The sequence below is a fragment of the Pseudomonas sp. NA-150 genome, from assembly GCF_044336365.1.
GTDB lineage: Bacteria > Pseudomonadota > Gammaproteobacteria > Pseudomonadales > Pseudomonadaceae > Aquipseudomonas.
In genome coordinates this window covers 2,553,501-3,476,246 of record NZ_CP172305.1, presented here as the reverse complement: position 1 = coordinate 3,476,246, position 922,746 = coordinate 2,553,501, and the positions used below count along the sequence as shown (strand labels likewise).

The 922,746-nt window shown below is 57.7% G+C and carries 783 protein-coding genes, 4 tRNA genes, 48 pseudogenes and 1 riboswitch (2 of these 836 running past the window's edge); of the genes and pseudogenes, 367 read left to right on the top strand and 468 right to left on the bottom strand.

Features of this window, described 5'->3' with window-relative positions; translation table 11 throughout:
• The 3 genes from ACF0H7_RS16370 to betA all read left to right on the top strand — a co-directional run.
• A protein-coding gene (locus ACF0H7_RS16370) for an aldehyde dehydrogenase family protein (protein ID WP_397447961.1) crosses the window boundary here: on the top strand, nt 1-110 show its 3' portion. It extends 1,399 nt beyond the left edge of the window; 110 of the gene's 1,509 nt are visible here — the last part of the coding sequence; its start codon lies off the left edge, out of view; its stop codon occupies nt 108-110.
• Between the two features lie 76 nt (nt 111-186).
• Entirely contained in the window at nt 187-1,755 is a 1,569-nt protein-coding gene (locus ACF0H7_RS16365) for a purine-cytosine permease family protein (protein WP_397447960.1), read from the top strand.
• A 2-nt stretch (nt 1,756-1,757) separates the two neighbouring features.
• Nucleotides 1,758-3,446 carry a choline dehydrogenase gene (gene betA / locus ACF0H7_RS16360; protein WP_397447959.1) on the top strand — a complete coding sequence of 563 codons (1,689 nt, stop codon included), beginning with the start codon at nt 1,758-1,760 and terminating at the stop codon, nt 3,444-3,446.
• Between the two features lie 57 nt (nt 3,447-3,503).
• On the opposite strand, the gene ACF0H7_RS16355 is transcribed toward betA, so the two are convergent.
• The 8 genes from ACF0H7_RS16355 to ACF0H7_RS16320 form a co-directional block, all read right to left on the bottom strand.
• Complete coding sequence (locus tag ACF0H7_RS16355; RefSeq protein WP_397447958.1) at nt 3,504-4,079, bottom strand: TetR/AcrR family transcriptional regulator; 576 nt, start codon at nt 4,077-4,079, stop codon at nt 3,504-3,506.
• A 271-nt stretch (nt 4,080-4,350) separates the two neighbouring features.
• Nucleotides 4,351-5,844: a DHA2 family efflux MFS transporter permease subunit gene (locus ACF0H7_RS16350; protein ID WP_397453915.1), complete on the bottom strand. Its 1,494-nt coding sequence runs from the start codon at nt 5,842-5,844 to the stop codon at nt 4,351-4,353.
• 37 nt (nt 5,845-5,881) lie between these two features.
• Nucleotides 5,882-7,078, bottom strand: coding sequence for an HlyD family secretion protein (locus tag ACF0H7_RS16345; RefSeq protein ID WP_397447957.1), 1,197 nt, complete (start codon nt 7,076-7,078; stop codon nt 5,882-5,884).
• On the bottom strand, nt 7,071-7,550 hold the full coding sequence (locus ACF0H7_RS16340) for a MarR family winged helix-turn-helix transcriptional regulator (protein ID WP_397447956.1): 480 nt from the start codon (nt 7,548-7,550) through the stop codon (nt 7,071-7,073). The genes ACF0H7_RS16345 and ACF0H7_RS16340 overlap by 8 nt, the downstream gene beginning before the upstream one ends.
• Before the next feature lie 271 nt (nt 7,551-7,821).
• Nucleotides 7,822-8,610 carry an SDR family oxidoreductase gene (locus ACF0H7_RS16335; RefSeq protein WP_397447955.1) on the bottom strand — a complete coding sequence of 263 codons (789 nt, stop codon included), beginning with the start codon at nt 8,608-8,610 and terminating at the stop codon, nt 7,822-7,824.
• A 145-nt stretch (nt 8,611-8,755) separates the two neighbouring features.
• Nucleotides 8,756-9,637: a phosphate/phosphite/phosphonate ABC transporter substrate-binding protein gene (locus tag ACF0H7_RS16330; RefSeq protein ID WP_397453775.1), complete on the bottom strand. Its 882-nt coding sequence runs from the start codon at nt 9,635-9,637 to the stop codon at nt 8,756-8,758.
• A complete protein-coding gene (locus ACF0H7_RS16325) occupies nt 9,625-11,976 on the bottom strand; it encodes a putative bifunctional diguanylate cyclase/phosphodiesterase (RefSeq protein ID WP_397453773.1) in 2,352 nt (783 codons plus the stop codon). The genes ACF0H7_RS16330 and ACF0H7_RS16325 overlap by 13 nt, the downstream gene beginning before the upstream one ends.
• A gap of 85 nt (nt 11,977-12,061) precedes the next feature.
• Nucleotides 12,062-13,138 carry a LysR family transcriptional regulator gene (locus ACF0H7_RS16320; RefSeq protein ID WP_397453771.1) on the bottom strand — a complete coding sequence of 359 codons (1,077 nt, stop codon included), beginning with the start codon at nt 13,136-13,138 and terminating at the stop codon, nt 12,062-12,064.
• Here ACF0H7_RS16320 and ACF0H7_RS16315 point away from each other — a divergent pair.
• Complete coding sequence (locus ACF0H7_RS16315; protein ID WP_397453769.1) at nt 13,131-13,874, top strand: SDR family NAD(P)-dependent oxidoreductase; 744 nt, start codon at nt 13,131-13,133, stop codon at nt 13,872-13,874. The two genes, ACF0H7_RS16320 and ACF0H7_RS16315, sit on opposite strands and share 8 nt — an antisense overlap.
• A gap of 69 nt (nt 13,875-13,943) precedes the next feature.
• The gene (locus ACF0H7_RS16310; RefSeq protein WP_397453767.1) at nt 13,944-14,498 is read left to right on the top strand and encodes a carbonic anhydrase; all 555 of its coding nucleotides are present in this window, start codon (nt 13,944-13,946) and stop codon (nt 14,496-14,498) included.
• Nucleotides 14,499-14,733: 235 nt separating this feature from the next.
• On the opposite strand, the gene ACF0H7_RS16305 is transcribed toward ACF0H7_RS16310, so the two are convergent.
• The 10 genes from ACF0H7_RS16305 to ACF0H7_RS16260 form a co-directional block, all read right to left on the bottom strand.
• Complete coding sequence (locus ACF0H7_RS16305) at nt 14,734-15,546, bottom strand: aspartate dehydrogenase (RefSeq protein ID WP_397453765.1); 813 nt, start codon at nt 15,544-15,546, stop codon at nt 14,734-14,736.
• Nucleotides 15,543-16,310 carry an alpha/beta fold hydrolase gene (locus tag ACF0H7_RS16300; RefSeq protein WP_397453763.1) on the bottom strand — a complete coding sequence of 256 codons (768 nt, stop codon included), beginning with the start codon at nt 16,308-16,310 and terminating at the stop codon, nt 15,543-15,545. Before ACF0H7_RS16300 ends, ACF0H7_RS16305 begins: the two co-directional genes overlap by 4 nt.
• Before the next feature lie 8 nt (nt 16,311-16,318).
• Nucleotides 16,319-16,834, bottom strand: coding sequence for a cupin domain-containing protein (locus ACF0H7_RS16295; RefSeq protein WP_397453761.1), 516 nt, complete (start codon nt 16,832-16,834; stop codon nt 16,319-16,321).
• 206 nt (nt 16,835-17,040) lie between these two features.
• Nucleotides 17,041-18,075, bottom strand: coding sequence for a proline racemase family protein (locus ACF0H7_RS16290; protein ID WP_397453759.1), 1,035 nt, complete (start codon nt 18,073-18,075; stop codon nt 17,041-17,043).
• Between the two features lie 55 nt (nt 18,076-18,130).
• Nucleotides 18,131-18,883 (bottom strand): SDR family oxidoreductase, encoded by a 753-nt coding sequence (locus ACF0H7_RS16285; RefSeq protein ID WP_397453757.1) that lies wholly within the window; start codon nt 18,881-18,883, stop codon nt 18,131-18,133.
• Between the two features lie 90 nt (nt 18,884-18,973).
• The gene (locus ACF0H7_RS16280) at nt 18,974-19,645 is read right to left on the bottom strand and encodes an amino acid ABC transporter permease (protein ID WP_397453755.1); all 672 of its coding nucleotides are present in this window, start codon (nt 19,643-19,645) and stop codon (nt 18,974-18,976) included.
• 12 nt (nt 19,646-19,657) lie between these two features.
• Entirely contained in the window at nt 19,658-20,320 is a 663-nt protein-coding gene (locus tag ACF0H7_RS16275) for an amino acid ABC transporter permease (RefSeq protein ID WP_397453754.1), read from the bottom strand.
• Nucleotides 20,321-20,330: 10 nt separating this feature from the next.
• Entirely contained in the window at nt 20,331-21,101 is a 771-nt protein-coding gene (locus tag ACF0H7_RS16270; RefSeq protein WP_397453752.1) for an amino acid ABC transporter ATP-binding protein, read from the bottom strand.
• A gap of 78 nt (nt 21,102-21,179) precedes the next feature.
• Nucleotides 21,180-22,016 (bottom strand): substrate-binding periplasmic protein, encoded by an 837-nt coding sequence (locus tag ACF0H7_RS16265; protein ID WP_397453750.1) that lies wholly within the window; start codon nt 22,014-22,016, stop codon nt 21,180-21,182.
• 400 nt (nt 22,017-22,416) lie between these two features.
• Nucleotides 22,417-23,466: a LacI family DNA-binding transcriptional regulator gene (locus ACF0H7_RS16260; RefSeq protein ID WP_397453749.1), complete on the bottom strand. Its 1,050-nt coding sequence runs from the start codon at nt 23,464-23,466 to the stop codon at nt 22,417-22,419.
• A gap of 422 nt (nt 23,467-23,888) precedes the next feature.
• Between ACF0H7_RS16260 and ACF0H7_RS16255 the strand changes: the two genes are divergently transcribed.
• Complete coding sequence (locus ACF0H7_RS16255; protein ID WP_397453747.1) at nt 23,889-24,479, top strand: NIPSNAP family protein; 591 nt, start codon at nt 23,889-23,891, stop codon at nt 24,477-24,479.
• Between the two features lie 9 nt (nt 24,480-24,488).
• On the opposite strand, the pseudogene ACF0H7_RS16250 reads toward ACF0H7_RS16255, so the two are convergent.
• From ACF0H7_RS16250 to ACF0H7_RS16195, 12 genes and pseudogenes are all read right to left on the bottom strand, one after another.
• A pseudogene (locus ACF0H7_RS16250) lies at nt 24,489-24,717 on the bottom strand (L-2-hydroxyglutarate oxidase); the annotation flags it as partial.
• 211 nt (nt 24,718-24,928) lie between these two features.
• Complete coding sequence (locus ACF0H7_RS16245; RefSeq protein WP_397453745.1) at nt 24,929-25,501, bottom strand: PPC domain-containing DNA-binding protein; 573 nt, start codon at nt 25,499-25,501, stop codon at nt 24,929-24,931.
• 105 nt (nt 25,502-25,606) lie between these two features.
• Nucleotides 25,607-26,920, bottom strand: coding sequence for an OprD family porin (locus ACF0H7_RS16240; protein ID WP_397453743.1), 1,314 nt, complete (start codon nt 26,918-26,920; stop codon nt 25,607-25,609).
• Between the two features lie 51 nt (nt 26,921-26,971).
• Nucleotides 26,972-28,549 (bottom strand): aldehyde dehydrogenase (NADP(+)), encoded by a 1,578-nt coding sequence (locus ACF0H7_RS16235; RefSeq protein WP_397453741.1) that lies wholly within the window; start codon nt 28,547-28,549, stop codon nt 26,972-26,974.
• Nucleotides 28,550-28,692: 143 nt separating this feature from the next.
• A complete protein-coding gene (locus tag ACF0H7_RS16230) occupies nt 28,693-29,652 on the bottom strand; it encodes an amidohydrolase family protein (protein ID WP_397453914.1) in 960 nt (319 codons plus the stop codon).
• A gap of 10 nt (nt 29,653-29,662) precedes the next feature.
• Nucleotides 29,663-30,622, bottom strand: a complete 960-nt coding sequence (locus ACF0H7_RS16225) for an amidohydrolase family protein (protein WP_397453740.1) — start codon at nt 30,620-30,622, stop codon at nt 29,663-29,665.
• Nucleotides 30,623-30,639: 17 nt separating this feature from the next.
• On the bottom strand, nt 30,640-31,092 hold the full coding sequence (locus ACF0H7_RS16220) for a thioesterase family protein (protein ID WP_397453739.1): 453 nt from the start codon (nt 31,090-31,092) through the stop codon (nt 30,640-30,642).
• A 32-nt stretch (nt 31,093-31,124) separates the two neighbouring features.
• The gene (locus ACF0H7_RS16215; RefSeq protein ID WP_397453738.1) at nt 31,125-33,020 is read right to left on the bottom strand and encodes a TRAP transporter large permease subunit; all 1,896 of its coding nucleotides are present in this window, start codon (nt 33,018-33,020) and stop codon (nt 31,125-31,127) included.
• A gap of 15 nt (nt 33,021-33,035) precedes the next feature.
• On the bottom strand, nt 33,036-34,079 hold the full coding sequence (locus ACF0H7_RS16210; RefSeq protein ID WP_397453737.1) for a TRAP transporter substrate-binding protein: 1,044 nt from the start codon (nt 34,077-34,079) through the stop codon (nt 33,036-33,038).
• 52 nt (nt 34,080-34,131) lie between these two features.
• Nucleotides 34,132-35,322 carry a CaiB/BaiF CoA transferase family protein gene (locus ACF0H7_RS16205; RefSeq protein ID WP_397453913.1) on the bottom strand — a complete coding sequence of 397 codons (1,191 nt, stop codon included), beginning with the start codon at nt 35,320-35,322 and terminating at the stop codon, nt 34,132-34,134.
• 19 nt (nt 35,323-35,341) lie between these two features.
• A complete protein-coding gene (locus tag ACF0H7_RS16200; protein ID WP_397453736.1) occupies nt 35,342-36,121 on the bottom strand; it encodes an enoyl-CoA hydratase-related protein in 780 nt (259 codons plus the stop codon).
• 19 nt (nt 36,122-36,140) lie between these two features.
• Nucleotides 36,141-37,280 carry an iron-containing alcohol dehydrogenase gene (locus tag ACF0H7_RS16195; protein WP_397453735.1) on the bottom strand — a complete coding sequence of 380 codons (1,140 nt, stop codon included), beginning with the start codon at nt 37,278-37,280 and terminating at the stop codon, nt 36,141-36,143.
• Nucleotides 37,281-37,454: 174 nt separating this feature from the next.
• Between ACF0H7_RS16195 and ACF0H7_RS16190 the strand changes: the two genes are divergently transcribed.
• On the top strand, nt 37,455-38,390 hold the full coding sequence (locus tag ACF0H7_RS16190) for a LysR family transcriptional regulator (protein ID WP_397453734.1): 936 nt from the start codon (nt 37,455-37,457) through the stop codon (nt 38,388-38,390).
• A gap of 1,553 nt (nt 38,391-39,943) precedes the next feature.
• Nucleotides 39,944-41,305 carry a hypothetical protein gene (locus ACF0H7_RS16185; protein WP_397453733.1) on the top strand — a complete coding sequence of 454 codons (1,362 nt, stop codon included), beginning with the start codon at nt 39,944-39,946 and terminating at the stop codon, nt 41,303-41,305.
• 926 nt (nt 41,306-42,231) lie between these two features.
• Here ACF0H7_RS16185 and ACF0H7_RS16180 read toward each other — a convergent pair.
• Together ACF0H7_RS16180 and ACF0H7_RS16175 are read right to left on the bottom strand one after the other, a co-directional pair.
• Nucleotides 42,232-42,648 (bottom strand): annotated as a pseudogene (locus tag ACF0H7_RS16180) (RNA-directed DNA polymerase); the annotation flags it as partial.
• Entirely contained in the window at nt 42,623-42,982 is a 360-nt protein-coding gene (locus ACF0H7_RS16175) for a hypothetical protein (protein WP_397453732.1), read from the bottom strand. The pseudogene ACF0H7_RS16180 and the gene ACF0H7_RS16175, both read right to left, overlap by 26 nt.
• 1,570 nt (nt 42,983-44,552) lie before the next feature.
• Between ACF0H7_RS16175 and ACF0H7_RS16170 the strand changes: the two genes are divergently transcribed.
• Nucleotides 44,553-45,053, top strand: coding sequence for a hypothetical protein (locus ACF0H7_RS16170; RefSeq protein ID WP_397453731.1), 501 nt, complete (start codon nt 44,553-44,555; stop codon nt 45,051-45,053).
• A 316-nt stretch (nt 45,054-45,369) separates the two neighbouring features.
• Here ACF0H7_RS16170 and ACF0H7_RS16165 read toward each other — a convergent pair whose 3' ends face one another.
• The 8 genes from ACF0H7_RS16165 to ACF0H7_RS16130 form a co-directional block, all read right to left on the bottom strand.
• A complete protein-coding gene (locus ACF0H7_RS16165; RefSeq protein WP_397453729.1) occupies nt 45,370-46,671 on the bottom strand; it encodes a hypothetical protein in 1,302 nt (433 codons plus the stop codon).
• A 316-nt stretch (nt 46,672-46,987) separates the two neighbouring features.
• Nucleotides 46,988-48,976 (bottom strand): UvrD-helicase domain-containing protein, encoded by a 1,989-nt coding sequence (locus ACF0H7_RS16160; RefSeq protein WP_397453727.1) that lies wholly within the window; start codon nt 48,974-48,976, stop codon nt 46,988-46,990.
• Nucleotides 48,977-48,990: 14 nt separating this feature from the next.
• Nucleotides 48,991-51,012, bottom strand: coding sequence for an ATP-dependent nuclease (locus ACF0H7_RS16155; protein ID WP_397453725.1), 2,022 nt, complete (start codon nt 51,010-51,012; stop codon nt 48,991-48,993).
• Nucleotides 51,013-51,174: 162 nt separating this feature from the next.
• Complete coding sequence (locus tag ACF0H7_RS16150; RefSeq protein ID WP_397453723.1) at nt 51,175-51,906, bottom strand: hypothetical protein; 732 nt, start codon at nt 51,904-51,906, stop codon at nt 51,175-51,177.
• Between the two features lie 166 nt (nt 51,907-52,072).
• A complete protein-coding gene (locus tag ACF0H7_RS16145) occupies nt 52,073-53,437 on the bottom strand; it encodes an SEC-C metal-binding domain-containing protein (RefSeq protein ID WP_397453721.1) in 1,365 nt (454 codons plus the stop codon).
• Nucleotides 53,438-53,821: 384 nt separating this feature from the next.
• A complete protein-coding gene (locus ACF0H7_RS16140; RefSeq protein WP_397453719.1) occupies nt 53,822-55,153 on the bottom strand; it encodes a hypothetical protein in 1,332 nt (443 codons plus the stop codon).
• A gap of 450 nt (nt 55,154-55,603) precedes the next feature.
• Nucleotides 55,604-56,296: an ImmA/IrrE family metallo-endopeptidase gene (locus ACF0H7_RS16135; protein WP_397453717.1), complete on the bottom strand. Its 693-nt coding sequence runs from the start codon at nt 56,294-56,296 to the stop codon at nt 55,604-55,606.
• A 302-nt stretch (nt 56,297-56,598) separates the two neighbouring features.
• Entirely contained in the window at nt 56,599-57,666 is a 1,068-nt protein-coding gene (locus ACF0H7_RS16130; RefSeq protein WP_397453715.1) for a DNA-binding protein, read from the bottom strand.
• A gap of 197 nt (nt 57,667-57,863) precedes the next feature.
• Here ACF0H7_RS16130 and ACF0H7_RS16125 point away from each other — a divergent pair, with 197 nt between their 5' ends.
• Nucleotides 57,864-58,847, top strand: a complete 984-nt coding sequence (locus tag ACF0H7_RS16125) for a site-specific integrase (RefSeq protein WP_397453713.1) — start codon at nt 57,864-57,866, stop codon at nt 58,845-58,847.
• 353 nt (nt 58,848-59,200) lie between these two features.
• Here ACF0H7_RS16125 and ACF0H7_RS16120 read toward each other — a convergent pair whose 3' ends face one another.
• From ACF0H7_RS16120 to ACF0H7_RS16110, 3 genes are all read right to left on the bottom strand, one after another.
• Nucleotides 59,201-61,402, bottom strand: coding sequence for a hypothetical protein (locus tag ACF0H7_RS16120; protein ID WP_397453711.1), 2,202 nt, complete (start codon nt 61,400-61,402; stop codon nt 59,201-59,203).
• A complete protein-coding gene (locus tag ACF0H7_RS16115; protein WP_397453709.1) occupies nt 61,403-62,560 on the bottom strand; it encodes an ATP-binding protein in 1,158 nt (385 codons plus the stop codon).
• Between the two features lie 442 nt (nt 62,561-63,002).
• Entirely contained in the window at nt 63,003-63,401 is a 399-nt protein-coding gene (locus ACF0H7_RS16110) for a hypothetical protein (RefSeq protein WP_397453707.1), read from the bottom strand.
• A gap of 165 nt (nt 63,402-63,566) precedes the next feature.
• Between ACF0H7_RS16110 and ACF0H7_RS16105 the strand changes: the two genes are divergently transcribed.
• The 4 genes from ACF0H7_RS16105 to ACF0H7_RS16090 all read left to right on the top strand — a co-directional run bounded on the left by ACF0H7_RS16105 (nt 63,567) and on the right by ACF0H7_RS16090 (nt 70,663).
• Nucleotides 63,567-64,601, top strand: a complete 1,035-nt coding sequence (locus tag ACF0H7_RS16105) for a hypothetical protein (RefSeq protein ID WP_397453706.1) — start codon at nt 63,567-63,569, stop codon at nt 64,599-64,601.
• Entirely contained in the window at nt 64,589-67,702 is a 3,114-nt protein-coding gene (locus ACF0H7_RS16100) for a hypothetical protein (RefSeq protein ID WP_397453705.1), read from the top strand. The genes ACF0H7_RS16105 and ACF0H7_RS16100 overlap by 13 nt, the downstream gene beginning before the upstream one ends.
• Entirely contained in the window at nt 67,680-70,109 is a 2,430-nt protein-coding gene (locus tag ACF0H7_RS16095) for an RNaseH domain-containing protein (RefSeq protein ID WP_397453703.1), read from the top strand. Before ACF0H7_RS16100 ends, ACF0H7_RS16095 begins: the two co-directional genes overlap by 23 nt.
• Nucleotides 70,110-70,216: 107 nt before the next feature.
• Entirely contained in the window at nt 70,217-70,663 is a 447-nt protein-coding gene (locus ACF0H7_RS16090; RefSeq protein ID WP_397453701.1) for a hypothetical protein, read from the top strand.
• Between the two features lie 746 nt (nt 70,664-71,409).
• Here the strand turns inward: ACF0H7_RS16090 and ACF0H7_RS16085 are convergent.
• Together ACF0H7_RS16085 and ACF0H7_RS16080 are read right to left on the bottom strand one after the other, a co-directional pair.
• Nucleotides 71,410-78,045: a DUF3320 domain-containing protein gene (locus ACF0H7_RS16085; RefSeq protein WP_397453700.1), complete on the bottom strand. Its 6,636-nt coding sequence runs from the start codon at nt 78,043-78,045 to the stop codon at nt 71,410-71,412.
• Nucleotides 78,046-78,385: 340 nt separating this feature from the next.
• Nucleotides 78,386-78,862, bottom strand: a pseudogene (locus tag ACF0H7_RS16080) (IS66 family transposase); the annotation flags it as partial.
• 285 nt (nt 78,863-79,147) lie between these two features.
• Here ACF0H7_RS16080 and ACF0H7_RS16075 point away from each other — a divergent pair.
• The 3 genes from ACF0H7_RS16075 (at nt 79,148) to ACF0H7_RS16065 (ending at nt 80,814) form a co-directional block, all read left to right on the top strand.
• Nucleotides 79,148-79,477, top strand: coding sequence for a hypothetical protein (locus tag ACF0H7_RS16075; protein WP_397453698.1), 330 nt, complete (start codon nt 79,148-79,150; stop codon nt 79,475-79,477).
• A 267-nt stretch (nt 79,478-79,744) separates the two neighbouring features.
• Complete coding sequence (locus ACF0H7_RS16070; RefSeq protein ID WP_397453696.1) at nt 79,745-79,996, top strand: hypothetical protein; 252 nt, start codon at nt 79,745-79,747, stop codon at nt 79,994-79,996.
• Between the two features lie 470 nt (nt 79,997-80,466).
• Nucleotides 80,467-80,814: a hypothetical protein gene (locus tag ACF0H7_RS16065; RefSeq protein WP_397453695.1), complete on the top strand. Its 348-nt coding sequence runs from the start codon at nt 80,467-80,469 to the stop codon at nt 80,812-80,814.
• 497 nt (nt 80,815-81,311) lie between these two features.
• Here the strand turns inward: ACF0H7_RS16065 and ACF0H7_RS16060 are convergent, their stop codons facing one another.
• Nucleotides 81,312-81,512, bottom strand: a complete 201-nt coding sequence (locus ACF0H7_RS16060; RefSeq protein WP_397453694.1) for a hypothetical protein — start codon at nt 81,510-81,512, stop codon at nt 81,312-81,314.
• Nucleotides 81,513-82,095: 583 nt separating this feature from the next.
• Between ACF0H7_RS16060 and ACF0H7_RS16055 the strand changes: the two are divergent.
• Nucleotides 82,096-82,298, top strand: a pseudogene (locus ACF0H7_RS16055) (chemotaxis protein CheB); the annotation flags it as partial.
• 192 nt (nt 82,299-82,490) lie between these two features.
• On the opposite strand, the gene ACF0H7_RS16050 reads toward ACF0H7_RS16055, so the two are convergent.
• From ACF0H7_RS16050 to ACF0H7_RS16020, 7 genes and pseudogenes are all read right to left on the bottom strand, one after another.
• The gene (locus ACF0H7_RS16050; protein WP_397453693.1) at nt 82,491-83,027 is read right to left on the bottom strand and encodes a hypothetical protein; all 537 of its coding nucleotides are present in this window, start codon (nt 83,025-83,027) and stop codon (nt 82,491-82,493) included.
• Nucleotides 83,028-83,268: 241 nt separating this feature from the next.
• A pseudogene (locus ACF0H7_RS16045) lies at nt 83,269-83,456 on the bottom strand (IS66 family transposase); the annotation flags it as partial.
• A 71-nt stretch (nt 83,457-83,527) separates the two neighbouring features.
• Nucleotides 83,528-83,983, bottom strand: coding sequence for an Hsp20 family protein (locus ACF0H7_RS16040; RefSeq protein ID WP_397453692.1), 456 nt, complete (start codon nt 83,981-83,983; stop codon nt 83,528-83,530).
• A 563-nt stretch (nt 83,984-84,546) separates the two neighbouring features.
• A complete protein-coding gene (locus tag ACF0H7_RS16035; protein WP_397453691.1) occupies nt 84,547-85,311 on the bottom strand; it encodes an SDR family NAD(P)-dependent oxidoreductase in 765 nt (254 codons plus the stop codon).
• A 15-nt stretch (nt 85,312-85,326) separates the two neighbouring features.
• The gene (locus tag ACF0H7_RS16030) at nt 85,327-85,746 is read right to left on the bottom strand and encodes a hypothetical protein (protein ID WP_397453690.1); all 420 of its coding nucleotides are present in this window, start codon (nt 85,744-85,746) and stop codon (nt 85,327-85,329) included.
• The gene (locus tag ACF0H7_RS16025; RefSeq protein WP_397453689.1) at nt 85,746-86,582 is read right to left on the bottom strand and encodes a multidrug effflux MFS transporter; all 837 of its coding nucleotides are present in this window, start codon (nt 86,580-86,582) and stop codon (nt 85,746-85,748) included. The genes ACF0H7_RS16030 and ACF0H7_RS16025 overlap by 1 nt, the downstream gene beginning before the upstream one ends.
• Nucleotides 86,579-86,989 (bottom strand): DUF2255 family protein, encoded by a 411-nt coding sequence (locus tag ACF0H7_RS16020; RefSeq protein ID WP_397453688.1) that lies wholly within the window; start codon nt 86,987-86,989, stop codon nt 86,579-86,581. Before ACF0H7_RS16020 ends, ACF0H7_RS16025 begins: the two co-directional genes overlap by 4 nt.
• Before the next feature lie 401 nt (nt 86,990-87,390).
• Here ACF0H7_RS16020 and ACF0H7_RS16015 point away from each other — a divergent pair, with 401 nt between their 5' ends.
• Both ACF0H7_RS16015 and ACF0H7_RS16010 read left to right on the top strand, forming a co-directional pair.
• A complete protein-coding gene (locus ACF0H7_RS16015; RefSeq protein ID WP_397453911.1) occupies nt 87,391-87,837 on the top strand; it encodes a cupin domain-containing protein in 447 nt (148 codons plus the stop codon).
• On the top strand, nt 87,834-88,625 hold the full coding sequence (locus ACF0H7_RS16010; protein ID WP_397453687.1) for a carboxymuconolactone decarboxylase family protein: 792 nt from the start codon (nt 87,834-87,836) through the stop codon (nt 88,623-88,625). The genes ACF0H7_RS16015 and ACF0H7_RS16010 overlap by 4 nt, the downstream gene beginning before the upstream one ends.
• A gap of 35 nt (nt 88,626-88,660) precedes the next feature.
• Here ACF0H7_RS16010 and ACF0H7_RS16005 read toward each other — a convergent pair.
• Nucleotides 88,661-89,570 (bottom strand): annotated as a pseudogene (locus tag ACF0H7_RS16005) (LysR family transcriptional regulator).
• An 804-nt stretch (nt 89,571-90,374) separates the two neighbouring features.
• On the opposite strand from ACF0H7_RS16005, the gene ACF0H7_RS16000 reads away from it, so the two are divergent.
• Nucleotides 90,375-90,884, top strand: a complete 510-nt coding sequence (locus tag ACF0H7_RS16000; RefSeq protein ID WP_397453686.1) for a ProQ/FinO family protein — start codon at nt 90,375-90,377, stop codon at nt 90,882-90,884.
• A 444-nt stretch (nt 90,885-91,328) separates the two neighbouring features.
• Here ACF0H7_RS16000 and ACF0H7_RS15995 read toward each other — a convergent pair.
• Nucleotides 91,329-92,232, bottom strand: a pseudogene (locus ACF0H7_RS15995) (LysR family transcriptional regulator).
• Nucleotides 92,233-92,416: 184 nt separating this feature from the next.
• On the opposite strand from ACF0H7_RS15995, the gene ACF0H7_RS15990 reads away from it, so the two are divergent.
• Nucleotides 92,417-93,427, top strand: coding sequence for an NAD(P)-dependent alcohol dehydrogenase (locus ACF0H7_RS15990; RefSeq protein WP_397453685.1), 1,011 nt, complete (start codon nt 92,417-92,419; stop codon nt 93,425-93,427).
• A gap of 51 nt (nt 93,428-93,478) precedes the next feature.
• Here the strand turns inward: ACF0H7_RS15990 and tnpC are convergent.
• Both tnpC and ACF0H7_RS15980 read right to left on the bottom strand, forming a co-directional pair.
• Nucleotides 93,479-94,844 (bottom strand): annotated as a pseudogene (gene tnpC, locus ACF0H7_RS15985) (IS66 family transposase); the annotation flags it as partial.
• A gap of 34 nt (nt 94,845-94,878) precedes the next feature.
• A pseudogene (locus ACF0H7_RS15980) lies at nt 94,879-95,174 on the bottom strand (DUF4113 domain-containing protein); the annotation flags it as partial.
• A gap of 131 nt (nt 95,175-95,305) precedes the next feature.
• Here ACF0H7_RS15980 and ACF0H7_RS15975 point away from each other — a divergent pair.
• From ACF0H7_RS15975 to ACF0H7_RS15950, 6 genes and pseudogenes are all read left to right on the top strand, one after another.
• On the top strand, nt 95,306-97,315 hold the full coding sequence (locus tag ACF0H7_RS15975; protein ID WP_397453684.1) for a putative bifunctional diguanylate cyclase/phosphodiesterase: 2,010 nt from the start codon (nt 95,306-95,308) through the stop codon (nt 97,313-97,315).
• A gap of 1,572 nt (nt 97,316-98,887) precedes the next feature.
• Complete coding sequence (locus ACF0H7_RS15970; protein WP_397453683.1) at nt 98,888-103,024, top strand: CheR family methyltransferase; 4,137 nt, start codon at nt 98,888-98,890, stop codon at nt 103,022-103,024.
• A gap of 548 nt (nt 103,025-103,572) precedes the next feature.
• Nucleotides 103,573-103,911 (top strand): hypothetical protein, encoded by a 339-nt coding sequence (locus tag ACF0H7_RS15965; RefSeq protein ID WP_397453682.1) that lies wholly within the window; start codon nt 103,573-103,575, stop codon nt 103,909-103,911.
• 135 nt (nt 103,912-104,046) lie between these two features.
• Nucleotides 104,047-104,169: a transposase gene (locus ACF0H7_RS15960; protein ID WP_397453681.1), complete on the top strand. Its 123-nt coding sequence runs from the start codon at nt 104,047-104,049 to the stop codon at nt 104,167-104,169.
• A 304-nt stretch (nt 104,170-104,473) separates the two neighbouring features.
• Nucleotides 104,474-105,594, top strand: a pseudogene (locus ACF0H7_RS15955) (zinc-dependent alcohol dehydrogenase); the annotation flags it as partial.
• Between the two features lie 401 nt (nt 105,595-105,995).
• Nucleotides 105,996-106,182 (top strand): annotated as a pseudogene (locus ACF0H7_RS15950) (hypothetical protein); the annotation flags it as partial.
• Between the two features lie 340 nt (nt 106,183-106,522).
• Here the strand turns inward: ACF0H7_RS15950 and ACF0H7_RS15945 are convergent.
• The 9 genes and pseudogenes from ACF0H7_RS15945 to ACF0H7_RS15905 form a co-directional block, all read right to left on the bottom strand.
• A complete protein-coding gene (locus ACF0H7_RS15945; protein ID WP_397453680.1) occupies nt 106,523-107,341 on the bottom strand; it encodes a DUF3618 domain-containing protein in 819 nt (272 codons plus the stop codon).
• Nucleotides 107,338-107,769, bottom strand: coding sequence for a phage holin family protein (locus ACF0H7_RS15940; RefSeq protein WP_397453679.1), 432 nt, complete (start codon nt 107,767-107,769; stop codon nt 107,338-107,340). The genes ACF0H7_RS15945 and ACF0H7_RS15940 overlap by 4 nt, the downstream gene beginning before the upstream one ends.
• Complete coding sequence (locus ACF0H7_RS15935; protein ID WP_397453678.1) at nt 107,769-108,419, bottom strand: hypothetical protein; 651 nt, start codon at nt 108,417-108,419, stop codon at nt 107,769-107,771. The genes ACF0H7_RS15940 and ACF0H7_RS15935 overlap by 1 nt, the downstream gene beginning before the upstream one ends.
• Before the next feature lie 1,053 nt (nt 108,420-109,472).
• Nucleotides 109,473-110,408, bottom strand: coding sequence for an SDR family oxidoreductase (locus ACF0H7_RS15930; protein ID WP_397453677.1), 936 nt, complete (start codon nt 110,406-110,408; stop codon nt 109,473-109,475).
• A gap of 387 nt (nt 110,409-110,795) precedes the next feature.
• Nucleotides 110,796-111,059: a DUF6021 family protein gene (locus ACF0H7_RS15925; protein ID WP_397453676.1), complete on the bottom strand. Its 264-nt coding sequence runs from the start codon at nt 111,057-111,059 to the stop codon at nt 110,796-110,798.
• A 600-nt stretch (nt 111,060-111,659) separates the two neighbouring features.
• Nucleotides 111,660-112,799: a glutathione-independent formaldehyde dehydrogenase gene (locus tag ACF0H7_RS15920; RefSeq protein WP_397453675.1), complete on the bottom strand. Its 1,140-nt coding sequence runs from the start codon at nt 112,797-112,799 to the stop codon at nt 111,660-111,662.
• A 263-nt stretch (nt 112,800-113,062) separates the two neighbouring features.
• Nucleotides 113,063-113,736: pseudogene (locus ACF0H7_RS15915) on the bottom strand (DUF72 domain-containing protein).
• Nucleotides 113,737-113,791: 55 nt separating this feature from the next.
• Entirely contained in the window at nt 113,792-114,223 is a 432-nt protein-coding gene (locus ACF0H7_RS15910) for a DNA methylase (RefSeq protein WP_397453674.1), read from the bottom strand.
• 89 nt (nt 114,224-114,312) lie between these two features.
• Nucleotides 114,313-115,170 carry an SDR family oxidoreductase gene (locus ACF0H7_RS15905; RefSeq protein ID WP_397453673.1) on the bottom strand — a complete coding sequence of 286 codons (858 nt, stop codon included), beginning with the start codon at nt 115,168-115,170 and terminating at the stop codon, nt 114,313-114,315.
• A 198-nt stretch (nt 115,171-115,368) separates the two neighbouring features.
• Here ACF0H7_RS15905 and ACF0H7_RS15900 point away from each other — a divergent pair, with 198 nt between their 5' ends.
• The 10 genes and pseudogenes from ACF0H7_RS15900 (at nt 115,369) to csrA (ending at nt 126,457) form a co-directional block, all read left to right on the top strand.
• The gene (locus tag ACF0H7_RS15900; RefSeq protein ID WP_397453910.1) at nt 115,369-115,590 is read left to right on the top strand and encodes a DUF6555 family protein; all 222 of its coding nucleotides are present in this window, start codon (nt 115,369-115,371) and stop codon (nt 115,588-115,590) included.
• A gap of 708 nt (nt 115,591-116,298) precedes the next feature.
• Complete coding sequence (ligD, locus tag ACF0H7_RS15895; RefSeq protein ID WP_397453672.1) at nt 116,299-119,751, top strand: DNA ligase D; 3,453 nt, start codon at nt 116,299-116,301, stop codon at nt 119,749-119,751.
• Between the two features lies 1 nt (nt 119,752).
• A pseudogene (locus tag ACF0H7_RS15890) lies at nt 119,753-119,987 on the top strand (DUF2188 domain-containing protein).
• A gap of 183 nt (nt 119,988-120,170) precedes the next feature.
• Nucleotides 120,171-120,842, top strand: coding sequence for an MgtC/SapB family protein (locus ACF0H7_RS15885; protein WP_397453671.1), 672 nt, complete (start codon nt 120,171-120,173; stop codon nt 120,840-120,842).
• A gap of 326 nt (nt 120,843-121,168) precedes the next feature.
• Nucleotides 121,169-121,707 (top strand): annotated as a pseudogene (locus ACF0H7_RS15880) (Yip1 family protein); the annotation flags it as partial.
• 306 nt (nt 121,708-122,013) lie between these two features.
• Complete coding sequence (locus ACF0H7_RS15875; RefSeq protein ID WP_397453670.1) at nt 122,014-124,317, top strand: FdhF/YdeP family oxidoreductase; 2,304 nt, start codon at nt 122,014-122,016, stop codon at nt 124,315-124,317.
• A 119-nt stretch (nt 124,318-124,436) separates the two neighbouring features.
• The gene (locus ACF0H7_RS15870; protein ID WP_397453669.1) at nt 124,437-124,652 is read left to right on the top strand and encodes a hypothetical protein; all 216 of its coding nucleotides are present in this window, start codon (nt 124,437-124,439) and stop codon (nt 124,650-124,652) included.
• Between the two features lie 225 nt (nt 124,653-124,877).
• Nucleotides 124,878-125,459 carry a chemotaxis protein CheB gene (locus tag ACF0H7_RS15865; RefSeq protein ID WP_397453668.1) on the top strand — a complete coding sequence of 194 codons (582 nt, stop codon included), beginning with the start codon at nt 124,878-124,880 and terminating at the stop codon, nt 125,457-125,459.
• A 388-nt stretch (nt 125,460-125,847) separates the two neighbouring features.
• Nucleotides 125,848-126,213 carry an NUDIX hydrolase gene (locus tag ACF0H7_RS15860; RefSeq protein ID WP_397453667.1) on the top strand — a complete coding sequence of 122 codons (366 nt, stop codon included), beginning with the start codon at nt 125,848-125,850 and terminating at the stop codon, nt 126,211-126,213.
• 34 nt (nt 126,214-126,247) lie between these two features.
• On the top strand, nt 126,248-126,457 hold the full coding sequence (gene csrA / locus ACF0H7_RS15855) for a carbon storage regulator CsrA (RefSeq protein WP_397453909.1): 210 nt from the start codon (nt 126,248-126,250) through the stop codon (nt 126,455-126,457).
• A 929-nt stretch (nt 126,458-127,386) separates the two neighbouring features.
• Here the strand turns inward: csrA and ACF0H7_RS15850 are convergent.
• A complete protein-coding gene (locus ACF0H7_RS15850) occupies nt 127,387-127,950 on the bottom strand; it encodes a type 1 glutamine amidotransferase domain-containing protein (RefSeq protein ID WP_397453666.1) in 564 nt (187 codons plus the stop codon).
• Nucleotides 127,951-128,262: 312 nt separating this feature from the next.
• Here ACF0H7_RS15850 and ACF0H7_RS15845 point away from each other — a divergent pair, with 312 nt between their 5' ends.
• The 3 genes from ACF0H7_RS15845 to ACF0H7_RS15835 all read left to right on the top strand — a co-directional run bounded on the left by ACF0H7_RS15845 (nt 128,263) and on the right by ACF0H7_RS15835 (nt 130,768).
• Nucleotides 128,263-129,558, top strand: coding sequence for an NRAMP family divalent metal transporter (locus ACF0H7_RS15845; RefSeq protein WP_397453665.1), 1,296 nt, complete (start codon nt 128,263-128,265; stop codon nt 129,556-129,558).
• Nucleotides 129,559-129,835: 277 nt separating this feature from the next.
• Nucleotides 129,836-130,072 carry a hypothetical protein gene (locus ACF0H7_RS15840; RefSeq protein WP_397453664.1) on the top strand — a complete coding sequence of 79 codons (237 nt, stop codon included), beginning with the start codon at nt 129,836-129,838 and terminating at the stop codon, nt 130,070-130,072.
• A gap of 183 nt (nt 130,073-130,255) precedes the next feature.
• Nucleotides 130,256-130,768, top strand: a complete 513-nt coding sequence (locus tag ACF0H7_RS15835) for a DUF4142 domain-containing protein (RefSeq protein ID WP_397453663.1) — start codon at nt 130,256-130,258, stop codon at nt 130,766-130,768.
• Nucleotides 130,769-131,012: 244 nt separating this feature from the next.
• Here ACF0H7_RS15835 and cydB read toward each other — a convergent pair whose 3' ends face one another.
• From cydB to ACF0H7_RS15815, 4 genes are read right to left on the bottom strand one after another with little or no spacing between them, the layout of a single operon-like run.
• Nucleotides 131,013-132,014: a cytochrome d ubiquinol oxidase subunit II gene (cydB, locus tag ACF0H7_RS15830; protein ID WP_397453662.1), complete on the bottom strand. Its 1,002-nt coding sequence runs from the start codon at nt 132,012-132,014 to the stop codon at nt 131,013-131,015.
• A gap of 12 nt (nt 132,015-132,026) precedes the next feature.
• Nucleotides 132,027-133,403 carry a cytochrome ubiquinol oxidase subunit I gene (locus ACF0H7_RS15825; RefSeq protein ID WP_397453661.1) on the bottom strand — a complete coding sequence of 459 codons (1,377 nt, stop codon included), beginning with the start codon at nt 133,401-133,403 and terminating at the stop codon, nt 132,027-132,029.
• 15 nt (nt 133,404-133,418) lie between these two features.
• A complete protein-coding gene (locus ACF0H7_RS15820; RefSeq protein ID WP_397453660.1) occupies nt 133,419-134,573 on the bottom strand; it encodes a carboxylate-amine ligase in 1,155 nt (384 codons plus the stop codon).
• Between the two features lie 28 nt (nt 134,574-134,601).
• Nucleotides 134,602-134,895: a hypothetical protein gene (locus tag ACF0H7_RS15815; protein ID WP_397453659.1), complete on the bottom strand. Its 294-nt coding sequence runs from the start codon at nt 134,893-134,895 to the stop codon at nt 134,602-134,604.
• 465 nt (nt 134,896-135,360) lie between these two features.
• Here ACF0H7_RS15815 and ACF0H7_RS15810 point away from each other — a divergent pair, with 465 nt between their 5' ends.
• Nucleotides 135,361-135,582, top strand: a complete 222-nt coding sequence (locus ACF0H7_RS15810; RefSeq protein WP_397453658.1) for a DUF2934 domain-containing protein — start codon at nt 135,361-135,363, stop codon at nt 135,580-135,582.
• Between the two features lie 159 nt (nt 135,583-135,741).
• Here ACF0H7_RS15810 and ACF0H7_RS15805 read toward each other — a convergent pair whose 3' ends face one another.
• The gene (locus tag ACF0H7_RS15805) at nt 135,742-135,963 is read right to left on the bottom strand and encodes a hypothetical protein (protein WP_397453657.1); all 222 of its coding nucleotides are present in this window, start codon (nt 135,961-135,963) and stop codon (nt 135,742-135,744) included.
• A gap of 241 nt (nt 135,964-136,204) precedes the next feature.
• On the opposite strand from ACF0H7_RS15805, the pseudogene ACF0H7_RS15800 reads away from it, so the two are divergent.
• Nucleotides 136,205-136,493 (top strand): annotated as a pseudogene (locus ACF0H7_RS15800) (transposase); the annotation flags it as partial.
• 725 nt (nt 136,494-137,218) lie between these two features.
• Here ACF0H7_RS15800 and ACF0H7_RS15795 read toward each other — a convergent pair.
• Both ACF0H7_RS15795 and ACF0H7_RS15790 read right to left on the bottom strand, forming a co-directional pair.
• Complete coding sequence (locus ACF0H7_RS15795; protein ID WP_397453656.1) at nt 137,219-137,761, bottom strand: cupin; 543 nt, start codon at nt 137,759-137,761, stop codon at nt 137,219-137,221.
• A gap of 479 nt (nt 137,762-138,240) precedes the next feature.
• Complete coding sequence (locus tag ACF0H7_RS15790) at nt 138,241-138,477, bottom strand: AbrB/MazE/SpoVT family DNA-binding domain-containing protein (RefSeq protein ID WP_397453655.1); 237 nt, start codon at nt 138,475-138,477, stop codon at nt 138,241-138,243.
• A gap of 433 nt (nt 138,478-138,910) precedes the next feature.
• Between ACF0H7_RS15790 and ACF0H7_RS15785 the strand changes: the two are divergent.
• Nucleotides 138,911-139,084: pseudogene (locus ACF0H7_RS15785) on the top strand (methyl-accepting chemotaxis protein); the annotation flags it as partial.
• Nucleotides 139,085-139,174: 90 nt separating this feature from the next.
• On the opposite strand, the gene ACF0H7_RS15780 reads toward ACF0H7_RS15785, so the two are convergent.
• Entirely contained in the window at nt 139,175-139,561 is a 387-nt protein-coding gene (locus ACF0H7_RS15780; protein ID WP_397453654.1) for a hypothetical protein, read from the bottom strand.
• Nucleotides 139,562-139,968: 407 nt separating this feature from the next.
• Here ACF0H7_RS15780 and ACF0H7_RS15775 point away from each other — a divergent pair, with 407 nt between their 5' ends.
• Both ACF0H7_RS15775 and ACF0H7_RS15770 read left to right on the top strand, forming a co-directional pair.
• Entirely contained in the window at nt 139,969-140,103 is a 135-nt protein-coding gene (locus ACF0H7_RS15775) for a hypothetical protein (protein ID WP_397453653.1), read from the top strand.
• A gap of 395 nt (nt 140,104-140,498) precedes the next feature.
• Nucleotides 140,499-141,359: an EcsC family protein gene (locus ACF0H7_RS15770; protein WP_397453652.1), complete on the top strand. Its 861-nt coding sequence runs from the start codon at nt 140,499-140,501 to the stop codon at nt 141,357-141,359.
• 192 nt (nt 141,360-141,551) lie between these two features.
• Here ACF0H7_RS15770 and ACF0H7_RS15765 read toward each other — a convergent pair whose 3' ends face one another.
• From ACF0H7_RS15765 to ACF0H7_RS15745, 5 genes are all read right to left on the bottom strand, one after another.
• Entirely contained in the window at nt 141,552-142,871 is a 1,320-nt protein-coding gene (locus ACF0H7_RS15765) for a type II toxin-antitoxin system HipA family toxin (RefSeq protein ID WP_397453651.1), read from the bottom strand.
• Between the two features lie 420 nt (nt 142,872-143,291).
• The gene (locus tag ACF0H7_RS15760; RefSeq protein ID WP_397453650.1) at nt 143,292-143,744 is read right to left on the bottom strand and encodes a DUF6957 family protein; all 453 of its coding nucleotides are present in this window, start codon (nt 143,742-143,744) and stop codon (nt 143,292-143,294) included.
• 91 nt (nt 143,745-143,835) lie between these two features.
• Nucleotides 143,836-144,168 carry a hypothetical protein gene (locus ACF0H7_RS15755; RefSeq protein ID WP_397453649.1) on the bottom strand — a complete coding sequence of 111 codons (333 nt, stop codon included), beginning with the start codon at nt 144,166-144,168 and terminating at the stop codon, nt 143,836-143,838.
• A 412-nt stretch (nt 144,169-144,580) separates the two neighbouring features.
• A complete protein-coding gene (locus tag ACF0H7_RS15750; protein ID WP_397453648.1) occupies nt 144,581-144,958 on the bottom strand; it encodes a hypothetical protein in 378 nt (125 codons plus the stop codon).
• Nucleotides 144,958-145,686: a metallophosphoesterase family protein gene (locus ACF0H7_RS15745; protein ID WP_397453647.1), complete on the bottom strand. Its 729-nt coding sequence runs from the start codon at nt 145,684-145,686 to the stop codon at nt 144,958-144,960. The genes ACF0H7_RS15750 and ACF0H7_RS15745 overlap by 1 nt, the downstream gene beginning before the upstream one ends.
• 194 nt (nt 145,687-145,880) lie before the next feature.
• Here ACF0H7_RS15745 and ACF0H7_RS15740 point away from each other — a divergent pair, with 194 nt between their 5' ends.
• The gene (locus ACF0H7_RS15740; RefSeq protein ID WP_397453646.1) at nt 145,881-146,348 is read left to right on the top strand and encodes a helix-turn-helix domain-containing protein; all 468 of its coding nucleotides are present in this window, start codon (nt 145,881-145,883) and stop codon (nt 146,346-146,348) included.
• Nucleotides 146,349-146,843: 495 nt separating this feature from the next.
• Here ACF0H7_RS15740 and ACF0H7_RS15735 read toward each other — a convergent pair whose 3' ends face one another.
• Entirely contained in the window at nt 146,844-147,017 is a 174-nt protein-coding gene (locus tag ACF0H7_RS15735) for a hypothetical protein (protein ID WP_397453645.1), read from the bottom strand.
• A 586-nt stretch (nt 147,018-147,603) separates the two neighbouring features.
• On the opposite strand from ACF0H7_RS15735, the gene ACF0H7_RS15730 reads away from it, so the two are divergent.
• Nucleotides 147,604-147,864, top strand: coding sequence for a response regulator (locus tag ACF0H7_RS15730; protein ID WP_397453644.1), 261 nt, complete (start codon nt 147,604-147,606; stop codon nt 147,862-147,864).
• Nucleotides 147,865-147,887: 23 nt separating this feature from the next.
• A pseudogene (locus ACF0H7_RS15725) lies at nt 147,888-148,510 on the top strand (transposase); the annotation flags it as partial.
• Nucleotides 148,511-148,606: 96 nt separating this feature from the next.
• On the opposite strand, the pseudogene ACF0H7_RS15720 reads toward ACF0H7_RS15725, so the two are convergent.
• The 12 genes and pseudogenes from ACF0H7_RS15720 to ACF0H7_RS15665 all read right to left on the bottom strand — a co-directional run.
• Nucleotides 148,607-149,190 (bottom strand): annotated as a pseudogene (locus ACF0H7_RS15720) (isocitrate/isopropylmalate family dehydrogenase); the annotation flags it as partial.
• A 472-nt stretch (nt 149,191-149,662) separates the two neighbouring features.
• Entirely contained in the window at nt 149,663-150,046 is a 384-nt protein-coding gene (locus ACF0H7_RS15715; protein ID WP_397453643.1) for a histone-like nucleoid-structuring protein, MvaT/MvaU family, read from the bottom strand.
• Between the two features lie 107 nt (nt 150,047-150,153).
• On the bottom strand, nt 150,154-150,396 hold the full coding sequence (locus ACF0H7_RS15710; RefSeq protein ID WP_397453642.1) for a hypothetical protein: 243 nt from the start codon (nt 150,394-150,396) through the stop codon (nt 150,154-150,156).
• Nucleotides 150,397-151,495: 1,099 nt separating this feature from the next.
• Nucleotides 151,496-154,126 carry a TniQ family protein gene (locus ACF0H7_RS15705; RefSeq protein WP_397453641.1) on the bottom strand — a complete coding sequence of 877 codons (2,631 nt, stop codon included), beginning with the start codon at nt 154,124-154,126 and terminating at the stop codon, nt 151,496-151,498.
• Nucleotides 154,127-154,134: 8 nt separating this feature from the next.
• Entirely contained in the window at nt 154,135-154,998 is an 864-nt protein-coding gene (locus ACF0H7_RS15700) for a TniB family NTP-binding protein (RefSeq protein WP_397453640.1), read from the bottom strand.
• Nucleotides 154,999-155,000: 2 nt separating this feature from the next.
• Nucleotides 155,001-156,224 carry a Mu transposase C-terminal domain-containing protein gene (locus ACF0H7_RS15695; protein ID WP_397453639.1) on the bottom strand — a complete coding sequence of 408 codons (1,224 nt, stop codon included), beginning with the start codon at nt 156,222-156,224 and terminating at the stop codon, nt 155,001-155,003.
• On the bottom strand, nt 156,221-156,826 hold the full coding sequence (locus tag ACF0H7_RS15690) for a hypothetical protein (protein WP_397453638.1): 606 nt from the start codon (nt 156,824-156,826) through the stop codon (nt 156,221-156,223). Before ACF0H7_RS15690 ends, ACF0H7_RS15695 begins: the two co-directional genes overlap by 4 nt.
• A 92-nt stretch (nt 156,827-156,918) precedes the next feature.
• Nucleotides 156,919-157,551, bottom strand: coding sequence for a hypothetical protein (locus tag ACF0H7_RS15685; RefSeq protein ID WP_397453637.1), 633 nt, complete (start codon nt 157,549-157,551; stop codon nt 156,919-156,921).
• Between the two features lie 603 nt (nt 157,552-158,154).
• Entirely contained in the window at nt 158,155-159,429 is a 1,275-nt protein-coding gene (locus ACF0H7_RS15680) for an OprD family porin (protein ID WP_397453636.1), read from the bottom strand.
• Between the two features lie 112 nt (nt 159,430-159,541).
• Nucleotides 159,542-159,868, bottom strand: a complete 327-nt coding sequence (locus ACF0H7_RS15675; protein ID WP_397453635.1) for a DMT family transporter — start codon at nt 159,866-159,868, stop codon at nt 159,542-159,544.
• Nucleotides 159,840-160,022, bottom strand: a complete 183-nt coding sequence (locus tag ACF0H7_RS15670) for a hypothetical protein (RefSeq protein WP_397453634.1) — start codon at nt 160,020-160,022, stop codon at nt 159,840-159,842. The genes ACF0H7_RS15675 and ACF0H7_RS15670 overlap by 29 nt, the downstream gene beginning before the upstream one ends.
• 12 nt (nt 160,023-160,034) lie before the next feature.
• The gene (locus ACF0H7_RS15665) at nt 160,035-161,372 is read right to left on the bottom strand and encodes an amidohydrolase family protein (RefSeq protein ID WP_397453633.1); all 1,338 of its coding nucleotides are present in this window, start codon (nt 161,370-161,372) and stop codon (nt 160,035-160,037) included.
• Nucleotides 161,373-161,551: 179 nt separating this feature from the next.
• On the opposite strand from ACF0H7_RS15665, the gene ACF0H7_RS15660 reads away from it, so the two are divergent.
• The gene (locus tag ACF0H7_RS15660; RefSeq protein WP_397453632.1) at nt 161,552-162,445 is read left to right on the top strand and encodes a LysR substrate-binding domain-containing protein; all 894 of its coding nucleotides are present in this window, start codon (nt 161,552-161,554) and stop codon (nt 162,443-162,445) included.
• A gap of 54 nt (nt 162,446-162,499) precedes the next feature.
• On the opposite strand, the gene ACF0H7_RS15655 is transcribed toward ACF0H7_RS15660, so the two are convergent.
• Both ACF0H7_RS15655 and ACF0H7_RS15650 read right to left on the bottom strand, forming a co-directional pair.
• Nucleotides 162,500-163,396, bottom strand: coding sequence for a LysR family transcriptional regulator (locus tag ACF0H7_RS15655; protein WP_397453631.1), 897 nt, complete (start codon nt 163,394-163,396; stop codon nt 162,500-162,502).
• Between the two features lie 180 nt (nt 163,397-163,576).
• Nucleotides 163,577-164,605 carry an NAD(P)-dependent alcohol dehydrogenase gene (locus ACF0H7_RS15650; protein WP_397453630.1) on the bottom strand — a complete coding sequence of 343 codons (1,029 nt, stop codon included), beginning with the start codon at nt 164,603-164,605 and terminating at the stop codon, nt 163,577-163,579.
• 226 nt (nt 164,606-164,831) lie between these two features.
• Between ACF0H7_RS15650 and ACF0H7_RS15645 the strand changes: the two genes are divergently transcribed.
• From ACF0H7_RS15645 to ACF0H7_RS15625, 5 genes and pseudogenes are all read left to right on the top strand, one after another.
• Nucleotides 164,832-166,025, top strand: a complete 1,194-nt coding sequence (locus ACF0H7_RS15645) for an MFS transporter (protein ID WP_397453629.1) — start codon at nt 164,832-164,834, stop codon at nt 166,023-166,025.
• Nucleotides 166,022-166,141, top strand: a pseudogene (locus tag ACF0H7_RS15640) (transcription elongation factor GreAB); the annotation flags it as partial. The gene ACF0H7_RS15645 and the pseudogene ACF0H7_RS15640, both read left to right, overlap by 4 nt.
• 94 nt (nt 166,142-166,235) lie before the next feature.
• Nucleotides 166,236-168,095, top strand: coding sequence for an ABC transporter ATP-binding protein (locus ACF0H7_RS15635; protein ID WP_397453628.1), 1,860 nt, complete (start codon nt 166,236-166,238; stop codon nt 168,093-168,095).
• Nucleotides 168,096-168,326: 231 nt separating this feature from the next.
• Nucleotides 168,327-168,581: a type B 50S ribosomal protein L31 gene (locus ACF0H7_RS15630; RefSeq protein WP_397453627.1), complete on the top strand. Its 255-nt coding sequence runs from the start codon at nt 168,327-168,329 to the stop codon at nt 168,579-168,581.
• 232 nt (nt 168,582-168,813) lie between these two features.
• Entirely contained in the window at nt 168,814-169,713 is a 900-nt protein-coding gene (locus tag ACF0H7_RS15625; protein ID WP_397453626.1) for a polysaccharide deacetylase family protein, read from the top strand.
• 21 nt (nt 169,714-169,734) lie between these two features.
• Here ACF0H7_RS15625 and ACF0H7_RS15620 read toward each other — a convergent pair whose 3' ends face one another.
• From ACF0H7_RS15620 to ACF0H7_RS15610, 3 genes are all read right to left on the bottom strand, one after another.
• Nucleotides 169,735-170,661: a cation diffusion facilitator family transporter gene (locus tag ACF0H7_RS15620; RefSeq protein WP_397453625.1), complete on the bottom strand. Its 927-nt coding sequence runs from the start codon at nt 170,659-170,661 to the stop codon at nt 169,735-169,737.
• A gap of 187 nt (nt 170,662-170,848) precedes the next feature.
• Nucleotides 170,849-171,664 carry a class I SAM-dependent methyltransferase gene (locus ACF0H7_RS15615; protein ID WP_397453624.1) on the bottom strand — a complete coding sequence of 272 codons (816 nt, stop codon included), beginning with the start codon at nt 171,662-171,664 and terminating at the stop codon, nt 170,849-170,851.
• 37 nt (nt 171,665-171,701) lie between these two features.
• Nucleotides 171,702-171,971 (bottom strand): DUF4242 domain-containing protein, encoded by a 270-nt coding sequence (locus ACF0H7_RS15610; protein WP_397453623.1) that lies wholly within the window; start codon nt 171,969-171,971, stop codon nt 171,702-171,704.
• 188 nt (nt 171,972-172,159) lie between these two features.
• Here ACF0H7_RS15610 and ACF0H7_RS15605 point away from each other — a divergent pair, with 188 nt between their 5' ends.
• Nucleotides 172,160-173,185, top strand: a complete 1,026-nt coding sequence (locus ACF0H7_RS15605) for an AraC family transcriptional regulator (RefSeq protein WP_397453622.1) — start codon at nt 172,160-172,162, stop codon at nt 173,183-173,185.
• A 194-nt stretch (nt 173,186-173,379) separates the two neighbouring features.
• On the top strand, nt 173,380-174,051 hold the full coding sequence (locus ACF0H7_RS15600) for a class I SAM-dependent methyltransferase (protein ID WP_397453621.1): 672 nt from the start codon (nt 173,380-173,382) through the stop codon (nt 174,049-174,051).
• Between the two features lie 59 nt (nt 174,052-174,110).
• On the opposite strand, the gene ACF0H7_RS15595 is transcribed toward ACF0H7_RS15600, so the two are convergent.
• A complete protein-coding gene (locus ACF0H7_RS15595) occupies nt 174,111-174,347 on the bottom strand; it encodes a hypothetical protein (protein WP_397453620.1) in 237 nt (78 codons plus the stop codon).
• A gap of 306 nt (nt 174,348-174,653) precedes the next feature.
• Here ACF0H7_RS15595 and ACF0H7_RS15590 point away from each other — a divergent pair, with 306 nt between their 5' ends.
• The 4 genes from ACF0H7_RS15590 to ACF0H7_RS15575 all read left to right on the top strand — a co-directional run bounded on the left by ACF0H7_RS15590 (nt 174,654) and on the right by ACF0H7_RS15575 (nt 180,307).
• Complete coding sequence (locus ACF0H7_RS15590) at nt 174,654-176,027, top strand: glutamine synthetase family protein (RefSeq protein ID WP_397453619.1); 1,374 nt, start codon at nt 174,654-174,656, stop codon at nt 176,025-176,027.
• 6 nt (nt 176,028-176,033) lie between these two features.
• Nucleotides 176,034-177,425, top strand: coding sequence for an aldehyde dehydrogenase family protein (locus tag ACF0H7_RS15585; protein WP_397453618.1), 1,392 nt, complete (start codon nt 176,034-176,036; stop codon nt 177,423-177,425).
• 3 nt (nt 177,426-177,428) lie between these two features.
• Nucleotides 177,429-178,589, top strand: a complete 1,161-nt coding sequence (locus ACF0H7_RS15580; protein ID WP_397453617.1) for an iron-containing alcohol dehydrogenase — start codon at nt 177,429-177,431, stop codon at nt 178,587-178,589.
• Nucleotides 178,590-178,741: 152 nt separating this feature from the next.
• Nucleotides 178,742-180,307, top strand: coding sequence for an amino acid permease (locus tag ACF0H7_RS15575; protein ID WP_397453616.1), 1,566 nt, complete (start codon nt 178,742-178,744; stop codon nt 180,305-180,307).
• On the opposite strand, the gene ACF0H7_RS15570 is transcribed toward ACF0H7_RS15575, so the two are convergent.
• Entirely contained in the window at nt 180,253-180,525 is a 273-nt protein-coding gene (locus ACF0H7_RS15570) for an AraC family transcriptional regulator (RefSeq protein ID WP_397453908.1), read from the bottom strand. The two genes, ACF0H7_RS15575 and ACF0H7_RS15570, sit on opposite strands and share 55 nt — an antisense overlap.
• A gap of 222 nt (nt 180,526-180,747) precedes the next feature.
• Here ACF0H7_RS15570 and ACF0H7_RS15565 point away from each other — a divergent pair, with 222 nt between their 5' ends.
• Complete coding sequence (locus ACF0H7_RS15565; RefSeq protein WP_397453615.1) at nt 180,748-181,785, top strand: diguanylate cyclase domain-containing protein; 1,038 nt, start codon at nt 180,748-180,750, stop codon at nt 181,783-181,785.
• Between the two features lie 25 nt (nt 181,786-181,810).
• Here the strand turns inward: ACF0H7_RS15565 and ACF0H7_RS15560 are convergent, their stop codons facing one another.
• On the bottom strand, nt 181,811-182,104 hold the full coding sequence (locus tag ACF0H7_RS15560; protein ID WP_397453614.1) for a DUF1883 domain-containing protein: 294 nt from the start codon (nt 182,102-182,104) through the stop codon (nt 181,811-181,813).
• A 174-nt stretch (nt 182,105-182,278) separates the two neighbouring features.
• Between ACF0H7_RS15560 and ACF0H7_RS15555 the strand changes: the two genes are divergently transcribed.
• Nucleotides 182,279-182,938, top strand: a complete 660-nt coding sequence (locus ACF0H7_RS15555) for an MliC family protein (protein WP_397453613.1) — start codon at nt 182,279-182,281, stop codon at nt 182,936-182,938.
• Nucleotides 182,939-183,035: 97 nt separating this feature from the next.
• Nucleotides 183,036-183,737: a potassium channel family protein gene (locus tag ACF0H7_RS15550; protein ID WP_397453612.1), complete on the top strand. Its 702-nt coding sequence runs from the start codon at nt 183,036-183,038 to the stop codon at nt 183,735-183,737.
• Here ACF0H7_RS15550 and ACF0H7_RS15545 read toward each other — a convergent pair.
• Genes ACF0H7_RS15545 through ACF0H7_RS15530 form a run of 4 tightly spaced genes read right to left on the bottom strand, consistent with a single transcriptional unit; the run spans nt 183,734 to nt 189,183 of the window.
• Nucleotides 183,734-184,750, bottom strand: a complete 1,017-nt coding sequence (locus tag ACF0H7_RS15545; protein WP_397453611.1) for a DUF2955 domain-containing protein — start codon at nt 184,748-184,750, stop codon at nt 183,734-183,736. The two genes, ACF0H7_RS15550 and ACF0H7_RS15545, sit on opposite strands and share 4 nt — an antisense overlap.
• A complete protein-coding gene (locus tag ACF0H7_RS15540) occupies nt 184,740-185,858 on the bottom strand; it encodes an HlyD family secretion protein (RefSeq protein ID WP_397453610.1) in 1,119 nt (372 codons plus the stop codon). The genes ACF0H7_RS15545 and ACF0H7_RS15540 overlap by 11 nt, the downstream gene beginning before the upstream one ends.
• The gene (locus ACF0H7_RS15535; protein ID WP_397453907.1) at nt 185,855-187,366 is read right to left on the bottom strand and encodes an efflux transporter outer membrane subunit; all 1,512 of its coding nucleotides are present in this window, start codon (nt 187,364-187,366) and stop codon (nt 185,855-185,857) included. Before ACF0H7_RS15535 ends, ACF0H7_RS15540 begins: the two co-directional genes overlap by 4 nt.
• Nucleotides 187,367-187,416: 50 nt before the next feature.
• The gene (locus tag ACF0H7_RS15530) at nt 187,417-189,183 is read right to left on the bottom strand and encodes a SulP family inorganic anion transporter (RefSeq protein WP_397453609.1); all 1,767 of its coding nucleotides are present in this window, start codon (nt 189,181-189,183) and stop codon (nt 187,417-187,419) included.
• Nucleotides 189,184-189,492: 309 nt separating this feature from the next.
• On the opposite strand from ACF0H7_RS15530, the gene ACF0H7_RS15525 reads away from it, so the two are divergent.
• The 12 genes from ACF0H7_RS15525 to rnk all read left to right on the top strand — a co-directional run bounded on the left by ACF0H7_RS15525 (nt 189,493) and on the right by rnk (nt 204,968).
• Nucleotides 189,493-191,094, top strand: a complete 1,602-nt coding sequence (locus ACF0H7_RS15525) for a DUF3300 domain-containing protein (protein WP_397453608.1) — start codon at nt 189,493-189,495, stop codon at nt 191,092-191,094.
• Nucleotides 191,095-191,120: 26 nt separating this feature from the next.
• Nucleotides 191,121-192,011 (top strand): DUF2950 domain-containing protein, encoded by an 891-nt coding sequence (locus tag ACF0H7_RS15520; protein ID WP_397453905.1) that lies wholly within the window; start codon nt 191,121-191,123, stop codon nt 192,009-192,011.
• An 84-nt stretch (nt 192,012-192,095) separates the two neighbouring features.
• Nucleotides 192,096-192,776 (top strand): DUF3313 domain-containing protein, encoded by a 681-nt coding sequence (locus ACF0H7_RS15515; protein WP_397453607.1) that lies wholly within the window; start codon nt 192,096-192,098, stop codon nt 192,774-192,776.
• Nucleotides 192,777-193,111: 335 nt separating this feature from the next.
• Nucleotides 193,112-194,368, top strand: a complete 1,257-nt coding sequence (gene arcA / locus ACF0H7_RS15510) for an arginine deiminase (RefSeq protein WP_397453606.1) — start codon at nt 193,112-193,114, stop codon at nt 194,366-194,368.
• A 22-nt stretch (nt 194,369-194,390) separates the two neighbouring features.
• Nucleotides 194,391-195,401: an ornithine carbamoyltransferase gene (locus ACF0H7_RS15505; RefSeq protein ID WP_397453605.1), complete on the top strand. Its 1,011-nt coding sequence runs from the start codon at nt 194,391-194,393 to the stop codon at nt 195,399-195,401.
• 170 nt (nt 195,402-195,571) lie between these two features.
• Nucleotides 195,572-196,504, top strand: coding sequence for a carbamate kinase (arcC, locus tag ACF0H7_RS15500; RefSeq protein WP_397453604.1), 933 nt, complete (start codon nt 195,572-195,574; stop codon nt 196,502-196,504).
• A 67-nt stretch (nt 196,505-196,571) separates the two neighbouring features.
• Entirely contained in the window at nt 196,572-197,246 is a 675-nt protein-coding gene (locus ACF0H7_RS15495; protein WP_397453603.1) for a MarC family NAAT transporter, read from the top strand.
• Nucleotides 197,247-197,458: 212 nt separating this feature from the next.
• Nucleotides 197,459-199,642 carry an ornithine decarboxylase SpeF gene (gene speF / locus ACF0H7_RS15490; protein ID WP_397453602.1) on the top strand — a complete coding sequence of 728 codons (2,184 nt, stop codon included), beginning with the start codon at nt 197,459-197,461 and terminating at the stop codon, nt 199,640-199,642.
• 37 nt (nt 199,643-199,679) lie between these two features.
• Entirely contained in the window at nt 199,680-201,980 is a 2,301-nt protein-coding gene (locus ACF0H7_RS15485) for an Orn/Lys/Arg decarboxylase N-terminal domain-containing protein (RefSeq protein WP_397453601.1), read from the top strand.
• Nucleotides 201,981-202,060: 80 nt separating this feature from the next.
• A complete protein-coding gene (gene potE, locus ACF0H7_RS15480; RefSeq protein ID WP_397453600.1) occupies nt 202,061-203,401 on the top strand; it encodes a putrescine-ornithine antiporter in 1,341 nt (446 codons plus the stop codon).
• A 47-nt stretch (nt 203,402-203,448) separates the two neighbouring features.
• On the top strand, nt 203,449-204,354 hold the full coding sequence (locus tag ACF0H7_RS15475; protein WP_397453599.1) for an amino acid ABC transporter substrate-binding protein: 906 nt from the start codon (nt 203,449-203,451) through the stop codon (nt 204,352-204,354).
• 206 nt (nt 204,355-204,560) lie between these two features.
• Entirely contained in the window at nt 204,561-204,968 is a 408-nt protein-coding gene (rnk, locus tag ACF0H7_RS15470) for a nucleoside diphosphate kinase regulator (protein ID WP_397453598.1), read from the top strand.
• A gap of 214 nt (nt 204,969-205,182) precedes the next feature.
• Here the strand turns inward: rnk and ACF0H7_RS15465 are convergent, their stop codons facing one another.
• From ACF0H7_RS15465 to ACF0H7_RS15445, 5 genes are all read right to left on the bottom strand, one after another.
• Nucleotides 205,183-205,818 carry a TetR/AcrR family transcriptional regulator gene (locus tag ACF0H7_RS15465; RefSeq protein ID WP_397453597.1) on the bottom strand — a complete coding sequence of 212 codons (636 nt, stop codon included), beginning with the start codon at nt 205,816-205,818 and terminating at the stop codon, nt 205,183-205,185.
• A gap of 76 nt (nt 205,819-205,894) precedes the next feature.
• A complete protein-coding gene (locus tag ACF0H7_RS15460) occupies nt 205,895-207,418 on the bottom strand; it encodes a CoA-acylating methylmalonate-semialdehyde dehydrogenase (protein WP_397453596.1) in 1,524 nt (507 codons plus the stop codon).
• 146 nt (nt 207,419-207,564) lie between these two features.
• Nucleotides 207,565-208,791 (bottom strand): type II toxin-antitoxin system HipA family toxin, encoded by a 1,227-nt coding sequence (locus ACF0H7_RS15455; RefSeq protein WP_397453595.1) that lies wholly within the window; start codon nt 208,789-208,791, stop codon nt 207,565-207,567.
• On the bottom strand, nt 208,791-209,111 hold the full coding sequence (locus tag ACF0H7_RS15450; protein ID WP_397453594.1) for a helix-turn-helix domain-containing protein: 321 nt from the start codon (nt 209,109-209,111) through the stop codon (nt 208,791-208,793). Before ACF0H7_RS15450 ends, ACF0H7_RS15455 begins: the two co-directional genes overlap by 1 nt.
• A 203-nt stretch (nt 209,112-209,314) precedes the next feature.
• Nucleotides 209,315-210,217, bottom strand: coding sequence for a helix-turn-helix domain-containing protein (locus ACF0H7_RS15445; RefSeq protein WP_397453593.1), 903 nt, complete (start codon nt 210,215-210,217; stop codon nt 209,315-209,317).
• 174 nt (nt 210,218-210,391) lie between these two features.
• Between ACF0H7_RS15445 and ACF0H7_RS15440 the strand changes: the two genes are divergently transcribed.
• From ACF0H7_RS15440 to ACF0H7_RS15430, 3 genes are read left to right on the top strand one after another with little or no spacing between them, the layout of a single operon-like run.
• Nucleotides 210,392-211,750 carry a glutamine synthetase family protein gene (locus tag ACF0H7_RS15440; RefSeq protein WP_397453592.1) on the top strand — a complete coding sequence of 453 codons (1,359 nt, stop codon included), beginning with the start codon at nt 210,392-210,394 and terminating at the stop codon, nt 211,748-211,750.
• A gap of 47 nt (nt 211,751-211,797) precedes the next feature.
• Entirely contained in the window at nt 211,798-212,886 is a 1,089-nt protein-coding gene (locus ACF0H7_RS15435) for a polyamine ABC transporter substrate-binding protein (RefSeq protein WP_397453591.1), read from the top strand.
• The gene (locus tag ACF0H7_RS15430) at nt 212,883-214,172 is read left to right on the top strand and encodes an NAD(P)/FAD-dependent oxidoreductase (protein ID WP_397453590.1); all 1,290 of its coding nucleotides are present in this window, start codon (nt 212,883-212,885) and stop codon (nt 214,170-214,172) included. The genes ACF0H7_RS15435 and ACF0H7_RS15430 overlap by 4 nt, the downstream gene beginning before the upstream one ends.
• 147 nt (nt 214,173-214,319) lie before the next feature.
• Here the strand turns inward: ACF0H7_RS15430 and ACF0H7_RS15425 are convergent, their stop codons facing one another.
• The 5 genes from ACF0H7_RS15425 to ACF0H7_RS15405 all read right to left on the bottom strand — a co-directional run bounded on the left by ACF0H7_RS15425 (nt 214,320) and on the right by ACF0H7_RS15405 (nt 222,023).
• The gene (locus ACF0H7_RS15425) at nt 214,320-215,768 is read right to left on the bottom strand and encodes an efflux transporter outer membrane subunit (RefSeq protein ID WP_397453589.1); all 1,449 of its coding nucleotides are present in this window, start codon (nt 215,766-215,768) and stop codon (nt 214,320-214,322) included.
• 1 nt (nt 215,769) lies between these two features.
• A complete protein-coding gene (locus ACF0H7_RS15420) occupies nt 215,770-218,970 on the bottom strand; it encodes an efflux RND transporter permease subunit (RefSeq protein WP_397453588.1) in 3,201 nt (1,066 codons plus the stop codon).
• On the bottom strand, nt 218,967-220,106 hold the full coding sequence (locus ACF0H7_RS15415; RefSeq protein ID WP_397453587.1) for an efflux RND transporter periplasmic adaptor subunit: 1,140 nt from the start codon (nt 220,104-220,106) through the stop codon (nt 218,967-218,969). The genes ACF0H7_RS15420 and ACF0H7_RS15415 overlap by 4 nt, the downstream gene beginning before the upstream one ends.
• Before the next feature lie 604 nt (nt 220,107-220,710).
• Complete coding sequence (locus ACF0H7_RS15410) at nt 220,711-221,262, bottom strand: hypothetical protein (protein ID WP_397453586.1); 552 nt, start codon at nt 221,260-221,262, stop codon at nt 220,711-220,713.
• Between the two features lie 2 nt (nt 221,263-221,264).
• The gene (locus tag ACF0H7_RS15405) at nt 221,265-222,023 is read right to left on the bottom strand and encodes a DUF2092 domain-containing protein (protein ID WP_397453585.1); all 759 of its coding nucleotides are present in this window, start codon (nt 222,021-222,023) and stop codon (nt 221,265-221,267) included.
• 223 nt (nt 222,024-222,246) lie between these two features.
• On the opposite strand from ACF0H7_RS15405, the gene aspT reads away from it, so the two are divergent.
• A complete protein-coding gene (gene aspT, locus ACF0H7_RS15400) occupies nt 222,247-223,938 on the top strand; it encodes an aspartate-alanine antiporter (RefSeq protein WP_397453584.1) in 1,692 nt (563 codons plus the stop codon).
• 33 nt (nt 223,939-223,971) lie between these two features.
• Here aspT and ACF0H7_RS15395 read toward each other — a convergent pair whose 3' ends face one another.
• The 13 genes from ACF0H7_RS15395 to fdnG form a co-directional block, all read right to left on the bottom strand.
• The gene (locus tag ACF0H7_RS15395; RefSeq protein ID WP_397453583.1) at nt 223,972-224,463 is read right to left on the bottom strand and encodes a hypothetical protein; all 492 of its coding nucleotides are present in this window, start codon (nt 224,461-224,463) and stop codon (nt 223,972-223,974) included.
• Between the two features lie 160 nt (nt 224,464-224,623).
• A complete protein-coding gene (locus tag ACF0H7_RS15390) occupies nt 224,624-225,121 on the bottom strand; it encodes a heme-degrading domain-containing protein (protein WP_397453582.1) in 498 nt (165 codons plus the stop codon).
• Between the two features lie 140 nt (nt 225,122-225,261).
• Complete coding sequence (locus tag ACF0H7_RS15385; RefSeq protein ID WP_397453581.1) at nt 225,262-226,485, bottom strand: MFS transporter; 1,224 nt, start codon at nt 226,483-226,485, stop codon at nt 225,262-225,264.
• 91 nt (nt 226,486-226,576) lie between these two features.
• Complete coding sequence (locus ACF0H7_RS15380) at nt 226,577-227,290, bottom strand: SDR family NAD(P)-dependent oxidoreductase (protein ID WP_397453580.1); 714 nt, start codon at nt 227,288-227,290, stop codon at nt 226,577-226,579.
• Between the two features lie 55 nt (nt 227,291-227,345).
• Complete coding sequence (locus tag ACF0H7_RS15375; protein WP_397453579.1) at nt 227,346-228,542, bottom strand: YbfB/YjiJ family MFS transporter; 1,197 nt, start codon at nt 228,540-228,542, stop codon at nt 227,346-227,348.
• A 385-nt stretch (nt 228,543-228,927) separates the two neighbouring features.
• On the bottom strand, nt 228,928-229,851 hold the full coding sequence (locus ACF0H7_RS15370) for a hypothetical protein (RefSeq protein WP_397453578.1): 924 nt from the start codon (nt 229,849-229,851) through the stop codon (nt 228,928-228,930).
• Nucleotides 229,852-229,988: 137 nt separating this feature from the next.
• Nucleotides 229,989-230,084, bottom strand: a tRNA-Sec gene (locus ACF0H7_RS15365).
• Nucleotides 230,085-230,090: 6 nt separating this feature from the next.
• Entirely contained in the window at nt 230,091-232,010 is a 1,920-nt protein-coding gene (gene selB, locus ACF0H7_RS15360) for a selenocysteine-specific translation elongation factor (RefSeq protein WP_397453577.1), read from the bottom strand.
• Entirely contained in the window at nt 232,007-233,434 is a 1,428-nt protein-coding gene (gene selA / locus ACF0H7_RS15355) for an L-seryl-tRNA(Sec) selenium transferase (protein WP_397453576.1), read from the bottom strand. Before selA ends, selB begins: the two co-directional genes overlap by 4 nt.
• Nucleotides 233,435-233,603: 169 nt before the next feature.
• Nucleotides 233,604-234,530 carry a formate dehydrogenase accessory protein FdhE gene (fdhE, locus tag ACF0H7_RS15350; RefSeq protein WP_397453575.1) on the bottom strand — a complete coding sequence of 309 codons (927 nt, stop codon included), beginning with the start codon at nt 234,528-234,530 and terminating at the stop codon, nt 233,604-233,606.
• A 4-nt stretch (nt 234,531-234,534) separates the two neighbouring features.
• Nucleotides 234,535-235,188, bottom strand: a complete 654-nt coding sequence (locus ACF0H7_RS15345; RefSeq protein WP_397453574.1) for a formate dehydrogenase subunit gamma — start codon at nt 235,186-235,188, stop codon at nt 234,535-234,537.
• Entirely contained in the window at nt 235,185-236,138 is a 954-nt protein-coding gene (fdxH, locus tag ACF0H7_RS15340; RefSeq protein ID WP_397453573.1) for a formate dehydrogenase subunit beta, read from the bottom strand. The genes ACF0H7_RS15345 and fdxH overlap by 4 nt, the downstream gene beginning before the upstream one ends.
• Nucleotides 236,139-239,204 (bottom strand): formate dehydrogenase-N subunit alpha, encoded by a 3,066-nt coding sequence (gene fdnG / locus ACF0H7_RS15335; RefSeq protein ID WP_397453572.1) that lies wholly within the window; start codon nt 239,202-239,204, stop codon nt 236,139-236,141.
• A gap of 261 nt (nt 239,205-239,465) precedes the next feature.
• Here fdnG and ACF0H7_RS15330 point away from each other — a divergent pair, with 261 nt between their 5' ends.
• The 3 genes from ACF0H7_RS15330 to ACF0H7_RS15320 all read left to right on the top strand — a co-directional run bounded on the left by ACF0H7_RS15330 (nt 239,466) and on the right by ACF0H7_RS15320 (nt 242,033).
• Nucleotides 239,466-240,467, top strand: a complete 1,002-nt coding sequence (locus ACF0H7_RS15330) for an alpha/beta fold hydrolase (protein ID WP_397453571.1) — start codon at nt 239,466-239,468, stop codon at nt 240,465-240,467.
• A 153-nt stretch (nt 240,468-240,620) separates the two neighbouring features.
• Nucleotides 240,621-241,169: a hypothetical protein gene (locus ACF0H7_RS15325; RefSeq protein ID WP_397453570.1), complete on the top strand. Its 549-nt coding sequence runs from the start codon at nt 240,621-240,623 to the stop codon at nt 241,167-241,169.
• A 90-nt stretch (nt 241,170-241,259) separates the two neighbouring features.
• On the top strand, nt 241,260-242,033 hold the full coding sequence (locus tag ACF0H7_RS15320; protein ID WP_397453569.1) for a DJ-1/PfpI family protein: 774 nt from the start codon (nt 241,260-241,262) through the stop codon (nt 242,031-242,033).
• Between the two features lie 47 nt (nt 242,034-242,080).
• Here the strand turns inward: ACF0H7_RS15320 and ACF0H7_RS15315 are convergent, their stop codons facing one another.
• Both ACF0H7_RS15315 and ACF0H7_RS15310 read right to left on the bottom strand, forming a co-directional pair.
• The gene (locus ACF0H7_RS15315) at nt 242,081-243,646 is read right to left on the bottom strand and encodes a glycosyltransferase family 39 protein (RefSeq protein WP_397453568.1); all 1,566 of its coding nucleotides are present in this window, start codon (nt 243,644-243,646) and stop codon (nt 242,081-242,083) included.
• A gap of 339 nt (nt 243,647-243,985) precedes the next feature.
• Nucleotides 243,986-245,377, bottom strand: a complete 1,392-nt coding sequence (locus ACF0H7_RS15310) for an aldehyde dehydrogenase family protein (RefSeq protein WP_397453567.1) — start codon at nt 245,375-245,377, stop codon at nt 243,986-243,988.
• Between the two features lie 153 nt (nt 245,378-245,530).
• Here ACF0H7_RS15310 and ACF0H7_RS15305 point away from each other — a divergent pair, with 153 nt between their 5' ends.
• Nucleotides 245,531-246,388 carry a LysR substrate-binding domain-containing protein gene (locus ACF0H7_RS15305; protein ID WP_397453566.1) on the top strand — a complete coding sequence of 286 codons (858 nt, stop codon included), beginning with the start codon at nt 245,531-245,533 and terminating at the stop codon, nt 246,386-246,388.
• A 137-nt stretch (nt 246,389-246,525) separates the two neighbouring features.
• Complete coding sequence (locus ACF0H7_RS15300) at nt 246,526-247,752, top strand: serine hydrolase domain-containing protein (protein WP_397453565.1); 1,227 nt, start codon at nt 246,526-246,528, stop codon at nt 247,750-247,752.
• Here the strand turns inward: ACF0H7_RS15300 and gloA (ACF0H7_RS15295) are convergent.
• Together gloA (ACF0H7_RS15295) and ACF0H7_RS15290 are read right to left on the bottom strand one after the other, a co-directional pair.
• Nucleotides 247,749-248,279, bottom strand: coding sequence for a lactoylglutathione lyase (gene gloA, locus ACF0H7_RS15295; RefSeq protein WP_397453564.1), 531 nt, complete (start codon nt 248,277-248,279; stop codon nt 247,749-247,751). The two genes, ACF0H7_RS15300 and gloA (ACF0H7_RS15295), sit on opposite strands and share 4 nt — an antisense overlap.
• Nucleotides 248,280-248,468: 189 nt before the next feature.
• Nucleotides 248,469-248,741 (bottom strand): DUF4760 domain-containing protein, encoded by a 273-nt coding sequence (locus ACF0H7_RS15290; protein WP_397453904.1) that lies wholly within the window; start codon nt 248,739-248,741, stop codon nt 248,469-248,471.
• 520 nt (nt 248,742-249,261) lie between these two features.
• Between ACF0H7_RS15290 and ACF0H7_RS15285 the strand changes: the two genes are divergently transcribed.
• From ACF0H7_RS15285 to ACF0H7_RS15275, 3 genes are all read left to right on the top strand, one after another.
• Nucleotides 249,262-249,822 carry a tat (twin-arginine translocation) pathway signal sequence gene (locus ACF0H7_RS15285; RefSeq protein WP_397453563.1) on the top strand — a complete coding sequence of 187 codons (561 nt, stop codon included), beginning with the start codon at nt 249,262-249,264 and terminating at the stop codon, nt 249,820-249,822.
• Between the two features lie 11 nt (nt 249,823-249,833).
• Nucleotides 249,834-251,402: a GMC family oxidoreductase gene (locus ACF0H7_RS15280; protein WP_397453562.1), complete on the top strand. Its 1,569-nt coding sequence runs from the start codon at nt 249,834-249,836 to the stop codon at nt 251,400-251,402.
• A 144-nt stretch (nt 251,403-251,546) separates the two neighbouring features.
• Nucleotides 251,547-251,807: a pentapeptide MXKDX repeat protein gene (locus ACF0H7_RS15275; RefSeq protein ID WP_397453561.1), complete on the top strand. Its 261-nt coding sequence runs from the start codon at nt 251,547-251,549 to the stop codon at nt 251,805-251,807.
• Nucleotides 251,808-251,901: 94 nt separating this feature from the next.
• On the opposite strand, the gene ACF0H7_RS15270 is transcribed toward ACF0H7_RS15275, so the two are convergent.
• The gene (locus ACF0H7_RS15270) at nt 251,902-254,073 is read right to left on the bottom strand and encodes a molybdopterin cofactor-binding domain-containing protein (RefSeq protein ID WP_397453560.1); all 2,172 of its coding nucleotides are present in this window, start codon (nt 254,071-254,073) and stop codon (nt 251,902-251,904) included.
• 2 nt (nt 254,074-254,075) lie between these two features.
• The gene (locus ACF0H7_RS15265; RefSeq protein ID WP_397453559.1) at nt 254,076-254,555 is read right to left on the bottom strand and encodes a (2Fe-2S)-binding protein; all 480 of its coding nucleotides are present in this window, start codon (nt 254,553-254,555) and stop codon (nt 254,076-254,078) included.
• Nucleotides 254,556-254,649: 94 nt separating this feature from the next.
• On the opposite strand from ACF0H7_RS15265, the pseudogene ACF0H7_RS15260 reads away from it, so the two are divergent.
• The 10 genes and pseudogenes from ACF0H7_RS15260 to ACF0H7_RS15215 form a co-directional block, all read left to right on the top strand.
• Nucleotides 254,650-255,594 (top strand): annotated as a pseudogene (locus ACF0H7_RS15260) (cache domain-containing protein); the annotation flags it as partial.
• A 372-nt stretch (nt 255,595-255,966) separates the two neighbouring features.
• Nucleotides 255,967-256,452: pseudogene (locus ACF0H7_RS15255) on the top strand (methyl-accepting chemotaxis protein); the annotation flags it as partial.
• A gap of 384 nt (nt 256,453-256,836) precedes the next feature.
• Nucleotides 256,837-257,805 carry a CobW family GTP-binding protein gene (locus ACF0H7_RS15250; RefSeq protein WP_397453558.1) on the top strand — a complete coding sequence of 323 codons (969 nt, stop codon included), beginning with the start codon at nt 256,837-256,839 and terminating at the stop codon, nt 257,803-257,805.
• 59 nt (nt 257,806-257,864) lie between these two features.
• Entirely contained in the window at nt 257,865-258,368 is a 504-nt protein-coding gene (locus ACF0H7_RS15245) for a DUF1097 domain-containing protein (protein WP_397453557.1), read from the top strand.
• Between the two features lie 24 nt (nt 258,369-258,392).
• Nucleotides 258,393-259,136, top strand: coding sequence for a nitrile hydratase subunit beta (nthB, locus tag ACF0H7_RS15240; protein ID WP_397453556.1), 744 nt, complete (start codon nt 258,393-258,395; stop codon nt 259,134-259,136).
• Between the two features lie 18 nt (nt 259,137-259,154).
• A complete protein-coding gene (gene nthA, locus ACF0H7_RS15235; RefSeq protein WP_397453555.1) occupies nt 259,155-259,778 on the top strand; it encodes a nitrile hydratase subunit alpha in 624 nt (207 codons plus the stop codon).
• A 10-nt stretch (nt 259,779-259,788) separates the two neighbouring features.
• Nucleotides 259,789-260,133 carry a nitrile hydratase accessory protein gene (locus tag ACF0H7_RS15230; protein ID WP_397453554.1) on the top strand — a complete coding sequence of 115 codons (345 nt, stop codon included), beginning with the start codon at nt 259,789-259,791 and terminating at the stop codon, nt 260,131-260,133.
• Between the two features lie 22 nt (nt 260,134-260,155).
• Nucleotides 260,156-260,335, top strand: coding sequence for a CbtB domain-containing protein (locus tag ACF0H7_RS15225; protein WP_397453553.1), 180 nt, complete (start codon nt 260,156-260,158; stop codon nt 260,333-260,335).
• Nucleotides 260,336-260,360: 25 nt separating this feature from the next.
• Nucleotides 260,361-261,095, top strand: a complete 735-nt coding sequence (locus tag ACF0H7_RS15220) for a CbtA family protein (RefSeq protein ID WP_397453552.1) — start codon at nt 260,361-260,363, stop codon at nt 261,093-261,095.
• A gap of 94 nt (nt 261,096-261,189) precedes the next feature.
• The gene (locus ACF0H7_RS15215; protein ID WP_397453551.1) at nt 261,190-262,194 is read left to right on the top strand and encodes a GlxA family transcriptional regulator; all 1,005 of its coding nucleotides are present in this window, start codon (nt 261,190-261,192) and stop codon (nt 262,192-262,194) included.
• 6 nt (nt 262,195-262,200) lie between these two features.
• Here ACF0H7_RS15215 and ACF0H7_RS15210 read toward each other — a convergent pair whose 3' ends face one another.
• The 4 genes from ACF0H7_RS15210 to lexA are packed head-to-tail and all read right to left on the bottom strand — an operon-like array spanning nt 262,201 to nt 267,959.
• Entirely contained in the window at nt 262,201-265,302 is a 3,102-nt protein-coding gene (locus tag ACF0H7_RS15210) for an error-prone DNA polymerase (RefSeq protein WP_397453550.1), read from the bottom strand.
• Entirely contained in the window at nt 265,290-266,705 is a 1,416-nt protein-coding gene (locus tag ACF0H7_RS15205; protein ID WP_397453549.1) for a Y-family DNA polymerase, read from the bottom strand. The genes ACF0H7_RS15210 and ACF0H7_RS15205 overlap by 13 nt, the downstream gene beginning before the upstream one ends.
• A gap of 7 nt (nt 266,706-266,712) precedes the next feature.
• Complete coding sequence (imuA, locus tag ACF0H7_RS15200; protein ID WP_397453903.1) at nt 266,713-267,330, bottom strand: translesion DNA synthesis-associated protein ImuA; 618 nt, start codon at nt 267,328-267,330, stop codon at nt 266,713-266,715.
• Nucleotides 267,330-267,959: a transcriptional repressor LexA gene (lexA, locus tag ACF0H7_RS15195; protein ID WP_397453548.1), complete on the bottom strand. Its 630-nt coding sequence runs from the start codon at nt 267,957-267,959 to the stop codon at nt 267,330-267,332. Before lexA ends, imuA begins: the two co-directional genes overlap by 1 nt.
• A 272-nt stretch (nt 267,960-268,231) precedes the next feature.
• On the opposite strand from lexA, the gene ACF0H7_RS15190 reads away from it, so the two are divergent.
• Nucleotides 268,232-269,332, top strand: coding sequence for a tetratricopeptide repeat protein (locus ACF0H7_RS15190; RefSeq protein WP_397453547.1), 1,101 nt, complete (start codon nt 268,232-268,234; stop codon nt 269,330-269,332).
• A 376-nt stretch (nt 269,333-269,708) separates the two neighbouring features.
• Entirely contained in the window at nt 269,709-270,071 is a 363-nt protein-coding gene (locus tag ACF0H7_RS15185; RefSeq protein WP_397453546.1) for a histone-like nucleoid-structuring protein, MvaT/MvaU family, read from the top strand.
• 534 nt (nt 270,072-270,605) lie between these two features.
• On the opposite strand, the gene ACF0H7_RS15180 is transcribed toward ACF0H7_RS15185, so the two are convergent.
• On the bottom strand, nt 270,606-271,157 hold the full coding sequence (locus tag ACF0H7_RS15180) for a DUF4946 domain-containing protein (RefSeq protein ID WP_397453545.1): 552 nt from the start codon (nt 271,155-271,157) through the stop codon (nt 270,606-270,608).
• 153 nt (nt 271,158-271,310) lie between these two features.
• Between ACF0H7_RS15180 and gloA (ACF0H7_RS15175) the strand changes: the two genes are divergently transcribed.
• Nucleotides 271,311-271,832 carry a lactoylglutathione lyase gene (gene gloA, locus ACF0H7_RS15175; protein WP_397453544.1) on the top strand — a complete coding sequence of 174 codons (522 nt, stop codon included), beginning with the start codon at nt 271,311-271,313 and terminating at the stop codon, nt 271,830-271,832.
• A gap of 73 nt (nt 271,833-271,905) precedes the next feature.
• Here the strand turns inward: gloA (ACF0H7_RS15175) and ahpF are convergent, their stop codons facing one another.
• From ahpF to ACF0H7_RS15160, 3 genes are all read right to left on the bottom strand, one after another.
• Nucleotides 271,906-273,468: an alkyl hydroperoxide reductase subunit F gene (ahpF, locus tag ACF0H7_RS15170; RefSeq protein ID WP_397453543.1), complete on the bottom strand. Its 1,563-nt coding sequence runs from the start codon at nt 273,466-273,468 to the stop codon at nt 271,906-271,908.
• A gap of 123 nt (nt 273,469-273,591) precedes the next feature.
• On the bottom strand, nt 273,592-274,155 hold the full coding sequence (ahpC, locus tag ACF0H7_RS15165; protein ID WP_397453542.1) for an alkyl hydroperoxide reductase subunit C: 564 nt from the start codon (nt 274,153-274,155) through the stop codon (nt 273,592-273,594).
• A gap of 102 nt (nt 274,156-274,257) precedes the next feature.
• A complete protein-coding gene (locus tag ACF0H7_RS15160) occupies nt 274,258-275,217 on the bottom strand; it encodes a site-specific integrase (RefSeq protein WP_397453541.1) in 960 nt (319 codons plus the stop codon).
• A gap of 178 nt (nt 275,218-275,395) precedes the next feature.
• On the opposite strand from ACF0H7_RS15160, the gene ACF0H7_RS15155 reads away from it, so the two are divergent.
• Entirely contained in the window at nt 275,396-276,409 is a 1,014-nt protein-coding gene (locus ACF0H7_RS15155; protein ID WP_397453540.1) for a DNA-binding protein, read from the top strand.
• Here ACF0H7_RS15155 and ACF0H7_RS15150 read toward each other — a convergent pair whose 3' ends face one another.
• From ACF0H7_RS15150 to galU, 3 genes are all read right to left on the bottom strand, one after another.
• On the bottom strand, nt 276,410-280,030 hold the full coding sequence (locus ACF0H7_RS15150) for a GAF domain-containing protein (RefSeq protein ID WP_397453539.1): 3,621 nt from the start codon (nt 280,028-280,030) through the stop codon (nt 276,410-276,412).
• Between the two features lie 86 nt (nt 280,031-280,116).
• Nucleotides 280,117-281,475, bottom strand: coding sequence for a glutathione-disulfide reductase (gorA, locus tag ACF0H7_RS15145; RefSeq protein WP_397453538.1), 1,359 nt, complete (start codon nt 281,473-281,475; stop codon nt 280,117-280,119).
• Nucleotides 281,476-281,625: 150 nt separating this feature from the next.
• Nucleotides 281,626-282,471 carry a UTP--glucose-1-phosphate uridylyltransferase GalU gene (galU, locus tag ACF0H7_RS15140; protein ID WP_397453537.1) on the bottom strand — a complete coding sequence of 282 codons (846 nt, stop codon included), beginning with the start codon at nt 282,469-282,471 and terminating at the stop codon, nt 281,626-281,628.
• Nucleotides 282,472-282,764: 293 nt separating this feature from the next.
• Here galU and ACF0H7_RS15135 point away from each other — a divergent pair, with 293 nt between their 5' ends.
• Complete coding sequence (locus tag ACF0H7_RS15135) at nt 282,765-282,956, top strand: hypothetical protein (protein ID WP_397453536.1); 192 nt, start codon at nt 282,765-282,767, stop codon at nt 282,954-282,956.
• Between the two features lie 24 nt (nt 282,957-282,980).
• Here ACF0H7_RS15135 and ACF0H7_RS15130 read toward each other — a convergent pair whose 3' ends face one another.
• A complete protein-coding gene (locus tag ACF0H7_RS15130; protein ID WP_397453535.1) occupies nt 282,981-283,337 on the bottom strand; it encodes a hypothetical protein in 357 nt (118 codons plus the stop codon).
• Nucleotides 283,338-283,501: 164 nt separating this feature from the next.
• On the opposite strand from ACF0H7_RS15130, the gene ACF0H7_RS15125 reads away from it, so the two are divergent.
• The 3 genes from ACF0H7_RS15125 to alkB are packed head-to-tail and all read left to right on the top strand — an operon-like array spanning nt 283,502 to nt 284,716.
• Nucleotides 283,502-283,807, top strand: a complete 306-nt coding sequence (locus ACF0H7_RS15125; RefSeq protein WP_397453534.1) for a DUF1883 domain-containing protein — start codon at nt 283,502-283,504, stop codon at nt 283,805-283,807.
• Nucleotides 283,808-283,833: 26 nt separating this feature from the next.
• The gene (locus ACF0H7_RS15120; protein ID WP_299833236.1) at nt 283,834-284,013 is read left to right on the top strand and encodes a hypothetical protein; all 180 of its coding nucleotides are present in this window, start codon (nt 283,834-283,836) and stop codon (nt 284,011-284,013) included.
• Between the two features lie 13 nt (nt 284,014-284,026).
• Nucleotides 284,027-284,716 (top strand): DNA oxidative demethylase AlkB, encoded by a 690-nt coding sequence (alkB, locus tag ACF0H7_RS15115; RefSeq protein ID WP_397453533.1) that lies wholly within the window; start codon nt 284,027-284,029, stop codon nt 284,714-284,716.
• Here alkB and ACF0H7_RS15110 read toward each other — a convergent pair.
• The 4 genes from ACF0H7_RS15110 to gnd form a co-directional block, all read right to left on the bottom strand.
• Nucleotides 284,713-286,539, bottom strand: coding sequence for a glycoside hydrolase family 15 protein (locus ACF0H7_RS15110; RefSeq protein ID WP_397453532.1), 1,827 nt, complete (start codon nt 286,537-286,539; stop codon nt 284,713-284,715). The genes alkB and ACF0H7_RS15110 overlap by 4 nt on opposite strands.
• 78 nt (nt 286,540-286,617) lie before the next feature.
• Nucleotides 286,618-287,436, bottom strand: coding sequence for an HAD family hydrolase (locus ACF0H7_RS15105; RefSeq protein ID WP_397453531.1), 819 nt, complete (start codon nt 287,434-287,436; stop codon nt 286,618-286,620).
• Nucleotides 287,433-288,962 (bottom strand): glucose-6-phosphate dehydrogenase, encoded by a 1,530-nt coding sequence (gene zwf, locus ACF0H7_RS15100; RefSeq protein WP_397453530.1) that lies wholly within the window; start codon nt 288,960-288,962, stop codon nt 287,433-287,435. The genes ACF0H7_RS15105 and zwf overlap by 4 nt, the downstream gene beginning before the upstream one ends.
• Entirely contained in the window at nt 288,962-289,963 is a 1,002-nt protein-coding gene (gene gnd, locus ACF0H7_RS15095; protein WP_397453902.1) for a phosphogluconate dehydrogenase (NAD(+)-dependent, decarboxylating), read from the bottom strand. Before gnd ends, zwf begins: the two co-directional genes overlap by 1 nt.
• Before the next feature lie 397 nt (nt 289,964-290,360).
• On the opposite strand from gnd, the gene ACF0H7_RS15090 reads away from it, so the two are divergent.
• From ACF0H7_RS15090 to ACF0H7_RS15055, 8 genes are all read left to right on the top strand, one after another.
• On the top strand, nt 290,361-290,690 hold the full coding sequence (locus ACF0H7_RS15090; protein ID WP_397454101.1) for a hypothetical protein: 330 nt from the start codon (nt 290,361-290,363) through the stop codon (nt 290,688-290,690).
• A 289-nt stretch (nt 290,691-290,979) separates the two neighbouring features.
• Nucleotides 290,980-292,566 carry a glycogen synthase GlgA gene (gene glgA, locus ACF0H7_RS15085; RefSeq protein WP_397453529.1) on the top strand — a complete coding sequence of 529 codons (1,587 nt, stop codon included), beginning with the start codon at nt 290,980-290,982 and terminating at the stop codon, nt 292,564-292,566.
• Nucleotides 292,567-292,577: 11 nt separating this feature from the next.
• Nucleotides 292,578-294,395, top strand: a complete 1,818-nt coding sequence (gene treZ / locus ACF0H7_RS15080; RefSeq protein WP_397453528.1) for a malto-oligosyltrehalose trehalohydrolase — start codon at nt 292,578-292,580, stop codon at nt 294,393-294,395.
• Nucleotides 294,385-296,463, top strand: coding sequence for a 4-alpha-glucanotransferase (gene malQ, locus ACF0H7_RS15075; RefSeq protein WP_397453527.1), 2,079 nt, complete (start codon nt 294,385-294,387; stop codon nt 296,461-296,463). The genes treZ and malQ overlap by 11 nt, the downstream gene beginning before the upstream one ends.
• Nucleotides 296,460-299,252 (top strand): malto-oligosyltrehalose synthase, encoded by a 2,793-nt coding sequence (locus ACF0H7_RS15070; RefSeq protein ID WP_397453526.1) that lies wholly within the window; start codon nt 296,460-296,462, stop codon nt 299,250-299,252. Before malQ ends, ACF0H7_RS15070 begins: the two co-directional genes overlap by 4 nt.
• Before the next feature lie 17 nt (nt 299,253-299,269).
• Nucleotides 299,270-299,629 (top strand): DUF2934 domain-containing protein, encoded by a 360-nt coding sequence (locus ACF0H7_RS15065; protein WP_397453525.1) that lies wholly within the window; start codon nt 299,270-299,272, stop codon nt 299,627-299,629.
• Nucleotides 299,630-299,866: 237 nt separating this feature from the next.
• Nucleotides 299,867-301,984: a glycogen debranching protein GlgX gene (gene glgX / locus ACF0H7_RS15060; protein WP_397453901.1), complete on the top strand. Its 2,118-nt coding sequence runs from the start codon at nt 299,867-299,869 to the stop codon at nt 301,982-301,984.
• Between the two features lie 80 nt (nt 301,985-302,064).
• A complete protein-coding gene (locus ACF0H7_RS15055; RefSeq protein ID WP_397453524.1) occupies nt 302,065-302,823 on the top strand; it encodes a PIG-L deacetylase family protein in 759 nt (252 codons plus the stop codon).
• Between the two features lie 356 nt (nt 302,824-303,179).
• Here the strand turns inward: ACF0H7_RS15055 and ACF0H7_RS15050 are convergent, their stop codons facing one another.
• Complete coding sequence (locus ACF0H7_RS15050) at nt 303,180-304,223, bottom strand: alpha/beta hydrolase family protein (protein ID WP_397453900.1); 1,044 nt, start codon at nt 304,221-304,223, stop codon at nt 303,180-303,182.
• Between the two features lie 376 nt (nt 304,224-304,599).
• On the bottom strand, nt 304,600-305,211 hold the full coding sequence (locus ACF0H7_RS15045) for an FMN-dependent NADH-azoreductase (RefSeq protein ID WP_397453523.1): 612 nt from the start codon (nt 305,209-305,211) through the stop codon (nt 304,600-304,602).
• Between the two features lie 129 nt (nt 305,212-305,340).
• Between ACF0H7_RS15045 and ACF0H7_RS15040 the strand changes: the two genes are divergently transcribed.
• The 3 genes from ACF0H7_RS15040 to ACF0H7_RS15030 all read left to right on the top strand — a co-directional run bounded on the left by ACF0H7_RS15040 (nt 305,341) and on the right by ACF0H7_RS15030 (nt 307,351).
• The gene (locus tag ACF0H7_RS15040; RefSeq protein WP_397453522.1) at nt 305,341-306,261 is read left to right on the top strand and encodes a LysR substrate-binding domain-containing protein; all 921 of its coding nucleotides are present in this window, start codon (nt 305,341-305,343) and stop codon (nt 306,259-306,261) included.
• A 392-nt stretch (nt 306,262-306,653) separates the two neighbouring features.
• The gene (locus ACF0H7_RS15035; protein WP_397453521.1) at nt 306,654-306,932 is read left to right on the top strand and encodes a hypothetical protein; all 279 of its coding nucleotides are present in this window, start codon (nt 306,654-306,656) and stop codon (nt 306,930-306,932) included.
• Between the two features lie 74 nt (nt 306,933-307,006).
• Nucleotides 307,007-307,351 carry an MmcQ/YjbR family DNA-binding protein gene (locus ACF0H7_RS15030; RefSeq protein WP_397453520.1) on the top strand — a complete coding sequence of 115 codons (345 nt, stop codon included), beginning with the start codon at nt 307,007-307,009 and terminating at the stop codon, nt 307,349-307,351.
• Nucleotides 307,352-307,354: 3 nt separating this feature from the next.
• On the opposite strand, the gene ACF0H7_RS15025 is transcribed toward ACF0H7_RS15030, so the two are convergent.
• Both ACF0H7_RS15025 and ACF0H7_RS15020 read right to left on the bottom strand, forming a co-directional pair.
• Nucleotides 307,355-307,777, bottom strand: coding sequence for a DUF1294 domain-containing protein (locus ACF0H7_RS15025; protein WP_397453519.1), 423 nt, complete (start codon nt 307,775-307,777; stop codon nt 307,355-307,357).
• An 11-nt stretch (nt 307,778-307,788) separates the two neighbouring features.
• A complete protein-coding gene (locus ACF0H7_RS15020) occupies nt 307,789-308,619 on the bottom strand; it encodes an undecaprenyl-diphosphate phosphatase (protein ID WP_397453518.1) in 831 nt (276 codons plus the stop codon).
• A 258-nt stretch (nt 308,620-308,877) separates the two neighbouring features.
• Between ACF0H7_RS15020 and ACF0H7_RS15015 the strand changes: the two genes are divergently transcribed.
• The 9 genes from ACF0H7_RS15015 to ACF0H7_RS14975 all read left to right on the top strand — a co-directional run bounded on the left by ACF0H7_RS15015 (nt 308,878) and on the right by ACF0H7_RS14975 (nt 317,587).
• Nucleotides 308,878-310,512 carry a methyl-accepting chemotaxis protein gene (locus ACF0H7_RS15015; RefSeq protein WP_397453517.1) on the top strand — a complete coding sequence of 545 codons (1,635 nt, stop codon included), beginning with the start codon at nt 308,878-308,880 and terminating at the stop codon, nt 310,510-310,512.
• 362 nt (nt 310,513-310,874) lie between these two features.
• Nucleotides 310,875-311,438 carry a nicotinamide riboside transporter PnuC gene (pnuC, locus tag ACF0H7_RS15010; RefSeq protein ID WP_397453516.1) on the top strand — a complete coding sequence of 188 codons (564 nt, stop codon included), beginning with the start codon at nt 310,875-310,877 and terminating at the stop codon, nt 311,436-311,438.
• Nucleotides 311,435-311,962, top strand: a complete 528-nt coding sequence (locus tag ACF0H7_RS15005; protein ID WP_397453515.1) for an AAA family ATPase — start codon at nt 311,435-311,437, stop codon at nt 311,960-311,962. The genes pnuC and ACF0H7_RS15005 overlap by 4 nt, the downstream gene beginning before the upstream one ends.
• Nucleotides 311,963-312,286: 324 nt before the next feature.
• Entirely contained in the window at nt 312,287-312,724 is a 438-nt protein-coding gene (locus ACF0H7_RS15000) for a hypothetical protein (protein ID WP_397453514.1), read from the top strand.
• Between the two features lies 1 nt (nt 312,725).
• Nucleotides 312,726-313,316, top strand: a complete 591-nt coding sequence (locus ACF0H7_RS14995; RefSeq protein WP_397453513.1) for an adhesin — start codon at nt 312,726-312,728, stop codon at nt 313,314-313,316.
• A 57-nt stretch (nt 313,317-313,373) separates the two neighbouring features.
• Nucleotides 313,374-314,744, top strand: a complete 1,371-nt coding sequence (locus tag ACF0H7_RS14990; RefSeq protein ID WP_397453512.1) for a heme utilization protein — start codon at nt 313,374-313,376, stop codon at nt 314,742-314,744.
• A 62-nt stretch (nt 314,745-314,806) separates the two neighbouring features.
• Nucleotides 314,807-315,487 carry a C39 family peptidase gene (locus tag ACF0H7_RS14985; RefSeq protein WP_397453511.1) on the top strand — a complete coding sequence of 227 codons (681 nt, stop codon included), beginning with the start codon at nt 314,807-314,809 and terminating at the stop codon, nt 315,485-315,487.
• A gap of 34 nt (nt 315,488-315,521) precedes the next feature.
• Nucleotides 315,522-316,265, top strand: a complete 744-nt coding sequence (locus ACF0H7_RS14980) for a hypothetical protein (protein WP_397453510.1) — start codon at nt 315,522-315,524, stop codon at nt 316,263-316,265.
• Between the two features lie 47 nt (nt 316,266-316,312).
• The gene (locus ACF0H7_RS14975; RefSeq protein ID WP_397453509.1) at nt 316,313-317,587 is read left to right on the top strand and encodes a hypothetical protein; all 1,275 of its coding nucleotides are present in this window, start codon (nt 316,313-316,315) and stop codon (nt 317,585-317,587) included.
• Nucleotides 317,588-317,673: 86 nt separating this feature from the next.
• Here the strand turns inward: ACF0H7_RS14975 and ACF0H7_RS14970 are convergent, their stop codons facing one another.
• On the bottom strand, nt 317,674-318,999 hold the full coding sequence (locus ACF0H7_RS14970) for a sigma 54-interacting transcriptional regulator (RefSeq protein WP_397453508.1): 1,326 nt from the start codon (nt 318,997-318,999) through the stop codon (nt 317,674-317,676).
• Nucleotides 319,000-319,370: 371 nt separating this feature from the next.
• On the opposite strand from ACF0H7_RS14970, the gene ACF0H7_RS14965 reads away from it, so the two are divergent.
• Nucleotides 319,371-319,637, top strand: a complete 267-nt coding sequence (locus ACF0H7_RS14965; protein ID WP_397453507.1) for a hypothetical protein — start codon at nt 319,371-319,373, stop codon at nt 319,635-319,637.
• 91 nt (nt 319,638-319,728) lie between these two features.
• Here the strand turns inward: ACF0H7_RS14965 and ACF0H7_RS14960 are convergent.
• The 6 genes and pseudogenes from ACF0H7_RS14960 to cobW form a co-directional block, all read right to left on the bottom strand.
• Nucleotides 319,729-319,833, bottom strand: a pseudogene (locus ACF0H7_RS14960) (type II toxin-antitoxin system mRNA interferase toxin, RelE/StbE family); the annotation flags it as partial.
• Between the two features lie 19 nt (nt 319,834-319,852).
• Nucleotides 319,853-319,954: pseudogene (locus tag ACF0H7_RS14955) on the bottom strand (antitoxin); the annotation flags it as partial.
• Nucleotides 319,955-320,015: 61 nt separating this feature from the next.
• Entirely contained in the window at nt 320,016-320,657 is a 642-nt protein-coding gene (locus ACF0H7_RS14950) for a VWA domain-containing protein (RefSeq protein ID WP_397453506.1), read from the bottom strand.
• 14 nt (nt 320,658-320,671) lie between these two features.
• Nucleotides 320,672-321,685, bottom strand: a complete 1,014-nt coding sequence (locus ACF0H7_RS14945; RefSeq protein ID WP_397453505.1) for an ATP-binding protein — start codon at nt 321,683-321,685, stop codon at nt 320,672-320,674.
• Between the two features lie 17 nt (nt 321,686-321,702).
• Entirely contained in the window at nt 321,703-325,467 is a 3,765-nt protein-coding gene (gene cobN, locus ACF0H7_RS14940; RefSeq protein WP_397453504.1) for a cobaltochelatase subunit CobN, read from the bottom strand.
• A gap of 3 nt (nt 325,468-325,470) precedes the next feature.
• Nucleotides 325,471-326,535, bottom strand: a complete 1,065-nt coding sequence (gene cobW / locus ACF0H7_RS14935) for a cobalamin biosynthesis protein CobW (RefSeq protein ID WP_397453503.1) — start codon at nt 326,533-326,535, stop codon at nt 325,471-325,473.
• 97 nt (nt 326,536-326,632) lie between these two features.
• A riboswitch (cobalamin riboswitch) is annotated at nt 326,633-326,831 on the bottom strand.
• A 177-nt stretch (nt 326,832-327,008) separates the two neighbouring features.
• On the opposite strand from cobW, the gene ACF0H7_RS14930 reads away from it, so the two are divergent.
• Together ACF0H7_RS14930 and cobM are read left to right on the top strand one after the other, a co-directional pair.
• Nucleotides 327,009-327,446, top strand: a complete 438-nt coding sequence (locus ACF0H7_RS14930) for a cobalamin biosynthesis protein (RefSeq protein ID WP_397453502.1) — start codon at nt 327,009-327,011, stop codon at nt 327,444-327,446.
• A gap of 43 nt (nt 327,447-327,489) precedes the next feature.
• Nucleotides 327,490-328,236: a precorrin-4 C(11)-methyltransferase gene (gene cobM / locus ACF0H7_RS14925; RefSeq protein WP_397453501.1), complete on the top strand. Its 747-nt coding sequence runs from the start codon at nt 327,490-327,492 to the stop codon at nt 328,234-328,236.
• A gap of 215 nt (nt 328,237-328,451) precedes the next feature.
• Here the strand turns inward: cobM and nfuA are convergent, their stop codons facing one another.
• From nfuA to ACF0H7_RS14910, 3 genes are all read right to left on the bottom strand, one after another.
• A complete protein-coding gene (nfuA, locus tag ACF0H7_RS14920) occupies nt 328,452-329,045 on the bottom strand; it encodes a Fe-S biogenesis protein NfuA (RefSeq protein ID WP_397453500.1) in 594 nt (197 codons plus the stop codon).
• 58 nt (nt 329,046-329,103) lie between these two features.
• The gene (locus ACF0H7_RS14915) at nt 329,104-330,138 is read right to left on the bottom strand and encodes an acyltransferase family protein (RefSeq protein ID WP_397453499.1); all 1,035 of its coding nucleotides are present in this window, start codon (nt 330,136-330,138) and stop codon (nt 329,104-329,106) included.
• A gap of 166 nt (nt 330,139-330,304) precedes the next feature.
• Complete coding sequence (locus ACF0H7_RS14910; RefSeq protein ID WP_397453899.1) at nt 330,305-332,557, bottom strand: fatty acid cis/trans isomerase; 2,253 nt, start codon at nt 332,555-332,557, stop codon at nt 330,305-330,307.
• A gap of 195 nt (nt 332,558-332,752) precedes the next feature.
• Here ACF0H7_RS14910 and metH point away from each other — a divergent pair.
• Nucleotides 332,753-336,461 (top strand): annotated as a pseudogene (gene metH / locus ACF0H7_RS14905) (methionine synthase).
• Nucleotides 336,462-336,558: 97 nt separating this feature from the next.
• On the opposite strand, the gene ACF0H7_RS14900 reads toward metH, so the two are convergent.
• Nucleotides 336,559-337,974: an MFS transporter gene (locus ACF0H7_RS14900; protein ID WP_397453498.1), complete on the bottom strand. Its 1,416-nt coding sequence runs from the start codon at nt 337,972-337,974 to the stop codon at nt 336,559-336,561.
• A 281-nt stretch (nt 337,975-338,255) separates the two neighbouring features.
• On the opposite strand from ACF0H7_RS14900, the gene ACF0H7_RS14895 reads away from it, so the two are divergent.
• Nucleotides 338,256-338,477: a DUF2970 domain-containing protein gene (locus ACF0H7_RS14895; protein ID WP_397453497.1), complete on the top strand. Its 222-nt coding sequence runs from the start codon at nt 338,256-338,258 to the stop codon at nt 338,475-338,477.
• Between the two features lies 1 nt (nt 338,478).
• On the opposite strand, the gene ACF0H7_RS14890 is transcribed toward ACF0H7_RS14895, so the two are convergent.
• On the bottom strand, nt 338,479-339,564 hold the full coding sequence (locus tag ACF0H7_RS14890; RefSeq protein ID WP_397453496.1) for an ABC transporter substrate-binding protein: 1,086 nt from the start codon (nt 339,562-339,564) through the stop codon (nt 338,479-338,481).
• 506 nt (nt 339,565-340,070) lie between these two features.
• Here ACF0H7_RS14890 and ACF0H7_RS14885 point away from each other — a divergent pair.
• Both ACF0H7_RS14885 and ACF0H7_RS14880 read left to right on the top strand, forming a co-directional pair.
• Entirely contained in the window at nt 340,071-341,729 is a 1,659-nt protein-coding gene (locus tag ACF0H7_RS14885) for a nitrite/sulfite reductase (RefSeq protein ID WP_397453495.1), read from the top strand.
• Complete coding sequence (locus ACF0H7_RS14880) at nt 341,713-342,207, top strand: DUF934 domain-containing protein (protein WP_397453494.1); 495 nt, start codon at nt 341,713-341,715, stop codon at nt 342,205-342,207. The genes ACF0H7_RS14885 and ACF0H7_RS14880 overlap by 17 nt, the downstream gene beginning before the upstream one ends.
• Before the next feature lie 192 nt (nt 342,208-342,399).
• Here ACF0H7_RS14880 and sohB read toward each other — a convergent pair whose 3' ends face one another.
• Entirely contained in the window at nt 342,400-343,425 is a 1,026-nt protein-coding gene (gene sohB / locus ACF0H7_RS14875; protein WP_397453493.1) for a protease SohB, read from the bottom strand.
• Between the two features lie 207 nt (nt 343,426-343,632).
• Between sohB and ACF0H7_RS14870 the strand changes: the two genes are divergently transcribed.
• From ACF0H7_RS14870 to ACF0H7_RS14825, 10 genes are all read left to right on the top strand, one after another.
• Entirely contained in the window at nt 343,633-344,334 is a 702-nt protein-coding gene (locus ACF0H7_RS14870; protein ID WP_397453898.1) for a histidine phosphatase family protein, read from the top strand.
• Between the two features lie 67 nt (nt 344,335-344,401).
• On the top strand, nt 344,402-344,716 hold the full coding sequence (locus ACF0H7_RS14865) for an SCP2 sterol-binding domain-containing protein (RefSeq protein WP_397453492.1): 315 nt from the start codon (nt 344,402-344,404) through the stop codon (nt 344,714-344,716).
• A 219-nt stretch (nt 344,717-344,935) separates the two neighbouring features.
• Nucleotides 344,936-355,780, top strand: coding sequence for an Ig-like domain-containing protein (locus ACF0H7_RS14860; RefSeq protein ID WP_397453491.1), 10,845 nt, complete (start codon nt 344,936-344,938; stop codon nt 355,778-355,780).
• A 34-nt stretch (nt 355,781-355,814) separates the two neighbouring features.
• Nucleotides 355,815-357,716, top strand: a complete 1,902-nt coding sequence (locus tag ACF0H7_RS14855) for a TolC family protein (protein ID WP_397453490.1) — start codon at nt 355,815-355,817, stop codon at nt 357,714-357,716.
• On the top strand, nt 357,713-358,522 hold the full coding sequence (locus ACF0H7_RS14850) for an efflux RND transporter periplasmic adaptor subunit (protein WP_397453489.1): 810 nt from the start codon (nt 357,713-357,715) through the stop codon (nt 358,520-358,522). The genes ACF0H7_RS14855 and ACF0H7_RS14850 overlap by 4 nt, the downstream gene beginning before the upstream one ends.
• A complete protein-coding gene (locus ACF0H7_RS14845) occupies nt 358,519-359,880 on the top strand; it encodes an efflux RND transporter periplasmic adaptor subunit (RefSeq protein WP_397453488.1) in 1,362 nt (453 codons plus the stop codon). The genes ACF0H7_RS14850 and ACF0H7_RS14845 overlap by 4 nt, the downstream gene beginning before the upstream one ends.
• Nucleotides 359,877-362,039 (top strand): HlyD family efflux transporter periplasmic adaptor subunit, encoded by a 2,163-nt coding sequence (locus tag ACF0H7_RS14840; protein ID WP_397453487.1) that lies wholly within the window; start codon nt 359,877-359,879, stop codon nt 362,037-362,039. The genes ACF0H7_RS14845 and ACF0H7_RS14840 overlap by 4 nt, the downstream gene beginning before the upstream one ends.
• Nucleotides 362,040-362,194: 155 nt before the next feature.
• Nucleotides 362,195-363,262, top strand: coding sequence for a phosphotransferase family protein (locus ACF0H7_RS14835; RefSeq protein WP_397453486.1), 1,068 nt, complete (start codon nt 362,195-362,197; stop codon nt 363,260-363,262).
• A gap of 26 nt (nt 363,263-363,288) precedes the next feature.
• Nucleotides 363,289-364,056, top strand: coding sequence for an SDR family oxidoreductase (locus ACF0H7_RS14830; RefSeq protein ID WP_397453485.1), 768 nt, complete (start codon nt 363,289-363,291; stop codon nt 364,054-364,056).
• A gap of 886 nt (nt 364,057-364,942) precedes the next feature.
• Nucleotides 364,943-365,716, top strand: coding sequence for a TSUP family transporter (locus tag ACF0H7_RS14825; RefSeq protein WP_397453484.1), 774 nt, complete (start codon nt 364,943-364,945; stop codon nt 365,714-365,716).
• Here the strand turns inward: ACF0H7_RS14825 and nudC are convergent.
• Both nudC and ACF0H7_RS14815 read right to left on the bottom strand, forming a co-directional pair.
• The gene (nudC, locus tag ACF0H7_RS14820) at nt 365,690-366,517 is read right to left on the bottom strand and encodes an NAD(+) diphosphatase (RefSeq protein ID WP_397453483.1); all 828 of its coding nucleotides are present in this window, start codon (nt 366,515-366,517) and stop codon (nt 365,690-365,692) included. The two genes, ACF0H7_RS14825 and nudC, sit on opposite strands and share 27 nt — an antisense overlap.
• Before the next feature lie 20 nt (nt 366,518-366,537).
• Nucleotides 366,538-367,350: a crotonase/enoyl-CoA hydratase family protein gene (locus ACF0H7_RS14815; RefSeq protein ID WP_397453482.1), complete on the bottom strand. Its 813-nt coding sequence runs from the start codon at nt 367,348-367,350 to the stop codon at nt 366,538-366,540.
• Nucleotides 367,351-367,650: 300 nt separating this feature from the next.
• On the opposite strand from ACF0H7_RS14815, the gene ACF0H7_RS14810 reads away from it, so the two are divergent.
• Together ACF0H7_RS14810 and ACF0H7_RS14805 are read left to right on the top strand one after the other, a co-directional pair.
• On the top strand, nt 367,651-369,132 hold the full coding sequence (locus ACF0H7_RS14810; RefSeq protein ID WP_397453897.1) for an ATPase domain-containing protein: 1,482 nt from the start codon (nt 367,651-367,653) through the stop codon (nt 369,130-369,132).
• On the top strand, nt 369,129-371,159 hold the full coding sequence (locus ACF0H7_RS14805) for a response regulator (RefSeq protein WP_397453481.1): 2,031 nt from the start codon (nt 369,129-369,131) through the stop codon (nt 371,157-371,159). The genes ACF0H7_RS14810 and ACF0H7_RS14805 overlap by 4 nt, the downstream gene beginning before the upstream one ends.
• Before the next feature lie 44 nt (nt 371,160-371,203).
• Here ACF0H7_RS14805 and ACF0H7_RS14800 read toward each other — a convergent pair whose 3' ends face one another.
• The 5 genes from ACF0H7_RS14800 to ACF0H7_RS14780 form a co-directional block, all read right to left on the bottom strand.
• Entirely contained in the window at nt 371,204-371,581 is a 378-nt protein-coding gene (locus tag ACF0H7_RS14800; protein WP_397453480.1) for a response regulator, read from the bottom strand.
• Between the two features lie 105 nt (nt 371,582-371,686).
• Nucleotides 371,687-372,868, bottom strand: a complete 1,182-nt coding sequence (locus ACF0H7_RS14795; RefSeq protein ID WP_397453479.1) for an ATP-binding protein — start codon at nt 372,866-372,868, stop codon at nt 371,687-371,689.
• Nucleotides 372,861-373,478 carry a chemotaxis protein CheB gene (locus ACF0H7_RS14790; protein WP_397453478.1) on the bottom strand — a complete coding sequence of 206 codons (618 nt, stop codon included), beginning with the start codon at nt 373,476-373,478 and terminating at the stop codon, nt 372,861-372,863. The genes ACF0H7_RS14795 and ACF0H7_RS14790 overlap by 8 nt, the downstream gene beginning before the upstream one ends.
• Entirely contained in the window at nt 373,475-374,296 is an 822-nt protein-coding gene (locus ACF0H7_RS14785; protein WP_397453477.1) for a CheR family methyltransferase, read from the bottom strand. The genes ACF0H7_RS14790 and ACF0H7_RS14785 overlap by 4 nt, the downstream gene beginning before the upstream one ends.
• Nucleotides 374,297-374,362: 66 nt before the next feature.
• A complete protein-coding gene (locus tag ACF0H7_RS14780) occupies nt 374,363-377,851 on the bottom strand; it encodes a response regulator (protein WP_397453476.1) in 3,489 nt (1,162 codons plus the stop codon).
• A gap of 267 nt (nt 377,852-378,118) precedes the next feature.
• Here ACF0H7_RS14780 and ACF0H7_RS14775 point away from each other — a divergent pair, with 267 nt between their 5' ends.
• Both ACF0H7_RS14775 and ACF0H7_RS14770 read left to right on the top strand, forming a co-directional pair.
• Complete coding sequence (locus tag ACF0H7_RS14775; RefSeq protein WP_397453475.1) at nt 378,119-378,484, top strand: response regulator; 366 nt, start codon at nt 378,119-378,121, stop codon at nt 378,482-378,484.
• Between the two features lie 70 nt (nt 378,485-378,554).
• Nucleotides 378,555-379,853, top strand: coding sequence for a glycosyltransferase (locus ACF0H7_RS14770; protein WP_397453474.1), 1,299 nt, complete (start codon nt 378,555-378,557; stop codon nt 379,851-379,853).
• Nucleotides 379,854-380,075: 222 nt separating this feature from the next.
• Here the strand turns inward: ACF0H7_RS14770 and cobF are convergent, their stop codons facing one another.
• Nucleotides 380,076-380,831, bottom strand: coding sequence for a precorrin-6A synthase (deacetylating) (cobF, locus tag ACF0H7_RS14765; RefSeq protein ID WP_397453473.1), 756 nt, complete (start codon nt 380,829-380,831; stop codon nt 380,076-380,078).
• Nucleotides 380,832-380,971: 140 nt separating this feature from the next.
• Here cobF and ACF0H7_RS14760 point away from each other — a divergent pair.
• The 11 genes and pseudogenes from ACF0H7_RS14760 to ACF0H7_RS14710 form a co-directional block, all read left to right on the top strand.
• A pseudogene (locus ACF0H7_RS14760) lies at nt 380,972-381,097 on the top strand (transcriptional regulator); the annotation flags it as partial.
• 39 nt (nt 381,098-381,136) lie between these two features.
• Nucleotides 381,137-382,042 carry an AraC family transcriptional regulator gene (locus ACF0H7_RS14755; protein WP_397453472.1) on the top strand — a complete coding sequence of 302 codons (906 nt, stop codon included), beginning with the start codon at nt 381,137-381,139 and terminating at the stop codon, nt 382,040-382,042.
• Between the two features lie 241 nt (nt 382,043-382,283).
• Nucleotides 382,284-383,594, top strand: coding sequence for an ABC transporter substrate-binding protein (locus ACF0H7_RS14750; RefSeq protein WP_397453471.1), 1,311 nt, complete (start codon nt 382,284-382,286; stop codon nt 383,592-383,594).
• Nucleotides 383,595-383,667: 73 nt separating this feature from the next.
• Nucleotides 383,668-384,600: a carbohydrate ABC transporter permease gene (locus ACF0H7_RS14745; protein WP_397453470.1), complete on the top strand. Its 933-nt coding sequence runs from the start codon at nt 383,668-383,670 to the stop codon at nt 384,598-384,600.
• A gap of 10 nt (nt 384,601-384,610) precedes the next feature.
• Nucleotides 384,611-385,444: a carbohydrate ABC transporter permease gene (locus ACF0H7_RS14740; protein ID WP_397453469.1), complete on the top strand. Its 834-nt coding sequence runs from the start codon at nt 384,611-384,613 to the stop codon at nt 385,442-385,444.
• Nucleotides 385,445-385,483: 39 nt separating this feature from the next.
• Nucleotides 385,484-386,587, top strand: coding sequence for an ABC transporter ATP-binding protein (locus tag ACF0H7_RS14735; protein ID WP_397453468.1), 1,104 nt, complete (start codon nt 385,484-385,486; stop codon nt 386,585-386,587).
• Between the two features lie 18 nt (nt 386,588-386,605).
• Entirely contained in the window at nt 386,606-388,090 is a 1,485-nt protein-coding gene (locus ACF0H7_RS14730) for a mannitol dehydrogenase family protein (RefSeq protein ID WP_397453467.1), read from the top strand.
• 7 nt (nt 388,091-388,097) lie between these two features.
• The gene (gene xylB / locus ACF0H7_RS14725) at nt 388,098-389,579 is read left to right on the top strand and encodes a xylulokinase (RefSeq protein WP_397453466.1); all 1,482 of its coding nucleotides are present in this window, start codon (nt 388,098-388,100) and stop codon (nt 389,577-389,579) included.
• 34 nt (nt 389,580-389,613) lie between these two features.
• The gene (locus tag ACF0H7_RS14720) at nt 389,614-390,552 is read left to right on the top strand and encodes a carbohydrate kinase (RefSeq protein WP_397453465.1); all 939 of its coding nucleotides are present in this window, start codon (nt 389,614-389,616) and stop codon (nt 390,550-390,552) included.
• A gap of 312 nt (nt 390,553-390,864) precedes the next feature.
• Nucleotides 390,865-390,936 (top strand): annotated as a pseudogene (locus ACF0H7_RS14715) (type II toxin-antitoxin system HicB family antitoxin); the annotation flags it as partial.
• Between the two features lie 2 nt (nt 390,937-390,938).
• Nucleotides 390,939-391,169: pseudogene (locus tag ACF0H7_RS14710) on the top strand (chorismate mutase); the annotation flags it as partial.
• A gap of 275 nt (nt 391,170-391,444) precedes the next feature.
• On the opposite strand, the gene ACF0H7_RS14705 reads toward ACF0H7_RS14710, so the two are convergent.
• Nucleotides 391,445-392,347 carry a LysR substrate-binding domain-containing protein gene (locus ACF0H7_RS14705; RefSeq protein ID WP_397453464.1) on the bottom strand — a complete coding sequence of 301 codons (903 nt, stop codon included), beginning with the start codon at nt 392,345-392,347 and terminating at the stop codon, nt 391,445-391,447.
• Between the two features lie 187 nt (nt 392,348-392,534).
• On the opposite strand from ACF0H7_RS14705, the gene ACF0H7_RS14700 reads away from it, so the two are divergent.
• Nucleotides 392,535-393,041, top strand: a complete 507-nt coding sequence (locus ACF0H7_RS14700) for a DUF1993 family protein (protein WP_397453463.1) — start codon at nt 392,535-392,537, stop codon at nt 393,039-393,041.
• Nucleotides 393,042-393,250: 209 nt separating this feature from the next.
• A complete protein-coding gene (locus ACF0H7_RS14695) occupies nt 393,251-393,424 on the top strand; it encodes a hypothetical protein (RefSeq protein WP_397453462.1) in 174 nt (57 codons plus the stop codon).
• A gap of 1 nt (nt 393,425) precedes the next feature.
• Here the strand turns inward: ACF0H7_RS14695 and ACF0H7_RS14690 are convergent, their stop codons facing one another.
• From ACF0H7_RS14690 to ACF0H7_RS14680, 3 genes are all read right to left on the bottom strand, one after another.
• A complete protein-coding gene (locus tag ACF0H7_RS14690; RefSeq protein WP_397453461.1) occupies nt 393,426-393,869 on the bottom strand; it encodes a GNAT family N-acetyltransferase in 444 nt (147 codons plus the stop codon).
• A gap of 116 nt (nt 393,870-393,985) precedes the next feature.
• Complete coding sequence (locus ACF0H7_RS14685) at nt 393,986-394,174, bottom strand: hypothetical protein (RefSeq protein WP_397453460.1); 189 nt, start codon at nt 394,172-394,174, stop codon at nt 393,986-393,988.
• Nucleotides 394,175-394,281: 107 nt separating this feature from the next.
• On the bottom strand, nt 394,282-395,187 hold the full coding sequence (locus tag ACF0H7_RS14680; RefSeq protein WP_397453459.1) for a LysR substrate-binding domain-containing protein: 906 nt from the start codon (nt 395,185-395,187) through the stop codon (nt 394,282-394,284).
• Nucleotides 395,188-395,298: 111 nt separating this feature from the next.
• On the opposite strand from ACF0H7_RS14680, the gene ACF0H7_RS14675 reads away from it, so the two are divergent.
• Nucleotides 395,299-396,150 (top strand): NmrA family NAD(P)-binding protein, encoded by an 852-nt coding sequence (locus ACF0H7_RS14675; RefSeq protein WP_397453458.1) that lies wholly within the window; start codon nt 395,299-395,301, stop codon nt 396,148-396,150.
• A 132-nt stretch (nt 396,151-396,282) separates the two neighbouring features.
• Nucleotides 396,283-397,245, top strand: coding sequence for a hypothetical protein (locus ACF0H7_RS14670; RefSeq protein WP_397453457.1), 963 nt, complete (start codon nt 396,283-396,285; stop codon nt 397,243-397,245).
• A 133-nt stretch (nt 397,246-397,378) separates the two neighbouring features.
• Here ACF0H7_RS14670 and ACF0H7_RS14665 read toward each other — a convergent pair whose 3' ends face one another.
• From ACF0H7_RS14665 to moaB, 3 genes are all read right to left on the bottom strand, one after another.
• Nucleotides 397,379-398,305: a glycosyltransferase gene (locus ACF0H7_RS14665; RefSeq protein ID WP_397453456.1), complete on the bottom strand. Its 927-nt coding sequence runs from the start codon at nt 398,303-398,305 to the stop codon at nt 397,379-397,381.
• A gap of 139 nt (nt 398,306-398,444) precedes the next feature.
• On the bottom strand, nt 398,445-399,659 hold the full coding sequence (gene glp / locus ACF0H7_RS14660) for a gephyrin-like molybdotransferase Glp (protein WP_397453455.1): 1,215 nt from the start codon (nt 399,657-399,659) through the stop codon (nt 398,445-398,447).
• Between the two features lie 6 nt (nt 399,660-399,665).
• On the bottom strand, nt 399,666-400,205 hold the full coding sequence (gene moaB, locus ACF0H7_RS14655) for a molybdenum cofactor biosynthesis protein B (protein WP_397453454.1): 540 nt from the start codon (nt 400,203-400,205) through the stop codon (nt 399,666-399,668).
• A 179-nt stretch (nt 400,206-400,384) separates the two neighbouring features.
• On the opposite strand from moaB, the gene ACF0H7_RS14650 reads away from it, so the two are divergent.
• Both ACF0H7_RS14650 and ACF0H7_RS14645 read left to right on the top strand, forming a co-directional pair.
• A complete protein-coding gene (locus ACF0H7_RS14650; RefSeq protein WP_397453453.1) occupies nt 400,385-400,609 on the top strand; it encodes a YgdI/YgdR family lipoprotein in 225 nt (74 codons plus the stop codon).
• Between the two features lie 81 nt (nt 400,610-400,690).
• Nucleotides 400,691-400,767: transfer RNA gene (locus ACF0H7_RS14645), tRNA-Pro, on the top strand.
• 19 nt (nt 400,768-400,786) lie between these two features.
• Here the strand turns inward: ACF0H7_RS14645 and ACF0H7_RS14640 are convergent.
• From ACF0H7_RS14640 to ACF0H7_RS14620, 5 genes are all read right to left on the bottom strand, one after another.
• Complete coding sequence (locus tag ACF0H7_RS14640; protein ID WP_397453452.1) at nt 400,787-401,677, bottom strand: pseudouridine synthase; 891 nt, start codon at nt 401,675-401,677, stop codon at nt 400,787-400,789.
• A gap of 74 nt (nt 401,678-401,751) precedes the next feature.
• Nucleotides 401,752-402,777, bottom strand: a complete 1,026-nt coding sequence (locus tag ACF0H7_RS14635; RefSeq protein WP_397453451.1) for a D-cysteine desulfhydrase family protein — start codon at nt 402,775-402,777, stop codon at nt 401,752-401,754.
• A 127-nt stretch (nt 402,778-402,904) separates the two neighbouring features.
• Nucleotides 402,905-403,231, bottom strand: coding sequence for a transcriptional regulator (locus ACF0H7_RS14630; RefSeq protein ID WP_397453450.1), 327 nt, complete (start codon nt 403,229-403,231; stop codon nt 402,905-402,907).
• A 264-nt stretch (nt 403,232-403,495) separates the two neighbouring features.
• Nucleotides 403,496-403,732 (bottom strand): glutaredoxin family protein, encoded by a 237-nt coding sequence (locus ACF0H7_RS14625; protein WP_397453449.1) that lies wholly within the window; start codon nt 403,730-403,732, stop codon nt 403,496-403,498.
• An 85-nt stretch (nt 403,733-403,817) separates the two neighbouring features.
• Complete coding sequence (locus ACF0H7_RS14620; protein WP_397453448.1) at nt 403,818-405,026, bottom strand: ammonium transporter; 1,209 nt, start codon at nt 405,024-405,026, stop codon at nt 403,818-403,820.
• Nucleotides 405,027-405,384: 358 nt separating this feature from the next.
• Between ACF0H7_RS14620 and ACF0H7_RS14615 the strand changes: the two genes are divergently transcribed.
• From ACF0H7_RS14615 to ACF0H7_RS14575, 9 genes are all read left to right on the top strand, one after another.
• The gene (locus ACF0H7_RS14615; protein ID WP_397453447.1) at nt 405,385-405,699 is read left to right on the top strand and encodes a YqjD family protein; all 315 of its coding nucleotides are present in this window, start codon (nt 405,385-405,387) and stop codon (nt 405,697-405,699) included.
• Nucleotides 405,700-405,703: 4 nt separating this feature from the next.
• Nucleotides 405,704-406,096, top strand: a complete 393-nt coding sequence (locus ACF0H7_RS14610; protein ID WP_397453446.1) for a phage holin family protein — start codon at nt 405,704-405,706, stop codon at nt 406,094-406,096.
• Nucleotides 406,093-406,434, top strand: a complete 342-nt coding sequence (locus ACF0H7_RS14605; RefSeq protein WP_397453445.1) for a hypothetical protein — start codon at nt 406,093-406,095, stop codon at nt 406,432-406,434. The genes ACF0H7_RS14610 and ACF0H7_RS14605 overlap by 4 nt, the downstream gene beginning before the upstream one ends.
• Before the next feature lie 121 nt (nt 406,435-406,555).
• Entirely contained in the window at nt 406,556-407,719 is a 1,164-nt protein-coding gene (locus tag ACF0H7_RS14600) for an EAL domain-containing protein (RefSeq protein WP_397453444.1), read from the top strand.
• A 69-nt stretch (nt 407,720-407,788) separates the two neighbouring features.
• Complete coding sequence (locus ACF0H7_RS14595) at nt 407,789-409,120, top strand: deoxyguanosinetriphosphate triphosphohydrolase (protein ID WP_397453443.1); 1,332 nt, start codon at nt 407,789-407,791, stop codon at nt 409,118-409,120.
• A gap of 321 nt (nt 409,121-409,441) precedes the next feature.
• Nucleotides 409,442-409,888: a response regulator gene (locus ACF0H7_RS14590; RefSeq protein WP_397453442.1), complete on the top strand. Its 447-nt coding sequence runs from the start codon at nt 409,442-409,444 to the stop codon at nt 409,886-409,888.
• Nucleotides 409,889-410,188: 300 nt separating this feature from the next.
• Nucleotides 410,189-410,815 (top strand): response regulator, encoded by a 627-nt coding sequence (locus ACF0H7_RS14585; RefSeq protein WP_397453441.1) that lies wholly within the window; start codon nt 410,189-410,191, stop codon nt 410,813-410,815.
• 8 nt (nt 410,816-410,823) lie between these two features.
• On the top strand, nt 410,824-414,471 hold the full coding sequence (locus tag ACF0H7_RS14580) for an ATP-binding protein (protein WP_397453440.1): 3,648 nt from the start codon (nt 410,824-410,826) through the stop codon (nt 414,469-414,471).
• Between the two features lie 76 nt (nt 414,472-414,547).
• Nucleotides 414,548-417,508, top strand: coding sequence for an HD domain-containing phosphohydrolase (locus ACF0H7_RS14575; RefSeq protein WP_397453439.1), 2,961 nt, complete (start codon nt 414,548-414,550; stop codon nt 417,506-417,508).
• A 73-nt stretch (nt 417,509-417,581) separates the two neighbouring features.
• Here ACF0H7_RS14575 and ACF0H7_RS14570 read toward each other — a convergent pair whose 3' ends face one another.
• Complete coding sequence (locus tag ACF0H7_RS14570) at nt 417,582-417,926, bottom strand: YggL family protein (RefSeq protein ID WP_397453438.1); 345 nt, start codon at nt 417,924-417,926, stop codon at nt 417,582-417,584.
• 330 nt (nt 417,927-418,256) lie between these two features.
• Here ACF0H7_RS14570 and dacB point away from each other — a divergent pair, with 330 nt between their 5' ends.
• A complete protein-coding gene (gene dacB / locus ACF0H7_RS14565) occupies nt 418,257-419,726 on the top strand; it encodes a D-alanyl-D-alanine carboxypeptidase/D-alanyl-D-alanine-endopeptidase (protein WP_397453437.1) in 1,470 nt (489 codons plus the stop codon).
• A gap of 157 nt (nt 419,727-419,883) precedes the next feature.
• Here the strand turns inward: dacB and ACF0H7_RS14560 are convergent, their stop codons facing one another.
• Complete coding sequence (locus ACF0H7_RS14560) at nt 419,884-421,824, bottom strand: diguanylate cyclase (RefSeq protein ID WP_397453436.1); 1,941 nt, start codon at nt 421,822-421,824, stop codon at nt 419,884-419,886.
• Between the two features lie 129 nt (nt 421,825-421,953).
• Nucleotides 421,954-424,221: a bifunctional 23S rRNA (guanine(2069)-N(7))-methyltransferase RlmK/23S rRNA (guanine(2445)-N(2))-methyltransferase RlmL gene (gene rlmKL / locus ACF0H7_RS14555; RefSeq protein WP_397453435.1), complete on the bottom strand. Its 2,268-nt coding sequence runs from the start codon at nt 424,219-424,221 to the stop codon at nt 421,954-421,956.
• Between the two features lie 581 nt (nt 424,222-424,802).
• Between rlmKL and rmf the strand changes: the two genes are divergently transcribed.
• Nucleotides 424,803-425,018, top strand: coding sequence for a ribosome modulation factor (rmf, locus tag ACF0H7_RS14550; protein WP_080290409.1), 216 nt, complete (start codon nt 424,803-424,805; stop codon nt 425,016-425,018).
• A 130-nt stretch (nt 425,019-425,148) separates the two neighbouring features.
• Here rmf and ACF0H7_RS14545 read toward each other — a convergent pair whose 3' ends face one another.
• Entirely contained in the window at nt 425,149-426,174 is a 1,026-nt protein-coding gene (locus tag ACF0H7_RS14545; RefSeq protein WP_397453434.1) for a quinone-dependent dihydroorotate dehydrogenase, read from the bottom strand.
• Nucleotides 426,175-426,428: 254 nt separating this feature from the next.
• Between ACF0H7_RS14545 and ACF0H7_RS14540 the strand changes: the two genes are divergently transcribed.
• The 4 genes from ACF0H7_RS14540 to ACF0H7_RS14525 all read left to right on the top strand — a co-directional run bounded on the left by ACF0H7_RS14540 (nt 426,429) and on the right by ACF0H7_RS14525 (nt 431,308).
• A complete protein-coding gene (locus ACF0H7_RS14540) occupies nt 426,429-427,640 on the top strand; it encodes a CmpA/NrtA family ABC transporter substrate-binding protein (RefSeq protein ID WP_397453433.1) in 1,212 nt (403 codons plus the stop codon).
• A 14-nt stretch (nt 427,641-427,654) separates the two neighbouring features.
• Nucleotides 427,655-428,230, top strand: coding sequence for an ANTAR domain-containing response regulator (locus tag ACF0H7_RS14535; protein ID WP_397453432.1), 576 nt, complete (start codon nt 427,655-427,657; stop codon nt 428,228-428,230).
• 198 nt (nt 428,231-428,428) lie between these two features.
• Nucleotides 428,429-429,640: a nitrate/nitrite transporter gene (locus ACF0H7_RS14530; protein ID WP_397453431.1), complete on the top strand. Its 1,212-nt coding sequence runs from the start codon at nt 428,429-428,431 to the stop codon at nt 429,638-429,640.
• A 9-nt stretch (nt 429,641-429,649) separates the two neighbouring features.
• The gene (locus ACF0H7_RS14525; protein ID WP_397453430.1) at nt 429,650-431,308 is read left to right on the top strand and encodes a protein kinase; all 1,659 of its coding nucleotides are present in this window, start codon (nt 429,650-429,652) and stop codon (nt 431,306-431,308) included.
• 181 nt (nt 431,309-431,489) lie between these two features.
• Here ACF0H7_RS14525 and ACF0H7_RS14520 read toward each other — a convergent pair whose 3' ends face one another.
• The 8 genes from ACF0H7_RS14520 to ppsA form a co-directional block, all read right to left on the bottom strand.
• Entirely contained in the window at nt 431,490-432,467 is a 978-nt protein-coding gene (locus ACF0H7_RS14520; RefSeq protein ID WP_397453429.1) for an OmpA family protein, read from the bottom strand.
• Nucleotides 432,468-432,574: 107 nt separating this feature from the next.
• Entirely contained in the window at nt 432,575-433,165 is a 591-nt protein-coding gene (sigX, locus tag ACF0H7_RS14515) for an RNA polymerase sigma factor SigX (protein ID WP_397453428.1), read from the bottom strand.
• An 88-nt stretch (nt 433,166-433,253) separates the two neighbouring features.
• Nucleotides 433,254-434,078, bottom strand: coding sequence for a mechanosensitive ion channel domain-containing protein (locus tag ACF0H7_RS14510; protein WP_397453427.1), 825 nt, complete (start codon nt 434,076-434,078; stop codon nt 433,254-433,256).
• Between the two features lie 2 nt (nt 434,079-434,080).
• Nucleotides 434,081-434,329, bottom strand: a complete 249-nt coding sequence (locus ACF0H7_RS14505; protein WP_397453426.1) for a CrfX protein — start codon at nt 434,327-434,329, stop codon at nt 434,081-434,083.
• Between the two features lie 97 nt (nt 434,330-434,426).
• Nucleotides 434,427-435,422: a zinc transporter ZntB gene (locus ACF0H7_RS14500; RefSeq protein ID WP_397453425.1), complete on the bottom strand. Its 996-nt coding sequence runs from the start codon at nt 435,420-435,422 to the stop codon at nt 434,427-434,429.
• 31 nt (nt 435,423-435,453) lie between these two features.
• Nucleotides 435,454-435,942 carry a ribonuclease E activity regulator RraA gene (gene rraA, locus ACF0H7_RS14495; RefSeq protein WP_397453424.1) on the bottom strand — a complete coding sequence of 163 codons (489 nt, stop codon included), beginning with the start codon at nt 435,940-435,942 and terminating at the stop codon, nt 435,454-435,456.
• A gap of 157 nt (nt 435,943-436,099) precedes the next feature.
• On the bottom strand, nt 436,100-437,092 hold the full coding sequence (locus ACF0H7_RS14490) for an alpha/beta fold hydrolase (protein WP_397453423.1): 993 nt from the start codon (nt 437,090-437,092) through the stop codon (nt 436,100-436,102).
• Between the two features lie 104 nt (nt 437,093-437,196).
• The gene (gene ppsA / locus ACF0H7_RS14485) at nt 437,197-439,572 is read right to left on the bottom strand and encodes a phosphoenolpyruvate synthase (protein WP_397453422.1); all 2,376 of its coding nucleotides are present in this window, start codon (nt 439,570-439,572) and stop codon (nt 437,197-437,199) included.
• A gap of 185 nt (nt 439,573-439,757) precedes the next feature.
• On the opposite strand from ppsA, the gene ACF0H7_RS14480 reads away from it, so the two are divergent.
• Nucleotides 439,758-440,576, top strand: a complete 819-nt coding sequence (locus ACF0H7_RS14480) for a pyruvate, water dikinase regulatory protein (protein ID WP_397453421.1) — start codon at nt 439,758-439,760, stop codon at nt 440,574-440,576.
• Nucleotides 440,577-440,741: 165 nt separating this feature from the next.
• On the opposite strand, the gene prpF (ACF0H7_RS14475) is transcribed toward ACF0H7_RS14480, so the two are convergent.
• The 5 genes from prpF (ACF0H7_RS14475) to ACF0H7_RS14455 form a co-directional block, all read right to left on the bottom strand.
• Nucleotides 440,742-441,932, bottom strand: coding sequence for a 2-methylaconitate cis-trans isomerase PrpF (gene prpF / locus ACF0H7_RS14475; protein ID WP_397453420.1), 1,191 nt, complete (start codon nt 441,930-441,932; stop codon nt 440,742-440,744).
• A gap of 60 nt (nt 441,933-441,992) precedes the next feature.
• Nucleotides 441,993-444,587 (bottom strand): Fe/S-dependent 2-methylisocitrate dehydratase AcnD, encoded by a 2,595-nt coding sequence (gene acnD, locus ACF0H7_RS14470; RefSeq protein WP_397453419.1) that lies wholly within the window; start codon nt 444,585-444,587, stop codon nt 441,993-441,995.
• A 79-nt stretch (nt 444,588-444,666) separates the two neighbouring features.
• Nucleotides 444,667-445,794 carry a 2-methylcitrate synthase gene (gene prpC / locus ACF0H7_RS14465; protein ID WP_397453418.1) on the bottom strand — a complete coding sequence of 376 codons (1,128 nt, stop codon included), beginning with the start codon at nt 445,792-445,794 and terminating at the stop codon, nt 444,667-444,669.
• 77 nt (nt 445,795-445,871) lie between these two features.
• The gene (gene prpB, locus ACF0H7_RS14460; RefSeq protein WP_397453417.1) at nt 445,872-446,762 is read right to left on the bottom strand and encodes a methylisocitrate lyase; all 891 of its coding nucleotides are present in this window, start codon (nt 446,760-446,762) and stop codon (nt 445,872-445,874) included.
• On the bottom strand, nt 446,759-447,472 hold the full coding sequence (locus ACF0H7_RS14455) for a GntR family transcriptional regulator (protein WP_397453416.1): 714 nt from the start codon (nt 447,470-447,472) through the stop codon (nt 446,759-446,761). Before ACF0H7_RS14455 ends, prpB begins: the two co-directional genes overlap by 4 nt.
• Before the next feature lie 337 nt (nt 447,473-447,809).
• Between ACF0H7_RS14455 and ACF0H7_RS14450 the strand changes: the two genes are divergently transcribed.
• The 4 genes from ACF0H7_RS14450 to pabB all read left to right on the top strand — a co-directional run bounded on the left by ACF0H7_RS14450 (nt 447,810) and on the right by pabB (nt 452,288).
• Nucleotides 447,810-448,346, top strand: a complete 537-nt coding sequence (locus ACF0H7_RS14450) for an ATP-dependent zinc protease (protein ID WP_397453415.1) — start codon at nt 447,810-447,812, stop codon at nt 448,344-448,346.
• A 4-nt stretch (nt 448,347-448,350) separates the two neighbouring features.
• Entirely contained in the window at nt 448,351-449,895 is a 1,545-nt protein-coding gene (locus tag ACF0H7_RS14445) for an inactive transglutaminase family protein (RefSeq protein WP_397453414.1), read from the top strand.
• A complete protein-coding gene (locus ACF0H7_RS14440) occupies nt 449,895-450,875 on the top strand; it encodes an alpha-L-glutamate ligase-like protein (RefSeq protein ID WP_397453896.1) in 981 nt (326 codons plus the stop codon). The genes ACF0H7_RS14445 and ACF0H7_RS14440 overlap by 1 nt, the downstream gene beginning before the upstream one ends.
• 69 nt (nt 450,876-450,944) lie before the next feature.
• Nucleotides 450,945-452,288: an aminodeoxychorismate synthase component I gene (gene pabB, locus ACF0H7_RS14435; protein WP_397453413.1), complete on the top strand. Its 1,344-nt coding sequence runs from the start codon at nt 450,945-450,947 to the stop codon at nt 452,286-452,288.
• Between the two features lie 72 nt (nt 452,289-452,360).
• On the opposite strand, the gene thrH is transcribed toward pabB, so the two are convergent.
• On the bottom strand, nt 452,361-452,978 hold the full coding sequence (gene thrH / locus ACF0H7_RS14430; protein ID WP_397453412.1) for a bifunctional phosphoserine phosphatase/homoserine phosphotransferase ThrH: 618 nt from the start codon (nt 452,976-452,978) through the stop codon (nt 452,361-452,363).
• A gap of 151 nt (nt 452,979-453,129) precedes the next feature.
• Here thrH and ACF0H7_RS14425 point away from each other — a divergent pair, with 151 nt between their 5' ends.
• Entirely contained in the window at nt 453,130-453,864 is a 735-nt protein-coding gene (locus ACF0H7_RS14425; RefSeq protein WP_397453411.1) for a phosphoadenylyl-sulfate reductase, read from the top strand.
• A 78-nt stretch (nt 453,865-453,942) separates the two neighbouring features.
• Here the strand turns inward: ACF0H7_RS14425 and cysB are convergent, their stop codons facing one another.
• The 5 genes from cysB to ACF0H7_RS14400 form a co-directional block, all read right to left on the bottom strand.
• Complete coding sequence (gene cysB / locus ACF0H7_RS14420; protein WP_397453410.1) at nt 453,943-454,917, bottom strand: HTH-type transcriptional regulator CysB; 975 nt, start codon at nt 454,915-454,917, stop codon at nt 453,943-453,945.
• A 135-nt stretch (nt 454,918-455,052) separates the two neighbouring features.
• Nucleotides 455,053-455,547, bottom strand: coding sequence for a universal stress protein (locus ACF0H7_RS14415; protein WP_397453409.1), 495 nt, complete (start codon nt 455,545-455,547; stop codon nt 455,053-455,055).
• 95 nt (nt 455,548-455,642) lie between these two features.
• A complete protein-coding gene (locus ACF0H7_RS14410; protein ID WP_397453408.1) occupies nt 455,643-456,548 on the bottom strand; it encodes a 5'-nucleotidase in 906 nt (301 codons plus the stop codon).
• A 19-nt stretch (nt 456,549-456,567) separates the two neighbouring features.
• A complete protein-coding gene (locus ACF0H7_RS14405) occupies nt 456,568-457,524 on the bottom strand; it encodes a putative 2-dehydropantoate 2-reductase (protein ID WP_397453407.1) in 957 nt (318 codons plus the stop codon).
• 11 nt (nt 457,525-457,535) lie between these two features.
• Nucleotides 457,536-457,907, bottom strand: a complete 372-nt coding sequence (locus tag ACF0H7_RS14400; protein ID WP_397453406.1) for a thioredoxin family protein — start codon at nt 457,905-457,907, stop codon at nt 457,536-457,538.
• Nucleotides 457,908-458,254: 347 nt separating this feature from the next.
• On the opposite strand from ACF0H7_RS14400, the gene ACF0H7_RS14395 reads away from it, so the two are divergent.
• Nucleotides 458,255-459,331, top strand: coding sequence for a 3-deoxy-7-phosphoheptulonate synthase (locus ACF0H7_RS14395; protein ID WP_397453405.1), 1,077 nt, complete (start codon nt 458,255-458,257; stop codon nt 459,329-459,331).
• A gap of 77 nt (nt 459,332-459,408) precedes the next feature.
• Here the strand turns inward: ACF0H7_RS14395 and ACF0H7_RS14390 are convergent, their stop codons facing one another.
• Complete coding sequence (locus tag ACF0H7_RS14390) at nt 459,409-459,690, bottom strand: GNAT family N-acetyltransferase (protein WP_322169876.1); 282 nt, start codon at nt 459,688-459,690, stop codon at nt 459,409-459,411.
• Nucleotides 459,691-460,336: 646 nt separating this feature from the next.
• On the opposite strand from ACF0H7_RS14390, the gene oprI reads away from it, so the two are divergent.
• Nucleotides 460,337-460,588, top strand: a complete 252-nt coding sequence (gene oprI / locus ACF0H7_RS14385; RefSeq protein ID WP_397453404.1) for an outer membrane lipoprotei OprI — start codon at nt 460,337-460,339, stop codon at nt 460,586-460,588.
• A 139-nt stretch (nt 460,589-460,727) separates the two neighbouring features.
• Here the strand turns inward: oprI and ACF0H7_RS14380 are convergent, their stop codons facing one another.
• The 3 genes from ACF0H7_RS14380 to ACF0H7_RS14370 all read right to left on the bottom strand — a co-directional run bounded on the left by ACF0H7_RS14380 (nt 460,728) and on the right by ACF0H7_RS14370 (nt 462,738).
• Nucleotides 460,728-461,699: a L,D-transpeptidase family protein gene (locus tag ACF0H7_RS14380; protein WP_397453403.1), complete on the bottom strand. Its 972-nt coding sequence runs from the start codon at nt 461,697-461,699 to the stop codon at nt 460,728-460,730.
• Between the two features lie 84 nt (nt 461,700-461,783).
• A complete protein-coding gene (locus ACF0H7_RS14375) occupies nt 461,784-462,077 on the bottom strand; it encodes a hypothetical protein (RefSeq protein ID WP_397453402.1) in 294 nt (97 codons plus the stop codon).
• Nucleotides 462,078-462,132: 55 nt separating this feature from the next.
• A complete protein-coding gene (locus ACF0H7_RS14370) occupies nt 462,133-462,738 on the bottom strand; it encodes an arylesterase (protein ID WP_397453401.1) in 606 nt (201 codons plus the stop codon).
• A gap of 10 nt (nt 462,739-462,748) precedes the next feature.
• Here ACF0H7_RS14370 and ACF0H7_RS14365 point away from each other — a divergent pair, with 10 nt between their 5' ends.
• Nucleotides 462,749-463,432, top strand: coding sequence for an ABC transporter ATP-binding protein (locus ACF0H7_RS14365; protein ID WP_397453400.1), 684 nt, complete (start codon nt 462,749-462,751; stop codon nt 463,430-463,432).
• Nucleotides 463,432-465,945 (top strand): ABC transporter permease, encoded by a 2,514-nt coding sequence (locus ACF0H7_RS14360; RefSeq protein ID WP_397453399.1) that lies wholly within the window; start codon nt 463,432-463,434, stop codon nt 465,943-465,945. The genes ACF0H7_RS14365 and ACF0H7_RS14360 overlap by 1 nt, the downstream gene beginning before the upstream one ends.
• A gap of 253 nt (nt 465,946-466,198) precedes the next feature.
• Here the strand turns inward: ACF0H7_RS14360 and greB are convergent, their stop codons facing one another.
• From greB to ACF0H7_RS14345, 3 genes are all read right to left on the bottom strand, one after another.
• Entirely contained in the window at nt 466,199-466,672 is a 474-nt protein-coding gene (gene greB / locus ACF0H7_RS14355) for a transcription elongation factor GreB (protein WP_397453895.1), read from the bottom strand.
• Between the two features lie 152 nt (nt 466,673-466,824).
• Nucleotides 466,825-467,088: a DUF2790 domain-containing protein gene (locus ACF0H7_RS14350; RefSeq protein WP_397453398.1), complete on the bottom strand. Its 264-nt coding sequence runs from the start codon at nt 467,086-467,088 to the stop codon at nt 466,825-466,827.
• Between the two features lie 192 nt (nt 467,089-467,280).
• Complete coding sequence (locus ACF0H7_RS14345; RefSeq protein ID WP_397453397.1) at nt 467,281-468,279, bottom strand: AraC family transcriptional regulator; 999 nt, start codon at nt 468,277-468,279, stop codon at nt 467,281-467,283.
• Between the two features lie 126 nt (nt 468,280-468,405).
• On the opposite strand from ACF0H7_RS14345, the gene ACF0H7_RS14340 reads away from it, so the two are divergent.
• Both ACF0H7_RS14340 and ACF0H7_RS14335 read left to right on the top strand, forming a co-directional pair.
• Entirely contained in the window at nt 468,406-469,587 is a 1,182-nt protein-coding gene (locus ACF0H7_RS14340; protein WP_397453396.1) for an acetyl-CoA C-acyltransferase family protein, read from the top strand.
• 9 nt (nt 469,588-469,596) lie between these two features.
• Nucleotides 469,597-470,448: a 3-hydroxybutyryl-CoA dehydrogenase gene (locus tag ACF0H7_RS14335; protein ID WP_397453395.1), complete on the top strand. Its 852-nt coding sequence runs from the start codon at nt 469,597-469,599 to the stop codon at nt 470,446-470,448.
• Between the two features lie 19 nt (nt 470,449-470,467).
• Here the strand turns inward: ACF0H7_RS14335 and ACF0H7_RS14330 are convergent, their stop codons facing one another.
• The 3 genes from ACF0H7_RS14330 to ACF0H7_RS14320 all read right to left on the bottom strand — a co-directional run bounded on the left by ACF0H7_RS14330 (nt 470,468) and on the right by ACF0H7_RS14320 (nt 473,000).
• Complete coding sequence (locus ACF0H7_RS14330) at nt 470,468-470,776, bottom strand: class I SAM-dependent methyltransferase (protein WP_397453394.1); 309 nt, start codon at nt 470,774-470,776, stop codon at nt 470,468-470,470.
• Nucleotides 470,777-471,025: 249 nt separating this feature from the next.
• A complete protein-coding gene (locus ACF0H7_RS14325; protein WP_397453393.1) occupies nt 471,026-471,460 on the bottom strand; it encodes a DoxX family protein in 435 nt (144 codons plus the stop codon).
• A 94-nt stretch (nt 471,461-471,554) separates the two neighbouring features.
• Nucleotides 471,555-473,000 (bottom strand): transglycosylase SLT domain-containing protein, encoded by a 1,446-nt coding sequence (locus tag ACF0H7_RS14320; RefSeq protein ID WP_397453392.1) that lies wholly within the window; start codon nt 472,998-473,000, stop codon nt 471,555-471,557.
• 190 nt (nt 473,001-473,190) lie between these two features.
• On the opposite strand from ACF0H7_RS14320, the gene ACF0H7_RS14315 reads away from it, so the two are divergent.
• Both ACF0H7_RS14315 and ACF0H7_RS14310 read left to right on the top strand, forming a co-directional pair.
• On the top strand, nt 473,191-474,048 hold the full coding sequence (locus ACF0H7_RS14315; RefSeq protein WP_397453391.1) for a TatD family hydrolase: 858 nt from the start codon (nt 473,191-473,193) through the stop codon (nt 474,046-474,048).
• A gap of 222 nt (nt 474,049-474,270) precedes the next feature.
• Nucleotides 474,271-474,636 carry an Mpo1-like protein gene (locus ACF0H7_RS14310; RefSeq protein WP_397453390.1) on the top strand — a complete coding sequence of 122 codons (366 nt, stop codon included), beginning with the start codon at nt 474,271-474,273 and terminating at the stop codon, nt 474,634-474,636.
• Nucleotides 474,637-474,641: 5 nt separating this feature from the next.
• On the opposite strand, the gene ACF0H7_RS14305 is transcribed toward ACF0H7_RS14310, so the two are convergent.
• The 6 genes from ACF0H7_RS14305 to ACF0H7_RS14280 form a co-directional block, all read right to left on the bottom strand.
• On the bottom strand, nt 474,642-475,439 hold the full coding sequence (locus ACF0H7_RS14305) for an acyl-CoA thioesterase (protein ID WP_397453389.1): 798 nt from the start codon (nt 475,437-475,439) through the stop codon (nt 474,642-474,644).
• A 105-nt stretch (nt 475,440-475,544) separates the two neighbouring features.
• Nucleotides 475,545-476,315 carry a CHAD domain-containing protein gene (locus tag ACF0H7_RS14300; protein ID WP_397453388.1) on the bottom strand — a complete coding sequence of 257 codons (771 nt, stop codon included), beginning with the start codon at nt 476,313-476,315 and terminating at the stop codon, nt 475,545-475,547.
• A 2-nt stretch (nt 476,316-476,317) separates the two neighbouring features.
• Nucleotides 476,318-478,312, bottom strand: coding sequence for a DUF3488 and DUF4129 domain-containing transglutaminase family protein (locus ACF0H7_RS14295; protein WP_397453387.1), 1,995 nt, complete (start codon nt 478,310-478,312; stop codon nt 476,318-476,320).
• Complete coding sequence (locus ACF0H7_RS14290; RefSeq protein ID WP_397453386.1) at nt 478,309-479,265, bottom strand: DUF58 domain-containing protein; 957 nt, start codon at nt 479,263-479,265, stop codon at nt 478,309-478,311. The genes ACF0H7_RS14295 and ACF0H7_RS14290 overlap by 4 nt, the downstream gene beginning before the upstream one ends.
• The gene (locus ACF0H7_RS14285) at nt 479,262-480,179 is read right to left on the bottom strand and encodes an AAA family ATPase (RefSeq protein WP_397453385.1); all 918 of its coding nucleotides are present in this window, start codon (nt 480,177-480,179) and stop codon (nt 479,262-479,264) included. The genes ACF0H7_RS14290 and ACF0H7_RS14285 overlap by 4 nt, the downstream gene beginning before the upstream one ends.
• A 178-nt stretch (nt 480,180-480,357) precedes the next feature.
• The gene (locus tag ACF0H7_RS14280) at nt 480,358-480,636 is read right to left on the bottom strand and encodes a hypothetical protein (RefSeq protein WP_397453384.1); all 279 of its coding nucleotides are present in this window, start codon (nt 480,634-480,636) and stop codon (nt 480,358-480,360) included.
• A 152-nt stretch (nt 480,637-480,788) separates the two neighbouring features.
• On the opposite strand from ACF0H7_RS14280, the gene ACF0H7_RS14275 reads away from it, so the two are divergent.
• Complete coding sequence (locus ACF0H7_RS14275; RefSeq protein WP_397453383.1) at nt 480,789-481,853, top strand: patatin-like phospholipase family protein; 1,065 nt, start codon at nt 480,789-480,791, stop codon at nt 481,851-481,853.
• Between the two features lie 113 nt (nt 481,854-481,966).
• Here ACF0H7_RS14275 and ACF0H7_RS14270 read toward each other — a convergent pair whose 3' ends face one another.
• The 6 genes from ACF0H7_RS14270 to kdpF are packed head-to-tail and all read right to left on the bottom strand — an operon-like array spanning nt 481,967 to nt 489,882.
• Complete coding sequence (locus ACF0H7_RS14270) at nt 481,967-482,656, bottom strand: response regulator (protein ID WP_397453382.1); 690 nt, start codon at nt 482,654-482,656, stop codon at nt 481,967-481,969.
• Nucleotides 482,657-482,705: 49 nt separating this feature from the next.
• Complete coding sequence (locus ACF0H7_RS14265) at nt 482,706-485,363, bottom strand: DUF4118 domain-containing protein (RefSeq protein ID WP_397453381.1); 2,658 nt, start codon at nt 485,361-485,363, stop codon at nt 482,706-482,708.
• A 15-nt stretch (nt 485,364-485,378) separates the two neighbouring features.
• Nucleotides 485,379-485,939: a potassium-transporting ATPase subunit KdpC gene (kdpC, locus tag ACF0H7_RS14260; RefSeq protein ID WP_397453380.1), complete on the bottom strand. Its 561-nt coding sequence runs from the start codon at nt 485,937-485,939 to the stop codon at nt 485,379-485,381.
• A 58-nt stretch (nt 485,940-485,997) separates the two neighbouring features.
• Nucleotides 485,998-488,073 carry a potassium-transporting ATPase subunit KdpB gene (kdpB, locus tag ACF0H7_RS14255; protein WP_397453894.1) on the bottom strand — a complete coding sequence of 692 codons (2,076 nt, stop codon included), beginning with the start codon at nt 488,071-488,073 and terminating at the stop codon, nt 485,998-486,000.
• 16 nt (nt 488,074-488,089) lie between these two features.
• Nucleotides 488,090-489,784: a potassium-transporting ATPase subunit KdpA gene (gene kdpA / locus ACF0H7_RS14250; protein ID WP_397453379.1), complete on the bottom strand. Its 1,695-nt coding sequence runs from the start codon at nt 489,782-489,784 to the stop codon at nt 488,090-488,092.
• Nucleotides 489,785-489,792: 8 nt separating this feature from the next.
• Nucleotides 489,793-489,882: a K(+)-transporting ATPase subunit F gene (gene kdpF / locus ACF0H7_RS14245; protein ID WP_397453378.1), complete on the bottom strand. Its 90-nt coding sequence runs from the start codon at nt 489,880-489,882 to the stop codon at nt 489,793-489,795.
• A 265-nt stretch (nt 489,883-490,147) separates the two neighbouring features.
• Here kdpF and ACF0H7_RS14240 point away from each other — a divergent pair, with 265 nt between their 5' ends.
• Together ACF0H7_RS14240 and ACF0H7_RS14235 are read left to right on the top strand one after the other, a co-directional pair.
• Nucleotides 490,148-491,407 carry an IS256 family transposase gene (locus tag ACF0H7_RS14240; protein ID WP_397449066.1) on the top strand — a complete coding sequence of 420 codons (1,260 nt, stop codon included), beginning with the start codon at nt 490,148-490,150 and terminating at the stop codon, nt 491,405-491,407.
• A 276-nt stretch (nt 491,408-491,683) separates the two neighbouring features.
• Nucleotides 491,684-493,120, top strand: coding sequence for an MATE family efflux transporter (locus ACF0H7_RS14235; protein WP_397453377.1), 1,437 nt, complete (start codon nt 491,684-491,686; stop codon nt 493,118-493,120).
• Here the strand turns inward: ACF0H7_RS14235 and ACF0H7_RS14230 are convergent.
• The 3 genes from ACF0H7_RS14230 to ACF0H7_RS14220 all read right to left on the bottom strand — a co-directional run bounded on the left by ACF0H7_RS14230 (nt 493,117) and on the right by ACF0H7_RS14220 (nt 495,567).
• Nucleotides 493,117-493,545 (bottom strand): molybdopterin-binding protein, encoded by a 429-nt coding sequence (locus ACF0H7_RS14230; RefSeq protein ID WP_397453376.1) that lies wholly within the window; start codon nt 493,543-493,545, stop codon nt 493,117-493,119. The two genes, ACF0H7_RS14235 and ACF0H7_RS14230, sit on opposite strands and share 4 nt — an antisense overlap.
• Nucleotides 493,546-493,655: 110 nt before the next feature.
• Entirely contained in the window at nt 493,656-494,318 is a 663-nt protein-coding gene (locus ACF0H7_RS14225) for a M24 family metallopeptidase (protein WP_397453893.1), read from the bottom strand.
• 121 nt (nt 494,319-494,439) lie between these two features.
• Nucleotides 494,440-495,567, bottom strand: coding sequence for a Gfo/Idh/MocA family protein (locus ACF0H7_RS14220; protein WP_397453375.1), 1,128 nt, complete (start codon nt 495,565-495,567; stop codon nt 494,440-494,442).
• Nucleotides 495,568-495,748: 181 nt separating this feature from the next.
• On the opposite strand from ACF0H7_RS14220, the gene ACF0H7_RS14215 reads away from it, so the two are divergent.
• The 3 genes from ACF0H7_RS14215 to ACF0H7_RS14205 all read left to right on the top strand — a co-directional run bounded on the left by ACF0H7_RS14215 (nt 495,749) and on the right by ACF0H7_RS14205 (nt 498,695).
• Nucleotides 495,749-496,531, top strand: coding sequence for an alpha/beta hydrolase (locus ACF0H7_RS14215; RefSeq protein ID WP_397453374.1), 783 nt, complete (start codon nt 495,749-495,751; stop codon nt 496,529-496,531).
• Nucleotides 496,532-496,664: 133 nt separating this feature from the next.
• Complete coding sequence (locus tag ACF0H7_RS14210) at nt 496,665-497,975, top strand: DUF1254 domain-containing protein (protein ID WP_397453373.1); 1,311 nt, start codon at nt 496,665-496,667, stop codon at nt 497,973-497,975.
• 72 nt (nt 497,976-498,047) lie between these two features.
• Nucleotides 498,048-498,695, top strand: coding sequence for a glutathione S-transferase family protein (locus ACF0H7_RS14205; RefSeq protein ID WP_397453372.1), 648 nt, complete (start codon nt 498,048-498,050; stop codon nt 498,693-498,695).
• Between the two features lie 297 nt (nt 498,696-498,992).
• Here the strand turns inward: ACF0H7_RS14205 and ACF0H7_RS14200 are convergent, their stop codons facing one another.
• Entirely contained in the window at nt 498,993-499,502 is a 510-nt protein-coding gene (locus ACF0H7_RS14200) for a DinB family protein (protein ID WP_397453371.1), read from the bottom strand.
• 246 nt (nt 499,503-499,748) lie between these two features.
• Between ACF0H7_RS14200 and ACF0H7_RS14195 the strand changes: the two genes are divergently transcribed.
• Nucleotides 499,749-499,997: a hypothetical protein gene (locus ACF0H7_RS14195; protein WP_397453370.1), complete on the top strand. Its 249-nt coding sequence runs from the start codon at nt 499,749-499,751 to the stop codon at nt 499,995-499,997.
• 135 nt (nt 499,998-500,132) lie between these two features.
• On the opposite strand, the gene ACF0H7_RS14190 is transcribed toward ACF0H7_RS14195, so the two are convergent.
• A complete protein-coding gene (locus ACF0H7_RS14190) occupies nt 500,133-500,363 on the bottom strand; it encodes a hypothetical protein (RefSeq protein ID WP_397453369.1) in 231 nt (76 codons plus the stop codon).
• Between the two features lie 304 nt (nt 500,364-500,667).
• Nucleotides 500,668-501,282, bottom strand: a complete 615-nt coding sequence (locus ACF0H7_RS14185) for a DNA-3-methyladenine glycosylase I (RefSeq protein WP_397453368.1) — start codon at nt 501,280-501,282, stop codon at nt 500,668-500,670.
• A gap of 218 nt (nt 501,283-501,500) precedes the next feature.
• Here ACF0H7_RS14185 and gorA (ACF0H7_RS14180) point away from each other — a divergent pair, with 218 nt between their 5' ends.
• A complete protein-coding gene (gene gorA, locus ACF0H7_RS14180; RefSeq protein WP_397453367.1) occupies nt 501,501-502,862 on the top strand; it encodes a glutathione-disulfide reductase in 1,362 nt (453 codons plus the stop codon).
• A 111-nt stretch (nt 502,863-502,973) separates the two neighbouring features.
• Here the strand turns inward: gorA (ACF0H7_RS14180) and ACF0H7_RS14175 are convergent, their stop codons facing one another.
• Nucleotides 502,974-503,885 (bottom strand): LysR family transcriptional regulator, encoded by a 912-nt coding sequence (locus tag ACF0H7_RS14175; RefSeq protein ID WP_397453366.1) that lies wholly within the window; start codon nt 503,883-503,885, stop codon nt 502,974-502,976.
• Nucleotides 503,886-504,379: 494 nt separating this feature from the next.
• On the opposite strand from ACF0H7_RS14175, the gene ACF0H7_RS14170 reads away from it, so the two are divergent.
• Nucleotides 504,380-505,204: a hypothetical protein gene (locus tag ACF0H7_RS14170; RefSeq protein WP_397453365.1), complete on the top strand. Its 825-nt coding sequence runs from the start codon at nt 504,380-504,382 to the stop codon at nt 505,202-505,204.
• 37 nt (nt 505,205-505,241) lie between these two features.
• A complete protein-coding gene (locus tag ACF0H7_RS14165) occupies nt 505,242-506,174 on the top strand; it encodes a GH25 family lysozyme (protein WP_397453364.1) in 933 nt (310 codons plus the stop codon).
• Nucleotides 506,175-506,284: 110 nt separating this feature from the next.
• Here the strand turns inward: ACF0H7_RS14165 and ACF0H7_RS14160 are convergent, their stop codons facing one another.
• Together ACF0H7_RS14160 and ACF0H7_RS14155 are read right to left on the bottom strand one after the other, a co-directional pair.
• Entirely contained in the window at nt 506,285-507,151 is an 867-nt protein-coding gene (locus ACF0H7_RS14160; RefSeq protein ID WP_397453363.1) for an SDR family NAD(P)-dependent oxidoreductase, read from the bottom strand.
• 106 nt (nt 507,152-507,257) lie between these two features.
• Nucleotides 507,258-508,013 carry a class II aldolase/adducin family protein gene (locus tag ACF0H7_RS14155; protein WP_397453362.1) on the bottom strand — a complete coding sequence of 252 codons (756 nt, stop codon included), beginning with the start codon at nt 508,011-508,013 and terminating at the stop codon, nt 507,258-507,260.
• A gap of 166 nt (nt 508,014-508,179) precedes the next feature.
• Here ACF0H7_RS14155 and ACF0H7_RS14150 point away from each other — a divergent pair, with 166 nt between their 5' ends.
• Nucleotides 508,180-508,863 (top strand): Crp/Fnr family transcriptional regulator, encoded by a 684-nt coding sequence (locus ACF0H7_RS14150; protein ID WP_397453361.1) that lies wholly within the window; start codon nt 508,180-508,182, stop codon nt 508,861-508,863.
• A 227-nt stretch (nt 508,864-509,090) separates the two neighbouring features.
• Here the strand turns inward: ACF0H7_RS14150 and ACF0H7_RS14145 are convergent, their stop codons facing one another.
• From ACF0H7_RS14145 to ACF0H7_RS14100, 10 genes are all read right to left on the bottom strand, one after another.
• On the bottom strand, nt 509,091-509,714 hold the full coding sequence (locus ACF0H7_RS14145; RefSeq protein ID WP_397453360.1) for a transcriptional regulator: 624 nt from the start codon (nt 509,712-509,714) through the stop codon (nt 509,091-509,093).
• 163 nt (nt 509,715-509,877) lie between these two features.
• A complete protein-coding gene (locus tag ACF0H7_RS14140; RefSeq protein WP_397453359.1) occupies nt 509,878-510,666 on the bottom strand; it encodes an amino acid ABC transporter ATP-binding protein in 789 nt (262 codons plus the stop codon).
• A 14-nt stretch (nt 510,667-510,680) separates the two neighbouring features.
• Nucleotides 510,681-511,391, bottom strand: a complete 711-nt coding sequence (locus ACF0H7_RS14135) for an ABC transporter permease (protein ID WP_397453358.1) — start codon at nt 511,389-511,391, stop codon at nt 510,681-510,683.
• Nucleotides 511,388-512,104 carry an ABC transporter permease gene (locus tag ACF0H7_RS14130; RefSeq protein ID WP_397453357.1) on the bottom strand — a complete coding sequence of 239 codons (717 nt, stop codon included), beginning with the start codon at nt 512,102-512,104 and terminating at the stop codon, nt 511,388-511,390. The genes ACF0H7_RS14135 and ACF0H7_RS14130 overlap by 4 nt, the downstream gene beginning before the upstream one ends.
• Nucleotides 512,105-512,209: 105 nt before the next feature.
• On the bottom strand, nt 512,210-512,974 hold the full coding sequence (locus tag ACF0H7_RS14125) for a transporter substrate-binding domain-containing protein (protein WP_397453356.1): 765 nt from the start codon (nt 512,972-512,974) through the stop codon (nt 512,210-512,212).
• A gap of 125 nt (nt 512,975-513,099) precedes the next feature.
• Nucleotides 513,100-514,104, bottom strand: a complete 1,005-nt coding sequence (locus ACF0H7_RS14120) for an ornithine cyclodeaminase family protein (protein WP_397453355.1) — start codon at nt 514,102-514,104, stop codon at nt 513,100-513,102.
• Nucleotides 514,101-515,237, bottom strand: a complete 1,137-nt coding sequence (locus ACF0H7_RS14115) for an aminotransferase class I/II-fold pyridoxal phosphate-dependent enzyme (RefSeq protein WP_397453354.1) — start codon at nt 515,235-515,237, stop codon at nt 514,101-514,103. The genes ACF0H7_RS14120 and ACF0H7_RS14115 overlap by 4 nt, the downstream gene beginning before the upstream one ends.
• A gap of 349 nt (nt 515,238-515,586) precedes the next feature.
• Complete coding sequence (locus ACF0H7_RS14110) at nt 515,587-516,516, bottom strand: alpha/beta fold hydrolase (RefSeq protein WP_397453892.1); 930 nt, start codon at nt 516,514-516,516, stop codon at nt 515,587-515,589.
• 245 nt (nt 516,517-516,761) lie between these two features.
• Entirely contained in the window at nt 516,762-517,055 is a 294-nt protein-coding gene (locus ACF0H7_RS14105; protein WP_397453353.1) for a hypothetical protein, read from the bottom strand.
• Nucleotides 517,056-517,220: 165 nt separating this feature from the next.
• The gene (locus tag ACF0H7_RS14100) at nt 517,221-518,171 is read right to left on the bottom strand and encodes a GlxA family transcriptional regulator (protein ID WP_397453352.1); all 951 of its coding nucleotides are present in this window, start codon (nt 518,169-518,171) and stop codon (nt 517,221-517,223) included.
• 238 nt (nt 518,172-518,409) lie between these two features.
• Here ACF0H7_RS14100 and ACF0H7_RS14095 point away from each other — a divergent pair, with 238 nt between their 5' ends.
• The 4 genes from ACF0H7_RS14095 to ACF0H7_RS14080 all read left to right on the top strand — a co-directional run bounded on the left by ACF0H7_RS14095 (nt 518,410) and on the right by ACF0H7_RS14080 (nt 523,224).
• On the top strand, nt 518,410-519,063 hold the full coding sequence (locus ACF0H7_RS14095; RefSeq protein ID WP_397453351.1) for a hydrolase: 654 nt from the start codon (nt 518,410-518,412) through the stop codon (nt 519,061-519,063).
• A gap of 149 nt (nt 519,064-519,212) precedes the next feature.
• Nucleotides 519,213-520,121, top strand: a complete 909-nt coding sequence (locus ACF0H7_RS14090; RefSeq protein ID WP_397453350.1) for a glyoxalase — start codon at nt 519,213-519,215, stop codon at nt 520,119-520,121.
• 94 nt (nt 520,122-520,215) lie between these two features.
• Nucleotides 520,216-521,697 (top strand): alginate export family protein, encoded by a 1,482-nt coding sequence (locus tag ACF0H7_RS14085; RefSeq protein ID WP_397453349.1) that lies wholly within the window; start codon nt 520,216-520,218, stop codon nt 521,695-521,697.
• A gap of 96 nt (nt 521,698-521,793) precedes the next feature.
• A complete protein-coding gene (locus ACF0H7_RS14080) occupies nt 521,794-523,224 on the top strand; it encodes a mechanosensitive ion channel domain-containing protein (RefSeq protein WP_397453348.1) in 1,431 nt (476 codons plus the stop codon).
• 151 nt (nt 523,225-523,375) lie between these two features.
• Here ACF0H7_RS14080 and ycaC read toward each other — a convergent pair whose 3' ends face one another.
• The 10 genes from ycaC to ACF0H7_RS14030 all read right to left on the bottom strand — a co-directional run bounded on the left by ycaC (nt 523,376) and on the right by ACF0H7_RS14030 (nt 538,682).
• Complete coding sequence (ycaC, locus tag ACF0H7_RS14075; RefSeq protein ID WP_397453347.1) at nt 523,376-524,005, bottom strand: isochorismate family cysteine hydrolase YcaC; 630 nt, start codon at nt 524,003-524,005, stop codon at nt 523,376-523,378.
• A 27-nt stretch (nt 524,006-524,032) separates the two neighbouring features.
• A complete protein-coding gene (locus ACF0H7_RS14070; protein ID WP_397453891.1) occupies nt 524,033-525,622 on the bottom strand; it encodes an MFS transporter in 1,590 nt (529 codons plus the stop codon).
• Between the two features lie 16 nt (nt 525,623-525,638).
• A complete protein-coding gene (locus ACF0H7_RS14065) occupies nt 525,639-527,477 on the bottom strand; it encodes an amidohydrolase (protein ID WP_397453346.1) in 1,839 nt (612 codons plus the stop codon).
• A gap of 57 nt (nt 527,478-527,534) precedes the next feature.
• Nucleotides 527,535-528,149, bottom strand: a complete 615-nt coding sequence (locus ACF0H7_RS14060) for an antibiotic biosynthesis monooxygenase (RefSeq protein WP_397453345.1) — start codon at nt 528,147-528,149, stop codon at nt 527,535-527,537.
• An 18-nt stretch (nt 528,150-528,167) separates the two neighbouring features.
• Nucleotides 528,168-528,584: a DoxX family protein gene (locus tag ACF0H7_RS14055; protein ID WP_397453344.1), complete on the bottom strand. Its 417-nt coding sequence runs from the start codon at nt 528,582-528,584 to the stop codon at nt 528,168-528,170.
• A 322-nt stretch (nt 528,585-528,906) separates the two neighbouring features.
• A complete protein-coding gene (locus ACF0H7_RS14050; protein WP_397453343.1) occupies nt 528,907-529,827 on the bottom strand; it encodes a LysR family transcriptional regulator in 921 nt (306 codons plus the stop codon).
• Nucleotides 529,828-529,957: 130 nt separating this feature from the next.
• A complete protein-coding gene (locus ACF0H7_RS14045; protein ID WP_397453342.1) occupies nt 529,958-530,500 on the bottom strand; it encodes a helix-turn-helix domain-containing protein in 543 nt (180 codons plus the stop codon).
• Nucleotides 530,501-530,595: 95 nt separating this feature from the next.
• Nucleotides 530,596-536,151, bottom strand: coding sequence for an AAA family ATPase (locus ACF0H7_RS14040; RefSeq protein WP_397453341.1), 5,556 nt, complete (start codon nt 536,149-536,151; stop codon nt 530,596-530,598).
• Nucleotides 536,152-536,157: 6 nt separating this feature from the next.
• The gene (locus tag ACF0H7_RS14035; protein ID WP_397453340.1) at nt 536,158-536,520 is read right to left on the bottom strand and encodes a response regulator transcription factor; all 363 of its coding nucleotides are present in this window, start codon (nt 536,518-536,520) and stop codon (nt 536,158-536,160) included.
• Nucleotides 536,521-536,585: 65 nt separating this feature from the next.
• On the bottom strand, nt 536,586-538,682 hold the full coding sequence (locus ACF0H7_RS14030; RefSeq protein ID WP_397453339.1) for a response regulator: 2,097 nt from the start codon (nt 538,680-538,682) through the stop codon (nt 536,586-536,588).
• A gap of 620 nt (nt 538,683-539,302) precedes the next feature.
• On the opposite strand from ACF0H7_RS14030, the gene ACF0H7_RS14025 reads away from it, so the two are divergent.
• Complete coding sequence (locus ACF0H7_RS14025; protein ID WP_397453338.1) at nt 539,303-539,869, top strand: TetR/AcrR family transcriptional regulator; 567 nt, start codon at nt 539,303-539,305, stop codon at nt 539,867-539,869.
• 87 nt (nt 539,870-539,956) lie between these two features.
• On the opposite strand, the gene ACF0H7_RS14020 is transcribed toward ACF0H7_RS14025, so the two are convergent.
• Together ACF0H7_RS14020 and ACF0H7_RS14015 are read right to left on the bottom strand one after the other, a co-directional pair.
• Nucleotides 539,957-540,643, bottom strand: a complete 687-nt coding sequence (locus tag ACF0H7_RS14020; protein WP_397453337.1) for a glutathione S-transferase family protein — start codon at nt 540,641-540,643, stop codon at nt 539,957-539,959.
• A 451-nt stretch (nt 540,644-541,094) separates the two neighbouring features.
• Nucleotides 541,095-541,946: an oxidoreductase gene (locus tag ACF0H7_RS14015; protein WP_397453890.1), complete on the bottom strand. Its 852-nt coding sequence runs from the start codon at nt 541,944-541,946 to the stop codon at nt 541,095-541,097.
• Between the two features lie 119 nt (nt 541,947-542,065).
• Between ACF0H7_RS14015 and ACF0H7_RS14010 the strand changes: the two genes are divergently transcribed.
• A complete protein-coding gene (locus tag ACF0H7_RS14010; RefSeq protein ID WP_397453336.1) occupies nt 542,066-543,025 on the top strand; it encodes a LysR family transcriptional regulator in 960 nt (319 codons plus the stop codon).
• Nucleotides 543,026-543,114: 89 nt separating this feature from the next.
• On the opposite strand, the gene ACF0H7_RS14005 is transcribed toward ACF0H7_RS14010, so the two are convergent.
• A complete protein-coding gene (locus tag ACF0H7_RS14005; RefSeq protein WP_397453335.1) occupies nt 543,115-544,443 on the bottom strand; it encodes an MFS transporter in 1,329 nt (442 codons plus the stop codon).
• Nucleotides 544,444-544,782: 339 nt separating this feature from the next.
• On the opposite strand from ACF0H7_RS14005, the gene ACF0H7_RS14000 reads away from it, so the two are divergent.
• Nucleotides 544,783-546,180, top strand: coding sequence for an amino acid permease (locus ACF0H7_RS14000; RefSeq protein WP_397453334.1), 1,398 nt, complete (start codon nt 544,783-544,785; stop codon nt 546,178-546,180).
• Nucleotides 546,181-546,344: 164 nt separating this feature from the next.
• Here ACF0H7_RS14000 and ACF0H7_RS13995 read toward each other — a convergent pair whose 3' ends face one another.
• Nucleotides 546,345-546,698, bottom strand: coding sequence for a hypothetical protein (locus ACF0H7_RS13995; protein WP_397453333.1), 354 nt, complete (start codon nt 546,696-546,698; stop codon nt 546,345-546,347).
• 285 nt (nt 546,699-546,983) lie between these two features.
• On the opposite strand from ACF0H7_RS13995, the gene ACF0H7_RS13990 reads away from it, so the two are divergent.
• Nucleotides 546,984-548,339, top strand: a complete 1,356-nt coding sequence (locus ACF0H7_RS13990; RefSeq protein ID WP_397453332.1) for an 8-oxoguanine deaminase — start codon at nt 546,984-546,986, stop codon at nt 548,337-548,339.
• A gap of 244 nt (nt 548,340-548,583) precedes the next feature.
• On the opposite strand, the gene ACF0H7_RS13985 is transcribed toward ACF0H7_RS13990, so the two are convergent.
• From ACF0H7_RS13985 to ACF0H7_RS13950, 8 genes are all read right to left on the bottom strand, one after another.
• A complete protein-coding gene (locus ACF0H7_RS13985) occupies nt 548,584-550,116 on the bottom strand; it encodes a nucleobase:cation symporter-2 family protein (protein WP_397453331.1) in 1,533 nt (510 codons plus the stop codon).
• Nucleotides 550,117-550,437: 321 nt separating this feature from the next.
• Nucleotides 550,438-550,514 (bottom strand) — tRNA-Val (locus ACF0H7_RS13980).
• Nucleotides 550,515-550,742: 228 nt separating this feature from the next.
• Nucleotides 550,743-552,065: a hypothetical protein gene (locus ACF0H7_RS13975; RefSeq protein ID WP_397453330.1), complete on the bottom strand. Its 1,323-nt coding sequence runs from the start codon at nt 552,063-552,065 to the stop codon at nt 550,743-550,745.
• Between the two features lies 1 nt (nt 552,066).
• Nucleotides 552,067-555,621: a S8 family serine peptidase gene (locus ACF0H7_RS13970; RefSeq protein ID WP_397453329.1), complete on the bottom strand. Its 3,555-nt coding sequence runs from the start codon at nt 555,619-555,621 to the stop codon at nt 552,067-552,069.
• Between the two features lie 204 nt (nt 555,622-555,825).
• Entirely contained in the window at nt 555,826-558,210 is a 2,385-nt protein-coding gene (locus ACF0H7_RS13965; RefSeq protein WP_397453328.1) for a DUF3772 domain-containing protein, read from the bottom strand.
• A gap of 352 nt (nt 558,211-558,562) precedes the next feature.
• On the bottom strand, nt 558,563-558,862 hold the full coding sequence (locus ACF0H7_RS13960; protein WP_397453327.1) for a DUF4124 domain-containing protein: 300 nt from the start codon (nt 558,860-558,862) through the stop codon (nt 558,563-558,565).
• A gap of 226 nt (nt 558,863-559,088) precedes the next feature.
• Nucleotides 559,089-561,908 (bottom strand): 2-oxoglutarate dehydrogenase E1 component, encoded by a 2,820-nt coding sequence (locus tag ACF0H7_RS13955; protein ID WP_397453326.1) that lies wholly within the window; start codon nt 561,906-561,908, stop codon nt 559,089-559,091.
• Nucleotides 561,909-562,116: 208 nt separating this feature from the next.
• Entirely contained in the window at nt 562,117-563,157 is a 1,041-nt protein-coding gene (locus ACF0H7_RS13950) for a GlxA family transcriptional regulator (protein WP_397453325.1), read from the bottom strand.
• Between the two features lie 319 nt (nt 563,158-563,476).
• Between ACF0H7_RS13950 and ACF0H7_RS13945 the strand changes: the two genes are divergently transcribed.
• A complete protein-coding gene (locus ACF0H7_RS13945) occupies nt 563,477-564,361 on the top strand; it encodes a LysR family transcriptional regulator (protein WP_397453324.1) in 885 nt (294 codons plus the stop codon).
• Between the two features lie 35 nt (nt 564,362-564,396).
• Here the strand turns inward: ACF0H7_RS13945 and ACF0H7_RS13940 are convergent, their stop codons facing one another.
• From ACF0H7_RS13940 to ACF0H7_RS13930, 3 genes are all read right to left on the bottom strand, one after another.
• Nucleotides 564,397-564,975 carry a hypothetical protein gene (locus ACF0H7_RS13940; RefSeq protein ID WP_397453323.1) on the bottom strand — a complete coding sequence of 193 codons (579 nt, stop codon included), beginning with the start codon at nt 564,973-564,975 and terminating at the stop codon, nt 564,397-564,399.
• 162 nt (nt 564,976-565,137) lie between these two features.
• Nucleotides 565,138-565,617, bottom strand: coding sequence for a VOC family protein (locus ACF0H7_RS13935; RefSeq protein ID WP_397453322.1), 480 nt, complete (start codon nt 565,615-565,617; stop codon nt 565,138-565,140).
• Nucleotides 565,618-565,705: 88 nt separating this feature from the next.
• Nucleotides 565,706-566,389 (bottom strand): trimeric intracellular cation channel family protein, encoded by a 684-nt coding sequence (locus ACF0H7_RS13930; protein WP_397453321.1) that lies wholly within the window; start codon nt 566,387-566,389, stop codon nt 565,706-565,708.
• A 107-nt stretch (nt 566,390-566,496) separates the two neighbouring features.
• On the opposite strand from ACF0H7_RS13930, the gene ACF0H7_RS13925 reads away from it, so the two are divergent.
• Nucleotides 566,497-566,889, top strand: a complete 393-nt coding sequence (locus ACF0H7_RS13925) for a RidA family protein (RefSeq protein WP_397453320.1) — start codon at nt 566,497-566,499, stop codon at nt 566,887-566,889.
• 31 nt (nt 566,890-566,920) lie between these two features.
• Here ACF0H7_RS13925 and ACF0H7_RS13920 read toward each other — a convergent pair whose 3' ends face one another.
• The 3 genes from ACF0H7_RS13920 to ACF0H7_RS13910 form a co-directional block, all read right to left on the bottom strand.
• Nucleotides 566,921-567,850 carry a DMT family transporter gene (locus ACF0H7_RS13920; RefSeq protein WP_397453319.1) on the bottom strand — a complete coding sequence of 310 codons (930 nt, stop codon included), beginning with the start codon at nt 567,848-567,850 and terminating at the stop codon, nt 566,921-566,923.
• 173 nt (nt 567,851-568,023) lie between these two features.
• The gene (locus ACF0H7_RS13915) at nt 568,024-568,755 is read right to left on the bottom strand and encodes a helix-turn-helix domain-containing protein (RefSeq protein WP_397453318.1); all 732 of its coding nucleotides are present in this window, start codon (nt 568,753-568,755) and stop codon (nt 568,024-568,026) included.
• Nucleotides 568,756-568,977: 222 nt separating this feature from the next.
• A complete protein-coding gene (locus ACF0H7_RS13910; RefSeq protein ID WP_397453317.1) occupies nt 568,978-569,997 on the bottom strand; it encodes an NAD(P)-dependent alcohol dehydrogenase in 1,020 nt (339 codons plus the stop codon).
• 561 nt (nt 569,998-570,558) lie between these two features.
• Between ACF0H7_RS13910 and ACF0H7_RS13905 the strand changes: the two genes are divergently transcribed.
• From ACF0H7_RS13905 to ACF0H7_RS13885, 5 genes are all read left to right on the top strand, one after another.
• Nucleotides 570,559-572,016 (top strand): PAS domain S-box protein, encoded by a 1,458-nt coding sequence (locus ACF0H7_RS13905; RefSeq protein ID WP_397453316.1) that lies wholly within the window; start codon nt 570,559-570,561, stop codon nt 572,014-572,016.
• 38 nt (nt 572,017-572,054) lie between these two features.
• Complete coding sequence (locus ACF0H7_RS13900; protein WP_397453315.1) at nt 572,055-572,948, top strand: alpha/beta fold hydrolase; 894 nt, start codon at nt 572,055-572,057, stop codon at nt 572,946-572,948.
• A gap of 93 nt (nt 572,949-573,041) precedes the next feature.
• Nucleotides 573,042-574,070 (top strand): acyl-CoA dehydrogenase, encoded by a 1,029-nt coding sequence (locus ACF0H7_RS13895; protein WP_397453314.1) that lies wholly within the window; start codon nt 573,042-573,044, stop codon nt 574,068-574,070.
• A complete protein-coding gene (locus ACF0H7_RS13890; RefSeq protein WP_397453313.1) occupies nt 574,070-574,840 on the top strand; it encodes a PIG-L deacetylase family protein in 771 nt (256 codons plus the stop codon). The genes ACF0H7_RS13895 and ACF0H7_RS13890 overlap by 1 nt, the downstream gene beginning before the upstream one ends.
• Nucleotides 574,837-575,436, top strand: a complete 600-nt coding sequence (locus tag ACF0H7_RS13885) for an SAM-dependent methyltransferase (protein WP_397453312.1) — start codon at nt 574,837-574,839, stop codon at nt 575,434-575,436. Before ACF0H7_RS13890 ends, ACF0H7_RS13885 begins: the two co-directional genes overlap by 4 nt.
• 33 nt (nt 575,437-575,469) lie before the next feature.
• Here ACF0H7_RS13885 and ACF0H7_RS13880 read toward each other — a convergent pair whose 3' ends face one another.
• The gene (locus ACF0H7_RS13880; protein ID WP_397453311.1) at nt 575,470-576,129 is read right to left on the bottom strand and encodes a glycosyltransferase; all 660 of its coding nucleotides are present in this window, start codon (nt 576,127-576,129) and stop codon (nt 575,470-575,472) included.
• A 191-nt stretch (nt 576,130-576,320) separates the two neighbouring features.
• Here ACF0H7_RS13880 and ACF0H7_RS13875 point away from each other — a divergent pair, with 191 nt between their 5' ends.
• From ACF0H7_RS13875 to ACF0H7_RS13860, 4 genes are all read left to right on the top strand, one after another.
• A complete protein-coding gene (locus tag ACF0H7_RS13875) occupies nt 576,321-576,560 on the top strand; it encodes a hypothetical protein (RefSeq protein ID WP_397453310.1) in 240 nt (79 codons plus the stop codon).
• 347 nt (nt 576,561-576,907) lie between these two features.
• Complete coding sequence (locus ACF0H7_RS13870) at nt 576,908-577,345, top strand: hypothetical protein (protein WP_397453309.1); 438 nt, start codon at nt 576,908-576,910, stop codon at nt 577,343-577,345.
• A 12-nt stretch (nt 577,346-577,357) separates the two neighbouring features.
• Entirely contained in the window at nt 577,358-578,647 is a 1,290-nt protein-coding gene (locus tag ACF0H7_RS13865) for a hypothetical protein (protein ID WP_397453308.1), read from the top strand.
• 5 nt (nt 578,648-578,652) lie between these two features.
• Nucleotides 578,653-580,152, top strand: a complete 1,500-nt coding sequence (locus ACF0H7_RS13860) for a Dyp-type peroxidase (protein ID WP_397453307.1) — start codon at nt 578,653-578,655, stop codon at nt 580,150-580,152.
• Here the strand turns inward: ACF0H7_RS13860 and ACF0H7_RS13855 are convergent.
• The 5 genes from ACF0H7_RS13855 to ACF0H7_RS13835 form a co-directional block, all read right to left on the bottom strand.
• Entirely contained in the window at nt 580,149-581,336 is a 1,188-nt protein-coding gene (locus ACF0H7_RS13855; RefSeq protein ID WP_397453306.1) for a catalase family protein, read from the bottom strand. The genes ACF0H7_RS13860 and ACF0H7_RS13855 overlap by 4 nt on opposite strands.
• Entirely contained in the window at nt 581,333-583,192 is a 1,860-nt protein-coding gene (locus tag ACF0H7_RS13850) for a GMC family oxidoreductase (protein ID WP_397453305.1), read from the bottom strand. Before ACF0H7_RS13850 ends, ACF0H7_RS13855 begins: the two co-directional genes overlap by 4 nt.
• Complete coding sequence (locus ACF0H7_RS13845) at nt 583,189-585,723, bottom strand: hypothetical protein (protein ID WP_397453304.1); 2,535 nt, start codon at nt 585,721-585,723, stop codon at nt 583,189-583,191. Before ACF0H7_RS13845 ends, ACF0H7_RS13850 begins: the two co-directional genes overlap by 4 nt.
• Before the next feature lie 711 nt (nt 585,724-586,434).
• A complete protein-coding gene (locus ACF0H7_RS13840) occupies nt 586,435-586,866 on the bottom strand; it encodes a nuclear transport factor 2 family protein (RefSeq protein WP_397453303.1) in 432 nt (143 codons plus the stop codon).
• A gap of 71 nt (nt 586,867-586,937) precedes the next feature.
• A complete protein-coding gene (locus ACF0H7_RS13835) occupies nt 586,938-587,765 on the bottom strand; it encodes an NAD-dependent epimerase/dehydratase family protein (RefSeq protein ID WP_397453302.1) in 828 nt (275 codons plus the stop codon).
• A gap of 268 nt (nt 587,766-588,033) precedes the next feature.
• Here ACF0H7_RS13835 and ACF0H7_RS13830 point away from each other — a divergent pair, with 268 nt between their 5' ends.
• The gene (locus tag ACF0H7_RS13830) at nt 588,034-589,437 is read left to right on the top strand and encodes an MFS transporter (protein WP_397453301.1); all 1,404 of its coding nucleotides are present in this window, start codon (nt 588,034-588,036) and stop codon (nt 589,435-589,437) included.
• Between the two features lie 254 nt (nt 589,438-589,691).
• Here the strand turns inward: ACF0H7_RS13830 and ACF0H7_RS13825 are convergent, their stop codons facing one another.
• The gene (locus ACF0H7_RS13825; RefSeq protein ID WP_397453300.1) at nt 589,692-590,975 is read right to left on the bottom strand and encodes a D-tagatose-bisphosphate aldolase, class II, non-catalytic subunit; all 1,284 of its coding nucleotides are present in this window, start codon (nt 590,973-590,975) and stop codon (nt 589,692-589,694) included.
• A 136-nt stretch (nt 590,976-591,111) separates the two neighbouring features.
• Here ACF0H7_RS13825 and ACF0H7_RS13820 point away from each other — a divergent pair, with 136 nt between their 5' ends.
• From ACF0H7_RS13820 to chrA, 8 genes are all read left to right on the top strand, one after another.
• On the top strand, nt 591,112-591,918 hold the full coding sequence (locus ACF0H7_RS13820) for a DeoR/GlpR family DNA-binding transcription regulator (RefSeq protein ID WP_397453299.1): 807 nt from the start codon (nt 591,112-591,114) through the stop codon (nt 591,916-591,918).
• Nucleotides 591,915-592,892, top strand: a complete 978-nt coding sequence (locus ACF0H7_RS13815; protein ID WP_397453298.1) for an N-acetylglucosamine kinase — start codon at nt 591,915-591,917, stop codon at nt 592,890-592,892. The genes ACF0H7_RS13820 and ACF0H7_RS13815 overlap by 4 nt, the downstream gene beginning before the upstream one ends.
• Before the next feature lie 16 nt (nt 592,893-592,908).
• The gene (locus ACF0H7_RS13810) at nt 592,909-594,159 is read left to right on the top strand and encodes an extracellular solute-binding protein (protein WP_397453297.1); all 1,251 of its coding nucleotides are present in this window, start codon (nt 592,909-592,911) and stop codon (nt 594,157-594,159) included.
• Between the two features lie 60 nt (nt 594,160-594,219).
• Nucleotides 594,220-595,125, top strand: a complete 906-nt coding sequence (locus tag ACF0H7_RS13805) for a carbohydrate ABC transporter permease (RefSeq protein ID WP_397453296.1) — start codon at nt 594,220-594,222, stop codon at nt 595,123-595,125.
• Nucleotides 595,125-596,000: a carbohydrate ABC transporter permease gene (locus tag ACF0H7_RS13800; protein ID WP_397453295.1), complete on the top strand. Its 876-nt coding sequence runs from the start codon at nt 595,125-595,127 to the stop codon at nt 595,998-596,000. The genes ACF0H7_RS13805 and ACF0H7_RS13800 overlap by 1 nt, the downstream gene beginning before the upstream one ends.
• 31 nt (nt 596,001-596,031) lie before the next feature.
• The gene (locus ACF0H7_RS13795; protein WP_397453294.1) at nt 596,032-596,985 is read left to right on the top strand and encodes an SIS domain-containing protein; all 954 of its coding nucleotides are present in this window, start codon (nt 596,032-596,034) and stop codon (nt 596,983-596,985) included.
• Nucleotides 596,986-597,044: 59 nt separating this feature from the next.
• Nucleotides 597,045-598,124, top strand: a complete 1,080-nt coding sequence (locus ACF0H7_RS13790) for an ABC transporter ATP-binding protein (RefSeq protein ID WP_397453293.1) — start codon at nt 597,045-597,047, stop codon at nt 598,122-598,124.
• Nucleotides 598,125-598,249: 125 nt separating this feature from the next.
• On the top strand, nt 598,250-599,467 hold the full coding sequence (gene chrA, locus ACF0H7_RS13785) for a chromate efflux transporter (RefSeq protein ID WP_397453292.1): 1,218 nt from the start codon (nt 598,250-598,252) through the stop codon (nt 599,465-599,467).
• 24 nt (nt 599,468-599,491) lie between these two features.
• Here chrA and pcaC read toward each other — a convergent pair whose 3' ends face one another.
• The 7 genes from pcaC to ACF0H7_RS13750 all read right to left on the bottom strand — a co-directional run bounded on the left by pcaC (nt 599,492) and on the right by ACF0H7_RS13750 (nt 606,003).
• Nucleotides 599,492-599,890 (bottom strand): 4-carboxymuconolactone decarboxylase, encoded by a 399-nt coding sequence (gene pcaC / locus ACF0H7_RS13780; RefSeq protein ID WP_397453291.1) that lies wholly within the window; start codon nt 599,888-599,890, stop codon nt 599,492-599,494.
• A 21-nt stretch (nt 599,891-599,911) separates the two neighbouring features.
• Nucleotides 599,912-601,273 carry a 3-carboxy-cis,cis-muconate cycloisomerase gene (locus ACF0H7_RS13775; RefSeq protein ID WP_397453290.1) on the bottom strand — a complete coding sequence of 454 codons (1,362 nt, stop codon included), beginning with the start codon at nt 601,271-601,273 and terminating at the stop codon, nt 599,912-599,914.
• 39 nt (nt 601,274-601,312) lie between these two features.
• Nucleotides 601,313-602,662: an MFS transporter gene (locus ACF0H7_RS13770; protein WP_397453289.1), complete on the bottom strand. Its 1,350-nt coding sequence runs from the start codon at nt 602,660-602,662 to the stop codon at nt 601,313-601,315.
• 74 nt (nt 602,663-602,736) lie between these two features.
• Entirely contained in the window at nt 602,737-603,339 is a 603-nt protein-coding gene (gene pcaG / locus ACF0H7_RS13765; RefSeq protein ID WP_397453288.1) for a protocatechuate 3,4-dioxygenase subunit alpha, read from the bottom strand.
• A gap of 11 nt (nt 603,340-603,350) precedes the next feature.
• A complete protein-coding gene (gene pcaH, locus ACF0H7_RS13760) occupies nt 603,351-604,070 on the bottom strand; it encodes a protocatechuate 3,4-dioxygenase subunit beta (protein WP_397453287.1) in 720 nt (239 codons plus the stop codon).
• 117 nt (nt 604,071-604,187) lie between these two features.
• On the bottom strand, nt 604,188-605,117 hold the full coding sequence (gene pcaQ, locus ACF0H7_RS13755; RefSeq protein ID WP_397453286.1) for a pca operon transcription factor PcaQ: 930 nt from the start codon (nt 605,115-605,117) through the stop codon (nt 604,188-604,190).
• Between the two features lie 16 nt (nt 605,118-605,133).
• Complete coding sequence (locus ACF0H7_RS13750; RefSeq protein ID WP_397453285.1) at nt 605,134-606,003, bottom strand: helix-turn-helix domain-containing protein; 870 nt, start codon at nt 606,001-606,003, stop codon at nt 605,134-605,136.
• Between the two features lie 178 nt (nt 606,004-606,181).
• On the opposite strand from ACF0H7_RS13750, the gene pobA reads away from it, so the two are divergent.
• Entirely contained in the window at nt 606,182-607,366 is a 1,185-nt protein-coding gene (gene pobA / locus ACF0H7_RS13745) for a 4-hydroxybenzoate 3-monooxygenase (RefSeq protein WP_397453284.1), read from the top strand.
• Between the two features lie 99 nt (nt 607,367-607,465).
• Here the strand turns inward: pobA and ACF0H7_RS13740 are convergent, their stop codons facing one another.
• From ACF0H7_RS13740 to ACF0H7_RS13660, 17 genes and pseudogenes are all read right to left on the bottom strand, one after another.
• Nucleotides 607,466-608,251, bottom strand: coding sequence for a cyclase family protein (locus ACF0H7_RS13740; protein ID WP_397453283.1), 786 nt, complete (start codon nt 608,249-608,251; stop codon nt 607,466-607,468).
• The gene (locus tag ACF0H7_RS13735) at nt 608,238-609,248 is read right to left on the bottom strand and encodes an NAD-dependent epimerase/dehydratase family protein (RefSeq protein WP_397453282.1); all 1,011 of its coding nucleotides are present in this window, start codon (nt 609,246-609,248) and stop codon (nt 608,238-608,240) included. The genes ACF0H7_RS13740 and ACF0H7_RS13735 overlap by 14 nt, the downstream gene beginning before the upstream one ends.
• Nucleotides 609,239-610,243 carry a fumarylacetoacetate hydrolase family protein gene (locus tag ACF0H7_RS13730; protein WP_397453281.1) on the bottom strand — a complete coding sequence of 335 codons (1,005 nt, stop codon included), beginning with the start codon at nt 610,241-610,243 and terminating at the stop codon, nt 609,239-609,241. The genes ACF0H7_RS13735 and ACF0H7_RS13730 overlap by 10 nt, the downstream gene beginning before the upstream one ends.
• On the bottom strand, nt 610,240-610,821 hold the full coding sequence (locus ACF0H7_RS13725; RefSeq protein WP_397453280.1) for a cupin domain-containing protein: 582 nt from the start codon (nt 610,819-610,821) through the stop codon (nt 610,240-610,242). Before ACF0H7_RS13725 ends, ACF0H7_RS13730 begins: the two co-directional genes overlap by 4 nt.
• 14 nt (nt 610,822-610,835) lie before the next feature.
• Nucleotides 610,836-611,609, bottom strand: coding sequence for an SDR family NAD(P)-dependent oxidoreductase (locus ACF0H7_RS13720; RefSeq protein WP_397453279.1), 774 nt, complete (start codon nt 611,607-611,609; stop codon nt 610,836-610,838).
• Entirely contained in the window at nt 611,606-612,670 is a 1,065-nt protein-coding gene (locus ACF0H7_RS13715) for a Rieske 2Fe-2S domain-containing protein (RefSeq protein ID WP_397453889.1), read from the bottom strand. The genes ACF0H7_RS13720 and ACF0H7_RS13715 overlap by 4 nt, the downstream gene beginning before the upstream one ends.
• Before the next feature lie 32 nt (nt 612,671-612,702).
• On the bottom strand, nt 612,703-613,293 hold the full coding sequence (locus ACF0H7_RS13710; RefSeq protein WP_397453278.1) for a malonic semialdehyde reductase: 591 nt from the start codon (nt 613,291-613,293) through the stop codon (nt 612,703-612,705).
• Between the two features lie 9 nt (nt 613,294-613,302).
• The gene (locus tag ACF0H7_RS13705; protein ID WP_397453277.1) at nt 613,303-614,256 is read right to left on the bottom strand and encodes a PDR/VanB family oxidoreductase; all 954 of its coding nucleotides are present in this window, start codon (nt 614,254-614,256) and stop codon (nt 613,303-613,305) included.
• A gap of 4 nt (nt 614,257-614,260) precedes the next feature.
• Complete coding sequence (locus ACF0H7_RS13700) at nt 614,261-615,301, bottom strand: Rieske 2Fe-2S domain-containing protein (protein ID WP_397453276.1); 1,041 nt, start codon at nt 615,299-615,301, stop codon at nt 614,261-614,263.
• Nucleotides 615,302-615,327: 26 nt separating this feature from the next.
• Complete coding sequence (locus ACF0H7_RS13695) at nt 615,328-616,524, bottom strand: MFS transporter (protein WP_397453275.1); 1,197 nt, start codon at nt 616,522-616,524, stop codon at nt 615,328-615,330.
• A pseudogene (locus ACF0H7_RS13690) lies at nt 616,521-619,026 on the bottom strand (RND family transporter). Before ACF0H7_RS13690 ends, ACF0H7_RS13695 begins: the two are co-directional and overlap by 4 nt.
• Nucleotides 619,027-619,030: 4 nt before the next feature.
• Nucleotides 619,031-620,149: a WD40/YVTN/BNR-like repeat-containing protein gene (locus ACF0H7_RS13685; protein WP_397453274.1), complete on the bottom strand. Its 1,119-nt coding sequence runs from the start codon at nt 620,147-620,149 to the stop codon at nt 619,031-619,033.
• A 52-nt stretch (nt 620,150-620,201) separates the two neighbouring features.
• Complete coding sequence (locus tag ACF0H7_RS13680; protein ID WP_397453273.1) at nt 620,202-621,569, bottom strand: DUF1329 domain-containing protein; 1,368 nt, start codon at nt 621,567-621,569, stop codon at nt 620,202-620,204.
• Between the two features lie 16 nt (nt 621,570-621,585).
• A complete protein-coding gene (locus ACF0H7_RS13675; protein WP_397453272.1) occupies nt 621,586-623,262 on the bottom strand; it encodes a DUF1302 domain-containing protein in 1,677 nt (558 codons plus the stop codon).
• An 82-nt stretch (nt 623,263-623,344) separates the two neighbouring features.
• The gene (locus ACF0H7_RS13670) at nt 623,345-624,475 is read right to left on the bottom strand and encodes an FAD-dependent oxidoreductase (RefSeq protein WP_397453271.1); all 1,131 of its coding nucleotides are present in this window, start codon (nt 624,473-624,475) and stop codon (nt 623,345-623,347) included.
• A 131-nt stretch (nt 624,476-624,606) separates the two neighbouring features.
• Nucleotides 624,607-624,972: a Rieske (2Fe-2S) protein gene (locus tag ACF0H7_RS13665; RefSeq protein ID WP_397453270.1), complete on the bottom strand. Its 366-nt coding sequence runs from the start codon at nt 624,970-624,972 to the stop codon at nt 624,607-624,609.
• Between the two features lie 7 nt (nt 624,973-624,979).
• A pseudogene (locus ACF0H7_RS13660) lies at nt 624,980-625,922 on the bottom strand (VOC family protein).
• Nucleotides 625,923-626,250: 328 nt separating this feature from the next.
• Here ACF0H7_RS13660 and ACF0H7_RS13655 point away from each other — a divergent pair.
• Together ACF0H7_RS13655 and ACF0H7_RS13650 are read left to right on the top strand one after the other, a co-directional pair.
• Nucleotides 626,251-627,174: a LysR family transcriptional regulator gene (locus tag ACF0H7_RS13655; protein WP_397453269.1), complete on the top strand. Its 924-nt coding sequence runs from the start codon at nt 626,251-626,253 to the stop codon at nt 627,172-627,174.
• Between the two features lie 268 nt (nt 627,175-627,442).
• On the top strand, nt 627,443-628,600 hold the full coding sequence (locus ACF0H7_RS13650; RefSeq protein ID WP_397453268.1) for an alpha/beta hydrolase family protein: 1,158 nt from the start codon (nt 627,443-627,445) through the stop codon (nt 628,598-628,600).
• 134 nt (nt 628,601-628,734) lie between these two features.
• Here the strand turns inward: ACF0H7_RS13650 and ACF0H7_RS13645 are convergent, their stop codons facing one another.
• Nucleotides 628,735-629,685, bottom strand: coding sequence for a LysR family transcriptional regulator (locus ACF0H7_RS13645; protein WP_397453267.1), 951 nt, complete (start codon nt 629,683-629,685; stop codon nt 628,735-628,737).
• A gap of 329 nt (nt 629,686-630,014) precedes the next feature.
• Here ACF0H7_RS13645 and ACF0H7_RS13640 point away from each other — a divergent pair, with 329 nt between their 5' ends.
• Genes ACF0H7_RS13640 through ACF0H7_RS13630 form a run of 3 tightly spaced genes read left to right on the top strand, consistent with a single transcriptional unit; the run spans nt 630,015 to nt 632,940 of the window.
• Nucleotides 630,015-631,382: an amidohydrolase family protein gene (locus ACF0H7_RS13640; RefSeq protein WP_397453266.1), complete on the top strand. Its 1,368-nt coding sequence runs from the start codon at nt 630,015-630,017 to the stop codon at nt 631,380-631,382.
• 10 nt (nt 631,383-631,392) lie between these two features.
• On the top strand, nt 631,393-631,827 hold the full coding sequence (locus tag ACF0H7_RS13635; protein ID WP_397453265.1) for a heme-binding protein: 435 nt from the start codon (nt 631,393-631,395) through the stop codon (nt 631,825-631,827).
• A 27-nt stretch (nt 631,828-631,854) separates the two neighbouring features.
• Nucleotides 631,855-632,940, top strand: coding sequence for a Rieske 2Fe-2S domain-containing protein (locus ACF0H7_RS13630; RefSeq protein ID WP_397453264.1), 1,086 nt, complete (start codon nt 631,855-631,857; stop codon nt 632,938-632,940).
• Nucleotides 632,941-633,059: 119 nt separating this feature from the next.
• On the opposite strand, the gene ACF0H7_RS13625 is transcribed toward ACF0H7_RS13630, so the two are convergent.
• Nucleotides 633,060-633,326, bottom strand: a complete 267-nt coding sequence (locus tag ACF0H7_RS13625; protein WP_397453263.1) for a hypothetical protein — start codon at nt 633,324-633,326, stop codon at nt 633,060-633,062.
• A gap of 33 nt (nt 633,327-633,359) precedes the next feature.
• A complete protein-coding gene (locus tag ACF0H7_RS13620; RefSeq protein ID WP_397453262.1) occupies nt 633,360-634,085 on the bottom strand; it encodes a GntR family transcriptional regulator in 726 nt (241 codons plus the stop codon).
• Between the two features lie 150 nt (nt 634,086-634,235).
• Between ACF0H7_RS13620 and ACF0H7_RS13615 the strand changes: the two genes are divergently transcribed.
• The 3 genes from ACF0H7_RS13615 to ACF0H7_RS13605 all read left to right on the top strand — a co-directional run bounded on the left by ACF0H7_RS13615 (nt 634,236) and on the right by ACF0H7_RS13605 (nt 637,662).
• Nucleotides 634,236-635,447, top strand: a complete 1,212-nt coding sequence (locus ACF0H7_RS13615; RefSeq protein ID WP_397453261.1) for a pyridoxal-phosphate-dependent aminotransferase family protein — start codon at nt 634,236-634,238, stop codon at nt 635,445-635,447.
• Between the two features lie 100 nt (nt 635,448-635,547).
• On the top strand, nt 635,548-636,846 hold the full coding sequence (locus tag ACF0H7_RS13610; RefSeq protein WP_397453260.1) for an MFS transporter: 1,299 nt from the start codon (nt 635,548-635,550) through the stop codon (nt 636,844-636,846).
• A 51-nt stretch (nt 636,847-636,897) separates the two neighbouring features.
• Nucleotides 636,898-637,662 carry a 2-keto-4-pentenoate hydratase gene (locus ACF0H7_RS13605; protein WP_397453259.1) on the top strand — a complete coding sequence of 255 codons (765 nt, stop codon included), beginning with the start codon at nt 636,898-636,900 and terminating at the stop codon, nt 637,660-637,662.
• Here ACF0H7_RS13605 and ACF0H7_RS13600 read toward each other — a convergent pair.
• Complete coding sequence (locus ACF0H7_RS13600; RefSeq protein WP_397453258.1) at nt 637,651-638,559, bottom strand: LysR family transcriptional regulator; 909 nt, start codon at nt 638,557-638,559, stop codon at nt 637,651-637,653. The two genes, ACF0H7_RS13605 and ACF0H7_RS13600, sit on opposite strands and share 12 nt — an antisense overlap.
• Before the next feature lie 107 nt (nt 638,560-638,666).
• Here ACF0H7_RS13600 and gcl point away from each other — a divergent pair, with 107 nt between their 5' ends.
• The 3 genes from gcl to ACF0H7_RS13585 are packed head-to-tail and all read left to right on the top strand — an operon-like array spanning nt 638,667 to nt 642,163.
• Nucleotides 638,667-640,442: a glyoxylate carboligase gene (gene gcl / locus ACF0H7_RS13595; RefSeq protein WP_397453257.1), complete on the top strand. Its 1,776-nt coding sequence runs from the start codon at nt 638,667-638,669 to the stop codon at nt 640,440-640,442.
• A gap of 25 nt (nt 640,443-640,467) precedes the next feature.
• The gene (hyi, locus tag ACF0H7_RS13590; RefSeq protein ID WP_397453256.1) at nt 640,468-641,250 is read left to right on the top strand and encodes a hydroxypyruvate isomerase; all 783 of its coding nucleotides are present in this window, start codon (nt 640,468-640,470) and stop codon (nt 641,248-641,250) included.
• A gap of 16 nt (nt 641,251-641,266) precedes the next feature.
• Nucleotides 641,267-642,163 carry a 2-hydroxy-3-oxopropionate reductase gene (locus ACF0H7_RS13585; protein WP_397453255.1) on the top strand — a complete coding sequence of 299 codons (897 nt, stop codon included), beginning with the start codon at nt 641,267-641,269 and terminating at the stop codon, nt 642,161-642,163.
• 55 nt (nt 642,164-642,218) lie between these two features.
• On the opposite strand, the gene ACF0H7_RS13580 is transcribed toward ACF0H7_RS13585, so the two are convergent.
• From ACF0H7_RS13580 to acnA, 6 genes are all read right to left on the bottom strand, one after another.
• Nucleotides 642,219-643,895 carry an NAD-dependent malic enzyme gene (locus tag ACF0H7_RS13580; RefSeq protein ID WP_397453254.1) on the bottom strand — a complete coding sequence of 559 codons (1,677 nt, stop codon included), beginning with the start codon at nt 643,893-643,895 and terminating at the stop codon, nt 642,219-642,221.
• Between the two features lie 133 nt (nt 643,896-644,028).
• Complete coding sequence (locus tag ACF0H7_RS13575) at nt 644,029-644,781, bottom strand: transporter substrate-binding domain-containing protein (protein ID WP_397453888.1); 753 nt, start codon at nt 644,779-644,781, stop codon at nt 644,029-644,031.
• Nucleotides 644,781-645,248, bottom strand: coding sequence for a hypothetical protein (locus ACF0H7_RS13570; RefSeq protein ID WP_397453253.1), 468 nt, complete (start codon nt 645,246-645,248; stop codon nt 644,781-644,783). Before ACF0H7_RS13570 ends, ACF0H7_RS13575 begins: the two co-directional genes overlap by 1 nt.
• 32 nt (nt 645,249-645,280) lie before the next feature.
• The gene (locus ACF0H7_RS13565; RefSeq protein ID WP_397453252.1) at nt 645,281-646,507 is read right to left on the bottom strand and encodes a lactonase family protein; all 1,227 of its coding nucleotides are present in this window, start codon (nt 646,505-646,507) and stop codon (nt 645,281-645,283) included.
• Between the two features lie 75 nt (nt 646,508-646,582).
• Complete coding sequence (prpF, locus tag ACF0H7_RS13560; RefSeq protein ID WP_397453251.1) at nt 646,583-647,731, bottom strand: 2-methylaconitate cis-trans isomerase PrpF; 1,149 nt, start codon at nt 647,729-647,731, stop codon at nt 646,583-646,585.
• Nucleotides 647,732-647,761: 30 nt separating this feature from the next.
• Nucleotides 647,762-650,368, bottom strand: coding sequence for an aconitate hydratase AcnA (gene acnA, locus ACF0H7_RS13555; RefSeq protein ID WP_397453250.1), 2,607 nt, complete (start codon nt 650,366-650,368; stop codon nt 647,762-647,764).
• A 226-nt stretch (nt 650,369-650,594) separates the two neighbouring features.
• Here acnA and ACF0H7_RS13550 point away from each other — a divergent pair, with 226 nt between their 5' ends.
• The 4 genes and pseudogenes from ACF0H7_RS13550 to ACF0H7_RS13535 all read left to right on the top strand — a co-directional run bounded on the left by ACF0H7_RS13550 (nt 650,595) and on the right by ACF0H7_RS13535 (nt 654,493).
• Nucleotides 650,595-651,482, top strand: a complete 888-nt coding sequence (locus ACF0H7_RS13550) for an FCD domain-containing protein (RefSeq protein WP_397453249.1) — start codon at nt 650,595-650,597, stop codon at nt 651,480-651,482.
• A 185-nt stretch (nt 651,483-651,667) separates the two neighbouring features.
• On the top strand, nt 651,668-653,044 hold the full coding sequence (locus ACF0H7_RS13545) for an MFS transporter (RefSeq protein WP_397453248.1): 1,377 nt from the start codon (nt 651,668-651,670) through the stop codon (nt 653,042-653,044).
• Between the two features lie 6 nt (nt 653,045-653,050).
• Nucleotides 653,051-653,365, top strand: a pseudogene (locus ACF0H7_RS13540) (aldehyde dehydrogenase family protein); the annotation flags it as partial.
• A 21-nt stretch (nt 653,366-653,386) separates the two neighbouring features.
• Nucleotides 653,387-654,493, top strand: a complete 1,107-nt coding sequence (locus ACF0H7_RS13535) for an NAD(P)/FAD-dependent oxidoreductase (RefSeq protein ID WP_397453247.1) — start codon at nt 653,387-653,389, stop codon at nt 654,491-654,493.
• 83 nt (nt 654,494-654,576) lie between these two features.
• Here the strand turns inward: ACF0H7_RS13535 and ACF0H7_RS13530 are convergent, their stop codons facing one another.
• Nucleotides 654,577-656,370 carry an alpha/beta fold hydrolase gene (locus ACF0H7_RS13530; RefSeq protein ID WP_397453246.1) on the bottom strand — a complete coding sequence of 598 codons (1,794 nt, stop codon included), beginning with the start codon at nt 656,368-656,370 and terminating at the stop codon, nt 654,577-654,579.
• Nucleotides 656,371-656,642: 272 nt separating this feature from the next.
• Here ACF0H7_RS13530 and ACF0H7_RS13525 point away from each other — a divergent pair, with 272 nt between their 5' ends.
• From ACF0H7_RS13525 to xth, 3 genes and pseudogenes are all read left to right on the top strand, one after another.
• On the top strand, nt 656,643-657,158 hold the full coding sequence (locus ACF0H7_RS13525) for a (2Fe-2S)-binding protein (RefSeq protein ID WP_397453245.1): 516 nt from the start codon (nt 656,643-656,645) through the stop codon (nt 657,156-657,158).
• Nucleotides 657,155-657,486: pseudogene (locus ACF0H7_RS13520) on the top strand (xanthine dehydrogenase family protein subunit M); the annotation flags it as partial. The gene ACF0H7_RS13525 and the pseudogene ACF0H7_RS13520, both read left to right, overlap by 4 nt.
• Nucleotides 657,487-657,641: 155 nt before the next feature.
• Nucleotides 657,642-658,478 (top strand): exodeoxyribonuclease III, encoded by an 837-nt coding sequence (xth, locus tag ACF0H7_RS13515; protein WP_397453244.1) that lies wholly within the window; start codon nt 657,642-657,644, stop codon nt 658,476-658,478.
• Nucleotides 658,479-658,520: 42 nt separating this feature from the next.
• Here xth and ACF0H7_RS13510 read toward each other — a convergent pair whose 3' ends face one another.
• Both ACF0H7_RS13510 and ACF0H7_RS13505 read right to left on the bottom strand, forming a co-directional pair.
• Nucleotides 658,521-659,252, bottom strand: a complete 732-nt coding sequence (locus ACF0H7_RS13510) for a DUF72 domain-containing protein (protein WP_397453243.1) — start codon at nt 659,250-659,252, stop codon at nt 658,521-658,523.
• A 119-nt stretch (nt 659,253-659,371) separates the two neighbouring features.
• Nucleotides 659,372-659,948: pseudogene (locus ACF0H7_RS13505) on the bottom strand (type 1 glutamine amidotransferase domain-containing protein).
• 366 nt (nt 659,949-660,314) lie between these two features.
• Between ACF0H7_RS13505 and ACF0H7_RS13500 the strand changes: the two are divergent.
• Nucleotides 660,315-660,390: transfer RNA gene (locus ACF0H7_RS13500), tRNA-Asn, on the top strand.
• A gap of 285 nt (nt 660,391-660,675) precedes the next feature.
• On the opposite strand, the gene ACF0H7_RS13495 is transcribed toward ACF0H7_RS13500, so the two are convergent.
• Nucleotides 660,676-661,599, bottom strand: a complete 924-nt coding sequence (locus ACF0H7_RS13495; RefSeq protein ID WP_397453242.1) for a tyrosine-type recombinase/integrase — start codon at nt 661,597-661,599, stop codon at nt 660,676-660,678.
• Nucleotides 661,600-661,603: 4 nt separating this feature from the next.
• Nucleotides 661,604-663,448, bottom strand: coding sequence for a MobH family relaxase (gene mobH / locus ACF0H7_RS13490; protein WP_397453241.1), 1,845 nt, complete (start codon nt 663,446-663,448; stop codon nt 661,604-661,606).
• 284 nt (nt 663,449-663,732) lie between these two features.
• On the opposite strand from mobH, the gene ACF0H7_RS13485 reads away from it, so the two are divergent.
• Nucleotides 663,733-665,733: a DNA topoisomerase III gene (locus ACF0H7_RS13485; protein WP_397453240.1), complete on the top strand. Its 2,001-nt coding sequence runs from the start codon at nt 663,733-663,735 to the stop codon at nt 665,731-665,733.
• 1,577 nt (nt 665,734-667,310) lie between these two features.
• Here ACF0H7_RS13485 and ACF0H7_RS13480 read toward each other — a convergent pair.
• Complete coding sequence (locus ACF0H7_RS13480) at nt 667,311-667,463, bottom strand: hypothetical protein (RefSeq protein WP_397453239.1); 153 nt, start codon at nt 667,461-667,463, stop codon at nt 667,311-667,313.
• A gap of 82 nt (nt 667,464-667,545) precedes the next feature.
• Between ACF0H7_RS13480 and ACF0H7_RS13475 the strand changes: the two genes are divergently transcribed.
• The 3 genes from ACF0H7_RS13475 to ACF0H7_RS13465 all read left to right on the top strand — a co-directional run bounded on the left by ACF0H7_RS13475 (nt 667,546) and on the right by ACF0H7_RS13465 (nt 669,483).
• Complete coding sequence (locus ACF0H7_RS13475; protein ID WP_397453238.1) at nt 667,546-668,016, top strand: STY4534 family ICE replication protein; 471 nt, start codon at nt 667,546-667,548, stop codon at nt 668,014-668,016.
• Between the two features lie 127 nt (nt 668,017-668,143).
• Nucleotides 668,144-668,638: a JAB domain-containing protein gene (locus ACF0H7_RS13470; protein ID WP_397453237.1), complete on the top strand. Its 495-nt coding sequence runs from the start codon at nt 668,144-668,146 to the stop codon at nt 668,636-668,638.
• Nucleotides 668,639-668,751: 113 nt separating this feature from the next.
• Nucleotides 668,752-669,483 carry a DNA cytosine methyltransferase gene (locus ACF0H7_RS13465; RefSeq protein WP_397453236.1) on the top strand — a complete coding sequence of 244 codons (732 nt, stop codon included), beginning with the start codon at nt 668,752-668,754 and terminating at the stop codon, nt 669,481-669,483.
• On the opposite strand, the gene ACF0H7_RS13460 is transcribed toward ACF0H7_RS13465, so the two are convergent.
• Complete coding sequence (locus ACF0H7_RS13460) at nt 669,467-669,826, bottom strand: hypothetical protein (protein ID WP_397453235.1); 360 nt, start codon at nt 669,824-669,826, stop codon at nt 669,467-669,469. The genes ACF0H7_RS13465 and ACF0H7_RS13460 overlap by 17 nt on opposite strands.
• 77 nt (nt 669,827-669,903) lie before the next feature.
• Here ACF0H7_RS13460 and ACF0H7_RS13455 point away from each other — a divergent pair, with 77 nt between their 5' ends.
• Together ACF0H7_RS13455 and ACF0H7_RS13450 are read left to right on the top strand one after the other, a co-directional pair.
• A complete protein-coding gene (locus ACF0H7_RS13455) occupies nt 669,904-670,035 on the top strand; it encodes a hypothetical protein (protein WP_397453234.1) in 132 nt (43 codons plus the stop codon).
• Nucleotides 670,036-670,141: 106 nt separating this feature from the next.
• On the top strand, nt 670,142-670,309 hold the full coding sequence (locus ACF0H7_RS13450) for an alpha/beta fold hydrolase (protein ID WP_397453233.1): 168 nt from the start codon (nt 670,142-670,144) through the stop codon (nt 670,307-670,309).
• Between the two features lie 123 nt (nt 670,310-670,432).
• Here the strand turns inward: ACF0H7_RS13450 and ACF0H7_RS13445 are convergent, their stop codons facing one another.
• The gene (locus ACF0H7_RS13445; protein WP_397453232.1) at nt 670,433-670,747 is read right to left on the bottom strand and encodes a hypothetical protein; all 315 of its coding nucleotides are present in this window, start codon (nt 670,745-670,747) and stop codon (nt 670,433-670,435) included.
• A 155-nt stretch (nt 670,748-670,902) separates the two neighbouring features.
• Here ACF0H7_RS13445 and ACF0H7_RS13440 point away from each other — a divergent pair, with 155 nt between their 5' ends.
• From ACF0H7_RS13440 to ACF0H7_RS13425, 4 genes are all read left to right on the top strand, one after another.
• Nucleotides 670,903-671,682, top strand: a complete 780-nt coding sequence (locus tag ACF0H7_RS13440; RefSeq protein WP_397453231.1) for a CHAP domain-containing protein — start codon at nt 670,903-670,905, stop codon at nt 671,680-671,682.
• Between the two features lie 31 nt (nt 671,683-671,713).
• Nucleotides 671,714-673,045 carry a serine protease gene (locus ACF0H7_RS13435; protein WP_397453230.1) on the top strand — a complete coding sequence of 444 codons (1,332 nt, stop codon included), beginning with the start codon at nt 671,714-671,716 and terminating at the stop codon, nt 673,043-673,045.
• A gap of 124 nt (nt 673,046-673,169) precedes the next feature.
• Nucleotides 673,170-674,459: a hypothetical protein gene (locus ACF0H7_RS13430; RefSeq protein WP_397453229.1), complete on the top strand. Its 1,290-nt coding sequence runs from the start codon at nt 673,170-673,172 to the stop codon at nt 674,457-674,459.
• Nucleotides 674,456-675,235 (top strand): hypothetical protein, encoded by a 780-nt coding sequence (locus tag ACF0H7_RS13425; RefSeq protein WP_397453228.1) that lies wholly within the window; start codon nt 674,456-674,458, stop codon nt 675,233-675,235. Before ACF0H7_RS13430 ends, ACF0H7_RS13425 begins: the two co-directional genes overlap by 4 nt.
• A gap of 937 nt (nt 675,236-676,172) precedes the next feature.
• Here ACF0H7_RS13425 and ACF0H7_RS13420 read toward each other — a convergent pair.
• From ACF0H7_RS13420 to ACF0H7_RS13410, 3 genes are all read right to left on the bottom strand, one after another.
• A complete protein-coding gene (locus ACF0H7_RS13420; protein WP_397453227.1) occupies nt 676,173-676,520 on the bottom strand; it encodes a hypothetical protein in 348 nt (115 codons plus the stop codon).
• Nucleotides 676,513-677,058 (bottom strand): pirin family protein, encoded by a 546-nt coding sequence (locus ACF0H7_RS13415; RefSeq protein ID WP_397453226.1) that lies wholly within the window; start codon nt 677,056-677,058, stop codon nt 676,513-676,515. Before ACF0H7_RS13415 ends, ACF0H7_RS13420 begins: the two co-directional genes overlap by 8 nt.
• A gap of 97 nt (nt 677,059-677,155) precedes the next feature.
• Nucleotides 677,156-678,070 carry a pirin family protein gene (locus tag ACF0H7_RS13410; protein ID WP_397452809.1) on the bottom strand — a complete coding sequence of 305 codons (915 nt, stop codon included), beginning with the start codon at nt 678,068-678,070 and terminating at the stop codon, nt 677,156-677,158.
• Nucleotides 678,071-678,193: 123 nt separating this feature from the next.
• On the opposite strand from ACF0H7_RS13410, the gene ACF0H7_RS13405 reads away from it, so the two are divergent.
• Nucleotides 678,194-679,099: a LysR family transcriptional regulator gene (locus ACF0H7_RS13405; RefSeq protein WP_397452808.1), complete on the top strand. Its 906-nt coding sequence runs from the start codon at nt 678,194-678,196 to the stop codon at nt 679,097-679,099.
• Between the two features lie 60 nt (nt 679,100-679,159).
• Here ACF0H7_RS13405 and ACF0H7_RS13400 read toward each other — a convergent pair.
• Nucleotides 679,160-679,444: pseudogene (locus ACF0H7_RS13400) on the bottom strand (transposase); the annotation flags it as partial.
• A gap of 271 nt (nt 679,445-679,715) precedes the next feature.
• Between ACF0H7_RS13400 and ACF0H7_RS13395 the strand changes: the two are divergent.
• Both ACF0H7_RS13395 and ACF0H7_RS13390 read left to right on the top strand, forming a co-directional pair.
• Nucleotides 679,716-680,168 carry a thiol-disulfide oxidoreductase DCC family protein gene (locus ACF0H7_RS13395; RefSeq protein WP_397453225.1) on the top strand — a complete coding sequence of 151 codons (453 nt, stop codon included), beginning with the start codon at nt 679,716-679,718 and terminating at the stop codon, nt 680,166-680,168.
• Complete coding sequence (locus ACF0H7_RS13390) at nt 680,165-680,557, top strand: DoxX-like family protein (protein WP_397453224.1); 393 nt, start codon at nt 680,165-680,167, stop codon at nt 680,555-680,557. The genes ACF0H7_RS13395 and ACF0H7_RS13390 overlap by 4 nt, the downstream gene beginning before the upstream one ends.
• 208 nt (nt 680,558-680,765) lie before the next feature.
• On the opposite strand, the gene ACF0H7_RS13385 is transcribed toward ACF0H7_RS13390, so the two are convergent.
• Nucleotides 680,766-681,662 carry a LysR substrate-binding domain-containing protein gene (locus tag ACF0H7_RS13385; RefSeq protein WP_397453223.1) on the bottom strand — a complete coding sequence of 299 codons (897 nt, stop codon included), beginning with the start codon at nt 681,660-681,662 and terminating at the stop codon, nt 680,766-680,768.
• Nucleotides 681,663-681,827: 165 nt separating this feature from the next.
• Here ACF0H7_RS13385 and ACF0H7_RS13380 point away from each other — a divergent pair, with 165 nt between their 5' ends.
• Nucleotides 681,828-682,577 (top strand): SDR family NAD(P)-dependent oxidoreductase, encoded by a 750-nt coding sequence (locus ACF0H7_RS13380; protein ID WP_397453222.1) that lies wholly within the window; start codon nt 681,828-681,830, stop codon nt 682,575-682,577.
• 63 nt (nt 682,578-682,640) lie between these two features.
• Nucleotides 682,641-683,279 carry a glutathione S-transferase family protein gene (locus tag ACF0H7_RS13375; protein WP_397453221.1) on the top strand — a complete coding sequence of 213 codons (639 nt, stop codon included), beginning with the start codon at nt 682,641-682,643 and terminating at the stop codon, nt 683,277-683,279.
• Nucleotides 683,280-684,040: 761 nt separating this feature from the next.
• Here the strand turns inward: ACF0H7_RS13375 and ACF0H7_RS13370 are convergent.
• The gene (locus ACF0H7_RS13370; protein ID WP_397453220.1) at nt 684,041-684,649 is read right to left on the bottom strand and encodes a hypothetical protein; all 609 of its coding nucleotides are present in this window, start codon (nt 684,647-684,649) and stop codon (nt 684,041-684,043) included.
• Nucleotides 684,650-685,266: 617 nt separating this feature from the next.
• On the opposite strand from ACF0H7_RS13370, the gene ACF0H7_RS13365 reads away from it, so the two are divergent.
• The 9 genes from ACF0H7_RS13365 (at nt 685,267) to ACF0H7_RS13325 (ending at nt 692,121) form a co-directional block, all read left to right on the top strand.
• Nucleotides 685,267-685,539, top strand: coding sequence for a DUF1640 domain-containing protein (locus ACF0H7_RS13365; protein WP_397453219.1), 273 nt, complete (start codon nt 685,267-685,269; stop codon nt 685,537-685,539).
• Between the two features lie 135 nt (nt 685,540-685,674).
• Nucleotides 685,675-686,016 (top strand): hypothetical protein, encoded by a 342-nt coding sequence (locus ACF0H7_RS13360; protein WP_397453218.1) that lies wholly within the window; start codon nt 685,675-685,677, stop codon nt 686,014-686,016.
• A 140-nt stretch (nt 686,017-686,156) separates the two neighbouring features.
• Nucleotides 686,157-686,720 (top strand): PilL N-terminal domain-containing protein, encoded by a 564-nt coding sequence (locus ACF0H7_RS13355; protein WP_397453217.1) that lies wholly within the window; start codon nt 686,157-686,159, stop codon nt 686,718-686,720.
• Nucleotides 686,720-687,373, top strand: a complete 654-nt coding sequence (locus ACF0H7_RS13350) for a hypothetical protein (RefSeq protein WP_397453216.1) — start codon at nt 686,720-686,722, stop codon at nt 687,371-687,373. Before ACF0H7_RS13355 ends, ACF0H7_RS13350 begins: the two co-directional genes overlap by 1 nt.
• Nucleotides 687,374-687,382: 9 nt before the next feature.
• Nucleotides 687,383-688,108, top strand: coding sequence for a TIGR03759 family integrating conjugative element protein (locus ACF0H7_RS13345; RefSeq protein WP_397453215.1), 726 nt, complete (start codon nt 687,383-687,385; stop codon nt 688,106-688,108).
• Entirely contained in the window at nt 688,105-688,650 is a 546-nt protein-coding gene (locus ACF0H7_RS13340; RefSeq protein ID WP_397453214.1) for a lytic transglycosylase domain-containing protein, read from the top strand. Before ACF0H7_RS13345 ends, ACF0H7_RS13340 begins: the two co-directional genes overlap by 4 nt.
• On the top strand, nt 688,647-689,156 hold the full coding sequence (locus ACF0H7_RS13335) for an integrating conjugative element protein (protein WP_397453213.1): 510 nt from the start codon (nt 688,647-688,649) through the stop codon (nt 689,154-689,156). The genes ACF0H7_RS13340 and ACF0H7_RS13335 overlap by 4 nt, the downstream gene beginning before the upstream one ends.
• Before the next feature lie 3 nt (nt 689,157-689,159).
• The gene (traD, locus tag ACF0H7_RS13330; RefSeq protein ID WP_397453212.1) at nt 689,160-691,319 is read left to right on the top strand and encodes a type IV conjugative transfer system coupling protein TraD; all 2,160 of its coding nucleotides are present in this window, start codon (nt 689,160-689,162) and stop codon (nt 691,317-691,319) included.
• Between the two features lie 49 nt (nt 691,320-691,368).
• Nucleotides 691,369-692,121, top strand: a complete 753-nt coding sequence (locus tag ACF0H7_RS13325; RefSeq protein ID WP_397453211.1) for a TIGR03747 family integrating conjugative element membrane protein — start codon at nt 691,369-691,371, stop codon at nt 692,119-692,121.
• 471 nt (nt 692,122-692,592) lie between these two features.
• Here the strand turns inward: ACF0H7_RS13325 and ACF0H7_RS13320 are convergent, their stop codons facing one another.
• The gene (locus ACF0H7_RS13320; protein ID WP_397453210.1) at nt 692,593-693,372 is read right to left on the bottom strand and encodes an IclR family transcriptional regulator; all 780 of its coding nucleotides are present in this window, start codon (nt 693,370-693,372) and stop codon (nt 692,593-692,595) included.
• 361 nt (nt 693,373-693,733) lie between these two features.
• Here ACF0H7_RS13320 and ACF0H7_RS13315 point away from each other — a divergent pair, with 361 nt between their 5' ends.
• The 5 genes from ACF0H7_RS13315 to ACF0H7_RS13295 all read left to right on the top strand — a co-directional run bounded on the left by ACF0H7_RS13315 (nt 693,734) and on the right by ACF0H7_RS13295 (nt 699,426).
• On the top strand, nt 693,734-695,104 hold the full coding sequence (locus ACF0H7_RS13315; RefSeq protein WP_397453209.1) for an aminotransferase: 1,371 nt from the start codon (nt 693,734-693,736) through the stop codon (nt 695,102-695,104).
• A complete protein-coding gene (locus tag ACF0H7_RS13310) occupies nt 695,101-696,255 on the top strand; it encodes an ABC transporter ATP-binding protein (RefSeq protein WP_397453208.1) in 1,155 nt (384 codons plus the stop codon). The genes ACF0H7_RS13315 and ACF0H7_RS13310 overlap by 4 nt, the downstream gene beginning before the upstream one ends.
• 84 nt (nt 696,256-696,339) lie before the next feature.
• Nucleotides 696,340-697,389 carry an ABC transporter substrate-binding protein gene (locus ACF0H7_RS13305; protein ID WP_397453207.1) on the top strand — a complete coding sequence of 350 codons (1,050 nt, stop codon included), beginning with the start codon at nt 696,340-696,342 and terminating at the stop codon, nt 697,387-697,389.
• Nucleotides 697,390-697,408: 19 nt separating this feature from the next.
• Nucleotides 697,409-698,626 carry an ABC transporter permease gene (locus tag ACF0H7_RS13300; protein WP_397453206.1) on the top strand — a complete coding sequence of 406 codons (1,218 nt, stop codon included), beginning with the start codon at nt 697,409-697,411 and terminating at the stop codon, nt 698,624-698,626.
• Nucleotides 698,626-699,426, top strand: coding sequence for an ABC transporter permease (locus ACF0H7_RS13295; RefSeq protein WP_397453887.1), 801 nt, complete (start codon nt 698,626-698,628; stop codon nt 699,424-699,426). Before ACF0H7_RS13300 ends, ACF0H7_RS13295 begins: the two co-directional genes overlap by 1 nt.
• 90 nt (nt 699,427-699,516) lie before the next feature.
• Here the strand turns inward: ACF0H7_RS13295 and ACF0H7_RS13290 are convergent, their stop codons facing one another.
• From ACF0H7_RS13290 to ACF0H7_RS13275, 4 genes are all read right to left on the bottom strand, one after another.
• Entirely contained in the window at nt 699,517-700,323 is an 807-nt protein-coding gene (locus ACF0H7_RS13290; RefSeq protein ID WP_397453205.1) for an IclR family transcriptional regulator, read from the bottom strand.
• A gap of 74 nt (nt 700,324-700,397) precedes the next feature.
• Nucleotides 700,398-701,738, bottom strand: a complete 1,341-nt coding sequence (locus tag ACF0H7_RS13285) for an MFS transporter (RefSeq protein WP_397453204.1) — start codon at nt 701,736-701,738, stop codon at nt 700,398-700,400.
• Nucleotides 701,739-701,800: 62 nt separating this feature from the next.
• Nucleotides 701,801-703,393 carry a GMC family oxidoreductase gene (locus ACF0H7_RS13280; RefSeq protein ID WP_397453203.1) on the bottom strand — a complete coding sequence of 531 codons (1,593 nt, stop codon included), beginning with the start codon at nt 703,391-703,393 and terminating at the stop codon, nt 701,801-701,803.
• Nucleotides 703,394-703,421: 28 nt separating this feature from the next.
• Nucleotides 703,422-704,852 (bottom strand): NAD-dependent succinate-semialdehyde dehydrogenase, encoded by a 1,431-nt coding sequence (locus tag ACF0H7_RS13275; protein ID WP_397453202.1) that lies wholly within the window; start codon nt 704,850-704,852, stop codon nt 703,422-703,424.
• Nucleotides 704,853-705,046: 194 nt separating this feature from the next.
• Here ACF0H7_RS13275 and ACF0H7_RS13270 point away from each other — a divergent pair, with 194 nt between their 5' ends.
• From ACF0H7_RS13270 to ACF0H7_RS13235, 8 genes and pseudogenes are all read left to right on the top strand, one after another.
• A complete protein-coding gene (locus tag ACF0H7_RS13270; RefSeq protein ID WP_397453201.1) occupies nt 705,047-705,442 on the top strand; it encodes a cupin domain-containing protein in 396 nt (131 codons plus the stop codon).
• Nucleotides 705,439-706,206, top strand: coding sequence for an HpcH/HpaI aldolase/citrate lyase family protein (locus ACF0H7_RS13265; RefSeq protein ID WP_397453200.1), 768 nt, complete (start codon nt 705,439-705,441; stop codon nt 706,204-706,206). The genes ACF0H7_RS13270 and ACF0H7_RS13265 overlap by 4 nt, the downstream gene beginning before the upstream one ends.
• Nucleotides 706,207-706,236: 30 nt before the next feature.
• Complete coding sequence (locus ACF0H7_RS13260) at nt 706,237-707,169, top strand: DUF6282 family protein (protein ID WP_397453199.1); 933 nt, start codon at nt 706,237-706,239, stop codon at nt 707,167-707,169.
• 11 nt (nt 707,170-707,180) lie between these two features.
• Nucleotides 707,181-708,242 carry a dihydroorotate dehydrogenase gene (locus ACF0H7_RS13255; RefSeq protein WP_397453198.1) on the top strand — a complete coding sequence of 354 codons (1,062 nt, stop codon included), beginning with the start codon at nt 707,181-707,183 and terminating at the stop codon, nt 708,240-708,242.
• A gap of 195 nt (nt 708,243-708,437) precedes the next feature.
• Nucleotides 708,438-709,698, top strand: a pseudogene (locus ACF0H7_RS13250) (IS256 family transposase).
• Between the two features lie 61 nt (nt 709,699-709,759).
• A pseudogene (locus ACF0H7_RS13245) lies at nt 709,760-710,599 on the top strand (aldehyde dehydrogenase family protein); the annotation flags it as partial.
• Nucleotides 710,600-710,620: 21 nt separating this feature from the next.
• On the top strand, nt 710,621-711,727 hold the full coding sequence (locus tag ACF0H7_RS13240) for an NAD(P)/FAD-dependent oxidoreductase (RefSeq protein ID WP_397453197.1): 1,107 nt from the start codon (nt 710,621-710,623) through the stop codon (nt 711,725-711,727).
• 541 nt (nt 711,728-712,268) lie between these two features.
• Nucleotides 712,269-712,630, top strand: a pseudogene (locus tag ACF0H7_RS13235) (IS66 family transposase zinc-finger binding domain-containing protein); the annotation flags it as partial.
• Here the strand turns inward: ACF0H7_RS13235 and ACF0H7_RS13230 are convergent.
• From ACF0H7_RS13230 to ACF0H7_RS13220, 3 genes are read right to left on the bottom strand one after another with little or no spacing between them, the layout of a single operon-like run.
• Nucleotides 712,614-714,515 carry a cation acetate symporter gene (locus ACF0H7_RS13230; protein WP_397453196.1) on the bottom strand — a complete coding sequence of 634 codons (1,902 nt, stop codon included), beginning with the start codon at nt 714,513-714,515 and terminating at the stop codon, nt 712,614-712,616. The pseudogene ACF0H7_RS13235 and the gene ACF0H7_RS13230 sit on opposite strands and share 17 nt — an antisense overlap.
• Nucleotides 714,502-714,843, bottom strand: a complete 342-nt coding sequence (locus ACF0H7_RS13225) for a DUF485 domain-containing protein (protein WP_397453195.1) — start codon at nt 714,841-714,843, stop codon at nt 714,502-714,504. Before ACF0H7_RS13225 ends, ACF0H7_RS13230 begins: the two co-directional genes overlap by 14 nt.
• Entirely contained in the window at nt 714,840-715,967 is a 1,128-nt protein-coding gene (locus tag ACF0H7_RS13220; protein WP_397453194.1) for a M20 family metallopeptidase, read from the bottom strand. Before ACF0H7_RS13220 ends, ACF0H7_RS13225 begins: the two co-directional genes overlap by 4 nt.
• A gap of 355 nt (nt 715,968-716,322) precedes the next feature.
• Between ACF0H7_RS13220 and ACF0H7_RS13215 the strand changes: the two genes are divergently transcribed.
• The 3 genes from ACF0H7_RS13215 (at nt 716,323) to ACF0H7_RS13205 (ending at nt 718,755) form a co-directional block, all read left to right on the top strand.
• Nucleotides 716,323-717,669, top strand: coding sequence for an aminotransferase class I/II-fold pyridoxal phosphate-dependent enzyme (locus ACF0H7_RS13215; RefSeq protein WP_397453193.1), 1,347 nt, complete (start codon nt 716,323-716,325; stop codon nt 717,667-717,669).
• A 159-nt stretch (nt 717,670-717,828) separates the two neighbouring features.
• The gene (locus ACF0H7_RS13210; protein ID WP_397453192.1) at nt 717,829-718,020 is read left to right on the top strand and encodes a hypothetical protein; all 192 of its coding nucleotides are present in this window, start codon (nt 717,829-717,831) and stop codon (nt 718,018-718,020) included.
• A 24-nt stretch (nt 718,021-718,044) separates the two neighbouring features.
• On the top strand, nt 718,045-718,755 hold the full coding sequence (locus ACF0H7_RS13205) for a DJ-1/PfpI family protein (protein WP_397453191.1): 711 nt from the start codon (nt 718,045-718,047) through the stop codon (nt 718,753-718,755).
• 374 nt (nt 718,756-719,129) lie between these two features.
• Here ACF0H7_RS13205 and ACF0H7_RS13200 read toward each other — a convergent pair whose 3' ends face one another.
• From ACF0H7_RS13200 to ACF0H7_RS13135, 14 genes are all read right to left on the bottom strand, one after another.
• Nucleotides 719,130-719,579: an RES family NAD+ phosphorylase gene (locus tag ACF0H7_RS13200; protein WP_397453190.1), complete on the bottom strand. Its 450-nt coding sequence runs from the start codon at nt 719,577-719,579 to the stop codon at nt 719,130-719,132.
• Entirely contained in the window at nt 719,576-720,184 is a 609-nt protein-coding gene (locus ACF0H7_RS13195) for an antitoxin Xre/MbcA/ParS toxin-binding domain-containing protein (protein ID WP_397453189.1), read from the bottom strand. The genes ACF0H7_RS13200 and ACF0H7_RS13195 overlap by 4 nt, the downstream gene beginning before the upstream one ends.
• Nucleotides 720,159-720,545: a hypothetical protein gene (locus tag ACF0H7_RS13190; protein WP_397453188.1), complete on the bottom strand. Its 387-nt coding sequence runs from the start codon at nt 720,543-720,545 to the stop codon at nt 720,159-720,161. The genes ACF0H7_RS13195 and ACF0H7_RS13190 overlap by 26 nt, the downstream gene beginning before the upstream one ends.
• A complete protein-coding gene (locus ACF0H7_RS13185) occupies nt 720,535-721,521 on the bottom strand; it encodes an STY4528 family pathogenicity island replication protein (protein WP_397453187.1) in 987 nt (328 codons plus the stop codon). The genes ACF0H7_RS13190 and ACF0H7_RS13185 overlap by 11 nt, the downstream gene beginning before the upstream one ends.
• The gene (locus ACF0H7_RS13180) at nt 721,521-722,075 is read right to left on the bottom strand and encodes an STY4526/YPO1902 family pathogenicity island replication protein (RefSeq protein WP_397453186.1); all 555 of its coding nucleotides are present in this window, start codon (nt 722,073-722,075) and stop codon (nt 721,521-721,523) included. The genes ACF0H7_RS13185 and ACF0H7_RS13180 overlap by 1 nt, the downstream gene beginning before the upstream one ends.
• A gap of 16 nt (nt 722,076-722,091) precedes the next feature.
• Nucleotides 722,092-723,750, bottom strand: coding sequence for a ParB family protein (locus ACF0H7_RS13175; protein WP_397453185.1), 1,659 nt, complete (start codon nt 723,748-723,750; stop codon nt 722,092-722,094).
• Nucleotides 723,740-723,991, bottom strand: a complete 252-nt coding sequence (locus ACF0H7_RS13170) for an Arc family DNA-binding protein (protein ID WP_397453184.1) — start codon at nt 723,989-723,991, stop codon at nt 723,740-723,742. Before ACF0H7_RS13170 ends, ACF0H7_RS13175 begins: the two co-directional genes overlap by 11 nt.
• Complete coding sequence (locus ACF0H7_RS13165) at nt 723,978-724,241, bottom strand: hypothetical protein (RefSeq protein ID WP_397453183.1); 264 nt, start codon at nt 724,239-724,241, stop codon at nt 723,978-723,980. Before ACF0H7_RS13165 ends, ACF0H7_RS13170 begins: the two co-directional genes overlap by 14 nt.
• Before the next feature lie 159 nt (nt 724,242-724,400).
• Entirely contained in the window at nt 724,401-725,747 is a 1,347-nt protein-coding gene (gene dnaB / locus ACF0H7_RS13160; RefSeq protein ID WP_397453182.1) for a replicative DNA helicase, read from the bottom strand.
• A complete protein-coding gene (locus ACF0H7_RS13155) occupies nt 725,744-726,340 on the bottom strand; it encodes a hypothetical protein (protein WP_397453181.1) in 597 nt (198 codons plus the stop codon). The genes dnaB and ACF0H7_RS13155 overlap by 4 nt, the downstream gene beginning before the upstream one ends.
• Complete coding sequence (locus ACF0H7_RS13150; protein ID WP_397453180.1) at nt 726,333-727,208, bottom strand: ParA family protein; 876 nt, start codon at nt 727,206-727,208, stop codon at nt 726,333-726,335. The genes ACF0H7_RS13155 and ACF0H7_RS13150 overlap by 8 nt, the downstream gene beginning before the upstream one ends.
• Nucleotides 727,209-728,189: 981 nt before the next feature.
• Complete coding sequence (locus tag ACF0H7_RS13145; RefSeq protein WP_397453179.1) at nt 728,190-728,441, bottom strand: DUF815 domain-containing protein; 252 nt, start codon at nt 728,439-728,441, stop codon at nt 728,190-728,192.
• Between the two features lie 54 nt (nt 728,442-728,495).
• The gene (locus ACF0H7_RS13140; protein WP_397453178.1) at nt 728,496-729,557 is read right to left on the bottom strand and encodes a siderophore-interacting protein; all 1,062 of its coding nucleotides are present in this window, start codon (nt 729,555-729,557) and stop codon (nt 728,496-728,498) included.
• Between the two features lie 306 nt (nt 729,558-729,863).
• Entirely contained in the window at nt 729,864-730,775 is a 912-nt protein-coding gene (locus tag ACF0H7_RS13135) for an ATP-binding protein (protein WP_397453177.1), read from the bottom strand.
• Nucleotides 730,776-730,867: 92 nt separating this feature from the next.
• Here ACF0H7_RS13135 and ACF0H7_RS13130 point away from each other — a divergent pair, with 92 nt between their 5' ends.
• The 4 genes and pseudogenes from ACF0H7_RS13130 to ACF0H7_RS13115 all read left to right on the top strand — a co-directional run bounded on the left by ACF0H7_RS13130 (nt 730,868) and on the right by ACF0H7_RS13115 (nt 734,340).
• Complete coding sequence (locus ACF0H7_RS13130) at nt 730,868-731,638, top strand: AraC family transcriptional regulator (protein WP_397453176.1); 771 nt, start codon at nt 730,868-730,870, stop codon at nt 731,636-731,638.
• A gap of 45 nt (nt 731,639-731,683) precedes the next feature.
• Nucleotides 731,684-731,974: pseudogene (locus tag ACF0H7_RS13125) on the top strand (diguanylate cyclase); the annotation flags it as partial.
• Between the two features lie 352 nt (nt 731,975-732,326).
• Entirely contained in the window at nt 732,327-733,142 is an 816-nt protein-coding gene (locus ACF0H7_RS13120) for an alpha/beta fold hydrolase (RefSeq protein ID WP_397453175.1), read from the top strand.
• The gene (locus ACF0H7_RS13115) at nt 733,132-734,340 is read left to right on the top strand and encodes an ATP-binding protein (RefSeq protein WP_397453174.1); all 1,209 of its coding nucleotides are present in this window, start codon (nt 733,132-733,134) and stop codon (nt 734,338-734,340) included. The genes ACF0H7_RS13120 and ACF0H7_RS13115 overlap by 11 nt, the downstream gene beginning before the upstream one ends.
• Here the strand turns inward: ACF0H7_RS13115 and ACF0H7_RS13110 are convergent.
• A pseudogene (locus ACF0H7_RS13110) lies at nt 734,303-734,413 on the bottom strand (protease); the annotation flags it as partial. The gene ACF0H7_RS13115 and the pseudogene ACF0H7_RS13110 overlap by 38 nt on opposite strands.
• A 311-nt stretch (nt 734,414-734,724) precedes the next feature.
• Between ACF0H7_RS13110 and ACF0H7_RS13105 the strand changes: the two are divergent.
• Both ACF0H7_RS13105 and ACF0H7_RS13100 read left to right on the top strand, forming a co-directional pair.
• The gene (locus ACF0H7_RS13105) at nt 734,725-736,044 is read left to right on the top strand and encodes an SDR family oxidoreductase (RefSeq protein WP_397453173.1); all 1,320 of its coding nucleotides are present in this window, start codon (nt 734,725-734,727) and stop codon (nt 736,042-736,044) included.
• Between the two features lie 169 nt (nt 736,045-736,213).
• Nucleotides 736,214-737,437 (top strand): zinc-dependent alcohol dehydrogenase, encoded by a 1,224-nt coding sequence (locus ACF0H7_RS13100; protein WP_397453172.1) that lies wholly within the window; start codon nt 736,214-736,216, stop codon nt 737,435-737,437.
• Nucleotides 737,438-737,695: 258 nt separating this feature from the next.
• Here the strand turns inward: ACF0H7_RS13100 and ACF0H7_RS13095 are convergent.
• Nucleotides 737,696-738,307: pseudogene (locus ACF0H7_RS13095) on the bottom strand (DDE-type integrase/transposase/recombinase); the annotation flags it as partial.
• A 250-nt stretch (nt 738,308-738,557) separates the two neighbouring features.
• Between ACF0H7_RS13095 and ACF0H7_RS13090 the strand changes: the two are divergent.
• The gene (locus tag ACF0H7_RS13090; RefSeq protein ID WP_397453171.1) at nt 738,558-739,283 is read left to right on the top strand and encodes a PIG-L family deacetylase; all 726 of its coding nucleotides are present in this window, start codon (nt 738,558-738,560) and stop codon (nt 739,281-739,283) included.
• Here ACF0H7_RS13090 and ACF0H7_RS13085 read toward each other — a convergent pair.
• Together ACF0H7_RS13085 and ACF0H7_RS13080 are read right to left on the bottom strand one after the other, a co-directional pair.
• Nucleotides 739,233-739,694 (bottom strand): transposase, encoded by a 462-nt coding sequence (locus tag ACF0H7_RS13085; RefSeq protein WP_397453170.1) that lies wholly within the window; start codon nt 739,692-739,694, stop codon nt 739,233-739,235. The genes ACF0H7_RS13090 and ACF0H7_RS13085 overlap by 51 nt on opposite strands.
• Nucleotides 739,695-739,749: 55 nt before the next feature.
• Entirely contained in the window at nt 739,750-740,211 is a 462-nt protein-coding gene (locus ACF0H7_RS13080; RefSeq protein WP_397453169.1) for a winged helix-turn-helix transcriptional regulator, read from the bottom strand.
• A 160-nt stretch (nt 740,212-740,371) separates the two neighbouring features.
• On the opposite strand from ACF0H7_RS13080, the gene ACF0H7_RS13075 reads away from it, so the two are divergent.
• The 5 genes from ACF0H7_RS13075 to ACF0H7_RS13055 all read left to right on the top strand — a co-directional run bounded on the left by ACF0H7_RS13075 (nt 740,372) and on the right by ACF0H7_RS13055 (nt 744,277).
• Nucleotides 740,372-741,007, top strand: coding sequence for an NADPH-dependent F420 reductase (locus tag ACF0H7_RS13075; RefSeq protein ID WP_397453168.1), 636 nt, complete (start codon nt 740,372-740,374; stop codon nt 741,005-741,007).
• 52 nt (nt 741,008-741,059) lie between these two features.
• Entirely contained in the window at nt 741,060-742,028 is a 969-nt protein-coding gene (locus ACF0H7_RS13070) for an SDR family oxidoreductase (RefSeq protein ID WP_397453167.1), read from the top strand.
• 84 nt (nt 742,029-742,112) lie between these two features.
• Entirely contained in the window at nt 742,113-743,054 is a 942-nt protein-coding gene (locus ACF0H7_RS13065) for an SDR family oxidoreductase (protein WP_397453166.1), read from the top strand.
• 113 nt (nt 743,055-743,167) lie between these two features.
• The gene (locus tag ACF0H7_RS13060; protein ID WP_397453165.1) at nt 743,168-743,788 is read left to right on the top strand and encodes an NADPH-dependent F420 reductase; all 621 of its coding nucleotides are present in this window, start codon (nt 743,168-743,170) and stop codon (nt 743,786-743,788) included.
• A gap of 90 nt (nt 743,789-743,878) precedes the next feature.
• Entirely contained in the window at nt 743,879-744,277 is a 399-nt protein-coding gene (locus tag ACF0H7_RS13055) for a nuclear transport factor 2 family protein (RefSeq protein ID WP_397453164.1), read from the top strand.
• Nucleotides 744,278-744,636: 359 nt separating this feature from the next.
• Here ACF0H7_RS13055 and ACF0H7_RS13050 read toward each other — a convergent pair.
• The 3 pseudogenes from ACF0H7_RS13050 to ACF0H7_RS13040 all read right to left on the bottom strand — a co-directional run.
• A pseudogene (locus tag ACF0H7_RS13050) lies at nt 744,637-744,874 on the bottom strand (glutamine synthetase); the annotation flags it as partial.
• 64 nt (nt 744,875-744,938) lie between these two features.
• A pseudogene (locus ACF0H7_RS13045) lies at nt 744,939-745,907 on the bottom strand (DUF4113 domain-containing protein); the annotation flags it as partial.
• Between the two features lie 154 nt (nt 745,908-746,061).
• A pseudogene (locus ACF0H7_RS13040) lies at nt 746,062-746,196 on the bottom strand (DUF4113 domain-containing protein); the annotation flags it as partial.
• 326 nt (nt 746,197-746,522) lie between these two features.
• Between ACF0H7_RS13040 and ACF0H7_RS13035 the strand changes: the two are divergent.
• Nucleotides 746,523-746,887 (top strand): annotated as a pseudogene (locus ACF0H7_RS13035) (efflux RND transporter permease subunit); the annotation flags it as partial.
• A 94-nt stretch (nt 746,888-746,981) separates the two neighbouring features.
• Here ACF0H7_RS13035 and ACF0H7_RS13030 read toward each other — a convergent pair.
• Nucleotides 746,982-747,257 carry a metal/formaldehyde-sensitive transcriptional repressor gene (locus tag ACF0H7_RS13030; protein ID WP_397453163.1) on the bottom strand — a complete coding sequence of 92 codons (276 nt, stop codon included), beginning with the start codon at nt 747,255-747,257 and terminating at the stop codon, nt 746,982-746,984.
• A gap of 179 nt (nt 747,258-747,436) precedes the next feature.
• On the opposite strand from ACF0H7_RS13030, the gene dmeF reads away from it, so the two are divergent.
• The 3 genes from dmeF to ACF0H7_RS13015 all read left to right on the top strand — a co-directional run bounded on the left by dmeF (nt 747,437) and on the right by ACF0H7_RS13015 (nt 750,023).
• On the top strand, nt 747,437-748,714 hold the full coding sequence (gene dmeF, locus ACF0H7_RS13025; protein WP_397453162.1) for a CDF family Co(II)/Ni(II) efflux transporter DmeF: 1,278 nt from the start codon (nt 747,437-747,439) through the stop codon (nt 748,712-748,714).
• A 3-nt stretch (nt 748,715-748,717) separates the two neighbouring features.
• Nucleotides 748,718-748,906, top strand: coding sequence for a DUF1289 domain-containing protein (locus ACF0H7_RS13020; protein ID WP_397453161.1), 189 nt, complete (start codon nt 748,718-748,720; stop codon nt 748,904-748,906).
• 76 nt (nt 748,907-748,982) lie between these two features.
• On the top strand, nt 748,983-750,023 hold the full coding sequence (locus tag ACF0H7_RS13015; protein WP_397453160.1) for an EamA family transporter: 1,041 nt from the start codon (nt 748,983-748,985) through the stop codon (nt 750,021-750,023).
• A 47-nt stretch (nt 750,024-750,070) separates the two neighbouring features.
• On the opposite strand, the gene ACF0H7_RS13010 is transcribed toward ACF0H7_RS13015, so the two are convergent.
• From ACF0H7_RS13010 to ACF0H7_RS12950, 13 genes and pseudogenes are all read right to left on the bottom strand, one after another.
• Entirely contained in the window at nt 750,071-751,120 is a 1,050-nt protein-coding gene (locus ACF0H7_RS13010; protein ID WP_397453159.1) for a hypothetical protein, read from the bottom strand.
• A 2-nt stretch (nt 751,121-751,122) separates the two neighbouring features.
• Entirely contained in the window at nt 751,123-751,338 is a 216-nt protein-coding gene (locus tag ACF0H7_RS13005) for a DUF1259 domain-containing protein (RefSeq protein WP_397453158.1), read from the bottom strand.
• Nucleotides 751,331-752,047: a DUF1259 domain-containing protein gene (locus ACF0H7_RS13000; protein WP_397453157.1), complete on the bottom strand. Its 717-nt coding sequence runs from the start codon at nt 752,045-752,047 to the stop codon at nt 751,331-751,333. The genes ACF0H7_RS13005 and ACF0H7_RS13000 overlap by 8 nt, the downstream gene beginning before the upstream one ends.
• A gap of 92 nt (nt 752,048-752,139) precedes the next feature.
• On the bottom strand, nt 752,140-753,396 hold the full coding sequence (locus ACF0H7_RS12995) for an MFS transporter (protein ID WP_397453156.1): 1,257 nt from the start codon (nt 753,394-753,396) through the stop codon (nt 752,140-752,142).
• Nucleotides 753,383-753,811, bottom strand: a complete 429-nt coding sequence (locus tag ACF0H7_RS12990) for a chromate resistance protein ChrB domain-containing protein (RefSeq protein ID WP_397453155.1) — start codon at nt 753,809-753,811, stop codon at nt 753,383-753,385. Before ACF0H7_RS12990 ends, ACF0H7_RS12995 begins: the two co-directional genes overlap by 14 nt.
• Nucleotides 753,812-753,846: 35 nt before the next feature.
• Nucleotides 753,847-755,022 carry a chromate transporter gene (locus ACF0H7_RS12985; RefSeq protein WP_397453154.1) on the bottom strand — a complete coding sequence of 392 codons (1,176 nt, stop codon included), beginning with the start codon at nt 755,020-755,022 and terminating at the stop codon, nt 753,847-753,849.
• Complete coding sequence (locus ACF0H7_RS12980; protein WP_397453153.1) at nt 755,019-755,996, bottom strand: chromate resistance protein ChrB domain-containing protein; 978 nt, start codon at nt 755,994-755,996, stop codon at nt 755,019-755,021. The genes ACF0H7_RS12985 and ACF0H7_RS12980 overlap by 4 nt, the downstream gene beginning before the upstream one ends.
• 499 nt (nt 755,997-756,495) lie before the next feature.
• Nucleotides 756,496-756,942 (bottom strand): hypothetical protein, encoded by a 447-nt coding sequence (locus ACF0H7_RS12975; protein WP_397453152.1) that lies wholly within the window; start codon nt 756,940-756,942, stop codon nt 756,496-756,498.
• Complete coding sequence (locus tag ACF0H7_RS12970; protein ID WP_397453151.1) at nt 756,932-758,953, bottom strand: hypothetical protein; 2,022 nt, start codon at nt 758,951-758,953, stop codon at nt 756,932-756,934. Before ACF0H7_RS12970 ends, ACF0H7_RS12975 begins: the two co-directional genes overlap by 11 nt.
• A complete protein-coding gene (locus ACF0H7_RS12965; RefSeq protein WP_397453150.1) occupies nt 758,950-760,686 on the bottom strand; it encodes a site-specific integrase in 1,737 nt (578 codons plus the stop codon). Before ACF0H7_RS12965 ends, ACF0H7_RS12970 begins: the two co-directional genes overlap by 4 nt.
• Entirely contained in the window at nt 760,679-761,992 is a 1,314-nt protein-coding gene (locus tag ACF0H7_RS12960; RefSeq protein WP_397453149.1) for a site-specific integrase, read from the bottom strand. Before ACF0H7_RS12960 ends, ACF0H7_RS12965 begins: the two co-directional genes overlap by 8 nt.
• A gap of 58 nt (nt 761,993-762,050) precedes the next feature.
• Nucleotides 762,051-762,374 (bottom strand): annotated as a pseudogene (locus ACF0H7_RS12955) (DNA polymerase V subunit UmuC); the annotation flags it as partial.
• Complete coding sequence (locus ACF0H7_RS12950) at nt 762,358-762,792, bottom strand: LexA family protein (RefSeq protein ID WP_397453148.1); 435 nt, start codon at nt 762,790-762,792, stop codon at nt 762,358-762,360. The pseudogene ACF0H7_RS12955 and the gene ACF0H7_RS12950, both read right to left, overlap by 17 nt.
• Before the next feature lie 102 nt (nt 762,793-762,894).
• On the opposite strand from ACF0H7_RS12950, the gene ACF0H7_RS12945 reads away from it, so the two are divergent.
• On the top strand, nt 762,895-763,575 hold the full coding sequence (locus tag ACF0H7_RS12945) for an SOS response-associated peptidase family protein (RefSeq protein ID WP_397453147.1): 681 nt from the start codon (nt 762,895-762,897) through the stop codon (nt 763,573-763,575).
• Between the two features lie 27 nt (nt 763,576-763,602).
• On the opposite strand, the gene ACF0H7_RS12940 is transcribed toward ACF0H7_RS12945, so the two are convergent.
• The 8 genes from ACF0H7_RS12940 to ACF0H7_RS12905 all read right to left on the bottom strand — a co-directional run bounded on the left by ACF0H7_RS12940 (nt 763,603) and on the right by ACF0H7_RS12905 (nt 770,017).
• A complete protein-coding gene (locus ACF0H7_RS12940) occupies nt 763,603-763,830 on the bottom strand; it encodes an RES family NAD+ phosphorylase (protein ID WP_397453146.1) in 228 nt (75 codons plus the stop codon).
• A 64-nt stretch (nt 763,831-763,894) separates the two neighbouring features.
• Nucleotides 763,895-764,644, bottom strand: coding sequence for an SDR family oxidoreductase (locus ACF0H7_RS12935; protein ID WP_397453145.1), 750 nt, complete (start codon nt 764,642-764,644; stop codon nt 763,895-763,897).
• 104 nt (nt 764,645-764,748) lie between these two features.
• Entirely contained in the window at nt 764,749-765,363 is a 615-nt protein-coding gene (locus ACF0H7_RS12930) for an isochorismatase family cysteine hydrolase (RefSeq protein ID WP_397453144.1), read from the bottom strand.
• A gap of 171 nt (nt 765,364-765,534) precedes the next feature.
• A complete protein-coding gene (locus tag ACF0H7_RS12925) occupies nt 765,535-765,969 on the bottom strand; it encodes a MarR family winged helix-turn-helix transcriptional regulator (protein WP_397453143.1) in 435 nt (144 codons plus the stop codon).
• Between the two features lie 364 nt (nt 765,970-766,333).
• Nucleotides 766,334-766,714: a MarR family winged helix-turn-helix transcriptional regulator gene (locus ACF0H7_RS12920; RefSeq protein ID WP_397453142.1), complete on the bottom strand. Its 381-nt coding sequence runs from the start codon at nt 766,712-766,714 to the stop codon at nt 766,334-766,336.
• A 145-nt stretch (nt 766,715-766,859) separates the two neighbouring features.
• Entirely contained in the window at nt 766,860-768,410 is a 1,551-nt protein-coding gene (locus ACF0H7_RS12915) for an MFS transporter (RefSeq protein ID WP_397453141.1), read from the bottom strand.
• Between the two features lie 167 nt (nt 768,411-768,577).
• Nucleotides 768,578-769,285, bottom strand: a complete 708-nt coding sequence (locus tag ACF0H7_RS12910) for an SDR family oxidoreductase (protein WP_397453140.1) — start codon at nt 769,283-769,285, stop codon at nt 768,578-768,580.
• Nucleotides 769,286-769,471: 186 nt separating this feature from the next.
• Nucleotides 769,472-770,017, bottom strand: coding sequence for an RBBP9/YdeN family alpha/beta hydrolase (locus ACF0H7_RS12905; protein ID WP_397453139.1), 546 nt, complete (start codon nt 770,015-770,017; stop codon nt 769,472-769,474).
• A 58-nt stretch (nt 770,018-770,075) separates the two neighbouring features.
• Here ACF0H7_RS12905 and ACF0H7_RS12900 point away from each other — a divergent pair, with 58 nt between their 5' ends.
• Nucleotides 770,076-770,684: a TetR/AcrR family transcriptional regulator gene (locus ACF0H7_RS12900; RefSeq protein WP_397453138.1), complete on the top strand. Its 609-nt coding sequence runs from the start codon at nt 770,076-770,078 to the stop codon at nt 770,682-770,684.
• Nucleotides 770,685-770,736: 52 nt separating this feature from the next.
• Here the strand turns inward: ACF0H7_RS12900 and ACF0H7_RS12895 are convergent, their stop codons facing one another.
• The 3 genes from ACF0H7_RS12895 to ACF0H7_RS12885 form a co-directional block, all read right to left on the bottom strand.
• Complete coding sequence (locus tag ACF0H7_RS12895) at nt 770,737-771,288, bottom strand: carbonic anhydrase (protein ID WP_397453137.1); 552 nt, start codon at nt 771,286-771,288, stop codon at nt 770,737-770,739.
• A gap of 85 nt (nt 771,289-771,373) precedes the next feature.
• On the bottom strand, nt 771,374-772,213 hold the full coding sequence (locus tag ACF0H7_RS12890) for a class I SAM-dependent methyltransferase (RefSeq protein WP_397453136.1): 840 nt from the start codon (nt 772,211-772,213) through the stop codon (nt 771,374-771,376).
• A gap of 49 nt (nt 772,214-772,262) precedes the next feature.
• The gene (locus ACF0H7_RS12885) at nt 772,263-772,700 is read right to left on the bottom strand and encodes a hypothetical protein (RefSeq protein WP_397453135.1); all 438 of its coding nucleotides are present in this window, start codon (nt 772,698-772,700) and stop codon (nt 772,263-772,265) included.
• 334 nt (nt 772,701-773,034) lie between these two features.
• On the opposite strand from ACF0H7_RS12885, the gene ACF0H7_RS12880 reads away from it, so the two are divergent.
• A complete protein-coding gene (locus tag ACF0H7_RS12880; protein WP_397453134.1) occupies nt 773,035-773,970 on the top strand; it encodes an AraC family transcriptional regulator in 936 nt (311 codons plus the stop codon).
• Nucleotides 773,971-773,978: 8 nt separating this feature from the next.
• On the opposite strand, the gene ACF0H7_RS12875 is transcribed toward ACF0H7_RS12880, so the two are convergent.
• A complete protein-coding gene (locus ACF0H7_RS12875; protein ID WP_397453133.1) occupies nt 773,979-774,242 on the bottom strand; it encodes a LysR family transcriptional regulator in 264 nt (87 codons plus the stop codon).
• A 405-nt stretch (nt 774,243-774,647) separates the two neighbouring features.
• Here ACF0H7_RS12875 and ACF0H7_RS12870 point away from each other — a divergent pair, with 405 nt between their 5' ends.
• The gene (locus ACF0H7_RS12870; RefSeq protein ID WP_397453132.1) at nt 774,648-776,027 is read left to right on the top strand and encodes a pyridoxal phosphate-dependent decarboxylase family protein; all 1,380 of its coding nucleotides are present in this window, start codon (nt 774,648-774,650) and stop codon (nt 776,025-776,027) included.
• A gap of 257 nt (nt 776,028-776,284) precedes the next feature.
• Here ACF0H7_RS12870 and ACF0H7_RS12865 read toward each other — a convergent pair whose 3' ends face one another.
• The gene (locus tag ACF0H7_RS12865; protein ID WP_397453131.1) at nt 776,285-777,028 is read right to left on the bottom strand and encodes an SDR family NAD(P)-dependent oxidoreductase; all 744 of its coding nucleotides are present in this window, start codon (nt 777,026-777,028) and stop codon (nt 776,285-776,287) included.
• Between the two features lie 78 nt (nt 777,029-777,106).
• Nucleotides 777,107-777,985 carry an NmrA family NAD(P)-binding protein gene (locus ACF0H7_RS12860; RefSeq protein ID WP_397453130.1) on the bottom strand — a complete coding sequence of 293 codons (879 nt, stop codon included), beginning with the start codon at nt 777,983-777,985 and terminating at the stop codon, nt 777,107-777,109.
• Between the two features lie 540 nt (nt 777,986-778,525).
• On the opposite strand from ACF0H7_RS12860, the gene ACF0H7_RS12855 reads away from it, so the two are divergent.
• The 7 genes from ACF0H7_RS12855 to ACF0H7_RS12825 all read left to right on the top strand — a co-directional run bounded on the left by ACF0H7_RS12855 (nt 778,526) and on the right by ACF0H7_RS12825 (nt 788,283).
• On the top strand, nt 778,526-779,389 hold the full coding sequence (locus tag ACF0H7_RS12855) for an NmrA family NAD(P)-binding protein (protein ID WP_397453129.1): 864 nt from the start codon (nt 778,526-778,528) through the stop codon (nt 779,387-779,389).
• 171 nt (nt 779,390-779,560) lie between these two features.
• Nucleotides 779,561-780,184, top strand: coding sequence for an isochorismatase family cysteine hydrolase (locus tag ACF0H7_RS12850; RefSeq protein ID WP_397453128.1), 624 nt, complete (start codon nt 779,561-779,563; stop codon nt 780,182-780,184).
• Nucleotides 780,185-780,776: 592 nt separating this feature from the next.
• Entirely contained in the window at nt 780,777-782,006 is a 1,230-nt protein-coding gene (locus tag ACF0H7_RS12845) for an efflux RND transporter periplasmic adaptor subunit (protein ID WP_397453127.1), read from the top strand.
• 6 nt (nt 782,007-782,012) lie between these two features.
• Nucleotides 782,013-785,198 carry an efflux RND transporter permease subunit gene (locus ACF0H7_RS12840; protein WP_397453126.1) on the top strand — a complete coding sequence of 1,062 codons (3,186 nt, stop codon included), beginning with the start codon at nt 782,013-782,015 and terminating at the stop codon, nt 785,196-785,198.
• Nucleotide 785,199: 1 nt separating this feature from the next.
• Complete coding sequence (locus ACF0H7_RS12835; protein WP_397453125.1) at nt 785,200-786,690, top strand: efflux transporter outer membrane subunit; 1,491 nt, start codon at nt 785,200-785,202, stop codon at nt 786,688-786,690.
• 118 nt (nt 786,691-786,808) lie between these two features.
• Nucleotides 786,809-787,255: an Rrf2 family transcriptional regulator gene (locus ACF0H7_RS12830; RefSeq protein WP_397453124.1), complete on the top strand. Its 447-nt coding sequence runs from the start codon at nt 786,809-786,811 to the stop codon at nt 787,253-787,255.
• 392 nt (nt 787,256-787,647) lie between these two features.
• Entirely contained in the window at nt 787,648-788,283 is a 636-nt protein-coding gene (locus ACF0H7_RS12825; protein ID WP_397453123.1) for a hypothetical protein, read from the top strand.
• A gap of 309 nt (nt 788,284-788,592) precedes the next feature.
• Here ACF0H7_RS12825 and ACF0H7_RS12820 read toward each other — a convergent pair whose 3' ends face one another.
• Entirely contained in the window at nt 788,593-789,375 is a 783-nt protein-coding gene (locus tag ACF0H7_RS12820; RefSeq protein WP_397453122.1) for an SDR family NAD(P)-dependent oxidoreductase, read from the bottom strand.
• Nucleotides 789,376-789,503: 128 nt separating this feature from the next.
• Entirely contained in the window at nt 789,504-790,427 is a 924-nt protein-coding gene (locus tag ACF0H7_RS12815; protein WP_397453121.1) for a LysR family transcriptional regulator, read from the bottom strand.
• A gap of 148 nt (nt 790,428-790,575) precedes the next feature.
• On the opposite strand from ACF0H7_RS12815, the gene ACF0H7_RS12810 reads away from it, so the two are divergent.
• Nucleotides 790,576-791,481 (top strand): NAD-dependent epimerase/dehydratase family protein, encoded by a 906-nt coding sequence (locus tag ACF0H7_RS12810; protein WP_397453120.1) that lies wholly within the window; start codon nt 790,576-790,578, stop codon nt 791,479-791,481.
• A gap of 245 nt (nt 791,482-791,726) precedes the next feature.
• Here ACF0H7_RS12810 and ACF0H7_RS12805 read toward each other — a convergent pair whose 3' ends face one another.
• The 7 genes from ACF0H7_RS12805 to ACF0H7_RS12775 all read right to left on the bottom strand — a co-directional run bounded on the left by ACF0H7_RS12805 (nt 791,727) and on the right by ACF0H7_RS12775 (nt 799,098).
• Nucleotides 791,727-792,707: a transketolase family protein gene (locus ACF0H7_RS12805; RefSeq protein WP_397453119.1), complete on the bottom strand. Its 981-nt coding sequence runs from the start codon at nt 792,705-792,707 to the stop codon at nt 791,727-791,729.
• A gap of 3 nt (nt 792,708-792,710) precedes the next feature.
• Nucleotides 792,711-793,616 carry a transketolase gene (locus tag ACF0H7_RS12800; RefSeq protein WP_397453118.1) on the bottom strand — a complete coding sequence of 302 codons (906 nt, stop codon included), beginning with the start codon at nt 793,614-793,616 and terminating at the stop codon, nt 792,711-792,713.
• A gap of 84 nt (nt 793,617-793,700) precedes the next feature.
• On the bottom strand, nt 793,701-794,804 hold the full coding sequence (locus tag ACF0H7_RS12795) for an LLM class flavin-dependent oxidoreductase (protein WP_397453117.1): 1,104 nt from the start codon (nt 794,802-794,804) through the stop codon (nt 793,701-793,703).
• A 167-nt stretch (nt 794,805-794,971) separates the two neighbouring features.
• Nucleotides 794,972-796,483, bottom strand: a complete 1,512-nt coding sequence (locus ACF0H7_RS12790; protein ID WP_397453116.1) for a sugar ABC transporter ATP-binding protein — start codon at nt 796,481-796,483, stop codon at nt 794,972-794,974.
• A 21-nt stretch (nt 796,484-796,504) separates the two neighbouring features.
• The gene (locus tag ACF0H7_RS12785) at nt 796,505-797,455 is read right to left on the bottom strand and encodes a sugar ABC transporter substrate-binding protein (RefSeq protein ID WP_397453115.1); all 951 of its coding nucleotides are present in this window, start codon (nt 797,453-797,455) and stop codon (nt 796,505-796,507) included.
• Nucleotides 797,456-797,538: 83 nt separating this feature from the next.
• A complete protein-coding gene (locus tag ACF0H7_RS12780) occupies nt 797,539-798,525 on the bottom strand; it encodes an ABC transporter permease (protein ID WP_397453114.1) in 987 nt (328 codons plus the stop codon).
• Nucleotides 798,526-798,582: 57 nt separating this feature from the next.
• Complete coding sequence (locus ACF0H7_RS12775; protein WP_397453113.1) at nt 798,583-799,098, bottom strand: flavin reductase family protein; 516 nt, start codon at nt 799,096-799,098, stop codon at nt 798,583-798,585.
• A gap of 289 nt (nt 799,099-799,387) precedes the next feature.
• On the opposite strand from ACF0H7_RS12775, the gene ACF0H7_RS12770 reads away from it, so the two are divergent.
• Nucleotides 799,388-800,338, top strand: coding sequence for a LysR family transcriptional regulator (locus ACF0H7_RS12770; protein ID WP_397453112.1), 951 nt, complete (start codon nt 799,388-799,390; stop codon nt 800,336-800,338).
• On the opposite strand, the gene ACF0H7_RS12765 is transcribed toward ACF0H7_RS12770, so the two are convergent.
• The 6 genes from ACF0H7_RS12765 to ACF0H7_RS12740 form a co-directional block, all read right to left on the bottom strand.
• On the bottom strand, nt 800,330-801,922 hold the full coding sequence (locus ACF0H7_RS12765) for an FGGY-family carbohydrate kinase (RefSeq protein WP_397453111.1): 1,593 nt from the start codon (nt 801,920-801,922) through the stop codon (nt 800,330-800,332). The two genes, ACF0H7_RS12770 and ACF0H7_RS12765, sit on opposite strands and share 9 nt — an antisense overlap.
• Nucleotides 801,923-801,940: 18 nt before the next feature.
• Nucleotides 801,941-803,323 (bottom strand): efflux transporter outer membrane subunit, encoded by a 1,383-nt coding sequence (locus tag ACF0H7_RS12760; RefSeq protein WP_397453110.1) that lies wholly within the window; start codon nt 803,321-803,323, stop codon nt 801,941-801,943.
• Complete coding sequence (locus ACF0H7_RS12755) at nt 803,316-806,498, bottom strand: efflux RND transporter permease subunit (RefSeq protein ID WP_397453109.1); 3,183 nt, start codon at nt 806,496-806,498, stop codon at nt 803,316-803,318. The genes ACF0H7_RS12760 and ACF0H7_RS12755 overlap by 8 nt, the downstream gene beginning before the upstream one ends.
• The gene (locus tag ACF0H7_RS12750) at nt 806,495-807,610 is read right to left on the bottom strand and encodes an efflux RND transporter periplasmic adaptor subunit (RefSeq protein ID WP_397453886.1); all 1,116 of its coding nucleotides are present in this window, start codon (nt 807,608-807,610) and stop codon (nt 806,495-806,497) included. Before ACF0H7_RS12750 ends, ACF0H7_RS12755 begins: the two co-directional genes overlap by 4 nt.
• Nucleotides 807,611-808,270: 660 nt before the next feature.
• Nucleotides 808,271-809,749, bottom strand: coding sequence for an NADP-dependent succinate-semialdehyde dehydrogenase (gabD, locus tag ACF0H7_RS12745; RefSeq protein ID WP_397453108.1), 1,479 nt, complete (start codon nt 809,747-809,749; stop codon nt 808,271-808,273).
• An 11-nt stretch (nt 809,750-809,760) separates the two neighbouring features.
• A complete protein-coding gene (locus ACF0H7_RS12740; protein ID WP_397453107.1) occupies nt 809,761-810,885 on the bottom strand; it encodes a zinc-dependent alcohol dehydrogenase family protein in 1,125 nt (374 codons plus the stop codon).
• 330 nt (nt 810,886-811,215) lie between these two features.
• On the opposite strand from ACF0H7_RS12740, the gene ACF0H7_RS12735 reads away from it, so the two are divergent.
• The 4 genes from ACF0H7_RS12735 to ACF0H7_RS12720 are packed head-to-tail and all read left to right on the top strand — an operon-like array spanning nt 811,216 to nt 813,501.
• Entirely contained in the window at nt 811,216-811,656 is a 441-nt protein-coding gene (locus ACF0H7_RS12735; RefSeq protein WP_397453106.1) for a cupin domain-containing protein, read from the top strand.
• The gene (locus ACF0H7_RS12730) at nt 811,653-812,711 is read left to right on the top strand and encodes an L-dopachrome tautomerase-related protein (RefSeq protein ID WP_397453105.1); all 1,059 of its coding nucleotides are present in this window, start codon (nt 811,653-811,655) and stop codon (nt 812,709-812,711) included. Before ACF0H7_RS12735 ends, ACF0H7_RS12730 begins: the two co-directional genes overlap by 4 nt.
• Entirely contained in the window at nt 812,708-813,085 is a 378-nt protein-coding gene (locus tag ACF0H7_RS12725) for a hypothetical protein (protein ID WP_397453104.1), read from the top strand. The genes ACF0H7_RS12730 and ACF0H7_RS12725 overlap by 4 nt, the downstream gene beginning before the upstream one ends.
• On the top strand, nt 813,082-813,501 hold the full coding sequence (locus tag ACF0H7_RS12720; RefSeq protein ID WP_397453103.1) for an SRPBCC family protein: 420 nt from the start codon (nt 813,082-813,084) through the stop codon (nt 813,499-813,501). The genes ACF0H7_RS12725 and ACF0H7_RS12720 overlap by 4 nt, the downstream gene beginning before the upstream one ends.
• A 15-nt stretch (nt 813,502-813,516) precedes the next feature.
• Here ACF0H7_RS12720 and ACF0H7_RS12715 read toward each other — a convergent pair whose 3' ends face one another.
• Nucleotides 813,517-814,419, bottom strand: coding sequence for a LysR family transcriptional regulator (locus tag ACF0H7_RS12715; RefSeq protein ID WP_397453102.1), 903 nt, complete (start codon nt 814,417-814,419; stop codon nt 813,517-813,519).
• A 255-nt stretch (nt 814,420-814,674) separates the two neighbouring features.
• Between ACF0H7_RS12715 and ACF0H7_RS12710 the strand changes: the two genes are divergently transcribed.
• The gene (locus ACF0H7_RS12710; RefSeq protein ID WP_397453101.1) at nt 814,675-815,775 is read left to right on the top strand and encodes an alkene reductase; all 1,101 of its coding nucleotides are present in this window, start codon (nt 814,675-814,677) and stop codon (nt 815,773-815,775) included.
• A gap of 244 nt (nt 815,776-816,019) precedes the next feature.
• Nucleotides 816,020-818,803, top strand: a complete 2,784-nt coding sequence (locus tag ACF0H7_RS12705) for an EAL domain-containing protein (RefSeq protein ID WP_397453100.1) — start codon at nt 816,020-816,022, stop codon at nt 818,801-818,803.
• A gap of 191 nt (nt 818,804-818,994) precedes the next feature.
• Here the strand turns inward: ACF0H7_RS12705 and ACF0H7_RS12700 are convergent, their stop codons facing one another.
• From ACF0H7_RS12700 to ACF0H7_RS12610, 19 genes and pseudogenes are all read right to left on the bottom strand, one after another.
• Nucleotides 818,995-819,402, bottom strand: a complete 408-nt coding sequence (locus tag ACF0H7_RS12700) for an NUDIX domain-containing protein (RefSeq protein WP_397453099.1) — start codon at nt 819,400-819,402, stop codon at nt 818,995-818,997.
• On the bottom strand, nt 819,402-819,980 hold the full coding sequence (locus tag ACF0H7_RS12695; protein WP_397453098.1) for a TIGR00730 family Rossman fold protein: 579 nt from the start codon (nt 819,978-819,980) through the stop codon (nt 819,402-819,404). The genes ACF0H7_RS12700 and ACF0H7_RS12695 overlap by 1 nt, the downstream gene beginning before the upstream one ends.
• A gap of 283 nt (nt 819,981-820,263) precedes the next feature.
• Nucleotides 820,264-821,607 carry an OprD family outer membrane porin gene (locus tag ACF0H7_RS12690; RefSeq protein ID WP_397453097.1) on the bottom strand — a complete coding sequence of 448 codons (1,344 nt, stop codon included), beginning with the start codon at nt 821,605-821,607 and terminating at the stop codon, nt 820,264-820,266.
• A gap of 458 nt (nt 821,608-822,065) precedes the next feature.
• On the bottom strand, nt 822,066-823,337 hold the full coding sequence (locus ACF0H7_RS12685) for a spinster family MFS transporter (protein ID WP_397453096.1): 1,272 nt from the start codon (nt 823,335-823,337) through the stop codon (nt 822,066-822,068).
• A gap of 540 nt (nt 823,338-823,877) precedes the next feature.
• Nucleotides 823,878-824,636, bottom strand: coding sequence for an SDR family NAD(P)-dependent oxidoreductase (locus ACF0H7_RS12680; protein ID WP_397453095.1), 759 nt, complete (start codon nt 824,634-824,636; stop codon nt 823,878-823,880).
• Between the two features lie 53 nt (nt 824,637-824,689).
• Complete coding sequence (locus ACF0H7_RS12675) at nt 824,690-826,150, bottom strand: NAD-dependent succinate-semialdehyde dehydrogenase (protein ID WP_397453094.1); 1,461 nt, start codon at nt 826,148-826,150, stop codon at nt 824,690-824,692.
• Between the two features lie 16 nt (nt 826,151-826,166).
• On the bottom strand, nt 826,167-827,507 hold the full coding sequence (locus ACF0H7_RS12670; RefSeq protein ID WP_397453093.1) for an MFS transporter: 1,341 nt from the start codon (nt 827,505-827,507) through the stop codon (nt 826,167-826,169).
• Between the two features lie 42 nt (nt 827,508-827,549).
• A pseudogene (locus ACF0H7_RS12665) lies at nt 827,550-827,729 on the bottom strand (acetyl-CoA C-acyltransferase); the annotation flags it as partial.
• Between the two features lies 1 nt (nt 827,730).
• A complete protein-coding gene (locus ACF0H7_RS12660) occupies nt 827,731-827,973 on the bottom strand; it encodes a hypothetical protein (RefSeq protein ID WP_397453092.1) in 243 nt (80 codons plus the stop codon).
• Complete coding sequence (locus ACF0H7_RS12655; protein WP_397453091.1) at nt 827,973-830,051, bottom strand: 3-hydroxyacyl-CoA dehydrogenase NAD-binding domain-containing protein; 2,079 nt, start codon at nt 830,049-830,051, stop codon at nt 827,973-827,975. The genes ACF0H7_RS12660 and ACF0H7_RS12655 overlap by 1 nt, the downstream gene beginning before the upstream one ends.
• A 36-nt stretch (nt 830,052-830,087) precedes the next feature.
• Complete coding sequence (locus ACF0H7_RS12650; RefSeq protein ID WP_397453090.1) at nt 830,088-830,876, bottom strand: crotonase/enoyl-CoA hydratase family protein; 789 nt, start codon at nt 830,874-830,876, stop codon at nt 830,088-830,090.
• Nucleotides 830,873-831,694, bottom strand: a complete 822-nt coding sequence (locus tag ACF0H7_RS12645) for an enoyl-CoA hydratase-related protein (protein WP_397453089.1) — start codon at nt 831,692-831,694, stop codon at nt 830,873-830,875. Before ACF0H7_RS12645 ends, ACF0H7_RS12650 begins: the two co-directional genes overlap by 4 nt.
• On the bottom strand, nt 831,684-832,910 hold the full coding sequence (locus ACF0H7_RS12640) for a CaiB/BaiF CoA transferase family protein (RefSeq protein WP_397453088.1): 1,227 nt from the start codon (nt 832,908-832,910) through the stop codon (nt 831,684-831,686). Before ACF0H7_RS12640 ends, ACF0H7_RS12645 begins: the two co-directional genes overlap by 11 nt.
• Before the next feature lie 179 nt (nt 832,911-833,089).
• The gene (locus ACF0H7_RS12635; RefSeq protein ID WP_397453087.1) at nt 833,090-833,914 is read right to left on the bottom strand and encodes an IclR family transcriptional regulator; all 825 of its coding nucleotides are present in this window, start codon (nt 833,912-833,914) and stop codon (nt 833,090-833,092) included.
• Nucleotides 833,915-833,991: 77 nt separating this feature from the next.
• Nucleotides 833,992-834,708, bottom strand: a complete 717-nt coding sequence (locus ACF0H7_RS12630) for a LysR substrate-binding domain-containing protein (protein ID WP_397453086.1) — start codon at nt 834,706-834,708, stop codon at nt 833,992-833,994.
• Between the two features lie 248 nt (nt 834,709-834,956).
• Entirely contained in the window at nt 834,957-835,331 is a 375-nt protein-coding gene (locus ACF0H7_RS12625; protein WP_397453085.1) for a response regulator transcription factor, read from the bottom strand.
• A gap of 117 nt (nt 835,332-835,448) precedes the next feature.
• Nucleotides 835,449-836,090 (bottom strand): response regulator transcription factor, encoded by a 642-nt coding sequence (locus ACF0H7_RS12620; RefSeq protein ID WP_397453084.1) that lies wholly within the window; start codon nt 836,088-836,090, stop codon nt 835,449-835,451.
• A complete protein-coding gene (locus ACF0H7_RS12615; RefSeq protein WP_397453083.1) occupies nt 836,087-837,496 on the bottom strand; it encodes a nitrogen regulation protein NR(II) in 1,410 nt (469 codons plus the stop codon). Before ACF0H7_RS12615 ends, ACF0H7_RS12620 begins: the two co-directional genes overlap by 4 nt.
• A 351-nt stretch (nt 837,497-837,847) precedes the next feature.
• Nucleotides 837,848-838,432 carry a GNAT family N-acetyltransferase gene (locus ACF0H7_RS12610; RefSeq protein WP_397453082.1) on the bottom strand — a complete coding sequence of 195 codons (585 nt, stop codon included), beginning with the start codon at nt 838,430-838,432 and terminating at the stop codon, nt 837,848-837,850.
• Nucleotides 838,433-838,786: 354 nt separating this feature from the next.
• On the opposite strand from ACF0H7_RS12610, the pseudogene ACF0H7_RS12605 reads away from it, so the two are divergent.
• Both ACF0H7_RS12605 and ACF0H7_RS12600 read left to right on the top strand, forming a co-directional pair.
• Nucleotides 838,787-839,632, top strand: a pseudogene (locus ACF0H7_RS12605) (molybdopterin cofactor-binding domain-containing protein); the annotation flags it as partial.
• Between the two features lie 22 nt (nt 839,633-839,654).
• Nucleotides 839,655-840,000 (top strand): annotated as a pseudogene (locus ACF0H7_RS12600) (glutathione S-transferase); the annotation flags it as partial.
• Between the two features lie 139 nt (nt 840,001-840,139).
• On the opposite strand, the gene ACF0H7_RS12595 reads toward ACF0H7_RS12600, so the two are convergent.
• The 4 genes from ACF0H7_RS12595 to ACF0H7_RS12580 form a co-directional block, all read right to left on the bottom strand.
• Nucleotides 840,140-840,358, bottom strand: coding sequence for a hypothetical protein (locus tag ACF0H7_RS12595; protein ID WP_397453081.1), 219 nt, complete (start codon nt 840,356-840,358; stop codon nt 840,140-840,142).
• 39 nt (nt 840,359-840,397) lie between these two features.
• The gene (locus tag ACF0H7_RS12590; RefSeq protein ID WP_397453080.1) at nt 840,398-841,762 is read right to left on the bottom strand and encodes a TIGR00366 family protein; all 1,365 of its coding nucleotides are present in this window, start codon (nt 841,760-841,762) and stop codon (nt 840,398-840,400) included.
• Nucleotides 841,763-841,899: 137 nt separating this feature from the next.
• Nucleotides 841,900-843,114 carry a CaiB/BaiF CoA transferase family protein gene (locus tag ACF0H7_RS12585; RefSeq protein ID WP_397453079.1) on the bottom strand — a complete coding sequence of 405 codons (1,215 nt, stop codon included), beginning with the start codon at nt 843,112-843,114 and terminating at the stop codon, nt 841,900-841,902.
• 146 nt (nt 843,115-843,260) lie between these two features.
• Complete coding sequence (locus ACF0H7_RS12580; RefSeq protein ID WP_397453078.1) at nt 843,261-844,151, bottom strand: LysR family transcriptional regulator; 891 nt, start codon at nt 844,149-844,151, stop codon at nt 843,261-843,263.
• 124 nt (nt 844,152-844,275) lie between these two features.
• Between ACF0H7_RS12580 and ACF0H7_RS12575 the strand changes: the two genes are divergently transcribed.
• The 4 genes from ACF0H7_RS12575 (at nt 844,276) to ACF0H7_RS12560 (ending at nt 847,763) form a co-directional block, all read left to right on the top strand.
• Nucleotides 844,276-845,136 (top strand): HpcH/HpaI aldolase/citrate lyase family protein, encoded by an 861-nt coding sequence (locus ACF0H7_RS12575; RefSeq protein ID WP_397453077.1) that lies wholly within the window; start codon nt 844,276-844,278, stop codon nt 845,134-845,136.
• 73 nt (nt 845,137-845,209) lie between these two features.
• Complete coding sequence (locus tag ACF0H7_RS12570; protein WP_397453076.1) at nt 845,210-845,350, top strand: hypothetical protein; 141 nt, start codon at nt 845,210-845,212, stop codon at nt 845,348-845,350.
• Between the two features lie 16 nt (nt 845,351-845,366).
• Complete coding sequence (locus tag ACF0H7_RS12565) at nt 845,367-846,239, top strand: amidohydrolase family protein (RefSeq protein WP_397453075.1); 873 nt, start codon at nt 845,367-845,369, stop codon at nt 846,237-846,239.
• A gap of 45 nt (nt 846,240-846,284) precedes the next feature.
• Nucleotides 846,285-847,763 carry an MmgE/PrpD family protein gene (locus ACF0H7_RS12560; RefSeq protein WP_397453074.1) on the top strand — a complete coding sequence of 493 codons (1,479 nt, stop codon included), beginning with the start codon at nt 846,285-846,287 and terminating at the stop codon, nt 847,761-847,763.
• A 119-nt stretch (nt 847,764-847,882) separates the two neighbouring features.
• Here the strand turns inward: ACF0H7_RS12560 and ACF0H7_RS12555 are convergent, their stop codons facing one another.
• On the bottom strand, nt 847,883-848,812 hold the full coding sequence (locus tag ACF0H7_RS12555; RefSeq protein ID WP_397453073.1) for a LysR family transcriptional regulator: 930 nt from the start codon (nt 848,810-848,812) through the stop codon (nt 847,883-847,885).
• 150 nt (nt 848,813-848,962) lie between these two features.
• On the opposite strand from ACF0H7_RS12555, the gene ACF0H7_RS12550 reads away from it, so the two are divergent.
• From ACF0H7_RS12550 to ACF0H7_RS12510, 9 genes are all read left to right on the top strand, one after another.
• Nucleotides 848,963-849,559: a hypothetical protein gene (locus tag ACF0H7_RS12550; protein WP_397453072.1), complete on the top strand. Its 597-nt coding sequence runs from the start codon at nt 848,963-848,965 to the stop codon at nt 849,557-849,559.
• A gap of 74 nt (nt 849,560-849,633) precedes the next feature.
• Nucleotides 849,634-850,965: a cation:dicarboxylate symporter family transporter gene (locus tag ACF0H7_RS12545; protein WP_397453071.1), complete on the top strand. Its 1,332-nt coding sequence runs from the start codon at nt 849,634-849,636 to the stop codon at nt 850,963-850,965.
• Between the two features lie 11 nt (nt 850,966-850,976).
• A complete protein-coding gene (locus tag ACF0H7_RS12540) occupies nt 850,977-851,537 on the top strand; it encodes a carboxymuconolactone decarboxylase family protein (protein ID WP_397453070.1) in 561 nt (186 codons plus the stop codon).
• A gap of 12 nt (nt 851,538-851,549) precedes the next feature.
• On the top strand, nt 851,550-852,368 hold the full coding sequence (locus ACF0H7_RS12535; RefSeq protein ID WP_397453069.1) for an SDR family NAD(P)-dependent oxidoreductase: 819 nt from the start codon (nt 851,550-851,552) through the stop codon (nt 852,366-852,368).
• A 57-nt stretch (nt 852,369-852,425) separates the two neighbouring features.
• On the top strand, nt 852,426-853,250 hold the full coding sequence (locus ACF0H7_RS12530) for an amidohydrolase family protein (RefSeq protein WP_397453068.1): 825 nt from the start codon (nt 852,426-852,428) through the stop codon (nt 853,248-853,250).
• 31 nt (nt 853,251-853,281) lie between these two features.
• Complete coding sequence (locus tag ACF0H7_RS12525) at nt 853,282-853,452, top strand: hypothetical protein (protein WP_397453067.1); 171 nt, start codon at nt 853,282-853,284, stop codon at nt 853,450-853,452.
• Between the two features lie 45 nt (nt 853,453-853,497).
• A complete protein-coding gene (locus ACF0H7_RS12520) occupies nt 853,498-854,289 on the top strand; it encodes a substrate-binding domain-containing protein (RefSeq protein ID WP_397453066.1) in 792 nt (263 codons plus the stop codon).
• Between the two features lie 23 nt (nt 854,290-854,312).
• Nucleotides 854,313-855,191 (top strand): alpha/beta fold hydrolase, encoded by an 879-nt coding sequence (locus ACF0H7_RS12515; protein ID WP_397453065.1) that lies wholly within the window; start codon nt 854,313-854,315, stop codon nt 855,189-855,191.
• Between the two features lie 366 nt (nt 855,192-855,557).
• Entirely contained in the window at nt 855,558-856,937 is a 1,380-nt protein-coding gene (locus tag ACF0H7_RS12510) for an OprD family outer membrane porin (RefSeq protein ID WP_397453064.1), read from the top strand.
• A gap of 258 nt (nt 856,938-857,195) precedes the next feature.
• Here the strand turns inward: ACF0H7_RS12510 and ACF0H7_RS12505 are convergent, their stop codons facing one another.
• The 6 genes from ACF0H7_RS12505 to ACF0H7_RS12480 form a co-directional block, all read right to left on the bottom strand.
• Nucleotides 857,196-858,194, bottom strand: a complete 999-nt coding sequence (locus ACF0H7_RS12505) for an aldo/keto reductase (RefSeq protein WP_397453063.1) — start codon at nt 858,192-858,194, stop codon at nt 857,196-857,198.
• A gap of 169 nt (nt 858,195-858,363) precedes the next feature.
• A complete protein-coding gene (locus ACF0H7_RS12500) occupies nt 858,364-859,758 on the bottom strand; it encodes an ATP-binding protein (protein WP_397453062.1) in 1,395 nt (464 codons plus the stop codon).
• A 95-nt stretch (nt 859,759-859,853) separates the two neighbouring features.
• The gene (locus ACF0H7_RS12495; protein ID WP_397453061.1) at nt 859,854-861,218 is read right to left on the bottom strand and encodes an MFS transporter; all 1,365 of its coding nucleotides are present in this window, start codon (nt 861,216-861,218) and stop codon (nt 859,854-859,856) included.
• Nucleotides 861,219-861,641: 423 nt separating this feature from the next.
• A complete protein-coding gene (locus tag ACF0H7_RS12490; RefSeq protein WP_397453060.1) occupies nt 861,642-862,346 on the bottom strand; it encodes an IclR family transcriptional regulator in 705 nt (234 codons plus the stop codon).
• Between the two features lie 67 nt (nt 862,347-862,413).
• Nucleotides 862,414-863,223, bottom strand: a complete 810-nt coding sequence (locus ACF0H7_RS12485; RefSeq protein WP_397453059.1) for a citryl-CoA lyase — start codon at nt 863,221-863,223, stop codon at nt 862,414-862,416.
• Between the two features lie 8 nt (nt 863,224-863,231).
• Nucleotides 863,232-864,428: a CaiB/BaiF CoA transferase family protein gene (locus tag ACF0H7_RS12480; protein ID WP_397453058.1), complete on the bottom strand. Its 1,197-nt coding sequence runs from the start codon at nt 864,426-864,428 to the stop codon at nt 863,232-863,234.
• A gap of 198 nt (nt 864,429-864,626) precedes the next feature.
• On the opposite strand from ACF0H7_RS12480, the gene ACF0H7_RS12475 reads away from it, so the two are divergent.
• The 3 genes from ACF0H7_RS12475 to ACF0H7_RS12465 all read left to right on the top strand — a co-directional run bounded on the left by ACF0H7_RS12475 (nt 864,627) and on the right by ACF0H7_RS12465 (nt 868,835).
• On the top strand, nt 864,627-866,105 hold the full coding sequence (locus tag ACF0H7_RS12475) for an aldehyde dehydrogenase (RefSeq protein ID WP_397453057.1): 1,479 nt from the start codon (nt 864,627-864,629) through the stop codon (nt 866,103-866,105).
• Nucleotides 866,106-866,189: 84 nt separating this feature from the next.
• Nucleotides 866,190-867,653 (top strand): FAD-binding protein, encoded by a 1,464-nt coding sequence (locus tag ACF0H7_RS12470; protein WP_397453056.1) that lies wholly within the window; start codon nt 866,190-866,192, stop codon nt 867,651-867,653.
• 798 nt (nt 867,654-868,451) lie between these two features.
• Entirely contained in the window at nt 868,452-868,835 is a 384-nt protein-coding gene (locus ACF0H7_RS12465; RefSeq protein WP_397453055.1) for an EF-hand domain-containing protein, read from the top strand.
• Between the two features lie 63 nt (nt 868,836-868,898).
• Here the strand turns inward: ACF0H7_RS12465 and ACF0H7_RS12460 are convergent, their stop codons facing one another.
• From ACF0H7_RS12460 to ACF0H7_RS12440, 5 genes are all read right to left on the bottom strand, one after another.
• Nucleotides 868,899-869,672, bottom strand: a complete 774-nt coding sequence (locus ACF0H7_RS12460) for an alpha/beta fold hydrolase (protein ID WP_397453054.1) — start codon at nt 869,670-869,672, stop codon at nt 868,899-868,901.
• A 76-nt stretch (nt 869,673-869,748) separates the two neighbouring features.
• Entirely contained in the window at nt 869,749-870,012 is a 264-nt protein-coding gene (locus tag ACF0H7_RS12455) for a DUF2790 domain-containing protein (protein WP_397453053.1), read from the bottom strand.
• Nucleotides 870,013-870,290: 278 nt separating this feature from the next.
• Nucleotides 870,291-871,823, bottom strand: coding sequence for an aldehyde dehydrogenase family protein (locus tag ACF0H7_RS12450; RefSeq protein WP_397453052.1), 1,533 nt, complete (start codon nt 871,821-871,823; stop codon nt 870,291-870,293).
• 109 nt (nt 871,824-871,932) lie between these two features.
• Nucleotides 871,933-872,922 (bottom strand): aldo/keto reductase, encoded by a 990-nt coding sequence (locus tag ACF0H7_RS12445; RefSeq protein WP_397453051.1) that lies wholly within the window; start codon nt 872,920-872,922, stop codon nt 871,933-871,935.
• Between the two features lie 40 nt (nt 872,923-872,962).
• Nucleotides 872,963-873,250, bottom strand: a complete 288-nt coding sequence (locus tag ACF0H7_RS12440) for a YciI family protein (protein WP_397453050.1) — start codon at nt 873,248-873,250, stop codon at nt 872,963-872,965.
• Between the two features lie 511 nt (nt 873,251-873,761).
• On the opposite strand from ACF0H7_RS12440, the gene ACF0H7_RS12435 reads away from it, so the two are divergent.
• Both ACF0H7_RS12435 and ACF0H7_RS12430 read left to right on the top strand, forming a co-directional pair.
• Nucleotides 873,762-874,604 carry an oxidoreductase gene (locus ACF0H7_RS12435; RefSeq protein WP_397453049.1) on the top strand — a complete coding sequence of 281 codons (843 nt, stop codon included), beginning with the start codon at nt 873,762-873,764 and terminating at the stop codon, nt 874,602-874,604.
• An 11-nt stretch (nt 874,605-874,615) separates the two neighbouring features.
• Nucleotides 874,616-875,533 (top strand): DMT family transporter, encoded by a 918-nt coding sequence (locus ACF0H7_RS12430; protein ID WP_397453048.1) that lies wholly within the window; start codon nt 874,616-874,618, stop codon nt 875,531-875,533.
• A 156-nt stretch (nt 875,534-875,689) separates the two neighbouring features.
• Here the strand turns inward: ACF0H7_RS12430 and ACF0H7_RS12425 are convergent, their stop codons facing one another.
• Together ACF0H7_RS12425 and ACF0H7_RS12420 are read right to left on the bottom strand one after the other, a co-directional pair.
• Nucleotides 875,690-876,214, bottom strand: coding sequence for a hypothetical protein (locus tag ACF0H7_RS12425; protein ID WP_397453047.1), 525 nt, complete (start codon nt 876,212-876,214; stop codon nt 875,690-875,692).
• Nucleotides 876,215-876,405: 191 nt separating this feature from the next.
• The gene (locus ACF0H7_RS12420; protein ID WP_397453046.1) at nt 876,406-876,783 is read right to left on the bottom strand and encodes a response regulator transcription factor; all 378 of its coding nucleotides are present in this window, start codon (nt 876,781-876,783) and stop codon (nt 876,406-876,408) included.
• Nucleotides 876,784-877,220: 437 nt separating this feature from the next.
• Between ACF0H7_RS12420 and ACF0H7_RS12415 the strand changes: the two genes are divergently transcribed.
• Both ACF0H7_RS12415 and ACF0H7_RS12410 read left to right on the top strand, forming a co-directional pair.
• Nucleotides 877,221-878,291: an alpha/beta fold hydrolase gene (locus ACF0H7_RS12415; RefSeq protein ID WP_397453045.1), complete on the top strand. Its 1,071-nt coding sequence runs from the start codon at nt 877,221-877,223 to the stop codon at nt 878,289-878,291.
• A 179-nt stretch (nt 878,292-878,470) separates the two neighbouring features.
• The gene (locus tag ACF0H7_RS12410; RefSeq protein WP_397453044.1) at nt 878,471-879,247 is read left to right on the top strand and encodes an alpha/beta fold hydrolase; all 777 of its coding nucleotides are present in this window, start codon (nt 878,471-878,473) and stop codon (nt 879,245-879,247) included.
• Nucleotides 879,248-879,516: 269 nt separating this feature from the next.
• Here the strand turns inward: ACF0H7_RS12410 and ACF0H7_RS12405 are convergent, their stop codons facing one another.
• Nucleotides 879,517-880,371, bottom strand: a complete 855-nt coding sequence (locus ACF0H7_RS12405; RefSeq protein ID WP_397453043.1) for an SDR family NAD(P)-dependent oxidoreductase — start codon at nt 880,369-880,371, stop codon at nt 879,517-879,519.
• Nucleotides 880,372-880,439: 68 nt separating this feature from the next.
• Nucleotides 880,440-881,735, bottom strand: coding sequence for an MFS transporter (locus ACF0H7_RS12400; RefSeq protein ID WP_397453042.1), 1,296 nt, complete (start codon nt 881,733-881,735; stop codon nt 880,440-880,442).
• 86 nt (nt 881,736-881,821) lie between these two features.
• Between ACF0H7_RS12400 and ACF0H7_RS12395 the strand changes: the two genes are divergently transcribed.
• Together ACF0H7_RS12395 and ACF0H7_RS12390 are read left to right on the top strand one after the other, a co-directional pair.
• The gene (locus ACF0H7_RS12395; protein ID WP_397453041.1) at nt 881,822-882,733 is read left to right on the top strand and encodes a LysR family transcriptional regulator; all 912 of its coding nucleotides are present in this window, start codon (nt 881,822-881,824) and stop codon (nt 882,731-882,733) included.
• Between the two features lie 19 nt (nt 882,734-882,752).
• Nucleotides 882,753-882,917, top strand: coding sequence for a hypothetical protein (locus ACF0H7_RS12390; protein ID WP_397453040.1), 165 nt, complete (start codon nt 882,753-882,755; stop codon nt 882,915-882,917).
• A gap of 89 nt (nt 882,918-883,006) precedes the next feature.
• On the opposite strand, the gene ACF0H7_RS12385 is transcribed toward ACF0H7_RS12390, so the two are convergent.
• Both ACF0H7_RS12385 and ACF0H7_RS12380 read right to left on the bottom strand, forming a co-directional pair.
• A complete protein-coding gene (locus ACF0H7_RS12385) occupies nt 883,007-883,930 on the bottom strand; it encodes an alpha/beta fold hydrolase (RefSeq protein ID WP_397453039.1) in 924 nt (307 codons plus the stop codon).
• A 69-nt stretch (nt 883,931-883,999) separates the two neighbouring features.
• The gene (locus tag ACF0H7_RS12380; protein WP_397453038.1) at nt 884,000-884,671 is read right to left on the bottom strand and encodes a glutathione S-transferase family protein; all 672 of its coding nucleotides are present in this window, start codon (nt 884,669-884,671) and stop codon (nt 884,000-884,002) included.
• Nucleotides 884,672-884,802: 131 nt separating this feature from the next.
• Here ACF0H7_RS12380 and ACF0H7_RS12375 point away from each other — a divergent pair, with 131 nt between their 5' ends.
• Nucleotides 884,803-885,720 carry a LysR family transcriptional regulator gene (locus ACF0H7_RS12375; RefSeq protein ID WP_397453037.1) on the top strand — a complete coding sequence of 306 codons (918 nt, stop codon included), beginning with the start codon at nt 884,803-884,805 and terminating at the stop codon, nt 885,718-885,720.
• 2 nt (nt 885,721-885,722) lie between these two features.
• Here the strand turns inward: ACF0H7_RS12375 and ACF0H7_RS12370 are convergent, their stop codons facing one another.
• From ACF0H7_RS12370 to ACF0H7_RS12360, 3 genes are read right to left on the bottom strand one after another with little or no spacing between them, the layout of a single operon-like run.
• Nucleotides 885,723-886,136: an SRPBCC family protein gene (locus tag ACF0H7_RS12370; RefSeq protein ID WP_397453036.1), complete on the bottom strand. Its 414-nt coding sequence runs from the start codon at nt 886,134-886,136 to the stop codon at nt 885,723-885,725.
• 39 nt (nt 886,137-886,175) lie between these two features.
• Complete coding sequence (locus tag ACF0H7_RS12365) at nt 886,176-886,973, bottom strand: SDR family NAD(P)-dependent oxidoreductase (protein WP_397453035.1); 798 nt, start codon at nt 886,971-886,973, stop codon at nt 886,176-886,178.
• Between the two features lie 27 nt (nt 886,974-887,000).
• Complete coding sequence (locus ACF0H7_RS12360; RefSeq protein ID WP_397453034.1) at nt 887,001-888,017, bottom strand: aldo/keto reductase; 1,017 nt, start codon at nt 888,015-888,017, stop codon at nt 887,001-887,003.
• 100 nt (nt 888,018-888,117) lie between these two features.
• On the opposite strand from ACF0H7_RS12360, the gene ACF0H7_RS12355 reads away from it, so the two are divergent.
• Nucleotides 888,118-889,026, top strand: coding sequence for a LysR substrate-binding domain-containing protein (locus tag ACF0H7_RS12355; protein ID WP_397453033.1), 909 nt, complete (start codon nt 888,118-888,120; stop codon nt 889,024-889,026).
• Between the two features lie 6 nt (nt 889,027-889,032).
• Here ACF0H7_RS12355 and ACF0H7_RS12350 read toward each other — a convergent pair whose 3' ends face one another.
• Entirely contained in the window at nt 889,033-890,367 is a 1,335-nt protein-coding gene (locus tag ACF0H7_RS12350) for a sigma-54 interaction domain-containing protein (protein ID WP_397453032.1), read from the bottom strand.
• Between the two features lie 231 nt (nt 890,368-890,598).
• Between ACF0H7_RS12350 and ACF0H7_RS12345 the strand changes: the two genes are divergently transcribed.
• The 3 genes from ACF0H7_RS12345 to ACF0H7_RS12335 are packed head-to-tail and all read left to right on the top strand — an operon-like array spanning nt 890,599 to nt 893,617.
• Nucleotides 890,599-891,483, top strand: a complete 885-nt coding sequence (locus ACF0H7_RS12345; RefSeq protein ID WP_397453031.1) for an MBL fold metallo-hydrolase — start codon at nt 890,599-890,601, stop codon at nt 891,481-891,483.
• 29 nt (nt 891,484-891,512) lie between these two features.
• The gene (locus tag ACF0H7_RS12340) at nt 891,513-892,805 is read left to right on the top strand and encodes an FAD/NAD(P)-binding oxidoreductase (RefSeq protein WP_397453030.1); all 1,293 of its coding nucleotides are present in this window, start codon (nt 891,513-891,515) and stop codon (nt 892,803-892,805) included.
• A complete protein-coding gene (locus ACF0H7_RS12335; protein WP_397453029.1) occupies nt 892,802-893,617 on the top strand; it encodes a sulfite exporter TauE/SafE family protein in 816 nt (271 codons plus the stop codon). The genes ACF0H7_RS12340 and ACF0H7_RS12335 overlap by 4 nt, the downstream gene beginning before the upstream one ends.
• 262 nt (nt 893,618-893,879) lie before the next feature.
• Here ACF0H7_RS12335 and ACF0H7_RS12330 read toward each other — a convergent pair whose 3' ends face one another.
• From ACF0H7_RS12330 to ACF0H7_RS12305, 6 genes and pseudogenes are all read right to left on the bottom strand, one after another.
• A complete protein-coding gene (locus tag ACF0H7_RS12330; RefSeq protein WP_397453885.1) occupies nt 893,880-894,047 on the bottom strand; it encodes a CBS domain-containing protein in 168 nt (55 codons plus the stop codon).
• An 87-nt stretch (nt 894,048-894,134) separates the two neighbouring features.
• A pseudogene (locus tag ACF0H7_RS12325) lies at nt 894,135-894,950 on the bottom strand (glycine betaine/L-proline ABC transporter ATP-binding protein); the annotation flags it as partial.
• Complete coding sequence (locus tag ACF0H7_RS12320; RefSeq protein WP_397453884.1) at nt 894,940-895,803, bottom strand: ABC transporter permease; 864 nt, start codon at nt 895,801-895,803, stop codon at nt 894,940-894,942. The gene ACF0H7_RS12320 and the pseudogene ACF0H7_RS12325, both read right to left, overlap by 11 nt.
• Nucleotides 895,804-895,998: 195 nt before the next feature.
• A complete protein-coding gene (locus ACF0H7_RS12315; protein ID WP_397453028.1) occupies nt 895,999-897,000 on the bottom strand; it encodes an ABC transporter substrate-binding protein in 1,002 nt (333 codons plus the stop codon).
• A gap of 27 nt (nt 897,001-897,027) precedes the next feature.
• Nucleotides 897,028-897,879 (bottom strand): pyrroline-5-carboxylate reductase family protein, encoded by an 852-nt coding sequence (locus tag ACF0H7_RS12310; protein WP_397453027.1) that lies wholly within the window; start codon nt 897,877-897,879, stop codon nt 897,028-897,030.
• Nucleotides 897,880-897,894: 15 nt separating this feature from the next.
• The gene (locus tag ACF0H7_RS12305; RefSeq protein WP_397453026.1) at nt 897,895-898,569 is read right to left on the bottom strand and encodes a TetR/AcrR family transcriptional regulator; all 675 of its coding nucleotides are present in this window, start codon (nt 898,567-898,569) and stop codon (nt 897,895-897,897) included.
• A 136-nt stretch (nt 898,570-898,705) separates the two neighbouring features.
• On the opposite strand from ACF0H7_RS12305, the gene ACF0H7_RS12300 reads away from it, so the two are divergent.
• Both ACF0H7_RS12300 and ACF0H7_RS12295 read left to right on the top strand, forming a co-directional pair.
• Nucleotides 898,706-900,742: an FAD-dependent oxidoreductase gene (locus tag ACF0H7_RS12300; protein ID WP_397453025.1), complete on the top strand. Its 2,037-nt coding sequence runs from the start codon at nt 898,706-898,708 to the stop codon at nt 900,740-900,742.
• Between the two features lie 33 nt (nt 900,743-900,775).
• Nucleotides 900,776-901,159 (top strand): cupin domain-containing protein, encoded by a 384-nt coding sequence (locus tag ACF0H7_RS12295; protein WP_397453024.1) that lies wholly within the window; start codon nt 900,776-900,778, stop codon nt 901,157-901,159.
• 140 nt (nt 901,160-901,299) lie between these two features.
• Here ACF0H7_RS12295 and ACF0H7_RS12290 read toward each other — a convergent pair whose 3' ends face one another.
• Complete coding sequence (locus ACF0H7_RS12290) at nt 901,300-902,496, bottom strand: ROK family protein (RefSeq protein WP_397453023.1); 1,197 nt, start codon at nt 902,494-902,496, stop codon at nt 901,300-901,302.
• Between the two features lie 224 nt (nt 902,497-902,720).
• On the opposite strand from ACF0H7_RS12290, the gene ACF0H7_RS12285 reads away from it, so the two are divergent.
• From ACF0H7_RS12285 to ACF0H7_RS12275, 3 genes are read left to right on the top strand one after another with little or no spacing between them, the layout of a single operon-like run.
• The gene (locus ACF0H7_RS12285) at nt 902,721-904,124 is read left to right on the top strand and encodes an APC family permease (RefSeq protein ID WP_397453022.1); all 1,404 of its coding nucleotides are present in this window, start codon (nt 902,721-902,723) and stop codon (nt 904,122-904,124) included.
• A gap of 8 nt (nt 904,125-904,132) precedes the next feature.
• Nucleotides 904,133-905,143, top strand: coding sequence for an ROK family protein (locus ACF0H7_RS12280; protein ID WP_397453021.1), 1,011 nt, complete (start codon nt 904,133-904,135; stop codon nt 905,141-905,143).
• 42 nt (nt 905,144-905,185) lie between these two features.
• Nucleotides 905,186-906,214: an SIS domain-containing protein gene (locus tag ACF0H7_RS12275; RefSeq protein ID WP_397453020.1), complete on the top strand. Its 1,029-nt coding sequence runs from the start codon at nt 905,186-905,188 to the stop codon at nt 906,212-906,214.
• Here ACF0H7_RS12275 and ACF0H7_RS12270 read toward each other — a convergent pair.
• Nucleotides 906,198-906,848: a TetR/AcrR family transcriptional regulator gene (locus tag ACF0H7_RS12270; protein ID WP_397453019.1), complete on the bottom strand. Its 651-nt coding sequence runs from the start codon at nt 906,846-906,848 to the stop codon at nt 906,198-906,200. The genes ACF0H7_RS12275 and ACF0H7_RS12270 overlap by 17 nt on opposite strands.
• A 119-nt stretch (nt 906,849-906,967) precedes the next feature.
• Here ACF0H7_RS12270 and ACF0H7_RS12265 point away from each other — a divergent pair, with 119 nt between their 5' ends.
• On the top strand, nt 906,968-907,405 hold the full coding sequence (locus tag ACF0H7_RS12265) for a hotdog fold domain-containing protein (RefSeq protein ID WP_397453018.1): 438 nt from the start codon (nt 906,968-906,970) through the stop codon (nt 907,403-907,405).
• A gap of 6 nt (nt 907,406-907,411) precedes the next feature.
• On the opposite strand, the gene ACF0H7_RS12260 is transcribed toward ACF0H7_RS12265, so the two are convergent.
• A complete protein-coding gene (locus tag ACF0H7_RS12260; RefSeq protein WP_397453017.1) occupies nt 907,412-908,365 on the bottom strand; it encodes a diguanylate cyclase in 954 nt (317 codons plus the stop codon).
• A gap of 2 nt (nt 908,366-908,367) precedes the next feature.
• Nucleotides 908,368-909,366 (bottom strand): response regulator, encoded by a 999-nt coding sequence (locus tag ACF0H7_RS12255; protein WP_397453016.1) that lies wholly within the window; start codon nt 909,364-909,366, stop codon nt 908,368-908,370.
• Nucleotides 909,367-909,698: 332 nt separating this feature from the next.
• Here ACF0H7_RS12255 and ACF0H7_RS12250 point away from each other — a divergent pair, with 332 nt between their 5' ends.
• Complete coding sequence (locus tag ACF0H7_RS12250; RefSeq protein ID WP_397453015.1) at nt 909,699-910,952, top strand: arsenic transporter; 1,254 nt, start codon at nt 909,699-909,701, stop codon at nt 910,950-910,952.
• 8 nt (nt 910,953-910,960) lie between these two features.
• Here ACF0H7_RS12250 and ACF0H7_RS12245 read toward each other — a convergent pair whose 3' ends face one another.
• Nucleotides 910,961-911,668, bottom strand: a complete 708-nt coding sequence (locus ACF0H7_RS12245; RefSeq protein ID WP_397453014.1) for a glutathione S-transferase family protein — start codon at nt 911,666-911,668, stop codon at nt 910,961-910,963.
• Between the two features lie 136 nt (nt 911,669-911,804).
• On the opposite strand from ACF0H7_RS12245, the gene ACF0H7_RS12240 reads away from it, so the two are divergent.
• Together ACF0H7_RS12240 and ACF0H7_RS12235 are read left to right on the top strand one after the other, a co-directional pair.
• Nucleotides 911,805-912,401: a TetR/AcrR family transcriptional regulator gene (locus ACF0H7_RS12240; RefSeq protein ID WP_397453013.1), complete on the top strand. Its 597-nt coding sequence runs from the start codon at nt 911,805-911,807 to the stop codon at nt 912,399-912,401.
• Nucleotides 912,402-912,414: 13 nt separating this feature from the next.
• Nucleotides 912,415-913,113, top strand: a complete 699-nt coding sequence (locus ACF0H7_RS12235; protein WP_397453012.1) for a glutathione binding-like protein — start codon at nt 912,415-912,417, stop codon at nt 913,111-913,113.
• A 230-nt stretch (nt 913,114-913,343) separates the two neighbouring features.
• Here the strand turns inward: ACF0H7_RS12235 and ACF0H7_RS12230 are convergent, their stop codons facing one another.
• Together ACF0H7_RS12230 and ACF0H7_RS12225 are read right to left on the bottom strand one after the other, a co-directional pair.
• Nucleotides 913,344-913,541 (bottom strand): YbdD/YjiX family protein, encoded by a 198-nt coding sequence (locus ACF0H7_RS12230; RefSeq protein ID WP_397453011.1) that lies wholly within the window; start codon nt 913,539-913,541, stop codon nt 913,344-913,346.
• 13 nt (nt 913,542-913,554) lie between these two features.
• Nucleotides 913,555-915,615, bottom strand: a complete 2,061-nt coding sequence (locus tag ACF0H7_RS12225) for a carbon starvation CstA family protein (protein ID WP_397453010.1) — start codon at nt 915,613-915,615, stop codon at nt 913,555-913,557.
• A 277-nt stretch (nt 915,616-915,892) separates the two neighbouring features.
• Between ACF0H7_RS12225 and ACF0H7_RS12220 the strand changes: the two genes are divergently transcribed.
• Together ACF0H7_RS12220 and ACF0H7_RS12215 are read left to right on the top strand one after the other, a co-directional pair.
• Complete coding sequence (locus tag ACF0H7_RS12220) at nt 915,893-917,272, top strand: cache domain-containing protein (protein WP_397453009.1); 1,380 nt, start codon at nt 915,893-915,895, stop codon at nt 917,270-917,272.
• A complete protein-coding gene (locus ACF0H7_RS12215; protein WP_397453008.1) occupies nt 917,269-917,901 on the top strand; it encodes a response regulator in 633 nt (210 codons plus the stop codon). Before ACF0H7_RS12220 ends, ACF0H7_RS12215 begins: the two co-directional genes overlap by 4 nt.
• A gap of 144 nt (nt 917,902-918,045) precedes the next feature.
• On the opposite strand, the gene ACF0H7_RS12210 is transcribed toward ACF0H7_RS12215, so the two are convergent.
• The 3 genes in view from ACF0H7_RS12210 to ACF0H7_RS12200 are tightly spaced (at most 1 nt apart) and all read right to left on the bottom strand, a layout consistent with a single transcriptional unit that may run on beyond the window.
• On the bottom strand, nt 918,046-919,506 hold the full coding sequence (locus ACF0H7_RS12210; protein WP_397453007.1) for an efflux transporter outer membrane subunit: 1,461 nt from the start codon (nt 919,504-919,506) through the stop codon (nt 918,046-918,048).
• Nucleotides 919,499-920,686 (bottom strand): efflux RND transporter periplasmic adaptor subunit, encoded by a 1,188-nt coding sequence (locus ACF0H7_RS12205; protein WP_397453006.1) that lies wholly within the window; start codon nt 920,684-920,686, stop codon nt 919,499-919,501. Before ACF0H7_RS12205 ends, ACF0H7_RS12210 begins: the two co-directional genes overlap by 8 nt.
• Before the next feature lies 1 nt (nt 920,687).
• Nucleotides 920,688-922,746, bottom strand: partial view of an efflux RND transporter permease subunit gene (locus ACF0H7_RS12200; RefSeq protein ID WP_397453005.1) — the 3' portion only. It continues 1,130 nt past the right edge of the window; the window shows 2,059 of its 3,189 coding nt (coding positions 1,131-3,189); its start codon lies off the right edge, out of view; it ends in the stop codon at nt 920,688-920,690.

Genomic DNA, 922,746 nt, shown 5'->3' with positions numbered 1-922,746 from the left:
CATCGATGCCGTTCGGCGGCTACAAGCAATCAGGATTCGGCAAGGATCTTGGATCGGAGCAACTGGAGTTTTTGCTGGAGACCAAGGCGGTCTGGATAACGTTGCCATGAGCCGGGGCTGAGTCCCTTCACGTGCCGCGACATTAGTTTTTACACGCATGGTTTTACAACAATAAGAGACCTCATCATGCAAACCCAATCCAAGTCCGCCAGCAGTGCCGCACTCCGAGACGACCCGTTGGCCGTCGAAGGGCATTCGATCGATTTCATCCCTGAAAACGAGCGCACCGACAAACTATCGAGCCAGGGACCGTTCTGGTTCCTGGGTAACTTCACCTTCTTCACCATGACCATCGGCTTCGTCGGTCCCAGCGTCGGCTTGACCGCGCTTTGGACCACCCTGGCCGGCACCTTGGGCATCATGTTCGGCACCTTGTTCATGGCCTTCCACGGTTCGCAAGGTCCGCATCTGGGCTTGCCGCAGATGATCCAGTCGCGGGCGCAATTCGGCTATCGCGGCGTGGTGCTGGTGTTGTTGGCGACACTGTTTGTGTTCGCCGGGTTCAACATCGTCAACCTGGTGTTGATGATGCAGGGGCTGCATACGCTCTTCGGCTTTAACCCGATTGCGGTGGCGGTGGCGGTCACCGTGCCGGCGGCGGTGCTGGCGATTCTCGGCCACGACTGGATGCACCGCAGCTTCAAGTGGGCGCTGTTTCTGTCGCTGCCGTTGTATGGGCTGGTGACCCTGGCGGTGCTGATGCATTGGGTACCCGATGCGCCGATGCCGGAACTGGCAGCCGGCGCGGTGGCCCCGGCGCCGCTGGGCTTCAACTGGACCGGTTTCATTGCCCAATTTGCTGCCGCAGCGAGCTACAACATCGCCTACGCGCCTTACGTGTCTGACTACTCGCGTTATCTGCCGAAAAACACGCCGGGCGGCAAGCTGATTGCGGTGGTGTTCCTTGGCGCCTCGCTGTCCGGCGCGTGGATGATTGCCGTAGGTGGCTGGTTGGCCGATCACCTGCATTCCACTGACGTGCTGGTCGCCCTCGGCCAAGTGGGCAACACCGTGTCGTCGACCGTCGGCACTGCGGTGGTGGTGATCACCATCCTGGCGTTCCTGCCAGTGATCGCGATGAACATCTACAGCGCCAAGCTCACCGTACTGACCTGCGTCGACTCGATCAAACACATCGAACCGACCCGCAAGGCGCGGGTGCTGGCGATTGTGTTCGTGATTCTGCTGCAACTGGGCGTGGCCCTGAGCATCCAGGGTTCGGACAAGGGCCTGTCGGTGCTCGGTATCTACCTGGTGGTGATGCTGTATTTCCTGGTGCCCTGGACCTCGGTCAACCTCACGGACTACTTCTTCGTGCGCAAAGGCCGCTACGCGATTCCGCACTTCTTTCAGCCCCACGGCAGCATCTACGGCAACTGGGGCCTGCGCGGGATTGCCTCGTATGCCATTGGTTTTGTCTCGATGATCCCGTTTTTCTACATCTACGATGGCGTCGAGCAGCGCGAGGTCTACGTCGGCCCGCTGGCCAAGGCCCTCGGCAACATCGACGTAGCCTGGCTGGTTGGCCTGATCGTCTCGGGCCTCGTCTACTACTGGTTCAGCCGCTCGATCGACCTGAAGCGCGAAGAAAGCGTGATTCAGCACATCGAAGCCACCAGCCCGCACTACACCACCGGTGACAAGCAAGCCAAGCCTTCGCTGCCATCACTCGGCAACAAGGCGTTTGGGAGATAATCATGGCTATTCAACAATACGATTACATCATCATCGGTGCGGGTTCGGCCGGCTGTGTGCTGGCCAACCGCTTGAGCGAGGACCCCGCGACCAGCGTGTTGGTCCTGGAGTTCGGCGGCAGTGACCGTAGCGTGGTGATCCAGATGCCCAGTGCGTTCTCGATCCCGATGAACACCAAGAAGTACAACTGGCGGTATGAAACCGATCCAGAACCCTACCTCAACGGACGCCGTATTCACTGCCCGAGGGGCAAGGTGCTCGGCGGCTCTTCATCGATCAACGGTCTGGTGTACATCCGTGGCCATGCCTATGACTTTGACGAGTGGGAACAACTTGGTGCCAAGGGCTGGGGCTATCGCAACTGCCTGCCCTATTTCAAGCGTGCCGAGCACTATGAAGAGGGTGGCAACGACTACCGAGGCGGCAGCGGCCCGTTGCACACCACCAATGGCAATCACATGAAAAACCCGCTGTACGGAGCGTGGGTCGAGGCGGGGGCTGAGGCGGGCTATATCAAGACCGACGACTGCAACGGTTTTATGCAGGAAGGTTTCGGCGCAATGCACATGACCGTGAAGAACGGCGTGCGCTGCTCGACGGCCAATGCCTATTTGCGCCCGGCGATGGACCGACCCAACCTGACGGTGGTGACCCAGGCCATGACCCGTCACATCATTCTCGACGGCAAGCGCGCAGTGGGCATCGCCTACGACTGCGACGGCGACACCCATGAGGTGTACTGCAAACATGAAATACTGGTGTCGGCCGGCCCCATCGGCTCGCCGCACCTGCTGCAACGTTCCGGCATCGGCCCTGCCGAGGTGCTGAACAAGGCCGGGGTCAAGGTCATCCATGACCTGCCCGGTGTCGGCGAAAACCTGCAAGACCACGCCGAGATCTACATTCAATTTGGCTGCAAGGAGCCGGTGACGCTCAACAGCAAAATGGACCCGCTGAGCAAATTGATGATTGGCCTGCGCTGGTTGCTGTTCAAGGATGGCCTGGGCGCGACCAACCATTTTGAGGCCGGTGGCTTCATCCGTTCCGAAGAGGGGCTGCGCTGGCCTGACATCCAGTTTCACTTCCTGCCGGCGGCCATGCGTTACGACGGTAACAAGCCAATCAAGGGCCATGGTTTCATGGTCCTCACCGGACCAAACAAACCCAAGAGCCGGGGCTATGTGCGGATTCGTTCGGCCGACCCCTACGAGCACCCGCAAATTCAGTTCAATTACCTGCAACGTGAAGAGGATCGCGAAGGCTTCCGTCGCTGCGTGCGCCTGACCCGGGAAATCATTGGACAGCCGGCGATGGACCGCTTCCGCGACGGCGAAATTGCGCCGGGGCCCAACGTGAACAGCGATGCGGAAATCGATGCCTTCGTGCGCGACAACCTGGAGAGCACTTACCACCCTTGTGGCTCATGCCGGATGGGCGAAGACGAGATGGCGGTGGTGGATTCCGAGTTGCGCGTGCGGGGCATCGCAGGCTTGCGCGTCATCGATTCGTCGGTGTTCCCGAGCGAGCCCAACGGCAACCTCAATGCGCCGACCATCATGCTGGCCGAGCGCGCGTCCGATCTGGTGCGAGGGCGCAAGATGCTGCCCGAGGCCGAGGTGCCGGTCGGGCTCGCCCAAGGCTGGGATACCCGTCAGCGCACCAGGAAGCCGGTTCGAAACGTCGCGGTATAAGGGGCAACGCTGATGATCGGTAAAGCCTGACGTGGGCGGGCTTTACCGCCTTGCCGCTTAAGCCTCCAGCGCCTTGAGCAGGGTCTTGCTGGTATTGAGCAGCTCGGCGATCAGCTCCTCGTCGTTTACCGCACGAGCCAGGCCGATGGCGCCGACCAGAGTACACATGGTCATCAGCGCCTGGGCACGTTTTTTCGAAGGCTGTTTACTGCGGGTCAGGGACGTGAGTACCGCCAGTTCGCTTTGCACTTCCCGGGTGTACAACGCGCGAATCGGGTCGCTTGCGCGGGACATGTCATTCATCAGGGCGGAGATCGCGCACCCGGTGCCGGGATCAAGCCGATGGTCTTCACTCAGGTAGCTTTCCACCAGATCGGCAAGGGTCAACGTCGAATCGGCCTGTGTGTATTGTTCCAGCGCCTGGGAGCGCTCTTCGAAGACGCATTCCAGCGCTTCTTCAACCAGTTTTTCCCGCGACTCGAAATGCTTGTAAAAGCCACCGCCCGTCCTGCCGGCTTCCTTCATCAGGTCAGCCACGCCAATCCCGTTAATCCCGACTTCGCGAAAACGCTCGGCAGCCAGGTTGACGATCTTTTCGTGAATGGCGGCTTTATCAGCCTGAGAGCGCGACATGGGGTCCTCCGATTGCGTTGGTTCGATGAAATATGGTGACTGATCATACGCCAAAATGATCGCGCGAAGAACCTGATCAGGAGGATGGGTGAAATCCTGAATAAGCGTAGCGCCGCCCGTTGTTACATCGATGATTGGTTGACCTGTGGCGGCGCTCTTGATCTTGATCTTTACGATCAAACTGACGAAACCCACTATCGCCCCGTTCCCTGAACAGGACCGGAGTGGGGGCAGTCCGAGCCTAAGCGAGGGCCCGTATGGCGGGGCGCGTTCAATCGATTACCAGCGCCTCATCCTGCACCGGCTTCGCCGGCGCCTTGATGATCAGTATCAACGGCATCACGCTCAGTGACAGCAGCATCAGCAATTTGAAGTCGTCCAGGTACGCCACCCAACTGGCCTGCACATTGATCATCGCGTCCAGCGCCGCGCGGCCGCTGGCGGTGACCGGATCGAGCATGCTTTTCACCGTCCAGGCGTCGAAGGCATGGTTGAACGGCGTGACATAGGCGGCGATCTGTTCGTGGTTGATCTGAATATTTTGCGCCAACAGCACGCTGACGATGGAGATGCCGACGCTGGAACCGACGTTGCGCGACAGGCTATAGAGGCCGGTACCGTCGGCGCGCAGTGCGGTGGGCAGGGTGGCGAAGGCGACCGTGGTCAAAGGCACGAACAAAAAGCCCAGGCTGGAGCCCTGGATAAACCCGACGTAGACGATGGTCTGGATCGAGACGTCGGGTGTCCAACCGGTCATCAGGTACATCGACAGCGCCGACAGGCACAATCCCCAAAACAGCAACCAGCGGGTGTCGACTTTACCGATCAGGCGCCCGGCGAGGAACATCGTGCACATGGTGCCCAGCCCACGAGGTCCCATGACCATGCCCGCGGTCAGCACCGGGTAACCCATGAGGTTTTGCAGGTAGGGCGTCATCAACGCCAGCGAGGCGAGGTAGGTAATGCCAATGATGAAAATGAAAACAACGCTGATGGAAAAGTTGCGATCCTTGAACAGCTTCGGGCTGATGAATGGCGTGTCGGCGGTGAAGGTGTGGACCAGGAATACATAGGTCGCGGCGAACGCCACCATCGCTTCGATAATGATTTCGCCGGAGGAGAACCAGTCCAGTTGTTCGCCCCGATCCAGAAACAGCTGAATCGCCATGATCGCCACGCTCAGTGAACCAAAGCCCAGCCAGTCCAGGCGCGTGGCTTTGTCGGTGGGCGTCTCGTGCACGTAATAGATGATCCCGGCCAGCGCCAGCATGCCAATCGGCACGTTGATGAAAAACACCCAGCGCCAACTGTAATTCTCTGTCAGCCAGCCCCCCAGCATCGGACCCAATACCGGCCCGACCATCACCGAGACCCCGAACAGCGCCATGGCCGAACCGCGTTCTTCCAGGGTGTAGATATCCAGCAGAATGCCCTGCGACAACGGCACCAGCGCCGCACCGGCCAGGCCTTGCATCAGGCGAAAGAGGATTATTTCGCCAAGGGATTGCGCGATGCCGCACAGCACCGACGACACCACGAAGCCGACGATCGCCCACAGCAATACCCGCTTGCGCCCGAAGCGTCGGGCGAGAAATGCCGAGGGCGGGGTCATGATCGCAGCGGCGACGATGTAGGAGGTCAGCACCCAGTTGATCTGGTCGGAACTGGCCGAGACGCTGCCCTGGATGTAGGGCAGCGCGACGTTGGCGATGGTGGTGTCCAGCGCCTGCATGATCACCGCCAGAATCACGCACAAAGTGACCATCGCGCGATTGGCTGAGGGGGCGCTGGCGGTCGCGGTATTACTCACGGGGCGCGCTCGAATGAGCAAACAGCCCGCTGAACATCGTCGGCAAGCCACGCGCGTGGCCGGTGTCGATCTCGGCTTCGACACTCATGCCGTTGCGCAGTACGGGTTTGCCGGCAGCGTCGTCAATGCGCACCCGCAGGGGAATCCGTTGCACCACCTTAACCCAGTTACCGGTGGTGTTCTGCGCGGGCAGCAGCGAAAAACTGGAGCCCGAGGCCGGGCTGATGCTTTCCACCGTGCCATGCCAGGTCACGCCGGGATAGCTGTCGACGCTGATCTGCACCGATTGCCCCGGCACTACATAGGTGAGTTCGGTTTCCTTGGGCGACGCGTCGACCCACAGTTTATCTGACGACACCAGACTGAATCCGGACTGCGGCGGTTGCAGGTAAGCACCGGCCTTCAATGAATCGACGTTGGTGACCACGCCATCGAAAGGCGCGCGGACCACCGCGTTGTTTAGGTTGCGCCGGGCTTCGTCGACAGCGGCCTGCGCTTGCAGGTACGACGGCTGTTGCTCGAGCGGCGTCTCGATGTGCCCACCCAGTTGCGCGAGCACGGTCTGTGCCTGCGCCTTGGCCACCGCGACTTTTTGCCGGGTGCTGTCCAACGCGTGTTTGGCATCGTCGTAGTTGGTTTTCGACACCGCCGAGACCGCGATCAGCTTCACCTGGCGGTCGAAGCTGGCCTGGTAATACGGGATATCGGTCTGCGCCTGTTCGATTTCGGCCAAGGCCTGGCCGTAGCTGGCCCTGAGGTTGAGGATCTGGTTGCGCACGGCGCCCAACTGGGCGTTGGCGCTGGCCAGAGCAATCTGGAACGGCTCGGGTTTCAGCCGAAACAGCACCTGACCTTGGCTCACGGCCTGGTTATCGGTGACCTCAACCGACGCTACGATCCCGGCGACATCGGTGGAGACGCCCACCCGATCAGCCTGGATATAAGCGTTGTCGGTGGCAATGATCTGTCCGCCGGTGACGTACAGGTAACCCGCCGTCAGGGCCAACACTGGCAGCAACAGAAACAACCCGCTGCGCAGGCGTTGACGCCCCGAAGGTGCCACTTTGTTGGCCTGTGCGGCTGGCGGTGCGCTGGCGGATGCGGGGGCCTCCCGCCGATTGGTTGCAGGCGCTTCGACAGGCCGGACGGTATCGCGTTCGTTTTTTACCGGGGCTTCAGACTCAGACATGGCTGCGCTGCTCCTCATCTGTCGCTTGGGCTTCAACGGGTTGGGCACAGGCGTCCAGCAAGTTGGTACGCATTCGCGTCAGTAGCTGCAGCAGTTGTTCGTTCTCGGCCGGGGAAAATCCGGTGGTGGATTCGCTGCGTGTCGCCGCGCCAAGGCCGCGCATGACGTCGAGCAACGGATGGGCAGCGGCCGTGAGGAACAGCAGCGACATGCGGCGGTCGGTGGGATGTTTGCGGCGTTCGATCAGGCCGTTGGCTTCCATTTTGTCCAGCAGGCGCACCAGGGTGATCGACTCGATCTCCAGCAGGTCGGCCAGGGCTTTCTGGTGAATCCCTTCATTCATCGACAAAATCGCCAGCACGTGCCACTGCGAGCGGGTCAACCCGGTATGACGCGCGCGCTGTTCAAAACGCTTGCGCATCAAGCGCGCCACGTCATGCAGCACGAATCCCATCGTCGGTTGAGTTGCCATGGTATGTCCCTGAAAAGATAGTAAGCATGCTTATCATAATCATGCTTGTGGAGAGCTGGCTATCTTTTACTTCGGGGATTTTGCGAGGCGTGTGATTTGCCTTGTGGGCCTCTTTGCCAACAAGGTCTGTGACAGGAACAAATCCACTGTAGGAGCTGCCGCAGGCTGCGATCACTCTAAATCGCGAAGGCCGTTCCGGTCTTATCGTCGGAGTGCGGCACAAACCTGCGGCAGCTCCTACACGGGGGAGCAGTTCAGACGCCGGGTTTTATCAGAATGTCCCCGAATAGGCACCGCCATCCAGCAACAGGTTTTGCCCGGTCAGGTAGCCGGCGTGGGTGCTGCAAATAAAGGCGCAAAACGCGCCGAATTCATCGGCCTCGCCAAAGCGCCGAGCGGGAATCAGCTGACGTTGGGAATCGATCACACTGTCGACGCTGCTTGCGGAAGATTGCGCGATGGTGTGCAGGTTCTTCTGCAAGCGCTCGGTGTCGAAGCTGCCAGGCAACAGATTGTTGATTGTCACGTTGTGCCCGGCCAGTTGCGGCTGTCGTGCCAGCCCGGCGATGAATCCGGTCAGCCCGCTGCGCGCACCGTTGGACAAGCCGAGGATGTCGATCGGCGCCTTGACCGCGCCCGAGGTGATGTTGATCACGCGACCAAATCCGCGCGCCGCCATGCCATCGACCGTGGCTTTGATCAACTCGATCGGGGTCAGCATGTTGGCGTCCATCGCTTTGAGCCAATCCTCGCGCTGCCAGTCACGGAAGTCGCCAGGCGGCGGGCCACCGGCGTTGTTTACCAGGATATCGACCTGCGGGCAGGCGGCGAGCAAGGCTTCACGCACGCTGGGTTGGGCGACATCACCGACCACGGTAAGCACTTCGATCGCCGGATGCAGGGCGCGCAACTGCTGTGCCGCCTGCTCCAGAGCTTCGCTGCCACGGGCGTTGATCACCAGGTTCACACCTTCCTTTGCCAGCGCCCGTGCGCAGCCCAGCCCCAGCCCTTTGCTGGCGGCGCACACCACGGCCCAGCGTCCTGAGATACCTAGGTCCATAACATTGCTCCTATTGGTTGAACGATGGGTTTTCGGGTTCGATCAGGTCGGTACTGTAGCGGTCTTGGTCGAGGAGGGGATGAATAATAGATCGCCTGTGTAGGAGGGCATATGTATTGCCTGCGAAGGGGGCGGTGCGGTCAGGTTATTGCTTTAGCGTCAGCGTCTGCATCATGAGCATGAGTGTCGCGTATTCAGCCTGGCTGGCCGGGACGATACCGGAGGCATCTTGAGAAGCCAGGAATGAGGAAAGCCCCTTCGGATCGTTGAGCATTGCGCTCCGGATCTTTTCCTTCAGGGACGGGCAGAGGCTGCCGCTGAAGACGAACTGGTCATAGTAGATGGCGTTCGAGCGCCACAGCACGTTGAAGGTCTCGCGATTGATTCGTCCATCGTTCAGATAAGCATCAGCTCGCACGCTGGAGACAAAGGCTGCGTCCACCCGGTGTTCCAGCAGCGCATCCATGGATTTGTCGTGGGAGCCGGCGTAGACCAACGAGCTGAAAAATTGCGACAAGGGCAGGCCGACCTGCGCCGGGAACTCGGCATTCGGCACCATGTTGCCTGAGGTACTGGCCGGGTCGCTCAAAGCCACACGCGCGCCGCGCAGGGCCTTGAGGTCGGTGGCAAATTCGCGACGCACCAGCAGCAGTGACTGATAGTGGTGGCCGGCAGGGGTGAAGTAGCCTGGGTTGATGGTCAGGCTGGCGAACGGTTCGATACGCGAATCGCGTTGATGGGCCAGGACGTAGGATGCGGGGCCCAACCACGCGATATCGACGCCGCCAGACACGATGGCATCGATAACGCTTTCGTAGGATGAGGCCGGAATAATTTCCACCGGCATGCCCAGCGCGGCGCTGAGTCGTTCAAGCAAGGGTTGATATTCACGCTGCAAGTCTTCCAGGGTGCGTTTGGTCCTGGGGATGACCGCGATGCTCACGCTCTGCCGGGAACACTCAGCCTGGGCCAAGGTCGACAGCAGCGAAACCAACAGAAAGACCGAGAGAAACTTCAATGCACGCATGCTTTTTCCATTGCGTTGATAAAGGGGGCGTATTCGTACAGTTGGGTCGAAGCCAACGGTCGGCTGAAGTGATAACCCTGCGCCATGTCGCAACCGGCCAGCTTCAGGCAGATGACTTGCTGCAGGGTCTCGACGCCTTCGGCGACCACCTCCAGTCCCAGGCGTTTAGCCAGAATGATCGTGGAAGAAACAATGGGGCTGTCATCCGGGCTATTGGATAATGGGGCAATCACCGAGCGATCGATTTTCAGCTTGGTCAGGGGCAGTGATTGCAGATGAGCAAAGCCCGCGTAACCCTGACCAAAGTCATCCAGGCTAATGTTCAGCCCAGCAGTGCGCAGGGTTCGCAGGTGTTCGATAGCCGGGCCGTCGTGGTCCAGCACCGTGGTTTCGGTGATTTCCAGTTCCAGGTTGTGTGGTGCGATCTTGTAGTGCTTCAGCTCACGCAGCACACGCTCGCTGAAGTCAGCTTGCCGCAGCTGGATCACCGAGACGTTAATCGCCAGCCGAGAGAGATTGCCTTTTGACTGCCAATACGCCAGCTCTTCACACGCCAGACGCAGGACTTCCCAGCCGAGCGCGATGATGAATCCACTGCGTTCGGCCAGTGAAATGAAGCGATCCGGATAGAGCAATCCGAATTCAGGATGCTGCCAGCGCACCAAGGCTTCATAACTTTCCACCTGCATGGAGTCCAGACGGATTTGTGGCTGGTAATGCAGGGTGAACTGACGATCGCTGAGTGCCCCGCCAAACGCCTGCTCCAGCATGAATTCGTTGGCGTCCGTGACGTTCAGCGACGGATCAAAGAATCGATACTGCCCACGCCCGGCGTTCTTGGCGGAGTACATGGCCGCATCGGCACAGCGGATCATGTCCTCGATATTTTGCCCGTCGCGAGGGCAGATGCTGACGCCGACGCTGGGGCTGGTAGTCAGCTCTTGTCCGTCCAGCGAATAAATCGTCGATAACTTTGCCACCAGTTTGCACACCCAGCTATCGATTTGCTCCTCACTGCGTTCGCCGGCCAGCAGTACGACAAACTCGTCGCCGCCGAAGCGTGCGGCTTCATCGGCGGGCTCCAGTAAACGGGTGATCCGTCCCGCCACCGCCTGCAACAACAGGTCGCCTATTCGATGCCCCAGCGAGTCGTTGATCGATTTGAAACGGTCCATGTCGATGAACAGAATCGCCAGCAGCCGGCGCTTGCCTCGCTGTCGTGTCAAAGCCTTGGCCGCAACTTCGAGGAATCGTCGTCGGTTGTGAAGACCGCTCAGATGGTCAGTCGCCGCCGCATGGCTGCTGAGCTGATGTTCGTCCTCCAGACGCCGGATCAGGCCCTGGTTGACCCGTTGCGCCTGCTCCAGGGCGTCGAACGCTTCCTGACGCCGGTTCAATACACGCAGGGTCCAGATCAGGCCGCCCAGAATGAACAGCGTCATGCCAACGTTCAGCCAAAGTTGGCGCCGGTAGGTGAGTTCTGATGAGGCGAGGATCTCATCCTGCGGTTGGCTGACGATCACGCTGAAGCCGCGCGGTGACATTCGCCGGTACAGGCTTTGATATTCAGTGGTTAACGCAGTGGTGGCCACGAGGGTGGTCGCGTACTGATTGATCTCGCCGAATTCATCGCCGTTGTCCGCGAATTCGGGACTCAACGGCTGGCCGGAGACGACGACACCGCTGGTGTTGATGCGCAGGCGCTCGTGACCCTCGCTGTCGATCAGACGCATCATGCCACTGCGACCCAGATCGATATGCTCGAACAGCGCCGCCAGGTAGCCGACATCCAGCTGAACCACCAGAATACTGTCCAGTTGACGCATCGACGAATCGGACAAGGGGAGCAGGAAGGGCAGGCGCCAGTTCGGTAATGCCGCTGCGTTTTGCGTTGGCAGTGAGCCGGCCATGAACGGTTTTAAACCAAAGTGTTCAATGTGGCTGTGTAACTGGGTCATCCAGCTTGCGGGCAGTTCCTGCGGCGCATCACCATGGCTGGCGGATAACAGACGGCCGTCTTTGCTGTAGAGGCTCATGCGTTTGAACACCGGGTCTTCGGCGAGCATGCGCACCAGCCCCAGGTGACGATCTTGCATTTGCTCCAGATCGCCACCCGCAACCTTGCCAATCGCCTGAGCACGATCGACCAGTTGCCGCAAGTTCTCCGCGGCGATGGTTGCCAGATTGAGGTGTTCCGCGGTCTTGGCGGCGAGTGCTCCGTGCCTGGAAGTGGCCTTCTGCTGGATGAACAGCCCCCACAGAAATATCAACATGGCGGTGCACAGCAAGACGAGCAGCCATCGTAAAAAGCGCAGCGAGGAAGTATACCGGCTGGTCACTACACATTCCTCCAATCGCAGGGTAGTGGCAAATTACTACTAGTTTGTGACGGAAGTGTGACGATGGTGTGTGAGCGGTGGGTCGTCAGCCGTCCGCGCTGCTTCCAAGGGCGGTAGCTAAAAAATCGGCAAACGCGCGCGCAGCCAGGCGCGTTGTCCGCCCCATCGGGAAGTACGCGTAGACGGGCAACTCTGCCATTGTCCAGTCCGGGAGTACCTGTACCAACGCACCGTTTTCCAGCTCCAGCCTGCACGCCCAAGACGTTGTCGACGTGAGGCCAAGACCTCCCGTAGCCGCTGCCAGCGCACCCGCAGTGTCATTGGTAGAAACCTGAGGGTTCAGGGTGATCGAGCAGACCTTGCCATCACGTTCAAATTGCCAGGATGAGACGTGTGAGCCTGACGGACCGCCGACCACTCGATGATGTTCGATGTCAGCCGGCACCAGCGGTGTACCGTGGCGTGCGAGGTAGGCCGGGGAGGCCACGATCACCCGGCGCATGGTGCCTATCTGCCTCGCTGTACCCGCCAGGTCTGGCAGGCTGCCCACGCGGATACCCACGTCTACCGCCTCCTTGACCATGTCCTGCCACTTGTCTTCGAGCAACAACTCAATGTGCAGTAATGGGTGGCGTTCGGTAAAGACGGACAGTGTGGGGATGACAACGCGCAGGCCCATGGTCGATGGCATGCCGATTCGCAGCAGGCCGCGCAGCTCGCCCGTTTCTCGCACGCTGTTCTCGGCGTCATCGACGGCGGCGAGGATCGGCTCGATACGCGCCAGAAACTCCATGCCGGCCTCGGTTGGAACCACCGCCCGGGTGGTACGTGAGAGCAGGCGCGCGCCTAAGCCGGCCTCCAGTTCCGCGATCATCCGCGAGACCTGCGACTGTGCCAGTCCGCTCTCGCGAGCGGCCGCCGAGAAGCTCCCGAGGCGCGCAACGCGGGTGTAGAGCCTCAATGCGTGAATATCTTTCAGGGCCATTGGATTACCTGTCTCTCTGCGACGTTCACTGATGCTGAATTGAGATAAATCATAGACCAATTCGACCGCTACCGGGCATGGATGGAAACCGACATAGTTGATCCATCGGAGCGAAGCACAGGCTTCCCCTGACAGATAACCATCCATCATTACTGTTGAGGAAATCACTATGAACATCGCTCACTCCATCGCTCTCGTCACTGGCGCCAATCGCGGTATCGGCCGTACCTTCGTTGAAGAACTGCTCAAGCGCGGTGTTGCCAAAATTTACGTTGCCGCACGTGACACCGCGTCGCTGGCTGACCTGCTCAAAAACGGCGATAGCCGCCTGGTGCCGCTGCCACTCGACGTGACGGATCCTGATCAGGTGGCTGCTGCGGCCAGCGTCGCCTCCGACGTCACACTGTTGATCAACAACGCCGGTTATGCCGCCTTCGATGGTGCGATTTCTGCGCCGAACATGGGCGATGCCCGTGCCGAAATGGAAGTTAACTACTTCGGTCCTTTGGCCCTGACGCGTGCTTTCGCGCCGATCCTGGCGAAGACCGGCGGTGCCGTGGTCAACATGCTGTCGATGTTGTCGCTGATCAGCCTGCCAATGGCCGCCACCTACTCGGCGTCCAAAGCGGCGGGGCTTTCCCTTACTCGCAGCCTGCGCGCCGAACTGGGCGCTCAGGGTACGCAAGTCATTGGTGTTCTCGCCGTGCAGACCGACACCGCCATGGGCGCCAAGCTGCCAGAACCACGCCTCAGCCCGGTTGAAGTGGTCACCGACGTACTGGATGCGATCGAAGCCGGTACCAACGACGAAGTGGTTGCAGGCGCCCAAACGCGCGGCATCCATCAGGCCTTCACTGCTGACCCGCAGAAAGTGCAGAGCATGATGCTGACCAAACTGCCTAAGCGTGCCTGACACCGTTAACGACGTGCCTGCTGGGAGCAAGCACTTTTTTAATCTCATTAACAATTATCGGAGACTGTGATGAACGTACTCGACACCCTTTTAGCGCGTAACGAAGCCTTCGCGACCACTGGATTTTCCGCAGACCTGAAGATTGTGCCGTCGCTTAAAACCATGATCATCGGCTGCGTCGACACGCGCGTCGACCCTGCCGATATCCTGGGCGTCAAGGCAGGCGAAGCTGTGGTTATTCGCAATGTAGGTGGCCGTATAGAGCCTGCGACGTTGCACAACATCGCGATCCTGAGTGCCGTGACCACCGCCAGTGGCGGCAAGATGGGGCAGGGGTGGAACCTCATCGTTCTGCACCATACCGACTGTGGTATCAAACCTTGCCTGGGTCATGCACCGGAGTTACTCGCCACGTACTTCGACGTTCCCGTTGCGGATCTCGACAAGCTGGCGATCAACGATCCCTATGCATCGGTTGCTGTAGACGTCGCCGCGTTGAAAGCCAACCCGAATCTGTCGGGCGATTTCATGGTTTCCGGCCTTGTTTATGACGTTAAAACCGGGCGAGTGGAGACGGTTGTTCCGCCTGCGTTGCTGCGTCCGACTGAATCCACAGGATGTTGAGCCGGGGTTTCTGAATTCTGATCAGGTTTAGGTCGAATCGACGCATCAATGCTGACAGGTAGACCAAACGAGCCGAAAAGGGCAGGCGCCAATTACATGAAAGCTCTGGGACAGTGCATACGCCGAGCCCATCGGCATTATGCGGCATACCCAGAGCCCCATCCCGGCAAGCCCTGACCGGATCCCTCTGCAAGTCCGGCGTTCACCAGCGTCGGGTTTCACCTTTAAATCTCAGTCAAAACACCAGGCTGAACATCTGCCTGCAGACCGCTTCTTCGATACTCAGGGCGGCCAGCCACGAGGTCCTGGGGTTTGCGGGAAGCGGGTTGTTGGCCAAGTGGATGCTGAGCTCACCGAATGGCCCACGAGCCTGTACTTCATGCACGTTACGCTCAGTATCCGGATCAGCCACCAACTCCACCTGAGTCTTGTCAAAGCCCACACCGGACAAGGCGACTGCTGCGGTGACATTGGCGTTCTTGGGAAACTGTATCGACGCTTGCGCAGCAGTGCCTCGGAAGATGGTGGTCGGCAAGTTGATACGTGCCAGATCGAAGGCTTGCTCGGCGGGCGAACCGGCCCAGGCCCGGGGTGGTTTGCGACCGACATACAGCACTTCGTCCAGACCCGCCAACCGTGCCGATCGCAATGCGTCCAGACCGCCGATAGCACCGGACACCAGAATCAACCGTGCATTGCCTTCCTGCGCCGCGTTGTGCAAATGACTGTGCAGGGGTTGGTCGGCCAATGCCCCGATCGAGGCGACAATGACGTCTATACCTGCCGCCAACAGCACTGGAACCGTACTGATGACGGCGGAGTGGCCCGCGCACTCGATGACGAGGTCAGGTCGCCAGGCGATCAACTCCTCGACATTGTTGCATGACTGAAAAGGGCGCAACGACGCGCAGGCGCTTGATGCCATGGCATGGTTGAGCACCGCATAAGCCGCCAGGGGCAAATGCGTGGTCTGTAAGGCCTTGAGCACTTGTGTGCCGATTGCGCCCAGGCCGATGATGCCCACCCGAGAGAGCGTTCTAGTGGTCATGCCGCCGACTCCCAAAAGGATTGCAGCAACGCGCAATAGACCGAGGTGCGGGTCACAGGCGCAAAGTGGCCGCCTGACAACTCGATCAATGCGGCACCGCGTATCAGACGCGCCAGTTCCTCAGAATGATAGAACGGCACGATGTAATCGTCCCGTGCGCCAATCACGGTGACCGGATGGCAAATGGTCCCGAGTTCGCCATGGCGGCTGTAGTTCAACAACATGTCCATGCGGGCCTGGTTCATCTCGATATCAACCGACGACGGCTCATCGAAGTTCAGCGCAGGCTCGACGGCAAAGTGCTCTTCGTAATAGCGCGACGGATAGGCGATGAGACGGGTCAGCACGTTGTAGGCCGTGCCGCCCAAGTGCGCCAGCAAGTATTTGCGGTAGGCGAAGAAATCCGCGAATCGTTTGTCGGGCTGCGCCCAGCCACTGCTCAGCACAATGCTGGTCACCTGTTTTGGATAGTCCAGCGCCATGGCCTGCGCCACCAGCGAACCGGTCGAATGCCCCACCAGATGCGCACGCTCCAGACCCTTGTTGTCCATTACCTGGAGCACGGTGTCGACAATGCCTGGGATGGTCGGCAAGCCCTCGATGCTGCTTCGCCCGACGCCGGGATGATCGAACGTGATGACTCGATAACTGCTGCTCAGCCGCTCGATGACTGGTTGCCAGAACGCGCCCAGACCGCCAAGGCCTGAGATGAGTATGACCGCTGGCCCCTGGCCGCAGTCCTGTGTGGAAATGGGTGTGGACATGGCAGGCCTCAACTTTTGGTGTAGGCGAACAGACCAGTACCTTCGATCTGTTCGATATTGGCCGGGCGCTCAAACGGCTCAGGTGCCGGTTCGCCGAACTGGCGTGGACGACCGATATCACGGAAGAACGTTTCCAGCCCGCTGGGCGTCATGAACCAGACCCAATGCAGATCTACATCACCCTCGTTGATGAAGGTGTGGGAATTGTGCTCACCGAGAAACAGCGTGACGCCAGGCTCAAGCGTGTAGGGCTTGCCATCGACCACCGCCGACCCAGTGCCGCTGACGAAATGCAGCACTTCTTCATTGGCCGAATGGGCGTGCTCACGGACCCGCCCGCCTGGCGGTAAGGTTTGAGTGCCGACCGCAAAGTCGCGGTTCATTTTAAACAGCTGGGGTGAAACGGCCACGGTCACATGACCGTTCGCCGGCTTGGGCTGCCAGTAGCTAATCTCGGTTTCCCGCGTGATGTATTTCAAGCTGCCTTTGGGCTCGTCGGTTTGAGTGTCTTTTGAGTCAGTCATGTGTACTTCCTCCAAAAAATGATGAGAAACGGCACCTTACTGGGATCCTGTCAGCAATCGTTTTCACTGATATCAAAACGGTTTAGATTCACGTTCATTGACAATAATTGCTTATCTTTTGCTTTTTTTGTAATCGGTTACAACGTGTGCCGCAATGACCGTCCATCTTTTGCCTTGCGCCCGGTCAGCAGGCGCAAGCCGGCCAGTCATTTTATGTCTCGCCAGATGTCGCTCAAGGTGTAGCCGGTCGGGAACGGATCGGACTCATCGAGTACGTACTGATGAAATCCGGTAATCCAGGCGCTGCCCTCGATAGTCGGACGAATGCCGGGCAACCCGCCCACGGTGAGAAGCTCGACAATTTCCGCGTTGAAGGTGGACCCGATAATCGATTCGTGGATGAAACGTTCGCCCGGTTTGATCTGCCCTTTGGCATGCATCACGGCCAGGCGAGCGCTGGTGCCGGTGCCGCAAGGCGAGCGGTCGAGTCGACCTGGAGAAACGATGACCCCGTTTTTCGAACGCTTGCCGCCGTCGATGTCGAATAACGGGCCGGTGAACAGCGTCTGATTGATGGTGTGGATGTCCGGGTACTCAGGATGAACCACTGGAATCTGCTCGGCAGCAGCGGCCTTGATGATCTCGCCCACTTCGGACAACTCCCCCGCCTCGGAGGGCGTAATGTCATAGCCCAGCGCCGCCGCATCGACCAGTACGTAGTTCATGCCGCCATAGGCCGCATCGACGGTCAGTGAACCGATACCGGGGACCTCGATAACCCTGTCCAGGGCGTGGACGAAGCACGGCACGTTGGCGAACTTGACGCTGACGCACTTGCCATCGCGACAGGTAGCCTCGACCCTGACGATGCCGCCGGGCGCTTCCAGAGTCATGTGTGTCACTGGCTCCTGCATCGCAATCATGCCTGTCTCCAGCAATGCTGTGACGGTACAGATGGTATTGCTGCCGGACATGGCGGCGTAGAACTCGGCCTCCATGATGATGAAGCCGACATCGGCCTCGGGGTGCGAGGACGGCAACACCAGATTGATGCACTGGGTTACGCTGCCTCGGGGCTCGTGTAACAGGAACCGCCTCAAGTCATCGCCTTCGTTCTGCAGGTACAGCATCTTGTCGAGCATGGTCTTGCCCGGCACGTCCAGCACACCACCGGTGATCACATCATTGCGCTCGCCGCCGACATGGACACCTACGACGTTGATCATACGTTTCATCTTCATACGCACCTTCCTGAAAACAGCGTCAGAAACCGGGCCACAGCCCTTGCGGTTCAGATCACCACGCGGTGTAGCCACCGTCGACGGTGAACATTGCGCCGGTGGCAAAATTGGAGTCATCACAGGCCAGGAACATTGCCATGCGCGCGATATCCATGGGCTGCCCCATTTTATTGAGCGGCGAACGGGCCTCCAGCCCACGCTTGAACGCGGCGGGATCCGGCACTTCCTGGAAAATCTTGTCGTAGTAACTGGAGGCAATGACCCCCGGAGCGATGCTGTTGACCCGAATACCTTCGGCGGCGTGGTCCAGCGCCATGGCCCGCGTCAGGGCGGCAACGCCGCCTTTGGCCGCAACGTACGCCGCGCGATCCTTGATGCCGACTACCGAGATGGTAGACGCCATATTGATGATGACCCCACCGCCGCGCTTGACGATCTGCGGGACCACGTACTTGGAGCACAGAAAAACACCCTTGAGGTTAGCGTCGATGACCTGGTCCCAGATCTCCTCCTCCAGCGTGACCACGGTTCCCAGCGTCCCGAAGCCCGCGTTATTGAACAGGATGTCGATGCCGCCGAAATGCTCCACCGCCTGCTCGACCATGTGTTGCACCTGGCTGGCGACCGCGACGTCGGCTTGCACCGCAAACGCTTGAGAGCCGATGGAGTCAGCCACGGCCTGGGCCTGTTCGATGTAACGATCGGCGACGACCACCCTGGCACCGTTCTCGGCAAACAACCTGGCGGTGGCTTCTCCGATACCGGCACCCGCACCTGTAATCAATACAACTTTATCTTTTAGTTTCATGAGTGTTCACCTGACTATCGATCGGGAGGCGTCATTGAGCGGCCAACAACGCTTGCTAGTGGATTCACAGACCGCTGAGTGAAGGGAGCGTTAAAGTTTCAAGCGATGCAGTATTCTGTCTTCCACCACTGAAACAGCACGGGTCAAAGGAAAGGCAATCATGAAGTAAATACCGGCAATCAACGTTAATACTTCAATAGGGTGCCCGGTTGCACTGGAGACATTACGGCCCACAAACATCATGTCCGCCATGCCCACCGCCGAGACGATGGCCGACTCTTTGAACACCGAAACAGCGTTCGACAATAACGTCGGTGCCGCCCGTAATAATGATTGTGGAAGAATCACATACAGCATCATGACTCGCCCTGGAACACCCAGTGCAACACTGGCATCCCATTGTTCTTTCTCGATGGTGGCAAACGCCGACCTGAACGACTCACTGCAAATGGCCGCCATATACATCATCAGGGCGAAGAAGGCAGAAAAGAATGGGCTGGTCTCGACGCCGAAGATGATCGGAAAGCAAAAGAACACCCAAAACAACTGAATCAACACCGGCACACCCCGCAGAAACTCAACGACGGTCGTCGCCACGGTGGCAGGAAGTAGGGAACTGTAGTTCCTTATATACGCCAGAAAAAAACCCACCACGGCGCCGACCGCAATGGCCGCCAGCGCAACGTGCAAGGTGATCAGCAATCCCGATCCAATGACCGGCAAAAACTTCCAGAGAATCGCAAAGTCGAAAGTGTACGTCACGGTCGTTTCTCCTTACCTGGCGTCGATCAATCGACTGGTGCGCTTGCTGACGAACTCAACGACGCGACTCAGGACCAGGGAAATCACAAAGTAGATACCCGCTGCTACCGTAAACACTTCTACCGGTCGGTACGTTAGTGAGGCCAGTGCTTTGGATTCGTACATCAAGTCGTTGACTGCCACCAGAGCGACCAACGCACTTTGCTGGATCATGCCGATGCTGTTGGTCAGCAAGACGGGAACCGCCAAACGCAGGGCCTGGGGGAACACCACGAAGCGATAGTACTGGGCGCGCTTGAGCCCCAGCGCCACGGCAGCATCGCCATGAGCACTGGGAACCGCCTGAATCGCGGCCCGATACGCTTCTGCGTTATACGCGGTCAAGTTCAGGGAAAACGCAATGACGCCCATGGTGAAGGGTTCCCAGAACACATTGAACAGCACCGGTACGCAATAAAAGAACCACACGATCTGCACCAGTGCAGGGGTGCAGCGGAATATTTCGATGTACGCCCGAATCGGCAAACGCACGATCCTGTAGGGACTGATCGATAGCAACGCAACAATGAAACCGGTGAAGGTGGAGGTCACAATCGTCAGGGCTGAGAGTTCGAGCGTGATTATCAGCCCGGACCCAAGTTGCCCGGCATTACTAAATACGGAATGAAAGTCCATTATCTAACCCTCACTCGAGTGCGCCGGATCTGATGGTTTTCAGAAACTCTCGGGTTCGCGGCATTTGTGGCGCGCCAAAGAACTCGTTGGGCGGAGCGGATTCGACGATTACGCCACCGGCACAAAAGACGATTTCGGTCGCAATGTTTTTCGCAAAGCACATGTCATGGGTCACGATCATCATCGGCATACCACCGTCGGCCAACTCCGACATCATGCCCTCGACCTCGAATACCAGCTCGGGGTCCAGAGCAGAGGTGACTTCATCGAACAGCATCAGCTTGGGGTCAAGCATCAATGCCCTGGCAATGGCCACGCGTTGTTTCTGTCCACCGGACAACTTGGACGGGTGCGCATCGAGCTTGGCGGCCAGGCCAAAACGCGTCAGCAAGATTTCGGCCTTTTCGTTCGCCTTGCTCGGCGCGACACCATGAGCACGGACCGGCGCCAACGTCAGGTTTTGTCGGACCGTCAGGTGTGGAAACAGTGTGTAATGCTGAAACACCATTCCTATTTGTTTTTGCAGCGCGCGGTTGATGACCGTCTTGCCATTTTGGCCGGTAGAAATATAACGTTCTCCGTGCATTTCAATGCTGCCCGAATCAATATCCTCCAGGCCCATGACACAACGCAGCAGGGTGCTTTTTCCGCCACCGCTAGGCCCGACGATGACCAGTCGGTCGTTTCGGGCAATGGTACGGTCCAGGCCATTGAGCACTTTTAGCGCGCCCAGGCCGTAACTTTTATGCAGGTTCGAAATCTTGATGAATGCTTCGGACATCTCGGTATCTCTCACAAGTACTGTGCTGGGAGCCGCCGCTTGGAGGCGGCTCCGGTCACTGCCATCGTTCGCGGAACGTTATTGGCCGGTTTCCTTGGCAGAGTACTTCTGGGTAAGGCGAGCCACGCTGCCGTCCGCGGTTTTCTGCTCAATGAAGATGTTGAACGCCTCAATGTCGTCCAGCGGTACCGAACGACGAAAACCATAGGCGATTCCCTGTTTGGCCAGCGCCGGTTCCGGCATGGCAGCGACCGCCCAACCCTCGTTGACATTGATGAACAACTGGTTGGTGACCGAGTCGGCAACTGAAACATCAGCGCGACGACTGGAAACCGCCAGACGCACATCACCAATGTTAGGCAATTTCAGAATCTTGGCCTTGTGGACCCGGGCTGACAGCGCTTGTTCTTCAGCGGTCCCGCCTACGACGGCGAACGTAATGTTTTCGTTATCGAAGTTTTTCGGAAAGTCGCTGATTGCCTTGATCTTCGGATTGTCCTTGTTGAAGACCAGTGACACTTCGAAGAATCGGGATGGCTGACTGAAATGGATCACCATCGCCCGCTGGGGCTTGCGATTGATCGCCATGGCCACGTCCCATTTGTTGCTGTTGAGGCCGGCAATCATGTTGTCCCAGTCCGTGTCTACAAACGCAACCTTGACCCCGCCCAGCTCCTTGTCGGCAAACTCACGCAGCAAATCCACGAAAATGCCGCTGTACTCCCCGGTCTGCGGGTCGCGAATGACATCTGGCGGAGCAAGGCCAGCGCCGGCTCGAAGCACACCAGCTTTTTGGACATTCGTCCAAAGCGGCTCCGAGGCAGGCTCGGCTGCGGCCGCAAGGTTTGAAAACACCAGGGCAGCAATGACTGCGACGGCGGCTGTTCGGGTGATGTGCAGCAAGTGCTTTTTCATGGAAATCGTTCCGGTTGTGTTGATCTGAAACCAGCATCTGGTTTGTCAAAGGGCAGGAATGCAACCAACTTTTTTATTCTGTAAACGTTTACAGAACACCATCTTTCCAGGGGGGTGTCAAGCGAGGTAACAAAATTTTGTTAAGTCGAAAATCTCAGCATTTGCTGGGCGAAAAGCGCACCGAAAGGTGTCATGGAGCGGAAGGGTGCTCGTTTTTGGCGCCATGATTTTCTGAAAATCGCGGCCTAGACGGGTTCGAGCATGGACAAGGGTTAGTAGTCGAGGAGGTGAACTGCCTTGCAATGGCTAATGGCGATCACTTCGTTCTGCCATCAGTAGGCGGCCCCGCATGCATTGCGCATGCGAGGTTTGAAACGCGTGTCAGGAATGCTGAATGGGTTTAGCGGGCGGGAGCCACACCCGTGGAACCACGCACAATCAACCGGCTCTGCAGGCGATGGGAGCGAATGGGTCGATTTTCCGTCAATGCACCGATCAACGCTTCAGCAGCAAACAGTCCCATCTCATTGGCGGAAACCGAAACAGTGGTCAGTGGAGGATCGACAATCGCCGCGTAATCCAGGTCATCGAAACCCGTTACCGACAGATCGGTGGGGACATTCAGCCCCTGGCGCCGCGCTTCAGCAACCACTGCCATGCCGTAGGCATCACTGTTGCAGACGATCGCGGTCACGCTGGGGTGTTCGACCAGGATTGTCTGCAGTGCCCTGAGTCCGAACTCGATGGAGTAACCTCGGGGATCCTCGAAAATCCTCGGCTCGCCGGTGATGTTCATGCGTTTCAAGGCGTCGGTGAAGGCTCGTACCCGGTCTTGCTGACGATCGTTGTGCCGGGTCGGGCCGGCCAGCATGGCGAACTCGCGGTGCCCCAGTTGCGACAGATACTCCATGACCTGCGAGGTGGCGGCGTAGTTGTCGATCCCTATCGAAGGGAAATCTTCGTCGGTCAGCGCCGAGTAACCGCAGATGACGGGGATGTTCATCTGTTGCAGATAATCGATGAGCTGCGGGTCTTCGATGCGCCCGACGACCATCAAGGCTTCGGCACCGCGCTCGATGAGCCTACGCACCGGCTCGTACAACTTGCTGTTATCGAAGTCGACAGTCAGCAAGAAAGACATATATCCCGCTTCTGTCATCCGTTTCTGAAATTGCCCCACCATCTGCGAGTAGATGCCGTGATAGGTGGTAGGAAAAACCGCACCCACGATATGGGTGCGCTGTAAGCGAAGCGCCTGGGCTGCGGGGTTTGGGCTGTAACCAAGCTTTCGCGCTGCTTCCAGAACCCCTTGACGGACCTTGTCACTGACCGTCTCTGGAGCATTGAAGCTTCGCGAAACCGTCGCTACGGATACGCCGGTCGCCAGTGCAACATCCTTCAAACCCGCACGCTTGCGCAGACGTGGATCTGATTTTTTGCGTTCACTCATAGACCTGGCCAATACATCGAAGGCTCGCACTGCCCTGGAATCCCTGTTCAGGTCACAGGTTGCAGAGCGAGCAAGTGGAGGAAATCGCATCGATGGCCTGATGCGCAAGGGGAGAGCGAATTCTGCGGAAAATCGAGCCGAGACCATGCTGCATGACGGAATGCTCAGTGCTCGTAAACCTTTACAGACCGGTGTTGATACTAGCAAACGTTTTTTTTTGCGTCCACTTTGGAGACCGCGCCACGTCAGGCGGCAAGTAATGCTTGCCTTTACGGCGGTAAACCCAAAGAGGCATTAGTCTGGAAGGGCATTTCAGCCAAGGAATTGAAAAGAAGTGGAGTAACCGACAGACAGATTTGGTATTTTCTGTGTAAACGTTTACAGTATTACGCAAGACTACCTGCTGCCGAGGCCGGAAACCGATGATTCACGAACTCAGAGAATACCGTTTCAGCAAATCGAAATGGCCTGCGTACCGCGAGCTCTTCAATAACCTCTGCCTGCCGTTGCGCGGCAGTAGTTTTGGCGAGTTTCTAGGTGGTTGGGTCTCCGGGCACGCTGATGACCCGTCTTTCCTTCACCTGTGGCAGTACCCGTCACTGGATGAGCGCGCACGGTTGCGCAGGGAACTGACAAAAATACCCGAGTGGACGGAGATTTTCCTGCCCAGATCCCGAGTGTTGATCCGGGATCAGACATTGTCGGTACTCAACCCGGTGTCAGGCGTGATTCTGCCGCCCAACGAAACGCAGTATCTGCACCGCTATCAATGCAGCACAGGGGGGGCCGCGGCGCTGGTTGACCATTTTCAGAAGTCGGTATCGCCAGGCCAGCTTTGCCTGTGGATTGCCGAGTTTCCCAATCCGAATGAAGTGCTGCAATTGCACCGTTCGTCAGTGCCCAGCGTGGTCAGCTCAGTCCGCACAGCGGACGGTTTGCGCTGTGTCGAGCACGTCCAGAGCCAGGCCCTGGAACCCTTAACTGATGGGTTGCACCGGCTTCAAAGAATGTGAGCGTGTGGTGGCGAACTTGCGGTAGTTTCCCCGCGACAAGCTCAGCACCGCGTTGGGCCCGACCATGACGCTGCCGTCGATCATGCGCGTGAGGTGAATGCCCAGAAACGGCAGTTCAGGATCGGGGATCGGGGATCGGGTAGATCAGGTGTTTGACGATATAGTTCATCGTCGGCGGAAGACGGAAGTATTCGCTGCGAAACGCTGCGATCTGATGGTCGATGTCCCGGCCAGAGAGATTACCTCCGGCCTCGTACAGTCTTTTTGAGGTTTATACGAATCAAGATCGATGTAAGTGCCAACAATAGGGTTGATGAGTCGGTACAGATTTACAACAGCAAACGCCCTGATCTGTCCTTGAAATACAAAACGCCCGATGCAGTGCATCAGGCGTTTTGAGTGTGAAACAGGTGTAAACCTATTTCAGGACTAGACACCATACGCCTCGATTAGAGGCCGAGTACGTTAGCACCTATGCAAGGATCGATTCCGCGTTCGAGATGCTGATCATGAACGATGACGGTGATCTCCATCGAGCCAGTGGTCACGTCAAAGTCCAGTATATGACCGCCATGTGCCTGAAAAGAGCTGTCGCCGGCCACGCCATGCAGATGAATAGACGGTTGATCGCCCTTCCAGGCAAGGGACCCTGTAAAGCTGGCCATTTCGACGTTTTGAAACGTCTGGGCATCGAAGTCCTTCTTGTCTTTATTCCAGAAGCCAAATTTAACGTTGCCGAATCCAATGCCTGTCAGCGACGCACTTGGAACTTTTTCGGCAAGCGCAAGCTTTGTCAGTTCTTGGAACGCGTTGTCGCCCTTGCGCAGGACCACGAGATACCCGGTTGGCGTTTTTGTGTAGCGCCGATGTGCGTCTTCTGAACATTGCAGCGGCGCTGTAGCCACTGGTGATTCGGTTGCCGCGATGGCTTCTTGAGAAATAATCGAGTTGACTAGAATTCCGAGTGTGGCGGCCGTAATCATACTTAACCATCCGTTTCGCGTGCACAGTTTAACGGTCATGTTTCTTCTCTCATTATTGTTTTGATGTTGTTAAGGTCTGTTGTTTTTTTGAAAGTTAGCGTCTGAGGGGGGCACCTCCTGAAGTTGAGTTGCACGTTGTGGCGGTTAAAACAGTGGAATGCTGTAACTCACATAGACCCGGTTCTGGTCTTGATTTCTGGACGCGTCGCTGTCGGATTTACCGTTGCGCCAGGCGAAGCCGACACCTTTAAGCGACCCGGACTGAATGACGTAGTCCAGGCTGATATCGCGCTCCCATTCCTTCTGGTTGTCGCCGGAGGTGGTCTTGATGTTGTCGCCGGTGAGGTAGATCACCGAGGCTTTCAATCCGGGAACGCCGAGGGCGGCGAAGTCGTAGGCGTACTGGCCGAAAGAAGTTTGCTCGCCGGCGCGGTTGAAGCTTTGGATCAGGCGGTCGGTGTACAGGTACAAGCTGACGCCGCCGGCGCCTTTGTCTACCAGGCCACCCTGATTGAGCTGGGTGAAGTAGCTGCCATCCGAAACACTTTGGTAGCCGGCAGTGATCGAATGACCACCGACGCTATAGATCAGCGCGGCACTCCAGGTGCGGTTGTCGATCACACCATCGCTGTTTTTGGTGTAGCCACTGATTCTGTAGCCAGGGGTGCCGGAGCTGTTTTCACCTGACGAATCGGTCTTGAAGTAGCGCAGGTCGGTTTTCAGGGATTGATTGTCGGAGAGGGCAAGCGTGTGGATCAGCCCAAAGAACTGCTGGGTGTAATAGTTTTCGAGGTTGGCGTAGTAATACTGAAGCATCAGGTCCTTGGTGACTTTCCAGTCGCCGCCGGCGAAGTAGAACTGATTGCTTTCCCGCGTACCGCCCATGGCGGCCAGGCCGGTCTGGTCGCTGGAACCACGGCCGGTGGCGTGGTCGATTCTGCCGCCGGTCAGTGTCAGGTCCTTGAACTCGCTGGAGGTGATTTGACCACCGTCGAAGGTTTGCGGAAGCAGGCGGCCATCGTTAGCGACCAGAATCGGCAGTTTGGGCTGCAGGGTTCCGTAACGCAGTTCGGTCTTCGAGACTTTGACTTTGCCGGTCAACCCCAGTCGGCCCCACTCATCGACGGCGCGGTCGTCACTGTCCGAAGGAATCATGCTGCCGCCGACGTGACGCCCTTTGCCACTGTCCAGGGTGATGCCCAGCAACCCCAGTGCATCGACGCCAAAACCAACCGTACCCTGGGTATAACCGGACTTGTAATCCAGCATGAACCCCTGCGCCCACTCTTCGGTTTTCGATGGCGTAGCGGTGCCATCACGGTTGTCATTGTTGAAGTAGAAACTTCTCATCCCCAGGTTGGCTTTACTGTCGCCGATAAAGTCTGCGTGTGCCTGCGAAGTCAGGGCCAGCGTAAAACTACTGAGTGCCAGCGTGACGGTAATATTTTTATTATTCATTCGAGTGTGCTCCAGCGTTTCTTGTTTTTATAAGTGTTTGTCGTGCGGTGTTTAGATCGCGGCGCGGCTGCTGGAGCCGTCTACCAGACGGGCAATACCCAGTGGGTTGGCGTTCTTCAACGCGTCAGGAAGTTGTGCATCCGGGCAGTTCTGGTAACACACCGGGCGCAAGAAACGATCAATGGCCAGGGTGCCCACGGAGGTGCCTCGGGCATCGGAGGTGGCCGGGTAAGGTCCGCCGTGGACCATCGCGTCGCAGACTTCCACGCCGGTCGGGTAACCGTTGAACAGGACACGGCCGACTTTTTCCTCAAGCAGGGTCAGCAGTTCGCCAGAGGTATCAAGGTCCGTCGTTTCGGCGATCAGGGTCGCGGTCAACTGCCCACGCAGGCCATGCAGGGCCTGGATCAGCTGTGCGTGGTCGGCCACTTCGACGACGATGGTGGCCGGGCCGAAGACTTCTTCCTGCAACAGATCGTCGCCGTCCAATAACAGGCTGATATCGGCTTTGAACACTTGTGGATGCGCCTGATTACCCTGTTGCGCGCCTCCCGCCAGATGGCTGACGCCGCTATGGGCGTGCAGATTTTGCAGGCCGTGGCAGTAACTCTTCAGGCCACCGGCGTTGAGTAGGGTCTGCGCGGGCTGTTCGCCCATCAGTTCGGCAAAGCGTTCAAGAAAAGCAGAAAACTCGGGTGAGCGGATACCGATTACCAGACCCGGGTTGGTACAGAACTGGCCGGCACCGAGCACCACGGAGGCGGCGAGTTCGGCGGCAATTTTCTCGCCGCGCGCCTTGAGCGCTGCGGGCAACACCAGTACTGGATTGATGCTGCTCATCTCGGCAAATACCGGGATCGGCTGTGGGCGGGCAGCGGCCATGTCGCACAACGCACGACCGCCACGCAGCGAACCGGTGAAACCGACTGCCTGGATCAATGGGTGTTTGACCAATGCTTCTCCGACGCTGCCGTAGACCATGCTGAACACGCCCTTGGGCATACCGGTCTTTTCGGCGGCGCGAGTGATGGCATTCGCCACGTGATCGGCCGTGGCCATGTGGCCGCTGTGGGCCTTGAAGATTATCGGGCAGCCTGCGGCCAGGGCGGAGGCGGTGTCGCCACCGGCGGTGGAGAAGGCCAGCGGGAAGTTGCTGGCACCGAACACCGCGACAGGGCCGACACCGATCCGGTACTGGCGCAGGTCTACCCGTGGCAATGGCAGGCGGTCGGGCAGGGCGCGGTCGATACGCGCCCCATAGAAATCACCTCGGCGCAGCATCTGTGCGAACAGGCGCATCTGGCCACTGGTTCGGCCACGCTCACCCTGGATACGACCGGCTGGCAATGCAGTTTCCAGGCAGACCACCGCGACGAAATCGTCACCCAGAGCGTCAAGCTCGTCGGCGATAGCGTCGAGAAAATCGGCACGCCTGGCCGCGGGCAGATTACGGAACGCGGGGTAAGCAGCCGCAGCGGCTTCGGCAGCGGTATTCACTTCGTCCGGTGTGGCCTGAGTGAAGCGATAAGGCAGGGCTTCGCCGGTACTGGCGTCAAAGCTTTGCAGGACTATCGAGCCGGCTGCGCTGCGAACGCCACCAATATAGTTTTGGCCAGAAATTTCAAACATAAAGACTCCAGTGGTTGGGGGTTTTAGTTATCTGTAATTGTCAAAAAAAGAGCGAGAAACGGTGTGATCCTCAAGTGTTAACTTGGGGGACTTATGAAAGAGCGCTGTTGGTATAACGACGGCTAGTTGTGAACGCTGTTGTGCTAGTCCAGTCGATATATTCGCCGTGCGTTGTCATAAAAAAGGGCGAGTCGATCAATCGGGGACATCGCGCTGACAATGGTTTTGAACCCGTCGAGGATGGCGCTCATGCTGTCCACCACACCGTCCACCGGATAATTGGTGGCGAATGCGCAACGGGTGATACCCATGATCGAAATCGCGTCGCGCACCATGCCGGCGTTGGCCTGCACCGACCACGGCTGTCCCGGAATGCAGATCCCGGAAATCTTCAGGGCAACGTTTGGCTCGCGTGCCAGCAAGGCCAGGGCGGCACGCCAACCGGCGAGGCCTTCAGGGGAACGGTCTGAAGGCAGGGCGGTGTGATTGACGACGATGGTCACCTCGGGGAAGTCCCGCGCCAGCTCGGCCGCTTCTGACAGATGCCACCAGGGCGCTTGCAGCTCGAAGTGCAGCCCGTGTTCCGCCAGTTTGGCGTAGCCCTCGCGCCAACGGGTGTCTCGCATGGAGCCTGCGGCGGCGAAATTCTCGGTCCAGGCTTCGCGACGGGTCACCGTGGGTTTGTGCCGGACACCGCGCACCAACGGTTGGGCGCCATAGCCTTGTAACAGCTCGAACGCATCTTCGCGGTCCAGCCACACTTGAGCGACCATCGCGGCGATAGTGGGCTCGCCTTTGGCCAGTGCCTCGACCCAGGTCACCTCGTCGACCGGTGTAGTGGGGTCCCATTCGCCCTCGATGACAACGGTCTGCACGATGCGATGGCTGCCCGCTTGACGACGATAGTCAGCCGGAAAAAAATCGCGACAGATCGACGAATAATCGCCGTAACGAAACGCCCGCAATGGGCGATCACGCAGCCACGGGTAATAGTTCGCGGCGACGTCGAAGTAGTGTTGATGAGCGTCGACGATCGGTAAGTCGGCATCGTCTTCGCTGGTCAGAAATCGCGCGCGCCAATCCACATCCGAATCTGCGGTCATAAGTTTCTCGTTAGTCATGGTTTTGCTCCAGGCGGTAGAAGCGCTGCGCATTGCCTGCGAACACCGCCTCTTGCGCTGCACGTCCCCAGGGCTCGAGCATGGCGGCAACGCCATTGGCAATGGTGTCGTACGAAGCACGCAAACCCGCGACGGGGAAATTGCTGGCGAACATGCAACGTTCGAAGCCAAAGATGTCGACCGCGGTGCGCACTACGATGCTGTTCTGTTCCAGGCTCCACGGTGAATCACGCAGCCCGAATTCGGAGAGTTTGATATGCACGTTGGGCTGGCGCGCGAGGGCTTCCAGGCCTTTGCGCCAGCGGTGCATCCCTTCGGGACTGCGATCCCAGGCAAAGCCTGTATGGTTCAGCGCGATCTGAATTTCTGGAAACAGCGCAGCCACCTGCGCAGCCTCAGCCAGGTGCCAGGGTGGCACGCGCAGGTCCCAGGACAGGCCATGGTGGGCAAGTCGGGAAAACCCATCGAGCCACGCAGGATCCTGCATAGTCCCCGGCGCCCCGACGACCGACACGTCGGGTGAAGCAGAGGTCACCGGTTTGGAGCGGATACCCTTGACCAACGGCCGGGCCGCTTGCGCCGCGAGCACCTCTTCGCTGTCTTCGCGATCAAACCAGGCATGCGCCACGATGGCGTTGGGGAAGCCATAACGCGCGTTCACCTGTTCCAGCCATTGGGTCTCAGCCACCTGTTCGTCCCGCGCACGCTCGGCTTCGACATGCACGCTGCCGACCAGACGTTGCCGGTTGGTGAGGGCGAGGAAAGTCTCCGGCAGAAAATCCCGGCACAGGGCACGATAGTCGCCAAGGAAAAAATCCTCGTGGTAGTCGTCCTGCAGCCACGGATAGCGACCGGCGTTCAAGTCCCAAAGATGATGGTGAGCGTCGACGATGGGCAGCGCATCCTCAGTGGAGAGGTTCGGCAAACCGTTGCGTTCGTGCAGCGTGATCATGATGGTTGCCCTGTGTTCTAGCGCGCTACGTCGTACTGAGAGATCAGGCTGTCGTCTTCAACCTCACCAGCCACTGCGGCGGCCTTGGCCTGGACGCGACTGCGCAACCTGGCCACATTCACCACGGTGCGGGTATGCGCCGCGGTGGCTACCAGTTCCACGTCGTCGCGGACTTCTACATTGAAGGTGACACTGCGTCCTTCGATGCGCGTGACCGTCGCGACAATAGAGACTGACATGCCCAATAGCGTGGCACCGACGTGGCGGATATCGACCGCCGTGCCGACGGTGTTCTCGCCCTCGCCGAGGTACGCGAGCGCGTAGTTGAGGCACACCTGTTCGATGTCGTCGACCAGTCGGGGCGTGGCATAGATGCGTAAATCTTCGCCCAGGAACGAGATGGTGCGCGCCAGGTCAACCGTCAGGCGCTGTTCGGTTGAAGCGCCGGTTTGCAGGGTAGAGAAGTTCATAGAAAGCCTCATGGTTCAGGTACAGGGAGTCGTCAATTTGGCAGGAAACCGATGGATATCCATGGCACTGCGATCAGCACGCCGAGGGCGATCACCAGGGCGCCGAGATACGGCCACACCTTGCGCATGGCACCGCCCGGATCAACTTTGGCGATCGCACAGGCGGCGTAAAAACCGACGCCAAATGGCGGGGCGAACAGGCCCAGGCCCATGGCAAAGATCGCAACCATCGCGTAATGAACGTCATTCACGCCCATGGTGCGCGCGATGGGAAACAGCAGCGGTCCGAACAGCACGATGGCCGGAATGCCTTCCAGAAAACTGCCGAGCACAATGAAGGCCGCCGCAGAAATGATCAGAAAGCCCAGCGCCCCACCCGGCGCGCCCGCCATCATCTGCGCAAGTTGGTGAGAAAAACCCGATTGCGTCAGCGCCCAGGCCATGGCCGTCGCGCTGCCGATGATGATCAAGATCGCGCCCGACAGCGAAGCAGTGCTGACCAGAATCGGATAGAGGCGACGCCAGTCGAAACAGCGGTAGTAGAGCAACCCCACCACGAAGGTGTAGGCGACGCCGATGGCTGCGACCTCAGTGGCGGTGGCGATGCCCTCGACGACGGCGGTACGGATCACGAACGGCAGGGCCAGCGCCGGCAGAGCGACGAGCAGGGAGTGGCCGATATCCCGGACGGAGGCCCGGGTGCCGGACGACGCGTCGCGCTTGCGGTTTTTCCACCAGACCACCGAGGCCATGGCAATCGCACCCACCACCGCCGGCATGAAACCACCAGTGAACAACGCCGAGATCGAGACGCCGGTCACGGAGCCGATGGTAATCAGGACCAGGCTAGGTGGAATGGTTTCGGACATTGCACCGGAGGCGTTGAGCATGGCCACCAGTTCGTTTTCGTCCTCGCCACGTTTTTTCATTTCCGGAAACAGTGCCGGGGCGATGGCTGCCATGTCGGCGGCCTTGGAGCCGGAAATGCCGGAAATCAGGTAAATCGCACCAATCAGCACATACGACAAGCCGCCACGCACATGACCAATCAGCGAGCACAGGAACTTGATCATGGCCCGTGCCATGCCCATCGCTTCAATCAGCGCACCGAGAAACACGAACAGCGGGATGGCCAGCAGGATCAGGCTCGCCATGCCCTCGTCCATCCGCCCGACCACCAGCGTCAACGGTGTGTCGGTCATGGTCGAGAGGTAGGCGACCGTCGCCAGACCGAACGCCACCATGATCGGCACGCCAATCACGATCATGGTCATCACGCCGATCACGAAGAAAATGATCAGGTTCCAGTTGCCGATCAGGCTCATGAAACCTTCACCGACCCACAGCAGCGCCGCCAGCGAAGCCAGCATGGCCACCGATACTGAAAAGTCGACCAACCTGGCCGTGGTCATCAGCCGCGCGACGCAGGTCATGAGCATCAGCGTCAGCCCGACTGCTATCGCCGACACGCGAAAGGCGTTGGGGATCTCCAGGGCGGCAGTGGTGATGATCCATTCATCGCTCACGTACTCCCAAGCCGGCGAGAACAACATCATGATGAACGCGATGACGATCACTGCACCGAGGGTGTCGACGAAGGCGCGCTTGCTGGCGGGCAGGTGAGCCACGAAGGACGTCAGGCGCATGTGCTCACCGCGACGCATGGCCACCACGGCACCCAGCATCGCCAGCCACAGGAACAGCAGCGACGCCAGTTCGTCGCCCCAGACGATGGGTTGATTGAGCACGTAACGGGAGAATACGTTGGTGAACAGCAGCGAGACTTCAATCACCACCAGCAAGGCTGCGCTGCCCTCGGTGAGCCAGCGCAAGGAAGTGTCGAGGCCGCGACCGAGTCGAACCATCGCCTGGCGTGCCCTGAGTCCGTCATTGGTTGAAACGTCCGTCATAGGGATCTCGTTTTTCATGACCATGTCTCCGGCTTACGACAATTGACCCGCGTACTGCTCGAGCAAGCTCCAGGCGGCGTCGCCGTACTTTTGTTTCCATTGTCCGTAAAAGGCTTTCTTTTGTAGTTCGCCGCGGAACTGCGCATGGTCCACGTTGTTGAAGATCACGCCCTTGGCGGTCAGCGAAGCCTCCAGGCTGGCATTGAGGTCGATCACTTGTTGGCGCTGGACCAATGCTGCAGCGTTGATCTGGCGGGAGACGATTTCCTGAATATCCTTGGGCAGTTTTGGCCAGGTCTTGCCGGACGCGAGCATCCAGAAGCCACCCCAGATGTGGTCGGTCATCGAGCAGTATTTTTGCACTTCGTAGAAGCGCGCTGACTCAACCACCACCAGTGGATTTTCCTGGCCGTCGACGACCTTGGTCTGCAGTGCCGAGTAGGTTTCATTGATGCTGATCCCGGTGGGCGCGGCACCCAGGGCACTGAACATCGAGGTCCAGAGTGGGCTGACCAGTACCCGTAATTTGAAACCGGCGAGGTCGGCTGGAACCTGGATCGGACGGGTCGAACTGGTGATCTGGCGAAATCCGTTGTTCCAGACTTTTTCCATGGGAATCAGGCCGACTTTCTCGGTCTGGGCGCGCACATGTTCCCCCAGTTTTCCATCCAGGGCGGACCAGACGCTGTCGTAGTCCTTGAACGCGAACGGCATGCTTTCGATGGACATCACCGGCACCAGGGTCGACAGAATCGCGCCCGGCAGGGGAATGAAATCCACAGCGCCAGCGCGTACCTGGGACAGCATGTCGGTGTCGCCACCCATCGCGGCGTTGGCGTACACCTGTAGGTCCACGGCGCCATTGGTTTCCACGCGGATGGCGTCGGAGGCGGCTTTCATTTGCTTGTTCAGCGGATGCGTGTCCGGCAGGCTGCTGGCGTAGCGCAACACGATGGGTTTGGTTTGGGCGAATGCGGAAGAAGGCAGGAGGCTGGCAGCGAACGCGCCACCGACGGTTAATCCGGCGGATGCGAGAAATGCGCGCCGACTGACAGCTTCGGACAGAAAACGACTCATTATGTTCACCTTGTTGTTTTTGTTTTGGTTGTTAAACGTCGATTTTTACCGCCTAGAGCGCCCGTGCGATCACGGCTTGGGTGCGAATCAGTTCGTTGACTTCGTCCTCGGCATAACCGGCTTCTTTCAGTACTTCGCGAGTGTGCTGACCCAGCAGCGGAGCAGGGCGGCTGACGGGGGCTGCGCGTTCGTCCATGTCGGAAAAATGAATCGGCAGGCCCAGGCCACGAACACGGCCCTCGGTGGGGTGCTCGGTTTCCACCACCATCCCGCGTGCCTCGGTTTGTGGGTGCGCCAAAGCGGCCGAGATATCCAGCACCGGTCCGGCAGGCAGACCGAGGTGGTCGAAGAGCACCATCCACTCATCGGTGCTGCGGGCGACCAGTACTTCGTTGAGGATTTCCACCAGTGCCAGGCGATGTTGCATGCGCAGGGCGTTGCTGGCGAAGCGTGGGTCGGCAGCCAGTTGCGGCACGGCGAGGGCTTCGACCAGGCGTTCGTAGTTGGCCTGGTTCGCGGCGCCGATGTTGATCCAGCCGTCGGCGGTGCGGAACACCTGATACGGAGCGCTGGTGGAGTTGGCGGAACCCATCTTCGGCAAAATCGTACCATCGGCGAAATACGCCGCCGCTGGCCAGTACATCTGCTGCAAACCGGCTTCAAACAATGAGGTGTCGACCATCTGTCCAAGGCCGGTACGCTGCTTGGCGGCATAGGCAGCAGAGATACCGAGCGCGGCGAGGATGCCAGAGTTGATGTCGGCGACGGGCGAACCGGCCTTGACCGGTTCACGTCCGGCTTCACCGGTCATGCTCATCATGCCGCTCATGCCTTGGGCGATCAGATCAAAGCCGCCTTTGTCACCAAACGGTCCGCTGCGTCCATAACCCGAAATCGCGCAGTAAATGAGGCCCGGGTTGAGGGTTTTCAGCGTGTCATAACCGAGGCCAAACTTCTCCATGGTGCCCGCACGGTAGTTCTCGGTGACCACGTCGGCGTCCAGCAGCAGGCGCCGCAACACATCACGACCACCGTCTGTTTTCAGGTTCAGGCCGATACCGCGTTTGTTGCGATTCACGACCATGAACGACGCGGACTCGCCACTCGCCATGATCGGAGAGAAGCGGCGCGAGTCGTCGCCGCCGGGGACTTTTTCCACTTTCACGACATCGGCACCCATGTCCGCCAGCATCATGCCGCATACCGGTCCAGACATAATGTGCGCGAGCTCTACCACGCGCATTCCACTTAACGGTCCCATCTCATTTCCCCTTGAACTGTGGCCGCGCTTTCTTGATGAAAGCGTTGAGGCCGATCTGAAAGTCTTCTGTGTCGTAGCAGAAGTAGCTGGCCTGCACCTGCTCGACGCTGGGCGCAGCGCCGGCTTCCAATTGCCGGGCCGCCTGGCGATGCCAACGCGCGACCAGGGGTGCGCCCGCACTGATCCGCCGTGCAGTGGCGAGGGTTTCCGCCTCGACCTCGGCATCAGCCACCACACGAGTGACCAGCTGTTTGACGTAGGCATCGGCGGCGTCGAGGATTCGACCTTCCAGCAAAATCTCGAGGGTGGTCGAACGTCCGGCCAGCGCGACCAGGCCTGCCATCTCGTCGTAAGACATCACCAGGCCGAGCTTGCCGACCGGAGCGCCAAAGCGGCTTGAGGTGCCGCAGATGCGCAGGTCGCACAGCGCCGCGATCTCCAGGCCACCGCCGACACAGACGCCATGGATCATGGCCACCACCGGGTGTGGGCACTCGCTGACCGCGCGCATGGCGGCCGAGGTGACGTCGGCATAGATCCGCGCCTGGCTGGCATCGGCGCGTACCGAAGGAAACTCACCGACGTCGGCGCCAGCGGCAAAAGCTTGCTCGCCGGCACCGCGCAATATCACGCAGCGCAGGCTGTCGTCGGCCGATAATTCGACCATTACGTCGCGCAGGTCCTGCCACATGGACAGGGTTAGCGCGTTCATTTTTTCCGGGTTGCTCAGGGTGACGATGGCAAGCGAATCTTGCCGCTCGATCAGGACACTGGGTTTCATGACGTGCTCCGATGGGCTGTTAAAGCGACTGCGCGAGCATGGCCTGGTAATCCTCGGGAGACGCCTCACGCGGATTGGTCTTGTGGCTGTGATCGTGCAGGGCGCCTTCCACGATGCGTGGAAATAGCGAGGCGTCGACACCGATCTCGCTCAACCGGGTTGGCAAGCCAAGACGCTTGGTCATGTCGATGATGGCGGTGCTGATGTCGGCATCGGCAGCGAGTCCCATCGCATGCTTGAGTCGCGCCAGTTTGCCTTCGTCGCGCACGGTGGCGGCGTCGGCATTGAAGGCCACGACCGCAGGCAGAAAAATGGCATTGAGGGTGCCGTGGTGAAGCGCTGGATTGATGCCGCCCAGAGAGTGAGACAGGCTGTGAACGCAGCCCAACCCCTTCTGGAATGCCAGTGCACCCTGCATCGAGGCGCTCATCATATTCAGGCGTGCTTCACGGTCACCGGGTTGTGCGGTGGCGCGTTCGATGTGCTGCCACGCGCGCCACAGACCATCGAGGGCGATGCCGTCGGCTGCGGGGTTGAACGCAGGGGCGAGGAAGGTCTCGATGCAATGCGCAACAGCATCCATGCCAGTGGCGGCGGTCAGCACGCGTGGCAAGCCGAGGGTGAGTTCGGGGTCGCAGATAGCCACCTTAGGGACGATGTGCGGTGAAATCACCCCCACCTTGCGCCCGTCATCCAGAATCAAGATGGCGCCGCGCCCGACTTCGCTACCGGTACCGGCGGTGGTCGGAATCGCGATCAATGGGGCAGTAGCGGCAGTAATGCGATCCAGCCCACCTTCGATCACCGCAAAATTTTGCAGCGTACCGTCGTGGGTGGCGCATACGGCGACGCCTTTGGCCAGGTCGATGGACGATCCACCGCCCACCGCGATGATCCCGTCACATTCGCCAGCCCGGTATTGTGCAACTGCATCACGTACGGCGTGCTCATTGGGATTGGGAGGGGTGGCGTCGTAGATCGTGGGGACGTGTTCAGCGCCGAGGGCTGCGATCACTTTATCGACGATGCCCGCGCGGACAACGCCGACATCGGTGACGATCAGGGGGCGAGTAATGCCAGCGCGCTGCGCTTCGGCGGCCAGATGCTCAAGGCTTCCATAGCCGAACTGGATCTTGGTAACGTAATTTATCAAGGACATAAAATGACCATCGGTTATACAGGATTATTATTGTCGTAATCGATTTGCCGGGAGATGTTTGCCAACCCTTGCTAAATCCATTGCCGTGCCTGACTCTTGGATGGACTATCGGTCATTGCGACGCGGCTCGATACTGACAACTTTCGATACCTCTATAACTTTTAGTTAATCCTGATGACCCCCTCACTGAATTCCATCATTTCTCGTTTGCACGTAAAACAGCTCCGCTTGCTGATCGCCCTGGACGAGCACGGCTCGTTGCTCGGCGCGGCCAAGCAGGTCGCACTCACTCAGCCTGGCGCGAGCAAGGCGCTGCACGAAATCGAAACCACCTTCGGTACGCCGTTGTTCATGCGCACTAACCGCGGGTTAGAGCCCAATGACGTGGGGCGCGTGGTGATCCGCTACGCACGGCTGATACAGACGGATCTTGCGCACCTGCGCGAAGAGATCATCGGCATCATGCGTGGCCAGGGTGGACGCGTGTCGGTGGGCACCATCATGGGTGCCGTCCCGCTGCTGACGTCAGCGATCAGCAGTGTGATTGCGGACAATCCCGAGATGTCAGTGGAAGTGGTTGAGGATACGAGCGCATCGCTACTGAGCCAGCTCGACGCAGGGAGGCTCGACATGGCGATCTGTCGCACAACGATCAGTCCAACCCCCTACCTGTATGAGAGCGTGGCATTCGTTGACGAGACCCTGGCGGTGATCGCTAGCACCAAGCATCCCTTCGCCTACGCCGGGCGACTGACCTTGAAAGACCTCGTCGATTATCGTTGGGTCGTCTATCGCGCCAACATGCCGATGCGTTTGCTGCTTGAGCGTGAATTCCTTGAGGCCGGCCTGCGCTTTCCCCTGCACCTACTGGAGACGACTTCAGCCTTCGCGACCTTGTCGTTGCTGCAGAAGAATCCGACCTTCGTGGCGCTGGTGTCGACCGACGTGGCGAACTTCTGTGCCGGGTACAGCTTCACCACGACCTTGCCGCTGGCCATCAACTCCCGAAGCGAACCTTATGAGCTGGTATCACGAAAGGGTGTACCCGATTCACCTGCCGCCAAGTTATTGCGCCAGGCGCTGGTCAACCCCCCATCGAATCAGAGTTGACTGCTGACATTATGGTTGCTTGGATTCTTGGAGGGATTGAGATCGTTAGTGTTGCTACTTCTTCTCGGAAGCATTTACCTGCGTAGTTCAGGTGTCGATGGCAAACCTGAACACGAGCCTGACAGTCAGAGACGAGGAGGGCTATGATGCCGGCGAAAACTGACATGTATAGCCTGGCCGGCCGTTGCACCGATGATTTGGCGTGAGGAGTTATTTATCTATGACGCAAAAACGTTGAACACTTTTGATGCTGAGTTGGAAGCAAAGAAAACCGCCCGAAAGAAAGGATATAAGTATTTCGAAGTCTCGTCCGTCAAGAGGGTGGAGTAGGCCGCCGCGATGACTAGATCACCGACCCAAACGGTTTAACATAACTCAACTAAATACCTCTTTAGTTGAGTTAAATAAAGTCTGAACCTATTTGATAGGTATTCCAATATTAGAGGGTGTTTTAATTGTCGGAACACTCATGGAGATATGTCTGCCTAGCATGGACAATAGCGGGTGTGTAGCGAATCAATTAAGCAATCAAGCCTCAGGCGTTGATTTCGCGGCCGTAATCGCGAATCTCCTGGCCGTGGCCGCGATTGGGTTGAGTCCCATGCAACGGGGTAAGATCTTGGGTAGGACCTGCATCAGGTGCTTGCGATTAAACGTTATGCCAAGACTGAGCAGGATTTGAAAACAACTCGCGACACCAAGCGCTTCCCGAAACTTCGATCCGAGCGACGGCCAGCACCTTGGGCAGCAAGTGGTGACAGTACGTGAAATCTGGGTATCAAGCCCCTAACAACGCACTTAGATTTCACGCAGCGACGTAGAGTGATCAGCTTCATGAAGTGCGCAACGTTAGTAAAGCCTTGAACGAATGGCAGACGGCCAAAATTACGTTACGCATCAGGCAGATCGCTAGACCAGATAGGTGTGCTGATGGTGCCCGCGGAGCCCTGACTGGTCCCCTTGATAGAGAACCAATGGTTCGCATAATGTATATTATGTTAAATAGTATATATCCATGCCAGTCCTTGCTCCTGTTGTCACCTGTAACTGAAAACCGGACTTTGCCACGAATTACCAGAATCCTTTGAAATCAACGACATCCCCTCCGACCCACTTCGCCTTTCGGCTTCCCAGCCAGGATTGTCATCGATTCTTCAGATTTGAAAACCAGAGTCCCCATCATGGTCTGAATCCTTCCTCGATACCTCAGCACTGTTCCAAGAAGACACCCACCTCATATCGACGCACCTTGGTCTGAGACATGAAGGTGACCTTTGCTGTCGTCGTCCCGACAGTCTACGCTTAAGTTTTAAAAACCGGCCGGCCGTCCGGCGCATTTGCCTTCTGCGATTCGATCTTTGCGACGCACTGCATCTCAGTCAACGGCACGTGTCCAAGTTGGCTTGCAAACAAACCAGCCGACAACCACATTGCCCCGATCCATGAAGCGGCTCTGATCAGACCCAAGGCTCAAGGCTCATCTCGTAGATCCTCGGTTGCGGTCAGGTCAGCCAAGTTCAATACGGTTTACAGATAAAAAGGACTCATCATCCATGCTTGAGCTCCCTGTTCCTTTTCCTCTGTTCCCACCCCTGGGGCTGCTCAAAGATCACGCCGAGGCTGAGGCGCCGCTAAATCGAGAAGTCCGTCAGCGTTTGGAGGAATTCCCCGAGCACCTGAATGCCATGGAAACCTGGCGTACGGGCATTCTGTTTCTCATGGAACAGACTCGCCGCCCAGAATTCCAGGAACGTCATTATAAGGTGCTATGCCCGATCATTGAGTCGATGATGCATTGGAGCTGGTTAACCCGGGACAAGACCCTCTACGACTGGGAAAGCAGTGATGGCAGAGCCTTCATGCATTTCATCATGCGCCCACCGTTTTATTGGGTAACGTCCCCAGGCTGCAGCCGATACTCGAGAAAGGCCCGCCTTAATTTCGAGGACAAGCCCCTTGATCCAGACTGGCGCCCGATCATCAGAAAAACACTGGCGGACGACGATCCTGGCCTTAGCTCAAAACACCACCGGGACTGGTTCATATCCCGCGGGCGTGATTACTTTACGTTTACCGGGGCTTTCACGAGCACCGGCAGCCTCGGAATTTCTAGCGCGACGGCTCACGCCTTTTCGACACAGGAGAACCCGTTTCGGGACATATCGAGAGGAGACTTTCAGGCTCGCACACAGACGTCTCGGGCAGTTTTTACCTCTGAACAGCTCCGCGAGTTGTTAGCGATTGGCGAATCGCTGACGAACTACAGCGCAAAATGGGAGCGGGTTCTATTCGTCTTTGCCGCGGCAATCCACTCAGACATTCCGATGCGCGCTCTTGCCGCGACGCAGACCATCAAGCCCGTATTTTCGTATTTCAAAGCTAAAACGACTCAAGCGTCCGCGAGCACCCTCACCCAACCCACGACCAATTTTGCGAACCTTTACCTGGCCTCACAGAAAATGCTCGCCTCAGGCCCAGGTCAATTTGAGACCCCGTTATATCCAGGGCGCCGGTGCGTGCTCGCAACTGAATTCCAGCGTTATTTCCGGCGGTATGCCCAATATCGACACCTGTGCGACCCGTCGTTGAACCCCAATAGCTTCCTCATCCCTCTGGGGAACGGTGCAGATACCTATGGATACGGCAGTCTGATTGAAGTGTTCAACGAGTTCACTGCGGCCATTTTGCAGAAGCTGCGAGCAAAGATAGGATGGGTGAGAATGCATTGGATCGAGACGGGTAAACTTGCCCCGTCTGCGTCGCTCACGTTTCTTGAGCTGAGACATTCGGCTAAGCGCGCCGGCTTGATTCCGAAAGCAATCGTTGCCCGAGATGGTGGTTCGGACGCAAATACCTGGCCGGACATCGGCGTGCGCCAGAGCATGTCGACCCGGCAGTGGTTTCAGTCGCACTGAGAGCGTAATTCGCGTTGGTCAACTGTGCATTTGGGTACGTGAAATTACGCTTTCGTGGGCTGATGAAAAAACACGGCCCAGCTGACCACGCTATTTGCCCTGTCGAACCTGTGGATGGCTCTAAAACGACTGAAGTGCCCGATGCATCGGGCTTCACTTGAAAAAATGGCGGGCAGTCTGGCTTCCTGGCTGTAAAAGCTGACGTCCGCAGCAAGCAGGGCTGCGAAGCACGGATCGGCTTGGATAAAGGCAAGGCTTTGATTGTCGAGCCACTGCCGACGACCCCCTTCATAAGCCAGCAACCAGTTGTTCCCTTTGAGCGCCTCCACCGTTACGGGCAGTCCAACCAAGGTCGTAAGATCCAGCATGCCGTCCACGAGGCCCGAATGCAGAAGATCCAGTGCGATGAGCGAGCATGCGGAGCTTTCCATCTGGAGCACCTGTAGAATCAGTTTCGAGTCGAGGTGAATACTGAGTTCCTTGCACAGCCACAGCAGCCAGGCGGTCTCACTGTGGTGATTCGCAGTAGCAGCTGATCCCAGCAGATTTCGACTGAAATCGCCCAGTGCTTTCGTATTCAATGGATATTGATAGCCATGGTAGGTCGCGAAGATCTGAGTGATGACCTGCAGAGTGTTCGGAAATCCATACCCGCATTTGAGAAGGTACGCCTCGGCGATCGCCCAGTTAGATTTCTTGATAATGGTCGATGACAACTGCTTCAAGCCGTATTTGACCAAACTCTCGTCTTTGAATCTGGACTCCAACGAGAACAGCATCTCGAAATAATGGTGGATGTCGTCCTTCTGTTGACGCTTCTTCGCTGAGACGGTCAGTTTCTTCAAGCTGTATTTCCAGGACTCCTGGACGATCTCTCGTACCTCAACAATTTTCGTCTTGGAGGCATTGATCTGCAGCTCGTAAGCACTGACGCACTTGATGATGACGGCCAGTGCCCTCTCGGCTTCCTCACGTGTGTTGAAGAAGAAAGTGAAATCGTCGACGTAGCGAAAGCCTTTCGGCGATGTACCCAATTCAGCGCGAATGGCTTCGTCAATCGATACCCCGATCATTTCCGCGATGATGTGAGAGGTGTCGGGGCCGATAGACAAGCCGATGGTTTGCCCATCCTGCGTCGCCATGCAGCGGTGATCCAGAATGTTTCCGTAAAACTGGTCGGATTTCCCCCTGTTTACCTTTGCGACGGCTTTAGTGTGCAATGCCCACGGAATGGTATGCGTGTACACCGTGGGGAAATAGCTCGATATATCAGTGACCAGTGCGTAGCGTGCCCCTGCTGATTGGCACCCGCGCTCTTCATACAGATCGCTGAATTTCGTCAATTCGATCGCTCTGAGGCTGCCCTTCGTTCCGGGAATACTGCGGGATATCTCGCTTTTGCCGAAATGCTCCTGGATCGTGGGCCAGTGCTGACATATATCCTTGGCCAATCCATAAAAAATTGACAGGGTTGAGGATCGAAGTGGTGCGCCTGCTATAGGACGATCTTGCGACCGAAAACCTCTCTGCCTGTGACACTCTGGGACTTTTCTTAGCCAGCGCTTCATCCCAAACAGCCTTGCGCTGCTCGATGCTGTCGGCCAGTCGCTTCGTACCGAATCCAATCGGGAGCTGGATCGGGAAATATCCTTTAGAAAGCAGGTCGCGTAACTGCATAACGTTCCTTTACCCTCGAATTGAGGGTAATTTGCTCTTGGCGCAGGCGAACCCTCAACCTCAACCGCCTATGCAACTGTCTCCCTACCCGGGGCATGTACACTCGGTGTGCTTACAGCCGCCAGACGCCGCGTTGCGTTGCGTTGCGTCAAGTATGGGCTTTTCCGGAAGGCAATTTCGGATTATCAATGTTTGTATATGTCCAAAAATTCTTTAAGGCGGTGCCCGAAATGGGTTAAAAATGATTTTTGATATTATGCCTATGTAGCTTTTCAGAGCCATTTTGCCGATTCCGTGCCGGTGCTTTAAACGATGAGTGGTTTACGAGTGAGTTGTGCACCGGCAGACTTGCAAGTCTTTTTCTGTTTACCGAGACCATCTCCTGGTCACCTGCCTTAAGCTGGTGATGGAAAAGTTGCGGTGCCCGTGCAAACAACGATGGCCATTGAGGAGTTTCTGTGACGTATTTTGAGCTACGTAGTGGGTAATCTTGTGCGTGCCCCCTCGGGGGCGGCTGTGCCCCGGCTCTTCGCGTGGGGCCTTGGCCCTTCGGGCTTCTATCCTCACGCCTGCGCGCTCCGCTTGCCGACTACAGTTCAACGCGTTTGATGTGCCAAGTACTGACCATGAGGGGGATTTCTGATTTGCCATCACCGGTGTTTAGCAATACGAATGCGCAGACAGGCTTCCTTGATTGTTATGGCCATACTCTCAAATCTAATCTAGATAAGGTTTGCTAGCCTGTATAACTTAGAAACTAAGAACGTCAACCCGATAGACCTTGCCTCATAGAATATTTAGTTGTTACGCTACACTCAATCAGGCGCGGGTCTTAAAGCTGAATTACGACGCGTGTCAAAATTTAGACCAGCCTCAACCAAGAATAATAAAAACAAGGCGATCAAAATGGATACCAACCCGATACAACTAATGCAGTACTCAATCCACGACACTCTCTTTGTCTCATCCCGTAATACCAGTGATAAAGCTGACTCCTCGTTCGAATGTGAACTCCAGAATATCGGCCGGGTGCTTTGCCGCATCGATGCCTATGCTAAATGGCACTCCCCAAGGACACTGACGCCTACAACGTACGCGCTCGCTGCGCTAAGAGAGGACATTGCCCTCAAAAAACGCGTACTGCAAAAGCTTGCAAATACATACGATTGGGATCAGCGCTTCCGGATCGCATGGGCAGCGCTAAGCACTCAACAGCGACGAAATGCGCTCAGCCTGAATTTTGGTAAGTTCATGAACTACTGGCCAAGGTCGTTACCCAATTTCATACACGTTGAACGATAGGCGATAAACGCACCTGCAGCGGTGTCGGTCTCTGATCAACGCTAATACCCTGTTGTAGGCCGTTATCTGGATACGTGGTCTACGAAGGTGTTGCGTCACCTACGATAGAAGCTTTTGGATAAGCCGGTCAGCTATACCACATCAGTGCACCTCTCTTGAATGACTGCGAGCCCCATTAACTATCGCTTGGTGGTTTGCAGAATGTTGTTGCGCCCTCCTTTGCTCCGTAGGCATTCTAAATAAAACAACAATAAAAAGGGTATGCCTCATGTCCGAGTTGAAATTCGAAATCTGTGAAGCACAATCACCCAACTGCACTGTCGTGAACGTCACGCACAGCATTGAGAAACGAGACAGTACAGAGTTGAGCCGATTTCAATTCATTGGGTATCTGCTTCGCAGGGCAGATGCTGTTTTTGCTGACAACTTATACTATACGCCTAGTATCATGCTGAGTTTCGGTGCTGAGCTGGATCAGCTCGGTTATGATTCGTACGCGCCTATCCATCTGCTCTCAGCTGCCAGCTTTAAAATTCGTATGTACGCTGCGTGGTGCATTATTGGTAGCGTTGAGCGAGGCGCTGCTATTCAGCTTGATTACAATGATGTTCACAACTACTGGCCAAGCACCGAATTCTGCGAGCCTGGCTGGGACGACGAGGTCAAGCGCTGGGTCTCAACTCCGTCGTCTTACCAGCCATCAGTCGAACTCAAAATAGCGGCTGCAGTAGGGCAGCCGCCCCGGTCGTTGATAATGTTCGCGGCATAAGAGTCCAGCGCTTGGATGGATTCAGGTTCCAGTGGGCCATTCAGGCGCATTGATCAATCCTGGAGCTAGTTCTGAAGTACCCCTTGGAGTCGAACAATCCGTATAAATCCCGAACTCATCTCAGCCTTCACCCTCAGATGAATAGGTAAGAGGAGCCGCTGGAGGCCGAGGATGCAGAACCTCAAGAATGCCACGTTTAACGTCAACGGTATCTCAAAGATGTGCTGACGCGACTGTCGACGCAGTGTGCCGGTGAGATCAATCAATTCATCAGTCGATGCCCGCCTAAGCCCCGCAAGGTGACTTGGGTGGACGCTTACAGATCATCTTGGAAAACGTCTTCAATACGTATTGGATCCGCCCCGCTTTCACGTACCAGCGTCTCAGACCACAAAATACTCGTCTCGTAAAAAGCCTCACAGACAATATCCCCGTTTTTCTCTAGCCAGTGCTGGGCCTCCGGTAGCACTTGCTTAGACATCGGATGCTTTGCAAACGGGTTATGGAAGACCTCCATCTCGGCTGACCACGGCTCGTACTGCTGAGGCCAAAGATCGCGGTATTCCTGGCTGTTCACATTGAGACAAAATTGCACCCCTTTAAGTACACCCGGATCACGATCAAACATCTCGCCACAGCGAGTTCGAGAAAAGCCACCGTCCTCTCTTGTCATTGAGGCCATGACACGGCTGAATTTAGCAATGCTGCACGCGTTGTTGAAAATAACCGCGGAGAGACCTTCGCTTTGTGACGAGCAAAAAAGCCCGGCAGGAATGCTCTGCTCACTGAGCAAATTCTCCACCCTCACTCCGACGGCCGTCGGCACGCCGTCTACGATTTGCTCGGTCGCGTAGTGACCGTAAAGATAGGTCATGAGGGCTCCCCTACTCCATCGCATTGAGCCTTGGGCATGAAAATCTGCAATGGCAATGGCGAAGGGTTGATCGTTGACATGATCTAGCTTGTCGTAATGGCGATCAGTTTTACTTTTGATGGTTTTGGCGAAGCGAACAGCCGCAGCGCCGAGACAGCGCTCCATTGGATCGGATGGAATCGATGCTAATGGAGCGCCCACATGTTCGTAGCGTTCATCGTCTGGGGGATTAGCTGTAACCGCTTCGATCCAAGCACCTATCCCACTTCGCCTTTGAATGTGAAAGTCGGGAGAGGGATGATCTTGCGATACAAAGCAGCCCTGCTCCCGAAAGCTTGCCAGTAGCAAAAGCTCCCACATCCGCGCGTGGAGATTTTCACCCTGAAATTGCTGCGTGAAGTTCTTGTCGGGTTTGGGAAGTGAAAGATAGAGATGCCCAAGTACCCAAGCAGCTTTATTCCGGGAAGGTGTCGCTAGCAACTGGAACAGCTTCGATGAACTGTGTGAAGCACCGGCAACCAGACTTGGCCGTGGAGACACCCCTTTGGGCATGGGTTCTCGGGGTTCGCCCTCGTTCAACCTGAGTCGCACTTGTTCTCTTGCATCAGAGAAGCTAGAGAATCCTGATTTCTTATAGGTCACAATCCATACCAGATCAACCCTACGACGCACGACCATGGCCGCATAGGTGTCCGCGGTGGGTGCATGTAACACTATCCCCCATGAGGCGCCGTCCTCAGTCACCCAACCCTCTTCAGTGGATCTTCCCTGGTAAGGGTAGTGGCCAACGAAACTATGACCCCACGGCAACGCTAGTGCGTAGAGGTCAAAGATTGCATCAGGCAGTGCCTTCATCTATCGATTACCAAAAGGGAAGCTGTTACGTGGAGGCTTTAGCCCATGCTCGAAATTCAGAAATTACAGGCTGGGTGGGAAAATAGAGTCTGTGCCCTCCACCGCCAAAGGCCTTTGTAACCAAACGCACTACGAGCAGCAACAACTCTATACGCGGTTGATGTACCTGGTGCCCATCAAGAAGGCACTCGCTGGTTTATGCGCCTCATATGTGATGAATTTGCCATCCGCTGGCGCTAAGCGACTCTAAACTACGTTCCCGACTCTGTGCCGGGCCAAGAGAACTGTTGCGGATGGCGAGACACAACAGGTGCGTAGGCCGTGTCATGGCAACGTACATTTCCATCAGCCGCTTTCGTTTTGCATCGTTATCGCAACGGGCACCGTTCTGGTTACGGCCTTGCAACCAGGGCATTAACGCCTGAAAAAAATGAGTACGATTGAAGGTTTCCAGTATGAGGGTCGCTGCATGAGTTTCTCCCTTTGCAATATGGATTGACCCGAGCTTGATGTCGACATGGGCCCCCTGGTGCTGGTACCGATAGTGGTTCAGCTTAGGCGCGGCCAGCCCCTCCTCTACGTACTGAGTTTCATCCGGCGGCGCTGTCCAGGCTAGGAACGCATTTGTGTCTGCTGCCTGTTGGTTCCCTCCTCCGATCACGGCGGCAATGTGTCTGATCCCCGCAGCAGAGGCTGTCCACGTGTTTTCGTCTTCAACGTCAGCCGAGAACAGCACCCGAGTAATCAATGCCCGATAGGCCGTTCGAGCCACAAGGTTTCCTTCAAGGATTTCTTCCAGATGCTGGTGCAGTCGCACCCTGCCTCTAAAGGGCACTGGAGGCGATAATAGGTTGGCCATCTGTGCCAAACCGGCAGCGATTAGCTCGATACCTCGCTTTGCTGTTGCCCCAATCGTTGCCTGTCTCCGGGCCGCATAGAAATATCCCAGCAAGGTATCTGGACGGTGGTTCACATTGTTGGCTGTCGGAACGTAGTCCTGCCAAAAGTGTGAAACTGTTTTGGGGTGGTGCGCTGCTCTCATCTGCGCCGGATCAATAGTTTTGTGAACCGCGCCCAACGCTGTGATCGGTGAAGTCGCGATTAGCTGCGGTGGTAAATGTTGAAGGACTAGCTGCCCGTACGCATCAAGTACGCCTGCGGTGTCATCGTCAGGAAATATAAAGATCGTATGTGGAATTTGCGCTTCGCCAGGGTTTATCTGGCGCGAGCCTACCAAGCCAACGGGAACAATGGCGGTGAAAGCAAAGCCGTTCGCAAGCGCCGCGATCGATGAGTCAAACCGAAAGCTGTCAGCGATCCCCTCACACCGTGCCAAGTCAGGAAAGCTATCGGTAGCCAACTCTGCTTCTTGTTCAAAAATCGCCTGGTTCGGATCGCCTACACGCATCACGCAGATGTCGGGATTATCTCTTGAGAAAATTGCACTCAGCATTGCGCTTTGCAATTCGGAGGTGTCCTGCATTTCGTCAATCAACACACACGGGAAACGATGCTGAAGTGTCTGCGAGACGCCGGGATGCTGGGCGAGGAGCTCCTTCCCGAGTACGAAAATCTCGTCGTAGCAAAAGTAACCAAGCTTGGCGGCTTGCCCTAAGGCATACGAAGCCTCCTGGTGCATCAGGGTGTGCACACCACTAGGAAAGTCCGAACCGGCGAGAGGCGTGTCAAAGTCGGCATGGGTGATTCGCAATGACTCCATGGAGATATGATGTCTCTCAAGAAAACCAGCCAATATAGCGTGCCTTCTACCGCCTAGAGCCCGCTTCCTGGCGCTGAAGGTGAGCTCGTTATCGATTGCGGTGAGGATATACCCCGATGAGGCCAACCACGGTTTCGCTAAAAACTTGCTTACAAAACCGTGGATCGTATCGATGAAATGCGGGTACCGAAGGAGCCGCTGTCCCACATCGGTGTTGCCAAGGCGGTGCTCGATCTCCTCACGGGCCACGTTGGTGTGGGACAGAATGCATAGCCCCTGAGTTGTGCTCTTCCACTTCCGGGCAAGGATCGCGAGTTTGGCAACCACCAGTGTAGTCTTACCGCTTCCCGGGCATGCTGAGATGTCCAGTGTTTCCATCGACCCCAGAAAATTCCGGCGTGACTCATCGAGCGGCCGCAACTTCATCAGGTTGCAGACCCAGTCAATATCGTCGTCATGAATGGGATCAACCATTTCATGGAACGGCCTCATAGTGGCGCCTCGTCTTCAACAACCGTATCGAGCATGGGCGTCGTGGCGTGGTTGATCGCGCTGACGATGTAAGGTGGCAACACAGCGATGAGCTGTTCAGGTGTCATCGCGCCAAGCTCGAACACCGTTTCTAAGTATTCAGCCAGGTATTGTGCGGCAATAGCCTTAGAAGCCCTTTTGCTTTTGAACATTTCATAGATGTGAGAGCAGAGTTCTTCCCTCGATTGAGAGACGTTCTCAAGCCCCTGAAACTCGGCGTGTGCTGCGGCCAGCACAACTTCCCGGTTGTTTCGCTGCTCATTGAGCGGGTCGTCGTTGGCAGCAAGTGTCGCAGCGGAATAGACCTCATATGCCAGACCGAAATAAGCAAGGTCGTACTCGAGCGTCCAGCGATCGGCAACAAATGTCGAAACATTTTGACCATCGCCCTCTGCAAGCCGAGTTCGCCGATCAGCCAGTCCAGCAACCTGATCTTCAGGGGTTGCTCCAAAATCTCTTAGTGCTTTCCAGCGGCGCCGAGGGCTTCTCCATTTCGCGTCATTTCCATCGACCACCAGACCTAAAATTTCTGGAGCGCAATCAGGCATCACATCCATATCCGTAACGCAGGCTGCAGGGATTTTAAGTGCCCCATTCTCCAGATTCGCACGTTGCAGTATTCGAGCATAACGGCGCAAACCCGTACCGCCAACGTTCACAACAGAGACCCCGTGCTGTGTAAGATCCCGCCCCATCAAGGACGCGATGGTGGGTAGCAGAATTGCCTCCCCATCCCCCTCAACGATGAGCAATCCTCGTGAGAAGAATAAATTTGCCTTCGTAACGTCGAGAAAGCGGTCAAGGAATCGATAGTCTCCAGTGCTGAGTTGAGTCTCGCCCTCAGTCAGCGAATAAGCACGCTGACGATGCATCAGTACCAGGTTTTTCAGGGGTATTTTGGAGCTTAAGTTTGGGCTGTGAGTGGAGAGAATGACCTGGACAGCGCGCTGTTCTGCACCTGCCGGAGGCCTGACGGCTGTCTCTAAAAATTGCATCAATCGAAGTTGGCGTTGTGGATGCAGGTGAGCTTCCGGTTCCTCAATCAGTAGCAAAGGGAGTCCTTCAGGTTCCTTACCCAGTAAAAGTAGCTCACATGCCATGAAGAGCAGGTTGTTTGAGCCCAGGCCATAGTTGCCACGCGCATTTCCCGTGGTACCCTCCAGCAATCCTAGCTCTAGCCGCTCGAGGATCTGCCTCAGTTTTGCTGCCTCGGTCGTGCCCTCTGAAAAATTGATTTGTCCGTGCAACTGCTCGCCAGAAAGGGAAAGTGGCTCGAGATATTGATCATTGATGGCTGTTTGAGCGCGGCTGATGCCAGGATGCCTGTCTACCAGGTGTCTGAGGTAATCTGACAGCCCCGCAAGGTTTAGCGCTGAGGCTTGCTCCAAGGTGGCCGGCAGATCTTCGGCATCGAAAACGTTGCCTAGGGCAATGTCGGGAAAGCTATTGAGTATCTGGGATAGCCGAGATCCCCTGCCCGGTGACATCTCCCGCTCTGCATCTCTTAGAGGACGCAGATAGGCTGTTGCGAGTAGCTGACGGGCATTTGAGTCTAAGGTGGGGCCACTTCCATCCCTACCGGTACGTACGCTTATATCCACCCAGCGCCGAGCTGCCGCTGACTCACTGATACGCCGTGCCGTCCAATAAACGTAAAGGGAAATATCGGCCTCTTCATAGGTCAGATATTCCGCGAAAGCGCCCCGCTCAAGCTGTGACAGCTTGGAGAACTTGCAGACCAGGGTGATCTCGCCCTTCTGTCTATGATCAGAGGTGATATGAAAGTCTTCAGGCTGCAGGCGCATGAAATCGGCATCACGGGTTTGTAGCACATGGCGAATGGCATCGATTACGGCCGTCTTGCCGGCATCGTTTTCCCCTACCAGAGCGGTCACACCTTCGTGAAACCGAATGGTAAATGTTGGAGGGGTATCTCCAAACTGCCGAAAGTTCTTGATAGACAGGGCAGACAGATACATCTAGCACTCCTTGCTGACGTAGGATTGGCGCCATCACCAAGCGGCGTATAGCGCCAGATGACACTCATACTTTATGGGTAAAGGTGAAAGCGTGCGAGGTAGTCTAGTATTGGCTGAATCTTGATTAGCCCAAAGCCTCTAAGGCTTTTCAATTGTTTTCGGCTATCCGCCAAGGATGCTTTTGTGCTGCCGGCGGACGCGGGTATACAACCAATTGACCTGATCCTTGGGCTTTTCGTTTTCAGCCTTGGCCAGCATGTCCTCCAAGCGTAGAAGCAGTACTGTGTAGATCTCAATCGCTTTGCTTGTAGGTATCGACATGAAGGTACCATCGGGCAAAGACTCCTTCTTAAGGTAGTCAGACTTCACATACTGAAGGGCGTATGGATCGACGAAAGTACCATGCTCGTCGTTGCCTAGCATTCCCTCGAGAAGCTGAAGGTTTGTGAGATCCGGGACGCCTTTATCAAGAATTATCCGGGGATATCGCCCCTTGGACTCGAGGTCATGAGCAGCATTCAGTGCTGGCCCAAATACGATATCTTGTTCATGGTGTATTTCACCAACCGTCACCCCGGCTCGTAGCAAAAATCCCGACAATGCTGCGCCTAAAAATACGCTAGAAAGCCCGTAGATAACATTCGCGAGAGTTGCCTGGTCAAATGGAACGCTGATCACGCAGCAGTCCGAGAATGACGTGATTCGTGCCTCTCCCGATGCAGCGGCTTGCAGAATATTTGAGCTCTTCAGCAGTCGTGGTAGTAAGGCCAGATGCCCCTCCTTCGCTGGGTCACTGCCCGCTGCCCACACGTGGGATTTCCAGCCCATGACGTCAAAAAATATGACGAGCTTTTTGCTGTAGGTAATAGGGCTAGCGATATCTAAAATGTCCAATGTAGGTATTCCTTGCACTGCTCATGGAGCTTGCTGTTTTGAAGCTATCGACCTGTACGGATGCTCGGCGCATTCGCCAGCGTACCAGGGCAGTCATCGTAAGCAGTCTTCGTTTCGATGACAAAGCAAAGCGGCTGATTCGGCGGCTTCAGATCGCTGCCCACCGTCAGCGCCCATGGCATTTTTTGTATTTCTGCCCCGACGAACACGGACACAGATCGTTACGACCAATATCCAATGACTTGTACTGTTCACGCTCAGCGCTGAGACCAGCCAACATCCTGACCCCCATCATTTGGAAGTGCTTCTGGAAAGTGTCGTCGACCACCAAATTAAGATATGCGGCAGCTCTCTTGATGCCCTGCTCTGCGGCTTCTGTCAGCAATAGGCGCGCCCGTGTCTTATCCTGATCGACCAGTTCTCCATCGTTAAGTACAACGCCGAGCTGGAACTTACAATCAGCATCATCTCGTGATACGCCCTGCTCTAGAATTCCCACAGCCCGCTCAGGCGAGTAGCAGGGAGACTCTGTCGCGCTGTAGAGAAAATAGAGACCGAGGTAGGCTTTCGATTGCTCTGACGTTGCGGCGAAGGTCAGCATTTGTTCGGCTTGGCCAAACTCACCGATCTGCCGCAGATGGTCTCCGCAGTAGACGCTCGCTTGTGGATGTTTACGAGTGGCGGCCTCTTTGAGCGCGGCCGTTGCAAGGCGCTCAATGTCGGTGGCTGGTTCTACGGTGTACGCCAGACTCCCGAAACGAAACAGCGCCTCTGTATCTGCACGTTGTAGCCACAAGGCCTCCGATCCACCATGCGTGTGTATGTACGCCAAGGACAATACGTCCAACCGCGCACTGATTTCACACGCGCACCGGTACATCTCAACAGCCATGGTTTTGAGCAATGTCGCGTGTATGGCACTAATACGGGTGGAAATTAGACCTCCACGGCCGCAAGCGCTCAGCCATTCTGCTTCGAGGACGAGCCCGGCTTGCATCTTTGCTTCGAAGGAATCTTCACTCGCAATGGCCTTCCCTACCGCCTGACCAGGTACAAGGTCTGGTACCTCTGCGGGGATGATAATCAGCTTCGGGGTTTTACCGAACAGCATGCTGTGAAATTCGCAGAGCACCGATGTGAAGAGCTTACGGGCCCTCCTCGCTTGATCTACATCACCGGACTGTGGTGAGACTTTGTCATTCTCATCCTTCGCAGTAAGCTCCTGAGGAGACGCATGTACGGCTTGGTTTCCCCACAAGCGAATGCTGTGGCAATCACTTTTGGTTGCATGGCTTAACAGCTGGCATTCATGCAGATGGTTGATACGCCAACAAAGGTCTTGATCACCAAAAGGAAGGTGTAGCTTGTCGCCCACCAGCGTAACCATTAGCTCGAGTAACTTACGAAACGTGGTCAACGCGTAGTCTGGGTAAATCGTCATAACTTCGAGCGAGGTGCGGTAGGTGTCACGGTTTTCCGCAGAAATCTGCGCCATCACTTCAAGGTCGGTGATGTGCTTTATTACATCCATGTCAAACTCCTTGGCAGCATGCGAGCAGCACTGGGCTGCTGCTTAATCAGTGGTCAGCAGCGGTATTAGTGCAGGGTTTCAAGCGGGTCAAAAGTACCGTTCTCGTGTTGCCGATGAGCATTTACGTAGACACCACCCATGGTAATCACCCACTCGTACTCCTCTACCCAAGCCCTATCCTCAACAGTAGGCGTATGGATCGCTACCCCGTCAGATAGACCTCGATCCTGATTACAGAACAGTAAGCCGGTCACGTCGATTCGCTGCTGCCGAGCACACAGCAAATACCCTGTGATTCCCTCTGGAGACACATCTGATCGCGCCCGCTCAATGGCTTTCGGAATTTTATAGATCTGCAACGGGCCCACTGCGTCAACCATCGAATTATTGTCCATTAACAGCGGTAAGCCGTACCCCCTGGTCGAGTAGTTCAGCTAGCACAGCATCACGCAATCGATCGGAATCGCGGTCCAGCCTCACCAGAGCTACAGCAGCCTTCGCTGCAATCCTTCTGGCTTGAACACGTTGAACGGTTGAGATCTTCTTTAGGCCTCCCCGGCCATGAATAAAAGCGCTTCTGTGTTCGAACAGGTCTTCATAGACAGTTGCTGCACCTGGATCATCCAAGGCCGCGGCCAGCCGTAGTGCGACCCTTTCCGTAGGCCCCTTCTCTACATGATTTCCACGCTCTCTGCGTCTGTAGTCGCCCTGAAGCCCCAGAGCCGCCTCCACGACGGTGAGGTGAGCTATGAACTCATCGATACCGTTCGATAAGAATGCCCGCACCAGGAAATGAATGACCGGCGTGTCGAACAAACTGGTGCTGAACGCGCTTTGGAACTCCGACCAGTACTCTTGGTTTCGGCCCAACAATAGCCGATTCGCCTCATCTGTCAGCCTCAACTCCACGGGGCATTCAGTCTCTTCGACCTCCCCAAATTCGTCGTGGAGAAATTTAGGTTCCCAAGAGAGAGAGTCCGGGCTACGTGGCAAAGAAGGCGCCACGAACAAGTCATCATCAAGTTGGTATATCCACGGTACCCGAAACCCCCGCCAGTCCACCTCGGTCATGGTTGACCAGTCTTCCCAAGGAGCCAAGAGCAAGAAGAAAAGAGCATTCTCGACCGCGGGTGGAAAACGGCTTTTATGAGGGTCGATTTCGCCTAAATCACGATTCATCATCATTGAGAAACTCGGGATCGAGCGGCCCTCTGCGCTGTCCGCCACTGGGACGTTTTCCTCCACCACCAGCCAGTAAAATTGTGAGAACCGGCTTGAGTCGAACGAAAGCTTAGGGTAGTACCTCGCGAGCCGTGGCTTATCGAACAGTTCATCCAACTGCGCGGCATTGAAGCGACTGACTTTCGCGTCACCAAAACTTAACGTCGGAATATCTTCGGCCAGATCAAGTGGGCATATGTACCTACGTCGCGTGGTGGTTCGGGTGAACGCCGCGTCCAGCAGCATGTAGGCTTGAGTCGGATTGATGGAGGTGGTTGGAGTGCCTTCTGAGGACAGACAAGGGAGCCCCAGAGATTTGAGCGCGTGATCCAGCGCGAATGTAACGCCAAAGGTGACCTTGCCCTGCTCGTACCTATCAGCGCAGGCTGTTTTCAACCGATCGAATTCAGCAGTTTTCCATAGTCCGCCCACAGGCTTCGTGCCTAGGGCCCAAATGGCGCTCACAGCTTCACGGACTCGAGTTTCCACATCCATGTCCAAATCGTTGTCCTCGTCTGTGTCAGGCTTCGACTCTACAGCTTGGCTTTCAAGTTGTTAGCTCACGAGCAACCACGGGGCCAATGCCGCACCGGAGCTCGGTCTGTACATGATAGTCAGTTGGAATCTTAACTCAACCGGAGATCGCTCTTGTCACGCGTACTGCAACCCTTGGCTCTGGTCGGCTTGTTCTAAAAACCTCGACCGCAGTAGACGCGGCGTGGGATGAAATGCGAGGTGATGAGCAAAAGCTACACCACCAGCACTCACCGCGAGTCGACGGTATGTCGAGTAGCACACACAAGAGCGGTGCCAAACTCAGGCAATAAGGCCGGGATGTGAGCGTTACACTGGACGGAGTACAAATGTACTCTTATATCGATCCGCCCGCTTTCAGTGAGGTCTTTCAGCACTGTCGCGGTTGAATACTGGTAAGCACCGTTCAAACTACGGCCAGCGTACTAAATCAAGTTCCTTAAGTCGTAACGCCATGGCCGAAGCGGATACCCCGAACTGTTCTGCAAGCGGGACAATGCGCAGGTTGTTGAAACGCTGACACCGCGCCAGCGCAAGCTCCCGTTCCAGGGAGTCTGCAGGGGCATACAACAAGCCTTCGATATTATTCGGATCAACGTGATACGCGACCGTATCGTCAAAGTGAAGCCGGTCTGCACAGAAGAACTGGCGCCTGAAACGATCAGCAACGAGCTTGGCAGGCATCAAGAAGCAAGCTGCAAAGAAATCTGCCTCGCGCTCTTCTCGGTTTCGCGACCCGCTGACCGGGCGGCCATCTAACGCCCGATCCCTATGCATTACCTCGCCTCTATGCAGGACAAGGTGTCCGATCTCATGGGCGCCAGTGAACAGTTTTACCGTGGGCGAGAATTCTTGGGAAATGGCGATGCGGCTCGCCTGCCGATCAATCAGCCCCGCTATTTTCGGGCCGGAACCGCTTTGGATGAACTTGGGATCACCTAGATTCGGGAGCTCTAAGAACTCAAAGCCGTAGGCTAGAGCTGCCTTCCTTGGATCTCGTGCCTGAAGCGGAGTGATTTCTCGATCTCCCCACAGGTGATATCGGTCGCGCCAAAGCATGCGTAGGAGCTCGGAAGCTTCTTTTTCAACATTTGTCATGTCCATGAAAACCACCGCATGTAGTGCCTATAATTTAATATAGGCCCAATATGTAGCTTTTCAAGCCTGCATACAGAAATCGCTTCGGTGAGGGTGACAGGAGCGCAGCGGCTAGTTTATGTGGTTCGAGTCAGTCGCTATGAGGTCGGGTTGATTTCGGCTTTTCAGCTGAGCTCGGCTGGCGAGCGGAGTGAACGCTGGCGGGAATTTGCCATTCGCCAGCATCAGGGTTAGTCGCCGATGAGCCCACTGCAGTGCGGAGCCGTCTTGATCAGGATCTTTCAGTCTGGACGCAGCTATGTTCATGATCACTTCCTCGGTGTCCTTGAATGTTTCGTCCGTGGAGTCTCAGAGGCAGGGGTGGCTGTTGTACTTCCACCGTTTTCAACGGGCTCAACCTCAATAGCTTGATCTCGTCGGAGCTGCTCATTTTCTGACTGGGCAGAGACGAGTTGCAGCCTTAACTCCAATTCACGCTCATTGCTCAGGGCTGCGGCCTCATTAAAAGCCCTGGCGTCCAGCCGAAGCGTACTGATCTGCTCCTGAAGTTGCTCTGTAACGCCAGCAAATTTCGCCTCTGCCAACTTCAAGCTCTGGATCTCTTCAGTCAGGGTCTGAATGCGCTTCTCATGGACATGGAGCGTTTTGACCTGCTGCCGTGACTCGCCCAGCAAGCGTTCGTTATCACGATTCAGTCGGGTTAAATCATCTTGTTTGAGCACCAAGGTTTCTTGCAGCTTGCGCTGCTCTACATGGGCCTGATGAAGCTGGGTTTCATGTCGACGCTGATCTTGATCGCGCTGCTCTTTTACTGACTCGCGGTAGTGTTCCAAGGCGCCACGTGCGTGCACATGCTTTTCTTCCAGCGACTGGATCTGCTTGTCCCTATCGCCCACCTGGGCTTCCAGGTCGCTGCAACGTTGGCTGAGGCCGGCATTACGTGTCAGTTCTGACTGGAGCGAGGATAGGTTTGTTTGGAGCTCGGCCGTCTGCACCTCAATTGCGGCTTGCTGTGCGTCCAACTGCCGCCGAGCCGAGGTCAATTCAGACTGCAAATTAGCAACCTGAGCCTCGAACCCTGAGCGCTGCAAATCAAACGCTGCACCAGCTTGCGCAATTGACTCGTCACCCTCCTCCATAAGTCGATCCAGAAGGCTTTCAACCATTGCTGCAAGCTCTTCACTCATGCGCTCGCGGGACGATAGCGGTCGCGGATCAAAGGACTCGATCTCCTTCAAATACCGAGAAATTGTCGTTTTCGACCCAGTGTTCCCCAGTTCCACGCGTACGGCATCGATGCTTGGGTGGAGACCCTTCGCGAGCAGTGCCTGCCGAGCTTTCTGCACTACCGCCTTGTTAATGCCGCCACGGGCCATGAGAACTCCTACGATTTCGTGTTGTGTTACATGTCATGTAATTACGTAATACACTAACACAAATTTTACCGCTTTAAAATTGTACATCTAGAAAGCCATAATAGGGCTTTATGGCTTCTTGAATTCTAAAAATGGGTTTCGTCCCTATCGAATGAGGCGGAATGCCGCAAGAGCCCAGATTTTGAAGGCAAAGTGAGATGGACAAGGCAGATCGGTACCTCAAAGCAGGTACGCGAGAGAACACGCGCAAAAGCTATCGAGCTGCCATCGAGCACTTCGAGGTGACGTGGGGTGGCTACCTCCCCACTACCGGTGACGGTATCGTTCGCTATCTGGCGGAATACGCCGACAAGCTCTCCATCAATACGTTGAAGCAGCGTCTAGCAGCCCTTGCGCAATGGCACATCACTCAGGGTTTCCCTGATCCGACCAAGACGCCTGACGTTCGCCAGATGATCAAGGGCATCAGGGTCGTGCATCCTGCAAAGGTCAAACAGGCCGCCCCACTGCTGCTGAAGCACCTGGAGAAAGCGGTCACATGGCTTGAAGGGGAAGCAGCAGCTGCGATTGAACGCGGAGATTACAAATCCCTGGTGCGTCATCGCCGCTCGATGGCGATTATCTTAATTGGGTTCTGGCGGGGCTTTCGAGGCGATGAGTTGGCCAGGCTAACGGTGGAGGACACCCAAGCCATAAGCGGTGAAGGCATTACCTTTTTCCTACCCTACACCAAGGGTGACCGCCAGCATGAAGGAACTACGTTTCAGACGCCGGCGCTCGCCATGCTTTGTCCAGTGGAGGCTTACATCAACTGGATAACAGTTGCCGGGATTGCGAAAGGCCCGGTGTTCCAGCGAATTGATCGTTGGGGCAATCTGTCAGGCCAAGGCCTGCAGCCGCACAGCCTGATCCCTGTGCTACGCCGCATTTTGAAGGAGGCAGGCTTGCCTGCAGAGCTATATAGCAGCCACTCGCTGCGGCGTGGCTTTGCGACCTGGGCGTCTGCGAACGGCTGGGACATTAAGGGATTGATGGGTTATGTAGGCTGGAAGGACATGAAGTCCGCGCTGCGTTACGTGGATGCCAGTGTTTCGTTCGGGGGAATTGCGTTGCGCGCGGCCCCGCAGACGCCAGCGCTGGTGGCTAAAGGGATTTCCGGTGGGCCTCCTGGCACTGATTGATGCTTACCCTGCAGGAGTAAATCGTTCTTTCAAGAAGCCGTGAAAACATCCATTCAGAATCGTAGAACGCTGAGAACTCCCCCCGCAACTTCGCAGATCTATTGAACAGTCCATGGTTGGCCTGCCCTGAATAGCTTCGCCATGCTATCGGCACGGTCATCATGAGAAAAAACTTTTTACTTAAGGTACAGAATGGAACGTTTAAAGAAATGCAACTATGCGGTGAGATGTATCTTATCGAGGGAGCGTAAAATCCTGGTGGAGGCACTGGGTCAATCCCCTATAAGCTTTTAGAAGAAATTGGCTTTGCAGCGGCAAGGAGAATCACACACTGCAAAGGACTCCTAAATTAACTAAAGCGCCTCTGAATCCGTGGTAAATAAGGTGTGTACCCCCTCTAGATGCGATTCCATTTGACTGCAAATAAATTCTTTGAGTTTACCTGCGATAGTCGAATGGAGGGCGATCTTACCGATGCACAGCGCGACGATGAATTCGAGTGCTGCCTCTCCGCGCGAGTTCCCGTAGCCCCGAACGATCCGTCTGATAATATCAGCCATTGCCAAGCTGTAGCCTTCGTGCTCTCTGTAATCCAATTCTGCCGGATGAGCTGCCCGAAGAAACGCAGCTTGAATAACCCCATCGTCGTATCGTGAGAAGACCTCTGGAGATAGCAAAACTTGCTGAAGCTCAATGGAGGCCAACTTTTTACCCTCCCCAACTTTAGCGGACTGCCTGGCATTCTGCAGCACCCAGTTGATTGTCAGAAATATCTCGACACTGGTGCTGGATTTCACATCAGTTTTGTCGTCAACAAATGCAAAACCTTTGGTGATCGTCATAGGCTTGTCCGTGTGACTGGAGCGCCAAAATGCAGACTGAATGAGGCCAGAATCGCCTGTGACCTTTAGCTCCTTGACCCGTTCGACCACAAAGGCCGGCGGCCGAGAACTTTGACTGATAATCCGCGATAATAGATTGTCCTCCTCTTCCCAATGGTTATTGCAGATTGGGTTGGAGACTGGAAATTCGAAGTAGCTCTTGACCGAATAACGCTTAGCCCCGCTGGGCGGCTGGGTTAAATTGGAAAAAAGCTCTGCGATCTGATCATATGATCGACCTAGGAGTGCCCCAACAAGATACACCCGTGTCCCACTTTCCTGGTTGCTTCTCAAGCGTCGGCTCACGCTCAGCAATCGAGATCCTCTCTCTGCAGCAGCTGCCAAGACCAGTGCTCCGCCAACGAACGTCTCCAAATCTTCAAGCTCATTAAAGCTTAGAAAGTAAACAATCGTGAGTCCATATCCCTCCAGTAATGACTTGGCATGAGTTGCCATTGCCAAACTAGCGGGGTCATCGTCATAGATAATGGTGTTCGTTGATAATGAAACCTCTTCAATCACACAATCGCTGAGCCACTTCTGAAATTGCTCGTCCGCAGCCAGCTTTGATCGGTCTACCCAAACTGTTCTTCGGTTGCCAGTTAGCCCCTGGCCATAGCACCCAAAGAATCCTTTGCCGACGTACTTTTCAAATCGTTCTTGCAACGTGTCGTGAGCATGTTTAACAGAAATGTTAAGGAGTTGTGTCTCCGAATGCTGAGCGACGAAGCGCTCACCCTGTATTCTTATCAACGGCCGGGAGTCTGAACCGTCGCTGGTGCTGAAATCATGGGGTTTTTCTAACGGCAGCACGATTGAGCAGTAAGGCGATTTTTTCAGAAATGACAGGATGGTGATTATTTTTGAGGCATCAAAACCATTCTCCTCGTACCATTTCTGGGCAAGGCCGCAGTTGGTCGATGCCGAGATTAGGCAGAGCGCTACGCTACCCGATGGAGCGCAACCAGCAACGCCTTCATACGACTTGAATGACCGGATGGAAAGAGGGCTTTTTTTTTCGAAGGTGTTCAGAAATAGCTTTATCGACAAGGCGACAGGGAGAAATGCAATCGTGTCCAGGTATATTACTTTTGGCGCATTAGAAAGCTCCGCAGGCGCTACATGCTTCAGACACGCCAGTGCGATGAAATGAGAGTTGGCAGCCTCTGCCAACAGGGACTCCGCCCTTATGAAGTAGTTAGCCGCGCGAGACGATGGCTTAGAAAATAAGAATCCGGATGGCGCTCTCTCTAATACATTGTATTTCTTTGCCAGGTGTTTGAGGCCTGCGCTCAAGATGTCATCGAAAGAATTAATTATACGTTTGCCGAGGTCTTTATCAGTACCATCATAGATTTCGTGGCTGGAAAGTCGCCCATCATGGCTGAAAAACCCGAACCCATACTTAACGTTAGATGATCGACCCTTTCGCTGCAATGCTATAGAAAAGTCTGAGCGGTCTTTCTTGAGCTCGTCTTTGATCTGCCCTCGAAAGACATCAGGAGTCAGAAACAAAACATGATCAGGGAGCACGTACTCCCGCAGCCGTATTTGCAGGGCATGGGTGAGTTGCTCAGCTGTAACTTGGTCAGGCCCGTTGAAAAACACCACAATATTCACAGCGGTAGGCAAACCTTCATTGAGGCAAACCTCAAAGTCGAAGAGATCTGTCATTTAGTTCACCGGGATGCATATAGTGAAGACAGTTCCTTCCACCGCTGACAGTGTTCCGTCTGCTTTCCATGGCTTAGGAGAGAATTTTGCAGTTTGAGGCTTTCCGCTGAAAGTTTGTTGAAGGGACAACCTTCCTGTGCGAAGTCTTACGTACGCCTTGAGATCATTCATGGCTTTTGTGGCTCGGTGAAGTCCCATGCCAGAAGCCTCATCATCTTTAGATGTCACATGTTTCTCAAAGCACTCCATGGTTGCTCCCAGCTCCTCCTCGATAGTGATGGCTGATAAATCTTCAATAACTCGCCCGTATTTATGCGATAACCATCTGCGCGCCATGCCAGGGCCGCTATCTATGACCGAAACTTCCAAAAGATCGAGCGTATCACCTTGAGTCATATTGTTAGCTATAAACCGTTCAAACGTTCCAGCCAATCCGGAGAACTTATCCTTGAGCTGATTTCTCTGAACCTTGATCGATTTTATAGTCAGACCGCGCAATCCCTTCTTATATTTATCGCCATGCAGATCTGTTGTTGCATGCTGGTCGGCATTTGATATGAGCTCATAGATCACATTCCCCAATGAGGCCAAGCCGTGCTTCATCAATGCACGTCTGTCCGCTTTGGTCTGCATTAGAGTGGAGGCCCTATCAATTATCCCTTCAAATGAGTCACTGGGATGTACCTTGGGCGGTACACCACCAGCGTAGAACGGTTTGATATATTCCCGTCGTGCGCTGCAGACGCTGAAAAGATTGATGACCGTGGGGCGTGCGCCCCTTGTGCTGCTAGTTTCCTTTAAGACTCCGTCATACATCGCCTGAATCATTGGCAACAGTGTCAACAAAGCATCGCCTTTCTCGATTTCGACATGACTGGTTGTATCGACCTTAGAGCACATCACCAAGGCCGCGAGGCCGGCGCTGGATCGACCCAGTGTGGCAACATGAGATGCCCAGTCATTTTCATCACAATGTAGGTGTAAAAGCTTTTCACCCTTTCCTTTCGCCCAGGTGATGATGAGCTGCGCCAACGCAGCTTCTATGCCGAATATCCCGCCGTAGCTGGTGTTAAGCGGAATGCGTACAGAATCATGCATTGACTCTGTGGTAAGCAGTTCTTCAATGCTATCTATGGTTACAGATTTTTGAATGATCACTTTGCGTCCTTGTGCAAAGACTTGATACGGTGACTCAGTTGCCGGAGTTCACTGAGACCTGAGGCACATAACCTCTGCTCAGCTTGCGGTGGCTCCAGTGCGATTTGCGTCCGAGGGCTTGTCTGCTGCTCAGCAAGAGCCCCCCTTCACGATAATGCCAAATCGCCTGCGGATGATCTATGGAACCGCCGGCTTGGGCTATAGAAAACTCACTACGAATGAATGTGATCGAGTACGCCGGGAAGCGTTGGTCGTGGTAGGGACGGCAGTTACCTGCCGCCCCCCGCACAATAGATCCGTACGTGCGGAACTACCGCATACGGTTCCTGCCTTGGGTATTGGCTTTGAGTCGCGCCAAAACTTTAAAAAATGCGTCGAAATCTTCATTTCCCCCAATCCGGGATTCCGAGGGCGACCTTAGCGTTAATTCATCCTCTTGAGGTCACTGGGAGCTACCCCTTACGCCCTTAGCACACAGCAGTGCTCGCACAGCTTCTGAGCGCCTTAGCCGCTGCTCGGTGGCCGTCCCTGTCTGGGTGGTGGTCGCAACTTCAACCCTCAAAGCGTACTGGCCTGCGTATTTACGCCTTTGAAAAACGACGTTCAGGTAATCCGCGAAGGCCTGTGCCAGCGCAAGGTCGTCCAGGTACAGCGTGTCATAGGTCAGCCGTCCGCTCGGGGATTCCGAAAGGCCTGCCACGAGATGGTCGTCGGCGTAGAGAGGATTTTGCAGGTTGCTGGGTAGAAGTCTGTGCGCAAGGTCAACCAAGACGGTGGCGTATTCAACGTCTCGCTTGTTTGGAAAATCACCTTGAGAGCGTAGTCTGGCCTGATCCTTCATCTACTGCCTCCTTAATCGGGTGTACACCCCGGGAAAAGCTCCATTTGGCGGAGCAACTTGCGTTATCGCCAATATTGAACCAGCCTCTATCGCGGCATTTTATCAGCAAAGTCCACAAGCACACGGGCCACTCGCTCGTGCGCGCGCATTTTCGGGGGGCCTCCAATGGTTCCAGTGGAAATCGACGCTCAGCGTTTGATGAGCGCCTTGGTCAAGGCAGCCAAACTCGACGCATCGATGGTCTCGGAGCGCCACGCCATACTGCGTCAGGTCAGCTCGATCCTCTGGTGGCTAAATCCCGGCCAGCCTGCGCTGAGCATTCCGGCACTGAACCGCTGTCTGAGTTTGCCCATTGAAAGGTGGATCGACGATCAGTATCGCCAAGGCTTTGAGGGCTGTCTTCAGGTCAACGATAAGCCTAGCGTCCTCTGCGATGAAATTGGCCTTGAATACGATCCCAGCACAGGCTGGGAGGGCGTCCAGGGCATGGTCAAGGACGTTCGTGACCGCTGCCAGCACCATCCCCGCGGCGATGACGAGTACCGTACCTTCCGCCTGTTTCTGTGTGAGCACCCCCACATCCATAGCGCCCATGCGGTGGATTTTCTCATTGAACTCGGCGTTCAATTCAAGTCGATTTTCGAGGAAATTCCAGATCACCTCACCAAGGCTGGTAGGTTCTATCCTTGTCCCTCCTGTGGCTGGCCGATGCAGATCCAGCGCATAGAAGTGTGCTGTGGATCACTGTGGTGTGAAAAAACCACTGGCGTTTGCCGTTGGTCAAACGAAGAATTGTTTCGGATGGACACTGGGCGCCAGGTGCCGGCGATCGATGCGGAAAATCGGTATAGGCTCAATACTGCCCTATGGAAATTCACCCTGATTCCGGGCCTTCTGGAGCGCCGGCTACATGATCGCCTCGCGAAGTTGGGCCTACACCCTACCCTGTGGCCCGACGTTGATCGAAGCGATGTGAAGATCGAGGTCGGTGATCAGGAAATCTGGCTGGACGCGAAGGTGTGGCGATCGATGCGCTTTTTGGCCCACCGCCTGACAAACACCGAAGCAACGGGCGTCTGGATAGTCATTCCTGATTATCAGAAAGGAGAGGTGCCCTCTCTGCGCGAGCAGTGTGACGGTCACCAGATCATGACCGAGTCGCAATGCATCACCCGGATTGCGCGCCTATGCCGACGCTAACTGAGAATGCGACCAGCCTGGCGCTCGCACTGGCGGTCAAGCACATCAGCAAGGAGCCGATGCTGGCTGATGCAGAAGCACTGCTGACAGGGCGTCCCCACCTGTGGATTGGTTGGGAAACCGCGTCGCAGCTTGTTCGTAAGCAAATCATGCAACTGATCAAGTACCGGCCGTACGACCTTAACTTCAGCGGTAACTTCATCGCCCAGGCCAGCAAGCTCCTATTGTCCTCCAAAGGCCCCTTTCGCCTGGTGGAGGCTGATGATGAGCTCTCAGTGGCAAAGCTCAGGGAAAGGGATTTTTATTATCTCAAGCCAGGCTTTGACCTCGACGGGCTCATTGACGAGCTGCTCAACGCCATCAGGCAGCTGTCTACCGCATCGGCCCCTGTTGTATTACCCGAATCAGGCGCGGTAAGACTGCGCGAGCACACGGCCGAGGGTTACCGAACCTTCGTCATTCCCGAAGAACTAAGAGTGCGGCTCGACCCGCCTGATGCCAAGCTTGAGATGGTTGAAGCGCCCTACGTGCCCTCACATCACTGGGCTTGGCAAACGCTCCATGACCTTGCTGCCCTGCTGGATGCGGCCGCGGTCGACACCCAGCTCAATCTGCATTCCAGCCACAGAGTATCGCTGTCGAACATTGTCCCCAAAAATGGCGGTGTGGAGGCTGCAGCCGGCTCCTTCTACCGCGTTAATGCGCCTACTGGCTCTGGTAAAAGCGTCGCTGTTAACCTTATGGCTTTGGCGAGTGCGATGGCGGGACACAGGGTTGTCATCGCTGTCCCTACGCTCACCGATGTCCGTAACACGGTTGAAACCCTCAAGCGGGAAGCGAACGTGGTGGCCAGTCAGGTACGCATCGCCCCTTTGCATTCGCAGCGGAAAATCGCCAGCACCAGCAGCTATTACGTTGCGTCGGGGCGTGATGATCATCCCTATGATTACCGCTGTTTATTGGATTATTGCGCAACCGATGGAAGCGTAAGCAAGCCGGACGACGAGCCTTGCTTTAACCTCAATCTGGTGGGTCACAGCGAGGGTCAAGAGGCTGTAAAGCGGCTGCGTAACTGCCCGCTGCTGGCACAATGCGGCAAAAGGACGATGCTTGAGCAAGCGCTCTCAGCGGATATTGTCGTTGTGAACCACCATGCCTTGATATCCAGCACCACACGGATTCCCATCGAGGGGGCTGGGGTGTCGACTCACAGTATCCTGGAGTTGTTGCTGCGCTCGGCACCGCTCTTTCTGATCGATGAAATCGACGGTTTACTACAAAGCGCCATCGATACCAGTAAATTCGAGCTGCCCTTAAGCAACCACCGCGAGCACAGCAGTCTTGCGGAGCTGTATCTAGAAATTTTTGGCAAGGACAGCATTCCGGATTTGGATGACAGCGTATTGTTCCGGGTACAGCGAGCCTGCCCTGCCGTCATTATGAATACCACTCGCTTGCTCAGCCTGGCACAAGGCAAGCTGCAGTGGCCCAACCGAGAAACGGTCTGGGAACGCGCTGACGACCTTTTTATCAGCGATAGCCTGGGACTGCCCGCTGAGGATTTGGACGCCGTATGTGGTTTCACTGAGGGGCCTATAGCCCCTCATTTCCTTGACCTACAAGCGTTGCTGCGCACGTTCTCCCGCAACAATGCACAACCAGCACCCGAGGAGGTTTACCTCAATATTGCTATCGCGCTTGACCATCTGGGTGAAGCCAAGCTCTTGGGCAGGCATTTAAACGACGACAAGGTGAAGCGGCTCATCGCGGCGCTGATATTGCGAGCCAGCTTGCATTACATCGAAGAGAGCCTGCGTACGCTTTACGCCGATATTCCAGCCATGGTTCGAGCCAAGGTTCCTTCTGCGGTCAAAGTTCAACAGGATCTTGCCGGTTCAGCGCCGTTCAGTCCAACACCATTGGGCCCACTGCAACGGGTCGTCTATGGGTTCAAACGCAAACGCACAGGCCGTAACTCCTGGTCATTGCAAGTGGTCGCCATGTGCGGAGACCCGCATCGCACGTTGCAATTTCTGCCTAACCTGACTTCACAGATCTACGCTGGCGTCGATCGAACCTTCATCGGCTTCAGTGCCACAGCCTACTTTCCGGGCGCCAGCAGCTTTGATTTGCGCGCCAAAACACTGGTGGACGTACCCGACGCCAAAGGCAATATCCGTTTCGAGAATGTGCACGGAAACTTCCATGTTTCCGGCTCGGACATGGAAAACCGTCTCGAAAATGTTCGCCATTTGGGCCAGGAACTATGGCCGTGGCTTAACGCGAAACTCGCCGCGCTCAAAGCGTGCGTCGAAACCACCAAGCGCGCACGCCTGCTGCTGGTCACCGGCAGTGATACTGAAGCAAAAGAACTAGCCTCCACGCTTTATGAGGTGAGCGGCGGCGCGAGAAAAGTCGGGTGGGTGCGTGGTGGCAAAAAAGAAGATCGACAAGATCGCTTGCCCCGCGCCCAGAGGATGACCTACGACCATCTGGTTAATTTCGCCGATGGCCCCTGCGCCGACGTGGATCTGCTCGTCAGCTCCATTTACCCAATGGCCCGGGGACACAACATCGTTACCCGAGAAGGAAAATCAGCGTTGGGGGGCGTCGTGGTCTGTGTACGCCCAATGCCCTCCTCTGATCAGCCTGGCAACAACCTTGCGCATCTCTGTTACATCGTTGGCGACCAGGTCTTGCCCAATGCCAGCCCAGGTCTTGCGCTTATCGAAGAAAGATTGCTGGCGAACAGGACGCTCAACGGTATCCGCACATCTCCACCCTACTTCAGCCGTCAGCCGAAAGCGATCAGGCACTTCACCATGATGAACGTCCTCGTAACGCTGACTCAGCTGGTGGGACGTGCTCGCCGTGGCGGGACGCCTGTCACCTGCTATCTGGCCGATGCGGCGTTTTACGACAACCGCACGACATGGGCGCAGTTGCTCGCAGCCACCATCAAAACGCTAGAGGACGCGGGTCACTGGGGAGAGTTTTCCCGACATCACGCCGGGCTCGTAGACGCCATGCACCAATACATTGATGAATCCACACCTGATCCGAGCATGAGGTATCACGATGACCCTCCAACTGAGGACTAACCTTTTCCAGTTCGACCCCGAAGAACTGCCTCCGGTGTACCAGTTTCGGGCAACGGATGAATACTGCCATGGGTGGAAGCGGCTCACACAGCTCTTCAAAAAACCCAGCCTCCCCACAGGGGGACTAGAGGAAATTCTCAGTGCCATTTCCGGCGGGCCGGTATGGGTGAACTACAAGCCGGATGCGAGGGGGGCGGCACCTGCCATAGCATCCATAAACCCTCTTTCGCATCATCAGGTGTGCGAAGCGATCAATTTCTGGGCTGAAGAAACAGCTGAGGGCGCACAGGAAGTGGCCTCTTTTTTGCGACCGGGTGAGCCATCGCCTCTGCATGCCTCAACGCTTTTCGCCGATCCCAAGCAGTCAACCACGATGTACAAGGTTGTGCCTTGGATGCTCGCTCAACGCATGACAGAGCAGCCGATGGCGTCTTCCAAACCTCTAAATCTGAGGCTCTGCAGCGATGCCACGCTGCTCGCTTGGGATGAACCGCTGACGTATGCGAATGAGGGGCGGCAAGCAATCGCAATGCACGCGATCACAACTCAGTTGGTTTTGGTTCATCGCCGGCTGCAGCCCTACGCAGCCGTGTGCGTTCATTTAAGCCATATATTGCCTCAGTGGCGGCACGCTACAAACAAGGTCTGGTTCGATACCGGGCACGGGATTTCTAAATTTGGCGTCTATATCCCGCCCAGAGCCGCTGACGGCAAATTCGAAACCCGCTACAGCACCGTTGCGCCCAAGGTGCTCAAACAGCTTGGCGCTACAGAGCTTCCCCTGCTCGGCCTGGGTGACCTTGAGCTGATAGGGAAGCTTCGCCCTATCCACACTCACACCCCACCGTTTTGGCCTGTGGGTAACGGTGCCGGCCCCCTTTTTCTCGATCAGGCGAGTTTTCACTTCCAGCGTTCAGTTACCAGCGCGAAACCCATGCTCACTCGCCACTTGGGCAACATGGTGTCTGTCCGCACACGCGATAAGGATGTTGATAATAAGCCGATCAAAATCGCGGTGATCACAGCGCACACAGACATCATGGCTCGCGTCGCAGACATCAAGGAGCGCCTAGATGACCTGACGCCCGTTTTCAAGCAAGGGGTTAGGCCGTCGGTAATTCTCCAGCAGATACAGCGCCCTGGGGCTTCACAAGCCCTGACTGAGCTGACGTCCCACGATCACGTCAAGCATTGGTTCGAAAGCGAGGTGCTCCCCCACGTTGTGGAGATGGGGGCAAAAGTAGCCATCGTCGAATCAGTGCCTGCCGTCGCCACCAAATCGGAGACTGACCCCAAGCATATCCTGCGAACGCTGTTTGCAAAGCATGGGATTGCTACCCAGTTTATATGGCACCTACCGCCAGCTGCCGGCCAGGGTAGCTCCGGCGAATCCGGCAGCTCTGCTCCTTCGTCTGCAGATAGAAAAATGGGTAAGCGGATATCCAAGCTGGTAGCCAAGCGCCAAGCAGCCAGCAAGGAGACTGATGAGGCGGTGGATTACCCTGCGCTCAACAGCTTGCTCGATGCCATAAGGAGTACAGGCTACGTCCCAGAGCCCCTGCGCCAGCTCAGAGGTATCGACAGCAGCACCACAGTCATCTCGATTTACCTTGAATCCATACGCCCACAGTTCACCGACATGTACCTGCCAGTGGTGACCAGGGCGAAAATTGGTTCTCGCGATTTAGAGGTGTATTGCCCGGCAGCCATCGGCATACCCAGCGCTTCGACGACGCCTCTCGTGGTGCCAGGTGATGGCTGGGTTGGCTATCAGGAGGGGTTGTGCCGGATTCATGCGACCGAGAAACTGATGGATGCAGATCAAGCGATCAGTTTCATCAGCCGGGCAATGCTGGCCCCGACCGCTGTAGCGGACGCACCGTTGATTGTGCTGATGAACGCAGGCCTTAAAAAACTCTATCCAGGTCTCAATGATGGTGCTGGGCACGGCTTACCCGCGTTCCCGCGAGGCGCCTGGGCGCTGCGGGTGCGCGCTGACAGCCAGACGGCGCAGATGACCGGGGTGCATAGCAAATCCCCGACAGTCCCCATGTACATCGGCAATAAACTCGGGGTGCACCAGGCGGAACATCAAGCGAATGTTTACTACTTCACCTCCTACACCAAGCACTACAACCGTATGCGATCGCAGCGTCATCAAACTCGCTACGACATCACGCAATCCCGGCTGCGTGATTCGTGGCAACAACTGGGCGTTACCGAGTTTGTGATGATCCAGCCAGGTGATTTCGCAAACCCCGACCGAATGGCCTTGCAGGTGGGGCTCTGGTGCAAATTCGCCCCCTTATGGGATGGATACCTTCGGTTTCCGTCTCCTTTGCATGCGGCGCATCAAATTGCCAAGGATCATCCATTGGTTGAACGACATCGGAAAAGCAGCTTTTGAACGGTGGGCTAGCGAGTTTTTGTAGGCCCTTTATGGATTGCACCGTTCCTTGAGCGGCCTATGATGGGTTAGCAGGCCCACCGTGGCCACTTTCAAGGAGCTTTGCTTTGTTTAACTCTATCGACACCAAACTTCGCATTAGTTACCCACCGCTGTCGACCAGAGCAGTCGTTGCTGCGGCCCTACCAGTGCTGGTTTATGCGGCTGGCACTCAGTCGACGCTGCCATTGGATCTGATCAATTCACTGGATATTCATGAGTTCACCGGCCAAGAGCTGTTCGGCTGGGTCATGGGTGCCTATGCGTTAGGATTGATGAACACCGGAAGATTCGACAGACGCTTGCGTCGCAAGCACGCTCACGATATCTCCCGGTTCGATTCAATGGTAGAAATCGAGCGCTTGGCAGGCGATCGTTATCCACTTGCCGCCCAGCACGCGCGTGAAGAACAGCGTCACCTTCGCAACTGCTACGGAAGCTTGCTCGACGCGCGCACTGAAAACGTGATGGCAGCGATTGGGGTAGCCATCAAATCGCTCATAAGATTCATATGAACCGATTGGGCAGCACAGAAGATGTCGTAGAACGACACCCTAGGCGGTGCCGGTCAATCGAACCGGCACTGCTAATCTATCTATAATGTGAGCGGATGTACTGATGAACTCAATCCACGAGCGTCGTAATGATGTCGTGTGGATAGGTGATAGCCGGAAGTGAACGCGCGTCATGTGCAGCTCTGGTTCGACAGAGCTTACAGCCCCAGATCCGTAGCGAAGTAATCGTCAATCATTGACTCAGTTGCGCGCGCGTCCTGAATGAGTGCGCGTTGCAAATGACGCTTCAAGAAACCATCGTAGCCCGTTTTGCAAATCTAGGTGTTCGCGGATGGCTCCCCTCTCCATCGCTGGTGTGTGCCCGGTGACGGGTCTTCAATCGAGATACTCCATGATCGCCAGGGACAAACCGAAGCTTGTGCATCGACACAAAGCGCGCTATGTTGTGCCTACGATTAACACGTACCACTACATGATGTGTTTTGGTGTGTCGATCGGCACCTAGGCAGTACCTGTGAAATACCCACTAAACGTAGGAGATTTTGCGATGACTGATCGACGCCCTATCAACAAAGACGTGAATGTCCCAAAACCAGGAGGCGGCGAACAGCCTCGCTCCCGGAACCAGGACGGCCAGATTCGAGACAAGCGCAGCGACGCAGGTAAGCCCCGCAAATAGGCTTCAGCCAATATGCGCCGCCTCGCTGCTTCGATCCAAGCGCCAGGCGGCGTATTTACTTCGCGGGTTATCTGCTGGCCGCACTGACCAACGCCTTTTCAAGACGAAGTCGACTTGAGGCTGTCAATTTTTGAAGGCCGAGTTCTCGGGCCATTGCATGGAGCAAGACTTCCCCTTCCTTGCCCAAGCCAGCTAGCTCATTTGCCAGCGCTTCCAATTCTGCAGAGCTGATCTCGTCCACCGAGCGGATATTGTTGTCATCGCCAGGTCGTCTGAACACTACCAGGTTTGAATCTGGTACATGATGCGGCCAGAAAAACGAGCCAACATCCTCTTCACTGATCCGGTAATTGTTCTGGGCAAATGACATCACTCGATCCCGGATTTTCGACCCCGTACGAACCCAGCCATGTGCACGAGCAACTTTGCGCGCTAGGTTGACGTCCAATATCGGCCCTTCCTCACTGATGATATGGGCGATAAGCGCTTCAAGGGTACTTATGTATGAAGCCTCAAAGAACGCGTCGGGGTCGATACCTAAGATGACCGCAGTTGGATCGCACTCGCGGTAGTAATTGATTTTTGACGGTTGCAACGGTGTCGGTCGCAGGTCAGTCGCTGCGGACGGAGCTGCCAGCCCCGCGTATTGCTGTTGCGCAAAATTACCATCGTTATCGTTGGCACTGATCTCCGGAGCCGCATCCAAAGTCGGCACCGCTGTTTCCTCTATAACCTCAATGACCTGCGCTACAGCTGCATCGGCCAACAAGCGTGCAGCCTCTTGCTCTGTCTCTTTTTGCGCCCGTTGGGCGCGACTTTGAACCAGAAGCTCTTTCAGGCCGTTATGGATTCGGTCAGCGGTGCCGACTGCATTGATCCACCAATCAGTCGACCAGATGCGAAGAATCTCCCACCCGAGGCCACGCAGCACGTGCTCCCGGAGCTTATCTCGATCACGCGCAGTCGCACTACGGTGATAGGTCGCGCCGTCGCATTCTACTCCGGCAAGGTACCGGCCCGGCGCATCTGGGTCGACCACCCCCAAGTCGATCCGGAATGCAGATACGCCAACTTGGGTATGCACTTGCCAGCCACGGCTAGCCAACGCCGTTGCCACAGCTTCTTCAAACGGGCTGTCGAATCCACCGACGCTACCAGTGACCGCCTCTGCCAATGCACGTGGCCCGCGTTGGGCGAACTCCAGGAAGTGTTTTAGATCACGAACCCCGACTGCTTGTGTCCGTGCTAAGTCAATTTGTTCTGGCTGCAGGCTAGCAAAGACGCAAAGCTCATGGCGAGCTCGCGTCACCGCAACGTTCAACCGACGCTCTCCACCGGGGCGGTTGATTGGGCCAAAATTCATACTCACTACACCGGCTGCGTCTCGGCCGTACGTGATCGAAAAATAGATGATGTCCCTCTCATCGCCTTGAACACTTTCGAGGTTTTTGACGAACAGAGGCTCAAGTTCGGTGTCGGCAAAATAGGCTTCGAGGGTCGGGTCTTTACGGCGCGCTTCGTCCAACAGGTCTTCGATCAACTTTTGCTGTTCGCCGTTGAAAGTCACCACACCAATGGTGAGTTTGCTCTCCTTAAACCCTGGTGCTCGTAAGCGATTAACTACGTGCTCGACCAATGAGCGAGCCTCGATCAGGTTGGTTCTTGATCCGCCCTTCGAGTAAACGCCAGGTGTTTCGTAGAGTTTCACTGCACGGTCATTGGTGACTGGTGCAGGGAACGTCACGAGCTTGGATTCGTAGTACCGCTGGTTCGAGAACGCAATCAAGCTTTCATGTCGGCTACGGTAGTGCCAGTTGAGACGGCGAGTAGGCAAGTTGGCGCTGATGCACTCATCCAGAATGCTTTCAAGGTCGGCTTCGACGTCTTCGTCGTCCTCTGTGGACTCAGCACGGTTAAAGAAAGACGTGGGTGGAAGTTGTTTAAGGTCGCCAACCATGACTACTTGACGGCCTCGGGCCATCGCACCAATCGCATCCCAAACAGGAATTTGCGACGCTTCGTCGAATATCACCAGATCAAATGCGCTCGCCCCGGGAGCAAGGTACTGAGCGATGGACAGTGGGCTCATGAGCAAGCAAGGGGTTAGTTTTGTCAGAGCCTCAGGGATTTTGGACATCAGCTCACGCAACGGAATGTGCCGCGTCTTCTTACTCATCTCATGTCGCAGCACCCCCCATTCTGAGGAACGGCTGATCGTCTCGGGATTCGGTAGGTCAGCGCAGAGACGTGCCCTCAGCCAGTCGCGCGTGAGCGCAGTAAAGCGATCATCCAGCGTTCTGAAATCGCGGATGCGCTGCTCGTGCTCGACACTGACGAAGCCGCGTATAACTGGCTCATCGTCGACCACCGTATTCAGCCACCAACGTGCGTAATTGGTCTCGAATGACTTGCGGACTTCGCCGCCGAGTACTTCACCTGCTTCGATGGCTGAAACGAGGTTTGACAAGTTTGCGGTCAGTGCCTCGCCTCGAACTTTGCGCCACGCACACCAGGCATGCAGGTCATGTTCCGACTTGATGATGGCCTCACATCGCGCGACCAACTGATCCAAGGAAAGCTTTTCGACGTCAGCCTGGCCTTCCTCCGTGAATCGACCGGCAGTGGCCAAGGCTGATAGGTGCAGGCTCAATGCATCGAACGCTTCTCGAAGTTTGGCTCCCGCGAGAGTCACCGCCCCTAGTGGCTCCAGCAACGCATTGGCGTGTCCCAGCAATGTTAAAGCGGGTGCCCGGTACGCAGCAATTAGTTCTGGAGTCGTTGCCAACTGCGCGATGGCGTTGGCCAACTGCGCCTGAAATTCCATGGCGCCCTGTGCTTTTTCAATTTTGGTCTTTAACCCACCCCAAAGCCCTGCGGTGAGGTCTCGCAGGTCGTCGAGCTCCGCAAGCGATCTTTCGATTTCTTGCCGCTGCATAAGGAGGGCAAAGTCGGCTTGCATGGCTTTACCGCATAGGCCGCTTCTGATCGCGTCATGATCCCCCTCAAAGGCGCCCTGCTCAGCGACGATGCGCTTTTGCGATTGAAACGCGATGACTGCATTGAGCGCAGGTACTGAGGTCGACAATCTTGACCAGAGTCCATCGGTTTGGGTGCCCAAATCAGCAAGGGTATCTAACTGTTCATCCAGAATGCGGATAGCACGCATGCGGGACAGATCCGCTTTTAAACGCTCGCCACAAAGCCCTTCTGAGATCGCCACGAATCCGTGATCCGTCCATTGCTCCCTGGCCTTCAGGCATGCAATTGCTTGCTGAAGGTGAATAGCGGACTGTAAATGAGCGGCAACGGAGTCAGCCCCCTTCCACACTTCCCCCGGTTGCTCATCAGGTTCCAAGGCATTAATTTTGTCACGTAAATGGCGAATCTCGATCCATATAAACAAGTCATTTGCCACGTCGGGATCAGTCTCCCCCGAGATCGCTTCAGAAAGAACGCCGGTTACCCGGCGTGCGCCGATCCAAGACTTCGGCCAGAATGAATCTTTGGCCTCCTTCCAATCATCTAATAGCTGCTGGACATCAAGCTTCTCTACGGCCTCGGTATACGTCGCTGACAACTGACCCGTTATCTTACTTATGCGGTTGAGCATCTCTATAGCTTGGCTTAGGTACTCGAATGCGTGATCAGGCCAAGTAGCGCTTAACTCATTCAACGTCGTTGCACGCTGAGCCAGCAAACCTATGCCTTTTTCTGCTGCATGGACGGTGGAGGATGCCCACGGGATCGACAGCTGAGCGTTTATCAAACGGTGCTTGCTAACGAGCTCACATCCCTCGCCGAGACGTTGCGCAATCGTCCGGCCATCTGGGCGCAAGGCAAATCGCCAATCGTTACCGGCAGCTTTGGGCAATGTGGTCGACAGAAGCGAAAGTCCGTCACAGACAGACGACGCCGATCCTAAAGACGGCAAACTCGCTGAACCCTGGAAGTGCTCGACGGCATTGATGGCTGCTTGAGCCACGGGAAGCAATTGCCGCGACGCCTGAATCAATCCTTGCTGCCAGGAAGGCGACCAGTCACCTTGCCCGATCGGGCTCAGCGGGTGATTTTTTAGTGCGTCATATCCGACTGCCTTGGCGTTGACTTCAAGTCTTTCGGACAGCTCACGGAAGGCCAGAAGATCATTTCGCGTATGCACACGCGCTGACGCCCACGACAGATTAATCGAGACAACAGACGCTCCCCCAACAACCACACCGATCGCGTCGTAGATACTGTATCCATTGGGATAGCGTTGATGTAGCCGATCAACATAGATGTTCAAACCGTCGCGAAGCAGTTGGAGCCTATCGGCCTCTGAATGCCATGTCGCTGCATCCACTGTGCCCTTGGCGTCCCATGCAGACTGTAGCTGCGCCAACACGTCGGTTTTACGCGCTTTGCTTGAGTGAACTTCGAGACAGAACTCTCCAAGTCCGATCTCACGAAGTCGACGATAAACAACATCGAGTGCGGCAATTTTTTCCGAAACGAATAATACCCGACGCCCCTGAGCAATCGACTGGGCGATCAGGTTGGCGATTGTCTGACTTTTGCCTGTGCCTGGAGGGCCAATCAAAACAAAGTCTTTGCCTTTCGACGCTGCCATTACGGCTGAAAGCTGTGAGGAGTCCGACGGCAGTGGACAAAATACCTCTCGCGGATTGAAGTCGATGTCCAGGCGGCGGTCTTCAGGAAACGCTATCTCTGAAGGGAATGAGTCGCGCGGCGTATCCAACAAATGCCGTACAACAGGGCTCTCGCGAAGCTTGTCGGCGTTTTCTGCCAGATCCTTCCACATCAGATACTTGGCAAAAGAGAACATCGACAGGACGACGTCTTCGACGACCTCCCAGCCTGCGATATCCTTTACCGCGTAGCTGACCATTTTCCAGATCGCATCGATATCTAACCCGGAGTCATCACGGGGTAGCTCGGATTCAAAAGCCCCAAGGTTTAATTCGAAATCTTGCCGAAGCATCTCGATCAGCGTCGGATTGAATCGGGGTTCATCATCATGCAGCACCACCGAAAATCCGGAGCGTGCACTTTTACGTTCCAAAGTGACCGGGATTAGAACAAGCGGCGCACGGTATTTTTGCCCAGCCTTATCATCACGCTCCCAACTCAGGAAGCCCAAGGCAAGATAAAGCGTGTTCGAACCACCTTCCTGCAAGGCGGTACGGGCGCCACGGTAGAGTTCGGTAAGGCGGGCATCCATCTCAGCACTCGATAGCCCGACGAACACCTCGCGGCGTTGCAGCGCGTCCATCGCATGAAGTTTGCGAACGTCCTCTCGCTCGCGCAACTCGTACAACGCCTGATCACGTGGATCGGCGCCATCCATCAAATCCGGACGTGTGAGAAGTCTAAGGTGCTGACCGCTCGCCAGAAGGTCTTCAAGAGCGGCAGGATCGGGTGCTTCCAGCTTCAGCGATTTCTTTCCTGCCTTGAAATTCAGCAGATTATTGCGCAGGGATAAATCCAGAAGCTTACGCTGCCATCTTCCTAAGCGATCCTTCGGATCTAACAGATGCGCGTCGATCTCAACCCGCTCGGCGGCATCGGGCAAGCTGGGTGCTTTACCTACCAGAAGTTCCGAATGGTCACTTTCAGATTCGTCTGCTGAGAGGGTTGTTACCTGAGCATCTGCACTGGCCAGTGGTTTGATGCGCTGCAAGCGAGCCCTTCGTATATCCAATAGCAGGTGAAAATTGTCTTCAAGCCCTTCCGCGACCAGTTGTTCTCCGCGGTCGGTGGCGTAGTGGAACGGTGGAGCAGGCTGCTGGGCGACGAAGGTGGTTTCGAACAGCATCAACTCCTTCAGCTTGATTCGCTTGCGAACGGCCGTGATGTCATCAACCACCACCGTTGAAAACACTTCCTCTCTGAGCCAGACCCCTGCAAACGCGTGTCCCTTGGTAAAGACCAATACAGGATTGAGTCCTGCCTGCTCGAAGGCCGAACAGAAAAAAAGTGCCAAGTCGAAGCAAGTGGCCAACCCGTGCTCAGTGATATGCGTCGCACTGCGAACTTTCTGTCCCGATTGCTCGAAGCTTGCCGGTGGCAATGCGTAATCGATCCCCATCCTGGCAACGGCCGACCAAATTGCGGCGGCCAGTTCCCAGGCGCGCGTAGCGCCGCCGGCATAACCGTCGAGCGCGGGATTCTTGTCGCTTTTGCGTAGTACTTCAGCGGCCTGTTTAAGCAGCCGTTCTATAGCTAAATCGTTCGGTTGAACAAACGCTGCAGTCATGTCTGGGAGATGTGACAAGCCACCCCACTGATTGCGAGGGAGCAATTCAAGATCCAGATCCAGCCTAGCGATCTCGGCAGGAGCGTCTTCCACATCTGCTGCGCCCGCCGGAGTCAACGTGAAACTGACTGTGGCATTCTCAGCTTCGGTAAGGCGACCCAGTAACACGCCGTCCAATGCCAAGTCATGCCCAGGGATCAACATAAAGGTTTCAGGCATGAGGGCGTCGATGCGCCACGACTTGGGTTTAAAAACTTCCGGGTAAACCGTGAGCGTCAACACCAAGTCGGAGTGCTTGGTGGTCGTATCATTCACGACCCGCAGCTCTCGGATTACCGGCACTGCGTTTTGATAATCTGCCAGATTAAGTTTGGCGACTACCGTGCTTTCGATGCGCACAGTCTTAACGTGTGTGATCTCAGTGGCGACTTCTGAAGCTTCGTCCATGTGCATACCCTTCCTGATGGCGGCGACAACAACGAGAGCACAGTTTTTTGCTCACTACGCAAAATATTCGCCGAAAGTGCTGGCGATCATAGACCGATTTCACAGAACGGTCGCTTAAACCTGACCGACGACAATCGTTTTGCCCTTACAAAACGCAAGGCATTCATATGCATTCAATGAGACGCTTATGGTGATGATCGGTATGCGTCCCAGCATCACGCCTTGGGTGATTAAACCGGTTGCGACTTATGCGGTAGTAATTGATTGATCACCTGGCTTTGCTGAGTCAACCGATTACGACCTGATCGTTGATGAACACCTCCAACTGCCACCTAAGGCGTATGCACCCGATCTCCGTCACGCTGAGTGCGAAGCTGGCCTTATAGCCACCAAAATCATCGCAGACCAACTTGCCTTTCCAGTCATGCAGGAAGTTGCGAGCATGCTCTCCGGCCCGGCTCGGGCTGAAGTCGTAAACAACAGTTGCTGTTTCGCAGAACTGGCTGGTGGCGTAGGCCCATACATAGGAATGGTGAGTTTTCTTTGTTCCGGGGATCAGCATTTGCACGGGTGTTTCATCGGCATGCATAACCTGCTGCCCTAGCACTACGTCGCGCAACGCATCGACCAAAGGCTGCAGCTGCACGCCCGTCACGCCAACCCATTGAGCCAGGGTTGAGCGTGGAATCGCCAAGCCTGCTTGACCGAAGATCGATTCCTGCCGGTAAAGCGGAAGATGGTCAGCAAACTTGGCAATCATAGCGTGGGCCAGCAGCCCGGCGGTCGGGATACCTTTATCGATGATCTGCGCCGGAATCAGTGGACGTGCCCCCTTCGGGTACAGCGGTCGTAAACCAAGCCACGTCGCGGGCGACGGTCTCGGCCCTTCGGGCTTCCATCCTCAAGCCTACAACCCCTGACCTGCGCACTCCGTTTGCCCTTTAACCCCACGAGGTGCTCGCCCATCGGCTTGGCTGCGGTCTCACAGGTCGTATCACATATCACGCCATGATGAGTTGGCAACTCAGATGTATCAGTGTCCAGGTTGTCCGGCTGGTAGAATTGGATTGGTTAGAAAGCACACCATCATTGAGAAACAAGCATGAATCCAGGATTGACAGAAGAAGAGATGCGCGAGGCACTCTTCGGCATCACCACGCCAGTGCAAGCGGATATTCCTCCTACTCAAGCTCCCATTCCGGATACCGTGATCGACGCGCCAGCAAAGCCAGCTCAGAAAAAGAAAGTCGCGAAAGCGTTCACACCCAGGCTTCGGGTAACGCTGCGTGTTGGGAATGAATTCGAGGGCGAGATGCAGGAGATGATCCATGAGGCAGATACGCTGAGTACCCTTTTGGCGGAGCAAGACGCTGTAAAAGCCGCCAGGAAAAAATACAGGTATGTGGATGTGGTTTCAGTTAAGTCGATATGAGGCACGATCTCGTTGCTAAGCCGTCGCCAGAAACACAGCCACATTCCTGACTCCATGCTGATTTAATTCATTACCCCAATCTCAATCAGTGCTCAAAAGCATCCAGCAGTCCCGATCGATAGGACAAAGCGCCAGCTTCCTTCGCCAAAGGAGCTGTTCGAGGGGATTGCCAAGTACGACGTCGCCAGCGTCGTAATTAAAGCGCCGAAGTTGTGGGTCAATGACCTCTGCTCGGGCTTTTTCATTTCTGTGTGAGGGATCCTGTTTGTGAACAAAACCGGCCACACCAACGTCCCGACAGCTCAGTTCATCAAAAGCATGCGAGAGGTCGCAAGCACTCTGAACAGTTCATCCACCTCGCTTCTCAGCGTGGCAGTGCGTATGGCTGAAATAGGTCATGACGACGAGGCTCAGCTGTTGATCGACCTGGTGAAAGGTCTACATCGAGCTGAGGAAGAAGTTCGCAGGCATTCGAAGGATGCTGGGGTCGGCAGAATTGTGAAGCTCAGTGAACACTAGACACGTACCTCGTGAACTCTTTGTAAGAACTCATCACTGCTCTCAGCCGGAAAGAAGATAAATCTTTGAATCCCTTAGCTGGCACATGGTCTGGTACTAGGACGGCCCAAAAGACGCCGAAGCGCAGGAGGCATGTATGAGCTTTGCAATGACCCTCTTCACCATGATCGGATCCTGGTTACTCGTAGCCATGGCAATGCTCTGGGGCGTGCTCCGAGTCGCACGTCGACACCACACCCACTTCTCCAGGAATGTCGATGGCCATCGTCTCACTCACTCCGGACAACCTCTTCTGAATGCGGCGTAGTTTTGTACCATGCCCCCAACCAGGCGCAATGCGAAGTGACCTTGAATTACGACGCAAGCGTGCGTTGGTGATGATAAACTCGACCACCCTACTCCAAGCTCTTTCGATTACGTGTGCGATGCACGCTGCAGGCTGCTCCTCTGCCCCTGGTGTTGAGTCTCCCATGGGAGCGAAGCTTCCAATCAGGGTGGGGATCTACGGCAACGTCTCTGAAAACTGCTCAGACCCCGCCAATGCCGGAATACTTAGCTTCAATGGCCAGGGCCTAAGCGACGTCCATACCCATGACTGCCATATGACGATCGAATCCCATCAGGGGAAGCTTTTTGCGTATTCACAGAAATGCGTGGTCACCGGAACCGGCGCGGGCCCGAGTTCTATCGGGCCTGGCCTGATGCGTATCGAAAGCGACAAGCGTTTCGCCCTGTATCGTAAAGGGGGCGAAACCATCTTTAATTACTGCGAGCCGGCGTCCTTGCCTCCCGGAATAGCTGTCCCGAAAAACAACTAGGTTGAGATTGCTCGCCCGCCAGCGATAGGAATCGCATGTTGGACGGGGAATGATTGCCTAAATCAACGTCGCCGCGACTTCCCACCTGCTCAGGTGATACTTCCACTATCTGTGTGGCCAAACGTAATTTCAAAGAGAGGCCTAGACTGAAGCTGTCACTCAAGTCCGCAGTGCCACCGCCAACGCCCGGGCAGATGGGCTGATTCAAATTGCCGACCAACTCCCTCGGCAGCATAAAGTAAGTCCAGAACTGATAAACCCCTTATCAGACGATAGAGCCGGCGTAATTCCGGCTTTTTAGTTTGTATGTCGATTTAGATTGCGCACAAAGATTCCGATGATCGCTTAGCTTTGCTTTCTACTTGGCTTATTACGCTGTGGGCTGAGCGACAGTTCCCCTAAATCGTGGCGCTTAGCAAACATCGAAGTTCGCGATTGGCCACAGCCCTATAAGCGGGCCGCCAACACGCCCGTTCGCTATCGGCAACTTAACCTCGTCAAATCAACGTAAGTCTTGGAAATACCAGGGTTAACTTAGATGAAAGCCCCTTCCTGAGGTGCTGAGGCGTTTGCCAACCGAAGTAGATCAGCCAAAGTCCATTGGGCATTAGCTCCGCGTCAGTTTTATAAGTCCCCACCTCGTTTTCGGTTATTCCGAGCAGGTCAGCAATCTGTTTATCCGTTGGCGGATTACTCATAGCGACTCCTGTCAATTGGAAACCAAGAATATTTAGATAGCCTAAAATCACCGTTCACACAAGCTCGAAGTCGCTGGAGCAATCCCGCACTGCCAGTCAGCTGATTTGACACAAGCCGGGCATTGCAACGGGGGCGCGGAACGTCGATGGAGCTGCCAGACTTCAATTACGGGTTTGCAGCTGACCTCCACACGATCCCACTTCGAGGGCTGGCCAAAAGACATAGCGGAAATGTAAGACCGACTTGAGTCGCTGAACATGGCGATGAGAAAGGCAGCTTCATGACCATGGTCAGTAGTGGATCAGGTTTTTCCTGGCACCCACCTAGCTCATGAGGGATGCGTTATTGATGCTGCTATTCCGTTACGCACGGGCTGAAGTCTTGACCAGCACCCGCTATTGGTACCAGTTCGGATGCAACCTATGCCTTTGCCAGGCGATATCAAGGTCTTCAGGTATACGTTCCGTTCTGTAGCAACATGGAGGGTGGATGGGCAAGGATTCCCCCCTGAATTCTGCGCAACGGATTAGCTTTTCAGTCACGCAACCGTCTAGGTTGACGGCATAGAATGCGATCAAGAACCAGGCGATTAAGCTGTTTTTCGAGCACATGCCGCATGACACTGGCATGGCCTACGTGTCGTTCTTCACTTGTCCCCTGATCATCAAAGCATCGCTGACCAGATCATCCAACAATCGACCAAGATGCCGGTGCTGCAAGTCACCCAGACCGTGCCTATAGAAAAAAATCATATCTATGTGATCTCGCCGGAACGGTCACGACTTGATGATTGCCTTACGCAAACTACCTCTGGCGAAAAACGTTCCGCCGATCGCTTTGACCGGATATGGAGCTCACAGTGACATTGAGAAATCAAAAGCTGCGGGATTCGATCGACACTTGGAAAGCCCGTGCCTTACGACGATCTTATTGAAACCATTGAAAGGCTTCATACCGTCCGCGAACCGGAATCAGACTCATAGAAGATAGGCGCGCTGGATGTACGCGCGCCTATCAATGGCTTGTTCTAGTCGCGTCTTCAGATCATCCCAAGCTTGGGCGTCGACTTGAGGTTGACGCATCAGTTGAAGCATAGAAGTCTTGGCTTCGAGGTATTCGTTCCAAGCGTCTTCCGCTTTCAACTTTAAACGCTCGCGTTTACTCATTTCCATTCGCCTCAGGGCCAGCACAAAGGCGTCCGTAATAACCGTGTTTAAAGCTACTTGCACTCTGTGTGGCGCAAGAAAAGCCTGATGACCAACAACAATTGCATGCGCCCGTTTAACTCCCCACTTCAGCGCATCGCAACAACTCTCATATTCAAGATCATGAAACTCCTCATTGATTATTAGCCCATCCGCAGCATATGCCCCAATAAATACCTGCGTGAATCCTTCGACTGTCAGCCGGGCCTGTACTTCAACCTGCCGACCATCGTGAAGTAAATCTTCAAACGTCTGTAGCGGCAACCGATTATCAACCCATAGCCAGTATTGTGCACTCCTGCGCCGCATAAGCTTTCCTCGCTATAGGTATCAAGACGTAGGGTCGAGGGCTTCGTCGAGTGCAATACCGAAACTCATTAGAACGCTAGCCATTATTTTCAAAGATGCAAATCCGCTCGTGACTGAAAGCTGCAGGTGATCTGAAAAGACATGACACAGGTGTTGATCGACTACTGCCGCTGAGGATTTGCCCAATCGCCCATAGCGGGCTTTCGACGCAAACGAAACGGGCTTCACAGTCTGCCCACATTCACATCCAATTATTGGGTAACAACTCGGTCTCACTTGCCCGCTGCGACGGCAGGCGCGTGAGAACGTGCTTCAGGTAAGAATACGGATCCCGTCCCGACTGGCCAAACTCATGACCGCCGCACCGTTCGCCACTGCGCAGTAATCGGTAAATAACCAATTCGAACGACCAAGAGCCCTAGGCCGTATTAACTCACGCAAAGTAGTTTGGGTAGACCCTTACAAAAAGGCGCTCCGAAGAGCGCCTCATTTACCGCTATTTAGTTGAGTTGTTTCAGATCAGCCTTCCCCGAGCCACCGATGGTGATGCGCTTGGGCTTGGCTTCCTCTGGCACAACCCTGAGCAGGTCAATGCTCAGCAGGCCATTGGAAAGCGATGCACCTTGAACCTCGATGTGATCCGCTAAGCGGAACGACAGCCGAAATGCACGTTGCGCGATTCCCTGGTGAAGGTAAGTCACCTCCTTATCGTTTTCTCGCTTACCGCCGGCGATGGTCAAAACGCCCTTCTCAACTTGAATGTCCATATCCTCCTCAGCCAGACCCGCCGCAGCGATGACGATTCGGTAATGATCGTCACCATGCTTCTCGACGTTGTGAGGGGGATAGGTAGTTGAGGCCGCCTCGCTGCGGAGCGCGGATTCAAACAGGTCGTTGAAACGGTCAAAGCCTACCGACTGACGGAACAGTGGGGCCAACGAAAAGGTTGTAGCCATAGCGAAATCTCCTGAGTTTTCTCCAAGTGATTTATGAAGCGACCCGGTTTCGGCATCGCGTAAAAAATATATAGCGACATCAGAAAACGATTCAAGAGGTCTCGAAGATTTTTTTGTTCGCGAAGCGTCAGGCCCGTAAACGAGATCATCCGGGTGTGCCCTCTTGAATGCCGTCCAAATATTTGGAACTAAGCTCTTCTGCCAGCAGTGTCTCGATTATCCAATGGCGTGCTGCCTGGATCCTCTCGACTCAAGAGATCAGTTACGTGTTGATGCACCGGGTATACCGTCTCGACAACCCACTCGGTTTTATCCTGCTGATGTAGGTGCCAGAACTGCTTACCGACTGCCATCGTGTCTGAACTGCCTGGATCAATCTTGATGACGACTGTAACCGTCGCCACGTGTACGCCCTGAACCTTGGCAGTACGGGTTCAATTCCGACATGTGTCTCTTCCTATGGCTTAATGTGGCTTGCTAAGGCCGCGCGCTGGCAGCGTGGGGAGCGGTAGTTTTTTAAGTTTGAACGCGGGTGTGCTACTCGCCTGTATGGCAGCAGTGAATCAGCGCATGACGAAGCCGCCATCCACCGAAATGGACTGACCGGTGACGTAACTGGAGGTACTGCTGCTCAACCAAAGAACAGCGTCCGCGATCTCTTCGGGCTTGCCATGGCGCCCCATCGGTACAGCCTTTGTCATTCCTTCAAGGGCATCGCCCTGCCCAGCAGCCACCATCTGGTCGGCCATCGGTGTCCAGATCAGCCCAGGACATACTGCATTGACGCGAATGTTCCGAGCGGCATATTCGAGCGCTGCGCTCTTGGTCAATCCGATCACACCGTGCTTTGCAGCGTGATAATTGGCGCGCTCGGCCCCTCCGATCAGCCCACCCAAGGACGAGCAATTGACGATGGTGCCGCTACCTTGGCGACGCATGTGCTGAAGCTGAAACTTCATGCAGCTCCAAACACTGCGCAGGTTGATCGACATCACTCGGTCGTAGTCTTCAACACTGGCATCGGCGATTTCGGCGAGGACGTTCTGGACACCCGCATTATTGAAGGCTGCGTCCAAGCGACCGAAAGTTGCAATGGTCTCTTTCACCATCGCTTCCACCTGATCGATGTCTGCGACGTCGCAACGAATACCGATCGCTCGATGACCCTCGCCCACAAGTGCCTCTGCGGCAGCGCGAGCCGCCTCGCCGTTAACGTCAACCAATGCGACAGATGCGCCTGCCTGTGCGAAGGCCTTGGCAGTTGCCAGACCAATCCCGGATGCAGCGCCAGTAACCAGCGCAACTTTGTTCTCAAACGAAAAGCTCATCGAATATTCCTCGATTTAAAGGTGATCAAATGTATGAGTTGTGCGCAGCGCACTGATGGCGCCCAGCGCACATCCAACACCGCAAATTGCCACCACCAGCCCCATCGGCCATGGGGTGCCATTGGCGAGAATGGCAATCAATGCGGAACCCAAAATTCCGGAGCCGTACTGCATAGCGCCTGCCAGCGCGGAAGCTGAACCTGAAAATTGTGGAAGGCAGTTCAGCGCGCCGGTGATGGCGTTGGCCAAGACGAAGCCAGTAGCGGATACGAATAGAAAACACCCGCTGATCAAGAGAGGTAGTCCTCCCCAATCTGACCAGGTGGTGGCCGCTATAACGATGCCGGCGACGCCCGACATGAGCCCACCCACAACCAGCATGGTGTCCGTATCGTAATGATCCAGCAGACGAGCGTTGATCTGATTGGTAGCCATTAGCCCAATGATGCCTGCGCCAAAAAGCACGCCATACCACTGGGGCTGAGGTGGTGGTAGTCGATGTAAGCGAAGGGCGAACCAGCGATGTAAGCAAAGGTGCCCGCGTAGAAAAAACCGCCAGTAGCGACGTAGGCCAGAAACTTGGGGGTATGCAGTAGCGTTCCGTAGCGCAGAATAATTGCCCGGGGCGATGTCGGAATCCGCCGTTCGGACGGCAATGTCTCAGGTAGCAGCAACAGGCTGAACAACGTCGCCAGCCCCAACACCACCAACGTCCAGAAGATGGCCTGCCACGATATCAGATTGAGAATCTGCCCCCCGGCAGTCGGCCCCACTAGAGGTGCGATTGCCATGACGGTCATCAAGGTAGACATTTTCTGTGCAGCTTGGCGCCCCTCATACAGATCCCGCACCATCGCCCGAGCAAGAACGACGTTGGCGCAAGCGCCTAACGCCTGTATCACCCGCCAGGCAATCATGGTGGTGCCATCATGAGCTAGGGCACAGCCACCCGAGCCTATGATGAACAACACGCAGCCAAGTGCGACCGGTAGCCGTCGACCATAGCGATCGCTGAACGGCCCCCAGAACAACTGTCCTGCGCTGAAGCCCGCCAGGTAACCGCTGATGGTCAGCGCCATGGTGCCGCTGTCGGCGTGCAAGGCAGCCGCCATCACGGGCATCGCTGGAAGATAAAGATCCGTCGAGATAGAAGCGAACGCGAGCAATGCACTCAGTATTAGCAAGATTCGCAGACCATGCTCTTGCTTATGATGGCGGCGTTTATCGTCGGCAAGGCGATGTTCAGGAGCAACCAATTCAATCTCGCTCACTGCGCATTACCCACAGGTAATATGCGCATGGTAGCGGCGCGTGAACGCTCACTGATCATAGGTGCTAGATAGCTGCTGGAGCTGTATTTGGCTCTGTATGCATCATCAATGCGATCGTTGATCGCTCCATTGGCGAGTTCGAAAGCCACATCAAATGTCTTGCCAGCCGCAATGATTCTCCCAGCCATCTGCTTCAGCGCTGCTAGATACCAACGCGACTGGACTCCGCTGTATGCACGCACATAGAGACTACCCTCCACCTCGACGCACCAGATAAATGTAGACGTGCCGTAACTCACTTTATCGTCGCGAAATACGGAGATGTGGAGATCGTCGGCATTAATGATCTTGGTAAGCTCTGGCTGTTGCCAATTCATGGGTTCCCCTTTCGTCACTTGTTCGCGCATGGCTGACTCAAGGCATAGGCCAGCAAGCAGCAGCTGAATTGCTGAGGTAATTCTTGCAGGAGGTCGCGTGATCATCTCTGGCCCTCGGTTGGCCGCCGAAGCTGGCGCTTAACTGGTGACTTCAAATTAATCAACCGCGAGGAGGATGAATACCGGTCAAACACGGGATGTTCTGATGAGGATTACTCAGCAATCCTTACAAATGCCGGGCTAGGCGGCTGGCAACGTTCAGAGCATTCAAAAGCCACATTGATGAGGCAGCCTCATCGCTTCATGCAGGTTTTGCCTTGTAGTCCCTGAATACCTCATGCAATAGCTTGTAAAGCTCCCCCACGAATGAGTAGGAGCTTGCCCTCATGAAAACAGTCGTCGCCTTCTCCGCATCGGTCGTCTTGTTACTGATGGCCGTCTCGGTACAAGCCGCTGATGTCATAAATAACCGCGCCACGACTATCGTCAGAAATGGTGAGCAACCTTCCATCATGGGTGCGCCAAGCAACTTTGTCGGGAACGCTCGAATCGACCCGCTTTTTACCGCGCAAGCCCCTTCTACCGTTTCAGCGGGCGCCGTGACATTCCAGCCTGGCGCGCGCTCGGCGTGGCATACCCATCCAAAAGGCCAAGCCTTGGTTGTAACTGCGGGCACGGGGTGGATCCAGCAGGAAGGCGGCGAGAAGACGGTCATCAAACCAGGGGATGTTATCTGGACTCCACCAGGCGTTAAGCATTGGCACGGTGCTACCGCGACTTCAGGCCTGACCCATGTCGCGATACAGGAAGCCGTGGACGGCAAGAACGTGGTGTGGATGGAACCTGTCAGCCAAATCCAGTATGAGGCATCACGATGAGACTTTTCAGAGCAGGAGTTGCATGCCTGACCGTATTTCTCGCTGCCTGCTCCACTCCAGTTCGCAACACTGCCATGACACGCCTACCAGCGGTGCCAACACTGGATGACATGAGAGCTGTTTCTCCCGCCTTGGCACACAACACTGAGTCGATTCTTTTTGGTGAGGTTTGGAAGCGGCCAGGTTTGTCGCCACGGGACAGAAGCTTGGTAACGCTTGCGGTGCTGATTTCAAAACAGCAAACCGTCGAGTTGGCTTATCACGTGAATCTTGCGCTGAACAATGGCGTCACGGCGGTAGAAATCTCGGAGGAGATAAACCACCTTGCTTTCTATACCGGGTGGGGTAACGCAACGGCCACGATCCTCATCACCAAAGACGTGTTTGCCCGGCACGGGATTACTGCTGATCAACTGCCACCCGTATCGCCGCCCCTTCTTCCCATCGACCAGGCCTCCGAAAAAGTGCGCACTGCCTTCGTCGACAAAACAGTCGGCCCGGTATCCCTCGGCGTCGTGCACTACACCGACGCTTCGTTGTTCCACGATCTGTGGTTACGCCCTGGGCTTGCTCCGCGAGATCGCAGTTTGATCACGGTGAGCGCGCTGATTGCTACCGGCCAAGTCGCGCAACTCGGCGCGCACCTAAACCGCGCAGTGGACAACGGACTCACACAGGCTGAGGCCTCGGAAATGCTGACTCAATTGGCGTTCTATGCGGGCTGGCCCAACGTATTTACAGCGGTACCAGTGGTCAGTGAAGTATTCGCTAAGCGCTTTACGGACTGAATAGCTGTGCGAGCCGCTGCAACTAGAGCGGAATATCATTCGCCCAATGGCTGAATTTCGCGGATCAGGTCAATGAGTAAGCGCAAACCTGTTGGCAACTGACGATGACTTGAGTAGTACATGTGAAAGCCGGACGCCACACTGGCCCAATCATCCAGCACCCTGACGACTTCACCCGTTTCGACCAGAGGCGCCATCGCTGGCTCGGGCGCGTACATCAGGCCCGCACCACGGCGCACCAGTGAAAGGCCGACCCGAGTCTCGTCGATGGTGATAATTCCGGGCACCGAAATCGAGAGCGATTCATCTCCCTTCTCGAACTCCCAGTCGTACATTGCGCCGTTACCCAGCCGAATGCGTAGACAGCGATGCTTAAGCAAGTCGCTCGGATGCTCCGGTACACCAAAGCGCTTGAGGTAGTCAGGAGTGCCAGCCACGACCCAGCGAATGTCTGGAGACAAGCGCTGAGCGATCATGTCCTCAGGAACCGTGCCACCGTAGCGAATTCCTGCATCATGGCCGCCGCCGATAACATCGACGATCAAATTGGTGACGGTCAGGTCGATTTGGATTTTCCGGGTAGCGATCATTGAAAACAGCTAAGACGGGGCCTAACAGGAGATCGGCAGCATCGCTGAGTATGTTTAAGCGGATGCGGCCAGTAGGCTTATCCCGGAAGCGGTTGAGCACCTCCATCGCTTGTCCCATCTCCTGCATGGGCTCACTAATCAAGGTGTGAAGCTCTTCACCCGCCGCAGTCAGCGTTACGCTGCGGGTGGTGCGGTTAAGTAAACGCACCCCAATTCGTGTTTCCAACCCCTTGATGGCATGACTCAACGCAGAGGCGCTGATCCCTACCTCTTGGCCTGCTTTACTGAAGCTCTGATGGCGAGCAATGGCCAAAAAGTAAACAAAGTCGGCGAGATTGGCGCGGCTCATGTTCATGAGGGGTCTCAGCTAAGAAATGCCTTTGGTAACCAGGAGCGCTGGCGGCGATGCTGGATTGTACGCAGTGGCCAGTGACTCCACTGCTGAGGGAGGCTCACTGATCCATTATACTCTGCTCAGTAATACTTACTGATGGGGTCTGAGCTATTCAGGTGATAATTCACACCCAACCGCCAGAACCACCCTATGCGCCAAGCGGTTGCATAACTTTCACCGGCAAAATCCATGCGCACGAGCTCGTGCTCAATCATTACGTGTTGTTACCTATTAATGTTTGAAGCCGTTCGTCAGTAGGGGCTCCAGTCCAACCGCGACTGTGAGCGATATTGGTGTTTCCTAACGTAATCAAGCCTAATTAGTATTCGACACCCTGTATGTTGTAAAAGTGGACAGTTGATGCCCGCCGTAGATGCCGGCATATCGCGCCGTGTGCAGACTGAACGTGTTAGAGAAGAAGGGCAGCAAACCGACCGTAAGACCAGCTTTGGGCGCCTAGGATTGTGCCTCCATACACCCTTGCTTTTCACGGTACGGTTGCTCGAAGCTGCACTTGGTTAGGCACGACATCCCAGGCCTGGCTGGCCTCCGCCGATGTTGACTAGCTGCCCTAGCTTGGATGTCGCCGGCCGTGGCGGGCGCCAATTGACCCATCCAGCCCTTCGCGTTCGGTGGCAGTTGCCTAAAAAGCGATCAACGAACGCCTACGAAACCAGCGACGAATTATCCTTTTTCAGCTGCTCCCAAGCGCTGCATGGAATATCCTTGCGTCACGCGAACAACCTCTAAGCAGTGGATTGAAAGATGGGTTTTGAACAACTAGCTGGACTACGTGACCGCCTGCAAGCCGAAAAAGAGCATGCAAAGGCCGATAGCGCGATACAACTCAAGCAGAAGTCCTCCCGGCAGGCTAAACCTCGTGACCAGGATCCAGCGGTCATAGCGATTTGGCCATTGCAGAAGCATTTTCCATTGGCCTTCCCTGTCAATCCAGCACCCAAGGTTCCGCTCAAAGAGGGCATTTTGAAGGATGCTGAGCAACACTTGGAGCTGCTGGGATTAACCCTCGAACAGCTCAAACTTGGCATCTCTACGTGGTGCAGGGGAACTCGATACTGGGTAAGCATGGTGGAGGATGCACCGCGCTTGGACTTGACCGGTCAGGAAGTTGGCACTGTCACCGCCGCTCAGGCGATACATGCGAAGCAGCAAGCTTCCCGGCAACGAGGCCAAGACCGACGAAATCGTGAGCAGTTAAAAGCGCGTGTACCGGCCCTCCCTGTCGATACGGGTGTGAAACAGACTGAAGACTGAATACGATCGCGCTCTGCATCGTGCACCCAACCATTCGGATCATTTGCATAGCGTGTGAGCTATTGCTTGCCCGCGAGCTCAATGGGTATGCAATCTGCGGGCATAGACATTCAAGCTCAATTTGGGTACCTCGGCGTGCTTGCTGAGGCACTGAGCACTCCCCATGGTTATCTTGATTGCTTGGCTTGCCGAGGAGCACCTGCGGAATGAATTTGAGGCTGAGAACTTAGCTGCCCCTTAAGCCCGCTGATCAGCGAGGCTATGGCCCTGCTTGTCCTTAACGTGGAAGTCGGGACGCCTGAAGCAATGAGATCGGCACGGCCACTCTGCGGTCAATGAGGTGGATGGACATCAGCCTAAATGAATCGACGATACATCGTAAGCGTCTGCCGAACACATCTTGCACCAGCCCGTTTGGGTGCGGAGTCAGCATACGAGCGAAGGTTAGTGCGCTGTGAACCAGCTGGGGTGTAGCACAGGAAAATGTTCCTTCAGCCAATCCACAAATGCGTCGACCTGCGGCGCAAGATGCGTTCTGCTTGGATAAAGCACGGAAACCAGGCGAGGCTTTGGACGAAATGCCCTGAGCACTTCAACCAGTTCTCCGCTTGCGAGGAATGTCTCAACGGTAATTCCAGGAGCTTGAACAATGCCGAAGCCTGCAACAGCGCATTGAACGTAGGCATTCGACTCATTCACGGTGATTCCACCATGAGGCGTATGTGGACGATCTTCGCCGTCTACCGAGAAGTGCCAAGGCAGCGGTCTGTTATTTTGACCGGAAAGGAAGCTGACACATCTGTGGTCTACTAGATCTAGTAGGGTTATGGGTGCCCCGCAGGCTTGGAGATAACCTGGAGACGCACAGGTCACCATGGTGGCGGTGCCAATTTTTCTAGCCACCATGCTTGAATCCGGGAGGTCACCAATTCGCAATACACAGTCGATGCCCTCGGCTACGAGATCTACCGTGCGGTCGGTCACGCCTAGCGCAAGCTCGATTTCGGGAAATGCCTCGTTAAATCTCCTAAGGCTTCCCATGAAGCTGGGCTGGGAAAATGCAGTGGGGATGTCAATTCGAAGCCGTCCTCGCAACGTCGATCCACTACGGTCGAACATGGAGGTGGTTTCTGCGATGGTTGCCAAAATCTCTTTGACGCGTTCGTAAAACCGCTCGCCCTCAGCAGTCAGTTTTACTTTACGCGTAGTGCGTTGGAACAGACGGACACCTAGCAAGGCTTCCAAATCCTGAATGGTGCGTGTGACGTGCGGGCGTCCGGCCGGCCTGCATTGCCTCAGCGACTTTGGTGAAGCTCCCCAACTCCGCTAGCTTGGCGAATACTTGCATCGACTGTAGAAGCTCCATAAGTCTCTTCTCGGAAAGCGTATTAACTGGATGATTGTTGCTGATCAGGATAACAATCCTGTTGGTTTCTGCACATTTATCTAGGGCCGCGAAACCTCAACAATGTCCTCAGCGTAAACAGAGGAGCTTTCCTCCCCTGCACATTCAAAATTGTTGGAGACAGAAAATGAAAGCGTGGCTTCTGAAAGATTTCGGCTTGGATAATCTGGTGCAGGGCGAAACGGAAACCCCCGTGCCCCAAGCTGGTGAACTGCTGGTTAAAGTAGGCGCTGTATCACTCAATTTCCGGGACAAGGCCATCGTTGACGGCATCTATGAACCTCACATGGTGCCCAAGCCGCTGATCCCCGTCAGCGATGCGGCGGGGACTGTCGTGGCAGTTGGAGATGGTGTTAGCCGCTTCGCTATCGGAGATCGGGTCAACTCACACCTCTACTCACGTTGGTTGGACGGCATGCCTGGGCCAGATGAACCCAACTACTGCTTCGGCTCGCCATTGCCTGGTGGTCTGGCGGAATACATGATCATCCATGAAGACAGCGCAGTACGTGCCCCCGATAACATGTCAGATGAGGAAGCGGCGACCCTTCCAATTGCTGCTCTGACGGCGTGGTATGCGCTCGTCGATTATGGCCAGATCGAGGCCGGCCAAACCGTTTTGGTTCAGGGATCTGGAGGTGTTTCTGTTTTTGCAGCACAAATTGCTACGGCTTTGGGAGCCAAGGTTATCGTCACCTCCAGCCGCGATGACAATCTGGAAGCTGTAAGAAAGCTGGGCGCTGTTGCTGGTGTGAATTATCGCACTACCCCTGAGTGGGCAGAGGAAGTTGTGAAGCTCACTGACGGCAAGGGAGTGGATCTCCTGCTGGATGTGGCAGGCGGTGACGGCATCAATCAATCGATTGCTGCAACAAAGGCTGGTGGACGTATCGCACAGATCGGCTTTCTCACAGGCCAAACCTCCGCTCTGAACCTGATGCCCATGATTTTCCGACAAACAACGATTCGCGGCATAGCCGTTGCTCCACGTTCGTCATTTGACCGAATGAACGAATTCTTGAATGAGCACAAGATTCGTCCGGTAATCGACCACGTGTATCCATTCGATCAAGCACGCGAAGCGTACGAACATTTGGCCAGAGGCGCCTTTGGTAAGGTAGTAATCAAAATTGCGTAGGATTAAGCCACTTGGAGTTACGCCGCAAATTCCGCATTGAAATATGCGCGGTCAGATGGCCACCCAATTATGTGGCAGCAGATCGGCAATCTCACTCGCCCGCTGCGACGGCAGGCGCGTGAGCACGTCCTTCAAATAAGCATACGGATCATGCCCGTTGAGCCGTGCAGACTGGATCAAACTCATGATCGCCGCCGCCCGTTTGCCACTGCGTAACGACCCTGCGAAGAGCCAGTTCTTGCGTCCCAGAGCCCGTGGTCGGATCTGGTTCTCTGCCCAATTATTATCAATGAGTACGGCCCCGTCATCGAGGTAGCGCGACAGCGCTGCCCAGCGTTTTAGGCTGTAATCAAGCGTTCTGCTGATGGCCGAGCCTTCGGGCATGAGATCTCGCTGGGCGATCATCCAGGTATTCAGCCTTTCCATCACCGGCAGGGCTTTTTCCTGCCGTATTTGGCGCCGTAAATCCGGCTCCAGGTCGCGGGCTTCGCGTTCGATTTCGTATAGTAACTGGATGTAGCGCAGGGCTTGTTCGGCGAGCATGCTCTTGATGGTGGCGTGCAGTTCAAAGAACTTGCGCCGGGCGTGGGCCATGCAGCCGATCTCGGTCACGCCGAGTTCAAAGCTGGCCTTGTAGCCACCAAAATCATCACAGACCAGCTTGCCTTTCCAGTCTTGCAGGAAGTTGCGTGCGTGTTCTCCTGCGCGACTGGGGCTGAGATCGTAAACAACCGCTGCTGTTTCGCAAAACTGGATGGTGGCGTAGGCCCAAACATAGGAACGATGGGTTTTCTTCGCGCCCAGGGTGAGCATCTGCACCGGCGTTTCATCGGCGTGGATGACCTTCTGTTCGAGCACTACGTCGCGCAACGCGTCGACCAGAGACTGCAACTGCACGCCAGTACGCCAGTACGCCAGTACGCCAGTTACGCCAACCCATTGGGCCAGAGTTGAACGTGGGATGGCCAAACCGGCTCGACCAAAAATCGACTCCTGACGGTAGAGAGGCAAATGGTCGGCATACTTCGCAATCATGACATGGGCCAGCATCCCGGCGGTCGGGATGCCCTTGTCGATGACCTGCGTCGGCACTGGCGCCTGGATCAGTATTTCGCAGTCATCACAGACCCATTTGCCACGGACATGGCGCTCGACAGTAAATACGCCAGGCATGTAGTCCAGTTTTTCGCTGACGTCTTCACCGATACGCTTGAGTGCGCACCCGCAAGGACAATGTATGTTATCCGGTTCGTGGTGGATTAGCGTGCGTGGGAACTCCGCCGGCAACGCCGTGCGCCTGGGCTTTTGCTTTTTATCGGTCGCAGGCGGAGCTGTTTGCAATGCCTGAAGCTCAGCCAATCGCCGCGATATCGGTATCGATCAAATTGTCCAGCAAGCTAGCCTGCTGCGGATTGAGCGGGCACCAGTTCTAGCCTTTTAAACGAGCGAGCTTATCTGCTGTACACCGTGCAAAGTTGATCCTTCCTTGTCGTGTAACTCTGACTCATCATCTCCCGTCGCATTCCCCAACCTGAATCGGTCGGCACACTCGCCACCCACATTGTTCCCCTACCCATCGGCCACCAATGGCGTCCAGGACACCCACCACCTTTTCCGAGGCGGCCGGCTGAGAGTTCGAAAATAGATCGTCGGCGTATTCTCCTTTCTGGCACAGGCCAAGCAGCAGAACTTCGGCTCTGCTGTATCTAAATCCTGCCCGGCACAGTCGGCCTACCGCATCTACGGCTTACTTTGTCATCAAACGTACTAAGCTCACTCCACTATCGAACGTAGAGGTAAATTTTATTTTGACTAAGTTCAAAATTTGGTGAACATTGCCAAGCAGAATGGAAGCAGAAACATGTACATGAGGTGCGAATGAGCAATGTACCACCGGTAAGTCTCGAGCATCCTGAATGCGTCGCACAAGCGATCACCGTACGTAAGCTAACCCGCTGGAGCTTCACGACACTCAGCAAGTGGCCACGCTATGGATTGATCTGCGTGCTAATGGCGATCAGCGGTTTCGCGGTGTGGTCTTCTGTTACCACCGGACATCTGGGCCAGGAGGCGATTGCTTCCAGCGTACTCTCCGATCAATACACAATGGCTGCGGCTGCAGTGGCAGCTGCCGAGTCGCTGGAGCGTAAATATCGACTGGAACCTAGCCCGGAAGTACGCCTTAGGTTCAATGAAGCTTTAACGCAACTGAGCACTGCCCTTGAGGGTGTTCACCACTCCGGATCGCCTGAAGACCGTATCCTCGTCACAGACGTTCATACGGCTCTGACTCCCTACCTGGAAAGTATCCACAAGATGTTCGATGCAGTCGATCGTGGAGATGACGCACTGGTTCGAAAGATCGACAATGATGAGGCTGACCCGAGATTCGAAGTCATTGAGAAAACCGTTCTAAAGGCCTCGGCCGATCACCACAACGAAGCGATTGAGGCGATGGGAAAGCTGCGCACACGGGAATCCTTTAACGCCAATTCCACCCCAATTGTTTTTATCGTCGGGCTGATCCTCGTCGGCCTGTTCGCCGGAGTTTTACGGCGCACTCGTATCGAGCTCGACAGTCAGCGCAAGGACGCTGTGTACGCATCGTTGCACGACAAACTAACCGGGCTTGCCAATCGGATTCTCCTGACCGACCGTTTAGAGCAGGCGCTACGCCTAGGACGCCGCCATGGGGGAATCACGGGGCTGTTGGTGATCGATCTCGACCGATTCAAGGAAGTCAACGACACCCTAGGACACCTCTACGGTGACGGCCTACTCAAACAGTTTGGCAAACGGCTGGTCAGTGAAGCACGGGAAATCGACACCGTCGCCCGGCTGGGTGGTGATGAGTTTGCGATTCTACTTCCCTCCGTCGAAGGCCTGGATGGGGCTTTGAAAGCCGCACAACGGCTGCGCAAGTCGATCACCGCTTCTTTTGAGGTCGAGGGAGTTGAGCTCGACGTCGAAGCCAGTTTCGGCATCGTGGTCTCGGGCATGCACGGTGATGACCCTTTGACGCTGTTGCAGCGCGCCAACATCGCCATGTATGAAGCGAAGAAACAGGGCAAAGGCATGCTCGCCTACAATCCAGGGGCGGATCAGCGCACTCCAGAACGCTTGGCAATGCTCGGCGAACTGCGGCGAGGCCTGGATCGCGGAGAATTGTTCTTGGAGTATCAACCCAAGGTCAGCCTGGGTTCAGGAGAAGTTACCGGAGTAGAGGCGTTGGTGCGTTGGCTGCACCCTGTGCGCGGCCTCGTGCGTCCAGACGAATTCATCCCCTTCGCTGAACTCACCGGAATAATCGGCCCTCTGACTTATTACGTGCTTAACATCGCTCTGTCTCAGGTGCGGGCTTGGGCCGATGCGGGGATACGCATACCGGTTGCCGTGAACATTTCTGCACGTAACCTGCTGGACGACAAATTGGTGTCTCAGATCCCTAATCTGCTTGAAAATCACAGATTGCCACCGGATATGCTCATGCTAGAAGTGACCGAGTCGGCCATCATGCTCGACTCCAACGCTGCTCGTACAATCCTGATGCAGTTACATGCGCTAGGCGTCCGTATTGCCATTGATGATTTCGGCGCTGGTTATACCAGCCTGGCTCAGTTGAAAGACCTACCAATAAGCGAGCTCAAGATCGACAAGTCCTTCGTACTGGCCATGCAAAGCGATCGGGCTAACGAGCTGATCGTAAGAAGCGTCGTCGACCTTGGCCACAATCTGGGGATGACAGTCATCGCCGAAGGCGTAGAAACAGCCGAAGTGCTCGATACGCTGGGCGGATACCATTGCGACATGGCCCAGGGTTTTCACATCTGCCGACCGGTGAGGGCCGAAGCGCTCATGGAATGGTACAAGGAACGAGATCGCAAGTAGCTAAAAGCCTCCTACCGATTCGGAGTTCTGGCCGATTACTGCCTATCGCGAGGGCGACTCACGAACCACATCGAGCGCGACTACCTGATTCTGAGTGCCGTGCAAAACCGGAGCTCGGCAAGCGTAAAGGAGGAAGGAGATGCAGGGGTCATTCATTTTCCGTTCGACTCGCGATAAAGCTTATCCCTTTCGCGCTCCCTCAGCCATTTCCCCTTCAGCACCTTTGTTGAGGATGACGATGACCGAACCATTGGGACTGCGGCCCAGGTGGCTATCAGGTCGGTAATTTTCCTCAGGGGAGGATGGAGCGGTACAACAAGTTCAGGGATATTTTCCACGCTTTCTAGAAAGGAGATGACGAGATGTTGCGCGATTTCGCCAAAATTTTCCTTGGTGCGCGTGATCAGTTCAATCGACGCGGCAGAAAGCCTACTTCATCCCTCAGCTTCATTATCGCGCATGATGATTTCACCTTAAATGTATCAAGGTTCATACAATTAAAAACATTGAGGCGAACGGGGAAGCAACGGTGATGGTCACTCCGATAACAGGTCATGGAACTGGGTGTGTGTGTAGGAGGCCAACAAAAGAACCTGCCATCTTCGAGTTGCACTGTTGGCAGATGCCCTATCTACTCGCCGCGCCTTTTTTTAAGGTACACCTTTGTTTCTTTGTCGCAACCACTTTCTTACTGGCGAGTATGACGAAACTTTAGGGGGCAAACACGTGAGCTGGTTGCTGCCCAACGGTGATGACATGGGTATGGAGCAGTGGAATGACGGTCAGAGCCCTTGGCCAGATCGTCGGCGAGTTGTCGACCGAAATCGCGATCAGCGCGCGGTTTAATGGATGATCCTCAACCAGGTGGTCATCAGTACGACAACTGCGAAAATGCAAAAAATTGGTTGTGAACACCCCGCGCGTACGCATTGGCAGAAGCCTCACCAGGTGTTATTCGCGCGCATTGATGCTGATTTTCACGGAAACTTTGGAGGCGCTATGGCCCCCGTCCATGTATGCCATTGCCCCCCAAATCACCACAATCCAGGTCAGCGCCAAGGCCACAATGCCTGCTATGAATCCTCTAGAAGTCATGATGTGTTCGCCTGCAGTTATAGGCTTATGACCCTTCACATTGAGAGAGTAAAATACCCTCAGATTAGTTCAGCAAAACTCAGTCTATGCGTTATTTTTTTGCTACCACACAAGGTTTTTGCGGCCAAGAATAGACGCTCGAGCTGAAACGTTTTTCTTTCAAAATGGCCTTCCTTTGCAAATCGGCACCCGCCAGAGTAGCGGCCAATGAAGTCATCCATTCGACTTCGAAACTTGGGAATATCCCCTCCGAATTTCAGCAAGCCTTTTGATCGACTATGCTTAGCGGACTGAGCCGCAATTATTGGGCCTTTCCCTCCCTCGCTAAATGCGTACCCGCCCCGCCTCTGCTGCGGCGTTGCATTTCGTGCGGTATGCTCCTCTGATAACGATATAAGCCCAGCGTGACCTTGATTGGCACAGCGGGCCTCAGTGAATGCGCGGCGTCAGGACGTCGCCTACAAGAAGACTTGCACCATGACCACGCCGACATACGAATCCGACACCGCGCCCAAGAAGCTCCCGTCCCACCTGGATTTTGGGGTGGTGGGCATAGGTGCCTCTGCCGGCGGTTTGCAGGCGATTAAGCTGTTTTTTGAAAATATGCCGCAGGACACCGGCATGGCGTTCGTGATTATTTTGCACCTGTCGCCAGATCATCAAAGTATTGCCGACAAGATCATCCAAGAATCGACCAAGATGCCGGTTCTGCAAGTCACACAGACCGTGCCGATTCAAAAGAACCACATCTATGTCATTTCGCCGGCCCAGCAGCTGGCGATGAACGACGGCTACCTCAATATCAGCCCTGCTGTTTCGACGCTTGCTCGGCACACTGCCATCGATTTGTTCTTTCGCGATCTCGCTGACGTTCACCGCGAACGCGCCTTTTGTGTGGTGCTTTCTGGAAGCGGCTCGGACGGCGCGGTGGGTTTATCTCGCATCAAAGAACAAGGCGGCATTACCCTCGTACAATCGCCGGAGGACGCCGAATTCGACGGTATGCCCCGCGCCGCCATTGAAACGCGAATGGTCGACCTGGTTCTGCCGGTGGTGGACATACCGCAGAAACTTCTGGAGCTATGGCGCAATTCCCAAAATATCACGCTGCCCAGCGCCAACGATTCGGAGCTGAAAACCTTGGCGCCCTCTTCCGAGGAGGAAGGGGCTATGGCCGAGCAGCGTCTACACGACATCTTGATTCATCTACGCACCCGTACTGGTCACGATTTCAAGCACTACAAACGCGCCACGGTACTGCGCCGAATTGAACGGCGCATGCAGGTCACTGCCCAGCCCGACCTGGCGAGGTATTACCTGCATTTGCAGGACACTCCCGAGGAAGCCAAGGCGCTTCTGGAGGATATGCTGATTGGGGTGACTAACTTCTTTCGCGATCGCGAAGCCTTTGAAGCGTTGGAGCGCGATGTGCTGCCGCATCTGGTGGATGCGGTGGCGGCGTCGCAGCCGGCGAAGGAAGAGCTGCGCATTTGGTCTGCGGGATGCTCCACCGGCGAAGAGGCCTATAGCCTGGCGATCCTGCTCGATGATCAGCTGCAAATTAAGGGCAGCAAAGTCAAACTGCAGTTGTTTGCCACTGACATCGATGAACGAGCCATAAGCGTAGGTCGCGCGGGCCTGTATCCTCAAGCCATCGTCACCGACGTGCCACCGACACGATTGCGCCACTATTTTATCAAAGAAGATGAGCACTACCGGATTAGAAAGGAAATCCGCGAGAAGGTGCTGTTCGCTAAGCACAGCTTGCTGTCAGATCCACCCTTCTCGCAGATCGATCTGATTGTCTGCCGCAATTTACTGATCTATCTGGATCGTGAAGTGCAGCGCGAAATTTTACAGATGTTCCACTTTGCCTTGCGGCACGGCGGCTTCCTGTTTCTCGGTTCTTCCGAGAGCGCCGACGCCTGTAGTGAGCTGTTCGCCCCGGTGGACAAACGCAATCGGATCTTCCGCGCCAAGAGCGGCACCGCCAGCAGCCGTCGCACCCCTACCATGCCGCGTGGTGGTTATGCGCGAAGTATCAGTAGCAGCGTATCGCACCCGGAAACGAAAGGCAGCGAGCAGCGCAAAACATCGTTCGCCGATCTTCATCGGCGCGCTATCGAGCGTTCAGCGCCGCCAAGCATGATTGTCGACGCTAGTGCAGACATCCTTCATATGAGCGAAAGAGCCGGACGCTTCCTGAGGCATGTCGGCGGTGAGCTGTCGCGAAACTTGCTGACATTGATCCTGCCGGAGCTGCGCCTGGAAATCCGCACCACGCTGTTCCAGGTACAGCAAAGCGGTTTGACGGTGAAGTCCCGCGAAGTGTCAATCAAGCGCGGAGACCAACTTCTGCGGGTCGACATGGTCGCGCAACCCTACAAGGACGAGCACTCCGACGGTGACTATGTCCTGGTGATTTTCGAAGAAAACGAAATCGACGCCGCCGAAGCGGCTATCACCCAGCTCCAAACTGAAAGCCAGGTGTTGTCAAATCTTGAACGCGAACTGCAACGCACCAAGCTGCACCTGCAAGACACTATCGAGCAGTCGGAAGTCTCCAGCGAAGAGCTCAAAGCCTCCAACGAAGAAATGCAGGCGATCAATGAAGAGCTGCGTTCGGCCACCGAAGAGCTCGAAACCAGTAAAGAAGAACTACAGTCGATCAATGAGGAACTGCTGACGGTTAATTTCGAACTCAAGACCAAGGTCGAAGAAACCGATAAGGTCAACGACTACCTCACCAACCTGATCGCTTCCACCGACATCGCCACGGTATTTGTCGACCGCAGCATGCGCATTCGCTGGTTCACCCCCCGAGCTACTGACATTTTCAACATGCTTCCAGTGGATACCGGCCGCTCACTGCTCGACATTACCCATCGTCTGGACTATGCCGATCTGGCGAGCGATGCGGCGCAGGTGTTTGATTCATTGAACATGATCGAGCGTGAAGTTAGCACCAACACCAATCGCTGGTACATCGCAAGGTTACTGCCGTATCGCTCCAGCGAAGACCACATCGATGGCACTGTGCTGACCTTCATCGACATTTCCAAGCGTCGCGCTGCCGAAGAGGAGCTTCGCCTAGGCGAGGAGCGCATGCGTTTGGTGGCCGAAAGCACCCACGACTACGCCATCATTACCCTTGATGAACAGGGTGTGATCACCAGTTGGAACAAGGGCGCTGAACTGATTTTCGGCTACAGCAAGGCCGAAGCCGAGGGTGCCCATTACGAATTCATTTTTTCACCCGAGGATCGTGCCAATGGAGCGCCGAACGTTGAACTGACGACTGCCCGGGCGCAAGGGCGCGCGGAAGACGAACGCTGGCATATGCGCAAGGATGGCAGCCTGTTTTACTGCAGTGGCGAAGTTACTCTGCTCAGCGGCGATCACCTGCAGGGTTACGTAAAAATTGCTCGCGACATGACCGGACATAAGCAAGAGCAGGAAAAACAAAGTCAGGAACTGAAGCAGACGCGCAATACGATTTCCTTGAAGGATGAGTTTTTTGCCGTCATGTCCCATGAGCTCAAACATCCGCTGAACCTGATCCAGCTCAATGCCGAAATGCTTCGCCGCCTGCCGATCACCCGGACGTCCAGTTCAGCGGCCAAAGCGGTGAGCACCATATGCGACGCGGTCAACAGCCAGGCACGGATTATCGACGATTTGCTGGACGTAGCTCGGGTACGAACCGGCAAGCTCAAGTTGCAACCGTCACGCGTCGACCTGTCTGGCGTGCTGCGCGATATCCACACGGTGGTGCTTAATGAACAACACCAGACCCAAGTTGATCTGCAACTGCCTGCTGAACCGCTAATCGTTTACGCTGATCCGACGCGTGTGGAACAGATCATTTGGAACCTAATGAACAATGCGCTGAAATTCACTCCGGCCAGTGGGCGCATTCAACTGATTGCCAGTAGGAATGGCCAGATGGCCCGGCTGGATATCAAGGATAACGGAGCAGGCATTGCTATTGAAAACCTTGAGAATGTTTTCGATATGTTCGGTCAAGCGGAAAAGCAGCACGTTCATCATCAACGCGAAGGCCTGGGCATTGGCCTGTCGCTCGTGCGGCAATTGACCGAGGCGCAGCACGGCTCCGTACAGGTAACTTCGCCAGGGCTCGGCGCAGGTTGTACCTTTAGCATCTGTCTGCCGCTCGCCAGCGGGGAGCACGAAGTCGCTCAGGAACCTGCCAGTAAGCCTCTGTCAGGAAAGCTGAGTGGCTTGAGTATCTTGTTGGTGGACGATTCGCCGGAAGTGCTCGAAACCATGAAATTGCTGCTGGAAATGGAAGACGCACAGGTCATGGCCTTCGCTAATCCGCTGGAGGCGCTCAAAGCTGCCGAGGATAACCGTTTCGACCTGATCATCTCCGACCTCGGGATGCCGATTATGAACGGCCACGACTTGATGATCGCGGTACGCAAATTGCCTTTGGCGAAAAACGTGCCAGCGATCGCTTTGACTGGCTATGGCGCCCACAGCGACATTGAGAAATCTAAAGCAGCTGGGTTCGACCAGCACATAGGCAAACCGGTGTCCTATGACGATCTAATCGAAACCATTGAAGAGTTGCACCGAACTTCGGAGCGTTAAGCTTTTTGCGAAGGTGAAGCCGTTGGCAGGTAACGCCGCAAAATTTTTTGTCTACAAAAACTCGACCAGCAACCCAGCCCCTTATCAATCGATGCGGGGCAGGATTATGGCTCAATCAGTTTTTCCAGTGCGGCAACAAGCTCTGCCTTCGTCATCGTTGACCGCCCGGGATATTTCGGCCACGCGCCTCTCTAAGGAGGCTCTCTTTACTTCGTTTGGAGAGCGATGTACCAGATTCGCGGGCGTGTCCTCTACCTTCCTAGCTGACGCAAGGTGTGTTGGGCGGACGCTTACTGTCTTGGCTTTGCGGGGGTGAGTAGATGACTTCGCCGGACGGATACGATTCACCAGACCGATCATATTCTGAATCTTTGAAGGCCTAAACGATCTGACCGTATAAGTGGATGACGAGTCATCACATTTAATCGAAGTATGCGTGAGGACTTCGTTACCGCGAGCGCTCAAACAGGAGCCAGTTAGCAGGTAACCAAGGGCTTGCAGCCAACCGCTGTAAGGCTCTCCAAACTAACGATCAAAGGTGAATTCTCGTGAAAAAATTATCTGTATTTGTATTGTCCATGTGCATGGGGTTGGGTGCTGTTGGCAGCGCCTTCGCGGCCGAGACCAACGGCGTCAATCCCATGGGCACAAGCACCATGTCCAAAGACATGATGAAGAAAAACAGCATCAGCCAAAACAGTGGGGCGCAAGACAATTTGCCTAACGATCCCGCGAAGGCAGCCGCCCCGACCAAAGACGACATGAACATGTCCAAAAAAGGTGCCATGAAGAAGAACGGCACCGTGAACAAAGACAATTTGACTAAAGGCACCGAGAAGAAAGGCACCATGAGCAAAGACCCAGCCAAGGCCCCGGTGTCGGAGTAGCTACTCGCTGCAGTCGCTTCTTAATTAACTCCTACGTAACCGGCCGGCGAAGTCACCTACCCGATCCCTGCAATAAGGGCGATGTTCTCCACTTAAAAATACGTGGACACCATCGCCCTTATCATCAGGATCGCCATGCGCCAAAGAACCTCTTATCCCAAACCTTTTAACGCCCAGATCGTCCAGGAATGCCTGCAACCTGGCGTATCGATGGCCAGCGTAGCCCTGCGCCACGGCATCAATGCCAATCTGGTTTGAAAGTGGATACCTGCTTATCGAGATCTTCAGGAGCCGGCGTTGCCCGCTTTTGTTCCGATGAAACTACCATCCCCGCCACAGCTCGATCAGCAAATGTCCGTCAGCGTCGAGGTTCCTTTCGGTCAGCAAAAACTCACTGTGAAGTGGCCACCTACAGACCCTGTCGGATGTGCCCGTTTTATCCGTGAGCTTACCCAGTGATCCGCGTCGATGCCATCTGGCTCGCCACCGAACCCATGGATATGCGCGCCGGTACCGAGACCGCATTGGCCAGAGTGATTGCGGTGTTCGGTGCGGCGAAGCCGCACTGCGCTTATGCGGATCTGACCTCCATCTTTATCGTGGAAAAATTCCGCCTGTGGAGCATGGGGACATCTTCGGTCATGAGTTTATGGGCATCGTCGAGGAAACAGGTTCAGCCGTCACAGCCGTTCAACCCGGTGACCGGGTGGTGATCCCATTCGTCATAGCATGCGGGAGTTGCTTCTTTTGCAAAATGGATTTGTTCGCTGCGTGTGAAACCACTAACACCGACCGTGGCGCAATCATGAACAAAAAAGCAATTCCGCCAGGCGCGGCGCTTTTCGGTTTCAGCCACATGTATGGCGGCATACCGGGCGGGCAAGCAGAGTACGTACGGGGTGCCCAAGGCCAACATCGGGCCTTTTAAAGTGCCGGGAACGCTTTCGGACGAGAAGGTATTGTTCCTCTCGGATATTCTGCCAACCGCGTATCAAGCGGTGACGAATACCGAAATTGGAAACGGCTCGAGCATCGCTATCTACGGCGCTGGGCCTGTGGGCTGAGTGCTGCTTGCGCAAGGATGCTTGGGGCAGACCAGATTTCATGGTCGACCACTATCCCTATCGCTTGGCTTATGCTGAGAAAACCTATGGCGTCATCCCGATTAATTTCGATAAAGACGATGATCCTGCAGACACGATCATTCGCCTAACCAAAGGCATGCGTGGCGTTGACGGTGTAGTAGATGCGGTCGGTTTTGAAGCAAAAGGCAGCACCACAGAGACGGTACTTGCCACGCTAAAACTTGAAGGCAGTAGCGGTAAAGCGTTACGCCAATGCATTGCGGCGGTAAGACGAGGTGGAGTGGTCAGTGTTCCAGGGGTGTACTCCGGTTTTATCCATGGCTTCCTGTTCGGCGACGCCTTCGATAAAGGGCTCACCTTCAAGATGGGACAGACGCATGTTCAACGTTATCTGCCCGAGCTACTCGAGCATATCGAGACCGGTCGCCTTTCACCCGAGGTCATCATTAGCCATAGGATGTCGCTGGAACAGGCCGCTGAGGGATACAAGGTCTTTGACAAGAAGGAAGAAGATTGCCGAAAAGTCATCCTGACGCCTGGCGGTAACTCGATTGAATTGCCAGAGAGCGATGATCGCGCCACAGCCTTGGCCACGTGAAGTGCTCTGGAGAGCGTGAGATGGGCGAGCAGATTGATCGGCAACTGACCCATGAATTCATGTCCAACTTTTTGATCAAGCCCCCTCTCTGGGGCTTGATGCGAAGCAACCGACATGGGGACTTACGCCCGCCACCGTGCCAATGCTCACTTCCGTTTCGTCCCGCTTCGGAGGCCTTTTCCCTGTCCTCGGCAACGTTACCACCGCTTCCACTGCCCTGCCCTCGCTGATCGACTGGTTAGCATCGCTAGCTTGTTGACCACCCGCAGCCTGGCCAACTTACTTCCCCATCTCAGGGGCATTTTCTTCATCTTTGGAAAAACCGTCTCCGCGCGCTGTTTTCCTTGACCGCCGCAAGACTTACGAGCAGCTTCGTTTGACTGCTGCCCGCCTGAACCTTGTCGCTGGAGCCCGACAGCGTAGTGTTTTATGCCTCAGGGCGCGCCTCTCTCGAAACCTCACTCATGTATCAGTTGTTCGCCAGGGCCTATGGCACCAACATTTTTGCCTGACCGTTCAAACTTGTGCCACGAAAGCACATCCCTGGGTCTGCAGAAGAGCATCGGCGTACCGGTCGGCACGGTTTCGCAACGACATCGTGCGATTGGGGTTCGAAGTCGGCGAGCGCGTGCTGCTGGCCACCGCCATTGAACGTGAGGTGAAGTGTCAGGTAGGGCCGTTCGGGAGATCCCTGAAGGCTGCGCCGCCCCTTACCACCCAGAATGCAATCCGCTCGTGCCGCTCTGGCACCATGCAAAACGTAGTAAGGTGCCAGCTTCAAAATCGGTGCCGGTGCGATTGAGCCTGGAGGGTTGACGATCGAGCGAGCCTAATTGCTGTATTACACCCGCAGGATTTGCATAGCCGAATATATTGACAGGATGCAAGACGGGAGATCAATGCCAGACCGCCCGTCTTTCATTAACCTTTACGAAGTACCTAAGCCCCCAGATAGATCCGCTGGCGAATCGGATGCTGTGCGGTGCTTCCCTTGCGGTGTCATATCCGAGTGATCCGTCGTTTTAGTCACCGTATCGCGTACCGTTTCAAATCCTTCCCGTGCATGCTGTTTTACCTTGTCGGCCAGACCTGCGCTGGACTTGCCCATGTAGCGTTGCTCGGTCGCAGTAGAGGGCAATGCCGCACCCAACATTGCCCCTAATGCAATACCCGCAGCCGCAACCATCAGCGGCTGCTCCTTGAGCAACTGGCTGATTTGATTACTCACAACTTGTGTACTGCGTACTAATCGGTCACTTGCACCGTGAACGGCATGACTGATATTTTCAGAAGCCGTTCCCAAATTGTCGCTCAAATCCGCAGCCTTGCCTTTGGCGGCCTGGTAGCCCTCTTTCAGCGTCTCCGCTGTTTTATGAAAGTGGTCACGCGCGTGGTCTATGCCGTCAGCTAGGTCATCAGCCCATTCCCCGACTTTGTCTTGAGCCGGATCGACGTGATAGGTAGGGCGGGGGGTTGGTGGACGATTCTGACTCATCATCAACCATAATATTCCAACCGACGTTACCACCGCAGGAACGGGGTTATTACGAACGCTGGTTCCTAGGTTGGTCAGAAACGTTGTGCCGTTGCTCTGCATGAAGGACAACGCCTGATCGAACACCTGACCCGGGGTGAATTTGCTTTCAAGTGCATCAACGATATTGCCAATGCTCGCGCGTTGCGCATCGATTTCACGCTCGATGACCTCGGGGCTTTTCTGCGACTCGGTTTCGAATTCATTATTCATGATACTTTCCTCCGCAGCGCTTCCTTATCTTTGTTCAAAGCTTCCAGCGTGCGATCAGGCTTAAGGTGGGACGGCTCGAATTGCTTTTTCCCGGACTGCAGCATGGCGAACCCTACGATCATAACTACGACACCAACAATTAGTGCGGCCAACCACGGGGCCATAACGATGCTCAAGCCATAGACGGCGGACATCAACAAGATTATGAACCCCGCGAGCAGCACAATCGCACCGCTCGCGACAGCAGCAATTCCCGCTTTGAGCGTCATGATGCTTACTTGAAGTTCAGCCTTGGCCAAAGCAAGTTCCTTAGTGAATAGGGCGGGAACTTCGCGGGATAGCTGACGTAGCAGCCCGACGACCGAAACCTCAGTGTCAGGTACGGGCATCGGTCTAACTCCAGGTAGATCTGGATCTTCTCTGTTCATCACAGTGCTCCTTTGGCGGATGTTGAACCGGGTGTCGAGTTCGTCGTGATGTCCGAAGGGAGGACTTGCGTATTTGGCGAGGCTGGAGTGACGTCACTGGCCAAACGTGAGCCTTGATCGGTACGTGATGGAACGGAAGTTTCATATGGCCTTTGAGCTCCAAAGCCACCTGATGGGGGCATTGAGTTGCCTGCTCCTGGGTCGTGCTCATCGGCGTATGTCGTTGCAGATGAATTCCCGGCTTTCAGGAAGCGCGACAGACCAAAGCCCAGCGCAATGCTGCCGGCAATGAACAATGTCGGATTGCTTCGTGCGAGGTCGGCTCCGTCATGAAATAATTGTTCCGCACTTTTTCCACGCAAATTTCCGGCCAGGCCGCTCATGGACTTCGCCATATCCGCGAGGTAGTCGGACATGCCAAGCGTGTCTTTGCTTTCTAATTCGGAAACAATTGATTTCGCCCCCTTGGCCAATGCCTCGATCTGATCTGCGGCCGTATCTCGATATTCACCAAACTGCACATCGGCCTGCTGCCTTGCGCCACTCAGCGCCTCAGTTACGTTTTCCTTTAAATCTTCAAGCTTTTCCTCACGCCCTCCGAGGTTGGGTTTATCTGGGTGACTACCAGTGATGCTGTCTGAAGTATTCATGTCGTCCCTCGCCTTCTGAATGAAAAAAGCGTCATCAGGGTTCGCACGATTACCCGCAGCCCCCCTCATTTCAGCTGACGGCGTACCGTTATGGGGAGTTCCAATGGAATGATGAACGACGCATCAGCCTGCGATTGAACCTAAGCGATCTAGCCTTAGGGGCAATTTGCAGCGCACCAGAAAAACGAATAGACGCTAGGTTGAAATCAGATGCGAGAGGTGAACACCACTGGAGTTCATGTGCAGCTTCGACTAATCGTCAATCTTGTTGCAAGAGACGCTTCAGGCCCATTTGTCCTGTTCCACCGCTTGGACGCTAGATCCAATCTGCATTCGACATGCCGATGGAACCTAACCGTCGTTGCTGCGTCGCTGATAGGTTCGCAGCGGCCCCAGCAACGGCGATAGGGTTTTGATGTTTCATACTCAGCAACATCTCGTTCATGCCAGCGCATATGCGCTCATCGCACTTCAAGTCTGAAGGAACGACAACTCGCTGGAAGAATCAAAGGTTTAAGAACGACTTGGCAACACTGGCAGAAGCATCAGGTGCTACGACTGGGAGAAAGATCATGCGATCCGCAATTTTGCTTCTTATGACGGGATGTATAAATTCTACCCTCGTGATGGCAGAGGCGTGCAACGTACAGACCCATACGAATAACTCCGCCGTTCCGGTGATTGCATCCCGAACCTGTTATGAATTTAGAGGGATGCCTGCAGGCTCGATTGACTGGTCGTGCAGCAATGACAGCAAAGGCACTTTGAGTACTCAGAAGACTAAAATAGCAGCTTGCGACAGTGGTTTTGCGGCTAGTTGTAAAGGCACATTAACCCAAGAGACCCTATCCAACCCGCAGTCCATGAGCAAAGACAAAAACAGTACTTCAGCCAACATCCCTGAAGGCTCACAGATCATTACGTATTATTACGGTATTGAAAACCTGGCCCAGGCAAGAATTGACTGTGAGACGAGCGGAGGCCAGTGGCAACTCCAATAGGCTCACACGTCATGAAAAACGTTTTTCGAAAAAGCACCGGCCGGCGCTCATTTTACGGCTGCCCTCGCCCCCCGGATGCGCCGAATACTTGTCCGGTGATGTAACTGGACTCGGTTGCGGCAAGTTGCACATAGATTGGCGCGATTTCCACCGGCTGGCCCGGACGCTTCATCGGCGTGTCGCTGCCGAAATCCCTGAGCTTCTCCATGGTTTGTCCGCCACTGACTTGTAGTGGTGTCCAAAATGGCCCCGGCGCTACGGCATTGACTCGAATACCGCGCTCGATCATTTGCTTGGATAAGCCTTTGCTGAAGTTGGCAATGCCCGCCTTGGTGATAGAGTAGTCGAGCAGATTGATTGAGGGGTCATAAGCGTTGACCGATGCCGTGTTAATGATGGCAGAACCGGCAGGCATATGAGGGATGGCCGCCTTGGTAATCCAGAACAAGCCGTAAAGGTTGGTTTTCAGCGTCCAGTCGAACTGCTCGGTGGTAATGTCAAGAATCGAATCATGGCTTTGCTGCCGTCCCGCGTTGTTCACCAGAATGTCCAGTCCGCCAAGACCGGTGACAGCTTTCTCAACCAGTTCGCGACAGAAGGATTCTTCCCGGATATCGCCAGGAATTGACACCGCCTTGCGACCGGCCTTTTGTATCAATTGCACAACTTCCTGAGCATCGGGCTCTTCAGCCGGAAGATAGCAAATGGCGACGTCCGCACCTTCACGGGCAAAGGCAATAGCCACGGCCCGACCGATGCCGGAATCGCCCCCAGTGATCAGGGCCTTGCGCCCGGCAAGTCGATTGTTTCCCTGATAACTGGTTTCCCCGTGGTCGGGCTTTGGTGTCATCTTGCTGGCGAGTCCAGGCCAAGGCTGGGATTGTTCGCTGAACGGCGGCGTTGGGTAGCCTTCTTTCGGATCACGCAAGGGAGCAGGCACGTTGTTACCCGCCTGCTCCGGGGTATTCTGCGCGAAGGCCGGGGTCATGATGGCGGCCGCTGGCGGTCAATGCTGCTCCCTGTAACACGTGACGCCGCGAAGGACGAAAGTCGTTAGGATTCATGATATATCCTCGTTGTCGAACATCTCGACATAAGCCGCGAAATGAGAGGGAAAGGCGCACTCGCCCCCGTTGGCATAACCATCAGTCACCACCGTGTGGTCGTCCTTGAACAGGTTGCAGAGACCTGCCCATGAACGTCGGCTAGTACGCGGCATTAGCCAGTGCCTCTTGCCGCGAGCCGAAGGAGGCCAGCTGGTCATCCTTGGTACAGACCTTCCAATCACTGCTGATAACGCTAACCACCTGATAGCCGTTATTGGTTATTTCGGTCTAAGCAGAATCGATCACAGTTATCTACAGATACAGTCGGTCTAACGGTTCACAGGGTCGTTTTGGGTTCTTGCGGGATGCAGAGGATCTACCTCCGGATCCTCTAGATCCGGAGACTCAGGATCAAAGCCCAGATCGTCTGCGCCGGATGGGTCTTTCCAATCATCGGGACGATCTTGCGTCCCCAGAGGGTCGGGCAAAACATCCGATTGTGGGAGCCCGTCGTCATCAAGGGCCGGCTCGTCAATAACGGGCGTAGTGATGGGTGACGGCGGGCTGCCAGGGAACTTCGGATCGATAGCCATGATGAATCTCCTTCTACCTTTTCTATGCCCAGGGATCTGAGTCATGAGATTTCGAGAGCTTCCATGACACATGGGTGCCAAGCATCAGATGAACGGCGGCCAACTTCAGGCATTCCCCCCTTTCGCCCGTCAAACTTTCTCCAGTGATACATTGGGGCCGACGACAGGGTCTACGGTTGGAAATGGAACAGCAGTAATACGCGTCACCTAAGCGCGATGGGCACCAGGGTATGTCAAGCAATGGTGTCCACTTCTTGGCCAACTTGGAGACTTTCAGGAGAGGAAGCTGGCCGGATGGCTACGTCCATTGAGCCATTTCGAACAAACATTCCTCATGTTCCTTTTTTTATCGTAAAACCAGCAAAAAGAAGTAAATCCTGATGACCAGCTCAGCGACTGAAATGAACGTGGATGAGCGTTATTCAGAAGGAAGCTCGCGGCACACTCGAGCATTTTCCGGGTCTCTTGGAAGGGAAGTATTTGGTCAGAATTATTGGCTTCCGACGGCGGATTGGTGTGTCAAGAGTTTCTGCCTAAGGGCCTTGATGAGACTGCGGACTCCCCGCCCACATTGGGTGGAGAGCCCACAAGCCTGGAGGTTCATGCTGCGGGCTTGAGGATTACCTTCGTCCAGCCTTCATCACGGGCATCAAAGTGCTTATAAGCCTCAGGCCCTTCCGACAACTTCAGTCGGTGAGAAATGATCTGTGATGGTGATGCGCGGCCATGATGAATGAGCTCTGCAAGGCGACGGTTGTAAGCCTTGACGTTAGCCTGCCCCGTACGGATTTGCTGGCCTTTGAACCAAAAAGCGCCGAAGTCGAAAGCCATTTTACCTTCCTTCGCCAAGTCGTTTTTGGCACCGGGATCCTGCGGCACAAAAACGCCGACAACGCCAATTCCACCGGTAGCCTTGGTCGAAGCCACTAGATTATTCATTGTCAGATGATTGGTCTCATGACCATGGCGGTCGCAGCATTGGTATCCCACGCATTCGCAGCCACGATCACTACCCCTGCCATCGGTCAGATGGAGAATCTGGTCAACGGCCTCCTTTTCAAGCGAATTGATTGGCGTCGCTCCCATCTGCTGAGCCAATTTCAAACGATCAGGATGGTTGTCGACCACAAATACCTGCGAAGCGCCCTTAATCATTGCCGAGTGCGCAGCCATCAGACCGACTGGGCCGGCACCGTAAATGGCAATGCTTTCACCGGGGAGCAAACCCGCTAATTCGGTGGCATGCCAGCCAGTAGGGAATATATCTGACAGCATCACGTAATCGTCTTCGCGCTCTTGAGCATCTTCGGGTAGCACTAGACAATTGAAGTCCGCGTACGGTACTCGAAGCATTTCGGCTTGCCCTCCTTTATAGGGGCCCATTTCGGCAAAACCGTAGGCGGCACCGGCATTGCCAGGGTTTGCAGTCAGACAGAATCCGGTTAGCCCCCTCTCGCAGTTTTCGCAAAACCCGCAACCGATGTTGAATGGCAGGCAAACGCGATCACCTACTTTGATGCGATCTACGCCCCTCCCCACTTCAATGACCTCACCAAGGTTTTCGTGTCCGAACACGCCCCCGGATTCAAACGAAGTTCGTCCCTCGTACATGTGTAAATCTGAACCACAAATGTTGGTGGTGGTAATACGAATAAGTGCATCAGTAGGCTTTTCTATCTTGGCATCTGGGACGTTCTGCAAACTGACATCGCGCGGGCCGTTATATACGATGGCTTTCATAATGCTCTCCGATTCACAACCAGGGAAAAATTACCTGGTCACCCCTATCTGTCCGAGTATAAGAAGCATACGTTCAAAGAATTTAGAGCTCGGCTGACAGGTGGCGTCTCCCTAAACATTTGCGCAGAAATGCAGAATTTTCCCCGACCATAGAAGTCTCACTCTCGAGTGCGCGCTGCCACTGAGGCGAGCACGGAAAGCTTTACAGGTCTTTGTACCGTTGACGATCACACTCGATGACGCCTTTGAATTCGACTCTCGCGTCAGACCGTCTGCAATACTTCCATCATCGCTAATGCGTTGCCCATGGCTGCTCCGCTAGCGGTGTTATCAAAAATGCACCAGGTGGGCACCCCAGCGCTTATTGCTTTCCTAACCTTCCTGCACATTCTTCGAGCCAAACCTGCTCATAGCCGCTGTGATAAATCCTGGGTGTATCGTGGAGACGCCAATAGCGCATCCCAAGCTAACCTCTCGGTTCATCATCGCCGCTGATTCGCGATGGATTGACACCGGCTTGGGCAATTCGACGGTCAACCATTATTTTTTCCGCCTGTACCCAACTCTCACCACGAGGTTCAATGATCACGTAACCGTCAAAACGATTTCTTAATGTCTGGAAAAAATGACCCGCAACGCTCGGTTCAGATATCAGTGATGGCGGCAATTGAATCAGTACGCAACCGAGTTTACTGCCCAACGAACTGCATCCAGTAAGAAAGGTATCCAGGAGCGGCGCGCAGTTTTGCAGGCGATACTCATGGGTTATCGACTTTGGCACTTTCACTGAAAAGCGAAAATCTGTGCTCACGGACGCGGCGGATCTGGCATTGGTTTGAGGCCGGTGAAAGCGATAGAATGAGCCGTTGATTTCTACCCCGGTAAGTCGCGACGCATAACGCTCAAGGTGTGTCCCGTCATTAGCAAAAACCGTCATGTATTCGCGCCCTATGCTCCAGCCGGTACAACCAACGTACAGCGATTTTTTGCAGTCAAAAGAGCACCTTCTCTGCGTCACGCATGAAGATCTCTACGGTTTTGGGGCCAATACCCTCAAACGCTTCCAAGCGTTTTTTAAAGTCGCTTTTATCCTCGCTAGCCCGGTGTATGTTCGATACCTTTCCCTTGTAGTCGGTCGTCAGTTTTTTGCACATCGCAGATAATCGAGAGGCCGTGGTTTCGTCATAACGGACATAGTGAGCCTCACCCAGCATGGCGACCAATTCATGGTGAGAACAGCTACCGAGTTTTTCTACGGTATCGCAGTTGTGCATTTCGAAGATGACTCGGTAGGCGTCAGCTGCAATGTCCGCTTGGATTCGTTTACCCATCAGGAAGCTGGCTATCCACCACCTAAACAGCCCGGATTCATTGCCTTTGCTGAGGTCAATCTTCAAATCTTTTGCGCTGATAGTCTTGGTCATTTTCGCTCCCGGGATAGGACTAGCTCCTCCGGACGCTGGATGCGATCACAGTGGCGTGAGCTTTATTAAATTCAGCAGCCTTCGCCTCGCTAGAGAATCGGCTTGCCACCCGTAACCGCATAACGTGCCCCTGAAATGTAACTCCCTTCATCCGAAGCGAGCAGAACATAAATCGGAGCAACCTCGACGGGTTGCCCCGGCCTACCCAGTGGCGTGTTGCCTCCGAATGTTTCTACCGCCTCTACCGGCATCGTAGACACGATCAACGGCGTCCAAATCGGCCCGGGTGCCACACTGTTAACCCGAATACCTCGCTCACCCAATATCTGCGCGAGTCCCGCCGTGAAGTTGGCGATAGCCCCTTTGGTGGTGGCATAGGCCAACAGCGTCGGGTTAGGCATGTCCGAATTTACCGAACTGGTGTTGATGATCGAACTGCCCTTGGCCATGTGTGGCAGAGCGGCCTTGCAGATTCGAAACATAGCGGTGACGTTGACCTCAAACGTCTTCACCCATTCTTCGTCCGGAATCGCCTCAAGTGTCTCGAAGGTCATCTGATGGGCGGCGTTATTGACCAGCACATCAATGCGTCCGAACTTTTCCACCGTCGCGCTCACAATCGTTGCGCAATGCGCCTTGTCCGACAAATCTCCTGGTAACAATAGGCATCGTCTTCCCGCCTCCTCAACCCAACGGGCCGTCTCTTCGGCATCTTCAAGGTCATTCAGATACGAAATAGCGACGTCAGCTCCTTCACGCGCAAAGGCAATGGCCACAGCGCGACCAATACCACTGTCACCCCCTGTAATCAGCGCGATCTTGCTGACCATTCGCCCCGAACCCTTGTAGCTACTCTCGCCACAGTCTGGACTCGGTTCCATCTTGCTCTGATTTCCGGGGACAGGTTGCTGCTGCGCCTTAAAGGGTGGCTTCGGGTAGTCAACCATGTCGCTCTCCTTGAATAGATGTGACGGGGCATCGCGTCTATAGAGTGGACTGTGCGTCGATCAATCGAGTTCGCACTTTTTGACCGGATAGCTTCGACGATCGAGATTTTGGGTAGTGGCTGCTGGCTGATCAGAAAGCCGGAATTTTCTTTGAACGAAACACTCATTGGCTCGAGAGCTGCCAAAAGAGAACGCCTGATGAAAAGCACGCACTATCGAATCGACTATCTGATGCACGGACACTACAAGACCTTCTACATACATTCGGCGTTAATGAATAAAGAGGAGGCTTGGCATTGGGCAACCGTCGACGCAGGTATAGGCCAGATCCCAAAATACAGATCTGACAAGGTACCTCGTCTCAGTCAATTGGAGGCGGAGCAACTGGGAATAACCCATGTTGAATGGAGGTCAGCGTGAGGTAGGATAATGCGAACTCTGAATCGAGTCTTCGCCCTGTCCAGGGCGACAGTTCGGCAATCTCGCTCGTACGTTGCATCGGCAACCGCATGAAGGCTTCCCCCGAATAAGCATCCGGATCATGCCCGACGTGCTGGGCCCACTCGATTAAATTCACGATCGCCGCCGCAGGTTTGCCGCTGCGTACGCTACGGCGACGCACTCGGCTGTAGCGTTGCACTAATCGCTCGCAATGCTGAAAATTAAGAATCAAAAAATGTAAACAAACCCGGCACAGATACCGGGTCTGTCAGGTGAGGCACGCTAGTGTCCTCTCGGGCTCTCGTCCGAGACTGAATCGTTTACTTCTACGTCCTCCATCTCCTCTTCCACAGGGGCCTCATCGTCAGCATTCAAAGGTATTTCGCCCTCCTTTGACGGAACGTCATCCACGTCAGGTGGCGGATTCGGCATTACGTCCGGCCGACCGGGCTCTAGAGGCTCGGTTGAGCCAGCTCCGCTTCCTGATCCACCTTGAAGCTCTGATTTACTATTCATGTGCACCTCACTTAGCCTCGAATGAGTCTCGGCCTACAGATTTTGAATCTGCATAAGTAGCGGGGTTCTGTGTATTTCTTGAGCGGTTGCATCATCGGTGAGAAATCTCGAACTCATCTCTTTGTAGAGCCTCAGATGAGAAGGACATCAAGAAATTGGGGCGCATTGGGAATGGAAAACCTGAAGATTGCGACGTTCAACGTCAACGGTATTAGTGCAAGGCTCGCGAATCTCTTACAGTGGCTTGAACGTGAGCGGCCGGATGTCGTTTGTCTACAGGAGCTCAAAGCGCAAGATAAGGTGTTCCCTGCCCGCGACCTTGAAGCAGCGGGCTATGGTTCTCTGCATCACGGCCAGGCATCGTGGAACGGGGTAGCCATTCTGGCGCGTGACTCCGAACCGCTACAGATCCACAAGGGCCTTCCTGGCGCAGAAGACGATAGCCAATCCCGCTATCTAGAGGCAGCAGTCCACGGCGTCATCGTTGCGTGCCTGTATTTGCCAAATGGAAATCCGCAGCCCGGCCCCAAGTTTGACTACAAACTCAGGTGGTTCGAACAGTTGATTGAGCACGCCAAAACATTGCAGTGCAGCGAACACCCCGTTGTCCTCGCGGGTGACTTCAACGTTGTACCAGCTGATATGGACATCTACAACACCCGCTCCTGGCTCAAGGATGCATTGCTCCAGCCCGAGAGTCGTGAGTGCTACCAACGACTATTGGCGCAAGGTTGGATCGACTCGATACGCCACCTCTACCCGGAAGAACGCGTTTACACGTTCTGGGATTACTTCCGTCAGCACTGGCAGAAAAATTCGGGCTTGCGTATCGATCACCTCCTGTTAAACCCGGTGTTGGCACCTCATCTCCAGGAGGCTGGCGTGGACGCCTGGGTACGCGGTGAAGCGCACGCCAGCGATCATGCGCCGACATGGATCCAGATTGGCCCTAGCCAGTCAAAGTCAAAGTCAAAGTCAAAGTCAAAAAAAACTTCCAGATCGGTTAAAAAGGCACCTGAAAAAACAGACTTTCACCCGCACCCTCTTCTCCAGGAGTACGACCGCAAGCGTGATTTCGATGCCACTCCGGAGCCGTCTGGCACACCCAACACCATGCCATCGGTAAAGAAAAAAACCGGCGCGCCAACCGCCCTCCGATTCTGCATCCAGAAGCATGACGCCACCCGCCTCCACTACGATTTCCGCCTGGAGCTTGATGGAACCTTGAAAAGCTGGGCGGTGCCCAAAGGCCCGTCGCTCGACCCGAAGGCAAAGCGCCTGGCGGTGCATGTCGAAGATCACCCAGTGGACTACGCCACCTTCGAAGGGAATATTCCTGAAGGTCACTACGGCGCGGGCGACGTCATCGTTTGGGATCGCGGCATCTGGAAGCCCCTGACTGACCCCGTTGAAGCCTATGCCAAAGGCCGACTTAAATTTGAATTACAAGGTGAGAAGCTGGGTGGAGTCTGGAATCTGGTCAAAACACACATCCCCGGCAAACAAGAACAGTGGTTCCTGATCAAACATCAAGATGAATTCGCGCGTCCTGAAAGCGACTACGACGTCGTCAAGTCTGAACCCCACAGCGTTTTGAGCGAGCGCACAATTGTTCCAAAAAAACGAGGAAAAGCGGTGGAGCCCAAGCCGGTAAAAAAAGCTCCAGCCCCGCGAAAAAAATCAGCCAAAGCACAACTGAAAAACGCTCAAGCGGCCAATCTACCGGACAGCATCAAGCCAGAATTGGCGACGTTGGTAGAGTCCGCCCCTGAGGGTGATTGGCGCTATGAAATCAAGTTTGATGGTTACCGAATGATGGCCAGGGTAGATAACGGAAAGGTGCAGTTGTTTACCCGCAATGGCCATGACTGGACGAATAAACTGCCCCGTCAGGCCGAGGCTATTGCCAGCCTCGCACTGGAGTCAGCGTGGCTTGATGGCGAGATGGTTGTCGCTAATGATCAAGGTGTACCCGACTTCCAGGCGTTGCAAAATGCATTCGAAGCAGGCCGCAGCGGCAACATCGTGTTCTACCTGTTCGACATGCCTTTCCTCAACGGAATGGATTTGCGAGAAGTGCCGGTAGAGCAGCGCCGTGCGGCTCTAGCCACCGTGCTGAAGCGCAGCGAAGATGAGGTGCTCAGGTTCTCGGAGGACTTTGGCGAAAATCCCGAGGCACTGCTCAACAGCGCTTGCCAGATGCAGATGGAAGGCCTTATCGGCAAGCGCGTGGGTAGCCCGTATGTATCGCGTCGTAGTGGCGACTGGATCAAGCTCAAATGCAAACGTCGGCAGGAGTTCGTCATCGTTGGCTATAGCGAACCAAAAGGCGCACGCAGCAAATTTGGCGCGCTGTTGTTGGGGCTGCATGACACCGACAGAGGCGACTTGAAATATGCAGGAAAGGTTGGCACAGGGTTTATCGAGGCGACGCTAAAAACTATCTACGATCAATTGGTGCCACTGGAGACCAAGAAGCCTGCGGTGATCAATCCGCCTACGGGTTTCGAAGCTAAAGGCATTCATTGGCTCAAACCTGTTCTGCTGGCCGAAGTAGCATTCGCCGAGATCACCAAAGAGGGTTCGGTCAGGCATGCGGTATTCCATGGTTTGCGCATGGACAAACCCGCACAATCGATTACCGAGGAGCTCCCCGCCTCGTCGCCCACGCCAGCGAAGACTACAGCAAGCAAAAAGGCCGGGGCCGTCGTAAAATCCGAAGCTAAAACAGACAGCCCCATCACCCCAGGCAAGATCAGGCTCACACATCCGGAGCGGGTTATTGACCCCAGCAGCGGTGCGACCAAGCGTGACCTGGCGGATTACTACATCAAAATTTCTGACTGGCTTATCCCGCAATTAGCCCATCGACCCGTTGCACTGGTGCGAGCGCCGGAAGGTATTGCCGGTGAACTATTCTTCCAGAAAAATGCCGACCGCCTAAACATCCCGGGCATTGAGACGATGGGCAAGGAGTACACCGGCCACCCTGTAATGTTGGTCAATAATATCGAAGCGCTTATCGGCGCGGTGCAGATGAGCACTATTGAATTGCATGCCTGGAATGCCGTTTCCAAGGATCTACAACGCCCCGACCGGTTCATTCTCGATCTCGATCCAGACCCCGCGCTGCCCTGGAAAAGCATGGTAGAAGCGACTCAACTAACGTTGGCAGTGCTGGATGAATTGGGGCTGACGTCATTCCTCAAAACCAGCGGGGGCAAAGGTATTCACCTCGTCGTACCGCTGTCGCCGAAGGCAGACTGGGATGCAGTCAAAGACTTCAGCCATGCGATTGTCAAACATATCGCAAAGCTCCTTCCAGATCGCTTTTCAGCGGTGTCAGGGCCCAAGAATCGCGTTGGACGTATCTTCATCGACTATCTGCGAAATGGCTTGGGTGCAACCACAATCAGTGCCTATTCAGCGCGCACCAGAGAAGGTTTACCGGTGTCAGTGCCGATCTTTCGCGAGGAATTGTTGGAGATCAAGGGTGCGAACGTCTGGAACATCCGAAACGTCCATGAGCGCTTGAGCGAACTGGATGCAGACCCATGGGCAGACCTGGCGAAAACCAAACAAACCATCACCGCGCAAATGCGCAAGCGCGTTGGCCTCAAATGACATTTATCGCAGGAGAAACGACCACCTCTCCAAGACAGACAGCGGTTGGGCCCTCACCAAACAAGGCGCTGAGCGTGCCTCGAAAGACCGCTGCTACCAAAGCAGAAATCACCGCGTTGGCCCGAGAGTTCTTTCAGGGGAAAACAGCCTCGCTGAAAATTCATAAAGAGGACGGCACAATTCAGGACGAGCGCACCTCCCCCCGGAGTGTCGATTCAACAAGATCCAAAGGCTAGTGGATAGATGACATACCTGATCTAAAGTTGACCGCTAAGCGGCATACGCGTCCGGGAACCCACCCTACCGAACGCGTCAAGAAAGACGAGACGAAGTTTGAATTTTGGAAGTTCCCCACACCAGCGACATCACCTAGAACGTAACGGATCACTAACCGACACGCTAAGGCTCAGAGGTAACGAATGCTCACAGATTGGGAAATGTGCCTGCGCTTGCTATTAGCCGCGTTGCTCGGCAGCTTAATTGGGCTTGAGCGCGAACGTTTGCTCTGGGCGGCGGGATTGCGCACCCATATGCTGGTATGCGTCGGCTCCGGCCTATTGATGCTTGTATCGTCATTTGGATTCCAGGATGCGTTAGCGATGCCGAACACTGTACTGGATCCTTCGCGGGTGGCTGCGCAGGTGGTCACCGGTATCGGGTTCTTGGGTGCCGGGTCGATTCTTCTGCGTGGCGAGGTGATCAGAGGCCTGACGACGGCGGCGAGCCTATGGACAGTTGCGGCCATCGGCTTATCTGTTGGCGGCGGACTTTACGTATTAAGTATTGCCGCCACCGCAATCATTCTCGTGATCCTGATTGCCATCAAGCCCATGGAACGCATGTATCGCAATAAGGTGCAAGTCCACGTATTGAAGCTGACAGCGCCCTCGCAGGCCATATCACTCAAGAACATCAACAAAATCATGGGTAACCGCTCCAGCAAGGTCAAACAGTTTATCGTCGAAAAGGGCAGTCGCGACGAGACTGATAGTGTGACCATTGTGCTTACACGAACATCCGGAGGACAGGCTAAGGAAATTCTTGAGCAGCTGTTGAAGATTGAAGGTGTTCATGACGACTCAGCAAGTTAGGGACACCTAACCTAGCGATAGGCTGGTGGTATCTGAGCTATCTGCAGGGCACTGCTGGCGAGTTCTGGAAGCGCCATCCATGAGTAACGCGATCTGTCGGCCAGGTGCGTACTACACCTCATAAGCGAAAGTTACTCAGTGCGCCGCGTCGGGATTCATAGTTACCAACCTGCAACGTGAGTCCCGACACATAGACCTGATATGAAGCACCGTTGGGCACTTTTGGGGAATTTCCAGTTGCCTCGAACGCCCAACGATTATCAGCGACACCCACGGGCTGGCCCCAATGAAGCTGACCTGAATTTTCGCATGCGGAGGGTATTATCATGTCGGCGCACTTTATTGAGCTGTTCACCAATCCATTTCACGCGTGGAGAAATATTCGCGAAGAAGAATCAATGCACCCTCGCCGCTACGCTCTGCATCTAATCCTACTAGCACTGATCCCGGTGATTGCGCTGTTTGTTGGGACAACGCAAGTAGGTGGAGTTTGGTGGGTGTTGAGCTAGTGAGGCTTACTCCAACGAGCGCAATTCAACTTTGTTTGCTTTTTTCCTGCAGCATCCTGATCGGCACGGTACTGATGGGCTCCTTCATCCGTTGGATGCCACGCTCCTTCGACGCACGGCCCGGTCTTAACCAATGCATAGGGTTTGCGGCTTACACAGCCACACCTTTTTTTATAGCCGGCTTGGGAGCTCTGTACTCCAGCCGTTGTTTAGCACTCATGGTCTTGCTGATAGCGTCCGCGTACTCAACCTTCCTGCTGTTTGTGGGCTTACCGACTTTCATGAAGCTAAAGGACGAAAAAAAGAGATATTTATATGCCACGGTTGTACTGGGGGTTGGGTTATTGCTACTGGTACGCTTCTCAGCGTGATTTTGTTTTGAATAAGCGGCGTTACGCCGGGCTATATCCGTTAGCCGTTGACTCTTTCCTTCAGTCCCCATAGCGCTGGGAGGTGGTTAACCCCGTTTGTTTTTCGTCTGAGTAAAGCCGTAGAGCGCGTCGAGTGGAGATAAGAAAAACCGTCTGACTTTTGCGTTTTTTACTCACCGAACGGTCAACCAGGCGTGGAGGGTTTCACCGTCCAGCATTCGTATCGAACCTTTGAAACATGCGCCCGTCGTACCTTTATCAATCTCTAAATGAAGCGTTTAGGAACTGCCAATGCTCATTCATCCAAAAGCGCATTTCCACCCATACTCGCATGCGAGCGGAGGCTGGGGTTCAGCCAAATCCGTGATGAAAATCCTGTGGCGAGAGCAGGCGCTTGCCAAGGCCCCAAGCGCACTGTTGAAACAGAACAAGCCTGACGGTTTTGCGTGTGTCAGTTGTGCCTGGGCGAAGCCTGGCCACCCTCATGCGCTAGAGTTTTGCGAGAACGGCGCCAAGGCCACAGCTTGGGAGTTGACGTCGATGAAGACCACTCCGGCATTCCTCGCCGAACATACGCTCAGTGAACTTCGACAATGGCCAGATTACGCATTGGAACAGCACGGTCGATTGACCCATCCTCTGCGTTACGAGCCAGCGAGTGATCGCTACCGGGAAACATCTTGGGACGAGGCTTACCGCGAGATTGGTGCGCAACTGAAAGCGCTGGAGCCCGATAGCGTAGTGTTTTACGCCTCAGGGCGAGCCTCACTCGAAACCTCATTCATGTATCAGTTATTCGCCAGGGCTTATGGCACCAACAATTTGCCTGACAGCTCAAACATGTGCCACGAAAGCACATCCGTGGGTTTGCAGGAGAGCATTGGTGTTCCGGTCGGCACGGTCACGCTGGACGACTTCAATCACACCGATTGCCTATTTTTCTTTGGCCAGAACGTCGGCAGCAACGCGCCAAGAATGCTTCATCAGTTGCAGGACGTGCGCAAACGCAACGTTCCTATCATCACCTTCAACCCTTTACGTGAACGGGGGCTGGAGCGTTTCGTTAATCCGCAATCTCCAACCGAAATGCTCACACCCAAGTCCACTATTATTAGTACCCAATACCATCAGGTTGCAATCGGCGGCGATACGGCCGCGCTCATAGGCCTCGCCAAGGCCCTGCTGGAAATGGATGATCACACGCAGCGTAAAGGGGGCGCTGCCATCATCGATTACGATTTTATTGATCAACACACCGAAGGGTTCGAAGCATTTGCTTCCATGGTTCGCGGTTGTCACTGGCAGCAAATCGAACGTCAATCCGGACTAACTCACGGCGCTCTTGAATCTGCGGCAACTGTTTACGCCCGTAACCGCCGGGTGATGATGGTCTATGGGATGGGCCTCACTCAGCATCGACAGGGCGTTCAGAATGTGCAGATGTTGGTGAATTTGTTACTGATGCGCGGCAACATCGGCAAACCTGGAGCGGGCATATGTCCGGTACGCGGCCATTCCAACGTTCAGGGACAGCGCACTGTTGGGATAACCGAAAACCCGAAAAAAGTCCCTTCAGAGTTGATCGAGCAGCGGTTCGGCTTCTCGGTGCCAAAACAGCGAGGACTGTGCACGGTGGACGCCTGTGAAGGCATTCTTGACGGGCGCGTCCGGGGTTTTATTGGTTTAGGCGGTAATTTTCTACGGGCTATTCCTGACACCTCGCGAATGGAACCGGCCTGGCGGAATTTAGAATTGAACGTGCAAATCGGGACGAAGCTCAACCGCACGCATTTGCTCCCTGTAAAAAACATGTGGCTATTGCCGTGTCTGGGGCGCATCGAAATTGACCGACAGAATGATGTCGCGCAAACCTGCTCCACTGAGGATAGCACCGGTTGCATCCATGGCTGGCGCGGCAGCGCAGAGCCAGTCAGCCCGCACGTACGCGCTGAAACCAGCATTGTCGCCGGTTTGGCCATGGCTACGCTGACCTTTAACCCTTCGATCGACTGGCAAGGCTGGTGCGAAGATTATTCTCAGATCAGAACAGCCATCAGCGCCATCTACCCGGAAATTTTCCATGATATGGAAATCCGCATGGCCGAACCCGGCGGCTTCCATCGTCCTATCGCAGCCGCCCAGCGAAAATGGCTAACCCCCAGCGGCAAGGCCCAGTTCATAACCCCTGGCACCCTCAGCGAAGATGATGATGTGTACCCCTGCGCCCTCTCTCGTGATGTGCTGCAGTTGATGACGTTGCGCAGCAACGATCAGTTCAACACCACCATTTATGGTTATGACGACCGTTTTCGTGGCATAAGCGGCACCCGGGAGGTCATATTCATGCACCGCAACGATATAACGCGATTGGGACTCAAAGTAGGCGAGCGCGTCCTACTCACCACTGCCATTGAGCCGGAGGTCAAGCGTCAGGTTGGGCCCTTCGAAATCATTGCCTACGATATTCCCGAAGGCTGTGCCGCCGCTTACTACCCCGAATGCAATCCACTCGTGCCGCTCTGGCACCACGCCAAACGCAGTAAAGTGCCGGCTTCAAAATCGGTGCCGGTGCGATTGACCCTGGAGGAGAGGTGAAGCATTCCAACCGGGCAACACTGGAACGATGGAAGATACCCACCCACCAGTTAGCCACGCAGTTGACCAGCCTGACGGCTGCAATACCAATTGATTAGCCAACCAGATGGAGGTCTTCGATGAGTGTCAATCGTACCGAAGTGCAACTCGAAGCCTGGTATGCCCTGTTCGATGATGAGCGTTACCGCCTTGAAGACCCTGATGGTCACCACGCCACGCTCCTTCATACCGCGCAAGCGCTTCTGCGAGATGGCGCGATCGAGTGGGATGACTGGCTTTCACTCAAAGAACTCGCTAACAACCTGTTTGCCAAAAACGGTGGCTTAAAATATTAGAGGTCGGAGGCGCACAAATTATGTCCTTATCGAAGATGGAGTTGCCCCTGATGAAAGCGACCACCTGCCTGGTACCCACCTGATATGACAACTCTTAAGAACAACCCTTACTGCCATATGGCTTAGCCGATTTTCCACACCCTCTGAGAATCCGGCGCCTCATTTAGCCTGGCACGCGTCAAGGCGAGAATCATTGTACTGACCATACACAGGCGGATTGACATTATGGACACCCCTACTGAAACACGCTTCGATGCCATCGTGATAGGTGCTTCGCTTGGTGGTGTACAGGCCATCAGTCAAATCCTATCGTCTCTTCCCCGGACTCTGAATGTTTCGATTTTGATTGTGCTTCACAGCGGCCCCTCAAGCCCTAGACTGCTAGATGCCATCTTCTCATCGCACACATCGATGAAGGTAGGTTATGCAGTTGAAGGCGAAGAAATCAAAAAAGAGCACATTTACATAGCTCCGCCGGATCGGCATTTGGAAGTTCGTTTTCCGGGTGTTATCCATTTGAGCGCTGAGCCCAAGGTCAAACACTCACGTCCCGCTGCTGATCGGTTATTTCAAACCACTGTGTCCGTCTATGGCTCACGGACTCTGGGTGTCGTGCTTACCGGTGGAGACGGCGATGGAACCAACGGGGCAAAAGCGATCAATGCAGCTGGTGGAGCAGTCATCGTGCAAGACCCGGGGGATGCGTTAGCCCCTGATATGCCACGCCACGTGCTGGGAGATGACCATCCAGATTATTGCGTTCCGCTGGAGAAAATCGGCCCGTTAATAGCCGACCTCGCAATGTAGTGAGGGAGTTCCACTCGCGAGTTTTTGGCGGGTTAGCGCTTCCAAAGCGACATGGCTGTCCAAGTAGGGTCACGGTATTGGGTTGACAGTCCGAAAGACGGTGCTCAGGGCTGAGGTGTAAAGTCTTGCGGTGAGGTTGTTGTTTCCTCGCTGATCGTCAACAAAAATGCTTTCTGCTGAACGTCCGCTCTGAGTCGGTTAGTACCAAGCGTGATCGTAAAAATCGCCAGGTGTTACGGTAATGTGCCTGTCTAATTGGCCAATGCGTCGAAGATGCATGAGCACAAGGTGTATCTGAACTCTAAGCTTCGTTTAACGATCTCAATCGCATGTTTCCGAATCGAAACATCCGAGGATCGATCGACACCGCTATGGGCTGGAGAAGACAATGAAAGAGAGGGCGACAGTGATTTGCCGGCGAGATGATCGCGTTCTCTACGTACGCAGGTCGAAGTCCAGTTGGGTTTTACCTGGCGGTAAGATCGAAGCGGGCGAGACACCAGCTCAAGCTGCCTTGCGCGAGCTATGCGAAGAGACCGGGCTGGTTGCCCAAGGCTTGGTCTACTTGGCTCGGTTTGAAAATGACAATACCGTTCACTACGTATTTGCAGCGGCGCTGCGCGAAACCGACAATCCCACTCCGTGCAATGAAATCGCGAACTGTAAATGGCTCCCCTTCAAAAAGGTTAGGAATTTGAATGTCACTCCTGCGGCCAAAACAATCGTACGATCATTCGCCCGCGAAGCAGTGTGAGCAGGATTACAGCTAGGGTTACGTTAGGGGAATGATGACGCTTGAGCATACGTGTTGTATCGGCGACACCATTCAGATCGGCAATGGCATTCGTGTCACGGTTCTAGTGATTCGCGGTCAGCAGATGAAGCTCGGCATCCTAGCCCCGAAGGACGTCGATGTGCATCGCCACGAGCTCTATCAACGCATACAGGCAGAAAAATCTGCAACACGTTCGGAGAAAAGCGATCCGCTTTCTATCTAGTGGTCATGCCTCATCGCCACAGCTCGTAGTGGCGTCAAGGGCGTGCGTAGGGTCGAGTCCCATTTGCTCAACCCGGCATAGGCAATATCTAGCAAACAATCTGCCCGATTTTTGGAAATCAAGTCATGATCCCTGGCCGTGCGAATGAAATGGCAAACACCCGAATACGTGCTTTTTGCCATCAAGCGATTGGATCGAATGAATGCAATCTCGCGATTTATGTAAAAGACATACTTTGCTCGCAAGCTTCCGTCATTGAGTGCCGCCATCGGTCTCTCTCCAGCGCACAAACCAGAAAACCATCTTTGTAAAATTATACGACTCCTTCAAACCCTTGCCACTGGCGAGCGTCGACTCGAGACCATATCTCTCTTTTTTTGGCGACTACACGACAGGCGGCTATCAGTTCCTGCTGATGGTAGAGAGACGCCTCGGTAAGGATGTGCATTTCTGGGTCTAAGTGTAGAGATCGGCAAGACGTCCGTAGCGTGACCAGTGAAGCCGGTTACGATGGCTGCGCTGTTTGAGGGCTTGCCGCCATAAACGGCAAACTGCCTGATGAAAACCACCAAGACGTACTAGATTCCCCGGCACCGCGTGGTAATTGAAGTCCCCTGTGACCACCCGGATAAGCCACTGACCCCGGCCGAAGCGTTGCCAAGATGAACAAGTGCCAACACGTGAGGTTGTTCATTGCCTAGCTCAACTTCAAAACCATGTCGCACGCCTGGCCAAAAGCACCGGCCGTGATGCAGCCGACGCGCCGCGAGCCACATCCCCATCACCTTCCCTTCGATGAACCCACTCACGGCGAAGTGAGGTTTAAAAACCCTTGGTTAGTGGAAGCGAGATCCTGACATGTAGCTCTCCTCGTCCGACGCGAGCAAGACCTATATCGGGGTAAACGAGCTCGCCTTTCTTCACCCATCCTAACCCGCCTGTAATGTCCTGCTAATGGCTTCATTGAACGCTGGCAAGTCGTTAGGATTGCGTGACGTAATCAACATCCAGCCATTGGCCGGACACTCCTTCACTTGGGCATCTACCCAACTGGCCGCTTTAGCGTTGAGCAGATCTATGCGCACGCTTGGGTACGAGGTCAGCGTTTTGCCTTCGATAACACCCGCATCAATCAGCAGCCAAGGGCCATGGCAGATCGCAGCGACGGTTTTACCAGCCTCCGCGAATTCCTTGACCAAACGTTGCGCATTGCCGTCCTGCCGCAGCGTGTCGGCATTAACCGTACCGCCAGGGATGACCAACACATCAAACTGAATGGCTGACAGTTCCGCTAATCGGGTATCTGAAGTGACGCTAGTGTCTTTCTCCGTATCGTGAAGAAAAGTTTGCGCTGCGCCACCCTTGATACTGGCATGGGTGACAGAGGCTCCCATGGCCTTAAGAGCCTGGAGTGGCTTGAGCAATTCGTCACGCTCAATTCCGGTATTGGCGGTAATGATAAGTACGTTTTTACCCTGTAATGAGGTGGTCATGGTTGGCTTTCCTTTTGCAGAATCTCACCAAAATGCCGGCGATACTGGGTTAGGAGATTTGCGCTTAAACGAAAGTTCAGCTCAATTGCCTTAACGGAGGTTTGCTCAAAAAAACCGGGGGCATCGACTTCTGCCAGCGATCCATTGCGACCACGTCACCTTCGAGTGGGTATGCCTCGTCTCCGATATGCATTATTCGCGTTTTAACTGTTCGGGGGTACCAGTGAGCTCAAAAAACATCGAAAACCCTTGGAACTCGTATAAAAACATTCCAGTCGAAACTTAATCTGGCATTCAATTGTTTGAAAAAAAATGGACAATACAGAGCTCACACACAAGCCTTCAATTTCTAGTCCTCGCGCCTGGATAAAAAAGCTAGGGCCCGGACTCATTACAGGCGCGGCGGACGATGATCCAAGCGGTATAGCAACTTACTCGCAAGCCGGCGCACAATTTGGCCTGAATACACTCTGGACTTTGTTTTTCACCTTCCCTCTGATGGTTGGCATTCAGATCATCAGTGCGAAAATAGGGCGAGTGAGCGGGCGTGGACTGGCGACCAACATTCGTCGTCATTACCCACTGCCTCTTTTGTATGGCATTGTCGCGCTATTAATGCTCGCAAATACTATCAATATCGCCGCAGACATTGCCGCAATGGGCTCAGCGATGAAGCTGTTGATTGGGGGGTCGTCTCACTTTTATGCGGTCGGCTTTGGCGTCATCTCTCTTTTACTACAGGTATTTATTCCGTACAAAAGATATGTGCGGGTGCTCAAGTGGCTGACCCTTGTCTTACTGGCTTATGTGGGAACTATGTTTGCCGTACACATTCCTTGGGGAGAGGTCGTCCAGAGGACGTTCTGGCCGCACATGTCTTGGAAATCGGAATACATCACAATGGTCGTTGCCATTTTTGGTACAACAATCAGCCCCTATCTCTTTTTCTGGCAGGCCTCGCAAGAGGTTGAAGATGTGGAAGCTGATCCAAAGGCGCAATCGCTAATTGACGCGCCAAACCAGGCTCGAGCCAGCTTCACGCGAATCAAAATCGATACGATTGTGGGCATGGGTATTTCTAATATCATCGCTTTTTTCATTATGTTGACTACAGCTTTCACGCTAAATATGCACGGAATCACAGAGATTCAGACCTCCGCGCAGGCCGCTAATGCATTGCGACCCATTGCGGGAGATTTTGCGTTTTGGCTATTCAGCTTGGGTATTATTGGCACAGGTATGTTAGCGGTTCCCGTGCTGGCAGGCTCCGCTGCTTATGCCATGGCCGGAACTTTTCGATGGCAGAACAGCTTAGCAGCCAAGCCTAAATCGAATAAAGAGTTCTATAGCATTATCTCTGCGGCAACATTACTAGGGGTATTAGTGTGCTTTGCTCCAATTGATCCTATAAAAGCGTTATTTTGGAGTGCAGTGGTCAATGGCGTGATAGCAGTGCCTATCATGTTCATCATGATGTTAATGGCATCGCACAAGGAAATAATGGGCTCTTTCACCATTCGCCCTGCGCTAAAGGCGTTGGGTTGGAGTTGTACTGTAGCAATGGCCATTGTAGTAGCCGGTATGTTCTGGGGCATGCTTTCAGCTTAGTGCTTGTTGTAGAGGCTTATTCTACTATTAGCTCGCCGTACGGCTCATCACCCATGCTCAATCGATGTTAAATAGCAGGTAAGCACCGTCGCCCACTAATAGATTAGCTCGGCGATTGAGTCTTACGGTGCCGTTAATCGATACAAAGGCTCAAAGTCATTTAGAAATGCATTGAACTCTAAAACCATGGCATCCTCTTAAAATTTAGAGCATACCGCCGTGAGTCGGGTTAACCGTAACTCTCCGCTGCTCGGAAGCATTTCATGTTGAGCATCCTTTGAGGGCGCTGACTTATCAGCAGCCCGGCCGCCTTCAGCAACCAGCTGCAACAATCAGCGAACCACCCGCCGAGGACGATCCCGACCTGAACAGCACACCGGTGTTGCCTGACCAGCATCCGTTGGCGCAACTCGCCGAACTTAAACCTGACGATCTGACCGAACAAGAGTGGATCGCCGTCGCACATCGGCAGAGCACCGGCAAACACGACCCTAACGTGACCACCCGGTACTAGCCATTGGCCGATTCCAGCCCTTGCACAGTTGACAGTTCCGGGTAAGGAAACGTTCTTGTCGCGGAACAAAGTTGGCGATGGATTGCGAAGTCATTTCACATCCTTTGGAAGCCTGAACGAATTTCGAAAGCGCACGTCAACAGCTAGAGGACGGATTTTCATTCAACAACAAAGGTAACAATCATGACTCACTCACTTCGAATTACAGCGCTTGCAGCGGTATTGACCCTGGGTTGCTCGGGAGCTTTTGCGGCGCAGGATGATGACTTCGTAGAGGACGCATCTGCTAAAGGCGTAGCAGAGGTCGAGGCAGGGAAGCTGGCACAGGAAAAGGATAGCTCAGCAGATGTAAAAGCCTTTGCTGACATGATGGTCAAGGATCATACCCAAGCCAACATCAAGCTTAAGTCGATAGCTGCCAGCAAAAAACTTAAGGTGTCCGATAGTGCTCAGCTGATGGATAAGGCAAAATCCATGATTCTTGAGTTGCGCAATTCAAAGCCCTTCGACAAGGCCTATGCAAATAACCAAGTCAAAGCGCATGAGGCCACCATCGACCTATTCGAAAAAGAGGTGGCTAACGGTAAGGATACGGATTTGACAGCCTTCGCGACGGCTACACTGCCGAAACTGAAGGAGCATTTAGCTCATGCTAAAGCTTTAGCCCAGGCGCACGGCGGTGATGCCGGAGAATAACGCATCCCGGGGAATTCAATGCGTCGTACGGTACGCTACCGTGCGACGCTAGTGAGCATCACAGATCCTAGTGACCACTACAATACGACCTGGCGTCGCTAACGCTTCCTCCCGGCGCGTTTTATCTTCAAAAGCCTTGATCAGTCTATCAATTCGAGAGGTTGACACCGGGGATTCTGCGCTAGTGCCGATTTGTTAAATATTTAATGGCTTAAGTGCCAGCTGTTCGGTGAAAAGTAGTTAATCAATCACGAGCGGCATGAACCTTTCCGCTAAAGACTCTAAAGCCGTAGGTGTTGTAAATGAGCGTGACAGGAATCAACACTGCGAAACCAATCAACATGAAAACCTGGCTGGTAGGACTGGAAGCGGCCGCTTGCAAGGTCACATGGGGCGGTACGATAAGGGGATATAGCGCAGCGATCATCAATGCGAACGCTAAAACGAAGACTCCCAACGCAGCGAACAGCGGGAGGTATTCCCGGCGGCTTCGAAAGCCCAAAACGAAGCCCCCTAGCATTGCAATGAGCAGCATTGAGGCGGGTAGCCAGATAAGAGGTTCTGTAAGCCGATCCGCATATTGATCGTCCAATGTCGCTGTCCAGGCAACCAACACAGCTAGCAGGAATACAGTCGCAATAGCCAGCCCCCTCGCCTGACGACCTGATCGCCGATGGAGGTCTTCTTCAGTACGCCAATATAGCCAGCAGGCGCCCAGCCACATGTAGCCCACCACAAGCACCGCGCCACAATACAGTGGAAACACGCCCAGCCACTCCCAGCCGCCACCACTGTACTGCCTGCCATTATTAGGTATGCCTTGAACCAGTGCACCCAAGACCAGCCCTTGCGATCCGCCGGCAATCAGGGAACCGACTAACAGCAAACCATCAACGCCACGCTTAATTCGTTCAAGGGGCGCGTAGTCACGAAATTCCAGCGCTACCGCTCGAAGAATCAAAGCCAACAACATCAAAATAAACGGCAGATAAAGCGCTGGCAGCAGGATGGCGTAGGCAAGCGGAAACAATGCCAACAGGCCTCCGCCCCCAAGCACGAGCCACGTCTCATTAGCAGCCCATATAGGCAAGATAGTCACTGCCATGGCACGGCGGTGCTTACCACAACGAGTTAGGCCCATCAGTATTCCAACTCCAAGGTCAGTGCCATCTAATAGCACATAGTTCAACACCGAAAACGCCAATGCTGCGGCGGACAGGAGTGTTGTCCAGTCAGTGTCCAACATGGATTCAGACCCTCAAGATTCACCTGTCTCGTCAGCCAAGGTCGGCTGCGGCCCGGGCTGGCCCCTGCGAGGGGGTTCGTGAAGTAGCCGAAGTAACACCCAGAGACCAATGCCGAAAATCAGCAGGTAATACCCCAGGATGAACCCCGTAGATCCGAGCACTTGTTGTCGAGACACCGACGACAGACTGTCGGCCGTGCGCAGCAACCCATAGACGGTGAAGGGTTGACGGCCAACCTCGGTCACCACCCAGCCACTCAGCATCGCGAGCAGTCCGGCCGGGGCCATCAGCACACATACCCGAAGCATCCAGAACGCTGCGTACAACCGCCCTTGCCACCGCAATATCAAACTGGTCAGGCCCTGCGCCAACATCAACAGGCCTAAACCAACCATTAAGCGAAACGCAAAGAAGACCGTTCCCACCGGAGGGATGTCTTGTTGGGGAAATTCATCCAGAGCGGCGATGGTGCCACTCAGGTCATGCTTTAAGTACAGCGAACCTATACGCGGAATCGCCACTTCCCAATGGTTGCGCCGCTCAGCCATGTCGGGAATGGCGAATAAGCGCAGTGGTTCGCCGTCACCTTCGGCCGGGCGAGTCCAGGAGCCTTCGATGGCGGCGACCTTCTGCGGCTGAACTTTAAGACTGTGCTGACCATGAAGGTCTCCAACCACGATTTGGACAGGTATGAGTATGACAATCGCCCACAACGCCATGGAGTAAGCAAGCTGTGCTCGAGGTTTCTCGGGCGCACTTAAGAGCTGCCACGCGCTGACCCCGGCAACCATCGTGGCGGTACCGAGCAACGCGGCCAATGTCATATGCACAAGCCTATAAGGGAACGACGGATTGAAGATGATCGCCCACCAATCTTCAGCAACGAAGCGGCCGTCCGTGCCAATAGAGAAACCGGCTGGAGTATGCATCCAGGAATTGGCCGACAAGATCCAAAATGCACTAATCAGCGACCCGACGGCAACCGCGCAGGAGGCGAAGAAATGCAGACGAGGGCCTACCTTCTTCAATCCGAATAACATTATGCCAAGGAAGCCGGACTCGAGAAAAAATGCGGCGAGCACTTCGTAGAACATCAATGGGCCGAGGATATCCCCCGCCCGAATTGAAAAGCGTGACCAATTGAGTCCGAATTGGTACTCCAGCATCAGACCCGAGGCAGTGCCCACCGCCACGTTGAGGGCAAACACTTTTAGCCAATAATTGTATACCTCCAAATAAATCTTTCGCCCTCGCCATAGTGCAAGCGCTTCAAGCACCATCAGAAAGTTCGCTAAACCAATGGTGAGCGCTGCAAGCACGATATGAAAACTTATGGTGATCGCAAACTGGGTACGAGCCCCCATCAGCACCGACTCAATCGTTTCCATGCCGTCCGCTCACCTTTAGATGGTGCATTCATGGATCACTGGCAAGAGACCTGCCTCAGTTTCCATTAGCAATTGGTTAACCACCTGTACCAGCGCTTCATGGGGCCTTACTCCGGTGTCGATTGCTTCTTGGTAGACATGCCGTTGTCTCTCTGCGCTGGTGCCATCGCGGATGATTCGGCGAAGCTGCGAAAAAACGTTCTCTACACCGAGCGCTCGGGATGTTTCTCCCAATCTTTGCTCTGTCATGAGAAGCCATTGTTCGATGGTTAATAACCGGTTGTAACCTTCAATGAGGAATGCGGCGTCGATGCCAAATCTCTTCGCTCTCCATCGATTTTCTATCAGAATCCATCTGGATTTTTGCGAATAAGACGATCCCGGACGAGGTTGGTCAATTGCGTGAGCGATCATCACTCGGAACAAAGAGGCAATACTTAGTGCGTCGTCCAGGCGTGGACAGGCATCTGTCATTCGCAATTCCAACGTAGGGTACTTGGCAGAAGGCCGTATTCCCCACCAGCAATCGGATGGCTGCTTTATTGAGCCAGTTGACATCAGAAAGACGATATAAGCCTCATAAGCGATCTGATCTTCAAAGAATTCTGGAATGCCCATACGGGGCCATTCATCACAGGCGGTCTGACGATAGCTCAGGAAGCCACTATCAAAGCCGTCCCAGAAGGGAGACGAACAACTCAAGGCCAATAGCAATGAAGTCCACGGCAACACCTCGTTCATCACTTGAATACGATCCAAGTGCTCCGGAACTTCCACATGCACGTGCAAACCTGACAACAGACTGCGTCGTGCCACGCTTTTATAGTTCTCGAATAGCTGAAGAAAGTGGTCTTGGTCGGTGGCGCCTTGAGTCCGCCAATCGCCTAAGGGATGGCTGCCGGCGCTGATAAATCCCAGGCCGAACGACTCGAGTGCGTACCTTAATGAACGGCGAGCGTGTGCTAAATAGTCTCCAGCTTGCGTGATACTGGTGAACACCGGAGAAGCGACTTCGATTTGGCCTTGAAACATTTCATAGGCGAAAAAAACACCCAGCGCCCTTCTACACCTTTCAATCGCTGGGCAGGGAACGTTGCCCGGCATCTGTCGGGTAGCGAGATCGGTGATGAAATATTCTTCTTCGATACCAAACCTCAGCTGGCAGTTCATTTCGCCTCCCCTAGTATCCACGCCACCCTCAAATCAATCGACGTAAAGACGCATCGTCATACTTGGCGCCGCTGGGTGATAATCCTCCCCCCGCGACTGCACACAGGTAAGCATGATCAGCCTCCATTCGTAGATCCCTCGACTCCTGCCAATCAACAATACCTTGGCGATCCATTTCATCTGTTTGCCGAAGCAGTTCATCATGATAAGCATCCGGGCAATCCATACGTAGAGGACAATTTCCCAATGCTTGATGCCAAGCGTCCAAGGCCGACAGTCTTCTCTCTTGAGCCAATGTCAGAACGCCTCTGAATGAGTTCATGGCTGCATATTCCCTGAGCTATTTATGAGTGGATCTAAAAATTCGGCACAGGTTCACGGGGGTCGACAAGGTGTGAATTTTTTCAAGTGAAGTTTTCCATCCCCCTTATAAAACCGAGCCAATTCAGATGGATACGAACGTCAGATGACATTTAGAATTTTTTTTGTTTTTTTAGTTTCTTCGTTATGAGCAAAACGATTGTTCCGCAAAAAATGCAGAGCACCTGATAGCAGAGTCGGGACTTTCGAAATCTAGCCGCGCTTCGGCACCCACCCCGTCGTGTTATGAGTACGGTGCGACACGACCGCGAACGATTGCTGTGCATGGGGGGCGATAAGCGACCAACAGCAAGGTCAAAATTTGCACGTCGGCTACCCTTAACTCTAAAGGCGATTGCAGGCGACGGGGGATAAACTCCCTGTTCTCTACGAAAGCTACTCAGTGAGGAATGGGAGGAATTTGAATATGGACGAGCAAAAAATCCGAGAAGCTGCGTATCAGCTCTGGGAAAAACAAGGGAAGCCTCAAGGGCAAGACCTGGAACACTGGTTCACTGCTGAAAAATCAGCCGGCGACGAGGATCCCGCGACGTCGACCTCCGAACCATCATCAAGCAGTGAACGGCCAGACCTGTCTGGGGAGGACTCTAATGCTGGGGCTGAAGATCAAAATAAAGATGGTCGTTAAAGCTGCAATTCTATATGAAGGCTAACAGCAGGGTAATACCAACAATAGCGCGCATATTCGAATGTGTGCTATTGAGGTGCATAAAATCTATCTACATCGCCTCTTCTCGCTTTTAATTATTCAGGCGATCATCTTGGCCACCTCGCAGAACATTTGACCTCATGTTCCCGCACCGATGCCTTCTACCGCCTCCGCATATCTATCGGTCGCCTCGGTCACCAGCAACCTTCGCTCTTCACGATCGATGAAACCCTGTTTTAGGTACACTTCGGCCAGTCGAAGCAATTCTTCATATTGCTCCTGAGCCGTCATTCTAATTTCAGGCTTTGCCAGTAATGAATTCCAAGTCTCTAGCGCTTGCGTTTTCCGATCTTCGTACATGACACCGACTCCCATGGATTGTTAAATATTTGAGCTATTTGGGTAACGCGAGGTTCACCATAAGCGACGTATGGCAAGCATCGGTTAGACGCCTTCGAAGAGTGGCGGTACAAACGCAGGGTAAAGCGGCGTCCGCCATCAGCGTTGAACTTTAGAATCGCATGTCTCATCTAACGAATATGTAGTGGTTTAAAACCGGACACCCATTTAGGCGAGAATGCTCGCCAGATAGTGGTGTCTGATGACCAAGGAACGTCGTTCCTTTTCCACTGAGTTCAATCGCGGAGCCGCAGCCCAGGTGCTTGACAAAGGCTACAGCCACATCGCAGCCAGCCGCGCCCTCGGTGTGGTCGAGTTTGCCTTGCGCCGGTGGGTGAAGCAGCTTGAGTTGGAGCGCGGTGGAGTGACTTCGCAGAGTAAAGCGCTGACCCCAGAGCAGCAGCAGATCCAGGAGCTGCAAGCCCGGATCGCTCGTCTTGAACGGAGAAATCCATTTCAAAAAAAGCTACCGCGCTCTTGATGTCGGAAGAGCCTGAGCGCACGCGTTGATCACGGTATCAGTAGCGCCTCATGTATCTCGATAGAAGGCGTAATGCCCCCCTTGCGTTTACTCTCTAGCCACCGCCTTGTTTTGTTGATATCGAAAATCTGACCCTGTTCCATCAAGGTGAGTAAAAGCTCATCCGAGACTCGGTAGCGTCCGCAGTCCGGACAGTCTCTTTCCTCCCAGGGGCCATGACACTGAATGCGCTCTGCGACACCGACACATATAAGACAATTCATCGTGATCACCGCTTTTATCGTTGTATCCGATCTGCCATGGGTCACTTGCGGTGCCGTGTACACAAACACGTCGTCGAGTGCACTGAAAGGCCTGGTGTTTGATCGACTGAAAAATTTATGCGAAAGTTCGGGGCGGTGACGCATTCCGTACAAAGAGGTCGTATTTGGCGTTTATAGGGTCGATTCCGGTCGGCTATCCGGAGCCTATGACGTAGCAGTACCACGGTGTAAATTCACTTTAACAGAGGGACGGAATCCGGTCTGATTGATCATCTGCAAGCCATGCACCGAGAGGACACAATCAGCTCGTGCTGAGAATTACTAATCACTGGTAGAGCTTAGTAACTTGCGTAAGGGCAACCTGATGTGACCACCCTGTCACACCAACCTCCCTACCTCCCAACCGCTCAGTTCATTCAAAGCCTGCGAGAGGTCTCAAGCACCCTGAACGGATTTAGGGACGAATTACGATCTAGGAAATTGCGCTCAAGGCTTGAGCCCAGTATCGGCTTACCGCACCGTGTAGACCCTGCACCGGGTCTTGGCCAGGAAAAGGCAGCAGGTCGATGTTCGCTAATTGATCCGGCGTCGGCGGCTCGAGACAGATATCGGGATGCTGTCCCGGCGGGTAAGCACCAACCACCAGAAAATCATCGCTGGATCCCACATTGCAATGTCCGGTACCGGCGGGTAACAGCAAGACGTCACCCGCGCTCACTTCAAACACCCGGCCATCCGGGCCGCCGAGCATCAAGCGTGCGAAACCGCTAGCAATGCCGAGCACTTCATGACCCTCGGTATGATAGTGGTGAAAATCATATATTCCGTAACGCCATTGCGGTATCCAGCCGTTGGCGCTGAATGTTTTCTCGAACAGCGCCGCAGGGTCGCTGCTTTGAACGGCAATAGCCTTGATGTAAATGAGCACCGGTAAGCGCGGGTTATTAGGCACCCAGCTGTTACTTTTAAGCAGTAGGATCTGCACGGGAGCATCCACAGCTTGCGACCTGACCATGAAACTTTCTCCGCAAATGAATAGTGCCTTGAGGAAAACCTTGTGCCTCTCTATTGACGGGAGACATTCACTGTCTGCCAGTTGTTCCAATAATAAGGTGATTTTTTACAACACGACTTGTGGTGCGGCGATTGCAGACGGTCACGCCAGGCCACCTGTGTCACCGTTCAGATCGACGATTGGCCGGAGCACGACGGTGTGTGCGGGAGCGTTACAACGCCAGCTATAACCGAGGTGCAGGACATCGCCATATTCATGGCGTAAACCTGGGCGTGTTTACGACGGCCTACCCCAAAGCAACCTGATTGCGTCGCTGCCTGTATGATGCGCAAGCTTAAGTTGCGGCCACGACATTTTTTCTCGGCGAGCACTCCTGCGATTTAAATCAGTTCACGGTAAGTCGTTATTCTCAGGCCCGAGGCCAATCGGCCAAGCTTCAGCGACCTCTTTATCAATGACTCGACCGGCGTCAACGTCCTCTAAGGCTCACGTGTCAGGCATTGGTCACGGAGATCCCAAGCTTCCGTTAACTCATCGATCCTATCTGGAATTTTGGGCGTCTTCGAGAGGACTAAGCAACGCGCAGTGCCAACGTAGTCCTCGATCAGGTAGAGCGAATCGCCGACATCTGCCCCCAGTTCCTGAAGCGCGACATCCGGGATTCGGACAGCGCCGTCACCATCCCAGTCTTCAATGATGATTCGTAGTGGTTGCATGTTTCTCTAGATCTCCAAAATTTTAAGCATGGCTCGGAAATGACCATAGCAAGAAGCTTATCCTCAGAAGTCATGCTCATCACCCACCACTGGTGATCGAAAGGCGCTTGTAGAGCTCAGCGAGTAGTCGCGCATCAAGCAGTGCGTGGTGCGGCAGTTCAGGCAATGCCACATCACCAATGTCATCCACTTCAAGATGTCTGAAAAACTGGATCAGGTTGGTCGGCCGGTTAGCAACATGGCTGGGCCAGCGGTGGTTCACGTTTGCGAGTTGGCAGAAAAAATCCCAGTCCCACTCTGGGGCATCTGAGCACACCTCCACAGAGCCGTCGATGTCATCGAGGAATGTTCGGAGTGAGGCTTACGCTTCGATCAGAGACTGACCATGCACCGGGAAATCAAGCTGCGGTAGCACGTGCTTGATCACGAACTCAGCGCTACCATGCAGCAGTCGCATGTCGTGGAGGAGATTAACCAGAGTGTCACTCAAGTGGCCGGGCTGTCGCAAAACACGGCGAATGCTGCCGAACGATCCAGTGCCGCCAGCGTTCATCTGCAGCGGTTGAGTGACCACCTAAACGGATTGCTGGGACAATTCCGAGTTTAGGATCTAACGAACACCATCACTTGAAACCAAGGCGGAGCTCGCTGATTCGTTTGCTACATCGCCCCCCGAGTGATGACTCCTTTCTTGCGATCACAAACCCAGATCAACACTGAGGTAGTCCTCCATCATTTCATTGGAGGCGTGACTGCTCTGCAGCAAATGCCACTGCAGATACCGTCTGATATGAGTTCTAAGCCGCGATCTGATCTCTACGTAGCCATCTCCGGAGGATGGCGTCGTTGGCCCTCTGGGGCGGCCAAGGACGCGACGCAATACCTCAAGCTCAAGAGCGCCGATATTCGAACTATAAAACCTCTCACGATCGTCCAACCCAGGCGGCCGTTTGAAGCTATCGATCGCCTCTTCCAGCAAGTGTTGCAGTGCGGTCAAACCGTATACCTGTGTTGCTGTTTTCCACACTTGATTTTCTAGGTCGATGTCCATGCCAGCCTCAGGTCGATCGGGTAGCGCGAGCATGAGGTAATTTCCTTCAGTCGCATACCTAGTCCCCCTTACTGGTGAGCGACTCGGTTATTCAGCATTTTTAAAAAAAAATTTGGACGGCGTGTATTTGTTTGCAAAGCGAAAGCAGCGGCCTGCCGGCCAACTGGCGATTCCTTTAGTGCAGCAGGTGCCGACACCAATCACCCTCCTTAGAGCACGCAAAAGCCGATCAAAAGCACCCGCTTAAAGGGGAGCGAAAAAATGGCTATGTACCCAAGGTCAGCGGGGAGACGTTGATCGTTGCTTTTCGTTTGTCCTCAAATATAAGAACTCCGTCGTTTAAAAAAAAATTAAGGGGCAAAATAGTAAAATGGCGCAATAGTCATACTGAATGGCGTATTTACCAGGCTATTTTCAGATTTATCAGAGAGGACTAACTGATGATCACGCTCGATCTCAACGTCAATGATGCAGAAGCGTTGCTGGGCATTGTGGGTTGTTCAAGCCAGAATCCGGCGGTCGACGAGAGGATCATCGATTGGAAAACGCGCTGGAGGCGCTCTCAGATGCCCTAAGGCATCATCTGCAATCGGAAAAAAACGACATGGATGTATAGCTGTCGACTGGGTGTTCAGCGCAAGAAAAACCAGAGGGGTACGTTTACGTCGGGAGTGATGTGCACACGATGCGACGTATGAGGATTTGCACTGGCTTAACCACGCGCTCGCAGGTACTCGAATGGTCATTTGCATCCGATGTTACCCGCACGTTTCGTGACTACGACTGACCGAAACCGGCCCGCAGCTGCCGCTCAAAACTGACAGAAAATCGGTCAGAAACGCCCACAGTGCGTCTAAAAAATCAGAGGCGCGCCCACTTTGACGACTGCGATATCGACGGCCCCGCCACGCGCTGACATACTTTAAGCAATGCACGGATATCCAGCCAGGCCTTAAAAGGAAGCGCTGCTATGTCGAACGCACCTGAAGTCGCTCAACTCCAACCTTCTGATCACCGCTCTTTGCAGCAGGCAAAGAATTTTCTTGAGAATCCTGGGCTAATAGCCCAACTGACTAACTTGGTCGGCGCCCCTCTCGAAGCAGGAATAAAGAGACTCCCTAAAGGTTTCAGCAAACGCCTTAGCTCTACTCTGCAGTCTGCATTAATGAAATCTGCACGATGGGCCCTGAAAACCATGGGTGACTCACAACAAGAATCTTGGAACAAATCACACATAGCCTCTGTTGCCATTACTGGCGGAGTCAGCGGTTTTTTTGGCCTTGGGGTGATGGCTATTGAAGTTCCGATCACCACAACAATCATTCTCAGATCGATTGCCGACATAGGCCGCAGCGAAGGTGAATCGCTCAAATCCGGGAATTTTATTCCGGAGTGCTTAAAGGTATTCGCCCTAGGCGGCCCGTCTAAAAATGATGACTCGACCGAGTCTGGTTATTATGCAGTTCGTACAGCTCTCGCCTATGAGGTGCACGCTAGCGCTCAGTATGTGGCCAAAGAGATGGAAAACGCTGTCGCAGGGAGTGCAGCAAACGCTGCCAAAACAGGCACAGAGAAAACCGCACCCCGACTAGTTCTACTGATCCAGAAGGTTGCCGAAAAATTAGGGATAACGTATAGCGAAAAGTTTGCCGCTCAGATCATTCCGATTTTCGGTGCCCTCGGAGGGGCGGGCATAAACGCTATTTTTATGAGTCACTTCCAGAACATGGCGAGAGGTCACTTCATAGTCAGACGCCTTGAGCGAAAATACGGCGTAGACCTGATCAAGATGGTTTACGACTCACTTCCATCATACGAAGAGCTCCTCTAACTACGGTATCTGAATAAGGCAGGCATGTAGTGGTAGCGCTTAATCGTCTTCAACGTGTCGTTATAAGCCTCTCATTTTTGTGGTCTGGTCTGTCAAGCCCGTATCAATTTTCGCTCCCTACAGCGGGCTTATATCTTCAGTTTCATCGCCTGCCGATGCCCGCATTAGAATCAACGCCTCAAAGCTGCTGGCTCACATGAGTTGCCATCGACGAAACGTGTCTCCCAGGAACCTCAACGGAATCAGTGGAGACCGCCAGGTTTCCTCCGGCAGCCTTAGATCGAGCAGCAGATCCGGCAACCCTAAAAGCAACCGAGCATCTGCTTGTAAGCAATTGAACAACCATTCAGGATCTGCCAAATGCACTAAGCGCGCGCACACAGCGAGCCAATCAACCGTGCCTAAACGCTCTATCTCCTTTGGCCATCGGGTACTGCGCACGATCCCTTCTCTGTCCATCACCATTGGCGCTATGTCGTACATCGGGGCGAATGCCACTCGTTCTTTAGTGCGAATAATGGAAAGATTCCGGCCGTGATTGTCGCTGTTCCCAAGTATGAGGTTGATCAACTCCCGACGCAGATATTCGCTAATCATGGACGGGATTTCTTTTTCCTGGCGGGCGGCAACCCATGCTTTTGCCAGCTGTTCCACGACTTCAACATGGTTCATTCTACTGCCCGGTTGCGTGACGCCACACAGCGAATACATTGACTCGACACCGATACGCTCCACTCCGTCAGGGGTGAATTTTCGATCGAATCTTTGCATCCAAAGGGAAGGCAAATTCTCCGGCTCGTAGGCCAATCCTTCGGACGATATCGTGTCGAAGCCAAACTCCCCCAATGCGCGGTAATAGCAATATTCACTGTGCAAAATGTTGCGGTCTGTCCTGCCGGCCCTATTACGCGGATATTTAACAAACCAGTGTCGGTGCACTTCTTCATCCGGTAACGCCTCATTTGGGTAAAAATCTCCAGAGGCATCTTCTGAAATCAGCATTTTTGGCGCCTCTCCGCTTGCACCGAGAGCGCCGTTTATCGCTAATCCTGATCCGCGAGCAAGATCGAGAAAGCCCATGCCTCTCTGCAGAACGTCTTCTCGGCTGAATCCAGTCACTTTCACTTGGGCGCACACCGCTTCTGCTGCGCTTTTTATCCGCATATGACCTATTGGCGCGGTAGCGAAACGCTGCAACAGCATGTGATCTATCGACATGCCTGGTGGCACTGCCTCCTGGGCCAAGATGTGCCGGCGAGCGGCGCCGGACGAGATAATGTCATGAAGGAACGCGGGAGCACTGCCCCGCTGAATATCCCAGCCAAGCGGTAAATTTACGCTTATCGCTGGTGATTTCACCGTACCCAGTTTATCGAACTGGTCGACAAGATAGCCAACTCTGTAATGCGTACTGCATCGACTGCGCAGACCGTTTTCCGGTGAGTCGAAGCTGACTTCCACAGCATCGTGCCATTGGCCGTCGGAGTGAATCTGGAGCGTAATTGCTGCCATAAATCATCGCCATATTGCCAAACACTACATGAGTGTTGACCGTGAAAAATTCAGGCTCTCTTTTGTGTGAGCTGGATCAAAAGGAAATTCCTCTATGGATGTATCACGTGCATTGGGCACCGCACGCTGAACCATCGCTCTCCAATCAAATCCCCTGGCAGGCCACAAACCTCGCATGTAATTAACGAGCGCTCGACCGCCGCATCGACCATAGCACGAGAAAAAGAATCACCTCCGTCATAGTAAAACCGTAGCCCTCCGTATTTTTCTTTAATCCGTAACACTCTGATCGGCGGCGCATCGTCATGAGCATCCATATAATTTTGGAGCGTCCGGCATAGCTCGTCGAGCAGTCCCACCCATCCCGGCAAACATTCGATTTCCCGCAAAATGGGGCTGCCCAAGAGCTTCGGGTACCGCTCACGCAGGAACGGCAATAGATCGTTGCTCATACCCATTCCAAAAATTCGAGCCACACTCGCGAGCTAGTGCGCAAACAGCAGGAACGCCGGCATGCTTGCGACAGCCACGCCCAGCGAGCACGTAAATCGCGTCTTGGGTTTCGAAAAGGAATCCATCGAAGCCCAGCTGAAAAGTTGACAGTACACCGTCGGAAATCACGCCAGCGGCATCTACTTCAGAAATGACCGTGGGCGCGTAAAGGAGGGTCGATGTCAGGCCGTCTTTGCTTATAGCTCGCTCATGCTCGTCAGACAGCATTACGTCGATTAGCATCCAATTTCTCACGATGCAAAACGACTGGTTTTCAAAAGCTTCGTTTGAGATTTTCAGTAGTTGCTCGTCGGATAGGTTTGAACCCTGCAACAAACGGGCTGGGCCGTACAAGAGATCAGCTAGTAATTCAATGTCCAAAACGTGACCTATTTATTCGTAAAAAATACAGGGGTTCCTGTATGGCTTGAGGTGATTAATTGGGCGGCCTACGTTTCTCGGGCTACGCCTGTCATTGGTCTCTTTCGCCCGACGCAAACACACAACGCAACTGGTTGATCGCTTGGTCGACAGTGAGCCCGTCGCGACGCGATTGCATAAGGCTATGAGCAAGTGCTTTCGAGAGCGACTCAATCGTTATTTGATCTACCGTTTTCCAACCAAGGCTCGCCGCATTGATCTTCTGTTGCCGCTCTCGCACCCATGCACCGGCACGTGCTCGATCTTCTTCGTAACCAGGCTGATCAAGCACCTCGCGCGGATCGATTGAGATACATCCGTTGATGACCCGTAGGGTCTTCAGAGCCTTGATCGAGCGTGAAAATTCGCGCTCAGCATCGCTCATTCGCTTACGCTTCCAGAACACAACAGCACCTCTCTATCCGGGACACTTTGATAGCGGAGTCACTTAATGAAGCGCTCCAGAAAACCTTGGACTGCCGCCCTCCCGTGCCCAATCGCAAACCACATACCGACTGCCGTTGATGGTCTCAAACAACGTGTAGTCCCCCTGCTCCGAACGACGACTAACAGTTGAAGTACGGATGGTCGCGCCATCTATAAAGCGACCGCGACTCTCTCGGAAAACAATCCCTACGAGGCAGGAGATATGCGTATCAAACATTGCGCAACACAGGTAGCCCGTAATTGGAACTCCGAAATTGGTTTTGATCGCGCGTTCCACGCTTCGTGGGACAGCGACTGCTTCGGCCTCGTTCGGCGATTGCTTGCTATCTAACGACTGGAAATTTTAGGCATTAATGCACCTTTTTAAATGGGCCAATAGAGCCGTTCTGATGCCACCAGTGAGCGATCACATAAATGCCTCCGCCCTCAACAACGACAACCAAGTAACCTTCACGGTGATAACGCCTTAAAACAGGTGGCGTACGAGCCGGGAGGCCTTCAGGGAACTCATGACGGTGATCACAAAACATCAGACCAGTCATGATCGGCGGCCTTTCGATCACACACGCCAAGAAACCAACAATCTCGGCATCTGGTATAGCGCCCTTGGCTTTCTGTATCACCGTTGGTAGTCGCGAAAATCGGCAATCAGAAAGGCGTGTTCCAAAGCTTTTGATCCAGTACCTGGAGTACTCAGGTGCGGTCGTGTCAGGCGCAGAACGGCTCATCAAATTTCGATCTCCACGCTCGCACTGAACCCCGTTTTCTCCCCCGGATAACCTCGCGGATTTGAGACTAACCGGCACCCATCAAGCACAACATCAACCGCGTGATGGGTATGACCAAAAATCCATGCATCCGCTTTTTCTAGAAGCGCGTGCCAGCGGTTCGCATAAGCAGCAGACAAGTGACCATCATGCCCATCATCCGTGACCTCAGGAATCGGAGCGTGGTGAGTGATGACAACGGTTTTGCCATCAAACGGTTTTTCAAGCTCAGCTGTAAGCCACTCGCCGGCAACACGATTCCGAGCTACGAGGTCATCCGGGCGCAGCCTGCGATAATTCGTATCGGCTCTGATGGCACTGAAATCACTCATCGCATTCCAGCAAATTCTTGCCGCAGCAACGGCGTCTCCGGTCGAACTGAAATCAGTCCAGGCAGTTGTGCAGAGGAAACGTGTTTGTTTCCAAATCCAAACTTCGTTTTCGAGAACGTGAACGTGAGGCGCCGCTGCCTCTTTCATTTTTTGCAGTGTGCGGTCGATATGTCCGCCGTAGAATTCATGGTTTCCGCAGACATACAAGGTCGGAACGTTGAACGTCTCGTTTGCCCACCTTACGCCACGTGCTTTGATGTCGATGTCCCCTGCGAGAACGACGAGATCAGCGTTTATTGGCGGTGGCTCGAACACCGAAAACTCATTGTGCAGGTCGGAGTAAACCTGGATTTTCATATCCCACTCAAACTCGATTTAGACCTATATTGATGTGAGCCTTTGATCGTTGTGATACCTCCAGACACGTCTTCAAGGGATAGCCGGGTGACGAGAGCTCCGGTGCATCATAAACCCATTTGATCCGTTATTGCTAGCTTTCGATATTTATCAGATCACTCCCGATATGGCCCTATCCTCGCTTTTGGACAGACATGTCACTCAAGAAAGAGATCGCTGCGACAATCAGGGTCATTCGCCGCCTAAGAGGCCTGGGGTATGAAGACCTCGCTGAGGCCAGCGCTCAAGCGAACATCGGCCTGCTCGAACAGGGTAAGACCAACATCACCCTCGACAAGCTCGTGAAGCTATCGAATGCACTCGATTTCGACCCCATCACGCTCTTGGCAATATGTATTGCGTTGGATAAAAACGAGACGCCAGATGAATCTCTCAAGCGCGCGCTGACTCAACTTGACGCCTTCCAGGCGGCCGGAGGGATGGAAGCCGTACACGAGCAATTCGATGGAGAGATTCTCTTAAAGAGATCTCGGGGAAAACCAGCCAACACCCAGAGCGCGGCCGCAGTCTTGGCATTGAAAGCCCAGGGCCTCAGCCAGGCAGAGGTTATCCGGGAACTGGGCTTACCTAAATCCACCGTTCAACGTTATTGGCAGAAGTGAAGCCTTGACTGCCGCCCCTTTTGGAGCATGTTTTGAAATCTTAATTCGCTGCATTTTTTAAAGCAGAGGCAGTTTGGCGCCTCCTGAATGACCTCATTTGAAGTCTACCTAAGCCTTTCTGAACATTCTCCCCGAAGTTGCTGCCAATGCTGTTGGGAGTTGGCGAGAGTAGATCATGCGGGATGAGTTCTTGTCGCTCTTCTGGGCTAAACCTGTAATGATCCCGATTGATGGGACACCGAGTCTAATGGTGCTACTGCCCGATTACGAGTAGTCGTATAGAGTTGCCGCGCTGTGGGTATGCGTATTTCTAATGCGATTCATCCACTCACCGCAGCACCCAATCGATCTGATCTCGGTCTGACTGACTTAATAAAACCTGTGCTTTCTCCCGGATACCCAGAAGGGTATCTGTAGTGAAAACCCCCTGGATCTCGAATCTGACCTCTCGAAGATTCACTGGGAAAACCATCGTAGCGGAATAAATCACTTCTCTTATATGGCCCGCTTCTTTTTCAGTGATGATTCCGTACGATAGGCGAGTGCTGCCTTCCTTGGATCACGCGCCTGAAGCGGGGTAATTTCCCGATCCCCCCACAGGTGAAATCGGTCTCGCCACAGCATGCGCAGCAGCTCGGAGGCTTCTTTTTCGATATTTGTCATGTCCATGCAAATTACCGCATGTAGTGTCTATGACTTAATAACAACCTAGCATGTGGTATTTTCGAGCCTATCCATCCCAACCATTTTGCAGGCGGCGCTGACCGCCGAGCAGCTAATGTTATTTATTCGAGGTGGGGTCGCGTTCGGATCGGCCTTGACCACCGACTCTGCGGCAACTGAGCGGTGCTAAGGCTGCCGGAACTCATGGTCAGTCGCTGATGAGCGTATTTGAGTGCGGAGCCATTGAAACATTCAGGATTGGACGCAGAAACATTCATGGTCATTTCCTCGGTGTCTTGGAAGGTTTGGCGATTGACTTCTCAGAGATAGTCGTAGGTACCGACGCCGATTCGGGGCAATTGACAACCTGCTGCTCATCCAATTTGAGCAGAATGGTAATGAACTTCAACGCCAGCTTTCGATTCTGAAGGTAAGAGACAGCGCTTATGACCTCTCTTTGCTTGAGGTTGCCATGGGAAGCTCTGGGATAGTCGTTAAGAAGGTTTGAGAAGTGAATTTGGCAACGAGGTAGCGGCGGGGTTCGTCGTATCCCACTGACGCTCCGAGGCATGCCAACGAATATGAGCAGAATATGACGACGGTTCTGATAATCGACGATGAGTATCTGATTGCTGAAATCCTTAGCTTCGCGTTAGAAGATGAGGGATTTCAGACGCTCACAACTGGCAGTGCGCGCAAAGCGCTCGATATTCTTGATAGAGAGCATCCTGACCTAATCATCACCGACTTCATGATGCCAGGAATGACCGGGCTGGAATTTGCCGAAGCGGTTAAGACACGACCGCTGAACGAGCCCCATGAAAGACAGGACACCGTTTCCCCCTTACGATAAGGGATAGGCAAACGGTTATGTTTATGACTAACAGCAACGATAAGAATGGGGAGCTTTTGGGCCAGGAGCGGCGGCGCCGCTGGAGCCCAGAGCAAAAGCTGGACATGGTTCGCGAGAGCCTTGAGTCAGGGCAAAGTGTGTCGGTCGTCGCTCGGCGCAACGGCATCAATGCCAACCAGTTATTCCTGTGACGCGAGCTGTATCAGGACGGCAGTCTGTCGGCGGTCAGCGCCGGTGAAGCCGTGGTGCCAGCCTCCGAGCTGAGCGATGCGCTCAAGCAGATCCGTGAACTGCAACGGATGTTGGGCAAGAAAACGATGGAAGCGGAGATCCTCAAAGAGGCCGTGGAGAACGCCCGGTCGCGAAAATGGATTGCGCACTCACCCTTATTGCCGGGGGACGACCAGTGAAGCTGGTCAGCGAATGTCTCGGTGTGGAGCGCTCGCAATTAACGGTTCGAATCAAGCAATCGGTATCGCCCAAGACACGGCGAAGCAGGCCTGTGAACGACGCTGAGTTGGTGGCCGAAATCCAGCAACAGGTCAGCGAACTGCCCAGCTATGGCTACCGTCGAGTCTGGGGATTGCTGCGTCGCGCCCGTGAAACCCAGTTGCTACCCGCGATCAACGTGAAGCGGGTTTACCGCACCTTTCTATGTCTGACACCGGCGCAAAAGGATAAAATGGTAGCAATGGGAGTTGCCTATGCATCACCCATTGCTGCATCTTTAAACGGATCTGAATTAGCGCTTGATCAACCCGATAATCGCATCGGTGATTTGGCGGGTGTTTGCTGTGCCGCCCAGATCCGGAGTATGCAGACCGCTTTCAGTCACAGCCTCAATAGCTGACATCAGTTGCTTGGCGGCAGCTGGCTCGCCTAGATGTTCAAGCATCATGGCGGCTGTCCAGAAGGTGGCAATCGGGTTGGCCACGCCTTTACCGGTGATTTCAAAAGCTGAACCGTGAATTGGCTCAAACATCGACGGGAATTTACGCGATGGGTTGAGGTTGGCAGTCGGCGCAATGCCCAGGCTGCCGGGCAACGCGGCGGCGAGGTCGGACAGGATGTCGGCGTGCAGGTTGGTGGCGACGATCACGTCCAGGGTCGAAGGCTTGAGCACCATGCGAGTGGTCACTGCGTCGACCAGTTCTTTGTCGATATTAACGTCCGGAAAGTCCTTGGCGACTTCGTAGAAGATCTCATCCCATAACACCATGCCATGCCATGCCATGCCATGCCATGACGCTGTGCATTGGATTTGGTGACCATGGTCAGGTGTTTGCGTGTACGGCTTTGAGCGAGCTCGAAAGCAAAGCGATGGATGGCCTAGCCAACGAGTGGAACGGTGTTTGAGATAGCTTAGAAATGCCTGTCCTGCCCCGAGTGAGCAGCAGCGACATTCTGATCTCGCAAAATAGCGGTATTACCTGCAAAGGTTCATCGGCGCCTGCAGGCATGTTCGCATGGCTCGGGCGTGACCTCCATCATGGACTATCAGGTTGGACGGTGAGGGGCTTACTGGTGGGATAGGTGGCTGAGGAGCTGAGGCGTTAAATTTCCTAAACTGTTTTGCCTTTGACACCCAAAGTATACAGATGTACTCCTTGGGGTCTTTACGCGTCATTCGGCCGTACGGCGCACGGCGTACGGCGCACAATGACGATGAGAAAACCTTAGCTGAGGCGCCGTATACCAGCGCCCAGGTGCGTTGATGATGAAATCGTGGACGGCAACGAAGCGAGATGCCTGACGGACAATTAGCGATCTCCCTGACAGTTGGAGCTTTCGCTTACGTTTAGAGCTCTCTCCAAGCAGGCAACACCTCTGCACCGTATTGATGTTTCCACTCTCGGAGCTTGCAGTGATTCGAGCCCCGGGTTTCTACCACTTCACCCGTATGAGGATTGCGATACCGCCGCAAAGGCTTGGTAATCGAAGTTGCAGCAGCCGCCAGCCGACCTTCCGATAGAATCACTTCGAACAGGTCATCGATTAGCGACGGCGCAGCAACCGAGTCACCAGGTCTCAACAGTCTAAGAACATCTGTGGCGGAAAAGTTATATTGCGCTTTCAAAGCCACGAACTCTTGATAGAACTTAGCATCCTTATCAAGAGAGGCGTCATTCTCCATTTTCTCCATCTTGCCCATGAGAGATAGATAATCCATGATTGCGGCCATTAGCTTTCTCCTTACACTAAACGATGGATACTTGGTCGCCCACCGACCGACCTGAGTGCTTAGTCGTCCTTAGAAAACCTAATGCCAGCACAATTGCACCCTCAAGATTAAAGCGCCTCACTTCTCTGCTCCAGAGTCTCTGCTCCAGAGTCGGAAGCATCGTTAGGAGAAATGCGCGACATGAGAATATTTATACCCTTGCTCCCCTGAGCCTCGTGCGCTTGAACGAGCTGGACAATATCCAGAACTTCCTGATCCGTGTAACCGTATCGATTGACCAACTCATCAAGCTTGGTGCTGAACTCCCGATCCAGTCGGAAATCGACATCGGTGCGTTCAAGTGCTTCCATCTCTCTGGTAGCTCTCGCCATCAAGCTCTGAAGCTGTAGGTATCGAACGTAATTGTGGGGTCGACTCATGGTTCATCACCCTTTGAAGGTCGATTTGAGTCTAGCGTAGGACAATTTTGGCTAAATGTCATCGGTGAGGTTAAGCATATAGTTTTCTAAATAAAATCAGCTTAATCAATACTTTACGTTCGGAGTCGCGATCTTAATCAATGAGGCTGTCGACGGATGGGAGTTGACCTGCGCCTCAGCGGAGGCCTTAAGCACACGACACATGCAAAGCGCGGTGTATTTATTCAATTAAAACAAACTGTTAGGTTGATTGCATGAGTAATCTGCAACAATGCATTTGGTCTAATACTAAGAAGCTATAACACCTATTTTGATCGCCTTGGGACGCTCATAGCCACATTTTCGGATGTGAACACCGGGCTGCACCGGCCTAGACAACCATGCCTAAAAGGAATTCGTCAATTTACGGCAAAAAGCTCATGAACCGATGGCGAATTCGTCCTTCATCGGAACGCTCGTTTGAGTCATTTTTCAAGGTCATCGGCACCTAACGCAAGCGTCTCGGAATTCGGCTCATCTATTTGGGAACGCTCTATCTTGGGGTTTTGAGGGGTTTCAGTAATTCAACCATTTCTTATATATTGACAAAATCTCCGGCCTTCATGCTGCTCTCTATTCTTCGAATTACACCCCAGCCCGTGGCGCCCCCGAGAGGATCACCATGGCAAGATTTTCAACCAGGTGGCGTCGAGCAGCATCGCTACGGGTCGGATGGCACCGTTACCAAATCCTAGTCTTGCTTTGATCGCTCGGCTGTTCCCCGGCTCCGTCCGCCCTACTAGCTGAGCAGTCCGCTCTGAGGCCAAGGGTTCATGCCTCTTCGATTGTTCCTGTGGTGTTTCACCTTGCCTGTCTTGGCCAAGTAATGACGGGTTAGGGTGAGACTCGAGCAAGGGAATATTCTACTTCACAGAAGAGTGTGGGCTTAAACTCGTTCATCCGTTCATCCGTTCATCCGCTCATCCGCTCAGTGCCCCCTCTCTCTCTACAAGCTGGTCACAACACTTCTAGCGACTCGAGCAGCCATGACTCACAGATGATCTTTCAGCAGCCATGCCAAATGTACAAGGTCATCAATGGGCAAAAGTTTCAGTGCACTACTCCAAATAGCGTCGCAGTGGTAAGCCTGAAAACAACGAGTTATTGTTTTAAGTTCTCCGCGAGATGTTGGAAAAGCGCTGGTTGTGAAAACGAGTGTTCGACGAAGAATCACCAAATCTTCTTCAGCGATCACATCAAACGCCAACCCCAGAAGCAGATAAGCAATAGCCAATGAGCGTGGCGATGCCGACTCAATGTTTTTGACCATTTGCGCAGCGCTGGGTTTTTCATATCCGCGCGTGTTTAACCTCGAGCCTCGCTCGCCTCTCAATAAAGCCCGGGCAGCTCCACCCTCGCTTACGAGATTCGCTTGGTACAGAAATACTCCGAGCAGAAAATACAATGCGTATTTGGAGGGTTTTCCGTCAGTCGGCTTCGCTGGCGCATGCTCCACCCAATCCTGTATTCGCCGCACTATTCGACAAATTCTTGTTTCGACTGATGCGACTTGATATCCCGAACTGCTACGTAGAACCAACCCCACCCCATGGTCAAAATGTCCTCGCGTTGTATGCTGCATGTAAGCCTGCCAGGCGCCTGAAAATTTACTCAGGTTCCCCTTTTCCAATTTCTGCAGCATGACTGGCTGCCGATGTGCCGTACACAAAACCGCGCCTCTGTAACGCCACGCTTGCCTCAATCCAGGAGCCCTCATTGCTGCCACATCATCTGCGAGGCACTGTGCGCAGAACCGACGGTTATTCTCCGGGCTCATCGCATTGATCGGCAGATGAAATTTTGCCGTTATGTGCTGACGCGTCAGGTCAGGGAACGCCTGGAGAAAGGTTTCTGAGATGTACAAGTCATCACACTCAAGGGGCTTGGCCTGCAAGGGATCTAGGGATTGAGGTTTGCCCAGTAGTCCCTCAGGATTCCATAATGCTTGCTCCTCGATGAAATCGGCCTGTGCGGGTACATTTTGAGTATTCCATAGCTGGCTGCGATCGAGAGCACCGGCCTCCAACGCTGGCGTAGCCATAGGCCGAAGCAGTCTGGTGCACCAATCAAGAAATCCAGTGTGTATTCCCGTCACCGAGCTCGACGTGGCATTACGGGATAACCACGATCCCAGCGTTTCGTCATGAATAGGCGTCAAGAAGCCTGAAAATGCTTTGCTCAGTTTGTGCCTGTCGTCCCGATGCGAATTTCTCAAAGCCAGATGAACTCTGAAGTCATGCACCAAATTGCTCGGTGCGCCGGTAACAACAGGCTTTTCGGCTGCAGCCGCTTGAACAGTGACGAGAGGTGCAGTTTCGCGAGGATCCGTTAGGTTAAGACCTAACTCCAACTGCCAATCTATCTGCCGATGCTCGCTCATCATGAAGGGAAGCAAAATTTGCGTTCCACTCGTAGCGTCGAATCGACCAAGCTCATACAGAAGGGATCCATCCGCTGCGGTCTTAGCGTCGCTGAATGCTTCGTCACTTGAGGAGATTGAGGGAACCGCGCTATGGGCGGCAACCTCCCCCTGTGCAACCTTCGGATCTTCCAAGGGCCGCGGACTGGAGAGTGCAGCACTGCGAGGCACGTCATTGTGCTGTGTTGAGTGGGTGCCAGGCGTTCCCGGGATGGAGTTCATCTTTAGCATTGAGACCGCCGACAGCCCCAGAACGACCGACACCGTATTGCCCACCAACCCCTTTGTGTGAGCATGCAAAATCGCTACATCGAGCTCACGGCCGGTCAAGGGGTCAGGATCAAGGTGCATACACGATGCGGCACCAAGTTGCGTTTGTTTCGGGCCGCCGTTGGTTTCATTGGGAGGTTGCATATGGGTGGGTTCAGAAACGGTCTGAGGTTCCGATGAAGCACGGTGCGCATCGGGTGCGCTCAGTATGGATTGCTGCACGTTCGGGTTGGCGAAGGGCAATCCCACCATCGAGCTGATCGGAGGCATGATTTGTCGCAGACGCTTGTCGCTATCGCCAATGCCGCGATCACCAACGAATGGGGCCGCCGCGGCGATATCGTTAACGAACTCCAGATACGATTGATCGCAGGGCATCGCTTCAAGATCGGCATACTCAACCTCAATTCCCATCTGTTTCGCTCGGTGCCCCACGATCGTCAACGGGTCACGAAGTCCGCATAAAATTATGCACTGCCCGTTTGGGGGTTGTATCAACAGCTGGAGGGAGTCATAGATGTTCTGTAGCTTGACGTTGAATCTAAAAAAGAAGTCGTGGGCATCTTCACAAATGACTGCCTGATAGCGCCGCAATTGTATCGCTGCTTCGTAATGCAACGTCACCTTCTGGCCGGCCTTGAGGTCAATTGACGAGTCGGGTAAGCCCAGAGATTTCAAGTAGTGAGAATAAAGCGCGAAGTCTGCACTGAAGGGGTGGCGGGGAACGAAAACACATCGGATTTTTCTACGCACCAGCGTTGAATGAAGGCGTGAAGCGAAAGCACTAGCTCCCGCTCCCGCCTCACCCTGAACGATAATCAGCTTGCCATGTGCATTTCCTCCGGGAGAACTCCCTCCGTGCAGGCAAATCGAGTCAAGTACACGCTCCAGCGGCTCCTGGTTTGCAGAGCTTTCAATCCAGCGCCGCCACATACTGAAGCCTAATCCCAAAAGCCTGGAAGCCGCGCCTCAAGGCAGGCCTCCAAAAGTGCTTCATCAATGCACTCATGCTCGGTTTCAATGGCCATTTTGGCGGCGGTGGTCATTACCCAGACGATATCGCGAGTGCTACCGTGGCAATGCACTACCAAGCGCTCCTGGATCTCCTTGGTATCCACAGTTGATGGTTTACGCAGTGGCATGAGTCGAACGACCGCCTTCAGGAACCGGGAAAAGTCCTCCCCCTCCGACTCCCATTCCGGCAGCTCCCAGACACCGAAGCGAGAGCGCAATTGAGGATCGATACCGAGGAAAACCTTTAGCTCCTCCGTACCAGCAACCACCAAGCTAACCCCAAAATCGCGGTTGGCCATCGCGCGCAGATATGCGTAATTTGGCTGGATGAGCATGTTTTTCACCCCGGCGAGTGCATTACCTTCATCGAAAATGCACACAGCCAACTGCATCTCCTTGATTCGCTCAGTGATGCGGTTAATGCCGACTGCCGTGCAAAGCGATTTAGCCGACTCCGTGAACCCCAGATGACTGAGGAATATCTGCTGCAAGTCGATATGCCGACCGTAGATTGACAGGTCAATGGTGAGAATCGGCGTAGCGTCTGGAGTATTGAGCCGTGATGCGACCTGCTCAATCATCTTGGTTTTTCCGATACCACTGATTCCAATCAGCCCCATGCACGTCCGGCTCCCGATCCGGGTCGCATTGATCATCCGCTCGATGTCCGTGATAAACGTCTGGCAGGTGTTGGTTTTGATCCAGATCGGTTTGTCGCAGTACATGATGCGCTCAGCGGCATCGAGCATTGCCACCTGTTGAACCTTCTGAGCGAGGTGTGGAAAGTCCATGCCTATTCCTCCTCAAAAGGATCGACATCCACTGCAAAGTTGCGCACGGCATGCTTGCGCTTTTTGCCAGGAAGCTTGTGATGTGGCAGGAGTGGACTTTCCTTGTCATCATCACTGATCTCACGCTGCTTACGAATGGCACGGATCTCCGCCATACAGGCCTCGCGAACCTGTTCAGTACGGGCCAGAAACGCCTTCACAGCGCGCTCCCCCAGCTTACCTGCACGCTTGAGGTACTTTTGCAGGATATTTTTAGCGGTCAGCGTACCGGTGGTTTGTTCGCAGGCGGGCACCTCGAGCCACTCACCCTCGAACCGCGCCAACACCATGGACAGGTTCGCGGGATCGTATTTGACCCGAATCCGTTTGCCGACCATGTGACGGAGGACGTTATTGGAATAGCGGAAGCCATTCACTTTCAGGCCAGTTTTGGACATCACCGGGTGCTTCTCAGGAAGAACCTCGATAACGAAGCTCTTCACGTCGTATACGCTCCGGGGCGGTACAGCGCGCCCCTGTTCATCCCGAAGCACTTCACGCCAGCGATCGCGTGGGGTTTTTCCGTCCTCTCCAGCGGTGTCGTGGTATTCACACACGGCCAATGTGAAATACCGCGTGAACTCCTCCAGCGTCATTACCGCATGTTTTTCCGGATTGAAATCACGATCCTTGCGCGGGCGAGACCCCGTCCCGCCAGGCAGCATATGGACATAACCAATGTTCAACGTCCCGAGCGCCCGCTCGCAGATCCCACCGTCTTGTTTCTGGTGGCGATGCCGCAGCTTGATCCCTTCCAGAGCGCAGGCGGCGATAAGGTTGCCCGAATGAAATTCACGAGCATTATCGGTCAGCAGTTCATCGAACACGCCGTAGAACTCGTACTCATGATCCGACAACCCTAGGCTCATCATGAACGCTTCCTTGCTCATGACAGCGTGCTTCAGGGTATGAGCGACGCTCGCAAGGCTTGGATAACGAAAGCTGATGTAATACCCGAGGATAACTTTCGTTTTGGCGCAGATAGCAAGTGTGACCCAAGGGCGTCCGACCGGATGTTTACGGTCATATCGGCTGGCCAACCAAACGTCCGCGATAGTGTGATCCATCTGCACTTGTTCAAGGGCCCGGCTGAGTTCACGGAATCCGTCACGGAGCTTGAAAGCGTCGTTGGCATGATTTTTCCCATGCACTTGTACGTCTTTGTCATACGCCGGCAGGTTGTTCATGCGATCGCATACAGTTTCGTACGAAGGAACGTCATTGATCGCCAGTTCAAAGCAAACTGCTTGAACGCCCTTCCAAACCGTCCGGTACGAAGCACCGTCACCCCGAAAGAGCCACGCTTGATCGCTGATGATCTTTTCAACCTCAGCGGAGAGTGCCTTGGTTCCTTTTTTCGTCCCCGTTTTTTGCCGAGCAGGCTAATTGGGCCTACTTCGAAGCTGAAGAGCTTACGAACTTCGTAATAACGCTGAATACTCAAGCCGCACTCCTTGGCAGCTTCATCGACTGTCAGTTGTCCGGCGAACTGCTTATCAATGATTTCGAAGCGATGCCGCGCTTGCTCCTTTTGTTCTGGCGTGAAACCCTCGCAGAGAATCAATGCACGCTTGGCGGACTTTTCTGCACTCTTAGCAGCAACGGCTTGATTGAGAGTATCGTGCTCAACCGGCTCCACTTGTGCAGCACTTGCAAGCCGCAGCGCGTCAGTTCGGATGTTCTTCAAGTGTAACTTGTGGGTGACCTCGTCGATGGCTTCGACTGTCCATACTTGCGCTTCAAAACTCACTAGTTGCTTGCTGCCATCGGGATTGGTGTATGTGCCCATGGCACACCTCCAAGTGACCAGCCAGCGCCGCGCTGGTCAGTAACCCTCGACGGCCCCATGATTCAGGCACCGTCGAGGGATTAGGTTGTAGGCTAGTCCGAAGGGTAGCCCGTTGGTTTTTCCTTGAATGCGTCGCGAGTCAATGGGTGAATACGCAACACCTCACGCGAAAACAGGCAGTCGATCCGCAGCGCAACCGCCCTGTAAGATGGGGGTTTGATGCCCACTGCCTGGCACTTGACCCGGACGTCTTCCCAAACAGCACGCTTGCCGATGTTCCGGTCGAGATATCCGACCCGAAATGCATCCTCGACGATTTGCTCCGTTCTCGGCGGGAACTCCGAGTCGTTTTCGGCCAATTCCGCGATGCCTCGCAACGACCGGGCATTAAGGCCTTGCAGGTCAAATCGGGCCTCGTGTGGCCAGTCCTGTTGCACCTGGAAGTGATCAGCATCGATCGTCTCCGCCACGGGCGTTGGCGCGATAACTACATTCGCCGAATCGCGAGTGAAAGAAATCGGTTTGAAGTCATGCCCCCCTGGACGCCGAATGCAGAGCATCGGGGAACCTTCAACCCTCATGAATCGGAGCTTTGGCAGCAACTCACATGACGTCGGGATGGCGGGAAAGAATTGGTTTCCCGGAATTTCCTTCTGCGTAGTGAGCTTGCGAACATGAACGCCAGTTTTGATCAGCCTCAGATTGGGTTTGATGTCATTAGCCATGACAAGCCTCTCTTAGTAAGTTCTGCTAAACGATAGAAGGAAGGTTTGCTTACAATCAGCACCCATCACTACTCTGCTTAAGCAACACTTCCGGAGTAGGCTATGTATATTTATCTACTAATGGCATTGCGCCATTTTTCAGTAGTTCTCATAGCCAGACTTTGAGTTCTAGCAGGCAATCTTAGACCGTCAAGCCTTGGCAAATTCTCCAATTCAATTAACATAGGAAATTCAGCCTGTTAGGCTGGAATAAAAGTTTTGTGTCATAGGATTGAACGAAGAAAAGACACTGGGTATCTTCTGCTTTATGAGTCTACGACGGGGATGGGCTAGAGAAACCGGGGCTTTCCGGGGGGTCGGTTTTCAACGGCAGGTCACACCTGTCCAATGTCACTAACCTCCGGTGACGTTTGCACGAAACTCCGTTTCCGGAAAAATCAGAAGTTTCAACGCCCATCCTCATCCTCATCCCCCTGCCCATCGCTCATTGATCTCGTCTAGTAAGCTCATGACCTTCTCGACAGCAATCGGCTGGGAACACGACAGCGCCGCCCAGCGATTTGATGATTGCCGAGCGACTGGCGGAAGCATGCGTTGCCGGACTCACCACAACGCCTTGGTGTACGTCAGCAGAATTCGTGTTTCATCAGCATCTCTTGTGAAAGATGACCGATAGGTCGCATTGCGCAAACGCAAAGCCAAATTCTTGAATGTGCCACTCTGAATGACATAGCGCACTTCGGTGTCGCGCTCCCATTCATTGGCTTTTCCTGAAACACCGGGCACTTCGGCGTTGTCGCCAGAGATATAGCGGCTCATGAGCGTCAGGCCCGGTATGCCCAGTCGTTCTAAATCAAAATCATAGCGGGCTTGCCAAGAACGTTCCTTGGCTTCTGCGAAGTCTCCGATCTGAGAGAAATTGACCAAATATGCATCACTACCCTCCACGTAAGGGAACGCACTTTCCCCCGACATTCTCTGATAGCCCGCACTGAATTTATGCCCGTTAATGGCGTAACCAACCATGCCATTGAGTGCGTGATTACTGATCTGCCCACCTCTCGCTTGACCCTCATCTTTGCTGGTAAAAAAGCGCAAGTCGCCGGTCAATGTGCCAGAACCCAGTGGTCGCGTCGCTACCAGTCCCAAAAAGTGCTGGCTATAGACATCACTCAAAGCAGCGTAGTGATAACTGAACTTGAGTTGCTCTGTAAGCGTTTGGTCGAAGCCGGCAAGGCTGAGATGATCGCCCGTTGCGTTGCGTGTAAATCGATTGTTCTTGTTGTTCAGCGCAATGTCCTCGCGGCTCGTATCGTTACGCGCAATGACCTTTTGCAACTGACCTGCCGTCACAGTCAGACCGGGCAATTCTTGTGAAGTAACCAAAGCCCCCTTGAATGATTGAGGCAAGATCATCCCATCGTTAGGGCGTAGCGTCGGCAGCGATGGAATCAGTGAACCGACCTTCAACTCCGTCGCCGAGACCTTCACCTTCGCGGTCAACCCCAGTTTGCTGTACTCCGACTCGGCGCGGCCATTGGAGCGAACCGGCAACAGACCACTACCCGCCCTGTCGGGGCTTGAGTCCAGCCGTATCCCCAGCATGCCGATCATGTCGAGGCCGAACCCCACCGTGCCGGGTGTATAGCCCGACTCGAATTTGAGAATAAAACCTTGGGCCCACTCTTCTCGCCTGGACTGCTGAGAACTCGGCCCGTTCCTGAAGTCGCGATTGAAATATACGTTACGGGTTTCGAATGAGGCGTGAGCGTCAGTTAAAAAATCGGCATGAGCCCAGGGACTAAAACCTGCCAGAAAGAACGAACAGCCCAGAGTAGACAAGGCTATGTGGGCGACGGCACGTATCCACGCGATCATGGCAACACCTTCATCTTTATTGAGGACGAGAGTGCCCAAAGCAGAAGACTTGGCCTTCGGCTCTCGCTCTATGGAATGGGGGATGAGGCCAGGCTGAACGCCTGGCCTCGAGTCAGAATGCGCGAGTGAGCAAGGCGATCATGCGTTCGCCGAATAGCGTCACTGAAACGCCTAACAGAACGATGCTGGCGCCGGCAATTTTTACTGCCGCTGCGGGCCTTACCACCATGCCCAGCAAGCCGAAGTGGTCGAGCGCCAACGACGACAGCAACTGCCCGGCGATAACTAGCACCAGCAGGTTCGCCAGGCCGATGCGCGGCGCTAGCCACACGGTACAGAAGATGGCCCCGGCACCGAGAATGCCGCCCACAAGTCGCCAGGCCGGTTGAGCTGGAACAATGCTGAGCGAATCAGCCAGCCCCCCTCGCAGGAAGGCCATCACACCCAGCACGATCATTCCGGTAAGGAACGAATAAAACGCCAGCGGCCATGGTATTACCCGACATCGCACCTGCTAACTGGCTGTTAACTGCTGCTTGGACTGCAATTGCGATACCAGCGATAAACGCCAGCGCAAAGGAAATCAGGATCATGACCGTTACTCCTTAGTGTGAATGCAGAGGCGAGAAATCTTCAGCGAACGGATCTGCTGTATAACCCGCCGCGTCAAACAGATACTCGCGGGACTCTTCAGTGGCGAGCTCCAACAGTTGACGGTTGACACCCAGAACCACACCGCCTTGTTTGCGAATCCGGCCAGCAATAATCACGGTATCGATATCACCGCGTTCAGCAGCGTGAACGATGGTTCCAAGGGCATTGTTGGAGGGATAGATGCTCAAGTTATCGGTACGGATCATGACAATGTCCGCTTGCTTGCCCACTGAGATGCTGCCGATCTTTGATTCAAGCCCGGCGCAGGCTGCGCCATCGACAGTGGCAGCTTTGAGCAGTTGGCGAGCGCTGACCAGATCAGGAGCCTCCGCCTTGCCGTGAAAACGAGCGCTGTGCGCCGCTGCGCGCTGCAGATAAAAGGCCACGCGCATTTCGGTAAACATGTCGCCGCTGTATGAGCTTTCGTTATCCACGCTCAATCCGGGATTCATGCCGTGATCGACTGCTTTCTGCCAAGCAAACACGCCGTCCTCAAGGCCGTAGTGGGCGTCCGAACGTGGGCAGACATTGACCTTGACACCGGCCTGACGCAGGATCGACCACCCCTGATCCGGCATGCAGGTACAGTGGTTGAAAATGTTGTCTGGCCCCAACAGCCCCTCTTCCTGCAAGGCGCCCAGTTCGGCGGCCATACCCGCGCCGAAAAACTCGGTGACTATATTCAGGCCCAGCTCTCGGGCAACGGCCCATTGCTCCCGGTCGATTTGCGACATCATCGCCAAGGTCACCAGCGAATTCGATTCGGTAGCGTATTTGCCTTTCAGACGACGCAGGTCTCCGGGCCACTGAGTGGAATCCCATTCGCCGGACAGAGGTGCACCTGGTGCGTGGATTGCGCGGATCCCAGCGTCTTGGAGCGCTTCGATGGCGGCATCAGAGTGGGCGCCGCTGCGAGCGTTATGGGAGTTATCGATGATGGTGGTGATGCCGGCGTTGATGCAGCCGAGTGCCGTCAGCATGTTGCCGACGTACATATCCTGTGGCCGATAGTACTTGGCAAACGAGAAGTGCGTGGCGTTGCAATAGTCTTCGAGCGTTGGTGAGTTAGGATTGATACGACGCAACTGCCCTTCCCATGCATGTCGATGAGTATCAACCAACCCTGGGATGACGATCATGCCCTTGGCATCAACGACCTCCGCCCCTTCGGTGGAGAGATCAGTCCCAACGGCAATAATTTCGGTGCCACGAATCAGCACATCACCACTGGCAAAATTGCCCAGGCTGTCATCCATGGTGACAACCATTCCACCCTTGAGCAGCAGCAATCGATCTTCACCTGGCAGTGCGCCGAGGGGCAAATTGATAGGATCTAACGGTGTCTGGACTGACATGTGAACTCCTTGAACGATGCGGGCAGAATTGCCTGTCAGTCGCATTGTTGGACTCAAGGGGTTTATTTAGAATACAGTATTATCTTCAAACATTATGAAGTAGCGAATACATAATGCGCAGCAGCGAATTTGCCAATCTCAAAGCATTTTTTGCGGTAGCCCAAGAATGCAATTTCTCACGTGCCGCCCAGTCTCTCAGCGTCTCTGCTTCAGCGCTTAGCCAAACCATTAAAGGCCTGGAAGAAGGACTCGGGGTTCGTTTACTCAATCGCACCACACGTAGCGTTTCGACGACCGCTGCGGGGCAGCAATTGTTCGAGCGACTGAAGGTGGTTTTTGCCGATCTAGACGCTGCCCTGGAGGAGCTGAACGATCACCGAGACACACCGTCAGGCACGTTGCGTATCAGTGCACCGCAAGTGGCCATGCTGCATTTTATCCAGCCCATCCTGCCGACCTTTCAGCTCGCTTATCCAAACATCAAGCTAGAGCTCACCACTGACGACAGCACCACCGACATTGTTGCCCAAGGCTTCGATGCCGCGATCCGACTGGGCGAGTTCATTGAGCAAGATATGATCGCGCTCAAGCTTAGCGAACCGTTGACTCAAATTGCCGTGGCCTCCCCCAAGTACCTGAAGCTTCGAGGTGCTCCGCAGCAACCCGTTGAACTGCTGCAACACAGCTGCGTGAACTGGCGCCGGTCGGGTGAAGCAGGCCTGTACAAGTGGCGGTTCCAGAATGGCGACACACCATTCGAATTGAGCGTGAAAGGCTCTTTGGTCGTCAGTGATTGTGCGGTGGCCTTGCAGTCCGCTGTCGATGGCCTTGGTATAACGGTATGGATTCGTGAATGGATCAAGGCTGAACTCGACAGCGGAAAATTGATTCCATTGCTGGAAAAATGGTCGACTCCATTTCCCAGTTTTTACCTGTACTACCCGAGTAACAAACAGATGTCGTCGGCATTACAGGTATTCATCGCAGCGTTGCGACCGCCGCATTGACACAGTTTGCCTTCGAGGCTGCACGTATTGGCAGCGACAACGCCACAACTGTTCCTAGACTGGTTTATTGAGGGAGAGATGCTCGCATAGAAAATCGATGAAAGACCTAAGCTTCGGCGCGAAATATTTTCCGGATGGCCACATGATCCGAAACGGTTCCTCTTTCGACGAACAGTCCGGTAGAACGTTGATTAATTGTCCAGATTCAAGGTGTTCGCTGATGGCGAAATCAGGAAGGTAGGCAATTCCAAGCCCTTTTAGGGCAAAAGAAATTCTAGCGTCGAGATTATTGCAAACGACTGCCGACGATAATTCAAACTCTGGCTCAAGCTGCTCATAGGGTAGTGGCCAAACTTGAAGCTTCCCTGTGTTCGGGTACCTGAAATGCAGACAGGAGTGGAGCTTCAAATCACTGAATGATTCAGGTTTAGGGCACTTGGAAAAGTAATCGGGTGAACCTACCAGCATCATTCGATAGGTGCCGAGACAGCGTGATGCCAGACGCGAATCCTGCACCTCGCCAGATCGAATCACTGCGTCGAAGCCCTCTTCGATCACATCTACCCGGCGATCCGTAAACTCCAAGTCTATGTCCACTTCCGAATAGGCTTTCTTGAACTCCGCAATAACCGATAAAAAAGGTTCGCCAACCAACGGCAAGCTTAATCGCAGGCGCCCTTTGGGAGTTTGATTCGTCTGTGAAAGCTCCTGCTCGGCAGCTTCTATCTCTTCAAGAATGCGCCTGCTTCGGCTTAAGAACATCACGCCCTCCGCCGTCAATGTCACGCTGCGGGTACTGCGATGGAACAACCGCACCCCTAAACGCTCCTCCAGGGCGTTGATACGCTTACCCACGGCAGAAGCAGTAACACCTAAAAGCCGGCCAGCTGCGACAAAACTACGGGTTTCTGCAACCTGTATGAACACATTGAATGAACTGACGCTATCCATGAATCCTCCAATCTCTGCGCTGGAACTCGGGTGGCATCGGGTACTTACAGGTTAGATTGAGTTCGCAGAATACAATTAGGCTGTTCAGCAGGAGCTTGGAGCTTGGACACTGTATTCGTTGACGTGCAGAGCGTCAGGCCTGCGCAATGCAAGCCCGACGCAATGTGATTGTCCTTAGGATCAATGCCCGCGAACCTTGACAACTACTTTGCCGAACGCGCCACGTTGAACATGCGCATAGGCTTCTCGCACTTGCGAGAATGGATACACCGCATCAACGACTGGCTTGATCCTGTGCAGATCGACCATGCGGACGAGATCCTCCAAGGCGCGCCGAGGCCCCACGGCAATCGCTACGATGGAGGCGCGAGTGCCGAGGAGAGGCATAATCGGTAGGGTTATTTCGTCAGATTCCAGAAGGCCAATGACGGAGATTCGACCGCCAGGCGCCACTGCTTGCAGAGACTTGAGCATATTGTCGCCACCGGCCATTTCCAGGATATGGTCTGCGCCCCGCCCGCCAGTCATTTCGCGCACAACAGTGTGCCAGTCCGGCGTGGTAGTCCGGTTGATACCGTGAGTCGCGCCCAACTCAATAGCTTGGGCAATCTTCGTGTCGCTGCTGCTGGTGACAATCACCTGAGCGCCGTTGGCTGCAGCGATCTGTACGGCAAATAGGGAAACACCGCCAGTCCCTTGAACCACCACAGTCTGACCTGCGTGCAGGTTACCTTGCTCGACCAGTGCCATCCAGGCCGTCAGCGCAGCAATCGGCAACGTGCTGGCTTCTTCCGGCGAGAGCGACTTCGGAGCATGCACGCACCAATCAGCCGGGGTTGAAACGTACTCTGAAAGCATGCCAGGAATAGGGCCACCCTGGGTAGGCGAGTCAGCCCAGGACAAAGGCGCTCCGTCGATCCAGTTGGTGATATAGGTCGAAATGACTTGATCACCTACTGCGAAACGAGTCACGCCCTCACCCACTGCAACGACGCGCCCGGTCATGTCTGAAGCGGGAGTGAACGGGAATTTAATGTTCGCGGTCATGCCATTTTCGGCGACCACTAAGTCCCGATAGTTGAGGGAAACGGCATGTACCTCAACCAGTATCTCACCCACTTTTGGGGTAGGAATCGGCGCGGATTGAAGTGCCAGTTTCTCGACACCGTACGAGGGGATTTCCCAGCGGTGCATGGTGGTGGTGTTCATATCAGCTGTACCTGAGGATGGATGATGACCTCATGGTAGGTAGGTCGACTCACAGGAGTAAGTAGGGTGCGCTTCCGCTGTCTGCGGAGGTTTTTCTCCGTAAAAGACCGCCACCAACCCTATCACTGCGGAGGGCTTCTTCCGCAAATAACGGAGCCGTCACCTACTTAATCCACGCCACCACGCCTCGTATCATTTCGCAGCCTCTCCACCGCCAGGAAACCCAATGACCCGTTCAATCAAGCCCATGAGCGTCATGCCGTACATCATTTTAGGTCTGTTCGGCCTCTATACCCTTGAACTTGGGATGGTTGGCATCTTGCCGATGATTGTCGAACGCTACGATGTAAGCGTTGCCCAGGCGGGACTGCTGATGAGCCTGTTCGCATTCATCGTCGCCATTTCCGGGCCGTTCCTGGTACTGCTGTCATCACGCTTCAATCGCAAGAAAATACTGGTCATCGCCCTGTTCTGCTTTTCCATTTGCAGCGTACTTTCCGCATTCGCACCCAACTATTCGACGCTGATGGCATTGCGTATCCTGCCAGCCATGTTGCACCCCGTTTTCTTCTCAGCAGCATTTGCTGCGGCGGTTTCGCTGTATCCAAAAGAACGCGCCACTCACGCTACTACGGTGGCGTTCATAGGAACCACTCTGGGGCTCGTGTTCGGCGTACCTATGACGAGCTGGGTCGCGGACACCTTCTCCTACGAAGCATCCATTCTCTTTTGCGCTGCTGCCACTTTGCTGGCGGGTCTCGGCCTGCTGCTCAAACTTCCGCGCCAGGTCAACTCTGCGGAGAGCTTCGGACACCAACTGTCCATTCTGCGCAAGCCTGCAGTCTGGCTGGCCATCATCGCTACGGTACTGGTGTTCACTACCAAATTCGCCGTCTACAGCTATGCCGCCGAATACTTGAAAAACCAGACAGGCATGGACGCACAAACGATCAGCATCATGCTGGTCATTTTCGGTGTGGGTGGTGTGCTGGGTAACTTATTTGCAGGACGCCTGCTCTCCAGTCATCTGGTGACAACTGCACTGTTGTTTCCGATCCTGCTGAGCGCGGCTTACCTGATCCTGTACTTCTTCGGAAGCTCATCGTTCGCCTCAATGATGTTGATCGTATTCGTATGGGGCGCCATTCATACCAGCGGTATGATCATTACTCAGATGTGGCTCACCAGCGCAGCCCCTGAAGCTCACTCGTTCGCTACGAGCCTGTACGTGTCTGCTGCTAATGCGGGTATCGCTATCGGCGCCTGGATGGGCGGAGTGTTCATCAATGGTTATGGTTTGAAGGGCACAATTTGGTGCGGTTTGCTGTTCGCAGTCTTGTCGTTCATCGCCATCGCCGCGAAAGCCGTCTGCTACGGATCTCATTCCGAAGCGATGCCCTCGGCAATCAAGGCTTACTGACCTTCGCCGATGAACAAGACCACGAGCAGCGGATACTGCTGGGTGCTCAAGTAGGCGACGAAGTCATCTGGAAACGCCCCGCAGGTGATCAGGTGATTGAGGTGGTGCTGATCGAGTTCGCATTTCCGCAGGAACCTCCTCCCCATAAAACCCTCATAGCAACCGTTCGATGGCAGAATCTCCTCAATTTAGATCGTTTCGGAGACCACTATGCTTCGCGTATTTGAACGTTGGCTCGACCCCTTCCCGCCCGATGAGGTACCACCGCCACCCGACGGCTTGGCACGGTTCCTTTGGGCCTGCACGCGGGGCGCTCGACGCTATATCCTCGCGCTTGCGCTTCTCAGTGCCGGTGTGTCGATTTACGAAGCCTGGTTGTTTTCTTTCCTTGGTCAGGTCGTAGACCTGCTCTCGACCTGGAAGGCAGGTGGGGAGGCAACCGGGCAGGAAAGTCGCGTGCTGTGGGGCATCGGCATCGTGCTGCTGACCAGCATCGGGTTGGTGGCATTGCGCACCATGGTGCAGCACCAGATATTGGCGATCAATTTGCCGTTGCGGCTGCGCTGGGATTTCCACCGCCTGATGCTGCGGCAAAGTCTTTCGTTCTTTTCCGATGAGTTCTCTGGCCGGGTCACCACCAAGGTGATGCAGACTGCACTCGCCGTGCGCGAAGTGCTGTTCACCGTTATCGAGATCGCACCCGGGATCGGGGTGTATTTCATCGCGATCATCGTACTGGCCGGTGGCTTCGACCTGAAACTGATGCTTCCCTTTATTGCCTGGCTTGCTTTGTTCGGGATGGCCCTGCGGTACTTTGTGCCGCGTTTGGGGCAAGTGGGACAGGAACAGGCCAACGCGCGGTCGTCGATGACTGGGCGGATTTCGGATGCCTACACCAACATCACCACGGTGAAATTGTTCTCACACTCAAAACGTGAAGCGCACTTTGCACGTGCGGCGATGGAAGATTTCAAGAACACCGGCTTTCGCCAGATGCGTCTCGTCAGCCAGTTTGAAATTGTCAATCAGGCGCTGGTGGTAGCGCTCATTCTAGGAGCAGGCGGCTACGCTCTGTGGCTGTGGCACCAGGGCGAAGTCGGTACGGGTGCCGTTGCGGCGATTACCGCCATGGCGCTGCGTATCAATGGGATGTCGCACTGGATCATGTGGCAAATGACTTCGCTGTTCGAAAACATCGGCACCGTGCAGGATGGTATGGCCACCTTGACCCGAGGCCCTAAGGTGCAGGATGCGCGGGACGCGGGAGAACTGGTGACCACCGGCGGCGCGGTGACCTTCGACAATGTGAGCTTCAACTACGGTGGCGAGCGCCAGGTACTCGATGGCCTGAGCTTGAACATCCGCGCGGGCGAAAAAATCGGTCTGGTGGGCCGTTCCGGTGCAGGTAAATCCACGTTGATCAATTTACTATTGCGCTTTTATGACGTGCAAAGCGGTGAGATTCGCATCGACGGGCAAGACATCGCAAAGGTCACGCAAGACAGCCTGCGCAGCGCCATAGGCATGGTCACCCAGGATACCTCCCTGCTGCACCGCTCCATTCGCGACAACATCGCCTATGGCCGTCCCGATGCAACCGAGGCTCAGATCCGCAGTGCTGCGGCGAATGCCCAGGCGGATGGTTTCATCAGCCAACTCAGCGACCGTCAAGGCCATTCGGGCTATGACACCCTCGTGGGTGAACGCGGGATCAAGCTGTCGGGCGGCCAGCGCCAACGGGTTGCCATCGCCCGCGTGATGCTCAAAAACGCCCCGATCCTTCTATTGGACGAGGCCACCAGCGCCCTGGATTCGGAAGTCGAAGTGGCCATCCAGGAAAGCCTCGATGAAATGATGGAGGGAAAGACCGTCATTGCCATCGCGCATCGACTCTCCACTATCGCGGCCATGGATCGGCTCATTGTCATGGATGATGGACGCATCATCGAACAAGGTACCCACAGCGAATTGCTCGGGAAGAACGGCATCTACGCGAAGCTGTGGCAGCACCAGAGTGGCGGGTTTCTGGGGGAAGATCAGGGGTTGGCTGAGGCTTTGGATCAGGCATGATCAAGGCGATATTGTATCTTTGCGCGAGCACTTTGGTCGTGCCCCCACTAGGTCAAGCAGGCAAATGCAAGTATCACACCTTAAGATTACACTCATCATCAAGAACGATTACACATCTCTCAGCAGATGCATGATGATTCAAATCAAGCGGTCGGTAGGCGCTATTGGTAGCAGCGTCTACAACAGCGTCCGCAACTGAACTGCAATCGTCATCTGAAAATGGAGAGCATCATGAAATCAAATACTCATCCGGATTACCGACAAGTGCTGTTCCACGATACCGCTGTTAATGCCTTTTTTCTTGTCGGCTCTACGGTTCACACCAAAAGCGTGCAAAAACACACCGATGGTAATACCTATCCCTATGTAGCCTTAGACGTATCGAGTGCTTCTCACCCGCTGTATACGGGGCAGCAACGCAAGTCTGTAAACGAAGGGCGCATCGCTGGCTTCAACAAACGTTTTGCTGGATTCAGCTCAATTTGACGCGATCTAGGAGCGGGATAGGGGCTTCTACGGACGCTTGGCCAAGGCCGGCTTCGAAGCGGATGCCGTCGCACTCAACGATGGCAGCCGATTACCGGCAGATTTGGAACCAATCACTGTGTCCCCCGCTCCAAGCTCCGCCCGCGTAAACTGCGGGTCAGTGAAGGATGAACGGGCGAAGGATTTTTGCCATTAGAAGTATTGCCAGTCACAGTCTGGCCCAAGGCAAAACATGAAACCGCTGTTCAAAGTATTCTGCACACTTGCCATCGCCGTCGGGCTGGCAGGCTGCATTGCTTCACCCATCGAACTGACCGCGCAGACTGAACAACGTCTACAGGCGCAGGCACCGATTCGTTTTCTGTTGACTTTCGACGATGGCCCCAGCGCTTCCAGCTTCTGGAACCCTACCGCCACCGTGCTCGACAGCCTGAAGGACAACCCTCTGCAGCCAAACATCAAAGCGGTGTTTTTCGTGCAGACCGGTGCGCCACGGGCCGGCGACAGTGACATCGGGCGCCAGCTCATGCATCGCGAGCATGAAGAAGGACAGGTACTGGGATTTCACACGGCCACTCATTGGCACACCAACCACCGTTCGCTGAGCCCGCAAGAGCTGGAGCAGTCGCTGAGCAAAGGCAGTGCTGACATCGCCGCCATCACCGGTGCGCCGCCGACGTTGGTACGTCCGCCGTTCTGGAACTACGACAAACGAGTCTTCGCCGCCTATCAACTGCACGGCATGCATGTGCTGTTGACCGATTTGAGCGCCAATGACGGCAAAATCTGGGGTTTCAACGCCAGCCTCCGGCGTCGTTCTCATATGCTGCGTTCGATGTCTGAAGTGCGTGAGCGTATCGCGCTGGGCGAATTCCCAGCCGTGGATGGGGTGATTCCGGTGGTAGTGACCTTCCACGACCTCAATCGTTACACCGCCCGGCACGCGCGCGAGTACCTGCAAATCCTGATCGACAGCGCCAACGCGACCGGCGTGCCACTGGCGCAAAAACCGTTTTATGACGATCACGATGCCCTGTTGCGCGCGGCCATGGCGCGAACCGTCAAAGACAGTTCGCAGCCAGTGGTGCTGCCAGGGATCTGGAACTGGATTTGGGACAAGAATGCCCATTAATTCTGGCCAGGATTGTCATCGTCACTTCGCCCAGTGCGGGTCGGTCGTGAAGGCTATCGTCAACCATCGATGCGGTCCTTCGTCGCCAAGGGTATCTCCGATTTTGTCACGTATTTCATCCCACGCCTCCAGCGTCCTGGCAGGCTCGCCAGAGGGCACGATGAAATACAACTCGATCTGCTGGGCTCGACCAATCTTTGCCACGTAGGCTTCGTAAGACAGGAAGCCGTACTCGTTGACGACAGCCTCGGCCACTTCGCCCACTCGCAGCTTCAGCCCAGGCGGTGTAACCAAAAGGATGTCCGAGAACGCACGCTGGATCGTACGCAATGGCATCGGAATGATGACCAGGCAAATGATCGCAAGCGCCGCGGGGTCTACATAGGGTGCCAACCACGCGTATGAAGTTTCGGTCACCATCACCCCGACAAAAAAAGCCACCAGCAATGCCAACGAAATACTGCCCGCCATGATCCAGGTCTTGGCGTCCAGGGCGACAAAGTCGGAGCGGATTGTTCGATTTGCGCGAAGCTGACAGGCCGCCATCGTGAAGCAAACAAGCAGGGTGATCCCTGCAAAAAGAGCGGCATAACCGAACTCAAGGGCCCGGCCACCGCCGAGCATGCTGCCCACGGCATTGATCAAGGCGTACAGGGAAACGCAGCTCAGAAGCGTACCGTTGAGCGCGAGAACGATGGGCTCCAGGTGCCAGAAGCCCATGTTGAATCGCTCTATCAATCGATGGCTCGCCGCGGTATCACCGGTGTATTGGCGAATCAAGGTCGCCACTGCCAGCGCCAAACCACTCATGCCGGCATCCACCAGGGAGTAGATGCCATCAAATACAATTGAGGAGGACCCGGCAAAAAGACCAAAAACGACACCCGATATTGCCACTAGCACTGTCATCACAATGGAGATGCGCAGCACAGCCTGCTCTGATTTCATCTATACACCGCTACTGTTACTCCGGCTTTTGCAGCGTAGCAGGCATCTAGAACGCGCGGTTAAACCTTGAACTTGCCTACAAGCCCTGCAAAGATTTCCCACCTCGTCAGTTCAGTGCTGGAGGCTGCGGTTTCCAGACGGGCAGCCAAAGGGTGTGATCCACCGCCTTCGTAGGTCTCAGGGCGACTTAGCGCCTTGTGATCATCACCTCCAGGTATTCACTCGGCACCACCAGCGACTTCTCCCCCGCCCTGTTCGAACGATTAAGCAGTTCGGTCAGGTCATTTTCCAGGGCCAGGGCGCCGTCGGGTGGCAACGCCGCAAATGCCTTGTGGACCGGCCCGTACCAAGTACGAAACGTGTCGATGAAATGCGCGGCCGAGCGATAGCGGAAGTTGAACGTCTGGCGCGTCACCTGGACCAGGAACTCGCGTTCGTCGAAGTGCGCGTGCAGCCAGGCTTCGGTGCCCCACTGCGACGGCGGTTGCGCGCCGGGTGGTGGCGGCATGTGCCGGCCCAGGGTCTTGAACATCTGGCCGACGAAACCTTCCGGCGTCCAGTTGGCGAGACCGATCCTGCCTCCCGGCCGACAGACCCGCGCCAGTTCCGCGGCGGCTTTGGGCTGGTCCGGTGCAAACATCACGCCGAAGGTCGATAGCACAGCGTCAAAACTGGCGTCTTCAAAGGGCAATGCTTCGGCGTCGGCCGCTTGAAAGACAATATTATTCAGTCGCTCTGCTCTGGCCCGGTCTTCACCGCGTTCAAGCAATGCGGCGACATAGTCGGTCGAGTGGACAATGCAGCCTCGACGCGCCGCCGCCAGCGTGGCGTTACCGTTGCCGGCGGCCACGTCGAGCACGATCTCATCGCACAGCAAGTCACAGGCTTCGGCCAGTTGCTCACCGACGATCTGCAGGGTGGTGCCGATCACGGCGTAGTCGCCACTGGCCCAAGCGGCCATTTGACGGTTTTTCAGGGCAACAAGATCAATGGGTGTACTCATGAATTCCGCTCCGCTGCGGTTTGGCACGCAGCCTGGCTTATTCCGCCGTGGTGGGGTCGATGATATTCATGACCTGGGAAATGCGATTGGCCGGGAAACCACTCTGCCTGGCGTGTTCCCTGATCTGCTCTTCATTGGGCGAGATGTACACGCAGTAGAGCTTGTCATCGGTGACATAACTCTGAAGCCACTGCACCTCTGGCAATTCGCGCAACGCCCTGCAGGACTTTTGCGAAGCGGCTTTCAAATCTCGTTGTGACAGTGCTCCAGCACCCTGAATCTCGCGTTCTATGACGAACTTCGGCATGGCAACCTCTCATTCTTGTTATTGATGGCAGGGCCGGCAGGTCCTGTCTGCCCACTATCGCGCCAGGCAACGGCAGCGTCCTGCCCGATCGTCGGCGAAGGCTGTCCGATCGTCCGGAGATTCCATGCTTCGTTGCGACAGGCTCACAATCGGCTCTTCACCCACAATCCCTGCACGGGAAAACCGCCATGGATGCCCTGTCACAGACCCTGCGCGTCGTCCGCCTGGTCGGCGCAATTTTCATCAACGCCCGTTTCACCGCCCCCTGGTGCTACCAGTCGCCGAGCGCGGACACCGCAGCCCCGTTTCTGGAACCGAACGCCGAACGGGTGGTGATCTTTCACTTGATCACCGAGGGCGAGTGTTACGTCGAACTGGGGGATGCCCCGCCGCTGCTGCTGACGGCCGGCGATGCGGTGGTGTTTCCCCAGGGTGACGCCCATCGCATGAGCTCGCAACCGGGTCTGAAACCGGCCAGCGGGGCGCGGCTGGACGTGGTCTTGTCGCGCCGGCCTCGCCAGTTGAGCTATGGCGGTGGCGGCGCGGTCACGCGTCTGGTTTGCGGTTATCTGGCGTGCGATACGCGGTTGGCGGGCATGCTGTTGACGGGCTTGCCGTCCGTGGTGCGGGTCAATGTACGCGGCTCGGCAGCCGGTATCTGGCTGGAATCTTCAGTCCGTTATGCCTTGGCCGAAGCCCGCTCACCAAGGCCTGGCGGCGAAGGCGTGCTGGCAAAACTGGCCGAGGTGTTGTTCATCGAGGTACTGCGCCTGTACATGCACGAACACGGTAAGGGCCGCACCGGTTGGCTGGCCGGCGTGAGCGACCGGATCGTCGGCGCCCCCCTTAACGCGTTGCACAACACACCTTGTCACTGCTGGACCCTGGATGAGTTGGCACGCACTGCGGGTACATCAAGATCGGTACTCGCGGAACGCTTTCAGCAACTGGTCGGGAATTCGCCGATGCAGTACCTGACGCAATGGCGGATGTTGCTGGCGGCCAACCTGTTGCGCAGCAGTAACAGTTCTTTGCTGCAAATAGCCGAAGAGGTGGGATACCAGACGGATACAGCGTTCAGCCGGGCCTTTCGCCGTGAGTTCGGGGCACCGCCAGCGGCGTGGCGACGCAGTCAGACCGCTTCGCGTAGCGCCGTGACCAAAACCGGAAATGTCCACATGGCAATTGGGAACAGCCCTGCAACCAGCACGTAGCAATCACCGGCGCATCCGGGATCTGAGCGCCATCAAAATAAAGGGACAGCACGTCGGCGGGTTGACTGCGTTCCAACGCCACCCTGATTTTATTGGCGTAATCAAAGGCCATTCGCCCGCTCTACCTATTCGACATATCCGGTCCACCCGCGCTTGCTCTATCCTTTATTCAGCCAACAACTCTGGACATCGAAATGCCCGCCCGCGAGTCCGCCCTCCTCCAAAGCTGGCACTACAACGCCCACTCCTGGATCGAAGCCATCCGCACCGGCACCCTCGACAGCCGCCTCAAGGTCACAGATCAGGCAATCCTGCTGGCGGTGCTGGGCCGCCAGCCCGAGCGTGTGCTTGATCTGGGCTGCGGTGAGGGCTGGTTGTTGCGTGCGCTAGCTGAACGAGCCATCGACGCGGTGGGTGTGGATGGCGATGCGACGCTGGTCGAGGCGGCGCGGGCGGCGGGCTCTTCGCAAGTGCATTTGGCGAGCTATGAAGCGCTAGTGGAAACGAAGGTGGACATCGGCAGCGACTACAACCTTATCTGCGCCAACTTTGCCCTGCTGCACCGGGACATCATCCCTCTGCTCGCCGCCATGAACGCCCTGCTCGCCCCTGGCGGCGTGCTGGTGATCCAGACGCTGCATCCGTGGACCGCAGCGGCAGGCGACTATCAGGATGGTTGGCGGGAAGAGACCTTCGCTGGGTTCAAGGGACAGTGGCAACCCATGCCGTGGTATTTTCGCACTGTGTCCAGTTGGTTCAATGCCCTGGACATGGCCGGTTTTCGGCTGGCGGGTCTCCAGGAGCCGCAGCACCCGCAACAGACTGCGCCGCAGTCGCTGCTGTTGGTAGCCGAACAGCGGAGGTGAGTTCAATCTGTGGAAGTGTGCGTGGTCGGTCCCTGAACCAGGGCGCCATCAACCGAGCCTCACAACGTTCTTTGGCTATTACCGATACCTTTCGCGATATCGATACCCCAGTCCAGCGCGGCTTCCATGTCCAGCAGGTGCGGCTTTGGATTGTGATCCTCAAAAATGACCGTGCCGTCCGGCCGGTAAACACCGATCAACATCTCCAGCGAGCCGTCCCTCAATATCTCGGCTTTGACCTGGATCTTGCATCCATTCGACAGCGTTTCCTTGTGGACCTCATGGCGCTCAGTCATTGCTGCATTCCTCCCGTGTTGATACCCGAGTAACGCAAATCCCTGGTTGTCATGGTAGCTCAGTGAGGCCCTGCAAACGCCTTCATTCACGCAAAATGAAGCCTGCCCTGACAGCGGCGTAATACCACTTGGCGCGATACCCAGGAGTATTCGTTCAATCCGCGCAACTTGCTTAAAGCAACAGTAGGCTACGCTTTGGGCAGCTTATTGCGCACGATGCTCGCGTCTGCAGGTTGTGGTTTGTTCTGGAGAGCGTCTGCAACAGCTATTTCAGAAAGGCCCAGACAACTCACGCAGGACTACGTGATGACAGAGCCCCTCCTCAGCTTTGACCAACTCAAGCGTGCCGCCGCCTCCGGCGAGATTGATACCGTTCTGGTCTGCATGGTCGACATGCAAGGACGACTGGTCGGCAAGCGATTTCAGGTCGAGTTTTTTATCGACAGCGGCCACGAAGAAACCCATTGCTGCAATTACCTGCTGGCCGACGACATCGACATGGAGCCGGTGCCGGGTTACGCCGCAGCCAGTTGGAGCAAAGGCTATGGCGACTTTGTGCTCAAACCCGACATGGCCACGTTGCGACGGGTGCCTTGGCTTGAGTGCACGGCGCTGGTGCTCTGCGATGTGCTGGATCATCACCATCGACGGGACCTGCCGCACAGCCCCCGGGCGATCTTGAAAAAGCAGATCGAGCGACTGCGCGAGCGCGGCTATACCGGTATGTTCGCCTCGGAACTTGAGTTCTATCTGTTCGACGAGAGCTACGAGGCCATCCACCAGCGCAACTACCAAAAGCCGAAGACGGCCGGCCACTACATCGAGGATTACAACATCTTGCAGACCACCCGCGAGGAGCCCGTGTTGCGGGCGATTCGCAAGCATCTGCAGGCCAGCGGCATTCCCGTGGAAAACTCCAAGGGTGAATGGGGGCCGGGCCAGGAAGAAATCAACATCCGCTACGCCGATGCCCTGACCATGGCCGACCACCACGTCATCATCAAGCACGCCTGCAAGGAGATCGCGGAACTGCAGGGCAAGGCGATTACCTTCATGGCCAAGTGGCGCTATGACGCTGCCGGTTCCAGCAGCCATATCCATAATTCGCTCTGGGACAAAAGCGCTAAAAAACCGCTGTTCTTCGACGCCAAGGCTGAGTTTGGCATGTCGAAGCTGATGCGATCCTGGGTGGCCGGGCAGCTCAAATACGCCAACGACATCACCTGTTTTCTCGCGCCCTACATCAATTCGTACAAGCGCTTTCAGGCCGGCACTTTTGCTCCGACGCGAGCGGTATGGAGCCGGGACAATCGCACCGCAGGCTTTCGTTTGTGTGCCGAAGGCAGCAAGTCGATCCGTATTGAATGTCGTATCGGCGGCGCCGACCTCAACCCTTATCTGGCCTTCGCTGCCTTGATCGCAGCAGGCCTGGCCGGTATCGACGAGAAGCTCAACCTCACGCCGCCCTTCGAGGGCGATGCCTACCTCGACGAGCACTTGCCAGAAGTGTCGAAGACTCTGCGCGATGCCAGCGCCGCACTTAAGGCCTCGACCATGTTGCGCGAGGCGTTCGGCGATGAAGTGATCGACCACTACGTGCACAGCGCCGAATGGGAGCAGAAAGAGTACGACCGGCGGATCACCGACTGGGAACTGCAGCGCGGCTTCGAGCGCTATTGAGGCACCATGACTTCGACGATTCAACTCATCTCACCGGTCGATGGCCGGGTGTATGCCGAACGCCGCTACGCCGATGCGGCACACATCGAGCAGGCGCTGGCGGCTGCCGCAGCCGCTCAGGCACAGTGGAAACGCCGGCCACTGAGCGAACGCGCCGTTTTGTGCAGTGCCGCGGTGGACGCGATGCTGGCGATGAAGGCTGACATCGTCCCGGAACTGGCCTGGCAGATGGGACGCCCGGTGCGTTTTGGGGCTGGCGAACTGCGCGGGTTCGAAGAGCGTGCCCGCCATATGATCGCCATTGCGCCGGAAGCCCTGGCAACGCTTGAACCTACGCCTGTCGCCGGTTTTCGACGGCATATCAAACGTGAGCCGCTGGGCACGGTGCTGGTGGTCGCACCCTGGAATTACCCCTACCTGACAGCGGTCAACACGATTATCCCGGCACTGATGGCCGGCAACAGCGTCATTCTCAAGCACGCGTCGCAAACGCTGCTGGTGGGTGAACGTTTCGCCGAGGCCATGGGCCGTGCCAGCTTACCCGAAGGGTTGTTCCAGAACCTGCTGCTCAATCATGGCCAGACTGCGGCGATCATTGCCGCTGGACGGGTGCAGCAGGTGAACTTCACCGGCTCGGTTGACGGCGGCAAGGCCATGCAAAGCGCCGCCATGGGGCAATTTCTCGGCATGGGCCTGGAACTCGGCGGCAAAGACCCGGCCTACGTGCGGGCGGACGCCAACCTCGAACACGCGGTGGAAAATCTGGTGGATGGCAGCTTCTTCAACTCCGGGCAGAGCTGCTGCGCCGTCGAACGCATTTATGTCGATAAAACACTCTACCCGGCTTTCGTCGAACGCTTCGTCGCACTGACCCGCCAATACGTGCTGGGTAACCCGCTGGACGAAGCCACCACGCTCGGTCCGCTGGTGACGCCGAAAGCCGCCGAATTCGTTCGGGGTCAGATCGCCGATGCGCTGTCCAAGGGCGCCAGGGCGCTGATCGATCCGAAGGCCTTTCTCGCTGACGCGCCGGGCAGTGCCTACCTCGCGCCGCAGGTGTTGGTCGACGTCACCCATCACATGGCGGTGATGCGTGAGGAAAGCTTTGGTCCGGTGGTTGGCATCATGCCGGTGGCCAGCGACGACGAAGCCATCGCCCTGATGAACGACAGCGAGTTCGGGCTCAGCGCGTCCATCTGGACGCAAGATCTCGCCGCCGCCGAACACCTGGGCAACCAGATCGACACCGGCACCATCTTCATGAACCGCTGCGATTACCTGGACCCGGCCCTGGCCTGGACCGGGGTCAAGAACAGCGGGCGCGGCGTGACGCTGTCGCGCCTGGGTTACGAGCACCTGACCCGCGCCAAATCCTTCCATTTGCGCCACGAGATCTGAGCCATGAGCCTGACTGGAAACTGGAACTACCCCACGAGCATTCGCTTCGGTGTCGGCCGCATCACCGAGCTGGCCGACGTCTGTCGCAGCCAAGGTATCCAGCGACCGTTGCTGGTCACCGACAGTGGCCTGGCGCGTGCCCCGATCACCACGGCAGCGCTGGACGCCTTGCGTGCCGCGGGCCTCGGCGTTGCGCTGTTTTGCGACCTCAAGCCCAATCCGGTCGAAGCCAACCTGGCGGGCGGACTCGACGCCTGGCGCGCCGGCAAACACGATGGTGTGGTCGCCTTCGGCGGTGGCAGCGGGCTGGACATGGGCAAGCTCATTGCGTTCATGAGTGGTCAGACCCGACCGGTCTGGGATTTCGAAGACATCGGTGACTACTGGACACGCGCCGACGAAAGCAGCATCGCCCCGGTCATTGCCGTGCCGACGACTGCGGGTACGGGGTCCGAAGTAGGCCGTGCGGCGGTAATCATTGACGAGCGGACCCACACAAAACGCATCATCTTCCACCCGAAAATGATGCCGCGCGTGGTCATCAGCGACCCTGCCCTCACCGTCGGCATGCCGGCCAAAGTCACCGCCGGCACGGGCATGGACGCTTTGGCGCACTGCCTGGAGTCTTACTGCGCCCCCGGTTTCCATCCTATGGCCGATGGTATCGCGGTAGAAGGTATACGCCTGGTGGCTAATGCGCTGGTGCGGGCCGTACACACACCGTCCGACCTCGATGCACGCGCGCAAATGCTCGCGGCGGCGGCAATGGGCGCCACGGCCTTTCAGAAGGGCCTGGGCGGGATGCACGCCCTCTCGCATCCAGTGGGCGCGCTGTACGACACCCACCACGGCATGACCAATGCCACCTTCATGCCATATGTCTTGACATTCAATCGCCCGGCCATCGAAGAACGCATCACCCGCCTGGCGGCCTATTTGCGTCTGCCCTCGCCGGGCTTTGACAGTTTTCTGGCCTTCATCCTCAAACTGCGCAAGGACATCGGCGTGCCGCACACGCTGGTTGAACTGGGCGTGGATGATCAGCAGGCCGACCTGATCGCCGACATGGCGATTGTCGACCCTTCTGCCAGCGGCAACCCGCTGCCTTTAACCCGAGCCGGCGCGGCAGACATTTTTGAAGCGGCCTATCACGGCCGTATGTAGAGCAGTGACTGTCCAGGGTCGAGCCTTGAACACACAACATGGACAGGTTGTATCGGTTGGAGAAGGGAGCAGTACGACCAGCGGTTGAAGGCCAGCCCATCCGGTAACGCAAACCCGGATGGATGCGTATCCAAACCTAAGGGGCAGACAACATGAATCCATCAACTCAACCCGGCGCCAGCGCGCCGCAGGACGATGACACCAAAGTGCTGCACAGCATGGGCTATGCCCAGCAGCTCTCGCGACGAATGGGCGTTTTCTCCAACTTTGCCATTTCCTTTTCGATCATCTGCATCCTCTCCGGTGGTATCAACTCACTCGCCCAGGGCACGTCGGGCGCGGGCGGCGCGTCCATCGGCATTGGCTGGCCGATCGGTTGCCTGATCTCCGGGGTGTTCGCCATGGCCATGGCGCAAATTTCCTCGGCGTACCCCACCGCTGGCGGTCTGTATCACTGGGGTTCGATACTCGGTAACCGTTTTACCGGATGGCTGACCGCATGGTTCAACCTGCTAGGGCTGGTCACTGTGCTCGGTGCAATCAACGTCGGCACCTATTACTTCTTTTTCGGCGCCTTCGGACCGGCTCTGGGCATGGAAGACACCACCACCGTCAGGGTGATTTTCCTGGCGGTGCTGACCGGCCTCCAGGCCTTGTGTAATCACCTGGGCATCGGCCTGACCGCGAAGCTCACCGATTTCTCGGGTTACCTGATCTTCGCCACGGCGCTCGCGCTGACCATCGTCTGCCTGATCTCTGCACCCAGCTATGAGTTCGCGCGGTTGTGGACCTTCAGCAACTACTCCGGCGATGCCGGTGGCGCCGTCTGGCCACAGGTGTCGAATGGCTGGATTTTCATGCTCGGTCTGCTGTTGCCGATCTACACCATCACTGGCTATGACGCGTCCGCGCACACCTCCGAGGAGACCCGCAATGCGGCCATGTCGGTGCCACGCGGGATGGTCATGTCGGTGGTCTGGTCGTTGCTGTTCGGCTGGGTCATGCTGTGCTCGTTCGTGCTCTTGCTGCCGAACATGGATGAGGCGGCCAAGCAAGGCTGGAACGTGTTTTTCTGGGCCATGAACACTCAGGTAAGCCCGACGATCAAGCTCGCGCTTTATGTGGCGATTTACATTTCCCAGATCCTCTGCGGGTTGGCGACGGTGACCTCGGTTTCACGCATGATCTTCGCGTTCTCCCGCGACGGTGGCCTGCCCTGTTCCAAGGCACTGGCCTCGGTCTCGCCGACCTTTCGCAGCCCGGTAGCGGCGATCTGGACGGGGGCGATCCTCGCCGTTTTGTTCGACTGGGGATCGTCGGTGATCTCGGTCGGGGCAACGCCGGTCTATACGATCGTCGTCTCCTGCACGGTGATTTTCCTGTTCTTCTCCTTCATCATTCCCATCGTACTGGGCCTGTTTGCTTACGGGACGTCGAAGTGGCCAACCATGGGACCCTGGAATATCGGGCGCTTCTGGTACACCGTGTTCACCCTCCTCTCGATTCTCTCGATGGTGATCATCTTCGTCATTGGTATCCAGCCACCGAACGATTGGGCGTTGTACATCACCCTTGGTTTTCTGGTGCTGACGGCCATCGTCTGGTTTGGCTTCGAGGCGCGACGCTTCCAGGGGCCACCGATCGGCGACATGATCATCAAGCGTCAGGCTGAAATTGCGGCGGCTGAAGCGGCGTTGAATACAAGCGCTGGAAGTTGATTGTCACTGGCAGTTGGCGGCAAATCGATTGCGATCAGGTTAACCGCCGCCAACTGTCTGAACCCTCGACAATAGCGTTGTGGACTGATGCCCAGGCACAGTTGAAAGCGTTCGCGAAAAGTCGTCGCCGAGCCAAAACCCGCTTTGCCGGCAATCTGCTCGATGGATAAAGTCAGCATCAGACTCATCCCCATCAGTGGAACCTCCCATGAAAGCATCTGCAACTGACACCCTCCCCCTGCTCACCCTTGCAGCGCAGCCATACTGATCAAACCTTCATTTTCCCTTTAGGTGTGGCAATGACAGGCGCGCATTTGCGAAGCCGGCAGCTGGGACGTTCAGCAGGCAAAAAAATAAACGGTTCTCAGTGCCATCCATGAGGGTGGTCGATTCAGCCTTGCTGTATATTCCGGCGACTAATAAATAACAACAGTGACGTCATGAGCCAACCTGAAAAGCGTACGACTGCTCTAGCACTCTATCCGGAGGACATTCACGAAGCGGCTTCCTTGCTGAAGCAGGCCGTGCCTTTGATGATGCGTCACAACATTGCGCCCAACCCGGTTCATTACGCCCTCTGGTACACCTACAGCAAAGGCCAGGAGCCAGAACTCAATCGTCACCTGGACAGGGCGGTCGAGGATTTCGACTGTTTCTCTGCCGAATCCGCGACCCGGTTGTTCCGCGAATACATCATTCAGGATGAGTTGGAGGAAGCGCGCGTTGGGCAGCAACAGGCGATCGATTTAGTTGACGGCATGGAACACACCGTTTCCAGTAACCTGGAGGGCAATCTCAACTTTCAGGCCAGTCTCGGGCACTGCATGGAGATGCTTGAAGCGCCAGTCGAAGAACGATTGCCGAGTTTGCTCAGCGAGCTGCAGCAGAGCACCCAGCTTATGCAGGAGCAGCAAGAGCTGTTTCTCTCCCAGTTGCATGCGGCGCAAGGGGAGATCAAAAATCTGCGCGACAAGCTGGAGCGTGCCCAGCTCGCGGCGACCCTGGATGGGCTGACTCAAGTCTTCAATCGAGACACCTTCACCCGTTTGCTGGAGCAAACCCTGATCAATGCCCCCGAGCGTGTGGCACTGGTCATGCTCGATATCGACCACTTCAAGCAATTCAATGACCGGTATGGCCATCCTCTGGGCGACCGCGTGCTTCAACATGTCGGTCAGTTGTTACGCAATGCGCTGCCGCCTCAAGCGATTGCAGCCCGTTATGGTGGCGAAGAGTTCTGCGTCGTCCTCAAAGACTGTTCTGATATCGACAGCGTCTATGCGTTTGCCGAGCAACTGCGTCTGAAGTTCCGCAGTTTACGGATCAAGGCACGCAACATGGATGAAGTGTTGGAAACGATAACCGCCTCGTTTGGCATCGCGCTGGTCGAACAGGGCGACAGCGTGGAAAGTCTGGTGACTCGCGCCGATGATGCGCTATACCAGGCCAAGCGCAATGGGCGTAATCAAGTCCAGTAAAGCGGCTCACTAACGGTCAAGACAGTCACGAAGCAGAACGCCGAATGATCTTGACCGAGTGTTTGAGATTCGGCTTGCGCGTTACGCTGATCGCCCCGCGGGTCACGGTATCAATGGTGATATTCCAAAACCCGCTGCTGGGGGCGACAATTTTCGCCGGGAATTTGTCGAATGCGCCGCCGTGGTAGATGTGGCGCCCGCCATTCTTGAAACTACGAAAGTTGGCGTCGGTCATCAGGCGGATATTGCAGGTGTTCGAGGACTCGATAAGCACGATGTCACCTTCATTCAGGTGCTCGCGCTGGTGAATGAATTTCACGGATATTCCAGACGGCGATGGCTAAGGCGCGACGATATCATGCCTGGCGGTGCATCGTCGCTGCGCCGGCCCCTGCGGGCTGGGCGGTGTGACAAGCTGTGAGCACTGACTTACACTGCGATACGCCTTTGCACGGCAATCCGGGCATCACGTAATGATCTGGGTGAAGCCAGCATGAAATTGATCACGCCCCTGTTCACCCGCCTGCTTGTCGCCAGCCTGTGCGTGGCAACGAGCACCGGGGCCAATGCTGCGCCCCCTTCGCCCATCTTGAGGACCAGTTTCGACTGCGCTCAGGCAAAGGCATCCGTCGAAAAGCTCGTCTGTCGCGATCCGCAACTGAAGCAGATGGACATCGAACTCACGCGTCTTTATCGCCTGGCGCTGACGGATGAGCATTCAGTACCCAACCCGGACAAAGTCATCATCGATCAGCAGTTTTGGGTCGCGGCGCGTAATCAGTGCGCCTCCGCGCCGGTCCCCAGGGAGTGCGCGATTCGCAATTATGCTGAACGCGCGCACCAGTTACGCCAAGGCTCGGCCATTGTAAGAACCAAGGACCCAGACAGCCTCACTGACGGCCCCCTGGCTTTTCGGTGTGCGGGACTTGACGCGTTGGTTGCCGCCACCTTTTTCAACACGCAGCCGGGTGTGCTGTACCTGAAATGGGCGAACACCGCGCTGACCCTGAGACAGGTGCAGAGTGAGTCGGGCGCTCATTACACGGGCAAGGATTACCAAGGGAACTACAGTTTCTGGCAAAACGGCGACGTGGTTGTTTTGCAGAAGCCAGGCTCGGGGGAAATGAGTTGTACGGCCGCACCGCTCAACTAATTGCTGTTTGCAGTAACTGCCACCTGATCCCGCAGTAATGACTATCCTCGACTGAACAAAAACGCTAACCCATTTTCGTTTAAAGAGGGACGATGCCATGCGTCCGATCGTGCGAGGCCTTATCGCGTCGTTACTCAGTAACAGCCTGGTCGCGCTGTTGCTGCTGATTGTCCTCATGGTATTCGTGCTCCCGTTCCTCTCCACGCAAAACAGTCTGGTCGGGCGAATCATTCAGGACCTGCTGTTCGCATTGGTGCTGCTGAACGGTTTGATCCTGCTTATGGATAGACACAAAGGGCTGATCTTGACCCCGGTTGCGCTGGTGGCCCTCCTCGCGATCGGTGTGCGTGGCATCGGATGGTTATTTCCGGATAGTTTCACCGTAGAAATACGTGAGGGAACAACCCTCCTTGCATTGGCGCTGATCAGCGTGGCGACCGCGATGAAAGTGTTTGCGTCAGGTGTTGTGACACTCGACCGAATCAGCGGCGCTGTCGCCCTATATGTATTGATGGGTACCGTTTGGGCTGAGGCGTATCAACTGGTGATCCTCAACCATCCAGGTGCGTTTTCCGGCAGTACACTCGCCGAAACCACGTCAGATCGCTCGATCTGGATCTACTTCAGCTTCGTCACGCTGACCACCGTAGGCTACGGCGACATAGTGCCCGTGGCGCCTGCCGCCAGATCGCTGGCGAATCTCGAAGCACTGATCGGCCAGTTGTATCCGGCGATCGTGCTCGCGCGACTGGTGTCATTGCAGGTTCCCAGAGCCAGTTCCGACCCGAACAAACCCTAGCCCTCCACCCGCGGCCGGCGCCGGAAGTCGAGCCAATAAAGCATCGCACAGGCGTACAACGACACCAGGATGAACAGCGCCATGCGCACCGCGAACGCGCGGTAGACATCCTGGCCGGCCGCGCTGTCCTGCACCGACTGGCCGAGCAGAATCAACATCGTCGACAGGCAGTTCAGCCAGAACCCCGGGCTCTGTTGTGTTGTCACCACCCGGTACAGCCGACGTGCGTGCAGCAGCGCAAACAACAACGTCCAGAGGAAGAACATCCACAGGTGCACGAACAGGCTCAACCCGCCCCACACAATGATGGCCAGCACCCCGGCGAGCAAGGTCGAGCCGATCAGTTCTTGGCCGGCTTGACGCACGCTGGTCTCGCAACTTTGTTGGCCCAGGCTGGCTGATTTCATCACCAGCGGCATGAAGCGGTCCGGCGCGATCAACGCCAGGAGAAAAGCAGGCAGTACGATGAGCGTGGCACGCAGGGCGATCCAGTTAACCTCCTGCGCATCTGCCAATGGCGGCGCGGGCAAGGTTGGCGCGTGCGCCGGTTCGGGGAACAGTTGATGCACCAGTGTGACACTCAGTGCTGCCAGCAACATACCTTTGGCCATGGCCTCGACCACCGACAACGCTAAAGTGAAATCGCTGGCGCCGGCCGCCGAGACCATGGTCAGGCCGATCACCAGGAAGTTCGCCAGCAGGCCGTTGCCGCCGCTCAGCGAGAAACGGAAACATAGAAACAGTCCCACGCCGACCAGCAGTACACCACTGACCGGTGCGTGGCGCAGCAGCGGGATCAGCAACAGGCCGCTGCCGGCGCTGATCAATACCATCAACGCCAAGGCCGGCGCCACCCGCAACGGCAGCGGCTGGCTGCGCAAGGCCAGCAGCAACAGGGCGAAGATCGGTGCCAGAATCGGTATCGGCAACCCCAGGCCGTAGCTGGCTGCCAGGCACAGCGCGGTGCCCCAGGCCAAGCGCAGCGCGCGCCGGCGACGCAGCTCAATAGGCATAAGACATCCAGCTCATGAAGCCCATGAACAGGCGCCCGAGCAGGTTCATCGGGTTGCCCTCGTTGGGCAGCGCCATGACTTCAGCCTGGCCGCCGACCCGCAGGTTGCTGCTGTTGGCCAACTCGTCGCGCTCAAGCTCGATGATCACCGGGAAACGTTGCGCCGGGCGCAGCCATTCCCGGCTGTTTTGGATGGTTGGCAGGCTGCCCGGCGGCGTGCTCTGACCGACGCTCACGCCGTAGCCGATGTTGCGTACTCGACCATGGAACAGCTCGCCGGGCCGAGCGTCGAGTACCACCAGTACCTGCACGCCGGGGTGCAGTTGGCCGAGGTTGTTCTCGGTCATGTCGGCGCTGATCCACAGGTCGTGAATCGCGATCAGGGTCATCACCGGGCTACCGGCCGCGACGTAGTGACCGATATCGGTGCGCAGGTCGGTGATCAGCCCGTCAGACTCGGCGCGCACCACCGTGCGTTGCAGGTCCAGCCGCGCCTTCTCCACCGTAGAGGCAGCGCTGCGCAGTTGGGCATTGTCCGCTTCGTGGCCACCCTGTTGCTCGCGGGCCCGCTCGACCTCGGCGCGGGCCGCAGCGACCTGACTGATGGCCTGATCGCGGGTCGCTTGCGCGGCTTCCAGGCGGCGCGCGGACACCGTGCCCGGGTCTTCAGTGTACAGCCGTTGCAGACGCTCGCTGTCCTGCCGCGCTTTGCGCTCGTTGGCCTGGGACGCAGCCAGCGAGGCCTGTGCGGCGCTGATCCCCGCGGTGTTGGCGCCGATCTGCCGACGCACCGTATCGACGTCCGCTTCGGCGCGCGCCAGGGCGATGCGGTACTGTTCCTGGTCCAGCTCGAACAGCACATCGCCCTTGCGCACCTCCTGGTTATTGCCCACCGCCACACGCGTGACCTGACCCGCGACTTCGGCGGTCGCGGGCACCACGTAAGCCTGCACGCGCGCCTGCTGAGTGTAGGGCGTGAACCGGTCGGCGAGCAGGTACCAGATCAGGCTCAGGGCGATCAGCGCCAGCACCCATCTGAGGCTACGGTCCGGCGCAGGAGCGGCCGATTTTGGCGCGGGCGGAGTGTCTGGCGCTGGGGTGTCGGTCATTTCGCTTCACCTGGTTGCTGGGACGTGGGCGCCGGCTCGTTCAGCAGGTCACCCCAATCGGTGCGGTTCTCCATCTGTCGACGGGTCGCCGGATCAACCGACGCCCGCGCGCTGTCCCAACCACCGCCGAGGGACTTGTACAACGCCACCAGGCTGCCGACCGCGTTGCCGCGACTGACCAGGTAGCCGTCCTGCTGTTGCAGCAAGATCAATTGCGCGTCCAACACCCGCTGGAAGTCGGCGAAGCCCTCGCGGTACTGCACGCTGGCCAGGTTCAGCGAGCGTTCGGCAGCCTGCGCCGCGTCGTGGTGGATGCTCGCACTTTCCAGCGCCCGCACCAGGCCACTGGCCGCGTCGTCCGCCTCGCGCGCGGCCTGACGCACGTCCTGCTGGAATACTTCGATCAGCTGTTGCAGGCGCGCATCCTCCACCCGCACCGCGTTTTTGCGTCGGCCATAATCGAACGGGTTCCACACCAGGCTCGGGCCGGCGGCCACGTTGAAGCTGTTGGGCAGGTTGTGCGCAGAGAGGAACGTCCAACCGATGCTGCCCAGCAAGCTCAGTGAAGGGTACAAGTCAGCCTCGACAACACCGACTTGCGCCGACTGCGCGGCCACGGCCTGCTCGGCGACACGGATGTCCGGGCGGCGCAACAGCAGGCTCGCCGGCACCTCTTGCAGCACCGCGCGATCAGGCAGCGGCAACTGCCCGTGGCGCGCGTCCAGCTCCGGCATCGGTCCGGGTGGACGTCCGATCAGCGCGCACAGGGTATTGCGCAAGGCGTTCACCTGATCCTCGAATTCGGGGATGGTGGCTTTGGTCGCCAGGTACTGGGTTCGCGCCTGTTGCCAGTCGAGTTCGTCGTTCTCACCGTGGCGAAACAACCGTTCGGTGATCTCCAGGCTGCGCGCCTGTCGCGCGGCGTTCTCCTGGGCGATGTCCAGGCGCGCCTCGACCGTGCGCAAGGCAAAGTAGGTGTCTGCCACCTGTGCGCGCAGCAGCACCTGGGCGTCAGCGTAATTGGCTTGCGAGGCGAAGTAGGCGGCATCGGCGGACTCGATGGCGCGGCTGAAGCGGCCCCAGAAATCGATCTCCCAGGCGATATCAAAACCAGGGCTGGACTGCCAGAACACCGAGTCGTGAGCCCCCGTGCCGGACTGATTGCTCTTGAGAAAAAGACTGTCGGCGTGCACCTGTTGCAACTGCGGATAGCGCCCGGTCTGGACGATGGACAACTGCGCGCGCGCCTCGGCCACGCGCAAACCGGCCACCCGCAGGTCGCTGTTATGCGCATCGGCTTCGCTGATCAGGGCTTCGAGTGTCGGGTCGGCAAACACGGTCCACCACTGGCGCAGGTCTGGACTGGACGCACGGCGGCTGCCCTGTTCCAGCGTCGGTGTGCTCCAGCCCGCCAGCCAGGGGCTCGGCGGTGTGCGGAAATCCGGCCCGACCTGAGTGCAACCGGCGAGCAGGCCGAACAGCAGCAGCCAGCGAGCTCTGGCGCGGATCGGGATGGGCTGGCCCTGCCGGCTCACGCCAATTGACTGGGGGTCGCAGGTCAAGGCGTCCAGTCCACTGAGTGCTCCTCGAGATAGGCATCTACCGCCGCGCCGATGGTGGCATGGAACGCATTGTCATCAAGGTGGGCCAGCACCTCGAGGCGCTTGAGCTTGTCCTTGACCGGGTCCTTCATCTCGGCAAAGCGCAGCTCGATGCTCGCGGCGCGCAGGGTCTGCGCCAATTCGGCCAGCATGTCCGCTGACGTCACGTCCACACTGGTCACCGGTTCAGCCGTGATCACTACCCGGCGAACGGGCGTCGGTGACTGGGCAGCCGATTCCAGCACACAATTTTGGAACAGCTCGGCGTTGGCGAAGAACAACGGGGCATCCCAACGAAACAACACCAGCCCGGGAACCCGGCGAGCCTGAGGATAGCGTGAGATGTCATGGAAACCACGGATGCCCTCGACCCGCCCGAGCACCGTGTAGTGCGGCCGCCAACCGTCCCAAAGGAACTCGACCACGGCGATGACCACGGCCAGACCGATGCCTGGCACGGCGCCCAGTACGGCAACCCCGACCAGGCAAACAATCGACAACCAGAACTCCCAGCGCTGAATCCGGTAAATCCGCCGCAAATCCTTGAACTCGAACAGGCCAATTGCAGCGGCGATGACCACGGCCGCCAGTGCGCTGTTCGGTAAGTGCTGGAGCAGATCAGGCGCGATCAGTAACAACAGTGCCACGGCCAAAGCCCCCACCACGCCGGTCAACTGCGTCCTGGAACCTGCAGCCTCGGCCACCGGCGTGCGTGAGGAGCTGCTGCTGATGGGGAAACCTTGAAACAGTCCGGCTGCGAGGTTGGCAACACCCAGGCCGATCATTTCCTGATTCGGATCGACCTGGGTACGGGTCTTGGCCGCATAGCTGCGCGACAGCACGCTGGTGTCGGCAAATGACACCAGCGCCACAGCTGCACCGCCCATCAACACCGTTACCAGCTCATTCAAACCGACCGAGGGCAAGGCGAAGCTCGGTAAGCCCTGCGGCAGTGAGCCCAACACCTTGATGCCATGACGGGTATCGAGGCCCAGCAGGCCTACTACCAGCGTCGCGGCCACCACCGCGATGAGCATGCCGGGCACGCGATCAAAGCGCTTCAACAAAAGGATCACGGCTAATGTGCTGGCGCCCACGGCGAAGGTCGGCCAGTCGGCCTTGCCGTCCAGCAGCGCCTGGCCCAGGTGCCAGGTATCGCGCAGTGGCCCCGCGCCGTCGATGGAGATGCCGAACAGCTTGGGCGTCTGACTGATCAGAACCGTCAGCGCTATGCCGTTCATATAGCCGTAACGAATCGGTTTGGACAGTAACTCGGTGATGAAGCCCAGACGCAGGAGGCCGGCGCCGATGCAGATAACGCCAGAGACCAGCGCCATTGCACTGGCCAGGGCGATGGCGCGCAGTGGGTCTCCTGCCGATAACGGAAGTACCACTGCCAGGATGATGGCTGCCAACGCGGAGTCAGGACCGAGTACCAGAATGCGGCTGGGGCCAAACAACGCATAGGCCAGCAACGGGAGGATGGTTGCGTATAAACCATAAATGCCGGGCACACCCGAGGCCTCGGCATAGGCAATGCCGACCGGCACCAACATGGTGGTCAGTACCAGGCCCGCCATCAGGTCTTTTGGCAGCCAGGCGATCGAGTACTCACGCAACACCCGCAGCCCCGGAAGCCAGCGCCGCCAGCCAGTTAAATGACGGGTTGAAGTGGCTTGCACACGGCCCGGTTCGAAGGGTTGATTGGACGGGGCGTCGGTCATGCGTCGCTCTCATCAGACAGGGGATGGTCAATGAGCGGTTCCGATCCGCACGGCGCTCGCCTCGCCCTCACCCGAGCTTTCTGCCCGCTGCGACGACTGTCCCACCAGCATGGATTGTGATTGGCACTTTGTCTAAATTCTCAACGATCACCCTCTCCGCACGCAGAGTGAATTAATTAGCAATCTCTAGATGTTTGCTACCATTGGTGAACGGGATCCAGGCTGAAGATCAGAAGCTTGGACAGCCGGCTTCACCGTTCCGACATCGATCCACTTTTATTCGAGCTGTCTGACCACATGGGGGGTGCAATGCGCATTCCATTACTTTACACCGTGTCGGCTGTACTGTTCTTGAGCGCTCTCCCCCCTCTGGCGCAAGCAGAGGATACAGCTACGGCCGCACCTGCGGTCGCCGTCGCGCCCTTACCCGCACCCGATCCACTGCCTGCCCCGCCGCCTGTCAAAGATGCGGTTTTCACCCTGGAACAACTCGATCAAATGCTGGCGCCGATTGCGCTTTACCCGGATCCGCTGCTGGCACAGGTACTGATGGCGAGCACCTATCCGGGTGAAATCGCCGAAGCCGTGACCTGGTCCAAAGCACACCCGGACGCTAAAGGCGATGATGCGGTCAAGCAGGTGGCGACCCAGCCTTGGGATCCGGCCGTGCAATCGCTGGTCGCCTTCCCCCAAGTCCTCGCAACGATGGGGCAAGATCCGGTCTGGGTACAACGCTTGGGTGATGCGTTCCTGGCACAACCAGATGACGTCATGAAGGGTGTGCAACGCTTGCGTCATAAGGCGCAGGAAGCAGGCAACCTGCAAAGCAACGAATATCAGAACGTGACAGCTCAGCCTGCTGCGGCTTCTGCCCCTTCCAGCAGTACCGTCATCGTTCAAAGCGCACCGGCCGCGCCCCCCGCCATCATCATCCAGCCCGCTGATCCGCAGGTGGTGTACGTACCCAGTTATAACCCGACAGTCGTCTACGGTACCTGGCCTTATCCCGCGTCACCTCCTGTGTACTACCCACCGCCGCCCGCCTATTACCCCGGTCAGGCATTGATGACCGGGCTGGCGTTTGGTGTCGGTGTGGCTGCCGTCGGGGCGTTGTGGGCTAATAGTGATTGGGGCAATAACGACATCGACGTAGACGTCAATCGTTCCAACAACATCAGTGGCAACAACTTCAATAGCAACAACACCAACAACCGGGCCGCCAATGCTCAGAACACCAAGTGGCAGCACAATTCCGCTCACCGGGATGGCGTTCCTTACCGCGACAACAGGAGCCGCGAGCAGTACGGCCGGCAACTGGACGGCGCCAGTCAGCGTTCTGCCTATCGTGGAGATAACGCTCAGCGTGCCCAGGATCGTGAAAAAGCACGTGGTTCAATGGACAGGGCTGGTATCGAACGACCTGCCACCAGCAACCGCCAAGCCCAGGATCGAGCACGCGCAGCCCAGAACGGAGGATCGGCTGGCAATAGAACGCAAGCGAATAACAACCGGCCGAAGACGACGGATCGGGGCCAGGGCACGGCCAAGAACACTCGGGACAACCAGCCTGCCAGGAAACAAACCGCTCAGACGAATCAGCGCGGACAGGGTGACGCGAAGGCACGTCAAACTGCACAGAACCGGCCGTCTGCCGGGGCTGGTCAAAATGCGCAAAAACGGCCATCCACCGGGGCCAGTCAAACGGCGCCAAAACGGTCGACCGCCAGTGCCGGCAGCGCCCGCAATAATGCATTTAGTGGCGCGCGCTCACCGTCACAGACCAGCGCACAAACCGACCGTGGCCGATCCAGTCAGGCATCCGCCCAGCGCCCCAGTGCTTCGCGATCGGCCGGAAGTCAGGTGAGTCGGCCATCCAGTCCACCGGCACGTTCAAGGGGGGGCCGCCGTTGAAAAACTATCTTCGGGTGAAGACACGCATGGGCTTGCTGCCACAGGCCTTGGTGATGGTTGCCGCCGTGGCGTGCTCGTGCATGGCGATGGCCCAGCAAGCGTTTCCTACGCCAGAAAAGGCCGCCCAGGCATTTGTCGAAGCGCTGGGTACAAAAAAAGCGGATCAGGCACGCCTGACGGAATTGCTTGGCAAGAACTGGCGCAGTTTCATCCCGCGCGAGGGCGTGGAGCGCAGTGATGTGGATGCGTTTGTGAAGCAATATGGCGAACACCACAGCATCGAAACGACGGGCGACAACAAAGCGGTGCTGTCGGTCGGCAGTGATCACTGGACATTGCCGATTCCCATGACCAAGGGCGCTAAAGGTTGGCGCTTCGACGTCAAGGCCGGCGGCGATGAAATCCGTGTGCGTCGTATTGGCCGCAATGAACTCGCTGCCATGCAGTCGGTGCTGACCTATCACGACGCCCAGATGGACTATGCGTCAAAGGATCGGGACGGCGACGGCGCACTCGAGTACGCGCAAAAGATCTTCAGCAGCCCCGGCAAGCACGACGGACTTTATTGGGCTGACGACGATACCGGTGAGATCAGCCCGTTGGGCCCCTTGTTCGGCAACGCCATTGGCGGCGACGACTGGCATGGCTACCACTTCCGTATCCTTGACGCCCAAGGCCCTTCAGCCCCTGGCGGCGCCTACAGCTACCTGATCGGTGACAAGATGAGTCGAGGCTTTGCACTGATCGCCTGGCCGGCAAAATACGATGACACCGGGGTGATGAGTTTCATGATCAGCCATGATGGACAGGTGTTCGAGAAGGATTTGGGACCCGAGAGTGAGAAGTTGGCGAAAGCGATGAAGCGCTTTGATCCCAATGACAGTTGGAAGGCGGTGACGATAGACAGCGCCCACTGACAGTTGGATTCAAGCAACTCCACACCCTGACGACGTCTGTTATGCACGTCGTCATCTAACACCTTAACGGTTGAGTGCAGCCCAATGAACACACCCCGTGTAATGATAGTCGGCGCTGTCTTAAGCAGCGTGCTGCTCAGTAGTTGTGTCTCCGAAGTAACAGAGAAAAACCAGTATTCCGGTTTCCTGCCCAGTTATGCCGGGCTTAAAGAAGCGAAGTCGCCCAGCGGCCATCCGGTGATGCGCTGGATCGATCCAGACTTCAAGCCTCGTTCCTACAGCACCGTCGTGTTCGACAAACTGCAGATGTACCCCGCGCCAAAACCGGACGAACGCGTCAACCGGAAAACCCTGCAAGACCTGCAGAACTATGCAAGCACTACTGCCAAGGAAACCATTGCGTTGCGCTATAAAGTAGTTCCTGACCTGCAATCGGTACCCACCGGTGAACGGGCCATGGTGCTGAAAGCGGCCATTACCGGCGTCAGTGCCTCCAATGAAGGCATGAAATGGTACGAAGTGCTTCCAATAACGGCGGTAGTCGGTGCTGCTTCAGCGGCCACGGGGCATCGTGATCAGAATACCGAGCTCTATATCGAAGGCAGTATTAACGACGCGACCACGGGTAGACCCTACGTTTACGTGGTGCGCAAGGTGTTCGGCCAAACCGTGGACAATGACAAGCAAGCGATCACCGCCAATGACTTCAAGGCGGCTATCAAAGAATTGAACAGTGACCTGAGTATTATGCTTAACAAGCAATAAGCCGTGTTCGACTACGCAAAAGCACTGTTAAACCTGATGTCCGGGCTCGCAAGGCTTGACGGTGGGCGGGATAAATATATTGCCCGGTCTAGATCGGTGTCCGTACTTATTATCGTTATCTGAAACTTTTCAGCGACTAATTACTTTTCGCGATATCGCCGACGACGGCCCCTCTCGTTGAATGTTGTTTTTACCATTCGTCCGCCTTCAACGGTGGATCGCAAAATTTATCGAAACGCTAAATATTTTGTACTAAACCTAGTTTCACATCTCACGGATTTGTTTCCTGACACTGCAATCAGTACCCGTGGTTCTCAATTTTGGGGGCGATGAAAATGGCTAACGAAAAAGTTAAATACGGCGTGCATTCCGAAGCCGGCAAGCTACGCAAAGTAATGGTGTGCTCCCCCGGCCTGGCGCACCAGCGCTTGACCCCGAGCAATTGCGATGAACTGCTGTTCGACGATGTGATTTGGGTCAACCAGGCCAAGCGCGACCACTTCGACTTCGTCACCAAGATGCGTGAACGAGGGGTCGACGTCGTCGAAATGCACAACTTGCTGGCGGATGTCGTCGCGCAACCCGAGGCACTGGACTGGATCCTGCAGCGCAAAATCACACCCAACCTGGTCGGGCTTGGTTTCGTCAATGAAACCACTGCATGGCTCAAAAGCCTGGAGCCCCGGCAGATTGCCGAGTTCCTGATTGGCGGCGTCTCGGCCGACGACCTGCCGGCCAGTTTTGGCGGTCCAGCCCTGAAGATGTTCCGGGACTTTCTCGGCAACACCAGCTTTATCCTGCCGCCGCTGCCCAACACTCAGTTCACCCGCGACACCACCTGCTGGATCTACGGTGGCGTCACTCTGAACCCCATGTACTGGCCGGCGCGTCGACAGGAAACCCTGCTGGCCAGCGCTATTTACAAGTTCCACCCGGATTTCACCAATGCTGACTTCCAGGTCTGGTACGGCGATCCCGATGCAGATCATGGCGCCGCGACCCTGGAAGGCGGCGACGTTATGCCTATCGGTAACGGCGTGGTCCTGATCGGCATGGGCGAACGCACGTCCCACAAAGCCATTGGCCAATTGGCGCAGAACCTGTTCAAGCACAAAGCCGTTGAGCGCGTCATCGTCGCTGGCTTGCCGAAATCCCGCGCCGCGATGCACCTGGACACCGTGTTCAGCTTCTGCGATCGCGACCTGGTGACCGTGTTCCCCGAAGTGGCCAACCAAATCGTCCCCTTCTCGCTGTACCCCAGTGAAAGCAGCCCCTACGGATTCGAGGTCCGCCGCGAAAAAACTAACTTCTTCGACACGGTCGCCGCCGCCCTCAAATTGAAAAAACTTCGTGTGGTCGAAACCGGCGGCAACAGCTTTGCCGCCGAACGCGAGCAATGGGACGACGGCAACAACGTGGTCGCGGTGGAACCCGGTGTGGTGATCGGCTACGACCGCAACACCTACACCAATACCCTCATGCGCAAGGCCGGTGTCGAGGTGATCACCATCAGCGCCGGCGAACTGGGTCGGGGCCGTGGCGGTGGTCACTGCATGACCTGCCCGATTGTCCGCGATCCGATTGATTACTGATCCATCCTTAAGGAGATCTATCATGGCGTTCAATATGCGTAACCGTAATCTGCTGAGCCTGGAGCACCACACCACGCGCGAATTACGCTACTTGCTCGACCTGTCCCGCGACCTCAAGCGTGCCAAGTACACCGGCACCGAACAGCAACATCTCAAGGGCAAGAACATTGCGCTGATTTTCGAAAAAACCTCGACGCGTACCCGTTGCGCGTTCGAAGTCGCCTCCTATGACCAAGGCGCCAACGTGACATATATCGATCCGGGTTCCTCGCAAATCGGCCATAAGGAAAGCATGAAAGACACTGCCCGGGTGCTGGGGCGCATGTATCACGCCATCGAATACCGTGGTTTCAAACAGGAAATCGTCGAAGAGCTGGCCAAATTTGCCGGCGTACCGGTGTTCAATGGCCTGACCGACGAATACCACCCGACACAAATGATCGCCGACGTGCTGACCATGCGTGAAAACAGCGATAAACCGCTACACGACATCAGCTACGCCTACCTCGGCGACGCCCGTAACAACATGGGCAACTCACTGCTGCTGATCGGTGCCAAGCTCGGCATGGACGTGCGCATCGCCGCGCCCAAAGCGCTGTGGCCGCTCGACGATCTGGTGGCCCGCTGCAAAAAATACGCTGAAGAAAGCGGCGCGCGGATCACCCTGACCGAAGACCCGAAAGCTGCGGTCAAGGGTGTGGACTTCATCCACACCGACGTCTGGGTTTCGATGGGCGAACCGGTTGAAGCCTGGGCCGAACGCATCACGCAATTGCTGCCCTATCAGGTCAACGCCGAGCTGATGAAAGCCAGCGGCAACCCACGGACCAAGTTCATGCACTGCCTCCCGGCATTTCATAACGCCGACACCAAGGTCGGCAAGCAGATAGCCGAACAGTATCCCAACCTGAAAAACGGCATCGAGGTGACCGACGACGTGTTCGAGTCCCCCGCCTGCATCGCCTTCGAGCAGGCGGAAAACCGCATGCACACCATCAAGGCGATCCTGGTGTCGACCCTGGCGGACTTGTAGTCCAGTGGATCACAAGTCTCCTGTAGGAGCTGCCGCAGGCTGCGATAAGGTCCGAAGGACCTTCAGCCATTTTGAGAACACGACTGCTTCGCAGTCGATCGCAGCCTTCGGCAGCGCCTACAGGGGTAATAGGGGCTGAAGCAGAATCCGTATCTTGAAAGGAGTGCACCATGCGTATCGTTGTAGCATTGGGCGGCAATGCCCTTCTGCGCCGGGGCGAACCCATGACCGCGGATAATCAGCGCGACAATATCCGCGTCGCCACCACACAGATCGCCAAAATTCACCCGGGCAATGAACTGGTCATCGCCCACGGCAACGGTCCTCAGGTGGGCCTGCTATCACTGCAGGCGGCGGCCTATACCTCGGTCACGCCCTACCCGCTGGACGTCCTCGGTGCCGAAACCGAAGGCATGATCGGCTACATGATCGAACAGGAACTGGGCAACCTGCTGCCGTTCGAAGTACCCTTCGCCACCCTGCTGACTCAAGTCGAAGTCGATGGCAACGATCCAGCCTTCCAAAAACCGTCCAAGCCCATCGGCCCGGTCTATTCCAAGGAAGACGCCGAGCGCCTGGCCAAGGAAAAAGGCTGGGCGATTGCGCCCGATGGCGACAAGTTCCGGCGTGTGGTGGCCAGTCCGCGACCCAAGCGGATTTTCGAGATTCGCCCCATTACCTGGCTGCTGGAAAAAGGCACGGTGGTGATTTGCGCCGGTGGCGGTGGCATCCCAACCCTGTATGACCCCAGCGGCACAGTGCTTAGCGGCGTGGAAGCCGTGATTGACAAGGACCTGTGCTCGGCGCTGCTGGCCGAGGAGCTCAAGTGCGATCTGCTGGTGATCGCCACCGACGTCGATGCGGCGTACATCGATTGGGGCAAGCCGACTCAGAAAGCCGTCGCCGAGGCCCACCCGGACGAACTGGATCGCCTCGGTTTCGCCGCCGGCTCCATGGGACCGAAAGTCCAGGCTGCCTGCGAGTTCGCGCGCAACACGGGCAAGGCGGCGGTGATCGGTTCACTGGCGGATATTGAGGCGATTGTCAAAGGCACCAAAGGCACGCGTGTGAGTACGGCCAGGTCGGGCATCAGTTACCGTTAAATCAGAGGGCCGGCGCACCCGCCTGCCCTTTGCCACTTGTTTCGTGGAGTCGTCAGGATGACTGTAGATGATCGATTTATTTAATGCTCTCGCGCTTGGATTGCTGGCATTACTGCCATTGATCAACCCGCCCACAACGGTGGCAGTGTTCCTCGCCTTCTCCGCCCAATTAAGTCGAGAAGAAAAGAACAAACAGGCGTTCCTCACGGCGCTCTACGTATTTATTATCATGACCATCACCTATTACCTGGGTGAAATTATTATGGGGGTCTTTAGTATTTCCATACCGGGCTTGCGCATGGCCGGCGGTGGGATTCTCATGATAATTGGCTTGAAAATGCTGTTCCCTCAGCCTCACCCGCCAGTCGCCTCGGGCACGAGTAAAGAGGAGTCGACCAACTTCGCCTTTATTCCATTGGCCATGCCGATGACCGCTGGCCCCGGGACGATCGCGATGATCATCAGTTCTGCCGCGACGATAAAAACCAATACAGTTTTTCCGAGTTGGGTATTACTTATCGCACCGCCCCTTATTTTTATTATAACGGGGCTCATCTTATGGGGGTGTTTGCGCAGCGCGGATTTCATCGTGAAAAAAACGGGAAAATCAGGCATTGACGCTATATCACGCTTAATGGGGTTTTTACTCATTTGCATGGGTGTTCAATTCGCCATTAATGGATCAGTAGAAATAGTACAAGGCATTATAAATACTAACGCGCACCTACTCCGCTCTCCGTAAGCTCCACCGTTGGCCAAGATACGGGGTGCTGCAGGCTTGATTTATGCCGTTCGTCAGACATCTCGGGAGTCATGGCATCGGCACAAATAGCGCTTCACAATATGATCTATACCTAGTAACTGACCACTAGGGCCACGGCTCATTCAGGGCAGCTCCCAAAGGGGGCGTACACCATGAGATAGCCAGAACCCTGCCAACTGGGAGGGCGTTTTATGCAAGTCTTGAAGATTGCCGCCAATATTTCGGTTCGTACCTGCTTTGATACCACTCGAGAAATTGTTCAATTAGATCAGACCGACTACACCGATGTCGCCGTGGCAGTTTTCTCACTGGACGATGTACTGGAAGGTGCCCTTGATATTATTAAGCGTACCGGCTTTGATATACCGATTTTCTTAGTTGTATCACCGGGCCGCGGCGACCATGCCCTGGACGTCTACAAGCGTATTCAAGACGTATTGCTGCAAGTCACTGGCGTCTTCGATCCATCCAGTCACAACGCCGAGTATTACGGGCACCAGTTGGAGACTGCGGCCAAAGGGTATGAAGCGAACCTCCTGCCGCCCTTCTTTAACTCGCTCAAGCAATACACTGAGTCAGCCAACGCAACATTTGCCTGCCCTGGCCATCAGGGCGGTCAGTTCTTTCGCAAACACCCGGCCGGTCGGCAGTTCTTCGACTTCTTTGGCGAAACGCTGTTTCGCGCCGACATGTGCAACGCTGACGTCAAGCTAGGCGATCTGCTGATCCATGAAGGCCCGGCGCTACTGGCACAAAAACATGCCGCCAAAGTGTTCAACGCCGACAAGACCTATTTCGTCCTCAATGGTACGTCGGCGTCTAATAAGGTCGTGACCAACGCTTTGGTCACACAGGGTGACTTGGTGCTGTTTGACCGCAACAACCACAAATCCAACTACCAGGGCGCGCTGCTGCAGGCCGGAGGCACCCCGGTTTACCTGGAAACCGCACGTAACCCTTATGGTTTCATCGGCGGCATCGATGCCCACTGTTTCGAGGAAGACTACCTGCGTGAACTGATCAAGGAGGTCGCTCCAGACAAGGCAGCATTGCCGCGTCCGTTCCGGCTAGCGATTATCCAACTCGGCACTTACGACGGCACCATCTACAACGCCCGCCAGGTGGTCGATCGCATCGGCAAACTGTGCGATTACATCCTCTTCGATTCAGCTTGGGTCGGTTACGAGCAATTCATCCCGATGATGAAGGATTGCTCGCCACTGCTGCTGGATCTCAACGAAAACGATCCAGGGATATTCGTCACCCAATCGGTACACAAACAGCAAGCCGGCTTTTCCCAGGCCTCGCAGATCCACAAGAAAGACCGGCATATCAAAGGGCAAGCACGCTATTGCAACCATGCCCGATTGAACAACGCGTTTATGGCCCAAGCCTCCACCAGCCCGTTCTATCCGCTGTTCGCGTCGCTGGACGTCAACGCACGGATTCATTCCGGTATCAGTGGCCTGCGGCTCTGGGACGACTGCATCAAATTCGGTATCAACGCACGCAAGTTGATCATGGAAGCGTGCACCATGATCCGTCCGTTCGTGCCCGCCACCATCGGTGGCCATCCGTGGCAGGACTTTCCGACTGACGAGATCGCCAATGACATTCGCTTTTTCGAGTTCCATCCAAAAGAGCGCTGGCACGCCTTCCCCGGATATGCCGACAAACAATATTTCATCGACCCCTGCAAACTGCTGTTTACCACACCCGGTATTGACCAAGTGGATGGCAGCTATGAAGACTTCGGCATCCACGCCGGCATACTGGCCAACTTCCTGCGCCAGAACGGTATCGTTCCGGAAAAATGCGACCTCAATTCGATTCTGTTTCTGCTGACCCCTGCCGAAGACTGGGCAAAGATGAGCCATCTTGCCGCGCAGATCGCCCGTTTCGAACGTTTCATCAACGATGACGCCCCCATGAGCCGGGTGCTGCCGGCTATCTACGAGCTGCATCAGGAACGCTATCACAACTACACGATCCGCCAGCTTTGCCAGGAAATGCACGACCTGTACCGCCACTACAACATTCAGCAATTGCAGAAGGATATGTTCCGCAAGGAGCACTTTCCGAAAAAAGCGATGAACCCTCAGGACGCGCAAACCCAGTTCATCCGCGGCAATGTCGAGTTGGTGCCGCTGGCAGACGCCGACGGACGCATTGCCGCCGAAGGCGCGTTGCCCTACCCGCCCGGCGTGCTTTGCGTAGTACCGGGAGAAATCTGGGGCGGTGCGGTGTTGAAATATTTCCTGGCCCTGGAAGAAGGCATCAATCGTTTGCCCGGCTTCACGCCGGAACTGCAGGGTGTCTATTTAAAACAGGAAGGTGGGCGCACCCGCGCTTACGGCTACGTGCTCAAGGCTTGACGCTGGTCCACAGCCACTAATCCTCCAGGAGCCTCTAATGAGTCGATCGCAAACGCGTTTCCCCAACGACATGGTGCCGCGCTTTCCCGTATTGATCGTGGTCAATGCCAAACTGCATGACGACAGCATTATCGTGCGCAACGCCAGGGCCATTGCTGCAGAGTTACACCAGCATGAGTTGGAAGTAGACATTGTGGGTTCGCTGGATGAGGCAGAGATAGCCGTCAGTGCCAACGCGGCCTACAGCTGCGTCATCATTGGCTGGGGGCTGTGCGAGAAAGCGCCTGAACAAGCGCTGCAACTTATCCAGTCGATCCGCCGGCGCGCCGCACAATTACCGATTTTGCTTGGCATGAACAGCGAGAACCAGAGCAAGGTTCCGTTGGCGTTCGTCGAGAACATCGACGGGGTCATTTGGCAACCCGAAGACAGTCCTCAATTCATTGCCGGGCGTATTGAAACGGCGGCCCGTCGCTACCTCGACACCGTCCTGCCGCCGTTCTTCGGCGCTCTGGTCAACTTTGCCGGTACACATGAGTATTCATGGCACACCCCGGGCCATACCGGCGGCACCGCCTTCATGAAGACAGCAGTCGGTCGCAGCTTTATCAACTTCTATGGCGAGCAAATGCTGCGCTCAGACCTCAGTGTCTCGGTGGGCGAACTGGGTTCGTTAAATGACCATTCAGGCCCGATGAATGAAGCGGAAAAATACGCCGCGCGGGTGTTCGGCGCCGACTTCACGTTCTTCTCGGTGGGCGGCAGTTCGGCGAGCAACGAGATCGTCCTGCATTCGGCAGTGACCGATGGCGATTCGGTATTGGTCGATCGCAATTGCCATAAATCCTTGAACTATGCGCTGAACATGTCCGGTGCGGTGCCGCTGTATTTGCGCCCGCGGCGCAACGCCCGAGGCCTGATCGGGCCAGTGCCGCGTACCGAGCTGACCCCGGCGGCCGTTGCACAGAAACTTGCCGAAAGCCCGCTGGCGACCAATAAGCAGGCGAACCCGGTACTGGCGGTGCTGACCAACTCGACATACGACGGCCTGTGTTACAACGTGCAGATCACTACCCGTGAGCTGAGCCAGAGTGTCGACCGCATCCACTACGATGAGGCCTGGTTCGCCTACGCGCGCTTCAACCCGCTGTATGAGGGCCGTTACGGCATGCACCGTGGCGAGCGACACGCCGACGATGCTACGGTGACCGTCACCCACTCGACCCACAAACTGCTGGCGGCGCTTTCACAGGCCTCCATGATCCACATTCGTTCGGGCAAGGTACCGATCAAGCCGGCTCTGTTCAACGAGTCGTTCATGATGCATACCTCGACGTCGCCGCAGTACAGCATCATCGCTTCTATCGATGTCTCGTCGAAGATGATGGACGACTCCGGCGGCTACCTCACCGACGAATCGATCGGCGAGGCCATCGCCTTTCGCCAGGCCATGGTCCGTCTGCGCAACGAGGTGCAGGAACGCGACGCCGCGGATTGGTGGTTTGGCGTCTGGCAGCCGGACGAAGTCGACGGTGTGCCCTTCGCCGAAGTCGACCCGCACGTACTGCACAAGGGCGATGCCTGGGTGCTCAAGCCGTCGGCCAGCTGGCACGGTTTCGGCGACCTGGGCGATGACTACTGCATGCTCGACCCGATCAAGGTCACGGTGCTGACTCCAGGTCAGACGCTCGAAGGCGAGATGGAGAACAGTGGTATTCCGGCCCCCTTGGTCTCGACCTTCCTCTCCAGTCGCGGAATCGTGGTCGAGAAGACCGAGCCCTACTCCATCCTGTTGTTATTCAGCCTCGGCATCACCAAGGGCAAGTGGGGCTCGTTGGTGGCCGGCCTTATGGAGTTCAAGAAGCATTACGACGCCAACTCGCCACTGGAACAGGTACTGCCCGAACTGGTCGCCAGCCATGGTGATCGTTATGGCGACATGGGACTCAAGGATCTGGCCGAGCACATGCACCAGGACATGCTCACCACGAAAATGCTCAAAAACATGGACGCCGCCTATACCCTGCTGCCGACCCAGGTGAGCTCCCCTCGGGCGACATTCGCCAAGCTGGTCAAAGGTGAAATAGAGCAGATTGCCGTGCGCGACATGCTTGACCGAACCGTCGCCGTACAGATTGTTCCTTATCCGCCAGGGATACCTCTGATGATGCCCGGGGAGAAAGCCGGTACAGACAAAAAGGCCATCATCGATTACTTGCTGGCAATGGAATTGTTCGATGGCCATTTTCCCGGTTTCGAGCATGACAACCATGGAGTCGAGATCGAGCGCGACGCCCAGGGGCGCCCAACCTACAAGGTGTATGTGGTCAAACAATAGTGTTTAGCCCCCTCCCCGGCGGTACGCAGTAAACCGCCGGACACAGGGTCAGTGCTTTCGACAGCGCAAGGAGTGTTCAGATGGCCGACTCAAGCAAGAAAATGAGCCTCATGGGGCTAACCACACTGGTAACGGTCAACATGATGGGATCGGGCATCATTATGCTGCCAACGAACATGGCCCAACTCGGTGCCATTTCGTTGCTGTCATGGATCGTGACCGCCATCGGGTCCATGGCCATCGCCTACTGTTTTTCCCAATGCGGCATCTTCTGTACAAAGTCTGGCGGGTTGTCCGCCTATACCGAAGAGGCGCACGCAAAGTCCGGGTTCTTCCTCTGTTCGTACCTGTACTTCATCTCGTTGGCCATCGCCAATGTGGCCGTTGCCATCTCCGCCGTGGGCTACATGTCATCGTTCGTGCCCTGGTTAAGCAGTGGCGCCATTCCGCTGTTCATCGGTACGGTCGGCTTGCTTTGGATCACCACCCTGGCCAACTTCGGCGGCCCCAGCATCACCGGCAAGATCGGATCGGTAACCGTCTGGGGCGTGATCATCCCGGTGGCCGGCTTGAGCATCATCGGGTGGTTCTGGTTCAAGGCCGATATCCTGGCTGCCGCCTGGGACCCGCACAACCTGCCGATCTCCGAGGCGGTCGGCAAGGCGATCCCCCTGACCCTCTGGGCGTTTCTCGGCATGGAGTCTGCGGCGCAAGCCACCGATGCGGTGGAAGATCCCAAGCGCAACGTTCCGCTGGCTTGCCTGTTCGGGACGCTGGGGGCCGCAGTGGTTTATGTGCTGTCGACCACGGTCATCCAAGGCATCATCCCCAATGATGAGCTTGCCAAATCGGCAGCCCCCTTCGCACTCGTCTATGCGCATATTTTCAACCCGATGATCGGCAACATCATCCTGGCGCTCGCGGTGATGGCGTGTGTCGGTTCTCTGTTGGGGTGGCAGTTCACCCTGGCGCAAACGGCCAAGATGACGGCCGACCAGGACCTGTTTCTGAAACTGTTCAGCAAGGTCAGCGCACGGGGAGCACCCATCGTGGGCATGATCGTGTGTGGCGTGTTGCAGACGCTAATGGCCGTGTCGACCATTTCGCCCAATGCCAGCGCCCAATTCAGCAAACTCGTCAACCTGGCAGCGGTGACCAACCTGATTCCCTACGTGACAGCACTGACGGGGCTGTTGGTGATGATGCACAAGGCCAAGGCCTCGCCAGCGATCTACACGCGCAACACGGCCGTGTTACTGATAGCCGTCGCCTATTCGTTGTACGCCCTTTATGCCTGCGGCAAAGACGCCGTATTCGGTGGCACCCTGGTCCTTGCATTCGGTTACCTGCTCTACGGCTTCCTCGCCAAGCGCTTTGTCAATGAGCCTCTAACGGTCCAGACCAGAGCCGGCAATCCTTAGACGTTGTTTTCAAGACTGAAAAGACATCTGAATAAGGGAAACAGGACATGAACGTACAGTTGATCAAACCCGCGAGCCTGCTGCTTACCTGCCTGCTCATGCTGGTGCCGGCGTTGGCCAGCGCCAATACGCTTGAGCGCGTTCGCACCAGCAACACCGTTAACCTGGGTTTTATCCCGGATTTCGCACCCTTCAGTAGCAACGAAGGAGACAAGGTCAGCGGCTATGCCATTGATCTGTGCCTGAAAGTGGCGGACAAGATCAAGGCCGAACTGGGCCTGCCCTCGCTTAAGGTGCACTACCAGCCCGTCAACATTACCGAGCAAACCAGTGCCGTCAGCTCGGGCAAGGTAGACATCCTCTGCACACCGACACCGGCCACACTGGAACGGAGCAAGACGGTGAGCTTTTCGGTGCCGGTCTACACGGCAGGCCTCTCGGTAGTGGTGCGTGACGATGCGCCTGAGGCGTTGCTCAATGTGCTCAATGGCAAGGTGGCCCACGATGGGCCGACCTGGCGCGCAACCGTCAATCGTGGCATCGCCAACGAGACCTTTGCTGTCACCGCTGGCGGCGTCACCGAGGCGTGGATCCACGAGCAAATACGCTTACTCGGCGTCATCGCCACCGTGGTCACAGTCAAGGATAACGATCAAGGGATCAAGCAGGTTGCCGAGGGCAAAGCGGATGCTTTCTTCTCGGAGCGGATGCTGCTCGATAACCACATCGTCAAAGATTACCCGCAGGGGAACCTGAGGCTTTTGGATCGTATTTTTGAGTACGCACCGGTCTCGATGATGATCAATCGAGACGACGATAACTTCCGTTTGTTGGTCGATACCACGTTGAGTGAGATGTACCGTTCCGGTGCGATCGAGCAGGCATACGACAAATACCTGAGGGGTGCCAGCGACTCGGACAAGAAACTGTTCAAGATCTATGCGTTGCCGTAGAACGGAGGCGGTTACCTGCCTGGATTGATTGTGAAGGCTCTGATTGCGTGGCAGCACGGTGGTCAGTATTAGCGGCGCAGTGAGTGAGATATTGCTGGATTCTTGGTAGGGTGTACGAAGTCTAGCGACGCGCAATACCCCAAAGCCCCGTCATCACTTGGCGGGGTTTTGCTTTTCACCCCACGGACAATGGAGTTGTCTTGATCATGAACACTACCTCTTCAATCACCCTCACCCGTCTTGACCTTCAACGTCTGGAGCGGCTGATCAAAAGCCTGGACCACGAAACACCGGGTCTCGACGCCTTGCAGGCCGAATTGGATCGAGCGGACGTGCTTGAATCAAATGAACTGCCGGCCGGCGTCGTCACCATGAATTCGCGTGTGCATTGCCGGGAGGACGTCAGCGGCAAGGATTACCACCTGACACTGGTCTACCCCAAGGATGCGGGCTCCGAAGGCACCGTGTCGATCCTCGCGCCGATCGGCAGCGCCTTGCTGGGCTTGCAGGTCGGCCAGCATATCGAGTGGCCGGCGCCCGGAGGAAAGACCCTGAAATTGCAGCTGCTGGCCGTGGAGTATCAGCCAGAAGCTGCGGGTGACGTGCATCTGTAAGCCACGGCACGGCTGAGCGGCCACGCCCTCCTCACACGGGCGGCTGGACGATTAACGTTTCAACGAAGGCGAAAAAACGCTGCCCGGAACCAGCGCCGCTCGTGAAGGAAGCCTTCGGCCCACGGTGCCGGCACCGATGATGATGGAGTCGAACGTTGGCTCACTCATTAGGAATTAATTAGACCGATCGTATATCAAAGGTGAAAAAAAGAGCCTAAGTCTTTAGGCTCATCAAAAACATGTCTGCGAATACCCGTAACGGTTCACCGTTGCGCTCAAGCTTGGCGCGCAGAACCGCACCTTCCCAGCCAATCCAGAAAAACGCTGCCCAGCGCGCGGAGTCCGCATCCCTAGCGATTTCACCGGCTGCCTTGGCTTCCTCCAGGCAGCGCTCGAAGCGGGCCTGCCAGTCCAGCAGTACATCGGTAAGCTGAGCGCGGAAGGATTCCGGCAGTGCCCCCATCTCCTGGCCCAGGTTGCCAACGAGGCAACCTCGGCGGAAATCGAAGCGGGCCATGCCGCGCTCGGCCTCCTCGCAAAAGGCTTCGATGCGTTTGAGCGGGGTCAGGCTTTCGTCGAGCAGAAACCGATCCAGCTTGCGCACGAAATAACGTGCGTACAGCGTGATCAGTTCACTGCCATACGCTTCCTTGCTGGCGAAGAAGTGATAGAAGGAGCCTTTTGGCACGCCGACAGACTTGAGGATTTCGTCAATGCCGGTGGCCGAAAAGCCCTTCTCCGTCAATGCGGCAACACCGGCACGGCACAGGGTTTCACGTGTCTCGCGGTAGTCGCCGACGGCTTTCGCCGGGCGACCACGCTTGCGAGGTATTGCGATAATGTTTGTCATGTGTCGATTATTAGACCTATCGTCTCGTTAAATCAACAGGATCTTTGCGCCGTGCTGACCTGCGGCAATCCGGCGCTTATTTCGCGGTCGGCATTGCGAACTCGGCACCCATCCCGATGCTTTCCGGCCAGCGCTGCATGATCGATTTCTGCTTGGTGTAGAAGCGCACGCCTTCTTCACCGTAGGCATGCATGTCGCCGAACAGACTCTTTTTCCAGCCACCAAAGCCCTGCCAGGCCATCGGTACCGGGATCGGTACGTTGATGCCGACCATGCCGACCTGGATGCGGCGGCTGAATTCGCGCGCCACGTTGCCGTCGCGGGTGAAACAGGCCACGCCGTTGCCGAATTCGTGGTCGTTGACCAGTTTCACTGCGGTGGCGAAATCAGGCACGCGCATGCAGGCCAACACTGGGCCAAAGATTTCTTCCTTGTAGATGCGCATCTCCGGGGTGACGTGGTCGAACAGTGTGCCGCCCATCCAGAAGCCTTCTTCACAGCCTTCGCCGGCATCGGCGCCGTTGAAATGACGACCATCCACTAACAGTTCCGCGCCTTCCTTGATGCCTAGCTCGATGTAGCCAGTGATGCGGGCATGGGCGGCCGGGGTGACGATCGGGCCCATTTCAGCGGCCAGGTTGCTGCCGTTGAGCACTTTGAGCGCTTTGGTACGCTCCAGCAGTTTTGGCATGACTTTGTCAGCCACATCGCCGACCAGCACCGCGACCGAGATCGCCATGCAGCGTTCGCCGGCCGAGCCGTAGCCCGCGCCGATCAATGCATCCACCACCTGGTCGATGTCGGCATCCGGCATCACCACCATGTGGTTCTTCGCGCCGCCCAAGGCTTGCACGCGCTTGCCGTGTCGGGCACCGGTTTCGTAGATGTAGTTGGCGATCGGCGTCGAACCGACGAAGGACACCGCTTTGACATCCGGGTGCACCAACAGCGCATCCACCGCTTCTTTGTCACCTTGTACGACGTTGAACACGCCATCCGGCAGGCCCGCTTGTTTCAGCAGATCGGCCATGAACAGGCTGGCGCTTGGATCGGTCGGGCTTGGCTTGAGGATAAAGGTGTTACCGGCGGCGATGGCCACGGGGAACATCCACATCGGTACCATCACCGGGAAGTTGAACGGCGTGATGCCGGCAACCACGCCCAGCGGCTGGCGCAGTGTCCAGTTGTCCATGTCGGTGGACACTTGATCGGAGAAGTCGCCCTTGAGCAACTGCGGAATGCCACAGGCGAACTCAACGATGTCGATACCACGGGCCACTTCGCCCTGGGCATCGGTGAAAACCTTGCCATGCTCGGCAACGATCAGGTGCGCCAGCGCGTCTTTGTTTTGGTTCAACAGTTCCAGAAACTTGAACAATACCCGGGCGCGGCGAATCGGCGGCGTGTTCGACCATTTAGGAAAGGCGGCTTCGGCCGAGGCCACTGCGGCGTCTACGTCTTGCTGGTTGCCCAGGCGCACATGGCGGGTTACGGCCCCGGTCGCGGGGTTGTAGATGGGCTGAGTGCGGGTGCCGCTGCCGGCGACATGCTCGCCGTGGATGTACTGGGCAATTTCTTTGTTGTCGCTGGTATTAGTCATGGCGTGTCTCACTTCGGGGAGGAATTTGAAGGACACCCCAAGAATAAGCAGCAGCTATCGCGCCGACTACGGCATAAATTTGAATTGATTGTTCGCTATGGCGAACAATCGGCACTGGTACCGCATTACGCCATTTCTCATCGATGTCAGTTTCTGAAACGTTTGCCACTGGCAGCAGCCACTGCCGCATCCAGATCGGCGCCGACGAGGAACTGGCTGTAATGCTCATGCAGCTCCGTTTCCCAACTGGCCACCTGATTCAGGGCCGCTTCGGCCTCTTCTCGGGTCAGGGCAAAATGCCGATGCTGGCTCAACAGATTGTCACGCGTGATGCGCGGGCCGTCCGTGCCCACGGCCATCGACAGCGCCTGGGCCGGTCCCTCACCCAAGATCGGTAATACGTCGTACAAAGGCGACAGGCGCCACGTGTCGCCTTTCCAGATAACCGCATGGTTGCGTGGGTGATCGTCGCCGTTACCGACAAGGGCGTTGTAAGCCATGCGCGTAAACAGTTCGCGCCGGTCCGCCTCCGGAGCACCTCGACGCAGCAACTCATCAGCCAGCGCCGCGTAGATCCAGTCAGGGTGTGTTTTTGCCTTCCATTCGGCGTCCAGCAGCGTGAGACCGCTCAACATCGGCACGCGTCGAAAATGCCCGGTGTCCTGATCCCACGTCCGATCGAAGCGTTCCACCAACAGGGTATTGACCTTCTCGCCCTTATGCAGCGCAGTGTTGGCGACACTCAAGCCTTTGCTGGCGGCAAACGTCATGCAGGCGTGCTCGATGGAAGGCAAGTCGTAGTCGTCGTATTTGTCCTTCGGCTTTGCCAGAATCATCTTGTTGTCAGTTCGGAATGAGCGCTTCGGTCGCGCACCGCCCATGGCTGAACGCTGATCCCGGACCTTGAACGCTTCGAGCTCCTTTTCGCCGAGCTGGCTGTCGTAGATGACCTCGCAAACATCGATAAACCGGTCGACCCGGCTGGCGCGCAGTTCCGTCACTGGCCGCTGGCCAATGCCTTCTCTCGGTGTCCTGTCGACCCCGGCCATCAGGTTGCCAGCCCGGTCATCGTTGGGCGATTTGAGCAGCAGATCGACCTTGCTCAAGTCACCTTTCTGCGTGCGGCGCAGCACGCGCTCACCCCAACCATCGGGCATCGCATCATCGATGAACCCAGGAACACCTTCGTTTTTCAGGATTTTCATCGGCTTATCGGTCAACGGAAACCGAATAGGGTCAGGTACCCAGAAGCTCCCTTCGACCGCTTCAGGCGAATAAACGAACGTGCCCTCCCCCTTGTTCAGGGTGAGTTTGCCGAGGGTGAGCACCTGTCGGGTCAGTGGGCACTCCATGTAGATGTAGGCACTGGACATCAGAAATTCTCGGGGCTGGATTTGGCCAGGCGGACGCGCCTCGAGGCGGTTTCCTGTTCCAGGCTTGTGCTGAACGAAGGGTCTTCTTTAAGGCTCTGGAAAATTCTGTCAGACAGGCCGAGATTCCATAGCACCAACATGAAATCACGCAGCGAAACGCCCGGCTCACCTTTCTCGATCAGCCGGTAGGCACGCAGCGAGACGCCCAATCGTTCGCTTATGTCTACCTGCCGAATGGCCTGCTGCAGGCGTGCCTGTTTGACCTGGAGCGCAATTCGACGAAGCGTATCAGCACATTGAACCGGAAAAAATTCATCCATAAGGGCGCACCAGACGATCTCTTAAGTTGCTTAAGAGGTTAATATAAAGCACCTTAAAATAACAGTAAGGTTTTTAATATCTAATATAACGACATCTTAATCCATATAAGGTGTCATTTTTTACACCCTTGTAGGAGCGGGCTTGCCCGCGATCAGCTTGATGCGGAATCTCAATTGAATCGCAATCGCGGGCAAGCCCGCTCCTACACGCCACGCTTTAAGGTGTCACTCGGCAACTCGTTGAACAACGCCCGGTAGCGGCTGGAAAACCGCCCCAGATGCCAGAACCCCCAGTTCATCGCCACTTCGGCCACCGTGGTGGTGTAGGCCGAGCGGCTAAGCAGTTCGCGGCGGGCGCTGTTCAGTCTTCGCAGGCGCAGCCACTGCGTGGGCGCCATGCCGGTGTAGGCTTTGAACGCGTGTTGCAGTTGCCGTAACGACACGTCGGCGACCTGGGCCAGTTGCAGCAGGTGGAGGTTGTCTTCCGGGGTGTCTGCTGCCCATTCGGCGACCCGTTTCATGATCGTCCGCTCCCCTGCCCTGCGCTGCAACGCGACAGGGTCAAGATGCACGCACGAGCTGTCGAGGATGTACAGGCAGTCATCCAGCAATTGCTGAGTCAGGGCTTCTTTGCTCGGCGGATTGAGGGTCTGCGACAGTCGGGTCAAGGTGCCGCTGAGCCAGCGGCTGAACAGCGCGTTCTGTCCCGAATTGAGCGGTGCCATGAACAAGCCGTCCAACCGCTCGACGCTCAGACCGTGGTGCTGCACGAACGCCGGGCCGAACACCACCGCCACTTCCTGATAGTTCTCGGGTGTGATCCAGATGTTGCAGCTTTCACCGTTGAGCACATACAACGCGTTGTCGCTGCGATCAAAACAGAACGCCAGCGATCCTTGGGGCGCGCTGAAATTCTGCTCCACCCGCGTGTTCATGCACTCCTCGTAAATCTCCACGCCTTCGAGGTCCAGGTAGCGGATCTGCCCGGCGAAATGGCCTGGCGACATCTGCTGGTAATGCTGGACCCAACCGGGGGTGACGCGGATCTGCTCGGCGACATCGGCGGTGTTGAAAGCCTGGACCTGCAAGGGGTTTGACGCTGTCATCGACTGACCTGTGCGCACCTTTTTAGTGCGTTCTGATTGTGCTGAAAGTGGATAGATGGAACAAAAAGCCTCGCCCAAGATAGTCGTCAATGCGTTGCAGGGGAAGTCTCCTACCGCTTTTGCGGAATAAGGTGACAGCTCCTGGCGCTGGATAAAACCAACGACGAGGTCTTTATGAATGCCCCTTTCGATCAGCTTTCTTCCTGGCTGAAAGAACACAAGATTACCGAAGTGGAGTGCGTGGTCAGTGACCTGACTGGCATTGCCCGCGGCAAGATATCGCCCACTAACAAGTTCCTGCATGAGCGAGGCATGCGCCTGCCGGAAAGTGTGCTGTTGCAAACGGTAACAGGGGATTTTGTCGACGACGACATCTACTACAACCTGCTCGACCCCGCCGACATCGACATGGTCTGCCGGCCAGACGTGTCCGCCTGTTACGTGGTGCCGTGGGCCATCGAGCCGACCGCCATCGTGATTCACGACACCTTCGACAAGGCCGGCAATCCGATCGAGCTGTCGCCGCGCAATGTGTTGAAGAAAGTCCTCCAACTGTACACCGAACGGGGCTGGCAACCCATCGTAGCGCCTGAAATGGAGTTCTACCTGACCCAGCGCTGTGACGATCCGGACTTGCCACTCAAGGCGCCACTGGGTCGCTCCGGGCGTGCGGAAAGCGGTCGACAGTCATTCTCGATCGACGCCGCCAATGAATTCGATCCGCTGTTCGAAGACGTCTACGACTGGTGCGAAATTCAGGGGCTGGACCTCGACACCTTGATCCACGAAGACGGCCCGGCGCAGATGGAAATCAATTTCCGTCACGGCGATGCGCTGGACCTGGCTGATCAGATCACCGTGTTTAAACGCACCCTGCGCGAAGCCGCGCTCAAGCACAACGTCACCGCGACGTTCATGGCCAAGCCCATCGCGGATGAGCCAGGCAGCGCGATGCACTTGCACCAGAGCGTGATCGACATTGCCACCGGCAAGCCGATCTTTGCCGACGACAACGGGCAGATGAGCGAGTTGTTCCTGCACCACATCGGCGGTCTGCAAAAGTACATTCCGAAACTGCTGCCGATGTTCGCACCCAACGTCAACTCGTTCCGCCGCTTTTTGCCGGACACCTCAGCCCCGGTCAACGTCGAATGGGGCGAAGAAAACCGTACCGTCGGCCTGCGCGTGCCGACCTCGGGCCCTGAATCGATGCGGGTGGAGAACCGTTTGCCAGGCGCCGATGCCAACCCGTACCTGGCCATCGCCGCGAGCCTGCTGTGTGGCTATCTGGGCATGGTCGAACGCATCGAACCCAGTGCTCCGGTACAAGGCCGCGCCTATGAACGGCGCAACCTGCGCCTGCCGATCACCATCGAGGACGCGCTGGCGCACATGGAAGACTGCCCGACCATCGAGCGTTACCTGGGCAGCAAGTTCGTGCGGGGTTACGTCGCGGTGAAACGCGCCGAACACGAAAACTTCAAGCGCGTCATCAGTTCCTGGGAGCGCGAGTTCCTGTTGCTGAGCGTCTGAGTTCGACCGATTAAAAAACTCAAAAAAAACCATTCAAAGGTGTCGACATGCGTCTATTGAAAGCTGTGGTTCCCGTTGCGTTTGCCCTGTTGTGCAGTGTCGGTGTTCAGGCCAAGCCTACCGTCAGCGTGTACAACTGGACCGATTACATCGGCACTACCACCCTCGCTGACTTCGAGGCCAAAACCGGTATCAAGGTGGTCTATGACGTGTTCGACTCCAATGAAACCCTGGAAGGCAAACTGCTCGCGGGCCGCACCGGCTACGACGTGGTGGTGCCGTCCAACCATTTTCTGGCGCGTCAGGTCAAAGCCGGTGCTTTCCTCAAAATGGACCGTTCGCAGTTGCCCAACTGGAAAAATCTCGACCCCAAACTGCTGACGCTGTTGGAGAAGAATGATCCGGGCAACGCGCACTCGGTGCCGTACCTGTGGGGCACCAACGGCATCGGTTACAACGTCGACAAGGTCAAGCAAGTGCTGGGCATCGACCACATCGATTCCTGGGCAGTGCTGTTCGAGCCGGAAAACCTGAAGAAGCTCACACAGTGTGGCGTATCGATGATGGACTCGGCCGACGAAGTGTTCCCGGCGATCCTCAACTACATGGGCATGGACCCGCGTAGCTCGAACCCCGAGGACTACAAAAAAGCCGAAGCCAAGCTGCTGACCCTGCGTCCGTACATCACCTACTTCCACTCTTCCAAGTACGTCTCGGACCTGGCCAACGGTGACATCTGCGTGGCCTTCGGTTACTCGGGCGACGTGTTCCAGGCGGCGAACCGGGCCAAGGAAGCGAAGAACGGGGTGAACATCGCCTATGCGATTCCCAAGGAAGGCAGCAACCTGTGGTTCGACCTGCTGGCGATTCCCGCCGATGCCGCCAACCCGAAACAAGCCTTTGCCTTCATCAACTACCTGCTGGACCCCGAGGTGATCGCCAAGGTCAGCGCCACGGTCGGTTACGCCAACCCCAACCCGGCAGCCAAAGCCTTCATGGAGGCGGATCTGGTGAATAACCCAGAGGTCTATCCTTCTCAGGAAGTGCTCGACAAGCTGTACATCTCCACCACCCCGACGCCGGACATCATGCGTTTGATGACCCGGTCCTGGAGCAAAGTGAAGTCCAACAAATGAACCAGCAACATGCTCAGTCGTATTACGCCGCGTCCGCCGGCGCCATGGTGCAGTACCCGCAACTGGCGTCGCACCTGGTCGCCGATGTCTGTGTGATTGGCGGCGGCTTCACCGGGGTAAACACCGCCATCGAGCTGGCGCAGCGCGGGCTGTCGGTGGTGCTGTTGGAGGGCCGGCGTATCGGCTGGGGCGCCAGCGGGCGCAATGGCGGGCAGTTGATTCGCGGCATCGGCCACGACGTCAGCGGCTTCGCCCGCTATGTCGGTGAGGACGGTGTGCGCTACCTGCAACGTGCGGGCATTGACTCGGTGGCGTTGGTCGGCCAGCGCATTGCAGAGCATGGGATCGACTGCGACCTGCGCTGGGGCTTTTGCGAGTTGGCCAATACCCCGGCGCAATTCGCCGCGTTCGGCGCCGAGCAGGAGGAGCTGCGGGCGCTGGACTATCAGCATCAAACGCGTCTGGTCGGGCCTGGGGATATGCAGCAGGTGGTGGCTTCCAGTGCGTATGCCGGTGGCTTGGTGGACATGGGTTCCGGCCATTTGCATCCGCTCAATCTGGTGCTTGGCGAAGCGCGGCTGGCGCAATCATTGGGGGTGCGGATTTTCGAGCAGAGCCCGGTGCTCGAGTTGATTCATGGCAGCACCGTGCAGGTACGTTGTGCCACAGGCACGGTACGCGCCGGCAGTCTGGTGCTGGCCTGCAATGCGTATCTGGATGAACTGGAGCCGCGCTTGAGTGGCAAGGTGCTGCCGGCGAGCAGTTATATCATCGCCACCGAGCCGTTGGCGGCTGACGTCGCGGCCCGGTTGATCCCGCAGAATCTGGCGTTGTGTGACCAGAAGGTCGGGCTGGATTACTACCGGCTTTCAGCGGATCGGCGGCTGTTGTTCGGCGGCGCCTGTCACTATTCCGGGCGTGATCCGGCGGATATCGCGGCCTATATGCGGCCGAAGATGCTCAAGGTGTTTCCGCAGTTGGCTGGGGTGGGGATTGATTTTCAATGGGGGGGCAAGATCGGGATCACGGCCAATCGCTTTCCTCAGGTCGGGCGTTTATCGCAGTACCCGAATGTGTTTTATGCCCAGGGGTATTCGGGGCATGGGCTGAATGTGACGCACTGGACCGCGCGGTTGTTGGCCGAGGCGATTGATGCGGGGCACAGCCAGGGGCTGGATGTGTTTAGCGCGGTGCCGTTGATGACGTTTCCGGGGGGTAAAGCGTTGCGCTCGCCGCTGCTGGCGTTGGGGATGTTGTGGTATCGCTTGCGCGAGGTGTTGGGTTAACGGATCGGGCGTTGCTCAATTCCTGTAGGCGCTGCCGAAGGCTGCGATCAACCTGCGGACCGGTCGCTGCGTTTGAATGCCAATCGCAGCCTTCGGCAGCTCCTACAAAACTGCGCCCATCACAAAATTATTGAAAAAATCCAAACGTCAAGGCTTGGCCTGGGCTGCCTCAGGCGGTGCTGCCTTGGCGGTCATGCGGTCGGCTTCCACCACCCAGCCTCCACCCATGGCTTTGTACAGGTTGACCAGCGAGGTATACACCGTGCCTTCTGTCTGGGCGTAGCTCAGTTCTGCGTTGAACAGGCTGCGTTCGGCGTCGAGGACTTCGATGTAGCTGGTGTAGCCACCGTCGAAGCGCAGTCGTGCAAGGTGGGCGTAGGTTCGCAGTGCCTCGACCTGGCGACCTTGGGTGACCAGTTGTTCGCGGTTTTTTTGCAGGCCGATCAGCGCGTCTTCGGTTTCTTGAAAGGCGACTTGAATGGACTTCTGATACTGGAGCAGCGCTTCTTGTTGTTGTGCTTCGGCCTGTTTGACCTGGCCGCCGATGCCGCCGGCGGTAAAGATCGGCAAACTAACATTTGCGGCATAGGACCAGACTTTCGCCGGTCCGGTGAACAGGTCCGCGGATTGCGCGCTGAGTGATCCGAGGAACCCGGTCAGCGAGATCGTCGGAAAGTACTGCGCCCGCGCCGCACCAATCAGCGCATTGGCTGCGATCAGGTTTTGTTCGGCTTCGGCGAGGTCCGGGCGTCGTATCAGTAAGTCGGATGGCAGTCCGCTGGGCACTGCCACTTGTTTCAGGTCGGACAATTCACGACCGCGCAGAATGGGCCCGGGATTGCGCCCGAGCAGCACCGACAGCGCGTTTTCCTGTTGCGCGATTTGTGCCTGGATCTGCGGTGCAATGGCCAGCGCCGCCTCGTATTCAGACTGACTTTGGGCCAGTTCCATTTGCGACACGACGCCGCCGGCGAAGCGTTGGGAAAACACCTTGACCGCTTCGGAACGGCTGGCAACCGTGGCGTTTGTGATCGCCAGTTGCCGATCCAGATCGCGCAGGTTGATGTACGACGAGGCCACCGAGGCCACCAACGACAGAATCGCCCCGCGCCGCCCTTCTTCGCTGGCCAGCAGGCTGGCGCGAGCGGCTTCGGTTTGGCGCCGCAGTTTGCCAAACAGGTCCAGCTCCCAGGCGACCGACAGATTGGCCTGGTACTGTTTGAACACCGGTCCGCTGCCGGCCAGCGGCGTTGGGCCGACTTCCGAGGCGCGCTCGCGTTCGGCGCTGGCGTTCGAGCCCACCTGCGGAAATAGCTGGGAGCGGGTGGTTTCGAACTGACCGCGGAAGGCATCGACGCGTGCAGCAGCGATTTGCACGTCTTTGTTTTCTTGCAGGGCGACGCTGATCAACTGGTTCAGCACCGGGTCCTGGAACTGTTCCCACCAGGCGCTATTGGCCAGGTCCACAGCCCCCGGCTGCGCGAAGCGAAATGACGACGGCGTATCCACCTTGGGCTGCACATAGTCGGGGCCGACTGTACAGCTGGTTGCACCAAGGGCCAGGGTCAGCACGAGTAAACCCGAATGAGTACGCACGTCATTCGCCCTCAGGTCGGGTGATCAGCGGCAACGCCCCGGCACTGGGTGCAGCCTCGTCAGGAACGGGTTCGCTTTTCGCGTCTTTGCCCCGCGTGGCCCAGGACTCGAGCACGTAATAGAACATCGGGATGAAGAATACGGCGATGACAGTCGCGCCGAGCATGCCGCCGATCACCCCGGTGCCGATGGAATGCCGGCTGTTGGCCGATGCGCCCACGGCGATGGCCAACGGTACGCAACCGAGAATGAAGGCCAGCGAGGTCATCACAATCGGTCGCAGACGTTCGGTGGCGGCGGTCACGGCGGCGTCGTACGGCGACATTCCTTGCTCGCGGTTGAGCACCGCAAATTCGAAGATCAGAATCGCGTTTTTCGCCGCCAGCGCGACCAGCATGGTCAAGCCGATCTGGAAGTACACATCGTTTTCCAGGCCGCGCAGGACGATCGCCAGCAGTGCACCAAACAGCGCAAAAGGCACTGCCATCAGTACGCCGAACGGCAGGCTCCATTTCTCATACTGTGCCGCCAGAATCAGGAACACCATGATGATGCCGAACACGAAGACCAGGCCTGAGGTGCTGCCTGACTGCTTGGCCTCGTAGGCCTCACCGCTCCAGCCGATGGCATAGCCTTGCGGCATATTCTGTTGAGCCACTTCTTCCAGAGCACTGAGGACCTGGCCCGAGCTGTACCCCGGCGCGGCGTCAGCGGTGATCTTGACCGCCGGGAAGTTATTGAAGCGGGTCACCAGATCGGGGCCGGTGGTGTATTGGTAAGTGGCGACGGCTTTGATCGGTACCATGCTGCCGGAGGCACTGCGGACGAATATCTGGTTCAGGTTCTCGGGCGTGAGGCGATACGAAGGCTCAGCCTGGACGATCACTTGCCACAGGCGGCTCGAACGGCTGAATTGCGAGATGTATTGCGAGCCGAACATCATCTGCATCGCGCTGTACACGTCCTCGACCGGGACGCCCAGCGCTTGCGCCTTGTCACGGTCGACATTGACCAACAACTGTTGCGACGATGCGTTGAAGGTCGAGGTGACGCCGGACAACTCCGGCCGTTGTTTGGCCTTGGCCACCACGTCTTTCACCACCTCGGCCAGTTGCGCGATGGTGCCGTCGCCACCGCTTTGAATCCACATCTCGGTGCCGCCGGTGGTGCCCAACCCCGGAATCGACGGCGGGTTGACCGGAATGATCACCCCTTCATTGACCTTCGAAAGCGTTTGAAAAGCGCCCACCAGCACCGCGCGCGCATTCTGCGTCTTGGCGTTGTCCGACGAATAACGCTCGTCAAAATCCTTGAAGCCGACGAAGAATGTCGCGGCGTTGTTCTTGTTCTGACTGTCGAGCAGGCTGTAGCCATCGATGATGGTAATACTGCTGACGGCGTCATTTTTCATGAAGTAATCGGTCACGTGCTCGGTGACTTTCCCGGTACGGTCCAGGCTCGCGGCGTCCGGCATGATCACCGCGCCCAGCAGGTAGCCTTGGTCTTCCGGCGGCAAGAACGAACTGGGCACCGAATTCATCATGAACACCGACAGAACGATCATGCCGACGAATAACAGCAAGGCAACCACGAAGCGCTTGATCGCCACTTTCACCAGCCGTGTATAGCCCGCCGTCATGCGTTCAAATGAATTGTCGAACCATTTGAAAAAGCCGTGCTTCTCATGGTGTCCGGGCTTGAGCAGCAACGCCGCCAGCGCCGGCGACAGGGTGAGCGCGACGAGCCCGGAAATCACCACCGAGATGGCGATGGTAATTGCGAACTGCTTATACAGCTGCCCGGTGATACCGCTGAGGAATGCCGCCGGTATGAACACCGCGCACAGCACCAATACAATCGCGATCACCGGCCCCGCCACTTCGTCCATGGCGCGAATCGCGGCGTCTTTGGGGTTGAGCTTGTGCACATTCATGTTGCGTTCGACGTTCTCGATCACCACGATCGCATCGTCCACCACGATACCGATGGCCAGCACCATGCCGAACAGGGTCAGCATGTTGATTGAAAAGCCCAAGGCGAGCATGCCCATGAAGGTACCGACAATCGACACCGGTACCGCCAGCACCGGAATCAGCGTGGCGCGCAGGCTTTGCAGGAACAGGAACACCACGATCACCACCAGCACCAGCGCTTCAAAAAAGGTGTGGACCACGTCGGAGATCGACGCACGGGTGAAGTCGGTGGTGTCCATCGCGATGCTGTAGTCGATGCCTTCCGGGAACGACTTCTTCATCTCGGCCAGGGTCGCGCGCACTTGCTTGGAAACATCGAGAGCGTTGGCCCCCGGCTGTTGGTAGACCGCCATGACCGTGGCCGGTTTACCCTGGAAGTAACTGCGAATCGAGTAGTCCTTCTGCCCAAGTTCCGCCCGGCCGATGTCCTTCAGGCGGACCGTCGCAGCTGCGCCGTTGGCCGCACGAATGATGATTTCATCGAACTCCGCCGGCGTGGTGAAACGCCCGGTGGTGGTCACGGCAAACGACTGCTCGACCGCCGGACCCGTGGGTGACTGGCCAATACGCCCGACCGCGAACTGCTGGTTCTGGTTGGACACGGCCCGTTGCACATCGGTCGCAGTCACACTCAACTGCGCCATTCGGTCGGGCCGCAACCAGATGCGCATGGCCGAGTCTGGCGAACCGAAAATGCTCGACTGGTTGGCGCCGGGGATGCGTTTCAGCGCGTCCAGCACGTAGACGTTGGCGTAGTTGGCGATGTAGGTCGGGTCATAACGGTTGGTCGGCGAGTAGATCGCCACCACCATCATGAACGCCGAAGACTTTTTCTGGACTTGGATACCCTGCGACTGCACCGAACTCGGCAACTGTGGCAACGCGAGGTTGACCCGGTTCTGCACGTCGACCTGAGCCAGTTCGGGGTCGGTGCCGATTTTGAAGTAGGCGTTGATCGTCAGGCTGCCCGTCGATGAACTCGACGAGCTCATGTAGATCATGTTGTCGGCGCCGTTGACCTGCTGCTCGATCGGCGCCGCCACGTTGTCCGCGACGACGTCGGCGCTGGCCCCGGGGTACGTCGCGGAGATGGTGATCTGCGGCGGCGTGATATCGGGGTATTGCGCAATGGGTGAATTGACCATTGCCACCGCACCACCGAGGGTGATGATGATCGAAATGACAGTGGCGAAAATGGGCCGTTCGATGCAGTACCGAGAAATACTCATTTAACTGACGCCACTGGTTTTGGGGCAGCGGGAGCGTCGATGATTTTCACCTCCGCATCAGGGGCAACACGGATAGCGCCGTCAACGATTACCCGTTCACCAGGCTGCAACCCTTCCAGGATGAACCAGTTATCGCCACTCCAGTCGCCGACTTCGACCACCCTCGGGTGCGCTTTCGAATCCTTATCGACCACCCACACGAAATGCCCTTTCGCCCCCTGCTGGACCGCCCGTTGCGGTACCAGAACCGCTTTCGGACGCATGGCACCCGCCACCTGTGCCCGCACGAATTGCCCCGGTCGCAACGCGCCTTTGGGGTTGGCGAATTCCGCACGCACGAGGAAGGTGCCGGTTTGTGAGCTGAAAGACGGGTTGGCGAAATTGATGTGACCGCGGGTAGGAAACAGGCTGCCGTCGGCGAGTATCAGCGACACCTCAAAATCCTGGTTGGTCGGAAAGCGCAACAGCCCTTTGGCAATCTGGTCGTGGTATTTGAGCATCTCGTTTTCAGACACGCTGAAATTGATCCAGATCGGATCAAGCTGGTACACGTAGGTCAGCGGTTCTTCCGAGGTCGCTCGCAAGTAACTGCCTTCCTGCATTCTGGCAAAGCTCGACAAGCCATTGATCGGCGACTTGATGGTGGTGTAACTGAGGTTCAGTTGCGCGGTCTGCACCTGCCCCTGGGCGGCGATCACTTCAGCCCTGGCCTGTTGCTCGACACCCGTGGCATCGTCCAGGTCTTTTTTGCTCAATGCGTTTTGTGCCGTGAGGGGAATCACCCGCGCCAGATTAGCCTTGGCCACGGTCAAGCGCGCCTGTTGCTGCGCCAGTTGCCCGGTGGCGGTCTGCAGCGCAGCTTCGAAAGGTTTGGGGTCCATCAGGAACAGCGTCTGCCCGGCCTGTACCGGTTGACCTTCGGTATAGGCGCGCTTATTCAGAAAACCATCGACCCGCGCACGGATTTCAACTTCGTGGCTGCTTTGGCTTTGCGCGGTAAATTCGAATTGGACCGGGGTATCTTGCTGAGCGACCGTGATCACGGTCACTTCGACATTGCCCTTCGGTGGCGGAGCCGGCGCCTTGCCGCAAGCCGTCAGGGCTGCAATTGCGGTAATGGCCAAAACAAGGGGCAATGCGTGTGCCCGGACGGATGATATGACCATATCGATTGCGAAGCCTCCATAGCAAGTCAGGACGACGATCCCGCGGACCAAAGTCGGTGCGTTACAGGAACGCTTTACAAGACTCTGAGACTATAGATGACTTTTTAAGCAATGCTGGCGATCAGCAGAACATCAGTTAGGGTGGCTGTAGACGGCTGAAAATCCGGACAAAACGGTGTGTCGTATCTCGCCGATTAGTGGCAGAGCTCCACTCTGCGCGCCGCTGACGGTAACTCGCCAAACAGCTAACTGCGCTTCGGCATGTTGCCTGGGAGTTATCGCAAGCAATACCTATAATGAAATTCGTTGGCAATAACACCGACTTGTAGCAGTCCGACTTGCCGGCGTCAGCGGACGGCCTGATCAACCACATTGGCATCAGCGTTTACCGGGTCATTGGTCGTGGCCAACTCCGGGCTGGGTTACGCGATTCACAAGGCGCAGCGCTAACCGGCATTCACCGCGCTGAAGAAGACCATCCTCGACCGGATTCGCGAAACGTCTGGCATAAGCAGCGATCTGGAGCTGCTGGAACAGCTCACCCGAACGGCCCATGCCTGACCATCAACAGTTATCAATATGGCGCGTTGATCACCACATAGGTCACGTCGCTGCCCACGTACTGCGGTTGATACCAGGTGGAGCCGCATTGCATGTAGGTCACACCGGACTGAATGACCTGCACGCAGCTGGTTGGCATTTGCGCCGGCCGCACGATGGCGCCCACCACTGCGGCTGTGACTGCAACCGTTGCGGTGACCGCCGCCGCCGTGGCAATCGGGTGATAGTCTTCGTCGTAGCCATAGCGGCCCCGACCATCGACATTGACGTTTACATCGCGGTTGACATTAACGTTGTTATTGACCGTGTTGTGGCTGTTATTAATGTTGGTTGTATTGCCCACCCGATTGTTGTTGCCGGCATTGACTTGGGTTGCGTTTTGGCTGTTGTTACTGACGTTCGGGTGACGAGCCGGTTGCGCATTGGGCGCCGATGGACGGTTCACCGAGGTACGTGCTGCGCCGCGCTCACGGGGGCCGGCCTGTACAGGACTGCTTAGGGCGACGGTCATCAAGGCAGCGCTCAGTAACGACACCAGCGCGATGTGCGGAGTGGTTCTGGCCATGATCATTGCGCCACCTCGCTGATTTTTTTCAGTGGAATGGCAACATCGCCTTTAGCCGGACTGAACGTGAACGCAGAAGGTTTGATCGTCGGTTGCAGATTCCAGGTGTAGGTGGCGCTGTACTCCGGAAAACTGCTGTCATCGGTGGTGGTGATCACCAGTTTGCACGGCAAGGGTTTGACTGATCGGGTGATCCATAGTTGCCAGTCCGCATGCTCCTGGCGGAAGGCCAGATGATCACAGAGCCGGCCATTAATGGTCGACGGACCTACGTAAGCCGCGCTTTTCAGTGCATCGATCTGTGCCTGATCGCTGCCGAACAAAAACAGGTCTTCCATGGGCACTTGCACGCCGTAGTATTGCTCGAACTCATGGATGGTTTCGGTCACTGTGGCCGGGGCCTTGACCGTTGTATAGAACTTTAAATAGGGGGAGTACTGGGTCAGGTTCTTGCCGTTATAAAACAGTTCTCGCGTGCGCGCATCGCCATCGGACTTGGCGTACATATGGGTTTTTCCCTCTACGAGCAAGGTATTGACCGACTGCATCTTGATCTTCTGCCCGGTGTCCAGAACGGTATCCCGGCTGACATCGGCTCTGACCTGGAAAACATGCAAGCTGCGTAAATACTCCCCCATATCGACCAACTTGCCGATGACTTGCTGATTCAGCACCGGCGCATCGGCGGGCGTATCTTCGGCGTGAGCTCCCAGCGCCAAGGGTGCCAATAATAGAATCAGGTACTTCGCGTTCGACGTCATCGATCAGCACTCCAGGGCCTGCTTGCGAACCAGTCCGGTTAGCAAAGAAGGCTTTCAGGGTTCCGTCAATCCGCGTGAAGCGAATGCCAGTGAAACTACGATCAACGAAGTAGCCTGTTGCGAGAGCCTGGGGCATTTCAATGATCAGTGCTCAGGGATTCACTCCGAGCAACTACGCTCATCACGTCAGTCGCCCCCTGTGTCCCGAAAGGAGATCGGCCCCATGTCAGACTTCGTTCTTCACGCCCTCCGCTCTTCGCCTGAAATCGCCGTATTCCTGTCTATTGCCCTTGGCGTGCTGCTCGGCCGCATCCAACTGGGCAGCTTTCACCTGGGTTCGGTCGCCGGCGCGTTGCTGATGGGGTTGCTGATCGGGCAGATCGGCATCGAGGTCTCGCCAGTGCTCAAGTCGGTGTTCTTTGTCCTGTTCATTTACGCCGTGGGCTTCAAGAGTGGCCCGGAGTTTTTCGGCAGCCTCAATCGAGGCACGCTCAAGCTGGTGATTCTGTCGGTGGTGTTGTGTGGCACCGCGTTGGGCTCGATTTTGGCGGTGAGCGCGCTGTTCCATTTCGACGCCGGCTTTTCCGCCGGGGTCGGTGCCGGGGCGATGACGGATACGGCGATCATGGGTACCGCCAGCAGCGCCCTCAACGAGTTGAAACTGGATAAAGCCGCCGTCGCGGTGCTCAACAGCAACATGGCGGTGGCCTACGCCATTACTTATGTGTTCGGCACTATCGGCCTGATCGTATTTGTCGGCAGCATCGCGCCGATGCTGCTGGGCGTCGACGTGCGCGCATCGGCCCGTGAGCTGGAACTGGAACTGGGTATCGCCAACGACGAAGATGCGATCTCGATCCCCTACACCCGCATCGTGGTGCGCGCGCATCAGGTGACCGCCCAAGGCCAGGCCGATGGCAAGACCGTCGCGGATATCGAGCAACTGCACCCGGCCATGAGTGTCGAGCGGGTGGTGCGTGGCCAGCAGATACTTGAGCGTGATGCCATTACCCAGTTGCAAGCGGGCGATATTGTCGCGATCTATTCCCTGCGCGAAGCCGTCGGCACGCTGGCAGAGTGGATTGGTCCGGAAGTCGACCACCCCGAATCGCTGTCCTTTCCAACCCGCACGGTCGACGTGGTGCTGACTTCCGCCGAATTCGCCGGCAAGACCATCAAGCAAGCCAAACAACGGCTGGTCAACGCCGGGCGCATGGGTTGTTTTCTGAATGGCATCACGCGCCAAGGTTATGACCTGCCGCTGTTGCCCAATACCGAACTGCATCGCGGCGACGTGATTTCCCTGACCGGGCGCACCTCCAGCATCGAAGCGCTGGCGCCACGCCTGGGGCGTATACGTGAAAACAGCTATAAAAGTGACATCGCCGTGCACGCGCTGGGGATGGTGTTCGGTGCGGTGCTGGGCATGTTATCGGCACACATCGGCATGATTCCGGTGGAACTCGGCGTCGGGGGCGGTGTGCTGGTGGTGGCCTTGGTGATCGGCTGGTTTAACTCGCGCCACCCGGAAATCGGTGCCCTGCCCCCTGCCGCGCAATGGGCTTTTTCTGAGTTCGGCCTGACCGCGTTCGGCGCGGTGGTCGGCCTGCTGGCCGGGCCGCAAGCGCTGGCGGCAATGCAGGAACACGGTCTGTCGTTGCTGCTGGCCGGGGTTATCGTGACCTTGCTGCCGCCACTGGTGGCGTTGTATTTCGGCCGTTACGTGCTGCGCCTGCACCCGATGATTTTGTTTGGCGCGCTGGCCGGGGCACAGACCGAAGCCGCGTCGATGAACAAGATTATCGAGGTGTCCGGCAGCAGCACGCCGGTGATTGGCTTTACCGTGTGCTACGCGATTTCCAACGTGCTGTTGGCGGTTTGCGGGCCGATTATCATCTTTGTGTCGGCGGGTTAAGTGTCGGCTGCAGGATGAGGAACACGGACACATTCAATACGCAGGATACGGGCCGCGATCGCAGGTTTGTCGCAGCCGCTCGATGTTAGATATAAGCCATCCGCGGGACGACGAATAGGTTAGCCAAACGTTCCGCGACGCAAAGAACGAACCATCTGGATAGAAAAGGCGAACCGACAGGTGTGCGACATCGCCACTACCGCCCTTGCTCTGCACGGTAAAATGCGTTCCGAGTTGTTCTTGCGCACCGGTGAGCGGGTCAGAATGAAGGGCAGGCACTCGTTCCTTGTGCGTTTTATCTTGGGATAACGCGCGTTGGTAGGTGCGACAAGACGCCAGCAGTTGCGGCGTGAGCCATTTTTCCAACCGGTTGAACTGATCGGGATAAATCGAACCGGTCGCCAATCGATGTTGAAAAACAGACTGCACAACGGGCAGCGGCGAGGGTTTAGCCAAGTCCGAGGCGAAGGCGTAGTCCTGCACCAAGGCGAAACATAAAGGGACAAGAATCGTCAGCGACTTCATCCGCACAGCCTCTACAGAAAATTGAGGGCGCGAACGATAAAGAATTTCAAACCTGTTGCAACCTAGTCTGTGTTTCAAGAAAAAACACAAGGCGAGTTCGTAGAGGTTTGCTGCCCGCGGAAGGTTGTTCGACCGGTGGCAGCAGATGGGCTCACATCCCTTAAAACGCTGGCAGATCCATCTCGGCAAAACTCAGGCCCAAGTGCTCACAAATGGCCCTGACCACCAACCGGTGATCTTCATATTGCGGTAGCCCGGAAACGGTGATGCTGCCGACCACCCCGGCGCCTTTGACCCGCAGCGGGAACGAGCCGCCATGCGCCGTGAACTCGCTGGCCGCTGTGCCGTAATGCCCTTCAAGCGTGCGCTGCCTGTGGGTCAACTCGACGCTCATTGAATAGCTGCTGCGATGGAAACGGGCGACAACGTTAGACTTACGGCGGATCCAGTCTGCGTTGTCCGGCGTAGTACCCGGTAGCGCCACAAAAAACAGCGGCTGAGCGAACAAGCGGATATCGATGGCTACCGGGGCCTGACGCTCAATCGCCAGGTCGCGGATTCGACTGCCCAACGTCCAGGCAGTGGTTTGATCGAAATGCTCGAATTGCAGCGCTTGCTCCTGTTCGCTCAGGCTGGCGAGATAATCCTTCAATTCCATGATGAGAAACGCCTTTTGAATGCTGGTCAAAGTGGCCAATATTCTCATGATCTGCGGGCTAGCGTCTAAGCGCCTATCGTGGAATACGCCCCGTTAACACATTTCGTAATACTTTGGTTGATCCAACGCCCATGACGCGGTCACTGTGACATCTCAGGTGCCGGGGCGACGCTGGCCAGCGGACGCACTCGGTACAAGCGTGTAGCGATCAACAGTGCAATCAATACCAGCGCGCCAGAGAACAGTGCCACCCCGCGCCAGGTGTCCATGCCCCAGGCAATCCCCCCGGCCGACCCGAGCACGCTGGAGCCACCGTAGTAGAACAACAGGTACAGCGCCGAAGCCTGGGCGCGATCGCGGGTGACGCGTTGTCCAACCCAACCGGACGCGGTTGAATGGGCGGCAAAAAAGGCACCGGTGATAATGCCGATGCCGACAATGACCAGCCACAGCGGTTGCAACGCCGTCAGCACAATACCGCAGAGCATCAGCACAATCGGTATCCAGAACACCTTGGCTCGGCCCAGCCGCCCGGCGATGCCGCCAAACCACGCCGAGCTATAGGAACCAATGATGTACATCAGAAAAATACTGCCCACCGCCGTCTGCGACAACGAATAAGGCGCCGCCAGTAAGCGAAAACCGACGTAGTTGTAGATCGTCACGAAAGCGCCCATCAGCAGGAAGTCTTCGGCATAAATCAGGCGTAACGCGCTGTCGCTGAGGACGCGTCCCAGTGCCGCAAACAGGCTGCGTGGGGTGTGGATTTGCGCCACGAAACCCTGCGATGCCGGGGCCAGGCGCCAAAAGCAGAAGGCTGCGATCAATCCTGACGCGCCCATCGCGCCCAATGCCCAACGCCAGCCAAAGTGTTCAGTCAACAACGTCACGCCCAGTCGCCCCGCCATCCCGCCAATCGCCGAACCACTGATGTACAGGCCCATGGCGGAACCGATCGAGGCGCTGTCGAGTTCTTCCGCAACATAAGCCATCGCCACGCTAGGAATCCCGGCCAGAGCAATCCCGGTTAACGCGCGCATCACCAGCAACGTGTGCCAGCCCGGCAGAAACGCCGACAGCACAGTCAATGAGGTGGCGGCAAACAAGGACGTCAGCATCACTGGCAAGCGACCAAAGCGATCCGAGAGCACTGCCGCCGGGAAGAACGCCAGGGCCATGGCGCCCGTGGCGAACGATACGGCGAGGCTGGATTGCGCGGCGCTGATCGCGTATTCGCTGGCAAACAACGGCAGCAGCGGCTGCGCGCCATACAGCAGCGCAAACGTAGCGAAACCGGCCATGAGCAAGGCCAGGGAGATGCGACGGTAAGCCGGCGTCCCTTTGGCGATTCGTTGAACGGACATGAGGAAGTCTCGCGGGAAGTAGACGTGAGAAAGCGGCTCGCCAACAGGTGACGAACCGCCTCTTCTTACTGCGTGGTGACCAGCCTAGTGCTTAGTGACCCGCGCTTTGGCCGCCATCAACGTGGAGGATTTCGCCGGTTACGAACGCAGCGTTGTCCAGGTACAGCACGCCATCGACGATGTCTTTGATATCGCCCATGTGGCCCATTGGGTGCAGGCTGCCCAGCGCTTCGTGGGTTTCAGGACCGTGCATCGGGGTACGGATGATGCCTGGGGAGATCGCGTTAACGCGGATGCCGCGCTTGGCGTATTCGATGGCCAGGGATTTGGTGGCTGCGTTGATGCCGCCCTTGGTCAGCGAAGCCAGTACAGACGGCACGCCGTCGATGGCGTGATCGGTCAGGCTGGTGGTGACGCTGACCACGTGGCCGCCGTTACCTTGTTTTTCCATCTGGGCGATGGCCAGCTGAGTGATGTTGAAAAAACCATCGAGGTTGGTCGAACGCTTGGAAATGTATTCTTCCTGGGTGTACTCGGTGAACGACTTGGCGATAAAGATCCCGGCGTTGTTGACCAGGCTGTCGATGCGGCCAAAACGGGCGACGCCTTCACGGACTACTTTCTCAGCGACAGCGCGGTCGCCAATGTCACCGGCGATCGCCAGTACATCGGGATCAGTCGACGGCTTGATCGAACGCGAGGTGGCGATGACTTTGTAGCCATGCTCACGGAAGGCCTGGACCAGACCTGCGCCGATACCTTGGGATGCGCCGGTAACGATGACAACTTTTTGCGAAGTGCTCATGGTGAAACCTCTTAGATAGACCAACAAGGGTGAGTGGACGTAAAACAAAACCGGATCAGGCAGTGACAGCGTCTCGTCGTGAGAGCACCGCAGCCAGCAAATCCAGGGTCAGGGACACGGTCATCGCTGCTGCTCCGAGCAGGAAGACCACGTGGTAGTTATCGCTGCCTCGGCTTAACAGCCAGGACATGCCGTAAGCCGACGATGCCTGCATGATGGCGAACGCAGTGGTCGCACTGCGCCAGGCGCCGCGTTGCAAGCTGGGGTGGTGCTCCAGTAGTTCATGGATGCGGCCCAGTACCAGCGGCACGATCCCAGGGGTAAAGGCACCGACGATCAGACTCGAGACCATCAGCGCTGCGGTGTTGTGTGTCACGGCTGGCAACGCCACCGCTGCTGCCCCGACAATAAAGGCTAGTCGCAATGCCGGACCGTAGCCGGAGCGATCCGCCAAGTGGCCGACCAACAACGGTCCCACTACTGCGCCCAGCCCCAACAGCACCCAATAGTGCGAGCCGGCATCAAGCCCCTGACCCAGACCGCGAGCCACGAAGTCGACGATAAATATCGTGTGTGGCACCAGGCCCAAAGCGTACAAGCCGTACTGCACATACAGCAGACGCAAGCGTTTGGTGGGCTGTGCGTGTTGTGTCTTGGTCTGCGATGCAGCACCCGGTGCATCAGCGGTCGGCCAACTCTGCCACGCCACCAGAGTGACGATCGCCGCCAACACGCCGAGGCCGATCCATGTTTGCATCAAGCCCTGGCGCAACAACAGTGGCACCAGGGTGCCGGAGGCAACGATGCCCAGCCCGACACCGACAAAGATCACGCCCCCGACCAGCCCCCGACGCGCCACTGGCACATGGGGCAGGATCGACGGTGCCGCGAGGACCATCAGCAAGCCACCGCAGATACCCGACAGTAGCCGCCAGCTGAAAAACCAGGCGAAATCCAGTGGCCAGGCACAGGCAAAGAAACTCAGGGTGGCGACCAGCATCGCCCCGCGCAGCACCGACGTGGCGCGAAAGCGTGCGGCCAATGGCACACCCAACAAAGCACCCAACAGGTACCCCACCAGATTGGCTGCCCCCAGGTAGGCGGCGTCGGACGCGGCAAACCAGTGCGCAGCAATCACCGCTGGCAACAGCGGCGTGTAAGCAAATCGCGCCAGGCCCATGCCCAGCAAAGTCGCACACAGTCCCGAGAGCGCCAGACGCCAGACGGCCGGCATGGGTTTGGAAGCATTCACAGCTGACCCCCTTGACCGGTAGTCACAGTGCCGCGGGGCATCCGCAGGTTGTCGAAATACATGAAATTTCTCCGGGTTATTGCTCGAGAAAAGTGCGTGGAAAGAACTTTAAGACTTACCGCGCCATTGATAAATAAGGCGTCAGGAACATGAGTGTTTACCTGAGGTAATCAGTCCGCCTACGGAAACGGTATCAAGACGGTTGCTGCTCAAAAAGCGATTAGATTAGATGGGGGCCATCTTGAAAAAGGATGGCTGGATCGCAGGCCTATTCGCAGCGGTGCGCGGCGGCTCCTACAGATGATCGCGCAGGCGACTGGAAGTCTGGGGTAATAAAAAAGGGCCACTCTTGCGAGTGGCCCTTTTTGTGCCGCGGTCGGACGGGTTACGAGGCGTCAGGTTTCACCACCGGAGGCCCGGACGTGTCCCCAGTGTGGGTGGCCGGATTGGTCACAGAACTGGCAGTGCCGCCAGGAGCGACAGCGGAGCTGGCCTTGGCGCCGAAAGGGTCGCTCTCAGACGACGACGCTGACCACTGCGCCATCAATTGCGCCAGGTTCATATGGGGTTGGGAACTGGTCTTCGGGTCAGCACTTGCGTTTTGCGGCGACGTAGCCAGTTGCAGCGCAGAGGTCAGCTGTTGGTGCTGCTTCAACCAATAAGGCGAGGCCTTTTCTTCAGTACTGACGTTTTCCAGAAAGCTCAAGCCTGCTTTGGCCCGGGATACCACGTCGGTGCCAAAAGGATCAACGAAGTTCTTTTGCTGATCCGGCGGCCCGGTATAAAAACCGGTGGCCAGGCTTTGCTGCTGATTCATCAAATAGGTGGCGGAAGCCTGTTCCTGTTTGGTGAAGAGGCCACCCTGGTTGCTGGCGATCGCATACAACGAGCGTCGGTCCAGGTTACCGAACAATGAGTTGTTGTCCGCAAAACTACTGCTGTTATAAGGCGTTCCACTGTCTTTCATCAGCCCATAGTTGGCGTCGAGACTTTTACGGGCATCGGTGGCGACATCCGCAAACGATTTGCCTTGGGAACTCGACACCGAGCCTGGATTGGACACGCCATTGATCAAAGCATCGGCACTCATGCCCGGACGCGTCGGGAAATACGGCGCATAGGACGAGATGTTCTGACTGATTTTGGACGCAGCGTTGGACAACCTGACGGTCGACGTCGCTGAGTTATTGGTCAGTATTGAATCTGAATTAGTGGTCTGATCATCCGTGGTAGTTGCCTCTTTATTGAGTGCACCCACCGCTGTATAGGAGGACGTCAGAATGTTCAGGGACGTGGTAACTGTACTCATTAGTTCGTCTCTTGAGCTTTTATTGAAGAGCAGGCGCTGATATTAACCCGCCTTTGTTACTAATAAGTATCTGTATATATCGAAATATTTCACGAGTGATACATCTGTGCGATGCCCCTGCCCGGCGTGACGGGAAATGGCGGAAGGCAGCGGGAGTCGAACCCGCCCGGGAACGGATGCCGTCCCCAACCGGGTTTGAAGCCCGGCCGCGCCACCGGGCGCGATTGCCTTCCTTGAACTCAGTGAGTGGCGTTCTGTGCCAGCGCGTTATCCGCGCGGATCAGCCGTTCGTTGCCGATGCGTCGAGTCAGGCCCAGGCGGTCAAAGAACTCGAGGATCTGGATGCTGCGCTTGCGACCGATGCCCACCGCGTCGCGAAAGGTCGCCGCCTGGATCACCGGGGTAACCGTCGCCAATTGCAACAGCATAGCCGCCAATTGGCGAATGGTTGCCTCCAGGTAGAACAGGTCGCGAACCACTTGATGGACCTGCCCCAAGCGTGCCTGCTTGCGCATTAGCAGGCGCACCGACGCTTCATCTCGCCCCGTTACGCTGGCCAGATCGCGAACCCAAGGGGCGTCGAAACTGGCCTGAGTGAGCAGCGGCTGCAACAGTTGCCACAGCGCTTCATCTTCGACACTCAGGCGCACTTGATGTTCAGGCAGGTGCAGCCAGGAACCGGTGGCGGTCAGCGTGCCGTCGGCCAGTAATTCGTCGATCAGGCTGATGAACGTCGGCCGATCCAGCGTCGTCGCGCTGAAGCGGCGCAGGCGATCTCGATCAGGGCCCAACTGGTCGGGTTCCTGCTGATGAAAGTCGGCCAGTTGCAGCAACAGGGTCGATTTCAGCGTCTGCCAGCGGTGCTCACTGAACAGACGCTGGCCCTGGCGGGTGGCAATGACGCGTACATCAGCCGGCAGTTTCCAGGTTTCATGCAGACGATTGAACTGACGTTCCAGCCGGTGCGGGTCGAGGCCGCTCTCGCTGTTGGCCAGCAATGACGGCAGTGCCTGCTCCAACGACTGGCTGGCGGACAATGCCTGCAACTGCGCCAGACGTTCCGGGCTGCGCCGCTGGCGGGTCGGGGCAAAGGGGTCGAGCACGCGCGCGCCGCCGAGTGTGCGTTGCGCACTGTGGTCGCGCAGCACCAGCCGATCGCCATGCACGGCGTGCGCCGGCACATTCAACACCAGCTGGGCGAACATCCGCTGGCCGGGCGCCAGGCTTTCACCCTCCAGCAGCGCCACCCGTGCGCTGACGTCCTGGGTGCCGAGGTGCACGTGCACCGGGCTGAAATGGGTAAAGCTGCGAGTTTCGCTGGCCAATAATTGCAGCTCAATGTCGAGGCGCTGGGTCGGCGCGTGCAGCCACTCACTGTGCAACCCGTCGCCACGATGAATCTGCTCCAGTGCCAGGCGCTCGGCGGCCAGGTTCAGGGCGATACGTTGCCCGGCCCAGCCCTCGACCGCCGCGTGGTTCTGTGCATGCAGGCCGCGCACCCGCACTGGTTTGCCGGTTGCGCCCAACAGCAACGTGTCGCCGACCACTACGTGCCCGGCCAAAGCAGTACCGGTGACCACGATACCTGTGCCCGGCACACTGAATGCACGGTCGATGGCCAGACGAAAACCACCTTCGCGGCTGCGTTGTCGAACCTCGCGCTGGGCGTCCAGCAAAGCCTGGCGCAGGGTTTCGACGCCGTCGCCGGTGATGCTCGACAGGGCAATCTGTGGCGCGTTGGCGTAAGGCCCGCTGGCCAGCAACGCTGTGACCTCAGCCTGCACCGCCCGTACCCGCAACGGATCGACCCGGTCGCACTTGCTGATCACCACCACGGCACGGGGAATGCCCAGCAACTCGACAATCGCCAGATGCTCGCGGGTCTGCGGCATCACCCCGTCATCCGCGGCGATGACCAGCAACACCAGGTCAATGCCGTGGGCGCCGGCGAGCATGTTGTGAATGAACCGTTCGTGGCCCGGCACGTCGATGAAGCCGGTCAGCGCGGCACCTGGCTCCAATGCCGCGTAGATAAACCCCAGGTCGATGGTGATCCCACGTTCACGCTCCTGCGGCCGACGGTCGCCGGATTGCCCGGTCAGCGCTTGCAGCAGCGCGGTTTTACCATGGTCGATGTGCCCCGCCGTACCGACGATCACCCTGCGTGGCCTCCGATAGCCAGTTGACTGAGCTGGGCCAGCCAGCCGACTTCATCGTCCAGTTGCCGCAGGTCCAGCCACAGCGCGTCATCGTCGATGCGGCCGAGCACCGGAATTGGCAGTTCGCGCAACGCTGCTTCCAGTGCATGCAATTGACGACCGCGCAGGCGTTTGGACACGTGTGGACGCACGCACAACGCCGCGCTGGGCAGGCGCGCCACCGGTTGGCTGCCGCTGCCGATCATGCCCAACGCTGGCAACACCACCACGCCCCAACCTTCGCCCAGCACGTGCGCCAACGACGGCCGCAGACGTTCGGCCTGGGCCAGAATCTCGGTCTGCGGTCGGGTCAACAGGCGCAAACTCGGCAGGCGCTCTGCCAGGCGGTCGGGGTCGCGGTACAAACCCAACACGGCTTCGAGGGCCGCGAGGGTCAGTTTGTCGACCCGTAGCGCGCGTTTCAGCGGGTTCTTTTTGATCCGTGCGATCAGTTCCTTGCGACCGACGATCAGCCCGGCTTGCGGCCCGCCCAGCAGTTTGTCGCCGCTGAAGGTGACGATATCGGCGCCATCGGCCAAGGCCTGGCGCACCGTCGGTTCGGCCGGCAAGCCCCAGCGGGTGAGGTCCAGCAGGCTACCGCTGCCGAGGTCTTCCAGCAGTGGCAAGCCATGTTGATGCGCCAACTGCGCCAGTTCGGCGGTCGGCACCTGGGTGGTGAAACCCTGAATGCTGTAGTTGCTGGTGTGCACGCGCATCAGCAAACCGCTGCGGGGACTGATAGCGGCCTCGTAGTCCTTGGCATGGGTGCGATTGGTGGTGCCCACTTCATGCAATTTGACCCCGGCCCGGGCCATGATGTCGGGGATACGAAAGGCGCCGCCGATCTCGATCAATTCACCTCGGGAGATGATGCCCTCCTTGCGTGCGCCGAGGCTGTTGAGGGCGAGTAAAACCGCTGCCGCATTGTTGTTGACCACCGTCACCGCTTCGGCGCCGGTCAATTCACGGATCAGGCCTTCGATCAAATCGTCGCGATCACCGCGCTTGCCGCTGCGCAGATCGAACTCCAGGTTCAGCGGATAACGGGCGGCCATCTGCACCGCTTCGATGGCTTCCTCGGGCAACAACGCACGCCCGAGGTTGGTGTGCAGCACGGTGCCGGTGAGGTTGAACACTCGGCGCACCCGGCTGCGGTGTTGCAGGCTCAGACGTTCGCCCGCCCTGCCGGCCAGCACTTCGGGGGTCAGTTCGATAGCCTCTAGCCCACCGGATCGCACGGACTCACGCAGGTCGTCGAGCAGTTGCCGCAGGGTCGAGAGCAAGGCGTCACGGCCGTAGCGCTCGGCCAGTGGTTGGCAGGCGGGGCTGCGCAACAGGCTGTCGATGGACGGCAAGCGTGCGGTGTTGGCAGGACTGGAGGGCATTTAGAAGCTCCTGTAACGGCGTGGTCGCAGTTCTCAGTAGGAGCCAACTTGTTGGCGAGAGGCTTGATGCGGTCTGTCAAACACACCGCCTCGCGAACACGTTCGCTCCTACAGTATGTGCGTGTGAGCGCAGGCTTGAGTCGGCAAAAACTCAGTGTAGACCCTGCCCTCACTCCCCTCCCGGTGCCAACAGCAGGTTCGGCGCCAGGCGCTGGTAGCCTTCCAGGTCCAGCCGCATGTCGAGCATCAGGCTGGTCAAATCGGCGGATAAGGCTTCGGCCTCGGCGTCGTCTTCCAGGTACAGCAGTTTGAGGTAGCTGTTGCAGTTGGGGCAGACTTCCGCGCGCAATGGCGCATGCTCGACGCGATGGCGATCATCATCAAGGCTGACGTATTTCAGGCCCTTGCTTTGTTCGCAGTAGATGCATTTGACCCGCACTGCGTGCCATTCACAGGCACACAACGAACACACCAGATAACGCAGACCGTTGTATTTACCCCGATGGCGGATCACCCCGGCCATCGCCGGCGAACCACAGGCCGGGCACTGGCTGAGGCTGTCACCGGGTTTCAAATCATGGCTGGGCAGGTTCAGCAGCCAGTGACTCCAGGCCGCCTGCAACGCCGCACCCAGAAACGGCACCAACGCCACCGGCACCGCAGTGAACTGGCCACTGAGCAAGGCAATCGCCCAGGCCTTGCGCTGCCCGGCGTTGGCGCTGTGCAGGGTGGCGATGGCTTTTTGCACTGGCGCTTGCGGCGGTGCCTGGTAACGCATCAGCAGTGCATCGAGGTACGCCTGCCAATCGTCATCACGCACCAGACTGTCGGCGGCCAGCGGCGGCAAACCGTGCTGCTGACAGAGTGCCAGGCGTTGCGGGTCCAGCAAACGCACCGACGGTGGTTGCTGCAACATATTGTGTTGCACATGGCACAGCCCCGCGATCAACAGCAGGTAATCCGCCAGTGGGTGCCCCTCGGCCAATTGTTCGAGTCGCGCGGCGCGCAGGCTGAACAGGTCGGGCGGCGGCAAGTGTAGAAATGGCAGGGCAATCGCCGACCCTTCAATCTGTTCCGGTTCAAGTAATGTGCTCAAGCGTTCATCCTTTTTTACTGACCGGTGTCTCAGGCCGTTCCTCGCGAGTCACCTCGCGGTACCAGAGTTCATGGTGTTTCTTCGCCCAGGCGCGACCGACCCAACCGTGCAACATTGCATCGATAGAACCCTTGATCCAGATACCGGCGTAGATGTGAATGATGATGCTCAGGATCAGCACGAACGCGGCCAGCGCATGCAGCAAGGCGCCCAGACGAATAATCGTGATGCCGAAGTACTCGCTGAAATACACCCGCCAGATCACTACGCCGCTGCACAACAGCACCAACATGCACGCCAACAGGGTCCAGAACAGCAACTTCTGCCCGGCGTTGTACTTGCCAACCGGCGGTACGTCCTCTTCATCGTTGACCAGCACCCGGTCGATGCGCCTTAGCCAGCGCCAGTCGTTAGGAATAAAGAAATTAGCCCACCAGAAGCGAATCACCAGGCCCATGAACAACAAGAACATCAACACGCCCATGAACGGATGCAGGATGCGCGTCCACGGCCCGCCGCCAAACAGGTTGCTCAGCCAGAACAGCGCCGGGTGAAACAGCGCCAGCCCCGACAAGCCAGCCATGAAGAACAGAATCGCCACCAGCCAGTGATTGGTGCGCTGATTGGCGTTGTAACGCAGGATCGGTTTGTCGTTCATGGCCGGGTCTCCCCTGGTTCGCCACGGGGTTTGCGCGGATCAACCACATGCACGCTGGGATCGACCTGGTGCACGCTGCTGTCGCCGGGTGTTGGGTGCTCATCTTCTTCCACACGATTAGGACCGATACGCACGTAATGGAAGAACCCGGCCAGCACTGCCGCGCCCATGGCCAGCAGCGCCAGCGGTTTGCTCACGCCCTTCCACAGGCCGACAAAGGGGCTGATCACCGGTTGATCCGGCAAGCCCGCGTACAGGCTCGGCGTGTCGGCATGGTGCAGCACGTACATCACATGGGTGCCCCCCACGCCGTCCGGGTCATACAGCCCGGCGTGCTCGAAGCCTCGCGATTTGAGGTCGACGATGCGTTCGGCGGCATGCACTTTCATGTCTTCTTTGCTGCCGAAGACGATGGCCCCGGTCGGGCAGGTCTTGACGCAGGCGGGCTCCAGCCCGACCGCGACCCGATCCGAACACAGCGAGCATTTGTAGGCCTTGTGATCCTTCTGCGAGATGCGCGGAATGTTGAACGGGCAACCGGTGATGCAATAGCCGCAGCCGATGCAATGGTCCTGGTTGAAGTCGACGATGCCATTGGCGTGCTTGATGATCGCCCCCGGACTCGGGCAAGCCTTCAGGCAACCGGGGTCCGAGCAGTGCATGCAGCCGTCCTTGCGGATCAGCCACTCCAGATTGCCGGCGTCGGTTTCGTGCTCGGTGAAGCGCATCAGGGTCCAGGTCTCGGCGCTGAGGTCTTGTGGGTTGTCGTAGGTCCCGTGGTTATGGCCGATCTCGTCGCGCAGCTCGTTCCATTCCGAACAGGCGACCTGGCAGGCCTTGCAACCGATGCATTTGGTGGTGTCGATCAGCTTGGCCACTTCCTCCAACTGACGCACCGATGACGGGACCGTGGTGGTGGCCGAACGCGCGATGATGTCTTGAATGGCCATTTAGATTTTCTCCACGTTGACCAGGAACGACTTGGATTCCGGGGTCTGCGAATTGCCATCGCCGAGGAACGGCACCAGGGTGTTGGTCAGGTAGCCATGCCGGGCAACACCGGTGAAACCCCAGTGCAGCGGGATGCCGATGTGGTGCACGGTCTGGTTATTGACCTGCAGCGGCCGGATGCGCTTCGTCACCACCGCCACCGCTTCGATATGCCCACGCTTGCAACTGACACGGACCCGGTCACCGGCAACGATGCCTTTCTCCTTGGCCAGCACTTCGCCGATCTCGACGAATTGCTCGGGTTGCGCAATCGAGTTGAGCCGGCAGTGCTTGGTCCAGAAGTGGAAGTGCTCGGTCAGCCGGTAACTGGTGGCGGCATACGGGAAGTCCTTGGCCTGGCCCAGGGTGTCCCACACCGAATCGAAGATCCGCGCCGCCGGGTTGCTAGTCGAGCCCTTGTGGTTGGGGTGCAGCGGGTTGATGCCGATGGGCGTCTCGAACGGTTCGTAGTGTTCCGGAAACGGTCCTTCGTTCATCTTGTCGACGGCGAAGAAGCGCGCCACCCCTTCGGGGTTCATGATGAACGGGTTCATCCCGGCTTCGGGCGGTACGTCGGCCTTGTAGTCCGGCACGTCGGTGCCGGTCCAGACCTTGCCGTTCCACCACACCAGGCGTTTTTTCGGGTCCCACGGATTGCCCTTGGTGTCCGCCGAGGCGCGGTTGTACAGAATCCGCCGATTGGCCGGCCAGGCCCAGGCCCAGCCCTGATGTTGCTTCATGTTGTACGGATCGCTGTTGTCGCGCCGAGCCATCTGGTTACCTTGCTCGGTCCAACTGCCCGCGAAAATCCAGCAGCCCGACGCGGTGCTGCCGTCGTCCTTGAGTTGAGCAAAACCCGCCAGTTGCTGCCCGCCCTTGACCGCCGCGCCGCTGGCATCGGTAAAGTCGGTGGTGGCGGCGCCGTTGATTTCCTTGGCCAGTTCTTCCGGTGACGGTTCGTCAGGGACCTTGTACGGCCAGCTGAGTTTAAGGATCGGATCAGCAAACTTGCCGCCGTCGGCCTGATAACGCTTGCGCAGGCGCAGGAACAGCTCGGCCATGATCCGCACATCGGTGGTCGCCTCGCCGGGCCCTTCGGCGCCTTTCCAGTGCCATTGCAACCAGCGGCTGCTGTTGACCAGCGAGCCATCTTCTTCGGCAAAACAGGTGGTCGGCAGGCGAATCACTTCAGTCTGGATGTTGGCGGTGTCGACATCGTTGTACGGCCCGGCATTGCGCCAGAACTCCGAGGTCTCGGTAGCCAGCGGGTCCATCACCACCATCCACTTGAGCTTGGCCAGTGCCGCCATCACCCGGTTTTTATCCGGCAGCGCGGCGATCGGGTTGAAGCCCTGGCACATGTAACCGTTGACCTGGCCCTGGCCCATCATGTCGATCATCTTCAGGATGTCGTAGCCGGGGATGTCGAGCTTCGGCAGCCAGTCGTAACCCCAATGGTTGTCCGCCGTGGCGTTGGCGCCGTACCAGGACTTCATCAGGCTGACATGGAACTTGCTGTAGTTCTGCCAGTAGGACAGCTGCCCTGGACGCAGCGGTTTTTGCGTGCGCGCGGCAATAAAAGCGTCGTAGTCCTGTTCTTTATCGTTGGCCAGTGTCAGGTAGCCCGGCAGTGAGTTCGACAACAGCCCGAGGTCGGTCAGCCCCTGGATATTCGAGTGACCGCGCAAGGCATTGACCCCGCCGCCGGGCATGCCGACGTTGCCCAGCAACAGTTGCACCATCGCCGCGCTGCGGATGATCTGCGAACCAATCGAATGCTGGGTCCAGCCCAGGGCATACAGAATGGTCATGGTCTTGCCGGGTTGCGCGCAGGTGGCGATCTCTTCCCAGATCTTCTGCATGCTGGCTTGCGGCATACCACAGATTTGGCTGGCCAGTTCCGGGGTGTAGCGGCTGTAGTGTTTCTTCATCAACTGATAGACGCAGTTGGGGTGTTGCAGGGTCGAATCGACTTTGGCAAAGCCGTCTTCACCGATCTCGTAGCCCCAACCGGATTTATCGGTGTAGGTACGTTTCGCCACGTCATAGCCGCTGAAGATCCCGTCCTCGAAGCCATAACCGGCCCTGACGATGAACGACACGTCGGTGTAGTTGCGCACGTACTCGTGCTGGATCTTGTCTTCGTTCAGCAGGTAGTTGATCAGGCCGCCCATGAAGGCGATGTCGGTACCGGTGCGAATCGGCGCGTAATAGTCCGCCACCGAGGCCGTGCGGGTGAACCGCGGGTCGACCACGATCAGGCGTGCTGCGTTATGCGCTTTGGCTTCCGTGACCCATTTGAAACCACAAGGGTGCGCTTCGGCGGCATTACCGCCCATGACCAGGATCAGATTCGCGTTGGCGATATCGGTCCAGGTGTTGGTCATGGCACCACGGCCATACGTCGGGGCAAGACTTGCCACCGTCGGACCGTGTCAGACACGCGCCTGGTTATCGAACCCCAGCATGCCCAGACTGCGAATCACCTTGTGGGTCAGGTAACCGGCTTCACTGGAAGCCGCCGAAGCCGCGAGAAATCCTACCGACAACCAGCGGTTGACCGTCTGGCCCTGGGCGTTTTTCTCGATGAAGTTAGCGTCACGGTCGGCCTTCATCAGGTCGGCAACGCGGTCCAGTGCATCATCCCAGGACACCCGGGTCCATTCCTTGCTGCCCGGCTTGCGCACCTCGGGGTACTTCAAGCGGTCAGGGCTGTGAATGAAGTCCAGCAGACCGGCGCCTTTCGGGCACAAGGTGCCACGGTTGACCGGGTGGTCGGCGTCGCCTTCGATGTGGATGATGTTCTGCGCAACGTTCTTCGCCGCGTCGCCCTGGCTGTACATGATCAAGCCGCAACCGACCGAGCAGTACGGGCAGGTGTTGCGGGTTTCATGGGTATGGGCAAGTTTGAAGTAGCGCACCTGCTCGGCGAAGGCTGGCGTCGGGGCCATGCCCAGCGCGGCCAGGCTCGAGCCTCCAAGACCAATAGCGGCGACCTTGAAGAACTGACGACGGTTGAGATCCATCGTGTACTCCTGATCAGATGAAGGGCGCCCGAAACGTTGCCGGGCATCTCTGGGACAATCACGATTGTGCCGACACTTTGGAGCGCCTGCCCTTGAAAGGCTAGACCAGATTATTCGCGGCAGGATGAAACCTGATCGTCGGTGATCGCGCTCTGCGAGCCAGGGCCGGCGCTGATGGATATTCCATTGGCGGTTGTTTCGGCGGGCCGGCTTCCGGGATACTTCTGCTCCCTGGATCGACTTATTCGGAGCCACCGGCCCATGTCCCCGCTCAACACCGCCAGCCTGCTGCTGACCCTCGCCTTGCCCGCCGTCGCCATGGCTGACGGCCCTGCCTATGGCCCGCAACTGCAAGGATTCAGTTACCCCTATCCGCTGCACATCTTTACCTTCGAGTCCCAGGGCCGATCGCTGGAGATGGGGTACATGGACGTCGCCGCCACCGGCACGGCCAACGGACATACCGCGGTGTTGATGCACGGCAAGAATTTTTGCGGCGCCACCTGGGAGGACAGCATCAAGGCCCTGAGCGGTGCCGGCTACCGCGTGGTAGTGCCGGATCAAGTCGGCTTCTGCACCTCCAGCAAACCCGAGCACTATCAATACAGCTTTCAACAACTGTCGCTGAACACCCACGCCTTGCTGGAAAAACTGGGGGTCGCCAACGCCGCGATCATTGGCCACTCCACCGGTGGCATGTTGGCCACCCGCTACGCGCTGCTCTACCCGCAACAGACCGAAAAACTGGTGCTGGTCAACCCGATCGGCCTGGAAGACTGGAAAGCCCTGGGCGTGCCTTATCGCACCGTCGATCAATGGTACGAGCGTGAACTGAAGCTCAGTGCCGACGGCACCCGTAAATACGAGCAAAGCACCTATTACGTGGGGCGCTGGCAGCCCGCGTTCGACAAATGGGTCGACATGCTCGCTGGATTGAACAAGGGCCCAGGGCACAAAGCGGTGGCGTGGAACTCGGCCCTGATCTACGACATGATTTTCACTCAGCCGGTGTTTTATGAATTCCCCAACCTGAAAGTGCCCACCCTGTTGATGATCGGTGACGCGGACACCACCGCCATCGGCAGCGACATCGCCCCGCCCGAGGTCAAGGCCAGGATCGGTCACTACAACGTGTTGGGCAAGCAAGTGGCGCGGATGATTCCCGGTGCGAAGCTGGTGGAGTTTGCCGGCCTGGGCCATGCACCGCAGATGGAGAAACCCGTCGAGTTCAACGCGGCATTGCTCAAGGGGCTCGAGAAATAGGCCAAATCAGGATTTTTCAAAAAGGCCAAACGTATTGAATGACGACATAATTGTATCAAGATGTCTCAGTTTTGATACACAGTGGTGTGCTGGGTGTTGGCGTGATGCATGATCGCCAGCATCTTGAGTGCACCAAATTAGGGAGCTACACCAGTGAGCACCAGCATCACGCCTCCAGCACCGCCTCTACAGGCCAATGGATTGACCGTCACCTCGACCGGCAGCTCCTTCGTTATTCGCCATCCCGATCAAAAAAACGCCCTGCATCCGATCAAAACCAGTAACGATGCGAAAACCATTTTCAAGATCACCAGTGATGTCGGCCTCAATCGGATCAAGGAATTTCTGAAAAAAGTCGACCTGACCGCAATCTCTACCCGCAGCCTGGCCGCGATCGGCAAGACCCTGAATGACAATAACCTGATCAGCGATGCCGTGTTGGCGCAGTTCAAAGCGGGCAGCATGGAGTACGACAACAAGGGCAAACAGATCAATCTGGATAAACCCTTCAACGCGCTGGCGTTGTTCGATCAGAAAATGGATGACCGCACCACGTATGCCAACGCCAACCCGAAGGAAGCACGCACCAGTGCGTTCCGCCGCGAGACCAGCGGCATCCAGGAAGCCAACCACGTGATCTCCGCCATGTCCTGGTTTGCGCACTCCGGCAGCGGCAGCCTGTCCGTCAGCGTTCATGCCTGAGCAACCCCGAGGCTTATTCATCTCGACAGCGGCGGGTTGACCCCGTAAAACAGGGGCTTTGATCCCACCTGTCAATGTGAGGAAGCCTGCATGATGCTCTTCCTGTTACCTCAGTCCGACTACGATCCCACCGAAAGCAGCGTGCCATGGCAGGCGTTGCGTCGGGCCGGGATCGAGGTGCGCTTTGCCACGCCCCACGGTTTGCCCGCCTACGCCGACTCGCGCTTGGTCGACATTGGCTTCGGTCTGTTGAACCCGATGTTGATGACCCGCGCTGCGGACCTGCAACACTACCGGACGATGATCGAAGACGAGGCTTTTCTCTCGCCGATGGCCTTCGCCGACGTCAACCCTGAGCACTTCGATGGGTTGGTGATTCCCGGTGGCCACGCGCGGGGCATGCGGACCTTGCTCGAGTCAGAACAGGCCCAGCACATCGCCCTGCACTTTTTTCAGGCAAACAAGCCGGTGGCTGCGGTGTGTCACGGACCTTTGCTGTTGGCGCGGACCCTTGATCCGCAAAACGGGCGCTCGGTGCTGCATGGGCGCAAGGTGACCGCGCTGTTGGCCAACACCATGGAATTGCCGGCGTGGATCGTCACCGCGCCGTGGCTGGGTCGTTATTACCGAACCTACCCGCAGACTGTGGAAGAGGAAGTCAAAGCGGCGCTGGCCAGTCCCAGCGACTTCCAGCCTGGCCCGCGGTTTTTCAAGCGTGATTCAGCGAGCAAGCCGGAGAATGGTTTTGTGGTGCGCGACGGCAACCTGCTGACAGCGCGCTGGCCGGGGGATTGTTATCGGTTTGCCGAGGCGTTGGTTGAGGTCTTGATGCAATTGCATCGATCAAAAACAGATCCCTTGTAGGAGCGGGCTTGCCCGCGAGGGCGGTGTATTCAATACACCGCCTCCATTCAGGGCGTCGTATACAACCGCAACACCGTATCCCCGACCTTCAGCTCTTTAGCCTTGTTCCACTCCCCCGGGATCGACTGGAAGTCATCCGGCGGATACACCCCGCTGACCAGCCACACCCGCCCTGGCCCTTTAGGCAGCACTTGCAAGTGATCAACGTAGATCTTGTCGGCGTTTTCATCCACCAAGGTGCCGAAACCGTAGGCATTCGGCCGTCCGGAGCTGCCGTCGGCCAATGGCGGCGTGTACAACAGCGGCTCAGCCTCGGTGCGGTTGTAATAGACGTAACTGAAGTACCAGAACAAATCGCTGACCACGATGCGATCACCCTTTTCGTAATGCTGGTTCACATAATCAACCAACACATCGAACTGCTCCGGATCGACGCTGTAGTCGGTTTTCAAACCGACCATTTCCACGCCCAGCACCAGCACCAGCAAGCCCATCGCCAGGAAGCGGAAACGCTTTTCCAACTGGTCGATGGCAATGGCCAGAATCAACGGCAAGCCAATCGCGGCGAACATCAGGTAGCGCTCGACCAACAACGGCGTGATGAACGACACCGCAAAAATCACCAGCAGCGGCAGGAAGGCATGGGTGACGATCAACACCTGAAACTTGTGCGGACTGCGATCACGCAACGCCACCACTGCAGCGATCAGCGCCATCACCACCGGCATCAGCACATACAACGCCAGCGGCACGGTACGCCCGTCTTCCAGAATCATGAACTGCCAGATCGCCGACGGCAGCGAGTAGATATCCACCGGCGGAATCCAACCCACGTCGCCGCCAACCCTCAATTGAGGAATGTGGGCCAGTTGATCGACCAGGCTCGGAATCCACGGCAGGTACATCACCACGATAGCGACGTTGGTCAACCACCAGGCCGGACGGGTAATCAGCTTCTGCGGGGCTTGGCGTTGCAGGCGCAGAACCAGCAAATAGAACCAGTGCGACAACACGCACAGGCCGGTGAAGTAGTGGGTGTAGAAACTGGCGGTCATCAACAGTGCGTAAATCACCAGATAACGCTGCCGTTCCGGGCGTTTGACCCAGTAGACCAGGGCGATGGTGGCGCCCATCAACCAGAAGCCCAACAGCGCATACATGCGCACTTCCTGGCTGTAGCGCACGGCGATCGGCAACATGGCCAACAGCACCCCGCCCAGCACCGCCGCGCGGCGGGTGCCCATCAGGCTCATCAACCAGACCGCGAGTCCAACCGTCGCCACGCCGGGCAGTGCACTCATGGCGCGGATCGAGAAAATGCTGTTGCCGAACAGATCCATCCAGCTGTGCAACAGCAGGTAATACAAAGGGGGGTGCACATCGTGGGCGCTGTGAAACCAGGTCATCGCAAAGGAATACTGGCTCAGCAACAGACTGGAACCTTCATCGCACCAGATCGCCGTCTGGGTCAAACCGTAAAACCGTGTCACCACGGCCAATGCCAGGATCGGCACCAGCCACAACGCGTGCAACCACAATCCCGCGCGCGAAACCTCTATAACAGGTTGCTGGTAGAGTGGCTTGTTCACTTCATATTCCCGTTGCAACTTCATCCGCCCTCCTACCTAAAGCCATCACAAGGGTACCGCCATACTCCCCACTGCGAGGGTTCAAGGTACAAGGCTACGCATTGATAATGCGAAGCACTCTGTTCCAGGTGACATTTGTACACAATTTGATAGAGATGTTACCTGTGCCGTTATCAAACTCCAACGGCGAAAAGGTCTGACAACATTTATTACGAAAAATGCCCCTGCATGGAGCGCCATGCAGAGGCATTAAAAATCACGTATGACCTGCAGGCGCTGCCGCAGGCGGCGATAAGGCCAGAATGGTCTTCGATTTAAATCCAATCGCAGCCTGCGGCAGCGCCTACACGTGTTGAGTGTGGATCAGCGGCGATCAATCCACACGGTTTGCGCGTTGCAGAACTCATGCAGGCCGAAGTGCGACAGTTCGCGACCAAAACCGCTCTTCTTCACGCCGCCAATCGGTACGCGGGCATCGGACGCGGTGTAGCCGTTGATGAACACGCCACCGGTTTCCAGGCGCGAAGCGATGTCTTTGGCCAACGCCACATCGGCGGTCCAGACACTGCCGGCCAGGCCGAAGTCGCTGTCGTTGGCCAATTCCACCGCGTGTTCGACGTCGCGGGCGGTGATCAACGAGGCCACTGGACCAAACAGTTCCTCGACGAACGAGGTCATGCCTGGGCGCACATCGGCCAAAACGGTCGGTTCGTAATAGTTGCCGGCACCGGCGACTTTATGACCACCAAGTATCAGCGTCGCACCTTCGCTCAAGGTTTTCTGAACCTGGGCATCCAATTCGTCACGCAGGTCATACCGGGCCATGGGGCCGATGTAGGTGTCTTCCGCCAGTGGATCGCCGACTTTCAGCGCTTTGACCGCCGCGAGGAATTTCGCGGTGAAGGCTTCCATGACGCTCTCTTCCACGATGATGCGCTTGGCCGCAACACACACCTGACCACTGTTTTGGAAACGTCCGACGGTAGCCGCCTTGGCCGCTTCGTCGAGGTCAGCATCGGCCAGCACGATAAACGGATCGGAACCGCCCAACTCGAGGATGCATTTCTTCAGCGCGGCACCGGCTTGCGAAGCAATCGCCGAACCGGCGCGCACGCTGCCAGTGACGGCGACGGCAGCGATGCGTGGGTCGGCGATGGCCACCGACACGCCTTCCGGGGTCACGTTGATCACTTCGAACACGCCTTCAGGCAAGCCGGCTTCAGCCCAGGCATCGCGCAGCAGGTAGGCGCAACCCATGATGTTCGGTGCGTGCTTGAGCACGTAGGTGTTGCCGGCGAGGATGATCGGAATCGCCCCGCGCAGCACTTGCCACATCGGGAAGTTCCACGGCATCACCGCCAACACCGCACCCAGTGGCAGGTAGGCAACGTAAGCCTTGTCGTTTTCGACCAGGGTCTTTTCTGGCTGCAGAATCGCCGGGCCGTGCTGGGCGTACCATTCGCACAGGCCTGCACATTTTTCGACTTCAGCGCGGCCCTGAGCAATTGGCTTGCCCATTTCCAGCGCGGCCATGCGCGCCATCGGTTCGAGGTTGGCGCGCAACGCAGCGGCCATCTTCAACAACACCGCGCCGCGATCGGCAATCGAGGTCGCACGCCAGCCCTTGAAGGCCTTGGCGGTTCTGGCCAGCGCTTGCTCCAGTTCGGCAGCCTGTTCAAAGGGATAATGCGCCAGGGTTTCGCCCGTGGTCGGGTTGAGCGAGATCGCGTGTTGCGGGAAGGCTGGAGCGTTCATCAGCGGGAACTCCTGGTGTTGTTTTGACGCCATCGACCGGCAGTCGTCGCAAGCGCGCGCTGCCGTTGATGGAAGATGACGCCTAAGGTAGGCTGAATTAACCCTATTGAATAATGAATAATAATCACAGATTCATTCCCTCAGAGAGAAAGTATGGACCTGACCCAACTCGAGCTGTTCAAGGCTGTCGCCGAAGAAGGCAGCATCAGCGCCGCCGCGCAGAAACTGCACCGCGTGCCGTCCAACCTCACCACGCGGATCAAGCAGCTTGAGCAGGAACTGGGGGTCGATCTGTTTATCCGGGAAAAACTGCGCCTGCGCCTGTCCGCCACTGGCTGGACCTTTCTCGACTACACCCGGCGCATTCTGGAGTTGGTCGAGGAAGCCAAACAGGCGGCGTCCGGCAGCGACCCGCAAGGCAGCTTTACCTTGGGCTCACTGGAAAGCACTGCGGCGGTGCGGATTCCCACGGTACTGGCGGCTTATCACCAGCGTTACCCCAAGGTCGAGCTGGACCTGTCCACCGGTCCGTCGGGCGATATGCTGGAAGGCGTGCTCTCGGGTCGTTTGAGTGCTGCCTTTATAGACGGGCCTTTGCGGCACCCGAGCCTGGAGGGCATTGAGGTCTTTGAAGAAGAAATGGCGGTGGTCACTGCCGTCGGTCATCCGCCGGTGAATCGCCCGCAGGACGTCAACGGCCGCACTATTTATGCGTTCCGGCCTAACTGTTCCTACCGCCGGCATTTTGAAGAGTGGTTCATGGCCGACCATGCCACCCCCGGCAAGATCTTCGAGATCGAGTCCTATCACGCGATGCTCGCCTGCGTCACCGCCGGTGCCGGGGTGGCGATGATTCCACGCAGCATGCTGGAGAGCATGCCCGGCAGTCGTAGCGTCAATGCCTACCCGATGGAGGAAAAGTTCAGGCACCTGACCACCTGGCTGGTCTGGCGCAGCGGCGTGCGATCACCGAACCTGAATGCATTTATTGATGTGGTTCAGCTAAGGTAATCCGGCATACACATTCCTTTGTAGGAGCTCCCGAAGGCTGCGATTGGCCAGTAATCGCGAAGGTCATTCTGACCTTATCACAGCCTTCGGCAGCTCCTACAAGGGGACCGTATTTTGATCCCAAGGAGCATCACGCAGTGGACACGCCAGAATCAGTCGGATTTTCATCGGAACGCCTGCAGCGCATCGAGACGCTTTTTCAAGAGAAATACATCGCCAGCGGCAAACTGCCCTGTGCCGTGACTCAGGTCTGGCGTCGTGGACAACTGGCCTATAGCTCGCTGCTCGGCCGCGCCGACATGGACCGCAACACGCCGCTGCGGCCGGACACGCTGTTTCGCATTTACTCGATGACCAAACCCATCACCTCCCTCGCCTTCATGATGCTGGTGGAAGAAGGCAAGGCGGCGCTGGACGACCCGGTGTCGCGCTACATTCCGGCGTGGGCCGGTCTGGGTATTTTCCAGGCGGGGGTGGTCGGCGCGTTTCAGACCCGCAAACCGGCGCAGCCGATGCGCATCATCGACCTGCTGCGGCATACCTCGGGCCTCACTTATGGCTTTCAACAGCGCAGTAATGTTGACTCGGCCTATCGCCAATTGAAGTTGGACGGCGTCAACAGCGAGGATGGTCTGGAGGCGTTCGTCGCCACCCTCGCCACGGTGCCGCTGGAGTTCGATCCCGGCACGGCCTGGAACTACTCGGTGTCCACCGACGTGCTGGGCTATCTGGTGCAGCTGATTTCCGGGATGCCGCTGGAGACCTTCCTGCGCACGCGGATCTTCGAACCGTTGAACATGGTCGACACCGGTTTCTACGTTCAACCGGGCGAACACCATCGATTGGCTGCGTGCTATGCCCTCGATCAGCATGGCAAGGTGGTTCTGCAAGATGACCCCGCCACCAGCGCGTTCCTCAGCGACCCGCCAACCAAATCCGGTGGCGGCGGCCTGATTTCCACGGCGGATGACTACATGCGCTTCTGCCGCATGCTGTTGAACAAGGGAGAACTGGACGGCGCCCGGCTGGTCAGCCCGAAAACCCTGAAGCTGATGACCCTCAACCACCTGCCAGGCGGCAAGGAACTGGGCGAGCTGTCCGACTCACCGTTCAGCGAAACCCTGGTGGACGGTCTGGGCTTCGGCCTGGGCTTTGCGGTGACCATCGATCAGGCGCGCACCCTGAATATCGGTTCGCTGGGCGAGTTTTTCTGGGGCGGCATGGCCTCCACCGGGTTCTGGATCGATCCCGTGGAAGACATCGCCGTGGTGTTCATGACCCAGTTGATGCCCTCCAGCGCCTACCCCATCCGCCGTGAGTTGCGCACGTTGGTGTATGCCGCACTCACCGAGTCCAACGATTAGTTCTTGCCCAGGTCCTTAAGCAAGTCGGCCTGCACGATCTCGACCCAGTACTGGTCGGGATCGCTGATAAAGGCCACGTGTTTCATACCTTTATCCAGACGTTTGACGAAGGGTATCTGCAGGGCATCGAAGCGTGCACACGCGGCTTCGATGTCCGGCACTGAAAAGCAGATATGGCCAAACCCGCGCGGATCGGAATTGCCGTTGTGGTACTGCGAGTCGTCATTTTCGCTGCCCCAGTTGTGCGTCAGTTCCAGCACCGATTGCCGCCCGAACACATAACCCTGGCGTTCGCTGGGGTCCTCCGGCACCTGCTCGCCCTGGGTCATCGCCAGAAAAAACAGCGAGAACTTCGCCTCCGGAAAGTCCACCTTGCGCAACAGGCGCATGCCCAGCACCCGGCTGTAGAAATCCAGTGAGCGCTGCGGATCCTTGACCCTCAACATGGTGTGGTTGAACACGTACTGCTGGGTGACCGGATCAGGGGTCAAGCAGATGCCAGGCTGGTTTTCGCTGACGAAGGACATGGCGGGACTCGTTTTTGGAGGGCTCGACTGCAGTTTAGTCAGTGGACCGCCGACCGGGTAATACCGGATTACTACGGACAGCCATTGCCACGACGCGTCTCATCCCCGTATTTCGCCCGTCTCTGAACACGAGGAACCGGAAGCAATGGATTGGCGCGCTGTCGGCAGGACCGCCGAATCAGGCCTTGCTCATTCAGTCAGAGCAGCAATATTTTTAAGCGCCAGCTTCAAATCCTTGATCTGACGTTTGGTCAAGGCGTCATCCTTTCGGATCTTCCAGCGAATGGCCAGCCATTGAACCTCGATAAACCACTTGGGATTCTTCTTTTGCTTTTCTTTGATATACGGAGATAGCACATTCCAAATGGTGATGAGAAAGCTTGCGTAGGTATTGAAAAGCATCTCCTCATCATAAACATCGTGCTTCACGGCAACGGCCACGCGCTCCCAGGAATTGAGCAGCTAGCTGCCCAAAATATCGCCCAAAGATAGGTCGAGTTGCGTCGAGCAAAGCTATAAAATTCCATTTTCTCTCCCAAAAAAAATGCCCCTTCATGAAGGGGCATTTTTAAATTTCGTTGGTGCGAGTGAGTTATACCCATTCTTCTTCGCGATGGATTACTGGCTTCATAGGTACTCCTTCGTTGATGGCCGGGGAACCGGATTTATACCTAAATCCCTTGGTTCTGTCAAAGCTGCAGGAACCACGCTTTGCTGCTTGAAACCAGATATAGACCCATCCTGACGGTTTATCAACCCTGTATGTGTGCAGGACCAGCACGCGCAAAAATACCGGCCCAACGAACCGAAGAACGACGGATGGTCGATGGTTTGGCGCCGATTCCTGGCAGGCGGTTATCCCAACGAAATCAGGCGCTGCTTATAGCCAAGTAGTAGCTGTCTATTACCTCTGTGGGAATAGGCCTACTAGTATCAATTCAGTGATTGGAGTCCTACAAAAAAAACAACAAGGAACAAAGCCATGAGTGAGCTGAAACTCGATCGCCGCCGTTTCCTCCAGGGAAGTGGTGGATTGCTGCTGGGCACCCTGCTGTTCACGTCCGGGCCCATCGCTTTGCTGGCCCCTAGCCGAAGCTGGGCGCTGCCGATGACCACCCTGGATACCGCCACTGGCGATCGTTTGCTGGTGATGATCCGCCGCATTTACCCCCACGACACCATGGAAGACGCGGTCTATGCGTTTTCGGTCAAAGCCCTCGACGAACGCGCGGCCAAGGACCCTGGCGTGGCCGACCAGTTGAAAAACGGTATCGCCGAGCTGAACAAGCAGGCCGGTGGCGACTGGCTGAAAATCGACGAGAAGCGCCAGGTCGCGATCCTCGAAAGCCTGCAGGACTCGCCGTTCTTTGGCTTGGTCCGCGGGGTGGCGGTAGCCTCGCTGTACGGCAACGAGTTGGCCTACGCGCATTTTGGCTATGAAGGCGCTTCCTTTGTGAAAGGCGGCTACATCCATCGCGGTTTCAACGACCTGACCTGGTTGCCGAACCCGCCTGCCGATGCCAGCCCGGCCCCCCTTTCCTGAGGAACACTGCCATGACGACTTATGCATTTGACGACGACAGCGTGGTGGTAATCATCGGTTCAGGCGCCGGTGGTGGCACGCTGGCCAATGAACTGTGCCAAAAAGGTGTACCGGTAGTGCTACTGGAGGCGGGACAACGGCAATCCCCCGGCACCTTTATCAACGACGAATGGCCTTCGTTCGAACAGCTTGCCTGGTTGGACAAGCGCACCACGTCCGGTTCGTGGCGGGTGGCCAAGGACTTCCCCAACCTGCCGGCGTGGATCTGCAAGACCGTGGGCGGCACCACCACCCACTGGGCCGGTGCCAGCCTGCGGATTCACGATTATGAGTTCAAGGCCCTGCAAACCTACGGCCCGATCAAAGATGCCAACTTGCTCGACTGGCCGCTGACCCTGGCAGAACTGGAGCCTTACTACGCCAAGGCCGAAGACAAGATGGGCGTGACCCGCACCAATAACGTGCCGGGCCTGCCGGGCAATAACAACTTCAAGGTGTTCTACAACGGCGCGCAAAAGCTTGGGTACAAGGAGTGCTCCACCGGGCACATGGCGATCAACAGCCAGCCTCGCGCCGGGCGCGCGGCGTGCCAGCAATTGGGCTTCTGCTTCCAGGGCTGCAAGATGGGCGCGAAGTGGTCGACGCTGTACACCGAAATCCCTGCCGCCGAAGCCACCGGCAAGCTGGAGTTGCGCACCCAGGCACACGTGCTGCACATCGAGCACGATGCCAAAGGCCTGGTGAATGCCGTGGTCTATGCCGACGCTGCGGGCAAGCTACAACGGCAGAGCGCGCGTGCGGTGTGCGTCGCGGGTAACGCCATCGAAACCCCGCGCCTGTTGCTCAACTCGTCCAGTTCGCGATTCCCGCAGGGCCTGGCCAACGGCGCAGGGATGGTCGGCAAGCATTACATGCGGCACATGACCGGCTCGGTGTTTGCCGAGTTCAACGACCCGATCCACTTTTATCGCGGCACGATCATGGCCGGCATCGTCACCGATGAGGCGCACAACAAGCCCGAACGTGGGTTTGTCGGCGGTTATGAAATGGAAACCATCTCCCTTGGGCCGGCGTTCATGGGTGCGTTTTTCAACCCTGGTGCCTGGGGCCGCGACTTCACTCGGGTGCTCGATCAGTACACCAAACTGGCTGGCATGTGGCTGGTGGGCGAAGACATGCCACGCGAGAGCAATCGGGTGACGCTCAACACTGAGGTCAAGGACGCCTACGGCATGCCGGTGCCTAACGTGCACTACGACGACCACCCCAACGACGTGGCGATGCGCGAGCATGCCTTTACCCAGGGCGAAGCACTGTACAAAGCAGTCGGTGCACTCAAGACCCACCGCGTGCCGCCCTACCCCTCGACCCACAACCTGGGCACGTGCCGCATGAGTGCCAAAGCCGAAGACGGCGTGTGCAACAGTCATGGGCAGTGCCATGAAGTGGCGAACCTGTTCATTTCCGACGGCAGCCAGTTCACTACCAGCGCGGCGGAAAACCCGACCCTGACCATCGTCACCCTGGCGATTCGACAGGCTGATTACATTGCCGACGCCTTGAAGGCAAAAAGCATCTAGGGAGCAGTTATCACGGGAACGTTAACACTGCGTGAGGACTTCGTTACCGCGTCGGCTGAAGAATGAAGGCCTGTCATATCGTCAGGTCATGGCGTGCAACATCGGTTGTACGCCGCTTCATCCCTCGTTGAGAAGGAACACTTCATGAACAAAATATCCGTTGTCGCCTTGTCCCTGTGCATGGCCGTGGGTGTGGCAGGCAGCGCCTTTGCTGCAGAGGCCACCGATGCCATGAGCAAAGACGCCATGTCCAAGGATTCGATGTCCAAAGACGCCATGATGAAAAAGGACACGATGAAGAAAGACACCATGATGAAAAAGGACAGCAGCGGCATGTCCAAAGACGCCATGAAGAAGAAAGACAGCATGACCAAGGACACAATGTCCAAGCAGCCGGCTGAGTAAAGGCATCTACAAAACCTGTAGGAGCTGCCGCAGGCTGCGAATTCACTGGCCGTTCCGGCCTTATCGCAGCCTGCGACAGCTCCTACAGTTATTTCTACACCGTTTTAAGCTGCTGTGAATCAATCGGCAATCGCCGCAAGCGTTTACCGGTCGCGGCAAATATTGCATTGAGCAACGCCGGTTGAATCACCGCCGTGCCAATCTCGCCGGTGCCACCTGGATCCTCGTGGTTGTCCACCAGGTGCACCTCCACCGATGGCGCCTGGTTCATGCGCAGTATTTGGTAGTCATGGAAGTTGCTCTGCTCGACCCGGCCGTTTTTCAGGGTGATGTTGCCGAACAACGCTGCCGTCAGGCCGAACATATGGCCGCCCATCATCTGCGCGACGATGCCGTCCGGGTTGATTTGCTGACCGCAATCGATCGCTGTGGTCACATGAGTGACCGTGACCTGGCCATTCTTGTCGACCTTGACGTCCACCACCGCTGCCGCATATGAATTCCACGACACCGAACCCACCACCGCGATCCCGCGACCAGTGCCGGGCTCGACGGCACCGCCCCATTTGGCTTTTTCCGCCGCCAGGTTCAACACCGCAAGGGCTCGCGGTTTGTCCTGCAACAGCGCTCGGCGATAGGCCACCGGGTCCTGTTTGGCCTCGACCGCCAACTCGTCGATGAAGGTTTCCAGCACAGCCATGTTGTGAGTCGGGCCGACACCACGCCAGAAGCCGCTGTTCATGCCTTTAGGCAGTTCGTGCGCGACGAATTCAACGTAATGATTGGCAAAGTCGTAAGTGCTCGGCGCACCATCTACGGCATCGGTGTCCAGCCCCTTCTGTAACCACATCGGGTTGTAGCGTGCCTCCACAGCTGACCCGGCGAAGCGATGTTTGAACGCCGTTGGCATACCGTTTTTGTCGACCACCGCCGACACTTCATCGTAGAAATACGGACGGTAGACATCGTGCTGGATGTCTTGCTCCCGGCTCCAGGTGGTCTTCACCGGCACCTTGAACTGCATGGCGATGCGCGTGGCGTTTTCCACGTAATCCACGTCCAGCCGACGACCGAAGCCGCCACCGAGGAAGTGGTTATGTACGTTGACCTTTTCCACCGGCAGTCCGGTTAACGCCATGGCGGCGGCCTGCGCCCGAACCGGCGCCTGAGTCCCGAGCCAGATATCGCAGTGGTCCTTGCTCACCTGGACCGTGCAGTTCATCGGTTCCATGGGTGCGTGGGACAGGTTCGGCGTATGGAACTGATAATCCACGCGCCGTGCGCCTTCCGCTTTCAGTGCATCATCGAAACTGCCTTTGTTCAGCGAGACAATGCCCTGGCCCTTGAGCGCTTCCACCACGCCGTCGGCGATGGTCTGGGTACTGACCTGAGCATTCTCGCCTTCGTCCCACTCGATCACCAACGCCGCCAGACCTTTGCGCGCCGCGCCGGTGTGTTCGGCAACCACCGCCACCGCGTCATCCAGACGAATGACTTTGCGTACACCTTTCACCGCCAGCGCCTTGCTGTCGTCGACATTTTTCAGCTTGCCGCCGAACACCGGGCAGTTGGCAATGGCTGCGTGCAGCATGCCCGGCAAGTGGGTGTCGATGCCGAACTTCGCTGTGCCGTTGACCTTGCCCGAGGTGTCGACCCGGTGAAAGCTTTTGCCGATCACAGTGAAGGTGGTGGGTGCTTTCAACGGTACGTCAGCGGGCACCGGCAGGCTGGCGGCAGCGGTGACCAATTGGCCGTAGGCCAGTTTCTTGCCAGTGGCGCTGATCACCTCGCCGTGTTCGGCCTTGCAGGTGTCGGGTGACACTTTCCACTGTTGGGCAGCCGCGGTAATCAACAGCACACGGGCGGTCGCCGCGGCTTTGCGCATCGATGGATAAGCCGCACGAATCGACGCTGATCCGCCAGTAATCTGGGTGCCGAAGATCGTGTGGGCGAAGCGTTTGTCGTCTGCAGGGGCCTGTTCGATGGTGATGTTCTTAAGATCGACCTCCAGCTCTTCGGCGACCAGCATGGCGATGGACGTGAAAATGCCTTGGCCCATCTCGGTGTACAGCGAGGTCACGGTCACATGGCCTTTTGTATCGATTGTGATATAGGCATTGGGGTGCAGGACTTTGCCCGAGTCCTTGGCGCTCTGGCCGAACGCCGGCAGGTGCACCGCCATCATCAAGCCACCGCCGACCGTCAGGCTGGTGGTCAGAAAGCTGCGACGGGACAGGCCCGCGCTCATCATCGTGTTATCGCTCATGATCAAACCTCAAATTGCGCAGGTGAGCCCAGGCCAGCGGCATCCTTGATCGCTTCGCGGATGCGCGGATAGGTGCCACATCGGCAAATATTGCCGGCCATGGCCGCGTCGATATCGGCATCGGTCGGTTGAGGCTTGCTGGTCAGCAGCGCACTGGCAGACATAATCTGCCCGGATTGGCAGTAACCACACTGCACCACTTCGACGGCCAGCCACGCCGCCTGGATTTTTTTGCCGGCGTCGGTCTGGCCGATGGCTTCAATGGTGGTCACCGGCTGGTCGCCGACAGCAGACACCGGGGTGACGCAGGACCGAATCGCAGCGCCATTCAAATGCACAGTGCAGGCTCCGCACAGGGCCATACCACAACCGAACTTAGTGCCGCTCATGCCCAGCACATCGCGAATCACCCACAGCAGCGGCGTATCCGCGTCGACATCCACGGCATGCGCCTTGCCATTGACCTTGATCGTATAGCTCATGGTGACCTCTTCATCTGGTGGACACAGCAAGTTGCGACAGCTGTCCATAATCTTCCCGGACCGCCCGTTTGCCTAGCCAGTCGGGGCTTAAAAAATGATTTGCATATTTGCAAGCCCGCTTGCACAAACACCTGCTTTAACGCATCAGTGTACGGCCGATAAGCCCGGGGCAAGGACGTTAATCCGTCCGAATCTGGTTATCGGAGTGTCATTGATGCAAAACCTGAAATTGCGCAGCAAAGTGATCTTGCTGGCCATCGTCCCGACCCTGCTATTGGCGATAGCACTCAGCGGCGTGGCGCTGGGGGTGTTGTACAAACTGGCCGTCGAAGAAGTCGATCAGGCCCGTGCGCTGCTGCTCAAGGAGCGCCAGGCGTCGCTGGAAAACCACGTCCAGTTGGCGATTTCATCGGTCAAGACCCTGTACGACAACTCCGCCAATGGCGACATGCAGGCGCGGGACAAGGCCGTGCAGATCCTGCGTAATCTGTCGTACGACAAACAAGGCTATTTCTTCGGCTACGACCGCAACGTCGTGCGCCTGTTCTGGGCCGACAAGGACGTCGACATCGGTGTCAGCTACAACGATGTGAAAGACGCCAATGGGGTCTATGCCATCCGCGAAATGAACAATCTGGCGCGCTCCGGCAAGCACGTGTTGCGCTATGACTGGCCGGTTCCCGGCAGCGACAAGCCGGTGCCGAAACTGGGCTACGCCGCGCTGCTGGAGAAGTGGGACATGATGATTGGCACCGCAGTCAATCTCGACGACATCGATGCCGAAGTCGAGCAGATCGCCAAGGTGCAGTACAGCCGGATCAACAGTTTTGCGGCGATGCTGGTGGTTGCCGACCTGGTGTTGCTGCTGGTGATCGGCTTCGTGGCGATGCTGTTGGGCAACTCGATTGTCAAACCAGTGCTGGTGATCCAGTCCAACCTTGATGACATCGCCGCCGGTGAAGGTGACCTGACCCGACGTCTGCCGGTGACCAGCAAAGACGAACTGGGCGCCCTCTCCCATTCCTTCAACCTGTTCGTGGAAAAGATCCACGGCCTGGTGCGACAGATCGTCGAGATGACCCAGCAACTGACCACCCTGTCACAGGAGATGTCCTCGCAAGCCGAACAGTCCGAAGCCGCCATGGAACGCCAGCGCAACGAGACCGATCAGGTGGCCACGGCGATTAACGAAATGTCCGCCGCCGCGCACGAAATTTCCAACAGTGCCCAGGGTGCGGCACAGGCTGCCAAACAGACTGATGATGTCGGGATCTCGGCCAAAACCGTGGTCAACGACAGCATCGGCAGCATTCATACGTTGATTGAAGACATTCGCATCAGCAGCGTTTCGCTGGACAGCTTGCAACAGGATGCGCAGTCGATCGTCGGGGTCCTGGATGTGATTCGCTCGATTGCCGAGCAAACCAACCTGTTGGCGCTCAACGCGGCCATCGAAGCCGCGCGTGCTGGCGAGGCCGGGCGTGGCTTTGCGGTGGTGGCCGATGAAGTGCGGGCGTTGGCCAGCCGCACGCAGAAAAGCACCCAGGAAATCCAGGAGATGATCAATCGTCTGCAACAGGGTACGCAAAATGCGGTGGTCGCCATGCGCCGCTCCAGCGACAACGGCAAGGTCTCGGGCGAACAAGCCAATCAGGCCGGCGGCTCCCTGGACACCATGGCTGAGCTGATCAGCTCGATCAACGGCATGAACGCACAGATCGCCAGCGCTGCTGAGGAACAGACCGCCGTGGCCGAGGAGATCAACCGCAGCATGACCCAGATTGCGCAGACTGTGGAGATCGTTGCCGACGACACCCAGCGCGGCGCCGCGACGGCCCGCAGCCTGGCGACCTTGGGCAATCGTATGGACGGGTTGGTGCGGCAGTTCCGCATCTAACCGCTTCGGCGAAAATGACTGTAGGAGCGAACTTGTTCGCGAGGCGGTGGACCTGACCCACCACATCAGGCCTCTCGCCAACAAGTTGGCTCCTACAGCGAACGCGGCACACCTGACACACTTAAACAGCCCGGCCCTACATTGGATCGTTACCGCACACAAAGCCCCATTTCGAGGCATTCTGGCCTCGTTATATACTCACGACCCCCGCCCGCCCTGTCCGTTTCCGTCCGTTAAAACCTATCCAGCCAGATAACCTGACCAATCGTGACAACAGCGTGTCCATCACAGACACGCCCACACAAACGGACCGCATTTCGCACTCTGTCCCATGAAGCAGCCACCCAGGCTGCACTCATTTCAAGACAGCGAGCGTTCGACGTCATGGCCATCAGCAAAATTCCAGTCACGGTTATCTCCGGCTTCCTCGGCGCCGGTAAAACCACCTTGGTCAACCATCTGCTCAGCCATAACGAGCAATTCCGGATTGGCGTGGTGGTCAACGAGTTCGGTGAAGTGGGCATCGACGGCCAGTTGATCGTCAGCGATCAGGAAGCGCTGATCGAGATCAACAATGGTTGCGTGTGCTGCACGGTACGCGCCGATCTGGTGGCCAGTGTCAAACAGATGTTGGACAAAGCCGGCAACCGACTCGACCGCCTGATTATCGAAACCTCTGGCCTGGCCGACCCGGCGCCGGTGTTGCAGACCTTCCTTGCTGACCCGGATCTACGTCTGCAGGTCGAGTTGGAGTCGGTGGTCACGGTGATCGATGCCCTACACCTGCGCCATCACCTGGACGACGAGATTGTTCGCGAGCAAATTGCCTTTGCCGACACCCTGATCCTGAACAAGACCGATCTGGTGGGCGCCGAAGAGCTGGCCAGCCTCGGTCGACAGATTCGCCTGATCAATCGCACCGCCGTGCTGGTGCCGGCCAACCACTCGCAGGTGCCAATCGACGCCCTGCTCGGCACCAAACGCTTTTCCTTGCCCAACCTGTTGATGCTCGAGCCGGACATCCTCGAAGAGGACGGCCACGACCATGAACACGACGCCTCGATTTCCTCGTGTTCCGTGGTGACTTCCGGCGCCCTCGATGCTGACCGTTTCAATCGCTGGATCAACCAACTGGTGCAGAGCCAGGGGCAGCAACTGATGCGCATGAAAGGCCTGCTGAATTTCGCCACTGAGGCCCGGCAATTCCATTTCCACAGCGTGCACATGTTGCTCGAAGCGATGCCCGGCCGCCGCTGGCAGGCGAACGAAAGCCGCGATAACCGGTTCGTGTTCATCGGTCGCAACCTGGACAGCGAACAGCTGCGCAACGGCTTTATGGCCTGCCTGAACTGACCCCTTTTTTAACTGCCGTTCTTCCGTTACTTCCAACCTCCATTACAGGAAAGTTCGCCATGAAAAAGCAAGAAGCCTACACCCTCAGCATCGGCCTGCTGGCTGTCGTCGACACCTACCTGACAGCCACGGTATTTCCGGTGCCGGTATGGGTGACCTTCATCGCCTGGGCCTCGTTTTTCATCGTTGGCGGCGGCAGCGCCGGCTTTGTGCGCAGCGTGGCCTCGAACCTGGTCGGGTTGGTGATCAGTTCATTGGTGCTGCTGGGGATCGCCACATTAAGTGAGGCGCCGCTGGTGATCGCGATACTGGTCGGTGCGGGCAGCGCGCTCATGGTCCAGGCCTCGAAAGTGCCGCTGTTGAGCATTTTGCCGGCGATTGTCTGGGGTTTTGCCTCGACGGTCGGCACCACTGCCGTGGGCGGGAAACCCATGACCACCTTGGGTTTGGCCAACCCGGCGTTGATTGCCGCCGCCGCGCTGATCACCGGGGCGTTGTTCGGCTACGTCTCCGAACGCCTGGGTGATGCCCTGACCTCAAAACCCACCGCTCAACTGGTCTGATCCGACCTTGCTCTGGAGTACTCGATGAAACTTCAACACTACCTCGGTGGCCTGGAAAACCTCGGCCCGGTGGATTTCGAAAAACAGGTATTCGTCCAGCAATGGGAGAAACGCATTTTCGGCATTCACACCACGATGATGGCCGAAAGCGCGCACCTGGCCAAAGCCCTGCCCAAGTACCCGATCAAGGACCTGGGCACCACCTTCAAGAACGACTGGACCTGGGCCTCGCTGCGCACCGGCGCTGAAGGCATGCAGCCCTTCGAATACTTCAAGTTCCGCTACTACGAGAAGTGGTTGATGGGTATTTCGCAATTCTTCGTCGATCAGGGCTACATCAGCGGCGAAGAATTGAAAACCAAGACCGAGCACTACCGTCATCAGCCCGACGCACCGCTGCCCGATCAGCCCAATGCGCCGATTCGCGAACAGATCGTGCGCTACCTGCAGTTGGGTGACTCGGGCCTGCGCCCGCTGACCGCTGCGCCGTTGTTCATCAGCGGGCAGGTGATCAAGGTCGGCGACCCAGAAGCCGTGGACCACACCCGGCTGCCCGGCTACCTGCGCAACAAACCCGGCACCATCGTCGAGGTCTACGAGGGCGCGTTTGCCTACTTCGTCAACACCGGCCGCGACGGGATTGGTGAGCCGATGCCGGTGTACCGCGTGGCCTTTGAAGCCACCAGCATCTGGGGTGCGCAAAAGAGCGAACCCAACACCACGATCTACGCCGACCTGTTCGAAGCCTATCTGCAAGCTGCCTATTAACCTGACGAGTGCGACGCCATGAGTGAACTCTTTGACTATGACAAACAGCGCGAGGCCGCCAGTGCGGCCACCGTCCGCGCACTGGAAGCCTTGCTGATCGAAAAAGGCGTGATTGGCAGTGATTCGGTGGACACCGTGCTCGGCCATTTCGAAACCGTGGCCGGCCCGTTCAACGGCGCGAAAATTGTCGCCCGGGCCTGGGTCGACGCCGAGTACAAGGCGCGGTTGCTAGCCGATACGCCAAAAGCCATCGCCGAACTGGACCTGGCTCAGGGCATGGACGGTGCCGAAGGTGAGCACATGCTCGCCGTGGCCAACAGTGCCGAAGTGCACAACTTGATCATCTGCACCCTGTGCTCCTGCTACCCGTGGCCGATCCTCGGTTTGCCACCCTATTGGTACAAAGACCCGGTGTTCCGCGCCCGTGGCGTACGCGAACCGCGTGCCGTGTTGCGCGAGTTCGGCGTGCCGATCAGCGAAGACATCGAGGTCGCGGTCTGGGACAGCAGCGCGCAAATCCGCTGGTTTGTGCTCCCAGAGCGTCCCGCCAATTCCGGGCACCTGAGCGAGGAACAACTGGCCGCGTTGGTGACACCCGAGTCGATGATGGGTGTGGCGCTGGTTCATCTTCCTGCCGCATGAGGGCTGCCTGATGTTTACCCGATTCGAGGAGTTTGCGGCATCGAGCATGCTCGGTAGCGAAGATTCACCGCCGCGCTCGCAAGGCCGCCTGCATTTCAGTCAGGACTGGCAGCGCAGCCTGTTCGGACTGGCGCTGGCCCTGTCCAAGGAAGGTCATTTCGAGTGGGAGGCCTTTCGCCAGAATCTGATCGCGTCCATCGCCCAGTGGGAACAAACCCCCTGTGGCGACCAGCCGCCGTGGGATTACTACGAGCGGTTCCTGCAAGCGTTGCTCAAGGTTTTGCAAGAGCATTCGTTGCTTGACGTTCATGAGTTGGAAACCCGCCTGAGCACGCTGAAACCTACTGTTCAATAACCACCGCATTGAGGAATACCGCATGTCCAGTACCACCCTCAGCCATTCGGCCAGCCGCACCCTCGGCAATCGCCTGATCGTCACCGCCGCTTCGATGTTCATGGGCGCAATGCTGGTGTATTTCGCCGGTTTCTCGCACATCGACACCCTTCATAACGCCGCCCACGACACCCGACACAGCTCGGGCTTCCCGTGCCATTGATGGTTGATCATTGAGGAACACGACCATGTTCAAACGCATCGTCACGACGGCCTGTTTCACCGGGGTGTTGGCCGCCCTGTTGCTGACCCTGATGCAGAGTTTGTGGATTTCACCGCTGATCCTGCAGGCGGAAGTCTTTGAAAAGGCCAGTGAGCAGGTCGCCGAACAAGCACCGCAGCCGTCCGTGGCCGGTGGGTCGCATGAACATCACCACGACGCCGAAGCCTGGTCACCAGAAGATGGCTGGCAGCGGACGCTGTCGACCTTCGGCGGCGATCTGGTGGTGGCCATCGGTTATGCGTTGATGCTTGCGGCGCTTTACAACCTGCGCACTCCAGTCAAGGCATGGCAAGGCGTATTGTGGGGGCTGGCAGGCTACGCCACCTTCAGCCTGGCACCGGCTGCAGGTCTGCCACCGGAGTTGCCAGGCACGCTGGCGGCCGATTTGTCCTGGCGTCAGCATTGGTGGGAAGGTACGGCACTGGCGACGGCGGTGGGCCTGGCACTGATAGTCTTCGGTCGGCACTGGAGCTGGCGGGTGCTGGCGGTGCTGTTGATCGCCTTGCCGCACGTCATTGGTGCACCGAAACCTGTCGAACACCACAGTTTGGCGCCGGAGGAGCTGCAAGCGCAGTTCCGTGTGGCCTCATTGCTGGTCAACGCGGTGTTCTGGATGGCGCTGGGCGGGCTGAGTGCCTTTATGTTCAACCGTCGCGACGATGCATCGATAAGCGGCGCAGCCGTGGGCCATTACGGCTAGCCTGAATCTTGCATCGCTCACTGCGCCAAACGTGAACGCCGGGGCAACTCCCCGGCGTTTCAATGCTGCTGTTTTGCTGGAAGGAAAATCGCTGATGCGCAAAATCACGGTGGGCATGGTGGTGTTCCCTGGGTTCCAGTTGCTCGACATCGCCGGCCCCAAGGACGCCTTCGCCCAGGTTAAAGTACTCAGCCAAGGCGAATGCGAGTACGAGATGATTACCATCGGTACCACCCGCAGCCCTTTGCTGTCCTCCAGTGGTTTGACCGTGGTCCCCGACCGCACGATTTTCGATCCCTGCCCGCATTTCGACACCATCATTCTGCCCGGCGGACTCGGTATCTTCGACGTCTACGACGATTCGACCCTGTGCGACTGGCTGAAACTGCAGGAGAAACGCTGCCGACGATTGGCAGCCATCTGCAACGGTGTGTTTGCCTTGGGGGCGGCGGGACTGATCGATCGCAAGTCAGTCACCACCCACTGGATGGACGCGTCGCGCCTGAGCGAAATGTTCCCGTTGACCTCGGTTGACCCCGACCACATCCACGTCAAGGACGGCACGATCTACACCACCGCGGGCGTCACCGCCGGCATCGACCTGTCGCTGCTGATGATCGAGGAAGACTTCGGCAAGAAGATGGCCATCGATGTCGCCAAGTACCTGGTGGTGTACTTGCGCCGGGCGGGCGGTCAGTCGCAATTCAGCCCGCTGCTGGAAATGCAGGGTGGCGTCGATTCGCAAGTCCTTGCCGTGCAGGAATTCATGCTGGAAAACCTGCACCTGAACCACAGCCTGGCGTCATTGGCCGAGCGCGTACACATGAGCCCGCGCAACCTGTCGCGGCTGTTTGCCAAGGACACCGGCATCCCGCCAATGGCCTTTCTCGCCGATGCACGGATCGATGCGGTGCGTCGTAATCTGGAAGCCACCGAGCAGTCGATCAAGGAAATTGCCCACCGTTGCGGTTTTGAAAACGCCGACAGCCTGCGCCGGGTGTTCGTCAAACGGCTATCGATCAGCCCCGTCGAATATCGGCAGCGTTTCCGTTCGGGCACTAATACGCCGTTGAGCGTGGTGCAGTCGTTGGCGAGCTGATCCGCGTCATTTGAAATCCCGGCTGCGCACATCCAGCCCGGTCAGCAAGGGCGTCAGGTCCTGCAGACGTCGGGCGATCAGATGCCGCACACCGTCCTTGGACTCCAGCCGACCAAACACCTGCAACAACCGCGAGCCCACCAGCACCCGACGTTGCCGCTCCGCCAGTTCGCTCCACACCACCACATTGACCATGCCGAATTCATCTTCCAGGGTGACGAAAATCACCCCGCTGGCGGTTTGCGGTCGCTGCCGCCCAGTGACCAGGCCGACGACGCTGATGCTGCTGCCGTGTTCGATCGCTGCCAGTTCCCGGGAACTGCGGCAACTGCGGGTGTTGAGTTGGCGTCGCAGCAACGACATCGGGTGCGGCCCCAGTGTGGTGCCAAGGGTGGCGTAATCGGCGTGCAGGTCTTCGCCCACGCTCGGCAGCGGCAACGCCACTTGTGGTTCTTCGATGGCTGAGTGCTCAGTAAACAAGGGCCGTTGCGCTTCGACCCCGGCCACTTCCCAGCGCGCGCGATGGCGATCCCCGAGCAAGCCGCGCAAGGCCCCGGAATCGGCCAGCAATTCCCGTGCGCGGGGGTCCAGTTGCGCGCGCAGGCTGAGGTCGCTGGCATCGCTGAAGGCCCGTTGCTGCCGCGCAGCTTCAATGCGCAGTGCATCCTCTTCGCGAAAACCACGGATCATCCGCAGCCCCATGCGAATCGCCAGGTCGTTGCTGCACGGTTCCAGCGAACAGTCCCAGTCGCTAAAGCGCACATCCACCGGGCGGATCTCGAGCTGATGGCGACGGGCGTCCTGCAGCAGTTGATCGGGGCTGTAGAAGCCCATCGGCCAACTGTTGATCAGCGCGCAGGTAAACGCCGCCGGCTCGTGGCATTTGAGCCAGCAACTGGCATAGGTCAGCAGCGCGAAACTGGCGGCGTGGGACTCGGGAAAGCCGTAGCTGCCAAAGCCCTTGATCTGCTCGAAGATATGCTCGGCGAACGCCAAGGTGTAGCCGTTCTTGAGCATGCCTTCGGTCAAGCGTTTCTGATGCGGTTCCAGCCCGCCATGCCGTTTCCAGGCCGCCATGGAGCGGCGCAACTGGTCAGCTTCACCGGGGGTGTAATCGGCGGCGACCACCGCCAGCTCCATCACCTGCTCCTGAAACAACGGCACGCCCAAGGTGCGTTCGAACACCGTTTTCAATGCCTCGGAGGGGTAAGTAACCGCCTCTTCACCGTTGCGCCGGCGCAGGTATGGGTGAACCATATCGCCCTGAATCGGCCCTGGGCGAACGATGGCGACCTCGATCACCAGGTCATAGAATTTTTTCGGTTTCAGGCGCGGCAGCATGGCCATCTGTGCCCGTGATTCGATCTGGAACACGCCCACGGTGTCGGCCCGGCTGATCATATTGTAGGTGGCCTCGTCCTCCTGAGGGATAGAGGCCAGGGTCCACTTTTGTTGTTGGCGGTGAAGCGCCACCAGATCGAACGTGCGCCGTAGCGCGCTGAGCATGCCCAGCGCAAGGATGTCGACTTTCAACAAGCCGACCATGTCCAGGTCGTCTTTGTCCCACTGAATGATGGTGCGGTCCTCCATGGCCGCATTCTCCACCGGCACCAGAGTGTCCAGCGGCTGTTCGGAAATCACGAAACCACCCGGATGCTGAGACAAATGCCGAGGGAAGCCGATCAACTCACCGGTCAGGGTCAGGACCCGACGCAGAATCGGGCTGTCGGGTTCGAAACCGCATTCGCGCAGGCGGTCAGGCGTCGGCAGGCGGTCGTTCCAACTGCCGAAACAGTCGGCCAGGGCGTTGATCTGGTCGGGTGGCAGGCCCAGCACCTTGGCCACATCCCGCACCGCGCCCGCGCCGTGGTAAGTGCTCGCTACGGCAGTGATCGCCGCCCTGCCCCGACCATAGCGCTGGAACACGTACTGCAACACTTCTTCGCGACGTTCGTGCTCGAAATCCACATCGATGTCTGGCGGCTCGTTGCGCTCTTTGGACATGAAGCGCTCGAACAGCATATTGCTGATCGCTGGATCGAGTTCGGTGATGCCCAGCGCGTAACACACCGCCGAGTTGGCTGCCGAACCGCGCCCCTGACACAGAATGTCGCGGCCACGGGCGAACTGGACGATGTCATGCACAGTGAGAAAGTAGCTCTCGTACCCCAGTTCGGCGATCAAACCCAATTCGCGCTCGATTTGCCCGCGCACCTTGTCGGGCGCGCCCTTGGGCCAGCGACGCACGACGCCTTCTTCGGTTTTACGACGCAACCACGAGGTGGCGGTCTGTCCTTTGGGCACCAGTTCGTGGGGATACTGGTAGCGCAACTGGCCCAGATCGAAGTGACACCGTCGGGCAATCCGGACTGACTCCGTCAACAGCGCGGGTGGATAGATGTCTTCCAGCATCGGCAACGGGCGCAAATGGCGTTCACCGTTGGCGAACAAGCGATGCCCGGCTTCAGCGACGGTGGTGTGATGTCGGATGGCGGTCATGGTGTCTTGCAAGGCTCGACGACCACGGGCGTGCATGTGCACATCGCCGCTGGCCACGGCCGGGATGTTCAGTGCGTCGGCCAACGCCAGCAAGGTGCTCAGACGTTGCGCGTCGTCGGGGCCGCGATGCAGTTCGACCGCTAGCCACAGATGCTCGGGAAAGGCCTCGCACAGCCAGCGACCTTGATCCTTATGGCTGGGATCTGACAGTTCCGGCAGCCATAGCGCGAGCAGCCCGGCCAAGGGCGCGTCGAAATCTTCGCGCAACAGTCGGTATTCGCCCTTCTTCGCTCGCCGGCGACCCGCCGTGATCAACTTGCACAGCGCCTGATAACCACTGAGGTTTTCCGCCAGCAGCACGATGTCTGGGCCATTTTCGATGTGCATTTCGCTGCCGACGATCATCGCCAGCCCGCTTTCCTTCGACGCCTGCCAGGCGCGAACGATGCCCGCCAGGGTGCATTCATCCGTGATGGCCAACGCCTGATAGCCATGACGTTTGGCGCGCGCGAACAACTCTGCGGCACTGGACGCACCGCGCTGGAAGCTGAAGTTGCTCAGGCAATGCAGCTCGGCATAGCCCATGGCGTTTTCGCTCATGCAAACCATCCTTGCAACAACAGCGTGCCGTCTTCGCCCACGCTCTGGAAGGCCCAGGCCCGCTGGCCCGAACGGGTTTCGATCAGGTAATAATCGCGTCGCACATCCGCGCCGTCCCACCAGCCGGACTCGATACGTTCGGGGCCAGCCAGAATCCGCACCCCGGACTCCGTCACGGGTTGCGGCTCGCGCAATAACCAGCCCGGACGCGGCGCGGCGAGCAGCGGCCCTGCCGATTTGGCCACGCTGCCCGGTTGCCAGGCGCACTCCGGCCGGTGATCGGCGTGGGCGTGCACGCCGCTCACCGCCTCATCGCCCAACCGCGCACGCAGACGCTCGCGCAACTGGTCCCAGGGCAACGCCTGCTGAGGGCGCTCATCGAACAGTTCGCGGTGGGTCGGCACGAAGCGCGGCAGATCACGCGCCAGCAGACGCACGGCTCGCACCGGGGCCGGCACCTGGATCTGCTCCAGTCGGCCGCGAGCCAGTTCGAATAACATCGTGGCCTCGCGTTCGGCACTCAGCAGTCCCACCTGGACCTGGGTGTCCGCGCCCTCGACGTGTTCCAGATGCAGGACGAAACGCTGTACACCACTGTCGCGCCCGGCGAGAAACACCGCCAGGTCGCAGATCAATCGCTTGAGGGGAAACAGCAACGCCTGATGCGATTCGACGTCAAAATTGAGCTCTATCCGCGTGTCGAAAAAATCCGGTGGCAGGTAACACTCAAGCGCCAGGGCTCGGTCGCCGAGCACGGTGTCCAGGTGTTGCAGCACCTGGGCCGGAAAGCGTCGCGCCAGGGTATTGCGTGGCAGGGCCAACACCTGTTGCAGCGTGTGCAGGCCCATGCGAGTAAACGCCGTCGCCACCTCGCGATTGAGGCCCACGCGGTCGATGGGCAGTTGCTTCAGGGCATCGCGCAGGGTTTCGCGCGTGGTGACGGCGAAACCGTCGTGAACATTGGCCAGCACCCGGGCGGCGGCCGGATTGGGCGCGACCACGATCCGGTGACTGAAACCCATGGCCGACAATTCATCGCGCAGGCGTTTTTCGAACACCGGCCAGGGACCGAAAAGGCCGAGGCTGGATTCGATTTCCATCATCAATACCCGTGGGTATTTCAGGCTGACCTGAGAACTGAAACGATAGGCCCAGGCCGCCAGCAACTGCTGCCAACGCTCGACCTCGTCCGGGTCATAGTCGACCATGGCGAAGTCGCGGGTCATGGCCTGCGCCGCACTCAGGGGTTGACCGGGATACAGGCCCAGGGCGCGCGCCGCCGGATTGACCGTTTGCAACACACGACGCTGTGCACTGCCGGTAATCAATGCCAAGGGCTCGTCAGGGTCGGCGCGACGACGCATGACGCCATCCAGCGCCAACTGTGGCAGCAAGACGCAGGCCCAGAGCATATAAGCCTCAGGCGTCCAGCGAAAACGGAATCGGCGACGACGGCGCCAGCCCGCCGCGACATTTCAGTACCCGCCATTGCCGGGGGCGCACGTCGACGGCAATGCGCAACGCTGCGGGCGACGGATTGGCAGCGGCCTGCGCCGGGCGACAGGCGAACGCCAACGTCTGGCCGGTTTCCGCCGCCACCTGCAAGCGACGCAAGGCGCGGTCATCGGCGTTTTGTGGCCAGCACAACACCGCGCCGCAACTGCCGGAGCGCAGGCATTGCTCGGTAGCCCAAAGTGCATCGCGGGACGTGGCGTCGACGATCATCAGCCAGCGCAGATCAATGCCGGCCGCCTGCCAGGCGTGTGGGTACGGCACATAGGGCGGGGCGACCAACACAATGCGTTCGCCGCTGCTCGCCAACCGCGCAAGGCTGGGCCACAACAGTTGCAACTCACCGCTGCCATCGGCGGGAATCAGGATTTCACTCAAGGCCGACGCTGGCCAGCCGCCCGTGGGCAATGCTGCATCCAGCGCGGCATGCCCCGTGGGTTGCGGACTGACGGGCTGCACATCGGGCCGTCCCTTCCAGACCCGACGTTCGTCCAGCAGTGCGTCGAGGCTGACCACCGCGCCCATCATTCGCGCCTGACCAGGCCGCAATACACCCCTTCGATGGCGAAGTCCTTGTCGGGGCTGACCACGATCGGTGCATAGGCTGGGTTGCGTGGCAGCAGACGGATTTCGCCGGCGCGGTGTTCCAGGCGCTTGATGGTGACTTCGCCGTCCAGCCGGGCGACGACGATCTGCCCGTCCCTGGCCTGCGCATCGCGCAACACGCCCACCAGATCGCCGTCGAGGATACCGTCTTCGATCATCGAATCGCCCTGCACCCGCAACAGGTAGTCCGGCACCTTGAAAAAAGTCCCGCGATCCAGAACCAGAGTGTCGTGCAAACCCACATCAGGCCCGATCGGCGCACCGGCGGCGACGCGGCCCAGTACCGGTATCTCCAGCAATTCGGGGCGCTGACGACTGCCGGAGTAATGCGTCACCAGCCGGATACCCCGCGCCTGATTCGGCGTGACCTCGATGAAACCGGCCTCGGTCAAGGCCAGAATGTGCTTGCGCGCCACGCTGCGCGAGGCAAAGCCGAAGGCCTCGGAGATTTCTGCGAGGCTCGGCGATTGACCCTGCTGCACGATGCGATCGCGAATAAAGGTCAGGATGGCGCTACGTTTGGGGCTTAATATGCTCATGGAGTACATTTGTACTCCTTTCGCGATTTTCTGGCTAGAGCCTCTGATCAGACTGTCACAGATGGCGCGGTGGTCTATAGGAGCCAACTTGTTGGCGAGCCGTTTGATGCGGTGTGCCAGGTACACTGTCTCGCGAACAAGTTCGCTCCTACAAAAAATGCAGTATGTACCTGACCTTGCCCGAGCCACGGAACTAGCCAAAGACGGCATTGAAACGATTGCGGTTTGACAGCCGCCCCTCGGTCCGTAAAGCTGCAAGCCGTTATGCACTGGAATCGGCTATGCCCAAACCGCCTTTACACGGCTCCGCCACCGAGCCCACTGTCCGTCGTCGATGGCGTCTTGGCGCTTCCATCGTGCTGGTAACCCTGACGCTGGCCGGCGCTTTTGTTTGGTGGCGTACGCCCTCTGCTCCCCCTGTCCCCGTCCACACCATCAGTTACGGCCGCGCGATTGAACAAGCGCACAACGGCAAACCGGGGGCCGCGCGAGTGCTGTATCAGCAATTCGCCCGTACCGACCTGACGGACACCCGTCGCGCCCGGCTGTTGCTCGAACTGTCCAACTACCCCAGTCCTCAGGCATTGAAGTTTGCCGGCGTGGCCCTGCACATCGATGGCCCGCTGACCCGTCAGGCGGCCATCGACGCCATCGTCAAACTGGTGTCCGGCAGTCAATGCAGCGTGCTGCTGGGGCCATTGCTCAGCGATTCAGAGCCAACCACTCGTTTCAGTGCCGCCAAAGCCATGCTGGGGCTTACGCCCGATGACGTGGGCTTGTATTTCAGTACGCTGGAGCAGGTGGTCGAAGAGTATAAAACCGTGCTCAGCACCCAATCGCCCACCACCAGCCAGGACCAGCTGCAGCTAGCAAAGCTTTACCTGCACACCGGCGACAAGGAAAAAGCTGCCGCCGCACTGGAGCAGGCACTGGCCCTGGAACCGAACAATCTGCAAGCGGCCCTGGCGCAGATCAACCTGCTCGACAAACAGGGGCAGATCGACAAATCTCGCCAACTGTTTGGCCAGCTGCTGGAGCGCAATCCGACCTCGGCGCTGCTGCAGCATGCACTCGGTATGTGGCTGCTCAGTCGTGGCCAGAGCGAATATGCCTTGCTCGGATTAGCCAAGTCGCTGGAGCTGGAGCCCGATAACAATGCCTACCGCTATGACCTGGCGGTCGCCTTGCACGGGCTTGAGCAACAAGAGGCAGCTCAGAAGCAACTCGAAGAAATCCTCCAGCGTCAGCCCGCCAATCGTGCAGCCCGCGTGCTGCTGATCCATTACTGGCAGGAAAGTGGTCAGTTGCAGAAGGTCCAGATCCTGCTCGCGGAACTGGAGCAACAAAACCCCGACGACCCCGCGCTGCAACAGGGGCTGTAAATCCTGCGTGCGGGAAGCCTGTTGCCGACACTTCAGGTTTCCCGACGCACGGCTAATATCGGAAATTACTTACAGCGCGCTTCATCTGGGATGACAGCGAATGAGCCGCTCGGACAAGTGTCAATTCCATCTTTACTATAGGCAATTCAATAAAGACTATTTTCTAACTCGAAAAAAAAGTGCATGATTTACCTGCAGCTGGTTAACAACTACCGCTTCACTTGAACGTGACTGACCGCTGACCGTTAGTTTCTTCATCATCAGAAAGCGCTCAGAGGTTGGGTAGTGAACTGAAGGATCGAATCGGCCAGTAGCTTTTCGTTTTATCGCTTTGTCAGGCTGTAAACAGCCAACTACACTGTCGGAGTAACATTATTTGTCCAGACTTGCCGAGTTTCGCGCAGCAGAAAAAGCCCTTCAAGAACAGCTGGCTCAGCTGGAGTCCTTGAAGAATGACGCCGGACTGAAAAAGGAGATCGAATTCGAACAGAAGCTCCAGGCCTTGATGGGCAGCTACGGCAAGAGCCTGCGCGACATCGTCGCCATCCTCGACCCGAGAAGCTCGCTGCCACAGGCCGCCCCTGCTGGTATCAAGCGTCGTCGTGCACGCGTGGTCAAGGTTTATCAAAACCCGCACACCGGCGAACTGATTGAAACCAAAGGTGGTAACCACCGCGGTCTGAAGTCCTGGAAAGAGCAATACGGCGTCGATACCGTAGACTCCTGGCTTCGCGCTTGAACCGAGCGGTGTAACTAAAAGCCCTGCCTTGCAGGGCTTTTTATTGCCTGGTTACTTTACCGTTTCACCAATGCACTCCTCGTTCAGCGATCAGACAGGAAAGGAGTGATATATAATGCCGGACATGCGAAAAAAATCTATAAGGTAATATTTCTTACAATTAATTCCGATTATTCCTTTGGTGTAGCCTCTTGTTACTCATCGCTGTTTCACCCACCCGGAAGGTGACTGGGCAGATGAGAAAACAACACCGGATTACGCCATGGCATCAAGTGGTTTAGTGTTGTTTCAATGGATTGCGCTCAAGGCGCTCAATGTTAAGCCTTTTGCCACTAGCGTGTTGATGCGGTGACGGAGACGATGCCACGCGCATCGAACTGTCGCGGCGCGCATGGAAATGACATATTTCTTCACACTTTTTTCACATGGACTCTTACAGGATGGAGGCTGCTAAAGGATTAGCGCCCCAATGCCCGCTTCGGCGGGCTTCTTTATGCCTGCGATTTGGCCCCGGCATGACCAGCGCCCTGCCCTTTACTGGCTCACCACTAGTTGCAGGCTGTCGCGAATGTGCTGCACTTCATCCTTCGTTGCTACATAGCCATCAGCAGAACCGGCGTAAGAAAGTGCCCACGCAGTGTCCTTGTTAGCCGCCGCCACCAGCGTCTGCGTCATCACATGCCCACCGTTCTGGGTGATGGTGCAGGTGGTCTCCACAGAGGGCAGCGTGCTCAGCGTCCCTTCATGCACTTTGGTGCATACGCTCTGGAAACCGCCACGGGCAAAATTGACCTGAATCGACTTGCGCATTTCCAGCAGCACGCCCTGTACGTTGACCTCATGACCTGGTTGAAGGCGCGTCTGCGTCAACTCCATGACCATCAGCGGATCACCGTTCTGATCATTTTTGACCGCCCGTTGTCTCATCTGGATTGAGGGCTGCCCTTCGACCGCGGCCAACGGCGGCAGCGGTTCGACTTCCCAGCCGGCAGGCCAGGTGATCATCGCGTCGTCGGCATGGGCGCTGCCCATGGCCAACAGCATGCACAGGCTCAGCAGCGACGATCTGTAGTGCGGGTAAATCATGATAGGTACCACGCGGAATGTGAACCGGAAAGTCTGAGCCTGTCGCGCCCCGGGGACAAGACGCTTGTGTCATTTATTGACACACAGGTTTGGCACTCGGCGCCCTGCCCCGTATCATTCACTCATTAAGCGAACACTGAACCGGAGATTTCCATGAGCTTGCACGAACTGAACACCTTTGCCGGCGTCACCGCCGAACCGGACGTTGCGACACACGGCTTTGTGTTCAACCACACCATGTTGCGGGTCAAGGACGCCACTGCCGCCCTGGACTTCTACACCCGCGTGCTGGGCTTCAGCCTGGTGGAGAAACGTGACTTCCAGGAAGCCGAATTCAGCCTGTACTTCCTCGCCCTGGTGGACAAGGCGCAGATTCCTGCGGACAAGGCCGAGCGCACCCTTTGGATGAAATCCATCCCCGGTATTCTTGAACTGACCCACAACCACGGCACCGAAAACGATCCGGCGTTCGCCTACCACAATGGCAACACCGACCCGCGCGGGTTTGGCCATATCTGCATCTCGGTGCCGGACGTGGTGGCGGCTTGCGAACGGTTCGAAAGCCTCGGCGTACCCTTCCAGAAGCGTCTGGCGGACGGCCGCATGAACAGCCTGGCGTTCGTCAAGGACCCGGATGGCTATTGGGTCGAGATCATTCAGCCTGCGCCACTCTGATCGCAACGGTTGAAAAATAGACACAAAAAAAATCCCTCTATGACAGAGGGATTTTTTTGTGCAGCGTCACGACTTACTCGGGAGCCGAGGTGCGGATCAGGTGATCAAAAGCACTCAGCGAGGCTTTGGCGCCTTCGCCCAGGGCAATCACGATCTGCTTGAACGGCACGGTGGTCACGTCGCCCGCGGCGAAGATCCCGGGAATCGAGGTCTCACCACGGGCATCGACAATGATCTCGCCGCGGGGTGACAGCTCGATGGTGCCTTTGAGGAAGTCAGTGTTCGGCAGCAGACCAATCTGCACGAAGATACCTTCCAGCTCGACGCCGAGTTCTTCATCGTTCAAGCGGTTTCTGTAGCGCAGGCCGTTGACCTTCTGCCCATCGCCCAGCACTTCGAGGGTGTGCGCATTGGTCAACACGGTGACGTTCGGCAGGCTCAACAGCTTGCGCTGCAACACCGCGTCGGCGCGCAGTTGCACGTCGAATTCCAGCAGCGTTACGTGGCTGACGATACCGGCCAGGTCGATGGCTGCTTCGACGCCCGAGTTACCGCCGCCGACCACGGCAACGCGCTTGCCTTTGAACAGCGGACCGTCGCAATGCGGGCAGTAGGCAACGCCCTTGTTGCGGTATTGCTGCTCGCCTGGGACGTTCATTTCACGCCATCTTGCACCGGTGGCGAGAATCACGGTCTTGGACTTGAGCGACGCGCCATTGGCGAAGATCACTTCATGCAGCTCGCCGTCCTTGCCCGGAACCAGCTTGTCTGCGCGCTGCAGGTTCATGATATCGACTTCGTACTGCTTGACGTGTTCTTCCAGTGCCACGGCCAGTTGTGGACCTTCGGTGTGCTTCACGGAGATGAAGTTCTCGATGGCCATGGTGTCCAGCACCTGACCGCCGAAACGCTCGGCCGCGACGCCGGTACGGATACCTTTACGCGCTGCGTAGATCGCTGCTGCCGAACCGGCTGGGCCGCCACCGACCACCAACACATCAAAGGCTTCTTTGGCGTTGAGCTTGTCGGCCTGGCGATCACCGGCACTGGTGTCGAGCTTGGCGAGGATTTCTTCGATACCCATGCGGCCCTGACCAAACAGCTCACCGTTCAGGTAGATGCTCGGCACCGACATGATCTGGCGGTCAGTGACTTCAGCCTGGAACAGCGCGCCGTCGATGGCAACGTGCTTGATATTCGGGTTCAGCACCGCCATCAGGTTCAGCGCCTGGACCACGTCCGGGCAGTTCTGGCAGGTCTGGGAGAAGTAGGTTTCAAACGTGAACGCGCCGGTCAACGACTTGGCGTGTTCGATAGCGTCTGCGCTGGCTTTGGACGGGTAACCGCCGACTTGCAGCAGCGCCAGTACCAGCGAGGTGAATTCGTGGCCCATCGGGATGCCGGCAAAACGCAGGCTGATGTCTTGTCCCGGGCTGTTCAACGAGAACGATGGAGTACGCGCATCGGTGCCGTCGTCTTTTAAGGTAATCAGCGCCGACTGACTGGTCACGTCTTTGAGCAGCGCCAGCATTTCCTGGGATTTCGCGCCGTCATCAAGGGACGCGATGATTTCGATTGGACGGGAGATCCGTTCCAGGTACGACTTCAACTGAGCTTTTAGATTAGCGTCCAACATGCGGGCGATTTCCTGTTCATACCGTAGAAAAAACAACGCCCAGGCGATGGTCGCCCGGGCGTTTATGAGGGCGATGCGGCTTACTTGCTAAGAGCTCAGCGCCCTCAGTTGCTTCATAGCGATTTAGATCTTGCCAACCAGGTCAAGCGACGGAGCCAAGGTAGCTTCGCCTTCCTGCCATTTAGCCGGGCACACTTCGCCTGGGTGAGCAGCGACGTACTGAGCAGCCTTGATTTTGCGCAGCAGTTCGGAAGCGTCACGGCCTACACCGCCATCGTTCAGTTCAACGATTTTGATCTGGCCTTCTGGGTTGATCACGAAGGTGCCACGGTCAGCCAGACCTGCTTCTTCGATCAGCACGTCGAAGTTGCGGGAGATTTGCAGGGTCGGGTCACCGATCATGGTGTACTGGATTTTGCTGATGGCTGGCGAGGTGTTGTGCCAGGCTGCGTGGGCGAAGTGGGTGTCGGTCGAAACGCTGTAGATTTCAACGCCCAGCTTCTGGAACGCAGCGTAGTTGTCAGCCAGGTCTTCCAGCTCGGTTGGGCAAACGAAGGTGAAGTCAGCCGGGTAGAAGAACACCACAGACCACTTGCCTTTCAAGTCAGCGTCGGAAACGCTGACGAAGTCGCCGTTACGGTAGGCAGTGGCTTTGAATGGTTTGACTTGGCTGTTGATGATAGGCATCGGGTGAAGCTCCTGACGGTTGGGGAATCTGATGGGAAGGATCTTACGTAAAACCAACGACATAGGCTCATTGGCAAAGCTCATGCTGCTGATACGTTTTTACTATAAGAGATCTCTATTAATAGAAGAAATCTGTGACAGCTCTGAGTCGTCGCGGTTCAGCCTGAACGGTGTCGCCTCCACGTAGCGCAGCGCCGACTTCATGTCCTTCCAGCCGACGTAGCTCATCAGGGACTTGAGGTCCCAGCCGCTTTGGTGGGCCCAGCTGGCAAAGCCTCGACGCAACGAGTGACTGGTGTACTGCTCGGCGGCAATTCCCGCGCGCTCCAGCGCCTGACGCAACAACGGAATGATGCTATTGGCGTGCAGGCCCTCCTCGCTCAAGTTGCCCCAGCGATCAATGGCGCGAAACACCGGCCCGCGCACCAAGGCAGCGCAATTGAGCCATTCGATGTAAGCCTGCACCGGACAGAGGCGCTGCAAGGCCGGGGTTTGATAGGTTTTGCCGAGGTTATCCCGGTCACTTTTGCTGCGCGGCAGGTACAGACTGATGCCCGCGCCGGCAATCGCCTGCACGTGCTCGATCTGTAGACGGCACAGCTCATCACTGCGAAAACCGCGCCAAAACCCCAGCAGGATCAGCGCGGCGTCGCGACGGCTTCTCAGCAGTGCGGGCTGATCCGCTTCGCTCAACGCCTGGACAGCCTCTTGCTCCAGCCGGCCAACGACCTGCTCCAGGTGTTGCAACTGCAGCGGTTCGGCTTGTTTTTCTTGCGCGGGGTGCAGCGCGCGAATGCCCTTGAACACTTTGCGCACCACCGGCGCCTTGGTGGGATCGGGAAAACCCTGACTGCTGTGCCACTGCGCCAGCGCTGACAGGCGCAGTTTCAAGGTGTTAATCGATAACACCCCGGCGTACGCCGCCAGGTAGCGCGCCACACTGTCACTGGTTGCCGGCAGAAACCCGCCCCACGTCACTTCGAAGTGCTCAATGGCCGCCTTGTAGCTCCGCCGCGTGTTATCGCGGGTGGCCGCCGCTAGATAGCGATCGATGTCATTCATGGCGGGGAGATTCCATTGGTGTACCGAAAAGCACGGCTAAAAACCGATTCATGCCTATGACACGGGATAATACCAGTATATCCCGCGTGTCTTTTCATAAATAAAGCGTGAGTTATTGTATTGATATAGTATGTAATTACAGGGTACATACCACAGTACGAAATCGTAGGAGCATGACATGGCGCGCGGCGGTGTAAACAAGGCAGTGGTGCAGACGGCACGCATGGCGCTGCTGGCGCGCGGTGACCACCCGAGCATTGATGCGGTACGTATCGAGATGGGAAATACCGGATCGAAAACCACCATCCATCGCTACCTGAAAGAGCTGGATGAGGCGGACAGTCGTCGGGCAACGCCGCCGATTGAGATCGGCGACGAATTGAGCGAGCTGGTCAGTCGCCTGTCCCAGCGACTTCAGGAACAGGCACAAGAAACCGTCGAGCAGGCGCGCGAGGTGTTTGACTCGCAGCAAGAAGAGCTGCGCCAGACCCTGGCTCTCTCTCAGTTGCATCTGGCAGACCTGCAGCAAAAATTCGCGGCGCAAAGTGAAGTACTGAACAGTCAGAACCAGGCGCTGGAGCACACGCGACAAACCTTGCACGCCGAGCAAACCCTCACCGCACGCCTGCTCCAGGCGCAACAGGACCTGGAACTGCGGGTGCAGGACAAGGACGGCCAGATTCGTTCGTTGGAAGAGAAACACCTGCACGCCCGCGACGCGCTGGAGCACTATCGCAATGCAATCAAGGAACAACGCGAGCAGGAACAACGTCGCCATGAAGGGCAATTGCAGCAGGTGCAGATGGAGCTGCGTCAGGCGCAGCAAAGCGCGATGGTGCGCCAGGATGAAATCACCCAGCTCAATCGCGACAACGAACGCTTGCTGAGCGAAACCCGTAGCACCCTGCGCGAGCTGCAGGCGCGGGAAGATCAGCTGAGCAAATCAGCACAGGAAACAACGCGCCTCAGCAAGCGATACCAGAGCGCGCAGGCGCACCTGGAAATTGCGCAACTTGAAAGCGAACGATTGCAGACCTCGCTGAGCCAACAGCAGCAGTCACATCAAGCACTGCACGTGGAACTGATCAAAACCCAATTGACCCTGGAACAGCAACGTGCGGCCGCAGTGACCACGCAGGAAGATAATACGCACGGTGAAGAAGCCAGCACAAACGATGCAAATCGCCGATGATTACCCCTCAATCATCTTGCGCACCTTCAGCGCCAGTTCATCAATGGTGAACGGCTTGATCAGCATGTCCATGCCAGTATCGAGAAAGTCTGAGCGCACCTGGGCCGTGCGGGCATAGCCGGTCATGAACAACACACGTAAATCCGGGCGAAACTGTCGGGCGATTTCCGCCAGTTGCCGACCGTTAAGCCCCGGCAACCCCACGTCACTCACCAACAGATCGATCCGCGCCGAACTCTGCAACAGTGGCAGCGCGGTCTTGCTGTCACTGGCTTCCAGGGTCGAGTAACCCAGCTCGCGCAAGACATCGGTGACCAGCATGCGCACCGCCACTTCATCTTCCACCACCAACACCTGCTCACCCTGCTCCGCCCGTGGCGTGCCCAGCGTGTCCGGCTCAGCCATGTGCCGCTCGCCCTGCTGCAAATGACAGGGCAAGTACAAGTGAATGCGCGTACCTTCTTGCTCGACGCTGTCGATCTGCACGTGGCCACCGGTTTGCTTCATGAACCCGTAGACCATCGACAATCCCAGCCCCGTGCCCTGGCCGATGGGTTTGGTGGTAAAGAACGGATCAAAGGCGCGGTCGAGCACATCGGTCGACATGCCAAAACCACTGTCTTCGACGGTCAGCAGCACATACTCGCCCGGCGCCAGCGTGTCTTGCTGCACTTCGATCCGGGCCACGCTGGTGCCGATCGCCAGCCGCCCACCGTCCGGCATCGCATCCCGCGCGTTGATCACCAGGTTCAGCAGTGCGTTTTCCAATTGGTGCTCGTCGGTATTGGCCTGCCACAGTTGTGGCTGCAGATCGATACGCAACTCGATACTTTCGCCGATGGTACGGCGCAGCAACTCCTCCATCGACATCACCATCCGGTTGACGTCCACCGCTTGCGGGTTCAATGACTGGCGCCGGGCGAACGCCAACAGGCGATGGGTCAATGACGCCGCGCGATTGGCCGAGGTCATGGCGGCGTTGATGTATCGGTCGATTTCCCCCACGCGCCCGGCCGCTACCCGGCGCTGAATCAGGTCCAGAGCACCGAGCACGCCGGTCAACATGTTGTTGAAGTCATGGGCAATACCACCGGTGAGCTGGCCGATAGCGTCCATTTTCTGCGCGTGACGCAAGGCCTCTTCGGCGCTCTCGCGCTCGCTCATTTCGACCTGCAGCAGCTCGTTGATCACCACCATTTCCCGAGTGCGCTCAGCCACCCGCCGCTCCAGACTCTCATTCAGCTCGCGCAGCGCCTCTTCGGCATTGACCTGCGCGGTAATGTCGGTGTGCGTGCCAAGCCAGTGGGTGACGTGGCCCTGAGCATCACGAATCGGCAAGGCGCGGGATAAAAACCAGCTATAGCGACCGTCTTTGCCACGCAACGGAAAAGTGTCTTCCCACACCGAACCGGTGGCGAAGCAATGTTTGACCCGCGCCGTGACCCGCTTGAAGTGATCTGGATGATGCACCGAGCGCCAGCCCAGCGCCTGCATTGCCTCCAGCGAGGTGCCGGTGTAGTCGTACCAGCGTTTGTTGTACCAATAAATGTGCCCCGAAGGTTGGGCGGTCCAGGCCAACTGGCTCATGTTGTCCGCCAGTGTGCGAAATTGCAGTTCGCTTTCCCGCAGCGCCCGCTCGGCCCGCGCCCGCTCAATGGCCGACCAACTGCGATCAGCGATCTCGCGGACAAAGCTGACTTCCTCGTCACTCCAGACCCGCGGCTCCGCGACATGCAACAGCAACACCGTGCTCAGTTCGCCATGCTCCAGCAGCGGCACATTGATCAGCGCCCTGACCCCTCGTGCCTGCGGTACGCAATCGCCTTGCGCGGTGCGTGAATCCAGTTGGGTGTCGTTGACCACCACTGTCTCGCCGCGTTGCAGCATGTCGAGCAACGCGCCAAACTCACTCAAGCGGTAAGTGCCGACAACGCTGGGTGTCGCGCCGAATAACCAGTCCCAGTGAATATCGATACTGTTGCGTTCGACATCGACCGACGCGAAAGCGACGCGCTCGATATTCAAGGTCATGCCGAGAATCCGCCCGGCGGCCTGACGAATGTCCGCGCCTTCGGTTTTGTCGCGCAGCATATCCCCGAGAATCAGCAGCGCCGCCTGCAAACGTTCACCACGCGAGCGCTCGATGATCGTGCTCTCCAGCACCGCGTTGATCCGCCGCAAGTTTTCCTCGTTGTTGCGCTCACCGGAAATATCCCGCGCGGTACCGATCAAGCGCAGGGTGCCGTCATTTTCGCGCATGCGCCGGCCACGCACGGTAATCCAGTTTGGCAAGCCACCGGCGGCGGGCTGCACGCGAAAGTCAAGGCTGATATCACCCGCGGAACGCGCATCCAGTGCTTCGGCGATGTCCTGCACCAGGGCGCTACGGTCGTCGGGGTGAACCCTGGCCAGAAAATCTTCGACCGTCGGTTTGAGCCGCTCGCTCGACAAGCCGGCGATGGCCCGGGCCTGCGCATCAAAGTGCAGAACGTTGCGGCTGATGTTGTACTCCCACACCCCCACCGCCGCGATGGAGTTGGCGAGGCTGACCCGCTGCTCGGCTTCCTGCAACGCATTCTGCGCGCGAGCACGCTCTTCGGCAGCGCGGGTGCGATCCGCGACTTCGCGAACCAGGGCGATGTCCTCGTTCGACCACTGCCTGGGTTGATCGGCGCTGATGTACAGCAGCGCGTTGAACGGCCCGTCATTGGCCAGCGGCGCCATCAACAGACTGCGGATCGCAAAGTCCGTGTAGCGCTGAGCCCCGCGGGCCGTGCGTGGGTCGTTCAATACGTCGTCGATCACCACTGACTCGCCGCGACTCAGAACCCGGTGCAACTCCTCGCCATAGTCGCTGAGTCGATGCAGGCCGCGACTGCTGAGCGCCCCGCCTTGCAGCCACTCACTTTCAATCGCCAGCAAACCCTGGCTGTCGAAGCGGCCGTAACCGATGCGCTGAATGCCCAGCGTGTCGCCCAGGCTTTCCCCCAGGTTCAACACCACGTCTTCGGCGCTGACCGTGTCATGCAGTCGATCACTCAACTGCAACAAAAACGCCTGCCGTTGGTTGGCGCGCTGGCGCTCGTCAATGTCGACCGCGACCTCGGACCAACGTTGCAACGCTCGGCGCAACGCCAGCTGACTCATCACTTGCCGGGCGAGCATGGCCAGCCCCGCCAACTGTTGTTCAGACAAATGCCGGGGTTGAAGGTCCAGTACGCACAGCGCGCCCAGCGGCAAACCCTCGTCACTGAGCAATAACGCACTGGCATAAAAACGCGCGCCCGGAGGCCCGGCCACAAAGGGGTGCGAAGCAAAGCGTGAGTCCAGGCGCAAATCATCGATCACCAACCCTGCGGGCGAGAGGATCGACTGCGCACAAAACGATAGATCACGGGGTTTATCGCCTTCGGCCAGGCCGAACTGTGCTTTGGAGAATTGCCGATCGGCGTCGATCAGGTTGATCTGCGCCATCGGCACGCCACACAACTGCGCGGCTAGCGCGGCAATCTCATCGAAGGCGGGCTCCGCTGGGGTGTCCAGAATGTTGAAGCGAGCAAGGGCAGCGAGCCGCTCTTGCTCACTCCAGGGCGTTGTCGCCAAAAACCGTTGGCTGCTCAAGAAAAGGGTCCACGTCCTGAAAATATCTTCTGCAAGGCTCAAGTCTCGTCCTGAGTCTTGAGTGAGGTCTCGCCGTTAAAACGCCATTAACTGGCAACCGGCGTGCGCAACGTCACGAACTCCTCGGCAGCGGTTGGGTGTACCCCAATCGTGTCATCGAAAATCTGTTTGGTCGCCCCGGCCTTCAAGGCAACGGCCAGGCCCTGGACGATTTCGCCGGCATCCGGGCCGACCATGTGACAACCGAGGACTCGATCCGTGTCGGCGTCGACCACCAGTTTCATCAGGGTGCGTTCCTGGTCGTCGGTCATCGACAGCTTCATCGGGCGGAAGCGACTTTCAAAAATCTTTAGCGTGTGACCGGCTTTTCTTGCGTCTTCTTCGGTCAAGCCCACAGTGCCAATGTTCGGCAAGCTGAACACCGCCGTCGCAATATGGTTGTAATCCACCGGACGATAGGCCTCCGGTTTGAACAGGCGCCGGGCGACCGCCATGCCTTCGGCCAGCGCCACAGGCGTCAACTGCACGCCACCAATGATATCGCCCAGGGCGAGAATCGACGGTTCGTTGGTCTGATAAAGCGAGTCGACTGCAATAAAGCCGTTTTTGTCGAGTTTGACCTGAGTGTTTTCCAGACCGAGGTCGTCGACCATGGGCCGGCGCCCGGTGGCATAGAACACGCAGTCGGTGTTCAGTTGACGGCCATCCTTGAGCGACAGCTGCAAGCTGCCATCGGCCTGCTTGTCGATGCGCTCGATGTCTGAGTTGAACTGCAAGTCGATGCCGTGCTTGATCAACTCTTCTTTCAGGTGCACACGCACCGAACCGTCGAAACCGCGCAGGAACAGTTCGCCGCGATACAACTGGGTAACGTCGGCACCGAGACCGTTGAAGATCGAAGCGAATTCGACCGCTATGTAACCGCCACCTACGACTACGATGCGCTTGGGCAGTGTGTCGAGGAAGAAGGCGTCTTGCGAGGTGATGGCGTGTTCGGAGCCAGGAAACTCCGGCACCTGCGGCCAACCGCCAGTGGCGATCAGGATGTGCTCGGCGCTGTAGACCTGACCGTTGATTTCTACCCGATGCGGATCCAGCAGCTTGGCGTGGCCTTCATGCAAGGTGACACCGCTGTTGGTCAGCAGGCTGCGATACACATCATTGAGGCGCTGAATTTCGTGGTTTTTATTGTTGATCAACGTCGACCAATCAAACTCGGCCTTGCCGGCTGACCAGCCAAAACTTTCCGCGTGAGCGAAGTCTTCTGCGTAATGCGCGCCGTACACCAGCAGCTTTTTGGGTACACAACCGACATTGACGCAGGTGCCGCCCAGATAACGGCTTTCGGCAATCGCCACCCGCGCGCCGAAACCGGCGGAGAAGCGTGCTGCGCGGACACCGCCGGAACCGGCACCAATTACATAGAGATCGAAATCGTAGGCCATTATTGTCTCCATTGGCAGAGCGACAGCATAACCGCTAAGTGGCGATTGGTCAGTAAAGCTGCCTACGGGGGGCGCGGCGTCTGCCCCCCCCAGAAACAACAAAACCACCCGAAGGTGGCTTTGTTTTACACACCGCAGCGGGTTACTGAATCAGTAAGCCTTGCCGGTTTTGTAGAAGTGCTCGAAGCAGAAGTTGGTCGCCTCGATGTAACCTTCGGCGCCGCCGCAGTCGAAACGCTGGCCTTTGAACTTGTAGGCAATGACGCGACCTTCTTGCGCCTGCTTCATCAAGGCGTCGGTAATCTGGATTTCGCCGCCTTTGCCTGGCGCGGTTTCTTCGATCAACTTGAAGATGTCCGGCGTCAGGATGTAACGACCGATGATCGCCAGGTTCGATGGCGCATCTTCCGGCTTCGGCTTTTCAACCATGTTGGTGACGCGGTACACGCCACGCTTTTCATCGATCAGGTCGCCGGCAATAACGCCGTACTTGTTGGTTTCCTGCGGGTCAACTTCCTGGATCGCCACGATCGAGCAACCGTAGTGGTTGTACAACTTGACCATTTGCGCCAGAACGCCGTCGCCTTCCAGGTTTACGCAAAGGTCATCCGCCAGCACCACGGCGAACGCTTCGTTGCCGATCAGTGGACGACCGGTGAGGATCGCGTGACCCAGACCTTTCATCGCGGTTTGACGGGTGTAAGAGAAGGTGCACTCGTCGAGCAGGCGACGAATACCGACCAGGTATTTTTCCTTATCGGTGTCTTTGATCTGGTGTTCCAGCTCGTAGCTGATGTCGAAGTGGTCTTCCAGTGCGCGTTTGCCACGACCAGTAACGATGGAGATTTGGCTCAAACCTGCATCAAGTGCTTCTTCCACGCCGTACTGGATCAGCGGTTTGTTGACCACTGGCAGCATTTCCTTGGGCATGGCTTTTGTGGCTGGCAAAAAGCGCGTGCCGTAACCGGCTGCTGGGAACAAGCATTTCTTGATCATATAAGTCCTTATTAAAAAAGGCTGTGGCTGTTTTCGGCGCAGTCTAATCAGGCGGCGGTCACCTTACAATGCCCCTGCTGGCCTTCCCATGCCTAGGTAGAGGAATTCGTACACGGATAGTTCCATAAAATCGTCAAGATTACGTCTCCCCGAGACCGGCGGCATTGTCGATTGATGGCCAGACCAAGCGTAGCCGAGCGCGTCTGATTGCGCAGGAATTATGTGCAAGTAGTACCCGCAGGCGCCCTCGCGGCTTATCATGCGCGACTTGAGTCATTCAACGAGACCGATAGATGTCAGAAGCAAAAAGCGTCAACGGGTACCTGATCAGCAAACTGAAGGATGGCCAGTGGTGGTTGTCGGACGCCAGCGGCGAAGCCGTTGCCGGTCCGTTTGCCTCGGAAGCCGCCGCCACCGACGTAGCGGCCGTGCTCCAGGATCAACCCAAAGCCCCTGCCCGCCGCCGCTCCGGCCCCAAATCCTGACTTATCCAGCGCGGCCGCCGTTGATCACGAGCCGGAGATGCAAACCGTCGCTGCGTTCTGTACATCTTTGGAACGCAGCGGATTGTTGTACGACTGCTCATAAAGTTTGATCGAACTGCCGTTGTTGCTGCGCTCTTCGATGATTACCACGGCCGCCGGACCGGAACTGAGTTTTTGCGCGACGATCATGCGCAGTCCGCCATGATGGGGCTCGATCACGGGCGGTTTACGACTGTTAGCGAGTCTAGCCACCATGCAATCGGCATAAGCTTGCGGGCTTTTGCCGGAAATCACGCTCAAGGTCGGCGGTGAATGCTCGATGTCTTGCAAGCTGGCACAGCCAGTCATCGCCAGGGCTAAAACTACAACCGCCAATTTCATACAATTCTCCATTAAAAAGAGCTACGACCCCCGGAGACCCGATTAGATCCCTATTGACGTATTTTTATCAGCTATAAATGCAATAAAACCGAGGATAGCGGCTAAATACCAGCGCGCCCATGCTATCGTTTTGATTTTGCAGAAAAAGCCTTTTCGGAGACACCATGAAATTTGTTCACCAGCGCGAGCACCTCAACGAAGACGACATCGTCGTCATCGAGTGCTCCCAGCTCTGCAACATCCGTTTAATGAACGATGCCAACTTTCGCAGCTTCAAAAATGGCGGCCGTCATACCTACCACGGCGGCGCGTTCGACCGTTTCCCGGCAAAGATCGTTGCGCCGAGCACCGGTTTCTGGAACATCACCATAGACACCGCAGGGCGTAAAGCCGACACGGGCGGTGGTCGCAAGCCCGCCTTCACTCATACGATCAAAATCGTTCGTCGTTCGGCTTCGCGCTTGAGCTGATACCGCGTCAGGAAAGGAACCGTTTTGTGAGCACACCGACTGCTACCACCAAATACGCCATCAGCTACAAGTTGAATGGCGAGCGCCGCTTTGAGTTCGCCCAGTTGCAATCGGCCTCGGCCGAAGAAGCTACAGCAACCCTGGAAAAAATGCACAGCGGCAGCGACGACAAGATCACTGACGTCAAAGTGAGCAAAGCGCTGTAATCCGCACGCGCAAATGCCGACCATGATCCGACGCCAAGGCTCAGACCCCGCCACCTTCGATCTGTTCGCCGATGACGCCCCGCAAGCGCCACGCACCGAACAGATCGGCCCGCGCTCGTTTGTCCTGCGCGGCTTTGCCCTGCCGCTGGTCGAGCAATTGCTGCCGGCCTTGCAACAGGTCCTGAGCCAATCGCCCTTCCGGCACATGATCACACCCGGTGGCTTTACCATGTCGGCTGCGTTGAGCAGTTGCGGTCGACTGGGCTGGGTCACCGATCGCAGCGGTTATCGCTACACCGAGACCGATCCGCAGACGGGCCAGGCGTGGCCAGACATGCCTGAAGTATTCAGACAACTGGCCGAGACAGCCGCTGCCGAAGCGGGATTTCCGGGCTTCATTCCCGACGCCTGCTTGATTAACCGGTACGTCCCCGGCGCAAAGATGTCGATGCACCAGGACAAAAACGAACACAGCTATGAATGGCCGGTGGTCTCGATATCGCTGGGCATCCCGGCCATGTTCCTGTTCGGCGGCGATCAACGCAGCGACCCCAGCCAACGCATCCCGCTGTTTCATGGCGACGTGGTGGTCTGGGGCGGCGAAGACCGCCTGCGCTATCACGGCATCCTGCCGTTGAAGCAGGCGGATCATTCGTTGCTGGGTGAGCAGCGGATTAATTTTACCTTTCGTAAGGCGGATTAAACCGAGCGCTCACTCTCCCCCTGCCCACCCGCCCGCGCCTTCGCCGGGCACTGCGCCCGGTGCAGATTCAGCGCGGTGTTGATAATGCCGATATGGCTGAACGCCTGGGGGAAGTTGCCGAGCATGCGTTTGGCTCGCGGATCGTATTGCTCGGCCAATAACCCGACGTCGTTGCACAGGCCGCACAACCGGTCGAACAATGCTCGTGCATCGTCATGGCGCCCTTGCAAGACGTACACGTCTGCCAACCAGAACGAGCACACCAGAAAGGTGCCTTCGCTGCCCGCGACGCCATCCGCCGTGCGATCGGCGTCGTAGCGCAGCAGCAAGCCGTCTTGCATCAGGTTATTTTCGATGGCGGTGACGGTGCCGATCACTCGTGGATCGTCGGCGGGTAAAAAGCCGGTCAAGGCAATCTGCAGCAGGCTGGCATCCAGCGCTTTGGCGCCATAGGTCTGGACGAAGCTGCCCAGCTCGGGATCAAAGCCATGACGGCAGACATCGGCGTGCACTTCGTCAGCCACCGCGCGGTAATGCGCAGCCCATTGGCGTTCTTCGTCGGTTTTTGCGCTCTCGAGGGCAAACTGCGCGTTGCGATCGAAAGCGACCCAGGCCATGACTTTGGAATGGGTGAAGTGCCGGGCGTCGGCGCGAATTTCCCAAATGCCCTTGTCCGGCTGGTGCCAGACTTTTTCCAGAAACGGCATGATCACCTTGATAATCGCCGCACTGCGCGCCGGCCGGGGCAGACCGCCTTTGGCCGCGTGATTCATCGCATCGGCGACTTCGCCGAACACGTCCAGTTGCACTTGCGTCGCGGCAGCGTTGCCGATCCGCACCGGCTGCGACTGTTCATAGCCGCTGAGCCAGGGCAATTCGTACTCCGGCAAACGACGCTCGCCACCCAGACCGTACATGATCTGAATCTGTTCTGGGTTACCCGCCACCGAGCGCAGCAACCAGGCGCGCCAGGCCTCGGCCTCTTCGTAGTAACCGAGGTTCATGAAGGCCAACAAGGTCATGGTGGCGTCGCGCAGCCAGCAGAAGCGGTAATCCCAATTGCGTTCGCCACCCAGTTGCTCAGGCAACGAGGTGGTCACGGCGGCGACGATGCCGCCGGTGGGTTCGTAGGTCAGTGCCTTGAGGGTGATGAGCGAACGTTTGACCGCTGCCGACCACTCACCGACCTCCGGACAGCGCTCGGAAAACGTCAGCCAGAATTGTTCGGTGTGTTTCAGCGCCTGCTCACCGTCGATGCCCGCATGCACGCCTTGGGTCGAAGGTTGATGGCTGAGCACGAAGACCTTGCGCTCGCCCGGTTCGACCGCAAAATGGGCGCCAGTGTGATGATCCAGCGCGTGCAGAGGTGTCGGTGTGTGCAGGATCAACATCTCGGGACCGGCGACGGCGGTCAGCGTGTGCGGGTCTTTCATCTCTACCCACGGCACACTGCTGCCGTAATCGAAGCGCATGGCCAGGTCCATGTCGAACTCAACGCGACCTTCGAGACCGACCACGATCCGTACCACGCTGCTGGCAGTCTCGACTGGCATGAAATCGATCAGCAATGCACGACCGTTGTCAGTCTCGAACAGCGTTTCCAGAATCAGCGTGCCCTCACGGTAGTGGCGCTCGCTGCGGTTGACCGGCGCGGACGGGCTGATTTTCCAGCGCCCGTTATCACTGTCGCCGAGTAAAGCGGCGAAGCAAGCCGGGGCATCAAAGCGGGGGAAACAGAGCCAATCCAGCGAGCCATCTTTTGCGACCAGCGCGGCAGTCTTGCAATTGCCGAGCACTGCGTAGTCTTCAATCAATGCAGCCATGGCACAGGTATCCGAAAGGTCAGTGAATGAGTGTTCGGAAAACGGGCCTGTCTGCGCCAGGCCCGTCAAAAGGATCAATCACCTGGGCAGCAGGTAGCGCCGAATGGCGTGCGCCAGCCCATCGTCGAGGTTGCTGTCGGTGATGTAATTCGCCTGACTGCGCACGCTCTCCTCGCCCTGCCCCATGGCGATCGACAGCCCTGCCTGACGGAACATGGATATGTCGTTACCGCCGTCGCCGATGGCAGCGCACTGCGCCAGTGGCAACCCAAGGTGCTCGGCCAACGTCACCAGCGCCGTGCCTTTATTGGCGTCCACCGCGTTGACGTCCAGATAGTACATCTGCGACCGCGACGCCAGGGCCTGACCCTCGATCTGCGGATTCAGCTGCGCTTCCAGGCGTTTCAGCAGCTCGTGATCGGCACTGGCGGCGACGATTTTGTCGATGCGATCCAGGTACGGTTCGAAGCTGAGCACCAGCACCGGGTCATAACCCAATGTGTGGTGCTCATGCTCGACGTAAGCGCCGTTGAGGTCGCGCAGCAACCACTGATCATCGGCGAACACCCAGACCGAACAGTCCTGCCCTTCGAACATCGCCAGGCTGGCCATCGCGGCCGCCTGGGGAATGCGATGCGCCGAGAGCAGGCTGCCGTCGGGATTGATGATGTTGCCGCCGTTGAACGCCACCGTCGGCAGATCGATGCCCAACGCCTCGATCTGCTGGCGCATGGCGCGCGGCGGTCGACTGCTGGCCAGGGTGAAATGAATACCAGCAGCGCGCAATTGCCTGATCGCCTCGATATTCGCTTCACTCAAGCTGTGGTCGGGACGCAACAACGTGCCGTCGATGTCGGACAACAGAAAGCGGATGAGGGACTGCGCGGGTTCGTTCATCCGAGACTGCGCCATTCGCGGCCGTCGCGGGCCAACAACTCATCCGCCGCCTCCGGACCTTCGCTGCCCGCCTGGTAGTGATCAAGGCTGCAACCCTTGGCCCAGGCATCGAGGAACGGCTGCACCGCACGCCAGCCGTTTTCAATGTTATCGGCGCGCTGGAACAGGGTTTGATCACCGGTCAGGCAGTCATAGATCAGCGTTTCGTAACCGGTAGACGGTTGCATTTCAAAGAAGTCTTTGTAGGCAAAGCCCAATTCAACGTTTTGCGTGTCCAGGGTCGGCCCCGGACGCTTGGCTTGCAGATCGAACCACATGCCTTCGTTCGGCTGGATCTGGATGTTCAAGTAGTTGGGTTTGAGGGCGTCGACTTCGGTGTCACGAAATTGCGCATAGGGCGCCGGTTTGAAGCAAATGGCGATCTCGGTGTCGCGTGCGCTCAGGCGTTTGCCAGTGCGCAGGTAGAACGGCACGCCGACCCAGCGCCAGTTGTCGATCATGACTTTGAGCGCGACGTAGGTCTCGGTGCAGCTCTCCGGTGAGACGTTGGGTTCTTGCCGATAGCCTGCGACGTCTTTGTCTGCGATGGTGTTTTCGGTGTACTGACCGCGCACCGAGTTGGCCAACGCTTCCTCTTCCGACCAAGGGCGAATGGCTCCGATCACCTTGGCCTTCTCGCCGCGAACCGCATCGGCACCAAAAGCCGCCGGCGGTTCCATCGCCACCATCGCCAGCAGTTGGAACAAATGGTTGGGCACCATGTCACGCAGCGCGCCGGTGTGTTCGTAGAAACTGCCACGGGTTTCAACCCCGACCGTTTCCGCAGCGGTGATTTGTACGTGGTCGATGTAGTGGTTATTCCAGAACGATTCGAACAGCCCGTTGGAGAAGCGGCTGACCAGAATGTTCTGCACCGTCTCTTTGCCCAGGTAATGGTCGATGCGGTAGATCTGCTTCTCCGACATCACCTTGAGCAAACAGGCGTTCAACGCAACGGCGCTGGGCAAATCCGAACCGAAGGGTTTTTCGATTACCACCCGACGGAACGCATCATCGGTTTCCACCAGTAATCCCGAAGAGCCCAGGCGTTTTGCGACTTCGCTGAAAAAGCGCGGTGCCGTGGCCAGGTAGAACACTGCGTTGCCGGTGCCGGTGGCCTGGATTTTTTTCTCGATGTCGCTGTAGGTGGAATCGTCGAGAAAATCACCCTGCACGTAGCTGATACGGCTGGCCAGTTGCGCCCAGAGTTCCGGGTCCAGCGGCTCCGCGCCACCTTCAGCCACTTTGCTAGCGGCTTCCTGGCGAATGAAGTCCTCGAGCTTCTTGGCGAAGTCGGCATCACTGATCGCATTATGGTCGACGCCCACGATGTGAATGCCGTCGCCCAGCAGGCCATCGCGGCTCAGGTTATACAACGCCGGCATCAGCAGGCGTTTGACCAGGTCACCATGGGCCCCGAACAGAAACAGGGTCGTGGCAGGTGCGACGGCTGGTTTTTGCTTGGAGTTGGTGCGCGTCAGGCCCATTATTTTGGTCCTTCTTTATGACCACCGAAGCCAAATCGCATGGCCGACAGCAATTTATCGCCGTAGGTGCTCTGTTGACGGGAACGGAAGCGGGCAAACAACGAACTGGACAGCACCGGCACCGGCACCGACTGCTCCATGGCCGCTTCGATGGTCCAGCGCCCTTCACCGCTATCCGCCACCGAACCGGAGTACGCGTTCAGCTGCGGATCGGTGGCCAGTGCGTCGGCGGTCAGGTCCAGCAACCAGGACGAGACCACGCTGCCGCGACGCCAGACTTCGGCGATGTCCGCCACGTTGAGGTCGAAACGCTGATCTGCCGGCAGGTTTTCCGAGCCCTTGGTCTTGAGGATGTCGAAACCTTCGGCGAAGGCCTGCATCATTCCGTATTCAATGCCGTTGTGGATCATCTTCACAAAATGCCCGGCACCGGCGGGACCGGCGTGAATGTAGCCGCGCTCGGCACGGTCGTCGGTAGCGGTACGGTCCTTGGTGCGCGGGATCGAACCCAGGCCCGGCGCCAGACTGTCGAACAGCGGGTCGAGACGCTTCACCACCTCGGCGTCGCCGCCGATCATCATGCAGTAACCACGCTCCAGGCCCCAGACACCGCCGGAAGTGCCCACATCTATATAGTGCAGTTGTTTTTGCGTGAGGCTTTGCGCGCGGCGGATATCGTCTTTATAGAAGGTGTTGCCACCGTCGATGATCACATCGCCCGGCTCCAGCAGTGTGCTGAGGGTCTCGATGGTTTCTTCAGTCGGGGCGCCAGCCGGCAGCATGACCCAGATAGCCCGAGGTTTATCCAGCGCGGCAACCATCGCCGGCAGATCGGCGACGGCGGTCGAGCCTTCTTTGGCGAGGGTCGCGCGGGACGCCTCGTCACGGTCGTAGACCACGGTCGTGTGATCGTTGAGCATCAACCGTCTTGCGATATTGCCGCCCATGCGGCCCAAACCAATAATCCCAAGTTGCATGTGGTGGTGCTCCTCAACACAAATAAAGGGGTGCCTCACCTTATAGCCCAGCAGCGCATAAAGGGTTAGCCCAGAGAGTCTGGACCCGTTTTGCCAACGGCAGGGGGCCTGGTGAGCCTGCCAATACCGCCTATTGTCGCGATCAAGAAAGCTTCGCGACACCAAAAAATGAAAAATCTGTCATCACGCCCTAAAAGGGGGCCTGGATTGAACGTCATCAGTCGAGGGCGTAGCCGTGTTACCCCGCCTTCGAACGCATCGAAGGAGTCCTGGCGAATGACTCGCCCCCCCCCAGGGTCCTGGTCCTGATAGGTCGGACCGGCCATGCGCCGCAACGTTCCACTGCGCACACTGAGTTAGCGTTACTTGGGTGGCAGCGTTTTCTTACACCCAGGAGTTGTCCCAAAGCGTCATCTTCGTCATGTTCGAGTCCAACGTCTCGGAAGCCGGCGAGTCCATGACTCAGTTGCTGATCGGCCTGATGCGGCAATTGAGGCATGCCACCGATCTCCTGTTGCCGCTGCCCAATGCCGGGCATTCCCTGCCCAAAAACAAGTCACCCACGCCCCCTGACCCACTCAACCTGCACCGAGAAATGGCGCCGCATTTCCTGCGTTCGTTTTCGAGGCATTCGAGATCACGGTACCTTTCTGTGCCAGCCACCGCCCAAACTGGCAAATTGTCGAACAATCCGACGAATGGCAAGGCAGTCCGTTTGCACGTTTGCGCGCAGCCGAAAATCACTATCTAAGTGGGAAATACCATCTAATCTGTCAATTGTTGAACAATCTTGAACCCTTGAACCGCACGCCAGACGTCTTCGCAAAAAAAACTCGAAACTTTAAGTTTCTCAAGTGGGTCATGATGAAAGAGAGCCTAAGCTATCCGCGTGACCCGAGTTCTGGCTCTGCCCCCTGTCCTGCGACAACGCAACCGGTAAATGGGTACTGATCTTGCGTAGTGCTTGTGTGCCTGGCCATAGGACATGGCCAACGACAAATCTTGTGCAGCACCAACACTGTATTGAATGGGAGAAAAAGATGATTAGCGCCGCTGTCAAAACCCAGAAGGGAGAGAGTTTTAACCAGCCGGCCAGCGAGCTGACCCATCTGCAGGGTTTCGCATCGACGAGCGCTCCACTGCTGCCATTACCGCCTACACAGCCAAGCATCTCGCCGACCAACAGAAGAAAAATCCTGTTTGTGACTTCGGAGATGGCTGATCTGGTGAAAACCGGAGGCCTGGGTGATGTTTCTGCCGCACTGCCGCGCGCCATGCGCCACCTTCACGATGTACGCGTGCTGATCCCCGGTTACCCACAAGTGATCAATAGCGGAAACCCGATCCATATCATCAGCGAACTGGGGGGCTTTGCTGCCCTGCCCCCGTGCAAAATCGGCAGGATGGACACCAAAGACGGTCTGGTCATTTACGTATTGATCTGCCCCGAATTGTACGAACGCGAAGGCACGCCATACGGCGACAATCACGGTCGCGACTGGTCCGATAACCACATCCGCTTCGCTCGCCTGGGCCTCGCCGCAGCAGATTTCGCCGCTGGCCTGGTCAAGACCCAATGGTGTCCTGAGCTGGTTCACGCCCATGACTGGCCTGCAGGCCTGGCACCGGCGTACATGAGCTGGCGCGGTCAGAGCACGCCCTCCATTTTCACCATTCACAACCTGGCGTATCAGGGCACTGTCAGCACCGGCTGCAACCGTGAACTGGGGATTCCCGATCAAGCACTGGGTGCCGAGGGCATGGAGTTCTACGGCAAGCTCTCGTTCATCAAGGCCGGCATGGCGTACGCCAGCCACATCACTACGGTGAGCGCGACCTACGCCAAGGAAATCACCACCGCCGAATTCGGCTGCGGGCTTGAAGGCTTCCTGCAAAGCAAAGCCGAACTGGGGCTGCTCAGTGGCATTCCAAACGGCATCGATGCCAGTTGGGATGCATCCACCGATGAACACCTGATCTGCCGCTTTGCACCCAACGAATGGCAACGCAAAGAGATCAACGCCGATCACGTTCGCGAGTTGTTCGAGCTCGAGCCTTCTACGGGCCCATTGTTCGCCGTGGTCTCGCGCCTGGTGTTCCAGAAAGGCCTGGACTTGACCATCGGCGTGGCTGAACAGATCGTCAACGAGGGCGGGCAAATCGCGATCATTGGTCGCGGCGAGCCTGAGGAAGAAGACGCCATGCGCGAACTGGCCCTGCGCTTTCCTGGCCAGATCAGTGTGCGCATTGGCTTCAACGAAACTGACGCGCGTCGCATGTTTGCCGGCAGTGACTTTTTGCTGATGCCATCGCGTTACGAGCCGTGCGGCTTGAGCCAGATGTATGCCCAGCGCTTTGGTTCGTTGCCAGTGGCGCGTAACACGGGCGGTTTGGCGGACACCATCGAAGATGGCCTGACCGGTTTTCTGTTTAATGAGTCGACCGTTGAAAGCTATTCCGAGGCGCTGACGCGGGCGTTCAAGGTCTTCGCCAACCCGGAGTTGCTCAATGCCATGCGTTGCCGCGCGATGGCAGCCCCGTTCAACTGGCATCAGGCCGTGGAGCCCTACGCCGAGCTGTATCAGGAGCTGCTGAAAACCAACGCAGGTGCTACCGCACATAATTAAGGGGTCAACGGATGCCTCTGCGCACGGATGAAGACTGGCGCCACGGCGCCGTATTGCTGGACTCCGAGCACACCCGGTTCGCCCTTTGGGCCCCGGATGCCTACTACGTCAGTGTCGAGCTCGAGGATGGGCCGTCACTGGCGATGCTGCCGCAGAACAACGGCTGGTTTGTACTGGAGCTGCGCTGTCCAGTCGGCAGCCGTTACCGTTTCAACATCGATGATGAACGGCAGGTTCCCGACCCCGCGTCCCGTGCGCAGGCCGGCGATGTGCACGCGCCCAGTGTCGTGGTCGACCAGGCCTATCACTGGGAGCACCCTGCCTGGCTCGGGCGGCCTTGGCATGAAGCGGTGATTTACGAGCTGCATGTGGGGCTGCTGGGCGGCTATGCCGAGGTGGAAAAACATCTGTCGCGACTCGCGCAGATAGGTATTACCGCGATTGAGCTGATGCCACTGGCGCAATTTCCCGGCGAACGCAACTGGGGCTATGACGGTGTGTATCCTTACGCGCCGCAGGCTTCTTATGGCTCTCCCGAACAACTCAAACACCTGATCGACACCGCCCACGGGCATGGCTTGATGGTGATTCTCGACGTGGTCTACAACCATTTCGGGCCGGACGGCAATTACCTGGGTGTCTATGCCAAGGACTTCTTCCGCGAAGACCTTCACACCCCGTGGGGCGCCGCCATCGACTTTCGCCGCCAGGAAGTCCGCGATTTCTTTATCGACAACGCCTTGATGTGGCTCTTGGAATACCGCTTCGACGGCTTGCGTCTGGACGCGGTCCACGCCATCAACGACCCCACCTTCCTTCAGGAGTTTGCCCATCGGGTTCGGCAACAGATCACCCCTTCTCGGCATGTCTGGCTGAACCTGGAAAACGAGCTGAACCAGGCCAGCCTGTTGCAACAAGGCTTCGACGCGCAGTGGAATGACGACGGGCATAACGCCTTGCACGTACTGCTGACCGGCGAGCACGACGCCTACTACGCAGATTTTGCCCACGAACCTACACACAAGCTGGCACGTTGCCTGAGTCAGGGCTTTGTGTATCAAGGCGAAAGCAATCGCCATGGTCACAGCCGTGGCCAACCCAGCGGTCATTTGCCGCCCAGCGCGTTCGTGCTGTTCCTGCAGAATCACGATCAAATCGGCAATCGCGCCTTTGGCGAGCGGCTGTCGCAGCTGTGCCCGGCGCCTGCACTGCGCGCCGCGACGACGCTGCTGTTGCTGTCGCCGATGATCCCCCTGCTGTTCATGGGCGATGAATGGGCTGCGAGCGAGCCCTTCTTGTTTTTCACCAGTCACCACGGCGAATTGGCCGATGCGGTACGTGAAGGCCGTCGTGGCGAGTTTGCCGATTTTCCGGCGTTCGCTGACGAAGCACAACGTCAACGCATTCCGGACCCCAACGCTCAGAGCACGTTCGACGCCTCCCGGCCTTCGTTCGCGGCGCTGTCGCTGGACACCGACAAAGGCCTTGATCACCAACAATGGCAAGCGCTGTATCAGCAACTACTGGACTTGCGTCACCAACACATCGTGCCGCGTCTACCCGATACGTGGGCGCTGGGCTCGCAGGTACTGGCCGAGGGCGCGGTCACCGCGCGCTGGCGCATGGGCGATGGCAGCATTTTGCGCATCGACCTCAATCTCGGCGCCCAGCCCGTGAACATCGACGCAGACCCTCTTCCCTCGGAACACATCATTTTCGCCTCACCGTCCGACGCAGCAGAACTTTCCCGGCGGGGAACTCTCAATCCCTATACGGCCATTGTCAGCCTGACAGCGACAGATGCATTGGAGGAACAGGATGATCAATGAGCAATTGCGCACATTGGCCGAACAAGCCGGCCTGGCGGTTGATTGGATCGACGCCAACGGACGCGCGCAAACCGTTACCCCTGAGGTGTTGCGCACAGTCCTCGATGGCCTGGGCTATCCCGCCCACAGTGCCGCCGAGATTGAAGCGAGCCTGCATCGCCTGAACGAGGCCAGCGAACACCACATTCCGCCCCCGCTGCTGACGGTTGATCAGGGGCACCTGTTGGACCTGTCGGCCTGGTTTGCCGCCGACAGCCCTTTCAGCCTCACGCTGGAGGATGGCAGCACGCTCGAGGGCACACTGACCGCAGCCGCTGAACTGCCAGCATTGGCCCCCGTGGGTTACCAACGCTTGAACATCGCCGGCCAACACCTGACCGTGGCGGTCGCGCCCAACAGTTGCTACAGCATGGGCATGGCCACCGGCTCGGCGGCCCCGCGTAGCTGGGGGCTGACGGTTCAGTTGTATGCATTGCGCCGCCCAGGCGATGGCGGTTTCGGCGATACCCTGGCGCTCGAAGCCTTGGCCAGTGCTGCGGGCGAACGGGGTGCCGACGCATTGGCGATCAGCCCGGTGCACGCCATGTTTGCCCACGACACCGACCGTTACAGCCCTTACTCGCCCTCCAGCCGGCTGTTTCTCAACGGTTTGTACGCGGCACCGGGGGCGATTCTCGGTGAGCCGGCGTTGCGCAAAGCGATTGCGGAAACTGAACTCGGCGCGGAGTTTGCGCGTCTTGAGGCGCTGCCGCTGATCGACTGGCCGAGCGCTGCCGCCGCCAAATGGACCCTGTTGCAAGCGCTCTATGACGATTTTTCCACCGAGGCCCACCCGTTACAGGAAGACTTCTCGCGCTTCCGTCACGCTGGCGGCGAGGCGCTGGAAAATCACTGCCGTTTCGAGGCGCTGCAAGCCGAATGCCCTCGGCTGGAGATGACTCAGGACTGGCGTGAATGGCCCGAAGATTTCAAGCAGCCGCAAAGCAAGGCAATTGCCGATTTCGCTGCCGGACACCAGCGGCAGATTGAATTTCACGCGTTCGTCCAATGGCTGATCGCCCGCGGCCTGGAGCGAGCCCAGCGCGCAGCACGGGTCAGTGGCATGCGGGTCGGTCTGATTGCCGACCTCGCCGTCGGCGCCGACGGTGGCGGCAGTCAGGCCTGGAGTCGGCAAGACGAACTGCTTTCCTCACTGACGGTCGGCGCGCCACCCGACATCCTCAACCGTGCCGGACAAAGCTGGGGGATTTCCGCGTTCTCGCCGGACGGTCTCAAGCGCCATGGTTTCCGGGCGTTCATCGAAATGCTGCGGGCCAACTTCTCCCATGCCGGCGGTTTGCGCATCGACCACATCATGGGCCTGCAACGGCTGTGGGTGGTGCCGATGGGTTCTTCGCCCGCCGACGGTGCTTACCTCAACTACCCCTTGGACGACATGCTGCGCCTGTTGGCGCTGGAGTCCTGGCGACATAAAGCAATTGTTCTCGGTGAAGACCTCGGCACCGTGCCACCTGGCCTGCACGATAAATTGTCGGCACGGGCCATTCTCGGCATGCGTGTGTTGCTGTTCGAACAACACAACGCGCACTTCAAACCGATCCTCGATTGGTCGGCGGATGCCCTCGCCACCACCAGCACCCACGACCTGCCGACCCTGGCCGGTTGGTGGGGTGGACTGGACATTGACCTCAGCAGCCGCCTGGGGCATATCGATGAATACGCCGAGCGTCAATGGCGCGAGGACCGCCAGCGCGAACGACAGGGCTTGCGCCATGCGCTGAGCCAGGACTGGGCCAATTTTCGCGGCGACCACAGCGAGAGCGCACACGTCATCGATGCGAGCATTCGCTACCTGGGCCATACCCGCGCGCCCCTGGTGCTACTGCCGATGGAGGATGCCCTGGGTATCGAAGAGCAAGCCAACCTGCCCGGAACCATCGACACCCATCCGAACTGGCGACGCCGGCTACCGGGTGCCAGCACCGCCCTGCTCGACGATGCCACTGCCGCCCGCCGTTTGGAACTGCTGTCGCAGTCGCGCCTGCAGGCTGAAGAGCGAGACCGATGACTGAGTCCTTCGTCCCCTTGCAGCCGCTGCGGGCCACCCAGCGCCTGCAATTCCACAAGGGTTTTACCCTCGATGATGCGGTGCCGTTGGTGCCGTATTTCGCCAGCCTCGGTGTCAGCCATGTGTATGCGTCGCCGTTGCTCAAGGCGCGGGCCGGGTCGATGCATGGTTATGACGTGGTCGATCCACGGATCATCAACCCGGAACTGGGTGGCGAGCCCGCGCTGCGCCGCCTGATTGGCGCCCTGCGCAAGGAGCGCATGGGCCTGATTCTCGACATCGTGTCCAATCACATGGCGGTCGGCGGCGCCGATAACCCTTGGTGGCTGGACCTGCTGGAATGGGGACGACGCAGCCCCTATGCCGATTTTTACGACATTCAGTGGCACTCCCCGGACCCACTGCTGGAAGGCCAGTTGCTGCTGCCGTTCCTCAGCACCGACTACGGCACCGTGCTGCAAGCCGGGGAGATTCCGTTGCGCTTCGATGCGGCGAATGGCGCGTTTTATATTGAACATTACCAGCATCAGTTTCCGATCAACCCTACGACTTACGCGCCGTTGCTGGCCGCTGCCGGTGAGCCAAAACTGGCTGAGATCGCCCAACGCTTTGCCGCCCTGGCGGACTATCCGCAAGCCTATGAGCGCGCGCGCCAGGCCAAGGCCGATTTGGCGCTGCTGGCGCGACAGCAAGAGATCCACCAGGCCATTGAACAGGGTGTGCAGCTCTACGACTCGCGCCACGCACCAGGCTTCGAACGCTTGCATCAATTGCTGGAACAGCAGCACTACCGATTGGCCAGCTGGCGCACCGCGGGCGATGACATCAACTGGCGTCGGTTTTTCGATATCAATGAACTGGGGGGCCTGCGGGTCGAGCGGCCCAACGTGTTCGAGGCGACCCACGGCAAGATCTTTGAGCTGATTGGCGAAGGGCTAATCGATGGCTTGCGCATTGACCATATCGACGGCCTGGCCGACCCCCGTGGTTACTGCCGCAAACTGCGGCGCCGGGTTGAGGGTCTGCTGCCCCGGCGCCCAGAACACACGCAACTGTTGCAGTTTCCGATCTTCGTGGAAAAGATCCTCGGCCCGGATGAGCCGTTGGCCGAGGACTGGGGCGTGGATGGCACCACCGGTTACGAATTCATGAACCAGGTGTCGCTGCTGCAACACGACCCTCGCGGGGAAATCCCCTTGGGCGAGTTGTGGAGTCGCCTCAGCGAGCGCCCTGCGGACTTCAATCAGGAAGTACTGGAAGCGCGCAACCTGGTGCTGCACGGGACCCTCGCCGGTGATTTTGAAAGCGTCGCTCAGGCGTTGTTGCAGGTGGCCCGCAGCGACCTGATGAGCCGCGACCTGACCCTCGGCGCGATTCGTCGGGCCTTGCTGGCACTGGTCACCCACTTTCCGATATACCGCACCTACATCAACGTCTGCGGGCGCACCGATGAAGACCAGCGTTTCTTTGCCCAAGCCCTCGCTGGCGCACGAACCACCCTCGGCGAGGCGGATTGGCCGGTGCTCGATTACCTCGATCGCTGGCTCGGTGGTCAAGCCTGGTGCACGCTAGCGCCGGGGCGCACCCGCAAGATTCATCGCCACGCCTGTGTGCGCTTTCAACAGCTGACTTCGCCAGTGGCGGCCAAGTCGGTGGAAGACACCGCGTTTTATCGCTCTGCCGTGCTGCTGTCGCGCAATGACGTCGGCTTTCATCCGCAACATTTCAGTGCGCCCGCCGCCGATTTTCATGCGGCGTGTCTGCAGCGGCTCGAGCGCTTTCCTGACAACCTGTTGGCGACCGCCACCCATGACCACAAACGGGGTGAAGACAGCCGTGCACGCCTGGCGGTCTTAAGCGAATGTGCCGAGTGGTATGGCGAACAAGTCGAGCGCTGGCGGCAATTGGGCATGGTGCTCAAGCTCGGCGCCGTCACCATTAGCGCTGGCGATGAACTGATGCTGTACCAGGCGTTGCTCGCCAGCTGGCCGCTGCTGCTGGAGGGCGAACAGGCGTTCAACGACTATGCCGAGCGCATGGTCAAGTGGCAGGAAAAAGCCCTGCGCGAAGCCAAGTTGCAGAGCAGTTGGAGTGCGCCGAACGAGGCGTATGAAAGCGCTTGCCGAGGCTTTCTCAAGGGGCTGTTGCTGGCACCGGAAGGCTTGGCGTTACGTCAGTCAGTCGGCGCGACGGCCAACCGGATTGCTGTCGCCGGGGCACTCAACAGCCTGGCACAAACCCTGCTGCACCTGACCGCGCCCGGCGTGCCGGACCTGTACCAGGGCAGCGAGTTCTGGGACTTCAGCCTGGTCGACCCGGATAACCGCCGCCCGGTCGACTACCCTGCCCGGCTCGCGGCACTCGAACACAACCTTGGCGCCGACGCGCTGCTGGCGACGTGGCAGGACGGCCGGATCAAGCAAGCGCTGATCGCCCGCACGCTACAGCAGCGCGCCGAGCACGCGGCTTTATTTAGTCACGGCACCTATATCCCATTGTCGGTACTGGGTTTGCATGCTGAACAGGTGCTTGCCTTCGCGCGCGAGATCGACGGTCATCACGCGATCATCATCGTGCCACGTTTGTGCAGTGAACTATTGGGCACTGCGCAAACTCCATTGATCAGTGCCGAGGGTTGGGGCGATACGCGGGTGATATTGCCCGTCGATGAGGCCGATTATCGATGGACGGGACTTTTTTCCGCGCCTGTAGTCACAACTGGCAAGGAGCTGTTGCTCAGCACAGCGCTCAAGGATTTTTCTGTAAACCTGATGATTCAAACTGCGTAATATCTGGGAGTGTCGAGATGAGTGCCGACGAAAAACGTATCCGCGATTTTGCTTATCAAATTTGGGAGTCGGAGGGGCAACCCCACGGTCAGGATGACCGCCATTGGGAAATGGCGCGAAAGCTTGCCGAAGCCGAGGCCCTGGCCCCTGACAAAAAAGAAGTGCGCAAGACCGCCAAGCCAAAATTGCCCAAGGTCGATGGCGCAGGCGATGCAAAACCGGTCGCCTCCAAATCCGCCGTAAAACCGGCCGCCAAGCCGGCAGCGTCCAAGGCTGCTGCGAAACCTGCCGACAGGCCGACTGCCCAATCAGCTGCCGCGCCTACAGACCCCGCCGTGAAAAAACCGCGAGCGCCACGCAAACCTTCAGCGACCTGACGGTTCAGCCAGCGCGAACCTTGACCGCAGCGATCGACTCAACACCGATCAACGCTGCGGTCGTTACCACCGATAACTAATCTGCATCGGAGCCGACAGGCTGCGATGTTGGCTTCGGCCGCTTCCAGAAAACATTCGACTCAGGGAACGTTTATGAGCACGCCACATGCCAGTACTGAAAAGAACCGCGCCCAGGACAAGCAAAGCGCGCCCACGTCTGCGCAGCCTGAGCAGTCTATGTCACGCATCCGCGAGGGACTGCCGTTTCCGCTGGGCGCCAGCTGGGACGGCCTGGGCGTCAACTTTGCGCTGTTTTCAGCCAACGCCACCAAAGTCGAGCTGTGCCTGTTCGACAAGTCGGGCGAGGTCGAAATCGAGCGTATCGAACTCCCCGAATACACCGATGAAATTTTTCACGGCTATTTGCCTGATGCACACCCCGGATTGATTTATGGCTACCGCGTTTACGGTCCGTATGACCCGAAAAATGGTCACCGTTTCAATCACCATAAACTGCTGATCGATCCCTATGCCAAGCAACTGGTGGGCAGCCTCAAATGGTCGGAATCACTGTTCGGCTACACCATCGGTCATCCCGACGGTGACCTGAGCTTCGATGAGCGTGACAGCGCGCCTTTCGTGCCCAAGAGTAAAGTCATCGACCCGGCCTACACCTGGGGCCGTGATCAGCGGGTCAACGTGCCGTGGGACAAAACCATCCTGTATGAAACCCACGTTCGCGGATTCACCATGTGCCACCCTGACGTCCCGGTAAAACTGCGCGGCACCTTCTCGGCAATGATGGTGGAAGGCGTCATCGACCATCTGCGCAAGCTTGGCGTGTCCTCGGTGGAGCTACTGCCGATCCACGGTTTCGTCAACGACCAGCATTTGTTGCAAAAAGGCATGACCAACTACTGGGGCTATAACAGCATCACCTTCTTTGCCCCGGACCCGCGTTACCTGGCCCATGGCAAGATCGCCGAGTTCAAGGAAATGGTCGCGCACATGCACCATGCCGGCCTCGAAGTGATTCTCGACGTGGTCTACAACCATACCGCCGAAGGCAATGAACTCGGCCCGACCCTGTCGATGCGCGGTATCGACAACGCCTCCTACTACCGGCTGAATGCCGACGACAAACGCTTCTATATCAACGACTCTGGCACCGGTAATACCCTGGACCTGAGCCACCCGTGCGTATTGCAAATGGTCACGGACTCCCTGCGCTACTGGGCGTCGGAAATGCATGTCGACGGTTTCCGCTTTGACCTGGCAACGATCCTCGGTCGTTACCGTGATGGGTTTGACGAGCGTCACAGCTTTCTGGTCGCCTGTCGCCAGGACCCGCTGCTGCGCCAGGTAAAACTGATCGCCGAGCCATGGGACATTGGCCCGGGCGGCTATCAAGTGGGCCACTTTCCGCCTGGCTGGATGGAATGGAATGACAAGTTCCGCGACACCATGCGCGCGTTCTGGAAAGGCGACGAAGGCCAACTGGGCGATTTTGCCGAACGCATGACCGGCTCCGGGCAAATGTTCAACCACCGTGGTCGAAAGTCGTGCTCTTCAGTGAACTTCATCACCGCCCACGACGGGTTCACCCTGCATGACCTGGTCTCCTACAACGACAAGCACAACGAAGCCAATGACGAAAACAATCAGGACGGCAGCAATAACAATCTGTCCTGGAACCATGGCGTCGAAGGTCCCACTGATGATCCTGAAATCAATGCGTTGCGCCTGAGGCAAATGCGCAATTTCTTTGCCACGCTACTCTTCGCGCAGGGCACGCCGATGATGGTCGCCGGTGATGAATTCGCCCGCACCCAGCACGGTAATAACAATGCCTACTGCCAGGACAGTGAGATAGGTTGGGTCAATTGGGAGTTGGATGAGGACGGCAAGTCGCTGCTCAAGTTCGTCAAACGCCTGATCAAACTGCGTCTGGCTTACCCGATGTTGCGTCGCGGACGCTTCCTGGTGGGCGAATACAACGAAGAAATCGGCGTCAAGGACGTGACGTGGTTAGCGCCGGACGGCGAAGACATGACCACTGAACAATGGGAGGACGGCAACAACCGTTGCCTGGGCATGTTGATGGACGGCCGTGCGCAAGCGACCGGTATTCGCCGGCGCGGCGATGATGCGACCCTGTTGCTGGTGGTGAACTCGCACCACGACGTGGTCAATTTCGCCTTGCCGGAAGTGCCGGAAGGGGTTTACTGGACCAGCTTGATCGATACCAATCAGCCTGACAATCGCGGCAAGGAACAACTGCCGTTCGGCACCCAGTTCACCATGACCGCGCGCTCCCTGGTGCTGTTTGAGCTGCACCGCGAGGAAGCGTCCTGAGTCGGGAATCGAATTGAGGAACGACGCTCGGCGAGCGAGGTCAACCATTGACCAATCACCGACATGGATGTGGGGTTTCTATGAACGCAAATCTGGGTATGGGCAAAGGAACACTGCTGCAGGCGTGGAAACAGTCGAAACGGCTGGCGCAGTTGCCCATCATTCCTGCCAGCGTACTGGTGCCGCCTGGCACTCGTGCCGTGGTGATTGCCCCACATCCGGGCGACGAGATCCTCGGCTGCGGTGGTTTGATGCAGGTATTGACCCGGCTGGGTCGTCCCTTGCAGCTGATATCCGTCACCGACGGCTGTGCCGCCTACCCCGGTTCACTGCTGTGGCCGGCGGAGCGCTTGAGCGTGATCCGTCCGCAGGAGAGCGCCGAAGCCCTGCGCCGACTCGACTTGCCGCTGCACCCGTTGAAATGGATTCGCGGTGGTTTTGCCGATCATGCGGTCGCGGGGCAAGAGAGCGCACTGGCCGATTTCCTCGAGCGCTACCTGCGCCCTACTGATGTGGTGTTTTCCAGTTGGGATCATGATGGCCACAGTGATCATGATGCCGTGGGTCGTGCCGCTGCCCGGGCCGCTGCGGCGGTGGGCGCGAGAATCCACGAAGTGCCGATCTGGGCATGGCGCTGGGCCAAGCCGGAGGATCAACTGATTCCGTGGCGACGGGCGCGCAAAGTGCTATTGGACCCCATTAGCGTGGCGCGTAAACGCCATGCCGCGCATGCCTTGGCCAGTCAGCTGTTGGGTGATCCTGACGCTGGATTGCCGGCGACGTTGCCACGGGAAGTGCTGGAGCGGTTGCTGCAGCCGTTTGAGGTGGTGTTTATGTGAGGGCCTCGGTGCCGTAAATATCGCCTTGGCTATGCGCATGCAACACTTACCGATGATAGCGTTGTTTAAGCGGCTGACGCTGTTGCATGATGCTTGAACTGGTGTGTATATCCGTTGTTTGTGTCGGCTGAAAGCAGGGTTCCGCCCTTACGGCGGCTCACTTTTGGCAAACAGCCGGAATGCCGGACCACCCAAAAGTAAGCAAAAGGTCCTTGCCCCGGAACAGGACCTCGTTCGGCCTGCTGGGAACGGGGCGACATTGGGTTTCGTCAGTTGGATCGCGAAGATCAAGAGCCGAAGCCGGAGCCGGACTGCTACGCGATCCTCTGTGTGAGCAGGCTTGCCGACAAAGGCAATTAATCAGTGTGCGCCGTCAGCAATCCAGCATGCCCTTCGCGACTCGACTGCACCAGCGTATCGCTGAAGAAGCGCACCGCATCGGCACTCAGGCTGCGGTGGATATTCACCCGATCAACCCCATCGGCATCCGTGCACAACCCCGGCATCAGTGCTTTTTGCTCGTCAGAACAGGGGGCGAGAAACACGAAGTGCCCGGCGCCAGGCAACAGTTTGAAATCCGGTGCCTCAGGCAGTTTGCGCGCCAGCGCTTGAGCGTTTTTGTCCAAGGCCAGCAGTTGATCGCCGTCGCCGCTATAGAGCAGCACCGGGACGTGCACGTCGGCCAGCGCCTGGCGTCCGAACATCAGGGTCAGCGGCGCCATCAGCATGATCGACCCCACCCGTGGGTCTGCCTCAGGGTGCAAGTCATCGCGATCGACCGTCAACTCGCCCTTGGTGGTGCAGGCGTCTTTATCCTGTGGACGCTCGGCGCAATATTTACGCAAACGCTTGAGGTCCGGCTGGGCGCCGGCGAGTATCAATGCGGTTTCGCCACCCGCCGAATAGCCAATCACCCCGACCTGCTTGGCGTCGACATAAGGCGACAACAGCGGATCGACCAACGCCGCGCTGATGGCTTCGGAAATTTGCAGCGGACGGCCGTACAGGTTGCTCAGACTGCCCAGGCGGCTGTGGTCAAGGTAGTTATCGCCAGGGTGAATCACTGCGACCACCACAAACCCTTTACGTGCCAGCGAGGTCGCCAGGTCATGCAGGGCCAGAGGTGTACCGGTGTTCCCGTGGGACAGCATCAGCAGAGGGAAACGACCCATTGCGATCGTTGCGTCTTCCCGAGCGTCAATTTTGTAGCCTTCAACCTTGCTGACGGTTTTTTCGTCGGTCGATGGATAAAAGGCGATGGCATGCATCGGCTGTAAATCCAGTGGATCAAGGAACGTCAGGCGATGATACCCAGCGCTCCAATGCTGCGCCGCCTCGGCTTGCACCGAAATCAGGCTCCCAAGCAGGCATATCAACATCACTGCACAAAGACGCACCATAGTCAGGCCCAACCTGTGTAGATCCATGAAAGCCACGTCAGCAGTCTGCCAAGCCCTGCCCCGCTCCGTGTACCGCGCGCCGCTAAGCAAAGATTAGCTGCCCAATGACCACTGCATAACTCGGGCCAAGCGTTAAAAATATTTCCGAAAGGCGATGCCCGCCCGAATTTCTGTCACATTTCGACAGGAAGAATTCTAACGCTAAAGCCCCAGAGTTTCCTGTCAATAAGCCGTCAAGAATGATGATTGGTCGCAATAAGCGCTTGAGATGACGCCCAAAGCAAAAAACTCCGTAACCCGGCGCGCGTCGTGACGCACGGGAGCTACGGAGTTTCGGGGTGAAGCGTTGCGTTCAACGGCTGAACGCAACGATTTTTTACGCGACGCTGAACAGTTGCTCGCTGATGTGCTTCTGCGCAGCAGTCATCGCGTTGGCGCGTGGTTCGTCGCCATAAGCCAGGCCGTGGGCGAAGACGAATTCCAGATCGGTCACACCGATGAAGCCGAACAACACCTTGAGCAGGTCTTCGTGTCCTGCAGCAGACGGTTGACCCTGATGCAGGCCGCCGGCGGTCGACACGATGATGACCTTCTTGCCGCCACACAGACCTACTGGCCCGGTTTCGTTGTACTTGAAGGTACGACCGGCCACCGAGATGCGGTCGATCCAGGCTTTCAATTGGCTTGGGATGGTGAAGTTGTAGACCGGTGCACCGATCACCACGACGTCAGCTGCAAGGAACTCTTGCAGAACGGCTTCGTTGTTGTCGACTTCAGCCTGCTGCGCCGCATCACGTGCTTCGCTTGGCGTGCCGGCAGCGGCCAGGGTCGACGGGGAGAAGTGGCCCAGGGCGTCGCCAGCCAGATCACGGTAGGTCACTTGGCTGCCAGTCTCGACGGCGGTAAACGCCTCAACGACGCTGCGGCTGAGCAGACGGGAAGCAGAGTGGTCACCCAGGATGCTGGAATCGATGTGCAGAAGTTTCATGAAACTCTCCAAGTAGTAATCGCCACCGGGCGACGAAGTTGGATAATCCTACAGCGTAAACCAATGACTGATTAGTCAGCGAAAATGCGATAGTTTGTCCTACCCATAGAACAATCGAGTGATTCCCACGTGCAAGACCTCAACGATCTCTATTACTTCGCCAAAGTGGTCGAGGCCGGCGGATTTGCTGCGGCCGGGCGGCAATTGGGCATTCCCAAATCGCGCCTGTCGCGCCGCATTGCCGAACTGGAAGCACGGCTCAATGCCAGCCTGTTGCAGCGCACCACGCGCAAACTGGCGCTGACCGCCGTCGGCGAACGTTACCTGCAGCATTGCCAGGCGATGTTGCTGGAGGCGGAAATGGCCGATGAGGCGGTGGCCTCGCTCTCGGCAGAACCCCGAGGGCGGTTGCGGGTCTCGTGCCCGGTGGGTTTGATCCATTGGAACCTGTCCGGCACCGTCACTGCCTTCATGGCGCACTATCCTCAGGTTCAACTGGAGATACTGATGGTCAACCGCCGGGTCGACTTGGTGAATGAAGGCATCGACGTTGCCTTGCGGGTGCGTGATGTCGGTGATGACGACCCGAACCTGATCGTCCGCCAGTTGGCCCCGGCCTACGCCGTGCTGGTCGCCTCTCCCGGGTTACTCAACGGTCAACTGATCGAAAAACCCCAGGACCTGGCGAATCTGCCAATGCTGGGGGCCACCGAGGCTGATCGTAAAGTTCACTTCTTACTGGTGCACGACAACGGCGAGCGCTGCGAGGTCGCCTTTGAAGCACGGTTGTCCATCGATGATTTCCCGATTCGCAAAACCGCCGCGCTGGCCGGGATGGGCATGACCATGCTGCCGCTGATGAATTGCCGCGAGGAGCTCGCGGACGGCCGATTGATTCGGCTATTACCGCAATGGTCGCTGCCCAGCGGACACCTGCAGGCGGCTTATACCCAACGTCGCGGCGTGCTCCCGGCCGTTCGCGCCTGGATTGATCACATCACTGAAGCGTTCACTGATGAATCATGGGCCCCGGTATTCAGATCAGATTAATGATGCACTGAACAAGGGACCCAGCCCAAGCGGTACCCTCATCAGGGCGCCGCGGCAATTCCCTCTGACATCGGCCCTACCCTACCGTCTTTTTGCCACCATCATTCCTGTCGATAACTATCATCGCCGCGAATTTCTTTTGCTTCGGCAGCAGGGGCGTACTATTCAACTACACACAACGCAAATAGAAAGAGGGTTTAAACATGTTCATTCATCTCCTCACCTGTTTAGCCCTGACTGCCGTGACGCTGACTGTGTTTTCACGCCTGCTGTTTGATGTCGTTGTTCCGGCGACTGTTGCCGCCAAACACTGATTGTTTGTCCGGGCCATTTAATACACCGGTCCGCCACGTTTAAAAAGTTGTCACCTCTTTTAATGCGGAGTCACGAACATGATTCGTCAGATCAGCTTGTCTGTCTCTTTTCCACAGTTCGGCAACAACTACTACTCGCAAAAGTTCATTTTTCGCCAACAAGTAAAACTGATTAATGACAGCAGTTTTGCTGCGTTTTTAATGCCGTCGGCAACCAATCACTTCAACAATGAAGTGGTCGGGCTGAATGATCAATTTCGTTTCCTCAGCGATGTGTTGTCTTCGCACCTGCTTGACCTCGAAACCGGCAATACTGCGCCAAAATCGCGCCCTTCGATGCAACGCCGCAGCGCTTGAGGTACTGTTGCGACGCTTGATCAGCGGCGACCACCGTCGCTGACAGTCAATCGTCCATCATCAGGGAAGCCAGCATGACTCCGGACCAGGTCGCAGCGTATTGTCTGCAACTGCCAGGCGCGCGTGAAGACTATAAATGGGGCGGCATCCGGGTGTTTTCGATCGCCGAGACGAAAATGTTTGCCGTGCTGGACCTGGCGGGCGCCGGATTGTCCTTTAAAGTCGCCGCTGATTTGTTTCTGGGTTACGTCGACCGTCCCGGCATTCGACCCGCACCCTACCTCGCACGAGCCCACTGGATCAGCATCGAACCGCCCTACCCGCTGAGTGGCGAAGAGTTGCAGGATCTGCTGACCCGCTCGCATCAGTTGGTCGTCGGCAAGTTACCGAAGATCCGCCAGATTGGCTTGAAGCTCTGACATTCAGTAAAGATGCCGCGACAGGAATCGACCACCCATCAGCAGTCGGTCGATCCAGAACACCTGGTGCAGCACAACGATCAGCCAGAACACCACTTGATAGGACACCTTGCGGGTTTTATGCCGCAAGCTTTGCTGTGCAAGCAAGGCACCTGGCCAGCCACCCAGCAGTTCGGCGCCGTGCAGGAGTTTTTCCGGCGTCCGCCAACCGGCCGTGAGTGCTTGACGTTTATCCCGCCAATAAAGGAAGAAGGTCAGCGCGCTCATGACGGCGTAAGCCTCGGCCGGCAGCGCCGACACCCCGCGAGCCAGCAGCGACAGTGCGCCGAACAACGGCAAGGCGCACACGACCACGAATACACACAGCTTCAATCGTAAATGTTGCACCGGCGACTGCCTGCGCCGTGGTTGTGCGCGCTGCTCCATCAATCCCGTCCTTACGCCGTCACCGCCGCCCAATTGATCCAGCCAAACTTCCAGGTTGCCAGAATCAGCAAACCGAAGACGATTCGATACCAGGCGAACAGCGCGTAACTGTGGCTGGCAATAAACTTGAGCAGCCCCCGGACCGCGATCATCGCGAAGATGAATGAGACGACAAAACCGATGGCAATCACCGGAAGGTCATCGTGCTGGAACATATGCCGGTATTTATATCCGGAATACAGTGCTGCCCCGACCATGGTCGGCATCGCCAGGAAAAACGAAAATTCGGTGGCGGCCTTGCGCGACATGCCAAATACCAGACCACTGATAATGGTGGCGCCGGATCGCGAAGTCCCCGGAATCATCGCCAGGCATTGCGCACAGCCGATTTTAAAGGCATCGACCCACGTCATCTCGTCCACAGTGTCGGCATGGACTGTGTGTTGACGGCGTTCCGCCCACAACATGATCAACCCGCCGATCACCAGGGCGGTGGCCACGGTAATCGGATTAAACAGATATTCGTGAATCAGGTCCGCGAACAACACCCCGAGTACCACGGCTGGTAATACGGCGATGATCAGATTGACAGTGAATTTTTGCGCGCTGGGTTGCGAAGGCAAGCCAACGACAACGTCGAGAATTTTGCGACGAAACTCCCAGACCACGGCCAGAATAGCGCCCAGCTGGATAATGATATTGAACACCATGGCCCGTTCGCCGCCAAAGCCGATCAAGTCCGCAACGATGATCTGATGCCCGGTGCTGGAGATGGGCAAAAACTCCGTCAATCCTTCCACTACCCCAAGTATCGCTGCCTGCGTGGCCGTCCAAAGATCCATCATTCCCCCATGAAGCGCTGCGCGTGACAGGCCCCTTTAATAATGTTTAAAGCGATTACGTGCGAGACGTCTGACAAGCGTCAGGCGAGAATTATCGACATGGACCAGTGAAAAAGCTGTTATCTGCTCACGTTTGCCGAAAAAGCGCCGAAAGCCTATCAGACAGAATGAGTTACCGCTCTAGCGCAAACATTCTGAAACATGTTGTGATGGGATCAGCTGACAAAACAAAAATAAAAGCAGAATGGAGTAGCGTTTATGAATAGCTTGCGCAGTGTGTCGATCAGCCGGCGTTTGTGGTTGATCCTGGTCGTTTCTGTGCTGATGCTGTTCACCTTGGGCATGCTGATGCTCAAGCAGATCCACAGCGACCTGTACATGGGTAAAACGGAAAAAACCCACCAGTTAGTGGACACCGCCAGCGGCATTCTGGGCTGGTTTCACGATCAGGAAACCGCCGGCAAGCTCACCCGCGAACAAGCGCAGCAGCAGGCTCTCGCCACTGTACGCGGCCTGCGCTATAACCAGACTGACTACTTCTGGATCAACGATTTGCGCCCGGTGATGATCATGCACCCGGCCAATCAAAAACTTGAAGGCCAGGACCTTTCGGCGATCAAAGACCCCGACGGCATTTTCGTGTTTAACGAAATGGTTGCCATCGCCAAAAGCAAGGGTGCTGGCCCGCTGAATTACCGTTGGCCAAAACCAGGCTCCAATGAGCCTGTCGAAAAAACCTCCTACGTGAAACTGTTTGAGCCCTGGGGCTGGGTACTGGGCTCTGGCGTCTACGTCGATGACGTGCAGAATGAGTTCTACGCCCAGGTCTGGAAAGCCTCGCTGGCCGGCGCCAGCATTGCTTTGATTCTGATGCTGCTGGTGATAATGATTTCCCGCAGCATCGTCCGCCCTTTGCAGGACACCGTCGACGCCATGGCCAATATCGCCAGTGGCGACAGCGATTTGACCCGGACCCTGAGCACCCAGGGTCGAGACGAAGTGACGTTGCTGGCTACCCACTTCAATGCCTTCACCCGCAAAATGCAGGACATGATTCGCCAATTGCTGGAAGCCGCCGCCGCACTGGGCCAAGCGTCCACTGACCTGGGCAATAACGCCACTCAGGCGCAGCGCCACAGCCAGCAACAGTCGCAGCAAATGGAATTGGTGGCCACCGCCATCAACGAAGTGACTTATGGCGTGCAAGACGTGGCGAAGAACGCCGAACAAGCCGCCAGCGAGATGCGCGACGCCGAAGACAAGGCGCGGCAGGGGCAAGTCAGCATCGACAGTAGTTTGCGGCAGATTGACCAGCTGTCCAGCACCATCAACCAGGCCGTGACCGTGATCCAGACCCTGTCCACGGAGAGCACTCAGATTGGCAGCGTGTTGGAGGTGATTCGCTCGATTGCCGACCAGACCAACCTGCTGGCCTTGAACGCGGCCATCGAAGCGGCCCGCGCTGGCGAACAGGGACGGGGTTTTGCCGTGGTGGCTGATGAGGTAAGGCTGCTGGCCCAGCGCACGCAACAATCCACGGCGGAAATCCAGAAGATGATCGAACGCCTGCAAGGCCACTCCGACGCGGCGGTCAAGGTCATTGGTGACAGCAGCAGCGCCTCGCAATTGACCATTACCCAGGCCACTCAGGCCGGTGACAGCCTGAATGCCATCGCCCAGGCCCTGCGCAACCTCAACGGGTTAAACGCTTCGATCGCCAGCGCCACCCTGCAACAGGCGCACGTGGTCGAAGACATCAACCAGAACGTGACCCACGCCGCCAGCCTTTCGCAAGACACCGCCCATGCCGCCGAACGCTCCAGCGAAGCCAGCGTGCATCTGCGTCAGCTCAGTGATCGTTTGAATGGGCTGCTGGGGCAATTTCGGGTCTAGCGCCATCCATTAAATCGCCTTCGCCAACAAGTTGACTCCCACACGGATCCAGGCCTGATGCAAAATCTGGTCAGCTGGAGCCCTGTGGGAGATTCTATGTTCTCGCGCAACACACAATCTCTGTAGGCGCTGCCGAAGGCTGCGATCAACGGTCATCGCGAAGGTCGTTCCGACCTTATCGCAGCCTTCGGCAGCTCCTACAAAATGGGGGCAACCCTAAGTTTTTGTCTAACCACAAATCCCTGTGGGACTAACTTGTTGGCGAATAGCCGTTACGCAATCGATCAGCCATCCACCCCATGCCCTCTCCCCGGAAAACGCTTACAATCGCCCCCCGTTTTTGTCGTCGCCAAGGAGTTTCAATGTCAGGGCTTGAGCTGTTCGCGGCTACGCTGGGCGTGATTGCCGTGTGGCTGACCGTCAAGCAGAACCCTTGGTGCTGGCCGATCGGCCTGGTCATGGTGTTGCTGTACACCTGGGTTTTTTACGGCGTGAAGCTGTATTCGGACATGTTGCTGCAAGGGGTCTACGCAGTGTTGCAAGTGTACGGCTGGTGGCAATGGACGCGGCGCGGCCAGGCGCAACACACCCGGGTGGTGACCTATCTGGCCACGGCGCCGTTGCTGCTCGGCCTGTTGGCAGGTGCGGCGCTTAGTCTGGCCTTGGGCGCCGCCATGGCCCACTTCACCGATGCGGCACAGCCCTGGCTGGACGCCGCCCTGACCGGCTTCAGCCTGGTGGCGCAAATGTGGATGGCGCAAAAGCGCGCGCAGTGCTGGCTGTTGTGGATCGTGCTGGACGTGATTTTCGTCAGCCTCTTCATCTATAAAGAGCTGTACCTGACCGCCACCCTTTACGCGCTGTTCGCCCTGATCGCCGTGCAGGGCTGGCGCGAGTGGCATCGCGAACTGGCTGCTTGCCGATGAAAGTGGTTGTGCTGACTGGCCCCGAATCCAGTGGCAAAAGCCGCTTGACTGCGCACTTGCTGGCGCATTTTGGCGGTGAGGCGGTGGGCGAATATGTTCGTCATTTCATCGATCAGCAGGCCCGCGATACCTGTTACGCCGACATCCCGCTGATCGCCGAAGGTCAGTTGCGCTGGGAAGATGCGGCTCGGGCGCGACAACCGCACCTGCTGATTCTCGACACTCATCTGCTGAGCAATAAAGTGTGGAGTCAGACCTTGTTTGGCGATTGCCCGGACTGGCTGGAACAACAACTCCTCGCTCGCCACTACGATTTGCATCTGCTGTTGGCGCCAGAGGGAATCCAATGGACGGCCGACGGACAGCGCTGCCAGCCCGAACTGCTTGATCGGCAAACATTTTTTGCGGCCAGCCAGCGCTGGCTGGAACACCATCGGCAGGCCTTCGAGATCATCCACGGTGACTGGAACACGCGCGCTGAGCAGGCGATTGCCAGCGTTGAACGCCTGCTGAACGAGCGTTGAATCGTCAGTAGTCCGCCGAGTGTGTCCAACGGTGTTACACCTTGGGCCCAGCAAACCCCCGTAGCAGACGGTTCGACGGTTTTATGACGGGTTCTGTTAATTTGGTGAGACACCGCCCAAATGACCGGATTGACGTCACCAAGACTCTGATACGCCCTTTCACTCATTTGGATCTGTAACAACGTCGTTACATGGCTGTTGCACGCGTGAGTCTATTAATTCCTAACTCATTGATTCATAAGAATTAACAGAAGTCGGCACAGCTTCTGCTGTCCTTCCTGCATCGCTGATTAGGGCCAGCGCGTCAAAGAAGGGCTTGCTGTCATGGAGATTAAACAAAATCGTCTTTTTGGACTCCTGCTGATTGGATGCGTTCTGGGATCGTGCTTAAGCCTGCCCACTCTGGCTGCAGACGGCATCATTGTCATTTTGCGTACCGTGCAACCGCGTAACGCGACCGTGCAACCCATGGTGCCCGACCCCAACCCCACCACCGCCAATGCCAACCCCTCCAAATACATACTCCCGCAGACCAACGAGCTGAGTGATGGTGACTTCGCCAACGTCAGCACCGGCATGAACGTCAGAAATTCGATGATCCCCGGCGGGACCGTGCTCAACAGCATCAACAACGGTCAAACGCAGACTCCTGGCATGGCAGCGGGTCACTCCGGCGGTGCCAATAACGGCATTGCCAACATGGTGAACCAAAACGTTCAGCAGGGTCTGGGCGCACTAAAAGTCATCACCGGGGGGCAGTAAAATGAAGCGTACGCTCCTCGCTCTCGCGATGCTTTGCAGCGCTTCGGCATTTGCTCAACCTCCTGTCATCAATAGTGCTCCCGTCATTAATAATGCCGAGATTGATAGCTCCGGCCAGCAGTACCAGGGCAACGCAGCGGTGAACCAGGCTGCCGGCGACCAACAACAACAGGCCAACGCCCGTGCCATCGCGATTGGCCCGAACGCCAGCGCCAACACCCAGATTCGTCAACGGTTGCACAACGCCGCCGACCCGACGATAGACGCAAAGGCAACCATCAGCGGCAACTCCTTCAGTAACGGCAGCGGCATTCTGGGTGTCAACCAGAGCGCCGGCGCCAGCAACCAGCAAGCCAACGCGGTGCACATCGCTATCAGTGCACAGCCGCAAAGTCTCGACGACAGCGTCCTCAAGCAACAGAACGTGACGCTGCTCAACAGCTCGGGTTCAACGAATCCAACCCCCGGCAGTCGCCAGATCGCTACCAGCGACCAGGCTTTCACCGGAAGTCGTGGGGTGATTCAGGTGAATCAGAGCGCCGGGGTGGGAAACCAGACGGCCAACATCCTGAGCGTACGGGTCTCGGATTGACCCAAACAGGTAATAACAACACTTAACTACCTAAAATATAAGAAACGGAGAAACACCATGAAACCATCAATGGCAATAAAGCCGCTGGTTTTCGCAATCGCTGCGGTCATGGCTGTTGCTGTACAGGCTGGACAAGGTGACGAGAACAACTCGTCAGACCATAACCGCCACCACCACGGAGGCCAACACACCCCCGCTCCACCACCTCAAGTAAAAGTGAGCATCACCGCAACAGCTAATGCGATGGACTCGCAGACCAGCACCGGCAATTCGATGGTCAACCAAGGCACTGTAAACAATGCCACGATGAACAATACGGGCACAGGCGACAGCGGCAACGTTGGTATCAACGTGGCGGCCGGCGACGGCAACCAACAAGACAACGCCGCCGCCATCGCAAACGCTAGCGCCAATGCGTCGGCGCAAGATAACGCCTTCGTGTTCGGCACCGCTAACTCCACTGCGAAAGTCACGCAAACGAGCAGCAAAAACAGCGTTTACAACGCTTCCAGCACTGCATCTGCAGTGGCGAACGGATCGGTCAATGGCGGCAGCGGCAACCTGGGTGTCAACCTTGCTGGTGGTGATCTGAACCAGCAGAAAAACACCATGGCGATCGCCAACTCCAACACCCCGATGGGTAACGCCACAGCCAGCGCCTCTGCAACTCAAAGTGGTCCTGGTCTGACCGTGGTGAACTCCGCCGATCGTCAATACAGAATGGACACACTGACCAACACCACCTCCAGCAGCGGTCATTCCTCTGCCAGTGGATCAGCCAGTGTGCACGCTGATAAAGCGACTGCTTCGGCCGGTTCCGCGAACGGTTCTTGGAATAGTTCTTCGAGCGGCTCCTCAAGTAGTTCTTCGAGCGGTTCGGCGAGCAACTCTTCGAACAGTGCAAGTAACAGTTCGTCGAGCGGTTCTTCGAGCGCTAACTTGAACGCTAGTTTAAGCGCTACTTTGAACGCGGCGGCGGCCGCCACTTCTACTCATGGCAGTCACACCAACAGCAACAGTGGTGCTTTAGCCGTATCACTCGACGCATCGCTAAACGCATCGATCGACCAATCGCACAATGCTGCGAACGCCGCAGCGCAAAACTCATCGCATAACTCTTCTTACAACAAAGCGCATGACTCTTCGTACGACAAATCGCACGCCTCTTCGTACAGCACTTCGTACGATAAAGCTCACGCGTCTACCTTCGACGCAAATAGCAATTACAGTGAAACCAGTGCATTTGATTTGAGCAACACGTACTCCTATCAAGTGCTGACCCCTGATGGCTGGAAAAACCCTGTGACCAACACCGCAACCCTGAATGGTTCGGTGCAAGGCAGCAGTGGCAACGTGGGTGTCAACGTGGCTGCAGGCGTAGGCAACCAACAAAGCAACTCGTTGGCAATCTCCAACTCCTCCCTGTAACAGTTGAGGTCTCGAGGCCCCCTTCGGGGGGCCTTGTTCAACACGCCAGGAAGGGACCGATCATGCGCACTTTAGCTCTTGTATTTCTGCTTTGCGTGGCCAGTCTCAGTGAGGCAGCTCAAATGCCGTTGGCCGTCTTGCCCGGCGGTGCTGTGGTCTACAAACCGATCCAAAGCTTGCGCGAGCGCAGGTTTTCCAATCTGGTCGAGCAGAAAACCGACTTCAGTTGTGGTGCAGCAGCCTTGGCGACCGTTCTGCGCCAGGCCTATTGGCTGGACGTCAGCGAAGAGGACATTATCAAAGGCATGCTGGGCCATTCGGACATCAACGAGGTTCGGGTCAAAGGTTTTTCCATGCTGGACATGAAGCGGTACGTAGAGAGCATCGGCATGCGTGCCCGTGGCTACCGCGTTTCGCCGGAAAGCCTGAGGGACGTTTCCATTCCCGTCGTGGTGCTGATGGACATTCGTGGCTACAAGCACTTCGTGGTCATGCAGCGTGCCGAGAAGGACTGGGTGTACATCGGTGACCCGGTACTGGGTCACAAGCGTTACAAGTTCGATGACTTCGTCAATGGCTGGAACGGCATCATTTTCGCCGTCATCGGCCAGGGCTACGACAAGGGTAACGCCCTACTCGCCCCGCCAATACCGCTTACCGCCAAGAACCACATCAATAACTTTAATCCCGTGCAAGACGCTGAGTTGCTCGACTTCGGATTCATCAAGAGCGACTTTTTCTAATGACACGGGAGCGCGGAGCTCCAGGGAGCATTCAATGAAGACTCCATTCTGGCTGGCCGTCCTATGCCTGACTGCCAGCCTGCCAACCCAGGCACAACCGTTCAAACCGATCGAACTCAAGGATGCAGAATTGGCCGCCCTGCGTGGCAGGTACGTCATGCCGGGAAGGATCATCAGCTTCGGGATTGTCATGAGCAGCACTTGGCAAAACGCCAACGGTGAGCTGATCGGGGCGACTTCGTTACTGCAAATTCAACAATCGACCGTCAAGCCGCAGTTCTATGTCTCGGTTGTCAATGAGAAAGGCAACAGCACGGCCACCCCACAACAAGGCTATGGCAGCGTCACCGGTGGCGCCGGTCTTGACACTACCCAGGGCGTAACCCAAGTGGTGCGTGCCGCCGGCGACAACAACAAGGCCAACAACAACGTCGATATCAACGTGCAAGGTGGTAACCAGGCACCGTCCCTCGTTACGTCGGGGCAAGTCCTGGCAACGGGTTCTACTATTACCAGCTCCAACGGTGCCGGTACCGTCAGCATCACCCAGGGAGCCTCTGGCATGCAGATGAACATCGTCGCCAACAACAACCAAGGCTCGGCCATGCAAAGTCTGTCCCAGGGCCGCCTGATGCAGGCCACGACCCTGCTCGGCGGCAGCAATCAGGTCAACAACCTGACATCGCTCAACGTGGTCCTGAATAACAGCGTTCCTTCGGCTGGCTCATTGAATTCGAGCCTCGACCAGCTCAAAGGTATGCGCGGTTTTGGATACTGATCTACGCTCAGTTTCATCAAAATGTAGTCACAAGGGACGGCTAACCCATGTACCGATCGCTCACATTGAAAGCTGTCGTATGTTTGAGCGCCCTGGCCCCGGCCACATTGCTGCAGGCAGCAACGGATCCCCAGGTTGAAGCCCTAGAACAAGAACTGAAGGAGTTGCGTCAGAACTACGAAGTACAACAAAAAGCATTGATGGTGCTTGAACAGCGCGTTCGCCAGACCGAAGAAGCTTCCGCCGCGCCGCCCCCCAAACGCTTGACCCGTTCCCCCGCCGAAACGCCCAAAAGTGGCCAGGCGGTGGCGACGGGCGCCCCCGGGACCAGCTCATATGGGCAATCGCTCAAGGACGACGCGGAACCCGCTCAAAGCGTCAACAATCTCTACAGCGAAGCCAGTGGCTTTTTCGGTAATGGCAAGTTCAGTTTCGAAACAGGTCTGACCTACACCCACTACGACACTAATGCACTCGTGCTGAACGGCTTCCTGGCACTGGACTCGATCTTCCTTGGCAACATCAATATCGACCGCATCAAGGCCGACGTTTGGACCCTCGACCTGACGGCGCGTTACAACGTCGCGCAGCGTTGGCAGTTCGACATTAACGCCCCGGTCATTTATCGCGAGTCGACGTACCAGTCTGGCGGCGCTGGTGGTGCCGCTTCGGTTACATCCGACGACACTGTCAAACGCGATCCGGAAATCGGCGATGTCAACGTCGGTGTGGCCTACAAATTCCTCGACGAATCGACCAATTGGCCCGACGCGGTGGTCAGCCTGCGGGTCAAGGCGCCTACCGGCAAAAACCCTTACGGAATCAAACTGATTCCCGTTGCAGGCAACGACAACCTGAACGTGCCTGAGTCACTCCCTACCGGCAACGGCGTTTGGTCAATCACCCCAGGGATCTCGCTGGTCAAAACCTTCGACCCTGCGGTGCTCTTCGGCTCACTGTCCTACACCTACAACATGGAGGACTCGTTCGGCGATATCAGCCCGACACTTAATAGCAAAGTGTCGGGGGACGTGAAACTGGGCGACTCCTACCAGTTGGGCGCGGGTATCGCGTTCGCCTTGAATGAGAAGATGAGCATGGCGTTCTCCTTCTCTGATCAATGGGCGCAAAAGAGCAAAGTCAAACCGAGCGGCGGCGAATGGAGTTCGGTCAGCAACAGCGACTACAACGCCGCCAACTTCAACATCGGCTTGACCATAGCGGCCAGCGACAAGCTGACCATTGTCCCGAACCTGGCCATTGGCCTGACCTCGGATGCACCCGCCTTTTCCTTCAGCCTGAAATTCCCGTACTACTTCTAATTCGAACCCACAAAAAAGCCCGCTTCGGCGGGCATTTTATTGACGACGCTCAGGTCTTGGCGAAGCGGTCGTAAACTATAGAAGACTTAGCGTATCTGATGCTTATGCAACAACCGATAGAACGTCGGCCGCGACACGCCCAGAACCTTGGCGGCGATGCTCAGGTTGTCGCTGTGACGGGTCAGCACATCGCACAATGCCTGGCGTTCGGCGCGGGATTTGTAGTCCTCCAGCGTGCCCATGGCACTGGCGATTTCATTCTGACCGACCAATCCCAGATCCACCGCTTCGATTTGCCGACCTTCGGCCAGCACCAATCCACGGCGCACCCGGTTGGCCAGTTCGCGCACGTTACCCGGCCAATCGTGCTTGCCCATGGACACCAAGGCGTCCTGGCTGAAGTTACGGGGGCGACGCCCGGTTTCCTGACTGTAGAAATGGGCAAAATGGTTGGCCAGCATCGCCAGGTCACCATGGCGCTCACGCAACGGCGCCGTGCCTACCTGCAAAACGTTCAGCCGATAGTACAAGTCTTCGCGAAAACGCCCTTGACCGATCGCGGCCTCGAGGTCGACGTGGGTCGCGGCCAATACCCGCACATCGACCGCGATCGGTTCACGACCGCCTACCCGCTCAATGTGCTTTTCCTGAAGGAAACGCAGCAGGTTGGCTTGCAACTCCAACGGCAAATCGCCGATTTCGTCGAGGAACAAAGTACCGCCGTTGGCGGCTTCGATACGTCCGATCTTGCGTTGATGAGCCCCGGTGAAGGCGCCTTTCTCATGGCCGAACAGCTCGGACTGAATCAGGTGTTCCGGAATCGCCCCACAATTGATTGCGACAAAGGGTTTGCCTCTGCGCTGCGACTGTTGATGCAGCGTGCGCGCCACCAATTCCTTACCGGTACCACTCTCACCTCGAATCAAAACCGGTGATTCGGTGGGCGCCAGCTTACTCAATAACTTTCTCAGCTCGCGGATCGGCCGGCTTTCGCCCAGCAACTCATGTTCAAGCTCGCGTACGTGGACCGTGCCTTGTGCGCGCAAACGCGCCATGCCGTATGCCCGCCCCAGGGTGACCTGCACCCGGGACACATCAAACGGCAAGGTATGGAAATCGAAGAACCACTCGCAGACAAAATCACCAAACTTCTGGCGACGCAGGTCGTCAGGGCTCAACACGGCAATCCACTCGGTATGGCTGCGGGTGATCAAATCCTTTACGGCTTCGGGGCGTTCAATGTGGTCAGGCATGAGTCGAAGCAAGCCGACGTCACACGACCGTTCAGCGGCCGACTCCAGGGTACAACTGTCGACATCCCATCCAGCTTCGCGCAGGACAGGAATCAATCGAAGGCAATCGTCGCAGGGATCGACAACCAACAAGCGACGCAGCGGAGCCGATTCATGCATAACAGGTTCCTTGACGCCAGAAGTTATAAATCGTTTTATAAACAGTGAGTTGGCGTTCTCGAGTGTAACGTTAGCAAAACTTTGACACCTGCTTGTACCGTTTAACGATAACGCTAAGATCAAAATGGACTGAAAAACCTGCCGGACAGTGCGGGTACTGCCTGCACATTTAAGTATGGACCCTGCTTCGAATTACAACGTGCCCGGAGATGTGCGGTGCCAAGCGTCCGCTGGCTTTACAAACAAATATTATTTTTTTTACACCGAGGCTGTGACTTACCCCTCGACTCGGAACATCAGTACTAGTAACCAGCCGAACGGTCAGCCCACCGACGGTGATTGAATGTATTCGGGCACAGAGAGGAATACCTATGAACGCCCCGCTGCGCTTTAACGAAGCACTCTTGATTGCCGGCCACGCCTTTGAACCCTTTCAATGCGTTGCCTGGGCCCCGCAAGACGGCAATGGCGAATTGAGCCTGACCGTCATCGACCGTACTAACACCCGCATTGGCCGTAAGCAGATACCCAGCAGTATGTATTGCGATCCGACCCAGTTGGAGCACGTACTGGAGCAGGTACGTGCGCAGATCAGCCAGGATGGTTACAGCCTCAAGCCGTGGGTTATGCCGGAATAAATCCGCAGTCCGGCTTGCCGGCGATGGCGCCTGTAAAATCGCTATCGCCGCCAAACCGGACTGGTACGAGACCCGTTGATATATCGGGGTGTCAGTTCACCTCTTGTGCGCCAGTTTCGTACACCGCGCTACGCTCCCGCTTACCCTCGGCAACTACTGAAATCACAATCCGCGCATCTTCGACTCTGTAAACCAGTCAATATCCAGATGCCTTTGAGCACGGCTACCGGCCCGCCATGCGCGCTACCAAAAACAGCAGAGGGATTTTTCTTCTGTTCCGAGACGCTGACTGCCATATCTGCCAAAACGCTTTGCATGACTTTGACTCCAATTAAGGTCGTTATTTAGACCAAAGATAACGTATGGCAGTTTTCCATCTCACAATGCATCAATATGCCGATATTCGGCCCCCAACGCCTCGGCCAATTGCACTGCCCTTCCCAGCCTGATCGGCCCCTGTTCGATATCAATCAACAGCCGTGGGCAATCGAACTCAGGCACATCTGAAAAATCCTTGATCCGGCCATCGGTCAACAACAGCATCCGCTGCTGTTCCGTTGGGTGTTGCCGTTGCCGTTTGCTGAGCCAGGTTGCCGCTTGTTGCAGCGCGTCCAGCATCGGCGTGCCACCGCCAGCGCCCAATGCGTTGAGCCAGGGTTGCAGGGCTGCAGATGCCTTGAGGCCTTGGTGTTGCCAGCGCGAGGACACCCCGCTGGCGGTCAGCAACGCCAACCGTGCGCGCTGGCGGTAGGCGTCGTCGAACAGTTGGCTCAACAGGCCTTTGGCCTGGCTCAAGGCTTGATGCCGACGCGTCGAGGCTGAAGCGTCGACGATCACCAGCCACAGTTCGTGTGGGCGATGGCTGCGTGGCGTGCGGATCAGATCCTTGCGGGTTTTAGGCCGACCACGCAGCAAGGTCGGCAGCCAACTAATTGCGCCCTTGGCACCGGCACGGGACGCTCCGGTTTTACCGCCACTGAGTGACCCTGGCCGAGGACTGGCATCCGCCCCCGGAGTCATACGAGGGCGAATGCCTAAGGCTTTTTTGGCCAGCTCGGCACTTCACGACGCGCGCCCACTGGCATTGCCTGAGCGGGCATTTCTCCCCAGTTACCTTGGCCGCCCGTTTGGTCGTCCTGCTGCTGCGGCGGCGGAGTACCATTGCTGGCCGGATTCTGTTGCGGCGCCGGTGGCGCGGGGTTGCGACGACGATGGCGCAGGGCAAACTCAGCCACGGCGTCAATGTCCTCAGTGATAATGCTGCCAGCGCCACGCCAGGCGGCGTGAGCCCGCGCCGCCCGTAGCCAGACCAGGTCCGCCCGCAAGCCATCGACCGCCGCCGCGAAGCAGCGCTCGGTAATCTGCGCCAGGGCCTGATCGTCCAACGGGATGCTCGGCAGCAGCAGGCGCGCCCGCTCACAACGCTGTTTCAAGGCTTCCTGTTGCGTGACCCATTGCGCGCAGAACGCCATGGGATCGGCATCGAAATCCAGCCGTCGACGAATGATCTGTCCACGCTCGGCCGGCGCAGTGTGCCCACTTAAGGCCACGTTCAAGCCAAAACGATCAAGCAATTGCGGGCGCAACTCGCCTTCTTCCGGGTTCATGGTGCCGATTAATACGAAACGCGATGCGTGACGATGGGAGATACCGTCGCGCTCGACCAGGTTGACCCCACTGGCGGCTACATCCAGCAGCAGATCGACCAAGTGATCGGCCAGCAGGTTCACCTCATCGACATACAGCACGCCGCCGTCGGCCTTGGCCAGTACGCCGGGAGAAAACTGCGCGCGGCCCTCGCCCAATGCGGCGTCCAGGTCGAGGGTGCCGACCAGCCGTTCTTCGGTAGCGCCCAACGGCAAGGTCACGAATTGCCCGCTGGCCAATAGATCGGCCAAACCACGGGCCAGTGTCGACTTGGCCATGCCCCGCGGCCCTTCAATCAGCACACCGCCTATTTTCGGGTCGATGGCGGTCAGGCACAGCGCCAACTTGAGGTCATCAGCGCCGACCACGGCCGCCAAGGGAAAATGCGGGATATCGCTCATGCTTGTCTCGGCCGTCATCAGTTTTCTTCTATATCCAGCAACAGGTTTTCCAGCGCCTGACGATACTCGCCCGGGTCCTGCCACAGCCCACGCTGCTGCGCTTCGAGCAGGCGTTCGGTCATGTCGCGCAGGGCGTCAGGGTTGTGCTGCTCGATGAACTCGCGGGTCGATGGATCGAGCAAATAGGCATCGGCCAACAGTGCATAGTGGTGATCGTCAATCAGTTGCGTGGTGGCGTCGAAGGCGAACAGGAAGTCCACCGTCGCCGCCATTTCAAAGGCGCCCTTGTAGCCGTGACGCTTGACGCCATCGATCCACTTCGGATTCGCCGCACGCGAGCGAATGACCCGGTTCAGCTCTTCCTTGAGGGTACGAATCTTCGGCAAGTCGGGTTGGCTGTGATCGCCATGATAGCTGGCGGCTGTCTTACCGCTGAGGCTTTCCACGGCCGCGAGCATGCCGCCCTGGAATTGGTAATAGTCATTGGAGTCGAGCAAGTCGTGCTCGCGATTGTCCTGGTTTTGCAGGACCGCCTGCAGTTGCGTCAACCGCTGGGCAAAGTGCTCACGCGCGGGCGTCCCTTCATCGACCCCGCCATAGGCGTACCCGCCCCAGTTCAGGTAGACCTCGGCCAGGTCATCGCGGGTTTGCCACAAGCGGCCATCGATCGCGTCCTGCACACCGGCGCCATAGGCACCCGGTTTCGCTCCAAAAATGCGCCAGCCGGCCTGGCGTGCGGCGTCATCGGCGCTCAAGCCGCTGCGTTCAAATTGTTGCCGTTCTTCGCGAACCTTGGCCGCCAACGGGTTCATGTCATCCGGCTCATCCAGCGCCGCGACTGCCTGCACCGCCGCATCGAACAGCTTGATCAGGTTGGCGAACGCATCGCGGAAAAACCCGGACACGCGCAGCGTTACGTCGACCCGTGGCCGGTCGAGCAAGCTCAACGGCAGGATTTCAAAATCATCGACCCGCTGACTGCCCGTGGCCCACACCGGACGTACGCCCATCAGCGCCATGGCCTGGGCGATATCGTCGCCGCCGGTGCGCATGGTCGCCGTGCCCCATACCGACAGGCCGAGCTGACGCAGGTGATCGCCGTGATCCTGCAAGTGCCGTTCGAGCAGCAGGTTTGCCGACTGAAAACCGATGCGCCAGGCCGTGGTGGTCGGCAGATTGCGCACGTCCACCGAGAAGAAGTTACGCCCGGTCGGCAACACATCCAAACGGCCACGGCTCGGCGCACCGCTCGGCCCAGCGGGGACAAACCGACCGCTCAAGGCGTCGAGCAAGCCCTGCATCTCCGCGGGACCACAGGCATCCAGACGCGGCGCCACTACTTCTCGCAAATGATGAAGAACAGAAGATAACTCATTGTTTTCAGTTAATAACTCAACTTCAGTACCGATCAGCACTTGCTCAATCAACCACGCAGCGTATAGCTCCAGCCGTTCCCGCGTATCGCCGGCCGTGCGCCAGGGCTCCGCGCTAAACTCCAGCAATCCGCCAGGCCTGGGCCCGCTCCACGGCGCGGACAATTCGCAGTCCAGTGGATCGAAATCCAGTTCGAAGGCTTTGCTCAACGCGCGCAATACACTGGAGTGCGCACCCCGGCCATCACCACGGGGAATGCGCAGCAAGGCCAACAGGGTGTCGATGCGCAACCGGCCACTGGGTGACTCACCGAAAATGTGCAAGCCGTCGCGGATCTGTGATTCCTTCAGGTCACACAGGTAGGTGTCCAGACGTGGCAGCCAAACCGCTGCGTCGGCCTGCTTATCGAGCGACTCGTCAAGTTGCAGCTCACGGTCGATATGGGTCTCGCGCACCAGCTTGAGAATGTCGCGCTGCAGCTCGTTGGCGCGGCGTGGATCAAGCAGTTGCGCCTCGTAGAACTCGTCGGCCAGCACTTCCAGATCGCGCAGCGGGCCGTAGGTTTCGGCGCGGGTCAGGGGCGGCATCAAGTGGTCGATGATCACCGCTTGAGTGCGACGTTTGGCCTGGGCACCCTCACCCGGATCATTGACGATGAACGGATAAATGTTCGGCATCGCACCGAGCACGGCGTCTGGCCAGCAGCTGTCGGACAGCCCGACGCCCTTGCCTGGCAGCCATTCAAGGTTGCCATGCTTGCCGACGTGGATCACGGCATGCGCGCCATAGGCCTTGCGCAACCAGAAATAAAACGCCAGATAACCGTGGGGCGGCACCAGGTCCGGGTCGTGATAGACCGCGCTGGCGTCTACTTGATAACCCCGCGCCGGCTGAATGCCGACGAAGGTCAGGCCAAACCGCAGCCCGGCCACCATCATCCGCCCGCCACGGAACATAGGGTCGGTGTGTGGTTCGCCCCAGCGCGCGGTGACGGCTGCGCGATTGGCTGGCGGCAATTGATTGAACGCCGCCAGATACTCGTCCAGCGCCAGACTTTGCCGGGCCGGGCGCAGATCGATGCTGTCCAGATCGTTGCTGACGCCGCCGAGCAATGCCTGGATCAACGCAGTCCCACTCGCGGGCAACAGCGCCAACGGATAACCCTCGACCTGCATCGCCCGCAGGATGTTCAGCGCCGCCGCCGGTGTGTCCAGGCCCACGCCGTTACCGATCCGGCCATCGCGGGTCGGGTAATTGGCGAGGATCAACGCCACGCGTTTTTCACCATTGGGCAGCCGCGCCAATTCGATCCAGCGCCGCGCCAGTTCGGCCACAAAATCCATGCGTTCGGGTTGTGCGCGATAGCACACCACATCCGATTGACTGCGTTCACTGCGCCACGCCAGATCCTTGAAGCTGATCGGCCGGCTGATAATCCGCCCATCCAGCTCCGGCAAGGCGATATGCATTGCCAGGTCCCGCGAACCAAGGCCTTGCTCGCTGTCACGCCAGGCCGTTTCGTTGTCCTGAGCACAAATGGCTTGAATCACCGGAATATTGCGGCGAAACGGACGCAAATGTGGCGCTTCCGGGCTCGACTGGGCAAAGCCGGTGGTATTCAGGATCACTTCGGCACCGGTTAGATCCAGCAAGTCCTCCACCACCGTCAGGCAACCGGGTTCTTTCAGGCTGGCAACGGCGATGGGTAAAGGATTGAGACCCTGGGCCTGCAAACGTGCGCAAAACACGTCGATAAAACCGGTGTTGGCCGCTTGCAGGTGGGAGCGGTAAAACAGTACCGCGACCACTGGCCACTCAGCGCGCCAGTCGGCTTGCCAGTGGCCCAATTGAGCATTGGCAATGTGTGGATGGTAAATCGCGGTGCGCGGCAAGGTCTGCGGTTCGGCCCACGGGTAATCCCGCTCCAGCCAGCAACTGGCCAGACAGCGATACAGCTCCAGCGCATTGTGCAGGCCGCCCTGGCGCAAAAAATGCCAAAGCCGCTCGCCCTCTGCCGCTGATACCGTGCTTAAACCGCTGAGTTCCGGGTCTGGGCGATCATCACCCGGCACCAGAATCAACTGCACGCCCTGCTCCGCCAGCTCCACCAGCCGCTCGACGCCGTAACGCCAATAGCCAATACCGCCATGCAGCGAAATCAGAATAACTTTGGCGTGGCGCAGCACCTGGTCGACGTACAAATCCACCGAGGCGTGATTTTGCACCTGCATCGGGTTAGCCAAACGCAGGCTGGGGTAATCGTCCGGCAACTGCTGCGCCGCTTCGGCCAGCAATGCCAGGTGTGAATCGCCGCTGCAGAGAATCACCAGCTCGGCCGGGGTTTGTCCCAGGTCAGCAATGCTGTCGTCAGGGACAAATCCGCCGGGCTGGGTTCTCAGTAGGTGCATGGCTTAGCCAGCAACCGCAGCACGCAGTTGCGCTTCCAGCAGTGCCGCGTCCAGCTCCTGGCCGATCAGCACCAGATGCGTCGCGCGCTCTTCATCGGCCCGCCATGCGCGGTCGAAGTGCTTGTCGAAACGCGTGCCCACGCCCTGAATCAGCAAACGCATGGGCTTGCCCGGAATCGCCGCGAAACCCTTTACCCGCAAAATGCCATGCTGCACCACCAACTGCGTCAGCGCGTCGAGCAACAGGCTCTCATCGGCTTGCGGCAGGCTGATGGAGATCGAATCAAACGCGTCGTGATCGTGGTCATCATGATCATCCCCTTCGTGGTGATCATGGTGGGTCTTGCGGCTGTCGATGTGCAGCTCGGACTCAGCACCCAGGCCCAACAGCACGCTGATCGGCAGACGACCGCTGCTGGCTTCGATGACTTTCACCGCCGGCGGCAGCTCTTCCGAGACTTCGGCACGCACGGCCGCCAGACCGGCTGCGTCCATCCTGTCGGCTTTGTTGAGGATCACCAGGTCGGCGCTGGCCAACTGGTCGGCAAACAGCTCGTGCAGTGGCGATTCGTGGTCCAGGTTCGGGTCCAGTTTGCGCTGGGCGTCGACTTGATCCGGAAACGCAGCAAAGGTGCCAGCCAGCACGGCCGGGCTGTCGACCACGGTGATTACCGCATCGACCGTGCAGGCGTTGCGGATTTCCGGCCACTGGAAGGCTTGCACCAATGGTTTTGGCAACGCCAGGCCTGAGGTTTCGATCAGGATGTGGTCCAGATCGCCACGACGGGCCACCAATTCCTGCATCACCGGGAAAAACTCTTCCTGCACGGTGCAGCACAGGCAGCCGTTGGCCAGCTCGTAGACGCGGCCGTTGGCTTCTTCTTCAGTGCAACCGATGGTGCATTGCTTGAGGATATCGCCGTCAATGCCCAGTTCGCCGAATTCATTGACGATCACCGCGATGCGACGACCTTCGGCGTTGTCCAGCATGTGGCGCAGCAGCGTGGTTTTACCCGAACCGAGGAACCCGGTGACGATAGTGACGGGAAGTTTAGCCAGTGTTTTCATCGGATGCCCTTTGGCAAAGCGGCGGGCAAAGCGGGACGAGAGCCGCACAAGAACTGCATGCGGATCAATTCGCCACCGGATCACCCCGCCCGGTTCTAGAGAAAATTCGTTGCGAGGCAGGTCTCCTGGCTCACGGTGGCCTGTCATGCGACAGGCATTCATCGCGCCTTCCCGCGGACCCGCAGTGGCAGTGCAATGAACATGACCGTTTACAGTTGCGGGGGCAGCCGCGGCTTGGACCGCGTTCCCGTCTTAGCTCCGACCGCAGCCGGAGAACCTCGAACGCACAAGGCTACGCAGTGGCTATGCAGAGGTCAATCAGAAAGCGCCTGCAGGCTTGGGCACATATTGCGGAAAAAAAACGGTGGTTTCAGAACTATCACGTCGTGAATCACGCACGCACGGCGCTCGGCGATTGACCACAGCCATTGCGACATGCTTTTCTGCGCGCCTTATATCGAGCGCACCCGAGCATGCCCAGCCCTGCTGATCCACCGTTGAAACAACCCACGCGCGTGGTCGGTATCGGCTGCCAGCGCGGTTGTTGCGTCGACGAACTACGGCAGTTGATCGAGCAAGGGCTGCACGCCCACGGCCTGCACATCGGCGCCCTCACTGCCCTGGCTTCGATCAATCAAAAAAGCACGGAACCGGGCCTGCTGGCGCTGGCCGCGCAACTGCAACTGCCGCTGGTGTTTTTCAGCGCCACTGAACTGGCGGTGTTTGAAACACGGCTCAGCCATCGCTCGGACATCGCCTTTGCCCACACCGGCTGCTACGGCGTCGCCGAAAGCACGGCGTTGGCCTTGGCACAGCAACTGTCCGGTGCAGTGGGCGATCTGCTGATCACTCGGCAAAAAAGCCGCCGCGCGACATTTGCCTTGGCCGGCGAGCCGACAAATCGTCGATAATCCGCACCTGCTTGTTTTTTACTGTCTAGATTCTGGAGTACCCATGACCGTTTTTTTCATCGGCGCAGGCCCCGGCGACCCGGAGCTGATCACGGTCAAAGGCCAGCGTTTAATCCGCAGTTGCCCGGTGATCATCTACGCCGGCTCACTGGTCCCGGCCGCCGTGCTGCAAGGCCATCAGGCCGATCAGGTAGTCAACAGCGCCGAACTGCACCTGGAACAGATCATCGCGCTGATGAAAGCCGCTCATGAGCGCGGCCAGGACGTAGCCCGCGTGCACTCCGGCGACCCGAGTCTGTATGGCGCGATTGGCGAGCAGATTCGTTACCTGCGCGAGATGCAGATCCCCTTCGAAATCATCCCCGGCGTCACCGCCACTGCCGCGTGCGCAGCGCTGCTGGGCACCGAGCTGACACTGCCGGACATTTCCCAAAGCGTGATCCTGACCCGGTACGCCGATAAAACCTCAATGCCCGAGGGCGAGGAATTGGCCAGCCTGGCGCAGCACAAGGCAACGATGGCGATTCATTTGGGGGTGAATAACCTGCATAAGATCGTCGCTGAACTGATACCGCATTACGGCCATGATTGCCCGATTGCCGTGGTGCATCGCGCCAGTTGGCCGGATCAAGACTGGGTGGTCGGCACGTTGGCGGATATCCAGATCAAAGTCGAGGCCAAGGGCTTCCGGCGCACGGCGTTGATTCTGGTGGGTCGAGTGCTGGCCAACGACCAGTTTTCCGAATCGTCCCTGTACCGTGCCGGGCATGCGCACCTGTTCCGTCCGTGAAGCCGCCTAAAAACCGTAGGAGCGGGCTTGCCCGCGATCGGCTGCGAAGCAGTCGCGAAACCGATATCCCAGGTTTTTCTGCAAAACCGTGTGCTGGTATTTTGCGACCGCTACGCGCTCGATCGCGGGCAAGCCCGCTCCTACAGGTACGGTGACAGGCAAAAAAAAGCCCCGAACCAGTCGGGGCATTTTTTGTTTGCTTGAAAGCGCCCGACTTAGTAGTAGGCGTTTTCTTTTTGCGAGTGGTCCGTCACGTCGCGGACGCCTTTGAGCTCAGGGATCCGTTCGAGCAAGGTGCGCTCGATCCCTTCCTTCAAGGTCAGGTCCGCCTGGCCGCAGCCCTGGCAACCGCCGCCGAACTGCAACACTGCGATGTTTTCGTCGTTTTCTTCGACCACATCGATCAGCGTGACCTGGCCGCCATGGCTGGCCAGACCCGGGTTGATTTCGGTTTGCAGGTAGTAGTTGATGCGCTCGTTGATCGGGCTGTCGGCATTGACCATCGGAACTTTGGCGTTTGGCGCCTTGATAGTCAGTTGGCCGCCCATGCGATCGGTGGCGTAATCGACCACGGCATCGTCCAGAAAGGCTTCGCTGAATGCATCGATCCAGGCGGTGAAGCTTTTCAGGCCAATGGCCTTGTCTTCGGATTTCTCTTCGCCCGGCTTGCAATAAGCAATGCAGGTTTCAGCATATTGGGTGCCAGGCTGGGTAATAAACACGCGGATGCCGATGCCTGGGGTGTTCTGCTTTTCAAGCAGATCGGCCAGGTAGTCGTGGGCGGCATCGGTAATAGTAATAGCGGTCATGAAAATTCCTCGCAGACGTGGCGGCAGTTTACGCCAATCATGGGCGCCACACAAAGTCCTAGTATTCTTGTCGGGAAAGAGCCTTTAGCTCGCCATCATTCCTGCGTTTGTCCAGCCAGTCTTTAAGACGAAGGTAGAGGCCCTTCTCGATCCACTGGTAACTGCACCAGCCACCCAGAGCGATCAACGGCACACACACCGCAAATACCGCGTAGGGATTAAGGCCATAGCGCGTGGCCGCCAACCAGCCACCGTAAAGCACCAGGACATGCAGCAGGTACACCGAGTATGAGCAATCGCCCAGCACTTTGAGTAAGCGATTGCCCTGGAAATACGGTTCCAGCGACACACAGGCCAGCACGATCACCGCGCTGGGCAGGCCCCAGTGCAGCAGCCGGTCAGACGGCGCCAGATGGTAAATAGTCAGCAAGCCTCCGACAATTGCCAGCAGCGGCAGCCACAAGCCATTGGCGATCCAGCCACGACGGTGGAACACACCGATGGCGATGCCCAATAGAAATTCATAAACGATGTCATTGCGATAAAAGTGGCTGATCACTCCCAAACGGGTCAGCACTTCACTGACTGCAAACAACGCGGCGGCGACGATCAGTGGGCGATGGCGCTGCTCGAACAGAAACACCAGCGAGAATAGTAGATAGAACAGCATCTCGTAATTCAGCGTCCACCCCACATTCAAGGTCGGGTACATACCATAGCCGCCGGGGTTTTCTGAAGGGATGAACAATAACGACAGGATGAAATGCGTCCAGTCGATGGCCGCGTGGGGCATCAGTGGTTGGGCGACCAAGATCAACAAACCCATCGCGGCGGTGTACAGCCAATAGGCCGGCACGATGCGGATAATCCGGTTGACCATGAAACGACCCGCTGGCATGTCTTTATTCTGGGTCGACAGGTAAATCACCAACCCGCTGATAACAAAAAAGATATCGACCCCGACCGCCCCCTTGTCAGTGAAGAACTGCCCGATCGGGCCGGTGGCATGAAAATCAAAGAAAATCTGCATGAAGTGGTGACAAACAACGACCCACGCCGCCAACGCGCGCAGGGCTTGAACCGAAATCAACATCCGCAACCCATCCTTTTTTCCAATCACAATCAGGACCCCGAAGACACAGCGGTTTCAGGATGTCTCGAGGGTTCCGACTGTGTTTTTGGGAAAAAGGTTGCGATTAATCGAGGAACGGTAGATGGCCGCGGGCCATGTCCGGCGAGGGTTGCAGCGGGCAGCACACCTACAAATTCTCATACCGATTCATGTCCAGCACCCCCGCCTCCACCGGTTCGGTCTCCTGGATATAGCGCGTCAGGTCGTGAAAATACTCCCAGAATTGCGGATGACTGCGTCGAATCCCCCAACGCGCGACGATCTTCTCAAACGCCGTCGCATCTTTCGCCTGTTCCATGGCATCCACAAACTCAGGCACTTCGGCCGCCGCAATGTTGAACATGAAATTCGGATAACTGCTCATCACCCCCGGATAGATCGTCAACGTATCCAGCCCCGGCTGATAGCGCGAATCCTCGCCCAGCAGGAACGCCACGTTACTGTGTGCGCGATTGCGCAGCATGCTGTATTGCTCGCGTTTACCGTCGCGGGCCTGAACGCGAATCATGCTGGCTTCGGGCAATTGATCAATGACCCGCAGACCGGCAGCCGGACGCGATGTCAGGCGACTCAGGGCCTGCTCGGCATCCTGTAACTCCGGCTCTAGCGATTGCCGGGCGCAGTAGGCGCCGGTGCAGCGATTGATCGGGTCCGGCCGCGCATTCAGGTAGCCATAACGGCTGAGCAACTGCCGGGCGAAATCGTTTTTCGGGTCTTTCGGATCGAGCGCCAGTCCGGTCGGGGTGTCATCGTCGATGCTCTGATAATCGAGCCAGACCTTGAGTTTGCCGCTGTCCTGGTACCAATCGTCGAGAAAACCGTCGCGAGAATCCGCAGGCATCAAACGCAGGAAATTGACTTCGGCACCGGTGCGGATCACATCGAAATACAAACGGGTCTGCGCCTGATGCGCAACATTGCCAAATACATCGAAGTTCACTGCCAACTGGTAATAAGTGCGCTCCAGCAACGGGAAGTCGAACAGCCACATGGTTTGCGGCACTTCACCCACCAGGCCCTTGTTGACCGATGCGCTGTCGAAATGGCGAAAAATCGACAACATCGCGTTGTCATTGCCGACCCACAGCGTTGACCAACCGGGAATCGGCGCCGCAGCATAAGTGTCTTTGCGCAGCGCTTCATACTCATTGCGCTTGTCGCGGTAGGCCAGCCACACCGACAACACACTGCTCACATCACCGATCTGCCCAGGCATCGCCAGCAACGGTATGGCTTTACTGCGATAAACCGGATCCGTCACGTACAGGTCATGGGCCGCGTCCTGGAAAAATGTCCAGAAGTTATCGCGAATCACATCGGTCGCGATCTGCCCCCGGCACACCGGGCCCCGAATAATAGTGCGAAGGAAGTACTCGGCATTGTCGAGCATGAACTGATAGCGCGCCTTGACCGGAATTTGTTCAAAGGTCTCAAACGGATTAGCCCGATGCAGCGGTCCGTAGCCTGGCAGCTCGGTGACATTCCAGTCGCCGCTGTAAAACAGCTCCTTGACCCGCGCCATTTTTGTCGGGCTCATCGGGTAGGTGATATGGGTCTTGTGCACGATCACCCCTTGTACCGGCCACAGACGGTAATAAAAGGTTGTGCCGGGATCATCATTTGGCCGTCGGCTGTCGATCACGTCGATGGGTTGACCGCTGGGCGTGCGCGAACGCACCCACTGAAAGAAATCCCCAGGCTTGCCGCCTTCAAAGTAGATGTGCGCGAGAAACAAGTGCTCATACAGCCAGCGTGCGACTAACCCTTCCCGCGCGCCGGGCGCATTGAACAAGGCTTCCCATTGCGTAATCTGTTGCGCCTCGACGGCACTGGGCACCAAAGCCTGCTCATCCACTGGAGCGCCAGCCGCCAGCCAACGCTGTAGTGTTTGATATTGCCTGTCGCTCAGCCCGGTGACAGCCAGCGGCATGCCTTCTTTCGGGTGCTTCTGGGCATACGTGGAAAACTCACCGGGCACCGGGCACATGTTTTCGCGACTGATACCCAGCATGATGTCGTCCGGCACCCTGGCATTAGGCGTGATCGGAGTGTTGTGGCCCAGCTCAAGCATTCGCGCCATCAGCGCCGCCTGGCTGCCCTGGGCATCCAGCACCGAATAAAAGCCCTTGTGCCGCCAATCGGCAACGCTGTGGCCATCGATGTAAAGGCGGGTCGGCTTCATCGCCTTGGTACGGGTGCCGTCGTACACCGGCAGCTTGCTCGCGCCGCGCAGTGCACCCTCGGCGCTTTCCAGTTTGAGCTGGCAGGCGGCGTCATAGCAGGCATGGCAGGCCACGCACTTCTCGGTGAAAATTGGCTGCACGTCACGTGTATAGGAAATGCTGGGGGCCGGATCCTCCGCGCGCACGCCGCTGCACATCAGCAGCAACAGCAGGCCAGCGAGTACGCGATAGAGCATCTGCGGTGTCTCAACGAAATTAAAAGACGCCAATTCTACAAAAGCCGACCATTCATCAACATGAGCAATATTCATGCAAAACCGCGAACCTCACTAAAAGCGTGCAGGTTTGCTATTATCTCGGACCTTCCGTATCAGCCTATTTCTGGTAGTCCTATGTCCGATCGCAGCGTTCGTCTCCACGCTCTCCAAAAAGCCCTTAAAGAACGCATTCTGATTCTCGACGGTGGCATGGGCACCATGATCCAGAGCTATCGCCTGGAAGAGCAGGACTACCGTGGCAAGCGCTTCGCCGATTGGCCAAGCGACGTCAAAGGCAACAACGACCTGTTGATCCTGACCCGCCCCGATGTGATCGGCGGCATCGAAAAAGCTTACCTCGACGCCGGCGCCGACATTCTCGAAACCAACACCTTTAACGCCACCCAGGTGTCCCAGGCCGACTACGGCATGGAAGCGATCGTCTACGAATTGAACGTAGAAGGCGCGCGTCTGGCCCGCAAAGTGGCCGACGCAAAAACCCTGGAAACCCCGGACAAGCCGCGTTTCGTCGCCGGCGTGCTCGGCCCGACCAGCCGCACCTGCTCGCTGTCGCCGGACGTGAACAACCCCGGCTACCGCAACGTGACTTTCGACGAACTGGTGGAAAACTACACCGAAGCCACGCGCGGGCTGATCGAAGGTGGCGCCGACCTGATCCTGATCGAAACCATCTTCGACACCCTCAACGCCAAGGCCGCGATTTTTGCCGTGCAAGGTGTGTTCGAAGAGGTCGGCTTTGAACTGCCGATCATGATTTCCGGGACCATCACCGACGCCTCTGGCCGTACCCTGTCGGGCCAGACCACTGAAGCGTTCTGGAACTCGGTCAGCCACGCCAAGCCGATCTCGGTCGGGTTGAACTGCGCACTGGGTGCAGCCGATCTGCGTCCGTACCTGGAAGAGCTGTCCGGCAAGGCTGGCACCCACGTCTCGGCGCACCCCAACGCCGGCCTGCCCAACGCCTTCGGTGAATACGACGAAGAGCCGCTGCAAACCGCAGCGATCATCGAAGAATTCGCGCAGAGCGGGTTCCTTAATATCGTCGGCGGCTGCTGCGGCACCACCCCGGCGCACATCAAGGCCATCGCCGAAGCGGTCAGCAAATACCCACCGCGCGCGATCCCGGACATCCCGAAAGCCTGTCGCCTGTCGGGTCTTGAGCCGTTCACCATCGACCGCAGCTCGCTGTTCATCAACGTCGGCGAACGCACCAACATCACCGGTTCCGCCCGTTTTGCGCGTTTGATCCGCGAAGACAACTACACCGAAGCTCTGGAAGTCGCCCTGCAGCAGGTCGAAGCCGGCGCCCAGGTGATCGACATCAACATGGACGAGGGCATGCTCGATTCGAAGAAGGCCATGGTGACCTTCCTCAATCTGATTGCCGGCGAGCCGGACATCTCCCGGGTGCCGATCATGATCGACTCCTCGAAATGGGAAGTGATCGAAGCCGGCCTGAAGTGCATTCAGGGCAAGGGCATCGTCAACTCGATTTCCATGAAGGAAGGCGTCGAGCAGTTCATTCACCACGCCAAGCTGTGCAAGCGCTACGGCGCCGCCGTGGTGGTGATGGCGTTCGACGAACACGGTCAGGCCGACACCGAACAGCGCAAAAAAGAGATCTGCAAACGCTCCTACGACATTCTGGTCAACGAAGTGGGCTTCCCGCCCGAAGACATCATCTTCGACCCGAACATCTTCGCCATCGCCACCGGCATCGAAGAGCACAATAACTACGCGGTCGACTTCATCAACGCCTGCGCCTACATCCGCGACGAACTGCCCTACGCCCTGACCTCCGGTGGCGTGTCCAACGTGTCGTTCTCGTTCCGTGGCAACAACCCGGTGCGCGAGGCGATTCACTCGGTGTTCCTGTTGTATGCGATCCGCAACGGCTTGAGCATGGGTATCGTCAACGCTGGCCAACTGGAGATCTACGACCAGATCCCGGCCGAACTGCGCGACGCGGTGGAAGATGTGGTGCTCAACCGCACGCCGCACGGCACCGACGCGCTGCTGGCCATCGCCGACAAATACAAAGGTGACGGCAGCGTCAAAGAAGCGGAAACCGAAGAGTGGCGCGGCTGGCCAGTCAACCAGCGGCTGGAACACGCGCTGGTTAAAGGCATCACCACCCACATTGTCGAAGACACCGAAGAATCGCGTCAGTCGTTCAAGCGTCCGATCGAAGTGATCGAAGGCCCGCTGATGTCCGGCATGAACATCGTCGGCGACCTGTTCGGCTCGGGCAAAATGTTCCTGCCGCAAGTGGTGAAATCCGCCCGCGTGATGAAGCAGGCCGTGGCGCATTTGATCCCGTTCATCGAACTGGAAAAGGGCGACAAGCCGGAAGCCAAGGGCAAGATCCTGATGGCCACGGTGAAAGGCGACGTACACGACATCGGTAAAAACATCGTCGGCGTGGTCCTGGGTTGCAACGGCTACGACATCGTCGATCTCGGCGTGATGGTCCCGGCCGAGAAGATCCTGCAGGTCGCTAAAGAGCAGAAATGCGACATCATCGGGCTGTCTGGCCTGATCACCCCGTCGCTGGACGAAATGGTGCACGTCGCCCGCGAAATGCAGCGGCAGAACTTCTTCCTGCCGTTGATGATCGGCGGCGCCACCACGTCCAAGGCCCACACCGCCGTCAAGATTGAACCGCGCTACAGCAACGATGCGGTGATCTATGTCACCGACGCCTCGCGCGCCGTGGGTGTCGCCACGCAATTGTTGTCCAAGGAATTGAAGCCGGCCTTCATCGAGAAAACCCGCCTCGAATACGTCGAAGTCCGCGAACGCACCGCCGCCCGCAGCTCGCGCACCGAACGCCTGAGCTACGCGGCCGCCGTGGCGAAAAAGCCAGTATTCGACTGGGACGAGTACCAGCCGGTAAAACCGACCTTCACCGGCACCCGAGTGCTGGAGAACATCGACCTCAACGTGCTGGCCGAGTACATCGACTGGACGCCGTTCTTTATCTCTTGGGACCTGGCCGGCAAGTACCCGCGCATCCTCACCGACGAAGTGGTCGGCGAAGCCGCGACCTCATTGTTTGCCGATGCCCAGGACATCCTGCGCAAACTGATCGACGAGAAGCTGATCAGCGCGCGTGCGGTGTTCGGCTTCTGGCCGGCCAATCAGGTGCATGACGACGACCTCGAACTGTACGGCGACGACGGCAAGCCACGCGCCAGGCTGCATCACCTGCGCCAGCAAATTATCAAGACCGACGGCAAGCCGAACTTCTCCCTGGCCGACTTCGTCGCGCCCAAGGACAGCGGCAAAACCGACTACGTCGGCGGCTTCATCACCACTGCCGGCATCGGCGCCGAAGAGGTGTCCAAGGCGTATCAGGACAAAGGCGACGACTACAACGCAATCATGGTCAAGGCCCTGGCCGACCGTCTGGCCGAAGCCTGCGCCGAGTGGCTGCACCAACAAGTGCGCAAAGAGCACTGGGGCTACGCCAAGGACGAAGCGCTGGCCAACGAAGACCTGATCAAAGAACAGTACGTCGGCATCCGCCCTGCCCCGGGCTACCCGGCCTGCCCGGACCACACCGAAAAAGGCACCCTGTTCGACCTGCTGGATCGCCAGCGAAGACGGCCAGACCGGCCGCAGCGGCGTATTCCTCACCGAAAGCTACGCCATGTTCCCCGCTGCCTCCGTCAGCGGCTGGTACTTCGCCCACCCACAAGCGCAATACTTCGCCGTGGGCAAAGTGGATAAGGATCAAGTCGCGAGCTACACCGGGCGTAAAGGTCAGGACTTGAGCGTGACTGAGCGCTGGTTGGCGCCGAATTTGGGGTATGACGAGTAAGCCGAGACGCAAATCTCCGTAGCAGACCGGCTTGTCGGCGTTAGCGATTTCATGGTCGCTGGCGCCGGCAACGCTCCTTAGGGCAGCAACTGCTCGCCTATCCGGGCATCCGCAGGCAGCGATAAGTCAGCAGCGAAAACAACACAACAGCGCCAGTCACTAGCCCGCAGGTCATCGATACAGCCTCCTGAAAAGCCGAGTTGCCCGTTTCCAGCAATTCCACGGCCACTTCCACAGGCTGAGTTCGACTGATCGCATGGACGCCACCCAGCGTTTCGGCGGCTTTCTCAACCTCTTCGGACACGCCTTCCGGCAACATCAGCGACAACCGATACAACGCCGTCACCGCCCCTCCGATCAATGTCGTGCCCAGCATCACCCCGATCTCATAAGCCGTTTCGCTGACAGACGAAGCGCTCCCGGCACTCTCGACAGGTACCGAACACAACACCAGATCGTTGGACACGCTGGTGATGGCTGCCGCGCTGGCATTGAGCAAAATGAACGCCACACACACGGCCCACAGAGTGGCCGAAAACAGTGCCATCAGCGCAAAGGCCAGTGCCGCAACCAGCATACATCCAGAGATGACGCTGTTCGGCGCCACTTTTTGTGCAACCGGCACGATGGCCATCCCGGCGACAATCGCCAGCACCTGTCCGGGCACAAGGATCAAGCTGGCGACCAAAAGGGAAAGTCCAAATACCAGTTGCAGTAATTGGGTAGCGAAGAAAATGAAGCCGATCAATAACCCCAGACTGACCAGGTTGACCGCGATCGATACGCTGAACACGGGTGAAGCGAAGAGCTTGAGGTCCAGTAGCGGTTGTTCCAGCCCCCTCTGCCGTCGGATGAAAATCACACCCAGCACCACCCCGGTCAGCACCCAGAATACCGACTGGCTGTCGAAACCGACCGTCGCAACATGTTTGAGGCCGAGCATCACGCCTGTCATAGCGCCAAGGCTCAGCAAAATGCTTGGATAATCGGTCGATGTGCCCGGCTGTTTTGGCGATTCGGTAATTGACCGCGCAAGCAACAAAACGGGCAGCAAAAAGGGTAACGCCACCAGGAACACCGACTGCCAGTCGAAGAACTGCAACAGCACGCCGCCCAGCAACGGCCCTAGCGCCGCACCGATCGTCAGGCAAGTCGCCCAGACGGCGATGGCCAAGCGACGCTCTTCGCGGTCCTCGAATGCCATCCGAATGAGCGCCAGGGTCGCCGGCAGAATCATCGCGCCAAAAAAGCCCAACAGCGCACGGCCAGCAATCAGCTGCCAGGCCTCCTGTGAAAACACCACCAGGACCGAAACGGCGACAAAGCCGACGCAGCCCACGCAGAGCATCCGCCGATGTCCGAAACGGTCCCCGGAATGACCCATGGTCACCAGCAAACCCGCGAGCACCAGGGAATAGGCATCGATCATCCATAACTGCTCGGCGGCCGACGAACTCAACGCCATCACAATGCGCGGCAGGGCAAAGTTGAGAATGGTGTTATCGATAGTCACTAGCAGCACGGGGAGCATGATAACGAGTAATGCCGCCCCCTTTGAGCGATCCTTGATGATTGAAACGAGGGGGCGTTCTGATCCTTGCATGCTCATCGGCATCACCGCTTTTCCTTTTGCGGTTAAACCTACAGAACGGCAAATCAAGCGGCAACGATCCGATCGGATAGGTGTTGCGGCGTTTTAACAATGCGCTACTGCAGCCTTCGGCACACCAGCAGCGGAGCGGGTTGTTGACTATCCTAGGTTCAGTTTCCCTTCACGGACCCGGAAGCCCCCCTATGGACGACTCACCCAACAACAATAAGCCCCCCACCTTCTGGCAAATGATGCAAAGCGTCATGGCCGCCGCTTTCGGTGTGCAAAGCGGCAAGAACCGCGAGCGGGATTTCACCCACGGCAAACCCAGTCACTTCATCTTTCTCGGGCTGCTGTTCACTATCATCTTTGGCCTGACCCTGTTCGGCATCGTGCAACTGGTGCTGCACTTTGCCGTGGGCTGAGTTACGGCAGGATGCTTTTCAGAGAGAACCGGTAATGCGCGGGGCCGGGTTTGCCGGCCTGGCTGAGTTGTCGGAAGTCGATGCCGAAGCTGGCGTCGCGCCCCGCCTTGAGTAGACGCTTCGCGTCATTGGGCGTGATCAATTGAATTAAATCCAGTTGGCGATCGCCAGGCGGCTGACGGTCCTGCTCCTTGGCCACGTCGTAGTCGTGCAGTAACACCATGCTCCAGCCGCCCAGCGTGAAATGTCCGCTAACCAGCACGGTCAAGGTGCCATTCAGTCGTGCCTCGAGTGCCGGCATGGAGCCGTTGAGTGTGCCGAACATTACGTCCTTGCCTGGTACACGACCGCTTTCACGCAAGGCCGCCATGGCGCCGAAGGCCATCTCGTCATTGGCCGTCCACACCAGGTTGACCTGCGGGTAGCGCTTGAACAGTTGACGGCCCTGCTCTTCGGCACGCTGACGTTGCCAACCACCGTGCACCAGCTGCAACAGGCGAACTTCCGGGTGTTCGGCCAAGGCGCGGTACAAGCCCACTTCACGACGATGGGCGGCCGGCGTGGTGGTGGAGCCGGAGAACGCCAAGAGCTCGATACTCTGCCCTTCAGCCGGTTTCGGTTGCAGGCGGATCAGCTCCTCGGCGATCAGGTAGCCCGCATCCTCATCGTTGGCCACCAGGCTGCCAATGAAATTCGGATAGCGGCCGCGCACGTCGCCCAGCAGTTTCTCTTGATCCTCGGTCAAGGTGTTATTGACCGCGAACAGCTTGACCCCACTGCCTTCCGACAGGCGCAGGATTTCCGGGGCGATGTAGAGTTCGTTGACGAACACCAGGTAGTCAGGCCGCTGCGGACCCAGCAGAGCCTCGCGGGCCTGGCTTAACGAGAGGCGCGGATCGCGGTCGCCGTAGCGCACCTGCAGGGTCATCCCCAGATTGCTCGCTGCCGCCTGCATGAACGCGGTGTAGCTGACCCAGAAGGTTTCTGTCGACGTGCCGGGATTGAGGAAAACCACGGTAGACGCATGCGCCGGGGCCAGCCAGAAGCAGCTGAGTGCCAACAGCCATGCACGTAAAGGGGAGGACATCTTGAGCGCAAGCCTGAAAAAAGTCAGGCAGTATACCTGCCTTGGTACTGGCTATTTGATACCTTTTTTGCACCTGTCCGACGATCAGCCGAACAGGTGCGGTTGGCTTGAGTTATTGGTGGCTCACCCAGAATACGGCCGTGGAAACGACCAGGATGATAATGAAAAGAATGGCCCAGGCATCGACACTACTGTCCGCTTTTGCTGGTTTTACAGGATTGCTCATTGCATCGCCTCTTTTCGGTTTTATCGGAGAGTGCACATGAAGCGTGACCAGCATTCTGCCCATCAGACTGCGGGGCCACGCCCACAGTAAAGTCGAGCATTGCCCTTCCCTCAAGTAGGGATATCAAACGGCTTTAGTCCCGTTAGTTCTTTTGGTTCTTTGCATATACTCAAACTTCACTTTTGCGCATAACTGCAAACTGGTATCTTTCGTCGGCTCCGTTGGGAGTGCGCGGCCGTGCGCGCGGATTTGCTGCAAGCAGCCTGAGAACAGGACCTATATGTACGTATACGACGATTACGATCAGCGAATCATCGAGGACCGCGTCAAGCAGTTCCGTGATCAGACCCGACGCTACCTGGCGGGAGAGCTGAGCGAAGAAGAATTTCGCCCGCTGCGCCTGCAGAATGGCCTTTATGTTCAACGTTTTGCGCCGATGTTGCGCGTCGCTGTGCCGTATGGCCAGCTGACCTCGCGCCAGATACGCATGATGGCAAAAATCGCTCGTGACTATGACAAGGGTTATGCCCACGTCAGCACCCGCCAGAACATTCAGTTCAACTGGCCGGCGCTGGAAGACATCCCGGACATCCTGGCGGAACTCGCCACGGTGCAGATGCATGCCATCCAGACCAGCGGTAACTGCCTGCGCAACGTGACCACCGACCAATTCGCCGGCGTTGCCGCCGACGAGCATGTCGACCCACGTCCGTGGTGCGAAATCATTCGGCAATGGACCACCTTCCATCCGGAATTCGCCTACCTGCCACGTAAATTCAAAATCGCCGTCAATGGTTCGACCAGCGACCGCGTGGCCATCGAAGTGCACGACATCGGCCTCGAGCCGGTGCGTAATGCGGCTGGCGAACTGGGTTTCCGCGTGCTGGTGGGTGGCGGTCTGGGCCGTACCCCGGTGGTGGGTGCCTTTATCAACGAGTTCCTGCCGTGGCAAGACTTGTTGACCTACCTCGACGCCATCCTGCGGGTCTACAACCGCTATGGTCGTCGCGACAACAAATACAAGGCGCGGATCAAGATTCTGGTCAAGGCCCTGACCCCGGAAGTGTTTGCTCAGCGTGTCGACGCCGAGATGGAGCACCTGCGTGGCGGCCAGACCACCCTGACCGAAGCCGAAGTCGAGCGCGTTGCCAAGCACTTCATCGATCCGGCCTACAAGGCGCTGAGCGATCAAGCGGCGGAACTGGCTGCACTGGACAACGAACACCCTGGTTTTGCTCGCTGGCGTTCGCGTAACGTGCTGGCGCACAAGAAGCCAGGCTACGTGGCCGTGACCCTGTCGACCAAACCGACCGGCGTGGCGCCTGGCGATATCACCGACAAGCAATTGGACGGGATTGCCGATCTGGCGGACCGCTACAGCTTCGGCGAACTGCGCACCTCCCACGAGCAGAACATCATTCTGGCCGATGTCGAACAAAGCCAGCTGTTCGCCTTGTGGGGCGAGTTGCGCGAGCACGGTTTTGCGACGCCCAACGTCGGCTTGCTGACCGACATCATCTGCTGCCCGGGTGGTGATTTCTGCTCGCTGGCCAACGCCAAGTCGATCCCGATCGCCGAATCGATCCAGCGTCGCTTTGACAACCTGGATTACCTGTTCGACATCGGCGAGCTTGACCTGAACATTTCCGGCTGCATGAACGCCTGTGGTCACCACCACGTCGGCCACATCGGCATTCTGGGCGTGGACAAGAAAGGCGAAGAGTTCTATCAGGTATCTCTGGGCGGCAGCGGTGCCCGTGACGCCAGCCTGGGCAAGATTCTTGGCCCATCCTTCGCACAGGATGTAATGCCTGACGTGATCGAAAAACTGATTAACGTCTACATTGAGCAACGTACCGAAGAAGAACGTTTCATCGATACTTATCAGCGTATCGGCATTGACCCTTTCAAGGAGCGCGTCTATGCAGCGAATCATTAAGAACAACGAAGTCATCGACGAGTCCTGGCACTTGCTGCCCAAGGAAACGACGCTGGACGGTTTGTCCAATTGCGACGACCTGGTCGTGCCGTTGCACCTGTGGGTGGATCATGGTCACGCGCTGAAAGCCCGTGACGGTGGCCTTGGGGTGTGGCTGGACAGCGATGAAGAAGCCGAGCAGATTGGCGACGACGTGCACCACTTCAAGGTGATCGCCTTGAACTTCCCGGCGTTCACCGATGGCCGCAGCTTCTCCAACGCTCGCCTGTTGCGTGATCGTTATGGCTTCAAAGGCGAATTGCGGGCAATTGGCGACGTGTTGCGCGACCAGTTGTTCTACATGCGCCGCTGCGGTTTTGACGCGTTTGCGATTCGTCCCGACAAAGACCCATACGAAGCCCTCAAAGGCCTCAAGGATTTCTCAGTGACGTACCAGGCTGCGACTGACGAGCCATTGCCGTTGTTTCGCCGGCGCTGATTGGCGTGCTTTTGTAGGAGCTGCCGCAGGCTGCGATCGAGCGGGAACCGGTCGCTGCGATTGAATGCCAATCGCAGCCTTCGGCAGCTCCTACAGGTTAAGTGTCGAGCACCAAAGCCTGCGAAAGCGAGACAACAGCAACAAAAAAGCCCGGATCTCGTGAGAGATCCGGGCTTTTTCATGGCTGGTTTATTACCAGAAACGCTGCTGCGTCAGCCGGCTCCACCAGCTCAACAACAGCCGATCCACCGAACCGCTGGCCGCCAACCCCACACGCTCCTGCAAGCTCTTGCGCTCGGAATAGTGCAGGTGGAACACCTCGGCCACCTTGGCCCGGTCCGCCAGGTATTCATCGCTGGTCTTCAGTTCGTCCACCAGTTGCTTGTCCAGCGCCGCCATCCCCAGCCAGACTTCGCCGGTAGCGACTTCATCGATGGCCAGTTGCGGGCGATAGCGGGCAACGAAGTTCTTGAACAACTCGTGGGTGATGTCCAGATCTTCCTGGAACTTCTCCCGACCCTTCTCGGTGTTTTCGCCAAACACGGTCAGCGTGCGCTTGTACTCGCCGGCGGTCAGCACTTCAAAATCGATGTCGTGTTTTTTCAGCAGACGGTTGACGTTGGGCAACTGTGCCACCACGCCAATCGAGCCGAGGATGGCAAAGGGGGCGCTGATGATCTTGTTGCCGATGCAGGCCATCATGTAACCGCCACTGGCCGCCACTTTGTCGATGCAGATGGTCAGCGGAATGCCGGCCTGACGGATGCGCGCCAGTTGCGACGAGGCCAATCCGTAGCTGTGGACCATGCCACCGCCGCTTTCCAGGCGCAGCACCACTTCATCCTTGGGCGTGGCCAGGGTCAGCAGCGCGGTGATCTCATGGCGCATGCTTTCGGTGGCAGAGGCCTTGATGTCACCGTCGAAGTCCAGCACGTACACCCGTGACTTGGCGTCGGCCGGTTTCTTCTTCTCTTTCTTCAAGGCTTTGCCCTGCTCTTTGCGCAAGGCCTTGAGCCGGTCTTTATCCAGCAGCGATTGCTCCAGACGCTCACGCAATGCCTTATAGAAGTCGTTGAGTTTGCTGACCTGCAATTGGCCGGCGTTTTTGCGCCGACCTTTGCTGCGCAGCGACGCGGCCGCCGCCAGCACAATCAGGATCGCGACCACCAGGGTGACCGTCTTGGCCAAAAAGCTTGTGTACTCGAACACAAAATCCACAGTGACTCCTTACTGATGTTGCGCCCCTCGCACCGAGGAGGCATGAATTATCCAAGCATACCGGCGTGCCTTGCCGACGACCAGTCTGGCGCAAGGCTATACTCAACGCGGTGAATGCCATTCAAACAAGCGTATGTTTTTTTATTGACAGGCCTTGAGCATCCTCATAACCTCGCGAAACCTTCAATGCACCAGGATGACGTGGACGTGGGCAGCATCTACTTGATTCGACATGGCCAAGCCTCCTTTGGTGCAGACGATTACGACATTTTGTCGCCCACCGGTGTCCGTCAGGCTGAAATACTCGGCGCGCACCTGGCACAGATGGGTGTCAGCTTCGACCGCGTGGTGTCCGGTGACCTGCGTCGCCAACAGCATACCGCGCAAGCGACGCTAGCCCAGTTTGCCGACAACACGGCCACAATTGAAATCGACCCGGCGTTCAACGAATTCGATGCTGAGGCAGTGATTCGCGCGCTGCTCCCGGACATGCTGGCCGATGAGCCCGAAGCCTTGCACGTGCTGCGTAACGCGGCGCAAAACCGTGCAGAATTTCAGCGCCTGTTTGCCTTGATCATCGGTCGCTGGCTGAGCGGCAACTACGACACCCCAGGCCTGCAAAGCTGGCTCGGCTTTGTCGAACAGGTACAGTCCGGTCTGCACCGGGTGCTTGAAGCCGCTGGCAACAAAGACCGTATCGCCATTTTCACCTCGGGTGGCACTATTACCGCCCTGCTCCACTTGATTACCGACATGCCTGCGCGTCAGGCGTTCGAACTCAACTGGCAAATCGTCAATACCTCGCTCAACCAGCTTAAATTCCGTGGTCGCGAGGTAGCCCTGGCTTCCTTCAACAGTCATACCCACTTGCAACTGATGAAGGCGCCGGAGCTCATCACTTACCGTTGAGCCCGGCCCATTGCGACCGCAAGGTCGCCAGAAACCAACCACCAGACCCACCGAAAAGGATCAACACATGACTTCAGTAGCCGACGCCGTTCAAGCCATGAAAGCCAAATTCAACCCAAGCGCCGCTGCCGGCCTGGACCTGGTATTTGGTTTCCGTATCGATGACACCCAAAACTACTCGCTGACCGTCAAAGACAGCACCTGCGACCTCAAAGAAGGCGAGAACCCAGACGCTCAGGTCACCCTGGTGATGGACAGCGAAACCCTGAAAGGCATCGTCAGTGGCGACACCGACGGCATGCAGGCGTTCATGGCCGGCAAGCTGCGCGCCGAAGGCGACATGATGCTGGCGATGAAGCTGAGCGAGCTGTTCCCGGCTTAAGCGTTGCAGTAGTCATCAATGCCCACACCCTTATGGCTGTGGGCATTTTTTTGTCCGTACTCAGCCCCCACAATCCACCACCAAAATCCCGTCGCTATTTTTTTGGCGTTTCCCCTCATTTAATTATAAAGTCTGCCGATATAGCCATGTGCCACTAAATCCATTGTGGATAGCACGGTTTTTACAGCGGCTCTTATAAGAACAACGTCCGGGGCGACCTTGAAAAACACTGAACCGCGTAACGGGATTCTTCCTCCGGTGTCCCGCAACCGTTTGCTGGCACTGGAGCAGCGCATGCTGTTCGAGGCCGCCCCGGTGATTGCCGACAGCGCCACCGCGCCGCGCAGTGGCAGTGAAGACACCCATATTGCGGTCAGTGGCATTACCGTCAGCGACGCCGAGGGCGATGCGCAACACGTCACCCTGAACGCCAGCCACGGCACCTTGAACCTGGGCACCCTGACCGGCCTCACTGGCGTCAGCGGCAATGGCACGGCCAGTGTCAGCTTCAGCGGTTCGCTGGCTGACATCAACGCCGCGCTGAACAGCCTGGGCTTTACCGGCGACAAGGATTACAACGGCAACGCCTCGTTCACCGTCAGCAGTAACGACAGCACGCTGACCAGCAACAAGACGGTCAATATCAACATCACCCCGGTCAACGACGCCCCGGTGATCAGCGGCAGTGGCGCCGCGCTGCAAGTCAACGAAGGCGGTTCGGCGAATTTTTCCGGCGCGGTCAACACCGCCGATGGCAAGGGCTTCACCCAGTCCAACCTGGGCCTAACTGACGTCGACAACAGCCAGCAACAAGTCATTATCAAGATCACCTCGCTGGCCAGCGACGGCACCTTGTGGCTTAACGGCCAGCAGATGGGGATTGGCTCGAGTTTCTCCGCCGACCAGATTGCCAACCTCAGTTATCGCCACAACGGCGCACAGGTCACCAACCCATCGGGGATGACGGACACCTTCGGCATCACAGTCGATGACGGCGCGGGCGGCGTGCTGCTCAATCAGAGCGTGAACGTCCACGTCAATCCTGTGGATCAGGCGCCGGTGGTCAGCGGCAATATCACGGTGATTGAAGGCGAACAGAATGTCAGCCTGACCGCCAACGGTAATTTGGTCAGCCCGATCGGCACCCCGCGCGGGGCGATCCAGATCAACGATCCGGATCAGGCCGCCGGCGTCGACTACAGCTACTCCCTGAGTTCGCTGCCGACCCATGGCACGCTGTTCTATGACGGCATCGCAATCAGCAGCACCTCGTTCGTGATCCATGACCTGAGCAAACTGACCTACAGCCACGACGGCAGCGAACCCGGCGCCAGCGGCACCACCGACAGCTTCAAGCTGAACATCACCGACGACGGCGGCGGCACCGGGGTGCCGAAAACCAGCACGGCGGTGATCAACCTGACGATTCTGCCCAGCGACAATGACCCGGTGCTGGATCACAGCATCACCCAAACCCTGGGCGTCGGACAGGCCGCACTCACGGTCACCACCGCGATGTTGCAGGTCAAGGACAGCGATTCGGCGGATGCCAGCCTGACTTACACCCTCAACGGCGTGCCTGACCCGAACCTCGGTTACTTCACCCTCAACGGCGCCCTGCTGGTGGGCGGATCGAGCTTTACCCAGGCCGACGTCAACGCCGGGAAAGTGGTTTACCACATGCGCACCGCACCCACCGCAACGCGCGTCGACACCATCAGCTTCACGGTCAAGGACGGTGGCATCCGTCTGTACCCCAGCACTCGCGATGGCGGTATTTACGACACCGATGCCGCCAACAGCGCGCTGACCACTAACACCTTCAGCGTGATCATCCCGATTCAGCCACCGATTGTTCTCGTCCCGCTGCCGCCCGGACCACCGGCCAACACCGAGCCAGTGGTCGGTGGCGATCACAGCGCGACACTCAATGAGTCAGCCACTTACGTGCTGACCAGCACTGACCTGCACTCCACCGACGACGCCACACCCGCCGCCAGCCTGACCTACCGCCTGCTGGGCGTGCCCACCAGTGGCAGCCTGTTGCTCAACGGCGTGGCGCTCGGCCTCTTTGGCACCTTCACCCAGGACGATGTGGACAATGGCCGGGTAACGTTCAAACACAACGGCAACGAACAGTTCGTCGACAACTTCCAGTTCTCGGTGTCCGACGGCACGCTGGAAACCGCGCAACAGAATTTCAGCCTCAACATCGTCCCGCAGAACGACACCCCGACCGCCAACACGGGCACGCAGGTGAAGACCGACGAAGGCGGCACGGTGGTGATCAACAACGGCAATATTATCCTCGCTGACGCCGACAGTCAGGGCGATGCCAGCGCCGGTACGCCGTATGCGGTGACCAACGACCTGGTGTTCAAGATCACCTCGCTGCCGCAATACGGCACCCTGACCCTCAACGGCGTGGCCCTCGGCCTCAACGACACCGTCACCGCCGCGCAATTGGCCAGTGGCGCGTTCAAGTACACCCACAACGGCACCGAACACTTCACCGACAGTTTCACCCTGGTGCCGGTGGACGACCAGAACGTCGCGGCCACCGTCGGCACTAACCAAAGCAGCACCGGGACACCGCTGGTGGTGTCGATCAACATTACCCCGGTCAACGACGCACCGGTGTTCGACTCCAAATCACAACTGGTCAGCGGTGAAGCCGGGGCCATTCACGAAGGGCAATCGGTGGTCATCGGTGGCGCCAGCAGTTATGCCAACGCCGACGGTTCCGGCGCGGTCACGGGCGTTCAGTCGGGCGCGCATCTGGTCTATGGCGATGACGACAACTCGAGCATTCAGCGCCAGTACCGGCTGACGGCAATTCCCATCAACGGCAGCCTGTTGCTTAACGGCGTGGTCATGGGCCTCGGTTCAGTGTTCACCCAGGCCGACCTGGACGCTGGTCGCGTGACTTACCAGCACGATGGCAGCGAGACCCGCAGCGACTCGTTTTCCTACGTGGTCAGCGACGGCGACTACAGCGCCAACGACAACGGCGCTTTCGCGCAAGGCACCACCGCCACCGCCTCGACCTTCAACATCGAAATCCTGCCGACCAACGACAAACCCACGGTCAGCGGCCCAGGCGCGCCGGTCAACGTCGACAGCACCTCGGCGGCGAACAACCCGGTGGGTGGTTTCGTGATTGGCGACCCGGATGACCTCGGCAACAGCCCCGATACCCCGGACGTGGTGCAGGTCATCATTCGCCTGACGCAAACCGACGGCACTGCGTTCAGCGCCGCCAATTACGCTGGCGTGACCCTGTCGGTGAGCCTTGCAGGCGGCGCGACCCGCGATGGCGACAAAGACGGCAATGGCGATTATCTGGTGCTGCGCGGCACCCGGGCGCAGGTCAACGCGGCCCTCGCCACCTTGAGTGCAAGCCTCAATGACCCGAGCAACGAGAACCATCAATACCGGATTCAAGTGGTGGTCGATGACCGCTTGCGCGATGCCAGCGGCAACCTGAGCGGCGGCGCCAACGGCGGCCCGGAAAACCAGGCTGCTACCTTGGGCGGGCCCGGGCAACCGGTGTCCAACGTTGAATTCAATGCCTACAGCGACAGTGTGTCGGCCACCGACCTGAACATTGCCGAGAGCAGCGTGTTGATTCGCGTCTCGACCGTTAACGAAGCCCCGGTCCTGAGCACTGGCGGCACCAAGACCGTGATCGAAGACGTCAACACCCCGATCACTGGCATCGTGGTCTCGGACGCCGAATCCACCGGACTCGACCTGCCGATCTCCGTCACCCTGAGCATCCCAGCGGGCCAGGGCGTACTGGGGATTGGCGGCGCCGGCATACAGACCACCATCACCCTGCCCTCCGGGCGCACGGTGACCATCAGCGGCGACAATAGCAGCAGCATCGTGCTGACCGGTCGCGCCGACGATATCCAGAGCCTGATCAATGATCCGACCAATGGCCTGACCTACAAAACACCCGCCAACGGCAACCACGATTACAACGGCGCGGCGCCAGGCAATGTCACCCTCAGCCTGCAACTCAATGAAGGCAGCGCGGCAGTGGGCGGCGACACCGGCAGTGGCAGCATCACCAATCCAACCGCCACCGCGACGCTGGCGATTTCCCTGACGGCCTCCAACGACGCGCCTACGGTGGCTGCCGGCGGTGGCAATTTGACGATCACCCAAGGCGGGACGCCCCTCGGCGTGCCGGGGTTCTCGGTGTCCGATCCGGATTACACCGACGGCGGCGGCATCACTTCGCAGGAAAAGGATTTCATCCAGGTCACCATCCGCCTGACCGACGCCAGCGGTGTACCACTGAGCGCGGCGGCCTATGCCAATATCATCATCGATTCCAGCAGTTCGCCGACTGAAGACCACACCAGCTTCGAGATCGACAACAGCAACACCGGCAACGGCGCGGCGCTGGTGATTCGTGGCACCCTGGCCAACATCAATGCCTACCTCGCCGGCTTGCGCGTGACCCTCAGTGGCAGCCTGGCCAACACCGACACCAGTTATAAGGTGCAAGTGATCGCCGACGACCGCCTGCGCGATGTCGCCAGCGGCGTGCTGGACCCGTCGAACGCCGCCAACGGTGGGCTAAACCCCAATGGCAGTGGCTTGTCAGCGGTGCCGACCACGGTCATCGACCCCTATGCCGCGCTGCCGTCGTTGCCGCTCAACGTCAGCAGCAACACCCGCACCCTGTTCGTCTCCAGCATCAACGACCCGGCGCAGATCAGCGCCAGCAACGTCACAGTATCGGAAGGCTCGAGCACCCTGAACCTGACTGCCGGCGTCGGCGGTTTTGTCGTCGCCGACCCCGATGCAAACGGTTCCAACACTTACTCCGCGACCATTCATGTCAGTCAGGGGGTGATTTCCGCCGTGGGCGGCAGCGGCGGCACCATCAGTGGCCTCAATACCTCGACCATTACCATCACCGGCGCGACCCAGGCCGAAGTCACCGCACGCCTGCAAGCCCTGACCATTACCTACCCGACCCTGGCGGGTGCTCCGGCCGGCGCGCATTACAACGGCCAGTTCACGGTGACGGTCTCGGTCAACGACGGCGGCAGCACCGGGCAACGTCCCGGCAGCCTGGCTGGCGACACCAATGACGCCACGTCAAACCCTGGTGACTACGACTACGCCGACGGCATCAGCGCTGCCCTGGTGACCACCCGCACCATCACGGTCACCGTAACCCCCGTGGACGACGCCCCGGTGTCGTCGGGCTTGAGCGGCACGCCCACGGTGACCAAGGGCGGCTCGGCTGTGCAACTGGACAGCGATGGCAACGTCAGCGTGGGCGATATCGAACTGGATATCAGCGCCACGCATTGGGCCGGCGTGACCCTGACCATCGGCCGCCATAACGGCGCCAACGCCAACGATGTGTTCGGCCTCTTTGACAGCAACCCCGGCAACAACGCGATTGGCGTGCAGATCAGTGGCAGTAGCCTGATCGTCGACGGCGTGGTGGTCGGCACCGTCAGCAACGCCTCGGGCAGCCTGCAAGTGACCTTCAACAGCGCCGCCGATGCGGCCGTGGTCGGCAAAGTCATGGGCGCCGTGACCTATCGCAGCACCGACAATTCGCCGACCGCCAGTGCCGACGTGCAGGTCGATTTTGTGCTCAACGACCAAAACCCCAACACCATCGGCGGCGGTACGGCCGGCAGTGGTCAGGACCAGGGCGCGGGCGGCCAAAAGAGCGTCACCAGCTCGATCAGCGTGCACTTGAATACCTCACCCGTGGCCAACGACGACCTGCAGACCGCGCAGACCGGTGTCCCGGCCAGCGGCAATCTGCTGGCCAACGACAGCGATCCCGACGGCAACCCATTAGCGATCACCGGCTTCAGCATCAGTGGCGTGGCCGGCACCTTCAACCCCGGCGACACCGCAACCCTCGCTGGCATCGGCACCCTGCGAATCAACGCCGACGGCAGCTACCTGTTCACCCCGAACGCGACCTACCACGGCGCCGTTCCGGTCGCGACCTACACCGTCAGCGACGGTCAAGGCGGCAGCGACACCGCGCAACTGACGCTCAAGGTCAACGCGCCGCCCGTCGCTGTCGATGATGGCCTGCAAACCGTGCAGCAGGGCCAGACCGCATCGGGTAACGTACTCGGCAACGACAGCGACCCCGACGGCAATCCCCTCAACGTCAGCGGTTTTTCCGTCAACGGTGTCGCCGGTAACTTCCCGGCCGGCAACACAGCCACCATCGCTGGCGTCGGCAGCCTGACCGTCAACGCCGACGGCAGCTACCTGTTCACCCCGTTGGCGACTTACCACGGCGACGTGCCGGTGGTGACCTACACCTTGGCCGACGGCAATGGCGGCAGTGCCACGGCGCATTTGCAGATTCGCGTTAACGGCACCCCGTTGGCGGCGGACGATGGACTGAACACCGTCCAGCAAGGTCAAGCGGCCAGCGGCAATGTGTTGAGCAACGACAGCGACCCCGATGGCAACCCGCTGACTGTCACCGGCTTTAGTGTCAACGGCATCGCCGGCAGCTTTACCCCTGGCAGCACTGCGACCATCGCCGGGGTCGGCAGCCTGACCGTCAACGCCGATGGCAGTTACCTGTTCACCCCGCTGTCGAGCTACCACGGCGATGTACCGCTGGTGACCTACAGCGTGGCTGATGGTGTTGGCGGCAGCGACACGGCGCACCTGAGCATCCGGGTCAACGCCGCGCCGCAGGCCGGCAACGACGGCCTGCAGACCGTACAACAAGGCCAGCCTGCCAGTGGCAACGTGCTGGGCAACGACTCCGATCCTGACGGCAACAGCCTCAACGTCAGTGGTTTTACCGTCAACGGCGTCGCCGGGAACTTCACTGCCGGCAGCACCGCGACCATCGCTGGTATCGGCAACCTCACCGTCAACGCGGACGGCAGCTACCTGTTCACCCCGCTGTCCAGCTATCACGGCGACGTGCCAGTGGTGACTTACAGCGTGACTGACGGCAACGGCGGCAGTGCCTCTGCGCAATTGAGCATTCGGGTCAACGGCAGGCCCGTGACGGTCGACGATGGCCAGCAGCTCGTGCAAAAAGGCCAGACCGCCAGCGGCAATGTGCTGACTAACGACAGCGATCCGGAAGGCAATCCGCTGAGCGTCAGCGGCTTTACCATCAACGGCGTCGCTGGCAACTTTGCCCCAGGCAGCACCGCGACCATCGCCGGGGTCGGCAGCCTGACTATCAACGCTGACGGCAGCTACCTGTTCACCCCGCTCTCGACCTACACCGGCACGCTGCCGCAAGTGACCTACAGCGTCGTCGACAGCCTCGGCGGCAGTGCCAGCGCGCACCTGGATATCCGCGTCAACACCGCCCCACTGGGCAGCAACGACGGTTTGCAAACCGTGCAACAAGGCCAAAGCGCCAGCGGCAATGTACTGGGCAATGACAGCGATGCGGACGGCGACACCCTCAACGTCAGTGGCTATACCGTGCAAGGCGTCGCCGGCAGTTTCCTCCCCGGCAGCACCGCGACCATTGCCGGCGTCGGCAGCCTGACCGTCAATGCCGATGGCAGCTATCTGTTTACCCCGACGTCCAGCTACCACGGCGACGTACCGCTGGTGACCTACAGCCTGAGCGATGGTCACGGCGCCACAGCCAGCGCCACCTTGAGTATCCGGGTCAACGGCACGCCCATCGCAGACAATGACGGCCTGCAAACCGTGCAACAGGGCCACAGCGCCAGCGGCAACGTACTGAGCAACGACAGCGACCCCGACGGCAACCCGTTGAGCGTCAGCGGCTTCACCATCAATGGCGTCGCCGGCAGTTTCAATCCCGGCGACACGGCCACCATCGCTGGCGTCGGCAGCCTGACCGTCAACGCTGACGGCAGCTACCTGTTCACCCCGTTGGCGACTTACCACGGCGACGTGCCGGTGGTGACCTACACCTTGGCCGACGGCAATGGCGGCAGTGCCACGGCGCAGTTGCAGATACGGGTCAATGGCACCCCGTTGGCGGCGGACGATGGGCTGAACACGGTCCAGCAAGGCCAGGCGGCCAGCGGCAATGTATTGAGCAACGACAGCGATCCCGACGGCAACCCGCTGGGCGTTAGCGGTTTCACCGTCAACGGTGTCGCCGGTAACTTCACGGCCGGCAGTACCGCCACCATCGCCGGGGTCGGCAGCCTGACCGTCAACGCCGATGGCAGTTACCTGTTCACCCCGCTGTCGAGCTACCACGGCGACGTGCCCGTGGTGACCTACAGCGTGGCCGATGGCGTGGGTGGCACTGACACGGCGCAGTTGACGATCCGGGTCAACGGCGCGCCGCTGGCCACCGACGACGGCCTACAAACGGTGCAGCAAGGCCAGACTGCCAGTGGCAACGTGCTGGGCAACGACAGCGATCCCGACGGTAATCCGCTGACCGTCACTGGCTTTAGCGTCAACGGCGTTGCCGGCAACTTTACCCCTGGCAGTACCGCGACCATCAGCGGGGTCGGCAGCCTGACTGTCAACGCCGATGGCAGTTACCTGTTCACTCCCTTGTCGAGCTACCACGGCGACGTGCCCGTGATCACCTACAGCGTGGCCGATGGCGTGGGTGGCACTGACACGGCGCAGTTGAGTATCCGGGTCAACGGCCGCCCCGTGGCCGTCGACGATGGCCAGCAGCTCGTGCAAAAAGGCCAGTCTGCCAGCGGCAACGTGCTGAGCAACGACAGCGACCCGGAAGGCAATCCGCTGAGTGTCAGCGGCTTTACCGTCAACGGCGTCGCTGGCAACTTTGCCCCAGGCAGCACCGCGACCATCGCCGGGGTCGGCAGCCTGACTATCAACGCTGACGGCAGCTACCTGTTCACCCCGCTCTCGACCTACACCGGCACGCTGCCGCAGGTGACCTACAGCGTTGCCGACAGCCTAGGCGGCAGTGCCAGCGCGCACCTGGATATCCGCGTCAACGCCGCCCCACTGGGCAGCAACGACGGTTTGCAAACCGTGCAACAAGGCCAAAGCGCCAGCGGCAATGTTCTGGGCAATGACAGCGATGCGGACGGCGACACCCTCAACGTCAGTGGCTATACCGTGCAGGGCGTCGCCGGCAGTTTCCTCCCCGGCAGCACCGCGACCATTGCCGGCGTTGGCAGCCTGACGGTCAACGCCGATGGCAGTTATCTGATTATCCCGGCGTCGACTTTTCACGGCGATGTGCCGGTGGTCACCTACAGCCTGAGCGATGGTCACGGCGCGACGGCCAGCGCCACCTTGAGCATCCGGGTCAATGGCACACCTGTCGCCAGCAATGACGGCCTGCAAACCGTGCAGCAAGGCCAGACGGCCAGCGGCAATGTCTTGAGCAACGACAGCGACCCCGACGGTAATCCGCTGAGCGTCAGCAGTTTCACTGTCAACGGCGTCGCCGGTAGCTTCCTGCCTGGCAACACCGCGACCATCGCCGGGGTCGGCACCCTGCAATTGAATGCCGACGGCAGCTACCTGTTCACCCCGACCTCGAGCTACCACGGCAACGTGCCGGTGCTGACCTACACCGTCAGCGATGGTGTCGGCGCCAGCGCCAGCGCGACTTTGCACCTGGCGGTCAACGCGCCGCCGACGGCGATCAACGATGGCCTGCAAGCGATCCAGCAAGGCCATACCGCCAGCGGCAACGTGCTGAGCAACGACAGCGACCCCGACGGCAATCCGCTGAGCATCAGCGGTTTCACCGTCAACGGCGTGCCCGGCAGCTTCAATGCCGGCGATACGGTCAACATCAGTGGCGTCGGCACCCTGAGCCTGCACGCCGATGGCAGTTACTTGTTCATCCCGACGGCCACCTACTTCGGCAGCGTGCCGGTGATCACCTACAGCGTCAGCGACGGCCAGGGCGGCAGCGCCAGCGCCCAGTTGCACATCGCGGTCAATCCGCAACCGACGGCGAATGACGACACCGGCCTGAAAACCGACCGCGACACGCCGCTGCAGTCAATCAACGTGCTGGGCAACGACAGCGATCCCAACGGCTTCACCCTGACCGTGACCCACGCCAGCAGCAGCGACGGCAGTGTCTCGATCAACCCCGACGGCACGCTGAATTTCACCCCGGCAGCCGGCTTCACTGGCAACGCGACCATCACCTACGTGATCATCGATGGCCACGGCGGCTCCGACAGTGCCCAGGTACTGATTCACGTCAATCAGTCGCCGGTGGCGGTCAACGACGGCGTGGTCCACGGGCCCCAAGACACACCACTCAGCGGCAACGTGCTGAACAACGACCACGATCCGGAAAGCGATGCCTTGCACGTGGTGGACTTCACCATCAACGGTGTGTCCGGCACCTTCGCCGCCGGCAGCAGCGTGACGCTGGCGGGTATCGGCACCTTGACACTCGGGCGCGACGGCAGTTATAGCTTTGTTCCGCTGCGCGGCTACCTCGGCGCCGTGCCGACTCTTAGCTACCGGATCAGCGACGATCACGGCGGTTTCGCCAGCGCCAACCTGAGCCTGTTCATGGACTCCACGGTGCTGCCATTGCCGCCGGACGCCGACAAGCCAACCGTTGTCAGCCATCACGACAGCGGCGGCGTCGATCATTACGACGAACCCCGGCGCGACCTGAATTTGACCGGCATCCAGCAAGCCATGACCCCAGGCCTGTTCGTCACCTTTCCGGTGATGAACTCCCAGGCCGAAGCCATGGATCGCATCGACCCGCGCCTAACCAGCTACATCGAAGCCAGCAGCGGTGAGATCCGTTCGGACTCCATCGGCCTGGGCCTTGGCTTTGTCCCGGACCTGCACGTCACCCTCGCCGTGCAGGACTCACAGAAAACCGTCGACCACCAGCAAGGCGCGCTCAAATTCAAGGACAGTCCGTACTTCACCGGCGGCAAGAGCCTGTTCGACGATTTCGACCGGTTCGGCTCAGGCGCTTTCGACCTGCCGATGCCCACGACGCCGGAAAAAACCACCAGCGCCGATGCCTTTAGCGTGCAAATGCAAAAGGCCGCGGCGCAGCGACACCCCCATTTATTCAGTGAAACGCCTCCAGCGCCTGCGACGGAGCGCACGCAATGAGCCCTTTCACTACGCAAACCAAAACGGATAAAAAATGCGTTTGATGGACAAACACCGCGCGCCCACAGGCACACGACTGCTAACCGCAGCCCTGCTGCTTGGCCTGGCCGGCTGTTCAGTAGCCCCGCACCCGCTGAACGACGAAGAAGTGCGACAACGAGTCAATGCTGACCAATTGCAGCTGTACGCCGATCAGGAGCCCATCACCGGCCCACTGACGTTTTCCGACGCGCTGGCCCGCGCGCTGAAGTACAACCTCGATTACAAGCTCAAGCAGATGGAGTCTGCCCTGGCCTCGGGTCTGCACGACGTCTCGAGCTACGACATGTTGCCGAAGATGCTGATCTCCGCTGGCTACGCCTCGCGCAGCAACGAATCCGGCGGCACCAGTGTCGGCATCGAAACCCACACGGTGTCGCTGATTCCGTCGTCATCGGTGGAGCGCAACCGCAGCCTGGCCAACGCCGCCTTCTCGTGGAACTTGCTGGACTTTGGCGTCAGCTACTACCGCGCCAAACAAAGCGCCGACCAGTACCTGATTGCCGAAGAACGCCGCCGTCGGGTGATGCAGACCGTGTTGCAGGACTTGCGCACCTCGTACTGGCGGGCGCTGGGCGCCCAGCGTCTGGAAAAGCAAGCTGACGATCTGCTGGTCCGGGTGCACAGCGCGCTGGGTAAATCCCGTGAAGCCGAAGTCCAGGGTTTGCTGCCACCGGCGCAGGCCCTGGCTTACCAAAGCGCATTGCTGGACGCGACCACCTTGCTCAATGCCCGACGTCAGGACTTGCAGTTCGCCAAGCGTGAGCTGAGCGCACTGATGAGCGTGCCGCCGGGCACCCGATTCACCCTCGCCGAAGAGCCGGAACCGTCGTTGCCGGGCATGCCGACCGACATTCGCAAGCTGGAAGAGATCGCCCTGCAAGCGCGTCCGGAATTGCGCGAAGAGGATTACCGCAAACGCATCTCCGCCGACGAAGCTCGGCGCCAATTGTTGGCCTTGCTGCCCAGCGTCGGCCTGGATTTCAACGCGCAGTACGACTCCAACGCCTACCTGTACAACAGCAGCTGGGTCGACAGCGGGGTTCAGGTCAGCGCCAACCTGTTCAAGCTGGCGGCGATTCCGGCCACGCAAAAGGCCAGCGAATCCCAGGCAAAAACCGATAACGCGCGGCGCCTGGCGTTGTCGATGGCCGTCTTGACCCAAGTACGAATTGCCGTCGAGCGCTACAACCTGGCGCTGGTGGATTACGACCTGGCGGATCAGTCCAGTGAAGTCGATCAGCGCATGGCCAAGTTCGCTCGCGCATCGCTGACCTCGCGCACCGATTCCGAACTGGAAGTGATCCGCACCGAAACCCGCGCCCTGCTTGCTCAGTTCCAGCGCTACTCGGCCTACGCCACCGCGCAAACCGCGTTCGGCCGTATTTACAACTCCCTGGGCCTGGATGTGTTGCCTGAAGACGTCGCCGGCAACAGCAACCTCAAGCACTTGTCGCAAGAACTGGACAAGAGCCTCGGCGGCGCTGAACGCCAGGCGTTCGACAGCGCCGTGGGCGAGCGCAATACCTTGCAACCACTGGCCGTGCGCCTCGAATACACCGCCGACAGCCAGCTGGCCTCCGGCATGCGCGACGTGGTACGCCAGGCACTGAAACGCAACCTGTTTGCCCTGGCCGAGCAGGATCAGCAGGGACCGACGCTGGTCATGCAGTTACGCGTCGGCGCCGTGCAAGACGGCATTCGTCGCGGCCAATGGAGCATTGACCTGCTGCGCGCCGACGGCAGTCTGGTTGGCCACAGCGATTACCAAAGCACCCTGCGCGCCCAGCCAGACAAAAACTCCTTGAACGCGTTCAGCGAAGCCGCCGCCATGGCCGAAGTGCCCAACGTACGTGAATGGCTCAAATCCGCCTCGACACAGGTAGCCGCGAAATGACTCTCTTTAAACTCAGTCTGCCTTACCTGCTACTGACCAGCTTGACCCTGTTTTGGCATCCAGCGCTGGCCATGAGCGAATCCGACCCGGCGGTCCGCGTGCTGCTGGTGGCCGATCAGGAGACCACCCTCGCCAGCCAGTTGGTCGGCCGCGTGCACGCGGTCAACGCCTCGTTAGGCTCGACCTTCAACAAGGGCGATGTGCTGGTCAGCTTTGACTGTGACGAACAGAACGCCCGGCTGAAAATGGCCCAGGCCGACTTGAGCTCCGCCCGCGAAACCCATGATGCCAAGCTGCGTCTGCAAGGCTTGCAGTCCGCCGGCGAAGTCGAGGTTTCGCTGGCCGCCAGTTCAGCGGAAAAGGCGTCTGCACAAGTCGCCGAATACCGAGCGCAGCAACAGCAATGCAACGTCCTGGCGCCGTTCGACGGTCGGGTGATCAAGCTTCAGGTCAAAGCCTTTCAGGGGGTCAATCAAGGCCAACCGCTGCTGGACATTATCAGCAACGGACCACTGAAAATGCGCGTCAATGTGCCGTCGAAATGGCTGGTATGGCTCAAGCCGGGGCAGGCCTTCGAAGTCGATCTGGGCGAGACCGGCAAGCGTTATCCGGCCAAGGTCAAGGCGATTAACGCGCAAGTGGATGCCGTGAGTCAGAGCATCGAACTGGAAGGCGTGGTGGTCGGTGCGGCGGGTGACTTGCTGGCGGGCATGAGCGGCACCGCGCTGTTTGCCGACGTTCAACCCCCTGCGCTCGCGCTGGATCCTGCACAACCGGCGACCACTCAGGTCGCCAGCCCGCAATGAACGCCCCAGCCACGCCCGCCAACCCGGTAGCGGTGCTGCTGCACCTTGAGCAACGCGCCCAGCAAGCCCGCAGCAGCAGCGAGCTGGGTTTCGTGATGGTCAACGAAACCTGGCAACTGCTCAAGTATCGGCAGGCCTGTCTGTTCGTCAGCAATGCCTTGGGCAAACCGACGCTGAGCAACGTGTCGAGCCTGGCGGTGTTGCCCGAAGAGTCGCCGTTCACGGTCTGGCTCAAGGACCTGGCCGGGCACCTGTGGCCACAAACGGCCGAGTCCGAACAGACCCTGCAATTGATCACGGTCGCGGCGCTGCCTGAACGCTTCGCCGAAGGCTGGGCCGAGTGGATGCCCGCCTGTTTGTTATGCCTGCCGCTGCCCCAACGCGATCATTCGCGACGCGGCCTGTTGCTGCTGGCCTGTGAAAGCGAACCGGATCAGCACAGCCTGGCGCTGCTGGCCCGCACCGGACAGACCTATGCCTATTGCCTGGCGACGCTGACCGACAAACGCCCGACCTTCGGCGCCCACTGGCAAATCTGGCGCAAACGCCCATTGCGCTTGCTGGCACTGACCGCGGCCATCGGCGCCGGGCTGCTGTTTCCAGTACGCCTCAGCGCGCTGGCCCCGGCGGAAATCGAAGCGCACAACGCGATAACCATTGCCGCGCCGCAGGAAGGCGTGGTGCACGAAGTGCTGGTGCAGCCAAATCAACTGGTGCACAAGGACCAACCGCTGTTCAACCTCGACGACACCACCCTGCGCAACCGCCGGGCGGTGGCCAGGCAGTCGCTGCAAGTGGCGCATTCCGAAGCGTTGTTGGCGGCGCAAAAAGCCTTCGACAATGCCCAAAGCAAAGGCGATCTGGCGGCGCTCAACGGCCAGGTACAAGAGAAACAGGCCGAGGTCAGCTGGCTTGACGAAATGCTCGAACGCAACGTGGTCCGCGCCCCGCGCGACGGCATTGCAATCTTCGGCGACAGCAACGACTGGATCGGCAAACCGGTGGTCACCGGTGAGCGCATCATGCAACTGGCTGATCCGCAGGACGTCGGGGTTCTGGTCTGGCTGCCGGTGGCCAACGCGATCAACCTCGACCTCGGCTCGGAGATCCGCCTGTTCCTGCACGTCGCGCCGCTGTCACCGCTGAGCGCCCGGCTGACGCAAACCAGTTACCAAGCCACCCTGTCACCGGAAAACATCCCGGCCTACCGCATTCGCGGGCAATTCACCGGCGATGTCAGCCAACTGGCGCGCATCGGTCTCAAAGGCACCGCCAAGCTCTACGGCGAAAGCGTGCCGCTGGTGTATTACCTGCTGCGCCGGCCGTTGGCGGCGTTGCGTGAATGGAGCGGTCTGTGACGGCGGTCAGATTGAGCCAGCCGTTACCCCGGACGCCGACGACCGACGACAGCGTGCAACTGCCTGATCACCTGCCGGCGATGCGCGAGGACCTGCGCCTGGTCCCGGCCGCGACCCAACGTGACGGCTCGCCGGCGTGGATGATTCAGGACCCGGTGGGTAATCGCTTTTTCAACATCGGCTGGCTGGAATTCGAACTGCTTTCACGTTGGTCGCTGGATAGTCCCGACGCATTGCTGCAAGCGCTGAACAGTGAAACGCCGTTGCGCGTCAGCCGCGAAGAACTGGCCAGCCTGCTGGGCTTTCTTGCTCGCCATCAACTGCTGCGGGTCAGTGATGTCCACGGCAGCCATCGCCTGCAAGACATCGCCGAGCAACGCAAACATTCCGGCTGGCAATGGCTGTTGCACAACTACCTGTTTTTCCGTCTGCCGCTGTGGCGCCCGCAGCGTGTGCTGCAACGTACCCTGCCCTGGGTGGCGCCGCTGTTCAGCCGCGGCGCGCTGATTGCTATTGGCCTGTGCATGCTGTTCGGGCTGTTTCTGGTGGAACAGCAATGGGACGGCTTCGTTGCCAGTTTCCAGCAAAGCCTGTCGCCGGAAGGTGTGGTCGGCTACCTGATAGCCATGCTGCTGATCAAATGCCTGCATGAGCTGGGGCATGCCTACACCGCCACGCGCTACGGCGTGCGGGTCGCGCACATGGGTGTGGCGTTTCTGGTGATGTGGCCGGTGCTGTACACCGACACCAGCGAATCCTGGAAATTGGTGGACCGCCGGCAGCGCTTCCACATCGCCGGCGCCGGGATGCTCACCGAACTGATGATCGCCGGCGTCTCGACCCTGGCCTGGGGCCTGTGCGAAAGCCCGGCGTTCAAGGGCGCGCTGTTCTTTCTGGCGACCACCAGCTGGATGATTACCCTGGCCCTCAACGCCAGTCCGTTCATGCGTTTCGACGGCTATTTTTTGCTCTGCGACTGGCTTGACCTGCCCAACCTGCATGAGCGATCCGGCGCCTTGGCCCAAGCCTGGATGCGCCGCCGATTGCTGGCGTGGAATGAACCGGACCCGGAAGTGTTGCCTGCAGCCCTGCGGCGCTTTTTGATTAGCTTTGCGGTCATCACCCGGGTCTACCGGCTGGTGGTGTTTCTCGGCATCGCAGTGGCGGTGTACTACATGTTCTTCAAGGCCCTGGGAATTTGTCTGTTTATGGTGGAAATCGCCTGGTTTGTGGTCCTGCCGATTCAGCGCGAGCTTAAGGTCTGGTGGCAGCGGCGCAGCGAAATTCCGCGCCGACGCGGGTCTCTGTTAATCGTCGGAGTAGGCGCTTTGCTGCTGTTGCTCGCCCTGCCCTGGAACCGTCAGGTGCAAGCGCCGGCCTGGCTGCATGCCGATGTGCAATACACGCTGTACAGCCCGTTCGCGGCGCGCCTGGTCGAGGCGCCAACCGGCGAATTGAGGGTCGCCGCCAACAGCGTGCTGTTTGTCCTCGACTCTGCGGAAATTCGTGACCGGGTCCAGCGCTCGACCAGGGCCACGCAAGCCCTGCGACTGCAACTGGCCGGGCTGGCGGGCAGTGCCGACGGCGGTGAAAAACACGCCTCGGTCGCCGGTCAGCTCAGCCGGCAACAGGCCGAATCCAGCGCGCAAAACGCCGAACTGCAGCGCCTCACACTGCGTGCACCTGTGGCCGGTTTACTCACCGATATCGATGCCAGCGTGCAGCCTGGTGTCTGGGTCAAACCCAATCAGCCGCTGGCGGTGCTGATCGATCCGACGCACTGGACCGTCGAAGCCTTCGTTCGCCAACAAGACCTGTCGCGGCTGAAGGTTGGCGACCTCGCCCATTTCCATGCCGACGGCGATGCCTTGCACCGGCTGGACGGGCGGGTGATCAGCCTGGATGACACTCGCACGCAAAATCTGCCGCACCCGATGCTCAGCGCCACTTATGGCGGCCCCATCGCGGTTTCGGCGAAACCGGAAAATGGCCTGCAGGTGCTGGATGCCCTGTACCGGGTCAGGATTCGCCTCGACGCGCCGCCCACGCAGATGGTCATGCGCAAGGGCAAAGTCACCCTCGACGGTGAGCGCAGCAGCCCGCTGGCGCAGTTGCTCACCGACGCCCTGTCAGTGATTGTGCGCGAAGGCGGTTTCTGAGATTTTGTTTCGCGTGTGACCGCAACGGTGATCAAAGCCACTGATTGACCAGCAACACCCGCACCTATTAAGCGGGTGGTTGCTTGTGGGCGAACCTTAGCCGCATTAGATTAGTCAATAATCTCTGCCCCTCATAATAAGCAGAAGGGATACGCATGGCGCTTACTGACCAGTCCACCAAGATCCGCTCTGGCGAAGAACTCGACGCCAGTCTCATCGATCCATACCTCAAGGACCATATTCCCGGCCTTGTCGGCTCGCCCGAGATCAGCCAGTTCCCCGGCGGCGCCTCGAACCTGACGTACCTGATCAAGTATCCGGAACAGGAGTTCGTCCTGCGTCGTCCGCCGTTCGGTCGCAAAGCCAAATCCGCCCATGACATGGGCCGCGAATTCCGCATCTTGACGCAGCTCAGCGAAGGCTTCCCGTATTGCCCCAAGGCCTATGTGCACTGCACCGATGAGTCAGTGCTCGGTGCCGAGTTCTATGTCATGGAACGGGTCAACGGCATCATCCTGCGCTCCGAACTGCCGACTGAGCTGAATTTCGACACCGCCCAGACCGAAGCCCTGTGCAAAAGCTTTATCGACAAGTTCGTCGAACTGCACAAGGTCGACTATGCCGCCTGTGGCCTGGCCGACCTGGGCAAGCCCGAAGGATACGTCGAGCGGCAAATCGGCGGCTGGAGCGACCGATACGAAAAAGCCCTGACCCCCGACGCCCCGAGCTGGGACGCGGTTAAGGTCTGGCTCAACGACAAGATGCCGGCCGACCACCCGACCTCCAGCATCGTGCACAACGACTATCGCTTCGATAACGTGATCCTCGACCCGAACAACCCGATGCAAATCATCGGCGTGCTGGACTGGGAACTGACCACCATTGGCGATCCATTGATGGACCTGGGCAACACCCTCGCCTACTGGATCGAAGCCGGCGACCCGGCACCGGTGCAATTGATGCGCCGCCAACCGAGCCATGCCCCCGGCATGCTGACCCGCCGCGAGTTCGTCGACTATTACGCCGAGCGTTCCGGAATCCAGATCGACAATTTCGACTTCTACTACACCTACGGCCTGTTTCGCCTGGCCGGCATCGTGCAGCAGATCTACTACCGCTTTTTCCATGGCCAGACCCAGGACAAACGCTTCGCACAGTTCATTCACATGAACAAGATGCTTGAGCAGATGAGCCTGAAAGTGATTGATAAATCCAGCCTTTGATTGCGACACCATAAGGAAGAGAAACCATGTCCAAGACTCAACTGTTCGACCTCGACGGCAAAATCGCTTTCGTTTCCGGCGCCAGCCGCGGTATCGGTGAAGCCATCGCCAAACTGCTGGCCCAGCAAGGCGCGCACGTCATCGTTTCGAGCCGCAAAATCGACGACTGCCAAGTGGTTGCCAACGCCATCATCGCCGACGGCGGCAAAGCCACTGCCATGGCCTGCCACATCGGTGAAATGGACCAGATCCACGGCGTGTTCGCGCAAATTCGCGAGCAATTCGGTCGTTTGGACATTCTGGTCAACAACGCCGCCACCAACCCGCAGTTCTGCAACGTGCTGGACACCGACCTCAGCGCCTTCCAGAAAACCGTTGATGTAAACATTCGTGGTTACTTCTTCATGTCCGTGGAAGCCGGCAAGTTGATGCGCGAAAACGGCGGTGGCAGCATCATCAACGTCGCCTCGATCAACGGTGTCTCGCCAGGCGTGTTCCAGGGCATCTACTCGGTGACCAAGGCCGCCGTGATCAACATGACCAAAGTCTTCGCCAAGGAGTGCGCCGAGTTCGGCATCCGCTGCAACGCCTTGCTCCCGGGCCTGACCGACACCAAATTCGCCTCGGCGTTGGTGAAGAACGACGCGATCCTCAACATGGCCCTGGCGCAGATCCCGCTCAAGCGTGTCGCCGCTCCAAGCGAAATGGCCGGGACCGTGCTGTACCTGGCCAGCGATGCGTCCAGCTACACCACTGGCGTGGCGCTGAATGTGGATGGTGGGTTCTTGTCCTGATTTTGGGATGTTGGCTCTGAAAAGGCAGCCTTCTGGCTGCTTTTTTGTTGGTTGATTACTGGATTTTTTGCGTACATATCCGTTTGTGCGTTTAACTGGGATTACGGTTACGCTCTTACAGCGTGTCCCTTTTTCAAACGCCTTGTGCCGGCCCAGCAAAAACGAACCACAACGCTTGCCCCATCATCCGGCACCTCGCTAATGCCCGGCGTTTCTTCACTCCGGCGCTGTTCAGCCTTCTGAAAACGGGGCCTCTCCCGACCTCGGGGTTCAATTCACTCACATCTTTCGGTGGACTCGGTTTTGTAGGAGCTGCCGAAGGCTGCGATTGGCATTAAAACGCGGCGACCGGTTCCCGGTCGTTCGCAGCCTTCGGCAGCTCCTACAGGATTTGGGCAACGCCTGATTGCAGCTTTTGCTTTCGCTTTCGCTTTCGCTTTTGCTTTTGCTTTCGCTTTTGCTTTCGCTTTCGCTTTCGCCTTTGATCTTGATCTTGGCGATCCACCTGACGAAACACACATATCGCCCCGTTCCCAGCAGGCCGAACGCAGGTTCTGTTCCGGGGGATGCTCGACATGGATGCCGAGCAAGCCGCGACCCCCGCCAGGGATGGCGGGTCGCGGCGTGCCCCCGGAACAGGACCGGAGAGAGAGCAGTCCGAGCCACAGCGAGGACCCGTATGGCGGGGCAGAAGATTTTTGCTTACTTTTCATCGAATGGAAAAGTGAGCCGCCGTAAGGGCGGAACCCTACTCTAACCTAAACACAAATAACGGATATGTACCCAAACCCCACCAAAGCATGGGTGCCCGCCACTCACCGTTATGGGTAAAATGCGCCCCTTCCGGGCAGCCATTCTGCCCGACCCCGCCTAAGTCGACTCGTCCATGCCTCTTGAATTCTCCACCGACCCAACCACCCTGCTGATCCTCGCCGCCGTTGCCTTCGTCGCCGGTTTCATCGACGCCATTGCCGGTGGCGGTGGGCTGTTGACCACCCCTGCCCTGATGACCGCCGGCCTGCCGCCGCACCTGGTGCTGGGCACCAACAAACTCAGCTCGACCTTTGGCTCGGCCATGGCCAGCTATACCTTCTTCCGCCGCAAATTGTTCCACCCTAAGCAATGGATACGCGCACTGGTCGGCACCGCCGTCGGTGCATTGATCGGTGCCGGCGTCGCGCATTACCTGCCAGCAGAATGGATCAACCAGATGCTGCCAGTGATCGTGTTCGGCTGCGGCGTGTATCTGCTGTTCGGCGGCACGCCCAAGGCGCCGCTGGACAGCGATGCACCGATCAAGAAGAAATGGCAGTTGCCACAAGGCCTGGGCCTGGGGTTTTACGATGGCGTAGCCGGACCAGGTACCGGGGCGTTCTGGACCGTCAGCACCCTGCTGCTGTACCCACTGGATCTGGTCAAGGCCAGCGGTGTGGCGCGCAGCATGAACTTCGTCAGCAATGCCGCCGCGCTGTCGGTGTTCATTTTCTCGGGGCAGGTAAACTGGCTGATCGGCCTGAGCATGGGCTCGTCGTTGATGGTAGGGGCCTTCTTCGGCGCACGCACGGCAATCACCGGCGGCGCCAAGTTTATCCGCCCGGTGTTCATTACCGTGGTGCTGGGGCTGACTGTGCGCCTAGCCTGGCAGCACTGGTTCCACTGATCCGCTACGACGGGCCAGGTACAGGTCAATCAGGTAACGCGCGATGGAGCGGCTGGCCGGCAACGGCGGCAAATCGTTGAGGTGAAACCATTGCGCGTCCTCGATTTCGTCGGCCTGCGGCACGATCTCACCGCTGTCATATTCGGCATGGAAACCGAGCATCATCGAGTGCGGGAACGGCCAGCACTGGCTGCCCATGTACTGAATGTTCTTGACCTTGACCTGCACCTCTTCCATCACCTCGCGGCGCACGCAATCCTCCACTGACTCTCCCGGCTCGGCAAACCCGGCCAGGGTGCTGTAGACACCCGTGACAAAGCGCGGCGAACGGGCCAGCAGAATCTCGTCACCACGGGTGACCAGCACGATCATGCTCGGCGAAATGCGCGGGTAATGGCGCACATCGCAATCCTTGCAGTACATCGCCCGTTCGCCCGGCACCTGCTGCGTCGGCTGGCCACAGCTGCCGCAGAACCGGTGCTCGCGCGCCCAGGTGCTGATTTGCGCCGCATAGCCCAGTTTCTTGTAGACGTCGAAGTCTCCGTCGAGCATGAACTGGCGCAAGCCTTGCCAGCTACAGCCATCAATGGCGTCCGAACGTTTCAGCACCAACAGGTACACCGGCTCGCCGTCGAAATGGCCAATGCCATGCTCACTGATGATCATCAGGTCCTGGCGCTTGAGCCATTCGCGGGGAAACATCGCGCCATTGTCGTCACGCAGAAAACCTTCCGGGCTATGAACCACGGCCCAACCACCGGTGTTTTCGGGGTCGAGAACGGCTGTTGTCCAACGGGTCATGAAAATCTCCAGGCGTTACATTAGTTATCGAACAGCGCTTTCTGTTTGCTCATGTGGGCCGCCACGGCCACCCGCAGATCGGTGGACTGCAGCATCGCTGCGTTCCAGGTCGCGATGTACTCCAGACCGTCATCGATTCGATGATCGCGCATGTAGCTGATCATTTCCTTGGTGCCGGCGATGGCAATAGGTGATTTTGCGGCAATTTCATGGGCAATGGCCAGCACACCTTCCATCAGGCTTGGCGTATCGGCAAACACCCGGTTGACCAGGCCCATGCTGCGCGCTTCGTCAGCATCCACCATACGCCCGGTGTACGCCAGTTCGCGCATCATGCCGTCGCCGATGATCCGTGGCAGGCGTTGCAAGGTGCCGACGTCCGCGGCCATGCCCATGTCGATTTCCTTGATCGAGAACTGTGCGTCCGCAGCGGCGTAACGCATGTCACAGGCCGAGATCAAATCGATCGCGCCACCGATGCAATAACCCTGAATCGCTGCCAACACCGGTTTGCGGCACTTGTCCACGGCGGTGAACGAGGCCTGCATTTGCAGGATTTTGCGCCGCAGCAGGCGCGCGTTGCGGCCGACGTCCTTGCCCAGTTCGTTGGCCAGCGAGGCCAGCATCATCAGGTCGATGCCCGAGGAGAAGTGTTTGCCCGCGCCGCTGACCACCACCACGCGCACGTCGTCGGTGTCGTCGATCCACTGGAAAATCTCGACGATTTCGCTCCAGAACGCAGCGTTCATGGCGTTGATTTTTTCCGGCCGATTGATCTGCACGTGGGCGATATGGTCGGTCAATTCGACTTTGAAGGCTTGGTAATCGGACACGGTCATCATCCTTAAAAACGTTCACGAAGGGGTTGGCATCATCGCCTGACTATACCAAGCCAGCCGGGCCGCCCGTAAGGTTACGGTTGTGCCATTTGCCGGACCCCGGGCAACACCCGCCGGACTACCTTGCTTGCGCTTTCCCACCAATAAAGGGTGAACGCTGGCGCGCGCCCGCGGTCCAGAGATAAGGCAGCCAATAATGCAGCATTACCCGTGTTTTGCGAGCAGCAGGCTGACCCGTGGGCCAGCAATATGGCAGGCCTCCCACTCCCCAAGATCGCAAGAGGGCGATACGTGATGATATCCAAAGCGGCAACCGGCATCGTTGGCCTGGACGACATCCTCTCGGGAGGGCTTTCTCGTCGCCATGTGTTTCTCCTCGAAGGTCAACCCGGGACCGGCAAAACCACTGTAGCGCTACAATTTCTGATGGCCGGCGCCAGTGCTGGTGAGCGCTCGCTGTACATCACCCTGTCAGAAACCGAAGATGAATTGCGCGAAGGCGCTCGCTCCCACGGCTGGGAACTGGGCGATAACATCGATATTTATGAGCTGACGCCCCCTGAAAGCTTGCTCAACGCCGAACATCAGCAAAGCCTGCTGTATTCGTCCGACCTGGAACTGGGCGAAGCGACTCGGCAGATTTTCGAAACGGTCGAGCGCATCAAGCCGGTGCGGGTGGTGATCGACAGCCTCTCGGAGATTCGCTTGCTGGCGCAAAGCTCCTTGCGCTATCGCCGACAGATATTGGCGATCAAGCATTATTTCGCCCGCTATGAGGCCACTGTGGTCTTGCTCGATGACCTGACCACTGAGGCGCTGGACAAAACCGTCCACAGCGTCGCCCACGGGGTTATCCGACTCGAAGAGCTGGCCCCCGACTACGGCGCAGAACGCCGTCGTTTGCGCGTGGTGAAGTATCGCGGCCAGAAATATCGCGGCGGCTTCCATGACTTCATTATTCACCCTGATGGGGTGCACGTGTTCCCGCGCCTGGTCGCCGCCGAACACCGCAGCCGCTATCAGCGCACGCAACTGAGCAGTGGCATCAGTGGATTGGACGACTTGCTCGGTGGTGGTGTCGACGGCGGCTCCAGCACCTTGATTCTCGGCCCGGCCGGGACCGGTAAATCGTTGATCTCCCTGGTTTTCGCCGCGGCCGCTGTGGCACGCGGTGAGAAAGTCGGGTTGTTTATTTTCGACGAAGAAATGGGCCTGTTGTTCGACCGCATGAAGAACCTCGGCATTGATCTGGAGGCCTTGCAGCACACGGGCAATCTGATGGTCGACCAAGTGGATGCCGCCGAATTGTCGCCGGGCGAGTTCTCGCACCGGGTGCGGCGTTACGTCGACGAGAAAAAGGTCAAGACGGTGATCATTGACAGTATCAATGGCTATCAGGCGGCCATGCCCGGCGAAAATGCGCTGATCCTGCACATGCACGAGCTGTTGCTCTACCTCAACCGCCAAGGCGCCTCGACCTTCATGACGGTGGCGCAACACGGCCTGGTGGGAGACATGAAGGCCCCGGTCGACATCACTTACCTGGCCGACACCGTGATCTTGTTGCGCTACTTCGAAGCACTGGGTCAGGTCCGGCGGGCGATTTCCATTATCAAGAAACGCACCGGCACCCACGAGTCTACGATCCGCGAATACCGCATCGGCAGCCAAGGCTTGACCATTGGTGCACCGCTGGATGCGTTCCAGGGAGTACTGCGTGGGGTTCCACATTATTTCGGCGAAAGCAAGCCACTGATGCAGGATGATCCCGAGTGAGTATTCCGGGTCCATTGTCCGAGCGGGCGATTATCTTCGCCCCGCGGGGGCGCGACAGTCAGATTGCACGGAGGTTGTTGGAAGAAGCTGGCTTTGCCACGCTGATTACCCGCGACCTGCTGCAGTTGTGCGCAGAATTGAGGGCCGGCGCGGGACTGGCGATCGTCGCTGACGAAGCCTTGCTCGGCACCGACCTGAGTCCGCTACTGGACTTTATCGCACAGCAACCCGATTGGTCAGACATGCCCATCGTCTTGCTGACCCACCACGGTGGCCCCGAACATAACCCCTCGGTACGGCTAGGCGCTCATCTGGGTAATGTCACGTTCCTTGAGCGGCCGTTTCATCCCGTGACCCTGGTCAGCCAGGTGACCACCGCACTGCGCGGTCGCCGCCGGCAATATGAAGCCCGCGCGCGTGTGGACGATATTCTGGAAAGCGAGCAACGCCTGCAAAACGCCCTGAAAGCCGGTCGACTGGGCTCATGGCAATTAGCGGCGCTGGATTTGAGCCTGACCTGCTCGGCGATCAGCAAGTCCCATTACGGGCTGCATGAAAACGATCGATTCACCTATGACGATTGGCTGCAGGCCGTGGTGGAAGAAGATCGCCCCGGCATGCAGTCTGCGCTGCACCACAGCCTGCACAGCGGTGACGACTACATTATCGAGTACCGCAACCGTTGGCCCGACGGCTCGATGAACTGGGTGGACGTGCGGGCGCGGGCGATTCGCGGGGCGGATGGTGCTGTCAGTTCACTGGTGGGCGTGACCTCGGACATCAGCGAGCGAAAACAGGGCGAAGAACAACTGCGCCGCCTCAACGAGACCCTGGAACAGCAGGTGGAGGAACGCACTTCGCAATTACGTCACAACGAAGAAGTGCTGCGCCAATCGCAGAAAATGGAAGCGGTGGGCCAACTCACCGGCGGTATCGCCCATGACTTCAACAACATGCTGACCGGGATTATCGGCAGCCTGGAGTTGTTACGGCGACGCCTGGCCCGGGGACGCACCGAAGACCTGGACAGCCTGATTGATCTCGGCGTGACCTCGGCCAATCGTGCCGCCGCCCTGACCCACCGCCTGCTGGCGTTCTCGCGTCGGCAATCGCTGGATTCGAAACCGGTGCAGATGAACGACCTGGTCAACGCCATGGGCGAGCTGATTCACCGCAGCCTCAATGAAAGCACGCAGTTGAACATGCAGTTGGAGCAACAGCTGTGGACCGCCGAGGCAGACCCCAATCAACTGGAAAGCGCCCTGCTCAACCTGGTGCTGAACGCCCGTGACGCCATGCCGGAAGGCGGCCAACTGACGATCAGCACCCTCAATCAGCGCCTGGACAAAACCTTCACCAGCGCCCAGGAGGGTTTGCAGCCGGGGGATTATGTGGTGTTGGCCGTCAGCGACACCGGTTGCGGCATGCCGCAAAGCGTGATCGGCCGGGCGTTCGACCCCTTCTTCACCACCAAACCGATCGGCCAGGGCACCGGCCTTGGTTTGTCGATGATTTATGGGTTCAGCAAGCAATCACGGGGGCATGTGTCGATTCAAAGTGAAGTGGGCCAAGGCACCACGGTGAGCCTGTACCTGCCACGCTTTCAGGGTGAGGAAAATCACGACACGTTCAATTACCAAAGTAACGCGATTTACGCCAAGGCCGGTGAAACGGTGTTGATTGTCGAGGACGACCCGGCGGTGCGAATTCTGGTCAGCGAGGTGCTCAGTGAGTTGGGTTATGCCTTTGTCGAAGCGGGAGATGCGGCCAGCGCGGTGCCGATTCTCGAATCCGCGCAACGCATCGACCTGATGATCAGTGACGTGGGATTGCCGGGCATGAATGGCCGACAACTGGCGGAAATCGGCCGGCAACTGCGGCCGGACCTGAAAGTTTTGTTCATCACCGGCTATGCCGAACACGCCGCCGTACGCGCGGGCTTCCTCGATGCCGGCATGCAAATGATCACCAAACCGTTCGCCTTCGATCACTTGACGGCGAAGGTGCGGGAAATGATTGAGGCCTAGCCAAGGTGCGTGGTGCGGCGAAAGGCTGGATCAGGCACCACCACTCACCTCAGCAAACTGCGGATCTGCTGATGCAAACTGTCCATGGTGAACGGTTTGGCCAGGATCGGCGCCTTGAGGGCAATGGGGCTGCCGGATTCGAGGATTTCCGCAGGGTAACCACTGATGAAAATCACTTTCAGCTCCGGGCGCAGCTTGATTGCCGGCTCGGCGATCATCACCCCGGAAATCCCCCCCGGCAGGCGGTAATCGGTGATCATCAGGTCCAGATTCGGCTTGGTCGCCAGAATCTCGAACGCCTGCTCGCCATTCTCGGCTTGTAGCACCCGGTAGCCCTCGCCCGATAGATAATCGGCGAGCAACATCAGGATCATGGGTTCGTCCTCGACGATCAGGACGACATCTTCTGCATCAGAACTCATGGGTATGCCTTAAATCTTTTTGTAATAGCTGCCATTACGACCGTGGCAGACAGCGGAGGTTGCGCTGTCCGTCGGATAAATACCCATTGTCCTACCAAAGGTTAGCTAAAGCGGCAGGCTCACCGTAAACAAGGCGCCTTTACCCTCTTCGCTGTCGACGCTGATCGTCCCGCCGTGCGCCGTGACGATCTGCTCGGAAATAAACAGCCCCAGACCCAGCCCGGCAATCACATGCTTGGCCGATACCCGCTCGAACTGCTGAAAAATACGTTTCTGGTTCTGCTCGCTGATGCCGATCCCCTGATCACGAATCGCCACCCGCGCCTGCCCGTCCTCGCTGTACACCCGCACCTCGATGGGCCCCCGGGCGCCGTAGCGCAGGGCGTTGGTCAACAAGTTGGCGATCACCTGCTCGATGCGAAATTCATCCCAGGTGCCGACCACCGGCTGCTGCGCATGGATGGAAACCGTGGACCGCGCGGCGCTGATCTGCGCCGAGAAATTCTCCACTAGATTTGTGACCAATTGTGCGAGGTCGAAATGCGTTGGACTGATGGACAGTTTGCCGGTGCGAATACGCGAGACATCCAGCATGTCTTCGATCAGGCGAATAAGGCTTTGGATCTGCCGCTCATCGCGGTCGACCATGGCCCGCAGCTTTTCCAGGGTAAAGGCGTCGGTGTTGTCCTTGGCCAGGTGCAATTTGCGCAACTGGGTTTCCAGAATCAGGCCATTGAGCGGCGTGCGCACTTCATGGGAGACGATCGACATAAAGTCATCGCGCATGCGCACCGCGTGTTCCAGTTCATTCTGGGTGGCCTGCAATTGCTTGAGCAGCGCTTCCTGTTCGTGCCGGCTGCGCTCCAAGGCTTCGACTTGATGCTTCATGGCCTTGCGCTGGCGGTACAGGTCGACGAACACGCTGACCTTGCTCTTGACCGCGTGGATATCCAGTGGCTTGTGCAAAAAGTCCACGGCACCGCTTTCGTAGCCTTTGAACGCGTAGTTCATTTCACGCCCGGCGGCGCTGACAAACACGATGGGGATGCTTTTGGTTTTCTCCGTGCCGCGCATCAATTCGGCCAGCTCGAAGCCGTTCATCCCCGGCATCTGCACATCGAGAATCGCCAGGGCGAACTCGTTTTCCAATAACAGCGACAACGCTTCATCTGCCGACAAGGCTTTATAGACGATGCGGTCTTCGCGCTTGATTAGCGCTTCAAGGGCCAGCAGATTTTCCGGCAGATCGTCGACGATCAGCAGTTTCGCCTGAATTTCACTAAGCATGTGTTCGTTCCAGCTCGACGAGCAGTTGGCCAATGTCGCTCAAGGGCAAAATAAGGTCCGGAGCACGCAAGGTCCGCGCAGCTTCGGGCATGATCGGCACGTGTGCCTCGTTGGGGTCCTGAATCACGCTCAGGCCGCCATGCTGCTTGATCGCCGCCAGCCCGCGGGCGCCGTCTTCATTGGCCCCGGTCAGCAATATACCCGCCAGGCGCGACCCATAGGCATCGGCCGCCGACTCAAACAGAATATCGATGCTGGGACGCGAATAGTGCACCCGGTCTTCCAGACTCAGGGACAGGCTGAAATCCTTCTCCACCGACAAATGATAAGAAGGCGCCGCGAAATACAGGGTGCCGGCAACGATACTTTCCTTGTCGTCCGCCTCTTTCACCGGAATCGGCAAGCGTTGCTGGAACACCTGGGCCAGGCGACTGCGGCGCTCATCCGGGAGATGCAGCACGGCAATGATCGGCAGCCTGAATCCCGCCCCGAGCAACGAGAAAATCTTGATCAACGCTTCCACGCCGCCTGCCGACGCACCGATGACAATCGCATCGACGCCAGGCAAAGGCCCAAAATCCACATGGCCGCGCTGTTCAGTGATGTTCATGACTTGCGGTAGATCCGCTCCTGCTTGACCAGTGCATCAAAGTCACCGCTATGGGCAGAGAAATCGATGGTTTCTTTACTCCCAAGCGCCAGGAACCCCCGGTGCGAGAGCGATTCATGAAACAAGCCGAAGGCTCTATCCTGAAGTTTTTTATTGAAATAAATCAAAACATTACGACACGTAATTAATTGAGTTTCTGAGAAGACACTGTCCGTCGCCAGGCTGTGATCGGCGAAGGTCACATTCTCGCGCAGGGTCTTGTCAAAAATCGCGTTGCCGTAGGCTGCCGTGTAGTAATCGGAAAACGCCCGCTGCCCACCGGCTTGCTGGTAGTTCTGGGTATAGGCGCGCACGCTGTCCAGCGAATAGATGCCTTGCTTGGCTTTTTCCAGCGAGCTGGGGTTGATATCGGTGGCGTAAATGATGGTTCGTTCCAGCAAGCCTTCCTCGCGCAACAGAATCGCGATGGAATAGACCTCCTCCCCGGTGCTGCACCCGGCCACCCAAACCTTGATCGAGGGATAGGTTCTGAGCAGCGGCACCACTTCTTCGCGGATCGCCAGGAAGTGGCTGGGGTCACGAAACATCTCGCTCACGGGAATCGTCAGGTACTGCAGCAACTGCAGGAACGCCGAAGGGTCGTGCAACACCCGCTCCTGCAAGGCCGAAATAGTGGTGCAGTCGAATTGGCGCAAGGCGTGATTGACCCGGCGCTTGATCGACGCCCCGGAATAATCGCGAAAATCGTAGCTGTACCGAAGGTAGATCGCCTCGATCAGTAAGCGCAATTCAATGTCGGCGTTGGATTCAAGCAGCATGGGTACATCCGGATACGCGACTCTCAGAGTCAATTAGTGGCTTCAAAACCGGATACGTTCCATTGATCAAATACGCTCCATTTTCGGCAACCATACCCGGATCAATGAAAACAGTCGGTCAAGGTCGATAGGCTTGGCCAGATAATCGTTGGAGCCGGCCAGCAGACAGCGTTCCTGATCGTCTTTCATGGCCTTGGCGGTCACGGCAATGATCGGCAGTTTACGCCAGCGCGGGTCCTTGCGAATTTCAATGGTTGCCTCGTATCCGTCCATCTCCGGCATCATCACGTCCATCAACACCAGATCGACGTCTTCCACCTCATTCAGCTTGCTGATCGCTTCCAGACCGTTGCGCGCAATCTCTACCACTGCGCCTTTGTGTTCCAGGGCGCTGGTCAGGGCGAAGATATTGCGCACGTCATCGTCGACCACCAGGATCTTGCGGCCCTCGAACACCTTGTCGCGACTGCGAGCGGTCTTGAGCATCTTCTGCCGTTCGTTGGACAGTTTCGATTCGACCTTGTGCAGGAACAACGTCACTTCATCCAGTAAACGCTCGGGCGAACGAGCACCCTTGATGATGATCGAGCGCGAGTACTTGAGCAGCTCGGCTTCTTCGTCGCGGGTCAGGTTGCGCCCCGTATACACAATCACCGGCGGGAACGAGACGATGTCTTCGGTTGACATGAGTTTGAGCAAATCATTGCCCAGCATGTCCGGCAACTTCAGATCGATGATCATGCAGTCATACACATTGGCGCGCAGCAAGCCCAGCGCGTCCTGGGCGAAGCCAACGGCGGTGATCTCGATGTCATCGTCACCGATGAGTCGCGCAATGCTGTCGCGTTGCAGCGCGTCGTCCTCGACCAACAGGATGCGCTTGACCTTCTGCGTCAACTTCGCTTCGAGCTTGGCAAACACGTCCTTGAGTTCTTCGCGGGTGGTCGGCTTGACCGCGTAACCGACGGCGCCCATATGCATGGCGGTTTCCTGGCGATCTTCGACGGAAATCACGTGCACCGGAATATGGCGGATCTGCGGCTGTTCCTTCAAGCGCTGCAGCACGGTCAGCCCGGAGTGATCCGGCAGGCGCATGTCCAACAGAATCGCATCGGGAACAAACAGGCTGGCCAGTTCGAAGCCCTCATCCGCAGCATGGGCCACCAGGCACTGATAACCCAGCTCGTGGGCCAGGTCGTAGAGGATCTGCGCAAAACTGACCTCGTCCTCGATCACCAGAATGCAGCGGGTATTGAACGGCGCCTTATTGCGGTCATCATCGAAGGTCGGCGTGGGCACCTTGGCCGGAGCCTGAGCGGTAGATACTTCGGCTGCGACCAGCGGTGTCAAGACCGCCGCCGGCAGCTCACCGTATTCCAGCTGTACCTGTTCAACGTACTGCTCAGGCAGCACCAAGGTAAAAATACTGCCCTGATCGGGTTCGCTGGTCACGCTGATGGACCCGCCAAGCAACTTCGCCAGGTCCCGGGATATCGACAAACCAAGGCCCGTGCCGCCATAACGCCGGTTGGTGGTGCCATCGGCCTGACGGAAAGCCTCGAAGATGCTTTCCTGCTGTTCGGCGGCAATTCCGATCCCGGAATCGCGCACGGTGAAGGCAATGCCCTCGCCCGGCTGACGCGACACGGTCAGGCTGACGCTGCCCCGCTCGGTAAACTTGATCGCGTTGGACAGCATGTTTTTCAGAATCTGTTCCAGTCGCTGCCGATCGGTGAACAGCAGCGACGGTGCGCCGGCCTGCAACTCGACCTGGAAGTTCAGGTGTTTGTCGCTGGCCAGCGGTTCGAACATCCCGCGCAAGCCTTCGACCAACCGTGCGACGTGGGTGTTTTCCGGACGCACATCGAGCTTGCCGGCTTCTACCTTGGAGATGTCGAGGATGTCGTTGATCAGGTTCAACAGGTCGTTGCCCGCCGAATAAATCGACTCAGCGAACTTCACCTGTTCTGCCGTGAGGTTCTCTGTCGGGTTGTCCGCCAGCAATTTAGCGAGAATCAGCGAGCTGTTGAGTGGCGTACGCAACTCATGGGACATGTTGGCGAGGAATTCGGACTTGTACTTGCTCGAGCGTTGTAATTCATCTGCCCGCGCTTCCAGTTCGATCTGCGCCAGGCTCAACTCTTCGTTATTGCGATCCAGCGCATCGCGCTGGGCCTCCATGGCTTCGCCTTGTTCGGCCAATTGCACGTTGGTCTGTTCCAGCTCCGCTTGCTGGGTTTCCAAGTGAACCTGCGACTCCTTGAGTATCCGCGACTGCTCCTCCAGCTCTTCGTTGGCGGTCTTCAGTTCTTCCTGCTGAACCTGCAGCTCTTCGTTGAGCTGCTGGGTTTGCGCCAGCACTTCCTGCAAACGCTGACGATAGCGCGCCGATTCGATCGAGGTGCCGATATTGTCGGAAATCACCTTGAGGAACTCCACGTCACGGTCGGTCAAAGGGCGCAGAAACCCCAACTCGACCACGCCATTGACTTGATCCTCATTGCTGGTCGGCACCACCAGCACGCTGCACGGTGCGCCTTCCCCGAGCCCGGAGCTGACCTTGAAATAATCTTGCGGCAGTTCGTCCAGGCGAATAACGCTGTCCTGCTGGGCGGCCTGGCCGATGATGCCTTCGTCGTTGTAAATCAGTTGTTCCCGTTGTTCCTGCTCGCGGGAGAAGCCATACGACGCCACGCGCTTGAACCCACCGTGCTCCTGACGCACGTAAAGCGCCGCCACCACGCTGCCCAGGTAGTGCGCGAGAAATTGCAGCACGTTGCGGCCCAGCAGGTTGAGGGTCAGTTGGCCCAAGACCTGTTCGGCCAGTTCACTTTGTCCGTTGCGCAGCCAGGCCACGTGTTTCAGGCGTTGGGCGTTGTTATCCTGAAGCTTTAAGTTTTCAGCATAACTCTTTGATAATGTAAGCATATCCCTGCGACCGACATAGGCCAGCAGCCCACTTAGCGCCAGTGCAAAAATCAGATACAGGGTAATGGTCAGGATCGTGGTTCGTGTGGCTTCTTCATTGCGGGTGATGCGTAACTGCTGTTCCAGCGCCACGGCATCGTCGTACTCGCCGCGAATGGCATCGGACAGCCGCTTGCCTTCCCGGGACTGAACCAACGCCAGATAATCACCGTTCTGCCGACGCAGGGCGATCACGTTTTGCGAAAAATCGATCCAGTCATTTTGCAACGCCGACAGGCGCTTGAAACGCTCGACCTGGGGCGGATTGTCGGCGACCAACTCCTCCAGACTTTTGAGTTCGGTGCGGATGTTCGGTTTGGCGACTTCGTAGGGATCGAGAAAACGCTCGTCGCCGGTCAGCAGAAAGCCACGCATGCCGGTTTCCATATCCACCGACAACTTGAACGCGCGGTTGGCGTTGTTGATCACACTGTCGGTGTGCTCCACCCAGTGAATCACTGACATCAAATACGCGATCAGCCCAATAAAAAATACCGCGCCTAGCACGCCTACCCCCAGCGGCAGGCTGATGTTGCGGAACAACATGCTGCGAAAGCGTTGCTCGTCAATCGAAGACTGATCGTTCATCAGGAGACCCAAGCGATGTCATCTAAACAAAGGAGTGTGCCGTATAGATCAGCATTAAAGTTGAATACCGGCGCTGAAAGCAAAAAAATAAAGGCATTAGGCCACACCCTCTCTAGGGAAGGTTTGCGTTTGACCCGTTGCCGGTAAAAACGATCCCGGTCTAAGGTTTTTCTCCGATGCGGGAACTTGTCGCCATCTTTTACTCACTCATGAAGGGAAAACCAGAGACAATCCTTTACGACCTACCACTGTTTCCAGGAGCACATCATGTCCACAACCAGCAGCATCCTCGTGGTCGAAGACGACAATATAGTGCGAATGTTGATCGTCGATGTGCTTGAAGAACTGGAGTACACCGTGTTTGAGGCCGCCGATGCCGAAGCGGCGCTCAGCCAACTGCGTGACGGCAATAACGTGATCGATCTGCTGATGACGGACCAGGGTTTGCCCGACATGAAGGGTATCGAACTGGCCAATGCCGCCCGCGTATTGCGCCCGACGCTGACCGTATTGTTTGCCAGCGGTTACGCAGAAACCATCGAAGTCCCGGCGGGTATGCACCTGATCGGCAAGCCGTTCTCTATCGACCAGTTGCGCGACAAGGTCAAAGGGATATTGCCGAACAAGGACTGATGACGTCGGGTGAGCGCACACAGGCCGCTGTGGTTTAATTGCGCCCCCACGCCTCCAGGACCCTTGAATCATGCACCAGACTGAAACCCGCACCGCTACCCACGTGCTCATCATCGGTTACGTCTGGCCAGAACCTCGCTCATCGGCGGCCGGTGGGCACATGATGCAAATCATCCAGTGCTTCCAGGAACAGGGCTGGCACATCACCTTCAGCAGCCCGGCCGCGCTGGGCGAGCACAAGGCTGATCTGGCGTCTTTGGGGATCGCCGAAGTCAATATCGAGCTCAATAACAGCAGCTTCGACCGTTTCATCTCCGAACTGCAACCGGACATCGTGCTGTTCGACCGCTTCATGATGGAAGAGCAATTTGGCTGGCGCGTGGAGAAATGCTGCCCGAATGCGCTGCGAATTCTTGAGTCTTCAGACGTCCAAAGCTTGCGTGACGCACGTCAGCAACTCTTGAAAAATCACCTTAAGATTGATCCAGAAGCCGATGATTTAAAAGCGCTTTTCAACGATCAACTTAATGCCATTTATCAGCCCATGGCGGACAGCGATGTGGCCCAACGGGAAATTGCCGCGTTCTACCGCTCTGACCTCAACCTGATCATTTCCGAGGTGGAAATCGATCTACTGACCGAGCACTTCAAAGTCCCGCGTGCCTTGCTACACCACTGCCCACTGATGCTCAACGGCATGCCTGACCGCGCACGCCCTTTCGAGGACCGCGCGCATTTTCTCAGCATCGGCAACTTCCGCCACGCGCCGAACTGGGACGCAGTGCTGTGGATGAAAAACGCGATCTGGCCGCTGATTCGTCAACAACTGCCTTCGGCACAGCTGCACATTTACGGCGCCTACACCCCGCCCAAGGCCACCGCCTTGCACAACGCCGGGCAAGGGTTTCACGTGATGAACTGGGCCGAGGATGCGCTGGAAGTGATGGCTGGCGCGCGGGTCTGCCTGGCGCCCTTGCGCTTTGGTGCTGGCATCAAAGGCAAATTGCTCGACGCCATGATCTGCGGCACCCCAAGCGTCACCACGCCGATTGGCGCGGAAGGCATGCATGGCGAAATGGCCTGGCCGGGCGTCGTTGCCGCCAGTGTTGGCGAGATTGCTGCAGCGGCCGTTGAACTGTATCGCAATGAAGTGCTCTGGAACGAAGCCCAGGTGCAGGGGCATGCCTTGTTGGCTGCGCGCTACCAACATCGAACACATTGCGCGAGCCTGATTGAACGCATAGAACAATGCCGGGGAAATCTGCAGCAACACCGCACCAACAACTTCACCGGTGCGATGCTGCGCCACCATCACCACAAGAGCACCCAGTACATGGCGCAGTGGATTGAGGCGAAGAATCGGGTTTAATTAGCATCAGCAATCTATTGTTTTTAAAGAGATTTAGTTAACAATAAAATTGCTTTTCGTAGGCAAGCCTGCTCCCACATACCCTGTGCCAAGCACAATTTCACTGTAGGAGCTGCCGAAGGCTGCGATCAATCGACATCGCGAAGGCCGTTCCGGCCTTATCGCAGCCTGCGGCAGCTCCTACAGTGGTGTTGTGGCTGCCGCAGAACCGCTGCGAAGGCGTCAGTACGGCCGACGCAGGAGGTAGGTGTCCATGATCCAGCCCTTCTTGCGCCGCGCCCCCTCGCGGACGCGCATGATCTCGGCGCTGACATCCCGGAGCCGCCCAGAGATCAATATCTCATCCGGCGTGCCCAGGTAGGCGCCCCAATAGATATGCAAATCCGAGTCTGCCAGCGCATCAAATCGACAATGTGCATCCAGCAGCACCACCACATTCTGGATCTCGTCAGCGGCCTGTTGTGCCAGGCGTCTGCCGGTGGTGATCTGGATCGGTTCACCGATGCGATTCAAGGGAATCCGATGTTGCGCCACCAGCGCCTGGACACTGGTAATGCCTGGAATCACCTGATAGTCGAACACCTGAGCCCCCCGCTCCAACACCCGGTCCAGAATGCGCAATGTGCTGTCGTACAGTGTCGGATCGCCCCACACCAGAAAGGCGCCGACTTCACCGTCCGCCACTTCATCGCCAATCAATTGCTCAAACAGCGCGGCTCGCTGTTGGTGCCAGTCGTGAATGCCGGCCTCGTAGGACTGCGTGTTCTCCTCACGTTGCGGATCCTGAACCTGCACCACGCGGTAGTCGCCGCTGATGTAGCGCTCGCACATCTCCCTGCGCAGGCGCAGCAGATCGTCGTTGGCATAGCCCTTGTCGAGGATGAAAAACACATCTGTCTGGTTCAGCGCGTTAATCGCCTGAACGGTGATGTGCTCCGGATTGCCCGCCCCCATGCCGATCAGCAGGATCCTTTTCATTTAGCGATAACTCCCATCAACGAGGCAATCTGCTTCTGCCGAAGGCGTAGGAGCAAGCTTGCTCCTACACCGACCGTGTTTGCTGCTTTTAAGGTGTACGAATCGAAATGATTTTTTACCAACGGTAGTGGTCAATGTAATTTCGCGGGATTAGCGAGTCAAAAATGATCGATTGTCTTGCTCGCTTGGGCCGAGACGTGCAGATTGTGGTCAAGGCCGCACCGCGATCCCGACCTGAAGGGCGCGTCGAAATCGTATTTGCCTGATCGACATGCTTGTCCCGGACCTTTTCAGACGGCTCACCGATGACCAAAACAACAAGAATCACCGACCCTTCCTACGAACTGATGGACGACCACAACGGTCTGTCGATCATCTATCGCGAACACGGCTTCCCCTGCCCGTTGGTGCGTTGGCACTTTCACAAGGAATACGAGCTGCACCTGATCGTTGCCAGTTCCGGCAAGGTGTTCGTCGGCGATTACATTGGTAACTTCTATCCCGAGAGCCTGTTCCTCACCGGCCCGAACCTGCCGCATAACTGGATCAGCCAGGTTGCCGAAGACGAAGTGGTGCCCAAGCGCGACATGTTGGTCAACTTCACCGATGAATTGTTTGAAAGCGGCAATCAGGTGTTCGCCGAGCTGAAAACCCTGGCGCCGCTGCTGGAGCGCGCGCAGTACGGCATCGAATTTCGCTGCAAGCATACGATTCGTCAGGCGATGAAGTTGATGCAGAAAATCGCTGACAGCAAAGGCATCAGCCGGCTGGGACATTTTCTTATTCTGCTGGAGCTGTTGGCCGCCTGCGACGATGTTCAGTTGCTGTCGGGCACCACCGCGCCGCAGGTGGCCGATGAACACAGCGTTGATCGCACCAACCGTGCCGTTGATTACATCTTCACCCACTACGCCCGGGAATTGCCGCTGGAAGAAGTGGCCGAGCACATGGGCATGAAGCCGACCTACTTCTCGCGGGTGTTCAAACAAGCCACCGGCCGCTGTTTTGTCGAGTTCGTCAATCGCCTGCGGGTCAGCAAGTCCTGCGAACTGTTGGCGGATGGCGATAAACCGGTGACCGATGTGTGCTTCGAGTCCGGATTCAATAACATTTCCAACTTCAACCGGCGCTTCCAACAGCTCAAGGGCATGACGCCGTCACATTATCGGCGCCTGGCCGTGCAACGTATGACTGAGCAAAACCTGTACTGATTCACCCCGCCTCCTGTCTCTTCAACTAAGCTGAAACCGCCCCACGCCATGCCGGGGCGTCGTTTCATTGCTTCCCCTCGCCCACACCAAGTGCAAAATAGTATCGGTTTCAGTGCAGCGCAGGATTTGTCATCCCGCGCCTGGAAGGCTGTAATCAGCACATAGTCTTCCTTGCCTCCGGAAGATACAAAAACAATAACTGACCTTCTGTAGCTCACCGGGCGCAGGAGAGGAGTGATAAATGAAGACCCCTGCAAAGATCCTGCTTGCAAGTACCTGCCTGGCCCTCAGCGGCATTGCCTCCGCTGGCACCGTGACCATTGCCACGGTTAACAACAGTGACATGATCCGCATGCAGCGGCTGTCGAAAACCTTCGAAGCCGAACATCCGGACATCAAGCTCAATTGGGTGGTACTGGAAGAAAACGTGCTGCGCCAACGCTTGACCACCGACATCGCCACCAAGGGCGGGCAATTCGACGTGCTGACCATCGGCATGTACGAAGCATCGCTGTGGGGCCAGAAAGGCTGGTTGCAGGAAATGAAAGACCTGCCGCCCTCCTACGCACTGGACGACGTTTTCCCATCGGTACGTGACGGCCTGTCCGTCGACGGCAAGCTCTTCGCCCTGCCGTTCTACGCCGAAAGCTCGATGACCTACTACCGCACCGACCTGTTCAAGGCGGCGGGCCTGACCATGCCTGAGCGTCCGACCTGGACCCAGATTGCCGAATTCGCCGGCAAGCTCACCGACAAAACCAAAGAACAGTACGGCATCTGCCTGCGCGGCAAGGCCGGCTGGGGCGAGAACATGGCGCTGATCAGCACCGTGGCCAACGCCTACGGCGCGCGTTGGTTCGACGAACAGTGGAAACCGCAGTTCGATCAGCCTGAATGGAAAAACGCGCTGAATTTCTACGTCGAAACCATGAAGAAATCCGGCCCACCGGGTGCTTCCAGCAACGGTTTCAACGAAAACCTCGCACTGTTCAACAGCGGCAAATGTGCGATCTGGGTCGACGCCACCGTTGCTGGCTCGTTCGTCACCGACAAAACCCAAAGCAAAGTCGCCGACAACGTAGGCTTCACCTTCGCGCCGCATGAAGTCACGGACAAAGGTTCGGCCTGGCTCTACTCCTGGGCGCTGGCGATTCCGACCAGCGCGAAAAACCAGGCCGACGCAAGAACCTTCAGCACTTGGGCAACTTCCCAGGAATACGCAGCATTGGTAGCCAAGACCGACGGCGTGGCCAACGTCCCACCAGGTACCCGGGCCTCGACCTACAACGACGAGTACATGAAGGCGGCACCGTTTGCCAAAATCACCCTCGAATCGTTGAAGGCCGTGACACCGAAAACACCGACCCTCAAGCCTGTGCCGTATGTCGGTATCCAGTTGGTCACCATTCCTGAGTTCCAGGCCATTGGCACCTCCGTTGGCCAGCAATTCTCCGCAGCGCTGGTGGGCTCGTCCACCGTCGACGCGGCACTGGCTGCAGCGCAAACCTCTATTGAACGCGACATGAAGCGAGCGGGTTACCCGAAGAAATAGTCACGATTGACTGTTGATTGTGCTGGAAGGCGTTTTGCCTTCCGGCACCTTGTTCAAGCTTGTCGGAGTCACCATGAATACCTCTGCCGTTAATCCCCGACTGGACGCATCCAGCCAAAAACCTCAGGCCAAGCGCTCACTGACCAAACCCGGCTGGTTCCTGGTCAGCCCTTCAGTGTTGATGTTGTTGGTGTGGATGGTCGTGCCACTGGGCATGACCATTTATTTCTCGCTGATTCGCTACAACCTGCTGTCGCCTGGCGACAACGAATTCGTCGGTCTGGAGAACTTTACTTACTTCGTCACTGACAGCGGCTTTTTACCCGGAGCCATGAACACCTTGCTATTGGTCGGCAGCGTGCTGGCGATCAGCGTAATCCTTGGCGTGTTGATTTCCGCCCTGCTGGAAGCCAGCGAGTTTTTCGGTCGCGGTATCATCCGTGTGCTGTTGATTTCGCCGTTCTTCATCATGCCGACGGTCAGCGCGCTGATCTGGAAAAACCTGATTTTCCACCCGGTGTCCGGGATTCTCGCGGCCCTCTGGCGGTTCTTCGGCGCGCAGCCGGTGGATTGGCTGGCGCACTTCCCGATGCTGTCGATCATCATCATCGTGTCGTGGCAATGGCTGCCCTTCGCCATCCTGATTCTGATGACCGCCATGCAGTCGCTGGATCAGGAACAAAAAGAAGCCGCGCGGCTGGATGGCGCGGGCCCTATCGCGATTTTCTGGCACCTGACCTTGCCGCACCTGGCGCGTCCGATCGCCGTGGTGGTGATGATCGAGACGATTTTCCTGCTGTCGGTGTTCGCCGAAATCTTCACCACCACCAACGGAGGCCCGGGCTACGCCTCGACCAACCTGGCGTACCTGATCTACAACCAGGCGTTGTTGCAGTTCGACGTCGGTATGGCTTCGGCGGGCGGGCTGATTGCCGTGGTCATTGCCAACATTGCCGCGATTATCCTGATTCGGATGATCGGCAAAAACCTCACCGACAAGTCATGAGGGCCTTGCCATGATGACGCTCAAACAATCCCGCAGCCTGCAAAGCCTATTGCTCGGAGCCCTGTCCTGGGCCATCGCGGCGCTGGTGTTTTTCCCGATCTTCTGGATGGTCCTGACCAGCTTCAAGACCGAGATCGATGCTTTCGCCACGCCGCCACAGTTCTTCTTTACGCCCACCCTGGAAAACTACCTGCACATTCAGGAGCGCAGTGATTACTTCCACTTCGCCGGCAACTCGGTAGTGATTTCCTTCAGCGCCACGATCCTGTGCCTGTTGATTGCGGTGCCCGCGGCCTACTCCATGGCCTTCTTCGAGACCAAACGCACCAAGCGCACCTTGCTGTGGATGCTCTCGACCAAGATGCTGCCGCCAGTGGGCGTGTTGATGCCAATCTACCTGCTGGCCAAGACCTTTGGCCTGCTGGACTCGCGCATTGCCTTGATCGCGATCTACACCCTGATCAACCTGCCGATTGTGGTCTGGATGATTTACACCTACTTCAAGGACATCCCGCCGGACATCCTCGAAGCCGCGCGCCTGGACGGTGCAACCACCGGCCAGGAGATATTCCGCGTGCTGGTGCCGATCTGCAAAGGCGGCCTGGCCTCCACCGCGCTGTTGTCGCTGATCCTGTGCTGGAACGAAGCGTTCTGGTCATTGAACCTGACCTCCTCCAACGCCGCGCCACTGACTGCATTGATCGCTTCGTACTCCAGCCCGGAAGGATTGTTCTGGGCCAAGCTGTCCGCCGTCTCGACGCTGGCCTGTGCGCCCATCCTGATCTTCGGCTGGATCAGCCAAAAACAACTGGTTCGCGGCCTGTCGTTCGGCGCCGTCAAATAGATTCAGTCTCTTGAATGCAAGAGCAGCACGGAGGCCATCATGGCTAACCTGAGTATCAGAAATCTGCAAAAAGGCTTCGACGGTCACGCGATTATCAAAGGCATCGACCTCGACGTGGGTGATCGTGAGTTCGTGGTGTTCGTCGGCCCGTCGGGCTGTGGCAAATCAACCCTGCTGCGCTTGATCGCCGGGCTCGAAGACGTCACCTCGGGCACCATCGAACTGGATGGTCGCGACATCACCGAAGTCACCCCGGCCAAGCGCGACCTGGCGATGGTATTCCAGACCTACGCCCTCTATCCGCACATGACCGTGCGCAAGAACATGTCGTTCGCCCTCGACCTGGCGGGCGGCGACAAGGCCGAGATTGATCGCAAGGTCAGTGAAGCCTCGCGCATCCTGCAACTGGACCCGCTGCTGGAGCGTAAGCCCAAGCAACTGTCCGGTGGCCAGCGCCAGCGCGTGGCGATTGGTCGGGCGATTGTGCGTAATCCGAAAATCTTCCTGTTCGATGAACCACTGTCCAACCTCGACGCCGCCCTGCGTGTGCAAACCCGCCTGGAACTGTCGCGCCTGCACAAAGAGTTGAAAGCGACGATGATTTACGTGACCCACGATCAGGTCGAAGCCATGACCCTGGCCGACAAAGTCGTGGTGCTCAACGGCGGCAAGGTCGAGCAAGTCGGTTCGCCGCTGGAGCTGTACCACCACCCGGCCAACCTGTTCGTCGCCGGCTTCCTCGGCACGCCGAAGATGGGCTTCCTCAAGGGCACCATCAGCTCTGTCAGCAGCAGCGGCTGCGAGGTCAGGCTGGACGCCGGCGCCACCGTCAACCTGCCACTGGCCGGTGCCAACGTCAGCGTCGGCAGTTCGGTGACCCTGGGTATTCGCCCGGAACACCTGGACCTTGCCCAACCTGGCGACTGCCAGATGCAAGTGACAGCCGACGTCAGCGAGCGCCTGGGCAGCGACACGTATTGCCACGTGCGTACTGCTTCGGGCGAAGCCCTGACCATGCGTATTCGCGGCGATCTGGCGAGCCAATACGGCGAGACCTTGAACCTGCGCCTGGATAGCGCCCATTGCCATCTGTTCGACGCCCAAGGCCTGGTGATCACCAAAGCCTTGCAGGTCGCCGCCTGAAAATTCGAGACCGTTGCCATGAAACTGAACAAACAGAATCTGACCCAACTGGGCAGCAACATCGCTCTCCCGGCGTACTCGCCAAGCGCAACCCGTCAGGGCATCGCACACATCGGTGTCGGTGGTTTCCATCGCGCGCATCAGGCGTTTTACACCGATGCGCTGATGAACACTGGCGAAGGCCACGACTGGAGCATCTGCGGCATCGGCCTGCGCCCGGAAGACCTCGGCGTGCGTGACGCGCTCCAGGGACAGGATTATCTCTATACCCTGTACGAACTGGGCGACACCGACGACACCGAAACCCGCATCATCGGCTCCATCAGTGGCATGCTGCTGGCGGACGACGGGATTCAGGCGCTGATCGACAAGCTGGCCAGCCCAGACATCCGCATCGTCTCGCTGACCATCACCGAAGGCGGCTATTGCATCGATGACAGCACCGGCGAGTTCATGGCGCACTTGCCACAGATTCAGCACGACCTGGCGCACCCGAACGCACCAAAGACCGTATTCGGCTTGCTCTGCGCTGCGCTGAGTAAACGCCGCGCCGCCGGCACCCCGGCGTTCACCCTGATGTCCTGCGATAACCTGCCGCACAACGGCGCCGTCGCCCGCAAAGCCTTGCAAGCCTTCGCCGCGCTGCTCGACGCTGATCTGCACGACTGGATCGGCGCCAATGTCAGCTTCCCGAATGCCATGGTCGACCGCATCACGCCGATGACCAGCACTGCCCACCGTCTGCAATTGCACGACGAACAAGGCATCGACGATGCCTGGCCGGTGGTGTGTGAACCTTTCGTGCAGTGGGTGCTGGAGGACAAGTTCGTCAGCGGGCGTCCGGCGTGGGAAAAAGTCGGTGTGCAGTTCACCGACGACGTCACGCCCTATGAAGACATGAAAATCAAGCTGCTCAACGGCAGCCACCTGGCGTTGACGTATCTGGGCGCGCTGGTCGGCTATCGCTTCGTCCACGAGACCATGAACGATCCGTTGTTCGTGCGTTATATCCGCGCCTACATGGACCTTGACGTCACGCCGCAACTGGCGCCGGTGCCGGGCATCGACCTGACCACCTACAAAGACACCCTGATCGAGCGCTTCTCGAACCAGGCCATCGCCGACCAACTGGAGCGCGTGTGCTCCGATGGCTCGTCGAAGTTCCCGAAATTCACCGTGCCGACCATCAACCGCCTGATTCTCGATGGCGGCAATATGGACCGCGCGTCGCTGGTGGTCGCGGCCTGGGCGCTGTACCTGCAGGGCAGCCAAGGCGAGAACGGCGTCGAGTACACAATCGTCGACCCGCGTGCCGACTTCTGCAAGGCGCTGGTGGCTGACGACGTGTTGATCACGCAACGGCTGCTGGACGTCGAAGAAATATTCGGCATCGCGATTCCGCAATCTGCAGAGTTTGTCGCCGCGTTCGAGCACAATCTCAACAGCCTGCGTGAATTGGGCGTGCACAAAACCCTGGAAAATCTACTGACCAAAACCCATTGAGGTGAGCATGTTTCTCGGTATCGATTGCGGCACACAAGGCACTAAAGCGATTGTTCTCGATGCCGAGAGCGGCCAGGTCCTCGGCGAAGGCTCGGCCGCCCATAGCATGGTCATTGGTGCAAATGGACGGCGCGAACAGGACGTCGAGCAATGGCTGACGGCCTTTGAACACGCTACCCATAGCGCGCTGAACCAAGCGGGCATCAGCGGACTGGAGATCAACGCGATTGGCGTTTCCGGGCAGCAGCACGGGTTGGTTCTGCTCGATCAGGGCGCAGAAGTGCTGCGCCCCGCCAAGCTGTGGTGCGACACCGAATCAGCGCCGGAGAACGACCGCTTGCTGGCCTGGCTCGGGGGCGAAGCCGGCTCGCTGGAGCGCCTGGGCGTAGCCATTGCCCCGGGTTACACGGTGTCCAAGTTGCTGTGGACCAAAGAGCAACATCCCGAACTGTTCAAACGTATCGATAAGATTCTGCTGCCCCACGACTACCTCAACTTCTGGCTGACCGGGCGTTGCTGCACCGAGTTCGGCGACGCCTCCGGCACCGGTTACTTCAACGTGCGCACACGTACCTGGGACCTGGAAATACTCGAGCACATCGACCCTACGGGTCGCCTTGGCCGCGCCTTGCCGCAATTGCTCGACGCCCAGCAATCGGTGGGCAAGATTCGCCCGCACATCGCACAGTTGCTTGGCTTGAACCCCGAAGCCATTGTTTCCAGCGGCGGCGGCGACAATATGATGGGCGCCATTGGCACCGGCAACATCCAGCCCGGCGCGATCACCATGAGCCTCGGCTCGTCGGGCACGGTCTACGCCTATGCCGATCAACCCCAGGTCAGCGATCAACCCTCGGTAGCGACCTTCTGTTCGTCATCCGGTGGCTGGCTGCCGTTGATCTGCACCATGAACCTGACCAACGCCACCAGCGCCATTCGTGAGCTGTTCACCCTGGATATCGAAGGCTTCAACCGCGCGATCATCGACGCACCCATTGGCGCTCAGGGCGTACTGATGCTGCCGTTCCTCAACGGCGAACGGGTGCCCGCCCTGCCCCACGCCACCGGCAGCATCCTCGGACTCGACAGCACCAACCTGAACCAGGCCAACCTTTGCCGTGCGGTGGTCGAGGGCACCACCTTCGGCCTGCGCTATGGCCTTGATCTGCTGCGCGCCAGCGGGATCAAGAGCGAGGCGATCCGCCTGATCGGTGGCGGTGCGAAAAGCGCGGTCTGGCGGCAGATCGTCGCCGACATCATGGACGCCCCGGTGATCTGCACCGAGCACAGCGAAGCTGCAGCACTCGGTGCGGCGATTCAGGCGGCATGGTGCTGGTCGCAGCAAATGGGGCAGAATCGCAGCCTGCAAACACTGTGCGAACGCTGCGTCAGCCTGGATGCCGAGAGCCAGACCCAGCCGATTGCCGAACATGTGGTCGCCTACCAGCAGGTTTACCAGCGCTACCGCACCGCGCTAACGGCACTTTGAGCACCGTGGTACATCACTTATTTTTGGAGCATGTATGTTTTTAGTCTGTGGCGAAGCGCTGTTTGATTTTTTCACTCAGCCGGACAGCAGCGGGCACGCCAATAAAGTCGGATTCAAGGCCATCGCCGGCGGCTCGCCGTTCAACGTGGCCATCGGCTTGCGCCGGCTGGGCATCGAGGCGGCGTTGTTTGCCGGGATCTCCAACGATTACCTCGGCCGACGCCTGCGCACAGTGCTGGATGAAGAAGGCGTCAGCCCTGACTACCTGATTGATTTCGACGCCCCGACCACCCTGGCGATGGTCGCCGTGGGTGCCGACGGTTCACCACAGTACAGCTTCCGTGGCGAAGGCTGCGCCGATCGACAACTGCAGTTGCAACACCTGCCGCTGCTGAATGAGCAGGTGCGTGGGGTTCACGTAGGCTCGTTCTCACTGGTCGTGCAGCCGGTGGCTGACACCTTGCTGGCGCTGGTCAAACGCGAAAGCAATCAGCGTCTGATCACCCTCGACCCGAACATCCGCCTCAACCCGGAGCCGAACATCGAACGCTGGCGCGAACAGGTCGCCGCCTTTGCCGAACACGCACACATGATCAAGGTCAGCGACGAAGACCTGTCCCTGCTTTACCCGGATCGTGACCCGCAACAGGTCGCCGAAGGCTGGCTGAACCAGCGTTGCCAACTGGTGTTCCTGACCCGCGGCCGCGAGGGCGTCAGCGTGTTTACCCGGCAGCACGGCACCTGGTCGGTGCCTGCCCGCGAAGTCGTCACGGCGGATACCGTCGGCGCTGGCGACACCTTCCAGGCGGCACTGATTACCTACCTCAGCGAACATCAACTGGATTCGCCTGAAGGACTGGAGTCACTGACGCGGGAACAGATCGAAGGGATGGTGCAGTTTGCCGTGAGCGCGGCGGCGTTGACCTGCACCAAAGTCGGGCCTGATTTGCCGTATCGGCACCAGTTGGTTTGAGCTGCTGACAACTCCCACAATTAATAAGGTGGGAGTTGCTGGTTTGAACTACAGCCCTTGAGAAGCGAGACGCACTTCCGTTTTATATCGGAGGATAGTGACTCTGGCGCAGGTTAAATAGACCTGCGCATTATCTTTTGCCGTCGCTGGTATATTCTTCAAGCAAGATTTTTCAAGTTGAGAAAAATGTGGGAAATGTCCGACATTTACGAAGGACACGTCTAAAACCTATGTTTTGATGCAAGCACCGTTACTGCAGAGGACTTTTTTTGTTTACGATGGTGATACATCTCAGAGTCGTCAGGAAATACCATGCACTATCCAATCGCCATCGAATGGGGTGACGAAAACACTGCCATTGGGATTCATATCCCTGACATTCCTGAATAGCCGCACGAGGTCGCTATGTAACTCAGGCCGCCCAATTCAAGAAAACTATCGACCAAGTAAAGGCGCCGCAACGAGTCGAACAGGTGATCGAGAAGGTAACTTTACTATCTCTGGAACTTGGCGCGAATCCAGTGGTGACTGAACAGGTCTATCGGGCGATGATCCACGCCTTTATCAATCAAGAACTGACAGAACACGCAAACCTGAAACAGTCCAGCAGGCCCTGAAACGGCCAGCTCTCCATAACACATCGCGTCAGGCCATTCGCATAAAAGCCTGAAGTTGAGCTTGTCTGAAGGAGCTGCCGAAGGCTGCGACAAGGTCGGAACGACCTTCGCGATGTCAATTTACCGCAGCCTTCGGCAGCTCCTACAGGGTTCTCGGCCAGGCACACAGATCCTGCGTCATGCTCAAATAGAGGTGGGAGCTAACGTGTTGGCGAAGCCTGCGGGACAGACGCCAGAGACATCCCAGACGCCATGGAAGGAGATCTGCTTAGCGCTCAAGAGCCACTGACACCCTGAGCCGAAAAACACTCACTCACCCAATCCACAAACACCCGCACCCGTGGCGACATATGGCGGTTATGCGGGTACAACACCGAGACCGGCATCGGCGGTGGCGGGCAGTCCGGGAGCACTTCGCGCAGCAGGTCTTGCGCCAGTTGTTGCGCCACCCGATAGCGCGGCACCTGGATGATGCCCATACCGGCAATGGCCGAGGCGGCGTAGATTTCGGCACCGAACACCGCAAGCCGCCCTTGCAGTTCGACCTCGTGCAACTGCCCCTCCTGCATAAACTCGAAAGGAAGGGCTTTACCGGTGGTTCTGGAGAGGTAATTCACGCCGTGGTGGGTAGCGAGGTCTTCCAGTCTTTCTGGCACGCCGTATTTGCGCAGGTAGGCCGGGCTGGCGCAGGTGACTTGAGGCAGGTTTGCGATCCGCCGTCCGATCAGCGATGAATCACTTAACTGGCCGGCGCGCACCACGCAATCGACTCCCTCCTGCACCAAGTCCACCAATCGGTCGGCCTCGCTGAGGGTCAACTGGATCTGCGGGTAGCGCGCCATGAACGTCGGCAGCGCCGGCACCACGAAGTATTTGGCCAGGGTGCCGTGCAGGTTGACCCGCAACATGCCCTTGGGCGCCACGCTGCGAAACGAGTGCTCGGCATCGTCCAGCTCAGCCAACAGATGTATGCAACGTGCGTAATAGGCATCACCGTCGAGGGTGGCCTTGACCCGCCGCGTGCTGCGCTCCAGCAAGCGCGTGCCAAGCCAGGCTTCCAACTGGTTGAGGCTATGGGTCAGGGTCGCGCGTGGCAGGCTAAGGTCGTCGGCGGCCTGGGTGAAGCTGCTGCGCTCATAGATGCGCACGAAGATTTTCATCGCCTTGACCTGGTCCATGCCATTCCTTGCCATTGTTGGACGTTGTTGAACAGTGACGGCCAATATCGAAGATTCGTTGCGCTGAGTAAACAGCTGAATGTGCCGCCAGCAACCCTGCCGGCGCTTTTCATCCTTGCCAAATGCTCACTATGGAACGACGATTGGCCTGTGTTTCTTCCTCTGATCGAATGTTCCAGGAGTGTGCATGAGCCTGTCTTATTACCAACTGTCTGTTCCGGTGTTTCTGCGCGGCCTCGATATTCTGTCGAAGCTGTTGGACAAGGCGGTAGAGCATTGCGATGCCCAAGGCATTGAGTTCGATGAACTGCTGCAAACCCGCCTGGCGCCGGACATGTACCCGCTGCTACGGCAGATCCAAATGGTCAGCGACGCGTCGAAATATGGCGCCGCGCGTCTGGCCGGAATCATTCCACCCAGCTTTGCCGACAACGAAGTCACCCTGGCAGATGTGCGTGAGCGGATCGCCAACACCCATGCCTTCATCAGCAGCGTGACGGCCGAGCAATACGAAGCGAACGAAGGCAGTACCGTGGTGCTCAAACTGCCGACCCAGGAAATGACCTTCACCCAGCAGGACTACCTGCTGCATTTCGCGATGCCAAACTTCTATTTCCACCTGACCACCGCCTACGACATCTTGCGTCACAAAGGCGTGCCCATCGGCAAAATGAACTTCCTCGGAGCGATCTAAGCCAAACAGCGCGAACAGGATCAGGCAAACACCGGGCAGAATCCGCATAACGACGGATTGGCTTTGGACTTAATCTGAACCTCTGCCAAGGGCGTGAATAACGCGCTTGGCAGACGGGTTCCTCAGTGCCGCCGTAACGGTTTCAGCTTCAACACCCTCGCCCTGACCGACCCGGACCTTCCTCCTTGAATGTCACCGGAGTCACTTTGATGAAAAGCGTTATCGCCCTGTTCCTCATGCTATTGCTGACCGCCGTCAGTGCAACGGCACTGGCCATGCCTTGCGCCAACGGCCAACGCGTGACCGATGACACCCACGACAGCCCACATCTGATGCGCTTGTTCGTCGCTCAGGTTGATGCGGGTCAGGCGCAAGACTGCTGACTTAACTGATAACCGCCGATAGATTCAGGCGCTTCTGGAAGAAAATTCGCTGATGCCCCGGCGGGAAATCGTTGAGCTGGGCAAACTCGGTGAATCCATGTTTGCGGTAAAACTCCGGTGCCTGAAAGCTGAAGGTGTCGAGCCAGATGCCGACACAACCCTTCTTCCGTGCGTGCTCCTCGGCCATGCGCAGCAGCCGCGAGCCCATGCCTTGACCCCGGGTCTGTTCGGGCACCGCCAGCAACTCGACAAACAACCAGCTGTACAGCGTGCGGCCGTATAAGCCGCCGATGATTTCGTCGCTGTGTTCATCACGGACCAGCAGCGCAAAGCGCTCCGGCATTGCATCGCCGGCCTGGGACACGTTGAACGCGCGCAAAGGCTTGAGGATCGCCAGGTACTCTTGTTCACCGGGGTTTTGCGAAACGTCGATCCGGACACTCATGGGCCACTCCTGTTGATCACCTGGGTGACCCAGCCTAGGGTGCCGCGCGAATCAGGTAAAGGGGCTGACGCGATAAAGCGCAGCAGCGCAGGGGGCCCGGAGCTGCTGCCGATCGATCAAGGCTTGACCTTGCGCCGCATGAAGCCGTTGATGATCACCACCAGCACTGCCACCGACACGGCGATGTACTGGAAGGTCTTCTCGGTAATCACACCGGTGTTCTGCAAGTGCGACAAGCCGAGCATGATTCCCAACACCACCAGGGCGATCAGAATCGAATAGCTCAAACGCTGTTTGTTGGTCATTACGGTTTCCTGAATGCTCGTAGACATCATTTGCGCTGCGCAAATGCCGCACTATGGTACCGCCGATCCGCTCGCGGCCGAAGCAGGTTTTTGCTCACCCGCCCGAGTCACGCACTCAATCCCATCGCAAACTCCAGAAACGCACGGACCTTGGCCGGTGGCAAATGACGCGATGGGTACAACGCGTACAAGGGAAAATGCTCGTCCGGCCAGTCGGGAAACAACTCGATCAAGCGCCCCTCTTTCAGCGCCTGCCCTACTCCCAGCGCCAACGCCTGAGCGATGCCATGCCCGCCCTCGCAAACGCTGTGCACGGTGTTGACGTCATTCAGCACCAGTCGTGCATGGGTGTCGATGATGATGCGCTCGCCCTTGCGATGAAATTCCCACGGAAAAGGACGCCCCGTCACTGAGTCGCGGTAATCAATACACACATGCCCGGGCGCTTCCAGGTCGGTGGGTGTCAGTGGCCGGCCATGGCGTTTCAGGTAGTCGGGTGAGGCGACCGTCAACACCCGGGTTTGCAACAACTGGCGACCGATCAGCGAGGAAGACGGCTGATGACCAAAGCGCACGGCCAGGTCCATGCCGTCGGCCACCAGATCGCCCAGTTGATCGCGGGTCACCACGTCCAGCTCCAACTGGGGATAACGGTTCATGAACTCGCCCAGCGCCGGCGCCAGGATAAACCGCGAAAAGAATGGATCGACATTGACCCGCAGGCGTCCACGCACCGCATTGGCACTGCCGGAGGCCGACGTCGCCGCATCCTCCAGCCCCGCCAGCAAGGGCGTGATCTCTTCGTACAGACGCCGGCCTTCGTCGGTGAGTTTGACCGAGCGCGTGGTGCGATCGAACAAGCGAATGCCCAACCGCGTCTCCAGGCGGGCAATGGCGCGACTGACACCCGATTGGGTCATGTCCAGGGCATCGGCAGCCTTGACGAAACTGCCGCAGTCGACCACCGCCGACAACACGCCCATGCCGCTGGCCAATCGTCCGTCGAAGCTCATTAATGAATTCCTGTCATGTTTTCGATGACATCCATGCTATCGGAGAATCAAGGCGATGTACCCATACTTCTCCCCAACGCGACATCGGGTCGTCTTATCGGAGAATTGTTTATGTACACCATTACCGGCGTGACAGGTCAGGTGGGCGGCGCAGTCGCCCGTACGTTATTGGCCGCTGGCAAAGCGGTGCGTGCCGTGGTTCGCGACGCGGCCAAAGGCGAGGCCTGGGCACAACAGGGCTGCGACATTGCCCTGGCTGAGGTAGGCAACGTCGAGGCCATGAGCGCCGTATTCAAGGGCTCTGCAGGCGTGTTCATCATGATGCCGTCGAACTTCGACCCCACGGTCGGCTTTCCTGAAGCACGGCGTGTTGCCATCGGCCTGCGCGAGGCACTGGCAGCCGCTAACCCGGCCAAGGTGGTCTGCCTGTCGACCATCGGCGCGCAAGCTACTCAACCTAACTTGCTCAACCAATTGCAGATCCTCGAAGAAGAGTTGAGCAAACTGCAAATGCCCATCACTTTTCTGCGGCCAGGCTGGTTCATGGAGAACTGCCAATGGGATGTCGAAGCGGCGAAGGCCGGCGTGATTCCGAGCTTCCTGCAACCGCTGGATCAGGCGTTTCCGATGATCGCCACCGCCGATGTCGGTCGCACCGCCGCTGAACTGCTTCAGGAACAGTGGCAAGGCCTGCGGGTGGTTGAATTGGTGGGTAGCGAGTACGTCAGCCCGAATCAGATCGCGGCGACTTTTTCCGAGTTACTGGATAAACCGGTGAAGATGGAAGTGGTAGCGCGCGACACTTGGCACGAACTGTTTAGCGCCCAAGGTATGAACAACCCGATGCCACGGATCCAGATGATCGATGGGTTCAACCAAGGCTGGATCAAGTTCGCTGGCGAACCGCGTCAGGGTCGGGTGTCATTAAGGACGGTGCTGGAAACTTTACTAGCGCGCAATTAATACTCTGCAACGACTGGCAATAAACTACAGAGCATTAACCTTAAACATTACTTGCACACCCACTTAAAGTAACTATAGTCATGCCCAGCCATCTTGTTTGGAGATGGCACCACAATAAACCATGGAGGGTTTATGAACACTGATGAAACTCAAAGCACGACTACAGGGTCTATCGGCACTGAAATAGTATACAACCCAGATGCGACACAATCACGGTGGATGACCAGAATTCGTACCAGCCTGGAAAAATTAAAGATCGGTGAAATGACGCTGATCTCGTCTCACAATGCCGGCATGGATAATAAAGCTTACAATACAGTCACCAAAAACTGGACGGCTTGTCAGAGCGATGGGTTCCAATGGCAACTGGACAAAGGCATCCGCGTGTTTGATCTCAGGCTTAGACAAAGGGGTGGTTGGACTGGCGACCAAGGATGGGACACGCTACCTGGGATGCCTCGCAGGTATTCTACCTATGGATTTACTTGCATCCACGGACCCGACTATGGCCGAAAGTTAACTGACCTGTTAGATACACTTATACCCTTTGTGAAAAACAACCCGGATGAACTGGTAATCCTGGATATTCACAAAGTTGAAGCGGAAGATCCGGGCACCTGTGCATCAGAGCTACGCCGACGTCTACTTCAAAAGGTGCTAGGAGGTCGGGATGGCTTGGCTCCGTTCATCATCCCCCCTGAAGCCTGGTCCCTGACCTGGGGTGAAATCAAACAAAAATACCCTGGCCGCTCTGTGGTTGTCGGCTGGAATCATGGCAATAAGTACAGCGAATTCTGGAGCCAAATTCCACACAAATGGATAGGTAAAGACACCAACAACGAAGCTGAAGTCCACCAATTCATCGGCCCGGTCATAGCCGCTGCGCCCACCAATGGTCAAGTGTGGTCGTTATCGGCAACTGTATTCAAGATCCCGAACGGCCCGAAAAAAATCGGCAAAACATTGGACAGCTGGTTCCCGGCTGGAAGTGTTTGGGCCAGCAAATGCAATATCATCAATGTAGATTTTTTTGAAACTTCAAATTTGATCGAACATGCCATTCAGACCAACATAAAGAAAGCACAACAGAAATAAATCTCACCCGTGTGCACTGCCCACTGCAGTCCAACTTTCCCACGGTGTGTCAGATGACACGTTTTCGCAAGCAAGCTTGCTCCCACAGGGTACATATCTAACTGTGGGGGCGACCTGCAAAGGCCTTTAACGACTACGCATGAGGACTGTCCCAATATCGGCGGTACATGCCCAGGCGCTTCTTGAGCACCTTGGGCAGGTATTTCTCGAAGGTGCTGAGTTTATAAGCCGTCAATTTGACGGCATTGCGCAGGAACGCTACCGGCCACAACAACCATCGGCGCGAGCCCAGGTATCTGAGCTCCGACTTGACGAACCGCAGCCCCTCGTCCCCGGCGCCACCGAAGGCGTCCCTGATCCACCGCTCACGGGTCTGGAACACACCGATATCGAAGTAGCGACGAAACTCTTCCTTGGCGCTGTAATTATGCGAATGACGGCAGCAGGCCTTGCCTTCGTAGGCAACCTTCCAGCCGTCCAGCAACATCTTGGCGGTGACGTACATGTCTTCCGAGAGGATCACATGTGTGGGAAAGCCACCAATCGCCACCAATGCGTCGCGCCGGTAGGCCGCAAAGGAATTGGACATGAAGGCGGTCTTGATCCCGAGGGTTTCGGCATCGGCCAGGGTCTTGACCTTCGACTCGGCCGGGTAATTGAACAGGCGAGCGTGGGCGGCCAATTCCGAAGCGTCTTTGTGCGGCAACTGACGACCGCACACCGCACCGACTTTTTCATCGGTAAATGGCTTGAGGATGTGAGTCAGCGCAGCGCAATCTTCAAGGTACGCATCCTGGGTCATGAACACGTAGACATCATAGTCAGGGTGCAACTCGACCATCAGTTGGCGGGTGCCACCGTGGTTGAAGTCTTTGCTCTCGATACGTCTAACGATCGCGCAACGGGACTGCGCGAACTCGAACGTGCCATCGGTGGAACTTGAGTCGATGATCAGTGTGTCAAAAGTTGCGTCTTGCGCGACCAGTGAATCGAGTAATCGCTCAAGATCCTGACGGCCGTTGTACGTGGGAATGACACAAGCCACCCTCAAATTCGTCATTACACTTCTCCTCGTCTGGCCTTAAAGCGCAAAGTCGAAAATTTCGAAATATTAAGGCAGTTCAAAGCAGTGCAGTGCACAAATGCTGGAGCGTAGCTCATGTCAAAAAACCGTCCATCGGTTCCGACTGACGGTAGGTCTAACCCAATACCTCACTCAGCGGAATGAAATCCAGCCAGTCTCCCAACGCAACGGTGCTACCTTCACGGACCTCAATCAGACCTTCAGCCCAGGCGGCGCTTCGCAGCACGCCGGAACTCTGATTGCTGTAGTAGACCGCCTTGCCTTGCTCCAGTCGCCCGCGCAAATATTCACGGCGATCCCCCGGTTTACCCCAGGTAAAGCCTGCTGGCACTTTGAATCTCAGGGGTGCTACGTCCTGTACGCCTTGGCGACGCAACAAATAGGGACGGGCGAGCAGCGCGAAAGTTACCAGTGTCGACGCAGGATTACCCGGTAACCCGATCACCGGTACGCCCCGAAAATGGCCAAACGTCAGCGGTTTGCCCGGTTTGATGGCAAGCTTCCACAGCGAAAGCTCGCCGTCCTCACGCAAGGCATGCCCGAGGAAATCGGCCTCGCCGACTGAAACACCGCCAGTGGACAGGATCAAATCGACATGCCCCAGCCCGCCCAGGGTGCTGCGGGTCTTCTGCAGATCGTCCGGTAAAATGCCGGCGTCCACTACCTCACAGCCCAATCGTTCGAGCCAGCTGCAGAGCAATATGCGATTGCTGTTGTAGATCTGCCCAGGGCCCAGCGGCAGGCCAGGCTCGATCAGTTCGTCGCCGGTCGACAGCACCGCCACTCGCACGCGACGCACCACATCCAGCTCGGCGCATCCCAATGAAGCGGCCAGCCCCAGCTCGACAGGTCCCATCCGCGTCCCGGCGTCGAGCACGTGATCACCGACCGTGGTTTCCTGCCCTTGAGGGCGGATATTTTGTCCCGCCACCATGGGTTCGGTGAACCCCACGCGCTGATCATCGCCGATGAGCGCATTTTCCTGCATTTCCACGCAGTCGGCGCCCGCTGGAACCGGCGCCCCGGTAAAGATCCGCGCACAGGTGCCGGGCGCCAGGGGTTCCGGGGCCTGGCCGGCAAAAATCCGTTGGCTGACCACCAACGGCTCATCCTGCCAGTCCGCCAAGCGCAAGGCATAGCCGTCCATGGCGCTGTTGGGCCAAGGCGGCAAGTCCAGCGTAGAAATCAAATCCTCAGCCAGCACCCGGCCCTGCGCGGCGGCCAACGGCACCCGCTCGCGTTCGCGGATCGGCGCGGCCTCGGCCATTTCCATCAAGCGCGCCATGGCCTCTTCAACCGACATCATCCCCTGCACGTGTGTACCCTTCATCGTCGGTTATCCGCGTGTTTCGCAGGGTTCGGCCTGCTTGAGGTGAGGGACGAAATTGCACGGGCGATGACGATTATCCAGTTGCTCGGCGAGGATCCCGTCCCAACCAGTGCGCACCGCGTTGGTCGACCCCGGCAGGCAGCACACCAGGGTGCCATTGGACAGCCCGGCCAAGGCACGGGACTGGACGGTGGAGGTGCCAATATCGGCCACGGATATCTGCCGGAACAACTCACCAAAACCATCGACGGTTTTGTCCAGCAGGCAGCTCACGGCTTCAGGCGTGCTGTCGCGTCCGGTAAAACCGGTACCGCCGGTGGTCAGCACCACCTGCACGTCGTCATCGGCAATCCAGGTCGCGACCTGCGCGCGGATCTTGTAAAGGTCGTCCTTGAGCAACACGCGCTCGATCAGGCGGTGGCCGGCGGCGGTCAACCGGTCAACGAACATCTGCCCAGAAGTATCGGTTTCACGGGTGCGGGTATCACTGACGGTCAATACAGCGATGTTCAAAGGAACAAAAGGGGCATCAGCCTTGGCGCTCATCGGCTCAATCCAGAAAGTGGCAGGAACAGGCGGTTGTTATATCACAGCGACGGATTTCACCGCCTGCGCACATGATCCAGTTCAGTGATTGAAGCGCATGACCACTATTCACGGAACTTGCCAGTGAGGTATACGTCTGACGCTGTGTAACCTTTGGCATTCCTTGATGGAGAAATACCATGATTCAACGGACCCTACCCGCCGCCTTCCTGCTCGCTGTGAGCCTTGCCAGCCTCGCCGGCTGCTCCTCACCCTCGGTGATCACGCTGAACGATGGTCGCGAAATCCAGGCTGTTGACACACCCAAGTTTGATAAAGACACAGGCTTCTATGAGTTCAAACAACTGGATGGCAAGGAAACTCGCGTTAATAAAGACCAGGTGCGTACCGTTAAAGAACTGTGATGACTCTTCTCCCGCTTGCGACCTTGCGTCGTGAGCGGGTGGAGCCGTTTCAACAGTCAGGCTATAAAAAAGGACAGATGTCGGGGTGTAGCGCAGCCCGGTAGCGCGTCTCGTTCGGGACGAGAAGGCCGCAGGTTCGAATCCTGTCTCCCCGACCACTTACCCCTGTGCAACAGATCACCACGTCAGTTGGATTTGTGTCTTGAACCGCCTCTGCTCCCCAGACAACGGGTCCACAAAGCGCAAACCCTGAGCCAATAACTTCAATGGCTGACTGAAGTCGTCCTCGGTGATTTTCACCACGTCGGGGTAAAACGGATCATTACAGATCGCCGCCCCCAGCGCCGCCATGTGTACGCGCAACTGGTGCTTTTTGCCGGTCACCGGGTACAACGCGTAACGCCAGAATTCGCCATCGCGCTCACTGACCTCGATGCGAGTTTCCGTATTGCTGACCCCGGCCGCCTCCTGCATGCGAAAGAACGGTTCGCCCGCGACCAGACGGCTTTTGTGTAGCCGTGGGAATTCCACCTCGGGCAACGCCCGGGCGATGGCCTCGTAGCGTTTGTCGATCTGGCGGGTCGGAAACAGCGACTGGTACGCCGAACGACTGCCCTTGTTGGCCGAGAACAACACCAGGCCTGCGGTGTGCCGATCAATGCGGTGCAAGGGCACCAGGTCCGGGTTGTCCAGGCGTCGAATCAACCGACGAAGCAAGGTTTGTTCGACGTATTCACCGGCCGGTGTTACGGGCAGGAAATGCGGTTTGTCGGCCACCACCAAATGTTCGTCTGCATAGAGAATGGTCTCCAGCACCGGGATCGGCGTTTCGTTCGGCACTTCGCGAAAATAATAAACGCACAGACCTTCCCGATACGGCCGTTGTGCGGAAATCGGCTGGCCGTCCACGTCCAGCACCCGGCCACGGGCCATGCGATCCAGCCACTGCTCGCGGCCAATCGCGGCAAAATGCGCGCACAGGCAATCGAGCACCGTTGTCCACGATCCGGCAGGGAGATACAGCGTACTGGCCTGATTCTGTGCCGGGGAAAAAGCGGACTCGGACATGGGTGCACTCAAACGTTCAACAGGCCCTGATTGGCCGGTCGCGCATTATCGCGCAAGGACCGGCCAGAATCTAATCAGTCGAACGCGCTGCGGTAAGCGAACAACCCTGGAATGCCACCTGTCATGAGGAACAGCAGGTTGTCGCCCGGTTGGTAGCAACCTTGTTCAATATCGTGCAACACCCCGGCCAGCGCCTTGCCGCCATACACCGGATCCAGCAACCAGCCTTCGCTACGGGCCACGCGGCGCACGGTGCTGAGCATGCCTGCCGTGGGCACGCCGTAGCCCTCGCCCAGATGATTGCCATCGATCACGATGTCACTGGCCTGCACCGATTTGTCCGGGGCTATCAGCGCCAGGGTGTCTTGTGCCTTGCCCAGGGTGATAGCGTGGGCACGGCTTTTTTCCGCCAGCACCGTGTAGCCACGCACCCGCGTCGGGTCAAGGCCCATGGCTACCTGCCCGGCGACCAGCCCGGCGTGACTGCCGCCACTGCCGTTGGGCAACAGAATCGCGGCGAAATCCAGGCCTGTGAGCGCTGACTGCTGCTGAATCTCCACGGCCGCCGAGACATAGCCCAGGCAACCCAGAGCACTCGATCCGGCCAGGGGTGCCACGTAGGCTTTACGTCCCTGCCGGGCCAGGCTGCGTGCCAGCTCATCGACAAACGCCTGCGGGTCCTGCCCCATCGCGAGCAAATGCACGTTGGCGCCAAAGATACCGTCGAGCAATACATTGCCGTTGTGTTGAAAATCCGCATCATTGCGCGCGGCTGACGGTGTCAACACCACTTCACAGCGCAGACCAGCGCGTGCGGCAGCAGCGGCGGACAAACGCGCGTAATTGGATTGCCGGCCACCAAAGCTGATCAACGTGTCACAGCCCTGAGCCAGTGCGTCGCCAAGCAAAAACTCGAGCTTGCGTAACTTATTGCCACCGCCGCCGACGCCCATCAGGTCATCGCGTTTAGCGAACAGGTTTACCCCGTCAAATGACCCTGCCGCCATCAGGCGACTGAGCGCATGAATCGGTGTTTCGCTGTCCAGCAATGGGTAGCGTTCGAAAGAGGACAATCGGTTACTGAGCGCGTCATGGATCATGGGAAGTCTCCGGGGGGGGCGCAGCGAACCTTGGGCTCACCGAGGCAAGAAGCATAAGCCGCCGCTTGCCATTGATTAATGCGCTCCGGGACATTTCAGTTGATACACGCCGTCACAAACCCCCCTCCTACCCTCGCGCCAGATTCGACGTCTGCGTCGCCGCCGCGTCGGTGAACTCCTTCAACCAGCGCAACACATCCACGGCTTCCCAGCGCGCCGGGTCATACAGCGCGTAAAGCAACCCTTGATAACCCACCACATCCAACTGACGGTGGTAACCCGCACGTTGAAACAAGGCTTCGATTTCCGCGAAGCAGGTATTGAAATGCAACTTGGTAAAGGGTGTCTTGCCTTCCGTGACCAGACCGTCCATGCGCAGCTCCAGCACGGCTTCGCGGACCACGTCGGTAGACATGCGGTTCACGCTGTATTTCAGTTGTTCGACATTGACCATGGCTGTTGTCCTCAGTGTGTTCTTTCAGTTCGTTCAATCGGGATACGACCATCCTGTCAATTACCGAACTGTTTCAAAGCGTCGCAAATGTTGGTTCAAAAGCGCTCAAGCAAAGGGTTGCAGGCCCGTCGGCAAAGGCCGCAGGCGAATAAAATGGCAAAGGAAATTGAGCCGCTCGCATAGCTGTATGCATATACAGTAAACGAAACGAGGCGCGCTGGCTAACGGATTAACGCTAGCCGCGACGAGAGGGAGGGTTTGGCGCTATTTGAGGAAGACCACCACTTGTTCGGCATCGAAAGGCCAATCCAGTTCGGCCCCGGTGTCGACACGCCGCAGCACCGGGATACGCAAGCCGTAATCCTCGACCAGCGTTTCGTTTTCACCGATGTCGATCAACTCGACCAACAAACCGTGCTCAATCAGTGGCATCAACTCGACTTCGGCGACTTCACAGAGGTGGCACCCAAGGGTGCCGAACAGTTGGCATTCAGGAGGCATGCAAGGACCTTCGGCAAAAGCTGGCGGAAACGGCTATGACAGTAGTTTAGGCTCGCCGGACAAACCCCGTCGAGCCTGCTGCGCATCAGTCCTGGCTGACGGCGCCGATCTTGTGGATCGACAAGTCTGCGCCGTAATACTCCTGCTCCTGAGTCAGACGCAGGCCAGTCACTGACTTGATCACCCCATACACCAGCAAGCCGCCGCACAGCGCCACCAGCACGCCGAAAGCGCTGCCCAGCAACTGACTGATCAAGCTGACCCCACCCAGGCCACCCAACGCCGATTGGCCGAAAATACCACAGGCGATACCGCCCCAGACGCCGCACAAACCATGCAACGGCCAGACACCCAGCACGTCATCGATTTTCCAGCGCACCTGAGCGGCGGTAAAACACCAGACGAACAAGGCGCCGGCAATCACCCCGGTAACCAGCGCACCCACCGGGTGCATCAGGTCCGAACCAGCACACACCGCCACCAGCCCGGCCAGCGGTCCGTTGTGCAGGAAACCGGGGTCGTTGCGGCCGACGATCAACGCCGCGACCGTACCGCCGACCATGGCCATCAACGAATTGACCGCCACCAGGCCGCTGACCCCTTCCAGGGTCTGGGCACTCATGACGTTGAAGCCGAACCAGCCAACAATCAGAATCCACGAGCCCAACGCCAGAAACGGGATACTCGACGGCGGGTAAGCAATCAGCCGTCCATCACGATAACGGCCGTTACGTGGCCCCAGCAGCAAAACCGCCGCCAATGCCAGCCATCCGCCCATGGCATGCACCACCACCGAGCCGGCGAAGTCGTGGAAGCTGGCGCCGAAATGCGAGAGCAGCCAGGTTTGCGCGCCAAAATTGCCGTTCCACACAATGCCCTCGAAGAAGGGATAGACAAACGCCACAATCAACAACGTCGCGCATAGTTGCGGGGCAAACCGCGCACGCTCGGCAATCCCGCCCGAAATGATCGCCGGAATCGCCGCAGCAAAGGTCAACAGAAAGAAAAACTTCACCAGGCCATAACCATGATTGGCGCTGATCACAGCGGCTGGCTGCAAAAAATTCACGCCATAGGAAATCCAGTAACCTATAAAGAAGTAGGCCAGCGTGGACACGGCAAAGTCACTGAGGATTTTCGACAGGGCGTTGACCTGATTCTTGTGGCGGACAGTGCCGACTTCAAGAAAGGCAAAACCGGCGTGCATGGCCAGGACCATGACCGCGCCCGCCAGGATGAACACGGTATTTGAACTCTGGACCAATTGGTCCACAGCGCTTTGAAGATTTTCCATGGAACGGCAGACCTGCAATTCACAAAAAAGCACCAAAGCGGGTCAATACCCTTACGCACGCACCGAACTGGCGCTCTGCCCTTAGCCAAAAGCTGATGAGCATGACCCGGTTTGATGCAGAGGCTGTCAGGGGCAAAATCACCGCTTAAGCGTTTTCTCGAGTGTTCAAGGGTGAGCGCGAGATCAGCGGCGCATGGCGCGACTGTCTCCGCCCTTATTAAGCGCATCCGCCCTCCATGGCGCACCAGCGAGAAGCAAAAGCTGTACCAGCCGCCGATATGAACAGGGCGGCGAATGAAATGAACCTTCGGCAATCCCTTAGACTCGAACCCCCATAAGCCAGCAAACGGAGATAACCATGGCCCGCAAAACAGCGCAGAGCGCACAGGACATTTTGATGGCGGATTTTCAGGCATTGGTCAGCGACACTGAAAAACTGCTTGAGCACACCGCAACCCTGGCCGGTGATCAGGCCGACGAGCTACGCGGCCAGATCCATGAAAGCCTGATCAAAGCGCGGGAGACTTTGCAGCTCACCGAAGAATCGCTGCAAGAGCGCGGTAAAGCAGCCGTGCTGGCCACCGAAGACTACGTGCAGAGCAATCCCTGGCAGTCGGTGGGTATCGCGGCAGGCATCGGCTTCGTCCTCGGCCTTTTGGCTACGAGGCGCTGACGCTATGGCCCTGGGCACAGAATCCGGTCCGCCACTGGCGGGCCTCGACTCCTCCTCGCGGCGCCTGGGTGCCGCGTTTCTCGGGCTGCTGCACAGTCATGTCGAGCTATTCGGCATTGAACTGCAAGAGCAGAAATCGCGCACGGTCAGCCTGCTGCTGTTCGCTGGCCTGGCGCTGGTGTTCGCCCTGCTGTTGTTGATCGGGCTGTCGGTGCTGGTACTGATTCTGGTGTGGGACACCTACCGCATGAGCGGCATCATTGGTTTGTGCGTGTTCTACAGCCTGGCTGCGGTGTTTTGCGGCGTGCGTTTGAAAGCCGCCATTTTCGACGAGTCGTCGCCCTTCCATGCCACCCTTGAAGAGTTGGCCAATGATCGCGAGCGACTGATGCCATGAACCTGCCTGAATTGCCGCAAACCAATTCCCGCCGCGAACTGCGCAAAGCCTTGATCCGCCTGCGCATGGAAATGCACCGTCAGGAAATTCGCCACGAGACCGCCTCGATGCTCCAACCGATTCGCCAGGTGCGAGGCATGGCTCGCGACTGGCAAGGCACCCTCGGGATCAAACATGCGCCCCTTTGGGGAATTGGCATCGTGACCCTGCTGGGTTTTCTTGGCGGCAAGAGCACCAAGGCTGACGGCATCAACAGCGTGACCCGCCTGGTCAAATTGGGCACCAGCCTTATGCCGTTGATAAAACTGGTGTTACAGGGTTCCTCAGCTAAGCGCTGAGCGGCCCTAACTGGCTGCATTCTTGCAAAGCTTTAAACCTGCTTTCACACCCAGGGCTGCCTGGGTGTGAAGGCGGCTGCCTGCCCGGCAGAATAATTCCAAGATCCACTAAGGAGGCTCCGTGATCGATGGGCAACCGCTAGCCTGCTTTCAGCCGTTCATCGATACCGCTACTGGCCGCATTGCGGGTATTGAAGCTTTGGGTCGACTGCGTCAACACGACGGTCAACTGTTGTCGGTTGGCCCGCTGTTCGCCGACCCGAAAGTATCACCGGCAACCTTGCGCCGACTCGATCGAGCGATTCGTGACAATGCCCTCAGCCGTTTGCATGAAGCGCCGGCCGACTGGTTTCTGAGCCTCAACATTTCGCCGCGCTGGATCAACCGGCTGCGTCCAGGCCAGGCACTGCCCAGCCTTAAACAATTGCAACATCGAGGTGTTGCCGCACAACGCATCGTCTTTGAAATCACCGAGCTCGGTGGCGATCTTCAGCGCCTGGCCGACGTCGTGGCACGCTATCGCGAAGCCGGAGCGCGCATCGCCATCGACGATTTCGGCGCCGGCTATTCGCAATTGGATCGGGTGCTGGCCCTGCAACCGGACATTCTCAAGCTGGACATGCGCCTGTTTCAGGCCGCAGCCCGGGGTGGCCCCAGCAGTGACGTGGTAAAAGCGCTGGCGCAGATGGCGGAAAAAACCGGTTGCTGGATCATTGCCGAAGGTGTGGAAACCGAAGCCGAGCTGGACTTCGCCCTGGAGTGCGGGTCGCGATACGTGCAGGGCTTCCTGTTCGCCAAGGGTGAGCTGGAGTTTTTCGCCGCCGACGCTTTCGTCCAGCGCTTCGGCCAACTGCGCGACCAATACGTGTTGAGAAAGGTTGCAGAGCGCGAGCGTTTGATGAGTCTGCGCCAGAAACTGGGCAAGCTGATGGGCTTGTTGCAACAGTGGGCCGAGGGCGAGGCGCCGCTGAGCCAGTTACCGCCGCTGCATGATTACCCGTGGCTGTTGCGGTTCTACCAGTGCGACCGGCACGGCACGCAACTGACGCCAAACCTGGAATGGCGCAATGGCGCATGGCAGTCCGACGCCAGTTACCTGGGACACAACTGGTCGTGGCGGCCGTACTTCTATCACCTGCTGGCCGAAGGCTGGGACGAGCGACGCCTGACCCTGTCCAACACCTACCGCGATGCCACCAGCAACCAGTACTGCCTCACGGCCGGGCAGTTTTTCGACAATGGCCAGCGTTTACTGTTGGTGGATATCGACGCTGCGGGGCTGTGATGCTGACGTGCTTGCAGACAGAGGGCTGAACCGGGAAGCTAGGCGTTATTACTTGATGGAGTAAACGCCTTGGATTGGCAAACCCTGCTCACCCGCGAACGACTTGGCAAAACGCTGCACAGCCCAGAAGAACTCGGCCGTAGCCCTTTTCACAAAGATCATGACCGGATCATTTTTTCCGGCGCGTTTCGCCGCCTTGGACGCAAGACCCAGGTGCATCCGGTCACCAGCAACGATCACATCCACACCCGCTTGACCCACTCGCTGGAGGTCAGTTGCGTCGGCCGTTCGCTGGGCATGCGTGTGGGTGAGACTTTACGCGACGCCCTGCCCGACTGGTGTGAGCCCAGCGATCTGGGGATGGTGGTGCAATCGGCCTGCCTGGCCCATGACATCGGCAACCCACCGTTCGGCCATTCCGGCGAAGACGCCATCCGCCACTGGTTTCTGCAAGCCGCCGGGCGCGGTTGGCTGGACGCCATGAGCGACGCGGAACGCAACGACTTCCTCAATTTCGAAGGTAACGCCCAGGGTTTTCGGGTCCTGACGCAATTGGAGTACCACCAGTTCGAAGGCGGCACCCGACTGACCTACGCCACCCTCGGCACCTACCTGAAATACCCCTGGACCGCGCGGCATGCGGACTCGCTGGGTTACAAAAAACACAAGTTCGGTTGCTACCAGAGCGAACTGCCGATCCTTGAGCAGATCGCCCACAAACTCGGTTTGCCGCAACTGGAAGAGCAACGCTGGGCCCGCCATCCGCTGGTGTACCTGATGGAGGCGGCCGACGATATCTGCTATGCGCTGATCGACCTCGAAGACGGCCTGGAGATGGAACTGCTGGAATACGCCGAGGTTGAGTCACTGTTGCTGGGGTTGGTGGGGGATGACCTGCCGGAAACCTATCGCCAGTTGGGCCCCGCCGATTCGCGTCGGCGCAAGTTGGCGATCTTGCGCGGCAAGGCCATCGAACACCTGACCAACGCGGCCGCGCGCGCCTTCGTCGAGCAGCAGGATGCGCTGCTGGCCGGCACCCTCAGTGGTGACCTGGTGGAACACATGCACGGCCCCGCCAAGCGCTGCGTGTTGGATGCCAAAGATATGGCGCGCAAGAAAATCTTCCAGGACAAACGCAAGACCCTGCACGAGATCGGCGCCTACACCACCCTGGAAGTGTTGCTCAACGCATTCTGCGGCGCCGCGCTGGAGCAGTTCGGCGGACGCACGCCGTCCTTCAAAAACCAGCGCATTCTCGATCTGCTGGGCAACAATGCACCCGATCCCCATTGGCCGCTGCACACCTCGTTCCTGCGCATGATCGACTTCATCGCCGGCATGACCGATAGCTACGCCAGCGAGATGGCCGGACAGATGACTGGCCGTTTAAGCCCGGTTTAACAATTGAGTGGCCGCGCACCAACAGTGCCCGCCCCTTTGGGCACTGTTCGGCAAAATCACTGCGATGATTGCCCTGTGCAGCGCAATTAGGGACAGAGCCTACACCCAGAACAGAAATGCCCTATCGATCAGGATACCGGACTGCCGAATAATTCAGCCTGTGCTTCGCCGTCGTTGGCGGGTCTAGATCAACCTGACGCCTTCACCACCGAGGATTCACATTCAAGCAGCTTGTCTGACAATTGCTTGAATGAACGTGATGACTGTCGCAAGGGTTGGGTTCGCGCACGCTGCGCTATCGCTTTTGCCCGGAAGGTCCTGATGTCAAAAAACAACCTGCGCATCTTGTTGGTGGAAGACCATCCTTTCCAGCTCATCGCTACCCAAATCCTCCTGAATAACCAGGGCTACTACCGGTTGACACCAGCGCTGAGCGCCGCCGAAGCGATGGTCGCCATGGAGAACGCCAAAGACCCCTTCGACGTCCTGCTGTGCGATCAATGCCTGCCTGATCTGCCCGGGCTGGAGTTGATCGGTCTAGCCAGCCAGTACGGGCTTATCGGCCAGGCCGTGGTGCTCAGCGGGCTAAGCCAGGAACAGCTGGATACGCTAGAGCGCATCGCCCTCGAACGCCAACTGCCCCTGCTGGGATGCCTGAGCAAACCGCTCCAGGTGCAAGCCTTCACTGACCTGCTGGAAATCTCTGCGCAATCGGATGCCGGCGATCCTGTTCCACTGCTCACCCATAAATCGTTAAACACTGATTAAACGAAATGCCGTACAGACTTGGATCAAAGCGCTGTGTTACGTCGTCATTAAACTCTTAACACCTTGTAGGATAATTCCAAATCGCTATAAATGGCTGATCTGTTAATCGTAAACTCGCACACTAAAACCGGACACTTTTTTAAACATCCGCCGGGTCCTCCCCAGCATATTTGTGAGGCGATACGTTATTTATTGTAGGAAATTTCCTATATCTACTGTTCGGGCCCGTCGGTTCATGTGCCTATTGGAACATCTGGGCTAAGGTGCCCGCTTTCTTCGCTGCTTGTATGGAATTGAATTATGAACTCGGTTTTTATCATCGACGACCATCCGGTCATTCGTCTCGCGGTCCGCATGCTGTTGGAAAACGAAAATTATGACGTGGTGGGTGAAACGGACAATGGCGTGGACGCCATGCAAATGGTCCGTGAATGCAACCCCGACCTGATCATCCTCGACATCAGCATCCCCAAGCTGGATGGCCTGGAAGTGCTGGCCCGCTTCAACGCCATGAACCTGGACTCGAAAATCCTGGTACTGACCGCCCAGACCCCCAGCCTGTTCGCCATCCGCTGCATGCAGTCGGGTGCAGCCGGTTATGTGTGCAAACAAGAAGACCTGAGCGAACTCCTCAGTTCGGTAAGAGCGGTATTATCGGGCTACAATTACTTTCCGAGCCAGGCGTTAAGCCCGGCAAGTCGCGAAGAGGGCATTCCTTCCGAACTCGAATTATTCAAGTTGGTCAATGATCGCGAATTGATGGTATTGCAGCTTTTTGCCCAAGGCCGTACCAATAAGGAAATTGCCAAGGGCATGTTCCTCAGCAACAAAACAGTCAGCACCTACAAAACTCGACTCATGCAGAAGCTCAGGGTGAAAACCCTGGTTGAACTTATAGAGATGGCGAAGCGCCACGAGCTAGTGTGAGAGACCGGATGTCGAAGCGCTTAATGGATTATCTGAAGCTGGTCGCGGGCCTGTGCATGGCCATGAGTGTTCAGGCGGCAGAACTTGCACCGCAGAACTATAGCTTGCTCAGCCGGTCCAGCCCGAGCCACATGGAAACCCGGCTTGACCGCGGGCAATGGCAATGGCTGCAGAACAAGCGTGAGCTGCGCCTGGGCACTTCGGCACCGGATTACCCGCCGTTTGACATGACCCTCACCGGCCGCGATTACGAAGGGTTCACCGCCGACTACGCCGGAATCCTCGCCCATGCCCTGGACACCCCAATCAGGGTGCTGCGCTTCGATTCCAGAGAAGCTGCCATCGAAGCCCTCAGCGAGGGCCAGATCGATCTGCTGGGCAGCGCCAATGGCTTCGAGGCGCAAGGCAAGAACATCACCCTGTCCTTGCCTTATGCGGTGGACCAGCCAGTACTGGTGACCCGCGTCGGTGAAACCCGTCCGCTCACCGAGGGCCTGGCCGGCCTGCGCTTGAGCATGGTTTACCACTACCTGCCGGCCGAGGAAGTCCAGGCCCAGTACCCCAACGCACTGCTGCAGACCTACCCGTCGTTCCAGAGCGCGATCAACGCGGTGGCCTTCAACCAGGCCGATGTCTTCCTCGGCGACACCATCTCCACTCACTACCTGATCAACAAGGGTTATCTGAACAACGTGCAGATGGCCAATTTCAGCAAGCACGAGGCCAATGGATTCAGCTTCGCCGTGCGCAGCGATGATGTCTTGTTGCTGGACGTCATCAACAAGACACTGAAAGCCATTCCCATCGATGAACGGGTCAGCATTTCCAAACGCTGGAGCGCTGGCAGTGATCTGTTGCTCACCGACCAGAAACTGCAATTGACCCAACGCGAAGAGCGCTGGATTGCCCAGCACCCGGTGGTACGCGTGGTGATCAACGAGGCCTTTTCGCCCCTGACATTTCTCGACGCCGGCGGTAACTTCCGTGGCATTACCGCTGACGTGCTGGACCTGGTGCGTTTGCGTACGGGCCTGCACTTCGACGTCAAGCGCACACCGAGCCTGAGCGAGATGATGAAGCAAGTCAGCGACGGGCAAGCCGACCTGATCGGCACGATGATCCCCAGCGACGAGCTGGAAAGCCGTTTCAGCTTCAGCCGCCCTTACCTCGACGCCTCGTTCGTGCTGGTCACCGCCAAGGTGCCGGGCGCCCCGCTTCATCTGGATCAGTTGGCGGGCAAGCGCCTGAGTGTCACCCAGGGCAGTCCGACCCAGCCCTTTCTGCAACGCGAATACCCGCAGGTCAATCTGCTGGAAACCGACAATCCTTTCCAGGCCCTCGACCTGCTCGCACAAGGCCAGGTGCAAGGTGCGGTGATCTCGCTGGTGAGCGCCAACTACTTTTTGTCCTCACCGCTGTTCGAAGACAAATTGCAGATGACCGCCACCGTGGGCGATGACCAGGCGCGGTTCTCCATGGCCACCGCGCGTAACGCGACAGAACTGAGTTCGATCCTCGACAAGGCGCTGACCAGCATCGCACCGGAAGACCTGGCCGTGATCAACAATCGCTGGCGGGCCTACGCTCCGCCCAGCGGTGGCTACTGGCGCAATTACCACGTACTGATTTACCAGATCATTCTTGGCACCGGCTTGCTACTGCTGGGTTCGCTGCTGTGGAACGCTTACATGCGGCGTCAGATCAAGCAACGGGAAGCCGCCAAGCGCGCCCTCAACGATCAGTTCGAATTCATGCGCACGCTGCTCAACGGCACCCCCCACCCTATCTATGTCCGCGACCGCGATGGCCTGTTGCAGACCTGCAATGACAGCTATCTGGCAGCCTTTTCCAGCCGCCTCGAAGACGTCATTGGCAAGAGCGTCATGGATGGGGTGTTGAGTAATGTTTTCGAAGCCCAGGGTTTCGCCGCTGATTATCAGCGAGTCATGGCTGAAGGCACCCCGCTGATCCTCGACCGGCCGCTGCAGATCGGTGAACGCCAGCTCACCATCTATCACTGGATTCTGCCGTTTCGCGACTCGCTGGGTGAAGTGCAAGGCATCATCGGCGGCTGGATCGACATCAGCGAACGGCGACAACTGTTCGAGGACCTGCACGCAGCCAAGGACCAGGCCGATGCCGCCAACCGCGCCAAAAGCACCTTCCTGGCGACCATGAGCCATGAAATCCGCACCCCCATGAACGCCGTTATCGGCATGCTGGAACTGGCGCTCAAGCGCGCGGACCAGGGGCATCTGGACCGCCCGGCCATTGAAGTGGCCTACAACTCGGCCCGCGACCTGCTGGAGCTGATCGGCGACATCCTCGACATCGCGAGAATCGAGTCCGGGCGCCTGAGCCTAAGTCCCGAGCGCGCCAACCTGCGGGAGTTGGTAGAGTCACTGGTACGCGTATTCGACGGTCTGGCCCGGCAAAAAAGCCTGAACCTGTTGCTGGATTTCGACCCACGGATCAACGTCGATGTCTTGCTCGACCCGCTGCGCTTCAAGCAGATTCTGTCGAACCTGATCAGCAATGCGATCAAGTTCACCGACCAGGGCCAGGTCAAGATCAGCCTGAGCATCGAAGACCGTACGGACGCGCAGCACCTGCGCGTGCAAGTGGTGGTGCAAGACAGCGGGATCGGCATCAGCGACGAGGACCAGCAACGCCTGTTCGCCCCGTTCGCCCAGGCCGACAACGCCGGGCAACAGGCCAGGAGCGGCGCTGGACTGGGTCTGGTCATCAGTCGCAACCTGTGTGAAATGATGGGCGGTGAACTGACGCTGAGCAGCCAGCCCGGCCAAGGTACGCGGGTGCAGATGGTGCTGAGCCTGACCACCCTTGAACCGCTCAACGTCGTCGCCCCGCCTCGCGACCCACAGGCCAGTGTCGGTGCGTCGTTGAATATCCTGATTGTCGACGACCATCCGGCCAATCGGCTGCTGCTGTGCCAGCAACTGGGGTATCTGGGCCATCAGTTCCAGGCGGCAGAGCACGGCGCCGAAGGATTGCAGATCTGGCTCGCCGGTCATTTCGACCTGGTGCTGGCCGACTGCAACATGCCGGTGATGAACGGCTACGACCTGGCTCGGGCGATTCGCGCCTACGAACAGCAGCATTCAACTGCCCATTGCACGATTCTCGGTTTCACCGCCAATGCGCAACCGGAGGAATACCAACGGTGCCGAGACGCCGGGATGGACAGCTGCCTGTTCAAACCCATCAGCCTGACCGCGCTCAACGAACAGCTGGCCCGAATCGTCCCGCTGCCCCTCGAGACCGAACCGCCGGCAGCGCCCACCGCAAACCCCGTGTTCAGCATCGACGGCATCAACACTCTCACCGGTGGGCGCCCGGAGATGATTCAGCGTCTGCTCGTACAATTGCTGCGCAGCAGCCAGGACGACCGCCAGGAGCTGGCGGCGGGCTCAGCCAAGGGTGATCGCCAGCACCTGCGCGACATGGCCCACAAAATCAAGGGCGCCGCGCGGATCATTCAGGCCAGGGCGGTGATCGAGCAGTGCGAGGCACTGGAGATTGCCTGCGAAGCCGAAGCCGCCGAAAAAGTAATAGCCACATGCCTGCAGGCCATCGACACTGCGATGCTCGCACTCGAACAGGCATTGCGCGCACAGCAAGCCCAGAGCGGTTGACACCAAGGGGTTAACTATTTGGGCTATGCTGGCGCATTAACGCCTCTCGCACCGCACGACTATGGAGAGATTTGCGATGCCTAGCTCCCCTTGGCCCGAACAACGACGCTTTCCACTGCATATCCATATCAGTGTCATGTTCACTATCCTGTTGCTGTTCACAGGCGTCGTGCTGGGCATTTTCAACTACGTGCAGACCTCGGAGATCATCCTGTCGAGCAGCGAGAAGCTGTTCGACAACATCTCGCAAGACGTGGAAGTGGATCTGCAGCGCACCTATCAGCCGATCCGCAAGCTGCTCAGCCTGCTGGCAATCGACGACGACAACCAGGCCAGTACCCTGCAGCAACGCATGTCCCTGCTCAAGCCCTTCGCCCAGGCCTTGCGCGATGACCCGAATCTGGCGGCTCTGTACCTTGGCTACAGCAATGGCGATTTCTTCATGGTGCGGCCGTTGCGCACCGAGTCGCTCAAGCAATCGGTCAACGCCCCGTCCGATGCGGCCTTCCAGGTCTGGAGCATCGAACACCCGGACGGTACGCAAACCGCCCTCTCGCAATCGCTGTTCTATGACAACGCCCTGCACCTGCTCAGCCGTCTCGACAATGCCCACGAGACCTACGATCCACGCGACCGGGAGTGGTTCAAGCACGCCCGGGCCGGCGTCGATCAGATCACCACCAAACCCTATGTGTTCTTCACCACCCATGCAGTGGGCACTACCCTCGCACGCCGCAGTGGCGCCGACAGTGTGATCGCCGCCGACCTGACCCTTGACGCGCTGTCGTCGACTCTGGCCAAACACAAAGTCACTGAAAACACCGAAGTCGTGCTGTTCGACAGCGACGGCAACACCATCGCCTATCCCGACAGCGCCAAAGTCATCGTTGAAAGCGGCACGGCGCATTTGGCCAAGGCGCGAGACTTAAGCCCGGTACTGGCGACCCTGTTCGACCATGGCCTGGATGCCACTGGCCGCCTGCGTGGTGAACACCGAACCTGGGTGGTGGCCCGCAGCACCCTGAAAGAAGGTGGCCCGCAGGGATTGCAATTGGCGATGCTGGTGCCCGAGGACGAACTGCTGGCCGAAGCCGTACGCCTGCGATGGCAAGGTGCGCTGGTGACCCTGACCACCTTGCTGATGTGCCTGCCGCTGGGCTGGCTGATGTCTCGGATCATGGTCAAACCCTTGCACGCGTTGGTCAGTGAGGCGGAGGCCATCCGCAGCTTCGACTTCAGTCACCCCGCCACCCATCGTTCGCTGGTACTGGAAGTGGATCAGTTAGCGCTGTCCATGGCCCGCATGAAGTCCACGCTGGCGAGTTTTCTGCGTATCACCGCAAGCCTGTCAGCCGAGAGGCGCTTCGATATGCTGCTGCAACGCGTCCTGTCGGAAACCGTCGACATCAACCAAGCCCAGGCCGGGCTGATTTACCTGCTCGACATCGATACTCGCCGCCTCGAACCCCAGGGCGTGATTATCCAAGGCGTCCGGCACAGCCCGCAACAGTACGGCATTGGCACCTACGACCTGAACGACACCCGTCTCCCCAATTGGCTGCAACGCCTGACCAGCACCACCAACAACGTGGTGGTTGACCTTGGCTTCGAACAGGCCGGCGATCTGCAAGGTCTGCTGCATGCTCTGAATACGCCTCGCGTCCACTTGTTGGGTATTCGCCTGAGCAACCAACGCGGCGAAACCATCGGCGTGCTCCAGCTGATTCATCAAGACACCGGCACCCACACCGATCAGGAGCACCTCAGCCCGGATCGCATTGCCTTTATCCAGGCCGTCTCCGGGGCCGCCGCGCTGTGCATCGAGAGCCAGCGCCTGCAGGCCAGGCAGAAAATGCTGCTGGACGCTTTTATCCAGATCATTGCCGGCGCCATTGACGCCAAAAGCCCCTACACCGGCGGCCATTGTCAGCGCGTGCCCGTACTGATGATGATGCTTGCACGGGCCGCTGCGGCCAGCGACCAGCCCGCCTTTCGCGACTACCAGCCGACCGAAGATGACTGGGAAACCTTGCACATCGCCGCTTGGCTGCATGACTGTGGCAAGGTCACCACACCCGAATACGTGGTCGACAAAGCCACCAAGCTGGAAACCCTGTACGACCGTATTCATGAAGTCCGCACCCGCTTCGAAGTGCTTAAACGTGACGTCTGGATCGAGTACTGGAAAGCCATGGCGCAAGGCGGTGATGACGCAACGCTGGCCCGTTCCAGAGAGGCACAACTGCATGCGCTGGATGACGACTTCGCCTTCATTGCCAACAGCAACCTGGGTGGCGAAGCAATGGCCGACGCCGACTTGCAACGTTTGCAGACGATCGCCGCGCGCAGCTGGATGCGCACGCTGGACGACCGCCTCGGTGTTTCATGGGAAGAGAACAAACGCCAGGCCTTATACCCCGCACCTGAGCTGCCGACACGTGAACCCTTGCTGGCCGACCGCCCTGAACACCTGTTCGAACGCACCGCCAGCGAGGGCATTCCCGCTGACAATCCCTGGGGCTTCGACCTCGAGGTGCCGCGATACAAATTCAATCGCGGCGAGCTGTACAACCTGAGCATCACTCGCGGCACGCTGACCCGCGAAGAACGCTACATCATCAATCATCACATGGTGCAAACCATACGCATGCTCAGCCAGTTACCCTTCCCTCCCCACTTGCAAGGCGTGGCCGAAGTGGCCGGTGGTCACCATGAAAAAATGGACGGCACCGGTTATCCAAAACGCCTGAAGCGCGAACAGATGAGCCTGCCGGCACGGATGATGGCCATCGCGGATATTTTCGAGGCGCTCACGGCCGCGGATCGCCCTTACAAGAAAGGCAAAAGCCTGAGCGAAGCGCTGACGATCATGGCCTTCATGTGCCGTGATGCGCATATCGATCCCGAGTTGTTCCAGCTGTTCATCGACGCCGAAATCTATCGTCAGTACGCCGCTGATTTTTTGGCACCGCAACAGATCGACGAGGTCGATAAAGACCGGGTACTGGAAAAGGCGGGGTTGATTACACGGGTGTAAAAACGGAATCATCGCTGCAGCATTGCGCGCAACGAAAAAGGGCAGACTCCGGCGGAGCCTGCCCTTTCTTGTATCAGACTACCGACTTGATCGGTGTTTCTGGATGCCAGGCATCCATCAGCGGGCTGACTTCAACCGAGGTCAATTCGCTGCGGCCTTTCAGCCAGCCTTCAACGATCGCACGCTGTTCTTCGTTGACCGAACCACGTTTGGCCAGGCACACCAGACCGAAGTCTTCGCCGCCAACGTAATCCAGGCCATGGGCGTCCATTGCATCAACCAGGAACGCATCGAGGAAAGCGTCGATAGCTTCATCGCTCAGGTCTTCCTTGAAGCCCAGGTTCAGTTCAAAACCCAGCTCCTGGAATTCATCCACGCAGAGTTTTTTGCGCAGACGACGGGAACGGTTAGTAGCCATGGGACAATCCTCACTAAGAAATAACGGCCGGCACTTTACCAGCTTGGGTGGTGAATTGCCCGCCCACGTAACAATGTTTGCTGATTGGCGAGCCTGACAGCGAAATATTACCGCTCATCGATAAAAAACGCCGATCCGGCGGTCTCGGCACGGCACAAGTCACTCGCGCTTGGGGCATAATGCCGCACACTTCGATTGCTGCTGCACACCCATTGCCGATCCGCAGTGCTCGAATCGCCGTTTTCATACCGGCCAGCGTCACGATGACCGAGGGAATCCATCCATGCCCTCTATTTTTTCCCCCTTCTCAGCAGTAGGGTTTTATTTCAGATGATCAAATCTTTGCGCCCATTGTTCTTCGCCAGCCTGCTTTTGCCGCTGGCCATGTCTGTCGCTGCCGCCCCGATCAACACCGCGTTGCCGCCCAAGGTTCAACAAGCACTCAAGGCTGCCAAGCTGCCCAACAACGCACTGTCACTGGTGATGCTGCCGCTGACAGGCCCCGGCACCCCGACCGTGTATAACGCTGACGTGTCGGTCAACCCGGCGTCGACCATGAAACTGATAACCACCTACGCTTCGCTGGAAATGCTCGGCCCGAATCACGTCTGGAAAACCGAATTTTTCACCGACGGCACCCTGAGCAACGGCGTGCTGCACGGCAACCTCTACCTCAAGGGTGGCGGCGATCCCAAACTCAATATGGAAAAGCTCTGGTTGCTGATGCGCGACCTGCGCGCCAATGGCGTGCAGCAAGTGACCGGCGACCTGGTGCTCGATCGCAGCCATTTCGTCCAGCCGCAACTGCCTGAGTTCAATGACGACGGCAACGACGAAAACGCGACGTTCCTGGTCAAGCCGGACGCGCTGATGGTCAACCTCAAGGCTTTGCGTTTCGTCACGCGTAACGACTCCGGGCGGATTCTGGTGTCTGTCGAGCCGCCGATTGCCAGCATCCATATCGACAATCAGGTCAAGGCCCTGCCTTCGGACAAGTGCACCGGTGATGTTCGCTACAGCCCGGTACCGCAAGCCGACGGCAGCATCAACGTCACCGTCGCCGGCGAGCTGGGTCAGGGCTGCAATTCCCAGACCTATCTCTCGCTGCTGGATCACCCGACCTACACCGCCGGCGCGGTACGCGCGATCTGGCAGGAACTGGGCGGCACCATCCAGGGCAAGGACCGTCAGGACTCGGTGCCCGCCAACGCCAAGCTGCTGGCCAAGGCGTTCTCCCCGGACCTGGCTGAAATCATTCGTGACATCAACAAATTCAGCAACAACACCATGGCCCAACAGCTATTCCTCAGTCTGGGCTCGAAATTCCGTAACGAAACTGACGCTGATGACGCCAAGGCTGCGCAACGCGTGGTGCGTCAATGGCTGGCGAAGAAAGGCATTATCGCCACCCACCTGGTGATGGAGAACGGTTCCGGCCTGTCCCGCGCCGAACGCGTCAGCGCCCGTGAAATGGCGCAGATGCTCCAGTCGGCCTGGCAGAGCCCGTATGCGGCCGAGTACATGAGTTCGCTGCCGCTGGTAGGCGTTGACGGCACCATGCGCAAGCGCTTGAAGAACACCCCGATGCGCGGCGAAGCACACATCAAGACCGGCACGCTGAATACCGTGCGGGCGATTGCCGGTTTCAGCCGCGACAGCAACGGCAACACATGGGCGGTGGTGGCGATCCTCAACGGCTCCGGGGTTGGCGGTACCGCTTCCGTGCTCGACGAGGCACTGCTGGATCTGTATCGCCAGCCGAAACTGGCCAGTACCGCGATCTCGCTGCAACAGCCTTGACCTGAAGCCAGACACACCGCACAACTGTAGGAGCTGTCGAAGGTTTGGGCCGCACTCGAACGATAAGGTCCGAAGGACCTTCATGGGACGCACGAAGGCGACTGCTTCGCCGCCGATCACAGCCTTCGGAAGCTCTTACAGGTGCGGTGCCAGTCTTTTACGGCAGCTCCGGCTCAACCCGATCGCGTCCGGCCTGCTTGGCCGCATACACCCCTGAGTCCGCCCGCAGCAACAGCGCATCGCCGCCTTCGGCAGAGCGCCAGCTGGCGATGCCGAAGCTCGCGGTGACCGTGCCCACCCCATCGATCGGCTCGCTGCGCAACACCTGCCACAGGTCCGTCGCCAGCGCGTGAGCGTGCTCTCGGGTGGTATCCGGGCACAGCACCATGAACTCTTCACCACCCAAGCGGCAGAACACATCATCACGGCGCAGGCGCAGGCCGATCCGTTGACACAAGCCCTGCAGCACATGGTCACCCATGGCATGCCCGAATTGATCGTTGATGCGCTTGAAGTGATCCACGTCGAGCATGATCACTGACAGCGCGCCACCGTGGCGATGCACCCTGGACAACTCGGCCTTGAGCCGCTCCTGGAAGTAGCGACGGTTGTACACGCCCGTCAGCACGTCCGTCACCGACAACGCACGAAGCTCGTCTTCAACACGCTTCAAATCGGTGATATCGGACACAAACCCGTGCCACAGCACGCCCCCTTCCGGCAGTCGCTCCGGCTTGGCTTCGCCACGCAACCAACGCAAGCCCTGCTTGGGCAATTCGACCCGGTACTCCTCACACCATGGCGTCAGGTGCTCGGAAGACAGGCTGATCGACTGCATGATGCGTTCGATATCTTGCGGGTGGATTCGACCGAACACGGCGCTGGCATCATTGTGCAGGTCATTGGGCGGTAACTCGTAAATCTGCAGCATGCCTTTATTGGTGTAATTGAAACGCGCGCTACCGTCGGCATTCTGCTGGAACTGATAAATGCCACCGGGGACTTGTGCACTGAGCTTCTCCCAGGCCACCAACACCCGACTCAACTCGCTGGTGCGCTGTTCCACCAATGACAGCGCACGTTGCCGCTGGCTACCCAAGATGAAGAACAGCGCACTCAACAGCACACTGAGGAGTGCGCCCAATACCGCGACACTGGTGGAAGACGATTGGTTGTCGGCCATGAAGGCGGCGGAGGGACGAATGTCCAGCCGATAATCACGGTCGGCCATGCTCAACAGGGTGGTCATTTTCAGGTCACTGTCGACCACGCCATTGCTCGACTGATAAAGCACATCAGGCTGATCCGATAACCACAGGTCATACAGTTGCAACGTCAGGTTATCGCGGGTCTGCGCAGGCAAGCCTTCGGAGAGCAATTTGCGCAAGCTGATCACAGCCACCACATAACCGGCCAGCGTTTGCTTTGCCGCGCTGCCCGCCATGACCGGCGTCACCAGTAATACGCCGCTGCTGTTGGCCGGCTCCAGGCCTACCAGGTTCATGCGTGGCGAAACCGCCGCACCCACCAACACCCGCGCACGGCCGAGGGTGGCACGTCGGGTATCATCGGAGCCAACATCGAAGCCCAAAGGTATGGGCAAGGTAGTACGCGATTGGCTAAACAACACCGGAAAATACTCCGCTCGCTGCGCGGCCGGCACCAGCTCGCCATTGACGTCCCGCTCGCGAATGGCGAAATCGCTCAAACCCGAGTCTCGCGCCCGCTGTTCAAACCCAGGACGCTCGGCTGCTGAAACCCGGGGTGCCCACGAATAGGCCTGGGTCCACATCAGCAAAGGCCCGGCGAAACCGTCGAATTCTTTACGCGTGACGTCCTCCGAATAAACGAAGAAACGCCGCAGGCCATCGAGACGCTGAATTTGATCGTCGAAGCGCTCCTGAATCCGGCTGACCCGCTCGCTGGCCAACAGATTGAAACGCTGCAACACCTGGCGATGGTGGCGGTCGTTATTCGAGGAGACCAGCAACGTGGTGAGCGCGCCGCCAGCGATCAACGCCAAAACGGCCGCCACCCAAGGGCTGGCAGCCTCGCTGATCAAACCTAAAACCTTCGGTCGGACGGGGTTTGGCGACATAAGCAAACTCAAAACGCCACTGGCGTCAGCTGACGATGGCTTCGTTATAGCCATTCGCCACTAATTTGCCTAGTGATAGTCGCATTCCATACCCGACTAATTCGTAGACGGGCATGGAAGGCTATCGACTTAGCGGGCGGTGATCCGCCACGCGCGGTGGATTTTGCTGTTGCGCGCGAAATCCGGGTCGACCGTCTGCGCGGTAATTTCCTCGACGGCGTAGCGCTCGCCCAGGTGTTCGTCAAGCTGGAACTTGCGGAAGTTGTTGGAGAAATACAACACACCGCCCGGCGCCAGGCGTGCCATGGCCAAATCGAGCAACTGCACCTGATCGCGCTGCACGTCGAAGATTCCTTCCATGCGCTTGGAGTTGGAAAAGGTTGGCGGGTCGATGAAGATCAGGTCGTATTCGTCGCGGCTCGCCTCTAGCCAGGCCATGACATCGCCCTGCTCCAGACGGTTCTTGTCGGAAAAACCATTGAGCGACAGGTTACGCCGTGCCCAGTCCAGATAGGTCTTGGACAGGTCAACGCTGGTGGTGGTGCGCGCACCGCCCTTGGCCGCATGCACACTGGCGGTCGCGGTGTAGCAATACAGGTTGAGGAAACGCTTGCCGGCCGCTTCACGCTGGATACGCATGCGCATCGGCCGGTGATCGAGGAACAGCCCGGTGTCCAGGTAATCGGTGAGGTTGACCAGCAGCTTGACCCCGCCTTCGCTGACTTCCTTGAACTGCCCCTGCGCACTCTGCCGCTCGTATTGCTTGGTGCCACTCTGACGCTCACGGCGCTTGATCACCACGCGGCTCTTGTCGATGTTCAGCGCCTGAGGAATCGCTGCCAGGGCATCGAACAGACGCGCCGAGGCCTTTTCCGGGTCGATGGTCTTCGGTGCGGCGTATTCCTGAACGTGCACCCAGTCGTGGTACAGGTCGATGGCCAGCGAATACTCAGGCATGTCGGCGTCGTACACGCGGTAGCAGTCGATGCCTTCACGACGCACCCACTTGCCCATCAACTTCAGGTTTTTTTGCAGACGGTTGGCAAACATCTGCCCGCCTTCGCTCAGGCGTGCCTGCTCGACCACCACCGGTGCCGGTTTGATCGGGTTGCCGTTCTTGTTGAATTTCTCGTACTTGCCTGGCGCTTCCACCGGTGCCGAATCGGCTTCCAGCTGTTCACGTTCGACTTGACGCTGCTCCGGTGTACGGCGTTCGCCGGTCACGAACTGATCCGGTAGCACCTTGATCAGCAGCAACTTGCACGGCAACGCGCCGTTCCAGAACGCATATTGCTTGTGGCTGCGAATGCCCATGCGCTTGCCCAGGTCCGGGGCGCCGGTGAACACTGCCGCTTCCCAGTTCAGGCATGCCTGACGCAGGCGTTCGCCGAGGTTCTGGTAGAGATAGAGCAAGCTCGCCTCGTCGCCCAGGCGCTCGCCGTACGGAGGGTTGCAGATCACCAGGCCCTTTTGGTTCTGGTCGGGACGCGGTTCAAAGGTCGCGACTTCACCCTGGTAAACCTTGATCCACTCACTCAAGCCGGCGCGTTCGATGTTGTTGCGCGCAGGCTGAATCAGACGCGGGTCGGCTTCGTAGCCACGGATCCACAGCGGCGGCTTGGACAGACCGATGTCCGCGCGAGCCTGGGCTTCCTCATGAAGCTTCTTCCACAACGCCGGCACATGGCCCAGCCAGGCCGAGAAACCCCAGCGCTCGCGCTTGAGGTTAGGCGCGATGTCGGCGGCGATCATCGCCCCTTCCACCAGGAAAGTACCGACACCACACATCGGGTCGGTCAGCGCGCCGCCTTCCGCCGCGATGCGCGGCCAGCCGGAACGGACCAGAATCGCCGCCGCGAGGTTTTCTTTCAACGGCGCGGCACCCTGCTGCAAACGGTAGCCACGCTGGTGCAGGCTGTGTCCGGAGAGGTCCAGCGACAGAATCGCTTCGCCACGGTCCAGGCGCAGGTGAACCCGCAGGTCCGGGTTCAGTTTGTCGACGGCTGGACGCAGGCCGGTCGGGGTGCGCAGCTTGTCGACGATCGCATCCTTGACCTTCAGCGCACCAAAGTGGGTGTTGTCGATGCCCGATCCGTGACCGCTGAACTCCACCGCCAGACTGCCTTCTGCATCCAGGTGGTCTTCCCATTCGATGTCGAGAACACCGTGATACAGGTCTTCAGCGTCCTTCATCGGGAAGCGCTTGAGCACCAGCAACACACGGTTGGCCAGACGCGACCAAAGACACAGCCGGTAGGCGGTCTCCATGTCGCCGACGCCACGGATGGCGGAGGTGTGTTCGCGGGTTTCCTCGAGGCCAAGGCCAGTGGCCTCTTCAGCGAGCAAGCCTTCGAGGCCTTTGGGGCAAGTAAGGAAGAGTTCGAAACGGTCCGACATGGATAATCCAACGCCTTAAGCGATAAGCGGCGGGGCAACGCATTGCCCGGCCAGATTTTAAACAGACGCCTTTCTTGGAGAACGCCTGCGTGGCACACGGTAGGTGCCGGTCCACCGTCATCAACAACGGGTGTCAATGCAGCGGTCAAACCATCAGCCTAGCGGCAAAATGGCAGATATTTGTTCGAGCTAAGAACCTTTACCGCAAAAATCGTTGCAACAAAAAGTCACATCCCGCGACCCTTCGTCGATTAACGGCAGTGCGCAAAAAGCCATCTATTGCAGCGGGATAAAAATCCATTCTCCCGGCAAAGCCCCGGCTCAGCGCGCTCGTCTTGCAAAAACCGACACAAGCGAGCAAAACGCTTATGGCCTTTACACCCGAACCGTTACGCCCTTATGACAAAACGATCATTCACAGCGCCCAAAGCATTGGTTAGAAATCAACACAGGTTGTCATCGCAACGATGACGACACCAAGCCCGCGACGCCGGCAGCGGGTACCAACGGCAGAAGATTCTGCCCGACCTCGACACGAGGTCCTCAGGGACATAACAGTCAACAGAAGAGGGCAACACCCTATGAGAAGACTTAAGCGTGATCCGTTGGAAAGAGCATTTTTACGCGGATATCAATTTGGTGTTCATGGTAAATCCCGTGAGCTTTGCCCTTTTACTCTACCGTCAGTACGCCAAGCCTGGATCAATGGCTGGCGAGAAGGACGCGGCGACAACTGGGACGGTATGACCGGCACTGCGGGCATCCACAGACTCAACGAACTTCACGCGGTCGGCTAACCAGGTACCTTCCGATCAAGAATTTCTAAATTGTCGATATTTTTAAAAAACCATGCACGCCCCATCCGGGCGGCGGGCTAGCGCCCAAAAGGGGTTCCTTCAGGGAGCCCCTTTTTATGGGTGACTGCGATTAAACCCGGCCCATGGCCGCAATCGCATCCACCGACTCACGGATCAACGCCGGGCCTTTATAGATAAAGCCCGAGTAGATCTGCACCAGGCTCGCGCCGGCAGCGATTTTTTCGGCCGCATGCTTGCCTTCGGTAATCCCGCCCGCTGCAATGATCGGCAACCGCCCCGCCAACTCGCTCGCCAATACCTTGACCGTGTGCGTGCTCTTCTCGCGCACAGGTGCGCCCGACAGGCCACCGGCTTCATCGCCGTGGGGCAAGCCTTCGACGCCGACCCGGCTCAAGGTGGTGTTGGTGGCAATGACCGCATCCATACCCGACTCGACCAGCGCCGCCGCGACCTGCACGGTTTCTTCGTCGGTCATGTCCGGCGCAATCTTGATCGCCAATGGCACGCGACGACCGTACCGCTGCGCGAGGTCTTCCTGACGCAGACGCAGCGCTTCGAGCAATTGCTTGAGCGAGTCACCGAACTGCAGGCTGCGCAAGCCCGGAGTGTTCGGTGAACTGACGTTGACCGTGACGTAGCTGGCGTGGGCGTACACCTTGTCGAGGCAGATCAGGTAATCGTCCACCGCGCGCTCGACCGGCGTATCGAAGTTCTTGCCGATGTTGATCCCCAGCACGCCCTTGAATTTGGCTGCCTGTACTCGGCTGATCAGGTTATCGACGCCCAGGTTGTTGAAGCCCATGCGATTGATGATCGCCTCGGCCTGGGGCAAACGGAAAATGCGTGGCTTGGGGTTGCCTGGCTGTGGACGCGGGGTCACGGTGCCTATTTCGACAAAGCCGAAACCCAGTTGCGCGAAACCATCGATGGCCGCGCCATTCTTGTCCAGACCCGCGGCCAAGCCGACCGGGTTGGGAAACTCCAGGCCCATGACCTTGACCGGCACCTGCGCAGGCGCCTTGCTCAGCAAGCCATTGAGCCCCAGACGGCCGCCTGCGCCGATCAGATCCAGCGACAGGTCGTGGGAGGTTTCCGGGGAGAGTTTGAACAATAACTGGCGGGCCAGGTTATACATGGGCGGGCGTGGCTCGTGAGCGGCTGAATTCAGGGCGGCGATTATAGACGCAGCGAGGGCTCCCAGGCGAGTCATGCGTGAACTTTACCCCCTCCGTCCCCTCGCTGGCATATGCCTTGCACAAACCTCTGTTATCTACACTCGATCCAACGGCGGAGCGAGTCAGCGGACAATGGCGTCGTCACCGTCTTTGCGTGAGCAAAGGACGGTGCGACGCCTTTTTTATGGATGGCCCCCTGCATGAACGATCACGTATGAACACCCCATCGAACGATGCACTGGCCTGGGTCGCGGGCAGCGACGCACCTGAGAAAAACGTCCTCGACGTGGGCTTCATGGCCCTCACCGACTGCGCCTCGCTGGTGGTGGCGGCAACTCAGGGATTCGCGCAACCCTATGGCCTGACCCTGAACCTGAAACGCCAGTCGTCCTGGGCCAATCTGCGTGACAAGCTGGTCAGCGGCGAACTGGATGCCGCCCACAGCCTGTATGGCCTGATCTATGCCGTGCAACTGGGCATCAGCGGCAACACGGCCACCGACATGGCGGTGTTGATGGGTATGAACCAGAACGGGCAAAGCATCAATTTGTCCCGCGCCCTGCAGGACGCCAATGTGACCACTCCTGAGGCGCTCGAACGTCACGCGCACCAAAGCCGCACACAACTGACCTTCGCCCAGACGTTTCCCACCGGCACCCATGCCATGTGGTTGTATTACTGGCTCGCCAGCCAAGGCGTTCACCCGCTCAACGACGTCAACAGCGTGGTGGTGCCGCCTTCGCAAATGGTCGCGCACTTGCAGGCCGGGCGTATCGACGGCTTTTGCGTCGGTGAACCCTGGTGCGCCAGCGCCGTCCATCAGGGCCTGGGCTTTACCGTGGCGACGACCCAGGCGATCTGGCCGGACCACCCTGAGAAGGTGCTCGGCTGCACCCGCGAATTTGTCGAACAGAATCCCAACACCGCCAGGGCACTGGTGATGGCCGTGCTCGAAGCCAGCCGCTTTATCGAACAGAATCAGGAAAACCGGCGCAGCACCGCGCAGTTGCTCAGTGGTCGCGATTACCTCGACACGCCGGCCGCCTGCATCGAACCACGCTTACTGGGTGAGTATGAAGATGGCCTCGGCAATCAATGGCATGACCACCATGCCGTGCGCTTTCATCATGGCGGCGAGGTCAATTGGCCGTGGCTGTCCGACGGCATGTGGTTCATGACCCAATTTCGCCGCTGGGGCCTGTTGCGCGAAGACCCTGATTACCTGGCCGTCGCCCGCCACGTGCAGCAACTCGAGCTGTACACACAGGCAGCCAACGCTTTAGGCATCGCAGTACCCGCCTCGGCCATGCGCAGCAGCCAGTTGATCGATGGCAAAATCTGGGATGGTAGCGATCCGGCGGGCTACGCACGCAGCTTCTCCCTGCACGCGCGGGCTGACAGCACGCCTCTGCATGCCAGTCGTTGAGGGAGGTCGCCCGTATGTTGCGTATCCTGCTGATCAATGACACAGCAAAAAAAGTCGGACGACTCAAGGCGGCGCTCTGCGAGGCGGGTTTCGACGTGGTCGATGAATCAGGATTGACCATCGACCTGCCCGCGCGCGTCGAAGCGGTGCGTCCTGATGTGATCCTGATCGACACCGAATCCCCCGGCCGCGACGTCATGGAGCAAGTGGTACTGGTCAGTCGCGACCAGCCACGGCCGATCGTGATGTTTACCGACGAGCACGACCCGAGCGTGATGCGCCAGGCGATCAAATCCGGGGTCAGCGCCTATATCGTCGAGGGCATTCATGCGCAGCGCCTGCAGCCGATCCTGGACGTGGCCATGGCACGATTTGAGAGCGACCAGGAACTTCGTGCCCAATTACAGGCACGCGACCAACAATTGGCCGAGCGCAAACGCATCGAACAGGCCAAAGGTCTGCTGATGAAAATGAAGAATTGCAAAGAAGACGAGGCCTACACCCTGATGCGCCGCCAGGCCATGAGCCGGCAGCAGAAGTTGATCCAGGTGGCCGAGCAGATCATCGCCATGAATGAAATGTTGGGCTAACAAAGCCCGCTCCTACAATTCAGGGGCAATCCGGTTCATGGCCCAGCTCTTGCTAGTACCCATTCACAGGTAGCCAACGGCGGTTGCCTCACTTACGACAAAGACGTCGCACATCCCTCTCGCTCAGGCGATTCGGATTGCGGCGTTTTTTGCTTTTTGGCCTCCGGCCACGACTCTACTTTGCAGGTGAGGTGTTTGATGAATACAAGCTTTTGGAACGCTGGCCATAAACCGACGCTGTTTGCAGCCTTTCTATACTTCGACCTGAGTTTCATGGTCTGGTACCTGTTGGGGCCATTGGCCGTGCAAATCGCCGCCGACCTGCACCTGAGCACGCAACAGCGCGGGCTGATGGTCGCTACACCCATTCTGGCCGGCGCATTCCTGCGCGTATTGATGGGCTTGCTGGCCGACAAGTTGTCACCGAAAACTGCCGGCATCATCGGCCAGATTATCGTTATCAGTGCTTTGCTGGCCGCCTGGCAACTGGGCATTCACAGCTACAGCCAAGCATTGATTCTGGGTTGCTTCCTGGGCATGGCTGGCGCTTCGTTTGCGGTCGCCCTGCCCCTGGCCTCGCAATGGTACCCACCGCAGCACCAGGGTAAAGCCATGGGCATTGCCGGTGCAGGAAATTCGGGCACGGTGTTCGCTGCACTGCTTGCCCCGGCACTGGCCATGGCCTTCGGCTGGACCAATGTTTTCGGCTTCGCCCTGATCCCGCTGATCCTGACGCTACTGGCGTTCTCGCTGATGGCGCGCAATTCGCCACAACGGGCCAAGCCCAAAGCCATGGCTGACTACATGAAGGCCCTGGGTGATCGCGACACCTGGTGGTTCATGTTCTTCTACAGCGTGACCTTCGGTGGCTTCATCGGCCTGGCCAGCGCCCTGCCCGGCTACTTCAACGACCAATACGGCCTGAGCCCGGTCACGGCGGGTTACTACACCGCCGCCTGTGTGTTTGGCGGCAGCATGATGCGCCCATTGGGCGGCGCACTGGCCGATCGTTTTGGCGGGATTCGCACCTTGTCCGGGATGTACGCGGTCGCCGCCATTTGCATCGCCGCCGTCGGGTTCAACTTGCCGAGTTCATGGGCCGCTTTGGCGCTGTTCGTCTCGGCGATGCTCGGTTTGGGCGCTGGCAACGGCGCAGTGTTCCAGTTGGTGCCGCAGCGCTTTCGCCAGGAAATCGGGGTCATGACCGGCTTGATCGGCATGGCCGGCGGCGTCGGTGGTTTCCTGCTGGCCGCTGGTCTGGGTGCGATCAAACAAAACACCGGTGATTACCAGATGGGCTTGTGGTTGTTCGCCAGCCTGGGCGTATTGGCCTGGTTCGGCTTGTACAACGTCAAATTGCGCTGGAGAACCACCTGGGGTTCGGCAGCCGTCACCGCTGCGCGGGTGTAAGCGGCCACGATGAGCCTGCAATTGAGCTTCGCCCATTTCAGTGCCAGCGGCCCGCGCCCGGAAAATCAGGACGCGAGCCGGCTGGTTACACCCATGCCGGCACTGGCGGCGAGTAAAGGTTATCTGTTCGCACTCGCCGACGGGGTCAGCCACTGCGTCGACGGCGGATTGGCAGCGCGCTCGACCCTGCAAGCACTGGCACTGGACTACTACGCCACACCTGAAACCTGGGGCATCGCGCAATCACTCGACCGCTTGCTGTTGGCGCAAAATCGCTGGTTGCAGGCCAATGGTTTGCTGACCACTCTCAGCGCGCTGGTGCTGCGCGGACGCCGCTTCACCCTGGCCCATATCGGGGATTGCCGGGTTTACCGCTGGCATGCCGGGCATCTGCTGCGCGTCAGTGAAGACCATGTCTGGGAACAACCGGACATGCAGCACGTACTCAAGCGCGCACTGGGGCTGGATCAATACGTGGTCATGGATTACCTCGACGGTGAACTGCGCGAAGGTGAGCGCTGGCTGATCCTCAGCGACGGGGTGTGGGCCACCTTGAGCGATGCCAACATCGCCTCGATCCTGCGCGAGCAGGCGGATCTTGATTTAGCCGTCAAGACCCTGGTAAGCGCTGCACACCTCGCCGGCAGCCAGGACAACGCCAGCGCGCTAGTGGTGCAGGTCGATGAATTGGGTCAAGACACCCTCGGCGATACCCTCCTTCAGTTACAACAATGGCCAGTGCCACCGCTGCTGAAGACAGGGCAAGCGTTCGAAGGTTGGCGGGTGGAGGCGTTGCTGGGCCAGTCTCGGCAATCCCAACTGTATCGGGTACGCGACCAACACTCACAGCCCTGGCTTCTGAAGACTTTGCCCACCAGCCGTCATAGCGAACCACTGGCCGCGCAGGGCCTGCTACTGGAAGAATGGTTTCTGCGGCGTGTGGCCGGGCGCTATTTCCCGGAGGTTCACTCAGCGCCTGAGCGACAGCATCTGTATTACCTGATGCGCGAGTACCCAGGCCAGACGTTGGCCGAACTATTCAACGAAGGCGGTCCGCTACCGTTGCCCCTCTGGCAATCGCTGGCGGCTCATTTGTTGCGAGCATTGGGTCTGCTGCATCGGCGCAATATCCTGCACCGCGACATCAAGCCAGAAAACCTGTTGATGGATGACCATAATGACTTACGCGTGCTGGATTTTGGCCTGGCTTACTGCCCCGGACTGTCCAGCGACACCGCCAATGAACTGCCCGGCACGCCCAGCTACATCGCTCCCGAAGCCTTTGCCGGCGCGGCGCCCAGTAGCCAACAGGATCTGTACAGCGCCGGCGTGACCCTGTACTACCTCCTCACGGGCCACTACCCCTATGGTGAAATCGAAGCCTTTCAGCACCCACGCTTCGGCCTCCCGGTTCCAGCCAATCGCTATCGACCCGATGTTCCGGATTGGCTGGCACGTATGCTGGGGCGAGCGCTGGAAGCCGACCCGGCCAAGCGCTACGAGACCTCCGAGGAGTGGCTGTTGCAGCTGGAGCAGGCCGAATTGAGCCCCCTCGAAAACCGCCCTCGACCCTTGTTGGAGCGTGAGCCGCTTAAGGTGTGGCGCACCATGGCGCTGATGTCACTGCTGGCGAACCTGGCGTTGATTGTATGGGTGCTGCACCGGTAGCGGCCGAATTTCGCTCTCTGTAAGAGCCAACTTGTTGGCGAGTTGCTTAACGCGTTTTGCGCTAAACACCGCCTCGCGAACAAGTTCGCTCCTGCACAGGTCCGAGTTCCGCCACCCTCAAATCGCAGGCAAAGAAAAGCCCGGCCAGAGCCGGGCTTTCCTTGTAGAGGCTTAACTCAGATTACTGAGCTTTTGCTTCTACTTCAGCTTCTACGCGACGGTTGATCGCGCGGCCAGCTTCAGTTTTGTTGTCTGCGACTGGACGGGATTTACCGTAACCAACCGAGCTCACACGACCAGCGCCAACACCGTACTGGTTAACCAGAACAGTTTTAACGGCGGTTGCACGACGCTCAGACAACTTCTGGTTGTAAGCGTCAGGACCGACGTTGTCGGTGTGACCTTCAACAGTAGTGGTGGTCTGTGGGTACTGCTTCATGAAGTCAGCGAGGTTCTTGATGTCAGCGTAGCTGTTAGGCTTGACCACGGACTTGTTGAAGTCGAACTTCACGTCCAGCTGAACACGTACAACCTGTGGAGCTGCTTCTACTGGAGCTTCAGCAACTGGCTCTGGAGCCGGTGCTGGAGCCGGTGCTGGAGCTGGCTTGGAGCCGCCACCGAAGTTCACGCCCAGACCAATGGTAGGAGCGTAGTCCCAACGGCCATTGTCCAGTTTGTAGTCAGCTTCAACGCCTGCACGAGCGTACAGGTTGTCGGTGATGTACCACTTGGCACCTGCACCGATCTGCGCGAAGGTAGAGCTGTCACGACCAGAATGGCCATCAGCTTCAACGTTGGTCATGCTCTGGTGAGCAAAGCCGCCGGAAACGTATGGACGGATAGCGTCGCCAACAGTACCGAAGTGGTACATACCAGTCAGCGTAGCTTTATCGCCGTTGATTTTCTGCCAGTCGGCGTTGTCCGAGCGAGTGTAATCGTGCTTCTGGTAGCCCAGGATCACTTCTACATCGTCAGTAATGAAGTAGCCGGCGGAGATGCCAGGTGTGCGACCGTCTTCAACGTGTTTGACGCTGTCGTTGTACGTCTTCCCGTAGAAGACTTCACCCTCGACCGCGCCTTGGCCTTGCGCCAGAACGCCGAACGAAGTTGCGGCAACAACAGTACCAATGGCAAAGCCCAAGGTGTTTTTCAGTTTCATCCGTTAAATCCCCATCTGGTGATTGTTAAGAAGCCCCTCGTACCGAAGGACAACTCGTCGGCAAGTCTAACAGAACTTGCCTGCACGTTAGAGATATTTACTCCGAGTTAAGTTTCGGTAATGCCCGTAAATTTCTCACGTAATTTATCAAGAGCCCTTTTGTACCGCATTTTCGTGGCACTCAGGCCCATATGCATGATGTCTGCGATCTCCTGAAACTCCAGCTCTGCGACAAATCGTAGCACCAGAATTTCCCGATCAATCGGGTTCACATGTACAAGCCAGCGATCAAGTCCACCCCGCTCTTCCGGTTTTGGCGTCTTTTCTTCAGACGCCTCCTCAAGTGGGTCGAGACTCAACGCGTCCATCAAGCGACGCTTTCGCCGCTCCTTGCGATACTGCGTAATACATTCGTTGTACGTGATGCTGTACAGCCAGGTTTTGAACTTCGATTTACCCTCGAAATTCTTCAATCCGTACAACACCTTAAGCATCACCTCCTGACAGACATCGTCAGCATCACGATCGTTCCCTAAATAACGTGCACAGACGTTAAAAAGTGTTCGTTGATAGCGACGCATCAACTCTTCATAGGCGCGTGTCACATGAAACAGCTCGACGTGCGCCCGCGCCACCAACTCCTCATCGGAGAGCTCGCGGGGGTCGTAGCGCATGGATAGCGATTGAGTTTTATTCAAAACAAGTCGTGCCGACAGTGGTCAATGTCCGCCACTGCCCGGGTTCCCGGTCATTTTGTGGCGGCATACTTTAGCAGGATTTGCCGGGTTAGCGGCTGCTCACTCGCTGCTCGAGGAGGATTCGGTTGGATAATGACACCAACTCACCCTCGTCGGTCAGCAGGGTGGTCTTCACCGTGCCAATTTCTTCGATCTGCCCTTCGACCTCGCCAACCCGCACTTGTTGCCCCACTTGGTACAACTCGCGCACATAAATTCCTGCCAGGATTTGCCCGGCGATTTCCCGGCTGCCCAGCCCCATTGCCAACGCAACGGCCAGACCAACGGTGATCAAACCAATTACGATCACGTGGTTGAGCAGGTCGGTTTTGACCTCCAACTGACTGATCGCGACCGAAATACTGATGATAATCACCAGCCCCTGGGCAATACGCCCCAGACCAGCCGAATAATCCAGCCCCACGCCTTCGGCTGCGCCGCGCACCAGGCCGTTGGCCAATTGCGCCAGCAACACGCCGACCAGCAGCACCAGCGCCGCGCCAAACACCTTGGGCACGTACAAGGCCAGCATGTCCAGCGTCGAGGAGACCCGCTCCAGGCCCAACGACTCGGCCGCCGAGACCAGGAAAATCAACAATACGAACCAGTAGACGATCTTGCCGACCAGCGTCGAAATCGGCACCTGGACCCCGGCACGGGCGATCAGCTTGGTCAGGCCGGTACCGCCCATCAACCGATCGAGCCCCAGTTTGGCCAGCAGCTTCGACAACAGCGTGTCGATCAGCTTGGCCACGACGAACCCCAGCAACACCACGATCAGTGCGCCGAACAGGTTCGGGATGAAGTTAGCGACTTTGGTCCATAACACCGTCATGGCGGTGACCAGGCTCTGCGTCCAGAGGTTGAGTTCCATGTTCAATCAGCCTTATCAGCAGGGCGAGCAGAAGAAAGGGTACGACGCGAGACAGGGGAAACGTGGGGCGAACCGTTGTTCAGCCCGATCATCAGCGCCTGCGACCAGCGGCCAAGCAGCTTGAACAGGTCCCCGGCACCGACCTGGCGGTTCGCGGTTTTCAGCACCCGCCCCAGGCAGGCATCGTCATCCCGGCTGGAGGACGACGAATTAAGCATGTCGCGCAGCGATTCTTCGAACGGATCGTGCATAGGTACCTCACGCAATATCACTGAAAGACGCCTCGGAAAATGTTCAGGTCACAAATCAATTGTTCGGTAGCGAAAAAAATTCAACACACCTGGAACATCAGACCCAGCGCAAACGGCGGAAAAGCCACCACTGCCCTACCCCGACGGCGCCCATGATCGCGCAGGCGATCAGAAAACCGTACGGGCTGCCAGAGCCGGGAATGCCGCCAACGTTGACCCCTAACAAGCCCGTGATAAAGCTCATGGGCAGAAAAATGCCCGTAATGATACCAAAACGGTACATCACCCGGTTCATACGTTCGTTTAGTCGTCGATCTTCGGTTTCCAGCACCAGGCCCACCCGCTCGCGGGTCAACTCAAGCTCCTCCAGGTAGCGAGTCAAGCTGTTGTGCACTTCATTCCAGTAATTGCCATCGTCTTCGACGAACCACTGAACCTTGTGCCGGGTGAGTTGCGCGTAGACCTCGCGTTGTGGCGCCAGAAAGCGCCGCAGACCGGCCGCGCGACGGCGAATATGCAGCATATCGCCATGATCGCAAGCGTACCGTTCGTCGGCGTCGATTTTTTCCTCTTCGTCGTCGACGAGTTCCGACAGCTCGCTGACCAACGCCTGGACCTTATCGGTCAGGAATTGCGCAAGATACAGGATCAATTCAGAGGACGTTTTGGGACCGGTGCCGGCGTTGAGGTGTTCGATCAACTCGTCCGTGGCACGCAGGGAGCGTAAGCGCAGGGAGATCACCTGTTGCGCCGAGGCAAAAATCCGCACCGAGACCATGTCTTCCGGCTCGGCTCCCGGATTCAGGTTGACCCCACGCAGAAACAGCAACAACTCGGCGTTGGGCAAAGGCACCAGACGCGGCCGGGTATTTTCTTCCAGTAGCAGGTCGCAACTGAACTCGCTCAGCCCGCTGGACTGGCGCAACCAGGTCTGAGTTTGCGGATGACTGCGATCCCAATGCAGCCAGACACTTTCGTGCGGCTGCAATTGGAGGTCTTCCAGTTCGGTTCGAGCGATGAAACGCGCCCCGCCTTGACCATCCAGTACCAGGGCATGAACCAGCCCCCACTGCGCGTTTGTTTCGTCGAACATTCGGTATCCTGTGAGGTGTGCGGTGCCCGGATCAGTCCGGCATTTTCAACGCAGTAGGGGAAACAATCACCCCGTTGTTGTCCGCATAGACGAACTCCCCCGGGCGGAAGGTTACGCCGGCAAAGGTCACGACCACATTGAGGTCGCCGATGCCGCGCTTGTCGGTTTTCAGCGGATGACTGGCCAGCGCCTGCACGCCGAGATCGGTTTGCGCGATCACATCGACATCGCGGATGCAGCCGTAGATCACCAGCCCTTCCCAACCATTTTTTGCCGCTTTTTCCGCCAGCATGTCACCCAGCAGCGCCCGACGCAGCGATCCACCGCCGTCGACCACCAGCACTTTGCCCTTGCCGTTGAGCTCGACTTGATCCTTGACCAGCGAGTTGTCCTCGAAACATTTAATGGTGACGATCTCACCACCAAACGAATCGCGACCACCAAAATTGCTGAACATCGGATCGACGACCTGCACCAGTTCCGGGTACGCGTCGCACAAATCGGGAGTGACGTAGTGCATGGGTGAACTCCTTGTGAAAAAGAACGACCCTGTCATGGGAAAATTCCCACGGGGCATGAAGAACCGCCTACAGCGAATCAACAGACGTACACACAGACCGCCATTAAGTGCCAATGTTCCTTTTTGCCACGCTAAAACACCTGAGTCTAGGCCTTTACTAGCCTACCGCCAGACGCTGCACCTGTGACTCACTGGTCAACGGCGCCGACTGATCCTGCAGCCAACGCTCCACCAAGGGCCAAACCTGAGCCTGCGCTCCCTTACTGACCAGCATTTCGACATGGCCAAAATCATCGCTGAATCCGTGCGCGCGCCCAAGGCAGACAAACTGACGCTGCTCTGAACCAAATTGGTCGCAGAGTTTGCGACACGCCCAGGCCGGGTCCTGCTCATCAGCCGCCGCGGCCACCGCCAATACCGGCACCCGGACTTCACTCAAGCCGGCCCACCAGTCACGGTCCTTGTCGCCGAAGCGATTGAACAGCCCGTACCAGCGCATGCTTTCCAGTGCCAGACCGATGGGTTCGTCTTCGGGTCCACGCTTGAGTCGCGAACCGGATATATGTGCGAAGCGCTTGAGCAACAAGCGACCGCCCCACTCCACCATCGGAATTTTCAACGGCCAATAGCTGCGACTGATCTGGCTGCCGAATAACGCCACAGAGGCCACGCCAGGCTCGCCAAGGTACTGACCGCCCAACGCCGCCGCCAACGTGATGCCGCCCAGCGAATGGCCTATCCAGTGCGGAATCTGCCCGCTTTGCTCACGGACAAACGCAGCAATCGCCGGCAGGTCATAACGGGCGTAATCGGCAACTCGGTTGTGACGATAAGCCTGGTTGCGCGCCGACAGGCCATGCCCGCGCATTTCCGGAATCCATACGTCGTAACCGGCGCGCGCCAGATGAGCCCCCAGGCCGATGCCTTTGGGCGAATACCAGAACCGTCGATTGGAGAAGCTGCCATGCAACAGCACCACCGGCACGCCACGGGTATTGGGCTGCGCGACCAGGCCAAGCCGGGTCACGGCCAGCTCGACACTGATGTCCGGGCTGTTGGCGGGTTTCAATCGGTATACGTCCTCGATCAGATCGCCACACCGCTCGGCGCTGATCAAGGCCACAGGAAATAGATCGCTACTGCTTTGCATTATTGCTCTTGCATAAAAAAGGCGGCTTTCGAAAAAACCGCCCTGAAAAAATGACCGACCCAACAACTTAATGCTGGGCCGGCGTTTCACACTATCCGTTCAGATCAAACCGGCGCTTGCGCTTCGGCCAGGAAGAACCAGGTTTCCAGCACGGAGTCGGGGTTCAACGAAACGCTTTCGATCCCTTGATCCATCAACCAGCGGGCCAGATCCGGGTGATCGGAAGGGCCTTGACCACAGATGCCGATGTACTTGCCCGCCTTGTTGCACGCCTGAATCGCGTTCGACAGCAGCTTTTTAACGGCTGGATTACGTTCGTCGAACAGGTGCGCAATGATTCCGGAGTCACGGTCCAGCCCCAGGGTCAACTGAGTCAGGTCGTTGGAACCAATGGAGAAGCCGTCGAAGAACTCGAGGAACTCTTCGGCCAGGATCGCGTTGGACGGCAGTTCGCACATCATGATGATGCGCAAGCCATTCTCGCCACGGGCCAGGCCGTTGGCGGCAAGCAGATCGATCACCTGACTGGCTTCGCCCAGGGTACGCACGAACGGCACCATGATTTCAACGTTGGTCAGGCCCATCTCGTTACGCACACGCTTGAGCGCGCGGCATTCGAGTTCGAAGCAGTCGCGGAAGCTTTCGCTGATATAACGCGATGCACCACGGAAGCCCAGCATCGGGTTTTCTTCTTCCGGCTCGTACAGCTTGCCGCCGATCAGGTTGGCGTATTCGTTGGACTTGAAGTCCGACAGGCGCACGATGACTTTCTTCGGCGCGAACGCGGCCGCCAGGGTGCTGATGCCTTCCACCAGTTTTTCGACGTAGAAGCCGACCGGATCGTCGTAGCCGGCGATGCGTTTGTCGACGCTTTCCTTGATGTCGTGCGGCAGGTTGGCGTAGTTCAGCAGCGCCTTGGGGTGCACACCGATCATGCGGTTGATGATGAATTCCAGACGCGCCAGGCCGACACCGGCGTTGGGCAACTGGGCAAAATCGAACGCACGGTCCGGGTTACCAACGTTCATCATGATTTTGAACGGCAGATCCGGCATGGCATCAACCGAGTTCTTCTTGATATCGAAGCCCAGCTCGCCTTCGAAGATGTAACCGGTGTCGCCTTCAGCGCAGGACACAGTCACGCCCTGGCCTTCTTTCAACAGTTCGGTGGCGTTGCCGCAACCGACCACCGCTGGAATACCCAGTTCGCGCGCAATGATCGCCGCGTGGCAGGTACGGCCGCCACGGTTGGTGACGATGGCGCTGGCGCGCTTCATCACCGGTTCCCAATCCGGGTCGGTCATGTCGGAGACCAGTACGTCGCCGGGCTGGACCTTGTCCATCTCGGAGACGTCTTTGATGATGCGTACTTTGCCGGCGCCGATGCGCTGGCCGATGGCGCGACCTTCCGCCAGCACAGTGCCGGTTTCCTTGAGCAGGTAGCGCTCCATGACGTTGGCCTGGGTGCGGCTCTTCACCGTTTCAGGACGCGCCTGAACGATGTACAGCTTGCCGTCGTCACCGTCTTTGGCCCACTCGATGTCCATCGGGCACTTGTAGTGTTTCTCGATGATCATCGCTTGCTTGGCCAGTTCGCTGACTTCAGCGTCGCTCAGGCAGAAACGCGCGCGATCAGCAGGCTCGACATCGATCACCTTGACCGATTTGCCGGCCTTGGCTTCGTCGCCGTAGATCATCTTGATCGCCTTGCTGCCCAGGTTGCGACGCAGGATCGCCGGGCGGCCAGCGGCCAGGGTGTTCTTGTGAACGTAGAATTCGTCCGGGTTGACCGCACCCTGCACCACGGTTTCGCCCAGGCCGTAGGCGCCGGTGATGAATACCACGTCGCGGAAGCCGGATTCGGTGTCGAGGGTGAACATCACGCCCGCAGTGCCGGTTTCGGAGCGGACCATGCGTTGTACGCCGGCAGACAGGGCGACCAGCTTGTGGTCAAAGCCCTGGTGCACACGGTAGGAAATCGCGCGATCGTTGAACAACGAAGCGAACACTTCCTTGGCCGCACGAATGACGTTTTCCACACCACGGATGTTGAGGAAGGTTTCTTGCTGGCCGGCGAACGAAGCGTCCGGCAAGTCTTCGGCAGTCGCGGATGAACGCACGGCTACCGCCAGATTAGGGTTACCGGCCGACAGCGCGGCGAACGCGGTGCGGATTTCGGCGTTGAGTTTCTCGGGGAACTCGGCTTCCATGATCCAGGCGCGAATCTGCGCACCGGTTTTGGCCAGGGCATTGACGTCATCGACGTCCAGCGCATCGAGGGCCGCATGGATCTGATCGTTCAAACCGCTCAACTCAAGGAAATCACGATACGCTTGAGCCGTAGTGGCAAAGCCACCGGGGACCGAAACACCGGCACCCGCGAGGTTACTGATCATCTCGCCGAGGGATGCGTTCTTGCCCCCCACATGCTCCACATCATGGACGCCGAGCTTATCGAGGGAAACTACGTACTCTACCAAGGTGATCTCTCCACTAACTGTGTTGGACTGTTGTTGGGAAAAGCTCAGGGCGCTGAAACTGCCAATAAAGCGGTTCCGGGCGTGTATGGCCTGGACCTGGAAAATAAGTGAGAATGCTGGCCATCCAGGCCGTAAGCCGGCCTATCATATCCAAGATTCGTCACTAGCTTAAGGCCCCGGCGCAAATGAAACGATCTGCTTTCTTCATCTCCGACGGCACAGGCATCACCGCCGAGACTTTGGGCCAAAGCCTGCTGGCACAATTTGAAACCATCACCTTCAGCAAGTTCACGCGACCGTACATCGACAGCGTGGAAAAAGCGCGCGCAATGGTACAACAAATCAACAGGGCCGCCGATAAGGACGAAGTTCGCCCGATCATCTTCGACACCATCGTCAACCAGGAAATCCGTGAGATTCTCGCGACTTCCAACGGTTTCATGATCGATATCTTCTCGACCTTCCTTGCCCCGCTGGAGCAAGAGCTTAGTTCACACTCGTCCTACTCGGTGGGCAAGTCGCACTCCATCGGTCACAACTCCAATTACATGGAGCGCATCGAAGCGGTGAACTTCGCCCTCGATAACGACGACGGCGCCCGTACCCATTACTACGACAAGGCCGACCTGATTCTGGTGGGTGTCTCGCGTTGCGGCAAGACCCCCACTTGTCTGTACATGGCCATGCAATTCGGCATTCGCGCCGCCAATTATCCACTGACCGAAGACGATATGGAGCGTTTGCAGTTACCGGCAGCGCTCAAACAACACCGCAGTAAACTATTTGGTCTGACTATTGATCCGGACCGCTTGACCGCCATTCGTCACGAACGCAAACCCAACAGCCGTTATTCCAGCTTCGCCCAATGTGAATTCGAAGTGCGCGAGGTGGAAAACCTGTTCCGCCGCGAGAATATTCCGCACATCAACTCCACGCATTTTTCGGTCGAAGAAATTTCCGCGAAAATTCTTGTGGAGAAAGGGGTGGAGCGGCGCTTCAAGTAACTCGTCGCCCTCTGTAGGAGCGGGCTTGCCCGCGATCGGTCGAGAAACGACCGCAAAATTGAGACAGGCTCCAAATTATCACTTGCCGTCCACATCTTTGAAGGTCGTTCCGACCTTATCGCGGGCAATCCCGCTCCTACAAGGCACGGCCGAATCAGACATATATCAGAACGAATCACCCGGCACGCGCACCCAACCTTCCATCAACACCCGCGCACTACGGCTCATGATCGCTTTGACCACAGTCCACTCGCCGTCAACCTGATTCGCCTCGGCACCCACACGCAACGTGCCCGATGGATGTCCAAAACGTACAGAGGTCCGCGGCCCACCACCGGCCGCCAGATTGACCAGCGTGCCCGGGATCGCCGCCGCAGTACCAATAGCCACCGCCGCAGTGCCCATCATCGCGTGGTGCAATTTGCCCATGGACATCGCCCGCACCAGCAGGTCGGTATCAGCAACCGTAACTGTCTTGCCACTGGACGACACGTACGCCGCAGGTTTGGCGACAATCGCGACCTTGGGTGTATGTTGACGCTTGCTTGCTTCGTCGACGTTCTGGATCAAACCCATCCGCACCGCACCATAGGCACGAATGGTTTCGAACAGCAGCAACGCTTTCGGGTCGCCATTGATCGCGCCCTGCAACTCGGTACCGGTGTAGCCGATGTCTTCGGCGTTGACAAAAATGGTCGGGATCCCGGCGTTGATCATGGTTGCCTTCAGGGTGCCGACACCCGGCACTTCCAGGTCGTCCACCAGGTTGCCGGTGGGGAACATCGAGCCGCCTGCGCCCTCTTCTTCTGCCGCTGGGCTCATGAACTCAAGCTGCACTTCCGCCGCCGGAAAGGTCACGCCATCCAGTTCAAAATCACCGGTTTCCTGTACTGCGCCGTCAGTGATCGGCACATGAGCGATGATGGTTTTGCCGATATTAGCCTGCCAGATACGCACCACGGCCACGCCGTTAAGTGGAATGCGACTGGCGTCGACCAAGCCATTGCTGACCGCAAACGAACCGACCGCCGCCGACAGGTTGCCGCAGTTGCCGCTCCAGTCGATGAACGGCTTGTCGATCGCCACCTGACCGAACAGGTAATCGACGTCGTGAGCGGCCTGGCTGCTTTTCGACAGGATCACCGTCTTGCTGGTACTGGAGGTCGCGCCGCCCATGCCGTCGGTCTGTTTCTCGTAAGGATCGGGGCTGCCGATCACCCGCAGCAACAAGGCATCACGCGCCGCGCCAGCAACCTGGGCGGCCGCTGGCAGGTCGTTCAGGCTGAAGAACACGCCTTTACTGGTGCCGCCACGCATATAGGTGGCGGGGATTCTAATTTGAGGAGCATGAGTCATGGGAATTTTGTCCTGAATAAGGTGAAAGCGGGACGTGATCGTCCCGCCTCGACACAGGGTTTAAACCGCTACAGCTGACTCAAGGAAGTCCTGAGCGAAACGTTGCAACACACCGCCCGCCTCGTAGATCGACACTTCTTCAGCGGTGTCCAGACGGCAGATGACCGGCACCTCCAGGCGCTCACCGTTTTTCCGGGTGATCACCAGGGTCAGCGTGGCACGCGGCTTGCGCTCACCGATCACGTCATACGTTTCGGTCCCGTCGATGCCCAGGGTGTGGCGATTGACCCCCGCTTGGAACTCCAGCGGCAACACACCCATGCCCACCAGGTTGGTGCGGTGGATACGCTCGAAACCTTCCGCGGCGATGGCTTCGACTCCTGCCAGACGCACGCCCTTGGCCGCCCAGTCGCGGGACGAACCCTGGCCATAGTCAGCGCCGGCGATGATGATCAGCGGCTGTTTGCGCTCCATGTAAGTCTCGATGGCTTCCCACATGCGGGTGACCTTGCCTTCCGGCTCAACGCGAGCCAGCGAGCCCTGCTTGACCTTGCCGTTTTCCAGCACCATTTCGTTGAACAGTTTCGGGTTGGCAAACGTTGCGCGCTGCGCGGTCAGGTGGTCGCCGCGGTGAGTCGCATAGGAGTTGAAGTCTTCCTCGGGCAGGCCCATTTTCGCCAGGTACTCACCGGCCGCGCTGTCGAGCATGATCGCGTTGGACGGCGACAGGTGGTCGGTGGTGATGTTGTCTGGCAGCACCGCCAGCGGACGCATGCCGGTCAGGCTGCGCTCACCCGCCAAGGCGCCTTCCCAATACGGCGGACGGCGGATGTAGGTGCTCATCTCGCGCCAGTCGTACAGCGGGCTGACCTTGGGACCGGTGTCTTCCTGAATGGCGAACATCGGAATGTAGACCTTGCGGAACTGCTCCGGCTTGACCGAGGCTTTGACCACCGCGTCGATTTCTTCGTCGCTCGGCCAGATGTCCTTGAGGCGAATTTCCTTGCCCTCGGCGTCGAGACCCAACACATCTTTCTCGATGTCGAAACGGATGGTGCCGGCAATCGCATAGGCCACCACCAACGGCGGCGAGGCAAGGAACGCTTGCTTGGCGTACGGGTGTATACGGCCGTCGAAGTTGCGGTTACCCGAGAGCACGGCGGTGGCGTACAAATCGCGGTCGATGATTTCTTTCTGGATCACCGGGTCCAGCGCGCCGGACATGCCATTGCAGGTGGTGCAGGCAAAGCCGACGATGCCAAAACCCAACTGCTCCAGTTCGTTGGTCAGACCCGCTTCGTCCAGGTACATGGCAACGGTCTTGGAACCGGGTGCCAACGACGACTTGACCCAAGGCTTGCGCGCCAGCCCCAGCTTGTTGGCGTTGCGCGCCAGCAGGCCCGCGGCGATCACGTTGCGTGGGTTGCTGGTGTTGGTGCAACTGGTGATCGCGGCAATGATCACCGCGCCGTCCGGCATTTGCCCCGGCACGTCATCCCAGTGCCCGGAAATGCCCTTGGCCGCCAGCTCGCTGGTCGCCAAACGTGCGTGCGGGTTGCTCGGGCCGGCCATGTTGCGTACCACCGAGGACAGGTCGAATTGCAGCCCGCGCTCGTATTGCGCAGCGCTCAAGCTGTCCGCCCACAGGCCGGTGAGCTTGGCGTAGTTCTCGACCAGTTGCACCTGCTCGTCTTCACGGCCGGTGAGCTTGAGGTAATCGATGGTTTGTTGGTCGATGTAGAACATGGCCGCCGTGGCGCCGTATTCCGGGGCCATGTTGGAAATGGTCGCGCGATCGCCCAGGGTCAGGGCCGCAGCGCCTTCACCGAAGAACTCCAGCCACGCCCCGACCACCTTCTGCTTGCGCAGGTACTCGGTCAGTGCCAGCACCATGTCGGTGGCGGTGATACCGGGTTGCAGCTTGCCGGTCAGTTCCACACCGACGCTTTCCGGCAGGCGCATCCACGACGCGCGGCCGAGCATCACGCTTTCGGCTTCCAGGCCGCCAACGCCGATGGCGATCACACCCAGTGCATCGACGTGCGGGGTATGGCTATCGGTGCCGACACAGGTATCCGGAAAGGCCACGCCGTCACGCGCCTGAATCACCGGCGACATTTTCTCCAGGTTGATCTGGTGCATGATGCCGTTGCCAGGCGGGATCACGTCGACGTTCTTGAACGCCTTCTTGGTCCAGTTAATGAAGTGGAAACGGTCTTCGTTACGACGGTCTTCGATGGCGCGGTTCTTGGCGAACGCGTCCGGATCGAAGCCGCCGCGCTCAACGGCCAGCGAGTGGTCGACGATGAGTTGGGTCGGCACCACCGGGTTGACCTTGGCCGGATCACCGCCTTGATCGGCGATGGCATCCCGCAGGCCGGCGAGGTCCACCAGCGCGGTCTGGCCGAGGATGTCGTGGCACACCACGCGGGCCGGGAACCACGGAAAGTCGAGGTCGCGCTTGCGGTCGATCAGCTGGCTCAGGGACGCATTCAGCGTCGCAGGGTCGCAGCGGCGTACCAGGTTTTCCGCAAGGACGCGGGAGGTATAAGGCAGGGTGGCATAAGCCCCAGGCGTGATCGCCTCGACTGCCGCGCGGGCGTCGAAGTAATCCAGTCGGGTGCCGGGCAACGGCTTGCGGTTTTCAGTGTTCATGCGCTGGGACTCAATCACGGAATATTCAAATAAGGCGAGATGGGGATCGCTAGGATGCCCGGCGAATCCCCACTCCCGGTCAGCGCTGTTCGATTGGCACGAACTTGCGCTGCTCGACGCCGGTGTATTCGGCGCTCGGGCGGATGATGCGGTTGTTGGCCCGTTGTTCGAACACGTGTGCAGCCCAGCCGGTCAGGCGCGAGCAGACGAAAATCGGGGTGAACAGCTTGGTCGGGATGCCCATGAAGTGGTACGCCGAGGCATGGTAGAAGTCCGCGTTCGGGAACAATTTCTTTTGTTCCCACATGGTCTTGTCGATCGCCACAGACACCGGGTACAGCACGGTATCGCCCACTTCGTCGGCGAGTTTTTTCGACCAACCCTTGATCACTTCGTTACGCGGATCGTTGTCCTTATAGATCGCGTGACCGAAGCCCATGATCTTGTCCTTGCGCTCCAGCATTGCCAGAGTGCCCTTGACCGCTTCTTCGGCCGAACCGAAACGCTCGATCATTTCCATCGCCGCTTCGTTGGCGCCGCCGTGCAGCGGGCCACGCAGGGTGCCGATGGCCGCCGTGACGCAGGAGAACAGGTCCGACAGGGTCGAAGCACACACCCGCGCAGTGAAGGTCGAGGCGTTGAACTCGTGCTCTGCGTAGAGGATCAACGACACATCCATCACCTTGCGGTGCAGGTCGCTCGGCGGCGTATCCAGCAACAGGTGCAGGAAATGCCCGCCGATCGAGGCTTCATCGGTCACGCAGCTGATACGCACGCCGTCGTGGCTGAAGCGATACCAGTAGCACATGATCGCCGGGAACGCGGCCAACAGGCGGTCGGTCGATTCGCGCTGGTGATCGAAGCTGGCTTCCGGTTCCAGGTTGCCGAGCATCGAGCAGCCGGTGCGCATGACGTCCATCGGGTGGGTATCGGCCGGAATGCGTTCCAGCACTTCCTTCAGGGTTTGCGGCAGGTCACGCAGGCCCTGAAGTTTCTTCATATAAGCAGACAGCTGGCTCTGGGTTGGCAGCTCGCCGTACAGCAGCAGGTAAGCCACTTCTTCGAAACGCGCCTCGGCCGCCAGTTCACGCACGTCGTAGCCACGATAGGTCAGGCCAGCACCGGCCTGCCCCACGGTCGACAATGCCGTTTGCCCAGCCACCTGGCCACGCAGGCCTGCTCCGCTCAATACTTTTGCATCAGCCATTGCTTTCTCCAATCTTGGAATTATTCGGGAAACGGCAATCTCGTCCGATCCACTTTAGCCCTGGATAATCTCCAGAGTTACTTCTTGGTCGCGAACAACGCGTCGAGCTTCTGCTCGAAGGTGTGGTAATCGATGGCGTCGTACAGCTCCATGCGGGTCTGCATGGTGTCGATGACGTTTTTCTGGGTGCCGTCGCGACGGACTGCGCGGTAGACGTTTTCCGCCGCCTTGTTCATGGCGCGGAACGCTGACAATGGGTACAGAACGATGGACACGTCGGCAGAACGCAATTCATCGACGGTGTACAGCGGCGTCGCGCCAAACTCAGTGATGTTAGCCAGAATCGGCGCGCCGACCCGGGCAGCGAACAGCTTGTACATGTCCAGCTCAGTGATGGCTTCCGGGAACACCATGTCGGCGCCGGCTTCGATGCAGGCTGCGGCGCGGTCCAGCGCCGATTCCAGGCCTTCAACGGCCAGCGCATCGGTGCGAGCCATGATCACGAAGCTGTCATCGGTACGGGCGTCGACTGCCGCCTTGATCCGATCGACCATTTCTTGCTGGGTGACGATTTCTTTATTCGGGCGATGGCCGCAACGCTTGGCACCGACCTGATCCTCGATGTGGATCGCCGCCGCGCCGAACTTGATCATCGAACGCACGGTGCGCGCCACGTTGAACGCCGAAGAACCAAAACCAGTGTCGACATCCACCAACAGCGGCAAGTCGCACACATCGGTGATGCGGCGCACGTCGGTCAGTACATCGTCCAGCCCGGTAATGCCCAGGTCCGGCAAGCCCAGGGAACCTGCAGCGACCCCGCCACCCGAGAGGTATATGGCCTTGAAGCCAGCGCGTTTGGCCAACAGAGCATGGTTGGCGTTGATCGCGCCGATCACCTGCAGGGGTTTTTCGCTGGCGACAGCGTCACGGAAGCGCTGACCGGGAGTCGATTTGGCAGAACTCATTTTTCACCTCGGGTTGTCGTTGGGGTCGCCTGATAGTGGCGCTCAATATTGCGTTTCGATGCGCCAATGTGGCGGCGCATCAATAGCTCGGCCAGTTCACCGTCACGGTCGGCAATGGCATCAAGAATGCGGTGGTGCTCGGCAAATGCCTGACGTGGCCGGTTAGGCGTCGCCGAGAACTGGATGCGGTACATGCGCACCAGTTGGTACAGCTCGCCGCAGAGCATCTGGGTCAAGGTGCGGTTACCGCTGCCCTGGATGATGCGGTAATGGAAATCGAAATCGCCTTCTTGCTGGTAATAGCCAACCCCTTTCTGGAACGCGGCGTCGCGCTCGTGGGTTTCCAGCACCCGGCGCAGCTCGTCAATTTCCTCAGGAGTCATGCGCTCGGCGGCCAGGCGACAGGCCATGCCCTCCAGTGACTCGCGAATTTCGTACAGCTCGATCAGCTCGGCATGGCTCAGCGAAACCACGCGGGCGCCAACATGGGGAATCCGCACCAACAGGCGCTGGCCTTCCAGACGATGGATCGCCTCACGCAGCGGGCCACGGCTGATGCCGTAGGTGCGGGCCAGTTCCGGCTCGGAAATTTTACTGCCCGGCGCGATCTCGCCCTTGACGATTGCGGCCTGAATGCGGCGAAAGACGTTTTCGGACAACGTCTCTGAATCATCCTGGGTCGGACCTGCAACTTCCATCGTGTCCAGCATATTGTTGACACCTTGCTAAGCAGTTGCGCCAAAATTAGCTTTCCACGACCTATACGTCAACGTAAAAATCAACATTGTCGACAATCGTCCGATAGCTGACGTTTATGACGCCCGTTACATAAGGATTATTCCTACAGTCTGTGTCGGCCACTGCCATGGCTGGCGCTCGATGATGCTCATGCTAGAATGCGGCCCGGATCTGTCGACTGAAACCGATGCCACAGCCTGTCTGCCGCTGGCACCCCGTTCGCGGCCTGACGCAGATGCACAAGGAAGCTTGCGCGCAAGGTGAAAACGCCCTCGCCCCGACGATCGTCATTTCACTGCGCCAGGACTTATGAGACTTACGCCCTTCCCCATTTTGCTCTGTCTATTGTTTTTATCCGGTGCGAGCATGGCCGCCGACAAGACAGTCTATGGCCTGACCGAATACGCGACGCTTGCGGATATCAACCTGGACGTGGCGGCCAAACTCGACACCGGCGCGAAAACCGCCTCCCTCAGTGCCCGCGACGTCAAACGCTTCAAGCGCGACGGCGAGCATTGGGTGCGCTTTTACCTGGCCATCGACGACGCCCACCAACACCCGATCGAGCGCCCACTGGCGCGCGTCAGCAAGATCAAGCGTCGGGCCAGCGACTACGACCCTGACGACGAGAAAAAATACACGGCCCGCCCGGTGATCAGCCTCGACGTGTGCATGGGCAACGAATTACGCACCATCGAAGTCAACCTGACCGACCGCAGCGCCTTCGAATACCCGTTGCTGATCGGCGCGGACGCCTTGAAACATTTCGACGCGTTGGTCGACCCCAGCCTTAAATACGCCGCTGGCAAGCCTGCCTGTGCGGCCACTGCTCAAATTTTAGAGTAACTTCATGCGCGCTCTTACCCTCCATCTGAAAATCCTGATCGCGGTCCTGGTGACCCTGGGCGTCGCGATCACGGCCTATCAGATCTTCGCCCTGGGCATTCCCGTGACCGAGGATGAAACCGACGACTTGTGGAACATCGATGCCAAAGTCGAGTTCGTCGCCAACCCGAAGGACCCGGTGAAGATCCAGATGTTCGTTCCACCCTTGAGCCATGACTACGTCAGCCTCAATGAGAGCTTCATCTCCAACAACTACGGGGTCAGCGTCAATCGCGTCGATGGCAACCGCAAGGTCACCTGGTCGGCCCGCCGTGCTACCGGCAACCAGACCCTGTATTACCGCCTGGTACTGACCAAGCGCTACACCGGCGACAAATTGAAGATCAAAGGCCCGACCTTCCGCGACAGCATCGCCATTGAAGGTCCGGAAAAAATCGCCGCCGACGCGTTGCTGGCACCCATTCGCCAGCACTCGGCCGATGTCGAAACCTTCGTCACCGAGACCATCAAACGGGTAAATAACCTCAGCGACGACAACGTGAAGTTGCTGCTGGCCGGCGATACCTCCACCTCGAACAAGGCCCGCATCACCGAACTGCTGCTGTCGGTGGCCCATGTGCCGGTGGAAAAGGCCCATACCATCCGGCTGGTAGCCGATCAACCACAAACCCCGGAGCTGTGGCTGCGCAGTTTCAACGGCAAAGCGTGGCTGTACTTCAACCCGGACAACGGCGAGCAAGGCCTGCCGACCGATCGCCTGTTGTGGTGGGTCGGTGACGAAAACCTGATCAGCGTCGAAGGCGGCAAGAAGGCGACCGTCAACTTCAGCCTCAACAACAGTGAAATGAACGCCATCCGCCTGGCCAAGCTGACCGACGAAAACACCGCCGGCGACTTCCTCGGTTATTCGCTGTACGGCTTGCCGCTGCAAACCCAGCAAACCTTCATGATCATGGTGATGATCCCGATCGGGGTGCTGGTGATCCTGATCCTGCGCAACCTGATCGGCCTGGAAACCCTGGGCACCTTTACCCCGGTACTGATTGCCCTGGCATTTCGCGAGACGCAACTGGGGTTCGGCATCGTACTGTTCACCCTGATTACCGCGCTCGGGTTGTCACTGCGCTCCTACCTCGAACATTTGAAACTGCAAATGCTGCCGCGCCTGTCGGTGGTGCTGACCTTCGTCGTGGTGCTGATCGCCGCCATCAGCCTGTTCAGCCACAAGCTGGGCCTGGAACGCGGGTTGTCGGTGGCGCTGTTCCCGATGGTGATTCTGACCATGACCATCGAACGGCTGTCGATCACCTGGGAAGAACGTGGCAGCGCCAATGCAATGAAAGTCGCGATCGGTACGCTGTTCGCCGCCTCCCTGGCGCACATCATCATGAGCGTCCCGGAATTGATCTACTTCGTGTTCACCTTCCCGGCGATCCTGTTGATTCTGGTGGGCTTCATGCTGGCCATGGGGCGTTATCGCGGCTATCGCCTGACCGAGTTGATCCGCTTCAAAGCCTTTATCAAGGACGAGAAGGAACAGGTCAAATGATCGGCTGGTGGAAAACCTGGAAAGCGCTGGAAGCCCAAGGGATCATGGGCATCAACCGGCGCAACGCGGATTACGTGCTCAAGTACAACAAACGCGGCCTGTACCCGATCGTCGATGACAAGATCATCACCAAGCAACGGGCGATAGAGGCCGGCATCCACGTGCCGGAAATGTACGGGGTGATTTCCACGGAAAAGGAAATCGACAACCTCGACGCGATCATCGGCGGTCGCGACGACTTCGTGATCAAACCGGCCAAGGGCGCAGGCGGCGATGGCATTCTGGTGATTGCCGACCGTTTCGAAGAGCGCTTTCGCTCAATCTCCGGCCGGATCATCAGTCGCGAAGAGATCCAGCACCAGATCTCCAGCATTCTCACCGGGCTCTACTCACTGGGCGGCCACCGCGACCGCGCCTTGATCGAATACCGGGTCACCCCCGATCAGATCTTTCGCAGCATCAGTTATGAGGGCGTGCCGGATATCCGAGTCATCGTGTTGATGGGTTATCCAATCATGGCCATGCTGCGTTTACCGACCCGCCAATCCAACGGCAAGGCCAATCTGCACCAAGGCGCCATCGGTGTCGGGGTCGACCTGGCCACCGGCGTGACCCTGCGCGGCACCTGGCTCAACAGCATCATCAGCAAACACCCGGACACCACCAACGCGGTGGATGGCGTGCAACTGCCGAATTGGGACGGTTTCATGAAACTGGCCGCCGGCTGTTTTGAGCTATGCGGCCTGGGTTATATCGGCGTCGACATGGTGCTGGATCAGAACAAAGGCCCGCTGATTCTCGAGCTCAATGCCCGCCCGGGGCTGAACATCCAGATTGCCAATGACTGCGGCCTGACCCACCGCACCCAGGCCGTGGAGCAGCGCCTGGAGCAGTTGGCGCTCAACGAGGAGGTGGACACCGTCGAACAACGGGTGCGCTTCGTGCAAGAACTGTTTGGCCATGTGCCGGTGGTTTCCTGACATCCCCTATGAGTCAGTCCTGCAGAGGACTACAATCGCCGCCCGCACCCCGATCACTGATTGTTTTCAATGCCGACCTGTTCCGTACACCCCCTGCCCTACACGCCCAATCCTGCTGAGTACTTTGCGCGGATTCGCCATGCGCCGGGGGCCATCTTGCTCGACAGCGGCCGGCCCAGTGCCGAGCGCGGCCGCTACGACCTGTGCAGTGCCTGGCCGCTGCAAGCCTTCACCGCCGACAGTGGCGAAACCGGTAGCGCTTTTCTCCAGCGGCTGCGTGACAGCCTGGAAGGTCTGGGCCGCGCCGAGTTGCCCGCGCACTGCGCACTGCCGTTTGCCGGAGGTCTGATCGGCTACCTGAGCTATGATTTCGGCCGACGCCTTGAACCACTGCCGAGCCTGTCGGTCGACGACCTGCAACTGCCCGATGCTCGTATCGGGCTGTATGCCTGGGCGCTGATCAGCGACCATCAGACGGCTACCAGCCAGTTGGTATTTCACCCATCGCTGGCGGACGCCGAGCGCCAGCGGCTGCTTGAGCTGTTCACTCTGCCGACTACCGAAGAAGACCCGGCCTTTCGTCTCAAAGGCCCGTTTCGCACCAGTATCAGCGCCAATGATTACCGCCAGGCCTTCGAGCGGGTGCAGTCCTATATCCAGGCAGGTGACTGCTATCAGATCAATCTGACGCAACGCTTCCAGGCGGATTACGCAGGCGATCCCTGGGCCGCGTATTGCACATTGCGCCAAGCCTGCCCGACGCCGTTTTCCGGTTTTCAGGCACTGCCCGATGGCAACGCCATACTCAGCCTGTCGCCCGAGCGCTTCGTGCGGGTCAGCAACCGCCTGGTGGAAACCCGCCCGATCAAAGGCACTCGCCCGCGCGGGGTCTCGCCAGGTGAAGACGCAGCGTTAGCCGCCGAGTTGCTGGCCAGCAGCAAGGACCGCGCGGAAAACCTGATGATCGTTGACCTGTTGCGCAACGACCTGGGCCGCACCTGCCAAATCGGCTCGGTGAAAGTCCCCGAGCTGTTCAGCCTGGAAAGCTACCCCAACGTGCATCACTTGGTCAGCAGCGTGACAGGCGAACTGGCAGCCGACAAAGATGCTCTGGACCTGATAGCCAGCAGCTTCCCCGGTGGGTCAATCACCGGCGCTCCGAAAATCCGCGCAATGCAGATCATCGACGAACTGGAGCCCACCCGTCGCGGCCTGTACTGCGGCTCGTTGATCTACCTCGACGTGCGCGGCGAAATGGACAGCTCGATTGCCATCCGCAGTTTGTTGGCCAAGGATGGAACGGTCTCATGCTGGGGTGGAGGCGGGATTGTCGCGGACTCGGATTGCGAGGACGAGTATCAGGAGTCGTTGACCAAGGTCAGGGTGTTGCTGGATACGCTGGAGAACCTGTAGACGCCTATATCGCCTGGACTGACGCCTTCGCCAACACGTTGGCGAATGGCTTGATGCGGTGGATCTGGCTGATTACACACTTAACTCCCGATTCGACGCCTTGATGAACTCCATCTTCAAATCCTCAAAAGTGTGCACCGCCGGAAACTGCGGGAACTCTCGGATCACATTCTCCGGCGCATGGAACAGAATGCCGGCATCGGCCTCGCCCAGCATGGTGGTGTCGTTATACGAATCGCCAGCGGCGATCACTCGGTAGTACAGGCTCTTGAAGGCCAACACTGACTGGCGCTTGGGATCTTTCTGACGCAATTGATAGTTGACCACGCGCCCCGTCTCGTCAGTGATCAGGCGATGACACAACAGCGTCGGAAAGCCCAGTTGGCGCATCAGCGGCTGCGAGAACTCATAGAAGGTGTCGGACAGGATCACCACCTGAAACCGCTCGCTCAGCCAGTTGACGAACTCGATGGCGCCGTCCAGTGGTTTCAAGGTCGCGATCACTTCCTGAATATCCGTCAGTTTCAGGCCATGCTCGTCAAGGATTCGCAGGCGCTGCTTCATCAACACGTCGTAATCCGGAATATCCCGGGTGGTCGCCCTCAGGGATTCGATTCCGGTTTTTTCAGAAAAGGCGATCCAGATTTCCGGGACCAGCACACCTTCGAGATCGAGACAGGCAATTTCCACAGAGCACTCCTTCAGGGTACGACCAAAGAAGCGCAACTCTAGCCGCTGAAACAGCGCCACGCCAGCCGCTCAAAACGCCAAGTGGTCGAAGGTTTTTGTTACTATCGCGTCCATACGAGCGCAAAGCGCCAAATCTGTAGGAAGCCTCCTGATGAGCCAACCCTTCGACGTCGCCGCCCTCGCCGCGACTTACGCCAACAAGTCGTCCCAGGACATTTTGAAACTGGCCTTTGAGCATTTCGGTGATGAGCTGTGGATCTCCTTCAGCGGTGCCGAAGACGTGGTGCTGGTGGACATGGCCTGGAAACTCAACAAGAACGTCAAGGTGTTCAGTCTCGACACCGGCCGTCTGCACCCTGAAACCTACCGTTTCATCGAGCAGACCCGCGAACACTACAAGATCGACATCGAACTGATCTCTCCGGATCAGCGCGCGCTGGAACCCTTCGTCAAGGAAAAAGGCCTGTTCAGTTTTTACAAGGACGGCCATGGCGAATGCTGCGGGATCCGCAAGATCGCGCCGTTGCGCCGCAAACTGGAAGGCGTCACCGCCTGGGCCACGGGTCAGCGCCGGGATCAAAGCCCGAGCACCCGTAGCGAAGTCGCGGTGGTGGAAATCGACAGCGCGTTCTCAACGCCCGAGCGCACCCTGTACAAGTTCAACCCGTTGGCGCAAATGACCAGCGAAGAGATCTGGGGTTACATCCGCATGCTGGAGCTGCCGTACAACAGCCTGCATGAGCGTGGTTTCATCAGCATCGGCTGCGAGCCTTGCACTCGCCCGGTACTGCCACGCCAGCACGAACGCGAAGGCCGCTGGTGGTGGGAAGAAGCTACGCAAAAAGAATGCGGGCTGCATTCGGGGAATTTGATCGCGAAGGTTTGAATCCCATCGCGGGCAAGCCCGCTCCTACAGAAGAGCGTATTACCCTGTAGGAGCGGGCTTGCCCGCGATAGCTTTTGATCAATGCACCGGCAATTCCACGCCAGCGAACAGCTCTTCCAGTTCCTGCTTGTTGTGGCACTGAATGGCTTTGGCCATCACGTCACGGGTCAGGTGCGGGGCGAACTTCTCGATGAAGTCGCACATGAAGCCCCGCAGGAAGGTGCCGCGACGGAAGCCGATCTTGGTGATGCTCGCTTCGAACAATTCGCTGGCATCCAGCACCACCAGATCACTGTCGAGCTTGGCGTCCACCGCCATTTTAGCCACGATACCCACACCCAGGCCCAGACGAACGTAGGTTTTGATCACGTCGGCGTCAGCTGCGGTAAACACTACTTTCGGCGTCAGGCCACGATGACTGAAGGCCTCGTCCAGCTTTGAACGACCGGTAAACCCGAACACGTAGGTCACGATCGGGTATTCGGCGAGGATTTCCAGGGTCAGCTTGGGCACCTTGGTCAGCGGATGGCCTTGCGGCACCACGACACAGCGGTTCCAGCGATAGCACGGCATCATCACCAGATCACCGAACAGCTCAAGGGCTTCGGTGGCAATCGCGAAATCCACGGTACCATCAGCGGCCATCTCGGCGATCTGCATCGGCGAACCCTGGTGCATGTGCAGCGCCACGTCAGGGTATTGCTTGATGAAATTGCTGATCACCGGCGGCAACGCGTAACGCGCCTGGGTGTGGGTGGTGGCAATCGACAGCGTGCCTTTTTTCTCGTTGGAAAACTCTTGAGCAATCTGCTTGATGCTCTCGACCTTGCGCAGGATCTCTCCGGCCGTGGTAATAATTCTTTCGCCAGCCGGGGTCACCCGAGTCAGGTGCTTGCCGCTGCGCGCAAAGACCTCGACGCCCAATTCGTCTTCAAGCAAGCGAATCTGCTTACTGATGCCCGGCTGAGAGGTGTACAGGCTCTGAGCCGTTGCCGAAACGTTGAGGTCGTGGTGCGCCACTTCCCAGATGTAGCGCAATTGTTGAAGCTTCATATGTATCCCTCAAAGCGGTAGACGCCACGATCGTCAGCGACGGTATATAACTATATTAATGGTCGGAGGAATAAAGCTAGAACTTTTTTATCATTTTTGACAGCCCAAGGACCCAACCTGCTGTGTCGAAAGGATTTATTGGCGTACCCGATGGTGCAACATCGGCACCATGTACACCGGAATCTCGGACAATTGCAGGACCTTGGCCGCGGTGCGCCCCAGCGGGGTGTCGCCCTCGGTGCCATGACTGTGACTGCCGACCACCAGCAAGTCCACGCCCAGCTTTTGCGCCTGTTCAAGGATTACGTTGGAAGGATCCCCCTGAATCACGCGAACGCTGCGGATCAATTCCAGGTCCTGATGGCCCTCCCCCAACTCATCCCTGAAGCCGTCCAGCACCCGTTGTTCGATGCCTTCCATGACGGTGTTGAGTCCTTGACTGCGCAACTCCTTCAACACGTCTTCATCAAGATAGCTCTGTAAAACCGACTCGGCGAACAACCCCATGGGTTCCACCACGTGGATCACGTACAACTCGGCATTGAAGGTTCGAGCCAGCGCCAAGGCATGCTGCAGAACATAGGGCGCATACAGCCCCAGGTCCGTGGCATACAGCATCGAACGAATCATGTGACCTCCTCGACTGCCAATAATGGCGGAGATTGACTCAGCTTAGCAGCGCCTTGGCGACTGCGGCGGCCAGCGCCCATTGAGGCGACGAGGGTTCAAGTATTGAGTTCATTACTGATGCCATGGGGTACGTGACCGGTGGCGACCACCTCCCGCGCCTTTTCACAGTGACCCGGTTGGTCATCGAAAAATACGTCGGCGGCAAACGCTTCGAGAAAGGCCGACTTCTCCAGCCCGCCCAAAAACAACGACTCGTCGAGGCGGATATCCCATTCACGCAAGGTCCGAATCACCCGCTCATGGGCTGGCGCCGAACGGGCGGTGACCAGTGCTGTGCGGATCGGACAGGTGGCTTCGGGAAACTCGCGTTGCAGCAGGTTCAAGGCCGCCAGGAAGGGTTTGAACGGTCCGCCCCGTAACGGCTCGCGAGCCGACTCACGTTCACTGGCCTGAAACGCCTCCAGGCCACCGGATTGATAGACCCGCTCGGAATCGTCGGAAAACAGCACTGCATCACCGTCGAAGGCGATACGCAGCTCGGCGCTGGCGGCACGTCGTGCGCCGCCGGACAAAATGGTCGCAGCGGCGAAACCGGCACTCAACGCGCCACGTACGTCTTCAGCGTGGGTGGAGAGAAACAGATGACAGCCGAACGCCGCCAGATACGGATAAGGACTGCGCCCGCCGACAAACGCGGCGCGAGTGATGTCGAGGCCGTAGTGCTGGATCGAATTGAACACTCGCAGGCCGGTGTCCGCGCTGTTGCGTGAGACCAGAATCACTTCGACTCGCGACTCCTCCAGGCGGCCATTGAGGCTCAGCAGTTTTTCCACCAGCAGATAGGCGTCACCCTGCTCGAGGATTTCCTCCTCATGCTCGATCTGATACTTGCGATAGGCCTCGACCCCGTCAGCCATGTACACCGCATGGCTTTCCCGCAGATCGAACAAGGCGCGGGAAGAAATGGCCAACACCAGTTTATTGCCGAGACCTGTCGCCATAGCGCCCTCCTGGGCTGAATCAGTGGTTGGCTGCGTCGATGAAGGACAGCGCCTGATACAAGGCACGCACTTTCGGCATGTCCTGTCCGGCGTTGAGTGCCGCCGCCAGTGGCCGGGCGTATATAGCGTCCAGTTCCAGCGGGCGTTTCTCCTCATAGTCGAGGTACATGCTCGGTTTGTAATCCGGCATGGTTTCCGTCGCGGCGAACAAGTGTTCGGCATAGCCCTGTGGCAACTGATAGCCACACGCCAGAGCCCCCTGCACCACTTCCTGCATCAAGGCCTGAATAAACTCGCGACTGTGAACGTTGCTCATCAGTGGCGTGGTACTGGCGCTCAACAGAACAGACAGGCCGTTATAGGGAATGTTCCAGACCAGCTTCTGCCAGCGTGCCTGATGCAGATTCTCCATCGCCTGAGATTCCAGCCCGGCCTTGCGCAGTAGCCCGGCGCCCTCTTCGGCAATCGCTTTACCCGCTGCCGTATCGACCGCCGAGCCACTGTGGTAGCCAATGTTCACCGCGCCTAACGCCTGGTGAGTAATCACACCAGGAGACTGGCGATGCACGCAGATGAAGCATAAACCACCGAGTAAATGCAGCGAGTCCGGCAGTAGTGGGCGCAGACTGTCTTCGACCTCCAGGCCGTTTTGCAGCAGCAGAACCCTGGCGCCTGGCGCTGCCGCCTGGGCGATCAGCGGCGCCAGATCGGCGTTACTGGTGGTTTTGGTGCCTACCAGCAACCAATCACAGGACGGCATGTCCGCCGCCGAGGCATAGGCTTGCACCGGATTCAACGACAGCGGCCCAAACACCGCGCTGTTGAGCTGCAAACCATGTTGCGACACCGCAGGAAACTCACTGCGCAGCAAAAAATGCACGTCAAAGCCCGCGCGGGCCAACATCAACCCGTAAAAGCCACCGATCGCGCCGGTGCCGATTATGCCAATACGCGGTTGTTTGTTCTCACTGCCCATTACAACGCTCCTCATGGCAACTCATCAGAATCAAGGCACAACGCTCGCTCCAGCGCGGCGCTGAGCTCAGTCACGGTCAAGCGCGAATGCAGCGCCCCATAAAATTCGCCATCACGCACCACGAACAATGCCGGCAGGTGAAACACCTGATAGCGCTGGACGGCGCCGCCGTTGTTGCCGGCATCGATCCAGCATAAGCGAGCGATCGGCAACTCCACGCCCGGCAATTCGCGCCGCGCCCAGCGACAACTGGAACAGCCGACGCTGGTAAAAATCACCAGCGAGGTGCCCGGCAACTCCAGCAGGCGATGATCTATATCGAAATCCGTCAGTTCCAGCTCGTTCACACAACATGCCCCGAAGTTTGGCTGCACACTATCCATCGCGGCGGGGTGACTGGCAAATCTGAGTGAAAGAAGACTCAATCTCGTTGTACAGGCTGCGCAGGAGCAGGCTCGCCCGCGAGCGGCTGCAAAGCAGTCGTTACTGGGTTTGCTGCAAAGGTCCGAAGGTCCTACGGCCCTTATCGCAGGCAAGCCAGCGCCTACAACCGCCAAGCAGCCACAAATTCACCAGAAGAAGCAGCTTTCAGGTCGGTTCACCCGTGTTTGCCCATTGTCGAACAACGGTCTAACGCGCTAAGGTTCTTCCCCCGCTGCGCTCAATCATGCTGGGCTCCGCCGCACGGGGATCGTTGGCGGCCAGCACCCGTGACCTGATGAGTAACACGATGGCTGATTTACCGATTGACGACCTCAACGTTTCTTCCAACGAGACTCTGATCACGCCGGATCAGCTCAAGCGCGAAATCCCCTTCACCGACGCTGCCCTGCACACGGTGACCAAGGGCCGCGAAGTGATCCGCAATATTCTCGACGGCAAGGATCATCGCCTGTTTATCGTGATCGGGCCGTGCTCGATCCATGACATCAAGGCTGCCCACGAATACGCCAAACGCCTCAAGGCGCTGGCTGCCGAAGTGTCCGACACCCTGTACCTGGTGATGCGGGTCTACTTTGAGAAGCCACGGACCACCGTCGGCTGGAAAGGCCTGATCAACGACCCGTACCTGGACGACTCGTTCAAGATCCAGGACGGTTTGCACATCGGCCGCCAATTGCTGCTGGACCTGGCCGAGATGGGCCTGCCGACCGCTACCGAAGCCCTTGACCCGATCTCCCCGCAGTATCTGCAGGACCTGATCAGCTGGTCGGCCATCGGCGCGCGCACCACCGAATCCCAGACTCACCGCGAAATGGCTTCCGGCCTTTCTTCGGCCGTTGGCTTCAAGAACGGTACTGACGGCGGCCTGACCGTAGCGATCAATGCGCTGCAGTCGGTGTCCAGCCCGCATCGCTTCCTCGGCATCAACCAGGAAGGCGGCGTGTCCATCGTCACCACCAAAGGCAACGCCTACGGTCACGTGGTGCTACGCGGTGGCAACGGCAAGCCGAACTACGATTCGGTCAGCGTCGCCTTGTGCGAGCAGGCACTGAACAAGGCGGGCATTCGTCCGAACATCATGGTCGACTGCAGCCACGCCAACTCCAACAAGGATCCAGCCCTGCAGCCGCTAGTGATGGAAAACGTTGCCAACCAGATCCTCGAAGGCAACCAGTCGATCATCGGCCTGATGGTCGAAAGCCACCTGAACTGGGGCGCTCAGTCGATTCCAAAAGACCTCGCCGACCTCCAGTACGGCGTGTCCATCACCGATGCCTGCATCGATTGGGAAAGCACCGAGAAAACCTTGCGCGGCATGCACGCCAAGCTCAAGGATGTATTGCCCAAGCGTCAACGCGGCTGATTGCAGCGCAAACAAAAACGCCGAGCTTAAGCTCGGCGTTTTTCGTTGTGGCTCAGGTGCGGGAAGCGGCGCTTGAATCAGATTTTCGCCATGTGTCGCTGGTGGCGCTCCATGTAGCGCTCAACATAGGAGCACGATGGAATCACCGTGTAGCCCATGCTGTCGGCGTAGGCAAGCGCTTGCTCGGTCAATGCGGCCGCAATACCTCGGCCTCGCAACGCGTTGGGCACGAAGGTCCGATAGATATCCAGCGTTTGTTTACCCAGATCCATATAGGTCAGGTAAGCACGATGACCGTCCACATTGGTCTCGAATTGATGACCAGCCTGGTCATGGTGGATGGACAACGCCTCGCTCATCACTACTCCTCGCGGGTCTTGAAATTAGACCCCTACCTTACCGATGTTTTTCCGGCGAAGGAACCTCTACGCCACCCCGTGCCTGTTTGGACAACGAGAACAGCATTGCTACTCTCCGACACACGAGCACCTGCAAATAGTAGGCGTCATTGCCGTATTTGCTCAAGCAGCTTGCAAGGGGGACGGAAAAAAGTCCGAGTGCGCATCTCGAACCGTCACAATAGAACGAGACTCTCTGACACTTGAACAGCACTATTGCCGGATGCTGTGGTTGAGACGAGTTCGCAATGGAAAAGTCACCTCCGTTGCGTAAAAAGGCAGCTGGGTGCCGGACACGGAACAGTGAAAAATCCTGACATTCATTATACTTCGCTGCAAATCGGCTATTCTTTTCTATCGTCGGTCAAGGGCGTGCTTGAGCCTTGTCCAGACAACGAGCGGTGCCGGTAAGTTCATCCGGCCTCGTTGGATACTTTTTATACAAAAAGCATGAGAAGTTGTGCGGAAGACTTTCAAATGGAAGAAATTTGCCTGGTTCTTGCGCTTCGTCCGTTTACTTACTACAAACAATGGGTAGTATGTACGCCGGTCATTTTCTCACTCTCGAGAGATGACTATCTTTAGAAAGTCCTTTAAGGGGAACACGATGAACAACGTTCTGAAATTCTCTGCTCTGGCGCTGGCCGCAGTTCTGGCCACCGGTTGCAGCAGCCAATCCAAAGAAACCGAAGCTCGTCTGACTGCTACCGAAGACGCAGCCGCTCGTGCACAAGCACGTGCTGATGAAGCCTACCGTAAGGCTGATGAAGCTCTGGCTGCTGCTCAAAAAGCTCAGCAAACTGCTGACGAAGCCAACGAGCGCGCTCTGCGTATGTTGGACAAGGCAAGCCGCAAGTAATAGTCTTTCGAGACTGTTAAAAAAGCCGATCCAGGTTCTGGGTCGGCTTTTTTTTGCCCGCACTTTCTCGCGGGCAAAAAAAACCCGCCGATCCTGCCCTGAGACTCAGGGTCAGACCGACGGGTCCTTTCAGCGCGCGTTACTGCATGTCAGTGGGCGCTGAAGTGCTCGAACTGACCGCCGCACCGCCCTCGACCGCAATTTGCACTGGCATGCCATCTTCGGCAGCCACCACATCACGCACCACGTCCCAGTTCATGTGCAGGTTGTTGCCCAGGTCCTGACGTTTGAGCAAGGCGTTGATCACTGCAGTGTGCTTGTCAACCACCGACGGGTTGCCGTTCTCGTCCAGCGGCGCGTGAGCTTCGAGGTAGACGTTGCCGCCACTGACGCCCAGCTTGTACGGCTCGTTCATGATCCGTACCGAGGTGCCGACGGGCACGATACCGGCCAGTTCCAGCACGTTGTTGTTGTACAAACGGAAGCAACCGTGGCTGGTGCGCATGCCGATACCGAACTTCTTGTTCGAACCATGGATCAGGTAGCCCGGCAAACCCAGCGTGAACTTGAAAGGCCCCAGCGGATTGTCCGGACCTGCCGGTACCACGTTGGGCAACGGATCATTGTCAGCGGCATGTTCGGCCTTGATCGAGGCAGGTGGTGTCCAGGTCGGGTTCGGGATCTTGCCGGTTACCTTGGTGGTGGACACTGGCGAACCCCAGCCTTCACGGCCGATGCCCAACGGGTAGGTGTACACCACGTTCTGGCCTTTCGGGTAGTAGTACAGGCGGTATTCAGCCAGGTTGATCACGATGCCTTCGCGCGGGCCCGGCGGCAGCACGAAACGGGTCGGCAATACGATCTGGGTGCCAGCGCCCGGCAGCCACGGGTCGACACCCGGGTTGGCCGCGATCATCTCCAGATAGCCCAGGTCGTACTGGGTACCCAAGTCAGCGAAGGTGTCTTCGTATTTGGCGGTGATGGTCTGCACCTGACCGACGATGTCTTCGCCGGCAGGAGGCAACGGAAATTCTAAAGCAGCTGCAGGGCCCGCCGCACAAAGCGTAGCAAGCGACAGGCAGAGGGCGACGGCGGGAAAGCGCGACAGCATCCGGGGAATCCTTGGTATAAGCGACGGGAACAGAATTCTCGAATTGTACACTGAGCCCCATGAAATCGGGAGGTCGCTAACGATTTACTGGCTGAAACGCAGTTCCGGCCAGATCGGACGCGTCCCGCGCTTTTGCGCTTCAAGAATCGCCCGACAGAAGGAACACAGGCGCTCGTCGCGCAAACTGGTCGGATTTACCTCCAGCCAGCGCGGCTGGGCCGGGAGCAAGGTGCCACATAAAGTCCGATCAATGGTGCCGCCCAGCTCCAGCTGACGCGCAATCAGGTGCACCCGCTCTTCCTGGCAAGCGAACAGGTCAAGCTGCTCATCGGGCTCGATCAGTTGATAGGCAAACAGGGACCAGGCAGGACGCGGCATCAGGGGCTCCAAATCGGGGCGCCACATTAGCCCAAAGCACGCGACTAGAAAAGCCTCAAAGCAGCGGTTTTAGCGTCGGCCAGACGTTTTCCAGCAACTTGTCCTGAGCCCCCGCCGCCGGATGCAGACCATCGGACTGCATCAGCTCAGGATGGCCGCCGACGCCTTCGAGAAAAAACGGTACCAGCGCGACCTGTTTTTGTGCTGCCAGAAAGTCATACACACCGCTGAACGCCTTGTTGTAGCGCTCGCCATAATTGGGCGGCAGGCGCATGCCCAACAGCAGCACCTTGGCACCGGCAGCCCGGGAGTTGTCGATCATCGACGAAAGATTTTGTTGCATTTGCGTCAGCTGCTGCCCGCGCAGGCCATCGTTGCCGCCCAATTCAAGCACCACCAACTGTGGTTTATGCTCTGCAAGCAGCGCCGGCAGCCGCGCCTGGCCTCCGGCGCTGGTGTCACCGCTGATCGACGCATTGACCACCTTGTCGGCAAAACCCTCCTGCTTCAGACGCTGCTCCAGCAACGATACCCACCCCAGACGGGTATCCAGCCCGAAACCCGCGCTGATACTATCCCCGACGATCAACACCGTGCCTGCCGCCGCTTCTTGCGACAGCAACAACAAGCCCAGGCCAGCACTCAAAAGCCATGCACGCATTGGATTCTCCATGAGCGAAAGTATTCTCAGTGCTCAAAAGCTTAGCAAAGTAGTGCCCAGTACCGAAGGTGATCTGATCATCCTTCACGAACTGTCCCTTGAATTGAACAAAGGCGACAGCCTGGCCATCGTCGGCGCCTCGGGATCGGGCAAGTCCACCCTCCTCGGCCTGCTCGCCGGCCTCGACCTGCCCAGCTCCGGCGCGGTGACCCTGGCCGGACGCAACCTCAGCGACCTCGACGAAGACCAGCGCGCGCGGATTCGCGCCGAACACGTTGGTTTTGTGTTCCAGTCCTTCCAGTTGCTCGACAGCCTCAACGCGCTGGAAAACGTCATGCTGCCCATGGAACTGGAAGGCCGCAAAGACGCCCGCGCGCGGGCCAAGGTGCTGCTGGAACGGGTTGGCCTCGGCCAGCGCCTGACCCACACCCCACGGCAACTCTCCGGTGGCGAACAACAACGGGTGGCGATCGCTCGCGCGTTTGCCGCTGATCCCGACGTGCTGTTTGCCGATGAGCCCACCGGCAACCTCGACAGCCACACCGGAGAACGCATCAGCGACCTGTTGTTCGAGCTGAACAAGGAACAACACACGACACTGGTGCTGGTTACCCACGATGAACGCCTGGCCCATCGCTGCCGGCGCCTGATCCGTCTCGACGGTGGCCACCTGGTCGCCCCGCTGGAGCCTTGATGGCACGCCTGCCGTTTTCTCGCCTGCTGAGCCTCGCCACCCGCCAACTGCTGCGCGACGCTCGCGCGGGCGAGTTGCGGGTGTTGTTCTTCGCCCTGCTGATCGCCGTCGCCACCAGCACCGCCATCGGCTATTTCGGTGCGCGACTCAATGGCGCCATGCTGCTGCGTGCCACCGAGTTTCTCGGTGCCGACCTGATCCTCGAAGGCACCAGCCCTGCCCGGCCCGAGCAGATTGACGCCGGGATCTCACGCCAGCTCGATCATGCGCAGGTGACCGAGTTCTCCAGCGTGATCGCCACCGACACCGGCATACAGCTGGCCAGCGTCAAAGCCGTGGATAACGCCTATCCGCTGCGTGGCGAGCTGAAAAGCGCAGCAGCCCCCTATCAGGCCGAGGACACGGGCGGTCGCCCTCAGCCGGGCGAAGCCTGGGCCGAGTCGCGGCTGTTTGCGGCCCTCAACCTCAAGGTCGGTGACAACATCGACGTCGGCAACAAAACCCTGCGCCTGAGTCGGGTGCTGACCTACGAGCCCGACCGCGCCGGCAATTTCTACAGCCTGACGCCCAGGGTCATGATCAACCTCACTGACCTCGCGGCCACCGGCGTGGTGCAGCCCGGCAGCCGGGTCAACTATCGCGAGCTGTGGCGCGGCACGCCTGAGTCGCTGGAAAGCTATCGCCAACTGATAAGCGCCACACTGGCCGCCAACCAGCGGTTGCAAGACTCCCGCGACGGCAACCGGCAGATTGGCGGCGCCTTGGGCAAGGCCGAGCGTTACTTGAACATGGCCAGCCTGGTCGCGGTGCTGTTGTCCGGGGTGGCCGTGGCGCTGTCGGCGGCTCGTTTCGCCGTGCGCCGCTTCGACGCCAGTGCCTTGTTGCGTTGCCTGGGTCTGTCGCGCAATGAAGCGTTGCTGCTGTTCAGCCTGCAACTGGCGATATTGGGGTTGTTGGCCAGCCTCAGCGGCGCGCTGCTGGGCTGGTTCGCGCAGCTGGGCCTGTTCGCCCTGCTGCACAATCTGCTGCCCGCTGCGGTACCGCCGGGCGGCGTGCTGCCGGCATTGGCGGGAATCGGCACCGGTCTGGTGGCCCTCGCCGGTTTCGGCCTGCCACCGCTGGCGGCGCTGGGGCGCGTGCCTCCGTTGCGCGTGCTGCGCCGCGACATGCTGCCGATTCCTGCGAGTTCATGGTTGATCTACGGCGCCGCCTTGCTGGCGCTGGGCCTGATCATGTGGCGCCTGAGCCTCGACCTGATCCTCACCTTCGCTCTGCTCGGCGGTGGCGTGATCGCCGCCGTGCTGCTCGGTGGCCTGCTGCTGCTGGCGCTGCAAAGCCTGAGACGCCTGTTGGCTGGCGCAAAACTGCCGTGGCGACTGGGCCTGGGTCAGCTGTTACGTCATCCGCTGGCGGCAGCAGGACAATCCCTGGCGTTCGGCCTGATCCTGTTGTCCATGGGGTTGATCGCCCTGTTGCGCGGCGAACTGTTGGACACCTGGCAAAACCAGCTGCCCAAGGACGCGCCCAATTATTTTGTGCTCAACATCCTGCCCAACGACAAAGACGGCTTCCGCGAGCGCGTCGCCAGTCTGTCGACCCATGCCTCGCCGCTGTACCCAATCGTGCCGGGACGCCTGATCAGCATCAATGGCAGCCCCGTCAGCAGCGTGGTGACCAAGGACTCGCGAGGCGAAAACGCCACCGAGCGCGACCTCAGCCTGACCTGGGCCGACGACCTCCCGCAAGGCAACCATGTGGTCGCCGGTCAATGGTGGAGTGCCAGCTCGGAATCCAGCACCGGGCAAATCCCCGGTGTGTCGGTGGAATCAAAACTGGCGCAAAGCCTCAAGCTCAAGCTGGGCGATCACATGAACTTCGTGATCGGCGGGGAAAACCGCGAAGTGCAGGTCACCAGCTTGCGCGACGTCAGCTGGGATAACTTCCAGCCGAACTTTTTCATGATCTTCCAGCCCGGCACCCTCAAGGACCTGCCCGTCACTTACCTGACCAGTTTCTACCTCGCGCCGGGCAATGATCAGCAAATCGTCGAACTGTCCCGCGCCTTTCCGGCGGTGACCATCCTTCAGGTCGAAGCCCTGCTCGAACAATTGCGCAGCATCCTCGCCCAAGTGACGATTGCCGTGGAATACGTGTTGTTGTTTGTACTCGCGGCCGGTTTGTCGGTGTTGTTCTCAGGCATGCAAGCGACGCTCGATGAGCGAATCCGCCAAGGTGCATTGCTGCGTGCGCTGGGTGCGGAACGAGCACTGCTGGTCAAGGCCCGGCGTATCGAATTCGGCCTGCTGGGCGCTGCCAGTGGCGTGCTGGCGGCACTCGGCTGCGAGCTGGTGAGCTTCGCCCTGTACCGCTACGCCTTCGACCTGCAATGGCATCCGCACGCCTGGCTGCTGCTGTTGCCGGTGATCGGCGCCCTGTTGATTGGCGGTGCCGGTGTGTTCGGCACCCGGCGCGCGCTGAACATCAGCCCGCTGACGGTGTTGCGCGACGGCTGATGGAGAAACCACACCCTGTAGGGATGCGTGTCGGCGTCTTCAGGCAAGATTGCTCACATCTGTGGGGATTCTATGTTCTCAGGCAATTCACAGTACCCCTGTAGGAGCTGCCGAAGGCTGCGATCGACTGCGAAGCAGTCGTGCTCTCAAAATGGCTGAAGGTCCTTCGGACCTTATCGCAGCCTTCGGCAGCTCCTACAGGGGTACTGTGGCAAGCCTGCGAATGGAACGCCGCGGGAATCACGAGAACCCTCTACTTCGGGTACTCGATTTCGTTGACCCACCACAACACTTCACCCGTCGGGGTGTGCACCAGCACCTCGTCGCCCACTTCCTTCTTCAGCAACGCACGGGCCATGGGTGAGTCGATGGAAATGTAATCCATGCGCCCATAAATCTCGTCATAACCAACGATACGAAAGCGCTTGGTCTCACCGGCCTCGTTCTCGATGTCCACCCAGGCACCGAAAAACACCCGGCCTTCCTGCTCCGGCGAATACGCCACCACGCGCATGTCTTCCAGACGCTTGCGCAGATAGCGGATGCGCCGATCGATCTCGCGCAGCAGTTTCTTGTTGTACTGGTAATCGGCATTCTCACTGCGATCGCCGAGGGACGCGGCCCAGGCGACTTTCTGCGTAATGTCCGGGCGGTGCTCACGCCACAGGTAGTCGAGCTCCTGCTTCAGCGTCTCATGACCTTCCGTTGTGATGATTTTCGTGCTCAGTTCTTTCATTGCCTTCTTCGCGGATCATCCTTACCAGCGCAAGACAGTAGCAAAGCTGCGATCAAAAAAGGCGACCGACCCGCAACAAACAAAAAAGCTGCAGCATGAGGACATGCTGCAGCTGTGATTTGAAACGCATACTCAACCATCTTTTAGCCGTTGCTGATGGTTTCGCCTTGGATCAGGTACGCCAGGTTGTGCTCAACGCCCTTGCTGTCGAGGTAGACCAAATGCGCCGACACGACGCCTTGGGCGGTTGGATCATCGACGCTGTCTTTGACGACCTTGGCGATGTCCAGATGCTGGGAATAGTGGTAATGCTCATCGGGCAGGTTTTGCTGTGCCACGTTGACGTTTTCGCCAGCCGACGCGTACATGGCGGTCATGGATAACGCTGCAAAGATCATATATTTCATAAGTTTCTCCAATTCATACAAGGGACAAGATTCGTGGTAAGGCGGTGAATGCCTTGGGCTTGACCGCCACTTTAGGCGTCACCCCGCTATTCCAAAAACAGTCCTTGCTGATAAAAGAGATCAGGGAAATTGATAATGATAGGAGCCTATTAATTTCCCCTGCATCACGGCCATCCGAGGTTCGGCTACCGACTACCCGCGTAAGCGAAAGCTGCCAGGGCTCTCGCCCGTCCATTGTTTGAAGGCCCGATGGAATGCGCTAGGCTCGCGAAAACCGACCTCTTGCGCGATTTCAGCGATGCTCAACTGACTGCTGCGCAGCCGTTCGAAGGCAATCGTCTGGCGTACTTCGTCCTTGATTTCCTGGAAGGAGAAGCCCTCGCGTTGCAGCGCCCGGCGCAGGCTGGCGAGGGTCATGTCGAACTCAACAGCCAATTGCTCCAGGGTCGGCCAGTGATCATAGCCACAGGTTTTCAGGCGCTGGTGCACCCTGGCGCTGAAGCCGCCACGATTACGAAATCGAATGAACACCGACTGCGGCGCATCGCGTAGAAAGCTGTAGAGCGACTTGCGGTCCTGAATCACCGGCAGGCGCATGTACGCCTTGTCGATTTCAATTTCCGTCACCGCCGCGTTGAACTCGACGTAGGCGCCCCATAGCAAGTGCTCATCACCATGGGCCGGTTGCCCGTGGGCAAAACGCGCGCGGCTGATGGGAATTCGTCGCCCCGCCAGCCAACACATCAAGCCAATGATCAAAATCAGAAAGGTCTCGGTGACCACGCTGCGCAGTTGCTCATCCTCGGCGGCGCTGTGCATCACCACCACCACGCGCTTGCCGCGCACCTGCACCTCGCTGCGGATGTCGCGCAGGAACAGCCCGAAATATTCCAGCGACAAGCCCAACGCCTTGCCCACGGTTGGCGCCTGGATCAGGCCTCGGCAGATCAAGGCGAAACTGCCAATCGGCATGCGATGGGAGTCAAAGCCAAAAAACTCGTCGTCCAGTTCCTTGATCACCGCCAGCCACAGGTTGGCCAATAACTTGGGGGGAACGCGTTCCTCTAGCGCCTCCAGCGTCGACACCGTAAAGCCGGACGCCCGCAGCAGACGGGCAATCTGCTGCGGATCGTCGAAGCGGTAGAGCAAGGCGTTGACGAAGTAGGACGACACCGAATGTTTTTCTTTCATGAATTCCGCAAACGCATATGGCAAAAAAGAGCAATTTTAGTGAGCAGTTTCGGCATAGGCCCACGGCAGGCCCGACCAGTAGACTGACGACATTCAACTGACTCGTCACAATAACAAGGACTCACCATGAGCACCCCCGAAGTTTTTATCGTCAGCGCCGCCCGTACTGCCATTGGCACTTTTGGCGGCAGCCTCAAAGACGCCGACTTGACTGACCTCGCAACCACTGCGGTCAAGGCAGCCCTGGAGCGCAGTGGCGTCGATCCGGCGCAGGTTGGGCATGTGGTGATGGGCAACGTCATTCCGACCGACACCAAGGATGCCTACCTCGGCCGCGTTGCCGCAATGAACGCTGGCATCCCCAAGGAAACCCCGGCGTATAACGTCAACCGCCTGTGCGGATCGGGTCTGCAGGCGATCATCTCTGCCGCGCAAACCCTGTTGCTGGGCGATGCCGAGGTGGCGATCGGCGCCGGTGCCGAGTCTATGAGTCGCGGCCCGTACCTGCTGCCAGCCGCCCGCTGGGGCGCGCGAATGGGCAATACCCAGGCCCTCGACTACATGCTTGGCATCCTGCACGACCCCTTCCACGGCATCCACATGGGCATCACCGCCGAGAACATTGCCGAGCGCAACGGCATCACCCGGGCGATGCAGGATGCCCTGGCCCTGGAAGACCAGATTCGTGCGACCCGCGCCATTGAAGAAGGCCGGTTCATCGAGCAGATCGCCGCAGTCGAAGTGCGCACGCGTAAAGGCACGCAACTGTTCAACGTCGACGAGCACCCGCGCGCGACATCGCTGGAACAACTGGCACACATGAAGCCAGCGTTCAAGAAGGACGGCACGGTCACCGCCGGTAACGCCTCGGGCCTGAACGATGGCGCAGCAGCGCTGGTACTTGCCACGGGTGCCGCAGTCAAAGCCAATAACCTGCGCCCGCTCGCACGCCTGGTCGCTTACGCCCACGCCGGCGTGGAGCCTGAACTGATGGGCCTGGGCCCGATTCCGGCCACCCGCCTGGCGCTCAAGCGTGCCGGCCTGACCGTCGCCGACATGGACGTGATCGAAGCCAACGTTGCCTTCGCGGCCCAGGCCTGTGCCGTGAGTCAGGAGCTGGATCTGGACCCGGCCAAAGTCAATCCCAACGGTTCGGGCATTGCTCTCGGTCACCCGGTCGGCGCGACCGGCGCGATTATCGCCACCAAAGCCGTGCACGAGTTGCACCGGATCAACGGCCGTTATGCCCTGGTGACCATGTGCATTGGCGGCGGCCAAGGTATTGCCGCCATTTTCGAACGCGCTTAAGGACTTCCCATGAGCATCAAACACATCGCCGTAATCGGCGCCGGGACCATGGGCAATGGCATTGCCCAGGTCTGCGCGTTGGCCGGGATCGACGTTCAATTGATCGACATTTCCGACCAGGCCCTGGAAAAAGGCCTGGCGACCCTCACCGGCAACCTGGAACGCCAGGTGCGCAAAGAGCAGATCGCCGAACAGGACAAAACCAGCGCCCTCGGTCGAATCTCGCTGAGCACCGACTACGCCACGCTGGCGCAGGTCGAGATGGTGATCGAAGCCGCCACCGAAAACCTGGAGCTGAAGAAACGCATTCTGCAAAACATCGACGCTGTGGTGCGCCCTGACTGCATCATCGCCACCAACACCTCGTCGCTGTCCATTACCGAACTGGCGGCCGTGGTCAAACAGCCCGAGCGCTTTATCGGCGTGCACTTCTTCAACCCGGTGCCGATGATGGCGCTGGTGGAAGTCATCCGTGGTTTGCAGACCGCAGACACCACCCACGCGGCCGCCGTGGCATTGGCAGAGCAGGTCGGTAAAAGCCCGGTCACTGCGCGCAACAGCCCTGGTTTCGTGGTCAACCGTATCCTCTGCCCGATGATCAACGAGGCCATTTTTGCCTTGCAGGAAGGCCTGGCCACAGCCAAGGACATCGACACCGGCATGCGCCTGGGCTGCAACCACCCCATCGGCCCGTTGGCCTTGGCCGACCTGATCGGCCTGGACACCCTGTTGGCGATCATGGAGAGCTTCCAGAACGGCTTCGACGATCCAAAATATCGGCCGGCGCAGTTATTGAAAGAGATGGTCGCCGCCGGTTACCTCGGGCGTAAAAGCGGGCGCGGTTTTTACACCTACAGCTAGACGTCCGCGATCAAGCGAATCAACCGCGAGTAATCAGCCCCTGACGTGCAATGCGCGTCAGGTGCCTGATAAATTCCTCAGCTTTTTCGGCTCCCGGCGATTGCACCACCGCCAGGTCGAAACGATCGTTGGCAAAGCTCGACAGCGACTGGTGATGGTCGATGAACTCGATCAGAAACGCGCCAGGCTTGCCATTACGCCGGGGCCAACCATCGAGGTAGCGCAGCAATGTCGGCTGATGCGAACCGCCGAGCAAAATACGCGGGTTGCGGTGAGTCAGGGGTGAGGTGAAGGGTGACAGGCGAATCAGGGGACGCGAACAGCTCATGGTGTTTTGTCTCAGCCTCAGAAATCCCGCTGGGCAGCGGTGAGAGGCAACACCGAACCAGCGCTTTAGCGGTATTTAGAAGCCTGATAAAGACTTCAATGGGCGGACATTCATCCTCACCCTGCGCCCCGCAAGTAGCTGTTTTAAATCGGCGCATGAGCGGCATCCTAGAGAAACCGCCGGCTAACTGTCAACCTGTGTAAACAACAAAGCCCGCACAAAGGCGGGCCTTGTTGATCGCCGTCAGCGTTAATCGCCGATGGCGCGATCCAGCGACAACCGCCCCGGACCTTCAATCAGTACCGCGATCAAACCGCCCAACAACGCCAGAGCGAACTCCATACCGTTATTGGCCATGAACAGGCCGTTGTGGATGTGCACCGAGAAGATCGCCACTAACGTCATGAAGATCAGCGCCACCGCTGCCGGACGTGCCAGCAGACCGATGATCAACGCCACGCCACCGAAGAACTCGGCGCCACCGGCCAGCGAGGCCATCATGTACCCCGGTGTCAGCCCCAGACTCTCCATGTACTGTGCAGTGCCGGCCAGGCCGTAGCCGCCAAACAGACCAAACAACTTCTGCCCGCCATGGGCAACGAAAACGATGCCCACGATAATCCGCAAAACAGTCAGGCCGAATCCGGCGCGGGTGGCAAAAACAGTTTTGATCAGTGAGCTCATCGCGTTCATTCCTTTGGAGGACTTAGTCTGTTGGTCACTATCTTAATCAAAATAACTTATTAGAAAATCGCAAATTCAGGGATATACCAATCGATTAAATTGATTTTTTCCGAGGCACGACTTTCTGCTTCCTGGCGTCCGCAGGTTGGGTCTCCAAAGATCCCCGCTCACGGTCGAACGCCAAGTAGTACTTGTTGACACTGTTAACATAGCTGACAACACCTATTCCGGCCTGCTCCATGGCAATCCGTTCAACCTGGAAGAACCACTGGTTGGGATTCAAGCCACGTCGTTTCGCCTCGGCGCGCATGCCCTCGACCCGCTCCGGTCCGAGGTTGTAGGCGGCCAGGACAAAGGCCATGCGCTCCCGTTCGTTGACCTTGGAACTGGAGAAGAACTTGCGCCGGATCATCGTCAGGTATTTCGCTCCGGCCTGCACGTTGCCGTCCACATTCTGGATATTTTCGACTCCGACCCGCTGCGCCGCCGAGGGCGTGATCTGCAGCAAACCGGTGGCCCCGCCACCTCCGCGCACGCCGGGGTTCAGCGCTGACTCTTTGAACGCCAGCGCCGCCAGGTCCAGCCAGTCCATGCCCTGCTCGCTGGCGTTGCGCTGCAACACCGGGCGCAGTTTTTCCAGACGCTGGCGATCCTCGCGGGCCAGCGGATAGTGAACCTGGTAGAGGTTGCCATAAGCGCGCCCAAAGGCCGAATCCTGGTTGGAGGGCGCGCGATAGGTCTTGAGGAAGTTATCGACACTGGCCCGCAGCATCGTCGCGTCCTTACGCACATACCAATTCATGTCGCCGCTGTTGCTCAGGACCAGGCCCCGGTCGACCCGTAGCTTGGGCATGATCTTCGCCCAGCGTTCGGCAATTGGCTGCTCAACTACTGTCAGGTGGTAGATGCCACCCTGGATCATCTCCAGCACGTCCTCGATCGCGAGGCTGGGGTCGACCCACTCGATCTTGATCGGTGGCAGTTTGCGCAGCGCCAGTTTCTGGTTGAGTTGGTGCACCGCATCGTCGGCGGCGCTGCCCATGGCCAGGGTCAGCGTCTTGCCTGACAACTGCTCGACATGCTTGAAACCGTGCTCGCCCTTGATCCCGACCACGATCAGCGGCACATGGCTGACCACTGGCTCACTGGCTTCGACCCCATGCGCGGCACTGGTGTCCAGCAGTTCACCGGGCGCCACCAGATCACCCTCGCCGCGCTGCAAGGCGCCGAGCAGTTGATCCTTGGCCTTAGGAATGATTTTCAGGGTCAGTTGCTGACCATCGCGCGAGTGCCCGTTAAGGTACTGTTCAAACGCGCGCAAGCGGTGGTATTCCACACCGATGGATTCACCCTGAACTTCACCGGAACTGTTGCGGCTCTGGTTGACCAGCACCCGCAGTACCTTGCTGCTGCGGATGGCCGCGAGGTCGCGGACCTGGCTTTTTTTCACCACCACCGGCGGCCCGGTCAGTCGCGCAGCCGCAGGTAATGGCGCAAGCGCAAGCAAGCAAAGAACCATTGCTATCGTGGGTCGCGTCATCCGCTCTCCAAAGGATGCGGGCCCAAAAGTGGCCGCAAAAAAGTCGAAGCTTTGTCTGCGATACGCCGCAAAAGTTCGCCGCAGTGCAGAAAAGACTTCAACATCACCTTATAACCAGCTGTATTAGCTGGATTTTTTTATATCGGCCAAGCTCTGATATTCTTCTCGGCCTTAGGCCTGAGGTAGCACCATGCAACTCATCGACATCGGCGTCAACCTGACCAACACCAGCTTCGACAATAAACACCAGGCCGTCCTCGACCGCGCGTATCAAGCCGGGGTTTGCCAACTGGTGCTGACCGGCACCCATGTCGAGAGCAGCGAACAGGCCCTAGACCTGTGTCAGCAACTGGATGAGAGCGGGCAGCGGCTGTTCTCCACCGCCGGGATTCACCCCCATGCCGCCAGTGACTGGCGCGCGGACAGCGAACGCCAATTGCGTGCGTTGCTGACTCAACCACGGGTCAAGGCCGTCGGCGAATGCGGGCTGGATTTCAACCGCGACTTCTCCCCTCGCCCCCAACAGGAAAAAGTCCTGGAACAGCACCTGGCCCTGGCCGTGGAACTGCAACTGCCGGTGTTCCTCCACGAGCGCGATGCCAGTCAGCGGCTGCTGGAGATCCTCCGCGACTACCGCGACCACCTGCCCGCCGCCGTGGTGCACTGCTTTACCGGCGAGCAACGCGCGCTGTTCGACTACCTTGACCTGGACCTGCACATCGGCATCACCGGCTGGATCTGCGACGAACGCCGAGGCACGCACCTGCACCCGCTGGTCAAGGACATCCCGCGCGGTCGCCTGATGCTGGAAAGCGACGCACCGTATTTACTGCCCCGCAGCCTGCGACCGAAACCGAAAAATGGCCGCAATGAGCCGGCGTATTTGCCTGAGGTGTTGCGTGAGGTGGCATTGCATCGAGGCGAAACACTGGAGGATGTGGCGGCGCACACCACTGCCTGCGCCCGGACGTTTTATGGTTTGCCGATCATCGTTGCTGACCGACCGTGCCCTTCTGCAAGTCCTCGGGTAACACACATGCCCCTGTAGGAGCTGCCGTAGGCTGCGTTTAACCGCCATCGAGAAGGTCGTTCCGACCTTATCGCAGCCTTCGGCAGCTCCTACAGTGGATTTGTGTCTGGAACACGCACTGAGGCGGTGCGGCTGGCTTATATCGCCTATGGCACCGATAGTCAGGCTTGATTCGCCGCCTTCGGTGCCAGCGCCTATCCTTCAAAAATAATGAATTAACAGCTTGAAGAGGACAGCGACATGGCCAAACGACTTCCCAACCTCCCCACTTGGCAGTGGCGCGGTTACGCCGACAACCATCGCAACCCGACTAACCTGGTGTTGCATGTGATCGCGGTATCGCTGTTTATCATTGCCGCGTTGCTGATTCTCGATGGCCTGTTCAGCCTGAGTTTTTCATCGATTGCGATTGGCGTGATCGGCCTGATTGCCGCGTTGGGATTTCAACGCCATGGTCATTCTCTGGAAGGACAAGCGCCTGAACCCTTCAGCGACCGCAGCGATGCGATCAGGCGTTTGCTCGTGGAGCAGTTTATTACCTTTCCGCGATTTGTCCTCAGTGGCGGCTGGTGGCGCGCCTGGAAAGAGCGCCATCGCCGCCACTGAGGTGATCAGCCGAAGACGGTCACGGTCTGCCGACTGATGGCGATCAATTCACCACTGGGCGACCACAGCGTGGCAGCGGTATGGCCGTAGCCATCACGCGCATGCTCGATCACTGCGCGATAGGTGCACCAGTCGAGGGTATCCAGCGGTGGTGATGGCTGCACGAACTCGATGGTCCAAGTCAGCGAACTGCCCGGCACCACCTTCTTCAGGTGCGGCAACAACGCCGGTGGCCAGGTATCGACCAATGCCAACAAGTGCGCCTCAGTCATCGGTTGCTGTTCGATCTCGCCACGAAAACGCACATAACCGCCGATTTCCCGCGACGGCGTATTACTGAACGGCAAACCGCCCAAGCCCCAGCGCATGACCATGAACCTCAGGTAATCCGGGGTCATGCCCTTGATGAACGGCAATTCCACGCACGCTTCCAGCGGTTTCAACACCGGTGCCGGATCGGCTTGCACCGAGATCGCCGACTCGCGGGGTGCGCCGAAGCTACCCTGGATCAGGGTCATGACTTGACCGTTTTGCACGGCGCGCCCCAGCACCTGACTGACCGATTTACCTTCGCGCAGTACCTCTACTTCGAAGCTGATCGGCACATCGGGCGCCGCCGGACCAACAAACGTGATTGCCAGCGAGCGCACGGGGCGATCCGTCGGTACCTTGGCGCGCATGGCTTCGAACTGCAACGCAGCCATCAACCCGCCAAAACAGGCACGCCCCTGCGACCAATCTGGGGGAATCACCACCGATAAAGGGTTATCGCGAACCGCGGCGATCAATTCTGAAAAATTCATGCAGACCTCATGTCCATGAAAGCTGGAACAAACTGACTTGAATCTTACCCAGCACTGCCTCGGGACGCAGAGTCCATTTCCGCCAATTGATGGCCTAAATGCACTTTAATGAGTGAAACAGGTTTTCGCCAACCGCTCTAGCGCCTGATCGGCCTCCAGCTCAGCCCTGACAATACCTTGCTCCCAACGGGGCTTGCACGGTGCCAGATCCGGCTGTTCTTGCGCCTGCACCAGCCATTGCAAATGGTCATGCCAATCGCCCAGCGCACCCTGGGCGGCCTTCAGGCTTACCTGCGCCTTCTTGCCGGCGTGATGGCTGAATTCCGGGTACGCCTCGTCGGCGTAGCGCACGCGCTTGATCAGCAGGCGCAGACGATGGCGGTCATGAGCCGGGTCGTTGATCCCGTGATCGAGTTTTTTCCACTGTTTTTCCAGGCGTTTGTCGATGCGTTTATGCAGATCGTGCAACAGCCCCTGATGTTGCGAAGCCCGTAGAAAACGCGGGAACGCCTCCAGCACACTGAACAAACGCGCCAATTCGTCGGAGCCGGCAACGTCTCGGTAATCGTTGCCCAGTGTCACACCGCGGCGCTGGGCAGCGTCGGTCATGCCCAACTTTTTCAGATACGCCGCCAACACTTCGCGGTCGCGCAAGGGTGTGGTCAAGTCGCCGATGTCTTTGGCCGCCAGCTCCAGTTGTTGCGTCCCCGGCACATCGTGCAAGGGCCGCAACAAGCTGCGCAGGCGCCGGACCGCGATCCGCAAATCGTGCAGCGCCTCGTTGTCGGTGTTCGCCACCAGCCGCGCCTGGCAGGCCATCAGCCGCACCTCCAGGGCCAGCAGTTGCGCGATAAGATGATCAACCAGTCCCGACATCCTCATTTCTCCTCTAATACCCTGATGGTTGAAAACCGCCACGGCAGACTTCGGCGCAGGCGTTTCAGATGACGGCGCAATGGCGCCAATGAATGACCACGTCCAGCATAGCGCTGTGCCTCGAACTCGGCAGCGAAAGCGTCGATCAACCTTGCCTGCGCCGGTAATTGCTGGGCCGCGCGCCGACAGAAGTCTTGCGCGCCCTCGGCTTCCTTACGCAGAAGACCCTGTCGTGCCAGCAGACGCTCGAACGCCTTGAACACGCGCAATTGCGGATCGCTTTCGCGCTGCCAAGGCTTCAACAGCCACAGCGCCAACAAGCCCATCACCCCTAATCCGCCGCCGACTAATACCAGGCCGTCGAAGCCGGCAAACCAGCGGCTCAGCACCTGCACCTGTTGTTGCCCCTGATAGCCCAGTACCCAGCGCTGCCAGCCGTAATTGAGGTTATCCCAACTCAAGCGCAGGCCATTGAGCCAGGGCAAGTTTCGATAACGCAGGGCTGAAAAAGACGCATCGCCGAGAAAATCCTCATCGGCCGCCAGCGCTTGTTCAAGCCCTTGCTCGACGCGTTGCGGTGCGACCGCCGCTGTCGGGTCGACGCTGCGCCAGCCCACACCCGGGCGCCAGTATTCAACCCAGGCATGGGCATCGAACTGGCGCACGCTCAGGTAATGCCCTTGCGGGTTCAGTTCGCCGCCTTGATACCCCGCCACCACGCGTGCCGGGATGCCGGCAGCACGCAGGACGAAGGTCATGGCGCCAGCGTAATGGGCACAGAAACCACTACGGCTGTTAAACAGGAAATCATCGATGCTGTCCGCGCCCAGCTTTGGCGGCTTCAGGGTGTAGCGGTACGGTTCGTTGGTGAACTGCGCCAACATCGCATCGACCAGCGCCTCGACACGGGGATAGCGACGGTTCAACTCCACCGCCCACTGCCGCGCCTGGGGATTGCCATGAGGGGGCAGTTGCAGGTCCTGGTATTTTTCGCTGTCGCTGATCTGCACCCCGCGAACGGCTTGCGGCCAGGAACTGACGTTGTAGAGCAAGGTTTGATCCACTGGCCGTCGGCGTTGCAGGCGGAAGTCAGCCATCTGCCGCACATCCACCAGGCTGGTTTCGCTGATGTCCAGGGTTGGCAGCCAGGGGCGCCCGCTGGGCTCCATGACAATGCTGTAGCTCTGCACCGGCCCGTGCTTTTGCCATTGCGGTGTCTGCGTGAGAATCCCGCGCCCCGATTGCGACCAGCGACGACCGTCGAACTGCTCCAGGGTCAGGGCACGCCAGTACAACTGATTATGGGCGGGCATCTCGCCGTCAAAACTGGCACGAAACACCAGCGCCGCCGAGCGACTCAGCTCGATCATGTCGCCCGGCGCCATGTTATCGGACAGGCCGGTAATACCTTTGTTGTTCGGCTGCGGCAACGACCACAACGGTTCCAGCCGAGGGAAGAACAGAAACAGCAACAGCATCAAGGGCAGCGCCTGGGCCAGCAGCTTGAGCGCCAGGCGCAGGGTGTCCCAGGGTTTGCTGGCCAGTGCCGTCTGCTGCAAGCCAATCATCGCCGCCAGCAACGCGCTCACCGGTAACAGGGTAAACACTGCCCATGGCAGGGTGTCCTGGAACAGGTAACCGACCACCACGCAGAAGAAACCGAGAAAAATCAGCACCAACGCATCGCGACGACTGCGCATTTCCAGCACTTTGAGGATCGAGGCGGCAATCAACAGCGCCGCGCCAGCGTCCAGGCCGACCAGGCTGCCTCGGGAGAAGTACACACCGACGATACTGCCGACAAACAAGGTGGTCTTGGTCACGGAGCCGGGGTGTTGCGCGCGCATGCGCAGGATCTGCACCCGCCATGCCGTGCAAGCCAGCCATAAGCCCAACATCCAGATCGGCAAATGCTCGAGGTAGGGCACCATCACCATGCTTTGCGCCACCAGCAACCAGATCAGGCTGCTGCGAGGAATGGGCGAACTCAGGTTCATGAATGGCTGCCAAACAGGGCCAAGGCCTGCAGACAGGCTTCACGATGCTGGTCGCCGGTGCCGGACGCCTGGAGAAAGCCCGGCAGGCGCAGGGCGAAGGGTTGTTGCCGCTGGGACAAGGCCAGCACCCAGTAACACAGACGCGACAGGCGCTCTTCGATGTCGCCGCCCAACGCCATGAAGTCCAGGCACAAGTCGTGGCCGCTGACATCGGTGAAATCCTTGATCAGCAGCCCCTGCCCTCGGGAATAGGCTTTCCAGTGCAGGCGACGGCGCGAGTCTCCCGGCTGGTAAGCCTTGAGCCCCTGATAATCATCAACGCCCGCGCCCTGAGTCGCTTGCCCCGGGTCTTCGGCGTGGGGTTGCGCGCCCTTGAGCAGCGGCATGGCGCCGGGAATCGGCCGAGGGTAGATCAACACCGTCTGTTGCAGGTCCAGCCAACTCCAGGCGCGAAAGATACTCAGCGGAAACGCGCTTTCCACCCGCAGCCTGGGCGCGCGCAGCCAGCCACGGGTCAAGGCCGGCAGCCCCAGTTCGGCGTCCACCCGACCGGCGTCCGGCACATCGAACGCCTGCAACTCAGTGACTTCCCAGCCCAGCGCAATCGCCTGATGTTCACGATCGATGCTTTCCAGGCGCAGGCGCAGTACAACGGGTTCGCCGACGAACACCGAGCGGGCGGTGCCGGCACTCAACACCAGCCCGCTGAGGTTGCGGTAGGTGTGCAGAATCGTCAGCAGCGACAGCGACAACAGCAGGAAGGTCAGACCGTAGGCCAGGCTGTTCTGGTAGTTGATGGCCACCAGCAGCATCAGGAACAGCACCAGCGCAAAGGTGCCCCCCGTGCGAGTAGGCATGATGAAAATGCGCCGGTGATTCAGTTGAACCCGTGACGACGGCGGAATTCGCCGCGCCAGCCAGCGCTGCCAAAACGGTTTGAGCTGTTCGATCAAAGCACCGGCACCTCACGCAGTAGCCATTGCACCAACACCCCGCCTCCCTGCCCTGTGGGATCGGAGCGCTCGCGCAAGCGATGACCGATCACCGACGGCAATACCGCCTGAACATCTTCCGGGATGACGTAATCGCGACCGATGAGCAGCGCCCAGGCCCGTGCAGCCGCCAGAATCGCCAGGCTGGCCCGTGGTGACAGGCCCCAGGCGAACTGCGCTTGGCTGCGGGTGGCGTCCACCAGCCGCAATACATAGTCGATCAATGCCTCACTGGCCCGTATCTGACGCGCCTCCGTTTGCAGAGCAGCCAGTTCAGTATGGTTGAGGATTGCGTGGATGCGCGGCAGTAATTCCCGCCGTGGCGGGCCCTGGAGCAAGGCTTTTTCCGCGGCCTTGGCCGGATAACCCAGTGACAGGCGCATCAGGAAACGGTCCAGTTGCGATTCCGGCAGCGCAAAGGTGCCCCCTTGGCTGAACGGGTTTTGTGTGGCGATCACAAAAAACGGATCCGGCAACGGCCGCGTCGCGCCTTCGATGGTGACCTGGCCCTCCTCCATGGCCTCGAGCAAGGCGCTCTGGCTCTTTGGCGTGGCGCGGTTGATCTCGTCGGCCAGCACCAGTTCGGCGAAAATCGGCCCTGGGTGAAAGGTGAACTGCCCGGTGTCCCGGTCGAACACCGATGTCCCGAGAATATCGCCGGGCAACAGGTCTGAGGTGAACTGAATCCGTTGGAAGCTCAAACCGAGGACTTTGGCCAGGGTATGGCTGAGGGTGGTCTTGCCCATCCCCGGTAAATCTTCGATCAATAAATGGCCGCCCGCCAGCAGGCAGGTCATGGCCAAACGTACCTGAGCCTCCTTGCCCAATACCACTTCATTGACCGAATTGAGACACGCGTCGAGTTTTCTGCCCATGAAAAGGCTGCTCCAGACCACTGCATCAAGCCCCTACAGAGACCGTAAAATGGCATTCGCCACGTAGGCCTCCACTGTACGGTCTACAGCGGGCGTTTAACCAGACGTCAACATGCACAAAAGCCACCGAGCACAGAGGGTACTCGATGGCTTTGATTAAAGCCTTGGCGATGACAGATCAGCGACCGGCGCGTGACTCTTTGATGTAGAAGCGAGCCTTCTCGGCTTTCTCGGTACAGCCCTGATACGCCTCGAACTGCTGCTGGGTCTTGGCACCGGTCAACAACGACAGCGCCTTGGAGTAGCTGACGGTCCCGGCGAAGCCCTCGGCCTTGGCCAGATCCAGCTCGTGCCAGGCGGCATCGATTTCACTGCCGCAACTTTCGCGGTACGCGGTTTTACCGGCACAACCTGCTAAAACCAACGCAATCAACGGCAGACAGATCCAGGCTTTCATCGGTGTTCCCTCAAGAAGTAATTCAACAGTGCGAGCTTTGACGATGCGGTGATAGAAAAGTGCCGCAGGCCAATGATTAACAAGGGTAACCCAGTTCCAGCGCGCCCGCTTCGCGCGTATGGTGAGAAGCATGCCAACCGGGGAATGCACAGATGAACAAGCGAGTAGCGTTGGTCTTGGGCTCGGGGGGCGCACGGGGTTATGCGCACATCGGGGTGATCGAGGAGCTGGAACGGCGTGGCTATGACATCGCCTGTATCGCCGGCTGTTCCATGGGCGCGGTGGTCGGCGGGATTTACGCTGCCGGCAAATTGCGCGAATACCGCGAGTGGATCGAGAGCCTGGATTACCTGGACGTGCTGCGCCTGGTGGACGTCAGCTTCCGCCTCGGGGCGATACGCGGCGAGAAGGTCTTTGGCAAGATTCGCGAGATCGTTGGCGAAATCAACATTGAAAACCTGCGCATTCCCTACACCGCCGTGGCCACCGACCTGACCAACCAACAGGAAATCTGGTTCCAGGAAGGCTGCCTGCACCAGGCCATGCGCGCTTCAGCGGCGATTCCGACCCTGTTTACCCCGGTGATGCAAGGCAATCGCATGCTGGTCGATGGCGGCCTGCTGAACCCACTGCCAATCGTGCCGGTGGTGTCCAGCCACTGTGACCTGATCATCGCGGTCAACCTCAACTCGACCAACCAGAAGCACTACCAATTGCCGGTGATCGAGCGTCCGCCAGCGGTGAAGAAACGTTTCGACAACCTGATCAACTCCCTCGGCTCGCACCTGCCGTTCCGGCGCAAGATCGAGCCGAGCAGCGAACTGGAATTATTGCGGCTGGAACAAGACAGCCTCAAGTCGAGCATCGCGCCCATTGCCAACCCCTGGTTGGAGAGCACCAGCGACCCGCAGGCCCAACAACCCGCCGCCGCCCCGGAAGCCAGCGCGGAAGCGGCACCGAAATCCGCCAGTGGTTCGATCATCGTCGACAACGTCGGTCCGGCATCCCTGCTGGACCTGATCAACCAGGCCTTCGAAACCATGCAGACCTCGTTGGCGCAATACAAAATCGCCGGGTATCCGCCGGATGTACTGATCAACGTGCCCAAGCGCGTGTGCCGCTTCTTCGAGTTCTACAAAGCGCCGGAATTGATCGCCCTGGGACGAGAGATTGCCCGGGATACGCTGGATCGGTATGAGCAGGACAAGAATCGCTGAGAAGTACTCTGCCGTTGTAGGAGCGGGCTTGCCCGCGATGGCGATTGGTTTGCGATACCGCGTCGTCTGCATCGCGGGCAAGCCCGCTCCTACAAGGAAGTGTGTTTATCCTGTCAGCTCGACAGCAACCGATACCCCACCCCCGCCTCGGTCACGATGAACTGCGGATTGGTCGGGTCATCCAGCAACTTCTGCCGCAGGTGCCCCACCACAATCCGCAGGTAGTGGCTGTCGTCGGTGTGGGTCGGGCCCCAGATGTCCTTGAGTAACTGCTGCTGGGTAATCACCCGACCCGGATGCCGCGCCAGTTGTGCCAGCACCGCGTACTCCTTGCGGGTCAGGCTGACTTCTTCACCATCGAGTAGCACTCGCCGGTAGGCCAGGTCCACTGTCAGCGGGCCGAACACCAGCGCCGCTTCCTGTTGCTCACCAGTCGGCGCCTGGCGCAACAACGCGCGAATCCGCGCCAGAAACTCCTGAATGCCGAACGGTTTGGTCACGTAATCGTTGGCGCCATTGTCCAGCGCCAGCACTTTCTGCCCCTCGTTGGCGCGCACCGACAACACCAGCACCGGGACTTTCGACCACTCGCGAAATTCGCGCAGCACGTCCTGGCCGTCCATGTCCGGCAGGCCGAGGTCGAGTACCAACAGGTCAGGCTGGTTGAGTGCCGCCTGACTCAAGCCTTCAGTGCCGGTGCCGGCTTCCAGCACCTTGTACCCTTGGGAGGACAGGCTGATGCGCAGAAACTTGCGAATCTGCGGTTCGTCATCGATGACCAGGATGGTCGCGGTCTGACTCATGATAGTCCTGCCATTACCCAATAAAACCGCAGACTACCGCAAAGTGCCATCAGCGGGTGCTCTCCATTTCCGCTTCAGGTTGCGCCTGCAAAGGTAAATGCAGGGTGATGCACGTACCCTGACCGTCGATGCCCTCTGCGACGCTGATACGCCCACCATGGGCGCCGACCATGCCGAGGCAGATCGCCAGCCCCAGCCCAGTGCCTTGCCCGCCCCGGTCACCGCGTGCGGCGGTGTAGAACATGTCGAAAATCTTCGCCCGTTCAGCTTCTGGAATGCCCGGTCCTTCATCGCTCACGGAAAAATACAGTTCGCTGTCGTTCGCCCCCGCCTCGACTTGCAAACGGCCGTGGGCCGGCGAGAAGCGCGCGGCGTTTTCCAACACATTGACCAGTGCCTGTTCGATCAGCGCGGCATGCACATAGAGCAACGGCAGCTCGGCCGGCACTTGGGCGCTGACCTGCAACGGTGCCAGCACCGCGCGCAATCGATTCAACGCACTGCCAACGATATCGCCCGGCGACACCCAGTCTCGCGCCAGCTTCAAGGCACCATGGCCGAGGCGAGTCATGTCCAACAGGTTCTGAATATAACGATCCAGACGCTCGGCCTCGTCACGGGTGCCTTCAAGCAACTCCTGACGATCCTCCCGTGGAATCGCTTCGCCCAACGCCAACAGGCTGTCGATGCTGCCGCGCATGGAGGTCAGCGGTGTGCGCAAGTCATGGGACACCGAGGCCAGCAACGCGCTGCGCAGTTGCTCGGTTTCTCCATGCAAGCGCGCGGCCTCCAGTTCTTCGGTCAATTGCGCCCTGGCCAGGGCTTGCGCCAGCGGTTGGCTGAGGGCGGTCAGTAAACGCCGACGCTGATCGGTGAACGGCTGACCTTCGCGCGGACTGACGCCCAGCAAGGCCAATGGACCTTCGTCCACCGACAGCGGCCACCACCACCAATGACCGAGCGGCAAGGTGCCGGTGCCTTTGCCAGCGGCCTGATCATGCTGCCAGGCCCAATCCGCCGCCGCACGTTCGGCTTCGGACAATTGCACCAGACCACCGGCCTCGACTTTCCAGCCACCCTGGCCGTCACGATTCAGCAGGCACATTTGCAATTCTTTCCAGCCATTGAGGTGTTGCTCGGCCGCATTGAACACCGCCTGACGATCAGTGGCGGCAGTGAGCTTGCGTGACAAGTCGAGCAGCTCGCTGGTTTCTTCCTGGGTATCGCGCAACGCCTGCAGCTGTTGGCGCTGGCGGGCTGCGAGGTTACCGGTGAGGGCCGCCATCAGCAGGAAGAACAACAGGGTCAGCACGTCCTCTTCACGCTGAATGCTAAACGAGAAGGTCGGCGGAATGAACAGGAAGTCATACGCCAGAAACGACAGCGCCGCACAGGCCAGCGACGGACCAAGGCTGCTGCGCACCGCCACCAGCAATACGGCGGCGAGGAACACCAGCGAGATATTCGGCAGCGCCAACACGCTGGAGACCGCCGACGCCAGCACACTGGCGCAAATGGTCGCTACCAACGCCAACCCGTAATCGAACCAGACCACCGCCCGTGTCGAGCGCAGTCGTGGCTGGTCATGCCGGGCTTCACTGTCGAGGACGTTGATTTCCAGGCCGTGGGCGTCGCGCAGCAAACGCGCCGCCAGACCGCCACCCAATAGCCGCCGGCGCAAACGCGTCCGCGATTGTCCCACCAGCACCAGGCTGGCGCGACGCTCGGCGGCATGTTGAATCAGGGTTTTTGCCACTTCACCGGCGCGCAGCAGCACCACTTCGCCGCCCAGGCGCTCCGCCAGTTGCTGCGCGTTTTGCAAGTGCATCCGCGCTTGTTCATCGACGGCCCGGCCGTTGTCGACATGCACCAGACTCCACGGCAGATGCCGCCGCTGAGCGACTCGACTGGCGTGTCGCACCAGACGTTCGGCCTGTGCATCACCATCGATGCCGACCAACAAACGCCCGCGCACCGCCGGCGCCGATTGCCCCAACTGCCGATAACCCTGGGCCAGATCGTTGTCCACCTGCGCCGCAGCGGTTTGCATCGCCAGCTCGCGCAGCGCGGTGAGGTTGGTCTGGCTGAAGAATGCATCGATCGCCGCCCGCGCCTGTTCCGGCACGTAAACCTTGCCTTCGCGCAGACGCTCGAGCAGTTCACGCGGCGGCAGGTCGATCAGCACCAGTTCGTAGGCTTCCTGCAACACCCAGTCCGGCAGCGTCTCGCGAACCTGCACCCCGGTAATCCCGCGCACCTGATCGTTGAGGCTTTCCAGGTGCTGCACGTTGACCGTGGTGTAGACGTTGATCCCGGCCGCCAGCAGTTCCTGAATGTCCTGCCAGCGTTTGGTATGGCGACTGCCCGGCGCATTGCTGTGCGCCAGTTCGTCGACCAGCACCAGTTTCGGCGCCAGCTTGAGCAAACCGTCGAGGTCCATTTCTTCGAGCGTCACGCCACGATATTCCGAGCGCAGCAACGGCTGTTGTACCAGGCCACTGAGTAGGGCTTCGGTTTCGGCGCGGCCGTGGGTCTCCACGACCCCGGCCACCACCTGCGAACCCTGGCGCAACAGAGCGTGGGCGGCCTGCAACATCGCGTAGGTCTTGCCCACCCCCGGCGCCGCACCGAGGAACACCTTGAGCCGACCCCGGCCGTCCGGCGGCAGATTGGCCAACAGTGCATCGGCACGGGCTGCGTTACTCATGGTCTTTCTCTCACATCAAAGTTGCGCAGAAGGTAACTCATTCAACGATTGATTCAAGATCAAAACGTTCACCACCGGTGGACCAATCAATGGCCGATAGGTATTGGCATCCACCAGACGCTGCACGGTATCAACCGGCAGATGCCGCGTGGCCGCGACGCGTGCCACTTGGTAGGTCGCCGCTTCCGGCGGCAGGTGCGGGTCGAGACCGCTGCCCGAGGTGGTCAGCATGGCCAGTGGCACTGGACCCTGACCCGCGACCACTTCCTTGGCGACATCCGCCGTGATACGTGCCGCCAAGGCCGGGTTGCTGGGCGACAGGTTGCTGGCGCTGCTGGACACCGTGGCAAACGCGCCAGCGGAAGGACGCGAATGGAACCAACCGTCACCGGTGAAACTCTGGGCGATCAGGGACGAACCGCGCACCTTGCCGGTGCTGTCATACACCAGGCTGCCGTTGGCCTGGGCCGGAAACGCCACCTGCGCAACCCCGGTTACCACCAGCGGATAGGCCACACCGGTAATCACGCTCATCAATACAAGAAGGCTCAAGGCCGGACGCAATACACTGGACATCATCGAATCCTCAATCAGTGAGAACGTCGCGCCCTGTCGAGCGCGACGAAAAGTACCCTTAAACCAGGTGCAGCGCAGTCAACAGCATATCGATCAGCTTGATGCCCACGAACGGCACCAGAATCCCGCCCAGGCCATAGATCAGCAGGTTGCGACGCAGCAAGTCCATCGCACTCGCCGCCTGCACACGTACGCCACGTAATGCCAGGGGAATCAGCACCACGATGATCAAGGCGTTGAACACAATGGCCGAGAGGATCGCGCTCTGCGGACTGGCCAGGTGCATGATGTTGAGCACCCCCAGTTGCGGGTAGATCGAGGCGAACAGCGCCGGCAGAATCGCGAAGTACTTGGCCACGTCGTTGGCGATGGAGAAGGTGGTCAAGGCGCCACGGGTCACCAGCAACTCTTTACCGATCTGCACCACATCCAGCAGTTTGGTCGGGTCGCTGTCGAGGTCGACCATGTTCGCCGCTTCACGCGCCGCCTGAGTACCATCGTTCATCGCCATACCGACGTCGGCCTGAGCCAGTGCCGGGGCATCGTTGGCGCCGTCACCACACATTGCTACCAGACGACCGTCGTTCTGCTCCAGACGAATCCGCTCCAGTTTCTTCTCCGGGGTGGCTTCGGCCAGTACGTCATCGACGCCCGCTTCAGCGGCAATCGCAGCGGCGGTCAGCGGGTTGTCGCCGGTGACCATCACGGTACGAATCCCCAGCTTGCGCAGTTCGGCAAAGCGTTCGCGGATACCCGGTTTGACCACGTCCTTGAGGTGGATCGCACCGAGCAGCTTGCCGTCAGCACAGACCAGCAATGGCGTACCGCCGGTTTTGGCGATCTTGTCGATCTCACGGGCCAAGGCCGGCATCAGATCCGAGCGCTTCATGTCGACGAAGGCCAGCACCGAATCCACCGCGCCTTTACGGAACACACGCCCCTGGTAATCAACCCCCGACAGGCGAGTTTCCGCACTGAACGGCACCGCTGTCAGCGACGACGGTGTAGGTTCGTTGATCGGGTGCAGTTCACGCAGATACTCGACAATCGACTTGCCTTCCGCCGTATCGTCGGCCAGCGAGGCCAGCAACGCGCCCTCGCCCAGCTCTTTGGTGCTGACGCCAGGTGCGGTATACACCGCGGTGCAGCGACGGTTACCGAAGGTGATGGTGCCGGTCTTGTCCAGCAGCAACACATGCACGTCACCGGCTGCTTCTACCGCACGACCGGATTTGGCGATCACATTCAGCCGCACCAGACGGTCCATGCCGGCAATACCGATCGCTGACAACAAGCCGCCGATGGTGGTCGGAATCAAGGTCACCAGCAGCGCCACCAGGAACACCAGCGGCAGGCTGCCACCCGAGAAGTGGGCGAACGGTTGCAGCGTCACCACCACCAACAGGAAGATCAGGGTCAGGCCGATCAGCAGGATGTCCAGCGCGATTTCGTTGGGGGTTTTCTGCCGTTTGGCACCTTCCACCAGCGCGATCATGCGGTCCAGAGTCGACTCACCGGGGTTGACGGTGATACGCACCAACAGCCAGTCGGACACCAATCGGGTGTTGCCGGTCACCGCAGAACGGTCGCCGCCTGACTCCCGAATCACCGGCGCAGACTCACCGGTAATCGCCGCTTCGTTGACTGCCGCGATGCCTTCGATGACCTCGCCGTCACCCGGGATCATCTCCCCGGCTTCGACGCGCACCACATCACCTTTGCGCAGGTCGCTGGCGCTGACAGTGCGGAAGGTACCGCCCTGGTCACGACGCTTGGCTTTGAGGCCTTCGCTGCCGGCCTTGAGGCTGTCTGCGCGAGCCTTGCCGCGACCTTCAGCCAAGGCTTCGGCGAAGTTGGCGAACAGCACGGTGAACCACAACCAGACCGCAATCTGAATCGCCACCGATGTCGACACGGCCGGATCCGGGAACAGACACAACACGCTGGTGAGGATCGCAGTCATTTCAACCACCAGCATCACCGGCGAGCGTTGCAACTGACGCGGGTCAAGCTTGACGAACGCCTGCACCAGCGCCGGGCGCCAGAGGGCCGAGATCGCCACACTTTTTGAAGCAGGAGCAGCGGACTCGACGGCTGCCTGTTCTTTCGCACGTTTTGAGACAGGAATTGGCATATTCATGATCTGATCCTCAGAAGCCCATGCTCAAGTGTTCGGCAACCGGCCCTAGAGCCAGAGTCGGCAGGAAGTTCAACCCAGCCACCAGCAAGATGGTTGCCGCCAGCAGCGTTACGAACAACCGGCCATGGGTCGGGAAGCTGTTCAGGCCTTGGGGAGCGGTCTTTTTCATCGCCAGGCTACCGGCCAGTGCCAGCACTGGAATGATGTAGCCGAAGCGACCGAGGAACATCGACAGGCTGAGCATCAGGTTGTGGAACGTGGTGTTCGCACTGAAACCGCCGAATGCCGAACCGTTGTTCGCGGTGGCCGAGGTGTAGGTGTAAAGCAATTGACTGAAACCATGCGCGCCGGGGTTGCTGATCGCGCCCGCCGGACCTGGCAGACTGGCCGCCAAAGCACCGAACACCAGCACACCGATCGGCATCACCAGCAGTGTCGCAACCAGCAGCTTGACCTCGTAAGCCTGGATTTTCTTGCCCAGGTATTCCGGTGTTCGACCGATCATCAAGCCAGCGAGGAACACCGCGATCAACACGTTGAGCAACATGCCGTACAGACCCGCACCCACCCCGCCGAAGATCACTTCACCGACCATCATGTTGGCCATCGCCACCATGCCGGTCAGCGGGTTAAGGCTGTCGTGCATGGCGTTTACCGAACCGTTGGAAGCGGCAGTGGTGGCCGAGGCCCACAGCACGGTGGCCGTGGTGCCGAAGCGCACTTCCTTGCCTTCCGAAGGTGCAGTCTGCTCGACCGACGCAATGTTCAGGGTCGGGTTAGGCTGATACTCGGCCCACAGCGCTGTCGCGCCGCCGATCAGGAACAGCGCCATCATGCAGGCCAGAATCGCCCGGCTCTGACGCATGTCCTTAACGTAGTGGCCGAAGGTGAAAATCAACGCTACCGGGATCAAGATGATCGACACCAGCTCGACCAGGTTGCTCCAGGCGGTCGGGTTCTCGAACGGATGCGCCGAGTTGACCCCGAAGAAGCCACCACCGTTGGTACCCAGTTGCTTGATCGCGATCTGGCTGGCCGCTGGACCCAGTGGCAGGCTTTGATCGGTGCCTTGCAAGGTCACCGCGTCCATGTAATGGGCGAAGGTTTGCGGCACGCCCTGCCAGACCAGGAACAACGCCAGCACCAGGCACATCGGCAACAGGCCGTAGAGCGTGGCGCGGGTCATGTCGGTCCAGAAGTTGCCGAGGTTCTGCGTCGAGCGACGGCTGATGCCACGGCAAAACGCGATCAGCACCGCGATACCGGTGGCGGCACTGACGAAGTTCTGCACGGTCAGGCCGACCATCTGGCTCAAGTAGCTGAGCGAGGCTTCACCGCTGTAACTCTGCCAGTTGGTGTTGGTGATGAAACTCATGGCGGTGTTGAACGCCAGCGTCCACTCCATCCCCGGCATGTTCTGCGGGTTGAGTGGCAGCGCACCCTGGAACACCAGGATCGCGAACAACAGGACAAAGCCTGCGGCGTTGAACGCCAGCAAGGCCAATGCGTAGGTTTTCCAGTTTTGCTCAACCAGCGGATCGACCCCGGAGAGGCGATAGCAGATACGCTCGACTGGCCCGAGTACCGGGGTCAAAAAGGTTCGCTCACCCTCCATGACCCGGTAATAAAAACGTCCCAGCATCGGCGCGGGCAACAGCACCAGCGCGAAGAAAGCCAGGATCAATAGATAGTCATAACTGTGCATGGCTGCTCCTAGTGCTGATCGGCGCGTAACAACGCCACCAGTAAGTAAATGAACAGCCCTGCTGCCAACAGCAGTGACACCCCGTCCAGAACGCTCATGGAAATCTCTCCGTCTTACGGCAACTGCCGCGTGTGGTTAATTGTCGGGACGGACGGTGTAAAGGAGCGAGATCGACAGGGTTGGCTGAGCATAAAGAAAGCGTAAAGAGTGGTGTAAAGCGCGGGTTTACAGGCGGGCTTCAGGCCCGTGGCGATGGGTTATCGAGGCGGTATAGATTCCTTGTGGAGCTGCCGCAGGCTGTGATCAATAGGAGACTGTCAGAAATTTTGTGTTCGGGCATAACATGTCACCAGAGGTGCATTTATGCCGACCAAAAAGAAGTCCGCCAGTGCAACACCGAGGGAATTGCCCTCGATACCCAAAGAGCTGATTGATCAGTTCGTCCAAGGCCCGATGAGCGCCGCAGCCATTCAGGACGCCTCTATGGCGTTCAAAAAGGCGCTGATCGAGCGTGCGCTAGGCGCCGAACTGGGTCACCACCTTGGCTATCCTCAGGGCGCGGAGCGCCCTGAGGATTCAACCAACCAGCGCAATGGTAAAAGCGGTAAAACGGTACTGACCGATGACGGGCCACTTCGCCTGGATATCCCCAGAGACCGCGATGGCAGCTTCGCGCCGATCCTCATTCCCAAGCATGAGCGCCGATTTACAGGCTTTGATGACAAGATCATTGCCATGTACGCCCGAGGGATGACGGTGCGTGAGATACGCGCTTTCCTGTCCGAGCAGTATGGAACCGATGTGTCGCATGACTTCATCAGTTCAGTGACCGATGCTGTGCTGGAAGAGGTTGGCGCTTGGCAGCAACGCCCTTTAGAGCCTATGTACCCAGTCATCTTTTTTGATGCGCTGCGGGTCAAAATTCGCGACGAAGGCTTGGTGCGTAACAAGGCGGTGTACTTGGCACTGGGCGTGTTACCCGATGGCACACGAGATATTTTGGGCATCTGGATCGAAAGCACCGAGGGTGCCAAGTTCTGGATGAAGGTGTTCAACGACCTGAAGACTCGTGGTGTTGAAGATGTGCTGATCGCCGTCACAGACGGCCTTAAAGGGATACCAGAGGCCCTAGGGGCGGTGTTTCCTGCTACCACACTGCAAACCTGCATCGTGCATCTGATCCGCAACAGCCTGGACTATGCGGCTTGGGATAAACGTCGAGCACTGGCCAAGGCGCTCAAGCCGATTTATCAAGCCATTAACGCCGATATCGCTGAGCAGGAACTGAACGCCTTTGAGGCGGGGCCTTGGGGCAAGCAGTATCCGACTGTAGTTGCTGCTTGGCGTAGAGCCTGGGATCGAGTCATCCCGTTTTTTGTCTTCCCGGCAGGCATCCGAAAGGTGGTCTACACAACCAACGCCATCGAAAGCATCAACGCTCAGCTACGAAAGATCATCAAGACCCGAGGGCACTTCCCCACTGACGATGCAGCGACGAAGCTGATATGGCTGGGATTACGCAACATCACCGCTAACTGGGGTAACGCAGCGCATGATTGGAAGGTGGCGATGAATCAATTTGCGATTCTCTATGGAGATCGATTTACCAGGCCGAGCTGGTAAAACAAAGGCCTGCCTGACGGCAGGCCACAACCAGCCCGAACACAAAAAATCTGACACTCCCATCAATAGCCATCGCGAAGGTTGTTCCGACCTTATCGCAGCCTGCGGCAGCTCCTACAAAATCAGGGCCAACCGTAGATTCTGGTCCAGCCACAAATCCAACGTGTTGGCGAATGACTTGACGCGGTGGTACTGACAGGAACAAAGACGGCTTGCGCAGAGCCCATCAGCGGCACATGCTCTCAAACACTTTCGCCCGCCCGTTCGAGGCCTCGCATGACCCACCCGGTACACGCCGCCAACCCAGACATGGCGGCCTCTGCGGATGCCTCGCTGAAAAACGAAACCTTGCCCGCCACTAACGCCGGAACCCTCAGCCACTTGCTGCACGGTCCGATCCTGCCGACGCTGATCCGCCTGGCAATGCCCACCGTGGCGGTGTTGCTGATGACCACGGTATTGAGTATCGCCGAGACCTGGTTCGTCAGTTCACAAGGGATCAACGCCATTGCTGCAGCATCGCTGGTGGTGCCGATCATGATGCTGATGACCATGGTCTCCAACGGCGGTATTGGCGGCGGCGTGTCATCGTCGATTGCCCGGGCGCGGGGTGCCGGGCGCCATGAGGATGCGCAAAGCCTGGTCTGGCACGCGATGGTCATCGCGCTGGTGGGCGGCACGATCTTTATGCTGGCCGCCTGGCTTGCCGGACGCTGGATCTACAGCACCATGGGCGGCAGTGGTGAATCGCTGGAACAGGCGATCGTCTATTCCAATATCCTGTTCGCTGGCGCCATTCCGTTCTGGATTTTGATGCTGATGCAATCGGCGCTGCGCGGGGCCGGCAACGTCAAGGTGCCCGCCTTGATCATGGCGGGAGGCGTGGTGGTCGGCTTGATTATCTCGCCGGCGTTGATTACCGGTTGGCTTGGTTTGCCGCACATGGGCGTTGCCGGTGCCGGGGTAGCGCAGGTGATCTGCAGCCTGGGGTCGTTGGCAGTGGTGCTGGGTTACATGCGATCAGCGCGCAGTAACCTGCGGTTGGAACGGCACCCGCTGCGTCGCGATCACTTTGCTGCGATCCTCGGCATCGGTCTGATTTCCACGGTCAACGCGATCATGGCCACGCTGTCGGTCACTGCCCTGACCGCCGCGGCCGGTGCGTTTGGTGTCGCGGCAATCGCGGGCTACGGCATCGCCTCGCGTCTGGACATGCTGCTGATTCCAGTGATGTTCGGCTTCGGCACCGCTGCCCTGACCCTGGTCGGCACCAATCTCGGCGCGGGTAATGTCGCGCGGGCGCGACGCGCAGCACTGGTCAACGCGCTGTTTGTGGCGGCCATTGTCGAAGCGCTGGGAATAGTAGTGGCAATCGTGCCGAACCTGTGGGTCGGGCTGTTCAGCGACAGCCCCGAGGTGCTGGCAGTCGCCGGGCATTATCTGCGGGTGGTCGCGCCGTTCTACGGCTTCATGGCGATCAACGCCGAACTGTATTTCGCCGGGCAAGGCGCGCGCAAAATTGGCTGGCCGTTGACCGCCGGCGCCATCCGTTTCGGCTTTGCGGTGATGGCCGGCAGCTCAGTGGTGATCGCCCACGGCAGCCTGGAACATGCATTCCTGCTGGTGGCCGCGGGCGCCATCATGTCTGGCTCGATCAGCCTGTTTGGCTTCTGGCGCGTTCGCTGGGACAGCGTCACGCCGGGTAAGGCTTAAGCTGGCACGCCCAGGATAATGTGCGAAGCCTTGATCACCGCCGTGGCGCTGACACCTGGTTTGAGCCCCAACTCAGCCACCGCGTCGCGGGTCACGATGGAATACACCTCGGTGCCGCCGTCCAACTGGATCACCACCTCGGCATTCACCGCGCCATCGGAGACCTTGACCACCTTGCCTTCCAGGCAGTTGCGCGCTGACAGGCGGAAGCCGCTGGAATCCGTCATCAGCATCACCCACGGCGCCTTGACCAGTGCCACGGCCTCTTTACCCACCGCGATACCGAGGCTCTTGATGCTGGCCATGGTCACCACGGCGACCAATTGATTACCGCCCGGCAAGGTCAATACCACCTCGGCATTGACCGCGCCGTCGAGGACCTGGCTGACCGTGCCTTTGAACACGTTGCGTGCGCTGACTTTCATGATTCCGTTCTCCGCAGATAAAAATTGTATACAGTAGCAATCAGTCTTGGTTAAACCGCTGTATCAAATCAACCATAGCGTTGTTATCAACGATCGCCAGCGGCGCAGCGCTACACCAGTAAGTCTTCGAAAAACGAACCAAAGCCACGCGTCGGGTGGGCGATCTGGATTTCCAGAATCCACAGTCCGGCGTTAGGTGTCGCCTCGAAATCGCCCAGATTGCCGCCGCGATAAATCGCGTGGGGAAAGTCGCAGACCCGATGGCCCTTGATGTTCAGGTTCAACACCCAGCCCATTTCGGCGGCTTGCGCTTCGGCGTAGGCGTACAGTGCCTGGCCGTCGACCTGCTGGCTTTTCCAGTGATGCTCGACGCGCGTGAACAAGGTCCGCGCGGCTTGGGCACAGGCGATCATTTCCGCGTCGTTGCCGGTGGTGAAGGTGTCGCCGGCATCGCCTTCGTGGCCCTGCCAGACGGCGCCCATGTCGACGAAAAAGATGTCGTTGTCGCCGAGGACCGGATCGCCTTCGGATTTCTCCTTGAAAGTTTTCAAGGTATTGGCGCCGAAGCGAATCAGCAGCGGATGCCAGATCCGCTGCGTGTCCAGATCAGCCAGAATCTGTTTGCCCAAGGCCTGCGCTTCAGACTCGCGCATGCCCGGCTTGATCTGTTGCCCCATCAGCTCGATCGCCCGCCAAGTCATGGCCTGGGCGAACTTCATGGCACCGATATCGTAGATGTCTCCAACAGCTTCTTTAGCGTTTACGGCAGTCATCAGTTGCCCCCCCTTTTTGAACGTCGAAAACAGCAACAAACCGAGAATGGCCAACGCTAGCGTATTTTCCATACGGCGAACACCTTAATTCGGTTTGCTACCGTCCACCGGGGTCGATGGCTCAATCCAGGGTAACGAACTGCCCGTCCTGGGTGGACTTCATCGCGGCATCGATCAGTTTGTGCATGCGCACGGCATCGTCAAACGTCGGCGCCGTGTGGCTGCCTTCGGCGACATCGTTGGCATAAGCGACGTACAGTTCAGCCAGTTCCAGTACCGCGGAAGGCAGCTCAGCGGCGGGCACCCGGTCATAAGAGGCCGGCACATCCAGCACATCCAGCGGCTGGTTGTCACCGTGCGCACCTTTGATCACGTAGTTATCGCCAATATCGCCGAACGCCGAGTTATTGCTGATGCGCAAATCGCCGCCATGACCGGTAATGTCGATCTGCACCCCTGAACCGTTGGGTTTGCCGCCTTCGATGTGCACCGACAACACCGCGCCGTCGGCCAGAGTGCCAATCAGCGCCAATTGATCGGGTGCCGTGGTGTCGAACACCTCACCGGTTTCCTTGATCGTGACTTTGTCGAACTGATTCAGCGCCAGACCGGCGACCTGCGTCGGCCAGCCCGTTGCGGCGAACAGCATGTCGAGGAAATGTCCGGCGTAGATCGCAATCACACTGGAGAAGTTCTCCGCCGGCACCGTCCAGCGCAATGAGTTCGGCCGCAGCGCCTGGAAGTAATTCATGCTGACGTGAATCCGCACGGAACGCAGTTTGCCGACATACCCTTGTCGGATCAGGTCAGCGACGAAACGATTGTGCGGTGCTAGACGCCGTTGCAGGCCGACAATGTGTTTCACCCCCGCCGCGTGTGCCAACTGCACCAGTTCTTCGGAAACTGCCGTGCTGGTGGTCAGCGGCCATTCGCAGTAGACGTTTTTCTTCGCTGCAATTGCCGCGCGCACGGCCGCTTCGTGTTGCGGCGCGGTGGTCAACACGATCACCAGGTCGACTTCCGGGTGTTCGACCAGTTCGCTCACCGAGTTCACCACATGGGTGAAGCCATATTTTTCGGCCGCGGCCACCGCGCTGTCATGGCGCTGGCTATAAATGGCGGTGAGTTGATAGTGCGGCAACAGGCTCAAGACCCGGACATGGCCGTGCAGTGCCCAATTGCCAATGCCGACCAGGCCGACACGAATCGGCGCACTGCCGGGACGCGGTGTAGCGACAGAAGTGTTCATTACGTGACCTCGGTGATTCATGACAGAGAATGAAACCGAGTCTAGGGCGTCGTCGATTAGAGAAAAACACGCTGCAAGTCCAAACACTGCGGACGTAAAAGACTTGAATCGACCCCAACGCCCCCTCCACGCTCGACTACCCTGAACACATTCACTGTCGCCCTAAGGATGGCCGACGCCCATGTCCATCATCTTTCGCTTGCTGCGTCTGCTGATTATCCTGCTGGTACTGGCCGTGGTGCTGTATGGCGCAGCCTGCGTGTTGCTGCTGGTGTTCCAGCGATCGCTGATTTACTTCCCGCAGCCACGCACCATGGGCGGCGCCTCCACCGTGATCGAATTGACGCAGCCCGATGCCATGATCATGGTGTCGGTACGCCCCCACGTCGGACCCAATGCGCTGATCTACTTTGGTGGCAACGGCGAGGACGTCTCGCTCAATCTGGTGCCGTTTTCCCAGGCATTTCCCGATCAAGCGCTGTATTTTCTGCACTACCGCAGTTTTGGCGGCAGCAGTGGGTTGCCTTCCGAGGAGGCCATTGAACGCGATGCCCAGGCGCTGTACGACAAGGTCAGCGAAGACCATTCGCACATCACCCTGATCGGCCGCAGCCTGGGTTCCAGCGTCGCCCTGCACCTGGCCAGTGAACGGACCGCCAGCTCACTGATTCTGATCACGCCCTACAACAGCCTGCTGGAGTTGGCTGAGGACCATCTGCCATACCTCCCGGTGAAATGGCTGTTGCGTGACACCTTCGAGTCCTGGCGCTATGCCCCGGCGATCACCCTACCGACCTTGCTGATCGCCGCGCAGAACGACGAACTCATTCCCCGCCGCAGCACCGACGCGCTGTTGAGCCACTTCAAACCAGGCGTAGCCTCGCTGAAGGTGATTGCCGGCAAGGACCACAACACACTCTCCGATAGCCCGGAGTACCTGAAATTGATTGGGAGTGGGTTGTAGCGGGTGCTTGGTCATTCTGCGGCGGTTGACAGTCAGCGCGCGTTGATCAAGGTCAGTTATCCGACAGGCAACACGCGCGCCCTGCCCTTGGCGTCTACGATTCTCCGAACGCTCCCCTGACGAGACAACGGATATGTTCAAGGCGCTGATTCTGTCGGCGCTGTTGGTTCCTCTAACGATGGTGAGTCAGGCGTCCACCCCGTCATCCAGCAGCGTTACCCCTGCCGAGGCCCGGGCTATTGCCAAAGAAGCGTACCTCTACGGCGCGCCGATGATCGACACGTACAAGACCCTGTACGCCTTTTCCCTCGATCCCGACAATCCGCAGTACAAAGCCCCTCCCAATACCCTGGTGAACGTCGCTCAGGTGTTCACTGCCGCCGACACCCCGCTCGTGACGCCCAACCTGGACCTACTTAACAGCTTCGCCAGCCTCGATTTGCGCGCCGAACCCGTGGTGATCAGCGTTCCGGCCATGTACAAAAATCGTTATTTCGCCTTCCAGTTGGTTGACCTGTACGGGGTGAACTTCAGCTACATCGGCACCCGCGCCACCAGTAATGCCGGCGGCGACTTCCTGATCGCCAGCCCGACCTGGACCGGCGCGGCGCCCAAAGGCATCACTACAGTCATTCGTGCCGACACCGAACTGGTCAATCTGATCGGACGCACCCAGTTGTTCAACCCTACGGACCTGGACAACGTCAAACAGATCCAGGCCAGCTACAAGGTGCAGCCGCTTTCGGCCTTTCTCGCAAAAGCGGCGCCAGGTAGCGCGGCCGCCGTGGACTGGATCAAACCCTTGCCGGCCAAAGAGCAGCGCACATCGCTTGGATTTTTCAACGAGCTGGCGTTTCTGTTGCAGTTCGCTCCGACGTCACCGTCGGAAGTCGAGTTACGCGAGCGCTTCACCAAGATCGGCATCTTTGCCGGGATGAGCTTCGACAGCGACACCCTGCCGGCCAAGACCCGTGATGCGCTTAAGCAAGGCATGCTCGACGGTCAACAGGCCATCGACGCCCGCCGCACTTCCCTCGGCGCCGACTCGCGAGACGAAGCGCTGTATCCGACGTATGAAAAAGACGCGTCTGGCCAGGCATTGAATGGCAGCAACCATCGTTACACCCTGACCTTTGCCAAGGACCAATTGCCACCGGTCAATGCCTTCTGGTCGGTGGCCGTTTACAACCTGCCCCATCAATGGCTGGTTAAAAACCCTCTCGATCGTTACCTGATCAACTCACTGATGTTGCCCGAGTTGAAGACCAACGCGGATGGCAGCCTGACCCTGTACCTGCAGAGCACCCCGCCCGCCCCGGAAAAGGAAACCAATTGGCTGCCCATTCCCAAAGGTCCCTTCATGGCAATCCTGCGCTACTACTGGCCCAAGCCGGAACTGCTGGACGGGAGTTGGACATCGCCGAAAATCCAGCGCGTGAAATAGGCTTTCATCCGGGCTGAAGGGGCTAAGCTCCTCAGGTAGCTTGCCATCCGACCTCACTTAAGGAGCCATGCCATGTCTACGTCCACGATGAAGATCTACCAGGCCGTTGGTTCGCCCAACTCACGCCGGGTTCGTATTTTTATTGCCGAAAAAGGCATCGACATACCGACGATCAATCTCGACTTGAGTACCAAGGAGCAATTTTCCGACACCTACAGCGCCATCAACTCACGCAACGTGGTGCCCACCCTGGTGTTGGAAGACGGCACATCCATTGGCGAAGTACCGGCCATCTGTCGCTACCTCGAGGAGATGTACCCTGAGCCACTGCTGCTGGGCAGTACGGCAAAACAGAAAGTGCTGATCGGCATGTGGGACCGACGTATGGAACAGGAAGGATTTGCCGCCGTCATGGACGCGGTGCGCAACTCATTGGCCGGCATGAAGGGCCGCGCGCTGACCGGGCCTCATTTTTACGATCAGATTCCGGCGATGGTCGATCGCAGCAAAGTGCGCGTGACCAACTTCTATACCGATCTGGACAAGCGACTGAGCGAGTCGCCGTTCACCGCCGGCAACGAATTTTCCATCGCCGACATCACCACGATATGCACCATCGACTTCGCTACCCGCGCGTTGCAGATGCCGTTCCCGCAAACGCTCACGGCGATCAAACGCTGGTACGACCTCGTCGAATCCCGACCCAGCGCATCACTTTAAGGCGGCTTGCGAACCTGAAGCTCGCGCTCATCAACAAGGGATAAACCACTGACTTTTGCAGCGCTGCCTCCGTAGCAGTCCGGCCTGCCGGCGATAGGACTGCTACGTTATCCGTTCCTCGGATAAAACACGTCCCGTCTTTTTCCGCTGCACAGACCCTTTCCATATTGCTCGAAGTTCAGCTAAACACATGGCCAAGTCACTGCATGCGCTGTTGAGCGAGGGTCCGAAGGTCGGCTGAGATTTTTTCAGATCCACTCGATATATTTTCGCACATTATGCCGTCACCCAACGCTGTCAGCACGGCGTTGCCCCTCCACACAGATAAACCGGCAAGTCAGTGATCGGCGGCCTGATGCCCGCTTCAAAGAACATCTGCACCACCCACCCCCGGTGGTAGCCGCTATGAATGACAAGATGCAGAAACATCTCGCCAGCCGTCATCACCCCAGGGTCTCCGGAGACGAAGGTAAAGGCGATCGACTCTGCCAATGAGTCATCCGTCTGCCGTTCGCTCCAGGCGACAAACCACTCGTCCATGCTTCGCTGTGCGTTCCACAGGTCGGTCAATAGCGGGTGCAACACCTCGTTGCGGGATTTGAAACCGTGGTCACGGTGTTCCAGATGGGCTTGCCAGATCAGGTCCACCAACAAGTTGTGGTTCAGCGTCCCGATCATGTTTTTGAAGATACCGGGGCGTTCTTTGACGACTTCCCCCGGCGGTAGCGCGGCGACGCCGGCAAAGAACAACTCATCGGCCCAGGCCTTGTAACGGGCCAGCATGAGGGCAGTGGCCGGGTTAATCATGAGCGATCTCCTTGACTGAACGTTCAGGTAGGAGCTTCAGGTATAGCAGACCGTAGCCCTTGTAATGTGAGGCTTCGAGTCCCGCTTCTATTAACCCATCGCTTGCTCGGCGGCGATTCAATCACCACTGTCAATAGTCAGTATGCCTGCTAGTGCTTTTTCTTCTGCACCCCCGCCTCGTAGATTAGCCCCATCGCTTCAAACAACTTAATCAACTACGAACTACCCACGACTCGGAGCTAAACCATGAAACGCAATCTCGTTATCGGCCTTGCCCTTTCGGTCCTCAGCGCCACTTCGGCGTTCGCTTCCACGCAAACCGTGACCTCGGCTGCACAGCCTGTTGTCGCTGAAGCCAGCAACGTTCGCACCATCGACCGCCTGCATGTGACCGACACCGGCAGCACATCGATGAATGGCGTGCAGGACAGCCTGAAAGGTTTGGTAGTTGCAGAAAACCGTAAAGAATTCGGTTCGCAGTATCAACGCTACTGAGTGCTGACGCGCTCCAAGGTATTGGTCAGACGGCTGTTATCGCGACCAGATCCTGACTTGAAAAAGCCACTGCCCTCTACAGGGGACAGCGGCTTTTTTGTTGATAGTGAGGCGCCTTGTTAGTGCAATTAATGACTAGCGGGTCATCGACACCGCCATGGTCCTGGTTTCAACTAACTCAGTCACTATCGTTGACTCCGGGTAGCGCTCGTTCAGCAACGACCCTACCATGCTGGCAATCAGCGCCCTGCGCAGGGGGTCTGCGTCCTGAATGTCGACCGCGGAATGACTAATCCGGCCGTTATCGGCAGCTTCACACAGCTGGCCGAACACGCTGAATATCTCCTGATCCATATCCTTGTCCATGGCAATCTCCTTTTCTTATTTGCGATTAACAATGGCCTTTAGTCATTCAAAAAGCAAAACCGCACATCGAAAAATAGCAATTTCGATCGCACTTATTACTTAACTGCACAAGTGTGACAGCACTGAACGAAATTGGAATAACAGCAATGACCAAGAAAAGTATTTTTCTTGGCTTTTCAATGGGTTTTAGACGACCAACGGACTGAGCGAGGCACAGCAGAGCCAATCATTTATTTCATCCCGCACTCATGAATTGTGGTATGGGTACGCAGTTTCGCTACAACATCGGAATGCGGTGACGGCACTACCCCGGCCAAACCCCCGAACTGCCCCGACGGTAACTGTCGAGCAAATGCGTATCGACAATCCCGGTCGCCTCCATCATCGCGTACATCGTCACCGGGCCGACGAATGAAAAGCCCTTCTTACGCAGTGCCTTGCTCAGCGCCACTGACTCCGGAGACGAGGTCGGGATCTGGTCGTGGGTCCGCGGCATTGGCGTCACTTCGGGCTGGAACGACCAGACCAACGCCACCAGGCCGCCCTCTTCACGCAGACGCAAGGTGGCGTTGGCATTGTTGATCGCCGACACCAGCTTGGACCGATTGCGGATGATCCCGCTGTCCAGCATCAACCGCTCGACATCGACCTCGGTAAAAGCCGCCACTCGTTCAGGGTCAAAGTCGTGGAACGCCGCGCGAAAGGCCTCGCGCTTGCGCAGAATCGTCAGCCACGACAACCCGGCCTGAAAGCCTTCCAGCACGATGCGCTCGTACATCGCGCGCTCAGTGCGCACCGGCATGCCCCATTCGCTGTCGTAGTACACCCGCAGCAAAGGGTCAGCCGACGCCCAGACCGGCCGCGCCAGGCCGTCTTCACACACCACCACGCCCGGACCGGGAGCCTTTTCCGTTGCCATCGTCGGGACACCCTTCAGCGAAATTAAACGGCACCCATCATGCCGCTGACCGAGGCTGGTGAACACATAAAGCGGATGATCAGCCACCCTTGTTTAGACGATCAGTCGCATACCGACGAGCCTTTGCACCCGAAAACCCATTGCATCCCCGTACAATCCCCCCATCAACAGCGCATACCGCACTGATAACCCTTACCCGCGATCCCCTGGAGAACGCAATGGAATACGATTTTGATCTGTTTGTGATTGGCGCCGGCTCCGGCGGCGTGCGGGCTGCGCGGTTCGCTGCAGGCTTTGGTGCCAAGGTCGCCGTCGCGGAAAGTCGCTACCTGGGCGGCACCTGCGTCAACGTTGGCTGCGTGCCGAAGAAGCTGCTGGTATATGGCGCTCACGTTGCTGATGACCTGGAACACGCGAAAGGCTTCGGCTGGTCGGTGGCACAGGCCAACTTCGACTGGGCGACCCTGATCGCCAACAAAAACCGTGAAATCAGCCGCCTTAACGACATCTACCGTTCGTTGCTGGTCAACAGCGGCGTGACCCTGCTGGAAGGCCACGCCAAACTGGTCGACCCGCATCAGGTGGAAGTCAACGGTCAGCGCTTTACCGCAAAAAACATCCTGATCGCCACCGGTGGCTGGCCGCAGATTCCGGACATCCCGGGGCGCGAACACGCGATCACCTCCAACGAAGCGTTCTTCCTCAAGGAATTGCCCAAGCGCGTGCTGGTGGTGGGTGGCGGCTACATCGCCGTCGAATTCGCCGGTATTTTCCACGGCCTCGGTTCGAAAACCACCCTGCTCTATCGCGGCGATCAATTTTTGCGCGGCTTTGATGGCGCGGTGCGCACTCATCTGCAAGAAGAGCTGACCAAGCGCGGCCTGGACCTGCAATTCAATGCCGACATCGAGTGCATCGACAAGCAAGACGATGGCAGCCTCATCGTCACCCTCAAGGACGGTCGTCAACTGATTGTCGACAGCGTGTTCTACGCCACCGGCCGCCGACCGATGCTGGACAACCTAGGGCTGGAAAACACCGGCGTCAAACTGGACGCGCGGGGCTTCGTCGAAGTCGATGACCTGTACCAAAGTGCCGAGCCGTCGATTCTGGCGATTGGCGATGTAATCGGTCGGGTACAACTGACGCCCGTGGCGCTGGCCGAAGGCATGGCCGTCGCCCGACGCTTGTTCAAGCCGGAGCAATACCGTCCGGTGAATTATGAACTGATCCCGACCGCCGTGTTCAGCCTGCCAAACATCGGCACCGTGGGCCTGACCGAAGAACAAGCGCGGGAAGCCGGGCACAAGGTGCAGATCTTCGAAAGCCGCTTCCGGCCGATGAAACTGACCCTGACCGACTCGCAGGAGAAAACCCTGATGAAGCTGGTGGTCGACGCCGAGACCGACAAGGTGCTGGGCGCGCACATGGTCGGCCCGGAAGCCGGCGACACTATTCAAGGTATTGCGGTGGCGATGAAGGCTGGCGCGACCAAGGCTGACTTCGACGACACCATCGGTATCCACCCGACGGCGGCTGAAGAGTTTGTGACGATGCGCACGCCGGTGCGCACGACTTAAAGACTTGGAATCGGGGCTGAACCTAGCAGTCCGGCTTGCCGGCGATAGCGATCGTATGGACGCTGACGCCGACAAGCCGGACTGCTACGACAGACTCATGTGCCCTGTCATTCAAGCTGCCGTGGTCATGCCCATTTCAGCCCGGAACATCGCCGACTTCATCTCTTCAATGAATCTTTGATGCGCAGGCGACACCAATAAATCCTGACGATGGATATACACCGTCGAGACAAGTCCGCGCTTGCCCGGCATTTCATGAATGGCAATGTCGCGCCAGCCTTTAGTCGCTTCAGCCACCGTGCGCGGAATCAGGCTGATGCCCATCCCTGCGGCGACGCAACCGATAATCCCGTCCAGTGTGCCCAACTCCATGTAGCGGCTGTTGGTGATGCCTTCGGCCACCAGAAAACGTTCCAGATGGCGACGATAGGAGCAGCCGGAACGAAACACGAGTATGCGCATCGCAGTGCTTTCACGCATACAAGCCAGCAGTTGCGCATACTTTTCGTATTTCGCCGGCGCGATGAATACCAACTGTTCTTCAAACGCCGTGTGCACCACCAGACCTTCGTGACTCACTGGTTCGGCGACGAACGCGCCTTCGATCTCGCGACTCTGCACCTGGTGCAACAGCTCCAGGGTCGGGCCGGTTTCGAGGTGCAGATCAACCTTGGGGTACTTCTGCAGGTATCCGGAAAACAAAGACGGCAAACGCAACGCCGCCGTGGTTTCCATCGAACCGATGCTGAGCAGGCCTTCCGGCTCGCCAAAACCGTCCACCGCACGTTTGGCATCGACGAGAATCTGCGAGGAATGCAGGGCGTAGGGCAACAGCCGCTCGCCGGCGGACGTCAGCGACACGCCCTTGCTGTCGCGATAGAACAGCGGCGCGCCAAGCTCGTCTTCAAGCCGACGGATGCGCCCGGTTACGTTGGACTGAACAGTGTTGAGGATAATCGCCGCGCGGCTGATGCCACCCGAGGTCGCCACCGCCGCAAAAAACTGCAGATCTACACTGTTCATGAGCGCCTCGCCATCTTAAAAAACGATGACACTATAAGAACCCATCACTATAAGTGTGTCAAACACTTGCCGTTTATCTTTAGCCTGCTTCCTTGCAACGACTTCACGCGATGGTGTTTTGCGGGAGATACGCCGGTTGCCGACAACACAGCGACACCGCCACGCAAAACAGCAAACGCCAAGGGCACAGTGAGAAACCGACAGTGCAACTATTCGTTAGCCGATACCTCAACGCGGAATAGATTCTATAACGCAATAGTCTAACGTGACCGATAACTTTCGCTAGCGTATATAAACAACTCATTAACATTATTTAAAGACTCACGCCAATTACTGACGCTTTTTTATTGACGAACAACTAAAGCTTGGAGACTCCTGCAGGAGGACGCCAGCAATACGTTGAACGTCCCTTCGTGGATTACATAAGGCAGCCACTGGGTGCTCTCTCGCCTTTCAAGGGCACGTCTTGCTGCGCATGAGCAAGGACGACACACATGAAACAATATAAGATTTCCGGCACAGTGCTCTCCATTGCCAGTTTGATTATCGCGGTCGGTATTAGCGTCATCGATCCGTATCGCGCACAGGCTTGGGCGGTGACGGCGCTTGCATTGGTGCTTTTTTGTGCCGGTATTGGTTACGGGATCAACGGCCATTACTATGGTCTGCTCATTGACAATCGAAACCGGGTCAGTCTTTCAAAGCTACAAGCCAGTGCATGGACAGTGCTCGTATTGTCGGCGCTTCTGGCGGCGGCAATGGCACGAGTGAAGCTCAATGCCCAATCCCCGATAGACATCGATATTCCCCCGGCGTTATTGGCGGTCATGGGTATTTCCGCCACTTCACTGGTTGCCACGCCTATTATCTTGAGTGCCAAAGATGACGGTACGGCCCCTGGGACCAAGGCGGAACAAACCGCCGAGAAACTAGGCGACACTCACAATCTGGCGTCGTCCGGAAGAGTCTATGCGCGCTCAGACCCTGACCATGCCCGATGGCTGGACATCTTTCGCGGCGATGAAGTCGGCAATGCGGCCTCACCCGACCTGAGCAAGTTGCAACAGTTCCTGATCACTGCTGTGACGCTTATTATTTATGCCTCTGCACTTTGGCACCTGTTTGACACCCCACCGGATTCCGCTAAATCAATTGATTGTTACCTGAATACGTTGCCCGTATTTAGCGCACACATGGCATGGCTGATCGGCATCAGTCACGCGGGCTATCTGACCTATAAAGCAGCGCCTCATGGCAGTAACACCCCTCAACCTGCCGCTTCACAAGCAAGTGACGTAAAAGACGGCAGTGTGGGTTAAACCATTCCGACAGACTATCGAATTCTGGAAAACTGCCATGAACGACACCGTTGAAATTCCAATTTCGGGAACAACCCAAGTCAATGCAGTGGTTAATGTTCGACAAGGCTCACCACGGACTTCGGCACCCGTGTTAAGAAAGTTGGCGCCGGGTACAACTGTTCAGGTGTTTGCCCTGGCTGCGGGTGATGCGTTTCAAGGTAATGCCCACTGGTACCGAATATCAGACTCCACTTATATCTGGGCCGGCGGTTGTGGCGAGTTACAAACAAGTTCGCAAGTAACCTCAGCACCCATGGACTCGCAAGACCGAGCTGCACAGTTGAATCAAGTGCCGATGGTGATAGACATGAGCCATGGGGACGGTGTTATCAGTTTCGCCGATGCCAAAAACGCGGGGCTTGTCGGCGTGATACATAAAGCCACCACCGGAGCGACAGGCAAAGACGACGCTTATAAGAGTCGCCGCGATGCTGCACTGTCGGTGGGACTCCTCTGGGGTGCCTACCACTGGGGAACTGCCGCGCCGATCAACGACCAGATTGATAACTTCCTTGGCTGGACGGGGCTGGATCAGAAACCTGATAACACGACACTGGTCGCACTGGACTTTGAATCGACACCTGGAAACCAAATGCCCCTTGCAGACGCCAAAGCATTCTGCACTGGGATTCAGAGCAAACTTGGGAGGCGCGCCGTAATCTATAGCGGCAACACGCTGAAATCGGGTTTGGGCTCGACGGTCGATACTTTTTTCGGTGCCCATCGCCTTTGGTTGGCGCAATACGGCTCGCACCCAACCGTGCAAAGCAGCTGGACAACGTTCTGGCTATGGCAGTACACCGATGGCGAAAGCGGTCCAACCAGTTGCCGTTCCGTTCCAGGTATTGTCGGGGATTCCAGGAAACGCCTGGATTGCGATTATTTTGCGGGGAATGCAGCAACCCTGGCCGAAGAATGGGCCTCTTGAACAAGACTCGGCAGACAATTTTCCCATCCAGCGATAACGACCAGCGGCGGTGAAATGGGCCGCTGGGCGAAATATCAAGAAGGCACCATCCTGCAGCAGCCACCCATGCCTCAGGGCAATTCCAGCTTTTGCACGTCGGACGGATCCAGCGAACTGCCGGCCCCCGCCTCTTCCCGCGCGCGCGCCAGCCGTGCGCCTTCCAGTGCGGTGGCGGTCGCCAGCCTTTCCGGATCATGCACGCGCAAGTGCAACGCCGCCGCTTCGCGACCATCGGCCACCGGGATTTCCCGCTGGTTGGCTTTCAGACCGGCGAGGATTATTCCGGCGGCGACGTCCACTGGCATGCCGTTATCGATATTGGTATCGGAACGGCCGCGTGAGGTGCCATCGCCTTCCAGCGCGTTGACCGCCACTGAGGTTTGTACCGAGCCCGGCAAAATCACGCTGACCTGAATGCCGTATGCCTCGGACACTTCGGCACGCAAGGCTTCGAAGTAACCGACCACCGCATGTTTGGCGCCGCAGTAACCGCTGCGCAGCGGCACACCGACTTTGCCGGCAACCGAACTGACCACGGCGATCTGCCCGCTGCGGCGCTGCACCATCAGCGGCAACAGCAACTGGGTCAGCGCCACCGGCGCCAGGTAGTCGACTTCGATCAGTTGCCGATAGACCTCAAATCGGGTGTCCAGCGCCAGGCTGCGTTGGCTAACACCAGCGTTGTTGATCAAGCGGTCGACCCGCCCTTGCCACGCCCAGGCGCCCTGCACCACTTCGGGCAGCGCGTTGTAATCGGTGGTATCGAACGGCAGCACCAGGGTGCGCTCCGGCGCCTGTGCCGCGACCCGATGCAACTCATCGACCCGACGTCCCGACAGGATGACCCGCGCGCCTTCACGCAAAAACGCGCCAGCCAACGCTTCGCCGATGCCCGACGATGCACCAGTGATCCATACCACTTCTTCTGAGAGTGACATGTTCGACTCCTTTTTTTGTTGTAGTTGTAGGGTTAGCAAGCGCAACGATTGTTTATAGCTGTTTTACCCGCTGCTCGGGCCCGGCCGCCACTGCCGGGCAGGATAATCACTGCTGATAATCACTGCCCATGCGCTCGAGCTTACGCAACAACGCCGGCCAGACGAACGTGCCGCCCTGCCCCTCGGTCTGCCGCTGAGCGATCTCGCCCACGCCTTGCTCAATCGCCGTATCGACCTCGATCAGCTCGCCACCGGCCTGGGCAGAGAGCTGGATCTGACACGTGGTTTCGAACAGGTACATCGCCAGAAAGGCATCGGCAATCGTCGGGCCCACGGTGAGCAAACCATGATTGCGCAACATCAAAAAGCTGGAGTTGCCGAGATCGGCCTGCAACCTCGGCCGCTCCTCGTCACGTACCGCAACGCCTTCGTAGTCGTGATAGCCCAACGAGGCTCTGACAAAGGTCGACTGTTGCGAGATCGGCAGCACACCGCACTTTTGCGCGCTGACCGCCACCCCGGCACGGGTGTGGGTATGCAGCACACAACCGGCATCCTCGCGCACGGCGTGGATCGCACTGTGAATCACAAAACCGGCGCGGTTCACCGGGAACGCCGAGTCATTGAGCTTGTTGCCCAATTGGTCGACGATGATCAGCGACGACGCGGTGATTTCATCAAACAACAAGCCGTAAGGGTTGATCAGAAACCGATGCTCGTCGCCCGGCAGCCTGGCGCTGATGTGGGTGAACACCAGATCGGTCCAGCCGAAGTGCGCGACCAGCCGATAACAGGCAGCCAGGTCACAGCGCAAACGCCATTCCTGCGGGCTGACGATATTTTTCAGTGACGGTATCTGCATGGGATGCCCTTATTGTTAGAGATGTTCGGGGGCAGCCTAGAGTTTTGCGCCGCCGGGAACTGCAAGGAATCTTGCAATTCAACGAGTATTTTCCGCGCGCGATTGGCGGTTGCGGCAAGAGCAACCCTGCCGTTAACCTGCGCGCTATCGCAAGAGGTGGCTAGCCATGGGTGAAGAGGATCAGTTACTGATCAGGATGCGGGCCAATCCGTGGTTCGCCGGACTGACGCCCGGTGTGCAACACCAGCTACTGACTGAGGGCCGACGCCAGCGTCTGCAGGCCGGTGAGTTTCTGTTCCGTCAGGATCAGGCACCCGGCTGTTTCCACGGTCTGGTGCAAGGCGCGCTCAAAGTCTCGACCCTGCGCAAGGACGGCAAGGAGGCGATTGTCACGGTGTTCGAGGCCGGCAACTGGTTCGGCGAAACCTCGCTGCTGGATGGCCTGTCCCGAACCCATGACATCAGCGCGGTCAACAGCGTCGAGGTGCTGTGCATCGAGCCGCAACTGTTCGATCGCTTGATGAACGACAACGGCTTCGCCCGCGCGATAGCCACATTGCAGGCCGTGCATTTGCGTCTGGTCTACACCATGCTCGAAGACTCGATGCTGCGCACCACCCGCGCCCGTATTGCGCGCCGTCTCGAGCACCTGGCACGCGGCGACGCCACCCGCTCGCCGAACCAACGCTACGTGATCGACATCACCCAGGACGCGCTGGCGATGATGCTCGGCATCACCCGGCAAACCCTGGCGCTGGAACTTAAGACCATGGCCGCCGAAGGCGCGCTGGTGTTGAAGTACAGGCAACTGCAAATCGCTTCGCTGGAAAGATTGCGGGCGATTGAGTAGCGGTGATTCGCACGATATCGGCGATCAAGCGACGCGGAGCGCGGAGCGCGGAGCGCGGAGCAGCTGGTACTGCTCGGCAATTACGGTTTCACGCCCATGCCAACGAAAGGTTTCCAGAGACTGCTCGGCACCGGTGCCTGGGACTTGGCGGCGTGCCGGGTTGCACGCAAAGCACTGGGGCTTTAACCGTTTTACGAGCGAGGCATCGATGGCCGGATGCCTCGCGTTCAAGACGCGTCGGCGGTATCCGGTGCGGCGCGCAAGTAGTTGTAGACCGTGGCGCGGGAAATATCAAAATACTCCGCGAAGTAATCGACGAAACTGCGCACATCGAACAAGCCGTTGGCGCGGGCTTCTACCGCCACCAGCATGATCTCCTTACGGGTGAAATCACTGCGGCGCACGCATTGCCTGGCTGAAACGGCTTCGACAATATCGTTGAGCTTCTCGCGCCAGTCGCCACTGAACAGTGCTTCCGGGCGCGCCTGAAGCTTGATGCCGGTGGCAAAACCACTCAACAGCTTCTGCACCTGAGCCAGTGCCGTAACGTCGAAGTTAAGGCATAACAGCGCGGTAACCTCTCCCGCCGACGAACGCGCCACAATGGTGATCGAACGTTGGGTACGACCATTCAATCCGACCTTCTCGTAAGGCCCGATCACACCCTGGCCTTTCTCCAATTCAGGCATGTCGGTAATCAGCGATGCATCCCCGACCCGTCGTTTGGACACGCCATTGGCGATATGCGCAATCAAGCCGCTCTCGACGTCATGCACAACCGCTTCGAGGTCGGGGTAGAGCAAGGCGGCCATGCCATCGGCCGCGGCTTGCATAAAGGCGATATCGGTCATGAAGAAATCGAGCGCTCGGAAAAGAGGAGAATTGTATGCGGTCGCTTGCCGGTTGGACAGCCGCCTAGACCTTGAAGTCCCGCTGAGTCACTGATGAAGGGCGCCGTCGCCTGTACCTGAGCGGCCACTGCAGGTATTGAGCGGCGAATGCGCGAGTCGTTGCTCAGCGATGAATCTGCGCCAGGAACGCCTGGGCACGCTCGCTGCGTGGCGCCGTGAAAAACGCCTCGGGCGCCTGGTCTTCGACGATCCGCCCGGCATCGAGAAACAACACCCGCTCGGCCACTTGACGAGCAAACCCCATCTCGTGGGTGACGCACAGCATAGTCATGCCGCTGTCAGCCAACTTGACCATCACGTCCAGCACCTCACTGACCATTTCCGGATCGAGGGCCGACGTCGGCTCGTCGAACAGCATGATCTTCGGCTCCATGCACAACGCCCGGGCAATCGCCACGCGCTGCTGCTGGCCACCGGACAATTGCGCGGGGTACTTGTGGGCATGGCTGTCGATGCCGACTTTCTTCAAGAAAAACTGCGCGCGTTCCTCGGCATCCTTGCGGCTCAGCTTGCGCACTGTCATAGGCGCCAAGGTGCAGTTCTGCAGGACACTCAGGTGCGGGAACAGGTTGAAGTGCTGGAACACCATGCCGATTTCACGCATGGCCTCGTGGGTCTGCTGCGAGGGTTTGGCCAGGTCGACACCGAGTGCATGGATGCTGCCTTCTTCAGCGATTTCCAGGCGATTGATGCAACGGATCAAGGTCGATTTGCCAGATCCGGACGGCCCACACAGGACGATACGATCACCCTGACGCACCTTCAGAACAATACCGTGCAATACCTGGAATGTGCCGTACCACTTGTTCAACCCGTTGATCTCCACCGCCACTTCTCGCGCAGAATTCTGCGTCACTGAACGACGGTCCGGGGGTGTGATATTAGATAACATGTAATACCCTCTTATTAACGCAGGTGCCTGCTTAGATGCCGGTCGACTTGTTTAAGAACGCGCCTGACGACCTCGACAATGATCAAATACAGCACGGCAACCCATAAATAGACTTGAAAGTCGAAACTCCGGGAAAATGCCAGTTTGGCGACACCCATCAAATCGAAAATAGTCACCAATGAAGCAATGGCACTGGCCTTCACGCAGAGAATCAACTCATTACCCAAAGGCCCGAGGGCAACCAGCAGGACTTGTGGAAGAACCACTCTGAAGAACGCCGTTCGCCGACTCAGGCCCAATACCGAACAGGCTTCATATTGGCCTTTGGCAACGGCGAGCAAGCTGCCGCGAAATATCTCGGCCTGATACGCCGCGGAATTAAGCGTGAACGCCAGTAACGTGCAGTACCAAGGCTCACGGAAAAACCACCAGAGACCGACGTCCTGCCAAAACGGCCGAAACGAACCCAAACCGTAATACAGAAGAAACAGCTGGGCCAATAAAGGCGAGCCACGGAAAAAATAGATATAGCTACGGCACATCCACTGTAGCGTTGACTGTCTCGACGTGCGACCCAACGCCAATAACAAGCCCAGGACCATCCCGAACGAAGTGGAAATAACGACCAATTTTGCGGTAGTCAACAACCCCTCAAGCATTCGCGGGCCATAATGACTCAATAACGCAGTATCCATTATTGGCGATAGAAATTCGATCATGGTCATGCCCTCGAAGGTCGGTCCAGGCTGAAGTGCGCTTCCGCCTTGGCGATGAAAAACCCGGACACTGTCGAAAAGAACAGATAGATCAGACACGCCGCGAGATAGAACAACATGGGTTGTTTGGTCGAGCTGACTGCCAGACTGGTTTGCCGCATCAAATCGACGATAGAAATAGTCGACACCAACGAAGTGTCCTTGAGCAAGCTCAGCCAGTTATTCGACAACCCCGGCAGCGAGATGCGCATCAGTTGCGGCAGTATCACTTTGAAAAACGCCTGTCGTCGGCTCAGGCCCAACACCTGCGAGGCTTCATGCTGGCCCTTGCTGATTGTCTTGAACGCGCCCTGCCAGACCTCACTGGAAAACGCCGCCAACACCAGGCTCAGGGCAATGACCGCGGCCATGAAAGCGTTGATAGAAATCTCCGTGGTGAAGCCCCAATGCGCCATTAGCTTCTGCAAACCGATCTGGCAGCCGTAATACACAATCAGCAGCGTCAACAACTCGGGCAAACCGCGGAAAACCGTTGAAAACACCGTTGCCAACGCTCGGGGCAAGCGATTGTCGGCATTGGCCGCCGTTGCCAGCAGCAGCCCCAGGGGTATGCCAATTGGCACACACGCCAGTGCCAACGCAATGGTCACCACGGCACCCTCCAGCAATGCCATCCCCCAACCACCCTCGCCCAGCGAGAGCAGTGTCAATGACTCGAACATTAATCAATCCTCAAAATCGGGACGCACGTTTCCAACGACGACTGTCGGCCGATCGAGGATCAAATGCCGACAATCGGGGAGCCGTGCATGTGAGTTGAACGGCCGTCAGTTAATGTCGATAGAGAAGTAACGGGACTGGATTTTCTTGTAGGTACCGTCGGCAACAAGATCGGCGAGTGCAGTGTTCATGCGCTGACGCAGCGAATTGTCTTCCTTGCGTACAGCAATCCCGATATCACCCGAGGTGTTGCTGATATCACCCAGAGACGTGCAGCAACTGGCACCGCTTTTATTCAACCAATCAATCATCGGAAACTTATCGTTGACGATGGCATCCAGTCGCCCATTGATCAGATCACTGTTGGCTTCGTCCTGATTGGGGTACAACTTCACATCCGCACCGGCAGGACCGTATACGTCTTGCGCATAAATACCCGCAGCCGTCGAGGCCTGAACCCCTATTTTTTTGCCAGCCAGCGATTTGATACCCGAGTCATGGATATCACTGTCCTTGGGCACCGCCATGACCAGGCTGGTACGATAATAGCGGTCGGTAAAACTGACTTTTTTCTGCCGCTCTTCGGTGACCGACATCGAAGCCACAATAGCGTCATACTTCTTCGCCAACAGCGCCGGAATAATACCTTCCCAATCCTGGGCGATAACGGTGCAGTGTACGTGCATCTTTTCGCACACCGCATTGGCAATATCGACATCAAAGCCACGCAGTTGATTATCCGAATCCACATAGTTGAACGGCGGATAAGCGCCTTCAGTAGCAATACGCAAGGACTCCGCCTGCACCGTGCCCACGAGACAAACAAATGTCGCCAGGCTCAGAATAGAATTAACGCCCACTATCGATTTCATACGTGTACCTACCCATTATTATTGTTGAATTAGTAGTTCGGCTGTCCCTGCGTCTCACGCCCACGACAATGCCGCGTAGCACACTCGCAACACGCGTGTTACTGATTGATTAACCGTCGAAAACGTTAGCGATGCGTGCCCTCGGACGCCTTACGACCCCCTTCGATGGAACGGGATTGAATCAACTCGATGGCAAGCGTTGCGATCGCCACGTCTTGAGCTGCCAGACCAGTCAAGTCGACGATGGTGATGTCTTCTTCACTCAAGCGCCCGCGAGCCTGTCCCGCCAGAACCTGACCCAACGAGATATCGGCAGTACTGGAGACCAACCCGGCCGTGACCGCATGACAGAACTCACCGTGGCCCAGGCATTGCGCATGGTCGTCGGTCATGATGACCGTGGCTCGGGCAAAGATGTTTGGGTCCAATTCTTGTTTGCCGACACTGTCGGCGCCCATGGCGACGATGTGGGTTCCTGGCCGAACCATGGCTGCGGGCACCAGCGGTGCGGTGGCCGGCGTACAGGTAATGACCACGTTGCACTGGGCGAACAGCTCGCCAACGTCCTTCACCGCCATTGCCGTCAAGCCTTGTTGGCTGAGGTTATTCGCCAGGCGTGCGGACTTGGCCAGATCGCGACCCCAGATGACGACACGCTGCGTACCCAGCGATTCCGAGGCCCAACGCGCCTGGAGTTCTGCCTGATGCCCGGTACCGATAATGCCCAATGCTGTGACGCTCGACGGCGCCCCGGCCTTGGCTGCCAGCGCACCGGCGGCTGCGGTGCGCCAACTGGTCAACCAGCCCTCATCATTTAAAACCGCGATTGTCTTGCCGGTTTTGGCATCAAAGACCAGCACCAGGCCGTTGTTGGTGTCCAGGCCTTTCATGGGGTTTTCGTAAAAGCCGATGGCCAGTTTGACCACGAACACCGCACCGCCCTTGAAGTAGCCGAATTTGATATGGCAATCGCCTGGAGGGTCGCTGAACAGTAGCTCCCCCGGCTCGGGTGCCACCACGCCGCTCTGGGCATGACGGATGAACGCGTCACGCACCACGCTCAGCATGTCCTTACGCAGCAACGCCGTGCGCAGTTCGCTCAGACCGTAGGTTGGGAATTGCGAGTTCATGCGCGTCCGCTCCGCAGGTAATCGCGAAACACCTGCAGACCTTCTTCCATGTGTGCGCGACCGTAGCCAATACGAAAACGGTCCTGAGGTACCGGCCCCAATTCAGAGTGGTAGATGCTCGATGGCAATAACAGTACACCGGTGCGCTCGACCAGGTCCGTCGCAAAGCGTTCGACGCCCTCCGAGCCCAGATAGCGAGGGTAGGTGATGCAGCCACCGTCCGGGCGATACCATTCGAAGCGCTCTTCGAACTCGGCGAAGAAGCCGTCTAGCAGCGCCAGGTTGTGCACCATCAAGCCACGAATCCGCGCAAGGATGGTTTCGCGCGCCTTGAGCGCAATGATCGATAACACTTCACTCGGCCCTGAGTTGCAGATCGACAGGTAGTGCTTCATCCGCTCCATACGCACCAGCAAATCGCTGTCCTGGCAGGCGATCCAGCCGATGCGCAGACCCGGTAGTCCGTACGGTTTGGACATGACCGACAACGACAGGCCGCGTTCATAGGCATCGGCAGCAGCAGGCAATTGCGGGCAGTCGCCCACACCCAACAAGCGGTAGGCTTCGTCGCTGAACAGGTAGATACCGTGCTGACGGCAGAGGTCTACAAGCGCGTCGAAACGATCGCGCTCAAGGATCTTGCCTGTCGGGTTATGCGGGAAGTTGATCGAAATCAGTTTGGTGTTGGGCCGAATGGCCGCGGCTACCTGGTCGATGTCCAGGGTCCAGTTCTGTAGCGGATCCAGGGCAACCCCGGTGACCTCGCAAATGCTCAGCGGCACCGTTTCCGACGACTGATAGTTCGGTGTGATGACAATGGCGTGATCGCCTTTGTCGAGGATCGCGTGCATCGCCACATACAGCCCCTCCTCTGCACCGGCGAAGCACAGGATATCGGTGGCGCGCTGGCGATCGTAGGTCGCAGCGATGGCCTCACGCAACTCGGGCGCACCGAAAGTTTGCGTGTAGCCCAGGGAAAGGGTTTCGAAGGCCTGCCTGTCAGCGTCAGTCCCCAACGCCAGCAGTTGCGAGACGGTCAGGCTCTGCGCATCGGAGGCGGTCATGTGATAACGCGCGGAAAACTCCCACTTTGAAAAATAGGTCTCCAGGCGGAAGTCCGGAAGTGTTGCCATGCTGTGTTTCCTCCAGTCGGTAATCAAGTGTTCACGCTGCGCCCGGTTTCAGGGACATGCACCTGTGGCGCAGCGGTGATTACGGACCGAGAATACTCGTGTTTTTACACACTGTCTAATTTATTCATATAGTCTATTTTCATCGATTTTCGTTGTCGTAGCACTCTGTACCTGGCACTCCGCCTCGCTAACACGTTAGCGCCCACAGGGGTTCGCGATCATCTGTGGGAGCAGCGATGCGGCGTTCCGACTTGCCTGTGAATGGGTTTATCTGCGGGCGCAAATAAAAAAGCCCTTCCCCGATAACGGGACAAGGGCAAAGCGAAAACCGGGCGAAAAGCCGAGGCGATCAGCTTTTCAGGAAGGCCAGCAACTCGCTGTTGATTGCGTCGGCGTTGACCGTGCACATCCCGTGAGACGCGCCCGGGATGACTTTCAGCTTCGCATTGGGAATAACTTTCGCCGACAGATTGCCCGACGCGCCGATGGGCACGATCTGGTCGTCATCGCCGTGCAGCACCAATGCCGGCACGTCGATTTTTTTCAAGTCAGCGGTGAAATCGGTCTCGGAGAATTGCTTGATGCAGTCATACAGGCCCTTGATCCCGCCCTGCATGCCCTGCGCCCAGAACGAATCGATCACGCCCTGAGACACCTTCACACCGGGACGGTTGTAACCGTAGAACGCCACAGCCAAGTCCTTGAAGAACTGCGAGCGATCCTTCAGCGTGCTGTCGCGGATGCCGTCGAACACCGAGATCGGCAAACCGCCCGGATTTTTCTCGGTCTTGAGCATCAGTGGCGGCACGGCGCTGATCAACACAGCCTTGGCCACGCGCTTGGTGCCGTGACGACCGATGTAGCGGGCGACTTCACCGCCACCGGTGGAGTGGCCAATCAAGGTCGCCTTCTGCAAGTCCAACGCTTCGATCAGGGTCGACAAGTCGTCCGCGTAGGTGTCCATGTCGTTGCCGTTCCAGGTTTGTGCCGAGCGACCGTGACTGCGACGGTCGTGGGCGATTACCCGATAGCCATGGCTGGCGAGGAACATCATCTGACTGTCCCAAGCGTCCGCGGTCAGAGGCCAGCCGTGGGAAAACACCACTGGCTGGCCACTGCCCCAGTCTTTGTAGTAAATCTTGGTGCCGTCGGCGGTAACGATGGTCGAGCTACCATTGCCGTCGGCGTGCCGAGCCTGGGTCGAGGCCTTTGCCGTCGCTTTACTTTCAGCGGCGATAGCCGATTGCGCGAGGGTCATCGCGGCAGCCATGCCCCCCATCGCGAAAAGAAAACCACGGCGGTTTTTCATCGGGTCTAACTGTAAAAAGCGACTGGTCATGGATCGGCTCCGAGTTGAGCATGGGTATGAGTTCAAGATGCAGCGGCCTGACACCGACTTGCCGGCGCGCCTCGGGACTCAGGACAACACGCCCGCAAGTGGGTACAGAAGCAGTATAGTGAGCAGACTCGAGTCGAAAAAAATTGAACGTTTGTGTGCAAATTTCAGCAAACGAGCGGGGAAAGTCAGCTAATGAAGCCCTGACGCGGCACGCTGGTTCGACGCCGTTGCGGCAGCCGGTTCAATAATTCGGCCAGTTCCTGCCATGGATAACCGTCGCCACGCACGGCAATGCAACCGGGGCGATGGATGAAACGCTCATCGGCCTGCTCGGCCGACTGTGCGGCCTGGCATTGAGTGCAAATCAACTGGCCGCGCATCAGCGACCAACGGCACATCCAACTGCTGACTCGGTCACTGGGTATCGTGCTGTCACGTAGCGCTGTCGCAATCTGGTCAATCACAGACATTTCCGGCATGACAATCTCCTCTACCTTTAGGGGGACTAAGGCCGCCTGAAATCGCCGTGTCAGAACCCCTCCGGCAAATGGCTTCAGTTACCTGCCCTGCATCTTCGCAGACAGGGGTGACATAACAACGTTTGCGAGAGGAGCACGACGGCCAAACAAGTGCGCAATACGGACTCAGCTGAATTGCTTGCGGTATTGCGACGGTGTCAACCCCAGTTTTTCACCGAACAGAAAACGCATATGCCGAACGCTACCGAAACCACTGCGGTGAGCGATGGTCTTGAGCGGCCAATCGGTGGATTCCAGTACCGAGCGGGCCCGATCGATGCGCGCACTCTGCAGGAACTCCATGGGCGTCATCTTCACTTCACGGGCAAACACCCGGGCGAAATGGCGGCTACTCATGGCTGCCAGGCTGGCCATGCGCTCAATCGTGAACTCTTCCTCCAGATGCTCCAGCACGTAATTCTGCACCACGGTAATCGGTGATTGCTGGGTCGCCACCGAGGCCACCAGCGGGCTGAACTGTGCCTGCCCGCCTTGGCGCGTCATGACCACCAACAACACCTTGGCCACATCCAACGCGACCTTTTTGCCGTGGTCTTCAGCCACGATAGACAGCGCCAGATCAATGCCGGCCGTTACCCCACCCGAGGTCACCAGCTTGCCGTCATGGATGAAGATCTGATCGGTGCTGACCTCGGCCTTGGGGCAACAGGCGATCAAGCGCTCGATGTAGTGCCAGTGCGTGGTGACCCGATGGCCGTCCAGCAGCCCGGCCTTGCCGAGGATAAAAGCCCCGGTGCACACCGCGCCGTAGCGCTCAGACTGAAGTGCCGCGCGCTTCAGCCACGGGGCAAAACCCGAGTGGTCGCCGTTGTAGGCACCGGGGCCGCCCGGCACTAACAACAGGTCAAAGGCTTCGGGTGCCTGGTCAATGCATTGCTCGGCCTGCACCAATACGCCGCAAGACGCGCGGATAGCACTTTGTTGCGTACCGATAATGACGAGCTGGTAGTGATCGGCGGGATCTAGATAGCGATTGGCTATTGAAAAAACTTCAACGGGCCCAGCCATGTCGAGCAGCAGGAAGTCCGGAAACAGTAATACCGCTACAGTTTTCATAGTTGACGTTCGTCATGTTCCGGCGGAAGTAATACGTCATCAGTGTAAACCACGCTGCGCAGCCCTCCCTGTTATCGAGCGAGGCGCATTTATAACGTATTAAATCAATTAGATACAGCGACAGAATGCGTCGCGATACCCAACATAAGCACAAACATGCCAAAAATCGCTCGCGCGTCCAATCAAGCAACCCGCGGCTGGCCGATCATCGGTTTTTAATCCGCAAGAGTGATCCATCATGGCAATCGCAAAAGCAGCTCCCGGCAAAACTCTGCTGAATCCGACCGACCACATCCTGATCTTGATCGATTTCCAGTCGCAGATGTCATTCGCCACCAAGTCGATTGATGCCGTGACCCTACGCAACAACGCCGCACTGATCTCCAAGGCCGCCAAAGAGTTCGGTGTCTCAACCATCCTCACCACCGTGGCCGCGAAGAGTTTTTCCGGTCCGATGTTTGACGAGATCAAATCGGTGTTCCCTGAGCAGCAGGTGATCGACCGCACCAGCATGAACACCTGGGAAGACGAGCACATCGCCGTCGAAGTCAACCGAATCGGCAAGCAAAGGATCGTCCTCGCCGGCCTCTGGACCTCGGTCTGCATCGTTGGCCCGGCAATGTCCGCCATCGATCAAGGCTTTGAGGTCTACTTCATCGCCGACGCTTGTGGTGACGTGTCCGTCGAAGCCCACGAAATGGCGATACACCGCATGATCCAGATCGGCGCGCGGCCGATGACTTCCCTGCAATACCTGCTCGAACTGCAACGCGACTGGGCACGCGGCGACACCTACAACCAAACCGTGAAAACCTCGATTGAAAACGGTGGCGCTTACGGCTTGGGCCTGATCTACGCCAAGACCATGTTTAACGCGTCCGAAGGTCACTAAGTAACAGGCCATTGAACGGGACCTGATGAGTTCAACTAAGGTCAGAGCCCCGTTCATTTAGTTTTCAGGTCGGTCAAGGCCTGTAAGACCGCCGTGCGTAACGTTAAAGAAGCACGCTTGTTTGCCACGCTTAATGTCAGGAGAGTTGAATGCGCACCAAATGCTTAATGATATCCGCAGCCTTGGTGGGTTTGGCCGGCCCCCTCGCCGCCGTTGTCAGCCCAACTGTCGCGTTGGCCGCTACAGTGAAATCCGCCGTTGCACCGCAGTACGACACCACCCACGTCTACGTTGCGCCGGATGACGTCGATAAGTTCGCGCAAAGCTTCCTCGCGACCTTCGGTGGCGCGAGCACCAAGCAGGTCGTCGCCACTGTTACCCCGACGCCTAGCAGCACTACGTCGCAGCTACTACAGACACCGGTCGGCACCGTCTCGCTGTTCGGTTTCAAGACCCCGGTTCCGACACCTTTTGGCCATGAGCGCAATGGCTACCTGGTCAAAGACATCGACGCCGCGGTCAAGGAAGCCCGCAAGGCCGGCGCAGCCGTGATCGTTGCCGACTTTCCGGACCCTATCGGTCGCGACGTGGTCGTGCAATGGCCAGGCGGCGTCAACATGCAGCTCTACTGGCACACCAGTGTGCCGAACTACGCGCCGTTCCAGACCATCCCGGAAAACCGCGTCTATGTGTCGCCGGATCGTGAAGCGGCCTTCGTCAAGGCGTTCCTGGCGTTCTCCCATGGCAAGGTCGTCAGCGATGTCAAACAGGCGCCCGGCGCCGAGATTGGCCGCCCGGGCGACACTTATCACCGTATCCGCCTGGAATCCGACTTCGGCAAGATGACGGTGCTGGCCACCGATGGCCACCTTCCTTACCCGTACGGTCACGAGACCACCGGCTATGAAGTCGCCAACCTGCCAGACACCCTGGCCAAGGCCAGAACCAGCGGCGCCAATGTCATCGTCGAACCTTTCAGCGCGGATGGCCGGTCCGCCAGCGTGGTGATGTTCCCCGGTGGTTATGTCGCCGAGATCCACCAGGTCTCCGGCAAGTAAGCATCGTGCTTATGTAAGAGCTCGCTCCCGTGGCGGCGGTCGATGAACAACGGGAGCGGGCAGCCGAAAGAGTTGCGATTGAGCGTTGACTAGAATGATGACTCCCCGCTTTACCCTCGAACACCGATTGACGCGAGCCTGCCTCGCGTTTTGCCTGCCCATGGTGGTCCTCACCGCCCAGGCAGAAAGTACCGCGGCCACGGCGACTGACATCGATACCAACAGCGAAGCCAAACTGGAGGCAGCGCCGATCAAGCCCTTGACCCGGCCCGCGATCAAGGCCAACCGTTGGCAGGAAGACTGGTCGGTGTTGGCGAACCCGGCGCTGCGCACGCAGCCCTTCGACAGCCTCAAGTACATCCCGCTTTGGTCTGATGATCCGGCGCAGTACCTGTCCCTCGGTTTCACCCTCAGGGAACGCTTCGAAACTAACGGCGCATCTGGTTTCGGCACCAAGGACGTCGCCCGGGATGCGTATTTACTGCAACGTTTCCAGATTCATGCCGACCTGCATTTCAACGAGAACTGGCGCCTGTTTACCCAGCTCGAAGATGATCGTGCCTATGACAAAACCACCCTGTCCCCGGCCGACCAGGACAAACTGGATCTGCGCCTGGCGTTTCTTGAATACACCAAAAAGTTCGGCACCAACACTTTAAAAGCGCGGGTCGGCCGCCAGGACTTCGCCTTCGACTTGCAGCGTTTCATCTCGTCGCGCGACGGGCCCAATATCCGCCAATCCTTTGATGCCGTCTGGGCGGACTGGGAAACCGGACAGTGGCGCTTTATCGGCTTTGCCAGCCAACCGGTTCAGTACTTCGATGATCACTCGTTCGATGACAAATCCAACGGCACCTTTCGCTTCCACTTGCTGCGGGCGGAACGCCTGGTCTTTGGCAAAAACGAACTGTCGGCGTACTACGCGCTGTACGAGCGAGATGCCGCACACTACCTGGACGCCGATGGCAGCGAACATCGCAACATCTTTGACGCGCGTCTGGGCGGCGAAGCGCAGGGTTACGATTGGGATATCGAAGCCATGGGCCAAACCGGCACCGTTGGCCAAAAAGACATCCGCGCCTGGGCCGGCGGCAGCCGAGTTGGCTACACCTTCAACGAGGTGCAATGGAAGCCACGCGTGGGCCTGCAATTCGACATAGCGTCAGGTGATAAGCACCCCGGCGACGGCACCCTTGGGACCTTTAACCCACTGTTCCCCAACGGCTACTATTTTTCGCTGGCGGGTTACACCGGCTATACCAACCTCATCCACCTCAAGCCGTCGCTCACCTTCAAGCCCATCGACAAACTCAGTGTGCTCACCGCCGTTGGCCTGCAATGGCGGCAGACCACGGAAGACGCGGTGTACGTACAACCCAACATCCCGATTGCTGGCACCGCAGGCCAAGGCGGCCGCTGGACCGGGGTCTACCAACAACTGCGCACCGACTACGCGTTCAATGGCAACCTGAGCGGCGCGGTGGAAGCCGTGCATTACGATGTCGGCCAGGCGATCCGCGATGCCGGCGGGCATGACAGCAACTACGTCGGCGTGGAGTTGAAGTTGAGCTGGTAAGCGCCTCACCCCTGACAGTACCGGCAACGGAATGTCGGGGGTGAGGCGAAAGCGGGCTATATATAGATTGATCTCTTCCCCTCAGCGGAACCGCCTATGTTCACCGTCCTCCAGTCTTACCCGCTGATCCTGGGTGCTTTCTTGTTGCTGCTGGACCTGGTGTCCTGGCATCTTCTGCCCTTTCCCCACCAGATCTATCGCGTGGCAACCCGCCTCGCGCTGTTCCTGCTCTACAGCGGCGTGATCTTCAACACCGGCCTCAGCCCCCTGCTCCCGCCGCCCTGGCCCGATGAAGGCACCCGACAACTGGCCGCCACCGCGCTGGCAATCATTTGGTGGATCTTCGCCGCACGCACCCTCACCGTGGTGTTCGGCATGGTGCTACTGCGGCGCATCGGCCACAGCGGGCGCTTGCTGCAAGACGTACTGGGCGCGCTGATTTTTCTGATCGCGGTGGTGGCTGCCGCCGGTTATGTCCTGCTGTTGCCGGTTCAGGGTTTGCTGGCGACCTCGGGGGCGATGGCGATCATCGTCGGCCTGGCCTTGCAAAGCACCCTCAGCGACGTGTTTTCCGGGATCGTGCTCAACACCACCAAGCCTTACCAAATTGATGACGTGGTTTCGATTGATGGCATCGAAGGCAAAGTGCTGGACATCGACTGGCGCTCCACCCATCTGCTGACCGGTTCTGGCAGTACTGCGGTGATTCCCAACTCGGTGGCGGCCAAGGCCAAGATCATCAACCTCAGTCGCCCTGCGGATGTGCATGGCGTGTCGATCCGCATTGCGATACCGGCCCAGGTGCGCCCACGCAGGGTGCTGGATGCGCTGGAGCGAGCGCTGCAAGGCAACAACGCCCTGCTGACCAGCCCTGCCCCCAAAGCGTTCGTTGACGAGGCCGGAACCACCATCATCTATTACATGGCAGCAGGCGCCATTCGTTCGCTGGATAAAAAGGTCGACGTGCGCAGCTTGATGTTCGACCTCGCCCATCGCCATCTGGAAGCGGCCGGGATTGCCTGGTTGTCGGAAGTGCCGATCGAACCGATCCCGCGCACCCGTGCACTGATCGAAGAAATCAAGATTTTCAGAGGCATCAATGCCGAAGAAAAAGAGACCCTGGCGCAAACCCTGACCAAGCGTGAATACGCCGTGGGCCAGGTGATTCTCGACGCCGGCGAGGTCTCGGAATTCCTCTACGTGATCGGCACTGGGGTGGTCAGCGCCAGCGTGCGCAATGGTTCGACCTTCGTCGAAGTCGGCAGGATGGGCCCGACCGAAGTCATGGGCGAACAAAGCATGCTCGGCGACGCACCGTCGGACGCGCGTTTCACGGCGATGACTTCATGCATCGTCTACCGCATCGAGAAGTCTGTGACCCTGCAATGCATGGAACAGCGGGTCGAGATCAAAGCGGCACTGACCAAACTTCAGGCCGTGCGCCAGCAGAGCACCCACTCGATGTTGTTCCAGAAGCCGAGTGAGGTGAAGAAGACCGGGTTTTTGAGTTGGCTTAACAAGCGTTGAGTGTCGGGTAAATCGTGGTCACCCAAACAGCCGCCCCCTGTAGGAGCTGCCGAAGGCTGCGATAAATTTCCATCGCGAAGGTCGTTCCGACCTTATCGCAGCCTTCGGCAGCGCCTACAGAGGATCGCATTCCCAAGCGGGGAATAATGCCTTACTTCTTGGTCAATGCCGTGTAGCTGTTCATCAGGTTGCGGTAGTTGGGAATGCGCTGGGACAGCAGGTTGCCCAGGCCTTCGATGTCGTTGCGCCAATCGCGGTGCAGCTCACACGCCACGGCGAACCAGTTCATCATCTGCGCGCCGGCAGCGGTCATGCGTGACCATGCGGCTTGCTGAACGCCTTGGTTGAAGGTGCCGGACGCGTCAGTCACCACAAACACGTCGAAGCCTTCTTCCAGTGCCGCCAAGGTCGGGAACGCTACGCAAACATCAGTGACCACGCCGGCAATGATGATTTGCTTGCGACCGGTCGCCTTGACCGCCTTGACGAAATCTTCGTTGTCCCAGGCGTTGATTTGCCCAGGGCGGGCAATGTACGGCGCGTCCGGAAACATCTCTTTCAACTCGGGAACGATGACGCCATTGGGGCCGCTTTCGAAGCTGGTGGTGAGGATCGTTGGCAGTTTGAAGAACTTGGCCAGGTCCGCCAGCGCGAGCACGTTGTTCTTGAACTCGTTAGGGGTAAAGTCCTGCACCAGCGAAATCAAACCGGTCTGATGGTCAACCAACAGGACAACGGCGTCGTCTTTATTCAAACGTTTGTAGGTCGGTGCGTTGCTCATTTCTGACTCCTTGGTAGTTGAGTTACATCACTCGGTATTTCCCGCCAGAAAATGGCGGATCTTAATGGCATGGTCGGCGCGCTGAAAACGTCGCGCGGCGGCCTCGATTTTTAGCTCGGCGCGGGTCACTCGGGTGTGGTGACGCAAGTGTCCGGCCCACGACTCATCGAAGAAAAACTCTTGCCAGCGCAGGCTATTTTCGGTGTCTTGCACCAGGCCCCAGGAAAACGAGCCGTTGCGCTGGCGCATGCGCCGCACCTCCTGCATCGCACTTTGGAACTCAATCCATTGCTCGGCGGCGATCTCGTACTCGATGGTGATCATCACCGGCCCGCGATCCACCGGGGTATCGGTGTCGGTCAAGGGAGTTGGCCAATGCAACGACGGCGCGAGGTCGTCTTTGGCAGTCACCGGCAAATGCACCTTCCAGCTCGCCGCAACCCCCGCAAGCAACAAAGCGCCCGCCGCCATCAGTGCGGTGGAGATCGAACTGTGGCTGGCAATCAAACCCCAGAGCGTGCCACCGGCGGCCATGCTGCCGAAAAACGCGAGGATGTAGACCGACAGCGCGCGTGCTCGAACCCAGGCCGGCACCGAGGTTTGCGCAGCCACTTGCAGACTCGACAGCACGGCGATCCAGGCACAGCCGCTGAGCAGCATCACCGGCACCAGCGCGATGAAATCGCGGAAGGATGCCAAAGCAAACAACACCAACGCGTAGACCACACTGGCCGTCGCCACCAACAGATCTGAGGCCATCAGCCGTTTGATCCGTGGCAACAGCATCGCCCCCACTACCGCACCGACACCAACGCTGCCCAGCAGAATGCCGTAATCGGCGGCACTGCCCGCCAACTCGCCGCGCACCAGCAACGGCAGCAGCGACATGCCCGCGCTGGCACCGACAAAAAACGCCAACGTGCGAACGATCACTCGTTGCAGCGGACGCGAACTGCGCGCAAAGCGCCAGCCCACACGAATCGCACTGAACAACCGCTCGGCAGGTAGCACATGCACTTGGCGCACCGGGCGCCAGAAGAACAGCACCAGAATCACCGCGAAGAACGACACCGCATTGACACCGAACGTCGCCCACGGCCCCACCAGACTCACCACCACCCCGGCTATCGCCGGACCGATGGCACGCGCCACGTTAGTGCCGACGCTGCTCAGCACAATCGCCGCCGGCAGTTGTTCATTGGGTACCAGTTCCGGCGTCAGCGCGGACCATGCAGGCATCATCAACGCCGTGCCAAAGCCCATGCCTAAGGTCAGCAATAGCAGCAGCGGCACCGTCATCAACCCCATCAGACTGAGGATGGTCAGCAGCAACGCCATACTCGCCATCCACAGCTGCACGCCGATCAGGTAGCGGCGCTTATCGACGATGTCGGCCAACGCTCCAGCCGGCAACGCCAACAGAAACATCGGCGCCGCCCCGGCCACTTGCACCAGGGCTACGGTCATTGGGCTACCGGACAACGAAGTCATCAACCAACCCGCGCCAACCTCGTGCATCCACGTCCCGATATTCGAGGCGATACTGGCCAGCCACAAGGCGAGGAAAATCCGCTGGCGCAGGGGACTCCAGGCGTCCCCTGCGCCAGCGTTATCCAACGCGTGCGCGGTCACCTTAGAAGGCAAAACACGAGCATCCGAACGCACCCCAGAAGCCCATGAAATCGCTCACCGGAGCATTCGACAGCCGTGCTTTTTCATGGCTGTGGGTGTGTACCGCGCAAGGGCCACTGCACTGGTGAACCTGTGCTTGCATCGGCGAGGTCGGACGCCAGTGCCCTGGCACCTTGACCACTGGCGACCAGTCCGGGAGCACCGGTACCGAGGGCGGCGACAGGCTTTCGAAGTCGTCGGCGCCGTAGACAATCTTTCCACCGACTACCGTCAATACCGACTCGATCCACTTGATCGCCTGTTCTTCGACACTGAAGAAGTCCGCGGTCAACGCCACCACGTCTGCCAGTTGGCCGACCTTGATCTGGCCCTTCTTGCCCTGCTCCGAGGAGAACCAGGCGCTGCCGTGGGTGTACAGCTCCAGCGCGGTTTCCCGGGACAGCCCCTCTGGATAAAGCTCCAGACCACCGACGGTGCGGCCGCTGACCATCCAATACAGCGAGGTCCAGGGGTTGTAGCTGGACACGCGAGTGGCATCGGTCCCGGCACCGACGGGCACGCCTTCAGCCAGCATGCGTTTGATCGGCGGGGTCATCTCCGCGGCTTTGGCACCGTAACGTTCAACGAAATATTCGCCCTGGAACGCCATGCGATCCTGAATCGCGATACCGCCATTCAGCGCCCGCACTCGTTCGATGTTCTTCGGTGAGATGGTCTCGCAGTGGTCGAAAAACCACGGCAGGCCATTGAACGGAATGTCGCGGTTGACCTTCTCGAACACGTCGAGCATGCGCGTGATCGACTCGTCGTAGGTGGCGTGCAAACGGAACGGCCAGCGCTGCGAAACCAGGTGGCGCACCACCGGCTCCAGCTCCTGCTCCATGGTTTGCGGCAGGTCCGGGCGCGGTTCGAGGAAGTCTTCGAAGTCCGCCGCCGAGAACACCAACATTTCCCCGGCGCCGTTGTGGCGCAGATAATCATCGCCTTGATGCAGGGTGACGCTGCCGGTCCAGTTCTTGAAGTCGGTCAACTCTTCCTTGGGCTTTTGGGTAAACAGGTTGTAGGCGATGCGGATCGTCAGTTGCTGTTCCTTGGCCAACTGTTCAATCACTGCATAGTCATCGGGATAATTCTGGAAACCACCGCCGGCATCGATGGCACTGGTGACGCCCAGGCGATTGAGTTCGCGCATGAACTGGCGGGTCGAGTTGACCTGATACTCCAGCGGCAGCTTTGGCCCCTTGGCGAGGGTTGAATAGAGAATCATCGCGTTGGGACGCGCCACCAGCATGCCGGTCGGATCGCCATTGGCGTCACGCACGATCTCGCCACCCGGTGGGTTCGGCGTGTCGCGGGTGTAGCCGGCCACACGCAATGCGGCGCGGTTGAGCAGCGCACGGTCGTACAAGTGCAGGACAAACACTGGGGTATCAGGCGCCGCCTGGTTCAATTCTTCAAGGGTTGGCATGCGTTTTTCGGCGAACTGGAATTCGTTCCAGCCACCCACCACTCGCACCCATTGCGGCGTTGGTGTGCGATCGGCCTGGTCCTTGAGCATGCGCAGGGCGTCAGCCAACGACGGCACACCCTCCCAACGCAATTCGAGGTTGTAGTTGAGACCGCCACGGATCAGGTGCAAGTGCGAGTCGTTGAGGCCCGGAATCACCGTCTTGCCTTTGAGATCCACCACCTGAGTGGCGCTGCTGCGCAACGCCATGGCTTCGGCATCACTGCCCACCACCAGAAATTTCCCACCACCGATGGCAACCGCCGTCGCTCGGGGGTTGGCACGGTCGACGGTATGAAACTGGCCATTGAATAAAATCAGATCAGCGCTCATGGGAGTTCCTTCGGCAAGGTTTGGGAAAAAAGGGCCAGCAGCACCGCCCCGGGCTCGTCAGTTTTTTTCATGGTTCAACTCGACCCCATCGTCTGAGGCCGATGGCTTTGAAGGCGATAGCCAGGACGCGAACAACCGCGTCGCTATCGGCATGAACAGGTACACCACCGAAACGACAATGGTCACGGTCACCAGAATTGTGCCGACCACATAATTGGCCAGCCACGCATTGAGTTTGAATACTGGCCCCCAGAGGATCGGCACCAGCAGGGTATGCGGCAGGATCACGAAAAAGGTCACGCACGCCTGCTTCCAGCGCGGCGGTGGCGGGCTGCTTTCGTCGGTGGTGGTGAACCAGAACTCCTTGATCGGGTTGACTTCGATCTGATCGCCGTCGGCAAACATGTGCTCGGCGGCCTTGACCCGGCGAGCGCGCTCTTCGGAATCGATCCAGCCCTGCAGCGCGGTGCTGGAACAGAAGCGCAGAATGCAGGTGATCTGCTGCAGGCCGGCCTGTTTTCCGCGAATCACATCGACGCCCAGATGCCCCGGATGCTGACTGGCAGCCGTCACGGTTTCGCGCAACCAGACGTCATACTCGGCCTCGAAGCCCGCCTTGATCCGGTGCTTGATGATCAGGGTGACAATTTCCTCGGACGCTGGGCGATTCATCGAAAAACTCCAGTGGTATCAGGCATAACGCAAGGCCTCGGGTAGGCGACTGTTCAGGGAAAAACGGCCCGGACCACCGATCAGCACGGTGGTGAAGATGATCAACAACAACCAGCCAAACTGCCCCTGCTCGAGGGTCCACTCCGGGTGCACCACCGCCAGGGCGATGATCAGCACCGTGAGAATCGGCAAACACGCCAGCCGCGCCAGAACGCCGGCGATGATCGCCAACGGGCACAGCACTTCTGCGAAAATCGCCAGCATCAGCGTCAGGTTTGCCCCCAGATGAAAGGGATCCTCGATACGCTGTAATTCGGCGGCGTAGTTCAATAACTTGGGCAGGCCATGGACCTGTAAAAGAAAGACGCTGCCGCTGATACGCAGCACTAACAACCCAAGGTGCTGAGTCGTTTCTGCGAACTTGCTCACCTGCATGACTTCACCTTTAGTTGTTGGACGCCGTCTGAACAACAGGAACCATAGTGATTCATCGTCGGCACAGGTAATTGTATGAGCGTGCTGTAAATGGCCTGTTTGTGCGCTGAGCCTGACGAAAAGAATGGCAACTAATTGATTTGCAAAGAGTGAATCTGTCAGCTCCCACAAGGCCTGTGCCAGGCACAATTCTTCTGTAGGCGCTTCACCGCAGGCTGCGATCACTCTAAATCGCGAAGGCCGTTCCGGCCTTATCGCAGCCTGCGGCAGCGCCTACAGGGGCCATGTGTGTGTTGCCTGTCAACCTTGGGGGCGGGCCTGCTTACTGCGTATCCTTGATCGGCGCTGACATGTACTCAGAGATCCGCGAACGCAGCCAGCGCTCGGCCGGGTCATTGTCGTGCACCCCGCTCCAGACCATGGACAGCTCGGACTCATCGATGGGGAACGGTGGGTCGTCGGCCCGCAGCGCGCAGTCCTCGACCAGCGCACAGGCGGCGTAGTCCGGGACCGCCGCGACCATGTCAGTGCCTTTGAGCAATGCTCGCAGCCCACTGAATTGCGGCACCGCCAACACCACCCGGCGAGCGCGCCCGACCCGAGCCAGGTCCAGATCGATATTGCCGCTCAAGTCACCGGAGAACGACACCAGCGCGTGCGGTCGCTCGCAGAAATCATCCAGGGTCAAGGGCCCCGGCCGGGAGTCGCCGCGCAACACCTTGACCCCGATACTGCGTAATTTCTTGCGCTTGGCATTGGCCGGCAGGTCAGTGGTATAGCTGACCCCCACCGATATTTCCCCCGACGCCAGCATGGCCGGCAACAACAGGAAGTTGGTCCGACGCACCACAATGATGATGTTCGGCGCCTCCTCGCGCAGCTTATTCAGCAACGGCGGAAACAAGCCGAATTCGGCATCGTCGGACAACCCCAGACGAAACAGATCACAGCTGCTTGCCGGATCGAAGTCCTTGGCCCGGCTGACGGCGCCGGAAATGGTGTCCATCGCCGGCTGCAACTCTTTAAGAATCGACAACGCCCGCGCGGTCGGCTCCATCACCCGGCCATTACGGATTAACAAGGGGTCGTCAAACAAATCGCGCAAACGTCCCAGCGCCGCACTAACGGCCGGCTGCCCCATGAACAGTTTTTCTGCGACCCGAGTCAAATTCCGCTCGAACATCAATGCTTCAAAAATAACCAGCAAGTTCATGTCGAGGCGACGTAGATCGTTTCGATTCATCGGCAATACCGTTATAAGAAAAAAGAAACAGTGAGGGATTTAATCTGCAGCACGGTAACCTTGCGCCTGTTACCCCTTGGGGTAATACCCTCCAGGTCAATACTTAAGACCTGAAGACAGTTATCGCAGGTTAGTTCAGCGCGGCTTTTTCCGCCCCTTGCGAGCGACGCCAGGTAAAGGGCGTCGCGCCGGCGACACGGGTAAACACTCGGGTAAAGTGTGATTGATCGGCGAAACCGCAATCCAGGCTGATCTGCGAAATCGACACCCGGCCTTCCAGCAACAGCGCCTTGGCCCGACCAATACGCATCTGCAAGAACCAGTCTCGCGGCGAGTATCCGGTGCTCTTTTTGAACGCTCGGGAAAAATGGCTGCGCGACAATGAACAGTCGCTGGCAATCCGCGCGATGGACAAGCCCTTGGACATTTGCCGGGTCATGATGTCCTTGGCCATACGCTCCTGCCACGGCGACAGCGCAATGCGCTCATGAACCTTGGGCAGATCGTCGCGCTCATAACGCGACAGTAAATGCGAACACAGCGCCAGCGAACGCTGATACACCAGTTCACGCTCCGCAACCCGTGGATCCGCCAGCGCCGAGGACAACGCCTCAATCAACTGGTACGCCACAGAATCAAGTGAGGTCGGGACAGTGCGAGTCAATGAGTTCATGCCGGGCTACCCTCCTGGAAATCACCGCCAGTCTAGGTTTCAGCGCCGCTTAAAGTCCTTGCCCAGTCGTTAAACGTTCTGAATGCCCACCCGACTCACACCACCCGCTCGACACCCGGCAAGGTGAACACAAAAATCGTCCCGCCCTGACGACCCGGCAACATGTGCAAAGTGCCGCCCTGGGCATTCATGATCGAGCGACAGATCGCCAGGCCCATGCCCATGCCGCTGGCCTTGGTGGTGAAAAACGCGTTGAAGATGTTGTCTTCATTCGCCGGGCTGACCCCGGGCCCGGTGTCCTCAATGGTCACCACCACCCGTTCGTCACTGTGCACGCTGGAAGTCACGGTCAGCCGCCGGTTGCCTTCGCCCATCTCGACCATGGCGTCTACCGCATTCATCATCAGGTTGAGGATCACCTGCTGCAGTTGCACGCTGTCGGAGTGCACGCGCACGCTTGAGGCGTCCAGTTCGGCCACCACCGCCACCTGTTTCTGTTCGATTTCGCTGGCGGTCAGCATCAATACCTGGCGGATCACGTCATCGATCACAATCTTTCGATAGTGGCTGGCCTTTTGCTTGGCCAGCGCTTGCAAGGCATAGACGATATCGGCGGCGCGCTGCCCGTCCTTGGCAATGTCCAGCAAGCCTTCCAGCGCCTCTTGTACCTCGGGCACCTCACGCTTCAGCCAACGCACACTGGCGCTGGCATTGGAGACGATCGATACCAAGGGCTGGTTGATTTCATGGGCGATGGAAGCCGCCAGTTCACCGAGAATGGTCGCCTGACTGACGTGAGCCAGTTCGGTTCGCGCGTTACGCAGGGCCATTTCCGTGTTTTTGCGGTCGGTCAAATCAGAGATCACGCCGACGAACGATCGATCACCCGTGGGTTCGGCCAGGGTCTCCAGGTGCTTGACGGTGCCGTCCGCAGTGATCACCCGAAACTCATGGCGAAACGCGGCGTGGGTACGCACCGCGCGATCCAGCACCGCTTTGTAACGCGGCCGATCATCGGGATGAACCCATTGAATCAGCTCACTGCGTTTCGGTGGCGATTCGGCCAGCGCCAGGCCCCAGATCGCGAACAACTCGTTGGACCACAGCGTTTCGTCGAAGAACGGATTCCAGCGAAACGTACCCGACTGGCTGATTTGCTGACCCATCGCGAGAAATGCCTGGCTGGTGCGCAACGCCGCCTCGGTATCCCGACGCCGGGCGTTTTCTTCCAGCAATTCGGCATACAGGCGCGAAGTCTCCAGGGAAATCGCTGCCTGCGCGGCCAACAGTTCGATCACACCGATCCGGCCATGGGTGAACACCCCCGAGGCCAGGGCATTTTCCAGGTACAGCGCGCCAATCACCTCGCCCTGCTTGAGCAACGGCAAGCACAACACCGAGCTGGCGCTGTGCGTTTGAAAAAACCCATCGGCGGCGAACATCTCATCGGCATCGGCCTGGTCCAGGGCAATGGACTGGCGGGTACGCAGCACGGTATAGAGCATCGACAACGGCAAGTGTGTCGAGTCGGCGGCAATCGACGACAGCCGGACTTCAACGCCCGTGTCCTCGACCTGCCCGCTGGCGACAATCATCGGTGCTCCGTCACGTAACAGCACCAGCACCCCGCGTCGCGCACCGGCGTGCACGATGGTGTTGGTCACCAACAACTCGATCAGACGGTCGAAGACGATTTCCCGCGACAGGGCTTGCGAGGCCTTGGTCACCGAGATCATGTCCAGGTAATGCTGCCCCTCGATCAAATTCACCGACGAGCGTGAAGTAGCCGGCTGATCGTGGAGGTACAGGTGGCGCAATTCCAGGTCGCGCACTTTGCGCGTGGCACCCCAGCGATAAAAGCTGTCGCGGGCACTGCGAAAATGGCTGCGCGCCGCCGTGGTCAGGCCATGCGCCTCATAACAGCGGCCCGCCAATTCATGACTCAGCGCCTGCACCTGAATGAACCCGCCCACCGTCGCTTGACGGATCGCCGAGTCGTACAACGCCATGGCTGCCAGCGTACGCCCCTCGATCCGGGCTATTTCAGCTTCGACCAACAGCAATTTGTCGCGGAAGGTCGCAGGGTTCAACGTCGCCCAGCGCCGCAGCTTGTCGACCGACGGCTGCAAACTGGCCAGGCTTGCCTGCACATCGGTCGCCGGGTCACACAGCGCGGTCACCGTCAGCGCACTGAATAACTCCAGTTCCAGTTGCAGGATATGCGCCGGCAGCGACCAGGCACATTCCCGCGCCTTGCGCAGACTGTCCTGCGCACCCGGCAGGTCGTGAAAGATAAAACACTGAATACCACTGAACAACCAGCCCCTGAACTTCGCCGGGACCATGGTGGTTTCCAGCAGATGTGCCGCCGGCTGCCCGGCAGTGGTCTCGCCCCGATCTTCGCTTGAGTCGCGGATGGTACGCACGAAGTCTGACGCGGCATCCAGCGTCACTTGGGAAAACCGAAAATTATGCTGTCGGCACAACGTCAAGCCGACATCGATCTGCTGCTCGATCCGCGCCAACGGCGCGCCCATGATCAGCAGGTTGGAGATGATCTGGTTGTTGGCATGGCAGGCCATGCTGGGATTGCCTTCGCTGCGACTGGCTTTGAGCGCTTTTTCCGCGCAACCAAGGGAAAACTCCAGCGGGCGAATCCACACGCTGAGCTGATCCAGCGCCATCAAGGTACTCGCTTCACTTTTCAGGTACGCGTGCCGAGCGACGATTTCCCGCGCGACGTCAGCGTAGCGCAGGCCGTCTTCGTAGGCGTCGAAACGCTGCGCCACGACCACACCGAACCACGCCAACCCCACCGGCGAAGCCTCGGTGACCCCGTGCCTGAGGGTCAGTTGCACGATCCGGCACAGCAGCAGGAACAACAGGTCTTCATCGACCAGCGACGCCGCGTCAATCATGCTCGCCAGCAGCTCGATGGCGGCCTTGATAAACAGATTTTTCAACGGCCCCAACTCGACCAGCGACTCAATGGAGCGCGTACCCAGTTTGTCCCGCAATCGGGCATAGGCGCTCTGCACACTGTCGGCCTCATTGGCCCCGCGCACGTCGATGCCAAATAACGCCAGGCCACTCAGTGCGGCCTGCACCGCTGCCTCGTAGTCGCCAGACAACGACAGCAATTCGACCTTGAGCACATACAGCGACGAGACTTCGGTCAACGAGAACACCCGCTCCAGCAACTGCTCGATCGTGGCATCGGCCTCGGCGTATTGCGCGTTGTAGATCAGGCACTGCGCCTGGAGGAAATCGATGTCGTAGTTCTGCGGGTAATTCTGCTGCCAGCGCCCTTCTCCGCCCAGTCGCTGGGCCAGTTGCAAGTACTGCAAGGCAAACGAAACCGCAGCGGTGTCCTTGGCTTTGTGCGCGGCTTGCAGCAGTACCTCGATGAATAGCGCTCGGTCTTGCGCCACCAGTTGTTTGCTGCACGATTGCTGGATGTGCAACGCCACGCGAAACAACGCGCCTTGCAGGTCGTCGGGGCTCATTTGATCGATCAAGCGCCGGGCCATCCGCGCATGCTCGGCGGGGCGTCGGCTCTGCGGAATCAACGAGTAAGCGGCCTCTCGCACCCGATCGTGACTGAACAGTAATCCGCCCTGCTCCTCCAGCAACAGCTTCGCTTCAATGGCAGGGATCAAGTGATGACGTACGCTGTTCGCGCTCAACCCACTAAAGCAGGCCAGGTCGGCTTCGTCGGCACGGCTGCCGGACAAGGCCAGCAGGCCTAGCAAGTCGCGGGTATTGACTGGCAGACGACTAATCCGCGCCACCATCAATTCAATGACATTTTCAGCCACCGGGAACGCGGCGATGCGCGCCGGGTCCCAACTCCAACCCTGTAAATCACGGACCTGATCAATCAGCCGCTCGTCCAGTAGCGTCTGCAACAACTGATGGACGAAAAACGGATTACCGTCGGTCTTGTCATGCAAGATTTGGCTCAACGAGCCGAGGGCATCGACTTCCAAGCCGAGGGTTGCACTGACAATCTGCGCGACCTCGGCGACCCGCAGTGGCTGCAACGCCAGGCGCGTTACCCGTTGCTGGCTGACGTGCATGCTCTGCAAGAAAGCCTCGAACGCCGGCGAGCTATCGGTCTGCTGATCGCGATAGGCGCCGATCAGCACCAGGTGCTGGAACGCGCCCTGACCCAAGGCACTCAAGAACGCCAGGGTGTCGTTGTCCAGCCATTGCAGGTCATCGAAAAACAGAATCAGTGGGCATTGCGCTGTGGCGAATGACTGGACCAGGCGCAGCAGCAACGCATTGAAGCGCTCCTGGGCATCATGCGACGGCATTTCTGCACTGAGCGCGAATGGCCCGGTCACCAGCTCGATTTCCGGCACCAGATTGGCAATCAGCCGACCGTCAGCCCCCAGCACGTTTAACAGCGACGCCCGCCAACGCTGCAGTTCCAGCGGGTCTTCGCCCAGGATACGCAACACCAGTGATCGCAAGGCCCGTGTCAGCGAAGCGTAAGGCATGGTCCGCTGGTATTGATCGAACGTGCCAGTGGCGAACAGGATGCGATTGCCCGCCAGTTCTTGATGCAGTTGGCGCACCAGTGCGGTTTTACCGACGCCCGCGCAGCCTGACAGCAGGACGATTTCACTCTGACCGCTGCGTCCGACGCGCTCAACGCAGTCAAGCAGCAACACTCGCTCATCGGCCCGGGCGATCAGTCGCGACGTCAGGGGATCGGCGTTGCGGTTGGAGGAGCCGCCCGGTTCAAAGTCGCGGATATGGCGGAACTCGCTCCAGTTCGCCAGGCAAAAGCGCAAGTCGGCTTCAAGGGCATTGGCGCACTGATAACGGTCCGCCGGATTTTTCGCCAGCAGTTTAAGCACCAGCCTCCCCAGCGGCGCCGGGATCGAATTGCGCCATTGCTCCGGGGGCACCGGCTGCAACGCAACATGCTGATGCAGCCACTCGACCGGGTCATTGCCCTTGAACGGCAGGCGCCCGGTGAGCATTTCGTAAAAGCTGATGCCCAGCGAATAAAGATCGCTGCGCTCGTCCGTGTGACTTCCTGCGCGACCCGCCTGCTCCGGCGACATGTACGCCAGGCTGCCACTGATGGAATCGGGCACGCCGGACAGGTTACGGCTGTGGTGCACGCTCAGGGCAAAAGCGGTCAGTCGCACCACCCGGTCGCTGCCCTCGATCAGATTCATCGGTTTGATATCGCGGTGCAGGATGCCCCGAGCATGTGCCCGGTCCAGCGCCTGGGCCGCGCCAATGGCCAGTCGCAGAAAGCGGCTAATGGAGAGTTTTTCACTGACGAAATCCTGCAACAGCCGCCCGCCGTTGTCGTCCAGTACCAGCAGCGGCCCTTCGGGACTGGGCAGTAGCGCGACCGGCATCACCGCCCACGACGGATCCAGCAGGTCGCGTAACTCGAATTCATGATTGATCCGCCGGAACACATTGTCCGAGCCCTGCGCGGCCGGCCGCAGAATCATCCATTGCTGTGCTGACTCACTCGAGCTGACGCGATATCGCGCGACTTCGCCGTCGACCAGCAGCAGGTGCCAGTCCAGTTGTTGCAGCCACTGATCACTGAACACCGCGGTTTCCGTGCGCAGGGTCGCCGGCTCACAGAGGCTCGGGGGCGGATTGCTCGGTTTCATGCATGCTTACCTGCGGTCGAGCACTGCCATGATCGACGCTAAAAGAACATCTTCGGAAAAGGGTTTTCGCAAGAAGCGTACGGCGCCAGCGGCCAGGGCACGCTGCACCGAATCATCGTCGTCGTGCGCCGACATGCAGATCACACCCAGCGATTTGCCTGCTTCGTGCAACCGATGCTGAACTTCCAGCCCTTGCATGCCGATCATCTTCAGGTCCAGCAACACGCATGCCGATTCATCCACGGCCGTTGAACTTAAAAACTCTTCACCCGAGGCAAAACTGACCGCGCGGTATCCCGCCGACTTGAGCAGGTTGGAGAGGCTTTTCCTGACCGAGAAATCATCATCGACGACGCAGACCGTGATCATAGGGGGATCTTCGCGCGAACTAAAGTGAGTGAACCCAAGGGTCGGTAATGCTGACCAGGCCGGCGTTATGGATTAGCGTGCTTTTCCACCGAAGAGACCATTCCCAGTAGCTCGCACATTTTCACTAACTCTAACAGCGACCCTGCACCCATTTTTGTCATAACGTGCTTTTTATGCACCTTGGTGGTGATCTCACGGGTACCCAGTTCCAACGCGACTTGCCGATTGCGCTTGCCCTCGATCAATAGGGGCAGCACCTGTCGCTCCCGAGGTGTCAGGGTCTCGAAGCGCGTCCGAAGGTCGGCGATCTTCACCCGCGCGCCCAGCGCGTGCTGGTCCTGGCGCAGCGCCTGACGGATGGACTCGAGCAATTGTTCGTCATCGAACGGTTTGGTCAAAAATTCGTGGGCACCCGCTTTCATGGCCTTCACCGACAATGGAATGGTGCCGTAACCGGTCATGAAAATAATCGGTATCTGGCTACCCCGCCGGCGCAGCTCAGCCTGCAGCTCCAGGCCGCTGGCGCTGGCCAGGTTGACGTCAAGCAGCAGGCACGCGGGCTGACTCGAGGCCGGCTCGGCGAGAAACTCATCGGCACTGGCGAAGCTCCTGGAACTGAACCCGGCCGAGCGCAGCAATCGGTCCAGCGCGACACGGACTGACGGCTCATCGTCGACGATATAGACCACCCCCGATTCAGTGTCGAATGAGTCGCCTTTGAGCACCTGGGAGGGCGGCCTGGGTGATTCATCAGAGGAAAACGCGCTGGCAGTGGCGGACCTACCGCTTAGCAACAGGTCCGGCTCCCAGAGGATCGGCCGACTGCACGCGGTGGTCGCCTCCGGCTTGGTCACGGCCACAGTCATGGTCTCGGATCGGGCCAACAGGTAACTGCGCGCAATGCTGGATATCCAATAACAATCATGGGTCTGGCACAGGTTCAGCCAGGACGTGTTGATCAAACCGCTGATGCAGTCAATCAGGGCTTCAACTGAAAGCCCGGACGCCGCGCCGACCTGACAAGCGTCGGCAAAGCTGAAACTGGCCGGCAACCCCGCCATCTGGCGCAGTACCTGACGCTGTACAGGTTCGAGCAATTGATCACTGAGCTCCAGCGATGCGCTTAATGCCTGGTGCCGTGGCGCGGCCGTGCGCGAGGACGCCGTCAGCAAGTGCACACCCGCGTCCAGCTGGGCCAGGGTTTGCGCCAGGCCCAAAAAGGACACGCGAGTGGCGGCCATCTCCAGCGCCAGCGGCCAACCGTCGAGCCGACAGCATAGCTCGGCCACCTGCTGCAATTGTTCCGGGTCCTGTCGATAGGCCTTGCCCAAGGCCCCGGCCCGTTCGAGGAACAGACGGACCGCACTGATGCGTGCGATCAACTCCGGGCCATAGCACTTGAGCGGCAACTCCAGCCCGCCGACACACAGGGTGTCCTCGACACTGATGCGCATCGCTTCACGGCTGGTGGCGAGGATGCTGACCGAGGCACAGCACTGCAGAATGTGCTCGCACAACCGCGAGACTGACTCGATCAGGTGCTCGCAATTGTCGAGGACGATCAGCCAGCGGTGATCTTTGAGCCGCGCGGCGATGCTCTGTTCCGCAGTGGCCTCGGCCAGACAATCGACCCCCAGCGCACAGGCAATGGCTTCCACCAGCAACTCTTCGCACTGCAGCTTTTCCAGCGAGACGAAGCAGATGTTGAGCGCGTCCTGGCCTTGCAGTCGCGCAGCCAAGGCGCGGGCAAGCGCCGTTTTGCCCACGCCTCCGGGGCCGAGCAAAGTCAGGACCCGGCCGGTTGCCAGCGCGGCCATTGCCTCGACCAACAGCGGCTCGCGACCGATCAGCCCGACAGCAGGGTCTGCGATGGGCGACTGCACGACAGCCGGCAAGGGTGCGCAGGCAGGCAGCGACTCGGCTTCGATCAGCAGCCGATAGCCACGACCGGGCACGGTCTTGATGATCTCGCGCTCAGTCCCCAGCACCTTGCGCAAGGCCGAGATGTGCACTTGCAGGTTGTTTTCTTCGACCACGGTGTCGGGCCAGACCGCTTTGAGCAGCGCGTCCTTGCTGACCATTCGCCCTTGCGCCTTGATCAACAGCTCCAGAATATCGAACGCACGACTGCCCAGGCGGATCGCCTGCCCATTCCTGAACACCTCTCTCAACTCCAACGAGACAGTAGTTTGTCCGAGTTTGATCATCGCACTCACACGCAGTCTGAAATGGCGGGGGAAAGCGCTGGCTTGCCCTCCATGAGTAAGCGGCCAGCCTAGAGAGCTTCGCCCATCGGCGCAATTATCCTACTGGATAGGTTCGGTGCTCGGCGGCCTTGGCCTGTGTGAATCGCGTGGACATCGTGTAGGCGATGGCGGTGGTGCGGATGGTTGACGTGCCACAGTGGTTCTGCGGCAGGCACAAAACCCCTGTAGGAGCTGCCGCAGGCTGCGATCAATCGACATCGCGAAGGCCGTTCCGGCCTTATCGCAGCCTACGGCAGCTCCTACAGGGGTCAAATGTGTTGCTTGAGAAAATAGAATCTCCACCGAATCGGGGGCAATTGCAGATTTGGAGCCCAACATAGATCCACTGTAGGAGCGAGCTTGCTCGCGATGGCGGCGTATCTGACACACCGCCCCGTGCAACGTGACAGCGCAAGGTCTGGGCGACGGGGCATCTTCGACGACAGGAGCAGGATATCAATGGCATCTACCTATCGGAAGATATACAGTAACTTTCTCTTTTTTCCAGACCAAGACTTCTTCAGGTAACAACGCCGATGGCCCACCCCGACACCAAACAGATCATCATGCAGATCGCCCGCAAAACGGTGCAGGCCCAAGGTTACAACGCCCTGAGCTTTCGCGAACTGGCCAAGGAAGTCGGGATCAAAAGCGCGAGCATTCACTACCACTTCCCCACCAAAAGTGACCTCGCCGTCGCCTTGGCCCGCGCCTATACCCAGGAAGCGACCGACTATCTGCAAAGCGCTTTCGAGGCATCTCAGGACCCCGCCACCCTGATGGCCAACTTCGCCAGTTGTTTCCGCTCGGCACTGGAGAACGACAACCGCATGTGCCTGTGTGGAATCATGGCCGCCGAGCATCACGACTTGCCGGTCAACGTGCGTGACGCAGTGAATGAGTTCACCCAGACCAGCATTCAGTGGATCGCTCAAGTGCTGGCGTTGCGCACGCCCGATGCCGCACCCGAGTTGCTCAAACGCCGCGCCGGTTCGATTTTCGCTGCCATTCAGGGCGCGCAATTGGTGGCGCGAGGCAGCAATGACATCTCGATGTTCGACGACACCCTCGAAGCCTACCGCAACGCGGGATTGATTCCCTGATTCAGCCACGCCCCCCACGACAAACACCTCCGGCACCTGTTCAAGGTGCCGGAGGTGTTTGTCGTAGCGCGCAGTACTTAACCGGAATCAGAAGCCCAGGCGGCGCAGATCCTCGGCGTCGAAGTTTTGCCCGCTGCGGTTTTTCACGCTCGGCAGTTCTGCAACGGTGGCACGCCAGGCTTTCAACGTAACGCAGGTTTCAGGGATTTCAATACCCGCCACATCAGCAAACATCAGGCCGGCAAACACCGTGATATCGGCCATGGAAAACTGCTGTCCCGCCACAAACGGCGTGCTCTTGAGCACCTGATCGAAGTACTTCATGCCTTGCAGCGCCTTGTCGCGTTGCTTGTTGCCCCACACGCTGCGGTCCGTCCATTCCGGGCTTTTGTACGGGCGCAAATCATCCCCAAGCCCCGGCGTTGCGTGGTGAAAATAAATACCGACGGCGTCAATCAGTTCGGACTCGGCACGTTTCTGCATCATGTGAATCACACCCTTCTCCTTCGGCGTCTTGCCAGTGAGGATCGGGTTGCCATCGAGGTTATCCAGGTACTCGGTAATCGCCGTGCATTCAGCGAGATAGGTGCCGTCATCCAGTTGCAATGCCGGAAGCGTACCGAGGGGATTTTTCTCAAGGTATTCGCTGCGTTTGTGCTCTGCGCCGATCAAATCGACCTTGACGAACTCGACACTCGAATCGAGGCCTTTGGCTGCCAGAACGATACGGATACGGGCCGGGTTTGGAGCACCAGGACAATCAAAAATTTTCATCTGCAATCTCGTTATGGCTACCGGTCGGTAGGTAATGGTGTGGGGGGTTATCGAAGGATTTGATTTTTATCTACCTATCGATAGGCAGATACTAGGCACGAAAAAATCTTTGGTCAATGGATTTTTTCCGATACCAAGCAACGAAATATAGCCTCTGATGCCTTGCCCCCACCAAACACCGATACACTTTTGATTAGACAGGCTTGACCAAGTGCTCAATCAAATCGCAAATATCTACCTATCGATAGGCACATAAACAATCCGATGCCTTCGTGCTCTAACACATCCCCCCACTGGAGGCAGAGATGCCTAAGCGTTCACCAGAGAACAGTTTGCCGGCGGCACTGGTTGAAACCGCTGAAGGAGTAACGCTTGCCGATAGGCACACACCACAAACAAAACGGCCCCGATTGATCGGGGCCGTTTGCTGTACGCAGGTAAAACGTCAGGTTTACTTTGGAAAGTCGGTGGAGGCCGACAGTTCGGCCCAAGCCTGGGTTTCCTGTTCAACGTAGGCATTTTTCTCGGCAATCGCCGCCAGCGTATCGGTGCCCAGCGCCAGACGCAGCGGTGGCTTTGGCGCATCAACCAGGGTCACCATGGCCGTCGCCAGACGTACCGGATCACCCGGTTGTTGATGGTTTAAGCCCGCAGCGAAGCGGCGAACCGCGCCCGAGGTGGCGTCGTAGTCGTCGATGATCCGCTCCGACTTCACCAGCGAAGACGCATCAAGGAAGTCGGTACGGAAATAGCCAGGCTCGACTACCGTCGCATGAATCCCCAACGGCTTGAGTTCATCGTGCAGCGCTTCGGTCAGCCCCTCGACCGCAAACTTGGTTGCGCAATACACACCGAATCCAGCCGCCGAACGATAACCGCCAATCGAAGAAATGTTGATCACATGCCCTGAGCGCTGCGCCCGCATGTGCGGCAATACCGCTTGGGTGACATTCATCACGCCGAACACGTTGGTATCGAACAGACGACGCATGTCGTGCTTACTGGTTTCCTCTACCGCGCCCAACAAGCCAAAACCGGCGTTGTTGATCAGCACATCTATGCGGCCGAAGGTGTTGATCGCCAACTCGATCGCAGCGTCGATCTGCGCTTTGTCGGTGACGTCCAGCTTGACCGCCAACAAGCCAGGCGCATTGCCCAGGCGCTCAGTGATGGCGTCGGTGTTACGACCGGCTGCGATGACCGCGTTGCCGTCTTTCAGGGCGGCTTCGGCAATCAGCGCACCGATACCACGGGAAGCACCAGTGATAAGCCACACACGTTTGTAAGCGGATTGAATGGTCATGATTTTTTCTTCCAGGGTTGTGATGAACATGAGCCAATCATAGGGAGATATTGAAACGAAACTAGACCACAATCCATGGTTTGATAATCCGCATTTGCTTGCGAATCCATGGAGCTGCCATGAACGAAATCCGCGCCATCACCACGTTTATTCAGGCGGCGACCCTCGGCAACTTGCGCAAGGCCGCTGTCGATCAAGGCATTTCACCGCAAGCAGCCAGCCAGGCCGTCATGCAGCTGGAAAAGTCGTTGGGCATACGCCTGTTTCATCGCACCACACGCAAGTTGAGCCTGACCGAAGAAGGCCAACGCTTCTTAGACGCAGTAAAACCGGGCATTACGATCCTCACCGAGGCTTTCGCTGTAGCGCGCAACGCAGCCGAGGAAGTCAGCGGAGTGTTGCGCATCAGCGCGCCTAAAGCCCTGGGCACCTCGATGCTTTGGCCGTGCTTCGCCGAGTTCGCCGCCGCCTTCCCGCAGGTGCAGTTGGACATTCAGTACGACGATCACTTCACCGATCTGGTGAGCGATCGCGCCGACGTTGGTTTCCGTGGTGGTGCGCAACCGTCGGGCGGTGCGATTGCGCGCTTTTTGTTGCCGATCCAGATGATCATCTGCGCCTCGCCCCACTACCTCGAGCGCCACGGCACGCCGCAAGCCATCGACGACCTCGCCCACCACCGGTGCAGCGGCTATCGCCAGGCCAATACCGGGCAACTGGCGCCGTGGTCGTTTCAGATGGGGGATGAGGTAATTTATCGCGAAGTGCGCGCGGCGATTTGCAGCAACGATGTTGACGCCGAGGCGCAAGCCGTTCTCGATGGCCTGGCAATCGGCCAACTGGGCAGTTTCAGCGCCGCCTCCCCGATCCGTAGCGGGCGCCTGGTACCGCTGTTGGTACAGCACGTCACCCGGCGGGAAGGTGTTTACATGTACTACGGGCATCGCACCGAACTGCCGCTCAGGGTGCGTACCTTCATAGATTTCGTGATCCAACGCATGGCTGATAACCAGGCGTTTTTTCTAACCGAGCAAGAACTGCTGGCGCTGGCAGACACTCAATCAACGGCAGGAAGATAAGGCACGCTTTTGCCCTTTGGCATCATCCTGCGACTGGCGGACCGATGCTGAAAGGCGCCGAACGAAAGTTCGGCGCCGGGCAATACACCTCAGGCGACCGCGGTTCGTGCTGCCGTCTGGCCGGCCATCCTGAAGGCCACGATGCTGCCGACCACGATCAGGCCGGCCAGCGAATACAGGGCGATGTCGGTGGAGCCGGTCTGATCCTTGATCCAGCCGACGATGTACGGGCTCAGGAACCCGGCCAGTTGGCCCACCGAGTTGATCACCGCCAGGCCGCCCGCGGCCACGCCAGCACTCAGGTACGCGGTCGGCATTGGCCAGAACATCGGCAGCCCGGTCAACGCGCCCATGGTCGAGATGCTCAGGCCGATCAAGGCGATGGTCGGATTGCTGGCGAAGTTGACCGCGATCAGCAAGCCGATGGCGCCCATCAGCATCGGCACCACCAAATGCCAGCGCCGTTCTTGACGCAAATCCGCCGAGCGCCCACACGCCAGCATAAATACCGCCGCCAGCAGGTAAGGAATCGCACTCAGCCAGCCAATCAGCATTGAATCGCTGAAGCCCAGGCTCTTGATGATCGATGGCAGCCAGAAGTTAATCGCGTACACACCGCTCTGGATGCAGAAATAAATGAAGCCCAGGGTCCAAATCAACGGGCTGGTCAGGATCGCACCGATGGACGCCTTTACAGTTTGTGCCGGCTTGCTGCGCGCATCCGCGTCGAGGTCGTCGGCCACCATCTGCCGCTCCTGCGGGCTCAACCACTGGGCCTTGGCTACGCTGTCGCTGAGCAGGAAATACGCCAGGCAACCCAGCACTACCGTGGGGATACCCTGGATCAGGAACATCCATTGCCAGGCCGCCAAACCGCCGGAACCCGCTGCAAAGTGGCTCAGGGTCCAGCCGGAAAACGGGCTGCCGAGCAATCCGGAAACGGGAATCGCGCTCATGAACAACGCCATGATCCGACCGCGACGGGCATCGGGAAACCAGCGCGAGAGGTACAACACCACGCCCGGGAAAAACCCGGCTTCGGCAGCGCCAGTGAGCAAGCGCAGCACATAAAAATGCATCGGCGTGGTGACGAACAGCAAGCAGGTCGACAGCAGCCCCCAACTGATCATCATCACCGCGATCCAGCGCCGTGGACCGAAGCGGTTCAGTGCCAGGTTGGACGGCAAGCCGCACAGCACGTAACCAATGAAGAAAATCCCGGCGCCGAGGCCGTAAGTGGTTTCGCTGAACTTCAGCGCATCGAGCATCTGCAATTTGGCGAAGCCGACGTTGACCCGGTCCAGGTAGTTGAACAGGTAGCAGATGAAGATAAAGGGGATGAGCCGTAGCGCGATGCGTCGATAGACGGCGTTTTTTTCGCCCTCGCTGACGAGGCCTGAAACAGACGGTTTATTCATGAGGTTCACTCTTGTTTTTTTGAGGCTGCCCGAGGCAAACCACCCCGGGCATGCCAAGGTCCCTTGGATTGTCCACGCAAAAAATCAAACAAGCTTCGTACGAACGCACAAAATGATTGCGCTATTTTTGTGCTTATGATTAACAGGCTCTCGCGCTTGAACGGAGCAATTGAACCTTGAACGTGCCTATCAGAGCCAATATTTGCCAGACTTCAGGCGGCCAAAGGTTGAGCGAACCCGCCTGGACCTCTACTATCCACGCGGCTTTTGTCGACCCGCCAGTTCAGCCTTGTCTGCTGCGGACCGACCGCAAAAATAACTATTCAAAAAGGTGAAGTAATGACAGGTGACGACCTGACGCCAGTGCTGCTCAAGCGCGGGCTGAAAAACCGCCACATCCAGTTGATCTCGCTGGGCGGTGCGATTGGCACCGGGCTGTTCCTCGGTTCGGCCGGGGTGCTCAAGTCCGCCGGGCCGGCGATGATCCTCGGCTATGCCGTCTGTGGCTTCATTGCCTTCCTGATCATGCGCCAGTTGGGCGAAATGATCGTCGAGGAACCGGTGGCCGGCTCTTTCAGCCACTTCGCCCACAAGTATTGGGGCGGTTATGCGGGCTTTTTGTGCGGCTGGAACTACTGGGTGCTGTACGTGCTGGTCGGCATGGCTGAACTCACCGCCGTCGGCAAATACGTGCAGTTCTGGTGGCCGGACGTTCCGTCCTGGGCCAGCGCGGCGGTGTTCTTCGTGCTGGTCAACCTGATCAACCTGACCAACGTCAAAGTCTTTGGTGAAACCGAGTTCTGGTTCGCGATCATCAAGGTGGTGGCCATCATCGGCATGATCGCCCTCGGTGGTTACCTGCTGATCAGCGGCACGGGCGGCCCACAGGCATCGGTCAGCAACCTGTGGAACCACGGCGGATTCTTCCCCAACGGGATCAGCGGTCTACTGATGTCCTTGTGCTTCATCATGTTCTCCTTCGGTGGCCTGGAACTGGTCGGCATCACCGCCGCCGAAGCCAGTGAACCGCGCAAAGTCATCCCCAAAGCCATCAATCAGGTGGTCTACCGCATCCTGATTTTCTACGTCGGTGCGCTGACCGTGCTGTTGTCGCTCTACCCGTGGGACCAACTGCTGCAAACCCTTGGCGCCTCCGGTGATACCTACAGCGGCAGCCCGTTCGTGCAGATCTTCGCCCTGATCGGCAGCGACGCGGCGGCGCAGGTCCTCAACGTGGTGGTGCTCACGGCGGCGCTGTCGGTCTACAACAGCGGCGTGTACTGCAACAGTCGCATGCTGTTCGGCCTGGCTGAACAAGGCGACGCGCCCAAGGCACTGATGAAACTCAACAAACAAGGCGTACCGGTGCTGGCCATCGGCGTCTCGGCACTGGTCACCCTGCTCTGCGTGGTGGTCAACTATGTGGCCCCGCAAGAAGCGCTGGAGCTGCTGATGGCGCTGGTGGTTGCCTCGCTGATCATCAACTGGATCGTTATCAGCATCACCCACCTCAAATTCCGCAAGGCCATGAACCAACAAGGCCTGGCCCCGGGCTTCAAGGCATTCTGGACACCGTTCAGCAACTACCTGTGCCTGGCCTTCGTGGCGTTGATACTGGGGGTGATGCTGATGATTCCAGGGATCAAGGTGTCGGTGTACTTGATGCCGGTTTGGGTGGCGGTGATATATGTGGTGTATCGCATCAGAGTGGCCAAAGGAGTGGTGAAGACCGCCTGATCAAGACAAGGGGCGATCCGTCCGGGTTGCCCTTCACTCCCTTCAGTCCCAATTGCTTCAGCGGCGGGACTGACTCCCCCTTCGCCAACAAGCCTGCCACCCTGCTTTTGTAGCGCCCAAAATTAAGCCCGGCCAAGGCCGGGCTGGGTTTGAAGCGGAATATCTTAGCTGATGCGGTTTGCACCAACATGGTCAGCGCCATCAGCGGCGACGCGGTTTGCACCGACGTGGTCTGCGCCATCAGCAGCAACACGATTCGCGCCAACATGATCTGCGCCATCAGCAGCAACACGATTCGCGCCAACATGATCTGCACCATCAGCAGCTACACGGTTTGCACCGACGTGATCTGCACCATCAGCGGCGACGCGGTTTGCGCCAACGTGATCTGCACCGTCAGCTGCTACATGAGCAGAATGAATATGTGCCGAACCATTTTCTGCGAACGCTGGAACTGCGAAGGTCGCGCCAGCCAGTACCGAGAACGCCAAGCCGAAGATGAATTTAGAAGTGTTCATGTTGTGTGCTCCGCAATGTTTTAGAAGTTGTCAGTGGGTATGGAGCCGATTCTACGCGGCGCCCTACTATTAAGAAGTCAATCGAATTGGTAGCGGATATCGTTGAAATTGATAGTACGCAGAGGCTATCCATCACCCATAAACAGCCAGGCGTGCTAACCCAGCGAATTGAATCAGCCACAACGAGGCGTTAGACTGCGACGTCGCCCCCGTGGCGGACCTGGATCAGCAGACAGGACAACACTGAGCTGGCAAACCTGAACCCACTTTCAGAGGAGCCGGCACATGCCTGCGACCCGCATCTGGTTAAAAAATCCCCTGGCCATTTTCACGGCCAACACGCTGGACGCCCGTGGCGGCCTGGTGCTGCAAGACGGCATCATTGTTGAAGTGCTGGCTCAAGGGCAGCAGCCCTCAAGCCCCTGGGACCAGGTCTTCGATGCCCGAGAACACGTCGTGTTGCCCGGTCTGATCAACACCCATCATCACTTCTACCAGACACTGACCCGCGCCTGGGGGCCGGTGGTCAACCAACCGTTGTTCCCTTGGCTGAAGACGCTCTACCCGGTGTGGGCACGATTGACCCCCGCGAAACTCAAACTGGCGAGTAAGGTCGCATTGACCGAGTTGTTGCTGTCGGGCTGCACCACGGCGGCGGACCACCATTACCTGTTCCCTGACGGCCTGGAAAACGCCATCGACGTACAGGTCGAAACCGTCCGCGAGCTCGGAATGCGCGCCATGCTCACCCGCGGCTCCATGAGCCTGGGCGAGGCCGACGGCGGGCTGCCACCGCAGCAGACCGTGCAGCAGGGCGAAGTGATCCTCGCCGACAGCCAACGCTTGATCGAGACGTACCACCAACGCGGTGCCGGCGCTCAGATCCAGATAGCCCTGGCACCCTGCTCGCCATTCTCGGTCACCCCCGACATCATGCGCGCCAGTGCCGAGTTGGCCGAAACACTTGATGTGCGCTTGCACACCCACCTGGCCGAAACCCTCGACGAAGAAGACTTCTGCCTGCAACGCTTTGGCCTGCGCACGGTGGATTACCTGGACAGCGTCGGTTGGCTGGGACCGCGTACCTGGCTGGCCCATGGTATTCACTTCAACCCCGACGAAATCGCCCGACTGGGCGCGGCCGGTACCGGGGTCTGCCATTGCCCGAGCTCGAACATGCGCCTGGCCTCAGGCATCTGCCCGACCATAGACCTGATTGAGGCTGGCGCCCCGCTGGGCCTGGGGGTCGACGGTTCGGCGTCCAACGATGCGTCCAACATGATCCTCGAGACGCGTCAGGCGCTCTATCTGCAGCGTCTGCGTTACGGTGCCGAGGTCATCACGCCAGAGCGTGTGCTGGGCTGGGCCACTCGAGGTTCGGCGCAATTGCTCGGACGTACCGACATCGGCGAACTGGCACCCGGCAAGCAGGCCGACCTGGCCCTGTTCAAACTCGATGAACTGCGCTTCTCCGGTAGCCATGATCCATTATCTGCGCTGTTGCTGTGCGGCGCAGACCGAGCCGACCGCGTGATGATCGGCGGTCAGTGGCGCGTCATCGACGGTCAGGTAGAGGGGTTGGATATTCAACAATTGATTGCCGATCACCGGCAGGCTGCTCGTGAACTGATAGCGGGCTGATCAGGCTTACGCGCCAACACCGCACAGGTGTTGGCGCGTAGATGACTCCATGTCTTCAGGCAATGCGCATTACCCCCTGTAGGAGCTGCCGAAGGCTGCGATCGGCTGTGCAGCAGTCGTGCTTTCCAAATGGCTGAAGGTCCTTCGGACCTTATCGCAGCCTGCGGCAGCGCCTACAGTGGATCGCGTTACTCTGTGTGGCATGAACCGGTCATGCCAGCACTTTTGCCTTGAGATACCCGCTTCAGTCCCCAGCGGTTTCCAAGGGAACCGGCTGGCGCGTGCTCGACGGCGCTTCGTGATCACTTCCGCCCACCAACGGGACCTCTTTGCCCGCCGCGTTGTAAACCTTGCCACCCTTGAAATAGTCACCGTCTTCCAGCGCGCTAATGTCGTGATAACGCAAGGTGCGCTCGGTGGCCGCGACGAACACCGACTGCTGGTCCGAGTTACCGACCGTGAAGTGGTTGAACAACAGATTCAGCAGAATCGCCATGATCGCTGCTGAGCTGATGCCCGAATGAAAAATGGTGGCGAACCACGTCGGGAAGTGCTCGTAGAAGTTTGGCGCCGCAATCGGGATCATGCCGAAACCCAGCGAGGCGGCGACGATAATCAGGTTCATGTTGTTGCGGTAGTCAACCTTCGCCAGGGAGCGGATGCCGCTGGCGGCGACGGTACCGAACAGCACAATGCCCGCGCCGCCCAGCACCGGGGTGGGTACGGCGGCGACCAGTCGACCCATGATCGGCAACAGGCCAAGCACTACCAGAAACACGCCCCCGGTGGCGACCACGAAGCGGCTTTTGACACCCGTCACCGCCACCAGACCGACGTTCTGGGCGAAGGCGCTCTGGGTGAAAGAGCCGAAGATCGGTGCCAGCAGACTTGACAGCATGTCGGCGCGCAGGCCGTTGCCCAGGCGCTTGGAGTCGACCTTGGTATTGATGATTTCACCGACCGCCAGGATGTCGGCCGAGGTCTCCACCAGGGTCACCATGATCACAATGCACATCGATACGATGGCCGCAATATGGAACGTCGGCATACCGAAATGCAGCGGTGACGGCATCGCCAGGATCGGACCCTCCGCGACCTTGGAGAAGTCGGCCATGCCCAACGCGACGGCGATCAGGGTGCCGATCACCATCGCCAGCAGGATCGACAGGCGCGAGATGCTTGCACTACCCAACTTGCTCAACAGCAGCACGATGATAAAGGTGAGTGCGGCCAGGCCAATATTGGCCATGCTGCCGAAGTCGGCGGCGTGACTGTTACCGCCCATGGCCCAGAACGCCGCGACGGGTATCAGGGTCAGGCCGATGGTGGTGATAACGATGCCGGTCACCAGCGGCGGAAAGAACTTGGTTATCCCCGAGAACACCGGCGTTATCAGAAGCCCAATAAACGAAGCCGCCATCACCGACCCCAGCACTGCCGGTATACCACCGCCCGAATCGCTGGAGAGTATCGCCCCCATGGTTGCCACGCCCGAAAACGAAACGCCCTGAACCAGCGGCAATTGACAGCCGAAGAACGGAATACCGAGAGTTTGCAGGAGCGTGGCCAACCCACCGGCGAACAGGGATGCAGCGATTAACAAACCGATGTCTGCCGGTGACAGCCCTGCGGCCTGGCCAAGAATCAGCGGCACCGCAACGATGCCCCCATACATGGTCAGAACGTGCTGCAGGCCGTAGGCCAGGTTGGCGCCAATACCGAGGTTTTCATCTTCCGGGCGTCGCCCGACAGGCGTGGTAGCGGTGGAGATTTTCATGGGAGAACACATCTCGCTTTGTTGTTGTGCGCCAACTGTAGACATAAACCAAAACCAATATCCACTTTTTTGTATACAATTTACCTTTCACTTGTACGACAAGTTTTCGTGAATGCCAGGACGTTTCCGATTGTCAGGAAATCGAGCTGTCTCAAGGATACTTTTTGGTGCACCCGCCGGGTCGCACTTGCCGGATGCGCGGCGTGAGGTGGGAATTTCAGAAACATTTGCAAAACGCGTGCAAAGTCTGAAACCCAGAATGCAAAAAGGGCCAACCTCTCGGTTGACCCTTCTAGACCGCCCAGCAGAGCGGATTGTGTTTGGTAGGCGCGATTGGACTCGAACCAACGACCCCCACCATGTCAAGGTGGTGCTCTAACCAACTGAGCTACGTGCCTGCTGTCGTTGCGCATCCTACGGTTTCTTCAAGGCGTGTCAACGTATTTTTAGCGTAACTAACTGAATGCATAGACATTTACGAATGTTAAGTCTCGCGAATCTAATCAATCACTGCCGTCAATAAAACTGATAATGCTCACCCCACCACGCAAAATATCCTCGGCAATCGCCTTGCGGGCCTTGGCCGGTTTTTTTCCGCGCGGGGCGTCCATGGCTCCACGCGTATTTCAAACATCAATCTCGAAATACAGCGCAGTACTGCGAACGCCCCGCTGCACGGCTAACGCACCAGGGTTGGTGTCGGTGCGCAGGCTGAAGCCGCGCGGTGCGGTGAGTTGATCAAGCGCCTTCATCAGACTGTCCAGAGGCAGCGAGCCCCAACGGCGCTTCAACGCCATGTCATGGTCCACCGGCACCACCGCCACGTTGAGCTGGGTCATGAGCTCCAACCCGCCTTCACGCAAGGTCGCATTGGGACTGCCGTGGTGCCCCACCTTGTAAAAGGTGGTGCGGCTGACCAGGTCGTGTCCGCTGACCGTCTCTCCCTCCGGCAACGTCCATTTGCAGTCGCCCCAGGACAACCAGTTGCCCACCTGCGCATCGGCGGCAAACAACAGCACCCCGGCCTCTTGCAGATCGATGGCCAGCACCAGGCTGGTGTTGTTGACCACGTTATCCAGTTGCAAGGCCAGCCCGGTGGCATCGTCCAGCCAGCCGTCATCGATGCGCCGCCAGTCCTCCTGGTTCCAGTAGCGTTGCTGGAAAAACGGTACCGATTGCGCGACCTGGACGGGGATGTTGTAGGGCCGGGCAAACGGCAATTGCGCTTCGTCGGCACCGATCGCATCGGCAATGTACCGGTGGTAACTGTCCAGCGCCATTTTATAGGTGGTTTTGTCCTGGGCCGAACTCGGGGGTGACATGTTCTTCAGCCGGGTTTCATCACGCGGCGGCCCCAGCACGTAGATGTGCGCACCGAACGCCGGCAAGTCCCGGGGCGCATCCTTGGGATCGCAATAACGCACCGTGCCCTTGCCTTTGGCGCGTACCGCATCCAACGCGGTTTGGGTGGTGACGCGCGCGGCAGCACCGAAGAATCCAAGCAGATCGTTAAGCGCATGGTCGTTGTCCGGATCGTCCATCTGCATCCGCGCGGCGACCCCCTGCAACATCGCTAACGCCTGGTCATGGTCCGCCTGCAGTGACTTGGCCTGAGCATCCTGCGGGTCTTCGGTCCAGGCCATCCAGACTTCACCGACCGCCAGCTTGGCAAAAGCCGCAGAGGCCTGCATAAAGCCGGAAACATGGTCCCAATGCTTGTGCGTGGCCACCAGCAGATCGACCTTGCCGCCACTGGCCAACACCACATCATCCATGACTTGCGTCATCTTGCTCGCGGCGTTTTCCGTGCCGAGGATAACGCCACAGTCGATCAGGATCCGGTACGTCGCGTCGCCCGCGCCATACAACGTCAGCAGATGACAATCACCGAGACCGTGCCGATAAGTACGCACGGTGGCACGCCGAGACGGCGTAGTGTTACTGGCCATGTCATGCTCCCTGATCCCGATGCAGCAGTGCGAATGGTTCGGCTAACAGCCCTTGAAGCCCACGATATTTGTCGGTCATGGCCTGCATTTGTGTGTCCTGGAATTGCTGCTGGCGTTCGATGCGCGCCGGTTGGTCGAGGCGCTTGCGCACCACATACGCCACCTGACAGCTGCCCGTGTTGATCAACAGCGTGACCCCACCGCGAAACACCCGGCGACTGCCGTCCTTCGCGTACAACGACTGAGTCAATTCAACCACCAGTTGCGACAGCAACTGCCCATCCGGCCCTACCCGCCGCGACGGTCGGACCGAGTGCACTTCGATGCCGTGCATGCTGCAAGCAATCACCTGATTACCAATCGACAGCGGATAGTTCGGAATGGCTTTGCGGTGTAATCCGAGTGCGGCCAGCTCATCGTCGCCGACCTGCTTTTTGTCCATTAGCCAAGCGTGGAAAACCGCAGCGTTCGAGCGCGATGTCGACCACGCGGTTTCGCGACGGGTCTGCAGCGTCCATTGCAAACTCAGCTTGGGCAGCAGTTGCTCCAGATGCCCCAGCGGTAGCAGCGGCGGTTCCCAGCGCAGGGTGTCGACCGAGTAGGTCCGCAGGCCCTCGGGGTAGATCCCGCGCGCCATGAACGCGGCGGCGAACGCCACGCGATAACCATGCGGGTCGTCGGCGACAAGGTCCTGGTCCGCCGTGATCACTGCGCGCAGGAAATCGCCAAAGGTGATGTCCACCGGCGGACAATAGTCCAGCGCGCGGATGCAGATGGTCAGCACGTGCTTGGCCACCTTGCTCGCCAGGTCGGTCAGGGCATCGACCAGATCGCCTTGCAACGCGCCCGCGGGCAACACCTCCGAGCCATGGGTGGACAGCCGAATCGGCACCAGCGCACGTCGGCTATAGACCTGCAAGAACGCATCGAACACCGCCGAGACCAGCACTGAGCCTCGATCGTGCGCTTCGGTTTTACTCTGGTAATCGCTGGTGCTGGGCTTGGCTCGCTTCCAGATGAAGTCACCATTGGCGTCCTGCTCTTCGGTGCCGATGGCGTCGCGCAAGGCCTTGTAATGACCGGTGGCCCGGCCGAACTGCACGGCCAGCCAGGCCAGCATCGATCCTTGAGACAGGTCGCCACGGGAACGCGCCAGCAGCTCCCGCAGCGAATCACGCAGGGTAAAATGCTGAAACAGCGCGACAATGTCGGCGAAGCCCTCGTGAAAGGCCAGCACATCCGGATTGGTCGGTTCGATGAAGCGCCGATGCAGGCCATCGAGCAACGCGTGGGTGGTCTCGTGGGCGACAATATCGTGGGAGAGCGCGGTAAAAATGGTTTCACCCGGGGCGCCGACACCGTCCCCGGTGGACTCGAAGTAACCCAGCAGCAACGCTTTGCGCGGAGGGCTGTAAAACGCATTCGCGGCGCGCAACGCATGGGGGTAAATGCGCAACCGCTGCACGTAGTGCGACTGGTTGGCGGTGAAGCGTGGGGCCCACAACGCTACACGCCCCAGCGCCAACTCAAAGTAACGGATGGTGTTCATCGCCACCGCGTAGGCCATCTGTTGATGAAACTGTGGATTGGCTTCAGACGGTTGCAAGCCATCGGAGGCCAACAGGCGCGGGTCATTGAGGTCGACCGGGGCATAACAGCATCCACTGGCCGGATCGATGTCTACCACTTCCAGGTACTCGCCCACCGGGCCCGGCGCCAGTTCGGGCTCCCAGAGCAAGCTCAGGGTGGTCTGATTGATCGCCACCGATTCCAGTGCGCGCCCCAACGACGGATCGTAGGCATACACGCGCAGCCTGCGGCTGACCGGTGTCGGTGGCTGTGGCGACAGCGCCTGCTGCAATTGCAATTGGTCCAGCCTGCTGCTGGGCGGCGCGGGCGGCAGCGACAAGCTGGAGCTGCCCGGTACCGGGACCACCGCCGCGCTCAACTGCAAGGCACGACGCAGCGCTTGCGAGGCTCTCGGATGCTGCGCAAGTGCCTGGGCAATAGCGACTCGCTGTGCCAGCGTGAGCGAATCCGGATCGACATTCGGGTCGGGCAGAATGGCCTCGACGGACGCCGACTGCGACAGCTGCAACGCCTCCAGCTCAAGCATGCGTTGCTGTGCACCACTGAAACTGGTCATGCCCAGCCCGGTCAGCACCCGTAAAAAGGCGAACGACGCCGAATCGGCAGGTTCTTGCTTCAGGTCGCTGGCTTTGGCGGCAGGTACGTTAAAGGCGTCCAACGCGCGCAGTTCGCCGCGCCCGAACCTGTCTGGATTGCTGTTAAGCGACGTGTCGAACAACGCCTTGCGCACCGCCTCGACGCGCATCCATTTTTGCGGATATGTGCTACAGGCCGTCCCATTCTTTTGCAACCAGATGGCAGCGGCGGCGGCAATCTGCGGCGTGGCGGCGGAAGTGCCGGCGCCGTCGTAATCGACCACACTGCTACAGCCGAACTTGGCCCAGGGCACGTTCGGTGTATAGGCCGCCATGGCGGTATTCATCTTGCTATTCGGCCCATAATTGCCGGCCATCTGCTGACGCGGCAGGTCGGCGTACGGCGTGTGGTTTTCCATCACGCCACAGGCTGCGATCACGCGATTGAAGCGCGCCGGATAAACAATGTTGTGGGTCGGCAAATTGCCAAAATTGTTGCCCGCGGCGGTCACTACCACCACGCCTTCCTCATACAAGGCGTTGACCGCATCCGCCCAGGCTTCGCTGGCCACACCGCCCATGCTCATGCTGACCACCTGCACCGAGGTGGCAGCGTTCTGGCACAGACCATGGACATAATCGAACGCCTGCGCAATGGCGCTGTTGTTGAACAGTACCACCCGGTTGGCGACTCGAATCGGTACTACCTTGACGAAAGGCGCCGCACCAAGCCCGCTCAGGCCCGTTACCGGTGAACCGGCGAGGATACTCAGCGTGCCCGTGCCGTGCCCGAGGTTGTTCAATAGCCCGGAGGTATCATCCGTCGCATCGTTCGGGCGGTTGGCGTCGACAAAATTGCGTGCCAGATTGCGCTCCAGTCCGACCGGCAGGCACTGGTGATCCGGGTCATAGCCAGTATCCAGATGGGCTACGCGCACGGCCTTGGCCAGCGGCACATTGCCAAGCTGCTTGAGCAGGCCGGCAAACTGGCCGTGCTGGGCATCCTGGTACCAGAAGTTATTGCTGCCAACGGGGAAGCCCTTGTCCTGCGGATCGACGGCACAACTGGCGGTCAGCGCCATTTGCTGGTCTTGCGCAGAGCCGCTCAGCCAGCTTTGCGTCAAGTCAGGTTCAGCGAACAGCGGGGCTGCACCGGCCATCCTCAGCCCCCGAGTGACCATGGCATGGCAAAGGTCCCACGGATTGCCAGCCGTCAGCGACAGGCCCGCTTCCACCACATGCCATTGCGCCTGTGGGCCTGCGGCGAGATCTTTGGGGACGCCGATACTGGAGAACAAAGGGCGGAACGTGAGTGAAGCCCCCGCGAGCGTCAGGGCTGTACCTGCTGCGGGCGGCAGCATTTTGACCAGAAATCGCTGGACGTCAGGCATGTTGGGGCTCCTTTGCGCTGCGCATCAATCCTTGGCGGCACAGGCAAAGCCGCAACCACAATCGCACGACCACGAGGGTCGTACTGCAAGCCGGGCGGTTGAGAAACTAAAGCATAGACAAGCAAGGCCGGGGTGCCAGTGGCGGCCTTGCAGCTCGTCGGAACAGCCACGCCGTCCCGCCCACCAACATCTGCACCCTCAAGGTCAGGTTTGGGGATTGGTCAACGAAATCCCGGCCGCACTCAGTTGTTTGAGAATCTCGAACAACAGTTCGCTCTTGATGTTGCCGACGATGCGCGGGCTGCTGACGAACCCGGTGACGCGTAACATGACGCCTTCCGCCGTCAGCTGGATGAACCTGACCGACGGCGCGGGCCTTTCGAGAATGTCCTTATGTTCAAGGTAAGTGTTCAGTAACAGGGTTCTGACCTGCTCCGGATCGATGTTGGGCGCAAAGGTCATTTCCAGCATCGCCACCCCCTGGGCACTGCCGCCCATGGTGACGTTACGCAGGTTCTGGGAAATCAACTGCGAATTGGGAACAATCACGATCGAGCGGTCGCTCAACTGTATTTCCGTGGCTCTGACGTTGATACGGCGGATGTCGCCTTCGACCCCGCCGATGCTGACCAGGTCTCCAACCTTGACCGGGCGCTCGGTCAGCAGGATCAATCCAGAGACGAAATTCTTGACGATTTCCTGCAAGCCAAAACCAATCCCCACCGACAGCGCACTGACGATCCACGCCAGGTTGCTCCATTTGACGCCCAGCGCATAAAACGTCAGCAGCGCCACCGAGGTATAACCGATATTGCTGAACAGCGTACTCAACGACGTGCGCATGCCGGGATCCATATCGGTTTTCGGCAACAGCTCGGCGTCCAGCCACTTGCGCAGCGAGCGAATCAAATACCAGCCGATCGCCAAAATCATGATCGCATTCAGCAAATGCCTGGGCACGATGTCCAGTTGACGCAGTCCTTCCCCACCCAAAATTTCGACTGTGTTGTCGACCAACTCACCCAGGTGCGCGCCGAAACCGCCGACAAACAACGCCACACTGGCAAACAACAGCAGCAGGGCTTTGGCGGTCCCGGATAACACCACGGCGGCCTGCTCCAGCTGCAAGTCACCAAAACTTACCAGTTGTTTGATCGCCTTACCGCTCGCGTGTTTCGGCGAAAACACGCTTTCACAAATATCCCTGGACAGTAACGACAGCAGGTAAAAACTGGAAACGACGATATAAAACCAGACCAGTTCATAGGTCAGAAACGTGGCAAACGAGACATAGCCAATCAATACGGCAAACAACGCGATCACCACCACCAGGCAGACACTGGCATGGATCAAGCCAGCAAACGTCGACCTTGCTTCCGGTGGATTACCGGCGGCGGCCATGGCTTTTCGGACCTGATTGGTGCGCAGCATGGCGACGCCGACAATCGACATCATGCTCAGCGCCATCACCCCACGCCCGGCAATCACGCTTGGCAGACTCAATCCAATGACATTGGTCATTCTCAGGAACGTGCCACATATCACTAACACCACGGCGAACACCCCGGGGTAGGGTTTCATCGCCAGTGCCACGGGGTCGGCCATCGCTGGCAGCCGCCAGGAAGGGCGCTCCGTGGATAACAGCGCCCTGCTCAGCCCGGCCAGCAACACGCAGGTCAAGGACAAGGTTTCAAACTCATCGATGAAATTCTGCACCGTCGGCGCCAGTTGCGGTTGACGCGTAAAGATCAGAAAGATCAGCTCAAGCGCGCAACCCACGGTCAGTACGGTACACAGCGTCGTCGCCAACGCCAATGAACTGCGCCGCAAGCGACCCTCAGGCAAGTGGTGCATGCAGTAACGGGTCAGCAGTTTTTCGGCAAGACGGCGACCCAACGTACACAGCAGCAGCGCGAACACCACCAGGGCGAAGCCCACCGTTCGCTGTGCAGGTTGCCAGGCCGCACTCATGGCAATCGCCATCTGACTCGCGAACGCGTTCAGGCGCTGCCGGTCTTCCACGGGAGCGGCAAAAAAAGGGGACCAGAAGCCGGGGTTCAAAATACTCCCCGAGCGCAGTGTCAGTTGCGACTCCAACTGGGTGCGGCGAATCTCGGCAATCTGGGTCGCCAGCTTGGCCGCACTTTCCTTGATCACCACCAACTGCTGCAACTCCGTATCCAGTTGCAGTTTGCGGCTGAGCAACGACGAACGCTGATGCGCGACCGCCGGTGTTTCTACCGCAGCACCCGCAGTGGGCACCGGGCCCAGGACATCAAGTTGCGCCTGTAATTGCGTTTGTACCGGGACGCGCAATACCGTCAACGCATTGGCATCGTTGGTCAGTTGCTGAACGAAGTCTTTGAGCACCACCCACTGTCCATAATCGGTGGCGACCGAGGTCTGCTGTTTAAGGCTGTCGAGCCGGTCCTGGATTTTTTGCAGATCATCCGAAACCGTGATCGCCGTAGAGGGCGCGTTGGCGGATGCCGATCCATCGGTCGCCGCAGACGCGGCATGCCCACCCACACTTAAATTGAGCAAGAAGATGAATAAGGCGCGGACTACAATTCTCGAGAAACTGCCCATCGGCGGGTTCAACTCTTTATTGTATTCACCCTATGAGTCGACGACTTCAGCAGAGCCCGGCAGCCCGAAAGTACCGCGCCGCTGCTATTCGCCACATTGATTCAGCTCTATTCCTCCGTGGTCAGGGTAGATCATGACGCCCCTTGCCGCTGGCTGGACGTGACTTTTCCCGAACAAAGCCATACCGCCACGCAACCGCAAGCGCCTGATTTGGCGACTGAACGCCACAACGCACTAACATCATTCGTCCAGTGCCTCGACGCCTGCCGGCCCAGATCGTCACGCGCAACCAAAGCTCCACAGCCGGCAAATACTGCATTTTGGAAGGGAATCGCGATCAAGAGTGGTCAGGCTATCGACCCTTTTGCTCCAACCCCTGATTCAGCTTCTCATCATTCTCCATCATGACTTCCAGCGCTTTGATGCGCTGCGCGAAGTCAGCCGAGGCGGCCTGGAGCGCGGCGTCTTGACGTTGCGATTCGCCTGACGCCTGCGGATTTTCCAGCGAATCAATGCTGCAAGGCACCTGCTGATAGATGCGCTTGCCGTCTGCATCGGTGCAGGTGTAGACCGCTCCGGCACTCGCCCAGCCGGCACAGGTCAATAGCGCTGTGAATAGCATCATCGGCGAGAGAATCTTGGTTTTGCTCACTCGGTACTTGTCGCTGGAATGGAGTTTTCAGAAAAAATAACGCTATAGGTGCCCGCCGAATTGTATGCCATTGCCGATGCCATCGGGTGAGTGTGTGGCAACGCCTGGGTCATGGCCGCTGCAGACTGGCGTTTTCTGGTAGCGGCTTGCCTGACCGGGCACGACTGCGGCCTCCAGGGTCAGCAAAAACCCCACCCGCTGCAGTCACGCCCATCAAGCCGGCGCGTTAAGCAAACGCGCTGAGCAGCACCTGCTGTTGCTGTTCAGCGTGCATCTTCTTGTTGCCAGGTGCCGTGGACGCGCCCGCGTCGGGACCCGCGTAACGCAACGAGGCCGATTCAGGCGTGAGCTCCCACAGGTAGTCATCGACGAATTTCCAGGCACCCTGGTTGCGCGCCTCTTCCTGGCACCACACCACCGACTCCAGGTTTGTATAACGACCCAGTTCAGCCGCCAAGGCGTCCGCAGGAAAGGGATACAGCTGTTCGAGGCGGACGATGGCCACGTGTTCAGCACCTGACACGCGGCGATGGGCCAGCAGTTCGTAGTAAACCTTCCCGGAGCAGACGATTACGCGGGTCACCTGTTGATCATCTGCCTCTGCCCGATGCGCTTCGCCCAGCACTTCCTGGAAACAACCCTCGGCAAACGCCTCTAGTTCATTCACCGCCTCGGGATGGCGCAACAGGGATTTGGGCGTCATCACCACCAAAGGTCGCGGCACCGAATGCAAGGCCTGGCGACGCAGCAAATGGAAGAACTGCGCCGGCGTCGTGGGCTGGCAGACGCGCATATTGTCTTGTGCACAGAGTTGCAGGTATCGCTCCAGTCGGGCGGACGCATGCTCCGGCCCCTCGCCTTCTTGCCCGTGGGGCAACAACATCGTCAGGGCGCTGTGTTGGCCCCACTTTGCAGCACCGGCAGCGATAAACTGATCGATGACCACTTGCGCGCCGTTGGCAAAATCGCCGAACTGCGCCTCCCACAGCACAAACGCATCAGGCCGAGTGATGGTGTAACCGTATTCAAAACCCAGCACCGCAGCTTCGGACAGAATCGAGTTGATCACCGTGAACTGGCCTTGCTGCCCTGGCGCCACATGATCCAGCGGTCGGTATTTGCCAGCGCCGCGCATTTCACGGTTCTGCGGGTTCAGCACCGCGTGGCGATGGCTGAAAGTCCCTCGCTCGCAGTCCTCGCCGCTCAGCCTGACATCCATCCCGCCAGACAATACCGAAGCAAACGCCAGGTGCTCGCCCATGCCCCAATCCAGCGGTTTGGCGCCCGTCGCCATCTGGTGCCGGGCTTTGATCACTTTGGCAACCAAGGGGTGAATGTTCAGGTCCACGGGCAGCTCCGAAACCCGCGCCGCCAGCTGTTTGATGTGGGCCAGCGACGGTGCCGAATACGCATTCAGGTCCGGGCACTGGGCATAGGCTGCGTCCAGCGGAACACTGTGGGTCAGCTCATCCAGTGCGTCAGTCCTGGAGTTTTCCAGGCTGTCGCGGTATGCCTGCACCTGGGCCAACACCTGGCCATCGGTCATCACCCCAGCTGCCACCAACTTATCGGCGTAAATCTGGCGAATGCCCGGATGCGCGGCAACCGAGCGGTACATCAATGGTTGAGTGATATTCGGCGTGTCCATTTCCTGATGGCCGTGGCGTCGGAAGCACACCAGGTCGATCACCACGCTTTTGCCAAAGGTCTGGCGATAGTCCAGCGCCATCTGTACCGCGTTTACTACTGCTTCTGGGTCATCGCCGTTGACGTGCAACACTGGCGCTTCGATCATTTTGGCAATGTCGGTACAGAAGAATGACGACCGGCTTTCCTGTGGATCAGAGGTGGTAAAACCGATCTGATTATTGACCACGATGTGCACGGTGCCGCCGTTTCCGTAACCCTTGGTGTAGCTCAGGCTCAGGGTCTCCATGACGATGCCCTGGCCGGATATCGCCGTGTCACCATGGATTTCCACCGGCAACACTGCACCCGACTGAGCGCTGTCTTGCTCCTCGCTTTGCCCGCGGGCCATACCCTGCACCACTGGATTCACGAACTCCAGATGCGACGGGTTGAAGGCCAACGCCACGTTCACCGCGCCGTGTTCAGTGGTGATAGTGCGGGTGAAGCCCTTGTGGTATTTCACGTCGCCGGCGGGCAATAGATTCGCCGCCTTGCCTTCGAACTCGTCGAACAAGTAGGCCGCCGGCTTACCCACCGTGTTGACCAGAACGTTCAAACGGCCGCGGTGGGCCATGCCCATCACAATGTCGCGTACGCCAACTTTGGCACCGTGACGGATCAATTCATCCAGCAGCACAATCAACGACTCACCGCCTTCCAGCGAAAAGCGTTTTTGCCCGGTGTAGCGCAGGTGCAGGTACTTCTCGAAGCCTTCCGCCGCGCTCAACCGTTCAAGAATGTGTCGCTTGTGCTCGGCACTCAGCTGCGGTTTTGCCCGCGTGGACTCCAGCCGTTGCTGCCACCACTGCCGCTGCAGAGGATCGCTCAGGTACATGAACTCGCTGCCCAGGGTTGCGCAGTAGGTTTCTTCCAGCGCTGTGAGCAACTCGGCGACCGACAGTTCGCCTTTGCCGAATTGATGACCGGGCAGTTCGACTTTTTTGCTCAGGTCGCTGTTGTCCAGGCCGTGGAACGCCGGCGACAGTTCTTCAATGCCCGGCAAAGGCGCCCAGCGCAGCGGGTCCAGATTGGCACGACGGGCGCCAAGCATCCGAAACGCTGCACTCAACGACTGTGCTGCCAATTGCCGGCGGGCAGCGTCCAGGTCAGGGGCCGCGACCGACAACGCCTTGCGCCCGACCCGCCGTGCCAACTGGACAAAATGCTCGACGATGGGCGCGTGAGCGATATCGACTGCCCGATGCTCACCGCTGGCCAGCGTGTGCTGCAGCGATTCAAAGTAGCTGCGCCATTGATCTGATACCGCCGAGGAGTCACCGAGAAACCGCTCATATAACGCTTCAACGTAGGACGCATTCCCGCCGTTCAGGACGGAAGTTATCGGGCTGTTCATCATGACTCCTCACTGCTGTGCCAACGACTGTTTGGCACTCGGGATGGCGATTGATCGCTAGCTCATCCTAAAGAAAACGGGGTGCGCCGAAGGCCCTAACTAGCGCATTCCCAGGCCAAAGACAGACGATTTCTGGCCAGCGACTCATCGTTGAAAAGCACAGGGGAATCTGGCCCGAACGCGACGGTTCGAGCCATATCGACAGAGGGTGTTATACGCTGGCGAGCACGGGGGAGTTGCTTGATCGAACCTGAACCGATGACGGCGTTTTTCCCAAGATAACCTTCGCGCCTTGCTCGGTACGTTTGAACTTTTCCCGGTATTGCTTGGGCGTGGTATTCAGATGCCGGGAGAAGGTCATGCGCAGGTGCGTGGAGCTGTGGAAGCCGCAGTTATAGGCAACGGTCTTCAACGGCACATCGGTGTCTTCCAGCATTTTGCGCGCATGATCGACGCGGACCTGATCAACGAACACCGAGGGCGTAACATTCGCGTATTTCGAGAAGATTCGGGTAAAGGTGCGGCGACTGACGGACACCGCGTCGGCCAGTTGTTCCATGGAAAACGCTTCACTGATGTGATCGATCACGTAGTTCAGCACCGTGGTGACAATTGAGTCTTCTTCCGGGCGCACGGCAAGGAACGGGCTGGTTTGCGACTGCCCGCCCTCCCTGTGGATGTAGACGATCAGGTTTTTGGCGATGCTGACCGACAGCTCGTTACCCCAGTCTTCGGCCACCAGCGACAGGCACAAATCAATCCCCGAGGAGACCCCGGCACAGGTAAACAGATTGCCGTCTCGCACGAATATCTTGTCCGGCCGAAGCAGCGCCAACGGAAACCGGTCCTCGAAGCGCTGAACATCCCGCCAGTGCGCGGTGGCTTCACGGCCATCGAGCAACCCGGCATGGCCTAACAGAAAGGCGCCATTACACACCGAACCAAAGCGCCGGGCGCCTTGTGCCTGATCGCGCAGCCATTGCAGAAAACCTTCCTCTGGCCGAATGTCCGGCATCCTCGGCCCGCCGGCAACCAGTAACAGGTCGCAATGGCCCGGATAGCTTTGGTAGTCATAGCCGACCTCGATCACCATGCCGTTGGAGCAACGCACATTGCCCGGCCGCACGCCCACCAGCGTCACCTCGTAGCGCTGATCTTCCGGCAGCAACGTATTGGCCTCGGCAAACACATCGAGCGGTGCCGCGACATCCAAGGCTTGAACACCATCAAAAACAACCAATACGAGTTTCATTTCAACCTTTCTGAATCGGTCGGGTGTGGCATGAATGACGGCCGGACGCCTCGACCCAGCAAGGCGCGAACCCTTTGCGTACGGAGATCGAGGACCCGACGCTGGCAATATCGTTAGGGAGCTAATGTATACCTTTGGGGCAGGCATAAAATCAGACCTTGGTCGTGACATCGGCGCACACGGCGTTAATCGACGAGCTGATCGAGAAAACCCCATTGATTCTCGGCAATCTACTGTCTACACCACGTCCGTTTAAGGCATCCTTCACAATCAAACAGAGCGATCACCTCTGCTCACCCTTACGCTGGATTCGTGAACCATGGACACACTCGACGCGCTGCGTATCTTCGTCAGTATCGATGAGTCCGGCAGCCTTAGCGGTGCCGCGCGCCAACACTCGCTGGCAACTTCAACGGTGACGGTAGCCTTGCAGCAGTTGGAGCACAGCGCCGGTGTGCGCTTGATCACCCGGTCCACCCGGCGAATCAGTTTCACTCACGAGGGTCGGCAATTCCTGTCTGAAGCGAGAAAGATTCTGGCAGTGTGGGACGCCTCGCTTGAGGGCGTCAAAGACGGGCCCCTGACCGGCCCTATTCGCTTCACCTGCACTCAGGATTTTGGCAGCGAAGTGATCGCGCCGCTGATCGACAGCTTTTTACAACTGCACCCCGGTATTCAATTCGAACTGCTGCTGGCCGAAGGCGTGCTGGATCTGGTGCAGAACGATCTGGACTTCGCGCTCCGTCACGGCCCGCTGTCCGACTCCTCGCTGCGGGCCCGGCTGCTGGTCTCGGGACGCCGAACGATTTGTGCGGCACCGGCGTATTGGGCCGCGCACGGCAAACCGACCCACCCTGAGGACCTGACACGTCATAACTGCCTGGTGCTCTCACGGCCGGACCGCTCGTCGTCAGCCTGGTCATTTAGCGAAGGCGGTAAACTGCTCAGGATCAAAGTGTCGGGCAATCGCACGGCCAACAACGGCGCCATACTTCGACAGTGGGCCATCAAAGGCCACGGCGTGATGATCAGTCCGGAGTGGAATATCCTTAAAGAACTGAAATCCACGGCACTGGTCACTGCGCTTGATGAGTTTCTGTCCGATGAGGCCAACCTGTACGCCGTCACCACTGAAGGTGTCGCGAGTCGTCGAGTGACGGCGTTTATTGATTTTCTGACCCAGCAACTGTCGACATTCGAATAGCAGTGGGCAAAAAAGTTGCGGGTCAGACCAAAGGGTTAGCGTGAGGTTTTGATCTTCAGCACTTCGGTGTAGATGGCGTCGACCGTCTGACCGACCTTGAGGTTCTTCATTCGGGCCTGGAGCTCGGGGTCCTCGACTTTGACCACCTTCACTTTGCCTTCAGGAGGCAACAGGCTCACTTCATGCTTTTTCAAGTCAATGTGGGTGATTTTCGACGTGACTTTGACCTGGCGAATCGCCTCGCCACCGGGATTAGGGTTGTCCTTGGTGGCGCGGGTGATCGCTGAATCGTTGGTGATGCCGCGCGCACTGTCGACATCGGTGTCCAGCACATAGGCGATCGAGCGGGTCACGCGGATGTCGACCTTGTCGCCGACTTTCAGGTTATGCAGGTTCTTGGCCTGGTCGGTGAGCTGGACCGGCACCTGGGTTTCGTTGGGCCCCGCTAACGTGACCTGATGATTCGCCGCATCGACGGCCAATACCTGGGTCACCAGATGGCTCTCCAGAGACGTACTGCCCAGCGGTATATCGGCGGCATGCGCGGCAAAACTGGCGGTAGACATGAGTGAAGCGAGGACAACGGCGTGAGTAAAGGACCGGTTCGGTTTCATAAGCCTGCTTTCCATGTGATGGCTGATTGAGCAACGCAGCGGATACCCGACCCGAGCGGGTTGCTCTAACGCCAAAGCATAGCCACTGATTACCGATGTGCTCGTTGAAGGTGTTCATCGGTCATTTGCTCTGGAGATATCGCCCGGCCCCAGCAGCTCAGGCTAACCCGCCAACGCTGCCTCAATCGCCGCGACGTCGATCTTTCTCATGCCCATCATGGCCTGGAACGCGCGGTTGGCTGCTGCCCGATCAGGGTTGGTGATCGCGGCGCTCAGTACACGGGGCGTGATCTGCCATGACAAGCCCCACTTGTCCTTGCACCAGCCGCAGGCGCTTTCCTCGCCGCCGTTGCCGACGATCGCATGCCACAAGTGGTCGGTTTCGGCCTGGTCGTCAGTGGCAACCTGGAACGAGAACGCCTCGCTATGTTTGAACATCGGGCCGCCGTTCAGGCCGAGACAAGGGATGCCCATCACCGTGAACTCGACAGTCAGAACATCGCCCTGCCGGCCCGACGGATAATCGCCCGGCGCGCGATTGACCGCGCCTACCGCGCTGTCGGGGAACGTCGCGGCATAGAAGGTTGCCGCTTCCAATGCACTGCCTTCGTACCAGAGGCAGAGGGTGTTTTTGCTGTTCATTTTGCTTCTCCACTGTTGAAGATGATGGGTGGATTCTGGTCGCGAGGATCACCGAAGGCGGCGATAGAACGCCGCTTCAACGCAACACTCACGATGCCTTTTTGATCGCGGGCAGGTTCCAGCGGTATCTCAGTGAGAGCATGCGCACCAGGGTACACAGCGCAATGGCCGCCCAAGGGCTGACCTGGGGGCTGATCCATTGCAGGTCGCCGAGCAATTGGATCACTGCCCCCAAGAGCGCTGCCGAGGCGTAGATTTCCTTGGTCAACACCACCGGGACACGGCCCAGAAGGACATCCCTGATGATACCGCCGCCCACGGCAGTGACCACCCCGAGCAGGATCGACAACTCGATATCGGCGACGAGCGTGTACACCTTATGCACCCCGAACGCGGCAAAGAAACCCAGCCCGATCGCATCGAAGAACAGCGTAGGTTGCGTCAGCTTGAGCAATGCGTTCTGAAAAAAAGCAGCCAGAGCCACCGCCAGCACAATGACCCCTACGTACTCGATATTGATCAGGCCTGCCGGCGGGAGCACGCCAATGCAGAGATCGCGCATCACGCCGCCGCCACAGGCGGTCACCCCGGCAATGACAAAAACACCAAATATATCCAGCCGGCGGTCAATCGCCGCCAACGCACCGCTCAAGGCAAAAATAAAGGTGCCCATGAGATCTATGTAGTGAAATGCCTCGAACCCCATGTCGTTACCTGAGCCGTTTTGCGCCTGATGATGTGCGTGTCCCATGATCGCGTCAGTGTCGACCACGCACTGACTCCATTAAAGCTCACCAGAGCCTATTGTTGGGTGTGTCATCACGCAACACCCCGTAAAGTGGCTTCGACCTCTACCCATCACCTGGTTTTTTTTCACTTATGAGCGACCGTCAGATCATTGTCCCAGACTCGATGCAACTGCTTGCCGAACGGGCCGGCTACGCGCCAGCAGTGAAGATCGGCAACACGCTGTATTGCGCAGGTCAGGTGGGTCGCACGCCTGAGCTGGCGGTCATTGAAGACCCGGAGCTGCAGTTTTTCGCGGCATGGGAAAACCTGCGCATCGTACTGGCTGCGGGTGGTTGTAGCTTTGAGGATATCGTCGACATGACCACTTACCACGTCGAGATGCAACGCTACATGCCGCTGTTTAGAACGGTGAAGGACAACGTCTTCCCCAGAAACAGCTGTGCATGGACGTGCATCGGCGTGAGCGAACTGGCCAGACCGGGCTTGCTGGTCGAGATCAAATGTATCGCGGTTCAGCGCTGAATTGACCGACCGTCCTCGCGTGATCAGCGGCTCACCCCCGTCGCTGATGGCACCACAAACACCACGCCACACCGGTGACCAGCAACAGGATTGCCATTGATTCCAGCGCGCTGGGCAGCCGCTGCTCCCAGAGAAATCCGAGCAACAGGGCGGCCAGTGTCTCGATCACTAACACCTGCCCACTCAGCGCCAACGGCAACAGCCGGCTGGCCTGATTCCACAGCGCGCCGCCCACCACCGATGCCAACAGCGCCACCCCCGCCGCCACCAGCCAATAGTTGATCAGGGTATGCGTATCGTAGCCATGCAGATCGGCGCCGAGCAGCGGCACCGCCAACAGCAGTGATTGAGCGCCGGTCATCACCCCGGTCAGCAACGCCCAGTCGTGCGCCGACACCTGGGCCACCGCCAAACGCCGGGCATTGCTGACGGCGTACCAGCTCCAACTGAACAGCGCACCGGCTGCACACAACAGCCCGAGTTTGCTGTTAATGGCCTCACCCACCGGGTTTTCCTGGCTGAGTGCATGGAAGCTGATCAGCGCGACACCGGCCGTGACGCAACACAATGACGGTGCCAGCCGCGCCATCGGAACAGCATTGGCATCGCGCCGGCCGGCCAGCGCAACCAACACTGGTATCAACCCGACGATCAACGACGTGGTAGCCACCCCGACCTGCTGGACACCGGTTCCCACCAGCGAGTAGTAGAACAGGTTGCCGATCAGGCTGAGCCAGAACAACGACACCCAGTCTGCACGGGTGAGACCCGCACACACCTTGCGCCATCGCGGCAGCAGCAACACCACCGAGAACAGGCCGTAACAAAGAAAACGCAGAAGCGCAAACTGGGTACCCGACAACCCCGGCGTGAGTGCCGGACCGAGAAAAATCACGCCCCAGCACGAACCCGCAGCCACCCCGCAGGTCAAGCCTTTAATCATGGAGGGATGTATCGCCATCGCACTACCGCCTTGTTCAATTGGGCGACAGTGTGCTGAAAAAAACAGTAGGTGTATTGTCCGAAACACAGGTTTGTTTTACCCGGATTGCGGGAAGGGTGTTGGGCTCAAAACCTGGAACTGTCCCCGATTCCGTGAAGCCAGCTCGTTGGTGAGTGACTTGATGCGTTGTATCAGACATGACACCGGTGCGCAGCTCTTCGCCAGGCCGCCGGCGTGGTATCGCACAGCCGGCTCATCGCCCGGGTCAACGCGGCCTGATCAGAAAATCCCACCCGCAACGCAATATCGGCGATGGGTAGACGGCTCTCGACCAGCCATTTACGAGCATGGCGCATACGCAACTCAGCCAGCCACGCTTGTGGCGTCTGATCGAACAACCGCAAGAAACGCCTGTGCAACTGCGCGACACTCAGCGCCGCCTGATTGGCCATGGCCTCGTTACTCCAGGCGGCACCAGGATTAGCCTCAAGTTGCGCCAGCAGCCAATCTATTCCAGATGCCCGTTGCCCCGCATCCCTGGCCATCGCACTCAGCAGCAATGGGCTCAGTTGCGCCGCACTCGCTGCCAGCCCCTGGTTGCCCACCAGATCGGCAAACTCTATCAAGCGCCGGGTACTCGCAGAAATGGGCAGGTAGGTGCGCTGCGCAAGCGAAGCCAGCCCAGCTTCGGCAAACCAGCTCCCCGGACAATCCAATACCAGAAACCGGCTGCTGGCGACGGCGGTCTGAGTGTGCATCGCGCCAGGGATTACCAACGCTGCCTGCGCTTGATCCAGACAAGCGCCGCGCCCTTCTACCTCAATCTCCATACGCCCACCGATAGGCAGTACCAACTGCGCGAAGTCATGCTGGTGATGCGCGCATTCGCCTTCGTAGGTGCGGATGTTGAGGTGCGAGGCCACAGTGATCACTCCGGGCGATGGCGCTTAATGGTGGGGTCTCGATGCTATCACAGGCGCTAGAGGCCAGATTGCCCACACCGGCAAAACGCACGAAGCGATTGCGACGGGACGCCATCCCCCAAAAGCCCAGCAGCACCGAGCCGCAGGGCTTTTGGCAGTAACTTGGCGGCTGATCAAAACGGCAGTTGACGCTCACCCAATTGCACGGTCACCCGCCCAACGCTAAAAATCAGCGTCCAGGATCACCCGGTAGTTGGCCTTTCCAGATTCAAGATGAGCAATCGCCTCATTGATTTTGCTCATCGGGAAATGCTCGACCATTGGCTTGATATCGTGCAACGCGGCGAAAGCCAGCATCTTCTGATAGGAACTGCGTGCGCCGCTGGGCGAAGAGGAAATGGCTGCCTGGGGCACCAACAGGGCCATAACCGACACCGGGATGGGTTCATTGATAATGCCGACGATGTGCAGCCGCCCTTTGGGGGCCAGCATCGCCAGCACTTTGTCCCAGTCCAGCGGAACGGCCACGGTCACGATCAGCAGGTTGAATGTGCCTTTAAGCTCCGCCCATTGCGCAGTGTCGCGGCTCGACACCACGTGATGGGCTCCGAGTCTTTTGTTTTCTTCGTACTTGGTGGCGGTCGATGAAAACGCCGTGACCTCTGCGCCCCAGGCGCGACAGAACTGCAACGCCAAATGGCCGAGCCCGCCAATCCCGAAGACGCCCACACGGTCGGTGGGTCTGACACCGAATTCAATCAATGGCGAGAAGACGGTGATACCCGCGCACAGTAGCGGACCGGCATCCTCGCTTTTGATCCCTTCAGGCAGCGGAATCGCCCACAGCCAATGCACCTTCAGCCGATCGGCAAAACCTCCGTGGTGCCCGAAAATAGTGGCTTGCAACGAGGAGCACAGGTGCGCGGCACCCTCAAGGCAAGGGTTGCAGTGCTGGCAGGTTTCCTTGTTCCAGCCTACCCCTACCACTTGGCCGATCTTCAACCCTTTGGTCTTCGCCACCTCGCCCAGGGCGACGATCCGGCCGGTGATTTCATGGCCGGCCACCAACGGGAAATTGATAATGCCCCATTCGTTTTTGATGAAAGAGAGGTCCGTGTGACACAGGCCGCAGTGGTCAACTTCGACTTCGACCTCCTCGGCGGTCAGCGCCGACATTTCGTAGGTGAAGGGTTGCAACTTAGCGTTCGCCTCAAGGGCGGCCCAGGCTTTTACTGTCGACATTATCGGGTACTCACATTTTAAGAAGCGAGAATTTAACCAACCGATGAATGGCATTGAGACACTTCTGTCCGGCAGGTTTCAGACACCAGGTCTGGCGCCCTGAAGCGCAGGAAACCTGAGGAGATCAGCACGTCGTGAACCAACGCGTTTATAGGTATTAGGGGGCGCTCGGGTATCTGTCAATAACCGCGGCCGGTCTTATCCAGATTGCGGCCAGGGGACCGCCTAAATCAGCTTTGCCGCCAACTCCCAGGTGATGAGCGGCACCCTGCCCGAGGCGGTTTGCCCCAGCAGCCACGCCAGGGAAATGTCGGGATTGAAGCTGTAGCTGTTCGATCTCATCCTGTCGATATAAACCCTTCAATTGAGTTGTTAGCCGCTGAAATACTGATTGCGGTGGCGGCCCGTCGCCGCGTCAGAATCCCATTCTCATGCAATACTGAAAAGGCTCCCATTGCGGAGTTCCTGCCCGATATCTCGCCATGAAGCCAGGTCAGGCACGATCGTCGAAGTTCTACCAAAAATTGCGGGTAATGGGCGCCGAAAGCTACGGAGTTACGAATGAGCAGCAGGTCGATTCATGGAAGTGACGCATCCCTCGAGGCGAGTAGTGCCCTCTCGGAGCCTCGAGAGCGTTGCGCTTCACTTTCGCAAGAGATGGGGCTGCATGATGTACTCGAAGCATTGCCCGAGGCCGTCTACACCACCGACGCCAATGGCCTTATTACCTTCTACAACAGCGCGGCAGCCAGCCTGTGGGGCGTGAGCCCATCGATCGGCGAAAGCGTCTATTGCGGCGCCCTGGCGCTTTATTGGCCTGACGGCACGCCGTTACCCCACGACCAATGCCCGATGGCCATCGCGCTCAAAGAGCAGCGTCCGGTCAGGGGGCTGGAAGCCCTCGCGCAGCGCCCTGATGGCACGCGCATACGTTATCTCGCTTACCCATCGCCAATTTTCAACGCCTGTGGAGAACTCATCGGCGCGGTAAATATGCTGGTGAATTTCACCGACCAGGCCGTCGCCGATGACGCCGCGCAAACGCATAACGCCATTGTTGAGTCCTCCGACGACGCAATCATCGCCAAGGACCTCAATGGCACCATCATCAACTGGAACGGTGGCGCGCAGCGGCTCTTCGGTTATTCGGCGGAGGAAGCGATCGGCCGACCGGTCGCCATGCTGATTCCACTGGATCGGCCTGACGAGGAGCCTGATATTTTGCAGCGTATCCGGCGCGGCGAACGGATCGAACATTACGAAACCATCCGCCGGCGAAAAGACGGCAGCCTGGTCGAGATTTCATTGTCGGTGTCGCCGATCAGGAATCGACAAGGCCGGGTCATCGGCGCGGCAAAAATCGCCCGCGACATTACCGAGCGCCGCCAGGCTGAAGCACAGAAAAACCTGCTGATCCGGGAAATGGACCACCGGGTGAAAAACCTGTTTGCCTTGGCCAACAGCGTTGTCTCACTCAGCGCGCGTTCGGCGTCGACACCCGACAAACTCGCCACCGCCGTTTCCTCGCGGCTGACCGCGTTGGCCAAGGCGCACGCGCTGACGCTGTCCCACGGCCTCAGCAGCGAACAGCCGACCACGTTGCACACGCTGATTCAAACCATCATCGCGCCGTATGCGGCGGGCGAAGATAACGCGCAGTCACGGGCGGTCGTGAGCGGCCCGGACATCAGCATCGCCGGTAACGCCGTCACCAGCTTTGCCCTGCTCCTTCATGAATTTGCAACGAACGCAGCTAAATATGGAGCGCTGTCATCCGCTGAAGGACATTTGGAAATTCTCTGCAGTACCAACGGCGAACTGTTCACCATTGAGTGGAACGAACGCGGTGGCCCACTGATCGACGGTGAACCCACGAGCGTGGGTTTTGGCACGGTGCTCGCCAAAGCCACTGTCCGAGGTCAACTGTGCGGCGAAATTTCACGTGACTGGAAGCGAGAAGGTCTGTCCATCAAGTTTGTGTTTGCAGCCAGTAGCGTGAGCGCCCAGACCGGCGTTTGACCTGCCGGGCTGATATTTTTTCGCTTTTGAGGGGAACGATGAAAAGTATTACCGCTGGGGTGCTGGACATTGCCTACCTGGAGGTTGGGCCCGCTGGCGGGGCGCCGGTGGTTCTCCTCCACGGTTTTCCCTATGACGTACAGGCCTACGATACCGTCGCCGCTCGTCTTGCCTCGGCAGGCCGACGCTGTTTGATCCCCTACTTGCGCGGCTACGGAGCGACACGTTTTCTCGCGCCGCAGACGTTGCGTTCGGGAGAGCAAGCGGCCCTGGGTGCTGACTTGCTGGCGTTTCTCGACGCCCTGAACATCGAACGCGCAGTGCTTGCCGGTTACGACTGGGGCGGCAGAGCCGCGTGCATCGTCGCGGCCTTGTGGCCAGAGCGGGTGACCGGCCTGGTCAGCTGTGGCATCGGCTACAACATTCAGAACATCGCCAACGCCGGCACCCCTGCCGTACCCGAAACCGAGCACCGGCTCTGGTATCAATATTACCTGCATGGCCAACGTGGACATGCTGGCCTCACCGCCAACCGCGAATCATTCTGCCGCCTGCTGTGGCAAATGTGGTCGCCCACCTGGACCTTCGACGAGCCGACGTTCGACCAAACCGCCACGTCCTTTGCCAACAGCGATTTCGTCGATGTAGTCACTCACTCCTATCGTCACCGCTTCGCCCTTGTCGACGGTGACCCTGCGTATCAGCACATTGAAAACCGACTCGCGGCAAAACCCCTGATCAGCGTCCCTACCGTGGTATTGGAAGGCGCGGACGATGGCGTCAATCCGCCTAAAAGCGTTGACGTCGGTGCACGTCAATTCACCGGGCCTTACCGTCGGCAGATCGTTTCAGGTATCGGCCACAATTTTCCGCAAGAGTCTCCGGACATCTTTGCCGAGGCCGTGCTGAGCTTGCCCTCCTCCCCGGTGTGAACGGCCTGAAGAACGGGTTGGAAATGCGTTGAACTCTTACACCCTGGTTTCCTCTTAACTGTGAGCGCACACAGCCGTGAGGGGACCACACCGATGAACAGCCCGGCAGCATTCAGCACGTTATTGCAACAGTTTGCGGCCAGGCCTTCGGTTCATGTGCTTGAGAGTGCCCTGCAACAGTTGATGCACGAGCTGGCCAGCGCCGGATTCGCCAGCTTGCCACAGCCCGGTCGCGGCCAGACCCTGGAGCGCTGGCGGGTATTGGCGCGGGTCGCAGGCACGGACCTGGCGCTGGCAAAACTGTACGAAGGCCACACCGATGCCCAAGCCATTATGGCCGAGCTCGAACCCGGCACTGCACCGGCTACGGGCACGTGGGGCGTATGGGCGGCCGAGCCTCCTTATGCGCGGGTCAGCCTGGTCGCTGGCCGGGGCCAAAGCGTGCACTTGCGCGGACGCAAAGCCTGGTGTTCCGGCGCACTGCAGCTCGATTGGGCGCTGCTCACCGCGTGGGACGAGCAGCAGCAACCGCAGTTGGTCGCCGTTGAGTTACGGCAGCCATCGGTGCGCATGATCGACGAACCTTGGCAGGCGGTCGGTATGTGCAGCACCGCCAGTATCGACGTCGAGTTCGAAGACGCGGTGGCCCATTGTGTCGGTTTGCCCGGTGCCTACCTTGATCGTCCCGGCTTCTGGCAAGGCGGCGGCGGTATAGCGGCATGTTGGTATGGCGCCGCCCAGTCGATTGCCGGTTTTCTACATACCCAGTGCAGCGCGGGGCGTCACGACGAGCACGCTTCGGCCCATCTGGGTGCGGTGGATGCCGCACTGTGCGGTGCTGCAGCGGCGTTGCGAGAAACCGCACGCTGGATCGACGACCATCCCCACGACTCTGCCGAGCTGCCGGTTCGCCGTTTGCGCGCGCAGGTCGAGGCGGCTGTTGGTGTAGTCCTCGAACACGTGGGCCGTGCGTTGGGGGCGACGCCTTTCTGCCGTAACGCGCACTTCGCTCGGTTGGCAGCGGATCTTCCGGTGTTTCTCCGGCAAAGTCATGCCGAGCGGGACCTCGCTGCGTTGGGGCAACAGGTAGCGGCACACACCGTCGAAGGGTGGTCATTGTGATGGAGACACAGGCTGCTTCAACGAAGAATCTCATTCGCGGCCCCGGCACCCCATTGACCGAATGGCAGGCCAGCCTGTCACTGGCCTGCGTACCGTTGATCAGTCATCAAGCCCTGGTGCCGCCAGGCCAACGTCTGGTCATCGTTGCGCCTCATCCTGACGACGAGGTACTAGGCTGCGCCGGCGCACTGGCCGGCATGTGCGGCAGAGAAAACGAGGTGCTGATGATTGCCATCACCGATGGCGAAGCCAGCCATCCCGGTTCACGCGAGTGGAGCCGATCACGCTTGCGCCATCAGCGGCCAATCGAAAGCGCGCGCGCACTGGCCGAACTAGGCCTTGATGTGAGCACACTGTGTTGGCAGCGAATGCGCATCGCCGACAGTCAAGTGGCCGCAGCTGAGCACCGACTCACCGAGCACTTGCAGGCCTTGCTTCGCCCCACCGATCGGGTGATGACCACCTGGCGATTCGACGGTCATTGTGATCACGAAGCGGTGGGACGGGCTACCGCCAGGGCGGCGGCCGAAAGCGCTGCGCTCCTGATCGAAGTACCGATCTGGGCCTGGCATTGGGCGCACCCGCAAGACCCCAGAATTCCTTGGCAGCGAGCGCGCAAGTTGCTGCTGGATGACGAGCTGCTGGAGCGCAAACGAAGGGCCATTGCGGCTCATGTTTCGCAAGTGACTGCGCAAGGCATGGCATCGGCCGTGTTGCCCGAGGAAACCCTCGAACGACTATTGCAACCTTTTGAACTGGTGTTCCTATGAGCCTGTCACCGGAGTACTTCGAGCACATGTTCAATGCCAGCGACGACCCCTGGTCATTCCGTACCCGCTGGTACGAAAAGCGCAAACGCGAGTTGACCCTGGCCAGCCTGCCGCACCAGCGTTATCAGCGCGTGTTTGAACCAGCGTGCGCCAACGGTGAACTCAGTGCCCTGTTGGCCGGGCGCTGCGATAGCTTGCTGTGTCAGGACCTCAACCAGACGGCGGTGAAGCTGGCGCGCAGTCGACTTCGCGAATACGGCAATGTCCGCGTTGAGCATGGCCGTATTCCGGAAGACTGGCCCACCGGCCGATTTGACCTCATCGTCCTCAGTGAGGTCGGCTATTTTCTGAACGCTGCCGAGTGGCAACAGGTGATCGAACAGACGTTGCTCAGCTTGAGTCCAGAGGGAGGGATAATGGCCTGTCACTGGCTGCATGCGATTGAGGGCTGCACGCAAGATGGCCGGCAAGCGCATGCAAGTCTTGAGCGACACCTGCCCTTGCACCGGCTGGTGCGCCACCAAGAGCCTGATTTTTTGCTCGAGTACTGGAGTCGACAGGCGACCTCAATCGATCTGGGCGAAACCACACAATAGTTCGCCTGACAAACCTGCGCCGCCAGTCAGCCGTCAACCGGCAGGTTCAGCCAGCGAGCTGAGGTAATCACCGAAGCCTTCCCGGCACCGGCAGTTTTTACGAGCGCTGGTTTTCACTCGGTTGGCGGCCGTCCACTTGATGACCGCCCCGCTGCTTTCAAGGTCAGCGACCAAATGCACATCTTCGTGCGTCGGTAGAGCCCGGAAGCCACCGGCTCTGCGGTAGGCCTCGGAGGAAACGCCCAGGTTGGCCCCATGAATATGCCGGTGGCCATCCACGGGCGTGTAATGCGCGTCGTAACGCTCGCGCACCCCCGACGGGTGTTCGGACCAGTCGGTGACTTCTACGATCCCGCACACCGCATCCACTTCGAAGCCAAGCTGATCGGCCAGCCAGGAACCGGGAACGATGCTGTCTGCATCAGTGAACGCCAGCCAGCGGGCACCGATCGCCAACAGATGATCCGCGCCTTGCGCCCGGGTCTTGCCAACGTTACGGTGCGCGCAGACGAGTGTCGTGACGGGGTGCGCTTCGGCGATCCGGCGGGAGGTGTCCGTGCAGTCATCGAGCACGATGAGGATCTTCACGTGTTCATTGTTCAGACGTTCGTGACACGACGCCACCAGCAACGATTTGATGCAGGCGTCGAGCAACTGCTCTTCGTTGTGCACCGGGACGATGATTCCAATCATAGGCTGAGCTCCTCGGTGCAAGCGGCATTCACGCTGCGTTCTCTATCTCTCGACCGGCACTCCTGTCATTTGGTTGCAACTATTTTTCATGGATCGCAAGCAGCGCGATTTGAATCCCGTCCTCGCAAAAAAACCTCGAACTCATGACCGACGAGCCCCTCCAATGTAGGTAAACCCTCGAGGATAAAAACATGAACCCTGACAAACCTACCGATCAAGATCCATCAGAGGCCCCTTCAACCGGCATGCCTGTCGACTCATCGGGTAAGCCCGTCAATGTGGTGCAAAGGGATCTTCAGGACACGGATGACGCCAGCAAAGGCGTGGATGAAACCATCACCCCTTCGTCAACCAGAACCAAGGAACAGGATGCCGAGGAGCTGCAACGGAAAGTTGCCGAGATCGAACGAAAGGTGGCTGACAGTCATTGACCACAGTTTGCTCGCAGGGGCGGCGAGCATGCTGTGCAGCCCGGTGAAGACTACAAAGGCCATTGCTCCAGGACCTCTCGACCCAAAGCGCGGCGGGAGCCAACCAGACCAACGCCGCCAGCCAGGAACTGTCACGACTGGCAACTTCCTTTAATGCCCTGCTTGCACAATTCAAGCTTTAACCGGTAACACGCTTTAACCGGTGAAGAGTGCAGTTATGTCGAAACGCGATACCCATTAGAACCATTCAGTCGTGCGACCTGCATAAAAACAGTCTATTAACTTATTCAATTAATGGCTTTTCGAAAGAAGCAGTTGCCCGACACTCTTAGCGCAGGCCTACTACCATGAGCCCCCTCATCGAACAGTTGCTCAGTAAATCCCAAGCCGAACTGGACGCCTTATTCAGCACAAAAGAGGCCGGGCCGATTCCGAACGGCGAGGCCAAAGGCACAGCGATCATTGCACCGGGTACGGTTTTCAGTCCTGAAATAGCCAAGTTAATTAATCTATTTGCCTGGCAAGGCAAAGTATTCGATGCCGACAGCGGCACACTGCGCAATCACATTCTCCCGTTCGGTCTGAAGGCTATTATTGCCAACGTTTACAAGGGAGATAGTTTGCTCGACCAAAAACCATGCATTGTGCTGGACTACTCTACAACGTCGATTGTTGCGCATTGGGTTCGCGATGAGATTCGTTTGATTGCGCCGAACATCTATCTCGGCAAGGTGTACTGGGACAATTCCAGCCTGATTCATTTCGCCCTTGAGTTTCAACCTTGATTGAGCGGCCACATGATCAGCCAAGGACAGTTCATGGTGACCAGCCCGGTCCTCAACGACCGGGTCAGTGACCTGCGTGTCTTGCTCTCTAGCATGAACAGTGCCCCTGGGCAGGTTGATCCGATGAACACGCGGGTGCCCTTCGCCCGCTTCGAAAACATCCACTTCGCTCGCTTCGTTGTCGCCGATGATCAGACCCTGGGTGACCGGGCGGCGTTCTCCGGCCTGCCCGCCAACGAGCGCATTCTGCTGATCTTCCTCGCCGATTGCGATGGCCCAGGCGATGAGTTGATGGCGCGCATGGCGACAGAAGCCGGCCAAGGTCTGCGCGAGGTATTCAGCCATTGCGACGGCTTCGATGCAGGCACCGATCTACTGGCCTGGATGCAGGCACGCCAAACGCCACCGAGCGCGTTCTACGTCAACTGGATCGGCCGTACGGTGCGTCAGGTGCGTGAGGAAGCGGCGTTGCATGACGCGCTGCACCGCGAACTGCACGGTGGCGCCAGCGGCGTTTCTCGCGACACCGCGCAAAGCCTGCACCAGCATTTGCGTGCCGCGACCGTGGGCAACGGCACGCGGCTGACCCCGATCGAGCCCATGACCCTCAGGCAATGGATCGGCAAAGTCGGATTGATTGTCCTGCTGGCGTTGCTGGCGCTTGTGCTACTGATACCGCTGATCATCATCGCGCCGTTCTTCTTCATCGCCCTGCGCTACCACGAAAAAACCGACCCGGTGATCGATACGCGGGCCGACAGCGTCTATGTAAGCGCCATCGCCAAAGGTGAAGACCACGACGTCACCAACTCCTTCAGCGCCATCGGATCGTTGAAGCCCGGCGGGTTGCGGCTGCTGATCACCCAAGTGGCCCTGTGGGGGGTCGGCCAGACCGCAGTGCTGATCTTCAACCGTGGACGTCTGGCGCGGGTCAGCACCATTCACTTTGCGCGCTGGGTTTTGCTGGACGGCAACCGCCGGGTGTTCTTCGCCAGCAACTATGACGGCAGCCTTGAGAGCTACATGGATGACTTCATCAACAAGGTCGCGTTTGGCCTCAATCTGGTGTTTTCCAACGGCATCGCCTATCCGCCCACCGACTATCTGGTGCTTCGCGGCGCCTGGCAGGAACAGATGTTCAAGCAGTTCCTGCACCGTCACCAACTGAAGACGGACGTCTGGTACAAGGCCTACCCCGGTCTGACCAACGCTGACCTGGCGCGTAACGCGCGCATTCGCCAAGGCCTCGAAAGCACAACCCTGAGCGACGGCGCGATTCGACGCTGGCTGGCGGAGATCTGACGGGCATGCCGAAGTCAACCTTCACCGAAGCCGATGCGCGTGACACCCAGGCGTTGCTGAAGACCGCCTTCGACTCGCTGGCCTGCACCTTGCTGCTGCTACGCATTGAGGACGCCGCCGTGGCCCGCGCCTGGCTACGCTCGCACATCAACTCCGTGGCCAGCGTCCAGCAGATTGGCCGTGACAAGCCGCCGGTGGAACACACCCTACAGATGTCGCTGTCGGCTGCCGGGCTACGTGCATTGGGCCACCAGGCCATCCTCGATCAGTGCGCCAGTGAGTTCAGCACCAGCCTCGCTGATGCACCTGATCGCTTGCAGCGTCTGGGCGACATCGCCGAAAACGCACCGTCAAACTGGGCTTGGGGCGTTGCCGAGCGTGAGCCCCATGTGCTGCTGATGCTGTTCGCCAGCAAAGAGCAGCTGGCGGCGTTCAGCACCCGAATGCAGGAGTCCGCCCTCACCGCCGGACTGACGATTGTCCAACGTCTGGACACCAGTGATATGCATGGCTTTGAACCCTTCGGCTTCAAGGACGGCATCTCCCAGCCCGGCATTGATTGGGACGGCACCCGTGATCCGGGTTCCGACGCCGATATGGACTACCAAAACCGCATCACCCTCGGCGAATTCCTGCTCGGCTATCGCAACGAGTACAACCTGTATACCCAGCGCCCTTTGCTCCCGGCGCAGGACAGCAACGCGCAGTCGCTGCCCATCGCCGAGGATCAACCAGACCGGCGTGACCTTGGCCGCAACGGCTCTTACCTGGTGTTACGCCAACTGCAGCAGGACGTGAACGGGTTCTGGCGCTGGGTCTACGGGCAAGCCGCGGGCGACGCCGCCGCAGCCACTGCCCAGGCGCAAGCCATGGTCGGACGGCAGATTAGCGGTGAGCCATTGCACGGCGTTGACGCACAAAAAAGCGATCAGCCCGCCAATGATTTCACGTTCACTCACGATCGCGCCGGCCAGGTGTGCCCGATTGGCGCACACATCCGTCGTGCCAATCCGCGCTCCGGTGATTACCCTGACGGTCGCACGGGTCGGGTGGAAAAGCTGCTGACACTGCTTGGTCTGCGCGGATCGGCGGAAGACGATCGCATCGCCTCGTCGCGTTTTCATCGGCTTATCAGGCGTGGTCGTGAATACGGCTCTGCGCTGCCTCCTGCTCAGGCTGCCCAGGCAACCGACAACGGGTCGGAGACGGGCCTGCACTTCATCTGCCTCAATGCCAATCTCGCGCGGCAATTCGAGTTCATTCAGGGTGCCTGGCTGGCCAACGCGAAGTTCGCCGGCTTGAGCAACGAGCAGGATCCCTTATTGGGCAATCGCCAACCCTTTCCGGGGAACCAGCCGACCGATCGCTTCACTCGGCCACAGGCCGCTGGGCCTGGCCTGGTCAGCGCGAACTTGCCGCCATTCATCACCGTTCGCGGCGGCGCTTATTTCCTGCTGCCTGGGCTCAGGGCCTTGGCGTGGCTGCTGGCCGACCCACCGAATTAATCAAACATTTCATCACCGGTCGGCTCGATATGCGCTTCGTTGTTTTGCTGCAGACGGAAGCGCGCCAGCTCGTAATACATGCGCCCACGAGCGCGGCTTTGATTGCCCAGTGGTCGATGCTCGGGCACGCAGTGCCAGGGGTTGAGCGTCAGGTTACGCGCAAAGGCCAGTTGCTGCGGTGAGTCGAACGTCTGACGGGGAATGTGCAACGTGGCCACGGGGATACGCGGCGATAACCGCGTCGGCCATAGCACGCCGGCGTCTTCGATCGGCATCCGATGCGGGTCGGTCTGGACCTGCACCTGCATATGAAACTCGACGTCTTTTTCCGCCAGGGTTTTCACCATATTGTCGCGCAGGTAATTATCCGGCGGACGCAACGGCACGCGGGGAATCTCACGATAAACCTCGGTAATCGATTTGAAGCTGTATTGCATCGCTTGCCCCTCACCCAGCAGATAGGGCACGCAACTGTAGAAGATGTGGCCAAGTGGGTTGTATTGCGTTTCGTTCCACAAGCTCTGCATCAACAGGTCGAGGACGTGCGTGCCCGTTGGCCCGCTGGGGTCGAAGAAATAGAACAGCGGCATATGCCGTTTGCTCCACTTCTGCAGCTTGGCATTGGACCGGGTGTTGGGCGTGACGAAGGTCGGCGTGCAGACCCCGGTAAAGTCCTGGGTGAAGTGCTCGTCCTCCATCAGCTTTGGGCCGGGGACCCCCAGCAATTTCACGCCGATGCTGATGAAACCGGGATCGTCGATATCCGCCTCGATATGCGGGCCCGGCCCGGAAAAGCGAACGTAGCAACGATAGGTCCTGGGCTCGGCGAAAACACCCTTGCGCAGGTGCCCTGGCAGGTTGTCGTGAACAGTAAACGTCGCCTTCATCAACCCGTGGGTCTTGGTGTTGCCTGCCCGCTGCATGTCACCGGGCCTGAAGTCTTGGGCAAGGTGCGTGCGCATGGTATCGATCATGCTCTGCTGGCTGGCATGCTCGTCCGGATCAAACTGTTCCTGGGCCAGACCGAGCCCCTCATTCTTGCGCCCGATGTTGTAGAAAAACTGCAGCAGCGTCGCCGACGGTTCGCGCAATAATCGATTCAAAGCCGGTCGAAAGAACGGCTCGAATCGGCGCTCGACATGCAAAAGAAACAACAGTACGGCATGCACTCCCTTCAGAATCATGGCACGGCTCCTTCGCGAACAGTGGTCGAGCGCCGACGCTCGCCCGTTTCCTCAGCCTGAGCCAGGATGACCGAGGCTGCCTTTTCCGCGATCATGTAGATCGCGCTGACAATGAAAAAACCGGGGATGCGCGGGAACACCGATGCGTCGACCACCCGCAACGCCTTGACCCCATGCACGCGGAAGTCTCCATCGACCACGCCGCCGGCGTCACGCGGGCCGATGGCGCAGGTGCACGAGGCGTGGTGGCCCCAGGCATTGTCACGAATCCATTGCGCCAGTGCCTCGCCCTGGAGGTGGCTGCCGGGCTGGTCCTCCGTGGCGCCGCGCAAGGGCGCCGCGATGCTGCGGGCGATTTCCACGGCCTCGACCAGCGCGGCGAGATCACGGTCGCCGCCTTGACTGAAATAGTTGAAATCGATCCGAGGTGGCTGTCGCGGGTTACTCGAACGCAGGGTGACAGTGCCGGTCCGGTTGCGCGTGTGGCCCTTGAGCACGCACCAGGTCAACTTGTCGTGCGTGTTGTAAAGGTCTTTGGAATAGCCTTCGTAGTAACCCTTGAACGGCACCAGCATGCCCATCATGAACAGGTCCGGATCAGCGTCGCTTTGGCTCGATCGGCGGGTGACGGTCAGGGTTGAACCGTTGGAGCCATACAGACCACGCCCACCGCCCTGCCACCGTTTGAATAACGAGTCCGTGTCATCAAAGCGGGCGCCTTTCAACGAGGCCCAGGGCCGCGTCATTTTGTAGATCACCCCGACCTCGTAGCGATCTTGCAGGTTGCTGCCGACACCGGGCAGATCGACCTTGAGCGGTATCCCCCACTCATTGAGGCCGGCGGCCGCGCCGATCCCGGAAAGCATCAGCAGTTGCGGAGAGTTGAACACGCCGCCGCAGAGAATGACTTCGCGTCGCGCCAACACCCGCCGTGGCTTGCCTGGCTCATCGACCGGGGGCACTGCAGCGCTGTAGAGGTGGCGGCCTTTGAGGTATTCGACACCGATGGCACGCTCGCCGTCGAATACAACCCGTGTGGCCAGCGCCTGGGTTTCGATGGTCAGCTGTCCGGGGCAACGCCGCGCAACGTCCAGCAGACGCTCCCGCGTGCCAACCCGCCGATGGCCCGCTGTCGAGAGCGGCGAATAGCCGATGCCTTCCTTACCCGTGGTGCGCGCATCATTGGGGTCGCCTTTGCCTGCGACCAAGCGCAACAGCATCGCCAGCCAGCCGGGAATGCCATGCAGGGCCGCCAGCGCACTGGCCGCCAAGCTCCAGACCAACCACCTGTCGCCAATCGCCTGCAACGGATCGAAGCGCTCGGTCCGCAGCCACCCTGCCCAGCCATGACCGGTCGGGTCGATGCCGACATGGCGCAGCAAGCGCCACAGCGGGCGATATCGGCAATCCTCGACCCGCCGCGCCCATGTGCGCATCGCCTGCGCGGACCAGGAAGGATCGCCGGTCAACGCGGCAATGCCGTCCCAATCTGAATCATGGGCCGCCATGAAAATCATCGCATTGTGTGCGGTGCAGCCACCCAAGGTGCTGGCGCGCGGATAAAGAATGCCGTCAACACCGCACTTGCTGTCACGCGCCGCCAGCACAGGGTCTGCGTAGTGATTGACCTTGAAGTTCCAGCTCATGTCCGGGTGTTCGGAGGCGTGAGCATGAAACGCCGGCACTTGGTATTGCCCGGGAAGACCGGGCTGAGGGTCTTCGCTGGCGTCGGTACCGGCTTCGAGCAACACCACTTTCATGCCACTTTCTGCCAGGCGCGCGGCCAGCGTTCCACCACCCGCTCCCGAACCCACGATCACATAATCGCAGTCGAGAGCGTCGTCTTGCGTGGTCATAGCGTTTTCAGAAACTCGATCAAGGCGTGCTTGTCGTCATCACTCAACACCGGCTCGGTACCGAACGCCTTTTCATCTTCGGTCAGACCGCTGGTTTCGTTGAACTGCGCGGTGCCGAAATAATGGCCTCGATTGACCACGAAGTCCGGGCACTTGTTGAGGCTCATCAGGTCATCGCGCACATTGGCGAAGTGCTCGCGCAACTGCGCGTTATCGCTGGTGGCAGGCACGCTGAGCAGGTCCGCTTTCAACTGCACCAGAAAATTCAATAGCTTCACGTAATGGTCAGTGATGTCCGTTGGCGATTTGCTTTCCGCCAGAAGTTGCAGGTTAGCCAACAGATTGACGGGCATCCCCTGCGGGATCGGCCCCAGTCGCAGGAAGCCATCGGCATCCACCAGCTTATCGATCAGTTTTTCGCCCACCGGCCCCGCGACTTTCCTGATCTGGTCCACATAGAAACTCGGCACCAGCAGGAAGCTGCGCTGATCGGTGCGGTCGATCCAGCCGTTGACCTTGTCCTGCAGCAGCGGGTCATGCAGACGCTTTTGTGGCCACAGCATTTGCTCGATGGAGGCGTTGAACGAGTCCATTCGCCCCTTCACCGAGGGGTCGCCGGTGAACGGCCCGACCGTGTTGTTGAGCAGGAACGGCGCCGTCGACCAGATCGAGGTCAACGACGGAACCCGGGTATAGCCACGCCCACCGGCCTTCATCGGGTAACTCCAGGCGTGGCCGTCGAACGGGTCCTGTAGCGTTACGCTGCCCACCGAAGGCAGCGACTTGTAGGACGAGGACGAGAAATCATTCCAGATATTGCCCTCGATCGCATTGGTCGCCAGCGGGCTGCACACGTTGGTGCGCAGCAGGGTCGCTGGAATCCGTGCGTCGGTCGACAGGTAGTTGCCCTGAAGAAAATCCGGCGCGTCGACGATCGTGCGCATCTGGTGTTTGAAGTCGTCGGTCTGGGTCCAGCCCCACCACTTCTTGAAGCACGCCATGTAGTTCGGGCCGTTGCAATCGACCAGGCCGAGCGACTCGGGTGGTGTGGGCGCCTTGCTGGAATGGCATCGCGCGCAGGTAGTGGCGAAGATTTCTCGTCCATGGCCCATGACGCTGCTGTCACTGCTCAGGTAGGCACCGCCGCCTGGCGCATCCGCCAGGTGGTCAGGCTTGGCTGCGGCGAGGAAGAACTTCGCGGTATTGACGGTGCCCTGCTCGGTGGCGCGCCAATAGGCCGAATGCTTCTCGGCGATTGCGATCTCGAACGGGGTGATCGGCTTGCCGCCGACCACGGCATTGAAGTGCCTCAACCACTCTTCGCTGAACAGCCCGATATTGATGTAGACACGGTTGAGCGCGCCCAGCCCCCCAACCGAATCCGAGCCATCTTTCAGGATGTGCGGCGTCCAGACTTCATCCGGTTTTTTATACAGCTCGGTCAGCCAACCGGAGCTCACGAAATCATTGAACTGCTTGTTGTTCTGCTCGCCGCCGGAAAGTTTTTCATGGCCGATGCGTTTCCCCATCTCCAACCGGGCCTGCAAGCTGTAGATCGCGTTCATGGTGCGCGGATTGTTAATGTTGTCGGTGGAGACCAGGGAGGTGTCCATCGCACCGGGACGGTAGGTGCGCACCAATTGGTACATGAAATTCTGTTTGTTCGGGGTGGCCAGGAATAACCGGTCTACCCACATGTACTGCGCACCCACGGTCGAGTTGAGATCGGCCCATTGCGGATGGACCGGGTCTGCCGGCGGGTGGATCGGGCTGGGTCCGACGTGGCAGAGGCCACAAGACATGCCAACGCGATAAGGACGAATCAGGTTTGGATTACTGTAATAAGCAGGGTCGGAATAGTACTTCTTGATGTCCCAGGCGGCCTTGGCCTTTTCATCGAAATCCGGATTGGTGAACAGGCGCAGGCCGACAATGCCCGTGGGTTCACCGAAATACGACCCGACCGGAAACACCGAACCGTCCTGAAAGGTGGTGCCCCGTGAGCCGATCTTCGCGCCGGGGTATTTCTGCGCATTGGCGAATGGGTCCGCGGCGCAGTCGCTGCGCCGCATATCGAGCCGCAGGCCGAAACGCGACGGATCACCGTCAGGCAGCGCTGGATCAAAACAGGGTTCGTTGACCAGGCCCAACGTCTTCCAGCGTTGTGCTCGGTCCATGTCGCTGCCGGGCGGTGGCGCGATGATTTTCAACAGATCGAATCCGCCCAGGGTCGGTTTACCCATCCAGTCCCAAAACCGATCGTTGCCACCGCTCCAGACCAGCCACATGTTGCGACCGCGCTCCTCGTCGGCGGTGAGCTTCACGCCATTGTCCATGTCCTTGAAGTAGGGTTCGTCGGCCTGCGGCAAGTTTTTTTCAGTTAATCCGGCGCGGGTGGCTTCATCGTCGACAGCGTTGCCGTCGCATGCGGCCACCACCAGGCAAACCAGGAAAATCGATGCCGTGCGCACACGTGGTTGCAGGCATCTCAAGCCCCTGTTTGGCCAGGTCGACCCCAATGCACGTAGCATGTGTGGACTCCTTCTCGCTGTCGGCGGTGGCTCGCACCGTTATGACGTTTAGTCCGAGAGCGTCACTCCCACGGCTGGACGTTCAGTCGCAGTTTTCCTTTGAGGCAAGGCGGTGTGGGTTAATTGAATAGCAGATTGATCTCGACACAGGGCTTGCCCGCGCCGAACTGAATACCCCCAGTACATTGATGCCGATAGGGAGTGTGGGGAAGGTAAAGAATTGATCCAACATTGAAACCACAGAACGGATCGACCGCCGCTCGATTGCGCACGCAGACCCCCATCGCATAGTCACGAGTGTCGATGACGGGAACGTGTGTGCCATGTACACGCCTCTCTCCTTTATTGGTCCAGCTGAATGGCTCTACGACATAACGTCACGCGTGTTTAAGTGAAGTTCAGCGCACGTCAGAACTTACTGAACGACACACACGTACAGGCTGCATTCAGAAAAACATGCTTGTCATCTGGACACTGGAGAGAATAGGTGGCGACGGAATTGGCTCATGGAACATTTAGGTATTGAGCGCTGACAACTTATACCTAATGGGTATTTAGAGTACCGGCAATATGCCCCGAACCAGTCGGCTTCCCCTACCCACGAAATGAGGGATTAGTTCGTCACAGCCTCTTGCACGCCCTGACGTCAAACGCCGGGTATCGATAGTAAAATCGACCCCGGCGTTCGTTTGAACTGGACCGTGTGCAGACTCAGAAGCGGAAAGCTTGTCGACCGATCAGCTTCCATTCGCCGTGCTGTTTTTTCCAGATCTGGAAGTTCTCGATTTCGGTTGGAACCAACACACCGCTATTGACGGCCTGAGCCGAGAAGTGATTACGCACCAAGGCCACATCACCGTTCATGGTGATTTTCTGGTTCAGCATCTTCAGCTCATTAAAACCGCTTTTTCCCGTCTCGATGTCCGAGATAAAAGCCTGTTTGTCCTGAATCGTTCCGCTGGAATGCCCGTAGGTCAGGTTGTCAGCGGTCAGGTTTTGCAGTTTAGCGATGTTCTTGTGCAACATGGCCTGGGTCAGTTGGTCCACTGCCGCGGCAACGTCCTTCTCTCCCGACGCTGGCGCGGCCGCCACGTACCCGCTAAACAGACACAAAAAACCAATAAGCAGTTTAACGTTCTTCATCATGTTTCCTTGTTGTTGTGATGTGTTCGGAAAAAAAGATGGATCAGTAGAGGGCGCTTGTTGCCTTGGCTTTAGTTATCGCCGAATGGCCCCGACGCCACAAATGCGCCGCCTTGGTAAACCATGCTTGGATCATCTGCCGCTGGCATGGGTTGGGCTTCAACCTGCTCGCGAAAGACCTCGGAAGTGTCCTGCGCCTTGTAATTCAGATGCGCAGCGAATGTATTGTCCCACCAGACATTTTGGTTATCCGACACTCCGTAAACCACGGTATGGCCAACGTTCGGCGTGTACAGCGCGCACTCCAGCAATTGCGTCAAATCGCCGAAACTTAACCAGGTACTCATCATTCTGCGGTTTTGCGGTTCGCTGAACGAAGAGCCGATACGGATGCTCACGGTCTCAATGCCATAGCGGTCGAAATAGAAGCTGGCCACGTCTTCGCCATAAGACTTGGACAAGCCGTAGTAGCTGTCGGGGCGACGCAGAGAGTGTGCATCCAGCCGCTGGTCCTGCTTATGGAAGCCAATGACATGATTTGAACTGGCGAAAATCACGCGTTTTACATTGTGGCGACGTGCTGCTTCATAGATATGAAATACGCCACAGATGTTGGCGCCGAGAATTTCTTCAAACGGACGCTCCACCGATACGCCGCCAAAATGCAGGATGGCATCAACGCCCTCGACCAATTGGTCAACGGCTTGCTTGTCGGCAAGATCACACGGCTGGACTTCTTCACTCTCATCCAGCGCAGGCGTCATCTGGCTAATGTCGGAGAGGCGCAGAATCTTGCTGAAAGGTCGCAGACGTTGGCGTAGCACCTGGCCGAGGCCACCGGCAGCACCTGTCAAGAGAAGGCGATTGAACGGTTGAGGGGCAGTCTTTGCGGTCGTCATTAGGGGAATCGCTCTGTCGTATTCTTATTTGTCATGCGTTGTCGTACAACATCGGACCGATTATCAAAACATCTCGGGTTGATTGTCAACACCCTGAAAATCAAGATCGTCCCCCCGTATCAAGCGAGTACGCGTTCGTCCAGGCAGCCTGAATGGGCCGGGGGCACGGTTGTTTTTTTCAATGACCGCGAAATCAAACTGGCTTCCGATTTGTTGTACGATGACGTATAACAACCAAACTAAATCCAAAAACAATAAAAGTGACGACATGAATCTAAACGAACCCCTCAACGCGCAAAGCGTCGGCCAGACCGTCGGTAAATATCGCTGGACTATCTGTGCGCTGTTGTTTTTTGCCACCACCATCAATTACCTCGACCGCCAGGTGCTCAGTCTGTTGGCGCCGGACCTGTCCAGGCAATTCGGCTGGAGTAATACCGATTACGCCAACATCGCGGCTGTCTTCCAGTTCGTGTACGCGATTTCCATGCTGTTCGCTGGCCGTGTAGTCGACAAGATCGGCTCCAAGGCAGGCTTTGTCGTGGCGATCTGCATCTGGTCAAGCGGCGCGCTGCTGCACGCCTTTTCCGTGCCAATGGGCGAAGGCATCGCTGCTGTGTGCGGCGCGTTTGGAATTGCCGCCATCCCGGTCTCGATCGCCGGCTTTATGCTGGCGCGCGCTGTGCTGGCAATCGGTGAATCGGGCAATTTCCCGACCGCGATCAAGGTCACGGCCGAATACTTCCCGAAGAAGGAGCGCTCGTTAGCCACCGGCATCTTCAACTCCGGCGCTAATATCGGGGCGATCCTGGCACCGATCTGCGTGCCGTTGATCGGCAGCCTATGGGGTTGGGAAGCGGCCTTCCTCGTGATCGGCCTGCTGGGCTTCGTTTGGATGGGATTCTGGCTCGCGCTGTACAAAAAACCGGAGTTGCAAACACGCCTGTCAGCGCAGGAGTTGGCGTACATCCGCATGGATCAGGACCCGCAGGAAGCCGTTAGCGTAGATCCGTCGGGCATCGTCAAAAAAGTCTCGTGGTTCCAGTTGCTGAAATACCGCCAAACCTGGGCGTTCACCTTCGGCAAATTCATGACCGATGGCGTCTGGTGGTTCTTCCTGTTCTGGCTCCCTACTTACCTGTCGGAGCAATACGGCATGAAGGGCGCGGCCATCGTGCTACCGCTGACGGTGCTGTACAGCATGACCATGGTGGGCAGCATCGGCGGTGGCTGGTTCCCCAGCTATTTCATGTCGCGCGGCGATGCGCCGTATGACGGGCGAATGAAAGCCATGCTGGTGATCGCGCTCTTTCCGCTGGTGGTGCTGCTGGCGCAGCCATTCGGTTACATCAGTTTCTGGGTGCCGGTGGTGTTGATTGGTATCGGCGCGTCGGCGCATCAGGCCTGGTCGGCGAATATATTCACCACCGTATCGGATATGTTTCCGAAAAAAGCCGTCGGGTCCGTGGTCGGTATTGGTGGCATGGCGGGTGGCTTTGGTGGGGTCGTGCTGACCAAAATCGGCGGCTGGGTGTTTGACCACTACAAACTGATCGGCGACATCCGTACCGGCTACATGATCATGTTTGCGGTCTGCGCAGTCGCTTACCTGGTGGCGTGGAGCGTGATGAAGCTGTTGGTGCCACGCCACAAGCAAATCACCGATCTGTAAGCGGCTGTAGCGACTAAAGAGTCGACAGGCAGGGCGCACGATGCACGTAGTCGTGAAAGCCCTGCACCGCCAAGATCTCCCACAGTAGATCTGTGGCAGGAACACAAACAATATCCACGCACAACTCCCTTGTTGGAGCTGCCGCAGGCTGCGATAAGGCCCGAAGGACCTTCGCGATGGCGATCGTTCGCAGCCTTCGACAGCGCCTACAGGGATTGTGTGTTGCTTGGGAATATAGAATCTCCCACATTCACCTATGTCCCTTGGCACGCACGCTGATACGTCGCCAATACGCGACGTACCGAACCTAGCAAGAGTGCGTGCGCCGTCGCAGCACAGTCCCCTTTCACCACTTGCGGGTAAAGCTCTGGCAAGTATTGGCTGATGAGCGTTTCTGGAATCGCCCGTTCCCCCAATGTCGACAACAACGCCTCGACTGCCGCGTGAGCCTCGGCCGACGGCCAGTAATAACGAATGCGATCGCTGTAACTGAAGTGCCGCTGCAACCGCAGCGCCTGGCTATCGCCGTGGTAGTACTTGTCCCAATAATGAGGCTCGGCCAGCATTAAACGCTCCATGGCCTGACGCAACCCCAACTGTTCGGGGCGCGCGTACAACACCGAGGCGATATGGTCCAGGGCATACAACGTCTCGCGCAACGCGAAGGTCAGCCCAGGTCCGACTTTCAAGATGGCAAAGCCATCCTGCACCAAGGCATTGAGTGCCGACTGGGGTTGGTAGTCGGTGGAATGCGCTTCAAAGACTACTTGTTGCTCCTGAGCCAATACAGCGCTCAAGGACCGCGCTTTGCTGCTGTCGTACACCACAACGTTTTCATTGCCAAACTCGACCCCTGGCTGCACCACCACGCCGATCACTCTGCTGAACGCATCCTGCAAACCAAGCGCGGCAAAGGCCCGCTGATGACTGGCAATTGTTTCCCGCGCCGCCTCTGCGGTGGTGACCTGAAGGTTTTCGACGACCTCCATAGCGCCGCCAGGCACGGGCACTTCTGTACCGATCACGTACACAGGTCCCCGCAGACCCGACTGTGTTGCAGCACGCTCGGCAACGGCGGCAAGTCGCGCGGCTCGTTCAGCCACTAAGTCTCCGGACAGCGGTTCGACCTCACCCAGGCATCCCATGCTGGCGTCCAGGTGAATCTTGCTAAAGCCGGCCTGAACATAGGCTTCCAGCATTTTCTCGGCACGCCCCAAGGCCTCTTCGGCAGGCAGGTTCTTCCAGGGGTTGGGGCCTAAATGGTCGCCACCGAGTAGCAATCGTCGGTGATCGAAGCCGACGCTGTCCGCAATACGCAGCACAAACAAACGGAAATCAGCGGGGGTCATTCCGGTGTAGCCCCCCTCATGATTGACCTGATTACAGGTGGCCTCAATCAGTACCGGGCCATTGCCGTGCAAGCCTTCGCGCAACGCTGCCTCGATAACGATGGAGTGAGCGCTGCACACCGAGGTAATCCCGACGGGGTCCCCTTGAGCGTGAAGAGCAGCAAGCGTACTCAAGGAAAAGGTCTGCATGATCGGTAAACTCCGGAGCGGCCATTGGAGCCAATACTCTATGAGGCAAAACGATCACAATCAATCATAATTTTGATTGACATTGATTTTTTAAAACTTATATTAACCATCAACAGATCAAGAGTGAGCACATAACTTGACCAAAGATGAACGCATTGCGCTGATTTGCCAGCACCTCTACAGCCATGGCGAGAGCACAATCCAGACCATTGCAGAAATCACGGACGCCTCCCTGGCGACGATTCGCCGCGACCTGCAAGCGCTTGAAGCCGACGGCGTGATTCGCCGCACCCATGGCGGCGCCTGCATCGCCAAAAGTGCTGGAGTGGAGGTCGCTTTCGACCTGCGGGAAAACCAGAATCTGTATGCCAAACGCGCCATCGCCGACAGCGCCTTCGATTTGATCGTGTCCAATAGCACAATCTTTCTCGACGCCGGCACCACGGTGCTGCAATTGGCCCGCCGGTTGCGCCTGGACCCTCGCCCTGTGTCGGTCTTCACCAACTGCCTGAACGTGGCGCAAGTGTTGATGAATACCCCGGGCGTCAAAATCGTGGTGTTGGGTGGGCAACTGCGGGCCGAGAACGCGTCAATGGTCGGGCCTATCGCCGAGGGCATGTTGGATAACCTGTGGATTGACCAATTGTTTCTCGGCGCTGGCGCCATCGCCCCCGATGCATGCATTTACAGCCTCGACGAAAACGAAGCGCGCCTGAATCAGAAAATGATCGCTCGCGCCGCTAACACCCTGCTGTTGGCCGACTCCAGCAAGTTCGATCAACGCCTGACCTACAAAGTCGCGGCACTGACCCACGCGCTGACGCTGATCACCGATGATCAGTTGCCCGAAGCCTGGCGCCTGCGTCTGAACGAAGTCGGCTGCACAACCCTGCAAGCGTCTACCCAAAACCAAAAGCACGACGATCAGGACGCCGACGAGTGAAGCCGCTGATTCTGGGACTGGACAGTGGGGGTTCGAAAACCCTGGTGGCGGTCGCTGATCGCCACGGTCAGGTCCTTCAGTTGCTGGCAGGTAGCGGCCTTGACCCGCTTGCCAATCCACAGTGGCAAGACTCCCTCGAGCAACTGCTGTCGCCCTTGCACCCGCAGCTCCACGACCTGCAAGCGGCCGTGCTCGGGCTGCCTTTACATGGCGAGATTGACCGTTACTCCCGGTTGCAGCAGCACGTAGCGCAGCGCTTGTTGCCCTGCCCGGCGCGGGTGCAAAACGACGTGCGAATCGCCTTCGACGGTGCGCTGGTCAATCGACCGGGCGTGTTGCTGTTGGCCGGTACCGGCTCGATGGCCTGGGCCAGCTTGAACGGGCCTGATGCCGAGCACATTCGCATTGGCGGCTGGGGGGATATCTTCGGTGACGAAGGCAGTGCCTATTGGATTGGCCGCGAAGCGCTGGGGTGGGTCAGCCGCTCAATCGATGGTCGAGCCCACTGCCCCGGCCTGACCCAAGCCACACTGGCGCATTTGGGCCTGGGTGCCGACGAACTGCTCGCCTGGTGCTATGGCCTGGAGAACCGCCGAGCCGGACTTGCTGCACTGGCGGAGTTGGTATCGCGCCTCGCCGAACACGGTGATCCGCACGCGACCGCACTGCTGGCAAGCGCCGCGGTGCACCTTGCCGATCACGTCAGTACAGCCTGGCGCGCTCTGGGCCGAAGCGGCCTGCCCACCTGGAGCTACGCCGGGGGTGTTTTCGCCAACCGCAGCCTACTCACGCAGGTCAGCCATCATCTTGGCTGCCTCCCTTCTCCCCCGCGCTTACCGCCCGTTGGCGGCGCCCTGCTCCGTGCTGCTCAAGAGGCCGGATGGAACCCGGATGACAACTGGGTCGATACCTTGGCCCTGAGCCTTGCCAACAACAGCTCAGGTCCTGATGCACCACCACCGCCGTTCACGTGATTGAGAGGGTTCTGACATGCTTAGACGCTATGTGCTTGCTTCACTCGCCGTGCTTCAACTTTCAATCGCCCTGCCGGCATTCGCTCAGGCACCAGGCCAGATCACCAGTGTGCTATTGCCGCCCTGGGGTACGTTGCCGAAAACCATGACCGAGCGCTTGCACGCGCAGACGGGCACCCAGCTGGACACCCAAACCCTGGGCTGGGACGAAATTCGTACCAAGATCGCCACCTCCATGATTGCCAATACGCCACCTGCGGACGCGACGGAAGTGGACTGGTCCTGGGTTGGACAGTTCGGTGCCGCGCAGTGGTATCAATCACTGGGTGACGCGGTGGACGCCAAGACCCTTGCCGATATCCCGTCAGCCAAAATCTTCATGTTCAACGGCCAGTTGATGGCAGTGCCCTATGCCAACGACTTTCGCATCCTTATCTACAACCGTGATCACCTGCAACGTGCTGGCATTCAGAACGTGCCGACCACGCCGCAACAACTGTTAACCGCCGCCAAAGCCATCAAGGCGGCCAACATCACCAAATACCCGATCGGCTTGCCATTGTCGGCCACCGAAGGCAGTGCCACCGCGTGGTATCTGCTGACCAAGGTGTTCGGCGGCGAACTGTTCAATGACAAGTTGGAGCCGCTGTTCATCAGCCCTGGCTCCGCAGGCTACAAGGCCATGAGTTTCGAGATCGAAGCACTCAAAGAAGGCTTGATCAGCCCCGCCGCCACTGGACTGAAAGACGTCGAGGTGCAAGAGCTGTTCAAGAAGGGTGATATTTCCTTCGACGTCGCAGGCTGGGCCGGCAACATTGCCGTTTACACCGACCCAGGCAAATCCCAGGTCGCATCGTCAACCGCGGCAGGCCTGATGCTGAGCACCAGCGGCACTGCCCGCACCATTGGTTTGCCCGAAGCGGTCGGCATTCCAGTGTCTGCCAGCAACAAAGAGGGCGCCAAGGCCTTCATCAACTGGTGGCTCAAGCCCGAAAACCAGATCGAAAGCTACACCACGCTGGGCAACCTGCCGACCCGTACCTCGGTGCTCAAACAGCTGAACAGCGAAGGCAAGCTCAAGAGCGGTGACGTGATTCTGCAACAGGCCGCGCTGGTCGATCCGCTGTTCAGCCAAGGCACGCCCGTGTGGTACCCGCAATTCACCAGCGCCGTCTCCACCGCCCTCAATCAGGCAGCCAAAGGTGAGCTGACTGTCGATCAGGCCGTCGCGCAGATTGCTGCCGAAGCCAAGAGCGCCATGCAGTAATACATCGACCTCGCCGCCAGTACGCTGGCGGCTTGATTTCGCTCAGGAGTTGCAACCCCAATGATCTTGGCCACGCTCAAGCAGCGCTTGCGCTGCGTATCAAGCGAAACATGGCTGGGCTACGTCTATGTGCTACCCATTGTGGTAATCATGGGCAGCCTGGTGTTTATGCCGCTGGTGACCACGGTATTCGACAGCCTGTATCAAATCGATCCGATGCGCCCCGGAAATCCATTTATCGGCCTGCGCAACTACCAAAACCTGATGGGCGACAACAACGTCCAGCACGCCTGGTGGAACACCCTGGCCTACGTGGTCATCGCAGTGGCGTTGCAGGCGATTGGCGGCCTTGGCGCGGCCCTGCTGTTGAACAAGATCCGCTACGGTCGGCAATGGTTGCTGGCGGTGCTGGTATTGCCCTGGTGCCTGCCGCCGGTTGTCAACGCGCTGGTCTGGCTATGGATCTATAACCCCAGCTACGGCCTGCTGAACAACGTATTGCATGCGCTGGGGTTGATCGGCGAAAACAAAGTCTGGTTCAACGACCGTCAAACCGCGTTGTTTTTGATCGCACTGGTGCACGTCTGGCGAATGCTGCCACTGACCGCAATTATTTTGCTGGCCGCCTTGCAAAGCATTCCCAGCGACCTTTATGAAGCGGCAAAACTGGACGGCGCCGGCCCCCTGAAATGCTTTCGGTTGATTACCTTGCCGCTGATCTCCGGCGGACTGGCGATCGCCTTGAGCCAATCGACGGTCTTCGCCTTCAACCTGTTTGATGAAGCGTGGATTCTCAGCGGCTCGAGTCTGGATACCCGCAGTGTGATTATCCAGGTCTATATGTCGGCGTTCCAAAACCTCAAATTTTCCTACGGCATGGCGTTGTCAGTGCTGGCGATGATCGCATCGCTGGTGGTCTCGATGATCTATGTGCTCAAGGTCTACCGGGAAACGAGGTTCGACTGATGCGCAATTTTCTCCTGCCCGGCCTGTACAAACTCGCGTTCGCACTGGCTGTCGGCCTGCTGCTGTTCTGGTCATTAGGGCCGATCTACTGGGCGGTGGTCACCAGCCTGACGCCCCCCAAGGACATGCTCACCTCGAGCCTGAGCCTGTGGCCACAACAACCTACGCTTGAACATTACGCCAAGCTGTTTGGAGCCAGCAGCCTGTCCCAGGGCAACCAGGTGCAGTCGGTGTGGCCGCAGTTTCGCGCCGCGTTTTTCAACAGTCTGGTGACCTCGGTAGCGGCCACCCTGGTCACCGTATGCATCGCCGCATTCGGCGGTTACGCCTTCGTGCGCCTGAAGTTTCCAGGACGCGACGTGCTGTTCGGATTGCTGGTCGCGAGCATGGCCGTGCCCGCCTACACCGTGATGATTCCGCTGTACCGATTGATGATCTCGCTCGGGTTGATCGACACCTACCTGGGTGTGACGCTGATCTACGTCTCGGCGTTCCTGCCACTGGCCTTGTGGTTGATGCGTAGCGTCTACCAGTCGTTGCCCGTATCGCTGGAAGAGGCGGCCTGGCTGGATGGCGCCGGGCGCACCTATACCTTGGTGCGCATCGTGCTGCCACTGGCGACACCGGGACTGATCGCCAGCGCGATCCTCACCTTTCTCAGTGCCTGGGGCCAGTTCATGGTGCCGCTGGTGTTCTCGCCGACATTGGCGACCAAGCCACTGACGGTACTGATCCCCGAGTTTGTCACGCGCAACTATGTCGACTACGGCCTGATGAACGCAGCAGGCGTGGTAGCCATGTTGCCACCGGTGCTGTTGGTGATTTTCCTGAATCGTTTCCTGGTTCGCGGGCTGATTGCCGGCGCCACTAAATAACCCTTCCCTTGATAAAAGGACTGCCCCTGCCATGAACGTCACCGAGCAAGTAATCGTTGAGCAATTTCCCTTCTGGGAGGCCGCCCATACCCTGCCCCTGCCTGTCATCAAAGCCACCACCGTTGTCGTGGTTGGCTGTGGCACCTCCTACTACCTGGCCCAAGTGGTTGCCAGTGCCTTTACCCTATCCGGCCAACAAGCCATCGCCGTCCCCGGCGGCGAATGGGCCCGCAGACGGTTTGCCTACGTCGCCAATCAGGACGATATCTGCGTGGTTGCACTGTCGCGAAGCGGTGAGTCCACAGAAACCGTCCAGGCGGTAGACGTCAGCCGCGCGGCTGGCTTACCCACCGTGGCCATTACCTGCGAAAGCGCCAGCTCCCTGGCGAAATCCGCCGAGCAAGTGATTTTCGCCGCCACCCATGCCCGCGAAGGCATCGTGATGACCAGCTCCGCCAGCTTGATGCTGTTGATGGGGTTGCGACTGGCCGGCGTCGAGATCAGTCCGGCCATTGCCGAGGCCGCGCAGACAACCCTGCAAAGCCTCGATGCGCAGATGCAACCGCGCTTTGTTTCCCGCTCGCACTATGTGTACCTGGGCGCCGGCGCCTACTACGGCCTGGCAGCCGAAGGTGCGCTGAAATTGCAGGAAATGAGCCTGACCTACACCCAGGTCTTCCACCCGATGGAGTTCCGTCACGGCCCGATAAGCCTGGTCGATGACAACACCTGCATCGTCATCCTTTACAGCCCGGATACCCTTGCCGAAGAAACCGTACTGGCTGCAGAGCTACAAGCGAAAGGCGCCTTGGTGATCGGCCTTGGCGGCCCAGGTGATCTGAGCTTGCCGATCAGCCACGAGGGGCTCGAACGCAGCCTGGTGATGCTCCCGGCGTTGCAGCTTTTCGGCGAACTGTTGGCCCGCCACAAGCATCTGGACAGCACCGCCCCGCGTCACCTGAGCAAAATCGTCCTCCTTCCCTGAACCGACTTGGCGCGCCCCGGCAATGTTGGCGACGCGCCTTCCCTAGGCGGTAACTTTAGATGGCAACAGTAAACATTCGGCAACTGCAAAAGAGTTATGGCGCCATCAAGGTTTTACATGGCATTGACCTGGACATCGCCGATGGCGAATTCGTATCCCTGGTAGGCGCCTCTGGCTGTGGCAAGTCGACCTTGCTGCGCATGATTGCCGGGCTCGAATCGATCAGCGGCGGCACGATCGAATTGGGTAATCGGGTGATCAACGACGTTTCGCCGAAAGATCGGGACATCGCCATGGTCTTTCAAAACTACGCGCTCTACCCGCACATGACCGTGGCAGAAAATATGGGTTTCAGCCTGCATCTGCGCAACGAACCACCTGCGCAGATTCGAAAATCCGTGCAAGACGTGGCCGCGTTGCTTGGTCTGGAAAATTACCTGGAACGTTACCCCAAGGCGCTCTCCGGTGGCCAACGGCAGAGGGTTGCTATGGGTCGGGCAATCGTTCGGCAACCGCAGGTTTTCCTGTTCGATGAGCCCCTCTCCAACCTCGACGCCAAGCTGCGGGTTCAGATGCGCATCGAGATCCGCTCTCTGCAAAGACGACTGGGCACAACCGCCATCTACGTGACCCACGACCAGATGGAAGCGATGACCATGTCGGATCGCATCGTCATCATGAACGCGGGTCGAGTCGAGCAAGTTGGCTCGCCCGTCGAGGTTTACGATCGTCCCGCCAACCTGTTCGTGGCGACGTTTATCGGTTCGCCCTCCATGAACCTGCTCGAAGGTGTGCTGCACCATACCGAAACTGACTCCCAGCTATCACTCGGCAGCCATACGCTGTCGCTCAATCGTCGGATAGAGCAACCTGAAGGCAGCGTGCTGACCCTGGGTATCCGCCCTGAACACTTAACGCTGGAGCCTCTCGACGGGCCGACATTCAGCCTGCCATTCACCATTGATCTGATCGAGCCGACAGGTGCCGAGAGCCATGTCTACGGCCGCACTGGCACCACCCGGCTGGTGGCGTCACTGTCACGGCGCGACTCGTTGCACCTGGGCGATGAGGTGTTGTTGCAGGCGCGTGTTGAGCATATTCATCTGTTCGACAGTGCCAGTGGTGCGCGACTGGAGTGACCCGTGCCAACGCCGGGTGAGGTACTGAGCGTGTTCACTCCTCAAACGGGCTGATTAAATGTAGAGTCGCAATTGAATGATCGTTGGATAACCCAGTCCATCAGCCTCTGTGGGGAGCATGAGTGTTGTCGGTAGAAAGCAGTAACAAGGTGGTTGCATCTGATTCCGCATGGTCGGTGTTTCTGGTGTTCTTGCGCTTGGGACTCACGTCTTTCGGTGGCCCGATTGCGCATTTGGGGTATTTTCGCGAAGAGTTCGTCGCTCGGCGCCAATGGCTCAGCGAGCGCAGCTTTGTCGATTTGGTGGCTCTGTGCCAGTTCCTTCCGGGGCCTGCGAGTAGCCAGGTTGGCCTGGCATTAGGGCTATCGCGTGCCGGATTTTCCGGCGCTGTTGCCGCGTGGGCAGGTTTCACATTGCCGTCGGCGGTCATTCTGGTGCTGTTCGCTCAGGGCATGTCCACGTGGGGAAGTGCTGTCCCGAGCGGTCTATTGCACGGCCTTAAAGTCGTCGCGGTCGCGGTCGTTGCTCAAGCAGTCTGGGGCATGGCTCGCACGCTGTGTACCGATGTGACGCGCGTGACCATCGCCGCGTTCGCTGCCTGCGCTGCGCTCCTGTGGCCCGGTGCAGGGGTACAGATCGGGTTGATCGTCTGCGCCGCCATCCTCGGCTTGATGCTGTTTAAACCCGCTCAAGGCCACGCTGCGGAATCCTTACCCATCTCGGTCAGCCGGACGGTGGGCGTGATCTCGTTGGTGGTCTTCTTCAGCTTAATAGCGGGTCTTCCCTTGCTGATTCAGGTCGTGCCTTCTCAAACACTGGCGATGGTGAACGACTTTTACCGTGCCGGTTCATTGGTCTTCGGCGGGGGGCATGTGGTGTTGCCGTTACTTCAGGCGGCAACGGTACCCAACGGCTGGGTCACCAACGACACGTTCCTGGCGGGGTATGGCGTAGCACAGGCGGTACCGGGCCCACTCTTTACCTTTGCAGCATTTCTTGGCGCATCCATGAACGTCCAGCCTTCCGGTTGGGTGGGCGCAACGGTGTGCCTCATCGCGATCTTTGCGCCTTCATTCCTCTTGGTGATCGGCGTGTTGCCGTTCTGGGAGCAACTGAGGCACAGCTTTCGCACCCAAGCGGCGCTGGCAGGGATTAACGCGGGAGTGGTCGGGCTGCTCTTGGCAGCCCTGTACAACCCGGTCTGGACCAGTGCCATATTAAAACCCCAGGACTTCGGCTTGGCGCTGATCGCCCTGGTTGCCTTAATGTTCTGGAAGACCCCGCCGTGGTTGGTGGTCTTGGGCAGTGGCGCGCTCGGGTGGCTGCTCAGCACTGTTTTTTGAACAACACCCGCTCACTCAATACGGTTAATCCGCGTTCAACGACTCAGTCCCCATCTCGTCCCACACTTGTTCAGCCAAGTGGAACGTCGCATTGGCCGCCGGAATGCCGCAGTAAATGGCGCTCTGCATCAGCACCTCTTTGATTTCGTCACGGGTCACGCCGTTGTGCCTGGCGGCCTTGAGGTGCAGACGCAGTTCCCCTTCGCGATTCATGCCGATCAGCATGGCGATGGTGATCAGGCTGCGGGTGTGGCGTGGTAATCCGGGGCGGGTCCAGATGTCGCCCCAGGCGTGGCGGGTGATCATTTCCTGAAACTCACCGTTGAACGGGGTCAGCCCTTCCAGACTGCGATCCACGTGCGCGTCGCCGAGCACTTCGCGACGCACTTTCATGCCGGCTTCGTAACGTTGTTGTTCGTCCATTTCACTTCCTCTCTTAACCGTTCAACGCGCCAAGGCGTTATGTTCGTTGATTGCGCGCTCGACCCAGCGCTGGGCTTGCCCCAGGTAATGTGCAGGGTCCAGCAGGCGATCCAGTTCTTCGTTTGATAGCTGCGCGGTGACCTGCGTTTCGGCACCGAGCACCTGACGCAAGTGCACGCCCTGCTCCACCGCCCGGCGACAGCATTGTTCGATCAAATGGTGGGCCGCGTCGCGACCGATGCGTTGCGCCAAGGCAATGCTCACTGCTTCGGCCAGCACCAGGCCCTTGGTCTGCTCAAGATTGCGGCGCATGCGTTCAGCGTCAACCTCCAGCCCCGGTATCACGTGCAGCGCCTGTTGCAACGAACCTGACACCAGGCAGCACAACTCCGGCAAGGTTTCCCATTCAGCATGCCACAGGCCCAGGCTACGTTCGTGTTCTTGCGGCATGGCGGCGAACATGGTCGCCACCAACCCCGGTGCACGAGTGGCGGCGCCGATCATCACCGCTGCGCTGACCGGGTTGCGCTTATGTGGCATGGTCGATGAACCGCCTTTGCCGGGCGCTGATGGCTCGAACACTTCGCCGGTTTCGGTCTGCATCAACAAACTCAGATCGCGCCCGACTTTGCCCAGGCTGCCCGCAATCAGCCCCAGTAGGCTGGCGAACTCTACGAGCCGATCCCGTTGGGTGTGCCAGGGTTGTTCCGGCAGGTTCAGCTTCAGTTCACGAGCCAAGGTTTCGGCGACCGGAAATGCTTGATCACCCAGCGCAGCCAGGCTGCCGGAGGCACCGCCGAATTGCAGGCACAACACACGCGGTTTGATTTCGAGCAGGCGCTGGCGATGGCGAGTGATGGAGCCCAGCCAGCCGGCGATTTTCATGCCGAGGGTTACCGGAGTTGCCTGTTGCAACCAGGTACGACCGGCCAAGGGGGTATCGGCATAACGCTGGGCCTGTTCAGCGAGTGAATCCGCCAGTTGCTGCAAATCGTTTTCCAGTAGCTCGATGGCGGCCCGCAGTTGCAGCACCAGACCGCTGTCCATCACGTCCTGACTGGTAGCGCCCAGATGCACGTAGCGCTCGGCCTCGACGTTACGCGCGGCAATCTGCTTGCCCAGCGCCTTGACCAGCGGAATCGCCGAATTGCCGGCGCTGCCGATGGCAATCGCCAGCTCTCCCACGTCATACCCTTCAGCTCGGCAAGCGGCCGCGATGTCCAGGACCACGTCGGCGGGAATCACCCCGACGCTGGCTTCGGCCCGTGCCAGTGCTGCTTCGAAATCCAGCATGCCCTGCAAGCGACCGTGATCAGAGAACACCTTGCGCATCGCTGGCTGAGTGAAATAGACATCGAACAGTTGATTGCTTGATTGGTTCACACCCTGACTCCAGAAATCGAATACATCAGTAATGAGGACTCAAGTGGCATCGGCATGGCTGACCATTCCCTTGATCAACACGGCGCACGCCGCCAACGCCGCCGGCACCACCAGCGCGGTCAGCACCTGCTCGAAGTTCCAACCCAAACCCAACAACGTCGCCCCGGCCCAGGCTCCCAGAATCGCGCCGAAGCGACCAATCCCGAGCATCCACGACACGCCCGTGGCGCGGCCCTGGGTCGGATAAAACCGTGCTGCCAGCGACGGCATGGCCGATTGCGCACCGTTGATGCACATACCCGCCAACAGCACCAGGGTCGCCAACAGCACGACGTTGCCCATGCTTTTGCCCACCAGCCAGGCGAACACACCGGCCAACAGGTAAGCGATACCAATCACCTTGTGCGGATTGATTTTGTCCATTGCCCAACCCACACCCACCGCACTGAGCACGCCGCCGAACTGGAACAACGCGCCGATAAACGCCGATTGCTCCATGCTCGCGCCGCTGTCGCGCAACAGGGTCGGCAGCCAGCTGGTAAGCAGGTAGACGATCACCAGGCCCATGAAATAGGTCAGCCACAACAACAATGTGCCGGCGCTGTAGGTGCCGGCAAAAATCACTTTCAGCACATTGCGACTCTGCACCGATTTTTGCTCCGGCACGCTGAAACCGCTAGCTACCGCAACGTCCAGCGGTGCAATCGGCGCCAGCACCCGGCGAATCCGCTCGACACTGCGATTGCGCACTACCAGAAAACGCGCCGACTCCGGCAGCCAGAGCAACAGCACCACCGCCAACAGCAACGGCAGAACCCCGCCGAGCATTAACAAACTGTGCCAACCCAGCAACGGAATCATCTTCGCCGAGATAAATCCGCCACAGGCCATGCCGAGGTTGAAGCCGCAAAACATGCTGGTCACCAGTAACGACTTGAGCCGCTCGGGAGTGTATTCCGAGAGCAGTGTGGTGGCATTCGGCATCGCCGCCCCCAGACCGATGCCCGTCAGCAGACGCAACGCCAATAATTGGTCGATGTTGCTGCTGTAGGCCGACAGTAAACTGAAGACCCCGAACAGAAACACCGCGACCACCAGAATCACTTTGCGCCCGAAACGGTCCGCCAGCGGCCCGGAACCCAAGGCGCCGAAGACCATACCGATCAACGCCGCACTCATCACCGGCCCCAGGCTCGCGCGATCGATGCCCCAATCCTGGCTCAGCGCCGGCGCGATAAAGCCCATGGCGGCGGTGTCCAGACCGTCGAGGAATACAATCAGGAAACACAGCAACACCACCCGCCATTGATAAGCAGACAACGGCTTGGCGTTGATGAACGCCTGAACATCGAGGGTGCCGGTCGCGGGTACGCGGGCAGAAGTCGTCATACGGGCATTTCCTTTTATTCTTATTGAAGCGCCTGCAGCAGCAGGCGCTTTACAGCCACACGCAGAGCAACCGATCAGAAGTCGAAGAACACCGTCTCCGCGTCTCCTTGCACGCAAATGTCAAAACGATAAGCCAGCTTGCCGTCCACCGTGCAACGTTTGGCGATCAGGGTTTCCCGGCGTTGCGGTTGCTCGATCAGGTTGAGCACCGGATCGACGGCATTGGCCTCGGCTTCGTCGTCGAAGTACAGGCGGGTTTGCAGGTGAATGTTGATCCCCCGGGCAAACAACGACACGTTGATGTGCGCGGCCATCGGCACGCCGGCAGCGTTGTTCAGCGTGCCGGGCTTGACGGTGTGCAGCGTCCACTCGCCGACATCGGTGGTCGCGGTACGGCCGAAGCTGTTGAATGACTTCTCCAGATCGTAGTCGCTGTCGTAGACGCCTTCATGGTTGGCCTGCCAGAACTCGAGGAACGAGTCGCGGATCAGGTGGCCGTTGCCGTCGTAAACCTGACCGAGCAACAGGATGTGCTCACCCGGCGCGCCAGGTTTGGCCATCCGGTTCCAGATTTCCTGATCGCGAGGGGTGTTGCCCGCCGCTTCCAGCGCGAGGCCGATGTGCACGTAAGGCCCGGCGGTTTGCGAAGGCGTTTCCGGCAAAAATTGAACAGGCATGCGCGGTCTCCTCAGCGGTTTTCGAAGTGGGTTTTGCGCTGGCCGCGCAGGACGATATCAAAGCGATAAGCCAGGCAATCCATGGGATTGGCCATGCTCATGTCGAGTTTGGCGATCAAGCTCTGCACCGCATCCGGGCTGGTAATCGATTTGACGATCGGACACATCGGGATCAGCGGATCGCCTTCGAAGTACAGCTGAGTAATCAGGCGAGAAGCAATCGACGGGCCACTGATGGACACATGGATGTGCGCCGGGCGCCAGTCGTTGGGACCGTTGCGCCACGGGTAGGGACCGGGTTTGACCGTGCGAAAGCTGTAGTTGCCATCGCGGTCGGTCAAGGTCCGGCCAACGCCGCCGAAATTAGGGTCCATGGGCGCCAGGTAGCTGTCTTTCTTGTGACGGTAGCGGCCGCCAGCGTTGGCTTGCCAGATTTCCACCAAGGTGTGGGGAATCGGCTGGCCATGTTGATCGCAGACGCGACCGGCAAGAATGATCCGTTCGCCGATCGGCAGGCCACCGTTGTTGAAATTAAGCAGCAGGTCGTTGTCGTGCTGGCCCATCTTCAAGTGGGAAAAGTCCGGGCCACTGGTTTCCGACACGGACTGGGGAATGCTCACCAGTGCCTGGCGCGGGGAACGCAGAATCGAGGTCTTGTAATCCGGGGTCAGGGCTTTAGGGTGCCAATTGCGGTCACGAATGACGAAGCGGCTGTTGTCCGCATCAGACATGTCGGTCTCCTGATCTTGGTTGGGAAAAACGCTGCGGCAGTGCCGATGATGCCGCAGTTTCCCTTGATACAGGCCGATCCGGTAGTGAATAAACACGCCCTATCCATAACCAAATGGTTATGGATAACGCCCCTCGCGGTAGTCCTGACCGACCTCGCGCAGCACATCGACGCACCATTGCGCAGCCAGCGGTATCGGTAACGCCGGGTTGCTGCACAGACCGACCGAACCGCCCGGCTCGCGGATTCCAAGCTCCAGTTCCACCAGTTCGCCACGCCCGAGGTCCTGCCGGACCGCATCAAAGGGTGCGACCCAGACCGCCTCGCTGCACTGCACATAGCGCCGACTCAACGTCAGGGACAGGGTTTCCAGGCGCTGACGCGGCGGTCGAATGCCATGCTGCACGAACAGGCTGTCGGCGAACGTGCGAATGGTGGTGCCGGCCAAAGGCAGCACCAACGGGTAGTTTTCCAGGCTGCTGCGGGGTGTTTTGTCGCTCAACAACGGATGACCGTTGCGCACCACCAGCGTCATCGATTCGCTGTACAGGTGCTCGAAGGTCAGCCCGAGAATCTGCGGGCTGTCCGTCATGCGCCCCACCACCAGGTCCAATTCGCCGACCCGCAGTCGCGACAACAAATACGCACTCGGCCCGGTCACCACGCTCACCACCAACGCCGGATGACGGGCATGCAAACGGCAGACAACTTCGGGCACCAACAGGCTTTCTACCGTGGACAACACGCCGAGCCGCGCGGTGACCGGCTCATGCTCACCGGAGCGCAGGCTGTTCACCCCTTCGCGCAATGCCTGCACACTCGGCCCGGCGTAACGCAAAAACGCCACGCCGGCCTCGGTCAGCGCCGCGCCGCTTTTACTGCGCACAAACAGGCGGGTGGCGAGCAGCGTTTCCAGTTCCTTGAGGGTCTTGGACAGCGCCGGTTGACTGATCGACAGTTTGTCCGAGGCGCGGGCCAGGCTGCCCTGACGGGCCACTTCGAGAAAACACACCAGGTGTCGAAACTTGATTCGGGTATCGATGTTCAACGTGGTTCGCTGCCTTTTAACGCTGGATGCGGAACTGTTTCGGTGATAGCCCCGTCACGCGTTTGAAGAAACGCGAAAAATAGGCCGGCTCGGAAAAGCCCAGGCTATCGGACACTTCATTGATGGTCATAGCGGTGTAAACCAGATTGCGCTTGGCTTCCAGCAGCAATCGCTGATTGATGATCTGCAACGCCGATTGCCCCGACAGGCGCCGACACAGCGCATTGAGGTGGGCTGCGGTGATGTTCAGGGTCGCGGCGTAATGTTCGATGGACAAGTGCTGGCGAAAGCGCAGTTCCAACTCGCGGGTGAACGCGTGCAGATGGTCTCGACCCCGATCCAGGGGCGCCTCGTCACCGGCCGACAGTTGCAGGTTGCGCCGACTGAGCCAGATCGACAGCACCGTGATCAACGACTGCAGCATCGGATCACGATTCGGCTGGTGCTGGCTGTACTCCCGGGTAATCGCGGAAAACAGCGTGTCCAGGTACGGATGTTCGACGCCAATCGTGTAGCAGGCCGCCGTGCTCAGCACCGGGCTATTGAGCGATGCCCCCAGTTGTTCGGCCAACGGCTGGGCCAGCGACAGGACGTGACCTTGAATGTCTTCGGAAAACATAAAGGTGTGCACGCTCAAGGCGGGCACCACTTGCAGCGAGGGCGTATCGATGTGATTGACCTGGTCTTCGACCTTCAACGTCGCTCGCCCGGACTGGACATACAACAACTGCACCAGATCGCCGTGCCGATGGGGTTTGATTTCCCAGTTGTGCAGCTTGCTGCGCTCGGGAATCGACTCGCAATGAATCAGATCAGGCGTCGGCCAGACCGTGGTCTCGCCATAGAGCTTGAAGACCGGAACCGATGCGACCGATGACTTGGACATTTCCCCTCCCGCGCCAGAAATCCACGAAAAGTCCATGAAATTGGTCAGATAGTGCCTTCATATCCGCTCCCTTGCCACTAAAAATACAGGAGACAAAAACAACAACGCGCTGCACAGCCTTGTGCCGGCAGTCGCACACGACAGGATCACTCCATTGAAAGCATCCTTGAACACTTGCGTGAAAACCAAAGTTGCCATCATCGGTTCCGGCCCTTCCGGACTGCTACTCGGCCAATTGCTGCACCGCGCCGGCATCGACAACGTCATCGTCGAACGCAAGAACCCCGACTACATTCTGTCGCGCATTCGAGCCGGCGTGCTCGAGCAAGGCATGGTGGATTTGCTGCGTGAAGCCGGCGTCAGTGAGCGCATGGACGCCAGCGGACTGGTGCACGACGGTTTTGAAATGGCCTTTAATGGCCGCCGCGAACGCATCGACCTCAAGGCGTTGACCGACGGCAAAACGGTCATGGTCTACGGCCAGACCGAAGTCACCCGCGACTTGATGGACGCCCGCACCGCCGTCGGCGCCCGGAGCTTTTACGACGCGGAGAACGTCCAGCCCCACGACATAAAAACCGACGCGCCGTACCTGACCTTCGACTGCGACGGTGAAACCATCCGCCTGGACTGCGATTACATCGCCGGCTGCGATGGCTTCCACGGTGTGTCGCGGCAATCGATCCCCGAGGAAACCCTCAAGGTATTCGAGCGCGTCTACCCGTTCGGCTGGCTTGGCCTACTGGCCGACACACCGCCGGTCAGCCACGAATTGATCTACGCCAACCACGCGCGCGGTTTTGCCTTGTGCAGCATGCGCTCCCCCACACGCACCCGCTATTACCTTCAGGTGGGCGCCCAGGAAAATGTCGCGGACTGGAGCGACGAGCGTTTCTGGGATGAGCTGAAACTGCGTCTGCCCGCAGACGTTGCCGAGCGACTGGTGACCGGCCCCTCTCTCGAGAAAAGCATCGCCCCTCTGCGCAGCTTCGTCGTAGAACCCATGCAATACGGTCGCCTGTTCCTCCTCGGCGATGCCGCCCACATCGTCCCGCCCACGGGCGCCAAAGGCCTGAATCTGGCTGCCAGCGACGTCAGCACGCTCTATCGGATCTTGCTTAAGGTGTACGGCGAGGGGCGCACCGACCTACTGGAAAAATACTCGGAAATCTGCTTGCGTCGCATCTGGAAGGCCGAACGTTTCTCCTGGTGGATGACCTCGATCCTGCACACGTTCCCCGACGCCGATGCGTTCTCCAAACGCCTCCAGCAAACCGAACTCGACTACTACCTGGGGTCGGCTGCCGGGCGCAAAACAATCGCAGAAAATTACGTGGGGCTGCCTTACGAATCCATTGAATAACGACTCTTTTACGCTCAGGTTACCCCGGCCTCAGGTAACCTTTGCGTCATTTGAAAACGTTTGGCGGCGTGATCTGCACCCGCTTCGGGCACGAGCCAATCACTCCTCAAAAATCGCCACCGCCCGAATAAAACCAGCGGATGCGCGCTTGATCTTATACGGAAAGCACGACACCAAAAAACCAGACGCCGGCAGGCTTTCCAGGTTGGAAAGTTTCTCCATCTGCCCATAGCCAATGTCTCGCCCGGCCTTGTGTCCTTCCCAAATAATCGACGCATCCCCTGTGGCCGCGAATCGCTCGCGGGTGTATTTGAACGGCGCATCCCAGCTCCAGGCATCTGTACCCACCACCCGCACGCCCCGCTCCAACAGGTACATCGTCGCTTCGCGGCCCATGCCGACCCCGGCATCCAGATAACCGGGCTGGCCGAACACGGCGCCAGCTCGGGTGTTGACCAGCACGATGTCCAGCGGCTGCAAGGCATGGCCAATGCGCGCCAGTTCGGCCTCGACTTCGGCAGCGCGCACCACATGACCATCCGGCAGATGCCGGAAGTCCAGTTTCACCCCCGGTTGCAGGCACCACTCCAGTGGCAGCTCGTCGATGCCGAACGCCGGTTTACCGCCGTCGGTGGTCGAGGCGTAATGCCAGGGCGCGTCCATGTGGGTGCCGCTGTGGGTGGTGACATGCAGCCATTCAGCGGCCCAGGATTCGTCGCCTGGCAGGTCGGACTTGTTCAAGCCGGGGAACATCGCGGCCATTTCCGGCCAACCTTGTTGGTGGTCGGTGTACTCGATCTTCGGCAGCAGCGGCGGCGGATCGGTGTAGGGGTTGTTTTCCAGGGTGACGGACAGGTCCACCAGACGGCGTTTAGTCAGACTCATGGGCAAAGGCTCCGGCAGAATGGACAGCCCCACGGCCACGACGAACACGGGCCAGGGGGTTCAAGGCATTGCGCACTAGTGCCACGGCGGAACCGTCGTGGCGGAAACCCAAGGCGCGGGCCTTCGGTGTTTTCATCGGTGGGAAGCAGCCGAACAGCGCTTCGAGCCCGGTATCCGGGGCGAAGGTGATCCGTTCGCGAGCTGCCTTACCGTAGGTTGCGGCGAGGGCATCGATGACCTGGGCAATGGACAAGCGCAGCAGTGGCAATTGCCAGACTCGCGCAGCATCGAGCTGCGCGCCGTCGAGGCCGGCCGCATGCAGCAGGTTGTCAACGCAACACCGCGCCGACATCCACCAGGCACTGGCCTGCGCCGAGACCGGGCAGCAGTACGCCTCGTTATTGGCGTAGGCATGCAGCAGATCGCTCATGAACGCCGAGCGCAAACCATTGGGCTCCCGGGGTCGGGCGACGATGCCGGGCAAGCGCACGGCGCGACCGTCGACTTCACCGCGTCGGGCCAGGTCGCTGAGCACGGTTTCCACCATCAGTTTATGCGCACCGTAGGACAACTCAGGGCGCACCGCCGCCGCCTCATCCATCCGTGCCGGCAGACCACCGCCGTACACCGCCACGCTGCTGGCGTACACCAGCACCGGCGCGCCGGGCAGCTCGCGCAGTTGATCGAGCAGCGCCAGGCTGGCCAACAGATTGACTTCATAACCAAGGCCATAGCTGTGCTCGGCGGCGCCTCCCGGAACGCTGACCAGATGGAACACCACATCGATGCCGTCGGCCAGCACCCGGCGCAGCAAGGCGATGTCAGTGACGCTGCCATAGTGGCAACGCAAGCGGCTGTCCTGCGGCAGGTTGTGCAGTTGCTTGTCCAGCAACAGCAAGGCACTGATCGGTTGTCCGCGCAGCGTTTCCATCGCCAACAAACGCTGGACCAACAATCGACCGACAAAACCGTTGGCACCCGTGACCATCACGCGCATGACGATGCTCCCGGTCTCGCGGCGGCTACCACGCGCTGATCGATGCCGCCGAAAATCGACAGTCCATCGCTGCCCAGCACCTCCATGCGGACCCGGTCACCGAAGTGCATGAACCCGGTACGTGGCTCGCCATGCTCGATCATTTCAATGGCACGGCGCTCGGCGATGCAGGCGGAACCGGCACGTCGGTCATGGTTGGATACCGTGCCGGAGCCAATCAGCGTACCGGCGCTCAAACGCCGGGTCAGTGCGGCATGCGCGATCAACTGATGAAAGCCGAAGTGCATTTGCCCGCCATGGGGATTGCCGAACCACTCACCGTTCCACTCCACCTGCAACGGCAGGTGCACCCGCCCCTCGTGCCAGGCGTCACTCAGCTCGTCTGGAGTCACCGCCACGGCGGCAAAGCTCGACGAGGGTTTGGCTTGCAGGAAGCCGAAACCGGTTTTCATTTCCCTTGGCGCCAGCGCCCGAAGGCTGACGTCGTTGAGTTGCAGGATCAGCTTGATATGGCCAAGGGCGGAATCCGCCGGACAGCCCATTGGCACTTCATCGACCAGCACCGCGAACTCGCCCTCGAAGTCGATACCGTAGCGCTCGCTGGGCAAGGGGATGTCGTCCCGCGACCCAATAAAATCATCGCCGGCGCCCTGGTACATCAATGGAATGCTGTCGATGCCTTCGATCGGGTCGAGGTTGAAGGCCTTCTGCATCAATGCGCCATGGCTGAGGAACGCCGAGCCATCCAACCATTGATAGGCACGCGGCAACGGTGCCGCGATGCGGGTCGGATCAAAGGCGAAAGCACCCGCCGCCTGTCCCTGGTTCAGGGTTAGATAGAGCGCCTGCAATCGGGGTTCTATCTGGTCCCAGCGCTCGATCGCCAGTTGCAGCGTCGCGGCGATGTGCCCGACATCCAGCGCTTGACGCAGGTCGCGGGACACCAGTAGCAAGCCACCGTCGCGGCTGCCGTTTTTCAGCGTGGCCAACTTCATGGGCGAACTCCTTGCAGGGTTTGTAGTTCGTCGGCGTAACGACCATCGAGCAAAATGAACACCATGCGCGCCATCTGTTCGGTACGGTTGCTCCAGGCGTGATTGGTGCCGCGTTGCACCACCACGTCGCCGCGTTTGAGGTGGACCTCTTCCTGATCCAGCACCAGCCACACTTCGCCTTCAGTGACGATGCCGTAGTCGAGGGTTGCGGTGCGGTGCATCAGCTTGTGCCGCGATTCGGCGTTGCCGGTGCCGGCATGCGACTCACCGATTTCAGCAAACGCAGCGGCCGCATCCTCGGCGCTGACCTGGTTTTGCACGCTGTCCGGCGGAATATCCACCACCCGGATCAGACTGCCATTGGCCGAGGGGCTCAGTTGCAAGGGTTTGTTGGTCGGGTCGTCGGCATTGTCCAGCGGCGCCGGACTGGCGATGCTGTTCCACACTTCGTAGAACACCGTGCCCGGCACTGCCTTCAGTGGAAAATTATTCGGCGTTGGACCGCTGGAGGCGACGCAGGCCTGACCTTGATCGTCGTGCCCGGTGACCACACGTTTAAAATCTGGAAGTGACTGCATGTGCGACTCCTTGATCAATTGCCATCGCCGATGGTGGTGCCACCGTCGACGATCAGATTCTGTCCGGTGATAAAGGCCCCGCCGGGTGCGGCCAGGAGCAACGCCAGCGCGGCGATCTCCGCTGGCGTTCCGACGCGACGTAATGGGGTGAGTGCCACACGCCGCTGCATGACCTCGGGGTTATCGGTCAGCGGGCGGGCGAATTCGGTGTCGATCACGCCGGGGCTGATGGCGTTGACCCGGACGTTCAACGGCCCCCACTCCACTGCCAGGTTGCGCGCCAGTTGCACCAGCGCGGCTTTGGACAGCCCGTATAAACCCAGCCCCTTGTTGCCGCGCACGCCAGCGATACTGGCCATGAACACGACGCTGCCACCGCCTTGCAGGGCGATCGCCGGGAGCAACTCGTTAGTCAGCCACACCGCGCTGTTCAAATTGACGGTCATGGTCAGCGCCCACTCGGCGTCACTGGCGCTGGCCAACGGGCCGAGATGTGGCGCGACCCCGGCATTGCACACCAGCGCGTCGAGACGGCCGAAGTGCATCAATACCGCGTCGGCCAGCCCTGCGACTTCGCTTTGGCGACTCAGGTCGGCGGGTGCGGCGAAGACTTCGAAACCCTCCTCGCTCAACTCAGCCGCCACCCGCTGACAGTCCTCGGCGATCTCACTGCTGATCGCCAGCCGCGCCCCGGCCCGGCCGTATTCACGGGCAATGGCTAAGCCAATGCCACGGGTGGCGCCGGTGATCAGCGCGACCTTGTCGCTCAGGGAAAACAATGGGCTCATACGGCACCTGCCTGACGCAGACGCTCGACAATCCGCCGCGCGCGGTTAGGCCCGGCATCAACGTGGATATCCACCGTCGGCCGTTCGCCGAAACGCTGCAGGTTGGCGAACTGTGCTTCGATGATCACTTTGTCTTCGTCGAAGGTCAGGCGGGTTTGTTCGATGACCTTGCGCGTGGTCGCTTCCGGGTCGGAGACCGGGTTGGTGGCCATGGTCCAGAAGTAGTGACAGGTGTTGTCGGTCTCCGGGGTGATGCCATGGAAACCGCGCATGTGAAAGCCACCGCGCTGTGGATCATCAACCGGTTCGCTGCCGGCATCGACGGCGCCGGTCCAGATCTTCAGGTGCGACAGGTTGAACTCGATTTCCTGCCAGCGATCGATCTTCGCGTTGAACGGATAGGCCGCGGTATAGGTGGGCGGCGGGTCGGAGTCGAGCATGTAACGCACTACCCTCACCGACGTTTCATCGCCAGTGACCTGCATCTGCGCATTCATGTGGATCGCGGCATTGCCACCGATGGTGTGCAGGTGCACGTAACCCAGGTGGCTTAGGTCCAACAGGTTGTCGTGAATCAACTGCCAAGAGGCATCGTAGTGGTACACATCACCAGCGAAACGGTAGTCGCCACTGCTGTGAACCGGATAGGCCGGTGGCTCTGACGACGGTGTCGATTGCTCGTCGCCGCCGAACCAGATCCACAGAATCTGGTCGCGTTCACGCACGGTGAACGCGCGCACCCTGGCCTTGCCGGGCACCTTGGGCTGCCCGGGAATTTCCAGGCACTGGCCATCGGCACCGAACAGCAGCCCGTGGTAACCGCAACGCAAGCCCTTCGCTTCCAGGGTGCCCAACGACAGCGGCAACGCGCGGTGGCAGCAGCGGTCCTCCAGCGCGGCGATTTCACCACTGGCCGTGCGAAACAGCACCAGCGGCTGATTGAGCAACGTTCGCGCCAGCGGCCTGTCGTTCAACTCCCAGGCGAAGCCGCCGACGTACCACTGCTCCAGCGGAAAGCTGGCAGGTGAGGTTTCCAGCCTTGGGTCGTAGTGGGCAATCATCGATGTCTTCACAAGCCGACTCCTGATCGTTTTCAGAGCAATTGGCAGGCAGTGGCGAAATCCAGGCGATTCCCCGCCGGGCGCAGCTTGCTGGCATCGCCGTATCCGAGGCTGCACAGAAAGTTGCTTTGCCAGCGGCCATCAGGAAAGAACTCGGCGTTGACCAGAGCATTGTCGAAACCCGACATCGGCCCGCAATCCAGCCCCAAAGCACGGGCGGCCAGCATCAGGTAGGCGCCTTGCAGGCTGCCATTACGCAAGGCGGCGACCTGCGCCGCAGCAGGGTTTTCGCGATACGGCGCAGCGGCGTCGTAGGCCGGGAACAAGGTGCGCAGGTGCTCGAAAAATTGCTGGTCAAAAGCGACGATAACGGTCACTGGCGCCTGCAACATTTTTTCGCCGTTATGGCCCTTGAGCGCCGGCAGCAGGCGTTGTTTGGCCTCGTCAGAACGCAGGAAAACAAAGCGCGCCGGGCAGCAGTTGTTGCTGGTGGGCCCTTGTTTCAGCAGGTCATACAGCTGATGCAGTTGTTCGTCGCTGACCTTGCGGTTGAGCCAGCCATTGTGCGAACGGGCCGAACGGAACAATTGGTCAAGGACGTGCGGGGAAAGGCTCTGGTTCATGGTTCTACCTCAAAGGTCGAGCACCAGCCGCGCGCTTTTCGAGCGCGAGCAGCACGGGGTAAATTGGTCATTGCGGGCGTGTTCGGCGTCGGTCAGGAACATATCGCGATGGTCGGGTTCGCCTTCCAGCACACGGGTCAGGCAGGTGCCGCAGATGCCTTGTTCGCAGGACAGCGGAATCTCGATGCCGGCCTCCAGCAACGCCTCGGCCACACTGCGATCGGCCGGCACTTGAATGCATTGGCCGCTGCTGGCCAACTGCACTTCAAAGCTGCCCAGGTTTTCAGTGGCCAGCGGCGCAGCAGAAAAATACTCGCGGTGCATCTGCGCCTCAGCCCAGCCCTGCTCGCGCCCGGTGCTCAGCACAAAGTCCATGAAGCCGCTCGGGCCACAGACGTACAGATGTCGATCAGCCGCAGGGGCGCTTAGCACCTCAGGTGCATCAAGACGCTGGGAGGCCTCGCCGCTGTCGAAATGAAACTGCACACGGTCGCCAAACCCCGAGCGACGAATGCGTTCGATAAACGCCGTGCGCTCCTCTGAGCGGCCGCAGTAATGCAGCTCGAAATCCGCACCGGCCTGGGCCAGACGCTCGGCCATGCACAGGATCGGGGTGATACCGATGCCACCGGCAAACAGCAGGCTGTAGGCAGCGGCGTGCTCCAGAGGAAACAGGTTGCGCGGCTCACTGATGCGCAACCGGCTGCCCTCCTGCACCTGGTCGTGCATGGCCTGGGACCCGCCGCGCGTCGTCGGGTCGAGCAACACCCCGATCAGGTAGCGATGGCGTTCTTCCGGGTGGTTGCACAACGAGTACTGACGCACCAGGCCGTTGGGCAGGTGCACGTCGATGTGCGAGCCGGCACTGAATGGCGGCAGCGGCTGTTCATCGAGCGCGGTCAGTTCGAAGCTGCAAATGCCTTCGGCTTCGGTGTGTTTCCGGGTTACCAGAACGTCGATCACGGCCTTATCCTCTGGGCGGTTGTTCGGCGGCGATCAACCGATCAAGCACACGTCGGGCACGGACTGCCCCGGCGTCGCCCACCAGCAGGACCGGCTTGAGCGACCAAAAATCCGCGTCGCCCATCATCTGTTGCTGCGCTTCGAGCATCGGCAGGTCTTCCTCGGTGAACGGCACGTTGATCGCCGCCGCTTGCTCTTCGGCCAACTGTTCGGCGAACGGGCCCATGGCTTTGGGAAAGCACATGGCAAACCAGTAGTGGGTGGTGGTCTGGGTTTCCGGGGTAAACAGATGAGGGATCGGATAGTCCGTGCCTTCCGTGCGCGGCAAACCTGTGGCCACCGCCCCGGCATGCAACAACATGCTGGCGGGAGCGTCCCAACGCACATCGATCCAGCGATCGACCGGGGTTCCGTTGGGGATGTTCATTGCGTGATAGAGGAAGTCCGGCATGATTTCACCGACTGTCTGCCGGTTGGACCACACCTGGTTGCCCTCTTCATTGACGCTGGTCAGCGCACTTTTTACACCTTCGCCGCCCAGGGTTCCGGGGTGCAGAAACTCGACATGGCTGAGGTCCATGATGTTGTCGGTTTCCAACACGTAGTTGGCCTTGGCGTGCAGGTAACGTTTGCCAACGTAGAAGTGTTCGGGGTCCATGCAGCTGAACTCCGGGATCAGCGCAGCGTCAGCCCGTTCGGCCTCACCCATCCAGATCCACAGCAGGCTGTAGCGCTCCAGCAGCGGGTAGGTTTTGACTTTGGCGGCCTTGGGGATCGCGCCATCGCCATGCGGGTTGTGCACGCACTGGCCGCTGCTGGCAAACATCAGTCCGTGATAGGCGCACTGCACCGCGTCGCCTTTGAGCACACCCATGTGCAGCGGCGCAAAGCGATGCGGGCAACGGTTGCCAATCGCCTGGGCGACCCCAGCGCTGTCGCGGAACATCAGCACCGATTCGTTGAGCAAGGTGCGCTGGAACAAAGCGCCGGTTTCAACTTCCGTGTTCCAGGCGGCTGGGTACCACGCGTTACGTAAAAAGCTCATCAGGATTTTCCTTTTTCTTATTCGAATCAGACACTCGCCACACTGCCCGCCAAGGCCTTGCGACGCCCGAGCAACAGGCAAGTCAACGCCACCAGCAACAACCCGACACCCACCACCGCCAACGCACTGCGCAAGCTCGCGCCATTGGCCATGAGCACCACCACCAGTAATGGACTGACAAACTCGCCGCCAAAGAAACACGCCATGAACCCGCCCGTAGCACGCCCGCGCAGTTCGAAACCGACCAGCGACAGGGTCCAGCGCAGCAGCGTGGGGATCATCAGGCCGCAGCCGATGCCTGCCATGGCCACGGCGATGCCGATCAGGGCGTGGCTTTGCGCAAGGCTCATCAGCAGTACCGCGAGGCCTGCCAGCGAAAACGCGCAGAGCAACAACCGCGCCGGGGAGCGTCGGGCGAACCAGCGAAAGCTCAAGGCACCGAGCAACACGCCCAGTTGATTGAGGCCCATGGTCACGCCGATTTGCGCCGGAGAGTCGACGCCGATCAGGTTCAGCAAGTACCCGGCCTGCACCGGCACCACGAACAGCGCCAGCCCGGCACACAGCACCAACGGGTAGACCCGCGCCAATTCAGCCCACGGCAGGCGGTGCATTGGGCTGATATGCATAACCGCTGGTTGCTCGCGTTGCGGTTCCCAGGTCAGCCAATAGAACAGCGGCAGAAACACGATGCCGGCGGCGTACAGCACGAACGGTGCACGCCAGCCGAACTCGCCCATGGCCCCGCCCGCGACGATGAACAGGGTGGCAGAGAACGAGGTGACCACGGTTTGCAAGGCCAGCAGCTTGTCCCGACGCTCAGCGTGGAAGTAATCGCCGATCAAGGTGGTGCAACCGATCATCACCACCGCTTCGGCGAGGCCAATTCCCGCGCGACTGAACAGGATCATCGGCAGCGAATCGAACCACAACGGCAGCGTGCCGAAGAAGGTGTAGACCAGCATCGCGCCCAACAGCAGCCGTTTGCGACCGTAGCGGTCGATCAGCATGCCGGCGACGCCACCCAACAACCCCACCAGCAACGCCGGCAGGGTCAGGGCCACCGGCACCAGCTCGGCGGCGTGCGGCACGTCGGCAAAGTGTGCCTGCATCGCTGGCAACACTGGGGCCAGCAACACCGCGCCAAGCACCGGCAGGCAACTGGCAATCAACAGCAACCAGGCTTGCATCTGGCCCGGCGCACGTGGAGATGAGGTGTTCATCGCACACCTTCCTTGAATGCCAGCACCGCACAGCCACGTGGCTCGTCGGTCTGCAATTGCGCAACACTGGCTGCTACCAGCGGCTTGGACTGATTGATCGCGCGCGATTCACGCGCCTGCTGACGTTCATTGCGCGGCAGCAGAAAGTACGCCAGCGCCGGCAGCAACATCAGCGCTCCGACCATGTTCCAGACGAACATGAACGCCAGCAAAATGCCCATGTCGGCCTGGAACTTGATCGGTGAAAACACCCAGGTGCCAACGCCGATGGCCAACGTGACGCCGGTCAGCATCACCACCTTGCCGGTGAACAGCAGCGCGCTGTAATACGCCTCGGACAAGGTCACGCCCTCACGCAAACGGGCGAGGACGATGCTCATCACGTACAGCGCATAGTCGACGCCAATGCCCACGCCAAGTGCGATGACCGGCAAAGTGGCGACCTTGACCCCGATGCCCAGCGCCACCATCAGCGCCTCGCAGAGGATCGAGGTCAACACCAGCGGCAACACCGCACAGAGCACCGCGCGCCACGAGCGGAAGGTCACCAGGCACAACAGAATCACCGCGCCATACACCCACCAGAGCATTTCATGGCTGGCTTTCTTGACCACGATATTGGTCGCGGCTTCGATCCCTGCGTTGCCGGCAGCGAGCAGGAATTGCGCCTTATCGCTGTCGTTGTCCTTGGCAAAGCTCGCCACGGAGTCCACCACCCGGCTGAGGGTGTCGGCCTTGTGGTCGGAGAGAAAGGTGTACAGCGTCAGCAGGCTGCAATCTTCGTTGTACAGGCCGCGCGGCGCACCGGCGGTGATCATGTTCAGCGTCGCCTGGTTGTTCAGCAACTCGTACCATTTCGAGCTGCCTTCGCTGAGGCCGACCAACACCCGGCGGTTGAGCAGCGCCAGCGAGTTGGTCGAATCGACGCCTTGCAGGCCGCGCAGTTGCCAGTCCAGGTTGTCGACCCGGCGCAAGGTGTCGTAGTCCGAACAGGCGCCCGCCGGGGTCTTGACCATCACCGCGAACACATCGCTGCTGGCGCCGTAGTGCGCGGCCATGAACCCGTTGTCGCGGTTGTAACGGGAGTCGGCACGCAGCTCGGGAGCGCCGGGATCAAGGTCGCCGACCTTGAGTTGCAGGCTCACCAGATAACCACCACCGGCCAGCAGCGCCGCCACGACAACACCGACAGTGGCCCATTTACGCTGGGTGAACAGGTCGAGGAAACGCCACATGGCGTGTTTGTCACCACCGGCTTCGGCCAGTTGCTCGCTTTTGAGGCTGCGCAGCGCAGCACGTTGGCTGACCCCCAGATAAGACAGCAGGATTGGCAGCAGAATCAGGTTGGTGAAGATCAACACCGCGACGCCGATACTGGCGATCACCGCCAGGTCCTGAATCACCTGGATCTTGATGATCATCAGCACCGCAAAGCCCACCGCATCGCACAACAGTGCGGTCAACCCGGCGAGGAACAAGCGGCGAAAGGTATAGCGCGCAGCTATCTGCTTGTGCACGCCGCGACCGATGTCTTGCATGATCCCGTTCATCTTCTGCGCGCCGTGGCTCATGCCGATGGCGAACACCAGAAACGGCACCAGCACCGAATACGGGTCGAGTTGATAACCGAGCATCGGCAGCAGACCCAATTGCCAGACCACCGCCACCAACGAGCAACTGACCACCAATGCGGTACTGCGCACGCCAGCGGGTGTACCAGTAGAGCACCGCGGCAGTGATGATTAACGCCGCTGCGAAGAACATCAGGATCTGTTTGAGGCCATCGATCAGGTCACCGACCACTTTGGCAAAGCCGGTGATGTGGATGCCCAGCGTGTCGCTTTGGTACTGCTGACGCAGGCTTTCCAGTTCTTGTGACAGCTTGGTGTAATCCAGCGGCTGGCCGTCCGGCGTGGTTTCCAGCAGTGGCACGTAGATAATGCTGGAGCGCTGGTCGAACGCCACCAGTTGCCCGATTTCATTGGAACGTTCGACGTTACGCTTGAGGGCTTGCAGACTGGCCTCGTCGCCCTGGTAGCCATCGGGAATCACCGGGCCGCCTTCAAGGCCCTCCTCCGTCACTCCGACCCAGCGCGTGGCCGGCGTCCACAACGACTTCATGAACGCACGGTCAACCCCAGGCAACAGGTACACCTGATCATTGAGCTTTTGCAGTTGCTCCTGATAGTGCGCGTCGTAGATCGAACCGGATTTATTCTCCACCGCGATGCGCACTGCGTTGCCCAGACCGGACAGCTCTTTGCGATGGCTCAGGTAGTTGAGAATGTACGGATGATCGGTGGGGATCATTTTTTCGAAACTGGCGTTGAGCTGCAAGCGCGTAGCCTGCCAGCCGAACAGCAGCGTCAGCCCCAGACACAGCAGCAGCACGATCCGCCGATGATTGAACAGCGCGCGCTCCAGCAGCGAACCTGACTGCTGATCGAAGTGGGCCAGATCGCGGATGACTGTCTGAGAGGACTTGGAATTCGGGACTTTCATGCGCTTACTCCGCTACCGCGTTTGCTGGGCTGCTGGGTGACAAAAACAGACTCGGAATCGATAAGCGGGCGACCCCACCGAAACCGACGCCGACCAGGCTGCCATCGGCGGCCCCGGCAACGGCCGTGAGCGGAGCACCCGCCGGTGCCGTCAGCGGGTGCAACAGGTTTTCGCTATCTATGTTTTGCAGCAGACCGCCGGCCTGATTGACCCAGATCAACCGCGAACCGACTCGCACCACCGAGCCGAGCGAGATCGGCATCGGGTTAGCCAGCGCTTCAAAGCGGGTGCCCTGATCGCGGGAGCGAAACAACTTGCCACGCAGACCGCCGACCAACAGCGCGTCGTCGGCCTGCAATGCCAGGGTGAAATAGCTGCCCTCGTAAGGGCTGTCGAGGCGCTCGAAGTGTGTCCCGCCATCCTGCGAGCGCAGCAGCAAACCCTGCTCGCCGGCCAGATAAAGGACATTGCTGGACTGGGCCACCGCGTACAGGTGCAGCCCTTGTTCGTTGGGAATGCGGCCCATCCACGAGTGCCAGCTCTGGCCGCCATCTTCGGTGTGCATCGCCAGGCCGTAGGCACCGACGACGATGCCGTGTTGCGCATCGCTGAAGTTCAGCGCCAGAAAGGGTTTGTCCGGGCCATCGGTGACCAGACGTTGGGCGTTGTCGAGGCGATGTTGCAGCGCCGGGTCATCAGCGGTCGCCTTTGCTGCGGCCTGTGCGTCGGCCAGTTCCAGCGCAGCGGCCTTGCGACCGTCGAGCTGTAACGACCAGCTTTGCCCGCCATCGGCGCTGTGCAACACCACGCCCGAATGCCCGGTGGCCCAACCCTGACTGGCATCCACGAACTGCACCGCAGTCAGGGTCGAGCTGACCGGCACCTGGACCTGACGCCAGTTCAGCCCGTTGTCATCGGACAGCAGCACCACACCGCGCTCGCCAACCGCCACCAGACGCGCACCGGCCCGGGTCACCCCAAGCAATACCGCATGACTGGCCTGGCTCGACATCACGCTGGGTTGCGCCAGCACATCCGGAAAACCAGCGGCCTGTGTCGATAACTGCGCAGCCAACATCAGTAGCGCCAGTGGCAGGCTCTTATAGATAAAACGACGGGCCATCACGCCTCTCCTCAACGGTAGGCGCCCATGACAATGGGCGCCTGATACGGGTTCAACGAACGCCTTCGCCCGCCATCGCATCGCCGGTGAACACCGAGTCTTTGTAGGTCGGCACTACCCGGTATTGCTCGCTCTTGCCGGCGAAGATGTCGCCGGTAAACCAGGCCCCGGAGATCATGTCGTAGAAGCCGTTGGTGACGGTCACCACGCCCGGCAGGTCAGGCAGTACCACGGGCGTGGTCCACATCACCTTGGCCAGTTGGTTCTGGGCGTCATAACGTTCGCCGAGGACGGCAGCCCAGGTGTCTTCGTCGAGGTAGTAGGTGCTCTTCGGCATCACGTGGCGCTTGCCGGGTGCCAAGGTCGCTTCAACTACCCAGACCCGGTGCAGCTCCCAGCGGATCGCGCCCGGATTCAAGTGGTGCGCGCCCAGCAGATCGGTCGGGTTGGCGGCGGTGAATACCCTGTTCGAGTTGTACGGGATGTACATCTCTTTCTTGCCCACCAGCTTCCAGTCGAAGCGGTCGATGCGGCCGTCGAACACGTACAGTTCGTCGAAGCTCATGACCCCGGCGGTGGCCGGTGTTGGCGTGTCGCAGCAGCCGTTGGGCAAGCGACGAACACGACGTTGTCCCGGCAGATACGTCCAGATGGCGGTCTTGTCGGCATCGACGTTTTCACGCCCGGTAATCGCCTCGCCCGCGCGCAACGGCGGGCCGTCGTTGATCATGCGGATGCTCCAGTAGACCCCGTCCTTACCTTGGCCGTCCGACAGGTACCAGGGCATCTGGTAGTCGGCCCGTGAGTCGTTGGTCAGTACCGGTTTGCCGTCGCTGGTGATCACGTATTGGTTGAAGCTGGTATGCCACGACGCCGCGCGCCAGCGGGTCAGGTGGTTCCAGATCGCCTCGGCGCCGTTTTGCGGAATTGGAAACGGAACGCCGCCCTTGGCGTCTTGCGGCTGAAGGCCGGTGCCGGTCTGCACCAGTTTGCCGGTGGTGGCGTTCTTGAAGGTGTTGTCATAGACCCATTCCGGCGCGGCCGCCGTGCGGTGCGTCGGGTACACGTCCAAGTGGTAGGTGTCCGGGTATTTCTTCAGCATCGCCTTGATGCCGTCGGACAACTTGTCGGCGTACTGCCCCATGTTTTGCGCGTTGATGGTGTACAGCGGCTTCTCATTAGCGAACGGGTCGCCGCGTTTGCCGCCGTCTTTGTAAGCCGGATCGACGGTGGTATAGCCGCCATTCCAGGCCGGGATGGTCCCGGCAGCGTTACCCGCACGCTCACCACCCAGTGGCGTCAGGGTGGTTTTCAGTTTGGCGGCTTCGTCGGCGGAAACCGCCGCCATCGCGCCGTGGGCAATGAGCAACGAGGAGGCCAGAAGGGTTAAGGCGGCAGTCAGGCGTTTACAGGCATTCATGTTTTTATCCTCTGACTCAGAAGGTGCGGCTGACGGAGAAAGCCACGAAGTCGCGGTCTTTCAACGACTGATCGAAGGTGTAGTTGTTGTTGGCGTCGAGAAAGGTGTTGCCCGGCCCGTAGAAGTGCGTGTAGTTCAGGCTGACATTCCAGGCGTTGAGGTAGTTGCCCTTGAGGCCGATGTTCATGTCGCCGCCGTGGTCGCTGCCGAAGCCGGTGCCCACCGCTGACGAGTTGCCATGGGTATAACTGAGGCCCATCGGCACACTCAGGTCGAGGCCGGGAAAGGCTTGGCGATACATCGGTTCATAGACCGTGCGCATGCTCCAGGCATCGCGGTCGGCATTCGGGTCCACGGCATCGGGATTACGGGTGACGCTGAGGGTGCGGTTCCAGGCGAACTCACCGAGGAAGCTGGCTTCCCTGGCAATGAACGACGGGTCCATGGTTGCCAGCCACGACAGGTTGGCGTGCAAGGTGTGGCCAGTGGCGTACAGCGGATCGTTGTCGTTGTTGATGCCTTCGCCCGGCAGCAACGTGGTCTGATTGGTCGAGGCCAGCGGTTGGTGCCAACGGGTGGAGAGTTCACCCGCGACGTTGTAGTTGCTCAAGGTGGTCGAGAAGCTGGCGCCGAGTGCTTCGATGCCTTGCGGGTATACCCAGTAGTACTCACCCGCCTGCCCGCTCACTGGGTTCAGGTTGGCGAAGTCCGGGCGCACCAACAACTGCGGCGATTTGTCGTGGTAGCGAATCGCGTACAGGCCCCAGTCCACGGTTTCACTGCGAATGCGCAGCTGCACACCGCCCTGCCCCGAGTCCTGGGCGTCCTTGTTCTGCCCGTGAAAGAACGCCAGTGGCTGACCGCCAGGAAACAACGGAGCACCGATAAACAGCCGCTCGTTGCCAGCGCCGAAGGCGTCTGAGCTGGAGAAGTAACTGCCTGCCGCCGGAAAGCGGTCGGCTTCCCATTTGAACTGGTAGTAGGCGCCGACGGACACGTCGGGAGTCAGCTGCAATTGCCCGGACATCTGTTGCACGGGACGAATCAGCTCTTTGAACTGGGTGTTGGGTACGGACAGGCCTTTAACAATGTCGATCGGCGCCATGCCGCCGGCGATGCCGTTGATCCCGTAGAACAGGCTTTCGCCCCACTGCATGGCGTATTGGCCGAGGCGCCCGGAAACCGGCATATCGCCCATGTCGCCCTTGCCGTAGATGAACGCATCCAGCAGTTCAGCCTTGCGTCCGTGCAGGTCGCGGGTGTCGTCGGTGAAGTGATCGGAATCCACCGAAACGCTGTTGACCCGGCCAACGGAGTTGTTGTCATTGCTCTTGTTGTAGACATCGTCATACCAGGCTGCGCCGCTGACCCGCGCGCCGATGTTCTGGTAACTGATATCGAACTCCGACAGCCAATCGAGGCGGTTGGAGATCAGGCCCTTGTCGAAGTTGCGGTCGCCGTCGTCCTGGTTCAGCGCGGTCTGGCCTTCGGTCAGCTTGTCGGACTGATCGTGCACCCGCCACGCCGCGCTGTACTTGAATGTGTTGTCAAAGCGGGTTTTGATGTCGGGGTTGCCGGTATCGAACTCGAACGCCTGTACCGTGGTGCTGAGCATCCCGACCAGCAGCCCGATCAAACTGAGGGCAAAGGGAGGGCGTCCACCGCGCAAGGCGGCAGTGTGGGCACGTTCCATGGAGAAACCTCACTGTTGTTCTTGTTTTAAGTTCCGCCGCGCCCGTCGTGGGGCGCGTCCGTATCGCACGCTCGCTATGCGGTCAGATAGGCTCCGCCGTGAGTGTCAGCATCTTGCGCACCAGACCGATCCGGTCGAAGTCATGATCGCGGGCGATTTCTTTGTCGCCGGCGAGGATCGAGCTTTCGCTGATGAACTTGCAGCGCTCGTAGCGGCGTTGCATGAAGCGCTCGAGCAGTTCATTGATCGGTGCACCGCCCTGCTCACCCATCAGTTCGCCCAGTACCACCGCATCCTCGATGGCCATACCAGCGCCCTGCCCCAGGTGTGGCGTGGTAGCGTGGGCCGCGTCGCCGATCAGCAGCACGCGGCCGCGGAACCAGGGCTCGCTGACGAACACCACTTCCATTGGCTTGTAGACCACCTGCGAGCTGTCGGTAATCTGCTCGCGCAACTCGCCGATCAGGCCGCTGAACGCACCCAGACGCTTGCGCATTTCTTCGGCCAGGGTGCTGGGGTCCATCCAAGGATTACCGGGTTCGTAAGAGGTCAGGAACAGGTACATCAGGTCATCGGCCAGCGGGCACAGACCCGCGTTGCCTTCCGGACCGTGGTAGGTGGCCAGGTGGTCGATCTCTGGCACACGCTTGAAGTTGTGGCGCCATACCGACTGACCGGTGTGGCGCGGCTGATAGGTGTCACCAAACAGCAGTTGGCGAACTTTGGAGAACAAACCATCGGCGCCTACCACCAGCCCGTAACGGCCCTGGGTGCCGTCAGTGAACTGCACATCAACGCCGTCGGCATCCTGTTCGAAGCTGTCGACACTCAGGCCCAGACGAATGTGGGTGCCTAATTGCTCGGCGGTTTGACTCAACACGTTATGCAACGCCAGGCGGGAAATACCGACATTGGCCGGGTAGTCCGGGCCGGCCAGGCGTTGACCGGGTATCCGTGCCAAGGTGGCGCCGTCGGCGGTGTAGACGGCGACTTCTTCAAACGGGAATGCGGCGCTGAGGTAACCGTCGAGGACACCCAGACGGGCCATTTCCCGGATCACGTTGCACTGCTGGATGATGCCGACGCCGTAGACGGTCCACTCGGCCTTGAGCTCGACCAGGTCGACTTCGATACCCTGGCGGCGCAGGGCAATGGCCGAGCACAGGCCACCGATACCCCCACCTACGATTAATACCTTACTGACTGAATTCATGGGTTCCTCACTTATTGTTTTTATGCGAGAGCGCCACTGCATGTCCTGCGATGGCTACAGCTTCTCGTCAAACGATGGATTTGACTAATCGCATGATCCGATGCGAGCTATCGCCGCACGCGATACCTGAATCAGGCCTCCAGCGGACGCAATTGGTGGGTGGAAAACAGCAACCAACCGCCGTCCTCATGCCACCTCAAGGCGTTTAAAACCTCGCCCAGACACGGGCCGTAGACGCATTCCCCGGTCAATGGCAGAAATTGCGCGCCATGCGCATAACAGATAATTCGCTGACCATTGGCCGAGAGAAAACGGTCTTTGCGGTACTGCAACGGCACCGCCAAGTGCGGGCAACTGTTGCGATAAAGCCGCACCTGACCACCACTGCGCAGGGCAAATACAACGTCCTTGCCCTGCTGCAACGGATCGAATCCACGGGCCTCACCCTCCAGCAACTCATCGAGCCGACACAGGGCAATCATCTCGGCCGCCGCCATCGCTCGATCACTCCTGCTTCGGTGGCGGACCACCCGGAGCCCACTTCTCGCGCGAGGTAAACAAAAACAGCTGTGAGTTATCCGATGACAGCGGCGCCTGGCGCGCTGACCAGGTGTCATCGTGCTTGTCCATGTCGGCGTCGTATTCGATGTGGCAGCCCAACGGACTGTTGAAGTACCAGAACCAGTTGGAGCCAAACAGATGACGGCCCGGCCCCCAGAAACTGGTCCAGCCGTTCTGCTCGAAACGCCGACCGGCCAGCAGCACTTCGGTGCCACTGCCCATGTGGAAGGTGAAGTGCTCACAGCCCTTCATGTGCGGCGGGGTCTGGATCATGAACAGGCAGTGGTGATCGTCGGACCCACTGGGGCGCATGAAGGGGCCGGCACCGATGAAACTGTCGGTGGTGATGAACCCCAGCCGCTCGGCATAGAACGCCTCGGCCTTGGCCGCGTCCGGGACGAAATACACGACGTGGGACAAGGTGCGCGGCACCGCTGGCATGTCCAGCGATATGCCCAGTTGATTCAACGGACGTTGCGGTGCGCTGCCGGGGGCATTGGTCAGGTCGGCCGGTGCGCTGAACGGGCGGCGCACGGTGACTTGAAAGGCGATGGCAAAGCCCATGTCATCGACGCTGTGCAGCACGCCGTTGGCATCGCTGCTGACCTGACGATCACGCCCCAGTTCCTGGGCAATCGCGTCCAGATCAGCGGCGCTGGCCACGCCATAAACGGTTTCTCGCCAGCGACGGTGCCGGCCCTATGGCGGGCGGCAACTGCGCATCGTCGGCGTGGCGAATAATCACCGACGTCCCATCCAGGGCCTCAAAGCGCCCACCCTGTGCATCCACCTCAACCGGGGTCAAACCATAGTCACGCAAACAGTCGCTACACGCCTGGATGTCATCGACACCAAAGATCAGGGCGTCAAGGCCAATGATGTTCATGGCATACCACTCCATTGAAATTATGATACGGACACGAGCCTCGCAGGCGACTGCACCAGCGCCCCGTTGAGGGCTCGCGAATCCGGTGGTGTTGTCGGTAGCGATATGAATCCCCACCCACTGGTGGCAGAGATTGCCGCTGCACCCGGCGCCTGACTAATCGCGTGTTGGGATGCGACGTATCGGCAATCGCAATACCTGCCGCCCAGGGACTGGCGCGGCGTTGATGAAGGATTCGCGGCGGTGATCTACCCTGCTGAAGGTTGACGCGGCGATACCAAACCCCGAAGGTATCGAGAAAACAAATACAAAAGCCGATGACCCTGCCATGCGATTCAATAATCTCGACCTGAACCTGTTGGTTGCGCTCGATGTGATCCTCGAAGAGCAAAACATCACCCGCGCCGCCGAGCGTCTGCACATGACGCAGTCCGCTACCAGTGGCGTCCTTGGGCGCCTGCGCGACTATTTCGAAGACGAATTGATGGTGCAGGTGGGGCGCAGGATGCAGCCCACGCCCTATGCGCTGGAACTGGCCGGGCCGGTGCGCGAAGTGCTGCTGACGATTCAGTCATCGATCACCGCCAAACCGGTGTTCGACCCCAACACCAGCAAACGGCATTTTCGGCTGATCGTTTCCGACTATTTGATCAGCGTGATGATGGCCCGGGTGATCCAGCAGATTCACCACAGCGCGCCGCGCATCACCTTCGAATTGCTGGGCCCCGGCGATAACTCCGCCGAGCTGCTGGTGCGTGGCGAAGTCGACCTGATGATCGTGCCCGAGCGCTACATCATCGAGGGCCACCCTTCGCAGCTGTTGTTTGAAGAAGAGCATGTCTGCGTGGTGTGGAACGGCAACTCGCTGGTGGGCAACAGCCTGTCGCTGGAGCAGTACATGGAGATGGGGCACATCTCGGTGGGCTTCGGCCGTAGTCGGCACTTGAGCATTGAGGACTGGTTCATGAACCAGTACGGCTTCAGCCGGCGCCTGGAAGTCATCACCAATGACTTCAACACCTTGCCGCAACTGGTGATCGGCACTGAACGCATCGCCACCACCCACCGGCGTCTGGCCGAGTTGTACGCCGAACATTTGCCCCTGCGCCTGTTGCCGCCTCCGGTCAAACTGCCGGTGATGCGCGAGCACATGCTCTGGCACCGCAGCATGGACGGCGACCCCATGCACCGCTGGCTGCGCGAACGCATCAGTGAATTCACCCTGAGCCCGGACCACCTCGCGGTCGCGTAATTTTCGTCTGCTCCCACAGGATGTGCGTCTCACTGTAGGAGCTGCCGAAGGCTGCGATCGACCGGGAACCGGTCGCCGCGATTCAATGCCAATCGCAGCCTTCGGCAGCTCCTACTGGGATTGGTGTTGTGTCTGATGCACCGATCTGTCGTATCGGCGTTCGCGATACCTCGCATCCGGACTCACGATTAGCCAAATAAATCCTCATTCCTTAACGTTGGACATGCGCCTCCTTCTGCCAATAAAAAACCAAAGGAAGAAAGACACCATGTTCCGTTACTTTCCAACCAACTACGTGTGGAACCTGTCCGTGGACCTCGCCATCGAGATGGGCGCCAAGATAGGCGAAATCGAGGAAATGTGCGCCCCGTTGCAAGAGGCGGCGAAACAACAGGATGCCGCCGGCAGCCAAGCGTTCCGCGAGACCTGGTCGCGGATGGCCGACAAACTGTGCTCACTGGCCGAGGACGACGAGGCCAACAACAGGCTGCTGTCAGCGGGTGAAAAATACAGCCGCGCGGCCACCTATTACATGACCTGTGAACGCCTGCAAGCACACGGTTCGGCCGGACGCGAGGCCTTGTATCAGCGTTTCCTGGATACTTTTGCGCGTGGCATCGCGCTGTCCGGTGAGAACTGTGAGCGCGTGGAAATCCCCTATGAGGGCACTCACCTTTCCGCGTTGTATGTGCGTGCCGAAGGTGTGCAAGGCCCGGCGCCGATTCTGGTCCAGGTCAACGGGCTGGATTCGACCAAGGAAATGAAATACCGCGTCGGTTTGCCCATGTGGCTGGCCAAGCGTGGGGTGTCTTCGCTGATCGTTGATCAACCGGGCACGGGTGAAGCTTTGCGCCTGCATAACTTGATTGCCCGTTTCGACAGTGAGCACTGGGCCAGTCGGGTGGTCGATTGGCTGGAGACCCGTGATGAGGTCGACGCCAAGCGTATTGGCATGGAGGGTGTATCGCTGGGGGGGTATTACTGTCCGCGTGCGGTGGCGTTCGAGCCGCGTTTTGCCTGCGGCGTGGTGTGGGGGGCCAACCACGATTGGCGTGACGTGCAAAAGCGTCGACTGGAAAAAGAAGGCAGTTTTCCGGTGCCGCATTACTGGTCTCATGTCAATTGGGTGTGGGGGGCCAAAGACCTCGATCAGTTCATGACCATTGCCGAGAACGTGCACCTGGACGGTATTCTGGACCGGATCAAGGTGCCGTTTTTGGTGACGCACGGGGAAAAGGATTCGCAGATTCCGTTGAAGTGGGCGCATCGCACTTATGAGCAGTTGGTGAACAGTCCCAAGCGCGAGCTGAAGATTTTTACTGAGCGTGAGGGTGGGGTGCAACATTCGAGCTTCGATAACAGTATTAATGCCGGGCATTACATAGCGGATTGGGTGGCGGAGACGTTGGGCGGGCGGACCTGCTAAGCCGCGATAAAGCCAGAACGGCCTCCGGTCTGACGAAGGGACGGTGTAAGTATCGTCCGGCCGGACATGGTCACCGACGATGAGGCGATCCGGAAATCCTCATCGTCTATCGGTAAAACATTGCCTGCGAACCGTCAGGCCGTCGACAAGGCATGAGGTTTTGGCGTCATTACGGGCGCTTCGAAGCTGCTAACGGTGTCGAGTAGTTTTGCTCGCAGCCAGCCCAACATGGCATCCCCATCCAGACTTCGGTGCCAGGCCATGTATTCGCGCATCACCGGTAACTTGACCGGGGGCGGCAGGATGCGCAAAGGCAGCAACTGCGCATAGAGGTAAGCCAGGCGGCTGTGCATGGTGGCGATTCGTTGCGAGCCGATCAGCAAATGGGGAATGGTGTTGAAGTCGTGGGTGATGACTTCCAGCCTGCGTTTGCAGCCATACTGGCTCATGAACCACTCCTCGATGGCCGGTGTTCGACTGCGACCAAAAGCGGCGGCGACATGGCCCAGCGCCAGGTAGTTTTCCAGGGTGAAAGGGGTTTCCACACTCGTATTGCCTTCCCAGCACACGCACACATGCTGCTCTTCGAACAGCAGTTGCGAAGGATGGTCCGCGTTGATGTGTTGCTCAGGCGCAATCATCAGGTCGATTTCCCCGCGCATCAGCATTTCAACAGCCATTTCCCCCGGACTTAAAAGTTCGAACGTCACGTGGGGGGCTTCTTCACTGATCAGGTGAATGACCTGGGCGAACAGCACATTGATCAAATAGTCGGACGCCATGATGCGGAAGTGACGTTTACTCTGAGTGACATCGAACACCGGTCGCGCCGCAATGGACGTCTGGATCTTGAGCAATACCTCGCGCACCGGGATCTGCAGATCCTTTCCCAGCAGTGTCAGGGCCATGGTTCTGCCCACCTGCACCAGCAGCTCGTCCTCAAAATAATTGCGCAGCCGACGCAGTATGCCGCTCAGCGCCGATTGGGTGACATGCAGGCGAATAGCGGCGCGGGTGATGTTTTGCTCTTCGAGCAAGACGTCGAGGGCCACTAGCAGGTTGAGGTCGAGGTGGTTGAAACGCATGGTAGCAGGCCCGTTCTTGTAGTTATTTTTAAAATACTTTCCATCCCAACTTACGATTAGTCAACTTCCGCGTTCCTCCCTATCTTCAAGCCAGGTAGCACGCGTCCCAGCGTAGCCCGTAGGGTGCGCAAACCAAGTGATTGCCTGAAATTTCTGCCCAACCATGCGTGCCCTTTGCTGCTGAGAACAACGGTTTGATCGCATCGGCCAGACCAAGGAAATGCTCAAGCGCACGGCTGAGCCTATTTGACACGGTTGGGATTTGGCCACGACCAAAGGACTTTCAGTCTGAACCCGACACCTGCCATAACAACAAGAGAACCCACGCCATGACCCGTATCCATGTCAATTGCCCCACGCTGTTTACTGGCCTGGAGGACACCCCTCGGCAACACCAGCGATTGGTGATCGAGAACGGTGTATTCAGCTATGTCGGTCCTCAAGCCTCAGCCCCCGAGCCGGTTCCGGGTGAGCAAATCATCGACACCGGCGACCACTTTGTCATGCCGGGACTGGTGGACGTCCACACCCACATCGTTTTTGGCAATGCCAAAAGCGAGGAAGACGTGGACCTGCACGTGTCCCCGGAATTTCGCGCCCTGCGTGGTTTGTTCTTTACCCAGCATGTGCTCGCGGCGGGCTACACATCGGTCGTCGTCCCCGGGGATGCCGGCAACTGCAGTATTTCGGTGCGCAATGCGATCAACGCCGGGATGTTCACCGGGCCGCGCATCGCTGCCAGCAGCAACGTTATTTCCAATCGACAAAGCCTGAACGACTGGTTTCCTAGCTGGGTGGGAACACCTGATTACTTCACCGGGCGCCTGTGTGCGACGCGCGACGACCAGATCAGCGAAATTCGCCGTCAGGCCAAAGACGGCGTGGACCTGATGAAAATCGCCATGGACGGGCCGCACTTTCGACCTAACGGCGAACATATCGCTGCCTTCACCCAGGACGAAACAAGTTTCATGGTGGACGAGATTCACCGGCTCGGAAAAAAGGTCGCGGTGCATGCCTATGGGCGCGAGGCGGTGCTGTATGCGGCCAAGGCCGGGGTCGATGTTATCTTCCACGGTTTCTTCATGGATGACGCCTGCATCGAGGCGATCCTGGAATCAGGCTGTCATGTCGCGCCGACCTTCACCATGCTCGCCAACAACGTGGAATTCGCCGAAGACTACGAGGCCTCCACCCGGTCGGGGTATGCGGCCATGCAGCGGCGGGTCATCGACATTGGCTGTCGCAACCTGCGCCGCGCCTTCGAGGCGGGCGTGCCGTTCATGGCGGGCAGCGATAGCGGCTTTGCCATCACGCCGTACGGAGAATGGCATGCACGGGAAATCGAGATTCTGGTGGACTGGCTCGGTCTGACACCGGCACAGGCCTTACGCGCAGCGACTTCGGTGTCGGCGAAAATGATGCCCGCCTCGCAATCGGTGGGGGCTTTGGAGGTGGGACGCCGCGCTGACTTCATTCGGGTGGACGGTTCACCGCTGGACAATGTAGCGATCCTGCAAGAGCGCGAACGCATTCGCGGCGTCTATCTGGGTGGGCGGCGCATCGAGGCCCAGGTACCGGGCTATGACCCCTACAAGGTGACCGATTTGAGCACCGTCAAATGGGCCGAACTGCACACCCGGCAACGCGCTATCGACTTGGGCAAACGCGCGCCCTCCACCGCTAATAATCGCTGAGGTGCGTGTTATGAATCGACTCACTCTGGCTGTAGCGGATCGCATGGTGGATGAAGCCCTGCGCGAAGGGCAGCGCCAAGGCTTTCACCCCTTGTGCGTGGCGGTACTGGATGCCGGGGGGCACCTGTTGGCACTCAAGCGTGACGAGCGCGCCAGTTTGCTCAGGCCGCAGATCGCCAGCGGCAAAGCCAGTTCAGTGCTGGGCATGGGCTTTGGTGGACGAGAACTGGCCCGGCGGGCGGAACTCATGCCGGCGTTTTTTGGCGCACTGGGCAACCTCGCCACCGGCAACATGCTGCCGGTTCCGGGGGGCGTTCTGATCCGTAACGAAGCAGGCGAAATACTCGGTGCCATCGGTATCAGTGGCGACACCTCGGACAACGACGAACGCTGTGCGCTGGTTGCAATCAATGCCGCAGGGCTGATGCCGGATGCTGGCAATTGATGAATGTGAAACAGGGAGAGAACCGCTATGACCGACATGCCTGAACCCCGCCCCGAGGCGAACCCCATCATCAAGGCCAATTACCCGCGAAACTGCTGGTGGGTGGCCACCACGTCGGACCAGGTGCAACGCGAACCGGTGGCCTTGACCCTGTTGGAAATGCCGGTGGTGCTGTACCGCAAGGAAGACGGTGGCGTCGTCGCCCTGGATGACCGCTGCCCCCACCGTTGGGCGCCACTGTCTTCCGGCAAGGTGACGGGCGACAACATTCAGTGTGGCTATCACGGATTCACGTTTGGCCCCCAAGGCGACTGTGTGCGTATCCCCTCGCAAAGCCAAATCCCCAGCCGCTGCAGGGTCAAGCGCTATGCCATCGAGGAGCGTCCACCGTTCATTTGGATCTGGATGGGTGACCCGGAGCGTATCGAAACCGGCCCTCCGGAGCAGGCGCAATGGCCAGCCGATCCGGCCTTCTCGTTCTGGACGGGCGAGACCGTGGCAGACGGCAATTACATGTTGCTCAAGGAGAACGTGCTTGATCTGACGCACTTTGGCTATGTGCACGCCACCTCGTTCAAGATCCTCGACTGGGTCAACCCGCCCAAGGTCACCACCACGGACGACACCGTGACGTACCGCCAGGAGTTCATCGACTGCACCTTGCCACCCATGTTCGCCGAAGCCACGGGCATCAGCATGAGCAAGCCGGTGAACCGATACAACTACGGCACCTATATCAGCCCCGCCTTGAACGTGGCCACGTTGGATATTGAAGACCCTGACCCCGAGCCAGGCACGCGCTCGACCTATCAGTTCAAGGTTATCCACGTCACGACGCCGGAATCGCCGACACGCTTTCGCTACCTGTGGTTCGTGGGTTTCGACATTCCGAACATGGACCCGCAGATGCTGCTCAAGTTCAAGAACATCACCGATATCGGTTTTGCCGAAGACAAGGCGATCATCGAGGCCGTACACCGCCGGATTACCCACGATCCTCGCCATCTCGACTATCCCGAAATCATTGTCCAGACCGACCAGGCCGCCATTCAGGCACGCCGCAAACTGGCGGCGCACCTGGAGCGCGACAGGCAAGGGCCTGACGCTATCTAACACCCGCTGAAGGAGGTCATCACCAGCAATACCGGAAACCCAACAGCGCGAAGTCATCGACGATGATTTACGCCTTTCGCAATTGCCTGAACCGGTGGAGCAGCGGCTCGGTGTATCCGTTAGGCTGAGCAATCGCCGACTTGACCTACGGGGATCACCAGCAACTCATCCTGTAATTCAGAATAATCACTGGCGGACAGGTCCTGCGCCAGCTGCGTCTGAACGGCTGCGACGTCGATCTGGTGATAGTGCATAGCGTGCACGGTGGCCGTGGTGATGGTGACGGATGCCCGGACAGGCGGCAAATAACCGATCGATTGCAGAAAGCGGCGGTAGGTCGTTTTGTCTTGAACCGGCCCAGGATGGTTGCGATGCCAGGCATCCAATCTACTGCGATCGAAGGGTCATGGTGCGGCTCACTACCGTCGAATGGAATCCGGATGCTCGTTGTCGTCGCGAACCATCAACATGATGGCGTCGCGTTTTTCCAACAGGTGGTGACGCAGAATATGGCTCAGCCGCTTGCCGTCTCGCGCCTGCAAGGCCTCGATCATTTCTTCATGATCGTGCAATGCCCGCTCCCACTTGGGTGCCTGCTGGTTGGATAAAAATCGCAACGCGTGAATGCGCCGGTTCAAGGTTAAGTACACTTGGCGCAATGCAGAGTTACGTGCTGCCAGGTTAATCAAATCGTGGATGGCGCGGTTACGCTGGTAGTAGCCCGGCAGGTCGTTCTGGTTCTTGCTGACCACCATGGCGTAGTGCAGCGCCTTGATCTCATCCAGTTCCTGATCGGTGATGCGTTCGCAGGCCAGCTCGCCGGCGAAGGCTTCTATACCGCTCATCAACTCGAAGGTCTCGCGAATTTCCAGCTCCGACATGCGCGCAACACTGGCGCCGCGGTTGGGGTTGATCTCGATCAAGCCCTCAACCGCTAACACCTTCAACGCCTCGCGCAAAGGCGTACGGGAGATGCCCAAGGTTTCGCACAGTTCGCGCTCGTTGAGTTTCTTGCCCGGTGCCAAAACACCTTCGGTAATAAAGCTGCGCAGGTGTTCCACGACAGTGTCGTGCAGCCGTTGACGCTCGACCTTGGGCATCAACCGGGGACTACCGAGCTCGCCGGCCCCTTCAAAATTTTGCATTCAAAATCCTCAACTGCATCCTTTAAAAGCGATGCCTTATTCAAAAACGTAATGATTAATGGGGAATATTAGCGCAAATATGAGGTTTGACACAGTATGGCGACGTGCTAACGTATTTTGCATTCAAAATACAAAAAGAAGGAGTCACCCATGCTGAAGCTTGATTTCCATCCCGCCGGCCGTCACTTCCTGCAAATTCCTGGGCCGAGCCCGGTTCCGGATCGCATCCTGCGCGCCATGAGCTACCCCACTATTGACCACCGCGGCCCTGAATTCGGCGAGTTGGGGCTCAAGGTGTTGGACGGCATCAAACAGATTTTCAAGACCCGCCACCCTGTCGTTATCTACCCCGCCTCGGGTACCGGTGCCTGGGAAGCAGCGCTCTGCAATACGTTGAGTGCAGGCGACGAAGTGCTGATGTTCGAAACCGGTCATTTCGCCACGCTGTGGCAGAAGATGGCGCTCAGCCTGGGCCTCAAGCCGCAGTTCATCGGCCGGCCGGGAGTCGAGGGTTGGCGTGGTGGTGTCGACGCACACATGATCGAAGAGCATCTGCGTGCCGACAGCGATCACCGCATCAAGGCGGTGTGCGTCGTGCATAACGAAACCAGTACCGGTGTGACGTCTGATATCGCCGCCGTACGCAAGGCCATCGACGCTGCCGGACATCCCGCACTGTTGCTGGTCGATACCATTTCCGGTCTCGCCTCGGCCGATTATCGTCACGATGAATGGGGCGTGGATGTCACCGTTTCCGGTTCGCAGAAAGGCCTGATGCTGCCGCCGGGCATCAGCTTCAACGCCTTGTCGCCCAAAGCCCTGGAGGCCAGTAAAACGGCCGGCCTGCCCCGCAGTTTCTGGGCCTGGGATGACATTGTCGAGATGAACAAGACCGGTTATTGGCCGTATACCCCAAACACCAATCTGCTGTATGGATTGTCCGAGGCCCTGGACATGATCCTCGGCGAGGGGCTGGAGAATGTCTTTGCCCGCCACAATCGTCTGGCCCATGCCTGCCGCACGGCAGTGAACGCCTGGGGCCTGGAAATTCAGTGTGCCGATCCGGCCGTGTACAGCCCGGTGCTGACCGGCGTGATGACGCCAGAAGGCATCGATGCCGATAGCGTGCGTAAAACCATCTACGAACGCTTCGACATGTCCCTGGGAACGGGGCTGGGCAAAATGAAAGGCCGGATGTTCCGTATCGGTCACCTGGGTGACTGCAATGATCTGATGTTAATGGCAACCCTGACCGGCTGCGAGATGGGCCTGCAAATGGCCGGCGTCAAACTGCAGTCCAGCGGTGTGCTGGCGGCAATGGACTACCTGGGGGCGCAGTCTGTGCCGCTGCGGCGCGAATGATGTGAAAGGAGCTGCGACCTCCATCGCAGCTCCTTGATGCGACTAACTATCCCGACTCATCGCGTTGTCAGCGATAACAATAAGAAACTGGAGATAGAACATGAAGTTTTTACGTCTGCGCCCCACCACGGTGGTGTTGTTAATGCTCTGCGCCATGTATTTCATTACTTACCTGGACCGCGTCAATGTCAGTACGGCAGCGGTTGGCTTTGGTAAGGATTTCAACCTGAGCAAGACAGAAATTGGCATCGTTTTCTCTGCGTTTGCGTACCCCTACCTGGTTTTCCAGATCATCGGCGGCTGGGTCAGCGACCGATTCGGCGCCAAACGAACACTGGTGGTCTGCGGGCTGATCTGGGCCTGCGCCACCGTGCTGACGGGGCTCGCGGGCGGCTTTGTCTCACTGCTCATCGCACGGGTGCTGCTCGGTCTCGGTGAAGGCGCCACCTTCCCTGCCGCCACCGCCGCAATGTCGCGCTGGGTACCCAAGGAGAAACGCGGATTCGCCCAAGGCATCACCCATGCCTTCGCGCGTCTGGGTAACGCATTGGCCCCGGCGGCGATGATCGCGGTCATGGCGACTTACGGCTGGCGGGAATCGTTCTACGTCTGCGCGGGTATCAGCTTTGTCTGGGTGGCACTCTGGGCCTTGGTCTTTACCGAACAGCCGAAGGATCATCCGCGCATTTCGCAACAAGAGCTGGACGTCTTGCCGCCACTCAAGGCCAAGAGCAATCAGCCACTGGCCTGGGGCCGACTGTTCAAACGCATGGCACCGGTGACGATCGTCTATTTTTGCTACGGATGGACGTTATGGTTGCTGCTGAGCTGGGTGCCGATGTACTTCATGAACATGGGCCTTGATCTCAAGGGCACCGCTATCTTCTCCTCCACGGTGTTCTTCGGCGGCGTCATTGGCGATACCCTGGGCGGCATTGTCAGTGATCGCATTTATACGCGTACCGGTAATCTGAACAAGGCACGCAGCCTGATGGTCGCGGTCTGCCTGGGGCTGACGCTACTGTCGCTGGTACCGCTGATGTTTACCAAGGATATACACATTTCCCTGGCGTGCCTGGCCATCGGCTTCTTCTTCTCCGAAATGACCATCGGCCCGATGTGGGCTATCCCGATGGACATCGCGCCTGACCATTGCGGCACCGCCAGCGGCATGATGAACACCGGTTCGGCCATGGCGGCTATTGTGAGCCCCGTGGCGGCCGGATTTCTGATCGACAAATTCGGCAATTGGCAGCTGCCGTTCCTGGTCAGCATTATCCTGCTGGCGATTGGGGTAATTCTCTCCTACCGCATGAAGCCGCAGAACAAATTCGAGTATGCGACACCGTCTGATCCGCTGGCACCGGGTGCAGCGGCCGTGCCTGTCGTGGGTAAATAACCTGTAGTTACCCCCGCCCGCGGGTGGGGTCATGAACAATGGAGCGACACCTTGAACACTGCATCCAACCCTGCGCGCCTGGCGCAACTGATCGTCGACGCACAACGTGAGCGCACCCCATTGGGTGAGCTCGATAACGATGTATACCCTGCCGATCCGGCTGCCGCCTACCTGACTCAGCAAGCGATTTTGCACCTGCGCGGCGTCGAGCCCGGCGGTTGGAAGATTGGTTCGAAATCCCATACCGGTCCGATCCAGGGCTCACCTCTGCCGCGCGACTGCCTGCTTTCGTCCGGCAGCCAGATCGATCGCGCCGCGTTCCCACCGGTGGGTCTGGAATTGGAGATCGCCTTTCGTTTCAACCGTGCGTTCAGCCCTCGTGATCAGCCGTACAGCGACGACGAGGTAATGGCCGGCATGGGTGAAATGGCCGCAACCATCGAAATCGTTTCCAGTCGCTATGCCGCCTGGCCTCGTATCGAACCCCTCGCCCAGTTGGCCGATCTGCTTAATCACGGCGCCTTGATAGTGGGCGAATTCGTGCCTTACGAAGAAAGTTTCCCGTTCGTGCATCCCGAGCTGGAATTGACGCTCAACGGCAAGAGCATCGTGCCCTCGGCCATCGCCAACCCGGCGGGCGATCCGCGACGACTGCTGCCATGGCTGGTCAACCACCACACCCGCCACGGCTTGACCTTGCCCCAGGATTTCGTGATCACCACAGGCTCCTTCACCGGCATGTTCTTCGCTGATAGCCCTGGCGAAGTCAAAGGACAGATCCAGGGCCTGCCCGCCTTGTCGCTGTCATTGATCTAGCCAATACCCGGGGCGGCTATAGACCTCTTTAAGGAAGGCGATGAAGAATCGCACCTTGGCTGGCAGGTAATGCTGCTGAGGGTACACGCCCTGGATGTCGTAGCTGGGCAAGGCGAACTCATCGAGCACCGTGGTGAGTTCGCCGCTCAGCAGCTCGCTCTGGATTTCCCAGACCGAGCGCCAGCAGATACCGAGTCCGCGTTTGGCCCAGTCAAACAGCAGCTCGCCGTCATTGCAGTAGAGGTTGCCGGCGACTTTGACGGCAACCTGCCTGCCGTCCTTTTGAAAGGTCCAGCCACGGTGCTGTCCGCCCTGCAGGCTGAAGGCCAGGCAGTTATGCCGAGCAAGATCATCCAGGGTTTGCGGCGTGCCATGGGTCGCGAAATAGCTCGGTGCGCCACAGACCACACGACGGTTGGCGGCCAGGGTAATCGCCACATAATTGGGGTCGAGCACTTCACCGATGCGAATGCTCATGTCATAGCCCGCGCGCACCAGATCAATGACGTTGTCAGTCAGATCGAGCGAAACCTTGAGGTCCGGAAATCGCGCCTGAAACTCCGGCGCATGCGGGGCGACATGCCGGCGGCCATACCCGGCCGGCGCGGTGATCATCAAGTGACCGCGCACCGCGCTGCGGTTCTCACTGATGCTGGCGTCAATCTCATCGAACGACTGCAGCAGGACCTTGGCCTGCTCCAGATAGGCCTCACCCAATTCGGTGAGGGTCAAACCGCGGGTGGATCGATGAATCAGCTTGACCCCCAGCCGTTGCTCCAGTGCGGTCAGGCGCCGCCCCATGATCACCGGCGTCACGCCATCGGCCAAGGCCGCAGCGGCAAAGCTGCCCCGCGAGGCGATGAGGGCATAGCTGCGCAGTTCCGCGTAACGATCCATTCGATACTCCTGATACCGACAGAAACGATAAAAGTGACAATTCACAAAGCAGGCTAGCAAATGGATGCTTGGGGTGTACAAAAAATATCGAATCACGGAGAGTCCCCATGCCCCTCATGAAAGCTATCGAAGCCGCCGTTCTGGTGATGCGCCGCGAAGGCATCAATACCGCCTTCGGCATCCCCGGCGCGGCCATCAATCCGCTGTATGCCGCGCTGAAAGCGCTGGGCGGTATCGATCACGTGCTGGCCCGGCACGTGGAAGGCGCTTCGCACATGGCCGAGGGCTACACCCGCGCCGTGGCCGGGAATATCGGTGTGTGCATCGGTACCTCGGGCCCGGCCGGCACCGACATGATTACCGGGCTGTATTCGGCGTCTGCCGATTCGATTCCGATCCTGTGCATTACCGGCCAGGCGCCGCGTGCCCGGCTGCACAAGGAAGACTTCCAGGCCGTGGACATTTCGACTATCGCCGCTCCGGTGTGCAAGTGGGCGACCACGGTGATGGAACCCGGCCAAGTCCCCTACGTGTTCCAAAAAGCTTTCCAGATCATGCGCAGTGATCGTCCGGGCCCGGTCCTGATCGACTTGCCGTTCGACGTGCAAATGGCCGAGATCGAGTTCGACATCGACGCCTATGAACCGCTGCCCGTGGTCAAGCCGAAGGCCAGCCGCCAGCAGGCCGAAAAAGCCATGGCCTTGCTCAACCAGGCGGATCGCCCCCTGATCGTCGCGGGCGGCGGCATCATCAACGCCGATGCCTCGGCCTTGCTGGTGGAGTTCGCCGAACTGACCGGCATTCCAGTGATTCCGACACTGATGGGCTGGGGCTGTATTCCCGATGACCACCCCCAAATGGCGGGCATGGTCGGCCTGCAAACGTCCCATCGCTATGGCAACGCGACGATGCTTGAATCGGACGCGGTGATCGGTATCGGCAATCGCTGGGCCAACCGTCATACCGGTTCAATCCCCGTGTACACAGAGGGGCGTCGGTTCATCCACATCGACATCGAGCCCACCCAGATCGGCCGCGTGCTGATGCCGGAACTGGGCATCGTGTCGGATGCCGGCAGCGCGTTGCAGATGCTGCTGGAGGTCGCCCGTGAATGGCATACGGCAGGTCGCCTGAAGAACTTCGCTGCCTGGTTGAGCAGTTGCCAGCAACGCAAGAGCCGCCTGCAACGCAAGACGCACTTCGACAACATGCCGATCAAGCCACAACGGGTGTACGAAGAGATGAATCGCTTCTTCGGTCAGGACACCTGCTACATCAGCACCATCGGCCTGTCGCAGATTGCCGGGGCGCAGTTTCTGCACGTCTACAAACCTCGGCACTGGATCAATTGTGGTCAGGCCGGGCCGCTGGGCTGGACGATTCCGGCAGCGCTGGGCGTGGTAAAGGCCGATCCACAGCGGCAAGTGGTTGCGCTGTCCGGCGATTACGATTTCCAGTTCATGATCGAAGAACTCGCGGTGGGCGCGCAGTTCAAGCTGCCCTACATCCACGTGGTGGTGAACAACGCCTACCTGGGCCTTATCCGCCAGGCCCAACGTGGCTTTGATATGGATTACTGCGTGCAACTGGCGTTCGACAACATCAACGCCCCGGAACTTGAAGGCTACGGCGTCGACCATATTGCGGTCGCCGAAGGGCTGGGCTGCAAGGCCTTGCGCGTGACTGATCCGGCGCACCTGCAAGCCGCCTTCGCCGAAGCCCGCGCGCTTATGGCTCAACACCGGGTTCCGGTGGTGGTCGAGGTCATTCTGGAACGCGTCACCAATATCGCCATGGGCACCGAAATCAACGCCATCAACGAATTCGAGCCGCTGGCCGAATGCGCTGCCGATGCGCCTACGTCCATCAATCCAATGCGCTGATCAACGTTCGTACCGGAGAAAATTCATGACCCGCCTATGCGCCAATCTGTCGATGCTGTTCACCGAGCAACCCTTCCTGCAGCGTTTTGCTGCGGCCGCCTCCGCGGGTTTCAGCGGTGTGGAATACCTGTTCCCCTACGAGTTCGGGTCCGCCGAAATCAAAGCGCAGCTGGATGAACATGGTCTCACCCAGGTGCTGTTCAACCTGCCGCCTGGCGACTGGGGCAAAGGCGAACGCGGAATTGCCTGCCATCCGGACAGAGTCGAGGAATTCAAGGCGGGCGTCGATCTGGCCATCGAGTATGCCAAGGTCTTGGGCAACACCCAGATCAACTGCCTGGCCGGTATTGCCCCCACCGGCGTTGACCCCGCAGCGGTGCGGCAGACCTTCGTCGACAACCTGAAATACGCCAGCGCAAAACTCGACGCGGTGGGCATTCGCCTGGTCATGGAGATGATCAACACCCGTGACATCCCCGGTTTTTTCCTGACCACAACGGCACAGGCGCTGGACATTCACCAACAGGTCGGCAGTGCCAATCTGTTCCTGCAATACGACATCTACCACATGCAAATCATGGAAGGCGACCTGGCACGAACCCTGGAAGAGCGACTGTCGGTGATCAACCATGTGCAGCTGGCGGATAACCCTGGCCGCCATGAACCTGGAACGGGTGAGATCAACTACCGCTTCCTGTTCGAGCACCTCACGCGCATCGGCTACGACGGCTGGATTGGCTGCGAATACAAACCGTTGACCACCACCGAAGCCGGCCTGGGCTGGCTGAAAACCCACAACCTTATCTGACCAAAAGGCATCGAACATGGCGACTATCGGATTTATCGGCACGGGCATCATGGGCCTCCCCATGGCGCAAAACCTGATCAAGGCCGGCCATCAGCTGTTCCTTTCGAGCCACCACAGCCCTCCCCCCAAAGCCCTCACTGACGCTGGCGCCGAGGTGGTGACGAACCCGCGGGAAGTGGCTCGGGCAGCAGAGTTCATCATCGTGATGGTTCCGGATACGCCCTATGTGGAGGTGGTACTCTTCGGCGAAAACGGCGTCGCCGAAGGGATGGGGCCCAACAAAGTGGTCATCGACATGAGCTCGATTTCACCCTCGGCGACCAAAGCTTTCGCGGAAAAAATCGTCGCCACTGGCGCGCGTTATCTGGATGCCCCGGTATCGGGCGGCGAAGTCGGTGCCAAGGCTGGCACCCTGAGCGTCATGGTGGGCGGTGATCAGGAGGTATTCGATCGCGCCCTGCCCCTGCTCCAAAGCATGGGCAAGAACATCACGCTGGTCGGAGGCAACGGCGACGGTCAGACCGCAAAAGTGGCCAATCAGATTATCGTCGCCCTGAACATCCAGGCGGTGGCCGAAGCCTTGTTGTTTGCTGCCCGTAACGGTGCCGATCCCGCCAAGGTTCGCGAAGCGCTCATGGGCGGGTTCGCTTCGTCGAAGATTCTTGAAGTGCATGGCGAACGCATGATCAAGGGCACATTCGACCCTGGCTTCCGCATCGGTCTGCACCAGAAGGATCTGAACCTCGCACTTGAGGGCGCTCGTCAGTTGAACCTCAACCTGCCCAACACTGCCAATGCGCAACAGGTGCTCAGCACCTGTGCCGCGCTGGGCGGTAGCCACTGGGATCATTCGGCATTGATCAAAGGTCTGGAACACATGGCGAACTTTTCTATTCGCGAGCCCAAGCGCTGAGTCGTTTTACAGATAAAAAATCCCGCCGAATTGGCGGGATTTTTTGCACGATCCTTTAAACCGGACGACGCGCGTACTGTCGGTAAACCGGTTGCCAGAAGTGTTGCTCGATGGCGGCCTGCAGTGCCTCCTCGGATTGCGGCGCAGCAACGTTGTCTCGCTGCGCGGCCAAGCCGACCGCGAACGCAATGCGCTTGCTCACCGCCTGGACATCGCGCAACGGCGGCAGCATCTGCCCTGCCCCGGCGCTCTCGGCCAGCGCCTGGGCAGACGCCATGAGCATGCCGTCAGTGATGCGTGTCGCCTTGCTGGCAATCGCCCCCAGGCCGATACCGGGGAAGATGTAGGAGTTGTTGCACTGAGCAATGGGGAACACCTTGCCGAACAGCTCAACCGGAAGGAAAGGACTGCCTGTAGCCACCAGTGCTTGCCCTTGGGTCCATTGCAAAATGTCCTTGGGGTGCGCCTCGATCTGCGAGGTCGGGTTGGACAACGGCATGATGATCGGTTGCGGACAATGGGCGTGCAGGGTCTGGATAATCTGCTGGGTAAACAGACCGGACTTGCCCGACACGCCAATCAACACCGTAGGTTTGGCGTTACTCACCACCTCATGCAGCGACGGCCAGTCTCCACTGAACTGCCACTGCGCAAGCGATTCGCTGGAATGAGCCAGACGTTGCTGGAAATCGTAGAGATCAGGCTGACGATCAGTCAGCAAGCCTTTGCTGTTCAGCAGATAGACCTGGCCGCGCGCCTGGGACTCACTTAGACCTTCCAGTTGCATGGCGGCGATAATTTGCTCGGCGATGCCGCATCCGGCAGAGCCTGCACCGACAAACGCGATCGTTTGCTCCGAGAGACGCTGCCCTTTGGTCTTGCACGCCGCCAGCAATGTACCTACGGTCACCGCAGCGGTGCCCTGGATGTCATCGTTGAAGCAACACAACTGGTCGCGGTAGCGAGCCAATAACGGCATTGCATTGCTCAACGCGAAGTCTTCGAATTGCAGGATGACACCCGGCCAGCGGCGCTGGACGCCCTCTACAAACGCTTGCAGGAATTGATCGTACTCGGCCCCACGGACACGCTGCTGGCGACGACCGAAATACAGTGGGTCCTCCAGCAACGCCGGATTGTTGGTGCCGACATCTAGCACCACCGGCAGGGTATAGGCCGGACTGATGCCGCCACACGCGGTATACAGCGACAGCTTGCCGATGGGGATGCCCATGCCGCCGACGCCCTGATCACCGAGCCCCAGGATGCGCTCACAGTCACTGACGACGATGACTTTCACATTGTCCTTGGTGACGTTGGCGAGAATTTCGTCAATGCGCGCCTGATCGCCGATACCAATAAACAGCCCACGATGGCTGCGATAAATGCGCGAAAACTCCTGACACGCCTTACCGACCGTGGGTGTGTAGATGATCGGCAGCATTTCATCGAGATGATCGTCAACCAACCGATAGAACAACGTCTCGTTGAAGTCCTGAATGGAGCGCAACAGGATGTGCTTGTCCAACTCGCTGCCACATGCCCTGAATTGCTGATACGCCCGGTCAGCCTGCTGCTCGATGGTCTCCACTTGCTCGGGTAGCAATCCTGTCAGGTGCAGGGACTGCCGCTCTTGCTGGCTGAATGCCGTGCCCTTGTTGAGTAACGGCGTGCCGAGCAAGGTTGGACCAGTGAAAGGGACTTGCAGGGTGCGATCAATTGAGTCAGTCATCGGAACCTCCAGTGCTTTTTGTATTTTGAATTCAATATACACGGATGTGTCGCGATTCCAAGCCACCAAACAAGCCCAAAATCATGGCTCAGCAATAATTATTCCTGCTCCATAATTTCAAATAGCCCAGTTTTTAGCTCTTCACCGAGCGCACTGCACTTTGTGTGGCGACACGTGCATCCTGTTGTCCGCTATCAGCCAACGCCTTGGCCACGAAACCATTCGACAGCTGACGACTTATGAAAGCCTGTACGTATTCAGCTGCTTTACTCCTTGCTTTAGGAACGGCCATTGCTTGGCGGATCTCAGTGAAATTATCCAAAAGCACCTTTAGCTCTGGATTTGATCTCGCAATTCGCTCCAAAGGCTGGCGAACGCCCGCAGCGGCATCCAAGCTTTGCTCCAGGAAGACATCCACGGCTTCAGCGGAAGTGGGTGCTCTGATGAGTTCGGCGTGTTGAAGTGTTCTGCTCAGGTAAAGGTCATAGGCAGCACCACGTCCAACCGCAATTCTGCAGCCGAAGACGTCAAGCTCAGATGCGCTGTGAACTGAGCTTTCCTTACTGACGATGTATGTGCCATCTATGCTCACGTAATGAGTCGAAAAGGCGATTTTTTCCGCACGCACAGGTTCGATAGCCAGGAATGCCAGGTCCCAAAGCTCATTTTCCAATGCAGCAAAAACCTTTCCGGCAGCATCGTAAGGGATGAGCTGAATGGAGACTTCTAGTTCCTGCGCCAGTTTGTTAGCCAGTGCTACCGATACACCTTTAAGGTCACCAGTAGCCTCCTCTCGCTGGGCCAGGACTGGGTTACCTAAATTAATGGCAACCCTCATCTGGCCTGTCGGGGCCAGATCACTGCGTGCAACGGCAACGTCATTCATCACGGTCTTTCGCCCCTTTCAGACTCAGGTACGTCGAAGCAGTTTATTTCCTGGCGGCTAGCGATAACTTTCCCAACGACCAACACCAACACCAACACCAACAACACGCCAACAGCTCCAGCGGCATCGCTCGACCAAGAAGGCGTGACGGGCAAAGTTATATCCGTGATTGCCATGCTGTCGGCAATCCATCCGAGCAGCCCCGCGCCGAAGGTGATAACGACTGGGAAGTGATCCGTGAAATGAAGCACCAACTTGCTCCCCCAAATGATGATCGGAATGCTGATTACGATGCCGAATATCACCAGTTCCAGCTTTCCATTGGATGCGCCGACCACCGCAACCAGGTTGTCGTGCGAACCCTCGCTTTCAGGCACCAGAAGCTTGATTCCGATCCACAGGAGAAGCGCGGTTCCAATCAACTTCAGATACGGCAACTCCAAGAATTGGAGAGCGAAGAAAATCAAGGTCTTCGCTCCAGGCTATGCAAAACCAGCCATCAAGTCGTTTTGAAAATCATGCAGACTGGACTGCCTGTCTTTATCGATTGCCCATTAGCGGTCAGCCCGCCCGTTGCTCGATCGACATCGAAGGAGATGATGTTGTCGCTTTCCTCGTTAGCAACTAAGAGGCGTGAGCCATCGGGTGTGAGGTTCATAAAGCGCGGCTTACGTCCCAACGATGGCGTGTGGCCCTTAATCGAAAAGCCGCCGTTCTCCTCAATCGAAAAGGTGGCAACGCTATCGTGCCCGCGATTCGACACGTAGAGGTATTTTCCAGATGGCGCCATGGCGATGGCTGCGGCACGACTGTTTCCAGTGAAGTTGGAAGGTAATGTAGGCAAAATCTCCTGTGCGGTTAGTACACCTTGCTCTGCCTCATAGGCAAAGCCAGTGACAGTACTATCGAGCTCATTGACCACGTACGCATATTTGCCGCCAGGGGCGAACACGATATGGCGAGGGCCGGAACCTTCTCTCGATTTGACCATGCTGACCTGGGTAGCAGTGAGTTTCGCGTTGTTATTTTGGACGCGGTAAACAAACACCCCGTCCAGTCCCTTATCGGGAATCACAAGGAAACGGCCCGACGGATCAAAGGGAATCATATGGGGATGCGAACCGCTTTGCTCGACTCTATGAGGGCCAGCTTCACCTGGCAGCAATTCAGGAATAGACGACGACCCTAGGCTGCCGTCGTCCTGAATTGGGAATAAAGCAAAGCTCCCAGCCGCATAGTTGGCAACGGCCAGAAAATTATTCGTCGGATCGACGCTTAAATGGACTGGGTTTTTACCCTGGGTGCTGACGGTATTGAGCTTACTCAGTTCTCCAGTCTTGGCATCGATGGCAAAGGAGCTGACCTCACTTAGATCACCATGCACACAATAGAGGTGAGTTTGAGGATGATTGAAGGTCAAAAAGGATGGGTTAACCAAATCGTTTAGGGTCTGAACCAGAGTGCATGCCCCGGTTTCAGGTTCGTAGCGATAGACAGTGATGCCATCACCGCGTGCATTTCGCTCTCTGGTGGTACGTGAGCCGACGTATGCAAACCGAGGTGCCTGAACAGTCTTGTTATTGGCCATTTTGTTTTCACCGCTTGTAGACGCTGCGCTCGCAGGAATGTTGTAACTTGCGGCCACGATCCCACCTGCCGTTATGGCTGACAGTTGTACGAATCGACGGCGATTCATTGAATGACGCGGAATCTCGGATGAGCTCATGATGCTTATCTCATTGTTTTTATTATTCAGTTTGAGTGTGCTGCCGGGATTGAACCGGCAGGAGCACTGGCGGAGTCAGAGCACTTCGGGGATACGTACCCAGCCTTCCATCAAACGACGGGCGCTGCGACTCATCACGGCCTTTTCTACGATCCAGGCACCACCCTTCAGGACAGTCTTCGCTCCGACAGCCACGCTACCTGCGGTGTGTCCCATGCGTACCTGGCGATCACCGATGTCGCCAACGACGTGATTAACCAACGTGCCATCCAGTGCCGCCGCTACCGCTACAGCAACTGCGCCGGTTCCAGTAATGGCATGGTGTAACTTGCCCATGGACATGATTCGGGCAATCACGTCGATGTCATGCGGCTGCACCTGCTTGCCACCTGCAGCCTGGTAAGCTTGCGGTTGGGCGACAAAGCAGAGCTTGGGCGTGTGCGGGCGAAGACGAGTTGCCTCTTCAGCGCTATCCGCCAATCCCATTGCCACCGTGCAATGAGCACGAATTGACTCAAGACGGGTAAGAAGAGCCGTGTCCCCATTGACCTGATCCTGCGTTTCAGTGCCCTTGAGACCTATTGCCAGTGCATCAATGAAGATCGTAGGGTTACCCGCATTGAGCAGAGTTACCGACAACTTCCCGATACCTGGAATATCTACCTGATCCACTGCGTTCCCGGTCGGAAGAATGCTTCCATCGGAACCACCTGGCTCCATGAACTCAACGACGATCTCAGCTGCTGGGAAAGCGACGCCATCGAGCACGAAGTCACCTTCTTCTTGAACCTCGCCATCGCGCATAGGCACGTGGGCAATGATGCGTTTTTGAATGTTCGCCTGCCAGATACGAACAACAGCTATACCGTCGCGAGGTGCGTCCACCAAACCTTCAGAGATCGCGTAGGGGCCAACAGCCGAGCTCAGGTTTCCACAATTGCCAGACCAGTCGATTACAGGTGTTTCGATTGCGGGTGCACCAAAGAGGTAGTCCACATCGCAATCGTCACGAGTGGACTTCCCAATGATCACCACCTTGCTCGTGCTGGAGGTCGCACCGCCCATGCCATCGATCTGTTTGCCGTACACATCTGGGCTTCCGATAACACGAAGCAGAATTGCGTCTCGCTCAGCGCCCGCGGCAGGTAGGCTCTCATCGAGGAAGAAGACACCTTTACTCGAGCCACCGCGCATGTATACGGCGGGAATACGTCTTTGAGTCATTTCATTTCTCCTACAGAGGATGGCGTTGCATCAGTTAACGGAGGCATTCTTCATGCTCTCGATAAGCAGCTGTGGCAGAAGCCCTCCACTGCGGAAGTAACGAACATCCTCAAAGGTATCCAGGCGGCTCATCACGGTTACCCGTTCCTTCTCAGCATTCTCACGCTCAATCACCAGAGTAATTTTCTCCCCCGGCTTGAACTCTTCAGTGATGCCTTCAACGCTGAATGTTTCGCGTCCGTTGAGCCCCAAGCTTTGGCGGGAAACGCCTTCTTCGAACTGCAATGGCAGGATGCCCAGCCCCGCAAGGTTGGTACGGTGAATACGTTCAAAGCTTTCGGCCACGACTACCCGCACACCCAACAGTCGAGGGCCCTTGGCAGCCCAGTCACGCGAAGAACCACTGCCGTATTCCTTGCCGGCAACAACAATTAGCGACTGTTTACGTTCCGCATAAAGTTCTGCTGCTTGGAAAATCGTGGTGATCTCTTTCTCAGGGAGCAGCAATGTCCAAGGGCCTTCACGGCCATCTTCCAACAGTTCGTTTTTCAGGCGTGGACTCGCAAATGTTGCGCGCTGAGCAGCTTCATGGTTACCACGACGAGTGCCGTACGAATTGAAATCAGGCACTGCAATACCTTTTGACTGAAGGTACTGACCTGCATCGCTTTCAGGCAAGATTGCCCCGGACGGAGAAATATGATCGGTCGTGATGTTGTCCGAGAGCATGACCAATACACGCATGTTGCTCAGGTCTTTGCTGATATCTGTGGCGGTCACCGCATCACTCCAGTAGGGAGGTTTACGGATATAGGTGCTGTCGGCCTGCCATGCATACTGGTCACTCACACCCGCACGCAGATCGCTGGCAATTAGTCCTGCTTCGCGCGGAACGTCTTCGTATGCCTTGTCGAAAAGGTCAGCAGTGAGGTTGTCTGCTTCGATGCGAGTGAGTTCTTCGTCGCTTGGCCACAGTTCATGCAGGTAAACCGGTACGCCATTGTCATCAAGGCCCAAAGCGTCCTTTTCAGGGTCAATCAGATAGGTGCCCGCGATGGCGTAGGCAACAATCAACGGTGGCGACATGATGAAGACTTCGCGAGCCAACGGGTGGACACGACCTTCAAAGTTACGGTTACCAGAAGTGGCCGCGACAGTATCCAGCTTGCGAGTCCGGATCTCGTCTTCGATTTCAGTGCTCAGCAGCGGGCCCGACATACCGTTACAGGTCGTGCAGCCGTATCCGACGAGGTTGAAACCCAAGGCGTCCAGGTCTTCATTTAAACCTGAGCGTTCCAGATAGTCAGTAACCACCCTGGAGCCAGGCGCAAAGGAAGTTTTAACCCAGGGCGCTCGTTTCAAACCCCGCTCGCGGGCGTTCCGAGCAACCAGCCCCGCAGCGATTACGCCACGTGGATTGGAAGTGTTCGTGCAGCTAGTGATGGCGGCGAGGACGATCGAACCGTTATCCAACGTGGTTGGAAGGTTGGTAGCAGGCGTCTTTTGTCCTAATACAATACGTTGGTGCGGTTGCTTAGGCCCGGCGATGGAGCGTGCAACCGCCCCAAGATCGAGCGTTACCACTCGGTTGTATTCCGCGCCTGCCAAGCTGTCATGCCACAGCCCTTGCGCACGAGCATAGGCTTCAGTCAGGCCAGAAATCTGGCCGCCGCGACCAGTCATGCGCAGGTAGTGAAGTGTGCGGTCGTTAATAGCAAACATCGCCGCAGTGGCACCAAATTCTGGAGCCATGTTGGACAAGGTTCCTCTGTCGGCCAGAGACAGTTGCGGAACACCAGGGCCGAAGAACTCTAAGAAGGAGCCAATCACACCGGCCTTACGAAGCAGCTCAGTCAACGCCAGTGCGATGTCGGTCGCCAAGTAGCCTTGAGGTAGTGTGCCCTCCAAACGAACACCGACGATTTCTGGCAGGCGGAGCATTAGTGATTTACCTAGCATCGCCGCCTCAGCTTCGATACCGCCGACACCCCAGCCCAACACACCAATGGCGTTGATCATCGTGGTGTGGCTATCAGTGCCCACCAGGGTATCCGGGAAAGCCCAAATCTCATCACCACGTCGCTGAGTCCCGACCACGGTAGTCAGGCGCTCAAGGTTGATCTGGTGAAGGATGCCTTTGCCTGACGGAATGATCGAAAGATTGCTGAATGCCTTATTACACCAATCCAGAAACTGGAAGCGCTCCGCGTTGCGTTCGCGTTCGATTTGCTCGTTGTCGGCAAGCGCAGTTGCGTCACCCCAGCGCTCTACGTTAAGCGAATGGTCAACGACAAGGTGAGTAGGAGTAACTGGGTTAACGAACCGAGGATTTCCACCTTTTTCCGCAACTGCATCTCTCAACCCAGCCAAGTCTACAAGTGCTGGCGTACCGAGCAAATCCTGCAACACAACGCGGGCGGGGCGAAACGGAATGTCGAATTCTTTGGAACGGGCGCAGATCACTTTCAGAGCAACTTCCGGATACTTCTCACCGCGCAAAACGTTCTCGGCGAGGACTCGCAAGCTGTAGGGGAGCTTGTCGTAATCACCGCCCAGGTCAGTCACGACCCCACGAATGTCGCTGACACGGTACTCGATGCCGTTGGCGGAAACGGTTCGACCCTTTGACTCAGGCATTGGCTAATCCTCACAGGCTGTACAGGCAATGTTTTTGCGAGGACATATTGCACTCTGTAATGATATAGGTCAATATTGATTCATCCAATTCACATCACCCCTGAGATCGGATGTGCCCCAAACCATGAGCGCCACTGTGCACGGTCACACCGCCGACGCTGCCACTAGGCGACCTGACACGTTAGAATGGCGATCCTCTGGTTCAGCTCTTCTGGTTCTCGACCCAATGCCTCTAAGCCCCCTACAAGCACGTATTGCGCGTGACATCGTTTCATACGTTCGACGCGAACGCTTCGGAATAGGACATCACCTCGTCGAGTCACAGCTGGCAACAACGCTCAACGTCTCAAGGACGCCAGTTAAATTTGCCATGGGCCACCTGGTCGAAAAGGGCATGCTGACTTACGACCGAAACCGAGGTTTTTTTCTAGCTCGTTCCAGCGATGACTTGGGCGACCTTGCCTCTGAGGTTATGGAGAAAAGCGATGACCCCCTCTACCTTAGATTCGCCGAGCTACGCCTTAGTAGACAGCTACCCGAGTTGTTCACTGAGATCGAGTTCATGCGCCAATTCGATGTCTCCAGAGCAGCGTTGAGAGCTGTTCTGTCACGCATCCAGCAGGAAGGATGGGTCGAGCAACGTGCAGGCCAAGGTTGGCGCCTCCTGCCGATGATTGACTCGGTGGAAGCATACGAAGAAAGCTATTCCTTTCGCGCAACCATTGAACCTTCGGGCCTGCTTTCGCCGTCATTTCAGATTGATCGTGAAACGCTAAACGCCTGCCGGAGACAGCAGGAGTTCATCGCAAGCGGTGGGTATCTGACCATGACACCACAGGAACTGTTCGAAGCGAACTCTCAGTTCCACGAAACACTGGCCGCCTGCTCAGGCAATCGTTTTCTTCAACAAACAGTCCGCCGTCTAGACCAACTTCGGCGCCTTGTTGAGTACCGCCAGGCTAGTACGCGAGCACCTCGAAAGGGCCAGGCGGAGGAACACCTCGCAATCTTAGATTGCTTGGAACGTGGTGATCGGCTTGCCGCTGCGGATCAAATGCGCAGACATTTGGAACAGGCCAGACGTCACAAAGTAGATCCTGCGCTGTTCGAGTAGCCCCCCCTAACTCCCACCATTGAAACCTCGCGCGACCATACGGATCGCGCGCGCTTTGTCTTGCCCGATCATATGCCAACGAATGCCGCACGCTCGTTGTCGCTTTCATGCCGTTTTTAAAAAACACGGATTGACTTATATCGTAATAAAGTACATTTTTAGCGCAAGCAAAACAAAGCGCTGGCATGGGTGCCTGCCTGAACACCCCCTCCTTGCCAACGCCTCGACCAAGCACCCACCACAATCAAAATAATGGTGAATACATGTCATACCGTAGAGGCTGGATAGCTGTTTTTCTGTTCACGCTGGCCATGATCAACTACATGGATCGGATCGCCTTATCCATTGCGGCCAAACCCATTGCTGAGGAGTTCCATCTGACGTCAGTGGGGATGGGCTACCTGTTCTCATCCTTCATCTGGAGCTACGCGTTGTTCCTAATTCCGGTCGGCTTACTGATCGATAAATTCGGAATTAAACGTGTTGGAGGTATAGGAATTTTTATTTGGTCGTTGGCGACTGCACTGACTGGGGCGGCATCTAGTTTTGCCAGCCTGCTAACCGCACGCCTGGTCATGGGTGCCGGTGAGTCGGTGAGTAATCCCGTCGGCGCCAAGGTCATCCGCGAATGGATACCAAGCACCGAGCGCGGCACAATCACAGCTATCTTCAACAGCGGTTCGTACGCTGGCCCGGCTATTTGCTCTGTTGTACTGGCTACTCTGGTTGCAATGTTCGGCTGGCGCATGTCATTCGTCATCGCAGGCTGCATTGGCTTTGTGTGGTTGGCGGCGTGGTTTTTCTTCTATGAGAAACCAGAAAAAGTGAAATGGCTGTCCGCTAATGAACGTGAACACATCGTTCAAACCCGCACTTCTAATGGCGCAAGCAGCGCGGCAACGATGACTTACGGGCTGAAAAAACTTCTGAAAACCCCAACAATTTGGGGCTTGGCAATTGCTCAGGGCTGCAACGTTTACACCCAGTACCTATTTCTGACCTGGCTACCGAGCTATCTACAAGAAGTCCGTCACTTGACCATCGCGAAAAGCGGCCTGTTAACAGCTATTCCATACGCAGCAGCAGTCATCCTTTGCATTGTCATCGGCAAACTCAGCGACCAGTATTTGAAAAATGGCAGCGGCGCGGCCTCAGAAAAACGTCGTAATGTCATCGCGATGACCATGATTGTCGCCAGTTGCATACTGCTTATTCCCTTCACCGATGACATTGCGTTGCTGGTGTTGATCTTCTCTCTTACCTTGGCCGGCATTGCATCTACCACGTCGCTGAATTTCTCACTACTGAACGACCTGCTCCCCAGCTCTGGAGATGTAGGCAGGGCGATGGCATTTGTCGTGGTAGGAGGAAACATCTTCGGCATGCTTGCCCCCGTGGTCACTGGCTATGTCATCAGTGCCACCGGAAGCTATAACTTGGCATTTGGCATTGCAGGCGCACTTTTGGTGACGGGTGCGGTCGTTATCCTGGCCATGACCAGGAAGCCGATGATCCCCGTGGAACAACGAGCCATCGATGTACTCGCTCCTCGTAGCGCTTGAGTGGTAGCTCTGGTTGCACGCGAAGAAACCTTTGGCCCGCTTGCGCCGTTGTTTCGCTTCAACGACGAGGCAGACGTGGTTGCTCAAGCTAATGACACCGAGTTCGGCTTGGCGGCCTATTTCTTCGCCCGGGACCTCTCCCGTGTGTTCCGCGTGGCCGAAGCCCTGGAGTATGGAATCATCGGGATCAACACTGGCATCATCTCCACCGAAACGGCACCTTTCGGTGGCGTGAAGTCTTCCGGGCTGGGCCGTGAAGGCTCCAAGTACGGGATCGAAGATTATCTGGAAATCAGCTACAGGTGCCTGGGCGGCATCTAACGACTAAAGGGAGTCGCTACAGTGAGTGTCGATATCGATTGCGTTGTCGTGGGTGCAGGTGTGGTCGGCCTTGCCGTCGCACGCGAAATGGCGCTGGCAGGTAATGAGGTGCTGGTCATAGAAGCCGGGGAAGCCATCGGTATCGGCACAAGCTCGCGTAACTCCGAAGTTATCCACGCGGGTATTTACTATCCGCCTGGAAGCCTCAAAGCCCAATTGTGTGTCGAGGGTAAGCATGAGCTCTACGCGTATTGCGAAACCCACGGAGTCAGCACGCGCAAAACCGGAAAACTGATCGTTGCCAAAGATGAAGCGCAAATTCGTCAGCTCGAGTCTTTGCTTGAGCGCGGACTTGAGAATGGTGTGAATGACTTGCGCCTGCTTGATCGCGATCAGGCACTCGCACTTGAACCTGCGCTCGAGTGCGTCGCAGCCTTATATTCGCCTTCTACCGGCATCGTGGATTCACATGCATTGATGTTGGCGCTGCAAGGTGATGCCGAAGCAGCGGGCACCAGCGTGGCGTTTTACTCGCCTTTACTCAGCGCCGAAGTGATCGCTGAAGGCTTCCTTTTGCACGTGGGAGGGGAAACGCCCATGGCGCTTTCCTGCCGCTTGCTGATCAACGCTGCCGGGCTTCAAGCGCCGGCATTGGCCAGACGCATAAAAGGCCTGCCGCAACACACGGTGCCTCAGGATTACTTGTGCAAAGGCAGTTACTTCAGTTCGTCCACACGCGCTCCTTTCACCCATCTCATCTACCCCGCGCCTGAGGCTGCCGGCCTCGGTGTGCACATGACTGTGGACCTGGGCGGGCAAGCACGTTTCGGCCCGGACACCGAATGGGTTGAGACCGAGGACTATCAGGTCGATCCAGCTCGCGCAGAGGTTTTCTACTCGGCCATCCGCAGTTACTGGCCTGGTTTGCCTGACAACAGCTTGCAGCCGGGATACAGCGGAATTCGCCCGAAAATTTCCGCCCCTGGCGAGCCTGCCCGTGACTTCCTCATCAGCAGTGAGCAGCAGCATGACGTTCCTGGATTGATCAATCTGTTCGGGATTGAATCGCCAGGATTGACCTCATGCCTTGCCATTGCCAAACGAGTCCGGGCACTGATTGACCTCTAACTGAAAGGACGCCGATCCACGCCTTCACGAAACGCTGAAACCCACGGCCGGCGTAGGCTCAGCTCAAGGAAGAGAGGGCAGCCTCAACGCTCCATGACGTAGGTGCCAGGCGCCGGGCAGAGAAGTGGGTACTTGCGCGATCCGAGTTTCTTCGGCGCTGGCAGGCTGTCGCCCGAACGCTGTCCGATCCATTCGCGCCAATGCGGCCACCAGCTACCTTGCTGGCGCTCCCCGGCGTTTTGCAGCCAGGTTTCCGGGGCCTCGGCGGTGGCAGGCGCCGCGTAGTAGAACGACTTGGGGTTGCCGGGGGGGTTCACCAGGCTCTGCAGGTGGCCGGCGTTGGACAACACGTAGGTTGCGTCCTCGCCAAACAGCCGGGCGGTGCCGTAGCAGCCCTGCCAGGGAGTGATGTGGTCGGTGGTGCCGCCAACCACATAGGCGCCCACCTTCACCTGGGTCATGTCAATCGACTCGCCGGCAATCTCCAGGGTGCCCGGGTTGCTGTAGGGATTCTGCTGGACCAGGTCGAGGTAGTCCGCATGCAATTGGGCGGGTAGCCGCGTGGTGTCGTTGTTCCAGGCGAGGATGTCGAAGGCCGGCGGCTTATTGCCCAGCAGGTAGTTGTTGACCCAGTAGTTCCAGATCAGGTCGTTGGGCCGCATCCAGGCGAACATACGGGCCATGCCCTGGCCGCTCAGCACGCCCTTGCGCCGAGAGCTGGCCTTGGCCGCGCGCAGGGAGGCCGGGGTGGTGAACAGCCCCAGGGTGGTGTCGTCCAGCGCCGAGGGCATGTCGAGCACGCACACGGCCCAACTGGTGTTGGCCACTTTGTGGCCTTCGCCACGGGCCGCCAGCCAACCGAGGTAGGCCGCCAGGGTGATACCGCCCGAGCAGGAGCCCCACATGTTCACGTCCTGGCTGCCGGTGATCCTGCGCGCCACGTCCACCGCCTGGTCGAGGCACAGCGCGTAGTCGGACAAACCCCAGTCGCGATGCTCGCTGGTGGGGTTTCGCCAACTGATGACGAACAGGTTCACACCGCTGTCCTGGATCCACTTGATCAGGCTTTTCTCTGGCGACAGGTCGATGGCGTAGTACTTGTTGATTTGCGGCGGAGACATCACCAAGGGCCGGGCATAGACGTTTTCGGTGGTGGGCGCAAACTGCAGCAGCTCGAACATCTCGTTGCGAAACACCACTTCGCCCTTGGCCGTAGCGACGTTTTCCCCGACCTTGAACGGCGTGCTGTCGACCTGCCTCGGGAGCCCACGGTTGGTCAGCATATCCTGGCCGAATTGGCGCATGCCCCTTGCCAGGCTCATGCCGCCGGTGTCCACCAGCTTGCGCAGCGCCACCGGATTGGTCAGCGGCGAGTTGCTCGGTGCCATCGCATCGAACAAGAGCGCAGCGACGAACTGGGCACGGCTCTTTTCCAGTGGGGCAAGGTCGGTGGATTCGATGAAGCGGGTCAACTCAGTTTGGCCGGCCAAGTAGCTCTGCAGCAGCGCGCGCAGGAAGGCGTTGGATTGCCAGGCCGGGTCGGCGAAGCGCTTGTCCTTGGGGTCTGGCGCGATGCTGGAGTTGCCGCCGGCGATGGCGCGTAGCGCCTTCAGGTAGCCACCCAGATGAGCCCCGGCCTTGAGCGGCGACGTGCTCACGGCCTTGAGCAGGTAACCGGCCGAGCTGGCCAGGTCCGCCGCGCGTACGCTGACTAGCGGACTGCCTGCCAGGGTCTGGTTGGTCGCTGTGCCGATCAGCTCGTGCTGCTGGGTGTTGTCCGGGAGATGTCTATCCTTGCGAGCGCGACGCTTTCGGCCGACTGCCGGGGGGCGCTGTGGGGGGATTGCGATCTCGCTCGTTCGGGTGGATCTGCTCATGGCGGCTCTCGTGTTTCCGGGCGCCGGGCCCGGTTGTTGTTATTGGCTCCGACTCTAGGGCGAAATTGCTGTGGCCACCTCTCATTGCACGACAGCAAATTTTCATTTCATGACAGTCGCAGTCGTGGGCCGAAGAGCCGCAACGTGGGGCCACCAGAAAGTGGACCTCGTGCAGCACCCGTCTACAAACTCTGAACGTTTGCCTGCCCCTCCGAGTCGTACTTCCAAGACGCAGTCAACTGCGCGGGTCGCCTACCTACCGTGAGGTTTCCATGACCACAATTTTCTTCGAAAACGCTGAGGGACAGACGATCGCCCTGACTCTAAATGGCGAACGTCGATCACTTCAGGTTCAGCCCTGGATCACTCTACTCGACCTGTTGCGCGATCAGCTTGATCTGGTGGGCACAAAAAAGGGTTGCGATCACGGTCAATGCGGCGCGTGTACCGTGCTGCGCGATGGCAAGCGGATCAATGCCTGCCTGACCCTGGCGATCATGTGCGAGGGGGCCGAGTTGATCACCATTGAGGGTCTGGCAGATGGAGAGAATCTGCACCCGATGCAGCGCGCCTTCATCACCCACGACGCTTTCCAATGCGGCTACTGCACCCCAGGGCAGATTTGCTCGGCGGCGGGCCTGGCTTACGAAGGGCGAGCGCATAATCGAGAGCAGATTCAAGAGCTAATGAGCGGCAACTTGTGCCGGTGCGGTGCATACACCAACATCATCGCTGCCGTTGAAGAAGCATTGCCGCTGACTCGCGACCAGGGAGAGCAGCACTCATGATGCCGTTCAGTTACAGCAAGCCTGATCGAGTGAGCGAAGCAGTGAGACTGGCTGGGCCGGGAACGCGTTTTATTGCAGGTGGCACCAACCTCATCGACCTGATGAAAGAAAACGTAGATCGCCCCGAACGCTTGATCGAGCAGCATTACCCTCTGCTGTCTCGTGCGATTCTTGCCTGCGCCTCTGCGCAATTACACGCTGCTATTACTTTTACGACATCAGCACGCCTTGCAATAAACGTGTGCCGGGTAGCGGCTGCCCTGCCCGCACGGGCCTCAACAGAATTCACGCGATACTGGGGGAAGCTAGTACGGGAGTTCCCCATCACGCTCGATAAAGTTTTGTAGTTCAAGGCGGATGTGCCAACGATTCGGGGTCTTCGATCATGTTATCGCTCCGCGCAGCTCCCCGAGATTTCAATCGCTTTCTCATCGCAGAGCCTCAGATGAGAAGGACATGAGGAAAACCGAGGGAGCAGCGGGAATGGAAAACCTGAAAATAGCGACGTTCAATGTCAACGGTATTGGTGCCAGGCTTACAAATCTTTTGCAGTGGCTCGAACGTGAGCGGCCGGATGTCGTTTGTCTGCAGGAACTCAAAGCGCAGGATAAGGCGTTCCCTGCCCGCGACCTTGAAGCAGCCGGTTATGGTTCTTTGCATCACGGCCAGGCATCGTGGAACGGAGTGGCGATTCTGGCACGCGACGCCGAGCCGCTACAGATTCATAAGGGCCTTCCTGGCGCAGAGGACGATACCCAGTCCCGTTATCTAGAGGCCGCAGTACAGGGTGTTATTGTTGCGTGCCTTTATCTGCCCAATGGAAATCCGCAGCCTGGCCCCAAGTTCGACTACAAGCTCAGGTGGTTCGAACATCTGATTGAGCACGCCAAAACATTGCAGTCCAGCGAACACCCCGTTGTCCTCGCAGGTGACTTCAACGTTGTGCCGACTGATCTGGACATCTACAACACTCGCTCCTGGCTCAAGGACGCATTGCTACAGCCCGAGAGCCGCGAGTGTTATCAACGACTGTTGGCGCAAGGCTGGGTCGACTCGATACGTCACTTGTATCCGGAGGAACGCGTTTACACGTTCTGGGATTATTTCCGCCAGCACTGGCAGAAAAATTCGGGCTTGCGTATTGATCACCTGCTGTTGAATCCGGTGCTGGCACCTCATCTGCAAAATGCCGGTGTGGACGCCTGGGTGCGCGGTGAACAGCATCCCAGTGATCACGCGCCGACATGGATTCAGATTGGCCCTCGCCAGTCAAAAAAGCGGGCGAGCAGCCATGACAGCGCAAACGCACATACGCGTTAGTCTCAAATAACATCCACGGCAGGAGAAACGAAATGGCCCGCGTCATTCCATCTGCAACAGTTCCAACATCGTTAATGCATTACCCATTGCCGCGCCACTCGCGGTGTTATCGAAAATGCACCACGTGGGAACTCCAGCGCTGAGCGTTTGCTGAATCTTTGTAGCACGGTCTTCGAGCCAAGCCCTCTCATAGGGACTGTAATAAATCGTTGGTGAACCGTGCAGACGCCAATAGCGTATCCCGAGCCAACCTCTGGGCTCTTTATCGCCGCTGATCCTTGAGGGATTGACACTGGCTTGGGCAATTCGATGGTCAATCAATAACTGCTCTGCCCGAGTCCAGGTCTCATGACGAGGCTCGATGATCACGTAACCCTCGAAACGGTCTCTTAACGCCTGAAAAAAGTGGCCGACAATGCTCGAATCAAATGTCAGCGACGGCGGTACTTGAATCAGCAGGCAACTGAGATGACTCCCCAATGAACTGCACTCAGAAAGAAACGCGTCCAGAAGCGGCTCACAGTTGTGCAATCGATACTCATGGGTGATCGACTTTGGCACTTTCACCGAAAAGCGAAAATCTGCTCCTACCGACGCGGCCCATTTGGCATAAGTTTGAGGCCGGTGAGAGCGATAGAACGAGCTGTTGATCTCTACCCCGGTGAGTCGCGATGCATAACGTTCAAGGTGTGTCCCACCCTCCGTAAACACGGGAAGATAGTCACGCCCAATGCTCCAGCCGGCACAACCAACGTACAGCGATTTCGCAGTCAAAAGAGCACCTTGTTTGCATCACGCATGGAGAGTTCAACAGTCTTTGGCCCAACTTCTTCGAACGCTTCCAGGCGCTTTTCGGAATGCATATCGAAGCGAGGCTTTAAAGCGTCAGCAAACTAGAGGATTGGCTTGCCCGCCTGCAGTGTCCTGCTAATGGCCTCATTGAACGCTGGCAAGTCGTCGGGATTACGAGACGTAATCAACGTCCAGCCATTGGCCGGACACTCCTTCACTTGGGCATCTACCCAACTGGCCGCTTTAGCGTTGAGCAGATCTATGCGCACGCTTGGGTACGAGGTCAGCGTTTTGCCTTCGATTACACCCGCATCAATCAGCAGCCACGGGCCATGGCAGATCGCCAGCGACGGTTTTACCTGAGTCCACGAATTCCTTCACCAAACGTTGCGCGTTGCTGTCCTGACGCAATGTATCCGCATTCACCGTACCGCCAGGGATAACCAACACATCAAACTGGCTGGCCGAGAGCCCCGCTAATCGAGTGTCTGAAGTGACGCTTGTGTCTTTCTCCGTGTCATGGAGAAAGGTCTGCGCTGCGCCGCCCTCGATACTTGCATGGGTGACAGAGGCCCCCATGGCCTTCAGCGCCTGCTGTGGCTTAAGCAGTTCGTCACGTTCAATTCCGCTATTCGCAGTAATGATCAGTACCTTTTTACCTTGCAGTGCGGCGGCCATGATTGACGCTCCTTAGGCTGAATTTCGCCAAAAATGTCGGCGATACTGGATTTAGGAGGTTTCCGCATAACCGAAAGTTCAGCTCGATCGCGCTAGTGGTGATTTGACCGAAAAACTGGCTGCATTGACTTCTGCCAACGTTGAATTGCGGCCAGGAGATAACTCGCCCAAAGCGCGGGGCAGAGCAGATTGTGCTTCACAGGGTGAGCCTGCGGAGGTCTTTGAAGGGTTCAAGGTCGCAAATGCGGTGGGGAATGTGCGGAATCAAGAAGCAAAGTGGGTGCTTCCGTTTAATTGAAATCCAACCCGGCTTTTTTTCAGCGAAAAGCTTGACTTGCCTTTTGTAATCAGTAACATAGAAGGCATTCCGCGATAGCTCAGTTGGTAGAGCAAATGACTGTTAATCATTGGGTCCCTGGTTCGAGTCCAGGTCGTGGAGCCAGATTTTTCAAGGTGTTGAGCAGGGTCCTTTAGGACCGCCCCGATACAAATGATTTTGTATCGGGAGCTGAAAATTCCACTCAACCCCCAAAAAAACACCTCGTTACAATTTCGGTCAGACCGGCAACGATGCTCTGATACTCCTACCTTTCCCTTCGCTATCCGAACAACATCTAGCTCATTGAAAATGGGTGGCTCACACGGCGTAACTGCCGTCACAGGCTGAAAAGTAAACGCTGTTCGTCGTGATGTCAAATGGGAGTCCGAAGACCCCCGTCTCAGCCGTTCAGGCAAATGAATTCAAAAGCTCTCGCATCTGCCTGTGATCTACCGTGATGTATTTCATCGTTGTCGCTATATTTCTATGACCGAGTAGTTCCTTGACAGTATGGATATTTCGATCGGGAAAACGCATTAACTCAGTGGCAATGGTATGCCTGAATCTGTGCGCGCTCAGTCTCTGCCCGAGCAACTTTGACAATCGCTTATAAAACGCCGATACCTGATCCATATCCATGAACTCCTTCCGGTGGCGCATTGAAAACATATTGACATTGAATAGCTGCTGGTCATCCCTTATTTTTCGTTTCTTGGCAATACGGACTAACTTAACAAGATGTTCGTGCAGTGAGTTATGGATAGGGACTTTTCGCTCTTCGTAGTTTTTAGATACGTCAGCAGTGACGCAAATCAGCCACTTATGTAAATCGATGTCGCACATGCGAAGACAGATCAACTCGTTGGCGCGTAATCCGGTATAGGCAAACGTTTCGAAAACCACCCTCCAGAACCAGGCCGGATGCAGGACGGCCTGCTGACCCCACTCGATCTCTTCTTGTTCCATGTCGGTCAACAAGTGCCTCGCTCGCGCGACGTTCTTTTGCTCTACCGTCTTGCAAGGACGTCTGGTTGGACGCACATGGCATCCAGCGAAAGGATTGTCTACAAGGCCCACCAGGCCTCGGTCAATCCCGAATTGAAGCAGCCCACGCAGGTGCCTCACGTAGCTGTTCCAACTGACCGGTTTCAGCGAAATTCCGAGCGCATCCTTGCGCCACTGCAGGATGGTTTTACGATCGACCTGCTCAACCAGGCAGTCACCTGCCTGGCGAATCAATGCCCTGCAAGCCACACTATAGGACCGCTGAGAAGTGCCTTTAAGAACCTTGTCTGAAAGGTATTCGCCAAGTAACTCTGAAATCAAATACATAGAATTATTCTTGTTCGCCTGAAGGTGTGATCAATGTTAAATAAGGGTTATCGTAGGGTTTCTCCGTGAAGACACAGAGAGGATCGTTAAACAGATAACCTTTCACATTTCTGGTTTTTCTGGGTCCCTTTACCTCACACGTCCAAATATTCAGCCCATCCCTTCGCTTTGTGTGAATACCCATTTTCTCAAATGAGCGCTGAACCAGTCGCCAATCACTGACGCCCTCTTCCTTTGCTATTGTTGATACATCCGGATGCTCTTGAACGTACCGCTGAAAAATTTCAGGGGTAACGATAAAAGCAGTTCCTGCAACAGAGTGAACCTTGGCCTTGGCATCATTAATCACAATGTTGTGCCCAACTATCCCCGAGCGTAACCAGCTCATGAAGCGGGCCCCAAGATTAACTAAATCTGTACTGTAATTGTTGGCCAAACTGCCACTTCGCTCTTTTCCTACAAAATTATTAGATGTTTCCTGCACGATAAATTCGGAGCTTTCAATGGATACGGGGGCTTCGACTACGGAGTTTGGCGAACCTTCTGCATGCATTCCCAGAAGGTTCAGCAGCATGTCTACATCGTCACTGGCTGATTGATCGATTTGACCAGCGTCAACTGCTTCCGGCGCCGCTGATGGAAGGGCACTTTGGTCGCATAGCTGTGGCGCTGCATTTTCAGCTTCGACCGACAGGGATTCTTGATGCTCTACGACCTCAGGAACCACAGTTCCCGCGAAAGCATCCGGCCGCTTATCAGCCTCCCAAATCAGTGCCGGCGATAGCTTCAGAAAGGTCAGGGTCATTTGCCAACTGCCACTGTCGACAGCGGCCTTCCAGATGGCCTTCCCTGCCCTGTTGGACTGAATAATCCCGTGGTCCTGCAGGACATTGAAGAATGTCGAATTGGAGCTGGGAATACCTTCAACGCCCTGGGACAACAAATGAGCCCGCAGCTTGTCAGCTACCGTCTTGCTGACCAACCACAAAGCGTCCTGGGTCAACCAACCATCAGATGCGCCGGGCTGATTCAACTGCAGTTGCTCGGCGACCAGATGACGCAAGCCCTCCATCAACTGGCGCTGGAGTGAATGCTTCGGAGCGCTCATCGCCCTGGCCGGATTTCCGCCAAGCTCCTGAGCAACAGACGCCCGATCAGCCTGAATTACCAATTCACCGAGAATGCCGGCATGCTCATATTGACCCGCGAGGACGTAAATCAGCGAGGCCCATAGCTCGGGGAAGTTACTGAGCCAGTCGAGTATTTTCGGGGACAGAATCTGCGTATACACCAGGCCCGCTGCTGCACCATGCAATTTGTACTCACGTCCTTTGGCGAAGCGAAATCGATACCCGCCTTTGATCGCACCATGCCACGGATGCCAACGAACACCTGACGCAAGATCGACCTCGACATCCACTGCGATTTTGCCGATGTCATGCAGCAACGCGGCGTAGGCGACCGCAGCAGTCCAGGCTTCCGTTTGCGCTGCCTGAGTTTCCGGGGATGTGCCTAAGGGAAGCAAATACGACTGCCGCATTTTCAATGCGTAAGCCACGATTTCCAGACCGTGATCGAGCATCCCGCCGGGGTACGCGTGGTGATGGGTTTCAGACGCAGGGAGATGCTGCACCAGCTCCGCGAAGCGCTGCAGGGGTGCGAGGTAAAGCTGATCGAATTGCTTGCGCGAGAGAGACGTACGTTGCCAGATATGCTCAAGCAGCTTCTGTCGACGTGGCGTTCCCAATAACGCCGGGGCTGACTCAGCGTGTAGTGTTCCGCTTTGGACGATCTGCGGGGCCGCCTGTAGACAACCTTTTTCTTTTTTCCAGTTCAGTTTCCAGACCATTCAACCCTCTTGAATTGAATTTCAGGAGAGCCTTTTCGCCTGGCCCTCCCAAACCTGCCCTTGTCGGGTAAGCCTCTTACCCTTGGCCTCCATTCCCTTCATGCCCTTACCTTTTGCCGGTGGATTTATGCCTTTTGGATGGGGTCGTCTCAAGGAGAAAACTGGTTTGCTCATGCCGGCTTTTAGTTGCGATCTCAATCCAGTTTTACAGAGGCGCCACCGGATAGCCTCATGACAAAGTCGATGCACCACCCATTTCCTGCATCGACTGCACGAGGTCCTCTTTGCGATTATTCCTGTGTGAAAAACCCTCCCAAGGCAAAGACATCGCCCGTGTCCTTGGCGCCACCAAACGCGGCGATGGCTGCTTGCTGGGTGACAACATCTGTGTGACCTGGTGCATCGGCCATCTCTTGGAAACTGCACCACCGGAAACCTACGACCCCAGCTATAAAACCTGGTCACTAGAGCATCTGCCCATCATCCCTGGCGACTGGAAGGTCGAGGTCAAATCGAAAACGGCCGGCCAATTCAAAGCCGTCAAAAAGCTTCTACGTGAAGCCAAGGAATTGGTCATCGCTACCGATGCCGATCGTGAAGGTGAGCTGATCGCACGCGAACTCATCGATCACTGCGGCTATCGCGGCCCAGTGAAACGTTTATGGTTATCCGCACTGAATCCACAATCCATCCGCAAGGCATTGGCTGAACTCAAGGACGGGCAGGAAACCTTTCTGCTGTACCACGCCGCACTGGCTCGCTCCCGCGCCGACTGGTTGATCGGGATGAACCTGAGTCGACTGTTTACCCTCATTGCACGACGGGCCGGTCATGATCTGCTGTTCACGGTGGGCCGAGTGCAAACGCCTACCTTGAACCTGGTGGTGAACAGAGAACGGGCCATCGCCGCGTTCGTCAAAAAACCATTCTGGGAAGTTGAGGTTCAACTGATTGCAAACGGGCAAGCCTTCATGGCCAAGTGGGTAACACCCAAAGCATTACTTGATGCCGAAGGTCGCTGCATTGATCAAGCTCAAGCGCATATGGCCTCTCAGCAGCTCCGCCAGGCGCAAGCCGTCGTCAGTACCCTTGATGTGGAGCGAGTCAAAGAAAGACCGCCCCTACCCTTTGACCTCGCTGCGCTGCAGGAGCAATGCGATCGCCAATTTGGCATGGGTGTCGAGGAGTCGCTGAACATTGCCCAGTCGTTGTACGAGACCCACAAAGCGACGCATTACCCGCGAACCGAGTGCCCGTACTTGCCAGAAAGCATGCTTGAGGAAGTGCCCGCTGTGCTGGAAGCGCTGGGTCAAACTGATCCCTCGATCCTGCCGCTGCTGCAATCCCTGAACCGAGAGCAGCACTCCCAATGCTGGGATGACAAAAAACTGGTCGGGCCGCACCACGGCATTATCCCAACGACCGAGCCTGCAGACATCTCGAAAATGTCTGAGAAAGAGGTGCAGGTGTACGACCTGATACGGCGTCGATATCTGGCGCAGTTTCTTCCGCACCACGAATACGACCGCGCCACCGCAACTCTCTCAAGCTCGACTATGGAGTTGCGAGCCCAAGGCAAACAAATAGCCGTTGTTGGTTGGAAAACACTATTCACCAGAGGTGCTACAAGCGACGGTACCGACGAGGAAAATGCTGTCGAGCATTCCCAGCAGTTGCCACCCTTGCAGGTCGGCCAGACCTGCACCATCACGTCATCCGAGCTCAAATCGCTCATGACCTCACCTCCCCGGCCGTATACCGAAGGCACGTTGCTCAAGGCCATGAAAAACATCGCAGAGCAGGTCGAGGATCCGCGCCTCAAAGCCAAACTTAAAGCCACCACCGGGATTGGCACTCAAGCCACGCGGGCCGCAATCATCAAGGGGTTGATGCAGCGCGGGTACCTGGAAAAGAAACGACGATCCCTGAGCCCGACCGCATCCGCTTTTGCCCTGATCGATGCCATTCCGAGCATCGTCAAAGATCCTGGGATGACGGCCATTTGGGAGCAGGCGTCCGACGAGATCGAGGCACGCCGGTTGTCGCTGGACAGTTTTCTTGAAAGCCAGGGCGTGTGGATCACTCGACTGGTGGAGCAATGCTCAGGGATCACGCTAAACATAGACCTTCCACCAACGCCGCCCTGCCCCATATGCGGCGAGACCATGAACCGGCGACGCGGAAAGAACGGTGCCTTTCTGTCCTGTTCAAAATACCCTGACTGCAGAGGCATTCTGAGCATTGAACCGGCGAAGAAATCCAAGCCCGGTAAAAAATCCTACTGAGATTTCTCACCTAATCTGTCGCCACCCTTGAAGCTCATCCTGCATTCCAAGATGCAGTGTCTTATGAAAGAATTACCGGCCACCACCGTTTGCACCGCTGGCTACTGACGGTCATCAGTAGCAACCCGGAGTTCACCACTCCAAACCCAAGCACGCATATCCTCGGGAAGCGCGTGCAAGTTCTCCCTTCGCCTCCCTGTCTGTCCGGGCAGGTTGCCGTCACGATCTTCATGGCCGGCACTCACAGGCGTAAAGAGCTCGAGGTCTGCTAGTCCCTGGGTCGTCTGGTGAAGCGCGGCCCCCACTCTCTCCATTTTCCATGCAGCTTTGAAGGGTGCCCTGATGTTCTGCGAAGCGGAGCATCAGGACACCCTTCCGAGGGCCTGGTATTCACTGCCGGTGCCCGCCGGTGAAACAACGGGTTCCTTTTGTGCGCGGATGCGTGCCAGTCGATACCGGTTCCAGCCACGACAAGAATCGGGTGAGGTGTTTGCAAGAGACAGGTCAATGCGAAGGGGCCGTCTGGCGAGGCATTCATGGGTGGTTTTTTCTTCAGAGCCGGGGCGATTGCCGCGGCCTATACACCCTCAGAAACTTTATGCATAACAAAATATCAACGGACACAAAGAATCTCCCCAAGCAGCTTGCGAGATGCTCGACAGTCTCAGGAAACCGAACGAGGCGCTTAGCGCGCTGCTTGCTCTGCATTAAGAACTTCGGTTCATCGCAGCTTAATGAAATTAATCGACTTGACACCCCAGCCATCTTTTTTCACTCTACATCTCATGTCCGCTGACGCCGTCAGCAACATGCCCAGGTAGCCTCGATCTTCAACGCTACGGCGCAGTCCTCTGCGTTGATCAACCCTAAAGATCGCTCTTCAGCATTCGTCAGCGCGATCAGTCGTCAGTTTCACTTGGCGATGGAATGCATCCGTAACACACCACCCATACGGGGATTCATTTCCCCCACCGGGCGAAATGCTTCTCCGTTTTTGATCCTCCCAGGAGAAGCACATGACCACTTTGAGCTATCAACTCGGCCACAGCCTAGGAACTATCCTTCGCACGGCTATATCGACCTTCCGCTCACTGGAACGCGCGCCTGCTGATCATCGACCGAAACCTGACCCAGGTGCTGATTGGCTTGAGCTAAGTCAAACCCCAGCCATCGCGCGCAAAGGCGTGGACCTGAAACAATGGTGCGAAAGAAACGTAAGGCTGATCAAACCCTTACCTCCGCGTCAGCCCACCAAAAAACCACGCTTGTCTCTGCGCGAGCGATTCAGAACGGCACCCAAATCGTTACGCGAGCTACGTAAGGTCGCTATCCGGTTTATGCGACAGCAAGTCAACGCGATACCTGACGTGCTACCTAAGCAACCGAAACCTGCACCAAAACCAGTTCGCCCTCGGTCCAGAACCGCACCTACATCTTTGTGCCGGCAACGCAAAACGGCCCATAAATCTTTGCACCAGAAACGCAAAACAGAACGTAAACGGAGTTCACTGGATTCGCTGATCTAAGCCTCAAACCTGGCAAACACCCTTGACACAGGAATCATGATTTCCCATTCTTTACCCATGTTCAGCTGACGTCGTCGGCAACATGCCCAGGTAGCTACGATCTTCAAAGCTACGACGCAGCTCGGTTGCGTTGATCAACCCAAGATCGCCATCGCATTCGGCAGCGCGATCCATCGTCAGCTCCATCGACGATCGAATGCCCATCGCATCACCACCCAAACGGGGAAATCACTTTCCCCTTGGGGCGAGTCTTTCCCCGTTTTCATTTCTGAAACCGGAGAAGCCCATGACTCAGTCCACCACCAACGAAACCAAATACTTCGACCTGCACACCCACGGCATCGGTTACCTCAACCGCATTCGCGAAGTGAGCGTACGCAAGGGCAATCCATTCATGGCCGTCACCGTCGGTGCCTTGCATGGCGCCTCCGACCAGGTCGAGTACACCTACATCGATTGCAAAGTTGCAGGCGGGGAAGCTGAAAAGCTGGTCCGTCGTTGCCAACACGCTGAAAGCGCCGGAAAGAAAGTCCTCGTGGCTTTCCGTATTGGTGACCTTTGGGTCGATACCTTCACCTACGAAAAGGGCGAAAAGAAGGGCCAGACAGGTGCAAGCCTGAAGGGTCGTTTGCTTTTCATTTCATGGATTCGCATAGATGGCGAGCAGGTGTATCAGGCGCCGACCAGGGACGAAAATCCCGAGCCGAGCGCTACTGACACACCGAACGATCAAGCAGAGAACTTCATGGCTGCCTGACGTCCACCTCAACCTCAACCTCAAGGCGCCCCACAGCGCCTTTTCCTGACAGCCCATTATTCCAACCCACTGAGGGACACCCCCTCAATGGGAGTGTGTCCTCGGTAATCTCACAAGAGGTACACACATGAACCACATCAAAACCACCCCACGCAACTCACGGCGCCGTCGCTCACGAGCGCTCACTGAGTCCGAAGTCATCGCCAAGGCGTTGAGTATTCTTGATCACCGTTGCTTCAAGCGAGGGGAGCAGTTGTATGAGCCCTCGCTGGTGTCTGACTACCTGAAATTGCGGCTCGCACGCAACAAAAGCGAGGTGTTTGGCGTTGTTTTCATGGATACCAAGCTTCGGGTGCTGAAATTCGAGGTGCTGTTCCACGGCACGATTGATACCTGCAAAATTTACCCCCGTGAGGTGGTGAAGCGAGCTCTTGCTCTGAACGCGTCAGCCGTTGTTTTGACGCACAACCATCCCTCAGGATCCACCGATCCAAGCCCGGCGGACCACGATATAACGCGCTGCCTGAAACAGGCATTGGAATTGATCGATGTCACAGTGATTGACCATTTCATCATTGGTAAAGGCCAACCGTACTCGTTTGCCGACAACCGCCAACTCTAACCACCGGCGCCTTCGGGCGCCCTACTCCCTATCCGCCTTACCGCGACCACCTCACTCCGGAATCCCCCTCCCCTCAAGCACGCTGACTATCCAGCTGCGCAGCAGGAGCGACGATGAATGAGCTGGCTCTTTTCGCAGGTGCTGGTGGCGGAATACTGGGCAGCCACCTGCTCGGCTGGCGAACCGTCTGCGCCGTTGAGCGTGATGCCTACGCAGCACAAGTTCTGGCGCAACGACAGAACGATGGAACACTCCCAGCTTTCCCGATTTGGTCTGACGTGTGCAGCTTTGACCCCGAACCATGGCGAGGCCTTATTGACGTGGTATCGGGTGGCTTTCCTTGCCAGGACATTGCCATCTGCGGAACCGGCGAAGGCATCGACGGCTCTCGATCCGGTCTCTGGAAAGAAATGGCGCGAATCATCGGTGCACTTCGACCTCGATACGTGTGGCTGGAAAACTCACCCATGCTTGTCGCAAGAGGCCTTGCCGTGGTCCTCGGTGACCTTGCCCAAATGGGGTATGACGCGCAGTGGTGTTGTTTATCAGCGGCTGAATGTGGAGCGCCGCACCGTCGCAACAGGATCTGGCTCGTGGCCAACCCCAGTGGCGAGCATGGCCAAGGGATCATCACCCGGGTCGCTGACTCGCAGATCTGGACGGGACCGATCGAGGGACCGACTGGACCATGCCGTAATGGCCTTGCATGGTGGGCAATTGAACCCGGAATGGGTCGAGTGGCTGATGGGGTGGCCTATCGGGTGGACCGGATTAAGGCCCTTGGCAATGGGCAGGTTCCGGGCGTGGCGGCGCGGGCATTTGAGAGGCTCACGTCGGCGAAGTAGGCAAGCCGGGTATAGAATGGAAAATCAAGCCAGCAAACCCCGTATCCTGACAGGCGGGTCCCGCCGGCCGCATCTCTGAGATGATCTCGGATCTCGGCATATCCGGCTTCTTGAACTGGAATCCCGTTGAACCGCGCGGTATGAAGCCTTCCACAATTACTCCTGAATGCAACTCAAAACGCAAATCTATACCACCGTCTGAGGCAGTCTGATTCACTCCCCGTGTCACCGCCGCAGCAGCCAATCCCCGACTAACCAACTTGGCCGCGCAGAAACACCCCACCAACTCTTGCAGATCGTGGTCGTTCAACTGATTAATGCCATCAGGGGTGATGTTGAACATTTTTCCTCGTCTAAGTGGCCATGGATCATATGCGTGACAGACGCTGTCTTAACGGTGGGTAGGCCAAGGGGGAAACCATGACAACTCACAAATTAACCATTAAAGACTTGCAGTTGAACGTTTCAATCCGCGGCCAAGGCTCACCGCTACTGTTGCTCAACGGCCTGGGCGGTTTGATCCGGACCTTCGATCCCCTGCGCGAAAACTGATGGACTACAGGACCATTACATTGGACGTGCCCGGGGTCGGCAAATCGCAAACGCCCCGCTGGCCGATGCGTCTGCCGCGCCACGCCACGCCGACCTGATCGCCGAGATGCTCAAGCAATTAGGAATCGACCAGGTCGATGTGTTCGGCGTGAGCTGGGGCGGTGCATTGGCGCAAGAATTCGCCCTGCGTTACCCAAGCATGGTGCGCCGGCTGATCCTCGCGGCGACCTCGGCCGGCCCGGCAATGCTGGTGAAGCCCGCCTGTTGGCGCTGATGTAATTTTGACCCAGGCTGCTGATTTTGACTGACCCATATGCGGCCTTTGAAAGGCCCGTGCAAGGCCATTGCTTGATGAGTATTCGGGCGGGTCAATGAATTCCGGCAGTTTGGATCAAAATCACATCAGCGCCAACACCCAGCTCACAACAACCGCTACACCTACGATGAAAATTAGCTGTTTGGCGACCGGAGCCAAACCGGCCCCCAAACTCAGAAACGCTTCGCCATTCAAGCTCAAAGCGACATCGAGCCAAGGTAGGCTGCCGCCGAATCTGAAGCTTTCAGATTGCAACATCCACAACGCCTGTGCCTTGATCCATTGATCAAAAATGATGAACACCATGCCGATCAGCACTGCAAAGATCCGGCTTTGGGATACAACCATCGTCCTGGATGGGTCAAAGCTACGCGAACAGATGGTGCCTAAACCCATTCCACGTCCCCGACTAGGATATTTTCACTGGCATCGATTTTTTGGCCGAGAGGGCACTAGCATGATTTGCGGCCTCTGCTATACCAAACGGTCAGGCAGCCCTTTCTAAGTAGTAGAGGACTATACGTAACCCACCTCGCCTATGAGGGAACACCATGGCGCTTTCACGTCGTGACATTCTCGTTGCCAGCAGTCTCGCCCTCCTCCTACCTAGGTTAAGCGTAGCTACCCCCCCCGACTGGTCAGCACTCGACCAAGAAGATGAGGACCCTCCCCTCATTCCTGATAGCTTGAATGAATTCCAAGATCAGCCCTCGCTAAACCAAGGTGTTCTCACAGGGTATGCGCCCTTTGGGACGCAAGCAGCGACAAGTGATGAAGAGAATATCGCGAAGATGGTCGTGGATGGCGCTCCTACAAACTGTACTCCCATCGAGGTCGCGCTGTATTTCCACGACGTTGGCCAAGGTGTGTACGGTAACGATCGCAAGCCCTACATAACGGCTTGGCCAGTGCGATGGAATCCAGTGATCGTAGAGTTCTTCAAAGCCACTAAGTTACAGCCAAGCGGAGATACTACCGCATGGTGTGCGGCATTCATGAACTACTGCTTGATGAGGGCTTTTATCGGAAAAACCTTACCCAATGGTGCAAGCCCTACGAAAAGTGCTGCCGCACTGTCGTTCAAAAACTGGGGGACGATGACAAGCACCCCAAAGCCTGGCGACATAGTGGTTTTCAAAAACCTGAAGTCTCCCGGTAACGGCCATGTAGGCTTTTTCTTAGCAGATCAAGGCGACAAAGTGCTTGTGCTCGGTGGAAATCAGTTCGAGGGCAAACCTACGAGGCATACTATCAATAGAAAAGCATTACTGAAGAATGGGCCGGTTCTCCAACTTCACTCCTATAGAACCGAAGTGCAATTACATGCTTAGCCGGCTCGCTCCCATAGCTATCGCGCTCGCGATGCTTCCTGCATACGCGGACCCTTACCTGGAATCCTGGTCCTCCATCATCCTGCTCAATGTGCATGGAACCTTAAAAAAACCACTGCCAGGCTCCGACACGATCGATTACAAAGAACAGGGTACCGGGTTTATCGTGTCTCCCAACGGTCTAGTGCTGACGGCAGGGCATAACATCCCGAACGCAGATATATTTGATGAAGACGGTTTTCAAATTGAAGGCTATTTCCCTGCCAAAGATGCCGACGCGCTTAGTGCAGTCGATCCCCCTGTCCGACTTACAGCAATCAAAGCTAAGCAGCTGCCCTATGATGTAGCGCTACTACAGATCACAGACCTAACATCGGTCAAGCCGTTTCTGCGTTTGTGCGACGGATATAAAAAGGAGGGCCGGCCTGAGTTCTTAGTGCTTGGCTACCCTGGAGGAGATCGACGACTGACCGTTATCGGTGGACCACTATCTTCGGGAGCAGGTGTCGCATCCAATCTGATCGTTCAGATTCCAATAAACCCCGGAAATAGTGGTGCTCCTCTATTCAACGAGATGGGAATGGTTTTCGGAATCGCTATCGGTGAGAGAACTGTCGCCGGCGAACGCATGCAGCTTTCCGGCGTTGCGGTACCTATTGCAAAGGCCATCTCCACATTAGGAGATGAGGCCAAGCCGCTCATTGGAATTAGCTATGACCCAGATTGTCAAAAAACGTTGACTCCAAGAATAACCTCAGCAATAACAGAACAAGTCTTTATTCAAAGGGATGCACCGGACACAAGCAAATTTGGAGGCATATTTGGAGGTGGATTTAATACCCCACGTCCTGGGAGGGGCAGTACTATAAGCAAAGTCCCAAACGGCTACAAAGTCGTGGGAACTGGTCAAATAAAATTCGATAACGCGGCCATTAACGGAAATGCTAGCGTGTCTAACGATGGGCGGTTACTTACTATCGGCGGTGCGGATATCGGAGTTGCTTCGTACACTGTGAACTCCACAGTCCCTGTATTCTTGGAGCAGATCGGTGATATAGAAAAAGCGCCAGAAGCACAGAATCGGACTTTCCCACTGTCCAGAACCCTTGACGACCATGGTTTAACTGTTACGACCAAGGAGTTCAGCGACAAGATACCAGCCCCAGATGGCTTCTTATTCAAAAAGATAGTGAAAGTTGACTATGAAAGCTTGAACAATTCTCCTTCCAAAGGAATAGAAGTTCACGTACTCGAAGACGGCAGCGCCCTTGCTATAAATTACACACTTCAAAGTGGACCAATCTATGACAGGTGGCGCGGCTGGATCGACGCACTTATTACCACGATAGTTATTTCAAAATAGCAGGTCAATAACAGAAGTGCAACTGCACACACAAGTGACGCAGTATAGATCACATCGGCAGTAGCATTAACACTCAACGGGAACATGAGTCAATTCAACCCCTAACTATTTTCAGGTGCATAACATGAAGATATGGAAAGCTTCGCTACTAATAATTGCCTTGCTCTCTGGCTGCTCAAACATCAAACAGCCAGGTGTTTCAGAAAGAGATTTGTTTGTAACGAACACTCCGGAGTATCCTGACAACAGAGTATTCTATCTTCGAGGAGAACCAAATGAACGATACGAAACAGAACTCCTAAACAGCTTTCAAGTCGCGACGCTTGACTCCAGCAAAGACCCTGTTCACGGGCAACCACTATCCATAATAATCAATTCAATATCTCTCCCTCAAACGTCGAGCCAATACGATAAGAATACCCCACAGGACATAGCGGTCATCCTAGATATTCTTGCGAAAAATCAGGGTCAAAGTCAGTCTATTGTTGCGTGGTATCAGCGAGGCGTAGTGCCAGGACAATCGCTAAACTTTGCCAACTTACTTATTTTTCATCAAGAGGTGTGGGACGACCAGGTTCCGCCTTTGATCAGAATTCGAGTGATGAATGTTGCTTCAGAGAAAAATTTAGATACGCGCTCAGCCCTTTCTGATGTTTCAAAATATGGTGGGACAGTAGCCCTTTCCCTTCAAAACCCTGTCCTATCTCAAGCAATTCCCATTGCCACGCGGGCTGCGAGCTTAGTGCTAGCAAATGACAGCAACAAAATACTATTGGAGTATTCTGTACAATTTTATAAATCTTCAAAAGAAAGAAACGTCGGAGCCCCATATCTAACCCCGTTAAAAACTGGCAGATTCGTCCTAGTTGGCCGGGCTAGAGGCGATATTCAGAATGGAGATTTCTGGAAGCGCCGCTTTATGTATGATGAAATTAACGGGAATATTTTTTCACAACAAAGTGCCACGAAAACACTTCTCACAAGCCCAGTGGTATCGATCATAGTAAACAAAGAGGACTTAGTTGTCCCCTCCCTAGTGGCAGCAAAATCAGCATATCTTACTACTTTATTAACAGAAGCCAAGATCGAAAACCTAGACCAGTTCAAAAGTGACGTAAACGATTTTGGAAAGAGATCAGAGGCGTTGGTATCACGAGAAAAGGTTAGAAGATATCGAAATACAGCAGACCTTGATGAATTCATAAAGCTCATAACTAATGAAGAAGACCCATTACCCAGCGACGTTAGAGACTCATCCATTAGATTTATTAGCAGAATAACAGGCTGTCCAGCGTTATCATCCACTAATCTGGGAAGCTGGTGGGATGCGAATCAAAACTCGGCCACATTTGACGATAACGAACTGAAGGTTCTCTCCATCAAATGCCCAGCAGTTGGCGGAGGTGGAGCGTGAGCAATACATATTGGCGAAGTATTGGACACCACTACGGAATATCAGCTTTAAGCCTTTTCCTGATGATGGGCTCCGCATATGGATGTTCTCAAGTTGAAAAAGACGGCATTTTCCGGACCTCTAAGCTCATGCAGGATTTAACTGTTAAGTATTCCAAATGCACTGCAATTGGCTCTAACGTCGCGAGATCAGCTTGTTGGAAACAAAACTCACTGCCTGCTGATGGGGTCGAGGCGTTCAATACTATAGATAGTCAGTATTCATCATTTTTGCTTTCCTGCGAAATGGATAGCATCAAATATAACCTAGGAAATTTCAGGCAGTCCTTTGGACACGAGTGCGAGGCATTCATTTCATTTCAAGATATAGATAATAAATCGAGGTACAAAAATCTCACTCAGGTCATGGCTGACTCAGCCCTTCAATGTGCCAAAAGCTCAAAAGATTCTACGCAGTTCGGCGATGACCTTGGCACGCTTCGATCCTTTATTTCAGAGGCTGTACATTACAAAACAAATGGAGCTGATAGAGTGGCCATTGGCAGGCTTTTAGGTATTTGGAGGGATTACTTTGCACTTCATGCAAACTCGGCCAATTCTCTATCCATTGCAAAATCAATACAAGACAACGATGTTGAGTGGCTGAGTTGGACCGCTTTTCTAGAGTCGCTGAGGCGACATCTCATATCCTGGCAAAGCGCGCTATTTCCTCACAGAGATAACATTAACATAACAGTTCAACAATATAACCTTTCGACATCTAAGCTTTCGAAGTAAAGAGTTGGCAGATCTGCTGATGGGAAACGACCCGTCCAAACACGAGGCCACCCCACAAGATGCTGGAAAGCGACGCGCCTGAGATATACACTGCGGGAGGGCTGTCGCCAAGACACGTACAATTCCTCCTGCCTAGGGCAGGACGAACTAGAATCGTAACGCATATTTTTCCGTAGCGCACAAGCGTTACGTAAGCGTAAATCGCGTTACGATGTGTGGTGCGTAATTGAACTTTACTTGACCACCCGCTTCTATTGCCGCTGACCAGCCGATTGCATTTGTACCAACCAAGTGTTTGCACCGGATTTGACAAGCACAATTCGCGTCCTCGACAGGTTGATTCACTGTCCTTCGCGAACGGTAGAAAATCCGCCGTGAGCTACCTGTTGTAGAGGCAGAGGTAACCTGATCATTTCTACGTTCAATCGATGTTGGTGTAAAGGGTTGTAGTGGTGCACCATTGGGTGCAACAACTGTGCACAGGGTGCATAAATCATACGTGATACTTTTACCGCTAGCCAGGCTCGCCGGCGAATGCGTCGTCTGCTCGCGCTAGTCGCCATTGGACACAGTTTGTCATAACCAAAAACGGTCTGGAAATCTGTCGGCTAGTGGGTGTCGAGGCTGAGGAACATTGCTGAACGCGTTCGTGAGTGGCAGCGTCTAGCCGATTCTGTTGAAAAAGTCGAATGGCCCGAACCACACATATATTGATTCATGAAAACGACATTTCTGCGCGCTGCACGTGAAATCGGAACCCAGAAGCCTCTGCCGAATTTATGGATTTCAATCTCAGACGCGTACTTTTCTGCCGTCAAAACCACGCACGACTTTTTCAACAGAATCGGTCGAGAGTCGCCTGTCGCTACTGGCGACTCTCGGCCAAAAGCAGACGATTAGGCGCAGCCAATCTTAATAATAATTCCACACACCATCTTCAGTATATTTTTCCGCTCGCAAAAGGAAGTTTATCAACGGTTGCACCTACAGTTGTTGACTCATAAATACTGCCTTCACCGCTTTTGAGGTTGACAGCAACGAAGAGAGCATTTCCATCTGACGAAATGCCGCATTGAACAACAGTCATTCCCCTTTCTTTTACCGTCTCAAGAACTGAAGCGAGGCTTGCGCAGTTGGACTTTTCCGCCTTGCCTTCACTCACGAGTCGCTGGCAATCACGAATGCCTTGAATGGCCGGAGGAACGACAGACGGAGCCCCAGTCTTGGTATCCGAAGTCTTGGCAACAATTTTCATCGTGGTGGGATTGAAGGGTTTTTCAGTCATTCCGACATAGGCGACTTTGGCCGGCCTTTAGCGATGCACCCAGCACACGTGCATCGGCACGGATAGACAAAGCTTGTTCATCGCCAGGCATCCCGCTAGCGAGCACGGCCCATTGACCGGCCCGCTCAGCCTTTGGAAATGGACGCGAGCCCCAGCGGGGTTCGCCGCCACGTGTGCGCGACTGCAACCAAATTTGGAAGAGTCGCAATGGAACGAGCTCTGTATTGCGCTCTTCATGGCGGATGCCGGTGCCGGCGCTCATGACCTGTACGTCGCCAGCCACGGTGCGGCCCTGCCCGCCCGCGCTATCGCGATGGCTCACTGCACCTTCCAGCACGTAGCTGACAATCTCCATGTTTTCGTGGCCATGCATGGGGAAACCAGTACCGGGTGCAATCTCGTCGTCGTTCCAGACCACCAACGCCCCCAACGGACGGTGGGCGGGATTACCGTCGGCAGTGACATTGAAATGATGCTGGGCCTTGAGCCAGCCAAAATCGCCACCGCCGAGATCGGCCTTCAATCGATGCTCTAACATTATTGTTCCTGAAGAATGCTCCAGCCGCGCACGAGGCGTCGGCCACGCTGTGTTGATGGGTTGAACCGCTGGTGCCCTGAGGGTGGTTCGACTGGGGTTATTCAAAAAACGGCATAGAGTCAGATCCTTGGGGCTGTTTCAGGTACTCGCGCAGCCGACTACCGATCTCGGCAATGTTCGCCTCCCCCGCGCGCAGGGCCAGCCGGTTGGTATGCACCGAGTAGTTCCCCAGTGCCAGCTCATAGGGATGAGGCTTCGCTGAACCGATCACAAAGACTGTGTCCTTGTGCATGGCCTTGAGCGTTACCGCACCGTCGCCGGGAGCGAAGACGACCATTTCACCCGCCATGACCACGCTTGGCGCCGAAAGGGAGCCGCGGCTGACGCTCAACCACAATGACTCATGCCCCTCGGGTGGAACGTACCGCCAGGACTCTCCGGCCCGCAGCGTGACCAGCAAATAATTCATGCCGGCGGGTGCGCGGACCGGACTTTTCACCCCTTGGTATGCACCAAGAATCACTCGCGCAGGCCCCACCTCGGGCATCGCGCCGGACTCTAGGTATTGGCTGTCGACACTGGTGTTTTCCAGCTCTGGCGGCAGTGCAATCCACAGCTGAAAACCCTGTATTCGCTTTGACGTGCCGACCGACATTTCTTTGCCGTGCCAGACGCCGGCGCCCGCGCGCATCCACTCAACACCTCCGTAGTCGATCATGCCCTTGCCCGACTCGGCATCCTCGAAGCGCAAGTTGCCTTCGGTAATGAGGGTAACGGTGGCAATTCCCGAGTGCGGGTGCATCGGCATACCGTTGATGAAGGAACTCTCGCCTTCAAACAGATCAAGGAAAACGAAAGGCTTGATCAGGTGCCCCAGATCGCCAGGGCTCATCAGCCGGACAATCGCGCCATGCCCACTGCCGGTGGTGCGGTAGCTGATTGCACGGAGGGTAAGGGTTTCGTGTGTGGCGTCAGGGGACGCTCCGGTGTGCGGTCGTTGCGCAAGGATCACGATGATTGCTCACGGCAGTGGGAGCCTGTCGGCCCGATGCCACAAACAATAGAGCCACACTGATTACTTGATTAGCCGATACAATTAGGTTGCACTCGTCCAAAAACACTAGGAATACCCGCCATGCTCGACCTCAACGACATCGCCATGTTTGTACAAGTGGTACGCAGCGGCAGCTTTGCCGAGGCGGCGCGACGACTGGGCATGCCGCCCAACACTGTGAGTCGGCGCATCCAGCAGCTTGAGGAACAACTTGGTACGCGGTTGCTGCAACGCTCTACCCGCAAACTCACGCTCACCAGTGCCGGAGAGTACTTACATGAGCGCTGCGTGGGCGCGATCGACGGTCTGTTTGAAGCGGGACAGGAACTGAAGACGGGCAGTAACGAACCCAGTGGCCTGGTGCGCGTGGCGGCCCCGGCCGACTTCTTCGACTTCTTCCAGATGGAATGGGTGAGCGAGTTTCTGGCTGCGTACCCGCGGGTGCGTCTCGACTTTGTGCTCAGTGATGCGCAGGCCGACCTGATCGCAGAGCAGATCGACGTCGCCTTTCGCGGGGGGCCTTTGCGCGACTCAGGTTACGTCGGCCGTCAGATCGTTGGTTCACGCAGTGTCGGGATGGTTGCCAGCCCCGCCTACATCGCAGCGCGTGGCGCACCACGTACGCTGCAGGATCTGGCAAGCCACGATTGTGTGGTTACCGCGCAACCTGGCGGCCACGCCATCTGGCGTTTGATCGGTCCCCATGGCGAAGAAGACGTGCAAGTGATCGGGCGCTTCAGCGGCAACACCGCACAGGCTTTGCGCAAGGCTGCCTTGGCCGGACTCGGCATCGCCCTGCTCCCGCCCGTGATGGCCGGGATTGAGGTAGAGGCCGGAACGCTGGTTCCCGTACTGGCGCAGTACCGTCCTAAAGGTTATGGCTTGAATGTCTTGTACCCGAGCCGCCGGCAACTGCCACTCGCCGTGTCGGCGTTCATCGGATTGGTGATCCAGAAGATGAACGCGACAGACACGTCGCAGGAGTGACGATTGCCAGTAGTGCGGGTTGCGTCAGGTGGACGCCGGCACTTTGACGTTTGCCCGTGACCACATCAGCTCGACGTTGCGCTGAGCCTCTCGCTCAAGACGTCGGCTCGATTGAATGCGGTTTAGGTAGCCGTAAATACAGATCTTCAGAAGGATGGCAGGGTGGAAAGCAGGTCTGCCAGTTTCGGCCAGAGTGACGCCTTCGAAAACTAGCTTGGCTAGGTCGAGTTCATCGACGAAAACGTCGACTACTCGAACCGGATTGGTATCGCTGACGTAGTCGTCGAGACTTTCGGGAAGTAAGGTGCTTTGACCTCGGTGTTCACCCTGGATAAACCGTTTCATGGGCAAGCCTTGCGATGAGATTCTCAGAAATCATAGCAAGGGTTTACCGGTGCGTTTTTACACACTCTGGGCCATAAGCGGACGGTCAGTGTTGTCAGAAGATGTGCCTCTTTTCGAACGTGACAGTGATTCCGTCCAAACATGATGGCCGATGAAGGAAATGCAATCCGCCAGCTCCTTCGTAATATGCCATCACCTCTGGCCTTGGCTGGAAACACAACACCCTCCGCCATACAATGCCTCCAATTGCCGCCCCACAGAGAATCCTGCAATGCCTGTCTCTCTGATCCGCCCTGCTCCCGCGCCGCTTCTGGCACCTGGTGAAACCGTGGTGCTGTTCGACGGTGTCTGCAAGTTGTGCAACGGCTGGGCGAAATTTCTGATCCGGCATGACCGTCATCATCGCGTCCGACTGGCTACTGTGCAGTCGCCCGAAGGGCAAGCCTTGCTGGCCTGGGCAGAGTTACCAGTGGATGCGTTCGACACCATGGCGGTCATTCGCGACCGGCATTATTGGGTGCGGTCGGAGGCGTTCTTCGAAGTGGTTGCGCAGTTGCCGGCAGCGTGGCCGATCTTGCGGCTGCTGAGGGTTTTTCCACGGAGGCTTCGAGACTGGGCGTATGACCGCATCGCACTTAACCGCTATCGTCTATTTGGCAAACACGAGGTTTGCCTGTTGCCAACCCCAGATCATCAGCGGCGCTTCCTCAAGGGTGTGTCGTGAATGCTGTGCGCCAGGTTCACTGGCTCGCACGCGGCAGCCTCGCATTCATGTTTGCTTACCATGGTCTGGTGCCAAAGCTCATCGCGTTAAGCCCCGGCGAGCGGGTGCTGTTACAGGCTCACGGTCTGGAACGATTTGAATGGTTGTCACAGGCGGCAGGCGTGGCAGAGCTGGTACTTGCGGCGATGTTGCTCTTCGTACCTCGGCTCAGTTGGCCACTGCCCCTCACTGCGCTCATCTTGCTCGGCCTGCTGATGGACGTGGCTGTAATGCAGCCTTCAATGCTCATCGACGCGTTCAACCCGGTCACGCTGAATGTGGCGGGACTGGCGTTGTGTGCTATTGCGTGGCTTACGCGGACAAGTGGTCAGTTTACTCTGGGAAGTTAGGAGGACTGCGGAACGCCCATGAGCTTCAGTGAATGAAAGTCTGCTTCGGGTCGACTGTCGTTAATGATGGGGCGTAGTCGTACCTACCAAACCAAGCGCTATCCACCAAGATCTATGGAGAACACAGCCATAAGGGCTAATGAGTCCACGCATATAGGATTACGCGCGATTTAAGTCGCTCCGGGTGTCGCGGGTTTGGGCTGGCGATCTAGTCGATTTGGGCGAACAGCTCGACTAGCCAATCGATGAATACCCGCACACGGTTACTCAAATGCCGGTTCGGCGGATAAAGCACATGAAACGGGTAAGCATCAGGTCGCCACTCGCTCAGGATTGGTACGAGTTTCCCCTGTTCCACATGGGTTTTGACCGTGTAGCTGAAGGTATGGATGATCCCTAGTCCAGCAACACCTGCGGCCAACTGCGTGTTGCTCTCGTTGACGCTGAGAATGGTTTTTCCTTCGATTAGGTGACGTTCATCGTTGCGCTGAAAGAGGGCTGGAATCACCCGCCCAGTAGCGGCAGAGTGGTACGTCACCATCAGATGGTCATCTAGGTCTTTGGGGTGCTTTGGGACGCCATAGCGGTCCAGATAGCCTGGTGAGGCACAGGTACTCCATGACACCTCCCCGAGGCGGCGTACGGCCATGGATTGTTCAGAGAGTGGGCCACCCCGAATCACGCAATCAACCCGTTCTTCAATCAGGTCAACCTGCCTGTCACTGACCCCAAGCTCCACCTGGATATCGGGGTAGTGCGCAAAAAAAACTGGCAGGGCTGGTACAACCAAAAGCGTTGCTACTGTGCCGCCAATATCTACTCGAATCTTTCCTCGCGGCAGTCCTTGAGCCTTGCTGAAGCCTTGGTCGATATCTTCAAGCTGGTGCATCAGCCGGTTGGTCAGCTGGTAGTAGGACGTGCCGTCTGCGGTCACTGTCAGTCGGCGAGTGGTGCGCTGCAATAGACGCACGCCAAGGTGGCTTTCCAGTTCTCTGATGAGCTTGCTTACGCTGGTTTTGGGTAACTCAAGCGAGTCGGCAGCTTTGGTGAACGAGCCCGTTTCTACCACACGGGAAAATACGCGGATCGCAAGCAGTTGATTCATCAGGCCCTCCTGGAGTGGTAGTGAGATGCCTCAGTATTGTGCATCTATATGCACAAACAAAACATTTTTACCCGATTTTTCCTTTCAATCTTCAGGCATAGAGTCTGTTCCAACGGCTCACCAATTGACCGTCACCCGCCCCCAAATGGTTACTGGAGATTCATCATGAGCAACAGACTTGAAGGCAAAATCGCACTGATCACTGGCGGTACCTCTGGAATCGGCCTGGCATCCGCTCAAGAGTTCGTAGCGCAGGGCGCGACCGTGTTCATCACCGGGCGCCGCCAGGCTGAGTTGGACAAAGCCGTAGCGGCCATCGGCCCACGTGCCATCGGTATCCAGGGCGATGTAGCCAGCCTGAAAGACCTCGACCGCATCTATGCAGAAATCACTGCAAAAGTTGGTCATCTGGACATCGTTTTTGCAAACGCCGGAGGCGGTGACATGTTGCCGCTGGGTGCCATCACTGAAGAGCAATTCGACCGTATCTTCAGCACCAACGTGAAGGGGTTGCTGTTCACCGTGCAGAAAGCACTGCCGCTGCTACGCGATGGCAGCTCGATCATCCTCACGTCCTCGACCACCTCGGTAAAGGGCACGGAGAATTTCAGTGTCTATAGCGCCAGTAAAGCGGCCGTTCGCAATTTTGCTCGCAGCTGGTTGCTGGATCTGAAGCCGCGCCGCATCCGTGTGAACGCTATCAGCCCTGGTCCAGTGCGCACTCGTGGCCTCGGTGAGCTGGTGCCTGCCGAACATACCCAAGGGCTGTTTGATCATCTCGCTACCTTAGTGCCAATCGGTCGTCTGGGTGAGGCAAGCGAAATCGCCAAAGCCGCGCTCTTCCTCGCCTCGGATGACAGCAGCTTTATTAATGGCATCGAGCTGTTTGTTGATGGCGGCACTGCACAAATCTAAGCCCACTCCCAATGAGGCGCTCAGCTGTACTGAGCGCCTCATTGCTTTTTGATCGGAGCCAATATGATACATCTCTACACATGGTCCACGCCCAACGGACGCAAGGTTTCTATCCTGCTTGAAGAGCTTGGATTGGCCTACGAAGTACATGCGGTCAATCTGAGCCAGCAGGAGCAATTCTCCCCGGCGTTTCTGGCCATATCTCCCAACAACCGGATTCCCGCGTTAGTGGATGAGCAGGCAGATGGCAGCCCGCTGTCGGTATTCGAGAGTGGTGCAATCCTCACCTACCTGGCAGAGCGTCATGGCCGCTTCCTCGATGCCGATGGATCGGGGCGTTTTAAGGCCCTGGAATGGCTGCACTGGCAGATGGGCGGTCTTGGTCCGATGGTTGGACAGGTGGCCTATTTCGAAAAGCTAGCCAAAGAAAAGTCGGATGTCGCCAGCCGGCGATTCATCCTCGAATCAGATCGCCTGTTCGGTGTGATGGAGAAGCGCCTAACACTGGTGCCATTCCTGGCGGGCGATGATTACTCGATTGCTGACATGGCTTGCTATCCGTGGATCGTTACCGCGCAAACCTTCTTGCAGGACACGCTTGCAGAGAAATTGGCGGACAAACCTGCACTGCTGGCTTGGGCTGAACGTTTGAGTCAACGGCCTGCTGTTCAACGTGGAATGGCGGTGCCGAAGATCGACTGAGGTATTCAGTTGACTCGAAATTTCGGTGCCAGTTGCGTTTGAAAATGCTCGACAAGGTAGTCGATAAAGACCTGTGTTTTCGCTGGTAATAGCTTTTTGCCCGGAGTAGTAGCCTGATATCGCCCGAGGTTGGTGTACCACTCGGAGAACAGGCAAACTTTCATTGAGACGTTCGGCTTGGTGATTGAAAATATGCCTATGCAGACACTGCCGCTACGTAGCTGAAATGGGTTAGCGATGTCTGTGGAGACGAACGCCCGCTCTTGGCCGACTCTCGCCTGTCATGACAGACAGAGTTCGACCCAACTCTGACATTGAGGGCCCTAGCTTCAGTAAACGATTTCGCACCGTGCATCAGCGGCTTGTACACGTAATGACAAACCCGATTCGAAGCGCATGACAAGGTGATGATCTGATTGGATGTTGTCCGTGAGATAGAAGGCTTGCGTCTCTATGTCGGGCTCAACCACTCCTAACGAATGAATAACACTCTCGTCGCAGTCAACCGGGTTTTCATCCCGCCCACTCGCTGAAAAGTAGCCGACCTAGTGGAAGCTGATAATAATCTTGCGTGCTTCTTCTGTCGGCACCCAAGCTTCAGTCCGTCGAATAAAGCTCAGTAGAACCGACCGATCCACTATGTCATATTTGATGGCACTAGTGACTTACCGGTAGGCGTGCACGGAAAGGGGGCTCAGATTTATTTTCTGAAAAATAAATCTGTCCCTGAATGATCTGTTGCCGGTCAGCACTCGCAGAAATCAACCATTAGTGCCTTTGCCATTTGGTGCCGGGCAGGGGTTGAACTGCTCCATGTACTTGAGCTCAGTCATGTAAGGAAGTTTTGTCCCTGGGATCGTCCCGGTAATGATCTTGTCCTTATCACTCGGCCGCGACGACTTACCGGCAGTACCGATCAGCAGTGGCTGACCATTTTTTAGCAAGTAATCGATCATCTGCGAATGCATATTGGCGTTCCATTTTCCTTGCTCATTGAGCGGGAGAAGTACCACAGCATATTCACCGGTGAACATATTGACCGGTTCAGGGGTTTCGCGAGAGGTGACCGTTGAGCCGCACAGGACATCCTCAGGCCTCAGGGTTAGGTCGGCACGGTAATGGCCAACGTCGTAGAGGGTAAGCACAAGCCCTTTTCGGGTCAGTACCCCAAGTCCGATTTTTGCGTGGCACAAGGCTTCATCACCATACCTCAGTGCACAGAAATTGGTTTCCGAAATATTGATGATGTCGTTGGCGTTGACGCCTAAGTCCCGTTCTATCTGGGCCCTGGCTTCAGGAGTCTGATACGGAATGGCGCAGGCGGCCAAGGTGCAACTGCTAAGGAGGCAAAGTAAGGGCAGGACGCGCATGGTAACTCCCGACGATGTGGCTCAGGATATTAACAGAGCGATATCGTAATGCCATCTTTGTGCGATGCGGCTTGCCTGCGTCATGTGAGGCCGCACACCCTTCCAGTCCCAGGACTGATGAAATCCCTGAGGGAAGGTTCGATATTAGAAACCTTTTGAGCGTCAAAACGGGCGTCTAATGAGTGACCGCTCCGGGCCGGGTTCTGCCGGTGCCGAAGGGCTGGAATGGGACGGTTAGAGCCAGTCATTACTCCTGCGATCTTGATTGAATTTGATTGCAACCAGAAATCATATCCGGCGCAAACGACCGGATCAGGTCAAATGCAAATAGGTGGTTAACTCAGTGCAATTACCTAACACTTTCAGAAACGTCCGATTGACACCCCCACCCCACACCCGCTAAATATCCCCTCAGGACCGCTGTCGCAGACCGCCCCTACCCAGGTAGCCCGAATCCTCAAGGCTACGGTGCAGTTCGCTGCATTGATTCACCCCAGTTCGCTTGGCATTCCTCAGAGCGAACAATCGTCGATACCCTCGGCGATCGAATGCTCACTAAAACCACCCTGACGGGAGACCCCGTCAGGCGGTGTCTCCTCGTCGAATCAGGAGATACCATGAAAATATCGCTTACGCTGTACGACGCACTGATATCCGCCAATGTGTCGAGCGACAAGGCCAAGGCCGTAGTGGATGCCTGGGAGACCGATGTGGAAAAGCTCGCAACCAAAGCTGACCTTGAGCAAGTAGAAACCCGGCTCAATGCCTCTCTTACCGAGCTACGCTCGGAAATGAAAGTCATGCGCTGGCAGCTCGGCGCGATCTTCGTTTGCGTGGTTGTTCCCTTGCTCAAGCTGGGCTTCGATCTGCTGACCCAAGCCAAAGTTTGACTCTATCGGCATAACCCTACCGGCCCTTTCAAAGCTCGTCCTCGGACGAACCCTCACCTATTCAACCCAAACGGGGAAACACTTCCCCCGCCCGGGTGCTGTGTGTCTCCGTTTTTTCAATGACTGGAGATACCCATGCTGGAAAACCTGACCCCGCACAAAAGCAAACTGCTCAAGCTACCGATTGTTCTGAGTGAGCAAGCGTGGCTGGAGACAGTTTTTATTCAAAACTTTCTCTTCGTGGAGCTCAACGATCGCTTGAATGCGGTGCTTGAGAGCTTCTACCGAGAGCTACTGTTACAAGCCGAATCCAACGTCGTTGCATTCGGACTGTATCGCTTCCCACCCACGGGTGACCGCCAGTACCGGCATTGGCTGGATCTTCAGGCTGTCATCGAACATCGCTCTGGCGAACCTGTACTCATACGTATTCGACTCAAGACCGAACACGTAGACACCGCACTCATCAATACCTGAAGAAAAGCCGCACTGGAGGTTTCAGTGCGGTGACTTCTGCGCAGCCGTTGGAAATGCCACTCGAGCAAAACCAGTTTGATTGAGGTTTTCCAACGCCCGGTTTGACAAGGTTTCCTCATCTCCTCTAGAGGTCACCCTGAATGCTCACGACTAAAAATCCGCTGTTAAAAATCGGCTTGGCGCCCCTCGCCATTGCCCTCTCCGGTTGCGCGTCTGCCCCGGACCAGCAACCCAAACTGCCTGCCCCAACAGCTGAGTATCGCTCCCCAGCGGAAGAAGGCTCAAACCCTGTCATCCGCAGCGATCGCTACACCCTGGTCTCGATAACACCTACACCTGATCAGACTGACCTGCTGAACCAGATCATCGACATCCGCATTCCAGACGTGTTGTCGCCCTCGATCCACGAAGCGATGACCTATGTCTTGCGCCGATCGGGGTATCAGCTCTGTCCGGGTAACGAAATCGTCAATCAGCTTTATGCCAATACTCTTCCGGCCTCGCAGTATCAACTGGGTCCGATCACCCTGCGAAGCGCACTGCAGGTCCTTGCAGGTCCGGCATGGGATATGAACGTTGATGAACTGAGCCGTACCCTTTGCTTCATCGTCAAAAACGAGTACCAGCGCCCCGCCCCTGCAATAACTGCTGGCCAAGTGTTCGCGGCCCCCACCACCAAGCCTTTGCAGCATGGAGGTGAGTGATGAGATTCAAGTCAAATATCATCATCTATGCATACAGCCCCTTCCTGGTAGTACTCGGCGCTTATGTCGTTTACCAAGGACTTCAACTCAAACAGCTGACAGAGGTAGTTGACCCCAACCCGCTGGTGAGCAGTGTCGAATCCCTAGAACAGCAGCAGGAAACACTCCGCACTGAGTGGGAGTCTTTCAAAAACGTAGATTTTGTGACTGCGACGCAGCATGAATCCGACAAACTTGAAATCTCCAATCAGCTCGTAGCCCTGCAAAAACAAGATCAAGACGCCGGTGAATGGCTTTCTCTGCGCAAGGACCTGACCGCTCTCTCGGCCGAGGTCGAAGTCATCGAGCAAGGACTGAAACAGCTCAAAAGCCTCACGCAAGAGCGCACTTCCACCCTTACCAAACCCGCTCAGCAAACGGTCTCTACGGCCAAGTCCAGAGACACAGCACCTCCCTTCACGCTGGTCGGAGTCGAGCACCGCGGAGGAGAACCGTTCCTCGCTGTTTCCCCTGACCAAAACACCCAGTTGAGCGATATCCATCTGATGCGAACGGGTGACACCCAAAGCGGTTGGCACCTGCTTTCCCTGGAGTCTGGCAAAGCTCAATTCACCTTGCCGAACGGACGTCGGCAGGCACTGATCATCAAATAAGGAGTCAGCATGAGATCACTCATTTTCAAAGCCATGTTTCTTGCGGGGATCATCACAGCTGCGTCAACGGCGATGGCCACCACGGAACGACTCATCAGCCAAAATACCCAGATCGAAAACAGCTCGATTGATGCACTGGCAACTCAGAAAGCCAGCCAATGGGGTCTCGACACCGCGGAGTGGGAGCACTTCCAGCAACTGATGCAAGGCCCATTGGGTATTCACTCCCCCAACCTCGACCCGCTGACTGCACTGGGCATTGAGGCAAAAACCGAGCAAGAGCGAACCCGGTACGCCGAGCTTCAGGTTCATATGGAAACCGCGCGGGTCACCAAACTGCTGGCTTATCAAAACGCCTACGATGAAGCCTATAAACGCCTGTATCCACAGATGCTGCCAGTCAATCTGGTCGGCACAGATTTGACGCCTCAAGCCTCTCCAGTCTCCGCTCCAGATCGCCTGGCCGTATTCGTAACGGCAGATTGTAAAACCTGTGCCGACAAGGTGAAGCAGCTTCAGCGCGACAACCAACGCTTTGATGTCTATCTGGTGGGCAGCCGGGGTAGCGATGACAGCATCCGCGCGTGGGCACTCACAGCTGGGATTTCACCCGACAAAGTTCACAGCCGTCAGATCACCCTCAATCATGACTCAGGCCGATGGACCCGCGTCGGTGGCAAGGGGGAATTTCCGGCGGTGCTCCGAGAGATCGGTGGCAAGTGGGTGCGGCAATGAATCGTCAGGCGTTGGCCCTGACAACAGGGTTGCTGGTGAGCCCAGTCCAGGCTGAAGTCCCTCCTCCGGCGTATCAACTCGCAACGCACGGCACGTCAGTTCCCAGCGAAGTCCTGTACGCGTTGGCTCTCCAGGAAAGCGGCATTTCCTTGCGCGGAAAGCTCGTGCCGTGGCCGTGGACTTTGAACGTGGCCACTGTCCCCTACCGTTTTCCCAACCGAAACTCAGCCTGCAGCGCGTTGTTGCAGGCCATTCATACAGTCGGTCCAAAGAGGGTCGACGCCGGCTTGGGCCAGCTCAACATCGGCTGGCAACGTCATCGTTTCGCTGAGCCCTGCGACGTGCTCGATCCCTATCTCAACCTCGCCCTGACTACCAAAGTTCTTTTGGAGCAAAAAGTATCAGGCACCGACTGGACCGAGGCAGCCGGACGTTATCACCGCCCCGCTGGTGGGTCGCCTGCAGCGCGCTACAGGGAAGGTTTCTCACGCCACCTCCAACGAGTAACCGCCACCTCCAACTCATCGGGAGACCGTCCATGAGATCACTTTTTGCCGTCCTTGCCCTGATCACGCCCCTACTGGCAAAGGCCGAGTTAATTGTCGTCGAAGACCTTGGCGGTGCTTCTGCGCTGCCGTATTACCGCGCACTGAATCTGCTGCCGGACAACGAGCCGTCGCCGCTCATGACGCTGCCACCAATCCCTGTCACGCCCTATGACGAAACAGACATGCTGCCGGTGAAATCCGAACGCCTCACGCCCGGTCCGGTGGTTAATCGAGCACTCAATGCATCGGGTCTGCAGCCACTGTTCTTGATCGGCGATGACCCGCTGTCACGTGAATGGCTAACTGCCCGAGGCGAGACCCTGCGCGAGCTAAATGCCGTCGGATTGGTGGTGAACGTAGAGAAACTAGAAGCTTTGAACGAGCTGCGCCAACTTGCAGATGGATTAGAGATTGCACCCGCATCCGGTGACCAGCTTGCCGAGATGATCGGCATCAGCCACTACCCGGTATTGATCACCTCCACCGGCATGGAGCAGTAACCCATGGCCCAGGATCACGTGATTGAGGCGTTGCTGCGCCCGGCCGTTGAGCTAAACAGCGTTGGTGTTTGCTTGATTGGCGCCTATCTCTCGCTGTTTGCCCCGTGGGCTTTGGCCCTGTCCCCACTGTATGGTCTGGCTGCTGCAGCTTTCTTTTTGGGGTTTGGCTGGATACGTCTGCGCCAGGCGTTGGGAGTGCTTCGGTACCGGCGCAACATTCGACGGCTGCCGCGCTACGTGATGACCAGCAAGGACGTGCCCGTCAGCAATCGGCGCCTGTTTATCGGTAAAGGCTTCAAGTGGGAGCAACGACACACCCAACGCTTGATGCAGACCTATCGCCCCGAGTTTCGCCGTTACGTTGAGCCCACCGCACTGTTCAAGGCGGCCAGGCAAATGGAAGAGCGCATGGAATATGCGCCCTTCCCGCTGAGCCTTATTCCCAAAGTAACCGCTTGGGACAACCCACTGAATCCTCTGCGTCCGCTGCCGCCTGTAGGTGGCGCGCCACGCATCCATGGTGTCGAGCCGGTCGAGGTCGAAGTGTCATTGCCGCTGGGTGAGCGTGTTGGCCACAGCCTGATTCTCGGGACCACACGCGTGGGTAAAACCCGCCTCGCCGAACTGTTCATCACCCAGGATATTCGGCGAGTCAAAAAGGTCGCCGGCGTTGACGAATTTGAACCTGTGATCGTGTTCGATCCAAAGGGCGATGCAGACCTGCTCAAGCGTATGTACGTGGAAGCCAAACGCGCAGGCCGCGAGGGAGAGTTCTACATCTTCCACCTTGGCTGGCCTGACATCTCCTCCCGGTACAACGCCGTGGGACGTTTCGGCCGTATCTCAGAAGTCGCCAGCCGAATCGCAGGTCAACTGTCCGGCGAAGGCAACAGCGCGGCCTTCCGCGAGTTCGCCTGGCGATTCGTCAACATCATCGCCAGGGCGCTGGTCGAACTGGGAATTCGCCCTGATTACATGAAAATTCAAATGCACGTCATCAACATCGACGCCTTGTTCATCGAGTACAGCGGTTATTACTTCGCGCGGCACGACACCAAAGCCTGGGACGTCATCGTGCAGATCGAGGCCGGCCTCAATGACAAGAACATCCCCTTCAACATGAAGGGCCGGCAAAAGCGTGTCATCGCCATCGATCAATACCTGTCGCAAACCCGGGTAGCGGACCCGGTTATGGATGGCCTGCGCTCAGCAGTGCGCTACGACAAGACTTACTTCGACAAGATCGTTGCCTCACTACTGCCGCTACTCGAGAAGCTCACCACTGGGCGCATGGCAGAGCTGATCTCGCCGGACTACACCGACCTCAACGATCCGCGGCCCATCTTCGACTGGATGCAGATAATTCGTAAACGCGCGATCGTTTACGTCGGGCTCGATGCCCTGTCAGATCCGGAGGTCGCAGCTGCAGTCGGCAATTCAATGTTCTCCGACCTCGTTTCTGTCGCTGGCCACATCTACAAATTCGGCATCGATGACGGGCTGCCTGGCGCCGGCAACGAGCAGAAAATCCCCATCAACCTGCATGCCGACGAATTCAACGAACTCATGGGTGACGAGTTCATCCCCATGATCAACAAAGGCGGCGGTGCCGGGATTCAGGTCAGCGCCTATACCCAGACCGCCAGCGACATCGAGGCCAAGATCGGCAACAAGGCCAAGGCTGGCCAAGTGATCGGTAACTTCAACAACCTGTTCATGCTCAGAGTGCGGGAGACTGCGACCGCCGAGCTGCTGACCAAACAACTGCCCAAGGTCGACATCTACACCACCACTCTGGTCAGCGGCGCCACGGACAGCTCAGACCCCACCGCCAAAACAGACTTCACCAGCAACACCCAGGACCGTGTCAGCTCCACCAGCGTGCCCCTCATTGAGCCCGCGCACATCGTCAGCCTCCCAAAAGGCCAGGCTTTCGCGCTGATCGAAGGTGGCAACCTCTGGAAAGTCCGCATGCCACTCCCCACCCCTGATCCGGACGAAGTGATGCCCAAAGACCTGCAAACCCTCGCCGAGAACATGCGCAAAAGCTACATCGATGGCGGCGGTGAATGGTGGACCGGTAGCGGTAGCGGTAGCCAGACGCTGGGACAGGAGCTGCCGGCAGATCTGCTGGATGACCAGGCTCGGGATCAAACACCCTGAATTATGACCCGTACCCTATCTCAACACCTACTTTACCGAGCGGACCTACATGACCACCTCCACTCAGACAGCTCAAACACAACAGCAACAAGTCCGCGAAAAAGGCCTGATCGCCCGCACCCTCACACTGCCCTTCGCATTCCTCGGCATCATGCTCGTCTCACTGCTGATCAGCATCCTGATGGAGTGGATCGGTCTCTATTTCTATTGGCCAGAACAGGGATGGCGCCACGCCCAGGGCATGCTCAACAACGAGCTGAAATGGATCTCGGACAGCTACGTGCAAAGCTTGATTCTGGAACAGCCGGCACAGGCTGCCAGAAACCTGATCAACCTGGTATATGAATGGGGGTTCGAAAAGACGGGGCTGATTGACTGGATAAACTACTCGGCTGCTCAATCCAGGATAAATGGGAGCCAGGGTGCCGGCGTGCATCGCTACCTCAGCTTGATGTACGTCTATGTCGAAGATTATGGGTTGGCGGCTGTGTATACCGTCCTGACGTTTCTTGCACGATTGGTCATTCTGACACTCACCACACCGCTGTTCTTGATGGCGGCCTTTACCGGAGTGGTGGATGGGTTGGTGCGACGGGATCTGCGGCGGTTTGGGGCTGGGCGGGAGTCTGGGTTTATCTATCACCGGGCGAAGATGCTGATCGTGCCGTTGATGGTTGCGCCTTGGGTTATCTATTTGGCTTTACCCATTAGTATCAGCCCAGTGCTAATTTTGCTGCCTTGTGCGGCCGCGCTGGGGTTGGTGGTGACTATTACAATGGGGAGTTTCAAAAAATACTTGTAGCGCGTGTTCACCATAAACCACGACACGTAAACTCCATCGTTCTTCAAATACGAAAACGATACCAACCCATCCATCATTGGTTGGCCTGATACAGCGATTTCTGCTGAACAATACTAACGACTCAAACGGAGATCCGAACAAGGGCTTCCGTTTGTGAAGTTGGTTGCCAGTCGCAGTGGCCAGGCCTAGGTCATGACCATCAGGCCAGTACCAAAACCACTGCTATAGCTTAACTCTCACTATGATCTGCAGTGCTCAGGCAAGCGCACGTAGCCCTGTCCGACTTCCGACCAAACCAGTTGGGTTTTGCTGCTCTAGGCTAGGCCCCCGGCCAGTCCATCGCTTGAAGGCTCGAGAGAATGTGCTGCCGCTAGCTTCGTCTGCTTTGTGTATTTTTCCATGCTGCCCCCAATGTTGATGTCCAACATTTGGGGTTCAGATCATATTCAAGTGGACACCATTTTTAGTGAGCTAAAACTCGCCCTTGAACCCCATATTCCAGGACGCTCGCAAGGCTGCCTTTTTTAAGGCGCGCACCTGCTCGGCGTCAACCTTCCGAGAGATGTTCTGTACGGTCGCGACCAGCGCCACAGTACCGATGAACTCTTCATTGATGCCCAATATCGGGGCGGCGATGGCAGAAATCCCCAGTGTTTCTTCCTCAATTGCAGACGCCCACCCTTGGGCTCTTGCCTCGCTGACCTGATGCGAAAGCTGGACGCGATCTACCACGGTAAAGGGTGTAATCGCCGGCAGCTCGGTACCGGGTAATTGATCCACACTCAACTGCTTGGCGAACGCCAGCGCCACCTTGCCCTGAGCGTTGCAATGCAGTTGCAGCTCTGTGCCAGTGCGTACGCCGATTTCAAGGGTGGATTTACCCAACTGGGTTTCCACTACCAACAAGCGGCGTCCCTGAAGCACCGAGAGCACCACTGACAATCCAAGCTCATCACGCAGATCCCGGATGGCGTCAGACGATGCGCTTAGCAGATCAATGCCACTGGCAGCGACCTGACCAAGCACATAGGCCTGTATGCCCAATCGGTAACGTGATGTCTGCGAGTTTTGACTCAGATAACCGCGCTCGACCAGAGTTTTCAGGTGACGAAACACTGATCCCTTGGTGGTGCCAAGCTGTGCTGCCAGCTCGCTGACACCGATCTCCTCACTGGAACCCGCCACCCGTTCCAGCACATCGAGTGCCAATTGAACCGACCTGACCCCGCCTTTACCCGCATCGTCACTCATGTTTAATCCCATTCAGACAGTTCATCCGGGCCCATGCCGATCGGACAAGCTTTGTACTGCAATAAAAACACAGTGTTCGCGTAGGCGAAACGATACATCTGAATATCTATCAGCTACAAGCTTCATATCGGAAACCAATCTACGCCAGCGTTTTCAGCCTTCGACTTTGCACAGAGTTTATTTAACTCCTTGATTTACATATAAATGTTCTTGAGATGATCATCAGATCACACATCATGGTTCTCTCACAGAAATAATATTCTTATCAGCGAAACACAAAACATTTGACGACCGCCCTCATTCGTCGTAAAAATGAAACCACGTACCGCATACGCATACGAACTTTTAAGAGGATGACATCATGACCGCTCGTGGTTCGGATCTGGCCAAGCGAGATATCGCCCACCACCTCCACCCGCAAACGAACCTGCGCCTGCATGAGCAGCAAGGTCCGCTGATGATGGAGCGCGGCGAAGGCATCTACGTGTTCGATGAGCAAGGCCAGCGCTACATCGAGGGCATGTCAGGTTTGTGGTGTGCGACGCTGGGGTTCAGCCAGCCACGCCTGGCAGAAGCTGCCTTCGCGCAGATGCTCAAGCTGCCTTATCAACAGACGTTTGCGCACCGCAGCCACGGTCCCGCCGCAGAACTGGCAGCCGAGTTGATTGCACATGCACCTGCTGGTCTGGACAAGGCGATGTTTCAAAGTTCGGGTTCGGAAGCGATCGACACGGCAATCAAACTGGTTCGCTACTACCACACCGCCATCGGTAAACCGGAAAAGCATCGCCTGATCGCCCGTGAGCGCAGTTACCACGGCACCACCCTGGCAGCCGCCAGCCTCACCGGCTTGCCGAACATGCACAAAGGCTGGGGCGAGCAACTGGTCGATGTCATTCACGTGCGCTGTCCGCACCTGTACCGCCAGGGCTGGCCGGGCGAGAGCGAAGAGACTTTTTCCACGCGTCTGGCCGAGGAGTTGGAGCAGACCATTCTCGACGCAGGTCCAGACACCATCGGCGCCTTCTTCGCCGAGCCGGTAATGGGCACCGGCGGTGTCATCCTGCCGCCGTCCGGTTACTTCGCCAAGGTCCAGGCGGTACTGCGCAAGTACGACATACTCATGGTGGCCGACGAGGTGATTTGCGGTTTCGGTCGAACCGGACATTATTGGGGTTGCCAGGCGATGGGCATTGAGCCGGACATGCTGACCTGTGCCAAGGGTTTGTCCGCTGCGTTCCAGCCGATCTCCGCACTACTGGTCAGCGACCGGATATATCAGGTCATTGCCGACCAGAGCAACGCACTGGGCGGCCTCGGTCATGGCTATACCTATGGCGGTCATCCGGTTGCTGCCGCCGTGGCGCTGGAAGCCCTGCGCATGTATGACGAGATGGACATCGTTGCTCACGTCGCCGAAATTTCTCGTGCATTTCAAGCAGGCGTGAGGGCATTTGCCGATCACCCTCTGGTGGGCGAAGCGCGCGGCATTGGCCTGATGGCGGCGCTAGAACTTGTCGCCAACAAACAGACACGCCAACCCTTCGCGCCGGAGCTGAAAGTAGCCGCCCAGGTCAGCAACATCCTGCAGCGCAACGGCATACTGCTGCGAGCACTGGGTGACACGCTGGTCATGGCGCCGCCGCTTATCATCGATGCCGATCAGATTCAGACTATTCTCAAGGCGGTGGCCCAGGCGCTCGATGAAGTCCTCGCAGGTATCCGGCCATGACCGCACACTCCAGCCGCGTTCTGCCCAGGGTCCCCATGCCATTACCCGACAACATCGCCGCACCAGAGCAAGCCGGCCCTGTGTTAGCTCGTTTCGAAGCAGTACACAAGACCTACGACGAACGCAATTGGGTGGTCGACAATCTAGACTTGAACATCCACCAAGGGGAGTTTCTTTCCCTGCTCGGCCCCAGCGGGTCGGGCAAGACTACGACGCTGATGATGCTTGCAGGCTTCGACGCGCCAGACCGCGGACGGATACTCATGGACGGCCAGGACATCAGCAAACTGCCGGCCTACAAACGCGACATGGGCGTGGTGTTTCAGAGCTACGCGTTGTTTCCACACATGAGCGTTGCCGAGAACGTAGCGTTCCCCCTCAACCTGCGCAAAGTACCCGCCACCGAGTCAAGGACCCGGGTCACTGAAGCGCTTGCACTGGCACGTTTGGAAGGCTTTGAAGATCGTAACCCCGGTCAGTTGTCGGGTGGGCAACAACAACGTGTCGCACTCGCCCGCGCGCTGGTCTATCGCCCGCGCATCTTGCTAATGGACGAACCCTTGGGTGCACTCGACAAGGCACTGCGCGGGCACATGCAGTTGGAGCTTAAGGCTATCCACAAACAGCTGGGCATCACCTTCGTTTACGTCACTCACGACCAGGACGAGGCCATGACCATGTCTGATCGAGTGGCAGTCTTTAACGAGGGCAAGATTGCACAGATCGACCGCCCGGAAACCATCTACAACCGACCTTCGACCCGCTTCGTCGCCAACTTCCTGGGTGAAACCAACGTCCTGGAAGGCACCCTGGTCGGACTCAATGGCACCCACGCGCAGATCCTGCTGACAGAAGACGGTTCGATCCACGAAGCGCCCTGTGCTGATCGCGAAATGGTGGTGGGTCATCCGGCCGCCTTGGCGATTCGCCCGGAGAATTTGCGCATGGCACTCCCCGGCGAAGCAGCGGTTCAGGCGTGCGTCGTGGACAGCATCTTTCACGGTGCCCACTGCAAGCTGCGCCTGCGCATGGCCAAAGGCTGCGAGCTGTCGATGACCTACAACCCTGGAAGCCTGGGCCGTGCATCACCGCAACCAGGTGAGAGCGTGTCGCTGGCGCTGCCCTGTGCACAGGCCATGATTTTGCGCTGAACGCACCCCAAAAAATAACAATTAAGTCGACCTGTTGCGCTACTGCTGCCGACCACAACCCTATCAAAGGCTGGGAGTCACATCATGTTCAAACCATGCTCCGTTCGTAGTTTCACCTTCGTCTTGTGCGGGCTCGCCCTGCTTCAGGGAACCGCTCAGGCCAGAGACCTGACCGTTGCGTCCTGGGGCGGCGCCTATCAGGATGTGCAGCGCAAGATCTTCTTCGAACCCTACAGTCAGGTTAGTGGCAACAAGGTCATCGACGACAGCTGGGACGGTGGTATCGGCCTTCTGAGGACTCACTCCGAGGGCGCAGACAGCGGTTGGGACGTGGTCCAGGTGGAAGCCGAAGACCTGCAACTGGGTTGCGGTGAAGGCCTGTTCGTTTCGATGGATTTCAAACGCATCGGCGGCAAGGACAATTACATCTCCAGCGCAGTCAGCGAATGCGGTGTGGGCAGCGCGGTATACAACTTCGTGCTGGGTTATGACACCAGCAAGCTGACCCGTGCACCAAAGGACTGGACTGATTTCTTCGACACCAAAACCTTCCCCGGCAAACGCGCCTTGCGCCAGGGTCCCAAAGGCAATCTGGAAATCGCACTGATGGCCGACGGTGTCGCGCCAGCCGATGTCTACAAGACCCTCAATACCCCTGGCGGCGTGGAGCGTGCGTTCAAGAAGCTCGACACTATCAAGAGCCAGCTACTGTTCTGGAAAGCTGGCGGTCAACCTATGCAACTGCTGGCCTCGGGCGAAGTCAGCATGACTACCTCCTATAACGGCCGGGTGACTAACGCCATCCGCCAGGACCACAAGCCTTTCGGGCTGGTCTGGAACCAGTCTTTGCAGACCATGGACAGTTGGGTGATCCTCGCCAACTCGCCGAACGTTGAGAAGGCTTACAGCCTGCTAGACATCATGGGTAAGGCAGAAAACCAGAAGAAATGGCCGAGCCTGCAACCGACCGGTATCACCTCGGTTAAAGGCATCGCCCAAACCGATCCTGCGGCTCTTGCCGACTCACCCAGCGCACCGCAGAACAGCGCCAACGTGCTGGTGCTCAACGACAAGTTCTGGGTCGATCGCATCGACGAACTAAATGCCAAGTGGACCGCCTGGTCGGCCCAGTGATCCAGATCGAGTAAACGACATGAGCGCTATCGTTCTTAACGCCTCAGCTCCGGTGGTTGCCCGCAAAGATCGCGGCGCACTGTTGCGCGCCTACGGCCTGTTGGCGCCACTAGTGGTGTTTCTCATCCTGACCTTCGTCGGCCCGATCGGCACATTGCTGTGGCGTGCGGTCGCCGACAGCGAGCTGCCCCAAGCCATGCCCGCCACCGCCAGGGCGGTGGCGGACTGGGACGGAATTTCTGTCCCTGACGAGCGTTTGTTCAAACCGCTGATACAGGACCTCAAAGTAGTGGCGCCCCGTGACCTGGCTGCAGCGGCACGCCGCCTGGCCTACGAGGCTCCGGCACTGCGCAGCTTGCTGATGGAGGCCAAACGCGATGCAGACAACCTAGAAGGCAGTACGTCAGACATGCAAAAGCTCGATCCGCGCTGGCTGGAGAATGCCACTTGGCAAACCTTCAAACGCGCGTCAGGCCCTGTCGGGACTTACCACCTGTTGTCGGCAGTCGACATGAAACACGATTACCAACAAGGTCTGGTGGCCAAGGATGAAGCCGGTTTATACCGGGCCATCCTCGGGCGCACCTTCGGTATTGCGGCGGTCACCACGCTGGTCTGTGTACTGCTGGCCTTTCCGCTGTGCGTGTTTCTCGACCGCCGAACGCCAAAGACCCGCAACGTGCTGCTGTTGATGATCCTGTTGCCGTTCTGGACTTCGATCCTGGTCCGCACCACGGCGTGGATGGTGTTGCTGCAGGACGAAGGGGTCGTCAATGCCGCACTGCTGAAACTGGGCTTAATCAACAGCCCGCTACACCTGCTCTACAACCGTTTCGGGGTGATTCTGGCTCTGGTCCACGTGATGCTGCCGTTCATGGTTTTCCCGCTACTGGCGGCCATGTCCAGTTGCAATCGGTTGCTGGTGCAAGCCGCTTACTCAATGGGTGCCCGGCCATTTCGGGTGTTCTTTCAAGTGTATCTGCCGCAGGTGCTACCGGGGCTGGCTGCCGGTGCCTTGATGGTGTTCATCGTCACCCTGGGCTTCTACATCACGCCGGCATTGCTCGGTGGCCCGGCGGATCAGATGATCAGCTTCTATATCGCGCAATTCACCACCGGCACGTTGAACTGGGGCCTGGCCTCGGCACTGGGACTGGTGCTGTTGATCGTGACCACCCTGCTCTACTTGATTCAGGCGCACCTTGCTCGTCGCGGTACCACAGGAGCAAACCGATGATCCGTAATCCCAATAGTGGACCCATGGCCTGGTTCGGTAACCTGGGGCTGTCACTCAGTGGTTGCCTGGTGCTGGCATTCCTCCTGCTACCGATCCTGATCGTATTGCCGCTGTCGTTCAGTGACAGTCGTTATATGTCGCTGCCGCTGGGGCATTTCACCCTGCATTGGTACGAGGACTTCTTCGCCTCCTCGCAATGGCTCGGCGCCTTGTTCAACAGTTTTGCCATCGCTCTGACCAGCACCGTGTTGGCCGTGGTGCTGGGCGGACTGGCGGCACTCGGGCTGCGCCATCCGGCAATGCCTGGAAAACGCATCATCGAAGTACTGTTGATTGCGCCGATGATCGTCCCGGCGGTCATTGTCGGGGTGGGTATGTACTTCGTGTTTTCCAATGCCGGACTGACCCGAACCTATTTAGGTCTGATCCTGGCGCACACCACGTTGGCGGTGCCGTTCGTGGTGGTTAACGTAGGCTCTGCGTTGGGTGGTCTGAATCAACGTTTGCTGTGGGCGGCCGCCAGTATGGGCGCCACCCCATGGGTCACCCTGCGCAAAGTGACTTTGCCTTTGATCTCGCCAGGGCTGGTTTCCGGGGCGCTGTTCGCCTTCGCTACTTCGCTGGATGAAGTGGTTGTGACGTTGTTCCTGGCAGGCCCGGATCAACGTACCCTGCCCCGTGAGATGTTCACCACTGCCCGCGAAGCCCTCAGCCCGGTACTGCTTTCGGCAGCCACCATCATGGTGTTGTTTGCGACCCTGCTGCTGGTGCTGTCGCGCTACCTCACCCGGCGTAAATAGCGGCGAACCGTTTCTCTTGCTGTAACAGCCGACTTGCCGACGATAGCGATGAACACGCTATCGCCTGTGAGCCGGCTTGCTGTTGAAAACTCAGGATCGCGAGCGCTGATAGGTACCCGCATGCAACCGCTCGCTGATTTCCGCCGCTGCCGATTGCAGTTCACGCAACATCGCTGGAGGCGGTGGCGACGGAATCGCCGCACTGGGCCCGACGACGCCGATGGTTCCGACGATCACGTCGTTCTCACGGAAAATCGGACAACACAGCGCGTTGATACCCATGGTCACTTCGCTATCGGCATCGTCATACAGACGTTGACGGATCAGCTCCAGGCGCTGTGCCAACTGTTCGGGATCGTGCAGAGTGCGCTCGGTCAGCTGAGGCATCTTGCGACGCATGACCCGCTGCTGACTGACTGCATCGGCAAACGCCAGTACCGTCCGCCCTTGAGCCGAACAGTACGGCAACACACGGTTACCCGGCTTGACCGAAATACATACATTGGCTTTGGATTCGACGCAGGAAACCACAAGCGCGGTGTCATGGGTGGCCACTGCCAACAGCGCAGTCTGGCCGGTGGCATCGCGGATACGCGTCAGATAAGGGTCGGCGATGGCACGCAGATCGAACTGCTGGCCGGCTGCCTCACCATAGGCCACCAGACGAGCGCCGAGCAGGTATTTCTCACTGACTGGGTCTTGTTCGAGAATACCGAGCTGCCGCATCGACGCCAGATGCCGATAGGTCCTCGGCTTGGCGGTCTGCAGCAGTTGCGCCAACTCTGTCACCCCCAGAGGGCGGCGAGCGGCAGTCAATTCATCGAGCAAACGGAATACCATTTCCACCGATTCCAGCAGCGCAGGACCGGTGGCGGGCTTTTCGTCATCTTTGTCCAAGAGGTCACCTCAAGTCGATAACTGGAAAAGCCCGATTGTATCGCCTGCCGAAACACTTGTGTTGTTCTGCGATATTAAATAACGGAAGGCTCAGGCAACCGGGAAACCAGCCTGGCTGTAGGAGGCTTAATTGAAAACATCACCCAGGCACCCAACAACGTCATCGCAGCCAGAACATACAAACCGTATTCCAGATGACCGCTGCTCTGTTTGACCCAACCCATCATGAACGGGCTGGCATAACCGCCCAGATTGCCGACCGTGGCAATCAGGGCAATACCCGCCGCCGCTGCGGTGCCGGTCAGCAGCACCCCGGGAAGCGCCCACAGCACGCAGAAACCGGCCAGACCGCCAGACATTGCCAGGCTCAGCCCCGCCAACGACAGCACTGGCTGATCATGAAAGTAAGCCGCTAACGCCAGGCCGAACGCAGAAGCCAGATTGCACAAGGTTCCGTGCCAGCGTCTTTCACGCATCCTGTCGGAGTGTCGACTGACGAACACCATGCAGACCGATGCAACCGCGAACGGGATGGCTGCCACCAGCCCAGTCTGGGTCAGGCTTTTTACGCCCAGGCCCTGAACGATCTGCGGCAACCAGAATGACACCCCGTACGTACCGCACAGCAAGGCAAAGTTCACATAGATCAGGCACCACAGCCCTCTATTGACGAAGGCAGCGCGGACGTTGTGGCTGGCACCCGCTGCTTCCTGCTGCTGTCGTTGCGCAGCCAATTGCTGCACCACACGCTCGTTCTGCTCCGGGGTCAGCCAATGGACTTTTCCGGGCCGGTCATCGAGATAGAAGAATACCGCAACACCCAGAATCACCGCCGGCAGCCCTTCCAGTAAAAACAACCACTGCCAACCGGCCATGCCGGCTACCCCCGCAAAGGTCTGCATGATCCAGCCTGACAGCGGACTGCCCAGAACTCCCGCCATGGCAATACCAAGGTTGAACCAGGCCATGCCTTGCGAACGCGCATAGGACGGAAACCAGTAGGTCATGTAAAGCACCACACCTGGATAAAACCCTGCCTCAGCCATGCCCAACAGAAAGCGCATGACATAGAACGCTGTTGGCGTTTTGACGAACATTATGGAGATCGACAGCAGCCCCCACGTCACCATGATCCGGGTGATCCAGAATCGTGCACCCACGCGCTGGAGCATCATGTTGCTGGGGATCTCGCACAGGCAGTAACCAATGAAGAACACGCCCGCACCGAAACCAAAAGCCAGATCGCTCAAGCCAATATCGGCCGACATCTGCAACTTGGCAAAGCCGACGTTCACTCGATCCAGAAAGGCCACTACGTACAAGACAAAAAGAAACGGCAGCAGGCGCCAGGCGATCCGGTTATAGAGCGCACAGTCCTGCTCGTTGTTGAAGGTATCGCGGGATATGAGGTTCATCGCTGTACTCTTGTCATTATTGTGCATGCGAAGAAGCGCCATACGGCGCAGGGTTTGACGAGTCAGGCTATGGCGTACCCCAGAATGAAATCGGCACAACGCTCGCCGATCATGATGCTCGGGGCATTGGTGTTGCCGCTGACGATGGTGGGCATGATCGAAGCGTCGGCAACCCGCAGGCCACGAATACCGTGCACTCGCAGGTCAGGCCCGACTACTGCATTGGCATCCAGCCCCATGCGACAGGTCCCGACGGGATGAAACACTGTCTTGGCGACACTGCGCACATAGTCCTCGAAGACCTGATCCGAAACATCGTCGTGATCCGGGAGCAACAGCATATTTTCCACCAAGCTAGCCATCGCAGGTGCCCGCAGAATGCGCCGGGCGAATTTCACACCGGCGACCAGGGTGCGCAGGTCGTACTCATCACTCAGGTAGTTGGCCTTCAGCGACACCTCCGCCATCGGATCGGCGTTTGTCAGGCGTAGACGACCACGTGAACGCGGCCTCAATACGCAGGGATTGACCGAGATACCGTGCCCACCCGGCGGTAGTCGATCGATATCACCCACCAGGGCTGGTACGACGTGGAATTGCACATCGGGGCGCCCACAACCGGTGGCATCGACGAAGGCGCCGCTCTCGACCACATTGGAGCTGAGCAACCCTGAGCGGTTCGCCAGGTATTTGAGCCCATGACCCAACGCAAGCAGCCCTCGATCATGCCCAAGCAGGCTGACCGGTCTGCGAGTCTGGGCGTAGACCGATGCACTCAGATGATCCTGAAAGTTTTCGCCAACCCCTGGAGAGTGGAAACGCGTGGGAATCCCCATCGCCTGCAGATGCGACTGCGGTCCGATGCCCGACAACATCAACAACTTGGGCGAAGCAATCGCCCCGGCACTGATAATGACTTCTGCGCGAGCGGAGAATTTGATCGCAACACCCTCTCGCCCCAACGCCTGTACCCCCACCACTCGCCCGGCGTCGAACAGCAGTTGGGTGACGTGGGTATCGGTCAGCACCTTGAGCTTCGGGTTATTACGCAGCGGCCGCAGATAAGTCACCGACGAACTGGCACGTCGACCTTGCGACGTCGTGGTCTGATAAAAGCCGGCGCCCTCTTGCCGGACTCCGTTGAAATCATCCGTCTCGGGTATGCCAGCCTCTACCGCCGCCTGCACGAATGCCTGGCTTAATGGATGCCGATGCCGCGGATCACTGACTTTCAGTGGCCCTTCCTGACCATGCAACAAACCGCTCAACCGGGTGTTTGACTCGCAGCGCCGAAACACCGGCAAGACGTCCTGCCAACCCCAGCCGGGACAGCCAGATGCTTGCCAATGATCGTAATCCTCAGCCTGGCCGCGAATGTAAATCATCGCGTTGACTGAACTGCCACCCCCCAGGGTCCGGCCCTGAGGAATGTAGACCTGACGCTGGTTGACAAAGGGCTCAGGCTCGGTGCGGTACATCCAGGTGCGCTTCGAGCCATGAACCCGGATGAAGGTGCCGGGTATGTGAATGTAGGGGTGATTGTCGGCAGGTCCGGCTTCAAGCAACAGTACGTGCTTGCCCGCGCTCGTCAGCCGTGCGCTCAGCGCACAGCCAGCGGAACCGGCTCCGACAACAATATAATCGAAGTTTTCCATTGTTATTGCTCTCGGCGTGCAACGTCTATCAGCCGATCTGGCTGACGAATTTGGTGGTGAAGTAAGCATCCAGCCCTTCGCTGCCACCTTCGCTGCCATAGCCACTGTCCTTGACACCGCCAAACGGCGTTTCCGGCGCAGCCAGGCCAAAGTGGTTGATAGAAACCATGCCTGACTCCAGTTCGTCGGCCAGCAGGGTGGCGCGCTGGATCGAGCGAGTGAAGGCGAACGCCGCCAGACCGAACGACAAGCCATTGGCTTTCTCGATCACTTCTTCAACGGTGTCGAAGCGGACGATCGAGGCAATTGGCCCAAACGGTTCTTCGCTCATCACCCGCGCGCTTTCCGGCACATCGGTCAGCACGGTGGCCGGATAAAAGAAGCCTGCGCGGTCAGCACTCTTTCCACCCAAGGCCAGTTGAGCGCCCATGGCCAACGCGTCATCGACATACTCCTGCACGGCTGCTACGCGGCGAGGATTGGCAAGCGGCCCCAATTGAGTGGAGGCATCATGACCGTCACCCATTTTGATCGCTGCACCGGCCTGACAGAACGCCTCGACGAACTGCTCATAAACGGTTGACTGCACATAGAAACGCGTAGGTGATGCACAGATCTGCCCTCCGTTGCGAAACTTCAGGCCGGCGCCAAGCGCTGCCACGGCTTTCACGTCCACGTCATCGCAGACAATGAACGGCGCATGCCCGCCCAATTCCAGCGTACAGCGCTTCAGGTATTGTCCAGCCAACGCACCCAGTGCTCGCCCAACTGGCACAGAACCCGTGAAGGACACTTTGCGAATCACCTCGGAGCGGATCAGGTAGTCAGAAACTTCAGCAGGGACACCAAACACCAGGTTCAGCACCCCATCAGGCACGCCGGCATCCTGAAAGGCGCGGCACAACTCGATGCATGACGAAGGAGTTTCTTCGGGCCCTTTGGCAATGATCGAGCACCCGGCCGCCAAAGCACCGGCAATTTTGCGTACCAGTTGGCTGACTGGAAAATTCCACGGACTGAACGCCGCCACTGGACCCACGGGCTCACGCAGGACGGTTTGCCGGACACCGCGGGCCCGTGGCGGAATCACCCGGCCGTATGCACGACGCCCTTCCTCTGCATACCAATCAATGTGGTCACCTGCACCCAATGCCTCCAGTTTGGCTTCCGCCAGTGGCTTGCCTTGCTCCTGGGTGATCAGAGCCGCGATTTCGTCCGAGCGCTGGCGAACCAGATCAGCGGCCCTGCGCAGGACTTTCGATCTTTCGTAAGCCGACGTCTTGCGCCACACCTGAAAGCCGCGCTGCGCAGCCCTCAGTGCACGATCCAAATCGTCCTTTGATGCCAGGCCGAGCTTGGCGATCAGCTCGCCGGTGGCGGGATTGAAGACATCCGCCTGGCGCTCGTGGGTGCCGCTGGACCATTGACCGTCAATCAACAGGGATTCGATAACTCGCATGTACAGGCCCCTTCGGGAATTGAATGCATTCGGTTTCATTGAGAGAAATAGTATTTCTCTAGAGAGCACAATCCTAGGTTTCAAAAAGAGTCGATGTCAAGGCAAAAAAGACACTTGACCGTCTCTGAAAGGGAGGCGTAGCTTTGTCTTACAGAGAAATACTATTCTTACATACGAAACAAAGGAATCGATCAATGAGCCTTGTCAATGCATTGCTTCATAACTGGGACGACCTGCCACGTGAAACCGTACGCAAAGGTGTAGAGCGCGTGGCCTTTCGCGGCGATGACACGCTGTGCGTCATGAATTGGCTGACCCCCGGCATGGATGTTTTCCCCCACAGCCACACCTTCGAGCAACTGGTGATCATCGTGCAGGGACGGGTGCGTTTTCATCTGGGCGACGAAGTGGTCGAAGGTGGCCCTGGCAGCATGATCCGTATCCCTCCTCATGTGGTGCATTACGCAGAGCCGGTCGGTGATGAAGTGGTGATGAACCTTGATGTGTTCTCACCGATTCGCGACGACTACCGTCACCTGATCGAGTACCAGGCCGCAGAGTTCGCCGCCCCCGGGCAGGCGCGCGCATGAACGGTACTGACTTCGCGGCTCGACTGCGCGCAGGCCAGTCGCTGATCAGCAGTTTCATCAAAACGCCCAGTCATGCGCTCGTTGAGATCGCGGGCGACTGCGGACTGGATGCAGTGGTACTCGATGCCGAGCATGCCCCATTCGACCAGGGCAGCATTGACCGTGGCCTACTGGCCTGCCGCGCGGCGCATGTGGCCGGCCTGATACGCGTCGCCGATGATCGCCCCGCCACCTTGCTGCAAGCACTGGACCTGGGTGCCGACGGCCTTGTGTTGCCGCACATTGTCAATGCAGCTCAGGCCCGACAGGTACTGCAGGCGACCCGCTACCGCAACGGCATTCGCGGGTTCTCCAACTCACCCAGGGCCGGCGGATATGGCCATGCAAATCTGGCCGAGCACATGGCGGCTGAAGATGGCCGACACGCGATCATTGCGCAGATCGAAGATCGCGAAGCCCTCGACAACCTGGCCGCCATTGCCGGTGTCGAGCAGATCGACTGCCTGCTGGTCGGACGTGCCGATCTGGCCGTTTCGTTTGGCGTTAGCACTCTTGACGACGCCCGAGTCGAGTCGGCTGTCAGTCGCGTGATTGAGGCCGCGCACCATGCGGGAAAAGCCGCAGGGATATTTGTCTCCAGCAGCGAAGACCTTGAGCGTTTTAGCGCCAGAGGCATGCGTTTTTTCATACTGGGCTCGGACCAAGCAGTGCTTCGCACAGGCTGGAACCAGCAGGTTCGTCATTTTCACGGGTTGACTCGCTGACCCGTAACACAAACAAAAATAGGTAAACCCATGAACGTCATCGTCAAAACCTCGGTCAGCGAAGAACGTCAAGCCCGCATCGACAGCTTGATACGCGGCGCTATCGACCTCCACTGTCACAGCGGCCCTTCGGTCATGCCACGCTACTGCGACCACGTCGAGGCCATGCGTGAAGCCAGCGAGGCCGGTTTGAAGGCCGTTTTGCTCAAGGATCACTACTACAGTTGCACGCCCGTAACCACGTTGCTGAACAAACATTTCAGCGAACTGAACGTGCATATGCTGTCAGGTGTGCCCCTGAACAACTCGGTCGGAGGCCTGAATGTGCACGCCGTGGAGCACGGTCTGAAACTGGGTGCCCGGCTGGTGTGGATGCCAACATTCTCTTCGGCCAACCACATAGCCCATCACCACCAAGACGCCAAATTTACAGAGAAATTCCCCCAAACCACCCAACGCATGCTGCAGCCGATCCCCTTGACCGTACTCGATGATGACGGCCACCTGAAGGAAGAGGTAAAAGCCATTCTCGACTTGATCGCCGCAGAGGATGTGGTGCTGTCCGCCGGCCACCTGAATATCCGGGAAATCTGGCCGCTGTTCGAAGAGGCTCGCAAGCGCGGCGTCAAGCGGCTTCTGGTCAACCATCCGACCTACGTCGTCGATGCCACCTTGGACGATATGCGTCAACTGGCCAGCGAAGGCGTCTACATGGAGCACTCCATGTGTATGTGGGTGCCAGGCTCGAAGTTCAAATTCTACGACGATCAGTTCCTGCAACAGGTGATTGAAGCGGGCACCGTAGACCTGACCATTCTCGGTTCCGATCTGGGCCAGCAAGGCAATCCGAGCATTGCCGAAGGCTTTCGCAACGTGATCGGTCAATTGCTGGATCTGGACTACAGCGATGCCGATATTCGCAAGATGACATCTGGCAATGCCTCCCGGCTGATGAACCTGTGAGTGCACATGACATGACGCGACTTACAACGCAGATTGGGCAACTAACCCTGAAAAACCCAGTCATCTGCGGCGCGGGCGAGCAGACCATGACCACCGACGCTATTCGCGCTGCGTTGGCCACCGGAGCCGGCGCTGTGGTGGCTAAATCCACCAACGAATCCCAGGCAGCCAAGGACCAACTGGACAAGACCGACTACGTCCTGTTGGACTCGAGCTGGAACCGGTTGCCATGGGACTTCTCGCCTCCGGCTGACGCCAGCCTGTTTGGTCGATCCGGTTTAGTGCAGCGAGATTTTCCTGAGTGGCTCGACGACCTCGCCACCCTGGATATCGAAGCCCGGCGCCTGGACGCCTACATTGTCCCAAGCCTGATCCTCAGTGACTTGGAACAATGTGCTGACTACGCCCGGCAGATCGAACAGGCTGGCCTACGCGTGATTGAGCTGAACATTGGCGCCCCGCACGGTGAAGAAGCCGCCAAAGGCGCGATAGTCCTTGAGCGTGGGGCGGCACGAATCGAAGCCATCGTGTCGCGTATTCGTCGAGCGACAACACTGCCACTGTGGATCAAGCTCACCGGGCAGAGCGAAGACGTAGTCGGCCTGGCGCAGGCTGCACGTCGAGGTGGAGCGGACAGCGTGGTGATGATGGGACGCTTCATGGGCTTTCTTCCAGACCTGGAAACCGGCCGCCCTATGCTCGGCACCAGCGCGGCCATCGGTGGTTCATGGGCTCTACCATTGACCGCGCGCTGGCTAATGATGACCCGCAAAGCCATGGGCGACAGCTACCCGCTGATTGCCACCAACGGAGCCCGCAATGGTCTGGACGTTGCGCGCTTTCTGCTGGCCGGTGCTTGCGCCACAGAAATGACTTCAGCCGTGTTCACCGGAGGCTATGAGGTGCTGACCAGAGCCGTGCAGGAGCTGGATGAGTATGTGGTCAAACGTGGTCTCACCGTGGAACAACTGCTGGGCAGCGCGGCCGATCAGGTGCAGACCTATCAGCAACAGCCGGACCGAACGAACTGGTGGAAAGGTTTCGCCCCGGAGTACCCAGGGTTTCCCGGCTGAAACGGCTTGGCCGGGAGATCACTGAAAGCTGGCGGTTGATGTTGCCGTGATTGAAAAGGGCCCCTAAGGGCCCTTTTCAATCACAGGGACCTAAAGTCATCAATGGACCCAGGCTGTTGCCTGCAGCAGAGTAGATATCGTTGAGACTGTCAGAAATTTTGTGTTCGGGCATAACATGTCACCAGAGGTGCATTTATGCCGACCAAAAAGAAGTCCGCCAGTGCAACACCGAGGGAATTGCCCTCGATACCCAAAGAGCTGATTGATCAGTTCGTCCAAGGCCCGATGAGCGCCGCAGCCATTCAGGACGCCTCTATGGCGTTCAAAAAGGCGCTGATCGAGCGTGCGCTAGGCGCCGAACTGGGTCACCACCTTGGCTATCCTCAGGGCGCGGAGCGCCCTGAGGATTCAACCAACCAGCGCAATGGTAAAAGCGGTAAAACGGTACTGACCGATGACGGGCCACTTCGCCTGGATATCCCCAGAGACCGCGATGGCAGCTTCGCGCCGATCCTCATTCCCAAGCATGAGCGCCGATTTACAGGCTTTGATGACAAGATCATTGCCATGTACGCCCGAGGGATGACGGTGCGTGAGATACGCGCTTTCCTGTCCGAGCAGTATGGAACCGATGTGTCGCATGACTTCATCAGTTCAGTGACCGATGCTGTGCTGGAAGAGGTTGGCGCTTGGCAGCAACGCCCTTTAGAGCCTATGTACCCAGTCATCTTTTTTGATGCGCTGCGGGTCAAAATTCGCGACGAAGGCTTGGTGCGTAACAAGGCGGTGTACTTGGCACTGGGCGTGTTACCCGATGGCACACGAGATATTTTGGGCATCTGGATCGAAAGCACCGAGGGTGCCAAGTTCTGGATGAAGGTGTTCAACGACCTGAAGACTCGTGGTGTTGAAGATGTGCTGATCGCCGTCACAGACGGCCTTAAAGGGATACCAGAGGCCCTAGGGGCGGTGTTTCCTGCTACCACACTGCAAACCTGCATCGTGCATCTGATCCGCAACAGCCTGGACTATGCGGCTTGGGATAAACGTCGAGCACTGGCCAAGGCGCTCAAGCCGATTTATCAAGCCATTAACGCCGATATCGCTGAGCAGGAACTGAACGCCTTTGAGGCGGGGCCTTGGGGCAAGCAGTATCCGACTGTAGTTGCTGCTTGGCGTAGAGCCTGGGATCGAGTCATCCCGTTTTTTGTCTTCCCGGCAGGCATCCGAAAGGTGGTCTACACAACCAACGCCATCGAAAGCATCAACGCTCAGCTACGAAAGATCATCAAGACCCGAGGGCACTTCCCCACTGACGATGCAGCGACGAAGCTGATATGGCTGGGATTACGCAACATCACCGCTAACTGGGGTAACGCCAGCGCATGATTGGAAGGTGGCGATGAATCAATTTGCGATTCTCTATGGAGATCGATTTACCAGGCCGAGCTGGTAAAACAAAGGCCTGCCTGACGGCAGGCCACAACCAGCCCGAACACAAAAAATCTGACACTCCCGTTCTCAGCATTGTCACCGGGTCCGCTGTACAGATCGGCGCGGAACTGACCAGCAACCCGATCATCCGCAAATTGTCTTTCACCGGATCGACTGAAATCGGCCGCCAATTGATGGCCGAGTGCGCGAAGGACATCAAGAAAGTGTCACTCGAACTCGGCGGAAACTCACCTTTTATTGTGTTCGAAGATGCCGACTTGGATGCCGCTGTCGAAGGTGCCCTGACATCCAAATACCGCAATGCGGGTCAGACATGCGTGTGCGCAAACCGTCTGTACATCCATGACAGCGTCTACGACGAATTTGCCGATAAACTGCAGACTGCCGTCGCCAAACTGCGCTTGGGAAATGGCTTGGACGAAGGCATTACCACGGGCCCGTTGATTGACGAAAATGCCGTGCTTAAAGTCCAGGAACACATCGCTGATGCAGTCAGCAAAGGCGCGCGGGTCATTGCTGGCGGCCGACCTCACGCGCTCGGGGGTACCTACTTCGAACCGACCATTCTGGTGAATGTACCCAAGGACGCCCTGGTTGCTCGCGAAGAAACTTTTGGCCCGCTTGCGCCGTTGTTTCGCTTCAACGACGAGGCAGACGTGGTTGCTCAAGCTAATGACACCGAGTTCGGCTTGGCGGCCTATTTCTTCGCCCGGGACCTCTCCCGTGTGTTCCGTGTGGCCGAAGCCCTGGAGTATGGAATCATCGGGATCAACACCGGCATCATCTCCACCGAAACGGCACCTTTCGGTGGCGTGAAGTCTTCCGGGCTGGGCCGTGAAGGCTCCAAGTACGGGATCGAAGATTATCTGGAAATCAAATACATGTGCCTGGGCGGCATCTAACGACTAAAGGGAGTCGCTACAGTGAGTGTCGATATCGATTGCGTTGTCGTGGGTGCAGGTGTGGTCGGCCTTGCCGTAGCACGCGAAATGGCGCTGGCAGGTAATGATGTGCTGGTCATAGAAGCCGGGGAAGCCATCGGTATCGGCACAAGCTCGCGCAACTCCGAAGTTATCCACGCGGGTATTTACTACCCGCCTGGAAGCCTCAAAGCCCAATTGTGTGTCGAGGGTAAGCATGAGCTCTACGCGTATTGCGAAACCCACGGAGTCAGCACGCGCAAAACCGGAAAACTGATCGTTGCCAAAGATGAAGCGCAAATTCGTCAGCTCGAGTCTTTGCTTGAGCGCGGACTTGAGAATGGTGTGAATGACTTGCGCCTGCTTGATCGCGATCAGGCACTCGCACTTGAACCTGCGCTCGAGTGCGTCGCAGCCTTATATTCGCCTTCTACCGGCATCGTGGATTCACATGCATTGATGTTGGCGCTGCAAGGTGATGCCGAAGCAGCGGGCACCAGCGTGGCGTTTTACTCGCCTTTACTCAGCGCCGAAGTGATCGCTGAAGGCTTCCTTTTGCACGTGGGAGGGGAAACGCCCATGGCGCTTTCCTGCCGCTTGCTGATCAACGCTACCGGGATTCAAGCGCCGGCATTGGCCAGACGCATAAAAGGCCTACCGCAACATACGGTTCCTCAGGATTACTTGTGCAAAGGCAGTTACTTCAGTTCGTCCAAACGCGCACCTTTCACCCATCTCATCTATCCCGCACCTGACGCTGACGGCCTCGGTGTGCACATGACTGTGGACCTGGGCGGACAAGCTCGTTTCGGCCCGGACACCGAATGGATTGAGACCGAGGACTATCTGGTCGATCCAACTCGCGCGGAGGTTTTCTACTCAGCCATCCGCAGTTACTGGCCTGGTTTACCTGACAACAGCTTGCAACCGGGATACAGCGGAATTCGCCCGAAAATCTCCGCTCCTGGCGAGCCTGCACGTGACTTCCTCATCAGTAGTGAACTACAGCATGACGTTCCAGGTTTGATCAATCTGTTTGGGATTGAATCGCCAGGATTAACCTCATGCCTTGCCATCGCCAAAAGAGTCCGCGCGCTGATTGACATCTAGCTGAGCTTCACTTTGCCAACCATATCTGGCATGACAACTCGCTTTTTTATTCCCGGCGAGGCTAACCTCTACTGCCTGGCAGGCCCTCTCTCATCTTCACTTTGTGGAGGCCGGCATGATACTCATGCTTTTCATCTCTTCACAGTCGAAGTCGTATTGGCCGGTTTTAACCAAAGAAGCAAACCTAAAGCGAGAAACGCGGGATGAAAATGGGAAGTTGCGCCTCACTTGACTACCTGTTTGCATTCGACTTGACCAGGCGTTCGCATTTGATCTGACCATCCATTGCATCGGCTCGCAGTTCCTCATCGGTTGAGCAGTCGATTGTTTAGCGAGCCAGAAATATTCGGTACACCATCACTTGCAGGCGGAGCGCATAGGCCGCTTTCGGCTTAAGCCGTTAAGGGCCGCCCTTGAAGAGGTTTAGCGCAGCGCTATTGATCGGGATACCGCGGTCCTAATGCGCAAGTCGAATACAAACAGGTGGTCAAAACGTTGCACCTCCCCAGATAGAGCGTTACCGCCCAAACACCCGGTTCAGAAACGTTTAAAGTTTACCAAGAGCTGTGAACCAAGTCCGGATCAGGCCTGTTCGCGTGACGATTTGGACGACCCCGATATCGCCGATATCGAGGCCGAGTTGAGGCACTACAACCGGTAGCAATCCAAGCCAAAGTGCGCCAGCAAGCCAAGCGCACACCACTACCAACTCGGCCTCCTTGCCCACTGATCCATCACAAACCAGAAAACAGCCACTGCCAAAGCTGCTGTGCTCTCAAGCGCATTGGTGAAGACGCCAGCGAAAAACTCGACCTCACTCTAGGCATGTTCATCGTCGAACGGCATATCCGTGGAAAGTGGGCTTGCGGGCGGTGTGAAACGTCGGTCAATGGGCAATGGCCTTGTCGATACCAATGCCGGTGTCACGACGAAAGACCAGGGCTCTCCATTTTTCATCAGCTCCGGCAACCTTGCGGCGAAACAGGGATCCGAAGATTAGAAAAAGTGCACCGAAGGGGATCGAAATAACACCAGGATTTCGCAGCGAGATCAGCGGTTTTTCCAGGCCAACGATGCTGGTAGTGGCCTGGCCAGTGGCATCGAATTTTTCTTGCGCTGCGCGATGGGTGGCTTGTGCCTTATCAAGCGCAGACTCGGCTGAGCTCAGTGCTTGCGGAGTCAGTCCCGTGGCGGTCAGTCGCTCTTTTAGTATCTGGATTTCGGCCGCAGTACTCGTAAGGACGACCGTGGCGTCGGCGCGAATTGCCAGTGGGTATTGCATGTTCGGCGAGACGAGGACTAACAGAATCGCCGTAAGCGTTCCTCCGACCACACTGCACACCACTCCGAAAGTGTTGCAGTGGCGCCAATATAAAGTGCCAAGCAACGCTGGAAGGTTGGCCGATGCAGCAACGGCGTAAGCCAGTCCAACCAATTGCGCGACGTTTTGCCCTTTGGCCAGCAGGCTGGCGCCGATGGCAATCACACCCACCAGCGTCGCAGCGATCTTGCCAGCGATCATTTGCTCTCGATCCGTGGCAATGCCCTTCTTTATTGCTCCGACGTAAACGTCGTGGGCCAGCGACGAGGCTGCTGCGAGCGTTAGTCCAGCGACCACAGCGACAATCGTGGCAAACGCTACGGCGGCTACCAACCCTAGTAGGATATTCCCGGAGGTAGAGGCCGCCCCGCCTCCGAGAAATTGTGCAAGCAACGGCGCCGCAAGATTTCCACCTTTGTCGCTGGCAATTATGTTGATGCCTCCCACGTAATAAGCGGCAGCGAAGCCGAGAAAGATGATCAGCAAATGGCATGAGCCGATAACGAGCATTGCCCAGAGAACTGACTTACGGGCGGTCTGTGCATCCCGAACAGTGAAGAAGCGCATTAGAATATGCGGCAATGCTGCGGTACCGAACGTAAGCGCCATCCCTAGGGAAAGCTGTTCAAGAGGATTTTTTAGGTATAAGCCAGGTTCGAAGAAGGTTTTTGTTACCAATTGCTGGTCTTCTCCGGACACAATCGTTTGACCATGGAGTAGGTAATCGTAGAGAGCACTCTGGTGTAAAAGGGCGTGAAAGAAGTTGAAAATGTTGAAATCAAAACGACTCAACGCCAGAACTCCCAGCCCGAAGCATGCGGTGACCAGAAGCACGGCCTTTATGATCTGCACCCAAGTGGTGGCGGTCATACCGCCAAGGGTCACATAGGTCAGCATCAGAACGCCGACCACTAGGATCGAAATTTCGTAGGGCACGCCTAGCAGCGCATACAGCAAAACTGCGCCACCGACTATTTGTGGAATCATGTAAAAAATCACAATGATGACACTGGAGGCTGCAGCCAGAAGCTTCGATGTGCGAAAGTCGTATCGATAGGCTAGAACGTCACCGAAAGTATAGCGGCCAAGATTGCGGCAGGGCTCGGCAACCAGTAACAACACCGGCACCAGCGCCACAAAAAAGCCAACCAAATATAAAATCCCGTCGTAGCCGTAGAGTGCTATCAGCCCGGAGACGCCCAAAAAAGCAGCAGCGGACAAGTAGTCGCCAGCGATCGCAAGTCCATTCTTAGCTCCCGAGATTCCGCCGCCCGCCGTGTAGAAATCTCGCGTCGTATTGCCTCTTCTCGATGCCCACCATGTGATGGCAAGGGTCATCAGGATCACAGCAACAAAAGCACTGAACGCGTAAGGGCGCTGCGCAGTCGGTACTACATCCGCCGCGCAGGCGCTGCTGGCAGCGGACAGGGTCGCCAATGCGGCGATAATGCTTTCAGCACGTCTCATTATTCAGTCTCCAGGTCTGCGCCAGCTTCTTGATTTGTAAATCGACGCGCTGCATGCGCCACGCATAAATCACCGCCAGGCCAGCCACAAAAAAATACTGTGACAACGCAAAGGCAATACCTACGTTCAAACCTCCGGGTAGTTGCATGATGAACAAGGAGCGGAACCACCCCGCGCCAATGATCAGGGCGAAGTAGTAGGCACAAAAAACGCTGCTCAGGATAAGCAGCATCCGATTTTTTGCCACCATGGCCTTATTGAAGTCTTGCATCGCCTCGGTCTTATTGGTTTCGGAGTCCACTGAGGACAGCGCCAGGTCGATAATCATGACTGCCAGTCCTCGAGCAATTGGAAGTAGATGTCCTCGCATTCGTAAATACGCGCCACGCTGCACCACTCATCTGTCTGGTGTGCACACGACGGCTCGCCCGGGCCGAGTACAACGGTGGGTGCTTCGCCGAACAGTTGGCGCAGAACGGGGCCGTCGGTAAAAAAAGCAACCGTTCGCACTTCCGGAGTGATTCCTGTCACTGACTCAACGATCTCATTGACGTGCCGAATCCATGGGTTAGTGAGGTCGTTGGACAATGCAGGTACATCGACACTGGTACTCAATTGAACCTTGTTGCCGAGGTGGGTATTAAGCCGCCCGTACAGGTCGTCGTGATGCAGTCCACAGACAGTGCGTAGGTCTATATCAAAGCGAGTGAAGTCCGGTACGGAGTTCACGTTGATGCCGCCCGAGATCGTTCCGACGTTCATCGTCGGACTACCAAGCAATGGATCGACAGGCACGTCGAAATCGAATTGGCGTAGCTTCTGAATGGCGTCGACAGCGTGATAAATCGCGTTGTCACCGAGTTCGGGCATTGCGCCGTGGGCTGTCTTGCCGTGGGTTTCTGCCTTGAGCCATAGCGCGCCTTTATGACCGATCACGCATTGACTGGCGGTGGGCTCTCCAACGATGAACGCACCAACTTTCAACGCCTTCAGATCAAGCTCGCCGAGTCGTTTGGCCCCGTCGCAACCGGTCTCTTCGCCGGCCGTCAAAATAATGAGAACAGATGGAAGGTTTCCGAAGAGAGCCTGGTACCTGTGCAGGGCACTCAAGAACGCTGCAATGCCACTTTTCATGTCTGAGGAGCCACGCCCATAAATTCGCCCCTCCACAACGTTGCCGCCAAACGGGTCATGAGTCCATGGCGCCATGCCTAGGGGTACCGTGTCCAAGTGGCCGGTAAAGCAAAGTCGGGAGCCGACGGCCGATTCATTCCATGCAATGAGGTTGGAGCGCCCAGGTTCGAGCGGCTGGACCAGTGTCGAGAGACCCAAGGCAATAAGTGCCTGGTTGAGGTCTTCTGCTAGGACGGCCTCATTGCCTGGTGGATTGACGGTATTGGCGCGGACGAGGTGCCCGGTCAAAGCGATTGGGTCATGCAGGCTTAAGGGCATGATGTGGTCCTATCGAACGTGAAGGCAGGATGCATTGCATGGAGAAGGCTCATAGCGATTATGTACCAGTTGTAATAATTATATGTACCAGTCGAATTTATCCCTAGATCTGCTCATGGTCAACGAAAAAAAGATGATTGACTGCGATTGACCAAGAAGGCTGGATTGGTGTTTTTAGAAGTAGGCAAGCACTAGGCTGCTGCGACATCCAGTGTTGCTGTAGCGGCGGATATCAGGATTGTCCTGATTCGCGCTAAGCTATGTCCGTCCTGTTTCGAGGTGCTGACGATTGTCGAAGCGGACGGCGGCTTCGGGTCGCTTATGCAAATGCTCACGGAACCGCACGAGAATCAGTATGTTCAAGCTGGAGTTGCACGAAATACAGGAAGGGAAGGCCGACTCGATCCGGCGCGCGATCGAGCGCGCTATCCTCGAGGACCGACTGAAGCCAGGAGAGGCGTTGCCGACAGTACGCACCCTTGCTATGGACTTAGGGATTAACAAGAACACGGTTGTTGTCGCGTACCGTCAATTGCAGCAGTCGGGCTTAGTGGTTTCAGAAGGTCGGCGTGGTTCGGTTGTCGCCACTCAGGCATCTCGGGACCGAGCGACCAGCGCGGACTTCAGTCTCCAGCAGACGATCTCGGTGCGCGACGGCAATCCGGATATCGCCTTTCTCCCTTCCGAAATTGATCTGCGCGAAGCAATGGCAAAGATGAATCTCGACAATCATCTTTATGGAGAACAGCGCAATCATTTGGCTTTCGTGAAGTGGGCCGCGGAGTGCTTCGCAGCAGATGGTCTGGATTCCAAGCAGGGTGTTTTTGTTTCCGCCGGCGCTCTCGATCTGGTGGAGCGGGCTCTGATTGTTGCCGGGCTGATGCCTGGCGATAAGGTTGCTGTCGAAGATCCGGGTTACATGAGTTTGCTTGCGTTGACCCGCTCAATGGGGTTCGAGCTTGTTCCACTTGAGCTCGACGAACAGGGCGTGAAACCAGCGAGTTTGAAAAACGCATTGGATGCTGGTGTGAAAGCGGTGCTCGTGAGCAGTCGAGCACAAAATCCTACTGGCATTACGACGTCCAGCGCTCGGGCCAAAGACCTGAGCATGCTCGTGGCAAGTACGACTGAAGTGCTGTTTATCGACGACGATCACTCCAGCCTCCTTGAGCTTGCGCCTTATTATCCCTGGCATGTGAACGAGAGTGGCCGGTGGCTAACCGTGCGTTCACTATCAAAGTTTTTAGGGCCTGATTACCGTCTCGCTGTAACGACTGGTGACCCCATGACAGTGCAGCGACTTGAGCGCAGGCAGGCTGTCGGCATGGGCTGGGTCAGTACCTTCGTGCAGCGTCTTGCTTTGCAGCTGCTTAACTCCAGTTCAGTACAAAGGAAAATCGCAGAAGGCGGTACCGCTTATCGAGAGCGCTATGAGGCCTTGCTCGCCGCGCTAAAAAAGAAGCAGTTCAATGTGATGGGCTGTGTTGGGCTTAACGTATGGGTGCCGATAGCCAATGAGCGCGCTGTTGCGGAGCGGCTTTTCGATGCAGGTTGGCTGGTGCGACCGGGCCGCGATTTTTGTATCACCGAGCAATCTGGCATCAGGGTCACATCATCACGCATGACCCCTCAGCAAAGCTTGGCGTTCATTAAGGCGCTGGTCGCCGCGCGCGATATGACTGAGACCACACGCTCAGCTTGAGCGTCTGCGCCGTTCACGCAACTTGGTAATAAAGGCCCTCTTGGCGGGGCCCGCGCCAACACTTCGAAAACATTTCCCTGACGAACTGGCATTTGTGTCTGTCGTGCGCTCGTGCTGACGTACAGCAACCAATCAAACTGATCGGCCGAAGCATCGAGCATGGCCGACGAGATCAGCATCCCTCTCAAATTCCCCTTTCAAAGCGCTGGCGGCTCGCAGATAGAGTCACTGCCGATCAACGTCGACACCCTAGGCGACGACACCGCAGGTGAGTTCGACCACAAAGGAAAGATTGACAGATCAGAAGAAATTTATCTATTTTGTACTGGTTCAAATAATTTATTGTACTAGTCCAATCAAGCTAAGGAGTACTCCATGACTGCCATCCCACTTGATACACACTTGGTCATCGGCGGGTTGATTTTCCCGGACATTGATCAATGTGATTTTACGGGCCCGTTCGAAGCCTTGGCTCGAGTGCCGAATTCGAAGTTTTTGACCATCTGGAAGGACAAAAATCCAGTCCGAGACCTGATGGGTATGCAGTTGATGGCAGATACGCTATTGGACGAGGCGCCGCAGCTTGACGTGCTGTTGGTCCCAGGTGGCTATGGTCAAGAAGCGTTGATGCAAGACGAGGAAGTGTTGTCGTTTATTCGCAAGCAGGCACGCAACGCAAAATATGTGTTTTCTGTGTGCACTGGTGCATTGGTGTGCGGTGCAGCGGGTTTGTTGCACGGCAAGCGTGCTACGACTCACTGGACGGCCATGGAATTGCTGCCGTATTTCGGGGCTATACCGAGTGATGAGCGGGTCGTTATCGACGGCAATATGGTGAGCGCCGGTGGAGTGACCTCGGGAATAGATGGGTCGCTGATTGTCGCTTCCTTGTTGCGCGGCGATACCGTGGCTCAGGAGCTACAGTTGTACATGGCCTACGATCCCAAGCCACCATTCCAGTCGGGCTCGCCGAAAACTGCACCGGCTTCCATCCTGCAAACCGTAACCCAGCGAGCCGCACCCATCACCGAAAAGCGCTTGAAAACTGCACGCGAATATCAAGCGAACCATCACGACCTCGCCTAATAACTAAAGCTGATTCTTCACCACTTACGGTGAAGAATCAGATGGAGTGAATTCGAAGAAGCGTGGCTTGGGCTGGATGGTTTCTCCGTATGCGTTTTTTGCTCATAAAAGCCAAGGGCTTTTGACACGCCATCAGCACTCATAGCCAAACGATACTATGCGTGCCCCCTCTTCTCCAAGGCTCAATGTCAGCTGGGATAGACAGAAGACTGTCGCAAGCCCCAAAAAGGTCCATCTTGGTTGAGAGCTTCTGACCGTTTTCCAGACCTTTGCGTTGTTGTGAATAAGCGCAAAAAAGAAGAGAGGGTATTTAAATTTTCGCGGGGTAACTTCCGCTCACTTGATCAAATTTACCCGCCTCCCCTGCATCGCGATTAAAACAGCCGCTTATCCGCTGGAAAATCAAACGAGGTCAACGTTGCCAACCCTGCATCCGGATGCTGCGGATTAAACAAATAATTGCAGTTCGCCGGAACGATCGCCGTCGGCACCCGAAGCAGCAACGACCCCTCCTCCTGCAACCAATCATCCCCAATCTTCCGCGTCGCCATTACATCCGCCTTCCAGTCTTCCGCCAGGCTCTCCCGGCAATCAACAGCAGCAACACGCTCCGGAATCTGCACCCGCAATAACGTGAAGTACTCAGGCAGTTCATCCAGGGTCAGCTCAAGATGCACCAGCACTTCAAGCAATGACGTCGCCGGCCAATCAGCGAGGTAGACGATGGGACGACCTTTACTGTGCCAACGACCAGAGACCTTGGTGCCGCCGATCCCGCTTAAATCCTTGAAGTTCGAAATACGCCACAACACCCGCTCAGTCATGCAAAGAACCCGTGGTCGATTCGCTCCAGGGTTTCTTCTGCTGCGATGTAGCCAGGCGTGGTCGCCGCGACTTCTAGCGCGGTCAGGCCGCCGAACGCGGTTTGGTGTTTGTTCAGCCAGTGTGCGGCTTTGTCCTTGGTGCCGAATACCTGCTCTGCGAGCACCACAATCTTGCTGACTCTATACAAACGGTCGCCCTCTTCCTGAGATAACGGTTCGCCTTTGCTGCGCCTGTGACGCAACGTCCGTGCGTTGATGATGCCGATGTTGACGGCGTTGATGCCGTGGCTGGACAGGTTGTCGATGGCAACAAGAGAAACGCCGGCTCGTATGAGGGCGTCCATTGGCACGCCCTTTGTGCCTCCCATCATTTCCAACACTTGGGAATCGGGTTGAGTAATCATGCCTTTCTCCATCACGCTGGCAGTTTGCCTATTACTATAGGGCAATTTGCCGGCTGGGTGAAGTATGCGAGCGGAAGCCTTGGTAAGGAACTGGTAACAAGCGTTGACCGGGGTGATTCCAGTGGAATCACGGTAGCAACGCGCCACTATGATTCCACTGGAATCATGGAGGCCCTCAGCCGCTATTTGTTGATTTTGCATTGTCCGCTCCTGCGTGGGTTTTGCGGCCGGACATCATCTGCATGATGGAAGCCATTTCTTTGCTCGCGACTGCCCGAGTGCGGTCCGAGGGGTTGTGAGGTTTGGATTCTGGTGGCGTGCTCTGCCTGGCCGGTGAGGTTGGAGTCGCGACTGTAGAGGCCATTCGAGCAGGGTTTACGCCAGCAATGGCATTGAACTCGCCATTGCGCGCTTTTTCGATCATGCCGAGCAGGTAGCCAAACGGGTTGCGCATCAGATTCTGCACAAGTCGTGCAGCCCACTGATCAAGTATGGATTTGCGCAGTTCGACAGGGACCAACGTCAACACCGCCAGTGCTTTTTGCCGTTGCTCAGGGGGCAATCGCTCGAACGCCAGCGGGCAGTTCGGTTTCGCTGTTCACATTCGCGCACGGTACAGAGCTTTTACATACAGATGTATTTGTATAAGTACTTGTACTAGATGAGTTCGGAATCCGAACTGAGTCGCAAAGCCCCGGTTTTCCGCTGGGTTCGGAATCCGAACTGGGGGCTGCACGGTTCCGAACTGAGCTTTTTTCACTGAGTTCGGATTGGTTTTTACTGAGTTCGGAATCGCTTGGGCCGGGTTCGGATCCGTGTGCCGGTACGGACGACTCGAGCTGCGATTTCGCCCAACCTTGGTTCGCCACTCGCTGCTGCAGCACTTCAAGGTGACTCGGTAACGTCTGCTCGCGAAGGTGGGGATCTTGCAAGACCTCGTCGAGCGTGAGTGCGGCGACCTGGCGTATCGACTTGTTGGCGTGGTCTTGTGCATTGGCCACCAGCTCCAGGTAGCTCTTGTCCAGCAACATGGCTTCAGAAACGCTGATGGGTTCGTCGTGTAACAGATAGATATTGCCCTTCATCTGCCCTGTCACTTCGTCACGGACCCTCCCCGCCAGGCTCAGCCAACGGGTCAGCCTCAAGGAGGTCAGTGCTTTGGCCACGGTTTCCCGGGAAGCCAGCTTGAACGGCGATGACGCCAGATAGGGGCGTAGTTGTTCATAGGTGGGGAATGACGTCAGACCGTCGTCGTTGAGTAACAGCCTGAAAACTTGCCAAGCATTGCGCTCCAGCGGTGTCAGTCTGTTATCAAGCAAAAGCCTTCGTGGGAAGGCTTCGTGGGGGTTACCTGTGAACAGGATGCCGGTCTTTTCGGTATCCAGAATGGGGGCTAACGGCTGAGCCCCCGGCCTGTCGGGTTTGGGGGTTCGAGCCTGGTCCCGATGTTTTTCGCTCAGGGAAGTTGACGCTGAATCCAGCAAGGCATTCAGCGTATCGAGGTTGCCCGGCGTAAACCTTCGGGACGAGTTGGGCATCAAACCAAATCCTGTTCTATCCAGCTTTGAATCGTGGTCCAGACCATACTCAGGTTGAGCATTGGCATTTTTTCAGTCAGCCGTATGGACCTGTCGAACAGGGCACGGCTATCACGAACGTCCAACGGGCGCTCTTTGATTGAATTTGCCCAGTGATCCCATAGTTTGCGTTCCTGATCCTGATTGACCGTAGGCCAGCGCCCTACCCGGTTCGGCACACCCAAAATAGTCCGACGCAATGCCACTTCCTTGGCCGGCATGCCGAATAGCTCTTGAAGCATTGATGAGCTTGCGCCGATCTTGATCGCATACATGATCAATTCCTCCTCCTTGCTGTTCTTCACCTGTTCCAGCAATCGGCGCACCACCAGGCCATCGACGACCACCTTGAACCAGGGCACCGATGAGTTAACCAGGACGCTCATGCATTGAGGTTCAAGAAGGTCCTTGAGATCGTTTTCAGCAAAACCCATTGCCATGCAGCTGCGTAACTCGCCATTACGAATATCGTTAAGTATCTGGAATGCCACAGCCAGATTGAGTGGGTGCGTCATGGATGTTTCTCCATTTTCAGTCGGCTGGAGACGCTTCCAGCTCAATCAATCGGCGCGCCAGACGCATGACACGGAAGACCTTCACCAGTGCTTGATCACTCAGCCGATTGGCAATAGAAGCCGCTTGGGGCTCCAGTTTCGGTCGACCTAAAAACAGGTTACCCAAATCAAGTTCGAACTCGGGATCCCTGAAGCCACTGCAGAGCGCGCCGAGCAAATTCAATGTTGAGGCCTGCAAAGAACCCAGTGACTCGTGTGTTAGTCCGCCAACACGAAAACCTATACCCCACTCGCTGGAGCATATCTGAGCAGAAACACCAACTTCATTGGCAATTTCGCTGGCTAATCCTAGGATCTGATTACGAAGCTCATTAGGCTCATCAATCTGACGCTCGATGTACCAGAGATCCGCGATGGGGTGCAGCCCTCCCACCTGCACCGGAATCGAGTGCAGGCACGATTCCTCAAAGTCAGGAATTGGTTCACCGGTTGCTTGAGCCAGCTGCTTTTTCATCGCTTGGGTGCGCGGTGTCAGCCCGGGGATCGGGCTGACGATGTGTGCCTGAATGCGCTCCTGTCGCTCTGCCTCCAGCACCTCGGGGTCATTGTTCTCATACTGAGCCGGAGGCGGTGGCGTAGCACTTCGCTCAGGAGATTTAGGCGGCGCTGATCTAGCGCTCGCGCCTGCCCCCTCCGCTTTATCCCGAGGAGGCTGGTATTTCTCGACGGGCGGTGCAACCTGAAGTGGTTTTTCCTGGCCGCCTGACGTGTGAACGCGATGGTCCAACGGCTGCGTTTTCGCCTCAAGAATATCGAGTTTGAGCCAGTTGTACTCCTTGCCCAATGGCTGCTGCATGTGATGAATCAGCTCGTCTTGAAACCGGTCAACCTTGAAGTCGGCACCGTCATCAAACGTCGAAAGCACTTCAACAAACAGTGATGTGAAATCGACGTCGAGCGCGTGCCTGGGCGCGTATTTCACCCAGGTTTTTTCGGCGCTCCGGCGCAGGGCAATCAGCCGTTCAATCTGCGGTTTTCCAAGCCCCGCATACAGAACAGTCGGGATCGCTGGAAGCAGGTATTGAATCGTGTCCTGCATCTTGCTGATATGCGGCTGCGAGACGGGATAACCGTCCGCAGCGAGCTTGCGCGCCAGTTCCCGCTGCGAAATCGGCTCATTGGCCTCCTGCTCATAGAACTCTTTGGCCCGATCAATACCCAGCGCACGCTCGACGAACGTCAGCTCGCCGTGCATGTCATTTTCAGCCAGGTGGCCGGTCAAGGCCACAATGTCGCCTCGCTCAGGCCACGGCCGAAACAAGCAATTGATCCGCAAATACTGCTCGTCACGGGTCTCTCTCCACAGTTCGTTGAGGATCGCAAGGCGGGTATTCCCGCCGTTACGAATGATGTAGAACTCCTCCCCCGGCCGCCGCGTAATAGGCGGCGGCGCGTCCAGTCCCCGACTCAGGATTGAGGCCTTTAGCTCGTCGAACAGCGGGTTGCGGTTGAGCCGCGGATTGAATTCATAGGACCGCAGCTTATCCAGTGTCACCACCATCGGTGTATCGACGATGGGGTCGGACAGCTGCATCACACTGGGGCCGTTATTCATGAAAGATCCCTGCAGCAGTTTTCCCTTGATCGCGTCCGTATTGAGTTGTTTAGCCGCCATTGCTAACCCTCCTTGGCACGGGAAACTCTTCGGTGCTCTCCTCGGACCCGGTCAGGTGATCAATCACTGCATTGGCACGCCTCAGTTCTTCTTCCAGCTCGAAGCCATGAAACAGTCGATGGATAATCTCGGCGTTCATCGAGCGATTGGTCTGCTTGGCTCTCGTTGCAATCTGGCTTCTCAACCCGACTTCTGAAAACCGAACGACGAACTTCTCCAGGTCATTCTTACGACTGCTCATGGTCTTCTCCTTGCTGGTTTGCATGACGCTCACAGGCATTGCTGATCGATGGCTTGGGCGCCTGCTGCTCGTATCGCAGGTCGCCCATCTCCAACGTGACAACCTCGACGTACTTTATTTGCTCGACCCGACACGCCAGGGCGTAGACGAAACGGTTGGCATCTGCGCGCCCGCCGTTGAGCTTGAATACCACCGTGCAGTACTCGGGCGCGTTGTCGATGTCGGTCGACTTATTGGTGTCTGTCGTCACGGTGAGCCTCCTCTACGGCGTAGCTGCCACATTCGGGGCAGATCAAAATATCCAGCTCACCCTCAGGCAAGATGGTGTCAGTCAGTCGGTGAATAGCTCGGCAAATCGCGAACTCGGATTTGCAATCCAGGCAGTTGCCTCGCGGCAAAGGTTTTTTGATCATTGGTCGGCTCCTTGCCTGTGTTTTGCGTCCAGATCGGCGAAACGGGTGTGCGCGGGGATGAAGGCAGTGCGCACGACGCCGGTGGGCCCATTGCGGTGTTTGCCGAGAATCAGTTCGGCGATGCCCTGATCGGCAGTGTCAGGGTGGTAGACCTCGTCCCGATAGATAAACAGGATCAAGTCAGCGTCCTGCTCCAGAGCACCGGACTCACGCAGGTCGCCGTTGTGCGGGCGTTTGTCGGCACGGTTTTCGAGAGAGCGATTGAGCTGCGACAACGCCATGACCGGACAATCGAACTCTTTGGCGATCGCCTTGAGGGCAGCAGAAATCGCTGCGATCTCGAGGTTCCGATTTTCTTTTCCGGAGCACTGCATCAACTGCAGGTAATCGATCATGATCAGCCGCGGTTTGCCGTAACGCCGTGCCGCGCGCCTGACACGGGAGCGCAAGGCAGATGGCGTCAAACCGGAGCTGTCGTCGACGATCAAGCGGTCACGGTAGCTATTGATTTTCGCCACTGCGGCCGTCAATTTCGGCCAGTCCTCGTCCTCCAGTTTTCCGCGCATCAGATCGGCGACATCCAGTTTCCCCAGAATGGCCAACATCCGGTACATCAGTGCCTGAGCCGGCATTTCCAGGCTGTAGATCTGCACGGTATTGCCCTGATCCTGCTGCAAAACCGTGTCGACCACATTCAACGCGAAGCTGGTTTTGCCCATGGACGGCCGTGCAGCAACGATCACCAGATCAGCGTCCTGAAAGCCGCCGGTTTTCTCGTCCAAGGCCGTCAGACCACTGGGCACGCCTGTTACCCCGGTGCCGTAGTTGAAGTTGTAATCCACCTGCTCCAGCACCTTCATCAACGCGTCGTTGACATCGACAAAAGTGTTGGGGGTTTGGCCCTGCCCCAGTGCAAAAAGCTTCTGCTCAAAGCTGTCCTGCACATCAACGCTTTTCGCTTGAGGTGCTGAAGCGCTACGGCTGCACTCGTGCCCCAGCATTATGAGATGCCGCAGATGAGCACGCTCCCGGACGATGTCGGCGTATGCGCCAATATTGGCGACTGAGGGGATGTTCTTCGCCAGTTCGCTGAGATAGGCAAGGCCGCCGACCTCTTCGACTTCAGCGAGGGTCTCGGCGACAGTGACGACATCGAAGGGCGAATCGTTGGTCGCCAGTGCCTCTATGGCTTGGTAGATCAACCGGTGTTCGCGCTTGAAGAAGTCCGCAGGAGCGAGGGTATCGGCGATCAGTTCCCAGGCCTGGTTATCAAGCATCAGGCCTCCGATGACCCCCTGCTCGGCCTCGATGGAATGTGGGGGCATTAGATCGAACAGGTTCATTGCGCCTGCTCCTTTTTCCAGCCATGTGCCCGGTCCAGGTAGGTCTGCACGGCGTCAAAGGCGAAGCTGGCATGCTTCTGATAATGATCGACGCGTGGTTTTTCCCGGTTTGTCTGAAACTGCAACGTGTCGGCAATAAAGCTTTTGAGCATTGCCTCCGGTGAGCAGCCGTACTGCCTGCAGAATGCAATGAACTCTCGGGGTACATCTAGCCGAAGCAATTGGCACTGAATGGGTTCGAAGCTTCCGTCTACTCCAGGAGTTATCTCACTCGGCGACCGAAACCCCTGGGGATGGCGATTGTTTCGCCATCCCCACTCATTACCAAGAACACCCAGCCTGATTTGCTGCGTAGTGGGTTTGGAAAAACGATCAAGTTCAGGCTTACGGCGTAGGCTTTGGTCGATATAAGACCTGAATACATAAGCCTTTAGCGTCTGATCGATGCACATCGCAAATCCAATGTTGCCCGGCACCAATTCCTGATCTTCGGCCAAACGCACCCTCCGAGCACTGCCTTGGTAATCCAGTACCAAGTGATTATCTGCAGTAACCTCAACTATCCGCGCATCAAACAAGGAGCGTTCAAACATGACACGCCCTCCCCTTATTGCCATGGAGCTTTGCACTCAATCGGTCCTCGGTCAGCGCGTGGAACTGAGGCCTCCAATCAGGGAATAACTCGCAAGCCAGCGCTTTGATTACGTTGAAGGCCGAGGGAGAACGCCGTTTCATGGGTTGCCTGTATTCAAGCCGATGTGCAGGCACTCCTTCGGTTGCTGCCTTACGAAAGCTCACAGCTGCAGGGATCGTGGTATCGAGCAAATGAATCTGCGGATGATCTGCCAGGGTTTCAGTCAACGACTGATAAATCAGGCTCGCATCGTTGGTGGCATCGAGCTTGTTGATCACGATGTTTAGGGGCGGCGTGTGCACCCCCAGCAATGACAACGGCTCCAAATCCTTGAGCAGTTGCTGTGTACCCCGATAAAACTCACGCGCAGCGAGCATATCGGGGGTGATTGGCGAAATCGCCAAGTCTGAACACAGCAACGCCATTTCCAGCAACACCGAGCGCGCGCCCTGGGTGTCGATCAGGATCAAATCGAAGTCATCGGCAAAGGCCGACACCAGGTTTTTCAAGCGCAAACGTCCGTCAGCGGCGTGCAAAAGCAGGTTGCTGAGCTGGTTGTAAGGATCGTTGGAGAGGATCAGTGACAGATTTGGGATGCAGGTCCGGGAAATGACCTGCTCTGGCCGAGTATCGTTTTGTGCAATGAGCTGGTAGGTGCCGCCAAACGCTTCGTGCTCGATGCGATAGAACGACGACAACGAGGGTTGCGTGTCGAGATCAATCAGGAGGGTGCGGATGTTAGCGTCGGCGCAGAACGCGCCTAGATTTGCGGAAACCGTGGTTTTGCCTGGTCCGCCTTTGGTCGAAACTACTGCTGCAATTTTCATGGTGCTTGCCTCTAAATCGATTGATTAGAGACAGCGTGTTACTCGTGCTTATCAGACCTGAAATCTCTCCTGGGTCCGATGACTGTTAATCATTGGGTCCCTGGTTCGAGTCCAGGTCGTGGAGCCAGATTTTTCAAGGCATCAAGCAAGACCCCTTCTCAAAACCTCGGTACGAAATCTTCTCGTATCGAGGGCTGAAAGCGCCATACCATCACCAAAGAAAAACACCTCATTACAATTTCGTTTAAACCGGCAACGATGCTCTGGTACTCCTGGGTTCCCCTTCGCTAGCTGAACAGCGCTATTTCATTAAAAATGACTGATTATCACGGCAACTGCCGTCACAGACTGAAAAATAAACGCTGTTCGTCGTGATATCAAATGGGAGTCCGAAGACCCCCTTCTCAGCCGTTCAGGCAAATGAATTCAAAAGCTCTCGCATTTGCCGGTGGTCTACCGTGATGTATTTCATCATTGTCGCTATATTTCGATCGGGAGAGCGCATTACCTCAGTGGCAATGGTATGCCTGAATCTGTGCACACTCAGTCTTGTCCGAGCAACTTTGACAATCGCTTATAAGACGCCGAAACCTGGTTCATATCCATGAACTTCCGGTGGCGCATTGAAAACACACATCCGGTTGCTCTTCCGCGTACCGCTGAAAAATTTCAGAGGTAACGATAAAGCAGTTCCTGCAACAGAGTGGACCTTGGCCTTGGCCTCATTAATCACAATGTTGTGCCCAACTATCCCCGGAAAAGAAACGACGATCCCTGAGCCCGACCGTATCCGCTTTTGCCCTGATTGACGCCATTCCGAGCATCGTCAAAGACCCGGGGATGACGGCCATCTGGGAGCAGGCGTCCGACGAGATCGAGGCACGCCGGTTGTCGCTGGACAGTTTTCTTGAAAGCCAGGGCGTGTGGATCACTCGACTGGTGGAGCAATGCTCAGGGGTCACGCTAAACATAGACCTTCCATCAACGCCACCCTGCCCCATATGCGGCGAGACCATGAACCGGCGACGCGGAAAGAACGGTGCCTTTCTGTCCTGTGCCCATCGGGTCGCATGAACATGAGCGGCTTCGGATTTTATCCTCGGGCACGCCGTAGGTTGCCATCCATTTATTAACGGCCGTCAGGTATTCATCTGGGTAAAAACCGCAGAAAGATATCCATAAGCTCAAACGGTCTGAGAGCGAAAATTTTTTCGCTCTTTTATCCGTCGACACAGCACTTTGCCGGTGATCTTGCGCGCAAGCGTCTCAACAAAGTCGACGTGGTTTTTAACCCACCGCCAAATCTTTGAAGTCCACTTCTCCTTTTTTCCAAAAACCGGCCGCCTGTACATCTTCAGCGTTGAATCCCCGCTCCCTGAGCAGATGCTGTCGAATCTTTTTGACTACGCCAGACTCGCCGGCCACCCAAGCCCCGCCGGACTGGTTGGGTAGCGGTGAGCAACGGATTGCTTCGTACATGGTCGAGGAAGTCTCGGGGTTTTCAGAATCGCGGAGTAGCCATTGGATCACGGAGTTGGGTCGTGCCGGAATTTCAATAATTTCGCTCTCTCTACTCACCTCAATGAAAACATGGAGCTCTTTTTCAGGAGTGCTTTGGGCCATGATTGCCTGAATGGCTGCGAGTGCAGACTCATCGCCTGCAAGCAACAGCCAGCTTCTGGTGTTGTTTTCGACGAGGCCTCCTCGCGGGCCGCATATGGAAAGGCGATCACCGATGCGGGCATTGGCGGCCCACTGGGACATTGGCCCGCCACAGTGTAATGCCATGTCAAATGTCATGCGGCGACTCTCAGCATCCCACTCAAGGATGCTATACGCTCTGCCAACAGGAACACCGTTATTGCTAGCTTCTAAGAATAGCTTGACCCAGTGGCCAGGCCTTCCTTCCGGGAAGTCGAAGAGGCTGACACCGGTAACGACTATGCGTCGCAGCCGGGGTGAGACTTCGATTACGTCCACAACTTTCGCCGGGCGTAAACGGGGATGGTGATGCAGGGAGCGAGCTCTCACTTCCATGTCCGGAAGTGACGTAGATGCGGGTATGGGCCGTGATTTCATGATCACTCCACCGATACGCAGAGCCATCCCGCAAGCGCCAAATAGCGTCGCCATCGCCCCTGGCAATTGGGCTGAGGCTACCTCGCCCTGCATCCGAGATTTTTTTCGCGAAAATGAGCTCAACGCTCCCAGTAACTCCAGTTCATTTTGCGAAACAAAAGGTGAGCCTGGACCGAGGAGTTCAAAGTCGGGGTTGTACTCCAGGATCGATTTCATTAACCGGGCGAATGTAAAATTATGCTCCGGGTTTACCCCAAGTTCTTCGAGCAAGAATCCAGCCTGATTGGGCCAGGCGCCTATCCAATTCAAGGCTCGGAGCGCTCTGAGCAGTCTGCTTTCTACGGGAGAACAGTGACGCCTGGATAGTAAAGGTCGCTGTTTTCGGCTCTCCATCGGATCACTCCTCAAATCTTGATCAAGGTTTGGCAGGATGACGAATGCAAAAATGCATAAAAGTCTCCTGCCTCTCGGGTTACAGCGTCTTCAAGTTATTGATGTTCGGTTGCGGTGCCTGGATACGGCGTACTGTCGCTAAATAGCCCGGAAGACCCGCGAGCACTCGGGATGAGTTGTACGTCATTGCTTCTGGCTGTTGAGTTTTCCGCAATAGTCACGGGCAAATTGCGATGCAATGCGCCCAGATCGCGATCCTCGTTGAGTGGCCCATCGGTTTGCATGAATATGCGCTTCTTCAAAGGCTTGCTCGGGTACCCCATAGGTCATAAGCCATTGATTGACGGCATTTATATATTCGTCTGGGGAGAAGCTGTAGAAGGAAATCCAGAGCCCGAAGCGTTCAGATAAGGAAATCTTCTCCTCAACTTCTTCTCCAGGGTGGAGAGCGCCGTCTTCCCCTCGGGTTCTGGACAGGTTATCCGATGCTTTTTCGGCAATCAGGTGGCGGCGGTTAGATGTCGCGTAGATCAATGTATTAGCGGACTGTCCCGTAATCGATCCGTCCAGTACAGTTTTCAACCGTTTGTAGCCAATCTCGCCCTCTTCAAAGGACAGGTCGTCACAGAAGAGAATGAATTTTCCGGACTGGCCACTGACCAGGTCGATCACTTCGGGCAGGTCACCGATGTTTTCCTTATCGATCTCGATCAGGCGCAAGCCCTGGCCATGGAATTCGTTCAGGCAGGCTTTGACTAATGAGGACTTACCCGTGCCTCTGGAACCCGTCAGCAATACGTTGTTTGCAGGTTTTCCGGAAATGAAATTTTGCGTGTTCTCCCATATCAGCTGAGTCTGACGATCCACGTTTTTCAACTGACGGAAATCTATGAGGCCCGGATGTTTGACAGGCAACAGTACCGCGTGGCTAACGCCTCGGTGTGCTCGGTATTGCCATTGATAGGCGATAATGTCGGGTTGTAGCGAGAACTCCGCGCTGAGTGGGTAAGCACGTTCGAGCGAGTCGGCAATGCGCTTGAGCTGGACCAGTATTTCCAGCGAGATCTGGTTCTGAGAATCGACGGAAGTGTTCACTATGATTAGCACGCAGGTAGGGCAATGAGGCCTGCATCATGCTAAGTTAGCGATAACCCGTCTAACGCATAAGGGGCGCATACCGTCGAGTTATGGACATTTGCATCTCTGAGATGGCTCGGCAGCATCCTGGCCAGAGCATCTATACGCTGGCCCTCGATCTCTCCAGTGGCACGAGCATCAACATCCACCAACATCCGGAGGGGCAACTCCTTTTTGCGCCTACGGGCGTCTTGGCTGTGACGACAAACGCCGGTTGCTGGGTGGTACCTAGTGGCCATGGCCTATGGATCCCGGCTAACGAACCCCATTGGACACGCACCATCGGCACCTCCAGGATCAGAACCGTCTATCTCAGTGACGAGCGGTCAGCGGGCTTGCCCGTTGCTTGTACGCTGATCGGGATATCGACGTTACTGCAGGAGCTGATTTCTGCCGTCCTGCTCGTGACCGTGCACAGCTCACAAAAGAGTCGTGACTATCATTTGATGGCGCTTCTGGTCGAGGAGCTTGTGGCCGCGCCCACGAGTTCCAAGCTTTTGCCGATTCCTGCTAGCAACAGGCTGAAGGACTTGTGCCGTGCAATTTCAGCTAACGCTACCTTGGACTGGGGCTTGGCGGAGTGTGCACTGTTTCTGGGTATCAATATGAAAACCGTACAACGCTGGTTTCAGACGGACATGAGCATCAGCTTCGGTGAGTGGCGCAAGCAAGTCAGGCTCTTCGTTGCTCTTGAAAACCTCGCACTAGGGAAGAGCGTATTGGAGGTGTCCCTCGACGCCGGCTATTCAAGCCCCAGTGCCTTTTCGGCCATGTTTCGACGCGAGTTCGGTATGTCGCCCAGTGCCTTTCAGAAAATCTGAAATACAGGATGTGCTGAGTGGCGCTGACGTCGCGCAGCTAGACCTACAGACCTCGCGGCGCGATACGGTGGCGAAGAAATGGCTGTTATTTTCGCAATCACCGACTTGAACAGGGCCGTGCTGCTCGCTGAGGCAATCAGAACCGCTGTTGAGCAAGCCAATATCGAGAGCAGTTCAGTTGAATTGGGACGAGTGACCGTGAGCATCGGCGTGGCGGGATATAGCCCAGCTATCAGTTCTCAAGGTCACGATGAGCTGTTGCTGTGTACAGATAACGCTCTATATGAGGCTAAAAAAAATGGCCGCAATGTGGTTGTTGCTAATTCCGAAGGCTGACATCAACCCGAGCCCGACTATTTTTAATAGAATCGGCCGATTACTGCCTGTGTCGAAGGGCTGCAAAGGGTCGTGAAAGCCGTTCGCGACTGACCGCTACGGGCCGGTTTCCGCCGGTGCTGAGAGGCTGCATCGGGTCGACTTCTGCCAGTCGCAAAAAGCACCCGTCGCACCGTCACTACCGGCTAACATCGACAGTAATCTGCCAAATACAGTTTTTATTGGCTAGAAGTCGCGCTTTGCAAACTTGGCATCGTCGTACAAGACTGCAGCGTTGCTGTGGTCACCTTGGTCATGCAAGATGAGGTCGCAGCCGCAACCAAAATCGCTCGGGCTGCCAGAGAAACCACTCATGGATATTCAACATCGCAACAACGTACGCGTCACGGGTGAAGGCCCATCGACGTTGATTTTCTCCCATGGCTTTGGCTGTGATCAGACCATGTGGAGCTACTTGTTCCAGCACTTCACCAGCCGATTTCGGGTAGTCATGTACGACCTGGTCGGTGCTGGAAAATCCGATCTGAGCGCGTATGACCGAGAAAAGTACAGCTCACTTGCGGGTTATGCGCGGGATTTGAATGAGGTCGTTGATCAGTTCGCCACCGGCCCGGTAATTCTGGTAGGCCATTCTGTCAGCGCCATGATTGGTGTTTTAGCCGACCGTCTGTCTCCAGGCAAAATCGCAGCTCATGTGATGATCGGCCCGTCGCCCTGCTATATCGATTCCGGCGACTACATAGGCGGGTTCAAACTCGAGGACATCCATTCGCTGCTCGATACCTTGGACAGTAACTACCTTGGATGGTCAAGCACCATGGCGCCAGTCATTATGGGTGCGCCGGGGCAACCCGCCTTGAGTAACGAACTGACCAATAGCTTCTGTCGTACCGAACCCGAGATCGCCAAGCAATTTGCGAGGGTGACGTTTACCTCAGACAACCGCCAGGATGTTGCCGGGCTGACAACGCCAACACTGATTTTACAGTCCACCGAAGACCTCATCGCCCCGATTGTTGTAGGCGAGTATTTGCATGCTGTCCTGCCTAACAGCACATTTTGCCTGGTGCCAAATGTTGGTCATTGCCCGCACATGAGCGCCCCGAGTGCCTGTTCTGAAGCCATGGATAGCTTCCTGCTTCCGTGGGTGGGTACGCATGTCAGATGATCTACCACCGTTGCCCAGCCCGCAGGCTTTGTTCGAGGACGCTCCCTGCGGATTAGTGGTGACAAAAGAGGACGGCACGATCCTGCGGGCCAACCTTACTTTCTGCAACTGGATAGGCTTTAGCGAGGCGGATCTGTGTAAGCGTCGCTTTCAGGATCTGTTGACCATGGGCGGGCGTATTTTTCATCAAACGCACTGGGCGCCTTTGATGCAGATGCAAGGCTCTGTGGCCGAGGTAAAACTTGATCTAAAGCATCGCGACCAACACACGATAACCATGCTTCTTAACGGCGTAAGACGTGAGCAGCACAGCGGCGCGTTTTATGAACTGGCGCTATTCGGCACTACCGACCGTGATAGGTACGAGCGCGAGCTGCTGAATGCCCGCCAACTCGCTGAAGCGTTGCTGCAAGAAAAAACTGCTGCTGAAACGGCTCTCCGGCAGGCTCAGGCTGAACTGAAACTGGCCTACGAAAAGGCCCAGCGGCGAGCGTTGTTTGCCGAGCAAATGGTGGCCATCGTCAGCCATGATCTTAAGAATCCGCTGACAGCTATCAAAATGGCCTCTGACTTTCTCGCCCGAGGCGAGCGCACCAGCAAAGAAACTCAACTGCTTGGCCATATCGGCCAATCCTCCGAACGCGCTCAGCGGATGATCGCTGATCTGCTCGATTTCGCCCTGGCCAGAGTCGGTCGAGGCATCGGGGTTGCTCGCTCGGCTATGGACTTACACAACGTCATCGGACAAAGCCTGAACGAGCTGCGCGTGGCCTTCCCAAAAGCAATATTGGTGCACCAGTCCCTCGGCGCGGGCACCGCCTATCTGGACGCTGACCGTGTCCAGCAAATTATCGGGAATCTAGTTGCCAACAGTGTGGCCTATGGTGACCTGCAACAACCGATCACTATCACCTCCAGGGTGGAGCGCGACGGGGCTGCCGTGTCTGTACATAATCAAGGAGCGGTGATACCCCAATCGGTAATCGCCGTGCTTTTTGAGCCGATGACCCGTGGCACCGAAATTAACAATGACTTGAGAAGCGTCGGATTGGGGCTGTTCATCGTCAGGGAAATCGCCAAGGCACATGGGGGTAGTGTTTCAGTGAGTTCCAGTGCTGTCAGTGGCACAACGTTCAGTGTTCATTTTCCGGTAACTGATACGAGACCCCCATGGCCTTCAGCGCCTGCTGTGGCTTAAGCAGTTCGTCACGTTCGATTCCGGTATTCGCAGTAATGATCAGTACGGTTTTACCTTGCAGTGAGGCGGTCATGATTGACGCTCCTGAAGCTGAATTTCGCCTAAATGTCGGCGATACTGCATTTAGGAGGTTTGCGCATAAACGAAAGTTCAGCTCAATCGCGTTAACGGGATTCAACCGAAAAATAGACCTGTGGCTTCTGCCGGCTATCGACACGCGGTATGGATGATTCGCACGGTAACTCCCACCCTCCTATCAGACATCTAGAAGTTCAAATTGCTTGAAAACCGATCGGCTTTCTCGGCAGTCCTTTTAGTCATCTCGACGGAACATTACTGGTGCGCCGACCTCTATCGCAAAACCAGCGACTGGAGGCCACACTCATGATCAGCTCAGCAACGGGTATGAAAGCGGGCGAACGTTATGCAGTAGAAAGCTCGGGACACAGTCGGGATTTTTCCGGTTTTTTCCTGGACGGGAAGTATTACCTTGGCCCGGAATTATTGACGTCCGTCGGGTGGCTGGAGGGTCAGGAGTTTTATTATGACGAACTGGATGCGGTTGGCGATCCAGCATTCCCTGGTCGGATCGCCGGCACCATCGAAGATCTGACGTTGACCTTGGTAGATGGCGCCTCCCTCAAGCTCAAAAAAGTGGTTTTCCACGCGCCAGACGACGAACCGTCTAACCAAGAATTCGAAAGCTCAGCTCTATGCGAAGACCTTTATGTCGGGAAACTGCGTGGCAAGGTGGTAGTCATCACCGGCGCTTCAAGTGGGATAGGCCGTCTTGCAGCGCTTGCATTCGCCTGTGAAGGCGCCCGTCTGGTGTTGGCTGCACGAGATGACGGGGCCCTTTTCGATGTACTCGACGAATGCACGGAATGCGGTACCGCCGCTGTAGCAGTGGCCACGGACGTGACAAGCAGCGAGCAAATGCTGAGCCTCGGCGCTCAAGCCGCGGCGTTCGGTAACGGCCGAATTGACATCTGGATTAATAATGCCGGTGTAGGTGCGGTCGGTAGTTTCGAGGAAACACCTCTCGAGGCCCATGAGCAGGTGTTGCAAACGGATCTGATCGGATACCTGCGCGGCGCCTACGTGGCTTGGCCCTATTTCAAAAAACAGAAGAGCGGCATCTTGATCAACACGTTGTCGTTGGGGAGCTGGGTCGCTCAACCCTATGCGGCCGCTTATTCCGCCAGTAAGTATGGCTTGCGCGGCTTAAGTGAGGCCCTTCGCGGCGAGCTTCACAGCTATCCTGATATTCATGTGTGCGATATCTATCCGGCGGTAATGGACACCCCTGGGTTTCGGGATGCCGGCAATTACACGGGGCACTCCCTAAGACCACCGTTCCCCATTTACGACCCACACAACGTTGCCAAGGCAATGGTTGATTGCGCTGTTAAGCCACGGGTCAGCACTACCGTGGGAAGCGCGGCTCATCTTGTACGCATGGCGCATTTTCTATTGCCTGGATTCAACCGGTTAGCCGGGTGGATTACTCAACTCAGCCTTGATCGCAGGCCACAGTCGGCACGCACGCCTGGCAACCTGTTTGAACCCACAGACAACGTAAGACGAGCAGAGGGTGGTTGGCGTAACCCCCAACGTCAGGTGCCGGTATTCCTGGTGGCCACTGCGAGTGTGTTGATTTTAGGGTGCTTGGTGGCACTTTATCGCGGTGGTCGCATGCGCTGACCCTGACGAAGTTGGTTAATTCCGGTGAGCACTGGTCACCGGGATAGCCTCACCACGTCAGTGGTTTAACGCATACCGACCGCTAGTCACCTACCGCTCTATCCCTCTGAACTTCCCTCCGATATCACTCATCTCCCGCTTACCATCACGCTAATGAGGGCTGGACGTCATGAGAGCACTTACATACCACGGAGCACACAGCGTAAAAGTTGACACTGTTCCCGACCCGATTATTGAGGACAGCGACGACATCATTCTTCGGGTTACAGCAACGGCAATATGCGGATCTGACCTCCATCTTTATCGTGGAAAAATTCCGACTGTGGAGCATGGGGACATCTTCGGTCATGAGTTTATGGGCATCGTCGAGGAAACAGGTTCAGCCGTCACAGCCGTTCAACCCGGTGACCGGGTGGTGATCCCATTCGTAATCGCGTGCGGTAGTTGCTTCTTTTGCAAAATGGATTTGTTCGCCGCGTGTGAAACCACTAACACCGGCCGTGGAGCAATCATGAACAAAAAAGCAATCCCGCCGGGCGCGGCTCTTTTCGGTTTCAGCCACATGTATGGCGGTATACCTGGCGGGCAAGCAGAGTACGTAAGGGTTCCCAAGGCCAACACCGGGCCTTTTAAAGTGCCGGGAACGCTGTCGGACGAGAAGGTATTGTTCCTCTCGGATATTCTGCCAACTGCGTATCAAGCGGTGACGAATACCGGAATTGGAAACGGCTCGAGCATCGCTATCTACGGCGCTGGGCCAGTGGGTTTGTTGAGTGCTGCCTGCGCAAGGATGCTTGGGGCAGACCAGATTTTCATGGTCGACCACCATCCCTATCGCCTGGCTTATGCAGAGAAAACCTATGGCGTCATCCCGATTAATTTCGATAAAGACGATGATCCTGCAGACACGATCATTCGCCTAACCAAAGGCATGCGTGGAGTTGACGGTGTAGTAGATGCGGTCGGTTTTGAAGCAAAAGGCAGCACCACAGAGACGGTACTTGCCACGCTAAAACTTGAAGGCAGTAGCGGTAAAGCGTTACGCCAATGCATTGCGGCGGTAAGACGAGGTGGAGTGGTCAGTGTTCCAGGGGTGTACTCCGGTTTTATCCATGGCTTCCTGTTTGGCGACGCCTTCGATAAAGGGCTCACCTTCAAGATGGGACAGACGCATGTTCAACGTTATCTGCCCGAGCTACTCGAGAATATCGAGACCGGTCATCTTTCTCCCGAGGTCATCATTAGCCATAGAATGTCGCTGGAACAGGCCGCTGAGGGATACAAGGTCTTTGACAAGAAGGAAGAAGATTGCAGAAAAGTAATCCTGACGCCTGGCGGTAACACGATTGAATTGCCAGAGAGCGATGACCGCGCCACAGCCTTGGCCACTTGAAGTGCTCTGGAGAGAGTGAGGTGGGCGAGCAGATTGATCTGTGTCAACACCGGTTGAAAACTGACCCACCCTACCGAAGTAAAACTGACAAACCCTGGCGGTAGTTGAAGTCGATTTATGGCCGTGGTGAAGCTGTTTCCCGAGGTAGGACCTGGCCAGATTTCAGCTTGTCCTTCAGCCGATACCTCTGCCCGCTGACTTGCACGATATGGGGCTTGAACTGTTGGCACAGGGACTCGATGCACAAATGTTGAAGGCTCATGGATGCACCTCCAGCAGCGACTGATACACCGACAGCGGATGCTGCAGAGTCTCCACCGGCATCGGCTGAATCACCGAGACCACCTTGGGCGAAACGACGTTGGGCTCTGGCAACGACAACAGGTGATGCACCTTGGTATCGAGGCGATGCTGTGGGACTTCTCCCGTCGTGGCATGGACTCGGGCATTGGCAATGTCCATCAGCCAAGGGCCGATCTTGCTGTTGGCGACTTCCACGTCCAATACCAGGTTGACCTGATTGAGCGAGGCCGCCAGAGGCAACACGAAGCTGTGTTTCAGGTAATGGTTGACGCGCTCGACCTTGCCCTTGGTCTGTGCCCGATAAGGTCTACAGACCTTCGGTGTGAAACCGTAGCGTTCGGCCAGATTTAACAATGCGATGTTCCAGCGGTGCTCACCAGGGCCATAGACGTCACGGTCTTGAATGATGGTTTTGGCGTTATCGAACAGCAGTTTTCTCGGCGTACCACCGAAGAAACGCAAAGCCTTTTCGATCCCTGCACACCAAGCCGCCGAGCCCTCGCGACGAGAGAACACGACGTAGGTGGCACGACTCCAGCCCAGGGTAGGCACGAACGCCAGCAACGGATCACAGAGGTCGCGCATCCTCAGGGGTATGCTTTATCGCTTCGAAAATGGATCGCTGCATATCAGACGCTTGATGCAGCTGGTCTCAAAAGTAAGAGAAAGAAGCGCTACAGCCCGGACAATCTTCGCTCTTTTTCCGCTTCCTTGCGCGCCTGACATCATAAACTTGGCTATAACTGAGAAGAGGCACCTTGCCCTGAATTGATGAAGCGACAGGCCCTTACACATCTACTATCAGAAAGTGGATCAAATGCTTTTGCCAATCCCCAAACAGATCACCGTAATTTCCCCACATTTGGATGATGCTGTCTTTAGTTGCGGCTGCCTTTTGGCTGAGAGTCAGGACGCTCTTGTCATTACCGTATTCGCTGGCGTACCTGATCCTGAAATGAAGGCCCCGGCTTGGGATATAGCAACAGGGTTTAGTAGTGGGTATCAGGCCGTGCTTGCACGACGTGAGGAAGATGCGGAGTCGATGCGCAGACTTGGCGCGAGAGGCGCATGGCTCAGCTTTTGGGATAGCCAGTACGGTCGCAATTATCAAACGACCGACCTCGTACCGGCGCTAAAAACAATCCTTGAGCAAAGGGGTGGGATCGTTCTCATGCCTATGGGACTTGTCCATCCCGATCATCTGCTGACAAGCAACGCTTGTTTAGTGGTGCGCGAAGCATTTCTTCTTGCGCAGCAGTACATAGAGGATGGAAATACTGACCACCCAATAAACTGGTTCGTCTATGAGGAGTGCATCTATCGGCGGGTTCCGGGCCTAGTCCATACTCGGCTAGCAGCGTGGAAGCAGGCTGGGCTAGGAATGTGTGCGATTAAATTTCCCACCTCAAGTTTAAGAAAGAAAGCCTACGCTGTTGGCGCATATGAGAGTCAGCTTCCGCAATTCGGAGCCGCCAAACGCGCTGATATGAGCTTACCTGAACGCTATTGGCGGCTCGATACTGAGCAGCCGTTGCATCGCTGAATTAGCCTGAATCGGATGCTTGGGTCTACATGGACTGAGCGCGGTGAACCGTTGAGGATGGCGAAGCAGTAGATCGAGTGCCAATTCCGCCTCGGTGGGATCATCCTTGGCGCAACTCGGCTTGAACGCCACGCGGTATTTGGCAAGCGTCGAGGGATTGATCGGGAACAGCACGAAAAAATCATACTTCAGCAGTGCCGAGACAATAGGCCCTTTGGCCAACTCCAGAGCTACAGCGATAGGGCCATCGAAGCGCAGGTGCAATGCCTTCGCCCACTCATCAATGCGATCAGCCTGATGGGGGATACAGTCGAACTGGCAATGGTTTTCATCCCCAGCCTGTAGGCAAATATCGTGCTTGGTATCTGCCCAATCGATGCCGAGGGCCGGTCTGGATGGGTTTTCTTCCACTGGCGATAATTACCGTTATCCGCACGAAGGTGTCCTTCGTTTTGACCGACTCAGGTCATACGGTGAGATCCTTCACCTCGGGAAAGATACATCCGCCATTGCGGACCAGCGCCTTCACCTCTTCGCTCACCTGCCTGTGGTTTTCACTTAATCGAGCAACGAACTCCTTGCTCTGCCGCACGTACGATTTCGCATCGTACTTCTCGCTCCACAGAACAATGTTAAGCACCATGGGAATGAGGTCCAGGCCCTTCTCGGTCAGCGTATAGAAGTCCTTGCGCCTGTCGTCGGGGCTGGGCGCCTTCGAGAGAACCCCTTGTTCCTCAAGAAAGGCAAGGCGGGTAGCAAGGACATTGGTCGCGATTCTCTCTTCCGATTTCAGGAACTGGCCGTACGTCTTTTTGCCGACAAAAACGATGTCGCGAATGATCAAGAGCGACCATCGGTCGCCGAAAATCTCCACGCCGTAGTTCACCGCGCAATGGGAACGAAAGTCTTCTTTAAGAGTTGTCTTCATGGCTGGATCTTAGCATCGCTTGCATGTCGCAAGTAAAATTCTGTATATCACTTGCTTTTTGCAAGTGTAACGACCAGCATGGGTCGCACGTTGAGTGAGTTCAACGGATCGCACCAGCAGCCTAAGAATGATCAACCCCATACCTGCAAGGAAACTGCGTATGAGCACAATCAGCATTATCGGCTCAGGTGAAATGGCCGCAGCGATCGGCGGCCTTACCGCTAAGGCCGGATACACCGTCGAGTTGATGAGTCGCGACGCCGCCAAGGCGCGGGCGTTTGCCGAGCAGGTCGGAGCCGGCGCGACGACAGGAACGTTCGGCGCTGCGCCGGCTGGGAATATTGTCATCCTGGCGGTTCCCTACTCCGCCGTTCTCGACGTGGTGAAGCAATACGGCGAAGCACTGGCAGGCAAGCTTCTTGTTGACATCACCAACCCCGTCGCCCCCGACTTCACGAGCTTTGTGACCCCTGAGGACAGTTTTGGCGCACAGGAGATTGCCAAAGCCGCCCCTGCCGACGCAGAAGTCGTCAAGGCGTTCAACACCCACTTCTCCCACGTCCTGGCCAACGGTTCAGTCGAGGGTCACCCGCTGGACGTGTTCATCGCCGGGGACGGCGCGCAGGCGAAGGTACGCGTCGCGGCGTTCATCAAAAGCCTCGGACTGCGCCCGATGGACACTGGGCCGCTGCTTATGGCTCGAACGCTGGAGCACGTCTGCCTGCTGTCGCTGGGCCTCATGACCCACTCGGTCAAAAACACCAATTTCGCGATCGGCGTCAGCCTTCCTGGCTGAGCGCACGCGCAGCAGCACGTCTCGTATCACACTGCTCAGAAGGGTCAATAACATGCTCGTTTTCGTCACTGGCGGCACCGGCCACGTCGGTTCGTACGTCATCCCCGACCTCATCGCAGCCGGCCACGAGGTCGTCGCTCTGGCAAGGTCAGACGCGTCCGCGGCAACGGCGTATGCGCTCGGCGCCAAGGTGCGTCGTGGAGATCTTGCCGACCTCGAAGGACTCAAGGCCGCAGCGGTCGAGTCCGATGGCGTCATCCACCTCGGATACAGGGCCGAACTGCTTCCGTCCGGCGGGATCGCCGCCTTAGTCGAATCGGAACTCGCGACCGTCCTCGCGTTCGGCGAAGTGCTGGCGGGCACGGATAAACCACTGGTTGTTGCAGGCAGTATCGGTACGCCCATGAACGTGGGCAGGGCGGCGCCTATCGGCGCACCGGTCAGTCTGGGCCGACCTGCGACCGAGGATGATCCCGCTCTGCCTAGCGGCCCGATCGATTCAGGCACTCTGGTAGCACGCAATATCGTCGAAACCGCCGTCGTGGGCCTCGCCGCGCGAGGTGTTAGATCCTCGGTCGTGCGGATTCCCACTCTCTTACACAGTGCGACCGGTCGCCTGCAGCTGATCATGCTCGCGAAGACAAAGGGTTTCGCCGGCTATCCGGGAGACGGCAAGAACCGGTGGCCCGCCGTGCACGTCCGCGATCTTGCCTCTCTGTTCCGCCTGGCGCTCGAGAAGGGGACCGCAGGCAAAACCTGGCACGCGATCGGCGACGAGGGCATCCCGTTCCGCGAAATCGCCGAGGCTATAGCCGCTCGCCTGGGAATACCCGCCGTGAGCATCCCCGCGGACGAACTGATGCTGCCGGGCTACTTTGGGTTCCTGGCAGCGGTAGCCACGCTGGACCTCCCTGCATCGAACGCCATCACACGCCAGGCTCTTGGCTGGGACCCCGTTCAGCCTGGTCTGATCGAGAACCTGGACAACGGCCATTACTTTCCGCCGACTGACTTGAGCTGACGGCGGGGCGCCGGATCGCAAATGCGCCCGGCACAGTCCTCTAGCACCTTTTGCCACACCCCATCACTTACAAGGAGCACGCATATGCACGTTTTTGTTACCGGGGGCACTGGCCATTCCGGTCCGTACATCATCTCCGACCTTATCGCCGCCGGCCATGAGGTCACTGCCTTGGCTCGGTCCGATACGGCCGCGGCGCAGGTCGCTGCGCTCGGCGCCAAGGTACGTCGCGGCAATCTCGAAGATCTCGACGGGCTCAAAGAGGCGGCCGCAGCTTCGGACGGCGTCATCCACGTCGCGCACCGGCAGGACCTGATTCCAACCGGCGGGATCAACGCTGTTGCGGCTGCGGAGCTTAAGATAATGCTCGCCTATGGCGAAGCACTGGCCGGAAGCGGAAAGCCGCTGGTCGCATCTGGAAGCGTCGGCTCGCCCGGGTGGGAGGGCCTGGGCCGGCCGGCCACCGAGGAGGATCTACCCCTCCCCGGCGGCGATCCCTACAAAAATACCCTGCGGGTTCGGAACATCGTGGAAACCACGGTGATCGGTCTCGCCGAACAGGGCATACGGTCTTCGATCGTGCGAATCCCTGAGATCATGCACAGCTCCACCGATAACGCCGGCTTCCTTCCGCTGTTGATCGGGCTGGCCAAGGAAAAGGGTATCGTCGGCTATCCCGGAGACGGTGCCAACCGTTGGGCGGCCGTGCACGCCCGTGACCTCGCCACCGTGTTTCGACTGGCGCTGGAGAAAGGCACCGCCGGCAAAAGCTGGCACGCAATCGCCGACGTAGCTGTCCCGTACCGCCAGATTGCCGAAGCCATTGCCAGCCGGTTGAATCTGCCGGCCGTGTCTATTCCTGCGGACGTGCTGATGCTGCCCGGCTACTTCGGGTTCCTTGCGAATCTGGTCACGCTGGACACCCCGACATCAAACGCCATCACGCGCCGGGTTCTTGGCTGGGAACCGACCCAACCCGGACTCTTCGCCGATCTTGATAGCGGTCATTACTTCCCGGCCGACTGATGAGGTAACGGCACACCGCCGGGTCGCACTGCGCCCGGCGGGTGGCCAAGCCGAGACGGCTTAGCCCGTCCAGAAAAGATGGGAAATACCTGAATTCATAACGGAGACTGCTCATGAGCACTATCAGCATCATCGGTTCGGGAGGCATGGCCACGGCGGTCGCCGGCCGTATCGCCAAGGCCGGACACACCGTCGAGGTGGTCAGTCGCGATCCCGCCAAGGCGCAGGCGCTTGCCGACAAGCTCGCATCTGGAGCGACCACAGGGACTTACGGCGCCACTCCGGCGGGCGACATCGTGATTCTCGCCGTGCCTTACCCCAGTGCGGCGGCGGTACTGGCCGACTTTGGGAAAGCGCTCAACGGTAAGGTGATCATCGATATCACCAACCCTGTCGCTCCCGATCTCTCGGGCCTCGTTACCCCCCACGGCAGTTCCGGCGCGCAGGAGATCGCCAAGTGCGCCCCGGCTAATGCGCATGTCGTCAAGGCGTTCAATACCCTCTTCAGCCACGTACTTGCCAAGGATGAACGCCTCGACGCGTTCATCGCGGCGGACGATGCGGACGCCAAGGCGCGCGTCTCGACCTTCCTCGAGAGTCTCGGGCTGCGTCCGTTGGATGTCGGCGGCCTGCAGATGGCCCAGACGCTCGAGTGGCTCGGTCTGATGATGATTGGCCTGGCCAAAAACGGCGCCGGCACCTGGGACATCGCCATGAATGTCGATATCGGCTGACTCACCGACGCCACGTCCTCACCGGCAGACAACAACGTGTCCGATTAGATCGGACACAATCCTATGAAAAAGGGACACGGAGAGATTTCGATGAGCATCGAAGAAAATATCCAGATTGTGAAGGACTTTTTTTCAGCCATGGGCCGCGGCGATAATCCAGTTCTGCTGGCGTTGTCTGCCGAAGATATCGAGTGGATTATTCCGGGCGAGGACTGGCCGCTGGCCGGCACGCACTGCGGGCACCAAGGATTGGCTGATTTGCTTCAGAAGACTTCCGAAATGGAAACTTCATTCCCGGAGCCCCCCGAATTTGTAGCGCAGGGAGACCGGGTTCTGATAGTCGGGTTCGCCACGGGAAAAGTTAAAGCCACGAACAGGACGTTCGAGGATCATTTTGTCTTCGCCATGACTGTTCGAAATGGCAAAGTGACAAACATCCGCGAATATATCGACACGCAAGCACTGGCACGGTCCTCTGAGATGGCGTGAGTCCCAGGTCCTGATCTATCGCGACCGATACCACACGAAACGATTCGTAAATCGGCGAATACTCTGAACAGAGACGGCGCGTCGAGAAGGATCGGTTACTGAGCCGACGGAGTCGCGCGATTGATCAGCCATCGGCGCACCGAGTAGCGCCGCACCCAGATTTCCTCCAGCGTTCGCGCGCGATCCAACAAGGGCGACTTTCCATGTTTTTCGTCCCGCAGCGCAGATCTAAGGCGGATTGGAACTCCGCGCCGCCGCCGCGGGCATAGTCCATCTTTTAAACGCGCCGGACGCCTCAAATCCATGATTCGCAGTAAAAGGAATCCGATAGTAGCGGACCGGCTGCTTCTGGCCCGATTTCTGCCTGTTGCGGCTGGCAGAGAGCGGCCAAGGACGCCTTGAGTGACGAGTTTGGCTCATCGCAGCGCTGGGTCAGGTAAAACTCCACTTCCGGGGGGACACTCCCATTTCCGGCGCCACAATCGGTTGCCACCCCATGTCCGCGTGCAGCTCCAAGGCTATATTCAGGACGTTACGCGGCGACAACTCGATCGAATTACCCTGTTTGTCGAAGGTGTCGCGTATCACAACAGAAGAAAGTCGCTACCCCCCCATATGCCAGTGAAACCCAACCAGACCCAAACCCCAGCGCTCAACCACCTCAAAAACATCGAACCTGCCACAATTGATCCAACCGCGTCGTATAACTCTGACTCATCAAATCCCGCCGCATCCCCCAATCCGGATCGGTCGGCACACATGCCGGACGCAGCGTCCCCCTCCCCCAGCGCCCATTGATCTCGTCCAGCACAACCATGACCCTTTCAGTGGCCGGAGACTGCGCCTGCGCAAACAGATCTGCCGTGCACTCGGTTCGCTGACACAAACCAAGCAACAACACCTCAGCCTTGCTGTACTTGAACCCTGGCCTGAACACCTGATCCAGCGCATCAACCGCCATTTTCGTCAGCAGTCGCACATCATCTGTCGGGTACGGCAAATCAACGACAACCCCATTCGCATATTTGGCTTCCTCGGGATTAAACATCCCGGTCCGAATGCTGACGCGGATTTTCTTGCAGAGGGACTGCTGAGCCCTGAGCTTCTCTGAGGCGCGCAGCATGTAGGTGCCCACGGCCTCTTTGATCGGCGCCAGTTCGGTCAGGCGTTTGCCAAACATACGGCTGCAGCAGATTTCCTGTTTCGGCGGGTCGGGTTCGTCCAGTTCCAGGCACGCAGTTCCTGCCAGCTCTCGGGCGGTTTTCTCGATCACGACGCTGAATTTTTTGCGCAGCATCCAGGGGTCGGCCTTGGCCAAATCCATGGCCGAGTGGATTTTCATGCCTTCCAGGTGAATCTTCATTTTGCGCCCGACGCCCCAGACTTCAGCCACGTCGGTGTTGCGCAGCACCCAGTCGCGCTTGAATGGATCGCAGAGGTTGACGACCCCGCCGGTGACTTCCTGCAAGCGTTTAGCCGTGTGGTTGGCCAGTTTGGCCAAGGTTTTTGTGCCGGCGATGCCCACCCCGACCGGGATACCTGTGCAGCGCAAAACACTCGCGCGAATCTTGCGGCCGAACTCGTTCAGGTCGCCAGGTATGCCGGTCAAATCCGCGAAGGCTTCGTCGATGTAAAGGAAAGATGTCAACCCATGGACATCGGTTTGAATGAATATTTGTCAGGGTTTAGATCAGGTGTCCGATGTCCATAGACCACACGCATTTTTCACAGAAATGGATCACGTGGTGTCCATGGCAAATACGCGAATTTTGTGGCGAAGAAAGCTAGCGTGACCAAGATGAGCCCGCTCCAGTAGTCCAAAGCTCATCCAACCTGGTTGTATAACTGGGGCTCTTTAGCTCTCTCCTCATACCCCATTCAGGTGATACAGGGACGCTGGCAGTCCGCAATGTACACCGTCTCTGTAAAGCATGAGCACTGTGCTGGAGGCGCTAGCTGGACATCCTTACCACGTAGCAGCTGTAAATTACGGGCAGCAATCGACCCAGGCTGGGTGAAAACGTTTTTGGTCGCAGAGACGGCCAAAAGCAAGGCTGAAAACCGCACCCCTACGTAATATCCGACTCTGCTCAACAGCCGATCTATTTCAGATTTTGCGTAGAAGCGCCCACTTAAGTTTTTGGTCAGGGTTTTCACACAGCCTGGACCCACAGCGGCCTGTCACGCTGTCTACAGAACTACGGGGGATTCAGATCGCTTTGGCGATAGAGTCCTACGGCATCGCTTCAATCTGTCGGACTCGACAGGTGTCGGATTCATTGCCCTGGCCGGGATTTTTCCGAGTTCGATGTCATAGTGTTGCTTTACTTGAAGAATGCTTGGACGGCTCGTCTGGACACAGGAATGGAAGACACCCCGAGTTTGCTGGAGTCGATCCGCGAAGGTGCAGTGCTGCGCGTCAGGCCCAAGGTGATGACCGGCACAGTGATCATCGCCGATCTGTTGCCAATCCTTTGGGGAAGCGGAGCAGGCTCCGAAGTCATGAAGCGCATCGCCGCGCCCATGGTCGGCGGGATGATCACAGTCCCCCTGCTGTCGATGCTGGTGTTACCTGCGGCCTGCTGGCTGAAGAAACGCAAAAATGATTAGCTGATTTCACTTGGCCTCCATCGCGTTTGTCGAAGAGAGACAGTCGACTATCGATCAAATCGACGACAAACGCGGAGCCCCCTTCATTGCCTCATTATTTGAGATAGGAGCGCAAAGCGGTAACCACCTGCTCAACATCTTCCTTCCTGTCTTCCGGAGAAACACCTTCGGCGCCCAGGTGCTCTCGAATATGGCCTTCGAGCACCTGTGTCATCAAACCGTTGACCGCGCCTCTTATCGCAGCAATTTGCTGAAGCACCGCTACGCATTCGGTTTCCTGCTCCAGCGCCTTCTCCAGGGCGTCGGCCTGTCCTTTGATGCGCCGAACCCGCGCGATCAACTTCTTCTTGTCCTGAATCGTATGTCCCATAGGTTTCTCTCAATTCTAGGAAAATATACTGGGGTATAGTATATTTCATGCCGATGTGAGGGACGGTACCAAATGTCGGCCCCTGCATCCACCAACGCAGACCTCACCTTGTCCGATTGAGGAAGGGGGGTCACAGAAGCTGATCGAAATCGTCCACCGCTATTTCAAGTGAACTCAATATGAATAATTTTTATGGCGCCCCCTTCAATGCCGACCATGACCACGTTTTCCTAGGCGTGGGCCATGAAAAAAATGAGCGCAAGACATGGGCTGTAATTGCTCTGTGCACGGCGATGATGTTGGTCGAGATCATTGGCGGGAACCTGTTCGGCTCCCTCGCATTGGTCGCGGACGGTTTGCACATGTCCACCCACGCCGGAGCCATGTTGATTGCTGCGCTGGCCTACACCTATGCGCGCAAGCACGCCAATGATCGGCGGTTCGTGTTTGGTACTGGCAAGCTGGGTGATCTGGCGGGCTTCACCAGCGCGATCATTCTCGCAATGATCGCCTTGTTGATAGGCTACGAAGCCGTTTCCCGTTTTCTCTCCCCGGTACCCATCCATTTCAGCGAAGCCATTCCAATCGCTGTTGTCGGGCTGGCCGTGAACATTGCCAGTGCCTGGCTGCTGAGCGGTGCAGATCATGGGCATGACCACGGACACAGCCATGGACACAGTCATGGGCATGCCGACGGCGGCGAGCATGATGACCATGACGAAGAAATGCAGCGTGTTGTTACTCCTGACGGAGTGTTCCAACTATCAATCTTCGAAGACGGTGTTCCACCAGTGTTTCGCTTTGTCCCCGAAGGTACAAGCCAACTGCTTTCGCCTGGTGAGGTCACCGTTACGACGATACGGGCTGATGGCTCTCGGCAAGTGTTTAGCTTTATGCAAAAAGCCGACTTCCTGGAGTCGACCAGCGAAATTCCGGAGCCTCACGGATTCCAAGTAGTCGTGGGCACGCCTTCCGGTGAACAGACCGTCGAATTCGCAGAGCATGATCACGACCATGGCGTGGACAGTCGCGACCACAATATGCGCGCTGCCTACATTCACGTTATTGCGGACGCTGCTGTTTCGGTGATGGCCATTGTTGGCCTGTTGTTGGCCCAAGCATTCGGCTGGCTGTGGATGGACCCGCTGGCGGGTATCGTCGGGGCATTAGTGATTGCCAACTGGTCCTACGGCTTGATACGCCAGACTGGTGCGATTTTGGTGGATGCCAGTGCAGATGCTCGGATCGAAGGCAAGATCAAGGCGGTCATCGATGATGTCGGTGACCAACTGGTGGATTTACATGTATGGCGGCTTGGACCCGGACACCTCGGTGCGGTGGTTTCAGTCACCACACGAGAGCCGAAACGTACTCCGCAGTTTTATCATCAGCACCTTGCCCAATTCAAAGGGTTGTCCCACCTCACCGTTGAAGTGCATCCGGGCGTGGAGGTCTGAGCCATGGCTCTCAAATCCCCTTGCACTGAAGTCTGTAAGTTCGATGGCAAGACCACCCTTTGCGTAGGCTGTTTGCGTACGCTGGAGGAAATTCGCGGTTGGAAAAAAATGACGGACCATCGCCGCCACCAGGTGATCAACGAACGTCCAAAGCGGTTAGCGAAATTGCAACGTGAGTTGATTTCGAAGTAGCTTGGGTGTTCGACTCGTACAGCTGTTTGATCCATGAATCAAAGCGGTGCCACAAGCGCCCTCGTCGGAGTTTTGAATGTACCTGAGTATCTTCTACGCCCTTGCCGCTGCCGCGTTGTTCGGCGCGAGTACACCGCTTGCCAAGCTATTGGGGATCAATATCTCTCCCGTGCTATTGGCTGGACTGTTGTACTTGGGCAGTGGCGTAGGCCTGACTATTGTCAGATTCATTCGTGATCGGGGCTGGCAGAAAACCGGCCTAACTCAAGCTGAGTGGCCATGGCTTATGGGCGCTATCGCGTTCGGTGGTGTATTAGGACCGGTTGCGCTCATGTTCGGTTTGACCCGAACATCTGGCGCTACAGCATCCCTAATGCTCAATCTGGAAGCGGTCTTGACGGCATTATTGGCGTGGGTCGTGTTCAAGGAAAACGCAGATCGCCGGATTGTTGCGGGAATGGTCGCCATCGTTGCGGGGGGACTGGTGTTGTCCTGGCCACTCGGATCTGGTCAATCGCATGATTGGATCGGCCCAGTAGCTGTGGCAGTGGCCTGTTTTTGCTGGGCGATCGATAACAATTTAACGCGCAAGGTTTCTGCATCAGACGCACTTTTTATCGCCGGTATCAAAGGGCTGGTCGCAGGCGGAGTTAACTGTTCATTGGCCCTTTTCCTCGGCGCTCGAATACCGGAAATTACCGTGCTAGGGCCGACGTTGCTTGTAGGGTTTTTTGGATATGGCGTTAGCCTGGTTCTGTTCGTGTTGGCCCTTCGAGGACTCGGAACCGCACGTACAGGCGCGTATTTTTCGACAGCGCCATTCTTGGGGGCCGCCATTGCGATTTTGGTTCTCGGTGAGCCCGTCTCCTTGACGTTTTGGGTTGCGGCCATCTTGATGGGTATTGGCGTCTGGACTCACCTCACCGAAAGCCATGCTCACGATCATCAGCACGACCCACTCACACACGGGCATCGTCACGTTCACGATGAGCATCATCAGCATGAGCATTCGTTCGAATGGGATGGAGCAGAGCCGCACAGCCACGTACATGATCATGCACCGATCCGGCACAGCCATCCCCACTTCCCTGATATCCATCACCGGCACAAGCACTGAGAGCGAGTAATAATGGCGGCTAACCAACAATTCGGAGTTGGTGGTCGTCAAGGTGGAGTCATACCCCCTGGGCCTCGCGGCTCCATGACCCGTAGCGTCGGCTGCCCGCGCAGGTTTTTTAACGGGTAATAGGAGCGGTGCGTCGCACCATCAACAGCCACGACATGGGCGTTGGGGCCGATATGACCATCGCCGATCTTAGAGACTTTGCCTGCCTCGACGTTGAACATCGAAACGATGCCGGCTTCGCCTGCCACATAGAGCTGATGCAGACCGGGGTCGTACGCGAGTACGTCCGGATCCTTGCCGACATCGAAGGATGACTGGATGCCCATCGTTCGCAGGTCGAGGACGAGGAGTTTGTCATTGCCTTCACAGGCGATGAAAGCAAGCCGTTGCTGCGGCTCGATCAGTAGCCCGTGATTGCCTTCTGCGCCCGGCAATTCGACCCGCCCGACGATCTGGTCGGTAGTCGGATCGATTTCTACCAGCTGTCGCTGGGACTGCACGTTGACAAAAATGTGCCGGGAACCCGAATCGTATTGCGTGTTGCCGACTTCGCCCCCCAACGGAATCGTGGCGATCCGGGTATTCGACCGCACGTCAATCACCGTTTCGGTCTCGCCCGTTTCGTCGGAGACATAAAGCTTATGCGCGTCGGGCGCGTACGCCATGCCGTCCGGATAGCGACCTCCCGGTATGCGCGCGACGATTTTCAGGGTCGTCTCGTCGATCGCGACGATCTCATTCGAGCCGGTGGCCGACGCATATACCCGCGATATTTCGGGAATCACCAGTACGCCATGGGCCGACGCTATCTCCGGAATGCGGCCGACCACCTGGGAGCGACGCGTATCGAATGCAATCACCGTGCTGTCGCCCAGGTGCGCGATGAATAACAGCTGTCGGCCTGCGTCGTAGCTTTCGTAATCCAGGCGGGTCGCATGACCACCCAGCGAGATATCGGCGACTAGCCTCAACGGCAGCGCACTGTTAGCCGCCGGATCTTCCGCGCCCTGCGCCAGGAGCGCTGACAAGTTCAGTGCGAGCACACCGAAGGACTTCACAGCAACCAACCAACGGTCACTCAGTCGCATGACTATTGACCGCCGCTGGCTTGCGCGTCTAAGGCACTCTTGACGCCTTTGGCAAGATCGACAGCCTTACCTTTGCCCCAATAGTGCAGAAACAGAATACGCGGCTGCTCGTCGGTCATATGCTGATGGATAGCGACAATGTTGATTCCAGCGGCCCGCATGCTTTTCAGGACCGTTTGCAGTTCGCTCTCCCGCATCGCGAAGTCGCCGTCAACCACCGCTGGCGTCATCAGAACCGGCAAACGCGGCCCACGTATTGACACCCATCTCGTTGCCGACCGACACATCGTGCATAGTTGCCGACCGCCCGATCGCGACCTTGAACATTCCATTGTTCACCTGGCCTTTTACCCCGAAGACGGCCTCCAACGGTGTGGGATTGATGCTGCTCTGATCAGCAATATGTCCCGGAAAAACGCTTTGGGGTTCCGCGTGCGCAGATCGGATTTCGGCGACCCGGTCGTAAACTTTCTTGACGCCTTCGGCGAGTTGCGCCGCGTCGCCGGTACCGCCGATATGCATGAAGTAGACCTTCGGGTGATCGAAAAAGAAGTGGTTGTGGAGTGCCGTGACCTCAAGGCCGGCATCAAGCGCGGCGCTCATTGCGGGATTCACCTCGTCTTCAAACAACACAGTGTCGCCCATCATCATGACCATCGAGCCGTGCGCCGGCTTGAATGCCGCATAAGAGGTCAACCCCATGAACGGTGGCATCGTCCAATCGTCGACCAGGACCTTCACATCGCTGCGCGGTTTCGTCACTTTGAATACGTCCTCCTGTTTGGAGTACGTGCCTTTTAAGCCGGTGATCTGTTCGATGCGTCCGGTGTCCAGGGCAACTTGTTCCGCAGCCTGTACCGAGGTCGCGGCAATGCTGGCGCCAAGGGTGATCAGCAATACATGCGAGAGACGTTTTAGCGATGACATGGGGACAATCTCCAGTGATAGCGCACAGGCAACAGGGAGGAAAGGGTTTTGACGCGTGAACATCCGTACGATTGCTCCTCGATTGCCATTGCTCAGCCGTCTGGTTCGATATGGCGGAACGCACCAAGTAACGTGAGATCGTAGGCAATCTTGAGTACGCCGCAGGCAAGTAGTGGTGCTCCGACCCAGCCCATTGCGAAGAGTGCTCCCGCGAGCGTGGGCCCGAGGGCGGCAGCCAGGCTTCGCGGTACCGTCGTGAAACTTGCCGCCGCCGGCCGCTCCGGCGGGGTTACGACGGCCATCACGTACGCGGTACGGGTCGGCACGTCCATTTGCGACAGCGCGCTACGAATGAGCAGCAGCGTCAACGTCAGTGGCAGTGATGACGTGAACGCGGCGGCGATCAGGCACAGGCTCGCCGGGATGTGGGTAAACACCATCGTGTTCAGCAATCCGACCTTACGCGCCAACGGCACAGCCGCGAGCTGCGAGCCTGCCGTCAGGAGCCCTGCCCAGAAAAAGAACTGGCCGGCGGCACCGAGGGAAAGACCGAAGCGTTGCATCAGCCACAACGCCAGCAACGAGTTGACCACCAGACCACCGGCAAACGCATCCACGCTAAACAGCAGTGCCAGACGGGTGACGATGCGGCGCGAAGGACCCAGAGGCGTACTCGGAGCGCGAGTCTGCGCGGACGGTCTGGGCAAGCGGAGATACAGCAACCACAGAACAACGCCCATCAGCGCATAAAGAACGAACATGGCGCGCATGCCGGCGAGCAATGGTACGCCGGTGTGCGACATCAGCCAGTCGGGAAGCGCCGCGACCAACGCACCGACGGCGGCGGAGAATGCACCGATCAGGCTGTAGCGCGCGAATACCGCAGTGCGCGCGTCGGCGGTCGCCGACTCGGCCAGAAGCGCCTGCTCGATTGGCAGGAACAGGCTGACGTCGCCGGAACTCGGATTGAGCGTGCCAACGAACGCTACGATCAGCAGTGGCCAAAGCGAAGACAGGCTGGCAAAGCCCATGCCGGTGGCAGCCATCAGAGCGGCCGCCAAGGTCAGCATGCGACGCGATGGATAGCGATTACCCAGCATACCAACCATGATCGTCGCAAATGCCGAGCCGATCAGCGTCGTGCTGCTGATCAGTCCGACATCCAATTGACCGAATCCAAGCGCGAGCAGGTACGCTGGGAGCAGCACGGCGATAAAACCGTCACAGAAACCGCGCAAGCCGCGACCGGCAAGCAGAAATAAGGCGCTCGACTGCACACCGGTCGGCAGCAGCCACCGCGAGATATCCCTGCTGCCGACGGTCAAGGCTGAGTCCTTAGCTGTGCGCATCGCCGAGACACCAGGCGTACAGCGCGTCATAAACGATCATGCCGTATCGTAGTTGTTCGTGATCGTCGCTGAATTTGCGCGAAAGCCCGACAGAGATTGCGTAAAGACCACTGGCTTCGGGTGCAAGATCAAGCCGGTTGGTGTCTGCCCCGCGCACGATGTGGGCGAGTTTGAGCAAGCCAGGTTCGCTCAGCTGATACTTGTGCAGGAAGGCATCGAAACTGCACAGCTCGCCGTGGTGCCCAAGCTCGACGTTCGGAACGTCATACGGTATCGCACCGGTCTCATGCGCCACGCGCAGCACCTCATCGCGCGGCACATAAAGGAACTCAGCGTCCTTGTCGATGAAGTTGAGGATCAGCCAAGGGCAGGCAATCCTGTCGACCTTTGGACGTTCACGCGTGATCCATTTCATGATGTACCCCTCCTTTATATGGCGGGTCGCGACAATCAATGATGTAACAGTGGATAGGCAATTAGCCCCATCAGTGCAGCTGCCACGACAATCACGGGCTCCGGCAGCTTCTTGAAGCGCCACAGCAACAAGACCGTAACCAGAGCGAGCACGATGGTCGGGATGTCCACGATGGATCTTTTTGCAATGACGATCACGGAGCCAGTGATCGCCCCCACGGCAGCGGCGGTAATGCCGTCGACGAACGCCTTCACGCCGGGCAGCTTGCCGTATTTCTTGAAGTACGGCGCTGGCAGTATGGTGAAGAGGTAGCAAGGGATAAAGGTAGCGAGCGCAGCGACACACGCGCCGGAAAATCCCGCCACCAGATAGCCGATGAAGCCGGTGGTAATAACCACAGGACCAGGAGTGATCATCGCGACTGCGACCGCATCGACGAATTGTTTGTCGTTAAGCCAATGGTGTTCGGTGACGACACCGCCATAGAGAAACGGCACGATCGCGAGGCCGGAGCCGAACACAAAGGCACCTGCCTTGGCGAAAAAGACCCCGATCTGGGCCAGCAGCGGCAAATCGATACCGCTCAGCACACCGCTGGCCATCGGCAGGTTTGCGGCAGCGAACGCATGGAGACCACCTTTGTGCAGCCACTTCGGCGGGGCACGCCACAGCCAACCCATCAGCCCTGCGGCGATGAAGAGCCATGCGATTTCGGATTCGGTGATGAACGTCACGATCGCCAGCGTCAGGTAGATGCCCCACAACAGTTTGTCCGTGCCGACTGTCTTCGTCGTTAGCTTGTAGGCGCTCATCGCAATGATGCCGACCACCGCAGCGCCCACGCCATAAAAGACCGCCTGCATCCACGACAGACCGCCGAAATGCGTATAGGCCCAACCCAGTGCGACAACCATCAGGAACGAAGGCAACACGAACGCGAGGCCGACGAGTGTGGCGCCCAGGATGTGGAAGTGCACATACCCCAGATAGATGGCGAGCTGCGCGGCCATCGGCCCAGGGGCGAGTTGGGCCAGCGTGAGACCTTCCTTGTAATCGTCCTCCGTGATCCAGCCCCGTTGTTCAACCAGATCACGGCGCATATAGCCGGCGAGTGCGACCGGTCCGCCGAAACCGAGGGTGCCAAGGCGGAGCATGTAGCGAACTAATTGGCCGAGCGTGTAACCAGGTGCGACTGTGGCGACGGTGTTCATCGACGTTTCCTCGTCTCACTTTTTGTATCCATCGCAAAATGAGCATGCAACGAGTCAAGTACGACACTCATCTCTTCAAGCAATTGATCGTCGCTGGAAGCCCGCTGCCGAGCCCCTGCCATCACTGCCTCGAAGCCACTGGCTTCAGGAACGGGTGATCCGCCGACATCCAGCGCATGCACCATTTCGCCGAGCCGAAGCAGCCCGGGCTCATCCTCAAGACCGAAGCTCGCGACCAGTACCTCGAACGTCACGCGATCACCGATGTGCGTGAAAGCTGCGCCATCGAAGTCGAATCCAAGCACCTCGGACGGGCACGCGTCGGGAGACGTGAGCCAGATGAAGCGCGCCTGTGGATCGATAAAGCGGCGGATCAGCCACGCACTGGCAACACGGTCCACCCAAAGGCGTTGGCGTGTCGCCCATGTCTGGCTCTGATACTCATTGCGACTAAGGCGCGGGATCGATCCTTCAGTGGGGTGAGGTTCGCCGGGTGACAGGACCGTATCCACGAGCGCAATGAACTCCTGAAAGGCAACCTCAGCGCGCGTGGCGGCGTCGCCGGGAAAATAGTCGATCGCGCGGATCGTCTCATGATCCTTTCGTAAGCGGCGCAGCAGCTTGGTCAGATCGGAGTTCGACTGACCCGACAATGTTTTGCGGGTATCGGAGAGTGATCGGACAAAGTTCGCATAATCGTCGCTGCGGTCAAACAGCGTCCGGAATTCGGCGTCCTGCGAGGCGTCTAGACTGGGGGCGCGCAACAAGTGTGCTGCGCCGCCGTTCTCGATGATTCCGTTCGCCAACTCGCGCAGAATCTCTTCGCGTTCGTCGGAGTAAGGCAGGAGGTAAATGCCATCGCGCAGGACTGCGCACCCCCTTGCTTTCAATGCGCGCCAGAATCGCATACGCGCGGTCGCATTCTCGGTGGGGAGCGTCAAAACAAGGATGGACCACGTCAGAATATTTTTCATGTAGATTACGTTACATCTTGGTAGCGTAATCTGCAACGCATCAGAATGTCTGTGGAGACTATACGTGGGGCTCGACTCGGTAGCCCCACCTCCGGACGCTACAGATGAGCGCCCGCTTTTGGCCGATTCTGTTGAAAAAATCGGTTTTCTCAAATAGCCAGAAGATTGATCCGTAAAAACGCTTTTTAGCACGCTGCTACGTAAAATCTGAGTCCGACTACCTGTTCTGCGACTCAAGATTTCAATCTCAGGCGCGTACTTTTTGGCCATGGAAGCTAAGGTCGACTTTTTCAACACAATCGGCCGATAGCTGCCTGTTTCCATCGGCGGATCGCAGCCAGTAGACAGGAAGCATCTAGCCCTGAGCTGCCGGCTGAGATGCATCAATCTAGCAGAGCGCTCAGCTCCTTCCGGCTCGCCGCATCAAGGTTGAGCAGCAGAGTGGTCGGAATAGGCCAGTCCCTACACCCAGGCGACTAGCTGCATACGCGCTGTTATCTCAAAGCTTTCTCGGCCCGCGCGGATCCAACGAAATTATATTTGACGCAGGCAACTGCCGCTCAAGCTCAGCGATACGGTCATACAGCTCAATGATTTTCGCATCCGCTTCGCTCAATAAACTTGCGAGTTGGTCGCGCTGCCGGGCAACTTGCTCAATCCGATCACGCAGGGCGCGGCTTTTCTGGCGGGCGAGAAGATTTACCTTGTTCAACGAAGGAGGTCGCTCCTCCGCATGTTGATCCACGTAGGTTTTTATCTCTGCGATGAGACTCGGGAAACGAGATTTCTTAAGCGCCGACGGATCGCTCCCGGCCTCTTTGGCCACGTTGTTCTGAGTGACCGGTGTCCCCTTCGGTAGAAGCTGTGGCCTATTGAGTTTCAGGCGCTCAAAAGCATCACGATATTGATCAGCCGCGCTGCGGCGAGCAGGGAGTTCAACGTCCATTTGCACTCCCTACGACACGACGGAAGCTCTCTACGCTTCGCTGTTGAGCCATCAACGATTCCATTAGCGGACTTCCATCCTGAGCAGTAGCAAGCCGCTCTTTGAGTACATGTTCAAGATCATCTACCGCACCCAATCGTTCTGAGTCATACAGCACATCAGGGCAAGGTTTTGCATCCTCTGAATCACCGCCCCCGCAATGGGCAATGTTGTCGATTCCTCCGTACGGACAAGGCTCGCGACTCGAACAAACGCCAAGAAGGATCTGGCGACATGCGACGGCGCCCTTCTTCGCCAAACCGATCATCTTCTTTGCATCCTCTGGCGAGATCAGCCGAACGATCTCAGCCTTTCGTTTATCTCCATGAGGACTGACAAAACGCTCACTCGTAAGCTGCTGTAACTCTCTACCAAGCGTCTCGTACATCGTGCGAACGTACAGTGTGTGAGCCTTTTCCTCTAGACGCATCTGCGAGTGATTTTGTCCGTAGTAAAGGCTCATCGCTCGGGTGACGTGCTTAAGCTGGTACTGAAGCGAGGCATCGCTTACGAGCCCGGAAGCTTGCATGTTTACTGCTCCAGATCTACGCAACTGATGCCATGCCAACGGCCATACAGCGCCCACTTGATATTCCTCCGGCAGTGTAGGAGTAGCTAGCCGAGCCAATTTCAAATCCTCACTCGTGATACGCAAACGCCCCAAGTCAAACAGCTTGTCGTACTGGCCCAAAAGTTCGGCATATGGCGGAATACCCGGTCTCAGTGAGTGATCATTTTTCTTGCTTGATGGGGCCCACGGCTCGTAAGAAAACGAGGTTAAAAAACGCCCTGCAAGACCGCTCGCTGCTTCGTGAGGTGCGTATAACGAGCGAAACAGAGAAATGACCTCCATCGCCCTCACGGCGACCTCCACAGATGGAGATGTGACCCACAAGGCGTCGCTATCAGCCTGCGTTTTCGTCGTCTGCCCACGTAACAAAAAAATGTCGCCGAAATTCTTGTCATGCTCGACGTCAAGGCATCCGGCTCGAAGATTCCAAGCTTCCTCGACCCGCATGAGACTGAAGTTAAGGATGTAAGCTAAACCGGCGCGGTTGACCAGTTTCAAATAACTAGTTAGCGCTCTTACTTGCAAGCCACCACTGCGCCCCACCCAACGTTCAAGTAGCTCAAAGATGCCGAAGCGTTTCGCGGTATCTGCAAACGCTCCGAGAAAACGAAGCCCCGTTTTAGCGCCTGATAACTGCATCTTATGGCTGCAAAAAGGCGGTGCGTTTGCGCACCCCACTCTTTTTGAAACTCTCTGATTATGTTCGTAAGCCTCAATGCTGAACCGGTAACAAGCTTCAACTTGTTGTTGATGGGATAGGAAGTCATCAAGACACTCTCGCAGCCTGGTGACTTGGTAGTGCCAAATACGTGGAGGAATGTACGGTGTTTGAGCTGTTTGGTGTGTTGGAAACAGCGCAGCAAGACGGGTTAGCGAACCCGAATCCAGCAACGTAAACCCTACGGTACTACGGGACGCGTAAAGCTCATGCATTAACGACAGAAACTCTGTCTTTCTTGAGGAATGAAGAAAGGCGGGGATTCGTTCGCATACACGTGGAAAGTGGCTCAATTCGCTGGCAAGTATTCCTGCCTCTTCGCAAAGCACAAATAGCCGCCGCATCTGGTCGAAACGGGTCTTGAGGGATCTGTAGCCTCGAGCGCCATACGGCCCGTACAACCACCAGCCTGTGATGATACGGAGCAGGTTAGCGTTCGCCGAGCTAATGGGCGCTGCTATTTTGGTAGCTGGGCCATCCCCAAAATTCAGCGTTAGCGCCCTCTTGGCCCATGGATCAAGCCTCCAAACTGGATCGCCCCAACGGCTTATTACTTTGCCCTGTGCATCAATTACGACCGGCCAATCAGGTGGCGGAGGCCAGCTCTCTGGACGGTAATTCAATGCCCCAGGAACGGCGAGAGGCGACTCGATAGAGAGCCCTAACGTCGTGAGCATATTCATAGGGAAGACCCCCCTGTAACTTTCGCAAGCCGAATAAATCCGTCCCAAGCTGGGTGATAGTCCTCCTCAGCTATGCGTGCCAGTGCCTCATCCACCCAAAGCCGACGCACCTCGCTACTCTCTTGAAAGAACCGTAACTTCGCACTCAGACGCTCGACCGCAAGCATCGCTGGATGGTCAGCCTCGTCAGATCTATCCGTGCAAGCTGGGCGATATCTAACTAGCTCCAAGCTCTTTAGCACTCGCAAACTACTCAGAGACCAGACGTGATCCTCGCTTTCAATATCCCGATGATTGACGCAGAAAAGGCAACCCGCTGCGTTAATACAATCGGGATCCGGAGCATTCGTCGAAGCATCCACAACCGATTCTGGTATCGGCGCCACACAAGTACCTGGAGCAGGTGAGCAAACGACGGGATCTGCTTGCCGGTGAAATCGAGTGATTTCAATCATCGCAATTTGCGGATTGGGCTCGGCGTACACACGGATCAAAGTTTCAGCGGTGTGCTGTGCGATTTCCGCCACCAGGTCGGGGCGTTGCGACTCACGTAACAGCCAATTAATACGCGCACCCCGGAGCTTACGAGGCCGAACGAATCGAATACTGGAATAGGTGCAGAGGCGCGCGATAGCTGTGAACTGGGGAGCTTCTAAAACGAGACGTCCCCCAGGACGGACGAGAGGGAAAAGAAGTCCCTCTAGATCGTCTGGAAACCACGTGTTTCGCCACTCGATGTAGCGCTCGAACCACTGTTTGTAGCTTGAGAAAACTTCAAACAGCACTTCACCCTGACGGCGCTTTTTGTAAGACCTGACTTGGTAACCATCAAGATGACTCGTGTAATGGTATTGGTCGGTCCGAAGCTGATGCGCCTGCGACAAATTCATGCCAGTTTGTGCGATGAACATAAGCAACTCGGCTTCGATTCGCGAATTCACTGCCGGGTATCGAGTCTCGATTGAAACGTCAGAGTTCCGAAGTTCGCGGTTTCGAAGGATGTCCGCAATCTGGAATTTGGTTTGAGGTCGAATCCGTCGTGACGCTTCCTTCTCTGTATCGCGCAGGCCGCACCAGATAGGTAGCGTCGAACCCGACCGCAATTCCACTTGGATGGGAAGTGGCCCCGTCACGGCTTCATAGGTAAGGGCCGTACAGAGGTCGGCAATGAACTGCCCGAATGAAAAGCTCTCTTCTAAGCTTTGCTTACCAGTGCTCCCATTACCTGCCCTTCCGTTGCCTCTTGGTTTGCGAATTCGGGTGCTGTAGAGAAGCGTCGAGCTTCGACCCAGAACTCGGTCGAGCATTGTCGCGGTTAGACTTGCCGTGTCGTATAACGATCCGGCGGTTAGATATCCTTCCACGCGGTGACGCTGTAGAAGATGCTCAGCCCACCCCAGGTATGCTTCCGCGACCGAATCAACACTCAACGGACGCCCGCATTGATCCACCCACTGAAAAAACTTCCTCAACGCACCGATCTTGTTATTCGCCGAAAAGCGGCTTCCTCCGCCGGCAACGTCATCGGTCAAACAATCATGGAGTCCTTTCACAAGCTCCGACCGCTCCAGTAAAGGATCACCGAAAGCCCCTGATGTGATTTCACTGCGTACAGTCTTCACTTTTGCCCCAGCACCACCGTTGTATAAAAGCGGTGCCAGATCCCAGGGCGTCTCGTTTTTCCCGTACTCAAGCATTGGAAACGTCAGGTCTAAAGACGTCAGGTTACTCATTGCTCGCTCCCTGCGTCGAAGCAATTCCTGTAAACGCAGTCATGAAGCTGTTCGCAATGGCCTGCTTAGCGGGTGCGGCCTGTACAAACTTGATGTATTTGAAGGTGGTGGCCTCCGAGTTTCGACCGTGAAGCAATGCATTGCTGACCGTCGCAATCACTATCGCCACATCAGTGCAATTTGCTAAAGCGAGCTTAGCTAGCTCAGTTCCAAAGGTGCACCGAGATTGGTGGAAGCGAAACTTCCTGAGCGCTTTGATGCCCGACGCGGTGCCTAATTTTCTAAGCGATGACATCTCAACGTTTATTGCCGAAGACTGATCACTGTTGCGACGTCCGAAAGGGTTTCCGAAACGTGTCAAGAACACTAGGTCTTGATGCTCGCCAGCAGCAGATGCCTCGCGAGTCAACCTGCGAAGACCCTTGGCGTACTCCAAGACTTCTGAACACACAGCTTCGGGAATCCATACCTGGCCAGTTACTCCAAATTTGGTATGCACGCGCGGGGACGCACCTGGCCCTACCGATATCTGAAGCAGACCTTTAGCAGACGGATCAGGTAGGGCACGCTCCAACGTATCGATACGAAGGTCGCAGATCGTTCCCAGTCGCATACCCGTAAAAAAACCTAGAGCCAATATCAGATAGAGCTCGGGTGAGGCGTTCTGTTTTGCGAAATCAAGAATGGCGTCTCGATCAACCGCAGACACAGGAAGTAGCCCACCTTCCAAAGTGACCCCAATGCGTTTTCGGTTTGGAATACCCAGATCGGTGGTGGTGCCAGCTAGCGTTCGCTCGAAGCCGACCTGGTCAAAGTATTTGATGAAATAGCGCTTGTCTTTCCACAGCGGCAATAGCGGGTTTAGAAGGCCACGCCTCCTAACCCACCTGTAGAAACTGATGCAGTTACGCATGTACTCGGAAGCCGTGGCAGCGCTGATATGACCAGCATCACGAGCCTTGATTAGCGCCCCACGGTACTGAACAAGACATCGATCAGCCTTCCGAGACGGAAACTCAAACCACTGAAGCCTGCGACTCTCCAAAAACTTCCCGTAGTTCAACAGCCCGTTCAGGTTGCTAGAAACGGTCTTAAGGATTGCCTCACCATTGGTGACTCTCTCCATAGCCCAGAGATTGGCTTCTCTCCAGGGCAAGCCGTCTTCCCAGAATATTTGTGGTAGTCCTTCGATCACTACACGGGAGCTATTCAGCGAGTAGGTAATCAGGCGGTCTTTGACTGAAAGGTCATGCGGATTGAAGTGAATGTGTTCGACGGTAGGCAAGTGAAATCTCTGTAAGAGCAAGCGTCAATGTCCATGGGGACGTCATCTAACTTTGGACGTCCACGGTATGCAACTTATTCTTATCGATGCTGTAGATCTCGACGGTCGGCACCATGGATTCGATGATGCTCATGACCCGCTCGCTCATGTCACCGTACAGCGCGTAGTTCGACGAGAACGCCACGATGCCGTGGCGCTTTAAATCGTTTTTGATCTGAAAATAGGGAGCGCCCATTTTTACGAAGGGTTTGGCATCGTAGCTCCGGGCGATGACGCAGCCGTCGTTGTTGCTGAGCACGACGATCGGGGTCTTGGCCAGGTCGGGGCGGAACACTCGCTCGCAGCTTGCATAGAAGCTATTGCAGTCGATCAGGGCAAACACCGGTTTATGCTTTGGGGTCATGGCTTCGCACGCTGAAGGTGACAACACCCCAGATGATGAGCTCATCGCCTTCGAGGATATAGCGCGGAGGAAACCCGGCGTTTTCAGATTTCAAAACGATCTGTGTACCTTGTTTGCAGAGTCGCTTGCACACCGGTTCACTGTTTACTGCAGCGATCACGATGTGGCCGTGCTCCGCCGTTATCGACCGATCAACCACGGCCAGGTCGCCGTCATAGATGCCCGCGCCTTCCATGCTGCTACCCTCAATTCGCACCAGGTACACATGCGGCGCGCGGATATCGAGCAACTGGTCGAGGGAGATCTGGCGCTCGATGTGATCAGCGGCAGGCGACGGGAAACCGGCAGGCACCTTGAAGGAATAGAAAGGGAGTTGTGCTCCGCCCTCCTGTAGCGGGCCAAGGAAGGTGATGCTCATGGTGTAGTGCCTTTCTTATAAGCTGTATGGATATACAGTTAACTAAGCCACGGCCTTGCGGTCAATCTCTTATGTAGGATATTTCGACAGGCGGGTTCAGCCATGTGCGGAAGACTTTCCCAATACCGCGGCATCCACGACTTCGTTGCCGCCTTGAGCATGCCCAATCCGATGGTCAGCACGCTGAGTGCCGAACCTCTTCGCTACTACAACGTGGCACCCTCGACGCGCATTGCCTTGCTGCATCTCGAAGACGGCGTTTTGCGTGCCGACGCGGTGCGTTGGCAATGGCGACCGCATTGGGCCTCTGATCGCCCGCCGGTAATTAACGCCCGCGTCGAGAAGGTCGCGCACAGTCCCTACTACCGAGCGATCTGGCCGCACCGGGCGATTACGCCCGTCGACAACTGGTTCGAATGGGTCGACGTCGGGGAACCGAAAAAGCAGCCGTTTCTCATTCGCCGCCGCGACGGTCAGCCAATCCTGTGCGCCGCTATCGGTCAGTATCCGGCTCACGGCGAAGCGGCACAGGAGCACGATGGTTTTGTGATCATCACGGCGGACAGTGCCGGTGGCATGGTAGACATTCATGACCGGCGGCCGGTGGTGCTGGCGCCGGAGCTGGCTCGCGAATGGCTGGACGTGGCCACGCCCAAAGAGCGCGCCGAGCAAATGATCCTTCACCAAGGCGAGCCTGCTGAAATCTTTGAATGGTTCAAGGTTGGCAAGGCGGTGGGCAACGTACGCAATCAGGGAGCGGAGCTATTGCTTCCGCTCACGTGAAATCTGTCACCGCCCTCGATGTGGTGTTTAGAACAAGCGCTTATCCGCCGGAAAATCAAACGAGGTCAGCGTGGCCAACTCAGCCTCCGGATGCAATGGATTGAACAGGTAATTGCAGTTCGCCGGGACAATCGATGTAGGGACCCGCATCAGCAACGACTCCTCACCCTGCAACCAATCATCGCCAATCTTCCGCGTCGCCATTACATCCGCCTTCCAGTCTTCCGCCAGGCTCCAAGCAGAAAGTGAAGGCAAAGGCGGTGTTTATAGACCAATGCTTTATTGAAATGTTGAACCGCACAAAAAAGTCTACCGCGGCTCAGAACTCTTGAGCGGTCGGGCGCAGTACGATTTCATTGATATCAACGTCAGCCGGTTGCTCAATAGCATAGGCAATTGCACGTGCTACAGACTCAGCTGGGATCTCGAAGTTTTTCCAAAATTCTTGCACGCTGGCGGCGGTTTCTGGGTCGGTGCTGTTGTGTTTCAGCTCCGAACGGGTGGTGCCTGGTAAAATCACGGTGGTGCGGATGTTTGGGCCGACTTCTGCGCGCAGGCCTTCGGAAATGGCGCTGACAGCAAATTTAGTGGCGCTGTACACGGTGCCGATCGGTGCAAAAACCTTGCGAGCAGCGACCGATGAAATATTGATGAAGTGACCAGAATCGCGCGTTTGAAAATGCGGCAGCGCAGCGGCGATACCGTACAGGACGCCTTTGATGTTGACGTCGATCATCTGGTCCCACTCGTCCACCAGCAACTTGCTCATCGGCGACAGCGGCATGATGCCGGCGTTATTAATCCAGACGTCGATCTGGCCAAATTGCTCCAGTGCTTTTGCAGCCAACGCATCCATGTCACTGCGACGGGTCACGTCGGTGGCTACGGCGATGGCTTCAATGTTTTGGCTGTTCAAGTCGGCAATGATCGCATTCAGCTTATCGGTGCGACGTGCAGCGAGTACCAGTTTGGCACCCATGCTGCCGAGGTGACGGGCTGTGGCTTCGCCCAGACCACTGCTGGCGCCAGTGATTACGATAACTTTGTTTGCAACTTCATTTTTGCTCATGGGAACTCTCTGGGTCAGTGGAACATTTGAAATGTCGGCGCATGAAAAACAGGGTGTTCATCTTGGGCTGAACACCCTGTTTGACTTCAGTGCATCAGTGCGACTTACAGGGCAGCCAGGAACTGGTCGACGGTCAGGTCAGCGTGGCCAATCAACGGGAACGAGTAAGTCAGGGCAGCGGCGTGTTCGCCACGGTTGAACTCGGCGGTGGCGTCGTTGATGAAGGTCACGTGGTAGCCCTCTTCAAACGCGTGACGGCCGGTACTTTCAACGCACTTGTGCGAAGTCAAACCACACAGGGCAATTTTCTGGATACCGCGGGCTTGCAGTTTTTCTTGCATGTCAGTGCCGCGGAACGAGTTCCACAGACGGTGCTGGCTGATCACGATGTCGCCTTCTTGAGGACGCAGTGGTTCGTAGAACTCAGCGCCCCAGGTGCCTTTCCAGAAGTACTGCTGATCGCGGGTGTTCTTGTGCAGGTAAGAGTGCAGGAACGGCACGTCGTCGAAGCTGTGCTCGTCGACGCCGTGGGGTGCATAGATGATTTGCAGGCCGGCTTTACGAGCGCCTTCCACCAGACGCATCAGGTTTGGCAGGAAGCTGACGCGCTCCATTTCGTCCTTGATCCCGTCGTGCAGTTTGCCGCCAGGGGAAAGGAAGTCGTTCAGCGGATCAATGATGACCAGCGCGGAGATGTCGCGTGGATATTCAGTAGACATTTTGGTTACCTTAGTATTAAGAGCATCATTTTAAAGGACAGCAGTGTCCCGGTTTTACACGACGGCACCTGGCCATCGAGTGAGTCAGTTCGGACTTTGCATGGCCTTCCAAACCAACGTATTCACAATCTCGTATTGCATATGCAACATACTAAATAAAGCTTTTGGTGGTTAGCCGTAAAACATCTGGTTGCCGACTTCCATCACGGCCGTTACACCGACCTCACCGAGCATTACCCGGGCTTGTTCCTGCGCGGCTCGCCATGCAGGATGCACGTCGTGCAGCAGTTGGGTCCCGGACTGGGTCAGCACCACAGGCCGACGGCGACCACCTTCCTCGTTATCAACCTCTTCAATCCAGCCACCCTCAAGCAGGAGTTTGATGTTGCGTGTCAGCGTCGAACGATCCTGATGTGTGAAGCGCCCTATTTCCGCACGACTGGCTGACTTCAAATTGAAGATCGCGACCAGCAAAGCGAACTGCGCCGAGCTGATCTCGTAAGGCCGAAGCACATCGTCATAGACGCTGGACAGCACCCTGGCGATGAGTCGCGTTCGCGAAATCATGCAGCCATGGACCATCTCGTTGACTACTGCGTCTGACATTTCGAACACCTTGGCAGTTACGCCACTAACAACCTGTTGCCTAAAAATTTCTATGACCGTTGGTACGGACCGACCTCAAGGCCGATGCCTATTCCACACTGCCAGTTGGCAACCGATTAAAGGTACGAACCAAGCCGATGAATCTATAGTTGCATATGCAACACACGTCGTCAAAGTTTTTTTGATGTTTTCGACGCAGCGGTAGCGTTTTCGGAAGTGGTTTGTAGGCAGCCGAGCTGTCAACCGCATGAATTAACCCTACTGAGCATGATGAGAGACTCATAATTGCCCACTGCACCTGATGCGAATGCCGGCTTAACGCGAAAAAAAGAGGTGCCAAATTCGGTAAAGCCTGTAGGCCTTACTACCCCAATAATTCGTATACCCCAGCCGTGGTCGACAGCAATGTTGAAGACAGCTCGGAGCCTAAAACCCTCTGAGTTTCTGCCTGAGCTTGAGCCCAAGCATCATAGGACGCCTTGTATTTTTCAACGCCAGTTGAAGTCAGCTGAAGTCCAAATGAACGCTTATCGATAACCGTGCCTTCCGGCATGTCCACGGTTTCAATCCAGCCAGCGGAAATCAGCGGTTTCAACCCCCGGCTCAAAGTACTGCGATCCATGCCCAGCGCGGCAGCGAACTCAAGGTTGGCAGTGGGTCCCAATTGGAACAACCGCTGCAAAATCGAGAATTGCGGTGCGCTAATGCCGTGGGGCGCTAAATGCGCTTCGTAGAGTGCGGTCATACGTCGCGCGAGCTGCCTGACACTTGTGCATAGGCACTGGTTGATCATCATCTTTCCACCTATTTTTCTCAATGCACATACATCAATCTGTCTGCATGATGTTGCCTACCGATCAATGGGTCAACGCTGCCAAGAATCACCCGCCCTACTCCCCGGCGACAAACACTGCTTCCTCAGACACCTTAATACTCGTATCAACCATCAGCAGTCGCGTCAGGATCAGCGAAGTAATCGCTACCGCAGCAGCCACCCAGGCAGCGCCGCCAAAACCCGAATCAAACGCTACGCGCAATGCGTCATAAACAGCCTCGTTCTGATGAACAGGCAGTGCAGACAACGCGGAAGCAGCGTCTCCGGCCGAAAAGCGCTTGGCGATTGATATCGCGTCCACCGCTGATAGGCCAAGGTCATGAGCCACTGGAGCGAACGCCTTCAACATCACCGAGACCAAGACTGCGCCAAGGGCCGCAACGGCGAACAGCAAAGACGTGAAGCGTATCGTTGAGGCAATACCGGAACCCACACCGGATTGATTGGCGGGTACTGCGCCCTGCACGGCCTTGGCGGTTTCACCGTTGAGAATGCCCGCCCCCGTTCCGGCGAGGATCATGGCCACGGCAAACGCATAGTAATCGGCACCAGCACCGGCCAGTAGCGCCATCAGAATGTTGCCGCCCGCCGTAATGCACAGGCCAATAGAAAGTATGGATCGCGGCGACCAGGTCAACTTGGCTCCAAGACGCGGCACCAAAAACATCGGCAGCGCAAATGGCAACATGGAAATACCAGCGATCACAGGCGCAAATCCAAACGCATTTTGCAGGTACAACGGGAGGTAGAAAATCATCACTTGCGCACCGGCGGCGTAGCCCACCATAGCGAACGCTGCCCCGCCAAAATTGGTCGCGCGGAAAATCTCGAAATTCACCATTGGGCGAGACTGTCGCTTTTCGACAATCACAAACAACACAAGCAGCGTAATACCGCCGAGTACACGCCACAGCACTTGCGGCGCTGACCAGCCCAAGGCGTTACCGTCAATGACCGCCCATATCAGCAGAAACAATCCGCTGCTCAGTGTAAGAATTCCTGGACAGTCCAAGCCCTTGGCGTCCGGATCACGAGACTCAGGGACAACCTTAAGCGTGGCGATCACCAGTGCAGTGCAAATCGGCACATTGATCAGGAACGCCCACGTCCAGCCGAACAGACTAGATATGACACCGCCGATGATCGGCCCGCAGGTAATAGCGACGCCCATGCATGCGCCCCAAAAAGCATATGCCTTGGCGCGCTCAGCACCTTGGAAGGTGTGGTTGATTACCGCCATCGACGCCGTCAGTAATAGACTGGCTCCGACTCCTTGGGCTGCACGCGATAGGTTTAGCATCAGTGGCGAAATCGCTAGACCGCAAGACAGAGATGCGAGTCCAAAAATGATCATGCCGATGACCGCAGACAAGCGCCGGCCGACTTTGTCGCCGAATGAACCAGCGGCAATAAGCAACGCTGCAAACGGAAGCACGTAGGCCGTGATAACCCATTGAACGTCAGCAAAATCAGCGTTCAGCGAACTGGCAATCGTCGGAAGTGCCACCGCGACCACGTTGTTATCCAACATTACCAGGGACGACACGATGGCGATGACGATCAAGATCATTCGGTGTTTGATTGCGGGGTCAGCGGCGTAGCTCACGATAAAAATCCTGCTTTGATTGGGTCCACATTGCTTGCGAACAGATAAATGCATATGCATCGATGCATATGCATTTATATAGAATTGATTAGCGTGAGTCTACGAAACGATTAGTGCCGACGACCGACGGCGCTTGGCAACGAACCTTTAAATCAGCTTGAGGCAGCTCAGGACGGTACAGGCGATAGATACCCGGCGTCAGCGCTGGACAATGTCGATTTAACCCAACGCCCCGCGTCATCAATAATCAGCTCTTCTTTGCTTTCGCCAAGTGCTTCAAGGGTCATACGGACTACGGTTTCTGGACTGGTTTTAGAGGCTTCGACACCTGCCGCCATATCGGTATCGATGTAGCCCGGATGAACACCCATGACAAACGTATTTTGTTCCCGAAGTTCGTTGCGCAAGCCATTGGTTAATGACCACTGCGCTGATTTGGAGGCGCTGTATGGACCTGACTCAGGAATGTTCAGCCAACTCAGAACCGAGAGGATATTGATCATCGCCCCACCGCCACGCTTGGCCAAAACGGGAGCAAAAGCTCGGCTCATGAGCAGTGTTCCGATGGTGTTCACCTCAAAGTGATGACGAAGACTCTCCACGCTGTCTTCGGCTAGCAGTGGCCCGTATTTCAGGTAGCCTGCGTTGTTCACCAAGAGGTCGATGTCAGCGCAGATTTGCGCCGCCTTGGCGACACTTACCGGGTCGGTGATATCCAGCTCCACAGGGTGAGCCCCTGGGATATTCAACTCTTTAAGGTCTCGGGCAGCAGCGTAAACCTTCACTGCGCCGGCTTGCAGTAGGGCCAGTACAAAAGCCTTGCCCAGGCCGCGATTTGAACCAGAAACCAGAACCGTTTTTCCTTTTACATTCATCACTATTAACCCCTTTCGTCGATGCGATGCCGCATCTGATTAACAAATCGATTTCAACAGACGCTGCTGAAATCATGCTCGCTTTTAATCAAAATATGATAATCGCAATACTATTAAGCAAAATTTCAGCCTGTGCCTCGGTTAGCTCGATCCAGCCTGATGTGGGTCCAGACTGTTTAGCGTTCATTAATGTTCCTTCCCAATCCTGGCTATAAACGCGTCTAGCAACTGCTTCCCAAACGGCCAGTCACCCAGGCCACTCTGACCATTGATGTGACCCAGATCACCGAGTGAACAGAACTCACTCCTCCACTGGTGAGCCTTTTCAACGGCGAAACGATGCGCGTCGTACGGGTCGTTGGTGCTCGCGACGATCAACGACGGAAACCTCAAGGGGTCACTCGCAACGTGGCTGAAACCAGGTGTGGTTTCGGAAAACCCAGGCGTTGATGGATCAGGTACAGCCACAAGAAACGCGCCAGCAACTGAAAGCGACGAAACCGTTTGCCACTGGGCAACTAGCAGGCAACCAAGGCTATGAGCGATCAGCACTGGCGGCTCAACTGACTCGCTAACGGCAAGCTCCAACGCTTCGATCCAGTTCCGTAGCTCCGGCTCATCCCAGCTTTGCGGCTGGAACCTCCTTATGGAGGGATCGTTCTTTTCCCACCGAGACTGCCAGTGGGCTGGGCCGGAGCCTCCAAAACCAGGTACGACGATCAGCTCTGCCATTTACGTTCCCCGTCGATCAAGCAGTACGACCATCATGCATTCATTGTTGAACTGAAGCATGATAGATACACTGCTAGCCATCAACTACTTTCAAAAAAATTTAAGAGGTTTTATGCGCTACCCTGCCGAAGAAACTGCCGAGAAACATCAACGCATCCTGGAGCAGGCCTCGATTCTGTTCCGCGAGCGGGGTTTTTCCGGTGTGAGTGTCAGCGAGGTCATGCAGGCAACCGGACTCACCCATGGCGCGTTCTACAACCACTTTGAATCCAAGGACGACTTGATCGCCAAAAGTCTTGGCGACGCTTCATCCAAAGCACTCGCGTCGATGAAGGAAGCCGAGCAGACGCCAGAGACGATGCAGCAATATATCCAAGACTACCTCACTGAGTGGCACCGCGATGATCCAGGTACCGGCTGCCTGATGACCGCTCTGGCTTCTGAAGTCGCTCGAGAACCCTCAGTTCAACCCTCGTTTACTCGACATTTGAAAGGTGTGCTGGCAAGCATGACGGCACCCTTTGCCAAATCAAAAAAGCGAAATGTGCGACGTGATGCGATCCACAAAATCTCAAGCATGGTGGGCGCGATCATTTTGGCTCGAGCGACAGACGATCCAGCACTGTCTGAAGAAATATTGACCCAGGTTCGGGACGCATTGAAATAACATCCGTTATGGGTAGCTCTCTATCGGGACCCGCGAAACGGTTCAGCCTGCATTACGCCGGGTTTTCTGGACGGAGCAGACCGGTCGGTACTACGGTCTTCACCAAGCCGGTCGCAACGTCATACACAAACCCGGTCACCATCATCCCGGCAGGCAATTGCGGATTTTCCTTGAGTGCGGCGATATCTATAGCGATTGCCTCATAAGGATCTGAAATGGCCAAACTGTCGAGGTCCTCGACCGATACGCCGAGGTTTTTCGCGAGCAACTCGGGCGCATGATGGAGGCACGGCGTAATACCGCAGTCCGTGTGGTGCAAGATGATGAGATTCCAGCCAGGACCAACCTGCACGCCTATATTCTTGCCCACAGTGCGCACCAGCCCCAGAGTTTGCAGCGTAGGCGTATTGATTCGTCCACCGACATTGCGGATTACCGCAGCCTCTCCGGGTTTCAAGCCAAAAACATCAGAAGGATCAACCCGCGGATCGACGCACGCGATGATCATGAGTTTCTTCGTCGGCGGCATGATCTTCAAATCAGCATTGAAATCGGTTTTGGAAAAAACCTCGTTGCGCTGAATCAGGGTATTGATGATGTCCATCAGTGTCTCCTTCCAATGTGTTTGTCGAAAGCCCGACCGGGCAATTTAACGAAGCAACCGCCAGACGCCGATACCCCAACGTTCGCTAGCGACGTGTACTGACCGCCATGACGAGGCAGACTTTATGCTCACGAAGATTGCGAGCGAAATTTTCCGCCATCAAGCCAAACCGATCGCCCATGACCATCTTTAACGTAGGTCCTTGATTGCCACTCTGCACTGCCGGTAATTGGAAACGGTCGAACCATTCGATAATTTCTTGGGTGACGTCTTTCCAGATATCAACGGCCAGCCCTGCATCGCTGAGCAACGCACGAGTCTCTGCCTCCGTCAGCAACACACTGCTGTCGTTATTTTCTGCCCAGGGTACGGGGTATAACGGTGCAGGTTTTCCGTCGACCGCCAACACATCAAAAAAGCCAAATGTTCCACCGGGTTTGAGGACGCGCCTGATCTCTTCATACACCTGAGCACGGTTGAGAATATTCATCACGACATGCTGGGTGTACACCACGTCAAACTGCTCGTTTGGTAGGCCAAGCGCCAAGAGATTCCCGACCTGATAATCCACGCGCTGACTCATCTCCGTGCGTTCGGCGAGCAGGGTTGCTACCTCGACGAATGACTCCGTCAGATCGACACCGGTAACATGGCAGCCATATTTCTCTGCGGTATAGCGCGAAGGGCCACCTAAACCAGATCCCGCATCCAGTACCCTCATACCCGGCTTCAAGCCCAACAACTCAATAAAGTCCGCCGTGGTTTTCAATCCACCGCTGTGGAATTGGTCGAGACCGGCGAGTTGTTCGCTGGTGATACGTCCCTCTCCAAGCTTCTCGAGCAATTGCACGACCCGGGCTACAAGATCCACCCCCGCAGCGTTCCCCTCGTAATGTTTACGAGCCACTTCAGACGTATCACTCACACTTTGTACTCCATCAGTTGATACCGTTCGTTCAAGCCATTAGCTGGAGTCAGGGGGCGGGTTGATCCAGCAAAAGCGACAATGGTGCCAAGGGGCCTACAGGAATGAACTCAAATGTCATCAGACCGGCTTTGTCCAAAGGCATCTTGGCAAACATATCGCGGGCCTCAGCTACATCGGTCACGTTGAGTATGAACACGACGCCGCTCTTGTCAGTCCGCGCGTTCCACTGCTCGATTTTTCCGGCGAGGTGAAGTTTGACCGTTTCTCGCACTTCCTCAGGCAGAACAGCACCTACCGCCTCAGGGGTAGCCTTGGGTGTCAGCGATCCGATCGCAATAATCTTGGTTGTTGGGACCTTCGGAAGCGCCTGAGCCGCGGATGCAAAACCAGACGAGGCAACGGCCAACAACGCGGTCGTTGTTAACGCTAACAGGTGCAGCAACCTGCCAGGTTTTTTTGAAGAAAAGCCTTTTTCAATTCTCATATTTAAAAAGTCCAATTGCGGTTATGCAGCCAAAGGTGAACATTCACCGAGAGAGTACGAGCTGGATTATGGGAGGCATCAGCCCTTGTACCCATTGTCGAAAGTGACAAGTTTCGGATCGTTTGCGCCAATGAACGGCTCGCACAATAGACCAGCGGCTTCCCTCCCCTTGGACGGTATTGCCTATGCCTTCTACAATTTGGACAACCCCATTTAACAGGCTGATCATCAGGTTTGAAGCTGAGGCTTGTAGTTGAGGTTAGGACGCTGGTGAAGGACAGGCAATGTCAAAAGATCCGTGAGAAATGACAAATCGTCTTTATTTGGGATGCTTATGAACAACGCCGACCACTGGCTTAACTACCTTGCCGCTGAAGGCATCATCATCGCGCAGTCTCGGGTCAAGGGAGATTGGGGTGTCTACATGGAGCAGCGAGACGGCTCCTACTTTCATTTTCTCGCGGAGGGCACCGCTTACTTCTCTCTTGAGGGGCAACCCGAGATAAAACTGGAGCCGGGTGACGTTGTTGTATTGCCTCAAGGTGCACCTCATAAACTTAGAAATTCCGAAGGTGGCAAAGTGGTGTCCCTCGGGCAATTCGTAAAGAACAGCCAAACCCTTTATAACCGAGACCCCGACGCGACAATCGTCATGTGTGGATCGTTCGGGATTGACCGCTACATGGTCATGCCCGCCATACGATCGCTGCCCCCTGCCCTGCACCTCAAAGCTAACTCCAGCAGTGTCTCCACACCTATTGCAGAACTCCTGAAGCAACTGCGCACCGAAGTAGAAAGCAGTAAAATGGGCAGCAAAATGATCATCCGCAACCTGCTTTCCGCCTTGTTCATCTATGTTCTGAGGCAATGGTCAGAAACCGAAACGGCAGAAGCGGGTACTTGGTTTGCGGCAATGCAAAGCTTGCACATTGCCAGAGCCTTGTCCTGCATCCATCAACACCCTGCCGGCAACTGGACGCTTGATACCCTGGCCCATGAAGCCGGATTATCGCGGTCATTGTTTGCCAAGCAGTTCCGCGAGTCCGTCGGTGAAACACCTCATTCTTATCTGACCCGCTGGCGCCTGGGGATTGCTGCGCAGTTGCTGAGCCAGACCGCCATGAGCATCCGTGAAATCGCGGAAAAGGTCGGCTACCAATCCGAGTACTCATTCACCCGTGCGTTCAAACAAGCAAGAGGTCGAACTCCGAGCAAAGAACGGGATATACGCCTCGCATCCTCCGCTGAAGCGTCTAAGACTCCCTCTTAGGCGTTCGATCAAATGGCGGTAAATCCGTCGACAACCACGCCGATGGCGTTCATTGCCGGCAACAGGGCATCGGCGATTTCGACCGCCCTCTTCGTTGGCCTGACCCCTCTACCCGATCGGATGAACAGCTGATCATCAAACCGCTCACGTAAACGAGCCAGGGAGCCACTGACCGCTGGCTGGCCAATACTCAATTGCTCCGCTGCACGGGATACATTCAGCTCGCGGAACACCACCATGAAAACCACCAGCAGGTTGAGATTGACCCGCATCAAGATTTTTTCATTCACATTCATCGCAAAGACCACCCAGATTCAAAAGCATTTCAGTCATCCAATCTGGATGTCGACTTCAGCGCCTGCATGAAATTTCCAGCAGCCATGGGGCGTTGAAAGCAAGCCTATCTTGCGGAAAGTCTCGCGCGAGTACGAATTGAGTGTATCGAAGATCGCTATCTCCATCAATGATGATCATCATGCTTGAGCAAACCATTTACGCTATACTCACCTAGGCATCCCGCGCCTTGAAATCGATACCAGGCCGCCGTAAATATTGGCTTTGACGCGTGTGACCATGCTGACTAACGTCTAACACATCAAAATAATCGATGGGCGTTAAAGGTCGGCATTTGAGGAAGTTATAGTCGCTACCAACACCTACTGATGAGGTAAGACCCCGTGGAAAACAGTGAATCCGAGTTGGTGCAAAATGCGGACAGGCGTGCGCTGGCATACCTGGAAGGCGTGAATGAACGCCGGGTATTTCCAGACAAGGCAGCGCTCGACTCTCTCGTAGCCTTCGATGAGCCATTGCCCGAAGCGGGCAAGCCGGCACATGAAACCCTGGCGCTGCTTGACGAGGTCGGGTCGGCTGCAACGGTCAGCACCAACGGTCCGCGCTACTTCGGTTTTGTGGTCGGCGCGGCGCTCCCCGTTGCCGCCGCTGCCGAACGGCTAATGCTCGCCTGGGACAACGGCGCGGCACTACCACTTACGTCGCCAGCATGCGCCGCCGTAGAAGACATCGCGGCAAAGTGGATGCTCGACATCCTCGATCTGCCGCGACAAAGTGCAGTCGGCTTCGGTACTTCCGCCACGGCGTGTAGCCTGACCTGTCTGGCGGCGGCGCGGCACGCCATGCTGCTCAAAGCGGGTTGGGATTCCGCGGAAAATGGCCTGTTCGGCGCCCCGGAGATCCGCGTCGTGGTTTCCGAAAAAGTCCATGTGACCATCCTCAAAGCGCTGAGAATTCTGGGATTCGGCGCCTCCAGGCTGCTGATGGCTCCTGTTGATGAGCACGGCAGAATAGACCCCGATCGACTGCCTGCACTCGACGATAAAACAATCGTCTGCTTACAGGCCGGAGAGGTGAACACCGGTGAGTTCGACCCATTCAGCAGCATTATTGCCAAAGCTCGCAACGCTGGAGCCTGGGTTCATATCGATGGCGCGTTCGGCCTGTGGGCGCGCACCTCACCGACGCTGCGCCATCACACAGACGGCGTTGAGCAAGCCGACAGCTGGACGGTTGACGGCCACAAATGGCTGAACACGCCCTACGATTGCGCGATGGCGATCTGCAAAGACCCCGCGATGCTCGCTGCCGCCATGAACAGTGATGCGGTGTACGCAACCGGCACATCCTCCGCACAAAAAAACCTGACGCTAGAGTTCTCACGCCGGGCGCGGGGCGTGCCGGTCTGGGCCGCGCTGCGCACCCTTGGTCGTCAAGGTGTCGCCCAGATGATCGATCGGCATTGTGCCCAGGCAACGTATTTGGCCAACGCACTGCGAGAGGCCGGTTTCGACGTGCTGAATCGGGTAGTGCTGAATCAGGTCATGGTCAAAGGTCTGACTGACGACGAAACCAGAGCGATTCAAGCAACAGCCCACGACTCCGGGGAAGCCTGGTTCGGCATGTCTGCCTGGAATGGAACTCCGGTATTTCGGCTCAGCCTGTCGTCCTGGCGCACGACCGATGCAGACGTGACGCGCCTGGCAAATCTGTTGGTCTCTGCAAGGCAGTCATTCCGCTTGAGCAGCCAAGGCCAAGACTAAGCACTACTCGCACATCCCCTGCACGAATAGCAAAGCGCTCGTTGCCAACGTGAATCTCCCCCTTCCCCGGCCATGATGTAAAACATCTCCTCGGTGACCCGGTTGAGAATGGCGGATACACGATCAACCTCCGTCAAGGTCTGATGGAACAGCAACACACTGTTTACTACAGAATGCTGTGAGCCCTTTGTCCTTCACGATGAAAGAAGCCCCCCACTCAGAACTTGAATGGAGGGCCAGGGTGTTGCTCAGGCTGGTTAAGCGCGCTTGGGCAATTTGGTCAGCATCATCCCCTGCACTTTCTGTGGGTCGGCGGTGAAGGCCTGGTGAATGCCACGTGACTGGGCGCCTGCAACGACTTCGTCGTTGGTACCCGCTTCGATCGCATCCAGTGCGTCGGTGACCACCTCAACCGGGCTGAGGCGTGGCTCTGGCATCTTGGCGCCCATGGCGGTATCAGCTTGTACCGCGAGAACGCCAACCACTTGGGTGCCCTGCTCGCCCAGTTCGGCACGGATGCTGCGGGTAAGCGACAAACCGGCGGCTTTGGACGCCGAGTAAGTCGCGGCCATTGGCAGGCTGATCAGCGACAACATCGACAGCATGTTAACTACGGCACCGCCCGTCTTTGCCAGGACAGGAGCGAATGCGCGAGTCAGTGCCAGAGGACCGAAGTAATTCACCTCCATCTCGGCGCGTGCATCGTCCATGTTTGGAGCTGAAATGGCGCCGTCGAAGGCGGCATACCCGGCGTTGTTGATCAGCAGCGTAACGTCACCGGCAACACTGGCCGCAGCAGCAACTTGGTCGGCATCCGTCACGTCCAATGGCAGCGGCACCAGACGGCTATCCCCAAGCTTGAGCAGGTCGGCCAGCGAAGCGGTATCGCGAGCAGCCACGTAGATCTTGTCTACGCCACGCTTGAGCAGTTCTTCGACAAAGGTACGGCCGATGCCGCGGTTAGCGCCAGTAACGAGGGCAACAGCGTTAGCGATTTTCATATTGAGTTTCCCAGCATTCGTTGAGGTTGAATAAGCAGTGGCTACCGACTCGCGCTTCGCGAGTCGGTAACGTCAATCTCACTTGCCGTTAAGCTTGTCAGCGTGCAGACGGGCGAACTCGCCAACCGTCATCGAACGACGACCTGTGAGCTTTTCGACGTTGTTGTCAGCACCCGCCATGCGGCCGTTGTGGTAGTCCAACATCGCGCCGCCTAAATGCTGAACGATGTACTCAGGGACGCCCATTTCGGCGATCGACTGGGTGTACTCTTCGATTGGCAGGTCCTGGAACACGATGGTGCGACCCAATGCTTCAGAGAGTTCAGCGGCCATTTGTTCGTGGTCCATCTCAACCGGACCCGACAACGGGATGGTGGTACCGATGTGGCCTTCTGGGCTCTTCAGCAGTGCAGCGATGGCGCGACCCTGGTCATCAGCAGCAATTGGCGAGTGACGGCCCTTGCCAACCGGCATACGCAGGACGCCGTTTTGCAGGAACGGCAGCTGCCATGGATAGAGCAGCCATTCCAAGAAGTAGGTAGGACGCAAGTGAATCACCGGCACGCCGGACCAGTTCAGAATTTCTTCGGCAATGAAGGTGTCGCGGCAAGAGTCGCTGCTGGACTCACGGTTGGCCGAACGCTGCGAGAGGTTGAGGACAGCCTTGAGGCCGGTCTCTTTCGCTGCTTGGGCAAAGTTCACTGTGGCGTTGATCAGGCCGGGCTGCACGGGCCAAACAAAGTAGGCAGCGTCCACACCTTGCATGGCGTCACGCAGGGTATTGATTTGCAGCAGGTCACCAACAACGATTTCTGCGCCCAGTGCTTTCAACGCATCCGAACGAGCATCCAGCTTGCGGACCATGGCGCGGACGTCGAGGCCCAGAGCAATGGATTCACGAACAGCGGCACGACCTGTGTCGCCAGTAGCACCTGTGATCAAAACTTTTTTGGACATGAGATAAGACCCTGAAGATTGAGGTTGAACATGGCGGATCACCAGATGCCGCCGATCAGTTCGGGGAAGCGGGTAAGTGCTTCGTCGCCGATGACTCAAATATCGCCTCTTCATGGAACGTCCGGTAGCCGTCAAATCAGGCTAAGATTTATCTCAAATCAGCATGAGTGACCTGTTCAACCGGACTGAGCAGCAGCCTTGTTGCGTAACCGAGGGGGTAGGCGCTGGTGCGACTTGAACCTGAGGGTAGGACTCAGATGGAAGGCAGGCAATGTCAAAAAATCCAGCAGAAGCGACAAATCGTCTTTATTTGAGGGCTTGTGATTTAGGCCGACCACGACGCTATGATGATCATGGAAGAATCGTTGCAGTTTGACGGATGATGGAAGGGGGTTGACACCAACCAGTATGAATATCATGCTTGAAGAATGAAACATGACGACCGTACTGCTTGATCGCACAATAACATTACGATCATCATGCATAAGCTCTGTTACTCACTCCTCCCAACCTTGTGTCTTAACGCTTCAGGAGAAACTGATGAAAACTTTTCTAGTCTCGGGTGCTACCGGCGCCACTGGTGCTCCTGCCGTTCAATACCTGCTGGAAAAAGGCTACCGCGTTAATGCGTTCGTCCACCGTGAAGATGAGCGCTCGCAAAAACTCAAGGATCTGGGTGCCACCATTTTCGTTGGCGACTTGCTGAAACTGAAAGAGCTGCGCCCAGCGATGAAAGGTGTCGACGGTGCCTACTTTGTCTACCCATTGACTAACGGCCTGGTCGAAGCTGCGGCACTCTTTGCACAAGCGGCCAAAGAAGAGAACGTCAAGATCGTCGTCAACATGTCGCACAAGCAATCACGCCCCAATGCACGCAGTCAGGCGACCCTGAATCACTGGATGACCGAACAAATATTCAACTGGTCTGGCGTACCGACTACCCATCTGCGCGTAACCTTCTTTGCCCAGTGGATGCTTTACACCGCGGCGCTGATTCGCGAGGGTCGTTACTTGACGCCGTTTGACGCTGACAGCCGCTTTGCGCCTATCGCTGCCAGCGATATTGCCAAAATCGTCGTAGGCGTCCTAGAGAACCCAGAAGCTCACGCGAACAAGGCATACCCTATCCACGGGCCTATCGAATACAGCCATGCAGAACTGGCAGGCGTACTCAGCAGCACCCTGGGCAAGGAAGTTCGCTTTGAGCAAGTCTCTCCGGATGAGTTCGTGAAGATCCTGGGCTGGGACGGCGACCCATCGTATGCCGCCCACTTTACTGCAGTGAAAATCGATCAGCAGGAAAAACTGCTGGAAGGCCTGGACACCACAGGTGCAGAAATTATCGGCGGGCCTCTGATGACCCCGGCGCAGTTCATCGAGCAACACCGCGACCTGCTGAGCTAAGTTCAAGGTGCTGAATCGTGCACAGCCGCCGCCAGGCGGCCCTGCACGACCGGCATGCGCCAGCCTGAATATAAAGACGTTTTGTCATTTCGCATGGACGTTTTGACGTTGCCTACACGGTCTCGCCGCCCTACCCTTTGACTCATCTTTTTCGGCGAAAAGGAAAGTGAAATGACTGACACTGACAATGCCTATCCGCGGGATATTTCGGCGCTTGTGGTCATCGACCCGCTAAATGACTTCCTGGCTGAAGGTGGCAAACTTCACGATGGGATCAAACCTGAACTGGAACGGGTCAATTTTCTGCCGAATCTCCTGCGACTGGTCGCAGGGGCTCGCTCGGCCGGCCTGCAGATCGTTTATGCGCCTCACGGCGTAGACGAACACAGCTTCGATGACGTCCCCTACCTGCACTCCTATCTTCACAAGAATACTCATGCTCAGCAGTACTTCTGGAAAGGTACGTGGGGTGCTGAGTTTTTTGAGCCACTACGCCCTCAACCAGGCGACATCGTATGCAGCCAGCATCGAATGTGGAACTCGTTTCGTGGTACCGATCTCCAGGAGAAGCTGAAAGCACGTGGCCTCAAGAAATTGGCGTTCTGTGGATTAACGTCGCACAAATGTGTTGAAAGCTCAGCACGTCACGCGTTTGAAGAGGGTTACCACGTGACCTTCATTCATGACGCCACAGCCGAATTCAACCGAGGAGAACACATGGCCGCCCTCACCTACTCCTTCCCGCTCATTGGCCACGCCGACTTGAGCGTTGACCAGTTTTTGGCAGCACTGTGACCATCTGGCCCCTCGCACCGAGGGGCCAGATGGTCTTCCTCGCAGTCACCCGACATTATTCACCTACCTGTCCAGCGGCGGTTCAGCGCTAGAACGACGGCACAACATCCCCCTTTTCCCAACCACTCCAATCCTCGGTGTACTCGATTTTTGTAGCAGATCGCCCGTCGTCTTGACGCCGCGCTGTCGCGCTGTCGCGCTGCAAACGCGATCCTTGGAGCAAGCGTGCTCGCGATCGGTTGCGCAGCAGTCGTGCCGGGACTAAATGACGCACCGCGTAGTCTGGGTTTACTGTCGCTTCGCACAGATCGCAGTTCAAGCCGACTCCTACAGGGAATCGGTTTTGACTTCGATCTTTCCCCGCCATTCGACCACACCTTCCTCGATCATTATTTTCACTGATGAGCGTAATTGCAATTTTTGAAATTGCAGTTTAAGCATGATGACTGTAATGTTAGAAGACACATTAGCGCAACCTAAGAAGCTGACATTTCCGGCCTGCAACCGCCGGTTTCCTTGGGCCGCTTGGTATCAGAGCGCGTAGTCCAGCTTTCTTCTAACCGATCAATCCAACACTTACCGAAGAGAACATATGAAAACTGTCCATTACCTAAAGGCTCATACCCGCCCAATTGCCGGTGCGGTAGCAATGGCGATTGCAGGCCTTTTGACAGTGAACCTGGCCGGTTGCGACAACGCCCAAGGCCAGGCTGCCTCCGCAGCGGCCGCCTCCGGAGCAGTGGTCTCCGCAGCGACGGTGGTTGAGAAAGCGGTCGTCGAAACTCAAGAGTTTTCCGGTCGTATGGAAGCCATCGAGCGCGTCGACATTCGTGCCCGCGTCGGCGGCTTCATCACCAGCGTCAACATCAATCCGGGCGCCATCGTCAAGAAAGACGACGTGCTCTTCGTGATCGACGCGCGTCCATACCAAGCTGAAGTTAATCGCACCGAGGCCACCGCGGCTGCCGCACGCGCCAAGGCCGAACTGGCCAAGATCGAACTGGCCCGAGCGGTGAAACTATTCGGTGAAAAAGCCATTGCCCAACGCGAACTGGACGAAAACGTCTCCGGTTTCAGGGAGCTTGATGCGAACGCTCGCGCCGCCGAAGCGCAATACGACAACGCCAAGCTCAATCTGAGCTACACCCGCGTCACATCGCCAATCAATGGCCGTGTGGCCAAGGCAGACATCACCTTGGGCAACCTGGTCGACACCAGCGCGGTGCTGACCCGTGTCGTCTCCGACGACAAGATCTACGCCAGCTTTGACGGCGACGAGGACACTTACCTGCGCGTCGGTGCAGCTCGTCACAACGGCAAAGACGTAGCCGTCAAGGTCGGCCTGGCCAACGAGACGGGTTTCCCCCACGACGGCAAGCTTGAGTTCGTCGACAACCAACTCGACCCGCAGACCGGCGGCGTGCGCATGCGCGCTATTTTTACCAACGCCGACAAAACCCTGGTACCCGGTCTGTTTGCCCGTGTGCAGTTACAGGGTGGCACTGAAGGCGGCAACGCGACCCAAGCATTGTTAATCAACGAACGCGCCGTCAGCACCGACCAGGACCGCAAGTTCGTCTTCGTTGTCGATGCCCTGGGCAAGGCCGAGTATCGCCAAGTCACCCTCGGATCGACGATTGACGGTTTGCGCGTGGTACGCAGTGGCCTGAAGGCTGGCGAGAAGATCGTCGTCAATGGCCTGCCGCGTGTGCAACCTGGCGCGCCGCTGGCACCGCACATGGTCTCCATGGATTTCAATCCTGACGAACCTGTCGTCGAGGCCACCCCGGGCGCAAAACCTGATGCCAAGGCGAAGGGATAATCGACCATGAAATTTTCAAAGTTCTTCATCGATAAACCGATCTTCGCGGCGGTCTTGTCGATCATTATTTTCGTTGCCGGTCTCATCGCGCTGTTCACTCTGCCGGTGGCCGAGTATCCCGATGTGGTGCCGCCAGCCGTACAGATCCGCGCCCAATATCCGGGTGCCGACGCCAAGGTCATCGCTGAAACCGTGGCCACGCCGCTGGAGCAGGAAGTCAACGGCGTCGACAACATGTTGTACATGTCGTCGCAGTCAACGGCCGACGGCAACCTGCTGCTGACCGTGACGTTCAAGATCGGTACCAAGGTTTCGCAAGCCGAAACGGACGTGGAGAACCGCGTCCAACGGGCCCTGCCGCACCTGCCTGAAGAAGTACGGCAGATCGGGGTAACGACCATCAAATCGTCGCCGAGCCTGACAATGGTGGTGCACTTGACCTCGCCCGATGGCCGTTACGATGACCAATACCTGCGCAACTACGCCACGATCAACATCAAAGATCAGCTCAGCCGCCTCGGCGGGATCGGCCAGGTGCAGTTGAACGGTTCCGGCGATTACGCCATGCGGATCTGGCTCGACCCGATCAAGATCGCCGCTCGCGACATGACCACCACCGACGTCACTGACGCCATCCGCGAGCAGAACGTGCAAGTGGCCGGCGGCGCCATCGGTCAATCGCCCTCCAAAGGCAGTGATTTCCAGCTTTCGGTAAAAACCCAGGGCCGTCTGCAAACGCCTGAAGAGTTCGGCAACATCATCGTCCGTACCGGTGCTGATGGCGCGCTGACCCGCTTGCGAGATGTCGCTCGCATCGAACTGGGTGCCAACGCTTATAACCTGCGCGCCCGCCTTGATAATCAGCAAGCTGTCGCCCTGGTTATCTTCGAAGCGCCTAACGCCAACGCATTGCAGATGTCCAACGATGTCCGTGATCGCATGGAGCAGTTGAAGGCTGACTTCCCACCGGGCATGGAATACAACATCGTCTACGACACTACCCGCTTCGTGCAGCAATCGATCATCGCCGTGATTCACACCCTGCTTGAAGCCATCGCGCTGGTGGTACTGGTGGTGATTGTGTTCCTGCAAACCTGGCGTGCTTCGGTTATTCCCCTGCTCGCTGTGCCGGTCTCGGTAGTCGGTACGTTCGCCGTGATGCTTGGCTTTGGCTTCTCGATCAACACGCTGTCGCTGTTCGGGCTGGTACTGGCAATCGGTATCGTCGTCGATGACGCCATCGTGGTGGTCGAAAACGTTGAGCGCAATATCGCCAGTGGTCTGTCGCCGCGCAACGCAACGATTCAAGCCATGAAGGAAGTGAGCGGTCCAATCATCGCCATTGCTCTGGTCTTGTGCGCCGTATTCGTACCGATCGCGTTTGTGCCAGGTCTGTCCGGTGAGTTCTACAAGCAGTTTGCGTTGACGATCGCCATCTCGACGGTGATCTCGGCGTTCAGCTCGCTGACACTGGCACCCGCGCTTTCGGCGACCCTGCTCCGCTCACACGATGCACCAAAGGATGCGCTGACCAAAGTCATGGACAAGCTGTTCGGGCGCTTCTTCACTGTGTTCAACCGATTCTTCGGCCGCACTTCCGAACGCTATGAACGCGGCGTCAAAGGCACGCTGAAACGCAAGACCAGCTCAATCGCCCTCTATGTGATGTTGGCCGCCTGCGCTGGTCTGATGTTCAAACTTGTACCCGCAGGTTTTGTACCGCTGCAAGACAAGGGCTACCTGATTGGCATCGCTCAACTGCCCAATGCCGCTTCTCTGGATCGCACTGATGCCATTATCCAGCGTATGGGTAAAATCGCCACTGAGACCCCAGGCGTACTCCACGCAGTGCAATTCCCTGGCCTGTCTGTTAACGACTTTACTGCCTCGTCCAGCGCGGGTATCCAGTTCAGCGACCTAAAAGACTTCGACCAGCGCACCTCCAAAGAATTGGGCGCCAGCGCCCTCGCGGTTGAACTGAACAAACGCATGGGCTCGATTGAGGATTCGTTCATCCTTGTTGTGCCACCCGCACCCGTAGATGGCCTGGGTACACTGGGCGGCTTCAAGCTGATGATCGAAGACCGCGGAAACGTGGGTTACGACGCACTGAACAAGGCAACGCAGGAACTTCAGGCCCGGGCCCGCAAGGCGCCAGAATTGGCCGGTGTGTTCTCCGGTTACCAGATCAATGTGCCACAGGTATACGCCGACATCGACCGCGACAAGGCCAAGCAGTTGGGTGTGCCTCTGCAAACGATCTACCAGACGCTGCAAGTCAACTTGGGTTCGGTCTACGTCAACGACTTTAACCGATTCGGCCGTACCTATCAGGTGCGCGTGCAGGCTGACGAGCAGTTCCGTTCGCATGTAGAAGATCTCAATAAGTTGAAGGTGCGCAGCACCAAAGGCGACATGATTCCGTTGTCGTCGCTGATGCGCGCATCCAACACCTATGGCCCTGAACGCGTCCAACGCTATAACGCTTACGTGTCAGCCGACCTGAACGGCGGTCCAGCCCCAGGCTACTCGTCGGGCCAGGCGCAGGCGGCGATTGAACGCATTGCCAAAGATGTACTGCCGAAGGGCGTCACCTATGAGTTCACCGACCTGGCTTACCAGGACATCCTCGCCGGCAACACCATGTTCTACGTGTTCCCCCTGTGCGTGCTGCTGGTGTTCCTGGTCCTCGCAGCTCAATACGAAAGCTGGACACTGCCGCTGGCGGTCATCCTGATCGTGCCATTGTCGATTCTGTGTGCACTGCTGGGTGTGAAACTGACCGGTGGCGATAACAACGTCTTCACCCAAATCGCGCTGTTCGTACTGGTGGGGTTGGCGTCAAAGAACGCGATCCTGATCGTCGAATTCGCTCGTGAACTTGAACACCATGGCCGCACCACCGTGCAGGCCGCGCTGGAGTCGTGTCGCCTGCGTCTGCGCCCCATCCTGATGACTTCCATCGCTTTCATCATGGGCGTACTGCCGCTGGTGTTCTCCCACGGTCCGGGTTCGGAAATGCGTCATGCGATGGGCGTGGCCGTGTTCGGTGGCATGCTCGGCGTGACCTTCTTCGGCCTGTTCCTGACGCCGGTGTTTTATGTGCTGATGCGCACGTTGGCCAAGTACCTGGGCGGCAACAAGGCCGCTACAGCGCCGGTTGCTTCTTATGCTCTGGAAGAGACTTATTAATATGAACGCCACTCTCCTTTTCAAACGCAGCAGTGCAGCGCTGTTCGCAGCTCTGTTGTTGGCGGCCTGCTCGGCGCCCACGTTCAAGCAGCCAGAAGTCAGTGTGCCGCAGGCCTTCAAAGAGACCTCCGAGGCGACCATGACGGCACCGGACGGCACGCGCTGGCAGCAAGCCAAAGCGGCCGAAGCGCAACCACGGGGCGAATGGTGGCTGGCCTTCAACGACCCGGATCTCACCGCGCTGATCGTCGAAGCGGCGAAGAATAACAATAACCTGGCCGAAGCGGCCGCACGCCTGAAACAGGCGCGGGCCATTGCCGGCATCGCTGAAGCGGACCGCAGCCCGCAGATCGGCATCAACGCCGGCGCACAGCGCATTCAGGCTTCGCCGTTGACCCAGGGGCTGCCCTCCGGCACCCCGGTGGCGCCACAGACGATCTATCAGGCCAACCTGACGGCCAGCTACGAGGTCGACCTGTTCGGCCGCGTGGCCTCGAACGTCAGTGCAACAGAGTCTGATGCGGCCGCCAGCGAGGCTACTTATCGCTCGGTGCTGCTCTCGCTGCAAGCCGATGTCGCGCAGACCTATTTCCGGTTGCGCGAGACGGATGCTGAACTGGCGACGTTGAACGAAACGGTGCGTCTGCGCGAGCAAAGTGTGCACATCACTCAGCGTCGCTATGATCTGGGCGACCTCGGCGAATTCGACCTGTCGCGGGCCAAGACCGAGCTGTCGACTTCGCGCGCTGAAGCCATTGCGCTGCAACAACAGCGTACGACCAACGAGCACGCGCTCGCTGTGCTGCTGGGTAAACCGGCGTCGAATTTCGCAACCAGTGCCAAGCCGCTGAATGACATCGCATCGCTGCCGCATATTCCGGCTGGCCTGCCCTCGACGCTACTGCAACGGCGTCCGGACATCGTCATTGCGCAGCACACGATGGAAGCGTCCAACGCTCGCATCGGTGTGGCGCGGGCGGCGATGTTCCCGGTGCTTAACATTAATGGCGCAGCAGGTGGCGTGGGCACCTCCGTCGCCGACGTGTTGAACTGGAGCAGCCGCTCGTGGATTTTGGGCGCGTTAACCTCGATGCCGATCATCGACGGCGGCCGCAACAAGAACAACGTCAAGCGCAGCAAGGCAGTGCTGGAAGAGTCGGTGGCTGACTACCGTGAGCACGTACTGGTGGCGTTCTCCGAGGTGGAAGACAACTTGGCCGGACTGCGCATCATGGCGGAACAGGCGCAACAGACCGATGAGGCAGTGTTGTCGGCGCGGCGCTCGGCCGAACTGGCGCAGATGCTCTACGATGCCGGCCGCACTCGTTATCTGGACCTGCTGGAGGCGCAGCGTAACTTGACAACCGTTGAACGCAGTGCGGTGGAGCTACGTGGCAGCCGTGCCGTCACCACCGTGGCTCTGATCCGGGCGCTAGGAGGTGGCTGGGATGCGCCGTCCACAGGTGCGCCCGCACAAGTGGCCGGCCGCTAAACTGTCAGGATAGGTCGCACTATTAACGGCCACCTTCGGGTGACCGTTTCCGATCCGGCGCAACACAGCCAGTCCATTTTGAGTAAAATTGGATACCGTTAAACAGTAGACCCCCCCTATGTCTGTCAATAACGTTCAATTTGCCATCGCCTCCCACATCCTGACCGTGCTTGCCTACTGCCCCAATGGGCATGCCAACTCCAAGGAGCTGGCCGTTAGCTTGCGCGCCCATCCCACCTTCATCCGCAAGACCATCTCCAGGTTGGGTAAGGCCGGCCTACTAGTCGCCACGCGGGGCGTCACCGGCACCTGTGTGCTGGCACGGCCGCCGGAACAAATCAGTTTGTTGGACATCTATCGCGCCAGTGGGGCCTCTCCCGTCTTTTCCGTCCATGCTTATCCGATCGAGAATGGCTGCGATGTCAGCATCAATATCAAAGACCGCATGGATGACGTGTTAAAGGTGACCCAGGCGAGCTTCGAGGAGAAGCTGGGGACTATGACGCTATGCGACCTGATGCCCAGCACTTTGCAGACAACCCTCCGTGAGCGTGCAAATGTATGAGCAGGCACCCTATTGCCCGCATAGTGGCCGCAGGCATGGAATGACTTCTTTCATCAGTAATATCAAACGAATGCCCGGTAAAAAATCCTACTGAAAATTCTCACCCAATCTGTCTCCACCCGTGAAGCCCATCCTGCATTCCAAGATGCAGTGTCTTATCAAAGAATTACCGGCAACCACCGTTCACAACCGCTGGCTACTGACGGTCATCAGTAGCAACCCGTAGTTTATTTTTCAGCATGAACAAAATACCTCTAAATCGATACCTCTTGATTTCCGCTATACTTGTTATTAGCACAATCTAGTCATTACCTATGTATTGCAACGTCTATAAGCGACAGAAGAATGATACGCGCAGCAATACAGACCAAGGCTATTAGAGGGCTGAACACATGATAGAGGACGAGACCTTAACAAGAGCCACTAAAACACGCACCTCAGTGGTTAAGGGCTTAATTGCAACCAGAACCCCTGCGTTTTTAGTGATTATAATCACGTACCTCGCCATCAGGCTAATCAGATTGAATGGCAAAATTGTAAGCCAAGAAAAAGCATTTAAAGCCAAGCTAACCGCCATCGAGGCCAGCCACGCCTCATCTGCCAGACTGTGTGAAAGTAGAAAAATTCAGATTGAAAAAACGCTGGAGCACTTCAGCGCATTTGATGAGCCCACCTTTGTTTTCTACATACACGTCATTGAAAAATTGAAAAAAATTGAAAGCCACCAGGCGATCCCTAATAACATTGAAAGGAAAATCGCCAACTATCAAACACGCATATGGAATGCCTACGCTGATATAAACAAAGCAAAATCAATACTGGAACTAAATGGATTCAACGACAGCGCCCACCACTTGATTCTGGTTGTGACCCACGCTTCGAGAGGCACAGATCTTTACCGGGATTTTCTCCAACACAATGGTGGCACGAACGCCAGGAATCTTGAAACCCATCTAAAAGAATTCAGGTCTCTTCGCAGAAAATTTCTAAACTCCTTGAGCAATGACTATAAAAGCTTAATAACATAACAACATTGATATAGGTTGACTCAACCTAAACCACTCACAGTATTGCGATCCGACGTGATGCTAGTGCAGATCGTGTGAGGCGCTTTATGGGTATCACCATTGAATCGCAAAACGCTCCGGTGTCAGTAATTGTATTTATTCGTTGGCCCTTGGTTAGAGTTGCCTACTTTATATCGAGTCTTGCTGGACACGATTGGCCGGCGCCGATCCTGGGTCGACACTCGAGAGACGCAATTTGAACTGACGTCGCAGCTGACTGTTGGCGCTAAACGGAAACTGCCCCACCCTGCCGATTGATATTTGACCCGATCAAAGTATCGAACGAATCGTCCCGCCTTCCACTCGCATGGCCATGCCATTGAGCGCCGGTGACGCAGCCAGATGTAATACGCTGCATGCCACCTCTTCGGGTTCGATCATGCGCCTGATCAAGGACGTAGGTTCGGTCTCGTCAAAGTAGTCGGCAACCACCTGCTCTGCCGTAATACCTTTCTCCGCCCCAATTTCCTGATGATAACGCTTGACTGCCTCCGTGGACGTTGGCCCAGGCAAGATCGAATTAACCCTTACGGACGTACCCTTGGTCAGTTCTGCCAGTGCCCGGGACAGCCCCAGCAAGCAGGTTTTCATAGCGCCGTAATGAACCATCCATGGCTGAGGTTTTACCGCTGACTCGCTACTGATGAAAACAATCGAACCCTGTCCGCGGCTCAACATGTCTTGCATCACCAAGCGCGTCATGCGCACGCCACTCATGACATTGACGTTGAAATAATGGAGCCACTGAGCATCATCGGTTTCAAAAAAATCCCGGACTTCAAAAATACCGACGTTGTTAATCAGGAAGTCGATCGGCCCCAACTCTTCGGCGAGCGCAACCAGACGCTCCGCCACACCAGCATGGGTCAAGTCACCTGCCAGACCTTTACAGCGTGGCCCCAGTTCATGAAGCGTAGCGTTAACTTCATCTTCGCTAAGCCCGCTAACGACGACGTAGGCGCCTTCTAGCAAAAAACGCTGGGCAATGGCCTTGCCGATGCCGGAAGCGCCACCGGTGATCAGTGCGATTTTACCTGTCAGTTGATAATCCATGGGGGCCGCCTTGTTCATTGTTGTGCGGACCATAATGCCCCAGGTTTGAGGCTGGAATTATCAACCATTGCTGAAGACTCAATTCGCCAACTTCCAAAAATACAAACAGCAGTCAGGCTGCAGTCTTATCAGCTTGGCGATAGCTGCGGTCTGATTTTTTCTACAAGAAAATCGATGAACACCCGTACACGATGGGGCAACTGTCGACCTGGCCCGATGAATACTGCATGAATTTCTTCGGCTTCTCCGCTATTGAACGCCTCCAATAGCGGCACCAGTTTTCCTGCCGCGATGTCAGCGCCTATATGAAAGTTCGCCAGGCGCGCTATGCCTAAACCGGCAAGCGCCGATTGACGCATGCTTTCCCCATCACTCAGCAAGACATTGCCCTTGGGCTCGATTTCGATGCGCTGGCCTTGGCTGTCACGAAACACCCACGCCTGAGACTGACGATGAAAACCAAAACCAAGGCGGTTGTGCCCCTGCAACTCAGCCAGCGAATTGGGTTGCCCAAATCGATCGATATAACTCGGAGAGGCTACCGTGATCATTCGGCTTTCACCTAACCGGCGTTGGACCAGATTCGACTCTTTCATTGGACCGGTGCGAATCGCGATATCAGCACGACGCTCAAGAAGGTCGACAACCGTATCGGTCAGTTCCACGTTGAGGGTGATGTCCGGATACGCCGACATAAAGTCCGGCAACAACGGCAGCAGGCAATGCAGCCCGAACGGCAGGTTAGCGTTGACCTGAATCAGACCGCTGGGGCGGGCGACATTCCCGACATCTCGCTCCGCGATATCAATCTGTTCAAGTATGCGTAAGCACTCATTGTTGAAGCGCTCCCCCTCGGCGGTGAGCTTGAGTTGCCTGGGCGAGCGATGCAGCAGGCGCGCACCCAGTCGTATTTCCAGCCGCGAAATAAGTTTGCTTACCGCTGAGGGCGACATATCCAGGCGTCTTGCTGCTTCAGAAAAGGTCCCGGCGTCGACAACACGGGTAAACACCTCCATCTCGCCGGAGCGATTGATGTCTTTTATGTTCAGCATTGAATTGAGTTCACTGTTACTTTGATTACTGACAGTCTAGCTCACATGTAGCGCGGATCGTATCGTGATCTGATTCCACAACCCGGAATACCTGCCCCTGCCGTTTAGCTAACGCGCAGGCATCAATGACGATACGAGGAGACACTCAGTGAAAATTTTTGTTACCGGCGTGACCGGTTACATCGGCGGCTCTGTAGCCAAGTACCTAGTGGATGCGGGTCATGAAGTCAGTGGGTTATTGCGCAACCCGAATCAGCGCGCCGCCTTACAGGCACTGGGTATTACCCCTGTACTTGGGACCCTGGATGACGCCTACATTCTCACTGAACAGGCGCGCGCCGCTGACGCTGTCATCAATGCAGCCAACTCTGATCACCTGGCCTCGGTGCAGACCTTTATCGAAGCGTTGCGCGGGAGCGGCAAGGTACTCCTGCATACCTCAGGCTCCAGTGTGGTTGGGGACGATGCCCGCGGCGCCTACCAACGACCAGACGTTTTTACTGACGAAACCCCGTTCTCGCCGATGGACATCCGCAAAGATCGAGTCGAGATCAATCAACTAGTGCGTCGTGCCGGGGTTGAACACGGCATTCGTAGCATCGTGTTCTGCCCGACCATGATTTACGGCGAGTCCCTGGGGCTACCAGCCAAAAGCGATCAGCTACCCAAACTCTTCGCCAAGTCCCGTGAGTACGGCGCGGGCGCTTATATGGGCACTGGACTGCATCGCTGGTCAAACGTGCATATCGAGGACCTGGCAGAGCTCTATCGTCTGGCGATTGAAAAGGCCCCATCGGCCTCGTTGTTCTTCGCGGAAAACGGCGAAGCATCGTTCCTGGAGATTGCCACGTCGATTAGCAAAGCCCTGGGTTTTGCCGGTAAGACTCAAAGCTGGCCGGCCGAAGATGCCATCGCTCAGCTAGGGGATTGGGCCCGCTTCGCCATTGGTTCCAACAGCCGTGTGCGAGCGGTGAATGCCCGTGTGCTGCTGGGATGGGTGCCAAAGCGTGAATCGATCCACCAATGGATCGAGACCACCGACGTGCAGTGGTAACAACGGTTCGCCACTACATCTTCAATTGCACCCCGTTTTGAAGCTCACCCAAGGTGAGCTTTTTTATGTCCGAAATAAGTTAACGGTCCGGTGCGTATGGCTCGCCCTGAGCTGCCTTCACGTACAAAAAAACGCATCAAGTGTGCCTGTCCCCAGACACCCTTGATGCGCACACTGGATCAATACAATCCAAAAACAAGACGCACATCGCTGTGACGTCGTAAACGCTTAACCATCATCAGACATCAGGCCAGTACTTCCAGAGCCACGCTCTCAATGCCAGCGGCGTCCAGCCGATAATGTCGATAGAGGTGAGTCGGTGGCGCGATCAGACTGTATTCGTCGTAGATGCCGTGCCGTTTTACTTTGACGCCCAAACCCTCTTCAGCGATAACCTCGCAGACGGCGCCGCCGAGTCCACCGATGATGTTGTGCTCTTCGACGGTGAGAATCGCCCTGCTGTTGCGAGCCGCATTCAATACCGCCTCACGGTCGAGCGGCTTGATGGTTGTCATGTCGATCATCCCCACCGAACGACCGGCCGCATTCAGCGCGCGCGCCGCCTCAAGCGCCGGATGCACAGTCGAACCTGTGGCGATGATGGTGAGCTCATCGCCTGTGAGATGCACCGTGGCTTTGCCAAAGACGAAGTCCGGAACCTCCTCATACACCACCGGATCACGTCCGCGCTGAATACGGAAATAGATCGGCTGCGGGTAATTGACCGATGCCAGGATTGCAGCCTTGAGCTGATTGCCGTCGGCGGGTGCGACGATCGTGATATCCGCGATCGAACGCATAATCGCCAAGTCTTCCGTGGCGTGGTGGGAGGTGCCGTAGAAGCCCAGCGAGATACCGGCGTGGTGCCCGATCAATCGAACCGGCAACGCAGAGTAAGCGACGTCCATACGAATCTGCTCGCAGCACAGCAACGGCAGAAATGACGCGAATGTCGCCACAAAAGGCTTCATCCCGACAGCAGCCATTCCGGCTGCGGCCGAGACCATATTCTGCTCAGAAATCCCGAATTGCACGAAGCGTTCAGGATGCAGACGCGCGAACTTCGATAAACCGTTGGAGTACTGCAAGTCAGCAGTGCCCGCCACAACCGGCTCGCCCTGTTCGAGCAGTTCGATCAGAGCATCAGACAGAGCATTAAGACTAGGTGTCTGGTCGTTGAGTTCGCGGTACTGCCAGGAGTTGGCCGACTGAGGTGCGTTGTTCATGGTTTAGATGACCTTGCTTTTGATTTCGTCGATAGCACGTTGCGCATCTGCAGGATCGAGATAACCCAAATGCCAGCCAGGCTCGGTCTCCATGTAGGAAACACCTTTGCCCTTCACTGTATTGGCGATGATGCAAACCGGTTGAGTGCGCTGGGTATCAGCTTTGATTCGGCGTAACAGGGTAGTGACTGCCGCCAGATCGTGACCATCCACAACGTGGGTTTCCCAGCCAAAGGCGATCCATTTGTCTGCCAAAGGCTCGATACCGATGACATCATCGACGTTTCCATCGAGCTGGTAACCGTTACGGTCGATGATCGCGATCAAGTTGTGAGTCTTATGGTGGGCAGCTGACAGGGCTGCCTCCCAAACCTGCCCTTCCTGCATCTCACCGTCGCCGAGCATGACGAACGTACTGAAGGATTTACCCAGCATTCTTCCGGCCAAGGCCATCCCCAAGCCACCGGACAATGCGTGACCAATAGAGCCAGAGGAGAAATCAACCCCTGGTACTTTGCGCATATCCGGGTGGTCGCCCAGGGGATTACCCAGGCGGGTGTAGTTATCGAGGATCTCCTTGGCAAAGAACCCCCACTCCACCAACACCGGAAACAGCCCTACAGCAGCATGTCCCTTGCCCATCATGAACCGGTCGCGATCCGGCCATTTCGGCTCCCCATGACGCAGGTCCATTACGTCGTAATACAGTGCCGCGAAAAGCTCGGCAGCGGAAAACACTGAGGTGTAGTGGCCGACCTTAGCGATCTCGATCAGGCGAATGGTTTCCAGGCGAATGAACTGGGCCTTTTCTCGCAGCCGTGTCAGTTCCTGCTCGGTGAGTTCAAAACAGCGGTTATCCTGCGCAGGTAACTGCCGTGTGTTTGTGTCATGCCTTGTCAAATCAGTCATCTGTAGTGTCCAGGCGCATTACGAAAATTCCGGCCGCTCAAAAACGCGGCCGCTCACAGGTCCATTGCTCTCGCAATACGCCTGTCATTGCGCTTTCAAGCGCGGGGTCATGTAGTCGTTAAGGCGCGGCATGACGTGCTGCGCGGTCAGCTCCATCGAACGCCGCCAGAGCGCTTCGTCATCCCACTCATGGAAGGTGGTCATCAACGTGCCAAAGGGTCCGGTCTGTTCGCTGAAAGCGACGAGTTGCTCCGTCACCGAGTTCACATCGCCGTAAATCACCATCTCTTTGATGCAGTGGTCGACCGTCACTTGCGCGTCAGTCATATCCGCACGGGTCTTAAAGATCTTGGTGTAGTTATTGGTCGCCAGGTTATCGATCATGTAATCGAAGTAGCGCCGCAGGGTGCAGCTTTCCTGTGCCAGATAGTCCTCGGCCTGGGCTTGAGAGTCAGCAACGAACACCGAGCGCGCCACCCGCCAATTAGCGGCATCAGGTTTGATGCCGGCACCTTCCGCCCCCTGACAGTAAGCCTGCCAGTGGGAGGCTACGGTAGCGGTAGGGTTGAAATTGGCAGACATCAGATCCCAGTCCTTGGCTCCGGCCAGTTTCGCAGTGCCCGAAAACGGACTCATGGCCGTCGTTGCCACCCGCGGAAAAGGCTTCTGAAACGGGGTTGGCATGTAACCTATTTCCAACTCGTGGTGCACCGAGTCTTTGAGACTGACCTGGTAGTGCTCGGACGAGAAATCATAAGGTGCGCTGGAATTCCAGATGGCCCGAATCATTTCGTAGCACTCGACCATCATCTGTCCGCGGTCCTTACCGTTGCTGCCGTACACCTCGAAGTCCGATGCCAGCCCACCCGGGCCAATGCCCATGATGAAGCGCCCCTTGGCCATGTGATCGAACATCGCAGCATCAGCGGCAATTCGCGCCGGGAAGTGATGAGGCAAATTCAGTACCCCCGTGCACAACTTCATGCGCCGGGTCAGGGGTATCAAACTGGAAAGAAACTGCAGCGAGTTGGTAATCGGCTCGGTGCGTTGTGAGGTGTGTTCCCCTACCCAAAGCTCATCGAAACCTACGTTGTCGGCATGTACGGCACAGGCAATATCCTGGTCGTACATCTCGTGATAGTCCCAGCCTTTGTGATGTAGTGGCTGCATAAACATGCCAAGTTTCATGGTGTTCTCCTGAGGTGCTCAGTGACCGCGACTGCGAAGTTGCATTCTCGGCGCGGTGTTTTTAGGACGGGCAGCGGTTTTGCAGACGTGCAGAGACCTGCGCTACCGATGGCAACGTTCAATCAATAATTTAAAAATCAGGGCTTACTGGGGGTGCATAACAACTATCAGGCGGTGGCCAGGGTCATGATGTTATCCGGATCTATTTCTTTGCCCTGAAGAATGCCTTGGGAGCACCCTCGCGCCATGACCATCACCCGATGAGACAACCCAATGACTTCTTCCAGATCCGAGCTCACCACAATCACCGAAACGCCGGTTTCTGCCAGACCGATAATCAACTCGTAGATCGCCGCTCGAGCGCCCATATCGATACCTCGGGTCGGCTCATCCAGAATGATGACCTTCGGATTGCGAGCAATCCATTTGGCGATCACGACCTTTTGCTGGTTACCACCTGACAGCTTGTCGAGCAGTTGCTGTGCATGCCCCTTGATACCCAACGCGGCAATACACTCATTGGCAAATGCCTGGACGCGCTGATGGGTCATGACTCCGCATGAACTCAGGGTGTCCAGATTGCAGTAGGCCAGGTTCTCGGCAATGGTCTGGCTCAGCACCACGCCTTCGGACTTGCGATCCTCCGGAATCAGCACCACCCCGGCATCGATAGCTGCCAGTACGTTATTGCCTGGCAATCGTTGATCGCCGAGCAGCACTTGGCCCTGACTCAGAGCGCTCAACCCAGCAATCGCCTGAACCACTTCAGAACGTCCGGCACCGACGATGCCGGCGATACCAAACACTTCCCCCGCGTTGACCGAGAAAGAAATGTCATGAAAGCGCCCAGCCTTGTCCGACAGGTTCTGTACCTTTAGAACCACTTCGTCTCTGGGTGTCGGAGGTACCGGGAACAGCCGGTCGATCGGGCGACCAACCATCTGCGACACCAACAGACCGACATCTGCAGCGCCGCTTTCATGGCGGGCAACAAGATGGCCGTCACGCATGACAACCACCTTGTCTGCGATCCGGGCGATCTCGTCCATCCGATGGCTGATGTAAATAAACGACACACCCTGACGCTTCAGTTCCTCAATCTGCTTGAACAGCAGGTCAGTCTCTTCCTTGCCCAAGGCTGCAGTCGGCTCATCGAGAATCAACAAGCGAGAATCAAGGGTCAGGGCCCTGGCGATTTCCACCAGTTGTTGTGCGGCGATCTTCAATTTCCGGACCGGGGTATCTGGAGAAATATTTAAGCCCAAGCGTTGCAGCAACTTCTCGGTCTCCCGATACATATGCTTGCGATCGATCAATGCACCGCGGGTCGGCAGATGCCCAAGAAACACATTCTCCGCCACGCTGAGATCGGGTAGCAGGTGGATCTCCTGATGAATCATATTGACTCCCAGACCCATTGCCTCTCCAGACCCGGATGGCGAATAGGGTCGGCCTGCGAGAAACATGGTGCCCTTGGACGGAGCCAGTGCGCCGGCCACGATGGAAGAGAATGTTGACTTGCCCGCCCCGTTCTCCCCCAGCAGGGCAACTACCTCTCCGTAACCGATATCAAGGCTGATATCTTCCAGAACCTTGACTGAATTGAACGATTTGCCAATGTTACTGGCCCTGAACAACGGCATTTGAACAGCATGGCCTGAGGCCTCAATCGCGTGCATGACGAACTCTCCTTCAGCAGCTCACGGGTGCTTTTCAAGAAAAGCGGCCACGTTGTCGCGGGTAGTGACAAAGGCCGGAAGCAACTGAACCTTCGTAACCTGCTTGCCCTCTTGAAGGTCCACTGCAGTACGTAATGCGGTGCGGCCCATCTCCATCGCCTGCTGAGTGATGGTCATGTCCAGCTTACCGTCGCGAATGGCCTCCAAGGCCGAGGGCAAACCGTCATACCCGAAGACCCACACTTTATGGTCAATGTTGGCAACCTTGACCGCTTGGACCGCACCGAGGGCTGGAGCATCCGAACGACCGATAAATACATTGATGTTTGGATTCTTCTGCAACATGTCCTGGGCCACCTTGAAGCCGTTGTCTTGCAGCCAGTCAGTGGGTTTTTGGTCGACAATCTTCATTCCCGCGGCTTGAGAAAGCACTGCATCCAGACCCTTGGCCCGAGCTATTTCCGTGGAGTCACCCAGGGTCCCCTGGAGCAGACCGATTTGCGCCTTGCCTCCGGTTAATTGAATCATTTGCCGAGCCAACTCTCCGGCTGCCGCCAGGTTATCGGTCGATATGTAGGCGTCACATTCAACGTTTTTCGGGAAATTATCGACGCATATCACGGGCACTCCCTGCTGACGCGCGAGCCTCACTGGCACAGCTGAAGCGGCACTACCCGTGGCGGTGTACAACAGCACATCGATGCCTTTACTGAGCATGTCTTGAATCTGACTGACCTGCCGCGCCGGATCTGCCTGAGCGTCAGAAACCAACACTTTCTTGATGCCCAACGCTTTGGCCTGCTCCATCACGCCATCGCGGACCATCAAATAAAACACCCACTGAAGACTTGGGATCGACATCCCGACGGTGATTTCATCGACCGCTTTGCTCTGCGCTTGTACACCTGCCGAGAGCAGGCAACCGAGCAACGCCAGCCATAGATAACGCGCCAGAAAAACGCACCGGTTCATATTTTTTCCTTTTTGTTATGGGTCGAGGGAGCATCAGCAACAGGTCGCGTACGACGGTTGCCCATCAATCAAACAGTCCGAATTCAATCGCCCTTGCGCTTGAGCTGATCCAGCATTACGGCGAAGGCAATGACGGCACCAATCACCACCTGCTGAACGAAGGGTGAGATACCCGCCAGATTCAATCCATTGCGCAGAACCCCGATGATCAGCACCCCGACGATAGTACCGACCACACTGCCGGCTCCACCCTTAAGGCTGCCGCCGCCTATCACTACCGCAGCGATTACATCAAGCTCATAACCGACACCTGCACCCGCACCGGCGGTGTCCAGTCGAGAGGTGGTAATGATGCCGCCGACTGCCGCGCAGATACCGCAGATGATGTAGACCGCGCTGGTGTAGGCCTTGACCCGTATCCCCGCCAGTTTGGCGACTTTGCTGCTGCCGCCAATGGCGTAGAGGCTGCGACCTGACACCGTAAACTTAAGAGCGAACCAGAACCCTAGCGCCAGCAGCACGAAGCAAGTGACGGTGAGCGACAGGACGCCGCCATATCGGATCACTGAGAGATTGCTGAACCATTCCGGGAACCCACTGACCTGAGCACCGTCAGTGACCATGTAAGCCAGCCCACGGGCAACCGACATCATCGCCAGGGTGGCAATGAAGGATGGCAACCCGGCCCTGACCACCAATAGCGCGGTCGTGCCACCACAAATCGCACCGGCGGCAATGGCACCGAGCATTGCCAGCCACATCGGTACACCGAGCACCAGCTCCAGCCAGCTCATGACCATGATGGCCAACGCCAACACCGCGCCCACCGACAAGTCGATGCCACCAATCAAGATGACCAGGGTCATGCCCAAGGCCATGATCCCAAGCACCGTGACCTGATCCATTACATTGAGCAGATTGCTCAAGCTCATGAAGTTCTCGGTAAAGGCGGTCAATACGGCGCAGAGCAATAGCAGCCCGGCGATAGGTCCGATGACACTGGTATCGAGGCCAACCCAGTTGGGAAGCCCACCCGCAGTCTTTGCTTTAACCAACACCTGATTATTCATACCGACACCACCGACTATCTCATTATTATTATTTCGAACACTCAGCTTCACCCATGACTAGCCGCGCAACTCCCTATACCGCCCGCCCATATACATCAGTGGTTGTTCCAATGGCTGGGTAATGACATCAATGACATTGCCAATAAACACCGTATGGGTGCCGTGCTCGATTTCCTGGACCACCTCGCAAATAATCGAAGCCTGGGCATCGGCCAAATAACAAATACCGCGAACGCCTGTCTTCCATTCACCTTCGATAAACCGCTTATCCCGCAAGTCAGACTGACTGAAAATCCTGCAGATGGGTTCATGCTGGCTTTGCAACATGTTCACGCAGAATAAACCGGAACGCTTGATTATCGGGGAGGCGCTCGCGTTTCTGTTTACACAGATCAGCGCCGATGCGGGGTCCATGGAGACTGAAGAAAAAGCCGTCGCTGCCAGCCCATGCGGGTAGCCTTGGTCATCGACAGTGGTGACCAGGGTAATAGACGCAGCAAAGCGCCCCATGGCCGACTTGAACTCTGCGACCACGTCAGCCGAGTAGGCCACCTCTAGAATATTCGCACGCATACATAAACCCTCTTTCTTATATTTGGTCCCAAGCACGAGCATTCATTATTAACAATCCACGACTGTTTTCTATTCAACTTTCAAGAATTGACCTTTCACCTACTTCGAAAGGTGAAATCAACAAACAATGGGGTTGAAATACATTCACAGATGCCTGCAACACCTGCCCCCCACGCCGTCCCCGTAACTCTCATGAAACCCCGCACCCTTTCAGCAGCGTAGTAATTGTCGAATTAAAAGCTGATAATTTTCGAACAATAAGACACACCGTCCAGGAGATGAATTGGCTATGGTTGATCGACTACAGGACATGCGGCTGTTCCGCCTGGTAGTGCAAACAGGCTCACTTTCTACTGCCGGTCGGCAAATGGGTTTATCGCCCGCTGCCATGAGCGGCAGACTTAAGGCAATGGAAGACTTCTACGGTTTGCGCCTGCTCAAGCGTAACACCCGCTGCCTGAGCCCTACCCCTGAAGGACAGTTACTCTTCGAGAATGCGCTGAAGATTCTCGAGGAAGTCGATGCTCTGGACAGCATCATCAAGAGCGGTCACAGCGATCTCTTGGGAACCATTGGCCTCACCTGCCCTACCGACCTGGGTCGACAGTGGATTAGCCAACTAGTGGACGCCTTTATTAGCGAAAACCCCAATGTCAGCATTCGTTTGTTTTTCACCGACAGGATTCTCGACTTCGTCGAATCAGGATCGGACATCGCTATCCGTTTTGGCGACCTTCCTGACAGTTCACTGATCGCCCGCTCCCTGGGTTTTGATCGGCAGGTAGTCTGCTGTTCGCCGTTGTATCTGGACAGGTTTGGCGCACCGTTGCTACCCGAGGACCTGCACGGGCACAACTGTTTGGTACAACTGCGTGCCGACCTTGCGCTCGATCGCTGGCGTTTCCTCGACAAAGGCGCAGCCACCACAGTCCAAGTGAAGGGCAACCGCCTCGCCAACGACGGCTTCACCCTGCGCCAATGGGCCGTTCAAGGCCTGGGGATTATCTGGAAATCAGCCTGGGAGGTCGCCGAAGACATTCAGTCAAACAGACTGATTCCGTTGCTAGAGAACTATCAGTGCCCAACCACCGAATTCCACCTGCTCACCGAGGGCGGCAAGAAGCTGCCTCGACGTGTCAAATTGTTCGTCGACTTTGCCGTGCATTACTTCAAGAACCTGGACACACCGGTCAAGCACATCCTCGCACCACCCGCTCGCAGACAGTTGGCATCAGTGTAGAGAGACGGACTGCAATTCGAGAAATACCGGTGTCAGGTTGCTGCGCATTTGCTCATAAGCCTTGCGCATGCCTGCATAAAACTTCCCTTTGAGCGGGTCCGGTAGCGCGTTGTTGACGATCGGTTCCTGCCACTGTTCAGCCGCCTTCTGCAAATCAGGCAACACGCCGGCACCTCGGCCCGCAAGCAAGGCAGCGCCCATCGCTCCATACTCGGCTACCGGGCGCTGATGGTAAGTCAATCCCAACACATCGGCCTTGATCTGATTGAACAACTGACTGTTTGCCCCGCCTCCCACCCCCAGCAGACTGCTCTCGTCGACCGACACCTGCATGTCGTTAATGCACTGCAGAAAGCGCGCGTACTCGTAGGCAATTGATTCCATCATTGCTCGACACCGATCGGATTTGTCGTGCCTCCAGTCGAGCCCAACAAAAGCGCCGGACATCGCCGCGTCAAAGGGTGCATGGCTGCCGCCCAGGTGCGGCAGAAATAACAGCTTGTTACGATCAGACAAGGGCGCGCCGACTAATGCATCAAGCTTGCTGAAATCGTCGTTGGCCAGCCCAAGCCAATTGAAATTCATTCCTCCACCACCGACATAGGCGGCGCTATAAAACAGCTCCGGCAGGCAATGCCTGAAGGTCGTCAGGGTTTTGTGATGGGTATCGACGACAAACTCCTCCATCACCGTCGCCAGCACCGAGCCGGTGCCGGCGATGTCGAGCAACTGTCCGGTTTTGAAGGCTGCAGCCCCAAGCATCGACGCTGCAATATCGCCACAGCCAGCAAATATCGGCGTACCGGCCAGCAGCCCGCAAGCCGCGGCCGTACTCTGCGATACCGCTCCGATGACATCCCAAGGTTTGACCAAACGCGGTAGAAGATCGGCGTCGAGGCGGAACTCCGACAGCAGCGAGTGATTCCAATCTAACGCTTGGCTATCGGAAAAACTGTTGGAACCCAGGTAGGTGTAATCCATGAATGCGTCGTCACTACTCAACGCTGCCATACGTCCCGCCACGTAGGCGGCCGGCATAATGATCTTATTGATCCTGCGATAGATCTCAGGGTGCTGATCGCGCCAGTACAGCCATTTCGCTGCATGATTGGCAGTAACCGGGCCGCCCGAACACTCCAGGATAAGCTGCTCATACTCCTTGAGTTGGTCAACTTGAGGGGCGCAACGCAGATCCAGCCAGGAGTCATAGGGAGTGGTCGCTTCCCAATGACGTCCCACCGTGGAAATGCCAGCCATCTGCCCACATATCGCTACACCGGCGATCACCGCAGGAGGCGTCTCAACCTGACTCAGCGCATCTTTGATTGCCCGCAATACCGAGGCGTACATCTCCTCGGGCTCCTGCTTGAAAACCTGACGTGCCGGGTTCAGCAGACGGCTAGGGTGACTGGCAGCTGCTCGTCGGGAACCGTTTTCGTCAACGATAACGACCCGAGTGCTGGACGTACCCATGTCCACACCAATCAGTAACGCGCGACTCTTCAAGGGGCAGTACTCAGATAGTGCAACGATGATGGTTGTAGCTACAGAATACCGATTTGAAGTGATCGCGGCAGCTGCCACGGTCTATCTCCTACAGACCTAACCTCCCAATGCGTTTACTAACACCGCCTGATTCTGCCACTGGGCGGTCTTGACCTGAGACAGCGCATTCTGCGCCGCCAGTTGCACCCGCTGCGCCTGCAACACATCCAGAAATGGTGTTTCCCCAGCCTGCCAGGCGCGCTGGATCTGCGCGGTAGCAGCGCTGGCCTGACTGGCCGCACTGGCCAGCAAAGTCTGACGTTCGACATTGCGTTGCGAAGCAGCCAGGGCTGACTCTACCTCGGAAACGGCCGTCAGCACGGTGCGTCGATAATTCAGCAACGCCTGCCGTGCCTCGGCATCCCGAAGATCAACCACATTACGCCGGCGACCACCGTCAAACATCGGCACGCTGGCATTCAACCCGGCCAGCCAGAACGTCGAACTGGCCAGATTGGCTGCGCTCACACCATCCATCAAAGACCCCAGCGCCGCCGACAGGCTCAAGCGTGGCAACAAGTCCGCCTTGGCCACACCCACTCGCGCATAGGCCGCAATCAAGCGAGCCTCGGCGGCGCGTATGTCAGGACGTCGACGCAACAGATCCGCAGGCGTACCGGCCTCCAGCAACGACACCGTCGAGACGTTCGCCGAGCTCTGCTTGAACTGCTGATAAAGCGTCTCGGTCGGCTCGGCAAGCAGCACCGACAAGCGATGCAGTGAACGTTGCCAGTTCAGTTGCAGCGCTGGCACTTGGGCGGCGGTGGAATCGGACTGAGAGCGTGCACGAAGCAAATCCGCTTCTGGACTATCCCCTGCCGCATACAACTGCTCAGTCAGTTGCAAGGTCTCAGTCTGGCTGGCAGCACTTTGTTTGACGATCGCCAGGCGCTCCTCCAGCCCACGGGCCTCGGCATAAGCCTGGACCACTTCAGTGACTAGCGCTACACGCACACCACGCGCCTCTTCTTCGGTCGCATTGAGGTCCGCGTCGGCAGCACGCTCACCTTCACGGATGCGGCCGAATAGATCGATTTCCCACGCCGCACTCAATCCCAGTGAGGTCGGTTCAGTGATCAGCGAGTCAGTAAAGCCCGCCTGATCAGCCGAGATCCGCTGACGAGCCGCACTCGCCTCCAGATCGACCTGAGGACTGCCGGAAGCTCTCGCGATGTTGCGCAGTGCGCGCGCGGCATCGATCCGCGCCAGCGCAATCTGCAGATCAAGGTTTTCTCCCAAGGCGCGCGCCACCAAACGGTCGAGCAACGGGTCCTGATAAAGCTTCCACCAATCGTCGGTCACGCTGGCGGGTAAGGCCGCTTGAGCGTTCACGAAACTGTCGACCGGAAAGTCGCTCGTGGGCGGCATGACCGGGGAGGCGCAGGCGCTCAGAAGCGCCGCCCCAAGTAGCAGACCTGGAACACTGAGATAATTATTCATGGACCACGCCCTGATCAGAATGGTTGGTTTGAGGCTGTACCTGATGCTCGCCACCGGCCATTCGGCGGATCATCACATAGAAGACCGGAGTGAACAGCAGACCGAACAGCGTGACGCCGATCATTCCGAAGAACACCGCTGAACCGACTGCCTGACGCATCTCGGAACCCGCCCCCTCGGACATCACCAAGGGCAACACACCCAGGACGAAGGCCAACGAGGTCATCAGAATTGGTCGCAAACGAAGGCGACACGCCTCGACGACCGCGTCAACAATGCCTCGCCCATCTTTCTCCTGCTGCCTTGCCACTTCGACGATCAGGATCGCGTTCTTCGCCGCCAGTCCCACCAGTACGATAAAACCGATTTGAGTCAGGATATTGATGTCCTGCCCCATCAGGCGTACGCCACCGGCAGCCGCCAGCAGACACATCGGCACAATCAGCAGTATCGCCAGTGGCAAACTCCAGCTGCCGTACTGTGCCGCCAGTACCAGGTAGACGAAAATCACACACAGCGGGAACACCAACAGGCCCATGTTGCCGGCAGTGGTTTGTTGATAACTCAGATCAGTCCACTGATAGGTGATGCCGGGGGGCAGCGTCTCGTCAGCCAACCGCTCCATCGTTTTGATCCCGAACTCGGAACCCAGTCCCGGCAATGTGTCGCCGTTGATTTCCGCAGTAGGAAACAGGTTGTAGCGTGGGAATCGCTCCACACCCAGCGCCTCATGTAGACGCGTCACGCTGGCAATCGGCACCATCTGACCGGCATCGTTGCGCACCTTGACCCGTGACAGATCCTCCGGCGTGACCCTGTACGGCAAGTCCGCCTGCGCCGTCACTCGATAAGTACGTCCCACGAGGTTGAAATCGTTGATGTAGGACGAGCCAAAGTACGTCTCGATAGCCTGGTTGATCTGGCTGCTTGGCACGCCCAGCATTTCAGCGCGCTCGCGGTCCAGCTCGACAAACACTTGTGGCGTCCTGGCCGAGAATGGTGAGTAAACGCCGGTCATGCCTTGAGTAGCGTTGGCGGCGGCGATCAGGTCGTCGGTTGCCTTGGCCAATGCTTCGGTGCCCAACCCGGCAGTATCCTGCAAACGCATGGAGAAACCGCCAGTGCTACCCAATCCTTGAACCGGTGGGGGCGTGGCGACAATGACCGTTGCACCGCTGACCACTTTCAAGCGTTCACGCAAGTCTTCAGCGATCTTGTCAGACGTCAATCCGTGCACTTTACGCACCGACCACGGCTGGAACACTGGAGCCAGGCCGGCCGAGTTCGATGAGCTGGTACCGGTCACCATCGAGAAACCGGAGAACGTCGGTACTCGATCCACCCCTGGCACATCCAGGGCAATCGCCTCGATCTGCTGGGAAATCTCGTTGGTCCGCTCCAGCGACGCGCCGTCAGGGAGCTGTACGATGACCACCAGATAGCCACGATCCTGAATCGGGATGAAGCCCTTGGGCGTCGACACCAATAGATAAGCAGTCGCAACAATCAGCACCGCGTAGATCGCCAGCATCAACGGGGTTTTTGCCACGAGACCACGCACACTGCCTGCGTAGCCTGAAGAGAGTTTCAGGAAGCCGCTGTTGAAGCCATCGGCTGCGCGCTTGAGCACACCAACGATGCCTTTTTTTGGTTCCTGAAGGGCTTCAGGATCGTGTCGACGCAGAATCATCGCTGCCAACGCTGGCGACAGCGTGACCGAATTGAACAGCGAGATTGCTGTGGCCACCGCAATCGTGATCCCGAACTGGCGGAAGAACTGACCAGAAATACCCGGAATGAACGCGGTCGGAATAAACACCGCACACAACACCAGGGTAATGGCGATCAACGCACCGCCGATTTCCTGCATGGTCACGATGGTCGCTTCCAGCGGGTTCTTGCCATCAGCCAGATGTCGCTCGACGTTCTCCACCACCACAATGGCGTTGTCGACCACGATCCCCACTGCCAACACCAACCCAAACAGCGTCAGGTTGTTGATCGAGTAACCAAGCATCGCCATGACTGCGAAGGTGCCGACCAGAGACACAGGGATGGCCAGGATCGGAATAATCGACGGCCGCCAGCCTTGCAAAAAGATCATGATTACCAGCACCACGAGGATGACCGCCTCGTAGATGGTCTTGCCCAGCTCACCGATACTGTCGGCAATAAACGCTGTCGGGTTGTAACCGATGCTGTATTCGATGCCTTCCGGGAATTCCTTGCCGATTTTTTTCATGGTCTCTTCGACCACCTTCATCGTTGCCAGCGCATTGGCGCCTGGACGCTGCAGCACTTGCAAGCCGATAGCCGGGTTACGCAAGTAATAGGTGTTGTTGACGTACGCCAGCCCGGCGATTTCCGTGCGCGCGACATCCTTGAGACGCACAAGACGCCCGGCAGTACCCGACTTGAGAACGATGTTGTCAAAGTCGGCCGGCTCTTTCAGTCGGCCCTCGAATATCAGGTTTGGCTGAAACGCCTGGGACGCCACGGGAGGCTGGGCGATCACCCCGCCGGCCACCTGCGTGTTTTGCGAACGCACCGCGGCGATGATGTCTGCCGGCGTCAGATTGAAGGCCGCAACACGCTCCGGATCAAGCCAGATACGCATCGAGTATTCGCGTGCACCCAGCGGGTTGATGTCGCCTACCCCGTCGATACGCTTGAGGACATCCGCGACGTTACGGATCGCGAAGTTCGAGACGTAGAGTTGGTCGTAGGTGCCCTTGGGCGAGGAGATGAAGATCGTCGACAACTGCGTCGGCGACGACTTGCGCACCGTCACGCCACTGCGCTGTACCGGTTCTGGCAAGCGCGGTGTGGCCAGCGCCACACGGTTCTGCACCAACACCTGTGCCTTATCGACATCGGTGCCGCTCTTGAAGGTCACGGTCAGGTTCAGGCTGCCATCGGACGTCGCCTGGCTGTACATGTAGAGCATGTCCTCAACGCCGTTGACCTCCTGCTCGATGGGAATCGCCAAGGTCTCGGCCACGGTCTGCGCCGAGGCGCCGGGGTAAGTCGCGGTAACGACCACGGTGGGTGGTGCGATGTCCGGATATTCCGAAGTCGGCAAGACCAGATAGGCCAGCCCACCGATAATCATCAAGACGATTGAAAGCACAATCGCCAATACCGGTTGTTCGATGGATGTGCGCCCCAGGCTCATAGCTGCGCTTCCTTGGTCGTAGGTGCTTTCGCGAGCTGAGTCACTGAGCGTTCTTGCGCCGTGGCGGTTTCACCCGCTCGCACGCGCTGCAGGCCATCGACGATCACCCGGTCCTGCTCCTGCAAGCCACTGACGATTTCGCGTAGGCCGTCATGTAGCTTGCCGAGCGTGACGGGCCGTATTTCGACCTTGTTCTGCGGGTTAAGCACATAGACGACTTTGCGGGTTGCGTCGACGCTGATCGCGGTGTCCGGCAGCAACAATGCCGGGTAAGCCGCGTGGCTGGAGAACTGCACCCGGCCAAATTGCCCCGGGCTCAACAGCAGGTCTTTATTGCTGACCCGGGCACGCTGGCGCAAGGTGCCGGTGGACGGGTCGAGCCGGTTGTCGATGAAATCCACGCGACCGGTCATGCTCGGCTCGGCTTCACCTGGCAAGGCAATCCGCACCTGGCTCTGGTTGGCGGCAGTACTCGCCTGGCGACGGTATTTGAGATAACTCTGCTCATCAATATCGAAGTAGATATCGATCGGGTCCAGCGACACGATGGTGGTCAACAACGTGGCGCTGCTGTTGCCACCGTTGACCAGGTTGCCCTCACTGATCAGCTTGCGGCTGATGCGCCCGCTCATGGGCGCGGTGATCCGGGTGAATTCCAGATCCAGCTTGGCATTGGTTAATGCACCTTCGGCAGTCAGAACTTCGGCTTGGGCCGCCTGACGTGCCTGCAAGCGCTGATCGTAGAGGCTACGGGCGATGGTCTTGGATTCGATCAGGACGTTGGCCCGGGAAAACTCCTGCTCGGCCAACGCCAGTTGTGAACGAACCTGATCCAGTTTGCCCTGCGCCTGCACCACTGCGGCCTGGAACGAGCGCGAATCGATCACAAACAGTAAATCGCCTTTCCTGACGGTCGCGCCATCCTGAAACGCGACTTTCTCCAGATAGCCACTGACCCGCGAACGGACATCCACCGAGTCGGTGGCCTCGAAGCGCCCGGTAAAACTGTCCCAATCAGTGATCACCGACTTGACCGGCTGACTGACCGTCACGCTCGGTATAACCGGTGCACTACTGGCTTTGTCCGGATCACAGCCGCTCAAGGCCGCCACCAGCGCTAGGCTGACAGCAGATATAGCGACACCTTTGATGACCTTCAACTTAACTGAGGACGATGTTGCAAACTTCCCCGTTGTATACGAGTTCACGTTTAGTTCTCTCCACAGGTGACCATTGAATGAATGTCATCCAATGCCCCGAATTAAAACTTCTATTCGTTTATTTAAGTGCCGACAGCGATGGGAAACGAGGGACTTAACGTTGACTTGAATATTTAGTAAATGACTTGTTACGCGCGACAAAGGCTTCTGACTCTTCCGCATGAGTTGCCAAGGACGTAGAAAGGGCTGCCAGCGTAGCGAGCAGAGCAACGGTTTTTTTGAAATACGTCATGTGTGGCGTTCTCGATAGTCATTAAGTAGAGACCAATTTTCCGGCACCGCCGCTTGAAGATAAACCGCATGAATGCGAAAAGAATATTGACTAAAAAGCAAAAACGAACGCTCTATCACGGACACTACAAACGTTCTACCGCGCGAACCAGGCTCTTCACGCCAAAACCTTGTGAAGCGCGATCACTAATGGATAAGCAATGACAGACGCCAGCAAACGTTTATTTATTGAGGTGATAACGCGGACGCGTTATTTGAAGAGGACAGAACTATTTAAATCAATAAAAAAGAGATGGCCTGGCGGCCATCTCCTCCACGCTATCAGCGGTCAATTCCCCCCAGGCAGAGGTATTTGATTTCAAGATAGTCTTCGATTCCGTATTTGGAGCCCTCACGTCCAAGTCCCGATGACTTCACACCACCGAACGGCGCCACTTCCGTCGATATCAATCCTTCATTGATCCCGACGATGCCGCATTCAAGCGCCTCCGCCACTCGCATGATCCGACCGATGTCACGGCTGTAGAAATACGAAGCCAGACCGAACTCGGTATCGTTGGCCATCTCGATGGCTTGCGCCTCGGTACTGAAACGGAACAGCGGTGCCACAGGACCGAACGTTTCCTCACGGAATACCTTCGACTCCCTTGGCACGTTCACCAGGATGGTCGGTCGGTAGAAACTGCCCCCCAATGGATGACGCTCGCCACCTAACAAGACAGAAGCTCCGCGCTTGATGGCATCGGCGACATGCTCCTCGGCCTTGCGCACGGCCGCGTCGTCAATCAGAGGACCGATCGTCACGCCCTCCTCAAAACCGCTACCCACCTTCAAGGCTTCGACCGCGACTTTCAGTTTGGCGGCGAAAGCATCATAGATACCGTCCTGGACCAGCAGACGGTTAGCGCACACACAGGTCTGCCCGGCGTTTCGGTACTTGGATGCGAGCGCGCCCTGCACCGCGGCGTCCAGATCGGCATCGTCAAATACGATGAAGGGCGCGTTACCGCCGAGTTCCATGCTGGTCTTTTTGATTGTAGGCGCGCATTGGGCCAATAGCGTGGCGCCGACCTCGGTGCTACCGGTGAAGGACAGCTTGCGCACGTCAGGGTTGGAAGTCAGCTCGGCTCCGATTTCGCTGCCTGGCCCGGTAATCACATTACACACCCCGGCTGGCAGACCTGCACGCTCGGCCAACACTGCAATAGCAATGGCCGAAAAGGGTGTCTGACTCGCAGGCCGCAGGACGCCGGTACAACCGGCCGCCCAACCTGGCCCAGCCTTGCGGGTAATCATCGCCGCCGGGAAATTCCAGGGAGTAATCGCCGCGAAGACCCCAATGGGTTCCTTCTGAACGATGATGCGGCTGGACGTTGAATGGGAGGCGATGGTATCGCCATAAACACGCTTGCCCTCCTCTGCAAACCATTCGATGAACGACGCTGCATAGGTGATTTCGCCACGGCTCTCGGCCAGCGGTTTGCCTTGTTCGGCCGTCATGATCCGCGCCAGGTCTTCGCGGTGGGTGATCATCAATTCGAACAGGCGACGCAGTTTTACCGCACGCTCTTTGGCAGTGAGCGCTCGCCAGGCCGGCTGTGCGCGCTTGGCAGCGGCGATTGCCAGCGCCGTCTCAGGCGTGCCGAGGGAAGGCACGCGGCCCAGCACGTTACCGGTTGCCGGGTTGGTGACGGTGATGCTGCGCCCCTCACCGATGGCCAGCCACTGACCATCGATGTAGTTCGCCTCTCGAAACAGTGAAGGATCGTCGAGTGTCGAAAGGAAGTTTGAATCGGCCATGCTGTCACTCCTCAAAATTCAATAACCTGACGCACCGCGCTGCCGTCATGCAGGCGGTCGAAACCTTCGTTGATATCGTCCAGCTTGAGCTTGCCGCTCAGCAGCCGGTCTACCGGCAGGCGACCGTCACGATAGAGCTCAATAAACCGGGGGATATCGCGGATCGGCACACAGGTACCGATGTAACTGCCCTTGAGCGTTCGCTCCTCGCCCACCAACTGAACCACATTGACCGGCAACGTCGCCCCAGGTGGCGGCAGACCTGCGGTAACCGTCATGCCACCACGCTTGGTCATCTGCATGGCGTTGTCGAGTGCCCGGATCGAGCCGGCCATTTCGAAAACATAGTCGGCGCCGCCACCAGTCAGTTGCCGCACCTGCTCCACAGCGTCCGGGTCGCCACCGTTGACCACCGCTGTTGCACCGACTTCCATGGCCAGCGCGAGCTTCTCGGGTGAAAGGTCCACAGCGATGATTTTGCTGGCCCCTGCCGCTCTTGCGCCCAGTACTGAAGCCAGACCAACACCGCCAAGGCCGATCACCACCGCCGTTGAGCCCACTCGCAACTGCGCGGTATTGACCACCGCACCGACCCCCGTCAACACCGCGCAACCAAAGAGCGCAGCCTCAACAAAGGGTAAATCGCGGTCAATCTTGACCACGGAGTTGCGCGAAACAACTGCGTACTCGGCAAACGCCGACACGCCCAAATGGTGATGCACATGGCCCGCAGGGCTGCTTAAGCGGACCGAGCCGTTGATCAGCGTACCGGCGCCGTTGGCTTTCGCGCCTGGCTCACAGAGGGCCGGACGACCTTCGGCGCAGGGCAGGCAATGGCCGCAACTGGGCATGAACACCATGACCACATGGTCGCCCGGCTCAAGGTCGCTGACCCCTTCACCCAAGACTTCGACCACACCTGCGGCCTCATGCCCGAGCGCCATTGGCATCGGCCGAGGGCGGTCGCCATTGATCACCGACAGATCGGAATGACAAAGACCCGCGGCGCGGATACGCACCAATACTTCACCCGGCCCTGGCGGTGCCAGCTCGATGGTCTCGATCACAATCGGCTTGCTCTGGGCGTAAGGCGGCGCCGTATTCATGTGTCTTAGAACAGCAGCTCTGATTTGCATCTTCGTGTCTCCGACGCAACTGGACTCGGGAGTGAGTACTCACAACTATGCCGCAACTTTGAAGGACCAGAAACGCACCACGAAGCGCAGCTGTTTGGAATTTAATTCACAAGACGACCACTACATTTGCACCTGTCGCAGCACGGCTGTCTATCCCCTGCTGCTGGCCTCGTCAGGTCAGATATTCATACGCGTCGGGCCATCTGTTATTTCCATTCTCAAGTCTTGTGCGCCCTCGCAGCGTTTTCTGCAATCGGTCCAATGCTTATCCTGAACCCATCAAACAACAGCGCAGCGCCCCTGAGAGGACGCCCAAATGAGGGTTTCAAAATGACCGAAGCAATCACACGGAAAAAACTGGTGGAGGCCGCGCCTCACGCCTCGTTCGATCTCAATGCGATAGTCAAGACCTTCCCCGAGACCTCCGACACACTCTTGGTCGATACCCGTCTGACTGACGAAGACGAAGCCAGTGGCCGGGTGTTTCGGGTCTACCACCCTACCCCTGCCCACTACCACGCTACCTGTGACGAATACCTGATCATCATGTCCGGACGCGCGCGCTTTTTCATGGGCGACCGCGAACCCTTTGAAGTCGGTCTGGGCGAGATGCTGTTCTTCAAAAAGTTCACCATCCATGGCATGCCGGAGATCCTCGAACATCCACTGTTCATGGTGTCGGTCGATACCCCTCGGCGCGACCCCAGTGACATCATCTTCGTCGATCCAACCGCCGGCACTGCGGCGTCCTTCGTCAAGGCCCTGCCATGAACACTCATCAGTTGGAGATCTTCGCGACCTTCCCGGTTGAACGTCCAGGTAACCCGACCGTCATGCCGGACGGAAGGGTTTTGGTCTCGGTGTCCGCCATCATCGCTCCGGATATCAGCGTACGCGCGGTGGCCAAAGACGGCGAGCACCCGGCTTATCCCAATGAGACCTGGGCCAGTAAACCCGGAACGGATGGTCGCGGCATGTCCGCGGTGATCGGCATCCGCACCGACCCCGAAGGTATCGTCTGGATACTCGACATGGGCGGTGCACAGCAACAGCCTCGGCTCATCGCGTGGAATGATCGCGAAGATCGCCTGCAACGTCTGATCGTGCTGCCGCAAAACGTACTGCGACCCAGCTCGTTCACCCAGGACTTTGTCATCGACTGGCGACGCCAGCGCATTTACATCGCCGACATGACGATGAACCCCGCCGGTGAGAGCGACTATCCGGCAATCGTCGTGGTCGACCTGCAAAGCGGCCTGTCGTGGCGGTCTCTGGAGTGCTACCCGGGGTTGATGCCCGGGGATGTGCCGCTGATGATCGGCGGTAAACCCCTTGCGTTGCGTACCCCAGAAGGCGACGTCATTCCTTATCGTTACGGCCTCAATCCCATCGCGATCGACCCCTTGGGCCGATGGGTCTATTTCGGTTCGATGTCAGCACGCAAGGTGTATCGGGTTTCAACCGAAATCCTCGCCGCACCTGGCGCAGACGAACGCCTGAGCGAAGCGGTGGAGTACTGGTGTGAAAAGCCACATTGCGATGGTTTTGATGTCGACGCAGAGGGCAACGTCTATGTGACCGACATCGCCAACAACGCGATCGGCTTGGCGTCACCTGCCGGCTACCGGATTTTGGCCCAGGACGATCGGTTGCTCGGTTGGCCTGATGGGGTTGAACTCGATGCGCAGGGGCAGTGGCTCTACATTACGGCGAACCAACTGCACCGCCACCCACTGCTCAATGCCGGTGAGGACGACAGCCTGCCACCCTTTCATGTCCTGCGTTTACGGGTGGATGCGCCGATGGGATTGAACGACGCACCATGAGCAATAGCCGTCCTGCGTTAGTTGCAATTGCGCTGCTGTCGATCACTGCCTGTGCCATGGGCCAGTTGCAGATCCAGGACGGAGTCGGCATCGGTGTCTGGGGCTACGTTGCAGTGGCACTCATTGCAACAGCCTACTCATGTGCCAAGCCAAACGCGTGGCCTGGTTGCCTGTTCGAGTTGCCGAGACCCTCAAGGATCTCGGTCACCCAGCGCCTGTTGACCCAATCTGCCGCAGTGGTTTGCCTGCTGCTGGCCCAATGCCTGAGCGGGACTGTCGCGGCAAACCTGTCAGTCATGGGTCTGCTCCTGTTCATTCATACCTTGGTGCTGGCACGCCTGCCCCTACTCTCCCTCTGTAAAGGTGAAAAATGAGTAAAGTCCATATCTCGATTACCATCGCACGCCCGGCCGAACAGGTCTGGTCGACTCTTGGCGGGTTTGATTGGCTACCCCGTTGGCTGGATCTGATTGCCAGCAGCAGCCTCAGCGACGGCGGACGCCTGCGCCATCTGAAAACCGCCGATGGCACGACCATCGTCGAACGCTTGATCACGTTCGACGAAGACCACATGAACTACAGCTACGCCTTGTTGGAAGGCCCCTCGCCGGTCATTGACTATGTGGGCACGATGTCGGCTAAAGACGATGGCAACGGGGGGACGCTGGCGAGCTGGTCCAGCAGTTTTCTGGTCCAGGGGGCCGATGAAGCTCAGGTGGTCGAGCATTTCGAGGCCATCTACCGCGCCGGGCTGGCGCGCTTGAAGAGCGTCATCGAATCCGCAGACTGAAGACAACGCCGGGATTTAATCCCGGTTCATGAAGGCTTGCAGACGCGGCACCATAAAGTCGAGGAACGTCCGGATACGCTGGGGCACATGCTGCCCGCCCTGATACAGCGCATGGACCTCCTCGCAGTCATAGCCCGTTTGCCCGAGCACCTCGACCAGTCGACCCTCGGCGAGGTCCTGATCGATGTGAAAGTCGGCCAACCGGGCAATCCCCACACCGGCGATTGCCATGCGTCGAACGGTCTCGCCATTGTTGGCCTGCAGGTTGCCCTGAACAATGCGATCCACGATGCGTCCACTCTGGTGCATGGGCCACACAGGGCTGGCGCGACGGAAATTGAAGCTTAAGCAGTTGTGCTCGTCGAGTTCATCGAGGGTCTGGGGAACTCCAAATTTTTCCAGATAACCCGGGGACGCAACGATCTTGCGCCGGGCCACGCCGATCTTCCTGGCACGCAGCGTTGAGTCATTCAATGCCCCCACCCGAAAGGCAATGTCGGTTCGATCCAGGTACATGTCGACGATGTCATCGCTTAAGGACAGGTTGATTTGAATGTTTGGATGCGCCTCCCAGAAAGCCGGCAAATGAGGTTCGATCGCCAGTGTACCGAAGGCTACCGATGCGTTGATCCGCAAGGTGCCGCGGGCTTTCTGCGCCCCCTGGGCCAACACCCTTTCGACATCATCCAGTTCTGCCAGCAAGACATTGCTGCGTTCGTAGTAAATCCGTCCTTCATCGGTCAGCGACAGTTGGCGTGTCGAGCGCTCCAACAGGCGAACGCCCAGACGTAGTTCCAGGCGGACAATCAACTTGCTGACCGTTGATGGCGTCATCAGCATTTGGCGCGCCGCTTGCGAATAACTGCCGGCCTCGACCACCCGCACAAATACCAACATTTCGCCCGCTCGGTTATCCACGTCTTTCTCCCGCTCATTTATTAATGAAAAAATATCACAAGCGATACCGGGTAATGAGCCGAGAAATCACGCCTTCCATTCACTTCACCTTTGAATATATTTCACCCCGGCATCATCCAACGCCCGTCAGACGACCCTGGCCGTGATGTCCGAAGTTGTGAAACGGCCTCACAGGTCATGTTCAGGCGCGTGGGCTTATCAGGAGCCGGCACTGCGCTTACCTTCTTGGCCATCACCAAGACAGGACGGGATCCCATGACCACATTGTTTGAACCTTGCCGGGTTGGCACGCTGAATCTGAAAAATCGCATTGCAATGGCACCGATGACCCGAGCGCGCAACCCGGATGGCATCGCCAGCGACCTCACCGCGCTTTACTACCGTCAACGTGCCAGCGCGGGCCTGATCATTACCGAGGGCACACCGATTTCGCGCTCGGCCGAAGGGTTTCTGGCCATCCCCGGCATCTACACCACACCGCAGATCAATGGCTGGAGCAAAGTCACCCGGGCAGTCCACGATGCCGGCGGCGTTATCTTCACCCAGCTATGGCATGTCGGACGCGTCTCCCACGTGAGTATTCAACCCGACGGCATTGCGCCGGTCAGCTCAACCTCGCAGATTGCCCGCAACTCCCAGGCCTGGGGCGTGACGGAGAGTGGCGAGCCGGGGCCGGTGGATGTCTCCAAACCCCGCACCCTCACTACCGGCGAAGTCAAACAGGTGATCCGTGACTTTGCCCAGGCAGCCGCCAATGCAATTGATGCCGGATTCGATGGCATTGAACTGCACGGTGCCAACGGCTACCTGATCGAGCAATTCCTCAATCCGTTGGTTAATGACCGTACAGACGAGTACCGCAGTGACACGATAGAAAACCGCTCACGCTTTTTGCTGGAAGTGGTCGATAGCGTGATTGAGCGCATTGGTGCACAACGCACAGCCATCCGCCTGTCGCCCTTTGGCGGCCTGTTCGACATGGGCTTGTATGACGATGTCGAAGACACCTACCTGTACGTCGCCGACCAGTTGTCCCGGCGCGGGTTGGCCTACGTTCATTTCATGGATCAGCTGTCGCGAGGCAGTTCGCCGATTCCAGGCGACTTCCTGAAAAAATTCCGTAGCCATTACCAAGGAACATTGGTGCTCGCCGGGGGCATGACTAAAGAAACTGCAGAGCAATTCCTGCGCGATGGATTGATCGACATCGCAGCATTTGGTGAGCCCTTTATCGCCAACCCTGACCTGGTTGAGCGACTGCAAAACGACTGGCCCTTGCTAACACCAGACCGGGCTTTGAGTTATGGCGGTGGGGCCGCGGGGTATACCGACTATCCGACCTACCCAACCAATTAAAGCCGTTCGTATTTAGCCAGGCGATGAAAGAAGCGGCCGACTTATGTCGGTGCCGGGTAGAGTGCCACCGGCGGCACTCTACACATGGGTATTCACCGAGATCTCAACGTACAAACCGAAACCTTCGTATGACGTCGTTACACCCATGGACTAGCTGAACGTTCCTTAGGTAGGAGTGTCGCGGCCCACAGCCATCAGTAACCTTCCCGGTAACAAATCAAATAACCGGGAAGCAAAACCAAACATGGAAACCACCAGCGAAACCAATACCCTTGCACAGAAACGACACATGGCTGCCGAGTTCTGCCAGCGCGTGCGTAAGAGTGTTCACGATGCGCCGTCTTTATGGCTTGGGGCCTTCTTGGCAGCGGGTATCGGAGTATTGATGGTGGTCTCGCTATCTTTCGCCCGACAGCATGTCGAACGCCAAACCATGGCGGACATTCGCAATCTCAACCTGACCCTGGAGGCGCGCCTCGATGCCGGCCTGCTTCGGCGTCAACAAAAGTCGTTGAGTATGCTGGCACGAGAGTTGGCACCATTGCTAACCGGCAAGACCGCCGATAAAAGCGCTCTTGAGCATCAGTTCGCGATCATCAAGAGTCGCTTTGGTGATCTGCCGCCATTTCAGGTTCTAGACCTTCAAGGACACGTCCTGTTCGCAACCAAAAATCAGACTTTACCGCCGTCGCTCGCTCAACAACGACTGAGGGCACGGCTGATGCTAGTGGAAAATCGCTCGGTTAATGAGCGCGAATCGAACATGGTATTCGACCATCAGAACGGTAATACCGAACTGCAGTTGGCAATGCCGATTTCAGGCCCTCAGCATGAGCGCACGGGCTGGATCACTACGAGCTTGCCGCTCAAGACCATCGAAGATCTACTTAAGGAAGTCGATATCGGCCCCCACGGCGCCATTGAACTACGCCTACTGGATCCGGCAAGCATCGTTCTGCACCGGCCCGTCATAAACCAACCACATCGAACCTATCCCAGCGATATGGTCGATCAGGCACTGGCAGCGGGGAGTAATCAGGGCATTACTCAGTCCACCTCAAGTGTTGACGGTGTCGAGCGTCTCTACGGTTTCCAAAGGGTTGCCAATTATCCGCTGGTGATCGTCACCGGTTTTGCCCCCCAGGATTATCTTGCCGAGTGGCGTACGCTCACTGCGGCTTCAGTGATATTTGTGCTGGTCATGCTGCTTTTGATTTTCAGCCTGCAACTGAGGCTCCAACGGACTCGCATCAGCGAGCGTCATGCATTGGTAGCCGTGCAGGGAAACGAAGAACATATTCGTTTGTTGCTTAACTCGGTGGGTCACGCGATTCTGGTGATTGACCTGAGTGGAATCTGTATTTTTTTCAACTCCGCAAGCGCACGAATTTCGGGGGTTAAAGCCGAGCGCGAGTTGCTGGAGTGTGCGTTGGACCAATACTTTCCTGACACCCGTCTAGGGCCACAGAACTTCACGCAACGGATCATTGAAACCGTCAACAAAGGCGGTGCCTTTCACTGCGAAAACAGCGTATTCCGGGATACTGCAGGCAAGGAGCTTCCTGTCGAAGTCTGGGCTTATCCGAACATTCGCAATGGCTTGTTGATCGGTGCCGTTATTACACTGCAGGACATTTCCGAACGAAAATCAGCCCAGCAGCGTATTGCGTTCATGGCTTATCACGACGCTCTGACGGGCTTGCCCAATCGCCGCTTGCTGCGAGAGCGCTTTGATCAGGCCGCCGTGCAGGCCGACTCAAACAGTCAATCATTAGCCCTGCTCTATCTCGACCTGGACAATTTCAAGAGCATCAACGACTCGCTTGGCCATCAGACCGGTGATGAGGTTTTGCGCATCCTCGCTCAACGGCTATCGGCCTTGGATGAGTTGGACACCGTGGCGCGTTTGGGTGGCGATGAGTACCTGCTCCTGGTCAAAAACCCTGACCTGGATCGTCTTGGGGAGTTGATTACCAAAGTACTACAGAGCACAGGCCAGCCTTGCAACTTGGCTTCTCGCCACCTGTTGGTCACTCCGTCAATTGGGGTCGGGCTATACCCACAGCATGGTCGCGATTTCGACGCGCTGCTCAAGGCCGCCGATACCGCGCTCTATAAGGCCAAAGCCGCTGGGCGTAATACCTGGTGTCTATATACCCCTGAAATGGGTCTCCAGGGCATACGCCAACTTGAGCTGCAAATGGAGCTGCGCCAGACATCAATCCTGGATCAGTTGACCATTCATTACCAACCCCAAATCGACCTTATCACTGGCAACGTCGTGGGTGCCGAAGCTCTACTGCGTTGGCCACATCCTGAAAAAGGCACAATTTCACCCGCTGAGTTCATCCCGGCCGCTGAAGCCTGTGGTGCAATCATTCCGATTAGTCACTGGCTGATGCGCAACGTTTGCCTACAAGCCGTTGAATGGCAACGTCAGGGATTAGGCGAATTGGTGGTCGCGGTAAACTGCTCGGCAATGCAATTCAAGCAAGGCGATCTTTTCCAAGAGGTCTGCGATGCACTGAAAGAATCGGGATTGGCCCCACATTTACTGGAGCTGGAGCTCACTGAATCGATGCTGATAGATGATACCGAACGAGTAATAGGTATCCTGTCCGCGCTGGCTGCAATGGGAGTAAAGCTGTCTATTGATGACTTCGGTACCGGCTATTCGAGCATGTCCTACTTGCGCAGGTTTGCCGTCGGCAAACTGAAGATCGACCAATCGTTCATACGTGGAATTCTGACCAGCGCCGACGATGCGGCTATCGTCCAAGCCATGATTTCCCTGGCCCACAGCCTGAACATCAAAGCTGTGGCCGAAGGTGTAGAGTCTCGAGAAATATTAGATACGCTGAACGCTTGGGGCTGCGATCAAGTGCAGGGGTTTTATTACGCTCGGGCCCTGGAGCCCTCTGCATTCAAATCATTTCTTCACCATCGCGGGGAAGGATTACCGGTGTCAAAAAGGCTGTATACGCCAAGGAAAACGCGCCTGGCAACCGCCGCTCTTATCGCCGTATGACCGACTATTCTGAAGGCGATAATACTGCCGACCACGATCAAACCGGCCAGGTGTATTCCCAGTGATTTGTTTTTATATGACGTTGAATGTCGGCCCGATTGATGCCGCCCCACGAGGGGCCGGAAGGTGAAAACGCCAATGCTGCTGCGTTCAGTTGTTCTACTCCGTCAACAGCAGTGCCCATTGAAGGATCACGATAATTGCTCACGTAGCAGAGGCAGAGCCGCACGAGTGGCAACCGTCAACCTCTCGGGCACAGCGTCCAGGGAGTACCAACTCATACCTGAATGTTTATCGGTCTCAACCAAATAAGGGATGCCGTCAAAGTCTGAGGTCTGGTAGACAGGCGCTACCCAGTGCTCGTTGTTTTCTAGATCAATCTGATCGACCACGCAAAGCAGTACCAGATTAAAGAGCTGGATTCCCAACTCTTCAGCAATCTCTCTCTTTACCGCATGCTCAACCAGTTCGAGAAAGTCGACTTTCCCCCCTGGCAAACCCCAGCAGCCTGACTCGGGATCATTCAAACGTTGGATCAGAAGGATTTTCCCATCCTGGATAATCGCTGCGCCACAGCCCAACCGAGGTGACTTAGCCATCAAGTTTCCTCCCGCTTGATCCACTTGGTTACGTTCTGGGCCCGATAGCTAAGAACGGAAGCCAGCAGCGAGTCCACATCAGGTTTAACAATTAACATTTGACGGTGCACGGGTTTGAGGAAAGCTTCGTCCACGACATGGTCAAGAAACGATGATAGACCGTCATAGAATCCGTTGATGTTGAGCAGCGCACAGGGCTTTACGTGCTGCCCAAGTTGCGCCCACGTCCATACCTCGAATAGCTCCTCCAACGTACCTAGACCACCGGGCAAAGCGATGAATCCGTCCGAAAGCTCGGCCATCAGAGCCTTGCGGTCATGCATCGAATCGACAATGCGCAGGTCGCTGAGCCCCATATGGGCGACCTCTTTTTCAGCCAGAAATCCAGGGATTACTCCGATTACTTCGCCACCTCGGGCCTGTACGGCATCAGCAGTTGCTCCCATTAGGCCTACCGAAGCGCCGCCATAGACCAGTCCAATATTTGCCTCGGCCAGTGCGTAACCCAACTGAGTAGCGAACTCCGAATACACTGGCAATCGACCTGGGCTGGAACCCGAAAAAACACAAAGCCGCATACAACCTCCATTCCTATGAGCCGTTCTATTCGCACATTCTGTATGACCGTCATGCCTCTCGCCTGAGGGCCGCAAGCAGAGGACAACTCCTCAGTCCCCTTTTGCCAGAATGCGTGGGACGCAACCTCCGCCGCTGTGAAGCTCGGCGGCGGAAGCCGCAATTTTCAGCAGCGCACTCAATTAACTAGACGGGTATGACCCACTCTCATCGCCGCAAAATTCTTAACCGGGTACGGCACAGTTTCCTAGACCGCGGGGGCAGAGTCAAAACCGATATTTATTCTTACCATAGGGCATAGGTGTAGTTGATATAAAAGCGCGTCTGATCCTGATCCTGCACAGCCGACGTTGGCAATTCGGAACGGAAATTTGCACGGCGCAGTGAGAAACTTAAACCCTTCAATGAACCGCTTTGCAAAGTGTAGTCAAGACGAAGATCGCGCTCCCATTCACCGTAGCGGTCAGTCGTCACACCACCAGCCCCCCGAATGTCGCTGCCTTTAATGTAAGTGAATGACGACTTTAGGCCCGGCACGCCCAACATAGCAAAGTCGAAGGTATAGATACCGAATGTCGAATTTTCACCGGCGCGGGTGAAGCTGTTTATCATGATATCGGTATAGAGATAGATGCTCGCGCCGCCCTCGCCTTCAGAATGCCCTCGCCCATCGACAACGCCTCCATTGTTGACAATGGCCATTCCGCCGCTATCGCTTACACGCTGATGACCCAAGGTCAATGCATGACCAAGCAAGGTGTAGGTAAATGCTGCCGACCACGTATTGTTGTTAATTTCGCCTGTGTTGCCATCGTTATAACCGTTTCGAAAAGCATAGTTTGAGTCAGTACCGTTTTTACCGTCAGACTGGCTGTTGAAATATCGCAGATCGGTCTTTAGCGACTGAGCCGGCGTCATCTGGTAGACGTGTACCAGTCCCAGGAAGTTTTGACGGTAGTAATCTTCCAGTTTGGCGTAGTAGTACTGCAGCGTGAGGTCTTCATTGATCATCCAGTCAGCTCCGCCAAACCGGAAACCATCGGAACCTTTACGTCCCCCTGCTGCAATACCTGCCCAATTGCTGGATGCACGACCGATCTCACGACTCAGATTACCGGCAGTAAACGTAAGGTTGTCGATCTCCCTGGAGGTGAAAATCGCCCCTTGGTAGCTTGCCGGGAGCAGTCGGCTATCGTTGGACACCAGGATTGGCAGATTGGGCGCTAAAGCGTTACCGGCCTTCAGCTCGCTTTTCGATACCTTGATCTTGCCGTTGGCACCTAAGCGGCTCCAGTCACTTACCGGCGAGCCGTCACCTTCCGTGGGTGAAATCGTATTGTTGGTAGCCGTGTTGTGCGGGGAAATACCGCCCCCAACGTTTACACCGACTAGCCCCTGAACATCTAAGCCCACGCCAACCGTGCCTTGAGTGAAACCAGAAAGGAAGTCGAATCTCAAGCCAGTCACCGTCTGACGTTGATCGATACCGTTCGCGTTTCTTTGATCATTTTCATAGTAAAAAGTACGAGAGCTAATGGACGCTTTACTGTCATCAATAAAACCCGCGGCATTAGACTCTTGGGCCAGGACGCCCGTTGTAACCGCAAGTGCCAAGAGGGACTTTTTCACTGGTATTGCTCCCATTTTTTAAGAATTTTTATTTTGTGGGTATGCGCTAAACCGATGGCTACTTACTGCTATTCAAGTCGCCACCCGGCGGAGTGCAGCCTGACGAAACATATCGTCAGGCTGCACTTACTGGCGACAATGTGCCGTGTTCAACAGCACATTAACGCCCAGTAAGACGACGTGCACATAGTGCATCGCAATGGCTATATCCAATGGAGACAACAGTCAACCATGAACATCAATCACGCCAACGCGATGAATCCAAGTCGCACAAAAAAGACGGCCCATCAAACTATCGTGTGCAGGGGCACTGATAAACTCAGGCGTCGAAAGCGAATACTTTCTCGATGCCACAACGTAAGTGGACGCTGCCTTCCATCCGAAGACCGCATCTCTTCGGTATTTCAGACTGCTCCATTTAAATGACGTGGTCGCAGATCTGACGTTTTAGTTGATGGTCAGCCCAACGAGCGACTCTCTTGATCCGCAGCCTTTCTGAATCGAGGAAGCAGGTAAAAGAAGGCGATCGCCGCCAGCAACGCCGCAGAAACGCTCACGATCGCAGCTGAATAGCCAACCAACTCTTTGTCCTTGAAGACATAGTCAGTGAATACACCGGTCAAGGTCGGTCCGGCTGTAAGGCCAATAAAACTTACCCCCAGCAGGTACAGAGATGTCATCACCGCGCGGTTTTCGTTTTGGGTGATGAATTGCAAGGCAACGGGCGCAGCGCCGAAGGCAAAGCTGCCGAAGTAGAGAATTATCGCCAACAAGATACACGCAGGCACGAGGGTCGTTGTGAACGGAAACAGCGCTAATGGCACCACAAGGCCGAGCGCAGCAATCACGCCGACGCGGACGGTGGCGTCGATATGCCCTTTCTTAAGCAGCCGATCTGACAGCGCACTGCCGGACAAGATGCCCGCCGTGCAAAAGATCATCATGATCACGCCCAGGGTGTAGGCGCCTTGCGAGGGGGTGAGGCCCATGGTTCTCGACAGGAACGGCCGGCCCCACAACAGGGTCACATTGAAGGGCACCGACAGCATCGAAAAGCCGAAGATGTGTAGCAGATAGCTCGACTTGTGTCGTTTGAACTGCGCCAGGAATGGCACACGAGGGCGATTGCCGGTAACGACCGACTCACCAGTCCTGCGCACAGGTTCTTTCAGGGTCATCGCTAGCAAACCGACCAACACACCCGGTAATCCAACGATAAAAAAGACCGCCTGCCATGAACGAGTGGCACCGAGGAGCGGGATCTCGATCGTCGGGTGTGCGCTCACGGCCTGAACCACCAGCCCACCGATGATCAGCGCCACCCCGCCACCAAAAACGATAGCGGCGGTGTAGACACCCAATGCCAACCCGCGCTTGTGCGGGGGGAAATAATCACCCAGCAATGAGTAACCCGCAGGCGAAAGCCCGGCTTCGCCAATACCGACGCCGGCCCGTGCCACGAACAACTGACCGAACGACTTCGCCAGCCCGCAACAGGCCGTCATCAGACTCCAGGTTATGATGCTGATCACGATGATGCGTTTGCGATTTGAACGGTCAGCTGCAACGCCGAGCGACACGCCTAAACCCACATAAAAAATAACGAAGGCCAATCCATGGAGTAATGCGATCTGGCTGTCGTTGATACCCAGGTCACGCTGTATCGGTTCGACCAGAATGGTCAAAATAACGCGATCAACATAAGAAAAGGTATAGGCCAGAAACAGCACGAATACGGTGTACCAGGCCAAGGTTGGACTGGGCCAATCTGCAGTACCGGCGGGCGAAGACATCGAGGTTTCGATGGACTCTTTAATTGTCATGATGACCGTCTCTTTTTATTTTAGATTTTTAACAACGGACTTCGTCTGATGCTGCTGAGCAAAAAAAAAGCGCAAGACATCCCGTTCTCACCGAAGCAGGTCATGCATCCGGTCAGCGCCCAGTTTTCTCAATCCTGACCCCCATCGAATCGCTTCTAGCCGTCGAACAGCTTTGAGCGGTTACGTCAGACGCCAATACGCACAGAAGAATCCGCGATTTTTTTCGTCATTCACAACCTAGCACTCGTTCTAAAATATTGCAACAGGTTCTGTCTGACAGAACGAATAGGCTAAAGCTTGATCAGACTCACCGAGCCAACGCAGCGCCACAGGTAGAAGTAGATCACCCATCCGTCGACAATCAGGCCAGTACAGATGACCTTTTAAAGCGCCATCTTCCTGCCCGTTTTTTGCGAAGTTAAACGGCACCATACCGGGGTGGCTCCTTTACAGGCATCGCCCTCCGTCGACGATGATGTTTTGCCCGGTCATGAATCCGGGCGCTTCGCTGGCGATCCAGACAATCGTTTCGGCGATTTCCTCAGGTTGCCCCAACCGATGCAGCGGGATATTCGGCAGGTAGCGCTCCATAGCGGCATCCCAGGCTTCATCCGGTTGCAGAAACTTCTTGAACATCGGAGTTTCCAGAGAGCCCGGGGCCACCGAGTTCACCAGAATTCCCACGTCGGCCAGCTCCAGCGCGAGGGTCTGGGTCAGGGAAATGGCCGCCGCCTTGGCTGCGCAATAGGCGCTCATTCCCGGTCGCGCCCGGCTACCCGCCACCGAGGTGACATTGACGATGCGCCCGCTGCCTTGCTCGCGCATCAACGGCACCACGGCTTGGGCGAGGTGCACAATCCCCATGAGATTGACATCCAGCACCTGGCTCCAGAGTTGGGCCGAAACGGCCTCAAACGGTAGATTTGCCTGGGGCAGGCCGGCGTTATTAACCAGCACATCCACTCGCCCCCACCGCGTGCGAACCTGGGCGATGGCCCCGCGCACCTGCGCCTCGTTGCAGATATCCACCTGGGCCGACAACACGCTCAGGCCGCTGGGGTCGAGCGCCTTGGCCTGGGTCGCGGCCGCATCGCCATCGATGTCCAGCAGTACTACCTGAAAACCTCTCCGATGCAGCAGGCCTGTGGTCTTGAGACCTACGCCACTGCCAGCACCAGTGACGACCGCCACTTTTTCAACAGACATAATGTTCTCCCTGCTCGCCGGCTCGATAAATCGGACGGCCTGATCAACAAAATTCAGCGCGCAACGCCGCGAACCGGTGGGTGTTGCAGGATGACCTTCTTACGCAGATAGGCCTCCAGTCCCTCAATGCCTGACTCGAAGCCGTGCCCGGAAGCCTTGATGCCGCCGAAAGGGGTTTCGGTGCGCGACAAAACCGTCGTGTTGACCCCGACCATCCCGGCTTCCAGGGCATCACTGACATAGGTCGCGTGATCCAGCGACTCGGTAAACACAAACGAGCCCAGGCCATAGGTTGTGTCGTTGGCGCGCAACAGCACTTCATCGCAATCCTTGAAGGTGGTGATGGGCATGATCGGGCCAAACGCTTCCTCCACCAGCACTCGTGCCGCGTCGGGAACATTGGCCAGTACGCTCGGCTCGAAAAAATAGCCGGCGCGATCCAGCCGTTTGCCGCCTGCCAACAAGTTGGCCCCCCGTTGCTGTGCGTCATCGACCAACTGCTGCATCACGGCCAAGCGCCGGACATTGGCCAGCGGTCCCATTTGCGTGCCAGCTTCAATACCGGGGCCGACCCGTAGGTCGCGAGCGAATGTCTGCACAGTGGCGGCAAATCGATCGGCAATGCGCTCATGCACATAGAAACGGCTCGGTACATTGCAGACTTGTCCTGCATTGCGGAATTTGGCGGTGGCACACAGTGCGGCAACCGCCTCGACGTCAACATCATCGAAGACAATCACCGGCGCATTGCCGCCCAACTCCATAGTGGTCACCAAATCGTTATCCACCGCCAGATGCCCGAGCACCCGACCGACTGATAACGATCCGGTCAGGGAGACCTTGCGAATCACTTTGCTGCTCAACAAACGCGTGGAGATTTCAACCGGGATACCCAGCAGCAAATTCGCCACGCCGGGCGGCAATCCGGCTTGTTCCAGGCACTGGAAAATGATTACGGCAGTCGCGGGGGTTTCCTCCGAGGCCTTGATGATCGCCGTGCATCCGGCGGCAAGGGCTCCACCCAGTTTGCGGGCGACGGTGGTACCGGGGAAATTCCACGGAGTGAACGCCGCCACCGCGCCGATCGGCTCGTTGACCACCAATAGCCGGCTGTTGGACGATCCCGGAATCACTCGACCATAAGCTCGTCGGCCTTCTTCGGCGTACCAGTCCAGCACATCGGCGCTGACCTGGATTTCCATCCGCGACTCACTCAGCGGTTTGCCTTGTTCAAGGCTGAGGATCGCCGCCGCCTCTTCGCTGCGCTGGCGCAACAGAGCGGCAGCCTTGCGCAGGATTTGATAGCGCGCGTCGGGCGTCTGCCCGCGCCAACCTGGCAGCGCCTCATCTGCGGCCACCAGCGCCGCATCGATATCGGCAAGGGAGGCGTGGCGGTAAGTGCCCAGCACCTGCTCGGTCGCAGGATCGAGTACCTGCTCGACGCTGGCGGCACCGCCTTCGACCCAGCGGCCGGCAATGTATTGATGAATCTGCGGGTAACTACGAATGGCCATCGTTGACTCCAGTGCGTTAAACCGTGGGCATCGGGCGATTGGCGGTTTCACGCACGGTCAATGCCACCAGCAAGGAAAGAAAGGCCATAGCCATCAGGATCCACGCCGGGGCATGGGGCGCGCCGGTTACCGAGATCAGCCAAGTGGCCAGATAAGGCGCGCTGCCTCCGGCAAGAATCGCTGAGAAGTTGTACCCCAGGCTGAAACCGCTGGAGCGCACTCGGGCCGGGAACATCTCGCAATAGGCCGCTAGGATCACTCCCATGTAAGCGGCTTCGATCTGTCCAAGCACGATCTGCGAAAAGAACGCCGCACCTACCGAGGTCTGCATAAAAATGAATAGCGGCCAGGCCAACACCAAGTTGGCGATACACACACCGATCAGGATTGGCCGTCGTCCGATACGGTCTGTGATCATGCCCCAGACCGGAATTGCCACTGCCGCCAGCACCAGCGTCAGCGTCGTGGACCAGGCCGCCAGCCCCGGAGGCATGATGCCTTGGCGCTCGAAGTAGGTGGACATGTAGGTGAACACCAGATAGAAGGAGGCGAACGACACCAGGGTCAAGCCAAACACGCTGAACACCGCCCGAGGGTGGGAGACTAACGCCAGCAGCGCCGGAATCTTCGCCACCGCTCCCTGCTCTTCCACTTGTTCGAATTGCCTGGACTCCTCCACTTTGCTGCGCACGATCAGTGCCACGATCCCCAACGGCAGGGAAATCAGAAACGGAATCCGCCAGCCCCAAGAGAGAATCTGTTGGTTGCTGAGCCCCATGTGCATCAAACCCACACATAGCGAACCGAGCATGGTGCCCGCCAGCGTTCCGACCTGGGTGGTGCTGGTAAGAAAGCCCCGGCGCGAGTCCGGTGCTACCTCCGCGACGTAAGAACCGGCACTCCCCAGTTCACCGCCCGCCGACAGCCCTTGCACGCAACGCAGGACGAATAGCAGCACTGGCGCCGCAATCCCAATACTGGCGAAGCCCGGCAACAAGCCGATCAAGGTGCTGGCGAACGCCATGCCGACCACTGCTACCATCAGCGCCGGACGCCGGCCATAACGGTCGCTGATGTGTCCGATCAGAATCCCACCCAGGGGACGGGCGACAAAGGCTGCACCGAACACCCCCAGGGTGTAGAGCAGCGCCGCGGTGGGGTTCTCCGCGGGGAAAAACACGACGGCCAACGTGGTCGCAAGAAACGCATAGACACTGAAGTCGAAGTACTCGACCACGGTGCCGAAAGCTCCGGCCATCACGACCCGCCGAATGGACTGACGGCTGGCGTCAGGGCTTGTTGGCTGTGAGGCTGGCGCGTGCGTCCCGACCGTCACACTGTTATTGGCTGTGTTCATAAGAAAGCTCTCGTGTTGTTGTTTTTATTGAAACTCGTGATCTCACACCACCTCGAACAAACCGGCTGCCCCCATTCCGCCACTGATGCACATGGTCACGACCACCCAACGAGCGCCTCGTCGTCGGCCCTCGATCAATGCGTGTCCCGCCAGACGCGAACCGGACATTCCATAAGGATGCCCCTGGGCTACCGCACCGCCATTGATGTTCAAGCGTTGATCGTCACGTCGGGTACCGACACCGGCAGTCCGGCACCTGGCGGGCGATGTTCTCGCCAGCGGTGCCTTCCGGGCGACCACAGCCCATCAACACATCATCGATGTCGCCAGCCTCAAGACCGGAACGGGCCAATGCATGCGCCACGGCATGCCCACCCAGGGTTGCGCCGTGCGTGGCGTTCAAGGCTCCACGATAGGCTTTGCCGATGGGTGTACCGGCGGTGGAAAGAACCCTGACTTCATTCATCAGCGCCCCTCCTCTTCGTAGGTCGACAGCCGGCCACCGCGTTGCGCTAAATCGATCAGCAAACGCGGCGGCATCCAGAATTGTGCTTCGGCCTGGGCCTTACGAAGGTTCAAGCGGCCGAGCAACGCCGGCAATCCCGCGTGATCGGCCTGGAACAGCGGGCCGCCCTGGACTCGAGGGAAACCGTAGCCATTGAGGAAAACGGCATCGACGTCGGAGCCGCGCTGGGCGATGCCTTCTTCGAGCAGGCGAATACCTTCGACGGTCAGCGCGTCTAGACAACGGCTGACGATCTCCTCATCGGTGATCGTACGGGGCACCACACCAAGCTCGCGCCGGTAGCCCTCGATCAGCACCTGTATCTGCGGATCTTCCACCGCTTGCCGGCTACCTTCTGGGTACACGTATATGCCCCGGCCACCCTTGAGACCGAACCGACCGCTCTCACTGATACGGTCAAGCCACCCGGACCAGCGCTGCTGCGGGTAGTCGCGATACTGGCGCTGACGAATGCTGTATCCGACGTCCAGGCCCGCCAGATCGGCGACCCGCAAGGGCCCCATGGCGAATCCCCAGTCTTCCAGCGCGCGATCCACCTGCATCGGCGTAGCGCCCTCTTCCACCAGCAGAGAAGCCTGACGCAAGTATTGATGCCACATGCGATTGCCGATAAAGCCATCGGCGCTGCGTGCCACTACCCCGACTTTACCGAGCGTCTTGGCCAGGGCCAGTGCCGTCACAAGCACATCATCGCGGGTCGCCCGACCCCGGACAATTTCCAGCAGGCGCATCACCGTGGCCGGGCTGAAGAAATGCAGCCCAAGGACCTGGTCCGGACGCTGGGTAAACCCGGCAATGCTGTCAATATCAAGGGTCGAGGTATTGGTTGCCAGCAACGCACTGGGTTTCATGAGCCGATCAAGGGTTTCAAATACCGCTCGCTTGACCGCCAAGTTCTCAAACACCGCTTCGACCACCAGATCAGCCTGGGTGATTGCCTCAAACCCGCTCTGCGGCTCGATCCGCCGGATCAACACGTCAGCCGCCGCGAGACTCAGGCGCCCCTTGCGCACTTGCGCTTCGTAAGCTTGACGAATGGTGGCCAGCCCACGGGTCAACGAATCAGGATTGACGTCGAGCAGTTGGACAGCAAACCCGGCATTGGCAAAGCACATGGCGATACCACTGCCCATTGTCCCGGCACCTATCACCGCGATCTGGCGCAGCACCATGGGCTGCGTCCCGGTCTCCAGTCCCAACAGATTGCTGGCACGACGCTCTGCGAAAAAGCCATAGCGCAGCGCGGCCGACTCGGCACTGCTCTCCAGGGCGGCGAAAGTCTCGCGTTCCAATTGCAGCGCGACATCAAACGGCTGATGGATAGACGCATCGACACAACGACGCAAGGCCAGCGCGGCGCGGGTCGCCGCACTATCGGTGAGCGCTGAAAGCGCGTGATCGACGACCCGCTTGTCACGCGTGCGGCGCACACCCTTACCGCTGTCGAGCAAGGCCAAAAACCAATGGACTGCCTGTTCACTAAAGTCGCCGTCCAGCACGCCATCAACCAGACCGAGAGCGAACGCCTGCTCCGCATCGACAGAACGGCCAGACAGCATCATTTCATAAGCCGGTTCAACGCCGATTAATCGGGGCAGCCGTTGGGTACCACCAGCACCGGGAATCAACCCCAAGTGAATTTCAGGCAAGCCAAGACGCGACTGACGGCTGGCGACGCGCCAATGACAACCGAGGGCCAACTCTAGCCCGCCGCCCAGCGCATGCCCGTCGATGGCCGCGCCAATGGGCAAGCGCGCATTCTCGATCTGCTGGATCAAGCTGGCCAGGGCAGGCTCTGCGTGGCTGGCTGGCGAATCGAATTCAGTGATATCGGCACCCGCCGAAAAGGCCCTTCCCCCGGTACCGATGAGCAGGATACCGCGCACCAATGGATCGGCCAGACACCGTCCCAAGCGTTCGGCCAGGGAGCGACGCAGGGCATGGCTCAAGGCGTTGACCGGCGGATTGTCGAGCGTCAGCAACGCAATCCCTGCGCGTACTTCGTAAACAATGGTCATGGCAGGCAAGTCCTGAAAAGGTTGGATAGGCGCTAATTAGCCGATACGGCGAACAATGGCCTCGACCCGCTCCCGATGATCATCGGTGGCATGGGCCAACGCTTGAAACGCCGCCGACATTTCCAGGATGGTTTCCAGTCGGGCGTGCGCCGACTCGCGCATCAAGCGCTTGGCCATGCGCAACGCGTGGCCGGGGTTGACGGCGATGCGCTCGGCCAATACCAGCGCTTCGTCTAGCAGCGTCTCGTGCCCAACCACCCGAGATACCAGGCCATACGCCAGGGCCGTGGGGGCATCAATCGTGTCGCCGGTAAAGGTCATTTCCGCAGCGCGTGCAACGCCGATGGCTCGCTGCAGCAGCCAGGCACCGCCGTCCCCCGGAATGATCCCGACCTTGACGAAACTCTCGGCGAATGTCGCTTTTTCACTGGCGATGCGCAGGTCACACATACAGGCCAGATCCAGGCCAGCACCAATGGCCGGACCGTTGATCGCGACAATCACCGGCACCTCCAGGCGATGCAGTGCCATGGTCACGCGATGGATGCCTTCCTGGTAACGGTACCGCTCTTCAATCGGTTCAGCGGTGTGATCCTGGGCACGCTGATGCATCAGTTTCACATCGCCGCCGGCGCAAAACGCCTTGCCCGCGCCCGTCAGGATCGCGACGCGAATACCCCGGTTGGACTGGATCCGGACACAGGCCTGCTCAATGGCGTCGAACTCCCGGGCCGTGCTCAGCGCATTGCGGGTATCCGGTGAATTCAACGTCAGCAAGGCGATGCCGCCACGCTCGACAAAGGTGACAAACGGACTATCAGTCATTGAGGCTCTCCAGAGAACTGAGGCACGCGCTTCTCGCGAAACGCCAACACCCCTTCTTGATGATCGGCACTGCGCCGCGCGACGTTGAGTTCCAGCTGGCTGCTGCGTACCGCCTCCAGCAAAGTCTGCTCATGAGCTGCCCAAGCCTGGCGCTTGATCACCGCCAGTGAGCGCGGCGAACAACGCTCCACCAAGGCCCCCAGGTAAGCTTCAACGTGAGCATTGAAGCCCTCTGCTTCGACCACATGGTTGATCAGCCCCATGTGCCGGGCTTCAGCCGCTTGAATCAACCGACCGGACAACAACAGGTCATTGCTCGCTGCCGGCCCGATCAGCCGAGGGAGCCACCAGGCAATGCCGTACTCGGCAACCAGACCCACCCGACTGTAGGTAAACCCCAATCGCGCCTGGGCCGAAGCGATGCGAATATCGCAAAATGCCGCCAGCACTAGCCCGACGCCCACGGCCGCGCCATTGATGGCCGCCACGATCGGCTTGCTGGCCTGGATCAGATAGCCGAAGCGAAAATCTCCCAGGTTGTGTGGTTCCAGGGCGTAGGGCAACTGCGGCGAAGGCTCCGGCGAGACGCTCAGGTCGGCCCCGGAGCAGAAGCCTTCACCTACACCGCTGATACAGATCACACGACAATCAGGATCGCGCTCGGCACGCATAACGCAGACGCGCAGCTCTGCGTCCATATCCGCACTCATCGCATTGCGTCGTGCCGGACGATTGAGGTTGATCCAGGCGACCTGGCGTTCCAGTCGATACAAGACAGACGGCGGGCTTTGTGCGGCAAATGCGGTGTCACTGACCATGGCGTTTTCTCTCGGACAAGACCACGCCCTGTTCAAACATTTGCTCGATCTGCGCGTCCGAATAAGCCGCCTCGCCAAGAATCTCCCGGGCGTGCTGGTTGTACTCCGGCGGTGCACTGTGTACGTGGCCGGGGGTACGAGACAATTTGATCGGAATACCCGTGCTCTGGTACTCGCCAATTTGCACCACCATCTGGCGATGCAGGGTGTGAGGATGGGTCAGCGCCTGGTCCACCGATTGCACGGCGCCAGCGCCCACCCCAACCGCCATCAGCTTCTGACAGATGTCCACACCATCGAAATCCGCCAGTTGCGCTTCCATGGCATCGGTCAGTACCCGCCGGTTGACAATGCGTTTGGCGTTGCTGGAGAAGCGCTCGTCCTCGGCCAGTTCCGGCAACTGCAGCACCGCGCACATGCGCTTGAACTGGTTGTCGTTGCCCACTGTGATCAGCACCGGTTGGGTCTTGGTGGTGAACAGACTGTAGGGCGAAATGCTTGGATGTTCATTGCCGGTAAGCCCCGGCACCTTGCCGGACATGAACCAGTTTGGCGCGTGGGGGTGCAACAGGCTGATGGCGGTGTCATAGAGCGTCAAGTCAACATGCTGGCCCTGCCCAGACCGATCGCGTTCATACAGCGCCAGCAGGATGCCGATCACGGCATTGCTTGCCGTGGACATGTCGATCACGGGAATCCCCAGACGAAGCGGGCCACTTTCCGGCGTACCGTTGGTGGAGACCAGACCAGACCACGCCTGCGCCATCAAGTCGTAACCGGGCTGACCACCGAACGGGCCATCCTTGCCAAAACCGGTGACGCTGGCGTGAATCAATCGCTCGAAGCGCTTGGACAATACGTCAAATCCGATGCCCCACTTTTCCAGCGTACCGGGTTTGAAGTTCTCGATCAGGATGTCCGCATCTTCGAGCAAGCGCATCAGCACCTCGCGGCCCTCGCTCATGGACAGATCCAGCGCCAGAGTGCGTTTGTTGCGATTAACGTTCAGAAAGTAGGCCGAGGCGTCACCGCGGAAGGGAGGCCCCCACTCGCGGGTTTCGTCGCCTTGCGGGGGTTCGACCTTGATAACATCGGCGCCATGGTCGGCGAGAATCTGCGCCGCCAACGGGCCTCCCAATACCCTGGACAAATCGATCACACGCACGCCTTTGAGCGCACTGGAAGCCGACACTGACGGTCGGGATGAAGTGTCCATAAACGATCTCCATAACGGTTTCTTGTTTTCGCCACGCCGAAAGGGCCGCGGGACGTGTCAACCGATTATGTGCATTCGCTTGCCGGTCAGCGACGATCAAATCCCATCCAGTGGAATTTGAAGAATCCGTAAATGGAAAAGAATTTGCCTCACGCGCTTTCACTCATGGGCGTACTGCTCTACGACAATTCCTCCAGGGAACGGGCGTCGGCCAGCTGTTCCCGGACTTTTTGCAACAAGCCTTGAAGCAGCGGAATCAACTGGCTTTCGATTTGGCTTGCCGAGAAATCCTGGCTGGCGAAACTGATGTTGAACACATAGGGCGGTTGATCCTCAAGCCCCAAGGGCGAAGCAATGGAGGTAATGCCAGCCTGCCATGAAGCCTGACACACGCCCTGGCTGTGCACGGCTTTGTGCGCATTCATGATCGAGGCCTTCACCTGCTTCCAATTCTTGGGATGTCGTATCTTGAGATGATTCAATTGTGTGTCCAGCGCCGGGCCGGACAAGGTCGACAGAAAAGCGTGACCCAGCGAGGTGATTTCCATGGGCACTCGCGAGCCGCTGGTGACATGTCGGAACAGTCCACTGCGGTTCTTGCGCACCGACTCCAGGTAAACCATATCCATCTGGTCGGCTACCGCCAGGCCCACGTTGATTTTGTGGCCCTCGGCAATCTCGCGCATCAATGGCTGGGCCAGCTTGAGGATCTCCGACTCCAGACGCAGAGCATGGGCCAGACTCAGCAGAGGCGGCCCGAGACGATAGGTACCCCGTCGCAACTCGTATTGCAGGAAGCCGTTCTCCACCAATGTCTGTGTCAACCGGCTGATCGTCGAACGGGGTAAGCCGGTCAACTCCACCAGTTCCGCATTACCCAGCGCCGCCACGCCGGGACGAAATGCCCGCAGAATCGACAGGGCCCGCTCAACCGAACGATTGGGGGGGAGATTCGGGACTCTGCGGATTTTCTGGGCATCGGAATATTCCTCGGTACTGATCATGATGAGTCTGGCGATCGATTACCTGCCCTACCGATCCGAGATGCACGCGTTGCGGTTAAGTACCTCAGCAAACCAACTCAGTTATCATCATTGTCTTGCAACAACATTTTGATCCGCGAGCGCAGCCATTGCTGCGCCGGGGCGGCTTGGTTGGCTGTACCCCAGCTCATGGAAAGCTTCAAATCGGGCGAGCTCAAAGGCATGGGTTCGCTGCGAAATCCGCCCGACGCGGTCATGGCGTTGGCGACATAATCTGGCACGGTGGCGATCAGATCGGAGTTGGCCATCAACAACGGCAAAGTGCTGAATTGAGGCACCGACACTTCAATACGACGCTTACGTCCCTGAGCTCGCAACGTATCTTCGATATACGCGGTAACGTCGCTGGAGTAACCCACCTGTGCGTGGGGGCGAGCGCAATATTGGTCAAGATCAATGCCCCCGGGGACGCGGTCGCTGCGCAGCACGCTCAGGCGCAAATTGCGCAGCGGCAGGCTATGCGACGCATTAGTCGACGGTAGTTGATAGCTCAGGCCAACACCTATCTCGCCGCTGTCCAGCAAACCACTCAGATGCTCACCATCAACTCGCTGCACCATCAAGGTCGCACCCGGCGCATCCAAACGTAGTCGACGCAACAGTTGAGGCAGCAAGGCGTACTCGACATCACCGCACAGCCCAATACGAAAAACTGTACGGCACTGGCCCGGATTGAACGCCACACGACGCGCCTCCAATACACTGACTGAAGCTTCTTGAATGAAACCTGGAACAGTGCGTTTGGCCAGCGCCATGATCAGTAACTCCTTCCGTACAGTTAATGTTGAATAACGTCGCTATTGGCAATTACATTAATTCAACCCGATATCGTCGGATAGTTGTACATCGGTGTAGCGCGCTAACACGTGGGCATAGAGGTTATAAACCATCGTATACCCCCTCTGAAGGCAGCCACACAGACACCTGCGCCTCAACGCGCCGAGGAATATAAATCGAGGTAAAAATAAACACTTACCCAGTCGGAAGATATATCCGCCAGGTTTCAATGTTGGCCGTGAAGGGCTCGTTCAATGCAGTTGATCATGGTCTGGCCATCAAACGGCTTGCTCAAAAAGCTGCGTGCGCCTTCGGACTCGGCACGAGCCTTGATGCTGGCTTCGGGAAATGCAGTCATGAAAATGATCGGTAACTTGCGCCTGCTCTTGACGATCACGTGCTGCAATTCCAGGCCGTTCATGCCAGGCATTTGCACGTCGGTGATCAAGCACTCGCTCGTCGATAACTGCTCGGAGGCCAAAAAAGCCTCTGCGCTGGAGAAGATTCGGGACTCATAGCCCAACGACCGCACCAGACTGTCGATGGCTACACGAACCGACTCTTCGTCATCAACGATGGATACCACGGGGTTAAATGACATTTGCTAGCCACCTTCAGCGTCAGACTCAGCACACCGCCCGGCTGGCAGATATTTTTTGAGCTGAGTCCACTATAAAAAACCTCCACTGGTAAATAAATAATACCCAAGTATGTTTTGTCAGCCCCGTTTACGAACGCCCAATAATTCGGCCATGCGCACCAGTTCGGCAAACGACTTGACCTGCATTTTTTTCATGGCATGGCCACGATGAATCTTCACGGTAATTTCACTCAGGTTCATCTCACCGGCAATTTGCTTGTTCATCAGCCCGCTCACGGCATAGCCCATGACCTCTTGCTCACGCGCGGTCAAGGTGGCGTAGATCTGCTGCAGTTGCACCGTCTGCTTCTGCCCTTCCCGACGCTTGCGGTCTTTCTCCAGGGCCACCGACACAGCATCGAGCAGGTCCTGATCGCGGAAAGGTTTGGCGAGGAAGTCTACCGCGCCGGCTTTCATCGCCTTGACGGTCATGGAGATGTCGCCGTGGCCGGTAATGAAGATAATCGGAATTTCGATGCCGGACGCCTGCAACTGAGTCTGGAATTCCAACCCGCTGGTGTACTGCAAACGCACGTCGAGCACCAGGCAGGAGGGCACTGCCGGCAGCGAATGGGCGAGAAACTCATCGGCCGAGGCGAAGGTTTCGACGTTCATACCAACCGAGCGAAACAGACTGCTCAAGGCTTCACGCAATGCCCCATCATCGTCGACGATGAACACCTGCCGACCTTCAACTGACTTCTCGTCAAGCGTGCTCATGCGCCAACCTCTGCGGGTACGGGCAGGACAACCTGCAACGCTGCGCCGATTTCCGGCAGGTTGCGCACGCCCATATGCCCACCATGAGCTTCGACAATGGAACGACAAATCGATAAACCCATACCCAATCCTTCTTCTTTGGTGGTGAAAAACGCGGTGAACAGTTTAGTCATATCCTGCTCACGAATACCGGGGCCGCTGTCGTGTATTTCCAGGTTCAACTGATCAGCCACTCGTGCCAGTTTAATCGACATTACGCGCTGAGCCTCGTTAACCTTGGACATAGCCTGGATGCCATTCATCACAAGATTGATGAGCACTTGCTGCAACTGCACCCGATCACCCTGGATGGCCGGCAAGCCCTCAGCCAGTTCCAGTCGCAATGAAACGCTTTGTTGCACCAGCTCGCGCTTGAGCAACCCCAGCGACTCCTCGACGACCTCGCCCAACTCCAGCGGCAAATAGTGGGGCTCGGACTTTCTCGACAATGCACGAATGCGCTTGATGACTTCACCGGCGCGCTGGGCCTCGCTGGAAATTCGGGAGATTGCACTGCGCACTTCGCCCAGATCCGGCACCTCGCGATTCAGCCAGCGCAGGCCGGCTTCGGCGTTGGTCGTGACCGCCGCCAATGGCTGGTTGACCTCATGGGCAATCGACGCCGCCAACTCACCGAGGGTCGTGACGCGGGTGATGTGCGCCAACTCGACCTGTGAGCGATGCAGTGCTTCCTCGGCCTGGCGGGCTGCAGTGATGTCGTTGTTGGTGACCAGCACCGTCCGGGGGTTGCCACTACGGTCGCGCGATAACGACCAGCGTGAGGTCACGGTAACGCGCCTGCCATTTTTGCAAGTGCTGGTAATCTCGCCTTCCCATGCACCTTCAGCCAGCATGATCCGCATGATTTCATCGAAAGAGGCGCTGATTTTCGATTGCAGAAGGTCGGTGATTTTTTTGCCGAGCACCTCCTTGGCAGACCATCCATACAGCGCCTCGGCACCGGGGTTCCAACTGAGGATCCGATGCTGCATGTCGCGCACGACGATAGCGTCATGGGTTTGCCCCAACAGTTTGACCTGCTCCTGCAATTGGCTGGTGATCGTGTTGTTGCGTAACGCCAGCGCGCCGCTGATGCAGATCGCCGCAAGGCTGATCACACAACGCCCAAGCGGCGGCACCATGAACACGTCGTGGTCGATGAAAAACGCCACCAGCGTGAGGCCCATGCAGCCCAGGGTGATCGTGATCAACCCGCCGCGCGAGAATTCATTAGCCGCCATCAACACGACAAGGACGTACAGCACAGCGATGGCGATATCCATCGGGGTGAACGCGTCGATGATGAAAATCAGTGTCGCCAGAGTGAAAGTGCTAGCGCGTATCAGGAGAGACGAATTCGTCAACATAGTGCACTCTGCTCAGGGCCCGCTAAGGGTAACGGCTTATTCCAAGGCCACGATAGCACGGCGCCGACACTTCGAACTTGGTCAACAGCTAGGACAAGGCGACCTGCGCTGTGGCACGTTGCGCTCTGTCGCCACGGCCTGAACTGCCAGAAAAGCTGAATGCCAATAATGGCAGCAGCTTTATAACATTCAACACCAATGCGACCTAGAGGTGTACGGATGTGCCCAACTAATCTTGCAAGTCAGGTAGATACCCACTGATGTGACAGCAGTTCGTCGATCCCGCTCGCCCGCTGGCGTTGGCAAAGGTCACAGCACATCTATGGGATCGGCATACGGATGAGTTTGGCCTCATTGTCCAGAGTCGGAAGGTGTGTTCGGCATCCGCTTATTCTTTCTATTCAGCCAGTCTTCTTTTTTAAGCTCCCAGATATCCAGGCATTGGGCACCCATGACGAACTCGCCTTGTTGTATCTCAAGCAGGCGCATGCCTTCGCGTTCCGACACCCGTCGGGAAGCCAGGTTTTCGCGGGCTTTAGGAACGTGCATGACGGGGCGTTTCAGTGTTTCGAACCAGTAATCGTTGATGACTTCACAGGCCTCTTGCATATAACCGTGTCCCTGCCACTGAGGCGCGAGCCAGAATCCTCGGTGATTGCCAGGCTGATCATAGAGGCAAATACTGCCGATGCTCTGCGTCCTCGCCTCAGTGAGACGAATCATCCAGTGCCATTCACTGCCTCGGCCCATGGCCGGCAATGCATGATCGCGAACATAAGTAAGTGCGCCATCCGACGGGTAAGGCCATGGAACATTTTTATTGAGATAGCGCACCACTTCCCAATGAGGGAACAACTGCTGGATATTCGCAGCATCGCTAAGTTGCAGGGGCGTCAGGGTGAGACGGCGGGTGGTGAATATCAGGTTGCTATCCATAGCGTTCGATCCTTTTTTGACTAAATGGAGACGGTGCTGACGGACAGGAACAATAGCGAATAACGCCACCCAAGTGTAAGCGTCCAGGCATCAACCCTAGCCGAACGCTCAGCGATACCTGGCTGTTCGGGCAATACCTTTTCCTGGCGCATGCACTTGAGGCTTGAACGGCCAATGTGGGTCACTACGTGCTTATCGCGCTTGCGACGGCTATCAACTGCGCGAGTGTAATCATGGGATTTTGTTTCTCGCCGGCACGCTCGAGTGGCCTCGCTCATCCCGCGCACCCTTTGCTGGCACTGACATCCCCCTCCCTAATCGAGAAATTCGGACCGATCTCTAGGCCTCCACACCAAAATTACTCAAGTGGTAGCGGGCGTCTTGGGTGTGGAACTCGACACCATTCACTGCAGCGCGACCGATACCAGCAAGGTACCCAACACGGTTTCCATCGCAGCCTCCAGTGGTACTGACCTCAACGGCATGGCCGCCCGCGATGCGGCTTTGACACTGCGTGGCCGCTTAGCGGGAGTGGCGGCAATAGAATGGGGGTGTGAGCCGGAGCAGGTATGTTTCTCTATGGGAGTAGTGTCGGCACCCGGGCATGAAACGAGCTTTGCACAGCTGTGCGCAAAGGCCTTTGTTGCCCAAGTATCGCTGTCTGCGACCGGTTACTACCGCGTGCCGAAAGTCGCCTACGATTTTGATACATTACGCGGGCGTCCCTTTCTTTATTACACCTACGGTGCCGCCTGTAGCGAAGTAATCATCGATACGTTGACTGGCGAACTTAAAGTGGAGCGAGTGGACATCCTTCAGGAGGCGGGGAGATCCATCAATCCGGCTCTTGACCTCGGGCAGGTGGAGGGGGGCTTCATTCAGGGAATGGGCTGGTTAACTACCGAGGAACTGGTTTGGCGTGAAGACGGCTTTCTGACTACTCATGCGCCACAGACTTATAAAATCCCGACCTCCCGTGACACCCCTGAGCAGTTCAATGTGAGCTTCTTCGATAACGTCAATGTCGAAACCACCATCTTTCGGTCAAAAGCAATTGGCGAGCCACCGTTGAAACTGGCTATTTCCGTGTATCTTGCGATTTGGGATGCGATTGCCTCGTTTGGTGGTCGCCAAAAGGCTCCAAAGCTTGCTGCCCCGGCAACACCTGAGGCAATTTTGCGCGCTCTGGGGGGGGCTTGAAGGTGGGCAGAAGTGATTGATTCTTTGGGAGTCAAACTCCATCACTCGTTACCTGGCCTCTCGCTACAGCGGCGCTCGCCCCGATTGAAGCGAGAGCCAGAGCGCGGGTGGATCAATGGATCGATTGGCAGGCGTCGGACCTCAACAAATCGTGGAGTTATGCCTTCATGTCGCTGGTCAGGCACTCGCCTGAGCATCAGGACAGCCAGGCGTTAGCAGATGCTTGCAGCAATTGGCCGAGGCATATGGAGATCCTCGATCGACAGTTGGAGTCAACCGGGGCCTATGTCAGCGGCGACGAGTTTTCTCTCGCCGATATACCGATAGGCCTGTCGGTTAATCGGTGGTTTGAAACGCCGCTTGCTCATCTAGAGCCCATGGCGACGATAACCGGGAGCACGATGGCTTCGTGATCATTACGGCGGACCTCGCCGGTGGCATGGTTTCCAGTCATCTCCCGGGGGCGCTACATTCCGACATAAGTTTGCCAGAGATCTGAACGCTGCTTCACGCCAGACCACTAACTCCTACGCAACAGCCGATCTTTTGGCACGAGTGTCGATGCGCTGTCGGAATCAGCCGTCTGAATGCCCATGACGATACGGCGCACACCACGCCTCCAGCGACCACCACCAGCGCCACACCGTCCTCGCTGATTTCAGAACGTCCGCTCAAGGCCATGGTCAGGCTGAGTAATCCCGCCGCGATGCCGACCAACAGGCTCATGGTCAGTCGGTACGCCCTGCCGCTCTTAGAGGATCGGCTTTACACAAGAAAAAACAGGGACGCTCCGTACACAATAGCGCCCACCAGGAAGGTCGCGAATGTGAAGCCCAGCACGCGCTGCACGCCGACACCCGCCATCGCCACCACAGGCGCCGCCCAAAAAGGCTGAAGCATGTTGGAGACTTGCTCGCCCATGGCGACGGCCATGGTCGTTGCTGGTAACGAAGCGTGCAGCGTAACCGCTGCAGGGATCACGAAAGGTCCCTGCACCGCCCAATGACCGCCGCCGCTTGGAATCAGGAAGGTCACCACCAGCGAGCACATGTAGCTCCAAAACGGCAGCGTGTGCTCGTTGGAAATGGCCACGAACGAATTGGAGATCACACCCGGTAGTCCAGTGGCCTCCATGATGCCCATCAACCCACCATACAGCGGGTATTGCAGCATCATCGAACCACTTTGCTTGGCGGCATTTTTAACCGCATTGGCGTAGGCCAACGGATAGCGATGCAGCAGAATGCCGGCCGTGAACATCACAAAAATCACCGCGTTGACGCCAGCGAACTGCAGCTGTCCAAAAGAGGCGAAGACCATGACTGCGATGCCACCACCGCCCATCAACACGCTACCCAACCACGAATATTCCAGGCGTTGGGCAAAGGTCCAAGGACCCTGCGGTTTGCGCTCAGGCTCTGGATCGGGATGTTTGCTGATGTCCAGCGCGATGACGTCATCACCGCGTGGTCGCAAGACTGCCAATACAAACGGGATGACCAGCACCATCACCAGATTGGGCACCAGGTTGAACGGCGCGAACACCATGTCGCCGAGCCCCAGTACCTGGCCGGTGACTTTTTCTACCACGTTCATCGGGCTACCGGCAGTTGATTGCGCGAGCACGATCGAGCTTGAAAGACCACCGGCCCAGACCACCCAGCCGGAAAAACCTGCCGCGACGATCCAGGCGAAATCCACGTGCATGCGCTTGGCGATTTCCCGCGCCAGCAATGCACTCATCACCAGACCAAAGCCCCAGTTGAAAAACGAGGTCACCGCAACACTGACGAATATCAGCGCGCCAGCCTGCGCAGGGGTACGCGCAAGGCTGATCAACCGGGTGAAGAAACGTTGCACGATCGGCGCATGCGCGAGCGCGTGGCCCAGCACTAGCACCAGGGTGATCTGCAGTGCGAAGGTGAAGATGTTGAAGAAACCTTTGTACCAGCCGGACAAGATGTTGGTCACGGAGGCCTGCGGTCCCCAGATAAACGCCGCAAGGGCAATCAGGAAGGTGAGGAATACCGCGAGCACGAACGGGTCCGGGATGGTGCGTTCAAACACCCGGATCGTGTTGTCCGTGATCCGCGTCCGCAAGCTTCGGGGTCTGCTGAGCGCGACGGTCATTCAGGCATTTCCCGTGTAGCGCATTGCAAGCCCAAGTGTTGCATCAGGTCGATTGGCATGATGTGAATCCTATTGTGATTGTTATGGACAAATACACGGGGTGGCGCAAGGCGCTCCGATGGCACCAAAGATCTCAGTTACAACAGCGCTCCACAGTCGCGTAAACCGTAGATTTGTTCGTCGGTAAAACCGTAGGCCCGCAGGACGTCATCGGAGTGCTGCCCGAATGCCGGTGCCGCAAATGGCTGAGGGCCAGGTGTGCGGCCATAGCGGATCGGCCGAGCGAAGCCACGATAATGACCCACCACCGGATGCTGGTAATCGGCAATCAAGTCTTCGGCCTGGCTTTGTGGATGATCGAACATGTCCTCGACACGCCGCGCCGCAGCGCATGGCACGGTGTCGCCGAACTCGATTTCCCATTCCAGTGCGGTGCGTGCCTGCAACGCTGCATGCAATTGCGGAATAATGACCGCCTCATGCTCAGCACGCTTGCGCATGGTGTCGTATCGTTCATCGAGCAGATTCAGCAAACCGGTCCTCTCGCACAATGCTTGCCAAAAGTGCGGGGTGTTGGCTGACAAATACAGATGGCCTTCACGCGTCGGGTGTATGCCGGTGATACCGCCTGAACGCATATCACGGTCCATTTTGACCGGCTCACCTTCAGCCCAGATCAGCCGTGCCGACTGCATGGTCAACGCACTGCGCAACAGCGACACGCCGACGTACTGGCCTTCTGCGGTTTTCTCACGCTCGAACAGTGCCGACGATACGCCGCCCGCGACAAGCGCAGCCGCGTAGTAGTCGACCACCGAGCCGTACAGCACTTCAGGAGGCCCGCCCGGCTTGCTTTGCGAAACACACATGCCGGTCATGGTTTGCAGCACCTGGTCATATCCGGCCTTGTCTTTCAACGGGCCGCTTTCGCCGTAACCGGTGACGGCGCAATAGATCAAGCGAGGGTTCAGTGGCTTCAGTTGCTCATAACCGATACCAAGCCGCTCCGGAACGCCGGGACGAAAGTTGTGCACCAGCACATCGACCTCGCGAACCAGGGCATACAGCGTTTCCAGTCCTTCAGCGCGTTTAAGATCGAGCACAACGCCTAGCTTGCTGCGATTGACGCCGAGAAAGGCGCGGCTTTCGCTGGCCAGAGTCGACGGGTATTTGCGCAGATTGTCGCCGGTCGGCGGCTCGATTTTGATTACCTCCGCGCCCTGATCGGCGAGCAACGAGCAGCCATAAGGCCCAGCGATATAGGCGCTCAGGTCCAGCACCTTGATTCCACTCAACGGCCCAACCGGCCCCGAGCGATCCAGGCGTGGCGAGGGTGTGAGGTGCTTACTCATGAACATATCTCCGCATTGCTTTTTATTTGAATGGCGCCAGTCGCTCACGTCGGAGCGGGTCATGGCGCAGCATTGAAATAATTCTGAGCGCGGAAACAGGAGATTAAAAATAGTTTTAAATGGCTTCAGAGTGAAATAAAACTGGATTAATTAATAACCTCGTCGTGCTCGTGCCCGCGCGCATACAGCACTTCGCAGAACGCGTTGATGAGTTTGACCTTTGGAGAATTACGCTTCCATAGCAGCCCGATCGGGCGCCGCAACCCTGCGCCCGGCAATGGCAATTGCGCGAGGGCGTCAAGATTGGCATGCAGCGGTTGCCAACGCGGGACCAGCGATACACCGAGCCCTCCGCCGACCATGGCGGCGATTGCATCCAGCGCGTCGATCTCGAAACGTTCAAGGGGAGCGATGCCCGCTTCCAGCAAATAACGATCAGCGAGCAAGCCGCCCCAGGAACTGCGGTGATAGCGGATGAAGGGCTCACGGGACAGCACCAGATGAGCGTCTTGGCCGATCAACTGAATTGGCGCCAGTACCATAAAAGGCTCGTCGTGCAGCGCACGCCACGTGAACTCCTTGGGCAACTCGAACGCGGGACGAACCATCAACCCAACATCGATATCGCCCGCCACTACTTTGCGGTAGAGCTCGGTGGAAACGGCTGGCTCAAGGTGCGTGCGCAGGTGCTTGTGACGTTCGATCAACGTGGCCAGCACCCGCGGTACGACGTAGGCCAACGCGGTGGAAATGCAACCGATGCGCAAGTCTCCAGCAACCACATCCAACGCCGCGATGGCGCTCAGATCCCGTGTGCGACGCACCAGTTCGCCTGCCGGCTCAATCAGTGCCAGCCCCGCCGCAGTCGCCTGCATATTGCGACCGGCACGAGTCAGCAGCGTCGCGCCGATTTCATGCTCCAAGGATTTGATGCGTTGCGCGACGGCTGTGGGCGTGAGATTGAGCGCGCGGGCGGCAGCGGCTGTGGAACCCAGGCGGGCAACCTGCAGGAAACTTTCGAGGTATCTCGTGTCCATAGTGAAATTATTTTTGACTCTAATTCAAGTAATAATCACTTTAGTTATCTTTTTGAGATTTGCAATATAGATCCCGCTGCGCCTGCCTTGGCGCGGCCTATAAGAAAAACACCGAGGATCGTCAATGCGCAGCAAACTCTTCGTGCCCGGGTCGCGCCCCGAACTCTTCGCCAAGGCATTGGCCTCAAAGGCAGATGCCATCAGTTTCGATCTGGAAGATGCGGTCGACCCAAGTGCCAAAGACAGCGCCCGCCAGCTGCTATCCGACTTTCTGCGCACGCTGCAGCCCTCAACCAAAACCATCGTGGTTCGGGTCAACGATCAGTCCTCTCCACACTATGAAAACGATCTGATTGCGCTGGTCGGCACTGCGATGCAGGTCATCAATCTGCCGAAAGTTGAATCCGCCGAACAGATTCAATCCCTGGCTAAGCGTCTTGACGAGCTTGAAGCACAGCACGGCATCACTCAGCCCATAGCGATTTTAGCGACCATCGAGTCCCCCAAAGGTCTGCGTAACGCGGCTGCCATTGCCGCCGCAAGCCCACGGGTCAACGGCCTGCAACTGGGTCTCGCCGACTTGCTGGAACCCTTGGGCATTGATCGCAAGGACCCGTGGACGCTGCATCAAATCCGCCTGAATCTGCGTCTTGCGGCGGGTGAAGCGGGCGTGGCGACCTACGATTCAGCATTCGCCCGGGTCAACGACCCCGAGGGTTTCGCTGCTGAGGCCAAGACTGCGCGGCAACTGGGATACGAGGGTAAATCCTGTATTCACCCGACCCAGATCGATCTGGCGAACCAGGCATTTCTTCCCGATGCCGATCAGATCGCGCACGCATTGCGCGTTGTCGAGGCGGCGGAAAAAGCCGAATTGGCCGGTGTCGGCGCCTATCTGGTCGATGGCCAGATGGTGGATGGACCGTTCGTGCGCAGCGCTCAGACGCTCTTGGCACAAGCGCGTAGTGCGGGTCTGACGAACTAATCAATTTTGCCAGCGCACAACACAAACGCGGCATCTTCCACGCCGCGTTGAAAACAACAATAAAGAGGTGGGTATGCACAACGCTGATCTACTCGCCACGCCAGCCAGGTGCCTCAGTGGTATTGACGACACCGGCGGCACTGCGATCCTGAATGCTGGTGCAAACACGGTGATGCTGGCGTTGCTGCTGCTCTCGCAACTGCCGCCGACCTGAACCCGGAGCCTGAGCCATGACCCTATTTTCAGTTCCTCATTCTTTGAGCACCGAGCGCCCAAGCCCCGTGCTGCCGGCAAACGCTTGTGATGCCCATCTGCACATCCTGGATGCGCGGTTTACGCCCGCGATTACTGGCACTCCGACTCCGGCCAATATGACCTGGGACGATTACCTACTGTTGCAGGCACATCTGGGCTGCAGCCGAGCCGTGATCGTTCAGGCCAAGCACTACGGCTTCGATAACGCCTGCCTGCTCGACGCCATTGCACGCAGCAAGGGCCGCGCGCGCGGTATCGCAGTGGTCGCGCCCGACATCAGTGACATTGAGTTGGAAAACCTGCACCAAGGCGGCGTTCGCGGCTTGCGTTTCAGTCTGTGGAACAGTGGCAACGCAGTCGCCAGTTGGGAAACCCTCGCGCCGTTGGCTGCACGCATCTACGAGTTGGGCTGGCATATCCAGCTGCACGCGGCGGCTGAACAACTGGTCGCCCATGAGCGGTTGATCGACAGCCTGCCAACTCCACTGGTGATCGATCACATGGGCCGTTTGCCGCCGCAACAAGGCTTGGAACACCCGGCAGCGCAGCTGCTGCGCCGCTGGCTGGAGGAAGGGAAAACCTGGATCAAACTGTCCGGCGCCTACCTGAACAGTGACAGCGGCGCGCCCAACTATGCGCCGACGCTGGCGACGGCGCGGCAACTGATCGAATGGGCACCACAACGCCTGTTCTGGGGCAGTGACTGGCCGCACATCACAGAACAGCACAAGCCCGACGACGCCCATCTCGCCAACCTGCTGGGTGAATGGGCCGGCAAGTACAGGCAACAAATTCTGGTCGACAACCCTGCCGAATTCTATGGATTTGTCGACGTTGAAGGCCTGTAAGCAAAAATATTCGCGCCTAAAAACTACAAAAGCACTGGAGTGCTCATGCCCTACATGATCGATAGACGCCGCCTGCTCGGGGCAATGACCTGCCTGGCGCTGATGCCAGCGTTTTCATTCGCTGAAGATAAAACACCTGCGACTGGCTCTACCCCCAAGACGATTGCTGAGCAACTGGCTGATTATGTGGCAGCGACTCAGTACAGCGCCTTGCCACCGGACATCGTTGAGCGGGTGAAGGCGCATTTTATCGATGCCATGGGTTGCGCTATCGGCGCGATTAACCAGCCACAAGTGCAACAGGTGCGCAGTGTGGCGCTGGCGGCCATGCCGGGCGGCGTGTCGACACTGATCGGCACGACACACAAAACAAGCATGGATTTGGCTTCATTCGCCAACGGCGCGGCTGTGCGCTACTTCGACCTCAATGACTCCTACGCTGGCAAAGAAGTCGGCCACCCGAGCGATAACATTACGCCGTGCCTGGCAGTGGCCGAGGCGCAAAAATGTTCCGGTCAGGACCTGATTCTTGCCATTGCGCTGGCCTATGAAATTGATTGCCAACTCCTCGACACCGTGCAAATCAGTGCCCGGGGTTGGGACCACCCCAATTTCAGTTTGCCTGCCGCTGCGCTTGCGGCGGGTAAGCTGATGAGGCTGTCGACGCACCAGTTAACCGAAGCAGTCAACCTGTCCTTTGCCGGACACATGGCAATGAATCAGACCCGCTTGCAGGTGCTGTCGAACTGGAAAGGGCTGGCAGACGCCGAGGCCGGGCGCAACGCGGTATTCGCTGTACAGTTGGCGCGCGCCGGTCTGACCGGGCCGGCGCCAGCCTTCGAGGGAAACGCCGGATTTTTCAAACAAATTTCAGGCCCGTTTACGCTCGACACTGAGCTATTCGGCGGCCGCGCCGGAACGTTCAAAATCGCCGAGTGCCAGGTCAAGCCTTACCCGGCTCAAGCCCTTCTACAGACAGCAATTGTTGCCGCCGCAAGAGTCGGAAAAGCCATTCCAGACACCGCTTCGGTGAAGTCGATCGTGATAGCGACCACCCGTGCAGGTCATCAGTATTCAGCCGAGTCGCCGGACAAATTCGCACCCAAAACTCGTGAGACGGCCGATCATAGCCTGCCTTACATAGTCGTACGGGCGATGCTCGATCACGAGATCAAGGACTCCAGCTACTCGGATGAAGCGCTGCAAGACCCTCGATTGGTTGCGCTGCTGAAGAAGCTGACGGTGGAAGAAGACGACGTTCTGACCAAGATGTCACCACAGCGGCTTCCGACTCGGGTAACCGTGACCCTCGAGGACGGACGTGTGATCACCGAGCAGGTCGATGACCTTCCAGGCTTTGGCGGTAAACCGCTTGACCGACGAGGCACTGAAGAAAAATTCTTTCGGTCAGTCAACGGCGTCTGGTCACAGAAGCAGTCACAGGCCTTTTTCGATGTGGCGTGGCAGCTTGATCAGCAACGCGATCTCTCTCACTTATTGCGGCTTATGATTGTAAAAGCTTGAGCTGAGGTAAAACTCAAGGCTGTCGATTCTTCCATTGGGCGGCGGCGCGGGTCATGCCGGGTGGTCCTGATCAGGACTGGGAAAACACCGGGCAGCCACTCACGCAGCCTGGTGCTGACTCATTCCTCACCCAACCACACCGCAGCGTCCTTCCACTTTCCCTCAGTGACGAGCAGTCTGAGTTGCTGAATCAAGAGGTGTTCCCAACTGGCAGCTAGCCGACTATTACGCCGCTCACGCAAGCTGGTAAGGGTCACGGTGGAACGGATACCTGGCCGTTCGATGGTGTGCACCGAAAGTCGTCCCAGGGCAATGTCATCCTGAACCGCTGCGTTAGCCAGGATCGTATAACCCAAGCCCTCCTCCACCAATCGTTTGGTCAGGAGCACGCTGTCGACTTCAATATCAACCTTCAACCTGACGCCGTTCTGCACAGCCGCCTGCTCCACCAATCGGCGGTTGCTGTGCGGCAAACTCGGCAAAATCAACGACAAGTCCGCAAGTTCATGTATCCGCACAGCACGCTCAGCCTCACCTGGCGGACCGACCAGGACCATGGGCTCACTAAACAGCGGCCGCACTTCAAACGCCTCAAGTAATGGCTGGTTGTAGACCACCGCCACATCCACACGACCATCGAGCACCCATTCCTGCAAAGATCCACTCAGACCTTCACGTACATGCAAAGAAGCCCTAGGCCAGAGCTGGCGAAAGCTTTTGATCAGTTGCGGCCCGATCACGGCACCGATAGCCGGAGGCAAACCCACGGCCAGATGACCTCGTTCCTGTTCCGCGCTGTTACGGACGTGATCAGTTGTCTCCTGGAGGTAATGCAGCATCATTTCAGCGCGCTCCAGCAATCGTGCGCCCGCGGCTGTCAATTCCACACCACGCCCATGGCGGGTCAGCAATTTGACATTGAGTTGCTCCTCGAGCTTGGCAATCTGCCGGCTCAGCGCGGGCTGCGCGATATACAAATCCCGTGCGGCACGACTGAAACTGCCCGCGTGAGCCACTTGTACGAAGGAACGAAGCTCTCGAATGTCCATCTGCGCAACCCATGCTTGTTTGGCATAGAGTCCTATGAATAAAAGGTTTTTGTCCAGTTAAACGATGTTCTCTATGCTGGAGACATATAGGAGAATAACAATGAATCACTCCAAAACCTTATCTGCTACCCACATCTGTGAGCTCCTGATATGAGCGCCGCGACGCTCGCGGTGCTAATGGAAGCCCCCTCCTCACTCGAGGAAGAATTCAACGACTGGTACGACACGGAGCACTTTCCACAGCGCATCGCATTACCTGGTTTCCTCAAAGGCCGTCGCTGGGTGTGCCTTCACAGCTGGCCCCGCTACCTCGCGGTGTATGACCTTGTCGACAGCAGTGCGTTGCGTACTTGCGAATACCTGTCCGTTTCGGGTCAGCACTCAACGCCTTGGAGTCGTCGCGTGCTGCCCCGCACTGTCGGCAGACAACGACTGGTGCTCGAGTCACTGAACGATGTCGAGGAATCCGCCATCTCCGAGTCACTGTTGTTCGCATCCTGGTCAGCAACAGAAGGCAAAGACATCGAACCCCTGATGGTGGCTATTAACGAAGTGACTCAACGCCTGCCAGGCCTTTGTTCCGCACGCTTTTTTCGTGGAGCAACTGACGAATCGAATCCCTCGAGATCGCTGTATCTGATTGCAACGTTTGATCACCACGTCGATATCAACTCATTGCAGCCGCTGCGCAGGCCTTCAGCGATCGGCAGCACGCTTTTCAACATGTATATCCCCTACAACCGCTGAGGCAGCGATACCACACACGACGCTTTTGTTCTGCTCACACAAAAATAATGACGCACCAAGGCGAGGACACCTTTATGAACCACCTGAAGAAACTGCACATACAAGTGTTGATTGCGCTGGTTGCGGCAATCGCCTTGGGCCTTCTGGCACCGTCCTGGGCCGTCGCGATGAAACCGCTGGGCCAAGCCTTTATCGCCCTGCTAAAAATGATGCTCGCTCCCATTGTGTTTTTCACCCTGGTACACGGCCTGGCGCACGTCAAAGACATGCGCAAACTGGGGCGAATGGGGATGAAATCGCTGCTATATTTCGAGGTCGTCAGCACCCTCGGCATGGTCGTCGGCATGGTATTGGTGAACGTCGTTCAGCCGGGTTCCGGTCTGCACGCCACCAATCTTAACGAGTCGGCTGAAGCGATAAAGGCGACCTCAGCTGCTGGCAGCATTTCAGCTATTGATTACCTGCTCGGGTTAATCCCCCACACGCTGGTTGATGCCTTCGCCAAAGGCGACATCATTCAGGTCCTGATCATCTCCATGTTGGCGGGCCTGGCAATCAACCGTGTCGCAGGCCCCGATTCGCTGATCGTCAAAGGCATAGAAGAAGGCCAGAGCGTGCTGTTCCGCATGCTCGGCTTCATCATGAAGCTGGCGCCACTGGGTGCCTTCGGCTCCATGGCGGCGGCGGTTGGCAGTTATGGCGGCGCCACCTTGCTCTACCTGTTGAAATTAATAGCCGTCTACTACGCCGCTTCGTTGTTCTTCGTCTTCGGCGTTCTGGGTTCTATCAGTTGGTCGATCGGCCTGCCTTTCTGGGCCGTACTGCGGATCATCCGCGACGAGATCCTACTGGTGCTGGGCACCGCTTCTGGCGAAGTCGCCTTCCCTCGCTTGCTGGAAAAGCTCAAGCGCACGGGTTGTGATGAAGTGGTGGTTGGCTTCGTACTGCCAGCCGGCTACAGCTTCAACCTCGACGGCACTTCCGTGTACATGGCCGTTGCCATTGGCTTCATCGCGCAGGCCACCGACACCCCCTTCTCCATCTGGCAACAGGTGGGACTGCTGGCAATTCTCAGCCTGACATCCAAGGGCGGCACCACCGTTGCCGGCGGCGGCTTCATCAAACTGGCGGCGACCCTGCAATCGGTGCAAACCCTGCCACTGGGTGGCCTGGGCCTGTTGTTCGGCATCGACCGGATGATGGCCACCGCCATGGCGTTGGTGAACATCGTCGGCAACACCATCGCGGTCTACGCCATTGCTCGCTGGGAAGGTGCCTTTGATCCAAAAGCGTTTGAACGAGAGACCGGTTGTGCCCCGGGCAAAAGCCTGCTGGGCGCTCCAGCCGGATCAGAAGTCACGGCCAGCCAAGAAGCGCGCGCCATCCCTCATTCGCAAAAACCTTGAAGGAATACGACATGAATCGTCTAGGCACCATTGATCCCGAAAACCTCAATGAAGCCCAGCGCGTCATTTATGACTCCATTGCCAGCGGTCCACGCAAAGGTGTTCGTGGTCCACTCGCCATCTGGCTGCATCGTCCTGAACTGGCGCAGTGCGCACAGAACCTGGGCCGCTACTGCCGTTACGACAGCAGCATCGAGCCACGCTTGTCGGAGCTGGCGATCCTGATGATGGGCCGCCATTGGCTGGCTGAATACGAGTGGGCAGCGCACAAGCCTTTCGCCCTTGAAGCCGGGCTGTCGATCGACGTGATCGACGCCATTCGAGACGGCCGCGAACCTGATTTCAAACATGAAGACGAGACCCTGGTTTACGCCTTCATTCGTCAACTGCATGACCAGCGTCAGGTAGACGACAGCCTGTACCAATCGATCAGCAAGGCCTTGGGTGAAACCGCCGTGGTCGACCTGGTGGGTATCGCCGGCTACTACACGCTGATCTCCATGACCATCAAGGTATTCGAGGTTCCGCCACCAGCCGGTGTGCTCCCCGAACTGCCAACTTCCCTTGCGTGAGGTTTCAACACCATGAACGAACTCAACACAGCCAACACCCGTTTGCAGGACAAAGTAGTCATCGTCACCGGAGCCGGTTGTGTCGGGCCAGGCTGGGGTAATGGTCGCGCAGTTGCCGTCCTTTTCGCCCAGGCCGGTGCACGCATCTTCGCCGTGGACAAGAACATCGAAGCGATGGAAGAAACCCTGCACCGCATCAAAGAGATCGGCGGTGACGTGGTTGCCCATGCGTGTGATGTCACCAGCAGCGAATCGATCAAGGCGATGGTTGCCGCGTGCAAAGAGACCTATGGCCGCGTCGACGTACTGGTCAACAACGTCGGTGGTTCGTCTGCCGGTGGTGCCGTGGCACTGGACGAAGACAAGTGGGACATGCAGATCGCGCTGAACCTGAAGAGCGTGTACCTGACCTGCAAATATGTGCTGCCAATCATGGAAGCTCAAGGTTCCGGGTCGATCATCAACACCGCATCGACTTCCGGCATTCGCTGGACCGGCTCGGCTCAGGTGGCCTATGCGGCGAGCAAGGCCGGGGTTATCCAACTGTCCAGGGTGACCGCTGTCGAGTACGCGCCAAAAGGCATTCGGGTCAACACCGTGGTCCCTGGCCAGTTGCACACACCAATGGTGGAAGCACGCCTTGCCGGGCAACGCACCGGGGGCGACATCAGCAAGCTGCTCGACAGCCGTCTGGCGCGTATTCCGATGGGTTTCATGGGTGACGGTCGCGACACGGCCAACGCTGCACTGTTTCTGGCCAGCGACGAATCGCGCTTCATCACCGGTACCGAGATCGTCGTCGACGGCGGCATGACCGCACGTTGCGACTGATACCCCGGCGTTGTCGGCAACGACAAGGCCACCTTTTCAACGATGGGTTGGATCTTCATGAACTCACAACTTCCTCGCGGTGCCTGGGATTGCCACACCCATATCTATGGGCCGTGGGATCAGTTCCCTTTGCCTAAAGACGCTGCGTATCACCCTGCGGCCGCCCCTTTTGATGCATTGCTTGAAGTCCATGCTTCGATGGGCATCGAGCATGGAGTTCTCGTGCAGGCCGCGCCCTACGGGACCGATCACACTGCCATTCTTGCAGCCATCGCCCGCAGTGAAGGCCGCTACCGCGCCGTTGGCTTGATTGACGCGCAGACCACCGACGAACAGCTGCAGGCGCTACATGACGGCGGCATGCGCGGAATCCGCTTCAACCTGATGGGGCATCTGCCAGGCAACCGCGATCCAGAATACCTTCGTGGTCTCGCCGAACGTGTACGGCCTCTGGGCTGGCACGTCCTGCTGCATGGTGAAATGGAAACGTTGCTTCCCGTGCTCGACGCCTGGAAGACCCTGCGCACGCCATTGGTGATCGATCACATGGCCCGTCTTGACCTGACTCAACCGGTCAACGAATCCAACCTCCAGGCATTGGAAGACCATCTGCGTCTGCCCGATCGCTGGATCAAGGTCTCGGGTATCGACCGCGCCATGCAAGGTGCCTCAGCGCCTTGGTCGCAAGGTTTGAAATGGGTCAGGCGTTTTCTCCAACATGCGCCCGAACGAACAATCTGGGGCTCGGACTGGCCGCACCCGAACATCAAAGGCAACGTACCCGACGACACACGACTATTGGACTTCCTCCTGGAAGCCTGCGAAGAGCCGGCATTGCAAAAAGCCGTTTTAGTCAATAACCCGGCCGCGCTCTACGCCTGACCGAAACTGGCACCTGTTGCAGGAAAAAAACATGGATTCCATTGACTGGCAACCAAGCCTGAGAACCCCCGACCCCGCCGTTCGGATACTCGACCCGCGCTTCGAAACCTATCGTCTGCCACATGCCACGGTTGAGAGGCTGGGCGGCGGCATGCGCTGGGGTGAAGGCCCGGTGTTCTTGAACACTCAAGGTGCAATCTGAACTCGGATGCACATTTCATTTAACCCAACACCCGAAGGTACTGTCGTGAAAAAAACAACAAAGACAACCCTGCTGGCCTCTGCCGGTCTCACCGGACTTATGGCCCTCACCCCCATTGCCAACGCCACGGAGCTGAAGATCATTGCCAGCGGCGCGCTCAAGGGCGCCATGCAGCATCTACAACCAGCCTACGAAAAAGCCAGTGGCAATACCTTGGTCATCAGTTGGGGGCCTTCGATGGGCGAATCGCCAGAATCGATCCCGCAGCGCATCACACACAAAGAGCCAATGGACCTGGCGATCATGGCGAGTGAAACGCTGGATCAACTTTCCAGCACCGGTGCATTCGAGTTACCCACACGCACTGATATAGCGACTTCGCGGATCGGCGTAGGTGTGCCAAAGGGACAGGCCAAACCCGACATCTCTACCCCTGATGCGCTGCGTCAATCGCTGCTCGATGCACACAAAGTTGCCTACTCCCAAGGAGCCAGCGGAACCTATATCGCCTCGACTCTGTTCAACAAACTGGGTATCGCCGAACAGATGAAAACCAAAACGATCGTGATCGAAGGCAAAGAACTTGTCGGCACGGCCCTCGCTCGTGGCGAAGCCACCTTCGGCATGCAGCAGGTCAGCGAGCTGAAGGTGACACCAGGTGTCGACTACATCGGCCCGCTGCCGGAGTCATTGCAAAAGATCAGCCTATTCACGGCCGTCGTTGCCAAGGACTCAAGCCAGGTCGCTGCCGCCAAATCGTTTATCCAGTACCTGACTAGCAAACCGGCGATTCAACTGCTTGAAGAAAGCGGACTTGAGCCAGGCAAACACCTTTAATCAACCCCGGAAGGACAATAACAATGAAAACATTTCCAATGCATTGGTTGGGCTGCGCCCTGCTCGCCTTTAGCGCTATTTCTCAAGCAGATACGACCCTGGAACACAATCTGGTCAAGTACGACAATGTACAGATCGACGTTACCGCACAAGGCAAAGGTCCAGTCATCGTAATGCTGCCATCGCTTGGCCGTTCAGCCCGTGATTACGACGCGGTCGCTGCCGACCTCCAGGCCAAAGGGTTCCGCGTTGTGCGCCCGGAACCCCGGGGCGTCGGTAAGAGTGTCGGTCCCATGGACAACCTTTCGGTCCATGACTTCGCCAAGGACGTCGCCGCTGTCGTAGAGCATGAAAACCAAGGGCCAGTCGTGGTCGTCGGCCATGCATGGGGCAACTTCCCTGCCCGTCAACTCGCGGCGGATCGCCCAGAGCTGGTTAAAGGTGTGGTGCTCGCAGCGGCCTCGGCAGGTAAGGTTCCGCCAGGATCGACAGAAAAGCCGATTGGCCCTGAAATGCGAAAAGCCATCGATGGCGCAGGCGACCTCACGCTTTCCAGAGAGCAGCGCCTTGCGTACCTCAAGGAGGCGTTCTTCGCGCCAGGCAATGACCCTTCAGTGTGGCTGGATGGCTGGAATGAAGCCACCCATGAAGCGGAATCCCATGCACGCAACACCACACCGGTGGACGACTATTTCGCTGCGGGTAATGCACCGATCCTGGACTTACAAGGCGAAGCTGACGCTGTTGCACCACGGCGCTTCTCTGGCGTCCTGAAAAACATGGTCGGCGCTCGAGTGACGGTGGTCGTCTTGAAAAATGCAGGCCACGCTATGGCGCCTGAGCAACCAGAAGCCATGGCGTCGGCAATCGCAACTTTCGCAAAACGGGTTTACGGCCTGTAATTGCAACTGGACCGGTATGACTTAACTCATACCGGTCTTCGGGCCGTGAGAAACCAACTCGCAAACATCGGCTCAATCAACGGGTCCCCCCCATGAATCAGAGTCAATAGGGATTCGCTAATCACTAAGTAGCGAGCTCGCTATTACAAAAACGACAGACGCGGCCATATTGGTTAATCCTCTTTGGAAACTATTCCGTTAACCGATTCTCCGAACCCGCTCTCAACTGTTCTCGGTCAGCGGCAATACACATTATTGCCAATTAACAAATACTGCCAAAAATTACAATCGCTCATGCACCACTGATCCGCACACGAATTCGAAAAGCAAAACTTAATAAAAAAAATAAAACCAAGGAGCATTTCATTGAAAAAGCAAAATCTCGCGGCAACTATCGCGCTGGCCGTTCTGTCACTTCACGCTCAAGCAGATGATGCGGCTAAGCCACAGGGATTCCTGGAGGCCAGCAAGCTCTCTCTCAGTTCCCGTACCTATTACAATGAAAACGATGATCACTCCGCGGGTGGGATCAACCAGCGCGAAACCGTTGAAGTTGTGAAACTCGACTACAAATCCGGCTTCACCCAAGGCATGATCGGGGTCGGTATCGATGCTCAGATGATCTACGGCCTGCACCTCGAAGGCGGCCCAGGTCACCACCTGGGTACAGGCAGCACAATCTGGCCAAGCGACCGCGACAACTCGGCTCAGGACGACTTGGCCCGCGGGGACGCAAACGTTAAATTCCGCCTGTCCAAAACTGAATTACACGTTGGTGGCGCTCTGGCTCCTCAGCTGCCAATCCTGTTGGCGAACGACAGCCGCCCAATGCCGCAGAACTTTGACGGTGGCATGATCACCTCCAAAGAAATCGACAACCTGACTCTGAACGCGGGTCAATTGGAACACTCCACTGGCCGTGCATCGACCAACAGCACGGCGTTGTCGGTTGCAGGCGCAACCAAGGGCAGCAACCAATTTCGTTACGCCGGTGGTGACTACAAGGTCACCAAAGACCTGACCGTGCAGTATTACTACGCCAACCTGGAAGACTTTTATAAGCAGCACTTCTTTGGTTTGGTCCACCTACTGCCACTGGGTGACGAGCAGTCCTTCAAGACTGATCTGCGCTACTTTAACAGCAGCTCTGACGGCAAAAACAGCAGCGACACCGCTGGTTACGCGTTCAACAACAACGGTGGCTACGCCAAGCACGCGGGTGAAGTTGATAACGTCACTTGGAGCACAATGTTTACCTACCAGTTGGGCGGTAGCAAATTCCTCCTTGGCTATCAGAGCGTCAGTGATAACGGCGGTTTCGTTGCGCTGAACCAAGGTAACGTCACCGCAGATGGTAAGCCTCTTGCTAAAGATGGCTCCAACAGCGAAGACAACGGCGGTAATAGTTACTACCTGTACACTAACGCCTTGATCGGCACCTTCATTCGAGCAGGTGAAGACACTTCGTTCGGTCAATATTCATACGACTTCGTACGACTCGGCGTGCCTGGCTTGAGCGTTTTCGTCAACTACATGCGTGGTAATGACATTAAGGACGCGAAACTCACCGGCGTGACTCACACGGAATGGGAGCGTGACGCAGGTGTCGACTACGTGATTCAGAGCGGCTACCTGAAGGGCTTTGGTACGAGTCTGCGTACTGGCAGCTACCACGCTGGCGGAACCGGGATTGCCAATCAGGACCAGACTCGTCTGATCTTCAACTACACCTACAACTTTCTGTAAGTGCGTTGATCGCATAAACAAAAATCCGCTCGGTGGTTTTTTGTTTATGTGGACGTCTATTTTGAGGACATTATTGCCGTCGTCACTTTTACGCCCAGCCATATTGGGAACCGAGTATGGCTAGTGTCCTGTCTCAAAATAAAATCCCTCACGCTTGCGAGGCCATTGCCTCGCGGGCTCGTTGAATTTTGTTTGATGGCGCTGACCGAGAACTGACCTGATAACGGCGGCTTTGCCGACGGGACCTGACCCAGCCTTTCAACGGGTCATGTTCAGCTTTTGAGCAGGAGTACACTGGGTTATCCGATACGGCGCTTCCATCGACCGAATCTCGTCGGCGGTCAGCTTGACGGACAGTGCGGCAACAGCATCCTCAAGATGACAGGTTTTCGACGCAACGATGATCGGCGCGGACACTTCGGACTTGGTTAACAACAACGACAACGCAATCTGCGCCCGAGGCACGTTGCGCGCCGCAGCCACTGCTGCCACAGCTTCGATGATCATCCGATCGCCTTCTTCGCTGTCGTTGTACAGCCTACTGGCGTAGTCGTCGGTCTGCGCGCGCTCCATGTTTTCGCGCCAATCGTGAGTCAAACGGCCACGGGCCTGTGAACCCTTGGGCATCACCCCCAGGAACTCGGCTTTGCAGAGTGGCAATAATCCTCGCTCGTCCACACGACTGAGCAGATTGACTTGATTTTGCATGGTCACAAAGCGCGTCCAGCCATACAGGTCGGAGATGTTAAAAGCCTTCGCAAACTGCCAGGCGTACATCGACGAAGCGCCGATGTAGCGCACTTTGCCGGCTTTGACGATGTCGTGCAGCGCTTCGAGGGTTTCCTCGATGGGGGTTGAATAATCCCAACGGTGGATCTGATACAGGTCAACGTAATCTGTGCCCAAGCGGCGTAGGCTGTCGTCGATGGCCTTGAAGATCGCTTTGCGCGATAGTCCGCCGGCGTTAGGTTTATTGTCCCAGGGGATATATACCTTGGTCGCTAATACGATCTCGCCGCGGCGAGCAAAATCCTTGATCGCCCGGCCCAAGAACTCTTCACTGGCCCCTGCCGAGTAGCTGCTGGCGGTACTGAGAAAATTAATACCGCTGTCCAGCGCCTGACGAATTAACACTCGGCTCGGCTCCTCGGCCATGGTCCAAGGGCGCTTATCTGCATACGCAGCGCCGTAGGTCATGCAATCCAGGCACAGACGAGATACTTTCAACCCAGTAGGACCCAGATTCACGTAGTCCAAAAAATATATCCTCTGAGTCTGAAAGGCCGCTACCGGTCGTTCAAAACGGTACAAACAGCGAGCTTGTATCTGCCGGGTTCGCCTAACCGGCATTGCGCACTCAGCAGATCCAGGTATGTAATTTCGGATAACGCCACGCCGATCCGACCACTGCAGGGTGTACCCGGATCTAACTGTGTACTGGCAAGCTAATCTGAAGCGCTGCTCCCGCATTTGGCAGGTTGCGCGCACTAATCTGCCCACCGTGGGCTTCGATGATCGAACGGCAAATCGACAACCCCATGCCCAGTCCTTCTTTTTTGGTAGTGAAAAATGCGGTGAAGAGCTTGGCAAGGTCTGGCTCTGGTATACCCGGACCACTGTCGTAGATTTCCAGTACCAGCTCCTCCGCAACTTGATTCAATTCAACCGACAACAGCCGCTGAGTTTCATTGACGCCGTACATGGCCTGCATACCATTCATCACCAGATTGATGATCACCTGCTGTAACTGCACGCGATCACCCCGCACCGCGGGCAAACCTGCAGCAAGACCCAACTGTAGAACGATGCCATGTTGTGACAACTCTCGTTTGAGTAGCCCAAGTGACTCTAAAACAACTTCGAGGAGATCAAGGTGCAAATGCTCAGGATCCGACTTTCTGGACATCGCGCGAATACCCCGGATGACTTCGCTCGCACGCTGAGCTTCGCTGGAAATCCGGGTGATCGCACTGCGCACTTCGGCCAGGTCCGGTACCTGGCGATTCAGCCAGCGCAGCCCAGCCTCGGCATTGGTGGTGACGGCTGCCAATGGCTGGTTGACCTCATGGGCAATCGACGCGGCAAGCTCCCCGAGGGTCATAACTCGTGTGATGTGCGCCAACTCGACCTGCGAACGATACAACGCCTCCTCGGCTTGCCTGGCGGCGGTAACGTCGTTATTGGTGACCAGCACGGCATTAGGGTTGCCATCACTGTCACGCGACAATGACCAGCGCGAGATCACCGTAACGCTATTACCACTCTTGCTTGAACTGGTGATCTCCCCTTCCCATGAGCCTGCCAAAAGCATGACTTCCACGATTTCGCCGAACGACGCACTGATTTTGGACGGCAACAAGTCGGTGATTGTTGCACCCAACACTTCATCTGCAGACCAGCCATACAGTTTTTCTGCGCCCGCGTTCCAGCTAAGAATGCGATGCTGCATGTCGCGCACAATCACGGCGTCGTGAGTTTGTGCCAAGAGCATCAACTGCTCCTGCAATTTGGTGGTTATGGCGTTATTTTTCAGTGCCAACACAGAGCTGATAGCGATTGCCGCCAAGCTAATCAGGCACCGTCCCAGCGGCGGGATCATGTGGATGTCGTGATCAATGAAAAATGCCAGCAGTGTCAGCACCATGCAACTTAGCGTTATCTTGATCAAGCCGGCTCTCGAGAACGCGTTGGCTGCCAGCAATACAACAAGGACGTAGAGCACGGCGACGGCAATGTCCATCGGAGTCAACGCGTCAAAAACGAAGATCACTAACGCCAGCGTAATAGCGCCAATTCGCGCGGGGAAGGACGATGTATTCAAGATATTGCGCTCATCTGGAAACTGATGGATAGGAAACGTGGGGAGCGGGTGTCTCATTGTTGCGTAGGCCGCAAACCTGACTGTTCAGTCGACGCTCAGCCCCATAAACGACTCTCTTGATCGGCTGCCTTTCTGAATCGAGGAAGCAGATAAAGAAAAGCAAGTGCAGCAAACACGGCAGCAGAAACACTGACGATTGCCGCTGAATACCCAACAAGCGCCTTGTCTTTGAATACGTAGTCTGTGAAGACCCCTGTCAACGTCGGACCCGCCGTAAGCCCGATAAAACTTACGCCGAGTAGATAGAGAGATGTCATGACTGCGCGGTTTTCGTTTTGAGTGATGAATTGCAGGGCTGCAGGCGCAACACCGAATGCGAAGCTGCCAAAATAGAGAATCATCGCTAATAAGAAGCAGGCAGGCGTGATAGTCGTTGTAAACGGAAATAACGCCAACGGCACAACGAGGCCAACAGCTGCAATCACGCCGACGCGGATCGTGGCGTCAATATGCCCTTGCTTCAGCAACCGATCTGACAGGGCGCTGCCAGACAGGATGCCTGCCGTGCAGAAAATCATCATGATCACACCCAGGGTGTATGCCCCTTGCGAAGGACTAAGCCCCATCGTCCTGGAAAGGAACGGCCGCCCCCACAACAAGGTCACGTTGAAGGGCACCGACAACATCGAGAAGCCAACGATGTGAAGCAGGTAGCTCGACTTGTGCCGTTTGAATTGAGTAAGGAAGGAGACCCGAGAACGATTGCTGGAAACGATAGACTCGCCCGTCCTACGCATGGGCTCTTTCAGAGTCATAGCCAGCAAGCCGACGAGCAGGCCTGGCAATCCAACGATGAAAAAGACGGCTTGCCAGGAGCGAGTGGCGCCGATGATGGGAAGGTTTATGGTCGGGTGTGCGCTTACGGCCTGAACAACCAAACCACCAATGATCAATGCGACACCGCCGCCAAAAACGATCGCGGCGGTGTAAACCCCCAGCGCCAACCCGCGCTTATGAGGTGGAAAGTAATCGCCCAGCAGCGAATAACCGGCTGGAGAAAGTCCAGCCTCGCCAACGCCAACCCCGGCACGTGCCATGAACAGTTGGCCGAAAGATTTCGCCAGCCCGCAACAGGCCGTCATCAAACTCCAAGTGATGATGCTGATCACGATGATGCGTTTTCGGTTTGCTCGATCCGCGGCATAGCCGAGCGATACACCTAAAACCACATAAAAAATAACAAAGGCCAATCCGTGGAGTAATGCGAGCTGACTGTCATTGATGCCAAGGTCACGCTGAATGGGCTCAACCAGAATCGTCAAAATAACGCGGTCAACATAAGAAAAGGTATAGGCCAGGAACAGGACAAAGACGGTGTACCAGGCAAGGGTCGGGCTTGGCCAACCCGACGCGCTGCCCGCAACCGGTAGAGAGGTTTCGATGGTCTCTTTGACTGTCATGTCGAGCGCCTTTTTTATTCGTGAATGGTTAACAACAAACTTATCTGGCGCTGCCGGGTATGAAAAAAAGGCGCAAACCGTCCCTACCCCACCGATGCCGTTTATGCGGCCGGTAAGTCCACTTTCTTTTCAATTGCGACACCCGTGACAGCGAATCAAGCCTGGAGACAGACCTGAGAAATTCCGTCGAAACGTAGATTCGCACGACAAAAAATCCGTTCTTGGGCGTCAGTCAAAAACTAACATAGGTTCTAATACTAATCAATATATTCTGTCAGGCAGAACGATTGACCCATGATTAAAAATGGACGCGTCGAACCTACAACGCGTCCTCGGGAGAGATAGAGATAGAGATAGAGATAGAGGAAGGGTCCAGCGGCACTGGCAAGGTTAACCCGCTGAAAAATGCAGCTCAGCGGGTGCTCATTGCGGTGCTAATAACGCCGACAGTTGCTTGCATTTTTTTACCAGGATTTCGCGCATGCCCGCAATGTTGTCTTCGGTGAACCGCGAAATAGGGCCCGACAACGCGAGGGCTCCGACGATCTCGTCACCACAAAATACAGGACCAGAAATAGCGGCGACGTCCGGGTCTCTTTCACCTATGGTCACAAAAGTTTCGAAGGGATTATTGCCGCGTTGATCCAAAGGAGCCGTATTGGACAAAACTCTGCCAGACGCCCCTTTCTCCAACGACAACAAATCACCAACCCGTATGTGATCGCGCACGGATTTAGGTGAATCCACACGATAGAGCGCCAACCTGAAACTACCGCGGCGAACGTAATAGGTTGCACTTTCGCCAGTCGCTGCCGTCATATCGACGAGCATCACGTTAATGTCAGCCTGCCCGCCCACTGACAATTTCGCCGCCGCCCCCAGTCGAACCAGCTCAACTCCTAGACGAAAGCGCCCTGACGTATCGCGAGTCAGCATGCCAAAGGTTTCCAGCGACTCCGTCAGCCGCAGAATGGTGCTCTTGTAGAGTCCCGTTCGGGCAGCAACGTCAGCCAGAGTCAGGCTGTCATCATCGTGTCTGAAGACACATAAGATACTAAGGGCGCGATTGACAGCTGCCACGCCCGGGCCTTCTGGATCAAAGGTGGCGGTAGTGGGGTTCTTAGCCATATTTTATCCGTTCAAGACAACGAGAATTCGGTCGAGTCGGCATTGTAGGGGAGATGCCAGAAGCTCGCTACTTCCTCACTCCCGTGTAGGTGTAACCCAGACTCGGTGGAAGCGGCCCTTTTATCCGCCCACCCTGCTGCTTCTGTTCCCAGGCGTGCGCCAGTATTCCGACTGAACGCGAAAGAATGAAAAGGCCCCGCGCCAGTGCCGGTTCAAAGCCCAGCTCGCCGTAGATGACGGCTGTGGCACCATCGATATTCATCGGGATCTTTTTACCGACCCGAGCTTCTAGCTGAACCTCGACTTCGCGGCCAATGACGGCGTACCGGCCACTGATCGAGCCCTCGGCAGCCGCCTGGTCCACCAACGCAAGCAGCCGGACAGCACGCGGGTCCACCGGATGAAAACGATGCCCGTAGCCAGGCATAATAGTCTTGCCGGCCGCCACCTGATCAGCCAATACCTGCGCAACTGTGCCTGATACGTTCGATTGCCAGCCTGGCATATACTCAACCGCTTTGAACACCTCCAGGCATTGCTCGCCAGCGCCACCATGGATATCGTCCAGCACATTGATTGCCGACGCCATCGCACCGTTCAACGAAACTCCACAGGTCATGCTCATTCGAGCAATCGCAATGGACGGCGCTTGCGGGCCATGATCCACAGCAGCCACCAGAGCGGCCTCCAGCAAAGCCAACTGAGCAGGTGTTGCTTCGTCATCGCGCAGCATGGTCCAGACCATTCCCGCGTAACCGACATTACCAATCATCGACTCAATGGGGCGCCCTTTGATGGCGATTTTTCCCGGCTCAATATCAATGATTCGTGTCTTCCACCACTGGCGGGCCTGATCCGCAAGTTGGTCATTGCTCACTGGGACAGTCATACCGTGCCTTCCTCATGAAGTTGTTCTATTTGCGCATGGGTGTAGCCGAGCTCTTTCAGAATCTGATCCGTGTGTTCGCCCAACTCAGGTGGCGGGATATCAACGCCGGTCCGCTGGCCATCCACCAGAAAACCACTACGAGTGACGGAGATTTTGCGTTTGTCGTTGAGTTCGAGCTGCATCAACAACTGGCGGTGGCTGATCTGGTCCTGAGACAACGCCTGCTGCATATCCAGGATGGGGCCGGCAGGCACGCCCGACGCGTTGAACAAGGGGTCCCAATGTTCAGCTGAATGGGCACTCAGGGATGACTCAAGTTCGGTCTTCAAGGCTTGGCGATGTTGTTTGCGATCTTCCCGGCCGACAAATCTCGGGTCGTCCATCAAGTCTTCGCGCCCTAGCAACGTGCACAACGAGTGGAATTGTTCTTGCTTATTGGCCGCGATATTGAGCAGCCCCTTACCCGTTTGGAAAGCGCCGGAAGGGCTGGCGGTGAAGTTGTCGTTACCCATCGGCACGGGCGCACTGTTGGCAATCAATTGGTTGGAAACAATCCAGCCCATGGATGACAACGTTGAGTCGAGCATTGATACATCGATGAAGCATCCCTTGGAGTCCCGAGCCCGACGCACCAACGCAGAAGAAATCGCAAACGCCGCCGTGAGCCCACCAATGGTGTCGCACACGGGGTAGCCCACTCGCAAAGGAGAGGTCTCAAGACTTCCAGTGATACTCATCACACCAGAACGCCCCTGAATGATTTGGTCATAAGCTGGCGCTTTGGCCAAAGGCCCGTCCTGACCGAAGCCTGAAATCGCACAGTAGACGAGTTGAGGAAATGCTTCATGGAGCGTCGGAAAATCCAGACCCAGGCGAGTCATGACTCCCGGTCTGAAATTTTCGAGAAGAACGTCAGCCGTTTCGCAAAGGCGGTGAAAGACTTCACGCCCCTCTGCTGATTTCAGATTTACGCAAATCGATCGTTTTCCGGCGTTCTGCGCCAAGAACGACGCCCCCATCCGTTCGCGATTTAGTTCCTTATCGGCCCCTAGCTGCCTCGCCAAGTCGCCGCCTTCCGGCGTCTCGACCTTGATCACTGTCGCCCCCAACAATGCCAACTGATAACCCGCGAATGGCCCGGCGAGTACATTGGTGAGATCCAGTACTGTGATGCCTTCTAAAAGTCCTTTCATCGCTAATTCTCTGTTCAATGCTACGAGCGTTTGACCAAGCCGAGATAGAAACTGAGTGGCTGGTTTCGATGCACAAATTCTGTCAGACAGAATCATTGAACGAATAATAGAATGTTGATAGGATCGAGTCAACTCGACGAATTCGGGCGTTGCGGCGCACAAGCGCTTTCCAATTGAGGCAGTGAGGAGCATCAAAAGATGAAACGGTACGCGATGATGATTGACGGTAATTGGGAAGAACCGGCGTCGGGACAGTGGATTGATTCGGTCGAGCCTTACTCGGGGGACGTGTTCGCCCAAATCGCCAGAGGCGATGCCGCAGACGCCGATCGCGCTGTGCAGTCAGCACACGCAGCGTTCAAAAACCCAGTCTGGTCGGAGATGACCGCCACCGCTCGAGGCGGTCTGTTACGCAAGCTTGGCGACCTGATTGAACGCGACGCACAACGACTGGCCGATATCGAACGCAGCTGCAATGGCAAGAACATCACCGAAGTGCTGGGCCAGGTTAAAAACGTCGCCCAATGGTTCTATTATTACGCCGGGCTCGCGGACAAGATTCATGGCGCTGTCGTCCCGATCAACAAAGCCGGCGTATTCAACTACATTCGATACGAGCCTTTAGGTGTGGTGGTTGCCATTACGCCGTGGAACTCGCCTCTGGCGTTGACCTCCTGGAAAATCGCACCGGCGCTCGCCTGCGGCAACACCATTGTGGTCAAACCGTCCGAGTACACCTCGCCTCCACTGCTGGAACTCGCCGCGTTGGCGTTAGAGGCCGGCTTTCCTAAAGGTGTGTTCAACGTCGTTACCGGTTTCGGCAATGAAATCGGCTCTGCATTGATTGAACACAAGCTGGTGGCAAAAGTCGCCTTTACGGGTGGCGATCAAGGCGGTCAGAAAGTAGCCGAAGCAGCAGCGCGCAACTTTAAGAAGGTAACCCTGGAGCTGGGTGGAAAATCCGCCAATATCGTGTTCGCCGATGCCGACTTCGATCAGGCCATCAGGGGGGCTATTGCAGGTATCTTCGGTGCTGCCGGGCAAACCTGCATGGCTGGCTCACGCCTGCTGCTGGAACGCTCAATCCATGACAGATTTGTCGCTCGCATGGTCGAGGTGGTTGAGGCCGCACACATAGGCAACCCGGCCGACGAACAAACCCAGGTGGGTCCAATCGCCACCAAAGCCCAGTTTCAAAAGATTCTCGACTATATCGAGATCGCCAAAAGTGAAGGCGCCACATGCGTTACCGGTGGTCACGCACTGACGGGTGAGCAATTCGGTCAGGGACAATTCATCGCTCCCACCATTTTCACCAACACCCACAATGCGATGCGCATTTGCCAAGAAGAAGTCTTCGGCCCGGTTTTGGCGGTCATGCCTTTTGACACCCTCGAAGAGGCGCTGGAAATGGCCAACGACTCCGATTTTGGTCTGGCAGCAGCCGTCTGGACCACTGACCTGCACAAGGCGATCTACTGCTCGGATCGACTCGAAGCCGGCACCGTCTGGGTCAACAACTACCGGGCGACCAGTTTCACTACACCTTTTGGTGGCTACAAACGCAGCGGCATGGGACGCGAAGGCGGTATCGAGGGAGCGCGTGAGTACCTTCAGGCCAAGAGTGTCTGGATCACCACCCAACCCAACCGCTCCAACCCGTTCGTCTTGGGTTGAAGCTGGCGAACCGGGCGGGTTGACCTCAGTCGGACGCCCCTTCGTTTATTGCATGCTGCTTTTTGGTAAAGAGGAACAATAATAATGACCGATCAAAATAATTCCGCAGACGTCTTGATCGTCGGCTGTGGTGTTGCTGGACTTTCTGCCGCTGTAACCGCCCTTCAAGCCGGGCTTAAAACGGTCAATCTGGAACGGGCAACCGCAGATGATTTCGGCGGCGGCTCACGCTGGACCGAAGCCTACATGCGCATGAAAAACGACAGCGAAGTAGCCGACGATTTCGAAGAACACTTTGCTAACAACGCTGGCTGGAATATCGACCCCATTACGCTGCGCAGCGTGGCAGGGAATTACGACGCCTGGCCATCCCACGTTAAAGCACATCCGCTTCCCGACCCGGAGCTGATCAGTGCCTTCGCCGAAGCAGTGCCTGCGACCATAGCCTGGCTGAAAGAGTTTGGCCTGCGCTTCGGCCCGCAACCGATCTATCTGCTGACCCAGAACACCACTCGTATCGCCGCACAGGGCGGCGGCCTGACGATCATCGAAACGCTACGCGCGAAGGTCCTCGAATTGGGCGGTGAAATCCTTTACCGAACCACGGCTGTTGATCTACTTCAGGATGATGACGGTGTAGTGAGCGGTGTTGTCGCCATTGGCATTGATGGTCGCAGAAAGCGTATTGGCGCGAAGAGCGTGGTACTGGCAAGCGGCGGATTCCAAGGCAACAGCGAGATGATGCATCGCTACATCGGACAGAAGGCCAAGTACATTCGTCCAGTCGCGACTGGCGGTTATTACAACCGCGGCGAAGGTATTGAAATGGCGCTCAAGATCGGCGCTGCGCCAGCGGGAGAATATGGCTCCTACCACGCAGAACCGGTAGATCCGCGCTCGGAAATGGCCGAAGCGGTAGTGTTCATCTACCCCTACGGCATTCTGATCAACATCCACGGTGAACGTTTTATCGACGAAGCGCCGGGCACAGTCGATGCGCATTACGACAACATTGCCCGAAGCTTCGCCGAGCAACCAGAAGGCAGGGTTTACGTCGTATTCGATAGTCAGGTGGAAGACATTCCTCGCTGGCAGACCAGCATCCGCACGGACATTGCTCCTTTCAAAGCAGACACGCTTGAAGAGCTTGCGCGACAAATGGAAGTGCCGGTCCAGGCGTTGACTCATACCGTGAATCAATACAACGACGCGTGCACCCTCAGCACCGATCCCTTCACGCCTTTCGCCGTGGACAACGTCTGCACCAAAGGCATCACGCCGGTGAAGTCGAATTGGGCAAGGCCGGTCAGTAAAGGGCCGTTTTATGCCTACCCGATCATTTCGACCAATTGCTTCACGTTCGGCGCTTTGAAAGTCAACGTAGATGCTCAGGTGCTGACTCAAGATGGTTACCCGATTCCGGGCTTGTACGCAGCGGGCGAAACCGTAGGTATTTACCATCAGGTCTACAACGGTTCGACTTCGGTTCTGCGTGGCCTGACATTCGGGCGAATTGCCGGCAAGCATATCGCGCAAACCCTGCGCTAGCGGCAGCGCGGCGATGTGCATTCCTTAAGGCCGAAGGATGCACATCGCTCCGTCCTACTCCCTGCCCTCTCTCACCTGACGAGATAGAGACTGTCACCCCTGCCTTCAGGCGTCCTGCTCAAACCCCACTGCGCAGCTCAGATACTGCGCAACGGTTGCGAGAAACAGCTCTAGAGTTGTTTGCCTGCACGGGGTATCAATCGACAAATTTGCGAGATGTCGCCAGCGCACCTGGGTGTGCAGGCGGGATGCATTTACCATCGCGTCGACAATAAACCATTATTGCTGTTCGAACTGATTGAAGAGTTCTGGTTGAACGGCTGTGCGTCACTCTCCAGCAGTTAAAACTCGTCAACCGTTGTGGCCATCCTGCTCAGCACACCGCTATGGGACACCGGCACAGTACATCGCATAACTGAAGGATTCTTTCTGGAGGTGCTTATTAGCGACGTTATCGTGGCCACGCCAAACTAATTCATTAGAAAAACTTAATAAACCACACTACGTTGTGGCTTTGGTTGACTTACTGTAAATAAAACTAAAGCTTTAACTTAACAGGACGATTTACCTACTAACGGCAATTACCAACCATCAAAATAGCCGTTCCACTCAATCAAGGATTGACCCATGTCTATATCGAACATCAGCGACTCAGCGACACCCTACTCAAGCCCCGCTTCGACGACGTCTGATGGCACGTCGGCACCGTCAGCAACCACCTCAGCCTCGACCGCTGCTCCAGCGCCAACAGCCCCCGCGTCTCCCTCTTCGATCGTAACGCTGAGCAACGGTCATACCATGACGGTAATCCCTGGCGAACTGAAATCAGCGATCCCGTTGACGGAAGCATGGGGCCCTCAGATGTTTTTTCAGGCCGACACCAGCAAAAACGAAAAACTGACCAGCACTGAATTTGCAGATCAGTTGAAGCGCATTGGGGTGAGTGCCGAGACCGCGTCGAAACTGTTCAAAACGTTTGATACGTCCAAAGACGGCAAACTGTCGGTGGATGAGTATGTGGCCGGTATTCGCTCCGTCAGTTCTGGCGGCAACACGATGTTCTCGGACCTGATGAACTCCTACATCCGCTCACCCAATGGGCAAATCGACTCAACCGCGGAAGATAACTTCTTGAAGCAGGGCAATGCGCTGGCGACCAAATACTGGGCCAACCACTCGTAAGCACAAAGACCAACGGACCGCGTCGTTAGAGGCAGTCCGTTGGTCTTTCTTCGGTAGAGCGTGTTAGTGAGTGCGACCCGCTGCTGCCAGAATCAGATCGGTAATTTCTTTAGGGTGCGATACCAGCGAGAGATGACTGGAGTCAAGTTCGATAGTGGTAGCGTTCATACGCTTGGCCAGGAAGCGCTCGAGGTCCGGCGATGTGGTCTGATCATTCTTTGACACGGCGTACCAGGAAGGCTTGGTATGCCATGCAGCGGCGGTCGTGCGACCGTTGAACAGCGTTTTGGCGATCGGTTGTTGAGTTGCATACAACGCCAGGGCCTTGTTACGCGGCAGGTCGCCACCGAAAAACTTGAGGTAAGCGTCCTGTGTCAGCGACACGTAACCTTCATGTTCCACGGCGCCAGAACGCACCGGCATCGTCGGGTATTTCGCTGCGAGGGCAACGAAATCTTCACCGGCATCCGGAGCTCGGGCTGCGACATACACCAGCGAGCTCACTTTAGGGTCGATACCGGCTTCGCTGACGACAGTACCTGCGTAGGAATGTCCGACCAACACAGTCGGCCCTTGCAACTGATCCAACGCACGCTTGGTAGCGGCGACGTCATCTTCTACCGAGGTCAGGGGGTTCTGCACAGAGACAACGTTCAACCCGGCGGCTTGCAACCGCGGAATAACTTCTGACCAACTCGATCCATCAGCCCAGGCGCCATGCACCAGTACAACGTTGACGGCTTTGACAGTCGCGACCGGTCCAGCCATTGCCTGCGAAGCAAAGGCCAATGTAGAGATCAGGCTTACGGCGATTCCGAGTTTGCTCAGCGTTTTCATGTATCGTCTCTCTTATGCAGTTCGTTAGTTGATTAACGTCGTTTTAATTTATCTAAACTTTTATGCGACTGATATGTTAGCCGTTACAGCCATCCCCCACGACTTGATAATCAAGTTCGTGTTTCGAACCCATGGAGTCGAGGTAGATCATTTGCTCTGGAACAACACCACAGCTAATGGCAGGCGCCGATACCGACAGGACTTTTGAGATATCCAAGTGCGAGCCATACATGTAATTGTCGACTTTAGCGACCGCCGCATTATGAGCGGTATCGGAACCCGCTGCCATGGCAGTATTAAGGAAAGCCAGGACCACTGCGCCTACGAGCAAAGATTTCATGAGTACACCTCGTTATTTATTCAGGAAGTAAGATTTGTGCAAGTCAGTTTGGTCTTTCACGACTGCTCTTGCCTTGGACATAAGTTACGAGAAAGGCTGAATCACAACAATTGTACGAAGGTGTTCAGCGCTAATACGTTGGAAGCAACACCCTATACTTTGGTTTTAATTTCTTTGTCGACGGGTTCCGCACCGCAAAAAAAAACACACAAACAAGCGTTGATCGCCGGTTTGTGTGCCGTATTTTGTTGTGAATCTAGCGAGATGAAACCAGGGTGTCAGAACGGATATTGGCGGGGACTGGTCTGAACCGAAATCCAGTGCTCAGTTGTGAATTGCTCAATTACACCTTCGGCCCCGAAGCGTCCGCTGCCAGAGTTTTTGGTACCACCAAATGGCATGTTGGCCAAGTCTACTGCCGTCATATCATTTATGTGCGTCATCCCGGCCTCAATTTTTTGCGCGAAACGTAATCCCCGAGCCGTATCCTCCGTGAACACTGCGCTGGACAAGCCAAATTCAGTGTCATTAGCGAGTGCCAGCGCGTCCGTTTCATTGCGGGCCATGATGATGGGTGCAACAGGGCCGAATATTTCGTCACGACCTAACCTTGCCGTGGAACTCACCTGATCGAAAACCTGCGGCGGTAGTACCAACCCTTCCGCTTTTGCGCCTAACCTGCGCCGAGCGCCATCTGCGATTGCGGCTTCAATTACACCCTGCAAGCGGTCGAGATGCTTTTGCCCAATTAAAGGACCGATGATCGTTTGCGGATCCATCGGGTCGCCGTACTTCAAGGTCGATACACGCTCGACGAACTGGTCGACAAATCGCGGATAAAGCTGCTTATCAACGATGATTCGGTTAGTACTCACACAGATTTGGCCCTGGTGCAGAAAACGCCCGACAACCGCAGCACGAACGGCTTGGTCCAGGTCCGCATCATCGAGCACTATCAATGGATTATTGCCGCCCATCTCCAAACCGACATGCTTGAGTGTGGTGCCGGTGACCGCGAGGGAACCGATACGTTTGCCAACCCCGCTGGACCCGGTAAATGAAATGACGCGGGAGGCAGGGTGCAGCACCAGGTAATCACCAATTTCTTGATTATCGCCGAACAGTACGCTGAGCACGCCTGCCGGTAGGCCCGCCTCTTCAAATATCCGAGCCAGCAATAGACCTCCTGTCACTGGGGTTTCTGCCGCAGGTTTTAAAACCACCGCGTTACCCAACGCTAACGCCGGTGCGACTGCGCGAGTGCTTAAATGCATCGGCCAGTTCCACGGACTAATCACAGTGACCACACCCACCGGTTTGCGGTAAATGCGATGTTCTTTATCCGGAATATCACCCGAGAGAATTTTCCCGGCTTGCAGGCTGGGAAGCGCCATGGCCTCCAGGAACATCGCACGAACGGCAGCCCATTCAAATTGCGCCTTGAGCCGAACACTTCCAGACTCACGTATCAACCAATCGACAATCTCGGCTTGTCGCAGGTCCATGATATCGACGGCGCGTCGGAGTACCGCTGTGCGCTCTGATGGAAGCGCATTGGCCCACATAGCTTGCCCCGTAATCGCGGCAGCGAATGCGTCATCGACATCACGGGTACTCGCTTGCGCAAACTCAGCCAGCAAATCGCCGTTGAAGGGATTGTGGTTCTGCAAAACCGATGACTGGCCGCTGCGCCACTGCCCCCCGATAAACAGTTGCGAAAACTGGTAAGGAGCAGGAGGTATCACAACGTTAAGTTTATTCTCTTGCACGATTGAATCCTCTGATTGAGTAGTCCGAGCAGAACGTCGCATCTTCGATGGCGAATCTAACTCGATAGATAGAAATCGATAGTTTTGATTAAGTCGTCTGCACCGGCATTGGCAGCGCTACAGACTCAACCCAATATTTTTTGTTTCAGGCTTAACGCTGGATTTCCAACTCGACGTTTGACCGAGGTCGGTAAGGCGCTTGGAGCTGCTCAACTTCGTCCTCGCTTAGACGCAACGCCAAAGCGCCCAACGCGTCGTCTAAATGACCTGGTTTAGAGACCCCTATAATTGGCGCACTCACTTGGGATTTTCCCAGCACCCATGCCAATGCAACTTGAGCACGAGAAACACCGCGAGCTGTTGCTATACGTCCAATCGCATCGATGATTGCGCGGTCTTCTTCCTCATGCTGGGCATAAAGGGCTTGGCCGTAGGTGTCGATCTGCGAACGCCCGGTACTTTCCTGCCAACCACGCGCCAGTCGACCCCGCGCCAATGGACTCCAAGGCAACACGCCAATCTGCTGATCGGCACACAAAGCCAGCATTTCGCGCTCCTCCTCGCGGCTAAGCAAATTCAAATGATTTTGCATGCTGACAAAACGAGTCCAACCATTGAGTTGCGATGTGTATAAGGCCTTACTGAATTGCCAGGCATACATTGAGGACGCACCGATATAGCGAACCTTGCCGGCCTTGACGATGTCATGCAACGCCTCCAGGGTTTCCTCAATTGGCGTTGAATGATCCCAGCGGTGAACCTGATACAGGTCAATATAGTCGGTACCCAAACGACGCAAACTGTCATCGACCGCTTGAAAGATTGCCTTGCGTGACAGCCCGCCTGTGTTGGGCTTGTCGTTCCACGGGAAGTACACTTTGGTCGCCAGCACAATCTCATCGCGACGGGCGAAATCTTTAATCGCCCGGCCGACATATTCCTCACTGGTACCGGCTGAATAGCTGTTGGCGGTATCGAAAAAATTGATTCCGGCATCAAGTGCCTGGCGAATCAACTCGCGACTGGGACCTTCTGACAGTACCCAACCATGACGACTGCGCTGAGCATCGCCATAAGTCATGCAGCCCAAACATAGGCGAGATATTTTAAGACCCGTGTTCCCAAGATTGACGTAATCCATGCAAAAAACTCCTTCGTGCGGATACCCAGACCTCTAGCAGCTACACCAAACTGGCCAAAGCAGAATTGAATTTTGTGGGGGTAAATTCCGTCACGTTGTAGCTAGCGATCTCATGTTCAAAAAACGGATCCTGGGTCAGAAGCAGCTCCAACTCGGCCCGAGTAATGCTGCCACTGACCAGGATAAGACCACCGTCCCGAGGAGTTTTGGGGCCTGATGCGAGGAACACTTCACGTGCATAGTTTTCATCAAGATATCGGCGGTGTGCCTCAATGTGCTTTTCGACATCAGCGATTTGCTTCAGGTAGGTCAGGTTAACGATATACATGGTGAAATCCTTTAAGTGGTGAGCTCACTTCAATCATTGAGCCTTCAGCCAGCCCAATGAAGACGTGCAGCCGTTTGGGTTATATACGAAGGCCGCCGGCAGCGGCCGCTATCATCACTCCCAGCCCGGTCAGCTGGAACATGACTGCGGCGAGGAACTCAATTTATTACGTTACCCGAAGACTTAATAGTCGTACTTCCGTGTTTTCCTCTAATGCCTTAGGTTCCTGCAACCTATACATTCGTATAATGCTTTAATAAGATTTTGAATTCAGGCGCGACCGCATGGGTAACAAACCTGGAACCCCCCTGACAACTACAAAGCTCAAAAGCTTGTCGGGCCCGACAAATAAGGACAAGGCCCGCGTATTCGACGCGTTTATTACCATCTCTACAGCGCTAATACTTAGGTTTATTAAGTTGGGCTTCACAGCGTCTAAAGAATTATGAGGGTTGTGCGCTCACTATTATTACGTGTAGAAGTGGCTAACTTTCATTACGAGGCTCCCCCCATGAATCACTCTGCCCAAAAACTTTGGTTTATCACCGGTGTCAGTTCAGGTTTTGGTCAAGCACTGGCGCTCGCCTTACTGGAGCGCGGTCACCGGGTGGTGGGGACGTTGCGCAACGAAACAGCTCGTGCCGCATTCGAGCGGCTAAAGCCTGGGTATTCTTTCGGCCAACTGTTAGATGTCACAAACTATGCAGCCATCGACGGCGTCGTGTCTGACGTCGAAACCAACATCGGTACGATAGATGTATTGGTCAACAACGCCGGCTACGGTCACGAAGGACCTGTTGAGGAGTCCTCCCTTGATGAATTACGCCAACAGTTTGAAGTAAACGTCTTTGGTGCCGTTGCGGTGACCAAGGCCGTTCTGCCGTTCATGCGCAAGCGTCGTAGTGGCAACATTCTTAACGTCACATCCATGGGCGGCCTCACTACGTTCCCGGGCCTGGGCTATTACAACGGTAGCAAGTTCGCCTTGGAGGGCATTTCCGAAGCGCTGGGCAAGGAGGTTAAACCGTTCGGCATCTTCGTGACCGCCATCGAGCCCGGTGCCTTTCGGACTGACTGGGCCGGTCGCTCCATGGTCCGCGCGCCACGCAGTATTGCCGATTACAACGAAGTCTTCGACGTACTCCGTGAAACCCGAAACAAAAACAGTGGGCAGCAAATCGGTGATCCTGCGAAAGCCGCCGCTGCAATGATTGCAGTGGTCGATTCACCTGAGCCCCCTGCCCATCTGTTGCTGGGTAGTGATGCCGTCAAGTTTGTTACCGCAAAGTTCAACCAGCACCAAGCGGAAATCGAGCAGTGGAAAGCATTGTCTCTGAGCACTGACTTTAACTGAGGCGTTAACTCATGACCGTCGCCTTCGTTGGTCTTTTTACAAAATCCAGCAGCTCAACGCGGCGACTTGGTCTGATGTGCGGCTTGTTTGCCGCGCTTGTCTGGGGCGCCTTTTTGGCAGTCTCCCGGGCAGGCATCACATCAGGTTTAAGTGCGGCAGACCTGACCTTTCTGCGATTCACCACAGCTGGCCTGTTAATGCTGCCGTGGTTTCTACGCCATTCTCCACTGACCCTTGCCGGCATCGGCAAGGGTCGCGGGGTCATACTCGCGATACTCGCGGGTCCACCTTTTGTGATGATCGGGGCCAGCGGTTACGCATTTGCACCTCTCGCCCACGGTGCCGTACTGCAACCCGGCGCATTGACATTGATGAGCTTTGTGCTGGCTTCATGGTTATTGAACGAACGCAGCAAGCCGCGGCAACTGGTCGGGCTGGCGATTGTGGTCATCGGTTTGTCTGTGATAGCGGGACCCGGCCTGCTGGCCGGAGGATCCCAAGCACCTATAGGGGATATGCTGTTTGTTTTAGCGGGATCGATGTGGGCGCTGTTTTCAGTCCTGGCAAGGCGTTGGCATGTTGCCCCGGTGGCAGCGACCGCAGTCGTTTCAGTGCTGTCAGCCCTGTTGTATTCGCCTGTTTATCTGCTGACTCGCGGGCTGGACTTTATGGACAAAGTCAGTCCTGCAATGCTGATTGAACAAGTGGTTGTTCAGGGCGTCTTGTCTGGGGTCTTGGCTTTGTTCGCCTACTCGATTGCAGTCCGCACTTTAGGCGCAGCCAGATCAGCTATTTTCCCTGCGCTGGCGCCAGCCGCCGCAATCCTCATCGGTATTCCATTGGTTGGTGAAATACCCACCGAGCTGCAGTGGCTCGGGCTTGCGGTAGTGTCTTCTGGATTGATCATCGTGGTGACTAGCAAACAGTAATGACGCATTGGCGAAGCTAACGGCCGCCTCCTGACTGTTTAACCAGAGGCGTTAGGGGTGCCGTTTAGCGGTGAGGATTCGCCTGGCGTTAGCCTCTCATCTCGAGAACAATCGGAGGCCGACTTGAATACCTCAGCATTTCACTCCGATCCGCTGTTAATTGAAAGAACCCTGCGAGTTGGATGGCCGATTCATATCGGCCTTCAACAACCGCTGTATCTGAGCCCGTAACCAGTATTGCGCAGCGTCGGCCTGTGCGGTGTCTCGCCATAACATAAACAACTTCAGGGCGGGTGACGCCGGACGGTACGGATCTAGATCACGGTATTGAGGCGGCCTGTCACTGCGCAAAAGGCTTAAGACCAAACTGCGCACTTGAACACGCGACAATGAATCTGGAAGGGATTGCCGGTAGCTTAAACCGACATTGATTTCGCCACTGCTCAGCGCATGAGTGAGTTGATCTCCCTGCATGTGGCGCACCACGACAGTTGCTCCAGGCATTTCCAGACTCACCTGCCGCCACAGTCCCGAGAGAAGACCGTGTTCGGTGTCACCGCACAAACCAATGTTAAATACAGTCTGGCACTGGCTTGGATTGAACGCGAAGAGGCTCTGACCCATCATATGGATGGGGGCGTGCTTAACGTCTGTCGAGATAATGCTTTTGGCCGATAGCATGATATTTACTCACTTATTAATTTAGTTAACAGCGTCGCAACAAAACACCCATCTGGCACAAAGACAGGGCGCATCACCTTTGAAAACTAACGAGGTAGCGAAGTAAAAAAACATCTCTTCACAGAGAAAAAATATAAACAGATTTTCTTTATACAGAAGGCACCGCTAGAGAGCGTGGTAGCCAGAGGCGGCTATTCTTCGCTCTGCCCCAGCGCTCGCTCGATGCAATTGATCATGGTCTGGCCGTCGAAAGGTTTGCTCAAGAAGCAATGGGCGCCTTCGGATTTAGCTCTTGCCTGAATACTTTTTTCGGGGAAAGCGGTCATGAAAATAATGGGCAACTTTATCCCGCTTTTGACAATGACTCGCTGTAACTCCAAGCCGTTCATACCAGGCATTTGCACGTCAGTGATCAAGCAGTCACTGGTAGATAGTTGATCAGAGGCGAGAAAAGCCTCAGCGCTCGGAAAAATATAGGTGTCATAACCACTCGACCGCACCAGGCTGTCTGTGGCGACACGTACGGCTTCTTCGTCATCAACAATGGAAATTACGGGATTCAGGGACATTTTCCACCACCTTAAAATGAATCGGAAACGCAACCAGGTCGGATGGTTTCCTTCAGTGCTTGCCCTCATTGTAAAAAAAGCCAAGCGAAAAAAAAATAATACTCACGTATGTCTTTCGCTGCCTTATCAACACACTCAGAGAACGCGGTCTTGGGTCATAACCTACAACGCTCTAGCCACAGAGCCGCCCCCAACAAAACAATACTAAAGTATATATATTTAACGTAAAGATATAGATAGTTAAAAACTCAAAGTAGGGTAGATTTTCTACACAGATTTAGCCGGTTACTTGCCTGAAATACAGTGGCGAATAAGTTCCGATCGCGGCACTACCCTCCACAACATTTGATGTACGTGTCGTCTGATCGATACCCCGCGGATGCCAGGCTCGTATCGTTCAGCAGTCTAAACCAACGTCTAACAAGGAAGAACGCACCATGACGATGACGATACTCAACACTACAAGCGGCCCGAACTGTCGTAGCTTCTTTGGTTTTTCGATCCTGACTTTTGCATTGATGCAGTTCGGCGTTGTAGGCGCTGCCAATGCACACGCCAGCGATGTTTCGAGTGCAACACCCGCCGTTGCGGCCAAGGCCGATGTGCAGACCTCGTTCGGCGCGCTGAAGCATGTCAATGCCGGTGTGCTGAGTGTGGCTTACGCCGAGGTCGGCCCGGCCGATGGTCCAGTCGTTATCCTTCTGCACGGCTGGCCCTACGACATTAATAGCTATGCCGATGTGGCCCCATTACTGGCGGCCAAGGGGTATCGGGTACTTCTCCCCTATGCACGTGGTTTTGGTGACACGCACTTCCTGTCTGCCAAGACATTGCGAAATGGACAACCTGCTGCCCTGGCCAGCGACGTCATCGATTTCATGGACGCTCTGCAGATCAAGCACGCCGTTCTTGCTGGCTACGACTGGGGCGCGCGCTCGGCTGATATTGTCGCGGCGCTTTGGCCAGAACGGGTGAGGGCACTCGTCTCTGTGAGCGGATATCTCATCAGCAGCCAGGAAGCAGGTAAAAAACCATTGCCGCCAAAGGCCGAATTGCAGTGGTGGTACCAGTACTACTTTGCTACCGAACGCGGTCGTGCTGGTTACGAACAAAACCGGCACGATTTCGCCAAACTGATCTGGCAGTTGGCTTCGCCTAAGTGGAGTTTCGACGACGCCACCTTCGACCGCAGCGCAGCCGCTCTGAACAACCCCGACCATGTCGCGGTCTCGGTCTTCAACTATCGCTGGAGGATTGGCTTGGCTCACGGCGAGACCAAATATGAAGGCCTGGAGCAGCGGCTGGCCAAGTTCCCGTCGATTACCGTTCCGACCATCACCCTTGAAGGAGACGCCAACGGCGCCTCGCACCCAGCTGCCGAAGACTATGCCAAGCGTTTCACGGGCAAGTATGAATTTCGACTGATTACTGGCGGCACCGGCCACAACCTGCCGCAGGAAGCGCCTCAGGCTTTTGCCAAGGCAGTGATTGATGCGGATCACCTTTGAAGCAGCGCTATCGCTATCCACAAAACCTTGGTGCTCGTTGAGCGTACTCGGCGACTCGCCCAGGTAGAGCCACATGAGAGCTGACTTGTAACGGTTCGCTCTCACAAAAAATGAAATCTCGTCCATGTGGACGGTACTTTCTCGAATTGATCTGACCACTAACTTTCAAGGATATCGAAATGAAAAAAACACTAACGGCATTGGCTTTTGGGGTCAGCATGCTCATGGGTTCGAGCGTGTTTGCTGATACGGTAAAGCCCACCGTCGTACTGGTGCATGGCGCATTTGCCGACGCATCAAGCTGGAACGGTGTCGTCAAAATCTTGAAAAAAGACGGGTATGTTGTCATTGCTGCAGCCAACCCCTTGCGAGGCGTGAAGAGTGACGGGGATTACATCTCCAGTCTTGTGGCCAGCGTCAAATCCCCCGTCGTGCTGGTAGGCCATTCTTATGGCGGCAATGTCATCAGCGTTGCGGCTAATGATCGACCTAATGTGAAGGCGTTGGTTTACGTCAGTGCATTTGCTCCTGAAGCAGGTGAGTCAGCCGCCGACCTGGCCGGCAAATTCCCCGGCAGCACTCTTGGCCCAACGCTTGCGCCTCCAGTCACGCTCGCAGACGGCAGTAAGGATCTCTATATTCAGCAGGATAAATTCCACGCTCAATTCGCCGCAGATGTGCCCGCAGCGCAAGCAGCGCTTATGGCCGCGACGCAACGGCCTGTGACGGAAGCTGCTTTGAACGAGAAGTCAGGAGAGACGGCGTGGAATCACATCCCGTCTTGGTTCATCTACGGTGACAAGGACAAAAACATTCCGCCGCAAACCATCCTGTTCATGGCCAAGCGAGCACAGGCCAAAGGCGTGGAAGTCGTCAAGGGTGCTTCTCATGTCGTAATGGTATCCAACCCCGAGCCGGTCGCTCGCCTGATCGAGAAAGCTGCCTCAGCACAATAGCTTTTAGCTAGATCTGTAGCCTGGAAAGCTGGCGGGCCGCCTTTGATAAGGCGGCTCGCCACTGTGCCAGATGAGCAGGCCATGCTGCGCATCTTCCAGAACGAAGGCGCGCCACTGGTGGTTATCCGGATCGGGGATGTTGCTGAAGCCGCGACGGTAGTGCGATCCAGCCACTGATACCACTCAGTAGTGCGCGCAGGGTTAGAGTGCATCTTAATGGCGCTAGCGAGATGACGACTTGGAGGCTTTCAGCTTCGACCTGCACTATTTCAGCCCTGTTGTTTGATGAACGTATCGAAGGCTGCGGCATAGTCCGGATGCCAGCGCGACAGTGCCGGGCGGTTCTCGACAATGTCACCAGCGGCCCAAAGAATCCGCAGTTCATCTAATGAACGAGGTACGTCGTTGTCCGGGCAGAGGATATAGAAATCCCCTGCATCGAGACGCTCCATCATAAAATCAACGGTCTGTTCGGGCGTCCACGCACCGGCGGGTTTTTCGCTACGGCCATTGCGAGACAATTCTGTGAACACAAAGCCTGGGATCAATAAATGCGCGGTGACCTGTCCCTTTGCGGTGTTACGCAGCTCATGCTGCAATGCTTCGGTAAACGCTTTAAGACCCGCTTTCGAAACGTTGTACGCAGGATCACCTGGCGGGGTGGTAATGCCTTGCTTGGAACCCGTATTGATCACAAGGCCGGGGCGGCCGCGCTCAATCATCTCGGGGACGAACACCTGAGTGCCCTGAATCACACCCATTAAGTTAACACCCAGGACACGCTGCCAATTTTGCGCAGGGCCGAAAATCCCGCTGCCGGGCTGTATGCCGGCGTTATTCATCAATACATCCGTACCGCCGCAGCGCTCTCGAACGGCCGTTTGCAGGTGGAGCAGATCTTCGACACGACTGACGTCCGTTTCAACAGCAAATACGTCCTGAGCGCCATTGACCGCAAATGCGCAGACTTCCTCGACAGCCTTTGCGAGACGCTGTGCGCCGATATCTGCAATGCAGATGCGCAGACCTTGTCGAGCAAAGCTTTTGGCCGCCGCCAGGCCGATGCCAGCAGCGCCGCCGGTAATCACCGCCACAGCGCCAGGAACAAGTGCAGGATGAGTCATTTTTAGATCCTCGTTAAGCGTGGGTTCACGGTGTTATCAGCCATATTGAAATAGAAATATCGCCCCCCTCACACCGCCACGCGATTGTCCCTATTGTTCGCCCACACCATGGAAACCGCAAACACACCCAGCCCTCCCAAGGCCAGCAGTGCGCCCACCCAGCCAGTCGAGGCCCAGCCAAAACCGGCGGAAATGGTCACCCCACCCAACCATGCACCCAACGCATTGGCCGCGTTGAAGGCCGAGTGGTTCAAGGCGGCTGCCAGCGTTTGGGCTTCACCTGCAACGTCCATCAGGCGAGTTTGCAAACAAGGACCCAGGGCAATCAACGTGCCTACCAGAAACACATTGATCGGAGCCAGCCATGGGTTGCTGGCGGTGAATACAAACAGTGTCAAAACCGCAATCGCCCAGACCAGCACTCCACCGATCGTAGGCAAGAGCGCCCGGTCGGCGAGTCTGGAGCCGATGAGGTTGCCGACAACCATGCCTGCACCGAATAAAGCCAGCACAATCGGCACTACCGCCTCGGGCAAATGTGTCAGCTCTATCATGGTCGGTTTTACATAGCTGAAGACCGAAAACATCCCCCCGAAACCAATAGCGCCAATGAGGAGCGTCAGCCATACCTGACTGCGATTGAGCGCTGACAGCTCACGCAGAGGACTGGACGATCGATTGCCCGGAGCGTACGGCACGAATCGCCAGATCAGAACCGCAGCCAGCAGCGCTATGACGCCTACGATCATAAAGGCGGTCCGCCAGCCCAACCACTGCCCCACCGCCGCCGTTGCCGGTACACCAAACAACGTTGCCAGGGTCAGGCCCATCAGCACCATGGCTACCGCTTGCGTTCGTCGTTCGCGCGCTACCAAACCCGCAGCGACCAGCGCCGCCACACCAAAATAGGTGCCATGCGGAAAGCCGGTCAGCAGACGAGCAACCAGCATCGACTGATAGGAAGGTGCCAACGCACTGGCAAAGTTGCCGATCGCGAAGACCGCCATCAGTCCAATCAGAAAATTACGTCGAGCCCATTGCCCCCCCGCAACGGCCAGCAAGGGAGCACCAATAACCACACCCAGTGCATAGAGGCTTATGAGGTGGCCAGCCTCGGGAATGGACACCGCGAGGTCTTTTGCCGCATCAGGCAGCAAACCCATTATCACGAATTCGCCAGTACCAATGGCAAATCCACCCACGCCAAGGGCCAAGATAGCAAGTTGACTCGTGCGACTTTGCTTGGGCGACGCGATCTCATTGCCTGAGGACTCAAGCAGATTGTTTTCAACGTGGGACATAGACACTCGCGGGATTGGATAAAACAAAAGGCTGGATTCAACGATCACGTGCAACATGATCATAACGCACGTATCGTTGAATAAAATTCAACGAACCGATGAGACGCCACCCTGTGCGTCTTCCCGAACCCGTCACGAGAACTCGCCTCATGCCTGCATTATCCAGAGCCAATCTGGCTGATTTGAATGTGTTCTCAGTCATCTGCCGACGCCGGAGTTTTCGTCTCGCGGCGGCGGAGCTGGGCGTTTCAACGTCAGCCCTCAGCCATGCCATGCGTAATCTGGAAAATCGGTTAGGTGTCAAATTGCTCAATCGCACCAGTCGCTCCGTGGTGCCGACGGCTGCCGGCAGTGCGCTGGTAGAAGGCCTGGAACAAGGATTCGGGAAAATAGAAACGGCCATTGGCGAACTGGAGCAATATCGCAATGCCCCTATGGGAAGATTGCGAATCAATGTGCCCCGCGACGCCTCGCGTTTGTTGCTGGGGCCGATTGTGACCCAGTTTTGCCAGACCTATCCCGATATCAAACTTGAAATCATTGTCGATGACAACATGGTCGACATCGTCAAGGCAGGCTTTGACGCTGGCATACGTTACGGCGCGACTGTCCCGCAGGATCTGGTAGCCGTGCCACTCACCAAACCTTTGAAATGGATTGTTGTGGGCTCCCCGCTGTACCTGGAACGACACGGGCGCCCGGAAAAACCGGAGGATCTATTGCAGCACGAATGTATAAGACTTCGTATTGGCGATAACTCCATCTACAAGTGGGAACTCGGTACCGGGGACGATGCTTGTGAAATCGATGTACCCGGCCCACTCACGGTGAATGAAACGGATATCGCCCTAGAAGCCGCCATGGATGGATTGGGCCTCGCTTACTGCCTGGAGCTTCGCGTAGCACAGCAAATAGCTGAGGGGCGCCTGGAGGTGGTACTGCCGTCATGGGCCGCCACGAGTGAACCGATGGTGATGTATTACCCCAGCCGGCGACAGGTCCACCCTGGATTAAGACAACTGATCGAAGTCATCAGATCGGCCCAGACAGGAACACTGTGACCTCCCGTTCTGACCACCCTTGTTTCTGAGCGGCGTCGGCATGCCGACGCTGGATGCTCTACAGGCATTGGAAAACGACTTGGGCAAGCCGGTGATTTCGGCCGCATCAGCCATGATGTGGAACGCCTTGCGCGTAGCAGGCGTGCGCCACGCCCAGCTTGGGTACGGCCGTCTGCTCAGCTGAACTCTTGGCCCGGCCAGACGCTGACAGCGTGCTGGCCAGGTTGCTTCCAAGGTAGTCATCAAGGGCTCGTAAAGCCCAACGACCGCGCGCTATTGCGCCAAAAAGCTTTTGATCCGCGGAACGATGAACTCCGGCTGTTCTTCCATGATCCAGTGCCCTGCTTTTGGCACCACCAAACCCTTCACATTGGTAAATGCCGCCTCAGCATAAGTCTGCATACCTACGCCAAACGATTTCTCTCCGCCGACCGCCAGCACCGGGATGTTCAACTTGCCGGTTTTGGCGAAGCGCGCCTGGTTGTCCTTGGCGTCTTGCGAGAACGCCGCGAACTGGTTGAAGGCCGAGTGGATCGCGCCGGGTTGAGCGTAGAGGTCGGCGTAGTGTTGGCGGGTTTGTTCGTCGATCTTCGCTGGGTCATATGACATTTCGTTGTAGAAGCGATCGAGGTAGATGCGTTCGCGGCCTGCTACCAGACGTTCGACGTCGGGGCCGCGGAAGTTGAAGTGCCAGACATCCGGGCTGAGGAGGAATTGGTTCCAGGCACCGATGCCGGGCAGTGGCGCGTCCATCAGCACCAGGTGGCTGACGCGCTGTGGATATTGAGTGGTGAAGGCGTAGGCGACCATGTTGCCAATGTCGTGGCCGACGACGTCGACCTTGTCGACTTTCAGGGCGTCGAGCAGGCTGGCGATGTCCTGACCTTCGGTGGTTTTGTCGTAGCCGCCCTCGGGGTGACTGGACAGGCCCATGCCGCGCAGGTCGGGCACGATCACGGTGTGGTCGCTGGCCAGTTCTTTGGCCAGCGGTTCCCACATGTCGCCGGTGTCACCGAAGCCATGCAGCAGCACCACGGCTGGGCCGTGGCCGCCGACGCGAACATGCAGCGTGGTGCCGTTGGTGTTGATGTCTTCGATTTTGAAACTGGCGGGAAACGCGGTGACTGCCGAGGCTGGCGCTGCAGCAAACACAGCGGCGAACGAAACGGCGATCAGTGATGCGGTCAGCTTGAGCATGGCAATGTCCTCAAAGGTGTGGGTTGAATGTAGGCCAACCCAAGGCTGGGCCGGCCTGCATGAGTCAAATCAGACCGCTTCGTTCTGTGGGAACAGGGCGCGACGGGTTTCTTCATCGAACTCGGCCTTGAGCACCAGCTTTTCCTTGAGGCCGTGAGCGCGGGCCGCCGCCGGACGCGCGCTGATTTCGTCGAACAGGCGCTTCACGTTCGGGTACCCGGTCAGGCCGGCTTCACCGAGGACATAACCGGCGTAGTTGGCCCAGCCCCACAAAGCCATGTCGGCAATGCTGTAGTCGTCACCGGCCAGGTAACGCGAGGTGGCCAGGCGCTGGTCGAGGACGGCGTAGTGACGTTCGACTTCTTTCAGGTAACGGTTGCGAGCGTAGGCGATGGCTTCCGGAGCGTGGTGCAGGAAGTGCACGGCCTGACCGGAAAACGGCGACAGACCCGTGGCGATGAACATCAGCCAAGAGAGCATTTCGCCTTGTTGGCCAGCGGCTGGCATGAAGCGCCCGGATTTCTGTGCCAGGTGCAGCAGGATGGCGTGGGAATCAAAGATATTGACTTCGCCGTCGCTCAGCGCGGGCACCTTGGCGTTCGGGTTGATCGCCAGGAACGCCGGGCTGTGCTGCTCGCCTTTGAAGGTGTCGACGGCGATCAGTTCGTAGGGGGTTTGCAGCTCTTCCAGCAACAGTGCGACTTTCATTGGGTTAGGCGAAGGGTGGAAAAAGAATTTCATGGTGTCGGCCTCGGGTTCGATGAGTGTCGGCGGGTTGTGCGCCGTGGGTCGTTAAGCTGGAACCGATGATGTACGCGTCTCGTTCGAATGACGTACCATGATTTCGCTCTAATCGTTCGAAGGAATGGAACATGTTATCCGCCGAAGATTTCGCCCTGCTGGATGCCATCCGCGAGACCGGGAGCCTGTCGCAGGCTGCCGTGCGCCTCGGTAAAGCGCCGTCGACCATTTCCTACGCCGCCCGGCAACTGGAAGAACGCTTCGACGCCCTGCTCTTCGACCGCCGCCGCTATCGTCTGCAGCTCACCCCGGCCGGCGAGCTGCTGGTGCAGGAAGCCGCGCGGCTGATGCAGGACATCTCGCGCCTGACTCAGCGCGTGCAACAGGTAGCCAATGGCTGGGAAAGTCGGCTGTGGATCGTCACCGATGAGCTGCTGGAGTTCGACACCCTGCTCCCGGTGATCCGCGAGTTCGACACGCTGAACTCCGGCGTGCCGTTGCGCATCACCCACGAAGTATTGAAAGGTGTTTGGGAAGTGCTGCTGGATGGCCGGGCCGATCTGGTGATCGGCGCCACCAACGAACCGCCGTCGATCCCGACCCTGCGCTGGTTTCAGCTGGGCGTGATGGACTGGGTGTTTGCCGTGTCGCCGAAACACCCGCTGGCCAAGGCGAAGGAGCCGATCGAGCGTGCGCTGGTGACGCAACACCGGGCGATCGTGGTTGCCGACTCATCGCGCGCTACCGAAGGCCGGACCTATGGCGTGTCGGGCGGGCAACCGGTGCTGGCGGTGCCGACCATGCGTGCCAAGATCCTCGCCCAGCGCGATGGCCTGGGTGTCGGCTGGCTGCCCCGGCATCGGGTCGGCTCATTGCTGAGCAGTGGCGCGTTGGTGGAAAAACAGATGGCGGATCCCCGCGAACCGAACATTTTGTACGTCGGCTGGCGCGGGGATCACGAGGGACGCGCCCTGCAATGGTGGCTGGAGAAGCTCAAGCAGAGCCACTTGGCCACCCGCCTGGTGCAGGGCAGTGATCAGTTCTTCTGAGATCAGCCCGGGAAGTTGGCCTTCAGCGCGCCGAGGCCGCCTTGATACACGCCACCAAATATTTCGCGGGCCTCGGCGTCACTGATGCCGACCGGCGTGAAGCTGCCCGACCAGGTGACCGACGCCTTATTGTTTGCGGCTTCGTGGACTTCGACCTTGGCCAGGTAGTCCGTCACCGGAAACGGACCTTGGACGATGGAGTAGGTGTAAGTGCGCGCCGCGTTATCGAAGGTTTGCAGGCGTTCGACAATCGCCGCGCCATCGCCGGTTTTCAGATGACGCACGCGCCCGCCTTCGCTCAGCGAGCTTTCGACAATCAATGGCAGCCAGTTCGGCAGTGAATCGAAGCCGCCCATGAGTTGCCAGACTTGATCGGCGGTCGCTGAAATTTCAATCGTTGCGGATGCTGTTGCCACGGTAACGCTCCTAATAAAATTCATGGGTAAAAACGAAATTCATATAGCCATGCTATCGACGACACCGCCATCAACACGCAATGCCGCACCCGTGGTGGCAGAAGACAATGGAGATGCAATGTAAACCACCAGGTTGGCGACTTCATCCACTTCCGCCGCGCGCTGGATGATTGAACTTGGCCGCGCCACTTTGACAAAGGCATCAGCCTCCTCGCGAGCGCTGCGTCCGGAAGCGGCGGTGGCGTCCTTGAGCATCGCCGCCAGGCCATCGGTGAAGGTCGGGCCAGGCAAGATTGCATTGACGGTCACGCCGGTTCCCGCCAGACGCTTGGCCAACCCGTGGGACACCGCCAGGTTGGCACTTTTGGTCACGCCGTAGTTGATCATGTTGGCCGGAATCGCCATGCCGGATTCGGACGAGATAAACACCACCCTGCCCCATTTGCGCTCGACCATGCCCGGCACGTAATGCCGCGCCAGGCGCACGCCGGAGATCACATTGACCTCGTAGAAGCGCTGCCACTCACTGTCTGGTGCGTCGAAGAAGTCGACCTCGTTAAAGATGCCGAGGTTGTTGATCAGAATGTCAGCGTGTGGCTCGGCGTTGAACAAGATTTCAGCGCCCTGCACAGTGCCCAGATCCGCAGCAACGCCGCGCACCTTGGCCTCAGGCAGCGCGCCAAGAATCGAGGCAATCGCCTCATCCACTGTCTGCTGTTGGCGCCCGACCACCACCACGGTGGCGCCCGCTTGCGCCAGGCCCTTGCTGATCCCCAGACCAATGCCGGCGGTGGAGCCACTGACAATCGCGGTTTTGTTCGACAGATCGATATGCATAAATAACCTCTTGAATGGGTGTCAGCGTTACTTGGCGTTTAGCGGCAGCGGCGCGTTGCCGGCCACCAGCCCTTCATCCCGCAACGCTTGCCAGAACTCGGCCGGAATAACCGCTTGGATGGCGGCGATGTCTTCGGCGATTCGTCCCGGACGGCTGGCACCGGGAATCACTGCGGCCACCGCTGGATTGGCCAGCGAGAACTGCAACGCAGCGGCTTTGACGTCGACGCTGAACCGCGCGGCGATGCGTTTGATTCGCTCGACCTTGGCCAGGACCTCAGCGGACGCCTTCTGGTATTCGAAGTGCGCGCCACCCGCCAATACGCCGGAGCTGTAGGGACCACCGACCACGATGTCGACGTTCTGTGCCAGCGCCGCCGGCATCAAGCGTTGCAACGCCCGCTCGTGGTCCAGCAACGTGTAGCGACCGGCGAGCAAGAAACCATCAGGCTGGGCTTCGGCCAGCTCCAGGGTCAGTTCGCACGGCTCGACCTTGTTCACCCCCAGGCCCCAGGCTTTGATCACGCCCTCTTCACGCAGACGGGTCAGCACCCGGAACGCGCCTTTACGCGCCACGTTGAAGTACTCCAGCCACTCATCGCCGTAAAAGTCCTGGGCGATATCGTGGACCCAGACGATGTCCAGGCGGTCGGTCTGCAGGCGCTTCAGGCTGTCTTCAATCGAACGCAGGGTGGCGTCCGCCGAGTAATCGTTGACGATTTTGTTCGGCCGGCCGTGTTCGAATACGCCGCTCTTTTCCCCGAGATCACGGGCCGCGACGTCCTCGACTTCGTCCAGAATCACCCGGCCAACCTTGCTGCTCAGCACGTACTCATCACGCGGTTTATTGGCCAGCGCCGCGCCCAGCCGAATTTCCGACAAGCCCGAGCCATAGAACGGCGCGGTGTCGAAATACCGCACGCCTTGTTGCCAGGCGGCCTCGACGGTGGCCGCCGCTTCTTCTTCGGGAATGGCGCGGAACATGTTGCCTAGGGGCGCCGTGCCAAAACCCAGAACACCGTGCAGTTTGTCTTTGATACTCATGTTGAATCCTTAGGGAAGGTTGGAATGGGCAAATCTTAGGTTGCAGGGTTCTGACCGTCCAAGACATAATTTGCCAAACTTAAGTCCTCCAAGGTCTCACATGATCGATCTACGCCAACTCCGCTACTTCGTGGTGGTCGCCGAAGAAGAGCACGTCGGCCGTGCCGCAGAGCGTCTGCACATTTCGCAATCGCCCCTCAGCCGGCAGATCGCGCAACTGGAAGAACGCCTGGGGCTGAACCTGTTCGAACGCAGCCAGCAACGCATTCGCCTGACTGTCGATGGTCAGACCTTCCTTGCCGAAACCCGTGCCTTCCTGACCCACGCCAATCGCCTGGAATCCCTTGGCCGCCGTTTGGGTCGTGGCGAAGAAGGTGGGCTGTGCATCGGCTATATCGAGAACGCCATGCACGCCGGGGTGCTGCCCGAGGCCCTGCGTACCCTGCGCAGTTCAAGGCCTGGCGTGCACATCGCGCTGTACAGCCTCAATTCCACGGAACAGCTGGAAGGCCTGCGCCAACGCAGTCTCGATATCGCGCTGGTCAGCGAACCACCCGCCGAGGACGATCCCGACCTGGACAGCGCACGGGTGTTGAATGACCCTATGTTGCTGGCCCTGCCTGACCAGCATCCGTTGGCGCAACTCGCCGAACTCAAACCTGACGATCTGGCCGAACAAGAATGGATCGCGGTCGCACATCGGCAGAGCACCGGCAAGCACGACGACTTCGTCTCAGCCTGCGTGAAAGCCGGTTTCAATCCGGATATTCGCCTGGAAGCCAGCGAGCCGTTGACCGCGCTAGGTTTGGTTGCCGCCGGACTTGGCCTGAGCATGATCCAGCAAAGCCTGAGGCATAACGCCCCCGCCGGCGTGGTCCTGCGCGAACTGCCGTGGCTGCTCTACACCACACCGCTGTGGGCGGCCTGGCATCGGATCAACCTGCGGCCGCTGGTCGCCACTTTCCGCCATGTGTTGATCGACGGGGCTGCCACTCGCCCGGAGCAGTGATGGGCGTCATACCTGATACACCAGGCCCTCTCTGACCCCCAACGCCTGCAACCGCCGATACAGCGTGCGTTCGCTCATGCCCAACGTCCTGGCCAGTTCACTGCGCGGCCCATCGAACACCGCCAGCGCATGCGCCAGCTGTTCCAGCTCACTGCCCGCACGACCGCGCGCCTTCGCTTGTTCCTTCGCGGGATGACGCAACTCGACCGGCAAATCCTTGCTGCGAATCACCCCGTCATCGGTAAACAGCCGCGCGCGTTCGAGGATATTGCGCAGTTCGCGAATGTTGCCGGGGTAGGTGTACAGGGTCAGCAACTTCATCGCAGGCGGGTCGACGCGTGGCGCCGCGCCGGGGGCCATGCGCTGCAACAGGCTGTCGATCAGCAACGGCAAATCCTCGCTGCGCTCGCGCAACGACGGCAGGCGAATCGGAAAGGCGCTGATTCGGTAATACAGGTCCTGCCGGAAGCTGCCGGCGGCGGCCATTTCCTTCAGCGGTTTATGGGTGGCCGACACCAACCGAAAGTCCGAATGCACGGTGCGTAAACTGCCCACTGGGCGAAAGCTGCCCGACTCGATCATCCGCAGCAGCTTGACCTGCATCGCCAACGGCACTTCGCCGATTTCGTCGAGAAACAGCGTACCGCCATGGGCCATTTCCGCCAGACCGGTCTTGCGTTGCAACGCGCCGGTAAACGCGCCCTTCTCGTAGCCAAACAGCTCGCTCTCCAGCAACGACTCGGTCAGCCCGGTGCAATCAACCACCACCAACGGACCATTGGCCCGCGGACTGCTGGCGTGCAAGGCGCGGGCAAACAACTCCTTACCGGTACCGGACTCACCTTGCAGCAGCACGGGTATCTGTGACGGCGCGGCCCGTTGCAAGGCGGTCAATGCCTCGTTGAACGCCGGCGCGCGTCCGACCAGGCCTTTGTGCTGCGGTTGGGCCGAGGCCACGGCGACGCTTTGCAAACGCTCGACATAGGCGATCACCACGTTGCGGTCATCAACGATCGGCCGCAGCTCAACGTCCACATGTTCCGAACCACGCGGCGTGTGGTGGATGTGCAGCATGCGCTCGGGCATCCGGCTGTCATGGGCTTTGCGCATCGGGCAATGCTCGCCGGCCTGATCGCAGGGCACGGCGAATTGGTGGGAGACCCGATAGCATTTTTCGCCGACATGCGGCTTGCCAGCGACGCCAAACTGGCGCTGATACGCCGAATTGGCAGCTACGATGTTGTAGTGGACGTCCAGCACGATGGTGGGCTGGACATCGTGCTCTAGGTACGAGACCAAGGCTTGCATCCGGGAATTGATGTCGTCGGGCGCGGTGGCCATCGCGGTTCCTGCTGAGTGGATGAATCCGGGAGTGCCACTCTGCCATTAACTGCCACTGACTGCCAGTCAACTGCCAAATGTGGCAGTCTATCTGTCATACCACTGCCAGCCGTATTTATTAAATACTTATTAATCAATAACTTAATAAATACTAAAACCCGGAAAGCACTGGCACACTTATTGACATACCTAGCCAGACATCGCCGCCACGCTTACCCCGGATAACCGCTCATGAACATCGGTGACACGCTCTACGTTGAGGCCTTCTTCGACAGCCAGACCTGGACGGTCAGCTATGTGGTCATGGACCGCACCACCCTGCACTGCGCACTCATCGACAGTGTGCTCGACTACGAGCCCAACTCCGGCCGCACCCGCACCGATTCGGCAGACCGCTTGATCGAACGGGTTCGCCAGTTGAACGCCTCGGTGCAGTGGATTCTCGAAACCCATGTTCACGCTGACCACCTGTCCGCCGGCCGTTATCTGAAAGAACAACTCGGTGGACAGGTCGCGATTGGCGACCACATCACCGTGATTCAGCAGGTGTTCGGCGACTTGTTCAATGCGCCGGAGGCCTTCACCCGCGACGGCAAGCAATTCGACGTGCTGTTGGCCGACGATGAACGCTTCGCCATCGGCACGCTGAGCGCACGGGCGATGCACACCCCTGGGCATACGCCGGCCTGCATGACCTACCTGGTCGAGGTCCACGGCCAGACCATTGCCTTCGTCGGCGATACGCTATTCATGCCCGACTACGGCACTGCGCGCTGTGACTTCCCCGGCGCCGATGCGCGCACGCTGTATCGCTCCATCGGCAAGATCCTCGCCCTGCCCGCCCACACCCAGTTGTTCATGTGCCACGACTACCTGCCCAACGGCCGTGAACTGCAATACATGACCACCGTCGCCGAGCAACGCCAGCACAACATTCACATCCATCAAGGCATCGCCGAGGATGCTTTCGTCGCCATGCGCGAAGCCCGTGACGCGACGCTGGACATGCCGGTACTGATGCTGCCCTCGGTGCAAGTCAACATGCGTGCCGGGCAATTGCCGGAGCCGGAAGACAATGGCGTGCGCTACCTGAAAATCCCGTTGAATACCCTTTGAACCAGCCTACTCCTCCAGGAATTGCTGACATGCGCTCCCGTACTTCATCGTCTGATGCTGCCGTTTCCGAAGCGGCTGCAACGCGCCATCAAATCCTTATTATCGGTGCCGGCGCCGCCGGACTGGCCGTGGCGTCGAGCCTGCGGGCCCGCGACGCCACACTCGACATCGGCCTGATCGATCCCGCCGATGCGCATTACTATCAGCCGGGCTGGACCTTGGTCGGTGCCGGCGTGTTCGAGCCAAAATCAACGGTACGCAGCATGGCCTCGCTGATACCCAGGGGCGTGCACTGGATCAAACAGGCGGTGACTATTTTCTCTCCGCAATCCAACCGTGTGGTGCTGGCCGACGGGCGCGTGGTGGGCTACGAGCAACTGATCGTCTGCCCTGGCCTGAAGCTGGACTGGTCGGCGATCAAGGGCCTCAATGAAACCCTCGGCGCCCATGGCGTGACCTCGAACTACCGCTACGACCTGGCGCCTTATACCTGGAAACTGGTGCAGGAACTGAAACAAGGCAAGGCGCTGTTCACCCAGCCGCCAATGCCGATCAAATGCGCCGGCGCCCCGCAAAAGGCGCTGTACCTGTCTTGCGACCACTGGTTGAAAACCGGCCGTCAGGCGCAGGTCAAAACCCAGTTCTTCAATGCGGGAGCGGTGCTGTTCGGGGTGGCCGATTACGTGCCAGCGTTGATGAAGTACATCGACAAATACGCGGTGGACCTGAACTTCAACCACACCCTGATCGAAGTCGATGGCCCGGCGAAAAAAGCCACCTTCGCGCGTAAGCTGGCGGACGGCAGCACGGAAACCCTGCTCTGCGATTTCGACATGCTGCACGTGGTGCCGCCGCAAGTCGCCCCTGACTTTATCCGCGCCAGCCCACTGGTGGATGCGGCGGGTTGGGTTGACGTCGATCCGGGCACCTTGCAGCACCGCGCCTTCGCCAACATCCATGCGTTGGGCGATGTGACCAACACCAGCAATGCCAAGACCGCTGCCGCAGCGCGCAAGCAGGCGCCGGTGGTGGCCCATAACGTGTTGACCGCACTCGGGCGCTCAACGGACCTGGCGCACTACGATGGTTATGGCTCGTGCCCGCTGACCGTCGAGCGCGGCAAAATCGTGCTCGCCGAATTCACCTATGGCGGCAAACTCGCCCCCAGCTTCGCCCATTGGCTGCTGGACGGACGTAAGCCGACGCGTCTGGCCTGGTGGTTGAAGGAACGGATTCTGCCGCCGCTGTATTGGCGCTGCATGCTCAAGGGCCGCGAATGGCTGGCGCGCCCGACATTGGTGGCAGGTAGCGTGGCCAAATGAGTGAGCACATGCTCTTGGGCGCCGGGCTCGGCGCCGTGATCGGCCTGATTCTGGCGTTGACCGGCGCCGGCGGCGGGATTCTCGCGGTGCCGTTGCTGGTGTTTGGCCTGGGCCTGTCAATAGTGCAAGCCGCACCCGTGGGGCTGTTGGCGGTCGGTGTCGCGGCAGCGGTCGGTGCCTTGCTGGGTTTACGTCAAGGCATCGTGCGCTATCGGGCCGCGTGCTACATCGCGGCCATCGGCGTGGTGATCGCGCCGCTGGGTCTGTGGCTGGCCCATCGTCTGCCCAATACCCCGCTGGCACTGGGGTTTTCCGTAGTCATGGTCGTTGCCTGCGTACGCATTTTCCTGATCGCCACTCGCGAACTGCACCACGGCAAGCCCGCACCCCGCGCAGAAAGCCGACCGTGTGTGCTCAATCCGCTGCAGGGCCGCCTGCGCTGGACCCTGCCCTGCGCCCGCGCCCTGACCTTCACCGGAATGCTCGCCGGGTTGCTCTCCGGATTACTCGGTGTGGGTGGCGGCTTCGTGATAATTCCCGCGCTGACTCGCTACACCGATCTGAACATGAAAAGCATCGTCGCCACCTCGCTGGCAGTGATCGCATTGGTGTCGACCGGTAGCGTGATCACGGCCAGCATGGCGGGCGTGATGCACTGGGCGGTGGGTGTGCCATTTGCGGTGGGCGCCGTCGCTGGCCTGATGGCAGGGCGGCAAGTTGCGCACCACGTGGCGGGTCCTCGCTTGCAACAATTGTTTGCCGTGGTGGGTGTTATTGCGGCGCTGATGTTGGCGGGAAATGCGCTGGGCTGATACGCAACAAGCACCTTTGATCATAGATCCCCGATCGTCCAGACGCTGCGCTGTCGCGTTGCAAACACCAGTAGATTACGGGTCCTCGCTTAGGCTCGGACTGCCCTCTCTCCGGTCCTGTTCCGGGGGCACGCCGGAACAGGACCTGCGTTCGGCCTGCTGGGAACGGGGCGATAGGTGTATTCCGTCAGTTGGAGCGCAAAGATCAAAATCAAGAGCGCAGCACACACCCCGGCGATGGCGCACGTCTCGGTCATTTCTCTCAATAAACCGTTTCAGGTTGCTTGCTGACCGCAGAGCTGACCATCGTGGTCATGATCGACTTCAGCGTCAGTTGCCCTACAGGCTGGCCTTGGCGGTTGATCACCAGCAACTCATCAAGATTGGCCTCCATCAGCCGTTTGACCGCCGACTCCAGTGACGTGTCCATCGGCACCGCAAGCCTTGGGCCCGCCTTGGCACTGACGAAGGGCGTCATGATCGCCTCGACGTCGATGACCCGGCCACGGTTCACTTCCTTGACGAAGTTGGCGATGTATTCGTCGGCAGGCTTCATCACGATCTCCTGGCGGGTGCCCTGTTGCACCACTTCGCCGTCACGCAATATGGCGATCCGGTCACCGATACGCAGCGCTTCATCCAGGTCGTGGGTGATAAACACGATGGTCTTCTTCAGTTCCTTTTGCAGGTCCAGCAGCACCGACTGCATGTCCATCCGAATCAACGGGTCAAGGGCAGAAAACGCCTCGTCCATCAACAGAATCGGTGCATCGCTGGCCAGCGCCCGGGCCAATCCGACCCGCTGCTGCATCCCGCCAGACAGCTGATTCGGATAATGATGTTCATAGCCCTTGAGCCCGACCCGCTCCAGCCAGCGCATCGCCAGTTCCACCTGTCAGGCGCGAGCCTGTCCCTGAATCTCCAACCCATACAGCGCATTGTCGAGCACCGTGCGGTTGGGCAACAGGGCGAACTTCTGGAACACCATGGAGATGGTATGCCGACGAAACGCCTGCAGCTCACGCGGGCTCATTTTCAACACATCGACGCCACCGACAATGACTTCCCCCGCCGTCGGTTCGATCAAGCGGTTGATATGCCGAATGAGGGTGGATTTACCCGAACCCGACAGGCCCATGATTACCTGGATACCCCCCGAGGGCATGCGGATATTGATGTCCTTCAAGCCCAGCACATGGCTGTAATCGCTGAGCAGTTGAGTCTTGCTGATCCCTTGCTTGACCCGCTCGATACTGTCCTCGGACTGGTAGCCGAAAATTTTGTAGAGGTGTTTGATTTCGATGCCGAAATCACTGGAGCCGTTAGTTGCCATGAACCTTCTCCAGGTGTTTTTGCAGTCTTCTGCCGTAGGCCTGGCTGACGCGGTCGAAGATCACCGCGATGCCGACGATCGCCAACCCATTGAAGATCCCCAGGGTGAAATACTGATTGGAGATCGCTTTGAGTACCGGTTGCCCCAGGCCCTGGACGCCGATCATCGAGGCGATCACCACCATGGCCAATGCCATCATGATGGTCTGGTTGATCCCGGCCATGATCGACGGCATCGCCAGTGGCAACTGCACATTTTTCAGCTTCTGCCAGGCGGAGGAGCCGAAGGCGTCGGCGGCTTCCAGCATCTCGGCATCGACATGGCGGATACCGAGGTTGGTCAGGCGGATCATCGGCGGCAAGGCGTAGACCACTACCGCAATCAACCCGGCCACTTTGCCGATGCCAAGCAGCATCACCACCGGAATCAGGTACACAAAACTGGGCAAGGTTTGCATGACATCGAGCACCGGACTGACGATGTTTTGCAATCGATTGGAGCGGGCCATCGCGATACCGGACGGCAGGCCGATGACAATCGAGATCACTGTGCAGACGAAGATCATCGACAGCGTCTTCATGGTGTCGGTCCACATGTCCAGGTAACCGATCGCCATCAGGGTGAACACGCAGCCCACGACTATTTTCCAGCTGCGACTGGCAAACCACGCAATCAAGGCGACGATCAAAATGATGATCGGCCACGGCGTGTTGGTCATGAACCGTTCGGACTGATTGAGAAAATATTGCAATGGCTGGAAGAACGCTTCGAAGCTGTCGCCATAGGTGCTGGTGAACTGTCGGAAAGCGCCATCGATGGCCTTTTTCAAGGCCCGAAGACTTTCGTCTTCCATATGCGGAAAGCTTGATAGCCATTCCATAACATTCCCCTTTTGTAGAAGACCCTGGGCTCTGTACGGAAAGTGGCTGCGCTCGCCGACTTTTCGTACAGGCCCTAAAAACACTGGCAGTCATTTCAATACATGGGTGTTTTTATTTTTGATGGAGCAAGGCAATGCAGCGCGCTGGACGGCTGCATTGCCCTCAGGTCAAAGCGAAGCCTTGATTTTGCTGCTTGCCTCGGGGGTCACCCACTGGCTCCAGAGTGCCTCGTTGTTTTTCAGGAAGTATTTGGCGCCCTCCTCGCCGGTGGCCTGATTGTCGGTCATCCAGGCAATCAGGCGGTTGACCGTCGCATTGGACCAGGCGCGCTTGTTCAGGTACGCCATGACCGTTGGTGAGCGAGCGGCAAACGACTTGGTGGTCAAGGTATAGACCCGATCGATAGGCCAGCCATTGGGCTTGGGATCGGGACAGTCGGCGACGGTATTGCAGCGCTTCCACTCAGCCGGATCGACGGCCAGGCCATTGTCCAGTTTTACCATCGGGTACTTGCCCAACAAGGCAGTCGGCGCCCAGTAAAAACCCAGCCACGGCGCCTTGCGTTCGTAGGCCTTGGCGATGGAACCATCAAGTGCCGCCGCCGAGCCGGTGTCGACCAGCACAAACCCGGCCTTGTCAAAGCCGTAAGCCTTGTAGAACTGGCTGGTTACCACCGTACCACCCCACCCTTGCGGACCGTTGTAGATCGCGCCTTTTTGCGGGTCTTCAGGCGAAGGGAACAGTTCGGGGTGTTTTTTCACATCATTGAACGTTTTGATATCCGGGTGTGCATCGGCGATGTATTTCGGAATCCACCAGCCTTGCGAGCCACCATCGGATAACGAGTTTGCCGCCTGGATGAGTTTGCCACTCTGCATACCGCCTTTGGCAACTTCAGGCACCAGGTCGATCCAGCCTTCGGGCGCGATATCCGGCCGGCCCTTTTCCACCATTGAGGTGATGGTCGGCACCGTATCGCCCGACACCAGGTCGGCATTACAGCCGTAGCCCGCGTTAAGAATGAACTTGTCGACATTGGCCATGACCTCGGCCGACTGCCAGTTCATGTTGGCAATCGTCACATCGCCGCAATCGGAGGCTGACGCCCATGTACTGAACGCCAGAAATCCCAGTGCCAGCCCTGTCTTGGAGCACAACGCAATATTCATAAACGCTAACCTCGATGGCGGCGAAGGTTAAGAATGATCAATGCCCGCTTCACTGACCTTCTTTTTATCAGCAGTATGAAAAAGAGGATTCGGCGTAGAAGCGACCAGCACCGCTGAATCCAGACCTGCCTTTATTGTTGTATTGAAGCCGTCGGCAATCATGGCCTCCAGGCCTGCCGCGGTAACGCCCCGGTAACCGATGAGCGTCTGCAAGAGTGCGTCGATGGCGCGACCATCGCCGATCAATTGGCTGGCGCCGACCACCACCGCGAGCACCGCGCGCTGGGCGATGGTCGCCGGCAGACCGCTGGCCAGCGCATGGTCGAGCATGGCCCGGGCCAGCAGTGCCGGATAAGCCGGGCCGGTTCCCACCAGCGCCGTCAGGTAATCCAGGTGTTGCTCGGTAAACACTTCATCTGCCGTGCCACAGGTCTCGAACAGACCTTGGGTCAAGGCTTTTTGCTCGGGCGTGACGCTGTCGGTGGCCAGCCAGGGTGTGTAGGATTTGCCGATTTGCGCAGCGGCGTTGGGCATCGCCCGAATCACCTGCTGGCTGCCGGTCTGCGCCACCACGTCCTGCAGCGCAACACCCGCCATCAACGAGATCACCAGCCGGTTGTGCGCGTTGATCTTCACCTCGGCAAACTGCTCCGGGCGTACCGACAACACCACCACCGCCGATTGCTGAACCAACGCCTGGTTGTCACGGGTCAGGCTAACGCCCCGCCATGTGTCGCCGGCAAACGCACTGGCGCCGTTACGACTCGACAGGGTCAGCGACCCGGCCTTGATAAAGTCACTGTTCAACAATGCCTGGGCTATGGAGCGGCCAAGCCATCCCGATCCACCGATAATGCCTATCGTGGGTTCGCTCACCATATGAACCTGCCTTCGTTAGCCAGCGGTCGCCGTCGGGACCTCAAGGGAGGGAGCTTCATCCATCACATAGCCATGCCGGAAATAGAAGCGATTCAACTCCCGCGCCCGGGGTTCCTGGCCGGTAAAGATCTTCACGTACTCGGGAATCCGCCGCATTCTTTCTGCCACATCTTCCCGAGTGTTGGTGCTGATGTAGCCAATCTGCGTCAGGTAAATCGTTCGTGCCCTCACATCCGCGCCGTCGAACTCGTAACCAAAGCGCACGAACATCCGAATCAGCGCTTCACGCCGGGCGATGTCGGCCACCCGGATATGTTCAGACACCTCTGCCGACTGCAAGGCCCAACTGCGCATCGCGAATTCGAACTGTGAATCGAACAACTGCGGGTTCAGCCAGCAGTCGAAAACATTCAACATCGCCTCGGCAATGCTCTCGGCATAGCACTCGGTCTGCTCGATCAGGTTGCCGGTGTTTTTCAGCCGCCAGCGCTCGATCAGCGCCGCCAGCAGTTCTTCACGGTCCTTGAAAAACCAGTAGAAGCTGGTTCTCGACAGCCCTAGCTTTTTCGCGAGCGGCATCACCCGCACCGTGTCGACACCCGATTCGGTCAAGCTTTCATACGCTGCGTCGAGCCACCCTTCCAGCGACCCTCTCCAGCCTGTTTCTGTTGCCTTGGTTTGTTCTTTCATGGACCGATCCTAGCCGGATGCCTGACGTCATGCAAGTGAAATGTACACCTATGTCTACTGTGTTGACACAGGTGTACATTTCGCTCTACCGTCATTTCATCCGCAACCCCGTTACCCGCCCTGGAGCATGTTGACGATGTTGAATGATCCTCTCCTGCAGCCGTACCAGTTGAAGCATCTGACCCTCAGAAACCGGATCATGACCACCGCGCACGAGCCGGCGTATCCCGTGGACGGCATGCCCAAAGACCTGTATCGCGCCTACCATGTCGAGCGGGCCAAGGCCGGGGTCGCCCTGACGATGACCGCAGGCTCCGCCGCCGTGTCCCGCGACAGCCCACCCGTGTTCAACAACATCCTCGCCTACAAGGACGAAGTGGTCGGCTGGATGAAAGACCTGACTGATGCGTGTCACGAACACGGCGCCGCGGTGATGATCCAACTGACCCACCTCGGTCGCCGCACGCGCTGGGACAAGGGCGACTGGTTGCCGGTGGTGTCACCATCGTTCGAGCGCGAGGCCTCGCACCGCTCCTTCCCCAAAAAACTGGAAGACTGGGACATCGAGCGCATCATCAAGGACTACGCCGACGCGGCGGAACGGATGAAGGCCGCCGGCCTGGACGGCATCGAGTTGCAGGCCTACGGACACCTGATGGATCAGTTCTGGTCACCCCTGACCAACCAGCTCGACGCGCCCTATGGCGGCTCCATCGACAATCGGCTGCGGTTTACCTTCGATATCCTCAGCGCCATCCGCAAGCGAGTCGGCAACGAGTTCATTGTCGGGGTGCGCTACACCGGTGATGAAGACCTGCCCGGCGGGCTGACTAAAGCCGATGGCCTGGACATCTCCCAACGCCTGAAAAACAGCGGCATGGTCGACTTCCTCAACATCGTCCGTGGCCATATCGACACCGACGCAGGCCTGACCGATGTGATTCCGATCCAGGGCATGCGCAACTCGCCGCATTTGGACTTCGCCGGCGAGATTCGTGCAGCGACCGATTTTCCGACCTTCCATGCGGCGAAGATTCCGGACGTCGCCACCGCGCGCTACGCCATCGCCTCCGGCAAAATCGACATGGTGGGCATGACCCGCGCGCACATGACCGACCCGCACATCGTGCGCAAGATCATCGAAGGCCGCGAAGAGGATATTCGTCCCTGCGTCGGCGCCAATTACTGCCTGGACCGGATCTATCAAGGCGGCGCGGCGTATTGCATTCACAACGCTGCTACCGGCCGCGAAACCACCATGCCCCACGACATTCCCAAGGCCGTGATCAAACGCAAGATCGTCATCGTCGGCGCCGGTGTTGCTGGCCTGGAGGCGGCGCGGGTCGCTGCGGAACGCGGGCACAGTGTGGTGGTGTTCGAGGCGGCGAATCAGGCCGGTGGGCAGGTGCGGCTTACCGCGCAGTCCGAGCGCAGACGCGAGATGCTCAGCATCATCGAGTGGCGCATGGCGCAGTGCACGGCGCGTGGCGTGGTCTTCCATTTCAACACCTGGGCCGAAGCCAGCCACGTCCGCGATGAAAACCCGGACGTGGTGATCATCGCCACCGGCGGCCTGCCTCACACCGAGGTCCTCGCTGCGGGGAATGAGCTGGTGGTCTCGGCCTGGGACATCATTTCCGGCGACGTGAAACCTGGCAGCAATGTGTTGGTGTTCGATGACGCCGGCGATCACGCCGGTTTGCAGGCCACCGAATTCATCGCCAAAAGCGGCGCGCGAGTGGAAATCATGACCCCCGACCGCACCTTCGCGCCCGAAGTCATGGCCATGAACCTGGTGCCCTACATGCGCTCGCTGCAAGCCCTGGACACGACCTTTACCGTGACCTTTCGCCTGCTCGCCGTCGAGCGCGAGGGCCAGGGGCTACGGGCGACCATCGACAGCGACTATGGCGGTGCGCGCAAGACCCGCTACGTCGATCAAGTCGTGGTCAACCACGGCACCCGACCGTTGGACGAGCTGTATTTCGAGCTGAAAGTCGCCTCCAGCAACGGCGGCGTCGTTGAGCAACACGACCTGATCCTGGGTAACCCGCAGACTGTGGTGACCCACCCGGGCGGCCGATTCCAACTGTTCCGCATCGGCGACGCCGTGGCCGCACGCAACACCCACGCGGCAATTTATGACGCGTTGCGGTTGGTCAAGGACCTGTGAACCCGACACACCATCGACAGAGGAGTACGCACGGTGAGCATCGAAGACAGCGGCGCGCCGTCCTGGAATATTTCCGGGGAAACGGGAATACAGGGTCCGATTCAGGGTTCGCAGTATTACCGCGCCGCCACTGAAGAATGGCAGCTGACCGCGACACCGGGCTTTTGGATCAAGCCGCTGTTCGCCGAGCCCGCTCGCGGCGAAAAGACCTTCTTGATGAGGGTCGATGCCGGCGCCCACGCCATGAGCCACACCCATGAAGGCGAACTGGAACAACTGTTGGTGCTGGAGGGTTCATTCTTTGATCAAGAGCGAACGCTGAACGTCGGCGATTACTGCTGCAGAGCACCTGATGCGGCCCACAGTGCGGGCTCTGAACACGGCGCAATTTTGCTGGTGATGTATACCCGTCGTTGAGCCCATGAAAATCCGAGCCTGACGTAAAATCTGTGGTCATTCGAACGGTCGGAGATTCCATGCTCCCAGGCAACTCACAATCCCTGTGGGGGCCAACGTGTTGGCGAATAGTTTGACGCGGAGTGTCTGGCAAACCGCTGTCACTCCGACTTCAGCAACGTCTCATAATGCGGGCTTATTTCCGCCAGAATCATCAACGCCGCCGCGCCCAAGGCCACGGTATCCGGGCCGGCGGTGCCCAGTTGAATGCGTGGGTATTCGCGATCGGAGCGGCTGCTGATCGAGCGCGACAGTGGCTCCAGACGTTCGATCAAACGCAGCAAAATCGGCTCCGGCAGGAAGCCGCTGATCAGGATAGTCTGCGGATCGAGCACCGACTCCAGGATGTTGATCGCCTGCCTCAATGCCGGCACCGCTTCGTCCAGCCAGACCTCGACACCTTGCTGGAATGCCTTGCTCGTCGTATCCCATTCGGCAATGTCGTGATCCGCCGGATGCCCAAGATGCTCGAGCAACGCGGCAATCGAAATGTAGCGCTCCAGACATCCCTGGTTCCCGCAATGGCAGGTCTTTCCGTTGGGGATGACCGTCATATGGCCGATTTCCCCGGCGTTGTGCCAACTGCCGGAATACAAGCGATTGTCCAGGTACAACCCCGCGCCGAGACCGCTGCCGATGAACAAGTGCACAAAGTTATGCAGGTCGCTGGCCACACCGTACAGACGCTCGCCCATGGTGGCAGCAGTGGCGTCGTTTTCGATCAACACCGGGACCCCCAGTTCCTTGTTCAAGCGCGCGGCAATCGTCGGATCGTCCCAGCCGGATAAGCCGGTCGGCCCCACTGCGGTCATGCCTTCGACGTTGAATGGCCCCGGCAGCGCGATGCCCACGCCAAAGAAACGCCCCGCCGACAATTGCTGCTGAAACTGGCGCGTAGTGTCGAGAATCATCGGCAACGCGTCCTCGAAGCTCGGGTAACTGACCGACAGCCGTACCTGCGCCTGGGTCTGCCCCAGCAGATCGAGCAGCACCGCAATGATCCGGTGTTGCTCGACGTGAAAGCCGATGGAATAGCCGCCCTCGGGGTTGATCGACAACGGCACCGGCGGCTGCCCGCGCCCGCCTTTCTCCGCTGCGTGCACCAGCAGAATGCCCTCCTCTTGCAGCTCAGTGACGATGTTCGACACCGTCTGCGCCGTGAGCGAAGTCAGGCGCGTGAGGTCGGCGCGGGTCAAGCGGCCGGCAAGGCGCACGGCTTCGAGAATCACGCGTCGGTTATGCAGGCGAGCGTGCTCGGCGTTGGTACCGGCGGTGGCAGTGCGGGTGGCTTTTTTCATGGGGCGATGATCAGTGTTTGCTATTAATTAAATCAAGTTGAATTAATCAATCCGATATGGTTTTCTATTCCGCAGATCGAGCTGTAGGACGCTTGCGTCACCCGCAGACGATTCAGAACTCAAAAAACAACAACAATGCCGAGTCGGTAGAAGCCTGGCACTGGCGCGTAATTTTTTTTACTGCCCATAACTTCTTCTAGCCGCTCCATAAAAGAGATCGTCACATGAACGCATCCGCACCCGCCCCCTCCGGGCAAAAAACCGGCACCAAGAAAAAACTCGGTCTGTTTTCCGCGACCACCCTCAACATGAGCCAGATGTGTGGCGTTGGTCCCTTCATCACCATTCCGACCATGATCGTGATCATGGGTGGCCCGCAGGCTTACCTCGGCTGGATCCTCGGCGCGCTGCTGGCGCTGTGCGACGGCTTGGTCTGGGCGGAACTCGGCGCTTCGTTACCGGGCGCTGGCGGTACTTACGTTTACCTGCGTGAAGCCTTCGGCAAGCGCACTGGCAAACTGCTGCCGTTCTTGTTCGTGTGGACGGCGATGCTGTTTATCCCGCTGATCATGTCCACCGGCATCATCGGCTTTGTGCAGTACCTGAGCTGGTTCTGGCCGGACATGAGCCAAACTACCGGCAACATTGTCGGCCTGGTGTTGATCTGGCTGGTGGTGGTGATGCTGTGGCGCAAGATCGAGTCCATCGCCAAACTCGGCAACGTGTTGTGGGGGATCATGCTGCTGAGTATCGGCGCGCTGATTGCTGCTGCCCTCTCACACTTCCACGCCGACCTCGCCTTCAGCTTCCCGCCTGGCGCTTTCAACCTGACCGACAGCGGCTTCTGGTTCGGCTTGGCCGGCGGTCTGACCATCGGCATCTATGACTACCTGGGCTACAACACCTCGGCTTATCTGGCCGGCGAAGTCGAAAACCCGGGCCGAGTGATTCCGAAATCGATCATCTATTCCATCGTCGGCATGCTGGCCATCTACCTGTTGATGCAGGTCGGCGTGCTGGGTGTGGTGGATTGGCACCGCATGCTCGATCAGGATTCGGCCGCCTACAAATCGGTCGCCTCGGTAGTGCTTAGCGAAACCTGGGGCACTGGCGCCGCCAACGTGGTCACCGTACTGATTCTGATCACTGCCGTGGCGTCGGTGTTCGCCGGTTTGTTGGGCGGTTCGCGGGTGCCATTCGAAGCAGCCAAAGACAAGGTGTTCTTCGACGGTTTTGCCAAGACGCACCCCGACCACGCGTTCCCGACCTGGGGCGTGGTGAGCATGGGTGTGCTGACCTCGGCGGGCTTCATGATTGGTCGCCTGACCGACCTGACCACGCTGATCCAGTTGCTGACAACGGTGATGATTCTGGTCCAGTCTGTGGCGCAGATCATCTCGTTGTTTGTGCTGCGCAAGACCAAGCCACACCTGGCGCGCCCGTACACCATGTTGCTTTACCCGCTGCCGGCAGTGATTGCGCTGGTCGGTTGGGTGTATATCTATCTGGCGTCCAACCATAACGCGCCGGGCGCCTACCCGATCCAGTGGTCGTTGCTGTGGGTCGTGGCGGGCTGTGGCGCTTATGTGTTCTGGGCCCGCGCTCATCGTCTATGGCCTTACAAGTGATCAGTTCCATGCATCAGCGTTTCGATTCAAAGGGCGCTTCGGCGCCTCACCAAGGGGTTTTGCTGGCGATCGATGTGGGGGGCACCAAGACCCACATCGCTGGCTACGACACGGTTACCAAACGCCTGCACACCTGCAAACTGGCGACCCACGCCGACGGTCTGCACGGCGCTTCGGCGTTGCAACGGATCATCCGCGCTGCCCGAGACTGCGTCGCTGAACTGGGCTACGCGCCGGTGCTCAGCGTCGTGGCGGTGTTCCCCGGCGTGGTCCGCGGCAAGACCCTGCTCATGGCGCCCAATACACCGGGCTTCGAACACCTCGACTTGCACAGCCTGCTGGCGCAAGGCCTGGGCACTCAGAACGTGATCCTCGACAATGACGTCAAGGCTGGCGCCATGGCCGAGGCTCATTGGGGCGCGCTGACGGGTATCGACAATGCGATCTACCTCAACCTCGGCACCGGCCTGGCGGCGGCGGCCATCGTCAACGGCAAATTGATGCGTGGACACAACGGCGCGGCGATGGAAATCGGCTACCTGTTGTCACCGTTCCTCGACCCGAATACACCCGCCAACTGGAAGACCTTCAGCGACGGCGCGGCGCCGCTGGAGGAGTTGTTTTCGGGGACTGCCCTGTCGCTGCTGGCGGCAGAAATGCTTGGCCAGGGACACGACGCCCTCGACCTGTTCGCCAGCGACGCGGTCAACGTGCAGCAGGCGTTGCAACAGCGTATCGCCGCCTGCGCGATTCAAGTTGCCAACCTGGCGGTGGCGCTGGATGTCAGCCGCATCGCCATCGGTGGTGGCCTGTACCGGCAAGCATCGGTGCTGGCGCCAATCATCCAACAGCTGATTCAACGCGTGGTGCCCTTCCCCCCGGAAATCATCGCCGCGCAGTTCACTCATGACGCGCCGCTGTGGGGCGCGTTGAGTATGGCGATGGACGCCACCGGCCTGACCTTTATCCCGGAACACCTCATCGCCGAAGGCGATGCGCAACTCGCCCCTTATGCATGACTCGCCAGCCTTCGCGGCTGACGGGCGTTCAGGAACCTTGTCATGTCCTTGATGTTGAATGAAACCCGCTCCATCCCCGCCATGCTGCAGCGCATGCTCGACGACGACAGCGCAATCCAGGCATTGGTCGCGCAGTTGGCGGACGACCTGCCCGACTTGATGATCACTGTGGCCCGTGGCAGCTCGGACCACGCGGCGGCCTTTTTTGCCCACGCGATGATGAGCCAGATCGGCATCCCAAGTCTGTCCATTGCCCTGTCGTTGGTGAGCTTGCACACCCCGCCGCTGCGCCTGAAAAAGTGCTGGGTCGCGGCGTTGTCGCAGTCCGGTAAAAGCCCCGACCTGATCGCCAGCGTGCGCTATTTGCAAGAGCGCGGCGCGACGGCCACGGCGTTCGTTAACACGGCTGACTCGGCGCTGGCCCAGGTCACTGACAGCGAAATCCTGTTGCCGGCCGGCCTTGAGCAGAGTGTCGCCGCGACCAAAAGCTACGTGGCGATGCTGATGGCCGCCGCGCAAACCGTTGGCTATCTGGGCGACCGGCTGGGCATCAACTCCGGCCTGAGCGCGGCCTTGAAGCAACTGCCTGGGCAAGTGGCCGAGGTGCAAAACGAAGACTGGTCGCTGGCCATCAGCACGCTGGTGCAGACCGAGAAGATGATCGTCATCGGTCGTGGCCCTGCGTTGCCGATCGCCCAGGAGGCCGCGCTCAAGCTCAAGGAAACTTCGGGTATTCAGGCTGAAGCCTTCTCCAGCGCCGAAGTCAAACACGGGCCGATGGAGATCATCGAAGAAGGCTATCCGGTGTTGCTGTTTGCGCCATCAGGCCCGGAACAGGCCGGCACTCTGGTGTTCGCCGAAGAGATGCGCGCACGCGGCGCGCAGGTGCTGGTGGTCGCACCGCGCGGCAATCCGGCGGCCAATCTGCCGAGCGTGCCCACCGACGACCCGCTGCTGGAGCCACTGACGATGATTCAGGGGTTCTACCTGATGGCCCAGGCATTGGCCGAAGCCCGTGGGCGAAACCCGGATCAGCCACGGTTCCTGAAGAAGGTCACTGAGACGCGCTGACCGAATGCCACGCTGCCTCTGCCAGTTGCTCGCGGTACTCCGTTGGTGAGGTGCGCACCCGCCCCGAGAGCCAGGCCCGGCAGTAATTCTCCGACTGGCCAATGACCAACGACGGCAGCAACTCCGCCGGCCAATCCCTGAAGTCGGCGCGGCGCTCCGGCTGCGCCAGCCAGTCGAGGGTCTGCCGATTGCGCTGGCGATTACGTTGCGCCAGCGCCTCGGCCTGCGGGCCTTTGCTCACCGCTGAACGCGCCTGAAACTGGAAACGCGCCAATTCGGGCTGCGCCGTCACCCAATCCACGTAGCTGTAGACCAGCGCCGCCACCCATTGCTGCGCCGTTTGCGCCGTCGCCAGACACCCTTCGCGCAAACGCGATTGATCATCCAGCGCACTGAAAAACAACGCCGCGACCACCCCGTCCTTGTTGCCGAAATGGTGATAGATATTGCCCACGCTGGTGCCGCACCGGACCTTGATCATGTCGATGGTGGTCGGCTCCAGGCCGTGCTCGTTGAAACAGGCCAGCGCGCTGGAAAGGATGTCGCGTTTCAAACTGGCGCGTGCACCAGGGTAACTGCGCGCCAAGGCCTCGGCAGTAGCGGACGCAACAGCAACAATCTCGGAAGCGGGCAAGGCCAATCCTCGTGACAGAATATTATTCGGCAAGCGTATTTACAGAATAATATTCTAGTTCTATGATCCGGTCACTTACAGAATATTATTCTGTTTAATCCACCGACCGAGGAAGTCCCATGAATCAAGTACTGGCGATGTTCAACAACGCTGGCCCTGAGCAATTCAGTGCCATGGTCTGCCAGATGGCGCCCTACTTCAGCACCATCAACCCGACCCTGGTGGAGCTGCGCGCCGGCCATGCCGAAGTGCAGGTGCCGTTTCGCAAGGAGATCACCAACCACCTCGGCACCGTGCATGCGATTGCCCTGTGCAACGCGGCGGAACTGGTGGCCGGAACCATGACCAACGTGTCGATACCCGAAGGTGCACGCTGGATTCCGAAAGGCATGACCGTGGAGTACCTGGCCAAGGCAAAAACCGACGTCCGCGCCGTGGCGGACGGCAGTCAGGTCGACTGGTCGAGCGCGGGCGATAAAGTGGTGCCGGTGGACGTGTTCGATGCCGAAAACCAGAAGGTGTTCACGGCGCGCATCACCATGAACGTCAAACTCTGAACGACCTTACTCGTCCAGCGTGACCTGATTGCGGCCGTTGCCTTTCGAGCTGTACAACGCCTGGTCGGCGCGTTCGATCAGTTGTTTATAGTCGGCAGTCGGCTGGCTCAGGTCGGCGACGCCCAGGCTGATGGTGCAGCGGATTTTTTGTCCGTCGTGCAGCACTTCCTGCGCTTCGACTGCCTTGCGCAGGCGCTCGGCAAACACCCTGCCCCCGGCCTTCGGCGTGCCCGGCAGCAACACCGCGAATTCTTCACCGCCATAGCGCCCGGCGATGTCCACGTCACGAATATGCTCGCGCACGGAGTCGGCCACGCGCTGGATGACGTGGTCACCCGCCTGGTGGCCGTAGGTGTCGTTGATCCGCTTGAAGTGGTCAATGTCGAACATCACCAGCGACGCGGCGGAATCATAACGACGGTGGCGGGCGTATTCGTTCTTCAGCGATTCTTCCCAATGCCCGCGGTTGTAAAGGCCGGTCAAGCGGTCGGTGCTGGACAGCAACTGCAACTGGCGGTTGGCGCCTTGCAATTGATGCGCATGGGTGGCGACGTCGGTCACGTCGTAGATCACCAGGCAGATGTGACTGATCTCGTTGTTGATCGCCCGCAGCGGAAACAGCGTGGTGTTCTGGTACATGAAATCTTCCTGGCCGGTGATCGGCTGGTAGTTCTTGAAATGCACCAGGTAAGGCCGCTGCTCCCAAATGGTGAACGCCGGCGTACCGAGGGTCATCACACTCTCGACCTTGCGCCGAAACCAGGCTTGGTTGACCTCGGGGAACAGGCTGAAAAAGGACTGCTGGGTCGCGTCACTCGGCACCACGCCGGAACGGTTTTCCATGAAGGTGTTCCAGACCTGCACCTGATAGTCACGGTCGAACACCACGACCCCGACGTCGATGCTCTGGGCGATGGTCAGCAGCCAATGCAGCTCTTTGATATCGATGCGATCGTTCATGCTCAGCTCATCAGGTAGGCGAGTTTTCGGGAAAGCCGCTCTACCGAATCCTCGGTGAACAACAGCAACAGATCAAAATGAATATTGTGGCCTTCCAGGCTGTAGCTGATTTCCACGGCCAGGGTTTTCTTCCAGCGGGTCTGGTTGACCCGAATCAACTCGTCGATCCCGGCTTGCATGCCCAGCACTTGCGGATGACCTTGGGAAAACACCACGTCGATCTGCTCGGCAATCCCGCTGAGGCAGGCACCAATCAAGATCGTCGACAGGTCGAGGAGCATTTCCATGTCGGAATAATCGGCCGAGTTGCGCTGCATCAGCTGCGCCATGTCGGCGATTTCCGAGCCGTGGAACAGCAACAGCGCCTCGCCGGCAATCCCGCCACCGATATAGCCCTGACACACCGCCGTCAGTTGCGCATTGCCTTGCGCGTCGGCCAGCGCCATGTGCAGCTCACCGACCTCGAGGAAGCTGACGTTGGGCAATGGCAATTGCACGAACACCCCCAACACCCGCGCCAGCAAAGCGGCGGCACGGCCCATGGCGACGTTGATGGTTTCGCGAAAGGCATCCTGAAAACTGGTGACCGGCTCCGCGACCGCACGTGATACAGCCACCGTCTGCTGGCTTGGGTCGAGTAGACCCTGGTCCAGCAGCACCTTGTGCAAGGCCTGCGGATCGGTTGGTTTCTTCAGGAACGCCAGCGCCCCCAACTCCAGCACCCGACGCACCGCTTCGGCCTGGACGTCGCCGGAGATCACGATGACCTTGGCGCTCAAGCCTTGCGCGCGGATTGCCGCCAGCACCTGGTAGCCGTCCATCTCCGGCATGGTCAGGTCCAGCAGCACCACATGGCCCAGGCCCTGGCGAATCGCCTCCAGCGCTTGCATGCCATTGGCTGCCATCGTCACCGATACACCCCAACCCGAGGGTAACGCCCGCAACAGCTGCTTGCGCACCATGTTGGAGTCGTCGCATATCAATAACGGAACCATGGGCATTGTCTGCGTTTCTCACTGCTAGAGAGTTTCAGGCTGCGGCTGCACTTTTAGGGTGCGAGAGCAGTTTTCCCGAACATCACTGTCCGATATTATTGTGGGTATTTTCGGAGGTTCATGCCGATTGGTTGTTAAAACAGCCGAATACGCGTGCAGATGCAATTTTTGTGCTCATTACTCCTCTGACTGTTTATGCGAGGTTATTAGGGGCCATACTGGCAAAGCGCCTGAACACTATCTGGAAACGCCCTGAGAATGATGTCAAAAACGTTACCTGACGAAACGCACTCCCCTGCTGCACCGCCCATATTGCCTGCCTCGCGCCGAGTAAATACATGCCTGTAGTTGATCCCCACTTATTCATCTGGACAGTGGCTGTGCTGACCCTCTGCGGCGTGATCCTGCGCCCGTGGCATGTTGCGGAGTACATCTGGGCCTTGAGCGGCGCAGCGCTGCTGACGCTGACTGGCTTCATTCCGTGGACCTCGGCGCTGGCGGCGGTCGCCAAGGGCACCGATGTCTATCTGTTCCTGATAGGGATGATGCTGCTCGCCGAGCTGGCGCGTCAGGAAGGTCTGTTCGACTGGCTGGCGATGTACGCCGCGCAACATGCCAATGGCTCCGGCCAGCGCTTGTTCGACCTGGTGTTTCTGGTGGGCACGCTGGTGACCATCTTTCTCTCCAACGATGCCACGGCCGTGGTGCTGACCCCTGCGGTGTATGCCGCCACCCGCGCGGCGAAAGCCGAACCGCTGCCCTACCTGTTCGTCTGCGCGTTTATCGCCAATGCGGCGAGCTTCGTCCTGCCGATTTCCAACCCTGCCAACCTGGTGGTATTCGGCAGCCACATGCCGCCGTTGCTGACCTGGCTGTGGCACTTCACCTTGCCGTCGCTGGCAGCCATCGGCATGACGTATCTGGCGTTGCGTTTTACCCAACGCGAACATCTGCGCCGGCCGCTGAACACCTCGATTACCCTGCAACCGCTGTCCAGCGGCGCACGCCTGACAGCCATGGGTATTGCCCTGACTGCCGCGCTGTTGCTGCTGGCGTCGGCGTTGGATGCGCAACTGGGCTTACCGACCTTTTGTGCCGGTATCGCCACGGCCAGCCTGATTCATCTGCGTCAGCGAATGAACCCGATGCCTGTGCTTAAAGGCGTGTCGTGGGGTGTATTGCCGTTGGTGGGCGGGCTGTTCGTGCTGGTTGAGGGCCTGGCGCAAACCGGGGTCATCGACACCTTGGCCCATGCACTGGCCTCGCTGGCCGGGCACTCCGGCAGTCAGTCGACCTGGGCCGCGGGGATCGTGGTCGGCATCGCCAGCAACCTGATCAACAACCTGCCTGCGGGCTTGATTGCCGGCTCGGTGGGCCACATCGCGCCATTGCCGACCCAGACCACCAGTGCGCTGTTGATCGGCGTGGACCTGGGGCCCAACCTGTCGTTCACCGGTTCACTGGCCACCTTGTTGTGGCTGATTGCGGTCAGGCGCGAGGGCGAGCATGTCAGCGCCCTCGACTTTTTGAAGCTGGGGATGGTGGTGATGCCGCCGGCGTTGCTGGCGGCGCTGGCAGCGTTGTTGATCTGATAGACGCCTTACCCGGCGTTCTGCGGGTAGTTCGACGGGAACAACGCGCGGCGGGTTTCTTCGTCCATGACCTTTTTGAACGCGTGATCCTTACCCACCAGCTTGGCGCGAGCCGCGGCCGGGCGTGCATCAATCGCCTGGAACCAGCGCTTGAGGTTGGGGAACGCGGCCAGTGCGTCAGCCTCGCCTTTCATCACCCGCGACGCACGCTCCAGCCAACCCCAGGCGGACATATCGACGATGGTGTAGCTGTCGCCGACGATAAATTCGCGACCAGCCAGACGCTCATCCAGCACCTTGTAGTGGCGCTCGATCTCGCGGCGGTAACGGTTAACGCCGTAATCGTTGCCCTCGGGGGCTGCGTACTGAAAATGCACGGCCTGACCAGAAAACGGCCCCACACCCGTGCCGATGAAAAACAGCCACGACAACAACTCGGGCCGATCCGCCGCGCGGCCCATGAACTGCCCGGCTTTCTCCCCCAGGTACATCAGGATCGCGCTGGAATCGAACACTCGCGTATCGACACCGCCAGGGCCGTCGGTATCAATGATCGCCGGTACCTTGCCGTTGGGATTGATAGCGCGAAATTCCGCTGTATGTTGTTCGCCTTTGCTGGTGTCGACCGGGACGACCTCGTAGGCCAGACCGGTCTCTTCAAGCAGTAGCGAGACCTTGGCTGGATTGGGTGTCGGGTGGAAATAGAAGCGAATCATGGCGTTCAACTCTGACAGGGTATGGGAAATGAACGTGCAGACGAGTGCACCTTTGTATTTTAGAACGACTGATTTAGAATAAATCGTATCGAAAAAAGGGGCAACGTTTATGTCCCTGACAGTGAGGAAACAGGTAATGGCTCGGCCAAGAGAATTCGACGAAGCCACGGTGCTCGATGCGGCGATCCAACGCTTCTGGGCGCATGGTTACGAAGCGACGTCGATTCGCGATCTGGTGCAACACACGGGTATCACCGGCGCCAGTCTGTACAACGCCTTTGGCGACAAACGCGCGCTGTACCAGCGGGCGCTGGAGCACTACGTCGAGCAGAACACCCGGACGCGGATCCTGCGCCTGGAGACCACGCTGCCGCCACGCCAGGCAATCGCCACGTTCTTCGGTGAAATCATCGAGCGCTCGCTGGGTGATCCGCAATGCAAAGGTTGCATGCTGGTCAACGCCGCCCTTGAGGTCGCACCTCACGACGCCGAGTTCCAACAAGCGATTGCTGAAGTACTCACTCAACTCGAAGCTTTTTTTCGCCGCTGCGTCATCGCTGGCCAGAGCGCAGGAGAGATTTCCACTGCGCAACCGGCCGACGATCTGGGCCGTCTGTTTCTCGGTGTGTTGCTGGGCATTCGCGTGCTGGCCCGCTCCAGACCGGAACGCGACCTGTTGGAGGGTCTGGTGCGTCCGGCCCTGGCGCTGCTCGGCAGTCCTGCCACTGCATAGGAAAACGTGACCCATGATTGAGCTCTACTACTGGCCAACGCCCAATGGCCACAAAATCACCCTGTTCCTAGAAGAAGCCGGCCTTGCGTACAACATCCACCCGATAGATATCAGCGCCGGTGACCAGTTCAAACCGGAGTTCCTCGCGTTCTCGCCGAACAACCGCATGCCGGCGATCATCGACACCGAGCCAGCCGATGGCGGCGAGCCGATCAGCGTGTTCGAATCCGGCGCAATCCTGATGTACCTCGCGGAAAAAACCGGCCGATTCCTGCCCGCCGACGTACGCGGACGCAAGACCGTGAGCGAATGGCTGTTCTGGCAAATGGGCGGCCTGGGGCCGATGGCGGGCCAGAACCACCACTTCGTGCAATACGCGCCGGAGCGGATTCCTTACGCAATGAGCCGCTACGTCAACGAAACCAATCGTTTGTACGGGGTGCTGGATCGGCGTCTCGCCGGGCGTGAGTTCATCGCTGGCGACGACTACTCCATCGCCGACATGGCCTGTTATCCGTGGGTGTTCCCGTGGAAGCGCCAACAGCAGAACCTCGACGACTTCCCCAACCTGCGCCGCTGGTTCGAGGCAGTCCAGGCACGTGAGGCAACCGTGCGCGCCTACGCCAAGGGTGAACCGTTCACCTCGCGGCCGACCGTGACCGAGGAAGGCAAGAAGATTTTGTTTGGGCAGACGGCGGCGTTGGCAAAATAAACCTCCCCACAGGAACGCTAACCTGTGTAGGCGCTGCCGAAGGCTGCGATCGGTTTGGGCCGCAGGCGGACGCAGCAGTCGTGCTGCGAGAATCACTGAAGGTTCTTCGAACCTTATCGCAGCCTTCGGCAGCTCCTACAGACGACTGCGATCAGTCGCAGAGAATTTAGAGGCCAAAACGCAACGCGCCACGACTCAGCGTGGCGCGTTGCTTCATACGGTTTTACCGATCAACAGCACTTCGGTCCGGCCTTGCCGCCGTAACGCGCATCCTGACGTTCGCGAAAGAACGTTTCGTAGCTCATCACCGGCTGGTCCGGGTGGGTCAATTGCATGTGCTCGACGTAGTTGTCGTAGTCAGGCATGCCCACCATCAGCCGTGCGGCCTGGCCGAGGTATTTGCCAAGCCGACTCAGGTCATTGAACATCTGCAACCCTCTCTCAGCGCGATACCGGCATGGCCTGGAACGGTGCTTCTTTATCCGTCCGCTCTTTTGAACCCCATGCCGCGACACCGACTTTGATCGCGTAGAACAGGATGCTGAACACCACGAACACGAACAGCGCGGTCAAGGTGGCGTTGGTATAAGCGTTGAAAATCACCGAGTGCATCTGGTCCAGGTTCTTCGCCGGGGCCAGGACCTGACCAGCGTCCAGCGCGGTACGGTACTTGGTGGCCAAGGCCAGGAAGCCAACGGCCGGGCTCGGGTCGAACAGCTTGATGTAGCTGGCCATGGTGGTGCAGATCAACAGCCAGGCCGCTGGAACCAGGGTGACCCAGATGAAACGCTGACGTTTCATTTTGATCAGCACCACGGTGGCGAGCATCAGCGCGATACCGGCGAGCATCTGGTTGGAGATACCGAACAGCGGCCACAAGGTGTTGATCCCGCCCAGTGGGTCGATCACGCCTTGGTACAGCAGGTAGCCCCACATCGCCACGCAACCGCCGGTGGCGATCAGGTTGGCGGTCCAGGATTCAGTGCGCTTGAGTGATGGCACCATGGTCCCGAGCAAGTCTTGCAGCATGAAACGACCGGCACGGGTACCGGCGTCAACCGCTGTCAGAATGAACAAGGCTTCAAATAGGATCGCGAAGTGGTACCAGAACGCCATCGTGTCTTTGCCTGGCAATACCTGGTGCAGGATCTGCGCGATACCCACCGCCAACGTTGGCGCACCGCCGGCACGCGCCAGAACGGTGGTTTCACCGATGTCTTTGGCGACGGCAATCAAGGTATCCGGGGTAATCGCAAAGCCCCAGCTACTGATGGTCTGCGCCACGACAACCGGATCAGCGCCAACAATGGCCGCCGGGCTGTTCATGGCGAAGTACACGCCCGGATCGATCACCGAGGCCGCGACCATCGCCATGATGGCGACGAACGACTCCATCAACATCGCGCCGTAGCCGATGTAACGGGAGTTGGCTTCACTGTCCAGCAGCTTCGGCGTGGTGCCCGACGCGATCAGTGCGTGGAACCCGGACACCGCACCGCAGGCGATGGTGATAAACAGGAACGGGAACAGAGCGCCCTTCCACACCGGACCGGTGCCGTCGGTGAACTGAGTCAGGGCCGGCATTTTCAGTTGTGGCGCGATAATCAGAATGCCAATCGCCAGCGCAACAATGGTGCCGACTTTGAGGAAGGTCGACAGGTAGTCACGCGGCGCCAGCAACAGCCAGACCGGCAACACCGCCGCGACGAAACCGTAACCGACCAGCATCCAGGTGATCTGAATACCGGTGAAGGTGAACGCCTTGGCCCACACTGGATCGGCAGCCACTTGGCCACCGAGCCAGATCGATACCAGCAGCAGAATCACGCCGATGACCGAGATTTCGCCGATGCGACCCGGGCGGATGTAGCGCATGTAAATGCCCATGAACATCGCCAGCGGGATGGTCGCCATCACCGTGAACATGCCCCATGGGCTGTCCGCCAGCGCCTTGACCACGATCAGGGCCAACACCGCGAGGATGATGATCATGATCAGGAAGCAGCCAAACAGGGCGATGGAACCTGGCACCGCGCCCATTTCCTCGCGCACCATTTCGCCCAGCGAGCGACCGTTGCGACGGGTGGACAGGAACAGCACCATGAAGTCCTGCACCGCACCGGCAAACACCACGCCGGCGATCAGCCAGAGTGTGCCGGGCAGGTAGCCCATCTGCGCCGCGAGCACGGGACCGACGAGCGGGCCTGCACCAGCGATGGCGGCGAAGTGGTGACCGAATAGAATGTGTTTGTTGGTGGGGACGTAGTCCAGACCATCGTTATTGAGTACCGCCGGCGTGGCGCGGTTAGGGTCCAGCTGCATCACTTTAGTGGCGATGAACAGACTGTAGTAGCGGTAGGCAACCAGATAGATGGCAATGGCAGCCACCACGATCCAGAGTGCGTTGACAGATTCACCGCGGCGCAGCGCGACGACACCTAACGCAATTGCCCCCAAGCAGGCAACGGCAAACCAAGCAAGATGTTTGGTCAGTCGGGTCATTGTGGGTCTCCAGCCGGGGACCGTGGTCCGTCGGCGATAATTGTTATTGTTGTGCTCCGGACGGCCTTCGAGCAGATGATCGAAAACACGCCCAGGAAACGAGCCTCGCTACTATCCGCGCTCAACGGCGTAGGCAACATCCGCAGTACTACTGGTCGCTCTACGTAGTACTACGTGGGTCAAATGCGGTTTATTGGGGCTACCATGCGCGCCTTTAGCCGCCAAACCCCCGTGTCAGGCCCGTTGCGGGCTTGCCACACGACTGGACGTATTGGTCATGCAACTTAAGTATAAGATCGTCGCCCTCGGCATCTTGCCGCTGATCCTCGCGGTGGCAATCATCAGCGCGCTGGTGATTTTCCAGAACCAGCGCCTGGGTGAACAACAGGCGCAGTTGATCGAAGACAGCATCCTCGCCAGCAAGCGCGCCGAGCTGAAAAACTACGTGGAAATGGCCATGAGCGCCCTGACGCCGCTGTATGAAAGCGGTCAGGACGACGATCACACCAAGCAGATGGTGCTCAAGGAGTTGCAGAAACTCAGCTTCGGCATCAACGGCTACTTCTTCGTCTACGACCATAATGGCCGCAGCCTGATGCACCCTCGCCAATCCGCGCTGGTGGGCCGTGACCTGTGGGACATGACCGACCCTCATGGTTTGCCGGTGATTCAAGCCTTGCTCAACAGCGCGCAGAACGGCGACGGCTTCCAGCATTACGCCTGGGAAAAACCGTCTACCGGGCAGGTCACCGACAAACTAGCCTACGTGGTGATGCTTGACCGCTGGGGCTGGATGCTCGGCACCGGCATCTATCTGGAAGACGTCGAACGCGCCACGCAACAGGCCCGGGAAGAAGTCGCGCGCGGCATTCACACCACCATGTTGGCCATCGGCGGCGTCGCGTTGATCGCGGTGTTGCTGGTGTTCGCCTGCGGCCTGACCCTGAACGCCAGCGAGCACCGTCTGGCCGACAAGAAGCTGCAAGGCCTGACCCAACGCATCGTCAACCTGCAGGAAGAAGAGCGCTCACGCCTGTCACGGGAACTGCACGACGGCATCAGCCAGGTGTTGGTGTCGATCAAGTTTCAGTTCGAACTGGCCAGCCTCGAACTGGAAGCCGGCAGCGACAAAGGCCAGGACATCCTGCGCAAAGGCATCGACCGCCTGGCCGATGCCATCGGCGAAGTGCGCACGATTTCCCATGACCTGCGCCCTTCCCTGCTGGACACCCTGGGCCTGGCAGCAGCGGTCACGCAACTGGTCACCGAATTCGAACTGCGCAGCGGCTTGACCGTGCACTACGAGAACAGCCTCGGCGCTATCCAATTGGTGGACGGTGCCCCGGTGGCGCTGTTCCGGATCTTGCAAGAAGCACTGACCAACATTGAACGCCATGCCCACGCGCGAAAGGTGACCATCGAACTGGAAGGCAACGCACGGCAGGTTCGGCTGTCGGTGTGTGATGATGGCGTTGGCTTCAAGATCAACCAGCTGGAGTCGATACAGGGCGGCATTGGTTTGCGCAACATTCGCGAGCGGGTCGATCACTTCAACGGCCAGTTCAACCTGTCGTCAGTCCCCGGTCGCAGCGAACTGGCGGTCACCCTGCCGACGCAACCGCACACCGCCCCCCTTCTCAGCAGAGCCTCTTCATGAACCCAGCCTCTCCGATTCGTATTGCCCTGGTGGACGATCACTCGTTGGTGCGCGACGGCATCCGCGCGTTGCTCGCGGTGAAACCGTCATTCGAGGTGGTGGGCGAAGCCGAGGACGGGCCAGAAGCGCTGGACCTTTGCGCTCGAGTCATGCCCGACATCCTGCTGGTGGACATCGGCCTCAAGGAAATGAACGGCCTGGAGCTGACCCGCCTGCTGCGCGAACAGTACCCGCAGATCAAGATTCTGATCCTGAGCATGTACGACAATCAGGAATACATCGCCACCTCGATTCGCGCCGGGGCCAGCGGCTATGTGCTAAAGAACGCGCCGTCTCGGGAAATCATCGCGGCGATCGAGGCGATTGCCAACGGGGGTACGTTCTACAGCGCGGAAGTCGCGCTCAAGCTGGCCAGCAAAAAACCGGACGAGACGGAACTGACGCCACGGGAAATTCAGGTGTTGGTGGGGCTGGCTCAAGGTTTGAACAACAAGACCATCGCCCGGGACCTGGACATCAGCGTGCGCACCGTCGAGACCCATCGCCTGAGCATTCGTCGCAAGTTGAATGTCGACAAGCCGGCGGGGTTGTTCAAGTATGCGATGGAGCATGGGTTGATGGCGCGCTAGGTCGCCACATCACCTGTAGGAGCTGCCGAAGGCTGCGATAAGGCCGAAACGGCCTTCGCGATGCAGATCAATCGCAGCCTTCGGCAGCTACTACAGGTTTTGCGCAAATGGCTTGATGCGGTGCGACTGGCACACCGCACCGCCTTACATCTTCGGATTACTCTCAGCCGAGACGCTGGCCAATTCCGTTTTGCTCCAACCGCCGCCCAGCGCCTTGACCAAGCCCACATTGGCGCTCAACTGGCGAGTCTGCAGATCCAGCACGCTGCTCTGCGCCTGCAAGGCCACGGTCTGCGCTTCGACCACGTCCAGATAACCCACGGCACCCTGGCGATAACGCGCCAAGGCCAGGTCTTCCGAATATTGTGCGGCGTCGGCGGCGTCGTGTTGGTCTTTCAGGGCATTGCCCAAGCCGTCGATCAGACTCAGGTTGTCTTCCACTTGCTGAAACGCGGTCAACACCACGCTGCGATAACGACCACCCGCTTCCGCCGTTGCCGCCTTGGCCGCATCCACCCCCGCCTGACGCGCGCCGGCGTCGAACAAGGTGGTCACCAACGACGGACCGATGGCCCAGAACAGGTTCGGTGCCGACAGCAAACCGGCTGCCACGTCGCTCTGATACCCGGCTTGCGCGCTCAAGGTCACCGTCGGGAAGAACGCAGCCCGCGCCACACCGATTTTGGCATTGGCTTCGGCCACGCGACGTTCGGCAGCGGCGATGTCCGGGCGGCGCTGCAGCAAGGTTGACGGCAAACCGGTCGGCACTACCGGCAAGTCGATGGCCTTGGTGTTCGGCGCAACGCTGAACTCCGACGCCGAGGCACCGACCAGCGAAGCGATGGCGTGTTCCAGCACCGAACGTTGCGCAAGGTTTTGCGTCAGTTGCGATTTGGCCGACGACAACTGCGTCTTGGCCCGCGAGACGTCCAGCCCGGACACAATCCCGCCGCCATGCAGGCCTTCGGTCAGGTTCAACGCCTTGGAAAACGCTTCGGTGGTTTGCGTCAACAACAACGTCTGCTGGTCCAGCCCGCGCAGACGAATGTAGCTGTCCGCCAACTGGGCCTGCAGGCTCAGGCGCGCCGACGCGAAATCGGCCTTGCTCGCCCGCGCTTCATCGGTGCCGGCCGAGACCGAATCACGCACGCGACCCCACAGGTCGACTTCGTAATCCACCTCGGCACCGACGGTGAAGGAGTTGTAGATCGGGCCTGCAGTCGCGGAGCGCAAAGGCTTGGTGTCCGACTGCCGATCACGCTGGCCGTTGCCACTGCCCTTGATGATCGGGAACAGCCCTGACTCGACCTGGGTCACGAACGCCTGCGCCTGCTCGTAGTGAGCCAGCGCCGCGCTGAGGTCCGGGTTGTTGGTCAGCAAGCGCTGCTGCAACTCGTTGAGCAGCGGATCGTTGTAGATTTTCCACCAGCCGTCACGACTCAATTGATCGGCGGGCGTGGCTACGCTCCACGGGCCTACCGTACGAAACTGCGCGGCCTCCGGCGTCACCGGCACTTTGTACTCCGGCGACAGATGGCAGGCACCCAACGCCAGCAGCGAGACCAGCAGCAGGCTCAGGCGAAAAACCGGCTGAGCATTAGCCATGAGCTTTGACCTCAGCGTCGGCATGCGCGACTTGCACACTGTCACCATCGATCAGGCCGTCAGGCGGCGTATCGATAATCTTGTCGGTCGGCAGCAGACCCGAACCGATCTCCACCGAGTCACCGTAATCGTGAGCAATGGTGACGGTCTTGAACAGCACTTTGCCGCCTTCAGCCAAGGTCGCCACGCGCATACCGTGGTCATCAAACACCAACGCGCTGGACGGCAAGCGCAACGCCGCCGCCTGCACCGGCAACTTGAACTGCACGCTGGCGTAAGCACCCGGCATCAAGCGATGGCCCGGGTTTTCCACCAACAGTTGCACCAGCGTGGTTCCGGACGCCGCGTTCACCGCATCGGCCGAGGCAATCACCTTGGCGCTGAACTGTTCCTGTTGGTATTCCGGCACCGTCAGGCTGGCCGATGTACCGGCACGCACCTGCGGCGAAAAGCTTTGCGGCACTTGCACGTAAACCCGCAGGCGGTTGACGTCAGACACCGCGAACAGCTCCTGACCAACGCCGTTGCTGCCGGCATTGATCAGCGCACCGACATCGGTGGTCCGCGCGGTGACGACGCCATCGAACGGCGCAACCAGACGCTGGAAGCCTTTAGTGGCGATCAGACGTTCGACGTTAGCTTTGGCTGCCGCCACATCGGCCTGCTTGGCCGCCAGATCACTCACACGCTCATCGACTTCCTGATGCGAGACCGAGTCCGAAGCGAGCATGGCTTGCCAACGCTTGGCGGTAGTCTGCGCCAGCGAGGCATTGGCCTGAGACGTTGCCAGCACGGCGCGAGCTTGCAGCAGCTGTTGGTCCAGCTCAGGCGTGTCGATTTCGGCGAGCAATTGCCCGGCCTTGACCGTCGCGCCGATGTCATATTTCCACGACTTCAAATAACCGCCGACCCGGGCCGAAATCGACGCTCGCGAGTAGGCTTCCAGGCGTCCTGGCAGGTTCAGCACCGGGCCTTGGGCCGCCGCGCTTGGCGTGATCAGCGCCACGCTTGGGGTGGCCTGGGTGTCGGTCCAGGTCTTCAGGGTTTTCGATTCGCTGGCGCGGATGCTGATGCCCGCGACCACCACAATGACCACCACGGCCACGGCGACCACGATTTTCAGGGTGCCGCCACGCCGAGGGAACGGTGCGTTGTTCGATGGAGAATGTTCAACTGACATGTCAGGCCCCTTGAGTAGCGGTTGCAGGGATAGTTACGGGGTCGCGGCGTGCGTGAAGAATGCTGAAAATCACCGGAACCAGGAAAAGTGTTGCCACAGTGGCGAAGGTCAGGCCGCCAATCACCGCACGACCGAGGGGCGCGTTCTGCTCGCCGCCCTCACCCAGGCTTAACGCCATGGGGGCCATACCGATGATCATCGACAGCGCCGTCATCAATACCGGACGGAAGCGCGTGAAACCGGCCTCCAGCGCGGCCTGAAGCGGATCGCCATGTTCGGCCAGACGCTCACGACAGAAGCTGACCACCAGAATGGCGTTGGCGGTGGCCACGCCCATACACATGATCGCCCCCGTCAAAGCAGGCACCGACAAGGTGGTCTTGGTCACAAACAGCGTCCAGACAATCCCCGCTACCGCCGCTGGCAATGCGGTAATGATCACGAACGGGTCGGTCCACGACTGGAAGTTGACCACGATCAGCAGGTAAATCAGCACCACCGCGCCCAACAGCCCGAACAGCATGCCGCTAAAGGCGTTGTTCATGGTTTCTACCTGGCCCTGGAACACCACCTTCGAACCCTTCGGTACTTCGTTGGCGTGCTCGTCAATGACCTTTTGGATATCAGCCGCCACACCGCCGAGGTCGCGATCCTGGGTCGAAGCAAAGATCTCCACCAGTGACTGGATGTCAGACTGGCTGATCACCGAGTTACTGTGGGTCCGCTCAATCGTGGCCAAGCCACCGAGAATCTGGCCATCGGACCCCGTACCACTGGCACTCAGCGGCAGGTTGTGCAACGCGGCCAAGGTGTCGAGGCTGTATTGCGGGGTTTGCATCACGATCGGGTACGACACCCCGTTGGCAGTGTTCAGCCAATAGGTCGGTGCCACTTGGCTGGAACCGGCGAAGTTGACCACCAGACTGTTGGTGATGTCGCGCTCGGTGATTCCTACCAGTTGCGCCCGGGTCCGGTCCACATCGACTTTAAAGGTCGGCAGTTGTTGCGACTGCTGGATCCTTGCATCGACCACGCCCGGCACCTTGCGGATATCGCGCAACAGCGTGTTGGCGTAAGCGAAGTTGGCCGCCAGGTTGGCGCCCCGCACTTGCAGGTCGATAGGCGCTGCCGAACCGAAGTTGAGGATCTGCCCGACGATATCGGCGGGCGGGAACGAGAAGGTCACGCCGGGGAATTCCCGAGGCAATTTCTCACGCATCTCGCGCATGTATTCAGCCGTCGGACGGTGATCCTCGTTCAGCTTGATCTGAATGTCGGTGTCCTGCGAGCCCACGGTGCCGGTATTGTTGTACGCGGTGTTGATACCACTGATCGACAGGCCAATGTTGTCCACCACCGTACCCAACTCTTCCTTGGGAATAATCCGGCGGATGGCGTTCTCGACGTCGAAAATGACCTCAGAGGTTTTTTCCACGCGCGTGCCAATCGGAGCGCGAACGTGCAGCAGAATCTGCCCGGTATCCACCGCAGGGAAGAAGTTGCGCCCCAGGTATGGCACCAGACCAAACGACAGCACGACAAACCCGAGGAACGCGATGACGAACAGCTTGCGATGCTGCAACGTGCTTTCCAGCAAGGCGTGATAACCGGCGCGGAATTTTTCGAATTGACGCTCGAAACCACGCTGGAAAATCACCAACGGGTTTTTCGTCGGCGGTTGATGGTGTTCGCCGTCTTCGCCCAGCACATGCGGCTTGAGCAGGAAGTTGGCCATGGTCGGAACCAGGGTTCGCGACAGGATGAACGAGGCAATCATGGCGAAGATCACCGCTTCGGCCATTGGCACGAAGAGGAAGCGCGCCACACCGTCGAGGAAGAACATCGGCACGAACACGATACAGATACACAGCAGCGACACGAACGCCGGGGTCACGATCTGCGCCGCGCCGTCGAGTATCGCCCTCTCTACCTGCTTGCCTTGTTCAAGGTGCCAGTTGATGTTCTCGATGGTTACCGTGGCATCGTCGACAAGGATACCAACGGCCAGCGCCAGCCCTCCGAGGGTCATGATGTTCAGGGTTTCGCCGAGGGCCGACAGG

Bases quoted from the DNA above. Each gene is read 5' to 3' on its own strand.
- ACF0H7_RS15015 (WP_397453517.1), top strand. From the start codon at position 308,878: ATGAATAGCTTGCGCAGTGTGTCGATCAGCCGGCGTTTGTGGTTGATC.
- ACF0H7_RS13355 (WP_397453217.1), top strand. From the start codon at position 686,157: ATGCTCACGACTAAAAATCCGCTGTTAAAAATCGGCTTGGCGCCCCTC.
- ACF0H7_RS15875 (WP_397453670.1), top strand. From the start codon at position 122,014: ATGCTCATTCATCCAAAAGCGCATTTCCACCCATACTCGCATGCGAGC.
- ACF0H7_RS14500 (WP_397453425.1), bottom strand. From the start codon at position 435,422: ATGTTCGACGAAACAAACGCGCAGTGGGGGCTGGTTCATGCCCTGGTA.
- ACF0H7_RS15450 (WP_397453594.1), bottom strand. From the start codon at position 209,111: ATGGATGAATTTTTTCCGGTTCAATGTGCTGATACGCTTCGTCGAATT.
- ACF0H7_RS12265 (WP_397453018.1), top strand. From the start codon at position 906,968: ATGAATCAAGTACTGGCGATGTTCAACAACGCTGGCCCTGAGCAATTC.
- ACF0H7_RS13170 (WP_397453184.1), bottom strand. From the start codon at position 723,991: ATGAGCAGTCGTAAGAATGACCTGGAGAAGTTCGTCGTTCGGTTTTCA.
- ACF0H7_RS12965 (WP_397453150.1), bottom strand. From the start codon at position 760,686: ATGAGTAACCTGACGTCTTTAGACCTGACGTTTCCAATGCTTGAGTAC.
- ACF0H7_RS15655 (WP_397453631.1), bottom strand. From the start codon at position 163,396: ATGGATAGCGTCAGTTCATTCAATGTGTTCATACAGGTTGCAGAAACC.
- ACF0H7_RS16230 (WP_397453914.1), bottom strand. From the start codon at position 29,652: ATGACCGCAGATTCGGATGTGGATTGGCGCGCGCGATTTCTGACCAGC.
- ACF0H7_RS12230 (WP_397453011.1), bottom strand. From the start codon at position 913,541: ATGTTCAATGACCTGAGTCGGCTTGGCAAATACCTCGGCCAGGCCGCA.
- ACF0H7_RS13875 (WP_397453310.1), top strand. From the start codon at position 576,321: ATGAACCCTGACAAACCTACCGATCAAGATCCATCAGAGGCCCCTTCA.
- ACF0H7_RS15635 (WP_397453628.1), top strand. From the start codon at position 166,236: ATGCTTCGCGTATTTGAACGTTGGCTCGACCCCTTCCCGCCCGATGAG.
- ACF0H7_RS15520 (WP_397453905.1), top strand. From the start codon at position 191,121: ATGGGCTTGCTGCCACAGGCCTTGGTGATGGTTGCCGCCGTGGCGTGC.
- ACF0H7_RS13990 (WP_397453332.1), top strand. From the start codon at position 546,984: ATGCCTGCGACCCGCATCTGGTTAAAAAATCCCCTGGCCATTTTCACG.
- ACF0H7_RS13310 (WP_397453208.1), top strand. From the start codon at position 695,101: ATGACCGCACACTCCAGCCGCGTTCTGCCCAGGGTCCCCATGCCATTA.
- ACF0H7_RS15795 (WP_397453656.1), bottom strand. From the start codon at position 137,761: ATGGTCAGGTCGCAAGCTGTGGATGCTCCCGTGCAGATCCTACTGCTT.
- ACF0H7_RS12395 (WP_397453041.1), top strand. From the start codon at position 881,822: ATGCCTGCATTATCCAGAGCCAATCTGGCTGATTTGAATGTGTTCTCA.
- ACF0H7_RS15465 (WP_397453597.1), bottom strand. From the start codon at position 205,818: ATGACAAACATTATCGCAATACCTCGCAAGCGTGGTCGCCCGGCGAAA.
- ACF0H7_RS15660 (WP_397453632.1), top strand. From the start codon at position 161,552: ATGCGCAGCAGCGAATTTGCCAATCTCAAAGCATTTTTTGCGGTAGCC.
- ACF0H7_RS12845 (WP_397453127.1), top strand. From the start codon at position 780,777: ATGAAAACTGTCCATTACCTAAAGGCTCATACCCGCCCAATTGCCGGT.
- malQ (WP_397453527.1), top strand. From the start codon at position 294,385: ATGATCAATGAGCAATTGCGCACATTGGCCGAACAAGCCGGCCTGGCG.
- cobN (WP_397453504.1), bottom strand. From the start codon at position 325,467: ATGCACCTACTGAGAACCCAGCCCGGCGGATTTGTCCCTGACGACAGC.
- ACF0H7_RS15515 (WP_397453607.1), top strand. From the start codon at position 192,096: ATGAACACACCCCGTGTAATGATAGTCGGCGCTGTCTTAAGCAGCGTG.
- kdpF (WP_397453378.1), bottom strand. From the start codon at position 489,882: ATGAGCGTTCTGGACGGGGTGTCACTGCTGTTGGCAGCAGGGCTGTTC.
- ACF0H7_RS12515 (WP_397453065.1), top strand. From the start codon at position 854,313: ATGAAAACATTTCCAATGCATTGGTTGGGCTGCGCCCTGCTCGCCTTT.
- ACF0H7_RS15320 (WP_397453569.1), top strand. From the start codon at position 241,260: ATGATGCTCTTCCTGTTACCTCAGTCCGACTACGATCCCACCGAAAGC.
- ACF0H7_RS15250 (WP_397453558.1), top strand. From the start codon at position 256,837: ATGGCCATCAGCAAAATTCCAGTCACGGTTATCTCCGGCTTCCTCGGC.
- ACF0H7_RS16235 (WP_397453741.1), bottom strand. From the start codon at position 28,549: ATGTTTGAAATTTCTGGCCAAAACTATATTGGTGGCGTTCGCAGCGCA.
- ACF0H7_RS16245 (WP_397453745.1), bottom strand. From the start codon at position 25,501: ATGACCGTTAAACTGTGCACGCGAAACGGATGGTTAAGTATGATTACG.
- ACF0H7_RS13150 (WP_397453180.1), bottom strand. From the start codon at position 727,208: ATGAAAATTGCAGCAGTAGTTTCGACCAAAGGCGGACCAGGCAAAACC.
- ACF0H7_RS14320 (WP_397453392.1), bottom strand. From the start codon at position 473,000: ATGACGCGACCCACGATAGCAATGGTTCTTTGCTTGCTTGCGCTTGCG.
- ACF0H7_RS12305 (WP_397453026.1), bottom strand. From the start codon at position 898,569: ATGAAAGAACAAACCAAGGCAACAGAAACAGGCTGGAGAGGGTCGCTG.
- ACF0H7_RS15745 (WP_397453647.1), bottom strand. From the start codon at position 145,686: ATGAAAATCCAGGTTTACTCCGACCTGCACAATGAGTTTTCGGTGTTC.
- ACF0H7_RS12700 (WP_397453099.1), bottom strand. From the start codon at position 819,402: ATGGCTAAGTCACCTCGGTTGGGCTGTGGCGCAGCGATTATCCAGGAT.
- ACF0H7_RS12655 (WP_397453091.1), bottom strand. From the start codon at position 830,051: ATGACCATTGTTTACGAAGTACGCGCAGGGATTGCGTTGCTGACGCTC.
- ACF0H7_RS15280 (WP_397453562.1), top strand. From the start codon at position 249,834: ATGACGACTTATGCATTTGACGACGACAGCGTGGTGGTAATCATCGGT.
- ACF0H7_RS16075 (WP_397453698.1), top strand. From the start codon at position 79,148: ATGAATCCAGGATTGACAGAAGAAGAGATGCGCGAGGCACTCTTCGGC.
- ACF0H7_RS15410 (WP_397453586.1), bottom strand. From the start codon at position 221,262: ATGGCCAGAACCACTCCGCACATCGCGCTGGTGTCGTTACTGAGCGCT.
- ACF0H7_RS13075 (WP_397453168.1), top strand. From the start codon at position 740,372: ATGAGCACAATCAGCATTATCGGCTCAGGTGAAATGGCCGCAGCGATC.
- ACF0H7_RS16060 (WP_397453694.1), bottom strand. From the start codon at position 81,512: ATGAGTAATCCGCCAACGGATAAACAGATTGCTGACCTGCTCGGAATA.
- ACF0H7_RS14950 (WP_397453506.1), bottom strand. From the start codon at position 320,657: ATGACTCCGGGGGCGGATGCCAGTCCTCGGCCAGGGTCACTCAGTGGC.
- ACF0H7_RS16350 (WP_397453915.1), bottom strand. From the start codon at position 5,844: ATGGTCACTTTGTGCGTGATTCTGGCGGTGATCATGCAGGCGCTGGAC.
- ACF0H7_RS13860 (WP_397453307.1), top strand. From the start codon at position 578,653: ATGCCGAAGTCAACCTTCACCGAAGCCGATGCGCGTGACACCCAGGCG.
- ACF0H7_RS15815 (WP_397453659.1), bottom strand. From the start codon at position 134,895: ATGAACTCATTCAGAGGCGTTCTGACATTGGCTCAAGAGAGAAGACTG.
- ACF0H7_RS15050 (WP_397453900.1), bottom strand. From the start codon at position 304,223: ATGGTGCGTCTTTGTGCAGTGATGTTGATATGCCTGCTTGGGAGCCTG.
- ACF0H7_RS13565 (WP_397453252.1), bottom strand. From the start codon at position 646,507: ATGAGCTCATCCGAGATTCCGCGTCATTCAATGAATCGCCGTCGATTC.
- ACF0H7_RS12670 (WP_397453093.1), bottom strand. From the start codon at position 827,507: ATGAACACAGCCAATAACAGTGTGACGGTCGGGACGCACGCGCCAGCC.
- ACF0H7_RS14375 (WP_397453402.1), bottom strand. From the start codon at position 462,077: ATGCCGCGTCCTGCCTGGTCCCTGTTTGCCTATCAACTGATCGAGCCC.
- ACF0H7_RS14910 (WP_397453899.1), bottom strand. From the start codon at position 332,557: ATGTGCAGCGGCGTGCGCGCGGAGGATCCGGCCCCCAGCATTTCCTAT.
- ACF0H7_RS14040 (WP_397453341.1), bottom strand. From the start codon at position 536,151: ATGAAACCGAGCAATCCGCCCCCGAGCCTCTGTGAGCCGGCGACCCTG.
- ACF0H7_RS16285 (WP_397453757.1), bottom strand. From the start codon at position 18,883: ATGAAACTAAAAGATAAAGTTGTATTGATTACAGGTGCGGGTGCCGGT.
- ACF0H7_RS15205 (WP_397453549.1), bottom strand. From the start codon at position 266,705: ATGCTCTGGGCCTGCGTCTTGCTGCCACAGTTGGCGCTGGATGGCGTC.
- ACF0H7_RS15065 (WP_397453525.1), top strand. From the start codon at position 299,270: ATGAGTGCCGACGAAAAACGTATCCGCGATTTTGCTTATCAAATTTGG.
- ACF0H7_RS12740 (WP_397453107.1), bottom strand. From the start codon at position 810,885: ATGCAAATCAGAGCTGCTGTTCTAAGACACATGAATACGGCGCCGCCT.
- traD (WP_397453212.1), top strand. From the start codon at position 689,160: ATGGCCCAGGATCACGTGATTGAGGCGTTGCTGCGCCCGGCCGTTGAG.
- ACF0H7_RS15440 (WP_397453592.1), top strand. From the start codon at position 210,392: ATGAATGCCCCTTTCGATCAGCTTTCTTCCTGGCTGAAAGAACACAAG.
- ACF0H7_RS13275 (WP_397453202.1), bottom strand. From the start codon at position 704,852: ATGCGAGTTATCGAATCCCTGTTGATTGACGGTCAATGGTCCAGCGGC.
- ACF0H7_RS15030 (WP_397453520.1), top strand. From the start codon at position 307,007: ATGACTCCGGACCAGGTCGCAGCGTATTGTCTGCAACTGCCAGGCGCG.
- ACF0H7_RS15395 (WP_397453583.1), bottom strand. From the start codon at position 224,463: ATGAAGTCGCTGACGATTCTTGTCCCTTTATGTTTCGCCTTGGTGCAG.
- ACF0H7_RS13880 (WP_397453311.1), bottom strand. From the start codon at position 576,129: ATGATTGGAATCATCGTCCCGGTGCACAACGAAGAGCAGTTGCTCGAC.
- ACF0H7_RS13940 (WP_397453323.1), bottom strand. From the start codon at position 564,975: ATGAAACCGAACCGGTCCTTTACTCACGCCGTTGTCCTCGCTTCACTC.
- ACF0H7_RS15585 (WP_397453618.1), top strand. From the start codon at position 176,034: ATGACTTCGACGATTCAACTCATCTCACCGGTCGATGGCCGGGTGTAT.
- ACF0H7_RS14525 (WP_397453430.1), top strand. From the start codon at position 429,650: ATGAGCCTGCAATTGAGCTTCGCCCATTTCAGTGCCAGCGGCCCGCGC.
- ACF0H7_RS12625 (WP_397453085.1), bottom strand. From the start codon at position 835,331: ATGTCATTTAACCCCGTGGTATCCATCGTTGATGACGAAGAGTCGGTT.
- ACF0H7_RS15740 (WP_397453646.1), top strand. From the start codon at position 145,881: ATGTCACTCAAGAAAGAGATCGCTGCGACAATCAGGGTCATTCGCCGC.
- ACF0H7_RS13585 (WP_397453255.1), top strand. From the start codon at position 641,267: ATGGCGACTATCGGATTTATCGGCACGGGCATCATGGGCCTCCCCATG.
- ACF0H7_RS14270 (WP_397453382.1), bottom strand. From the start codon at position 482,656: ATGAGTCAGACCGCGACCATCCTGGTCATCGATGACGAACCGCAGATT.
- ACF0H7_RS15910 (WP_397453674.1), bottom strand. From the start codon at position 114,223: ATGACCAAGACTATCAGCGCAAAAGATTTGAAGATTGACCTCAGCAAA.
- ACF0H7_RS16190 (WP_397453734.1), top strand. From the start codon at position 37,455: ATGACCCCCTCACTGAATTCCATCATTTCTCGTTTGCACGTAAAACAG.
- ACF0H7_RS13350 (WP_397453216.1), top strand. From the start codon at position 686,720: ATGAGATTCAAGTCAAATATCATCATCTATGCATACAGCCCCTTCCTG.
- ACF0H7_RS13635 (WP_397453265.1), top strand. From the start codon at position 631,393: ATGAATCGACTCACTCTGGCTGTAGCGGATCGCATGGTGGATGAAGCC.
- ACF0H7_RS12245 (WP_397453014.1), bottom strand. From the start codon at position 911,668: ATGATTCGCTTCTATTTCCACCCGACACCCAATCCAGCCAAGGTCTCG.
- ACF0H7_RS15225 (WP_397453553.1), top strand. From the start codon at position 260,156: ATGTCCAGTACCACCCTCAGCCATTCGGCCAGCCGCACCCTCGGCAAT.
- ACF0H7_RS14380 (WP_397453403.1), bottom strand. From the start codon at position 461,699: ATGCTGTCGCGCTTTCCCGCCGTCGCCCTCTGCCTGTCGCTTGCTACG.
- ACF0H7_RS13305 (WP_397453207.1), top strand. From the start codon at position 696,340: ATGTTCAAACCATGCTCCGTTCGTAGTTTCACCTTCGTCTTGTGCGGG.
- ACF0H7_RS13995 (WP_397453333.1), bottom strand. From the start codon at position 546,698: ATGAACACTTCTAAATTCATCTTCGGCTTGGCGTTCTCGGTACTGGCT.
- ACF0H7_RS12980 (WP_397453153.1), bottom strand. From the start codon at position 755,996: ATGAAAAATATTCTGACGTGGTCCATCCTTGTTTTGACGCTCCCCACC.
- ACF0H7_RS12405 (WP_397453043.1), bottom strand. From the start codon at position 880,371: ATGACTCATCCTGCACTTGTTCCTGGCGCTGTGGCGGTGATTACCGGC.
- ACF0H7_RS15935 (WP_397453678.1), bottom strand. From the start codon at position 108,419: ATGAATACTTCAGACAGCATCACTGGTAGTCACCCAGATAAACCCAAC.
- ACF0H7_RS14865 (WP_397453492.1), top strand. From the start codon at position 344,402: ATGACTTCAGTAGCCGACGCCGTTCAAGCCATGAAAGCCAAATTCAAC.
- ACF0H7_RS15555 (WP_397453613.1), top strand. From the start codon at position 182,279: ATGAAATTGATCACGCCCCTGTTCACCCGCCTGCTTGTCGCCAGCCTG.
- ACF0H7_RS13345 (WP_397453215.1), top strand. From the start codon at position 687,383: ATGAGATCACTCATTTTCAAAGCCATGTTTCTTGCGGGGATCATCACA.
- ACF0H7_RS15920 (WP_397453675.1), bottom strand. From the start codon at position 112,799: ATGAAAGCCATCGTATATAACGGCCCGCGCGATGTCAGTTTGCAGAAC.
- ACF0H7_RS13380 (WP_397453222.1), top strand. From the start codon at position 681,828: ATGAGCAACAGACTTGAAGGCAAAATCGCACTGATCACTGGCGGTACC.
- ACF0H7_RS14605 (WP_397453445.1), top strand. From the start codon at position 406,093: ATGAACCTGCCTGAATTGCCGCAAACCAATTCCCGCCGCGAACTGCGC.
- ahpC (WP_397453542.1), bottom strand. From the start codon at position 274,155: ATGCCTATCATCAACAGCCAAGTCAAACCATTCAAAGCCACTGCCTAC.
- ACF0H7_RS12885 (WP_397453135.1), bottom strand. From the start codon at position 772,700: ATGAGAATTGAAAAAGGCTTTTCTTCAAAAAAACCTGGCAGGTTGCTG.
- ACF0H7_RS13545 (WP_397453248.1), top strand. From the start codon at position 651,668: ATGGGTGCCTGCCTGAACACCCCCTCCTTGCCAACGCCTCGACCAAGC.
- ACF0H7_RS12795 (WP_397453117.1), bottom strand. From the start codon at position 794,804: ATGAAACTTGGCATGTTTATGCAGCCACTACATCACAAAGGCTGGGAC.
- ACF0H7_RS15700 (WP_397453640.1), bottom strand. From the start codon at position 154,998: ATGGACTTTCCACACCTCGCTCAGAAGGTTCAACAGGTGGCAATGCTC.
- ACF0H7_RS12255 (WP_397453016.1), bottom strand. From the start codon at position 909,366: ATGCCCATGGTTCCGTTATTGATATGCGACGACTCCAACATGGTGCGC.
- ACF0H7_RS16340 (WP_397447956.1), bottom strand. From the start codon at position 7,550: ATGGCAACTCAACCGACGATGGGATTCGTGCTGCATGACGTGGCGCGC.
- ACF0H7_RS16275 (WP_397453754.1), bottom strand. From the start codon at position 20,320: ATGGACTTTCATTCCGTATTTAGTAATGCCGGGCAACTTGGGTCCGGG.
- ACF0H7_RS13770 (WP_397453289.1), bottom strand. From the start codon at position 602,662: ATGACGACTTCTGCCCGCGTACCCGCGACCGGCACCCTCGATGTTCAG.
- ACF0H7_RS14055 (WP_397453344.1), bottom strand. From the start codon at position 528,584: ATGCAGGTGAGCAAGTTCGCAGAAACGACTCAGCACCTTGGGTTGTTA.
- ACF0H7_RS12785 (WP_397453115.1), bottom strand. From the start codon at position 797,455: ATGAACCGGTGCGTTTTTCTGGCGCGTTATCTATGGCTGGCGTTGCTC.
- ACF0H7_RS15715 (WP_397453643.1), bottom strand. From the start codon at position 150,046: ATGGCCGCAATCATGGATTATCTATCTCTCATGGGCAAGATGGAGAAA.
- ACF0H7_RS13395 (WP_397453225.1), top strand. From the start codon at position 679,716: ATGCCTGTCTCTCTGATCCGCCCTGCTCCCGCGCCGCTTCTGGCACCT.
- ACF0H7_RS15090 (WP_397454101.1), top strand. From the start codon at position 290,361: ATGTTCGAGTCCAACGTCTCGGAAGCCGGCGAGTCCATGACTCAGTTG.
- ACF0H7_RS12735 (WP_397453106.1), top strand. From the start codon at position 811,216: ATGACCGAAGCAATCACACGGAAAAAACTGGTGGAGGCCGCGCCTCAC.
- ACF0H7_RS15630 (WP_397453627.1), top strand. From the start codon at position 168,327: ATGAAATCAAATACTCATCCGGATTACCGACAAGTGCTGTTCCACGAT.
- ACF0H7_RS12635 (WP_397453087.1), bottom strand. From the start codon at position 833,914: ATGATCAGTACCGAGGAATATTCCGATGCCCAGAAAATCCGCAGAGTC.
- pabB (WP_397453413.1), top strand. From the start codon at position 450,945: ATGCCGACCTGTTCCGTACACCCCCTGCCCTACACGCCCAATCCTGCT.
- ACF0H7_RS13855 (WP_397453306.1), bottom strand. From the start codon at position 581,336: ATGATTCTGAAGGGAGTGCATGCCGTACTGTTGTTTCTTTTGCATGTC.
- ACF0H7_RS14315 (WP_397453391.1), top strand. From the start codon at position 473,191: ATGCAACTCATCGACATCGGCGTCAACCTGACCAACACCAGCTTCGAC.
- ACF0H7_RS15005 (WP_397453515.1), top strand. From the start codon at position 311,435: ATGAAAGTGGTTGTGCTGACTGGCCCCGAATCCAGTGGCAAAAGCCGC.
- ACF0H7_RS14635 (WP_397453451.1), bottom strand. From the start codon at position 402,777: ATGATCCATGACGCGCTCAGTAACCGATTGTCCTCTTTCGAACGCTAC.
- cobF (WP_397453473.1), bottom strand. From the start codon at position 380,831: ATGAAAAGGATCCTGCTGATCGGCATGGGGGCGGGCAATCCGGAGCAC.
- ACF0H7_RS16000 (WP_397453686.1), top strand. From the start codon at position 90,375: ATGGGTTTTGAACAACTAGCTGGACTACGTGACCGCCTGCAAGCCGAA.
- ACF0H7_RS13210 (WP_397453192.1), top strand. From the start codon at position 717,829: ATGGCCGACGAGATCAGCATCCCTCTCAAATTCCCCTTTCAAAGCGCT.
- ACF0H7_RS14195 (WP_397453370.1), top strand. From the start codon at position 499,749: ATGAAACGCAATCTCGTTATCGGCCTTGCCCTTTCGGTCCTCAGCGCC.
- ACF0H7_RS13175 (WP_397453185.1), bottom strand. From the start codon at position 723,750: ATGGCGGCTAAACAACTCAATACGGACGCGATCAAGGGAAAACTGCTG.
- ACF0H7_RS16105 (WP_397453706.1), top strand. From the start codon at position 63,567: ATGGTTCCAGTGGAAATCGACGCTCAGCGTTTGATGAGCGCCTTGGTC.
- acnA (WP_397453250.1), bottom strand. From the start codon at position 650,368: ATGCCTGAGTCAAAGGGTCGAACCGTTTCCGCCAACGGCATCGAGTAC.
- ACF0H7_RS12250 (WP_397453015.1), top strand. From the start codon at position 909,699: ATGCCTGTAGTTGATCCCCACTTATTCATCTGGACAGTGGCTGTGCTG.
- xylB (WP_397453466.1), top strand. From the start codon at position 388,098: ATGTTTCTCGGTATCGATTGCGGCACACAAGGCACTAAAGCGATTGTT.
- ACF0H7_RS16170 (WP_397453731.1), top strand. From the start codon at position 44,553: ATGTCCGAGTTGAAATTCGAAATCTGTGAAGCACAATCACCCAACTGC.
- ACF0H7_RS13375 (WP_397453221.1), top strand. From the start codon at position 682,641: ATGATACATCTCTACACATGGTCCACGCCCAACGGACGCAAGGTTTCT.
- ACF0H7_RS14285 (WP_397453385.1), bottom strand. From the start codon at position 480,179: ATGGGCAGAAAACTCGACGCGTGTCTCAATTCGGTCAATGAAGTGGTA.
- ACF0H7_RS14790 (WP_397453478.1), bottom strand. From the start codon at position 373,478: ATGAACATCACTGAACAGCGCGGCCATGTGGATTTTGGGCCTTTGCCT.
- ACF0H7_RS15925 (WP_397453676.1), bottom strand. From the start codon at position 111,059: ATGGCTATCGATCCGAAGTTCCCTGGCAGCCCGCCGTCACCCATCACT.
- ACF0H7_RS13055 (WP_397453164.1), top strand. From the start codon at position 743,879: ATGAGCATCGAAGAAAATATCCAGATTGTGAAGGACTTTTTTTCAGCC.
- ACF0H7_RS12595 (WP_397453081.1), bottom strand. From the start codon at position 840,358: ATGAGCCTGTTGGTCGGCATCGCGGCGGGATTACTCAGCCTGACCATG.
- ACF0H7_RS14080 (WP_397453348.1), top strand. From the start codon at position 521,794: ATGTTCACCGTCCTCCAGTCTTACCCGCTGATCCTGGGTGCTTTCTTG.
- ACF0H7_RS13685 (WP_397453274.1), bottom strand. From the start codon at position 620,149: ATGGCCCGTCGTTTTATCTATAAGAGCCTGCCACTGGCGCTACTGATG.
- ACF0H7_RS15380 (WP_397453580.1), bottom strand. From the start codon at position 227,290: ATGAGCACTTCGCAAAAAGTTGTCATCGTTACCGGCGCATCCCAAGGT.
- pcaC (WP_397453291.1), bottom strand. From the start codon at position 599,890: ATGGACGAACAACAACGTTACGAAGCCGGCATGAAAGTGCGTCGCGAA.
- ACF0H7_RS14720 (WP_397453465.1), top strand. From the start codon at position 389,614: ATGTTTTTAGTCTGTGGCGAAGCGCTGTTTGATTTTTTCACTCAGCCG.
- ACF0H7_RS12240 (WP_397453013.1), top strand. From the start codon at position 911,805: ATGGCTCGGCCAAGAGAATTCGACGAAGCCACGGTGCTCGATGCGGCG.
- nudC (WP_397453483.1), bottom strand. From the start codon at position 366,517: ATGACCCGTTGGACAACAGCCGTTCTCGACCCCGAAAACACCGGTGGT.
- ACF0H7_RS12650 (WP_397453090.1), bottom strand. From the start codon at position 830,876: ATGACTGATAGTCCGTTTGTCACCTTTGTCGAGCGTGGCGGCATCGCC.
- ACF0H7_RS15285 (WP_397453563.1), top strand. From the start codon at position 249,262: ATGAGTGAGCTGAAACTCGATCGCCGCCGTTTCCTCCAGGGAAGTGGT.
- ACF0H7_RS16305 (WP_397453765.1), bottom strand. From the start codon at position 15,546: ATGACCACTAGAACGCTCTCTCGGGTGGGCATCATCGGCCTGGGCGCA.
- ACF0H7_RS14730 (WP_397453467.1), top strand. From the start codon at position 386,606: ATGAAACTGAACAAACAGAATCTGACCCAACTGGGCAGCAACATCGCT.
- ACF0H7_RS13695 (WP_397453275.1), bottom strand. From the start codon at position 616,524: ATGAACACCTCATCTCCACGTGCGCCGGGCCAGATGCAAGCCTGGTTG.
- ACF0H7_RS14390 (WP_322169876.1), bottom strand. From the start codon at position 459,690: ATGAGCGAGGCGTTGTCCATCCACCATGACCAGGCTGGTCATCAATTC.
- ACF0H7_RS13340 (WP_397453214.1), top strand. From the start codon at position 688,105: ATGAATCGTCAGGCGTTGGCCCTGACAACAGGGTTGCTGGTGAGCCCA.
- ACF0H7_RS12280 (WP_397453021.1), top strand. From the start codon at position 904,133: ATGCATCAGCGTTTCGATTCAAAGGGCGCTTCGGCGCCTCACCAAGGG.
- rmf (WP_080290409.1), top strand. From the start codon at position 424,803: ATGAGAAGACTTAAGCGTGATCCGTTGGAAAGAGCATTTTTACGCGGA.
- speF (WP_397453602.1), top strand. From the start codon at position 197,459: ATGCAAGTCTTGAAGATTGCCGCCAATATTTCGGTTCGTACCTGCTTT.
- ACF0H7_RS12730 (WP_397453105.1), top strand. From the start codon at position 811,653: ATGAACACTCATCAGTTGGAGATCTTCGCGACCTTCCCGGTTGAACGT.
- ACF0H7_RS13890 (WP_397453313.1), top strand. From the start codon at position 574,070: ATGGAGACACAGGCTGCTTCAACGAAGAATCTCATTCGCGGCCCCGGC.
- ACF0H7_RS14630 (WP_397453450.1), bottom strand. From the start codon at position 403,231: ATGGTCAATGTCGAACAACTGAAATACAGCGTGAACCGCATGTCTACC.
- ACF0H7_RS14850 (WP_397453489.1), top strand. From the start codon at position 357,713: ATGACTCTCTTTAAACTCAGTCTGCCTTACCTGCTACTGACCAGCTTG.
- ACF0H7_RS13270 (WP_397453201.1), top strand. From the start codon at position 705,047: ATGAGCCTTGTCAATGCATTGCTTCATAACTGGGACGACCTGCCACGT.
- ACF0H7_RS15710 (WP_397453642.1), bottom strand. From the start codon at position 150,396: ATGGAAGCACTTGAACGCACCGATGTCGATTTCCGACTGGATCGGGAG.
- ACF0H7_RS15565 (WP_397453615.1), top strand. From the start codon at position 180,748: ATGAGCCAACCTGAAAAGCGTACGACTGCTCTAGCACTCTATCCGGAG.
- ACF0H7_RS14795 (WP_397453479.1), bottom strand. From the start codon at position 372,868: ATGCTTAGTGAAATTCAGGCGAAACTGCTGATCGTCGACGATCTGCCG.
- ACF0H7_RS13850 (WP_397453305.1), bottom strand. From the start codon at position 583,192: ATGACCACGCAAGACGACGCTCTCGACTGCGATTATGTGATCGTGGGT.
- ACF0H7_RS16310 (WP_397453767.1), top strand. From the start codon at position 13,944: ATGAACGTACTCGACACCCTTTTAGCGCGTAACGAAGCCTTCGCGACC.
- ACF0H7_RS13795 (WP_397453294.1), top strand. From the start codon at position 596,032: ATGAACGTCACCGAGCAAGTAATCGTTGAGCAATTTCCCTTCTGGGAG.
- ACF0H7_RS14445 (WP_397453414.1), top strand. From the start codon at position 448,351: ATGCGCGCTCTTACCCTCCATCTGAAAATCCTGATCGCGGTCCTGGTG.
- ACF0H7_RS15590 (WP_397453619.1), top strand. From the start codon at position 174,654: ATGACAGAGCCCCTCCTCAGCTTTGACCAACTCAAGCGTGCCGCCGCC.
- ACF0H7_RS14060 (WP_397453345.1), bottom strand. From the start codon at position 528,149: ATGAATCGCCCAGCGTCCGAGGAAATTGTCACCCTGATCATCAAGCAC.
- ACF0H7_RS12985 (WP_397453154.1), bottom strand. From the start codon at position 755,022: ATGAACACCGTCGCCACAGTCGCACCTGGTTACACGCTCGGCCAATTA.
- ACF0H7_RS15495 (WP_397453603.1), top strand. From the start codon at position 196,572: ATGATCGATTTATTTAATGCTCTCGCGCTTGGATTGCTGGCATTACTG.
- ACF0H7_RS14185 (WP_397453368.1), bottom strand. From the start codon at position 501,282: ATGGCAACGGAAAAGGCTCCCGGTCCGGGCGTGGTGGTGTGTGAAGAC.
- ACF0H7_RS15905 (WP_397453673.1), bottom strand. From the start codon at position 115,170: ATGGTTGACTACCCGAAGCCACCCTTTAAGGCGCAGCAGCAACCTGTC.
- ACF0H7_RS15600 (WP_397453621.1), top strand. From the start codon at position 173,380: ATGCCCGCCCGCGAGTCCGCCCTCCTCCAAAGCTGGCACTACAACGCC.
- ACF0H7_RS14835 (WP_397453486.1), top strand. From the start codon at position 362,195: ATGGCGCTTACTGACCAGTCCACCAAGATCCGCTCTGGCGAAGAACTC.
- ACF0H7_RS15310 (WP_397453567.1), bottom strand. From the start codon at position 245,377: ATGAACGCTCCAGCCTTCCCGCAACACGCGATCTCGCTCAACCCGACC.
- ACF0H7_RS14160 (WP_397453363.1), bottom strand. From the start codon at position 507,151: ATGTCACTCTCAGAAGAAGTGGTATGGATCACTGGTGCATCGTCGGGC.
- ACF0H7_RS15570 (WP_397453908.1), bottom strand. From the start codon at position 180,525: ATGCTTTCATGGGAGGTTCCACTGATGGGGATGAGTCTGATGCTGACT.
- ACF0H7_RS15685 (WP_397453637.1), bottom strand. From the start codon at position 157,551: ATGGCTAATGACATCAAACCCAATCTGAGGCTGATCAAAACTGGCGTT.
- ACF0H7_RS15810 (WP_397453658.1), top strand. From the start codon at position 135,361: ATGGACGAGCAAAAAATCCGAGAAGCTGCGTATCAGCTCTGGGAAAAA.
- ACF0H7_RS13430 (WP_397453229.1), top strand. From the start codon at position 673,170: ATGAAGATATGGAAAGCTTCGCTACTAATAATTGCCTTGCTCTCTGGC.
- ACF0H7_RS12920 (WP_397453142.1), bottom strand. From the start codon at position 766,714: ATGACCGCACTCTACGAAGCGCATTTAGCGCCCCACGGCATTAGCGCA.
- ACF0H7_RS14650 (WP_397453453.1), top strand. From the start codon at position 400,385: ATGATTCAACGGACCCTACCCGCCGCCTTCCTGCTCGCTGTGAGCCTT.
- ACF0H7_RS13280 (WP_397453203.1), bottom strand. From the start codon at position 703,393: ATGGAAAACTTCGATTATATTGTTGTCGGAGCCGGTTCCGCTGGCTGT.
- ACF0H7_RS15245 (WP_397453557.1), top strand. From the start codon at position 257,865: ATGAAAAAGCAAGAAGCCTACACCCTCAGCATCGGCCTGCTGGCTGTC.
- ACF0H7_RS15485 (WP_397453601.1), top strand. From the start codon at position 199,680: ATGAGTCGATCGCAAACGCGTTTCCCCAACGACATGGTGCCGCGCTTT.
- ACF0H7_RS15940 (WP_397453679.1), bottom strand. From the start codon at position 107,769: ATGAACAGAGAAGATCCAGATCTACCTGGAGTTAGACCGATGCCCGTA.
- ACF0H7_RS12680 (WP_397453095.1), bottom strand. From the start codon at position 824,636: ATGTCTGTTGAAAAAGTGGCGGTCGTCACTGGTGCTGGCAGTGGCGTA.
- gloA (WP_397453544.1), top strand. From the start codon at position 271,311: ATGAGCTTGCACGAACTGAACACCTTTGCCGGCGTCACCGCCGAACCG.
- nfuA (WP_397453500.1), bottom strand. From the start codon at position 329,045: ATGACCGCTATTACTATTACCGATGCCGCCCACGACTACCTGGCCGAT.
- ACF0H7_RS13000 (WP_397453157.1), bottom strand. From the start codon at position 752,047: ATGTCATCGCTAAAACGTCTCTCGCATGTATTGCTGATCACCCTTGGC.
- ACF0H7_RS15345 (WP_397453574.1), bottom strand. From the start codon at position 235,188: ATGAACGACAAACCGATCCTGCGTTACAACGCCAATCAGCGCACCAAT.
- ACF0H7_RS15550 (WP_397453612.1), top strand. From the start codon at position 183,036: ATGCGTCCGATCGTGCGAGGCCTTATCGCGTCGTTACTCAGTAACAGC.
- ACF0H7_RS14680 (WP_397453459.1), bottom strand. From the start codon at position 395,187: ATGAGCTTCGACGGACGATTGGCCAGCGGCATGGGCGTGTTGTCGGCG.
- ACF0H7_RS12420 (WP_397453046.1), bottom strand. From the start codon at position 876,783: ATGTCCCTGAATCCCGTAATTTCCATTGTTGATGACGAAGAAGCCGTA.
- ACF0H7_RS15505 (WP_397453605.1), top strand. From the start codon at position 194,391: ATGGCGTTCAATATGCGTAACCGTAATCTGCTGAGCCTGGAGCACCAC.
- ACF0H7_RS12645 (WP_397453089.1), bottom strand. From the start codon at position 831,694: ATGGTCAGTGACACCGCATTTGCCGCACAAAGCCCGCCGTCTGTCTTG.
- ACF0H7_RS12445 (WP_397453051.1), bottom strand. From the start codon at position 872,922: ATGGATTACGTCAATCTTGGGAACACGGGTCTTAAAATATCTCGCCTA.
- ACF0H7_RS15035 (WP_397453521.1), top strand. From the start codon at position 306,654: ATGATTCGTCAGATCAGCTTGTCTGTCTCTTTTCCACAGTTCGGCAAC.
- potE (WP_397453600.1), top strand. From the start codon at position 202,061: ATGGCCGACTCAAGCAAGAAAATGAGCCTCATGGGGCTAACCACACTG.
- oprI (WP_397453404.1), top strand. From the start codon at position 460,337: ATGAACAACGTTCTGAAATTCTCTGCTCTGGCGCTGGCCGCAGTTCTG.
- ACF0H7_RS13865 (WP_397453308.1), top strand. From the start codon at position 577,358: ATGATCAGCCAAGGACAGTTCATGGTGACCAGCCCGGTCCTCAACGAC.
- ACF0H7_RS14115 (WP_397453354.1), bottom strand. From the start codon at position 515,237: ATGGCAACACTTCCGGACTTCCGCCTGGAGACCTATTTTTCAAAGTGG.
- alkB (WP_397453533.1), top strand. From the start codon at position 284,027: ATGCCGACCATGATCCGACGCCAAGGCTCAGACCCCGCCACCTTCGAT.
- ACF0H7_RS14100 (WP_397453352.1), bottom strand. From the start codon at position 518,171: ATGAAAACTGTAGCGGTATTACTGTTTCCGGACTTCCTGCTGCTCGAC.
- ACF0H7_RS14970 (WP_397453508.1), bottom strand. From the start codon at position 318,999: ATGCATGAATCGGCTCCGCTGCGTCGCTTGTTGGTTGTCGATCCCTGC.
- ACF0H7_RS12900 (WP_397453138.1), top strand. From the start codon at position 770,076: ATGATAGATACACTGCTAGCCATCAACTACTTTCAAAAAAATTTAAGA.
- ACF0H7_RS14535 (WP_397453432.1), top strand. From the start codon at position 427,655: ATGTTGCGTATCCTGCTGATCAATGACACAGCAAAAAAAGTCGGACGA.
- ACF0H7_RS13905 (WP_397453316.1), top strand. From the start codon at position 570,559: ATGAGCAGCAGGTCGATTCATGGAAGTGACGCATCCCTCGAGGCGAGT.
- mobH (WP_397453241.1), bottom strand. From the start codon at position 663,448: ATGGTCTGGAAACTGAACTGGAAAAAAGAAAAAGGTTGTCTACAGGCG.
- ACF0H7_RS13015 (WP_397453160.1), top strand. From the start codon at position 748,983: ATGTACCTGAGTATCTTCTACGCCCTTGCCGCTGCCGCGTTGTTCGGC.
- ACF0H7_RS13665 (WP_397453270.1), bottom strand. From the start codon at position 624,972: ATGGCGGCGGCCGAGATGATTGCCCTGTGTCGGCTCGATGAGTTGCTG.
- ACF0H7_RS15135 (WP_397453536.1), top strand. From the start codon at position 282,765: ATGTCAGAAGCAAAAAGCGTCAACGGGTACCTGATCAGCAAACTGAAG.
- ACF0H7_RS16145 (WP_397453721.1), bottom strand. From the start codon at position 53,437: ATGGATGTAATAAAGCACATCACCGACCTTGAAGTGATGGCGCAGATT.
- ACF0H7_RS14020 (WP_397453337.1), bottom strand. From the start codon at position 540,643: ATGAAAATTTTTGATTGTCCTGGTGCTCCAAACCCGGCCCGTATCCGT.
- ACF0H7_RS13065 (WP_397453166.1), top strand. From the start codon at position 742,113: ATGCACGTTTTTGTTACCGGGGGCACTGGCCATTCCGGTCCGTACATC.
- ACF0H7_RS12480 (WP_397453058.1), bottom strand. From the start codon at position 864,428: ATGAAAGGACTTTTAGAAGGCATCACAGTACTGGATCTCACCAATGTA.
- ACF0H7_RS13445 (WP_397453232.1), bottom strand. From the start codon at position 670,747: ATGGGTTTAGGCACCATCTGTTCGCGTAGCTTTGACCCATCCAGGACG.
- ACF0H7_RS14785 (WP_397453477.1), bottom strand. From the start codon at position 374,296: ATGCTGCTTGAATCCAACGCCGACATTGAATTGCGCTTACTGATCGAG.
- ACF0H7_RS12535 (WP_397453069.1), top strand. From the start codon at position 851,550: ATGAACGAACTCAACACAGCCAACACCCGTTTGCAGGACAAAGTAGTC.
- imuA (WP_397453903.1), bottom strand. From the start codon at position 267,330: ATGGGCGCGGTGGTCAGCCTCGACGCACTGCTGGACGAACGTCGGGTC.
- ACF0H7_RS16020 (WP_397453688.1), bottom strand. From the start codon at position 86,989: ATGCGCGAACAAGTGACGAAAGGGGAACCCATGAATTGGCAACAGCCA.
- ACF0H7_RS15160 (WP_397453541.1), bottom strand. From the start codon at position 275,217: ATGAATGACATCGATCGCTATCTAGCGGCGGCCACCCGCGATAACACG.
- ACF0H7_RS13985 (WP_397453331.1), bottom strand. From the start codon at position 550,116: ATGAAAATCTCCACCGCTACCACGCCTGTCGGGCGACGCCCGGAAGAT.
- ACF0H7_RS13525 (WP_397453245.1), top strand. From the start codon at position 656,643: ATGACCACAATTTTCTTCGAAAACGCTGAGGGACAGACGATCGCCCTG.
- ACF0H7_RS13675 (WP_397453272.1), bottom strand. From the start codon at position 623,262: ATGGAACGTGCCCACACTGCCGCCTTGCGCGGTGGACGCCCTCCCTTT.
- ACF0H7_RS12385 (WP_397453039.1), bottom strand. From the start codon at position 883,930: ATGCTCAAGCTGACCGCATCACTGATCGCCGTTTCGTTCGCCGCTGTG.
- ACF0H7_RS12365 (WP_397453035.1), bottom strand. From the start codon at position 886,973: ATGCATATCGATCTGTCGAACAAAACCGCGATTGTCAGTGGCTCCACC.
- ACF0H7_RS13600 (WP_397453258.1), bottom strand. From the start codon at position 638,559: ATGGATCGTTACGCGGAACTGCGCAGCTATGCCCTCATCGCCTCGCGG.
- ACF0H7_RS15975 (WP_397453684.1), top strand. From the start codon at position 95,306: ATGAGCAATGTACCACCGGTAAGTCTCGAGCATCCTGAATGCGTCGCA.
- ACF0H7_RS15530 (WP_397453609.1), bottom strand. From the start codon at position 189,183: ATGACCGACGCCCCGTCCAATCAACCCTTCGAACCGGGCCGTGTGCAA.
- ACF0H7_RS14210 (WP_397453373.1), top strand. From the start codon at position 496,665: ATGTTCAAGGCGCTGATTCTGTCGGCGCTGTTGGTTCCTCTAACGATG.
- ACF0H7_RS12930 (WP_397453144.1), bottom strand. From the start codon at position 765,363: ATGTCTACTGAATATCCACGCGACATCTCCGCGCTGGTCATCATTGAT.
- ACF0H7_RS13735 (WP_397453282.1), bottom strand. From the start codon at position 609,248: ATGCGCGTGATGGTCACGGGTGCCAACGGTTTTGTCGGTCGATTGTTG.
- ACF0H7_RS15620 (WP_397453625.1), bottom strand. From the start codon at position 170,661: ATGAAATCAGAGCAGGCTGTGCTGCGCATCTCCATTGTGATGACAGTG.
- ACF0H7_RS14675 (WP_397453458.1), top strand. From the start codon at position 395,299: ATGTACACCATTACCGGCGTGACAGGTCAGGTGGGCGGCGCAGTCGCC.
- ycaC (WP_397453347.1), bottom strand. From the start codon at position 524,005: ATGAGCAACGCACCGACCTACAAACGTTTGAATAAAGACGACGCCGTT.
- ACF0H7_RS13495 (WP_397453242.1), bottom strand. From the start codon at position 661,599: ATGTATTTGATTTCAGAGTTACTTGGCGAATACCTTTCAGACAAGGTT.
- ACF0H7_RS14690 (WP_397453461.1), bottom strand. From the start codon at position 393,869: ATGAGTGTCCGGATCGACGTTTCGCAAAACCCCGGTGAACAAGAGTAC.
- ACF0H7_RS12210 (WP_397453007.1), bottom strand. From the start codon at position 919,506: ATGGCTAATGCTCAGCCGGTTTTTCGCCTGAGCCTGCTGCTGGTCTCG.
- ACF0H7_RS15690 (WP_397453638.1), bottom strand. From the start codon at position 156,826: ATGGGCACATACACCAATCCCGATGGCAGCAAGCAACTAGTGAGTTTT.
- ACF0H7_RS14570 (WP_397453438.1), bottom strand. From the start codon at position 417,926: ATGGCTACTAACCGTTCCCGTCGTCTGCGCAAAAAACTCTGCGTGGAT.
- ACF0H7_RS12585 (WP_397453079.1), bottom strand. From the start codon at position 843,114: ATGAGTAAGCACCTCACACCCTCGCCACGCCTGGATCGCTCGGGGCCG.
- ACF0H7_RS12990 (WP_397453155.1), bottom strand. From the start codon at position 753,811: ATGAAATGGATCACGCGTGAACGTCCAAAGGTCGACAGGATTGCCTGC.
- ACF0H7_RS12945 (WP_397453147.1), top strand. From the start codon at position 762,895: ATGTGCGGAAGACTTTCCCAATACCGCGGCATCCACGACTTCGTTGCC.
- ACF0H7_RS13255 (WP_397453198.1), top strand. From the start codon at position 707,181: ATGACGCGACTTACAACGCAGATTGGGCAACTAACCCTGAAAAACCCA.
- cydB (WP_397453662.1), bottom strand. From the start codon at position 132,014: ATGTTGGACACTGACTGGACAACACTCCTGTCCGCCGCAGCATTGGCG.
- ACF0H7_RS14810 (WP_397453897.1), top strand. From the start codon at position 367,651: ATGATATCCAAAGCGGCAACCGGCATCGTTGGCCTGGACGACATCCTC.
- ACF0H7_RS14395 (WP_397453405.1), top strand. From the start codon at position 458,255: ATGGCTGATTTACCGATTGACGACCTCAACGTTTCTTCCAACGAGACT.
- ACF0H7_RS15000 (WP_397453514.1), top strand. From the start codon at position 312,287: ATGGAGATTAAACAAAATCGTCTTTTTGGACTCCTGCTGATTGGATGC.
- ACF0H7_RS13725 (WP_397453280.1), bottom strand. From the start codon at position 610,821: ATGCAGTCACTTCCAGATTTTAAACGTGTGGTCACCGGGCACGACGAT.
- ACF0H7_RS15070 (WP_397453526.1), top strand. From the start codon at position 296,460: ATGACTGAGTCCTTCGTCCCCTTGCAGCCGCTGCGGGCCACCCAGCGC.
- ACF0H7_RS12590 (WP_397453080.1), bottom strand. From the start codon at position 841,762: ATGACCGTCGCGCTCAGCAGACCCCGAAGCTTGCGGACGCGGATCACG.
- arcC (WP_397453604.1), top strand. From the start codon at position 195,572: ATGCGTATCGTTGTAGCATTGGGCGGCAATGCCCTTCTGCGCCGGGGC.
- ACF0H7_RS13100 (WP_397453172.1), top strand. From the start codon at position 736,214: ATGAGAGCACTTACATACCACGGAGCACACAGCGTAAAAGTTGACACT.
- ACF0H7_RS12825 (WP_397453123.1), top strand. From the start codon at position 787,648: ATGATAGAGGACGAGACCTTAACAAGAGCCACTAAAACACGCACCTCA.
- ACF0H7_RS12550 (WP_397453072.1), top strand. From the start codon at position 848,963: ATGAGCGCCGCGACGCTCGCGGTGCTAATGGAAGCCCCCTCCTCACTC.
- ACF0H7_RS15230 (WP_397453554.1), top strand. From the start codon at position 259,789: ATGTTTACCCGATTCGAGGAGTTTGCGGCATCGAGCATGCTCGGTAGC.
- ACF0H7_RS13950 (WP_397453325.1), bottom strand. From the start codon at position 563,157: ATGAAACTCGTATTGGTTGTTTTTGATGGTGTTCAAGCCTTGGATGTC.
- ACF0H7_RS14590 (WP_397453442.1), top strand. From the start codon at position 409,442: ATGTCAAAAAACAACCTGCGCATCTTGTTGGTGGAAGACCATCCTTTC.
- ACF0H7_RS15390 (WP_397453582.1), bottom strand. From the start codon at position 225,121: ATGGAATTGAAGGATTATCTCGCCAGCCTGAGCGAACAGGAGCAAGCG.
- ACF0H7_RS14930 (WP_397453502.1), top strand. From the start codon at position 327,009: ATGCCCAGCCCTGCTGATCCACCGTTGAAACAACCCACGCGCGTGGTC.
- ACF0H7_RS14800 (WP_397453480.1), bottom strand. From the start codon at position 371,581: ATGAGTTCTGATGCAGAAGATGTCGTCCTGATCGTCGAGGACGAACCC.
- ACF0H7_RS12855 (WP_397453129.1), top strand. From the start codon at position 778,526: ATGAAAACTTTTCTAGTCTCGGGTGCTACCGGCGCCACTGGTGCTCCT.
- ACF0H7_RS12820 (WP_397453122.1), bottom strand. From the start codon at position 789,375: ATGGATTATCAACTGACAGGTAAAATCGCACTGATCACCGGTGGCGCT.
- ACF0H7_RS13365 (WP_397453219.1), top strand. From the start codon at position 685,267: ATGAAAATATCGCTTACGCTGTACGACGCACTGATATCCGCCAATGTG.
- ACF0H7_RS14750 (WP_397453471.1), top strand. From the start codon at position 382,284: ATGAAGACCCCTGCAAAGATCCTGCTTGCAAGTACCTGCCTGGCCCTC.
- ACF0H7_RS13710 (WP_397453278.1), bottom strand. From the start codon at position 613,293: ATGAACCAGAGCCTTTCCCCGCACGTCCTTGACCAATTGTTCCGTTCG.
- ACF0H7_RS15025 (WP_397453519.1), bottom strand. From the start codon at position 307,777: ATGGAGCAGCGCGCACAACCACGGCGCAGGCAGTCGCCGGTGCAACAT.
- ACF0H7_RS13870 (WP_397453309.1), top strand. From the start codon at position 576,908: ATGAGCCCCCTCATCGAACAGTTGCTCAGTAAATCCCAAGCCGAACTG.
- ACF0H7_RS13415 (WP_397453226.1), bottom strand. From the start codon at position 677,058: ATGTTAGAGCATCGATTGAAGGCCGATCTCGGCGGTGGCGATTTTGGC.
- ACF0H7_RS16365 (WP_397447960.1), top strand. From the start codon at position 187: ATGCAAACCCAATCCAAGTCCGCCAGCAGTGCCGCACTCCGAGACGAC.
- ACF0H7_RS13945 (WP_397453324.1), top strand. From the start codon at position 563,477: ATGGACACACTCGACGCGCTGCGTATCTTCGTCAGTATCGATGAGTCC.
- ACF0H7_RS13360 (WP_397453218.1), top strand. From the start codon at position 685,675: ATGCTGGAAAACCTGACCCCGCACAAAAGCAAACTGCTCAAGCTACCG.
- ACF0H7_RS14110 (WP_397453892.1), bottom strand. From the start codon at position 516,516: ATGGGGGGCATGGCTGCCGCGATGACCCTCGCGCAATCGGCTATCGCC.
- ACF0H7_RS15650 (WP_397453630.1), bottom strand. From the start codon at position 164,605: ATGAACACCACCACCATGCACCGCTGGGAAATCCCCTCGTACGGTGTC.
- ACF0H7_RS15605 (WP_397453622.1), top strand. From the start codon at position 172,160: ATGGATGCCCTGTCACAGACCCTGCGCGTCGTCCGCCTGGTCGGCGCA.
- ACF0H7_RS13115 (WP_397453174.1), top strand. From the start codon at position 733,132: ATGTCAGATGATCTACCACCGTTGCCCAGCCCGCAGGCTTTGTTCGAG.
- ACF0H7_RS14150 (WP_397453361.1), top strand. From the start codon at position 508,180: ATGGGTGAAGAGGATCAGTTACTGATCAGGATGCGGGCCAATCCGTGG.
- ACF0H7_RS12850 (WP_397453128.1), top strand. From the start codon at position 779,561: ATGACTGACACTGACAATGCCTATCCGCGGGATATTTCGGCGCTTGTG.
- ACF0H7_RS14095 (WP_397453351.1), top strand. From the start codon at position 518,410: ATGGCAATCGCAAAAGCAGCTCCCGGCAAAACTCTGCTGAATCCGACC.
- ACF0H7_RS13120 (WP_397453175.1), top strand. From the start codon at position 732,327: ATGGATATTCAACATCGCAACAACGTACGCGTCACGGGTGAAGGCCCA.
- gloA (WP_397453564.1), bottom strand. From the start codon at position 248,279: ATGTCCTTCGTCAGCGAAAACCAGCCTGGCATCTGCTTGACCCCTGAT.
- ACF0H7_RS13885 (WP_397453312.1), top strand. From the start codon at position 574,837: ATGAGCCTGTCACCGGAGTACTTCGAGCACATGTTCAATGCCAGCGAC.
- ACF0H7_RS16270 (WP_397453752.1), bottom strand. From the start codon at position 21,101: ATGTCCGAAGCATTCATCAAGATTTCGAACCTGCATAAAAGTTACGGC.
- ACF0H7_RS14425 (WP_397453411.1), top strand. From the start codon at position 453,130: ATGAGCCAACCCTTCGACGTCGCCGCCCTCGCCGCGACTTACGCCAAC.
- ACF0H7_RS16095 (WP_397453703.1), top strand. From the start codon at position 67,680: ATGACCCTCCAACTGAGGACTAACCTTTTCCAGTTCGACCCCGAAGAA.
- ACF0H7_RS14775 (WP_397453475.1), top strand. From the start codon at position 378,119: ATGTCCACAACCAGCAGCATCCTCGTGGTCGAAGACGACAATATAGTG.
- ACF0H7_RS15305 (WP_397453566.1), top strand. From the start codon at position 245,531: ATGGACCTGACCCAACTCGAGCTGTTCAAGGCTGTCGCCGAAGAAGGC.
- ACF0H7_RS13610 (WP_397453260.1), top strand. From the start codon at position 635,548: ATGAAGTTTTTACGTCTGCGCCCCACCACGGTGGTGTTGTTAATGCTC.
- ACF0H7_RS13730 (WP_397453281.1), bottom strand. From the start codon at position 610,243: ATGAAGTTGGCCACGCTGAAAAACGGCAGCCGCGACGGTGGCTTGCTA.
- ACF0H7_RS15055 (WP_397453524.1), top strand. From the start codon at position 302,065: ATGAACGCAAATCTGGGTATGGGCAAAGGAACACTGCTGCAGGCGTGG.
- ACF0H7_RS12410 (WP_397453044.1), top strand. From the start codon at position 878,471: ATGAAAAAAACACTAACGGCATTGGCTTTTGGGGTCAGCATGCTCATG.
- ACF0H7_RS16065 (WP_397453695.1), top strand. From the start codon at position 80,467: ATGGGAGCGAAGCTTCCAATCAGGGTGGGGATCTACGGCAACGTCTCT.
- ACF0H7_RS16130 (WP_397453715.1), bottom strand. From the start codon at position 57,666: ATGGCCCGTGGCGGCATTAACAAGGCGGTAGTGCAGAAAGCTCGGCAG.
- ACF0H7_RS14105 (WP_397453353.1), bottom strand. From the start codon at position 517,055: ATGCCGGAAATGTCTGTGATTGACCAGATTGCGACAGCGCTACGTGAC.
- csrA (WP_397453909.1), top strand. From the start codon at position 126,248: ATGACGCTTGAGCATACGTGTTGTATCGGCGACACCATTCAGATCGGC.
- ACF0H7_RS12995 (WP_397453156.1), bottom strand. From the start codon at position 753,396: ATGCGCACAGCTAAGGACTCAGCCTTGACCGTCGGCAGCAGGGATATC.
- ACF0H7_RS12545 (WP_397453071.1), top strand. From the start codon at position 849,634: ATGAACCACCTGAAGAAACTGCACATACAAGTGTTGATTGCGCTGGTT.
- ACF0H7_RS12345 (WP_397453031.1), top strand. From the start codon at position 890,599: ATGAACATCGGTGACACGCTCTACGTTGAGGCCTTCTTCGACAGCCAG.
- ACF0H7_RS12760 (WP_397453110.1), bottom strand. From the start codon at position 803,323: ATGAATAATTATCTCAGTGTTCCAGGTCTGCTACTTGGGGCGGCGCTT.
- ACF0H7_RS14975 (WP_397453509.1), top strand. From the start codon at position 316,313: ATGTACCGATCGCTCACATTGAAAGCTGTCGTATGTTTGAGCGCCCTG.
- ACF0H7_RS15825 (WP_397453661.1), bottom strand. From the start codon at position 133,403: ATGGAAACGATTGAGTCGGTGCTGATGGGGGCTCGTACCCAGTTTGCG.
- gorA (WP_397453367.1), top strand. From the start codon at position 501,501: ATGGAATACGATTTTGATCTGTTTGTGATTGGCGCCGGCTCCGGCGGC.
- aspT (WP_397453584.1), top strand. From the start codon at position 222,247: ATGTCAGACTTCGTTCTTCACGCCCTCCGCTCTTCGCCTGAAATCGCC.
- ACF0H7_RS12470 (WP_397453056.1), top strand. From the start codon at position 866,190: ATGACCGATCAAAATAATTCCGCAGACGTCTTGATCGTCGGCTGTGGT.
- ACF0H7_RS12755 (WP_397453109.1), bottom strand. From the start codon at position 806,498: ATGAGCCTGGGGCGCACATCCATCGAACAACCGGTATTGGCGATTGTG.
- ACF0H7_RS13460 (WP_397453235.1), bottom strand. From the start codon at position 669,826: ATGTTCAACATCACCCCTGATGGCATTAATCAGTTGAACGACCACGAT.
- ACF0H7_RS12315 (WP_397453028.1), bottom strand. From the start codon at position 897,000: ATGAATATTGCGTTGTGCTCCAAGACAGGGCTGGCACTGGGATTTCTG.
- ACF0H7_RS12695 (WP_397453098.1), bottom strand. From the start codon at position 819,980: ATGCGGCTTTGTGTTTTTTCGGGTTCCAGCCCAGGTCGATTGCCAGTG.
- cobW (WP_397453503.1), bottom strand. From the start codon at position 326,535: ATGAAAACACTGGCTAAACTTCCCGTCACTATCGTCACCGGGTTCCTC.
- ACF0H7_RS14230 (WP_397453376.1), bottom strand. From the start codon at position 493,545: ATGAAAGTCAGCGCACGCAACGTGTTCAAAGGCACGGTCAGCCAGGTC.
- ACF0H7_RS13720 (WP_397453279.1), bottom strand. From the start codon at position 611,609: ATGAGCCCATTGTTTTCCCTGAGCGACAAGGTCGCGCTGATCACCGGC.
- ACF0H7_RS14225 (WP_397453893.1), bottom strand. From the start codon at position 494,318: ATGACTGCCGTAAACGCTAAAGAAGCTGTTGGAGACATCTACGATATC.
- ACF0H7_RS13470 (WP_397453237.1), top strand. From the start codon at position 668,144: ATGAACCACATCAAAACCACCCCACGCAACTCACGGCGCCGTCGCTCA.
- ACF0H7_RS14510 (WP_397453427.1), bottom strand. From the start codon at position 434,078: ATGGAACTCAACCTCTGGACGCAGAGCCTGGTCACCGCCATGACGGTG.
- ACF0H7_RS12575 (WP_397453077.1), top strand. From the start codon at position 844,276: ATGCGCAGCAAACTCTTCGTGCCCGGGTCGCGCCCCGAACTCTTCGCC.
- ACF0H7_RS13620 (WP_397453262.1), bottom strand. From the start codon at position 634,085: ATGCAAAATTTTGAAGGGGCCGGCGAGCTCGGTAGTCCCCGGTTGATG.
- ACF0H7_RS14325 (WP_397453393.1), bottom strand. From the start codon at position 471,460: ATGAGCTCACTGATCAAAACTGTTTTTGCCACCCGCGCCGGATTCGGC.
- ACF0H7_RS13670 (WP_397453271.1), bottom strand. From the start codon at position 624,475: ATGAATTCAGTCAGTAAGGTATTAATCGTAGGTGGGGGTATCGGTGGC.
- ACF0H7_RS14275 (WP_397453383.1), top strand. From the start codon at position 480,789: ATGAACAAGCGAGTAGCGTTGGTCTTGGGCTCGGGGGGCGCACGGGGT.
- ACF0H7_RS12620 (WP_397453084.1), bottom strand. From the start codon at position 836,090: ATGAGCACGCTTGACGAGAAGTCAGTTGAAGGTCGGCAGGTGTTCATC.
- ACF0H7_RS16175 (WP_397453732.1), bottom strand. From the start codon at position 42,982: ATGCAGTTACGCGACCTGCTTTCTAAAGGATATTTCCCGATCCAGCTC.
- ACF0H7_RS13225 (WP_397453195.1), bottom strand. From the start codon at position 714,843: ATGATTATCGACCTGGCGCTGTCCTCAGTGGACTCCGAAACCAATAAG.
- ACF0H7_RS13810 (WP_397453297.1), top strand. From the start codon at position 592,909: ATGCTTAGACGCTATGTGCTTGCTTCACTCGCCGTGCTTCAACTTTCA.
- ACF0H7_RS12615 (WP_397453083.1), bottom strand. From the start codon at position 837,496: ATGTTGACGAATTCGTCTCTCCTGATACGCGCTAGCACTTTCACTCTG.
- ACF0H7_RS12880 (WP_397453134.1), top strand. From the start codon at position 773,035: ATGAACAACGCCGACCACTGGCTTAACTACCTTGCCGCTGAAGGCATC.
- ACF0H7_RS14965 (WP_397453507.1), top strand. From the start codon at position 319,371: ATGAACGCCCCGCTGCGCTTTAACGAAGCACTCTTGATTGCCGGCCAC.
- ACF0H7_RS12720 (WP_397453103.1), top strand. From the start codon at position 813,082: ATGAGTAAAGTCCATATCTCGATTACCATCGCACGCCCGGCCGAACAG.
- ACF0H7_RS13895 (WP_397453314.1), top strand. From the start codon at position 573,042: ATGAACAGCCCGGCAGCATTCAGCACGTTATTGCAACAGTTTGCGGCC.
- ACF0H7_RS15945 (WP_397453680.1), bottom strand. From the start codon at position 107,341: ATGAATAATGAATTCGAAACCGAGTCGCAGAAAAGCCCCGAGGTCATC.
- ACF0H7_RS12895 (WP_397453137.1), bottom strand. From the start codon at position 771,288: ATGGACATCATCAATACCCTGATTCAGCGCAACGAGGTTTTTTCCAAA.
- dmeF (WP_397453162.1), top strand. From the start codon at position 747,437: ATGAATAATTTTTATGGCGCCCCCTTCAATGCCGACCATGACCACGTT.
- ACF0H7_RS13220 (WP_397453194.1), bottom strand. From the start codon at position 715,967: ATGCCCTTAAGCCTGCATGACCCAATCGCTTTGACCGGGCACCTCGTC.
- ACF0H7_RS12780 (WP_397453114.1), bottom strand. From the start codon at position 798,525: ATGAATAATCAGGTGTTGGTTAAAGCAAAGACTGCGGGTGGGCTTCCC.
- ACF0H7_RS15575 (WP_397453616.1), top strand. From the start codon at position 178,742: ATGAATCCATCAACTCAACCCGGCGCCAGCGCGCCGCAGGACGATGAC.
- ACF0H7_RS13060 (WP_397453165.1), top strand. From the start codon at position 743,168: ATGAGCACTATCAGCATCATCGGTTCGGGAGGCATGGCCACGGCGGTC.
- ACF0H7_RS15835 (WP_397453663.1), top strand. From the start codon at position 130,256: ATGACTCACTCACTTCGAATTACAGCGCTTGCAGCGGTATTGACCCTG.
- ACF0H7_RS14045 (WP_397453342.1), bottom strand. From the start codon at position 530,500: ATGAACTCATTGACTCGCACTGTCCCGACCTCACTTGATTCTGTGGCG.
- ACF0H7_RS14915 (WP_397453499.1), bottom strand. From the start codon at position 330,138: ATGTTGATTTCGGTTCAAGCCCTGCGCGCGTTGGCGGCGTGGGTCGTT.
- ACF0H7_RS13975 (WP_397453330.1), bottom strand. From the start codon at position 552,065: ATGGCCAGTAACACTACGCCGTCTCGGCGTGCCACCGTGCGTACTTAT.
- ACF0H7_RS15020 (WP_397453518.1), bottom strand. From the start codon at position 308,619: ATGGATCTTTGGACGGCCACGCAGGCAGCGATACTTGGGGTAGTGGAA.
- selA (WP_397453576.1), bottom strand. From the start codon at position 233,434: ATGCCCTCCAGTCCTGCCAACACCGCACGCTTGCCGTCCATCGACAGC.
- ACF0H7_RS13575 (WP_397453888.1), bottom strand. From the start codon at position 644,781: ATGAATGACGTTGCCGTTGCACGCAGTGATCTGGCCCCGACAGGCCAG.
- ahpF (WP_397453543.1), bottom strand. From the start codon at position 273,468: ATGTTGGACGCTAATCTAAAAGCTCAGTTGAAGTCGTACCTGGAACGG.
- ACF0H7_RS13550 (WP_397453249.1), top strand. From the start codon at position 650,595: ATGCCTCTAAGCCCCCTACAAGCACGTATTGCGCGTGACATCGTTTCA.
- ACF0H7_RS16335 (WP_397447955.1), bottom strand. From the start codon at position 8,610: ATGGACCTAGGTATCTCAGGACGCTGGGCCGTGGTGTGCGCCGCCAGC.
- ACF0H7_RS15405 (WP_397453585.1), bottom strand. From the start codon at position 222,023: ATGACGTCGAACGCGAAGTACCTGATTCTATTATTGGCACCCTTGGCG.
- ACF0H7_RS15645 (WP_397453629.1), top strand. From the start codon at position 164,832: ATGACCCGTTCAATCAAGCCCATGAGCGTCATGCCGTACATCATTTTA.
- ACF0H7_RS13265 (WP_397453200.1), top strand. From the start codon at position 705,439: ATGAACGGTACTGACTTCGCGGCTCGACTGCGCGCAGGCCAGTCGCTG.
- ACF0H7_RS13840 (WP_397453303.1), bottom strand. From the start codon at position 586,866: ATGAAGAACGTTAAACTGCTTATTGGTTTTTTGTGTCTGTTTAGCGGG.
- ACF0H7_RS14175 (WP_397453366.1), bottom strand. From the start codon at position 503,885: ATGAACAGTGTAGATCTGCAGTTTTTTGCGGCGGTGGCGACCTCGGGT.
- zwf (WP_397453530.1), bottom strand. From the start codon at position 288,962: ATGGGCCTGACGCGCACCAACTCCAAGCAAAAACCAGCCGTCGCACCT.
- ACF0H7_RS14340 (WP_397453396.1), top strand. From the start codon at position 468,406: ATGAGCACCCCCGAAGTTTTTATCGTCAGCGCCGCCCGTACTGCCATT.
- ACF0H7_RS15850 (WP_397453666.1), bottom strand. From the start codon at position 127,950: ATGACCACCTCATTACAGGGTAAAAACGTACTTATCATTACCGCCAAT.
- ACF0H7_RS12950 (WP_397453148.1), bottom strand. From the start codon at position 762,792: ATGAGCATCACCTTCCTTGGCCCGCTACAGGAGGGCGGAGCACAACTC.
- ACF0H7_RS12460 (WP_397453054.1), bottom strand. From the start codon at position 869,672: ATGAAAACGCTGAGCAAACTCGGAATCGCCGTAAGCCTGATCTCTACA.
- ligD (WP_397453672.1), top strand. From the start codon at position 116,299: ATGGAAAACCTGAAGATTGCGACGTTCAACGTCAACGGTATTAGTGCA.
- ACF0H7_RS12440 (WP_397453050.1), bottom strand. From the start codon at position 873,250: ATGTATATCGTTAACCTGACCTACCTGAAGCAAATCGCTGATGTCGAA.
- ACF0H7_RS12840 (WP_397453126.1), top strand. From the start codon at position 782,013: ATGAAATTTTCAAAGTTCTTCATCGATAAACCGATCTTCGCGGCGGTC.
- ACF0H7_RS12220 (WP_397453009.1), top strand. From the start codon at position 915,893: ATGCAACTTAAGTATAAGATCGTCGCCCTCGGCATCTTGCCGCTGATC.
- ACF0H7_RS16030 (WP_397453690.1), bottom strand. From the start codon at position 85,746: ATGGCTACCAATCAGATCAACGCTCGTCTGCTGGATCATTACGATACG.
- ACF0H7_RS16345 (WP_397447957.1), bottom strand. From the start codon at position 7,078: ATGTCTGAGTCTGAAGCCCCGGTAAAAAACGAACGCGATACCGTCCGG.
- ACF0H7_RS15755 (WP_397453649.1), bottom strand. From the start codon at position 144,168: ATGAGCGATGCTGAGCGCGAATTTTCACGCTCGATCAAGGCTCTGAAG.
- ACF0H7_RS16300 (WP_397453763.1), bottom strand. From the start codon at position 16,310: ATGTCCACACCCATTTCCACACAGGACTGCGGCCAGGGGCCAGCGGTC.
- cysB (WP_397453410.1), bottom strand. From the start codon at position 454,917: ATGAAGCTTCAACAATTGCGCTACATCTGGGAAGTGGCGCACCACGAC.
- ACF0H7_RS14585 (WP_397453441.1), top strand. From the start codon at position 410,189: ATGAACTCGGTTTTTATCATCGACGACCATCCGGTCATTCGTCTCGCG.
- ACF0H7_RS12330 (WP_397453885.1), bottom strand. From the start codon at position 894,047: ATGGACACGTCACTGGAGTCGGCGGTCAAACGGCTGATGGAGGCCAAT.
- ACF0H7_RS13315 (WP_397453209.1), top strand. From the start codon at position 693,734: ATGACCGCTCGTGGTTCGGATCTGGCCAAGCGAGATATCGCCCACCAC.
- ACF0H7_RS15900 (WP_397453910.1), top strand. From the start codon at position 115,369: ATGAAAAGCACGCACTATCGAATCGACTATCTGATGCACGGACACTAC.
- ACF0H7_RS13230 (WP_397453196.1), bottom strand. From the start codon at position 714,515: ATGAGACGTGCTGAAAGCATTATCGCCGCATTGGCGACCCTGTCCGCT.
- ACF0H7_RS13750 (WP_397453285.1), bottom strand. From the start codon at position 606,003: ATGTCCAAGTCATCGGTCGCATCGGTTCCGGTCTTCAAGCTCTATGGC.
- ACF0H7_RS16220 (WP_397453739.1), bottom strand. From the start codon at position 31,092: ATGAACTTCTCTACCCTGCAAACCGGCGCTTCAACCGAACAGCGCCTG.
- ACF0H7_RS15385 (WP_397453581.1), bottom strand. From the start codon at position 226,485: ATGTCCGTTCAACGAATCGCCAAAGGGACGCCGGCTTACCGTCGCATC.
- ACF0H7_RS12450 (WP_397453052.1), bottom strand. From the start codon at position 871,823: ATGCGACGTTCTGCTCGGACTACTCAATCAGAGGATTCAATCGTGCAA.
- ACF0H7_RS15545 (WP_397453611.1), bottom strand. From the start codon at position 184,750: ATGCCTATTGAGCTGCGTCGCCGGCGCGCGCTGCGCTTGGCCTGGGGC.
- ACF0H7_RS15675 (WP_397453635.1), bottom strand. From the start codon at position 159,868: ATGGCCTTCCTGCGAGGGGGGCTGGCTGATTCGCTCAGCATTGTTCCA.
- ACF0H7_RS14090 (WP_397453350.1), top strand. From the start codon at position 519,213: ATGCGCACCAAATGCTTAATGATATCCGCAGCCTTGGTGGGTTTGGCC.
- ACF0H7_RS15155 (WP_397453540.1), top strand. From the start codon at position 275,396: ATGGCGCGCGGCGGTGTAAACAAGGCAGTGGTGCAGACGGCACGCATG.
- ACF0H7_RS16205 (WP_397453913.1), bottom strand. From the start codon at position 35,322: ATGCGCGTGGTAGAGCTCGCGCACATTATGTCTGGACCGGTATGCGGC.
- kdpB (WP_397453894.1), bottom strand. From the start codon at position 488,073: ATGCCAATTCCTGTCTCAAAACGTGCGAAAGAACAGGCAGCCGTCGAG.
- ACF0H7_RS13450 (WP_397453233.1), top strand. From the start codon at position 670,142: ATGCTCAAGCAATTAGGAATCGACCAGGTCGATGTGTTCGGCGTGAGC.
- ACF0H7_RS15475 (WP_397453599.1), top strand. From the start codon at position 203,449: ATGAACGTACAGTTGATCAAACCCGCGAGCCTGCTGCTTACCTGCCTG.
- ACF0H7_RS14370 (WP_397453401.1), bottom strand. From the start codon at position 462,738: ATGCGTGCATGGCTTTTGAGTGCTGGCCTGGGCTTGTTGTTGCTGTCG.
- ACF0H7_RS14945 (WP_397453505.1), bottom strand. From the start codon at position 321,685: ATGAGCGATATCCCGCATTTTCCCTTGGCGGCCGTGGTCGGCGCTGAT.
- ACF0H7_RS16035 (WP_397453691.1), bottom strand. From the start codon at position 85,311: ATGAGCTTTTCGTTTGAGAACAAAGTTGCGCTGGTTACTGGCGCTGCA.
- ACF0H7_RS14985 (WP_397453511.1), top strand. From the start codon at position 314,807: ATGCGCACTTTAGCTCTTGTATTTCTGCTTTGCGTGGCCAGTCTCAGT.
- ACF0H7_RS16315 (WP_397453769.1), top strand. From the start codon at position 13,131: ATGAACATCGCTCACTCCATCGCTCTCGTCACTGGCGCCAATCGCGGT.
- rlmKL (WP_397453435.1), bottom strand. From the start codon at position 424,221: ATGTCGGACCGTTTCGAACTCTTCCTTACTTGCCCCAAAGGCCTCGAA.
- ACF0H7_RS15125 (WP_397453534.1), top strand. From the start codon at position 283,502: ATGAAATTTGTTCACCAGCGCGAGCACCTCAACGAAGACGACATCGTC.
- ACF0H7_RS16040 (WP_397453692.1), bottom strand. From the start codon at position 83,983: ATGGCTACAACCTTTTCGTTGGCCCCACTGTTCCGTCAGTCGGTAGGC.
- ACF0H7_RS14405 (WP_397453407.1), bottom strand. From the start codon at position 457,524: ATGGGCAGTGAGAACAAACAACCGCGTATTGGCATAATCGGCACCGGC.
- ACF0H7_RS12925 (WP_397453143.1), bottom strand. From the start codon at position 765,969: ATGTCAGACGCAGTAGTCAACGAGATGGTCCATGGCTGCATGATTTCG.
- ACF0H7_RS12555 (WP_397453073.1), bottom strand. From the start codon at position 848,812: ATGGACATTCGAGAGCTTCGTTCCTTCGTACAAGTGGCTCACGCGGGC.
- ACF0H7_RS12350 (WP_397453032.1), bottom strand. From the start codon at position 890,367: ATGGCCACCGCGCCCGACGACATCAATTCCCGGATGCAAGCCTTGGTC.
- ACF0H7_RS13105 (WP_397453173.1), top strand. From the start codon at position 734,725: ATGATCAGCTCAGCAACGGGTATGAAAGCGGGCGAACGTTATGCAGTA.
- ACF0H7_RS12425 (WP_397453047.1), bottom strand. From the start codon at position 876,214: ATGCTATCGGCCAAAAGCATTATCTCGACAGACGTTAAGCACGCCCCC.
- ACF0H7_RS14035 (WP_397453340.1), bottom strand. From the start codon at position 536,520: ATGATCACGGTCTGCGTCGTCGATGATGATTTCTCGGTCAGGAAAAGC.
- ACF0H7_RS14505 (WP_397453426.1), bottom strand. From the start codon at position 434,329: ATGCACGATCCGTTCGAAGAATCGCTGCGCGACATGCTTAATTCGTCG.
- ACF0H7_RS14300 (WP_397453388.1), bottom strand. From the start codon at position 476,315: ATGTCGGGACTGGTTGATCATCTTATCGCGCAACTGCTGGCCCTGGAG.
- ACF0H7_RS13200 (WP_397453190.1), bottom strand. From the start codon at position 719,579: ATGACTGAGCGGGTGTTGTGGCGTATTTCGAACTTCAAGGATTTAAGC.
- ACF0H7_RS16135 (WP_397453717.1), bottom strand. From the start codon at position 56,296: ATGGACATGACAAATGTTGAAAAAGAAGCTTCCGAGCTCCTACGCATG.
- ACF0H7_RS16355 (WP_397447958.1), bottom strand. From the start codon at position 4,079: ATGTCGCGCTCTCAGGCTGATAAAGCCGCCATTCACGAAAAGATCGTC.
- ACF0H7_RS14280 (WP_397453384.1), bottom strand. From the start codon at position 480,636: ATGAAAGCCTGGATCTGTCTGCCGTTGATTGCGTTGGTTTTAGCAGGT.
- ACF0H7_RS12775 (WP_397453113.1), bottom strand. From the start codon at position 799,098: ATGCGTGCGAATATTCTAGAGGTGGCCTACTCGGCTGACGTGGTCGCA.
- ACF0H7_RS12465 (WP_397453055.1), top strand. From the start codon at position 868,452: ATGACGGTAATCCCTGGCGAACTGAAATCAGCGATCCCGTTGACGGAA.
- gorA (WP_397453538.1), bottom strand. From the start codon at position 281,475: ATGGCCTACGATTTCGATCTCTATGTAATTGGTGCCGGTTCCGGCGGT.
- ACF0H7_RS14770 (WP_397453474.1), top strand. From the start codon at position 378,555: ATGCACCAGACTGAAACCCGCACCGCTACCCACGTGCTCATCATCGGT.
- ACF0H7_RS13440 (WP_397453231.1), top strand. From the start codon at position 670,903: ATGGCGCTTTCACGTCGTGACATTCTCGTTGCCAGCAGTCTCGCCCTC.
- ACF0H7_RS16140 (WP_397453719.1), bottom strand. From the start codon at position 55,153: ATGGATGTGGAAACTCGAGTCCGTGAAGCTGTGAGCGCCATTTGGGCC.
- ACF0H7_RS13965 (WP_397453328.1), bottom strand. From the start codon at position 558,210: ATGGGCAGTTTCTCGAGAATTGTAGTCCGCGCCTTATTCATCTTCTTG.
- rnk (WP_397453598.1), top strand. From the start codon at position 204,561: ATGAACACTACCTCTTCAATCACCCTCACCCGTCTTGACCTTCAACGT.
- ACF0H7_RS14310 (WP_397453390.1), top strand. From the start codon at position 474,271: ATGGCCAAACGACTTCCCAACCTCCCCACTTGGCAGTGGCGCGGTTAC.
- ACF0H7_RS15670 (WP_397453634.1), bottom strand. From the start codon at position 160,022: ATGATCCTGATTTCCTTTGCGCTGGCGTTTATCGCTGGTATCGCAATT.
- ACF0H7_RS14670 (WP_397453457.1), top strand. From the start codon at position 396,283: ATGAACACTGATGAAACTCAAAGCACGACTACAGGGTCTATCGGCACT.
- ACF0H7_RS12225 (WP_397453010.1), bottom strand. From the start codon at position 915,615: ATGACCCGACTGACCAAACATCTTGCTTGGTTTGCCGTTGCCTGCTTG.
- ACF0H7_RS14065 (WP_397453346.1), bottom strand. From the start codon at position 527,477: ATGAGCGCTGATCTGATTTTATTCAATGGCCAGTTTCATACCGTCGAC.
- ACF0H7_RS12300 (WP_397453025.1), top strand. From the start codon at position 898,706: ATGTTGAATGATCCTCTCCTGCAGCCGTACCAGTTGAAGCATCTGACC.
- ACF0H7_RS15110 (WP_397453532.1), bottom strand. From the start codon at position 286,539: ATGGCTGCATTGATTGAAGACTACGCAGTGCTCGGCAATTGCAAGACT.
- ACF0H7_RS14990 (WP_397453512.1), top strand. From the start codon at position 313,374: ATGAAACCATCAATGGCAATAAAGCCGCTGGTTTTCGCAATCGCTGCG.
- ACF0H7_RS13935 (WP_397453322.1), bottom strand. From the start codon at position 565,617: ATGAACAGCAAAAACACCCTCTGCCTCTGGTACGAAGGCAGTGCATTG.
- moaB (WP_397453454.1), bottom strand. From the start codon at position 400,205: ATGAGCGCCAAGGCTGATGCCCCTTTTGTTCCTTTGAACATCGCTGTA.
- ACF0H7_RS14560 (WP_397453436.1), bottom strand. From the start codon at position 421,824: ATGTCGCCAAACCCCGTCCGACCGAAGGTTTTAGGTTTGATCAGCGAG.
- ACF0H7_RS12380 (WP_397453038.1), bottom strand. From the start codon at position 884,671: ATGAAATTCTTTTTCCACCCTTCGCCTAACCCAATGAAAGTCGCACTG.
- ACF0H7_RS13080 (WP_397453169.1), bottom strand. From the start codon at position 740,211: ATGAAGACAACTCTTAAAGAAGACTTTCGTTCCCATTGCGCGGTGAAC.
- ACF0H7_RS12430 (WP_397453048.1), top strand. From the start codon at position 874,616: ATGACCGTCGCCTTCGTTGGTCTTTTTACAAAATCCAGCAGCTCAACG.
- ACF0H7_RS13300 (WP_397453206.1), top strand. From the start codon at position 697,409: ATGAGCGCTATCGTTCTTAACGCCTCAGCTCCGGTGGTTGCCCGCAAA.
- ACF0H7_RS15275 (WP_397453561.1), top strand. From the start codon at position 251,547: ATGAACAAAATATCCGTTGTCGCCTTGTCCCTGTGCATGGCCGTGGGT.
- ACF0H7_RS14455 (WP_397453416.1), bottom strand. From the start codon at position 447,472: ATGCTGGACACGATGGAAGTTGCAGGTCCGACCCAGGATGATTCAGAG.
- ACF0H7_RS12290 (WP_397453023.1), bottom strand. From the start codon at position 902,496: ATGAAAAAAGCCACCCGCACTGCCACCGCCGGTACCAACGCCGAGCAC.
- ACF0H7_RS15750 (WP_397453648.1), bottom strand. From the start codon at position 144,958: ATGAGCCGTTCTGCGCCTGACACGACCGCACCTGAGTACTCCAGGTAC.
- ACF0H7_RS12490 (WP_397453060.1), bottom strand. From the start codon at position 862,346: ATGGCTAAGAACCCCACTACCGCCACCTTTGATCCAGAAGGCCCGGGC.
- ACF0H7_RS14220 (WP_397453375.1), bottom strand. From the start codon at position 495,567: ATGAACACTTCTGTCGCTACACCGCGTCCCGGCAGTGCGCCGATTCGT.
- ACF0H7_RS14145 (WP_397453360.1), bottom strand. From the start codon at position 509,714: ATGACCGATATCGCCTTTATGCAAGCCGCGGCCGATGGCATGGCCGCC.
- ACF0H7_RS13640 (WP_397453266.1), top strand. From the start codon at position 630,015: ATGACCCGTATCCATGTCAATTGCCCCACGCTGTTTACTGGCCTGGAG.
- rraA (WP_397453424.1), bottom strand. From the start codon at position 435,942: ATGCACTACGTCACTCCCGATTTGTGCGACGCGTACCCGGAACTGGTG.
- ACF0H7_RS16085 (WP_397453700.1), bottom strand. From the start codon at position 78,045: ATGGACGAAGCTTCAGAAGTCGCCACTGAGATCACACACGTTAAGACT.
- ACF0H7_RS12260 (WP_397453017.1), bottom strand. From the start codon at position 908,365: ATGAACGATCGCATCGATATCAAAGAGCTGCATTGGCTGCTGACCATC.
- ACF0H7_RS13260 (WP_397453199.1), top strand. From the start codon at position 706,237: ATGAACGTCATCGTCAAAACCTCGGTCAGCGAAGAACGTCAAGCCCGC.
- ACF0H7_RS13285 (WP_397453204.1), bottom strand. From the start codon at position 701,738: ATGAACCTCATATCCCGCGATACCTTCAACAACGAGCAGGACTGTGCG.
- ACF0H7_RS14610 (WP_397453446.1), top strand. From the start codon at position 405,704: ATGGCCCTGGGCACAGAATCCGGTCCGCCACTGGCGGGCCTCGACTCC.
- ACF0H7_RS14685 (WP_397453460.1), bottom strand. From the start codon at position 394,174: ATGACCAACAAACAGCGTTTGAGCTATTCGATTCTGATCGCCCTGGTG.
- ACF0H7_RS14125 (WP_397453356.1), bottom strand. From the start codon at position 512,974: ATGAAATCGATAGTGGGCGTTAATTCTATTCTGAGCCTGGCGACATTT.
- ACF0H7_RS13800 (WP_397453295.1), top strand. From the start codon at position 595,125: ATGCGCAATTTTCTCCTGCCCGGCCTGTACAAACTCGCGTTCGCACTG.
- ACF0H7_RS14825 (WP_397453484.1), top strand. From the start codon at position 364,943: ATGCCTCTTGAATTCTCCACCGACCCAACCACCCTGCTGATCCTCGCC.
- ACF0H7_RS12375 (WP_397453037.1), top strand. From the start codon at position 884,803: ATGTTATCCGCCGAAGATTTCGCCCTGCTGGATGCCATCCGCGAGACC.
- ACF0H7_RS12320 (WP_397453884.1), bottom strand. From the start codon at position 895,803: ATGGAAGACGAAAGTCTTCGGGCCTTGAAAAAGGCCATCGATGGCGCT.
- ACF0H7_RS15695 (WP_397453639.1), bottom strand. From the start codon at position 156,224: ATGAACAACCTGCCGGCGTATGACAAAGACGTACAAGTGCATGGGAAA.
- ACF0H7_RS15960 (WP_397453681.1), top strand. From the start codon at position 104,047: ATGCGCCAAAGAACCTCTTATCCCAAACCTTTTAACGCCCAGATCGTC.
- ACF0H7_RS14980 (WP_397453510.1), top strand. From the start codon at position 315,522: ATGAAGACTCCATTCTGGCTGGCCGTCCTATGCCTGACTGCCAGCCTG.
- ACF0H7_RS15045 (WP_397453523.1), bottom strand. From the start codon at position 305,211: ATGAAACTTCTGCACATCGATTCCAGCATCCTGGGTGACCACTCTGCT.
- ACF0H7_RS15780 (WP_397453654.1), bottom strand. From the start codon at position 139,561: ATGCTCGCGCTACCCGATCGACCTGAGGCTGGCATGGACATCGACCTA.
- ACF0H7_RS13420 (WP_397453227.1), bottom strand. From the start codon at position 676,520: ATGACTGAAAAACCCTTCAATCCCACCACGATGAAAATTGTTGCCAAG.
- ACF0H7_RS14360 (WP_397453399.1), top strand. From the start codon at position 463,432: ATGGCACGCCTGCCGTTTTCTCGCCTGCTGAGCCTCGCCACCCGCCAA.
- ACF0H7_RS14000 (WP_397453334.1), top strand. From the start codon at position 544,783: ATGACAGGTGACGACCTGACGCCAGTGCTGCTCAAGCGCGGGCTGAAA.
- ACF0H7_RS15970 (WP_397453683.1), top strand. From the start codon at position 98,888: ATGACCACGCCGACATACGAATCCGACACCGCGCCCAAGAAGCTCCCG.
- ACF0H7_RS12565 (WP_397453075.1), top strand. From the start codon at position 845,367: ATGACCCTATTTTCAGTTCCTCATTCTTTGAGCACCGAGCGCCCAAGC.
- ACF0H7_RS15130 (WP_397453535.1), bottom strand. From the start codon at position 283,337: ATGAAATTGGCGGTTGTAGTTTTAGCCCTGGCGATGACTGGCTGTGCC.
- ACF0H7_RS13920 (WP_397453319.1), bottom strand. From the start codon at position 567,850: ATGGCGATACATCCCTCCATGATTAAAGGCTTGACCTGCGGGGTGGCT.
- ACF0H7_RS14780 (WP_397453476.1), bottom strand. From the start codon at position 377,851: ATGAACGATCAGTCTTCGATTGACGAGCAACGCTTTCGCAGCATGTTG.
- ACF0H7_RS14755 (WP_397453472.1), top strand. From the start codon at position 381,137: ATGACCAAAACAACAAGAATCACCGACCCTTCCTACGAACTGATGGAC.
- ACF0H7_RS14640 (WP_397453452.1), bottom strand. From the start codon at position 401,677: ATGTCCGAGTCCGCTTTTTCCCCGGCACAGAATCAGGCCAGTACGCTG.
- ACF0H7_RS15435 (WP_397453591.1), top strand. From the start codon at position 211,798: ATGCGTCTATTGAAAGCTGTGGTTCCCGTTGCGTTTGCCCTGTTGTGC.
- ACF0H7_RS13455 (WP_397453234.1), top strand. From the start codon at position 669,904: ATGACAACTCACAAATTAACCATTAAAGACTTGCAGTTGAACGTTTCA.
- ACF0H7_RS12815 (WP_397453121.1), bottom strand. From the start codon at position 790,427: ATGCTGAACATAAAAGACATCAATCGCTCCGGCGAGATGGAGGTGTTT.
- ACF0H7_RS14665 (WP_397453456.1), bottom strand. From the start codon at position 398,305: ATGACGAATTTGAGGGTGGCTTGTGTCATTCCCACGTACAACGGCCGT.
- ACF0H7_RS12660 (WP_397453092.1), bottom strand. From the start codon at position 827,973: ATGAATGAAGTCAGGGTTCTTTCCACCGCCGGTACACCCATCGGCAAA.
- glgX (WP_397453901.1), top strand. From the start codon at position 299,867: ATGTCACGCATCCGCGAGGGACTGCCGTTTCCGCTGGGCGCCAGCTGG.
- ACF0H7_RS14580 (WP_397453440.1), top strand. From the start codon at position 410,824: ATGTCGAAGCGCTTAATGGATTATCTGAAGCTGGTCGCGGGCCTGTGC.
- ACF0H7_RS13215 (WP_397453193.1), top strand. From the start codon at position 716,323: ATGTTCAAGCTGGAGTTGCACGAAATACAGGAAGGGAAGGCCGACTCG.
- nthB (WP_397453556.1), top strand. From the start codon at position 258,393: ATGAAACTTCAACACTACCTCGGTGGCCTGGAAAACCTCGGCCCGGTG.
- ACF0H7_RS12275 (WP_397453020.1), top strand. From the start codon at position 905,186: ATGTCCTTGATGTTGAATGAAACCCGCTCCATCCCCGCCATGCTGCAG.
- ACF0H7_RS12580 (WP_397453078.1), bottom strand. From the start codon at position 844,151: ATGGACACGAGATACCTCGAAAGTTTCCTGCAGGTTGCCCGCCTGGGT.
- ACF0H7_RS14740 (WP_397453469.1), top strand. From the start codon at position 384,611: ATGATGACGCTCAAACAATCCCGCAGCCTGCAAAGCCTATTGCTCGGA.
- ACF0H7_RS14480 (WP_397453421.1), top strand. From the start codon at position 439,758: ATGAAACGATCTGCTTTCTTCATCTCCGACGGCACAGGCATCACCGCC.
- ACF0H7_RS14350 (WP_397453398.1), bottom strand. From the start codon at position 467,088: ATGAAATATATGATCTTTGCAGCGTTATCCATGACCGCCATGTACGCG.
- ACF0H7_RS12630 (WP_397453086.1), bottom strand. From the start codon at position 834,708: ATGGCGCTGGCCAAACGCACTGTTCCAGGTTTCATTCAAGAAGCTTCA.
- ACF0H7_RS12770 (WP_397453112.1), top strand. From the start codon at position 799,388: ATGGTTGATCGACTACAGGACATGCGGCTGTTCCGCCTGGTAGTGCAA.
- ACF0H7_RS15765 (WP_397453651.1), bottom strand. From the start codon at position 142,871: ATGGCAGCAATTACGCTCCAGATTCACTCCGACGGCCAATGGCACGAT.
- ACF0H7_RS12400 (WP_397453042.1), bottom strand. From the start codon at position 881,735: ATGATCATGTTGCACGTGATCGTTGAATCCAGCCTTTTGTTTTATCCA.
- ACF0H7_RS15730 (WP_397453644.1), top strand. From the start codon at position 147,604: ATGACGACGGTTCTGATAATCGACGATGAGTATCTGATTGCTGAAATC.
- ACF0H7_RS12475 (WP_397453057.1), top strand. From the start codon at position 864,627: ATGAAACGGTACGCGATGATGATTGACGGTAATTGGGAAGAACCGGCG.
- ACF0H7_RS12335 (WP_397453029.1), top strand. From the start codon at position 892,802: ATGAGTGAGCACATGCTCTTGGGCGCCGGGCTCGGCGCCGTGATCGGC.
- pcaH (WP_397453287.1), bottom strand. From the start codon at position 604,070: ATGTCTGATGCGGACAACAGCCGCTTCGTCATTCGTGACCGCAATTGG.
- ACF0H7_RS12310 (WP_397453027.1), bottom strand. From the start codon at position 897,879: ATGGTGAGCGAACCCACGATAGGCATTATCGGTGGATCGGGATGGCTT.
- ACF0H7_RS14295 (WP_397453387.1), bottom strand. From the start codon at position 478,312: ATGAACCTGAGTTCGCCCATTCCTCGCAGCAGCCTGATCTGGTTGCTG.
- ACF0H7_RS13645 (WP_397453267.1), bottom strand. From the start codon at position 629,685: ATGCGTTTCAACCACCTCGACCTCAACCTGCTAGTGGCCCTCGACGTC.
- cobM (WP_397453501.1), top strand. From the start codon at position 327,490: ATGACCGTTTTTTTCATCGGCGCAGGCCCCGGCGACCCGGAGCTGATC.
- ACF0H7_RS13185 (WP_397453187.1), bottom strand. From the start codon at position 721,521: ATGCCCAACTCGTCCCGAAGGTTTACGCCGGGCAACCTCGATACGCTG.
- ACF0H7_RS14155 (WP_397453362.1), bottom strand. From the start codon at position 508,013: ATGCAGATACCGTCACTGAAAAATATCGTCAGCCCGCAGGAATGGCGT.
- ACF0H7_RS13825 (WP_397453300.1), bottom strand. From the start codon at position 590,975: ATGCAGACCTTTTCCTTGAGTACGCTTGCTGCTCTTCACGCTCAAGGG.
- lexA (WP_397453548.1), bottom strand. From the start codon at position 267,959: ATGTACTCCATGAGCATATTAAGCCCCAAACGTAGCGCCATCCTGACC.
- ACF0H7_RS14200 (WP_397453371.1), bottom strand. From the start codon at position 499,502: ATGATTAACCCGGCCACTGCCCTCATGCTGGCCCGTTACAAGGCCTGG.
- ACF0H7_RS12935 (WP_397453145.1), bottom strand. From the start codon at position 764,644: ATGAGCAAAAATGAAGTTGCAAACAAAGTTATCGTAATCACTGGCGCC.
- ACF0H7_RS13790 (WP_397453293.1), top strand. From the start codon at position 597,045: ATGGCAACAGTAAACATTCGGCAACTGCAAAAGAGTTATGGCGCCATC.
- ACF0H7_RS12205 (WP_397453006.1), bottom strand. From the start codon at position 920,686: ATGTCAGTTGAACATTCTCCATCGAACAACGCACCGTTCCCTCGGCGT.
- ACF0H7_RS13700 (WP_397453276.1), bottom strand. From the start codon at position 615,301: ATGAGCTTTTTACGTAACGCGTGGTACCCAGCCGCCTGGAACACGGAA.
- ACF0H7_RS15315 (WP_397453568.1), bottom strand. From the start codon at position 243,646: ATGAAGTTGCAACGGGAATATGAAGTGAACAAGCCACTCTACCAGCAA.
- ACF0H7_RS13580 (WP_397453254.1), bottom strand. From the start codon at position 643,895: ATGACTGACTCAATTGATCGCACCCTGCAAGTCCCTTTCACTGGTCCA.
- gabD (WP_397453108.1), bottom strand. From the start codon at position 809,749: ATGGCCGATTCAAACTTCCTTTCGACACTCGACGATCCTTCACTGTTT.
- ACF0H7_RS13195 (WP_397453189.1), bottom strand. From the start codon at position 720,184: ATGCAAAATCAACAAATAGCGGCTGAGGGCCTCCATGATTCCAGTGGA.
- treZ (WP_397453528.1), top strand. From the start codon at position 292,578: ATGCCTCTGCGCACGGATGAAGACTGGCGCCACGGCGCCGTATTGCTG.
- ACF0H7_RS14330 (WP_397453394.1), bottom strand. From the start codon at position 470,776: ATGAGCTGTTCGCGTCCCCTGATTCGCCTGTCACCCTTCACCTCACCC.
- ACF0H7_RS14410 (WP_397453408.1), bottom strand. From the start codon at position 456,548: ATGGCGACAGGTCTCGGCAATAAACTGGTGTTGGCCATTTCTTCCCGC.
- ACF0H7_RS14575 (WP_397453439.1), top strand. From the start codon at position 414,548: ATGCCTAGCTCCCCTTGGCCCGAACAACGACGCTTTCCACTGCATATC.
- ACF0H7_RS14050 (WP_397453343.1), bottom strand. From the start codon at position 529,827: ATGAATCGAAACGATCTACGTCGCCTCGACATGAACTTGCTGGTTATT.
- ACF0H7_RS13010 (WP_397453159.1), bottom strand. From the start codon at position 751,120: ATGCGACTGAGTGACCGTTGGTTGGTTGCTGTGAAGTCCTTCGGTGTG.
- ACF0H7_RS15220 (WP_397453552.1), top strand. From the start codon at position 260,361: ATGTTCAAACGCATCGTCACGACGGCCTGTTTCACCGGGGTGTTGGCC.
- ACF0H7_RS12235 (WP_397453012.1), top strand. From the start codon at position 912,415: ATGATTGAGCTCTACTACTGGCCAACGCCCAATGGCCACAAAATCACC.
- ACF0H7_RS12415 (WP_397453045.1), top strand. From the start codon at position 877,221: ATGACGATGACGATACTCAACACTACAAGCGGCCCGAACTGTCGTAGC.
- ACF0H7_RS13805 (WP_397453296.1), top strand. From the start codon at position 594,220: ATGATCTTGGCCACGCTCAAGCAGCGCTTGCGCTGCGTATCAAGCGAA.
- ACF0H7_RS14705 (WP_397453464.1), bottom strand. From the start codon at position 392,347: ATGGACCAGGTCAAGGCGATGAAAATCTTCGTGCGCATCTATGAGCGC.
- ACF0H7_RS13630 (WP_397453264.1), top strand. From the start codon at position 631,855: ATGACCGACATGCCTGAACCCCGCCCCGAGGCGAACCCCATCATCAAG.
- ACF0H7_RS14995 (WP_397453513.1), top strand. From the start codon at position 312,726: ATGAAGCGTACGCTCCTCGCTCTCGCGATGCTTTGCAGCGCTTCGGCA.
- ACF0H7_RS12830 (WP_397453124.1), top strand. From the start codon at position 786,809: ATGTCTGTCAATAACGTTCAATTTGCCATCGCCTCCCACATCCTGACC.
- ACF0H7_RS15370 (WP_397453578.1), bottom strand. From the start codon at position 229,851: ATGAGTACAGTTACCACGTCCCTGAACATTCTGACGTCCTCCTATACA.
- ACF0H7_RS16210 (WP_397453737.1), bottom strand. From the start codon at position 34,079: ATGAGTCGTTTTCTGTCCGAAGCTGTCAGTCGGCGCGCATTTCTCGCA.
- ACF0H7_RS14120 (WP_397453355.1), bottom strand. From the start codon at position 514,104: ATGAACTCGCAATTCCCAACCTACGGTCTGAGCGAACTGCGCACGGCG.
- ACF0H7_RS15430 (WP_397453590.1), top strand. From the start codon at position 212,883: ATGAACCAGCAACATGCTCAGTCGTATTACGCCGCGTCCGCCGGCGCC.
- ACF0H7_RS12640 (WP_397453088.1), bottom strand. From the start codon at position 832,910: ATGGACACTTCATCCCGACCGTCAGTGTCGGCTTCCAGTGCGCTCAAA.
- ACF0H7_RS13925 (WP_397453320.1), top strand. From the start codon at position 566,497: ATGAGCGACCGTCAGATCATTGTCCCAGACTCGATGCAACTGCTTGCC.
- ACF0H7_RS16155 (WP_397453725.1), bottom strand. From the start codon at position 51,012: ATGTATCTGTCTGCCCTGTCTATCAAGAACTTTCGGCAGTTTGGAGAT.
- hyi (WP_397453256.1), top strand. From the start codon at position 640,468: ATGACCCGCCTATGCGCCAATCTGTCGATGCTGTTCACCGAGCAACCC.
- ACF0H7_RS15845 (WP_397453665.1), top strand. From the start codon at position 128,263: ATGGACAATACAGAGCTCACACACAAGCCTTCAATTTCTAGTCCTCGC.
- ACF0H7_RS15265 (WP_397453559.1), bottom strand. From the start codon at position 254,555: ATGAGCTATACGATCAAGGTCAATGGCAAGGCGCATGCCGTGGATGTC.
- ACF0H7_RS13845 (WP_397453304.1), bottom strand. From the start codon at position 585,723: ATGCTACGTGCATTGGGGTCGACCTGGCCAAACAGGGGCTTGAGATGC.
- glp (WP_397453455.1), bottom strand. From the start codon at position 399,659: ATGAAGGGTACACACGTGCAGGGGATGATGTCGGTTGAAGAGGCCATG.
- ACF0H7_RS14625 (WP_397453449.1), bottom strand. From the start codon at position 403,732: ATGCCTCCTGAATGCCAACTGTTCGGCACCCTTGGGTGCCACCTCTGT.
- ACF0H7_RS15525 (WP_397453608.1), top strand. From the start codon at position 189,493: ATGCGCATTCCATTACTTTACACCGTGTCGGCTGTACTGTTCTTGAGC.
- ACF0H7_RS14085 (WP_397453349.1), top strand. From the start codon at position 520,216: ATGATGACTCCCCGCTTTACCCTCGAACACCGATTGACGCGAGCCTGC.
- ACF0H7_RS15460 (WP_397453596.1), bottom strand. From the start codon at position 207,418: ATGACTAATACCAGCGACAACAAAGAAATTGCCCAGTACATCCACGGC.
- ACF0H7_RS15885 (WP_397453671.1), top strand. From the start codon at position 120,171: ATGCTCACAGATTGGGAAATGTGCCTGCGCTTGCTATTAGCCGCGTTG.
- ACF0H7_RS16225 (WP_397453740.1), bottom strand. From the start codon at position 30,622: ATGATCACGCTGCACGAACGCAACGGTTTGCCGAACCTCTCCACTGAG.
- ACF0H7_RS15420 (WP_397453588.1), bottom strand. From the start codon at position 218,970: ATGAGTATTTCTCGGTACTGCATCGAACGGCCCATTTTCGCCACTGTC.
- ACF0H7_RS13405 (WP_397452808.1), top strand. From the start codon at position 678,194: ATGCTCGACCTCAACGACATCGCCATGTTTGTACAAGTGGTACGCAGC.
- ACF0H7_RS16295 (WP_397453761.1), bottom strand. From the start codon at position 16,834: ATGACTGACTCAAAAGACACTCAAACCGACGAGCCCAAAGGCAGCTTG.
- ACF0H7_RS13370 (WP_397453220.1), bottom strand. From the start codon at position 684,649: ATGCGCGTCCTGCCCTTACTTTGCCTCCTTAGCAGTTGCACCTTGGCC.
- ACF0H7_RS14530 (WP_397453431.1), top strand. From the start codon at position 428,429: ATGAATACAAGCTTTTGGAACGCTGGCCATAAACCGACGCTGTTTGCA.
- ACF0H7_RS13835 (WP_397453302.1), bottom strand. From the start codon at position 587,765: ATGACGACCGCAAAGACTGCCCCTCAACCGTTCAATCGCCTTCTCTTG.
- ACF0H7_RS12910 (WP_397453140.1), bottom strand. From the start codon at position 769,285: ATGAATGTAAAAGGAAAAACGGTTCTGGTTTCTGGTTCAAATCGCGGC.
- ACF0H7_RS13900 (WP_397453315.1), top strand. From the start codon at position 572,055: ATGAAAAGTATTACCGCTGGGGTGCTGGACATTGCCTACCTGGAGGTT.
- ACF0H7_RS13910 (WP_397453317.1), bottom strand. From the start codon at position 569,997: ATGTCGACAGTAAAAGCCTGGGCCGCCCTTGAGGCGAACGCTAAGTTG.
- ACF0H7_RS15580 (WP_397453617.1), top strand. From the start codon at position 177,429: ATGAGCCTGACTGGAAACTGGAACTACCCCACGAGCATTCGCTTCGGT.
- ACF0H7_RS15930 (WP_397453677.1), bottom strand. From the start codon at position 110,408: ATGACCCCGGCCTTCGCGCAGAATACCCCGGAGCAGGCGGGTAACAAC.
- ACF0H7_RS12675 (WP_397453094.1), bottom strand. From the start codon at position 826,150: ATGGCCATTCGTAGTTACCCGCAGATTCATCAATACATTGCCGGCCGC.
- arcA (WP_397453606.1), top strand. From the start codon at position 193,112: ATGGCTAACGAAAAAGTTAAATACGGCGTGCATTCCGAAGCCGGCAAG.
- ACF0H7_RS12805 (WP_397453119.1), bottom strand. From the start codon at position 792,707: ATGAACAACGCACCTCAGTCGGCCAACTCCTGGCAGTACCGCGAACTC.
- ACF0H7_RS14545 (WP_397453434.1), bottom strand. From the start codon at position 426,174: ATGTATAACCTGGCCCGCCAGTTATTGTTCAAACTCTCCCCGGAAACC.
- ACF0H7_RS15990 (WP_397453685.1), top strand. From the start codon at position 92,417: ATGAAAGCGTGGCTTCTGAAAGATTTCGGCTTGGATAATCTGGTGCAG.
- ACF0H7_RS15735 (WP_397453645.1), bottom strand. From the start codon at position 147,017: ATGGACATGACAAATATCGAAAAAGAAGCCTCCGAGCTGCTGCGCATG.
- kdpA (WP_397453379.1), bottom strand. From the start codon at position 489,784: ATGCACAGTTATGACTATCTATTGATCCTGGCTTTCTTCGCGCTGGTG.
- ACF0H7_RS15870 (WP_397453669.1), top strand. From the start codon at position 124,437: ATGAGTGTCAATCGTACCGAAGTGCAACTCGAAGCCTGGTATGCCCTG.
- ACF0H7_RS14305 (WP_397453389.1), bottom strand. From the start codon at position 475,439: ATGAATTTTTCAGAATTGATCGCCGCGGTTCGCGATAACCCTTTATCG.
- ACF0H7_RS16200 (WP_397453736.1), bottom strand. From the start codon at position 36,121: ATGAAACCCAGTGTCCTGATCGAGCGGCAAGATTCGCTTGCCATCGTC.
- ACF0H7_RS12340 (WP_397453030.1), top strand. From the start codon at position 891,513: ATGCGCTCCCGTACTTCATCGTCTGATGCTGCCGTTTCCGAAGCGGCT.
- ACF0H7_RS13650 (WP_397453268.1), top strand. From the start codon at position 627,443: ATGTTCCGTTACTTTCCAACCAACTACGTGTGGAACCTGTCCGTGGAC.
- xth (WP_397453244.1), top strand. From the start codon at position 657,642: ATGGAAAACCTGAAAATAGCGACGTTCAATGTCAACGGTATTGGTGCC.
- ACF0H7_RS12705 (WP_397453100.1), top strand. From the start codon at position 816,020: ATGGAAACCACCAGCGAAACCAATACCCTTGCACAGAAACGACACATG.
- ACF0H7_RS15595 (WP_397453620.1), bottom strand. From the start codon at position 174,347: ATGACTGAGCGCCATGAGGTCCACAAGGAAACGCTGTCGAATGGATGC.
- ACF0H7_RS12215 (WP_397453008.1), top strand. From the start codon at position 917,269: ATGAACCCAGCCTCTCCGATTCGTATTGCCCTGGTGGACGATCACTCG.
- ACF0H7_RS15770 (WP_397453652.1), top strand. From the start codon at position 140,499: ATGTCGAACGCACCTGAAGTCGCTCAACTCCAACCTTCTGATCACCGC.
- ACF0H7_RS12610 (WP_397453082.1), bottom strand. From the start codon at position 838,432: ATGGATAGCAACCTGATATTCACCACCCGCCGTCTCACCCTGACGCCC.
- gcl (WP_397453257.1), top strand. From the start codon at position 638,667: ATGCCCCTCATGAAAGCTATCGAAGCCGCCGTTCTGGTGATGCGCCGC.
- ACF0H7_RS13180 (WP_397453186.1), bottom strand. From the start codon at position 722,075: ATGACGCACCCACTCAATCTGGCTGTGGCATTCCAGATACTTAACGAT.
- ACF0H7_RS14745 (WP_397453470.1), top strand. From the start codon at position 383,668: ATGAATACCTCTGCCGTTAATCCCCGACTGGACGCATCCAGCCAAAAA.
- ACF0H7_RS16185 (WP_397453733.1), top strand. From the start codon at position 39,944: ATGCTTGAGCTCCCTGTTCCTTTTCCTCTGTTCCCACCCCTGGGGCTG.
- ACF0H7_RS16100 (WP_397453705.1), top strand. From the start codon at position 64,589: ATGCCGACGCTAACTGAGAATGCGACCAGCCTGGCGCTCGCACTGGCG.
- prpB (WP_397453417.1), bottom strand. From the start codon at position 446,762: ATGAGTTCTGCCAAATCGACTCCCGGTCAGCGCTTCCGTGACGCTGTC.
- ACF0H7_RS15105 (WP_397453531.1), bottom strand. From the start codon at position 287,436: ATGAACGAACCCGCGCAGTCCCTCATCCGCTTTCTGTTGTCCGACATC.
- ACF0H7_RS16195 (WP_397453735.1), bottom strand. From the start codon at position 37,280: ATGTCCTTGATAAATTACGTTACCAAGATCCAGTTCGGCTATGGAAGC.
- ACF0H7_RS14540 (WP_397453433.1), top strand. From the start codon at position 426,429: ATGAACACCCCATCGAACGATGCACTGGCCTGGGTCGCGGGCAGCGAC.
- ACF0H7_RS14215 (WP_397453374.1), top strand. From the start codon at position 495,749: ATGTCCATCATCTTTCGCTTGCTGCGTCTGCTGATTATCCTGCTGGTA.
- ACF0H7_RS14335 (WP_397453395.1), top strand. From the start codon at position 469,597: ATGAGCATCAAACACATCGCCGTAATCGGCGCCGGGACCATGGGCAAT.
- ACF0H7_RS14615 (WP_397453447.1), top strand. From the start codon at position 405,385: ATGGCCCGCAAAACAGCGCAGAGCGCACAGGACATTTTGATGGCGGAT.
- pnuC (WP_397453516.1), top strand. From the start codon at position 310,875: ATGTCAGGGCTTGAGCTGTTCGCGGCTACGCTGGGCGTGATTGCCGTG.
- ACF0H7_RS16320 (WP_397453771.1), bottom strand. From the start codon at position 13,138: ATGTTCATAGTGATTTCCTCAACAGTAATGATGGATGGTTATCTGTCA.
- betA (WP_397447959.1), top strand. From the start codon at position 1,758: ATGGCTATTCAACAATACGATTACATCATCATCGGTGCGGGTTCGGCC.
- ACF0H7_RS15790 (WP_397453655.1), bottom strand. From the start codon at position 138,477: ATGCAACCACTACGAATCATCATTGAAGACTGGGATGGTGACGGCGCT.
- ACF0H7_RS14265 (WP_397453381.1), bottom strand. From the start codon at position 485,363: ATGAGTAACGCAGCCCGTGCCGATGCACTGTTGGCCAATCTGCCGCCG.
- ACF0H7_RS15210 (WP_397453550.1), bottom strand. From the start codon at position 265,302: ATGGTTTGCATGAGCGAAAACGCCATGGGCTATGCCGAGCTGCATTGC.
- ACF0H7_RS12495 (WP_397453061.1), bottom strand. From the start codon at position 861,218: ATGACAGTCAAAGAGACCATCGAAACCTCTCTACCGGTTGCGGGCAGC.
- ACF0H7_RS13335 (WP_397453213.1), top strand. From the start codon at position 688,647: ATGAGATCACTTTTTGCCGTCCTTGCCCTGATCACGCCCCTACTGGCA.
- ACF0H7_RS16120 (WP_397453711.1), bottom strand. From the start codon at position 61,402: ATGACAGATCTCTTCGACTTTGAGGTTTGCCTCAATGAAGGTTTGCCT.
- ACF0H7_RS13325 (WP_397453211.1), top strand. From the start codon at position 691,369: ATGACCACCTCCACTCAGACAGCTCAAACACAACAGCAACAAGTCCGC.
- ACF0H7_RS14620 (WP_397453448.1), bottom strand. From the start codon at position 405,026: ATGGAAAATCTTCAAAGCGCTGTGGACCAATTGGTCCAGAGTTCAAAT.
- ACF0H7_RS13030 (WP_397453163.1), bottom strand. From the start codon at position 747,257: ATGGGACATACGATTCAGGACAAGAAGAAGTTGATCGCGCGGGTTCGG.
- ACF0H7_RS14845 (WP_397453488.1), top strand. From the start codon at position 358,519: ATGAACGCCCCAGCCACGCCCGCCAACCCGGTAGCGGTGCTGCTGCAC.
- ACF0H7_RS14005 (WP_397453335.1), bottom strand. From the start codon at position 544,443: ATGAATAAACCGTCTGTTTCAGGCCTCGTCAGCGAGGGCGAAAAAAAC.
- ACF0H7_RS13480 (WP_397453239.1), bottom strand. From the start codon at position 667,463: ATGGGCATTCGATCGTCGATGGAGCTGACGATGGATCGCGCTGCCGAA.
- ACF0H7_RS16215 (WP_397453738.1), bottom strand. From the start codon at position 33,020: ATGAAAAACGAGATCCCTATGACGGACGTTTCAACCAATGACGGACTC.
- ACF0H7_RS14130 (WP_397453357.1), bottom strand. From the start codon at position 512,104: ATGTTCGAGTCATTGACACTGCTCTCGCTGGGCGAGGGTGGTTGGGGG.
- ACF0H7_RS13320 (WP_397453210.1), bottom strand. From the start codon at position 693,372: ATGAGTGACGATGCGGGTAAAGGCGGGGTCAGGTCGGTTCAATTGGCA.
- ACF0H7_RS12285 (WP_397453022.1), top strand. From the start codon at position 902,721: ATGAACGCATCCGCACCCGCCCCCTCCGGGCAAAAAACCGGCACCAAG.
- dnaB (WP_397453182.1), bottom strand. From the start codon at position 725,747: ATGAACCTGTTCGATCTAATGCCCCCACATTCCATCGAGGCCGAGCAG.
- ACF0H7_RS14345 (WP_397453397.1), bottom strand. From the start codon at position 468,279: ATGAAAGAAAAACATTCGGTGTCGTCCTACTTCGTCAACGCCTTGCTC.
- ACF0H7_RS12355 (WP_397453033.1), top strand. From the start codon at position 888,118: ATGATCGATCTACGCCAACTCCGCTACTTCGTGGTGGTCGCCGAAGAA.
- ACF0H7_RS12835 (WP_397453125.1), top strand. From the start codon at position 785,200: ATGAACGCCACTCTCCTTTTCAAACGCAGCAGTGCAGCGCTGTTCGCA.
- ACF0H7_RS13615 (WP_397453261.1), top strand. From the start codon at position 634,236: ATGCTGAAGCTTGATTTCCATCCCGCCGGCCGTCACTTCCTGCAAATT.
- ACF0H7_RS15705 (WP_397453641.1), bottom strand. From the start codon at position 154,126: ATGTGGCGGCGCTGGATTGAAAGCTCTGCAAACCAGGAGCCGCTGGAG.
- ACF0H7_RS16010 (WP_397453687.1), top strand. From the start codon at position 87,834: ATGAGACTTTTCAGAGCAGGAGTTGCATGCCTGACCGTATTTCTCGCT.
- ACF0H7_RS16255 (WP_397453747.1), top strand. From the start codon at position 23,889: ATGATTCACGAACTCAGAGAATACCGTTTCAGCAAATCGAAATGGCCT.
- ACF0H7_RS15615 (WP_397453624.1), bottom strand. From the start codon at position 171,664: ATGAGTACACCCATTGATCTTGTTGCCCTGAAAAACCGTCAAATGGCC.
- ACF0H7_RS13385 (WP_397453223.1), bottom strand. From the start codon at position 681,662: ATGAATCAACTGCTTGCGATCCGCGTATTTTCCCGTGTGGTAGAAACG.
- ACF0H7_RS13740 (WP_397453283.1), bottom strand. From the start codon at position 608,251: ATGAGTCTGACTAAACGCCGTCTGGTGGACCTGTCCGTCACCCTGGAA.
- ACF0H7_RS15820 (WP_397453660.1), bottom strand. From the start codon at position 134,573: ATGAACTGCCAGCTGAGGTTTGGTATCGAAGAAGAATATTTCATCACC.
- ACF0H7_RS12800 (WP_397453118.1), bottom strand. From the start codon at position 793,616: ATGACTGATTTGACAAGGCATGACACAAACACACGGCAGTTACCTGCG.
- ACF0H7_RS12530 (WP_397453068.1), top strand. From the start codon at position 852,426: ATGAACTCACAACTTCCTCGCGGTGCCTGGGATTGCCACACCCATATC.
- ACF0H7_RS14415 (WP_397453409.1), bottom strand. From the start codon at position 455,547: ATGATTCGTTCGATGCTGTATGCCACGGACCTGGGGCTGTATGCGCCC.
- ACF0H7_RS14855 (WP_397453490.1), top strand. From the start codon at position 355,815: ATGCGTTTGATGGACAAACACCGCGCGCCCACAGGCACACGACTGCTA.
- ACF0H7_RS15860 (WP_397453667.1), top strand. From the start codon at position 125,848: ATGAAAGAGAGGGCGACAGTGATTTGCCGGCGAGATGATCGCGTTCTC.
- ACF0H7_RS15215 (WP_397453551.1), top strand. From the start codon at position 261,190: ATGCGCAAAATCACGGTGGGCATGGTGGTGTTCCCTGGGTTCCAGTTG.
- ACF0H7_RS12710 (WP_397453101.1), top strand. From the start codon at position 814,675: ATGACCACATTGTTTGAACCTTGCCGGGTTGGCACGCTGAATCTGAAA.
- ACF0H7_RS16015 (WP_397453911.1), top strand. From the start codon at position 87,391: ATGGCCGTCTCGGTACAAGCCGCTGATGTCATAAATAACCGCGCCACG.
- prpC (WP_397453418.1), bottom strand. From the start codon at position 445,794: ATGGCTGATGCAAAAGTATTGAGCGGAGCAGGCCTGCGTGGCCAGGTG.
- ACF0H7_RS14490 (WP_397453423.1), bottom strand. From the start codon at position 437,092: ATGCAAAGCAGTAGCGATCTATTTCCTGTGGCCTTGATCAGCGCCGAG.
- ACF0H7_RS13530 (WP_397453246.1), bottom strand. From the start codon at position 656,370: ATGAGCAGATCCACCCGAACGAGCGAGATCGCAATCCCCCCACAGCGC.
- prpF (WP_397453251.1), bottom strand. From the start codon at position 647,731: ATGACTCAAAGACGTATTCCCGCCGTATACATGCGCGGTGGCTCGAGT.
- ACF0H7_RS12560 (WP_397453074.1), top strand. From the start codon at position 846,285: ATGCCCTACATGATCGATAGACGCCGCCTGCTCGGGGCAATGACCTGC.
- galU (WP_397453537.1), bottom strand. From the start codon at position 282,471: ATGATCAAGAAATGCTTGTTCCCAGCAGCCGGTTACGGCACGCGCTTT.
- ACF0H7_RS16110 (WP_397453707.1), bottom strand. From the start codon at position 63,401: ATGAAGGATCAGGCCAGACTACGCTCTCAAGGTGATTTTCCAAACAAG.
- ACF0H7_RS16290 (WP_397453759.1), bottom strand. From the start codon at position 18,075: ATGAAGATGAAACGTATGATCAACGTCGTAGGTGTCCATGTCGGCGGC.
- ACF0H7_RS14010 (WP_397453336.1), top strand. From the start codon at position 542,066: ATGAACGAAATCCGCGCCATCACCACGTTTATTCAGGCGGCGACCCTC.
- ACF0H7_RS16260 (WP_397453749.1), bottom strand. From the start codon at position 23,466: ATGAGTGAACGCAAAAAATCAGATCCACGTCTGCGCAAGCGTGCGGGT.
- ACF0H7_RS14830 (WP_397453485.1), top strand. From the start codon at position 363,289: ATGTCCAAGACTCAACTGTTCGACCTCGACGGCAAAATCGCTTTCGTT.
- ACF0H7_RS15805 (WP_397453657.1), bottom strand. From the start codon at position 135,963: ATGTACGAAGATCGGAAAACGCAAGCGCTAGAGACTTGGAATTCATTA.
- ACF0H7_RS12455 (WP_397453053.1), bottom strand. From the start codon at position 870,012: ATGAAATCTTTGCTCGTAGGCGCAGTGGTCCTGGCTTTCCTTAATACT.
- ACF0H7_RS14735 (WP_397453468.1), top strand. From the start codon at position 385,484: ATGGCTAACCTGAGTATCAGAAATCTGCAAAAAGGCTTCGACGGTCAC.
- ACF0H7_RS12540 (WP_397453070.1), top strand. From the start codon at position 850,977: ATGAATCGTCTAGGCACCATTGATCCCGAAAACCTCAATGAAGCCCAG.
- ACF0H7_RS14880 (WP_397453494.1), top strand. From the start codon at position 341,713: ATGCAGCGAATCATTAAGAACAACGAAGTCATCGACGAGTCCTGGCAC.
- ACF0H7_RS13155 (WP_397453181.1), bottom strand. From the start codon at position 726,340: ATGTTTGAACGCTCCTTGTTTGATGCGCGGATAGTTGAGGTTACTGCA.
- ACF0H7_RS15865 (WP_397453668.1), top strand. From the start codon at position 124,878: ATGGACACCCCTACTGAAACACGCTTCGATGCCATCGTGATAGGTGCT.
- ACF0H7_RS14895 (WP_397453497.1), top strand. From the start codon at position 338,256: ATGGACGACTCACCCAACAACAATAAGCCCCCCACCTTCTGGCAAATG.
- glgA (WP_397453529.1), top strand. From the start codon at position 290,980: ATGATTAGCGCCGCTGTCAAAACCCAGAAGGGAGAGAGTTTTAACCAG.
- ACF0H7_RS12725 (WP_397453104.1), top strand. From the start codon at position 812,708: ATGAGCAATAGCCGTCCTGCGTTAGTTGCAATTGCGCTGCTGTCGATC.
- ACF0H7_RS14025 (WP_397453338.1), top strand. From the start codon at position 539,303: ATGGCCCACCCCGACACCAAACAGATCATCATGCAGATCGCCCGCAAA.
- ACF0H7_RS12860 (WP_397453130.1), bottom strand. From the start codon at position 777,985: ATGTCCAAAAAAGTTTTGATCACAGGTGCTACTGGCGACACAGGTCGT.
- kdpC (WP_397453380.1), bottom strand. From the start codon at position 485,939: ATGTCCAGTGTATTGCGTCCGGCCTTGAGCCTTCTTGTATTGATGAGC.
- ACF0H7_RS13830 (WP_397453301.1), top strand. From the start codon at position 588,034: ATGAATCTAAACGAACCCCTCAACGCGCAAAGCGTCGGCCAGACCGTC.
- ACF0H7_RS12525 (WP_397453067.1), top strand. From the start codon at position 853,282: ATGGATTCCATTGACTGGCAACCAAGCCTGAGAACCCCCGACCCCGCC.
- ACF0H7_RS14700 (WP_397453463.1), top strand. From the start codon at position 392,535: ATGAGCCTGTCTTATTACCAACTGTCTGTTCCGGTGTTTCTGCGCGGC.
- ACF0H7_RS12360 (WP_397453034.1), bottom strand. From the start codon at position 888,017: ATGAGTATCAAAGACAAACTGCACGGTGTTCTGGGTTTTGGCACGGCG.
- ACF0H7_RS14400 (WP_397453406.1), bottom strand. From the start codon at position 457,907: ATGGATAGTGTGCAGCCAAACTTCGGGGCATGTTGTGTGAACGAGCTG.
- ACF0H7_RS13715 (WP_397453889.1), bottom strand. From the start codon at position 612,670: ATGATTGCCCACTACGACCCAAGGCTGGAAACCTCACCTGCCAGCTTT.
- ACF0H7_RS14015 (WP_397453890.1), bottom strand. From the start codon at position 541,946: ATGACCATTCAATCCGCTTACAAACGTGTGTGGCTTATCACTGGTGCT.
- ACF0H7_RS14890 (WP_397453496.1), bottom strand. From the start codon at position 339,564: ATGTCCTCCCCTTTACGTGCATGGCTGTTGGCACTCAGCTGCTTCTGG.
- ACF0H7_RS14190 (WP_397453369.1), bottom strand. From the start codon at position 500,363: ATGGACAAGGATATGGATCAGGAGATATTCAGCGTGTTCGGCCAGCTG.
- ACF0H7_RS16160 (WP_397453727.1), bottom strand. From the start codon at position 48,976: ATGGTTGATCCCATTCATGACGACGATATTGACTGGGTCTGCAACCTG.
- ACF0H7_RS13130 (WP_397453176.1), top strand. From the start codon at position 730,868: ATGGACATTTGCATCTCTGAGATGGCTCGGCAGCATCCTGGCCAGAGC.
- ACF0H7_RS12905 (WP_397453139.1), bottom strand. From the start codon at position 770,017: ATGGCAGAGCTGATCGTCGTACCTGGTTTTGGAGGCTCCGGCCCAGCC.
- ACF0H7_RS13465 (WP_397453236.1), top strand. From the start codon at position 668,752: ATGAATGAGCTGGCTCTTTTCGCAGGTGCTGGTGGCGGAATACTGGGC.
- ACF0H7_RS12865 (WP_397453131.1), bottom strand. From the start codon at position 777,028: ATGAAAATCGCTAACGCTGTTGCCCTCGTTACTGGCGCTAACCGCGGC.
- ACF0H7_RS12975 (WP_397453152.1), bottom strand. From the start codon at position 756,942: ATGGACGTTGAACTCCCTGCTCGCCGCAGCGCGGCTGATCAATATCGT.
- dacB (WP_397453437.1), top strand. From the start codon at position 418,257: ATGATCAAATCTTTGCGCCCATTGTTCTTCGCCAGCCTGCTTTTGCCG.
- ACF0H7_RS14165 (WP_397453364.1), top strand. From the start codon at position 505,242: ATGAACGACACCGTTGAAATTCCAATTTCGGGAACAACCCAAGTCAAT.
- ACF0H7_RS15680 (WP_397453636.1), bottom strand. From the start codon at position 159,429: ATGATCGCGTGGATACGTGCCGTCGCCCACATAGCCTTGTCTACTCTG.
- ACF0H7_RS15330 (WP_397453571.1), top strand. From the start codon at position 239,466: ATGTCCCCGCTCAACACCGCCAGCCTGCTGCTGACCCTCGCCTTGCCC.
- ACF0H7_RS13680 (WP_397453273.1), bottom strand. From the start codon at position 621,569: ATGAATGCCTGTAAACGCCTGACTGCCGCCTTAACCCTTCTGGCCTCC.
- ACF0H7_RS12790 (WP_397453116.1), bottom strand. From the start codon at position 796,483: ATGCACGCGATTGAGGCCTCAGGCCATGCTGTTCAAATGCCGTTGTTC.
- ACF0H7_RS15540 (WP_397453610.1), bottom strand. From the start codon at position 185,858: ATGACCGACACCCCAGCGCCAGACACTCCGCCCGCGCCAAAATCGGCC.
- ACF0H7_RS14695 (WP_397453462.1), top strand. From the start codon at position 393,251: ATGAAAAGCGTTATCGCCCTGTTCCTCATGCTATTGCTGACCGCCGTC.
- ACF0H7_RS14450 (WP_397453415.1), top strand. From the start codon at position 447,810: ATGAGACTTACGCCCTTCCCCATTTTGCTCTGTCTATTGTTTTTATCC.
- ACF0H7_RS14205 (WP_397453372.1), top strand. From the start codon at position 498,048: ATGTCTACGTCCACGATGAAGATCTACCAGGCCGTTGGTTCGCCCAAC.
- ACF0H7_RS16125 (WP_397453713.1), top strand. From the start codon at position 57,864: ATGGACAAGGCAGATCGGTACCTCAAAGCAGGTACGCGAGAGAACACG.
- ACF0H7_RS12970 (WP_397453151.1), bottom strand. From the start codon at position 758,953: ATGAATATGCTCACGACGTTAGGGCTCTCTATCGAGTCGCCTCTCGCC.
- ACF0H7_RS13020 (WP_397453161.1), top strand. From the start codon at position 748,718: ATGGCTCTCAAATCCCCTTGCACTGAAGTCTGTAAGTTCGATGGCAAG.
- ACF0H7_RS14170 (WP_397453365.1), top strand. From the start codon at position 504,380: ATGAAACAATATAAGATTTCCGGCACAGTGCTCTCCATTGCCAGTTTG.
- fdxH (WP_397453573.1), bottom strand. From the start codon at position 236,138: ATGGCCATTCAAGACATCATCGCGCGTTCGGCCACCACCACGGTCCCG.
- acnD (WP_397453419.1), bottom strand. From the start codon at position 444,587: ATGAACACTGAAAACCGCAAGCCGTTGCCCGGCACCCGACTGGATTAC.
- ACF0H7_RS14140 (WP_397453359.1), bottom strand. From the start codon at position 510,666: ATGTTATCTAATATCACACCCCCGGACCGTCGTTCAGTGACGCAGAAT.
- ACF0H7_RS15445 (WP_397453593.1), bottom strand. From the start codon at position 210,217: ATGACAGCGTCAAACCCCTTGCAGGTCCAGGCTTTCAACACCGCCGAT.
- ACF0H7_RS14240 (WP_397449066.1), top strand. From the start codon at position 490,148: ATGCCGACCAAAAAGAAGTCCGCCAGTGCAACACCGAGGGAATTGCCC.
- ACF0H7_RS12570 (WP_397453076.1), top strand. From the start codon at position 845,210: ATGCACAACGCTGATCTACTCGCCACGCCAGCCAGGTGCCTCAGTGGT.
- ACF0H7_RS13970 (WP_397453329.1), bottom strand. From the start codon at position 555,621: ATGCCTGACGTCCAGCGATTTCTGGTCAAAATGCTGCCGCCCGCAGCA.
- nthA (WP_397453555.1), top strand. From the start codon at position 259,155: ATGAGTGAACTCTTTGACTATGACAAACAGCGCGAGGCCGCCAGTGCG.
- ACF0H7_RS14520 (WP_397453429.1), bottom strand. From the start codon at position 432,467: ATGAAACTGAAAAACACCTTGGGCTTTGCCATTGGTACTGTTGTTGCC.
- ACF0H7_RS13955 (WP_397453326.1), bottom strand. From the start codon at position 561,908: ATGATGAACAGCCCGATAACTTCCGTCCTGAACGGCGGGAATGCGTCC.
- ACF0H7_RS14885 (WP_397453495.1), top strand. From the start codon at position 340,071: ATGTACGTATACGACGATTACGATCAGCGAATCATCGAGGACCGCGTC.
- ACF0H7_RS15455 (WP_397453595.1), bottom strand. From the start codon at position 208,791: ATGTCCAGTGCCTACATCTACATGGAGTGCCCACTGACCCGACAGGTG.
- ACF0H7_RS14365 (WP_397453400.1), top strand. From the start codon at position 462,749: ATGAGCGAAAGTATTCTCAGTGCTCAAAAGCTTAGCAAAGTAGTGCCC.
- ACF0H7_RS14235 (WP_397453377.1), top strand. From the start codon at position 491,684: ATGACCCACCCGGTACACGCCGCCAACCCAGACATGGCGGCCTCTGCG.
- ACF0H7_RS16330 (WP_397453775.1), bottom strand. From the start codon at position 9,637: ATGCGTGCATTGAAGTTTCTCTCGGTCTTTCTGTTGGTTTCGCTGCTG.
- ACF0H7_RS15625 (WP_397453626.1), top strand. From the start codon at position 168,814: ATGAAACCGCTGTTCAAAGTATTCTGCACACTTGCCATCGCCGTCGGG.
- ACF0H7_RS15180 (WP_397453545.1), bottom strand. From the start codon at position 271,157: ATGATTTACCCGCACTACAGATCGTCGCTGCTGAGCCTGTGCATGCTG.
- ACF0H7_RS16240 (WP_397453743.1), bottom strand. From the start codon at position 26,920: ATGAATAATAAAAATATTACCGTCACGCTGGCACTCAGTAGTTTTACG.
- ACF0H7_RS13475 (WP_397453238.1), top strand. From the start codon at position 667,546: ATGACTCAGTCCACCACCAACGAAACCAAATACTTCGACCTGCACACC.
- ACF0H7_RS13205 (WP_397453191.1), top strand. From the start codon at position 718,045: ATGACTGCCATCCCACTTGATACACACTTGGTCATCGGCGGGTTGATT.
- ACF0H7_RS13435 (WP_397453230.1), top strand. From the start codon at position 671,714: ATGCTTCCTGCATACGCGGACCCTTACCTGGAATCCTGGTCCTCCATC.
- ACF0H7_RS15610 (WP_397453623.1), bottom strand. From the start codon at position 171,971: ATGCCGAAGTTCGTCATAGAACGCGAGATTCAGGGTGCTGGAGCACTG.
- prpF (WP_397453420.1), bottom strand. From the start codon at position 441,932: ATGACTCATGCTCCTCAAATTAGAATCCCCGCCACCTATATGCGTGGC.
- ACF0H7_RS12435 (WP_397453049.1), top strand. From the start codon at position 873,762: ATGAATCACTCTGCCCAAAAACTTTGGTTTATCACCGGTGTCAGTTCA.
- pcaG (WP_397453288.1), bottom strand. From the start codon at position 603,339: ATGCCTGTTCAATTTTTGCCGGAAACGCCTTCGCAAACCGCCGGGCCT.
- ACF0H7_RS13655 (WP_397453269.1), top strand. From the start codon at position 626,251: ATGCGATTCAATAATCTCGACCTGAACCTGTTGGTTGCGCTCGATGTG.
- ACF0H7_RS14135 (WP_397453358.1), bottom strand. From the start codon at position 511,391: ATGACCATGATCGAATTTCTATCGCCAATAATGGATACTGCGTTATTG.
- ACF0H7_RS15190 (WP_397453547.1), top strand. From the start codon at position 268,232: ATGCCCAAACCGCCTTTACACGGCTCCGCCACCGAGCCCACTGTCCGT.
- ACF0H7_RS13090 (WP_397453171.1), top strand. From the start codon at position 738,558: ATGCTTTTGCCAATCCCCAAACAGATCACCGTAATTTCCCCACATTTG.
- ACF0H7_RS16050 (WP_397453693.1), bottom strand. From the start codon at position 83,027: ATGCGGCGCAGGAGTGCACAATACTGGCTATGGGTTGATAATCGGTTG.
- ACF0H7_RS15775 (WP_397453653.1), top strand. From the start codon at position 139,969: ATGATCACGCTCGATCTCAACGTCAATGATGCAGAAGCGTTGCTGGGC.
- ACF0H7_RS16265 (WP_397453750.1), bottom strand. From the start codon at position 22,016: ATGAAAAAGCACTTGCTGCACATCACCCGAACAGCCGCCGTCGCAGTC.
- ACF0H7_RS13070 (WP_397453167.1), top strand. From the start codon at position 741,060: ATGCTCGTTTTCGTCACTGGCGGCACCGGCCACGTCGGTTCGTACGTC.
- ACF0H7_RS12875 (WP_397453133.1), bottom strand. From the start codon at position 774,242: ATGCGGGTCAATCTCAACCTGCTGGTGGTTTTCATGGTGGTGTTCCGC.
- ACF0H7_RS15270 (WP_397453560.1), bottom strand. From the start codon at position 254,073: ATGAGCGATAACACGATGATGAGCGCGGGCCTGTCCCGTCGCAGCTTT.